Below are 922,746 nucleotides of genomic sequence, written 5' to 3' on the forward strand. Positions count from 1 at the left end.
TTCTTCATAGATTAATTTTTTCAATCGCTAAAATTATAATTTTTTTGATTTATACAACGATTTTTTATCAAAAATTATTTCATCAACCTTTATTTATATATATTTAAAAACAGGAAACCTCAAAAAAGCCTTTATTTAACAAATATTGAACATGCGATAGTCTTCACGTTCTATTAAAAAAGTTATTTTTGTAAGAAAAATAGCAAATGCAGGATATAACGAAAAACAATTTTGACTTTATACGTGTTCTCCTTGCTTTCATTGTCTTCGTTGGGCATTTGGGAGCATTAAGCCAATCCGCTTCACTTAAAATCCTTGAATATAGCCCAGTAGAAGTCGCAGTTTTCTCGTTTTTCATTGTCAGTGGTTTTTTAATTGCAAGAAGCTATGAAAGATCTTCGAGCCTGAAAAGCTATGCGAAGAAGAGGTTCAACAGGATTGTTCCCGCTTATTTGTTGGTGGTTTTCCTTTGTACCATTTTATTAAGTTTGGTAAGCACCCTGTCTTTTTCTGAATATTTCGGCAACGCTCAGGTGTATAAATATGCATTCTGGAATTCTCTTTTTATGAATTTCAAAGCCCCATGGCTTCCCGGAGTATTTGGCAACCAGGCAGTAAACGGGGCACTCTGGACCCTTAAAATAGAAATGTGTTTTTATATTGCTGTTCCGTTCATGTTTTTATTGTTTGGAAAGAATAATAAGTTTAGAAATATCAGTCTCGTCATATTGTATTTTTTGTCATTGGTATTCCTGAATTATTTTGAGATGACGGGCAGACCTGCGATCTCAAGACAGCTTCCCGGCTCACTATGCTATTTCATCGGAGGAATGCTTATCTATTTTAATTTTAACAAATTCATTCAGTATAAAAATACGCTCTTCATCATTGCCATCCTGACAGTATGGATAGACCTTATTTTTAAAATAAAGCTTTTCTCGCCTATCATGATCAGTATTATTGTCCTGTATATTGCTTATTCTTTTAAATTTCTGAATAATTTCGGAAAATACGGAGACTTCACGTATGGAATATATATCTTCCACTTCCCTATTATCAGGGTCTTTCAGACGTTAGGCCTTTTTGAAGATTACAATCCTTATATGATGAGTATTGTTTGTATGCTGGTAGTTATCGGGGTGGGTATTACCTCATGGCATCTGTATGAAAAAAGATTTTTATAATTTTACATCTATTTTATTGCACAAATGAAAGACCTTGTCTCCATTATCACTCCCTGTTACAATTCCGCAGAATTCATTGAGGAAACGATACAATCAGTTCTTAATCAAACCAACCCGAATTGGGAATGGCTGATCACGGATGACCTTTCCAAGGATAATACTGTAGAAATTATCAGAAAGTATAATGACCCCAGAATAAAACTTCAGGTTTTAGAGAAAAACGGTGGTGCCGGCAACGCAAGAAACAACAGCCTTGAAAGAGCTCAGGGAAGGTATATAGCATTTCTTGATTCTGATGATTACTGGTATCCGGAATACCTTGAAACGATGACAGATTATATGCAGGAGCACCATGCTGAGCTCGTCTACTGCAATTATTCCAGATGTGACGAACAGCTACAGCCTATCCTCAAAGATTTCATGGCCGATACTATAGTTACTTTTTCTAATTTATTAAAGACCTGCAGACTGGCTCCGGTTTCTACGATGTACGACACCAAAAGAGTCGGAAAATTCATGTTCCCTGTAAAAAGCAAGCGTGAAGATCATGTGATGTGGCTTAACCTTTTAAAGGTTATCCCCGAAGGAATGCCTATCAACAAGACAATGGCCAAATACAGAATGCGCGAAAACAGTGTTTCCCGGAAAAAGAAAAATATCATTAAAGATCAGTATCTGGTGTATAAGGATTTCATGGGATTTTCTACCGTAAAATCATTATATTATACTGCAAACTGGGCACTAAACGGTTTTCTAAAATATTCAAAAATTTTCAACTGATGGAGTATTCGAAAGAGTTTAAAGCTGCATTGAGTGCCTTTTCCAGCCAGGAGAAAGACAAGCTTATTTTCAGATTGCTGAGAAAAGATAAATTGCTGTCAAAAAAGCTGTATTTCGAGCTAATCGATCCTGAGAACACGGATGATAAAAGAAATGCTATGGAAGAACAGGTGGAGGAAAAAATTCTTTTGGCTTCAAAATACATTGGAAATGCCAAGTACTTCCTGACCATTATCCGGAAAATAAGTGCTGAAATCACCGAACATGTTAAGATTACAACAGACAAATTCGGGGAAGTCTCGTTGAATTTACTGATGGTCAGCAAAATTTTAGATTATAACAACGATCTCAGCAGGCAAAGGTTTGACAACGTGTACAAACTGTATATTTATATGATCAATAAGGTATTCAAATCACTTGTTTTAGTCAAAAAACTGGACGAAGATTATTGGATGGAAATTGATGAATACCTCCGCGATATCCAGACAAAAATTTCAGAAAATCATTATCTGCAGAAACTTTGTATCAATAATAATCTTGACTTTAAATGGTTTGTATGTGATGACATTCCCGACAACATAGATCAGATCATGAAAGACATAAAAAAACAGGGATTCTTAAGATAGAATTTTTTCGATGATCATTGTGGTAGAATCGGGTTTATCGCTGATAAATCTCCTGGCATTTTGAGACATCGTTTTCAATTCTTCCTGATTGTCTTCATTGGTAAGGAATAAAACAAATTCTGAAGCTCCGTATTCGTCTTTAAAAGACTTTCCTCCTTCTGCTGCAATAAGATCGTCAGCTTCAGGATTCTTTTTATAGTGATTACCAAAAATAACGGGAATCCCAAAAGTGGCCGCTTCCAGAATATTGTGTAATCCAGCATCATGAAAGCCTCCGCCCACAACTGCTACATCAGCATACGAATATAGTTTTGACAGTAGCCCGATACTGTCTATAATCAGAACCTGAGAGACAAAATCCAAATGTTGTGACTGGCTGATCTGACTGTACAATACAGCATCAGGGAAAATACTTTTCAAATGTTCTACCCTTTTCAGATCATGAGGGGCAATAATCATCTTCACTGTCCTGTTTTTCCTTGAAATCATTTCTGCCATTTTCTCTTCTGCCTGCCAGGAGCTTCCAAAAACAATTGCCTTATCATTTCCGATGAAGTCTGTAATATGGTCGACATGGTTGTCTCTTTCTCTGAGCTGTTTTACTCTGTCAAAGCGGGTATCTCCCGTTACCGAAGACTGCAACAATCCTATACTTTTTGCCAAAGCGATCGAAAACTGAGTCTGATGAAAAAACCAGTCGACATTCTTCTTAAGCTGCTTTACAAACCACTTTCCGTAAGAAGTGAAAAAGGACTGCCTTTCATAAAATAAGGCAGAAATAACATAAATCTTTGTATTCCTGTTTTTAAGAGCTGCTAGAAGATTATACCAGTAATCATACTTCACCGTAAAAAATAGTTCAGCATTGAATTGTGTTATAAATTCGTTTATTATACTCTTTTTATCAAAAGGTAAATAGCAGATAACATCTGCAATATGTTTTTTCTTAACAACATTTTCATATCCTGAAGGAGAAAAGAAAGTAACAAGAATTTTATGCTCCGGAAAATGATCTTTCAGCCTTTCCAGCACAGGTAATCCCTGCTCGTATTCTCCGAGACTGGCTGCATGCATCCAAATTACCCTGTCTTTTTGAGTAAATACTGCTTTAACCTTCTCTAAAGACCGCTCTCTCCCTTCAACTCCTTTTTAGTTTTATCATTAAATAATGAAAAAACCTTCATCCCGAAGATAAGGAGAGTAACAAACAGATTGTAGATAAAAGCCATTGCGGGAACTATTAAATCAGAATTACAGAACGCTTTTTAACACCCTAAGCTTGTGGGTATGCTTATTCATCTCTTTGTTGAAAATACCTGTTGAATCCAGCGTATCGATTCTTACTTTTCCCGATGCATGAATAATTTTCTGATTCTCCAACATAATACCCACGTGGATAATCTTACCGTCTGCATTTTCAAAGAAAGCCAGATCTCCTGGTTTGGTTTCTTCTACAAAAGTAAGTGCCTCCCCTACCTCAGCCTGTTGAGAAGCATCTCTGGGAATTTTAATATCATGAACTTTATACACCAATTGAGTGAAACCGGAGCAGTCTACAGCAAAAAAACTTTTACCACCCCATAAATAAGGCACGTTAAGGAATTCTTTTGCAGTGAGAGCAATACTTTCACGGATATCATGACTCCTCTTCGAAGCTACGACCGGAAATTCTACTTCAGAGCCTATTGAAAGCAGGGTTTTACCGTCATTCATTAGTACTGAAGAAAAATCTTCTGTCACTACCGTTACTTTTCTCCTGGCTAGTTCTTCATCAGTTACTGGCTTCAGCTGTTTGGTATCCATCCATCCTTCATAGCCGTCATAATGCATTTTTATTTTGGTCCAGTTTTTATCTACTTCCAGAATATCTGCGCTTTCTCCAAACAATATTTCCGTAACGATTTCTGCCCGGTCAGAATTTTCTGCACGAACCGGCGCTACTGTAACTATACAAATTCCTTTATTCATCAACTCTAAATTTAATGATTGAATAATTTAAAGATTAAAAATTGAAAACTGTGAACTGCTTTCATCGTTTTAATCTCTGAATATTTTAATTACTTCCTTCGAAGGAAGTTTACTCCATCACGCAAAGGTAAAATAAGATTTTCAAAATCTTCATCTTTTGCCGCTAAATCGTTTAGCTCCTTAATCGACTGTGTAGATTTTAATTTGGGATTTTCTTCCAGTACTTTCCCATACCATAAAACATTATCAAAAAGAATCACGGATCCAGATTTTGTTCTCGGTTTTATCAGTTTGAAATATTCCGCATAATTTTCTTTATCTGCATCTACAAAAATGAGGTCAAAGAACTCATCAGTTTCTTTTAAAAATTCTTTAGCATCCTGCAACTTAAAATCAATTTGACTGGCATATTCGCTGGTCTCAAAATATTTTTTCGGAAGATAGGCGAGATCCTCATTGACGTCAAGGGTGGTAATTTTGCCGTCCTTTGATAAACCTGAAGCAAGACATAAAGTGGCATATCCTGTAAATGTTCCTATTTCAAGAACATTTTTGGGCTGCATCATCTGGGAAATAATCGTCAGCAATCTCCCCTGCTGATATCCCGAAATCATATGGGGTTGTGTGGTTTTTTGGTAAGTTTCCCTTCTCAGCTTTTTCAGAATATCTGATTCTGAAGAAGCATGTGCTTCCAAATATCTATCCATTTCAGGATTCTTTTCTTCAAAAAAGCTCATACAATTTTAATTTAAACAAATTTACGGATTTTAAAACTTCTTTTTAAACATGCGGTTTCCGTCCTGCAATAGGATAAAAAAAAGAGAGAAATGAATCTCTCTCTTCCTGAATCTATTTATTCTGATGCAAACCATCATTATATAGCAATACAATACTGCCCTCTTCCAGGACACGCCCATCCCGGGCAACAATCAGTTCTCTTCTGACAAATAATAACGGGATTACATTCCAATGCTGCACCCTGAACATTTTTCATTGCTGTTCTGGAAAGTTTTTTTAGATTTTTCATAATTATTTTGATTTAGTATTAATTTCCTACTCTTTAAGATTTTCGGATACCTCTTTGTTGATATTTCCTTTTACGGAGACTTAAATATACACATTCTTTTATTAATCAACGAATTATATTCACAATAAACCTAGCAATATAACGTACCGTATTTTCCCGATATAAAATACCGTGAAAATACGGATGGTATTTTTGTGGTATTAGGGATAATTTTGCAACAGAAACAGGGTAAAAACACTAGGAAAACTAAAATGATTGCAGGAGAAAAGCAAACTAACCGTGAGAATCAAAAAAGAATGTACCGAAAGGTCATATACTTTCTCCTGCGCCTAAAAACAAGACAGAAATATCCAATTCATTTTTACAAAGAATTATTTCTCTCTTGAGAAAGGAAGAATTAATCTGATTAAAAATAAATCCCGAATCTCCTTGGGATTTATTTTTTTTATTCATTGAACCTCCTTTAAGCAATCTCAAGAATAGGAAGTCCGGAATATTTCTCAGGGACAGGCATTTAGATCACCTTTCGATTGGGTTTGTTTTAATGCATCTTCTCCATTTTCTAAAATCTTATTAGTTCTATATTGAATATAGAGAACTTTTTCTAAAATTTACAAAACAGATCATTATAAAAAAAGATCCTGAAAAATCGGGATCTTTTCTACCATATTAAAGTATACAGTATTTATTTTTTAGGAGCAATGTCCATCAGTTTCATAAACTCATCAAGTTTAGGCATTATGATGATTTCTGTTCTTCTGTTTTCCGCTCTACCTGAAACGCTCATATTAGTCGCTTTAGGATTGTATTCTGAACGACCACCTGCTGTAATTCTCGCAGGATCTACTCCAAATTGAGTCTGAAGAACTTTAGCAACAGATGTACCTCTCAATGCAGAAAGATCCCAGTTGTCTCTCGGAAGATTTACAGAATTTAAAGGTGCGTTATCTGTGTTACCTTCAATCAATACGGAGTATTTATCGTAATCGTTGATCACTTTTGCTACTTTACCCAGAACTTCCTGAGCAGCAGGCAGGATGTTATAATCTCCGGTTTTGTACAACATTTTATCAGAAAGAGAGATCATTACCACTCCTTTTAATACTTTTATCTGTACATCCTCATCAGAGACATTATCTAAAGATCTCTTCAGCTTATTAGACAAAGCAAGATTCAAGCTATCGTTTTTAGCATTGCTGGAGATCAATTGTTTGATATATGAATTCGAAGCATTGATTTCTCCTACCAATTTATCAATATTAGCAGAACTTTTCCCCGTATTTGAAAGACAGGCATCAAGTGATGATTTTAAAGCATCGTGCTGACTTTTTAATAAATTGTTCTCACCCGCCAATGCAGAGTTTTGAGATTTCAAATCCTGGATTTCTCTTTGTCTTTCACCAATGTTTTCGATACACTGCTTATAGTTTGTGCTCAATGCATCATATTGCTTCTTGCTCACACAAGATGTCATTCCTAACGCCATTGCAGAAACTGCTAAAATTTTTAAAATCTTCATAAATAATCATTTTTAGACCAATCAAAGTTAGGAAAATTCAATTGAATTATATAGGTTATCTTTGCATAAAAGAAATTCTCAACATCGATGTTGGAAAAATCAAGCTTTATCAATCAACTAAAAAATCTCGTTCACCAGCCGGAAAAACAAAGATTTCTTCTGGCGGTAAGCGGCGGGGCAGACTCTATGGTTTTAGCCTCTCTCTTTAAGGATTCAAGAGATGAAATGCAAGGTGCCAGATACGAATTTCAGGTCGCCCATATCAATTATAAACTTCGTGGCGAAGATTCGGATCTTGACCAGAAAGTTGTGGAGGATTTCTGTGAGAAAAATCATGTGAAATTTCATCTGTATGAAGTTTCAGAAAAGGATAAAAAACCGGAAAATTCCATTCAGCTCTGGGCACGAGAACTTCGGTATGCATTTTTTAAAGAAATTCAGGAAAAGGAAAATTTATCTTTTCTGGTTACTGCGCACCATCTCAATGACCAATTGGAAACGTTCATTATAAACTTATCCAAAGCTGCTGGAATACATGGTTTGAGTGGCATTCCTTCTCATGAAAACAATATCCTCAGACCGCTTTTGCCTTTTTCAAAGGAAGACATCTACAGGTTTGCAGAGAGTAACCAAATTCTGTTCAGAGAGGATCTTTCGAATAAAAAAAGTGATTATCTACGGAATAAGATCAGAAATGAGATCGTACCCAAGCTGCTGGAAACAAACGGTCATTTTCTGGAAAACTTTAAAAAAAGCACAGAATATCTGAATCAAACCAAAGATTTTGTTCAAAAACAAATGCTGGAAGTAGAAAAAAGGCTTACCCTATTTAACCCTGGCCATAAAATCTTATCAAAGGAAAAGCTGGATCAGGAAAGTGATTTCGTCAAATTTGAGATTTTAAAAAAATACGGGTTCAACCGGGAAGAAGAAATTCCTAAAATTTTCAAGGCTGAAAATAACAGTTCTTTTTTTTCCAAAGACTATCGATTGATTGTCAATAGGGATGAGTTAATCTTTACTGAAAGAGAAATGACTCAGAATGCGGAGAACGAAATTATTCTGATCGACCAGTTTGATTTTTCTGAGATCGGGATTAATGTCAATCTTCGAGACTCTATTGAACACATTGAAGGAATCAATAAGGAGTTTGAATGGAATTTTGATGCTGAAAAACTACACTTCCCCTTGCGTTTAAGAAAGCAACAGGATGGAGATGAATTTTATCCTGCAGGTTTTTCAGGGAAAAAGAAAGTTTCTAAGTTTTTTAGGGACGAAAAATTATCTATTTTAGCGAGGCAAAAAATCTGGATACTGTCTGACAGTCATAATTCCGTTCTTGGCGTTATCCCTCTCAGACAAGACAGAAGATATACAAAGGATGAGAAGACAAAATGGAATCTCAAAATTTTTAATGAAACGAAAAAATGAAATTTAGAAATTGGTTTTTATTAATTCTACTATTTTTAGCGACAGGAATTAATGCACAGATAAAAAATCCTGTAAAATTTAAATTCACGGTGAACGACCTGGGAAACAACCAGTATGAAGCTGTTTTGAATGCCACCATGGAAAGCGGCTGGCATATTTATTCTAAAGATCTTCCGGAAGATACAGGAATCCCTACGGAATATAAAGTTTCCGGGAAAAATATTGAACTGATCGGAAAGTTTACAGAGGTTGGTAAAAAACATGAGGAATTTTCCGAAGCATTTGGAGGAACCATTGTTTTCTATTCTAATACGGCAGGCTTTAAACAAAAATTCAAACTAAAAGATCCGACAAAACCTGCGGACGTCACTTCTGAAATCACCTACCAGACCTGTGATGACAGAGTATGCCTGGCTCCCAATACACTGGAGTTCAATCAAAAAGTGACGCCAAAAGGGGCTACAGAAGAAGCCACGACTGATGAAAAAACAGAACCTGCAAAGGATTCTGCTAAAGCCGTTGAAACTGTTAGCGAAAATCCTGTAAAGCAAGAAATTACAGTAGCAGAAGGATCAAAACTTGACCCTAAACAACTGAAAATTCAAACGATAGATTTCAAAAACCCGTTAACCGACTGTGGTACCGCTTCTGCTAAAGTGGAAGAAAACTACTGGACCTATTTGTTTTTAGGTTTTATCGGAGGGTTGATCGCCTTATTAACACCTTGCGTTTTCCCTATGATTCCGTTAACGGTTTCTTTCTTTACCAAAGGAAGTAAAGACAAGGCAAAAGGAAAGAGAGATGCTCTTATCTATGGCTTCTTCATCCTTCTTATTTTCGTTCTGCTAAGTATTCCGTTCCACATTATTGACGGGATTGCCGGAAATATTTTCAACGAGATTTCCACCAGTGTCTGGCTGAATATTGCCTTCTTTATCATATTCATTTTCTTCGCCGGAAGTTTCTTCGGATATTACGATATTACACTCCCCAGTTCAATTGCCAATAAATCCTCAAAAGCAGAGGAAGCAGGCGGGATCATTGGAATCTTCTTTATGGCATTGACTCTGGTAATCGTTTCCTTCTCTTGTACGGGGCCTATCCTGGGAAGTTTATTAGGAAGTGCTGTTACTGGATCATCCAACGTTCCGATGTTATTAACGTTTGCTTTAGCAGGTTTCGGGTTGGCATGGGCAATTGTTTTCGGACTTTTGGCATTATTCCCTCAGGCGCTACAGAGTCTTCCAAAATCAGGAGGATGGATGAATACGGTAAAAGTTGTATTAGGGTTCGTGGAATTGGCACTAGCCTTAAAATTCTTATCAAAAGCAGATCTTGTATCAAAAACATTCTTCTTAAAAAGAGAGCTTTTCATTGCAATCTGGATCATTATTGCACTGGGATTGGCTTTATACTTATTCGGGGTGATCAGATTCCCGCATGATGATAAAAAACCTAAAATTTCAATCACCAGAAAAATCCTGGGTGTCCTTGGATTTGGTTTTGTGATTTATCTGATTCAGGGATTAATTCCTTCAGACCGTCCGAAACTTCAGTTACTAAGCGGAATTCTCCCTCCTTTGAACGTAAGTTATTTCCATGATGAGAAAGACGGTATTCTCGGAATGCATCCTGAGCACGATTTCTTCACAGCGATTGAGCTGGCAAAAAAGAAAACAAACCTATTCTTATCGACTTTACGGGGTACGGGTGTGAAAACTGCAGAAAGATGGAAGAATTTGTATGGAGCGAAGCGGATATCCTGCCGATCCTTCAGAATGACGTTGTATTGGCTTCCTTATATGTAGATGACAAGGAAGAGCTTCCGGAAGATCAGAAAACAAAAATAGACCTTGGGGAAGGACAGATTAAAAAGGTTAAAACGATTGGTGACCGATGGAGTTTATTCCAACAGGTTAACTTTAACAATAACTCACAACCTCATTATGTTTTAATAACTCCGGATGGAAAAGTAATCAATACACCGGTTTCCGGCTACATGCCTAAAGAGGATTTCAAAAAATTCTTAGAATGTGGTGTGAATTATTACAAGAAAAACAAATAAAATATTTACTTCAAAATAAGAAAGCCTTATCACTCAGTTGATAAGGCTTTTTTCTTATAGCGATTTAACACTATTTAAGGTTAACATAATAATAAAAACAACAAACTATTACCATTTAACAAGTTTAGGTATAAACTTTGTATCAATTCCTCAAAACTGCGATCGGGTTTTTATATTTTCATCGAATACCGTTTAACCATTTAAAAACATTAATCATGGCAGAAGTAATTGCACAAGAAAAGCAAGGGGGCAGACAAAAAAGAAACTTATCAGAATCGATATGACCCCTATGGTAGACCTGGGATTTCTACTTATCACTTTCTTTATGTTTACCACTAATTTTACAAAACCTAATGTAATGGACCTGGGGCTTCCGGCAAAAAATCCCGACTCTAAAGTAATTAATGAAAACGTAATTAAGGATAAAAACCAGGTAACCTTTATCCTGGGAAAAGACAATCGTATATTTTATCATCAAAGCAACGCTAAAGATTTAAATACAGGCAATCTCAACGAGACTGATTTCAGTGGGATAAAAGTTTCCAAAATCATTTCTGAAGCCTACCAAAATGCTCCGAATAAGGAAATTTTCACAATAATCATTAAACCTACAGATGAATCCAACTACAAAAATTTTGTGGATATGCTGGATGATATAGCGATTGCCAAAAAGGAACGCTATGGAGTCACTGATATCAAACCCTGGGAAACAAAAATTTATAAAGAGTTAGTTCAATAAAGGAAGGCCTTCTCAATTTTGAGAGGGCTTTTTTGTATAATTTTCCTGCTGGGAAGTATTCCTCTTTTTTGTTTACATTTGAAAGGAGAATTCCGGACATCTTATTTTATTGGTACGGGATTCTCTTAACCTTCTATAAAAATTGAAATTATGCTAAATTTTGAGAGAACAGGAAACGGACGAGAAACATTGGTATTGCTTCATGGTTTTATGGAAAACCTATCCATCTGGAGTGATATGGAACATCATCTTTCCAAAGATTTTAGCCTTTTAAAAATTGACCTTCCCGGTCATGGTCAATCTGAAATTTTCGGAGAAGTTCATACCATGGAACTGATGGCAGAAGAAGTTAAAAAAGTTTTAGACAGCCAACATTTGCAAAAAATACATCTGCTGGGCCATTCTATGGGAGGCTACGTATCCCTGGCATTTGCTGAAAAATATCCTGATACGTTAAAAAGCCTTACCTTATTTTTCTCAACCTATTTTCCGGATGATGAGGAAAAGAAGCAGCAACGTATCAAAAGCTACAGAATCATCAAAGATGCTTTTGCCCACTATGCCAGAGCCGGAATTCCCAACCTATTTAACCCCAACGAAAGAGATATCCTGGAAGGAAAAATTGAAACAGCACTGGAAACAGCACTTTCCACAAACAATATGGGAGCATTAGCTTGTGTAAAAGGAATGGTAGAAAGAACTGACAAGCAGCATATCATGCAAAATCTGGAAGCTAAGATTTTAGTATTGGCAGGAAAACACGATAATGCAGTGAAAACAGATGTCACGATCAAAAATTTACCAGACAGAACAAACATCAAATCATATATTTTAGACTGCGGACATAACGGGCATTGGGAAAAACCGGGCATCTGTGCCGAAATTATCAACACCGAGCTTTTGCATAATCTCCCTAAAAAACTGGTACTTTAGAAAATTATGAGAATTACGATATCTTCACTACTATTACTCGCGTTTCTAAGCTGTAAGAAAGAAAGTAATCCGACAGCCGGTTCGATTCAGACAGATACGGTTGCCTCAAAAGCAATCGTAACGGCGGATACTGTGAAATCCAATACTCCTAAAGAAGAGATATTTCATTTTGTTACGGAGCTATGCGATAACAAAGGGCATTATGATGCCAATACATATTCAAGAGAAGAAATTGAAGGCACTTATGCTCTCTGGTATACTCTGAGCGGCACTTTACTGGATACCCCTTCCGTTTTTGATCTTAATAACTTACAGTTGGTAAGACGTGATAAAGACAAAATCCTTGCAAAACTTGATAAAGATTTCAGCGATAAGAAAAAGCTTATTCAGAACCTGAAGGTAGTAAATGTTCCGTACTGGCAAAATATAAAAAAGATGAAGTACGAAGCCCTCCTCCAGCAATATGCCATGGAAAAAATGCAGGTTTCAGCTTATTCCGATCCTGCTGTGCTTCTTACAGGCAAAAACTGCCAGAACTTTTCGAAGGCTTTAAATTCAGGTGACGATGAGATGGTTCGGGAATGGAGAAAGCTCCGGGAGGAAATGAGCAGACGAAATTCTAATCCGCAACGCATTATGAATGAATTTAACAATCATTTGAATTCGCCGGATAAAAGAGACTATGCCATTATTGACCTTATTACTTTTGGCTGGGGAAATTGTGCCAATGACGAGATTCCCAATCCTCTTCACGATGAAAAGATGAGCAAGGAATTTGAAAACCTTTTCTTAAAAATCGATGCTGAATGTGATGAGCCATAGCCGTTTGTAACAAATCCAGTATATTAGTCAAGGATTATTTTAAAAAATGGGTTTATTTTCGTTCAAAAAAAGCAACCAAAGGTTATCGGACTGACACTTTCAGGCGGAGGAATGCGTGGAATTGCCCATATTGCTGTACTGAAAGCTTTGGAGGAATATAATCTTAAGCCTCAGATTATTTCAGGAACAAGCGCAGGTTCTATTATTGGCGCTTTCTATTCGTTTGGGAAAACGCCGGATGAAATGATGGAAATCGTGAAGGAAACTTCTTTTTTCTCAAGATCAGCATTAAAATTATCCAAAAACGGAATTTTCAGCTCCAGTTTTATTTTAAAACTTTTCAAAGACTATTTTCCTGAGGATAATTTTAATATTCTTAAAATCCCTGTTTACGTAACGGCCACGGAAATGACGCATGGTATTGTAGATTTCTTTTCTGAGGGCGAACTTTTTGCCCCATTACTGGCATCATCAAGTGTTCCATTCATTCTTCCTCCGGTAAGGATGGGAGACAAAATATATGTAGACGGAGGTGTTTTAGATAATTTACCCATTGAACCTATCATTGACAAATGTGATTTCCTGATCGCATCTCATGTCAATTCCATCAGTTATGATGAATTAAACAAAATGAGCCTGATGAAGGAATTCGACAGAATCCTCCACTTGGCGATTGCAAAATCGGTATATTCAAAAGTAAAATACTGCGATCTGTTTCTTGATCCGCCAAAAATGACCAAATTCAGCCTTTTCAACAAGAAATACATGAACGAGATGTTTCAGCAGGTGTATGAGTACACTTGTGCAGAGCTGGAGCTTAAAGGATATCGTAAAAGTTCCGGAACTGAAGCATCAGAGTAGTAAAATCAATGTACAAAACATCAATTCAATCTCTTTGCTTTTATAATTTTTCGTCAGCTAATCTGTTTTTGAAAACTTCGATAGTTCCCGTCAAAGAATCATTGGATTTTCCTCCTGCCGCATTGATGTGGCCTCCTCCGTTAAAATATTTTCTGGAGAATTGGTTTACATCCACATCATCTTTACTTCTGAACGAAATTTTAACAAAATCTTCATACAGATCTTCCATAAAGAAGGCAGACATTTTGACTCCCGCAATACTCAAACCATAATTGACAAAGCCTTCTGTATCTCCTTTCTGGAAACCAAACTCTTTAAGTTCATTCCTTGTGAGGCTTAATATCGCTACCGTCCCCTCATTCACCACTTCAATTCTTCCCAACACTAAGGCCAGAAGATGAAGTCTTGAAACAGTATTGGTATCCCAGGTATTGGAAGTGATCATGGCAGGATCAGCTCCATTTTCAATAAGGTTGGCAATTATTCTGTGGGTAGTGGCACTGGTAGAACGAAAACGGAAACCTCCGGTATCTGTCATAATACCGGTATAAAGACATTCTGCAATATCCTGATTTACCAATTTTTCATCTTCCAACGCTTCAATGAAATGGTATATCATCTGCGATGTAGCAGGAATTACCGTATCGGAATACACAAAATCAAATTTTTCCGGCTGCTGATGGTGATCAATAAGAATTTTCTTCCCTGATGCCTTTACCAACCAGTCTCCCAACAATCCGATCCTTGACGGAGAATTAAAATCCAAACAGAAAATCACATCTGCAGCAGCAATCATATCGGCAGCCAGCTTTCTTTTGTATTCGGCAATGATTACCTTTTTAGATTCCGGCATCCATTTCAGAAATTTAGGAAAATCATTCGGGACAATGACTTCTGCAAAGATTCCTTTTGCTTTCAGATAATGTTTTAATCCCAGACTGGAACCGATAGCATCCCCATCCGGATTATAATGGGTAAGAATAACTATTTTGTTTTCCGGTGTAAGTAATGTATTGATATCTAAAAGTTCTGCTGGTGTAAACATCTTGTGTTCCTTTTCGTTAAAATTTAAGTTTTCAAAGATAGAGCTTTTATATAAATCATTTACATATTATTTTTGCACAGAGAATTGGGTTTCTCATCAGGGTTTTAAAATGTTTGATTAAAAAACATTTCAAATATTTTCAAAAAAAGATAATTAAAGTTTGTATCTTATAAAAAATTCTATATCTTTGCAACCTGAAAATTAATAGATTAATTACGATTTAAACATATAGTAATGAGTAAAAGAACATTCCAGCCATCAGAAAGAAAGAGAAGAAACAAACACGGTTTCAGAGAAAGAATGTCTACGCCAAATGGAAGAAGAGTTTTGGCTGCGAGAAGAGCTAAAGGCAGAAAGAGTTTAACTATTAGTGCAGCACGCGCTAAGAGATAATCTTTTTATTATCATATACAAATCATGCTTGAGAAGTTGCTTTTCAAGCATTTTTTGTTGTTAAAATTTACTAAAATTTAGGTTGTATAGGCATCTTTTTTCTATTTTTAAAATTTGAAAAATTTTTGTTAGAAACAGCCTTTAAAATTAAATTATGCCACATACAAATATCTCCGGTGACAATATTATAAGTTTACAACACGCTAAAATTGCACAAAAAAACTTTACTGTTCTTTCTGATGTGAATCTAAATATTAAAAAAGGTAGATTCTGCTATCTTATCGGAAAAACAGGTTCCGGAAAAAGCTCCCTTCTGAAGACGCTTTACGGGCATATTCCTTTAGCATCAGGACATGGAGCCGTTGTAGGGTTTGACCTGGCAAAACTTAAACCTTCGGATATTCCCAATCTCCGAAGAAAACTGGGGATTGTATTTCAGGATTTCCAGTTGCTTTCAGACAGAACTGTTGAAAAAAACCTAAAGTTTGTGCTTGAAGCAACCGGATGGAGCGACAAAGTGAAAATGGAAGACCGCATCAATGACGTTCTGGGAAGCGTGAACATGAAAAGCAAAAAGCACAAAATGCCGCACGAACTTTCAGGGGGAGAACAACAGCGTATTGCCATCGCAAGAGCACTGCTTAATCATCCTGACCTTATTCTGGCAGATGAGCCGACAGGAAATCTTGACCCTGAAACGTCCAACGAAATTATGACGCTATTAAAGCAGGTTGCCCTTGAAAACGGAGCTGCAGTAGTAATGGCAACACATGATTATCACATGATTCAAAATTTCCCGGGGGAAGCGATCAGATGTGAAGATGGAAAGGTATCTGTGCTGGATACTGCCGAACTATTTGAATAAAAAAGTGACCTAAAACTGATCACCTGTCTATTTAAAAACATGAAACTCTTTTGTGAGTTCAAGATATGGGTCCGAGTATTGTCTCGGACTTTTTTCTATAATAAACTCAGCTTCTTCCAACATTCTTTCTTTCAACGAAAATTCCAGAACAAGTCTTTTAACCTTAGAGTTTTCAATTCCGGTGATATTAATTCTGCGATGTAAAAACAGTGCGTGTTTTTCAGCCAACGAAATAAAGACCTCTCCGGCTTCAGCCGGAATAATAACGGAAAGAATTCCTTTTACTGATAAAAACCGGACAGCCGTGCTTATTAACTGCCCGAAATTGAGCTCTACAGTCTGCCTGGCCACTTTATCTTTTTCAGAGCCCGATTCTTCAAAATAAGGAGGATTGGAAACAATCACATCAAACCTTTCTTCAGTTGTAAAAGTTTTAAAATCCTGAAAGATATTTTTCAGCCTGCTATGAAACGGTGAATTTTCGAAATTAACTTTAGTAAGAGCTACAGCTTCCTCATTAATATCCAATCCTAAAAAGTCAGCACGAGAATTCCGCTGCGCCAGCATCAATGAAATCAATCCTGTTCCGGTACCCACTTCCAATACTTTAAAAGCTTCGGATACATCACACATTGCACCAAGCAATACCCCGTCTGTTCCTACCCGGAAGACGTCTTTAGACTGCCGGATTTCGAATTGTTTAAATGTAAAAGGTTTCACTATAAATTGGTGGGTAATGTAATGATAAATGTGGATCCCTTCCCCAGTTCTGATTTCACAGAAATTTCCCCTTTATAATCTTCAATCATTTTTCTTACCATGGATAATCCAAGGCCCATCCCACTGTTTTTGGAGGTAAAATTGGGTTCAAAGATTCTTTCGTACATATTTTCAGCAATACCGATACCGTTGTCCTGAACAGAGATAATCACCCTTCTCTGATGTTGTTCCACATCTACATTGATGATCAGTTTTCTTTCATCGCTTTCTGCCTGCTTAGCATTGGTCACAAGATTAGTAATGATTCTGGAGAGATAAATCCTATCCATATTAATCATAATATTGCTCTTGTTAGCATGCATAAAAATACTGTCATCATTAAAAACGCGCAGAATATCCTCAACCTCTGTATTCAGGTTAATCACTTCGTTATTTTTTTCAGGAAGCTTTGCAAATTCTGAAAACGCCGAGGCTACGGTGGCAATCAGATCAATCTGGTCTACCATTGTTTTACTCATCAGCTTAACTCTTTCTTTGATATTAGGATCTTCGGGATCAAATTTCCTTTCAAAGTTCTGAATCGTCAGCTTCATAGGAGTAAGTGGATTTTTCACCTCGTGGGCAACCTGTTTGGCCATTTCTCTCCAGGCTTCTTCCGACGCTTTAAACCTAAGTCTTTCTTTCTGATCCTGAATCTGAAGAATCATTCGGTTGTAAGCTCTTGCCAGGGCATTCAGCTCGTCATTCTTATAATATCTGATCGGACGCATTTCATTTTCAAATAATGTAATACGGGTTATCATATCAGAAAATTTGGTAATGGTTTTTGCCAGGCTGTTCGAGGTTACCCAACTGATCCAGACACTGAATAGAATAAGGAATATATCAACTAACAGAATATATTTAACATACTGATGAAGAACCTCCAAATAAGCAGATTCGTTATGATATAAAGGAATATAAACAACTCCTATCGGCTCGAGCTCATTATTTTTCAAAAGCAGATAAGAGGAAGTAAGTTTGGCATCTTTACGAGCATCATACCGGGTCATATCTACCCTTGCATCGGTAGCCAGAATCCTGTTGATAATATCTAAAGGGATTGTTTTCTGATCAATGAGGCTCTCATCTTTATTAGAAAGAAGGTAATTCCCTTTTAAATCATAAATGACAATATCATGCTGGTTGATATCTGCTATTTCGAAAATTTTATTTCCCAAAACTTTCGGCAGGTCTTCTGTTTTCACCAATGTACGGCTGACTGCATAATCCAGATACCTCATAACGGCATTGGTTTTTTCCTGCATTTCGATATTGCTTTGCTGTAGTGAATTGTTCCTCAAAACAAAATAAGGAACAAGCGATGTGGCAACAACACTCAAAAAGCAAACTAACAGAAAGCCAAAAAAGACGCGGGTTTCTTAAACTATATCCTTTATATTTATTAATCGACATCCTACTTTTTAATTAACCTAGCAATATACTTACCAATGATGTCAAATTCTAAATTTACTTTATCACCAATTTTCAAATGTTTCATATTGGTAAATTCCCATGTATAAGGAATGATGGCCACTGAAAACTGAGCGTCTTCGCTTTTCGCCACTGTAAGGCTGATTCCGTTTACGGTAATTGATCCCTGAGGAACGGTCACAAAATTGCCGTCAGCTTCATATTTCATGGTAATAAAATAGCTTCCGTCTTTATTTTCAATCCCAACAACCTCTCCGGTCTTATCAACATGTCCCTGAACGATATGGCCATCTAATCTTCCATCCATTTTCATACAACGCTCAAGATTTACAACGCTACCCAACTCCCATTTTCCGAGATTTGTTTTTTCTAACGTTTCATTGATCGCCGTCACTACATATTGGTTTTCTTTAATCTCAACAACGGTAAGACAACAACCGTTGTGGGCAAGGCTCTGATCAATTTTTAGTTCGTTGGTAAAAGGGCATGTTAAGGTAAAATCTATATTGCTTCCTTTCTCTTCAATCTTCTCAATAACGCCAACTGCTTCAATAATTCCTGTGAACATATTATTTTTTGCTAAATTTGTAAATTATAATCTTCAAAGATAATCAAAATGAGCCCAAAAAACCATAAAGTACGAGTAGGAATTTCAATTGGTGATTTCAATGGCATCGGTCCGGAGATCATTATGAAGTCTCTGAAAGACAAAACTATTACGGATTTTTTCACGCCTGTAATTTTTGGTTCGGGAAAGTTATTCACTTATCAGAAAAATATTTTCAAACTGAATCTTAACTTCAACTACGTTAACGAAGCTTCGCAAGCGCAGGCAGGAAAGCTTAATATGGTGAACCTTACCAAAGAAAACGTTAATGTAGAACTGGGAGTTCCTACGGAAGAATCTACAAAAATGGCGATTGATTCTCTGGAAGCTGCTACAGAAGCTTTAATAAAAGGAGATATTGATGTTCTTGTAACCGCACCCATCAATAAAGATGAAATGGTAAAAATGGGATTCAAACATGCAGGACACACCGGCTATTTTGAAGAAAAGTTCAATAAAAAAGGATTGATGTTCCTGGTAACTGAAGAACTTAAGGTGGCCGTTTCTACTCATCATATCCCTATTGCACAGGTTGCAGAAAATATTTCTAAAGAAAAGATCAAGAAACAGATCAGGGTACTGAATCAGACTCTAATTGAAGATTTCTGTATTCAAAAACCCAAGATAGCCGTATTGGGATTAAATCCACACGCAGGAGACGGTGGAGTAATCGGAAATGAAGAAATTGAAATTATTTCTCCGGCTATTAAAGAGCTTTCTGACAACGGGATCCTGACTTTCGGGCCATTCCCGGCAGATAGTTTCTTCCAACCGGGTAAGTATAAAAATTTTGATGCTGTGCTGGCGATGTACCATGACCAGGGATTGGCACCATTCAAAACACTGGCTTATGAAGAAGGAGTAAATTATACAGCAGGACTTCCTTTTATCAGAACTTCTCCGGATCACGGAGTTGCCTATGACATTGCGGGGAAAAACATTGCTGATGAGCAGAGTTTTACAGAAGCTATTTTCACGGCTATTAAAGTTTTCAGAAACAGAAGTGAATATAACGATCTGATGACCAATCGTCTTCAACCAAGAAAAATGGCTGTAGACAACGGAATAGATGAAGATCTACCGGAGGAAACTGAAGCATAAATCTTTAAAACAAATTTAAATTTAATTTGTTGCAGATTTTATTTGTTATTATAAAAAAAATGCATATTTTTGCACACTCATTTTATGGACAAGTTAAGAAACTATGACGTAAGCTTTTCCGGACTTAAAAACGGAAAACACGAGTTCAAGTTTGAGATAGATAAAACGTTCTTTCAATTATTTGACACTGAGCAGGAATTTACAAATCCTAGAATAGAAGTGGCTGTTTTACTTGATAAACACACTACGTTCTTAGAATTTGAGATTAAAATAAAAGGAGATGTTGAATTGGTTTGTGATATTACAAATGAAAACTTCGACTATCCTATTGAGAATGAAATTAAGATTCTGGTGAATTTCGGGGAAGAATATGATGACAGCAATGAAGATGTTATTACGATTCCGACCAGTGATCACGCTTTCAATGTGGCCCATTTGATTTATGAGAATGTAATGCTATCCATTCCCATGAAAAAGATTTCACCGAATGTAAGCGATGAAGATCTTAAAATCCTTGATCAGTTCAGCCCTCAGGAAATTGAGGAAGAGGAAGAAAGAGAACATGAAAGTGACCCGAGATGGGATGCTTTGAGAAAATTAAAAGACAATAATTAAATAAAATAATTTAAATATGATGAGATGATGAATCTCATCGCTCATCAATTAAAAAAGTTATTACAAAATGGCACATCCAAAGAGAAGACAGTCGTCTACAAGAAGAGATAAGAGAAGAACTCACTACAAAGCTGTAGTTCCTCAATTAGCTAAAGATGCAACAACTGGTGAACTTCACCTTTACCACAGAGCTCACTGGCATGAAGGAAAACTTTACTACAGAGGTAAAGTAGTATTGGAAAAAGAAGTAGCAACTACTGAAGAAAACTAAGCGAGGAATTTTCAAAAAAACCTCATTTTAATACAAAAACCGTCCAAAATTGTTAAATTTGGACGGTTTTTTATTGTTTTTTACGTTTTTTTGGTATCTTTGACCCAAAATCAAATATCAAATTTATGGACATTAAAGACATACAAAATCTTATTAAGTTTGTATCTAAGGCTGAAGTATCAGAGGTGAAGTACAAAACTAAAGATTTCGAAATCACTATTAAAACTCCATTAGCTGGAAGCGATGCTGTTTACGCACAACCTGCAGTATACCACACTGCTCCTCAGGCAGCTGCTGCTCCGGCACCTGTTGCTACTCCTGCAGCTGTACCTGCTGAAAAGGCTGAAGCAGCATCTGATGATAGCAAATATGTAACTATCAAATCACCAATGATCGGTACTTTCTACAGAAAGCCATCTCCGGACAAGGATGTATTTGTAAATGTAGGGGACGAAGTTTCAGTAGGCAAAGTAGTTTGCGTAATTGAAGCGATGAAATTATTCAACCAGATTGAATCTGAAATCAGCGGAAAAATCGTTAAAATTTTAGTGGACGATGCTACTCCTGTAGAATACGACCAACCATTATTCTTAGTAGATCCATCTTAATTTAGAAGTTAGATGTTAGACATTAGATGTTAGATTAAATTCTACATTAAAATAACATTATCTAATTTTCAAATTATCTAATTTTCAAATTGAAGAAGATGTTCAAAAAAATATTAATAGCCAATCGTGGCGAAATTGCAATGCGTATTTTACGTACTTGTAAAGAAATGGGAATCAAAACCGTTGCGGTATATTCTACTGCAGATAAAGACAGTCTTCATGTAAGATTTGCTGACGAGGCGGTTTGTATTGGTCCTGCTATGAGTAAAGACTCATACCTTAAAATTCCTAACATTATTGCTGCTGCAGAAATCACCAATGCTGATGCCATTCACCCTGGTTACGGATTCTTATCTGAGAATGCTAATTTCTCAAGAATCTGCCAGAAAAACGGGATCAAATTTATCGGTGCTTCTCCTGAGCAGATCGAAAAAATGGGAGACAAGGCCAATGCCAAAGCTACCATGAAAGCAGCAGGAGTACCTTGCGTACCGGGTTCTGACGGGTTGATCGAATCTTACGAACACGCGGTAAAAGTTGCTGAAGAAACCGGATATCCGGTAATGATTAAGGCAACTGCCGGTGGTGGTGGTAAAGGGATGAGAGCAGTTTGGAAAGCTGAAGACCTTAAAGACCACTGGGAGTCTGCTATCCAGGAAGCCGTAGCTGCCTTTGGGAACGGAGGTATGTATATGGAAAAACTGATTGAAGAACCAAGACACATCGAGATTCAGGTTGCCGGTGACCAATTCGGTAAAGCCTGCCACCTTTCTGAAAGAGACTGTTCTGTACAGAGAAGAAATCAGAAATTAACCGAAGAAACACCTTCTCCTTTCATGACAGATGAACTTCGTGAAAAAATGGGTGAAGCAGCTGTAAAAGCAGCAGAATTCATTGGATACGAAGGTGTAGGAACGATCGAATTCCTTGTAGACAAGCACAGAAATTTCTATTTCATGGAAATGAATACAAGAATCCAGGTAGAGCACCCTATTACTGAGCAGGTAATTGATTATGACCTGATCAGAGAACAAATTCTTCTTGCTGCGGGAACTCCTATTTCAGGAATCAACTATTACCCGAAATTACATTCAATCGAGTGTAGAATCAATGCAGAAGATCCTTATGCAGACTTCAGACCGTCTCCGGGAAAAATCACAGGATTAAATATCCCTGGAGGACACGGAATCAGAGTAGATACTCACGTTTATTCCGGATATACAATCCCTTCCAACTACGACTCTATGATTGCTAAGCTTATCACTACGGCCCAGACCCGTGAGGAAGCCATTGCAAAAATGAGACGTGCGCTTGAGGAATTTTATATTGAAGGAGTAAAAACTACTATTCCTTTCCACAGACAACTGATGGATAATGAAGATTATCTTGCAGGAAACTACACTACAAAATTCATGGAGGATTTTGTAATGGACAGAAAATATGATAATCACTAGAATTATCCTTAAATACCATTAAAACTGCTTCAGCAATGAAGCAGTTTTTTTTGCCATACCATAGCACCCGCACAGTAACTCTGATTTTTATCACATCTCTTTACTTTCACGGTTTTTGATTTAATATTATTTTTAATCATTATTTCGAAAAACTAATAAACCTATGAAAAAACAAGTTTTGTTAGGCATGAGTGCCTTCCTTATGATTTCTATGTCTTCATGCTCAAATGATGACACCCTGGATCCTCCAGCACCTGAAACTGAAAATCCCATACAACCTGAAACGAACAGAGAATTCGGGACTTATAACGCATTAGGATACGGATACGATGTGACCGGAGAATATGCCAACGCCAACTATGCAGGATCTAAGGTTATTAATATTGATAAATTTAAAACGGAAAACAGTTCAAGACTATTGGATGAAACCGTTGGTTCTTATGAAAACATCGAGGAATACGGTGCAGATGCTGCCGCCTATTCAAAGTTGCTGTCAGGAAAGGTTAATACCGTTTATGAGTTTCCATTGTATGGTAAAACGATATCAAATCCTTTCAAAGGATCACTTGCCGCAAATACGAATGCTTTCGACTCTCAATATATTTATGGGAGCTACAATACAATCATCAAGCAGAAAAGATACAGAGTGAACGCAACCTCAGAGTTGCTGGCCAACTATTTGACTCCTGAGTTTATAAAGGATATTGAGACCAGAAGTCCTCAACAAATTGTAGAGAACTATGGTACCCACGTTGCTAAAGATATTTACATCGGAGCCAAAATAGATGTTGTATTCCAGGCTAAAACTACAAATAATGATCGTCAGCTTGCTGCAAGAGTGGGTGTTATAACTGCTGTCAATACTTTAAGCTCGCAGGTATCAAGTGAGGAAGATCTTAAAGAAGCTGCAAAAAATTATGACAAAAAATTATTCTACAGAACGATAGGAGGTGATAAATCAAAAGGTTTTGCTCAAATCATTAACCTTGAAAACACTTCACCAAAGGCCAACATCGGCGCCTGGCAAAGTACCGTCACTAAGGACAATTCCGTTTTAGTAGATTTTGGCCCTAACGGTTTGATGCTCATTTATGATCTGGTAAATGATCCTGCTAAAAAAGCTGAGCTTAAAGCTTATGTTGATCAGTATATCAACACGCATAAAGTAGTTTTGGCTTCCAACTGATTGTATATACATCTTCATTTACATAAAATTCCGTCTTGCGTAAAGGCGGATTTTTTATGCAAAAAAATAATGAAAAGTTAATCCGGAGAAAAACTTTTCCATAAAGATATATTACCTATAACGCTTCATTAACAAAGAAAATATTTTGTTTTACGAGTTTATTAAGCCTCAAAATTTACTTCAATTCTATCAGTTGACCTCATTAGGTTTTGGTTCAATCATCTCATTAATATTGCTTAAATTTGTGAAAAATCAAAACATATGTCAACAGCAGAAACAACAAAAAACTCACAGTATTTTATTGACCTTGAAGACAAACACGGCGCACACAACTACCACCCTCTTCCAGTAGTTCTGGATCGTGGAGAAGGTGTTTTCGTGTGGGATGTAGAGGGCAAAAGGTATTATGATTTTCTTTCAGCATATTCTGCTGTAAACCAGGGGCATTCTCACCCTAAAATTGTTGGTGCATTGGTAGAGCAGGCACAGAAGCTGGCTTTAACGTCAAGAGCTTTCTACAACTCTAAATTAGGGGAATACGAACAAAAAATCACCACTCTTTTCGGGTTTGATAAAGTTTTACCGATGAACTCCGGGGCTGAGGCTGTGGAAACGGCAGTAAAACTTGCCAGAAAATGGAGCTATGAAGTAAAAGGAATTTCTGAAAACGCAGCGAAAATCATTGTTTGTGAAAACAACTTCCATGGAAGAACCACGACTATCGTTTCTTTCTCTAATGATCCGGATGCCAACCAGAATTACGGACCTTTCACTCCCGGATTTATTAAAATTCCTTATAATGACATTGCAGCATTGGAAGAAGTTCTGAACAGAGAAGCAGGAAATATTGCAGCATTCTTGGTAGAGCCTATTCAAGGGGAAGCCGGAGTATATGTTCCGGATGAAAACTTCCTTAAAAATGCTTCCGAACTATGTAAAAAACATAACGTCCTTTTCATTGCTGATGAAGTACAGACAGGTATTGCAAGAACGGGAAGACTGATCGCTTGTCACCATGAAGATGTACAGCCGGATATTTTGATCTTGGGGAAAGCCCTTTCAGGAGGAATGTATCCTGTATCTGCAGTTTTGGCCAATGATTCTATTATGAATGTAATTAAGCCCGGACAACATGGTTCTACGTTTGGAGGAAACCCTATTGCCTGTGCTGTAGCGGTAGCTGCTCTGGATGTCGTAGCTGATGAAAAATTATCTGAAAGAGCAGAAGAACTGGGGCAGTTATTCAGAAGTGAAGTTGAAAAGCTTATGGCCAAGACAGATCTTATTACCAAAGTAAGAGGAAAAGGCCTTTTAAATGCCATTCTCATCAATGATACTCCGGAAAGCTCTACGGCATGGAATCTTTGTTTACAACTGAAAGAAAACGGTCTTCTGGCTAAGCCGACGCATGGTAATATCATCAGACTGGCACCACCATTGGTCATCACAGAGGAGCAACTTCTTGATTGTATAAAAATTATTGAAAAAACGTTCCTGGAATATAAAAATTAATTTCTTCCAAGAACTTTTTCGTAAAACCTAAGATAATTATTGGACATCTCGGTATAGCTATACTGTTTTGTCCAATTTTTTATTTCCAGACTCATTTCTTTTTTATGAGTATTATACAGGGCCATCTTTTCTTTAAATAAATCCGCCATTTCTTTGGGATCAAAACTGTTAAAATAAAATGCCTTATCACCGCCGATTTCCGGAAGGCTTGTATATTTTGAAAGAAAAACAGGTTTTCCGAAAGCCATTGCTTCAATAGGCGGAATCCCAAAACCTTCTGCTATGGATGGATGACACATGGCATCAGCATGCTGAATTACGGCATATTTTTCTTCCTCGGAAAGATTCTTCAGAATATGAACTCTTTGTTCAAGGTTTAATTCTTTAATCCTATCCCGGACCTCATCTGCATAAGGCTGTTTTTCATCCGATGCAATCAGTACAAGATCATCCTCGATATAAGGTAACATTTCAACAAGAGTCAATTGATTCTTTTTATTGAACAGCACTCCGATGTTGAGTATATATTTTTTATTTTTTAGAAAGCTGTATTTTCCTAAATGATATTCTCTGTTGTCAGGAAGGTGTATTCCGTTGTGAATCACGACTACATCTTTCAGCTTATTAAGTGTAAAAAGGTCTTTATTCTGAATCAGGTTCTCTTTTGCATACTCTGAAATACAGACAATATAATCTGCATTTTTCACATTATTCCTTACTTTCCCGAGCATTCTCCTTTTTTTGGATTCTGTAAGATTTTCATGTAAAAAATTCAGATCGTGAAGAGTCACAACTTTTATGGTATTCTTGTAATTTCGATGAAAATATGAAGAAAGCTGATGACTTACATGAATAAGGTCAAACTCTCCACTAAAACGTTCGAAGAAACGGTGTGTTTTACTCCAGAAGACACATTTTGCTTCAGATCCAAACTTTTCAAGCTGTTCTTTATCTCCGAAATAAGATATTTCAAACTTAGAATTATTTTCCTGCAAACCCTTAGCGAGGTTTCGAAAGACATTTGCAATTCCTGAGTTGGGGTATCTGAGACGTTCAAGATCAATTAAGATTTTTACCATATACTAATAACGGAAAATTTTTAAGAAAATTTGTTTTTAAAGAAAACGGTTTCTTTTTCTAGACTGTGGTTATTTTTAACGAATTCATGGGCTTTCTGCCTTAGATCATCATACAGCTCATCATTTTTCAAAAGGATTTCTATATATTCAGCGAATTCTTTTGCATCATCAGTTACCAGACAACCGTTGTCATTTTTCTGTGAAAGACCGTCTACACCGCGGGTATTGGTCACAACAGGTAAATTATTACTCAAAGACTCCAGGACTTTAATTTTTACACCTGTTCCACTTAACATCGGGCAGATTGTTATTCTTGCATTGTCATAAAACTCCTGCAAGTCGTCAACCATTCCATGTATAATCACGTTAGGATATTCTTTTTTAATTTCCTTTCCTACCTTGCCGATAACATGAATTTTAATATTATCTTTTAAATAAGGTAAAACTTTTTCTAAAAACCAATTAATGCTATTGACATTATGCGGGTTATTACTGGCAACATAGACTACATCGTATTTATAATCCTGCTTCAGCGGATTTAACGCTTTTTGAGGAAAAGATACGGGTATATGAACAACCTTACTATCGGTAAACTGCTCAAAAATATATCTTTCTTCTACCGAGAAAGTCCAGATTTCATCAAACTTTCTCATGGCTTTTACTTCTGACTGGAAAAGCTTTCCGATTCTGTTGATTTTATTCCGGGACTGAGCAGTAATAAAATCGTGAGAATCCAGTATCAGATAACTTTTGTACGCCAATCTGTCAACCAGGCTGCTCCACGATGCATAGCTGATAATAATTTTATCATACTTTTTGGCATTCAGAATTTTAGTCACTTTCTTATTCAGAAAAGGGTTGGAGATATCAATCGTAATTCCTCTTAATAATTTGGGTAAGAAGTTGGGAATTTTATAGAAAAAAACAGATTTTACAGGGTGCTTTTTCTTATCAATTTTTCTGTTGGTAAGGATAAGATTAATGTTTGGATACAGGTCATGAAAAGCCTTTGTGGAAGTGGGTGTCCATGTTCCCCAATCACTGACAGATAAGAAATCAACTTCATTATATTCAGAAGAATCATTCAAAAATTCTAACATTTGTATGCACCTGGTAATATTCCCTGCCTTCCCTTCTGTAGGACAGTCGGGCATAAAGTACAAAATCTTCTTTTTCAAGTTTTTTATCGTTTAGTCTAAATTATTTAATCTCTTTCCGGGACGAAATCAGCTTCATCAGAATCCTTCAATTTTTTTACATGATGGTGTGTAAAATCTATTAAAAGTCTTTTCCATGTAATACCTCCTGCTTTCTTTTAGTCATTCAAAATCCGATCCAATATCCCAAAATTACGACTCAGATTTTGAAAATATACCACTTAAGCCGGCGAAAATATGACCTTTATTTACGATTACTTATAGCTCATCATAAGAGATGCAATATTAATAATTTTAAATTAATCCATATCCACCTGATGATCAACGAGATATTTTTATTGAGATGAACGAGATAAATAAAAAATGCTGAATATTTTTCTAATGAAATAATCAGGTAATCGGATTGATGGTTTCTGATACAGGAGATTTTGATATTGCTGCACAATATTAGGTATAATAGCGAAAACCGGATATAGAAAATATTTTATTTTGCGAGGAAGGCTTCTAATTTTGGTTTGCTCAACTGAAATTCCCTGTAGGTAAACACTCCGTTTTTAAATCCGACAACAGCCCCGAAATTGATCGCTTCACTTGTTGTAGTCATAGGAAAAACACTGGATCTGTATACATTTTTCTCTACCATAGCCTTTGGAAATGTTTTAAAATTAATTCCGTCTTTAGATACCGCTAAGAAAAGAGCTTCTGAGGTAAACTTTCTCACATTACCGGCAGCGATACATAAGAAATAATATCCGTCAACATAAGCAGCCTGAATATGCCATGGTGCATAAACCGGATCGATGTCCGTCCACGGTTTATTCATAAAATTAACGACTTTACTCTTTTTGAAGTTTGAAAAATCCAGTCCGTTATCCGATGTCCTCATAATAATGTAAGAGGCATCATTTCCCGGAAAATTAGGGCTGATGTTATTTTCCACTTCATAGCTTACATAGTTTTTTCCCGTGTAGACAAAGCTTGGGGAAAGAATATGGTTGTTGTTCGGTGAATGAGGTGCATTACTTGTATAAGCAACTTCAAGGGGAGTCCAGGAAATACCATCGGTAGAAGTTTGTCTTACAATAGCTCTTTGCGGCGTTTTTGTAAGTTTTTTAAAATTATTCTGACTTTTCGCTCCTCTTGCTTTTAAGGCTTTAGCTTTCATAAAACTTCCCCTGTAGTACAATAAGAACTTCCCGTTTTCATACATCCAGTCTACATCAGACCAGAAGCCCTGTATAGGTTCATTTGCATTTTCTGGAGTACTTTCTGTATTGGTTGGTGTTCGCTGGATAGGGTTTGAAATACCAGCCGGAGGTCTCCAGGTCAGCCCGTCATTTGATACTACAACGGTAGGATTTTCATATCTTTTGGAATCTACATTAGCCCCAACGGCTCCGTTATAAGGAGTGAAAACCATCCAATATTTATACCCGTTAAATCCGTTGGGAAAATACTGCACGTCCGGATGACAATATCCGAAGTTCGGCGCACTGATATCTTTTATAAATTTGGGATTATTTTGTCCCGGATAATTACCGTTTGCCAGTACAGCGATATTGATCGTCCCGATATCTGTGAGATAATCTGTGGGACCGGTATAGTTTTTATTATTATTGGGAACTGAATTTACATTTTCAGCAAATAAACCGTCTTCTTGTCTGGAACAGGAAAATGTAACAAGTGTAAGCATAAGCAATAATAGACCCGGCTTACTGATATAATTTAACATCCTTAGTGTAAAATATTATTGGTGATTATTTTTTTGTATCGTCTTAATTTCATCATATTATTAAAAAGACAATAGTTTTAAAAAGATCTTTCACCATTCGTTACCATATACGTGAAAAATTTTTGCGAATGTACTTAAAATACCATTTCAAAACCATAATTAATATTAAAATTTTATTAATTTCGGGAATAAATCATTTTTCTTTGCAACTCATTTATAGTAATTTATGAGTATCATGAACTATTTAACTCTACTTTTACGCTTTGCTCCTGCCAGGAGTTTAAAAATAAAACCGTCCCACCATTGACGATGAGACGGAGATTTATTTTGGATTAAAACGTACACTTTATTAAAGGTTTATCCGCTGATAATTTTATTATAAATTTCTGTATGCTCTTTTGCACATTTTTCCCATGAAAACTGCTGAGACCGTTCTAATCCTTTGCGCGCATAATGCTGTCGCAAATCTTCATCATAATACAAGTCTTTCATGGTTTGCACCAACCCCTTTTCATCCCGCGGATCAAGGGTAATTCCGGCATCCCCTACAACTTCAGGTAAAGAAGACGTATTAGACGTTACGGTAGCCAACCCACATTGCATTGCTTCCAACGGAGGCAATCCGAATCCTTCATACAAAGACATATAGTAGAATGAGTGAGCGTTGCTGTACAAGCTTGCCAATTCATCGTCTGCTACTCGTCCTGTTATAATAATTTTATCTTTCAGCTCTTCTGCATTTTCGTACTCCTGGAATATTTTATTATAATCCCATCCTGCAGAACCAACCAGGACAAGGCTCAGATCATTTACATGATTTTCTTTGATCATCTTTAAGAATGAACGGATAATGTGATCTACATTCTTGCGCGGCTCCAGAGTCCCCAGGCAAAGAAAATATTTCTCAGGAATCTTATATTTTGCCTGAATCGTTTTAAATTTCTCCACATCTCTGCAAGGATAGAATATTTCCGGTGACGCAGCCAATAAACAGACGAAAACACGGTCCGGACTTATTTGCGGAGCATAGGCAAGCAAATCCTTTTTCGTGTTTTCAGATACACAGATCACATATCCTGTGTCTCCCACACTTTGAATAATACGTTCTATGAACTCTGAAGTAAAATGCAATTCCGGAAACAAAACAGGGATAAGGTCGTGGATGGTCACGATTGTTTTCAGGTTGGGATATTTTTTTACCCTGTCATCAATGGGATAATAAAAAGAATGAAAAACCTGAGAAGATCTGATCACCTTTTCATCATACTTATTTTTAAAATTAAAAATCCCAAATTTATTGTAAAGTTTTTTAAAAAGCTTCTCTTTTCTCAGGGGCAAAAATTTTCTTCTTGCCCTGGTATTAGCGCCTTTGATCTGAATTGAATTATCCTGAAAGAAACGGTCTACCTCCTCCGTGGTGGTTTCGAGATTGAGCAAACTAAAATGGGCATAATGAAGTTCTATCTCCTTACTTTTTCCCAGTTTCTTAAACAGCTCAAAGACTACCCGGAAAATTCCCGTTCTGTTGTCCTTGTAAAAATCTGCGATAATATCAGCGTCTAAAATTACTTTCGCTTTCATATAATAATTCAAAATGTTAATTCCGGGAATCAGGTTCTAAAGTTCTACTCTTTTCTGATACCACTTTAAATCCCTGTTCCAGTTGGACTGTAATACAATCCCCATATAATTCTCTTTGATTGATTCTCTTGTATGGCCTTCTTTTACAAAATCGTGAAACTGTTTTTTGTAATGAAACACTTTAAACAGAGGCTCCTTCGGCAAAACCGGAATGACGTTTGATTTCAGCAACCACTCTCCGTACCATGTAAATTCGCTCGGATATTCTTTTATCAAGTCGATATAATCGATCTGGTTGGCATCCAGATAATTTTCCTGAAATGATTTCCATACTTTATTAGACCAGATCGTGGGTGAAGGACCATAATCATAGCATATCCCCGACCGCCCCAGCTGTGACATCACTCTTCTGCTGATATTTTCAAAATATTCTTTAGGATCATCCTTAAAATGCCTGCGGTTGATACTCAGCCACGAAAAAAGCTCTTTCTGCTGATGAATAATGGTAAACGGAATATCTCCCTGCATAAAATCAGAAATATAAAAGTCCTTAATGAAATAAGAATCCGAGTCCAGACACACATAATTTTCTGTGATTTCAATTCTATGGAGCTGCGATTTTATGATTTGCTGATACTGCCACGGATTTGATTGTACCATATCACACTGGATAATATCACTATCTTTAATAACCTGAAAGTCTGTGGGAATGTTATTTTTAAAATAATCATAATCACCGTCATTTACAGAGATCAGGACTTTAATTCCGTCTTTATTATGCTTCGTGATAGAGTCCAGCAATCTTTTGCATTGGTTAAAATCAGGCTTATATGTTTTAATGAAAAGAAGAATTTTTTCCATAGTTTCTTTTTATAGCTTCAATAAGATACAGGTTTACAAGAATATTATTATGTATTTTCTCTCTTCCTGATACAATCTTTGCACAAAAGTATAGATTAAGTTCAAACAAGCCAACTTCTGTTTACAAATCATTATTAAGTTCATCATTCACAAAGAAAAAACAGAGATTTTTTAGCATAATTTTAAGTAAATTTGCACCAAAATTTAAATTGAAATGGAGAAAGTAAGAGTACGTTTTGCTCCAAGTCCTACAGGACCTTTACACTTGGGAGGCGTAAGAACCGCATTATATGATTATCTTTTTGCTAAAAATCAAGAGGGTGAATTTGTATTGAGAATTGAAGATACAGATACTGCCAGATATGTAGAAGGTGCTGAAGAATACATTGAGGAAGCTTTAGAATGGTGTGGAATCATCCCTGATGAAAGTCCTAAGAAAGGAGGAAAATTTGCCCCTTACAGACAATCTGAAAGAAGAGACATCTACGACAGATATACAGAACAGATTTTAAAAACAGACTATGCTTACCTGGCTTTTGACACTCCGGAAGAATTGGATGCCATACGTGCCGAATTTGAAGCAAAAGGTGATGTTTTTTCTTATGACAATAAAACCAGAAACCGTTTAAGAAACAGTCTTGCCCTTTCTGAGGAAGAAGTACAGCAATTACTGGACGCAAAAACACCTTATGTGGTAAGGTTTAAAATGCCTGTTGACAGAATATTAAATCTGGAAGACATAATCCGAGGAAAATTTTCTGTCAATACCAATACTTTGGATGATAAAGTTCTGGTAAAAAACGATGGAATGCCAACCTATCATTTCGCCAACATCGTTGATGACCACGAAATGGAAATTTCTCACGTGATCCGTGGTGAAGAATGGTTGCCTTCTCTGGGACTACACACTTTATTATATGAAGCCATGGGCTGGGAAGCTCCGCAGTTTGCTCACCTTTCTTTGATTTTAAAACCTGAAGGAAAAGGTAAATTAAGTAAAAGAGACGGAGATAAATTCGGGTTCCCGGTATTCCCGCTTGATTTCAAAGATCCTGAGACAGGAATTGTTTCAAAAGGATACAGAGAAAACGGATATCTTCCTGATGCATTCATTAATATGGTTGCGTTATTGGGATGGTCTCCGGCTGATGATAAAGAAATCCTTTCTTTAGAAGAGATGATTAAAGAATTTGATCTTCATAAGGTACACAAGGCAGGTGCAAGATTCAGCAAAGAAAAATCCGAATGGTTTAATCACCAGTATATCCAAATGAAGTCTGATGAAGAGCTTCTTCAGATTCTTAAAAATACAGATTTAGACCTTTCTGCAGCTTCTGATGAAAAGCTTTTAAAAGTAATTCATCTGATGAAAGAAAGAGCTACTTTCCCGAAAGATATTTACGAAAACGGAAAATTTTTCTTCGAAGCTCCCACATCTTATGATGAAAAAGCATCGAAAAAAGCGTGGAATGATGAAACTTCTGCCATTTTAGGAGAACTGGCTTCAGTATTCGGTTCTACAGATTTTGTTGCGGAGACGCTAAAACAAACAATGCATGATTTTGCCGAAAATAAAGGGCTGGGAATGGGTAAAGTAATGATGCCGCTTCGTTTATCTTTGGTAGGAGAACTGAAAGGACCTGACGTTCCTGATATCCTGGAAATCATTGGAAAAGAGGAAAGTATCGCCAGAATAAGCAATGCTATAAATAATTTTAAATAGAATTACCATAATTTTTCATACATTTGAAAGATTTAATTTACTTCAAGAAATGGAATATTTAAGTTTCGAACTTCCTATCAAAGAATTGATGGATCAATACCAGACCTGTTCTTTAGTAGGAGAAGAAAGTGGTGTTGATGTAAAATTAGCATGCAGCCAGATTGAGGATAAGATTTTAGAGAAGAAAAAAGAAATCTACGGAAATCTTACACCTTGGCAAAGAGTACAACTGTCTCGTCACCCGGATCGTCCCTATACATTGGACTATATCAACGGAATGGCAGACAAAGGCAGTTTCTTAGAACTTCATGGAGACAGAAATTTCGCTGATGACCCGGCAATGATTGGAGGATTGATTACCCTGGATGGCCAACGAGTAATGATCATAGGGACTCAAAAAGGAAGAACAACCAAAGAAAGACAGTACAGAAGATTTGGAATGCCAAATCCTGAAGGATACAGAAAAGCTTTAAGATTGATGAAGCTTGCTGAGAAATTCAATATTCCTGTAGTAACTTTAGTAGATACACCGGGGGCTTATCCTGGATTGGAAGCTGAAGAAAGAGGGCAAGGAGAAGCTATTGCAAGAAACATTTTTGAAATGGTTCAGCTTAAAACTCCGATCTTCACTTATATTATTGGTGAAGGAGCCAGTGGTGGAGCATTAGGAATCGGTGTCGGAAACAAAGTATATATGTTGGAAAACACCTGGTATACTGTAATTGCACCGGAAAGCTGCTCTTCTATCTTATGGAGAAACTGGGATCATAAAGAAGATGCAGCCAATGCATTAAACCTTACTCCACAGGACGCTTTAAGAGAAAAGTTTATCGACGGAATCATTGAAGAACCGCTTGGTGGTGCTCAATATGACCAGGAGACTACTTATTTGAATTTAAAAAACTCTATTCTACAGAATATCAAAGCTTTTTCCAAATTCTCAGGACAGGAGCTTGAAACCCAAAGACAAGACAAGTTCATTGCAATGGGTCAGTTTAAAGGATAAAAAAATAAAAGGTTAAGAATTTTTTCTTAACCTTTTTCTTTAGTTTTCTTCTGTTTTAATCAGCAACATTAAGAGCAATCTCAATATCCTGACTGATTTTCTTTAATGAAGAATATTTCGCGTCGCATACCATTGTGGTCAGCACATATTCTCCCTTATCTATTAAAATAAAATTCTCCCCTTTTGCAGGGACACTTAAATTATAATATTTCTTACCGCTTATCTTTACGATCAGGTTACAACCGGACCTGTTTTTAATATTGACATAAGCTTCATTCTTATTAATATCGTTGCTGAAAATATGGGTCAGCATTGCAGCGGTCTTTTTATTTGTTTCACTGGGTTCTGCTTTTGAAACGCCGGCAGTTTTAGCAGATCCTGCCGAGGCATAATCCGATCTTACCTCCTCTTTTAATGCATTAATAGCATCATTTACTTTATCTGTATTCTTATTAGCAGCTGCTGTTTTATTCACAGCAACTACTTTACCGCTGTTCAGCTCATTATTTTTAACAATATTCTCTATTTTCTCTTTACTGATAGGCTTTATGGTAGGTTTAGCTTCCGGAGAATTATCTGCCATGATCATAGCGATCAGCTTTCTTTTAAAGTAATCTGTTTTTTCGTGTCCCGGGTTTTGCTTCAGAAATCCTGCAATCACCCTTGCTTCTTTTGAAGACTCCGCATCCTGCTCTGTATATATGATGATCGTTTCTTTCTCTACAACAGCTTTAGATTTTGATTTTTTCTTTTTTTGAGAAAAACCAATCGAAAAAATGCATATAAATAGAAGGAGGAAGATTTTTTTCATTAATCAAATCTTTAAAATAGTATTAAATATATTAATAACGTGAAAAGTCATTTTTTAGTTTATCATTAAAATCATTATCTTTGCACTGCTCTAAAAATAAGCTTATAATTAATACTAATTTTAAATAAAAAAATAATACATATTATGTCTTATACACCAGTTGCTGCAGACGTAGCTAAATTAAGAAACCAAACAGGTGCAGGTATGATGGACTGCAAGAAAGCTCTAGTTGAAGCTGAAGGAGACTTCGAAAAAGCGGTAGATATCCTTAGAAAAAAAGGACAAAAAGTTGCTGCTAACAGAGCTGACAGAGAATCTGCTGAAGGTGCAGTGATCGCTAGAGTAAACGAAGACAACACTTTAGGTGTAGTAATCTCTCTAAACTGTGAAACTGACTTCGTTGCTAAAAATGAAGCTTTCATTGAACTAGCTTACGAAATCGCTGAAATGGCAATTTTTGCTGCAACTAAGGAAGAACTTTTAGCTACAGATTTCCACGGAGTTACTGTTGCTGAAAAATTAGTTGAGCAAACAGGTGTTATTGGTGAGAAAATTGAAATCGGATCTTTCGAAAGAATCCAGGGAGATTACCTAGGAGCTTACATCCACGCTGGAAACAAAATCGCTGCTATCTCTTCTCTTTCTGCGAAAGTAGACGGAGCTGACGAAGCTGCTAAAGCTGTTTCTATGCAGGTTGCTGCTATGAATCCTATCGCTTTGGATGAAACAAGAGTTTCTCAGGAGACTATCGATAAAGAATTAGAGATCGAAAGACACAAACTTACTGAAGAAGGTAAGCCTGCAAACATTATCGATAACATTCTTAAAGGTAAAATGCAGAGATTCTACAAAGACAACACATTGGTACACCAGGACTTCATTAAGGACGGAAGTATCTCAGTTGCTGATTACGTAAAATCTGTAAATCCAGATTTAAAAGTAACAGGATTTGTAAGAGTAAGCCTAGCTTAATTCATCTTTCAAAAAAATATATAATCCCGGTGAAATTCATCGGGATTTTTTTGTGCTATACTTTATCAATAATCGTGCTCCACATTTTACGGATACTCTTTAAAAATTATCCAATGCTATTAAAGTAAGAAATCTTGCGACACCAGCTTCTTCGTACATCATTCGATAAACTGATCCCGGCACTCAATTATAAGTTTCACATTAAGGAAGGTTATTAATTAGAAATTGAGAATAAATTTGCGCTTTTATTTTCAATTTACTAAAGGTATTTCATTTTTTATTTTAATTTTGTAGAAATCCTAATTCCATACACATGAAAAGATTTCTACTCAGTTTAGTATTAGTTTTCTTGACAATTAATACGCTCTTTGCCCAAAGGGATACTGAACACTGGATTGCCCCCTACTATGACAGCTATGGAGGCTATGTTAATATGCTCTATCTTTCCACTGATTCAATCACTCCTTTTGATGTCACTGTATACAACAATAATGCGGTTGTTACCACCGTAACAATCAGCAAGGGCAACCCTCAAACTTATAAACTCAACAATAGTCAGATTTCTACAGGAACAGCCAGTGAGGCATTTGTTGTAGGAACAAAAGGACTTTATTTAAAAGCCACTAAACCCTTTTATTGCAGTTTAAGACTTGCCCAGGATATTCATGGGGAAATCATTACCAGTAAAGGAAGAGCGGGAATAGGAAAAACATTTTTTGTAGCAGCAAGCCCCAATAAAAATTTAACCAGTATCCATAATTTTACAGCGGGAGTTCTCGCTACTGAAGACAATACCACCGTCACTGTTTCCTGGAATACTCCTCCCGTTACGAATCCTGTTACACCTCCGGTATCTTTTATCAATGGTTCGCCTACCGGTAATACCCATACCTTTACATTACAAAAGGGACAGTCTTTTATTCTCGCAGGATCAGGTGCCCAGGAGGGAAACCGCGAAGGTTTTATTGGTGCAAAAGTAGTTGCTGATAAACCGGTAACACTTACCAACGGAAGCTGTAATGCAAATTTTTCTTTTATTAACTTTGCAACCGGAAGTGATCCCGTTCTTGACCAGTCTGTACCTGTAGACAAACTTGGAAATACATTTGCTATGGTAAAAACAAGATCGACCGTTCCTTCGCTGAACATGGAAGGCGGACTTATCATAGCCACAGAAGACAATACCGAGGTATATATCAATGGAGCAACAACTCCGATTGCCACGTTAAATGCAGGAAAATTCTACAGAATTGACGAAACCAACTATGCTACTCAAACTACGCCTGGCGGTACGCACTCCAATATGTTTATCTCTACCACCAAAAATGTTTATCTGTATCAGTTTATAGGAGTAGGAGCAAGTGATGCTACTAACGGATTCAATTACATCCCACCGTTAAACTGCTTCCTGCCGAGAAAAATTGATGAGATCGGAAAGATCAATGAAATGCCCCTTGGTTCCGGAGGAGCCAGCATAACAAAAAGTGACTTAGTTGTAAAATTAAATATATTAACAGAAGCCGGAGCCACCGTTCTTGTTAACAACAATCCACCTCTTCCGTCAGAAGGACCTTTTCCACTGACCGGAAATACCAATTGGGTGACTTATGGTATTCCGAGTGTTACCGGAAATATCACCATCACTTCTACAAAGGCAGTAACTGCAGGTATTAACGGAGGATACAGCTCCGCAGGCTATGGGGGCTATTTTGCAGGATTTTCTTCGATCCCTTTCATTTCGAAAAAAACAGGTGAATGTGTTCCCGGAATCGTCCTGGAATTGGATGACGGATATGAGACCTACCAATGGTTCCGTAACGGTACTGCTGTAGCAGGGGCTACCGCAAATACATATACTCCTAGCCAATCCGGAAACTATACGGTAAAAATAACTATGGGAACATGTCCTCCGGTGACAACACCGATTTACAAAGTACAGACATGTTTAAAGCTTACCACACAGGCAATCAATGCATGTTCGGCAAAGGTGATTACACCGGCATTTACTTCCTCAACCCAATCGCCGGTTACCAGCACGTTACAAATCCTTACACCTCCTACCAAAGGAACGGCAGTAATAAACCCGAACGGTACAATAACATACACTCCTAATCCCGGATATTTAGGACCGGATACTATTGTGTATAAATTCTGCGGAGATAATGCGGAATTTACAGACTGCGAACAAATAACGTTAAACCTTACGGTAGTACCGTTTATAGTAAAGGATGCTACAATAACGGCTTGTTGGTATGATGTAGCCCCTTATGCTTATTTTGATCTGACCAAAGCGAAAGTAAGTGATTATGATCCGGTAACAAAAAAATATTACCGTACATTGGCTGATCTTAATGCCGGTATAAACGAGATAACAACTCCTGACAACTTTCCGTCTACAGGAGGAACAGTATATGTAAAAATAACTACAGCCGAAGGATGTACAGCGAATGCTAAAATCACCCTAGTTCCGATCCCTATCAAAAAATCCCCGGTTCTCATAGATCAGTATATCTGTATGGATGCCAGAACAGATCTTGATGCAGGCCCCGGATATGACTCGTACCAGTGGAGTACCGGAGCGACTACATCGGGAATCAGAAATGTAGGAGTAGGTGAATATTCTGTAATACTTGGTAAAAACGGATGTTTCCTGACACAGATTGTAAAAGTGAAAAAAGCAGATGATCCCGTAATTCAAAGTATTGAAATTAATAACAACAACGCAACCGTGACAGCGACCGGCGGCAAGCCTCCTTATAAATATGCTGTTGACGGAACTGCTAACTGGCAGGACTCCAACACATTTACCGGGTTAACCAGAGGTCAGCATACATTCTATATCAAGGATGCGTATAACTGTACTCCCGTTGCAGTAGAAATTACTGTTCCTAATCTATTGAATGCCATCACTCCTAACGGGGATAATATAAATGATTTTATTGATTACAGTGAATTGGCATATAAAGAAAACCTTACATTCTCTATATACGACCGATACGGCAATACCATTTTCACAGGAAATAAATTCAATAACTTCAAATGGGACGGAAAACATTTTGACAAAAAGATTGTTACAGGAACTTATTGGTACCATATTACCTGGAATGAGTCCAATAAAAATAAAACTCCTATCAAGTATACCGGATGGATTCTCGTAAAAAACAGAGAATAACCGATAAAATATAATGAAAATAAGCCGCGGTCAGATGATTGCGGCTTATTTTATTAATGTACTAATGAAAATAAAAAAATATTTTCAATATCAATCATTTATTCTGTTATTTTTGTAGAAAATCTAATTCTTTATCTATGAAAAAAATTCTATCAGTTATTCTGTTATTATTTGCGGCAATCAATATGTTGTTTGCACAAAGGGATACAGAACATTGGTTTGCTCCCATGGCAGCCAGATCGGGGAAGGTGGTCACCCCAAAGCAGGCTCTGTATTTTTCTACAGACTCTGTCACACCTTTTGATGTGGAGATTTACAGCAATAATGCCCTGCTGGGAACCGTGACCATCAGCAAGGGCTCACCACAAACATTTGACATTCCTATAAACAGAATGGTTGCCAGCACCAATAGTGAACTTTTCACTCCGGGAAATAAAGGATTATATACCAAAGGAACAAAACCCTATTTTGTAACCTACAGATTCTCGGTAAGTCAACACGGAGAAATATTAACATCTAAAGGGAAAGCAGGTATTGGTACAAAATTCTATGCAGTTACAGCTCCTATTGAAGAGCTCAACAGTGAATACAACTTTACGACCGGAATACTGGCCACAGAAGATAACACTACAGTGACGGTATCCGATTACTCTCCCAATATTATCTTTACAAACGGATGGACAGGAGCTACAAACCCAACCCTTACCTTTACTTTAAACAAAGGACAATCTTATATTATTGAAGGTATGGGCGATAAAACGCTCAACAAAGAAGCTTTTATAGGAGCAAAGATAGAAGCTGACAAACCCATATCTGTTACCAATGGAAACTTTAACGGTCAGTTTGCTATGGCTGCCGGAGGATTTTATGATGGTTCCGATATTATTATGGACCAATCTGTACCTGTAGACCGTTTAGGAAATGAATTTGTTGTAGTGAAAGGGAACGGGAATATTTCCAAATATATGGAAGACGCCTTAATTGTTGCAACAGAAGGGGGCACCCAGGTATACATCAACAACGGAACTACACCAGTAGCCACACTGGCTGAGGGCGAAAGCTATAGAGTTAATAAAGTAAACAACACCAACTATATCAACCAGGGAAATAATCACTACAACATGTACATAAGAACCACAAAAAATGTATATGTGTACCAGCTGATGGCAGGAGTTTCTACCAGTAATGCCACATTAGGATTTAACTACATTCCGCCATTGAACTGTTATTTACCAAGAAAAATTGATGAAATAGGAAAAATTAAAGATCTTCCTTATCAGGGAACTCTTTCCGGACATATTGTAAAATTAAACATCCTTACAGAAGCAGGGGCTGCAGTTACCATAAACGGTGTTGCTCCACCGGCAGCACAAGGTCCGTATCCGGTACTGGGAACAGCTAACTGGGTTTCTTATTCCGTTCCTGATATTACAGGAAATGTTACCATAACCTCCACAAAAGCTGTTACCGCAGGTATTTCCGGAGGAAGTGGTGTGGTTGGTTACGGAGGATATTTCGCTGGGTTCTCTTCCATTCCCGTTATTGCAAAACAGAACGGAGAATGTATCCCGGGAATCACTCTTGAAGTAGGTGACAGTTTTGACTCGTACCAATGGTATCGGGACAATACCCCGATCCCAGGAGCAACAGCCAACTCATACGTTCCGACACAATCAGGGAATTATACCGTAAAAATTACGGTGGGAACCTGTCCGCCGGTAGTGACTCCGGTATATAAAGTATACACCTGTCTTAAGAAAACAACCATCAACGATACAGTATGTGACGGGGTAAAACAATTTGTGCCTACATTCTCAAATTCTACCCAAACAGTAGTTCCCGGAACAGTTACAATCGTGACCCCTCCAGCCAATGGTAATGCAGTTATTGATCCTGCAACAGGAGTCATCAGCTATGCTCCGGCTTTTAATTATTTTGGTCCGGACACTTTCGTCTACAGGTTCTGTGGAAACAACCCCGACTTTACGGATTGCGAAGAGGTTACCATGAAATTAACGATATCCGAAAGCCCTATAGTAAACGATGCTTTAATAAGAACCTGCTTCTTAGAAGCAAATCCTGCAACCGGATTATTTAACCTTGCCAATGCAAGTGTGACAACAGCTACCGGTATTACGAAAAAATACTACCCGTCTCTTGCAGATGCCCATGCCGGTACTAATGAAATTTTAAATGCTACTAATTATATCTCTCCGAATGGCGTTGTTTACATAAAGGTAATCAATGCTAATGGCTGCTACAGGGTTGCAACAGTTACTTTAGCGGTACTTCCTCCGGTAAAATCTGATATTTTGGTTGACAAAATCATCTGTATGGAAGAGAAGACCACTCTGGACGCCGGACCAGGATTTAAAAGCTATGAATGGAGCACCGGAGCAACCACACAAGTGATTAAAAATGTAGGAGTAGGAACTTATTGGGTAAAGCTTAAAACCGGTGAATGTATTACCACCCAAACAGTGAAAGTATATGCTTCGGAACAGCCTGTCATCTCTAATATTGACATATCCACCAACACAATAACCGTTTATGCAATAGGTGGTACTCCACCATATAAATACTCTATTGACAATATAACCTGGCAGGACTCCAATGTATTTACAAATATGGCCAGGGGTGAAATAAGCGTCTATGTAAAAGATGACTACAACTGTACTCCGATAAAGGTAGATGTCACAATTCCAGATCTTATTAATGTAATTACCCCTAATGAAGACGGAGTGAATGATTCGATAGATTATTCTTTACTGGCCGGTAAAAACAATCTTGTCTTTAATATTTTTGACAGATATGGAGCCAAAATCTTCCAGGCTGATAAGTCTAACGGGTACAAATGGAACGGAACTTCAGGCGGAAGCAAAAAGGTTCCTACCGGAAATTACTGGTATGAAATAGGATGGAACGAGCCTAACGGCAGACAGACTGCCATTAAATACACAGGTTGGATTCTGGTGAAAAACAGAGAATAAACCTTGACAAATAAAAATTTTAAAACCATGATTTGAAATCATGGTTTTTTTATTATCTTTTCAATCATTCAATACTTTTTATTGTTAAATTTGTGATAAATACTAATACTGAATGAAGAAAACTCTATCTTTTTTATTTATACTTTGCATTTTCACCTCTGTTTTTGCTCAGTTGGACAGAGAACATTGGTTTGCTCCGATGGTAGACAGATCAGGCGCCCCCAATCCTTATCAGAATCTGTACTTATCTACCAACAGAACAACACCCTTCCCTGTGAACATCTATAATAATAATATACTTATCGGGACGGTCACAATAAGCAAAGGCAATCCCCAAAAATTTGATGTTTTAAGAAATTATATCATTACTACCCAGCAGACGGATCTATTTACCCCTATTACCAAGGGATTATATGTGAAAGCGGAATTCCCTTTCTATGCCAACTTAAGGTTCTCCGTGTTCAATCATGCGGAAATTATTACTTCCAAGGGGATACCCTCTACCGGAAAGAGCTTTTTGGCTGCCTCTGCACCTATTACGGTGAGCAATAATATTCTCAACTTCATGACCAGTATTCTGGCAACTGAAGATAATACCACCGTTACCATCACCGGATACAAACCTACCGTGCAATTTTCAAATGGTACAACGGGTGCCGGTAATCCTACGATGACATTCAGTCTCAACAAAGGGCAATCCTACATCATTGACGGGATCGGAAATATCACAGGAAACTTTGACGGATTCATCGGTGCGAAGATTACCTCCAACAAACCGGTCAACGTTACCAATGGTAATTTTAACGGCCAGTATGCGGGAAATTTTCCTTCCAGCTCTGATATTTTAATGGATCAGGCAGTACCTGTCAACCGGCTCGGAAATGAATTTGCCCTGGTAAAAGGCAATGGAAATATAGGAGCCAATATGGAAGGTGCTGTCGTTATTGCAACAGAAGACAATACCCAGATTTTTGTCAACGATGAACCCATTGCCATAGCTACGATCAATACAGGAAGTTATTTTGTTATTCCTGATACAAAATACAGCTTACAGGGTGGTGCCCATTATAATTTGTACATCAGAACCTCAAAAAACGCCTATGTGTATCAGATTCTGGCAGGAGATTCCAATACAGGAAATGAAACAGCTACAGGTAGATTCAACTTTATTCCTGCGTTAAACTGTTATCTTCCTAAACAGATCAATGAATTAGGACTCATTAATGAAAATTTCGTTCATTCTAACGCCAATATAGGAGGAATTCTCAATATACCTACCAAGTTGAATATTATCACTCAAAGAGGTGCCAATATTTCAGTAAACGGCAGTATACCGCCTGCTTCAACAGGCCCTTATAATATGACCGGAACCAATAACTGGGTTACATACGGGATTCCGAATGTGACGGGAACGATTACAGTGGTTTCTGACAAAGCTGTGACTGCCGGAATTACAGCCGGAAGTGATGCCGTAGGATATGGTGGATTTTTTGCCGGATTTCCTACCCAACCGGTTATTTTAGTTTCAGGGGGAAGCTGTGCTCCGGGTACCGTTCTTACTGTAGATCCTATCATTTATGATACTTATCAATGGTACAGAAATGGAGTACCCATCACCAATGCGACTACTTCTACATTCAATCCCACTCAATCCGGATATTATACCTGCTCGGTGACTATGGGAAGCTGTGCTCCTTTAGTAACAGAACAATTTAAAGTTTTAAACTGTGTAAAACTAACCACAACGTCTTATGATGTATGCAGCACGAAAACTATTACTCCGGCTTTCAGCAACTCAACACAGACTCCCGTTCCTTCTACCGTTGCCATCACGACGCCACCGGCATCAGGCACAGCAGTTATTGATCCAGCAACAGGGATTATCACTTATACTGTTACGACACCGGGTACCGTAGGCAATGACACATTTACGTATACATTCTGCGGCAATGACCCAGATTTTCCGGATTGCGAAACAGTAACCGTAAACATCAATATTCAGGCTCTCACCGTTATGAATGTCACAATAAAGGCCTGTGATATCAATGGACAGGGTACCTTTAATCTTACGACAGCTAATGTCACCTCCAACTCGCCCGTTACGATTACTTATTATCCTACATTAACAGATGCCCAGACTGAGAATGCAGCGGCAATTATAACAAATCCCAACGTTTATCCGGCACCCAACGGCACAATTGTATATGCTGTAGTAAAGAATAGCGTAGGCTGTAAAAGTATTGCTCAAATCACACTTTCCCTTTACAATAAAGCTATAGTACTGGATAACTACAATGGTATTTTCTGTGACGATAATCTGGATGGAACTGTTACGGTTATGCTTTCAAACATTACCGGGATTGTGCTCAATAATCCTGTGTATTTTACAAACGTAAGATATTATGCCAATCTTGCAGATGCCAATGCCGGAAACGCCAGCACGCTTCCTGATAACTTCAGCTATACTGCAACCACAACAATTTTTATACGCGTAGATTCTCCGGATGGTTGTGCATCAGTCATCAAGCCCTTACAGTTTAGTATCGGCGCAAGACTGCCACTACTAAAAACAACAGCTACCGAAAGTGTATGTGATGATGATTTAGATGGTGTGAAGACAGTTGATGCAGCACAATTTATTCCTCAGTTTACTACAGATCCCAATGTAACCTTTACATTCTATGGCAGCTTGTCTGATGCTCAAAACAATATCAATCAGATTTCCGCTACCCTGAACCTAAGTTTTACCCAGACCATTTATGTCCGGTTTCAAAAAAATGGAGTATGCCCTGAGGTCGCCTCTATTACCATTACTATAAAGGTTCCCAAGAAATCTGATCTGCTAAAAGATCAGGCTATCTGTCCCAAAACAACGACTACACTGGATGCCGGTCCCGGATTTGAAAGATATCTTTGGAGCACCGGAGCCTCCACTCCATCTATTACCAATGTTCCTGTAGGAAGCTATTGGGTGGACCTTACTTCAAATGGCTGTGTTTACAGACAACACGTCACTGTGACAGAACTACCGATGCCTATGATTACATCTATTGAGATCGACGGAACGACTGTAAAAATAGGAGTAAGCGGGGGAACACCTCCTTATGAATATTCCCTGGACGGGGTTGTTTGGCAGGGTTCCAATGTTTTTTATAATGTACCCAGAGGAGGGCATACCGTTTTTGTAAGAGATTCAAAATTATGTGCAGAGGTGCAAAAGCCTTTTGCCATTATTGATCTGATCAATACCATTACTCCAAATGGTGACGGCTATAATGAGGAGGTTGACTATTCTGCTTTGATGGCTAATGATAATCTGGTTTTCCGGATCTTCGACAGATACGGGGCTGAAGTATTCCGTGGCACCCCTCAAAACAAATATACGTGGGATGGAAGAATAGGAGGCAGATTCGTGCCAACTGCAACATACTGGTACTTTATCACCTGGACAGAATATGGATCTGGTATATCCATAAAATATTCAAGTTGGCTGTTAGTAAGGCATCGCTAAAAAAGCATCCACCTGCATCGAAACAACAAATAAAAATATGAGATATGTTCTGCCTGTTTTTTCAGGTTTTTTGAATTATAATGTCAATTTTAACAGGTTTAGAACCGCTTTATAACAGTCCTTAACAGTTTAATGCTAAAGTTTAATATAACTTTAACCACTATTAATCATCTAATAAAGTACAAATTGCCCTATTTCTATGTAATTTTGCCAATTATATGAAGAAACTTTTTACGCTACTACTATTGGTTTTTCTTGCAAAAATCAATGCTCAGATATATTCCGGTGAGGTATTTTTACGAGACAATTCTATTTTGTATCTCAACCAGGTCTATGTTACCAATCTGAATACCCAAAAGACTGTTCTTACAGATTACAACGGTAATTTTACTATTCCTGCCAATACCGGAGACGTTATCCGCTTCACCTCTATCGTTACTGAGAGAAAAGATATTAAACTTACTCCTCAGCTTATGGGGCAAAAAAATCTTGTGGAACTTAAGATTGCGTATTATGAAATCCAGGAAATTGTCCTGAGCAGATTCAAGCCTACCGGAAACCTTCGGTATGACGTAAACTCTTTACGAAAAGAAGATAAAGCTCTGGCTATTAAAAAAGTAATCGGGCTTCCGGAACCCAAGGGAGACGGTACTCCTCCCGAACTTCCTGTTGCAGGACTACGGGATGGTGGACTAACCTTTAGCCTGGAAAGCATCTATGACATTCTTTCCGGAGAAAGAAAGAAAAAACAGCGTTACCAGGCGTTTGAAAGAATGAATTCTTCTGTTACCCAGATCAAAAACTATTTAGGTAAAGATTATTTCGTCAAATTCAAAATCCCTGAAAACCTGATCGATAACTTCCTTCAGTTCGTGTATACTTCCGAAAACATTCAGCCTTATGTATTGGCTGGGAACTTTGAAGCGATCAAGATACCTATTGAAAAATATCTTCCTATCTACCAGAGAAGACTGAGAAATTCTCACCTTCAGGAAGTTGTTAAGGAATAAAAAAACAGCAGATTCATACCTATAGAAATCCATGTAAAATTACATGGATTTTTTTGCACCCCATTTTCTAAAATTAAGACGGTGCATTACGTTGTGTTTATGAAGATTAAAAATTATTTTAAATAAGTTTTCTCAAATATTCAAAAATATATTTAATTTTATATCACAATCACGTGTTTAAAATAAAAACAATAGTATTTCGTTATTATTCAAAGACTAATACCATCAGACACAAATTAAGGAAAGTACCAAATCATAACTTAATCTATATTAATGAAAAAAATACTTTTACTTCTTGGAACGTTACTGTTTTTTAGTCTTTCAGCTCAGAAAAGAGGAAAGGATTATAGTGAAATTCTGAAAAGCAATAATATCTATGAAATCAATGCCTTTCTGAGAGACGCTCATCCCGACGATCCTCGCAGGTCTGTTCTGAAACCACGGGTTATGGAAATGATGAAAGAATATATCAAAGATGCCCACCCGGAAGATCAGAAAGTAAAAGATATGCAGGAAATGCTGGCACTGCTGAGAAGAAGACCTTCCACAAAGATTACCTTCGATGAAATGAATGCGATCATCAAGCAAAAGCAAATCGCTAAATATAAAGCTGAACTGGCAGCCAAAAAATCAACGACGGTTTATACTCCGAGTACTCCCCAAAACACTTTTGTTATCAATACCAGCACCAATGCTGCTGTTCCCAATGCCGAAGCAGAAGAATTCAATATGCTGATGGCCGTTACACCGGTTGAGCACCAGAACAGAACAGTAAAGATCCTTAATTCTTTATTTGATAACGACCCCAATACCAAAGAATGCATTGTGATGATCCAAAACAAATCGGATTGTAATATAATTGTAAGAATGGAGGGAGTTGGTACCACCAAGTACAGACTTGCTGTGCCTGCAAAAGGGGAAGGCTCTATAGTCATAGATAAGGGACAATATCTTTTCACGAGTCTTGTCTGTGGCGCAGAATATGCTTCCCAGAAAACCGTTCAGAGGCCTATCATCGTCGCCCTTGGAAGTACAGCAGCCCAGTAATCAGCAGAATAAACTTATTTTTGAAATACCTTTTAGTCTTAAAAAAGGCAAAAAGTCTATGCAAATTTTACTATTTTTGCAGTCATTTTAAATGACTCATGGGCAAGAATAAATTAGCAAGATTTGCAGAAAATAAGATATTACCAAATGTAATCCAACCTACAAGAGAAGATGCTTTGCAAGGTTTTGATTTAAAGGGAAAATGGAGAGAAAATTTCTTTAAAAATGACAATCCCATTGTACTGGAATTAGGTTGTGGTAAAGGAGAATATTCTGTGGGACTTGCCAAAACATTTCCTGAAAAAAACTTTATCGGGATTGATATTAAAGGAGCAAGATTCTGGTTTGGTGCTAAAGAAGCTGTAGACAACAACATGACTAATGTGGCTTTTTTAAGATCACAAATTGAACTTGTTGATCATTTTTTTGCTGAAAACGAAGTAGACGAAATCTGGATTACATTCCCTGATCCACAGATTAAATATAAAAGAACAAAACACAGATTAACCCATCCGGATTTTTTAAACCGATATAAAAAGTTCCTAAAACCAGGTGGTATCGTTCATCTGAAAACTGATTCAGAGTTTTTACATGGCTATACCCTGGGATATCTACAGGGAGCCGGCTACGAAATCATTACTGCCCATCATGACATCTATGGGGCACCGGAATATGATCCTAATACGCCGCATCTGAGAGATATCAGGACGTATTATGAAGAACTATTCTCGGCTAAAGGAAAGACCATAACCTATATCAAATTCCGGATAAGCTGATGAAATACACTTAATTGATGAAAAAAATTTTTTAACGGTTGTATTCTTCACATTCCTGATCCAGGGCTTTACATACGCACAAAAACGTAATAAAGACATTTTAAAAAGCACAAATATTCAGGAAATTGAAGAATACCTAAAGAACGCACACCCTGACGATCCCAAAAAAGCGTCCTGAAGCCCAAGCTTATCGCTTTAAAGAATGCAGAATGGACTAAAGGGGCAAAAGATGCCCAACCTATGGAAGCAAGGCCTGTTATTTCCGATATTCCCAACAGCCTTATGAGAAACCCTACCTCAGAGGAAGCAGAAGAATTTAAACGTCTTATTACAGAATCCTCTGTTGAGCATAAAAAAAAGGCTGTACAACTCCTTAATGGAATGCTTAATGAAGACCTTAGCAGAAAAGAAGCTATTCTTTTGTTTAAAAACAATTCAGATTGCAATATTGTACTCAGAATTGAAGGAAAAGACTTCTACAACCTTGCTGTTCCTGCTCATGGAGAGAACTTTATTGTAGTAAATAAGGGTCTGTATGCATTGAACAGTAACGTTTGCGATGCAAAATACACTTCTCAGAAGAGTATAAAAAAAGTCTATTTGTAACGATTGGTAACCCGGTACAGTCGGGTACAGAACGTTCTTCTGCTCAGAAAAGTACAGAACCGGAGAAAAAACCTTTAAAAAGAAAAGACAAAAAGTAAAACAGGTATGAAAAGACTGTTAGTTATCATAGGGGCTTCATTGGTTCTTACCAGCTGTAATGTCAATTACGGAGGTTACCCGATAAGAAATCCCTATCCTTCCAATAATTCCGGAAATGCCGCTAATACCGCAAGAGAATATAATGAACTGATAAAAACGTATAAACCGGAGACAGCGGAGGTACTGAATGACCTTCTAAATAATGATGATCCGGGTAATCCCAGAACATCTCTTTCAGTAACCAATAACTCCTCCTGTAATATGGTACTTACGGTAAGTGGAAATAATTTCTTTAAAAAAATTCCTATTGCTGCCGGGAAAATCGGATATACGATGGTCCCTAAAAATCAAAATTACAGTTTATCAGGTTTTGTTTGCAATTCAAGATATCAATCTAATAAATACATCACAAGCTCCTATTCTATAACGCTCAGGAACTAAATAAAAAACTCCACAGGATGTTGTGGAGTTTTTTTTATATTTCTTTCTGTTCCCGGAAAAGCTCAGCTACAATCCTTATATTGAAGTAATAAGTATATCTATCAAAAAAAACGCCGAATATAAAATCCGGCGTTTTTCCTATATTAAAGTAAAATCTTTACTTATTCTGCATCGAAATCAGCATCTGTATCAGCAGATACCTTTTCTCCTTCTTCTTTAGATTTTTCTTTATCAGCTTTTCTTTGAGACTGACCTTCTTTGATAGATTCAGAAACTACGCTAAGGATCATATCAATAGACTTAGAAGCATCATCGTTTCCTGGGATAACGAAGTCAACTTTTCTAGGGTCAGAGTTTGTATCAACGATACCGAAAACTGGAATACCTAATTTCTTAGCTTCAGTTACCGCGATGTGTTCTCTTAAGATATCAACTACAAATACAGCAGACGGAAGTCTCACCATGTCAGCGATAGAACCTAAGTTCTTCTCTAAGTTAGCTCTTTGTCTGTCAACTTGTAATCTTTCTTTTTTAGATAAAGTTTCGAACGTACCGTCTTTTTTCATTTTGTCGATAGAGTTCATCTTCTTTACCGCCTTTCTGATCGTAACGAAGTTCGTTAACATACCTCCAGGCCATCTTTCTGTAATATAAGGCATATTAAGTTCAGAAGCGTGTTTTGCAACAACTTCTTTCGCTTGCTTCTTAGTAGCTACGAAAAGAACTTTTTTACCTGCAGAAGTTAATTTTTCTAAAGCGTTGCAAGCTTCATCCAATTTAACTGCTGTTTTATGTAAGTCTACAATGTGAATACCGTTTTTCTCCATAAAAATGTATGGAGCCATATTTGGGTTCCACTTTCTTGTCATGTGACCGAAGTGTACACCAGCCTCTAAAAGGTCTTTTACATTTGCTTTTGCCATGTTTTCTGTTTTTGTTAGTTTACTTTCCGTCTTTTAAACAATCAACAACTTCTTTAGATGGGAGAAGCGTTTGGATGCTAAACGTAACGGGCAATTTTAAGTTTAGATTAATAGATTTCAGATATAACATACCAGACAAAAAAAGGTCTGAAATCTGACATCTCCAATCTGATGTCTGAAAAAAAATTAACGTTTTGAGAATTGGAATCTCTTTCTTGCTTTTTTCTGACCTGGCTTCTTTCTTTCCACCATTCTTGCGTCTCTTGTAAGTAAACCAGCTGGCTTTAATGCTAATCTGAACTCAGCGTTGATTTCGCATAAAGCTCTTGAAATACCTAATCTGATAGCCTCTGCCTGACCTGTATTACCACCACCGAATACGTTTACGGTAACGTCATACTGACCAACAGTCTCAGAAAGGATGAACGGTTGGTTTAACTTGTAAACCATCACGTCTGTAGAGAAATATTCTTTAGCATCTTTACCGTTTACTGTAATGTTTCCAGAACCTGGTTTTACATAAACTCTAGCTACAGAAGTTTTTCTTCTTCCGATTTTGTGAACTATAGACATAATTAATTATTTAAATTCGTTAACATTAATTGTTTTAGGCTGTTGAGCTTCATGTTTGTGCTCAGTTCCTTCATATAAATAAAGGTTCTTAAGGATAGCAGCACCTAATCTGTTTTTTGGTAACATACCTTTTACAGACTTCTCTAATACCTTTAAAGAATCTTTCTTTTGAAGTTCAGCCGCAGTCATAGACTTCTGCCCTCCAGGATATCCTGTATGCCAGATATAAGTCTTATCAGCCCACTTGTTTCCGGAAAGTGTAATTTTCCCAGCATTCAAAACGATCACGTTATCACCACAATCTACGTGAGGTGTAAAGTTCGTCTTGTGCTTACCTCTCAAAATCTTTGCAACCGTAGAAGCTAATCTACCTAACGGCTGTCCTTCAGCGTCTACCACAACCCATTCTTTATTCGCAGTAGCTTTGTTCGCTGAAACAGTTTTGTAACTTAATGTATTCACACGTTTTAGTTAAAGATTAAACATAATTTACCCCTAAAAGGGTGTGCAAAGGTACAAATTATTTTTGTAACGCAAAAACATATTTTATTTAATCTGGATAATATCTGCTACTCAGTCTCCTAACAATAGATTTTAACATTTTCTTATGCTTTGGCACAAATCTTGTAAATTGTTCGGCGATGAAAAACCCGTTGAAAAGATTCTGAAAACACGCTTGATAAAGCAAAGAGTTTATTCCCTCAGCTCTTTCTTTATTAACTTCTCTTAAAGATTTTCGTAAAAAATTAACAATATATTTATTGTATTAACGAAATATTTATATTTGCGGCAATCATATCCATGAATCCATGAGCCACGGAAAAATAAGAGAAAATAAAAACTGCCTGAACTGCGGGCAACACGTCGAAGAAAGGTTCTGCCCTCATTGCGGACAGGAAAATATTGAAAGCCGGCATCCCTTTTATTACCTCTTCACTCATTTTATAGAAGACTTTACCCATTATGACGGACAGTTTTGGGGAACATTAAAAAACCTGATGTTTAAACCAGGGGCTCTTACCAATACTTACCTTGAAGGAAAGAGACAAAAATTCGTACCTCCTGTAAAACTCTATATTTTCGTAAGTTTTATCACTTTTTTTGTATTTGCTCTTTTTCCAATGAATATAAATTCTCACAACACAAAGGAGAAGGAGAAGGAAGCCAAAGCCAGTATTTTTGACAAAATGAAGGCGATCAATGCCCGGAAAATAGCAGATAGTATACAAGCCAAACCGGTGCTGACAAAAGAAGACTCTGTAACCATCAAAAGCCTGAACATTGTACCGGATTCTGCTAAAATAGATGACCTGGAAGAGGCTTTTGAAATGGATAAGAAAATAGATGATAAAGTACAGTATGGCGGATATAATACGAGAAAATCTTATGATTCGGCCAGGGCTAAAAATCCGTCAATGCTTGATTTTATCCAAATACCGGTAGCACATAAATTCTTTGAACTTAAAGAAAAAGGAGTTACAAAAGCAGAGATTGCACAAAGTCTGGCAGAGACCTCTTTTCACAATCTGCCGAAGGCTCTCTTTATATACCTTCCGCTATTTGCTTTCTTTTTATGGATTTTCCATAATAAAAAAAGATGGTGGTACTTTGATCATGGAATCTTCACCCTGCATTACTTCTCATTCCTTTTACTGAATGTGCTGTTTGTGTTCCTTATCGTAAAACTGGCATCACTTACAGATATCGGAATTTTAGATACCATCCTGTATCTGGTATTATCTGTTTTGCTGATATACATTATTGCCTACTTTTTCATTGCCCACAGACGGGTGTATCATACCCATGGCATCGTAAGCTTTTTCATAGGCGGTATTTTATTTACCCTGAATTTCTTCGCATTTATGATTTTAGTCGTGGTACTTGCACTGGTAAGTTTCCTGATGATCCATTAAAATATAACGAAGCTGTCTTTAGATAGCTTCATTTCTTTTTATTTTCTCAGTGATTTACTCCCTCTGAAACTGGCAAATAAATAATAGGCTACAAAGACTGTAGAAAATTTTAAAATAGAAGGTATAGCCAGCTTAAGGTCAAAAATTAAAGTTCCTATCACAACCAAAATTCCCATAGCTACAAAAGACAACCCTAATTTTTGAGGTAAAGTAAAATTCGGGGTATCCAGATAATAAGCAATTCCCCAGGCTGAACCAAAAGCAATGGCATAGTAAATATCCAGTCCGATATTCTCTGAGCTTAAAAAGAAATAATTGATAAGGAAACTTACTGCTGTTCCTAAGGCGAAATATAGTAAGGCTTTTTGCATGTCTGTAAAATATGGTGCAAAAGTAGAGATTTTAATCTGAGAATTCTAAAATGTATGATTTTACATTGAAATCCTGTAACTCATTTTAATTCTGTAACTACCGAACTTTAGCTGTCTCAAATTTCCTGACCTTAAATTGGGGAGATATAATTAAATAATACTGATTAATCAAATGAAAATCAACGACATAAAATCAAACACAAGGTTCTTTATTTATTATTATATTTGAGAACTTAGAAACTTTCTAGAATTTTTATGGAAACCCAAAAATATACTCCAACCAACAAGGTAAGAATCGTAACAGCGGCCTCATTATTTGACGGACATGATGCTGCGATCAATATTATGCGTCGTGTCATTCAGGGAACAGGATGCGAAGTCATCCATCTCGGACATGACAAATCAGCAGAGGAAGTTGTAAATACAGCGATCCAGGAAGATGCCAATGCTATTGCTTTGACTTCCTATCAGGGAGGTCACAATGAATATTTTAAATACATCTACGACCTTTTAAGAGAAAAAAAATTCACCACAGATCAAAATTTTCGGTGGCGGCGGTGGTGTAATCCTGCCGGAAGAAATCAAAGAGCTCATGTCTTATGGTATCGACAGAATCTACTCTCCGGACGATGGCCGCGAGCTAGGGCTACAAGGCATGATTGATGACCTGGTACACCGATCTGATTTTGCAACCGGAAAAGATGTTACCGCAGAAGATCTGGATGCAATCAGCTTTGAAAACTCAACAAGTATTGCCAGAATTATCTCTGCCGTAGAGAACTTTTCAGATGAAAAACCTGAGCTCGTACAAGCCATTGACGAAAAGTCAAAAGGCCTTACAATCCCGATCATCGGTATCACAGGCACAGGAGGAGCGGGAAAATCATCATTAACAGATGAATTGGTAAGACGTTTCCTTCGTTCTAATACTGATAAGAAAATTGCTATTATCTCTATTGACCCTTCTAAGAAAAAAACGGGGGAGCTTTACTGGGGGACCGAATCCGTATGAACGCCATCAATGACCCAAGAGTTTATATGCGTTCTATGGCTACGAGAGAAAACAACGTATCCGTTTCTCCTTTCATCCATTCCGCATTGAATGTATTGAAACTGGCCCATCCGGACGTCATTATCCTTGAAACCTCAGGTATCGGACAATCCGGTTCGGAAGTTTCTGATTTTGCAGATGTTTCGATGTACGTCATGACTCCTGAGTACGGAGCCTCTACTCAGCTTGAAAAAATTGATATGTTGGATTACGCTGATTTGGTAGCACTAAATAAATCTGACAAACGCGGAGCTCTTGATGCCCTTCAGGCGGTAAGAAAACAATTCCAGAGAAACCATCTTTTATGGGAAAGTCAACTGGAAGATATGCCTGTGTACGCAACAAAAGCATCTCAGTTTAATGATCACGGGACAACTGAGCTTTACAACAGGCTGGTTTCAAAGGTCAATGAAAAATTCACTGATTTAGATCTTAAAACGTTTGTCGAGCAGGAAATCACAGATGAAGTGACGATCATCCCGCCTAAGAGAGTTCGTTATTTATCTGAAATCGTTGAAAACAATAAACAATATGATGCCAATGTTGAGAAACAAGCGGAGCTTGCCAGAACAATGTATCATATTGAAGGGGTTAAAAACATTCTTTCTAACGAGGTTTTAGAGGCTGAATATCAAAAAGCGGAAAAAAATCTTCAACAGGAAAATATTGACTTCCTGAAAACATGGGATGATACGAAAAAAGCCTTTCATGCTGAGTTCTATTCATATTATGTGAGAGGAAAAGAAATTAAGGTTGAAACGTCAACTGAATCTTTATCTCATTTAAGAATTCCAAAAATTGCCTTACCAAAATACAATGACTGGGGGGATCTTATCAAATGGAAAGGCCAGGAAAACCTTCCGGGAAGCTTCCCATACACTGCAGGAATCTATCCGTTCAAAAGAACAGGAGAAGATCCGACAAGGATGTTTGCCGGAGAAGGGGGTCCCGAAAGAACGAACAGAAGATTCCATTATGTTTCTGCAGAAATGCCTGCAAAACGTTTATCCACAGCTTTTGACTCGGTGACATTATATGGCCAGGACCCTGCTTTACCACCGGATATTTACGGTAAAATAGGAAATGCAGGAGTTTCTATTGCCACGTTGGATGATGCTAAAAAACTATATTCAGGATTTGACCTGGTGAATGCATTAACCTCCGTTTCCATGACGATCAACGGTCCGGCTCCTATGTTATTAGCTTTCTTTATGAATGCTGCAATCGACCAGAACGTTGAAAAATACATCAAGGAAAACGGATTGGAGGCTAAGGTTGAAGCTAAGCTCAGGGAAAAATTCGACGATAAAGGATTAGAAAGACCTCAATATAATGGTGAACTTCCGCCATCCAACAACGGATTGGGATTACAGCTTTTAGGACTTACCGGAGATGAAATTGTACCTGCAGAAGTATATGCAGAAATTAAAGCAAAAACCATCGCTACAGTTCGTGGTACCGTTCAGGCCGATATTTTAAAAGAAGATCAGGCTCAGAACACCTGTATTTTCTCTACAGAATTTGCCCTAAGATTAATGGGTGACGTTCAGGAATACTTCATTAAAGAAAAAGTAAGAAATTTCTACTCTGTTTCTATTTCCGGATATCATATTGCTGAAGCAGGAGCCAATCCGGTTTCTCAGCTGGCGTTCACCCTTGCCAATGGTTTCACCTATGTGGAATACTATTTAAGCCGCGGAATGGATATCAATGATTTCGCTCCTAACCTTTCTTTCTTCTTCTCAAACGGTATTGATCCTGAATATTCAGTGATCGGACGTGTAGCAAGAAGAATCTGGGCAAAAGCCATGAAGCTGAAATATGGTGCCGATGAAAGAAGCCAGATGCTGAAATACCACATCCAGACCTCCGGTCGCTCACTGCACGCTCAGGAAATTGATTTCAACGATATCAGGACTACGCTTCAGGCATTGTACGCTATCTATGACAACTGTAATTCACTTCACACAAATGCGTATGACGAGGCTATTACTACCCCTACAGAGCAATCGGTAAGAAGAGCGATGGCGATCCAGCTGATCATCAATAAAGAATTAGGATTAGCCAAAAACGAAAATCCACTTCAGGGATCATTTATTATTGAAGAATTAACTGACCTTGTGGAAGAAGCCGTATACACGGAATTTGACAGAATCACGGAAAGAGGAGGTGTATTGGGTGCAATGGAAACAATGTATCAACGTTCTAAAATCCAGGAAGAGTCCATGCACTATGAATGGCTGAAACACACCGGAGAATACCCGATCATTGGAGTGAACACATTCCTTGGTAAAGACGGTTCGCCAACTGTACTTCCGGGAGAAGTGATCCGTTCTACTGAAGAGGAAAAACAGGCCCAGATTGAAGCTCTTCACAATTTCCAGAAAGCCAACGCAGATCGATCGGAAGAAGCATTGAAAAAATTACAACATGCTGCCATCAATCAGCAAAACTTATTTGAAGTAATGATTGATGCCGTGAAATACTGTTCTTTAGGACAGATCACCAATGCTTTATTTGAAGTAGGTGGTAAGTACAGAAGAAATATGTAGGAAGCATTTCATCTTCTGAAAATATACAAACCTAACAGGATTCAGAATCCTGTTAGGTTTTTTATTTATCTTCACCACAAATTTCAATTAACTTATAGACATCCTTAATCAGAAAGTATACATGAAGCCCCAAGCCCTATTCAACTGGAGCAGCGGAAAAGATTCTGCACTCGCCTTGTATAAAATCCTTCAAAAAAACCAATATGAAGTTTCTACGTTGCTTACAAGTATTCATGAGGAATTCCAAAGGGTTTCCATGCATGGAGTTCATGTTTCTTTGTTGGAAAAACAGGCAGAAAGTCTAGGAATTCCCTTGGTTAAAATGGAACTTCCTAAAGAACCGTCCATGGAAGAATACCAGAAAATAATGAGTAATACAATGGCTGAGATACAGGCTCTGGGCGTTACACATTCAATTTTCGGGGACATTTTCCTTGAGGATCTTAGAAAATACAGAGAGCAACAGCTCAATGCTATCGGTATGCAAGCTGTCTTTCCACTCTGGAAAAAAGATACCTCAATACTTATCCGTGAATTTCTGGATCTGGGTTTTAAAACCATTGTAACCTGTGTGAACGGATCTTATCTGGATAAAGGTTTTGCCGGACGGATCATTGATCATGATTTTATCAAAGACTTACCGGAAAATGTAGATCCTTGCGGAGAAAACGGAGAGTTCCATACATTTACCTTTGACGGTCCTATTTTTAAAACCCCTGTTGCTTTTGAAATTGGGGAAACTGTAAAGAAAACTTATCCTAAACCCAAAACGGATGCCGACAAAGAAGATGGTGAATATGTTTTTTGGTTCAGTGACCTGACTTTAAAATAAGCCCGGGAATAGCTCCAACGGGCTTATCAAAGTATTATTTTATCGCTTTAAAGACTTCATTCATGGTATCAAAAATCAATTGGATATCATTTTCATTGGTCATCCAATTGACAAATGCAGCCCGGATTCCCTTGCTGCCGTTATACGAAGTTGGAGTCATAAAGACTTTACCTGTATTATTAAGATTCTCCAGGAACCGACCAACCTCATTTTGCATTTCGTCATCCTGTAAGGTAAAACAAACCGTATTCAGACGTACCGGGGCCAATAGTTTAAAATTATCGCTATCCTCAAGCCACTGTCCCAGTTGCTTTGCCAGTGATATGTTATTTTCTATGATATACTGATATCCATTTTTACCATATGCCATGATGGAAAACCATGCCGGCAGTGCCTTTAATCTTCTTGAATTCTCGGGAAGAAAATTTAAATATCCAAAATCTTCCAAGGGATCCCCAAGATAAGGAGCATTAGAGTTCTGGAAGGTTTCAACCTGCAGAATATGATATTGCTCTTTAATTAAAAATATTGCACTTTCATAGGGAACATTAAGCCATTTATGACAATCAACGGTGATACTGTCGGCATATTCCCACCCTTCCAAAAGGTGTTTATATGAATCCGAACAGGCTGCAAAGCCACCGAAAGCGGCATCAATATGCCACCAGAAATTATACGTATCTTTTAATCTTTTGATTTCTTTAAAATCATCGAAATCTACTGTATTTACTGTTCCCCCGCTGGATATTAAGATAAAGGGCTCCCCTTTAAGGCTCATGATCTGATGCTCCAGATCTGCCATATCAATAGATTCACGATTTCCTGCTGCTGTTTTAACCTTAACAATAGTATTACTTCCCAATCCCAGAAGCGATAAAGATTTTACCGAAGAAGAATGTGGAGTAGCACTAAGTATTTTCATTGTTCCAGGCATTCCTTCTTTAGCAATATCCCTTCCGTGCTCTTTGCCTAACCATTGCCTCGCAACGGCCAGACAGGTGAAATTTGACATGGTCGCCCCGGTTACAAATCCACCCAGAAAACTGTCTGGAAGTCCTAAAAGTTCTACTATCAGATGTATGGTCTCCAGCTCAATATTTGCGGAGATATCGCCCTGTCCTTTTGTGGTCTGGGTATTCTGATCATAAATAGTCGTCAGCCAGTCACCGGCAATGGAAGCAGGCGTTGTTCCTCCGGTTACAAATCCAAGATACCGTGGGCCGGAAGATCCCACTATTATGGGTTCAAATCTTTGGTTAAAAATTTTTAAGGTCTCTTCTGTTCCGTATCCTGATTCGGGTAATCCCTGTTTTTCCCAGACAGGGATGGTAGGTACAGAAGTAGGTTTTTCCGTTATAGAATTCAGATAATCAACTCCTTGTTGCTTTATACTGTTCAGCAAAGTTTCAATTTGAGACCAGTCACTTTTCAGATGTTCATTCATAATTTTCTGATGGTAAATAATAGAATCAAAATTATTGAATACTCTTTAAAAGCCGATAGATTATTTTATATGATAGAAAAAACCTATTCTAGCACGGATTTTGCATCCCTTAACACTTTTTAAGATTTTACGATCTATAAAATGATAATCTATTAATAAAACACCCCCGTGATTAAAAATTTAACATTCCTTCTATTTTTTTGTGTATTATTTTCATGTAAAACCGGTACAACACAAGCTCCAGTTGATCAAAAAGCTATTATTGACTCTACCATTACTGCTTTTCAAAAGACCCTCTTGGAACAGCAGATTGATTCTGTGTTTAAAAAGTACCATTTTAACGGGAGTATTGCAGTCTTCAAGGACTCAGACCAGCTTTACAGAAAAGAAAGCGGATATTCAGATTTTAAAAGAAAAGCAAAAATCGATAGCAACACTGTTTTTGCCATTGGTTCAATAAGCAAACAATTCACAGCCGTTCTGATTCTTCTTCAGATGGAACAGGGAAAACTGAACGTCAAAGATAAAGTATCCAAATACCTGAAGGAATTTAAGAATAAAGATTATGAAAATATTACTATCCATCAGCTTCTGAATCACACTTCAGGATTGAATTTAATGGGTGGTAAACTAATGTTTAAAAGCGGTACGGATTTTTTCTATTCCAATGACGGATTTAATGCTTTGGGAAAAATTGTTGAGACAGTATCCGGAAAATCTTATGATCAAAATGCAACGGAACTCTTTAAGAAAGCCGGAATGACCAGTTCTTCCACAGGAGACACCTTCCACGGAAATAACTTTGCAAGTGCTTACCTTGGTAATTCTGCCAGATTTCAGGAAGTTCCCAATATGCCTGAAAGATTAAGCGGAAAAGAGATCGGTACCCCCGCCGGAGGAGTGCTTTCCACCATTTCAGATCTTCACAGGTGGAATAACGCTCTGTACGGAGGGAAAATTTTAAAACCCGAAACACTCAATCAGTTCATGGCTAAAAGTGCAGAAAGACGTCATGCAATCTTTGGAAAAATGGGATATGCCTATGGAATCATGCTGAATATCGGAAAACCTAATTCCTATTTTCACAGTGGATACGTGAAAGGATCTCCTTCATTGAATATTTATTATCCGGATACAAAAACTTCAGTGATTATTCTGTCTAATATCGCAGATGAGGAAAAAGGTAAAAGCTCCATATTTAGACCGCATATAGAAGTGAAAAAGATGACAGATCATCTTGAAAGCACATTGCTACAGCTGAAAGCAAAAATTAAGTACCTTTAGTCTGGCCGACATCAGGAATATGAAAAAACTATATTTTATCGCCATCTATCCTCCAACGGAAATTATTGAAGAAGTAAGGATTTTTAAAAAAGATCTGGCGATTTATTATGACAATTCCAAAGCGTTAAAGAATGAAGCTCATATCACCCTATTCCCTCCTTTCTCAAGAGAAATTGAGTGGGAAGACGACATCTTCACAGCTTTTCAAAAAATAGACACCCATATGAATCCCTTTAAAATTGAACTGAATGGATTCGGAAGCTTTGCCAATCCTAAAAATCCGGTGATCTATATTCATCCTGAAATCAGTTCTGAGCTCCAGGACCTTTACAAGAGAGTAAAGCAACAATTCAGCTTCGCCCCCTACTCGTTTAACCCTCATATGACAGTAGGGTATCGGGATCTTACGTGGGAAAACTATTTAAGAGCATGGGAAAAGTATCAGCATTTTCCGTATAAAACTAATTTCTTAGTTGACAAAATATTACTTCTCCGTCATGATGGAAACTGGGTTCCGATTGCCGAGAAAAGACTGGGAACCAATTAAAAACCGGCCTGTCAGGCCGGTTTTCATAATATTTATTCTTTTATAATTTTCTGGGAAATGATTGGCTGATCATCTTCAACGACATTCAGCAGGTACGAACCGGAAGGTGCATATTGAATGTCTACCGATAAGGTTGAACTATCTTTCATTTCAGACTTCGCCGAAAGCAGCTTACCGGAAGCATCATAGATTTCAACTTTTATATTTTTTGAGAAATCCTGTTTTCCTCTGATATAAAATACCCCATCTGTCGGATTCGGATAAATACTGAAGCCTTTCTCTCTGGCTGTAACTTTAGAAACTTTAAGTCCTGACTTATTAAGCGTCCAGCTGACATTGGTAAAATGAAGAGTTCCGTGATTGTTTACTTTTAAAAGAGGACTGTTGTCTGTCACTGAAAAAAGCAAAGTATTATTACCGCTGTTAAGTTGAGCAGGAGTGATCGTAATTGTATTAGCCGTTGCACTGAGTGTTGTTCCATTCAGTTTCCAGGTATTCACGAGTGTATTAGGGTTAGGAAGAATCTCATTCACTGTAAAGGTGATATTGGTATTGGCATTTAAAGTGGTATTATTTGCCGGGGTAAAAGAATCTACCGGAGATACCAAAGAGTGAATTTTCTCCACAATAGCTTCTTTACATACAGAACAAAACTGTTGATTCAAATATCTCATCTCACAACTTTGATGGGGTCTGAACCAGCTCGGACTCTCCGTGTAAGGATAAACACCGACACTGTTTACGCCTACCCAGTTTTTCCACTTTACCGTCGCAGGATTTGACGTCTGAGTTTTGTTTGGGGATTCGCCGGAACCTGCAAACCAGTATTCATCTGCCAGTTTTCCGAAAGAATGTCCCAACTCATGTACAACAATTTCACTGGACGAACTATTAAGAGACGCAAAGGCATATGCCCCACCGCAACCTCCATATTCAGTTGAATTTCCTAAAACATAAGTAATATCATAATCAGGAACATTGGCGGCCAATACCTGCCCGACTTTATTCGTTGTACTGCTGTAGATACATCTGTGGACTCCGACATCAAAGCTGGACCCAAGATAATTGTTAGGATTGGATACAGGAATAACAGGTTCTGCCACGTCGGTTGCCGTTCCCGGATGCTTTACTCCGGACTGAGTGGATATCACTTTCACCGCATAGGCATTAAAATAATTTTTATACTCTTTGTAAGGGCTTTTGGTAAAAAGATAATTAACGGTTGACTGAGCTGAAGAAACAAAAGAGTTTTGTTCCGCACTGGTGAAGCCATCCCCCAAAACGGCAATGATGATTCGTTTATCATTTGCACCGCTTTGTAAAAGTGATACTTTATCAAATACCTGTCCGAAGCAGTTGCTTCCAATAAGTAGGGATAATAGAATTTTTTTCATGATTATAGTTTTTGAGTGAATAATAATTGTATCCCATCCTCTGCAACTTTTTCGATTTTTACAGATCGGATATTTTCAGAATAAGCAAATCTCACACTGAATTCAGCATCGGGAAGCGAGGCTTTCTGTCTGGAGACTCCTTCTTTTTCATACACTTCCAGTTCAGGCTGTAAAGGATTTTTAATGAGTTGTCTGGAGATTTCTTTTCCTCCTGCTTCCTGAACAGTGATGATAAGATCTCCTTTTTGCATCTCATCTCTATCAAAAGATGGCAGAAGTTTTAACCTTCCCTCCAAAATTTTACTATCCTGAAGAACAATTTTTTCTCTTCCGGATGGATCTTTATCCGCTTTAAAAAACAAATACATAATCCGATCTCCTTTTTGAACGGCATTTCCTGCCTTCAAGTATCCTTTTGAGCTAATCCACTCTCTTTCTGAAAACTACAAAACAGAAAAACAGGAACAATTAATACATTAAGTAAATTTTTCATGATCATTTTTTATTAAAGTTAATAAAGATTTAAACACAAATCACCATTCTTTGATTTTTTTTCATTATTAAATAAACTTGAGAAAATCATATCTTTGCAATAATGATTTCAGAGAAAATAATTTTAGGTATTGATCCCGGAACTACGGTCATGGGATTTGGTCTAATTTCCGTCAAAAAAGGTAAAATGGAAATGGTTTCTATCCATGAGCTTATCCTAAAGAAGTATCCCAACCATGAAACTAAACTGAAGTACATTTTTGAAAGAACTCTGTCACTTATTGATGAGTTTCATCCAGATGAAGTTGCCCTGGAAGCTCCTTTCTACGGAAAAAATGTACAAAGTATGCTGAAACTGGGACGTGCCCAAGGCGTTGCTATGGCAGCCAGTCTTTACAGAAATATCCCCATTACGGAATATTCTCCGAAAAAAATAAAGATGGCTATTACCGGAAATGGTAATGCCAGTAAGGAACAGGTAGCAGGAATGCTCCAAAACCTTCTCAATCTTAAAGAGTTTCCCACGAAATATCTGGATGCTTCAGACGGCCTTGCTGTTGCGGTATGCCATCATTTTAATTCAGGGACGATTGCAGATACAAAGTCGTATTCCGGCTGGGAAAGTTTTTTGAAGCAAAATCCGGATCGGTTGAAATAAAAAAGCCCTTTTTCAAGGGCTTTCAGTTCTAATTATTTAAGAATTTTTTCGATTCTTTTCTATTTTTGTCTGAATAATTGAGTATAAAGGCTCCTTTAGGAAGTTCTCTCTCAATCTGAATTTCATTTGTTCTGGCGTTGCCTTTCTGGATAAGCTTGCCACTCAGGTCATAGATCTGGTATTCTCCAAATACATCATTTCCTTTCCCTGCAAGTTTGAGTTTATTTTCTGATTTCACGTATACTACTTTCAATTCTGTAGCATTATTTTTGGTATCCGAAGTTCCCAGAGAGCCTACAATTTTCACCGCATAATCTTCCATTTGGCCATATTGTAACTGAGAACAAGGAGTAACATCCGGTAGATTTGTACCATTATATGTCGCTGCATCTACAGCAACTCTCATTCTTAAGTACGTATCTGTAACCGCTCCAGCCGGAGGAGTAATAGCTGCAGTGACAGCAGCCCCTGATCCAGATGCCAAAGCAGTGGCTGAAGTATTATTTACGACTAATTCACCATCTTCGAAAGATCCGTTGTTATTATAATCTATCCAAACCTTTGTTTTGAATTTTTCAGCTTGTGAAAATCCATTTTCAAAATATATTTTTAGACTTGTGCTTGCATTTGATGCGATATCTGTATAGTAAGCTGGTCTAATACAAGTCGCAGTTGCATAATCTTCATAAAACTTAGGAGTCGGTTCATCCGAGTCATATCCGTTAGTCATACTGCTGATTCCTCCAAATTCAACTCTTGTAGGACCGATAGCGAAGTTATTATTAGTAGGATGAGCGGTACCTGTAGGGTTACATTGAGCAGCCGATATTACAACCGGAGACGGAACCACAACAGAAGGATCCTTTCCTCCTAAAGAATTAAGCAAATTCTTTCTATATTCCATCATCAACATAAGTGCACGGTCTCTTTGCCCTGCTGTAAACTTTCTGTTGGTATTGGAATAATTCATAATATTATATTGTACCCCTTGATAGTTGACACCCGTACAAGGGTTAATAGCTGTATTGGAAGGTGCCGGAAACTGATAATAAGCTGCACCGGATACTTCTGTATCACAAACCATATCATTGTCTATTGTACAATCAGTTTGTGCTGGCGGGCAATAGTTTGTGGTACCACTTTGAGCAGCATAATTTCCTCCCTGAAAAGTATGGTATAATCCAAATGAATGTCCTAACTCATGGGTCAGTGTCGTATCATTTGCATTGGTGATCGTAGCAACTTTCATGAAACTTTCATAAAAATAATCATATGTCTCCGGGAACCGGGCATATCCCATAAGCCCACCAGAGTTTTGCTGCTGGCCGTTAAACCCAATAACAACATAAATATTAAAATATGAGGTTTCCGGCCAGTGAGGTGCCAATTCTTTAATTGAATAATCAGGAGCTCCGGTACCAGGATTCGTTGCAGACATCGCTTGTCTTACCCCACTGGCATCGTATGCAGGAATTGTACTTCCGTTATATCTCACAATTCCATTCGTAGCGGTACATTGTGGTGTTCTTTTTGCCAATACCAGTTTAAACGGAATAACATTCCCTCCGTCTGCTCCGGGTCCTTCTGCATAAAAGCCATTACCATAAGTGGTGGCATACATTTTATTGGCCCTGTCTATCCAATCTGTAATCTGCTGATCTGTCAATTTTAAATTGACATTTGATGTTGCATTCGACTCGATAACGTGTACCACAACCGGTATTTCGTATACCTGACCTGTATACAATCCGTTCCAGGAAGTTCCTCCGCCAACTTTATTAAGATAGGACTGCTTATCAATATTTCTCAATTTAAGTTCTCCTTCTTCCCGTCTTTTTTTGAGTTCAGGAAACTTTGTGTCCATCCTTCTCATATCTTCATCAAAGCCACAATAATGTTCCTGCACCTGAGAAAAAGCACTAACAAATAGCAAAACACCTAAAAAGGTAGTAATTTTCTTCATTTTTAATATTTTTTTTAATTAGAATTAAGCAAAAGTATAATTTTATAATCAAATCATCAAAAAAAATAAAATATTTTCTTAGCATTTTTTTATTTATCCTAATTTTTTAAAACAACGTTGTATAACAGTAAATTAGACCCCAAACGACAATTACTTGGTAAAACATAATACTATCTTTTACATTGGTATGATTTTTAATACTACATTTGTATAAATTTTCTACAATGAAAACAAACCAACAAACTATAAATCAAACGAATCATAAAATAAACTGGTTCCAGAAGTTTCTTATGGTATGTTCCGGAGGAAACATCCATATTTTAAGAAAGACTCCGAGTGAATGGAATAAATTTTCAGGGATCGGAGGAATTGTACTTTTCACTGCAGTATTTGCTACTCTCTCTGCAGGATATGCCATGTATACAGTATTTGATAACCTGTGGGCAGCTACAGGATTTGGAATTCTCTGGGGGTTAATGATTTTTAACCTGGACAGGTATATCGTTTCATCCATCAAAAAAACCGGGACATGGTGGAATCAGATTCTGATGGCTATTCCACGTTTGGTACTGGCCACCTTTTTAGGAATTATAATTTCAAAACCGCTGGAGCTTAAAATTTTTGAAAAAGAAGTAAATAAACAACTGAATACCATTATTCAAAGAAATAAAAAACAGCTTCAGGGAGAAATGAATGGAAGGATTCTGCAGCAAAGCGGCCCTTTTGAAACGGAGAAAAAACAAATCTCAGAAAAGATTGCTCAATATCAAGTGGCATATGACTCCGCATCCGTAGAACTTGAAAAAGAAATTCTCGGAAAACAATCAGGTTTAACCAGTGGTAAAGAAGGTTTCGGACCTAATGCCAAACGTAAACAGGAATTAAAAGAACAGCGACGACTTGATCTTGAAAATTATCAGAAACAAGCAGCTCCAAGGCTTAACTATCTTGACAAAGAAATCTCCAAAGTATACACCAATCTGGAAACAGAAAGAAAGTCTACGGAAACTTTTGAAGATAAATTCAACGGATTTGCAGCAAGACTTCAGGCTTTGGATGAACTTGGAAAAAACTCCGCAATTATAGGCCTGGCTGCGGCATTTATCATGGGGTTATTTATCTGTCTGGAAATCTCTCCTGTGTTGGTAAAGCTTATTTCGCATGTAGGGCCTTATGATTATCTTCTTGAAAAGACAGAAAACGATTTCAGATTATATTCCAAAGAGAAAATTGAAAAAGGAAATGCTTTGACAGATTTCCGTGTTGATGATTTTAAAGATAATTTAAAAAAATAGCGTATTTTTCATACATGATTATTGACAAAGAAGAAATCAGGAAGAAAAAGAAAAAACTGGACGACTGTAAAGCCTTCCTGAAAAAAGAATTCATCGGAATCGATAAGATTATTGATGATGTCATGGAATATATCCAGATATGGTATCTTATGCCTGAAATCCTGACACGCCCAGTGGTCATCAACCTTTGGGGAATGACAGGAGTAGGGAAAACAGATCTGGTGAGAAAGATGGTCCGGTTTCTCGAATTTCAGAATCGTTTTGTTGAAATAGAACTTAGCAATTCCGATGAGACCTCCTGGAGTAAAAGTGTCTCTGATATCTTCCAAAGCAACGGTTTGAGTGATGAAAAACCAAGCATTGTTCTTTTTGACGAGATTCAACGTTTTAACACTATTGATCCGGATGGCATGCCCGTTCCTCAGACCAAATTCACCGATTTCTGGGAACTTTTGAGTGACGGACGCCTCAGCAAGCGGGAACGGGAAGATCTCGAACATTACCTGTTTTCTTATCTTTTACGTAAAAAAGAAAATGAAAGACGCAAAGTAAACGGCGAAACAGACCTTGATGAGAATCCATATCTTAATTTATGGGATGCCAAAGAACTTAAAAAATATCTGAGTATGGATGATGATGTAATGAGCATCATTGATATGAAAGAGGAAGATATGATCAAGCTGATTCGTAAAAAGCAGAAAGAAAAGAAGATTTACGAACCCGTGAATTACAGTAAAATGCTGATTATTATCAGCGGAAATCTGGACGAAGCTTTTCAAATGTCAAAAGAAACAAGCGAGGCAGATATAGATGCTAATATTTACCATGCTTTTACCAAAAAAATAACTGTTGTAGATATTAAAAATGCCCTGTCAAGAAAATTTCGCCCTGAACAGGTGGCGAGATTCGGAAATATCCATCTGATCTATTTTTCGTTAAAAACGGAAGATTTTCAAAAATTAATTCAAAGGGAAATCAATAATCTAAAACATAATACTAAAACAAAATTTGGTGTAGGCTTAAAAATAAATAAAAATATTAACGAGCTCATTTACCGAAACGGGGTGTTCCCTGTACAGGGTGTGCGTCCTGTCTTCAGTAGTGTCGTTGATATTCTGGATACAAATTTGAGTAAGTTTCTTTTTGAAGCGATTATTCACGATGATCCGTCGATAGAGATCAATTACTCTCATGCTGACAAAATCATTACCGGTAAAATCGGTGATCGTCTGATCGAAATTCCTTATCTGGGTAAGATTGATAAAATACGGCAGTCTAACCTTCAGGATGCGGTAGCCAATATTAGTGTTCATGAATGCGGTCACGCAGTATCATATATGCTGTATACAGGCTTTGTTCCTTTACAGCTTAAAAGTAAAGTGGCGAGCAGTTATGCCGCAGGATTTACGTTTCCGCATCAGATCCACGATACCAAAGAAAGCATTGTCGACAGGATTAAAATTTATCTTGCTGGCGGAATTGCCGAAGAAATTATTTTTGGTGAAAAAAATGCAAGTATCGGAAGAAGCCATGACCGTGAGCAGGCTACCACTCTTGCTATAGACTATATCCGAAAATATGGTTTTGAAGAAAATTTCCAGGCTACTTACAATCTTGAAGATTACCCTCATCGAATGCAACAGCATATTACGGATGAAAGAATTGAAAATTTAATGCAGGAACTGGCCCGAAAAACCCGGGAAGATCTCATCTTACATTTTGATTTATTAAAAAACATGAGCAAAACGCTTAGTGAAAAAGGCAGTTTACAACCTAAGGAAATATATGATATAGCCATCAAACATCAATTACAAGTAAGCCTTAAAGAAGAAGGCTATTTGCATATTGCCGGCTATCACCATTTACTGAATACATAAAGAAAAGCAAGAGCTATTTATATACCTGACCTTTTAGTTAATTCTGGAAGGTCTTTCTTTACTCCTTCAATGTATAGAAAAGTTAGCCAAACACAACCTGAAATCACAGAAATCTTATTCAATTAAGAGCAGGAACATTTTTTGCTTTCATTTTATATGCCTTCAAGTGTTGTCAATAGTTTTGTATATTTTCCTGAAACTGAAATATTGAGAATTATATATCAGTCGGGAGCAGTATACGATTATATGAAGGTACCGGCAGGCATCTTTGAAAAATTTAAGGCGGCAAGATCCAAAGGTTTTTTCCTCAATAAGGTAATCAAACCAAAATTCAAATACATCAGAATATCATAAAAAAATGCCCCCATATGATGGAGGCAACATGGGTAATATTTAAATTTTCTTTAGTATAAACACATATGAATTAAATATTTCATCAGTTAGTCGATAAAATCATTATTTTGTTACAAAAAATTAAATATTAAATTAATATAAAATGATAAAAACAATACAGAAATAATTAACAAAATTGCTGTTTTATCTTTAAAATATAAAAATAAAAACTTTTACCGTATTCAAGTTCAATATCATAATAAAATCCTACACTAAGAAAAACAAACAGAAGAATATTTTTAAAACAAAGTAGCAATATCTAAATAAAAACAAAGCCCATACAGATTTGTATGGGCTTTGTTTTTATTGTTTACTATTCCTTATAAAGAATAATTCGGAGCTTCCTGTGTAATAATCACGTCATGAGGGTGAGATTCTTTCAATCCGCTTCCTGTGATCATAACCAATTTGGAATCTTGTTGTAAAGCTTCAATATCTTTGGCCCCACAATATCCCATACCGGCTCTTAATCCTCCTGTCAACTGGAAAATTACATCTTCCAATTTTCCTTTATGAGGTACTCTTCCTTCAATTCCTTCCGGAACGAATTTTTTAGCTTCACTCTGGAAATATCTTTCTTTACCTCCTCTCTTCATTGCAGAAAGACTTCCCATTCCCTGGTAAGATTTGAACTTTCTTCCCTGGAAAATAATCTCCTCACCCGGAGCTTCATCCGTTCCGGCCAAAAGAGATCCAAGCATTACTGCTCCTGCACCACTTGCAATTGCTTTTACAATATCTCCTGAAAGCTTGATTCCACCATCTGCAATTACCGTTACATTTTGAGACTTGGCATATTCATATACATTATAAATAGCTGATAACTGAGGAACACCTACTCCTGCTACAACTCTGGTTGTACAGATAGAACCTGGCCCTACCCCTACTTTAAGAACATTTGCACCTGCAGTAATAAGGTCTTTTGCCGCTTCGGCAGTTACAATATTTCCTCCTACGATATCTAAGTCCGGATATGCTTTTCTTATTTCAGAAATTTTGTCTAAAACTCCTTTAGAATGTCCGTGAGCAGAATCAATGGCTACAATATCCACTCCTGCTTTTACCAAAGCTTCAATTCTGTCTAAAGTATCCTCACCAACACCTACTCCTGCACCTACAATAAGACGTCCGTTCTGATCTTTATTGGCATTTGGGTACTCCAGCTGATTGTCGATATCTTTGATCGTAATTAATCCTACAAGCTTGTTGTCTTTATCTACGATAGGAAGTTTTTCAACTCTGTTTCTAAGAAGAATTTCTTTTGCTTTTTCAAGATTGGTATCTTTATCGGAAGTGATCAGATTTTCTTTGGTCATGATCTCCTCTACTTTCATATCAAGATTTTCCTGATATTTAACGTCTCTGTTGGTAATGATTCCGATTAAAACATTTTCACTGTCTACAACCGGCAAACCTGAGATTTTGTATTTTGACATCATTTCCTTAGCCTGTCCCAAAGTATGATCTTTAGAAAGGGTTACAGGATCAGAGATCATTCCGTTTTCAGAACGTTTTACTCTGTTTACCTGAGCAGCCTGCTCAGCGATTGTCATGTTTTTGTGAATGAAACCCAAACCTCCAACTCTTGCTAAGGCAATGGCAAGATCTCCTTCAGTAACTGTGTCCATCGCAGCAGAAACTATCGGAACATTCAGCGTGATTTTGTCGGTAAGTCTTGATTTTAATGATACCTGATTAGGTAAAACTTCTGAATAAGAAGGGACTAGAAGAACGTCATCGAAAGTGATGGCTGTCTCTACAATTTTGTTATGAATAGACATCTTTACTTTCTTTGCAAAATTAGGCTATTTTTACGACATATGAAAATCCTTTTTAATAGTTTACATCAAATTTAATAATCAATACGTTAAATTAAAAAACCGTTCATTATTCATGAACGGCCACTGTACAAAATAAATTTAGTCTTATAAAACTACTTATTAGGTTTAACTTTATTCTGGTATCCGTGATCGGTTAATTAACCGGATTACCTTTTTCATCCAAGTTCTCAATATGAGTCTGGTTATTCTTATCAACGTATAACTTCAGTCGAATATTACCTTTGGCATCACGAATAAAAACTCCGACATCTCCATTTGCTGTTTTTCCGGCAAAAAATCTTTCATTTCCCAGCTTGCCTTCTTCTCTGAGTTTTGTATAAGCCTTTTTACTTATTGCAGCATTATTGAGCTTTTTAAGTGAATCATCAAACTTAATAAGCGCCTCCATCGGAAAATCATCCGGGCGATCCCAAAGTTTTAAACCATAGACTCTGTTTTTTTCTTTTCCAGCTCTTTCAAAGTACTGGAGTTGCATGACCTGGTCTGTTCTTCTCTGATCTACAGAATATACCATTCCGGATTCCTTTTCATTGGCGTCATAGACCAATCCGCCACATTCGTCACCTAATGAATTAAAGAAAATAAGTCCTGCTTCCCTTTCTCTGGGGTTCAAATCTTTATGATTGAATTTTCCGGGATGCTGGCGTTCTTTATTGCTGATGACCATTTTCAGTGTTCCGTCTTTTTCAACAATATTGATTCTTTCAACGTCTATTTCTTTAAAACGTTCGTTGGAAGATTGATTTTTGAATGCGAGAATAAAAAACAGGATGCACACGACAGTAAGCGAAGCCGCGTATATTTTTAGAATTCGTACTTCTCTTACTAGTTTTTCCATGGCAAATATTAGTTTTATGAGTGGGAAATTATTTATCGGAAACAGAATTGATCATTTTTGAAATATCAGCGGTTGTAAAGTTTCCTTTTACATCTACAAATACCAATTCTTTATTTGAATTGACAGTGATCAGCATATTTTTAATAGCATCACCGTTTTGCTTTACCCGAACATTGACATTGTCACCGTCATGTTTTATGGTAGCCCAGTCTTCGTAGTGATTATTATTCAGATACTTTGCATAATCATTGAGCATTTCCTTGCTCCCGTTTTCAACGGTGAGAACTTTGATTTTTGAAATTTTCTTTACAAGGGCAATGAGTTCCTCGCTTTCCCCATCCTCTTTTAAAGCCTTCTTAATATAAGGTTTAGCCAGGAACATAGGCACATTAAAACTTGTAAATTTAGCATCCCTGAAATCATATCGTGAATCAGAAAAGAAATTCATATTAGGTTTTTCTGATACGATGCAGGATTGAAAAATACTGATCATCAGAATAGCAAGGAAAATGTTTTTTAAAGTTTTCATGGCTGGTTTTTTATTCGATAGGTCTCAGGCTTCCTCCCGAAGTTTTACTGATATTTGATTCTATCTCGGGTCTTCCTTTATATTTTACCAATCCTCCCGAAGATGCTCTCACCTTTAATTTATCGGATACACTGACGGAAAGGTTTCCTCCTGATGTGGCTTCTGTTTCAAGGTAGGTTAATTTGAGGTCTTCGGCTTTACAAACAGCACCACTGCTGATATCTATCATTCCTGAATCTGCTTTTCCGTTCAGACTCATATTGGAGCCACTGGAACTTTTAATGGAAATATTCCCTGTTGTGATTCCGGCTCTGACGTTAGCACCTGAGGATGCAGAGATGTCTGTAGCTCCCGCAATTTTAAAATCACCTGTCACGTTGGCTCCTGAAGATGCATCAATTCTCATGTCTTTTTCCGAAATAGAATTCACCACCGTAAAGTTTGAACCGGATGAAACATCAATACTGTTCATTTTCGGCGAAGAAACATTTACACTTAAATTTTTAAACCTTAAATTCCTTACTCCTTTATTATCAATATAAATTCTCAAAATCCCATTTTCTACTTTTGTAATGATATACTGCAATTTGTCAGAATCTGCAATAACTTTTATGCTCGTAGGCTCTTCCTGCTTGAATACTACATTTACTCCTGTACTTACCTGAATTCCGGAGAATTTACCTACATTTCTTGCTTCGCCGTTCAGGTAGGAAGAATTTCCTTCTGAGGTCAGGCTGCTGCGTGTGGTGGAAACGATGGTCTTTTTAGTTTCACTGGAACTGATAATCTTACTCACATCATCCATAGAAAGTTTTCCGTCCAGCATCACAAAAATACTTTCTCCGCCACCACCGTCAATACTTAACAGAAGGTCATCCAGAATACCATTTTTAGCTTCTGCTGAAAGGAATTTTATTTTACCTCCTGAACTGTTTACTGACATTATTTCATTGTAATTCAGGTTTTTCAGGTACGATGAAATATCTTTACTTAATTCAGACAGATTAGTCTGGACTCTTCGCCCATCGGTGGTATTGCTTTTTTCAGGATTCTCTGTAATCAGAATTTTTAATCCATTGATTTTAGACAGCAACGGTTTAATCTGATCCAACTGTGAATCATCAATATTTAAACTGCTCAGCATACCGAACATCGGTTTGGCAATTTTAATAGAAGTTACTCCTTCTACTTCCTGATATTTTTCGAAAAGTTGATCAAATTTATCTTTTTGTCCATATACGTTGAAGAAATGGGAAAAAGCAAGTGCGAATATTATGAATAGTTTTTTCATGAGTCAATTTTATTTTTTTTTAAGGATGATTATGGATGATCAGGCTGATCTTGGCTAATAATCATCGTCCACCACTTTAGGTTGTACCAATTTTTCACTAACGTTATTTGCAAATATCTGGAATGAATACTTAGTCACATTGATTGCTTCTTCTACATTATCGATTCTCTTGCCATTCACAATGACATAAGAGTTTTCATATCCTGTAGAGTCTTTTGAAATTTTATTTTTAAAAGAGGCATTGTCCACATACCTTGGTTTTCTCTCCTTTTTAAGCCTTCCTCTTTTAGGAAGAATCTCATCAAGTACATCCTTTTCAGCTACATGATTTTCCTGAAAGATAGAGTCTTTTTTGGCTCCTGAGATAGAATCGGTATGAGTATTGACAGCTACCTGGGCCTGATGATCGTTATTTTCTTCAATAAAATCAGATTTTTGTCTTAATACCTCTTCTTTTACCAGCTTTTCTGTATCCGGGGCACCTGTTGCGGCATTATCATTAGTATTGTAAAAGAAAAAACCGATGCCGAAAAGCAGTATGATGCTGGCCGCCATCCAGAACCATTTAGGAAAAGAAGGTTTTTTACTTTCTCTTAATGGAATAATAGGGGTAGTATCCTTCCCAGATTCTTTATCTTCTGTCTTCTGAAGAAAGTCTTCGAAGCTCCAGTCCATTTTTTCTTCCCTGATATCCCGGAAGATTTCGTCGTATTTATCTTGTAATTGATCTTTTTCATAGCTCATCAGTTGTGAGATTTGTTCTTTTACTTTTTGTCTTGCCCGCATAAGGTTGACCCTTACTGCATTTTCTTCCATTTCCAGCATTTCAGAAATTTCAGAAACATCGTACTCTTCTACATCTTTCAAATGGATAACCATTTTCTGCTTTTCCGGGAGCTGATTGATAAATCCTACAATATGTTCTTTAAGATTATCCACTTCCATACTGTAAAGCTCTGACCGGTGAAGCTGCATATCTGCAAAACCTATCTTCACATCGTGATGTTTCAGCCGGTTGAGACATTCGTTCTTGACAGATTTGAGAGCATAGGATTTAAAATTCCCAAACTGCTCCAGCTCGTCTCTTTTCTGCCAGAACTTCATCATCAGGTCCTGCACTACATCTTCTGCTTCATCACTGCTCATGACGAACCTTTTCGCAAAACGATACATCTCGTCTTTGAGAATAAACACCGTATTCTTGAAGGTTTCTTGGGTCATGAGTTTTGTTTCTTATAGGTAAGACAACCAGTCTTTACAATCTATTACATCAAAAATAAAAAAACTTCAAAAAAAATCATTTTTTTATTTTCTATTGGGTTTCAGGCTAAGATAAACCATTAAAAGATTGTTTTCTCTTATAAAAACTTCTATATTTAAATTGTAAAACAATACAACCGTGAAGATAAAACATAAATATGAAGAATAGTCTCAAAATCCACAATCCCTGCCCTGAAAACTGGGACGATATGCAGGATCTTCCATCAGGAAAATTTTGTGAAAAATGTTCTAGATGCGTCATAGATTTTACCCATAAAACGGATGAAGAAATCCGGGATATTTTTAATACAGCTGATGGAGAAAAAATTTGTGGCAGAATTACAACAAGATCAGCAGCTTTAGCAGCAGCGGGAATTATTTTAATTACAAATCTCAGCTTTGTTCAGGCTCAAACTAAAGATAGTTTCAGAATGGCTACCGAACAAAAGGCAGCAAACATCACTAAAGTGTCCGGAAGACTGATTTCTAACAGCACAAAAAAGGAAATACCAGGCGCTGAAGTATTCTTTATCTGTAAATCTAAATACATTAAAGCCATTACCCATGAAGATGGAACATTTGCCTTGGAAATACCCAATGAACTTATTGAGAAGAAAAATATTTTATACTTTGACTTTGATAAGATGAATGAAGTTGAAAGAAAGGTAAATAACAAGAAAGATTCAATCACGTCTATGGGGCTTGAAAACGAAACTGTTATTTTTGAAAAAAACGAGAAATTAGAAAATAAGGAATTTCAAATTGAATCTCAATATGCCACTATCGGTGGCGTCGTTATAATGTCCGAAAGACCTCCTGATTATTATTACTTTAACGGAAAAAGCATTAGTGAAAGAAAGTTTGAGAAATTACAAAAAGAAAACCCGAAGTATCAATTCTTTTTTTCAAGGGCAAAGAAGCAGAGGTCATTTCCCGGAAAACCTATCTCAATTCTTTAAGGCTCTTATATTCGGACTAAAAAATAAAAACCTCAGAATCATCTGAGGTTTATTTATGTTCTAATAGTTATCAAACACATGCTTCAAAATAGCTTTATCTTCTTCCGTTAAAGCCACTTTTCTTCTTGCCATTGCTCTTTCTGCCACTTCATAGACCTTATCCAACCTGAACCTTTCATCATCTTTCAATCCACCCCATGAAAAGTTTTCCACAAGATTGGGTGGAAAGCCTGGTTTGAAAATATTGGAAGCCACCCCGACCACAGTCCCTGTATTTAACTGCGTATTGATTGCCGTTTTAGAATGGTCTCCCATAATCAGCCCTGCAAATTGTAATCCGGTATCTTCAAAAGCTTTGGTTCTGTAATTCCAGAATTTTACATGGCCGTAGTTATTTTTCATATTGGAAGAGTTGCTGTCTGCTCCGAAGTTACACCACTCTCCGATCACTGAATTTCCTACAAAACCTTCATGCCCTTTACTTGAATAGCCAAAAATAATTATATTATTGACTTCTCCTCCTACTTTACAGTGAGGTCCCACGGTAGTTGCTCCGTAGATCTTAGCACCTAAATTAAATTTAGATTCATCACACAATGCGATAGGCCCCCGAAGATGACAGCCTTCCATAATTTCTGTATTTTTACCGATATAAATTTTACCGGTTTTTGTATTGATCGTTGAAAACTCTACGGAAGCCCCTTCTTCGATGAAAAGATCTTTTTTATCTCCCAGGAAACCATTTGTTGAAGATAATTCCTGTGATGTTCTTCCCATGGTCAACAGATCAAAATCAAAACTGATCGCATGATGATTATATGTAAAAAGATCTGCCGGTTTTTTAAAGAAAACAAGTTCTTCTTTAATATCAGTCATTTTTTCAATCTGATGTAAAGAAAAATCTTTCATATTAATTCTTGCTGCTACCAATTCATCTTCGTACACCAGTGCCTCTCCCTGTTTCAGGTCTTTGATCTGCTGAATAACCGTTTCAGAAGGCAGGAAATTCGGAACAAGAAAAAGACTTTCTTTTTCTTCAGGAGCATTAAATTTATCCTGAAGATACATTTCCGTAAAATAAGAAGCTTCGGTGTTTCCGAGAATTTTTTGCCATCTTTCAGAAAAAGTCAGGATTCCGCATCGCATGGCTGCAACAGGTCGGGTAAAGGTAAGCGGAAGAAAATCTTCCCAATATTGTGCGTCTGAAAAAACTAATTGCATTTTTTGAAAGTTAGGGTTAAAAGGTAAAAAACAGAGACAAAAAGCTAAAGCTGTTGTTTCTAATTCTATCTAAAACAAAAATACAAAAAGATGGGAGAAATTGTGATAGAAGACAAGAGATAATAGACGGATGGATGACAGATCAGGAAAGTTTGGAGCGAGGAGTATACGTGGATAGCGGGATAAAGTTCCTAAAAATCAGATTTCATACAACAAAAAAAGCCTTCCAAAAGATTGAAAGGCTTTATTATTTTGAGTAGACAAAAAATTACTTAGCGAATTTTTTGTATTTGTTCATGAACTTATCAACTCTACCTGCAGTGTCAACTAATTTCACTTTACCAGTGTAGAAAGGGTGAGAAGTTGAAGAGATCTCCATTTTGATTAGAGGATACTCTTGTCCTTCGAACTCGATAGTGTCTTTTGTTTCTGCAGTAGACTTGCAAAGAAACACCTCGTCGTTACTCATATCTTTGAAAACAACAAGTCTATAATTTTCTGGGTGGATTCCGTTTTTCATAATACTATTTTTAAAAAATTAAAGTTTGCTTTCGAAATAGTAATGGATATTTCTCTGCTAATTTTAGGTTGCAAAAGTACAACTTTTTTTCTAAATTCCAAATACAGAATCCAATATTTTTTTAATGATAAGAAATTCAAAGTATTTTCGTTAAATTTGGAACTTACTTAAACTTTAATTTCAATGAAATTCAAATTATTACTGGCTTTTTGTTTCTGGATACTTCTTGTAACGGTATCATGCAATAAGGATGATATTACGTTTGATGCTCCTTCACAGCAATTAAGATTTTCAAGAGATACGGTATTTTGTGATACAGTCTATCATCAGGTACGTTCAGAAACCTATGTGGTAAAAGTTTATAATAATGAAGACAAAGATATTCTGATCCCAAGAGTAAACCTTGAGCAGGGAGCAGCCTCATTATATAGAATCAATGTAGACGGAAAGCCTGGATATGATTTTAAAGATGTTCCTTTAAGAAAAAAGGACAGCCTTTATATTTTTGTTGAAATTTCTCCACAGGCTACGGGGCCTGAAGCTATTGCTGAAGACAAAGTAATTTTTTCCGGTCCTGCCGGACAGCAGCACGTGACTTTATTTTCGGTAGTTCAGGATGCAGAATTTTATATTCAGACGCCTACCAATCCTAATGTCATTACCAGCTCTACAACCTGGAGTAATAATAAAGCTAAAATCATCTACGGAAATCTTACCGTCAATCCTAATGTTACATTGGATGTAGATCCCGGAACAAAAATATATTTCCACAAAAACAGTGGGATGAAGGTCGCTTCAGGAGGTGTTTTAAATATCAACGGAACCATGGATCAACAGGTTATCATTCGTGGAGACCGGAATGACACTAAATATGATACGGTTCCCAAAAACTGGAATTCTATTAAAATGGAGCCCAACTCTATCCTTAATATGAACCATGCAAGGCTTTTCGGAGGTATAAAAGGGCTGGAAATGAAGCAGACAACGGCTACCATTACCAATTCGTTCATCCACACCTTCCTGGATTACGGAATCTATGCGGTGGGATCTACAGTGAGAGCTAATAATTTGGTGATGAATAACTGTGGGCTTTCATGTATCGGGATATTCAGAGGAGGAAATCACAGCTACACTCATGCAACGATTGCTAATTATTCCAAATCGATGAGCCAGTTTGACAGAAATGGAATTTTTGCCACCAATGAATGGAAAAATGACGCTGGCCAGATAGAACAGGGAGCTTTACAGCAATTGAGTATCAAAAATAGTATTGTGTATTCTGATCGGGATAACTCAGTGCAGGTTGAGCCTACTTCCGGACAGCAATTCGAATTTTTAATCCAGAACTGCCTGATTAAATACTCCGGAAAATCTGAATCCGGATATACTTTTGACAACAGTCAGAATGTAGTGCAGAGTATTAAAAATGAAGATCCTCAGTTTGTCAATTATTTCATGGCTAAAATGAATCTAAGACTAAAATCAACTTCTCCGGCCAAAGGAAAAGGAAATGTAGCGGTAGCAGGAACAGTGCCTGTTGATATCGTAAATGTATCCAGAACAACCAATCCTACGCTGGGAGCTTATCAATAATGGAAATTACACAATTACAGCAACAGGTCGATGAGTGGATCAAAACCATCGGCGTAAGATATTTTAATGAACTCACCAATATGGCCATGCTGACTGAAGAAGTAGGTGAAGTCGCAAGAATCATTGCCAGAAGATATGGTGAGCAAAGTGAGAAAGAAAGTGACAAAAACAAGGATCTGGGAGAAGAACTGGCAGATGTGCTTTTTGTAACATTATGCCTAGCCAATCAAACGGGAGTCAATCTCCAGGAAGCTTTTGACAGGAAAATGAAAATAAAAACTGATCGCGATAAAGATCGTCATCAGAATAATGAAAAATTGAAGTAGAGACTTCAGATGTTAGAGATCAGACCTCAGGCTGTGACAGTTTGTAATCTGATATTTAAAAACACTGGATCTTAAGAGAGTAATAAAATTGAAGGAGAGATTACATTGCTGATTATAGACCATGCCCGTCTGGAATCCGATGTCTGAAATCTGAAATCTAAAGAAATAATGAAGCTAGAAAAATCAACACTACTAGGAAATAAAACAGTACAGATCAGCGGTTCGAAGAGTATTTCGAATCGTTTATTGATTCTGGAAAGCCTGTTTAGCAATATAAAAATCGGGAATTTGTCTAATTCTCAGGATACACAGTTACTGAAAAAAGCATTGTCTGAAAATACAGAAACTGTAGACATCCATCACGCGGGAACTGCTATGCGTTTTCTGACTTCCTATTATTCTATTCAGGAAGGAAAAACAACGATTCTTACCGGTTCCAAGAGAATGAAGGAAAGACCGATTAAAAATCTGGTGAATGCCCTGAGAGATCTTGGAGTTGACATCGAGTACCTTGAAAATGATGGATTTCCCCCTTTAAAAATCACCGGAAAAAAGATCAGTCAGACTTCAGTGAATGTTCCTGCTAATATATCAAGCCAGTTTATCACATCTCTCCTGCTTATTGCCGGAAAGCTTGAAAACGGACTGGAAATCAATCTTGTGGGTGACGTAACTTCAAGGTCTTATATTGAAATGACACTTGATATTTTGACTAAATTCGGAATCAGAAACAGTTTTACAGGCAATACTATCAGAGTGGAACCTTTCAATCCCGACGATCAGCCTTCAACAGATTCTTACGAAGTGGAAAGTGACTGGAGCTCTGCTTCTTACTTCTACTCGATCTGTGCTCTTGGAAGGGAAACCCTTCACCTGAAAAGTTTTTATAAAGAATCTACGCAGGGAGATTCTGCGATTGCAAAAATATATGAGGATTTCTTTGGAATTAAGACTATTTTCTCAGAGGATGAACATAAAATTACATTAGAACCTCAACAGAATTTTTCTTTCCCTGAAAAAATCATCCTGGATATGAACAACTGTCCGGATATTGCCCAAACGCTATGTGTGACGGCCTCCGCTTTACAAATTCCTTTTGAGATCTCAGGATTGGGAACCTTAAGAGTAAAAGAAACGGACAGGCTTCTTGCTCTATACCATGAATTACAAAAACTGGGTACTGAAACAGAAATCACAGACCTTACAATCAAGTCGATCAGTTTCGGGGAACCGCAGGATAATATTTCCATCAGGACCTATCAGGATCACAGAATGGCTATGAGTTTTGCGCCTTTCTGCCTGATCAAAGAACTGAATATCGAAGAGGAAGATGTTGTGGAAAAATCTTATCCGATGTTCTGGAGAGATCTTGCCGGCATCTTGACGAATTAATATTACAACGTAAAAACGGGATAATTTGAAATGAACTTATACATCTGATGTAAATTATCCCGTTTACTACATACTGTTTCATGAAGTCTCTTTTTTCTTTTCTCTGTTTCTTGTCACTGACAGGTTTTTATGCCCAAAGTATCCCAGATTTTTCGGTACCGACAGGATATATAAAAGTGGCAGAAGCAAAGGGAGATCTCGATAAAGATGGCAGAGACGAAATAATTCTCGCATTTGATACGAATATAAAAGCATCAGAACAGGAAGGCTCTTCAAACCGGATAGATAAGCTGCGGATGTTTTATATTTTGAAAAATGAAAACAATCATCTTAAGGTCTGGAAAGAAAATTCTACTTTCCTTTTATCCGGCGGTACAGGCTTTTCTCCTGAATATAACAGGCTTGAACTTTCCGTAAAAAACAATTGTCTTATTATTGAACAGGAGTATTCCACCAATTCCCGGCATACTCAAAGCTATAAGCATACTTTCAGATTCCAGGAGGGCGATTTTTACCTGATTGGTTCTGAGGATACGTTTGAAGATACTTGTGATTTTAAATTTATAAATGTCATCAACTTTTCAACCGGAAAAGTAGTGATTGACAAAAAATATTCTTCCTGTGATGAACAAACAAAAGTATTACCCGACGGGTATAAAGAGTTTAACCACAAGTTTCAGGCACTTATCAAAATGAATGATTTCAAAATCGGTGAACATACATTCAGAATTCCCGGTTCAAAGGAGGATTTTGTTTTTTAAGAAGAAAAGCCGGAAGATTGGGGCTGAAAGTGCTTTGCATCCTTATTTTAAATTTTCATTTTTTTTAAGAATACTTCTTAAGAGAGTAAAAGTAATTTTTTTTGCTGCCGGCTCCCAATCCGTTATTTTCAACAACTTAATTATCTTTTAAAATTAAATTAACTCCTCGTAATTTGATATATTCTTATTTTTAGGTTACAATAAAAATATGAAAAAACTATGTTCAAATTAAACATGAGACGTTTTACGTCCATTACATTGGGTATTGCTACCGCTACCGTATTCTTTTCCTGTTCAAATGACAGTATCACTGAAAGAGACTCTCATGAAACTGTTCTGGCATCTTCCGCAAAACTTATAGGCAAAGCGTCTTTACTTCCTCTTGAGATGAACAGCTGGATGGCCGGTCTCCAGGATAATATTTCTATTTCAAAAATTTCAATTCCCGGAACACATGATTCAGGAGCACGTATTGACGCCCCGGTTGTATCAGGTACAGCGAAAACACAAGACCTCAGCATTGCAGAACAGCTGAATGCGGGAGTACGTTTTCTCGATATCCGTTGCAGACATATTGACAATTCTTTTACCATTCATCACGGAGCTATTTATCAGAAGTTAAATTTTGATGATGTACTTAATGCCTGCTATGCTTTTTTAAACAGCCATCCGTCGGAAACCATCATCATGTCTGTAAAAGAAGAACATGAGCCGTCTAATAACACCAGAACTTTTGAAAAGACCTTTGATTCTTATGTTCAGAAAAATGAATCAAAATGGAACCTTGGAACGAATATTCCAACGCTTGGAGAGGTAAGGGGAAAAATAAGATTGCTAAGAAGGTTCTCTGCTGAAACAGCCAAAGGAATCAGTGCTACGTCGTGGGCAGATAACACAACATTTGACATCAACAATCCGGGAGCTGCATTAAGGGTTCAGGATTATTATAAAGTAACAAACAATGACGATAAGTGGAACGGAATCTCCGGATTACTGAATGAGGCTAAAAACGACAGCAGCAACAAACTTTATATCAATTTCACGAGCGGGTATAAACCGGGGATCTTTGGTATTCCTAGTATTCCTACGGTTTCGAATAATATTAATCCAAGGCTTAAAACATTCTTTCAGAATAATACAAAAGGATCTTTTGGAGTAATGCCTATTGATTTTGTGAATGCAGAATTATCCGAACTGATTGTAAAAACCAATTTCTGAGTTATTTAATCGCCAGATATTTTCAAAAACAGGCTGCCTCATTGCTGAGGCAGCCTGTGTTATCAGTGGTTTACAAAACCATTGAATGCAAATTTAAAAACGTAATTGATTAAAGTAGAATATAACTCTTAGTAAAGAGCTACCTATTTTTTATCCACTTTAAATTACTTGATAAATTATTTCTCAATCCCGTAAGCGGCAAGAATTTTATTAAAGACTTCTGTATTCTCAAATAATCCTGTAAATTCTTTAGAATTTGGCCCATACGCAAAAACACTCGAAGGAATTGAAGTATGGTCATTGGTACTGAAATTTCCGAATACCCAACCTTCCTCCAGACTTCCGTCAAGGAGCGTTAGTCCACCTGTTTCATGATCTCCGACAACAATGACCAGTGTTTCCTTATTTTCATCGGCAAATTTCATGGCTTTTCCTACGACATGATCGAAGTCTAATAATTCGGTAACCAGTTGCTCTATATTATTGCTGTGTCCGCCTCCATCAGTTTGGGAAGCTTCAATCATCATAAAAAAACCTTTTTTATTTGATTTAAGATCATTAAGCGTAAGATCAAAAGCGTCGGACAGCCAGTTCCCTCTCCCATTGCTGATTCTTTGTGATGCTAAAGGATCAATGATCAGGGTACGGTTATTTATTTTTTCCACTGATTTCAGATCACGGTAGAGATCTACTTTGGCTTCCTTCAATTTCTGTTCTGCTTCCGGGGTTAATCCGCTGGTAGGTCCTCCGATCAGGATTTTTGTTTTGGAAGTGGCAAAATCTTTCAGGATAGGTTCTGAACTGTTTCTGTTGTCCGAATGCGCATAAAAATCTGCAGGCGTGGCATCTGTCACATCCCCAGTTGAGATCAGCCCTGAAACCATTCCTTTAGCCGCAATAATATCGGGGATTTGTGCTAAAGCTTTCCCGGCGTTATCAACTCCTACAAATGTATTTTTGGTTTTCACTCCGGTTGCAAATGCGGTGGAACCCGGTGCGGAATCTGTAATGTATGCATTCGACGAATTGGTTTTAGACCAACCTGTTGATTTCATATTAAATACATTCAGTTTTCCTTTATTTGCCGTGAAGGCTGCATAATATTGCGGCAAAGAGGTACCGTCCGGAATCAGCAGAATTACATTCTTCACTTTTTTGCTTACTCCATCGGTCTTATAAGTGGGAGTATAGGTCGTATATTCCTTCGTATTCTTGTAGAAATTCTTCGGAATTGTATTCATGAATTTTTTGAGATCCGGAATATGGTCTGTATTGATGTAGTCTGCTCCCATATCCATTAGGTTTACCCACGCATTGGGAAAATCCGGAGCTCCGTAAAACCGCATCGGTTTCTGCTGTGTATGCGCCCGCTCAACAGCTGCTTTTATTTTTGCTGTTTCTTCATCTCTCGGAATCCCTTTTCCGTTCCATTTCACTAGTCCGGGTAAATCGGCACTGAACATTCCGATTCTTTTCAACTCGTCAGTGGTATAGTTTTTATCAAGATCGCCATCAAAATACAGATAGCTGGGATAATTTCTAAAATCACCGGGTTGCGGCCTTCCTCCTGTAATCACCATTTTAACTCCTGAATTTCCTGTAATTTCAGGATACTTCTTTAAAGTTGCGACCAAAGCTGTCAACGATGATTTATAATCCTGTTTGATATCAATCAGTAATTGCAGTTTTTTAGTCTTATCAGCATATATACTTCCTTTGTTCAGTTTAATCTGTTTTGAAATATTGTCAAGATAAAGACTTTCCAGGGTTCTATCTGGTGAAAGTTCCTTTTCGGTATGGGCTACCCAAAGCTTTCCTTTTACCAGGAAAACATCTGCTTCAACAGATCCAAAATTAGCATAATATGCCTGCCAGAAAGGAATTTCCTGCATATAGTCGTTGTGGGAGTGAGCATTTCCTACATTGTAATTCAAATAATTCTGAGCCTGACTTTCAGTAAAAACGGCTAAGGCCATTACCACTAGTATTTTTGATAATTTCATTCGTTTATTTTTATGGTCTTGGTCGCGCTGATAAAATGTTTGGCGCAAATGCTTTATCATACGTGTAAAAAACTATATCATTGCAGAGATTCTGCAATGATATAGAGGGTAATATATTGGGCTGATTTTTTACCAACCTTCGTTTTGTTTAATGATTCCGTAGCTGTTTACAATCTCTGCTTGCGGCACCGCCCAAACATTATGTACGGAAGGATTAAAATTTCTGGCAGCCCATACCACCTGTCCGTTGATCCCATGTAAAGGTTTTGCATAGGTAGCCTGAGCATCCCCCCAACGTACAAGGTCTCTGTGACGGTCTGCCCACTCTCCTGCCAGTTCACAACGTCTTTCGTGTTTCAGATCTGCCATTGTACAGCCGGTCTTTGGAGCCAGGCCTGCGCGGGTTCTGATCATATTGATCTCCTGATCCGCATTTCCTCCGGACATCAGCAAGGCTTCAGCTTTGATAAGAATCACCTCTGCATAACGCATAATCGGAACAGCAAGATCTGTACAAGGATAATCTCCGTTGGCACTCACGTGGCCGCTGCTCAATGGATATTTGAAGGCATCCATATATTTATTGAACTGATATCCTGTGAGCGAGTTGGAAGAAGCATATGTTCTTTCTGTTCCGTTAAATGTAAACTTATCTCCAAGTTTCAGAACGGTTGTATTTCTTCTGAGGTCTCCGGCTTCATACTCATCATATAGTTCTTTCGTGGGCTGGAAATACCCCCATCCGTTATATTCTCCCCAACCTTTGTTCTCAAGCATAACTCCAGGAAGGATACTTCCCACAGAGTTAAATTTAGGAGTACTTGGAACTGACCAGATATATTCTGAACTGTAATTATTTTCGGCTTTGAAAACATCTGCATAATTGTTCAGCAGATTTCTATTGCCTTTAGTCATGACCTCATTCGCCCAAAAGGCTGCATTCTGCCAGTCTTTCATGAATAAATATACTTTTGCCAAAAGTGCCCATGCTGCGGCCTTATGAGGTCTCCCGTAATCTTTGGCCGGAAGCTCTGCCTGGCTTGGCAGTAATACTGCTGCTTTTTTAAGGTCTTCAACAATGAATTTGTAGTTTTCCATCACATTGGCTGCTCTTGGAGTCGGACCGTCCGGCTCTTTGGTACGGTCTACAATGGGAATACCTGCTTTTTCATTTCCGTAGCTGTATGCTAATTCAAAGTACATTCTGCTGCTCATAAACAGCGCTTCTCCCAAGTATTTATTTTTAACCGCCTGTGATGCCTGGATATTATTAACATTACGGATAACGCGGTTCGCCACCCCAATTACTGTATATCTCTTGTTCCACTGGGTTTCCAGATCTCCGGCAGCGATATAATTGCTGCTGAAATTCTTCACATTATCCGCTTCACTTTTTGATCTACCCGTTACCATATCATCGCTGGCATTGATGAACCAGAAAAACCCTCTTCCGTAAAACTCACTGTCTGAAAGTGGCTTGTACATTGCATTGGCTCCGGTAATCAGGTCATTTTCAGTTTTCCAGAAACTGGCTTCTGTTGGAGTTCCTTCCGGCTGTATATCCAATTCGTTGGTACAAGATAACAATGATGCAGATAGCCCTGTTATTATTAATATTCTATTGAAAATTTTCATCTTTTTACTTTTTAAATTGTTTTAGATTAAAACCCGACTTCAAGTCCGAAAATAAATGAACGGGCCTGCGGATATCTTCCGGTGTCAACGCCATAGGTTTCCATTCCCACCTCAGGATCGAAGCCTGTATATTTGGTAATGGTAAACAGGTTATTGCTGGTAACGTACACTCTGATTTTATTCACATCCAGTTTTTTGTAAAGTTCTCCCGGGAGCGAGTATCCTACTGTAAGGTTTTTTAATCTTAAATAAGAACCGTCTTCCACATAAAAATCCGATACTTTAGAGTAGTTACCACCCGGATCCCCCTGCATTAGTCTTGGAATATTGGTGTTGGTATTCTGAGGCGTCCATGCGTTCAGGATATCTCTGTCCATATTATAATTCTGCCCTGTTCCACCCGGGTTTAGTGAAATAAATTTCAATCCGTTGAATATTTTATTTCCATAGACTCCCTGGAAGAATAGGTTGAGGTCAAAATTCTTCCATGTCATATTGTAGGACAATCCGTAAGAAAATTTAGGATAAGGGTTCCCCAGGTTTACGAAATCATTATTATTTAATGTTCCGGTATTTCCGTCTTTTTTCAGGAATTTAATATCTCCCGGCTTCGCATTGGGCTGAATAAGGTTACCATTGGCATCCTTATAATTGTCTATTTCTGCCTGGGTCTGGAAAATTCCGCCGGTTCTGTAGCCATAGTATGAGTAAAGAGATTCGCCCACTTTTATACGGGTCGGTTTCAAGACTCCTCTCACATTATTACTGCTCACAAAGATCTCGTCTACACCAGCCAATTGTTTCACCGTATTTTTTAGTTGACTAATAGTTGCCCCGATTGAGTAAGTAAAATCTCCTTTGCTTTTGCCGTTATAATTGATTCCCAATTCATATCCCTTATCCTGAAACAATCCGGCATTGAGATATCGGTCAATATACAGTTCCGTACTTGAAAGGTTAACATTGAAGATCTGATGTGTGGATTTTTTAACAAAATAATCGAATTGAAGGGAAAGACTGTTATGGAAGAAAGAAGCATCCACTCCGAAGTTCGTCTGCTCGGATTTACCCCATTTCAAATCCCGATTAGGTTTTGTGGTCGCATAGTAAGCAATATTCTGCGTCGGATCCTGCCCGAAAATAATATTGTTATCTCTTATCATCAGTGGATTTACTGCCTGGAAAGAAACACCACCAAGGTTTCCCAAGATCCCATAGCTTCCTCTTAGCTTAAGATTGGAAAGCCAGGAAATTTCGTTCATAAAATTCTCTTTGGAGGCCACCCATCCTCCAGAAACGGAATAGTAATTGGCAAAGTGGTTTTGTTTTGCTACCAAGGAGGTACCGTCTCTTCTTCCCAGCAAACTGATGATATATTTTCCTGCATAGTCATAATTAACTCTTGCCAGGTAAGACGTCAGTGCCTGTCTGTATTTATAACTATATACTTCCTTGTTGGTATCTGCCGAATTTTGAAGATATCTGAAAACTTCGGCTTCACTTCTGAAATCAAAGGCTTTTGCCCTGAAGCCATCTTCAGTTGTTTTCTGGAAAGTGAATCCTGCGAGAGCGTCAAAATTATGTTTACCCAGCGAAAATTTATAAGTAAGAAGCTGCTCGGCAAGAGAAGTGGATATATTGTTGGATTGATATTCCAGGCTATTGGTATCAAATATTTTTCCAACCTCCAGCACTCTGGAAGTAAATTCCTTTATATTTCCCAGTTTAAATGTCTGGGAAAAATTGGAACGGAACTTTAAATCTTTTGCTAAGGAAACTTCTATGTAAGGATTGATCAGTATCTCATGGGTAGGATTCTGAATACTGATCCTTTTAAGGTAAGCAACAGGATTGATCATATCTCCGTATCCACCGGCCACATCGATTGGAAGACCGGAAAACGCACCTGTAGGAGTGTATACGGAAACGTTGGGCGGATAATACATGGCAGCAACTAGTGCACCTGTATACCCATTCTTCGTGTTTGCCGTATTGCCGTCAGAGTAACTGTAATACATATTTTCACCGATCGTCAACCAGTCTTTTACTTTATGTTCGGAATTGACTCTGAAGTTATATCGTTTTGCCTGAGTATTTAAAAGGATACCTTCAAGATTCCTGTGGTTCATTCCTACAAAAAATCTGGATTTTTCACTTCCTCCGCTCAGATTGACATTGTATTCCTGGATCGTTCCCGTACGGAAAATCTCATTCATCCAATTGGTTCTGGTGATTCCTCCGTCAGTATACTTATCTGCGTTGAAGGCCATCGGAAGGCTGCTCAGTTTTCCGGCATTTTCATAAGCCTGGCGCATTACATTCTGGAATTCTGCTGCATTCAAAGACTCCTTTAACCTCCAGGCTTGATTAATTCCGTATTTAACATCAAAATCTACCGTTAACGCTCCTTTCTTACCTCTTTTTGTAGTAATAAGGATAACACCACCTGAAGACCTTGCTCCGTAGATCGCTGCTGAGGCATCTTTAAGTATAGAGATATCCTGAATATCATTTGGATTAATATTGGGTGTTCCGTTGAAAACAACACCATCCACTACGTACAACGGAGTTTCTCCATTTACTCCACCGAGACCACGGATATTCACTTTGGGTACCCCGTTAGGATCTCCTCCTTCGTTGACGACCGTTACACCAGGAGCTTTTCCCTGAAGGACTTCTCCTACTCCTGATAAAGATCTTGAACTGAGCTTATCCAGTGAAGCCTCTGCCACAGCACCGGATACCTTACTTTTTTTCTGGGTTCCGTATCCAACAACGACAACCTCATCGATGGATTTTTCTTTAATACTGTCGTTTTTTTGTGAGAGGAACATCGGTGAAGCTGATATTGCACCAATAAGTAATACCCTGCCAGTGAGATAACTTACTGAAACCGGGACTTTAAATACATTCATGACATCCTTTTTAATTAGATGCAAAATTAGAACAGCCTCTCCCCGGACTTCATTAAGATTTTCTTATGTTTTTATTAAGAAATTTTAGCTTTGTTCGAACAAAGCCTCTCAACGCAATAAATTAAAATACTGTTTTCCAGCACAATAAACAGATAAAGTAGTAATTCTGTTTTAATCAGACCTTTTGTTGTATGTTAAGTTTATTTTAAGTTTGAAACAGAAATAGTATAATAAAAAACACGGTCCCGTTCTGCCACATCATCAATACTTCCCTGTTTTTATCAAGCTTTTATCTTTACACTATTTTTGAAACCGGCCATAACAATACCTTCGTAAATAGTGAAACGTATACATATTGGATTGAATCATTTTCAGATATAATAAATAACAGAGTTCATTTTTCTTTTTTTACATTTGCTGAAATTAAAATCATACAGATTAAATGACCATTATCATTACAGGAACCTCATCAGGGATCGGATTTGCACTGGCCGAATATTTTGGTAAAAAAGGACACCAGGTATATGGCTTAAGCAGAAAACATACGGACAGCCAGTATTTCAAATCTATCCCGACAGATGTTACCGACAATACTGCTGTACAAAATGCGATCGCAGAAGTTCTGCAAACAGAGAGCAGAATTGACGTTCTGATCAACAATGCCGGAATGGGTATGGTGGGTGCAGTGGAAGATTCTACCAAAGAAGATATTTTAAAGCTATTCAGCCTGAATCTGGCAGGTTCCGTTCAGATGATGAGCGCGGTCATGCCAACCATGCGTGAACATAAATTCGGTAAGATCATTAATATTTCCAGTATCGGAAGTGAAATGGGATTGCCTTTCCGGGGATTTTATTCGGCTTCAAAATCAGCGCTGGATAAAGTCACTGAAGCGATGAGGTATGAAGTATACCCATGGAATATTGAGGTTTGCTCACTTCATTTAGGAGATATTAAAACCAACATCGCAGAAAACAGAGTAATCGCTCAGGTTTCTGAACCTTATAAAAGTGTTTTCAACAAAGTATATTCCCTTATGAACTCACATGTAGATGATGGAACTGATCCTGGAGAAGTAGCGGCCTATATTGAAAAGCTTCTGTCAAAAAATACATGGAAAGCTCATTATTATTTTGGTAAATTCGGGCAGAAAATCGGAGTTCCTTTGAAATGGATTCTTCCACAGGGAATGTATGAGAATTTAATGAAGAAATATAATAAACTGGACTAGTTTCAGTTATTTAAAAAAATTATTAACTGTATTTAAACCATTAAGGCAAAAATGGCTTCACCGTTAAGCTGAGAATGATTGATCACGATGCCACTTCATTCTTAATGATTTAAATAAAATTAGCATTGAAATTATTTCTGAAAATATTTTTTGTTGTCTTCTGCGTTTTTGTACAAGCGCAGAAAAAACAGTATTGGCTGATTGACACGGAAACCAAAGTCAGAAAAAAAGTAAAAGACTCGACATCTGCGGTAAAGTTTCTGGACTCTCTGGCTCAGAATAATTATTTCTTTACTCAACTGAAGGACGTAAGAGTAAAAGGTGACAGCACGGAAATATTTTTTGATAAAGGGAAAAATTTTAATCAGACGTATGTGGATCTATCACAGGATATCGTTCAAAAGTTAAAAATTCAGAAAGACTTTTTCACCAAAAATCTGGACTCTACGAAGAAAAGTATCAACAAGTTTTATATTGATGACGGATATTCTTTCAGCAGAATCAAATCCAAATACAAAGGTCAGAAAAATGGTTTCCCTATCGTAGAACTGGACATCAATAAAAATGATAAAAGAACGATCGACGGATTTGTAGTAAAAGGTTACGAAAAAGTTCCCAAAAGATTTATCAAAAATCTGGAAAAGGAGTTTAAAGGGAAAACCTACGATGATAAAAACCTTCTGGCCATCAACAAAAACTTCCAGAGTCACCCGTTCCTGACCCTGGAAAGGCAACCACAAACACTTTTCACCAAAGATTCTACCAATATTTATCTGTTTTTGGAAAAGAAGAAGACCAATACTTTTGACGGGGTAATCGGCTTTGGAAATGATAAAAAGGATAAATTTACCTTAAACGGGACGATGAATGTCAATTTCCGGAATATGTTCAATGGTTTTGAAGCGATCAGCTTATATTGGCAGAGAAACCCCGACAGAGGGCAGACGTTCGACCTTCAGGTGGACATTCCCTATCTTTTCAAATCGAATGTCGGGATGAATGCCAAAGTGAATATTTACAGGCAGGATTCAACATTCGCCAATGTAAAATTCCTTCCTGCGTTTTACTATCATATCAACAACAGAAACAAAATAGGTTTCAGAGCTACGTTGGAAACTTCTACGATTATGGATTCTCTGTATGCAGCGGGAAAAGATTACAACAAAAGAGGGATCGGAATCTGGTATCAGATGACGGAACCTACGGATATTGATTTGTTTATGTATAAAACAAAGATCAATGTCGGCTACGATTTTTTAACAACAACCTATACAAAAGGCAATATCAAATCAAGACAAAACCAGTTCTATTTCTTCGGGGAGCACAACTATCATATTTCAGGTAATCATTTCCTTAACATCAAAGGTGAAGGTGCCCTGATGGATTCTAAAATGGAATTTTCCGCCAACGAATTATACCGTTTCGGAGGCTGGAATTCTATGCGGGGCTTCAATGAAAACTCTCTCGCCGCCGATTTTTATTATTACGGCAGTCTGGAATACCGGTATCTTATCGGCAGCCAGGCCTTTTTTGACCTTTTTGGGCAATATGGGCAACTCAACAATAAATCTCTTAATGTAAAGCCCAAACTTTATAGCGTCGGGCTCGGTTTTAATTTCTTTATCCCTATTGGTCTGATGAGTTTCCAGCTGTCAAACGGTAATGAATTTGGAAATCCTTTCAAGTTCAATGACATCAAAATCCATTGGGGAATTCTGAGCCGTTTCTAATCTTCCAGATAATAAAAGATTCTTTATTTTCGAGCTGGTATAAATATCAGGTAAAAAGGGTATTTGATGTAAACCCAAACCTTAACGTCCCAAAAATCAAAATATTACAAGTATTTACGATAAAAATTATTTACATTTGCCTAAAGACACAATGAAAAAAAGTAAATTAAATGTGTTATGAAAACTAAAATTTCATTGATCATCGGATTGTGTCTAAGCTTTTCAATTGCTACCTCTGCGCAAAGTACCTCCCTGTTCCTTCAAAAAAGTATGAAAGCACTGGGAAATTGGGAAACGATAGATAATTTTGAATATACCACTATAAGAATGAACCTGGATAAATGGCAGGGATATGACTTCAGCAATCCTATGCCTGAAAAAGACTCATTTTTTCTTAGTTTTGACAGGAAAGAAAATCGCTTTCTGCATCATACCCAAAATCATTATCCCGGCGGTTACTTATTTAATACTTACAGACTAGGACGGGATAGCACCTATTATGTGTATGACGGAATTGGAAGCAGAACCGGAAGAGACCTTATCAATCTGGGCTCATCATCTTTTAATAACAGAAAGAATGCTTTATTAAATGCTTTTCCCTATTTCATCCTAAAACAATTACTTTCGGATAGCAAAGATGAGTCTTTACTTGCAGAAGAAAAAGATTTCATTATTTCCAGAAAGACCTCAGCAGGTACAGAAGAGTATCTGTTTGACAAAAATACTTTTCTCCTGAAGAAAATATCCAAAACACAGGGCCAAGATACTCTGATCCAACGCTTTGACGATTATTCATCCACTGACGGATTAATGATAGCCAGGAAAAGCAGTCTGGAGCGCAATGGAACCCTTGTTTACTCCGACTCATTAACCTCGTTCAGATATAATAAAGGAATTGATAAAAAAGTTTTTGATTTTCCGGCGGGGTACAAATCTGTTACCGAACAATCCCCAAAACTTTCAGCAAAAAACCTTGCCAAAGATATTTACCTGATTGAAAATGTAGATGGTGACCGAAATGTACTGTTTGTCAATATGGGAACCTATATAGTTCTTACTGAAGCGCCAGTATCTTCATCAACTGCCCAATCAATCCTTGAAGTCATACATACGACCTTACCGGGTATTCCTGTCAAATATGTTCATCTTTCTCATTTCCATAATGACCATATCGCAGGTATTGCCCAGCTTGTAAGAGAAGGGGCAAGCATTATCTGTACAGAAAGCATGAAACAGCCCGTTACAGATATGCTGTCCAATACCGATAACAGCCTCTATAAAAACGGCAAGGTAGATTTCATGGTTTTTAATGGTAAAAAACGATTACAAAATGGACGGAAGACCCTTGAATTTTTTGAAATTCCCAACAGCCATGCCAAAGGAATGTCATTTTTGTATATTCCTGATGAAAAACTGATCTATCAGGGAGATTTGCTGTCTTTGCCTGCCGATTCGTATCTCACGCCGGCTATAGCGGTTACAAAAGAATTTTCCGCCTTTTTACGTCAGAAAAAGATAATCTTCACGCAGATTATCGGACATCATGGTCTTGCCGTTATATCTGAAAACACTTTTGATAAAGTGATCCATATGAAATAATCAGATTTATAGTAATGCATTCGTGGAGTTATTTAAACATATAATAAAATAAAAACACCTATACCAAAGATATTTTTCACTTTAAAATTGTGTTAATTATGTATGTTAAAAAATATTTAAATCGTATTTTTATTTTAATATCTCCTTAAAATACTGGTAACAATGTCCCGCTAAATTTGCCTTCAAAAAAATGAAGAGAACTTTAGCTACTTTTGCCGTTTTTTTACTTCCTCTCTATTTTACTGCCCAGGAGATCAATATTTCGGGAAATGTAAAATCTGAAAACGGCTCAAGTGTTTCCGGTGTAAACATTACTGATAAAAATACCGGTAAGACAGCGACTACAGATGAGAATGGAAATTTCACTATTTCTGCTCATCCGAATGATATCCTTGAATTCATGTCTCCTGAATTTTCTGTTTACACTGTGGAGGTTTCTTCAAAAAGGCAGTATTCAGTTGTCTTAAAGAAAACGAATGAAAAGCAAATTGAAGGTGTGGTAATTACTGCTTTAGGGATTGCCAAAAAGAAAGAAAAAATCGGATATTCTACACAGGAAGTGGGAACCAAGCAATTTGAAACCATCACCACTCCGAGTATCGGAAACCTTTTCTCGGGACAGGTTGCAGGTCTGAATGTTTCCAATCCGACAGGAATGCAGCAGGCACCGCAGTTTACATTAAGAGGAAACTCAAATCTGGTATTTGTCATAGACGGTGTTATCGTAGAAAAAGAAGTTTTCCAAAACCTGGATCCGAACAATATTGAAAATATCAACGTACTGAAAGGAGCAACAGCCTCCGCATTATATGGCTCAAGAGGCCGATACGGAGCTATCCTGATCACAACTAAAAGTGCTAAAAAGAAAGGATTTTCTATAGAATTTTCTCAAAATACGATGATTACAGGAGGGTTTACCAACCTTCCGAAAACACAGACCGAATACGGAAACGGTTCCCATGGAAAATATGAATTCTGGGACGGAGCAGACGGTGGTGTGAATGACGGAGATATGATCTGGGGACCAAAATTTGTTCCTGGTCTGCAAATTGCCCAATGGAACAGCCCGATACGAGATAAAGTGACAGGGCAGACAATTCCCTGGTATGGTGCTGTCTCCGGAACGCAGTATAACGACAAATCAAGATACGAAAGGGTCCCTATTGACTGGAGATATCATGATAATTTAAAGACATTCATGAAGCCCGCAGTTATTAACAACAATAATTTTGCGGTCAGCTACAGAAATAATAAAGATGTCTACAGGTTATCAGGAAACTTCATGAATTATGATGACAGGGTTCCCAATTCATACTTACAGAAATATGGAGTCAATTTCTCTTCTGAAAACCATTTTGGTGAGAAATTTATATTTGATACCAAATTCAACTTTAATCAGACCTTTACACCAAATATTCCCAACTACGATTACAACCCAAGCGGACACATGTATACGATCCTGATATGGATGGGTGGTGATGTGAACGGAAAGGACCTTAAGAATCACATGTGGGTTCCGGGACAGGAGGGCAGACAACAGGCCAACTGGAACTATGCATGGTACAACAATCCATGGTTCGGCGCTGAATATTACAAAAACCAAAACAGAACCAATATCATCAATGCTCAGACTGGGCTTGAATATAAGGCCACTCAGGATCTTTCTGTAAAAGGGAAAATATCTATTGTGGAAAACCACAGCAAAACGGAAATATTAAGTCCTTATTCCTATTTCAATTACGATGCACCAAGAAGTGGTGGTTATATTCTGAAAGATAATAAAACATGGAATCTAAACTACGATGTTCTGGCTACTTATAAAAAGAAAATATCAGAAAACTTCGACTTTACGATCAATGCCGGTGGTTCTGCTTTCTATTACAAAAACAATAAGAATGAAAGATCTACTGACGGCTTAAAAGTTCCGGAACTCTACTCTTTTGACAATTCTATCGGAGCACTTAAAAATTATACATACCTGAAAGAAAAATTGATCTACAGTGCTTATTCGACAATCGATATTGGCTTGTACAATGCATTTTTCATCAACTTCTCAGGACGTAACGACTGGTCTTCCACACTTCCCAAGGCCAACAGGTCTTACTTCTACCCTTCTGCATCCATCAGTACTGTCATTTCTAATCTGGTAAAAATGCCGGAAGCTGTTAATTTGCTGAAGGTATCCGCGTCATGGGCAAAAGTGGCTTATGACTTCCAGCCATATTCCATCAGAAATTATTATCTGAACAATAAAGGAATTACTTTTAACGGTAATCCCACGTTTTATTATCCAACGATCCTTAATGTAGAAAACTCTTTAAAACCGGAGCAGACAAAATCTTATGAACTGGGGCTGAGTGCAGGTTTCCTGAACAACAGAATTACTCTGGATGCTACGTATTTCAGAACTTTAGATTATAACAACATTCTGCAATTTCCGAGTGCGGAATCATCCGGTTTTATCTCTCAATATGTAAACGGTAACGAGTATACGACAAAAGGATTTGAAATCTCTCTTGGTTTGGTTCCTGTAAAAACAACTGATTTTACGTGGAAAACATTGATCAACTGGAGTACATTTGAGCAAAAGCTGACTTCTATTTATAACAATATGCCGAACTACAACAACATCAAGTTGGGGGAAAGAATGGACAGCTATTATGATTATGAATGGCAAAAATCTCCGGACGGAAAAGTTATCCTGGATGCCAATACAGGAATGCCGACAAGAGCAAATACACAAACGAACTTAGGTCATTTTAATCCTGACTGGACATTTGGAATCAACAACTCATTCAAATACAGAAAATTAACCCTAAATATCGGAATCGACGGAAGTATTGGCGGGATCATGAGATCTCAGGTCGTTGAAAAAATGTGGTGGGGAGGAAAACATCCGAATTCCGTGGCCTACAGAGATCTTGAGTATGCTAATCCTGGAACGTATTATTTCGTGCCGGATGGGGTAAATTATAACGCCGCAACGGGGCAATATACCCAGCATACCAAGGCCATAAGCTTCCAGGACTGGGCACAGAACTATCCGTATCAGGCCAGAGTAACACAAAATGAAAGTGAAGAATTTGCAAATGTATTCGACAGAACTTTCATCAAATTAAGATCGGTAGTACTGGAATATGACTTCTCCTATTTATTGAATCCTAAAGGAATGGTGAAAAGCTTTACAGCCAATATTTCAGCCTACAACCTTGCGATGTGGAAAAAATCGAAAAACCTTTATTCTGACCCGGATTTCCAGATCAGATCAGGAAGAACGGGGGATACGACCAATGATATTCAGGATCCTTCCAGCAGATGGTTCGGAATCGGATTTAATCTTAAGTTTTAATTTAACAGTCGATATTACAATGAAAAATAATATATTCAACACAGAAGGACAGAAAGGCAAAAAAATAAAAAGACTCATCACAGCATTATTTACAGCAGGAGTGTTGGCATTGACTTCATGTGAATCCAACCTTGATAAAATCAATGAAAACCCTAACGATCAGGCTAGTATTGATCCTAAATATCTGCTGACTTATGTTTCAAAATATACATTCCAGGTAGATGCGGATAATATGTATGCTTCTAGAATGATGATCGGTACCGACGGGGAAAATAAGTACCAGTACATGAAGTGGAATGATGCTTCCTTTGAAGTGTATACCAGAGAACTTCTGAATACTGTAAAAATGATGCAGGAGGCCGAAAAAAGAAATAATAAAAACTATATAGCTATCGGTAAGTTGTTAAGAGCTTACCATTTCTTTACGATAAGTTTAAAAGTAGGGAGCGCTCCATATTCCGAAGCGGTAAAGGGAGAATCCGGCATTACACAAGCTAAGTACGACAGTCAGGAAGCCATTATGTCCGGAATTTTATCAGAATTGAAGGAAGCCAACGATCTTATCAATACCAACGATAAAATTGAAGGGGATATTATTTTCAACGGTGATGCTTCAAAATGGAAAAAACTGATCAATTCATTCCGCCTGAAAGTGTTGATTACTTTATCTAAAAAAACAAGTGTGGGAAATTATACCATTGCCACAGAATTTGCATCTATTGCCGGAAGCCAACCGTTAATGACTTCCATTTCAGACAACGGAGAACTTAAATTTGCCGATGCTGCCGACAGCAGGTACACGATGTTTAATAACAGCGGATACGGATCAAGTTTATATATGGCTGATTATTTCATCAACTTATTTAAAGACCGAAACGATCCTAGATTATTTACCTTTGCTGCCCAGACCACAGGAGCCAAGGAAGCCGGAAAAGCCATCACAGATTTCAGTGGCTACAACGGTGGGAATCCTACGTCATCTTATTCTGATAATGCGGCATTGATTACTGCTAAAAATATTTCTAAGGTAAATGACCGTTTCTACAAAGATCCTACGAATGAACCTTCTTCAATTTTAAGTTATCCGGAGCTTGAATTTATCCTTGCCGAAGCAGCTGCCAGAGGATGGATTTCAGGATCTGCAAAAACGCATTATGACAACGGAATTAAAGCAAGTTTCACATTTTATCAAACGTATGTTAAAAACCCGGGACAATATTTCACAGGATTTGATGTGAATCAATATCTGGCTACACCTTTGGTGGTATTTGATAATTCAGCACCATTACAGACTCAGCTGGAGAAAATTATGACTCAGAAATACATGACCATGTTCCACCAGTCACAATGGACTTCTTATTATGATTACCTGAGAACAGGTTATCCTAATTATCCTTTAAAATCGGGAGTTCCGGCACCTTTCAGATTCAGGTATCCGCAGTCGGAGTACAATTATAACAGTACAAATTTAAAAGCTGCACTTACCACTCAGTACGGAGGAAACGATAATATCAATTCTAAACCCTGGTGGATGCAGTAGAAAAATTAAAGAACAACAAAAAGGATTTTCGAAAAAAATCTGATTATTTTATTTAAAAACAAAGAAATCGCAGGAAAATCCTATTAACTTGCGGTTTCTTTCTTATTACGATTGCACATGAACAGAAGAGAATTTTTAGAAAAATCAAGTATTTTATTGGCCGGATTAGGAACTTCGAGCGTTCTGCACCCCGCTATTTTAAAAGCTTTGGCCATTGAACCGGTTGCCCGGTCGACTTTTTACGATGCAGAGCATGTTGTCATTCTGATGCAGGAGAACCGTTCCTTTGATCATGCTTTTGGTACGCTTAAAGGAGTCAGAGGCTTTTTGGATAAAAGAGCATTTGTAAAACAGGACGGCCATTCTGTTTTCTTTCAAAAAGACAATAGCGGTAAATACGCTTCTCCTGCCCGGCTGGATCTCAGAAATACTAAATCTACCTGGATGAGCTCGCTTCCCCACTCATGGGATAATCAACAGAAAGCTTTAAATAAAGGTAAATATGACCAATGGCTTCAGGCAAAAGCTTCCGGAAACAAAGATTATCAAAAAATTCCCCTTACACTGGGCTATTATAACCGTGAAGACCTTCCTTTTTATTATCAGCTGGCAGATGCTTTTACCATCTTTGATCAATATTTCTGCTCCTCACTGACAGGGACCACGCCGAACAGACTCTTTCATTGGTCCGGGACTTTAAGGGAACAGCAAAACGGAAAGGTAAGAGCCAATGTTTATAATGATAATATCGATTATGATAAAGCGCGTCAGGCAAAATGGAAAAGCTTTCCGGAAATCTTAGAAGAGCAGCAGGTATCATGGCGTATCTATCAGAATGAAATCAGTCTTCCGAAAGGAATGTCCGGAGAACAGGAAGCCTGGCTGAGCAACTTTACAGACAACCCTATTGAATGGTTCTCAAAATACAATGTCAAATTTTCAAAAGGATATTACCAGAATATTCCAAATATCATTACTTATCTGAAACAGGAAATCACCAAGAACCCCAACAGAAAAGATAAACTTGAAGCCATGATCTCCGAATTGCAGGAAGATCAGGTGAAATACCATCCGGATAATTATTCAAAACTATCCCAAACGGAGAAAAACCTCCACGAAAAAGCCTTTACCACCAATGTGAATGACCCCGACTACTGGAATCTTGAAATCGGAAAAGATGAAAATGGGGAAAGACTTGTCGTCCCGAAAAGTGATGTGCTTTTTCAGTTCAGAAAAGATGTGGAGGAGAAAAAACTTCCGTTGGTTTCCTGGCTGGTAGCTCCTGAACATTTTTCAGACCATCCCGGATCGCCGTGGTATGGAGCATGGTACATTTCTGAGGTATTAAACATTCTTACCAAAGATCCTGAAATGTGGAAAAAGACCATATTCATTATTAATTACGATGAAAATGACGGATATTTTGACCATGTCCTTCCATTTGCCCCTCCGATGAACCCGAGCCAACCCGTAGATATGAACGGAAGAGAAGGAGTTGAATATGTGGACCAATCTCAACAATACATGTCTGATCCTTCATTACAAAGCCATGAAAAAATTGAAGGGACAGTAGGCCTGGGCTACCGGGTACCTATGATTATTGCTTCTCCATGGACTAAAGGAGGTTTTGTAAATTCAGAAGTATCGGATCATACGTCAGTACTTCAGTTTCTGGAGAAATTTATCATGAAAAAATTCAAAAAGAATGTTCATGTAGACAATATCAGTGACTGGAGAAGAGCGATATGCGGGGATCTTACGTCGGCCTTTAATTCTCCTGATGTGAAAGTCCCCCAAATGGGTTATTTAAATCAGAAAGATTTTGCCAAAACCATTAATGCCGCGAAAAATAAACCGGTACCAGACCTGAAATGGTATTCGGAAAATGAGCTGAATCAACAGCTTCTCGACATCCAGGAGAGAGGAACAAAACCATCCAACCCTCTTCCTTATAACTTCCATGTGAATCTGGACAATGGTAAGATCAGAATGACCAACTTAAGAGATAATGGGGTTCCATTATTACTTTATGACAAAAATCGTCTGAATACAGATCATTATCATTTTTCTTATGCCCTATATGCCCAGCAGGAACTATCACATGATGTACAGTCCGGAGCATATGATTATGAGGTTTTCGGACCGAACGGGTTTTTCAGAAAATTTAAAGGAGATGCAACTCCCGACTGCGAAGTATTATTCATCAATAACCCTTCTAAAAACCAGATTGAGCTGGTCTTTAAAAATCATAAAAAAGCTGGTTTGGCCATCAATATAGAAGACCTGTACGAAAAAAATAAAAAGGAGGTGCCTCTAAAAAAAACAGAGGAGAAAATAATCTTAGATCTTACCAAAAATAAAGGCTGGTATGATTTGAAAGTAACCCTTGCAGGCCATATCTGGCACTTTGCCGGACGGATAGAAACCGGAAAAATCTCAGTATCCGATCCTCATTGGAATTAATTGAAATTATATAACTCAACAAAAGATCCTGTACAAAATGTACAGGATTTTCTTTTAAACAAAGGAAAACACACTTTATAATTCATCAATCATATTTAAATATAAACTGCTTATTTTTAACAATATAAAAAATATATGATATTTTTTTTACAGTATGTCGAATTTTGTTATATTCACTTAACTAATTCTCAGCATCATGAAAAAATTAAATTTAACGATTGCATTGTCATTATTCGCAGTTGCCGTATCCGGGAATCTGAGTGCACAGGATACCAACACGGATAACCACACGATCACGATTTCTGTTCCCGAAGTTGCATTGGTAGACATTGAACCTGCTGCTACAAAAAACCTTACTTTAGGATTTACAGCTCCAACTGAAGCCGGAAACCCTGTTGTAGCAAGTGCGGCCAATACTACGCTGTGGCTTAATTATTCTTCCATCAAATCTGTTGCAGACCCAACCCGTAATGTAACGGTAAAAATGAACGCCATTATCCCCGGAGTTGATATCCACGTTACTGCGGCGGCAGCTACAGGCTCAGGAGGTGGTACATTGGGAACATCTGCAGGGCTTTTAACATTAAGTGCTGCTGACCAGACCATCATCTCAGGGATTGGAAGTGCTTATACGGGAAACGGTGCCAATAACGGCCACAATCTTACCTATGCTCTTGCACCGGGTAGTGGCCCGGGAGGAGTTGCAGCCTATGCAGATTTACAGGCAACCGCAACTACCGTAGCTACTGTTACCTATACGATTTCAGATAACTAGAAGAAATTCACCATTAAAAACAAACCTGAAGAAATTGCCCCACAGTTTCTTCCGGGTTTTTATTACCATCTAATTAAACTTTACATGACTATGATAAAGCGTGTCCTTATTTTGATTTCCCTGATCTTGCAGTTTTGCTTTTTACATGCCGGTATTGTGGTCCTCAATGGTCTTACGCATTCTTACAAAGTAGAAAACGGAAAAGTTTATAAGGGCAAGATTGCGATAGAGAATACAAGTACTAATCCTCAGAATGTAAAAATATTTTTGCAGGATTTCAAGTATCAGTCTGACGGAACTACCCATTACACGGCACTTCATACCAATAACAGAAGCAATGGTGCATGGATTAAACTCAACACCAATCTGGTAGCGCTTAAAGGAAAAGAAAAAACTGACATATTCTATGAAATCACAGTACCGAATACATCTGTAGACCCGGGAAGTTACTGGAGTGTAATCATTGTGGAACCATTAGAAGATATCAAACCCAGCAATGATAAACCGGGAGTAAACATTACCTCTGTTATTCGTTATGCTATTCAGGTTATCACCGATTATAATGCAGAAAAAGCAAAACCTGATCTGAAGTTTGAAGGTGTAAAAATAGAAAAGCAGGATCACAAACAGGCGGTAAAAATAGCTATTGCCAATCAAGGCAATTTATACTGCAGACCTACAGCTTCTATTGAAATATACAACCGTAAAACAGGTGAAAAAATCGGGAATTTTTCAGGTATGGCTATGGGTCTGTTACCCCAGACTTCCAAAACATTTGATATTGATATCAGCAAAGTACCTCCGGGACAATACAAAGCTGTGATTATAACCACCGATGAGGATGAAAATGCTTTTGCACTCAATGTGGAATTAGAAGTAAAAAATGATTAAAACCTGGACTATATATATAATCCTTCTCTTATCTCCGGTATTTATTTTTTCCCAACAGCAGTTGGCGGGTAAAAAAGATAGTCTGACGCCGGGAATGTCTACTTCTATCTCTTTTGCGCTGGAAAACAATTCTGACGAAGACAAAACCTATGATATTTCGGTGACTACCTCAAGCGCATCTATCATTCCTATCCTGGCTAAGGGAGAATTTCATATGGGTTCTCACCAAAGCACAAGTTATATCGTTCCGTTTCGGATCGCTTCAGAAGCTTCGAAGGGTGCTTATTCGCTAACACTGAAAGGTATTGATAAAAATTCGGGAATAGCGTTTACAAAAACTGCGCAGGTCACCATTCTTGGCAACAGAAAACTTTCGCTTACCCCTCTTGAATACCCTGACTTTATAAGAGCAGGAGAAACCATACGGGCTACTTTTCTTTTAAAAAATAACGGAAATGTTACTGAAAAACTAATTCTTGAAAGTAAGAATGCCATTGTAGATGAAGAACCGGCAATTAGTCTAGCTCCCAATGAGACAAAAATTGTCTCCATCCACAAAGAGACCAATCCTGAGCTTGGGCAGAACGAATTTCAGAACCTAAATCTTTCGGTATACTCCACAGACAACCCTAAAGAAAATCAAAATATATACATCAGTACACAGATCATATCTGTAAAACCTCAGGATACGGACATTTATTACAGACTTCCCATCGCAGCGTCCTTATCTTTTGTGGGAATGAAAAATATGGGAGAATATCATGACGGATTTCAGGGTGAACTGTATGGTAAAGGCAGTTTGGATAAGGATAATAAAAATCAGATTGAATTTCGGGCTGTAACGCATAATCCTGTTGAACTCAACAATTTTACCCAGTATGAAGAATATTTTGTGAACTACCGAAGAGATCATCTATTCGTTCACCTCGGTGATAAAACATATTCTTCTTCCTATTTAACGGAGTATGCAAGATATGGGCGGGGTGCAGAAATCCGCTTTGATTTTAACAGAATAAGCATAGGCGGTTTTTACAATCACCCGCGATTTTTCCGAGATATTAAGGATGAATTTAATTTTTATTCAGCATTTAAAATTCGAAAAGAATCAGAAATTTCTGTAGGATACCTTTACAAAATACCCAGAAAAGAAGAATCCAATTTTGGAAATGTCAAGCTAGACTCCGAAGCTCACCTTCCTTATGCCAAAGGAAAGGTTAAAATTTCAAAAAATATTAACGTTTCCGGAGAAGTCGCTTACAGCACAACGGAAAAAACAGACGGAACAGCTTTTATGGCGCAGGCAGAAGTTAATTTTAAAAGACTTACGGGAAATATCATGTATATGAAAGCTAGTCCTCATTTTGCAGGATATTTTACCAATACCAGCACACTGAGTGGCAATATTCAGTACAGGCTTTCTGAGAAGATCAGTGTATTGGCCAATTATATGCAGGATGCCCAGAATTTTCAGAGAGATACTTTGTTTCTGGCCGCTCCCTACAGAAAGTTTTTGCAGTATGGTATTCAATACAAATATCTGCCGAGCGGATTTATCGTTGCCACCAACGGGTATCAAAAATATCAGGATCGTTTGGAGCCTAAACAATTTGATTACTTTGAAAGGTTTTTCAGGGTAACAATAGACCAGCGAATCGGTTTATTTCAGATTAATCTTGAAGGACAGTTCGGAAAAACAGATAATTACCTGAGCGGATTTAACGGAAATTCAAGTTTATATTCGGCTAATCTTTCGTTTGAAAAATTCAAAACTTCGTTCAGTATCTTTGGAAGCTTTGGAACGACCTCAAGATATCAATTGCAGAATCAGAAACAGGTCTATTACGGAGCACGAATTTTCAGCCGGTTCTCTGATAAAACAAGCCTTAGTATTTTTTATCAGAACAATTATATTCCCGAGGATTATTTTAAAGACAGAAACCTCTTTGAAGTCCTTTTTCACCAACAGGTATTCCGTGGAAACGAAATTGATATTTCTGGCAGATATTCATTACAAAGAGGGCAGATAGGAGATAAAGATTTTATATTTTCTTTACGTTATACCTGGCGCCCGAATGTTCCGGTTCAAAGGACAGCTGAATACGTTTCTTTATATGGTAATATCAAAAATCTGGGAATCAAAAAGACACAGGGAGTACGGTTAATGTTAGGTAGCTATTTATCTGTTACCGATCAGAACGGAAACTTTATATTCAAAAATGTCATTCCCGGAAATTACTTTCTGGAAATCGACCGGTCGACTACAGGGATCAATGATATTCCGACGGTTGCTTTTCCGGCTGCACTTTCACTTGTTAATAAGGAGAATACTTTTAATTTCGGATTAACTTCTTCTGCAAATGTACAGGGGCATATCCAATTCCTGGAAGTGGAAGAGCCCAATCAGACCGAAATTGAAGCATTACAACCAAGGAAAAAGAAAAATAAAAAAGAAAGTATTGTGGTAGAGGCTGTGAGCAATAATCAAACGTATCGTAAGATCTGTTTTATAGGAGAAGATTTTGATTTTACTTATCTCAGACCCGGAGACTGGACTGTTACTCTTTACCGAAACGGTCTCGATAAACGGTACAAAATTTCAACCGATAAATTTCAGTTTACCTTAGCGTCTGCAGAAACGAAAAAATTAAGCATCAATATCATTAAGCAGCCTATTGAAATCAAATACCAGAAGGAACCTTTAAAGGTTGGATATAATGACATAAAAATTAAGAAATGATTCTGAAACGTTCCATATTATCAGTCGCTTTTATGCTGTCCGGTTTATTATATTCTCAGGCTAATGTTACTTTTACGTTACCTTTGGTTACTTTAATGGATGTAGAGCCTGCGGGAAGTATCAGCTTAATCTTTACAGCACCTACCGAAGCCGGAAATGCACTTGGTAACCCGACTCCTAATATGACAAAATGGATCAATTATTCTTCTGCCATTGCATCAGGCGGACTTTCCAGGAGAATTACAGCATCTGTCAGCCAACTTATTCCCGGAGTCAATATCAGGATACAAGCTGCAGCGGCATCAGGAGCAGGCGGAGGTACATTAGGGACTTCCGCGGGACAGATTACCCTTACCACAACGCCTACAACTATTATCAGTGGTATTGGAGGGGCTTACACAGGTAACGGAGCCAATAACGGACATCGTCTTACTATTTCATTGGTTCCCGGAACATATGCGAGTTTATCCGCTCAAGCCAACACCACCGTTTCCATTGTTTATACCATCACAGAATAAAACACAAGCATGAAATGAGTAGACACTTTCTCAGAAGAATTTATTTAAAAAGGTATCTGTACATTATTCTCATTTTGGGCAGCAGTTCTTTTGGAGCACAAACAGTAACGGTTACAGGAAACTGGGCACCCACAATTGCTGCGATTACGGAAGCAGGAACTAATTATGCCGGGACTTATGATAATATTACGCCCAGCAACCCTATAACAATGTCCGGAACACTGCCGGGATCCTTCTTAAATCTTTTATCCAGTAATGGTGCAAAAATCACCATGCATCAGGCCACTACCGTCTGGAATAATTCGTTAGTTCTTTCTGCAAAAGAACCGGCGGCACCACTACGATCAACGGACTCTGTGTTGCCTGTACCGCAACGATCAATGGCGGTACTACTTATACTGCTGTACCACAGGGCACGGATGTCACATTTGTAACCATTACTTTTACAGGACTTTTGGGACTGAGTAATAGTGTCAACTTTTCAAATATTAATTTACAACTGCAGCTGTCGGGGGTTTCTGTTGCTATTCCGGCAGCTTCATATAGTACGCGCGTCGTTTTCACAGTGGCAGCAAACTGATAGGGCTGCCCGTCACAGACGGCTACAAAAAAACAAATCCTTTTCAAATGTTGAAAAGGATTTATGATGAGGTATTTTTATACTTAATGCTTTGCCCACCAGAGAGGAGTCAGAACGGCATCCTGTCCACCCAGTAGCTGAACAGCCTTATCATATCCGACTTGATCTGTATTTCTGAAGGTACTAGGATATCTTAGTCTCTGAGGGAAATTCTGTATAGAATTGGTCATATAATTTCCGGAATTCAGATTAGGAAGATTCACTAGCGGAGTTTCTATAGCAGGATTTTCAAAGAACGGTAAGCCCAGCCTTCTCTGATCATTCCATGCTTCCAGCGGCAGCCAAGGTGTATTGGCCAGGTATTTCTGAGTGATAATTTTGGTTAATTTATCATTTTTCACAGAGCCATTTTTATAAATGGTATTCACAGGATATTTAATATCAACAGAAACCAAATTTCCGGTAGCAGGATCTTTATATTTCATCGTATGACTGGTTCCCGGTTCTGCAGTATGGCTATAAGAAACAGATGTTCCGTCTCTGTTAAAGTCCGTTGAAGCAATATATTGTCCATAGAACTGTGATACACCATTGTAGGCAAAGCTATCCTGTATTCCCCTATTATAAGCTGCTTCATCACTCATCGGAACTGCCCAGCCTTTCAATGCTGCTTCAGCCATCAGGAAGTAGGTTTCCCAGCTTGCAAAGAATATTCTTGAGTTTTTACTTTCCCTGTACTGCTTACCTAATGCAGGCATGCAGCCTATTACATTTCTCAGGCCGTTTCTCTGTCCTTTTACTCCCCAGTTACCAATTGTATAGGCATTCCAGGTATTTACAGTATTGATTGTTATTTTGGAGTTATCGGCAAACGTCAGATCTCCGTGATTAGTAGTTGCCTGATTGGTGTATGTCGGATAGAGAGAGTACACGGGACTTGAAAGATCTCCCGGGATATAGAATGTCTTATAGGCTCTCGGGTCTATCTTATTCGGAAGTCCATCCAGCCAATATCCTGCACTCGGATCATTGGTCATCGTTGTAAACTGCTCATCGTATTTTATTCCTACATAATCGACCGCTTTCACTGCTGAATGTTGGCTGGCTGGCAACTGATCTGTAGAGTTAATTCCTCCAAGGCCAATATACATATTATTTAAAGTAGCAGAAAGAATCTGCGAGTTCCATTCTCTGGACATTACTCCGGACAGAGGACTCCAGCCATCTTTTTCAGCAACGGTAAAATTTTCTGAGCTGTTACTGATATACATATTTGAACTGGCCGCAGCTTCAAATTCTGCTTTTGCTTTTGCAGGATCTACCTCGGCGATTCTCATGGCGATTCTCATCCTCATAGAGTTAGCATACCGTACCCATTGTCCCCATTTAAAACCATATACCATATCATAGGCATTGGTATTACTTGGCGCTGGTTGATTAACATCCATTTTAGCCGTAGCATCTTTTAGCTCTTCCAGAATATAATAGTACACTTCTTTTTCAGAGTTGAAAGTGGGATTGTTTCCCTGGAATGCATTAATAGGCTGAGGCCCGAAGTTATCGGAAAATTCACTCATTAAATAAGCTCTCCAGATTCTTGACATCTGAATAAGGTTATCATAATAAGGCTTGCCCTGTCCCATGGATTTTTTTTGATTGGCAACTTCGATAGCGGCATTGGCATTATTTAGCCATTCGGAGATGTATTTCCAGTATTCCGATGTCCAGGAATCATCATATGTACCACCAGCGATACCTGTAGACAGCTGTTGTCTTCCTGCGGTTTTCCAGTAAAGAACGAATACACGTTCTGCTATATTGGGATCTTGCTGTGCTCCAAGAATAGAGTTATTTAAAAAGTATTCCGGCTCAGATTTATTAAGATCTACAACGAATGGGTTGTTATTTATATCTTCAAAATCCTTACATGCTGTACATAATGTAACTAACGCAATGCAAGATAAAATATATTTTTTCATGATATTATTTAAGTATTAAAAGCCTAATGTAATGGTGAATAAGTAAGATCTCGTCGTTGGAAATGCCATATTTTCAAACCCTACGGCATTTGAGCTGATTGCAAATACAGATTCCGGATCAACACCTTTTGCCTTACTATAAATCATCCAGACGTTATTAGCTGTAAAAGAAACCTTAGCGCTTTGTAATGCCATTTTTTGGAAAATACTTTTAGGGAAGGTATACGACAATTGAATATTTCTTAATCTGATATTGGTAGCATCGTAGACATTCTGTTCAGTAATACCGAGGTTTCCTGTGGTGACAGCTGCCCAATAATCCTGCTGGGTGATTTCTTTTGTATTTGAAGAGTATCCTCCATTCTGTTGTACTACAGCATCAAGTACAAAATTGTCCCGTCTTCCTCCGGGAGCTGTATCTGACGCAAGTCCTGCTTTTTGCAATGCCAATTGAGTCGCTGAGAAGAATTTCCCTCCGATTCGGCCATCAACCAAAAATGATAAACCTATATTTTTATATGCAAAACTACTGGTAAATCCAAATAATGACCGAGGGGTCTGATCACCTAAGTATTGCATATCAGGTGTTGCCTGAGGTAAGCCATTGGCCCCGACAATAAGTTTTCCAAAATAAGGGCTGTTAGGATCTTCAACTCTTAAAAATTTTGTCCCATAAATAGCTCCATAGGGTTTCCCTACTTCTGTATAAAATGTTATATTATCAAAACCTCCAATCGGATACTTGGAAACATCTCCGTTAATCTCATCAACATTACTTCTTAACAGTGATAAATTAGCATTTACATTCCATGTAAAATTTTCCTTTTTAAGAATATCTGTGTTTAGAACAAATTCAAATCCTCGATTATGAAGTCCTCCCGAACTGATTTTCATTTTTTCATATCCTGAAAGCGGGTTCATTGGTAAGTCAATGAGTTGCCCAGTAGCATTGTTATTGAAATAGCTGACGTCTAAAGAAACTCTGTTGAAAAACTTGAGATCTGCCCCTACCTCAAATGTTTTGAGCTTTTCTGCTTTTAGATTAGCATTGTAAAGTATTTTTTGTCTGCTCAGAGTAATATGTCCGGTAGGATCGGTGGAAAGTACATAATTGTTATACAATTCATAAGGTTCAAGGCCGTTTCCTGTTACTGCGTAAGCTGCACGTAATTTTGCAAAGGTCAGAAATTTGGAATGAAATCCATTCATTTTATTCAGCATATCAGTTAATACTAAGGATGTACTGATTGAATTGTAAATATAAGATCTGTTCTCAATATTTAATGTTGATGACCAGTCTGTCCTGGTGGTTGCGTTAAGAAACCAATATCCGTCATAATTGATTTCTGCAGCGGCAAATACGGAGTTGATTTTCTTCCAAAGATCTATTTCAAAATTAGCTACTGCTGCATTATCACTTGTATTTTTTACGTTAAATGCATTGGGAATAATAAGATTCTGAGTAGTAAAATACAAGGCCTTAGTTCTCGTTTCCATCATTTGCCCATATACCGAAAGGGATCCGCCCCATTTTCCAAATAAATTATCTTTTTTCGCAGTAATACTTGCTATATAATTATTTTCATAGAACTTTTCATTGCCGGTAGAATACGAATTTCTACGAGAAGATCCGGTCCAAACTCTGGCATCTGTGTTGAGAGCATAAAAATCAGTACCCACTCTAATATCGGAACTTAACCAGTCATTGAATTGATATTTTAAATATCCATTTAATAAAATACGGTCTTTTTTATCCGCATTAAGACTATTATAGGCAGACCAGTATGGGTTGATTCCATTAGGAGTGATCCAACGGGAGGTTACATTATTTTGCATTTGGCCTTCACGGTAATCTATAATATTGATATTTTGAGGCATCAGCAGAATAGCAGGATAGAAATTGCCATCTCCCTGTCCACCGGAAGGACGGTTATTGCCCTTTGTACTTATGTATTGAGCCTTTACTTCCGAAGTCCATCTTTTATTAGCACCAAATGTAGAATTCATTTTGGCCATAAAGTTAAACCTCTCATATGTGGAATTTGGGATTTGGCTGTTATCATGCAGATAACCAGCTGAAGTATACAAGCTTGATCCTTCTCCTAAATTAGATTGAAAACTAAGATTGTGCTGTGAGTTAACCCCCGTTTTGAAAAAATTCTTAAGATTATCATATCTTTTCATTGATTCCGTAAATGCCGGGCCCCATGATGTAGTATTATCACTATTTTCCGGATTAACCACCCCATTACTTCCCTGGGAAAAATTCTTCTGCATATCCGGCTTCATAAACAGAGATTCAAATCCTAAACTTGTAGAATAAGAAATTCCTAATCCTCCTTTCTTCTTTCCGCTTTTTGTAGTAATCAATATAACTCCATTTCCTCCTCTTGATCCATACAAAGCTGAAGCAGCACCACCTTTAAGTACAGACATCGATTCAATGTCTTCAGAATTAAGATCACTTAAACCATTTCCCATGTCCAGATCAGGATTCCAGAAATCATTATTAGCTGCTTCATTATTATTCTTAGGCTTAGCACCTAAACTATTGCTCAATGGAACTCCATCCACAACAATCAGAGGTTGATTATCACCTTTAAAAGAATTAAATCCCCTTAGGTTAATCTTCGATGAAGATCCAGGCCCAAAGCCACCCTTTATGACTTGAAGACCTGCGACCTTGCCCGCTAAAGCATTTGTTACATTTGTTTCTTTAGCATCAACAAGCGTCTGACCTTTCACATCCTGGAAAGAATATCCCAGTGATTTTTTCTCCTTTTTAACACCGTAAGCTGTTACCACAACTTCTTCAATTTTCGCGGCCTTCGTAGAATCAGTATTTTGTCCGTACAATCCATTGATACCTAAAAATAAAGATGGGAGAAGTCCAATCTTAACTATTAATTTGTTCATATATACACGATGGTTTAAAACAAATATAATATTTTAACAGTATTTAATAATATACATTTAAAAAATAAATAAAAACACTATGATACTATTGATAATATGAGAGTTATCTCAACAAATCAATATAAAATGGAATCCCATCCCTGCAAAATTCAATATTTCTGAGTGCAAAAAACAGTATCAAAAAGTGAAATAAGTTGAAAATTGAGAATTGAGAGTTGAAAATGATCAATCAGGAATGATCTAGTGGCTTAGGGCTTACTGCCTATTGCCTGTAACCTGCTTAGGTATAAAGCAAAAAAAGTCTCATACATTGCTGTATGAGACTTTTTAAAAATAAAATAAAAACTGGCGGCGGCCTACTCTCCCGCGTTAGCAGTACCATCGGCGCTGGTGGGCTTAACTTCTGTGTTCGGAATGGGAACAGGTGAGCCCCACCGCTAAAACCACCCTAAAGGTTGTATATAAGATGTCAGTAGTAAGACTTCAGATGTCAGACCAATGCCTGAGATCTGAGAGATCATCTCTGATATCTGTTTTAAGCGATAAAAACTTTCACAAAGAGCTAACCTTGCTGCACTTTCTTGTGCGCCTTATCAGGCTATAAATCTACGGGTAATTAGTACTACTCGGCTATGACATTACTGCCTTTACACCTGTAGCCTATCAACGTCGTCATCTCCAACGACCCTTAAAAGATGTCTCATCTTGAGGCGAGTTTCGCACTTATATGCCTTCAGTGCTTATCTCTTCCAAACGTAGCTACTCAGCAGTGCACCTGGCGGTACAACTGATACACCAGAGGTTTGTTCAATTCGGTCCTCTCGTACTAGAATCAAGCCCTCTCAAACATCTAACGCCCGCAATAGATAGAGACCGAACTGTCTCACGACGTTCTGAACCCAGCTCGCGTGCCACTTTAATGGGCGAACAGCCCAACCCTTGGGACCTTCTCCAGCCCCAGGATGTGACGAGCCGACATCGAGGTGCCGAACCTCCCCGTCGATGTGAGCTCTTGGGGGAGACTAGCCTGTTATCCCCGGAGTACCTTTTATCCTATGAGCGATGGCCCTTCCATACGGAACCACCGGATCACTATGTCCTGCTTTCGCACCTGATCGACTTGTTGGTCTCACAGTCAAGCACCCTTATGCCATTACACTCTACGCACGGTTACCAAGCGTGCTGAGGGTACCTTTGAAAGCCTCCGTTACTCTTTTGGAGGCGACCACCCCAGTCAAACTACCCACCACGCAATGTCCTTCTGAAAGAAGTTAGGCTCCAAGTAAGTAAAGGGTGGTATTTCAACGTCGGCTCCACCAACACTAGCGTGCCAGCTTCAAAGCCTCCCACCTATCCTACACATTACTTACTCAAAGTCAATACGAAGTTATAGTAAAGGTTCACAGGGTCTTTTCGTCCCATTGCGGGTAATCGGCATCTTCACCGATACTACAATTTCACAGAGCTCATGGTTGAGACAGTGCCCAGATCGTTACACCATTCGTGCAGGTCGGAACTTACCCGACAAGGAATTTCGCTACCTTAGGACCGTTATAGTTACGGCCGCCGTTTACTGGGGCTTCAGTCAATGCCTTCGCTTACGCTAAGCACCTTCCTTAACCTTCCAGCACCGGGCAGGTGTCAGACCCTATACTGCATCTTTCGATTTTGCAGAGTCCTGTGTTTTTGATAAACAGTCGCCTGGGCCTCTTTACTGCGGCCACCATTGCTGATGGCGTCTCTTCTCCCGAAGTTACGAGACTATTTTGCCTAGTTCCTTAACCATGATTCACTCTAGCACCTTAGGATTCTCTCCTCGACTACCTGTGTCGGTTTTGGTACGGGTTGCTTCACTTCGGCTTTTCTTGGAAGCACTTTCCCTACAGCAGCTTCGCCCGAAGGCTAGGCCTTGACTATTCCGTCAGTCTCCAGTAAGTACGGCACTCCGTCCCCTTTTTAGTGTGAGCAAGTATGGGAATATTAACCCATTGTCCATCCACTACCCCTTTCGGGTTCGCGTTAGGTCCCGACTAACCCTCAGCTGATTAGCATGGCTGAGGAAACCTTAGTCTTTCGGTGAGCAGGTTTCTCGCCTGCTTTATCGTTACTTATGCCTACATTTTCTTTTCTATCCGCTCCACAATACCTCACAGTACTGCTTCGGCGCAAATAGAATGCTCTCCTACCAGATGTATCTTAAATACAAATCCATAGCTTCGGTAATATGTTTATGCCCGATTATTATCCATGCCGGACCGCTCGACTAGTGAGCTGTTACGCACTCTTTAAATGAATGGCTGCTTCCAAGCCAACATCCTAGCTGTCAATGCAGTCCAACCGCGTTGCTTCAACTTAACATATATTTGGGGACCTTAGCTGTTGGTCTGGGTTCTTTCCCTCTCGGACATGGACCTTAGCACCCATGCCCTCACTGCCGTAGAACATTTATTAGCATTCGGAGTTTGTCAGGAATTGGTAGGCGGTGAAACCCCCGCATCCAATCAGTAGCTCTACCTCTAATAAACTTATATACGACGCTGCACCTAAATGCATTTCGGAGAGTACGAGCTATCTCCCAGTTTGATTGGCCTTTCACCCCTACCCACAGGTCATCCGAAGACTTTTCAACGTCAACCGGTTCGGTCCTCCACTCTGTGTTACCAGAGCTTCAACCTGCCCATGGGTAGATCACAAGGTTTCGCGTCTAATCCTACTAACTATGCGCCCTATTCAGACTCGCTTTCGCTCCGGCTCCGGTACTTAATACCTTAACCTCGCTAGTAAAATTAACTCGTAGGCTCATTATGCAAAAGGCACGCCGTCACAGCATTACGCTGCTCCGACCGCTTGTAGGCGTACGGTTTCAGGTTCTATTTCACCCTTCTATTCGAAGTGCTTTTCACCTTTCCTTCACAGTACTTGTTCACTATCGGTCTTTCAGGAGTATTTAGCCTTGGAGGATGGTCCCCCCATATTCAGACAGGATTTCACGTGTCCCGCCCTACTCATTTATCATCTTAATATACCTTTCGAATACCGGGCTATCACCGTCTATGGCTGTTCTTTCCAGAACATTCTTCTAAATATAAAAAGACTTTTGGGCTAATCCGCTTTCGCTCGCCACTACTTACGGAATCTCTTCGATTTCTTTTCCTCCGGGTACTTAGATGTTTCAGTTCTCCGGGTTTGCTTCCCCTAAGGGATGACATGTCTTCAACATGCCGGGTTGCCCCATTCGGACATCTGCGGATCTATTCGTGTGTGCCAATCCCCGCAGCTTTTCGCAGCTTACCACGTCCTTCTTCGCCTCTGAAAGCCTAGGCATCCGCCATACGCCCTTAACGATTTCTTTCCTAATAATTATATTAGTTTAGTTTTGTCATTAGCATTCAATGCTAATTAATATTTTTAAACTTCGCACTCGAAAGTGCTCGGTTATCTCTTTGTGATGTCTTTACCGTTAATGTCAATGATCTTAATTGCTTCTTGCTCGTCTGATAAACAGATGTTGTTTTTGGCTCCATCCGTAACTTTTAAATCAAACTCACAAAACTGTGGAGAATAAGGGAGTCGAACCCTTGACCTCCTGCGTGCAAGGCAGGCGCTCTAGCCAGCTGAGCTAATTCCCCGCTAGTAGACTTCAGATATCAGATCCAGATCTCAGACTTAAATGTCTGATGTCTCATATCTGATCTCTTCCCGTCTTTTAATTAGTAGTCTCGGGCAGGCTCGAACTGCCGACCTCTACATTATCAGTGTAGCGCTCTAACCAGCTGAGCTACGAGACTGTCTTTTTAGACTTACAGATCCTAGATGCTAGATACAAGACTTTCATTCGTCTTGGTTCTTCGCTCTGGGCTCTTGTATCTCAATCCCTTTACTAATTTCTAGTGGGTTTTGTATTGTTATATATCAACCAAATAAAAACTAAAGCCTGAACTTTAAGTAAGTGCTGTATCTTGCGATACTAATTTTTTTATCGTCTTTAAGACGCTCTAAAATGAGATGTTCCAGCCGCACCTTCCGGTACGGCTACCTTGTTACGACTTAGCCCTAGTTACCTGTTTTACCCTAGGCAGCTCCTGTTACGGTCACCGACTTCAGGTACCCCAGACTTCCATGGCTTGACGGGCGGTGTGTACAAGGCCCGGGAACGTATTCACCGCGCCATGGCTGATGCGCGATTACTAGCGATTCCAGCTTCATAGAGTCGAGTTGCAGACTCCAATCCGAACTGAGACCGGCTTTCGAGATTTGCATCACATCGCTGTGTAGCTACCCTCTGTACCGGCCATTGTATTACGTGTGTGGCCCAAGGCGTAAGGGCCGTGATGATTTGACGTCATCCCCACCTTCCTCTCTACTTGCGTAGGCAGTCTCACTAGAGTCCCCAACTTAATGATGGCAACTAGTGACAGGGGTTGCGCTCGTTGCAGGACTTAACCTAACACCTCACGGCACGAGCTGACGACAACCATGCAGCACCTTGAAAAATGTCCGAAGAAAAGTCTATTTCTAAACCTGTCATTTCCCATTTAAGCCTTGGTAAGGTTCCTCGCGTATCATCGAATTAAACCACATAATCCACCGCTTGTGCGGGCCCCCGTCAATTCCTTTGAGTTTCAAACTTGCGTTCGTACTCCCCAGGTGGCTAACTTATCACTTTCGCTTAGTCTCTGAACCCGAAAGCCCAAAAACGAGTTAGCATCGTTTACGGCGTGGACTACCAGGGTATCTAATCCTGTTCGCTCCCCACGCTTTCGTCCATCAGCGTCAGTTGTTGCTTAGTAACCTGCCTTCGCAATTGGTGTTCTAAGTAATATCTATGCATTTCACCGCTACACTACTTATTCCAGCTACTTCAACAACACTCAAGACCTGCAGTATCAATGGCAGTTTCACAGTTAAGCTGTGAGATTTCACCACTGACTTACAGATCCGCCTACGGACCCTTTAAACCCAATAAATCCGGATAACGCTTGCACCCTCCGTATTACCGCGGCTGCTGGCACGGAGTTAGCCGGTGCTTATTCGTATAGTACCTTCAGCTACTCTCACGAGAGTAGGTTTATCCCTATACAAAAGAAGTTTACAACCCATAGGGCCGTCGTCCTTCACGCGGGATGGCTGGATCAGGCTCTCACCCATTGTCCAATATTCCTCACTGCTGCCTCCCGTAGGAGTCTGGTCCGTGTCTCAGTACCAGTGTGGGGGATCACCCTCTCAGGCCCCCTAAAGATCGCAGACTTGGTGAGCCGTTACCTCACCAACTATCTAATCTTGCGCGTGCCCATCTCTATCCACCGGAGTTTTCAATGTCGAATGATGCCATCCAACATATTATGGGGTATTAATCTTCCTTTCGAAAGGCTATCCCCCAGATAAAGGCAGGTTGCACACGTGTTCCGCACCCGTACGCCGCTCTCAAGATCCCGAAAGATCTCTACCGCTCGGCTTGCATGTGTTAGGCCTCCCGCTAGCGTTCATCCTGAGCCAGGATCAAACTCTCCATTGTATGTTTGTCTGACTCACTCAAAGTTTTTAACGCTTTAGTTTTTCCTTACTTGGTTGTTATATTGTATGTCAATGATCTTTATATCTTCCGCTTTATAACGAAGCAATCTTTCTGTCAGTGTCGCTCCGTATTTGCGAGTGCAAAAGTAAAACTTTATTTTGAATTGACCAAATGTTTTTTGAAGAAAATTTAAAGTTTATTGTGTAACCCTAAACCCTTCTCGAAACCTTAATTCCTCTACTCCTGCGCTCCCTCTAATTGGGACTGCAAAGATACAAACTCTTTTTTAACCGGCAACTTTTTTTGTAAAAAGTTTTGAAGTTTTTTTCGTCTGTTTCTTTTTAAGAGTATTTTGTTTTTGCTTATTTAAAAGCCCTTCTGCGCTTACTGAATATCTTTCGTTTTTCAGTGGGGCAAAGATAGAGACTTCTTCAATACCCCGCAAGCTTATTTAACATAAATTTTACTTTATTGTAATATTGGAGGGTAAACCATTGGAAGGCAGGGAGAAAAATTTTAAACAAATGTCTGAAGGGAGACGCCGGAATGCGGAAGGGCTCGAAAATAGCAGGGAAAATGGAGTTGGAAGGGGAAATTTTGGGTACATATATATAAGAAGGAGGAGGGATAAGAGGAAGTGGATAAAATATCCCGTTACTCTTGCGGATTGGCGCAGATGGTCATACTTTATTATATAGTATAACGAGAGTAAGGGCTGTATGGGGCGATAAGTTTCGTGAGGATGAAAAGGAAAAGGTAAATATAGAATAGTTATCCTTTAACAATAGGGTACAAAAATGCCCGGTTGTACTTAAAACCGGGCATTGCTATTATAAACTATATTTTATTGTCTATTTTCCTTATATATAGCACTTAAAAATTCTGCATAAGATCTTTCCAGACCAATAATATCTCCTGATTTAAGATTTAAACCACCTACTCCGGAATTATCCGGCTTTACTTTTAAAGATGATATCTGGAAATAGAGATCATCATCACCTGCTTTAGGCTGAACTTTTATGGTTGATCCCAAAAGTTTTTTTGTAGAAATGGTATAAATTTCTCCCGGAACAATTTTTAATTTTAAAAATGATCTTGGAGAAATCATGTAATCTTTACGATTGATATTTATTTTCTGATCTTTTTCAGATGAAGCAAATATATACATCTCTCCATGCTTACCTGCAAGTTTTTCTTTAGGGGTATAATATAAAACCACTTTATAATTAGCCGGATTGAATATTTGAGGTGTTCCGTCAACATTTTCAAAAGGTTTCAATTCAAATGTGTTGGCACCAATCTCTTTTGCTTTTTTATATATTGAGGAAAACACAAGGGCATCATCTTTCGAAAATCCTTGTACTTCTATTTCGCCCAAGTAAATACCATCAGTGGTTGCTCCTTTTTTATAAAAAAATTTGTCTGTGTTATCGTTTGTTTTTTCAACCTTCGTCATATAAATATTTTGTGCATTCCATAGCTGAATACAAAATATAGAAAAGATAATTACAATATTCTTCATATATATATATTATTGGTGTGAAAGTACATCAACACATTCTTCAAGACTATTTTCCCAATGTTTCGGCTCTATTTTATAAGTTTCTTCTATTTTATCAAGAGACATTGTACTTCTCACAGGCCTTTTCGCAGGAGTCGGATACTGCTCTGTTGTCAAGGGATTTAATTTTACTGACGACTTTGAAAATTCAGCAATTTTTTTTGCAAATTCAAACCAGGTAGTTTCCGGATAGTTTGAGAAATGGAAAATACCATAATTTTTCTGTGGCGTTTCAATAATCTGCATGATGGCTTCTGCCAAGTCATTTGCATTGGTCGGTTGCCCAAACTGATCTGCTACAATTCCCAATTCCTCTTTCTGCGTAAATAAATTCAGCATAGTTTTCACAAAGTTTTTATTAAACTCAGAGTATAACCATGATGTTCTAAGGATAATAGTTTTGGGGTTGATTTCCAAGGCAAGCTCTTCTCCTTTCTTTTTTGAAGCCCCATATACTCCGATCGGATTGGTAAAGTCATCTTCTGAGTAAGGAAGGTTGGTATCACCGTCAAAAACATAGTCTGTGGATATGTGGATCAGAATACTTTTATGGTCTACACAGGCCTGGGCAAGATGTGCTACTCCTTCGGCATTAACTGCAAATGCCTTTGCTTCTTCTTTTTCAGCAAGGTCAACGGCTGTGTATGCAGAAGCATTAATACAAAAGTCAGGTTTATGATCATAAAAAAAATCGTTCACATGTTCTTCGCTTGTAATATCTAAAGTGGCTGAATCTGTAAATAAAAACTCATAACGGTTTTCAAAATCAGGAGCTATCTTTCTGATACAATTTCCTAATTGTCCGTTACTCCCTATGACTAGTATTTTTTTCATCAGATTTTATTAGTTTAAAAATTATACAATTTGTTATTTATGAGTTTTTTGCATTCTGAGATCTCAAAAATTTTACTCTCGACTGAAAATCTTTTTGTATCAAGTCTACATAAAACTTCTGAAATGTTTCTTTAATATCTTCAGGATGAATTTCAGATTTTCTTGTTTTTATATTAAAATAGATCACAGTAACCCAAAGCACAGCATGAATGGTCTTTTCATCAAGACTTTTCATTAAAATCTCAACTTTAGCGGTTCTGTCCTGCACTTCAATGGTTTTACTGCTTATCACCACCTGGGTATTGTATCGTACTTCTTTCATATAGGCAATTTCATTCTGAATAGCGATCCAGGTGCAGCCTGTCTGTTTGGTATATTCTTCGTACGTAAATCCGTAAAATGTTTCAACGTGGTCTTCTCTGGCATTGAACATATAATCAAGGTATTTTACATTATTCAAATGTCCGATCGGATCACAGTCGCTAAACCTAACTTTCACCGTAGTTGATACTTCTTTTTCCATTTGGCAAAAATAAAAAAACCACCTCTAAAAGAGGTGGTTAGTTTTATAAATCTTTGTTAATTTGCTGAAATTATTGAATTCCTAATTCTTTCTTTACAGCAGCAGTAACATCAGCTCCTGCTTTATAAAGGAATGCAGGTGAATTAGCATCCATTACAAATTCATATCCGTTTGCTTTAGATACTTTTTCTACAGCATCATTTAATTTTTCTCGATAGGTCCGAAAGCTACATCTTGTTTAGCCTGAAGGTCTTTCTGAGCTTTGTCTTGCATTTGAGCAATTTCTTCCTGGATTTTTTGTAATTCTCCTTCTCTTGCTTTGTTTTCTTCAGCTGTTTTCTTAGGAGCTTCTTCGCTATATTGCTTTAGTTTAGCTTGTCCTGCATCAGCTTTTTTCTTAATCTCAGCTTGTTTGGTATCTAAGAATGTTTTAAGATCAGCGTCAGCTTTTTTCTTTTCAGGCATTGCATTAAGAACTCCCATTACATCTAAAGTAGCAATTTTTTGAGCTTTTGCCATACCTACAGACACAACCATCATCACTGCTGCAAATAATACACTTAATTTTTTCATAACTGGTAAATAAATAATTTAATTTGTTTTTAGATTTTAAATTTAAGCAAAAGTTAAGTTATAATTACTTTTTGCCTTTGTTATTAGTTTTTTCTTTTTATCTGTTCCCTTGAGCAAAATAGTCAATACTTTTTCGGTATAATCATATTTTCCCTGAAGAAAAATAACACTAATGTTATTGCTTTTATCAAGAACTATGCCCAATCCGTTTTTTTCGGACATAGTTTTGATAGCTTCCCAGATCTGATCCTGAAAAGGAAGAACAAGATTTGTTCTCAGCTTTGTGATCTCGCCATTGGCTCCAAAACGTAAGCTGGTAGTGGTTTTAATATTTTTTTCAAGATCCACTACTTCTTTTTCTCTGAGTTTTAGCTGGTCGCCTATCAATAACACTTTTTCACTTTCAAAAGCTGCTTTTTTTCTCTCGTATTCTGATTGCAGATTCTGAAGTTCAGACTGCCAGGTATCGATTTGAGAATTTAATCTAGCTTCGGCTTCTTTGTACTGAGGTAATTTATTCAAAATCTCATTAGTATCTACTACTCCGATTTTCTGGGCATTGTTTAGTCCAAAAAACAGAAGCAATACGAATGTGAAAGTTATTTTAAAGTTCTTCATATTTATAATTATAATGATTGGTTCATCAAGAAGTGGTTTTGCCATCCGGATGGAGTTCCTCCGAGTGTTTTATCAAATCCGTATGCAAAGTCGAACCCGATCAATCCAAATGCTCCCATATAAACTCTTACTCCGACCCCTACTGATCTCTTTAACTGGAACGGGTTATAGTTCCCCCAAGAGTTCCATACGTTACCTCCTTCAGCGAAAGTCAAAGCATAGATTTTTGCTGTCTGGTTTAAGGAAATCGGATATCTAAGTTCCAAGGTAAATCTATTATAGATCGTTCCACCTCCTCTCTGAGTGATATCCTGGTTTTCACCTCCGGTCATACTGGCATTATCGTATCCTCTTAAGGGTATCAATTCTCTACCGTCATATCTACCTCCGAATAAACCTGTACCTCCTACATAGAATCTTTCGAATGGTGGTGCTCCGAGGTTTTTATTGTAACCGTCCATGAATCCCATTTCAGCAGAAGATCTCAATACAAGTTTTCCAACGATTTCGTTATATACATCAGCTTTAAACTTGATTTTATAGAACTCCATCCACTTGTACTTGTCAATAGGTGTCATTGTATCATAATTTTTGTTGCTGAACAATGAATAAGGAGGAGTAAATTTGGCAGAAAGTTCAATATTTGAACCTACTGTCGGGAATATCGGGTCGATACCCGCTGAGTTTCTGCTTAAACCGACGTTGATACTGAAGTTATTGGCTGTTCCGTTATATTCTGTTGCATCACCAAACTGGAATGGATAGTTATTGAAGTCATACTTCTGGAATTGCAGACCTGTATAGAGTGAAAAATAATCATCCGGCCAGTTTAACAGTCTGTTCAGACCTACTGATGCCGAGAAAATGTTAAGTTTCTGAGCACTTCCATACTGATCTCTATATCGTACTCTTGAGTTATTTAAACTTACCGAAAGTGCAGTAGGTCTTGTTCCAAATAGCCAAGGTTCGCTAAATGATACTCCATAGTTCTGGAAATACTGACCTGCCTGAACCTGGATAGAGAATGTCTGCCCGTCTCCCTGTGGTACCGGTTTAAAATCTTTAAATTTAAGGAAGTTTCTTAAAGAGAAGTTATTAAAGGTCAGTCCCAAAGTACCGATAAAGCTGTTACCACCGTAACCTGCCTGCAACTGTACCTGTGAAGATCCTTTTTCAACTAACTTCCAGTTGATATCTACCGTATTATCTGCCTGATTCGGCTGGATATCCTGACCTACCTGTTGCGGGTCAAAGAACTGCATCCCTGCTAAATCAAAATAAGTTCTTTTAATTTCAGTCTTTTTAAAGAGCTCTCCCGGTTTGGTTCTTAATGCTCTTAAGATAACGTGGTCATGGGTAGTTGTATTTCCCTGCCAGGTTACTTTATTCCAGGTAGCCTGCTCACCTTCATTCACTCGGACTTCAAGGTTTACGGCATCTCCGTTCACTGATTTTTCAACCGGTGTTACATTGGAGAAAAGGTAACCGTTATTCATGTACACTGATTTGATATCAGAGTCATCTTCTTTACCGCCATCTTCACCTACTTTCTTGTTGAATCCTACAGCATCGTAGATGTCTCCTTTTTTATATCCTAATAATCTTTGTAAGTATTCTGTAGAGTATACTGTATTTCCGGTAAATGTAATATCTCCGATATAATACTTTTTACCCTCATTCAATTTTACATTGATTTCGTAGTTATTTCTGTTATTTCTCCATACAGAGTCGGAAACAATCTTTGCATCTCTATACCCTAAAGAGTTATAATAGCTGATAAGACTTTGTTTATCTTCCTGATATTTTTCTTCAATAAATTTTGAAGATTTTAAGATACCTCCAATACCAAAACGTTTTTGTTTTGTTTCTTTAAAGGCTTTCTTTCTAAGTTTACTATCTGAAACACTCTGATTTCCTTCAAACTCGATATGGTCGATCTTAACTCTCTTCCCTTTATCTACATTGATTGTCCAGTCTACTAAAGCAGGGTCACCTGCATTTATTTTGTCCTGAATGGTAATTTTAGCGTCTGCAAAACCTTTTTAATGTAGTCTTTCGGTACATTTGTTTTAAGACTTGAAACTAAATTCTGTGTAATTTTTGTTCCAGGCTTCAGGTTGTTATCTTTAGCAAGCTTTTCGCTTTTGGATTTTCCGATTCCTTTTCCTGTGAATTTTACTTCACCAAGTTCTTTCAAATCCTGCAGATAGAATCTCAGAACTACAGTTTGCCCATCAATGCTTTGCACATAGACTTCTACTTCAGAAAAGGATTGAGTATCCCAAAGCTTTTTAACAGCATTACTGATTTTTTGTCCCGGAATATCTACGCTTTCACCTTTAGCCAATCCTGTAAATCGTAAGATCTGAGCTGGTGTATACTTTTTTACCCCATCTACAACGATGTCTTTAAGTGTATAAGTGCCTACCTCATTTTCAGTGTGTACAGCATTACTTACTTTTGTGCTGTCCTGTGGAGTTACTTGTCCATAAAAATGTGCAGAAGCAGCAAACATAATGATGGGTAATAGTCTAAACTTCATTTTATCGAGTCTTTCTTTTCTTAAATATTATTGGCCTTGTACCTGCTCTCCGGTTAATCCGTATCTTCTTTCTTTGTTTTGATAATCAACAATACATTGGAAGAAAATATCTTTGGTGAAATCCGGCCACAAGACATTTAAAAACTGTAATTCGGCATAAGCAATCTGCCAAAGAAGGAAATTGCTTATTCTAATTTCACCGCTGGTTCTGATTAGTAAATCTACAGGAGGAAAATCTTTGGTATAAAGGTAGTTTTCGAATAATTTTTCGTCAATATTCTCTACGTCAACTTTTCCTTCTTTTACATCGGAACTTATATTTTTTACGGCATTCAGTATTTCGTTTTGTGAGCCATAGCTAATCGCCAGTACAAGGTTACCTTTTGTGTTTTCTTTTGTCAGTTCTACCACGCGCTGTAATTGTTCTTTTACCAAGGCAGGTAATTTTTCCAGATTTCCTATTACATGCATTCTTAATCCTTTGCTAAAGATCTCTTCTGCTTCCAGCAACAGAGTCTCAACGAGCAAATTCATAAGCGTGTTTACCTCTTCAGCCGGACGGCTCCAGTTTTCTGAAGAGAATGTATATAGAGTTAAATAAGGAATATTGACCTCATTACAGGCATTAATAGCATTTCTTACTGCATTAATGGCATTTTTGTGACCGAAAGTTCTTTCTTCGCCACGAGATTTTGCCCATCTTCCATTGCCATCCATGATGATAGCCACATGTTTTGGTAAATTCTCAGAATCTATTTTATCTTTAATCAACGACATATTAATTAATCACAATAACATGGAGGTCTTCCGAATGAGAAGGTTAAACCTAAGCTAAAGGTATTCATCCAATCTTTAGACTTAGTATCTCCAATATTTCTCTTATTTACAAACTCATTTTCTCTTTCTTTAGCAACAGCATAATAGTTGCCTGATTGCAATAATGAGCCTCCGGTTGCAGGGTCTAAAATATCTGCATTAAAGGAAGACTTCACATCTTTAGATAATATCTGACTGTGATCCAGCTGGTCCGTCAAGGTATATCTAAATGTAGCTTCTGCAAATATAGCCCAAGTATGGTTAAATTTATACTTTAAACCCACTCCAAAAGGAATATGCATGGTCACTTTTTTACCTAATGAATATTCTGCCGTGGTTTTAAAATCCGTTTCATTAATCGGGGCCTGTGCTACTCCATCGGCATCTCTTCTGAAATCATTCACCAGATTAGCTTTAGGTGCATCAAACATTAAAGCTCCCACACCCCCAAAAATGTATGGACTTACCATACTTATCTGCTCATTATTTACCGGAAAAAAATTATATTCAAACATTAAACTTGCTTCATATACATTATTTTTCCCGTATGAGTTTCTGTTTCTTCTATATTCTTCTTTCGCAGCCTTATCGCTAAACTGAATCTGGTTATACCCTAAATCCAATCTAACGGTCTGATGCGGGTTAAAATTAAATCTATATAACAACCCTCCATAAAATGGGATGCCCCAATCTGACATTCTGTTTAAATCCAACGGCTTTTGTAAAATATAATTTGTCCTTCCTACATCTCCCACTAGGTTACTCATCCCTAGACGAACTCCCAATTCGTTTCTTTGTGCTTTAACACTCACCACTCCGAGGAAGGCAAGGAAGCTAAACAATAATTTTTTATTCATAAAAGAATATGGATTTATGGTTATTTTAAAATTTAATTTTTGCAAATATAAAACATTTTTATATTAATGATAATCTTAATGTTTAGTTAAAAATAAACAAAAAAACATAATTTGTTATAAAGTAAACGGCAAAGTGGCAAAAATATTCTTTTTTTCACAGATTGAAAATACACAAAGTATAGAAAAACCCCCATTACATGAGGGTTTAAAGCTCTATTTTTTATTGAATATTGCCTGTACTTTATTCCTTATACGGATCAATAAAGGTTCTTTATAATTTTTGTCCTCGTCAAAATATCCGTAACCATATCCATAACCATATCCGTAGCCATAACCATAGCCCTGTTTCACATTATAGTCATTATAAATAAGCCCTAAATGGCTAATTTCATTATTATGATACTTTTCTGTAATCATTTTCAGCATATACTTTTCAGTATATTCGTGGCGAACCACATAAATATTAGCATCTGAGTACTTCATTAATTCATAGGAGTCTGCTACCAGACCAACCGGCGGTGAATCTATAATAATGAAATCATACTTTTCTTTCAGTTCTTCTATAAATTTGATATTTCTCTGGCTCATCAAAAGTTCAGAAGGATTTGGTGGAATCGGACCTGAAGTAGCTACATCGAGGTTAGGGATTTTAGTATGGTTGATAATCTCATCAATACCCACTTCTCCGGTAAGGTAGTTGGAAATACCGTATTTATTATCGATTTTAAAATCACCAAAAATTTTAGGTTTTCTAAGATCCATTCCCAAGAGGATGGTTTTCTTATCACTCAGCCCTAACACAGATGCCAGGTTGATGGAAATATAGGTTTTACCTTCACCACCAATAGAGGATGTTATCAATATGACTTTACCTTTATCATCCTGGTTTTCCATCAGGAATCTTACGCTTGCTCTTATCCCTCTGAAGGCTTCAGAGACCGAGGACTTAGGTTGCTCCAAAACAGTAAGCATATTTTCATTGTTGTTGTTTCCAATGACACCAAGAAGCGGAATTTTGGTAGCACCCAACAACTCTTTAATGTTTCTGATCTTATTATCAAGGAGTTCACCAATCAAAATAAATACGATAGGCAGAAGTAAAAGTCCGGAAATGATCCCGATTTTCGCCAGTTTTATATTAGGGCTTATCGGTCTTTGTCCTAAATTTTTAGCAGGGTCAATCACAGTGATATCAGACTGATTTGTTGCCACATTCAACTGTGTTTCGTTCTGTCTTCCTAAAAGGCTGTTGTACGTAGCTTCAATCATATTATATCCTCTCTCCGCATCAAGATACTTCCTTTCTTTTTCAGGGAATGAAGATAAATCAAGATTAGCTTCTGCTACTTCACGATCTATTTTATTAATATCGTCATAATATTTGGTGTAGTAATTCTTCAAACTGTTGAAAGATCCTGTCTTTGCCTCATTGATGAGTCTGTTGACTTCTTTGATGGGCTCTGAATTCGGCTTATAGATCGTAGCCATTTCTGCTCTTTTGGCATATAAAGCTTTCAGCTCAGTAACTGAAGCGGAGAAAAAGCCATCTTCAAAACCGGCTGCATTTGTAGCGATCATTTTATCAAAATCCCTCGACTGAAGTGTATTTTTAATATTATTCAGAGAACTGATTTTACTTACAATATCTGCTTTTTTAGCTTCAAGCTCTTTTATCTTGTCCAGGGACTTTTCATCTCTGTCTTTGATATTATAAAGTTTTTCAGAGGTTTTCAGGTAATTGAGTACTGCAGCACTGGAATCTAATTTTCTACGAATGATATCCAGATTACCCTGCAGATAAGTTTCTGTATTTCTATTAACAACATTTTTATCTTCCAGCCTTTTCTTCTGAAGTTCTGTAACGGATTTGTTGAGGAAATTTACAGTACTGTTAAGATTATATCCTTTTTTGGTAATAATCATGATGGTAGAAATTTCCTTGTCAAAATCTACAGCGATTGTCGACACAATTTCGTTAACACTCTGATTAACAGCACTCAACTTTACAATAATGTTATCCAGTTTGATTTTTGTCGCAACAGTATTCTGAACCAGCTTAAATCTTAAGTTGGGAGAAGTATACCACTCATTAACCTTAATAATTTTATTTGCTGGTCTATTGTAAGCTGCAATAGTCTGAAATCCTTCATATTCATAGCTGTACAGATTCGTAGACTGACCTTCTTCCGGAAGATTAACCTCATACGTTCCATTTCCTTTTGGTAATAAAGTAATAGGATAATCAACCTGTTGCAGGTGTTTTTTGTCAATCTCAAGAAATACGGGAGAGTCATCTTTATCAAGATAAGTAGATTTTATCATCCCTTTGGTCGAGTAATTTACAAAAAGGCCGAGCTCTTTTACCAAAAACTCATTATGAGATCTTGAGAGCAGCATTTTCTTCAAGTAAACTCCATCGGAATTCCCTCCCTGTCCCCAGATAAAGTTAATCGACTGGTTAGGAGTGAAGTAACTGGAAGTATTATTGGATATGCTCAAAGATAAGTCTGAAGCATAAACATTTTGTGCATAATATTTACTGTACACCCAAGAAATGATGTAGCCAATAAATAACATGAATACAAACCAAAACCAGTTTTTAAGTATTCTTCTTAAAAAATGCTCAATATCAAACAATGCAAACGTCCCATACTTCTCTTTCGGGGTTTCGCTTTTTCCTACTTGTGTATCTTTTCCTGGAATCATGTGGATTAAAGTCTTTGTAGGATTGTGTATAATGTTAATGCCGTTGTAATCGCTGTCACACTGGTAAGTAGGGTTTGAATCGGATCTTTTCCGAATCCGTTCAAGCTTTTTCTTCTGGTGTTAAGATAGATTTCGTCCCCATTTTGTAAATAATAATAGGGAGAGTTCATGAGATCTTCACGGGTAAGGTCTATTTTAGCAATCTTGATCCCTTCAGGTAATTTTCTGTGAATCACGACATCCTTTCTGTCGATTGTTCTGTTTAATCCCCCGTTAATGGCCAGAGCCTCAGTAATGGTAAGCGTATTTTTATGGGCTACTTTCTCTCCTGACAGTCCGGTAGTTTCGACGTCACCCAGGATATAATATGTAATTCCGTCAGTATTTAGCCTTACTTCAGACTTTCCTTCCTGGAAGTTTTCATTTACCTTAAGCTGAATTTCTTTTGTGACGTCATCCAGGGTTCTTCCTTCAGCTTTTACATATCCTATTCCGAAGACATTGATGTCTCCGTTGGAGTCAACTTTTAGTCCATTAAAATAGAAATTGATATTTCCTCCAAAACTGGAACCGTTTGCACTACCAACTCTTCCTCCTGCAGCCGCTGCATTGGTAGAGCCTCCTCCTACTCCTCCGGATGTATTATACGAAGAATAGAACTGGGCAGCATCTCCTTTGGGAGTTGTAACAATATTAAGGTTAAGGATGTCATTTTTGGTAATCCTGTAAACTGGGATATTGTAGGGAACAAGACCTTCTTCGTTAATTACAAGGCTTTCACTTGGCTGCAAGTATCTCACATCCTTTGTGGTAATGCATGAGGTAAGCAAAAAAGGTAATATTAAAAATAAATACTTAAAATTCTTCATCATATTTGAATAATATTGTTTACAAAAGTAATATTTAATTGTTAATTTTTGTTATTTCTTAATCGATATACCAAATCCGGCAAATAAGCTCCTAAGAAACCCAATACAATAATAACCAACAAAAGGAAATTGATATTGAGATGTCTGAAATAATAAGCGACCCCAACAATCATTAAATAATATACAATAATATAAAATGTAGACCTCCTATGGGTAAGGTCAAGCTTCAGAAGTTTGTGATGGATATGGTTCTTGTCTGCATCAAATGGCGACTTCTTGTTGTAGAGTCTTATAAAAATCACATTCAGGGTATCTACAATGGGTAAAATAAGAATTGCTACTGCGACAGCCGGTGCAGATTGCAGGTGATATCTGGGAACTCCCACAATCTTTTTGTCTATAAAAATATCTATAAAACAAATCGAAGTAAAGGCCAGCAAAAAACCCAGCAACATAGATCCTGTATCTCCCATAAAGATCTTATTGGTCCTGTAATGGGACAAATTATAATATAAAAATGCCAATACAGTCCCGATGATCACTACCGAAAGAACAACAAGCGGATAATTGTACTCGCCCAGCCGGTAATAACTGATTCCGAATAAAGCGCTACAGATGATAGAATAACCTCCGGCTAAACCGTCAATACCATCAATCAGGTTGAATGCATTGATTAAAATGATAAACGTAATAATACTAAACAGAATACTTACGAAATACCCCAGTTCATACACCCCGAATATCCCGAACAAGCTTCTGATCCTGATATCGGAACCAATGACAACCAGCGAAGAAACGACAACCTGCGCCACCAATTTTTTATAGGCCCTCATCACCACAATATCATCCATTACTCCTACATACAAAAGGATGATTAACGAAGCAAATAAAAATTTGTAGAGATCAAATAATTCGTAGGCAAAAATAGAAGCGCATATTCCGATGGAATAAAAGATGGCTATTCCACCTAAGTTGGGAATTTTCCTGAGATGAGAACTCCTTATTCCCGGTTCATCCATAAGATTCTTTCGTCTGGAAATCTTTACAATGGTAGGAATAGAGAAAAAAGTAATTAAAAAGGAGAACAGGAAGCCAAACCCTATTTTCACGTAGAAAATAGAGATTCCCGATTCGCTTAAGAACAATTCAAAATTTTTCATTCTTTTTCTTATCCAGTATTCCTGTATGTTTCGTAAAACTTACATTCCTGCCTTATAAAAGCATCATAATGTTTTGCTGGTCGAAACAACAGTACTTACATTTGTGTTTACATCAATTTTCTTATCAGCTTTTGTTGCCCTGCAAAAAACAACAGATAAAAAATCTTTTTTTTCAGTGGCAAATATAAAAGATAATTTTTACCAAAACGACTATAAGTCAATATATCTTGAATTTTTATTTGTCTATCCTGCATGAATATATCTAATTGGCCGGACATTTTAAAAAAAGTTTCTTCATTTTTTACAAACGCCAGATAGGCTAAAAAGGAATAAACGCCCTCAAAAATCTGAAAATTTTTCAGCTCTTTCTTTTTATGTGCATAGTCGGACGTATAAAATACCTGCTCTACATCCGCCACTGCCTTCAGAATATCAAGCCCCTTTTCAGTGTGTGTTTTTGTAATGGAATCACTGCGCTCCAAATACTGATAATGGAAATTCTGAGTCTGGGCAATTTGATCACATTTCAACAAAAGCTGTGGAATCAGCTGAATATCCTCGAAATGAACGCCCTTTTTAAACCTTTTATGATCAAAAATTTCTTTTTTAAAAAGCTTATTACAAGCAAAATAGCTCAAATCTGAAAAAACCGAAAAATGTTCATTAAGATCTATGAGTTCAGGCATGTTGGGAATCTGGGTAAGCTTTTGAGTTATATTCCCATGTTCATCGACCTTCTGAATATTTGAGATGACCATTTTCGTGTGATATTTTTCTGCAAGAAGAAACATTTCTTCAAACATGGTTTCGGCTACATAGTCATCACTATCTACAAAACCAATATATTCTCCTGTTGCCCTGTCGATACCATAATTCCTGGCATCGCTCAATCCGCCGTTTTCTTTTGTAAAAGCTTTTATTTTTTCCGGATACTTCCCGGCATACTGCTCTATAATGTCTCCGGACTTATCTTTACTCCCATCATCAATTACCAAAATCTCAATATCCTGAAGACTCTGATTGACCAAAGAATCAAGACACTTTGCCAGATAATTTTCGACATTATAAACAGGAACAATGATGGAAACTTTGGAAGGAAGGTTTGTCATACATTAAATTTTCGTCAGTCTTGTATTCAACCAGCCTTTTTTAGCTTCATCAAAATCTTTTCTTGAACATGGGATACAGTTTTCTATATTTTCATCATCCCCGAAATACCAGAGATTACTGAAAGTATCTCGTTTGAAAGCATATTGCCTGTCATCAATCAGTACATAGAACAATTCAAAGTTTCTTTCTTTCGGATGTGAACGCTGAATATTAATTCCTTCAATCAGATACCAGAGCATTTGTGCCAAAAGCTGGTGATTCAATTGGTTTTCTGAGTAAATATTATAATTGAAAATACCGACAGTCTTCAGGTTTTCGCTCAATCCTATTTCTTTCATATAGGCACAAACTTCTCTCCTGTTCAGTCCATTGACCTGAGGATTCATTGAGAAAGGCTCACTAAAGCTTTCGATAGCATCACAATTTACGGTCACCAGATCTGCTTTTCTGAAGAAAGGCTCAGTTTTTTCGGTAGAATTCATCATTTCAGCAAGACGGATGATATCGAATTCCACTTCCTTGATCAATCGTACAGAATCCATTTCGTTCAAATGTTTCTGATATCCCAGATGGTGGTAATTTTTAATGGAAAAGTTCTTGGCTCCAAAAATTTTCCCTAAAAAGGTATATTCATTAATTTCTTCTCCCTGTTTAAGAGAAATAATATTGCTGATCTGGGTATAGTTAATATTTTTCTGATGAAAATTTAAGGTAGAAAATAAGGAAAAAGCGAAATCATTGGATCCTCCGATAATCACCGGTAATGCCCGTTTATAGTGACATGCTGATAGAACTTCCTGTAATATATAGTGAGTATCCTGTACAGTTTTACCGGAAACAAGGTCTCCAAGGTCTACTACCGGAATTTCGAAATCGAGCTGAGAAAGCTTGTAAAATTCTTTTCTGACCGCAGTAAAGTCCTGTACTTCGGCTTCTCCGCCGGCGCCTCTGTAATCTGACACAAACAAAAGAACGATGCTATCTTCTTTTATATCCTTTGTAATGCGACTTCCAATCTGCCAGCTTTCTGTTTTGAAATTTCTTGGTGAAATGATAAAGTCTTCAAAATCCATATTTACTTCAGTGTGCTAATTTATTATTTTCTTAATCTAACAAACATACAAAAAAACCGCAGCAACTTTGTAAGCCGGGATTGTTTTTATTGATAAAAAAAGCCGTCAACACTATTTGTTAACGGCTTTGTATTGTTATTTTAATATTACTTCTTTTTCGCAGCTGGCTTTTTTACGGGTGCAGCTTTCTTGACTGTGGTAGTCTTCTTAGCTGCTGCTGTTTTTTTGGCTGCCGGCTTTTTCTTTTCTGCAAATGCATTTTTATCCTGGTCGGTGATCCATTTTTTTACTTCATCAAGAGAAATTTCTTTCAATTCTTCAGCATCATATTTCGTATCATCACTTTTCTTTGGAATCTTAAACATTGCTTTTCCAAATTTAACAAATGGCCCCCATCTTCCGTTTTCAATAGAGATTTTTTCTTTTTCCCATTGCTGGATATATCTGTTGGCTTCTTTTTCAAGTTTAGCATCAATCAGTTCATTGATATCAGTCTGAGAAAGGTTGTCAAAATTATATTTCTTCGGAACATTGATGAAAATATCTTTGTATTTAATGAACGGACCGAATCTTCCGGAACCTTTCGTTACAGGCTCTCCTTTGTAAGTTGCAATGGGTGCATCTGCTTTTTTCTTTTCAAGAATAATTTCCTCTGCACGATTCTGGTCAACAGACAACGGATCTTCTCCTTTCGGGATGCTGATGAAAGTATCGCCCCACTTCACATAAGGTCCAAATCTACCCACTCCCACCGATACTGGCTGTCCTTCAAATTCATTTAAATCAAAAGGAAGCCTGAATAGCTCCATAGCTTCTTCAAAAGTGATCGTCGCAATATTCTGACCACTCATCAATGAAGCAAAAATCGGTTTTTCTTCATCATCAGTTTCCCCGATCTGGATCATTGCTCCAAATCTTCCGATTCTGGCGTGTACATTTTTACCGGTCTTAGGATCAACTCCTAAGAGTCTGTCACCGGTCGCCCGGTCAGCATTTTCTTCTACATCTTCAATTCTCGGGTGGAATTTAGAGTAGAAATCCGTCATCATTTCTTTCCATTTCTGATCACCATTGGCAATTTCATCGAAACCTTCTTCTACTCTTGCCGTGAAACCATAATCTAAGATTTCTCTAAAGTTATCTGTAAGGAAGTCATTCACTACTTCTCCGATATCCGTAGGAATGAATTTATTTTTGTCCCCTCCGAATTTTTCGTCAAGAACTACTTTTTTAATTTTATCTTTTACCAGAGACATTTTGATTACCTCACGGGTCTGCGGTTCGATCTCCCGTTTATCCACATACTCTCTGTTCTGGATCGTCTGAATCGTCGGAGCGTAAGTAGATGGTCTACCGATCCCCAGTTCTTCCAGTTTCCTTACCAGTCCTGCTTCCGTATATCTGGCACTCGGTCTTGTAAACTTTTCGGTAGCAGTAATTGTTTTATAGTGTAATACTTCTCCAACACTTACTTTCGGTAATAGTTTTTCGTTATTTTCATCATCATCATCTTCTGTTTTCACGATACCATAAGCTTTCAGGAAACCGTCGAAAATAATAACTTCTCCCTGGGCTTCGAAATGATGTGGCAATGAAACGTTTCCGATTTCAATGACTGTCTTTTCAATTTTGGCATTAGCCATCTGGGAAGCAAGCGTTCTCCTGTAGATCAGTTGATACAATTTATTCAACTGGGCATCACCGATACTTTTTACTCCAAAATCTGTAGGACGGATCGCTTCGTGAGCTTCCTGTGCTGAAGCAGATTTTGTGGTATAATTTCTTGGAGAAGAATACTCCGCTCCATATTCTGATATGATTTGTTTTTTGGCTCCTTCAATTGCTTCCTGGGAAAGGTTTACCGAGTCTGTTCTCATATAAGTGATGAACCCTTCCTCGTATAATCTTTGTGCCAAACGCATTGTATTGGTCACATTATATCCTAATCTGGATGAAGCTTCCTGCTGTAAGGTCGAAGTTGTAAAAGGTGCTGATGCAGAACGCGTACCGGGCTTTGTCTCAACATTGAGAACTTTAAATTCTGTTGTTTTTGCCTGTTCAAGGAATTTTTCTGCGTCTTCTTCTTTTTCGAAGTCTTTTTTCAGTTTTGCGGCAATCTCCTGCTCCGTTTTATTCAGAAAGATTCCGTCAAGTTTAAAGCTTGCTTTTGGCGTAAACTCACGGATTTCTTTTTCTCTTTCAACGATTAATCGTACGGCTACAGACTGCACTCTACCAGCAGACAATCCCGGTTTTACTTTTTCCATAATACCGGAGACATTTCAAAACCAACAATTCTGTCGAGGACTCTTCTTGCCTGTTGTGCATTGACTAAGTTCTGATCAATATCTCTTGGATTATCGATCGCTTTTAGAATTGCATTTTTAGTAATCTCGTGGAAAACAATTCTTTTTCTGTTTTCCGGTTTTAATTTCAATTCGTCCGCCAGATGCCATGCAATAGCTTCTCCTTCACGGTCTTCATCGGAAGCGAGCCATACCATTTCAGCTTTTTTGACAGCAGCCTTTAATTCTGTTACTAATTTCTTTTTATCAGCAGAAACTTCGTAATCAGGACTAAATGTGGCAAGATCTATACCCATTCCTTTTTTAGGCAGATCACGGATATGACCAAAGCTGGATTTCACTTCAAAATCCTTTCCTAAATATTTCTGAATAGTTTTTGCTTTTGCCGGGGACTCAACGATTACTAAATTTTTCGACATTCTAAAATTTTTGCAAAAGTAAAGCTTTTTTATTATATACTTTTTGCGATATGCGTTTTATTTAGCATTTATGAGGTGCTACATGTCGCTTCAATAGAGAATTATTAAATAAAGAAGTCCCTTATATTGCATGCTTTAGCTCATTAATTAATGAGTTTTCAAGAAACAATATAGAATTTTTCACCATCTATTATAGATAAAAAAATGTCCGTGAATAAAAAAAGCAGGATCAGTGCATCTTCCTGCTTTTTTGATAGCGATTTTCAAACCTTATCGCTTTATAAACTTACCTGTTACATCAGAATTATTGATTCTTATTAAATAGATTCCGGAGGGTAAGGATGAAACATCTGCCTGTTTATTTTCAAATTTCCCGGATTTTACAAGTTGTCCGGACATACTATATATCTGATACGGATCATTTTTATTTTCTGACATCCGGATATATAAAATAGTATCAACCGGGTTTGGATATAATGAAATTTTATTCTCCTCAACTTTCTGCCCGGCTTCTGCTGTGCTGAGTGTGGGACTTCCCGGAACCACAGTCATCCTTGATGCAGGCCCCTCTTCATTTCCGTTGATATCATACTTTATTTTTACACATCGGCAGCTCATTGCAAAATAAGGATCATTATTATCATGAAAGGCTATTAATCTGTTAGCTGAACTTGCTGCATCAAAGAGGATATTTATTGATCTTCCCAGATAATTTGCGGCTAATGCGTCAGACCATACTCCCGGATATTGAAAATTAATGGTATTAAAAGTTCCCTGTGGAGACTGATTTCCTATTACACTTCTGAATCCCCGCGACCCTGAATTGGGATAATTTCCGATTGGATATAAAGAATTAGTAAACATATAACCAATTGTAGCGGTAGTCGAAGGATTTCGAACTCTGGTTCCCAGATAATCTGTAATAACACTGTAAGGAGTGGCAATATTTTTATCTTTTTTATACCAAGGAGTCTGTCCGAAGTCTGCTCCCGAGACAAGAGCGACACTGGTCAGGTCCGGAATTCGCCATCCTTCGGGGCAAGGATCAAAAGGTGATTTTTTACCGCCTCTACCCCACCTTTCCGGTGCAAGATTGGGCTCTGGAGACAGCCAGTCTGTCCCGTTGGTATAATTAGGCGTAGAACTATTGAAAGGAGCAAATGTACTGGGGATCATATAAACCAGAGGGTTTTTCACGGAATATGATAGTATTTTACTAATTTTTTCAGCTGTCTTATCAGTTGTCAGCACATTGGACACCTGAGCATAGGTATTGTAGGGAATGATATAATTACCTGATAAATCATTATAACCGGCTAATGTCAGAGGCGCATAAGAAACCGTTCCGTTGGCAGCGGCAGTTCCCAAGAAAATAGTAAACGAACCCCTATTGTCTGCATTCTGAAAGGTTGGGATAGGATCTTTTCTGCCCCATTGATAATGCATTCCTGTAGATGCACGAATTCTTGCCAATTCAGCTGCGGTAGGAGTAAGAGGATTAACAACATCAGGAAAAACATCGGTAGCACCAAGGTTTCTATCCATAAATACGGTTTGTAATACGGCATCCGCTTTATTGACATAATTCATATAATTGACCGCCTGGGAAACAGGAGGTTCGGTGGTATAGCTGTATCCTGCAACAGGAGAATCGGTCACCCAGATATGCCAGCTCCAATACACCGGTGATGAGACACTTCCGTTATGTAAAGTAATTACCGCATTTCCACTCTGATTGGGAGCGATTTCCACACTTATCCTTGAGCTTCCGAGGTTTTGTAGCGAAGACGGAGATGGGTTTACTATTGAAATTCTGCTGATCAAACTTGTATTGGTCGTCCACAATACATTTGCTTTTAAACTGTTAAAGCTGGCTGCATTTAATATTCCGGGATTATTTAACAACTGGCTTTGTACAGAAAACGCCTTACTTACCGGAATATTCACAATAAAAGGAGAGGTATTTTTAACGACCTGGTAGGTATTAGGGTTATTGAGACCTTCTTTATATTCGGTAATTGCCGGTAAATATTCTGTAGGGAAATCATAATCATTTACAAGATACAAAGGATCTTTTATACATCTGCAGCCATTGGCATCTGAAGTATACATCCCTGCCGTCGGGAAATAAAAATATCGTCCTTTAATATCCGGATAATTAGGATCTGGGACATCCGGTTGTGTTTTGTCGGGAATCATAGACAATCCTCTTATTCCTACAGCGGGTGTCGCATCAAATTGCCTTGCCATAGTGGATGTCCACAATGCAATATGATGCTGATCGCTGTACTGCCCTAAATGAGCTCCTCTGATCAGCTGCCCTGTCCCCGGAAAGATTCCCATATTATAACCTCCAACATTAGATAAATCAAAGCCAAGATTCGGATAAATCCTGAATCCTGTCATAAACCCGGGAACTCCGGCATCTGTTGGTTTTATAATATTGTATTTATTGGCGTCAAAAGTATTTTTACCCATATTAGTTCTTACTCCAAATGGAGAAAAATCTATCCGGATATCGTCGATGTATGATGGTGAAGCGAGATTAGCAACCAGCATAGAGGGAATTCTCCAACCATTTGGACAAGGGTCATAGGCTGATTTATCCCGATAGGGCTTTGCACTGGTATCACTATTATAAACAACGTCTACAGTTCCCTGTGAATTGTCAGACCATAGATTGAGCTCTGATAGTCTGTTATCCGGTAAGGCAGTGGATCTACCAAACCAATTGACAGGCAGATTGACATTATTATTGTAATAGGCCTGACCGGAATTATCGTCCTTATTGACATAGATCAGACTGAGGGGATTCTTCACTGAAAGCCTGATGTTATTGGTAACTTCAGCTCCCGATAGCAGGACAAACTTCCTAAGGTCATCGATACTTGTGGCGTTATTAAGATTTTTTGCCCCTCTATGCCTTACTCTTCCGATGGTTCCTGAAGCTTCATAAAAATCATTTCCTCTTGTTACCAATGGAGGAATGGGATCTTTTCTTCCCCATTGGTAAAGCAGTCCTCCACTTTTATTCCAGTCTGATGATGTAATGGAGCCGGTAAGGGCTCCAAGGTTTCTATCCATCCATTTCCATTCGGAATCAGGAATAGTTTCTACCGTTCCATCCGATCTCATTCTCGAGACATTAGCAAAGCTTTTGTATGAAGATCCGTTGGTGGGATCATCGGTCACCCATATATGCCAGCTCCAGTAGATCTCTCCGTTTACCCGAAATGCAACAACTGCATTTCCTTTTTTGCTTTATTAACAGGGACTTTTATTTTAGCATCCTGGCCGGAACCGATGATTTCAAGGGTATAATTAACGCCTGATTTTATTAATCCGTGTACATCTTCCCATAATACATCGGCAGTCACCGTTCCAGCAGGAATTCCGGTACCATTAATATAGCCACCGCCTTCCCACATGGCGTAAGCTTTCCTTACAGGTACAAGCAATCCTTCACTGCTTTGAACGGGATCAAAAATATAACTGTTAGGAGCTTTTTTCCAGTCAGGAAGAAAGATTTTAGGACTATATTCATGAATGGGCCTAGCTAATGAATCTATATTTTTCATGATCGACAACAGACCATGTACACGTTCAACCGACGGGAAAATTTCTTTTGAAATAAAATTACCTTTAGAACAGATACCAATCGACACAAGGCAAAAAACTGCCACTACTTTTCCAACTAACCTTTTCATATCTTATGATTTGTGTGTGTGTCATTACAGCACTACAACTTTTAAGCCTATATCAAAAAAAGAGATTTATTTTATGTATAAAATCAACATATATAAATTATTTTATAAATAACCCAAAATAAACACATTATACATACCACAAAAACATAAGGCAAAAATATGATAATTCCAGCAAGAAGTACATCACTGTAAACAAATATTAATTTAGAAATAAAAAAGGGCAGCTAGAAAAGCTGCCCTCATATAGTGTGATCAAACGATTTACGGAAGTACAAAGTTTCTATAAAGATCAATTGAGAATCGACCTGATTTAATGTTATTAAAGGCCGCAAAAACAACAAAATTAAAGACAACCAGTGCAATAATAAATGCATAGATCATATTTTTCATCCTGCTGGAAACTGCATACATGGCATTAGGGATAATGATATATGAAAAGCCGATAAACGCCCCGGCCAGACGGGAAGAGAATATGGGATTATTTCTAAAAATAAAATAAAAGCAGATCCCTATTACGGCATAGTTCCTGTGATATTCATAATACGGGTACAACTCCTTCATTTTGGTATCGAAAGCAAACAGGAAAAAAGTAAGAATTGCCATCATCCCCTCGGGAATACCAAAACCACCGTTCAATCGTTGCGACGTTTCGTTGACATATCCGTTAAAACCCTCTACCAGTGAACTTTCCGACGCCATATTCCCCAGGTAATCCCCAAAGACTTTATACACCTCAAAAGGAGAAAGAAAAATGGACCCGATGATCATTATCAACATTACGGTCTTATTCAAGGGTACTCTGGCCAGCCAATACATAGGCAAAAACAAATAGCAGACACTGTGAATACCTGAACCTATAAATATAAAAAACAGGTAATGCCAGAGTTTCCGTTCTTTGATGTAACGTAGGGCAAAATAGACGATAAAAGTTCCGAGATTCTGTCTTATCTGTCCGCTTTCCCCAACAAAGAAATTGGGGATAAACATAAATAAGGTGAATGTAAAGGGATAAAAAGTATTATCCTCGGTATATTCTATTTTAAAGATGATAGCAAAGATGGCAATGATCAATGTTACCATATAAAATGGTGCATTAAAAATATTGAGGAGAATCTTATTTATCAGGGTGTATAGCCATTCTACGTCCAGGGCATCCGGCCCTTCCAAGTGAAGCATCTTCATGAAAATACTGTAATAGCTCTTCGTATCAGAATAAATATAAATCCCGTAATAACTTCCATAATCGGGCCCTACGTCATTTCTAAGCCCGGCGAGAATAATCAGGTAAATCCCAAGAAACCAAAACCATTTTTTATCTACCTTCTTCCCGTATACCTCCTGGATACTGAAGAACAGCATATAGATCATCGCTATGATGTAATATGGATGTAATAAACTCATGCTAAATCTCTACTAAATTTAAAATGATGATATGCGATTATAATTCCTGTGAGAATTAACGGCAAAAAAAGCCTCACTTCCCAAAAAAGCCCCACTAAAGTAATCATAAGAAGGTAAGGTATTGAAAAGAAAAGATATTTTCCAAAAACAATTCTATTTTCCTGGTGAACACAAAGTTTATATACAAAATAAAGGACAATAATCGCAAAGACCAATCCCGCAAGATTGAATGGACTTGAAAAGTTCCTGTTGATGTAAAAGCCCTCTACAAAAGTAGTTTCTTTTTGTTCAAGCATTGCCCGCAATCCCAGATACGGAACAAGAAAAGCCACAACAAGCGGCATTATCTTCCAGATAACCTGATAATTACCTTTTTTCAAATCATCTATATTGAAGAGAATTGCAGCAAAGAACGCGATGTTAAGACAAGCAGTTTCCCTCACAAAGGTAGATAAAGCAATAAGGCCGGTTAGGAGATAAAAGAATATTTTATGCTGTGTATGCAGATATTTTAGACTTAAAAAAACTCCTGCCAGATAGCAGCAAAGGGCAATGGTATCGCAATTTGTAGGTGCATATTGTGTAATCACAATGAAAAATATGGCTAAAAGATGGATAATTCTTCTGGAATTAATCTGTAAAAGCCATTCCACTGATCTGAGTTTAAAAATTGAATTCAAAAGTACAGAGCACAGGATAAAGAAAATACTGTTCATCAGAAAAAGCCCATGATAAAAAGGGGTTCCGTTTTTGGACAGAAAATCTTTAAAAAAGTAAAGTGGACCGTTGATGAAATAATACATCAGATCTGTCATCTGCACACTGAGATAATTCGGAATCACTCTATAGGCATAGACTGATGAGAACAGAAAGTCAGGGGGTTTTTTCTGATGTTTTCAGTCTCGTGTAGGAAGATTCAAACCCGTAATAAGACATGGCAAACAACAGAAGCGGAAGTACTACGACAAATAGAAATCCGTTTATTTTTTCATCATTCTTTATCAACATATCTAAAACAGATTCTTATTTTTTTAATAATAATAGTGGTTTAAAATACATTTTATTAAAAGGGAACTTTTGCAAAAGTAGATTTTTTTTTCGTTCTACCTAGAATATTTTATTGATTTTCAGCCAAAACTTATTACCGAAGTATTTTGAACTAATTCTTAAAAATTTAAATTTGCAGACTTGATTTAACCATGTAATGCATCGATTCTTCATATTTTTATATTATCTGATCTCAAAAAACAAGATCATCTCTATAATGACAGCACTAGGGATTGCTGCTTTATGTGCTTTTTTTGCCTCAAAGATCAATTTTGAAGAAGACATCAATCAGATCATTCCTAAAAACGAAAAATCCGACCTGACCGCCAAAGTGCTTAAACAGCTTAATTTTTCGGATAAAATTATCGTCATTATAGAAAATAAATCCAGGGAAGACAGTTTTCAGCTTTCTGAGACTGCGGATACATTTTTACAAAAAATTGACCCTTTACAGAAATACATCAGTTCTGTTCAGGGAAAAGTAAATGATAATGAAATTTCGGAAACATTTGATTTTGTAAGTCAGAACCTGCCCCTTTTCCTTAATCAAAATGATTATCAGGAGATCGACCGGAAGCTTCAGAAAGACAGTATTGCCCAGCAGGTAGAGAACAATTACAGGTCTCTGGTATCTCCCATCAGCCTTGTCACCAAAGAGTTTATCAAAAAAGATCCTTTAGGACTTACTTTTTTAGGAATCAAAAAATTAAATGCCTTAAACATCAGTAAGGACTTCAAGCTTGAAGACAGCTACATCGTCACCAAAGATGGCAAGAACCTTCTGCTCTTCATTGATCCCAAAAACAAAAGCAACGATACGAAGGCCAACGAAGCATTTGTCGATCAACTGAACAGTATAAAAGACCAGATCAACACACAATTTAAAGGTAAAACAGAGCTCAGCTATTTCGGATCTCCGGTCATTGCAGTTGCCAATGCCAAACAAATAAAAAAGGATATCCAGAATACGGTAATGATTTCTATGACAGTATTGTTGGTGCTGCTGATGTATTATTTCAGGAACTTCTTCACTCCCGTTATCGTTTTTCTTCCAACTGTATTTTCTGTTTTACTTGCTTTATTGGTGTTATACTTTATCAAGGATAAAATTTCGGCTATATCGTTAAGTGTAGGTGCTATTCTTATTGGAATTACCATAGATTATGCCCTTCATATTCTCACCCATTACAAGCACAACAACAATATTGAAGAGCTTTATAAAGAAATTACACAACCTATTATCCTGAGCAGCGCAACCACTGCGGTTTCATTTTTATGCCTGGTTTTTGTGCGTTCTGAAGCATTAAAAGATCTGGGACTATTTGCCGCAATTACTGTTATTTTATCTTCAATTTCAGCCCTTATTATTGTACCTCAGCTCTACAGACCAAAATTACAGGGTGAGAAGGTTAATAAAAACTTTATCGATAAGATAGGTTCTTATCCGTACGAGAAAAACAAACCTTTAATTATTGGATGTTCAGTTATCATCATTGCCTGCCTGTTTGGCTTCAGGCATGTTGGTTTTAATGAGGATATCGGAGATCTGAATTATATCCCGAAAGAATTAAAAATCAGTGAAGCGAAACTTCAAAAGCTTTCAGACATTACTTCAAAATCCATTTACACGATTTCTTACGGAAATTCCGAAGAGGAAGCATTGGCCAGAAACTCACAATTGAGCAGCTTTCTTGAAAAAGAGAAAAAAGAAGGAAAAATACTGAGTTACAATTCTATAGGAAACGTTGTTCTTTCCGAAAAAGATCAAAAAAATAAAATTAAGGAATGGGAAACCTTCTGGACCGGTGATAAAAAGAATCAAACCATTTCTGAGCTTGTACATAACGGAAATAAGTTCGGATTCAACAGCTCTGCATTTGATCATTTCAATGAGATGCTGCATAAAAACTATTCTACCCTGCAACTCAAAGACTATCAGAAAGTAAAAGCCTTGCAAATTTCAGAATTCCTGAATAATGAAAATGGTTTCTATACCGTTTCTAATGTGGTAAAAGTAAATGAAGGCAAAAGAGACGCATTTATAAAAGACATTGAAAACAGGCACGATGCCCTCGCAATCGACCGTCAGCAAATGAATGAGAATTTCCTGGGCTTGCTCAAACGGGACTTCAATACCCTTATCAATTATTCCTTACTGGCCATTATTTTAACGATTATTGTGTTCTTCAGAAATTTTGAACTCACGGTTCTTACCATGTTTCCGATCGTTTTAACCGGAGTGGTAACGGCGGGCCTTCTCTATTTTTTAGGTTTGGAATTAAATATTTTCAGTACCGTTGTTTGTACACTGGTTTTTGGGGTAGGTGATGATTTCAGTATTTTCCTGACACAGGCTATGCAAAAAGAACATACCAAAGGGAAAAATGAATTACCAACGTATAGAACCTCCATCATTCTGGCTGTTTTCACTACTATTCTTTCCATCGGCTCCCTGATCTTTGCCAAGCATCCGGCTTTACATTCTTTGGCCCTTGTCGCGCTGATCGGAATGTTCTCCGTTATTGTTATTACCTCTACCTTATACCCTTTCTGGTTCAGGTTACTAATCACCAACCGGGCCAAAAAAGGACTTTCACCAATTACCTTCAGGCTGTTTTTAAATTCTATTATTTCATTTTTGTATTATGGTCTGGGTGGGTTTATATTTTCAGTATCAGGAAGCTTCTTCGTTAAAAATGCAAAAGGGAAAACATTAGATCTGATCAAACTGTTGATGGCTAAGTTTTTAACATCTGTCTTATATTCCAATCCTTTTGTCAAGAAAAGAGTAATAAAAAATCCTTCTGAAGATTTCAGCAAACCGGCTGTGATTATTGCCAACCATACTTCTTTCCTGGATACCTTAGCCATAGCGATGACCACTCACAAAATCATTTATCTGGTCAACGATTGGGTCTACCAATCGCCTGTTTTTGGAAAACTCGTACGGGCATTAGGCTTTTATCCTGTTTCACAAGGAATTGAAAACGGAATGGACCAACTGAAGGAAAAAATTGACCAGGGATACTCACTGGTGGTTTTCCCAGAGGCAGAACGTTCCTACACCAATGATATCAAAAGGTTTCACAAAGGAGCTTTTTACCTGGCTGAACAATTTGGGCTTGATATTCTTCCCATTTATATTCACGGGAATTCCGAAGTGCTGCCAAAAGGCGACTTTATCATTTACGATGGAAGCATTACTGTAAAAGTAGGCAACAGAATCAGTAAGGACGATCTTAGTTTTGGAAAAAATTATTCAGAAAGAACCAAAAAGATCAACGCCAGTTTCAGGGAAGAATTTGCCAGATTAAGGACGGAAACCGAAGATGAGAACTATTTTAAAAAACAATTACTCCTTAGTTATTTATATAAGGACAGCGATGTGGTACAAGAGGTAAAGAGAGATTTTAACACCAATAAGTCTGTTTATTTTGAACTGAACAAACACATCCCGGCTGATGCCACCATTTTGCATATTGCAAATGATTTCGGACAAAAGGATGCCTTATTAACTTTATATCAGGCCAGCCGGAAAATTTTCTCATGGATAAAAGATGATGACAAGAGAGAAACAGCAGCCCACAGCTACCTGGTAAAAAAAGGAAACTTCATTATATAAAAGACCTTTCCGAAGTCAATAAACATATTGATGTACTTTTGGTCTCAGATGATCGCTTTCATCCGGATGTCCTTAAGGCTTATCCTGAAACCATTGTTTTTGTCGACACCGGAAATGGTCCGTTTGAAAATGAAAATTATGTATTAAAATTCAGTTCTGATACCATAAAAGTATTTAAAATCAAATAATAAATATGAAAAACATACTTTTGTAAACACTAAAAAAATCCCATGAAAAAAAATATACTTGTCATATACTATTCTCAGACCGGTCAATTGGAGGATATTGTAAGAAATATAGCCAAGCCTTTTGAAGCCAAAAAGGAAGAATATGACGTTACGTATTATAATATCAAGCTCAGGAAAGATTTTCCTTTTCCATGGCCTGGTGATGTTTTTTTTAATACTTTTCCGGAGTCTTATCTGCAGATTCCCCAAGAAATTTTTCCTCCGTCAGAGGAAATTTTAAACAAAAAATATGACCTCATCCTGTTTGGCTATCAGGTATGGTATCTCACACCATCCATTCCTATTATTTCATTTTTAAAAAGTGGTTATGCCGGGCGTATTCTCAAAGATACTCCTGTAGTTACCATTTCAGGGACCAGAAATATGTGGATGCTATCTCAGGAGAAGCTCAAGGTCTATTTGAGGGATTTAAAAGCTCAGTTGGTAGGCAATATAGCTCTGGTAGACAGGCATGATAACTATACCAGCGTGCTGACAATCCTTCGGTGGCTGACAACGGGCCAAAAAGAAAAGTCGGGAATGCTGCCCGCAGCCGGGATTTCTGATGAAGAGATTTCCGGTTCTGTAAAGTATGGCGAGATTATTGAAAGACATATAAAAAATAATGAGCTAAATAGTCTTCAACCGGAGTTGGTTAAAAATGGGGCCATTGAAATCAGGGCATTTTTGGTACGTGTAGAAAAGGTGGGTAATAAAATTTTCACCGTTTGGTCTAATCTGATTATAAAGAAAAAAGAGAAACGTCCATTGCTGATAAAATTCTTTAAGGTATATTTGATGGCAGCGATATGGATTATCTCACCTGTCGTCTTGGTGTTACACCTTCTCACCACCCCTATATTTTGGTTTAAAAGACAAAAGCAAAAAAGATATTTACAAGGAATTAATTTAAAATAGAATGTACGACGTATTTATAACAAAAGCATCAAAATACTTACCCAATGAGCCGGTAGCGAATGATGAAATGGAGACTTATCTTGGGCTTATCAATGATGCGCCCTCTAAAGCAAGATCCCTTATCCTGAGAAACAATAAAATCACGACAAGATATTATGCTTTAGATAAAGAAGGAAATCCTACGCACACTAATGCGCAACTTACAGCCAAAGCAATTGAAGGACTTTTTGACGAAAATTTCAAAAAAGAGGATATGAAATTATTATCCGTAGGAACAACTTCTCCGGATCAGATCCAGCCTTCACATGCTTCTATGGTACATGGTGAGCTGAACATCGGAAAATCTATCGAAATTAATACTGCAACCGGCCTTTGTAACTCTGGGATGAATGCACTCAACTATGGATTCCTTTCTGTAAAAGCAGGTGTACAGGAGAATGCCGTTTGTGCAGGTTCCGAAAGAATGTCTTCATGGATGACAGCAGATAAATTCAATCATGAGGCAGAAAATTTAAAATTACTGGAAGAAAGACCTATCATTGCCTTCAAAAGAGAGTTTCTGAGATGGATGCTCTCTGACGGTGCCGGCTCTTTCCTCTTAGAAAATAAACCAAGAGAAAACGGAATCTCTTTAAAAATAGAATTTATTGATTTCTATTCGTACGCTCACGAAATAGAAGCCTGTATGTACGCGGGATGCGAAAAACAAGAGGACGGAACTCTGAAGTCCTGGGCAGATTATCCTTCCGACGAATGGCTGAGACAATCTATTTTTGCCATCAAGCAGGACACCAAAATACTTGACAAATATATTCTGGTAAAAGGAGCCGAAAGTCTGAGAGCTTCTTTTGACAAACATAACCTTGACCCAGAAAAAATTGATCATGTTTTAGCTCATATTTCTTCCGGTTACTTCAAAGAAGGATTAAAAGAAGAATTCGCTAAAAAAGGAATGGATTTCCCTACCGAAAAATGGTTCTATAACCTTTCTGAAGTCGGAAATATCGGTGCCGGATCTATTTTTATCGCCCTGGAAGAACTGATGAACTCCGGAACGTTGAAGAAGGGAGAGAAAGTACTTCTTTGTGTACCTGAAAGTGGAAGATTTGCTTATTCCTGCTCCCTATTAACCGTTTGCTAATGGAAAACAGATTACCATCATCCGACAAAGATTTTGTAGAAAGCCTTATTCCGCAACGTTCTCCTTTTGTAATGGTTCATGAGCTATCAGAGTATTCAGAAAATCACCTGATTTCAGGATTTGAAATACAAGAAAACAATCTTTTCGTTCAGGAAGGACAGTTTCAGGCCTCGGGGCTCATTGAACACCAGGCCCAGAGCGTCGCTTTACATACAGGATATAAATACTATTTACTGGGAAAAGATGCCCCGACCGGATATATTGGCGCCATCAAGTCTTTTGAGGCTGAAAAACTACCCGAAACCGGAGATCAGCTCACCTCCGAAGTAACCATACTTAATGAAGTAATGGGTGTGACACTGGTGGATATTGTAACAAAACTGAATGGAGAGGTCATTGCAAGGTCTCAAATGAAAACCGCTGTAAAATAACTGGAAATGGAAATAAAGGAAGAAAACCTCATCAATATACATAACTTCTTGCCGCATCGTGACCCGATGCTGATGGCAGATTACATCCTGGAACTGACCCAAGAAAAAGTGATGACTTCCTTTGAAATAAAAGAAGACAATATATTTGTTCACAACAACGAGTTTGTAGAAGCCGGTTTAATTGAAAATCTGGCCCAGACCTGCTCCTCTATTCTCGGACAAAGCTTCTTTGAAAATCCCGAAGCTGATACCAGAGTAATCGGTTTCATTACCAATATCAAAAAAATTGAGGTTTTTGCTCTTCCCAAAGTCAATGATACAATTATCTCCAAAGCTTCACTCATTTCCCAGTTTGAAAATGTCTGTCACATCTTCTGTGAAACATTTAATAATGACGAATTATTAATCCGGGCAGAAATCAACCTGTTTATTCAGGAGATAGAATCGTAAAAATGAAAATAAAATATAACAAAAGCCGTACTGAAGTATGGCTTTTTTCTTTTAAAATTACCTCTGGCCGAATCGGGAACTTATAGCAAACAAACGAATATTTCACGTGAAACATTTTGGAAATCCGTGGAACCCGTGCTGGAAGCCAACTCTTTTATTTATAAAAAAACTGGAGCATTTTTTATGTACTTTATCGAGTAATCAGCATTGGAAAATTACCTCATGTAGCATCATTCGGAATTATCCTCATGAATTAAACAAAGACTTTTGATAATCGATAATTTCTTTTTGTCTCCATGCACCTGATGATATTATGACAACGGATATTTTCATATTTTTTGTCCCATTACATGAAAAAAAGAAATAGTACCTTACCATAAAAACACAATGAAAATCACTGAGTCTCTTCTCTTTCACGGTCACAGCAGGCTCCTAATTAATATGATTTACATATAATGTATTTTCACTATTTTAGCCACCTGATTAAAAATCAGAACAGGTGAACCTTATTTCACCTGGAATCTAAAAAAATTAACATTATTTAGATGAAAAAACAGAACCTACCCCAAGACGAAAGTAATCTGAAATCTGCGAACATGACTGAGGTCTTGTACGTAACGGATGAAAATGATAACTACACCACTGCAAACAGCACAGGCTGGGATGCAAAGAAAGCCGCTTTGGATGAATCGATGGAACTCATCTATGAGAGAATTGAAGAAGCCAAGCAAAACGTTGCCAATAATATCGTAAGCCCGATCGTTTATTTTATGGAACTCAATAAAATGGATCCGGGTGTATTGTCTTCTTATGTAGGAATGTGGCAATGGAGGGTAAAAAGACATTTTAAACCAAAAAATTTTAAAACACTAAGCGAAACCGTACTGAAAAAATATGCCGATGCATTCGGAATTTCAGTCAATGAATTAAAAAACTTCAACGGAAAATAAATGAATCCGCATCCTGCTATGCCATATTTCATTAAACCGATGAAAAAGATATAAGCTGCACATGAAATTAAACTTTGAACACCATCAGACAGCACATTGCGAGAACGGTGTCGCTTCCAATCTATTGCTTAACAAAGGTCTTAAACTGAGTGAACCGATGATTTTCGGGATCGGCTCAGGACTGTTCTTTGTATACCTTCCCTTTTTAAAGGTAAATTTTGCTCCGGGTTTCAGCTATCGTCCGATGCCGGGAGCCATTTTCAGTAAGGCAGCCAAAAGATTGGGAATTAAAATCAAAAGAGAGAAATTCTCAAACCCTAAAGATGCCCAGGCAGCTTTAGAAAGAAATTTAGAACAGAATATACCCACCGGACTTCAGGTAGGTGTTTTTAACCTTACGTATTTCCCTGAAGAATACAAGTTTCACTTCAATGCCCATAACCTTGTGGTGTATGGTAAAGAAGACGGAAAATTCCTGATCAGCGACCCTGTCATGGATTATGTAACTTCCCTCTCCGAAGCAGAACTCGAAAAAGTAAGGTATGCCAAGGGAGCACTTCCTCCAAAAGGCCATATGTACTATCCTGTTTACGTCCCGGAAAATATCAACCTGGAAGAAGCGATTAAAAAAGGAATCAAAGATACCTGTAAAAATATGCTGGCACCGGTACCGCTTATCGGGGTAAAAGCCATGAGATGGGTTGCCAAAAGCATCCCGAAATGGGCTGAAAAGAAAGGAACGAAAGTTACCAATCACTATCTTGGGCAATTGATCAGGATGCAGGAAGAAATCGGAACCGGCGGTGGCGGATTCAGATTTATTTATGGAGCATTTTTGCAGGAAGCTTCAGTCATTCTTAAAAATGACGAACTAAAAGAATTATCAAAAGAAATTACCTCCATTGGTGATCTTTGGAGGGATTTTGCGGTGGATATTGCCCGTGTGTATAAAAACAGAAACTCAAAAAGTAATATTTACCACGAACTTTCAAAAACAATGCTGCATATTGCAGACCTGGAAGAGGCTTTCTATAAAAAACTGAGAAAAGCAATCTGATATGGCGGAGAATATGATCGAGATTAAAAACCTTTACAAAAAGTACAAAAATTCCGACGAATTTTCTGTCAATAATATCTCTTTGAATATCGACAAAAATGAGATCTACGGAATTCTTGGCCCCAACGGAGCTGGAAAAACCACATTAATTTCTATGCTTTCGGGATTGATAAAACCAACTTCAGGGCAGTTTACCATCAATGGCCTATCTCCTCAAAAAGACGGGTTCAAAATTCGGCAGATCATTGGTATTGTTCCTCAGGAGTATGCCTTGTATCCAACGCTTACAGCCAGAGAAAACCTCATGTTCTTCGGAAGTTTATATGGATTGCAACATAAGCAGCTTAAAAAAGTAATTGATGAATCTCTGGAAATTATGGGACTTTCAAAATTTGCAGATAAACAGGTTGGTCAGTTTTCCGGCGGGATGAAACGCCGCTGTAACCTCATCGCGGGTACACTTCATAATCCTAAAGTATTATTCCTCGATGAACCGACTGTAGGAGTTGATGTTCAGTCAAAAAAAGCAATTATTGATTACCTTCTGGACTTGAATAAGCTGGGAACCTGCATCATTTATACCTCTCACCACCTTTCGGAAGCTGAAGAATTCTGTACAAAAATTGCCATTATCGATCATGGGAAAATTCATGCTGTGGGAACTCCCGAAGAACTGGTTTCCCAGATTGCCCATGCAGAAAACCTGGAAGATGTTTTTATTTCACTAACCGGAAAAGAATTAAGAGATGTTGTTGTATAAACTGTGGAGAAGCTTTATCAAGGAAATTCTTCTGCTGAAAAGAGATATCGGAGGAATTGTCATCATATTCGTAATGCCGTTGCTTCTGATTGTAACCATTACCCTGATTCAGGATTCTACCTTTAAAAACCTGGAAGGATCAAAAATTCCTATTATTTTTATTGATAATGATCAATCTGAAGTCTCAAAAAATATAAAAGGGGAACTGGAAAACAGCAAAACCTTCCAGCTGCTGACAAACTTCAATGAAAAATCGGCTCAGGAAGCTGTATTCTCAGGAGATTATCAGATGGCTATCGTTATTCCTGAAAATTTAACAAAAGATCTAAATTCCAATATAGATTCAAAAGTTCAGACGATTGTAAGCTCTTTCGGACTGGAAAATGATTCTGCAAAAGTGACAAAAGCAGCTTCCAAAGCCAAGGAGATTCATTTATACTTTGATCCCGCTACCAATGCAGGATTCAAAAAACTCTGTCATGAACTCTGTTAACAAAATGATCTTTGAAATTGAAAACAAAAAGATCTATAAAGCATTTCAGGACCAGCTCGGAACTACCGAGAACCTTGACGAAAATAAAAACCTGATCAGCTTTAAAGAAATCACCCCTCAAAAAGGGATGGATATCATACCGAATTCCGTTCAGCATAATGTTCCGGCCTGGACTCTTTTTGCGATCTTTTTCATCGTAGTGCCCTTATCCATTAACCTTGTTAAAGAAAAAGTCAGGGTACCAGCGTAAGAGCAAGAATAAGCCCTACGCCGTATTTTATCCATATTTTAGGAAAAACATGCACCTATCTTATCATCTGTATGATTCAGTTTTTACTGATGGTAGCGGTGGGAATCTATCTTTTCCCCTATATGGATCTTCCCGCGTTTGATGTTTCCGGAAAAATGGCTCAGCTTATAGTGGTAACCTTATTTGCCGGGCTTGCAGCAATAGGATTCGGTGTTTTGCTCGGTACCATTGCCGACACCCAGGAACAATCGGCTCCGTTTGGTGCCACTTCTGTAGTAGTACTGGCCGCGGTTGGAGGAATCTGGGTTCCCGTATTTTTAATGCCTGAATTTATGCAGACCGTCGCTAAATTTTCTCCCATGAACTGGGGACTGAATGCCTATTATGATATTATTTTAAGAAACAGCGGAATCGGAGGTATTGCCAAAGAACTGGTATTCCTGTTTTTGTTTTACCTTGCCACCGTATCCGTTTCCATTTTTTACGAAAAGAAACAAAATGCAGTCTAACGAAAATATATTAAGCTGTACCGAAGAAGTAAGAGTACGCTTCAACGAAACAGATCCACTCGGAATTGTCTGGCACGGGCATTATATTGTCTATTTTGAAGACGGTAGAGAAGCATTCGGCCGCCAGCACGGTCTTACGTACCTGGACATACAGAAGGCAGGATTCGTAACGCCTATTGTGAAAAGTACATGCGAGCATTTTCTTCCTTTAAAATACGGAGAAACATTTACTATTGTGACCACTTTTATCAATACCGTTTCTGCAAAACTCATCTATAAATATGAACTGTTCAACCAGGAAGGAAATCTGGTTTGTACGGGGGAAACTATTCAGGTATTTCTGGATAATGAAGGTAATCTCTGCCTGTATAATCCGGAGTTTTTTCAAACCTGGAAAGATAAAATGGGACTATCATGAAGAAGGATATATATATCACCGATTATAACTGCGTTACTCCGTTAGGATTTGATATCGATTCTAACTGGAATGCCCTTATTGAAGGAAAATCCGGAGTAGCCTCTCACCGCATTGCAGAACATCAGGAAGCTTTTTACACCTCCATGATTGATTCTCCAACGCTGGAGGAAAGGTTTTTCAAAACCTTTGGCCAGGATCAAAATCATCAGTTGCACTTCACAAGACTTGAGAAGATGCTGCTTTTGAGCCTGAAGCCATTGATTGAAAAACATGATATTACAGAAAACACAGCCTTTATCCTTTCCACGACGAAGGGAAACATCAGCTTACTTAAAAACCAGCCCGATGTACCGGAAGGAGCTTACCTGTCATCTATGGCAAAGAAAATTGCTGATTTCTTCGGATTTACAACAAAACCAATCGTGGTTTCCAATGCCTGTGTCTCGGGAGTAATGGCTATTGCCGTGGCCAAAAATATGATCCGGGCGGGAAAATATAAAGATGCCTTTGTGGTGGCCGGGGATGAACTTTCTGAATTTGTTATTTCAGGATTCAATTCGTTCCAGGCTATTGCTACCGGGCCTTGTCAGCCTTATGATAAAAACCGAAACGGGATCAATATCGGGGAAGCTGCAGCAGCTGCTTATATTACTTCAGAGCCTTCCGAAAACGAAAAATTCAGATTTAAAGTCTTAGGAGATTCCGCCATCAATGATGCCAATCATATTTCCGGGCCCTCAAGAACAGGTGACGGTTTATACGCCAGTATCAAAAATGCAATGACAGAAGCACAGGTACGTGCTGAACACCTTGATTTTATTTCTGCCCATGGTACTGCTACCCTTTATAATGACGAAATGGAGGCTATTGCTTTTAACAGAATGGAACTGCAAAATGTCCCTTTAAACAGCATGAAGGGGTTCTACGGACATTGTCTCGGTGCTTCCGGGCTATTGGAAAGTATCATTTCCATGGAAAGTGCCATGCACAATATGCTGCTTCCTTCTAAAAACTTTGAAGAGACAGGAGTATCACAATCGTTGAATATCATTCAAGCAAACCTGCCTGCAAGCATCAGGTATATTTTGAAAACAGCTTCAGGGTTTGGGGGCTGTAATGCAGCTATTGTATTGGAAAAATGTTAACCTAAGGAAGATGGAGAAAACGAATACCTGCACCATAGAACATTCAAAAATAATCGTTGACGGAAACCTTATTTTTGAAACCGAAAGCAACACCTTCCCGGAATTTGCCAAAGAAGCTTATAAAAGCTTAGGCCTGAGCTATCCGAAGTTTCATAAAATGGACAGTTTGAGCAAATTAGCTTTTCTCGCTGCCGAAATGCTACTAAAAGAGGAAGATCATAGCAGAACCGCCTTGGTTTTTGCTAACCAATCATCCAGTTTGGATACTGACTTTAAATACCAGGAAAGTATCAATTCTCAGGAGAATTACTTCCCCAGCCCGGCGGTCTTTGTTTACACCCTGCCCAACATTTGTGTAGGGGAAATCAGTATTAAACACAAAATGCAGACAGAGAATGCTTTTTTTGTTTTGGATGAATTTGATGAAAATTTTTTAAATAATTACGCACAGCAAATCCTCCAATCCGGAAAGGCAGATAAAGTATTATGCGGCTGGGTCGAATTATTTCAGGAAAATTATAAAGCTTTTGTATATTTGCTCACATTATAATCTAACAATGTACCAATTGAATAATGTACCAATGCTTGGAGCAGTAAAATAATTGGTCAACCGGTACATTGATATATTGTTACATTAAAATAATATTATGGAAAACTTAAAAACGGAATTAAAGCACAAAATTATCGAAGTTCTTAATCTTGAAGATGTAGCTGTAGAAGAAATCAAAGATACGGATCCGTTGTTTGGAGGAGGATTGGGACTTGATTCTATCGATGCTCTTGAGCTGATCGTTCTTCTTGATAAAGATTACGGAATAAAATTAGCTGATCCTAAAAAAGGAAAGGAAATTTTCCAATCCATTGAAGTAATGGCTAAATTCATCGAAGACAACAGAACAAAATAAAATTAATGTAACAGTGTGCCCATCTAGCAGTATACCCATACTAAAAAAATAGTTATTAGTAAACTGGTAATTGTTAGATAGGTACATGATATAATACCATGGGTCAAAAAATTGCCATTACAGGAATGGGCATCATCTCCTCTATCGGAAACAACGTGGAGGAAAATTTTATTTCCCTGCAATCCGGGAAACATGGGATTTCAGATATTCAAATGTTTGAAACCCGACATTCCGGAGCCATCAAAACAGGTGAAATAAAATTATCCAATGAAGAACTTGTTCAGAAGCTTCACCTTAATGAAGACAATCATGTGACAAGAACATCTCTGTTGGGTATGGTGGCCGCAAAAGAAGCTGTAGAAAGTGCTCAGATTTCAGATATCAACGGCTACAGGACCGGATTGATTTCTTCTACCAGCGTAGGAGGAATGGATATCACCGAAAAGTACTTCTACTCTTATGAAGATTTTCCTGAAAAGCAAAAATATATTGACGCTCATGATGCCGGCAATTCTTCCTTGGCTATTGCAGACTATCTAGGATTAAAAGGGATGGTTTCTACCATCAGCACTGCCTGCTCTTCTGCTGCCAATGCTATTATGATGGGGGCAAAACTGATCAAAAACGGAGTTTTGGACCGCGTCATTGTAGGAGGTACAGATTCACTTTCAAAATTTACCCTGAATGGGTTTAATACGCTGATGATTCTCACAGATTCTTACAATACACCTTTTGATAATGACAGAAAGGGTTTAAATCTTGGAGAAGCTGCAGCCTTCTTGGTGCTGGAATCTGAAGAAGTGGTAAAAAAGAAAACAAACCTGTTTTAGCCTATCTTTCCGGATATGGAAATGCCAATGATGCCCATCACCAGACAGCCTCTTCTGAAAACGGCCAGGGTGCATTTCTGGCTATGGAGAAGGCTCTGAAAACTTCTGGGCTGGCAAAAGAAGAGATTAGCTACATCAATGTTCACGGAACGGCAACTCCGAATAATGACCTGTCAGAAGGAATTGCCATGATCAGGATTTTTGGAGAAAACCAGGTGCCGGAATTCAGCTCTACAAAAGCATTTACAGGGCATACCTTAGCCGCAGCGGCAGGAATTGAAGCTGTTTTTTCAATTCTGGCTATTAAGCATGGACTTATTTTCCCAAATCTGAATTTCAAAACAAAAATGCAGGAGTTTGATCTGATCCCTGTAACAGAATTAAAAGAAAAGAATATCGACCATGTTCTTTCCAATTCTTTCGGGTTTGGAGGTAATTGTTCTACCTTAATTTTTTCAAAGGCATGAGTGCAGTATACATCAACAGTGCATCCTGCATCTCTGTTCAGGACACTTTAAACGAAAATATTCTCCATCATCTGAAGCCTGAAGTTTCAGCTCAGATCATCAAAGCGATAGAACCCAATTATAAAGAATTCATTCCTCCGGCTGTAATCCGAAGGATGTCTAAAACAGTAAAAATGAGTTCTGTAGCCTCTCACTACGCGTTACAGGAGGCTGGAATATCACAACCGGATGCTATTATTGCAGGAACAGGAATGGGATGCTCCCAGGATTCTGAAAAGTTCCTGAAAAATGTGATTGATAATCATGAAGAGTTTTTGACACCCACATTTTTCATTCAATCTACCCATAATACGGTTGCGGGACAGATTGCTCTGGGACTGCAGTGTCATGCCTATAATTTCACTTACGTCAATACTTCTTCTGCACTGGAGTTTTCATTACTGGATGCCCAGCTTCAGATCAATGACGGAGAGGCTGAAAATATTCTGGTAGGCTCTACCGATGAGCAGACGGACAGAACGATGGAACTTTATTGTTTAAATAACACGATAAAAAAGAAACCGATCTTCCCGCCGATTACCTGGATTCTACAACAAATGGGGTGATCTGGGGTGAAGGGGCCAGTTTTTTTGTGGTAGGGAAAGATAAAACAGAAAATTCCTATGCAAAACTTCAAAATATACAGATCATCAATACTCTGGACCTGGAGGAAGTTCATCCCTTTATTAATGATTTTTTGACTAAAAATAATCTTTCAGCTCAGGATATTGATGCTGTCATCCTTGGTTTCAGTGGAGATGCTCAATCCGATATTTATTATGCAAAAGCAATGGAAGCATTTCCCTCTTCGGCTTTGCTATATTACAAACATCTCAGCGGTGAATTTAATACAGCGAGCGGGTTTTCTACCTTCATAGCCTGTCATATTCTCAAGGAACAACAGATTCCGGACGTCATGATGATCAATGCGCAGAAAAAGGAGGAAGTGAAAAATATACTTCTTTACAACCACCTGGCAGGTCATGATCACAGTTTGATGTTATTAGAAAAGGCATAATTGTTGGAATTGAAAATAATAGGGGTCTATTGGTCATCCGGAGGGACAATAAAAGACGAGTTCAACATACATACAGCAACCAGCAATGAAACATTATCCATTCATCCTGTTTTATCTTTTCTGCAACGTTTTTATTTATGCGTTCCATAGTAGTTTATGGGTATATCTGGCATGTTTTCTGGGGTTTTCTGCAGTTGTAGTCTGGGGATCTTTTGATATTGAACTTGGATATTTCGTCAACAGTATCACTCATAAACGAACAAAAGTAAAAGAAGTTGCCTTGACTTTTGATGACGGTCCTACAGAATTTACCCCAAAGTTTTTAGATCTTTTAAAGCAGCACCAGGTAAAAGCCACATTTTTCTGTATCGGAAAACAGATTGAAAAATATCCTGAAACTTTTCAAAGAATTATTGCTGAGGGACATACGATCGGAAACCATACCTTATCACATTCCAATTCAACAGGCTTTTTATCAACAAAAAAAATGATTGCTGAAATTGAGAACTGTGACACCGTCATACAGAAGGCAGGAAATATAAAAACGGATTTATACAGACCCCCATTTGGTGTTACCAACCCCAATATTGCAAAAGCCATTATAAGAACACATAAAAAAAGTATTGGATGGAATGTCCGTTCCCTGGATACCATTACCGGTGACGAAAAGAAAATCTTTCGAAGAATAACCCAGAATCTACGAAAGGGCAGCATTATCCTTCTTCACGATACATCAGACAAGACCTATCGTGTACTGGCAGATTTATTAGTATTTTTGAAAAATAAAAACTACTCAACATTCACTGTTGATTCAATTATAAATTCAAAGAAAAATGATTAAAAATATTGCTTTTGGAGCATTTTTACTGATTTCGGGTCTTTATTCTGCCCAAAATACGGCAATGTCGGGAGCTGAAGCCAAAGCATTTGTTTCAAAAGTTTCTTCGGAAACCAAAGAGATCAGGACGTTGCAAAGTGATTTTACCCAGACCAAGAAAATGGATTTTCTGGATAAAAGCATCATTACCTATGGAAAGATGTCTCTGCAGACCCCGAATATGCTGAGCTGGAAATACACAAAACCTTACCAATACAGCATTGTTTTTAAAAGTAACAAAATATACATCAATGACCAGGGGAAAAAATCTTCTGTAGATGCCAAAAGTAAAACCTTTGAGAAGATCAACAAGCTTATTGTCGGAAGCTCAAACGGAACTATGTTTAATGATCCTGAGTTTACGGTAACGTATTTCAAAAACGGGAATTATACTATTGCCAGATTTGTTCCCAAGACCTCTCAGCTGTTGAAATATATCAAACAGATTGAGCTTCACTTTCCCAAGAACCAGTCAACGGTTTCCCAGGTGAATATGACGGAAGCTTCCGGAGATACTACAAATATCGTTTTCAAAAATACCAAGGTCAATGCTTCCATTCCTGCGTCAGAGTTTAGTTTATAGTCTGATTTTAGTTCTGGCAGTCTCTTGTAAGGGCTATCAGCTTACAGGGGCAACGCCTGTTCCGGCCAAAGAAAAAATGGTTGAGAACTTGTATTTTTCGTCCGGAGAAGATTATGTTTACAAATGCCAAATGGATATTTACAGCAACCATATAAGCGGTATCCTGATTATTAAAAAACTGAATGAATCTACTCACAGAGTAGCTTTAACTTCTGATTTCGGTAATAAACTTATTGATTTTGAGGTTTCGGATACTGATTTTAAGCTTCATTATGTTCTTCCCGATCTCGACAAGAAGATGGTCATTAATTTTCTGAAGAATGATTTCCAACAGCTTTTGAAAAGACAATATCCCGTCAATGAAAGTTTTGAAAATGACCATTCAAGAATTTACCTTTCAAAGGCAGACCCAAAAAGCTATTATCTGTTCTTTAACAAAGAGAATAACCTGCTGAAACAAATCATTTACACGAAAAATAATAAGGAAAAGATCGATTTTACTTTTGATGCGAAAAAGCCTATCTTCGCAGATAGCTTAAGCCTGCAGCATAAGGATTTTAAGATCAATATCAAACTATTTCAAATAACTGACACCGAATAATTTTAACCTGAAAAAACAGTGTATGCAAACGATTCTCAAAGACTTTTATACTTTACAATCATACGAAAAAGCAGAAAACGGAGCGTATACTGCTCATATCAGTTTAAATAAAGACCATGATATTTTCAAGGGCCACTTTCCGGGAAATCCGGTTACACCGGGAGTTTGTATGATGCAGATCATTAAAGAACTGACCGAAGAGTTTACAGGTTCTCAATTATTTTTAAAAACGGCCTCCAATGTGAAGTTCATGGCCATTATCAATCCTTTTGAGACCCCTGATCTGGTTCTTCAACTGGATATTAACGAAAATGAAGAAGATGTTAAAGTAAAAAACTCGACTTCTTTTGGCGAGACTATTGCATTAAAATTGTCCGTAAGCTATAAAAAAATACCATCATGAAACTGATCCTGTCTTTCGTAGCGGCTTTTATTTTTTTCTTTCAATCTGATCTTGAAGCATTGAGGAACAGCTATGCAAAAGCCAATGAATCTACTGCCAATACAGAAAAATTTATTGAAATAGCAGACAAGCAATCCGGCTCTGATCCTGTCTCGGTTGGATATAAAGCCGCGGCTAAAATCATGGAAGCAAAAGTTTCTAAGGGCAATAGAAAAGCACTGGTAAAAACGGGCGCTACAAGCCTTGAAGGAGTCATTAAAAGCAATCCAAACAATGCTGAGCTGCGTCTGATCCGACTAAGTGTTCAGGAAAATATACCGAAAATTGTAGGATACAGAGGAAGCCTGAAGGATGACAAAGCCTTCTTATTAAACAATTACAGCAAACAGAATACAGCCTTAAAAAACTATATCAAGAGGTTTGCCATGCAGTCCAAAACCATTACCGAGGCTGAAAGAGCCGCTTTAAAATAAAACCATGTCCCTCGCCCAAGTACAAAATGCAATTTCTGAAAAGAAGATCTGTGTTTTAATCCCTACCTTCAATAATGAAAAAACTCTGAAAAGAGTGATCGACGGTGTTCTTGATTACACCGAAAGTATTATTGTGATCAACGACGGTTCTATAGATTCCACACCGGATATTCTTACACAATATCCGCTGATTACGGTTGTAACCCTGCCTGAAAATAAAGGGAAAGGAAATGCTCTGAAAACAGGTTTCAGAAAGGCAAAAGAGCTCGGTTTTGATTATGCCGTTACGATAGATTCAGACGGGCAGCATTATCCGGATGACATTCCGGTTTTTGTTAATGCCCTTCTCCAAGAAAAAGAAGATGTACTGCTGATTGGAAACAGAAATATGTCTCAGGACGGCATCCCAAAGAAAAGCAGCTTCGGAAACAGGTTTTCTAATTTCTGGTTCTGGTTTGACACCGGAATTAAACTGGAAGATACACAATCGGGTTACAGACTTTATCCTTTACATAAAATACCAAAGAAATATTTTACTCCGAAGTTTGAATTTGAGATTGAGATTATTGTAAGAACTGCCTGGAGGCATGTCCCGGTAAAGAATGTTCCGATAAAAGTATTGTATGATCCGGCTGAAAGAGTGTCTCATTTCCGGCCATTCAGGGACTTTACAAGGATCAGCATTCTGAATACTATTCTGGTAACGATTACTCTTTTTTATATTATTCCGAGAAATTTTGTGAATAATTTCAAAAAAAAAAGCTTTAAAAAATTCATACAGGAAGATGTCTTAGAAAGTGACGGAAGTAACCGCACTAAAGCATTTTCGATAGCTTTGGGAGTATTTATAGGGCTTTCTCCATTCTGGGGATTTCAGACGTTGCTTGTGATCAGTCTTTCTGTTCTTTTTAAACTGAATAAGGTGTTGGCCTTTGTAGCCTCCAATGTGAGCCTTCCACCATTTATTCCTTTTATTATTGCAGCGTCTCTGTTTCTGGGCGCACCATTTGTAAGTGGCGACAGCGATATTCTCAGCCAGGATTTAAATTTTGATTTGATCAGGAATAATCTTCTCCAGTACGTTATTGGAAGTTTGATCTTAAGCACTTCACTGTCTGCTATTTGTGGGATCACAACATTTCTTTTTTTGAATAAGCTAAATCCAGAGAATAACTAAGCTCCTATATCAATAAGATAAAAGGATTTGAAGGATTGTATCAGTAACTTATTTAAAAACAACATCTGCAAATGATAAAGGCCCCATCATTACTGTCACAAAAATAGCAAGAATCACCATTGCCAGTTGGGTAGTATGATAAACCTTTCCGTACTCCGTTTCTTTTATTTCAAATGTAAATTTGATCTTATCCGGCCTTCTGATGATCCGCCAGATGAATAGGAGAATAATAAGGTTTAAAAAGATAGGTAGAAAGAGAAATAACTTACTTCCGTAACTGTCTTTATTGTTTCCGAAACTGTGAATAGGTATTGTATCAGGTACAGACTTGTATACGGAACACAGGTATAACAAATAACAAGTGATGATAACAAACGGAACCGCAAACAGGATCTTTATGTACTTGGGAATCATTTTAATTTCTTTAAAGTTTTATGCAAATATTTTTCGACATTTTTCTTATCCGGAATGGTGGTAATTTCTTTTGTAAGTGCCATTTCAAATTCCGTTTTTGCCTTTGAAAATTCTTTTTTGTAAAAATAATACTTCCCGGCCAGAAAATATCCTTTCCAAAAATCAGGATTTAAAGATAGATACCGGCTTAGAAAATCATCCGTCAATATTCCTCTACCACGGATAGCATCACTCACTTTTATATTTATCTGCCGGTATGTTTCATAATTCCTGAATTCTTCTGAGTTTACGAATGGGTCTGTGGCAATATTTAAACCTGATTTTGCCAAATTATCTTTTTGAAGACCATGATCTGAAAAAATTTCATTGAGATCGTAACATACGAATTCTCCCAATTGATAAGGATTAGAAGAGACCCAGACCAACCTCTTCTCAGGAGAGAAAATCACCGAATGATGGGCCAGAAGCTGGTTAAGAGCTTTTTCATTGCCATATCCTATTTTTTTATCCTTTAGACCGGACCTGTTTCTTAGAATAGCAGCTATTTTTTCCGGGTTAAGCTTTTTTTCTTCCTGCAAAAGCTCCTGAAGCTTTTCATACCGGTATGCTGAATGGCTTTCTTCGATATGTTTCTGGTTTTTCAGGTCATTTTTATAGGCATCAGACTGAAAGTGGTTGGTACAAATCACCTGGCTTGTATTCTGTACTTTAAATACACCGAAATTTTTAGGGGAAACTTCAATGATCACCGCATTTTTATCTGCGGCACTTCCTACAAGAATAGATTCTGAAACGAAAACCTTTCTCTTTCCGGCAATCGCTATGGCTTCTTCTATCGTTCCGGCATATTGCAATATCTCTCGTGTTACCAGCGAAATAGGCGTTTTTGCGGTGAGTGGAATCTTAGATTTTCCGGCATTGATGGTCACTGTAATTCCCTTTTTATTCATTCCCGAGACCACTCCAATCATTCCCGGCCAGCTTACGGACATATAGGGAATTCCCGTATCGGGTTCCACAAATTCCACCACTTTGTTTTTTGCAAAATCATCGCCTACGTAAAAATCAAAATTTCTACCGATCAGCAGATCTCCGTCTTCCGTATTTTCGTTCCATACTGCCAGTGAGGTACAGCCGACCATCGCAAGATCCTGCATTGCATGTCCGATATCATGAGCGCCATGCAGATAAAGGTTTCTTAAGTATTTTGGAGCAATAAAATTATACTGATCTGAAGAATATTGTGATAAACCGAATAATTCGGCCTGATAATCTTCCCTGACATTAAGATACATTTTTCTGTTATACCATTTCAGGAAGCCTCTCAATAGTTTTTGTCGGAATTTTGAAGGCACAAAACCTTCCACTTTTGAAAAGAAAATTCCTTCCTGCTTCTGCATGAGATCTTGAGTCAAGGCTCCGTTATTATATCCTAGTTGCAAAGGATTTCCATGGATATAAAGTTCCCACAGCTGCTGCTTGTTTTTGGTCAGAAAATTTTGGTTAAAACTGAATGTGGTATCGTTAACCTTAGTTACCTTAGGAATTTCCAGCGGATATTGTTTGACATCAGGGATATGGTGAACAGACTTGGAGATCCCGCATGAAATGAGGATAAAAGCAAAAAGAGAGTACAAAAACAATCTTTTATAAGGCAGATTATGGAGATTAGTTTTTTTCACATTCAGTTTGTATTAAATACCTTTGGTGAGCCGGTTATCAATTGTTTCTTTTCCCACAATTTCAGCACAGGTATTAAAGGCCCCGATGGTTACTCCCAAAATCCCGTGCATATTGACGGATTGCCCGGTGAGAAAAAGATTATCGATTTTGGTACGGGGTGAAACCATCGTTTTGAGGGGATTGTCCGAACTTTTCATGTATCCGTACATATTTCCTTCAAAACCGCCTATATAATCCCGGTAAGATAATGGTGACGAGGTATAGATCTTATGAATCGCATGTCTCAGATTCGGAATTCTCTTTTCTAAGGCATCAAGCATCTTCTCCGTCTTTTCAAGCTTAAACATCATGTACTTCTCTCCTCTCTCATGCTCATCAGCTACTGTATTAAAGGTATTTTCCCATTGTTTTACCTCATCAAAATCCATATAAGAGATTGCTGTGATACTTTCTGAAAACCCCGGATAATCTTTGGATGGTGTTGAAGAGAGCATATAAGTTTCCGGCCATGCTTCCTTACGATAACGGAATGCATTCCAGACAAGGTCTTCAGATGAATAATGATAGATATTATAATTGAAACCCGGCAAATATTGAGGTTTCAAAACCAGATATATACTGAAGCATGACGATACCGGTTTCCAGCTTAAAACACGGTTTAAAAAAGATCTTTTCAGTCTCTCCTCTCCAATCAGTTTAATAGTAGAGCGAATCTCAATATTTGAAATAAACTGTTTTGCGGCATATTGCTTTCCAGCCGTGGTTTTCACTGATTTCAGGATATTATTTTCGCTAAAAACAAATTCTGAAACTTCAGCATGTTTATGAATTTCCACTCCGTACTGACGCAGTTTTCTTATCAATAATTTGGAAATCTGGCTACCGCCTTTTACACATTTGTAGGCACTCTGAATGTATGAATTAACCGTTAAAGCATGTACATAGAAGGGAACATTTTCAGAATCTCCGGCATACAGAAAGTTGGAGCCCAATAAAACTGACTGCAGCTTTTTGTTCTGGGTAACAGATTCTATAAACCTTTTGGTATTCAAATGCAGGATTTCTTCGTTATAAGTGTCATTTCCTACCACATTATATCTGGGAAACTGACTGCAGACATACTGAATTTCTTCACAGTAATTTTCGAGATTCTCTTTTTCTTCAGGAAAATACTTTGTCAGCTGCTCAACAAAATTCTGATAGCCCTGTGCATGGGGATACTCTATCGGGTCATCATCAAATGAAATCCTGTCGTAACCATCTTCGTCCATTTTCTGAAGTTTCAGGTCATTCATAATTTCAAGATAAGAAAAGAATCGATGGAGATTCTGCCCTTTTGATAGTCCTCCCAAATAATGAACTCCGGTATCGAAAATGAGCTTATCTCTTGAAAAGGTTTGAAGATTACCTCCATACTGGTTATTCTTCTCCAGCACACAGACACTGAGTCCTTCCTTCGCCAAAACAAGAGCCGAAACAAGACCTCCCAATCCGCTGCCGATCACAAGTATGTCATATTCTTTTACCAAAGGAGGAATGTGTTTTTAAATTAAGAAATTAAGAAGGTGGCTCAGATCTTTGTGTTTATTACAGCGAATGTAATATTTCTACAATCTGAAATTCTCAATACATCTTAAAGGTTTTTAGTTTTTCTGTTAGCTTTCATGGGTAAAAATAGAAAAATTAATCAATATCATCCCAAAAATCGAAATAATTAAACCATTGAAGAGGGTATTTTTTAATCATGGTTTCCAGATTCCGGACATAAGAATGTAAAAGGCCTTGTGAATCCCGGTTTTTAATATTCTGTGCTACTCTTGCGTATAAGTGGTAATGAAGATTCTTTTCCTTCATTACATACACGTAGACTACGGGCACCCCAAGCCGTGAAGCAATCAGGAAAGGACCTGCCGGAAATTTAGCGCTTTTTCCCAATAGATCAGCCTCAAGATACTTTGATCCTTCAAAATACCGGTCGCCCGTGAAACAAATCAACTCATTGTTGGATAAAGCCTGATTGATCTCAAAAATATGAGACATATCTTCTTTAACGTAGATGAATTTAATATTGCTTTTTTTCACCGAAACAGTCTCCAGATATTCCTTGATCGCTGTTACTTCCTGATCTGTCGTTACCAGGTTGATCTGGCAATCAAAATCAATATCTGCAAAGAAGTGTTCTGCAATCTCAAAATTCCCGATATGGGCACTGATCAGAACGCCGCCTTTTTTGGCTGCTAATAGGTTCCGGAGATTTTCGATACCATCAAATTCATACGTATATTTTTCTCTTAATCCTGCAGAAATAGCTGTTTTATCAATCAAAACCTTTCCAAAGGTAAAGTAGCTTTTAAAGATAGAACGCCTGGCTTTCCAATATCCGTAACTGAGCCTTTTTTGAAAATAATAGAGAATGTACTGATTGCTTTTTTTTCTGAAAAAGAAAATAGTAAGCAGCCACAAAGTACAGTACAACATATGAACTCCTGATTCCGATATTTCTAATACACCAGACGAATATTCTGTATCCTGCTACTGTTCCTTTAGATTTACCTTTCCATTTGTTCATAAAGTGTAATTTATATAAGACTATACCAATGTAATAATATGACTAAGTATGGCCTGCACACCGTTCTATCATTACATTGGTATATTTTAATAATATAGATTGGCCTATCAACTAGGCGTTTTTCTCGGCAATCTTATTTTCAATCGTTGTATAAAAGTCGTCGAATGTTATCATTTTTTTTGAAATCGGCTTCGCCTAATTTCACACCGAAATTAGATTCAATGACGACAACCATATCAATATAATCAAGGCTGTCTAAGCCTAATGTAGTTTTAAGATTTGCCTCGTTGCTGATTTCGTCTCCGTCTACTTCAAATTCGTTTACCAAAAAATCATTAACGATAGCAACAATTTTTCCCCTTTCCATGTTTTTACTCAAATTTTTTAACTATTAGTGCAGAATTGGTTCCCCCAAACCCAAAAGAATTCGACAAAAATACATCAATTTTTTGATTTTTTGTTTTTGAGACCAAATTTATCTTTTGTGCTTCATTATCAGGGTTTTCCAGATTGATATTAGGAGCTACAAAATCGTTCTGCATCATCAGAATAGAGTAGATGACTTCACTTGCTCCTGCCATCCAGCACTCATGTCCTGTCATCGACTTTGTAGAGCTTACCGGAACCTTATTTCCAAAGATTTCATAGATCGCCCGTGCTTCATTGGCATCTCCAATGGGAGTTGAGGTAGCGTGAGCATTGATATAATCGATATCTGAGGCTTTTAAACCGGACTGTTTTAAAGCTCTTTCCATTGCCAGGGCAGGGCCGTCAACATTGGGTGTTGAAATATGACCTCCGTTTGAAGAGAATCCATAGCCGATAATTTCAGCGATAATTGGAGCGCCTCTTCTTTGGGCGGATTCCAGACTTTCCACAATCAGGCTAGCTGCACCACCGCTGGGAATAAGGCCATCTCTTCCGGCATCAAAAGGTCTCGACGCTTTGGCAGGCTCATCTTCTCTTGCTGAAAAAACACCCAGTCCGTCAAAACTCGCCATGGAATATTTATTCGTTTCCTGAGCGCCTCCACAAATGATCATCTCCTGAAATCCGTTTTTGATCATCATGTAAGCCAGTCCCAAAGAATGAGAGCCGCTTGCACAGGCTGCACTGATTGTCAGATTGATCCCTTTCAGTTTGAAAATAGTAGAAAGGTTCATCGTTACGGTTGAGTTCATCGATTTAAAGATTGCCCCCGATCCCATCAATGTGGTATCTTTTTTTTCTCTTGCAATATCGATAGATTCCACAACAGCTTGAGAAACGCTGTCATTTCCGTATAAAATACCTACTTCGTGGGACTCTAAAAAAGCTTCATCAAGATTTGCCTGCTTTAATGCATCTACAGTAGCCAGATAAGCATATTCGCTTTCTTCCCCCATACTGACACGCTGGCGTCTGTTCAGAAGGTTTTTCAGGTCCGGTTTTGGGACAACGCCCGTCAATCCTGATCTGAAACCGAATTCTTTTCTTTCTTTGTCTAAAACAATACCCGATTTTCCGTGGAATAGGGATTCCCTGACCTCTTCTAAAGACGTCCCGATGCAGGAATAAATTCCCATTCCGGTAATTACAACCCTATTTTCCATATTTATGAATAAATTCCTCCGTTAATATTTATAACTTCTCCCGTGATATAAGAGGCTTTTTTTGAGGCTAAAAATGCGACAAGGTCAGCTACTTCTTCTGCTTCTCCAAATCTGTTTGCGGGAATCATTGCCTTCAGTTCATCTTCATTAAATTCCTGGGTCATATCTGTTTTAATGAATCCCGGAGCTACTGCATTTACGGTAATATTTCTTTTGGCAACTTCCTGCGCAAGAGCTTTTGTAGCGCCAACCAGCGCTCCTTTTGCAGCAGAATAATTGGTCTGCCCTGCTGTTCCTTTTACTCCTGAAACTGAAACCATGTTAATAATCCTTCCGTATTTGTTACGAAGTAATTTTTGAATAAAGAAGTTGGTCACATTGAAAAAGCCGTCTAAACTTGTATTGATTACAGAGTTCCAGTCTTCCTTTTGCATCCACATAAACAGACCGTCTTTTGTAATTCCGGCGTTATTTACGATCACTTCTACCACGGCATCAGAGTTTCTTTCCTGCCAGTCAGTCAGAATATGTTGCGTTTCATCTGTATTTCCTACATCAAATTTAAGAATTTCTCCTGTGGCACCCAATTCTTCTACTTTTGCCAATGTTTCTTTTGCTGCAGCTTCGTTGGAAGTGTAGTTGATCAGTATATGATAGTTTTTCTCTTCAGCCAGTTTTATACAGATGGCTCTTCCGATTCCGCGGGAGCCTCCTGTTACAATTGCACATTTCATGCGTTAGTGTTTATTTCGTTTTTAGTTTTTTTAAGTTAGCCTGTTTTCCTTATTCTTTACAGACAATTCACTATAGCCAATAGTTACATGGTCTTTAAATATTTCTTCACTTCTTCCAGATACGGGTACATCACCATATCGTCGGAAAATGCAGGAATAATCTTTCTGATATCATCATACAATCCTTTGGTGGAAGATGATACCTTATCCTGGAAACCAAGATATTCAATAGCCTGAATAATGGTAATTGCTTCGATCGCCAATACCTCAAAAGCATTTTCAATAACTTTTCTACAGATCACTGCAGCATTGGTACCCATACTAACGATATCCTGATTGTCATTATTATTCGGAATACTGTGAACATACATAGGATTCGACAACATCTGGCTTTCTGCCGTAGTGGAAGTTGCCGTAAACTGTACACCCTGCATCCCGAAATTGAAACCTAATTTACCTAAATTTACAAAAGGAGGCAAGATTTCATTGATTTTAGCATTCAACAGGTAGTTCAGCTGTCTTTCTGCGAGCATTGTCAGCTTGGTCACCACGATTTTAAGCTTATCCATTTCCAGAGAAATGTAATCCCCGTGAAAGTTTCCTCCGTGGTAAACATGCTGATCTTCAACATTGATAATCGGATTGTCATTGGCAGAATTAATTTCATTCTCCAATACCTTCTCCGTGTATTCCAGGGTATCCAGCACGGGTCCTAAAATCTGTGGGACACATCGTAATGAATAATATTCCTGAACTTTTTCTTTAAAAACTTTCTCCTGTTCCTCAAAGTGGGTATACAAATGATCAGCTCTTTTTCTGATCAGCTTACTGTCAGCCAGGTGGGCACGCATTCTTTCTGCAATCTTCTGCTGACCGTAATGTCTTTTGGTTCCGTTTAACGCTTCTGATAAATGGTCATCATAGGCCTGAACAATCTCATTGATTGCACAAGAAAGCTTAATGGATATATCTGTTAATAAATTAGCTTTGTAAGCATTTACAATACCGATTCCGGACATCACGGAAGTTCCGTTCATCAGAGCAAGTCCTTCGCGGATTTCTACCTGTATAGGTTCCAGACTCTCTATCTTAAAAACCTCCTGAGTAGATTTTCTTTCACCTTTGTAGAAAACTTCTCCTTCCCCAATTAATACCAATGCCAGGTGAGCCAGCTGAACAAGGTCACCACTTGCACCGACTCCTCCATGTTCAAAGATAAGCGGGGTAATATCTCTGTTAATCAATTCCTGAAGAAGATAAATAACCGACTGATGTACTCCGGAATTCCCCAATGACAGGGTATTCAACCTTGCGAGCATACAGGCTTTAACTTCTTCTGCCGGTAAAGGTATTCCGATTCCCGACGAATGGCTTCTTATCAGGTTATACTGAAGCTGAAGAGTGTCTTCATCACTGATTTTAAACTGGGCCATTGGTCCGAAACCTGTGTTCACACCATATATTACTTTATTTTTTGAAAATTCCTTTAGAAACTGATAGCTCCTATCTACTTTTGATAAAAGGGATTCATCCAGTTCTATTTTTTCATTTTCAATGATTATTTTTTGAAAATCTTTCAGTTCTAAAAAGTTATTTATTTTCATCAATTAAAAGTAATAGTTGATAATTTTGTAAAATATTAATTAATTGTCACTAATTTTGCGGCAAAGATAAAAGTTATTATTAAAATAAAAAATCAAAGATGAGCAAAGAATCTGTTGACGTTCTTGTAATCGGAGCCGGGCCCTCCGGATGCGTGTCTTCTTCCTACTTAAAGAAGAACGGCGTCAACGTAAAAGTTGTTGAAAAAACAAAATTTCCAAGACTGGTAGTAGGGGAAAGCTTAATTCCAAGGGTCATGGACCACTTTGATGAGGCGGGGCTTTTTCCTGCATTAGACAAAATGGGTTTTGAAAAAAAGCTTGGTGCACGTTTCCTTCGAGGGGATGAAGTCTGCATTTTTGATTTCAGTAATAAATTTGGTGAAGGCTGGGACTGGACCTGGCAGGTTCCGAGAGCTGATTTTGATAATACCCTGGCTCAGGAGGTTATTAATAAGGGTATCGATCTTGAATTTGAAACAGAAGTTATAGATATTAAGTTTAACGGAACAGATTCTATAACTACAGTAAGAAATAATAACGGAGAAACCAAAGAGATTCATGCCAGGTTTGTAATTGACTCCAGCGGATATGGAAGGGTTTTACCACGATTATTAGATCTTGAAAAGCCGTCAAAGCTTTCTCCTCACTCGGCAATTTTCTCTCATGTGAAAGATATCAACCGGGAAGAAGGGGAAGAAGGAACTCTAATTTCTTTTGACATTATTGAAACTGAAGTATGGCTTTGGGTTATTCCTTTTTCCAATGGAAATACAAGCGTAGGAATTGTAGGACCTACCGATTATATTGAAAAACTATCTGACAACGGAGATGCTGCCGAAGCGTTAAGAAAAGCGATCTCTCTTTCCGACTATTATGTAAAACGATTTGGAGACATAGATTTCCTTTTTGAACCAAGGCATTTAAAAGATTATTCATGTTCTGTCAAAAGTCTTTTCGGAGAAGGTTTTGCCTTAACGGGTAATGCCTCTGAGTTCCTTGACCCTGTTTTCTCTTCGGGAATGGCTTTTGCCACAGAATCAGGAATGCAGGCTGCGAAACTGGCCCTCAGACAATTAAACGGCGAAAAGATAAACTGGCAGACGGAATATGCAGATTATATTTTATATGGTGTAGATGTTTTCACTACGTATGTGAAAGAATGGTACACCGGAAATCTCCAGGAGCTGTTCTTCCATCAACCGGAAAATCCCGATGTCAAGAAAAAGATCTGTGCCGTACTGGCGGGATATGTCTGGAACAAAGACAATCCTTTTGTAAAGAAGCATGACACGGTTATTAAAAACCTCGCAAACCTCATCAAATCAGAAAAGCAAGAGCATAATCAATCATAAAAAACGGTCTGAAATTCAGACCGTTTTTGTTTTATTTTATCATTTTATTAATTTCTTTTGTCAGCTGCCTGCCTGTTTTTTCATAAGCTGCAGCTATTCTGCCATATTCCATGATATAATCTCCTTTAACTCCTATTCCTTCAATTTTATCGGTTTGAATTTTGGTGACTGCCTGAGATGGATTTTCATGATCAACAAAGGTTATCACGGTGGATAGTTTGGCTGGTTGTACCATCATTCCACCGGCCCAACCGGCATAAATCCATTTTGTTTCAACAACTAATGTGTATTTTGTTTTTAGATCTTTTCCGAATCTGATTTTCTTAGTTTTAGCATTTAATCCATCAATAAATTTATTAAAAAAAACAGATTCTCTGTACCGGTTCCACTCTCCTATCCATTTTTGCCAGGCTACTTCATCTTTTTTGGTCAACGTCTCTGCTTTTCTCCTCTCCAGATACTGCGCTTCGGTGTAATTCTCAACTTGAAAAGCTGGGTTTTCAAATTTGAACTGAACATTTACTTCAGTTTGATCTCTAAGTAAATCGAAATTTCCAAATTCATAATTCAGTTTACTTTGGGCAAAGGAAAAATTTACAATCGCCATCAGTAATAGCAATAAGAGTTTTTTCATATTTAATTTAAAAGGTTAAAGGTTATTAATTTTTTATTTTCTGGTATAATAATCTACTTTTAAAGCGAGCATCTTTGAGGTTTTTGCAAAACACTCGGCGATACGGTCATTGTTGTTGGGAATTCCGATGACATTATCTCCAGTAGCCTTTATTCCTTCAACGACCATCACAACATGATCAGGATTATTGGTTTCTACGAAGGAAATTTTAGAATTCATTTGTGCCGGAATATTTCCCAACCCGATAAAAGCACCCTGAGATATCCAGGTAGGTTCAACAATTAAAGTATATTTGGTTATTTCAAAATTGGTAGAGGCTTCAATATCAGTGTTTTTATTCCACGAAGCCAGAAATTTATCCTGAAAAGTTTTACTTTTTGAATATTCCCAATCCTGCTTCCATTTTTCAGCATTCTCTTTACTGCTTCCCTTTTCTATCTCAGCCATTCTCTGCGTGATATATTCTTGTTCGGAAATTTTTTTCCTGGTAAAGGTTAGTCCTCCATATTTAAAAACTACTTTTATGAACTTCTGATCTTTTAAAAAGTCGTAGTTTCCGGAAATAACTTTCACTCTTTGAGCCATCAGAAAAGATGAGAAAGCGAAAAGAATCACTAACAGTATTTTTTTCATCGTTGTTTTTGTTTTTATCTTAAATCAATGAATGTAACAGGCTTTCTGCTGTTGGGATTAAACACTACTTTAGAAAGAATATCAAAATCAATGATCTCTATTTTCGGGCTCACCCTGAGCTTTGCCCTGAAATGATCTCTAACATCATTGACAAAATTCTCACTGATATCTTCGGTGCTTATTTTGATTATAATTTCATCAAGTCCAATTTCACTTGCCTGAATAACGATCTGATAGCATAAAATAGTATTAAAATCATTCAAAATATCATTGAGCGCAGGCGGATACAATGTGGTGCCTTTATACTTGATCATTTGCTGCATTCTCCCAATGACCGGGCCCAATCTCATCGTATTTCTTCCACATTGACACGGCTCATAATGCGCCTTTACAATGTCACCTGTTTTGAACCTTAATAAAGGAATTGCCTCAACGCCAAGGGTAGTAATGGTAAGCTCCCCGCTTTCACCTTCTTTCACGGGGGTTCCCAGATCATCAAGAATTTCTGTAATGATCAGCTCCGGATGATGATGCCCGCCAATCTGATACTTACATTCGGTAAAAGCAGTACTCATTTCCGTAGAAGCATAGGTTGAAAAAAGTTTAATATTCCACTTTTCCTTAATTTTCCGGGAAAGGATATTATCTGTAAAATCCTGGTTTTTGATGCTTTCTCCGATACATACCGCCCCATAAACACTGGAGTTTTTATAATCCAGACCATTCTTTTCCGCATAGTCAATCATTTTCAGTAAGAATGAAGGAACGGTAATCAGATATTTAGGCTGGTATCTGAAAATAGAATCCCATTGAAGCTCAGGTATTCCAGGGCCCATTCTCACTACACTGGCTCCCATTTTCCTTAGTCCCAGGAAATAGGCCAGCCCGGCCATAAACCGTTTGTCAATGGTTGTGATCATCTGTACGACATCTCCTTTCTGAATCCCTGCGCAGGCGAAAGATATCGCCTCGTTGTAAGCCAGTCTTTCAAGGTCATTATCAGACAATCCGAAAGTCACGGGATCGCCTAAGGTTCCTGACGTAGTACTGTAATCAACAATTTTATCCGGACTGATACAGAAAAAATCATGATTATTCTGCTGCAGATCATTTTTTGTTGTTGTAGGGATTTTCTGCAGGTCTTCCAAAGTACTGATGTCCCTGATGTCAATATGATGTTCCCGAAACAGTTTTTGATAGAACGGCGAATGATTTTCAAGATAAGTCAAAAGTTCCCTAAGCTTCTCTTCCTGAAACTTTGTGATCTCCTGAATGCTAGATTTTTCGATTGACGGATGAAATTCCAATGATTTTAATTTTGAGCAAATGTATTTAATTAAATTAAAAGATTGAAGGATTAAAGCATTTAAAGACAATTCCCCTATCTCTGAAATGTAAAAGTCTGGGTATTGGTATTGCCTGCTGTGTTGATTGTGGTAACTTTCAAAGTATGGGATCCTGAACCTTTCGGGCATTTTTCATCAAAAACATATACAAAATCGTTTTTAACCCGGGCAAACCTGAGCCATTTTCCATCCATCTCAGCACGGAAGAATACAATATCGCCTATTTTTGTGCTTCCTTTCAAACGCAAAGAACCGCTATTGATAAGCCCACCTTCTTTCCATCCCGGAAAAACGGATGGCAAAGTTTTATCCAGCACAAGTTTTACTGTTCCCAGTCTGTTAAATTGTCCTTCAACTTTATCCCCGTTCCATTTTCCTTTCACGGCATCTTTATCACTGCTATAGTCAAACAAAAGAACCACCTTATCTTTTTCTTCCTTATTCAGCGGCCTGTTCGGTTTTATTTTTATGGTATAATTGTCGTGCACCGGCACATACGTACTGTGAAGACTAATGATATTGGAAATCACATCGGAATCTGCATCCGGCTTTTCATTTGCAGTAAAATTAACAGCATCGTAAACTGCATATTTACTGAAACTGACATCAGCATTTTGAGTGTTGATAGTCTTTGCCTCATTGGGATTTAAAACGGTACCTGAAGGATTAATTTTATTTCCGATGCCATCAAGCTGAACTTTCGTTGCCAACCTGCTGATATTTCCTTTGATATCTTTTAAAATAATTTCAATATTGTGAACTTCATTATCCTGCAGATTGATGATTCCTGATAAACCCGGAACGCTATAATTCTGTAATTTCATTCCCGGTAAAACGGATAAATGCTGAACGCTCATCTTATCCCTTGCAAATTTGGTATAATCTATAGAGCCATTCTCATAACGGGTATCATCATAGCTCACTTTATCTATAGAAAAACTATAGATCAATTTACCATCCATCAGTAATTCTGCATGATAAATCCCCAGATTGAACCCTTGATTGGCTTTATCCACGGCTTTTATCGCAAAGCTTACAACCGGAGAGTTTACTCTTACCACATCGGCCGTGTATATGTTTCCACTCTTTTTACTGATACACCATTTGCTCCCGGTTCATAGGTACTAAAACGTCTGTCATACCAGTACAATCCACTGATGATGGGTGCTACACTATCAGGAATTGTAAAACCAAAAAGAAGTGGATTAAGGCACTCTTCTGTTTTGGTATCACGTATCTCAAAATGCAGATGAGGTCCTGCCGACCCTCCTGTATTTCCGCTTAAGGCTATCAATTGACCTTTGGTTACAGGAAACTGTCCCGGCTGAAAACTAATATCCTGCTCCCATTTTTCCTCTTTATATTGTCTTTCTTTTACATAGGCATCAAGCGCATCAAAATACTTATTCAGGTGAGCATATACTGTGGTGTAGCCATTCGGATGGGTTATGTATACGGCATTTCCAAAGCCATACCGCTCTACTTTTATTCTGCTTACATATCCGTCTGCTGCTGCAAGAACCGAGAGGTTTTCTTGGCTGTTGGTTCTTAAGTCCAGCCCCATATGAAAATGATTGGAACGGATAGCCCCAAAATTGGCGGCCAATTGCATGGGAATATTCAACGGATTCCGGAAATAATTCTGTGGATAGTTTTGGGCCTGGGATATGATACCATTGATTAAACAAACAATAAGCATCAGTTTATAAAATATTTTCATAACATCATTTGGGATTAGGTTCATTTGAATATACAAAATTTCAAGCAATGATCGTGCTATTTTAATCTTACCGATATTTTTTGATATTAATTTTTATCAGCTTTTTCATAGAAGATTCCATTAGAAAGTCCGTTCAAAATTTTGCGAAAATTCCAATTACCAATGATGTCAGATTCGCTCTTATGCGCTTCCAGTATTTATATTTCTGAAATTGAAGTTTTTAATAGAAGATATCGAAATAAAACATATATTATAAACCGACAAAATTCACTAAATTTGCAAACTTATTAATCAACGAAATATTGAGATATTTACAATGAGCCAATTTAAAGAATATAAAAACCTCAACCTTATTGACATAGCCGAGAATGTAGCGGAATTTTGGAAACTGAATAAAACTTTCAGCAAGAGTGTTGAGATTCGCGAGGGTAATCCTGAGTTTGTATTTTACGAAGGTCCGCCTTCAGCGAACGGTATGCCTGGAATTCACCACGTAATGGCAAGAGCATTGAAAGATATTTTCTGCCGTTACCAGACGCAGAACGGGAAGCAGGTTTTCCGTAAGGCAGGCTGGGATACGCATGGTCTTCCTGTAGAGCTGGGTGTGGAGAAAGAATTAGGAATCACTAAAGAAGATATTGGTAAAAAAATCTCGATTGAAGATTACAACAAAGCTTGTCGTGAAGCAGTAATGCGTTATACCGACGTTTGGAATAACCTTACCGAGAAAATCGGATATTGGGTAGACCTTAATGACCCGTATATTACCTACAAGTCAAAATATATGGAAACGGTTTGGTGGCTGTTAAAGCAATTGTATGACAAAAGCTTGTTGTACAAAGGATACACGATCCAGCCTTATTCTCCGAAAGCAGGGACAGGTCTTTCTTCACACGAACTGAACCAGCCGGGAACGTACCGTGATGTTTCGGATACTACCGTTGTTGCCCAATTTAAGGTAAAGAAGGATTCGTCAGTATTATTCAGTGATGTTGACGGAGATGTGCATATCCTGGCGTGGACGACCACTCCATGGACGTTACCATCCAATACGGCTCTTACCGTAGGAAGAGATATTGAATATGTTTTGGTTAAAACTTTCAATCAATACACTTTTGAACCGGTAACTGTCGTTTTATCCAGAGTTCTTTTACCTAAGGTTTTCGGTAAGAAATATACAGAAGGAACGGATGAGGATTTTGCAAATTATACTCCAGAGGCTAAGGTGATTCCATTTAAGGTTTTAAAAGAGTTCACCGGAGAGCAGCTTGTTGATACAAGATATGAGCAACTGGTTCCATGGTTTACACCGAATGACAATCCTGAAAATGCATTCAGAGTGATCCTGGGTGATTTCGTAACAACAGAAGATGGTACAGGTATCGTACATACCGCTCCTACTTTTGGTGCTGATGATGCAAGAGTAGCAAAAATGGCTCAGCCTGAGATCCCGCCCATGTTGGTAAAAGATGAAAATGACAATCTCGTTCCACTGGTAGATTTACAAGGGAGGTTCATCAAAGGAGAAAATGTTCCTGAAGTATTTTCAGGAAAGTATATCAAAAACGAATATTACGATGAAGGAACTGCTCCTGAGAAATCATGGGATGTAGAGCTTGCGATCTTATTGAAAACAGAGAATAAAGCCTTCAAAGTAGAAAAATATGTCCACTCGTATCCACACTGCTGGAGAACTGACAAACCGGTACTCTATTATCCGCTGGACTCATGGTTTGTGAAAATGACTGCCGTAAAAGACAGACTGGTTAATTTAAACAAAGAAATCAACTGGAAGCCTAAAGCCACCGGAGAAGGACGTTTTGCCAACTGGCTGGAGAATGTGAACGACTGGAACTTGTCCCGTTCGAGGTATTGGGGAATTCCGTTACCGATCTGGAGAACTGACGACTTAAAAGAAGAAAAGATCATTGGTTCTGTTGAAGAACTGTACAACGAGATCGAAAAGTCTGTTGCAGCAGGATTGATGACTGAAAACCCATTCAAAGGTTTCGAAATCGGAAATATGTCTGAATCGAACTATGAACTGGTTGATCTTCACAAAAATGTAGTAGACAAAGTAATTTTAGTTTCTGATTCGGGAAGAGCAATGAAGCGCGAAAGCGACCTGATCGACGTTTGGTTTGACTCAGGCTCTATGCCGTATGCTCAGCTGCACTATCCTTTTGAAAATAAAGAATTAATTGACAACCATAAAGCATTCCCGGCTGATTTCATCGCAGAAGGTGTTGATCAGACCCGTGGATGGTTCTATACGCTGCATGCCATCGGAACAGCTGTTTTTGATTCAGTAGCTTATAAAAATGTTATGAGTAACGGTCTTGTTCTGGATAAAAACGGGCAGAAAATGTCAAAACGTTTAGGAAATGCCGTGGATCCGTTTGAAACACTTTCAGTATACGGACCGGATGCCACACGCTGGTACATGATCTCCAATGCAAATCCTTGGGAAAACCTGAAGTTTGATATCGAAGGTATTGATGAAGTAAGAAGAAAGTTCTTCGGAACATTGTACAACACCTATTCATTCTTCGCGTTATATGCAAACGTGGATGGATTTAATTACTCAGAGAAAGAAGTGGAAAACCGTCCGGAGATTGACAGATGGATCCTTTCTGAGCTGAACCTTCTGATCAAAGAAGTAAAAGCATTCTACGAGGATTACGAACCAACAAGAGTAGCAAGGGCGATCAGCACATTTGTAAATGATAATTTGAGTAACTGGTATGTAAGATTGTGCAGAAGACGTTTCTGGAAAGGAGACTATTCAGATGATAAGATCTCTGCTTACCAGACTTTATATACTTGTCTTGAAGTGGTAGCCAAGTTATCAGCTCCTATTGCCCCGTTCTTTATGGATCAATTGTATCAGGATTTAAATAAAGTAACCGGAAAAGAGAATTGTGAATCTGTACATTTAACAGACTTCCCGGTAGCTGATGAAAGTTTAATCGATCAGGATCTGGTTGAAAAAACGCATTTGGCCCAAAACATTACCAGTATGGTGTTCTCTCTTAGAAAGAAAGAGAACGTAAAAGTGCGTCAGCCTTTACAAAAAGTATTGGTTCCTGTATTGGATTCTAAAACGGAACAGCAGATTCTTGCTGTAGCCGACCTGATCAAACAGGAAGTCAACGTAAAAGAACTGCAGTTGATCAATGCGGAAGAAGCTTCCCATTTAATTGTAAAACAGATAAAACCTAACTTCAAAGCTCTTGGTCCTAAATTAGGAAAAGATATGAAGGTGGTAGGTGCCGAAATCAGCAATCTTACGACAGAACAAATTGCCGCTCTTGAAAAAGAAGGAAAACTTGATATCCAAGGATATGAAATTACACCGGATGATGTGGAAATTTCGACAAAAGATATCCCGGGATGGACAGTAACTTCTGACGGAAAAACAACTGTGGCATTAGATTTGACGTTAACAGATGAATTAAAATCTGAAGGTATCGCAAGAGAATTTATCAACAGAATTCAAAACCTGCGAAAAGATAAAGACTTTGACCTGACAGACAGAATTAATATCTCGATTGAGGAAACTTCTCCATTCCTTGAAGATATTAAGAAAAATGAGGAATATATTTCTTCAGAGGTCTTGTCAAGTAAAATAGAAATTGTATCTTCACTTTCAAATTTTAACGAAATCGAAATAGATGAGGTTAATTTTAAGATAAATGTCGAAAAAAATTAACATGTAGTTATTGTATTTCAAATTCCATTTCATAATTTTATTAAAAAAGAGAAAAGAATATGTCAGACGAAAGAGTTAGATACAGCGATGCTGATTTACAGGAATTTAAAGCGATCATAAAAGACAAAATAGAAAAAGCAGAAAAAGATCTTCAGCTGATCAGAGAAAGTTTCATTAATGACCAGAACAATGGTACAGATGATACTTCACCTACATTCAAAGCCTTTGAGGAGGGTGCTGAAACACTAAGCAAAGAGCAGAATTCTATTTTAGCAGGAAGACAGGAAAAATTCGTGCGTGATCTTAAGAATGCATTAATCAGAATCGAAAATAAAACGTACGGTGTTTGCCGAGTAACAGGGAAATTAATTCCTAAGGAAAGACTTTTAGCCGTTCCTCACGCGACGCTAAGCATCGAAGCGAAAAATATGCAAAAATAACCGTAAGGTTTGTAAAATAATATTGGGTTTATATCGTATTCAAAGGATACTTTATAAACCTAATTTTTAATGTATACTCATGAGCGAAGTAGTCATTTTAATAGGGATCGTCGCTGTAATTTTATTGTTTTTCAACAGGGAATGGATCAAAAACCGATTCTTTGCTGATAAACAAAAAAATTATACGATTGATGACCGATTTAATTCCGCCAAACGTGAGCGGGAAAAAGAAATTGACAGACTTTTGGGTAAGATGGGCAAAAACGGCATCAATGATCTCTCGACAACCGACAGAAAAAGACTTGACGAATTGTCCAAAATGTAAAAAATTAAATATAAGAAATGGAATCAATCATAGTACATCCAAAAAATTCTATGGAGCTTAGCGCCCTGAAAAGTGTTTTGAAAGAAATGAACATTAAGTTTGAAAAAGCTCATATCAAAAGTTCATTCAACGGACAAAAGGTGATTAAGAAAGCGAGTGATCATAAAACTGCAAAGCCGGGAGCAAAACCTTCAAAACCTAAAGGAGAATAATGAAAAAGATATTAGCGATAACATTTTTAGTGTTGTTAATTGATCAGGCTTCAAAAATTTATATTAAAACACATTTCAACCTCGATGACAGTATCTCTGTTTTTCCTGGATTCAAACTGACTTTTGTAGAAAACCCGGGAATGGCTTACGGTTTCCATTTCGGAGGAATCATCGGGAAATATTTTCTGGTAATTTTAAGGGTTTTCCTAATCGGAGGAATGATTTATATGTTCAAAAAGTGGTTAAAAGAAGGAGCCTCCAACTATCTTCTTATTCCCATGTCTATTATTTTTGCCGGAGCTATCGGAAATCTTATCGACGGAATGTTCTATGGGATGATCTTCGACAGCGGAACTGTTTATGATCCGAGTATCGACCGATGGATTGGCTATGGAGGAATTTCCAAGATGGTTCCTTTTGGCCATGGTTATTCTACCTTTATGAAAGGATGTGTAGTAGATATGCTCCACTTCCCGCTGGTAGACTGGTATGTTCCTGAAAGCTGGCCCGTAATCGGAGGAAAACATATTGAATTTTTCAAATATATTTTCAATGTTGCCGATTCGGCAATTACTGTAGGAGCAGCCTTCCTGCTGATCTTCAGAAAAAAGCTTTCCCGAACGGTCTTGAATTTTAAATGACTTATTTTTCGAATGAAAAAAATCATCAACAATATTCTTACATTTTTCCTGCTTCTATTCGTTGCAGGAATTATTTTTATTGCCTGGGCAAATTACAGCATCAAAAAAGACAGTGAGGCTTTTGTTTTTTACAATATAACGGATGTGCCGGAAACCAAAACAGCATTGTTGCTCGGCACCGGAAAAACCTTAAGCAACGGAATGCCTAATACCTATTTCTACAACAGGATAAAAGCAGCGACAGAGTTGTATAAAAGCGGAAAAATAAAGTATATTATTGTAAGTGGTGATAATAGTACAAAGGATTATAATGAACCTGAAGATATGCAGGTTGCTCTCGTTCAGGCAGGAGTTCCAAGGGATCATATTATTTTAGACCATGCAGGATTCAGAACATTGGATTCTGTGGTGAGGGCTAAGGACATTTTCAGCCAGACCAGACTGGTGATTATTTCTCAGAAATTCCACAATGAAAGAGCCGTTTTTCTGGCCAGAAAAAATGGAATGGAAGCCTTCGGTTATAATGCAGCGGATGTGAATAAATATGCGGGCTTAAAAACAAATCTGAGAGAATATCTTGCTAAAGCCAAAGTGTATTGGGATCTTCTTTTTGGAGTGGAACCGAAATTCGGAGGTGAGAAAATTGTTATTTCTTAATTCGTTTTACCACGGATTGCAAGGATCTTCACAGATGATTGTGGAAAGATAAATTGATTATTTTGGATAGATTGATTTTGGCTGAAGCCAATGGATGGATGCTGAATTTTAAGCTGGCCGGACTAAAGCCACCCCTATTGATTTTTAATAGCAACATCTTTTATCTTTTATCTTTTATCTTTTATCTTTTATCTTTCGTTATTCCCCGCAAACCTCGTAAATTTGCAATTCATTAATTTTAAATATAAATTTTAAACAAATGTCAAGAATTCTTACCGGCATTCAAGCCACCGGAACACCCCATCTTGGAAATTTGCTTGGGGCAATCATTCCTGCGATCGAACTTTCCAAGCAGGAAGGAAATGAATCATTTTTATTTATTGCGAATCTTCATACGCTGACGCAGATCAAAGATGCGCAGACATTAAGACAAAATACCTACGAGATTGCTGCGGCTTGGCTTGCTTGTGGACTAGATACTGAAAAAACATTCTTCTACAGACAAAGTGATATCGCTGAAACCTGTGAACTATCTTGGCATTTATCATGTTTTTTCCCTTATCAAAGATTAACATTGGCTCATTCATTTAAGGATAAAGCTGACCGCCTTCAGGATGTGAATGCCGGTCTGTTTACTTATCCTATTCTGATGGCTGCGGATATTTTATTATACGATGCGGAAATTGTTCCTGTAGGAAAAGATCAGCTTCAGCATCTGGAAATTGCAAGAGATGTAGCTTCCAGATTTAATAACCAAATGGGAGAAGTGCTGGTATTACCACAGGCAGAGCTTCAACAGGACACAAAATATGTACCGGGAACAGACGGGCGTAAAATGTCTAAGTCTATGGGAAATATCATCAATATTTTCTTACCTGAAAAGGAATTAAAAAAGCAGGTAATGAGTATTGAATCAGACTCCAAGTCTTTGGAAGAGCCTAAAGATCCTGAAACGGATAAGACCTTCCAGATCTATGAGCTGATTGCAACACCTGAACAAACGGAGGAGCTGAGAGCAAAATACCTTGCCGGAAACTTCGGATACGGACATGCTAAAAAAGAACTATTGGATTTGATCCTGGTTCGTTTTGCCAAAGAAAGAGAAATATTCTCCTATTACATGACACACCTGGACGAGCTGGAAGCAAAATTGCAGCAGGGAGCAGAAAAAACAAGACCAATTGCAATGGAAACTCTCAAAAGAGTAAGAACAAGCTTAGGATTTTAATTCTATGTTTTAATATAATAAATGAGGCTGTTTCAACATGAGACAGCCTCTTATTGTATCTGCTAACGGTAGTTTTATAGTAATTCACCCCCTGAATTACCTCTTGTTTTTTTCAAGAATAAAGTAATGCATTGCGTCTTCAAATTCGTATGAAATACTCCAGCCCGGATATTGTTTGATGATCGTCTTTATAATAGAAAGACCCAGCCCGGTAGAGCCATGATCACTACCCTGCTTATAGAAACGGTTAAATATTTTTGATGCATCTAAAGCGATTCCGGCTCCGCTGTTTTGAAAGATAATCCTGTTATCTTCAATGATGATATTGAGAATACCGTTTTCGTTATTATACTTTATTCCGTTTTTAAGAAGATTGGACAACAAAATATCTGCAAGATCCCGGTTAAAATCCGCAATAAAAAATCCTTTTCCTATAATATTGACATTCACTTTCTTAAAGGCTATGAAGTCTTCATAGTTTTCAACCAGTTTGGTGATCAAATCATTAAAATCTACCCCTGAGGTTTTATTAAACTGGCTGTTTTCTATTTTGGAAAGCATGAGTAAAGATTTATTCAGCCCCACCATTCTTCTGAGGTCATTTTTCACTTCAGAAAGAAGGTTCATGTTTTTTTCATCAAGATTTTCGTTTTGAATCTGCAGATCTATCTTATTAATAACAATTGCCAGCGGAGTCTGAAGTTCGTGGGAAGCATTTTCTATGAATTGTTTCTGCTGATAAAAAACGAGTTCGTTTCGTTCAATCATTTCATCAATTTCTACGTTCAGTTCTTCAAATTCCTTAATCGAATAACTTTGCGGATTCTGGAGGGAAGGCACCCCAAACTGATATTTTTTAAGCTTATCTAAAATTGAGTAGAAGGGCCTCATTGCTTTATTGAGGAGATAGCCATTGACAACGACAATGCTTATGACTAAAAGAATATACAACACAATAAGAGCCGTCGTGAGGTCATAGATCAATTCATCTTCTTCTACGGTCGAAGTTCTGATGACAAGTCGCTGGTGATTTTTGTACTGATCAATAAAATCTGCTTCGAGCACACGATAGGGCTGGTCCTTGTCATCGTACTCCATATAATACATTTTATTATAGAGCCTGCTTTTATTTTGATAATCTCCGGAACCAATAGGATTGATTTTAAATTCATTAAATCCAAATTCATTATTCTTCAAGAGTTGGGGGTTCAGGTACACCGCTTTAATAATCTGTATCTTCCTGTCTCTCAATCCATCATCTACATTATCATGTACTTCGTCCAGGATATAAGCATAAAATAACCCTGCCCATACTGCAATGATCAGCAGCAGGATCATGATAAGGTATTTTATCGTGTAGTATTTTAGTGAAACTTTCATCAGACAAATTTATATCCTATTCCGTACACGGCCTGAAAATCTGCTTCCGCATTGGATGCTTTCAGTTTTTTGCGAAGGTTTTTAATCTGTGAATAGATAAAATCCAGGCTATCTGCCTGATCGATGTAATCTCCCCAAATCGCCTCTGCAAGGGTAGTTTTCTGCAATGTTTTTTCCGGGTGAATTACAAAGTAATACAACAGATCATATTCTTTACGGTTTACAAGAAGTTCTTCGCCTGCTACCATTACTTTTCTGTTGTCCGGGTCTATGCTTATGTTTTTATAGGAAATGATATTTTCGCCATCCTGATGGTTCCTTCTGATCACAGATTTGATCCTTGCCATTAATTCTGCAAGATGGAAAGGTTTGGCAAGATAGTCATCCGCTCCAATTTCCAATCCGGCTACTTTATCATCTACTGAATCTTTTGCAGATAAGATGATCACCGGATCTTTCTTATGCATTTTTTTAATCTCTTTCAACAGGTCGATACCGTTACCATCAGGAAGCATAATGTCTAACAAAATGCAGTCATATTCATAGGAAATAATCTTTTCCAACCCGGAATGATAGGTATCGGCGTACTCCACAATGAAATGTTCCGCTTCCAGAAATTTCTGTACAACATTCTTCAATTCCGGTTCATCTTCTACTATTAAAATCTTCATAGGTAATTTGCGCCACTGAGACAGGGTTAAATTTATATCAAATATATAAAATTATAGAGCAAAGCCGGGATCATTACGAAAGCATCGTCAGAATAAGACTAGCATGGTACACTACCCATAAAATATCTAATATTCGTAAGTGATCACCGGCATTCGTCTTTAAGCCTTCTTTCATGAACAGTTAGTTTGATTTTACAAAACGTCCGTTAGCATCGAAAAACAGGCTTACTCCACTTATTAATTCGATTTTATAGGCATTATATTTTTTTTCAATGGACTGAACCACACTGCACGGATGGTGCTTTGTCATAAAAGACACAATACTTTTTCTAATCTTAGCGGAAGACAGTTTTCTTCCGTTACTTCTTATTAAGCTCCAGTTGACCATAATGCTAAATTTTTATTGTTATACGTTATCTTACTCAGTCATCAATTTTTTTAAAATTTCCGCTTCTGTCAAATTCCAGTTCTAATCCGTTGGAAAGTTCAGCCTTATAAGACCATCTCTTTTTTCAACCTTAGTAATATAAGTATTGGGGAAATTCTTTACAGAATAATTTCTGATGGAAGCAGGAATAAAACCGTAAGGTATTTTCTGGTGTTTTCCATCAACTTCTTTCCAGTTCCCGTTACTATCGAATTCCATTTTCATTCCATTGTTCAGGTATACCTTATATTCATCAACCCCATAAATTTCTCTGTCTTCCACAGCAGAGCTTACGGGAATCCCTTTAAAATGGGCATATAAAAAGTTTTTGGCTGTCTTTGGCAACTGATTCGGCGAGATTGCTCTGTCCTGTGCGGACATAGACCCTCCCATTAGTAAAAACATAAAAACAAATACTGCCGTAATTTTCTTTAAATTTTTCATAACATTAATTTTTCCGTTCTTATTATAGAGCAAAGTTCAGAATCAATTTGGGAAAGAATTAGGAAAAAAAATTCGGTAAAAGATTAAAACGGATTAAATTTAATATGATCCAAGATTTGTACAGATGGCCGGACTTATCTGTCTTTATTTTAAAAATATATGAAGAAAAGAAAAGCCACTAAGTTGAACTTAATGGCTTCTCTATATTATCAATGTCTTACCCTTACAGGTAATCTTTAATTTGCTGCAAATGGGTAACAGCCTTTATCCCCGGCTCTTTTTTATCTTCTTTATAAACATCAAAAAAGATAGCGTCCATCCCAAAATCTGTAGCTCCCATGGCATCGGCAATCCAGTCGTCACCGATCAGAATACTCTCTTCTTTTCTGGCCTCTGAAAGTCCCAGGGAGTATTCAAAAATCCTGGGATTAGGCTTTCTTACACCAATGGCATCTGCACTGGTAATCGTTTTAAAATAATGGGCAATGCCTGATAATGTACACTTTCTTTCAGTCACTTCCTGAAAGCCGTTGGAAATGATATGTAAAGTATAGTTTTTAGCTTTTAAATAATCAAGGATATCTTCTGCTCCGTCCACCAATTCATTATGACTTACAATATTATCCAGAAAATGTTCCTCAAAATAAAGAGAAAGTTCTTTGTTTTCTACACCGAAATGTTTGAATGAGTCATAAAACCGATGTTCTCTCAAATACTCTTTGCCTATAATTCCATCTCTTATCTTTTCCCAAAGGTCTTCATTGATATCGTGGTAAACAGCGTGAAACTCTTCAAAATCGATATTATATTTTGAAGTTATTTCCTGTTTTTCGAAAAGGTCTTTGATCGTCAGATAGGCGTTTCTGCGATGATCCCAGAGCGTATTGTCCAGGTCAAAATAAACATGCTGCATTTTCATACAGCACAAAGTTAATCATTTTAATTTTTTTGAATCGGGTAATTTTTGCTCTTGCTCTTCACAATTTCAATACTTTTAGAAAAATTGAGCAAAAAATCGATGGTTTGTTTTTTAGGTTTCAAAGTTTTCACTTTTAAGGAGTCATTTTTTTTCATAAGCGAAGCATGTTTTCCTTAAAACGCGAAATTTTTCAAAATATTATTTATCTGGTTAATATTATATTATTTTCATCCATGATTTTTCTCAGGTTGATGAGTGCATATCTAACCCGGCCAAGGGTGGTATTAATACTCATATCCGTATGATCTGCAATTTCTTTAAAACTTAGTCCGTCAAAAAACCTTAATTTGATCACTTCCTGCTGATTGAGTGGAAGAAATTGCAGCATTTTCATCAAATCCTCCTGGATCTGGTTAGTAACCATCTGATCTTCAATATTTTCAGAAGGCTCCCTGATCAGGTCAAAAATAGAATACTCATCGGTTTCAAAAGTAGTTTCTGAGACTTTGATATTTTTGGCTTTTGACCGGAAATGATCGATGATTAAATTGTGAGAAATTCTTTTGGCCCAAAGAATAAATTTGCCTTCTTCGTTATAGCGTCCTTCTTTAAGCATTACAATAATTTTCATGAATGTATCCTGAAAAATATCGTTGGCTAAATCTTCATCATTAATTTTATAAAAAATGAATGTAAAAAGTTCTCTCTGATGGCGATGAATAAGGGTTGACAATGCCTCTTCGTCACCTTTCTGGTAAAGTGAAATTAGTAAACTATCCGATTTTGATTTCATAACTCTTCTCAATATAACATTTGTAGACAGGTATCCTTCCAGATATCTCATCTGGTTCTAGCTGTAAATACAAAACAGTTTTTAGAGTAGAGTCTCTTCGATAGGCTGGTACAAATTATATTATGACGTAAATATAATAATTTTTTAACAACTGTTAACCTTTTATTAATTTTTCACGATAAAAATTTAAAAAAAATCACTTAAACATATCATGAATGAAGACTGTAGGGATATTTAGTGTAAAATTAATATTTAGTCCTTTCATTTCTTTACCGTTTAAACGGGTATCTCCAATGGAAAATGCATAGCCACCGGTAAGGTCCAGCATCCCGAATAATGTTACTCCGATCTTGGGAGCTATATATTTATTGGTTCCTTCCGCTCCTACCAAAAAATAGTAAGAATGGTAGAAATCCACATTCTTCTCAAAGTTAAGCAGTACGTCTGCCTGCAGCTTGGGCATGATGGCAAATTTAGAGTCTGCCACTCCCATCAGGGCAGAACCTCCCAACCTGTAAATTACATCGTCATTTTTCAGAAAAAGCAATTTACCCCCGACTTCCCCGAAACTCTGGTTCTGATAGGTATATCCTACACTTATCATTTTATGCATGGTATACTGGGCTTTTACCAATGTAGTCAGAAAAAACAGGGAAAGAATTGTAACCGCAGTTCGAAAATTCATCATCGTTCAATTAATTAAAGTGTAAAAATAAAAAAAACTGCCTTATCAGAAGATAAAGCAGCTCATTTATTCTAAAGAAAAAATTAAATTCCGAAAACAGCCTTAATTTCTTCTACTTTGTCTAGCTTTTCCCAGGTAAAGAACTCGAGGTCCTTCAAGGTAATTTCATTTTTATGGCCTTTATTGAAAGTTTTATCAGCAACATAATGATCTTTACCCATATGCCCGTAAGAAGCCGTTTCCTGATAGATCGGGTTTCTTAATTTCAGATTCTGCTCAATAGCATAAGGTCTTAAATCAAAAATAGCAGAAACTTTCTTGGCAATTTCTCCATCGTGAAGATCAACTTTTGAAGTTCCGTACGTATTAATATACAGACCACATGGCTCAGCAACCCCGATTGCATAAGAAACCTGCACTAAAACTTCGTCAGCAACTCCAGCTGCTACCAGGTTCTTGGCAATATGTCTTGTTGCGTACGCAGCACTTCTGTCAACTTTTGAAGGGTCTTTTCCTGAGAAAGCACCACCACCGTGAGCCCCTTTTCCTCCGTAGGTATCAACAATGATTTTTCTGCCTGTAAGACCGGTATCCCCGTGAGGACCACCGATTACAAATTTACCGGTAGGATTGATGTGATATTTGATCTGATCGTTGAATAATGCTTTGATTTCTTCAGTCTGCTGTGCAACAACTCTTGGAACCAGAATGTTTTTGATATCCTCACGGATCTTGTTCAGCATTTCTTCTTCTGTTCCGAAGTCATCATGTTGTGTAGATACTACGATGGAATCAATTCTGATTGGTTTGTGATCATCAGAATATTCAATAGTTACCTGGCTTTTTGCATCAGGACGAAGATAAGTGATTTCTTTATTTTCTCTTCTGATCGCAGAAAGTTCCCTAAGAATAGTATGAGCCAGATCCAGTGCAAGAGGCATGTAGTTTGCCGTCTCGTTAGTAGCATAACCGAACATCATTCCCTGGTCACCAGCTCCCTGTGCATTAGCTTTCGCTTCAAAAGATTCATCTGTCACAGCTCTGTCAACTCCCTGGTTGATATCAGGAGACTGCTCGTGAATCGCTGAGATCACTCCACAAGAATCTCCGTTGAACATATATTCCCCTTTTGTATATCCGATCCCATTGATTACCTCTCTTGCAATCGTCTGTACATCAAGATAAGCATCTGACTTTACTTCTCCTGCCAATACAACCTGTCCCGTAGTAACAAGCGTCTCGCATGCTACTTTAGAATCTTTATCATAGGCTAAAAAATGGTCGATTAATGCATCGGAAATCTGATCTGCAATTTTATCCGGATGTCCTTCTGAAACTGATTCAGACGTAAATAAATAAGACATATTATTCTTTGTTTTTTAGATTAAAAATATTGTCGAAGAAAAATAAGAATAAATGGCCCGAAAAAAAGAATACTGTTTTAGCATTTTTTTATAGAGGTTGCAATCAGGTCAAATTTTTCCTCGTTAATAAACGTCAGCAAATTTAAGCACTATTTTCGTAATACTCAAAAATTTTGTTTATTAATTATAATTTTCTTTAAATTAATGATTTATCTCACTTTAAAGCCTTGCGATTACTGAGGCTTTATGCTGACAAATTCTTTTGGGCTTACATGATAATTCAGTTTAAGCTCCAGAGAATTTTTGATAGAATGTGACAATTCATCAATGATTTTCTGTTTAAATGTCGGCTTATAATAAATAATACTGATCTCTCTGTAAGGGAAAGGCTTCTTGAATCTGAAAACATTCTTTTTCTGCTCTTCGGAAAGCTGGCTCAATGCCAGTTCAGGCAGAATACTGATTCCTCCTACTTTATCAACCATATGCACCAAAGTCTGAATATTGGAAGCCAGGAAATCAAGATTCTTAGGCTTTAAGGTATTTTCTTTCAGATGACAGATATTTTCAAATTGATTTCTCAGGCAATTTCCTTCTTCAAGCAACCATACTTTTTCTACATTAAGCTCTTCCGGAATGATGTAAGAATTCTTTTTATTAGCTTCTGTATTAGAGCTATAGATCATCAATTCCTCATTGAAAAGGAAATCCTGGTAAAATTCATCAGCCGTATCATATGGCGTTGAGATAATACCGGCATCCAGCTCTCCTGCTTTTAATGCTTTAATAATATTATCTGTCGTCATTTCTTTTACATTCATCTGGATCTTCGGATTTTGTTCAAGGAACTTAAAGATCTCAGTCGGCAGAATAAAAGAGGAAACGGTTGGGATAATACCCAAATTAATCGTTCCTCCTAAAATGTTATTCAAAAGGTTGGCTTTATTTTTCAGCTCATTGACAGACTCTATGATCACCTTGGCCTGATCAATGATCTGCAAACCTACATCTGTGGTGCGGATAGGGTGTGTCGTTCTGTCGAAAACCTTCACATCCAGTTCGTCCTCAAATTTCTGTATCATGGCACTTAAAGTAGGCTGAGTAATGAAGCATGCCTGAGCTGCTTTACCAAAATGTTTATACTTATCAACAGCGATAAGATATTCCAGTTGCTGAATGTTCATCTGATTAATATTATCTATTACAAAGATATAATGTTTTTGCTATAAGCAATTAAAAATTCAAGTAAATTTGATAATCACTACCTTTACACTTATATTAAAAAGAAGAAACAATTATTCAAATCATCAATTATATGGATTCTAAAAAATTAACGTTAAGTAGCGGCGCACCTTATTTTGAACATCAGGATTCCCAGACGGTAGGTCCAAGAGGCCCGGTATTGCTGCAAGACTTTGTTCTTCAGGAGAACCTAGCCCATTTCGTTAGGGAAAGAATACCTGAAAGAATTGTGCACGCGAAAGGAAGCGGAGCGTACGGAACATTTACCGTAACGCATGATATCAGCCAATATACCAAGGCAAAATTATTCTCAAAAGTAGGAAACTCATGCAGAATGTTTGCGAGATTTTCTACAGTGGGAGGAGAAAAAGGAAGTGCGGATACGGCGAGAGACCCAAGAGGTTTTGCTTTAAAATTTTATACCGAAGACGGAAACTGGGATCTGGTTGGAAACAATACGCCAGTCTTCTTTATTAAAGACGCGAAAAAATTCCCGGACTTTATCCATACCCAAAAAAGAGTACCCAAAACCAACTTAAAAAGTGCCACCATGATGTGGGATTTCTGGAGCTTAAATCCCGAATCTCTTCATCAGGTACTTATTTTAATGTCAGACAGAGGAACTCCACATGGGTACAGACATATGCACGGTTTCGGATCTCATACTTTCTCGATGATCAATGATAAAAACGAAAGGGTATGGGTAAAATTCCATTTCAAAACGAAACAGGGTGTAAAAAACTTTACGGATGAAGATGCCGTAAAAATGGCAGGAGAGAATCCTGACTTCGCACAGGAAGATCTTTGTAATGCTATTGAAAATGGAGATTTTCCAAAATGGACAATGTATATCCAGGTAATGACCGAGGAGCAGGCAAAAGATTTCAGATGGAATCCTTTTGACGTGACCAAAGTATGGTTCCACGATGATTTCCCACTGATTGAAGTAGGGGAAATGGAACTTAATGAAGTTCCTGTAAATTACTTTGCGCACGTAGAACAATCTACCTTCTCACCTAGCAACCTTATAAACGGAATCAGCTTTTCACCTGACAAAATGCTTCAGGGAAGGCTGTTCTCTTATCCGGATGCTCACCGATACAGAGTTGGTGTGAATGCCCATCAGCTTGAGGTAAACAGATGTCCTTTTGCCGTCAATAATTACCAGAGAGACGGGTTCATGGCAGATTCAAGCCATTATCAGGACAAACCGAATTATTTCCCAAATAGTTTTGATGATACAGAGGCAGACGTATCTTACAAAAATTACGAATATGAGTTAGACAGTGCCCATGTTGCCAACTACAACAGAAACGATAATGACAGTGATCATTATACGCAACCGGGATTATTATATACAAAGGCAATGAGTGCAGAAGACAGGGATCATCTTATTAAAAATATTATCGGAAGCATGAAAGGCATCACGGGACCTAAAAAAGATGAGATTATCAACAGACAATTATGTCATTTTTTCCGCGCCAACATTGAGCTTGGCATGAAAGTGGCTTCTCAACTAAATGTCAATATTGATACAAATATGATGAATCACTCTAAATAATCAGATTGAACAATAAAATAAAAAAAAGGAAAAAAAATAATATTTTTTCCTTTTTTTTGTAAAAAATTCATAATTTGCAAAGGATGATATTTTAAAGTGGAAAAATGAGTTACGAAAATATATTATTAAAAAAGGAAGATAAATTATCTATCATTACCATAAATAGACCTGAAAGTTTAAATGCATTAAATGCAAAAACAATTCAGGAGATCAGTACCGCTCTTGATGAGCTTTCTTCAGACAGTTCATGTAGAGTAATTATCCTTACAGGAAGCGGAGAAAAATCTTTTGTAGCAGGTGCTGATATCAAAGAATTCAGTGATTTCGGACAGGAAAGAGCTGAAGAATTGGCTAGAAACGGACAAAACACTTTGTTCAACAAAATAGAAAACATGCCCAAACCTGTCATTGCAGCCGTAAACGGTTTTGCACTGGGAGGAGGTTTAGAGCTTGCCATGGCATGCCACATCAGATATGCATCGGAAAACGCCAGATTGGGGCTTCCTGAAGTTACCCTGGGATTGATCCCCGGATATGGAGGAACTCAGAGGCTTCCGAAGCTTGTAGGAAAAGGTATTGCCAACGAAATGATCTTCTCAGCCAAAATGATCACTGCCCAAAAAGCAAAAGAGATCGGATTGGTCAATGAAGTATACCCTATTGAAGAATTATTAACCAAAACGAAAGAATTAGCGAACATTATTGCCTACAATTCACCAATGGCAATATCCAAGGCGATAAACGCCGTGAATCTATCGGACACGGATAAAGGTTTTGAAACTGAAATCAAATATTTCGGAGAACTTTTTGAAATGAACGATAAGAAAGAAGGAGTCACAGCTTTCCTAGAGAAAAGAAAGCCGAACTTCTAAACTTTCAAAACTTTTAATCCAAATTATTTCGAAAAAACTGATGCTGCGGTATGAATAAGTTTGACAAGGCTTATCTAAAAATGGCCCAGGAATGGGCAAAACTCTCCTACTGTAAGAGAAAACAGGTAGGGGCTCTTATCGTAAAAGATAGGATGATTATTTCAGATGGTTACAACGGAACTCCTTCGGGATTCGAAAACTGCTGTGAAGATGAAGAGGGAAAAACACACTGGTATGTATTGCATGCAGAAGCTAATGCTATTTTAAAGCTGGCTGCTTCTACTCAATCTGCAAAAGGAGCAACGTTATATCTGACGCTGTCACCTTGTAAAGAATGTAGCAAGCTGATCCTGCAGGCAGGTATTACAAGACTGGTGTATATCAATGAGTATTCGGATGACGATGGGATATCTTTCCTGAGAGGCCATAATATTGAAATAGAACAAATATCGGACTGTGAACTAAAAAAATAAGCACAAATGACTTGGGATGAAAAGATCAAAGATTTTGAAATATTTCTTCGTTTCGAAAGAAATTTTTCAGACAATACTCTCGACGCTTATGTTCGGGATATTAAAAAACTAAAAGATTACGCAGAAGAAGATCTGGCAAACGTCGGCCCAGATACTATTGGTTATGAAAACCTGCAGGAGTACATTTTCAATCTTTCTAAACAGAAATTCAGTGAAAGATCTCAGGCAAGATGGATATCTTCCATAAAAGCCTTTTTCAAATTTCTGCTCGAAGATGAATTTCGTGAAGACAATCCGGCAGCGTTACTTGAAGGCCCGAAATTGGGATTGTATCTACCTGATACTTTAAGTCTACCTGATATCAACAGAATTATTGCTGCTATTGAAGTCAATACTGATCTTGGTAAGAGAAACCATTGCATCATTGAGGTATTGTATGGCTGCGGACTCCGTGTTTCTGAACTGATTGATTTGAAAATATCAAACATCAACTTTAAAGAACAGTATATTAAAATCCATGGAAAAGGAAACAAGACCCGTTTCGTTCCTTTGGCTGATTATACTGCAGAAATGCTTGAAAGTTATATCAAAGAGGTAAGATCAAAAGGTAAAATCAATAAAAAATACGAAGACACTTTATTTTTGAACAGCCGTGGAACTTCCATGTCAAGAGTGATCGTATTCCTTATTATCAAGGAACTTACAGATAAAGCAGGGGTCAACAAGAAGATATCTCCCCATACATTCAGGCATTCGTTTGCAACCCATTTATTGCAAAATGGAGCTGATTTGCGTTATATACAGGAAATGCTGGGACACTCCAGTATCACGACTACGGAAATCTACACCCACCTGAAGACTGAAGAATTGAGAGATGTTATTTTGAGTTATCACCCGAGAAATATTAACGTTACTCAATAACCTATGAAATTATTGAAATATTGCCCAAGCTGTGGCAAAGAATCTCTGCATTGGGATGGAGAAAAGAAATGGAGCTGTCCCGAATGCGGTTTTACACTTTATAATAATGTAGCAGGTGCTGTGGCCGTGGTCATCAGATGTGGCGAAGAAATCTACCTTACCAGAAGGAATAGAGACCCAAAAAAAGGAAAACTGGATCTGGCCGGAGGATTTGTAGACCCTAAAGAAAGTGCCGAAGAAACGTGTAAAAGAGAGCTTTTTGAGGAGCTTCAGCTTGATATTGATATTTCAAAACTGAAATACCTTACCAGCCTTCCTAACATTTATCAATACAAAGAAATTGATTACAATACTATTGATCTCTTTTATGAATATAATGTTTCGGAAAAGTTTGAGGTAAACCTCGAAATTGCAGAGATTTCAGAAGCGGTATGGGTTCCTCTCAGGGAACTGAACCTTGAGGATATTGCTTTCGATTCTCAAAAGAAGTTTTTTGAGATCTACATTAAGAAATAATTTTTTCTCAATATACTCTCGCAGATTTTGCAAATGCAGCAGATCATTGGTAATTTCCAACTGCTTATTCTGTAAAATCTGCGAGTTTTTTATGTTGAATACACAAGTTATTGCAGAATGTTATACAAAACGCATCTGTGCAATTCGTGTACTCTGTGGGAAATATATTGTAATTAATAGGTTTTGGATTTCAGCATTTCTTCAAAATACTGAATAAGTAAAGTTCTTTCAGCTTCCGAAAGATTGGCCTCTTTGTGATAAACAATATATCCGGGCAGTGGCATTGTTTTGTGCTTAAGGGCCTCAACAGACCTATCCAGCATATTTTCTTTAAGCTCCTTGTTATAAGTATTCCAAACAGAGAAATTAAGGTGCTGGCGCCCATCGTTCACATGGCTTTTGACAGACCAGGAAATGGGCGCTATGTAGGCATATTTAGGATATACTGTTTCATTCGAATGACAGTCATAACATGCATTTTTGAGCAATGCTCTTACTTTTTCCGGAGCAGCTTTTGTTTCTACAAAATTCACTTTAGAATCCACAGGTTGATTCACCCTGTCGATGGGTACAAACTGAATCAGCGCAAAAGCGACCAAAGTCCAGAAGAATATTTTTTTTGCCGTCTTCATTATTTATTTTGCTGGAGTCAAAATCGCGCTATTGGATTTTAATTCTTTTTTTGCTTCTTGTTTTACGGTTTCTTTCTCGTCGGTAGCCGCAGGCGGAACAGGGTTTTCAGATGCTGGCGGAGGCGTCGTTCCTTTCGGATTATCCAATGTCCTTGTGTCTTTCAGATCCCAGTCTTCCCTTGTTTCCCATAACCCTCTGACAATGGCTTTTTTATAGAAAACATATGCATCTTCAGCAAATGTTTCACTGGCAAAATCAGCATTGTCCCAATATTTGTTTTCATTATTGTCAACTAATATTCTTACAAAATATTCGCCGGGTTTAAGGATATCAAATTTTACCTTATCTCCCTTTATATATTTCTGGTACGCAACTTTTTCTGAAGAATCCAACAGCTGAAGCCAATAGCTGGAAGCCGGTGCATTGGTAAGTGCAAATTCAAGACTTCCGAACTGATCAATTTTCTCAACATCGAAATCAAAACGTTTTGATTGTGCGTTCTTAGCATAAAAAGATGACACGGTTTCCTTTGGAACAGTAAGCTGGTATTTCTTTCCATTGACAAAATCTGATTTAACCTCTATCAGATAAGGATTGGTTTCGGAAATCTTCGCTGTAAATTCCTGAGTGGTTAAGCTATCACTTTTCAGTACCCATTTCGAAGGATCAATTTTATCAACAATATAGTTAGACAGAATTCTAAAGTCAGATTTTGGGGCTAATGAACCGCCGCCATTATCACTGTTGATATCCATCGCATTTTTCTTATTATATTTATAAAATAAAGAAACGGTGTACAGACTATCTTTTTTCGGGCCAAGATTATGGGTAAACATTAGCTTTTCAGCAGTTTCCTGCCCTATATTATCTTTCACGGCATCAAACCAGATTCTTACAGAATCTGACTTTGGACGGTGAGTAACTTTTAAGTCTTTAAGTTTATCCGTAGCAGACTGTACTTTTACCTCATCGGGATGACCTTCGAATGTCATCAGAACTCCTCCTGCAATTTCTTTCATTTCTGAATATTTTACAGGCTTTCTGGACGGGTAAACACTTAAATTCAGTCCGGATATCGATTTTTCGATATCTATAGCTTCTTTTTTAAATCCGATTTTTTCTTTTCCGGGATCGTAAATGGAATTTCCGTTTTCGTCATCAAAAGCTATAATTCTATATTTTCCGGGTGAAAGATAATTCAGCTCATAATATCCGTCCTCATCAACTTTCGTGATATAATAAGGTTTTTGTTTGTAGTTCATGGTATCTTTTACCTGATATAATCCTACAACCAATTTATTCTCATTAGTACCGGTTTTTTTCTTTATTTCCATCGCATCTTTCACCTCACCACTCACATACAAATCATCCAATTTGTCTCCGGTGGAGAAAGCAAAGTTGAAATAGCGTAAAATATTAGATTCGTTGTTATCTACAATAGAATTTCCGAAGTTAAAATTATAAGTAGTATTCGCTTGCAAAGTATCTGCCCACTGGATCAGGACAAATTTATTGGCGATATTCGACGGAAGTATTCTTTTAATGTTTTTAATAGGTGGGGAGATGATCAGGTTTTTATTGATATCTTTCAAGGTCACATATTCATCAAAATCGAGACGAAGTTCGTGGATATCTCTTTTTACATTGATCCTTGTCGTATCAATATTTGAGCTTAAAAATCTGGGAGCTAAAGTATCTTTAGGCCCACCTACAGGAGATCCCACCCTTGCACATGAATGTACAAGAAAACAGATAACTAATAATAAAAGAAACCTTCTCATGAAAATGTTTGAGCAAAAATAAACATTATTCTCCAAAAACTTCGTGTCCGGAGTTCAAAGTATCTTTGCTGTCATTCATAACGGTCTGAAGTTTATCTTTCTGTAAAGGGAAATCTTCAAATAATCCGGATAGTGCCAACGCAGTGTATACTTTGTTTGAATACTTATTTCCGATCGCGATAATGGTTACTTTAGATTTTAAAAGATGGGCAAACACGGAATTCGTCCCATGCCACCATCCGTTGTGATAAGTAAGTTTCTCACCGTTTTCAAATATTTTCATTCTGAAACCAAGTCCATAATTATTCATTCCTGCCTTTTCGTTGCTGTACGGTGTGAATACCATTTGCATAAGATCGGGCTTTAAGAAATCCTTTGAAAACATTGCTTTTGAGAAATTGTACAAATCTCTTGGTGTTGTGTACACATTTTTATCACCATAAATCAGATCCAATCGATCTAAAGGATACAATTTGTTACCGCCGTAATAAAAAGACTGCGAAGCGGTTGGAATATCCTTTTCCTGGAAGATATAGGTATTCTTCATTTTCAACGGTGTAAAGACCATCTCCTGCATAGCCTGAGGAAAAGGTGTTTTCGTTATTTTTTCTATCAGCAATGCCAACATTGCAAAGTTGGTATTACAGTACATAAATCCTGTATCTGTATCTCTTGCCAAATCAGGTTTGTATTTGATGATCATATTCAAAATATCCTGATTGGTAAGAAACTGCTTGGAAAGCTCTGCCGGGGCGGGCTGTATCTTGGTGATAAAATATTCGTATTTCGGAAGACCACTTCTTTGGTCTAATAAGGTCTGAACAGTTACGTTAGGATAAGGAAATCCCGGAAAATACTGAGTAAGAGGATCAGAAAGTTTTATTTTTCCTGCTTCTACCAGTTTCATCATTGCCATTGCTGTCAACGTTTTAGAGACAGAAGCAACATGCAGAGGTGTATTTTTATCGATGGGCATCTGATTGCCCTGTCTTCCGAAACCTCTGTAATTTTCATATAGAATCTCGTCTCCTTTAGCTACCAGCACACCTCCGCTCAAATCACTCCCTTCCCACACTTTTTTATAATACTGGTCAATATACCCCACTAAAAATTGTTTATTGGAAAGAAGACCGTCAGCCTTGGTAAAGACTGTATTTAAATCAACGTTTCCGTAGTTGGGTAAGTTTGTTGTATTTTCAACCGATGCTTCTTTAGCTTCGGATTTGTTTTTACAGGAAAATAAGGATAAAAAAACAGTTACAAGGAGTACAAAGTTACACGTCTTCATGAGATTCAAAAATGAGCGGCAATTTAATAAAACTCAAAAATAAATAATAAATATGGAGGGAATATTATAAATTATTTAACACAAATAGAGGGAAAAACAGAATTCTAAGTAAGGGAAAACAGGGTGTCAGAGCTTCTCAGACCGAAAAAGAAGGCTAATGTCAATAATTTTGCGTTACCGACATTAGCCTTCTTTTGTTTTATATTAAATATTTTCAGTTCTTTCTGCTTAACAGTACGAAGCAACTATCTTATCGACAATAAACTGCGCCAGCTTTTCTTTACTCTGGTGTGTCCAGCCTGCAATATGGGGAGTCACAATAGCTTTTTCTGATTCCAGAAGGTATTTTAAATCTTCATTTTCTGTTTCCAGATTTTCGAAGGATGACTTTTCATACTCCAGGACATCTAAGCATGCTCCTTTTACTTTTCCTGACTTTAAGCCTTTCACAAGATCTTTTGTTGTTACGTTCTTTCCTCTGGCCGTATTGACAAAATAAAAGTCATTTTTCATTTCTGCAATAAATTCCTCATCAATAAGACCATTTGTTTCCTGTGTAAGAGGAATATGTAAACTCAAAATCTCTGCAGACTGCTTGAGCTCTTCCAGACTAACCTGTGTTGCGAATTCGTCGGCAAGTCCCGGAAGAATATCGTGAAAAATAACTTTGCATCCGAATCCTGAAAGTCTCTTGGCCGTGGCTTTCCCCATATTTCCATATCCGATCAGGCCAACCGTTTTTCCAAGCAGTTCGTCCCCTCTGTTTTCCTCCCGCTTCCAAATTCCTTTTTTTACTTCCTGGGAGGCAATAAACAGCCTGTTCATGATCACCAACAGCATTCCCATAACATGTTCAGCTACGGAATCCCTGTTTCCTTCCGGAGAGTTGATCAGCTGAATTCCCAATTCTTCGGCTACAGGAATATCAATATTTTCCATCCCGGCACCTACTCTGGCAATAAATTTCAAATTTTTCCCGTTTTCCAGAAATTTTTTATCCAAAGGAATACGGCTTCTGATGATAATACCGTCATAATTTTTGATTTTATCACAAACCTCCTCGTACGAAGAAGTAAAATCCTCTTCTAAAATAAAGTTCTTTGCTAAAAGCTGCTCGGTGATAAGGGGATGATTTTTATCTAAAAGAAGTACTTTCATAGTATTTAAAAACAAATGACACTAATGGTTTCACAAATAACACCACCATTCTGTTTTGAGATAAAGAGGGCCGTGTTTTTTATAATATGATTAAAAAATAAAAATGCTTTTAATTTGGAAGTCCGGCATTAAAAGCATTTATATTTTTATTTTTTATCTTTTTTAGAAGTTTGAGTTTCTGTCGGTTCCTGGAATAATTTCTTAAGTTCTACAGACTCCAATGGTTTCATTCTTCCGGAAAGGATCAAAGAAAGCTCTTTTCTGCGGAAAGCTGCCGCATATCTTTCTTTTTCCTCTTCAGTCTCCGGGATCATTTCAGGGATGGGGATAGGACGATTGAATTCATCTACCGCTACGAAGGTGTAGATCCCTGAATTGGTGTGAATTTTTTTCTGATTAATCGGGTCATCTGACCATACATCAACATATACTTCCATAGACGTTGAAAATGCTCTTGAAACTTTTGATTCCAAAACCACTACACCACCCTCGGGAATCGGATGATTGAAAGAAACGTGGTTTACAGAAGCAGTTACAACTCTTCTTTCGCAGTGTCTTGCAGCAGAAATAGATGCACATCGATCCATTTTTGCTAAGAGCTCACCGCCAAAAAGATTTCTTAAAGAGTTGGTTTCGTTCGGAAGAACGATATTAGTCATAATAGTCAGAGATTCTGACGCTTTTTTTATTTTTGCCATTTATTCTTAGTGTTGTTTCGGGCAGCCGGAACCGTTTTCGATCCTTTTACGGCAGGTTGTATTAATGAATCTTTCTTCAGTGAATCAGAAACAGGAGTTCCTGGTGTATGCACCAATACTTTAACGGTATCTTTTACAATTCTGTGCGTAGACGTTTGTACTGAAACTTTATTAAAAGATTTTTTCCCAAAAATAAGTTCCTGTTGAGTAAACATCAGGTAGAGAATACCTAAAATAGGAATAATTAATAAGAAAATCCACAGAATGGATTTATTGAATTTGTAATCCTTCTCCCGTTTTTCTGAAGTTTTTACTTTTTCGCCATTATTGATATCTGAAAAGCGGATTTCTTCCAATCCGTAAAAATCAGGATGACCTGCTTCTACACGGTTTCCCTTAAAATGAGTATGCCCCTCTTCTGTAAAGATTGTACCAAGGTTCTGAATTTCAAGAACCTGCTCTGCCTGAAGTTTTTTCTTCCAAAAGTCAGTCTGGATTTTCAGATCGCTTTTTGAAGCTTCGAGAGACATCTGCTTTTGAGTGGCAATAAAAGAAGCCAGTTCATCAGCCTTTACTTCATAATCAATTGCAAATTTGATCTCACTTGCGGGAGGCAGGATGCTTCCGTTTTCAGAATTGATAATCGCCTTAGAATTTTTCAGAGAAAACACTCCAAAGCCTGGAACCGTGGCAGTTCCATATTGTTTCAAATATTCTAAAATATATGCTGAAATATTCATTTGCTGGCAAATTTATAACTTTTTCACGACTTTTGAAGACATTTCATCTGATATAAAAAAAGACTGCCGAAACAGTCTTTTGATTATTCTACAGTAAAATGGGGTTCCCATTCATTATCCTCAATCTCTTTGAAGGCAAATTTGTCAATTTCTTTATGCGTTCTGGTATGAACCTATTGAATTTTCCAGCTGATGCCAAACATAAAATTGGTTCCGGCCTGTGCAAAATAATAGGGCTCACCACCATAAACAGCTCCGTTGTTTACATATTTTTTATTGAACAGATTGTTCACCAGTAATTTCAGGGTCACATCATTATGAGCAATTTTAAACTGGTATTGTGCATTAAAATCGGTCAGGATATAATCTTTAAGCTGTACGTTTTGATTCTCCGTATTATCAAGATACTGTTTTCCGACATACTGGTTCATTAAAGCCAGCTGGAAGTTCTTGGCAGCTTTGAAGGTTAGTCCCAGGTTGGCAACGACATCCGGAGAAAATGAAATCTGTGTATTTCCCAGATTTTTAACCTCTTTCTTATTCTTCATATTAAAATCAAGGTTTCTGTTCTGGCTTAAACTTAAATTTCCTGAAACCTCCCATTGTTTAGATAGTTTGGCGAGTAATCCTATTTCTATTCCTCTTCTGTAGCTCTTTCCTGAATTTGTTCTGATAAATGCTCCCACATTATTCAGTTGCCCGTTGAGTACCAACTGATTGACATAGTACATATAATACAGGTTGGCCGTTACCGATAGGAAACCAAACTGTTTTTCCATTCCCGCTTCAAAATCATGGAGCTTTTCAGCTTTTACGGTATTATCTGCAGTCAGATCATCCCTGTTGGGTTCACGGTGTGCGTGAGCATAGGATAAAAATATTTTTCCGTTTCCGATTTTATAATTTACTCCTGCTTTAGGATTGAAAAACAACCAGTTTTTATTGATATTTCCTCCTTCCCCGTCACCGTCCAGGATGATCTTTGTATCGTAATTAATTCTTCTAAGCTGCAGATCTCCAAAGAATTCAAAATCATTTACCCTTACCAAAGCCTTAGCAAACCCGGCCACTTCAGTTTTTACCGAACGTCCCCTATAATATTCATACTCATCAATCTGTGGAAAATACACTCCGGTTACATTGCCAAAATGTTTCCCGTAATACTGGTTGGCTACTATTCCGAAATTAAGATCCAGATTTTCAAACTTTCCGTATAATGTAGAAACTAAACCATAGAAATGATTATCCAGCCATTTTTTTCTGATAAAGTCAGTTTTCTCTACAGGAGCGCCGTTTACGATCGGAACAGTCAGATTATAATTAGAATAGTGCGTTGCATCTTCATCAGTTTCATCTACCCTGGTATAGTTTTCATAATAGCCTTTTCCCCTCGTATAGTGTAAAGTAGTTTCCAAATTCCATGTGTCATTGAACTTTTGTTCCCAAAGAAACTGGTAATGATTCTGGCGGTAGTTGTCAGTTTCACCATCATAAAATTTCTTTTCTCCGGTAAAAAGATCAGTATATTCTCCGGCAGAATTGTAAGTAGGATCCGTTTCCCATGTTTTTCTGCTGATCCCGTTCCATGCCTGATAAGTTCTTTCTTTTCCGCCGAAAGCCATTAACCGTAATCTCGTGTTTCCTTCTTCAAATAAGGCCGTGAAATTGTAGGAATGAAGATTGGTAGAAGCTCTGTCAATATACCCGTCGGAGTGAATATGAGAATATCTACCCATGATAGAGAGCCTGTTTTTCCAGAATTTTCCTGTTCCAACTTCTGCAGAATATTTATAGGTATTGAACGACCCGTAGCTGTCGTCTGTTTTAAAATAAAATTTATCCTCCGGATCCTTTGAAATCACATTAATGCTGGCTCCAAAAGAAGAAACTCCGTTATTGGAAGTTCCCACTCCCCTCTGGATAACAATCTGAGATGCGGAACTCGTTAAGTCCGGCACATTTACGAAAAAAGCGCCCTGGCTTTCAGCATCATTGAACGGCACTCCATTCATCATGACATTTACGCCCCTTCCGGCTACCCCACGAATTCTGATCCCCGTGTATCCTACTCCGTTTCCGGCATCAGATGTAGAAATAACCGAAGTTTGGTTTTTCAAAAGGATAGGAAGATCCTGTCCCATGTTTTTACCGTCTAAATCTTTCTGAACATTGATGATTTCCTTAGCAACAGGAAGCCTTTTGGTAAAGTTGACCGCTTCAATTTCTCTGACTTTCAGAGAATCTTTGTTTTGAGCCTGGATAAAAGCTACAGAGCCTACACTAAGCCCTAAAAAAATAAACCTTTCATTCTATAAATCTTTGACATTTAATGAATAAAAGGGGATCGATAAGATATTATACAATTCGACTCACCGTCGTCGATGTGTCCCTAAACAGCATTACCTGTTCCAGGTTCATTGGGTATCATCTCAGCCTGTTAAAGCACCCCTTTATTTCAGCTGCAAAAGTACAAAAAATTATGCGCAATAGCATCATTAATCTTGGTATGCAGCCATCGCTTACTTTATCTAGTATGTTTTATTACGTGCATCGATATAATAATAATTTTTTCCGTCTTTGGTTACTTCAAACATTCGTCCCAGTTTCCAGCTGAAATTTCTTTTAATATTGGAGTATTCAAAAGGAATGATAATCTTGTTATTCACATCAATCACTCCAAATTTATCATTGTTGGAAGCTACAATCATCGGGTCTGACACATCATCTCCTTCCATGATGTATAAATATTGATATTGCGGATAAATCTGGTATTGTCTGTAATCTGCTTCATTAAAAAATTTTGACTTTTCAATGACTCCGTAAAAGCCGTTCAAAACATAGGCCTGAAACAATTGTTGCTTATACTCTTCAAACTTACATTTCCCGAAGTCTGAGTCTTTAAACTGATACACTCTTTTTCCGGATTGATCAATACGATAGGAGATCATATCTTTTTCCACCGTAGCATAATCACTTGTTCCGAACTTTCGAACTTTCTCATTGGGAGAGTTTAAAAGATTACAATCTTCAAAAAAGAACACGGCGATATGATACTCAGGCTGAATGATGAATTTCCCGTTTTGATTGACATAGCCAAATTTTCCGTCTTTCTTTTTCGGAATTAAAACCGGAAGATCTTTATGAATCACTACGAGATCAGGATTAGGCTTCGTTATTAAATTGCCTTTTTTAATACTGGTTTTAGGCGTATTTTTCACCGTTATTTTCTTCACAGATTTGGTCTGCGAGAAAACGAAAACCGAAATAAAAATACACAAAACATTCAGGATATTTTTCATATTCACCATTTGCATGCAAAATTACGGCCAAAAATAGAAAATATCAAATTCATATTTATAAAGAATCTAAATAATTTCATCTTTATAAAATAGTAAAATTTCGTATTTTTGGGAACATTTTGAATTGTTTAATAAATTTTAAAAACTTTTAAAAAAAGACGTAGATCATACTGCCTTTAACCCGGTTCAATCAACGTATCAAAGTACGGAAACTCAAAATGTTATTTAAATTGTATTTTATACCAACCGGCAAAGGAGCAATGACAGAGTGATACCTGTTGTTTACATCTGCCTTAAAAGTGAAAGACTTCTATTATGAATTATAAGGATTACATCAAAGAGATTGAAGAAAGAAAAGACCAGGGGCTTCATCCAAAGCCAATTGATGGTGCTGAATTATTAAGCGAGATCATCGCACAAATTAAAGATTCAGGTAATGCAGATCGATCGGATTCTCTTAAATTTTTCATCTACAACACTCTGCCGGGAACAACAAGCGCTGCAGGAGTTAAAGCTAAATTTTTAAAAGAAATCATTCTCGGTGAATCCGTAGTAGAAGAAATATCTCCGGCTTTTGCCTTTGAATTATTATCCCACATGAAAGGGGGCCCTTCTATCGAAGTATTGTTGGATCTTGCCTTAGGAAACGATCCGGCCATTGCTAAAGAAGCGGCTGAAGTCCTTAAAACACAGGTTTTCCTTTATGAAGCGGACACCAACCGTTTGAAGGAAGCCTTCAACAACGGTAACGAAATCGCTCAGCAGATTATCGAAAGCTACGCAAAAGCTGAATTCTTCACCAAACTTCCTGAAGTAGCTGAAGAAATCAAAGTGGTTACTTATATTGCAGGTGAGGGAGATATTTCAACAGATTTACTTTCTCCGGGAAACCAGGCGCACTCCAGATCAGACCGTGAACTTCACGGAAAATGTATGATCACGCCTCAGGCACAGGAAGAGATCAAAGCTTTACAAGCTCAGCATCCTGATGCGAGCGTAATGCTTATTGCTGAAAAAGGAACAATGGGAGTGGGTTCTTCAAGAATGTCAGGAGTAAATAACGTTGCTCTCTGGACAGGAAAACAAGCAAGCCCATATGTACCATTCGTGAATTTTGCTCCGATTGTAGGAGGTACCAACGGTATCTCTCCAATTTTCCTAACCACGGTAGATGTTACAGGTGGTATCGGAATTGACCTTAAAAACTGGGTTAAAAAAGTTGATGAAAACGGGAACGTTGTTCGTAATGAAAATGGTGAGGTAGTTCTTGAAGAAGCGTATTCTGTAGCTACAGGAACTGTTTTAACAATCAATACAAAAACAAAAAAATTATACAATGGCGATCAGGAATTAATTGATATTTCCAGATCTTTCACGCCACAGAAAATGGAATTCATTAAAGCTGGCGGATCGTATGCAATTGTATTTGGTAAAAAACTTCAGACATTTGCTGCTGACCTTTTAGGAGTAGAAGCTCCTCAGGTTTTTGCTCCGTCAAAAGAAATTTCTAATGAAGGACAAGGACTAACGGCAGTTGAAAAAATATTCAACAGAAATGCCGTGGGTTCTACACCAGGTAAGGTACTACATGCAGGATCAGACGTTCGTGTAAAAGTGAATATCGTAGGTTCTCAGGATACGACAGGTCTTATGACCTCTCAGGAGCTTGAATCTATGGCTGCCACTGTAATTTCTCCAATCGTTGACGGTGCTTACCAATCCGGTTGTCACACCGCTTCAGTATGGGACAAAAAAGCTCAGGCCAACATACCTAAGCTGATGAAATTCATGAACGATTTCGGCTTGATCACTGCCCGTGACCCGAAAGGTGAATATCACGCCATGACAGACGTAATTCACAAAGTTCTTAACGATATTACCGTAGACGAGTGGGCGATCATCATTGGTGGTGACTCGCACACACGAATGTCTAAAGGAGTAGCCTTTGGAGCTGACTCAGGAACCGTTGCCCTTGCATTGGCTACCGGAGAAGCATCCATGCCAATTCCTGAATCTGTAAAAGTAACTTTCAAAGGTGAAATGAAGCCTCACATGGATTTCCGTGATGTAGTTCATGCGACTCAGGCTCAGATGCTGAAGCAATTCGGAGGGGAGAACGTATTCCAGGGAAGAATCATTGAAGTTCACATCGGAACACTTCCTGCTGACCAGGCCTTTACCTTTACAGACTGGACTGCTGAAATGAAGGCTAAAGCTTCTATCAACATTTCTGAAGATAATACCTTGATCGAATCACTGGAAATCGCAAAAGGAAGAATCCAGATCATGATCGATAAAGGAATGGACAACCACAATAAGGTTCTTCAGGGATTAATTGACAAAGCAAACAAGAGAATTGAAGAAATAAGATCCGGTGAAAAACCAGCTCTTACTCCGGATTCTAATGCTAAATATTATGCTGAAGTAGTGGTAGACCTTGATGTAATCGTTGAACCGATGATTGCTGACCCGGATGTAAACAACGACGATGTTTCTAAAAGATATACTCACGATACCATCAGAGACCTTTCGTATTATGGAGGTGAGAAAAAAGTAGATCTTGGGTTCGTTGGATCTTGTATGGTTCACAAAGGAGACCTTAAGATCGTTTCTCAAATGTTGAGAAACCTTGAAAAGCAGCAAGGAAAAGTAGAATTCAATGCTCCACTTGTGGTAGCAGCACCTACGTACAACATCATTGATGAGTTAAAAGCTGAAGGAGACTGGGAATTATTAGAAAAATACTCAGGATTTGAATTCAATGATAATGCTCCGAAGGGAGAAGCCCGTACGGAATACGAAAATGTAATGTATCTTGAGCGTCCGGGATGTAACCTTTGTATGGGTAACCAGGAAAAGGCAGCAAAAGGAGATACGGTATTGGCAACTTCTACCCGTTTATTCCAGGGAAGAGTCGTTGAAGATTCTGAACGTAAAAAAGGTGAATCTTTACTGGCCTCTACTCCGGTTGTTGTTTTATCTGCAATCATTGGTAGAATTCCAAGTATTGAGGAGTACAAGGCAGCAGTTGAAGGTATTGACCTTACTACGTTTGTACCTTCTATCAAAGAATTGACTAGCACACACGCTCACTAAACAGAGCTTACCCTATAAGTCGAAAGACTTTTGAATATTTTAAATGAAAGATTTTACTTCTTCGGAAGCTAAAATCTTTCATTTTTTTGTTTAGAACGTTTCTATTTTAAGGGACATACCATTTTTTTTGTGATAAATCAAGAAAATAAATTCTATTTTTTCTTAAATTGAAAGTGATAAAATCAGTCGGTTTTATGATCATAATTATCCCTGTTTAAGGATTATAGGAACGTTTTTTGATATAAATAAAACGTCTTTTCTATCCTAAACAGGGAAGAGAAGTAATGAAAAAGAAATAAAAATTACAATTAGATATGACTTTTGATATTGATATGATCAAAAAGGTGTACGAGCGTTACCCTGAAAGAATTGCTGCGGCAAGACAAATTGTTGGAAAACCTCTTACCCTTTCAGAAAAAATCCTTTACACCCACCTTTGGGAAGGAAATGCTACACAGGAATATGAAAGAGGAAACTCTTATGTAGATTTTGCACCGGACAGAGTAGCCATGCAGGATGCCACTGCACAGATGGCACTTTTACAGTTTATGCAGGCAGGAAAAGCTAAAGTAGCCGTTCCTTCAACCGCTCACGCAGACCACCTGATCCAGGCAAAAGTGGGAGCTGATAAAGATTTGCAGGAAGGTATCAACAAAAACTCAGAGGTATTCAACTTCTTAAGTTCTGTATGTGATAAATACGGAATCGGATTCTGGAAACCGGGAGCTGGTATCATTCACCAGGTGGTATTGGAAAACTACGCTTTCCCCGGAGGAATGATGATCGGTACGGACTCGCATACGGTAAATGCCGGAGGACTTGGAATGGTCGCCATCGGTGTAGGTGGTGCTGATGCAGTAGATGTAATGGCCGGAATGGCATGGGAACTTAAAATGCCCAAACTTATCGGGGTTAAATTAACCGGTAAAATGAGCGGATGGACTTCTGCTAAAGATGTAATTCTAAAAGTAGCAGGAATTCTTACCGTAAAAGGAGGTACAGGATGTATCGTAGAGTACTTTGGAGAAGGTGCGGAATCTCTTTCTGCAACAGGTAAAGGTACCATCTGTAACATGGGTGCTGAAATCGGAGCTACCACTTCGACTTTCGGATACGATGACTCAATGAGAAGATATTTATCTGCAACCGGAAGACAGGATGTTGTAGATGCAGCTGATAAAATTGCAGAGCACTTAACAGGTGATGCTGAAGTATATGCCAATCCGGAAAAATATTTCGATCAGTTAATTGAAATCAACCTTTCCGAGTTGACTCCGCACCTGAACGGACCTTTCACTCCGGACCTGGCAACACCTGTTTCTGAATTTAAGGCGAAAGCTGAGGCAAACGGATGGCCACTGGAAGTTGAATGGGCTCTTATCGGGTCTTGTACCAACTCTTCTTATGAAGATTTATCACGAGCTGCTTCTATCGTAGAAGATGCTGTAGCAAAAGGAGTAAAACCGAAAGCCATCTTAGGAATCAATCCAGGTTCTGAGCAGGTGAAATTTACTGCGGAAAGAGACGGGTTCCTGAATTCATTCAGAAAATTTGAAAACGCAAGAATCTTTACCAATGCGTGCGGTCCATGTATCGGACAATGGGACAGAGAAGGTGCAGAAAAAGGAGAGAAAAACTCTATTATCCACTCTTTCAATAGAAACTTCGCAAAAAGAGCTGATGGTAACCCAAATACCCACGCTTTTGTTGCCTCACCGGAAATGGTAGCTGCTGTAGCAATTTCAGGAAGATTAGATTTCAACCCGATTTCAGATACACTTACCAATGAAGCCGGCGAGCAGGTAAAGCTGGACGAACCTAAAGGTTATGAACTTCCTGCTAAAGGTTTTGCCGTAGATGACAACGGATATCAGGCACCATCTGCAGACGGTTCTAATGTTGTGGTGAATGTAAGTCCGACTTCAGACCGACTTCAGTTGTTAGAAGAATTCCCGGCTTGGGATGGTAAAAATATTACCGGGGCTAAGGTGTTGATCAAAGCTTTCGGTAAATGTACTACTGACCACATTTCTATGGCGGGACCTTGGTTGAAATACAGAGGTCACCTTGATAATATTTCAAACAACATGTTGATCGGAGCTGTTAATGCTTACAACATGGAAACAAATAAGGTTAAAAATGAATTAACCGGTGAGTACGGTGAAGTTCCGGCTGTACAAAGAGCTTATAAAGCTGCAGGGATCCCAACCATTGTAGTAGGAGATCAAAACTACGGGGAAGGTTCTTCAAGAGAACATGCAGCTATGGAACCAAGACACCTTGGGGTAAAAGCTGTATTGGTAAAATCATTTGCAAGAATTCACGAAACAAACCTTAAAAAACAAGGAATGTTGGGAATTACTTTTGCCAATGAAGCAGATTATGACAAAATCCAGGAAGATGACACGGTTAATTTCTTAGATCTTGACCAGTTTGCTCCGGGAAAACAATTGACTTTAGAATTCGTTCACAAAGACGGAACTAAAGATATTATCATGGCCAACCATACTTACAACGATCAGCAAATTGATTGGTTCAAAGCTGGTTCTGCCCTGAACCTGATTAAGCAACAGGAAAAATAAAAATTAATTGTTAGATCGATTAATGACAAAAGACGTCTTCTCTTGAAGCCGTCTTTTTATTTATAATAGTATTTTAGAATTTAAACTCTATTCTTGCAAAAACAAATCTTCCTCCAATACCATATTGTGATACCTGTCTGGAGTAGACAAACTGATTATCAGCAGTTAAAGAACTTATATTGGGGCTCTTTGAAGGGAGTATATTGAATATATTATTACTTCCTATTGTTGCTGAAATATTTTTAGTAAAGTCATATCCAACTGATAGATCGGTAATCAGGCGGTTATTCAATACAAAATGCTCTCTGCTCCCTGTTACTCCATCAAAATTGGCATCAATAACGTCGGCATCAGTTACTTTACCAAAGAAGGAATTTCTGAGTAGAATATTCAGCCCGGCTATCTTCAGATTATTGGAAAGGGTAGCTTTCACCCGGGGAACAGCTTCTTCAAAGTAGATTCTGTTAGGCTCTGAAAAGTAATTATCAATTTGACTTACTAATTTTGGAGAAGCATGAATCTCTCCTACTCTCTTGGTTTTATTAAAATTCAGTCCTAAGTTATTTTCCAATGAAATTCCGGATGAGATTTTAGAAGTGTGAGAGATTGTAATGTCCAAACCTTTCGTTTCCGAATCTACAGCATTAGCAAAGAAATTCGCAGCACTTGCCCTTGCCAGGTCAAAGGCGCTCTGAAGAACAGCCTGGTCAGACCCGGGTGTAAAGGTTCCTGAAGGTCGGAAAAACAAATCAGTAAGCACCACTCTATCTTTAATTTTAATAAGATATGCATCAGCGGTAAACACTAAATTAATTCCAGGAACTTTAAAGGTAATTCCCGTACTGAAAGATTTTGATGTTTCCTGTTTTAATTTCGGAATACCGAGCGCCTGGGCAGCGTCTGAGTTATTTCTAAAGGTTCCTACCTGTGTTGTTTTTCCCTGTTGGATTAATGTAGATGTAGAGCTATAGTAAATCTGAGCTAATGACGGAGCCCTGAACCCTGTAGAAATAGCTCCTCTCCAGTTAAGATTAGGTGCCAGTTTCACGTTTGTTGCCAATTTATAATTAAAGGTAGAACCAAAATCAGAATAATTTTCGTAACGCAAAGCACCTTCTACCAACCATCCTTTCGTTACTTCAAGCTCAAGATCAGCATAGGCCGCGATACTGTTTCTGTTTCCTGAAACAGCATTATCAGGACTAAAACCAGGAAAAACCTGTGCTCCTGCCGGCCTTATATTTCCAAAAAAATCTGTTACTTTTTCATTTTCAGGAGTCCCGGCCGTCACAAGATTCCCAAAAATATCATAGGAAGCATATGAATTCTCCTTTCCCTTATTCACTTTATAGTTTTCATGCCTGTATTCTCCTCCAAATGCCACATTTAAACCTTCTAAAACATCATATTTTCTTGAAAAATCCAGGTTAAGGGTATTCTGGGAAAATTCGGAGCCACCGGCGTCAAAATTTCTTGGTGAACGATCTGTAAGAGATGCATTGAAGGTATTGACAACACCAAATTTAAAAGCATTTTTTCCGAACGTATTACTTAAGTCAACGTTCCATCCATTCCATTTTCCTTTGACTCCGGCAGCAAGAGAATAATCATTCACAGTTGCTTCAATCTGCGGCAAATATCCGTTAGGAGTTATTGCATTGATATTCCTTTCATTATTAGGAAGCCTGTAAAAGCCGCCTGCATTTCCCAATCTGTAGCTGTATCCTCCGAAAGAATATATTTTCCAGTCATCATTCAATGGTACCTCTGAGTTGAAAAAAAGCTGGCCAGACTGTAATTTGGACTGCCCTGCTCTAAGGCTGAAATCTTTTCTTTCAAGCCCTCTGTACGCAAGTTCCTGATTTGTAAAATCTTTATTCAACAACCCTTGCAGACTGGAAATAGTATTGGCACCGGAAATCTGAGATTGGAAATCCTGTGAAAAATAATTAACTTTTGTCGCATATTGTTTAATCGTATTAATGATCTGCTGGGTATTGGAGGTATTGGTAATATTTTTATATAATCCGTCAATATCTACTCCATCCTGCAAAGCTCTGTAATTAACAGCATTGTATGCATTAAAAATATCACCTTCTCTCACTCCGGCTCTGGAATAAGGATCACGGTATTGTGCAGATGTTGTAATATTAAAAAATCCAGATTTTCCAATTTTAATCCCATAGTTAAGATCCACAGAAATTGTTTGTCCGTCAACACCACCGGAAAAATTTTTAGCAACTGATGAAGCGTATCCTCCCAAAAAGACCTGACCGGAAAGGCCTAATCTTCTTTTCAGATCCAGGTTCACAACTCCCGCAATAGCATCAGAACCATATTGAGCTGAAGCTCCGTCTCTTAACACCTCAATTTTATCCAATGCAAAAGCAGGAATGGCATTAAGGTCAGTTCCCACCGAACCTCTCCCCGGAGTTAGAGTTACATTAATCAGTGATGACTGATAACGCCTTTTACTATTGAGCAAAACCAACACCTGATCCGGACCTAGTCCTCTTAACAAGGCAGGATCAACAAAATCTGTTCCGTCATTTACTGTATGTGATGTGGACGAAAATGAAGGGACAATATAATTTAAAGCCTGACTGATATTGTTAACAGGACTTTGTTTTAAAATTTTTGAAATGTTAATAATGTCTACAGGAACCGGTGTCTCAGTTAATGATCTTCCGGATCCTCTTGATCCAAGTATGACAACATCATCAATCTTTTTAGAAGAAATGGTATCTGATTGTGATTGCGCAAAATAGAATGTCGAAATAAATGTTGCAGAAGTGATGATACTTCTTTTTGTAAAGTTATGCATGTGTTTTTATATTATTTATTAATGAGAATATAAGACAAAGCGATCCCGGTAACCTTAAATTTAAGGTTAGCACTGAGACGTTAAAAAATGTAATGATTATTTAAAAATAAACGCTAGAAACAGCAACACATGCACATGTAGAAATGGCATGAAGAGTTATCAGTATAATGAAGAGCACCTTCACCATCTGTCGAATAAAAATTCAAATTTGTAATGTGATTTCCCTTTTCTTTAAACATTTATTTAAAATTTAAAACAAAAATTCAAGAAGGGAGATAAGAAAGATATAAACATTTTTTCCGGAAGATCCGGCTTATCTATTGTAGCACCTTGCTTGTTTTTGCAGGTTGCTATCCCCTCTGGAGATTCTTGATAATTATTTGGCAAAGATATAATTATTTCGTAAATAAAAAAATTTTTGACTTATTTTTTTGATTTTCTAAATCTTATCGTAACAAATTGACTTTTTATTCGTCTAACTAAGCAGTAGTAAAACATTATGAAAAAAACTATATTCGCTTTATCACTTGTAAGTTCTGTGTTTGTTTTTGCACAGGAAAAAAGCAATAATCAACCAAAAGAAAAACAAATTGACGGAGTTGTCATCACTAAAACTAAAAAAGCCGTTGAACAAAAAGCTGATCGTACCATTTTCGATTTTTCTGAACAGCCTCAGCTTAATAACGGAAATGTTCTGGAAGGGATTAAAAAACTTCCAGGTCTCGTAGCCACAGATATTGCAGGAATGATGTATCAGGGTAAAATGCTTGAAGTTTATCTCAACGGAAGACCTTTGAACATCACCTCTAATGAACTGAATTCTTTTCTTGAAAGCATGCCTGCCAATTCTATAGAGAGAATTGAAGTGGTAACGCAGCCGGGAGCAGAATTTCCTGCGACATCGGGAGGAGCCATTATGAATATTATTACGAATAAAAATGCTAATAAATATCTAAGCGCAACCTATTCCGGGAATTATACCTTCACCAATTACAATAAGTACAGAAGCAGAACCACCAACTCGGTAAATTTGAATGCCAGAAATAAATATTTCGGATGGCAGCTTAATGTGGGGCAAAATTATCGTGAAAGTATGATGAACAGCCAGCAGGATGTTTTATTAAACAGTAATACAGATCGATTCGCGCGAGGGTATTTTGCAAAATCCGGATTAACTTTCGATCTTGGGCAGGATAAGTTATTATTAAACTATGATATTTACCATAATAATAATGACAACTATACTGCAAGTAACGGGCTTGGAGATATTTATTACAAACCTACCGATGCATTCCGGGAAGCACAATTTGAATCTTCCGATGCTGCAAGAAGTAATACATTGAGACAGGAAGCGGTAGTAACCTATCAAAAGCGTTTTGCCGAGAAGTCCCAAAAACTTGATTTTCAATTTGGGTTTACTAAAGCGGATAGTAAGTTTTCTCAGGATAATTTCTACCGAAAAGGCAACTTTACAGATAATGGTCAGGCATTTGCAAATCCGGGACTTAATGATATTCTCAACAATAAGTCGGATATGAGGGTGGCTAATTTCAAAGTTGATTATGCCCAGCCCATCAAATTGCTGGACGGAGGAAAAGTAAGCGCCGGAGGCTTGTATGAAAGACAGGATTATAATACGGAAAGTAAAGGCCTTACAAACCTTGAATATCACAGACAAACGGCCTCCACTTATCTTGAATTCCAGGCTAAACTGAAAAAGTTTGATTTCACGTTAGGGGCAAGAGCTGAAAATTATGACATTTATGGAATTACCAGAAAGGATAGTTTGGGAACTGTTGTTCAAAAAGATCTGACACCATTTAAGAAGTTTAAACTGTTTCCTAATGCAAGTATTCAGTACAACCTGATGAACCAGGTATATATTGCGGCCAATTATAACAGAAAAATCAATCTGCCGAGTATTTCTGCCCTTAACCCGAATAACACCACATTCTCCGGGCCGAATACACAGATCAACGGTAATCCGAATCTTCAGCCGACCATTTTTGATAATTACGAATTGAAAATTTCGGCTTTTGATTATGCCTTCATCGGATACAGCGTAAGTTCGGCAAGCAATCAGGTAGCACAGATCATCAGAAAAAACGGTAAGAACCTCTACAATGAGCAGATCAACATCTCTTCTATGAAAATTCATAATTTCAATATTGGGCTTCCTGTTCCTTTCCAGATTTTCACGAAGTCGCTGGGTGAGATCATGAAATCAAACTTCAATCCTGACAAAATGAATTTCATGTACCTTTACGCAGGCTACCAGAAGCATGACATCGATAACCTCAACAATAAAGGATTCTGGATTTTCAACGTGATGACACAGCTGATTCTTCCAAAGGACATCAAGCTGACCGCAAATTACAGCTACCTTACTCCCAAAGCAGGATATTTTTACTTTACCGCAGAGAAACCATTCAATAATAATTTAGATATTACCCTGACGAAAAAGTTTATGAACAATCGCCTTACAGTCTCGGTTTTTGCGAATGATATTTTCAATGGCCAGGTAATGCAGGTTCGTTCCAATCCGCCTTTAGGAGAAAGTGTAATGCTTAGGACAAAATATGATTCAAGGAACTTTGGGATTTCCATCAACTATAAAATTCCTACTAAAAACAAGTTGGCTAAAGAGGATGCCAATATCTTAAACCAAACTAAAAAAGAAGATAACGGAGGAGTAATGCAACAGCAGGGGCAATAATCCAGCGCAACCATAATTTTAAAAAGGCCGTAATTGAATGTTACGGTCTTTTTTGTGAAATGTTTTTAGGTTTTGGCAAAAGCCAATGGAATATATATTTAAAACGTAAACGGGCTAAAGCCAATTTCTATTGATATTTAACATTTTTCGTTAAAAATCCAAGGTCTGAAATCTCCAGTTCATTGTATCCACCAATGTTATCTGATTGATATTCACCGTTAAATCTGTAATAATTTTTAAAGCCTGAAGCGCCATCATACTACCAATGATTCCCGGCAAAGCACCCAAAACACCGAGACTGTCACAATCCGGTATATCTTCATCCAAGGGAGACTCAGGGAATATATCCCTAAGGTTTTTGCTTCCCTGACAATTAAAAACAGCGACCTGACCGGTAAATCCTAAAATACTTCCATACACCAATGTTTTACCAAGCTGTACACAGGTATCATTCAAGAGATATCGTGTGGAAAAATTATCAGACCCGTCCACAACCAGATCGTACTGGGAAACAATTTCTCTCACATTTTTTTCATTAATTTTCTGATCAATAGCAACGAATTTTATCTGATGATTTAGGTTTCTTACAAAATGTCCGGCACTTTCCACCTTTTTTGACCCTACCCTATTTTCATCGTGAATCACCTGTCGGTTCAGGTTATGCAGCTCGACATGATCAAAATCTGCCACAGCCAGAGTACCTACTCCTGCAGCCGCCAGATACTGGATCACCGAGCTTCCCAAGCCCCCTGCACCGACGACAAGAACTTTTGAGGCCAAGATTTTCCTTTGTCCCTCCAGCCCTATTTCTTCAATAAAAATCTGCCGGCTGTATCTTTTAAAAGTATCGTCACTTTGCATATAAAACTACTATAATTAAACTCCACTGTAAACAGCATCCCAGTCTTTCAATACGGGATCATATCCGGCATTTCTGATCATTTTCCTGATCTCTTCCATGCTTCTTTCATCACTGGTTTCAAATTGTTCCAGGGATTCCTTATCCACAGAATATCCACCGGGATTTGTTTTGGATCCTGCGCTCATCGCAGTAGCTCCCAACGACACAATATGATTTCTGAAGTTTTCATTTTCTCTTGTAGATATGGAGATTTCAAGGTCTTCGTTCCAGATTCTGTAGGCACAGATCAACTGAAGCAGATCTTTATCTTCCATGATAAAATTCGGTTCAATAATTCCCTCTGCCGGCCTCAATCTTGGGAAAGAAACAGAAAATTTAGTCTTCCAGTACTGTTTTTGAAGATAATCGATGTGAAGCGCATTGAAGAAGCTATCGATACGCCAATCTTCCAATCCAAGCAGTACACCCAGCCCTATTTTATGGATTCCTGCCCTGCCGATTCTGTCCGGTGTGTCCAGGCGAAAATGAAAATTCGATTTTTTACCTTTCGGATGGTATTCTTTGTACACTTCCTGGTGATAGGTTTCCTGATACACGAGTACTGAATGTACCCCTTCTTCCTTAAGAATACTGTATTCATCCTCCATTAAGGGCTGAACTTCAATAGAAATGTTCGAAAAATGTGGTTTTAATAACCGGACAGCATTTTGAAAATACGGCACTCCCACTATTTTATTCGCTTCCCCGCTTACCAACAGCACGTGGTTTACTCCCATAGATTTCAGCACTGAAGCTTCCACCATCAATTCAGTGTCAGAGAGGGTTTTTCGCTTTAAATGATTATCCAAGCTAAAACCACAATAGGTACAGATATTCTGGCATTCATTGCTCAGGTACAACGGAGCATATAGCTGAATGGTTTTTCCGAAACGTTTTTGGGTAAGAGCACGGGTCATTTTTGCCATTAGTTCCAGCTCCTGCGAAGCCACAGGGGAAAGCAGAACCAGAAAATCATCAACAGTTTTATGTTTTTTCTGAAGACTGTTTCTTACATCAGACAGATTTATCTTTTCGAGTTTAGCTTTTACCTCATCCCATTGATACTGCTCAAAAATATCTTTAAAGCTATTCATGATCTTATTTTCTCAATATAAATTATAATACAAAGAATTCATTAAACTACAATAGTTAAAACTTATCGTTTAGATTTAAAAGCTAATTTGCTATCCTTCAAATAAAAAAGAAGTTAAAGGACTTGAAGCCTCTGCATGATTACCAACTGCTCCTAATCCCGCTTCGAAAGCTCTTCTTCCGGCAATAACACCTTCTTTAAAAGCAACAGCCATATTGACAGGATTTCCTGCTACAGCAATTGCGGTATTCACAAGAACTGCATCGGCACCCATCTCCATTGCTTTTGCCGCATCAGAAGGCGCTCCGATTCCGGCGTCCACCACAACGGGAACATTGCTTTGACTGATGATAATTTCCAGGAAATCTAGTGTCCGTAATCCTTTATTGGTACCGATGGGTGCCCCTAATGGCATGACCACAGCTGTGCCTGCATCTTCAAGACGTTTGCATAAAACAGGATCGGCATGAATGTAAGGCATTACAATAAATCCTAATCTGGCAAGTTCTTCGGTTGCATATAATGTTTCAATAGGATCCGGCAGCAAGTATTTCGGATCCGGATGGATTTCAAGCTTTACCCAGTTTGTTTGCAGAGCCTCTCTTGCCAGTTGGGCTGCCAATACCGCTTCTTTTGCTGTTCTCGCTCCTGAAGTGTTTGGTAGAAGATGTACGTTGGTCTCCCTCAATGAGTCCAATAAGTCATCTTCAGCCGATTGTGCATCGATTCTTTTTAACGCCATCGTCACCATATTGGTTTCTGAAGCCGTTACCGATGCTGCCATATCTCTGAGACTTCCGAATTTTCCGGTTCCCAGAAATAGTCTGGATTCAAAAGTTCGGTCTGCTATTATTAATTTTTGATTGTTCATATCATTACTTTTTTAAATTCATTGATCAGCTTAGGTTCTCTGGTAATCAGCCCTGAAACTGAGACTCCATAAATTCCGATCTGTTGTAGTGGTAAAAAATCTTCAAGGGTTACGCCACCAATCGCAAAGATCTTCGGAACTGCTATTGATCTTTGTCTCAGGCTTTCAACAACTTGCCTGTAGCCTTCGAAGCCAAGGATCGGACTTAGTTTTTCCTTGGTAGAAGTAAACCTTAAGGGTCCAAGACCGATATAATCACAAGACTCATCTATTCTTTGAATGACGTCTGAGATGGTATTGGCTGTACCTCCAATAATTTTATGTTTTCCCAGCAATAATCTTGCTTCCTCAACAGATCCGTCTGTAAGGCCTAAGTGAACTCCGTCTGCATCTGCTTCTTTCGCTACATGAACATTATCATTAATGATCAGGACAGACTGGTATTCAGAACAAAGGTGTTTGGACGTTTCACAAAGTGACAGTAATTCTTTTTCGTTACCACTTTTCCATCGGACCTGGATCCATTGTATCCCGTTATCAAGGGCCTTTCGAATGTTTAATTCCTGCTCCTGAGCAGTATTTCCCTGTGATATATATTGTAATTTTTCCATAGGTAAGGTTTGATATTATTCGGAAATTGCTTTTCTGCATGATAAAAATGCTTCTACAGGATCGTCTTCCTGCCAAACTGATCCTAATAAGGCAATCCCATCCACTCCGGTTTCAAAAGCCCTTTGAATAGTACGATGATGAATTCCGCCTAAAGCAATAATTTTTACGTTGGGGTTATCTCTACTCTTCACCTCTTCTATCACTGTTGAGTCTTCTCCATATCCTTTTTAGATATACTGGGGAAGAACGGGCTTATGAAAGCATATTCCCATTCTTTTCCCAGGTTATTAAAAGTGGTGATGTTGTGTACTGAGGTCGAAATACGATTTCCATTGATAAAAGATCGGTGTATATCCTCCTTTCGGTCTGCTTCCCTGAAATGGAATCTCGAAATCCTGAAATTTTCTCCCACTTCATAATGTTGATGCAGAACCAATTGAGGATAAAAAGATTGATCTATCTTTTCAATAAAATCGATCATTTTCTCTCTGCTGATTCCCGGTTTCCGGATATGCAGGAGATCAAGACCTTTTCGAAACAATTCGTTAATAATTCCGGTTTCGTTTACGACAGAGAATTCAGGAGTGATAACAAGGATCATATATAGATTTCTTTTCCTTTTTCTATAAATTCCTGAGATTTATCCAGCATTCCTTTTTCTGCAGATTCACGGATTTCCTGAGTAATTTTCATGGAACAGAATTTGGGTCCGCACATAGAGCAGAAATGGGCAATTTTAGCTCCTTCTGCCGGAAGTGTTTCATCATGATAAGCTCTTGCGGTTTCAGGATCGAGGGAAAGATTGAACTGATCTTCCCATCTGAATTCAAATCTTGCTTTACTTAGGGCATTATCCCTGTATTGAGCTCCGGGATGTCCTTTAGCCAAATCGGCAGCATGTGCTGCTAACTTATAGGTAATTACACCTATTTTTACATCATCCTTATTCGGAAGACCCAAATGTTCTTTTGGAGTTACGTAGCAAAGCATGGCACACCCAAACCACCCGATCATGGCAGCACCGATCCCTGAAGTAATATGATCATATCCCGGCGCAATATCTGTAGTTAAAGGTCCAAGTGTATAAAAAGGCGCCTCGTGGCATTCTTTGAGCTGCTTGTCCATATTTTCTTTGATCATGTGCATCGGAACGTGACCAGGTCCTTCAATCATCACCTGTACATTATGTTTCCAGGCAATTTTTGTCAGTTCACCTAAAGTTTCCAGTTCGGCAAACTGTGCAGCATCATTGGCATCTGCAATAGAACCCGGACGAAGACCGTCTCCCAACGAAAAAGCAACGTCATACTTTTTCATAATCTCACAAATCTCTTCGAAATGCGTATATAGAAAGCTTTCTTTATGATGAAACAGGCACCATTTTGCCATGATGGACCCTCCTCTTGATACGATTCCGGTTACCCTGTTGGCTGTCAGATGAATGTATCTTAATAAAACTCCGGCATGAATCGTAAAATAAGAAACTCCCTGTTCAGCCTGTTCAATCAAAGTATCCCTGAAAATCTCCCATGTAAGGTCTTCCGGCACTCCTTTTACTTTTTCCAATGCCTGATAAATAGGAACTGTCCCAATAGGAACCGGACTGTTTCTGATGATCCATTCTCTCGTTTCATGAATATTTTTTCCCGTGGAAAGATCCATAATGGTATCTGCTCCCCATCTGCATGCCCATACTGCCTTTTCTACTTCTTCTTCAATACCCGATGATACCGCACTGTTTCCGATGTTTGCATTGATTTTCACTAAAAAGTTTCTTCCGATGATCATCGGCTCACTCTCCGGGTGGTTGATATTGTTTGGAATAATAGCTCTACCGGCAGCAATTTCATCTCTTACAAATTCCGGAGTGATCTTACTTTCAGGAGTATTGGCTCCAAAACTATGTCCGGCATGTTGAAAGGCCATTTCTTTAGAGACGGAATCAAGCTGTTCTATCCTTTGATTTTCCCTGATCGCGACATATTCCATTTCAGGAGTGATAATTCCCTGTTTTGCATAGTAAAGTTGGGTCAATTCTTTTCCTTCTTGTGCCACTTTCGGCTGATGATCATAGGCAAAACGTAATTCATCAAGACGGGGATCCGCCAGACGGGCTTTCCCGTATTCTGAAGTAATTCCTTCAAGAACCGTCACATCTTCCCTGTCGAGGATCCATTGTTCCCTGATTCTTGGAAGTCCTTTCTGAATATCAATGGTTGCATTTTCATCAGTATAGGGACCTGAAGTATCATAAATGGTGATGGGAGCATTTTCTTCAAAGCCTCCATTGGTAAGTTTGGTAGGGCTAAGCTGTATTTCCCGCATTGCGACATTGATAGGATGTATTTTTCCTTCAACATAGATCTTTTTTGAGTTCGGAAATGGCGAACATGTAATGGAGTGAGCCATAATTTTTTGGTATTAATATGAAATTAACCGCCCTGAGTGGCAGTAATGATTAAAACTGAATCCTGATCTTTGAGAAATGTTTCTGCCCAGGCGGACAGCGGGATAATTCGATTGTTTACCGCTACGGCAATACCCTTTTTCTTTCCGGGTAGTTCCATAGCCAGAAGTGCTTCCAGGTTCTCAGGAAGTGCATCAAATGTTTTTCGGGTGTGGTTGATTATAAGTTCCATTCCTAATTATTTAAATACACTTTAGGAATGGCTATCATTGTACAATAGAATGTACAGCAAAAGTCACCTACTTTTCCCTACGCTGGTATGATCCAGATCAGGTTCAAAGGGTAAAGTCTCAGTCTGTTGATAACAGACACCCCTAAAGTATGGGACGAAGTTAGTTATTTTTTCAGAATGGGCAAAATTTTTGTAAGCGGGGATGACGGAAGCATGAATTTTAAAACAGTGAAACATTTTATAGATTCCCGATGGCCTCGGATTAGAAAAACTAGTATAAAGGCCGAAAGAAAGAAGTTGAAGAATCCTTCTGTTCCTTTATTACTTCCAGCTTCAGGCAATGATTAAGCCCAATATGTATACGAAACAGATCTTATTTAAATTATTCTTCACAAGCTCTCCAGACCGCATCATTCTGTGGAACCGGAGCAATAATCTCAATTTTTTCTTTGGTAACAGGATGAATGAACTCCAGTTTTCTGGCATGCAGGTTAATTCCTCCATCCGGATTGGAACGTGGAGATCCGTATTTCAAATCCCCTTTAATCGGAACTCCTGATTTAGATAACTGAGCTCTGATCTGATGATGTCTTCCTGTTTCAAGATCAATTTCCAGAAGCAGGTAATTGTCTAATGTTTTGATGACATGATACGTTAAAATGGCTTCTTTGGCTCCTTCAGTAGCTTTCGGAAAAACAATAGCTTTATTATTCTTTTCATTTTTCTTCAGATAATGTACGAGCCTTTGACTTTGAGGAATCATTTCTTTCGCCACTACGGCCCAATATGTTTTTTTGACCTCACGATTTTTTACCATCTGAGTAAGTCGTGAAAGTGCCTTGGAAGTTTTTGCATAGATCACTAACCCCGATGTGGGACGGTCTATCCGATGAACCAAGCCGAGAAAAACATTTCCCGGCTTAGCATCTCTTATTTTGATAAAATTCTTGATAGATTCCAATAGTGACTCATCGCCGGTTTTATCGCCTTGTACAAGCTGTCCGACTTTTTTGTTCACCACCAGAAGATGGTTGTCTTCATATACAATCTGCTCCTTCATGATAGATTCTATCTTCTTCTGTTTGATAATGAAAGGATAATACCTCCCAGAAGACCAATGGTTTTAATAGCTGAAAGGTTTGAATTTTCCGGAATAAATGCTCCCACCACGCATACTGCAGCGGCGGCATACATGGCATACACAAAGTTCTTATTGGTAAGTAATGGAGCCTGAATAAAGAAACTTGCTCCGATCAGCACATAAAAAACTTTTCTGGAAAGTAAGTGATTGATTTCAGGGGAAAATAAATTGAACCACCCCACAGCAAGACAAATCAATGCTGCAATGGATAAAATTCCCTGGATAGATTGTTGTTGATTTTGCATTAATTAATAACTTTCGTTTTCGTTTGGAAACTCTACACTTTTCACGTCTTTTACGTATTGAGCTACAGCTCCGGTGATTTCTGTGTAAAGATCAAGGTATCTTCTTAAAAATTTCGGACTAAAGCCTTTGTTCATTCCTACCATGTCATGATATACCAAAACCTGCCCGTCACAATCTGCTCCGGCCCCGATTCCAATGGTTGGAATGGAAATACTTTCTGTAACTTTTTTAGCTAAATCAGCAGGAATTTTTTCCAATACAACTGAAAAACATCCTAATTCTTCTAAAAGCTGTGCATCGGCAATCAGTTTTTCAGCTTCAGCTTCTTCTTTTGCTCTTACTTTATAAGTTCCGAATTTATAGATAGATTGTGGAGTTAGCCCCAAATGTCCCATTACCGGAATTCCGGCATTGATGATTTTTTTTATTGATTTTGAAATTTCTTTTCCCCCTTCAATTTTTACCGCATGAGCTCCTCCTTCTTTCATCATTCTTACGGCAGATTCCAGTGCTTTTTCAGGATTACTCTGATACGTTCCGAAAGGTAAATCTGCAATCACCAGTGCCCTGTCGGTTCCTCTTACCACACTTTGAGCGTGATAGATCATTTGATCCAGCGTAATAGGCAATGTAGTTTCAAAACCAGCCATTACATTCGCTGCAGAGTCTCCAATCAAAATAGCATCTACTCCGCCTGCGTCTACCATCTTTGCAGTGGTAAAGTCATAGGCCGTAAGCATTGTTATCTTTTCCTTGTCGAATTTCATTTTACGCAAGGTTTCAGTCGTAACTTTTTTAATTTCAGAGTGAACAGACATAATTTATCTTTTTACGTTTTATTTACTATGTTAGAAATCTATATTATAGTATTCCCTTGAAGAATATTTTTTATAATTATAAACTTAAAAAATCAGAATTTGTGGTGTGCAAGATACGAACAATAAAACAGTAAGCATGATATATAGAAACTATTTTCATTATAATTATACTCTTACTTCACGGGTTTCGTGAGTGCCTATATTGGATTTGTGACTTTGGTACAGTCAAAAAATACAGAAGTTGGAGTACCTTTTCTTTCTATCTTTTGATATTTTTCAAAGTTTACTCCAACTCCCATAGAATTTGTATTTTAAACTTATAAAACTACATGACCGAGTTTCATAAGCTTATCGTGGTTGAGAATTTTAATATTTCGTCCATCCACTTCAATCAGACTGTCCTGTTTGAATTCGGATATCAGACGGATGGCGCTTTCTGTGGCCGTACCAATGATATTGGCAATTTCTTCCCTTGTCAATGAGATTTTGATAAATCCTTCAGGATCTACGCCAAGTTTCTGCTCCAACAGCAGTAAGATCTCGGCAAGCCTTTCCCTCACCGTCTTTTGGGCAAGGAAGGTAATGGTATTGGAAGATTCTCCTAATTCGTAAGAAATTTTCTGAAGCATTACGAAAGACAACTGTGGGTCTACCTCCAAAAGATACATGAAAATATCTGCTGGTAAAAAGACACATTCGATATCTGTCATTGCTTCTGCTTTGGCCTGGAAATTTTCCCCGCAAAGCAAAGAACGATAGCCGATAATGTCCCCTTCTTTGATAAATCTTAAAATCTGATCTTTCCCGAATGCTCCCGACTTGGATAATTTAGCGGCTCCTTTTTCAAGAACATAGACTCCTTTGGGAGTTTCTCCATCCTCAAAAATAGTATCGTGTTTCTGAAAACTCAATCTTTTTTTACCGTTAATATATTTTTCAAAATCTGCGCTAGAAAGTCTTTCCTTAAATGATTTATCATTAAAAACTTTGGCGAACCTCTCTTCAATTGCTATCTGTTGTTCCTGCGGCATTTTATATGATATTTATCACAAAAATAGAACTTTTTAAATCGATAAACAAAAAAAATTGTTATAATTTTGTAGTTCAATATATTAGGGTGGTGAGCGAGAACTGTTTTCATTGTGGTCAAGGTATAGAAAAAGAGAGAATTTTGTTTGATGAAAAGACTTTCTGTTGTAACGGATGTAAGTCTGTCTATGAAATTCTGAATACGAATAATTTAAGTAATTTCTACGAACTTAATAAAGGGGCAGGAATTCGTCCGAATGATGAAAATTCTACCCAATTTGATTACCTGGACACCCCCGAAATCTTCGCAAAGGTTACTGATTTCTCTGAAGGGAAAACCAGTCTGGTTACCTTCAAAATTCCCGTAATTCACTGTTCTTCCTGTATATGGCTGCTGGAAAGCCTTCACACATTAAACAAGCATATTAAATACTCGCAGGTCAACTTCACAAGGAAGACCCTGCAGATCTCATTCAACCATAACGAACTGAAATTAAGCGAACTCGCTAATTTTCTGACCAATTTAGGATACAAGCCTGTGATCAGTCTTGAGACCGCTGAAAAGAATGTTGATCATCTCGACAAATCACTTCTTGTTAAGTTTGCCATTGCCGGTTTTGCGTTCGGAAACGGAATGTTCCTGGCTTTTCCGGAATACGTAGGAGGTGAAGACTACTGGATGGAACATTACAAAGGGCTTTTCAGAGTGCTGATGTTTTTACTTGCATGCCCGGTTGTCTTTTATTCCGCGTCAGATTATTACAAATCTGCATGGTATGGTCTGAAAAATAAAATCGTCAATATTGATGTTCCTATCGTACTGGGAATATTTGTTCTTTTCGGAAGAAGTATCTATGAAGTGGCAACAGGTTATGGCCCCGGATATTTTGATACACTTTGTGGTCTTTTGTTCTTTATGCTGATGGGAAAACTTTTCCAGAAAAGAACCTACAGTGCCCTTTCGTATGACAGGGATTATAAATCCTTTTATCCTATTGCCGTAACTAAAGTAGACTTTGAGGGACACCAGGAAAACATCCTTCTTTCTGAAGTAAAAGTGGGTGACCGGATTTTAGTTAGAAACCAGGAAATCATCCCTGTAGACGCCATTCTGATCAACGGAGAAGGGAATATAGACAACAGCTTCATTACCGGAGAAAGTGAAAGCATCAGCAAACAACCCGGAGATAAAATTTTTGCCGGAGGGAAACAGATCGGGTCATCTCTTGAACTGGAAGTTATAAAAAATGTCGACCAGAGCTACCTTACCCAGCTCTGGAATAAAGAAGCCTTTAAGAAACATGAAACCGGTCTTGATACGCTTACGAATAATGTCAGCAAATATTTCACATTCATTATTTTAGGGATTGCGTTAATTTCGGGAATTTATTGGGCATTTATCGATCTTGAGAAAATGTTTCAGGTCATTTCAGCTATTTTGATCATTGCCTGCCCTTGTGCACTTGCGCTGTCTGCTCCATTCACTTTTGGGCACATTATGAGAATCCTGGGTAGAAACAAATTCTACGTGAAAGATACGTTGACTATTGAAAAAATTGCAAAACTAGACACCATCGTTTTTGATAAAACAGGAACAATTACTCACAGAAAGAAGTCGAATATCAAATATGAAGGTACTGAAATCAGTGAGTTCGATGCACTGAACATCAAAACGTTATTAAAGAACTCTAACCACCCTCTGTCAAAATCTTTATATGAATTTATTGAGGTGAAAGACGACTATTTCCCGGTTGAAAACTTTGTGGAAATTTCAGGAAAAGGGTATGAAGCTAATGTAAGAGGAAATCTTTATAAAATAGGATCGGCCCGATACAACAATCAGGAACCCAAAAATCTGGAAACGGCAGTATACATCAGTAAAAATGATCAGTTTTTAGGTAAATTCATCTTCAAAAATGAATACCGTCCGAAACTAAAAGATCTGTTCAATAAACTTACCCACTACAGAATATTCATCCTGAGTGGTGATAATTCATCGGAAGAAAACCAATTGAAAGAACTTATTCCGAATTACAAAGGAATGGCCTTCAATCAAAGCCCGGAAGACAAACTGAACTACATCAAAGGACTTCAGGATCAGCACATGAAAGTAGCGATGCTCGGTGACGGACTAAATGATGCAGGGGCACTAAAACAAAGTAATGTCGGGATAGCCATTGCTGATGACACCAATAGTTTTACGCCCTCTTCGGATGTGATTATGAACGGAGAAAAGGTAGTGACTCTGGACAATTACCTGAATGTTTGTAAGGGTTCAATAACAATTGTGAAAATGACATTTATAATCAGTTTCCTTTACAATATTGTTGGTTTAAGTTACGCAGTTACAGGCCATATGCATCCGCTTTTTGCGGCAATCATCATGCCAATCAGTTCCATCACGGTGGTGACATTTACCACAATTTCGACGTGGATATTAGGTCGGAAATACTTCAAAAAACAGGCGTAAACGCTGTTATTTAGACTGATTTTAAATTAGCTGAAATCGGCATTTCGTGATGAATGTCATTATTTTTCACTAAATTTGAACCCCGAAAATAGGTTAATTTTGTTGTCTGATGGATATTCTATATTTAATGATCGTCTGCAGTGTTTCTTTAGCTGCGATCTTCCTGGTCGTATTTATAGTGTATGCCAAGAAAGGGCAGTTTGAAGATGATGAATCTCCGGCTGTCAGGATTCTTTTCGATGATGAAGTCAAAGAAAAAGATGAAACTGGCGACAAGGATAAAGACGAGAAAGAAATAGGAGAAAATAATAAAAATTGAGAAAAATAGTGAATAGTTGATATGGAAACACAAAAGTTTAGTTATGACAACAGTATTGTCCGTGCGTTCCTCTATGCAACCATTATCTTTGGTTTCATAGGATTTACGTTTGGGCTTACGGCGGCATTAATGCTTTTCTACCCTGAATTACCTGAGTTCTTTTTCGGGACAGATGATACAACCATCAGAAGTTTATCATCCGGTAATATTCAAGGTTTAATAAACACTCATGGTGCATTTGGTTTTGGTAGAATCAGAATGTTGCACACCAATACCGTAATTTTCGCGTTCGTATGTAACATTGTTTACGTTGGGGTATATTACTCTACGCAGAGATTATTAAAGACAAGAATGTACAGTGATACATTATCCTGGATTCATTTCTGGACTTGGCAGTTTATGATCGTTGCGACGTTCATTACATTCTTTATGGGGATTAATACTTCAAAAGAATATGCTGAGCACGAATGGCCAATTGATATTCTGATTGCATTCTCTTGGATCATTTTCGGTGCCAATATGATTCTGACTATTTCGAAGAGAAGAGTAAGACACCTTTATGTAGCCATCTGGTTCTATTTAGGTACTTGGGTTGCAGTAGCAATGCTTCACATCTTCAACAACCTTGAGGTTCCATTATCATTCTCAGGCTGGAAATCTTATTCTGCATACGCAGGAGCTAAAGACGCTATTGTACAATGGTGGTATGGTCATAATGCAGTAGCATTTGTTTTGACAACTCCGGTTCTGGGTTTAATGTATTATTTCTTACCAAAAGCTGCAGACAGACCGGTATTTTCCTATAAACTGTCTATTATTCACTTTTGGTCACTGATCTTCGTATATATCTGGGCTGGTCCTCACCACCTTCAGTATACAGCACTTCCGGCATGGGCTCAGGCAGTAGGAACAGGTTTCTCTATTATGCTTATTGCACCATCTTGGGGAGGTATGTTAAATGGTCTTCTTACGTTAAGAGGAGCTTGGGATAAAGTAAGAGAAAATCCTATCCTTAAGTTCTTTGTAGTAGCTGTTACTTGTTATGGTATGGCAACGTTTGAAGGACCTCTATTGGCAACTAAAAACATCAACAAAATTGGTCACTTTACAGACTGGGTTATCGGTCACGTACACTTGGGAGCTCTTGGATGGAATGGTTTCATGGCATTCGGGGTTATCTATTATTTGGTACCAATTATGTGGAGAACAAAACTTTGGTCTGTAAAATTAGCTAACTGGCATTTCTGGTTAGGAACATTAGGAATCATTTTCTATGCAGTACCAATGTATATTTCAGGATTCACACAAGGATTAATGTGGAAGCAATTCAACCCGGACGGAACATTATTATGGAAAAACTGGTTGGATACTGTAACGGCTATTATTCCTTACTTTAAAATGAGATTTGTAGGAGGTTTATTCTACATTTCGGGAGCGATCCTAATGATTGTAAACGTTATTGCAACGGTAAGAAAAGGATCATTCCAGAAAGAAGTTCCTGCTGAAGCACCAGCATTGGCAAATATCGGTAACAAACGTAAAGAAGGAGAAGGATTCCACCTTTGGTTGGAAAGAATGCCTTTACTTTTAACCGTATTATCATTATTTACTATTTCAATAGGAAGTATGGTAGAGATTATTCCTACCCTTACTCTTAAGAAAAGCGTACCTACTATTTCTGCGGTAAAACCTTATTCACCGCTTGAGCTTGAAGGTAGAGATATTTATATCCGTGAAGGATGTAATGCTTGTCACTCTCAGATGATCAGACCATTCAGAGATGAGATTACGAGATTTAACGGTAAAAACGGACAATACTCTAAAGCCGGAGAATTTGTTTACGACAGACCATTCTTATGGGGATCTAAGAGAACAGGTCCGGATTTGCACAGGGAAGGAGGTAAAAACCCAAGTTCTTGGCACTACAAGCACATGTACAACCCAAGATCTACTTCTGCAGGTTCAATTATGCCTCGTTATCCTTGGTTAATTGCTACTAACTTAGACAGATCTAAAATGGTAGACAAGATGAAGCTAATGAAGAATACATTTGATGTACCTTACACAAAAGCTGAAATCGATTCTGCAGACAAATGGGCAAACAACCAATCGGCAAAAATTGTTAAAGATATCTTCTCCGAAGCTAATGACCTGAAAGAGGCTTATGCTAAGAGACCTCAGGGAGAATTAGAGAAAAAAGAAATTATTGCTCTTATTTCTTACCTTCAAAGATTAGGAACAGATATCAAGACAACTGAAATCAAAACAGCAAGTAATAACTAAAACATTAAAAGGTTCATCATATGATTCCTCAGAATTTTAAAGATATATTATCCAATACAGAAAATGCTGGTTTCTACCAGACGCTGGCTCTGATTTTCTTTATGCTGTTCTTCGTAGCTTTGATTATATACGTTTTTAGCAAGCCTAAAAAATATTACAAAGAAGAAGAAGAGGCTCCACTTGGGGATGATGAGGATGATGATTTTAATTTAAAAAATTAAACTATTTTTATGAAACAAAGAACACCTGTTGTTATAAACATCTTAATAATAATCGGACTTTTAATAGTTTTTTATTATCTGTTTGTACAGAGCTACGCATTCTTGGGTTCACCATACTTCTGGGGTACTGTTGTGATTGCCGGGATTCTGGCTTACATTCACAGTGCTATTGGAGATTTAATTGAAAACAACAAATTCAAAAAATTATCTCCGGAAGAAAAAGCGGCTTATTTAGCTGAGAAGAAAGTTCCTTTCTTCAAAAGAATGTATGCTGCTGCATTCAAAAAGCAATCTGAAACTGAGGAAAAAGATATCCTTATCGACCACGGTTTCGACGGAATCATGGAATTGGATAACCAATTACCAAAATGGTGGGTAGGTTTATTCTATTTTGGGACTGCTTTTTGTATTGTATATATTGCGGCCTATACATTTACAGATTTCGCTCACCCGTTAAGCGAATATGAAAAAGAGTATAAAGAGCAATTGGCAAGTATTGCAGCGTATGAAGCAACCCAGCCTCCTGTAACCATTGAAACGGCTAAATATTCAGCTGACAATATCGCAGATGGTAAAGAATTATTCAAAACAAACTGTGCATCTTGTCACAAAGAAGACGGTAGTGGAGGTATCGGTCCAAACCTTACGGACAACTATTGGATCAACCAGCCTGAGAAGACGTTATTTAAAAACGTATTCCACATGGACTGGAATGGTTCTCCTACCAACCCTGCGATGAGAGCATTCGGTAAAAACGGAGAAGTTTCAGGAGCTGAAATTGAAAAGATTGCAGCTTATGTATATCACATCAACCAGGAACTTCCACCGGTAACTCAGGCACAGGGAGGAGCTGCTCCTCAGGGAACTGAAGCGCATTGGGAAAAAGAATAATTTAGAAAAATTAGAAACATATGAAAAAAACATAATTTGTTATTAGATTAAAAATAGTAACGAATTATGTTTTTTCTTTTTTAAACATATTACAACATGTCAGACATAGAAGAAATAGAAGTACGAGGCGGACAGGGACAGGTTCTGGACCCTGAAACTTACAGAGATTCTATCGGGACAATGGAGCAATCCGGTAAGAGAAAATGGGTATTCCCGAGAAAACCTAAAGGGAAATACACCAACTACAGAAATCTTGTAAGCTATGCATTATTAATTATTTATTTTTCATTACCGTTCATCAAGATCAATGGTAACCCATTATTGATGTTCAATGTAATAGACAGAGAGTTTTTTATCTTCGGACAACCTTTCTATCCCCAAGACTTTTTTATCCTTACTTTAGGTGCTATCGCATCTTTGATTTTTATTATCGTTTTTACGATTGCATTCGGAAGAATTTTCTGCGGGTGGATATGCCCTCAGACAATTTTTATGGAATCTATCTTCCGTAAAATCGAATATTTGATTGAAGGTGACCGAAACAAGCAAATGAAGCTGGACAGACAGGAGTGGAACAGCGAGAAAATCTGGAAAAGAACCCTAAAATGGTCTGTATACATTGTGATCTCACTGATCATCACTCACTTTATGTTTATGTATATTGTGGGGTACGAAGAAGTATTTAAAATCGTATCTGAAGGGCCTTTTGCCCATCCTACCAATTTTATCGTAATGATTCTTCTTACTGCTGCATTCTATTTTGTATTTGCATGGTTCAGAGAGCAGGTGTGTACCCTGGTTTGTCCTTACGGAAGACTTCAGGGAGTACTGATTGATAAAGATACCATCAATGTTTTCTATGATTTTAAAAGAGGGGAAAACAGAGCAAAATGGAGAAAAGGAGAAGACAGAAAAGCAGCCGGTAAAGGTGATTGTATCGACTGTCACCAGTGTGTGGTTGTTTGTCCTACAGGAATAGATATCAGAGACGGGCAACAGCTGGAATGTATCAACTGTACAGCTTGTATTGATGCCTGTGACGAAGTAATGGAGAAGGTAGGCCTTCCGAAAGGATTGATCCGATACGCCTCTGAAAATGAAATTGAAAAACAAACTCCTTTTAAATTCACGGGAAGAATGAAAGGTTTTGCAGTATTCTTACTCCTGTTAGTAGGATTCCTGGGATACCTTCTGTACAGCCGTGGCGAAATGGAAGCTAAATTCATTAAACCTGCAGGAAGTACATTCTTTGTGAAAGAAGGGAAAATTATCAATACCTATAATTATACGTTCCTGAATAAAACGAACGATAAAAAACTTGTGACCATAAAAGTAATTGCTCCGGAGCATGGAGAAATCACCTATAGTGCTTCAAGTAAAATACAGGTAGACCGCGACAAAATCTCTAAAGGGACAATCAATATCAGTTTCCCTGAAGAGGAAATGAAGCTTTCTAAACAAAACATTACCATCGGCGTTTACGACATGAAAGGTAAACTGATCGATTCATATCAAACTTATTTTGAAGGACCATTCAAATTACAATTTTAATTAAAAAAGATGAAGAACTTTAGTTGGGGACACGGTGTTGTACTTGCATTATTTGCATTTATAGTTTTTATACTTTCAATGATGTTTCTTTTCCCAAACGGGCAGAAAAACTCTGAAATGGTAACTGATAACTATTATGAGGAAGAACTGAAGTACCAGGATGTCATTGATGCTAAAAAAAGAGCAGATGACCTTCAGGAAAAACCTGTGTACAGCCAGAATACGAACGGAATTAAAATCACTTTTCCAAAAGAATATAATAACTCAAATACTACGGTAAAATTTGTTTTAAACAGAACCGACGACCAGAATTTAGATATCAAAAAATCTGTACAGCTTGATGCACAGCAGTCTTTTACCATTCCCGCACAGGTATTAAAAATGGGAAATTATACTTTGAGACTGAACTGGACAAAAGATAAAACAGAATACAGAATAGACTATGATGTGATATGGAAATAGGACTTGTGGTATCGGCTATTGCCTTGGGCTTCGCTTCCGGTTTTCACTGTATCGGAATGTGTGGTCCTATTGCTTTATCGATGGGATTGACCAAGAAACAGGCGGCCAATTTCTACCTTCAGAACCTGACCTATCAATTGGGAAGAATTTTTACCTATTCTTTGCTAGGTGCATTGTTGGGTATCATCGGACAGGGATTTGAAATGGCAGGATTTCAAAAATACCTGACCATTACTGCAGGTGTTCTGCTTATTATTATGGCGGTATTTTCATTTGGAGGAAAAGATTTTGCTTCAAAAATTCCTTTTCTTTCTAAATTTTTATATTCAGTAAAATCAAATTTAGGCAGATTACTTCAAAAAGCAGATTACCGTTCAAGATTCTCGACAGGTATTCTGAACGGATTTCTTCCATGTGGTATGGTTTATATGGCACTTACTGCCAGCCTTGCGAGCGGAGGAATATGGCAGGGAGCTCTATATATGGCTTTATTTGGGTTAGGAACCCTTCCGTTCATGTTTGCTGTTGTTTTGGTCGGAAACCTCATGAATCAGGCTTTTAGAATCAAGATTTTAAAAGCAGTTCCTGTGATCATGATTATCCTGGGAGGACTGTTTATTCTCCGGGGCCTGGAACTAGGGATTCCTTACGTTTCTCCGAAAGCAGAAGCTATGACCATCTCCAAGGATCATAATGGAGCCAACTGCCACATTGAAGGCCACGATCATACCTCTACAAACTGCCACTAAACCTTGCTTCACTATTTTAATATCGCGAGATACACTTTAAATGATCATCATAACGGAATACAATAAAACCTCCTATCAGAAGATAAGAGGTTTTTACTTATTTTAAATCGTTGATTCTGTTTAGTTGATCACGTCAAATCTTGCATATTCTGCAATTTTCTTTGGAAGCTTAATTCCTTCCTCCGTCTGATTGTTTTCAAGCAATGCAGCCATGATTCTCGGTAATGCCATGGCAGAACCGTTCAAGGTATGAACCAGCTGAGATTTCCCATCAGCTTTGTAACGGCACTTCAGCCTGTTGGCCTGGAAAGTTTCAAAATTGGAAACAGAACTTACTTCCAGCCACATTTCCTGAGCAGCACTCCATACTTCAAAATCATAAGTCATTGCTGATGCAAAACCTGTATCTCCGCCACAAAGTCTCAATACTCTGAAGGGAAGTTCAAGATCTGTAAGAATTTCTTTGATATGCTCTACCATTTCTTCCAGAACAGCATAAGAATTTTCCGGTTTTTCGATCCTTACAATTTCTACCTTTTCAAACTGATGAAGACGGTTTAATCCTCTTACGTGGGCACCGTAGCTTCCCGCTTCCCTTCTGTAACACTGAGAGAATGCCGTATTTTTAATAGGAAGGTCTTTTTCATCCAGCAAAACATCACGGTAAAGGTTGGTTACAGGAACTTCTGCAGTAGGGATCAGGTATAATTTATCTTCGTTGATATAATACATCTGACCTTCTTTGTCAGGCAATTGACCGGTACCAAATCCGGATGCCTCATTCACAACGTGAGGAGGATTTACTTCTGTATACCCTTTATCAACATTTTTATCAAGGAAATACTGCACCAAGGCTCTTTGTAATCTTGCTCCTTTCCCCAAGTAAACAGGGAAACCGGCTCCTGCAATTTTTACCCCTAATTCAAAATCGATAAGGTTGTACTTTTTTGCCAGTTCCCAGTGAGGAATTGCTCCTTCACCAAGCCCTTCTACGGTATGAGACTGGAAAATGATTTCATTGTCATCAGCTGAAGCACCGCTTTTTACCAATTCATTAGGAATATTAGGAAGCTGATACAGAATATCAAGCAAAGCAGTTTCTTTTACCTCCAACTGAGATTTCAATTCTGAACTCGACTCTTTATATTGTGCTGTTTTAGATTTTGCCGATTCCGCTTCTTCTTTCTTTCCTTCCTTCATCAAAAGTCCGATTTCTTTGGAGATTTTGTTGATCTCGGAAAGCTGGGAATCTAATTCAAACTGGATTCTTTTTCTTTCATCGTCAGCAGCGATAGCCTCGTCTACCAACTCAAGATTCTTGAATTGTCTTTTTTAAGACCTTCTAAAACGCGTTCCTTATTGTCGCGTAAAAAATTGACTTGTAACATTTTATTTAGATGTTAAATATTAGATGTTTAGCTTAAAATAAGCTAACAATTGTACAAATTTAAAATTATTTTGTGATAGTAAAGGTATTTATTGAAGTTGGGGCATCAGCATTTTTAGAAAATATTTCTGTTCCGTCGTATAATACCTTGGAAACCTGGAACAGTGTGGGCGTATTACGATATTGAACTTCCAGTATTCCTGTAACGTTATCATTTACATTCGTACTTTTTGTAAAGGTAATCTGCATTCTGGAAAAGTATGAATTGCCTGTTCCCGGATTATCAGGGCTTATAGAATCCATTCTTCTTCTTTTCGCTCCTGCCAGATATTCCATATAAAACAAAGAATCCGCGGTCATCCGTAGCGGAATTGTTACCGGAGAAATATCTCTGGTTCCAAAAATATCATTGACAGCATATCCGGTATAGGATCCCGGCTTTTTTTGATTCAGAAGATCCTGTCCGGCAGCGTTTTTCATATAGATATTAAGTACCTGATCTATTCTCTGCAGAGAATCATCATCACTTTTACAACTTACAAGTGCAAAGATCGCAACAAGTATACCTACAAAATATTTCATCATAATTACAAAGGTAAAATATTAATCTTTAGACTGCTGCTTTATTTTTCAAAATATTTCTGATACCAAAGCTCAAAAGTAACCAGCTGCCAGATTTTTACAAAATCATAATCGTCTTTGAGATTATACCACCATTCATCAATGACATCCGGATTAAAAAAATTTCTCTTCTTAAGACGTTCAAGATTTTCTGATGCAAAATCCCTGACTGATTGATCATTTTTAAGATAATGATGGAGGGGAAAAGAGAAACCTCTTTTGGACATATTCAGTATTTCTTCCGGAAGATACTTTTTCGCAGTTTTCCGCAGTAAAGGCTTATTCTGTTTCCCGGTAAACCGTATGTTTTCGGGTAATGAAGCCACATAATCAATTAAACTGTTACTTAAGTACGGATAGCGAAATTCAACCCCATACTTCATAGCGCTCAGATCATCACGGAAAACATGGTGTGAGGATAAAGAATATTTCATATCATATTCAAAATATCCTGAATAATTATTTGATTCTGATAAATGATAACGGCAAAGATTGGTCGTTATACCTTTATAAATTTCCGGACGAAAAATATGCTTTGCCTCTGCCGGTCTCATTCCGTTTTGACTCTGACGGAAAAAATCGAACATACAATTCTGGGAAAAATAATTTTTAACCCTTCCGGAAAATTTTCCTTTCGTAACAATCAATGGACTGATAAAATTAAAATTTTTCATCATAAGCCATCTGTTAAACTTCAATGTGTGGGAGTAGCCTCCGAAAAGTTCATCTGCGCCGTTTCCGCTCAATACGACCTTACATCCATTTTCATGGGCATATTTTGCAGCATTCATCAGTACTTCAAGACTACTGTAGGGCTCTTCAAAATGCTGGATATTTTCTTTAAGCTGCTCCAGTATTTCTTTGTCACTTACTTTTTCTACATGATGAATAAGCTCAAAATGCTTTGCTGCCAATGAGGCATTCTTAACTTCTTCTTCAGAAAACTGGTATGAAATGGTGTATGCAGTAATATCTTCGTTAAAAGGTTTTGATTTTGAAGCAATTAACGTTGAATCTATTCCTCCACTCATCATAACGGTAACCGGTACATCTGCATACAGCTGTTCCGAAATACTTTCTGATAATAATGTGTCGACTTTTTTTATCGCTTCTTCCTCTGTGATACTTTTATTAACTTTCAGCGGTAAACTCCAGAACTTTTCCGTAGTGAAGGTTCTATCATTTAAATCAACAGTCATGAAAGCTCCAGGTTCCAATGAAAATATATGTTGAAAACAGGTTTCCGGGGCTAAAGTAGTCTGAAAAAGGAAATTGGTATATACTCCGTTCCAGTTGATTTCCGCCCTTACAAATTCATGTTTTACAATGGCCTTTATTTCTGAAGCCCATACTAATCCGTGCTCACCCTGATGATAGAAAAGGGGTTTCATTCCTACCCTGTCCCGGGCCAGAACCAGCTTTTTACGGATAAGGTCTGTGATACATAGCGCAAACATTCCGTCGAGCTTTATCAGCATTTCAGTTCCCCATTCCTGATAAGCTTTGATGAGAACCTCGGTGTCGGACGTACTTTTAAAAGAATATCCTAAAATTTCAAGCTCTTCCCTTAGCTTTTTAAAATTATAAATCTCCCCGTTAAAGGTAATAATGATTTGTTCATCGTCTGAAAGCATCGGTTGGTGACCCTTTTCAGAAAGGTCCACAATAGACAGTCTTCTGAAACCCAGAGCAAGATCAGACATTTCTTCACCAAGGATCGGAAATTGTCTTTTAATTCCGGATGTAGAATCTTCTCCGGAAAAAGATTTTCCAAGGCCGTTTTTACAGATCCAGAATCCTTCATCGTCAGGACCGCGATGTTGAATTGCCTGATTCATCTCCAGAATATTTTCAGAAGAAATATTTTGATAGAATGAATAATAGCCGCAGATTCCGCACATAATAAAAGCTTATAAGAATGTAAAAATAAGGAAATGTCTTTATGTGTAACCTTTACGAATGTTTATTTCTTCAAAAGTTTATTCTTCAAAAGCATTATTTCCTTTCTTGAAATCATATAATCTCTCCATCGAAAGGGTGTAGAATGGTAAAATTTTCTGAATAAAACAAATGAGGAAACCAGATAAGAGGAGGTAGTAGCAAAGCAGGCTCCAAGAATTCCCCACCTTGGTATGGCAATGAAAGAGAAAACTACCGTTACGACCAAACCTACAATGGATTTGATATTCAGGATTTTTAACTCTCTGATTCCTGAAAAGTAATGCCCCACCATATCACTTACAGCAATACCTAAAATGCCCGGCGTCAAAAAGAAAATAATCTCTTTTGTATCCCGGAATTCTTTCCCGAAGATGAACAGATACACTTCTGAAGGAACTATAATAACACCTGCCACAAAAACAAGCATCAAAGTAAATGTCAGTTTTAGAGAACCTTTAGTTTTAGCAATGGATTCTTCCCTGCTTTTACTGTTGACCACATCTGAATATAAAACCACTGCAATACTTCTGGTAATGGTCCAGATGGCCTCTGAAAAGGTCACTCCGATTGAAAAAACACCTACACTGGCAATTCCTTCAAAATATTCTAAAAAATAAAATGACAACCTGTAATTTAAAAACTGTACGAAAGCACTCAACTGGGTTTTCCAGCCATATTCAAACATATTTCTGGACACTACTTTTGAAAATGAGACTTCAGAGAGTTTACATTTTCTGATGATCTGAAAAAAACTTGTTACAAATAAAAGAACCAGGCAACCGATCTGTGCCATAAAATATACGGATACATCCTTGTATCCAAATCCATATACTAACAGCATGATAAAAACAACGTGTACCAATTGCTGTAACACAGTGTAAGTATTGAACTTCCTGATATTCTGAGTGCCTATAAACAGACCGATATTGGTTGACAGTAAAGAGGAGAATACTGAAATTCCTATAAGATACATCAGATATTCGCTCTGAATAGAGGTAAAACTAAATAAAAACGGAACGAAAAGACCAATAAATAAAGACCACAGATAAGCATACAGCAGAATTTTTTCCACCTTAAACCTTGAAGCAAAATAAGATGTACTGCTTCCTGAGAAAATACTGCTGAAAAAGCTTACCGCAGCAGCATTGGCAATCACAATAGAAATGGTACCTTTCCCTTCACTTCCCCACATATTGGTAGAAAAAATCACCAGTCCGAAACTTAGAAACAAGATCAGGAAGCGTGAAATGAAAGTTTTAATGATGGTAAGCTGCATGGCAATTATTGATCAATAGCTCTTTTCACAAAATCAAGAAAAGAATGATTGATTATTTTCCAGTTATATTTTTCTCTAAAATCCTTTTTTGCATTCAATGCATGTGTTTCGTAAAGGTGAGGATTTTTAACATATTTTATGATAATATCTGAAATTATTTTTTCATTTCCCGGATCTACCAGATACCCAAAGGAAAGTTTACCCATATGTTTCCGTATTCCCTTTAGGTTTGAATAGATCACCGGCTTCCCCGCTGCCATAAAATAAAACAGTTTTATAGGTAACGAATGATGATTCTCAAAGTTAAACTCCCGGAGATCAAAACAAAGATCAGCGTCACTAAATGCTTCGGTAAAATGTTCAAAAGAAGTTGGTTTCCTCACTTCAACACCATCAAAATTGTATTCGTTCAGTAATCCTGCAAAATAGTCTTCATCACTTTGTTGACGTGTCCCTCCGATTATTAAAACCTTGATTTTCAATGACGGCAGTTGTCGGCGTACTTGAGCAACGGCGTTAAAAAAGTTTCCAATTCCTTTATCTTTTGAAATATGGCCGGTATAGCACAGGGTAATCATACCGGGTTCAAGTTTTTTGATATTTTCACTGGTATAAGTCGGGTCAGGATAATACGGAAGAATGATGTGCTTTTTAAACCAAAAAAACCAGGCCAGAGGGAACTTTTTTGTCTGTTCCCCAAAAATAAAATGGGTGCTTAAGAATCCGGCATAAAGGTTAATGAGAAAGAATTTTACCGCATGAAAAATATTGAGGGGAAAGCGATAGCCTACAAGCATTGACATTGCAGGATACCATTCTGTAACGTCATAGAGGCAACTTACCTTGTGTTCCTTGACAAACTTTTTCACAGCAATGACCGCCAAAGGTTCAGAACAGATTATACAATCAGGTTGAAAGGCATCACAGACCCTCTGAAAAACCTGCTTTTTTATTGCAATACTTTCTTGTAAAACGGAATAAGCTTCTATTGAAACCCCATCAATAACACCCTGATAATCTGAGCACAAACTACAAATCCTGACTTCATATCCCTGCCTGCTAAGTTCTCTTGCCTGATGATAAAAAATTCTATCATCTTTATAGCTATGGGAAGTCGTCAAAAATAGTACCTTAAGCATTAGTTTTTCTGAGATGTATGCAAATATACATTAAAACAAAAAAGTGGAAAACACGTTTCCACTTTATGATTTATAAGCAAAATAAGCTTATCTACTTATTTTATAGAAGCTGCCCAGCTTTTTTCCAGAGGCAATACAAAATGGCTTAGAAAGTCAAGATAGGTATTTTTAGAAAAGTCAAAAACCTGGATATCTTGTGCCAGTTCTCCGTTTCGCAATTTATTTTTGAAATCCTGAAGCTTTAATGTTTTTATTTCTCCGTTTTCGATAAAACTTGCCTTCATCCTGTCGAAAAGTCCCAACTGGTACTCTTCATCAATTTCTCTCATTATTTTCCCTAATGCATCTATACTACATCCTGAAGCCATTTCCTTTTCCTCGTCTACACATACTATGATAAACTGGTTCTTTTCGATTTTAAAAGAAGAAGAAAGGGGGTTTCCCGTGCGCAGCCCATGTAGCCAGGAAATCGAATAATTTCTCGGTGATAGCCTTTGCTTCTTTTGTTTCAAAAGGCCTTGAAGCCGGGTATATAATAACTCTGTAGTCGTTGGTTTCTACAATATTAGATTCTTCGATTTTCATATCCAAACATTTATTTTTGTTACAAACCACCAGTTTTCACGTCCCTTTCGGATCGGAAAATCTTGCTAACGGTGATTCCGCATCGTATTAAATTAAAGTATAAAATTAAGAAATATTCCTGACTTTGTAATACATAAAAAACCCAGACAAAAGCCTGAGTTTTTATTTGTATTTTTAAATGCTGTTCTCTACAAATCGTCAGCTTCGGCAAGAAGCTCTACGATGTCTTTTACAGCTACTTCTGTATTTTTATTAAAGTGTTTTACCCCGTCCGTCATCATGGTATTGCAGAATGGACATCCGGTAGCAATTACTTTAGGTTCAAATGATAAAGCTTCTTCAGTTCTTTCAATATTGATGTCTTTATTCCCTTTTTCAGGTTCTTTAAACATCTGTGCTCCTCCTGCCCCGCAACAAAGACCATTGGTTTTGCAACGCTTCATTTCTACAAGTTCTGCATCGAGTTTTTCCAACAATAGTCTTGGTGCCTCATACTCGTCATTGGCACGGCCAAGATAACAAGGATCATGGAAGGTAATTTTCTTTCCTTTGAAAGCCCCACCCTCAATTTTTAATCTTCCTTCTTCCATTAAGGTTTTTAGGAACTGGGTATGGTGTACCACTTCAAAGTGCCCTCCAAGGCTTGGATATTCATTTTTAAGGGTGTTGAAACAATGCGGACATGCCGTCACAATTTTCTTCACCTCATAAGCATTCAGAACCTCAATATTCGTCAATGCCATCATCTGGAATACGAATTCATTTCCTGCTCTTTTTGCAGGATCTCCTGTACAACTTTCTTCCTGTCCCAGAACAGCGAATTCAACGCCTATTTTATTTAATATCTTGCAAAATGCCTTCGTAATTTTTTTAGCACGGTCATCGAAACTTCCGGCACATCCAACCCAAAATAAAACTTCGGGAGCTTTTCCTTCGGCAGCATATTCTGCCATTGTTTTTATATTGAAATCCATTCTAAATCAAATTTATCAATATATCAATGTAACAGTTTACCCATGATTTTAGATTGTTACATCTTTACATTATTTACATTAGTTTTCTGTTGCCCAATTCAGACGGTCAGCCTGGTTATACTGCCAAGGTGCAGCATTGTTTTCCACATTTGTCATCATCAGATTCAGTTCCTGCGGAGCCGCAGACTGTTCCATTACGAGGAATCTTCTCATTTCAAAAATAATAGAAAGCGGATCAAGCAGCACCGGACAAGCTTCTGTACATGCATTACATGTTGTACAAGCCCAAAGTTCTTCTTTTGTGATATAATCGTTCAATAACTTTTTACCGTCATCAACGAATTTTCCGTTCTTATCAATATTTCTTCCTACTTCTTCCAATCTGTCCCTAGTTTTCATCAGGATTAATCTCGGAGAAAGTTTTTTGCCGGTAATATTTGCCGGGCAGACAGAAGTACAACGTCCGCATTCTGTACATGAGTACGCGTTAAGTAATTGTACCTGATTCAGGTCAAAAATATCTTCTGCTCCAAATTTAGAAGGTGCTGCCTCTGCTTCCCCTTCGGCCGGAGCGGCATAAGGATCTGCATTAGGATCCATCATCAACTTAATTTCTTTTGTTACAGAATCAAGGTTGTTGAATTTGCCTTTTTTATCAAGATTAGCATACCATGTGCTTGGGAAAGCAAGGATAATATGTAAGTGCTTTGAATAATATAAATAATTCATGAAGAACAGAATCCCTACAAAGTGGAACCACCATGCTCCTTTTTCTGTGAAGAATAAGAATCCGTCACTAAAATTATTGAATATAGGGCCCAGTATAGCAGAACTGATCGGGAAACTTCCCAGCTCATGAAGAAGACCTCTTTGTTGCAATACCCAATCGGCAGCATTCATTTTAAAGAAAGCCATCATTAAGGCAAATTCGATGATAAGAATCCAGTTTGCATCATGTTTTGGCCATCCGAAAAGTTCTTTCATAGTCAATCTCTTGACACCATAAAAGTTTCTTCTGATGAAAAATACGACTACACCGATAACGACAAGAAGTGCTAAAACTTCTAATGTTGCGGTAAAGAAACTATAAAAGCTCTCACCGAAAACGGAGGCAAGAAAACGATGTGTTCCAAACAATCCGTCTACAATGATTTCTACCAGTTCAATATTAATAATGATAAAACCTACGTACACAAAAACGTGTAAAATCCCTGCAACAGGACGTTTTACCATTTTGCTCTGTCCCATAGCTACTCTTGCCATGGTACTCCAGCGCTCAGATTGTCTGTCGTTTCTTTTGATTTCGTGACCTAATCTTATATTTCTATAGATCTTCTGAAGGCTTTTGGCAAACAATCCAAATCCGGCCACTAATAAAATAAGGAAAATAATGTTATCGATGTACTGCATAAGGGCGTATTAGTCTTTATTGTTTTTACCGAAAACTGAGAAATTAATATATCTCTTAGGGTGTGCTTTCATATCTTCAATCAGTGAGTTCAGATTGGAAGACGCTGTATTAAGATTATTATAAAGTTGCTCATCCTTCATCAGTTTACCTAAACTTCCCTCACCTCTATCTATACCACCAACTACCTGATTCAGTTTTCCGACTGTAGCATCTAAATTGGCAATGGTAGCATTCAATTGTTTCGTATCGATACTTTGAGCAAGATTTCCGTATTTATCCAGTGTTACCTTTCCGCTTTGCATTGTTAGGCTTGCGTCGTCCAATACTTTCTGAAGTTTAGGATCATTGTGTCCTACCAGATTATTTACGTTTCCGGCAGTAGTCTGCAACGCACCCACTGTTTTGTTAAGGTTTGATAATAAAGCTTTGACTTCGGCTCTATTTTGTGCATCTACCAACAGGTTGGCATTTGCCATCAGAGAGTCTACTCTGTGCAAAACAACTTGTAACTGGTCTTTTACAGGACCTACCTGAGAAGAAAGGCTTCCCAGTGTTCCTAGTTTGAAAGCTCCTTTCAGAGTATCCCCGTCCTTTGCCGTTGCTCCGCCGTACATCAGGTTTACCCTCATTTCTTTCCCGGACATTAATCCCGGTTCGAAAATTTCCAATGTTGAATTTTTGGAAAATTCAAATTTGTTATCGACAGTAATTTTCACCACAAAACTGATTTTACCGTCTTTTGCGGTCTGAGGAATGATCTTATCAACCTGCCCCACCTTCAATCCATTGATTGATACGGCTGAAGACTGTGCGAGACCCTCCACATTATCATATTTTGCGTAAAATATATTATCGGTAGTAAAAAGGCTTTTCCCTTTCATAAATTGAAACAACACTACAAAGCCTACAATAGCTAAAAGTGCGATCACACCAGCTTTTAATTCTTTACTGAACTTCACTTGCTAATTTTTTTCTAATAAGCAAATATAGTACATTTTAAATAAATCTTTCCCGATATTGTTCTGCGTTAAATACAAAAAAAGCGACAAAATAATTTGTCGCTTTTATATTATTGAAATAAATTTCTGATTATTGTTGATTTCCAACTTTATTCCAGATCTCAATTCTGTAGTCCTGGATGTCTGCATTGTCCTGAAGACTCTTCATCCAAGCCTGTCCGAACATACCCGCATTTCTTTGAGTAATAGATTCCGTAAACTGCTTAAGGTCACCAGGCTGTTTGTTTATAGTTTCTGATTTTTTGATCAGAACATATACTCCTGTTCCTCCTTCAACCGGATTGGAAAGTTTACCTTTCGCTACTCCGAATGCAGCTCCTGCAACCTTAGGTTCCATAGCTCCTGCAACTGAAGGATTCAATAGATTTACCTGAGCACTTTGTTTTGTAGCAGCAAATAGTTTAGCAATCTGATCTAAGTTGGAAGCTTTTGCTCCTGCAATCTTATCAGAGATTTGTTTTGCAGCTAATTTATTTTTAACAATAACTTCAATCTGATCTCTTACAGATTCCGGATCAGCAAGACCTGCGTCCTGTTTTCCATTAAGGTATACTATAATTTTATCACCTGTTCCGTCTACTGTGAAGAACTCGGTATCACCTTTAGATCTTTTCTTATCGAAAGCCCAGGCTAAAATATCTCCGTCTTTTTCTGTTCCTAAACCTTGAAGCTGACCGTCAAATCTCTTTGCCATCTTCGGATTAGAGAACTGGTAATTTCCTTTCTTAGCAATATTCACAAAATCGTTGAAAGATTTACCCTGAACCTGCTGAATGAATTTTCTTGCATTCTTATCCGTTTCAGCTTCTGTAGCATCAGAAGGTTTGATTTCTTTGATAAGATTTGCCACCTTATAACCCATTGATCCGGATTTTTTATCCTCAATATTGATGATATGATAACCAAACTGAGTTTCCACTACGCCGGTAGCACCTTTAGGGTTGTTGGCAAGGTAAGTTAGGAACTCAGGAACAAACGGCGTTTCCGGAGTTGTCCAACCAAGACTACCACCTTGTGCTGCAGAGTTCGGATCACTTGAAAGTTTCAGGAATTCTGTAAATTTAGCAGGAGTAGCTTTTACGATAGCCCCGATAGAGTCTGCCAATTTCTTAGCCTGCTCTTTGGATCTTGTTACTCCTTCTCCTGCAGGGCTTCCTTTGAAAGCAATCAGGATGTGTCTTGATAATGTAGAATCAGAAGTCTTTTTACCTACCAGTTTAGAAACTACATAGAAGTTTTGTTCTTTGTAAGGACCAAAAGTCTGTCCGATAGCAGCGGTTGCGATCTGACCTTGTATCGTTGCAGGCAATTGGGTAGGCTTTACATACTGGGGGTTGAAAGGCATATCAGAATTAGCCATTACAAACATCGAATCATTCTTCGTGTTCTGGAAATTTTCTGTACCTCCGCTAGCGTCTGTACCTCCTGAGTATAATTTTGTAATTTCTTTCATCGCTGCTGCATCATCTGCTGCACTTGGCTTAGAAGGGAAATATACAATACCAAGATTTCTGCTTGGCTCAGCTTTAAACATTACAGGGTGCTGTTTGATGTAATTGGCAAGATCTTCTGTACTAACGTTAATTTTAGTTTTTTGAAGATATGCCGCATAATCAACCTTTACAAAGTCGATATCAGCAAGCTGATCTCTCTCCTTCATCATCTCTTCAGCTTCTTTTTTACCTGTTGTAATCCCTGCTGAAATATTGGTAAATACCTGTCTTGCCATCAATCTGTATTCAATAGTCTTTCTTGTCTTCAACCATTGAGTATATCCTTGAGGATTGGTATTTTTTAATGTTTCAATTTCTTTCTTTAGCTCTTGAGTTTTAAAATTACCTTTCTCATCAAAGAACTGTTGATTCTGAGCAAACATTTGATCATACTGGATCTGACTCCAGAAATAATCATCCGTCATTTCAAAGCCCAATTTCTCAAATTGTTGCTTGATAAGTTTAGATTGTACAAGTAACTGCCACGCCTGCTCTTCAAGACCGTTTTTCGGACGACCCTGTTGCTCAGCCTGTTGCTGCAACACGAAAAGCTGATCATTGAACTCTTCGCGGGTGATTTTCTCACCGTTTACTTTTCCTAAAACGTCAGGATTTTTACCAAAAACCTTGTCGATACTATCGGGGTTCACCAAAAACGCCAAAAGCGCTAAGGCTATTACTCCCATTAAAAGCCAAGGCTTACTCCTAATCTGTCCTAAAATTGCCATTTTATAAATTATAGTTTTTTATCAGTTTGCGAAAATACACATTTTTAAGAAATTACAGAAGCAGAAGTTCTTTATTTTGCTTTTTAATCTCAAAGATTATTAAAAAAAGGAAATTTTGACCATATTTTTTAGCAAAAAACAAATGGCATAAGTATTGTGCAATCTAAGACATTATAATATGCTACACGTTTTCAGGGCATATTATAAAAAATCACTTTAACGATTAAAAACGAAAATGACAATTTGTCATTCGATTAATTATGACAGAATTTGAAGATATTAGTTTAGAGGAAATGATCAGCGACGGATTTGACATCGTAACTGAGGAAATCAATCTTTCCGATTTTGCGGAAACTGATAAAAATTCCGAACAGAAAATATTCCCTATACTTCCTGTAAGAAATATGGTCATGTTTCCCAATGTGGTAATTCCTATTACAGCAGGAAGAAAAACATCAATACAGCTTCTTGAAGAAGCCCAGAAAAACGGAGATTTCATAGGAATTGTAAGCCAGAAAAATTCAGATCTGGAACAACCTACAGAAAAAGATATTTATACTACCGGTACTTTAGCAAAGATCATTAAGATCATTAAGCTTCCGGAAGGCAATATAACGGCTATTACAAAAGGATTTCACAGATTTAAGATCAAAAGAATCCTTGATAACCAGCCCTATTTCAAAGCTGAAATTTCAAAATTAAAGGATTCGAGACCAAAAAACCAGGAAGAATACGAAGCATTACTGGAAAACATCAAGGAACTGGCCCTTAAAATTATCGAGCTGGATCCGAATATTCCTAATGCAGCCAATTTTGCGATCAAGAACATCAATAACAACGATGACCTTCTTAATTTCATCTGCACGAATGCCAATTTCCCATCTTTGGAAAAGCAAAAGCTGCTTGAGGAAAAAAGCCTGATGGAAAGGGCTAATAAGTGCTACGAAATGATGCATGAGGATTTCAGAAAGCTTGAATTAAGAAACCAGATTCATCAGAAAACATCAAAAGACCTTGATAAGCAACAGAGAGAATACTTTCTGAATCAGCAGATCAGAACGATCCAGGAAGAACTTGGAGGCGGTCCTGAAAGTGATGTTGAGGATTTTATTGCCAAAGCAAAAACTAAAAAATGGAGCCGTGAGGTAGAGGAACATTTCCAGAAGGAAATCAACAGGCTACAGCGTCAGAACCCTAATTCCCCGGATTATAATGTACAAAGAAATTATCTTGATTTCTTTACAGATCTGCCTTGGGAAACGTATACAAAAGATATTTTTGATATCGCAAAAGCTGAAAAAGTTTTAGACAAAGCTCATTTCGGACTTGAGGATATCAAGAAAAGGATTTTGGAGCATATGGCTGTTTTAAAATTGAAAAACAACATGAAATCTCCTATTCTATTATTGGTAGGGCCTCCGGGAGTAGGAAAAACTTCTCTTGGAAAGTCTATTGCTGATGCTTTAGGAAGAAAATATTTTAGATTATCTTTGGGCGGGCTTCATGATGAAAGTGAGATCCGTGGACACAGAAAAACCTATATAGGTGCTATGGCCGGAAGAATTCTGCAGTCTATTAAAAAAGCAGGCACTTCCAATCCTGTAATTGTTCTGGATGAGCTTGATAAAATTTCCCAAGGAATTCATGGAGATCCGAGCTCAGCACTTTTAGAAGTTCTTGATCCTGAACAAAATAAGTCTTTTTATGATAACTTCCTTGAGATGGGCTACGACCTATCAAAAGTAATGTTTATTGCCACTGCCAATTCATTGTCAACGATACAAACTCCTCTTTTAGACAGAACTGAAATTATTCAGATTGCAGGATACACTTTAGAGGAAAAGATTGAGATCGCCAAAAGACATTTAATTAAGAAACAGCAGGAAGAAAACGGCCTCGATACCAAATCATTCAAGCTCGGGAATGCTGAACTTAAGCACATTATTGAAGCACATACTTCGGAAAGCGGAGTAAGAACTTTAGAAAAGAGAATTGCTTCTATTGCGAGATGGGTAGCTTTACAAACGGCTTTGGTAAAAGACTACGATCCAAAAATTTCGCTGGAAAAAGTAGACGAAATTCTTGGAGTTCCGAGACCGAAAAGTTTATCTGAAATTACGGGAGTTCCAGGAGTAGTAACAGGTTTAGCCTGGACCAGCGTTGGTGGAGATATTCTTTATATTGAAAGTATTCTTAGCAATGGTAAAGGATCATTAACAATGACCGGTAACCTCGGAACAGTAATGAAGGAGTCGGCAACAATTGCTTTAGAGTATATTAAAGCCAGACATGATGAACTGGGCATTGCGCAGGAAGATCTGGATAAGAAAAACATTCACGTACACGTTCCTGAGGGAGCAACTCCAAAAGATGGCCCATCAGCAGGTATTGCGATGTTGACTTCTATTGTTTCTTCTTTTAAAAATAAAAAAATCAAACCTCACCTTGCCATGACGGGAGAAATCACTTTGAGGGGGAAAGTACTTCCTGTAGGCGGTATTAAAGAAAAACTTCTTGCCGCAACAAGAGCCGGTATTAAGGATGTAATTCTTTGTGAGGCCAACAGAAAGGATGTAGAAGAAATCAAAAAAGATTATTTAAAAAATCTGAAAGTACATTATGTCAACAGAATGGAAGAAGTCATTGATATTGCCATTGAAAAATAAAACAATTTATAACATATTAACTTCTCAATAAAGAAACCCGTCCCGGTAACCGGGACGGGTTTCTGCTTTTGGATAAAATATTCCTATTTATGCTCAGGTGGAATAAAATTTGATATAATACCGGAAAAATATACCCTAATTGAGTTAAAAATTTTTCAATTCAGAAGGGATTTCTTATTTTTATTCCACACTGCACATTTCAGATTATGAATTTTCTTAGACTCCCTTTTCTGGTTAAACTTACATTGGTGGTTATTTCCATCATTGCTATTGGTTACCTTTTAGTACTGGAACAGACAATTATAGCTCCGTTCTTCTTTGCATTCCTTATGGCCATGCTTTTTTTACCGGCAGCCACTTTCATGGAAAGAAAACTGAGGTTTCCAAGGTCTGTATCCACAATGACTTCAGTTTTTATCATGTTGGTCATTTTAAGCGGGATTATTTATTTCTTTACGACGCAACTTTCGGATTTCAGTAAGGATATTCCTCATCTTAAAGAACAGTTTACAACCGTTTTCAATAATCTTCAGCATTGGGTATCCAAAACATTTAATGTTAAAGTTGATGAACAGGTAGATTATATTAATCAGGGGCTTAATAAACTCCTGTCTTCTTCGGGGGCTATTTTAGGATTTACGTTTGGGATATTCTCAACGGGGTTCGGCTTTATTCTTTTTTTCACTTTGTTTTTTATCTTCATTCTTAATTACAGAAGATTGCTGAATAATTTTATAGTGACTGTTTTCAATGAAAGACACAAAGCAAGCGTACAGGAGGCGGTAACTGAAATCCGTATTATGACCAAGAAGTATATCTTCGGGCTTTGTCTTCAGGTTATTATAGTATCCATTCTTACCGCTACAGTTCTCACTATCTTAGGGGTAAAGTACGCCATCCTTTTAGGGGTTTTAACTGGTTTACTAAATGTGATTCCTTATTTGGGAATTTTCATGTCGCTTATTATTTCGTGCTTTATCGCTTTTGCCACTGCTACTCCATCCACGTGTATTTATGTAGCCATCGGATATATTGGCATTCATGCTGTTGACGGAAATATTATCCTTCCGTTTGTAGTGGGATCAAGAGTAAAAATTAATGCACTGTTTTCTTTTATAGGAATCCTTTTAGGAGAACACCTTTGGGGTATTGCTGGAATGTTTCTTTGTATTCCGGCCATTGCGATCATTAAAATCATCTGTGAAAGAGTTGATGATTTAAAACCTTGGGGAAAATTACTGGGAGAAGAAGAAAAACCTTATAAAAAGAAAAAAAGTTATAAAATTTCGAAGAATATTACCTTAAAAGAAATGGACTAAAACATAGATAATCAATGATGAATGATGAATAATGATAAATCACAATCTATCATATAATCATCGGTTCTGATTAATTAAGAGTTTATATAAAAAGACTGCCTTTTCCAAGCCTGTCTTTTTTTATTATTATGAAAAATTCATATAGTATTCCTTAGCTGGTTTCGCGCCCCCGTCACTCTTATCACTCTTAAAAAATCATTCACCAACACAAAATGGAATTACACCAAAATCATTATTAACCATATATTTACAACAACCGCATATTTTTTTATTAAATTAAATAAATATATTTCATTTTTATCATACATTTGATGTAAAATATTTAATTATGAAAATCGTAAAATTCATTCTTTGCCTGCTTTTCGGACTTATGTTTATCAATGCCGGGCTAGACAAGTTCCTTCACTACAATCCGGCTCCTAAACTCACGGATGCCCAAATGAAATTGTATGCTGCATTCGGTGAAATCGGCTGGCTGCTGCCCTTGGTGGGAGTCGTAGAAATTATCGGAGGATTATTATTTATCTTTCCGAAGACAAGAGCATTGGGAGCCATCATTATTTTACCGGTTATGGTTGGAATCCTGATTCATAACCTTTACAGAGATCCTTCCTCAACCGGAATTAGTATTTCTTCCGTACTTTTCCTGATCAATATCTGGATGATTATTGACAATAGAGAGAAATATAAAAAACTGGTGAGTTAATACACTTCAGATTGCAGGTAGCAGATTATCAATATTAATCATCTGCTACCTGCTATTAATACATTATACGAAAGCACTGAAGCCGGTAATCGATCGTCCTACGATGAGCGAATTGATTTCTTTTGTTCCTTCGTATGAATAGATCGCCTCGGCATCTGCTACAAATCTTGCTACATCATATTCCAGCAGAATTCCGTTTCCTCCCATCACTTCACGTGCCCTGGAAACGATATCCCGGGTTCTTAATGTACAGAATACTTTGGCAAGCGAAGCGTGTTCGTCTTTTAAAATACCTTCGTCCTGCATTTCGGACAATCTGAAAACCATAGTCTGCATAGCGGTAAGATTAGATAACATTTCCACGAGATGCCCCTGTATCATCTGAAATGAAGCAATAGGCCTTCCAAACTGCTCCCTTGTTCGTGTATATGCCAATGCACTTTCATAAGCTCCCCTTGCACACCCTGTGGCCATCCATGCTACTCCGGCACGGGTCATTCGCAGTACTTTTCCTGTATCTTTGAAAGAGTTTGCGTTTTGTAAACGGTTATCCTCTGTAACGACGCAGTCTTTCAACGTGATCAATCCGTTCTGAACAATTCTTAACGCCATTTTTCCCTTGATTTTTTCCACAGAATACCCGGGATTATCTTTTTCTACAATAAAACCTTTCACTTCTCCGCTATCCAAATCCCTTGCCCAGATAATAACGAGATCTGCAAAAGTTGCATTTCCTATCCATTTTTTCTGCCCGTTAAGAACCCAGCCTTCATCAGTTTTTTTACAGGTAACGGTTAGTCCTCCGGCTGCACCGGATCCTACTTCCGGCTCTGTAAGTCCAAAAGCCCCGATTTTTTCAAACTTCTGCATTTGTGGAAGCCATTTTTGTTTTTGTTCTTCCGAACCACAGATATAAATTGAGCCCATCGCCAACCCGGACTGTACTCCAAAAAAGGTAGCGATAGAAGCATCAATTCTGGCCATTTCCATTGCAATAACACCTTCCATCAGAAAAGGCATTCCGGGGCAACCATATCCTTCATAGGTAACACCACATATATTCAGTTTTTGAAATTTCGGAATCAACTCGAAAGGAAATTCGTCTCTTAACCAGTAATGATTCACCAGAGGCTTCACTTCTTTTTCCATAAAATCTCTTACTTTAAGCTGAATTTCCCGTTGTTCGGGGGATAGTGTATGGTAGATATCATAAAAATCTCCGTCAATAGGGGGAAGTTCTTTCTTTTTTTTATCAGGATCAAGCATTTTCACTAATCCTGCAAGCTGTTTATCGTCGAGTTTTGAAAAATTATTCATCAGTTTTGGCAAATCCACTTTTTGGGAAATGGTGCTCAACTGATCAAAATCTATAGAAGTGAATAATCCGATTGCGTTTCTGATTTTAGAAAAGGTATTTGACATAATGATATATTGTGATTTGGTTTGTAAAAAGATAAGCAAATTTTGCTCCGAAACCAATTCACCATCGTTACCTATATTTTACAAATAACTTATTTACAGTAATTTACTTCGAAAAATCACTTTTACATTTTTTTTACTTCTGATTTTCAATCATTACAAAAGATCCATGCAGAACTTTGACTCAAGCAAAACATAAAGATCAACACTATGAAAACAACGTACATCAGATTATCAATATCAGCCATGATCCTTTTGGGAATATATTCATGTAAAAAAGGGGAAGCTTCTATCAATGGCCCGGAAACCTATACTTCTGCAGATTCAGCCAGTGCTATGGCATCAGACAGTGTTTCTTCAGCAGCGAGCATGAAAGTAGAAAACAAACAGTTTATCAAAACGGCAGACGTGAATATGGAAGTAAATGATGTCTATAATGCCACTATTTCTATTGAAAAATCAGTTCAGGAGCTTGGCGGTTTTGTCATCAACAGCAATCTGCAGAGCAACGTGATATCACAGGACACCTATAACACCTCGGATGAGGAAGCCATGTTGATTAAGAAATACCAGACGGAAAATAAGATGCAGGTCCGGGTACCCACTGAAAAGCTAGGGGAATTTTTAACATTTATCAATACTAATAAGTTATTTCTTAACTCAAGAACCATCAACGCTGAAGATGTTACATCCAATATCAAATACTCTGAATGGGAAAGCAAAAGAAATCAGAAAACCTCCGAAAATATAAACAAACTTAAAACTAATAAGGATAAAGTAAACCTGGACGACGAAAATATGTCGGAAGGAAATCTTCAAAAACTGGCTAATATAAATATGACAGATCACCTGAAGTACAGCACTGTAGATATTTATATTAAAGAGCCCAAAGTACGTATCGCAGAAATCGCTGTTACCAATACCAACAGTATTGATAATAAATACAGATATAATTTTCTCTATGATGCAAAAGACGGGTTTGTGTACGGCTTTTATCTGATCCAGAAAATCATCGTTGCCATGATCAATATCTGGCCGCTCCTGTTAATTGCCGGTGGAATCATCTATTTTTTAAGAAAAAGAAAAGTCACCAAATCGGAACCTTCTAACGCACAGAAATAAGACTATCCTAACCTAAGCGTTATCATCATAATTTTAGATTTTACTGAAAGCTATCTTTTTTGAGATAGCTTTTATACATCCGGCAAACAAATTCTATGTTGACATACTCCTAACTGAAACTAAAATTTATAGTGTTTTGCATGATTGTTTTTTAAAAAATTGTTATTTATCATCTTCAAATTTAATTGAGGTTTTATTTTTCCTTAAATTTGCAAATCAGAAATAAAGCATTATACGTTTAAAAATTTTTAATCAGTTAATTTATTTCTGAACCCATTTAATTCCCAACATATGCTATCAAAAATAAACCCTATACAAACCAATAGCTGGAAAGCCCTTGATGAACATTTCGGAGGAAATGACTTTGACTTAAGAACTCTTTTCCAGTATAATCCTAACCGTTTTACAGAATTTTCTTTGCAAAAGGATAACTATCTTTTTGATTATTCTAAAAACTTAATCGATTCAAGAACTAAAGACCTTTTATTGAATCTGGCCGAAGAATGCCAGTTAAAAGACGCTATTTCCAAAATGTTCTCCGGTGACAAAATCAACGAGACAGAAGGAAGAGCTGTTCTGCATACAGCATTAAGAGACTTCTCAGATCGCGAAATTTTTGTGGACGGAGAAAATATCAAACCACAGATCAAAAGAGTTCTTGACCATATGAAATCTTTTTCCGGGAAAATTATTTCCGGAGAACATACAGGTTTCAGCGGAAAAGAGATCACAGATGTCGTTAATATCGGTATCGGAGGGTCAGACCTTGGTCCTGTAATGGTTTGCTCCGCTTTAAAGCATTTCAAAACAAGATTAAACGTTCATTTTGTTTCCAATGTAGATGGAAACCATATCGCCGAAGTGGTAAAAGGCCTAAATCCTGAAACTACTTTATTTATCATTGCTTCCAAAACCTTTACGACCCAGGAAACGATGACCAATGCGAATTCGGCAAAGGACTGGTTCCTGAAAGCCGGAAAACAGGAAGATGTGGCAAAGCACTTTGTTGCCTTATCTACTAATATTGAAGAAGTGAAAAAGTTCGGAATCGCAGAAGAAAACATATTTGAGTTCTGGGATTGGGTAGGCGGAAGATATTCGTTGTGGAGTGCCATTGGATTAAGCATAGTACTTTCCGTAGGATATGAAAATTTCGAACAGCTTTTAAGAGGTGCTTTTGATACCGATCAGCACTTCCAGACAGCTGATTTCTCTGAAAACATCCCTGTACTAATGGGACTGTTAGGAATCTGGTATCGCAATTTCTACGCAGCGACAACCTATGCAATCCTGCCTTATTCTCAATACCTCGACAGGTTTGCAGCTTATCTTCAGCAGGGAGATATGGAAAGTAACGGAAAATGTGTGGACAGAAACGGCGAATTTGTAGAATATGAAACCGGACCTATTATCTGGGGAGAACCGGGTACCAATGGTCAGCACGCATTTTATCAACTGATCCACCAGGGCACAGAACTCATTCCTGCAGACTTTATTGCCTATACACAAAGTCCGAATAAAGTTTCTGACCACCAGGATAAATTATTAGCTAACTTTTTCGCGCAAACTGAAGCACTTGCCTTCGGAAAGCTGGAAGAAGAGGTTGAAGAAGAGCTTAGAAATACAGGAAAATCTGACGAAGAAATTGAAAGGTTGGTCAACTTCAAAGTTTTCCACGGAAATACTCCAACCAACTCCATATTATTCAAAGAATTAACTCCTTTTTCATTAGGTCAGCTTATCGCTTTGTATGAACACAAAATTTTCGTTCAGGGGGTGATCTGGAATATTTTCAGCTTTGACCAGTTTGGTGTGGAGTTAGGAAAAGTATTAGCCAACAAAATCCTTCCTGAACTCGAGAATAATGAAGCAGTAAGCTCTCATGACAGTTCTACCAATGGTTTGATCAATTACTACAAAGAATTTAAGAAGTAAAGTAAAAGTAAATAAATCTAATAAAGTAATAAAAAGTAAAAATGGCAGAAATTCTTGACGGACTGAAAGTATCCAAAGAAATAAAAGCAGAGATCAAGGTTGAAGTGGAAAAAATCCTTGAAAGCAAAAAGAAGAGCACCTCATTTGGTTGCTATTCTTGTTGGAAACAACGGGGCGAGTAAGGCTTATGTAAACGCTAAAGTAAAAGATTGCGAAGAAGTTGGTTTTCAGTCAAGCCTGATTAAATTCCCAAGCACAGTTTCAGAATCTGAGTTATTGGAAAAAATCGATGAGCTGAATAAGTCTAAAGCAGTAGACGGTTTTATCGTTCAGCTTCCTTTACCGGATCAGGTTGATCAGGAAAAAATCATCAATGCTATTGATCCCAGAAAAGATGTGGACGGTTTCCACCCTGAAAATTTCGGAAAAATGGCATTGGAAATGGATACATTCTTACCGGCTACTCCTTTCGGGATTTTAACATTATTAGAAAGATATAATATTGAAACCAAAGGGAAAGACTGTGTAATTATCGGAAGAAGTAAAATTGTAGGGAGACCGATGAGCATCCTTATGGGAAGAAAAGATTTCCCGGGGAACTCTACTGTTACTCTTACCCACTCCTACACCAAAGATATTGAAGAATACACTAAAAAAGCAGATATCGTTATCACGGCTTTAGGTGATCCTCATTTCTTAAAAGGAGATATGATAAAAGACGGAGCTGTCATCGTAGATGTAGGAATTACAAGAGTAGATGACGATTCTCCAAAAGGTTACCATCTTGCCGGTGACGTAGATTTTGACAGCTGTGCTGCTAAAGCAAGCTGGATCACCCCTGTACCGGGAGGAGTTGGCCCAATGACCAGAGCAATGTTGATGAAAAATACAATCATTGCATACAAAACGTCGGTTTATAACGACTAATTTTAAGATGAATAAAGATCAAGATATTTTATTAAAAGAAGGTAAAATGCTCCCTGTGATGGAGCATTTTTACACTTTACAAGGAGAAGGAGCACACACCGGGAAAGCCGCTTATTTCATTCGATTGGGAGGCTGCGATGTCGGGTGCCACTGGTGCGATGTAAAAGAAAGCTGGAACCCGGATCTTCATCCGCTGATGAATGCTGAAGACATTGCGGAAACAGCAGCAAAATACTGTAAAACAATAGTTCTGACCGGTGGAGAGCCTTTGATGTGGAATTTAGACCTACTGACATCCAAGCTGAAAGAACTCGGATGTACCATTCATATTGAAACTTCCGGCGCATATCCTATGAGCGGGCAACTGGATTGGATTACGTTGTCGCCGAAGAAAACCGGGCTTCCAAAAGAAGAGATTTACCAAAAAGCTAACGAGCTTAAAGTCATTGTATTCAACAACCATGATCTTACCTTTGCTCAGGAGCAGGCGGCAAAAGTATCTGAAAACTGCAAACTTTATCTGCAAAGCGAATGGAGCAAGAGAAATGAGATGTATCCTAAGATCACAGATTTCATCCTGGAACATCCTGAATGGCAGGCTTCAGTTCAGACCCATAAATATCTGAATATCCCGTAAAAAAACGTACATTAGCTTGCCGTATCTGATAACCCCCGATAGATGCAGAGAATTCGATACTCTAGATACCTGAAATCGATTATTATTTTGCTTGACCTGATGGTTATTGCATCTATTTTTATATTCTTTTTTATAAGCAGAAACGAAAGTTTAAAATACAGTGAAGAAACCTGGTACCAGAATGTTTTTTCTCTGATATTGTTATTTTTGTTCTGGGTGCTTTTAAGCGGCAGGACAAAAATATACAATATCGCCAGGAACCTTACCTATACTTTATTCCTGGAAAGGCTTTTTACCCACTTCCTGTTTTTTATTCTCGGTGTCCTGCTTATAGGGAAAGTAAGCAAAAACGTTTTTTTTAATACAGATATATATTGGCTGTCGTTTTATCTTCTGATCTGCATCTTTCTGACCAAATCGCTGATCTATTTTGCCATAAAATATTTCCGCTCACTTGGGATCAACCACAGGAATGTCATGTTTTTAGGAGATAATAGTTCCACTGAAATTTTAAAGAGTATTTTTAAAAGCCGTAAAGACTACGGATACAGGATCTTTACCTATGAAGGTTCGGAGTCTAACATCCACGAGTTGGTCAGTTTCTGGAAAAGAAACGGGATTCATACGTTGTTTATATCGACGGAAAACTCGTATAATGAGGAACTGGAAAACCAGATTTTTAAGCTGGCTGAAGACAATAAGATTCACATTTCTTTGATACCAAGTATTACGCAGAATGATTTTTTCCTGTACGACCTTGGTTATATTCAAACACAACCGGTGCTGAATCAGGCAAGATATCCTCTGGATTATTATTCCAACTTCCTGATGAAAAGAACGTTTGACATATTTTTTCTGTCCTGGTATTGCTTTTTATTTGTTCGTGGGCATTTCCTATTATCGCTATTTTAATCAAAACAACTTCAAAAGGGCCGGTTTTCTTCCTTCAAAAGAGATACGGTTTCCATGAAGAAGTTTTTAAGTGCATTAAATTCAGGACAATGGTCATCAATGATGAATCTGCCACTAAAACAACCATGGCCAATGATTCAAGAATAACCAGAGTTGGCAGGTTTTTAAGAAAAACAAGCCTTGATGAGCTGCCACAGTTCTTGAACGTACTAAAAGGAGAAATGTCTGTGGTGGGACCCCGTCCTCATATGTTGTCTGTAGATAATTATTACAAGCCAAAAATCGGAAGATACAGCTTAAGAAGTATGGTAAATCCCGGTATTACAGGCCTGGCACAAGTGAGTGGGTTGCGTGGCGACTATGGAGATGTAGAGGTAGATATGAAAAAAAGAGTTCTTGCCGATTCGTTTTATGTAAGAAACTGGAGCTTTGCTCTGGATCTTGTCATTATTCTAAAAACTATACTATTAGTTATCGGTGGAGATAAAAATGCAAAATAAGTTCAGGCTGATACTAAGATTGGTATAATTTTAACAGTAAATGACCATCAGTCTTTCATCTTGACACTGGCCTAATTAAATAAAAAAGTCTAATTTAGCGGTATGTTAAAAAAGTTTTTCACAGCAGTAGGGGAATATATAATCCTTCTGGGAAAATCCTTGCAGAAACCTCAGAAAATGAGGGTGTTCTGGAAGCTGTTCATGAGAGAAATTAATGATTTGGGAGTCAATTCTTTCGGGCTTGTAGTCTTCACATCGATCTTTGTGGGGGCTGTAGTTGCTATTCAGATGTTCAACAACTTTGATGCATCATCATTTCCCATTCCTCCTTCATTTGTAGGATATGCTACAAAAGCAGTATTGGTTTTAGAATTTGCCCCTACCATCATCAGCTTAATTTTAGCCGGAAAAGTAGGTTCATATATTGCATCCAGTATTGGTACCATGAGGGTTTCCGAGCAAATTGATGCCTTGGACATCATGGGTGTTAATTCTCCCAATTTTTTAATTTTTCCAAAAATTATTGCGTGCGTCCTTTTTAATCCGCTTCTTATTGCCATCAGTATTGTATTTGGTATCTGCGGAGGTTATATTGCCGGAATTTTGACAGGAAACTGGACAGAGAATGATTATATAGTAGGGATCCAGATGTATATGCCCAACCTGTTCATCTATTATGCATTTGTGAAAACCATCGTGTTTGCATTCATCATCGCCACTGTACCTTCTTATTTCGGATACAATGTGAAAGGGGGATCGCTGGAAGTAGGTAGAGCCAGTACACAGGCGGTAGTATGGACCATGGTGTTCATCATTATCTCGGAATTAATTTTAACCCAATTAATATTAAGCTAATGATTGAGGTAAAAGATCTTAGGAAAAGTTTTGGAGATGTTGAAGTACTTAAGGGAATTTCAACGTCATTTGATAAAGGAAAAGTAAACCTGATCATTGGGCAGAGTGGTTCCGGAAAAACAGTTTTTCTTAAAAGTTTATTGAATGTTTATATGCCTTCATCCGGAGAAATCCTTTTTGACGGGAAGGATATCAATACGATGAACCGTGAGGAAAAGCAGCATCTTCGTTCAGAAATTGGAACGGTATTTCAGGGAAGTGCCTTATTTGATTCCTTAACTGTGGAAGAAAATATCATGTTCCCTCTTGATATGTTTACCAATCTGACGTACAGAGAAAAAAAGAAACGTGTTTTTGAGGTAATCGGTAGAGTTCACCTTGATAAAGCTGATAAAAAATATCCTTCAGAAATTTCCGGAGGAATGCAAAAAGGGTTGCTATTGCAAGAGCAATTGTCAATAACCCGAAGTATCTGTTCTGTGATGAGCCCAATTCAGGGCTTGATCCCTATACATCAAAGGTTATTGATGATCTTCTGTATGAGATTACCAAAGAATATAATACAACTACCATCGTCAACACCCACGATATGAACTCGGTGATGACCATTGGTGAAAAAATTGTATACCTGAGATTGGGACTCAAAGAATGGGAAGGTAATAAAGATATTCTGATCACTGCAGGCAATAAAAATCTGATCGATTTCGTTTATTCTTCAGAACTGTTTAAAGAGCTGCGAGAATATTTACTTGAAAATAATAAAACGATTGAAAATACAATTACAAAAATAGACGATAATGAAAAAGGTACTTAGTGTAGCGTTAATAGGGTTTTCAATGTGGGCTTCTGCACAGATTTCACTGGCAGGTAAGGCTAATATAATATTTCCTACAGGCTCACCTTCGTGGTCAAATATCAAAGGAACCGTGAATGATGCTATTCAGGGAACAGGTAAAAACAATGTAGGGTTCAACGTGGGACTTTCATTAAAAGTAGGACTTCCTACTTCATTGTTTGTAATGCCTGAAATTTATTATACCCATTTCAAGAATGAGTTTACAACAGAGAACACTACGTTTGATGTGAAAAGCAACCGTATCGATGTTCCGGTTCTTTTAGGATATAATATTTTAGGTAATATGCTTGGCGTTTTCGTAGGTCCTGTCGGAAGTTTTAATCTGAACAAAGACAATACGTACAATGATTTTAAAGAAAATGCCAAAAATGATTTTACTGTGGGATACCAGTTCGGAGCTCAGCTTGAAATTAAAAAGCTGATTGTGAATGCGAAATATGAAGGAGCTTTCAGTAAAGATCAGAGAAACTTTATCAACAAAGTTTCAGGTTCTGAGATCAGATACGACAACCGTCCGAACCTGTTTATGGTAGGTTTAGGATATAAGTTTTAATCAACTATCGAAAATAACAACTGAAAAATCCTCAAGTCTAGACTTGAGGATTTTTATTTTGATTGTCCAGTTCAGCCTGGCGCTTTGCAATATCAGCAGCCTGCTTTTCCAGTTCTTCTTTCTCTTTTTGTAATTGCTTGAATTCTTTTTTCTTTTGTTCAGCTTTCATAGCACTTCCTTTGCTGACATAGCCAACCAGGCCACCGATGATAAGCCCTATCCCAACTCCTGCCATCATTCCCATGATATGAGAAATTTTAATTTGCTCTACGGCAAAATCAGTTGTAAGATAAAAAAGTAAAGCAGAAACAGCTAACAGTATAAGTCCGGTAATTGATAAACTCTTCATAATATTGTGTTTAGGTGGTTACATAAAAAAGCCTTACCAAATTTACTAAAAATTTAATAAGGCTTCACTCAAGATTAAAATTCTAATTATATTTTTCCTCCCGCAGCCTTATAATATTCCAAAGCTTTTGGTAAATCATTATTAATATCTGAGATTCTTGTTTCAGGATTTGGGTGGGTAGACAAGAATTCAGGTTGTCTTGCTCCTGATGAAGCTCCTTCCATTCTATTCCAGAAAGGAATGGCTGCCCTCGGGTCATATCCTGCCATAGACATCAGATAAAGTCCCATTTTGTCCGCCTCAGATTCCTGGTTTCTTCCATATTTCAATAAAGCAACCTGAGATCCGATCGGGTATACTTTCTGAAAAACGCTTGCCCATTGTGCATTGGAGATTGCTCCTCCTAGAATTGCTCCTCCATACTGGGCCATCATAGCCTGGGAGATTCTTTCGTTTCCGTGTCCTGCCAGTGCATGGGATACTTCATGACCCATTACTACTGCAAGTCCGTTGTCATCTTTTGTAATAGGTAAAATCCCGGTATAAACGGCTACTTTACCTCCCGGCATACACCATGCATTGAGCTCATTGCTTTGCAAAAGATTAAATTCCCAACTGTAATTGGCCAGATCTGCTGACCTTCCTATACTCTGATAATATCTTTCTGCTGCGTTTTTAATTCTGTTTCCTACATTCACCACTCTCTTTGCATCTGATGTTCCGGTAATCACTTTACCTTTAGACAATGTCGTTTTATATTCCTGTGCAGACATTGTTAAAATTTCTGAATTATTGGCCAGCTGTAAAGACGATCTTCCCGTGATCGGGTTTGTAGTACAAGCAGCGACCGACAGAGCAATAGCTCCAATTCCAAATAGATGTGTAAATTTCATATTTTGAGTGTTAATAATTCAACCTTAACAATTTTTATTCCAAAAAACTCTTGAAAGAATAAATTTGCATACATTTTGCTATTTAAATGTAATAATTATTCAATTATGAAAAAATATATTTCTCTTCTGATGATCTTTGGATTTCTTTTCTTATTTCAGAGCTGTGCATCACAAGGGTCATTAGATTCAAAAACGGTGGATACTCTGGTAGACGCTCAGGAGTTTACCTTCAATGCACAGAGGGCAAATCCTATGAATTATGATGTCATCAATGTTATCAATTCAATTCCGAATTCTGCTGCAGCCCGAATGTTGAACCTTAACGGGGAATATAGCATTGATGTTACTAAAAAAACAGTTGATGTTGTGCTACCTTATTTCGGAAGGGCGTTCAATACATCATATGGCAATACAGACAGTAACAGTTTTCGATTTACCTCAAAAGATTTCACTATCAATAAGTCTCAAAATAAAAAAGGAACATGGACTTTAAAGATTAAACCCAACGATGTAAGCAATGTGGATGAGATGAATATTGAAATTTTCAAAAACGGAAAAGCATTTGTCTCTATGAGAAGTAATGACAGACAGCCGATAACGTATGACGGTTACGTTTCAAAACTTGCCGTAAAGCAGGATAAGGCCAAACCTTAATTCCTATTTTCACTGGATAAAAATTTCTCAACAAATAATTTTGCTTCGGTACTTGGATTAGAAACCATTTCCGAAGCATTTTTTTATGCATAAGATAAGCTTCTTCCACTGTATTGCTTTTTTTCATGAGCGATAAAATATATTCCTGAACCCAATATTCAAAACGTTTTTCTGCCTGTTGGGTACGGACTTCTTCAAAACGTCCGGCTTTCTTTTTGAGATCAATAAATTCTGAAATCTTATCATAAATTTCCTTCAGTCCTTCATTGTGTAAGGCAGATCCCAGTAGAACAGGAATTTTCCATCCTTTTTCTTTAGCGGGAATAAAATCCAGTGCCCGTTTCAGTTCAAGTCTTGTATTTTTGGCTTTCTGCAGGTTATCCTGATCAACTTTATTGATAAAAATGAGGTCTACCATCTCCATAATGCCTCGTTTTATGCCCTGAAGCTCATCTCCGCCTCCGATAATTTTTAAAAACAGGAAAACATCGGTAATATCAGCAACGAGAACTTCAGATTGTCCTACTCCTACGGTCTCTATTAAAATATAATCGTATCCTGCTGCTTCACAGATCATCATGGTCTCAAAAGTTGTGTTGGCGACCCCTCCTAAAAATCCCGAGCTTGGGGAAGGACGTATAAAGGCATTTTCTTCTTTTGCAAGTTCTTCCATTCTGGTTTTATCACCCAAAATACTTCCTTTATTGATTGAAGAACTCGGATCTATGGCGAGGACTGCCACTTTTTTGCCCTGAGCAATAGCCAGCCTCCCGAAACTTTCAATAAAAGTAGACTTTCCGGCACCGGGTACTCCTGTTACTCCCACTCTCACAGAGTTTCCGGTAAAAGGCATTATTTTTTTTAAAAGGTCCTCGGCCTGTATTCTGTGGTCTGCTTTTTTACTTTCAACTAATGTAATCGCTTTTGCAATCAGGCGTTTGTTTCGTGATCGTATTCCTTCTATTAGTTCTTCTGTAGAAAATTTCATTGATTCAAAAATAATAATTAAAAAGGGAATGATCAATACCTGTATTTAATGAAACGCAAAAACAGATTCCATATTTACAGTCATCTGTTGTTGATCCGGCACTACTTTAATTTTTATTTCTTCTAAATTAAAACTACATCACTCAGTATCAAAGGCCTGAGGAATTTATTACATTTGTTATATATCAAAATAATACGTATGAAAAGACTTATTGCTGTTGCATCATTTACGAGTATCCTGCTTGTTTCTTGTACACCTAAAGCATCAACAGCTGCTGCAACTGCCGGCACTTCAACCTCTACAGCAGATCAGATTGCACAGGGGAAGACCATTTTTGAAAATTCTTGCGGAAAGTGCCATAAGCTGCCGGATCCAGCCTCACATAATCCTGTACAATGGGTGGGAATTATGAACTCGATGGCTCCAAAGGCAAAGCTTACGGATGAGCAGCATCAGTGGGTATACGATTATATCGTTTCTGCTAAAAAATAATCAACATCAAAAACAAATAAAGGTATGAAAAAGACAATTTTAATCGGCATTGTAGTTTCAGCTTTTTTGCTGTCCTGCGGACCTAAAAGTACGGCCGTAACAGGACCTAAGTATACCTCATCTGAAAAATTAGCTCAGGGGAAAACTATTTTTGAAAATTCCTGCGCAAAATGCCATCAATTACCGGAACCTACTAAACATGACAATCAGGGATGGATAAAAACATTGAGCAGAATGGCTCCAAAAGCGAAACTTAATGATGATCAACATCAAATGGTCTATGATTATCTGATTTCTGTAAACAAAAAATAAGCTTTCTCACGAAAGCTTATTTTTTGTTTTATTCATTATCTCATTTATCGTACGATCAATTTCTCAACCTGAGTTTTATCTCCCTGTTGGATATGAACCATATATACTCCTTTCTGGAATCCGTTGGTGGAAATTGCTTTCTTAGAACCGGCTTCCCTTGAATCGGTAAGTACTAATTTCCCTGACATATCAAACATTCTTATTTTAACTTCTTTTGAGGATTTATCGATATTTCCTACGAAGAATTCGTCATAAGTAGGGTTCGGGAAAACAACAAATTTATGATCTAAAGTCTTAAGATCTTGAGTTGCAAGTGTTCCGCATTCCGTCGGAACAGTGAAGTCCTGCACCTGATCGTTAAGGGCCGTACTACTTCCTGCAGAAGCATTTACGCCAAGACCTCTCTTAGCAAAAGCAGCCCAGATCATACACTTGTCTCCGCCAGCATTTCCAAGAGCATCAGCTTGAAGAAGGCCATCTCTTCCATCAATAAATGACGGATTACAGCTTTGTAATTTTAATCCATCTACTACTAATTGTAACACTTTAGCATTTCCGGAAGTATTGCTTGCTGTAACATCACTGTTGTATCCATATTTTTCTATATACTTCCAGGTAAGATCCCAGAGCATAGTAGCCCATACAAAACCTATAGAGTGGGATTCATTCATTGAATTGGTACTTCCATAGGTGAAACTATTGACTCCAAAATCAGGAGAGTATTTTGCAGGTCTGATCCCAACACCTGTAGTGGGCTCCCCGTTGGTATAGGTTCCCATACCTCTGGCTAAAGCAGACGTATCACCTGGTCTTGTTGTAAGCATCAGGGCAAAATAATCTGACCAGCCTTCGCCCATCTGCTCTGCTGAATTTAGACAATCATACCCTTGACCTGTTAATCTATTTGAAATGCCATGTCCGTATTCATGGGCTACAATTCCATTATCTAAACTTGAATGTTTAAAACCGCTATAATCGAAATCTAATGTGACATTCACTGCTCCTGCTGTGGCCTGCGCTACAAGATATTCTCCTTCAGCTTTTCCCATCATAAGAGAAGGGATCGTGATTCCTGTAACCGCATTGTCCCTTCCCATAGAAATAGGATCGGCATTAACAGGATCATAGAGAATAGCTCCGATTGCTCCTGCTTCCTGCATTTTTTTACTTTACTAGCAAAGCTGCAAGTTCCTCTTTTAGCAAGACCTATCTTCCCAGCCATACTTCCTGCAGCAATTGCAGTACAGGCATCGTCAGGTATTGCCACCATGATATTTCCTGTTACGGGAGGACCTCCCAATAAGAGAGAACCGAATGCCGCTCCGCCGGTAACTACTTTAGGCCTGCCTACCATAGATGAGGGGGAATTGTATTGATATCTGGAAATAGGATCTGCTGCACTTTGAGCTCTATCCCAGAGATACATTTGCATTCTCGGTGCTGCAAGATAGGTCTGACCGGAAATAACGACTTCATATCCTGAACTGAAATTGGCATTATTTAAACCACTTCCGTCAAATGCTTCCGCTCTTACGGCATCACCCTGCATTCCTCCTTTTCCGAAATTGTTGGTCTGATAATTCCTTGCTGGTTCGTTAAACCCGAATTTATAGAATATATCATGCATTTTATTATTCATATAAAATAATTGGGTTACTGCCGCATCTCTGTAGGTTAGTGGGTTTTCATATCTTCCGTCTGCAAAAGGAAAATTAAAGCTAAGACCACTTCCTCCATCTGGCGAATATCCTGCAGTATTGGTATTATTCTGGTCTGAATAGGCATAAACATTATTCCCTCTTGTATTCGTATAGTTATTGGTACCATCCGAATGCCATCCTTCCGGAGATGCTGCTATATCCCATGGGTTATTTACTATCGAACGAGCTCCGAATGTAGGTGCTTCTACAGGCAACGCAAAAACATTGTAGGATGCATTAGTAGGTGCAAGCCAATTCATGAATGTATTCTGATCAGCATTTGAATCTCTTTTTACCAATTCAACGTTTTGCAGATGTGAGTCTGTGTTACCTTCAAATTTACAGCTGATTGTCATATTGCTTTTGCTCAATACTTCACCAGTCTCTGCATCAGCAACAACATGCCAGATATCTGACGAGCTTTTATCTGATACAAACAATTCTTTTGATAAAACATGTACTCCATTCTTTTCAAAATAGACATTAGGAAGATAGTCTATATTTGCAATATTCTCTAATCCAAGTCTTTGTTTCAATGCATCTTCGGAAAATCTCTCCTGTACCTTTTTTTGTAGAGCGACTGTTATATTTTTGCTAAAATCATTATTTTCAGAGATGATCTTATCTCCCTTAATGATTACTTTTCCCAGTGCATTATAAACTCTCAAGCCATCATACGTTTGTTGCACATTAACAACATTGGCTCCTAAACTTTCGGATGGATCTTCATTCAAAATGATAAATCCACTTTTATTATTAGCATTATTTTTTTGGATTAATTGTCCCTTGTTTTGATAATAGTCCTGAATTAATTTTGTTGAATTCTGAGCATTAAGTTGTGTAAAGCAAAAGAACACCGCCACAGACATTGGCAATAAAGATAGTTTTTTATTCATACAATCACTTTTTATCAAACAAATCTATAAATTATTTATAATATTTGCTTCTTTTTTCTGAAATATTACAAAAAAAGAAAACAGAATATGTTTTCCTTTTTTATAGTTATAGTGGTTTGAAATTTATCGTACGATCAATTTCTCAACCTGAGTTTTATCTCCCTGTTGGATATGAACCATATATACTCCTTTCTGGAATCCGTTGGTAGAAATTGCTTTCTTAGAATCGGCTTCCCTTGAATCGGTAAGTACTAATTTCCCTGACATATCAAACATTCTTATTTTAACTTCTTTTGAGGATTTATCGATATTTCCTACGAAAAATTCGTCATAAGTAGGAATTGGAAATATGATAAATTTAGTCTCTGCCATTTTGCTGTCCTGAACTGCTAAAGTTGTATTACATTCTTGAGGAACTGTAAAGTCTTCAACCTGGTCATTTGCCACTGTTTTAACACCTGCTGAAGCGCCTACTCCCAATCCTCTTTTTGCAAATGCGTTCCAAATCATACATTTATCTGCGCCTCCGTTTCCAACGGCATCTGCCTGAAGAATAGCATCTCTTCCGTCAATAAATGTCGGGCTGCAAGCCTGTAATTTAAGACCATCCATCACAATCTGAAGTGCTTTGGCATTTCCTGATGCAGGGCTTGCCAAAACATCACTATTATACCCGTACTTTTCAATATACTTCCAGGTAAGGTCCCAAAGCATCGTAGCCCAGATAAATCCGACTCCGTGCGGGATCACTGCAGTATTCGTTTTGGCATACGTATAATCATTTACTCCAAAATCAGGAGAATATTTAGCCGGTCTGATCCCTACTCCGGTCACAGGTTGTCCTTTTGGATAGGTACCTACTCCTCTTGCAAGAGCAGAGGTATCACCAGGTCTTGTGGTAATCATCAGAGCAAAATAGTCGGACCAGCCTTCACCCATTTGTTCTGTTGTATTGGTTGCAGAAAGACAGCTATATCCTTGTCCCGTAAGTCTGTTTGAAATTCCGTGCCCATATTCATGAGCGATAATTCCATTATCAAAACTTGAATGTTTGAAGCCACTGTAATCAAAATTCAATGTGACATTCACGGGACCGTTGTTCAACTCTGCGACCATAAATTCGCCTTCTGTTTTACCAATATTGATGGATGGAATGGTTACCTGGCTTCCGGAATTTCCTGCACCCATACCTACAGGGGCATCAACAGCAGGCCTGTAAACAATTACTCCTATAGCACCGGCATTTTGCGCATTGAGTACTTTAAGTCCATATTCACAGCTCGTGCTTGTTATCAGAGCTATTTTATTGGTAAGACTTCCTGCTGCCGGCGCAGTACAAGCATCAGCAGGCACAGAAACGACAAGATCACCCGTAACGGCAGGGCCAAAAATAGGACCGAATGAAGCACCGGCGGTTAAGGCCTTAGGTCTGTTTACAATGGTTGCGGGAGCGTTATATTGGTATCTTACAATTGGATCATCTGCTGTTTGTGTTCTGTCATACAGATACATTTGCATTCTTGGTGCTGAGACCTGAATTTGCCCCGAAGTAGTTACTCTTTCATATCCGGAGCTAAAATTGGCATTATTCAGACCACTTCCGTCAAACGCTTCAGCTCTTACTGCATCACCTCCAATTCCTCCATTGGCAAAGTTATTGGTCTGAAAATTCCTTGCCGCCTCAGTGAATCCAAACTTATAGAATATGTCATGCATTTTATTGTTCATATAAAACAAATTGGTAACGGCGGCATCTCTATAGGTAAACGGATTGGCATATCTGTCATCCGCGAAAGGAAAATTAAAGTTCAGAACACTTCCTCCGTCCGGTGAATATCCGGGAGTATTGGCATTATCCTGATCAGAATAGGCATATACATTATTTCCTCTTGTATTGGTATAGCTATTGGTGCCATCCGAATGCCATCCTTCGGGGGAAGCTACCAGGTCCCAAGGATTATTGACAATGCTACGATTTCCAAATGTTGGTGCCTCTATAGGAAGTGGAAAAATATTATAGGAAGCATTGGAAGGTACGAGCAGATTACCTGCTGTACTATTAATCGTCTCCTTAAAATTGATTGGTTGATCTACCATATTTTGAGATTCCTGAATCTCCCCAGATTTTTCGACTGAATCTGAGGTATGATCAAAATGGCAGCTCAATGTCATATTATCTTTATTGAGAATTTCTCCCGAACCGGCATCCAATATAATATGCCATACATCTGAAGAGTTTCCGTCTGATACAAAAATTTCTTTGGAAAGAACATATACTCCATTTTTTTCAAAATAGACATCAGAAGCGTAATCGGCACTTGCAATTTTTGTTAATCCCAGTTGTTGCTTCAGAAAACTTTCCGAAAATTTTTGTTCTTTTTGAAGAGCATTAGCAATCACTACATCTCTGCTGAAATCATTTTTTTCAGAAATAATCTTATCTCCTTTAATGATTACTTTTCCTAAAGCATTATAAAGCTTCAGTCCGTTGTAGGTTTGTTGTACATTAACAATATTGGCGCCCAGGCTTTTGGAAGGATCCTCGTTTAAAATGACCACGCCCACTTTGTCATTGCTGCCATTTTTTTGCGTTAGTTTCCCACTTTTTTGGTAATAATCCTGAATCAATTTTGTAGAATTCTGTGCATTTACCTGACCAAAGGCAAAAAACGCCGCTACAGAAATTGGCAGTAAAAATAATTTTTTATTCATATAATCGCTTTTTATTCGATAAATCTATGAATTATTTATACCATTTCAAACAATTGTATGAATTTTATAAAAAATAAAATTTTACCGTTTGCTCTTTTTCTTCTTGTCTGTAATAACTGACTCGCTTAGCCATTTTTACAAAGGTTCAAAAGCGCGGTTATATTTCTTCTTTTTTCAGACAAGAGTATTTCTTTTTAATTAGGGTCACGGCTATATTTTTTTAATTCATTTCTTAGGGTACATCTCTTTTTTTTAAAGGATTTGTCTTCATAATTTTTTTTAAAATCTGTTCCGGAAAATGTCCGTACAGGGCTTCCACGCTGCACCTGTATCTGAAGTGTCCAGGTTTCTCTCATTTTCTTTTCCAATTGCTGAACGTGCATTGCCATCACTTTTTCTTTCAGCCGGACCACAGAAAGTTTTTTATTCTCCAACTGTGATCGTGAATCCTGTACAAATACAGATTGTCTGCTTGGAATATGGGTAGCCCTCACTGCGGTATTGACTTTGTTTACATTCTGCCCTCCACTACCCTGGCTTCTTGCCGTCTGGAACTTAATATCTCTTTCCCTGAAATCTATCTTTTCAGGATTTTCCAATTCAAAGACCCCAATAAACCAGTTGCTTCTTTTGTGCAGTTTTCTGAAGGTACTCTTCCCTACCCAACAAATGCTTCCCACCCAGTTTTTTAAAAAAAGGGATAGTTCTTCTCCTTTTAAGAGAAGAGTTACGGATTTCAACGTCAGGTTTTCATCGCCGTTTTCACGATGGATGATTTCGTAGTCTATCTTATTTTGTATTGCTTCTTCAAGAAAAGTTTTCAGCACTTTGGCAACAACCCACTGACATTCTAAAGGTCCTCTTCCGGAAGTTATCTGTATTAATTTTTCCATGTTATTTTGGTATTTCGCTTAATCTGGGATGTCCTAAAGGATCAATTCCCTTTTGTAATAAATCTTTTGCAGCCATTACTGCCCAACATCTGTCACTGGAATGGATATTTCTGTAAAAGGAAAGCAGCAGCTCAGGTTCCACGATTGTGAACCCATTCGATTCTACCGTTTCCAGGTCATTTCTTTCAAAAAAATCGATGGTAATTCTGTGAAATTTTTCGTTTTCCAGTTCTACTGTTTTCTCATACCTGCGGAAGTTTTCCTGACTTGGTAAATGATCGTAGCGGGTCCATACTTTCTGAAATCCTTCATTCTGCAGGATCATTACAACCTCAGCTACGTTTTTCTTTTTACAAAAACATCGATATCCTTGTGATCGTGAGCATGCTTATATTCTGTGTGCCCAGGTTCTGACATAAAATGCCAGGCCCATCCTCCTGATATGATAACTTTATTTTTAAGTTTATTTAAAATTTCAAGACCCAGCAGGATTCTGAATTCCGGCCATAGTTCTCCATATCTTTTTATGTTATGTGGTGCTCCCATTGCTTTGTTTTTTTAAGTGATAAGGCAGGCATCTGATTATTTCCTGATTATCATAATCTGTTTATCGTCTTTTTTGTATTGTTATTAAAACCTAACAGGTTTTTGAAACCTGTTAGATTTAGCCCCGATTGCAGCATTTGTCTGAGCTCATTTTTCTTTTGCAAAAGAAAAATAGCGAGTGCGGAAAGCGGGATTAAGCTCCTGAATAGCCAAAAGCTATCGGTCCATTCTTACAATTCTCGGTTGAAATGTTCCCAGAATATCTACCAGCTCGCTTTGTGCGTTCATCACTTCATGAATGTTTTTATAGGCCATCGGTGCTTCTTCTGCATTTCCACCCATTAAGGTAACGTTCTTGAGTTTCAACTCTTTTTTGATATCGTTTTGGGTGAAAAGACTTCTGCATTCTCCTCTTGAATGGGCTCTTCCCGCACCGTGTGAAGCAGAATTCAAAGACTCCGGGTTTCCTTTTCCGCGGACGATAAATCCTTTTTCGGTCATTGATCCGGGAATCATTCCCAATTCATTTTCGTTGGCAGGAGTGGCTCCTTTTCTGTGAACAATAACTTCTTTTCCGTTGTGAATTTCCTTCCATGCAAAATTATGATGGTTCTCAATCCTGGCTTTCACTCTACCGCCGACGGCTTTCACCAATCTTCTGTGGATGTCGTCATGGCAGGCGGAAGCATAGTCTCCGGCGAGGTTCATGGCAGTCCAGTATTCCAATCCGAGGTGTGTACTGAGGTCAAGCCAGGCAAACTGTTGTGCTTCTTTGGGTAGAGGGCATTGGTCTGCAGCTACTCTTGAATAATACTGGGCAATCTCTGCTCCCAATCCTCTGGAACCGCTATGAGAAAGTATTCCCAGATATTTTCCTTTGGGAAGGCCGATCTGGTCTTCTTCTTCAGTGATTTCCACTTCCCCGAATTCTACGAAGTGATTTCCACCGCCGGAAGATCCCATTTGCTTGATGGCTTTACCTTTTAATCTTCTTAAAACCGGAATGAGATCAAAAGTATCCCTTTCGAAAATCTCATGGTCTATGTGAGACTTATGGGTCTCATACATTCCGAATTTTGTATGTTCTGCAAGGGCTTTTTCATATTTATCCCTTGCTCCGTTGAGATATGAAACCGGCGTATCCAAAATACTGAGGCTCATTCTGCAACCTATATCCATGCCTACTCCGTAAGGAATGACTGCATTTTCTACGGCAAGAACTCCTCCGATCGGAAGCCCATATCCGCTGTGGGCATCAGGCATTAAAGCGCCCTGTGTAGAAACCGGTAGTTTCAGTGCGGTGTACAGCTGGTTTTTTGCTTCTTCTGAAATATTGTTCCCAAAGATCTGAAATGAGGCGCGCTGTGAATTCAGCTGTCTTTTTTCTGTCTTTTTTGAAGAAAGCAATGTTTCTGCGATCTGCCCGAAGGTTAAGTCTTTTTCAAAATTCTCCGGATTAATCAGGATTTCTTTTAAAAGAGATTTTACGTGATGAATATTTTTGGTTGCAAAATTTCTTTTCATGACTTCCAAAGCAACATTTACACTTTGATTGTTCGGATAGCCTAGTTTTAATATATCTTTTCCTTTTAGTTTTAAATTTCCCATTTTTTTGGTTTTAAATAATAGTCGGACTTATACGTCCTGAAAGCATTCTGCAATCTCTTTTGCAGAAAGTGCGCAGGTAAAATATTTCCCGCTTCTGATAAGATGTACATCTTCTTTTTGTGATCTCCACCGGTATGATTTACCATAGATTTTTTTGTGGATAATCCCTACTGTTTTATGCTGCTGCAGACAAGCTTCCAGCTCTGCAATTTCTTTTTCCATCTCAAAGTCTACAGGCTTATAGTGGGTAATCATATTGGGTCTTATCCTTAAGGTAAACCTCCATGGCTCAGTAAATTCGTAGTATACTTCGTTGCATTTCCGATAAGGGCAGTATTCTTCGTATTTCAGGAAATATTGTCTTTCCCTTGCTGTAAGTCCCAGTTTCGGATCATTCCAGGACCAGGAAGAGATCGTCTTGAGCTTTTGTTCTTTTTCGACATATATTCTCCTCCCGAATTTCCTTTTCTTTTTGAGAAACTGGCGGCTTTCGGAGTACATCCAGGTATTGATTTTCCTTAGAATTTCTTCAAAAAATTCTCCATCTTTGGATCTCATGACGTCATCCCTGACGACAAAGAATCTTACAAATCCCCTTTGATAAGGACTATCTAAAGGAATCGGCGGAGTATTTCTCTTTATTTTCCAAAGTTCTTCACTACGTTTAAACTTTTTTCTGATCTGTTTTTCTACATCTTTTCTTTTTGTTCTTTTTCTGCTCCTCAGATTTCTTAAGCGAAGGGACAGAAGGTAATCATTTTCCATGTTAAGACACAGGATATCAGATACAAGACCAATAAATAAAGATCTGTTTTGTATCTTTTCCTTTTTTCAACTAAAATATTAGTTGATGCATTGACAATGACGGACATATATTGTTTTGAGATTAGACTCATCCAATTTTTTATCCTTTAACGACACTAAAAGATTTCGGGGAAACTTAAGTTTGAAATATTGCGCAATAAAAAAACCCGAAATCTATATGACTCCGGGTGTTGATATTTCTTTGTACTATTATTCTAAGACTGTACCAAACCACGAAGCCTTACCACGAAAAGTGGCAATCCAACTGTAGAATTCTGTTTATTTCTGAACATTGCTTCGTTGTTTTTAAATGGTTAAACTTGATTTTCAGGTGCAAATATATAACTATTTTTCAAATGTTCAATTTTTTAAATCTTATTTTTGTGAAAAAATTAATTTCATGCATAGACTTTTGTTAGGCTTACTTCCGCTATTGTTTATCGGGTGTAAGAAAGAATCCACAGCAAAAAAAGAAGAAGTAAAGGTGTTGGACAAGGCTTGTTATTCAACCGGTTTCATGAAAAAAATCCTTGATCTTGATGAAATGAAGGAACAGGCTAAATTTCTGGATTCTCTGACTAATGGGAAAAGCGGCATTGCCTTTTTAGTAGACAGTACAAAGGTTAATGGTATCTGGAACTATTCTATTTCTGCGGGATATAACGGACCTGACCGTTTTGAAACGTATCATATTTTTCGGGCTTCGGGTAATGAATGTGATCAGCTGGAAATTATGGAACCTGTTTCGGGAGATTATATATCTATTGAAAAATGGAGAAAGGCAAAGACTGAGCCTGCACATGAAAAATCCGGCTTACAAAAGGGAAAATACAGTTTGCCTTTAGAAAGTCTTCCAAGAGTAGATGTCAAGTTTATAGAAACCGATTTCTTACCGGAAGGTTCAGAACAATATACCTGTGGGGAACCCAAGTTCAGATATTTTCCGTTAACGCAGTATAAAGGGATGGAGCTTATTCTCGTTCCGATGGATTGCGGAGATTTTGATTACCGCTACTACCTGCTTACTGTAGTAAAAAACAGCATCATCGGTGAAGCTTATGTAGAAGGCATTTGGTTCGATCCTGGAAAGGATGATAAGAAAGAAGAGTTCAGCAGCTATGAAATCAGTAAAAGCGGTAAGGTGACCGTCACTACGGATCATACCTTAGATGGGGAGAGCCAAAGCATCACCAAAGCATATTACCAGATTTTAGATGACGGTAAAATTGTTGAAATCAAGAAATAAAAAAGCTGCTTCAAAATTGAAGCAGCTTTTTTTATGGTATTGCCTGTCTACTGATTGGAAGACTGGGCTAATAATCGTTCTAAAATCTCAACCGCACATTTCGGAAGGTTGGTTCCCGGACCGAAGATAAAGTCGGCACCGTTTGCATACAGGAATTCATAATCCTGTTGAGGAATAACTCCTCCAACAACGATGGCAACATCGTCAGCTCCCAGTTTCTTAAGTTCTCCCACGACCTGAGGAACCAGTGTTTTGTGTCCTGCAGCGAGTGAAGATACTCCCAAAATGTGAATATCATTTTCTACCGCCTGCTTGGCTACTTCTTCCGGAGTCTGGAACAATGGAGCAACATCTACATCAAATCCCATATCGGCAAATGCGGTAGCTACCACTTTCGCTCCTCTGTCATGCCCGTCCTGGCCCATTTTTGCGACCATGATCCTTGGACGTCGCCCTTCTTCTTCTTCAAATTTCTGAGTCAGATTAAGGGCTTTTTCAAAGTATTCGTTTTTACCTGCATTCATGGCATATACTCCAGAGATGGTTTTAATGTTTGCTTTATATCTTCCGAAGGTTTCTTCCATGGCATCGCTCATTTCACCAAGAGTAACTCTTCTTCTTGCTGCTTCAATACACAATGCCAATAGGTTTCCTTTTCCTGTTTTAGCACTTTCACGGATATCGTTTAAGATTTGTGCCACGGCTTCAGGATTTCTTTCAGCTTTGATGGATTCAAGTCTTTCGATCTGTTTCCTGCGGACTTCTGTGTTATCAATATCAAGGATCTCGATGGCATCCTGCTTTAATGATGACCTGAATGAATTGACTCCGATGATAAATTCTTCACCACTATCAATCTTTGCCTGTTTTTTGGCTGCGGCTTCTTCAATTCTCATTTTCGGAATTCCGGCTTCAATGGCTTTGGTCATTCCGCCTTCCTGCTCTACCTCATCGATGTAGCGCATTGCCTCTTCAATCATTTGTTGGGTAAGGCTTTCTACTAAATTGCTTCCTCCCATAGGATCTACCACATCACATATTCCGCTTTCCTGCTGAAGAATAATCTGGGTATTCCTGGCAATTTTGGCTGAGTAGTCTGTAGGCAGGGCAATTGCTTCATCCAATGCATTGGTATGCAGGGATTGTGTTCCGCCTAATGCTGAAGATAGGGCTTCAATAGCTGTTCTTGTGATATTATTGAAAGGTTCCTGTTCTGTCAGTGACCATCCTGAAGTCTGAGAATGGGTTCTTAATGCTAGAGATTTAGGATTCTGAGGGTTAAACTGCTTTAAAAGGGTCGCCCAGATATATCTTGCAGCACGCATTTTAGCAATTTCCATGAAGTGATTCATTCCGATCGCCCAGAAGAATGAAAGTCTGGGAGCGAAATCATCTACATTCATGCCTGCTTTTATCCCTGTTCTTACATATTCAAGACCGTCTGCCAAGGTATAGGCCATTTCCAATACGGGAGTGGCTCCTGCTTCCTGCATATGGTATCCTGAAATGGAAATGGAATTGAATTTCGGGATGTTCTGAGAAGTATATTCAAAAATATCTGCAATGATCTTCATGGAAGGTGCGGGCGGATAGATGTAGGTATTTCTTACCATGAACTCCTTCAGAATGTCGTTCTGTATGGTTCCGGAAAGCAATTCCTGCTTTACTCCCTGTTCTTCGGCAGCGACAATATAGAAAGACAAAATCGGAAGTACGGCACCGTTCATCGTCATGGAAACAGAAATCTGGTCCAAAGGAATTTCGTTGAAAAGGATCTTCATATCTTCAACGGAATCAATGGCTACTCCTGCTTTTCCAACGTCACCTACAACCCTTGTATGGTCAGAATCATATCCTCTGTGTGTAGCAAGGTCAAAAGCTACTGAGAGACCTTTCTGACCGGCAGCGAGATTTCTTCTGTAGAAAGCATTGGATTCTTCTGCCGTTGAGAAACCTGCGTACTGGCGGATTGTCCAGGGCTTTTGAACATACATGGTGGAATACGGTCCTCTCAGGTAAGGTTCAATTCCTGGAGAAGTCTGTGTTAATTCTTTATTTTTAACATCTACAGCTTTATAAGAAGATTTCAACTCCAATCCATCTTTTTCGAATGGATAAATTTCAGTTTCCTTTTCAGTGATGTTAAATTGAGGAGTTTTGTTCTGAACTTCCCGTCTCATACTTTCAGATTTATTAGATGGCTAAATTTAAGCATTTTTAGAATAATAAATAAGCATTGCTATTCTGATGATTACGTGAGTTTTAAATGATATTCTCTCAAAATTAAATTCTGTTTAAAAATCTCATCAAAAGGCAATTATCACATAGTTGTCCCTTATTTACAATATAAATTTCAGTACCTTTGTCACTGCAAACTATAAACTAAAAACCATGAAAAAATTACTATTTTCTGCTGTCGCATTAATGGCTGCAAACTTTGCTTTTGCACAATTAACTCTAGAACATTCGTTCACCAATGAAGATGCTTTCGTTTATTCCAGCCCCACAGAAACATTTTACGTTTCAAAGACCACTGATCATAAACTAAAGGTTTACAATTCGAGCTATACACTTTATAAGACAGTAACCGTTCCAATGCCAGCAGGTTTTAATCGGTTAGATTTTTATGGCGAAGCATTTTCAATATCAAAAAATATATTTAATACTGACAGTAAATTTGAGTTTATGGTAAGCATTTCTAATGATACTTATACTTCCTATAAACTAATATTAATTAATGAAGATGGAACATTGATCAAGGATTTCCATACAGATCCCAATAAATTGTACGATGGAGGCTTTAACGTTTTTCATGATGGTGCAACGAATACAAATAAGTTAATAGTTCATAGTGGGACAGCTTTCAATAATAGCAGTATTCCACTCACCGAAGTTTATTCTTTACCAACTTCGGTTTTGACAGCTAAAGAAATTCAGGCTGGGAGTCAATTATCTGCATTTCCTATTCCTACTAATAAAATACTAAATGTTGTAAATCCCGGAAGTGGTGCGAATAAAATTGAGGTTTTTGATGTCACCGGAAAATTGGTTCTCAACCAATCTTTTTCAGCTTCAGAAGGTAAGATTTCAGTTGATGTAGAAAGCCTTCCAAAGGGAATATATATTTATAAGATCGGGACTTTGAGCTCGAAGTTTACGAAGAATTAATCAATGCAGTGTTAATAAATAAACCCCTGGATGAATTTCATCCGGGGGTTTTATATGATCAATGTTTATCTATCAGTCTTCCTTCTTGATCAGACTAATTTTTATAGTGTTCTGAATTAAAGCTTTACACCCATTTCAAACAATGCAAAAGAAAGCAGATCCGCGTTTTCACCGATTACCTGATCAGTTGATCTTCCGGCTCCATGCCCTGCATTCTTCTCGATTCTTAATAAAATAGGATTTTTACATGCCTGTTTTTCCTGAAGCTCAGCACCGAATTTGAATGAGTGAGCGGGAACTACCCTGTCATCATGGTCGCTGGTGATAATCATGGTGGATGGATAGCAGGTTCCCGGCTTTACATTATGTACCGGAGAGTAAGATTTAAGATATTCAAACATTTCTTTGCTGTCTTCTGCTGTTCCGTAATCATATGACCAGCCCGCTCCGGCAGTAAATTTATTGTATCTCAACATATCCAGAACTCCAACTCCCGGAAAAGCTACTTTGGCAAGGTCCGGACGCATGGTCATTGTTGCTCCCACCAATAAACCTCCGTTTGATCTTCCCGAAAGGGCCATATATTCTTTTGATGTATACCCTTTACTTTGCAGATATTCACCTGCTGCGATAAAGTCTTCAAATACATTTTTCTTCTGTTGCTTTGTGCCCGCATCATGCCATTTTTTACCATACTCACCGCCACCACGGATGTTCGGAACGGCGTAGATACCACCGTTTTCCATCCAGATCGCATTGACTACTGAAAAAGAAGGTTGTAAGCTGATGTTGAAGCCTCCGTAAGAATAGAGGATCGTAGGATTTTTACCATTAAGCTTAGTTCCTTTTTTGTAGTTGATCATCATCGGAACTTTCGTACCGTCTTTGGATGTATAGAATACCTGTTCTGAAACATAATCGTCGGGATTAAATTTCACTTTGGGTTTCTGGTATACTTCAGAGGTACCGGAATCTACGTTGAATTTATAGGTTGTTCCCGGAGTGATATAGTTGCTGAAAGAGTAATAAACGTCTTTTTCTTTTTCTTTTCCTCCGAAACCTGAAATATTTCCTTTGCCCGGAAGCGTAATTTCTCTGATCAGCTTTCCTGTTTTATCAAACTGCTTCACCTGATCAATAGCATCCACCATATAGGTCGCAAAGAAATATCCACCACCTGACGAAATCCCCAACACATTATCTGTCTGTGGGATCACATCTTTCCAGGTCTCTGGAGCCGGATTAGCGATAGTCGTTTTTACAAGACGCATATTCGGGGCATCTTTGTCTGTTGAAATGAAAAGGGTATCTCCTTCTGTATCAACAATACCGGCATTGATATCGAATCCTTTTACAATTTGCACGAAGTCGCCACCTTTCTTTAAATCTTTGATATACAATTCATTTCCGTTGGTTGCATTGGCTGCAGAAATGATAAGATATCTCTGATCTTCGGAAACACTTGCTCCCAGGTATCTTCTCGGTGTTTTTTCGCCTCCGAAGATCAGTTTATCTTCAGATTGTTTGGTGCCCAGCTTATGGAAGTATACCTTATGCTTATCGGTCATCCCGGAAAGTACTGTCCCTTCTTTAGGTTTGTCATAGCTTGAGTAATAGAATCCTTCGTCACCCTGCCATGAGATTCCGCTGAATTTTACATCCAACAAGGTATCATCGATCTGTTTTTTAGTGATGGCATCAATGATAATGATCTTGTTCCAGTCGCTACCTCCTTCTGAGATAGAGTAAGCTGCCAGATTTCCTTTTTTATTGAAAGATAGATTAGAAAGCGATGTTGTTCCTTTTTCAGAGAATTTATTGGGATCTAAAAATACTTCGGTAGCTTTGGTTTTATTATGGGTTCTGTATAATACAGATTGGGCCTGTAGACCGTCATTTTTAGAATAATAGGTATAATCTCCTTCTTTAAAAGGGGCTGAAATCTTTTCATAATTCCAGATTTCTTTCAGCTGGTTTTTAATTTTATCTCTGAATGGAATTTTTGCAAGGTAATTCTGGCTGTACGCCACTTCTTCATCTACCCATTTCTTAGTGGCTTCAGAGTCGTTTTCAAGATCTCTGAAAGGATCCGCCACGGTGCTTCCAAAATACGTATCATTCTGGCTTCCTTTTACTGCTTTAGGATAATTCATTGTTTGAGAATAAAAAGACGCTGAAAACAGAACTCCAGCGGTTAATAACATAGGTTTAAAATTCATAGTAAACGGTTTTCTCAAAAATACGTAAAGTCTATGACATAAAAAAAGTCCCGAAAACCGGGACTTTAATGTATTTTATTTTCAATTATTCTTTCGTTCCAAAGCTATCAAAATAAAAATCGGTAAGATCGGTGACAATCTGGTCCGGACTTCCGTTCCAATAGTATATTTTATCTCCTTCTTTAAGCTCATAAAGGGTAAACTCCTGGTCTGTAGTCACCGTTTTATCTGCATTTTTAAAATCCTGGGCGGCCCCAACCAAATATTTTTTAAGATCATCTGCTTTTATTTTCTTGGGATCTCCTGCAGGTGAAGGTGTAAGTTTTGAAGGAACCAGGAAGCTTACTGAATAGCTGATTTCAGCAATTTTCTGATCTTCCACATATTCATTAGGAACAACTTTTACGTTTTTTACGGTAAGTTTTCCGGTTTTAAAATTCCCCAGCATTCCTTTGAAATAGTCTTCGGCTTCTTTTTTACAGGCAGCAGCAGTTGCTTTAGGAAAAGCAGCAAGGAAATTCTCCACACTTGACTTCATCATCTCGTCTGAGCTTTCTTTAAAGTTTACCTGATAAGCATTCTGCCCTTCTACGGTAGGTCTTAAATAATCATTCAGCTTGTTTAAAGAAGTTTCATCATTATTTACAAATGTTCCAAAGAAGAGTTCAAATGCCTCCTTAGGTTTTTTCACTTCTGTCTGGGCTGACACATACTGTCCCATCATGGTAAGAAATACCAATAAAATAATTCTGTAGTTTTTCATAGTTTATATTATTACATGATTTGAAAAAGAAAAGCCTCCGAAAAATCAGAGGCTTTATTATATTTTTAAAACTTTTAGTAGTTTTCTTCTTCTCCCTTCATTTTCTCTGCATTCTCTGCCATGATTACCGCGTCGATCATTTCAGAAATATCACCATTCATGTAAGCATCCAGATTATACATTGATTTGTTGATTCTGTGATCCGTTACTCTACCCTGAGGGTAGTTGTAGGTTTTGATCTTTGCAGAACGGTCTCCGGTAGAAACCATTGTCTTTCTTTGGGCTGCGATATCTCCCTGAACTTCCTGCAATTTGATATCGTATAACTTGGCACGAAGCATTTCCATTGCCAATTCACGGTTAGCCAGCTGGGAACGAGCCTGCTGACAAACGACTACAAGCCCTGAAGGTTTGTGCGTAAGCTGAACTTTCGTTTCAACCTTGTTTACGTTCTGCCCACCGGCACCTCCTGAACGTGAAGTCTGCATTTCAATATCGGCAGGGTTGATCTCTACGTCTACTTCTTCAGCTTCCGGTAATACTGCAATTGTAATAGCAGAAGTGTGAACTCTTCCCTGAGATTCTGTTTCTGGTACACGTTGTACACGGTGAACTCCTGACTCGAACTTCATGATTCCGTACACTCCTTCTCCTTCCACTTTCATAATCAATTCTTTGTAGCCTTTTGCAGCTTCATTAGAATCGGTTACTTCATGTCTCCATCCTTTCGTTTTGAAATACATGGTATACATTCTGTAGATATCTTCTACGAAAATAGCAGCTTCATCACCTCCGGTTCCGGCACGTAATTCCACAATAACGTTTTTATCATCTGCAGGATCCTTAGGAATCAACAATACTTTAAGCTCTTCCTCTAACCCCGGGATCTTAGATTGAGCTTCCAGTTTTTCTTCTTTAGCCAGATCTACAAGGTCTCTGTCTGAACCATCTGCAATGATTTCATCTGATTCTGCAATGGAATCCAAAGCTCCTTTATACTGATCATAAACCCTAACAATTTTTCCCAAATCACTATATTCTTTGTTCAAAGAAGAATATCTTTTTGGTCTGAAATAACATCAGGCTGTATAATAAGGTCTGCAACCTCATTATATCTTTGTTTTATAGCTTCTAATTTTGGAATTAATGATTTAGACATTGTGGAAATTTTGTGGGTGCAAAGATAAGGATTATTAATTCAAAATTAAAGCATAATTTTTTGAGCATTAGGGGTAAAATCATAAAAAGATGAACATAGAGATCTGTGTATTCATCATTTTATGTTTTCAGGACTCATTCTACACTCCTCCAGACAGTCTTCTGTCGATTAAGTACAGAATAATTCCTACCGCAATAATTCCGAGTCCAATCAGGCTTTCTTTAGGATTATGGATGAAAGTAAAATAAAGGATATACAAGCTGAAGAGTAAAAAAACCGTAGGAAAAATATAAAAAGTATTGGATTTAAATATTCTTCTGTGCTCTTTCTTCAGAAAAAAAACCGTTGAAATGGCAAGACTGGCAAACAACTGCAGAATAAATGCCGTGTATACAAAGATTTCTTTAAAACTTCCCGTTAGGATAATAACCGTGGCAATCACCGCATGGGCAAAAATAGCTCTCACCGGAATTCCTTTTTTATTGGATGCTGAAAGAGGTTTCCATAGGTAAGTGCTTTTTGCAAAGGCCTGTGTCAATCTTGAACCTACCCAAAGATAACCACTGATGGTGGCGATAAGCTGTAGTGCAATAAAAATATTAACAATCTTCCCGAAACTGGTGCCCAGCATATTGACAGCTGCTTCCCCCATGACATCTTCTTTTCCGGCCAATTGACTTACCGGAGCATGTTTCAGCATAATGTAATTGACCAAGAGATAGCTGACCGTGACAAAAACAGTTCCTATAATCAGGGATTTTGGAAGGTTTTTCTGAACATCCTTAATCTCTCCTGCAATATATGACGCCGAATTCCAGCCGGTATAAGAATAGGTTACAAAAACAAGAGAAGTAGCAAAAGCAGGAAGCATGATTTCATTTTTCCAGCTATCACTAAAATTTAAGCTGTTTCCTATTTCCGGTGATTCTGAAAGGCTCACCCCCACGATCACCAGAACAATAATGAAAGCTATTTTAATAAAAGTAAAAAAATTATGAAATCTGCTGGAGGTTTTTAAACTAAAAGACAAAGTAATCGCGACCAGAAAAATTGCAGCGATGGCAAATCCGTTTCCAAATGAATAGTCGAACACGGAAAGATATTTAGACATCGCGAGCGCAGCGAGTGCTACGGGTGAGGAAAATCCGATGATCAAAGAAATCCAGCTGATCAGATATCCGAACAGCGGATGGTAGGTTTCTTTAAGGTAAATAAAATCGCCACCGTTTCCTTTGAAATGAGATCCCAGTTCGGCATAGCAAAATGCACCGAATAAAGCCAGGATTCCTCCGATAATCCACAAGAGAAAAATGCTGTACGTGTTGGTAATATCCGATAACTGAAACCCAAGAGTGGTAAAAATACCGGTTCCGATCATGTTGGAAACAACAATGGCTGCCGCTGTTTTCCAGCCGATCTGATGTGAAGCAGTGCTCATGTAATGATTAAAAGTTAAAATTAAGTCTTCCAAAGAAATAGCTTCCCAAAGTTCCCATTTGAACCGGAGCATATTTAAACACACCATAATAGGAATTTTCATATATCTGAAGGTCAGGAAAGACATCAAAAACGTTATTGGCTCCTACAGTAAAATTGATATTTTTTGTAATATCATATCCTACACTAAAGTCTGTAATGATTTTGGGTGAAAATTCCTGAACGCCTCCAAAGGGGTAGCCATCTCTTATCACTTTGCCAAAATAGGTATTTCTTATGAGAAAACTGAATTTCCCGATGCCATAGTTTAAGCCTAAAGATGCTTTGGTTTTAGGAGATAAGGATTCTATAATATTGATTTGATCGGGCCCAAAAAATTCGTTTTGTGGAGTTCCGAGATTTTCCGGAAAATGGAAATCTGTAATTTTTGTTTCGGTATAGTTTCCGGCAAGGCTGATATTCAGGTTACCGCCTCCAAGCTTCCAGTCATAGGAAACGACCAAATCAAGTCCTTTGGTTTCGGTATCAACGGCATTGGTAAAAAACCTTCCGCTTTCCACTTCATTTCCTTTGCCTACAATATCAGGATCTGATAGTCTGGCATCGGTAATATTGCTTGTGATGACAATTCTGTCTTTCACTTTGATGAAATATCCATCTAGTGTAATAAACAATCCTTTAGCCGGTTTCAGGGTAAATCCCACACTTCCGTTTACAGATGTTTCCTGCTTTAATTGATCAAATCCGATAACCTGGGCAGCTTTACTGTCATTATTAAAGATCCCTTTCGTCACAATTCCTGAACCGGAGGTAGAAATATCGGCATAGGAATTATTAAAGTACTGCTGCTGAAGAGAAGGTGCTCTGAAGCCTGTTCCTACAGCCGCTCTTAAAGCATAATTTTTTACAAATTCATAGCGGACTGCCAGCTTACCATTTAAAGAATTTCCAAAATCGGAATAGTTTTCAAATCTGGCAGCAGCATCAATATTCAGTTTTTTATTAAAATCATAGGATACATCAGCATACACCGCTGTAGAGTGCCTGTCTTTTTTCAATGCATTTTTAGGTGAAAAACCGATGAAAGACTGGGATCCTCCTGCTCCGATTACCGTTGAGCCTTGGGTTACAATATTTCCATTAGTGTCATATTGTGCATAAGACGCCTCATCTCCCTGCCTTATCTGGTATTGCTCGAATCTGAATTCACCTCCAAAGGCAAGGTTAAAATGGTTAATGCTTTTAGAAACATCAAGATTAATGGTATTCTGAAGAAATTCATGCGCCCCGGCATAAAAACGTGTAGGAGATTTTGCTCCCAGCGAAGCATTGTTGGTATTGCTGATATTGTAGTTGAAGGTATTACTTCCTAACGTATTACTCAGGTCAATCAACCAGTTATTTACGGCATATTTTGCACCCACGGCATAGGATACATCATAAATCTGAGATCCTACTACCGCCTGAAAACCATTGGGATAAAGCGACGGAACCACATTAAAAGTTTCACTTGGAAGCCTTCTGAAGCCATAGCCTTTTCCTTCTTTAACACTAAAGCCTCCGAAAGAATATAATGTAAAATGATCACTAAAAGGATATTCAGCATTAAAAAACAGTTGTCCCTGTCTGATCTGTGCATCTCCGATCTGAAAATTGAAATCACTGCGTGACAATCCGTTTTTTGCGATTAAGGCATCATCATAAGCTCTTGAAATCTGACTTCCGGTCTCCGCAAAATCGTAGGCAAAAGAGTTGTTATAAACCCCTGTATCAACCGGACTAACATCAGGCAAAGAAATCCCATTAGCACTGATAGATCCATTAGTATTGACGATATTCAGGTTCGATTGATCATAAATAATCAGATCATGGTTCTGTGTTCTGGTTGTTTTCCCTCTGTGACTTAACTGCAGTGAAAGATTGATATAACCGTCCCTCTTTCCTAAAGAAGTTCCATAATTCGCTCCTGCCTGGTAAGTCTCCCCGTCATTCCTTCCACTTAAACCATAAGTAATACTGGCTGAAGCACCAGGATTTTTTTTCAGAATAATATTGATTACTCCGGCAATGGCATCTGATCCATATTGCGCTGCGGCTCCATCTCTCAGAACTTCTATCCTATCGATGGCAATAACCGGAATGGTACTTAAATCTGTTCCCACTGACCCGTTTCCTACTGTATTCTGATAATTTACCAGAGATGTGGTATGTCTCCTTTTTCCATTCACCAATACCAGTACCTGGTCTGGTCCCATGCCTCTCAAAGTCACAGGGTCAATATGCTCCGTACCGTCCGAAGCAGATTGTCTTACTGAATTAAATGAAGGAATCAGATAATTCATCAAATCCTGAACGGTGATCTGTGGGGATGCTTTTTGTATTTTTTCAATACTGATCACATCTACCGGAATCGGTGTCTCCAGTTTCGTTCTTTTAAGATTACGGTTTCCAACGATAATGATATCTTCGATTTGTTTTCCTTTTTCCTCCTGCTCCTGGGCAGCGACTCCTATGGTCCCAAGCAGTAATACCGCGATGCTTAATTTTTTCATCTTTGTTCTTGCCAATTAAATACTAACGTTCTGACGGAACCTTCCGCAGATACATAAGACTTCAAGAAATGGAATTCATATAAGAATATTGACTTCACTTATCTCCCCCATCGGGTTGGAATTAGCACCTTTACACTTCTGGAACCGTGCAGGTTGCTAAGGTTTCATTGGGCCAAATCCCTCCACCTTTCTTGATAAATCTAGTGCAAAAGTAGACTATTTTTTTCAATAGGCAAAAAATGAAGTTTTCAGACTTCGTATATTTTGTATTCTTTCTTTAATTATATGCTAAGGTTCCTTTACTTTCTTTAATTGGAAAAAAGACCCATGAAAATATCATGAGCCTTCTGATAAAGTAATTGTAATGAACTATATTTTAACCGAAGATCCGGCAAGAATATTAATAGTGCTTGTTTGAGAATATCATTCCTTTATGATTTTTTTAAAGACAGACTGCCCTCCTTTCAGCTTTAATTCCAGAATATACAATCCGTTAGGAAATGAAGACATATCAATTCGATGATCTGAAATTTTTATGTCTAATTTTTGTCCGGCAGCATTGACAGCACTTACATTTTCAATTGCTGTGTCGGTTTTTATGAGAAGAATTCCCTTTGTAGGATTGGGAGATACGCCTACTTGAATATTTTTTAATGGAGTATCTGAAGTACCTAAACCTGATACCGTTTTGATACATCTTACTGAAGCTCCCTGCCCCCTGGGTCCTCCTGATGAAGGATTGGCAATAGTTGCTCCTATGTAAAGGTATTTTCCGCCGGATCCGGAAGTATCTGAGCTCCAGAAATATCCTCTTTGTCCCACAAACGTAAAATCCCCATTACCAGATCCCCTGTATCCTCCTGCCGGCAGTTTCAGATGACTGTTGTAAGCTGTAGCCGGGTTTGTGATGTTTGCGGCACTCACCAACGATGCCCACTCTGCCTGTAAAGGCATTCTCCAGTCAACCGCTATTGCCTTACAAGGGTCTACACCTATAAAATCGCTGGCATCTTCTTTAGATTTCCCACTCCACTCATCAGTAGCAGCGAAGCCTGACCACCAGGCAGGAGAGCCTGCAATATAGGATCCTGTTGTAATACCTGACGGAGTATTGGGAGATGGCGGTGAAACAACAGGAGAATTTCTCAACTGGTGGCCATCATCCCATCTGCCCCACTGAAAAAGATCTCCGTAAGAATCCTGATCCGTAGCTGATGTTGCCACCTTATCACTACCAAGATTCTGCTGAAGCCATATTTTCCCATCCTCGCCTCTTACGGTAGTATAGACAACCTGCTGCCCTCTATAGGTAAAGGTGACACACCCTAAGTCGCCACTGTTGCCTCCGGGATCGGTATTATTACAGTTTTGCGGCAGAGTCTGGGCATGCAAGACATATCCTGTGAAAGCGATGGATGCTCCGATGCCAATTTTTTTTAACACAAAAAATAAATTTTCAAGCATATCTATTATTTTTATTTATTCTAAATTTAATTTAATTTTGCGCAAAAGTACCGTACATTCTTGATCCGGAGGTTATCATTTTCAAATTTTAGTTATCCTGTCCGGAGTTTATCGATTACGGTTGTAAAAATGGGTTGTATGAGAAACGGATTCGTATTTAAATCTAAGGATATGGAGATCATGATGAAGGAGGTGTCGGCGGTTGAAAATACTACCAAACCCTTTACCACTGAAAGTCAATCAGGTTTTAATTTGTTTTTCCTCCTCCATTCCAATATGAATCTAAAGGTTCATGAGGATAGCAGAGTATTTTTACTTAAGAAAAATCAATACATCCTGTACCATGAATCAGAAGAAAATACTACACTGATATGGCCGGAAGCAAAAGAAACTTTAAAATATTTTCATCTAAGACTCAGCTATCATCATATTACCAACCTGATCAATCCTGCATCCAATAGAGAAGGGGCCGAAATCCTGGACAAAATGATCCATAATAAATTCATCTTTCTTCATAAAGGAACACCGCCGGATATGACTGTTGAGATGCACATGATCATCAATGAGATGGTCCATTATTCTAAGGAAGGAATAGTGCAAAAATTATTTATGGAAGCTAAAGTTATTAAGCTTCTCATCCTGATTTTTGAGCAGTTCAGTGAAAAAAAAGGCAATGACCTCATCTTTTAAAACCCCTGAAATTGTTAAGAGATTTATTGACGAAAATTATCACAGAAATATAAAAGCTGAAGAAATCGCAGAGCTGGTAGGAATCAGTCAGAACAGGATCAGAAAAGAATTTAAGACACAATATCATACGACTATGGTCCACTATATTTCAGAATTACGCATGCTGAAAGCCAGGAAACTGATTACAGACAAAGAAATTATGATTAAAGAAATAGCTATAGAATGCGGGTATGAGTATCTTCAAAATTTTACCCGGGCATTTAAAAAGAAATTTGGGGTATCTCCGGAAAAACTCAGGAATAATACATAAGAAAAACCGCCTAAAAAAATTAAGCGGTTTTATATATGTTGTTTTGCTTTGATATTACTTTTTCAGAATTCAGGTGAAAAAGCAATGACAGTCAATTAATGATGATGTCCGTGATCGTGAATGAAAGGTCCGTTCCCTTTAGGCTGGTTATAAACAACCTCTACACCTTCTTGCTCTGTAATAAGCTTTCTTCTGATATCTTCAGGGTCGAAAGGCTTCACTTTTCCGAAGTACTCTTTCAAACCTTCAGTCAGCCACATAGGGATAACTAATCCGAAGAACATAAAAATACACCAGAATCCTACTAAAAACATAGTAATGAAAAATACAGTCCAAAGGAACTGGTAGAACGGCCAAAATGCTGATAAAATCGTTATCATTCTCTTAAAGATTTTAGGCAAAAATAGAACTTTTTTCTTTTTTACACAAAAGATCAGGGTTCTATTTTCTTATTTATTTTTATTTTAAACTAATATTCAGACGATGAGAAAATAGATTGATAGATAATAGATCGTTTATCTGTCATCTTTTCGACTATTATCTATCCGTCATTTTTATCTTTTAGTGGGCAAGATCTGCAAAGAAATCGTTTCCTTTATCGTCAGTTATAATGAATGCCGGGAAGTCTTTTACTTCAATTTTTCTTACGGCTTCCATTCCTAATTCCGGGAAATCCACAACATCTACGGACACAATATTATCTTTTGCAAGGATTGCAGCCGGCCCTCCGATTGATCCAAGATAAAACCCGCCATATTTATGACAAGCATCAGTCACATCTTTACTTCTGTTTCCTTTTGCAAGCATGATCATGCTTCCTCCATTACTCTGGAACTCATCCACATAGACATCCATTCTTCCGGCTGTCGTTGGTCCGAAACTTCCTGAAGCCATTCCTTCCGGTGTTTTTGCAGGTCCGGCATAATAGATCGGATGATTTTTGAAATACTCCGGCATCGGTTTTCCGCTATCAAGGATTTCTTTAATCTTAGCATGCGCAATATCTCTTGCAACGATAAGGGTTCCGTTTAATTTCAATCTTGTTTTGATCGGATATTTTGACAGCTCCGCCAGAATCTCAGGCATCGGCTTATTCAAATTGATTTCAACTGCTTCTTCAAGGTGTGGCGGAGTATCCGGTAAGAATCTCTTCGGATCCTGTTCCAGCTGCTCAAGGAAAATTCCTTCTTTTGTTATTTTACCTTTGATATTTCTATCTGCAGAACAGGAAACACCCATTCCTACAGGACAAGATGCAGCGTGACGCGGTAGTCTGATCACTCGCACATCGTGGGTAAGATATTTACCTCCGAACTGAGCACCAATGGCACTTTCCTGACAGATTTTCTGAACTTTAGCTTCCCATTCCAGGTCTCTGAACGCCTGTCCTGCTTCATTACCTTCTGTAGGAAGGTTATCATAGTATTTGGCGGAAGCTTTCTTTACAGCAGCAAGGTTTGCTTCTGCTGAGGTTCCACCGATTACCAAGGCCAGGTGATAAGGCGGACAAGCTGCTGTTCCAAGATCTGAAATTTTGTCTTTGATGAATTCCTCAAGGGATTTTTCGTTCAATAACGATTTAGTCTTTTGATATAAAAAGGTTTTGTTGGCAGAACCTCCTCCTTTTGTCAGGAATAAAAATTCATAGTAATCTCCTTTTTTAGCATAGATATCAATCTGAGCCGGAAGGTTTGATCCTGAGTTTTTCTCTTCAAACATTGTTAAAGGAACGACCTGAGAATATCTAAGGTTTCGTTTCTGATATGTATTGAAGATTCCACGGCTTAAAAATTCGCCATCATCTACTCCTGTATATACATTTTCACCTTTCTTTCCCATGACAATAGCAGTTCCTGTATCCTGGCAAGATGGAAGTGCTCCTTCAGCAGCTACTGCAGCATTTTGTAATAAGTTGTAGGCAACGAATCGGTCGTTATCGGTAGCTTCAGGATCATCAATAATTCTTCTAAGGCTTTCCAAGTGAGATGAGCGCAACATGAAAGATACGTCTGCCATAGCTTCTTCAGCTAATAATTCCAATCCTTTCGGATCAACGGTTAAGATTTCTCTGTCACCCAGTTTTTCAACCTTTACATAATCTGATGTAAGCTTTTTATACACCGTATCATCTTTCTGAATTGGATACGGATCCTGATATCTAAAGTCCATTCAATTTTTTGTTTGTGCAAAAATACGGCTTCCATTAAAAAAATATGAGTAAAATCAGTCATTTCCATTGATATTTATAATGATTATAAATTGCAAATTATTTCGTTTATCAGTAACTTTATAAAAATTTCAACCACAATGAATTACAGAATAGAAAAAGACACCATGGGTGAGGTTCAGGTACCTGCAGATAAGCTTTGGGGCGCACAGACAGAGCGTTCAAGAAACAATTTCAAAATAGGACCGGAAGGTTCCATGCCGCACGAAATTATAGAAGCATTTGCGTATCTGAAAAAAGCGGCAGCTTATACCAACACTGACCTCGGGGTGCTTCCTGCAGAAAAAAGAGATATGATTTCTAAAGTTTGTGATGAGATTCTGGATGGAAAACTCAACGACCAGTTTCCTCTGGTAATCTGGCAGACAGGATCCGGGACTCAGTCGAATATGAATGTAAATGAAGTGATTTCCAACAGAGCTCATGTGAATAACGGAGGAACGTTAGGAGAGAAATCTGAAATACATCCAAATGATGATGTCAATAAATCTCAGTCATCTAATGACACTTATCCAACAGCTATGCATATTGCAGCTTATAAAAAGGTAGTTGAAATAACAATTCCGGCTGTGGAGAAGCTAAAAAATACTCTGGCTGAAAAATCAAAAGCGTTCAAGGACGTTGTAAAAATAGGACGTACACACCTGATGGATGCAACTCCATTAACTCTCGGACAGGAATTTTCAGGATATGTAGCTCAACTGGAATTCGGTTTGAGGGCTTTAAAAAACACTTTACCTCATCTTTCTGAGCTTGCTTTAGGAGGAACTGCCGTAGGAACAGGACTCAATACGCCAAATGGCTATGATGTAAAAGTAGCAGAGTATATTGCCAGATTTACCAATCTTCCGCTCATTACTGCAGAAAATAAATTTGAAGCTTTGGCTGCTCATGATGCTATCGTTGAAAGCCACGGTGCATTGAAGCAACTTGCCGTTTCTCTATTCAAAATCGCACAGGATATTAGACTCCTGGCCTCAGGACCGCGTTCCGGGATCGGAGAGATCCACATTCCTGAAAATGAACCGGGATCTTCTATTATGCCGGGAAAGGTAAATCCTACTCAGAATGAAGCGATGACGATGGTTTGTGCCCAGGTTTTAGGAAATGATACCACCATCTCTTTTGCAGGAACGCAAGGAAATTATGAACTGAATGTTTTCAAGCCGGTAATGGCGTACAATTTCCTTCAGTCTGCACAACTTATAGCTGATGCGTGTATTTCGTTCAATGATCATTGTGCTGTGGGTATTGAGCCGAACTACGAAAGAATTAAAGAACTGGTTGACAAATCCTTAATGCTTGTAACGGCATTAAATACCCATATCGGATATGAAAACGCTGCAAAAATTGCAAAAACAGCCCATAAGAATGGAACCACTTTGAAGGAAGAAGCCGTTAATCTTGGATTATTAACCGCTGAGCAGTTTGATGAATGGGTAAAACCTGAAGATATGGTGGGAAGTCTGAAATGATTTTGATATACTGAATTAAATGACAGAAAGAGATTGTTTTTATGACAATCTCTTTTTTTGTTGATTAATACATCTATTAAAAAATAATAATATAGAAAATAAAATAATCAACATAATTAAATTATTTATAAATTTATATCAAAACTAAGAACCAAATTACCAATATATGAAAACTTATTTATTACCATGGTTCCTTTTTAGAAAGGTTGTGCTTCTGTTTTTCATTATGAGTATAATGAGCAATTTATTATACTCACAAAAAGTATACGTCAGCAACCAGAATAACCAAATTTACGGCGTATGTGCCGGCTGCTCCGTTCAAAACCCTCAAAATGTTGTGGGACCTGATGAAAACAATTATACTTCCCTGATTATTCCGCTCGGATTAGCAGGCAGGATTGAGCAAATGCTTATTTTCCCAGCTGTAAAAACACATACAAAAGTTGCAATAGGTATAGGGAACAACCTTTCCGGTTTATCGGTACAATTACTGGCAGGGGTATCGGTGGAAACTTTTAACGGCAACGTCTCAAACAATGATTACAGGATCGTCAATAATGAAATGCTTACGATCGGACTATCAGGCCCTAATTTGAGTAAAGGAACTATAGAGTTTACCACTACAAAACCTTATGACCGGATCAGAGTAAGTTTAAATGCAGGGCTCCTAAACCTTAACGGAGGGCTCAATCTTTATTATGCCTATCAGCTTGATAACAGAATTTATGCAAACAGCGAAACCCATATAGAAGAATCCACTGGCTGCAATAACTGTAGTGTTCAAAATCCACAAAATGCGGTGGGCTCTAATGAAAATGATTATTCAAAATTAACTATAAGTACCTATGGAGAGCACAGAAATATTCAACAAACACTCTATTTCCCGACCACCCGCACCTTTACTAAACTTGTGGTGGGTGTAGGCAGCGATAATAAACCTATAGATCAGATTATAAAGGAAAGAGCCTTTATCAAAACAGTTACTGAGGACAATATAAATGCTGAGCTCATTTTAGCAGAAGTAAAAAAAGACCCTCAGAATCCCAACCGGGGAACATTGGAGATCTTAACATCAATACCTTATAAAGGAATCAATTTTACACTACACGGTATCAATGATAGCAATACCGGATATTACGTTGATGATTTGAAAATCTATTATGCCTATCAGGAAGAACTCGATATAAGCGCCTGCAAAAGCGTTCCGTTTGATCCGTTTTATTATTTTTCTTTTAATGGAAATACCAACAGTACAAAATTTGGATTCAGTCTAAATCCGCCTCTTTTTGTTTTCCCGGAATACAAAAATAATATAGCGTGTCAACAAGGACTCACTTCCACAACTACTCCATACATTCTTGAAAGCCCTGATATATCACCAGATCTTTACACAGGAGACATTAGTATTTCATTCTGGGCCAATATAAGAGAGGGTGATCCACCTGTTCCGGATCCGGAAAATCCAGGAGAATATCTTCCTCCTACCAAACCTCAGCCATATCTTAAACTAGAGGCTTTTGGTGAAAAGTTCCATATGTTTCCCAATAATCTTATGATCGGTGAGGAACTTGAGGGCGAACAGATCAGCCAACGAGGAGGATATGCTCACTACGTACTTGTTTTAAAAGCAGATGATTCAGACTTCGATAATGCCTGTGTCTATATAAACGGAATTCCTGGAGGTGGCTCTACTGATGAGAATGGTAATTGTACTGCATGGACCCAACAGAAAAGAATTAACCATAAAAAAATCAAAATTGCTCTTGACCGCGCAGATATTGATGAGCTGATTATCTATAACAAAGCCCTCAGTGAAAGTGAAATCCGACTGCTTTACCACTCGTATGGTATAGCTCCTCATCATGCAGCCACTGCATTAACATCATTATCAAAGAAAACACAGTCATCTGTACTTTCGTAGAAAGATATTCTAACCTTATCTCCTAACCCAACTACCGGACTGATAACCTTCGGAGGAAATATTTCTTTAGAAGATACTGAAGTTTTTGTGAGTAATACTTTCGGAACAGAAGTATTCCGCACCAGGTTAACATCAAAAATTATAGAATTACCTCAAACATTGCCTGATGGAGTGTACATCCTTAATCTTCAAACTAAAGATAAAAAAACATTTACCCGAAAAGTCTTTCTGAGAAGGTAAAAACTTAAGAGAATTAAAAATTAAATCCAAAAGATTATGAAAAATTTGAAAAAAATAAACCGAAACGACTTACAACAAGTCCTTGGAGGAACCAATGGATCAATCTGCTCAGGAAGGTTGCAATATCTTGTTGCTTTTAACGGATATTATGCATGCTGCAAAGAGCAGGTAGAAAATCCCTGCTCAACAACAGTGATGTGCCAGCTTCCGATTGGAATGTGCGACTAAAAAATGTAAAGGTCAGAAAATGTATTTTCTGACCTTTTACGATGCATCAATTTTTCACTCCTGCGTGGATGAAACCTGCTCTGAAAAGTAACTTTCAAGTTCTTGTAAGGTTTCAGGATTGGTCTGAATATCTTTTACCAGCCTGCCTTTATTTACTACTACAATCCTGTTGCAGACTTCCGTAGTATGTGACAAGTCGTGGCTTGAAATAAGAAAGGTAACGCCGTCCTGCTTAGACAATTCTTTGATTAAATTTTTAAGTTTGATCTGCGTAGACGGATCCAGATTGGCAAAAGGCTCATCAAGGATAATAATTTCCGGGTTGCCAATAATGGCACCTACAATTCCCACTTTCTTCTGGTTTCCTTTAGATAAGTCGCGAACGTACTTCCCTGATTTTAAGATTTCTCCATTAAAAAAATCATGAAAAGGTTTTAGAAATTCATCAACAGACGCTTTATTCTGTCCCCTTAGTTCGCCGATAAAATAAAAATATTCTTCCGGAGTGAGATATCCTATCAGGAAAGAGTCATCTACAAAAGCTGAGACTTTATTTTTCCAAACTTCTGATTTATTTACTTCAATTCCGTCAATACTCACTGAACCGGTAGTAGCCTGAATCAGGTCCAACATTAAACTGAAAAGTGTTGTTTTACCGGCCCCGTTATTTCCTACCAGGCCAAATGTTTCACCATTTGCAATTTCAAGGTGATCGATACTAAGAACAGTTGCAGCTCCGTATGTTTTGGATAAATTATGGATATTGATCATGATTTAAGCTTTATTTTTAAACGCATCAAGTGTGCTGTATTTTTCTTTTTTGTAATGTTTTACGATGATATCGAAAATCTTTTCCCTGAAGAGAAAACCCGCAAACCCTAACACCGCAATACTTATCACTCCTGCAGTCATTCCGAAGAAATATTTTGTAACTGCAAAAACGGCCATTGGAAGCAGCATTTTAGGAATCAGCAAAAGCATGGACACCATATTAAAACTATTCTTCTGCCCTAATCTTTTTTCTTTTGAATTCAGATCAATCTGACTTTTATTAAAAGCTCCCGACCAAAGAGTAAACTGGGAATTCACTCCCATATTGTACAATCCTGCCGCAAAAAAAGTAATATATACTTCCCATCCGAAATAGATATAAAATAGTGCTACTATAACCGACACTGCAGTTACAATATTCATCAGCCACCATTTTGCTTTTAAATAGTCCTTGTAAGGCACATTTAGGGTCATCATCAAAGGATAATATGAGCTGTCAAAAGCAGGAACCCTCTGCCCGAACAAAAACTGGAACCCTCCTGTTACAAAAAGTCCCATAAACATCATCATGGCCGGAGTTTTGTAAAGTGACGACGAGAACATCAGTAATCCGTAAAAAGAAACATAAAGCTTCCAAAAAGAATCCCTTTGGTTACTTTATTTCGCCTTAACATTTTAATGTCGTTATTGATAAAGGTACCGATGGCTCCGTATTTATTTAAAAATGCAATATTTTCAGTTTTTCCGACTGTTTTCTTTGCCTCAAGTCCCTGATCAAGATAAAATTCATTTCTGATATACCTAAAACAAAGCATCCATACCCCAACAAATAAGACAACAGGAACCAAAGCAAAATACCCGGTTTCATAAAAACTATAAAAAAACAGCTCAGAATAGGATAATATGGGAATGATATTATAATAGGCCAATGCACCCAGCCCAATGCAAACTACTCCTGCAGCTACCGCTACCGTTTCTTTATCGTTAAAAAAAATATTTAAAAAGCTATTCAGATAAAATAAGGCAGAAATCCCGATGAGCCATGTGAGAATTCCCGGCAAACTATAACCGTGAAAGAGGAGAATCCCTGCAAACGTGATGAAAAAAATAGAATTCAGCCAGCTGAAAGCTGATAAAAAAGTTTTCACCAGCATATAGTTAACCAGTGTGTTCTTTTTGATATTGAGTGTGAGGAATGGTTTGATATTCTGTGTAGGAATTTCCTGCCAGAGATATTTCAAGGCCAGATCTAAGATCCATGCAACAACTAAAAATTTAGAAACAACCTTCAGGGGGTCCTGATGTATTTTTTCCTGCACAAAGAAGTACACGAGAAAGGCTCCGCCTGCAAGACATCCTATAAAATAGAGAATACCGATCAACCGAAGGATTTTCATAGTGAGGTTAATCCCTAAAGAAGTGCCGCGAAAGAAGCTTTTGATTTCAAGCTTAAGGAACTTTAGAAACATATGTTAGTTTTTTACATTAGTCAGTATAATGCAAAATATGTTACAGTTTTTTAGCCCATTAACTCTTTTGCCTGCGCTAAAGCCGCCTCCGTAATTTTGCTTCCGGAGAGCAGTTGAGCGATTTCATTCAGTTTTTCGTCATCGCTTAAAGGAATGATTGTAGATTGGGCCTTCCCTGCAATATCCTGCTTTACTACCTTATAATTGTCATTTCCTTTAGCTGCAACCTGTGCAAGATGGGAAATTACGATCAATTGCATATCCTGAGACATTTCCCGCATCAGGTTTCCAATTTCTTCGGCTACTTTTCCGGAAACACCGGTATCAATTTCGTCAAGAATAAGTGTCGGCAGCTCATCGCTTTCGGCAATGATCTTTTTACAGCAAGCATCACTCTGGACCTTTCACCTCCGGAAATTGCTGTCTGAATAGGTTTTAGCGGAAATCCGGAATTGGCCTGGAACAAGAGCTGTATATTTTCTTTCCCGAATGGATTAAATTCAGTTGCATCTTGCAGTTCGATATCTACTTTAGCTTTTTCAAGCCCCAGCTTTCTGAGAAGTCCTTCTGCTTTTTTGATGAAAACAGAAATACTTTTCTTTCTGTTTTTTGAAAGTTTATCCGCAAGAGTCTGGAGAGCCTTTTCTTTTTCGGCTATGCTTTGCTCGGCTTCTGTAATCTGAGCCTCCAGCTCTGATGCTCCTTTCTGATCACCGGCAAGCTCGTTCCTGACTGCAATAAGTTCATCAAGGTCTGAAACATTATGTTTTAGGAACAAAGCATTGATCTTATTATTCAGCTCGGTAAGGTACATCAGATTTTCAGGATTGATTTCTACCTTTTCGGCTTCATTTTCCAGCTCGGAAATAATATCTTTCAATTCAACAAAAGAGGTTTCAAGTCTTTCATTAAGTTCTGCGAAACTGGTTGAAACTTCGGATATCCTAGAAAGTTTTGCCTTAGCTTCATTAAAAAATGAAAGAATTCCGATTTCCTCCTGATGAAATCTTGACAGGATCTGACCTACATTTTCAGAAATCATCCCTGCATTTTCCTGAATGGAAAGCTGATTCTGAACTTCTTCAAAATCCACCTCATCCAGTTTTAATTCTTCCAGCTCATTGAGTAAAAATTCTTTGTAGTCACTTTCTTTCGTAGTTTCTGAAAGTTGAGTCTTTAGTTTTTTAAGCAAGACTTTCAATGTCTGGAAATCTGAAAACTCGCGTTGATAGTCTTCAATAATTTTTTTATTTTCAGAAAGACCGTCTATAATTTTAAACTGATATTCTGAAGTGAAAAGGTTTGAGGTTTCAAACTGGGAATGGATATCGATAAGCTGAGAAGACAGTTCTTTGAGAACGTCCAATGTTACCGGAACGTCATTAATAAAGGCTCGTGATTTTCCTGAAGGAAGGATTTCTCTTCTTATAATGGTATGGAGTTCGTAATCCAGATCATTCTCGATAAAGAATTTTTTGAATTGATTATTCAGCGCAAATTCTGTTTCCACAACGCTTTTTTCTTCTGCTTTGGATATTGATTTTACATCGGCTCTTTCTCCTAAAATAAGTCTGAGGGCACCTAAAATAATAGATTTACCGGCTCCTGTTTCTCCGGTTATTACCTGTAAACCGTTTTTGAGAGATACTTCAAGAGTATCAATTAAGGCAAAGTTTTTAATGTAAATTCTCGAAAGCATTGATAAATGACTGGTTACTTTAAATGCAAATATAAAACTTTAGATGTCAGGATTCAATAGCAGAAAACAGAGTCTCTACACTTTCCATTTATTCCACTTATTGTCAATATTTTTCGGGGAAAGGATAATCATTGTTTGCTTTAAATCGTTCAGGATAATTCCTCCGTTATTTCCGGAGTTGAAAATATTAAAGATTTCATCGCTTTTACCATCCATAAACAGATTGAAAAAATAACTCTGCTGGAATGTGTTTTCGTACATTTTCAGCTGCATCAGTGCATCAAAAATCACTTTCTTTGCTGGAGTCTGATCCTGATTGAAGAGATTATCCAATCCTGCCCTGTGATAGGTATACATGGTAGAACGCAGCTGGTTCCAGTTCGGATTCATGATTTCATTTATCAGTATCGAACGGCTTCTTGGTTCATTGATGGTGTTCCAGCCATCATAGTTTCTATTTTGGGAGTTCTGGGCGATCTGCTGGGCTTTTGTAAACCATTGCGTTCCTCCCATAGCCTGAAAGCTGTCTGCATCATATCCTAAGATCATATAGACATAGAAACTGATAATATCGGTAAGGTTTTTACCGGAAAACTGCCTTTCGTTAAAAATAAGGTTCTCGTTTTCAACATATTCAAAAGACAGTCTCTGATCCTGAAGGTTAAGCAAAGGAGATTCATACGTGGTATTGAAAACAGGACGCACGGCCTGAATCACAATTGAGCCCTGATACCTGTTACCATCTTTACCGGCAATAACAAGGGCAAAGCCACATTTGATTTTTTCAAAATTCTGAAGCTTCTTCCCTGTCCAGCTGGTATTATTGATAAAGTCTCTGAGACTTTTTTCCAATGCTTTATAGGCCTGCTGGTTACTTCCACCCAACTGCTGGGAATTGACCTGAACGGTCGCCAACAATTCCTGGGAAAACCCGGAGGTATAGATGAAAAACAGAAAAAATAAACTGATAATTTTTTTCATTGCCTTATTAATAATTGAGAACGGAAATTTATTAAAATTATTTTAAAAGTTGAGATTCTACAAAATTGAGAATATCTTTAGCTACATCTTCTTTTGATTTCAGATTAAATTCTTTCTTCTCCGTTTTCGTAAATATTTTGATTTTGTTGGTATCGTTCTTAAAACCAGCTCCCTCATCACGCAGGGAATTTAAAACAATCATATCCAGGTTTTTCTTTTCCAGTTTTCCTTTGGCATTTTCCTCTTCATTTTGGGTTTCCAGGGCAAAACCAACCAAAAACTGGTGGGTTTTCTTTTCACCCATTGTTTTAAGGATATCCGGATTTTTAACCAGTTCGATGGTAAGGTTTTCATCATTTTTCTTGATTTTTTCCTTTGCTATTTCTTTCGGGGCATAATCTGCGACCGCAGCACTGGCAATCCCGATATCGATTCCGTCATAAAATTCAAATACTTTTGCCATCATTTCTTTAGCAGAAGTCACTTTATGCAGTTCAATCTTTTTATCATGAAGATTTTGGGAACTGGGTCCTGAGATCAGAATGACTCTCGCCCCTCTTTTTGATGCTTCTTCAGCAAGAGAATAGCCCATTTTCCCCGAAGAATGATTTCCAATGAACCTTACCGGATCAAGGGCTTCGTAAGTAGGTCCGGCAGTAATTAAAACCGTTTTACCTACAAGGTTTTTACTGAGAGTACTTTCGGTGAAAAAACTTTCAATGCTGTTACAAATTGTTGCCGGTTCCGCCATTCTTCCCTGTCCTACAAGCCCGCTTGCCAACTCTCCGTTTTCTGCAGGAATAATGATATGCCCGAAACTTTCTGCAAGCTCAAGGTTTTTCTTTGTGGAAGGGTGTGCATACATATCGAGATCCATTGCAGGAGCAATAAATATCGGGCACTTGGCAGACATATACGTCGCAATGACCAGGTTATCACACATACCGTGAATCATTTTAGATAACGTATTGGCAGTACAGGGAGCAACAATCATAACATCGGCCCAAAGTGCCAATTCAACATGACTGTTCCAGGTTCCGTTATCTCCATAAAAATCTGAATAGACCGGTTTTCTGGATAATGTAGACAAACTTAGCTTTGTTACAAATTGTTCTGCATCAGGTGTCATAATCACCTGTACGTCGGCTCCTTTTTTCACAAAATCCCTTATCAGGAAATGAATTTTATAAGCCGCAATTCCTCCTGAAACGGCGATCAGTATTTTTTTACCGGAAACACTCATTTAGTTTTAATTTTTGAAATACTAAAGTACTTATTTTTTCCCACAATCAGGGTTTAAAACAACAAAGGTCATAAAAGAAACCGATTCTTTTATGACCTTAATTTATTAAAAAACAAAAAAGATTATTTTCTGTCTTCTGTTTTTCTGAAATAGATATCTTCATTCAACCACTCTTCAATAGCAATTGAAGTGGGCTTTGGAAGTTTTTCGTAATGTTTAGAGATCTCAATTTGTTCTCTGTTTTCGAAAACTTCTTCTAATGTAGAATTGTGAACGGCAAATTCATCCAATTTGTTGTGAAGTTCCGTACGGATCTCCGCATTGATCTGCTCTGCTCTCTTTCCCATGATAACAATAGCCTCATAGATAGAACCTACTTTATCTTCAATCTTATCCTTGTCGTAAGTAATGGTATTTACTTCTGCTTTTGTATCTTTTACACTCATTTTGAGAAAATTATTTTTATTTTAAGATGGCAAATTTACGAATTATCTTTGAATTTTGAAAGTCGCTGCAGGTGGAGGGGTCTGAAGTGCCGCACTATCCCTCTGCATCTGCTTTGCCTGCTTTTCATTACTGATCTGATCTTTAACCTGCTGCTCACTTTTTGTCTTATCAGCCATTTTTGCAGCTTCCTTTTTTTGCTTTTCTGTTAAGGCTGCAATTCTGGCTTCAGTTTGTTTCTTAACGACAACGAAATCTTTCTTTTCTTTTTCCAGCTTTGCTCTTAAATCGGCAGCTGTTTTCGAATATTCTGTATTAGGAAGCTCTTTCTCTACCAATTTAGCATACGTAAGTGCACTTTCAATACGCTCATCCTTAAGACTATAGACAGATCTTACAGCCAATTCGTAACGGGCTTTCATGATATAGTCATAAATTTTCGGACGAAGTTTTGTACTTGGAAAATCCTCCAATACGTTTTCTAAAGCTACGCTGGCTGCTTTGTACTCACCCATTTTAAAATATTGACGGCCATTTTCATACGCCTTAAATTCTAATTTATAAGACAATTCGTCAATCAGCTGGGTAATATTCTTAGACCTTTCAGAGTTTGGATAATTGGTCAGGAAGTCCTGAAGCTCGTTAATAGCCAATTCTGTACTGGTTTGGTCCAGGTTATAATCCATAGATCCTTCATAATAACAAAGTGCCGACATATAGGCCGCCTCCTCTGCTCTGGGATCTTTTGGAAAATTGACTGCAAAATTTTTAAATTGGTGCCCTGCCAGCTTATAACTCTTATCATAATAATTGGCATAGGCGGTATTGAATCCTACATTAGGGAAATCATCCGTTCCTGCAACAAGATTGGCAAGCCTGTCGTAAAGAGCCAATGCATTTTTCCAATTTTTCTTGGCAAAGTTATCATTTGCCGCTTTTAAGATAAAATCTTTATCAGCACTCTTCATTGCTTTTTCCTGGCGACTAACACATGAAGCAACCACTGCTACAGCAAAAAGACCTAAAATATATTTTTTCATATAAAAAATTCAACAGTTTTCGGATTATACAGCCGATTTACTAATTTGCAAAAATATAACTTTTTTGTCAATAGATTTTTTTTATGAATATTTAACGTAATTTTAGTCTGCAGCGTATCCTAAAATCGCAAAAACACTTAATAAAAGATTCATTCTCACTTTTTTCTCAGCTTCTTTTGTATAAGTTTCTTCGTTTTTACTGGGCACATAAAGTTCATAAAAGTTTTTATTCCTGATCACAAATAAAGTAGACCCGATGATCATGGTAAGGATATCTTCAGGTTTTGGGGTAAAGGTAAAGACTCCTGAGGCCACTCCTTTTTTAATCACCTCATCCAATTTTTTTACAAACAGCTGATAGAAATCTAAAAGCTCATCTTTTAAATTTTCTGTGTGACGCAGCTCCTGGGTGACAAATCCATGGAAATAGTTGTATTTAAACAATTGGGACACGATATACTTGATCATCTCACGCATCTGCATTTCCGGTTTACCATCTTTGATTGTATCGGCAAATTCAGAAAAATTTTCTCTGGTTTTCAGTACCCGATACTGATAGAGGTAAGACATCATTTTTTCCTTTGAGCCAAAGTAATAGGAAATCATCGCGACGTTGATATTGGCCTTTGAGCAGATATCTCTTACAGAAGTTCCTTCATACCCTTTTTTAGCAATAAGTTCTTCGGCAATATCGAGTATGTGAATCTGTTTTTCTGTAAATTTTTTTTTCATAAAGTGCAGTTTGAGTAAAGTTAAGAAATTTTTAACACATTTATAAACGTATGTTTAATAATTTTCTATTAACTGCAAATAATATTATTTTTGAAAATGGAGTTTTTTGATTTTCACCACCATAAAAATTATGTCAGAGACGGAATTTACAATTTAAACATTGGGGAAATACCGCCGGATATACCATATTCCATAGGCATTCATCCTAATGATATTGATATTCGCCATAAAGAACAGCAGGTTGACTGGCTGAGAACTACCATGTTTGAAAATTGTTTTGCGATAGGTGAATGCGGCTTAGATTCATTGGTTCCTATTGATCAGAAAATACAGGAAGATTTTTTTTTACAGCAAATAAAAATTTCCAATGAAGTAAAAAAACCGCTTATCATACATTGTGTGAGAAAATTTTATGAAGTCATTTCTTTCAAAAAGAAGGCTGAACAAGCCATGGTGATACATGGTTTTAAAAAAAAGACAAATTGCAGAAGATCTTCTCGCTCATAATTTTTACCTGAGTTTTGGAAAAGCTGTTTTGTATAATCTATCTTTGCAGGATATTTTAAAAAACACTCCAACGGAAAAAATCTTTTTGAAACTGACAATGAAGATTTTAAAATCGAAGAATTGTACCGGAAAGTTTCTGAACTGAAAGGAATTTCTTTGGAACAACTCAATAAGCAAATTGTAGAAAACTTACATACGATAACAAATGGATAAATACTGGCTGGAAAGAACGGAGCTATTGGTAAAGGAGAAAGGATTGGAAAAGCTTAAAAAAGCCAACGTCCTGGTTGTAGGACTGGGTGGTGTAGGGTCTTTTGCCGCTGAATTCCTTGCCAGGGCCGGAGTCGGGAATATGACGATCGTAGATGGGGATACCGTAGATATTACGAACATCAACAGGCAGCTTCCTGCATTGCATTCCACAGTGGGGAAGCATAAAGTGGAAGTGGTAGCAGAAAGGCTTCTCGATATCAATCCGCAGCTTAACCTTATCAAAATCAATGAGTTTCTTAATCCTGAAAGAATGGATGAAGTGCTGGATTCAGAAAAGTTTACTTATATTCTGGATTGTATCGACAGTGTTACACCTAAAGTCTGCCTGATGAAAGCAGCAAGAAGGAGAAAAATCAAAATTGTAAGCTCAATGGGAGCAGGTGGGAAGGTTGATCCAAGTAAAGTTGTGGTAAGAGACATCAGTAAAACTCATAATTGCTTCCTTGCGAGACAGGCGAGAAAACGATTAAAGAAGGAAAAAATAAATAAGGGAATAAGATGTGTATTCTCCACGGAGATTCAGAACGAAGAAAGCCTGAAAATGACCGACGGAACAAACTACAAAAGGTCTTTCTACGGAACCATCAGCTATATTCCTGCTATTTTCGGGCTGTATGCTGCTGCTGAAGTAATTAATTATTTAGTGAAAAAAGACTAATGCAGAATTTTAAATATCCAGTCGCCGAAAAACTCAAAAAAAAGATCGAGATCGGTTTACTTTTCGAAAAAGGTAAATGGCGAACCTCCGGAAATCTGAGAATAATTGTTCTGAAAGACAAACCGGCACTTCCCGTAGAAGATGGCAAATTTGGAGTTTCTGTTTCGAAAAGATACTTTAAGAAGGCCGTTCACAGAAATCGTGTAAAAAGGCTTCTCAGAGAATGCTACCGACTGCATAAAGATATATACCGGGAAGCTTTCGGTGAAAAAACGCTGGCCATGTTATTCTGGGTTTCTGCAGAGATGCCTGAAAAGTTTCAGGATGTGGAAGCACAGTTTTTAAAGCTTTGTGAAGCACAAAAGAAATAATCATTTTTAGTACAATATTGACCTACCTGCTGTTTTTACGGCAGGTTTTTTTGTAATGTAATTTCCTTTAATATGGCTTACATAAAATGTATAGATTTCCAAACCTGGTATTATTTGGTATCTTTTTAGCCAGAAGACAGGGTACGTCACCTATTGTCCTGATCGCGGTATTCTTACGTTATCTTTTCTTTTGCGCATTGTATATCACTTACTTTTTGTAATTTTAAGGAAAACAATAAATCTGAAAATTAATATGTTAGACAATATTCCCTATTTTTCGTATATCATCAGTGCCTTTATAGGTATCGGATTGGCGGCTGCTACAGGTTTCAGAGTCTTCCTCCCTATGTTCATCGTCAGTCTTGCATCTTACTTTTACTGGATTCCGATGAATCAGGAATTTGAGTGGCTTGCAGGGTTACCAACCCTTATCACCACAGGAATTGCCACGGTAGCAGAGATTCTGGCATATTATATTCCTTTTATAGATCATTTACTGGATACTATTTCCATTCCTTTGGCAACTGTAGCAGGCTCTCTGTTATTTGCCAGTCAATTTGCAGAACTGGGAACCTTTCCACAATGGGCATTGGCATTAATTGCCGGGGGAGGAACTGCTGCAACCATCAGTTCGGGATTTGCCGGGATACGGGCCGCATCTACTGCAACGACGGGAGGGCTTGGAAATTCTGTAGTAGGAACCACTGAAACGGCGGGGGCAGGAATTATGTCTGTTCTGGCGATGGTGATGCCCGTTATAGCAGCTGTTTTTGCTATAATTCTATTAATTTTCGTCATTGTTTACGGACGAAAAGCGTGGAGAAAATTAAGCATAAAAAGAAAATCACTGATCCGTCATAAATAAAAAAGGTGCAGTTTTATTACTACACCTTTTATTTTAGTTTTTACTTCTGAAATCTTTTATTTCCTGAATTTTAGATTCAAAATACTTCTTTTTCTCAGGATTTTTCTTAATTAATATTTCAAATGCTTTGATCGCTTTTGTGTAAAGCTTTTGCTCAAAATACAGATTAGCCAGTGTCTCGGTCATCAAATGTGAAATATCATCATTTTTTTCTTTAACAACGTATGAGCTTTCTTCTTTTAACTGACTGATTCTTGGATTATTTTCGATGAATGTTTCGATCGCTTTTTCCTTGATGACTTCTTTTTCCTTTTCAATTTCATCGGTTCTGCCAATCTTCAGCCAGCTTTGCCATGTATTGATAAAACCAGGAACATTACTATCAACAGGAGAGGTGGTATTTTTCATAGTTACTTCCTGCTCTTTTTCATTTTCTGCAGCTTTTTCTTCACGTTCCTTCTTCTTCTCTTCAACGTTTAACGTTGAAATATCTGTACTAAAGAATGAAACGTTCATCACCGGTGCTTCCTCTTTTATACTTTCTGTATCGGAATTTTGTTTACTTTCTGCACTACTTTCCGGTTTCATCTCCGGAGCATCGGTTATTTCCTGGGACGCCGGAGCTTCATGGGAAAGCTTTACATCAGCAACAGTCACTTCAGGTGTTTCTTCTGCTTGTTTTTCAGGATGGGAAGGAGCTTCTTTTACCGGTGAAGCTTTTTCTACAGGAGCTGGAGTTTCCGTCTTTTTATGAATTAATGAATCAGGCATATTAGATTCTACATGCATCGGTCTCCAACCGGTTGACACTTCAGGTTCAACCTTTGCCGGCTCTTCTGCCACTTCCGGCATAACTTCTTCCGGAGATGCCTGCAATTCATTATTTACTTCTTCTTCAGGTTCAGATGGCGGTTCTTCGGTCTTTGGAGCTTCTTCTTTCTCTGTAGACCAAAAATGGAAACTTTGGGTATCTGCAAAACTGATTTCATGATCTTCAACTAATTCAGGATCTGCCTTTTCTTCCAGAGAAACGGATTTAGTTTCTTTCATTTTTTTCTCAACTTCTTCAATCAGACGTCTCATTTCGTCTTCATGTTTATTGATATTCTGCTGAGAAATATCGGCAAAGCCAGTAGTTTCTTCGGTGTTGACCTGTATTTTAACGTCAGGCATAAATTCCTCCGTTTTATGAAAACTCAGCTCATCATCGGATTCTTCAGCTTCCTGTTTCTGATCAACAGGTGAGAAGTCTTTATTTTCAGCAGTGGTTTCAGGTTCTACAACTTCTTCAACTCCAGTTTCTTCAGTATTTGTTTCAGGTAATAAAGATTCTGTTTCGTGAAAACTTACATTCTCTTCATTATTGATTTTTTCTTCCTCTTCTCCTGTAGAAATCTGATCTTCATTGACAATAGTTTCAGCGCTGAAATCTTCCCCGGCAGCCTCTTCAATTTTCTGTTGACTGTCTTCTTCTAAAGGTTTTTCTGCTGCAGGTTCTGATTTCTGGGTTACCAGTGTTCCAGATTCCAGGGTAGATTCAATATCTATGGTGTCAGTATTTTTATCATCAAGGAAATTTTCTTCCCCTTCAAATAGAATTCTGTTACGTTCGCCGTTCACATAGATGTGTTCTGCTTTATTCAGCGTTGGTACTATACACTGTTCTTCTTTTACTTCTTCAACAGGCGCAGATTCCTGTCTTTTAATAGGGAATCCTTTATAATAAGGATGTTTGGCAGGTTTATCATCTGCTTTAACAGGTTGTTTCTCCGCTACGGGCTCAGCTGGTTTGGGTTCTTGTGTGATTTTACCGTTGATCAGCTGATAAAGAATCTTTTTATCTGTAGTGTACGCAGCCGTTGTAGAAAGTTCCTTCTGATAATTTTCTTTTTCGTACAGATGAACTCCATACAGATGAAGTGCCCTGATATTTTGAATATAAGGAAAAGCATGAATTTCTTCTTTCAAAAGACCAAGATCTTCCGACTGAATATTTTTCGGATTTTTTATTAACTCTAATACTCTGGGATTCATCTTACCAATTCGCTACAATATCGTTAAATATCTTATTTATAATTCTTTCGGTCACAATCTTCACTTGGGAAGCTTCGATGTCACTTTGTGATAAGTTGCTGTTAAAAGCGGCTTCATCACTATAGGTTCTGTCAAAACTGGAATCCGGATGTATTTTATTTTCATAATGTACTTTCACCGTGATTGTCAGTTTGTTCTGAGCCTGTTGTATTACTCCTCCGGATGGATTAGTCGTTGTATTGGAGCTGATTGTGGTGGCCCCTATGGTATAATCTGTAATTTCTCCTTCGATGAGAATATCAGGATTTTCTTTCGTTCCTTTCAATGTAGTTCTCTGAAGAAATCTGTTCTGAATATCAGTAGAAAACTGTTGTGACAATGCAGGGTTTACAAGAGAAGCATTGTTAGGAAACTCATTGATCTGAACCGTTTTCTCATCGGTCAGTGAGGATCCTGTAAAGCTATAGCATGAATTTAAAACTCCCAGCAAAGCAAAGAGCATCACCATTACTAATGGCTGTTTCAGATTTATATTTTTTATTCTAGTATTCATTTTTAGATCCGATTTCAGTAATTTCATCATGCTCGATTTGGTGGATAGCATCTTCATAAGCAAAATAATTGGCGGTATACATAAATGGCATCGTCAGAAAAATCCCTATACCACAAGCCAGAACACCTATCTGTGATAAAAGACTCACAACCAGCGAAAACAGAAAAATAGAAAGTAAATTTCCTTTGGTCATCACCTTTGAAATATTCCAGGCTGTTTTGATATCATTCATTCCTTTTAAACTGATTAATGGAACGATGTAAAATGCCTTCAGCACAAAATAATAAATAGCCGCCACCATAATGAATATATACGGAAAGACAAAAATCATAGCCGCAGGATTGGGATTATCCGGCTGTGACATCGCTCCTGTTAATGCCAATACAATAATCAAAGGAATATACAGCAATGCTATTCCTCCAAAGATAATAAGCTGAAGTATAAAATACGGCATAAAATCTTTAAAATCAAAAATATCCCCGGGACTTGCAGGTTGGTTTCTATGGATTCTCTGAAGGTATTTATATAGATTACCCATCGCTAATACTGCACAAAAAGGAATAATGGACATAATACAGCATACCAAAAATGCTACAAAAATATTTCCGAAATCTTTCTTTAACAGTTCAAATCCTTTATTAATGTATTCTCCGAGTTTAAAATCGACCGGTTTAGGCATTACATTTACTTTCATTATTTAGTGTTTTGTTTAATCTTCCAGGTTGTACTGTTTTATTTTTCTATATAAAGTTCTCTGTGAAATTCCCAGTTCGTCGGCGGCTCTGTTTCTACGTCCCTTATGCTTTTCTAACGCTTTAATAATCAAATCCTTTTCATTATTCTGAAGAGAAAGAGATTCCGGTCTGTTTTCTTCAACTTCAATATCTTCCACATCTTCATAGCTATCATCAGGATTTGAAATAATCGTTGGATTCTGCACTACCGGCTCTTCATTATTTTCAAAATAGAGCAAAGATCCTGAATTTACCTGAGGCTGGGTTTCAGGGGTATAAATTCTGTTGATCAGATTTTTCTCATGGCTGCTCAGATCTCCTGTTCCTCTGTTCTTTATCAATTCCGAAGTTAAGGATTTTAAATCATTGATATCATTTCGCATATCAAAGAGAATTTTATACATAATTTCCCTTTCACTTCCGAAATCGGTCTGTTTTGATGTATTGGGCGTATTCAAAACCATTGGAAGGTGGGTTTCCATCGGAATATACTCGGAAAGTTTTTCTGCACTGATATTCCTGTTTCTTTCCACAACGGTCATTTGCTCAACAAGATTTCTCAGTTGTCGGATATTCCCCGGGAAAGCATAATTTTCGATGTAGTGGACGGCACTGGGCTCCAGTTCCAGTTCAGGCATTCTGTATTTTTCTGCAAAGTCAATTGCAAACTTTCTGAAGAGCAGATGAATATCTCCTTTTCTTTCCCTTAAAGGAGGCATATCAATCTGTACGGTATTCAAACGATAATATAAATCTTCCCTGAATCGTCCGTCATGAATAGCCTTCATCATATTGACATTGGTGGCGGCTACAATTCTTACGTTGGTTTTTTGAACCTGTGATGAACCCACTTTCATAAATTCACCGCTTTCCAGTACCCTTAAAAGGCGAACCTGCGTTTGTAAAGGAAGCTCACCTACCTCATCTAGAAAGATGGTTCCTCCGTCTGCGACTTCAAAATATCCCTTTCTTGTAGCTGTTGCCCCTGTAAATGCTCCTTTTTCATGTCCGAATAATTCGGAGTCTATAGTTCCTTCAGGTATAGCACCACAGTTTACGACAATATAGGGTTGGTGTTTTCTTCTTGATTCTGAATGGATAATTTTTGGAATAAACTCTTTTCCTACTCCACTTTCTCCTATTACAAGAACAGAAATATCCGTAGGCGCTACCTGAATGGCTTTTTCTAAAGCCCGGTTAAGTGCCGGGAAATTCCCGATAATTCCGAAACGATTTTTTATGCTTTGTAACTCGTTGCTCATAAGTAAATTTTTGATTATTGATTTAATGGTAATCTACAGTTCTTCAATCTGTTTTCTGTAGATTTTGTTAAAATGATGCGTGTAACCATCTTTCATGGTCTTACCGGCATCGTACGTCTGCAATGCTAACGTTTTTAAATCCAAATAATCCTTGTTTCTGATTTTAGAAACTTTACTTTTAAAGTATATATTCTCGGCAAAGTCGTATTCTCTGCTCTGTTCTTCAAAATTTTCAAGGGCTTTGTCATACCTTCCCAACTCGAAATACGTCACTCCCAGTTGGTAATGGTCATACATCCCTTTTACATAGGCTTTTCTAGCTAGCAGCCTTTCAATAATCCCGGCAGCTTTCTCTTTTTGCCCTAAGGCGCTGTAAGACATAGCTTTTACTATGCCTAGATTATAATCTCCATTCTGAGACCTTCCAAGATCTTCAGGATAGTATTTTTTTAAGGCTTCAAGGTCCCTGATGGCACCACTATAATCACGAAGAAACTGGAATTTACACCAGCCCCTGTAGCCCAGGTTCTTCTTAGGATCCAGCTCTACGGCTTTATCAATGAGTTTTTTCCAGGTTACAAAATCTCCGGATTTAAGGTATGGAACGGCTTTTTCTTTAAAAGCAAAATCATTGGTAGGGCACAATTTTATCGCTTCGTCAAACAACTCCTGCGCATATTGTGTCCACTGAATTTTCTCAGCAAAATTAGATTTCTCACAGGATTCCCTGCACTGGTCTGTTGTAAAAGTATTACAATTGACCTGCGCCAAAGAAGTACTGTATATCAGTAAACCTAAAAAACTAAGGCAAAACTTCAACGATTTCTCCATTTTCTATTTTATAGGTCAAATATTGATAATAATCTATTTTTTTTACTTTCCATTTGCTTTATTACCCAGCCATTCAGAGATTTTGTAAAGTTTAACAAGTTTGTTGCTAAGCCTTTATCTAATTCCTTTTCGTCATATTCCGGATTCTTTTGCTGAACTCTGAATAGTCGGGATTTTCCTTCACAATTTACTAAAAATCTGACGGTAATATATCCGTTAGTATCTTTATTTCCTTTTATTTTTGATTCCTTAAGCTGTTTTTCAATAGAAATTTTTTCTCCTTCATACTCAAATCCTTTAGAATCATTATAATACTGACAGGTAGTATCCGGATCACAGATTTTAAAATGAATATCATCTTTCTTTTTATCAAACTCAATATCACCGACATGTCGATTATATTTTGATAGCTTACCAGCAATCTGACAACTTACCGTAGTGATGAAGATAAAAAGAGAAACAACATATTTTAAAATCATGCTTCCAGCCTGCCTAAAAGCGTACCCTGTGTATTGTCATAAACAAAAACATCCACGAGGTCACCAATTTTCTGTCCTTCCAGTTTATCAAAAACACAGACAGCATTCTGAGAATTTCTTCCTTTCCATTGGTTTGCGTTCTTTTTGGAAGTTCCTTCAATTAAAATCTGATGTACTCTTCCTACGTAAGACTGCATTCTTTGTCTTGAAAGCTCTCCCTGTAGTGCGATCACTTCCGAAAGGCGTCTCTGCTTCACCTCTGCTGGAATATTATCTTCCATCTTTTTGTGAGCAGGAGTTCCCGGTCTTTCTGAATAAGCAAACATATAACCGTAATCATATTCTACTTCTCTCATCAGACTTAAGGTATCCTGATGATCTTCTTCTGTTTCGTTGCAGAAACCTACGATCATATCCTGAGAGAAAGCTACTTCAGGCACAATTTCCTTAGCTTTTCTGATCAGATCAAGGTATTCTTCACGGGTATGCTGTCTGTTCATCGCTTCCAGCATGTTGTTGCTACCACTCTGAACAGGAAGGTGTACATATTTACAGATATTATCATGTTTTGCCATCATTCTGAATACTTCAAGGCTCATATCCTGAGGATTGGAAGTAGAGAATCTGATTCTTAATCCAGGAACTGCTTTAGCGACCAGATCAAGAAGTTGTGCAAAATTGACAGCCGTAGCTTTCTGCATTTCAGAAGCTTTGGCAAAATCTTTTTAGGACCTCCTCCATACCATAAATAGGAGTCTACGTTTTGTCCTAAAAGGGTAATTTCTTTATATCCGTTATTCGCCAGATCTTTACATTCTTCTATGATGGAATGAGGATCACGGCTTCTTTCTCTTCCTCTGGTAAAAGGAACTACACAGAAGGTACACATATTATCGCAACCTCTCGTAATAGTTACAAAAGCTGTAACACCATTTCCTCCCAAACGAACCGGATTAATATCGGCATATGTTTCTTCTTTTGAAAGAATAACATTAATGGCATCTCTACCATCGTCTGTTTCTTTTAAAAGATTGGGAAGATCTCTATAGGCATCAGGACCTACTACAAGGTCGACAAGTTGTTCTTCTTCCAGAAATTTGGTCTTTAGCCTTTCCGCCATACATCCCAAAACGCCTACCGTCATATTCGGTTTCTCTTTCTTAAGGTTTTTGAACTGTGAAAGACGCATTCTTACGGTTTGTTCCGCTTTTTCACGAATGGAACATGTATTTAAAAGGATAAGGTCTGCCTCTTCAACCTTCATTGTAGTATTATACCCTTGTTCATTAAGGATAGATGCAACAATCTCGGAGTCAGAGAAGTTCATCTGACAACCGTAGCTTTCTAAAAATAGTTTTTTAGAGTTTTCAGGTCTTTCAGCAATCGCAAAAGCTTCCCCCTGTTTTGTTTCGTCTATATATTTTTCCTGCACGATAATCAATTTAAGGTCCGGAATTTAAAACTCAGGAGATTATATAAGATGAATTTTAAAATACGAACAGATAAGTTTGCAAAGATACAAAATATTGTGACAGAATGGCAGCGGTATCTTTTTCTAAATATTGCAGGAAATATTTGCCGGTATTCTATTGAAATTTAGCTGTATACTTTTATTTTAACTGAATATCGTTAAAAATGCATCCTAATAACCATTCCCAAAATTAAGAACTATCCGTAGATTTGTCTGTACCGGAATCCCATTTTTCGTTGCAGGAATCCACTTCTGTTTCACCTTTTTAAAAGCAAATCTGATTTCTTCCATCAGTTGTTCGCTATTGGCTACTTTAGGTTCTATATCACGAACCTTGGTTGACCCGTCTGTTTCAACAGTAAAGAAAACCGTGAATTTCCAATTAATTTTGTAAGCATCAAAATCAACATATCCTTCAACATTTTTACGGACTTCGTCACTGAATGACAACACTCCGTTGTTTGGAGGAAAAGATGCTCTACTTATAAAATTACCGGTATCATAATTTTCTTTAAAGTTTTCAAAAAAATCGGAAGGGAAAAAAGGAAAATCGAAATAAGCCGTTACTTTCTTTTCATTAATTTCTGCAGGTTGCCAGTTTCGAAGTTGACCTAGTGCTTTCACAATCAAATTATAGGCACATTTATTTTTTTCAGCTTTTTCTATATCTGTTTTTTTACGTACCAAAGCCGGTTTAGAATTCTCATCAATTCTTAAAGTCACCCAGTACATTTCCTTTTTATTCTCACAGCCGGACATATTGTTTTTAACAAAAACATCCTGAATATCTTTAAACATCTGAACATTTCCTCCCTTGTAGGCATTCTGGCCCGGAGGATAGTCTCCAATCTCTTTCCTTTGTGCTGAAATAACAAAAAGAGAAAATATTGAAAGAACAATAGTTAATAGTTTTTTATTCATACTTATATATTACATATCTACTGAAACAGAAGTAAAGTTCATTTTAAGTTTCAAATCAGACTTTACAGGTTGTCCGGCACATGTTGCAGGTTTCCAGTCTTTCTTAATTCTTCTTATCACGTATTGCATATCATCGAAGAATACCTTACTGTTTAAAACTTTGGGAGATCCGGTAATATTACTCACCTTCCCCGCTTCATCAATCGTTAAGGTAAATGTAAAATCACCTGTCAGGGTATAGAAATCTGCATTGAGATAGGTGTACATATATTTACTCAAAAGATCTTTATATGCGGCAACACCTCCTTCAAAAGACACAGGCTTAAAGTCATTACATTTAACGGCGATCTGCAGGAAAGGTTCCTGAATGTCAATTTTAAAAAGATTCTTATTGCTCTCCACGATAAAAGAATCATCCCTTTCCTCAATGTCCTGGGCAAAAGAAAAATTTGCGACGCAAAGAGCAAAAAATAAGAATATAGTTTTCATAATTTAATTTGGACCATTAATTATTGAGCAAAGGTAAATATTTACCGGGCTTATTAAAAAGAAAAACTTCACACAAAGTATGAAGTTTATATGGATATGATTGAAAATTAAAATTGTAATCCTATTTCTGAGTTATTACAAAAGACCTTTTATATGTTTATAGTTGCTTTTTACCGTCTCGAATACTTCGTCCATTTTTCCGCCGAGCATCAGTTGTGCCATAGATTTGGTCATTCCCAACACCTGATCAAATTCAATTTTAGGAGGCAGGGCCAGCGCGTTAGGGTTTGTAAATATATTCAGAAGATAAGGGCCATTATAATCCAGGCATTCCCGGATGGCATTTTCCACCTCTTCGGGATGATGTACATTTTTTCCCGGATATCCCATTGCCTGTGCGACCATAGCAAAGTCCGGATTGATCATGTCGGTTTCATTGTCGGGCATCCCTCCTACTTCCATTTCCAGTTTTACCATTCCAAGGGCCCTGTTGTTGAATACAATTAGTTTTACCGGAAGTTTATACTGAAAAATTGTTGCCATATCTCCCAGCAGCATAGAAAGTCCACCGTCACCACACATGGCAATAACCTGCTTGTCAGGATGAGCTAGTGAAGCTCCAATTGCCATAGGCATCGCATTAGCCATAGATCCGTGATTAAAGGAGCCAAGCATTTTCCTCTCTCCGGTTCCTGTAATAAATCTGGCACCCCAGACACAGCACATCCCCGTATCTACTGTGAAAATAGCATCTTTCTTCGCAATTCTGTCTAAAGTATGAGCAACATATTCCGGCTGGATCGCATTCTCTTTCCCGAAATCTTTAACATATTCGAGTTGATTTTCTTTTACTTTTCCATAAAATTCCAGTTGTTCATTGAGAAAATCAGCATCCGTTTTTTCATTCAATAAAGGAATTAATGCTTTAAGGGTTTGTTTGACATCTCCCGCAAGCCCAAGCTCCAATTTTGCTCTTCGTCCCAGTCTTTCAGGGCTTTCATCGATTTGTACAATCTTATTTTTTACGGGCATAAACTTCTGATAAGGGAAATCCGTTCCCAGAAGAATCACCAGATCCGCTTCATGCATGGCGTGATAAGCCGAAGGAAATCCCAATAGCCCTGTAAGACCAATTTCATTAGGATTATTAGGCTGGATCGCCATTTTTCCACGAAACGAGTACCCAACCGGAGATTTTAAGAGCTTAGACAGTTGGATAACTTCAGAAGCTGCTTTTTCCGCGCCTATTCCACAATAAAGGGTCACTTTTTTACTTTCATTGATCAAGCCGGCAAGATTCTTCAATTCATCATCTGACGGTCTGATGACAGGATTTGTTTTGAAGATTTGAGTTGAAGTCGTTGCCTCTTCTGCATCCAGTTCTGATACATCACCGGGAAGGCCGATCACAGCAACCCCTTTTTTAGAGATAGCATGCTGAATGGCCGTCTGGACGGTCCTCTGCACTTGTGCAGGCCGTGTAATCATCTGGTTATAGTGACTGCAGTCGTCAAACAATTTGATGGTATTGGTTTCCTGGAAATAATCCATTCCCATTTCATCGCTGGGAATCGTAGAAGCAATCACCAACATCGGAACATGGGATCTATGGGCTTCGTAGACTCCGTTAATTAAATGAACATGCCCCGGGCCGCAACTTCCCGCACATACTGCAAGACCATCAAGCTCCGCTTCTGCAGCAGCAGCATAGGCACCTACTTCCTCATGTCTCACATGAATCCATTGGATGCTGCTTTTTTCACTGCTATATTAAGGTGATTAAGACTATCTCCTGTTACCGCATAAATTCTTTTCACATTAGCTTCTTCGAGCATTTCAACGATCTGCTCTGCAATATTTTTAGCCATAATTCTTTGATTTGATGATTATTTCAGGTAAAACAACGTCATTAAAAGTTGTCTTTCTATCAAATTTAGCTAATTAAATTGAACCTGCCGTAGCGTTTCAATGTTAAAAATTTGTAATTTTTCCAGTATTAGACCTAATATGTTTTGAAAACCTGTTAGGTTTAGCACCGAAAATATCTGTTACTATAATCAAGATTCATCATAATGAAACAATCAAAGTGGGTATTGAAAATAAAAACGGCTGCCAGATGGGCAGCCGTTTACGTTATATTTTTATGTTTTAGATAACTTCGATCTGGTTTCTCAACAAATCTTCGAATTCATCTCTTTTACGGATCAGGTGAGCTTTTCCGTCAAGGAATAAAACCTCTGCAGGCTTCAATCTCGAATTAAAGTTTGAACTCATCTCAAAACCATAGGCTCCTGCATTATGGAAAGCAAGAATATCTCCTTCTCTTACTTCGTGTAATTTTCTGTCCCATGCAAATGTATCTGTTTCGCAGATATTTCCCACTACCGTATAAATTCTCTCTGCCCCTTTTGGATTGGATAAGTTTTCGATCATATGGTAAGAATCGTAGAACATCGGACGGATCAAATGATTAAATCCGGAATTTACTCCTACGAAAACAGTGGCTGTCGTTTGTTTGATCACATTAGCTTTTACCAAAAGGTATCCGCTTTTTCCAACTAAAAATTTACCCGGTTCAAACCAAAGCTCGAATTTTCTTCCTGTTGATTTTGAGAAATCGCCTAAAACTTTTTCTACTTTTTTACCTAAGGTTTTAACATCAGTTTCTTCTTCCGTATCCTGATAAGGAATTTTAAAACCACTTCCCATATCCAGGTATTTCAGATTTGGAAAATGCTCGGAAAGCTCCAGCATAATGTCCAGGGCCTGTAAAAATACATCGGGATCTTTAATTTCACTTCCCGTGTGCATATGAAGTCCCTCCACGTTCACGTTTGTACTCTTCATCACTCTTTCTATATGACGAAGCTGGTGGATGGAGATTCCGAATTTGCTATCGATGTGTCCTGTTGAGATTTTATAGTTTCCTCCTGCAAAAATGTGCGGGTTGATCCTTACAAAAATCGGGTATGAATTCCCGTATTTATTCCCGAATTGCTCAAGAATAGAAATATTATCAATGTTAATATGAACTCCGAAAGTCATGGCTTCCTCTATTTCAGCAAGATCAACGCAATTGGGAGTAAACAGTATTTTTTCTTTTGGAAATCCTGCCTTTAATCCAAGCTTAACCTCATTAATAGATACACAATCCAAAGAAGCACCCAGGTTCTTGACATACTTAAGGATATTGATGTTTGTCAACGCTTTTGCTGCGTAGAAGAACTTTGTGTGTTTTAAAAAAGAAGATGTAAGTTTCTCGTATTGACCTTTGATGGATTCAGCATCATACACATACACCGGGGTGCCAAACTCATTGGCAATCTTTAATAATTCTTTTGAATTCATAATTTCATTTTAACATAAAAAAAGGCAGATCCTTCGAAAAAAGAGTCTGCCACATTGATTATTTTTTATGCAAGACAACTCTTTTAAATATTCCAAACCTTAGAAAACCTAACGGCTCCCTTTTTTCCAGTTTTAATTTGTTTAAAATTTTGCATTGCTTGTATTTATTTTTTGCAAAAATACTATTTATTTTTTATTTTTAGAACATTGATTTGAAAAGGATTGGCCCCGGATCAATTTCTAACCTCTCAGTTTTTCTATTATTTAGGTAACGGCAACGTTTCAAAATCACCCCGTAGCAGAGCCAGTTGTAATTCATTATTCAGGTCAGCGGAAGACATCGGAAGGTCAATTTTGAGTTTTGCCAGCTTACTCAGCGTTTGAATCTGTGTAAACAGCTCATAGAAGCCAAAAGACAGAACTTTTCCGTTTTCAATGATCAAAAATAATTTTTCGCCCAATTTTCTTCCTGTACCCAGCCATAATTCATTTCTTTTTTTGAATTCTATTTTTTGCTTAAGCACTGTAACCTCGTTAAATTCTTCTTGAGCGCCAATAAACTGAACTGCTTTTGTTCCCTGAGTGAAAGACCTGAACTTGAGCAAAGGTTTTTCCGTTTTATTCAGGTTATTTTTTTCAACGACGTATTTATTGTTTCTGAAATAAAGACCGAACGGAAACACTTCTTTCTTTTTGATATTTTTAGAATTAAGAATAAGCTTGGCAATAATATCCGTGCCGGTAAGTTCAAAGTTAATCTGCTCTACACCACTCTGGATTTTTTCCCATTTTTTGGATTTGGAATTAAAAACTTTCTTTGAAAATTTATTAATGTCCTGAACGTAATCTGAGAAAATGATTTTTCCGGCTTCATCCTGAAAATAAACAAAACCTTTATCATTTGGAAGATCCTGGGTTAATACTTTGATCTTGTTTATGTACGTTTTTGCATTGGTCTCCTCATGCTGCTTCTGAATGATCTCGTTTTCGGTATCTTTTGATATCAAAAGCTTAAACAATTCCAGGGTAGCCCTTGCATCTCCTTCAGCCCTGTGATGATTGGTCAATGGAATACCCAGTGATTTTACAAGTTTTCCCAGTGAATAGCTCACCTCATCAGGGATCAGTTTTTTCGCTAAAGGAATGGTATCTAAAGTATTGATTTTAAAATCATAACCGAGTCTTTTGAACGACTGGCGAAGCATTCTGTAATCAAAATCAATATTATGACCTACCAGCGTCGTATTTTGAGTAATTTCAATGACTCTTTTGGCCAGTTCGTGAAATTTCGGAGCAGTTTTAACCATTTTGGGAGTAATACTGGTTAATTTCTGTACAAAGGGAGTGATATCACTTTCAGGATTTACCAAAGAGATAAACTGGTCAGTTATTTTCTGACCATCATACCTGTAAATGGCAATGTCTATAATGCACTCATTTCTATAACCTGCACCATTACTTTCTATATCTATAATCGAATACATTGATTTCCCGTTAACTGCTGTTTTATTTATTTAATTTCTTACCTCTACCTTTTATGCCTGAATATGGCAATATTTTTCCCTATCAGTAAAGTATAACCTGCTAAAATAACAAAAAATATATCAAATACAGCAGGCTATAAGACTTTATATCCTGAGACTTACCTCCTTCTTCCTCCTAAACCAAACATTCCCAGAATGGCTTTAGCTCCTTCTCTCATTAAGGTATTGGTAAAAGTTCTTCCTGCCTGACTCTGTAAAACCTGCTCAAACATGCCTGGTTCTTCTTTTACAGGTTTGGTCTTTTGTGTGGGTGCAGAATTTTGTACTGCCTGTTCCATTCTGCTGGTTAGCATTTCATATGCAGATTCTCTGTCAATAGCTTCTTCATATTTTGCTACTAATGCAGACTTCCCCGTTAGTTCGGATATTTCGGCCTCATTCAAAACATCCATTCTTGATTCCGGAGAGATCAAATAGGTGTGCACCAATGGTGTCGGAATACCTTTTTCATCCAACGCTGTAACAAAAGCTTCCCCGATACCTAAACTCTGAATCAGTGTTGAAGCATTATAATATTCTGTTGTAGGGTAATTTTCAACCGCCTTGGAAATTTCTTTTTTATCTTTAGCCGTAAACCCTCTCAATGCATGTTGTATCTTTAAACCTAACTGAGACAGTACATTTTCGGGAACATCACCCGGAATTTGTGTAATAAAATAGATTCCGACACCTTTGGAACGGATCAGTTTTACCATGGTTTCAATTTGTGACAGGAGAGCTTTTGACGCTTCATCAAAAATCAGGTGGGCTTCATCAATGAACAGCACCAGTTTGGGTTTTCCGCTGTCTCCTTCTTCAGGAAATGTCATGTAGATTTCTGCGAAAAGCGAAAGCATAAAAGTAGAGAACAACTGTGGTTTATTCTGAATATCCGATACTCTTAAAATATTAACGACACCTTTTCCATCTCTTGTCTCCAGTAGATCCTGTACATCAAAGCTCAGCTCGCCGAAAAAGTCTGCTGCTCCCTGCTGCTCCAGTGCCACAATAGATCTTAAAATTGCTCCCAGAGAAGCTGACGCTATTGATCCATAGTTGGCTGCAAGTTCTGCTTTTCCCTGAGCGTTATCAGTCACATATTGCAATACTTTCTTTAAATCTTTAAGATCAATCAATGGAAGACCTTTGTCATCGCAATATTTGAAGACGATAGACATAATGCTTTGCTGGGTATCATTAAGCTCAAGGATCTTACTGAGTAACACCGGTCCGAATTCTGTAACCGTTGCCCTCAACTTCACCCCTTTTGCTCCTGAAATGGTCATTAATTCTACCGGAAATCCCTGCGGAGTATAAGGCAGCTGGGTTTTTGCATATCTTTCTTCAATAATGGAATTCATCTGGCCGGCTTCTGCAATCCCGGAAAAGTCGCCTTTTATATCCAGCACCATCGAAGGAATTCCCTGATGTGAAAGTTGTTCTGCAAATACCTGCAAAGTTTTTGTCTTTCCTGTTCCGGTAGCTCCTGCAATAAGACCGTGGCGGTTAATGGTTTTCAAAGGAATCATAACGTTGACTTCAGGAACTACTTCCCCGTTCAACATTCCTTTACCCAATATAATATGATCTCCTTTTGGAGTATATCTAGCATTTAGTTCTTCAATAAATTGTGTTTTGTCTGCCATCTGATCACTTTTTTTAACTTATAAATATAAAAGTTTTTGTAAAATATTTGGTGATATTTCCCGTCGAAATTCTATTACCATTGGAAATATTTCGCATGACATAAGCAAAATCCAAACCATCTCTGCTGAAATATTGATTGCAGCCGTTAAGAAAGCATTTATAAATATTGGACATGATAAAAAACAGTATTTGTAAATTGTCACTATGTAAGGCATTCTTTTTGCTTAAAAACAGGGATCATTAAACATTCGTTTAACATAGTATTGAAAGAAACTATCAATGGAATTTAACATTTCATTTAGAATCTATCTAATACTTTGTATCTTTAACTATTAAAAATAGACCCAATGAAAGTTGAACAAATATATACGGGCTGTCTGGCTCAGGGAGCTTATTATATTGTATCAGAAAATGAGGCGGCCATTATTGATCCGCTCAGAGAAGTCACTCCTTATCTGGATCGTCTGAAAAAAGACAATGTCACTTTGAAATATATTTTTGAAACGCACTTCCACGCAGATTTTGTCTCGGGACATCTGGATTTGAGTAAAAAGACAGGAGCTCCTATTGTATATGGGCCTACCGCTGCTCCGGAGTTTGATGCTATCATTGCGGAGGACGGGCAGATTTTTAGCATCGGAAATGTAAAAATAAAAGTATTACATACTCCCGGCCACACTATGGAAAGCAGTACTTATCTTTTAATAGATGAAAATGGTACTGAAACAGCTATTTTTACAGGAGATACTTTATTTTTGGGTGATGTAGGGAGACCGGACCTTGCTCAGAAGGCTACCAATCTCACTCAGGAAGATCTTGCAGGAATTTTATACGACAGCCTTCAGAATAAAATCATGCCGTTACATGATGATATTACTGTATATCCGGCCCATGGTGCAGGATCTGCCTGTGGAAAAAACATGCAGAAAGAAACAGTAGATATTCTTGGAAATCAAAAAAGAACAAACTATGCCCTTAACCAGCCGGACAAAGAATCATTCATCAGAGAAGTGCTGGATGGGCTGACGGCTCCTCCGAAATATTTCGGAATGAATGTAGCCCTTAATAAAGGCGGATATGAAAGTCTGGATGTTGTGATGGACAAAGGATTACAACCCGTTGCACCTGAAGATTTCGAAGCTCTGGCAGAAGAAACAGGCGCCTTGATTCTCGATACCCGCGGAGCTGCTGAATTTCATAAAGGTTTTGTACCGAATTCCATCAATATAGGCCTAAAGGGAGATTTTGCACCCTGGGTCGGAACATTAATTGTAGATGTAAAACATCCTCTGTTACTGATTACCGATGAAGGAACCGAAGAAGAAGTTATCACAAGATTAAGCAGAGTCGGATTTGATAACGTTGCAGGTTATTTACAAGGAGGATTTACAGCATGGAAAAATGCAGGTAAGGAGATTGACGAGATTAAAAGAATTTCACCTTCAGAATTTGCAGAACAATTTACCGACAAATCCACTGTAATCGATGTAAGAAAACTGACAGAATATTCAGCAGAACATATTGACAATGCTTACAACAGACCTCTCGATGCTATAAGTGAGTGGGCACGTACTATTGATGATTCGGAACATTTTTTCCTTCACTGTGCAGGAGGATACAGAAGTATGATTGCGGCCAGCATCCTTAATTCACATGGCATCAGGAATTTCACTGAAATCGAAGGTGGTTTTAACGGAATTAAAAAAACAGAAAAGTTTCCAACTACTGATTTTGTATGCCAATCCAAAACCTCTTAAAATGAGAACTAAATTTTGGGGATTACCGGTGATTATAAGCCTTATTGTAATTGCCTGTAAGACAAATCAGTCGGGAAATATTTCTACAACCAACATCAAAGAAATAGTAAAAAGCTCCGATGTGACATTGGTTGATGTTAGAATTCCTGAGCAATACACTGCAGGAACAGCAAAAAATGCCATTAATATCCCTTTGGGTGAGCTTCAAAATAATATTGAAACTCTTAAAGGAAAAAAAGTTGTTGTTTTCTGCAATAAAGGGATACAGGCAGATCAGGCGATGGAGATCTTAAAGAAAAACGGCGTAGAAGCTTATGACGGAACCACCTGGAAAAATGTAAAAGCAATCCAGGACGAAGGGGTAAAAAAATAAACTGATAAAAAACTTAACTATGTCACAAAAATTTCAGGAAATAATCAATTCCGAAAGACCTGTACTTATCGACTTTTTCGCTACTTGGTGCCAGCCATGTAAAGTACAGTCTTCTGTTTTAAATACAGTAAAGGAAAATATCGGCGAAGGAGCCAGAATCATCAAAGTAGATGTGGATCAATACCCTGCTATCGCCGCACAATATGGTGTACGCGGAGTACCTACCCTGGCCATTTTTAAAAATGGGGAGCTTTTGTGGAAAGAAAGCGGAGTACATGATGTCAATACATTAACTCAGCTTCTGCAGCAATATATCTAATAAACAAAAGGCTGAGAAAGGATTATTTTTATCCTGCTCAGCCTTATATTTTACCACTGGAGTGAAAACTGGTCCCGATCATTTAGAAAACTGAAATGTTCCCTGAAATCTATTAATTCATCCATATTCAGCTCGGCGGATACTATATTTCCATTTTTATGGGAAATCTCTTTTCCATCAGCAAAAAAACAGTGAGAACTTTCCTGATATACCAGATTATTTCCGTCTGTTCCTATTCTGTTAAGGCCAAAAACAAAGGAAAGGTTTTCAATCGCTCTGGCTTTTAAAAGATGTTCCCATGCCCCTACTCTTTTTCAGGCCAATTGGCAACATACAAAATGGCATCATAGTCATCATTATTTCGTGCAAAGACAGGAAAACGAAGATCATAACATACCTGAAGCAAGAACCTTATTCCTTTATATTCAACAATAATCCTGTTTTTTCCCGGTGTGTATACCTTATCTTCCCCGGAAAATGAAAATAAATGCCTTTTATTATAGAAAGCAGTTTCGCCATCCGGCTGTACAAAATACATCCTATTGTAATATTTGCCATACTGTTCTACAGGAGCACTTCCGCAGAATGCTGCATTTTTCTCCTTTGAAATCTTTTTTAAAAACTCAAAAGATTCTTCGTGTCTGTCCGATACTTCAGAAGCTTCCATACAAAATCCTGTTGAAAACATTTCAGGCAGGAGAAACAGGTCAGCATCCTGGTTTTGAAGCCCGCGCTCTATTGCTTCGAAATTTTTAGTCTTATTTTTCCAGATGATATCTAAATTGAGTCCGGCAACTTTCATCTTTTTATTTTTAAATTATTATACGATCTATGTATAAAAATACAATTTTATAATTACAAACAACAATTGTACAAATAGAATCACACGAAAAAGCAGTGCTCTTACAATAAAAATTTAAAAACCAAGGGTAATTTTCTTAATAATATATTAAAGTCAATCAAATTTATAGCAATATATATCTTTCGGTTTTATTTTTGATGCAGATATTTTTTATTAAAATCATTAAAATTTAAAAAATTTATGAAGAAATTGGTTTTTATGGTGATGGTTTTCTTCTGTGGTGCAATGGCTAGTGCGCAGGCATATACAGGTAAAGGAGATCAAAAAATTCAGCTGGGTCTGAGTGCCTGGGGATATGGAACCGGGGTAACAGGAACTTATGATTACGGTCTCAACAAATTAATCTCTGTAGGAGGTGGTCTTAATGCTTACTTCAGCAACTATAAGGACAATGATAAGGACAACAGGGTTTTTGTTTTCGGGAGGGTAAATTTTCATTTAAATGAAGCATTAAATCTTCCTGCAAAGTGGGATATCTATCCCGGCGTTGATGTGGGAGTATTGGGAAAAGACTTTGGAATAGGAGCTCACATTGGGGCACGCTATTTCTTCACTGAAAAAATTGGTGTATTTGCAGAGGTAGGTAATAACGGAAGCCTTGGAGTTTCTTTCAATTTATAATCAAAACGTCTTTAAATATGACAAAGCTTCTCGTTTAGGGGAGCTTTTTTATTTGGCATAGTTTTGATAATTGTTACCTTTGCAAATTAAAATCTAAAATTTATTAATGGAAATAGCAATCAAACTCTTTCAGTTCATTCTGAGTATCTCTATATTAGTACTTCTTCACGAGCTTGGGCACTTTTTACCTGCGATATGGTTTAAGACCAGAGCAGAGAAATTTTTCCTGTTTTTTGATCCTTATTTTTCCATTTTCTCTATGAAGAAAATCAATGGAAAATGGCAATATAAATTCTTATCAAAGAATCTGCCTGATTCAGAAGTTATAGAAGTTAACGGAAAGAAGGAAGAAGTCCCTATCGATATATCAAAACTTCCCGATAATGACTGGAGAAAACATCCTGAACAGACAAAATACGGAATCGGATGGCTGCCTTTCGGTGGATATGTAAAAATTGCCGGGATGGTAGACGAAAGTATGGATACCGCTCAGATGAAAAAACCGGCAGAACCCTGGGAATTCAGATCTAAGCCGGCATGGCAAAGATTAATTATCATGTTGGGTGGGGTTACTGTAAACTTTTTCTTAGCATGGTTGATCTATAGCTGCCTTTCTTTCTTTAACGGAGAAACATATACAGATATTACAAAATTCGATAATGGAATTGAAGCCAGTGCAGCCGGAAAGAAAATGGGATTCCAGAATGGGGACAAAATCATCAGCGTTGACGGAAAACCGGCAGAAAGGCTTGAAAACACCTCCATTAATATCCTTTTAGGAAATAACGTTACGGTACAAAGAAACGGACAGGAAGTAACGTTCCCGGTTAATGCAGACGGTGTAGCAGATGTTTTAAAGCAAAAAGAAGCCAAACTGTATATCAGTCCAAGAATCCCAATGGTTATCGACTCCTTGGCGACTCCATCTTCCCAAAAATCAGGATTGGCAAAAGGCGATAAGGTGGTAGGAATCAACGGAAAAAAAGCCGCATTCTTTGACGAAGTAAGTACACTTTTAAATGAGAATAAAGGAAAAACCATCACAGTAGACGTTGAAAGAAATGGTGCTTTACAAACAGTACCTGCAGTTTCTGTTGACCAGAACGGAAAACTGGGGGTTGCTCTGGATACAAAATCCATCGCGAAATCTATTGTAACCAATAAAAAATATTCGTTTGGAGAAGCTATTCCGAGAGGATTTGTAAGGTCTATCGATGCACTGACTACACAGGTTAAGCAGTTCAAGATCATGTTCAATTCTAAAATCCAGGGGTATAAAAATGTAGGCGGGCCGATTGCCATTGTAAAGAATATGCCTGTTGACAAGGATGCCAATGGAAGTTTTACCATTAACTGGGCTGCGTTCTGGAGTTTTACCGCTATGTTTTCAGTATGGTTGGCTTTCCTGAACCTTATTCCTATTCCTGGTCTTGATGGTGGACATGTTTTATTTACATTATATGAAATTATCGTTGGAAAACCGGTTCCTCAGAAAGTGTTGGAAAATGCTCAAATGATTGGAGTTATCTTCCTGTTAGGCTTGATGTTAGTGATTTTCGGAAGTGACATTTTCAAGATATTTACAGGGAAATTATAATTTTTTGAAAATTTTTCTAAAAAATATTTGTAGGGTATAAATATTCGTCCTATATTTGCACCACTTAAAACAAAGGACATTCCTCCTTAGCTCAGTTGGTTAGAGCATCTGACTGTTAATCAGAGGGTCGCTGGTTCGAGCCCAGCAGGAGGAGCAAAAAGACTTACAGAAATGTAGGTCTTTTTTTATTTTTGACTATTTATATTTTTGTAATAGTAGTAAAATGACTTCAATACAATAGTTTAGGGATTAATCTCAAAAGTTGTGAACAACACAAAAAGTTTGTTTAATCTAAATAAAAAACATTCTGTACTTTACATCTCTAAGCTGTTTTCTAAAGTTTTACAAAACGTAAAGATATGATGCGATTCCTTATTAAACTGCATGGATATGTGTGCGCTCAGAAAGAATCAATGAAATTGATTCCAACCTTTGCTTGCTCAAAATATAAATAAGAAATTTAAACCCTTGCGTTATATTTTTTAAATAATATCATTATCAATTTTCTAAATTTCCCAGTTTTTAAGACTGACCAAAAAACGTACTGAAGCGTTGGGTTTATCAACGCAACTCAGCCCATTATTTTATCTTAGTGCTACAGTACAGGATGACTTAGAAGTTGACTACAAGATTTTTTTATGATGATAACAATACAATCCTCCTCGCACTTAGTAAATCAAAAAATATCATATTGCCATTAAGTAAAGTATAATTATCCCATTTAATCCTCCACTAATTTCATAACAGCTTTTAAACTGGCGAAAAAAAAACAAAATATTTCTAAGTGATTTTCAATAACTTTAGTGAAAAATAGGCTGGAATAAAGGAGAAAACTTGCTTCGTACGGATATTCATATTATATTTGCAGCACCTTAAACAAAGGAAATTCCTCCTTAGCTCAGTTGGTTAGAGCATCTGACTGTTAATCAGAGGGTCGCTGGTTCGAGCCCAGCAGGAGGAGCAACTGAAAATGAAACACTTACATTAATTTGTGAGTGTTTTTTTATTTTTTCTAAGTACAACGACGCCAGATCCTATACAAGAATATTTTAACTGATTTTCAGATATTATATTAATTCAAAATCTCTAAAAGAGGAAAATATGTTTTAAATTTCATAAAGTGATAGCTGACCTTCACAAAAGTATTAAAGAAAAGCATAATCATTTCCTGGAACCACTGAACGACCGGCATGAAACATCAGTACAATGAGAGTGGATGATGATCATAAATCTCTAACAGATTTTCACTGTTAGTCGGGCTAAAATTAAGAATGTCGATAATACGCAATAGCTATCTTAGGATGAAAAGCATACATAAAAGTTTCAAGATGATCTTGATCCGTGCCTTTACTGAGAAGATATTTGTTGTCGATAATATCAATAAGCAAAAGAGTCGGAGTGTAAAATGTGATCCCCAGCTTGTGCTTCGATGCTTCTTTTATATTGGAACTGATAAGATCAAGCCTGAAGGTCTCAATCGGGAAAAATGTAGTTCCTAAAACATCAGGCAGACTTTTGATACTGCCATTGAGCTGGGCAACATAATTGGAGACGACAGCACTTAATAAAAAAGGTATTTTTGCGGCACTGGGATTCTTGATCAAAAGTTCCCAATAATTGTCTACAGTATCTTTTTTATCATCAAATACCTGATGCTGAACTCTATATTCAAAATATGTATCTTCAAAAATATATTTATCCCAAGCCAACGTAGAGCTTTGGTCAATGATAAGTCGGAAAGCGAGTTTTATCTGAACCATAATGATTCTGTTTAATTATTGTTGTAATTAATTTTTCACTGAATAACCTAGATTTCAAGAAAAACAATCAGTAAATTTTCACTCAAAGCATCAAAGTCTAATGTTTTAATGTCTTGCAATAGAATAGCATCCCGCGATTCCATGAGTCTGTCCTGAAACTCACATGCGCCATTGATAACGATTCCGAAAATTGATTTGTTTTCTTGCTTCAATTCGTACTTTTGTTTTTTTCTTCCGTCATAAAGCCCGATAAAGGCAGGGAAACTCAAGCTTCCTGAGAGTGAAAACAATTCATTTTTTTTCTTAATATGTAAATTTTCCAAACAGATAAAACTCTCACTATTCGGATTATGTATTTCAAAAATAATTATATCCGTACACCCATCCATAGAAGCGTTTTTAATTTCTAACCTGTCTTTTTGAATATAGTTTAAAATAATAATCTGGTCTGAATGAATCTCGTGCGGGAAAGGATCAGTAATGATTTTACCATAGAGAACGAGAATAACGATTTGGGAATGTGCTTCATAATCCAGATAAAATGTTTGTCCTTCATTGAGGATAACTTCAACAAATCTTTTAAGCTTCAATTTTTCATCTGTCAGTTCTATGGTACTGATGATAGAAGCATGTGTTTTGCGCCAGGATCTTGTATCGGAATTAAATATAGTCGATTTTTCTGTTGTTAGCATAGCATTATATTTAATAATTACACAAAAACCCATTGTGTATTTTGAATGTAGCTCTCTCGTTTATAATATTTTAATAAAAACAATATCAGATAGAAGAAATGGATTTCTTACATTAAATTATCCTACTTTAATAAGCTATTTTAATTCTAACTATTAATTTTTGAACCAAATTATCAAATACACAACGAGTTAAGTCAAAGCTTTAAGCAGAAACTATGAGCGTGATCGCTCCCACATAGCCGTCATTAATATTTCCTGAAATATTCAAAAGTTGTGCAGATACTCCATCATAGAAAAAATCGTCCTCCGAGTTGTATCTGTATCCATGCATTCCTTTGTAACCGGGAGATTGATTCACTTTCACTACGGCGCTGTTAGGGTCATCCGGGAAAGCTAATTGAGTAACCAGTAGAGAATTGCCCTTGCTGTTGTAAATGTGAATATGCAAATGGGTAGCTCTTGTTACGTCTTCTACCGTATACCATCCGGGAAATATGGAGGTGAATTTTACTTCCCCATTCACGTTTGTAACTTGCCTTCCTCTTAGAAAATGCAGGTTTGTGTAGTCTATAATTTGGAGTTCGTCTCCTCCGTATTCCGAATAATTGCCATCTTTGTCACATTGCCATATATCAACAAAAACACCTTTCAGATTGGAGCACTCTGTATTTCTGTTTTTAATTGTAAGATGAATTTCAAAAGGGACACCGGTTCTGTCGCCAACAATATTTATCCGCTCTAATATCGATGGAGTTTTTGTAGGAAACGGTCCTTCCAGGTCATAATTGGTAAGATTACAGTTTGTATTTTCTTCTGTAATTTCATTTTCACAACTGATCAAGACAGGGGCGGCAATTGCCGTGACTCCGGCCAAACCAAGATTTTTTAAGAAATTTTTTCTGTTCATAATTTTTGTTTTTTATTTCATGAAAAATAACCATATGTTTCACAAAAAATTGATGAGTCCTTTTTGTGGAAAATGTGGTAAGGAGCTTTCAAAGAGTAGATATTAAAAAAGAGGTAATACCTAATCCAGTTGAATGAATGTCAGCGGCAATATACAAAAAATAAAATATCACACAATGTGGAAATAATTTCAAAAAAATTATTGAGAATAGCGTACCACATAGTTGATTTCCTTAAATCTATGATTTTTATCTGTTAGTCAGGAGGTTCGCTGCTTCGGGCAGGAAGAGCAAAGGCACTTACAGAAGTGTAGATCTTTTTTATGCATTTCCGGGATCTGCAAATTATTAAAAAGGCTGTAATTATAATTTTATATTAATTCACTGATTCTTTTTATATTAACCCGTTAAATTCCATCTTTAATTATAATAAATCTAGTATAATTTTCGTTACATTTGCGGTCTTACGTGATAGATTAATTTTTTTTAATTTTTTTCTACTTTTTTTAAATAAACTGCATACTTTTTGTTTGTGCTAATTGCTTGAAGAACCGAATGATGTTAAATAATAACCTTAAACACAATTTTTTATTTTTTTTCCTGTTTTTGACCGGCTTCTTATACGCTCAGAACAAAGCCAGCGGCAAGGTTGTTGATGCCAAAAATAAGAAAGAACTCAACAAAGTTGATATTTTTATCAACAACGAAAAAACTCCTGTCCTCACAACGACAACCGGTAGTTTTAGTGTTCAGTCAGACAGCATTATCCATAAGCTGAAATTTTCCAGAAAAAATTATGCTGCAGAAACAGTAGAAATCACCCCTGAAAATGCAGAGAATATTTTCGTTCAGCTCTCACAGGCTAAAGTAAGCGATATCCAGGAAATTGTTATCACCAGCGGAAAATCTAAATACAAAAACAAAAAAGAAAACCCTGCCTACGCCATCATGCAGAAGGTATGGGGACACAAAAGAAATAACGGTCTCGAAAAATTTGACACCTATTCATACAAAGAATACGAAAAGACTCAATTTGATCTGAATAATCTCGACAGTGCATTTATGAAGAAAAAAATCTTCAAAAAGCTGGACTTTATTTTTGATTATGCAGACTCTACGGCAACCGGAAGACTTGGGCTGCCTATTTTCCTGAATGAAGCCGTGTACGAAAATTATGGTAAAAACAAACCTGACAAAGACAGCAAAAGAACACTGGTTGCTCAAAAAACTTCAGGATTTCAGGATAATCAGGTGATCACGGTTTCAGCTAAAAACCTTTATCGCGATATCAACATTTATGATAATACCCTAAATTACTTCGACATCGGTTTTCAAAGCCCGGTAGGAACCGACGGGTTCAGCGTATACGACTATAACCTTACAGACACTATCAGCATTCGGGGCGAGAAGGCTTTTCAAATAAGATATCAGCCTAAAAGAAAAGACATCCTGGCCTTTCAGGGAAATCTTTATATTGATACAGATACTTATGCAGTTCTCGGAGCGACATTGAAATCTACCCAAAAGATCAATGTGAACTTCGTTAACAGCGTATATACCCAACTGGAATATGATAACCCCGACGACGCTACATTTCTTCCTAAAAAGCTTGTAACAGAGTTTGAAATGAGCCCTTTTTCAAAAAGAAAGGCTCCAAGAGTATTATTGCCAAAAGATCAGTGGATTATTCGGATTATCAATTTAATAAACCATTAGATCCTCAGGTATTTAAACGAAAAGAGGAAGAGTATGATGATAAATTTGTTAATAAAGATGATGCCTATTGGGTAAAAGCAAGACCTGACACGTTATCCAAATCAGAACAGGGTGTTTACAAAATGCTGGATCAGCTTCAGCAAACCCCGAAATTCAATCGGATGGTCAAGCTATTTGAAACCCTTGGTTCGAGGTATTATAATGCTTTTAAAGGAATCGATATCGGTCCTATTTTTTCAATCTACGGAAGAAATGAAGTGGAAGGAGACAGAATCAGGCTGGGAGCCAGAACTTATTTCGGGCTTAATGATCCGTGGAGAGTTCAGTTCTATACCGCCTATGGATTCAAGGATCAACAGGTAAAATATGGCGTTGAAGCACGCTATATGTTTAACAGGCTTAACCGGTTTATGATCGGAGCCGGAACCAGCAGAGATATTGTACAGCTTGGAGGGCAGCTTACATCAGGAGATGGTGTTGCTTCCCGTTCTTTATCTTCCAGTACTTTTTTTGCAAGAGGAGAAAACATTTCGTTAAGTTCTGTCAATCAGACCAGCGTTTTTGCAGCTATTGAACCCTGGAAAAACATTCAGATAAGAGTAGACGGAGTGATGCAAAGTATCAAATCTGCCATTCCGGAGAAGTTTAATCTTATGTATTATCAGAATGGTCAGCTTAGACAGACGGTGAACGATTCGCATGTTACCTTCAGCATCATAGCCAAACCTGGGGCAAAATTCTCACAAACCGGGATAGACCGATATCAGGCAAGAAACCTTGCTCCGACAATTGTTTTGAGGTATACCCGGGGGATCGAAGGATTGTTCAATGCTGACTTTAATTATGACAAATTACAGTTCATGTTTTACAAACCGTTTTTACTAGGAACATTGGGAAAGACGATTGTTAATTTTGAAGCCGGTAAAAATTTCACTACCGTTCCTCTTGCCTTACAGAATATCATTCCCGCTAATCTTTCATACGGTTTAGCGCCTAATACATTTTCACAGCTTAACTATTACGAGTTTGTGGCAGATGCTTATACAACCCTGCATTTAGAGCATCATTTTAACGGGAAAATACTTTCGTACATTCCTTTGATTAAAAAATTAAAACTAAGGGAAGTAGCGTTTATCAGAGGAGCTTACGGAACATTAAGCGATGCCTCTAAAGCCATCAACGTAGAAGGTTTTAAATATTCTGCACCAAGTGAACATATCTACTATGAGTACGGATTTGGTATCGAAAATATAGGAATAGGAAATCTGAGGATTTTCAGGGTAGATTTTAACTGGAGAGGAAATTACCTCGACAGACCGGGGATTTCAAAATTTGGTATTAAAGCCGGATTCCAGGTAGGATTCTAAATAGATAAATATAAAGTTGGGCGGCTTCTTCGAAGCCGCCCAACTTTATATAAATAATTTTAAATTATACTCTTATCTTCAGCACGGATTGCATGCTTCTACAAGTAAACAATGAGCCTTTTGCCAAGGGGTCCATCTGCACCAGTCCTCACAGGTATCTGTAGGTGAAGGGCAGATTCCTGCGCCTCCTTTAATTGTTTTTAAACTTTGCTTTGCAAGCTTTCTTAGATTTTTCATACGTATTAGTTTTAATTTGGTGCCTACTCTCTATGCTTTTCGGCTTCCGCAATGTATTTGATATATGATCTTTAACAAATATAAAAATATTTCACATCCGGCAGACTATTTATAAAAAAATTAACTTTTGGAGTGAAAACAAAAAAAATCCTCAACAAATGTTGAGGATTTAATTTTATAAAACGCTTATAACTATGCGTTTGGCTCTACAGATACAAAAGATCTGTTGTTTGCTTTCTTTCTGAAAACTACTTTACCATCTACTAATGCAAACAAAGTGTGATCTTTACCGATTCCCACGTTATCACCTGGGTGGTGCTGAGTACCTCTTTGTCTAACAATAATATTTCCGGCAATAGCTGCTTGTCCTCCGAAAATCTTCACACCTAATCTTTTAGAGTGAGACTCTCTACCGTTCTTGGAACTACCGACTCCTTTCTTGTGTGCCATTTTATTACTGGATTATTTATTAAGTGCTTTAAATTGATCGATATTCTTAATGATTGCAGCATCTACTTCCTCATGAGTAAGAATATTCTTTTCTAATTCAACTTTAACCGCTTTACCTAAAGTAATTAAAGTTTCTCTGTTCTCTTTAGACTGAGACAAATTGTTTTTCTTTAAGTGATAGTTCAACTCGTGATCTTCACTAAAGTTAACAGTTGCGTTGTCAGAAAGAACTTCACCTTTCACAGTTTCTTTTTTAGCAGCTTTTTTAGCTCCTCCTTCAAAACCTGTAATACCAGTGATTACGATTTGAGTTAAAGATTGTCTGTGACCATTTTTCACTTGGTAACCTTTTCTTCTTTTCTTTTTGAAAACGATTACTTTATCAGCTTTAACGTGGTCAAGAATCTCTGCTTCTACAGTGATCCCACTTACAGCTGGGGCGCCTACAGTGATTGCTCCGTTTACAGTAAGAAGAACTTTGTCGAAAGAAACTTTTCCTCCTTTATCTCCTTTTAAACGGTTCACAAACAACTTTTGGTCTTGCTCAACTTTATATTGAAGCCCTGCTATTTCTACAATTGCAAACATTGTTTATAAATTTTTAGTTATTTCGAGGTGCAAATATAAGAATTATTTTATAAATAGCTTACAATCAAACTAATGTTTTTTTGATTTTTTTCTATTCACTCCATTTTGAATAATTTTAACAATAATATATTCACACGTATGAGAATATTTATTAACTTCGTTTCACCAAAATTGAATTTAATATGAAAAAATTTAATCTCTGCTTACTAGCAGGCGTTGTTGCTGCAACATTCCTTACAGCATGTAGCGATGACAAAATGGACGAAGCTGTCCCATCACAACAAGAAACTCTGAGCGCAAAAATTGAACAACCCACAGATCGTGAAAAATCCTGTGCTTATGTAGACAACAACTGGAGTTCATCAGCTGTATTGCTGACCGGGCTACAGAATTCTACAGACACCAGTTTTATGAACGGTCAGATGACTAAAATTGCCAGCATGTGGGGTAGAAGCAATCCTACTTTGAGGTTTGTAAATGATCCTTCCAATTACAATTCCACCTATAATGCGATCTCCTACTCTACAGGAAAGATCTATTATGGTTATGCAATCTATTATGATGCTAAAGCAAAAGGAGGAGACATCGTAAACGCCATGATCCTTGCTCATGAGTACGGACACCAGCTGCAGTACATCTTCGGGCTTCCTTCGGTAAATGAAAATACCGCAAGACCAAATGAGCTTGAAGCAGACGGGTTTGCAGGATATTATTTAAGAAGACCAAACGGTTACAACAAAACGAACTTCTCTGAAATTGCTGCCGCTTACGAATTTGCACAAAGCATCGGAGATTATCAGACCACAAGCCCCGGGCACCACGGAACACCCGCACAAAGAAGATCGGCGGTTCGCTTAGGATTCCTTCTTGGTCAGTACGATCTTAATGCTTCGAATTTTGATTATAACTTCTTCTATTATTATCAAGGTGTTTTAAATGGCACCTACAAAATGGCAAAAAACACTGTTAATCCAGAGATTGATGCTTATATGAGCAAATATATAGATGAGTTGCGAAAAATTCAAACCGGAGAAATTTCTGCGGAAGAATTTAAAAACCTTAAATAGACAACACATTCATTTTTAGCATATTTAAGAAAGGAGGCAGACATTAAGTCTGCCTTTTTTATTGATTTTATTAGCATATTATTGCCTATATTAGCAGCCTTATTATGCTGTGAATAATTTTTAATAATAAAAAACTCACACTTAATTGAATATTTCATATATTCGTTGTACACAAAACATAACATGATAAAAAAATCATAAATCCCTATTTATCAGCAGTTGTGGTTGAAAAATTCATAAAGCACACTGTCTGATAAAAATTTTACATAACCGAACACATTCATTTTAGCATATTTAAGAAAGGAGGCAGAATTTAGTTTTGTCTCTTTTTTATGGTCTTGGGAAAATAGCGAAACTTTATTTACTTTTGATCCATATCTACTATTATGAACAGAGATCTCTATATTGATTTTGCCAAAGGGCTGGCTACCTTATCTATTATATTCATCCACACTGCTTTCTGGTCGGGCCAATTTTATATTCCTGCAGAAGTGAGGGTATTTTCTCTGGTTTTTGATGTCGCTCTTTTTTATGCCTTAAGCGGCATTACTTCCGGATCCAATATTGAGAAAACTTTTTACAGATTATTAAAATTACAGATCACTTATATGATCTTTGTAACCTTTTATTTTTTCTGGATTATTTTTTCAAAGTTTTTGGCTTAACATTCTTTTCAATGGATTGGCTACAGCATTTTTACTCAACCTTTGGATCCAAATATGCAACAACCAGCATTTCAACATCTCCTCAATGGCAGAATTTAGGCAACTGGTACCTTCATCAATATACCAATGCAGATACTTTCCCGGTTGTCATGGGCAGTTTTTGGTACTTGAAGGTCTATTTTGTCCTGACCGTCTTTGGAGTATTAATTTTAAAATTCTTTCCGAAACACATCAATTGGTTTATCGGGGTTTGTGCAGTCCTTACTCTCCTATTCAATATTTTTCCGGAATATTATCCAACCGGACAGGTGGGTTATGTGGCATTTTATCTTGCCGTATTTTTAATAGGAAACAGAATGCGGGGGAAAAAAATTCCTGCCAAAACAATTCCTGTACTGTATGCTGCTGTCGCCGGAATATTGGTTTGGATGTTCTGGTATTACGGAAACGATATCTTTTATAAAATCAATAAAAATAAATTTCCACCTAAAATCCCTTACATTATCTGGGCTCAATTCTCTCTTGTGACCTTATTTGTTCTTTATAACAGATTAAAAATCACCAAGGAAAATTGTATAACCTATATTGGGAAAAATGCTATTTTCTTTTATTTCGCACAGGGAATCAGTTCTTCGCTGATCTATTTTCTGGTGGTTCCCTTGAAAGAAAATATGCCCTGGTGGGCTTTGATGATCATTATTTATGTCATCAATATCATTTTGGCATTCATCATCTCCGCAGGGTTGAAAAAAATAGATTCTCTGGGTTGGAATATTTTGGAATTCCTAAGAAGAAAAACGAGTTTTTAATACTTTATCGATCAAATTGAAATAAACTCAGCATTCTTACTTCAATTTGTTTAAATTTACAAAAAATTTACAACATGTTTAAGTTGAAACTACCTACCGACCCAAGGTGGGCAAATATTGCAGAAGGAAACATTGAAGAAATTTTAACGGATCATGCCTGGTGTGAACAAAAAGCGGCAACCAATGCGATTACATTAATCACCATGCTGCCTGAATATCCGGAAATTGTCACAGAACTTCTCGCTATTGCTCAGGAAGAGCTGGATCATTTCCAGCAGGTACATGAGATCATTAAGAAAAGAGGCTATACCTTCGGAAGAGCAAGAAAAGATGATTATGTCAATCAGTTGGCTAAGTTTATCATCCAGGGAAGCCGGGAAGATCTGATTGTAGATAAAATGCTTTTCGCCGCAATGATTGAAGCCAGAAGCTGTGAAAGATTTAAAGTCCTTACTGAAAACATTAAAGATGAAGAATTAAAGGTTTTCTACAGAGAATTAATGATTTCCGAGGCCAATCATTATACGACCTTCATCGGGTTTGCCAGAGATCTGGGAGAAAATCCCGAAAAAGTAAATAAACGTTGGGAAGAGTGGCTGGACTACGAAGCCAGCATTATCAAATCCTTTGGAAACAAAGAAACCATTCATGGATAATAGATAACGGTAAAGAATATACATTGAAGAAATCAAGCTTTGAACATATAGCCAATTTATTTCTGAAAAACTTTTTTCAGGGATTGCTTATTATTGGACCTATAGGACTTACCATTTTTGTGATCTGGTATATTGTAAGCGCAATTGATAATCTTATCCCTTCGCTTGCCCATCAGATTCCGGGGCTTGTTTTTGTATCAATAATATTATTTACAGCTATTTTAGGATATTTGGGAAATAAATTTGTGGTAGGAAGATTCTTTTTCGACACCATGGACAGTCTCCTGGAAAAAACGCCCGGTGTAAAACATATTTACACCCCCACCAAAGACGTCATGTCTTCATTTGTGGGAGATAAGAAAAAATTCAACGATCCTGTATGGGTAAAAACCAATGAGAATCCGGAAATCTGGAGAATCGGCTTTTTAACCCAAAAAGAAATGTCAGACGTTGACAAGCATAATTATGTTGCAGTATATTTACCCCATTCCTATGCTATTTCAGGGTGGGTAATTGTTACTGAAGAAAAAAACATCAAACCTGTAGTGGGGATGACTGCAGCTTCGGCTATGAAGTTTGCAGTAAGCGGCGGTGTAGCCGGATTTCATTCTGACGAAAACATCTTTAAGGCTCCGGAGTAATCCTCTCCTCTTTCCTTACCGTACATTGATGAATTTGAAATTATTTTCAGACAGATTTTCTTTACAAACAATTTAAAAACATACTTTAACACATGAATTTACCGTACGCGGAACCTTTCCGCATCAAAATGGTGGAAGAAATCCGCCAATCTACAAGAGAAGAAAGAGAACAATGGCTTAAAGATGCCAATTACAACCTTTTCAATCTAAAATCTTCTCAGGTTTTTATCGATCTTTTAACGGATTCAGGAACAGGAGCTATGTCTGACAGACAATGGGCTGCGTTGATGACCGGAGATGAAAGCTATGCAGGATCCCGTTCTTTTGAACAGCTTCAAAATACAGTGGAAAGAATTACCGGTTTCAAATATTTATTACCCACTCACCAGGGAAGAGCAGCAGAAAATGTTCTATTCTCTGTATTAGTCAAAGAAGGTGATGTAGTTCCCGGTAACTCTCACTTTGATACCACCAAAGGACATATTGAATTCAGAAAGGCCCATGCGATCGATTGTACGATTGACGAAGCTTTTGATATCAATGACCTTCATCCATTCAAAGGAAATATTAACCTTGAAAAACTGGAAGCAGTTTATAAAAGTCATCCCAAAGAAAACATCCCTTTCTGCCTTATTACTATTACCTGCAACTCTTCAGGAGGACAACCTGTTTCTCTTGAAAACATGAAGGCTGTAAAAAAACTTTCCGATCAATATGGAATCCCTGTATTTTTTGATTCGGCAAGATTTGCAGAAAATGCATATTTCATCAAAAAAAGAGAACAAGGTCAGGAAAACAGAAGCATCAAAGAAATCTGTAAAGAAATATTCTCGTATGGCGACGGAATGACCATGAGTTCTAAAAAAGACGGACTTGTAAACATAGGAGGGTTTATTGCTTTAAATAGTGAGGAAATCTTTAGAAAAGCATCCAATTTCACGATTATATATGAAGGGTTTATCACCTATGGAGGAATGGCCGGAAGAGATATGGCTGCGCTGGCTGTAGGCCTTGATGAAGCAACGGAATTCCCTTATCTTGAAAGCAGAATCTCACAGGTTGAATACCTTGGAAATAAACTGATTGAGTATGGAATCCCTGTTCAGAAACCGATTGGGGGCCATGCCGTATTTATTGATTCTCTAAATTTCCTTCCCAATGTTTCCCGTGAAGAATATCCTGCACAGACGTTAGGACTTGAAATTTATAAAGAAGCTGGAATCAGAACGGTAGAAATCGGAACCCTATTGGCAGACAGGGACCCTGAAACAAGACAAAACCGTTATCCCAAACTGGAACTGGTACGTCTGGCAATTCCGCGAAGAACATATACTAATAACCATATGGATTATATTGCTGCAGCAATAAAAAATGTATATGAAAGACGCGAAGAGGTAGCAAAAGGATATAAAATCACCTGGGAACCTGAAATATTAAGACACTTTACCGTACAGCTTGAAAAAGCTTAACATATAAACCGGACTTAGTTCCGGTTTTTTTACGACTACGCATATCCGGAAATTTAAAAGAAAGACCTCAGCTGAAAATATCTAACCCATTGTGATTACTATAGTTCTCACCTATAATTTTTTTAACATTCCGATTGTATGGTCCTTAAAATCCTATGCTCTTCATTTAAATTATTAAAAATCAGCAAACAAATTAATTTATTTTTTAAGAATAGTGAATGTTTTTAATTTATTTTTGCACCAGTCTAATCAATAGGCAAAATATTTTAAACACTAACCTGAAAAAATCCTTTTATTCCGAAAATGAACAAAATTGCTGTCGTAGGCGCCGGTATTTCCGGCTTAAGCATAGCGAATTACCTGGAAAAACACAAAATAAACTATCATATTTATGAAAGAAGACAAAAAGAAGACCTGGCAGGTCATGGTTTCCTTATTCCACAAGAGGGAATCGAATACCTGAGTCAGATCATTGATCCGTCTTTGCTGTTTAAACATGGCAGTTTTTTAAAAAAATACACCCAATATTCTCATCAAGGAAAAGTACTTGGCGAAAAGGACCTCAACAACGTTTTTGCTATTTGCAGATCTTCACTGATAAGGCTGTTATCTCAACATATATCTCCGGAAAAGATAAGCTACGGAGAAACACTTGGTTTTGACAGTACAGATAAAGGAAAACTTATATCCAGTGAGGGAACTGAGATTACTGCAGATGTTATTATTGTTTCCGACGGTTCAAAAAGCCGTATCAGAAGAGAAATTTTCAAGAATGAGAAAATGAGGGCCGTCAGGGAGAATGAAGTAGTCAATATCATTACAAACCGGCAAATTGCAGATAGCATTGATCATGACTTTATGAAATTCCATCATGAAGACGGCGGATTAACTTTTGGCATTCTTAAACTTTCAACGGACACCATTCTCTGGTATTCACAATTTGATAATGAAAAATACCGGATCGATGAATGTTCTCCTGACCATTTAAAAAAATATATGCTTGAAGTCTTTGATGAATGGCATCCTCTGGTGGTATCGATCGTCAGAAAATCAGATTATGAGAACGTTCATTTATGGAGAGTTTATGAATTGGAAGAACTCAATCCGTTTTATAAAAATAATGTTGTTTTTATAGGAGATGCAGCTCATCCCCTCATTCCTTTTACAAGCCAGGGCGTTACCTCCGCACTGAAAGATTCTTTTATTTTAACTAAACATCTCGTTGAAGAAAGCAATTTACAGGAAGCCTTCAGAAAATATGAATCGGATAGAAAACATGAAGTTGAAACCCATATCCAAAACGGAAGAACGCTGTTGGATCAGTTTCTCCTTCCAACAAGCCAACAGACAGAAAATATTTTACCCATTTCTTATAAATAAAAAAATATGTTTACCAACAACGATATCAACTTTGAAGCATTAAAAAGAAAGGCCTATAACGGAAGATGGGCAACACTGGATGACGGAATTATTCCTTTAACGGCTGCTGATCCGGATTTCAGGACGGCCCCGGAAATTGAGCAGGGAATTATTGAATATATTAAGGATGGCTATTTGAGTTATGGTCCGTTCTCTGGACTTCCTGAGTTTAAAAAAAGCGTTGCGGATCATTTTAATACAGAAAAGCACGGTTCGTTTACTCCCGAAAACGTACTGGCGGTCAATAGTGCAGCGCAAGGAATGTACCTGGTTGCCTCGTATGTCCTGAAGCCGGAGGACGAAGCTATCATTTTGGATCCGGTAGATTTTTTGTTTAAAAAGTCCGTGGAAGCTGCCGGCGGAAAGGTAAAACTTTGTCCTGTAAATACCACAACCGGGGTCATCGATTTTGAAAAATTATCAACATTGATCACCCCGAAGACCAAACTTATCAGCATATGCAATCCTCATAATCCATTAGGAAAAGTCTATTCTAAAGAAACATTAAAAAAGATTTCAGAAATTGCATCTGCGCATGATTTGTGGGTGATGAGCGATGAAATCTGGAGCGATATCATCTATGACAACAAAGAATTCTACACCTACTCTTCCGTTTCTGAAGAAGCAAAGAGGAAGAGCTTTACGGTCTATGGGTTTTCGAAGTCATTTGGAATAGCTGGATTAAGAATTGGTGCTGTTTTATGCAATGATCAGGAAATTCTGGAGGATTTTACGGAAAAATCAAATTTCAATTCCACTATAGAAGGGGTTTCCACCTTATCACAGATTGCCGGAAGTGTAGCATTGGAAAGAGCAAAGCCATGGTATAAAGAATTTCTGGCCCATATACAGCACAACCGAGATTTCGCCTATAATATCATAAATCAATCTGAGATCTTTACAGCAGATCTTCCTGAAGCTACTTTTGTCGTATTTCCAAAAATAAAAAATGGAATGACCAGTGAAGAATTTGCCAAACATGCCCTCCAACAGGGCAAAGTAGCAATTGTTCCCGGCTCGGAAAGGTGGTTCGGAAAAGGGGCTGAAGGACACGTTAGGATCTGCTTCTCAACCTCTCAGGAAATCCTGGAGGAAGGACTTCACCGAATTATCTCTAGCTTTTAATATTAAAATTTTTCACTAAAATTCATTAAAAAGTTATTTTTATACTAGATTTTATTATTAACAATAAAATTTTAAAAATTTCATAACAAATAAATATTTTCAATGATATTTTAAATAATTATTGATATTTTTGAATTAACCACTATTCAAAACCCTCAATATGAAAATAAAATACATCAGCATTATTTTTCTTGGTGTCTCTTCACTATCATATGCCCAACAGGTACAGGATACCATAAAAGAATCAAAGATAGATGAAGTAGCCATCACCGGAAGCCGGAATAAAAAAGAACTGTCATCAATACTCCTGTCCCTATTGACATCATTGATATCAAGCAGGTCAGCCAGTCGACAGGCCAGGTGGAAGTGAATCAGCTCCTGCAGTTTGCCGCCCCGTCTTTTAACTCCAATAAACAATCGGGTTCCGATGGTGCTGATGCAGTAGATCCGGCGACTTTACGAGGTCTCGGACCCGACCAGACTTTGCTTCTATTGAATGGAAAAAGATATCATCAGTCTTCTCTGATTAATCTTTTCGGGACTAAAGGGCGAGGAAATACGGGATACGATATGAACACCATTCCCATCGGTGCTATAAAAAGAGTGGAAGTTCTGCGCGACGGAGCTTCAGCTCAATATGGGTCAGATGCGATTGCAGGGGTAATCAACGTCATTCTGAATGATCGTAATAAAGGCTTTGAGGGAAATGCATTCTATGGGATGAATCTTTTTAAAAGCCCCGGAAACAATGATGTGGTTTCGGATCACAAAATCGATGGAATAACATTTAATTTTAACGGAAACCTGGGAACTCAGATAGGATCTAAAGGTGGATTCGGAAATTTCACTGCAGAATTCAGCACCAAGGATTATGCGATAAGAAACGCAAATCCGGAAATCTATAACGATCCTGATCCTGCCCCCAGACAACGTTTCGGAGATGCCAAAGCGCAAAATGTATATTTCTTTGGCAATATTGAACTTCCTCTGTCTGACGGTCTTAAGTTTTATTCCCGTCAGGGGTTTTCACATAGAAATACAAAAGCTTATGCATGGACCAGAACAGCGGCTGCCGATGGAAACATACCCGGGATCTATCCGAACGGATTTAATCCCATTGAAAACACAAGTATCACCGACTTCACTTTTGACAATGGTTTAAAATTTAAAGTAGCTGACTGGGAGGTAGATTTTTATAATGCATTTGGAAACAACAGGTTTACTTATGAAATTGATGATACCGTCAATGCTACTTTAGGATTAAAATCTCCTACCAGCTTCAATGCAGGCGGACACTCTTTACTCCAAAATACTACCGGATTTAATGCCGTCAGACAGTTCAAAGTACTGGAAGGGTTAAACATTGCCTTCGGATCAGAGTTCCGATATGAAAAGTTCAATATTATCAAAGGAGAAGAGGCTTCTTATACCATGTATGATATTAACGGAAATATCGTAACCCGTGATACTCCGACAAATCTACTGGTAACCAACCCGATAAGCGGAGCTGTAAGACCGGGCGGCTCCCAGGGCTTTCCTGGATATTCCACCGATATTGGAAAAAGCAGGAATAATTTTGCAGCGTATGTAGATACTGAACTTGACATTACAAAAAAATGGATGATAAGTCTGGCGGGAAGATTTGAGAATTATAACGACTTCGGAAGTACTTTGAATGGAAAGTTTGCCACAAGATATGCCTTTACTCCCCAGTTTGCTTTCCGGGGATCTTTTTCTACGGGCTTCAGAGCTCCTTCATTGGCACAGAAATATTACAGTCAGCAATTCACCAATTTCCAGGGAGGAAAATTGGTAACCATTCAATTGGCCTCTAATGACAGTGACCTGGCTACAAGGGTAGGCATCTCTCAGCTTAAGCAGGAAACCTCGGTAAATGGGAGTGCCGGATTTACTTTTAATACCGGAAAATTTACAGCAACGGTGGACGGGTATTATATCAATGTTAAAAACAGGATTGTTCTTACAGGGAACTTTTCAAGGAGTGACCTTCCTACAGATGTTCAGACCGATTACCCATATATAGATCAGGCGCAGTTTTTTTCCAATGCAATCAACACCCGTACTAAAGGAATTGATGTTATTCTAAGTTACAATGAAAATATCGGATCAGGAAAGTTAACCGCAACTCTTGCCGGAAATTACAATGATATGGAAATAACAAAAGTTAACACTTCTGACCGGCTGGCCGGCAAGGAAGACATTTACTTAAGTCCGCGGGAAAGAGCTTTTATCCTTGCATCTGCTCCGAAAACGAAAGTTAACCTAAACCTTAATTACAAAATCAGCAAGTTCAATGTTAATCTGCAAATGGTAAGATTTGATAAAGTTACACTGATTGGATATGATAACGCAGAACAGGTATACAACCCAAAGGTAACAACGGATTTATCTTTTGGTTATGAATTCTCCCAAAGCCTGAATCTGACGCTGGGAAGTAAAAATATATTTAACCGATACCCTACATTACAAAGTGCTCATGTAACAACCGGAAATACAGAAGCAGGAGGTATTTTTGACCCTGTACAAATGGGATTTGCCGGACGACAGGTTTTTGCCAGATTGAACTTTAAATTTTAGAATATCCGGAAGCCGGAAGAACGAGGTAAGATGTATCTCTTCATGCCTCCAGCTTCATTACAAAAATGTCCGGTTGATTTTTTCAACCGGACATTTTTCATTTTTTTGAAATCCTATACAGTTTCCCGCTATCGGTGACCGCATAAAGATTACCGTCGCTTCCGTTCAGTACATCTCTGAAACGCTCTTTCTGATCTGCAAGAAGACGCTCTTCTCCTACTACTTTATTATCTTTCATTACAATTCTGTCAATATGCTCACCACTCAGACATCCAATGATCAGGTTTCCTTTCCATTCCTCAATATTTCCGGTGTAGAAAGTGATTCCGCTGGGAGAAATAACCGGATCCCAATAATAAACGGGCTGTACGGTACCTTCTTTCCGGGTAATGCCCTGCCCCACTTTATCTCCGGAATATTCAATACCATAGGTGACGTCGCCCCAGCCATAATTTTTCCCGGGTTCAATAAGATTAATTTCATCACCTCCTCTTGGTCCCATTTCCACATCCCAGATATTTCCGTTTGGATCTATGGCAAGCCCTTGCGGATTTCTTACCCCATAGGCATAGATTTCAGGTTTGTAGCCTTCTTTTCCGATAAATGGATTTCCGGGAGCAGGTTGACCTTCTTTTGTAATTTTTAAGATCTTCCCTAAGTAATTATCTGTTTTTTGAGCATAAGCCCTGGTTACTTTATCAGACCGTTCTCCCGTACTCACAAATAAATTCCCGTCTTTATCAAAAGCCAGTCGGCTTCCATAATGCTTATCGCCGTCATAAGAAGGTTCTGCACGAAAAATAACCTTAATATCTGATATCTTTTTAAGATCCGTAGATAGCTTACCTTTACCTACAGAAGTAAGATTTCCTTTTCCGAAAGGTTCTGAAAAGCTAAAATAGATCACATTATTAGTTTTAAAATCAGGATCAAGAGCCACATCCAGCATTCCGCCCTGCCCTTTAGAGTCCACTTTTGGAAACCCTTCTATTTTTGAAACCTGTTTTCCATCCTTTGAAACCACATTCATATAACCTCTTTTATCCGTAATGAGAAAACTTCCGTCCGGTAAATTGATAATTCCCCATGGCTTCCCAAGGTCTTTATTCAGAATTTCCACAGCATAAGAAGTCTTTGTTTTCACTGCTTTGATCCTTGTCTGGCCCTTGAATGCAGGTTGATACTCAGAATTGGGTCTTTCAGTTTCCACACTTCCGTCATTTCCGGTTTGTTGTGCACTGATCTGATTCTCCTTACACGAAGACAGCATAAGAAAAACACTGATTAATGGAACATAAAATTTACTGATTTTCATAACGTTATGATTTGATGGTGTAAAATGAATGGAAAAATAATGCCATAAAATTTGCGTATCAATAACGATCAAGATGAAAAGTTTACTATCTTTTTTGCAATCAAAAATTTAGACGGAAAAAAAATTACTTATCAGAATTGTAATGTACTTCTTACAAAGAATGATCTTGCGCCATTTAGCTTCTGGAATATATGGGAGACAGCTATGCAAATGACGGCAATATTGACCCTAGAATTTACAGCTGCTAATATTTCCGCACAAAAAGGGATTATAAAATCTGTAGCTTACATTCATATTGATACCACCGGAAAAACAACGGACATCCAAGTCTCAGGGGAAAATGAAACTTTTAACAAAGAGCTTCTCCAGACAGTCACCGGGATAAGCAATGAAACCATGTGGATACCTGCAACAGAAAATGGTAAAGCCGCCGCCGCAGTATTAAAACTGCCGGCAACGATGTCCTTCGGTCACCAGTAGAAGAAAAGCACCTTTTGGCGCTTTTTTATTATCCCTTTTTCAAGCTATCTATTCGGATAATAAAATGAATAATAAAATACACTCCCAAAATGCGTTAAATTTTCCGGGAACAAAAGATTCAGCTTCAAAACTTTATCAAGCCTAATAATATCTTTCGTATTTTTGTTGTATACATTCTCTTTCTATGAATTTTAAGCTTCAATCTGAATATAAACCTACCGGAGATCAACCTCAAGCCATCGAAAAACTGACCGAAGGAATAGAGATTGGTGAGAAATACCAGACTTTGCTTGGGGTAACGGGTTCCGGAAAAACATTTACCGTGGCTAATGTTGTACAAAATGTTCAACGACCAACTTTGGTTTTAGCCCACAACAAAACTTTAGCGGCCCAGCTTTTTATGGAATTTAAAGAATTCTTTCCTGAAAATGCTGTGGAATATTTTGTCAGTTATTATGATTACTATCAACCCGAAGCCTATATCGCAACAACGGGAACTTATATTGAAAAGGACCTGAGCATTAATGAAGAGGTTGAGAAGCTGCGTCTTTCCGCAACGGCAAGCCTTCTTTCCGGAAGAAGGGACGTTTTGATTGTGGCTTCTGTTTCCTGCATTTATGGTATCGGAAACCCCACAGAATTTCACAAATCATTAATTTCAATAGCAATTGGAGAGAAAGTCACCAGAACAGCACTCCTGCACTCTTTAGTAAATGCACTCTATGCCAGAACACTCAATGAATTCCAAAGAGGAACATTCCGTGTAAAAGGAGATGTGATTGATGTTTTTCCCGCCTACGCAGATAACGCGATAAGAATTCAGTTTTTTGGAGATGAAATTGAAAAAATACAAAGCTTTAATCCCGTAAGTGGGAATGTGGAAGCCAATTTTGACCAGATCCAGATTTATCCTGCCAACCTGTTTGTCACCTCAAAAGAAACCCTTAATGGTGCTATCCGAGAGATCCAGGACGATATGGTAAAGCAGGTAGATTTCTTTAACTCCATTGAAAAGCCTTTGGAAGCCAAAAGACTTCAGGAAAGGACAGAACTCGATCTGGAAATGATCAAAGAATTAGGATATTGCTCCGGAATTGAGAACTATTCAAGATACCTTGACGGCAGACTGCCTGGAACAAGACCTTTCTGTCTGATAGATTACTTCCCAAAAGATTTTTTGATGGTGATCGATGAAAGCCACGTGACAGTTCCTCAGGTGCATGCCATGTATGGTGGTGACCGTAGTAGAAAGGAATCATTGGTAGAATTCGGATTCAGATTGCCGGCTGCAATGGATAACAGACCTTTAAAGTTTGAAGAGTTTGAAGCCATGCAGAACCAGGTAATTTATGTTTCCGCAACTCCGGCAGATTATGAGCTGGAAAAAACAGGAGGTGCTTATATTGAGCAAATCATCAGGCCGACAGGGCTTTTAGATCCAATTATTGAGGTAAGGCCGAGCTTAAATCAGATTGATGATTTAATGGAAGAAATCCAAAAGAGAGCTGATGCTGACGAAAGGGTTCTGGTAACGACCTTAACGAAGAAAATGGCGGAAGAACTTACCAAATATTTTACAAAATTCGGGATCAGAACAAGATATATTCACTCTGATGTTGAAACGCTTGAACGCATTCAGATTATGCAGGACTTGCGTTTAGGCCTTTTTGACGTTTTAATCGGAGTAAATCTATTGAGGGAAGGTCTGGATTTACCGGAAGTTTCACTGGTTGCTATTTTAGATGCTGACAAGGAAGGGATGCTAAGAAGCAGAAGATCAATGATCCAGACGGTAGGGCGTGCGGCCAGAAATATCAACGGAAAGGCCATCATGTATGCGGATAAGATCACCAAATCTATGCAGGCAACATTAGATGAAACTGAATACCGCCGTGCAAAACAGATGCAGTACAATGAGGATAACGGCCTGGTACCAAAGGCTCTTAACAAAAAGATTTCTGAAAATCTGGTGGGAAGAAGCAAAGACTTCCCAGATGAAAAATATACCCAGAAAGAGATCTTACAGAAGGTTGCCGAAGTTAAGGCCACCTATGCCAGCGAAGATGTCGAAAAAATAATTGAACAAAAGCAGAAAGAGATGGAAGCAGCAGCCAAGAATCTTGATTTTATCAAAGCTGCTAAACTAAGGGATGAAATTGCTGCCCTGAAGAATTAATTAAGGATGAACGGAAGAGGATTTATTCTCTTCTAACCTCTTTGACTTATTAATCATTCTATCTATAAAATTTAGGGCGGCATCTTCGATGCCGCCCTAAATTTTATGTTATCCCCATTTTCTTATTTCCCAGTTTTTACCGATGCTCTGATCGGTATCAGCAGATCCATCAATCCGTTCAGCTTTATTTCATACACTGTTGACAGCTGCATTCCCAATTTTCCTTTAGGCATTCCTGTCCGGTTAAACCATTCAAGGTAACTTACCGGAAGATCGGCAAGAATGGTACCTTCATATTTTCCAAAAGGCATTTTCATAATGCAGATTTCCTTTAATATTTCTGTATTGAGTCCTTCCACTTTTATATCATTAAATCAGTTTATTTTCCGGATCGTTACCATTGGGTAATTCAAGATCAGGAGGTGCATTTTCGTCTGCAAATTCATTCCGGTATACCTGTATCAGGAGTAAGGTAAGTGAAATTAAGATAGGACCAAAAATAAGGCCCATAAATCCAAATAAATTCATCCCCATAATAATACCAAATACAGTATTGAGCGGGTGAATATTCTCCAGTTTCTTCAGCAGGGTAAAGCGAAGTAAATTATCCGTAAGACCTACGACAACAACACAGTAAGCCGCCAGACCTAATCCCGGACCGGTATTTCCCTCAGCAATCATAAAAATACAAACCGGAACATAGACTATTGCTGTTCCTACAACCGGAATGACAGACGACGCTGCTGTAAGGGCAAAAAGCAGTACAGGCCCCGGAGCCCCGAATATAAGATATCCTATCAGAGATACAATACCCTGACCTATAGCTACCACAGGTATCCCTATTGCATTCGCCATGATCAGCTTTCTCATTTTATCGCCGATCAAAGATACATTTGATCTCTTCAGTGGTGCGGAAGAGGTAAGAATCTTCTCAAATAGCCTTGGTTTTTCCAACATGAAATACAAGATAAAGTACATCGACATGATCACTGTAAGGGTATTGAAAGTGCCACTCAATGCTGACGTAGAAAACTTACCTACAAAATTCTTCAGCTTGTTCATATTTTCTGCACTGAGAATATCAAAACCAACTTTGGAATAAATATAGGAATGTATTTTGTCTAAAAATACATTGAATTTTGTCATGTAGGCCTGTGCATTCCCGAGTTTATCAATAAGCAGGTCAGCGATGAAGTAAATCGGTAAAATCAGTACAATAAGGCTGGCAAACATTAAAAGAAAAGCGGCCAGTGATGGTTTCCATTTTTTTTCTTCCTGAAGATAAAAATTATACTTTCTACAAACGACATAGATCGTTATTGCCCCCAAAACAGAAGGGATAAACAATGCAAGGTTAAAACAGATCAACCCGGCCAGCACCAAAATAATGGCCAGCAATAATATCTGTTTAATGGCTACACTACTGATCTGTTTTTCCTTGTCCATTATATATTTTTATTATTTGTTGTACATTATTTGTCTTGGTTTTCCCAGAAAAGCACAATAGGTTGAATACATGACAACCATCATGAACGGTGCTGTCAGAATAATTCCTATTCCGCATAGAATAACCCCGGCTAAAGATATTAATGCTCCAAGAAAACCTGTTAATAAGAAAACACCATAATTCTCTTTTGCAATATTGAAAGACTTGCTTAATGCCTCTGTAGCTGAAGCGTTTTCAAACAGTAGAATCGGGTATCCTATTAAAAGAAACGGATATACAAAAATAACCGGGAAAAAGCACAATGCTGCTGCCACAGTAGAGATAAGCCCGGAGAGGAAGCTATATATCAGAATATTCACAAAATTCTGACGATATCCAATAAAAAGATCGGAAAACTCAACCGGATTTTTCGTGTTATACTTATTAACCATATAGATCAATCCTACATACAGAGGAGCCAATAAAAGTCCGAAAAGGCTGGAAGCACCCATATACAAAGAGAACCCCGGAGCATTCCAGTAATTAAAATCTCCACCTGAAGATTTCATCTCTTCCAACATATTTGCAGAATTAAATCCTGTAACACTCTGGATCACAACACCTCCTATCAGATAAATGATCATCGCCACGATACCGTAGCCAAAAACTCCTTTGTACATTTCAAAGGCGTGCGAAATAATTGATCCCGTATCTCTATTGGGAACAGAACCCTGCTGGTCAAATTCGTTAAATTCAGACATAGTTTAATATTTAATGATTTTATCAAAAATAGCTTTTTTTAGCAAAAAATCATATTAAACAGAGGTGAATTTTAACCTTTTTCTGAAAAGACCGTTTTATATAATGAATAGATCATGGCATTCCAAAAAGGAAATGTAAAAAGCCCGCCCACTAAAAACAGGGTAAATCCAAGATATTTAAACAATACTGCCACAATCACACACACGATAATCTCAACAAAAAACATTCTAAGCGCTTTGAGGTTTAAAGAAATAGCCTCAAATATCCTTTTATTGGTAAAAAACATCAGCGGTGCAACAAATATTGTCATAGCGACCCAGATTACTGCCAGGAAAATCGTAGGAATAGTAAACCTGTAGATCAGAAACCAAAAAATATAATACCCCAGATATTTAAAAAAATTAAGTCCATTGTAGCCTACAAAAAGGTCACTCAATTCAATTTTTTCTTTTAGATCAAGCTTTCTGAAAATCTGGAACATTCCAAGATTCAATGGATATAGAAATGCCATGGTTGCCCAAATAGCAAGGGTAAACATCTGATAATTTTCAGTAGCACTCAGTTCCGCAATTTTTTCCATGTAAACTTTTGTTCCCTGTTTAAAAGCTTCTGCCAACATCTGATTCTGCTCTAATATCCCATATCTTTCACCGAAGAAAAATAATGAGGTAAGGAAGATTCCGAAGAAAATCATTGAAAACATCAACTGATAAACCAGTGTTTTATTCCAGTAAAAAAAAGCCTGCTTCAGTATAAAATCCAGTCCCGGTTTCTGAGGATATTTTGTCTGCATCATAAAAATTTTATGCAAAAGTAAACATCAATAAGTATTTTTGCCGAATGTTTTCAGTGAATCATCAAAAATTTATGGAGATGGACGAACTTTCCCTTCAGAAAGTTCCCTATTTTTTCGTCATCGACTTTCTGGCAGAGAATGTTGAGATATATCCGGAAAGTGAAATTGAAAAATCAGGCTTAATAATTGATTTTCATAACTTTTCAACCATAAAAAACAAACATACATTAGATAAAAAAATAGAATGGAAAGCATTTCCCGAACCTATGGAAAGCTTTCAGAAAGGCTTTGAGCAGGTTCAAAAAAATATTCACCTCGGAAATTCCTATCTGGTAAATTATACGAGAAAAACTGAAATTGAGACCAATTTAAGCCTTGAAGAAATTTTTTATCACTCGAATGCGAAGTATAAGGTATTTTATAAAGATTTTTTTGTATTTTTTTTCTCCTGAAACTTTTGTGAAGATCTTGGACGGTAAAATTTTAACCTATCCCATGAAAGGAACAATAGATGCTTCTATCGAAAATGCAGCAGAAATTCTGAAGAACGATAAAAAGAAAAAGCAGAACATTATACTGTAGTAGATCTGCTTCGTAATGATCTGAGCATGGTGGCAGAAGAGGTAAAAGTGGATGATTTTCAACATATTGACTTAATAAAAACCCAGCAAAAGGATCTCTATGCCATGAGCTCTGAAATTTCAGGAATAGTAAAGCCTGAGTTCAAGGGAAAAGTTGGAAGTATCATGAAAAAGCTGCTGCCTGCCGGTTCAATTTTAGGAGCGCCAAAACCTAAGACGCTGGAGATCATCCGGGAGGCTGAAGGATATGAAAGAGGCTATTACACGGGAGTATGCGGCTGGTTCGATGGTGAAAATGTAGACAGTTGCGTGATGATACGCTTTATAGAAAAAGAGGGCGAAAAACTCTATTTCAAAAGCGGAGGTGGTATTACCCACATGAGTAAATTAGAAGACGAATATCAGGAAATGAAAAATAAAATCTATGTCCCAATTCATTGAAAGCATTAAAGTAGAGGATCAGGAGATTTATCTATTGGAACTACATCAGAAACGTGTCAATCAAACATTTTCCCACTTCGGGAAAGAAGATTCGATTGATCTGGCTAAAATTTATAAAAATCTCGACCATGATGAAGACGGGCTTTTCAAACTAAGAATTGCTTATGACCTGGATAAAAGAATCAGAACTCAGATGATTCCTTACGCTATTCCTGAAATACAGGATTTCCAGCTTGTAGAAAACAACAGCTACGACTATTCATTTAAATTTGAGGACCGTAAGGAGCTTGACAAAATGAAAATGAAATCTAAAGCAGAAGAAATCATCATTGTCAGAAATAATCATATTACAGACACTTCTTTTTCCAATCTTTTATTTTTAAAAGGGAAAGACTGGTTTACCCCTACAACCTATCTTCTTAATGGAGTACAAAGACAATATCTTTTAAAACATAAAAAAATAAAAGAGGCTGAAATTACCTTACAGAATATAAAGCAATTCAGCCACTTTCAAATTATCAATGCCTTAAATGACTTTGATGATATGTTTATCTATCCGATTGACAGAATTATGAATTTGCCTGGAAATGAAGAGTATCTGGATCTTTAATTCTCTTTCATAAAGTTAAAATATGCTTTTTGCACATCTGCACTATTTTTTCCATAGGTATTTACTTCCAGGATTTTTGGCTGTGCATCAGGCTTGAAGAAATTCTCCAACACCCTGTCTAATGTAAGCTCATCCTCAACTTTGATATAAGAAAAACCGAAATGCTTGGCCAGATGCTCAGCATTTTTTTTATGTTTAGTAGCAATAAATTCGTCCAGTGTGTTCGGATTAGCGTTTCCTGGCCCCGGAATGATTTTAAAAATATTCCCTTCACCATTATTAAAGATCATAATCCTTACAAACGGGGGAATATATTGATTCCAAAGACCATTGATATCATAAAAGAAACTTAAATCTCCGGTGATCAACAAGGTAGGATTAGCATTCTTGATAGCAAATCCCATGGCTGTAGAAGTGGAACCATCAATTCCACTAGTTCCCCGGTTACAATACATTCTTCTCTTGCCAAAATCAAACAGCTGTGCATACCGGATCGCTGAAGAATTGGCAAAGTGAATATTATAGTTTTCAGGAACGGTCTGTGCCGCTTTATTAAAGAAATAGAAGTCCGAAAACTCAACTGTATTTAAAAACTGCTGGTGCTTTGCATCCTTCTTATCCCTTAAAACATCCCAAAGGTTGTAGTAAGGTCTCGGTTCTAAATTAATGTATTTCGATAATTTAGAAAAGAAAACTTCAGGTTTCACCTCTATTTTCTCTGTCAGGGAATAATAAGTATCTGGCTGCCAGATTTCATCCAGATGCCAGTGCTGCTTCGGACGCGCATTTCTCAGGAATTGTTTTACTTTTTTGGAAACTACGTTTTGTCCCACTGTAATTAATAAATCAGGAGCATATGTCTTGTAATCTTCTTCCGTGAAATTGAAAATATAACGGTCTATATGTCGGAAGAATTTCTCATGATACAGATTGGAGTTTGCTTCACTCAACACAATGACAGAATGGTTTTTAACCAATTGTGTAAGTTGATTTTCTAACTCAGGACTGTAATCTCTTGTTCCGACCAGGATCATAATTCTCTGGGAAGTATGCCAGTCAGCAATCAGATTGGAAGGAATTTCATACTCTTTATGCCTGATGGTTTTTTCAACCGTAGGAAAAGTGGGAAGCTCAGAAACCAGTTCATAAAGTGGTTCTTCCAAAGGTATATTGATATGTACCGGCCCTTGTTTTTCAAAACAAAGCTCGATTGCTTTTTTTATCGTGTCAAAATTAATTTCTTCTGCGTGCTCTTTGGTGTCTTCCAACAGCTGAAAGTCACCATAAGAGTGTTGATGAAAAACATCCTTCTGTCTGATGGTTTGCCCATCAAAAATATCAACAAAGTCCGTAGGTCTGTCTGCCGTAAGCACCAAAAGCGGAATATTCTGATAAAAAGCTTCCGTAATGGCAGGATAGTAATTAACCACAGCAGATCCGCTTGTGCAGGTAACAGCCACAGGCTTCTTCTCACTTTTCGCCATTCCCATGGCCACAAAAGCGGCACTTCTCTCATCCACAATGCTGAAACAATTAAAACTATCTACTTCAGAAAAGTGAATCGCCAAAGGAGCATTTCTTGATCCCGGGGAGATTACCACGTCTGCAATTCCGTACTGTTGAAGAAGATGTGCAAGTATTTGGATACTTCTCTTGGAAGAATATTTTTTCATACAGCAAATTTAACTTATAAATAATGATTTTAAAATCATTTAAATTAAAAAAATGTAATTTTGCTGTTCGTAAATTTCTAAAAATGGATAAAATACCTAGTGTAGACCTGCGTGATTTCCTTTCGGGCAACCCGGAACGCAAACAGAAATTTGTAAATGAAATCGGAAAAGCTTATGAAGAAATTGGTTTTGTTGCCTTAAAAGGCCACTTTCTTGATGACAACCTTGTAGATGATTTGTATGGAGAGGTAAAAAACTTTTTTGAGCTGCCAGTGGAAACGAAAAAGAAGTATGAAATTCCCGGAATAGGCGGTCAGAGAGGGTATGTAGGATTTGGTAAAGAAACTGCAAAAGGTTTCAAAAAAGGAGACTTAAAAGAATTTTGGCATTTCGGACAATATGTGTCTGACGATTCAAAATACAAAAAAGAGTACCCTGACAATGTAATCGTTGATGAACTTCCGAAATTCAACGAAGTAGGTAAAGAAGCTTTCCAGATGCTTGAAAAGACAGGACAGTATGTTTTAAGAGCTTTAGCCCTTCACCTTGGCTTAGATGAGTTTTATTTTGATGACAAGATCGCAGAAGGAAATTCTATCTTAAGACCTATTCATTATCCTCCAATCACTGAAGAGCCGGATGATGCGGTACGAGCAGCAGCACACGGAGACATCAACCTTATTACCCTGCTTATGGGAGCTCAAGGTAAAGGTCTTCAGGTTCAGAATCACAAGGGTGAATGGATCGATGCTATTGCAGAGCCGGATGAATTGATGATCAACGTTGGAGATATGTTATCAAGACATACCAACAACAAATTGAAATCCACTATTCACAGGGTTGTAAACCCACCAAGAGAAATGTGGAGTACTTCAAGATACTCAATTCCCTTCTTTATGCACCCGGTGAGCGGAATGTCTTTAAATGCTCTCGACAACTGTGTGGATGAAAACAATCCAAAATTGTATGAAGATACCACAGCAGGAGAGTTCTTACATGAAAGACTTGTAGAGCTGGGATTAATTAAAATATAATCATAGTAATAGTCAGTAATTTCAATTACTGACTATTATTTTTCTAGCCTGTTATACAATAAAATTCAGGACAGGGAGTAGACTGGGTAAAAGTTCCCCACGGACAAATACAGGTGTAAATATCACCTCCGCCACCGCCCGGGCCATCGCCGCCGCCTGGATTTATATAAGGTACACATTGGCCGCCTGAACAAATGTATCCTGCAGCACAACCACCGGTCCCCGGCACCTCACCATCAAAACAGTAGGCAGGCCCTATATCACCCGCAACCATACTTTTTTGTTCCTCTCTGGAAAGTTTTTTGAAATTTTTCATAGTTTTTGAAATTTTAGTTTTTCCTACTCTATAAGCTTTTCGGATCTCGCTTTTTTCTAAAATTAGAACTTATTTATCTATTATTCAAATATTTACAGTAAAAAATACACCAGTGTTATTTTTTTTTGAATAAATTTATTTTTTTTCATACCTTATTTTATTTAATTAAAAATATTTTATTTAATTTTGATTTACTATCAAATTTTTAATTAAAACCATATGAAAAATTTAAAAAAACTTAGAAAAGACCAATTAAAAGGAATATCTGGAGGAGCTCATCTTCCTGAACCTGAATTCTGCATGTACTATTGCAATGGCACTGTGATTTGTGCAAGCTGTAGTGATGATTTTAAATGTCCGGTGACAAACAACGATATGTAAGATTGAGTATCAAAATGTAATAAAAAAAGACCGTTTCCTATAAAACGGTCTTTTTGATGCTTTCCCTTTTAAGATGGCCGTTATTTATTTCCAATATACAGCTGGTATACAATCACTTATTTTTTTCAGTATCTTTAAGACATCTCAAATTAAAAAAATATGAAAAATCTAAAAAAGTTAAACAAAAACAAGCTAAAGGAAATTTCCGGAGGAATAAGCTATCCATACCCGGGAGAATGTTTTTATGTATGCAGTGATGGTATTCAATACCGGGAATTATGCAGGGTTGAATTTATTTGCCCTGACGGAGAACAACCCATTATTTATTAAAATAATCTCAATTTTGAAACAAGACCCGTTCTTTGTAAGAGCGGGTTTTTTATGATCAGAGTTAATCTCATTCTATAAAAAAATAATCGATTTATATTAAAAAATCAATAATTGAGTACAAATTAAATCAAAAAAAAAACACATCATAAAATCAATTATATCCAACATTCTCTTCACAATTAATCATATATTTGTTAAGAAACCAACAAAAAAAACAATTATTATGAAAAGAACATTTCGATTCACAGCAGGGATTATTGTGTTTAATTTCTTGACAATTAGCGCCCAAGTAGGGATTAGTACTACTTCACCCAGAACTACGTTAGACATCATCGCAAAAATTCCAACAGGAACAGCAACCCCACAAGTAAAAGACGGGCTTATCATTCCCAATGTAGACAGAGCACGGGCTCAGGCGATGGGAGATAATACCACCACATCAACTCCATTTTCCACTTTAATCTTTGTCAATAATGTGACAACCGGAACAGCTGCCGGATCCGCTGTCAATATAACAGCTCCGGGTTTTTACTATTTTGATACTACGTCCCTTCCTGCACCTGGTTTATGGCAATCCATAAGACCCACAAATGTGGATTTGTACGGAGCACAGCTGAGAATACCACCACATAATCAATACACTGCAGATTTTACAAACCATTCCAATACAGGATATGACAGTGATAATTGGTGGGTTATTTCGAAGTCATCCGTAAACTCTACAACAAATCAGACGGCAAGAATGACGATCGTATATGAGTATCAGGGCACACCTTTCAACATCAATAATTTATATCCTCAGTTAACTGCCGGAAACAATTCAGGATTTCCGGATATTTATACAGCTAATGTTGTCGCATTAGCCAATAATGGAACAGCCGGCAGAACCAGACTTACAGTATCAGTAGGAAGGGTTGATTCTTCAGCAAGTAACTGGCAGGGTACTTTCTTCCTCAATGTTCTCCTCGCTAGAAAATTAAATTAAAAGCTATGAAACATCATTCCTGAGTACTAGTAGACTTGAAACTAAACGATAAGAAGTAAGCATTTATTTATATAGATGCTTATTTTTTGACAATTAATCAAACAGCCTTAATTGCTGGTCCTTGCTTCCTGTAAAATTAGACGTCGAAAGTTTGGGAAATTCCTTTCCTTCAAAAAATTTTTTCCTGCCGACTTTAAAAGTTGTATGAATCATTTCTGCAATATTCCCTTCGCCTTTTTGTCTCTCGAAATACCTTTTGTCTCCAAGTTTCCCTCCCCGCATGGAACGTATCAAGTTCAAAACTTTCCGGGCACGGTCAGGAAAATGTGCTTCAATCCATTTGACAAATACTGGTTCCACGGTTTCATTTAACCTTACTAAAGTATATCCAAATCCCTGCGCTCCGGCATCAGAAATAGCTTTTAATATAGTAAGCGGCTCGTCACTATTCAACCCCGGAATAATAGGGGCAACCATGACATGAACGGGAATATTATTTTCAGAAAGTACTTCTATGGCCTTCAATTTATTAGCCGCCGAACTGGTTCTTGGTTCCATTTTTCTTCTCAACTCTTCATTAATTGTCGGAATACTTAATGAAACAGAAACCAGGTTCTGTTCTGCCATCGGTTTCAAAATATCAATATCCCTCAGTACAAGAGCGTTCTTTGTCAGAACATTCACGGGATGCCTGTACTCAAGACATACCTGCAGAAGTTTCCGGGTAATTTCAAATTGTCTTTCAGCAGGCTGATAGCAATCTGTATTTCCGGAAAGTAAAATGGGAGCAGCCTGATATCCTCTTTTTTGAAAAAATTTTTCCAGCAGCTCCGGAGCATTCTTTTTAACCATGATTTTTCTTTCAAAATCAATTCCTGCACTATAGCCCCAATACTCATGAGTAGGTCTTGCAAAGCAATAAGCACAACCATGTTCACATCCCTGATAAGGATTCATAGAATACTCCATCGGAAGATCTGCACTCTTTACCTGATTGACAATTGTTTTAGGAAAAACTTCTGTGAAAGAAGTCTTTATGGTTTCGAAATCTTCATCATCAGGTTCATAGGTATACCTGTCGAAACGGTTGATAACGTTTCGCTGAGCTCCCTGACCTTTTATGAAATTTTCGTTTGACATTCTGATGTAAAATTATAATGCTTTTTTCATAAAGTAATGATTTTTAACACTAAAGTTTTCCCAAAAAAAAAATCCAACACTTTCAAAAGTGCCGGATTTAAACATAATTAAATATATTTTTTTACTACTTCACTGCGTATAGTTCCACTCCGTGAAATTCTTCGTCGTGGCCTTTTTCATCAAAGTGTCTGTGATAATCCGCGTAGGTATCACTGTATTTTTTATCTTTTTTGTCAATATTTTCTTGATACTAATTAAACTTAATACTGCCAAAAGACCAACTCCTCCTGCCAGTAAAACTCCAACTTCTTTTTTCATATTTTCTTTGATTTATTATTGATACCATTGCAAAAAGCATACCTATTTTGCTTTTGCCGATTATAAATTTTGTTAACATTAAAGTTTATTTTTAAGAAAATTATAATCCGTTATTTTTCTTATATTTAGAAATGTAATGGTTTAATTATTGTACTAATAAAGAAAAATATTATTATGGAAAATCCAGAAAACATCGACAGAATGACCACCTTAAGCCAGGTAATGAAAACACTTTCTGAAAGAGGAATTCACAGGGAATTCAGGATGAACGACAATTGTGAAATGAAGTTTGAAAACTCTGAAAAAATTTACCAGCCTTCTGAACTTACCATTTTAAAAACCTACCGCTTTGAAGGAGACAGCAATCCTGATGATAATGCTGTATTATATGTAGTAAAAGACGATGCAGGAAACCGTGGGATGATCATCGATTCTTATGGAGCAGACAGCAATTATCCGGGACAGGAATTTGATGAATTTTTAAGAAAGATTCCTATTTTGGAAAGTGACGAATTTAATTTTTAATTCCACCCTATTCAATATTAATTTTTTAAACCATTAAGGTTGTTTTAATTAAAATTAAATTTTAGTTTCCCGCTATTGACCAAACTTATGGATAGCAATCGCATCCTGATGGTTTAAAAGATTATTCTGCTTCAGAATTTTCTTTCTTTTTGAAAATCCCTTTCAGAAATCCCTTCTTTTCATTTTGGGTTCTTTCTGTTTAGACTGTGTCTTATTTTTGATTTCCTGTTTTACTTCTTTCACAGATTGCTTCATTTCTTTCACGGAGGAAACGGCGTTCTTTACTTGTTGTTCTGTCTTTTCTACATTTTTACCGATTAACGTTTTCTTTAACCCTTGTTCAATTCCTTTCCAGAAAAGATTAAAGAATGACTTTGTAGGATCACGCTCCACGTTCTCCACGGTAACCGATTCCGGGAAACGCCCCGAATCTGATTTCAGGAAAATATTGGCAACGGCGGTCAAAAATCCTTTCTTCTCATGATTTTCTTTATTTAAAACCGCAATTTTTAAATCTTTATGCTTCAAATTAAATGTTCCATTCAATCCTGCAGGATTTCCTTTAAAATTGAAAAGCATCTCCTGAATGGTTCCCGCTGTAGCAGTAACATGAAGGTAAGGCCTGATAAACGGATTGATGCCACTGGCAGGAAGATTCTGTGTTTTTCCGGAAATACTAAAAGCATCCCTATGATCTGCCACATCAAAATTCCAGTTCACGGATAATGGAGCCAAATTCATAAATGAGCAGTTGATTTTAATATCAACCTTTGTTGGTTTTCCTTTTTCTTTCGCAGAATTCAGATTTTGTACATTCATATTGAAATTACTGAATATCAGCTTCCCGGGACCCATACTTTCCGGGGTATCTTCTTCGTAAACCAACACCGAATTTTTAATATCCATATTCGATACAGTCATCGGAATTTTAATGGACCGCAGCATCTTTGAGTACAAAGCTTTTATTTTTGGATCATCTTTAGGGATTTTACTTCTGAAAATATTGGCGTCCGCAGATTGGATGGTGACATGGGATGCATTCACAGACTTATTTTTAGAAAAAAGATCCCACACTCCCTCCGCTGTTATCTGACCAGCCTTCAGATCATACAGATCCCTTTCAACAGGTATCATTTTGATAAACTGAGCTCTCGAAACGAGAGGTTTCATGGCAAAATTATTAATCTGAATTTTATTTTTATTCAGCTTTAAAAGACCAAGGCTAAGATTATAAAATTGAGTCTTATAGGCAAAGTTTCTGGTGGTCAGGAAATAATCCTTCACCTCAAAGGATAATCCCTGATTATGAGGATCAGGCGCCAGTTTAATGTCATTTACAGTGGCATTCAGGTCACGAAAAGATAAAGGCTGCTTTCCTTTATTATAGGTAATATTGGAATTTTTCAAAGAAACTTTCCGGATAATCATTGAATGGATGAATCCCGGACCCTTTTTTTTAGTGGATTTATGATCCCCGGCTTTTACCGTTCCATTAACATTTTCAACAAGAACATCCTTGACGTCCAGCACCAGTTTTTTATCGACAAAAGCAAGTTTATTGATATGAAAAGCAATATGACTGGTTTTCATATCCATTATGGTTTTTCCTTCAGAAATAACACCGGGTGAGAATGAAATATCGTTGATCTCTCCGCCGGCAGGCTGTAAGGCAATACTTCTTATATGTACATTCTGATGGTCAGAATACTCGATATTCTTCCCTGAAAAAGTAAAATCTTTATATCCGACCGGAATCATCTGCTCCGAAGTTTCTTTATTAAACAATAAAGTATTGATATTCAAATTCAGATTTCCGGCAGACAAGAGTTTGTTTCCATCCGGTTTATTAATCTGAATGACCGCATTATTAAGTTTAATTTTTTCTAAATTAACTTCAAAGTTGGATTTTTTCTCGCTTTTTTGTGCCTTTACTCCTGTCTTATAAACGGTAAGGACAGGATTTTGAAAATCAGCGTTCGCCAGAGAAACTTTATTTTTATGAAGAACCACATCTTTGAAATCCATTTTGGGAATGGTGAATTCAAATAATTGAGTTTTCTTCGGATAATATTTTTTAAACTGAGCAAAGGACAAAAGCGGAATCAACCTGAACTGATTCATAGACATTTGTCCGTTGGCTGTATTCATTGAGTTAATCGTAATGGCATACACATTGTCCGGACGAAAAAGAAGTGTTGCCCTTTGATGCTGTAGCGATCAAAAACCACCGGCAGTTTATCTTCAACAGATTCTTCCGTCATTTGCAGATTTTCTACAAATAAATCCAGTTGTCTTACGGATAAAAACTTTTGTTTGGTATGCCTGAAAATCGTAACAGATCCATCATTAATCCTTATATTATCAAATAAAACAGGATTTCTTTTCTTACCTGTTTTCTGGTCAATCGGTTTGGCCAGAATTACATTAAGGTTAGGTTTTGACAACAGCAGATCTGAAGAACTTATCGTCTTGTTAAAGATCGCGTCATAAATATCAAATCGACTTATTTTTAAGGTATCAATAGTTCCTTGCAGGCCAATAACATTGGTATTTTGCGGATCCTTATTATTCACAGAAATGCCTGTAGCAAGGATATTTCCTGTTCCAAGATCCACATCCAGTGTTTTATAAGAAACCTTATAATCGGTTTTGTTTTTGATGTAATCAGGAAGTTGGGTTTTAAGCCAGATATTCAGTCCGAAATTTACAACCAGAACAAGCCCAGCCATAACGCCGAAACTAATTAACAGTCTTTTTACCCATTTTTTCATATTGTGATTTGGTTTACTACAGGTGAAGGATTAATTTTTTATTCCCAATTCAATTACATATCCCTCATGCCCTCTGACATTAATAAAATTTCCTCCTTCAAATCCCAGGTACTGCCCTTTAATCCCCGTAAGTCTTCCTGTAAACTCCGGCTTTTTATCTAAAGTAAATGATGAAACTTTTTCCGGTTTTTCAAAAGGATAATCAAACATCCATAGTTCTTCTCCTTCACTGTAGAACTTTTGAAAGTCTTCCGGAAAGTATTCTTTAATTTTCTGTCTGAAATCAGCAAGATCAATTTCTCCTTCAAAATCATCCTGAAGCATTTTTCTCCAATTGGTTTTGTCGGGAAGATGGTCTTTTAAGGCAACTTCTATCATTCCGGCTTCGTAACGATTTTCTGTTCTGGCAATAGGCAAGGCAAACGTAGCACCCTGATCGATCCATCTTGTGGGAATCTGGGTATTTCTTGTAACGCCCACTTTCACATCTCCTGTATAGGCAAGATAAACCGTATGAGGCTGAAGCTGAATTTCTTTTTCCACTTCAAGGTCACGTTCCGCTACTCCCAGATGCGCTGTAGAGAGCTCAGGACGAATAATTGTATCACTTGCATAAGGACTTTCAAAAAAACAATTCTTACAAAAACCCATTCTGTAAACAGGCTTATCTTCCCCACAGTTTACACATTGAAACCCTACATGTTTTATGCTTAATTCCTTTCCAAACAGCTCATTCAAATGGATCAGGTCCCCTGAAAGATTGAGATAGTATTGAACCGGTTTTGCATCATAGCTCGTCATTTTTAAAATTTGCCCTTGAAACTGCATATTATATTTATATTACTTTTTTAAGTAAATTTAATGATTATATTTTTCAAATAGTAAAATTTATATTTTTGTATTCATAAAAAACCACAGATGATTTATCTTGTAACAGGCGGCAGCGGTTTTATCGGTTCCCATTTGATTGAACAATTATTAAGAAATGGACATTCTGTCATAAACATTGACAATTTTGATGATTTCTACGGGTATCAGATAAAAATTAAAAATACTTTAGAGTCAATTGATAAAAATTCGGATTTTGAGTTTTCTGATAAAGTGGCTGATATCCAGCGTTTAATTTCCCTCACTCAATCTGCTCAATATTCTCTTTATTATCAGGATATCAGGGATAAAAAAGGACTTGAGAACATTTTTAAGCACCACTCCATTGATATGATCATCCACCTTGCCGCATTGGCAGGTGTACGTCCGTCTATTGAAAGCCCCTTGGAATACGAAGAAGTAAATGTTCGTGGTACGATGAATCTTTGGGAACTGTGCAAAGAATATGGTATTAAAAAATTCATTTGTGCCTCTTCGTCAAGCGTTTACGGAAATAATGAAAAAACTCCTTTTGCAGAGACTGACAATGTAGACAATCCTATTTCGCCTTATGCCGCTACTAAAAAATGTGGAGAAATTTTAGGACACGTCTACCATCAACTCTATGGTATTGATATGATTCAGCTTAGATTTTTTACCGTTTACGGACCCAGACAGCGCCCGGACCTTGCCATACACAAGTTTACGAAACTGATCTCAGACCGACAGGAAATTCCTTTTTATGGTGACGGAAATACTGCCAGAGATTACACTTATATTGATGACATCATTGACGGAATTCTAAAATCTGTTACCTATCTGGAGAATCACACTCAGGTCTATGAAATCCTTAATTTAGGAGAAAATGAGGTCGTTACTTTATCTGAGATGGTCGCCACCATCGAAAATGCATTACAAATAACTGCCACCAAAAAAAATCTGCCAATGCAACCGGGTGATGTCACAAAAACCAATGCCGATATCACAAAAGCAAAGACATTAATAGGGTACAAACCAGACACAGACTTCCAAAATGGCATAAAAAAATTTGTGGAATGGTTTTTGAGAAAACGACAATAAGTAAATTACTGACAGTGCTGCCATGCAGTTGATGACAGACATTTACAAGAAAAAATTATAAAAAGAATTGAAAATCAAGTATAAAAAAGTTTATTATACAACCTATTTTTATACTTTTGCAAAAAATTAGAAAATTATGTACTGGACATTAGAATTAGCATCCTATCTAAGTGACGCACCTTGGCCAATGACAAAAGCAGAGCTTATTGACTACGCAATCAGAACTGGTGCACCTATGGAAGTAGTAGAAAACCTTCAGGCAATTGAAGATGAAGGAGAGATTTATGAATCGATTGAGGAAGTTTGGAGTGACTACCCGACAGACGAAGATTTCCTTTGGAACGAGGACGAATATTAATAAAGCGATAAGCTTTAGGCCGCACGCTTAGAGCTTTTTTGCCCTTTTTATATATTAACTTACACGATAAGCGTGTCATTTAAAACGCTTAAAGCATCTTGCATTAAGCATAAAGCAAAAAATTTATGAGTTTTTTAAACAAAGTTCTTAAAGGGTTTTTGGGAGACAAAAAAGCGCAGGACCTAAAAGAAGTAAAAAAAGTTGTAACAAAAATCAAAGCTGTAGAACCAAACATCCAACAATTGTCGGATGATGGTTTGAGACAAAAAACTGCTGAGTTTAAAGAGAATATAAAATCTGCAACCAGCAAGATCACAGCTCAAATAGAACAGATTAAAGAGCAGATAAAAAATTCAACAAACGTTGACGAGAAAGAGGCTCTTTTCTCAAAAATTGAGTCTTTAAAGAAGGAATCATACGAAATTGAAGAAAAAGTGCTCCTTCAGGTTCTTCCGGAAGCCTTTGCATTGATCAAGGAAACCGCAAGAAGATGGGCACAGAATGGAGAAATCCGTGTAACAGCAAGTGACTGGGATAGAGAACTGGCTGCTGCCGGGAAAGATTTCGTTGAAATTCAGGGAGACCAAGCTGTTTGGAAAAACTCATGGGATGCTGCCGGAACTCCAGTAGTTTGGGATATGGTCCACTATGATGTTCAGTTTATCGGAGGTATTATTCTTCACAGCGGTAAAATTGCCGAAATGGCAACGGGTGAAGGTAAAACTTTGGTAGGAACATTACCTATTTACTTAAATTCACTTCCGGAAAGAGGAGTTCACGTTGTAACCGTGAATGACTATCTTGCTAAAAGAGACTCGGCTTGGATGGGACCATTGTATCAGTTCCACGGGATGTCAATCGATTGTATTGATAACCACCAGCCTAACTCAGACGGAAGAAGAAAAGCATACAACTCAGATATTACCTACGGAACAAACAACGAATTCGGTTTCGATTATCTGAGAGACAACATGGTCACTTCACCTTCAGAACTGGTACAAAGAGAATTGAACTTTGCGATCGTGGATGAGGTAGACTCCGTATTGGTAGATGATGCAAGAACACCATTGATTATTTCCGGTCCGGTTCCTCAGGGAGACAGACAGGAGTTTGATGTTCTGAAGCCGTCTATCGACAGAATTGTCGATGTTCAGAAAAAGACAGTTTCTGCCATCTTCAATGAAGCTAAAAAATTAATTGCTGCCGGAAATACTAAAGAAGGCGGTTTCAAATTACTTCAGGCCTACAGAGGTCTTCCTAAAAACAGACAATTAATCAAATTCTTATCGGAAAGCGGAAACAGAGCATTGCTTCAGAAAGTTGAAGCGCAATATATGCAGGACAACAACCGTGATATGCCGATCGTAGATAAAGATCTTTATTTCGTTATCGAGGAGAAAAACAACCAGGTTGACCTTACTGATAAAGGAGTTGAATATATGTCTCAGGGTAACTCTGACCCGAACTTCTTCGTTCTTCCGGATATCGGAACTGAAATCGCTGAAGTAGAGGCTAAAAACCTTTCTAAAGAAGAAGAATTCGAAGCAAAAGAAAGACTTTTCAGTGATTTTGCTGAAAAATCAGAACGTGTTCATACGATGAGCCAGCTATTGAAAGCCTACACATTATTTGAAAAAGATGATGAATATGTAGTAATTGATGGTGAAGTAAAAATCGTTGATGAGCAGACAGGTCGTATCATGGAGGGACGTCGTTATTCTGACGGTCTTCACCAGGCGATCGAAGCGAAAGAAAATGTGAAAATTGAGGCCGCTACCCAGACTTTTGCAACAATTACGCTTCAGAATTACTTCCGTATGTACAACAAGCTTGCGGGAATGACCGGTACTGCTGAGACAGAGGCTGGTGAACTTTGGGAGATCTACAAATTAGATGTTGTAGTGATTCCGACCAACCGTCCTATCTTAAGACATGACAAACAAGATTTGGTTTATAAGACCAACAGAGAAAAATATAACGCCGTAATTGAAGAGGTTGAAAAATTAACTGCCGCAGGAAGACCTGTATTGGTAGGAACAACGTCAGTTGAAATTTCTCAGTTGCTTTCAAAGGCGCTTCAATTAAGAAAAATTCCACACCAGGTACTGAACGCGAAACTTCACAAAAAAGAAGCGGAAATCGTGGCTGGTGCAGGACAGCCGGGAGTTGTAACAATTGCAACGAACATGGCTGGTCGTGGTACCGACATTAAGCTTTCAAAAGAAGTAAAAGATGCAGGAGGTCTAGCCATCATCGGTACTGAAAGACACGACTCAAGACGTGTTGACAGACAGTTAAGAGGTAGAGCCGGTCGTCAGGGAGATCCGGGAAGTTCTCAGTTCTATGTATCTCTTGAAGATAACCTGATGCGTTTGTTCGGTTCGGAAAGAATCGCTAAAATGATGGACAGAATGGGTCACAAAGAAGGTGAAGTAATTCAGCATTCGATGATCAGCAAATCTATTGAAAGAGCTCAGAAAAAAGTAGAAGAGAACAACTTCGGAACAAGAAAGAGACTTCTTGAATATGATGACGTAATGAACAAACAGCGTGACGTTATCTATAAGAGAAGAAAGAACGCCCTTTTCGGAGATCACCTGAAGTATGATATTACCAATATGATTTTTGATGTGGCTAATTCTATCGTTGCGAAAGGAAAGGCAAGCGGAAATTATAAAGATTTTGAATACGAAATCATTAAAACATTTACAATGGAATCTCCGGTTTCTCAAAATGATTTTAATAATAAAAACATTCAGGATTTAACGAATATCTTATTCAAAGCTGCTCAGGAAGATTATCAGATGAAACTGAACTTACTGAAAGAGAAATCATTCCCAATCATTGAGAATGTCTATCAGAATCAGGGTTCAATGTTCAAAATGATCCAGGTTCCTTTCACCGACGGACATAAGACAATGACCATCGTAGCTGACCTTAAAGAAGCTTATGAAACTCAGTGTGAAAGCCTGGTAAATGACTTTGAAAAGAATATCACGCTATCGATTATCGATGAGAACTGGAAACTTCATCTTCGTGAAATGGATGACTTAAGAAGATCATCTCAGGGTGCAGTGTACGAGCAGAAAGATCCGTTGGTAATTTACAAACAGGAATCTTTCCACTTATTCAGTGAAATGATCGATAAATTGAATAAAGAAATTATTTCTTTCTTATACAAAGGAGAAATTCCTGCATAAGAAATAATTAACAATATGATACGAAAACCGTTCTGGCATTAGCCGGAACGGTTTTTTATTATGTATTGTATCATAATTTTATGATAAATGTCAATATTATTATTTATTTAGAATATTTAAAAATAATATATTTGCATAAAATTTGACTTTCATGAAAAATGTACTGATCTGTGCCTCAATGTTAGGTTCTATGGTAACTTTTGCCCAGAAAAATGATTCAGCCAACACCAAAAGCATTGATGAAGTAGTACTGATTAATACCTATATCAAAAAAGATAGTGAATATTCAAACAAGATGCCGCTAAAGGCTATTGAAAATCCGCAAGTATATTCAAGTATTGATAAAGTCATTTTAGAAAATCAGGGACTTTATACCGTAGATGATGCTCTAAAAAACATCCCGGGATTACAACCGATGTGGACTTCAAATGGAAGAGCAGGTGATGGAGGAGCCTATGTAAGTTTAAGAGGTTTTGTATCAGCAAATTCTTTGCGAAACGGAGTACTGGGCGCTGTAACTGGAACTATTGATGCCATAAACCTTGAAAAAGTAGAGGTGCTGAAAGGTCCGTCAGGAACATTATTCGGAAGTTTATTGTCAAGTTACGGAGGAGTAATCAATAGAGTTACTAAAAAACCTTACGAAAAATTTGGAGGAAATATCAGCCTTGCCGGTGGCAGCTATAATACATACAGAGCCGCAGTGGATATCAACACTCCCCTTACCCAGGACAAAAAGCTCTTATTCCGTTTAAACTCAGCTTATACGAATGAAGGTACTTTCCAATCAGAAGGATTCAGAAGAAATCTTGCCATTGCTCCTAGTTTAAGCTATAAACCTAATGACCGATTAAGCATCAACCTTGACATGGAGCTGTTTCAGATGAAGAATATGACTGACCAGACCTTTTTCTTCTACTCAGGTAAATACCTCCAAAAAGTAAATAGCATCAAAGATCTTAACCTCGATTATAGAAATTCATATCTGGGAAAAGACCTTACCAATACAGGAAGAAGTATTAACTTCTTTGGACAGGTAAATTATAAAATTTCAAATTCAATAACTTCAAATACGAATTTCAGTACATCGTCCAGCTATTCTAACGGATTTATGCCTTATTTATATTTTATGGGCGATAGTGCAGACAATATGTATAGAAGTGACCAATCTACGAGAGATAGTAGAAAAAGATCTCTCAATTTTCAACAAAACTTTAATGGCGATTTCAAAATCGGAAATTTAAGAAACAGAGTTGTTTTAGGTTTCGATTATTTGAGGGTAAATAACAATCAGAACTTCTACGATGTGAATGGCTTTGATAAGGATGAAAAAGGAAACTCAATCCCTGTTCCTTTACATCAGCCTGGTTTTGATTATACAAATTTTAATGGGACAAGTCTTCAGTCTCAATACAATGCTTTAGCCGGAAAGGAATCTCCCTATTTAATAAAAGGAATTCAGGAAAACTACGCTGTATACCTTTCAAACGTGCTCAATATTACCGACAATCTTAATGTACTCATGGCCTTAAGAGTGGATAATTTCACCAATAAACCGGAGAGTTCAGGGGAAAATAAAAAACTTGACCAGACATTTTTCTCTCCAAAAGTAGGTATTGTTTATGAGCTTATAAAAGACAAGGTTTCTGTTTTTGGAAATTATCAAAACAGTTTTAAGAACCTTAATTATTATCTGAACGCTTCAGGAGCAACTGTAACGCCTGTTCCGGAACAGGCCAACCAAATGGAAGGAGGAATCAAAACCAACCTATTTAATGGTAAAGTATCTTCTACATTCAGCTATTACAACATCAAAGTAAAAGATGTTTTGAGAAATGCAATTGGCGCTGCAGACCCACGAGCTCAGGTACAGGACGGAACTATTATAAGCCGTGGTGTCGAGTTGGAAATCAATGCATATTTACTAAAAGGTTTTACCGCTATTGCCGGATTCAGCTACAATGATTCAAAATACACTCAATCTGATGAGTCTGTGCTCAATAGAAGACCAAATACTGCAGGTTCACCTTATCTTGCAAATCTTTACGCCAGCTATCAATTTTTAGATGGCAAACTGAAAGGTTTAGGATTCGGAATTGGAGGAAATTATGCCAGTGAAAATAAAATTGTCAATAACTTCAATACAACAGACCAAACAAACGAAGTATTTACTTTGCCTTCTTACGTTGTCCTTAATGCCAGTGCTTATTATGATGCTAAAAAATTCAGAATTGGGGTAAAAGTAGACAACTTTACCAATCAACATTACTGGATCGGATATACCACAGCCAATCCACAAAGGTTAATTAACGCCGTAGGAACTTTCACTTATAAATTCTAAACTGTTACAATAAAATAAATTATTTCTCACCCTTATAAAACAATGAAAAAACTGACGATTGGAGCAGCAGTATTAACTTCGATGTTAACGCTCGCACAGGAAAAAGACACCATTAAATCTAATAATATTGAAGAAGTTGTTGTCAACGGAAGATACTACCAAAAATATAAACTTAATGAAGTTTCCGGTTCACTAAGAATCCAGACTCCTATTCTTGAACTTCCACAGAATGTACAGTCTGTAAGTTCTCAGGTTCTTGCTGATCAAATCACATTGAACATGTCCGAAGGAATTGTCCGAAACGTAAGTGGTGCCAGAAAAGTTGAACACTGGGACAATGTATACTCAAATGTATTTATGAGAGGAGCAGGGATCGCTACCTTCATGAACGGAATGAATGTTTCTTCAACATGGGGACCCATTAATCCTGATGCAGCTATCATTGACAGGATTGAATTTGTAAAAGGACCAGCAGGTTTCATGGGTTCAATGGGTGATCCAGCAGGATTTTATAATGTTGTAACGAAAAAACCAACCGGAAAGTTTGCCAATAGCGTAAGATTTACCACAGGAAGCTATAACCTTTTCAGAGGAGAAGCTGATTTAGACGGAGTTCTTGTTAAAGACGGGGTTTTAGATTACCGCATCAACTTAATGGGGAGTTCTAATAAATCCTGGGTAGAAAATGATAAGACAAGCAAAATTATTGTTGCACCATCCATCACTTTCAGACCAACAAAATCAACTACCTTTACGGCACAATATAACTATCAGTATTTAAAATTCAATCAACCCGGAGCTTATCTGATGTCTAACGATGGATATGCTTCACTAAATGTACATACAAACTTTAATGATCCCAACTTTAAACAAACTGAAGTAAAAGATCAGAGCTTATTTTTAAGCTTAGATCAGAAATTATTCAAAGATTGGGTGTGGAGCACACAGTACGCTTATATGGATCTGAATTATGACGGTGGTTCATGGTGGGGAACATTTGATTCAAACAATAAAAATATTTTAAACAGAACAGTAAGTAACTGGCAAGCAAAAGGAAAAAACCACATTTTCCAGACTTATGTAAGAGGAACACTTAATACGGGGAATATTGTTCATAAAATTATTGCAGGATTTGATTACGGAGACAGAAAATACAATGCTGACTTTTCATCTTTTGCAGGTGGCCCATTCCCTATCGATATTTATAATGTGAATTATGGTGTAGATCCTACAAAACTACCTTCTTCTGACTTTTATACGCTAAACCCTTCTGCTCCTTTTTATGATGATGAAGGTGTAAAATATACTTCATATTATGCTCAGGATCAGATTGAAATGTTTAACAACAAAGTAAGATTAACATTAGCAGGAAGATACACCAGTGGTACTACTTATGCAGGGTATCCCTATTATTCGCCAGGAAATGTTGTTCCAAGAAATAAGGCAGGAGAATTTACACCACGAGTAGGAATTAGTTATTCAATCATGGACGATTTCTCTGTTTACGGTATTTATGACAAAACCTTCGTGCCACAATCCGGAACAGGAATCAATTCTACTTCAATTACAGATCCTTTCAAAGGGCAGAATATTGAATTCGGATTGAAGAAAGACTGGTTCGGAGGGAAATGGAACTCTACTTTTGCCGTTTACGAAATCAGAAGACAAAATATTCTTGTTGCAGGACCTAAAGAACAAAACGGAGGAGTTCCTTTTCAGATTGCTTCAGGGGAACAGAGAGCAAGAGGTTTTGAAACTGATATCAAAGGAGAAATTGTAAAAGGACTGAATATTATCATCAACTACGCCTATACTGATGCTAAAACAATTAAAGATACAGAACCTGCCAATATAGGAGTTCAATCTCCCGGAAATGCTAAAAATGTTCAAAATACATGGATCAGCTATAGATTCGAAAATGGCATTATGAAAGGTTTTGGAATCTCAGCAGGATATCAGTATCAGGGAGGAAGACAATCATGGTTTGGGGTCAATGCGAAAAAGGATCAACGCCTTCCGGACTATTTTGACACCAATTTCGGAATTTCCTACGTAGCCAAAAAATTTGATGTGAACCTACTGCTAAACAATGTCCTTAACAAAAAGCTTTACAGTGGTTATAGAGGCGATGCAGGTGAATATGCTTGGATCTACAACGCGCCGCGCAACTGGAGATTATCAATCGGATACAAATTTTAACACTATATAAAGGTTAACCCCCAATTGGGGTTAACTTTTTGCTATGAGAAAAAAGCATCACCATAAAAAGAAAGTTTCTGCTACAAAGAAATGGTCTGCCAAACTGCATTTGTGGTTTGGTTTATCGGTTGGTATCATTATTTTCATTATCTCTCTTTCAGGGACTTTGTACATTTTTAAGGATGAAGTACAAAATAGTCTTCGGAAAGATGCTATTTATGTAAAGCAAAATGAGGTCAATTTAAAACCTTTATCGATCAATCTTCTTCGTGAGAAAGTAAGTCTGGAACTTAATGAACAATATCCGATAAGCTCAGTTGAGATCTCTCTGGATAAAAATAAATCCTATCGTTTCCTTTACTATGAAAAGAGTAAAAAGGGATGGAATTATTTCCAGCAGGTTCTCATCAACAAGCAGGTGTATGTCAATCAGTATACCGGAGAAATTCTTGCCATTTACAATGAAAAATATGATGTATTTAATATCCTTAAATATATCCACTGGGGACTTTTATTCAATTCTGAGTGGGGACCGTACATCACAGGAATTCCTACCGTATTGTTTATCATCATGCTGATCACAGGAATCATTTTATGGTGGCCTAAAAATAAAAACGCCCGCAAAGGAAGATTCTGGTTCAACTGGGAAAATGTAAAAAACTGGAAGCGTAAAAACTATGACCTTCACAATATCTTAGGATTTTATGCCTCTTTTATTGCGTTAATCATGTGTGTTACTGGAATTTACTTCGCTTATCCCTATGTAAAGAACACTTTTAACCTCGCACTTTCAGGTTCCTGGGAACTTCCAAAAGATAAGGAAATCAAATCCCTGGATTCTTTGGTAGTCAGGAAAGATGCGGTTTTTGATATAGCAGCGATGCAGGCAGAAAAGCTATACTCAGGATCATCCAGTTTCAGGATCACTTTAAACGGCAAAAATAAAAAAGGAAAGGAGCTCAAAAACCTTCCCGTTACCGTGTATGGAAAGGATGGAAGGTTTAGTGAAAGAAACCTGCTTACCTTCGATAAATATTCGGGAAAACTACTCAACAATAAACCTCATCACAAACTCAATACTGCAGAGAAGTACTCAAATGCCAATTACGACATCCATACCGGATCTTATTTCGGACTGTTTGGAAAAATCATTTGGTTCATCGCAGGCCTAGTCTGCACCTCACTCCCCATTACCGGATTTCTGGTCTGGTGGGGAAAAAGAAAAAAACAAGGAAAGAAAATATAATGAAAAAAGCGATTTTATCAGCTGCCTGTTTAGGAACAACAATGGCTTTTGCGCAAGTCAAAGATTCTTTACAGACAAACAATGTGGATGAGGTGGTGATGACTGCATCCAGAAAAAAAGAGAACATTAAAGAAGTTCCCAGCTCCATCACCGTGGTAGGAGAAAAGCAGATTCAGTCTCAGCTGACGGTCAATTCAGATATTACAAGCATCCTGCAGTATACCGTTCCCAGTTTAGGAACGAATTCCGGGCAAACTTCAAATACCGGACAGACCTTAAGAGGTCGCCAGGTACTGGTCTTGATTGACGGGATTCCCCAGTCTACGCCGCTAAGAAACGGAGCCAGAGATTTAAGATCCATTGACCCTTCTGCAATTGAAAGAGTTGAAGTGATTAAAGGAGCTTCTTCTATCTACGGAAACGGAGCAGATGGTGGAATTATCAATTACATTACAAAAAGAAATAAAACAGACAGGAAGATTTCCGGAATATCACAGATCGGCTTTACAGGACAGCCTTACGGAGGTACTCTCGGAATAAGAGCCAGCCAGCTTCTCTCCGGAAAAGTCAACAAATTTGACTATACCCTTTCATTGGCCTATGAAAGAACAGGGTATATGAAAGATGCCGACGGTGTTTATCTGAGTCCTACTTACAGCACTGCTAAAATGGACAATTACAACGGACTTTTGAAATTGGGATATACCATTAATGATAACCAGAGAATTGAAGCTTCCTATATTGGCTATTCTTCAAGATCTGATCTTAATTTAGGTCTAAGTACCGGAAAATATGGAAGCAAGCCTACAATTGGTGAAGGGTTGGGAAAAGGACTGGAAACAACACCACAGGGAACTCCGAAAAACCATAATATCAGACTGAGCTATGACAATAAAAACCTGTTTGCAGGAACGTCATTGAATATTAATCTTTATTATCAGGATTTTAAAACCGTTTACGGATACAGCGACACGTTTTTCAATGGTGGCCAATCTAATGTGATCTCTAAAAAAGCCGGCGCGAGATTCAATTTTGACACCCAGCTATGGAATTCTGCCAACTCTCAGGGAGAGATTATCTACGGTGCCGATATTCTGAATGATGAAACCGTACAAAAACTGGAAGACGGAAGATTCTGGACCCCTAATATGAGCATGACGAATATTGCTCCGTTCCTGTTAGCTAAAATTGATCTGTTCAAAAAACTAACGATTAAAGCAGGAGTCCGTTATGAAAACATTAAAGTTAATGTAGATGACTTCAACACCCTTTCTGTCCTTAAAACTGATGGAACTTTTACCAAAAGTATTCCTGTAGCAGGAGGAAAACTTAACTACAATGCTTTGGTAGGAAACATCGGATTGCGTTACAATATTGAGCCTTATATCAATCTTTTTGCAAGCTTCTCACAGGCCTATTCTATCAATGAACTCGGAAGAATTTTAAGAACCTCAAATTCGGAAACGATAAAAAACCTTGAAACCAAACCTATCATTGTCAATAATTACGAATTGGGAGCAACAGGACAGCTTTCCAGCTGGCTTACTTATGAGTTGACTTCTTATGTAAGTACATCAAAATTAGGAGCTTCATTTGTACAAAGCCCGGACAGAGCCCTGATGATCCAGAGATCTCCGGAAATAGTATACGGTGTGGAAGGTTTCCTACACTTTAGTCCTGTAAAATGGGTCCAGTTCGGAGGAAGCTACAGCTGGATGGAAGGAATTACATCTGTAAAAGATGACGGAGACTATTCCACGAAGATCAATAATAGTAGGATTTCTGCGCCAAAAGTGCTGGCTTATGTTCAGGCAAAGCCCATTCCGGCTTTATCTGTAGGAGTGGATATGCTTCATTCATTCACTCAAAACAGGTTTGATCCAAACTCCAAAACAGGGCTATATGCCTATGGTGAAGGATATGTCCCTGAATATACCGTCTTCAATTTCAAATCAAGTTACGAAGTAACTACCAACTGGAGATTGTCTCTGGGAGTTGAGAATGTATTCAATAAAAAATACCAGCCTGCTATTGCATGGTGGACTGCCAGAGACAATGAATTCGTCAATTCATTGGGTATGAGAGGAACCTTTATGATTGAATATAAATTTTAATTAATCTAAATAAAAAGTAAAGTTTATCTTTGCAGTACTTTACGACTGACATGAGGAAAAAGCATCATCATAAAAATAAGCCGGGATTTTTTAAGAAATGGTCTGCCAAACTACATTTATGGTTTGGGTTGGGAATCGGTTTTTTAATCTTTATCATTTCCATTACCGGTGCGCTGTATGTCTTTAAAGATGAGGTAGAAAACTTTACCCGCAAAGATGTCATTTACCACAACGAGCAAAATATTGAACAAAAGCAGATCCTTCCTATCCGTGTGATGGAAAAAGCTGTTGCAGAGCAGGTCAAAGAAAAATATCCTATTCACTGGGTCAATATTCCTGTTGACAGGAAAATGTCGTATATGTTCTTCTGGTATGAGCATAATACCAAAGGATGGAACTACTTTGAGGAGTTTCCGGTCTATAAACAAGCTTATGTAAACCCTTATACAGGAAAAGTACTGAGAGTCTACGATGAGAAAAACGGATTCTTTAATATCGTAAAAATGATCCACTGGAGCTTCCTTCTGAAGCAGGACTGGGGAACTTATGTGGTAGGAATTCCTGTTATTATTTTCATCATTATGCTGATCAGCGGAATTATCTTATGGTGGCCTAAAAATAAGGCAGCAAGGAAACAGCGTTTTGCCTTCAAATGGAAAAATATCAAAAGCTGGAAAAGAAAAAACTATGACCTTCATAATGTATTAGGCTTTTACGCCTCTGTTTTCGCTTTAATCTTCTCTATCACCGGGCTGTTTTATGCTTTCTTTGTAGTACAGGCAATGATCTATGTGATTTTTTCGGGTGGAGAAACAAAATACCCGGATTTCTCTCACATTAAGACCAAAGCCCCTATCGAACTGAGAACAGAAGGTACGTTAGACAAAATTATTAATACGGTAAAAGAAAAATATCCGGATTCATACGGCTTTGCAATAGATCTTGGACATGAGCATATGGATGATCACGAACATCCGAACTTTGAGGTCTATGTAAAACATTTGTCTTACTCTTATCATAAAAGCAGCAGCCTTATTTTTGATGAAAATTCAGGTGAGCTTCTCCACACTCACGATCCTAAAGACAAAAACTTTGGTGAAAAAGTAGTAAATGCCAATTATGATATTCACGTGGGAGCTATTTTAGGCCTTCCGACAAAGATCATTGCTTTTATTGTGAGTCTTATCTGTGCTTCACTTCCGGTAACCGGATTTATGATCTGGTGGGGCAGAAAAAAGAAAAAAGTGATAAAAACTGCTTAAAATATTAAATTATATTGGGTTGAGCATCTATTAATACAATCTTTTTTATAATTTTAGAGCCTAGAATTTAATCATAGAAATGTCGTTAATAGATTTATCAAAACAAGTTGCCCTGGGAGTTGACATCGGTGGTACCAATACCAAATTCGGAATCGTAAACCATCGCGGAGAAGTTCTGGATAAGGGAAACCTGAAAACCGATGCATACGAAAAAATTGAAGATTTCATCGATGCTTTATATGAACATGTGTCTCCTTTAATGGAAAAACACGGTACTGAAAAACACTTCGACGGAATCGGAGTAGGTGCTCCCAATGCCAACTATTACAAGGGAACAATAGAGCTGGCTCCTAATCTGCCCTGGAAAGGTGTTATTCCTTTTGCAGAGCTGATGAAAGCTAAATTCAATTTACCTTGTACGGTAACCAATGATGCCAACGCGGCTGCTCTAGGAGAAATGCTTTTCGGTGCAGCAAGAGGAATGAAAGATTTTATCATGATTACCTTGGGAACAGGCGTGGGAAGCGGAATTATTGCCAATGGAAACTTAATCTACGGACATGACGGTTTTGCAGGAGAACTGGGACATACGATTGTAAAGCCCGGTGGAAGAAAACACTGGAGTACCGGCTCTGAAGGGAGTCTTGAAGCGTACGCCTCTGCAACAGGAATTACAATTACGGCAAAAAAAATGAGAGCCGAGTTCCCAGAATCTATGCTGAATCAGTATCCTGAAGACGCCATAAATTCTAAAACGGTCTATGAATGCGCTATGAAAGAAGATCCTATCGCCATTGAAGTCTTCAGATATACCGGACAAAAACTTGGAGAGGCATTAGCGAATTTTGTCATGTTCTCTTCACCGGAAGCAATCCTTTTATTCGGAGGAGTGATCAAAGCCGGAGACTTTATTTTAAAGCCTGCAAAACTTCATATGGAAAGAAATCTACTTCCTATATTCAGAAACAAAGTAAAACTGGTATTCAGTGAGCTTAACGAAGCCGATGCTGCTATTTTAGGAGCAAGTGCCTTAGTTTGGAAAAAATAACTGAATATCTCTGTAAATAATATGAAGCATCCTTTGAGGGTGCTTTTTTATTTCCCGCAGATTCGCAGAATTTCTACTGAGAAATCATTCGTCCCATCTATCAGAGCAATTGAAGCTAAGCTTTTAAAATTATGCTGAAATGAAAACTTTTTTCATATTTTTGATAGGCTTTTCCGAAACATCTTTAGGTGGAAGAAAAGATCATTAAATAGAATAATTACTAAAAATGGATAACAATAATTTAGAGCAAATCACTTTCGGAGGCGGTTGTTTCTGGTGCGTAGAAAGCTGTTTCAATATGTTGAAAGGTGTACAATCAGCCATCTCAGGATATTCCGGAGGGCATAAGGACAATCCCACGTATCAGGAAGTATGCACCGGTGAAACCGGCCATGCAGAAGTAGTACAGATCACTTATGATCCGGCAGTTATTTCTTATGAACAGCTGATGGATGTGTTTTTCTTTCTTCACGATCCTACTCAGCTCAACAGACAGGGGAATGATATCGGAACCCAATACCGTTCCGTTATTTATTATAAAGACGATGCAGAAAAGGTAAAGGCCGAAGAAGCCATTAAAGTTTCTCAGGAATCAGGAAGATGGGCAGGAACTTATGTGACAGAATTAACAAAGTTCGACAAATTCTGGCCTGCAGAACAATATCATCAGGGATACTATAATGAAAATCCTACACAGCCTTATTGCAGCGCTGTCGTGGGACCAAAAATTCAGAAATTCAAAAAGCATTACGGAGAAATGGGAATGCTGAATGCAGAATAATACGGAGCGGAGAGAAATCTTCGCTTTTTTTATGGCTGAAGGTTTGAAAAAAAGTAATGAGCGAAAACATCATTCAAGCTCTATCGTGTCTTTCTGTTTGCCAGCATATTTAAAGATAATAAGAGAGGTTGATTTTCTCAATTCTCTTCCATTATCAGGATCTATTCCATCGTCTGTAAAAAATTCTACTTCATTATTATACTTTGAATACCATGTTTTTCCCACTGCATTTAAATCAGTCAAGGTATCTTTTCTCATAATCTTTTTAAAGTATTGAAATTTATGTTCATTCATGGCTACAATATCAATCCCCGGATTAATGTAGCTACTATCTGTAGCAATATATCTCTCGCCATTCCAATACATATATTTCTTTTCAATATTAGGTTTCATCTCAGACATAAAGCTTAAAGCAGAATACTGATTATGATTAACCTTTTTATTATTGGAAAAAAGAACATTCCCTGTGACAAGGCATATAAGAAAAGTAATTTCCATAATCCCCAAGCCATTTTGTTTAATAAATTCGGGCATTTTAAAATGTTGTTCATTCGTAATATTAATAATCAACTTTGAAAACTTTTCTGATATAGACTCCTCATCTTCATCAACAGTTATTTTAACCGTTGTTTTATTACTATCATCTTCCTTCTTGACAAAAGTTCGTGAAAACTCGGCAAAGTCTTTATAACCAAGATAACGGCTCATTACATTCAGCCTATCAGGTTGAATATTAATATCCCCTTGATCTTTAATAAAAGCGTCATAATATCTCCCAAAACTCTTATCGTTGATATCAAAGCCTAAATCTTCTTTAAAATAAAGCCATAAATAAGACGAAAGGCCATTCTTAGTATCCCTTTGAGAATCCTCCCTTGCCTTATTGAACACCTCATGAATTAGTAGTTTTTTCTTGGACATATATCGTTTTTTGAGTATTTACAAAATAGATGATTCTCACTCATACCACATTACGGATTACCGTAATACAATCCCTGTCCATTTTCTGTCTATCGATGTCTATCCTTTGTCTAACTAATGCGTCACATCTTGTCGCATCTTTGTCATAAGAAAATCAGTGATAAACAAAACATTACAAAAACAAATTTACAAAACTGATTTTATAATCACCTGATAAAACGGAGGAAAACTCCGGGTTGGGAAGCAGATGTTTCTCCTCCGTTTTTGAAGGTTCACTTCCCAAAAATTTAGAAGCGCTTCAAATTTTTTACTCGTGTAGCTCTACCTGTGATCGGTTTCACTGGCAACTACAGAAATGCTCAAATTTTAAATTGTAAGGAAATGATCCAGTTTATATTAATGCTATTAGGTTTAGCATTCCCAAATAATAACGCGAATACAACAACAGATAACAATCCGGCTCCGGTAACAGTACATGCATCTGTTGAATTAGGAGAAGATACTGGAGGTGAGACCGCACCCACTCTTCCACCTAAAAAGTAAAGACAAACCACTCTTCATGAGTGGTTTTTTTATATTTTAGTACCATGATGAAATATTTACCTTTTTTGTTGTTATTCCTTTTTTCATGTCAGGAAAAAATTGTCGAAGATCAAAGTAGTATTGAGGGAAATAGCCTCTATGATCAAGGCATTGGATTATTGCTTAAAGATGATGTTACAGCGTACTCAAAGTTTCAACAAGCAATAAATTATTTTGCTAAGCAAAAAGACTCATCTAATATATCGAAAAGCTTAATTTGCCAAGCCATTGCACAAAAAAGCAGCGGAGATATATTAGGTGCAGAAGCAACATTAGTGGAGGCATTAAAAATGATGAAAGAAAATGATGAAAGTTTTTTTTCCGTTTATGATACGATGGCCAATCTAAAATTAGATCAAAAAGAATATAATGATGCTATCAATTGGTATAATAAAGCACTCTCTGAAAAAATTCCAACCGAAGAAAGCAGGATTAATATTTTATGCAACAAATCAGTCGCTGAATTTAAAACAGGAAAACACTACGAAGCCTTAAAAATATTATATTCTATCAATCTATCAAAAATTAATAATCAGAATTTGGTTAACAGAATTAAAGACCTTATTGAATATGTAAAATGGTTGGACAACAAAACCTATCCAGCAACAGAAAAAATAGAACTTATATTAAAAGATAAATTAAAAAATGAGGATTTTTGGGGAGCTAATTCTTGCTACTCTCATTTAGCAGAAATAAATCAAAATCTAGAGCCAACGAAGTCTCTGCACTATGCACAGCAAATGTATGATAATGCTATTAAAATAAAAAGCCCGGATGATAGGCTACAAGCTCTAGAGCGAATAATTCTAGTGGATGATCCGTCCCATTCCAAACAAAACTTTAAAGAATATAAAATTCTTTCAGATAGCATTGAAGCCAGCAGAAATAATTATCGAAAACGTTTTGCTTTCATTAAATACGACAGTGAAAAGAAAGAAACAGAAAACCAAAGATTAAAAGCAAAAGATGCAGAGAACAAAATTGAAATCTTACAGAGAAATATCGGAATAACTACCCTACTCGTTCTGTTAACAGTGGGATATTTCTGGTATAGAAGGAGAAAAAAACGTCTTCAACAGGAAAAAGAACTCGAGGTAAAGAACACTGAACTCAAATATTCTAAAAAAGTACATGACAAAGTGGCCAATAAAGTCTACCATGTCATGTCCGAAGTAGAAAATATTCCTGTTATTGACAAAAACGAATTGCTGGATAAGCTGGAAAGTATTTATCATATTTCCCGTGATATTTCCTATGATGACAAAGACCTGGTTCTGGAAAAAGATTTTTCAAAGCAACTATCAAAAATGTTGAAATCGTATTCTTCGGATACCATTAAAGTTCCTATTATTGGCAATGAAGAGGATATTTGGAGTGGAGTCTCAGATACTGCTAAAAGCGAAATCTTCTATATTATGCAGGAATTGATGACCAATATGAGAAAACACAGTAAAGCAGATCGTGTGATGATTGATTTTGAAAGAGAAAATAACCTTATTATCATTTTATATTCAGATAACGGAGTGGGAATTCAGGAACACATTCCCAGAAATGGCTTGAAAAATACGGAATCCCGTATAAATTCTATAAACGGAACAATTAATTTTGAAACGCAAACAGAAAAGGGATTAAAATAAACCTTTCATTTCCAGTCAAAAAATAAAATTATGTTTAAAAAAGTACTAATAGCCGAAGATTTTGAAAGTTTTAATATTTCCGTCCAAAAAGCCGTTGAAGAACTGAAAATTGAAACTGTAGACAATGTACATTATTGTGATGATGCATGGATGAAGGTAAAAAAAAGTATACGGGAGAAAAGCCCTTATGATTTATTAATTACTGATTTATCCTTTGATACAGACCATAGAGAGCAAACTTTAAAAAACGGGAAAGAACTTGTGGATGCCATTAAAGAAGAGGCACCCCCTATTAAAATCATTGTTTTTTCCATTGAAAACAGGCCGGAAATAGTCGAAAATCTTTTTACGACCCATCATATCAATGGATTTGTTTCCAAGGGACGGGAAGATATCAAAGAATTGAAACGGGCCATAAAAGCCGTTCACAATAATGAAAAATACATTTCTTCGAATGTAAAAGACTCTATCAAGAATAAGAATTCCTACGATTTTACAAAGTTTGATAAGATCCTCGTCAAACTCCTTTCTGAAGGAATGATTCAAAAAAATATACCCGATTATTTAAAAGAAAATAATATCAGACCATCCAGTCTAAGCAGTGTTGAAAAATCACTCAACAACCTTAAAGAATCCCTGGGAGTACTTAATAATGAGCAACTCATCGCACTTTGTAAAGATTGGGGTATTATCTAACCCAGCTATCAAAATACAAACCTTTCACTTTCTGAAAGGTTTTTTTGTTTTTACGGTTAACCGTAAGGATTGGCTGTTTAAGAGTTATATTTTTGGATCATAAAATAAAATATTGATGGAATACAAAGTAATACCATTTGTTGCAACTGCAAACCAACAAAATATGAGTTCAAAAAATATTGCAGAACAACTGGATAATTTAATAAAAGTTCATACCAATGATGATTGGGAGTATATAAGACTGGAAAGTGTCTCTACATATATACAACCTGTTGAAGGTTGTTTTGGAAATACAGTTAAGTCAGGTTATATGACTTCTTATCAAATGGTCGTTTTTGCAAAAATGAAAAATGAAAAAATTAATTACTCTACCCATTAAATTATACTGGTGGGCTATTCCACCGCATAAAAGAAGAAAATGCTTATTCAAAACCAGCTGTTCAAAACATGTTTACATTCAGACAACTACCGAAGGCTTTTTTTCAGGGTTAAAAGCGTTGCACTACAGATATTATAATTGTAGATCAGGAGCTATGGTCATCAAAAACCCTTTAACTGGAAAATTACAAATCATTCTGCCTAACAATCATGTTCTGAATGAACAAGAAATCTCAGATAGATTTATCAACCAATAAAAAACAAATCATCATGAAAAAACTACTTTTCACCAGCCTTTTAGGCCTTGGACTATTGTTACCGGCTAATTTTTCTGCCACCACAAACACCGTTACCTCCGCTAAGGAATTAACCGCTAAAAAACCAAAAAAGAGCAAAAGCAACAAAAAAAGTAAATATACAACCTCAAGATCATCACGATCTTACTCAAAAAACAGTGGAGGATGTACCTACAATGGAAATCAACTCTATGTAGGATCAAGAGGCGGATGCTATTACTACTCGGGGAGCAGTAAACAATATGTAGACAGATCTTATTGCTCCGGATGCAATTAAAATACAGGACTAATAACCATGAAAAAGGTATCCTTGCGGGGATACCTTTTATTTTATTTCCTGATCATTTCCGTATGCGGAATATCATCTTCCAGGTATTTGTTTCCCGTGTCTACAAAACCGAAATCACTGTAAAATTTCAACAGATAATCCTGTGCTGAAATTTTAATTTCAGAAGTATGAAAACGATTTTCTATAGTTTCCACGGCATAATTGATTAATAGTTTTCCCAAGCTCTTTCCTCTGGCCTGCACTGTAGTCAACACTCTGCCGAATGAAGTTTCATCATATTTTATCCCTTTGTCAAAAACCCTGCAATAAGCAAGCACCTGCCCATCCTCCTCGGCCCAGATATGAACCGCTTTCTGATCATAATCATCCAGATCGGGATAAGGACAGTTCTGCTCAATGACAAAGACATCTATACGCGCTTTCAATACTGCATAAAGCTCCGGAACGGTAAATTCGTCAAATGTTTTAATTTTCCAGATCATATTACTCATCGAAACTTACATTATTGTTCTTTAAGAAATCATTGGTCTTTTCTATAAACTTCAAAATCTCGTCTCCTCCTTCTTTCTTTTCAGCTGAAGTAACATATAACTCGGGAAGGTCTTCCCAGGTTTTATGAAGCTCGGTTTTATAATCTTCAACATTTTTAATGACAGCATTAGGCTTGAGCTTGTCAGATTTCGTAAAGACGATTGAAAAAGGGACACCACTTTCACCACACCATTGGATGAATTCCAGGTCAATTTTCTGAGGATTATGTCTGGAATCTACCAATACAAACAAATTGACAAGGTTCCTTCTGTTCAGAATATAATTGGTGATCAGCTTTTCAAAATCTTTTCGCTGAACTTTTGAAACCTTTGCATATCCGTACCCCGGCAAATCGGTAAGATACCAGTTTTCATTTACCAAAAAATGATTGATCAGCTGTGTCTTTCCGGGTGTTTGCGAAGTTTTAGCTAAATCTTTATGATTCATCATCGCATTGATCAATGACGATTTTCCTACATTAGATCTTCCGATAAAAGCATACTCAGGAATATTAGGTTCAGGACACTCCTGCCATTTTCCACTACTCTTTACAAACTCTGCTGTCTTAATAACCATTTTTGAATGTATTTTAGAAAAATAAACCACTAAGAAAAGCTCTTAATGGTTATAATATTTATTTTAAACTTTATCTTTTATCCAGTTGAACAGGATCTCATTGAATTCATCTGGTTTTTCCATCATCGCTGCGTGGCCACAATGGTCTATCCAGAATAAATCCGAATTCGGAATAAATTTATGCATATCTTCCGCAACTTCCGGAGGAGTTACATTATCCTGTTTTCCCCAGATTAAACAAGTTGGGGTTGTAATCTTAGGAAGATCATTCAACATATTGTGTTTGATGGCACTTCTGGCCAGCATCACCGTTTTTATTCCTTTCATACGGTCATTTACCACTCCGAAAACTTCATCTACAAGATCTTCTGTAGCTACCTTAGGATCATAAAACACTTCTTCCGTCTTCTTTCTGATGTAAGATCTGTCGTTCTTTCTCGGAAAACTATCCCCGAAAGTTCTTTCATATAATCCTGAGCTTCCCGTTAAAACAAGAGTTTTTACAAGATCCGGTCTTGCCAAGGTTAATATAAGCCCTATATGCCCTCCCATTGAGTTTCCTACAATAGAAACAGGTCCGGAAATATGACTTTCTATAAACTTGATAATATATTTTGCTAAAGTGGTAAGATTCGTATTGAGTACCGGCAGATCGTAAATAGGCAGCTGAGGAACATATACCTTATATCCTCTTTCCGAAAAAAATCTACCATTTTATCGAAATTACTCAAACCACCCATTAACCCGTGCAACAGCACTAATGGATGTCCTTCTCCCGCTTCTACATAGGAATATTTCTTTTCTTTTTTTGTACTAAATATCATAAGTCGCCTTAATAAAGCCCTGCAAAAATACAAATTAAACCTCAAAAATATTTTGATTATCCTAATTTAAGATAAAAATAATACAATATTCTCCTTTTTAACTTTTTTTTTGAAAACCTCTTTACTATGGCTTAAATAACACTTTTATCAACTGACAACATATCAGTATTTTACGTTCTTGAAATTAAATCTTTGATAAAACTTATTAACATTGAGTCAAAAAGTGGGAAAAAGTGGGAAATTTTGGAAATTATTATATAAATTTGTCCCAAATGAAAAATTTCATTGGGACATATGAGTGTAAAATTGACGACAAAGGCCGCTTAAAAGTTCCTTCATCTTTAATCAAACAGATGGAAAACTTCGACGATAAGGCGTTTGTAGTCAAAAGATCTGTGTTCCAACCTTGTCTGGAAGTTTATCCTATGAATGCATGGGACAAACTGATGGGCAAAATTAATAAACTGAACAGGTTCATAAAAAGAATGCTGATTTCATACGAATGTTTACCGCAGGAGTAAAAACAGTAGAATTGGACAATGCCGGAAGACTGCAGATTTCCAAAGACCTGACGCTTTTTGCAAATCTTCAGAAAGATATTGTGATCACCAGCGCAGGAGAACTCTTTGAAATTTGGGATAAAGAAGCCTACGAAAAGGTAATTGCCACCAATGAAACCGATTTTGCAAGCCTTGCTGAAGATGTGATGGGCTCTTTTGATGAAGATTAACTGTTTATAGCTATTAATAAAATATTTATTTAATAAAAAACACAACTAAGCATGTACCATAACCCCGTTTTGCTGAAACAGAGTGTTGATGATTTGGTGACGAATCCTGACGGAATATACGTGGATTGCACCTTTGGTGGCGGTGGTCACTCAAGGGAAATTCTGAGCAGACTTTCCGAAAAAGGGAAATTGTTCAGTTTTGACCAAGACCTGGATGCGCTTAAAAATACAATTGATGACCCGAGATTTACACTAGTTAACCAGAATTTCAGATTTCTTGAAAATGCGTTGTTAATGTACGGGATTTCTCAGGTTGATGGGATTTTGGCAGACTTAGGAGTGTCTTCACACCAGTTTGATGAAGCAGACAGAGGTTTTTCTACCAGAAGCAATGCTCCGTTAGACATGAGAATGAATGTGATGCAGGGGCTTGATGCCAAAAGAGTCATCAATGATTATGAAGAGGAGCAGCTTGCAGATATTTTTTATTATTACGGTGAATTAAGAGAGGCAAGAAAGCTGGCAAGGGAAATTGTTCATCAAAGAAAGACCAAAAGTATAGAAACGACAGAGGATTTGAAAAAGCTGTTCAGCTACATTCCTCCTCATAAGGTCAATAAATTCTATGCTCAGCTGTTTCAGGCCATAAGAATAGAAGTAAACCAGGAACTTGAAGTATTAAAAGAAATGCTCGTTCAGGCGTACAACATTTTAAAACCGGAAGGAAGATTAGTCGTTATTTCTTACCACTCTTTAGAAGACCGTTTGGTAAAGAGATTCCTGAAAAACGGAATGTTTGAAGGAGAACCGGAAAGAGATATCTACGGAAACTATAAAAAAGCATTTGACCTGCTGAAGAGCAAAGCGATCGTTCCTGATGACAAGGAAATCGAAGAAAACTCTAGAGCAAGAAGTGCAAAAATGAGAACAGGAATTAAAATATAAAGGTGAATCACCGAATGGTCAATCTCAAATTTTGAAACTAAGACCGACAAGGAAATTCACCGCGAAGCAAATTGACATTATAAATTGGCAAAAAGAACAACAAATCGCCCACAGAAGAGACTCACTTTTATAGACATTATAAAAGGGAATTTCCTCAACCGCGATGAGATCAAAATACATTACAAGTATTTCCTCCTGTTGTTTATCCTGATGATGGCTATGATTTACAGTAACCATCTCGTCAACAAGAAAATTAAAATTGTCAATGCTCTAAAAGAAGAAACTGAAGAATATAAATCGAGAAATGCTTACGCACAAAGTAAGCTGATCAAAGTAAAAATGGAATCAGAGTTGGGGAAAGAAGTAGCACGGGACTCATTAATGACCCTTGAAAACCATCCTCATAAATTGCTAATAAAACTGGACAGTACAGATGCAAAAGCAAAATGAATACGACAATAAACGTAAAAAAACGTTAAGATGGGGCTACCTCTTCGCAGTGGTGGCTTTGTGCGTGTTTGTAATGTTCTTGGCAAGGATCGTAATCCTTCAAAATACTAATGTTCAGGAAATTAAAGACGATTACATTAATAAAAACTATCGTGAAGCCACTCTGAAAGCTGCCCGCGGAAACCTCTTCGCTTCCGACGGATCTATTCTCGCAACTACTGTAATGCGCTATGACATCTATCTTGACTTTAAAACAATGAAAGATACGGTCTATAGCAACAATATCGGAGCGTTGACGGATTCTTTAAGTAAAATGTTCGGAAAGTCAAGAGGAGAATTCAGACAAAAATTTGACGAACAAAAAAAGAAGAAAAACCAGTATTATACTTTGGTAAAAGGGCTTGATTTTGACGAATATGACAGAATCAGACAATTCCCGATCTTTAAAAGAGGTAAAAATAAAGGAGGTTTCATCGTTGACAGAAACTATAAAAGAGAATTGGCAACTTCAGAAATCGGAGCCGGAACCATCGGTATGGATAACGGTGAGCTAAAATCCGGACTTGAAGGGGCTTTCTCAAAGTACCTGACAGGAACCGACGGTAAGAGACTGGAACAAAGAATCAATTCTTCACAATGGAAACCGATTGACTTCTGGAAGGTTCAGGAACCCATTGACGGAGAAGACGTTTATACTACTTTAGACCTTAGAATTCAGGACATTGCGCACTCCGCACTGGAGAAGCAATTGATCCATTATGAGGCAAAACACGGCACCGTGATCGTGATGGAAGTTGAAACCGGAAAAGTTCGTGCATTGGTAAACCTGAGAAGAACAGAATCAGGAGATTACGAAGATTCTTACAACTATGCCCTGAAAGATAATATCGAACCCGGATCTACCTTTAAAACCATTTCTCTTTTAGCAGCAATGGATGACGGATTCATCGATGAAAATACAACGGTAAACGTTGGAAACGGTGTCTGGACCTACGCAAAACAAAGAATATCAGATGGTCACGGCGGAGGAACTTATGACATCAGTGACGTATTAGCAAAATCCAGTAATGTTGGAACGGCAAAACTGATCACAAAATATTATGCCGAAAAACCCCAGATCTTCCTTGATCACCTGAAACGTTGGAAGCTTTTTGATAAAATGGACATCGAACTTCCGGGAATCACAAAACCGAAGATCCTAACACCACAAAACAAAAGATGGAACGCTGCCACACTGGCTTCTATTTCATTCGGATACTCATCCAATGTCAATCTGCTTCAGCTGGCCACCTTCTATAACGGGGTAGCCAATGGTGGTAAAATGCTTAAGCCCCTGTTCATCGATAAGATCATGAAAGACGGAAAAGTAATGTACAATTCCAAACCGGAAGTAATGGTTAATAAAATGGCTTCAGAAAAGGCCATAAAAATGATGACCAATGCCCTGACAAAGGCTGTTGAAAAAGGAACCGGACGAAGTATTTTCACGCCCAATCTTAAAATGGCGGGAAAAACAGGGACTGCAAGATTTGAATACTGGCTTCCCGGCCCGATGAAATACCGCGCATCATTTGCAGGCTTTTATCCGGCAGATGCCCCAAAATATACCTGCTATGTCATGGTAAGTGAGCCTAATACAGCTATAGGATTCTACGGAGGTCCGGTTGCTGCACCGGTGTTTAAGGAAATTGCAGGAAAAACATTCCTGAAAACACCTCAGAATATCGAAAAAGAAATGCTGGTAGACAAGAAAGTAAATCTGAGCAAAATGGTGGAGCCGAATGTCAAAGTAGCAGTCAATGATAAGCAAATGCCTAATGTTGTAGGATTAATCGGTAAAAATGTAATCCCACAATTAGAAAACTTAGGATACCGTGTCGACTACAAAGGTGTTGGAAGAATTAAAGAACAATTCCCTTTAGAAGGGACAACGATCAGTAAGAACCAGAGAATTTATTTGTCTCTGCAAAATTAGAAAACAGAGTCCGAAGGGACGATTTAACAAAAAATAGGATAAAGTCCTGTTGATAAAAATGACAGTAACAGAATTAGTAAACAGAATTCCGGTAGTAGAAATTCACGGTGATAGCAACCGTGAGGTATCTGAACTGGTGATCGACAGCAGAAAGGTTACAGCGAACTCTCTTTACATTGCAATGAGAGGTACAGTGGTGGACGGACATTCGTTCATTGCTTCCGCTATTGAAAAAGGAGCAACAACGATCGTTTGCGAACAATTACCTGAAGGACCGGATGAAAATATCACTTATGTGGTGGTAAAAGATTCTTCAAAGACTTTAGGACACCTTGCATCCAATTTCTTTGGAAACCCGTCTCAAAAGCTGAAACTGATCGGCGTTACCGGAACCAATGGTAAAACCTCAGTTTCTACCCTTCTTTTGATGTGTTCAGAAATTTAGGATATGATTCTGCTTTACTATCCACTGTTGAGATCAGAATTGGTGCAGAAGTCATTCCGGCAACCCATACCACTCCGGATGTGATTACCATCAACAGGATTTTAGCAGAAGCTGTTGAAAAAGGATGTGAGTATGCTTTCATGGAAGTAAGTTCCCACGGAATTGCCCAAAACAGAATTGAAGGATTGCACTTCAAAGTGGCAGGATTTACAAACCTTACCCATGATCATTTAGATTATCATAAAACGTTTGAAGAATACCTGAAAACAAAGAAAAGATTCTTCGACGGACTTGAAGATACCGCTATTGCCATCACCAATGCAGATGACAAAAACGGAAAGGTAATGCTTCAGAACACAAAGGCAAAAAAGAAGTCTTATGCGCTGAAAACAATGGCAGATTACCACGGAAAATTGCTGGAGGTTGATTTCAACGGGATGCTGTTGAACTTCAACGGAAAAGAATTCTGGACGACACTGACCGGTAAATTCAATGTGTACAATTTATTACTTGTATTCGGAATTGCAGAAGAACTCGGTTTTGAACAGGATGAAATTCTACAGGCCATCAGCAAATTAAAAAGAGTTTCCGGAAGATTTGAAACGTTCAAATCCGATGGAGGAATATTCTTTATCGTAGATTATGCCCACACTCCGGATGCCCTGGAGAATATTCTGGACAGCATCAATGATATCAGAACAAAGAATGAAAGATTAATCACTGTTTTCGGTTGCGGAGGCGACAGGGATCACTCCAAAAGACCTGAAATGGGAAATATTGCCACCAAAAAATCAACACTGGCAATCATCACTTCAGACAACCCGAGAACAGAAGATCCTGCACAGATCATCAAGGAAATTGAAGCAGGCGTTGAACCTCAGAACTTCAGCAAATACACTTCAATTCCGGACAGAAAAGAAGCCATCAAAATGGCTATAAAGTTTGCAGAACCTAAAGATATTGTTTTGGTAGCCGGAAAAGGACACGAAAACTATCAGGAGATAAATGGTGTCAAACATCATTTTGATGACAAAGAAGTAATCAATGAGCTTTGGAAATTAATGAGTAAATAATATTGAAAGATTAATTTAAATTAAAAAAGAAACATGCTATACTATCTATACGAATATTTAACCAACCATGGAATCCATGTTCCGGGATTAGGAATGTTGAAATACATTTCCTTCCGTGCCGGAATGGCGGTATTGCTCTCTCTGATCATTGCTCTTGTCTACGGAAAAAGAGTCATCAACTATCTGAGATCAAAACAAATGGGAGAACTGGTGCGTGACCTTGGTCTGGACGGGCAAAAACAGAAAGAAGGAACCCCTACCATGGGAGGACTGATCATCATTTTGGCCACCATTATTCCTGTACTGTTATTTACAAGAATCACCAATGTTTATATTGTATTATTGCTGGTTTCAATGTTGTGGATGGGGGCTATTGGCTTCGTAGATGATTATTTGAAGAAAATCAAAAAAAACAAAGATGGTCTTAGTGGCAAATTTAAAGTAGTAGGACAGGTCGGATTAGGGTTAATTGTCGGAGTTACAATGTATTTCCACCCCGACATTACCGTTAAAAGAAAATATGCCGATGCAAAAGTGGTGAACAGAAACAACGTAGAGCAGAACTTTATGCCTACCGAAAAAATCACCGTTTCTACTGTGCCTTTTGCAAAAAACAACGAGTTTGACTACAGCGGAATTTTGTTTTGGATGAATGATAAAGATGCCCACGAATGGGCATGGGTTGTCTTTATCCCTATCGTTATATTCATCGTAACGGCTGTTTCAAACGGTGCCAACATCACCGATGGGATTGATGGTCTCGCAGCAGGTACAAGTGCCATTATTCTACTTACACTGGCTCTTTTCGCCTACCTTTCAGGGAACATCATCTTTGCAGACTACCTCAATATCATGTTCCTTCCCAATATGGGGGAAACGACCATTTTGCCGTAGCAATGGTAGGTGCTGTGATTGGATTCTTTTGGTACAATACCTATCCGGCCCAGGTTTTCATGGGAGACACAGGAAGTTTGATGCTGGGAGGAGTAATTGCTGTTTTAGCCATTATTTTAAGAAAAGAATTACTGATCCCTGTATTATGCGGAATCTTCTTAATCGAAAACCTTTCCGTAATGCTTCAGGTCATCGTTTTCAAATACAGAAAAAGAAAATATGGGTTAGAATATGCCCAAAACAATAGATTGTTTAAAATGTCACCGGTACACCACCACTATCAGAAGGTAGGATTCCACGAAAGTAAAATCGTGAACAGGATGATCATCATCGGTGTTGTATTGGCTATCATATGTTTAATCACATTAAAAATGAGATAGATGTACGTCCACGTAGAAAGTCTTGATTAGAAATCCAAATTACACAAGTACTTTTTACCAGTTACATCTTATAAAGAAAAGAATATGAAAATAGTTGTTTTAGGAGGAGGAGAAAGCGGATGCGGAGCTGCATATTTGGCAAAAAAGAAAGGCCTGGAAGTATTTCTTTCAGACAAGGGAGCCATTAAAGATAATTACAAGCAGTTTCTTACCGAAAATGAGATTGAATTTGAAGAAGGAAACCACGATGAAGAAAGAATCTTAAATGCAGATTGGATTGTAAAGAGCCCGGGAATTCCGAAAAAGGCAGAGATGATCACTAAAATTCACGAGAAAGGAATAAGATTATCTTCAGAAATTGAATTCGCCTCTGAATTTACCGATGCAAAAATCATTGCCATCACCGGAAGCAACGGAAAAACAACCACCACTTCCCTGATCTATTATATCCTGAAAAATGACGGATTAAATGTGGGATTAGGAGGAAATATAGGCTACAGTTTTGCAAAACAGGTAGCTGATGAAAACCACGAATATTATGTGCTGGAGGTAAGCTCTTTCCAACTTGATGATATTCAGAATTTCAGACCCTATATCTCATTATTGTTGAATTTATCAAAAGATCACCTGGATCAGTACAATTACAATTACGAAGAATATGCACTGGCAAAATTCAGGATCACTGAAAATCAGGAAAACGACAATTTCTTTATCTATAATAAAGATGACGAAATGAGCAAAAATCTCCTTGAAAAACTGGAGATCAAAGCTAAAATGATTCCTTTCTCAACAAATGAAAAGCTGTCTGAAGGAGGATTTATTGAAAATGATAAAATGGTGGTAAAAATGAAAGACGAATTCTCAATGAAACTTGATGAATTATCTCTCCTTGGAAACCACAATGTTGCCAACAGCCTTGCCGCTTCCATAGCAGGTAAAATACTGGCAATCAATAACGAAAGCATCAGGCATTCATTGATGACCTTCCAGGCTGTAGAACACAGACTGGAGTTTGTAACTGAGATTGAAGGCGTTAAGTACATCAACGACAGTAAAGCAACCAATGTAAATGCTACCTATTATGCCCTGGAAAGCATGAAAACCCCAACCGTTTGGATTGTTGGTGGTCTTGATAAAGGAAATGACTATACTGAAATTGAAGATTTAGTCAAAAGAAAAGTAAAAGCAATTGTCTGCTTAGGCATTGATAATCAGAAGATCATAGATTTCTTTAAAGATAAAAAAGAATTCATTTATGATACTTCCAGCATGGAAGAAGCAGTGAAAATATCAAAATCACTCGCTAAAAACGGAGATACCGTTCTGCTTTCCCCTTGTTGCGCAAGCTTTGACTTATTCAACAGCTATGAAGACAGAGGAAGACAGTTTAAGGAGCAGGTATTAAAGTAAATGTAAAAAGTATAATGTATTACGTATTAATGACCGTAAAACTCATCAATACATTTTACAGACATACATGAATACAATCAATATGGACGAACAGAACACAGAAAGCAGATTTGAATTTCTAAAGGGCGATAAAGTACTTTGGATGGTCATTCTTGTGATCTCCATTTTCTCTATTTTCCCTGTTTATTCTGCAAGTTCAAATCTCGAATATATCGTTAATAACGGGACTACTACAGGTCACGTTATCAAACATATGTTCTTTGTAGTTTTAGGCTTGGCCATTATGAGACTGGTGGGAACGATAAAATATGAATACATCGGAAAGCTCAGCAGCATATTGCTGGGTCTCATGATTGTCTTATTGATCGTCACCATGTTTACAGGACAGACTATTGATGGAGCCAGTGCTTCCAGATGGTTGAAAATCCCGGGGACCCCGATCTCATTCCAGCCGTCATCCTTTGCTTTCTTAATGCTGATCATCTATCTGTGCAGATATCTAACCAAAAAGATCACGAGAGAAAGGCTTCCGATAGAAAATATCATGTATATCTTCGGGCCTATCCTTCTTGTTTTTGTGCTGGTTGCCAAAGATAACGGGTCCACAGCGTTGATGATTCTAATGGTATCCGTAGTCGTTCTGGTGATAGGGCAGCTTCACTGGAAGTACATTGCAGGCTTTATCTCAGCATCATTTGTAGCCATCGTGTTCTTCCTGCTAATTGCGTTAAATACCAATATGATCGGAGGAAACCGTGTTCACACATGGATGAGCCGTATTGAAACATTTACATCAAGCAAGGCCAAAACAGCTGATACCGATGATGAAAGTGTAAAAGCAAAAAATTATCAGGTAATGCAGGCCAAAGCAGCCATCGTACACGGTGGTATTACAGGAATGGGACCAGGGAAAAGTGCATTGAAACAGATGCTACCACAGTCTGCGTCCGACTTTATTTTTGCCGTCATTGTAGAAGAGTACGGAGTAATCGGAGCAGCCTTTCTGATCAGTCTCTATCTGATAATGATGATCAGGATTGTCATGATAGCCAGTAAAATGCCGGCATTCTTCGGATCTTTACTGGTACTCAGCCTCGGAGTGATGATTTTTATACAACTTGCTGTAAATATTGCAGTTGCCATCAATCTCATCCCGGTAACAGGACAGCCACTGCCCCTCATAAGTTACGGAGGTACTTCCATGTTGGTCACCTACTTACAGTTGGGAATTATCTTAAATATAAGCTCAAGAATCCAGATCTATGATGAAGAAGGAATGGGCAAAAAACAAAGCATAGCAGAAATAAACGATATAGCTTAAGTCATTGCAAGGAATGAAATGACGAAGCAACTTAAAACAAAATTGGACAGTCCTATTATATGAACAAAAAACTAAAAATAATACTATCAGGCGGAGGAACAGGAGGACACATCTTCCCTGCCATCGCCATCGCTGACGAAATCAAAAAAAGATTTCCGGATGCAGAATTTTTGTTCATCGGAGCCAATGGAAAAATGGAAATGGAAAAAGTTCCGCAGGCCGGCTATAAAATTGAAGGAATTGATATTGCGGGAATTGACAGAGGAAACATGCTATCCAATTTAGGCCTGCCTTTCAAAATTCTGAAAAGCTTATCCAGATCTAAAAAGATCATTAAAAACTTTGCTCCGGATTTCGCTGTAGGAACAGGTGGCTTTGCAAGCGGACCGGCTTTGTATGAAGCCAGCAAACTGGGAATTCCGATTTTCATTCAGGAACAAAATGCCCACGCAGGAGTTACCAACAAAATCCTGAGTAAGAAGGCCCGGGCAGTATTTACAGCCTATCCTCAGGTAGAAGGTTTTCCAGCTGAAAAAATAAAATTCCTGGGTAATCCGATCCGCTCCACAATTGTTTCAGGAATGCAGGAAACAGCAGCAGCGAAAGAAAAAATGGGATTAAATAAAGATAAGCTTACCATCTTATCGGTAGGAGGATCTTTAGGGTCCAGAACATTAAATAATGCCTGGAAATCCCACTTAAACGAAATTGTAAATAAAGATTATCAGCTGATCTGGCAAACCGGAAAGCTCGATTACAAAGATATTTTAGAAGAAACAAAGGGAGTTGACACGAAAAACATTCAGATCCTTGAATTTATCAAAGATATGGAACTGGCATATTCTGCAGCAGATGTTATTGTTTCAAGAGCCGGAGCCATTGCCATTTCAGAGCTGGCAGTAGCACAGAAACCGGTGCTTCTGGTGCCTTTCCCTTTTGCAGCGGAAGATCATCAGACCAAAAATGCCATGAATCTGGTTGACAAAAATGCGGCAAGAATGGTAAAAGACTCTGAAACGCAGGAAAAATTCTGGAATACATTATCAGAAATCTGCGAAAATGAAAATATAAGAAAAGAAATGTCTGCCAATCTCAGATATTTTGCCAAGCCGGACGCTGCAAAAGAGATTGTAGATGAGATATTTAAATTAATGTAAAAAGTATCAGTGTAAAATGCATCAACGAAAATCATTGCGCCATTTTACATGAATACAATAATACAAAATAAAGAAATGAACAATTTAGAAACATATCAAACTTTTTACTTCGTTGGAATCGGAGGTATCGGAATGAGTGCTTTGGCTCGCTATTTCAATGCTTCCGGGAAAAAAGTATTGGGTTATGACAAAACCAATACAAAACTGACACAAAACCTGATGAACGAAGGAATTGATATCGTTTTTGAAGATATTATTGATGAAAGGATTACTTCCCTTCACAAAGAGAATACCCTGGTCATTTATACGCCGGCAATCAAAACGCTTGGAATACTGGATTATTTCAACCAAAATCAGTTTGAAGTCTTAAAACGTGCAAAAGTTTTAGGGCTGATTACCGAAAATACAGATTGTATCGCCGTAGCAGGAACTCACGGAAAAACCACAACCTCTACCCTGGTTTCTCACTTATGCAAAGAAGCAGACTTACCTTTCTCATGCTTTTTGGGAGGTATCTCTGAAAACTTTAAATCCAACTTCCTGTACAACGGGTCAACGTACTCTGTAGTGGAAGCAGATGAATACGATAGAAGTTTCCTTAATCTTTCCCCGGATTGGGCTGTGATCACATCTACAGATGCTGATCACCTGGACATTTACGGGGATAAAAGCCATATAGAAGAAGGTTTCAGACAATTTGCTGCCCTGGTACCTGAAGACAAAAAGTTGTTTGTCAGAAAAGGAATTGAAATAGGCAGAGAACATCAGACGTATGCGGTCAATGAACCCGCAGATTACTATTCAGACAATCTGCGCATGAATCATGATAAGATTTATTTTGATTTCCATACTCCAACGGAGACCATAAAAGATTTCGTCTGGGAAATCCCGGGAATCCATAATGTGGAAAATGCAACGGTAGCACTGGCCATTCTTCACAATTTAGGCGTAGATTTTGATACGCTGAAAAAAGCAATAGCAAATTTTAAAGGAATTAAAAGAAGATATACCAAGCATATTTATCAAAACGGTAAAATATATATCGATGACTATGCCCACCACCCTACAGAGATTAATGCTGTAATGGGTTCTATCAGAACATTTTATCCCGATAAAAAATTGTTGGTGGTTTTTCAGCCACACCTTTTCAGCAGAACAAGAGATTTTGCTGAAGGATTTGCTGAAAGCTTAAGCAATGCTGATGATTTAATCTTACTGGATATTTATCCGGCAAGAGAACTTCAGGAAAATTTTGAAGGAATTACTTCAAAGTGGCTGGCAGAAAAAGTGACATTAGATAAAAAAGAAGTATCCACATTATCGGATGCTTTTGAAAAAATAAAAGAAAAAGATTTTGACATCCTTCTTACCGTAGGTGCAGGAAATATAGACACCCTATACGACCCGATATGTGAGTGGATTGCAAAAATTTAATACAAACGCAGTGTATGCAAAGAAAGATTAAAAAATAAATATTTTTTGAACTCAGAGGCGTTTCACTTAGCAAAGAAAAGGAATTAACAGAGATTTCTGTAAAGAAGATATAGTAAAAATAAAATTATAAAAATGACAGCCTTCGCTGAGTGAAACGCCCTCGCGAACGGAAAAAAGAATAAGGATCCTTTGCGATCATAGCGTTTAAAGAAAAAATATGAAAAATAAATACAGAATATTAAAAATTGCTGTCACTGTAATCATCCTTGGATTGTTACTGAGTTTCTCATTGAAGAGATTCAGCGGCCAGAAGATTACGGACAATAAAATTTCTGTAAAAATGAACGAAAAAACGCCGGTTTACTTCGTTGATGAAAAAGATATAAGGGAAATTGTAAATAAAGAAAATCCTTCAGGTAAAGTAGGAGATCTTAATATTCCTGCTCTTGAAAAAAAGATCAATAATCTTCCGGCTGTAGACAGTGCCAATGTCTATCTGAACTTAAACGGAAAACTTAATCTCGATATCAAGCAGAGAGTTCCCGTGTTCAGACTGAATAAAGATGGAAAAGATTTCTACGTCGATGAAAAAGGGGTGGAATTTCCCATTTCCAGAACCTACTCACATCCTTGCATGCTGGTGACGGGGAATGTACAACCGGATGAGTATGAGAAACTGGCAGAACTCGTGGGGAAAATTGATAAAGACGACTTCAGCAAGAAGTTTTTCATCGGAATATCAAAAACCAAAGACAGCTATAATCTTCTCACAAGCGAAGGAAATTACAGAGTAGAAATAGGAGACTTAGATAATATTGATTTTAAGGTAAAAGGATTTAAAACTTTTGTTGAAAAATACCTGGTATATCAGGACCCTCAAAAATACAGTATGGTTTCTGTAAAATATCAGAACCAGATTGTCACCACCCTGAATCCTTATTTCAAGGAAAACGACAGCCTCCTGAAAGCAGGGAAAATGGAATTGGCAAAAGTTCCGGCCACAATGGTAAAAAAGGTGGAAACAAAATCTAAACCTGCAGAAGTAAAAAAGACCAGCTCAATATCAGTAAAACCGAAGGAGAGCTCTAAACCAAAAACACAAGCAAAAGAAATCAAAAAAACAGAAAAAAAATCCCCGGCACCGGCACAGTCCAAGCCAAAGCCGAAACCCAAGGTGAAAATAGAATAAAAAGAAAGTCTTAAGTGACATTATAACACAAAACAGGATCAGTTCCTGTTTATGAAAAAAGTAGAAAAAATCAAATCGATATAAAAATGGAAAATCAAGAGTATTCAGTAGGTCTGGACATCGGGACAACAAAGATAGTCGCGATTGTCGGAAGAAGGAATGCACACGGGAAAATAGAAGTTCTCGGTGTAGGAAAAGCTAAAAGTCTTGGTGTTCATAAAGGTATTGTGAATAATATTTCACAGACTATTAATTCAATCAAGGCTGCAGTATCCGAAGCACAATCCAGTGCCGGAGTTCCTATCCGCAAAGTTACGGTAGGTATTGCAGGAAAACACATCCGTTCTCTGCAGCACTCCGATTATATTATGCGTGAACATCCTGATAAGTTTATTACAGATGACGACATTGAAGCCTTAAAAGATCAGGTGAAAAAGCTGGTCATGCTTCCGGGAGAAGAAATTATCCATGTACTTCCTCAAGAATATAAAGTGGATTCCGAAGGTGAAATTCAGGAGCCTGTCGGAATGCACGGCAAACGTCTTGAGGCCAACTTTCACGTGGTAGTCGGGCAAATGGGAAGCATCAGAAATATTGCAAGATGTGTTCGCGAAGCCGGATTAGAAATGGAAGCCCTTACTTTAGAACCTCTAGCCTCTTCAGAAGCCGTTCTTACCAAAGAAGAAAAAGAAGCCGGAGTTGCTATTGTGGATATTGGTGGTGGTACCACTGATATTGCTATTTTCAAAGATAACATTATCCGACATACCTGTGTAATCCCTTACGGAGGTGGAATAATAACCGAAGACATCAAAGAAGGCTGTTCAATTATTGAAAAACATGCAGAACAACTGAAGGTAAAATTCGGATCGGCTGTCCCCGAATTAGAAAAAGATAGTACTTTTGTAACTATTCCGGGGCTTCACGGAAGACCAGACAAGGAAATTTCTCTAAAAACTCTGGCTCAAATTATTAATGCAAGAGTAGAAGAAGTGCTGGAAATGGTTAATACTGAGCTCAAAGCGTATGGTGCTTTTGAACAAAAGAAAAAACTCATTGCCGGAATTGTTCTGACAGGTGGGGGTTCAAACTTAAAGCATCTTCGTCAGCTGGCCAACTATACTACAGGTTTTGACAGCAGAATAGGTTTTGCGAATGAATATATTGCCAATGACAAAAATCAATATCTGAAAGGCCCTGAATTTGCTACATCTATCGGATTGCTGATGGAAAGTTTAAAAATCAGGGACAAAAAGCAGAACGTTGATGAAGTGACAGAAGTTGTTGCAGAACAACCAAAGTCTGAAGTTACTGCTACACAGACCGAAACCGCTCAACCTGCCCAGCAGGCAATACCGGTTCAGGAACAACCTGTGATGAACCAGCAACAAGAGAACAGAAGAGCGAAATTGACCTTCGGTCAGTCGCTTATGGAAAAAGTAAAAAAATTCTTTGAAGAAGTAGAGTAAATTATAAATGATGAATGATAAGCGATAAACGAAATTTTCCTTATCAACTATCATCAATCAATGATCAATTATAATTATTAAAAGTATAGTAATGGAAAATATAGGTACACAAGGATTTTCATTTGATTTGCCAAAAGGAAATTCATCCATCATAAAAGTAATCGGTGTAGGAGGCGGTGGAAACAACGCCCTGAAACACATGTATGAAAAAGGTATTCACGGGGTAGATTTCGTGATTTGTAATACAGATGCACAGACTTTAGATAATAACCCTGTTGCCAATAAAGTTCAATTGGGAACCTCTATCACAGAAGGTCTTGGTGCTGGGGCAGATCCTGAAGTTGGTGAAAAATCAGCTATTGAAAGTATTGAAGACATCAAAGCCGCTATGGGACAAAATACCAAAATGGTGTTTATCACTGCCGGAATGGGTGGTGGTACCGGTACCGGAGCTGCTCCTGTCATTGCTAAAGTAGCAAAAGACATGGGTATTCTAACCGTGGGTATTGTTACCGTACCTTTCAGCTTCGAAGGTAAAAGAAGACTGGAACAGGCAGAAAATGGTCTCGACAAATTAAAAAATAACGTTGATTCATTAATTGTGATCAACAACGATAAATTAAGACAGCAATTCGGAAACCTTGGATTCAAGCAGGGATTCTCAAAAGCAGATGAAGTATTAGCCAATGCAGCCAAAGGTATGGCAGAGGTTATTACCGGTTACTTTGATGTAAACATTGACTTTAGAGATGCTAAATCTGTTCTTCAAAACTCAGGAACCGCATTGATGTCTACCGGAACCGCTTCAGGTGAAAATAAAGCTGAAGAAGCCGTTAGAAAAGCCCTTGACTCCCCATTGTTGAATGACAATAAGATTACAGGAGCCAAGAATGTTCTGTTGTTGATCAGAAGTGGTGCCGAAGAGGTAACCATGGATGAAATCGGTATCATCATGGATCATATCCAGAAAGAAGCCGGAAATACAGCAGATATCATTTTCGGGGTGGGTGCTGACGAAGAATTAGGAGACGCGGTAAGTGTACTTGTTATTGCAACAGGTTTCTCCAATGAGAACAAAAAGTTTGCAGGCCCTACTGAGAAAATAAGAATCAGCCTGAACGACAGCTTTGATGCCCCAAAAAACTCTCCATTTAAAACAAGAGAAGAAAGAGAAGCTACCCCCGAGACTCCCATTGATTCCAGCAGATCCAATCACTTCAGATTAGATGATGAAGATCATGATACACCCCAGTTCAACACGGTATCTGTTGAAAAAAAAATGATTATTGAAGAGGAAGAGATCAAAACAGAAATCAAATTCTTTGATAAAGAGGATGATACTTCAAATGCCCCTGAACAGACATGGAGAAATGAAGAAGAAACTGAACAGGAATACAGCCTTTTCTCTATTGATGAAGAAGGTGAAGATCCTAATGATCTTGAGATCCAGTCTTTCTCATTTGATTTTGAAAATAAAAAAGAAGAACCTCAGTCGGGAACTCCTGTTAGCAAGTCTTTCTCAGAAGAAAAACCGGTTGAATTCAACTTCTTTGTGAATGAACCCACAAGAAATGAATCCAAATCGGATTTTGGCCAGCCAAAAGCAGAGTTCAATGCTCCGGCAAGTGCTGTAGCTGAACCTGCTCAAAAGATGGAGACCTTCTACCAAAAGCAGGAAGAACCGAAAGCGGAAGTAAAACCTGCTTTTGGAACTAAAAAAGAAATTGAAACACCTAAAACTGAAGAATCTGAATTCACGTTTGTGAACAAAACAGTAGATCAGGACAGAGTAGTAGAAAGAAGAAATAAATTAAAAGAATTCAACTCCCGTTATCAGAGCTTTGACAGCATGAGTGAATTTGAATCTATTCCGGCTTTCAAAAGAAAAAATATCTCAATCGACGGAACCAATGCCTCAGACCAGAATATCAATACCTACCTGTCTGACAACAACGGATCTATGCAGATCAGAGAAAACAGATTTTTGAATAAAGATGTAGACTAATTAATATAACAATGTAGAAATGTACCAATGTAACAATATGTACTAATCAGTCATTGGTAACCTGTTACATTGATACATTGTTAAATTTGAAACCATGAGTTTAGAAAATACTATAAGCGAAGCTATAAAAACAGCGATGAGAGAAAAGGACAGAGTTGCTTTAGACTCTCTTCGTGCCGTAAAATCTCAGATTCTTCTTCTACAAACAGAAGCAAGAGGAGCTGAAGTTTCTGTAGAACAGGAAATTGCCATTCTTCAAAGAATGATCAAACAGAGAAAGGATTCTTTTGAACAGTTTTCCGCCCAAGGCAGACAAGATCTTGCTGAAGTGGAAGAGGCACAAATGAAAGTGATCGAAAAATTCTTACCCAAGCAACTTTCTGCTGAAGAACTGGAAACAGAAATAAAAAATATTATTTCAGAAACCGGAGCTGAATCCATTAAAGATTTAGGTAAGGTAATGGGAGCAGCCTCAAAAGCATTAGCCGGAAAATCAGATGGAAAAAGTATCTCTGATATGGCTAAAAAGCTGCTTTCTTAATGGAGTATATGTTTTTGATTTCGGATTGATTCCGTATCTCATCAACATGCATTTCATTATATAACTTAAGGATATTCAACCTTTGCATATCGATTTGATTAAAGAAGCCCGGAACTTTTCAGTTCCGGGCTTCATTTTTTAAATATTCAAATTTGTCGGTCAGTTTATTCAAAACTGAAAAAAAAGAGTCAATTTGCTGTCATATTTCATACAGAATTAAGTGGATTGATTGCCTGAGGGAAGCAGTAAATGTTTTTTTCATGGTCTTTTGTTTTTCAGAATCATTTCAAATTTAATAAATATATATCATTATTCCTAATTTAAATTCACTATTTTTTGAATATAATTATAATATTAACATTTGCTTAATTTTATCTGGCTAAACGATTGATAGTTATTATATATTGAACAAACGTAAAGAATTACGTAACTTTGTCGTGATAAAAAACAAAATATATGTATCCAACAGATTTAGTAATGCCTATGAAGGCTGAACTTACAGATAAAGGTTTCCAGGATTTAACAACTCCTGCTCAGGTAGAAGATGCCTTGAAGCAGTCAGGAACTACATTGTTAGTGATCAACTCCGTTTGCGGATGTGCTGCAGGAGCAGCAAGACCAGGCGTTGTATACTCGTTAACCGGAGACAAAAAGCCTGATCATTTAACAACTGTTTTCGCAGGATTTGATACAGAGGCTGTGGTAGAGGCTAGAAAACACCTTGCTCCATTCCCTCCAAGTTCCCCTTGTGTAGCTCTTTTTAAAGACGGAGAATTGGTTCACATGCTGGAAAGACACCACATTGAAGGAAATCCTGCCGGTGCTATCGCTGCAAACCTTCAGGCTGCCTACGACGAATATTGCTAGAAACAATACATCACATACTCAACCGTTACATAATTTGTAACGGTTTTTTTATTTAAGCCCATAAAAAATTCTCTGAAAATTCAAATATTATTATATTTGTTGAAATGGCAACCAAAGCACTTTTTAATACCGTAGTCAATTGGTTTATCCGTCAAAGGATAGATCAGATACAAAATTTCATGAATCATCCGATTGAAACACAGAAGGGTATTTTATTTTCCCAACTATTTCATGCTGAAGATACAGAATATGGTAAGCAATACGGATTCAATTCGATCTCAAGTTATCAGGATTTTAAAAATAAGGTCCCGATAGTGACTTATGAAGACTTCGAACCTTATATTGAAAAGGCAAGACAGGGACAAAAAGATGTAAGCTGGCCAGGATACATCAAGCATTTTGCAAAGTCTTCGGGAACCACCAATGCTAAAAGCAAGTTTATTCCTATTTCAGCAGAAAGCCTGGAATATTGCCATATGAAAGCCGGCAAAGATATGGTTTCCATTTATGCCAATAATCACCCGGAAAACCAGCTCTTCAATTATAAAAACCTGAGGTTAGGCGGAAGCTCTGAACTGTATGCAGATTTTAACACCAAATTCGGCGATTTATCTGCTATCTTAATAGACAACCTTCCTTTTTGGGTAGAGATCACGACGACTCCCAGTAAAAAGGTTTCATTGATGGGGGAATGGGAAAGCAAGCTTAAAGCAATCACTTCTGAAGTAAAGAACGAAGATGTGGGAAGTATTTTAGGAGTTCCAAGCTGGATGATGGTCCTTCTGCAAAGAGTATTGCAGGAAACCAATGTAGGAAGCATATCGGAACTATGGCCTAATTTAGAGGTATTTTTCCACGGTGGAATCAGTTTTAAGCCCTACAGGGAACAATACAGGCAGATCATCGGAAAAAACATCAATTACTACGAAATTTACAACGCTTCCGAGGGCTTCTTCGGAATACAGGACAGATCAAACAGTGATGAGATGCTTCTGATGCTTGATTATGGAATATTCTATGAGTTTATTCCCATGGATCAGTTTCATTATTCAAATCCTAAAGTGGTAAGTCTGGAAGATGTAGAAATCGGAAAGAATTACGCTATGGTCATTACTACCAACGGCGGTTTATGGAGATATCTGATTGGTGATACCGTTGTATTCACCTCAATCAATCCGTTCAGGATAAAAATAACAGGCAGAACGAAGCATTATATCAATGCGTTTGGGGAAGAGCTGATGATCACCAATGTAGAATCTGCCCTTGCTAAGGCTTGTGAAGCTACAGGTGCCAGCATTACAGACTTTACCGGAGCACCGGTCTTTATGAAAGAAAACGAAGGAGGTGCCCATGAGTGGATCTTTGAGTTCAGCCAATATCCTGATAACCTGGACAGCTTTATCGATGTCTTTGATCAGCATTTGAAAACCATCAATTCTGATTATGAGGCAAAAAGGTACAACAATATGACACTGAGAAGACCGATTGTTCATATTGCGAAAGACAATTTATTTTATCATTGGCTTGAATCTAAAGGAAAACTTGGAGGCCAGAATAAGGTACCAAGGCTGAGCAATGACAGAGAATATATTGATCCTTTATTAGAATTAAACAGATAAAAAAGAAGGCAAGGCTGGAAAAACAGACGTCTCGCAATTTATTCTTTTTAGAAAAATAAAACCCGCAGCTTTCAGCTGCGGGTTTCTTTTATTTACTTAAATCTTCTTTTAATTTTTTGGCTGCATCTTCTACTTTCGCAGCGCTTTTCCTTGCCGCTTCTTTTGCATCTTTACCTGCTTCCTGGGCTCCGCTTTTAATATCTTTTCCTACTTTATTAGCTTCCGTTTTGATATCCTGACCGGCTTTATTAAGGTCCTGTTTTGTCTTATCTGCCGTGGCATCAATTTTATCCTTAGCTTTTTGAGCTGCATTATCAATTTTATCCCCTGCCTGGTCTAATTTTGCATTGACATTTTCTTTAGCTTCATTCACTTTGGCTGAATCAACAAGATGAGGAGAAGACTCCGTAACAGTTGTTGTTGTAGTTGTCACGGTACCATCCGCATTTTCTACCTGTTCTGATTTTGTTGTTGATTTGGTACATGCTACAGCGAATACGGAGATCGCCAAAGCGGTTAAAATTTGCTTTTTCATATTGTATATTTTTAAAATGTTTTTAAATTATTCTGTTTTAGATTCGGCGGTTGGTTTTTCAGAAACCTTTTGTTTTTTTTCAGATTCTGCTTTTTTCTTTTCTTCTTCCAGTTTTTTCTTGTTCTCCTTATCCAGCTCGTCTTTCAGCTTCTTTTCTTCTTCCTGAGCCTTCTTGGCCTGCTTTACAGAATCGAGATATTTTGGGGAAGACATTCTGATCTTTCGCGCAATATCCACGGAAACCGCCCCGTTAGAAAACGAATCAATGGCTGTAGTATCATAATGGGTTTTTACTTCCGGTTCCGCAGCAAATCCTGATGACTCTTTCTTGGAGCACGCTGTGAAAAGAACGGAAAAAATAAAGACCGCAAACAATAAATTTTTCATGGAACTAATTTAACAGAAATTCTGCAATTACAGGATAGTGATCCGATAATTCTACAGACTGATCTACTTTATAGCTCAAAGGTATAATGGATTTTGAGGTGAAAATGTAGTCTATTCTCAATGGAACTTTATAATCATGGAAACTGCTTGCACTTCCTTTACCAGCTACCATAAAAGCATCCTGAAGGTTTTTACCCAGATTATAATATTCATAGGAATTGGGAACAGAATTGAAATCACCCGCCAGAATCACAGGATACGGAGACATATCAATCACTTTTCTGATCTTTTTCACCTGATCTTCGTGAGCCTGAAAAGTAGGAATCATATGAGAAAGAAGTTGCGAAACATTTCCTATTCCAAAAGCATCCAGTTTTGTAAACATGGTCTTATGAAGTCTGAAAGGCTCCAGATAAACATTCACGATTCTAATAATTTTACCGTTGATATCCACATCTGCAAAGAAAGAGTTTCCTCTTGCATTGTCTTCAATAATTTCCGACTGTCTGATAATTTTATGCTTGGTTTTAAGAATCACCGAAGGGTATTTTACCAGGTCATGTTTTATCGCCCTGTTGGTATCTTTTTCCTGAACCAAAATAATATCAGGATCCTGCTCTTTAATGTAGTTTTTTATTTTGTCCCATCCATAATCGCCGTATTTTACATTAAAGGTCAGTACTTTAATATCACGAATGGTTTTAAGATTTTCTGTTTTAGGGGAAAAATTAACCCATCTTCTTATCGGATTGTAAAAAATAAGAGTACCTAATGCAAAAGCAATGGCAACTTTCTTCTTTTTTAAAAATCCATATCATCGTAAGAATAAGGTGAGCCACTATCAGATAGGGAAAACCCAGAGAAAGCAGATTAAGATTCCCTAAAAGATTAGGCGGAATCCATGCATTCCCCAATGTGCATAGTAATAAAACAGCAACGACAATATGTATAAACAGTAGTATCTGATTCGACTTCATGAAAAAACGGTCTTGGTACGCGTTTTTTTAAGCAAAAACCCTACCAAGAACAAAATTTTTAACTCTTTTTATGATTATTTTGAATCGACAGCAAATTCTGCAATGACAGGATAATGATCTGAAAGACTGATAGAACGGTCTACAACGTAAGAAACGGCACGGATGGATTTGGAAGAAAAAAGATAATCTATCCTGATTGGAAATTTGTAATCGTGAAAACTTGTTCCGCTTCCTTTTCCTGCATTCAGGAAAGCATCCTGCAACCCCTCCGATACGTGATAGTACTCGTAAGAGTTGGGAACAGAATTAAAATCACCACCTAAAATAACGGGATAAGGAGAATTTTCAACAGCTTCGCGCAGAAATGCAACCTGCTCCTGATGTTTTTTAAAAGTAGGAATAAGTCTTTTGATAACATCTTTTACTTTCTGTTCATTGGTATCGGAGTTTCCGCTAAGCTTTACCATTTCTTTTTCAAAACGAAACGGATGCAGATACACATCAATAAACCTGTATATTCTGCCATTGATTTCTATATCAACTTGTACGCCCGGAATTCTCAGTTCTTCATCCTGCGGGTTTATCACCTTCTGGCTGATAATTTTATGCCGGGTGAGCACTGTAAAACCACCGAAAGGATTTACTTTTTGATATCCTTCTATTTCATAACCTTTCCCTTCTTCCTGCAAAAGGATAACATCGGCATTTTGAGACTTCAGATAAGCTCCAACTTGCTCCCTTCCCATACTTCCTGCTTTGGTATTAAAAGAAACAACCTTTAGTTCAGGAGATTCTTTTTTACCGGAAGTGTAAGTAACCCACCGTTTTACGGGGCCTAAAAAAGCCAGACCTGCCAGGATAAATACAAAAGCTCTTTTTTTCCAGCTGATAAGCCAGAAAAGCGTCAGTAAAACGTAGGAAATAATAAGCACAGGAAAGCCCAGCGAAAGCAGATTAAACCACGGAAATATTTTCGGCGGAATGTAAGCATTCAACAAGGTAGCCAGTAATAAAAAAGAATTCCGAGATGTAGAACGAATAGTATTAGCCTGAAAATTTTCACAAAATTGTTTTAATTGAATCTGTACAAATGCTTTTTCCAATTTCGTGCCAACAGCCACCCCACGAGTGCTCCACCAACGTGGGCCAGGTGAGCAATTCCTCCTCCATTGCCTGAAACTCCCAGATATACAGAAATAACAATCACAATCGGTAATAAATATTTTACTTTCATCGGAACCGGAATAAACATAATTCCGATTTTTGAATCCGGATATAACGTTGCAAATGCTGCCACCACTCCGAAAATAGCTCCGGACGCTCCTACCATTGGAGTTGCTACAATACCTTTTAGACTTTCTACGAGTTCTTTTTGTCTGAGAACGGAATCTGCACTCCCTGAAAAATTCACTCCGGCTCCTGATAAATAAGCACTTACATTGAATCCCAATTGCTGTAATTCATTGGTAATCTGCTGAGCTTCCACAAAATTCCATAGGTTAAAGAGAAAAAAAGCACCGAGACCACTCGCAAAGTAGAGTATTAAATATTTTTTATCTCCCAATGTTTGTTCCAGAATAGGACCGAAACTGAATAAGGTCAACATATTAAACAAAATATGCATGATACTTCCATGCATAAACATGTGGGTGATGATCTGCCATGAATGAAAAAAAGGAGAAAACGGATAGAATCCGGCCAGATAACCAATTACCTGATTACCCATTAAGGAGGTAACAATAAAAACGATGACGTTAATAATGATAATATTTCTTGTAATGGGTGGTATATTATTAAACATATTTTTTAAAATTTGTTTTTAAAATCATTAAACGGAACTTCATAGAAGCATCTTTTCCCGTCCGGTAAAAATTCAGGGAATCCTAACGCGGTAAAGTCTTTGATCACTTGCTCCGCATCTTTTTTATACAGAAAATCAAACCTGGATTTGGATTGCATTTTGTTCCATTGGTTATGATAATACTGCATAAATTCTTCTTCCGTCTTATATTCCAGAATTTCGAATAAGTTTTCCAGGAACTTCATTGCCTGCGTTTCTTTTAATCCTTCGGGAAGTGAATCTATCCTCAACACGCTTTCATGAGCAATTTTCATGTCAAACCCGAGTTCCGGAAGATATTTTTTGATTGAATTGTATTTATTTTTTTCAATCTCATTCATATGATACTCGAGCGAAAAGAGCAAAGCGTGGCTGTTTGTATTTGTTTTCCTGGTAGATTTATTACTTTCAGACACCAATAGTCTGTGCATTCTTCCAAGATCCAGCATCAGGGTTACATCTCCTTTATTGAAAAGCCAGTACCCGTTTGGAAGCCTCATAAGGTCTTCATCGAAATCTTCATCTTCAAACAAATTAATTTTCGAAGGTTCCGCGGTAATATTCTGATGGTACATTTCCGTAAGATTCTGGATTTCTTCCGGACGTACATTTTTTTCTTCTAAAAACGGATTATAATCTTTATCTACAATAATTTCGGGCATCTTTATGACTCCGCTTCCACCGCCATTTCCTTTACTGGGAACGGGTTTATTCATCATATGATCCAATTCAGGATCTCTGTCAAAATCCAGACTTGGCGAAACATTATAAATCCCCAGGGATCTTTTAATGGTAGAACGAAGTAAAGCAAAAATAAGGTGTTCATCTTCGAATTTCACCTCTGTCTTCTGCGGATGGATATTGACGTCAATCTTTTCCGGATCAAGTTCCAGAAAAAGGAAAAATGAAGGAACATAACCCGGCTGAAGCAATCCTTCAAAAGCTTCCTGAACTGCTTTGTTAAAATAAGGGCTTTTGAAATATCTTCCGTTGACAAAAAGAAACTGCTCGCCTCTGGATTTCTTGGCTCCTTCCGGTTTTGCTACAAATCCGTGAAGCTTGCACCAGATAATATCTTCTTTAATGGGAATCAGAAGCGGCTGAAGTTTTCTTCCAAAAACATCAACAATACGCTGCATCTGGCTTCCCTTTCTCAACCTGAAAACAGCTTCATCATCATGGAAAAGCGAAAATTCAAGATTTTCATGTGCAAGGGCTACACGTTGAAATTCATCGATTACATGTCTGAATTCGATATTATTATTTTTCAGAAATTTCCTTCTTGCAGGAACATTATAGAAAAGATTCTTCACTAAAAAGTTAGATCCTTCTGCTGTCTGCACAGGATCCTGAAACTGGAAAACTCCGCCTTCTATATAAATATTGGTTCCGATAGAAGTATCTTTCTGTTTTGTTCTCAATTCAACCTGGGAAACAGCTGCAATAGAAGCCAAAGCTTCACCTCTGAATCCTTTCGTGGCAATTTTAAAGATATCTTCAGTTCCTTTGATTTTTGAGGTAGCATGTCTTTCAAATGCCATTCTCGCATCGGTTTCAGACATTCCCTTACCGTCATCCACCACCTGAATAAGGTTCTTCCCGGCATCCCTGATAATCAATTCAATTTTTGTAGCATCGGCATCAATAGCATTCTCCAAAAGTTCCTTCACAATGGATGCAGGTCTCTGCACCACTTCTCCTGCCGCAATTTGGTTGGCTACATGATCCGGTAAAAGCTGAATAATATCTGACATAAAAACGTAAATCAACTTACAAAAATAGTCAATGGAAACGGGAATTAAAATACTAAAATCGTGATTTAAGATTTAATTATCAACATTTTTGCTGTATTTATCCCCATCCTGTTTTTTTAATCTTTGTAATGAAGGCCGTTAGCAACTCCTTGTGTTTAATCTGAAGGTAACTATATCTGTAACATTCATAAAACATTCATAAAAACGGTGGATCGGCTGACCATTTTTTCAAAAAACGCCCCTATTCCATAAGGAAATAAGGGCGTACAGCTAGTTTATACAAAAAATTAATAGTGATGATCTCTTTATTTTAGTCTTCAAAGACCCATTTTCTCTTTTCTTCCTTTTTAGGAACTCCGTGGATCTTTTCATAGAGATAGGCCAGGAGATTAGGTTTTTTATAAATTCTGTTATACCTGTATTTTGTATTAAAGTGGCGTACATGAATTTTATAAGCATCATATCCGATGACAATCAAAAGACATATACTGATTACGTAAAACACCCTGAATTCGAGATAATAATAGGTTAATCCTGAAAATACAGCTCCCAAAACATAAGCCAGCATGATACTGGACAGGAGTTTTGCCCTTCCAATCAGTTCTCCGTTCTTTCGGTATTTCTTCTGGGTAAACATGGATACCAGGATCCCAAGGTCAGTTGTTGTTCCGGTAAGGTGTGTTGTTTTTACGGAGAAGTTGGAGATACTTGCCGTCAAACCGTTCTGAAGACCCGTTGCAAAAAGCATCAGTGCTACCAGATATTCTGTTTCCTCCAATGTTTTCTGGTAATACAGCTGCCCGTATACTCCTACAAAAAGAAGACAGATTATTTCCAGTACAATCGGCATCGCATGGGCAAAATATTTACTTTTTTTATTGAAATTAATGACAATAAAGTTGGAAAGAAAACTTCCGAAGAAGAATACAAATATCCATGCTCCCACGACGGCAACCTGTGTCCAGTTTGCTTTACTTATTTCTGCAGCCAAAATAGCATAGTGGCCTGTTACATTGGATGTAAAAGAAAGGAAGATTAACAGGGATGCAATATTTATAGTACCTGCTGTAAATGCAGTCAGCGTCCCCAATCTGATATTATCCCCCAGTGTCCTGCTGTTACTATAATTCCTTAACATTTTTTAGTTTTTAATTGGTTGATATGTGTTTTTTTAAACTTCTACAAAGATTTCTGCCAGCCTTCCTCTTTCAGGAACCCGCTCCTTGATTTCAACTTTTACTTCTGTGGAAGGCAGATCTTTGCATTTTTTGATGTAAGGAACCAGATCAAATTTTCCTTTTCCTTTGCTTTTAATGGATGAAGAGTAATAGGCTTCTTCAATATTTTCTGCCTTTACGTATTGGTTGAATGTTCTTTGAAAACTTCCCGTAAAAATGTCACAGATAATTTTATTGACCAGGTGAGGGTATTTGTTCTTGATAATTCCATAGGCATCACAGAACTCTGCGGGTCTTATTTTATTAAAAACCGATGTCTTTGTATTAAATAAAAGGTCTCTGATAGAATCTCCCGAATCATATCCTGATGTTAAAAGGATATTATACTGATTCTGGTCTTCCTTTGCTTCTTTTTCTTTTAATACTTTCTTTAATATGTTTAATGACTCTAGAGAGTAATCCGTTGCAATTAAAATTGTTTTAGTCATGTTCTATTATTTTGTTTTGTTGGATCTTTTTGATAATACAAAACTAGAACGACCAGATTAGAAGATCTTTGGAACAGAATTAAAATGTCATTAAAGAGATTAAAATGAGATTAGAAAATTATTAACAGGAATTAATACTGGCAAAAAAATGTATCGTAAAACGTAAAAACAGGTGGAAAAGCAGATCATAAAATAACAAAGCCTTCTATTATCAAATAACAGTAAGCATACTTTTGAGATTCAATACGGTTTGTTAAGTATGGGAAATGAGATGAAATTTTCGAAAATTATAGTGCTGGATTACACACTTTCCTGTTGCATACTATAAAAATTAGGGAAACGCATCTGTACCGTAGTTCCCTGATTTTCATGTGAACTTACAACCAATTCACCATGGTGCATTCTGACAATGTTTCTGGCCAATGGAAGCCCTATTCCATAGCCTTCATAGTTTTTGGTATTGGAAGCTCTGAAGAACGGATCATAGATTTTGTTCATTTCCACTTCAGGGATCCCGATTCCGGTATCTTTAACGATAATATAGACATCTGTATCTGTGGCGCCCAGTGAAACCTTTACCTGCTGGAAATTAGAGTATTTACAGCCGTTACTGATAATATTGGCTACTGCAAGATGTAATAATTGCTCGTTACCCTGTACCTTAAGCTTTTTAGGATTATCCGGAAGCATGCTGATATCCAGGTAAATATTATTCCTTGAATCTATTCTTCTTAATGTTTCGATAACATCCCAAAGCAACTGATCGATCCTCACTTTATCCATTTTCTGGATTTTTCCGTCAAATCCCGTTTGGGCAATCATCAATAACGCTTTGATTTTTTTATCCAGCTTTTCCGCTTCATTCAGGATGATTTCCAGGGTTTCTCTGTATTCTTCGGGTGTCCTGCTGATGGAAAGAGCTACATCTGCCTCTCCCATAATGGAAGTCAACGGAGTTCTCAATTCATGGGAAACGTTACCAATCAGATGATTTTGGGTTTCAAAAGAAGTCTCAATACGGTTAAGCATCCCATTAAAAGTATCTACCAGCTCATTCAGTTCTTTATTGTCCGGTTGAGCTTCAAGTCTCAAATGCAGATTTTCCGAACTGATTTCCTTCACTTTTCCTGTAATTTTTAAAATCGGCCTAAAGAGTGTCTTCGACAGATAAAAGGAAAAGATCATACTGAAAAACAGCGAAAGTACAATACAGGTAAGGAGTGTTCTTTTCAGAAATCCGAGGTAGTAGACCACATAATGATTCTTTGCAGAAGCGATGGCAATATAATCCTTATGCTCATATCTGAAACTCTGGCCAATATAATAAAACTCTTTATCGTTATAATTAGCTTCTCCTTTTCTGATAATACTTTTAAAAAAAGAATCAGGGATATGAACTTCTTTCGATATTTTTTTAAAATTAGAATCGGCCGGAACAGCAAATACATAATCTTTTTCCATGGGTAACTCTTCGTCGTTCCGGTTGTTGAGAACATAATTCTCTGGAATATCCAGGTGATCTTTACCTTTCTCTATCTGAATAATAGTAGCCGTACGAATCTTCAATAGTTCATAAAATCTCTGGTGTGAAAAATTAACGATTGAAAAATAGACCAAACCACTGAACAGCAGAATAATGGCGGTAAAAACCAGCATTAAAAGGACCATCGTTTTGGTTTGATTTGTAATCACTCTGTTAAACATTCTTTATGGTTTTTTCAAAACATATCCCATCCCAATCACGGTGTGAATCAATTTATTATCTTCCTGATTATCCAGTTTTTTTCTTAAATAATTTACGTAAACATCTACTACATTAGTTCCCAATTCGTAATTGACACCCCATACGGCATCCAGTATTTCCGCTCTGGAAATCACCTTTTCCGGATTGTTGAGGAAGTATAATAATAATTTATATTCTGTAGAAGTCAGAGTAATATCTTCGCCGCTGCGGGTTACCTTTTGGTATAATCATTTACCGTAAGATCTGAAAACTGATATACATGTTCGTTATCCGGCTCCGGTTCAATCGCTTCCGGTGTACCATTGGCAATACTTCTTCTCCGTAACAAAGATTTTACCCTGGCAACCAATTCAATAAATTTAAATGGTTTTACAAGATAGTCATCTCCTCCGCTTTCCAATCCCAGCACAATATTTTCTGAAGTTCCTAAAGCTGTTAAGAATAAAATGGGCACACTTTGATTTGTTTTCCTGATCTCTTTACAGACGTCCAGCCCATTCATTTCCGGCAGCATAATATCCAAAATTACCAGATCAAAGTCATTCGCCTGTACCAGTTGTACGCCCGTACGGCCGTCAAAAGCTACAGAAATCTCATACCCGTTTTCCTGAAGACCTTTTTTTATAAAAGATACTACGCTGGTTTCGTCTTCGATAAGAATAATTTTTTTCATAAATGAAATAAGGAGTTTCACAAAAATAGGGATTTTTTTTGGGGAAGACAGAATCCACTGAATACTACACCTGTTTTCCGAACTCAATTTAACCACTGTTTATCTTTCATCCATTTATTTTTCCAGCACCCACAATAATTTTCAATGAATTGATTCCGGGTACCATACAAACTCTATAGAATAATATTACCTTTGTCTTTCGTCCGATGACGAATAATAATTTTAGGTTAAACGCAACAGCATGAATGATTTTTTGATAGGTATCGGTAAAAGATTAAAAGATATTAGAAAAAAAACAATCTAACGATTAATGAACTTGCATTCAGAGCCAACGTAAGCAATGGATTGGTCTCCCGTATAGAAAATGGAAGAACAATTCCTTCTCTTCCCGTTTTACTGGATCTTATTCAGTCTCTTGATATTGATGCAAGCTACTTTTTTGAAGGAGTAGAGAAAAAATCCAATGCAAAATTTATCTATGTACCTAAAGAAAGTCAGCAGGTTATTGAAAAAGAAGTGGAAGCTGAAGGCTTTAAATATATGCATATCTTCAGTAAAAGTTTACATTCTTTAGGATTTGAAGCAGTCTTGTTAACTCTTGAGCCCAATTCCAAAAGGGAAAAGGTAATTACTGATGCCTGGGAGTTCAAATTTATCCTGAAGGGACAAGTAAAGTATATTATTGATAATGAAGAAATCATCCTGAAAGAAGGAGATTCTCTATATTTCAACGGAAAATTCCCGCACGTTCCCGTGAGCATCAGCAATGAAAGCTGTATCATGCTCGTTCTCTATTTCTATACCGCCTAAACAGTATAGATTATTTCTTACAACTTCAGTCAATAAATACCTTCCGTAAGCTATTGCCAGATATCCTGATATAATCTATTATAGTATTCTAATGTATCTGATATCTGACCCTCACAAAGAATATTAAGATCGCTCTCCCCATCAAAATAAGCTCGTTATTTTCGTCCGGAATAATCTTTAAAGGAAATACATCAAAACAAATAAAAAGTTGAAAATTGAGAGCTGAAAACGACCAACCAGGAATAATAAGACAGATTCCTTGGTATACAATACCAAAGAGCGTGATGTAAGATATTTTAGACGGTATCTGTTACCTGATACTTCTATGCTTACTGCTTACTGTATAGAGCCTGTTAGTTGTTACCTGTAAGCTATAACCTGTTCAGGTATAAAGCAAAAAAAGTCTCATACATTGCTGTATGAGACTTTTTAAAAATAAAATAAAAACTGGCGGCGGCCTACTCTCCCGCGTTAGCAGTACCATCGGCGCTGGTGGGCTTAACTTCTGTGTTCGGAATGGGAACAGGTGAGCCCCACCGCTAAAACCACCCTAAAGGTTGTATATAAGATGTCAGTGGTAAGACTTCAGATGTCAGACCAATGCCTGAGATCTGAGAGATCATCTCTGATATCTGTTTTAAGCGATAAAAACTTTCACAAAGAGCTAACCTTGCTGCACTTTCTTGTGCGCCTTATCAGGCTATAAATCTACGGGTAATTAGTACTACTCGGCTATGACATTACTGCCTTTACACCTGTAGCCTATCAACGTCGTCATCTCCAACGACCCTTAAAAGATGTCTCATCTTGAGGCGAGTTTCGCACTTATATGCCTTCAGTGCTTATCTCTTCCAAACGTAGCTACTCAGCAGTGCACCTGGCGGTACAACTGATACACCAGAGGTTTGTTCAATTCGGTCCTCTCGTACTAGAATCAAGCCCTCTCAAACATCTAACGCCCGCAATAGATAGAGACCGAACTGTCTCACGACGTTCTGAACCCAGCTCGCGTGCCACTTTAATGGGCGAACAGCCCAACCCTTGGGACCTTCTCCAGCCCCAGGATGTGACGAGCCGACATCGAGGTGCCGAACCTCCCCGTCGATGTGAGCTCTTGGGGGAGACTAGCCTGTTATCCCCGGAGTACCTTTTATCCTATGAGCGATGGCCCTTCCATACGGAACCACCGGATCACTATGTCCTGCTTTCGCACCTGATCGACTTGTTGGTCTCACAGTCAAGCACCCTTATGCCATTACACTCTACGCACGGTTACCAAGCGTGCTGAGGGTACCTTTGAAAGCCTCCGTTACTCTTTTGGAGGCGACCACCCCAGTCAAACTACCCACCACGCAATGTCCTTCTGAAAGAAGTTAGGCTCCAAGTAAGTAAAGGGTGGTATTTCAACGTCGGCTCCACCAACACTAGCGTGCCAGCTTCAAAGCCTCCCACCTATCCTACACATTACTTACTCAAAGTCAATACGAAGTTATAGTAAAGGTTCACAGGGTCTTTTCGTCCCATTGCGGGTAATCGGCATCTTCACCGATACTACAATTTCACAGAGCTCATGGTTGAGACAGTGCCCAGATCGTTACACCATTCGTGCAGGTCGGAACTTACCCGACAAGGAATTTCGCTACCTTAGGACCGTTATAGTTACGGCCGCCGTTTACTGGGGCTTCAGTCAATGCCTTCGCTTACGCTAAGCACCTTCCTTAACCTTCCAGCACCGGGCAGGTGTCAGACCCTATACTGCATCTTTCGATTTTGCAGAGTCCTGTGTTTTTGATAAACAGTCGCCTGGGCCTCTTTACTGCGGCCACCATTGCTGATGGCGTCTCTTCTCCCGAAGTTACGAGACTATTTTGCCTAGTTCCTTAACCATGATTCACTCTAGCACCTTAGGATTCTCTCCTCGACTACCTGTGTCGGTTTTGGTACGGGTTGCTTCACTTCGGCTTTTCTTGGAAGCACTTTCCCTACAGCAGCTTCGCCCGAAGGCTAGGCCTTGACTATTCCGTCAGTCTCCAGTAAGTACGGCACTCCGTCCCCTTTTTAGTGTGAGCAAGTATGGGAATATTAACCCATTGTCCATCCACTACCCCTTTCGGGTTCGCGTTAGGTCCCGACTAACCCTCAGCTGATTAGCATGGCTGAGGAAACCTTAGTCTTTCGGTGAGCAGGTTTCTCGCCTGCTTTATCGTTACTTATGCCTACATTTTCTTTTCTATCCGCTCCACAATACCTCACAGTACTGCTTCGGCGCAAATAGAATGCTCTCCTACCAGATGTATCTTAAATACAAATCCATAGCTTCGGTAATATGTTTATGCCCGATTATTATCCATGCCGGACCGCTCGACTAGTGAGCTGTTACGCACTCTTTAAATGAATGGCTGCTTCCAAGCCAACATCCTAGCTGTCAATGCAGTCCAACCGCGTTGCTTCAACTTAACATATATTTGGGGACCTTAGCTGTTGGTCTGGGTTCTTTCCCTCTCGGACATGGACCTTAGCACCCATGCCCTCACTGCCGTAGAACATTTATTAGCATTCGGAGTTTGTCAGGAATTGGTAGGCGGTGAAACCCCCGCATCCAATCAGTAGCTCTACCTCTAATAAACTTATATACGACGCTGCACCTAAATGCATTTCGGAGAGTACGAGCTATCTCCCAGTTTGATTGGCCTTTCACCCCTACCCACAGGTCATCCGAAGACTTTTCAACGTCAACCGGTTCGGTCCTCCACTCTGTGTTACCAGAGCTTCAACCTGCCCATGGGTAGATCACAAGGTTTCGCGTCTAATCCTACTAACTATGCGCCCTATTCAGACTCGCTTTCGCTCCGGCTCCGGTACTTAATACCTTAACCTCGCTAGTAAAATTAACTCGTAGGCTCATTATGCAAAAGGCACGCCGTCACAGCATTACGCTGCTCCGACCGCTTGTAGGCGTACGGTTTCAGGTTCTATTTCACCCTTCTATTCGAAGTGCTTTTCACCTTTCCTTCACAGTACTTGTTCACTATCGGTCTTTCAGGAGTATTTAGCCTTGGAGGATGGTCCCCCCATATTCAGACAGGATTTCACGTGTCCCGCCCTACTCATTTATCATCTTAATATACCTTTCGAATACCGGGCTATCACCGTCTATGGCTGTTCTTTCCAGAACATTCTTCTAAATATAAAAAGACTTTTGGGCTAATCCGCTTTCGCTCGCCACTACTTACGGAATCTCTTCGATTTCTTTTCCTCCGGGTACTTAGATGTTTCAGTTCTCCGGGTTTGCTTCCCCTAAGGGATGACATGTCTTCAACATGCCGGGTTGCCCCATTCGGACATCTGCGGATCTATTCGTGTGTGCCAATCCCCGCAGCTTTTCGCAGCTTACCACGTCCTTCTTCGCCTCTGAAAGCCTAGGCATCCGCCATACGCCCTTAACGATTTCTTTCCTAATAATTATATTAGTTTAGTTTTGTCATTAGCATTCAATGCTAATTAATATTTTTAAACTTCGCACTCGAAAGTGCTCGGTTATCTCTTTGTGATGTCTTTACCGTTAATGTCAATGATCTTAATTGCTTCTTGCTCGTCTGATAAACAGATGTTGTTTTTGGCTCCATCCGTAACTTTTAAATCAAACTCACAAAACTGTGGAGAATAAGGGAGTCGAACCCTTGACCTCCTGCGTGCAAGGCAGGCGCTCTAGCCAGCTGAGCTAATTCCCCGCTAGTAGACTTCAGATATCAGATCCAGATCTCAGACTTAAATGTCTGATGTCTCATATCTGATCTCTTCCCGTCTTTTAATTAGTAGTCTCGGGCAGGCTCGAACTGCCGACCTCTACATTATCAGTGTAGCGCTCTAACCAGCTGAGCTACGAGACTGTCTTTTTAGACTTACAGATCCTAGATGCTAGATACAAGACTTTCATTCGTCTTGGTTCTTCGCTCTGGGCTCTTGTATCTCAATCCCTTTACTAATTTCTAGTGGGTTTTGTATTGTTATATATCAACCAAATAAAAACTAAAGCCTGAACTTTAAGTAAGTGCTGTATCTTGCGATACTAATTTTTTTTATCGTCTTTAAGACGCTCTAAAATGAGATGTTCCAGCCGCACCTTCCGGTACGGCTACCTTGTTACGACTTAGCCCTAGTTACCTGTTTTACCCTAGGCAGCTCCTGTTACGGTCACCGACTTCAGGTACCCCAGACTTCCATGGCTTGACGGGCGGTGTGTACAAGGCCCGGGAACGTATTCACCGCGCCATGGCTGATGCGCGATTACTAGCGATTCCAGCTTCATAGAGTCGAGTTGCAGACTCCAATCCGAACTGAGACCGGCTTTCGAGATTTGCATCACATCGCTGTGTAGCTGCCCTCTGTACCGGCCATTGTATTACGTGTGTGGCCCAAGGCGTAAGGGCCGTGATGATTTGACGTCATCCCCACCTTCCTCTCTACTTGCGTAGGCAGTCTCACTAGAGTCCCCAACTTAATGATGGCAACTAGTGACAGGGGTTGCGCTCGTTGCAGGACTTAACCTAACACCTCACGGCACGAGCTGACGACAACCATGCAGCACCTTGAAAAATGTCCGAAGAAAAGTCTATTTCTAAACCTGTCATTTCCCATTTAAGCCTTGGTAAGGTTCCTCGCGTATCATCGAATTAAACCACATAATCCACCGCTTGTGCGGGCCCCCGTCAATTCCTTTGAGTTTCAAACTTGCGTTCGTACTCCCCAGGTGGCTAACTTATCACTTTCGCTTAGTCTCTGAACCCGAAAGCCCAAAAACGAGTTAGCATCGTTTACGGCGTGGACTACCAGGGTATCTAATCCTGTTCGCTCCCCACGCTTTCGTCCATCAGCGTCAGTTGTTGCTTAGTAACCTGCCTTCGCAATTGGTGTTCTAAGTAATATCTATGCATTTCACCGCTACACTACTTATTCCAGCTACTTCAACAACACTCAAGACCTGCAGTATCAATGGCAGTTTCACAGTTAAGCTGTGAGATTTCACCACTGACTTACAGATCCGCCTACGGACCCTTTAAACCCAATAAATCCGGATAACGCTTGCACCCTCCGTATTACCGCGGCTGCTGGCACGGAGTTAGCCGGTGCTTATTCGTATAGTACCTTCAGCTACTCTCACGAGAGTAGGTTTATCCCTATACAAAAGAAGTTTACAACCCATAGGGCCGTCGTCCTTCACGCGGGATGGCTGGATCAGGCTCTCACCCATTGTCCAATATTCCTCACTGCTGCCTCCCGTAGGAGTCTGGTCCGTGTCTCAGTACCAGTGTGGGGGATCACCCTCTCAGGCCCCCTAAAGATCGCAGACTTGGTGAGCCGTTACCTCACCAACTATCTAATCTTGCGCGTGCCCATCTCTATCCACCGGAGTTTTCAATGTCGAATGATGCCATCCAACATATTATGGGGTATTAATCTTCCTTTCGAAAGGCTATCCCCCAGATAAAGGCAGGTTGCACACGTGTTCCGCACCCGTACGCCGCTCTCAAGATCCCGAAAGATCTCTACCGCTCGGCTTGCATGTGTTAGGCCTCCCGCTAGCGTTCATCCTGAGCCAGGATCAAACTCTCCATTGTATGTTTGTCTGACTCACTCAAAGTTTTTAACGCTTTAGTTTTTCCTTACTTGGTTGTTATATTGTATGTCAATGATCTTTATATCTTCCGCTTTATAACGATGCAATCTTTCTGTCAGTGTTGCTCCGTATTTGCGAGTGCAAAAATAAAACTTTATTTTGAATTGACCAAATGTTTTTTGAAGAAAATTTAAAGTCTATTGTGTAACCCTAAACCCTTCTCGAAACCTTAATCTCTCTACTCCTGCGCTCCCTCTAATTGGGACTGCAAAGATACAAACTCTTTTTTAACCGGCAACTTTTTTTGTAAAAAGTTTTGAAGTTTTTTTCGTCTGTTTCTTTTAAGAGTATTTTGTTTTTGCTTATCTAAAAGCCCTTCTGCGCTTACTGAATGTCTTTCGTTTTTCAGTGGGGCAAAGATAGAGACTTCTTCAATACCCCGCAAGTTTATGTAACATAAATTTTACTTTATTGTAATATTGGAGGGTAAACGACTGGAAGGCAGGGAGAAAAATTTTAAACAAATGTTTGAAGGGAGACGCCGGAATGCGGAAGGGCTCGAAAATAGCAGGGAAAATGGGGTTGGAAGGGGAAATTTTGGGGTGCATATATATAAGAAGGGAAAGGGATAAAGAGGAAATGGATAAAATATCACGTTATTCTTGCCGGTTGGCACAGATGGTTATACTTTATTATATAGTATAACGAGTAAGGGCTGTATGGGGCGATAAGTTTCGTGAGGATGGTCTTGGAAAGGTTTTACGTTTGGGCTAAAGCCTGATTTTAAAGGATACTTTATTGAGAGGGCTTTAGCCCGCTCCTATTGAATAAAGATTACCACAGATCACACGGATTTGCAGAGAAGAGTAAATAAATATGTTGAGTAGGCATCCATTTTCAATTTTCAATTTTCCATTTTCAACTTTTTACCATTTCCTAGCCCCGATAGAAGCGGTTACCCCACAGCAGGCGCTGGAGAATATAAGGGTTAGACGTGGAGCGCAAGGCCGCGAGGAGTATGAGCGGATAGCGGGAAACAGCTCCTGAATATGTTTGAAAGCCGGAGAATGAATGAATTGGAGGGTTGGAGAGCGAAAAAAAATTAAATGATATGATCTCGCCTTTACCGGTTTAATTATGTTTAGAGATTAAAATTTTACTATTTGTAAACTTCTGAAAACAGCATCAGCGGCTGACATGAACGTTATGTTAACGAATAAACAGGAACCTGAGCAAAAATTGCCCAATTCAATCATTTTGGAAAACACATGAATAATGCACTATTATTAAGCACATTACAGGAATATATATCCAAAAAACGGCTCCGTTTTTATATTTTTTTAAGTAAGATAGAAGTAACATACAGGCTTAATTTGTTAATCAATACTTAACACCAAATATTTATATATATTAAAATTATTGGCGTGATTTGCATAAAAAAATTAATATATGTAAAAATGAAAACAAAATTAGAGAAATTACTTATCCTTGTTTTTACCTGTTTCATCATTTTAGTTTCAGCGCAAAAACAGTTAATTATAGGAACTGTCCTCGATGACAGTCAGCCACTCCCCGGCGCCACTATCAAAATAAAAGGCTTATCAAGAAATATCACTACGGATGTTGACGGTAAATTTGCCATCAACGACATTCAAGAAGGTCAATACATACTACATATCAGTTATATAGGTTATGAATCTAAAGATGTCACAATTGATCTGAAATCGGAGCAAACCACCGACCTGGGGAATATCAAACTTTCCCAACTGAGAAAAAATATTGATGAAGTATTGATCACCGGTACTTTAAAGAATACGGAAGCACGGGCATTAAATATTCAGAAAAACGCCATCAATATCAGCAACGTCATTGCCTCTGACGGCATCGGGAAGCTTCCGGACAGGAATGCGGCAGAAACGGTTCAGCGTGTTCAGGGTGTTTCTATTGAAAGAGATCAGGGTGAAGGAAGGTTCGTTTCTCTACGGGGGTTGCCTCCTTTCTGGGCCTCTACAACGATTAACGGAAACAGGCTTCCCACCGCTGAAGAAGAAACGACCTCCAGAGCAACTGCATTTGACTTCTTCCCTACGGAATTGATTTCTTATGTACATGTCAACAAGTCTTTTACTCCTGATATGGAAGCAGATGGAATTGGTGGCGGAGTGAATTTCATTACAAAAACCCCTCCGATGAAAACAGAGTTTAAAGCGACTTTGGGAAGCGGGTATAATGCGAAAGCAGATAAAGGAGTCTATAATATCGGTTTGATGTACGGAGGAAGAACGAAAGATAAAAAATTCGGATACCTCTTTAATTTTGCCCACTTCATCAGAAACTGGTCTACCGATAATTTTGAAGCAAGACGAAGCGGTGATGAAGGGGTTTTCAGAATGGAACTTCGGGATTATAACGGGGTAAGAAAAACTACCGGAATCAATACAGCCTTTGAATATGTGCTTTCTCCGAAGAATACACTTTACGTGAAAGGAATGTACGGAACACTTTCGGATGACGAAACTCATTACAAACACAGAGTGAGGTTTGATAAATTCAGCAGTGCCAATAATACAGCGAGAGTAGAGCTTCAGAATATTCATAATTTACTGATCACGCAACTTACCTCAGTGTCCTTAGGCGGAGTTCATAATCTGGATAAGGGAAAAATCGACTGGGATCTCTCCTACTATGATAATCAATTTAAATACGGAAATATTCCTGATAAGCAAAACAACTCCTATTATGTTATCAAATACACTCAGTCAGGTGTAGGCATCAACTCTGGTTATATTTCGGATCACGGAAACGGCCCAAGAGCTTACTGGAAAGCAGATGGGGGAAAGCTGGATTATAAAAACCCGGATGCCTTATTTGGGTTCTACAGTGATCCGAATTTTAAAATGGATGCTTCTCAGATGAAATTTACCGATCTGGAATTCTATAAAGTTTTTGTAGAGGAAAAAGATAAGATTGTGGCAACTTTTAACCATGAAATCAATATTTCTGATCAACTGACCGTAAAATATGGTTTAAAATACAGAGATAAGGAACGTAACGCAAGATTCTCAGACATCTTTTACAACTGGAGCAACGGAACGGCTCCATTACTTTCAGATTATTCCCAGTACATCACAGCCCAACCGAACGGGACCAAGTATCTAAGTGAAATGAATGCGTCTATCGGAAATTCTTTCGGACCGGTCCTTTCCACCGGAGGAATGAACCAGTTCTGGTATGATAATCACGGAAATTTAAAGATCAACACTGCAGATTCTGAAGCATTGGAGTACAATAAAGCACTGGGAAGGAACTTTGATGTTTTTGAAAAACATGCTGATGCTTATGGAATGGGAACCTATAAATTGAATGACAAATTCACCATTTTAGGAGGAATCAGATTTTCCAATACCAATACGAAGGTAAAAGGGTATCATGTTGTTGATGACGTTCTTACTCCTGTTGAGCATACTAAAAATTACCTGGCTGTTCTTCCCATGCTTCATCTAAAATACGCATTGAACGATAAAACCAACCTGCGTTTTGCCGCCACAAGAACATTTTCAAGGCCGAATTTCGGAGATCTGACACCCGGAGGAACTTATATTGAAGCTGATAACGAATTTAAAGGAGGAAATCCGGATCTTAACCCTACGTATTCCTTGAATTTTGATCTGATGGGAGAATATTATTTTTCCAACGTGGGGATTCTGAGCGGAGGAATTTTCTACAAATCGATTACCGACCCGATCTTCCAGGATTCTTTTATCGGAAGCTATAATGGAATAAACGGAGTTCAGTTTTCAGCTCCTAACAACGGAAAAGCAGCCTGGCTGGGAGGTATTGAACTTGGCATCAATAAAAGATTTGATTTTCTTCCGGGATTCCTGCAATATTTCGGAGCACAGGTAAATGCGACTTTCATGACTTCAGAAATGGAAAAACCAAGCGGAAGGAAAGTAAAGCTTCCGTATCAGGCTAGTGATCTGTACAATGTGCAGCTTTTCTTTGAGAAGAAAGGATTCAACGCAAGGCTGGCCTACAATTATAAAGGAAAATATGCCGTAGAATACGCTGAAGAGGACATCAATGATACCTATTACGGAAAGTACAGCAGCCTTGATTTTGGAGGTTCTTACCAAATTACAAAACATATCGGTGTATATGCCGATATCAACAACATCCTGAACAAACCGCTTATTTATCATTTCGGTAAAAATGAAGATCGCCCCGAACAGGTAGAATACTACGGAGTGCGTTGCAATCTTGGAATAAAACTGAATTTCTAAACCACTACAATGGCTGGAACAATCAATAAAAAAACAATGGTAACACTGAAAGCCGCTTTTGCTGCTTTCGGGGTCTACTTTTGCATGTATGGCTTCAGAAAACCCTTTACTGTAGCATCATTCGAAGGATTATCCTACTTCGGCGTCGACTACAAAATCCTGATTATTATCGCTCAGGCTGTAGGATATTTTATCTCAAAATTCATCGGCATCAAGTTTATTTCAGAATTAAAACCGGCAAAAAGACGATCCTTTTTATTCTCGTTTATTGCCGTTGCAGAGCTTTCTCTATTGGGGTTTGCCGCTGTACCTGCCCCGTACAATATACTTTTTATGTTTTTGAACGGAATTCCTTTGGGCATGATCTGGGGAATTGTCTTTTCCTATATTGAAGGTCGTAAAACCACCGAGATTATCGGACTGTTTTTATGTTCAAGCTTTGTGGTTTCGTCAGGTTTTACCAAATCTGTAGGAAAATTCCTGATGGACACTTTTTCAATTTCCGAATTCTGGATGCCTTTTTCAGCGGGACTGATCTTTATTATTCCGTTATTTGTATTTGGAATCCTTCTGGAACGAATTCCCCAACCGACTGAAGAAGATATTTTGCTTAAAAGTAAAAGACAACCCTTGAACGGACCGGAAAGAAAAGCCCTGATTCAGCAGTTTTTTGTGCCGGTTGTTTGTATTATTTTTCTGTACATCAGCCTTACCGTTTTAAGGGATTTCAGGGATAATTTCAACCGTGAGATCTGGGACGGACTCCATTTTCATTTTGACAGCTCCATTTTTACCCTTACGGAAATCCCTATTGCCATTATGGTTCTTGTGATTTTAAGTTTCATGGTAAAGGTTAAAAACAATAAAAAAGCTTTTGCATATTATCATTACATCCTTTTTGGTGGAATTCTGGTGGTGGGATTTTCAACCTATCTGTTTCAGCAGGGATCGCTGTCACCTTTTGTATGGATGACCATTTCAGGTTTTGGGATGTACCTCTGTTATATTCCTTTCAACGGAATTTATTTTGACCGGATGATCGCTGCTTTTGATATTAAAGGAAATGTAGGCTTCCTTATTTATATTGTCGATTCTTTCGGATATCTGGGAAGTGTTTTGATTCTGCTGTACAAGAATTTCGGTTCTTCGCAGACTTCATGGCTTAGCTTTTACATCAGTCTTAATTATATTATCACTATTACAGTCTTAATTCTTTCAATTATTGCTTTTCTGGCTTTCAAAAAAAAGTCAAAACCCAAATCAAACTCTAATCGATACATCAATTTTGATGCTTCAAAAATCTTATAAATTATACTAAAATGACAACAAAATTTGATTTACTCGTAGTTGGCGGTGGAATTTTAGGAACATTCCATGCGTATCATGCTTTGAAGAAAAATCTTAAAGTTGCCTTACTGGAAAAGAACTCTCTACCACAGGGAGCAACGGTAAGAAACTTCGGACAGGTTGTTCCTTCGGGAATGGATCTTACATGGCAAAATTTCGGGAGAGAAAGTCTCTCAATATATCAAGAACTCCATTCTCAGGCAGATCTTACCATCAGACAAAACGGTTCCGTATATATCGCTTCAAACGACGAAGAGCTTCAGCTTATTGAAGAACTGTACGAAATCAACAGAAATAATGATTACGAATCTGTTCTCCTGTCTAAAAGCGACTGTATTAAAAAATATGACGGTCTCCGCTCAGACTATTGTAAAGGCGGATTGTTCTTTCCGCAGGAGCTTTCAGTAGATTCTGCAGATATGATTGTAAAACTACACCGGCTTTTACAGGAAAAGATCGGGCTTCAGATTTTCTATAATACCACGGTAGTGGAAACAAATGAGGATGATCAGAAATGCATTGCGGTGACGGCAGAAGGGAGTGAGTTTACAGCTTCCAAAATATTGATTTGCGGCGGGCATGAGTTTAAAACATTATACCCCAAAGTATTCAATGAAAGTGACCTGGAAGTAAGCAAGCTGCAAATGCTTCAAACAAAACCACAAGGAATTTATTCGCTTCAGGGTAATATTCTTACGGGGCTTTCTATCAGAAGATATGAGTCTTTCAGTGAGTGCCCTTCATTCCAACAAATCAAAGCATTGGAAGACCAGAATTCTTTCGAAAAGAAATATGGAATTCATATTTTATTTAAACAGGCGCTTGACGGATCTGTTATTGTAGGAGATTCTCACGAATATGCCGATGCCAGGAATGCTGATGATCTCGGCTATGATCTGAATATGGAAATTGATGAATTCATGATTCATGAAGCGAGAAAAATCATTGATCTTCCTACCTATGAAATCCAGAGAAGATGGTTCGGGGTCTATTCGCAATGCAAGACAAAAGATATTTTTGAGCACCGCCCGTCTCCGAATATTCATATTGTCACCGGAATCGGAGGAAAGGGAATGACGGGAAGCGGAGGCTTTTCAAAGTTTAACATAGAAAAAATTTATGCATAAATTTCAATGAAAAATATAGAATTACTGGTTCTGGATATGGCCGGAACAACGATTGACGAAGATAATGTAGTCTATAAAACCTTAACGGATGCCGTGAATGAATACGGCTATTCTGTAACGCTTGAAAAAGTACTTATCCATTGTGCAGGAATGGAAAAACTGGAAGCGATCACCAGCTTGTTAAAGGACATCCGCGGAAATGAGGCGGATGCTCAACCCATTTTTGAAAACTTTTCTGAAAATTTGAGGTTTGCCTACCGAAATCTCGAAGTAAAACCGATCAACGGAACGGAAAAATTCCTTCTTAGTATGAAAACACAAAATAAAAAAGTGGTGTTGAATACAGGTTATACTCATGAAATCGCACAACAACTTTTAGATAAATTACACTGGAAAGAAAACGTTCATTTTGATGCCCTGATCACCGCAGATGATGTTTCGGAAAGCAGGCCCAGCCCGGCAATGATCAACCTGGCGATGAAAAAATTCAATATCACAGAACCTGCAAAAGTCCTGAAAGCAGGGGATTCTGTGATTGACATCGAAGAGGGTAAGAATGCAGGCTGTGGTCTTACTATAGCAGTTCTTTCCGGAGCACAAAACAGAACGGAGCTCGAAAAAGCAAAGCCTGACTATATCCTGAATACTATTTCTGAAGCCGAAAACCTTCTTTAGAAATTTCTTTTTCAATACTAATAACACAAATATTTTCGCAGATCATATTTGTGTTGTTTTTTAAGATCCCTTCAAATCACAAATTTTACATAAACCCAGATCATAATCGTGATTACCATATTTATTTTTAAACGAAATGTCCTTACAACAGAATAGCAAATACCTGAATCTTCGTTTAAAAAAAGTGAACGCTATATTCTTCGACTCACAAATCGTGAGTTTGCAAAGTTCTAAAAGCTCAGGTGTTTCTAAAATCTATAACAGGTTTATTTCAAACACTCATACAACTATTTAATTATCAATTAATTAACCTTTTGTTCACATCTATTTACCAGTACTAAATTAATTTTACAATAGTTAAAAATAAATTACTATTTGTAAACTTTCTACTTAAAACCCTCATTTCTCATGAAAACAAAACTATTCTCAATGGCAGTTATAATGAGCTGCTTTCTAGGAGCTCAAACCAAAAAAGTTCTTTTTATCGGTATTGACGGCTGCCGCTCCGATGTTATGATGTCAACAAGTATCCCCAATATCCAGAATCTCATCAATCAGTCCATCTACTCTATTGACGGGTTATGTGCGGCTACTACATGGAGCGGAAACGGCTGGAGTACAATGCTTACCGGTGTATGGCATACGAAACACAATGTGCAGGATAATAATTTTACCAATCCCAATTATGTCAGTTATCCCGACTTTCTGACAAGAGCGGAAAGCTACAATCCTAACCTGAGAACGATGTCCCTTGTCAACTGGGCACCGATCAATGATAAGATTATCAAAACAGCAGATGTCAAAAGCAATCTTGGAAGCGACCTTGCCGTGAAAAATGCGGCTGTGGCAGCCTTACAAAATGATAATCCGGACATTTTATTTGTTGATTTTGATGATGTGGACCACGCCGGACATTCTTATGGTTTTTCGTCAGGTGTCCCTCAATACATTTCTTCTATCCAAACTACGGATGCTTACATCGGTGAAATTGTGAATGCTATGAAAAACAGGTCTACTTACAACAGCGAAGACTGGCTGGTAGTACTTACGACTGACCATGGTGCTGTAGATAGCTCTCACGGTGGGGGAAATCTTTCGGAAAGAAATATTTTTACCATTTATTCCAATCCGGGATTCATGCCTCAACAGATCAGCAAAACAACTCTGGAATCCAATAAAACGTTTAATCAGATCAGCTTTCCTTCGGGAACGTACGCCAAGCCTGCCAATCAGGTTCCTTTCAATTTTGGAGCTAATCAGGATTTTACTATTGAATTTTGGGTAAAACCCAACGCAAATTATTCCAGTGACCCGGTGATGATCGGAAATAAAAACTGGTCTAACGGAAAAAATAAAGGACTTGTAATCTCGGGATATTCCGGACAGACCTTTAAAATGAATATCGGAGACGGGACCAACAGAATCGATCTTGTAGGAGGAAAAGTAGAAACCAATAAATGGAAACATATTGCAGCCAGTTTTGACAGAGACGGTCTTGTAACACTTTACGAAGACGGCGTTCCTGTTACTTTTGCCAAAATGAATACCATTGGAAATATTGATTCCGGGCTTCCATTTACCCTGAATCAAGATGGGACAAATGTATACAGTCAAAATCTTGCTGCTTCATATAAAGATGTAAGAATCTGGAAAACCGCTCTTCCTAATGATATCATTGTCAACTGGGCCCATCAGGATATTACCTCTTCACATCCGTACTATTCTCAGCTTCTGGGGAACTGGAAATGTGATGAAACTTCGGGAAATACCCTTGCAGATTCAAGTCCAAATGCCAATAATATGACGGTAACAGGCTCACCAACGTATAGCGCCAACACCGTTACTACTTTTAAAATTTTTGATTATTCCGCAACAACCAGAGAAACGGATCACCTGCCAACAGTATTAAACTGGCTGTGTATCCCGGTACAATCTGCATGGGGCATTGATGGAATCAACAGAATACCGGTTTGTTCCAATGAATCTTTAGCGACAAAAGATATAAAGAAATCCACAGATTCTTTTACGTTATATCCAAATCCGGCTTCAACAGACATTAATTTCCGATACCAATCTGAAGAAAAAGAAGTGATGATCAAAATCACGGACACAAAAGGTTCGGTGATTTCAACAAAAGTTTTGAAGTCTTCAGGAGGATTTTATGATGAAAACATACATATTGAACATCTTCCGGCCGGAATATATTTCCTTACCATCATCGGAAACAGGATGTCAGCAACGAAAACTTTTATTAAGAAATAGAACAGTAAAGCAATTAGATTTAAATTTTGATATTAGAACAAGGATATTTCTATCCGAGTTCTAATATTTTTTTCCTAAAGCTTGAGATCCAATTCCATCTGTACATCTACTCTATCATATCCGGCATTGGTAATGGGAATGTGTTTAAATCCTAATTTTTCATACAGCTTTATGGCAGGAACCAAAATGGAATTGGTTTCCAGAAATAATCTTTCAGCTTTTAATTCTTTTGCTTTTTCCACCAAAGCATTTCCAAGCAAATAGCCAATTTTCTTTCCTTGTGCTTTGGGGCTTACAGCCATTTTAGAAAGTTCAAAACTAAGCGGTTTATCGGTAGCTTTTACCAGAGCGCAAGTTCCTACTGCTTCTCCATTCAGCAAAGCAAAAGCGATATATCCGCCTTTATTTAAAATTTGTTCTTCCGGATGATCCAGCAATTTGTAATCGCCGGGTTCCATTACAAAAAAAGTTTTGATCCACTCTTCATTCAAAGCTTTGAAAGCTTCTTTATATTGAGGTTCGTACTCAATGATTTGTACTTCATTATATGTATCATTCATCACGATAGGGTTTATTATATTCTGTTTTTTATCATTTTTCCCAGTTTTTCAAGGTCACTTTCCACACGATCTGTCCATTCTAAAGCGTAATTGAGACGCATACAATTTTGGAACTGGTTGTATTGTGAGAACATTCTTCCGGGAGCAAAATTTACTTTCTGGCTGACGGCGGCATCGTACAAATCTTCAGTACAGATTCTTTTATCTAATTCCAGCCATAGCATAAACCCTCCTTTAGGTTCTGAAATTTTAGTATTATCGGGAAAATATTGGGTGACCGATTTCTGAATCTGAAGATAATTGGCATATAATTTCTTCCTGAACATTCTTAAATGGTGATCATATCGTCCATGTTCCAGGAAATCAGCAATCACATCTGAAAACAAAGAAGGGCCGGAAACGGTCTGCACAAGTTTCTGACGGATAATTTTATCCTTGAATTTTCCCGGAGCTACCCACCCGACACGAAATCCCGGTGCGAGTGTTTTTGAAACCGAACCTACCCACATCACAATACCGGTTTCATCATAAAATTTACATGGCTTCGGCCTTCCTGCTCCGAAGTAGATATTTCCGTACACATCATCTTCTACTAAAGGAACATTATACTCGGTAAGCATTCTCACGAGTTCTTTTTATTCTCGTCCGGCATCTGGAATCCCAGCGGATTGTTATAATTCACGACAAAGCAGCATGCAGAAAGTTTGGGAAGTACTTTTTTCAATGCATCGAGGTCTACCCCTGTAATGGGATGGGTAGGAATTTCCACGGCTTTTAATCCTAATAGCTGAATGGCCTGAAGGATTCCAAAGTATACAGGAGATTCCACCGCCACACTATCGCCGGGTTGGGTAACTGCCATCAGGCAATTATACACCCCATTCATTGCACCGGAAGTAATCACCAGATCATCTTCTGTAATTTTTCCTTCCATGACGATGGACCATTTGGCAATTTCCCGACGAAGTTGTTCATTACCCTGTACCGGTTCGTAATTTGTTCCGCTGTCATGTTTCTTCTTTATTACATCAATCATACATTTCTTCATCTTGGCTACCGGAAGAAGGCTTTTTCCTGGGATACCAAGACCGAATTGAGTCATATCCGTACCTCCAATAGCTCCGAATACTTTACCGATAAGGTCTTCCGGAGATTTGTCTCCTTCATAAACTTTCATTTTGCCTACAGAAGGAAGCGCCAGTTTACGCTGTGAGGTCTGACTTACATAATATCCGTATTTGGGGCGGGATTCAACCAAAGAACGGCTTTCCAGCTCCATATACGCTTGTTTTACGGTATTCAGGCTGACATTATATAGTTTTTGGGCACTCCTCAGTGAAGGGAGCCTGTCTCCGAATTGCAGGGTCTCACTTTTGATCTGCTCGGTGACAGAATTCGCTATTTTAAGGTACAGGACATCTTTCAACATTGAATTACAGTTTTAAGTAAATGTACAATTTTATTCAGGCTTTACTAAAAATTAAGCCAGCTGATCATACTTGCGATACTGCTTTTTAACTGTTCCGGATCCCGGAAATTCAGATCTTTTTTCCTGTTGAACTCATTTTCGGCTTTTGAATAAAAGTTTTTCTTTTCCTGGTCTGAAACGGTATTTTTTGCCCATATTTTAAAGGAAATCTTCCCGTTTCTATTCAGAATAAGAGTTGCAAATGACACAATTTGGTTTTCTTTTTTAGCCAAAAGAAAGGGAATTCCGAAATCTGAACTGATTTTTGAGGTATTGTGTATCTGCAGAAACATATTTCTCAACGCCAACATGTCTGAAATATATACTTCAGCATATTGAAGCTGTTCCTGATGTTGTGCAATTGTTTCCATAGTATTTATTCTTTAGCTTAACAAAATTATGGAGTATTCAAGTTTGGATACAGATACAGAATAAAACTATATTATGGGTACAGATATACTATTCCTTCCGTGATGCTATGGATTTAAGACTGATCTTAAGGGTTATGATGATGATTCAATTTTGATGGAGGTATAAATATTCCTCCCGGTCCTGAGACCTGGCCTTTAAAAAGTCTCAATAGATTCTCTTGTAACTAAAAAAACAAAAACCCTCCGTAATCAAATTACAGAGGGTTTTGTACCCCAGACGGGACTTGAACCCGTACGTCCTTGCGGACACAGGATTTTAAGTCCTGCGTGTCTACCAGTTCCACCACCAGGGCTGGTGTATGGTACAAAAAAAGGATCTGAAAACAAATCCTGTCTTTTGTATAGTGCGGATGAAGGGACTCGAACCCCCACGCCTCACGGCACCAGATCCTAAGTCTGGCGTGGCTACCAATTACACCACATCCGCTGGTTATATTGATCTGTTTTCACAGATTCAAAATCATTTATCTTACAAATATAAGAATTTTTACCGAAAGAACACCTTCTATAAAAACAAAAAACCCTCCGTAACGACATACAGAGGGCTTTGTACCCCGGGCGGGACTTGAACCCGCACGCCAAAAGAGGCACAGGATTTTAAGTCCTGCGTGTCTACCAGTTCCACCACCAGGGCAGGTGTGGAGCGAAAAACGGGATTCGAACCCGCGACCCCAACCTTGGCAAGGTTGTGCTCTACCAGCTGAGCTATTTTCGCATAGTGCGGATGAAGGGACTCGAACCCCCACGCCTCACGGCACCAGATCCTAAGTCTGGCGTGGCTACCAATTACACCACATCCGCTGGTTTTTTATATTGTAAGTTTTAAAGAGCTTGCTTCGTTTTTGTGAGTGCAAATATAGGACAATTTCCCTTACCTCCAAACTTTTCAAAGAAAAAAATTAAAATTTTTAGTTTTTTTTTTCACCGGCACCTATTATTACAATTGATTTTCTTACTTTTACACCGTTAATATTTACGATATGGAATTACAAGGAACGGTAAAGAAACTTTTTGATGCTCAAACATTTGCGAGCGGGTTTCAAAAGAGAGAAATGGTTATTTTGACCCAGGAACAGTATCCACAGCCGATAAACATAGAATTTTTATCTGATAAGATCAGTTTATTAGATAATCTTAGAGAAGGAGATAACGTAAAGGTAGGAATCAACATCAGAGGTAGAGAATGGGTTTCTCCTCAGGGTGAGACTAAATACTTCAATTCTATTACCGGCTGGAGAGTAGAAAAAGTATCAGACATCGCTTCAGAACCTACTCAGGCAATGCCTCAGCAATCTGCATCCCCAGTATCAAACGAGAATCCGTTTGCCGGAGATGACGATGACGATTTACCTTTTTAAATAGAGAATAAAGATCTAATATAAATCCTGCTTTTGAAGTAGGATTTTTTTGATAAAATGATTCGATTAGACGACAACGAGATTTCATTCCCCGACCCTGAGCTGTATGACGGCCATGACGGATTGATTGCCTACGGTGGTGATCTCTCTGTAGAACGTATTTGGTTTGCCTATCAACTGGGTATTTTCCCATGGTTTAACCCGGGAGAGGAAATTTTGTGGTGGAGTCCGGATCCGAGATTCGTTTTGTTTCCGAAAGAAATAAAGGTCTCCAAATCGATGCAAAAGATCCTGAACAGAAATGTTTTTTTTTTTTCTGAGAACCGAAACTTCAGAGAGGTTATCACCCACTGCCAGCAAGCGAGCAGAAAGGGGCAAACCGGAACATGGCTTTCCGATGAATTGATGGAATCATTTATCCGGCTTCATGAGTACGGACTGGCCAGAAGCATTGAAGTATGGCAGGAAAATGAACTGGTAGGCGGCTTTTATGGGTTACAGATCGGTAATGTTTTCTGTGGAGAAAGTATGTTTGCTAAAGTAAGCAATGCTTCGAAAGCCGGATTTATCCATTTTGTTGAGACCTACAAAGATACTATAGATTTGATTGACTGCCAGTCACATACCGACCATCTGGAAAGTCTGGGGGCAAGAATGATTCCTAAAAAGAGTTTTTAAAAATTTTACACGACAATAATGAACGCAGATAAAGAAAAATGGGTACTTCTTATTCTCCTGAGTATTATCTGGGGATCTTCTTTTATTCTGATTAAAAAATCTCTTGAGCATTTTAATCCTTTTCAGGTAGGTGCTTTAAGGGTTCTGATCGCCGGAATTATTTTACTACCTGTCGCCATTTCAAATTATAAGCTTTTCCCTAAAAAGCATATCAAATGGCTGATTCTGGCAGCTTTCACCGGAAATTTTATCCCCATGTTCCTCTTCCCTATTGCCGAAACTGAAGTAAGCAGTAGCATTGCAGGAATTATTAACTCCATGATGCCTATTTTTGTGATCATTGTGGGAGGCCTTGTCTGGAAATTCGAAACAACCAAAAAACAGATCATAGGAACATGTATAAGCTTCGCCGGCGTCTGTATTCTTGCCTTTGGAGGAGGTGACAGCAGTGAATTTAAAATGATTCCGATCCTGTTGTTATTACTGGCTACTTTGTGCTATGCAATGAGCACGACAACGGTAAAATCAAAACTGATGGAAGTTTCTTCAGTGGTATTATCTTCTTTTATTTTCTCTTTCGTCTTGTTTTTACCTTCTCTGATTGCGTTAACCGGCACAGGATTTTTTTCAGAATTTACCCTTTCAAAAGACCTGCTGATGGGCTTACTGTTTGTCAGCCTGTTATCTGTTTTCGGTACAGGATTGGCAATGACGATGAACTACCGTTTATTAAAAGTCTCATCTCCTCTTTTTGCCTCAACAGTTACTTTAATTATGCCTATTGTTGCCATTATTTGGGGAATATTAGATGGTGAAAAGCTTACGTATATGCAATTTATCGGTGCCGGAATTATCATTGCCGGACTGATATTTTTACGAACAAATCCGAAAAAATAAATTTTATTTGTAAATGCCAATGTAAGTTCCACTACCCTTCTGGGAAAATTCATTGACGAGTATCATTATCAATAAAAAAATCCTGCAATGCAGGATTTTTTATGTTTAATTAAAATGTTTTAATCAATTTTTCTTTTTCACTCTGGCCTTCACCTTTTTAACCTCATCTTTGATAAACGGATATTTTTTCTGCATATCTTTAGCTAAAGACGGATCCAGGTCCAATGCTTTCTGAAGGGATTCGATTCCTTTGTCCTGATCTTTCAGGTTGAAGAAACAATTGCTCAACTGATAAAATAATTCTGCTCTGTAATGGTTTTTAACAGCGCTGTTCAGCACAGTTACCGCTTCCTCATATTCACCCAGAAGCATCAATACTTCGGAGTAAGCATACCAGTTGTAAAATCTTGAAGGTTCTGCATCCACCAGTTTTTTAAGACAGGAAAGGCTTTCTTCAAATTTCCCGGAATCAATGAATAAAAATGCTAATCTCTTCTGATAATCAAGATTGTTTTCATTCAATTGAGTGGCTTCTTTTGCAAAATGCAACGCTTCACTCATCCCTCCCATTTCTTCGTACAGATATGACTGTTCCATCATGGCAAGGTAAAACTGCGGATCTTCTCTTAAAGATTTCTGGAACGCATTCAATGCAACTATAGGCTGCTTTAATGCTTTATTACAAAGCCCAATTTTATAGAAAGTAAAGGCTTTTGTGTATTCCAGCTCAAGCATCTCTTCGTAGGTTTCGATAGCTTTCTGATATTGTCCTAAAGCTTCATAGCAGGCTGCCTTATTGGCATATACTCCTACAGCATTTGAATTGATGGCCAATAAATAGTCATAGCCTTTTATGGCTTCATCATAATTTTTTCTGTTGAAGTAAAACTGACCGTATTCCAGCCATGCGGTTTCAGAATAAGAAAATTCATCCAGATATTCATTAAGAAAGGCAATAGCCTCCTCACTCTTATTAAGATCACTAAAGCACACCATACAGTTTTCTAATGCATATTCATCTGTAGGATCTTCTTTCAGTGCTTTTCTGTAATGTCTAAGAGCGTTAAAAGGATCTCCCAGATTCACATATTCATCTGCAATAAAGTTGTGAAGGAAGTTTTCTTCTTCCCCTAATGTCAAAGCTTGTTTACAAATTTCAATGGATCTTTTAGGATTTCCTAAACTCGAATAATACTTGGCGTAGCAAACCATAAAGTCGGTGTTTTCCATAGAGGAACCCTTTAGCTCATTAATGAGCCCTTTCGCCGTATTATACTCTTCCCATTCCAAAAGAATTTCAAGTTTTTTAATCTTGATATCTAAAGAATTGGGATGAAGCTTCAGGCCATAACTTACCGCCATATCAGCGTAGTTAAAGTCTCCAAGCTCCAAATAATAAACAATAATATCTTCTAACTCTTCGGTATCGAAGTAGAATTCATCATTGTTCTCCATCATTTCCTCGAACTTTTTTACAAGTTCATTTCCAAAATACTCTTCCAATAGTGTCCTCTTTGTCAGCCTGATGTTTGAAATTGCTTACAAACCTCGGCAAACTTTTAATTAATAATACATCTGAAACTGATATTCAAATATTTATGCAAAGTTGCAACTTTTTTTTGAATTATCCATTTCATAAATTTCTATTATAAAAATAGTAAAAAAAGAAAACAGATAAAAGAATTGTGGATAAAAAACTGAAATTGTGGTTAAATTTTGATTACGAGCCTCTTTCCAGCGGGTACCTCAGCATTCCAGATTGCTTCTATATCTTTCAGGTCAACCTCTTGTGTTTCTATTGTAATTTTTCCAGCTGCTGCTGCCAAAAACATTTCCGGAATGATTTCTGAAAACAGGAGTGCAGATTCCTGCTTTGTCCAGCTTCCAAGTCCTGATCCTGAAATCTGAATATCTGTTCCTCTCAGGATCTGAGAAGATAATTGAATTGTATCGCCACTCATTCCTCCCACAGAAACCAGTTTTGTCTTATGAGAGAAAGTTCCGTCTCCTTTAAAAGCTGATAAGATCATCTCAACCGAATGACCCCAGATATAATCCAGTACAATATCAATAGGAGTTGAAGCATGAATATCCTTTATTTTCTGTTTAAAAGCTTCATCACTGAGTTGTAAAGAAACAGCCTCATCTGCTCCCAGTTTGTGCAGGGATTTCAGAGATTCTTCATTCCGGCCTGTAACAATAATTTTTTCTGCCCCGTATAATCTGGCAATCTGAATGGCTATTCTACCTGTGATCCCTGTAGCACCGTTGATCAAAACTACATCTCCGGGTTGGATGCCTGCTTTGAATTTTAACCCCATTGCAGAGCCCATTACTGCATTGGGAAGGGCTGCAGCAACGGAAAAATCCAGATTTTCAGGAACGGGAACTACAAAATGCCGATCTGCTACAGCTTTTTCTGCGACGGTTCCTTTTTTACTGAAAAAATAAACTTTTGTTCCGTTCTCCAGGTATCCTACTCCGTCTGAACCGATAATCGTTGGCTGATGTTCTTTGTTTTCCGTGGAATAATGTTTACCGCTTGCCCTTGCTTTGTCCAGGTTTTTAATAGAAGCTGCCTTTACTGACACCATCACTTCATCTTCTTGGATCGCTTCTGGCTCCGTAAAATCTGCATATTGAGGAATGCTTCCTTTTTCAAATACTACTGCTGCTTTCATTGTCTTTTTATTTTACTACAAAATTAGCTGTAGGGTATGCTGCAGAGCAATAACATTTGTTATCAATTAAAAGAAAGGAAGCACGGAGAGGGAAGCAGCAGATTACACAAGTATAGTGATAGGGCGTCAGGTGATTAGTAATGCTCTATTATTCTTTGTCGCGTTGACACTTCTATATGAGCTTATTGTAAAGCCATTGAATGATTTTGTAACCTCTTTTCTGGATTCTTTGTGTAGGTTGTGATAAAATTTTTATCAATATCCTTCAGTTCTACATTATCAGCCATAAACTTTCAGCTTCAAGCACCTGACTTCCAGCCTAAGGAAGTCTTTCCTTCAATATTTTACTTTTTATTCTGCTCAAATGAACGGTGGTAATTCCCAGATAGGAAGCGATATAATGCTGAGGAACCCGTCTGATGATCTCCGGCTTTTCTATGGTAAGGTTCAGATAGCGTTGCTGTGGCGTATCTTTAATAAATGAAAAGAAATGTTTCATATAATCGAAAACCCTTTCAAAAAGGGCATCCATAAACATCTTTCTAAGTTCAGGATTTTCATAAACCTCTTCAAGGAAAGCTTCTACATCCGGTTTTTTGATTTTATATACAACACAGGGGCCTATGGTTTCAAAAGAGACCATACTGGGCAATCCTTTTCTAAAGCTTTCCAGAGAAGAAAACATGGTATTTTCAAGAAAAAACTGGAAGGTAACGTCCTTTCCGTCATTATTATACCAGGCTCTTACTATTCCCTGTTCGAGATAATAGGCATTGCACGAGACTTCTCCTTCTTTCAGCAGCAGGGTTTTAGCCGGAACTTCCATGCGTTCAAAAGAAGCGAGAAATTTCCGCCATTTTTCTTTGGGAAAAGGAAACCTGCTTTTAATATGCTCAAACATCAGATGATACAAAAAAGAACGGAGCAAGTCCGTTCTTCTGTTTTATTTTTAAATTAAACTTTTAATCTTAGCGATGATATCATCACCCAGCTGATCTGCTTCTTCCTGAGATTTTGCCTCAGTATAGATCCTGATAATCGGTTCAGTGTTCGATTTTCTCAGGTGCACCCAGTTGTTTTCAAAATCTATTTTCACACCGTCTACTGTAGAAACATCTTCGTTCTGATATTCCTGCTCCATTTTGCTTAAAATAGCATCAACATCGATTTCAGGGGTCAGCTCTATTTTCTTTTTTCCCATGAAATAGCTTGGATATCCCGCTCTCAATTCTGAAACGGTTTTATTTTCCTTTGCCAGATGAGTCAGGAATAGTGCTACTCCTACCAAAGAGTCTCTTCCATAGTGTAGATCTGGATAAATGATTCCGCCATTTCCTTCACCTCCGATTACAGCGTTCTTTTCTTTCATCAAAGTTACTACATTCACTTCTCCTACGGCACTTGCAAAATATTCTGAATCGTGGGCGTGTGCCACATCTCTCAAAGCGCGGCTTGAAGAAAGGTTTGAAATGGCAGCTCCTTTTTGATGTTTCAGTAAATAATCTGCTACAGCCACCAACGTGTATTCTTCTCCGAACATTTCCCCTTTTTCATCGATTAAAGCTAATCTGTCAACATCCGGATCTACCACGATTCCTAAATCTGCATTTTCTTTTTTAACCAACTCACAAATATCTCCTAAATGTTCTTTCAGGGGCTCCGGGTTATGTGGAAAATGTCCTGTAGGCTCGCAATATAGTTTTATGGTTTCACAACCGAGCTTATCCAGCAGCATTGGAATAGCAATTCCTCCTGTAGAGTTTACAGCATCCAGTACTACCTTGAATTTTTTTTTCCCTGATGGCTTCAACATCTACCATCGGAAGGTCCAGAATCTGTTGAATATGAATGTCAAAAGCATCATCTCTTGTTTCGTAGGTTCCAAGATCATCCACTTCCGCATAGTTGAAATCTTCATTTTCTGCTAAAGCTAAAACATCAGCCCCGTTTTCACCACTGATGAATTCTCCTTTTTCATTTAATAATTTAAGGGCATTCCATTGTTTTGGGTTGTGAGATGCGGTAAGGATAATTCCTCCATCTGCGTTCAATTCTGGAACCATTACTTCAACGGTAGGTGTAGTGGAAAGTCCAAGATCTACTACATTAATTCCCAGACCCTGTAAAGTTGCTGTTACCAGTGAAGATACCATTTGTCCTGAAATTCTTGCATCTCTGCCGATAACAAGCGTAAGGTCTTTTTTATTTTTATTATTCTGAAGCCAGGTTCCGAAAGCGGAAGCAAATTTCACCACATCAAGCGGAGTTAAGTTATCATTGACTTTTCCGCCAATCGTTCCACGGATTCCTGAAATAGATTTTATTAACGACATTATGTTTTTATATTTCTTTGTTGTTAGTATAATACTTTGTCCGAAACAAAGATACTTAAAAGAGTCTTAAGTTATAAAAGAGGAATGGCTTTTTGCATTTTATCATAGGTTTTTTTCACCACTTTTGGCGGGGCAAACCGGTAACCTACATATAATAAACCATACACATTATTATTTTCTACCGCCTGATTTTTCCTTTGTTCATAAGCTGAAGCTCCAAAGTTCATTTTTCCTCCAAATAAAAAACGGTCCGTATTATATCCCACGTGAAGGCCTCCTTCCATTCTCATGGTAAAATACTGTGCGTTTTCTCTGATACCTCCTTCCGCGTTATTTTGAGAACTGGAGAACTTTCCTCCAAAGCAAGAGCCAGATAAGGGGCAATATTTACTTTTTTTCCAATAACCCAATTATAGAAATAGCCTATATTGGCACCAATTTTATACTGAAACTCTTTATTTTTCTGCTCGTCTATAATATTGGAAAAAACAGTGAGGTCATAGTCTAAAAACGGAACCCAGCTTCCAGCGCTTTTCTTCTGCCACTCTCCCTGTGTATAAATACTTCTCGCGGAAAAATTTTTATTAAGAATATACGATGTGGATCCTCCGAAACTTTGCACTCTCAGATCGGGAAACTGGATGTGAGGATCTCTTCCTTCTGTCCATCCGGGAATAAAGTCCTGCATATTTTCAAGGTAGAATCCCTTGACATTTTTGTAATAAAGGTTCTGGATAAACCGATTCGGAAAAAATCTAAAACTGAAGTCTGTATAGGAACTGTTCCCTTTCAGTTCATTATCTCTGTTATCGGGAAAAAAGCGTGGCGCGAATGAAACGGTTGCACTGATGATTTTGTAATCAATGGACAAGGATATTTTTATTTTATTGTTGATGGAAAATATCTGCTTGTTTTCATCTCTGTTTTCTCCTTCAGAAAAAATATAGCTTTCAATATTGGTATCCAGATTGGCACGGATCATCACCTGATCGGCGTATGACTTCACCAAAGCGGTATCTATCTGAGCTTGTACCTTAGCGATCCATAGAAGAAAGAAGACAATGAGTCCTGCCTGTGAAAGATTCAATATGAATATTTTAAATTAAAAAAATGAAATTACAACATTTTTTCAATTTTCCGATGAATCAGATGTTAAGAACAGCCACAATCTTTATCGCAGCTGCTTCTTTTGGAGCTGAATTTCTTTGGGGCGAAGTTCTTTTTAAGTACTTTAAATAAAGAGTAACAAGCAAATGCCACAATTAAGAATACCAGAACATATTGAAAAACAAGTGAAGAATCCATTACTTTAAAATTTGATATACTATCATCGACACAAAATATGCCAAACCTGTCATCATAGCCAACTGGAAGCCGGTCCATTTCCAGCTTTTCGTTTCTCTGTAGACTACTGCCAGTGTGGAAGCACACTGCATTGCAAATGCATAAAACAGAAGCACGGAAATACCTGTGGCAAAGCTGAATACCTTTTCGCCATTCGGTTTCACATCTCTTCTCATTTTATCGATTACTTTCACCTCCGGAGCATCATTTTCAAGGCTATACAACGTAGACATTGTTCCTACGAACACCTCTCTGGCTACGAAACTTGTAAGGATACCTACTCCCATTTTCCAGTCGTACCCTAATGGTGCAATCACCGGTTCTATACCCTTACCCATTTTTGCTAAATAGGAATGATCGAGCTCAACATTACTTGCCACGAACTCAGTAGGTTTCTGTTTTGGTCCGAAATAACTCAGGAACCAGATAATGATACTGACAATAAATATAATTTTTCCGGCTCCGGTAATAAAGTCCCATACTTTTCCCAAAACCATTTTAAAATCATATCCGAAAAGTGGTTTTTTATAAGCAGGAAGGTCCATTACCAGATAGGTTTTACCTTTATTTTTAATAAATCTCTTAAGGACTGCTGCTGAAAATAATGCAACCAGGAAACCCAGTAAGTACATGGCCATCAGCACCAGTGCTTTATATTTTATTCCTAAAAATGATCCTTCAGAAATGATCAATCCTATAATAATACTGTAAACCGGAAGTCTGGCAGAGCACGTCATGAACGGTGTTACCAATATCGTCAATAGTCTTTCTTTAACGTTTTCAATGTTTCTGGTGGAAATAACGGCTGGAATAGCACAGGCTGTTCCGGAAACAAGAGGTACGATACTTTTTCCGTTGAGACCAAAAGGACGAAGCATTCTGTCCATCAGGAATACTACTCTGGCCATATATCCGGAATCTTCCAACAAATAGAGGAAATACAAAAGAATTCCGATTTGAGGGGCAAATACTACAATTCCTCCAATTCCGGGAACAATTCCGTTTGAAATCAGTGAATTGATGGGGCCTTCCGGAAGATGTTCTGTTGTAAAAGCTGCCAGCCAGGAGAAGAAATCTTCAATCCAGCTCATGGGATATTCGGCAAGGAAAAATACACTCTGGAAAATAACCAGCAGAATGGCTAAAAAGACAACATATCCCCAGAATTTGTGAACCAGAACTTTGTCCAGCTTTTCTGTGAGAAGTTCTTTAAACTGAGGTTCTTTGGAAATGACATTCTCCAGTATTTTATCAACATTCTGATATCTTCTGACCGTTTCCTGAACCTGTAATCTTTTTGGGACCAGGCTTTTGGCTTCAGAACCCTGAAGTTGCTCCATTACGGATTCTATTCTTCCAAGGTCTGTTCCTAATGAAAGGCTCATCCAGGCTTTATACTCGTTGGTAAAACCCTTATGAGAAGCTAATTTTTGGATAAAATCTCTATGCTCGTTGGGAGTTTCAAAAGAAATTGTATCTGTTTTTACAAATTCATTGTTGAAGATACTTTCTTTTACTTCATCAATTCCAATATGTTCTTTTGCATTGGTTTGGATGATTTTGATTCCCAGGGCTTCAGAGAACTTCTGAATATCTATGGTAATTCCTCTTCTTTCTGCCTGGTCAATCTGATTGACGATCAGAATCATTGGAATTCCAAGATCCTGGATCTGCTGGAACAAAAGAAGGCCTCTTTTCAGGCTTAATGCTTCAAGAATATAAACAACTCCTGCGTAGTTTTCCTGTTCGTCGATCAGGTATTTTGAGAAAATGGCTTCGTCCTCAGAGCTTGGATATACACTGTAGGAACCCGGAAGATCAATAACCTCAACTTCTTCATTTTTATATTCATAGTTTCCCGAATGGCTAGCCACGGTAACCCCGGCATAGTTTCCGGTTTTTTGCTTTTTGTTACAAAGTGTATTGAAAACCGTCGACTTTCCTACATTGGGATTCCCCACCAGAAGGATCTGTTTTTTCTTATTTGCCTGCATTAATTCAATTCTTCAACGATGATATAATCTCCCTCTTCTTCACGAAGGGCAATACGGCTTTTTTCTGCACCAAACTCCACATACATGGGCCCATTGAACGGGGCCTGATATAAAATCCTGAAAATGGTCTCCGGAAGAAGCCCCATTTCGATAATTTTATTGGGCATTTTCAGATGGTCATTATCATATCCCAATATCTTTCCTATTTTATTTTTAGGAAATCCACTCAATTTATGTAATCCTTTCTCTATCAAAGCCAAAATTTTTGTCCTGCAAATATACGTTATTTAAATTTAATCTAAATAACGTTTTGACTATGAAAGAAATCACCCCAAATACATTGCTGTATCTGGGGTGACTTGAAATATAATTTAGTTGATATGAATGCTTATTTTTTCTTTTTATCAGAGGCCTGATCTTTTTCTATCGGATTATCATTTGCATTGTAGAAATCTTTGTATTGCTTTTCCTGCTTCTTCATCATGTCACCCACTGTTCCGTCCATTCCCGGTATTGTTTTGGAAAGCATTTCCTGTGTCATCATTGGTCTTACAGAAGCAAAAGGGTCATTTTTGAAATCACTGAAAGTTTTTTCAAATTTCTCTTTTGATAATTCGTTCACTTTTCCGGAGATTTTCATCATATTTTCAATGTAGGAAAACTCTGTGTAGTCTTTTATTTTCTTGTTACCCTGTAGTACCCAGGAATAATCTTTGTTTTCATCTTCAATTTTTACAATGAGCCCCGGAAGTCCGTAAAATTTATAGGGTCCGTCCTGGAAAGGAATATCTGTTGTAAACCAGGCTGTCCATTTTCTTCCCCCAAATTCAGTCGTTGCTTTTTGAGTATTGTATTCCCCTATTTTTTGTTTATCGCCAAGAATATTCCAATTGAATTTTAAATCTTCGCTATATCCGATTGTTGTTGGAGTAAAACCATTTGCAATTTTATCGACATACTGCACCTTCATGCCGGGATATGTTTTATAAATTTTTGCTGAAATCTTAGGCGTTTTAAGAGATTTAGAAAAGTCTCTCATCATTCCCGACTTCTTAATGGCCTCCATTTCTATTTTCATTATAGAATCCTGTGCTATCACCGTGTAATCCTGATAAACAGACCTGTTTTTATCCGTTATATCCAGAATGGTAATGACCTTATCCAGCTTCGCTGAATCTTTCTTGGGTTTAAAAGTCAGCTCATAAAAGAATCGGTTGGCCGTTTCTTTGTTGTCCTGTGCATTGGCAAAGGCAAAAAGAGTGATAAGAAATATTGAGAACAGCTTTCTCATTGCATCAAGATTTTCTTAATTAGTACTCCTATGTATTATTTTGTTACAATTTATTAAAAAAATTATTTCAGAGATGGTTCCGGGAGGTTGATATTAAAAAATTTATGATTCCGTTACGACATTTTCAGATTTAAAAATTCTAACTTTATGTACCTAAAAAACAAAATATTATGGATACCTTATCTCAATTAAAATCCGAACTGGAAGGAGAATTTCAAACGACTAAAAAATTCATTGACCTTTTTCCTGAAGGGAAAAACGACTATGCTCCTCATGAAAAAAGCATGAAGCTCATGCCATTGGCAACACATCTGGTAGAAGTTTTTGAATGGCCTAATACAATTTTAAATACTTCAGAACTTGATTTTGGCAAAGGGGAATACCAACCGACCCAACTTTCTACAAAAGAAGACCTTATCAAAAAACTGGATGATAGTTACCAGGCCGGAAAAGCAGCCTTGGAAAAAGCAACAGAAGACAACCTGAATCCAAGCTGGACGATCAAAAATAACGGCCACGAGCTGGCGAGCTGGAGTAAATATGGAGCAATTCGCCATGCGTTGAATCAGATTACCCATCACAGGGCTCAGCTGGGAGTGTATTACAGGCTGAATAACATTCCTTTGCCCGGAAGTTATGGCCCGTCTGCAGACCAGCAAAGCTTTTAGTATCAATATATCTCAAAAAAAAACCAATCCGTGCGGATTGGTTTTTTTTATTTAAAATTGAACTTTACAGTAAACATCACCTGACTTGGACGAAGCTGCATTGTTGTTTGGGTAACGGTTGCATCGCCAACAGTGATTCTTTCAAATACTTTTCTGTCTGCAATATTCATCCATTTAAGCTCAAAATCAACTTTTTTCTTGGCCCAGCTGAATTGATAGGATACATCAAAGAAGCCGTTGTTTAATTTTGTATTTCCTAATTTTGAATTGATCTGGTCCCAATAAAAGCCGATGGTATGGTTCTCCAGCGGATAAAAGAATACATTTAAATTATGGGTGTACCCTTCCGTTTTTCCAAGATCATTCTGAATAATTCCGTTAGATTGCTTATTCCAGGATTTTGTCATATTAAAATCTACACTCATCCATGAGAAATAGGTATTATTGAACTTAAACCCTAACGTATTGGCATTGTTCTTTGTATTGATGTCTTCATTATTTCTTCTGGATTGGGACTTTGAGTCTGTAGTATTAAAGGTTACGGAAGCATTTGTTTTAAATTTAGGAAAATACTTTCCGATTTCTGCATAATAAGCATTACTTGTCCTTTTATTTTCACGTTCAATATATTCGATAACGCTAAATCCCAGTTCATTGACTGCACTGGAGGCCAATAAATTATTTTTGACATCACTTAACCTGTAACCCGCATTGAAGAATAGATTATTTAACGGATTTCTATACTCGAGCCTCAGCCCTCCGCTTTTGGTATTCGTTTGTGGTATAGGGTTTTTAGGATCCATTACATTAAATCCTCCGGGGCTGGTTAATATATATCCGGCGTAAGCGGTTTGAATATCCCCGAAGTTGTTGCTGATACTTCCGCTCATACTGGCTTTAAAGAAAGAAGCAAAGGAATACTGGGCAAAAATATTAGGTGTAAATGTCACCTTATTCAAAGATTTTGAAACATTTCTGAGTGGATCTTCTGCTTTAATATTGTTAAAGTTGACCGGAAAATTAGAAAATAACATCCAGGCTTCAGATTTATAATTGATTCCCAGTGAGGCAGATGGATTGACTCTTGTAAATTTAAGATCATTCTCATATGCAGGGCTGGTAAAATCCGGGCTGTTATTGATCGTTGCCCCGTCAAAATTGGTTGTCAGCTTATCTGTGGAGAAATCAATTCCGACTTGCGGAGTAAACGTCCAGCCTTTCGTTGAAAAACTGATATTTGCAGAATGCGACGTATCCAGGCTTTTGATTCTGAACGTCTGCAAAGCACTACTACCGGGTGCAAATTTAATCGTTGTAAGTTTAGTACTATCTTTTTCTTTATAGGGAAACTGCAGATAATTGGCCGGTGATATTTCTAATACTTGTTTATCGTTTTGGTAACTGATATATGATTTTAGATTTACCATTTTCTCCTTCCACGGAATGATCGTGCTTAAAGAGTTTTGAAAAGAAGAAGTTGGTGATTCCAGGGCTTCATTTCCATACCTGTAGCCCGTTTTATCATTTCTTTCTGCAAAGGCTCTGTCTGCATTCCAAAACTGAGAAAATGTGGTTGTATTTTTAAAGAACCCTTTTTTTGCATTTTTAGTAAATATCAATTCTCCTTTTAATTTATCTGTATAAAAATTATTCAAAAATCTGGTGTTATACTGAGTTCCCTGCTGGATATCAGTGTTGATACTGTTCGATTCTCTTTCTACTGCATTATTGGTATAGTTGGCATTTGCTTTCAGTTCCCATTCTTTCTTTTTATCGATGTTGGTAAGATAGTTGGCAGATAGGTAATGAACACTGTTCATCAGGTATCTTTTTACCGGAAGGTCCGGTGTGCTGGCATTTTCTACGCTTAACCAGTTATTCTGGGAAATATTGGTTCTTTTTCCTTCCCAGCTGCTTCCAAATGCAAGAATATTTCCCTCACTTTCTACCTGTTCACCCATATTATTGGTTTTGTAATTGACAACCCATTGGCTTTTCTGCCCAAAAAACATAGGTGTTAATTTTACATTCCAGAGCCAGGGATCTCCAAAACCGGTTCCCACTTCTCCTCTTCCCGTCATCGTTACGGAGTTTTTAAGCTTAATATTGATGGCTGCCTGGTCCGAAGGAACTTTGTCCTGAAGAATTTTTACAGGCTGGTGGTTTTCCAATACTTCCACTTTCTGTACGGCATCTTTGGGAAGTGAGTTGTTGATGGTACCGTATCCACCTTCCATAAGGTCTTTTCCGTTGACATAAAATTTATTGATTGCATTTCCCTGATAGAGGATCGTTCCGTCTTTATTCACTTCAATCCCAGGAATTTTTCGCATAACATCTGCCAGTGTTCTGTCGTTTTTACTGTTGAAGGCTTTAAGGTCATAAGAAATAGTATCTCCTCTGGCGGTAATCATTTTGGTTTTTAACTGGACTTCCTTTATTTCTGTAGCTTCAGACTGCATTTTAAAGTTCAGGGTCTGATCACTGTTGCTGATCTGTCTGATGACAGATTTTTGGTTGAAAGCTTTCACTTTCAGGTCTACATTAGCTTCTCCTGATGTGAAGGTTACTTTGTATTCACCTTTAGAATTGGTAATGGCGTACGCTAAAATTGCATCTTTACCCGGCTCTTCGATGGTAACACTTGCACTTGGTATTGCTACCCCATCATCATCGGTGATCTTTCCTGAAACAGTTTTTTGTGCCAAAGTCAGTATACTGAAGAAAAATACCAGAAATAAAGAAATAATTTTTTTCATAGTTATTATTTGCCCAATTAGTTAATCATTATTGTTTTTCGTTACACTTTTTTTAAAGATCTGTTTTATCGTTAAAAGTTAAATCAATATCCCTATAAAAATAGTTATATTTTTTGTAAAGCAGTGGGAAATAGGAAATCGGGCTTTCCTTTTAAAATTTGATTAAAAAGCCCTTCGTTCCCAGCCATCAAAATCACAAATTAATGAAATAATAAATTTATAAAAACCACATTTACAAGAAGTTAATATAAATACAAAAAAAATACATTATTTCCAAAAATTAATAAAATTTTGTCGATTTCCATTTTTCCAAACTATAATTAAAATTACCTCCCAATACATTTAATTATTATCATTTATCTCTCTGTTTGTGTTGATTTTATCAACAATTACAGGACTATAGGATTTAATTAAAAGCAATACTTTTGTATCAGAATGGATTTTTATTCATCTCAATTGTGTTTTTGCCCTGTAATTTTATTACAGGGTGTTTTATTTGTACAATAATGCTTAGAGATATGCACAAAATTTTAGTATTTGTAACCATTTTGAATAGTTAAATCTGATTTGAATCATAGATTAAAAGAAAATTAAACGCTGGTTTATAAATATATATTTAATAATTTTGTAACATAAAATTTACAAAAATGGGAATAAATTTAAAGCCTATAGATGTTGTAGATGATATTTCTAAAGAGGAATTCTTCGAAAAATATCTAAAGCCAAGAAGGCCCGTTGTCATCAGGAACATGGCAAAAAACTGGCCTGCATACCAAAAATGGACGATGGAATACATGAAAGAGGTAGTAGGAGATGTGGAGGTCCCGTTATATGATAGTTCCAAAGCTGATCCTGCAGCCCCTATCAATGCATCGGCTGCAAAAATGAAATTCGGAGATTATATAGACCTTATCCAAAGGGAACCTACCGACCTGAGAATTTTCCTTTTTGACCCTATAAAATATGCTCCGAAACTTCTGGAAGATTATATTGCTCCAAAAGAATTAATGGGAGGCTTTTTAGATAAATATCCCAACATGTTTTTCGGAGGAAAAGGATCAGTAACATTCCTTCACTTCGACATCGATATGGCACATATTTTCCATACACACTTCAACGGAAGAAAGCATATTCTTCTTTTTGATTACAAATGGAGAGAAAGGCTGTATCAGATTCCTTATGCGACCTATGCTCTGGAAGATTACGATATTGAAAATCCTGATTTTACAAAATTTCCCGCTTTGGATGGTGTAGAAGGTATCGAGTGTTTCCTTGAACACGGGGATACTCTGTTTATGCCGACAGGGTGGTGGCACTGGATGAAATACCTTGACGGAAGCTTCTCTATTTCATTAAGAGCCTGGGACAAATCATGGGCTGTAAAAGCACATTCTTTGTGGAATCTTACTGTACAGCGTAAATTTGATGACGTGATGAAATCAAATTTCAAAGGCAAATACATGGAGTGGAAAGAGAAAATGGCTATCAAAAGGGCAGAAATTGCCTTACAAAGAGGCTTGCCAAGATAAATAATAAAAGACGTTTCGGTTTGAAACGTCTTTTTTATTGACAGTTTAAAGGTCAATATTTCAACATTTTACAGCACTCTGTACACCGGATACTGCCGGAATGTTTTTTCTTCAAAATAAGGAGAATGCCTGTAGACCCAATCCAATTGAGCCTCTCCGCTTTCAGACAATTTTTTATCTGCTGCCTTGGCTGCTTCAAAGGCCTCTTTTAATCCTTTGTCCTTTTTAAGTAATTCAGCAGCGGTATCTTCAAAAATATAGGCTGAATAATATTCTTTCTGTGCCAGAATTCCATCGAAAAAATTCCAGTTAAAAAATGAGTCTAATGCTTCAGGCTCAAGTGTTTCTATAATATATTTTACACCGGGCTGATTCGTGGAAACCAAATAATCACCTGCAGAGAAACTCAGTCTTCTGTCTGTGGACTCTACAGTTGTTTCGTAGTGAATATAATGCCCTTCGTAAGGATTTTTTGCTGTTTTAAAATCCTTTATTTTATAGGATTGTACCGCCATCATACTGTCTTGTTTAAGCGGCTTCATCTCAATCTGATTTCTTCTGAATTCTTCAATAACCCTATACTGGGACTGTGGGATTACATAATATTTCGGAATGCTGATATATCCGGTCGGAACTGCAGTGGTAAAGAGTTTTATATTTTTTGTAAACGGTTTATTTCTATCGTAATACAGCCGGGGTTTTCCTGAAATTTCACTTGGCTTATATTTCCCTTCATATCCCTTAAAATCCATGGTAGTGAATCTTGTAGAATCTATTTTCCAGCGAATTCCATATTGTTTTCCTGCCTGGTACTGTTTCAGGTTATCAAGGCGCAATTGTTTGATTTTATGATAGTCCTGATCCAGGTTTTTAAGGTTGACGAGCATGTATTTGTAAGTGGCATCTACTCTTTTGTCATAAGGTTTCAACATGTGCGTTTCAGGAACGGTTCCCAGAGAGTTGAAAAGAGAAGTATATCCGGTAGAGTACCTGGGAGAATCTTCAAAGGCAGCAAAACCAATTTCAGGAATATCTCCGTGAATATTTACGTAAGGGGTACTTTCATAACCGAGCTTCTTCATTTCTTCAAGATTTTTTGCCTGGTATTCGTCATAGAAATAGCTTCCTAATGTATTCCCAAGGCGCTCTTTAAATGTTGAAATATAAGTAAATGTATATTGATAATCTGCTCCATTGCTTACATGATTATCAATAAAAACATCAGGTTTCAGCCATTGATAAATTTCCTGGAAGCTTCTGGCATTTTTAGAATCCGCCTTGATAAAGTCTCTGTTCAGGTCATAATTTCTTGCGTTCCCCCTGAAACCATATTGTTCAGGACCATTCTGATTGGCTCTTGAGTGAGAACCCCTGTTGAGCATTCCGCTGATATTATAAGCCGAAATGGCGGCGATGACAAAATTTTGCGGGGTCTGAATTTTTTTAGTGGCCAGATCTCTCATCAGCATCATTGTTGCATCAATTCCGTCAGGTTCCCCGGGTGTATTCCGTTATTGACGAAAAGAACTGCTTTATTTTTTCTCAGCTTTTGAAGGTCTTTTTCGGGAAATGGGTTATAAACCACTACATAAATGGGTTTTCCGTTATCATCCTCTCCTTTTTTAAGATATTGAATGGTATTGAAGTTTTTCGCCAGTTCCTCATAGTAGGCATTCATCTGATCGTACGTAACGGTTTGATTTCCATTGCCTTTTTCGAAAGGGGGTCTGAAAAGATTTTTGTCCAAAAACCAGGGAAGAGCTTACAAACAGCAGAAGATATTTCAGTTTCATTGATATTTTATTTTCCGGATTTAAAAATAGTTAATATCATTCATGCAAAAAAGCGAAATAATGAAAATACAACATCTCTTTGTATGAAAAGTCCTAACATGTTTCTGAAAACTGTCAGGCTGATATTCGGATCGTGATTTGCTCTTTCATTTTCTCAGTTCCTTCCCTTTTCATTGGGGTACAGAAACGGAAGCGGATCACTTTGCCAAAACTCATTGGTATTGATATCCATGACAGACAAAGCTCCGGTATAGGCTGCTCCCGTATCCATATTCCATATATTGGCTTTATGAACCGGGGTTGGTATTCCTATATCGAGTGTAGGAGTATGCCCGATGAATATTTCGTTATATAAAAGCAGTCTTTTAGGATATAATGCTGAATTTTTCGCCAGTTTCCTATCCATGGCAACGGCTGTTTCCCACAATGTCCTGTCCCACCGGTAGTTGCTTGAATATACTTCTTTCCCGGGTCCATGCATGGATGCAAAGCCAGCATGAATAAACAACCTGTTCTGATCATCTACATGATAATTTTTCATTTTTTGAAAAAATTCAAGATGAAGGTTTTTTTCCTCCTGTGAATAACCGGTATAACTTTCCACAGTACTTCTTCCACCATTGGAAAGCCAGATATCAGGAGCCTGCTCCATGAAAAGCCATTCTTCACACCACGCATCATGGTTTCCTTTAATGAAAATACAGTCTTGATTTTCGGATACTTCTATTAAAAAACGGATAATGTCTGAAGATTGACTCCAACCGTCTACATAATCTCCCAAAAAGATCAATTGGTCTTGGGAGGTGACTCCCGCCCGTTCAAAAATTTGCTGCAAAGCTTTAAATCCTCCGTGGATATCGCCTACTACTAACGTTCTTTTCATTTTTATTTTGAAATATATTGTGGATCTACAAAATCAGTCAGCCAAACTCCGTTTGCTGAAAGATAGAAAGGCAATCCGTCTTCATACATTTTTCCCGTCCGGACCGTAAGGATCACAGGCTTGCCATGCCTCATCCCGACCTTTGTAGCCGTCTCTTTATCAGCACTTAAGTGTACATGCTGACGGTTTCTTTTTTCTATTCCTTTCCCTAAAATAGATACAATATTAGTTTCCGCCGTTCCGTGATACAGATAATCGGGAGGTTGCTGTGCCTTTAAAGCAAGGTCTATATCAATTGAATGGCCCTGGCTGGCCCTGATTTTTGTTTTGTCATCATTAAAAGCGAATCTCTTTTTATTGTTGGTTTCAACCACTTCCTCTAATTCGTCAAAGGAAAAAAACATCCTTTTCAAGGCTGATTTTGCCCTCAGTTCGTCTACATGGGTCCAGCCGTTTTCATCGAGTATTAATCCGATACTTTCAGGCTGGTGCCTTAAAATAAGGCTTAAAAATTTACTTATCTTTTTCTTTTCTATTTCGTTCATGATTTGTTTTTTTATTAAGTGTTATACATTTCAGGCGAATTTCCGTAAAAATTCATTTTGAGTACTGTTTTTACAATGCTTCCCGGAAAAGATCTCGGTAAGCATTTTTAGCAGAGATTTCATTTGATTACACCGTATTTATGGTTAAGTTTTCCGGACAGCTTCTCAATATCATCTTTCCTGGCCAATTCACTAATCCATTCCTGAGGGATATTTTCAAATCCGTAAAAAATACCTGCTAACCCTCCTGTAACGGCTCCTGTGGTATCAGTATCTTCGCCCAGATTTACAGCCTTTAATACTGCTTCTGAATAGCTCTCTGAATTTAAGAAACACCATAAAGAAGCTTCTAAGCTGTGCAGGACATAACCTCCGCTTTTGATTTCAGCTTCAGAATATGTTGAAATATCATATTTTAAAACCCGCTGAAAACGTTCAACCTCATTTATGCTAAAATGCTGTTTTTCTGCATATTCCAAAGCTATATCCTGCATATACTTATAGGCTTCTGCTTTGCTTTTTCCTTTCATCAGCTGAATGGCAAATAGTACATATACAAAACACGCAAAAACAGAGCGGAAATGCCCATGGGTAATTGTTGAAACTTCTTTTACCGTTTTATGGAGTTTTTCAAGATCTTCTTCATCTTTGAGGTAAAAAGCCAAAGGAAGAATTCTCATCAAAGAGCCATTTCCATTATCCTCTTCAAAAACGTTTCCTGAAAATTCTGCACTTTCTCCTCTGATTAATCTTCCAATTGCTTCCCTTGTAGTATTGCCAATATCGAAAAGCCTTCCATGGGCTGTCCAGTGTCCGAATTTTACCCATTGTACAAAGCTTTGGCCGATCTTCTCCAAATCATAGCCTTTAGTCAATTCTTCTGCAAGACAAAGGGTCATTGAACTGTCATCACTCCAGGTTCCCTTAGGCTGATGGTGTGATCCGAATTCCTGCATGGTGGTAACAGGAAATTTTTTCAAATACTCCCTGCTTTTAAATTCTACCGGAACTCCGAGAGCATCGCCAATGCAAACACCCATGATTCCACCTTTTACTTTATTTTTCATCAGGCAAGATCAATTAATTTATCAAACAGAAGCTTCATACCCTGAGTTGCGGTCTCCTTCATCACTACAGCCCTTTGTCCGTATCCAAAACCCGTTTCATTTGGATTGATCACGATTAAAAGACAATCATCTTTAATATCATGAATTAATCCGGCAGCGGGATATACCTGCAATGATGTCCCGATTACCAATAAAATATCGGCTTCTTTCACGATTTCTCTTGCTGTCTGATATAAAGGAACATCTTCCCCGAACCACACGATAAAAGGTCTTAACTGGGCTCCGTCTTCTGCCTTATCACCTATATTGATATCCTCTTTTTGGTCATAAATCAGGTTTTTATTGTTGCATGAGCATGATTTGAACAGTTCTCCGTGAATATGAAGAATATGGGTAGATCCTGCTCTTTCGTGCAGGTCATCAATATTTTGAGTAATGATCTGAACATCGAAATGTTTTTCCAGCTCTGCCAGTAAGTGATGAGCTTCGTTGGGCTGTACTTCGTGAAGCTGGCGTCTTCTCTGGTTGTAAAATTCAAGGACCAGAGCTCTGTCTTTTCTCCAGCCTTCCGGACTTGCCACATCCGTTACATTATGATTTTCCCACAGACCGTCTCCGTCTCGGAAAGTTTGTATTCCGCTTTCGGCACTGATTCCGGCACCGCTTAATATGGTTAGTTTTTTCATTGGTTTAATCTAATAGTTTTTTATAAATCATTTCATTTTCATCATCAAAGCAAACAAAAATAACTTTCTCAATGATATCTGACCTAAAATTTCTGACCTCATCTACAGCAATTTTCCCTGCCAGATCTTTTGGAAATCTATATATGCCTGTACTGATATTGGGAAAAGCAATGGTTTTCACACCAAGGCTTTCTGCTAATTTCAATGAATTATAATAACAGTCTGCCAGCAGTTTTGATACTTTTTCTGCATGACCATTCCAAACCGGACCTACGGTATGAATAACATATTTTGCAGGAAGGTTTCCCGCACCAGTTACTACAGCTTCTCCGGTATTGCACTTGCCCTGTCTGTTTCTAATCTCTCTGCATTCTTCCACTATTTCTGGACCTCCTGCTCTGTGAATTGCTCCGTCTACTCCGCCACCGCCAAGTAAGGATGAGTTGGCAGCATTGACAATCACATCAGTTTGGATTTTTGTGATGTCTCCTTTTATTAATTCAATTTTCATAAAATTTCTTCAAATGGCTTCAACATTTCTTCGTTCTTTGTAAGCACTGCAAAAACCACTTTTTTAAATTTATTTTTGTATTTCCCCTGAAGATGTTTTTTAAACAATCCTGCAATTTCTTTTGGATCATTTCTAAACACTCCACAGCCCCATGCTCCTAAAATCAGCACCTCATTTCCTTCATGTAAAGCCAGCGAAAGCATTTTATTCATTCTGACATCCATGGCAGGTAGAATTTCATGTTCTCTTCCAGGTTCCTGGCGTTTTACCACTCCAGCATTAACTGCCGGAGAAGTAATGAAATTACACAGAACCGGTGTAGGCAGCAAGTCTCCTTTATCTTTACGGAACACCGGAACTTTCGGGCTGTAAATCATCGTGTCTGTATAAAAACAGGATTCCATTGCGCGATGAATCGTGTAATAATCCCATGCCTGCAGCAGACTTTCATACAATCCGGATGTTCTTGCCAGACTTTCTTCCTGTGCTTCCGCACCATTGATAAAGCCACCTCCGGGATTTTTTGCCGAAGCGAAGTTCAGACACATGAGTTTTTCCTGGTTTTCTTCTTCAGCCAATTCTAAGATTGCTTTTAAAGAACTGCAGTTCCTTGTTTCAAAACGTGTTTCAAAAGCAGTTTCCGGCAATGAGGATTCTGCTATTTCCGAAAGCTGTTCCGGAGTGAAAAGAGTGGTTTCTTTTTTACTGATTTCCAGCTCGTTTTCTATATTTATTTTCTCGTTATATTCGTTGATATAATATTTCTTGGCAAGGATATCTAAAGTATCTTTTGCCATTCCTTTATTTGTCATTATTAGTTTTTTATGTTTAATATAAGGTTTTCCAATCCAGTATTCCCGGCTTTCTTACAATCATTTCCTATAAATACTTTGGTTACCTTGATATCGCCTACAATCGCCTCATTAAAACTGTTCAGCTCTTCGGAAGGAACCCATAATTCATTGTGATTTCTGGCCCCGACATTCTGTACAGGATATTGATTCGCTACATCTTCCAACACCTCAAACCGGGTAACAAAACCAAGATAATTTCCGGCTTCGTCTCTTGTATTCCATTTTTCAGCAATCTCTGAAGCATATTCTTCGTTAAGAACAGGATAAAAAATGGGCTGCCATTCCAGTCTTGGAGGAAATTTTTTAAATCCACTTTCCATAATCAATATCATTTCTTTTTCTCCTACCGGTCTGTATAGTGTTGTTGTTTTCATGATGTTTTTCTTTTTTTGTATTACACTGAGGCTCCAATTCTGAGAGCCAGTTCTTTTGACAGAGGATAGTTTTTTTCTACAGGCAGCAGTTTCTTTGCCCTGTCAAATTCTCCCGATTTAATAAGATTCAGGATTTTCTTAACCAAAGGAGTATAATCCTCTATTTTTACAATCCATTCTTCATTAAATTCCTCAATCAGCGATCGGCTAATCCCGACCTGAATGGAACGGTAATTCAGTTTTGTTCCTTTAATATTCCTTTCTGGATCCCACTGCACATAAATCTCTGCATTTTCAAAATCTTTTTCCCAATTTCGAGGGTCGGGATAGACTCTTTTTTCCGGTGAAGTAAGAATCGCTTTGCTTAAAGCCTTCTCCCAGGCTTCTCTTTTAATATGTATTGCCAGAATACATTCCTGATTGGATTTCTGTCCATAGTTACTGCGTTCCATCATCCAAAGAAAAGAAGGCTTTATCCAGGTCATCCTGTTGAATGAAAACGGAGCTGAAAATTTCTGATTCTCAACGGCTGATTGTGCAATGGCTTTATTGTAAGCCTGGTAAACGATGAGAGTCTCATTTTTATAATCTGCTCTTATTTCAAATTCTTTCATTTCTTGTAAATTTATTCAAAGTCATATACATACACCTCCACATTCTTTGCAAGCAGTGTTCTTTCAATAATAGGTTCTATCTCTTCCCATTTTCCTCCTGCCAATCCACATCCGATTCTCGGCATATGAATACTTGCATTGATCTGCAAAGCTTCATGAGAAAGTTTTTCCAAAGCTTTTTCAATAGCATCATATCGAACAGGGACTGCGTTACTTCCGGTTTTTATTCCTTTTTGCCCGATTATATTGGCTACATAAATGTATTTTTCAACCTGTACCATCTGGATTTCCCCTAAGGCAAAATTATTTTCACTTCTGAACCGGTGCCAGTTTCTGTATTCTTTTTCCGGACTGTCCCATCTTTTGGAAACAGCCAGTACAAAACCTTTTCCCCAGCCTCCCAGATCATTACAGATATGGGCAATTATTTTCATTCCTTTTGCCTGTGGAACAGTAGCATCTCCTTTTATATATTGTATCGTTTTCATCGTTATCTATCTAATTCATTATGTTCCTCATCACTATTCTGTTCCTTACAAAATTTCAGTATTACACCAGCCTTTTAAAATCTTTTGAATAAGGTGACCAGGATCCAAAAATGGTATCGAATTTTATTTTTAGTTTCTCCCATTTGAATTCTTCATCCATCTGATCAAGACAGGTTACCACCAGGTTCTTCTTTGTCCCTTTTACATAAGCTCCGTCTAACGTCAACGCATAATTCAATAGTTTATAATCTATATCACCGAACCTCAAACCTTTCTGATATTCATTAAAGGTACAGGTTTCTTCCTGATTGTTTTTTAAAATTATCTCTTTTTCATTGCTCATCCAGCCGTTTCCATGACGCGTGGCATAACTTCTGGTTACATAATACATTTCGATATCCTCAATTTCCAGATATTGACAAACTTGAAAAGCATTTTTTGAAGTGGTATTGGCATAGGTCACGTTGGGAAAAACCCCATGATCCATATCCAGTAAAATTCCCTGGCTTCCTTCAAAAATCAAGTGATCGAATAATTGCAGATAGGAGTAATCTTGTATTTTCCACTCTAAAGCGTCAACCGCTTCTAAAAATGGATGCAGCATGTCTTCAATTTCACTTTCATCCATAAATCCGTAATAGTAGGCGATTCCTTTCAGCTTCTCTATGAGCATTGGTCTTGGCGCTATTAGATCTATGGCAAATAATTTATAGGGAGTTTCCTGTCTTTTCATGGTTGCTCCTATCCCCTTTCCACAGGTTCCGTGCTCCAGATTTTTAATGTTTGTTCTGTTTTGCCAGACATCAAAGGGAGTAGTGAGCTTTGCCAACGGGTGAATATGCAGTTCTGTATTCCCTCCTTTTTCGATCAGCTCCTGAGTTTCATTGAACAAAAACACAGGATAAACAGTACAATGTTCTGTGAAATAGGAAGGCAAACCGCGCAGTGCGCCGCTGGCGTAGCTTGAGTGTACATGCTTCCTGTCATCGATCATCACCGTATGGGCGGCCTGCTGACCTCCTGAAAATCTGACTATTACTGCTTCAGGATTTTGTTGAGCAAGAAAGTCAGTTGTGATTCCTTTTCCTTCGTCACCGAATCCTAATCCTATTACTATTTGTGCGTTTTTCATTGTACAGTTATTTAATTTTAAATCCAATATAAACTTCAGATGCTTTTACCCGATTACTTAAAGCATTTGAATTGCGCCAAATCCATCAGGACCGGTCATTCCGGAATTTTGATTTTTATATATATCGCAGATAATTCCTTTGATAACATTTGGGATTTCTCTGTGATCTTCTATTGATATACAGTTTTCTCCCAACAACTCCTTCCATCCTCTGTCTGCTCTTACTGCCTGGTCCGAATGTAAAACACTGATGTGATAAACTTCATATTTCTTTTTAACTTCTTGCAGCAATTCGAAATGGGTGTAGGTTTGCTGTCCGGATCCCATAATTTCCCTGATCGCAGAAGCCGGTAATACCTGTAAGCAGGGTTCGTCTCCAACGGTAAACAGAATTCCTTTTTGGTTTCTTTTCTCAAAGGCATCTGTTCTGGTATGAAAAGCTGCAAAATACCAGGCTAAAAGATAGCTTTCTCCTCCATTTCCTCCTCCTCCGGATTCAATATAGGTTCTGGTAAGCCACATATCCAGTTCTTCATCACCGGACTCAAATTGTCCAACCTGTAGTGGATAATTGTCACATTCGTGATCCCCGATTCCAAGGAAAAGCAAAGCCGGATCCGGAACGCCTCCCTGAATGATACCTCCCATTAGTTTTGGTAATCCTTCTCTGATCAGTTCGTAAGGAATATGTCCCATACTTCCCGTTACGTCCAACCCCAGAATAATAGGGACGGAATGTGGATGTACTTCTGAATCTCTGGATTCTCTGAAAGCAACACCATGAGGAATCATCGACGGATGGGCTTGCCTTTTGGCATTCTGGGTAAAAATTTCTCCTGCGGATTTTGTTCCGTAACCTGCTTTTCTTGCCCGGTCATAGCGAGCGTCTATATCATATCTTGTACTTCCCATAACTATATTTTTTTCCAAATAAATATTCAAATCTTTTCTGGTCACTTCTAATTGTATATTCAGATTTCTGAGCTTTAATGACAGTTCGATATCTTTCTGAACAAATGTTTCGGAGTTGAAATCTGCGAAAGTCAAACTATTTCTGTCCAAAGGGCTTATGTCGATCAGCCCTTCCTGTTCCCGTTCAAACCTTTTAATCATAAGTTCGATATCTTCTACCCTTCGTCTGTAGATGAGCTCTGAATCTTCTCCGATCGTGCGGGCACGGTCTTCTCTTATCTGGTCATTATTTCTTTTCAATGATTCGATGAATCTTGGTCTTGGTTCAGTTTCCATACTCTTGCGAATTTATTTGTGTTAATATTACGCTAATTTAAAATAGCATGATTTATCCTGTCCTTTTTGTGTTTTATTTTCTCAATTCATCCCTGACTTCCATTAAAGCAAAGCCTAAAAGATTCTCTCCGTTCCAAAGCAAAGGGTTTTCTGCTCTTGTATCGGTTTCCAGCATTCCGATTCCCCAGATCCTGTCGTACGGGCTTGCTTCTACAAGGATTTTATCTCCTGTTGATAAAAGGAAATCTTTACATTTTGTATTCTGAGAAAACTTTAAAAAATTTCCTTTCTTTACCAGATCATACTTATGCTCATCCCAGATTTTCGGATCAAAGTTTTTAACTTTCCTTCCCAGGCTTTTCGCCTGACTGGGTGAGACTGATTGTCGTATTTTTTCCAGGCTTTCCTGATCATTAAATAACCTGGCTTTCCCAACCATCATATAATGTTCAGCTGTGTGATATACAACTCCTTCTTCCTGAAACCTCATCGGAAACCATTGGCTGAAACATGATTTATTGATCTCATTTTTTACAGTATGCCCCCAGAAAAAAAGAAATTTAAGTTTTTCTTTCTTCTGAAAACGTTCTGTAATATTTTGTATAGTGTATTTCATGATTGCGTTATTTTGACACAAATTTAAAGGAATATCATTTTATTAACCAAATTATATTTGCGTTAATTTTACACTATAAACATAAGTGACTGATATTCAGCTTATAAAAATACATTAATATTTTATTACCATATGATTACCTATAAATGATTGTCTTTATGTTTTGGCTAAAGCCAATGGAAGGTAATGGTATAAAAAAACGGGCTAAAGTCTGTTTCTATTGATATTTAATTTTCACAATGATTATGTGTGGTTCTTTGATAAAGATTCCCTACAGCTTATACAGAAGAACTATTTGATTTCAAAATAGAATCCTTCTTCTTCTAGTTCTTTATATTTTTCCTGGTTGAAAGTAAATAATTTCCCCGGTCGTCCACTTCCTTCTTTTTTGACATTTTTCGTATCATTAAGAAGTCCGTAGCTCATAATTTTTTTCCGGAAATTCCTGCGGTCGATTTCTTGTCCCACAATAGTTTTATATAGATTTTCGAGGTCTGAAAATGGAAATTCTTCATTAAGAAGGTTAAAGCCGATCGGTTGATACTGGATTTTTGTTCGTAGTCTTTTAAGTGCAAGATCAATGATGTTTTTATGATCAAAAGCCAGTGAAGGCAGGTTGTTGATTCCGAACCATTGGGCATCCTCTGCATCAGAGTCTGCAAAGAGCTCATGATAAGAAGGGTTGACAAGCCCCAGATAAGCCACGGAAACCACTCTGTTTCGAGGGTCGCGACCTACGTTACCAAATGTATAGAGTTGTTCTAAAAAATCGGGCTTTATACCGGCCTCTTCATATAATTCTCTTTTAACTGCATCATCCAGGTTTTCATCATCCAAAACAAGACCTCCGGGAAGTGCCCAACCTCCTTTAAAAGGTTCTATATTCCTCTTGATTAAAAGAATCTGAAGATCTTTTTTATCAAAATATCCGAAGATAACGGCATCTACTGCCACTTTTATGTCTTGTAATTTTTTGGAAGACTCCATATACTATTTTGCGTTATGAATACACAAAATTACAATTTCTCGCAACAATAAAAAATAATTTATAAATAATAAAAAATTTATATTTTCGGGCTCGTATAATAAACCAGTATTAAAACTACACAATTATGAAAAATTTACTCGCTGTTTTTTCTTTGCTTTGTGTTTTCACAGCATGTGAAAAGGCTACAAATAAGACAGCAGACAGCCATGAAAAGGCAGCACTGGAACCTGTATGGAATGCTGTAGATTCAGCTACAGCAGCCAAGACCTGGATGGAGTTCAGAAGCCCGGGAGAAATGCATAAGGTATTGGAAAAATTTAAGGGCAACTGGACAGCCAACGTCAGCACCTGGGTAGTGGACAACGGGCAACCTGTTATCAGCAAAGCAGAATGTACCAACACCATGATTTTAGGGGGACGCTACCTGGTTACAGATTATAAGGGAAGCGTTATGGGAATGCCGTTTGATGCAGTGAAAACAATGGGCTATGACAAGGCAAAAAAGAAGTTTGTCAGCAGTCTGATCGACAATATGGGTACAGGGTTTATGCAGACAGAAGGTGAATGGGATGAGAATACAAAATCAATCAATTTTAAAGGTAAAATACCGGATCCTACCCAACCCGGAAAGGAATGGGAAGCAAGAGAAACCTATACATTTCTTGATGATAACAACCACATTGTAGAAATATACGGTCCGGATCCTAAAACAGGAAAAGTAATCAGAACAATGGAGGTAAAATTTACCCGTAAGTAAAGAAAAACGCTTCGAATGAAGCGTTTTTTATTTAGTTTGTTTCCGTTCCCAAAAGAGTTGGAGCACTGTAGTTATTATTAAAATACCCTATGTTGTATTCCTGAGAGGTCCAGTTTCCTGTTTTTGAACTGAAAACGTATATCTTATGATCATATCTGTCTGTAAAAATAAAGTTCCCGTTAGATCTGGTAATCTCAGGAGTACTTAAATTATTATTATAATAAGTGATATGATACGACTGTGACTTCCATTCCATTGTTTTAGTATTATACACTACAACCTTACGATCATATTTGTCAACAAATGCAAAGTTACTTCCTGAGGCAAGAGCAGTAGGTTCTGTATTGTTATTGGTATAGCCTACATTAAAATCCTGTGACGACCAGGTTCCGCTGATATAATTAAAAACGTACATTCTGTGATCATATCTGTCGACAAACAATGTGCTCCCATTAGATAAATAAAATAAGTAAGGAATACTATTATTATTAGTATATGTAGCACTATATGTTTGGGAAGTCCAGCTCCCCGTTCTCGAGCTATACATATAAACCTTACTGTCATATGAGTCTATAAACATTATATTTCCATTCTTTGCAGTCACTTCAGGAGTAGTATTATTATTGGTGTATCCTGCATTATAAGTCTGTGAAGTCCACAATCCTGTTTTAGAATTTAACACGTAGATTTTGCCTTCATATTTATCATTATAGAAATAATTACTGCTTTTACTTTCAATAATATCATCTCCGATGGAGGAGCTGGCTGAGGAAACATCAATTTTAGATGCCGTCATTGCATAAGGAACACTCATGAGCTGATTGGTTCCCACGCTGGTATAATTGGTTCCCCCTGCCGGGTCTATTTCCACTTTAATAAATTTAGAATTTACGGCCCAGTTGATTCCGGAGAATGTTCCTGAAACCGGTGTTCCCTGCCCTATATTCAAATTGATCAATCCTTTTGAATTTGTTGTCTTGGAGTGTGTTTCCGTGTAAAGGTTTGTTCCTGAAGCGGCATTATTCAAAATACTGATTCGTACAGAAACATTCCCGTTAGTTACAGGACTTCCCGCTGCATTAAAAGCAATTGCCTGATAGGTAAATCCCTGGGGAATCTGTGCAAAGACTACAGCTGTTGTCAATGCCAGTAGAAAAGTGTATAATTTTTTCATGATGATTGTTTATTTTTTAATGATTTTGACAGATTTTAAATCCGAGTTTTTAAAGGTAAGCAGATACACTCCTTTCAGCAGAGAAGAAAGATCTATACGGTTATTATTAATCTCTTTTTGCATAATCAGCTTTCCGGACAGATCATACACGGAGACTTCCCGTGGTTTTTCTTTTAAAGAAATCTGAAGGGTAACATAATCTGCTGTAGGATTGGGATAAACAATTACTTTATCTTGTTTTACAACCACTTCAGTAACTCCTAAAACATCAAGAACAGTTTGATAAAGCATTCCGAGTGTTCCCGAATTCTGCTGATCCGGATCATCAGGAACCACATAGATTTCCCCTACCGTATGCATCAGGTTATTATTAGATATTCCCCCGAATTGATATTTCCTATCAGACTTTGAGAGTAAAAAGTGACAGATAGGAGAAAACCTGTCAGAACGTAAAGTTTTTTCATGGAAATTAATTTTGAGCAAATATATAATAAAGACAGTTATCTTTTAAAAGTTGTTTTTACTTCCACAACATCCTTTTAATCTTAAAGAAAAAGACCGGTATGGAACCGGTCTTTTCATATATAAAATACTTGATTTTTAATCATTAAGCTTTAAAACAGCCATAAATGCAGATTGTGGTACTTCTACTCTTCCGATCTGCTTCATTTTTTTCTTCCCTTCTTTCTGTTTCTCCAATAATTTACGTTTTCTGGAAATATCTCCACCGTAACATTTTGCGGTAACATCTTTTCTTAGAGCCTTGATCGTTTCTCTTGCGATAACTTTCGTTCCCAATGCTGCCTGAACAGCGATATCAAACTGCTGTCTCGGGATCAGTTCACGAAGTTTCTCACACATTCTCTTACCGATATAGTAAGCATTACTGTCATGGATCAGCGATGAAAGGGCATCTACCATGTCACCATTAATCAGAATATCCATTTTTACAAGCTTGGAAGCTCTGAATCCAATCGGATGGTAATCGAATGACGCATATCCTTTAGAGATTGATTTTAACCTGTCATAGAAATCAAATACAACTTCTGCCAACGGCATGTTGAAAATCAATTCTACTCTTTCAGAAGTTAAATAACTTTGGTTAACGATCTCCCCTCTTTTTTCAATACATAAGGTCATTACTGCTCCCACGAAATCGGACTTTGTAATGATAGAAGCTTTAATGAAAGGTTCTTCTACCCTGTCCATTGTTGAAGGGTCCATCATTTCTGACGGGTTATTGATCAGAATCGGAACTTCAGGTTCTTTTTTGGTATATCCGAAGTAAGAAACGTTGGGTACCGTTGTAATAACGTTCATATTGAATTCTCTATCCAAACGTTCCTGAACAATTTCCATGTGAAGCATTCCCAGAAATCCGCAACGGAACCCGAAACCAAGGGCAGCGGAACTTTCCGGTTCAAAAACCAGGGAAGCATCATTCAATCTTAATTTCTCCAGAGAGAATCTTAATTCTTCAAAATCCTCAGAATCAATTGGGTAGATACCGGCAAATACCATCGGTTTTACTTCTTCAAAACCATCAATTGGTCCATCTGCAGGTTTTTCAAAAGAGGTAATGGTATCTCCTACTTTTACTTCACGGGCATCTTTAATTCCGGAAACCAGATATCCTACATCTCCACACTGAATGGTTTTCTTAGGAACCTGTTTCAGCTTCAATGTACCCACCTCATCAGCGCCATATTCCTTACCTGTGGCAAAAAATTTGATTTTTTCATTTTTTGTAATACTTCCGTTTACTACTTTGAAATATGCTTCAATTCCTCTGAACGGGTTATAAACCGAGTCAAAGATCAAAGCCTGAAGTGGTCCGTCAGGATTTCCAACAGGAGCCGGAATCCTTTCAACAATTTGTTCTAAAAGATGGTGAACTCCTTCTCCTGTTTTTCCTGAAACTCTTAATACATCTTCATATTCGCAACCGATTAAATTCATAATTTCGTCGGTTACTTCTTCAGGGTTTGCAGAAGGAAGGTCAATTTTATTCAAAATTGGAATGATCGTAAGGTCATTTTCTAATGCTAAATAAAGATTACTGATGGTCTGTGCCTGGATACTTTGCGCAGCATCCACAATAAGAAGGGCACCTTCACAAGCAGCAATAGAACGGGAAACTTCATAAGAAAAGTCTACGTGTCCCGGGGTATCGATAAGGTTTAAAATAAATTTTTCACCTTTATACTCATAATCCATCTGGATCGCGTGTGACTTAATGGTAATCCCACGTTCTTTCTCCAAATCCATATCATCCAGCGTCTGAGACTGTAATTCTCTTTGGGTAACAGTGTTTGTATACTCCAAAAGACGGTCTGCCAAAGTACTTTTACCATGGTCGATATGAGCGATTATGCAAAAATTTCGTATGTTTTTCATTTAAGAATCTTGTAATTTGCAAAGATAAGAAAATGCAAGAGAATTTTTCATGCTTAATTTTTACTTTTAACTGAAACACAGATAACAATACTGATGAAAGTGAATTTTTCCTCTTTTTTCAATATCTATTTAGTTTTACCAAAGTCTTCCGGTACAATATAATTTCCTGTAAAAGGATCAATATAAACCGGAACTCCTGAAGAAATATTCTTTTTGTTTGATACACTGGCATCGATAACGGCACCAATAATACCACCGACCAGACCACCCGCGGCTGCGCCAATTGTAACACCGGTTACAGCTGTTTCAGGAAATAGTTCAGCTTTCGTCACCTCAATAAAAACTCCTTGATCATTTTTGAAAATCTCGGTATAACCTACCGGAATATTTTTATAGGCTCTGCCATCATATACAAAAGCGTAAAAATGTCTTATTGCCGTTTTTTCTTCTCCTTTTACTGCTTTTGTAATAATTCCTTTATTATTGGTTTGAAAAGTAAATCCGGGTTCAGGATTATGGGTAAAAAAACTATAATAATCCCGGTAAACTCCTTCTTTTAATTCGTCTGTTTTTAAAATACTAAGCTTTTCTTTTAATACCGAAGTATAGTCGGGAAGTTCGCTTTCTGAAAGAACATATTCCCACGGCGTGGCATTGTAGGATTTTTTTAACAGGTCTGTAAAAATTAATGTTACTTTTCTTGCTAAATTTTGCCCGAGATAAGGAGTCGTACGGGATGAAACGGTAGCAACCGTATCTTTTCTGTACACAAAATGATATCCATCTTCTTTTTTCATAAAAGTACTTGCTCTCAGTTCCAGTTTTCCGATGGAATATTTTTCCTTCTTGTCTTCCGAAATGTTCAGATTTTCCAGCACAAGAACCATATCATTCTGACCTCTCACCGGATTGTATTTGTAAAACCAATCTTTAAGATCTTTATCTGCTCCATTTTCAAAAACAACTTTCACTTCGTCTTTATGATGCATTACGCTTCCTATTTCAGGATTTGTCCTTTGATCTATCACCGTAAAGTTTTTGATAGATTTTTTGTCATCTTTAATAGATTTTGAAAGATCAATAGTTTCTATTTTCTGACCCAATAATAAGATTGAAAACAGTAAAAAGAAAAGTGATTTTTGCATACATATACTTTTTCACAAAAGTAATTTTTTTGTTTTATAAATTAAACGGCTCTCACAAAAAGATCTGTGAGAGCCGTCCAACATTAAAAAAATAAACTATTATGGGTTTTGTCTAGATCCCTGACTATTATGATTTACGTGATTCTTTTTTTCATTCATTTTATCCCTCATCATCCCTTCTGACTGGAACAATTTAAGAACTTTCTGACACGGTATCACTTCCTGCATTTTATCTGCATATCTTTTCCTGTTATCCAATAGCTTCTGCCCTATTTCAAAGCTTTGCTGCAACTTAGCCTTTGCCTCATCATCTGATAAAGTCTCAGGATTAAAGCCCGGATCAAATTGACTTTTTATTTGTTTCTGACTTTCGAGATACTCGTTATAAAGCTGGGTAAATTCTGCTTTGTCCCCGGGATCGATATTCAGATTATCCATGATCATGTTGTTTCGGAACTTCTTAAGGAGTTCTTTTCTTTCTTCCGGCGAAAGATTGTTGATGACCTCTTTTCTTTGCTTAGGATCCATCTTTTTCCAGTCGTAATCCGATCTTTGGGCATTCAGGCCAAAACCATAAATAATAAAAAACGTCAATACTATCTTTTTCATCTTTCTTTATTAATTATATAAATCCAAATAAACATCTTGTGTTGAGTTGCTTGCTAATTCTGCAATTTCAGTATTAGAAAACGAATCCAGATAATCATTCATTCGGGTTTCTTCTTTTCCGGTAACAGTTTTCACCGATGATGATCCTGTCATTTTTTCATTTGCATTTTCGCCTTTAACCACGTATGTAGAATTATTTTTCTGATTTTCAAATGTTTGATTATTATTTTCAACAGAAGTTAAATCAGCTTTTAAAGTTTCATAGGCGACTTCACTTTCGGTTTTTGGCTCTCCTTTGTTAACGGCGTATGCAGTCTTAGAATTCAGACTTTCTTCCACCGGATTGCTGTTATCCGAATTGAAAACATAAGTTGCACCAAAGATCAAGGCTAGTGACGCAGCGGCAGCATACATCCAGTTCAGTTTAAAGACAGGTGCTTTTTTGCTTGTCTTTATATCGTTCATAACGTTCTCCTGAATATTCTCAAACAGATTATCAGGGACTGTGTAAATGTTTTTACGCTCTAGTTTTTCTATGTTGAACTCTTTCATCTTTGTTTTGTCAAAAATTATCTTTCGTAATTTTCCTTAATATAATCTTCAATTTTTTGCTTGGCATAATGATAATTGGTCTTTAAAGTCCCTACTGACATATCTACAATTTTGGATATCTCTTCATAGGGCAAATCATCATAATACCGCATCATAAATACAAGCTTCTGCTTTTCCGGCAGGCTCTGGATGGCACTTTGCAGTAAAACCTGTATTTCTTCGGCATCTCCTTCGGTATTATCGGCTACAAGATTCTGCATATGATACTCTGCATCCTCATCGGTTTTTTTCATTTTATTCATTTTGTTGACCTGCTGCAGCGCTTCGTTGGTTGCGATTCTGTACAGCCAGGTATACAGCTGGCTATCATTTTTAAACTGATGAAAATTCTGATAAGCTTTTATAAAAGTCTCCTGCAAGGTATCCTGGGCAAGATCTCCGTCTACGATAATTCTTCTTATATGCCAGTACAATCTGCTTTGATAGGCATCCATCAAGGCACGGACACCTTTATCCTGGGTCCGTGGATTCTGCATCAACGAAATTATTTCCGTGTCCTTAATCTTCATAGGTGCCTATCACTTTTTTAGATTACAAAAGTAATTGAAAGTTAAATTATTTAATCACTTTTTAGCTTAAATATCAAAATAATATGAGACTCTTACGCAATAAACGTGCCTACGCAAAAGTTCCTGACCTTTGCTGAGTGTCTTTTTAAAAGTCGACTTAAAATCTTATCTTTGTTAGATGCAAACTGTAATAATCGGTTCCGGAAATGTAGCCTATCACATGGCTAAGGCTTTTACACGTAAAGGTATTCCTCTAGCCCAGATTTTTGGCAGGAACGAAAAAGAATTAAAAAATATTTCTGAAGAATTAAACATTCCTCATTCTATAGAATCACTGAAAGATGCAGATCTGTATATCATCTGTGTAAGTGATAATTCTGTTGAGGAGGTTTCCAAAATTATTCAGAAAAAAACTGTCTGGTTGCCCACACTTCAGGTTCTCTTCCTAAAGAAATACTGGCAGGAGAGTACAGGAAGTCAAGTTTTTATCCGCTACAGACGTTTTCAAAATCAAAAGAACTGGAGTATGAAAAGATTCCATTCTTTATTGAAGCTGAAAATGAGGAAGATAAACAATTATTATTTGAGCTTGCCTCCAGAATTTCTGAACATGTGATGGAGAGTAATCATGAGAAAAGAAAATATATTCACCTCACTGCAGTTTTTGCCTGTAACTTTGTGAATCACATGTTTTCAAGAGCTAAAGAAATTTCGGATTCACAGAATATTCCTTTTACGTATTTTTTACCCCTGATCGACGAAACCGTTCAGAAAATACATGAAATTGAGCCAAAACAGGCGCAAACGGGTCCGGCAGTAAGAAATGATGTAAGGGTCTTACAATTACATGAGCAGCTTTTACAAGGCGAAAGTCTTGATATTTATAAGATAATGAATCATTCTATTCAGAAAATGTATGAGCTATAAAGAGAAATTAAAAGATATCAAAGCCTTTGTATTTGATGTTGACGGAGTTTTCACAGACGGAAGCGTGTACCTTATGCCCGGTGGAAACATGTGCAGAGTGATGAATGTATTGGATGGCTATGCGGTTGTTAAAGCTTTAAAAAACAATTATATAATAGGCGTAATTACCGGTGGAAATGACGAAATGGTAAAGCACAGAATCAATTACCTTGGAATCCAGGATTATTATCCGAAGTCTCATAATAAAATGGCTGATTTTGAAGATTTTAAAAAGAAATATAATCTTACGAATGAAGAGATTCTGACCATGGGTGATGATCTTCCGGATATCCATATCATGGAAAATTCGGCTATTGCTGCATGCCCGGAAAATGCTGTACCGGAAGTTAAAGGTATTTCTCATTATATTTCTCCTAAAAAAGGCGGAACCGGAGCGGTACGCGATGTCATTGAGCAGGTAATGAAAGTTCAGGGAAACTGGCATGACGATAATACCCAATCTATTTAATAATTACCATGAAATTACTTTTAGCATCACAATCCCCAAGGAGAAAGGAACTTCTTTCCAGCCTTGGTTTCGACTTCGAAGTGGTAAAAATCGACTGTGAAGAAATTCTTCCGCAACACATTAAAATAGAGGAAGCGGCAGCCTATTTATCCGAATTAAAAGCAGATACCTTCAGATCCTTAACAGACGGTGAAGTTTTACTTACTGCGGACACGGTAGTGGCTATTGATAATCAGATCCTCGGAAAGCCTACAGATGCTGATAATGCGTTTGCAATGCTCCGAAATCTTTCAGGAAAAACCCATCAGGTATATACGGGAATTTCGATCAAGACTGTGGATAAAATATATACGCAGACCGATGTTGCAGAGGTGACTTTTGATGAAATCACCGATGATGAAGCCGCCTTTTATATTCAAAATTATAAGCCTTTCGATAAAGCAGGAAGCTATGGTATTCAGGAATGGTTGGGAATGGCAAAAATCACAAAAATGAACGGAAGTTTTTATACCATTATGGGGCTTCCGACACATCTGGTCTACAAAACTCTCAAAGAAATCTCCGAGGTTTAATCATCACTGAGGTTTCTTCTGAAAAATTAAGAAAAAATATAAATGTATCCGGAAGAAATATAAATATTATTCATTATAAAATTTTATTATTTTTACAAAATTATCAAACTGCTGATAATAAAAAGCAGATTAGCTAGTTATATTGAATAATGAAAAAGAATATTTTGTTCCTTCTGGTCATATGCATTGTTGCTTCTTGTGCTACTAAGACAAAGAAGCCGGAGCAGCGATCCAAGTTACTGAAAGGATTTTCCACATATTACAACACGCTTTTTAATGCTAAAGATGCATTAAATAACGAGTTTACGAACCGTGATAAAGAACATAAAGATAATTTTTATGCTCCATATATCTCTATTCTTACCTTTGAAGAGCAACCTTTGGGAAGTGACCTCGGACAATCTGCTGCTTTTGCGGAGAATTCGATGAAGATGGCTGAAGTTGCCAATAAACCTACGGGGAGAGGAAATTCCGGAGTACCTAATATTCCGGGAGTGCCAGGTCTAAACAATAATGGACAGGGCACACAGGACGGAGATCAGGGCGCAACGAAAGGCGCAACCACACTGGAAATTGCAGAAGCGAAAGCTATGAAAGCCATCAACAAATACTCGGTGACCAGAAACGGAGAGGAGAAAAACAAACAGATCTTTGATGCCTACATTATTCTTGCGCAGTCAAGAATTTACCAGAATAAACCTTTGCAGGCCCTTGATGCCCTCAATTATGTCTTTACACACATGAAAGATGACAAAAGGGTTCCGTTAGCAAGAATATATCAGGGAGTTGCTTACGACAAAATTAAAGATTACCATAGGGCTCACGAAACTTTTGCCAAACTAAAAGGAGAAAATATAAATAAAAGCTACGCAAAACTGCTAAGTATTTATTATTCCGAATCTCTATTGGACGCGGGGAAAAAAGAAGAGGCTGCCAAAGAACTGGATGCTGCCTTTGAATTGAACTCCGACAGAAAACTGAAAAGCAGGATCGCTTATTTAAGAGGACAGGTAGCAGAAAACCTTGGCCAGAATGATAAGGCGAGAGAAAGTTATACTGCCGCTTACAAGTACGCCAATGACTTTGAATTTGAAGTAAAGTCTCAAATCGCTATTGCCAAAACCTTCAACGGGAAAGGAGACTACAACGGGGCAAAAAACTATCTGGAAGGAATCAGTAAAAAAGGAACGTATGCTTCCAGAAAAAACGAATTTTACTATGCGCTGGGACTCATGGCTAATAAAGCCGGGAAAAAGGACGAGGCGCAGGATTTTTTCAGAAAATCTTTATTTGAAAAAGTATCTGACCCACAAATTCGCGGATTAGCTTATTATGAAATCGGGAAAAGCTACCTTGATAAAAATGATTACATCGGTGCCGGCACCTACTATGACTCTGCACTTGCTGTAATGACCTATGAGCCTTCTAAAATCCTGTTAAAAGATCAGTCTGAATACATCAAAAAGATTTCTAAAAATTATTACCTGATCAAGAAGAATGACAGTATTCTTTCTCTGGCAAAAATGAACGACAGTCAAAGAACCGATTTCTTTGCAAAATACATTACAAAGCTTAAAGCGAAGGAAGAAAAAGAAGAGCTGGAAAGAAGGCGTGCGGAAAGAAGTAAAGGTTTTGATACCGGAGATTATAATGCCAATTCACTTTTTGCAAAAAGCGGTAATGCATTTGAAGATTTTGGGATCACCACCAAAGGCTTTTATTTCGGCAATACGGGAACTGTAAGTAAGGGAACCTCTACCTTTAAACAGGTATGGGGAGAACGGGCTCTTTCCGATAACTGGCGTTATTCCAAAAAAATGGCTACCATTGAGGATATGAAAAATGAAGCTTTGGGAGTCACTTCCGCACCGAATCCGAGACGTTTCGAACCCGCTTACTATATTGAGCAGATTCCTACCGATCAGGGAAAATTAAGCCAGCTAAAAAAGGACAGAGACACCGCTTCTCTTGGCTTGGGTATTATGTATCAAAATTATTTTACCAATACTCCCCTTGCGACTAAAACTTTATATGATCTTGTAGATGTGCGACCGGAAGAAAAGGTAATGCTTCAGGCTTTATATGAAATTTTTGCGATGAATTATGAGAAAAATCCACAAGCCTCGGATCGCGCGAAGCAAATCCTTCTGGCAGATTATCCGTATACTTCCTATGCTGAATTTGCAAGAAATCCTAAAAATAAATCTTTTGTAAAATCTACTGTAGAAGTCGAAAATGAATATAAAAGAGCCTACGCTCTCTATGAGTCGGAAAAATTCGGGGAAAGTAAGCAGGTAATAGACGAAACCCTCCAGAAATATCCAAAAGATGCTCTGGTGCCTAAGCTAAATTTATTGAATGCATTTAATGTTGGTAAATCGAGCGGAAAGGAAGTGATGATATTACAACTGGAACAAATTGCCCTCAATTATTCTAAAACTCCTGAAGGAGCAAGGGCCAAGGAAATGCTCAATTACCTCAAAAGTGATCTGAGTTTCCAGGCAACAGATAATAAGGGGAATGCCATCCCGCAGCAGCCTGGAATGCCTGCGCAGCCAAACCAATATCAGCAGGGGAATAATAATGGTTCTCAAATGAACAACAACGTACCACAACAACCGGGGCCACAAACAAATATGCAGGTCGCAGAGCTTGATCCTCAACAGACGCAAAATAACAATCAGCAAAAGCAGAAGCCGAAAAAACCTAACAACTCAAATGCTCCTGCCAAGCCTCAATAAAGCAAAAAGCGAAGATATACTCTTCGCTTTTTTATTTGTATCGGTTACAATATCCTATGGCTTTTTCTTCACCCCATGAAAATCTTTTAAATAAAAAGGTTCAAAATAGGCCATATCCTCCACTTCCCCACTCCGGATTTTTTCAAGGGTCTTCTTGATTAAATATTGTGCAGAAGGAAAAACATCCTCTTTAAAATCAGCGTCAGGAAGCTGCAGAATTTCTCTTGCTTTCTTCGCTCCATCTCCAACAAAGATTACTTTTTTATCTTTGAATTCTTCAAAAGACCTTTCATCAAGAATTTTCGCTTCTGTTGCTGAAAGCTCACTCCCTGTCTGACCGTCATAAACGGCCGTATAAACCTCCATTCTTCTGGCATCGATCAATGGAACAATAAAATCATAGTTATTGCCTAAAAAAGGCTCTATCATGCTCTCCAGAGAATTCACCGCCACCAATGGAACTTTCAATCCATAGCAGAATCCTTTGGCAGACGCTGCACCAATTCTTAACCCTGTATAGGAACCCGGTCCTTTACCTAATGAAACGGCTTCAATTTCCTTAAGTGAAATTCCTGCTCCTTCAAGAGCCCATTCCACATAGGTATGAAGACTTTCTGACTGTTTATAGTTTTCAGAAACTTCTTCACAAAGGCACAATAACGTTTCATTATCTGATACTGCTACTGAACAGTTTTTTGAAGAGGTTTCGAGATATAGAATTTTCATTTTTTTATTTTAAGCTAAATTGCAAAAAGCAAAATCACATTAATACCCTGCAAATTTAATCCATTATTTCGGACTATTTTCTATAAATCGTTCTCGGCTCCGCCTGAGCACTCGGATAGATTGTCATATCTGAAATGGTGACATGCTTCGGAGCGTTGATACAATACGCAATTGCATCTGCAATATCTTCTGCTTTTAAGGGTTCGTATCCTGCGTACACATTGGCTGCCTTTTCACTGTCGCCCTTGAACCTTACCATAGAGAAATCTGTCTCCACCGCACCAGGCTGAATATTGGTCACTTTGATTCCAAATTCTGTGAGCTCCAGACGCATTCCTTCAGAAATAACGTCAACTGCCTTTTTGGTAGCACAGTATACTACTCCATTCGCATAGGTTTGTCTTGCAGCTACAGAACTGATGTTTATAACATGACCTAAGTTTTTAGTTTTCATACCAGGGATAATCATTTTGGAAACATACAAAAGTCCTTTTACATTGCCGTCGATCATAGAATCCCAATCATCGGTCTTGCCAGCTGACAACGGATCTAATCCATGAGCATTCCCAGCATTATTTATCAGAACGTCAATATCTTTCCAGTTTTCAGGTAGTGAATTTACAGCTGCTTCAACCTCTTCAAGGTTTCTAACATCAAAAGATAAACTAAATATTTCGGTATAATGAGATAGCTCTGTTTTCAAGGATTCCAATACCTCAATTCTTCTTCCACAAAGGATGATCCTGTTTCCTTGTCTGGCTAATAATTCTGCGGTGGATTTTCCTATTCCGGAAGTCGCTCCGGTGATTAATATTGTTTTCATAAAATCAATTATTTACTATAACAATGTATCAGTTTAAGGATTTATCAATGTTGATATTTTTTGTTACACTAATACTCTGCTAAACTGATACAACAATTATTTTGTTTTTAGAGTCAATTGGCATCCAATGCCTGAAAAGCATCAGATATATGATTGATGATTAAGTTTCTGTTTTCATCAGGAAGAACGGAAATGATATCAAATCTTACTTCGTTATCCCTGTTAAATTCTTCCATATAGTGGTTAGCAGCCAAAACAACAGATCTGATTTTCGTTTTGGTAACGGCTTCCTGGGGTAAAATAAAAGCATCTGTGGATCTCGCCTTTACTTCCGTAATGATAATGAGATCATCTTTTTCAGCAATAATATCGATCTCTGCCTTCTGAAAACGAAAGTTTCTGGCCACGATGGTATAACCGTTTTTCTGAAGATAATCGGCAGCCATATCTTCTGCCATTTTCCCAAAGTCATTATGATCAGCCATACTTTTGAGTGTGAGATTGTGAAAGTAGGAGAGTGCTAGAACTCGATCTTTACCTTAGGACCAACTTGAATTTTCGCTGTTCCACCAATAATGAGAGGTCGGTTGTCTTTAATATGTCCGTTTGGAAAACCAAACAATGCCGGGAATTTATATTTTGAAATTCTCTCAGAGATCAGTTTATAGGCAAATTCATCAAAGCTTGCCTCGTAATCCTTGTTGTCTTTCTCATCGCCCATGTTCGTCATTCCTCCAACGATAAGTCCTTTTATCTTTTTGAAAACACCGGCCAGCTCAAGACTCATAATCATACGGTCCAACGCATAAAAGTTTTCACCGATATCTTCAATAAATAAGATTTTATCTTTACACTCAAAAGAGTAGGAGGTACCCAGCAGCGCATAAATAAGCGCTAAATTCCCTCCAACAACTTCGCCCTCAATTCTACCTTTTTTATTAAATTGGTGAGATTGTAAGCTGTATTCGGGGGCTTTACCTTGTAAGATATCAAAGATAAGATTGTAGCTATCGTCAGTAACCCCGAAGCTTGAGGTTTTTATGGTTTGCCCATGAATGGAAGCAAAACCTTTTTTCAACAGATAGCTCTGGATAACGGTATTATCAGAATATCCGATATACCATTTCGGATTTTCAGTAAAGTTTTTCAATTTCAGGTGCTGAACAAGATGCTGACAACCATAACCTCCTCTGGAAGCCCAGACCGCACTGATCTCTTTATCATTTAAAGCCCAATTGATATCTTTTATTCTTTCCTGTTCTGTTCCGGCATAATTATATCCATTTGAAAATTTACTGTAAAGGTGCTCTCCTAAGACAGGCTCAAATCCTCTACTTTTTATCATATTAATGCCTTTTTCCAGCTGAGAAGGATCAACAGCTCCTGCAGGCGAAATAACGGCAATTTTAGCCCCCTTTTTAATGGGTTTCGGAAAGATTATTTTTTTCATTTTGTTTTTGGTATTTTACTTCTTTTTTCTCGGCTTCTTCCAGTCGTCTGTCAAACTGATTGAATTTTTTGAAACTCTGTAAGAAAATAAAGAAACTGAAAATAATAAGAATGACACCAACAACTCTTCTGATCTGGTTGGCCAGTTTCTGGGTAAGTTTATCATGGAATTGTTTGGCAAGAAATATTTTCGCGAGGTCAATACAAAGGTAGGTTCCGATCACAATTCCTATGTATAAAATAAAACTGCTGGTGTCCGGATATTGATTCCTTACGGAAATTACCGTTACCAGCCAGAAAAGGATGACTCCAACATTTAAAAGATTAAAGAAAAACCCGTTGAAAAAAGTTTTAATATAATTCTGGCTTATGATCTTATCTTCACCGGGCATATGCATTTTCGTTTTGGTGACCAGCATTACAATTCCGTACACAAAAATAAGGATAGAGGTGATCCTGTAAAAGCCCGGGTGTTTATCTATTAAGGTGACAATATCTGCACTGGCATAATAGGCTGCAACAATGCACAGTAAGTCTGCAGTGATAACTCCCAGATCCAGTGACAAGGCATGTTTCGGGCCTCGGGAAAAGCTGGTTTCAATCAGAAGGAAAAAAATAGGTCCTATAAAAACCAGACTCAGCATGAATCCTAATATGACGGCAGAAAGTACAAGTTCAAGCATTTATTATATTTTAAAATGAAGAAAACTTCATTTCGGTTAATACAAAGTTATACTTTATGATTTAATTATTCAATAAAGATGTGATATATCAACTTTATTTCACTTGAGTTTTGGGTAAGATAATATAAGGAAAAAAGAATTCAGGCTGATATAAAAGCAAAGAGATTATTTCATTACGAAATAACCTCTTTCTATTTTATTTTAGTCTCTGACTTATTAAACAATTTTAAAATCAAGCTGCTTTTGAATCAAATTGGCTTTTACCACCTTGATCTGAACCTGATCGCCCAACTGGTATTTATTTCCATGTCTTACTCCATATACCGCATGGGTTTTGGCATCATACATATAAGAATCGTCTACCAGATCTCTTAATTTAATAAGACCTTCTGCGCCATTTTCAGGGATCTCTACCCAGAAACCGAATTCTGCGACTCCGGAAATCACTCCCGTAAAAGTCTCACCCAAATGTTTTTCCATGAATTTCACCTGCATAAACTTGATAGAATCCCTTTCTGCATCCGCAGCCAGCCTTTCCATAGCACTGCAATGTTTTGCTTTTTCTTCAAGTTCCTGTTTCGCCGGAGATTTTCCTCCATCCAGATAATGCTGAAGAAGACGGTGTGCAATCAAATCCGGATAACGACGGATAGGAGAGGTGAAGTGACTGTAATACTCAAAACCAAGACCATAGTGTCCGATTGGTTCTGTAGAATACACTGCCTTACTCATACTTCTCATCGCGAGTGTTTCAATCATATTCTCTTCGCCTTTACCTTTTACATCATGAAGTAGTTTATTCAAAGATTCTGCAACCTTTTTGGTATTCGCCAGGTCCATTTTATATCCGAAAGTAGACACAAAGTCTCTTAATGCCTCCAGTTTTGCCGGATCCGGATCATCGTGAACCCTGTAGATAAAGGTGTTATTGGTGATCTCACCTTTTTGCTGAGCGAGACAAATTCAGAAACTTTTTTATTAGCTAGAAGCATGAACTCCTCAATCAGGTGGTTAGAATCTTTACTTATTTTAAAGTACACTCCAATCGGTTCACTATTTTCATCAAGATTGAATCTTACTTCACTTCTGTCAAATGTAATAGCGCCTTTTCTGATACGTTCATTACGCATAATTTTGGCCAGCCTGTCAAGTGTATTGATCTCGTCAACCAAATCTCCCTGGCCTGTTTCAATACGTTCCTGTGCTTCTTCATAAGTAAACCTTCTGTCAGAGTGAATTACCGTTCTTCCAAACCATTGTTTCTGGATTTCCGCCTGATCATTCAGTTCAAAAACGGCTGAAAAAGTATATTTATCTTCATTGGGACGAAGAGAGCAAACATCATTACTCAGCACCTCCGGCAACATAGGTACAACCCTGTCCACCAAATATACTGATGTAGCCCTCTGATACGCTTCATCATCCAGAATTGTTCCCGGAACCACATAATGTGATACATCGGCAATGTGAACTCCGATCTCCCAGTTTCCGTTTTCCAGTTTTCTTATTGATAAGGCGTCATCAAAGTCTTTCGCATCTTTCGGGTCGATGGTAAATGTACAGATATCACGCATATCCCAACGTTTTGCGACTTCTTCATCCGTGATACTTCTGTCGATTTTATCTGCATCCAATTCAACTTCCTGAGGAAACTCGTACGGAAGTCCATATTCAGCAAGAATAGAGTGGATTTCCGTTTCGTGTTCTCCCGGAGCACCCAGTACCTGGGTGATTTCACCTTCAGGATTCTTATCACCGGGCTTCCATTCGGTCATTTTTACAATAACCTTATCACCATCTTCAGCATTATTAAATTTTGTTTTTGGAATAAAAATATCTGTATTGATCGATTTTTTATCACAAACAACAAAGCCGAAATCTTTATGAGCAACCTTCTGGAAAGTTCCTACAAACTCCGTTCTTGTTCTTTCCAACACTTCCAAAACAGAGCCTTCCAGTTTCTTTCCTTTATAATGATAAGTTATAATAAGAACCTTGTCACCCTGAAGAGCATCTTTTACATTTTTAGCATGAATGAAGATGTCATCCTCCACGCCTTCCACGCTGACATAAGCATTACCACTTTGATTGAAATCGATAATTCCGGTTAATGTTCCCGCAATTTTCAAATTCACAATATATTTACCTTTTTCTACTTCTTTGATTTTTTCCGAACCCTGAAGTTTATGCAGTGCCTGGATCACAAGTTCCCTTTGTCTTGGGTTCTTATAATCGATCCCGTCAGCGATCTGTTTATAGTTATAAATTTTAGATGAATTTGCATTCATAAATCGGAGAATCAATCTTCCGATTTCCATTAGTTTCAAATCATTTTTATGACTTATATATTTTTTTTTTTTTGGCATTTTTAATTTTTTTACATTGTTTCGGGGTAATCAAAATAACCCCACTTTACATTTTTTCCCAATATAATAATATAAAGGTAATTTAATTTTTTTATTTAAATTGTTATCGTAAATCATCAGCAATATTCTTGCTATCTACTTATAACGGGAGCTTTAGTTTTGTATAAATTTACTACAAATCCGGAGAAGAAAAGAGAAAAACCTTCTATTAAAATATCTTTACATTTAAAGAAGGACTTAAGAGAATAATAGACTGTACTTTCTATTTGGACAATGCAAATGTACGAATAAAAAATAAATAAGGCTTGTAATACGATTTACAAGCCTTAGTATATTCAATATTTAGCAAACTGCAATTTTATCAACCCTGTTCTGATGTCTGCCACCCTCGAAATTGGTTGAAAGAAATTTGTCTACAATTTCGATGGCCAGTTCTTTTGATATAAACCTGGCCGGCATTGATATCATATTGGCATCATTATGCTGTCTTGCCAATGTTGCAATCTCAGGCATCCAGCAAAGAGCACATCTTATTTTCTGATGTTTGTTCGCTGTGATCTGAACGCCGTTTCCGCTTCCACAGATCAAAATGCCGAGTTCATTTTCTCCGTTTTCCACAGATGTTGCAGCAGGGTGTACAAAGTCCGGATAATCCACAGAGTTTGTGGAAAACGTTCCAAAATCCTGAACTTCAAAACGTTCTGAAAGGTAGTTTTTAACAATCTCCTTATATTCATAGCCTGCATGGTCTGCCGCGATAGCAATTTTTCTTTTCATAATACTTGTATTAAGCCTTTTTAGATTTTATTTCCTTACAAAGGTAAGAATAATAACAATTGGTGTTAGTAAACCGGGGATTAATTGTGAAAAGCAGTGTTAGTAAGTGTGGAAAACTTTTCTCAACTTTCTATTTTTAAACTTCAAATTATTTTGTAATAGAAAACCTTTCCGGAATTTTTAACCACAACTTTCAAGATCTTTTCTTCAGCTATCCCCAGGCTTTTCCATAATAAAATAACTAATAATGCTAATCCGGCAAACTTATCAACAATTGTTAATAAGTACGTGAATAAGCAGGTTTACAATGATTTATAATGTGAGTTAATTATGAATTGAGTAAGAGTTGAGTATTATAAACTTTAAGAGCAAAACTTATCCCCGAAACTAACAATACATAACAACAACAGCATTATTCTTTTTTTAAAGAGATCAATTTTGTTGATTATTGAGTGATTGGGTTCGGGGAAAGTTTTTGAAAACTTTTATTTTAATCAATCTGTTGAAAAAGTTTAAAACCTTACATTTGTGAAACGAAAATTCAAAGAAATGTATGGAAATCGCTGATGCTGAAAAATCCTGAAAAGGAATAAAATGTTTGGGGCCGCGGTGCCATATGATTTTGAAAAAAATAAATCTACATATGAAAACAATCAATGATTTTAATTTTAGAGACAAGAAAGCTCTGGTAAGAGTGGACTTTAATGTTCCGCAGGATGATCAATTCAAAGTAACCGATAATACAAGAATCGTAGCCGTGAAACCTACGGTTGAGAAAATTCTTAAAGATGGTGGTTCCGTTATCTTGATGACGCATCTTGGAAGACCGAAAGGTGAGGTGAAGGATGAGTTTTCTCTTAAGCATATTGCAGGTGAAGTTTCTGCTGTTCTTGGCCAGGAAGTTAAATTTGTTGATGAATGTGTAGGTGAGAAAGCTGAACAAGCTGCTTCTGATTTGAAACCGGGTGAAATCCTGTTGTTGGAAAATGTACGTTTCCACAATGAAGAAGAAAAAGGTGATGAAGGCTTTGCTGAGCAATTGTCAAAATTGGGAGATGCTTATGTAAATGATGCTTTCGGAACTGCTCACAGGGCACATGCTTCAACTGCTGTAATTGCTAAGTTCTTTCCTTCAACTAAATTTTTCGGTTTACTAATGGAAAAAGAGTTGAAAGCAATCGATAAAGTGTTAAAAAGCGGAGAAAGGCCGGTTACAGCTATTCTGGGTGGGTCTAAAGTATCAACTAAAATTACCATTATAGAAAATATACTTCCTGCTGTTGACAATCTGATTATCGGAGGAGGCATGGCTTTTACCTTTATTAAGGCGTTAGGTGGAAAAATCGGGAACTCTTTAGTAGAAGAGGATAAGCTTCCGTTGGCTTTGGAAATTTTAGGAAAGGCAAAAGAACATAAAGTAAAGGTATATCTTCCTTCAGATGCGATCATCGCTGAAAGTTTTAGTAATGACGGTGAAAGAAAAGAAGCTGATATTTATGCTATCCCTGAAGGATGGATGGGATTGGATGCTGGCCACAAATCAAGAGATCAGTTCAATGACGTGCTATTAAACTCAAGAACAATACTTTGGAATGGTCCGATCGGTGTTTTTGAAATGTCAAATTTTGCAGGTGGTACTGTGGCATTAGGTGAAAGTATTGCTGAAGCAACCAGATTAGGCGCTTTCTCTTTAGTAGGAGGAGGAGATAGTGTTGCTTTTGTTAAACAATTCGGGTATGCAGATCAGGTAAGTTATGTTTCTACCGGTGGTGGAGCAATGCTTGAAAGTCTTGAAGGACTTGAACTTCCCGGAGTAGCAGCCATTAATAATTAATACAGTTATTTCTATAAAAAAACCTGCTAATTTTATTAGCAGGTTTTTTTAATTTTCTAACCTTTTTTCCAAGATTTGAAACAGCTGATTTCTGTTTTTTTTATCTAATCATCCTTCTCATACGCAGAAATCTTATATGGATTTTCGGTACAATTGTTTAAATTTCACGTTTAGTAAAATTATTGATTTTTTACTATTTTGGGCTATAATTTATGATTTACTAAATTGGCGATAGTTTGTTTACAAAACCGATTATTTAGTATTTTACTATATTTGTCACGAATAACGTAATATGCATGTTTTCAATAGATGAATTTTTGCATCGTATTATCATACGAGCTTCATACATTTTCTGTAATATTTGGGTTTTACTTACCATGAAATTTACATCGTTTTCATCTTGTTATAATAAAAAGTTATAACATTTGTTAGTCAATGCTTTATAAAATTTTTTTAAAAACTTAGATTACACCTGATAAATTCTGGCTTTTTCAAGTGGATTCCGGTTATAGTCGGTATGCTTTTTCTTATTATTTTTTAACTTCTCCTGGCAGGCGAGCCTCACGATCTTCGGTTTTTTATATATTATTTAGCAAGGGTTACTTATCTGAAAATTCTATTTTAGAACAATATAATTTTTGCGGTGAGGGTAGGAGTGGCAAAAAATTTTCCTTTCTCATTTTTTATAATTCAATTTTTTCAAGCGGAACTTTAAGACTATGATCTTAACGGATAAATTATTTTTGAACTTTTCGAAAGTTTGTTTAATAGAGTAGCCTTCGCTTGTCTGTTGTAAAAATTTCTTAGTCTTATATTTTTTAGCGTTGGTAAAAAGCGAGTGAACGATAATTTAAAGTTCAATGTTCTTGCCCCGGAAAACGACTGGAAGAAATGGTTGTTTTTTAAACAAGTTATTTTTAGTTTGAAATCTGTTTGATCTCTTCAAGGTTGTCTGGATGTAGTTTTGAACAATTTGTTTTTTTACAAATTTATTTTCTGAACGAGTGTATCAATTTTGTCAATAGTATTTTTCAAAAAAAGTAGGGTAGGGGAGTTCTTTATAAATTATTCTATCATTTTAAAATTTTTTGTCCAGGATTAAAAATATTTTTAAATATTCTATTCATATGAAATAAAAAAACTCAGGAGATTTTCCTGAGTTTTTACAATTTTTCTTTAAAAATGCTGAAATCCGACCTTCATAAATGCCTCAAAAATCGATTTTCTATCTTTTTTCGATAATATATATCAAACTCGAAAATTCCGACGAAAAAACAGCTTTTATGTTCGAAATCGTTCCGTAGATGGTTGCTTTAAGCCAAAACAGCGGTGATTTTTTATATTTTTCGCTCAGCATAGAGATGTAATACGAATCAAGTACCAATGGTTTAATTTTTCTCATTTTCCAATCCGGATTCTTTGAAATTAAATTTTCCATTCCCTTTTTTGAAAAATGATAGACATGTCTTGGAACATCATAGGCAGCCCAATATTCTTTATAATGTTTGGCATCATAAGAAGTAGGGTTGGGAACTGCTATCACGAGAAGTCCTTTTTCTTTTAATTTCTCATGAAATTTCATTAACATTTCATCCTGGTTCTCTATATGTTCAAATACGTGCCATAAAGTGATTGCATCTAAACTTTCATTTTCTATTTTTTGAATATCATTCAGAATTTTTGCTTTTCTGATTTTGCCTTCTGCTGCTTTTCTAGCATCGGCATCAGGTTCAAAGCCGAAAGTTTCAAAATCATTTTCTATATATTTTACAAACTCTCCGGCACCACATCCATAATCCAATACTCTGGATCCGTTTTTGATCCTGTCGACCAATATATTTTTCTTGTATTGCAGATTGAAAGATTGTAGAAACTTATATAGTTTTTCTTTAAAGCTTCCTGAATCCTGATGGTGAGAAATGTAATCTTCGCTTTCGTAATATTTGGAAATATCAGATGGGATAGGGGTGGTTTTGTAGACACCTTTTGTTTCTGTTTCTTTAATTTCAAATATTTCCTGTGAAAGAAAATGATCTTTTATTTTCATTGATGTCGAAATCTATTATATTTAAAAATTAAGATATTTACAGGTTTGTATTAAGCTCGTAAATACCTTAATTTTCGTTTTATTTTTTGTGATGTTTCACGTGAAACATTTTCTTTTTAACGTCCTAAAAACACCAGTAAAACGTTAATATCAGCCGGCGAAACTCCGCTTATTCTCCCTGCTTGTGCTATAGTCTTTGGACGTACGTTCGACATCTTCTGTTTTGCTTCTGCAGAAAGGCTTGAAAGCTTTGTATAATCAAAGTCCTCGGGAATTTTAATATTCTCTAAACGGTTTAATTTGGCTACATTTTCTTTTTCCTTTTCAATATAACCTCTGTATTTGATATTGATTTCGGCCTGTTCCCGTACTTCGTCACTATATTTAGAAGAATTTTCTTTTATAAAGTCTATCTCATCCAGCTTTCCTAACGTCATATTCGGTCTTGTAAGAATCTGAGCTGCTCTGTAAGCCTGGTCTACAGGACTACTTTCAATAGATTCAAGAATAGGATTGATGATTCCCGGTTTTAAAGAGGTTTCTCGAAGAAATTCTTCAAGTGATTGGCTTTCAGATAGTTTTGATTCTACTTTTCTTAATCGTTCTTCTTTTGCAAGTCCTAATTGGAATGCTTTTTCGGTTAGTCGGATATCGGCATTGTCTTGTCTTAAAAGAAGTCTGTATTCGGCACGCGAAGTAAACATTCTGTAAGGCTCTTCAGTTCCTTTTGTAATCAAATCATCAATAAGTACTCCGATATACGCTTCATCTCTGTTGAGGATAAATTCGTCTTTTTCATGTACTTTATTATGTGCATTGATTCCTGCGATTAATCCCTGGCCCGCTGCTTCTTCATATCCGGTTGTTCCGTTGATCTGACCTGCAAAATATAAATTATCAATTAATTTTGTTTCCAGGGTATGTTTCAATTGGGTAGGAGGGAAGTAGTCGTACTCGATCGCATAACCTGGTCTGAAAACTTTTACATTTTCGAATCCTGGAATATGTTTCATTGCTTTGATCTGTACATCTTCAGGAAGAGAAGAACTGAACCCGTTCACATAAATTTCTACAGTTTTCCATCCTTCCGGTTCCACGAAAAGCTGATGTCTGTTTCTTTCTGCAAAACGGTTAATCTTATCTTCGATACTAGGACAATATCTTGGACCTAAACTTTGAATGGTTCCATTGAACATTGGGCTTCGGTCAAAACCTTCTCTTAAAATATCATGTACGGTTTCATTAGTATACACGATATGACAGCTTAATTGTTTTGTTAATTTAGGAGTATCAAGATAGCTGAACTTCTGAGGATTTTCATCACCTTTCTGTTCTTCCATTTTAGAATAATCTAAGCTTCTTCCGTCAACTCTTGGTGGAGTACCGGTTTTCATTCTTCCGGCTTCGAATCCTAAAGAGACCAATTGTTCTGTAATTCCAAAAGCTCTTGGTTCACCCATTCTTCCTCCGCCGAGTTGTTTATCGCCAACATGAATTAATCCGTTAAGGAAAGTTCCGTTCGTTAATACTACAGATTTTGCTTTGATCTCAATTCCTAAAGAAGTAACAACTCCGGTTACTTTATTATTTTCAACAATCAGTTGTTTTACCATATCCTGAAAGAAATCAAGATTGGGAGTATTCTCTAATGCCAATCGCCATTCTTCGGCAAAAAGCATTCTGTCATTTTGGGTTCTCGGGGACCACATTGCAGGACCTTTTGAAAGATTAAGCATCTTGAATTGTATCGCAGATTTGTCTGCTACAATTCCGGAATATCCTCCCATGGCATCAATCTCTCTTACGATCTGTCCTTTTGCGATTCCACCCATTGCGGGGTTGCAACTCATCTGTCCGATGGTCTGCATATTCATTGTAATGAGCAGTGTTTTGGAACCAAGATTGGCCGCAGCTGCAGCTGCTTCACAACCGGCATGTCCGGCACCTACTACAATGACGTCGTATATTTCTGAAATCATTTTTATCTCGCTTGTTAAGCTTTAAACTTTATCTTTTTTAACCAATGTTTCACGTGAAACATTTTTGGAGAATGCACTCTAAGTAAACTTGTATTGTTGCTATATCAGAGTACTTTACAATCCGGACCTTAAGTGATTATTCAATTTTAAATCGCTGAATCCCGGTATTTGGCTAAGTACAGATCCTCCATTCTTCGCATCTGTTTTTCTTCTTCTTCCGTTTTATCTTTATAGCCTGCAAGGTGTAAAATACCATGGGCTAAGACCCTTCTTACTTCTTCTTCATAATCTCGCGAGAGGGTAGAAGCGTTATCAGAAATGCGCTGCAAAGATACGAAAATCTCAGCGCTTATTGTTTTACCTTTTACATAATCAAAAGTGATAATATCGGTATAATAATCATGCTGTAAATAATCCTGATTGATCTTAAGGAGATATTCATCATCACAGAAAATATAATTGATTTCTCCTAGTTTTTTTCCTTCTGAAAGAATAAGATCTTCCAGCCATTTTTTGTAATCTGTATTTACCGACTCTGGTAAATTTTCGTAAAAGAACTGTATCATTTTTTAAAACCAGTGTCCTAATATAACACTGAATATACCTTTTTGGTTGTTTTTAAGTGAGTGGCTAAAGTTAACTTTAATCTGCCCGAAAGGGGATTTGTAACCTGCTGTAATTCCTAGTGAGCTAAAATTTACTTTAACTGCATCTTCGAATTTTATGTCGTTGGAAAGATTGGCAAAGCTAAAGTTTCCGCTGATAAAATAGTTTTTATTAAACCTGAATTGGAGATCATTTGAGGCGATTATCACATTATTAGTATGAAGCTGGGCAAAATAAAAACCACCAAAACTTCTGAAATTAATAATATTCTGTTCAAATATTCCTCCAAGCCTGTACTGGTAAAATTGGGGAAGGTTTTCTCCGATTGTTATTCCGCCAAATAAATTAAGCCGGTAAGTAAATTGCTTCCACAATGGAATGTTTATTCTAAGGTCTGCTTTTATCTGAACGATCCTTTTATCTACTTCCGATTTCAAAAGATCTATAACTTTTCCTTCAGCGGAAAAATAGACTCCTTTTGTAGGGAATTCTTTATCATCCTGCGTGTCGCTCTTCAAGAATATGTAAGGATTCAGAAAACGCCCATAACGCCTGTTATCGCCGTTATTTTCGGCTTTAAAGTAATCATGGCTTATTCCACCTCCTATGGCATACTTATCCTTCCAAATAGACTGTATATAAGCTTCATTTCTTATCCAGGTCCACTTATCGGTAACATTATTGTCTACATTTTTTAGATCAAAGCTCATTCCGGATGAATAAATACCAAATCCGGGAATATATCCGTTATCAATAAAATAGTTGAGATAATATCTGAGTTTATCTCCTACGATTATATCTGCGGAAAGATTAGAGTTTTTGAATAAAAGTCTTTTTGCTGAATAATTCAAAAGGAGGCCTGTTTTGAAAACTTCATCGTAATGTAATCCGAATTTTAAAAAATGGCGTGCATCATCTTCGGTGACATAAAGCTTTAAGTAATTGGCATCATTCTCCTGAACGATATCATAGTTAATGAACTTATAGTTGTTGGTAGCAACCAGCTTATCTACCATTTTATTGACATTGCCGTAGGTCTGAAGAGAAGGAAGACGTAGCCCCATTTTCCCTAAAACATAGTTTTTACCGTATATTTTGCTTCCTTCTATGAAAATACTGTCTATTTTATAAACATTGGAATAAATCGGGTTTACACGTTGTCTCAGGCGGTCGAAAGGACGTTTCGGCAGCTCATCCAGTATTTTGGAATATTTTAAACCTTCTGCATACCCGCTGTCGAGGATTTTTTTCTTATCATCATAGCTTGTCGCAGACATTCCTTTTAAATTCGGTTTGATATTGATATCCGTATATCTGTACTGCTTTCTGGTGTCTCTTTTTATTCCGAAATCAATGACCTGATTAAGGATTGATATAATATTGTTTAAATCTTCTCTTTTTGAAAGATCCTGATTAAGATCAACACCGATAACGATATCAATTCCTTTATCCTTTAATGGCTTTGAAGGATAATTTACCGTCATTGCTCCGTCGATATAAATGCTGTCACCAATTTTAACGGGATCCATCAACGATGGAAATGCAGAACTCGCCATGATAGACTGTACAAGATCACCTTTTTCAAAGATCTGCATATTTCCACTTTCAAGGTTGGTAGCAACGCATAGAAAGGGGATAGGCATTTTTGAAAAATCGTCAATACTGGCTACATTTTTGAAAAGTTCTTTTAAGAGATAGACGTTTCTCTGTCCGGTACTGATAGAAGAGGGAAGTGATATTTTTCCATTCTTTAATGGAATGGATAGAAGATATTTGTCTACGGATTTATTGAAAAAGCTGGCTTCCTGTCTGGATTTCGGATCCATAATCAATGAATAGAAATCGGTATCCATGACGATTTTTTCAATTTCTTTTCCCGAATATCCTGAGGCATAAAGCCCGCCGACGATAGCTCCCATACTTGTTCCGGCGATGTAATCCACTTTTACTCCTAATGAATCTAAGACTTTGAGTACTCCTACATGCGAAAAACCTTTAGCACCACCACCGGCAAGCGATAGTCCTATTTTGGGGTTTTTCGGAATCACTAAATTCTTTTTTACCTGGGATTGGATCAAAAGCAGCTGGAATACGAAAAGTAGAATCAGGAGTTTTCTCATAGTTAATCTTTTATATAAATCCGTTTCACCCGGGGTGAAATGGAGGTTAGCACTTCATAGGTTATCGTTTTGCAGTAGTCTGCGAATTCTTTTAAACTTGGCCGGGCATTGAAAACCGTCACCGTATCACCTTCTTTTACATTAGGAATATTCTCTACATTAAGCATCATCATATCCATGCAGATATTGCCAACAATGGGAGCCAATGTTTTATTGACTCCGAAGCTTCCCACCTGGTTTCCTATTAATCTTGGAATACCATCTGCATAACCTACAGGGACGGTAGCGATTTTCGTACGATGATCTGCTTTATATTTTCTGCTGTATCCTACAGATTCTCCGCTCTCAACCATTGATATCTGTGAAATTACGGTTTTAAAACTTACCACAGACTGTAATTGTTTCTGAATTTCAGAATTCGGAGATTCTCCAAGCATTCCTATACCTATTCTTACCATGTCATACTGGTGATCGGTATAGCTTGTAATTCCTGAAGAATTCAAAATATGCCGGATAGGAGCGTAACCAAGTTTCTCAATAAGATGGCTTGAATTTTTTTCAAATACTTCAAACTGTTGTAACGTAAAATCTCTTTCTTCAGGCATGTCGGAAGAAGATAAATGACTGAACAGACTCTGTACTTTCAGGTTTTTATCACTTAAAGTTTCGCTGAGCTGATCCAGTTCAAAATCTTTGAAACCAAGGCGGTGCATTCCCGTTTCAAGTTTAATGTGGATCGGATATTTCTTATCATATCCCGATCTCTGCACTGCTTCGTAGAACAATTCCAGGACTCTGAAACTGTAAATCTCCGGTTCCAGATTGTATTCAATAATCGTTTGATAGCTATGTTGCTCAGGATTCATGACAATAATAGGAGTAGTGATCCCTTTTTTACGAAGTTCTACACCTTCGTCAGCATACGCCACACCAAGGTAATCGATATGATGATGTTGAAGAAATTCTGAAACCTCATAACTTCCCAGACCGTAAGCATTGGCTTTCACCATTGCCATCATTTTGGTTCCCGGTTTTAATAATGATTTGTGATAATTTATATTATGAAGGATTGCATTGAGATTTACTTCCAGTACCGTATCGTGTTTTCTGAGCTCAAGAATATCTTTGAGCTTTTCAATTTCAAATTTACGGGCTCCTTTTAGCAGGATAATCTGGTTTTCCAGTTCGGTTAAACGTTTACTTTCTATGAGTTCTTTAGTGTCAATAAAAGTATAGGTTTCAGCTTTAAATAATTCACTGAATTTTGATATTTCGTCACCGATCAGGAATACAGAATCAAAACGCTGCTCATTGACCAGTTCGGAAACTTCTTCATACAATTCCTTAGAATTGGCATTCACTCCTAAGATATCTGTCAGCACCAATGATCTTTTAGGTTTTTTGTATTCATTTAAAAACTGCAGGGCAGTCTTCAAAGAGTCAAGATCGAGATTAAAAGAATCGTTGATGATAATATTGCCTTTAATTCCTTCGATGGATTCAAGCCTCATTTCAACGGCCTTTAAAAGGTTGATTTTTTCAACGATCTTTTTATTTTCGATATTCAATACCTTAAGGACCGTGATAAGCGCCATAGCATTGGTTAATGTCGCTTCGTCTCTTTGGTGAGCCGGAAAACTGATTTCTTCACCAAAATATTCAACGATGATGTTTTCATCTTTAGAAATATTGTTTTTGATAAAGACGTTATTGTCTTTTTGTAACCCGTAAGAAATTAATTTTCTGTCTGCGTATACATTTTTTATTTTTTGATCTACTACCGGATGGTCTCCGTTATAGATGATGACTTTTGAATCTTTGAAAAGTTTTATTTTTTCATCAATCAATTCTTCTTCGGAAGAAAAGTTGGCAGCATGGGCGTTTCCTATATGGGTCAACAATCCGATTTCAGGATGGAAAAGATTTTCAAGTTTTTCCATTTCATGCGGATGAGAAATTCCTACTTCAAAAATTCCGAGTTGGTGGGAAGTGTTAATCTGAAGAAGGGAGAGAGGCAAGCCAATCTGGGAATTAAAGCTTTTTGGGCTTTTTACCGTGGGAAATTCGTTCCATAAACATTGATACAACCATTCTTTTAAAATAGTCTTTCCGTTGCTTCCCGTAATACCGATAGATGGTAAATGAGAATTTTCGAAATGATACTTTGCTAATTTCTGAAGGAAGTCTATCGAATTTTCAACAATGATCCAGGTTACATTTTCAAACTGGGGATACTGGTGTTCTGAAATGATGACCTCTATTCCCCTGTCAATTGCAGCCTCAATAAATTTTTCTCCGGAATTTTTATGCGTATTGATGGCAATAAAAGCGGTATTTTTTATTGAATAAATAATCCTGCTGTCGTAAGCAATATTTTTGACTACTGCATCTTTATCCCCGATAATTCTGCTATGGGTAATCTCTGCAATTTGTTGTACTGTATAGTTCATTGGTGCCTTTCTGCTTTAGTTTTTATACGAAATTGCAAAAAGATAAAATTGCAAATAGGGTGTAACAGTTTATGGTTCTATTTTCCTTTTTGAAATTTTATAATCTTGCTTTTTCGTTTTTCATTTATTTAATAATTGTAATTAATATTGTTTATTATCTTCTTTTTGAAAGTACTTCATCAATAAAAACACGGCGGCTTACTGCCTCATAACTTTCGGTTTCCCCAAGTTCTACAAGGTTATCTCCCTGCGAAGTTCTCATAGAATAATTGGCAAGATTCCCTGTTCTCTTACAAATAGCATGCACTTTTGTAACATACTCTGCAGTGGCCATTAAATTGGGCATTGGCCCGAAAGGACGGCCTAGAAAATCCATATCCAATCCGGCTATTACCACTCTTATCCCGCTATTGGCAAGTTGGTTGGCAACATCAACGATGCTTTCGTCAAAAAACTGTGCCTCATCAATAGCAACTACATCACAATTGGAAGCCAACAGAAGAATTTCGTTAGGATTTTCCACTGCCGTACTGCGTATTTTGTTCTGGTTATGAGATACCACATCCTCTTCAGAATACCGGATATCCAGTTTCGGTTTAAAAATCTCTACATTCTGTCCCGCCATTTCTGCCCTCCGCAACCTTCTGATCAACTCTTCGGTTTTACCCGAAAACATAGAGCCACAGATCACTTCCATCCAACCGCTCTGTTTGGAATGATTAATTGTATTTTCTAAAAACATTTGTTAAATTAGCCGTATATTTTTAACATCAAAAGTAAGCAATTTTAATAAGAATCTTATTATGCAAAATATCCAAGATTTAAAGGAAAAGATTTTTTTTGAATCCATGAATATCATTGATAATCTGGACAAAATAAATAACGTAGACGAATTACTTTCCAAGCAAGATCTTGTGGATGAGCTTGCTAACAGGATTTCTTTTTTGAAACTCCTGGAAAAAAATATTGAGTATTTCATAACAGATGATCATCTGCATACCCATGAAAATAATCCTGTCTCATCTGTTTCCGGGGATCCGGAGCATCACCATGACCATCATCACGAAGTGACAGAGGAGGAAGCTATATTTAATAATGAACTTAATGAAATTGATGAACATGAAAATGATCATTTTGTCAATGAAACGGATGAAGAAGAGGCGGTATTTAATAACCAGCTGAATGAGATTGTTGAAAATGAATTCCATGAAAATATTGTAAGTTTTGTGGAAGAAAACTCCACAGAAAATGTACAGAAACAGTCATCTCCGAATGAAATAACGGAAGAAGAAGCTGTTTTTAATAACCAGCTCAATGAAATTGAAAACGAGCCTGTGGAAACCAATGAGGTGGTCTTTAGTTTTGTGGAAGAAGAGAAAATTCTTGCTGAGGCTCAACCCGATTCGGATGAAGACATCAACGAAGATATGTTTAATGATGAAGTAACCGAAGAAGAAGTGATATTCAATAATCAGCTGAATGAAATAGATGATGATGAAATTTCTGATCACGAAATAAAGCAGGACGGAAATGATCCAACAGTGCACAATGGTAAAGAAAATGGAGTTACAGAAAGGATTCCAAGTATTTTTGATACCGAAATGCTGGAAGATGAAATATTGATAGAAGAAGACGAAGATCAGTTTATGGTCTCAAATTCTTCCATGGAGCAGGGGGAATTGGGCACTGAAACATCCAATGTAGAAAATGTTTTGAATGAGATCAAAAATGATCATTCTACAGAAGATCAGAAGGAAGAAAGCATCCTGGCAGAAGTCTACGACAGAAGAAAAATTGTTGAAATAGACAAACCTGTTCCTGAAGAAACAGAAAAACATCCTTCTGATGAAAGCTTCGAAAATCTGGAAGCATATCAGCAGGAAAAGAAAATAAAATTATCCAATATCAAAGGATTGAAAGCTGTTCAGTCACTTTTCGATGATGATCCTTTAGAAAGAGAAATACCAAAAGAAACTCAGGAACCGGTGGCGAAAGAAGAAACCGGAAGCATCCTGAAATCGAATATTCCAACCCATCTGATGGAAGCTGACAAGCAGAAACCGGAGTTTAAACTGGATCTGAATGACAGAATTGCTTTCTCCAAAATGCTGTTTGAGGGAAGCCAGACTGATCTGAATGATACAGTGGCTCAGTTGAACCATTTTAAAACCCTGGAAGAAGCTAAAGAATACTTAAGCGATCTTTATTATGAAAGAAAATGGAGTAAAGTGGATGAATATGCTCAGAGACTTTGGATATTGGTGGAAAATAAATTCTTATAATTTTGAGCGGAATCCTATATTTTGTTCCCACACCTGTCGGGAACCTTGAAGATATGACCTTCAGGGCGGTAAATGTCCTTAAGGAAGTTGATTATATTTTATGTGAAGACACGAGAACTTCGGGAATACTGTTAAAGCATTTCGAGATTTCCAAGCCTTTAAAATCCTATCATTTACACAATGAGCATCAGGCCACTGAAAGAGTGATTACTGACCTTAAAAACGGGCAGAATATCGCCATTATTACGGATGCAGGTACACCTGGGATCTCAGATCCTGGTTATCTTTTGGCCAAAGCAGGTGCCGATAACCATATTGAAATGATATGCCTTCCGGGAGCAACTGCTTTGATCCCTGCACTAGTTGTTTCAGGATTACCGAATAATGAATTTTTATTCGCAGGATTTTTGCCCCAGAAAAAAGGCAGACAAACCAAACTGAAGCAGCTTGCCGAGGAAAAGAAAACAATCGTCCTTTACGAAAGCCCTCATAAAATCAATACGACCTTAGAGCAGATTAAAGAATTTTTCGGTGAAGAGACCAAAGCGAGTTTAAGCCGTGAAATTTCCAAAAAATTTGAGGAGACTAAACGAGGAACAATCAATGAATTGATTGAATTTTCCAAAAGCAAAACTTTAAAAGGAGAGATCGTTCTTATTGTCAACAATTCTATTTGATTTTCATTGAAAAAAATAATTCTGGTTTTGTGCTCTGCAGTTTGTACAGCACAAACGAATCAGTATATGAAGGTGATCTTATCCAAAAAAACCGGAAAAGAGATTACCTCCTATGCAGAGGGATACGGAACCCTATATGATGCTGCTACTAAAAAGCAGGGTATTGTAGATTCATCCGGTGTTGTTACTTTTGAATCCCCGCATAAAGGAAATATTTTACATGTTTTCAAAAACAGATTTATTCTGTATTCTGAGGATTCAGGGGCAAAAAGAAAATCTGCTGTTATAGATGAAAAAGGGAATGAAATTATTCCTCTCAGCGATCAGGATTTTAACACTCCCTGGTGGCACAAAGATCGCATTATTTCTTCAAGACAGGGAAAAGATGCGGTGTATGATTTCAGTGGAAAGGAGATCGTCCCATATTCAGACCGGATTCGCTTTTCAGGAAAGACCGGATTTTTTGTTTTAAAAGATAAAAAATGGTATTTGTATGATCTTAACGGAAGTCCGGTCAGTGACAGAGGCTTTAAAAGCGATTACAACTTTGAAAACGGGAGAGCCCTCATTGTCAATGAGGATAACCAGAGCGAGATTATTGATAGGAACGGAAAAACATTGCATACCTTTTCACGACAGATTTCAGATATCAGTGCCTATCCTTACGTAGTTACCAGAAATAAAGCTTCAGGAAAGTATGGTTTGATAGATGCAGAAGGAAATACCATTGCTGATGAAGTTTTCACGGAGATTAATCCGGAATATTTTGGAAAGAAAGAATTCATTTACCTCAGAAAAGGTAATAAAACGACTGTTTTTACTAAAAAAGATCAGAAACTTTATCCGGTTAATTTTAAATATCTTAATCCTTTATTTGGAAATCTTTTCAGCGTTTACAGCGATAAAACTGAAAAAGCAGGTATTATTGATTTGAATGGAAATATCCTGGTGCCGCAGGAATATGATTTTATTAAAAGCTTTATAGTCTCCGGAAAGGATATTATTTACCTTAAAAAAGGGACTGAGGAAAAAGTATTGGATAAAGATCTTAACAATATACTGGGTGAGGATGTTCAGGTTTTGGGATTCTATCCTCAGAATTTGATTATCAGAAAAGGAGAACATTATTATACATTCTCAGTAGCCGACCATTCGATCACAGAGCTGAAGGGCATTGATCTGATCAAAGGACAGAGTACCGATTACTTTAACCCTCTTAATCAGTTTTCCAAACCCATTGTATGTAAAAATACGGACAATCTCTACGGAATTCTGGACGGAAAGGGATCAGAAATTGTCCCCTTCCAATACGAGGATATCGTCGCATTCGAAAATACTGAAAACGAAGTTATTGTAAAAAAGGAAGGAAAATACGGAGTGATTAACTTTCAGAATGAGCTGTTGAGGGAAACCATTTATGATACTTATTTTTGGCAGAAAGAAGTCCTTATATTAGAAAAAGACAGGAGATCTGACCTTATTTATTTCACAAAATTTAGAAATAAAATACGGTAAAATAAAAAGAAATCATAAAAAAGTCTTAAAAAATGCAGGTATTTTGATCATTTAAATGTATTGAATAACAATTTATAATATCTTTGCACACCGTTTAATTCTGGTGAAGAGTTATAAATACCAGATAAGTCAGCTGTCACAAGCTGAATGAGTTATAAGAAAATAATTGTTAAGACATATGAAATTATTAGAAGGAAAAGTAGCACTAATTACCGGCGCTACAAGAGGAATTGGGAAAGGTATCGCAGAAATGTTTGCTCAGCAGGGAGCAAAGGTGGCATTTACCTACGCAGGCTCTGTAGACAAAGCAAAAGAATTAGAAGCAGCTTTAAGTTCTGTAACCCAAATTAAAGGATATCAGTCTGACGCATCAGATTATGATGCTGCTCAGCAGCTTGTGGATGAAGTAATGACGGAATTCGGAAAGATTGATATTTTGGTAAACAATGCAGGGATTACAAAAGATAACCTGTTATTGAGAATGTCCAAAGAAGATTGGGATAAAGTGATCAAAGTAAACTTAGATTCTGTTTTCAACCTTACTAAAGCGGTAATTAAGCCAATGATGAAGGCAAGATCAGGATCTATCATCAATATGACTTCAGTAGTTGGAGTAAAAGGCAATGCAGGACAGGCCAACTATGCTGCATCTAAAGCGGGGGTGATCGGGTTTACAAAATCTGTTGCTTTGGAGTTAGGATCAAGAAATATAAGATGTAATGCGATTGCTCCGGGATTCATTGAAACAGAAATGACAGCCGTTTTGGACGAAAAGACAGTTCAGGGATGGAGAGAAGGTGTTCCGATGAAAAGAGGAGGACAGCCCGAAGATATCGCCAATGCATGTCTGTTTCTGGGTAGCGAAATGTCATCTTACATTACAGGGCAGACCCTAAATGTAGATGGGGGAATGCTTACTTAAAAAATGAAAACAGTACAGAATATAGTATTATTCTTGTCGATTATAGTATGCATCGGTCTGATTTATATTAATTTGTTTAATGTATATCAGACCGATGACTATATATGGGCTTACCATACAAGGAAACTGGGACTTACCGGGAATTTTAAGCAGACGTACATGCATTGGGGCGGAAGATATTTCGGATACTCCATTAATATGTTTAACCCGGTTTTTTATGATAATAACGGTCTACTTCCGAAGATTTATCCTGTTTTTTTAATGCTTTCCTTTATCGGAGTTATTGCACTCAACTGTAAAGAATATTTCAAATACTCTTTTGGGGAGTCTTTACAAAAAGCAATAATGTTCTTTTTCTTTTATACAGTTCTATTGATCAGCATTCCCGAGCATTATTTTTGGATTACCGGCTCTAATATCTATTTTGTTCCCACTATTTTAGCTGGTCTTCTGCTTTATTTTGCCAGGAAAAATGAAGAAACAGGACAGAGAATATGGGCATATCTTTCCTTATTGCTGATTATAGTTCTGATGGGATCTAACGAGATCATGGCATTACTCCTCGAAGGCCTTCTGCTGCTGTTTTATTTTCAGAAACGGACTAAGCAGAATCTGGCTTTTCTGATAGTTGGTACTCTCTTTTTATTGTTGAGTTTTCTTGCACCCGGAAATTTCAGCAGAATGGGAGATACACAGGAAGGAATACTAAAATGGATCAAGAGAATCGGCGCTTTTGGTGCCAATACCATCTATATAGCTTTTAAAGTCTTTTTAATGGTTCCGTTATTTATTAAAGTTTTCGAAAAAGAGCTTACAGTAATCAGAAATAAAATACCTTTCAGAAAAGCTCTATTAATTGGGGCCGTTTCATTATTTCCATTGCTTTTTACAGGATATATCGTCAATACAATTGCAAGACAGTTTGAAAGCATTGCCTTTTATTCATTAGTCACTCTATCTTTGATTCTGGCATTTAGATTTGAAAGAATTAAAAGCCTTTGGTGGGTTTCCCTTATCGTAATTTTTACTCCTGAATTGAAAATTTTCCCTGAAAAATATTCAAATTTTGATATTGATTATAATCTTGCCAATATTACAGCAGAGGTTTTCACGACAGACCTTAAAGGATATGAAAAAGAAATAAATACACGAGTAAAAATTCTCAAGAATACTCCCGGAGACTCTGTTGTTGTAGACAAAATAAAACATGTACCAAGAGTTTTGTATTTTGATGAAATGGCTTCTGTGAAAGAGGAAGAAACCTACGTCAACGATCAGCTTCAAAAGTATTTTAATAAGAAATATATAAGAACCAAAGAATAAAGCATAAAAAAAGCCTGCAGATGCACACCTGCAGGCTTTTTATTTTTAATCCTTAAAAATCTGGTTTTCCTGTTCCTGAACCCTGATAAAAGTAGTCCTTTTAGAAAGCTCTTTAAGCTTGGAGGCTCCTACATAAGTACATGTAGACCGTACACCTCCTAAAATATCTTTCACGGTCTCTGAAACAGGACCTTTATATGATACTTTTACAGTTTTTCCTTCTGAAGCACGGTATTCCGCAACACCCCCCGAATGCTTATCCATGGCTGTTTTAGAACTCATGCCGTAAAACAGGCGGTATTTTTTACCATTTTCTTCAATCATTTCCCCGCCACTTTCGTCATGGCCTGCAAACATTCCTCCCAGCATCACGAAATCTGCTCCCCCACCGAAGGCTTTGGCAACATCTCCCGGAACCTTACAACCTCCATCTGCAATAATATGCCCTCCCAGTCCGTGAGCGGCATCAGAACATTCGATAATTGCTGATAACTGCGGGTAGCCCACTCCGGTTTTTACCCTGGTTGTACATACCGAACCAGGTCCGATACCTACTTTGATGATGTCTGCTCCTACCAAAAGAAGCTCTTCTACCATTTCTCCGGTTACAACATTTCCTGCAATAATAATTTTATCAGGAAAATGAGCCCTTGCTTTCTTCACAAATCCAACAAAATGTTCAGAATACCCATTGGCTACGTCAATACAAAGAAACTCGATTTTTGGGTGTTTTTCGATGATCTGCCTGATCTTTTCTTCATCAGCTTTTCCTGTTCCGGTACTTAAAGCAATATACTGATAGATGCTTTCAGGCTGGCTTTCCAGAAATGCACTCCATTCCTCGACAGTGTAGTGCTTATGTACCGCAGTGATGATTTTATCTTTGGCCAGTTCCACAGCCATCTCAAAGGTGCCGACCGTATCCATATTGGCTGCGATCACGGGTACACCCTTCCATTTCTTTTTAGTATGCTTAAAGGTAAACTCTCTGTCAAGATCTACTTCCGAACGGGATTTTAAAGTGGAACGTTTCGGGCGGAACATTACATCCTTAAAGCCCAGTTTTATGTCATTTTCTATGCGCATTTTGTAATTATTTGTCAGAATAAAGGTAGTAAATTATATGAAATAGAGTATTTTTGAAACAATGGATTTTCCTGTAACTTTTCACATTTTCGGTAAAACGATTCTTGCTCATCCTCTTTTTGAGGCTGTTGGAATGTTTTTGGGAATGAGGTATTACTTTTATCTGAAAAGGAAATCCAAAGAAAAACTATCATTTAATACTTCTGCAGCAGTTTTGATCGGTGCTACAGCCGGTGCTCTGATCGGCTCGAAGCTGATCGGAAATCTTGAAAACCCTTACACATTCTGTGAGAATTTTAGTTTTACCAAGTTCTGGTCAAATAATACCATTGTCGGAGGGCTGGCGTTGGGTTTACTGGGCGTGGAGTTGGCCAAAAAGATCGTACATCACAAAGAAAGTACCGGTGACCTCATTGTTTTTCCTTTAATGTTTGCCATGATTATTGGGCGGATCGGATGTTTCCTTACCGGCATTTATGAAGAAACCTATGGCATTCCCACTGATTCTTTCTTTGGAATGCATTTAGGGGATCGGTACCTCAGGCATCCTGTAGCTTTGTACGAAATAGTTTTTCTCATTGTTCTCTGGATAGGATTAAAATACATTCAGAGTCTTAAAAAATATCCGTCAGGGTTTATTTTTCAGCTTTTTATGCTGGGCTATTTTACGTTCAGGTTCTTTTTGGACTTTATCAAACCAAGGGTAGAAATCGTTGTAAATCTTGGTACAATTCAAATCGTGTGTATCTCTGTAATTATTTATTACATTTATACTATTAAAAACACCAGGACTTTATATTTAAAATATTCAAGATGAAAACAATAACCATTTTAGAAGCTGGCAATCTGGGCGGTGTAGTGGTAATGATCATTGGGATTATTATTTTGGGCGCCCTGTTTTTTTCCCTTGTCGTCACTGTTGTGGCAAAAATCATCTATGAATGGAAGGGAGACAGAAAATTTACTAAAAAAACAATTTATCCAGACCATGCTTATATGCCTTCTGATCTGTGGACTGATCAGCGGTTATATTTGCGGTGGAGGATTTTAAAATTTTGCCTATGCCAGTAAGAAATTATACCTATTACGATTATACAATAAGCCTTTGCCCGGAATGCCTTAAAAGAGTCGGCGCTAAGATTATTATCGAGGATGAAGCGGTTTTTATGACCAAAAGATGTCCTGATCATGGGTTCTTTAAAACAAAAATAGCTTCTGATGTACATTATTATAAAAACATAAGAAACTACAATAAAGCCTCAGAAATGCCCCTTCATTTCGGAACCGATGTAGAATATGGCTGTCCTTATGACTGTGGACTTTGCGTTGATCATGAACAACACAGCTGCCTTTCTATTGTGGAAGTGACAGATCGTTGCAATCTGACCTGTCCCACCTGTTACGCAATGTCTTCCCCACATTATGGAAGCCATAGAAGCCTGGAAGAAATTGAAGCCATGTTTGATGTTATTGTGAAAAATGAAGGTGAGCCCGATGTAGTCCAGATCAGTGGAGGAGAGCCTACCATTCATCCGGAGTTTTTTAAAATTATGGATATCGCCAAGTCGAAACCGATAAAACATCTGATGCTGAATACCAACGGCATCAGAATTGCCAACGACCCGGGATTTGCAGAAAAACTGGCCACTTATGCTCCTGAATTTGAAGTCTACCTTCAGTTTGATTCATTTAAACCGGAAGTATTGGAAGATTTCAGGGGAAAGGACCTGACAGCAGTACGGATGAAAGCGTTGGAAAAACTTAACGAGCTAAATCTTTCCACCACACTCGTTATTGTCCTTCAAAAAGATAAGAATATCGATGAAATCGGAAAAATTATAGAATTTGCTTTGAAGCAGAAGTGTGTTAGGGGAATAACCTTCCAGCCTGTTGAGATTGCAGGAAGAAACAGGGAAGATTCTGCTCATGAAAAGATCACGTTAACTGAGGTCAGGCAGGAAATTATCAGGCAGTTTCCCTTATTGAATTCTGATGATATTATTCCCGTTCCATGTAATCCGGACGCTTTAGCAATGGGATATATCTTAAAACTTCAGGGAGAAACCATTCCTTTAACCAGGTATATCAACCCTGCAGATCTTTTGAATAATGAATCAAGAAATACCATTGTTTATGAGCAGGATAAAGGGCTCCATATGCAGTTGCTGGATATATTCAGCACCGGAATTTCTGTCGATAAAGTGCAGCCCAAGGTCAATCAGTTGCTATGCTGTCTGCCGGAAGTTTCTGCTCCGGATCTTGACTATGATAACCTGTTTAGAATTATCATCATGAACTTTATGGATGCACATGATTTTGATGTAAGGGCTGTCAAAAAATCCTGTGTTCACATTGTTAATAAAGATCTTAAGCTAATCCCTTTTGAAACTATGAATCTTTTCTACAGAGACGACAAAAAAGCTTTTCTCGAAGAACTGAGAAAAGAAGATAAAGTACTATTTTAAAACAGCAATAGTATTCACAAGCAGAATCATCTGTCAAAATCGATGTGATCTTCGGGAAATAAAAAATAAAAAGCGTGAAATCAAACTTCACGCTTTTGCTATTTGTAATACACGGGGTTTATTTTACCTCTGTAACGTTGTCAAAAACCATTGTTTCTTCCAATGTTTTCATGTATTCGTATGCGGTAAGATCAAACTTAACAGGGACTATAGAGATATATCCGTTAGCCAAAGCTGTTTCATCAGCATCATCAGAGTCATCCATATTGTTGAAATATCCTGTCAGCCAATAGTATTTTTTACCATGCGGATTTACACGTTCGTCAAAGCTTTCCTCCCATTTTGCATGAGCCTGTTTACAAACTTTTACCCCTTTAATTTCCTCAGCAGGAAGTTTCGGAATATTTACATTCAGAACGATTCCTCTCGGCATCGGATTTTCAAGTGTTCTTCTGACAATATTTTGAATATATTTTTTAGCCTGGGTAAAATCTGCTTCCCAGCTGAAATCCAGTAAAGAGAATCCAATGGCAGGAATTCCTTCCACACCGGCTTCTACAGCAGCAGACATTGTTCCCGAATAGATAACGTTGATAGAAGAATTCGCTCCGTGATTGATTCCGGATACAACAATATCAGGTCTTCTTTTCAGAATTTTATCGAGAGCAATTTTCACGCAGTCTACAGGAGTTCCGCTACAGGAAAAGTCGGTTTGAGGACCTTCCAGGCTTACCTCTTCATAGCTTAGGGTAGAATTAATGGTAATAGCGTGGCCTTTTCCGCTTTGCGGAGAGTCGGGTGCTACAACAACTACTTCTCCGATTTCATTCATAAAATTGATAAGGTTTCTGATACCAGGAGCCGTAATTCCGTCATCATTCGTCACCAGAATAAGTGGTCTTTCCATAAATTGATTTAATTTTTTATAAAGTACAGTACAATTTGTTCATTTGCCAAAACAGAACAAAAAGAATTTTCAACACATCAAATGTAGTTAAAAATAAGATGTTATAAAACAATTGATTGATAACTCCACGATGTGAAAACAACTGTAATTTACTTCAAAATGCACACCAGAACCATAAAATTCATATATTCCGGTTTTACATATTTATGAAAACGAAATGTGAATAATTGATAATGCAATCTTTATTCTTCTTCCCAAATAAGCACATACTACTTATTCACCGTGCTATATCAGGTGACAAAATACTCTATTTCAGATTGCCTTGCCGATTATTGCTGATTAACCTAGTCCAGAGGCTTTCTACCTGTAATGATATTATACAGGACAACAATAATAGCGATAACTAAAAGAACATGAACCAGGTACCCTGTACTGATCCCCGGAATGATTCCTAACATACCTAAAAGCCATACCACGATACAGATGACTGCGACTAACCATAATAAACTTCTCATAATTATATATTTTAATGTGATTGGCTTAAATATCAGCATATTTTATGCCTTTTTAAATTAAACTTTCTTTTTGTGGTATGTGTTTTTTTACTTTTAAAGGAAATTACACATTTAAAAATCTGCAGTTTAAAAAACAATAATGGATCTGATCTTTCAATGAAAGCTGTTGTTATGGGGAAATATCAGAATTCCATACCGGCATTTATGAGTCTCTTTCAATAAAAATCTTCAAAACTGTTCGATATTTGTAAATAAGGTATTAAATTTGATCGTTTGTAACAGTCTGGTAGTTCTTGCTACTTATTACAATACTACTTTTTTAAAAAATTAATAAATAAAGGCAGTTTATGTGGAAAAATTTCAAACTGAATAAATTTTTACTTCTAATTCCATTAACCAGTCTAATGTTTTGTTTCAACTCGCCAAAGAATGACGATGAAAAGATGCAAACAATAATGGTGAGCGTAAAAAACACTCTTTCTTATCTTCATTATAGCCCGAAACCTATCAATGATGCTTACTCAAAAGACGTTTATAAGCATTATTTTGAATTGGTAGATCCGGCCAAAAGATATTTCCTGCAATCTGATATGGATGAATTCAGCAAACATGAAACAAAGCTGGATGATTATATCAACCTTGGAGATCTATCTTTTTATAAGCTTACCATCGACAGGCTTTACCAGAGAGTAGATGAGATCGATAAAATCACTCAGGACATTTTCAGCAAGCCTATCAACCTGCAGGAAGATGAAACCCTAACTTTGGAACCTAAGCTTAAAAAAGTACCTGCCAACAAGCAGGAACAATATAATGAGTGGAAAAAATTCATCAAGTACAATATCCTTCAGGAAATTGAATCGATGAACAGCAAAGAAGAAGCCCAGAAAGAGAAAAAAGATTCTGTTCAGAAATATAAATTAAAAGATACCATCAAGTTTAAACCTCTTACTCAGGATGAGAAGATCAAAAAAGCTACGGATGAGGTAAAAGATCTTGTAAAAGATACCTTCACAAGATTCAAAAAGAGAAAGAAAATGGATTGGTTTACGGTATATATGAATGCATATACCGAAGTATTTGATCCTCATACCAACTATTATTCGCCAAAAGATAAAGAAGATTTTGATACCCAGTTTACCGGAAAAGTAATCGGTATCGGAGCTATTATCCAGGAGAAAAAAGGAAACCTTTATTTAGGAGCCCTTACGATTGGTGCTCCGGCGTGGAAATCCAAACAGCTTTCGGAGGGAGACAAAATATTGAAAGTAAAGTCTAAGCCGAAGGATGACGCCGTGAATGTAGTAGGAATGCTTTCTGATGAGGCAGTAAGGCTGATCAGAGGTGAGAAAGGGACTCCGGTAACCTTAACGGTTCAGAAAAAGACGGATCTATTAAAGACGTAACGATGATTCGTGAGGAAGTCGCTATTGAAGATACATTTGCAAGAAGTATCACGGTAAATGCTCCGAACGGAAAGAAATACGGTTTCATCAACCTGCCAAGTTTTAATGCAGATTTTGAAAATGCAAAAGGAAGAAATGCTTCCGATGATATTAAAAATGAGATTATAAAACTTAAATCTCAGAACATCGAAGGGATAGTTCTTGACCTTAGGAATAATGGTGGAGGCTCACTGACGGAAGTAGGGGATATTATGGGACTTTTCATGGAAGCTGGACCTTATGTTCAGGTGAAAGACGGAAACGGAAAAATCCAGACTTTAAAGAATAAAAATGAGACACCAATATGGACAGGTCCGTTAGTCATCATGCAAAACGAGCTTTCCGCTTCAGCTTCAGAGATTCTGGCGGGAGTAATGCAGGATAACGGAAGAGCAATGATTATCGGGTCGCCGCAGTCTTTCGGGAAAGGTACGGTTCAGACATTCGTAGACCTGAACAGGTTTTTAAATACTGAAGATGATTTCGGTTCTTTAAAACTGACCATTCAGAAGTTCTACAGAATCACCGGTGAATCTACCCAGAGAAAAGGGATTGTTTCTGATATTCAGATGAAAGATTTCTTTACCTACGCAGAAGTAGGAGAGCGTTACGATGATTTTGCATTGGCCTGGGATAAAATTCCGCCAACAAAATTCCAGAAACTGAACTATTTCAATATTCAGGCTCTTGAAAAAGCAAGTGCAGAAAGAATGGCAAAAAACAGCAATTATCAGCTGTTATTGGAGTCTGCCCAATGGAGAGAAAAACTGGATAAAGAAGAAAACATCACGCTGAACATCAATAAATTCAATGAGCTGATGAAGCACAGAAAAGCGCAGATTGAAAAATTCAAAGTATTGACAAAATTTGAGAACGGACTTCAGTTTATCATGTATCCGGCTGAGGTTGAAAGAGAGAAAAAAGATGAAGCTTTCAAGAAAAAATCTGAAATGTGGATCAAGAATCTGAAAAAAGATCTGTATCTGCAGGAAGCAATGAATATTGTTTCAGAGATGGGAAGCAAATCATAACATAAAAAAAATCCGCTAATGAAAATTAGCGGATTTTTTTATTGTGAAAAGAAAATTACTTAATTTCTACACATCCTACTCTTCCGCCAGCATTTCCTGTAGGCTGAGTATGGAAATCGTCTGCCGCAGCATGTACGATAAGACCTTTTCCGATGATGTTTTTAGATTCATCTGTACAGCCAAGACACCATTTTTCTGTCTTGAAGGTAAGGGTTGCGTTACCACTCTGGTCAGCAACTAAATTTCCGATATCTCCCATATGGAAATGCTCTGCACCCCATTTTCCGTGATCATCTTTACCAGGATTCCAGTGGCCGCCTGTAGAGGTTCCGTCTGCTGCAGAACAGTCTCCTTTTTCATGAATATGTACTGCATGGATTCCGGGAGTAAGGTTTGTTACATCAAGCTTCATTATTACATCATTTCCCTGCTGGGTAAATTTGGCCGTTCCTCCGGTTTGTGTTCCGCTCTTGGCGTTGACAGCGTACGTTTTTGTTGTTCCACACGAAGCGGCTAAAAATGCACATCCCGCCAGTAATGCTATTGTTTGTACTTTCATCTTTTTAAATGATTTAAAGTGATTTTATGATAAATTTAAAAAGATTTTTCAAAGAGCTTTATGATTTCAGTCTTTTTTACCAATCAATAAGAGAGAAGAACTGGAAATCATAGGATTCCGATTGTTTTTTTTAAATCCATATAAATAGTTCGATAGAATGCAAAAAAGCTGTAATTTTAGACTTCATGATAAATCCTGATATTTCTATTTTTAATCCAAAAAACGTCATAAAACATGACTATTCTGTATACATTTATTGATGAAGAGAGGCATCAGGAAATTTTAGATCAGCATTTGAATCTGTTTTCTGAAGATTTTAAATCCAAGATCCTGAAATACAGAAGGTGGGAGGATGCCCAGCTTTCATTGCTGGGAAGAATCCTGTTGCTGCATGGACTTAAAACCTATTATGATATCACCACCGTTCCGGAAATTTACATTCTATCCAATAAAAAGCCCTACTTAAAGGGAAATCCGGTTCATTTTAATATATCGCATTCCCGGAATATGGTTGTTTGTGCTATTGCCGGATTTCCATTAGGAATAGACGTTGAATTTTTGGACCATACAATCAATTATTTTGATTTTCAGTTTCAGATGACAACAGGCGAATTTGAAGAAATTCATCATTCCGAAGATAAAACGAAGAGTTTTTTCAGATATTGGACAAGAAAGGAAGCCGTTATCAAAGCACATGGGGATGGAATGATGATTCCTCTGGATTCTTTTGAGGTTTTACAAAATACATGTACGCTTGAAGGGAAAAAATTCTTTACAAAAGAGATTCCGGTGGATGAAAATTATCAAGCCTGCGTAGCTTCTGATGATGAAAAGATCAACACGACATCTCCTTTGCTGGTTCATCTGAAAATGTAAGCAGATACGCATTTCTGTTCGTTATCAGTCCCTGGTTGTATTGGTATATGACCTGTAAATCATAAAACAGCAATAAATGACAAAAAGAATAGGAAAGGGATTGATACCTTTGTCGGTCAACAACCTTTGCAATTGGAAGAATATAAAAAAGAATAGTAAAGGCAATCCAATATATTGATGCCCACCTGGATACTGATCTCTCTCTTGAAAAAGTAGCGGAGATAAGTGTCTACTCACCTTTTCATTTTCACAGGATTTTTAAGCTGGTGACAGGAGAGACCCTGCAGAATTATATTATCAGGAAAAAGACTGAAAAAAGTGCTTTTTATCTGGCCTTACGTAAAGACTTGCAGATCAAGGATATCTATTTTGATCTTGGCTTTTCAAATCATTCCGTATTCAGTAAAACATTTAAAAGATATTACGGAATACCTCCTTCAGAGTTCAGAAAAGCAGCTCCCGAAACATTTCACAAGATTTTACAAATACAAAGCAAGAACGGACAAATTGATACGGTTTTCAGCCAATACATTTGCCATATAGAAAACCTGTTAAACTGGACTAAAATGAATTTAAAGATCGAAGTAAAAGAAATGCCGGAAATGAATCTGGCTGCAGTGATGAGCCTGGGAATTACGAATGTAGAGCCCTCTTTCAATGTATTGGTAGACTGGGCGAAAAAGAAAAAACTGTTCCCAGGAGAAAATATCAAAATGCTCTCTGTGTATCACGACAGCTTTAAAGTTACTCCCGCGGATAAAGTCAGAATCCATGCGTGTATGCTTCTGGATGAAAAACTTGAAGGGACAGATGGAGAAGTTTTTCCGGAAACTGTTGATCCCGGACGGTTTATTGTCGGAAGTGGGGAAGTAACCCTCAGCGATTTTGAACAGTGTTGGGTATCCTTATTTTTGTGGATGAACGAGCACAACCATTCGATGAGAAAAGCCTTTCCGTTTGAAATCTATCATTCCAACTTTAAAGAGCATCCGGAAGGAAAAATGATCGTGGATTTCTGTATTCCGATTCGCTGATTAAATTCCGGCTAAAAAGTACGAAGCCAACAATAAGGATAACGAAATAAATGGGATTCATTGAAACTAAATTGGGTTTTTATGAGTAATCAAAGTAAATTTCGTGCTTTTTACCATTCGGTAACAAAAGAATGCCTTTCAGTAATTATTTTTTTACAGAAGGGCATTTTCCATCTTACTTTTGATCCAGATATTAAAAACTATGAAAACTCAGGGACAAAAAATAGTAATTCTGATTTCCTTTTTTGCATTTATACTGGGATATTCTCAGGTAAAAGTTTCAGGAAAAGTAACCTACAGGAATAAAGGGGTAGGCGAAGTGAACGTCACTCTGAAAAACACCTATGACGGAGCAACAACTGATGCTGAAGGAAATTTTTCTTTTGAAACAAATGAAAAGGGAAGCCATATCCTGACTTTTACCCATCCTAAATATGAAACAGTGGAAAAAAGCATTATGGTTGATGATCAGGAGGTTATTGTAAGCGTTCTGCTGAAGGAACAAATCAGTGAAATCGATGCAGTGGTAGTTTCTGCAGGATCTATTGAAGCCAGTGATAAGAAAAGGGCTACAGCATTACTTTCGCCGATTGATATTTATACAACCGCCGGTGCTGACGGGCAAATCACTTCAGCCTTAACATATCTTCCCGGTGTACAGAAAGTGGGTGGCACAGAAGGACTGTTTATTAGGGGAGGTACCGGTACGGAGACCAAAATCTTTATGGATGGCAGCCTTATCAACAACTATTTTTCAAATTCAATTCCTGGAATTGCAGGGAGGGATCAGTTTAATACTTCTCTTTTTAAAGGAAATATATTCTCAAGTGGCGGATATTCTGCATTATACGGTCAGGCTCTTTCCGGTGCATTATTGTTGGAAAGTGTTGATCTACCGGACCAGAGTTCTTATGATTTCGGAGTTTCTCCTATCTTTTTAAGCGCAGGTTTTCAGAGGCTCGGTAACAATAAAAATCATTCTTATGGAGCAACATTAGGCTATTCAATGTTGAATTTTATGCAAAAAAGTCTTTGATTTCAATACCAATTTTATTGATGCACCGAAAGGACTGAACAGTGATTTTAACTTTAGAATTAAAACAAAATCAGGGGGATTTCTAAAATATTACGGAATGTATAACTCCAACAAAATGGGGGTGAAAACAGAAAGCCTGGAACCTGGATATGATTTTGCACTGGTAAGACTGAATGGAAAAAACACCTATCATAATCTGTCATTCAGGCAAAAATTCGGGAAATATCTGCTCAATGTGGGAGGTTCTTACTCCTATAACCGGTCTGACCTTAATTTTTCCCATGAAACCAATGATGTGGAATCAGGAAATACCAGATTACTGACCGGTGGAAATTATCTGAACTTCAAAGGTGTTTTGGAAAGAAAAATAAACAGGATCAGCGCAATAAGAGGTGGCTTTGAAATGAATAATACCGATGAAAAACTGAACTTTGAACAAGTAGATAAACATTATAAAGACTTACTTTCAGCTGCTTTTCTGGAAACAGATTTAGGTTTCAGCAATGCCTTATCAGCCAAAATCGGAATAAGAGCAGAGCATTCATCTTATCTGAATAAAAATAATATTGCTCCCCGCTTCGCATTGGCTTACCGCTTTGCAAAAGACTGGACCTCTTCTTTTGCATACGGCCTTTTTACCAGAATCCGGAAAGCAAATATGTTAACGGGCCTGCCAATCTTGATTTTCAGAAATCACAACATTATATCTTCCAGATTCAAAGGGCCTCAGAAGGAAGAACTTTACGTCTTGAAGCATTTTACAAAAAATATGACCGGCTGATCAAAACATTTAATGTCACCCCGGACAAAGAACAGAATCAACAGGTTCTGACAGCGATAGATAACAATGGATACGGATATGCCAAAGGACTCGAGTTTTTCTGGAGAGACAACAAAAAAACATTTAAAAACATAGATTACTGGATTACCTATTCCTTTCTGGATTCAAAAAGAGATTTTCTTAATTATCCGGTGAGTTTAAAACCAAGTTTTGCGGCAGAACACACTTTTTCCGCAGTGGTAAAAAGATTTATCCCTGAATGGAAACTTGGTGCTAATCTGTCTTATACCTATGCCAAAGGTCGTCCTTATTATGATATCGTGTCTGAATTTGATAATGGGAAACCTGTTAATTACACAAGAAATGAAGGAAGATTAAAAGATTACAATGCCCTTAATTTCAGTATCAACTATCTTCCGAATCTTGGAAAAAAAGATGCAAAGGCATTTACTGTATTTGTACTGAGCATTACCAATGTGTTGGGATCAAAAAATGTATATGGGTATAATTTCTCAATGGACGGAGCACGAAGCTCTGCCATCGTTCCCCCTGTAAACACCTTTGTATTTGTAGGAGCCTTTATCAGCTTTGGTGCAGATAAAACACAGGATGCAATCAATAATAATCTATAAAAAACCTAACTTCGGACAACCTTATTACTAACTTTTAAAATTAATATAATGAAAAAATTTATTTTAAGCTTTGCTTTATCTTGTATAAGTTTAACAGCTTTTGCTCAGGCAGATTACGAAAAGATAATGACCGATAAAATAGCAAAAATTGAAACCTGCAAAACTCCGGAAGATTTCCAGACACTTGCCAATGATTTTCAAAGAATCGGAAGTAAAGAAAGCTCACAGTGGCTTCCGCAATACTATGCAGCATTCGCCTTGATTCAGAAAGGGAGAGTTATGATGAGAACAGGAAAGATGATGGAGCTTGACGCAATAGCATCACAGGCTGAAAAATATCTGGGAATGGCACAAAACCTTGCCGGAGCAGACAATGCTGAGGTGCATCTACTGAGAAAAATGACATATTCTCTGCGAATGATGGTGAATCCGCAACAACGCTACATGACTGACGGTGCCAGAGCAGGGGAAGAGATCAATATTGCAGAAAAGCTGGAGCCGGGTAATCCCAGAGTAGCCCTGATTAAAGCAGAAGATACTTATTTTACCCCTGAACAATACGGAGGAAGTAAAACCAAAGGGATAGAGCAGTTTAAAGCAGCATTGGTAAAATTTAATGCCTATAAGCCTAAAACCGCTTTTGATCCGAACTGGGGAAAAGCAGAAGCTGAGTATTTCATCAGTCTACCTGCAGAAACAACAAAATAAAACAACACCGGAGAAGACAGTCGAACTTTCCGGAAATCAATCAGGAACCTTCATTCAGTGAAGGTTTTTTTATGGCCATTCAGGAATAAAAAACCACCGTTCGGTAAGAAATAATTTTTGATACCTTTAATAAAAGCTAATTTTGAGCTAAGAAAACGAATCATGAAGCGTAAATACACAATAATACTTCTCTGGACCTCATTAGGAACAACACTGTTCTTCTTTTTGTTCTTTAACGAACGAAAAGACCTGTATACCTTTATGATCACTTTGCTGCTTTCCACAATGTATTCTTTTGTGCTGGGTTTTGGAAACGGGTTTATTAATGAGTATCTCAACAAAAAATTTCCATGGTCTGAAGCCACCAGAACAAGAGCTGTCCTGAGTATTATTTCTATTATTATCGGCAACTTTATCCTCGTGTATTTCTGCAATTTTATGAATTATGTGGTGATTCAGAAAACGGCAACGGTTGAAGATTTTTTTTCAAGAAAATATGGGCTTACCAATTGGTTTATGATCAATATTGCCCTGTTGATTACCACCTTTCTTCATGCCAAAGGATTTATGGAAGAACTCAAGAAGACTTCCAGAAAAGAAGTGGTGGAACAGAAACTTATTGCCAAGTCAGCAAATGCGCAATTTGAGAGTTTAAAAAACCAGCTTGACCCGCACTTTCTTTTTAACTCTCTGAATGTTTTAAGTTCGTTGATTGATGAAAACCCGCAGCAGGCCCAGAAGTTTACCGCTTCAATGTCAAAGATTTACCGATATGTACTTGAACAAAAGGATAAGGAGCTCGTAACGGTAGAAGATGAGATAGAATTTGCAAAAATCTATTGCGATCTTCTCAAGACAAGATTTGAGGATAGTGTAGATTTTAGCTTTGAAGTCAACAAAGAAGATTATCCCGAATATGTGGTGCCTCTTTCATTGCAGTTGTTATTGGAAAACTGCATCAAGCATAATTTTGCCACTTCATCAAGACCTTTGGTGATAAGGATCTTTTCAGATGGTGATACCCTTTGTATTGAGAATAACCTGCAGGTAAGAGAGCAGATCAAGGAAAGCTCAGGTATAGGATTGGCCAATATTGTTCAACGATATTCTTTACTGACAAAAAGGAATGTTTTCATTGAAAAATCCGATGAATATTTTAAAGTAAAACTTCCGATGCTTCCTGCTAAACCCAATGCAGTCAGTACAGAAGTGGATAATGAAACAGAAGCCTATCAGAAAGCACAAAAAAGAGTGAAAGAAATGAAAAGGTTCTATTCCAATCTTATTTCGTATTGCATTGTCATTCCTTTCCTGGTTTTTATTAATCTGATGACAGAAAATGATAATCACTGGTTTTGGTACCCGGCTATAGGATGGGGAATCGGACTGGCATTCCGTGCATTGAGAATCTTCGGACTTGGGGATTCATGGCAGGAAAAAAGATCAAAGAAATAATGGAACAGCAAAAGCAACAGAAATAATGAAAACAAATGACGAAAATGAAAACCTGTATCAGCAGGCCAAAAAACAGGTAGAACGGTTGAGAGCGTTTTATATGCATCTGTTTGCCTATGCAGTGGTCAATATTCTGATCGTCTTTTATAACTATTCACAGCTTGCCCCGGGAGAAAGCTATTTTCAGTTTAAAAACTTTTTTACGGCAACATTGTGGGGAATAGGATTGGTAGCCCATGCTGTAACCGTTTTTTTGCCAAAAGCAAATTTTGTAAAGAAATGGGAAGATCAGGAAATCAAAAAAATGATGGATAAAAAGGAATAGTATGTAAGCGCTTTTTAAATCAATTGGTTGATAACTAATCATTTTTTAATCACAAAATCATACAGAAATGAATACTCTTGAAACAGTCTTTGCCATTTCAATGGGAGCATGGTTTGTCACCGAATTTTTGTATAAAAACATGCTCAAATCTGCTGAGGAAGACAAAAAAAATAAAGATAAGTCTACCCTCAAAATCTTGTGGCTTGCTATTCCGTTTTCCATAATGGCGGCGGTGATCACCGCGGATCATACCAAATTACCTGTCGTTTCAGGATCCTGGATATCTTATGCCGGGGAAGCATTGATTCTGGTTGGAATTATTTTCAGATTTATAATCATCAGATCTTTGGGCAAATATTTTACGGTTGATGTGACGATAAGACAGGATCATCAAATTAAGAAAGAAGGTTTTTACAGATACGTAAGACATCCTTCATATGCATTTTCTCTGCTGACATCACTCGGATTAGGTTTGTACTTAAATAACTGGCTTTCATTGGTTTTGGCCTTTATGCCGCCGTTTCTTGCCTTTGCTTACAGAATTAAAGTAGAAGAAGCTGCTTTGATAGAGCAGTTTGGAGAAGAGTATCTGGAATACAGAAGAAAGACAAAGAAATTGGTCCCGTTTATCTATTGAAACAAAAATCTTTGTAAGGTTAATGCCTGTACGGAAGCATATAGGATCGTTGAAATAGCCGTTAGTTTGGAATTTTTACAGTTCAGTATACATATTCTACCACTCGGTAATATAAAATTGATTTGAGGCCCTTTCCCGGCCTACATTTGTCTCAACAAAAACAAACAACTTATCATTAAAAATTAAAAAAATGGAAACGATCATCAACAAAGACGAATTAGCCTACAGAAAAGCTTCAAGAAGAGTAAAAGAATTAAAAGGATTCTACGGAAATCTTACCTCATACTGTTTAGTCATTCCTTTTTTAGCTGTTTTGAATCTTTTGACAGCACCGCAGTACTTATGGTTCTTATGGCCCATGATGGGATGGGGAATGGGACTTGCTGCCCACGGAATCACAACTTTCGGAATCGGAAAGGAATGGGAAGAAAAAAAGATCAGACAACTGATGAATGAAGACAGAAAAGGCACAAAAACACTTTAAAAACCCATAATAACTTTAAAAACTTACTACAATGGACTACAATCAGGCACAACAACGGGTACATGATTTAAAGAAATTCTACAAACATGTTTTATGGTTCGGAATTCTCGCATTTATCATTTTCTTTGATGATATTTTCGAAAAGGGAATCTTTAATTTTTCTTTATGGGACGGTTCCGTGATCCTCGTCATCTGGGGGATTTTTCTTACCGTAAGAGCTGTAAAATTATTCCTTTTTGATGCTGACTGGGAAAAAGAAATTATAGAAAAAGAAATGAGAAAATCTAAACAATCCCAAAAGTTTTAACAAACAGTTTTTTTGACTACTTTTATTTCAGAATTTTAAAACTAAAATCAGGAACTCAATGATCAAAACTGTCATTATAGAAGACGAAAAACCAGCTTCAAGGAAATTAGAGAGAATGTTGAATAACTTCCCTGAAATTGAACTCGTTGCCAAAATAGAATCCGTAGAAGAAGGCGTTGAATGGTTCACCGAAAATGAGCACCCTCAATTGATTTTTTCAGACATCGTTTTGGGAGACGGGCTTTCTTTTGACATATTTGAGAAAGTTCCCACCAAAGGTTTTATCATCTATACCACAGCTTTTGATCAGTATACCCTGAAAGCATTTAAATTGAACAGCATAGATTATCTCCTGAAACCCATTATGGACGAAGACCTTTCAGGTGCCGTAGAGAAATTTAAATCATTTATTCCTTCAGAAAATACAGGAGGCTCTCAGGACGTGAAGCAACTGATCAAAAAGGAGAAATCTACCCTTTCCAGAGTGTTGGTTAAGATAGGATATAATCTTAAAATTGTACAGACAGAAGAAATAAGCTGTTTTTTCAGTGAAAATAAAATCGTCTATCTCCAGACAGAAGAGCGCACTTATCCGTCTGATTTTACCCTTGATGAGCTGGAAGATGTGTTGGATGTAAAAAAGTTTTTCCGGGTCAACAGGCAGTTTATCATCAATTCAGACTATATAAAAAATATTCACACTTCGCCCTACTACAAGGTAGACCTGGAATTTCAGCCGCAGGAAGAAATTACCGTTAGCCGTGACCGTGTGAAAGACTTTAAAGACTGGCTGGTAAGCTAGATCATATATCCAATCATTGTAACCCAAATCATATTGCCATGGATCTCATACTTTTATTCTTTAAACTATTCCTTTCCCTATTTACCTGATAAAGGAGATTATTGATGGTAGAACTTGGCGGCAGAATCAGTAAAATGATGAAAAGCTTCAGTAATTTCTTTCTGGTGTTTGTACGTCAAAGGAAAAGGAACCATATGTGAATATTCATACGGAAAATCTTTGATCTCAACATCCACATCAATATTCCGGTAACCACCTCGTAAGGTATTTAAAGCTTCGATTGGAGGGGCAACATTATCTTTTTCCAATACATATGCTTTAATTTGAGACTGAATTTCACCTATTCGTTCCTCCCTCTCTTTTTGAAAATAATTGTAACGCAGCATCTTTTTGAACCAACTTTCCTGTGGATGCAGCTCTTCATTCTGATAATGTTTCAGTCTACAGTCAAATTTAAAATCTGAGCTTAATAATTCAGTAAATACGGCGAGCATTGTAACGGTTGCCTGCGCATCCATAATGTATTTTGAAATAGGAAACATGCGATCGATGGTCATTCCCCCGCAAAAACAAAATACTTTGGATCGGGTGAAAAAATTTTCAGGGTCAGCCATTTTGATAATCAGAGAGAGAAAAGAGCCGATAGAATAGCCGAATAAATCCAGACTGGCATCAGAAGAAATACCCTTTATTTTGCCCTTTTTAATGTCTTTTACCACTTCAATGACATCGGAATAGGTCTGCAGTCCCGACCAGAAAACTCTTTGGGGATGAGCCCCCAGTCTTGAACTTATGGCTGCATTTACATACGAGTAGCTGGTATTTTCAGGGTATCTTTTTTCCTGAAATTTACAACCTGAGTCATGAGATGCCGGTCACTCCATATCAATTCTGCTCGATTCATATGGAAAGCGATGGGGAAGAGAATGACTGCTTTACGTGTTTTTTGAGCAAGCTCGTAAGCCCACGGCAGATATTTATCCCATTTTTTTTCATTCAATCCGTGGAAGAAAATGATACATCCGTCAGCGATATCTACATCAGCCCTTTTAAGAATATAATACTCGAATTTTTTATTAGATTCTATTTCAAAATCTTTGAGGTCTACAGAAGGTTGATGATAGTGTAAATAGGCATCCTCGTTAATTTCCAGTGGCAACTGATGCTCCCTGCAATCCTGGCTTGCCGATCCATGCAGAAGATCTGAAGCCATAGAAACAAACGGGACGGCTTGAATGGTCAGATTTAAGTCTTTGATCTCCACGCCCTCTTTTCCGGAATCAAAATGACTTTTCAGTAGATCATACAACTCATAATATTCCATCGTAAAAGTATTGGTGGTTTATAATTAGAACATTTAAATTAGGTAATTATTGTTGCAATGCATTGATTTTAAATCACTAAATGTATTCAAGGCATAGAAGAAAAATGAAACATCGGTTATAATTTACCAGTGAAGCACATTACCCTCACTTTGACAAAGAGCAATTTTCCATTTTCCACTTTCAATTATCCATTTTCCATTTTAAATAATAATAATTATCTGTAATCAATCCTGTTAGAGTCGGTATCTTCAAGTTGTTTTAAGATAGAAGCAGGGATCTCATCACTGTCAACCGGGAAACTGATTGAGTCTGAAATAAAGCTCTTCCGGTCTGCTTTTTGAAAAATTTCGAACAAGGCGATAGGTTCCTGATTAAAACTGATGCAGGTACTTATAAAATGAATTTCGTGAAGTTTGTAGTCAGGATTTTTCAGCTTTTCTTTACTGTCTTTTATTCTTGAAATAAAATGCCTTTGCCGGATGAAGGTATTGCTGTTCATAATGATGAAAACATAGTCGGAATAAGCCGTAACCTTACCAAAGTATTTATGATGGTCGCCGCCACTTCGTTCTATGAAATATTCCCCGGTGGTTTCAGACTTATAGATTTCCATGGCAGAACGCCAGATGCGATCTTCTTTTGCAAGAGAAGGGTTTTCCGGAAGATTTCTGTTATACGAATACCAGCAACCTACCAAACGGTCCAGAAGCACTGTATTTGGATTCACGTTATTCATCTCGATTTTCAGGTCGTTGAAATTAAAAGACTCCGTATTGGAATTAATAAAATCTATGTAATTCGTATATCCTAATGCTTTGACAATCAGGCTCAGCTTGGCAAGGTTTGGCCTGCTTAAAACAGCATTTTCATTATGTTTGTGTTTTTTTAATTTGTTGATAATCAGGTGCTCGTACAGATAGTTTGTTCCCAGAAGGTCAGGTTCTTTTTTGATTCCTTTTTCGTTATGATCGTTGGTTATCAGGTCATTGATTTCTGCGCCGATGTAGGACCATTCCGTTTTTGTGACATCTTCCCAATGGTTTTTCTTTAAAAATTGACGCCCCAGGAAATTCATTAACTTCTCAAGATGCAGAATATCGTCCTTTTTCATTTTTTTATTTTATACGACTAATTTAAGACTTTTATCAAACCGAAAAATATTCAAACAAGACTTTTATATTTTAAAATCAAATGACATTTGAGTAGAAAATTAAAAAGTAAAACAATGGAAACAAAATTGGTAGTAAAAGATGAGTTTCTTTGGAACAGGATATTGGGATTTTCCTTAGACGCTCCGGATGCAGACTTTCCGTTTTCGAAAAAGCTTGCAAAAGAAGAAAACTGGACTGCTGAATTTACAAAAACAGCAATTGAAGAATATAAAAAATTTGTTTATCTCTGCTGTATTCTTCCTCATGGCGCTTCACCGAGTAAAATTGTCGACAAGGTGTGGCATATGCATTTGATCTATACCCAAAATTATTGGGAAGATTTTTGTCCTAATATTTTGAAAAGACCTCTTCATCATCACCCTTCAAAAGGCGGAAAATCAGAAAAAACAAAACATAGCAGTTGGTTCTCAGATACATTGAAGAACTATCAGACTGTTTTTCAATCTGAAGCTCCACAGGAAATCTGGTTGCAACCGGAAAAATCCGGAACTACAAACAAATGGTGGAGAAAGCTGGGGATTATTCCTTTATTTTCTGCACTTATGACATTGTCTTCCTGTCTGGGTGAGGTGTTAACGACCTTATTCGGGATTCTGGTTTCGATATTGGGAATCTTTTTAATTGCAATCGTGATCTCTTTATTTCAGGCGGGTAACAGTGAGCATAATGATGATGAAAGTTCGGGAGGAGGATGCAGTGGAGGCGGAAGCAGCTGCGGCGGAGGTGGCTGTGGAGGTGGCTGTGGAGGTGGTTGCGGAGGCTGTGGAGGTTGCGGAGGATAGTGGAATATAAAATTTAAAAGCTATGAAAAAGATAATCATTCATTCAATTCCGGTAGCGGTAAGCTGGGCATGGCTTTATGCCAACTATGCTACCTTAAATCCGATTGACATCCAAGGGCCGGTATTTTTAAAATTTTATATAATCCTGCTCCTGACATCTTATGTATCAGTTTTCATTTTAAAATCAGACAAAGAAACCGTTTCAAAAATAAGCCTTTCCTTTTTGATCCTGATTTTTGCTTTGGGGGCTGTAAAGCTGATCAGAGGAATAATTTTAGAAAAGCCAGTCGGTTTTTTATTGATGATTTTATTTGTAGAAGCCATTATAGCTTCGGTAATTATGTCACATGATGTAAAGGATAAAATTAAGTAAGATCTCCTATAAAATAAACCCGAAACAAAGTTGTTCCGGGCTATTTATTTGTATGATGGCAAAGGTGCAATCACCGATGACTTTACTTTTTGCAATATGTTTATGAAATCACTCCGCTTCCTATAAGTTCTTCATCAATATACCATGAAGCAAACTGGCCTTCAGCAATCGCAGACTGAGGTTCTTCAAACTCTACATAAAAAGCGTCTTCAAACTGGTAAAGCGTTGCCTTCTGTAATGGCTGTCTGTATCTGAATCTTGCCATTACTTCCATGGAGCCGCCATTTTCCAGTTTCATATCTTCACGTACCCAGTGCAACTCGCTGTTATCAATTTTTAAAGCTTTCTTATAAAGTCCGGGGAAATGACTTCCTTCTCCTACGAAAATAATATTGTTTTTCATATCCCTGGAGACAATAAAGCAGCTTTCTTTGTGTCCGCCTATTCCTAATCCTTTGCTTTGTCCGATCGTGAAATATTGGGCTCCCTGATGTTTGCCGATTACTTTTCCGTCTGTTTTTTTATAATCAATTTTTCTTGACAAAAACCTGAGCTCTTCTTCTTTTGATGAAAATGCAGGTACTTCTGTCGAAAATAGCGGTGAATCTTTAAAAATTTCTACAATTTCTCCCTCATTAGGTTTAAGCTGTTGCTGCAAAAATTGGGGAAGACTTACTTTCCCGATAAAACACAATCCCTGAGAATCCTTTTTATCAGCCGTGACAAGCCCGATTTCTTTGGCGATTTCTCTTACCTGTGGTTTTGTAAGTTCTCCGATAGGAAATAATGCTTTTGACAACTGATCCTGGCTTAGCTGACAAAGGAAATAAGACTGGTCCTTATTGTTATCTTTTCCCGCAAGAAGATGGAAAATTTCCTTTCCGTTTTCATCAAAGGTTGAATGTACTCTGGCATAATGTCCGGTAGCTACCTTATCAGCACCAAGAGACATGGCCGTTTTCATAAAGACATCAAATTTTACTTCTCTGTTGCATAAAACATCTGGATTGGGAGTTCTTCCTTTTTCATATTCAGCAAACATATAATCTACGATACGCTCTTTATACAGTTCGCTCATATCGATTACCTGGAAAGGAATTCCAAGTTTTTGAGCGACCATAAGGGCGTCATTGCTGTCCTCAATCCATGGGCACTCATCTTCCAATGTTACGGAAGCATCGTTCCAGTTTCTCATAAATAAAGCCACTACCTCATGACCTTGTTGTTGGAGCAAATAAGCTGTAACACTAGAATCTACACCTCCTGAGAGGCCTACTACTATTTTCATTGTATTCAATTTTACGAAACTCTTAACGGGAGTTCTTAGTTTGATGCGGCAAAAATACAACTAAATAAATTCGTAAAAAAACCATAATTTTAAACATTGATAAAAACGATATTAATATGAATCGCCCCTATTTGCACCAAATATAGACTAAGGCGAAAGGATTTAACCTTTAAAAAAATAAAATATACCTATGAAAAAGTTTATTATTCCCTTGATGTTGATGATTTCAGGATCCTTATTTTCACAGATTTCAGTGGGAGCACCCACCCAGGAAAACAACAGATGGACTTTCGGAGGAGGAATCGGTTTAGGATTTGGAAGCAACAGTTCTTTTTACCTTCAGGCATCCCCAAGAGTGGGCTACAGGCTTACCAATGACCTGGAGGCTGGTGTTGTGGGAAGTGTTTCATGGCAAACTTCAGACTACTTTAGGTCCACGATGTTTGGAGTAGGACCTTTTGCCAACTACTATATTGGAAGGTCTTTTTATCTGGGAGCCAATTTTCAGCACTATTTTATCAATTACAGAGATAAATATTATGATTATAAGTATGATAGAGAAGAAAATGCCCTGTATCTTGGTGGCGGATATATGCAAAGGATAGGGAATAACTCCTTTATGCAGATCGGTTTAATGTACAATGTGCTTTACAAAGAAAGAACCAGCGTATTTTCAAGTGGCCTGATTCCAAATATTGGTTTTGTAGTTGGGCTTTAACAAGAAAAAACAATGTGTCTACAAACAAAAAAAGCACCGGAATTTCCGGTGCTTTTTTTGTAAATTATTTAATTATGATTGAGAGGATTTTTCAGCAGCGGTTTTTTTCGCTTTCTGTGCTTTTCCTACCAATCCGTCTTTAGCTTCATTAAGATCAAGAACTACGGTTTCTCCTTCATTTAATTGTTTGTTTACCAGCATTTCTGCCAATAGATCTTCAATATATTTCTGGATAGCTCGTTTCAACGGTCTTGCTCCAAAATCTTTATCCCATCCTTTTTCAGAAATAAAATCTTTCGCCTCGTCGGTCAGTTCCACTTTATAGCCTAATTTTTCAAGTCTGCCATAGAGTTTGTTCAGTTCAATATCGATGATTTTCTTGATATCATCCTGTACAAGAGAGTTGAAGATCACAATATCATCAATTCTGTTAAGGAATTCCGGAGCAAATGCTTTTTTAAGAGCATTTTCGATTGTACTTCTCGCTCTTGAATCTGAAGTGGTCTTTTTCGCTGAAGTTCCAAAACCGACACCGTCTCCGAAATCTTTAAGATCTCTTGTTCCGATGTTTGAAGTAAGGATAATAATCGTATTCCTAAAGTCGATTTTTCTACCCAAACTATCTGTAACGTGTCCTTCATCAAGGATCTGTAACAGAATATTGAATACATCCGGGTGAGCTTTTTCAATCTCATCCAAAAGAACCACAGCATAAGGTTTTCTTCTTACCGCTTCAGTCAGCTGACCACCTTCTTCATACCCAACGTATCCCGGAGGCGCACCCACTAATCTTGAAACAGCGAATTTTTCCATGTATTCACTCATATCAATTCTGATAAGAGACTCATCAGATTCAAAAAGCTCTCTTGCCATTACTTTAGCAAGCTCCGTTTTACCAACTCCGGTTGTACCAAGGAAGATAAAAGTACCGATAGGACGGTTAGGGTCTTTCAGCCCGGCTCTGTTTCTCTGGATAGCTTTCACCACCTTTTTCACAGCGTCTTCCTGACCGATTACTTTTCCGTTCAGTTTTTCGTCCATCTGGGCCAGCTTATCAAGCTCGTTCTTACCAACCTTCGTTACAGGAACTCCACTCATCATAGAAACGACTTCCGCTACATTTTCTTCTGTTACGGTTTCCTTTTTCTCTTTTACATCTTTATCCCACTTTTCCTGGGCGGCATTCAGTTCCATTTGAAGACGTTCTTCTTCGTCTTTAAGCTTTCTTGCCTCAAGATAGTCCTGAGCTTTTACAGCCTTTTGTTTCAGTTCTTTGATATCTTCAATTTTCTTTTCGAAATCAATGATTTCCGTAGGAACTTTCATGTTTTTAATGTAAACACGTGAGCCCGCCTCATCCATGGCATCAATGGCCTTGTCCGGTAAGAAACGGTCTGTAATATATCTTGATGTCAAATTGACACAGGCTGCAATAGCTTCCGGCGTATAAATGACATTGTGATGCTCTTCATACTTATCTTTAATCTGGTTCAGGATCTGAATGGTTTCGTCAATAGAAGTCGGTTCCACCATTACTTTCTGGAATCTTCTTTCTAAAGCTCCGTCTTTTTCGATATACTGACGGTATTCATCCAGGGTAGTGGCTCCGATGCATTGAATTTCACCTCTTGCCAAAGCCGGCTTAAACATATTGGATGCATCCAGACTTCCTGTAGAACTTCCCGCACCGACAATGGTGTGAAGCTCATCGATGAATAGAATGACATCTCTGTTTTTCTCCAGCTCGGTCATGATGGCCTTCATTCTTTCTTCAAACTGACCACGATATTTTGTTCCTGCTACTAAACTGGCAAGATCCAAAGTGATCACACGCTTTCCGTAAAGGACTCTTGATACTTTTTTCTGCTGAATTCTTAAAGCCAGCCCTTCTGCAATCGCAGATTTACCAACTCCCGGTTCTCCGATAAGAAGAGGGTTGTTTTTCTTTCTACGTGATAAGATCTGAGATACTCTCTCAATTTCCTTTTCACGCCCGATGACAGGATCCAGTTTTCCATCCCTTGCCAGAGACGTTAAATCTCTACCAAAGTTGTCCAACGTCGGGGTCTTGCTTTTTGCTGAGCCTAAGTTTCCTGTAGGCTTTCTCATTTGCTCTAATTCCTCTCTTTCATCATCATCATCATAAGCACTCATCTGTGGTGACTGCCCGGAATTTTTAAGCATTGTCTGGTACTCTCTTGAAACTCCTTCGTAGTCGATGTCGTAAGCTCCCAGAATATTTGAAGTAGGGTCCTCATATTTATAAAGAATACCTAAAAGCAGGTGAACGGTATTAATTTCATTGCTTTTATATTGTCGGCATTCTAACTCCGCACGTTTAATGGCATGATCAGCCATTTTGGTGAAAGAAATATTGGTAACCTCCTCAGAAATAGGATTTAGACTTGCTGTATTTAGAGTTTCAATTTTTCTTCTGATTTGTGTTAAATCCGCATTAAGGTTTTGAAGGATTTCTTTTGCAGAGTTTTCCGTTTTTATAATACCTAAAAGTAGATGTTCTGTATTAAGAAATTCACTTTTCAGCCTTTTAGCTTCGCTTTTGCTTTGTTTGAACACCTGGCTCAAACCTTGTGAAAACTTATAATCCATAATATATCTCATTAGAATAATGGCAACGTTGCCAATTATTCATTATCTAAATTACAAATATTTTACCAAAAATCAATTAATGACTTTATGGCAGTAAAAAATTTTATTATCTTCTTGAAAATGATTAAGTTTGTTACCATTAAAAATTCTTCATGAGCCCTGAAATTACTACTTACATCGGATATTCTGCCTCAGTTTTTATCGTATTGAGTTTCATACTGAAAGATGTAAGAAAAATCAGAATTGTCAACATGATTGGCTGTATTTGTTTTGTCATTTATGGTTTCTTTAGCGGACCGCTCTGGCCGGTTATTATTCCAAACGGGATGATCTGTTTCATCCAGATCTACCATTTAATAGTAGGGAAGAGAGGTTCATGAGGAAAAAAATAATTACTTCAGCATTTAGTAATCTGTATACCGACCAGCGGATAGAAAAGGTATGCAAAACCCTTCATGACAATGGGTATTCAGTAGAATTGATAGGAAATGACTGGGGAGGATGTGAAAAAATGGAGCGTCCTTATTCCTTTTCCAGAATACACCTGAAGTCTGCGAGCTTAAAGACAGCTTATTTTGAATTCAACTGGAAGCTCTATCATGAGCTGAAGAAAAAAGCTGACAAAAACACTATACTTCATGCCAATGATATTGATGCTCTTCTGCCAAATTATCTCATTGCCCAAAAACTGAATATTCCATTGGTTTTCGACAGTCATGAAATTTTCACGGAAATGCCTGCTATCCAAAACCGGCTTTCACAGAAGTTCTGGCGGATGATAGAAGTGAACCTTGTTCCGAAAATTGAATTCATGATGACCGAAAGTGAAAGCTATGCAGAGTGGTTTCATGAAAAATATAAGGTAAACCCGGTTGTCGTAAGGAATATTCCGAGAAAACTGCCTTCGGTGAATGATATTCCACTTAACAATCCTAAAATTATTTTATATCAGGGGGTTATTAATCAATCTCGGGGCATAGAAAAGGTCATTAGGACCATGCATGATATTGAAGGAGCAATATTGAAAATTGCAGGTGACGGACCAAAGAAAAGAGCCTATGAAGAGCTTGTTGCTAAAGAAAACCTGCAGGATAAAGTTATTTTCTTAGGTAAGCTGAAGCCGGAAAACCTCAGGGAAGTAACGAAAACAGCAGATCTCGGATTCAGTCTCGAAGAAAATAATGGCGTCAGTTATTATTATTCCCTTCCTAATAAGGTCTGTGATTATATTCAGTCCAGAGTACCTTTGGTGATGATAAATTTTCCCGAAATGCAGCGCATCAAAAAACAATTTGATGTAGGTGAAATGATTACAGATCACCAACCTGAAACAATCGGCAAAGCGATCCGTAAAATGCTTGAAAAAGGGCGTTTACATTATAAGGCAGAGCTGGATAAGGCCGCAGATGTATTCTGCTGGGAGAATGAAGAATTGAAGATCCTCCGACTTTTTGAAAAAGCTTCCCGTAAATAGTCTTTACAAAATTGGTTATCTTTGCATAAAGAAATTTGATTAAAGATGACCATTAAAGAAAAACAACAGGAAATAATTGACGAATTTGCATTTCTGGACGATTGGGAGCAGAAATATGAATACATTATTGATCTTGGAAAAGAGCTGAAAGGACTGCCGGAAGACAAGAAAACTGAAGAAAATCTCATTAAAGGTTGTCAAAGCAAGGTTTGGATTGATGCTGAATTTAAAGAAGGAAAACTTTTTTTTAACGCAGATTCTGACGGGATCTTACCAAAAGGAATTGTTTCACTCCTTGTAAGTATCTACAGCGGACATTCCACCCAGGAAATTTTAGATTCTGATTTTGATTTTATCGCTGAAATCGGATTACAGGAGTTTCTTTCACCATCCAGAGCCAATGGACTGATGGCTATGACCAAGCAAATTAAATTTTACGCAGTTGCTTATCAATTGAAATCATAAGCCGTGACCAGAATTTTAGCATATCGTTTTTCTGCATTCGGAGATGTTGCGATGACAGTGCCTGTTTTCAGAGAATTTCTGGAACAGAATCCTGGTGTGGAAATTATTATGGTTTCCAGAAAAATTTTGAAGCCTTATTTGAAGGGGTTCCGAATCTTATTTTTAAGGGAATCGATGTTGATAATTATAAGGGCATTTTTGGATTAAGAAGGTTAAGTAATGAATTAATTAAAGAGTTTAATCCTGATTTTATCGCCAATCTTCACGATGTTATCCGAACAAAGATTATTGATAAGTTTTATAGAAGAAAAGGGCTGAATGTCTTTAAAATCAATAAAGGTAAAGAAGAAAAAGATCATCTGACCGATGTCTGGAATCTGAACAAAGTCCCACTGAAAAGAACTGTTGAACGCTACGCAGATGTCTTCAGGGAAATGGGATTTAAGGTAGAGCTCTCTCATCAGCTTAGGCCTGTCTCGGAAAATAAATCAGGAATAGGTTTTGCTCCTTTTGCCCAGCATAAAGGAAAAATGCTTCCGTTAGAAAAGTCATTCGAACTGGCCCGGATTCTGGCAAAAAAACATACTGTCTATTTTTTTGGAGGTGGCAAAAAAGAAACTGAAACACTGGAAGAGTGGGAAAATAAAATTCCCAATACTAAAAGCCTTTCCGGAAAGCTGAAACTTACAGAAGAACTTATTAAAATTTCAGAGCTGGAAGTCATGATTTCAATGGATTCTGCCAATATGCACCTTGCAAGCCTTGTGGGAACCAGATGCGTTTCTGTATGGGCGGCAACGCATCCTTATGCAGGGTTTCTCGGATTCGGACAGAGTGAGCAGGATGTTGTGCAGGTGAAGGACCTGACGTGCAGGCCATGCTCCGTTTTCGGTGATAAAGAATGTTATAGAGGAGACTGGGCGTGTCTTGAAGAGTTTAATATTCAAAAGATCATTGAGAAAATCTGATACAATGAAACTTTCAATCTGTATTCCCGTCTATAATTTTGATGTCCGCGGATTGGTTTTCGATTTAAAAAGAGAAATTGAAAATCATCGTATGAATGCCGAAATTATTTTGATTGATGATGCTTCAAAAGAAAGTTTCAATACTCTTAACCGGGAAATTAAAGATAAGGTTTCCCGTTTTGTATTTCTGAGCGAAAACCTGGGCCGGTCCCGCATTCGAAATCTCTTTTTAGATTTTTCCACAGGAGAATATCTGTTGTTCCTGGATTGTGACGGAAAGATTATACAGGATGATTTTGTGCAAAAATATATTCAGTTTATAGAGGAAAATCCTGCCACTACAGTTATTTACGGAGGAAGGGAAGTTCCTGAAGAGCGTCCGGATCCTGATCATTACCTGAGATGGAAGTTTGCGGTTGAAAGAGAAAACCTGCCTGTAGAATTTCGTAAAAAAAAGCCTTACTTAAGCTTTCAGACAAATAATTTTATCATCCGGAAGGAAGTACTGGTAAAGGTAAACTTTAATCCGGATTATAAGAAGTATGGATATGAAGACCTTCTTTTTGCCATGGATTTGAAGTCTGAAAACATACGGATCGACCATATTTACAATCCCATTCTTAATAACGACCTGGAAAATAATCTTGTGTACCTTGGTAAAGTAGAAGAGTCCGTAGAAAGTCTTTCGGCCATGCTCAAGCATGAAGGTCTTGATTCAAAATTGTCGGAAGTAAAGCTGGTTAAAATGTACCATAAAATTAACAGAAGCTTCCTTAATTCTGTTTTTTTGCTTTTGTTTAAAGCAGGAGAGGATCGCGCTAAGAAAAAGCTTTTAAATGGCAATATAAACCTTCGTTATCTGGATTTTTATAAGCTGGGTTTGCTGTTTCGAAAAATGAAGTCGTAATTTTAAAAAAATATAAAGGATGTAAATAAAAAAATCTCCCAGAAATCTGAGAGATTTTTTGTGGGTCCTGAGGGATTCGAACCCCCGACCCTCTGGGTGTAAACCAGATGCTCTGAACCAACTGAGCTAAGAACCCGAATTTTTTTGAAAGGTTTCGTTTCCTTTTCTGTGGGTCCTGAGGGATTCGAACCCCCGACCCTCTGGGTGTAAACCAGATGCTCTGAACCAACTGAGCTAAGAACCCTCTAGACTTGTTCTCTTGTTTAGAGTGGTGCAAATATACGACTTAATCTTTAATCTCCAAATTTTTTTCTAAAAATTCTCCCACAACAAAGTTGCTTCCGCCGATAAAAATCATTTCTTCGTTTGTACAGTGCTCTTTTGCAGAGAGATATGCTTCCTGTACAGAATCGAAAATTTTATAAAAATTTTTGCCTCCCGAAGCAGATTTTCATAATCTTCGGGGTGTCTTCCCCTGTTGATGGATGGTTTCGCAAAATAAAACTCAGAATTTTCAGGAAGTAATTCCATGACTTCATCTATTTTTTTATCGTTGACAAATCCCAAAATGACATGCTTGTGTCTGTTTATAGAATTTAGTTGTGAAAAAACGTACTCCAAACCGGCCTGATTGTGTCCGGTATCACAGATCGTGAGCGGATGTTTTGAAAATTCAAACCAACGGCCAATGAATCCCGTGTTTTGGTGTACATTCAGGAGGCCTTGTTCTACATTTTCCTGAGAGATGTTGACATGCTGCTTTTTCAGCTCTTCAATGATTCCCAGAACGACACGAATATTCTTTTGCTGGTAATTCCCTTTCAGGTCGGAAGTAAGGTGTGTGTGTATCGCAGTGGCATCTATTAAAGGAGCGTTCTCAAGGTGAGCCTTCTCTTTGATAATATTTTTTACCCCTTCGTTTTCGTCACCGGAGACTATCGGAGTATTTCTTTTAATAATTCCGGCCTTTTCAGCAGCAATCTCCTCAATGGTATCTCCTAAAATATTCTGATGATCAAGCTGAACATTCGTAATGGCCGAAACCAAAGGTGTGATTATATTGGTAGAATCCAGTCTTCCTCCCAGGCCAACTTCAATAATGGCAAAATCTACCTCTTGCTGATAGAAGTATTCAAAAGCCATAATGGTAGTAAACTCAAAAAATGACGGCCGAATATCTTCAGGGATTTTTTTAGCTTTTGAATAAAGTCGAAAACAAATTCTTTACTGCAGTTTTTTCCATTGACCTTAATACGTTCAGTAAAATCAATAAGGTGAGGGGAGTTGTATAAGCCTACCTTGTAACCGGCTTCCTGAAGTACAGAAGCCAGCATATTGCTTGAAGATCCTTTTCCGTTGGTTCCGCCAATGTGGATGCATTTTATTTTTTCCTGAGGATTTCCAAAGAATGCACAAAGCCTCGTTATATTGTCAAGTCCTGGCTTATAAGCTTTCTGACCGTCTATCTGGTAGTTGGGCATCTGTACAAAAAGCCAGTCTATAGCTTCCTGATATTGTTCGTGTGTCATCATGATACAAAATTCTCAAAAGTTTTATAAAAATGAAACAATAATTTTTTTTAACTGTAACTTTTTTATATTTAATACGTCTAATATGGAAAAATCTTAATATGAAATCGCTGTAATTTGCAAGTATAAATACCGGTGAAGATGACACGATTCCGTATGGGCCATTAAAAACAAATAAACATATACATATGAAAAAAGTTTGGATCATCGTTTTTGGATTAGGTTGTTTGGGATTGAACGCCCAAAAGAAATGGTCCTTAAAAGAATGCGTAAGTTATGCTGTAGAGCATAACCTGCAGGTTATCCAAAATCAATATAATAAACAGTCCCAGGATGCGAATCTGAAAATTGCCAGAAAAGGATATTTGCCTTCAGTTTCCGCAGGCATGAACAATGGGGTAAGTTTCGGGCAGCTTTCACTGGGAACCGGGAGTATCAGAAACGACAGATTCAGTAACAGTGCGAGTCTGGGAGCTGATATGTTGGTGTACAATAATGGGAGACTGGAAAAAAATGTGAGAAAAGCTCAGTTTGATGTAGAAGCGAGCCAATATGATATTGAAACCATTAAAAACGATATCTCACTTCAAATCGCCCAGCAATATCTTACAGCCCTTTTAAATAAAGAAATTGTCAAGATCTCTCAAAGTGCCGTGGAAAATGCACAAAAGCAATTCGACAGGGCAAAAATAACAACTCAGGTCGGAACTACTGCCCAGACGGTTTTAGCGGAAGCAGAAGCGGCGCTGGCCAGGGAAAAACAAAATCTTAAAACGGCGGAAGTGAATGTGGGAAGGGCATTGTTTGCCATCGTACAGCTTTTACAGCTTCCTGATTATAAAGGATTTGAGATTGAAGACGTACTGGTTCCGGACACCCTGGAAACACAATTGAAATCTGTTGATGAGGTGCTGACAACGGCATATGATATTCAACCTCAGATAAAAGCAGCGGAAAGCAGAATAAAATCTGCCGAGGCTCAGACGGAAGTGAGTAAGACGGCATTCTGGCCAACTCTGACAGCAAGTGCGGGGCTTTCTACTTTCTACAACAACATATTAAACACCAATGGCGGTGTGAGTTCCAGTCAAATAGGTTTTTTCCAGCAGTACAAAGATAACTTCGGACAAAATGTAGGGCTCTCTTTAAATGTTCCTATTTTTAATAAAGGAATTACGAAGCTACAGGTAGAACAATCCAAGATCAATGAAAGTCTTGCTAAAGTAACACTGGAGCAACAAAAGCAATCGGTAAGACAAAATGTTCAGAAGGCACAGTTTGATGCCGATGCGAATTATGAAACTTACCTTTCAGCGATAGAAACAGAAAAGAGTACGAAGCTGGCTCTTGATTTTGCTGACAAAAGTTATGCTGCGGGAAGAACAACCATTTATGATGTCAATGTAGCCAGAAATAATTATGCAAATGCACAGGGATCAGTAGCGCAGGCGAAATATAATTATCTTTTCAGTCTTAAACTATTGAATTTCTATGCAGGAATTCCATTAAGTTTGTAAAATGCCTATCCAATCGTTAGAGAAATATTTACCTCAAAATACATTAAAATATTTAAGAATTTGGTTTTCAGAGTACTATATTCATATTAAGGTTACGAGAAACAGGAATTCTAAACTGGGAGATTATCGGAAACTTCCGGACAATTCGCATGAAATTACAGTCAATTCTACATTGACTCCTCAGCTTTTTTTCTTCGTGCTTACCCATGAGCTTGCCCATTTGATTGCTTTTGAAAAATATGGTCGAAGGATCTCTCCCCATGGAAATGAATGGAAAGAAACCTTTAGAAATATGCTCATAGAAAGTCTTGAAGTGTATGATGAAGACCTGAAACCTATTATTCTGAGGTTTTCAAAATCACCCAAAGCAAACTTCATGGCCAGCCCCGATCTTGTAAGGTATTTTCATACTGAAAAACAAGATGATAACCTCCGTTTCATCGAAGAACTTGAGAAGGGAGAATTTTTTATATACCGCAACGAAAAGTATTTATTGGAAGGTCTGATCAAAAAGAACTATCTTTGTAAGAACCTGGCTACTGGAAGGAAGTATTCTTTCAAGCCATTAGCGAGGGTAGAAAAATGTAGCTAAGAATGTTAAAATCAGACAGATACTGCGTGATAATGGCGGGAGGAATCGGAAGCCGGTTCTGGCCAATGAGTACGCAAAAATTTCCAAAACAGTTTCAGGATATTTTAGGAACAGGCCGCACTATGATTCAGCAAACCTATGACAGAATCAGTAAGGTAATTCCTAAAGAACAAATATTTGTCATTACAAATAAAGAGTATGTAGCCCTGTCTCATCAGCAGCTTCCGGAAATTCCTGAAGAGAATATCGTTGGGGAGCCTTTAATGAAAAATACAGCTGCCTGTAACCTGTACATGGCAAATAAAATTGCTGAAATTGATCCGAATGCTACCATGATTGTATTGCCGGCAGACCATCTGATCCTAAAAGAAGATGTTTTTTTAGAGAAAGTGGAGCTAGCTTTCGACGTAGCGTCAAAACATGATTATCTGGTGACTCTGGGAATTACCCCAACAAGACCTGATACCGGATATGGATACATTCAGTTTGTAGAGAAAAAGGATCGGAATATTTTAAAGTTAAAACATTTACCGAAAAACCAATTTTGGAGATTGCCCAAAGCTTTTTAGAAAGCGGGGATTTTCTTTGGAATGCGGGTATATTTGTCTGGAATGTGAAAAGCATTCATCATGCTTTTGAGCTGTATCTTCCTGAAATGATGCAGCATTTCATGGCTTGCGAATACAATTCCGAAAAGGAAGACAGCTGTATAGAAACCATTTATCCTAAGGTTCAGAAAATTTCTATCGACAACGGAATTCTTGAAAAAGCAAAAAATGTATATGTAATTCCGTCAGATCTGGGATGGAGTGACTTAGGTACCTGGACGTCCGTTTATGAAAATACAGAGAAAGATAATGATGGCAACGCGGTAAAATTAAAGCATTTGCTATCATATAATTCAAAAGGAAATATCATTCGACTAAAAAATAATAACAAAGCCGTTATCATCGATGGCCTTGAAGATTATATCATCGTAGATACCGATAAAGCTCTTCTTATTTGTCCCCGCAACAATGATCAGTTGATTAAAGATTATGTTCTTGATCTGAAAAATTTCAAAAAAGGAGAGAAGTTTATGTAAAATTTTGGTATATTTTCTGCTGATTACCAGGCTATGATTAAATTAACAACCCAATTCACAATGCTTATATTCCTGTTTGCAGGAATTTTAGGATTTGCTCAGGAAAAGAAGAAATTTTCAAGTATACCGAATATTTTAAAACAGATTGAACCTGATGATAAAATAGATTCATGGGTGTTGGTGTACAACAGCTACGGTAAAGGGCAGGAGATTAAAACTTCCGGAGGAACAATCAATTATACTCCTCAGTTTTCGGGTTTTAATTTATTTCCAAGTGAAGATAGTTTTTATTATATCGCTTATTCTCAGGGAGGAAAGATCAATTATGTCACCGATGCTGAGGCGCTGAAAAAGTTTGTGGGTAAAATAGATAATGCCCAGGAAGCGTCCATCATATTGGCATCAGACGGCTATATTGTTGATGAAGAATTTAAAGATCTGGCAGGCAATTATCATGAAGACGGTTCAAATTATTACCTCGATTTAGGGAAGTTGACATCCAGGGAATGCCCTTATCAGAAAACACATTATACTCTTACCGTAAACAAAGCGACCGGAGCTGTAACGAATGTCAAAGACAACGGGACATACATCGAGCTTTACAATAAAAAATGTGCTAATAATCCGAGACTTTTAAAGATCGAAAAAAAAGAAGAACCCAAGAAAGATGAGCCGAGAAAAACACCCAAGAGCAAATAACACCTATGAGACCGAACGATTAATTCTTCGTCCAATGTCCCGTGAAGACAGAGATTTTGTCTTTGAGCTTTATAACAGGCCGAAATTTATTCAGCATATCGGCAACCGTAATGTTAACAGTATTGAAGATGCCGAAAACTATATCCTGACCAGATTTGTTCCTCAGATTGAAAAAATGGGATTCGGGAACTATCTTTTAATAACGAAAGAAGGGAACGAAAAAGTAGGAGCGGTAGGAATCTTTGAAAGGGAAGGGCTGGATATTGTAGATATCGGATATTCTTTACTGGAGGAATTCGAAGGAAAAGGATATGCATATGAAGCCGCTCAAAAGGTTAAATCCATAGGAATGGATGAGTTTGGGCTATCAAAAATATCGGCGATCATTTCAAAAGATAATATTTCTTCCCAGAAACTGATCGAAAAATTAGGCTTAAAATTTAAAAAACATGTAGTTCTTCCCGGAGAAACAGAAGAGTTGAATTACTATGAAACAGAATAAGATAATTTAAAAAGCTTTCACAAACATTGTGAAAGCTTTTTTACTGTCTGAATATCAGCAGTTATCCTTCCAGAATCTGGTCGGCTGCCGTTTTGGACGTTACCTTTTCTATTACTCTTGAGCAGATACCATTTTCGTCAAAAATAAATGTGGTTCTTACGATCCCCATATAGGTTTTCCCAAAAGTTTTCTTTTCCTTCCAGACACCAAATTTCTCGATGATATCTCTATTTTCATCAGCAATAAGATCATAAGGAAAAGCAAATTTACTATGGAAGTTTTTTTGCTTTTTTATGGAATCACCACTCACTCCCAATAATTGGAATCCGGCTTTTTTAAGCTTAGAATAATTGTCGCTCAGGTTACATGCTTCCACAGTGCAGGTAGGGGTGCTGGCTTGCGGGTAAAAGAACACGACAAGTTTTTTCCCGATTAATTTTGATGAATTTATAGCTTCCCCATCTTGATTGAGTCCTTCAAATTCAGGTAATTTATCTCCAACTTTAAGCATAATAATTTAATTTTGTTCAAATTTAAGGGATACATGACAAAAAAACAAAGAGCTGAGCTCGTTCAGATAGAACTGGATAAATTATATCCTACCACCCCAATTCCGTTGGATCATACAGATCCTTATACTTTAATGGTTGCTGTAGCACTTTCTGCTCAGACAACAGATAAAAAGGTTAATCAGGTGACTCCCGAGCTTTTTGCTGTGGCAGGAACGCCCCAAAGAATGGCAAAGCTCGAAGAGTTCCAGATCAAAGAATTGATTAAAGAAATAGGACTGTCTAATACCAAAGCCAAAAACTTAAAAAGAATGGCAGAGCTTCTTCTGGAAAGGCACGGTGGAGTGGTTCCTCAGACTTACGAGGAGCTGGAGGCGCTACCCGGAGTAGGTCATAAAACAGCATCTGTAGTCATGAGCCAGGGATTTGGTTACCCTGCTTTTCCGGTCGACACCCATATCCACCGCCTGATGACCCAATGGAAGTTAACATCAGGTAAAAATGTAGTAGAAACGGAACGTGATGCCAAAAAGCTATTCCCGGAAGAGGTATGGAATAAACTTCATCTTCAGATTATTTTCTACGGAAGAGAATATTCTCCTGCTAGAGGAAAAGGTGAGAAAGATTTTATTACGAAAATGATGTTTGACAAATAATTCAATTATTATAGCGTCAGGTTCGCTAAGATTTTATAAAAAACTATGCTGAAATAGCTCGCGAAGGCACTTCGTTTAGCAAAGATAATATTTCCCTGGTTGAGTGAAACGTCTTTGCGAACTAATAGAAAACGCTACAATTACTTTGTGGTCGTTGCGTTCATAAATAAACCATGTCAAGGTTCTGAACCTTGACATGGTTTAAAAAACATCATGTAAGAAAAAAGAAATGTATTTAATAATCCAATAACCTTCTGTGATAATTAATCTGCCCCAAATGATAATCCAGATGCGCAATCAGGTGGATCAGGAAATAATCGGTGGTCATTTTGCTTTCAAAAACCACGAGAGGATATTCGTTTTTCAGATCTTGTTCGGATAGTTGAGAAAGAACAGAATCAATCATGGCTGCAGTAGCTTCAACTTTTGTAATCAGTTCAGCTTTCGGAACGTCTTTTAATGAAAATTCAAGATCACGCTGTCTTACATACTCTGTATTTCCAAGATGTGTTCCTATGAAATGATTAAGATTTCCAACCAGGTGAAGACAAAGATTACCGGCTGAATTACTAATGTTTTTATCCGTTTTCCAAAGGTTTTCTTCCTTTTGATACGCTTCTATTTCAGTTTTCAATTTGTTTAAGTCCCTGTTGTACAGAGATCGTAGGCTTTCTGTGATCATATCGGTTTTTGTTTTAATGACTTTATCATGAATAATAAAAAAGGCATTGTTCTTTATCCAATGCCTTCTCTATTATCTATTTTTGTTTTTTAGCCCAAAGCTCCATTTTCCTGTTCAGAACATCCAGAGGAAGGCATCCCTGGCTTAATACTTCATCGTGGAAGCTTGCCAGACTGAATTTTGTTCCCAGTTCTTTCTGATACTTTTCTCTGAGTTCACGGATTCTTAATGATCCGATTTTATATCCTAATGCCTGTCCCGGCATTGCCATATATCTTTCCACTTCTGCCACTGCAGCTCCTTCATCGTAAGAAATGTTGCTTAAGAAATATTTGATCGCTTCCTCCCTTGACATTTTTCCGGTATGAAGACCTGTATCTACAACAAGTCTTACCGCTCTCAGCATCTGATCGCTTAAATACCCCATTTTTTGATAAGGATCTGTATACAGCCCAAATTCCGGGCCTAAAGTCTCACAATAATGAGCCCATCCCTCACCATACGCTCCAAACCATCCGAATCTCATAAACTTGGGGAGCTTTTCATTTTCCTGTTGTAAAGAAACCTGATAGTGGTGCCCGGGAATAGCCTCATGAAGGAAAAGAGATTCCATTCCTGAAGTTACATTGAACTTTGTAGGATCCGGAAGCGGAACATAGAAGATTCCCGGTCTTTTCCCATCGGGAGTGCCCGGAATATATTCTGCGCTGGCACTTGCCTCTCTGAATTTTTCTGTCTGCCGGATTTCAAACTTAGTTTTCGGTGTTACGTTAAACATCGTTTTCAGCTTAGGAGTAATCTTCGCCAGAATGCTGTTGAAGCCGTTTAAAACATCTTTAGAAGTCTTGTAAGGCATTGCTTTCGGATCCGTTTTTACAAAAGTGATAAACTCTTCAAGAGATCCGTTGAAACCTACCTGTTGTTTTACCTTTTCCATTTCAGCACGAAGCATGGCTACCTGCTGTAGTCCGATTTTATTTATTTCCTCAGGAGATTTCTTAGTCGTTGTCCAGCTTTTTACATAATAGCTGTAGATTTCATTTCCGTTGGGAAGGCTGTTATATCCGTCCGTATCTCTGCCTTTTGGCCAATATTCCTTTTCCAGAAATGTCGCCATTTTCGTATAAGCAGGAATGATCTTTTTGGTAATAGCTTCCTTATACAACCCTGAGAATTTGTCTTTCTGAGCCTGAGAAAAGTTCTTTGGAAAATTCTTAACAGGTCCGTAGAAGATATTTTTATCCATGTCAGGTGTAATGATTTCCTCGGCTTTCATCTGTGGAATCATTTTGACAATCAGTTTCTTGGGAAGAACTACTTTATTATTGATCCCTTCACGGAAGTTTTCTGTGGCGGCATCCATCCATTCAGGGAATTTCTCCATTCTTTTAAGCCAGTCGCTGTAATCTTTTTCGGTTTTGAAGGGCTGGCTTCCCTGTCCGCTTCCATACAGAGGAAATGTTAAAGGAAGACCTCCGAATTGGGTGAAAGGAATATATTCAGGATGATAGGCATAGGCTTCAATTTTATCTTTCAAAGTATAATCCAATACATCATATATTACTTTATCTTCATCTGAAAGAGTTTTATAATCTACATGATCCAGCTGTTTCTGTACCGAATGATAGAAAGCTACTTCACCTGAAATGAAATCTTTATCAATATTGATAGGAAGCTGATCATTGTATCTTGTATCTCCCTGCGAAGTAGCATCAAGAGGATATAATTTAAGATACTGCTCATAATAATTGGACGCAATAGAATCCAGATTAGAAGGAGTTACTTTGGTAAGAGGAGAATCAGACTTCTTGCATGAAGCAAGAGCGATCATCAGGCCCAGTCCTAAAATACTTTTTGACAAAATTTTTTTCATTTCAGAATCTTTATGGTAACAAAAGTAAGTATTATTAGGGTATCGAGAGTAAACATGTGGCTTGATTTTAAAAAATTATTTTTCAAAATCCTTTTCACTTTAAATCAATTTTTTATCTTTGTCTAAAACGTTTAACAATCATATTATTACAGTTCTTTTTTAAGGAAAAATGAAAGGGATTTTAAAAATTTACCATCCGGAGGAAACGCTAAAATACAATATCAGAAATACTTATTGTAAAGCAGTTTACAGCAACCAGCAACACTTTTTAGAGGTTGAAATCATAACGGATGACAGTTTGGATCATGTGGATGATGATTCATTACAGTACAACTTTCCACAGCTTTCGCTTGAGGTTTTCGATTTTCCTATCGAATCAACGGAAATAGAAGGAAAAACTATCAAAATCAATGATTCTGATGAGGAAACTTACACAGAAGTAGATCTCTTCGATGATGAAGATGCCTATATTTATGACAATGAGCTCCTTTTCGAAAGAAACGAAGAGGGAGAGCTTGAAGTCATCTGGAAAGGAACCATTGATGATTTCTACACGGGATCTGATACACCAATTCCTTTTAGGTTAAAATGTGAATTTAAGCAGGATGATATCGAGGTAGACGAAGATTAACCGATATCTTTGTCCTTTCAGATACTAAATTTCTTTTCAAATTTTTTTTGGAAAGAAATTTCTTATTTATCATTTCATAACAAAATTTAAGTTGTTTTTAAGCAATTTTTAAGACTTCAATTCATAATATTCCACTACATTTGTCGTTGAAACTTTAATAAAATTCACATTAATGCTGTTAACGGAACTTTCACAGATTTTATTTGCACAAATCGCTACACCCGCAGTTGCCACAGATAATTTAGAATTTTCATTTTGGAAAATCATGTTCCATGGAGGAGCCTTCGCTAAAATAGTGATGGTAACCGTATTGCTGTTGGGCGTATTTTCTTTGTATCTGTTTTTTGAAAGATTTTTCTTTATCAAAAGACTTGCTTCAAAGACAGATTCCAATTTCATGAACAATATTGAAGATTTTATCAAAGCGGGTAAGATCGAAGCTGCCAGTGACTACTGTAAAACGCAGAATTCACCGGAAGGAAGAATCCTTGAAAAAGGAATTTCCAGATTGGGAAGACCTGTTTCGGATATTGTAAGTGCTATGGAGGCACAGGCACAGGTAGAAGTAGCCAATATGGAGAAAAACCTGAATCTTTTGGCTGTGGTTCCGAGTATTGCTCCTATGTTGGGACTTTTGGGAACGGTTATCGGGATGATCATTGCGTTCTTTAATTTATCTCATGCTACAGGATCATTCTCACCAAAAACACTTTCTGAAGGTATTTATACTGCTCTGGGACAAACGGCTGTTGGTCTTGCAGTTGCTATTCCGGCAAACTTCTGTTATAATATTCTTTTAACCAGAATCGATAAGTTTGTTTTGAAGGCTCAGAATATGTCTGGAGAGTTTTTAGACTTAATCAACAAACCTTTATAAATCTTTCTTATGAAATCGCTGTCTGGAATAATGATGTAAGCGATTCCATCTGACCTTTAATAATAGTAGAATAAACAGATGAAAATTCAGAGAAGAAATAAAGCGAATCCGGAATTCAGTTTAGCAGCGATGACTGACGTCATCCTGTTGATGCTGATTTTCTTTATGATAACATCTTCAGCAGCCAATCAAAGTGCTATAGATGTGAACCTTCCTAAGGCAGGAGCTACAGACGACAATATCCCTAATCCAGTGACCGTAAGTATTAAACCGGATGGCTCATTTTTTGTGGATGACAATCCTGTAAACAGGGGAGAGCTTGAACAGATTATCGTAAATAAACTGGCCAGCCAGCCTAATAAGTCATTTACCATCAGAGCAGATGAAAATACTTTGCACAAAGATGTGGTTTTTGTGATGGAAATTGCCGAAAAAAATAAATTTAACATCGCCATTGCGACGGTTAAAGATAAATAAGGAAAGAATCAGTATCAAAGATGAGAAGCTATACAGCAAATAGAAATGAAGAAAATAAGGATAGGATCAAGAGCGCCCTGCTTTCTGTTCTTATCTGGGCTGCCATTTTGCTTTTTGTTTTTTTATATAAATTAAAACCTGAACTGGACAAAGATCCTGAAGTGGTAACAACCATGCTGGTGAACTTCGGAGACAACAGAAACGGAAATGGTGTTGAAGAACCCGCAGAACAACCGGGAAGCTTAGCTGCTGCCACGGAGGAAGTAACGCCGGAACCCGCAGAAACTCCTGTACCCGAAACAAAAACAGTGGTAAAACCTGAACCTGCTCCTGAACCAAAGAAAGTAGAGGCGAAGGAAAAAATCATTACAGGGAACAGTTCAAAAAATACAGTTCCTAAAAAAGAGGAGTCAAAAAAAGCCGAGAAAAAAGAAGCAACCAGTACCAATGCTTCAAAAAACACTAAAAAATCCGGAGCAACTACGGCCAATTCTAAAACCGGAAACGGCGACGGAAAAGGAAATGCCGCTATCGGAAACCTGATCCGAGGAAGAGGTACAAAAGCCGGAAGCCAGGGAACCGGTGACGGTATTGGAAATGCCGGCGATCCTTTGGGAGGTGACGGAAATGGTGACAGTAAAGTCGGAATCGACAGAAAGCTGGTAGGATACATCCCGGGAACAATGGGAAGAGGAGGGGCACAGCCTTCTCACAGTTGTACAGCCAGCGGATCAATTACCATTGCGTATACGGTAGATAAAGCCGGAAATGTAGTTTCAGCGAGAAGATCAGGAGGTATTTCAGATCCTTGTGTATCGTCCACTTCAGTAACGTGGGTGAAGAAATATGTAAAAGCAGAAAAAGCCAATACATCTTCCACCGGATCGTATAAAATTACCTTCTAGCAGAATCAAGATTTGCCGGAAGTTGAAAAGAAGTAGGCAGGAAGCAACTTTTCGTCATAAAAATATACTTCTGCGCGAAGATTTACAACAGACATATAGTTATTCTCTGTAACCTTCATGACTTCCATCTCCCAGCTTCAAGTATTACTACATCGTAGATTTTTGTTCTTACTATATAAAAAAACACTTTATTCAAGTGCTTTTTTTTAATTCGTTTATTCTGTTGATGATCGGTAGGGCAAAGATCCCGCTTGTCTGCAAATACAGCTCATAAAAAGTTTTTGCTTTGTCCTGAAAGTCTTTGTTGGGCTCTTGTCTGCTTTTAAAATAGAAGAGGTTTCCGAGCATTTCATAATAATCTTTATGATCCCTTTCCTGTCTTTCATTGACTAAAGCAATCATTTCCTCCTTAGTCATTGACGATACTTCCGTGAAGTTCATCTTGAAAATATCTCGCATCAGCGTATCAAAATCCAGTTCTTTCTGCATTAAGCTTTCTTCAGGTTTGTCCAGAATCAGTTTTTCCAACGCTTGAGTTAGTTGACGTATGAGTCTTAGGGTGAATTCTTTATCTGTTATCATAATTGTTAATGTTGTTGCCGGTAGTTGGGTTATCTATGTCATTTTAATTGGACCTATTTTATAAAATTAAGTTTTTCGTAGCTCATTGCATATTTTTTAACGAGGAAAAGACCAGGAACTTCCAATTAGAAACCTTATCTAGGCAAAAAGAGATATGCCAACGCAATTGCTGTAATAACGCCCACCAGATCAGCCAGAAGCATAGCAATTACCGTGTATCTTGTGTTCTTTACCGCTACGGCACCAAAATATACTGCAATCACGTAGAATGTGGTATCTGAGCTTCCCTGAAGAACGGCAGCTAATTTACCCTGGAAGCTGTCTGCTCCAAAGGTAGCCATCGTGTCAACCATCATTCCGCGTGCTCCGGAACCGGACAGGGGTTTAATTAAGGCCGTTGGCAGACCATCCACAAATCTAGGGTCAAGGCTCGCTGCATTGGCCACCCACTTCATTCCGTCAATAATCACATCAAATACACCCGAAGTTCTTAATAAAGAAATAGCGATCAGCATTCCTACCAGATAAGGAATAATCTTTACACAGGTTGTAAACCCTTCTTTTGCTCCCTCAATAAAGGCATCAAAAACGTTGATCTTCTTATAAACTGCCCCCAGTACAATAGCGAGGAAAATAAAGAGAATAAGCCCGTTACTTAAAACTTTACTGAAATCATCCAGCTCATCTTTACTCAATTGTACCAGATAGACTACGAGTAAAGCGATAATGGCTGAAATACCACCTACATAAGCAATAACTACCGGACGGAGAAGATTGATCTTTTGGTATAAAGAAACAATAATCATCGCAGCCAATGTTGCGGCAAAGGTGGCAATCATACATGGGAGAAAGATATCTGTCGGAGTTTTGGAGCCCATTGATGCTCTTATGGCGATAATGGATACCGGAATCAGGGTCATTCCTCCCGCATGAAGACAGAGAAACATGATCTGTGAATTGCTGGCAGTATCTTTATTCGGATTTAAAGTCTGGAGACTTTCCATAGCTTTTAATCCAAATGGAGTCGCGGCATTGTCCAAGCCCAGAAGATTGGCGCTGAAATTCATCAGCATATGCCCGAAAGCCGGATGGTTTTTAGGAATATCCGGGAATAGTTTTGAAAAGAACGGTTGGATAAACCGGCTTAAAAGATTGATGCCTCCTGCCTTTTCAGCGATACTCATGAACCCCATAAAAAGCGTCATGATTCCAATCAGGCCGAGACATATTTTTACAGCGGTTTCTGAGGTTCCGATCACGCCATCTGCTTCCTGAACTCGATAAACCTTTACATTTTGTTTGAGGGAGTCGGTTGTTTTATAATGGATTCTGCCGTCAGCAAAATCTGTTTTTTTCATCAAACTGTCTTTTACGACAGGGGAAACTGCTGATATTGGCTGGGCTGCAATCTGCACGGTATCACCGCCTTTCCCAACCACCATATCATTAAAAATGGTTTTGTAGTTGCTTGATGAAATGTATTTTATACTGGCAATGGCAATGGCAATGATAATAAAAGCCGACCAAATTCTGCTGAGAACCATCTGATTGATTTAATTGTTTAAACTTATCAAAAATACTTTAAACCACAAAAATAACTAAAGTCTTTTGTAATTCCGGTATGAAAGAGTGCTAATGATGGTTTGCAGCTTTATACTATTTTGACGCAGTGTTCGCAAAGTTTCTAAATAATGGGAAATGATTTTTCTCGTTCGCACAGGCGTCAGCACTAAGTAATGGGGACTTCAATTATGGAATATCGCTGAATGAAATGCCCTTTCGAATGAAAATATGCATAAAGCTTTATATTTCCATTGCAATCTTTAGTGTTTACAATAAAAAAAATTACTCTTCCAGGTAAACAAGGTGTCCCTCAAAGTCATCATCCACATTTCTCAAAACCTTAGCGTCATCCATTTTTTTGACCAGTCCGTCTACGAAGAAACTTTTTTCAAAAAACTGGCGGTGGATCCCGGGAAGCATTTCCATGAAATAGTCCATTCCGAACTTGTTGTTATGAAGGTCCATTTTGGTTTCCAGAGGTTTATTGGGAAACAGTTCCTCGTGCATATCTGTCATTCTTTTGCAGAATTCCAGAGCCTTTTTTGGGGATGAGATTTTGCAGCAGTACATCATGATGAAGCAGCACCACAGAGCATGTCTGAAAGCATTTCCTATCCCATTGTTGGAAGCCGTGTCGGGAAATTTCTTTTGTGCTATGGTGAATGCCTTGACGGTTGCGTAAAAGCTTAATAATGAGAAAAGAGGATGGGGGAGAACAAGAGATAAAAGACGCATAATCTTTTTAAAACTCATACTCCGGATGGTATCAAAAAATATTTTAAAAGTCCTCATAAATAAAAATCTCTCCCTAATTAGAGAGAGACTGTATTGTTTTTGTTACAGGGATTATGCTTTTACAGCTAATAAATTAACGGTTTTAGCAACAGTGTCCTGAATTTCAGTTCTTTTTACAATGAAATCAACAAATCCTTTTTCCTGTAAGAATTCTGATGTCTGGAATCCTTCCGGTAGATCTCTACCGATTGTTTCACGGATTACCCTTGGTCCCGCGAAACCGATCAATGCTCCCGGCTCAGCCATGATAATATCAGCGGTCATTGCGAATGAAGCGGTGATTCCTCCAAAAGTAGGGTCACAAAGGTAAGCGATGTACAGAAGCCCTGCTTCGGAAAGCTGAGCTAATTTAGCCTGTACCTTAGCTAATTGCATCAAAGAATATGTAGCTTCCTGCATTCTTGCTCCTCCGGACTGACAGATGATCATATACGGAAGTTTGTGCTGGATACAGTAGTCTACTGCTCTTCTGATCTTCTCACCCATTACAGAACCTAAAGATCCTCCGATAAAGGCAAAATCCATACATGAAACCACCATTTCAGTTCCTTTTACAGTGCCTACTGCGTTTCTAATGGAATCCGTAAGTTTTGTCTTTGCTTTTACCTCCTTTAAACGGTCTTTATAAGGTTTTGTATCTTTAAAGTTTAAGATATCAATACTTTCAACATTGGCATCCAGTTCGGTGAATTTACCGCCGTCAAAAAGGATGTCAAAAAATTCCGCACTTCCTATTCTTACATGAAATCCGTCTTCAGGAGAAACGTAGTTATTTCTCTTTAGTTCATCATGTTCCACAACTTTTCCTGATGGAGTCTGATGCCATAGGCCTTTGGGAACGTCCTTTTTTCATCAGTAGAGGTGGTAATGTTTTTTGCTTTTCTTTTAAACCAGTCGAATGCCATTTTTAAATTGTATTAATGTATAAATGTAAAATGTACCAATGTAAATGCACTCTTATGAATACTTTTTACATTGATACAAATGTACAGTTCTTATTTTAAAGTATTTACGTTATTTAAATCTTCAAATGCCTGTACCAATCTTGTAGAGAAAGTTTCTTCACCTTTTCTTACCCAAACTCTTGGGTCATAGAATTTTTTGTTAGGTTTTTCCTCTCCTTCAGGGTTTCCGATTTGAGATCTCAAATAGTCGATATTGTTCACCATATAATCTCTAACGCCTTCTGTATATGCAAACTGAAGGTCAGTATCGATATTCATTTTAATTACTCCGTAGTCGATTGCTTCTCTGATCTCTTCTAAAGTAGATCCTGATCCTCCGTGGAATACGAAGTTGATCGGCTTAGCAGCAGTTCCGAATTTTTCCTGAACATATTTCTGAGAATTATCAAGGATTTTCGGAGTAAGAACTACGTTTCCTGGCTTGTACACTCCATGAACGTTGCCAAATGCAGCAGCGATCGTAAAGTTATCAGAAATAGCCTTTAACTTTTCATAAGTATAAGCTACATCCTCAGGTTGAGTATATAATTTAGAATTATCAACGTCTGAGTTGTCAACACCATCTTCTTCACCTCCGGTAACTCCGATTTCTACTTCAAGAGTCATCTGAAGTTTAGCCATTCTTTCGAAATAACGGGCCGAAATCTCAAGGTTTTCTTCTAAAGGCTCTTCAGAAAGGTCTAACATGTGAGAAGAATAAAGTGACTTTCCTGTCTGCTTGAAGAATTCTTCGTTAGCATCCATTAATCCGTCAATCCATGGAAGTAATTTCTTTGCACAGTGGTCTGTGTGTAGAATAACGGTAGCTCCGTAAGCTTCAGCAAGAGTGTGGATGTGCTTTGCACCGGCGATAGCTCCTAAGATAGCCGCTTTTTGTCCGTCATTGCTTAATCCTTTCCCTGCGTTGAAAGCCGCTCCACCATTTGAAAACTGGATAATTACAGGAGAGTTTAATTTCGCTGCAGTTTCCATTGTCGCATTTACGTTGCTTGATCCAATTACGTTTACTGCAGGTAGTGCATATTTATTTTCTTTAGCATGCTGAAAAATATCAGTAACTAACTGACCTGTGGCAACTCCTGCCGGAAAAATTCTACTCATGTTTTACTTTTTATTATAAATTTATTAGGTGTTTTAATTTCGTGTAAAGGTAATCATTTTTAGGGAATTGCTAATTTCTTTTGTCTCTTCCCCAAAGCAGCTTCTGACGAATGGTTTCGTAGAAACTAAGGTTGTTTGGCTGTACCAGAAGAAGCTGAAAAGAAGCCTTTCTGATGATGATTTCCTTGTCTGTTTCAATGTGTATTAATCTTGAGTCTAAAGAAAGAGAGTACTGAGGAACCCTGCTTTCCACCCTGAATTTTATTTCCACTTTGTCATTTACCACTAAAGGTCTCACATTCAGATTGTGAGGAGCAATCGGGGTAATGACGAAATTTTCGTTGTTGGGAGAGATAATTGGTCCTCCGCAGCTCAATGAGTAGGCGGTAGAACCGGTTGGTGTTGAAATAATCACTCCGTCTCCCCAGAAAACATTTAAAAACTCATCGTTGATGTATGAGTCTACCGTAATCATCGATGTTGTTTCTTTTCTGGAAACGGTTACATCGTTCAAGGCATAAGGAAAAGCTCCTTCCAGTTTTGGAGAAACAACTTCTATGACCGAACGACGACTGGTTTTTACGTTACCCTTTAGGATAGAGTCAAGCTCTTTGAAAGCTTCTTCTTTGGTGAAAAATGCCAGAAACCCTAATCTTCCGGTGTTTACACCGACTACCGGTATTTCCAGATCTTCAATAAAGGTCAGTGAATTTACAATGGTACCGTCACCTCCGAAAGTGAAGAACAGGTCCACTTCTTTATCCAGAAGATCCTGTTTGTTATTAAATGTTTCGAAAATTTTTGAGAATTGAAGGGCTTCTGCCATTTCATCATACAAAACGGATTTTACGCCTCTGCTTTCAAGCTCAGAGATAAACTTGCTTAGATATAAAAAAGTATCAAGATCTTTTTTCTGAGAATAAATAGCTGCCTTCATTGTTATATTTCTATAAATTTTTGGAAAAAACCGAATCGGTCCTTAAACAGGTCGGTTTTCTCATCAGAATAGTATTTTTCAACAATTCTGTAGTCGTACCGGTCAAAAGTAGAGTCTATTGACGCCAGGTTTTCATTGCTGATCTTTATGGTGACATGGATCACCTCGTCTGACATAAAGCTTATAAATCCGCCATAAAATTTGGAATTATTGCTCTCCACAATATTGGCGATCTCTGTCATCGAATACTTTCGGGCAGGAGTTTCTATCGTAAGGATAGCGCCTGATTCGGAAAATAAGGGGTAACGGGACAGGTCCTGAAAAATATCATCACAGGAAATATACCCCAGATACTTTTCATTTTTATTAATCACCGGAATTACGTTTGAGCTGAATGTATAAAACAGACGGATACTGTCCATAATATTACTGTCTTCCTGGATCGCAAAACGTTCGATCTGATGTTCCAGATCTTTTAAAGTTCCGCCGTCTTCCTCATAGAGAAAGTCCTTGGCCAGGGCTCCGTAAAAGTGGTTGGATTTTTTGATGAAAACATGGGAATATCCAAAATCTTCTAACATATTTCGGGCCGACTCTATTGAATCAGACAGGCTAAAACACGGGAAGTCTTTTGAGATATAGTCCTTAATAAACATTGTGCTAATTTATAAAAAATTAAATGAATCTTTTTCTGAAAACCTTATTTTTTTTGTGTTAAAACGAAAAAAGTGATTTCAAAATTTGTTTGTAAAGAAAAAAAAAGTACCTTTGTCGCCTTTCATTTTTACTTTTTATTAGATTTATTTCAAACTGCACTGTCTACTAATGACATATGCAGTTTTTTTATTTTAAGGCTTTTGCAAATTCCCACATTACAATTCCACCGCATACACTTACATTCAGGGAATGCTTGGTGCCAAGTTGCGGAATTTCCAGGAATACATCGATATTGGGTAAAACTTCATCACTGATTCCTTCTACTTCATTCCCTAAAACCAGGGCGTATTTTTTTGATGTATCAATTGTGAAATCTGTGATCAGTGTACTGTTGGTCGTCTGCTCGATGCCCACAATTTCATAATCTTTACTTTTCAGGTCCGCAATGGCTGTGTTGGTGTCTGCTTCATGATACCAGTCTACACTTTCCGTTGCTCCCAATGCTGCTTTATGAATTTCACGGTGTGGCGGCTGAGGAGTAATTCCGCAAAGGATTATTTTTTCGATCAAAAAGGCATCTGCTGTTCTGAAAGTGGCTCCTACGTTGTGCATACTTCTAATGTTATCTAAAATGATAACCAATGGAATCTTATCAATCTTCTTGAACGTTTCTACATCGATTCTGTTCAGTTCTTCCAGTTTTAATTTGTGTACCAATTGTTTTATTTTGTTGAGATTAATTTTCCGTCTTTGTAGACTTCTGTTTTTTCAATGCTTCCGTCTTCACGATAAAAAATTCTTTTACCGTTGCGTTTGTCATTGACTAACTCTGTTTCACGTTCCAGTTTTCCGGATGGATAATACGATTTCCATTTTCCTTCAGCCAGCCCGTTGCTGTAAATACCCTGTTGTTTTATGGTTTTGCCATCTTCATGATAAGCAGTGCTTTCACCGTCAAGTTTCCCGAATTTATAATTGGAAACTTCATTTATTTTCCCGTTGGGGGAGTAAAATGTGGCGGTAGAGCTATCATCATAGATGTTTTTTTCACCGTTTCTGTAGTATTCTTTGGAGAGAAGAACGCCTGCCTGATCGTAATACTCCCAGTTTTTATATTTATATCCTTTTTTATTTTCCCCTTTAGCTTTTACTTTCCCATTGTCATGGTAATAAACGGCGTCACCATCTATTTTTCCTTTTTTCCATTCAACGATATTTTTTACCTGCCCGTTGTCAAAAAACTCTTTGCAGGATCCTTCCTGCAGCCCGTCCTTGAATCCGCATGGTTTTTGTGCATATATCATTGCCGATGCGGAGAAAAATAATAGAAAAACGTATTTCATAGCTATTTTTATTTCAAAAATACTAAAATACTTATATTTGGCTCAAAAATATACTATGAAAAAATTCATTATCTTATTCATATTGACCTTGAGTTTCACCAGCTCATATGCTCAGAACACTTATTACCCACAAGTGTTTTTTGATAAAAAATTAGCCCGCGACATGCTGGGATTCGGAAATTCTTCTATTGAGGGAGTGGCCTCTACAAAGCAAAAAACAGCATTGGGCATCAAGCCTTTATTGGGAGAGAAACATTATGCAAGACAGGGAACTGTGGTAATGCTCTTCCCGGTAACTCCTTATTTCCAGGAGTTTTATGACATGAGAAGAAAGTACGAGAACAAAAAGACAACAGTATATATGTCTGAAGAAGCTTTTAAATACAGGGTAGAAGCATTAACGGATGACCGGGGCAGATTTAAGTTTGAAAAACTGAAACCGGGAAAATATTATCTGGAAACGATCATCAACTTTACAGCAACTGCCAGCTATCAGAAACAAACAGGAACAACGGATACTTATAATGGGATGGGAGGTTATCTATACTCTACCCCTATTTACAATACATTTTTCTACGGATACTCTGCTGCCAACAGGGAAAGTAAATTTGTAGAAATAAAACAGGATGGCGAATTAAAAGAAATCAAGCTTTAAAAGCTTGATTTCTTATTTTTTGTTCATAATCTGATGTACATTTTTTTCGATATTCTGGGCCAATGTTTCCATCGGAATGTCATTCTCGTCATTATTAAATGGATCTTCTATCTCTTCAGCAATCAGTTCAAGGCTCATTAATACATAATATACAAAGACGGTCAGCGGTATCATAAACAATCCGATCGTAATCACGTAGGCAATGGGAAGCGCAAACACATAGAGAATAATAAATTTCTTTATAAATGAAGAATAAGAATACGGAATAGGTGTGTTTTTTATTCTCTCACAGCCGCCGCAAACATCAAGGAATCCTGAAAGCTGAGTATCTAGATACAGCATTTCCACTTCAGAAATTTTACCTTCTTTCTTTAATTGGTTCAGCTTGTGAGATAAAAGAATAATGATTTCACTTGGACCATGGTTTTGCAGTGTTTTTTCAATCTCAGAATAATCTTCATCCAAAGCCAGCCTTGTTGATTCTTTTGACAGATGCTTTGCTAAAAAGTGAGGAAAAAACTTTAAATATCTTGAAATCTGCTCTGCATCCTGACGGTTATCTCCCAAAATAGTGTTGATTTTAATCGCAAAATTTCTTGTATCATTCACCAGTTTGCCCCATAGCTTTCTTCCTTCCCACCATCTGTCGTAAGCAGTATTGGTCCTGAAAACCAATAATAATGACAATACAAAGCCTAATAAAGAATGTATCATCCCTACATTACTTACCCCGGATTTGGTGGTAAGATGCAGATATTCTACTTCCAGATACTGAATGCCCCACGAGTAAAGGCCTACCAAAATCATACTGGGAAATAAGATTTTTAAAGTATCACTTTTGTGTAGGCTGAAAAGGATTTTAATGAAATGTTTGGTATTGTAGACTCTCATAAATTCACTTGGTTTTACAAATATAATTTTTTTCAGTTAGTGCCGGATTACGGTAACCCGTAAGATTTATAATGAAGAGCTCCTTTAATTTGCTGAAAAAAATAAAATGGGTTATTATAGAAAAGGACATTTCAAAAAAAACGGAACCTGGGTAAGCGGGCATTATGTAAGTACATTTGGCAGAAGGAAAATACAACCCAAAAATTCTCAGGGTTGTGCTGTGATTTTCATGGGAGGAATCATTTCAATACTTATATACCTGCTTAAATAAGCTTGCTGCTTTATACCTTTGTTTCATTATTTAAAATTTTCTCAATTTTCAAAAAAGTCCTATTTTTATTTCGCATTAAATACGAAATACATGATCCTCGAAAACGTAGATGTTGTCAACGACATCAGTAAAGAAGATTTTCAGAAAAATTATTTTAAAAAGCAGAAACCTCTTTTAATTAAGAATTTTGCCAGTCGTTGGGAAGCTTTTGATAAATGGAATCTGGCTTATATTAAAGAAAAAGCCGGCGATCAGGAAGTCCCTTTATATGATAATAAACCTGCGGATTCGGCAAAGAGCTCGGATGCTCCGGTAACGCATATGAAAATGAAGGATTATATCGACACTATTAAGTCTCATCCTTCAGACCTTCGTATTTTCTTCTATATTATTACCGACAGGCTCCCGGAATTGCTGAAGAATTTTACCTATCCGGATTTAGGGATCAGGTTTTTTAAAAGGTTACCAACCTTATTTTTCGGCGGAAGCGAGGCACATGTTTTAATGCATTATGATGTTGACCTTGGTGACTTTATGCATATTCATTTTGAAGGGAAGAAGAGAATTTTATTATTTGATCAGAAACAGTCTGCATTCCTGTACAAAGTTCCATTATCGGTGCATACCGTTTATGAGGTAGATTATGAGAATCCTGATTATGAAAAATTTCCTGCATTACAATACGCAAAAGGATATGAGATTTTTATGGAACATGGTGATGCTCTCTTTATTCCCGGTGCATTCTGGCATTTCAACAGATACCTCGAACCCGGGTTTTCATTATCATTAAGAGCACTGCCCAATAAACCAAATGTTTTTGCCAATATGCTTTATCATGTTTTTATTATGAGATATACAGATAAAATCATGCGTAAACTTTTTAAAGCTAAATGGGTGGATTACAAGCAGAAGTGGGCTTACAAAAAGAGTACAGAAGCATTGGATAGACATTTGGGAAAAGCGTAAGGTGATGGAAGTAGGAAGGTGGAAGTTATCGGAGCCGATACAACAAAATTCCTGTCTTTTAATAACTTTTTATAAATGATTTTCAACGACTTCCGGCCTTAAAAAGGCATCTTACTCATTAATCAATCCAAAAAGTTTCGCATCCACAAACTTTCCTTTTTCAAAGAAATAATCTTTCATAGTTCCTTCTTCATGGAAATTCAAAGAGGTTAACAGTTTCTCCGAGGAAATATTGGCAGGGTCAATGAATGCATCCACACGATGCAACTGCATGCTTTCAAAACCAAAAGTCAGAATAGGAAGGATTGCTTCTTTCATCAAAGACTGTCTCCAAAACAATGGGTTAAGCTCGTAGCCTATTTCTGCCCTGAAATGTTCACGGAACCAGTTGTGATACCCACAGGTGCCGATCACTTTATTTTCAGACTTTAGTTCCAGCGCCCAGCGGAATCCTTTTCCTTTTTCAAATTCGCTGTTGAAATGCTCGATGATATGATGAGCATCCTTCAAAGATGTAAAAGCTTCAAGGTCATAATATTCCATCACACGCTCCTGTGAAAAATACTCAAATACATCTTCGGAATCATCAGGGGTCAGCTGTCGTAAAATAAGTCTTTCAGTCTCTAAAACAGGAAATTGCATGGGGTTTATTTTTAAGGTGAAATTACAATTAATTACTGACAGGAAAAAGCAGAATCAAAGTAAACTGTGAAACAATTCCACAACCCTGAATTTATTTTTCTAAATTTGGGGCTCATTTTTTACTATGGCAAAATCGAAGAAGGAAACTCCGTTAATGACGCAGTATAATACCATCAAGGCAAAATACCCTGATGCACTTTTACTTTTCAGAGTAGGGGATTTTTACGAAACTTTTGGGCAGGATGCCGTGAGGACATCTCAGATTCTGGGAATTGTTCTTACTAAGAGAAATAATGGGGAAGGGAGTGTAGAACTTGCCGGATTTCCACATCATTCCATTGATTCTTATCTTCCTAAGCTGGTAAGAGCAGGAATGCGAGTAGCCATCTGTGATCAGTTGGAAGATCCGAAAATGGTTAAAGGAATTGTCAAAAGAGGAGTAACGGAACTGGTAACGCCGGGAGTAACGTTCAACGATCAGGTTCTTACTTCAAAAAAGAACAACTTTTTGTTGTCTTTACATAAAGAAAAAGAACGCTATGGAATTGCTCTGGTCGATATTTCTACAGGAGAATTTCTGGTAAGTGAAGGAAACCTGGAAAAATTATTACATATTGTCAATACCTTTGATCCCAGTGAAATTATCTTCCAGCGAAGTACTCAGCTTCCGGAGCAGATTAAAAATAAAAATGCCTTTAAACTTGAAGACTGGGCTTTTCAGTATAATTTTGCCTACGAAAAATTAACCAATCATTTTAAAACCAATTCTTTAAAAGGATTTGGCGTTGAAAATCAGCCACTCGCTATTACGGCAGCCGGAGCTATTTTTGCCTATCTGGTGGAAGATACTCACCATAATCTGCTTGCCCATATTACAAAATTGCAGATCATTCCCCAGGAAGATTATCTGATGATGGATAACTTTACATTGAGGAATCTGGAAATTGTTTACCCAAGTAATCCGCAAGGAAAATCTTTATTGGATATTATTGATAAGACTTCTACTCCAATGGGAGGCAGATTGTTGAGAAGGAGAATCATTCTTCCTTTAAAATCAGTAGATGAAATTGCCAGGAGATTATCCCTGATCGACTTTTTAAATGAAAACGACAGCCTGAAATATGAAATCTGCCAGCTGCTGAAATCAATCTCTGACCTGGACAGGTTAATGGGAAAACTGGCCGCTGAAAAAATTTCTCCGAAAGAACTGGGATATCTCCGTCAAAGTTTAATTAATATTCATAAAATCAAGGCCTTGCTGCATCCTCACGCTGACGTACTGGCGTGGCTTGATCCTTTGTTTGACCTGGATGAGTTAATCAGATTTTTGCAGAACCATCTGAATGAAGAGCTTCCGGTGAGCCTGGCTAAAGGAAATATCGTGAAGGAAGGGGTTTCTGAAGAACTTGACAGGCTGAGAAATCTTCAGAGTAAAGGGCGTGGCTTCCTGGACGAAATGTGCCAGAGAGAGATAGAAAGAACAGGGATTTCCAGCCTTAAAATTGATTTTAATAACGTTTTCGGATATTATATCGAAGTACGAAATACCCACAAAGATAAAGTTCCGAATGATTGGGTAAGAAAGCAGACACTTGTCAATGCTGAAAGATACATTACTGAAGAATTAAAAGAATATGAAAGCCAGATTCTTGGAGCGGAAGAGAAAATAAGCGTCCTGGAGAGTGCATTGTACAGAGATGTTTGTTCAAAAGCAATGGTTTACATAGACCAGATCCAGGGTAACTCCAATATTATTGCCCAGTTGGATGTTGCCGGAGGATTGTCTGAACTTGCTGTTTCTGAGAGTTATACAAGGCCTGTTCTGAATGACGGGTATGCGATCAATTTACAGGAAGCAAGACATCCGATAATTGAAAATGCACTTCCATTAGGAGAAAAATATATTCCTAATGACATCTTCCTCGATAAAGATTCACAACAGATCATTATGGTCACCGGGCCAAACATGGCCGGTAAGTCTGCTATTCTACGCCAGACAGCCATTGTATGTCTTTTGGCTCAGATTGGAAGCTTTGTACCTGCAAAACATGCAGAAATAGGTTTGCTGGATAAAATATTTACCAGAGTGGGGGCTACCGATAATATTTCTGCAGGAGAATCTACTTTTATGGTAGAGATGAACGAAGCAGCCAATATCCTGAATAATATTTCGGAGCGAAGCCTGATTTTATTGGATGAAATCGGACGTGGAACTTCAACGTACGACGGTGTTTCCATTGCGTGGGCCATTGCGGAATATCTTCATCAGCATCCCACACAGGCAAAAACCTTATTTGCTACACACTATCACGAACTAAATGAAATGACAGTGAATTTTGAAAGAGTGAAAAACTTTCACGTGTCTATTCAGGAAAATAAAGGGAATATTATTTTCCTTCGAAAACTGGTTCCGGGTGGCAGTGAGCACAGCTTTGGGATCCATGTCGCCAAATTGGCAGGAATGCCGGCGAAGGTCGTAAACAGAGCTAATGAAATCCTAAAAACCCTTGAAGCGAGCAGAACGCAGGGAGGCGGGACTTCAGAAAATATTAAACGCGTAACGGAAGAAAATATGCAGCTTTCTTTCTTCCAGCTGGATGATCCTGTTTTAGAGAACATCCGGGAGGAGCTGACCAAAATCGATATTAATACGTTGACACCGATTGAAGCTTTAATGAAGCTGAATGCAATAAAAAAAATGATTGGAGGCTAGTCCAATCATTTTTTTCAGATTTAAATTTTGCTTAACAGCAGTATCCGTCCTTACCCACAGGGCCAATGATCATGAAATGGGATGGTACTCCTCTCAGCTTACAAAGGCCTTCCGCACAGGTTCCAGCACCTCCGCCGATCTCTTTTAATTCTCTTTTTGAGAGCTTTCTTTTTTCGATAACTGATTTTTTCATAGTAATTTTGATTTGGTATTAAAAAACTGATTAACAGCAAAACTCATCCTGAACTCCGGGTACACCTGAACGTTCTCTACCTGTTCTTCGGTCTGTACAAGTAATCACGATAGGGCAGACAGGGCCTGCTCCTTTAATTTCTTTCAAGTCTTTTTTGTTCAGTTTTCTTTTCTGAATGCTTGTTGTTTTCATAATGCATAGAGATTGAGATGATACATTAATTCCAGGAGCTATCCTTAGCAACAAGGTCCATCCTGAATCCCGTAAACACCATATACTTCCTCACCGGTATTGGGGTCAAAACAGCTCAATACCAACGGGCAAAAAGGTCTGGCGCCACTGATTTCCTTTAATTGTTTTTTGGTAAGTTTTTTTGTTTGAATGTTTGATTTTTTCATAGTATTTAAAGTTTAGAATATGTTGTATTATAATGTATTAGCAGCAGAATCCATCTCTTCCGATAAGTCCCGGAACAAGTTCACCTGTCACAGGATGTTCACAAAATCCTCTCAGACATAACGGAGGGCGTGCGCTACCGTTAATTTCTTTTAATTCAGTTTTACTAAGGGTTCTTTTTTGAATGTTTGATTTTTTCATGATAATTTGTTTATAGGTTTTTTAATTAACAGCAGAATCCGTCTCTTCCCACCAGACCGGGGATCAGCTCACCTGTTGAGGGATGCTGGCAGAAACCTTGCAGGCAGAACGGACGTGCACTTCCATTGATTTTTCTTAAGTCACTTTTACTAAGTACTTTTTTTTGAATGTTTAATTTTTTCATGATAGTTTTAATTTGTTTTTTTTGAATTAACAGCAATATCCGTCTTCTCCTACAAAACCTCTGAAGAGGTCATCCGATCCCGGAACCTTACAGAATCCTCTGAAGCATGCCGGGGATGTACCACCGTTGATTCCCTTTAATTCTGCTTTTGTCAACTTTCTTTTTGAATGTTTAATTTTTTCATGGTATTTTTAATTTGATTGTAAGCTAATTTACATTTTATTTCGAATAACTCAATGGTTGGTGAAAGAAATTAATACAATTATTGAAATTATTAACAAACTTTAACATGTTGATTATCACAGAGAAAATACCCTTTTCTTATTTTTGGATATGAAAACACTGTTGAAGACATTGCCCGTGCTTTTGTTTTGTATCATTTGCAAAGCCCAACAGGCAGAAGTCTCTGTACTGCAATATGAGGCGCTCGAAAACCGGATCCGCCAGGAACATGAAAAGCTTCTTGTCGTGAACTTCTGGGCAACCACCTGCGCACCATGTGTAAAAGAATTGCCTCATTTTATGGAAATCAATAATGAATATGCCGGGAATTCAAAGTTTAAAATGATACTGGTGTCATTAGACAGGCTTGCAGACAGGGACAGAGTAGTGAAATTTATCAAAAATAAAAATCTCACCGCCGAAGTTGTGCTATTGGATGACATCAAAAGAATGAATACCTGGATTCCAAGATTTGAAAAAAACTGGGATGGAAATATTCCGGTCACTGTGTTTTATAAAAACGGAGAAAAAGTAAAGTTCAATGACGGAGAAATGAGTAAAGAAGAACTTAGAAAAACAATTAATGAAAATGTACAATAAGCTATTTATTATGAAAAACCTGAAAGTAGTATTCACCGTATTCTGTATCGGTTTTGGATTGTTAAGCTTTACTTCCGCCGATCATGATAAAAATAATCCTCAGAAGGAAACGCATTCGGTAAAAGGCTATGCCGTAGGAGATGAGGCCACGGACTTTAAGCTTAAAAATATCGATGGGAAACTGGTTTCTTTAAGTGATTTTAAAAGTGCTAAAGGATTCATTGTCATATTTACCTGCAATCATTGCCCGTATGCCAAAAAGTACGAAGACAGGATTATTGAACTTGATAAAAAATATAAATCTCAGGGATATCCGGTGATTGCCATTAATCCTAATGACCCCAATGTACAGCCGGAAGACGGCTACCAGCAAATGATCGAGCGTGCAAAACAGAAAGGTTTTACTTTTCCGTATTTAGTAGATGAAGGACAAAAAATTTATCCTCAGTACGGTGCTACAAAAACACCTCATGTGTTTGTACTCCAAAAAGAGAGCGGTAAAAATATAGTAAAGTATATTGGAGCTATTGACAACAATTATGACAATCCTAAGGACGTCTCGGAATATTATGCTCAGGATGCCGTCAATGCATTAATCAAAGGAGAACCGATAAAGATGACCAAAACTGTTACCATCGGATGTACTATAAAGGTAAAGAAATAGAGATATTTGTTGATCATACAATCGGTATTCTTTGGAATGCCGATTTTTTATAACCTTGAATTGACTCAACAAAAATGAAATTTAAATTTAATCTTACCTATTTCCTACTGACTTTATTGATTTTCCTGCTGGAAGTATTAATCGCTACGAAACTGAAAAATATATTTTTTGTCAGAGCATATCTTGGTGATGTTATCGTAGTCATATTGCTGTATACTTTCGTTAAAAGTTTTGTCAAACTTAATGATCAGAAACTCATCCCGGGAATTTTTATTTTTTCCTGCCTGGTAGAATTTGCCCAGTATTTTAATATAGCAGAAAAATTAGGTTTTCAGCCGGGAAGTGTGATGTATGTGATCATCGGAAATTCTTTTTCATGGATTGATATTCTGTGTTATGCTGTAGGTTGTCTTTTACTGTATATCGGAGTAAAAGTAAAGCCTTCAAAAGAATTGAAGGCTTTCTAAAAATGTATTGCGGAGCTTATTTTACTGTTTTAAATAGTAAAGGTTGTCTCAGCATAGTTCTTACAGGTATTCCATTATCTTCTGCGGGAATCCACTTGGTATTTATTTTTCTGAGAGCTCGTAGAAACTCATCCTTAATAGCTTCATTGTCGGTAGATTCTATTTTGAAATTCGACATACTGCCGTCTTTTTCAACCAAAAAAACAGCCGTTGCCTTAGCTTCCTTTACCCCTGCCGCCTGCAATGCCTGCGAACGGAATTTACTGACGAATTCATCACGGAAAGCTTTTAATCCACCCGGAAATTCAGGGTTTTTAAACTTCTTTTGGGGTTCTGAAGTGCGGGTTGTCTGCGTTTGCTGATTAGTTGTTGCCTGCTGTTGGGCTTTCAAAGAAAATAAACCCAATAGTATTGTACTTATCGTTACATATTTTTTCATTGTCAATTATCTTCCGAAGCTGTCGTACTTATCTTCTGCATATTGGGTAAAACGGTTGAGTAAGGCCACGTTTTCTTTTTCCAAAGGAGAAAGCTCATTATCTACATTGTTTGAAACAGGAATATACCAGTCTGTTTGCTCGAAGAAATTTCTGTAGGTTTCTTTTTTGAAGGAGTAGCCATGTCTTGCAAACACAGAATTTTTAATAATCTCCAGGTCAAGCTTCCTTAAATTTTTAAGATCTTTCTCCGTCAGTTTCTGCTTGGAGGCATTTAACTTAAAAATGGCCTCAGAGGCAACGCGGTTTTTGGATGTTGTATAGCTTTCTGTTTTCCCTGTTTCGTCGTCCGTATATTTTTCTACAAAGTCTTTAGGATTAGACCAGTCTACCAGATTTGAATCTTTATCCAGCATGAAATTTGGATTGTAAACAAATTCTTTTTTGGTGAGCTTAAGCGTTTTTACAGGAGATTTTACAGAAGTTTTGTTAAACGCATTCCATTTACCTGTCAGACTGTCTCCGCTAAGTTTTACTTCAAATCTTCCGTCTGTTTTATCATTTCCCGGTTCATCCAGGACAAATGATTTAGAAGCCTCGTTAAATACTCCTCTGAAAGGACGCTGGTTCCCGTTTACGATACTTTGACCATAGACGCTGTCTTTTGTAATCCGGTTGATCTTTAAAGAGATTTTCTTGTACGTACTGGCTTCAAATTCAGTTCCATCAGAGTCGTCGATCATCTTTTCCATTCCGGCAAAGTCACCGGTATAGATCCCGTAATACTCTTTATGTACTTCGGGAATAACCACAGAATTTTTTTTTGCAGTTAAAGAATCCTTTCCTGATTCATTGGTCTTACCGTCTTTTTTGCAGCTCAGTAAAGAGAGCGCCAGTGCGGAAATAAGGGTGTAATGCAAAGTTTTCATATAAGTTTTTTTATTATTAAGTATTCAATGAGAAGGATATTGGGAATCCAGCCCAGCCAGGCAATGATCTGATACACATCCATGGGATTGGGGTGGAATAAATATACGATAATAACTTTCCACATCCGTAATGTAATGGCAGATAATGTAAATGCAAAACTCCGCCACATCCACAGCTTATGTGGTTTAAATTTTTTTGTCTGGCCAGCTGATAAGCTTTAAATGTCGAAAACCACCAAAAAAAGCCTAGTATTACGAATGAAACCTTTGAAAGAAGTCCTCCATTGGCAAAGAATCCCATATAAATCCCTGAAGGAGCAGCCAAAAGTAAAATGAGAAAAATATAGACTTTTCCCATATTCCTGTGGAAATTTTTCCATCCGAAATCTTTCCTGATGATGGAGAAAAACCCTGACAGTAATACAAAAATACTGGTGTAAACATGCGTGTAGAAAAAATAGAGGTATTCCGGTCTCTGTTCCACTTCAGTTTGCTTAATCATCAGAAAGCTTACATTCGGATCCAAAGGAATATACTCCAGCGTTATTTTCAGCATCAGCCAAAAGAAATATACAAATCCTAGGATGAGAAGGATTTTGAAAAATGTGATATATCTTTTGGCTGAAAACAGATCCATGTTTTAATCAAAACTTATTGACATTGGAAGGGTGTACCAATAGTCGACAGGTTTATTTTTATAAACAGCGGGCTCCCATTTTTTGTTTATAGTATTGATGATCCTTATCATTTCTTTATTAAAGCTTTCCTGTTCTCCGTTTGCCGTTACAGAGCTCAGTTCCCCCTTGGAATCAATTAGAAACTTTACCTCTGTGTTTGCTGATTCTGTAATAATGCTGGGGTCTAATTTGCTCATAATGAGTGTTTTGAATACGGTAATTCCTCCTGGGAATTCAGGCTTTATATCTGCTTCATTAGTGTAATCTTTTACAGGAGATTCTGTCCGGTCCTGTTTTGCCTGAGAAAAACATAATGTGAACCCAAGCATAATTAGTAGAAATATTAATTTTTTCATGTGTCGTTATACTTATTTTAGTGATTTTTATAGGGAATTTAAATGTTGTGCAATCAGCCATCCTTCACTCCAGCATGCCTGGAAGTTGAAACCTCCGGTTACCGCATCTATATTTAAAACTTCTCCGGCAATATAAAAATTTGGAAGCAGCTTTGAAGACATGTTTTTAAAGTTAATTTCCTTTAAATCAACACCTCCGGCCGTTACAAACTCATCTTTAAAAGTCGATTTTCCGGTCACCCGAAACTTTTTCTTACAAAGGGTTTCAATAATTTTCTGCATCTCTTTTCCCGAAATATTGGCAACCTGCTTGTTCAGGTCCACTTTGGAAATTTCCAATATTTTCTGCCAGAACCTGTTTGTGATATCAAATATTTTGGATTGCCCGATGCTCTTTTTAGGGTTGTTTTGTTTGAAGTCCTGGAAGATTTCTTCTGCTTCATCCGTTGGTACCGAAATGAAATTAACCTCGATTTCGAAATTATATTTTAACTGAGCCAGACTAATGGCTTCCCAGGCAGAAATTTTCAGAACTGCCGGCCCGGAAAGTCCCCAATGGGTAATTAATAATGGTCCGCTTTCTTCCGTTTTTAATTTAGGAATCGAAATCCCGGCATTCTCAAAGCTCGTTCCCGGAAGATCTTTTAAAAGTTCATCTTTAATATTAAAAGTAAAAAGAGAAGGCACAAGATCTACGATTTTATGTCCCAGATTTTGTACAATTTTCAGGGATTTGGGAGAACTTCCGGTTGTATATACCACAAAATCTGCTTCAAAATCTCCTGAATTGGTTTTTACAAGATATTTTTCATCCTGTTTTTCAATTTCTTTAACGGTACATTTTGTTTTTACAACCACATTTTTCTTCTGGGTTTCACTCAGGAATGTATTGATGATGGTCTGTGAAGAATTACTTTCCGGGAACGTTCTGTTGTCATTTTCAATTTTTAACGGAACATTACGGTTATCAAACCATTCCATCGTATCTCCCGGCTGAAATTTGGTGAAAACACTGAGTAATTCTTTGTTTCCACGAGGGTAGAATTGTACAAGCTCTCGCGGGTCAAAGCAGGCATGGGTAACATTACACCGTCCGCCTCCGGAAATCTTAACTTTCTGAAGGACATCAGAGTTCTGTTCTAAAATCGTAATACTATATTTCTTTTCGTCAAGGTTCGCCGCGCAGAAAAAGCCCGCGGCACCGCCTCCGATAATGATGATCTGTTTCATGTATATGTAATCCTATGCTGAAGATTATTTTTTCAAAAGTACAATTTTTATAAACCATCTTATTTGAGTATTTTTGAAGATTATAATTTTAATTATACCAAAAACGATTTTCATATGATTTTCTACCATAAATTTGAAGTGAGATGGAGCGATCTTGATGCAAACAAGCATTTGGCAAATTCATCCTATGTACAGTATTGTGCGCAAGCCAGAATGGCTTTTATGACCAAAGAAAAAATGGGGGTTACTCAGTTAAGCAGATGGGGGATTGGCCCGGTAATCCTGCATGAGAGATACTCTTTTTTCAAGGAAATCTATGCAGATCAGATTGTGATTGTAAGCGTAGAGATAGACGGGTGTGCAGAAGATTCTTCTATCTACCGTTTTGTTCATAAATTTTATACTCCTGACGGTCAGCACTGTGCAACAGCAGAAGCAACGGGAGTATGGATCGATATGATGCTGAGAAAAATGACCACTCCGCCGGATGATGTAGTGGAGGCAATGAATAAATATAAAAGCCCGGAAACCGTGGTGCTGTCAAAAGAAGACTTTAAAAAACTTCCTTTCCACCCACACAATATTGATCCGGCAGAAATTATCATCTAAATAAAAATTATGTTTGAAGATAAATCACAGGAGCTGACGCCCATTTCAAAACTTGGAGAATTTGGTCTGATCAAGCACTTGACAGAACATTTCCCTTTATCCAATGAATCTTCGCAACTTGGGGTAGGAGATGATGCGGCGGTTATTAATCCTGAAAATAAAAAAGTAGTTCTTACGACAGATGTTCTCGCAGAAGGGGTACATTTTAATCTTGGCTATGTTCCGTTAAAACACTTAGGATATAAAGCTGTGGTTGTAAACCTTAGTGATATTGCGGCAATGAATGCCGTTCCTACTCAGATTCTTGTTTCTTTGGCAGTATCAAACCGTTTCCCGGTGGAAGCACTGGAAGAAATTTATTCCGGAATTCAGGCGGCCTGTTCAAGATACAAAGTTGACCTGATCGGAGGGGATACGACAAGTTCCAATTCGGGATTGGTCATGAGTATTACTGCAGTAGGAATTGAGACCGACGAAAATATAGTGAAGAGAAGCGGTGCAAAACCTAATGATCTTCTTGTAGTAACCGGAGATCTGGGAGGAGCGTACATGGGATTGCAGGTACTGGAAAGAGAACATGCAGTTTACCTTGCGGACCCGAATATGCAGCCGGAAATGGAAGGGTACGACTACATCCTCGAAAGACAGCTGAAACCGGAAGCAAGAACAGATGTTAAAACGATTTTACAGGAGCTCGATATCCGGCCAACTTCTATGATCGATATTTCTGACGGCCTGGCTTCTGAGATCCTTCACCTTTCCGATCAGTCGAAAGTAGGATTCAGATTGTATGAAGAAAAAATTCCGTTGGACAGCCTTACGATTTCTACAGCGGATGAAATGAACTTAAACCCCGTCATGACTGCGTTAAGCGGCGGTGAAGATTACGAATTGTTATTCACCATTTCGCCGAATGATTTTGATAAAATTAAAAACCATCCTGATTTTACCATTATAGGACATGCCGTGGAAAATGAAGAAGGAAACTTCATGGTAGCAAGAGGATCCAACCAGTTGGTGGCTCTTACTGCTCAGGGATGGGATGCCTTTTTAGGGAACCAGAATGGATAAAATTATATTTAATTTTACATATTGTAGAAAACCGCAGCATTTTTTTGCTGTGGTTTTTGTTTATAACCTAACCCTTTCATAATACAATGATGAATATACCCGAAAAAGAAATTCCGGTACACCACCTTACTTCCGAACAGTTTCAGATGAGTACGCTGAGTGCAGCGGGCCCGGAAAATTTCCATGATGTTCACCGGCACAATTTTTTTGAAATTATCTGGTTTAGGGAAGTCTATGAAAATAGCCGCCTGGAATTGGATTTTGAAAGCTATAAAGTTGAGAACAACCAGATTTGCATTATTGCTCCGGGACAGGTATTCAATATGAAAATAAAAGGAGAGGAGGGATATGCCATGGCAATCAGCCGCGAAATTTTCAACGAAGCCTGCAATATAGAATCTGTCCTGACAGGAGGTTCGCTTCCTTTCCCTCTGGATCCGGAAAATGAACAAACCTGTCACACCATCATGCTGTTGATTCAGCAGGAATATAAGGGAGCTGCCAGAACCGAGCTTTTGAAGTCTTATCTTAAAGCATTTTGCATTATCATAGGAGAGCAAATAAATCCGCAAGAACCCTTATTAAATGACCGGCAGCGTATCCAGGAACTGATAACACTTATTGAAAAGCATTATATTCGGCATAGGGAAACAGGTTTTTACGCTGAAAAATTAAAAATAAGCACCCATCACCTGAATGACATTGTACGCCTACTGAGAGGAACAACCGTAAAAAAAATGATCAGCCAGCGCCTTATTCTGGAAGCCAAAAGAGAATTGAGTTTTGGTGCATTAACTGTGAAGGAAATTGCCTTTAAGCTGGGATTCAGGGATGCTTCTTACTTCTCCCGTTTCTTTAAAAAACATACAGGACAAAATCCTGACGGTTTTAAATTCGGAAATACTTAATCTTCAGAATGTTCCGCTGGATGAGGTTTGCAATGCTTTAATTTACTATGAATACATGGATGAATCCTCAATTTGTGCTAGTCTTCCTTCATTTGTTTTATTGTAAGCTTTTGGTTTTTTAGTGAATTTTGCAGACTGAAAAACAGCCTTTGGAGGCTTATAGTTATTTATGAAGAAGTTAAATATTGTAGTGTTTATATTAGCGCTACTCAACACGTTGGAGTCGTTAAGTATCGATCTTTATCTTCCTGCTTTTCCAAGCATGGCCGAAATTTTTAATACCGATATCGGGCATATCCAGATTTCCATTTCTGTCTTCTTTGCAGGATTTGCATTCGGACAGCTTTTGTGGGGACCATTATCAGATAAGAAAGGTCGTAAACCTATGTTATATTGCGGACTTTTGTTATTTATTATTGGAGCAACCGCTATTTATTTTACCTCAGATATTTATGTTTTATGGGCCATGCGTTTTCTGCAGGCCTTTGGAGGAAGTGCGGGAATTGTCATCGGAAGGGCGATTATCATTGATCTTTATGATAAACAAAAATCGGTTACCATTTTTGCCCAGCAATCTCAGATCAGTGGTATCGCGCCGATTGTTGCTCCATTGATGGGAAGTGTATTTCTCAGATATTGGGGCTGGAACAGTTCATTTGCTTTTTTATGCATTATGGGACTGATCACTTTCTTTATGGTATACAAATATGTTCCCGAAACCAATACCAGAATTAATAATCCCGATGATATTATCGATGAAAAAGGATTAAAAGATCAGCTGAAAATGATTATTTCCAATAAAGATTTCATCAACAGTACGATGATCGGAAGTATCGCTTTTGCCTCTTTAATTATTTATATTTCAAATGCTCCCTTCCTTTTTATGGAAATTCATGGGTTTTCCAGCGGGGTCTTCAGTTTTATATTTGCATTCAACTCATTAGCCCTGATTACGGCGGCTTATATTACCCCAAGGCTGATTAAAAGAATCAGCAATTCGAACCTGTTATTTGGTGCAACAGCGATGTTATTGATTGTTTGTGTACTGCATATTGTGATTGCGGCCGGAAATCTATCTGTGGCGCTGGAAATTGCGATGTTGTACCTATCATTGCTAGCCATAGGAATTTTGTTTCCTATAACATCAGCTCATGCTTTGTCTCCATTTAAAGAAGGAAGAGGTACTGCTGCTGCACTTTTAGGCTTTATGCAGTTGATGGTTACCTTCATTACATCCGGATTACTTGGATTGCTGGAAGCAGACTCTATTATTCCAATGGTAGCCGCCCGCGCAGGAATTGCACTGGTTGCAGTATGGTTTGCATACCGTATTGTTCAAAGTAAAAAAACAGTCGTTCAGGAGAAAATGGCTTAAGGCGCTCTGAACGTTTAAGACACTATATTTTTAATCTTGTTGAGAAGTTGAGGCCGGAAGAGGTCCACTGATAAATGATCAGCTCATCTTCCGGCTTTCAACTCTTTTTCAGTAAAAATCAATATGAAATTGGTTTTATCCTTTCATTTCCTCTCTTGGTCATACCATTCACACACTTAATCAAGTAATTTTTGTAAAAAACAGCCAATAGGCTCTCTTTGCATAAAATTTAAATTATGAAGAGAAGTCTTTTGACAGCTTTTTGCTGTCTTCTTTCTGTGGGATACTGGATCAGCGCCCAGACAGGAATATCTGCGGAGCTTAAAACGGAATATATTCCTTTTTCAAATTATATCCGTCCGGAGGACAGTGTAAAAACAAATTCTAAAAGCGACTTTAAAAGAGTTGATCTGAACCTGAGCATTCCTTTATCGGTAAAAAAAGATACCAACGGGAAAATCCGGGAGTGGTCTATGCTGCTTGGCGGGTCGTACGCAAAAATGTCACACAAAAACTATGACAACCAGTTGTTTCCTGCTCAAATGCTGAATGCGCAGGTGGGAATACAGCATATGCGACCTTTGGGAAAGAAGTGGAGCATGATGATGACGGCTACGGTAGGAGTGTATACCGATCTTGAAAAAATTGACTTTAATGACGTACTGGGACAGGGAGGTATTTTGTTTATCAGACATTTCAACCCCAATCTGGCATTAGGAGGAGGCCCTGTTCTTACAACGGCATTTGGTGCTCCTATGGTTTTGCCATGGATTTATTTTGATTGGAAAACCAACGGAAAAATCAAGTTTAATATTAACTTCCCGGAAGGAATGGAAGCCGGCTACCAGTTCACCGATAAATTTGCTTTAAAAGCCGTTGTCAATCTCAGTGGAATGTCTGTAGAAAGAAACAAAGACGGCAAATCTACCCTTCTGGGCTACCAGCAAATCACCGCAGGATTAAGACCTGAAATACAGCTGAATGATAAGCTGGCTCTCCGCCTTACCGGAGGAACGACTTTAATCCGAAGCTTCAGTGAGAGCGACCGGAAGATTTCCAGTATTTTTAAAGACAAGAAAGTAGCAGATCCACGCTTTGCCAGTACATTTTATGTCGCGGTAGCCTTACGCTGGAATTTACCTTAATAAATGAAAAACAGGTCGGAAATGATAAAGTTTCTCATTTCCGACCGTTTTTTACTTGCTGATCAGTTTTTTATATACCACCTGATTCAGCAGTTCTTCTTTTCGGGTACGCGAAATGGGAAGCTCTGTTTTATTGATGAATAAACGGCCCCCGGAGATCATATCGATATGGGTGATATTGATTAGGAACGATTTATGGATTCGGAAAAAATGTTCCGAGGGTAAAGATTCTTCTATAGCTTTCATTGTCTGATGGATCACGAGAGATTTGTCTTTAAAATGAAGCTTTGTATAGTTCTGCATACTTTCAATGTATAAAATATCCACCCACGAAACTTTAATAAACGTATCGGATTGTCTTACATAGAGGAAAGGATCATCTAAAGGCGTATTTTTTTTCAGTTTTTCATTGATAATAAACTGTTGCTGTGCTTTATTGACAGCCTGATAAAAACGGTTAAAAGCAATCGGTTTTAAAAGATAATCTGCCACCTGCAGGCGAAATCCTTCCAGTGCGTATTCGGAATAGGCAGTAGTTAAAATACATAAAGGCGGATTTTCCAGCTGCTCAAGAAACTCAAGACCGGTCAGGTAAGGCATATTGATATCCAGGAAAAGAAGGTCTATTTCAGTTTCCTTTACTTTTGCATCTGCTTCCAGGGCTGTGGCGCAGGTTCCTTCCACAGAAAGGAAATCAATCTGATCTGCCAATTCTTTAAGATGGAATCTTGCCAGCGGCTCATCATCTATAATCAGGCATTTCATTTTAGGAATCGTATTGCTGCTCATTTTCTTTGGATAATTCTAAGGTTAAAGTGACGGTATAAACCTGATCATCAGACTCAATTTTAAGATTATATAAATCAGGATATTGTAGTTTTAAGCGTTTTTTTACATTTTGGAGACCAATTCCTCCGGCGCCGTCTTTCTTTTTATAGAGCGTCATATCCGTGTATGAATTTTCAACATAAAAAAAGAGCTTCTCATTTTCTTCAGTACAGGAAATTTTTACATATCCCTTGTGCCCCGGAAGACGGCAAACATATTTGAAGGCGTTTTCAATAAAAGGAACCAGCAAAAGAGGAGCAATCTCCGCCTTTTTATTGTTGATGTTCCATGTTGCTTTTACATCAAGTTCATTTCCCCACCGCAATTTTTCCACTTCTACCAGATTCTGAAGATATTCAATTTCTTTATCTAGCGGAACCAATGGCTGGTTGCAATGATAGAGCTGATACCTTAGAATATCCGAAAATTTCATCAGAAGAAAATCGGCAAGCTGGGTATCTGTTTTCATCAGAATGTGGATGTGATTCATAATATTGAAAACCAGATGAGGATTTATCTGATCCTGCAATAATTTTAGTTGATTCTCCAGATGAGCCTGCTGAAGAAGGATATGATCACGCTCTATTCTTCCGTGTTCTTTGTAAAACTTAATTCCGCAAGCGGAGCCGTTGATCAGAAATGAGGCCGGCAGAGACATATAAAATCCTTGCCATAAAATAGGTAAATGATCTACAAATCTTTCAGGAAGGTGATTTTTAGGAAACTCCTCAAGATAAGTGAAAATGAAAGAAAATATCAGACTCAGTAAGAAAATAACCATAATGGTCTGAATGAGGAATCGCTTCATCTTTTTAGCCCTCAGTGCTTTTGGGAGCAGTTTGTTGGTTAAAAAGTGAGTGAAAGTAAAAGAACCGATACCAATAATAATAGCCTGGAGCATCGCCAGGTATTTTTCTGTAGAAGTCTGAAAGTTGCACCACAATACAAAGGTAAAAACAAGCCAGAACAGAAAAGTAAAAATATGTTCTTTTAAAACAAAGGGTTTTGTCATGGTTGAAACAGTAGTAAATTCATAAAAAAATAGAAACTGCACGGTCACAGTTTCTAATGGTAAAGATAATTTAAGTTTTTTAGAACAGGAAATAGCCTATTCCTAAGCTAAAGCTGTGGGGTTTTGATTTAAAATCTTTACTGATGCTTGATAAACCGGTTTCATATTTAAGGTCAACCGTGAAGTTCTTATAATCTACTCCTACACCTCCTGTAATTCCGATATTGGATTTGTCAAATTTGATAAAACCTTCCTGAATAGCATGAGAGGTTGAAATTTTATTATTAAAAGCATAGCTGTAAACACCTCCGGCAAATACCCTGAAATTAAAATCATCTGTGTTTACAATTTTGTATCCTACTACCACAGGAATATCAATGGCATTCCATGTAAGTTTTGCATTACTTCCGTCCTTGATATCGTAAGATGTCTTTCTTTTGTTGAATAAGGCTTCTCCTTGTACATACAGTTTTCCAATATCCATTCTGGTCATGACTCCGGCCTGATATCCGAAACCGTATTTCCCTTCCAATAAAGAAGACTCCGTTGAGGTTTTGGTAAAACTGGTTCCTCCCTTTACCCCGATGTGAAAAGCAGGAGTCTGCTGAGCCTGAAGATCTACGGAGCACGTAATGCATAATAACAAAGCAGTTAATGCCAAAAAATGTTGTTTCATAAATTGATAAGTATTAAAAATTTGATGCAAAACAACGGATCGGAAAGCGCAGATGAAATTTTATTTGATGAATGGCAGGGATGCTTTGACCAAGGTCTTTTTACGGATGAAAAGAAAAATCGGAAGTAATGCTACTTCCGATTGATCATTTTTACTAATAGGGTTCTTCAACACAAATCGTTGGAGGGGTGCATCCGCCGGTTCCTCCGCCGGGATTTCCTCCGCCTCCTACGGCAATACACTGTCCCGGGCTCCCGTCATCATACATTTCACAAGCTTTTCCCCAGGCACATTGGCAGTCGCTTTGGCAATTATAATGATCTCCGCCCATGTGGCAGGTATCGATTCCGTTCCCAAGAATCGTTGAAAGATCCTTTCTCAAAAGTTTTTTCATTGTTTTCATAGTTTAATTTGGTATTAAAAGGTATCGTTTAGAATTGTACCTTCTGTGTAAATATAATGAAATAGTCTTAATGTATTGTAAATGAATCGGATGTAGGTTGTTTTTAAGCGAAAAGAAGCCACTGCAAAAGTGACTTCCTTATGAAATATCGGGATTTCAGCCTTAGAAAGTGAAGTCCTTTTGATACAGTGTATATTCTTTTTTGAACAGTGGAATAGTACCCTCATATCTAAAAGGAGCAATGCCAAAACCATAAAACATATCGGCCTGAATTTTTCCATTTACCTTAAATATTCCCTTTCTTTCAGGAATAAATGTTAATCCCAAAGAAGCAGGAGCAGAAAGTCTTCCCCGCAATCCTGAGTTGGCAATAGGAATAGAAACAAACATCAGTCCTACAGCTCCTTTTGCTTCTAATCCGGCTTCTGCAGAAAGATTTCCTTCAACACCGGTAATTTCAGGATCTGATTTTTTTCTCAGGTTGATATTAAGCGCCGGCTTTGTGCTGACCAGGAAGTTGGCATTTCCTTCAAGATCCAAAAGCTGCCCCTGGACTTTTCCTGTAGCTTGTACCCCGACAAAAGGTCCCGCAGAAAGTGTAGGGCTTAATATAAGTCCTGTAGGCCCCAATACAATCGGAACGATAGGAATATTCAGATAATCCGTAGTGCTCAGTGTATAGCCAAGACTTCCCACAATAGTTGCCGTACTCTGAAGCTGGATATCATCCATGATAAGGTTCACATAATAATCAGATAAATGTCCCCATGAGAAGGAGATATGGTAATCTATTTTTGGCGTAAACCCACCTTTTACATTCACACTGGATGCTCCTGCTGACGAGATGGGAAATGAGAAAGTTTTATCAAAATTGAAACGGTTAAAAGCAATGATTTTTTGATTTTGAAGATTCTTTGCCTCAATAGAATGTATTTTACTGGTGATTTCTCTGGAAACCATACCTTCTACAGGAATATAATTAACCATTTTTCCATTGATGCTCACCGGCGCTTTATCTGAAGGATCGTACACTCCACTTAGTGTCCCGCTGTAAATAAATTCTTCTAGCTTAGCGCTGGAAGTCTGTACCGTAAATCCATTATTGATTTTGGAAACAGAAGTTACTTTCGATAGGATAGTACTTACCTGATCACCTTCTATCTTGGTACCTACAATAACAGTTCCGGCCGCAATACTATCCGTCTGCGGAGTGGTACGGTTAAAGGTAATCGCTCCTTCATTATGAGCTGATATTGCATGGATAGATTCGTCATTCAGAATGATAACATTTTTCTGTAAAGTCAGGTTTCCTAAGGTTTTCATAGGTGCAGATTCTGCCTTTTTTTCTACAGGAGCATCTGCCGGATCATCCTGAGAACATGACGTTAAAAGAAACATGCAGAAAATAGCAAAAAGAATAGAGAAACAAAATTTTCTGCTGATTGTAAAGAGATTAGAATTCATTTTCATAAACAGTGATTTTAAGTTTCAATCTAAATTAGGTGAATTATTTAATGTCTACAAAAGAATCAAATTAAATTATTGTTGGCAACATAATGATTTTCAGAATGATTTGTATTTTCATTCTGGAAATAAAGGAATGTCATGAAAATGGTGAAAAAAATAACCCGCTGTTGTTGCGGGTTATTTATATTATTTTTAAAACTGAAAGACATTGGTATCGAAACTGCAGACGATACGGGCTTTCCGTTGGCCACCGCTGGTTTCCATTTGCCTTTATCCTTAATGCGATAAAAAGCGGCTTCTATGAATGCGTTTACATCTTCATTATTTCCCTTTACCTGAGCATCCAGAGCATTCCCTTTAGAGTCTACTACAAAACTGAGGGTTGCTTTATAAGATTCAGAAGAAAAGTTTAAGAAAGCCAGATCAATCGATTCGGTTAAAAGCTTTTGAAAAGAAGCTTTACCTTGCTCATAGTCGGCTTCTTTAGTAACTTTAGACTTTGTAGGCGGATCTGCGGCAATCATTTTCTTGTCTTCCAATGAAAGCTTATCCAGAGCAGCTTTATAGGAGTTTATCTTATCTTCGGTAAGAAGCCATTCCTTCTTAGTTCTTAAATCATTAGGCTTCGGATATTTGTTATACAAAGCCGTCTTTTTTCTTTCATAACGTGAATCTGCCCGTTGAAATTCGGAAATCTGGGCGCTGCTAAAAATAAAAGTGAAAATACATGCAAATGCTAAGAACTTTTTCATGACTCGTTACGCTTTTACAATATTAATAATTACTTCCGTAGCTTTCTCCATGCTTTCAAGGGCTACATATTCGTACGGTCCGTGGAAGTTGATTCCTCCTGCAAAGATATTCGGACAAGGAAGCCCCATATACGATAACTGAGCTCCGTCTGTTCCTCCTCTGATCGCTTTGATTTTAGGCTCAATACCTGCTTCAGTCATTGCTTTTGCTGCAAGATCTACGATATGCATCTTACCTTCAAACTGCTGCTTCATGTTTCTGTACTGTTCCTTGATTACCACTTCAGCTGTTCCTTCCCCATGTTTTTGGTTGAATTCAGCTACCTTTTCTTCCATGAATTTCTTTCTTGCCTCAAATTTATCAGCATCGTGATCCCGGATTATATATTGAAGTTTAGCTTCAGAAATATCAGCTGTAATATCCATTAAATGATAGAACCCATCAAAACCTTTAGTAGTGGAAGGCGTTTCATTGGCAGGAAGCATTTGGGCAAACTCAGCAGCCAGCAAAGCCGCGTTGATCATTTTACCATACGCATAACCAGGGTGTACACTTAATCCGTGGATTTTTACAACGGCTCCTGCAGCATTGAAGTTTTCATATTCAAGTTCACCTACTTCACCACCGTCCATGGTATAAGCCCATTCAGCACCAAATTTCGCCACATCAAATTTATGAGCACCTCTTCCGATTTCTTCATCAGGAGTAAATCCTACGGCAATTCTCCCGTGCTTAATCTCAGGGTGGGCAATCAGGTATTCAGCTGCCGTTACGATTTCGGCACATCCTGCTTTATCATCAGCACCAAGAAGGGTATTCCCGTCCGTAGTAATCAACGTCTGACCTACATATTTTTTTAAGCTTTCAAATCTTGAAGGCGACAAAGTGAATCCTGTCGTTGAGTTCAAAAGAAGATCATTCCCGTCATAATTTTCCCAAACCTGAGGATTTACGTTTTCGCCGCTGAAATCAGGTGAAGTATCATAATGAGAAATAAATCCGATCGTCGGTCTGTCATCATTTTCAAGATTCGAAGGAACATATCCCATAATGTATCCGTTCTCGTCTATTGAAACATTTTCCAAACCGATTGTTTTCAGCTCTTCAGTGATATAGTTTGCGATATCCCACTGGCGCGGTGTAGAAGGTGTAGCTTCACTTTCTGCATCACTTGTTGAATATATTTTTACATAGCTGAGAAAACGGTTCAGCAACTTATCTTTCCACATTGGGTTGAATTCTATTGTACTCATCAGATTTATCATAAATTTTAACAAAGTTAGCAAATTTGATGCTCAGAAAACATTATTTGCGACTGAATATCAATTATTGAAATTATAAATTGGATATAAAACTTTGAAAATCAAAATAATGTTAGTTTTGTATGTACAGTATACCAAGTAGTTTAGTTTTATTATATTTGAGAAAATCAAAAAGTAAAAATGTTTCTTACAGAATGTCCTAGAGATGCCATGCAGGGCTGGGGAGAGTTTATCCCTACTGATAAAAAAATAGATTATATCAACTCCTTAATGGATGTTGGCTTTGACGTGTTGGATTGCCTGAGTTTTGTTTCTCCAAGAGCAATTCCGCAGATGGCTGATTCTGATGAGGTGGCTGAACATATTGATAAATCGCGTTCTAAGACTAAGGTTTCTGCCATTATCGGAAACTACAGAGGTGCAGAAAAAGCTTTGAAACACCAGTCAGTGGATATTCTTGGGTTTCCGTTCTCGATTTCTGAGACTTTTCAGCACAGAAATACCAACAAGAGCCAGGAAGAAGCTTTTGATGAAATTATCAAAATGCTGGAACTGGTAAAAAGCGAAGGAAAACAGCTGAATCTTTATTTTTCAATGGCATTCGGGAATCCGTATGGCGAAATGTGGAAATGGGAAGATGTAGACCATTGGGCACAGAGATTCTCAGAAGTAGGGATCAAAGATATTCTGCTTTCTGATACAACAGGCGTAGCAACTCCTGAAACAATCAGTCTTTTATTTGAAAAAATTCCTTCAAAATATCCTGAAATCAACTTTGGCGGGCATTTTCATAACCGTTACGAAGATTCTTATTCTAAACTGAAGGCAGCTTATGATCAGGGCTGCAGAAGATTCGACAGTGCTATCAAAGGAATCGGAGGATGCCCTATGGCCAAGGATGATCTGGTAGGAAATATGCCTACAGAACAGGTCATCAACTTTATGAGTCTTGAAAAAGCAGACCATAAGCTGAACCTGTTAAACTTTGAAAGCTCTTATAATAAAGCGAAGGATATTTTCCATTTTTAAAATGGTTTAAAAACGCCCGCAGATTTAAAAAAATTACAGATAATAAAATCGAAATCTGTAAATCCTGCGTGAAAGTAAAACATAAATAGGAACGGGCTTTAGCCCGCTTTACTATAACAGGAATCAATTGGCTTTAGCCAAAACCTAATTACATTCAACCAAAACAAAAATATAATGTCTCCAATCATTTCTCCTTCCGAATTAAAAGCATTGTCAACAGAAAATCTTATCATCCTCGATGCACGAACAGGAAAAGAGGTAAGGCAAAATTACCTTGAAAAACATATCAAAGGCGCCAGATTTATTGATCTGGATAAAGATTTGGCTGAGGTAGGGAAAGACGCTGCATTTGGAGGAAGACACCCGCTTCCGGCACTAGAGAAATTTGCGGAAACGCTTTCTGAACTGGGGATTGTTGAAGATGCCCACATTATTGTTTATGATGATAAGAACGGATCGAATGCAGCTGCCAGAGCCTGGTGGATGCTAAGATCTTTTGATTCGAAAATGTACAGGTCCTCGATGGCGGGATGCAGGCTGCAGAGAAAAGTGAGGTAGAGTTTTCATCCGGAGAAGAAATGGTTGAAAAAGCCCCATCGATTAAAAAAGAAGATTGGTCTCTGCCTGTTTCAAGGCTGGAAGTTGTTGAAAATGAGTTGAAAAATGAATCTTCTACAGTGATTGATGTGAGAGATGCCTACCGATACAGGGGAGAATCCGAACCTATTGATTTGGTGGCCGGACATATTCCCGGAGCTATTAACATTCCGTTTTCTGAGAATCTTGATGAGAACGGGAGATTCCTGAGCCCTGAAGTTTTAAAGGCTAAATATGAAAATTTATTACAGGGAAAACCGGAACATTTGATTATCCATTGCGGTTCGGGAGTGACTGCTTGCCACACAATTTTAGCTTTAGCTCATGCCGGATTTGAAATTCCTGATCTGTATGTAGGTTCATGGAGTGAGTGGAGCAGAAGGGAAGGAAAAGAAATTGCAAAAGATTATAAGTAAATATGGAAGCAGGATGCCGGAAGAGGGAAGTTATTAAAGACTCAGGAGAACTGAATCTTTTTGCTCATATAATTTCTGCAACAGGTTGTAACAAATTATATGAATATGCTGTCGCTTCCAGCCTCTCTCTTCCGGCTTTTTGCTTTATTAAAGCATTCCCAATTCAAACTTGGCTTCTTCACTCATCATATCCTTATTCCAGCTCGGTTCGAAAGTAAGCTCCAAATCAACACTTTTTACATGCTCTACTTCCGCTACCTTATCTTTTACCTCTTGTGGAAGGGTTTCAGCAACAGGACAGTTTGGGGTAGTAAGGGTCATTATAATTTTTACATCGGCATCATCGGAGATCTGTACGTCATAAATCAGCCCCAGTTCGTAGATGTCTACCGGAATTTCGGGGTCGTATACGGTTTTTAGTACGCTGATGATTTCCTCACCAATGTCAGCAATTTGATCGTCTGTAAATTTCATTTTTTAATCTAGATTGATATTCCTTTTCAACAAATCTTCCTGACGCATACGCCGGAAAATATTTGCCAAAGTTAAGACATCTTTTTCACAATAGTCAACAATTCGCTGCAAGTCTTTCTCTATGTAGTAAATTGATGAAACCATTGAACCGTCAATATCATCCTTCGGAGTAGGAATACCAAAGACATGAGCAAGCAATTCCAGGGATACGAAACTTTTATAATCCCCGAATTTCCAAAGTTCCATAGTATCGATATGCGGAATTTCCCATGGTTTTTTTCCAAACATCTGGAAAGGGGCCGGAGGCTGCATTCCATTGATAAGATAACGTCTGGCAATCCACGGAAAATCAAATTCTTTCCCATTGTGAGCACAGAGGATCACATTGTAAAGTCTCGGGCTGTTGAAAATCTCTCCAAACTCCTGAAGCATTTTCTTTTCATCATGCCCCGAAAAGCTTTTAATTTTCAGAGTATCATTCTTCTCAACCATTCCGATGGTGATGCAGATAATCTTTCCGAACTCAGCCATAATGCCGGCTCTTTCATAAAAATTTTCTGCCGAGACCTCTTCTTTTCTCTGGAATTTTGTTTTTTTGTCCCAGAGATACTGATCGGTTTCGGATAATTCGTTCCAGGATCCGGCCTGTGGAACGGTCTCAATATCAAGAAATAATACTCTCTCTAGTGGAATGTTCTGTATCATGAGTGTTTTTTTTGCTTATCCTACCTGCATACCGTTTTTGGTGGGTAATGAAGGACTTAAAAGTGTAACGTCTTTTTTATCTTCTCCATATAAACCAAGCACAAGGCATTCACTGAAAAAATTGGCAATCTGTTTTTTAGGAAAATTAACTACGGCTAAAATCTGTTTGCCTACTAACTCTTCCTTTTCGTATAAGGAAGTAATCTGCGCGGATGATTTTCTGATACCCAGCTCTCCAAAATCTATTTCCAGCTGATAGGAAGGGTTTCTTGCTTTTTCAAAATCACTCACGGAGATAATGGTTCCGCATCGGATATCTATTTTTTCAAAATCTGCCCAGGTGATGTCTGGTTTTGTTGTCATGGTAATGTATTAATTAATTGTTCAACTTCTGTTTTCTGTTCTGCATATTTTTGTTGTAGAATGGAGCCTTCGCCCATTCTTTTATAATATTCCAACGCTTTTCCACCGAAGAATTTTTTATGAAAATCTGAAACTTCCGGAATTTGTGGAAACACTTTATGGAAAAGCATTTCGTAATAGGCCTGAAACTCTCTTTCATTTTTATCTTCTATCACTTGACCCGGAGCTTTTTGTCTTACATGAAGCATTTCATGGGCGACCATGTTCAATACAAGGTTCAGATCAAAATCAAATAAATTTTGAGGAATCATTACTTTTTGTGGCCCTCCAAGTTCACCTTCTGCAGTAAGAAGCATTGAAGTAGGAGATAACTCCTGCCTGAATCCAAACCCCGCAAAGTTTTCATGTTCCAGATTAAAAGAATGAATCAGGTACCTGGCCGCATCCAGGATCTGGTTGTGTTCTTTATATGCCTCAAGGTGTAGATTAACCTGTTCGAAATTCATTGGGCTTATGTTTTATAACAAATGTATTAAAATATTGAGAATTAAGGAAAAGTCTGATAGTCTTAAAAAACGGTAAAAATTTTAAATCGGATTATCTGTTACCAATCGATTAATAAAAACAGGTTCTGAATTATTCAGAACCTGACAAACAGATTAAGTGTAAAATTTAGCCTTTAAAAGGCAAAAAGGATAATTCAAATGCTGACAGATTTTTATTGATTCTTAATCTATGTTTAAGGGGATTGATAATAAAGGAACTTTATTTTTATAAGCCATACTGGCGGTCTTGCTTCGATGAAACAGGGATTCCAGAAGATTGTATCTGTGAGGAATCATAGTGAGTAGATCCGGATTGGTAAGCTTTACTTCTTCTTCAATAGCCTTGATGACTTCAGCGGATTGAATCATTTTGAAACTGTATTTGATATCATCAAGATCATATCCGGAATTCAGATCAATATCATGAATGACTTCGTTGAAATCTTCCAGACTTTCACTCACATTGAATACCTCAATTTCGGAACTGAATTCATTGACGAAATTATAAATGTCATTCATCGCAGACCACGTCATCCCTCTGTGATGATCGTAAGCGAAAAGAATTTTTCGGATACCGGTGTATTCAATATGGGCAGGAATAATGAGAACAGGCTTTTTGACCTTATGAATGGACATCGTTACGGTATTTCCCAAAAGCCGCTGTTCAAGGGTCTTTTCTGCCATTCCCATCACTATAAAATCGCCGTTTGTGTTTTGGATACAACGATGAAGCTCTTCAATAAAATTTCCGGATGCCAGATAATGGCTGGCATCTATAGAATATAACTCACTGAGCTCAGAAGCTTTATCCTCAAGTTTTTTTTGATTCTTAAGCGTTTGCACATATAAAAAAAATCTGCAGAGGCCTGGGCATTTAAGGCATGAATGGAGACGCTCTGCAAATTAAAAAGCACTATTTTATATTGATTTTCTTTTGCCATAGAAGCAGCGTAATGGGTTGCATTTTCTGCTTCCGGGGAAAAATCTGTACATACAACTATTGTTTTCATTGTAATGAAATTGATGAAGCAAAAGTAGGATCGGAGAAGGTCAGAACTTATTAAAAATAATGTGACATTGCATAAAATGATGATGAAATGTCTTTTTCCGGTGATGAAGCGTTTGTTTCCATTTGAACGGTATTATTTAACGTTTCATTTACGGTTTTAGCGGTCTCGTCCAGAATGCACAGGTGTTTTACTAAATCTATTTCTATATTTACATTCACAAAATTCCGTACATGAACAGGATTTCTACCATCAGGAAAAATATAGTACGATATAAAAAATTTCTTTCAGCAATGAAAAGAAGACTGGCTATCTGGGCCGTCGCCATCGTGACGTTCTGTCTTTTTTCTTATCTTATTGATCCCTTTGATCCTGTTTGGAAAAATTACCTGGAGACTCCTCTTAAAATGATCATTGAAGATGCTTTGTGGGTATTCTTCTTTTCGGCGATTATCTCAGAAGTAAGTATCCTTATTGATAAAAGTCTCAATAAGCTGCTTCCCTGGAAAGACAGAACGGTACAAAGACTGCTTGTTCAGGGTGTTCTTCAGATTATCGGAAGTGTGGTGATGGTGATGATTATTAATTTCATTGTGGATTGTACTTCAGATAATATACCGGAAATGGATACCCGCAAGGAATATACTTTGCTGGGACAATGGATCGCCACAAATATTGTAGTATCACTTACAATCAGTGCTTTCAATACTGTAGATTACCTGCTGGAAAACTGGAAAAAAACAGCCGTTGAAGCAGCACAGCATAAACTGAGAGCCTCCAAACATAAACAGGCCGCCATGGCAGCAGAACTGCAGGCACTTAAACTCCAGATTGATCCTCATTTTATTTTTAATAACCTAAGTGTCCTTTCTGAATTGATCCTCGAAGACCAGCAGCTCGGATATGAATATTCAGAGAAATTTGCACGGGTTTACCGGTATCTGCTGGTGAATTCAAAGAAAGATATTATTGCTGTAGAAGAAGAACTTAAATTTTTAGAATCCTATATTTTCCTGATTGAAAAAAGAATAGGCGAAGGTGTAGTGTTTAAAATTGATATCAGAGAAGAGTACAGAAATATGTATACCCTTCCGCTATCTCTGCAGTTGCTTGTTGAAAATGCTATTAAACACAATCAAACCTCAAAATCAAATCCTTTGGAAATAGAGGTTTACACCACTTCAGATAAAGAACTCGTAGTTTCCAATACTTTTTTACCCTTGATCAATAAGCCGGATTCTTCAGGAGTTGGGTTAACCAATATCGTTGCCAGATATGAGATCCTGGGATACACAAAACCCATTATAGAAAAAACTGAAAATAAATTTATTGTAAAACTTCCGTTGATATGAAGATAAATAAAATTTTAATAGTCGAGGATGAAAAACCCAATGCAGACAGGCTCAAGAGACTTTTGCTAAAGTTAAGGCCCCACCTCGAAATATTATCTGTAGAAGACTCCATTACCTCAACAGTAGATTGGCTGCAGAACAATGTTGTTCCGGATATTATTATGATGGATATCCGTCTTGCCGATGGACTGAGCTTCGAAATATTCAATAAACATGAAATAAAAAGCGCTGTTATTTTTACCACCGCTTATGATGAGTATGCTGTACAGGCTTTTAAATATAACAGTGTCGACTACCTTTTAAAACCTATTGAAGAGGATGAGCTTGATGCCGCCCTGAAACGCTATGAAACCTTTATGGAATCCGTGCCCGTTGTAGGGTCAGCCATCGAAGGCCTGCTCAATTATCTTCAGCCTAAAGATTACAGAAAACGTTTCCTTATCCCGCACAGAGACGGATATAAAACGGTTTTAGCCGAAGATATTCTCTATTTTTACACTGAATTGGGAATCAGTAAAGCCATGCTGAACAGCGGAATTATTGAAAATATTCCTCAAACTCTGGAAGAACTTGAAAAACAACTCGATCCAAAAATATTTTTCCGGGCTAACAGACAGTTTATCATTCATATCGATTCTGTAAAGCAGGTGTTTAATCACTTTAATGGAAAGCTCAAGCTGGAACTTAGAAAACAACCGGATATGGAAGTGATTGTAAGCCGGGAAAAAGCTTCTATTTTCAAATCATGGATGGATTATTAAGAAAGGAAGTCGGAGACTGGAAGAAAAAAGCTCCTGAAGCCTGAAAAGTAAATGACAATGGTTTATCTAATGTCTAATACACTTCAGCCTCCAATTACCTTTCTAAAATTTGAAGTTGCCTGAAAGTGGCAACTTTTATTTTTCCTGTTCTCATGTGTCATATCATTCAAAAATCCCTTCATGAGTAGTTCGTGAAGGGATCAGGATATAAAGAAACAGTTATGATTTATTGGGGGCTCTTTAGTTCACTTAAGAAAATCGTAGATTTTTAAAAACTTTTGTGTACTTATTTTTTCAAAATTTGTCACTTTAAAATTTAAAAAGCTTTTGTGACTTTTGTGGTTCAATAAAAAACATTTACAAAGGAATCGCATACCCTAATGAAACAGCAAACCCTCTGTTTTTTACATTCACTCCTTTTTCGTCTGAAATATTGCTCAATCCCAGGTTATATCTTCCGTCTACAATAAGTTTTCCCGGACCTGCAGGAATAGCGACTCCTGCCCCCATCTGCAATCCAAAATCTAAAGTTTTTGTTTTTCCGTATGCTGCTTTTATTTTATCACTTTTTCCTACAAGAAAACCAATTGAAGGTCCCGCATTTACATATACCGGGCCGAAACTGTATTTTGCCAGCACCGGAATCTCGATATAATTGAAGTTGTAGGTCTGGTTTCCAAAATGGTTTTTGATCCTGGTTCCTTTACTTATAAAATTGACTTCCGGCTGTACAGAAAAATTTTGTAATCCCGTCTGGATATTCACGCCCAGACCAGCCTGAAATGATGTTTTAGACTTTTCGCCATCCATATTTTTAATCGATTGTGTAGCGATAGTAATTCCCACTTTAGGAATCAGTTCAATACCTGAATCTTTTTTTGTGTCCTTGGTTTGCTGAGCCTGTAATCCCAATCCTAATACTACTGCTGTGATTGCTAAAAACTTTTTCATTTGATAAAATTTAAATTATTGATTTGTTTTTGGGTTGATTAACAATGCGAAATTAGAGTGCAGAATATCCTTGACTGAAAGTTTTACAAGTGAACCGTAGAAATTAAAATGCCAACCGTATTTTTGTATTGATTAAATGTAAAAGAACCGTTTTTATGGCTTCAAACTGCATAAACAGGCACTTTTCTTTTCATTTTTCGTATCATACGGTTCACCTGCCATTAATTACGGTTCACCCGATTTCTGAGTGGATAACCTTATTATATGACCTTATTTTGCTCCTGTAAAATTTAAAATCAAATGTTATGAATTACAGAAAAGGATATCTGGCACTTCCTCTGATAGCAGCAGCAATATTGTATTCCTGCGGTTCAGGAAATGCCCAGGAAAATTCCCAACAAATGCCTGCCTTACCTACCGATTTTATTCAGGTAAAGTCAGGTGATGAAGACGTTTCTACCGGATATCCGGGAAGCATAGAAGGGCAGGATAATGTAGAGATAAAAGCTCAGATCACAGGATATCTGGAAGCCGTGTATATCAAAGAAGGACAATATGTTACCAAGGGACAGACGTTGTTTAGAATTAACCCGTCGGTTTATAACGAACAGGTTAATACGAATCAGGCGGCTTTAAAAGCAGCATTGGCTGCTCAGGAAACGGCAAGACTGGAAGTCGAAAAATTAAAACCGCTGGTAGAAGGAAAAGTAGTTTCCGATATGCAGCTAAAAACGGCTCAGGCTAATTTTAAAGCAGCAGCAGCGCAAGTAGCACAGGCTCAATCTTCATTAGGCTCTTCAAAGATCAATGCCAACTTTACCTATATCAAAGCTCCTGTGAGCGGATATATCGGAAGAATTCCGAACAGAGTAGGTAACCTGATCAGTCCTTCTGATGCAACACCGCTCACGACGCTTTCAAACATCAACACAGTCAATGTATATTTCTCAATGAATGAAGCTGATTTTATAGCACACAGCAGAGCTGCAACCGCAGGAAATAAGACAGAAAATGTCGAATTAATTCTGGCAGACGGCTCCAAATACGGATTACCCGGAAAACTGGAAAGTGCCAGCGGAAACTTCGACAGAACCACCGGAAGTATCCAGATGAAAGCTGTTTTCCAGAACCCTGATAAATTGTTAAGGTCTGGAGGAACAGGAAGGGTGATGATACACAATGCATTGGACGGAGTGGTTAAACTTCCTAAAACTTCTGTGAAAGATATTCAGGATAAATTCTTTGTCTATAAACTGGAAGGCAAAGATAAGGTGAAGATGACCCAGATCAAGGTGTCCGGAAGTACTTCCCAGGATTACTTTATCAGAGAAGGAGTGAATGCAGGAGATAAAATTGCCATCAACAGGATCGATGCTCTTACTGACGGAGCTCAGGTAGTGGCAAAAGTGATGCCTTCAAAATAATTTTTATAATCATTCTTAGATCATTCGAAAATGTTAAAAAAGATAATTGACCGTCCTGTACTGGCGACGGTGATATCCCTTATCATTGTTATTTTAGGGATCATAGGACTCAACCAGCTTGCTGTGACGAGGTTCCCGGATATTTCACCACCTACAATTACCGTCTCAGGATCTTATCCGGGAGGAAATAGTGAAACGGTGATCCGTTCGGTAGTAACTCCGCTGGAAGAACAGATTAACGGAGTGGAGGACATGAGCTACATGAAGTCCACAGCGAGTAACGACGGAACATTTACCATTTCTGTTATATTCAAACAGGGGGTAAATGCCGATCAGGCTGCAGTAAACGTACAGAACAGAGTACAGCAGGCGACTCCCATACTTCCCCAGGAAGTAATAAGAATGGGACTGACAACCTCCAAACAGCAAAACAGTATGGTATTGATCTTCAATATCTATACGGAAGATAATAAGCAATATGACGAAACATTCCTTCAGAACTATGCCAATATCAACCTTATTCCTCAAGTTAAAAGGGTAAAAGGGGTAGGGCAGGCCCAGATTTTCGGGATCAAAGATTATTCCATGAGAATCTGGCTGAATCCCCAGAAAATGTCTTCATACGGATTGGTTCCAGCTGATGTTTCCAATGCAATTGCAGATCACAGCTTGGAATCTGCCCCGGGGAAACTGGGAGAAGAATCCAATGCGGCGCTGGAATATGTAATCCGATACAAAGGAAAAAAGAATACTCCGGAACAGTATGAAAATATGATCGTCAAAAATGACGGGACCAAAGTGATCAGGCTTAAAGATGTAGCCCGTGTAGAATTCGGATCTATCAACAATACCGGTGACAACCTTTCCAATGGGAAGAACGCCGTTACTGTAGCAATTATGCAGACTACAGGATCAAATGCGAATGAAATTGAAATAGGAGTAAACAAAGCCATCGATCAGTTGTCAAAATCATTCCCTCCAGGTATCAAATATACCAAGGTAATGAGTACCAAAGAAAGACTGGACGAAGCGACAGGTCAGGTAAAATCAACGCTGATTGAGGCATTTATCCTGGTATTTATTGTGGTATTCATATTCTTACAGGATTTCAGGTCGACGATTATTCCTGCCATTGCAGTTCCCGTAGCAATTATCGGTACCTTCTTCTTCCTTCTGGTATTAGGATTTACCATCAACGTGCTGACGCTTTTCGCCCTTGTACTGGCGATCGGTATTGTCGTCGATGATGCCATTGTAGTAGTGGAAGCAGTTCACAGTAATATGGAAGGTACAGACCTTTCGGGAAGAGACGCCACCCATAAAGCGATGGGAGAAATTACAGGGGCTGTTATCTCTATTACCCTTGTAATGTCTGCGGTATTTATTCCTATCGGGTTTATGTCTGGATCTGCAGGATTATTCTATAAGCAGTTTGCCTATACATTAGCCATTGCAATTATCATTTCAGCAGTTAATGCATTAACACTGACGCCGGCTTTATGTGCGGTATTTTTGAAAAACCACCATGCAGAAGAAGGAGGCAAGCCAAAAGGTTTCGGACAGAGATTCGCAGTAGCATTTAACGCAGGGTTTAATAATATGACAAACCGTTATGCAAAAGGAGTGAAGTTCCTGATCGGTCGTAAGTGGATTGCAGCCGGATTAATAGCCGGAATCATCGGATTATCCGCCTGGTTAATGACAAGTACCCCAAAGAGTTTTGTCCCTATGGAAGATGACGGATTCTTTATTTACTCATTAAGCATGCCGCCGGGAACAGGATTGACAAAAACCACAGAGGTTTCGAATAAAATCAATACAATTTTAAAAGGAGTAGATGCCGTTCAGGAAAATACATCCATTACAGGATTTAACCTGTTAAGTAACAGTGCCGGACCAGCATATGCAATGGGATTTGTGAAGCTGAAACCTAAAAAAGAAAGAGGAGCCGTTCAGGATATCGATGAGATCATGAATATTGTGAATGGAAAACTGGCTGAAATTAAAGAAGGAAGTGTGATAAGCTTCAGAATGCCTCCGGTAGAAGGATATGGGGTTACCAGTGGCTCAGAGATCGTGTTACAGGACCGTATGAGTAGAGATCCGCAGTCCCTTAAAGCAAAAGCCGATGACCTGATCGGACAACTGATGCAGGTTCCTGAAGTGGCGTATGCATATACCATGTTCAGGGCAGATTATCCTCAGCTTGAACTTGAAGTAAATGAAGATAAGGCGAAGCAGCTGGGAGTAAGTATTTCTCAACTTTTAGGAACAGTGCAGACGTATTTCTCCGGAGACCAGTCTCAGAACTTCTCCAGATTCGGAAAATTCTACAGAGTAAATATCAAGGCAGACGGAGTTTTCAGAATGGATGAGCAGGCCTTCAACGATATTTTTGTGAAGAATGATAAAGGGGAAATGGTTCCGGTGAATACACTGGTCACATTGAAAAAAGTTTACGGTCCTGAATCTGTCCAGCGATATAATTTGTATAACTCTTTAAATATCAATGTAGTGCCGAAACCGGGAGTAAGTAACGGAGCCCTGATGGATAAAATGGAGCAGACGCTTAGTAAACTGCCTTCCGATTACAGCTATGAATGGACAGGTTTAAGTTTGGAAGAAAAATCAGCAGGAAATCAAACCGTTGTCATCCTTGGGTTGTGTTTGCTTTTCGTATACCTGCTTCTGTCAGCACAATATGAAAGTTATATTCTTCCTTTAGCAGTAATGCTTTCAATTCCTACCGGAGTGTTAGGAGCATTCTTAGGAATCAAGGCGATTGGGTTTGATAACAACATTTATGTACAGGTAGGATTGATTATGTTGATCGGATTGCTGGCGAAAAATGCCATTCTTATTGTAGAATTTGCCGTACAGCGTAGAAAAGCAGGTCTTTCGATTCTTGATTCTGCACTGGAAGGGGCAAAAGCAAGGTTACGTCCTATTATCATGACCTCACTGGCATTCATTGTAGGAATGATTCCTTTGATGATCTCAACAGGAGGGATGGCCTCAGGAAACAAGTCCATCAGTGTAAGTGCTGCGATCGGGATGTTGAGTGGAGTAATTCTGGGAGTATTTGTAATCCCTGTATTATACATGTTCTTCCAATATCTGGATGAGAAATTTTCATCCAAAAAGAAGTATCCTGTAACCCAAAATCAATTGACAAATGAGAATATTTAATATAAAGAATTTCCTTATTTCAGGCGCAATGGCATCATTACTGGTGTCTTGTGCCGTAGGAAAAAAATATACAAGAACAGATCTTCAGGTTCCGGAAACATATAAAGAATCTGTGCAGGTAACAGGAGATACCGTAGTCCTTCCATGGAAAACCTTCTTCAAAGATCCTAAACTGGTAGGATTAATTGATAAAGCGTTAACCAGAAATAACGAAGTGAACGTGGCCCTGAAGAATATAGAACAGCTGGATCTGATCTATAAACAAGCCAAGCTATCCCTGATGCCCACTTTAGATTTCAGCGCAGGAGCCAACAGAAGCTGGGCCTCTAAGAACAGTCTTAACGGATCCCTTAACGAACAGTTTTTAGGAACGAAATATATAGACGATTTTAATGCAACTCTGAGACTGTCATGGGAAGTTGATATTTGGGGAAAAGCCAAAATGCAGAAAGAATCAGCTGCTGCAGAATATTTCGCCCAGAAAGAAAATTTAAATGCAATCAAAAGCCGTATTGTCGTTCAGGTAGCCCAGGCTTACTACAACCTGATCAGCCTTGATGAACAGATGAAAATAGCTGAACAAAATATTGAGCTGAGTGATAATACACTTAAAATGATGAACCTTCAGTTTACTGCAGGACAGATCAACTCACTGGCAGTTCAGCAATCGGAGGCTCAGAAAAAAACAGCAGAGCTATTGATTCCTTTGGCAAAGCAGAATATTTCTATCCAGGAAAATGCATTGAGCATTCTGTGTGGAGAATATCCTTCTAAAATTGAAAGAGAAGGGCATCTGAAAAATATGATTCCCGGAAACACTTTATCAGAAGGTCTGCCCGCACAGCTGTTGAGCCGAAGACCGGATCTTAAGGTAGCAGAATTCAATGTGATCAGCCTGAATGCAAAAACGGGACTGGCAAAAGCTGCCATGTACCCAAGCATCAGCCTGAGTCCGCAGATTGGAGTTAACTCTAATAAGTTTAACAGTTGGTTTGATATCCCGGGTTCAATTACCAAGGCAATTGCCGCCAATCTTGCCGCTCCGATTTTTCAGAAAAAACAATTGAAAACAGCGTATGAAACGGCATTAATAGAGCAGGAAAAAGCGGCAATAAATTTTAAACAGGCAGTGATGACAGCGGTAGCAGAAGTGTCTGATGCCATGGCAAAATCTAAAGGTTCTTCCGAAAGACTGCAGCTTTTAGACCAGAGAACAGCCATTTTGGATAAAGGCATCAATGATGCATTAAAACTTTATAAAAGCGGGATGGCCACTTATTTAGAGGTAATTACAGCTCAGAATAATAAACTGCAGAACGATCTTGAATCAATCAACGTTACCCTTGAAAGATTAAATGCAGAGGTTGACTTGTACAGAGCACTAGGCGGCGGTGTACAATAAAAATGTAAATGGTAACAAAGAGAAGGAAGCTGGAAATAGCTTCCTTTTTCATTCAAATAGTTTTAAACTGCGATCTAATCCAAATAATCCGGTGGGTAGGTCGCCAAACCATATTTGTTATCAATAGTTTTTAGAAAAGCAATTCTTTCAGGAGTGGGCGGTGTAGCTGGTAAAAATTCACCAGGCTTTACAGGCATACCCACTTCTCTGAATACCTGTTCCAAACCTGCGGGAACAACAGTACAAAGCATACGGGCAAATTGATCTGAAATATTTTTAAAACAGTGGATTCCTCCATTGAAGGGAATATTAACAAATTCTCCCTTTTTAACAATTGATTTTCCGGTCTCGGTTGTAAATTCCAGTTCTCCTTCCGCCAAAAAGAACATTTCCTGAATATCAGGATGGGAATGTGGAAGCGGGCCCCCGCCCGGAGGAACAAGCATCTCAATAACTGCGTATGCATCATTATTCTGATCTCCGGAAACAATGATGCGGTAATTACCTCCGGCAATACCTAGTGTTTCGCCCTTATCATGATGAATAATTTGAATAGTATTTTTCATATTGTGATTTTTGATGACGCATTTTCCTACAAATTGAATGATGAATATAGTTTCTTTTTTGCTTACAATCAAGCCGTTGTGAAAAAAAACAATTTTTTTAAAAATTTTCATGCAAGATTTTCAAAAATGGGGGTTTATATAATTGAGTACTCGAAAATATTTTAATGTTTAATGAAAAAAATAATGTAATGAAGAAATTTACAGTACCTCAATTTTTAATGGTGTTTTTAATCGTATTGACAGGTTTTACCTTATCAGCATGTAACAACGATAACGGTCCGGATATTCCGCCGGTAAAAATGGAAGATATTAAAGGAAATTATAAAGGAAAGCTTATTACCGTACAGGGAAGTGTGAAAACAGAAAAAATACAGGCTTTCACAGCAAAAAAGATACGATTACGTTTGCAGAATTTCCGATCGGTGAAATTGTAAAAAACGTTATAAAAGATCCGGCAAAGGCAGAAACAGCTTTGAAGACAATGGGAAAAGTAAAGTATGACCTTAATTATAAAGCTACAATAAATACGGCCAGCAATGTATTGGAATTGGTATTTACTCCTAAAGTACTTGAGCTTAAGATTCCTGTAGATGGAGCAAATAAAAATACAAAGGTGACATTGGTTGCTAAGCAGAAAGGCTTTTTTGTAGGAATGGATCAATCCCTGAGATACGCTATAGTTGCAGAAAAAATTACTGTAGATGGAACAGACCTTACACCTTATGAGGCTATTAATTATAATTTTCCGTTCTGCATAAAAAACTAATTATAGATATTTCCAAAAATGGATTGCGCTTTTATAAGATGCAATCTATTTTTGCTAAAATTTAAAGATATTCAACCAGACAGGGCTTCACGATATATGGAAGAAACGAAGGAACAGATTTTAGTGCAACATCTTTTGCAAAAGAAGGAAGCTGCCTGGAAAGAGCTTTTCGGAGCCTATTCCGGAAATCTGGCCTATGTTTGTTCCCGTTACGTAGCTGAGAAAGAGGATGCCCATGATATCCTTCAGAATAGTTTTATTAAAATGTTCCGCTCCATTGAATCATTTGAGTACAGGGGAGCCGGATCTTTAAAAGCGTGGATGACACGGATTACGGTCAATGAAGCTTTGAAACACATCAAGCAGAAAGGAAGCTTCAGTTCCCATATAGAGATCAATGACCTTCCTGATATTCCCAATGAAGAAGAACCTGATTTTGAGGAGATTCCACGCGAAAATATCATGGAAATGATCAGGAAACTTCCGGAAGGATACCGGACTGTTTTTAACCTGTTTGTATTTGAGAAAAAGAGCCATAAAGAAATTGCTGTGCTTTTGGGAATTGCCGAAAATTCTTCCGCATCGCAGTTTCACCGTGCAAAAGGCCTGCTTATTCAGAAAATAAAAGATTTTAAAACGTCAAAAAAAGCACAATATGAGTAATGAATGGTTAAATAACCTGCGAAGCAGAATGAACGACCATGAAGAGGATGTTCCTGACGGGTTGTGGGATGAAATCAGCGATGAATTATTCTCCGGAAAAGAAGAGAAGGATGAAATCGCCGGATTCGCTCCTGAGGCTAATGCTGTTGAGCCAAAAGGAGACGTTAGGACGAATGGTGCGGGAAGGTCTTTATTCTATCGCATCGGAGGTGTTGCTGCAGCGATTGCGTTGCTTTTTTTGATGTTAAAAATCGGTGGGTCAGATCATGAGACTAAGGAGAAGTTTTCGCAGAAAAAGTCAGATTTAAAAAAACAGTCAGGACAAGATCTTACCTCAGGAAAAATAGAAAACAACACCATTTCAGAAGGATACACCCAACAGGAAACGGGAATTTCATTAGCTCAGAATGTGTTAAATGCCATCGTTCCTGAGAAAATGATAAAAAGCAGAAATTTCGTCAATTCCGGAGCAGAAAAGTCCGATTTGATACCTCATCTTCCTGAAATGGCGAAAACTGCCAATACTCAGGAAACAGAGCAAAAAGAAGCTCAGATTGCTGTGAACGTCCCTAAATTGAATGAGAAGATCGTTGAACCCACCCGGGAACAGAAAACAGATGAAGTTGTATTTAAAGAGGAAAGACCGGTTGAAAAATATGCTGACCTCTCCAAAAATAAAACGGTAAAATCTCATAAAGATAAGTCGTGGATGCTGAGTATGCTCACAGGCAATGCCTCAACCGGTGCTGCAGAACAACAGTTCCCGGGCTATGCTTCCATCAGCGGAAAACCTATGAATATTGAGCAGGTCTGGAGTGCATCAGTGTATGATGATAACCCTTTAACGGCCATATTACTGGCCAATCAGAGCCAGCCGGTAGAAGCGAGAATCAGGCATAAAGTACCGGTGACCTTCGGGTTGTCTCTCTACTATAACCTGGGAAAAAAATGGGGGATAGGCACAGGATTGAATTATACAAAACTATCTTCCGAACTTCACTCTGGAACTGATAACAATTATATAAAAGGAGATCAGTCGGTTCATTATCTGGGAGTTCCGATTCAGGTCAATTATAATGTAATCCGTAAGGGGAGATTTACAGGATATGTTACAGGAGGAGCACTGGTAGAAAAACCAATTGCAGGAAATATCACCACAACTTATGTGGTAGATGATGAGGTTAAAGAAACATCAAAGGAAAACTTAAGCCATAAACCCTTTCAGTTTTCCGTCAATACTGCTGTAGGACTTCAGCTGAAGATCATTGATAAACTGGGTGTCTACGCAGAGCCGGGAATAGGATATCATTTCAAAGATGAAACCGCCCCTAATACCATTTACAAGGAAAAACCCCTGCAGTTCAATATGAAATTCGGACTCAGGCTGTTGCTTGATTGAATATAAAACTTAACATCAACATTAATATTACTATGAAAACAAAATTAATTTTTTTTGTGTTTCTGCTATTCAGCATCCTGAATATGAAGGCACAATGTAACCCAACCATTACCAGCCCAAGGCTTGGGGTAAAATCTCCGGGGAAAATTTTATTCTGTGAATCGGAAGATGAAGTACTTTCTACCCAAACATTCGGTACCTACCAGTGGTATAAGCAGGAATGGACCTGGCAAACACCCAATAACAATCCTTGGGTTGCGATTCCGGGAGCGACTTCCCAACAATTAACGATCAGCGGAAACGATCAGCTGTATTACTTTAAAGTAGTAGTCTCACAAGGTGACTGTACTGCAGAAAGTCCTGCGATCATGGCTGACGGCTTTGTATATGGACTTCCTGCAATGATGACCACTCTTACTCCGGGAACCTATGAAGATCTTGGAGCGGGGGAAATCAATGTATGTGACGGAGCCTCGGTGAAATTCGATGACGTCTTTGCCGCTGTATATGGTGTGCATACCTGGTATAAATGTTTTCCGAGCAACATTCCACCAGTACCGGGAGATCCATGTATAATCAGCGGAGCGACAGGAGATTCTTTCTCAGCTACAGAATCCGGACAATATGGGTTTTATGCCTGTACAGAATATTGTCCTGACCAATGCAAATTCCTGGGAACCAATTCGTTTGTAAAATTAAACTTTGGTGAGTTTTCTTTTTGTAAAAATATGGGAACCGGTGAAACAAAATCTCAGGACAATCAGCTGAAAATATATCCTAATCCAACTGCACAATTCCTGTACATCGGAAAAGAATCCGATAAAGCATATAAAGAAGTTTCAATTATTGATATGACAGGAAAGCTTATTTTACAAAGAAAAGATCATCGATACAATCAGGCTATTGATGTAAGCCATCTGTTGCCGGGAAGCTATATTATTGTTTCTAAGAGCGCAGACGGAAAAAATGTGTACAAAAATAAATTCATAAAAAAATAAAGATTAAATAATCTTTTCGTTAGTTTCAATAATGGTTAGATCGGTACAAATTCATTTGTACCGGTTTTTTTTATCAAAGAAAGCCGGATCCGGCCATCAGCACGGATTGCTTATTAATCATCCCGTCAATAGCATGTAATGCCATTCCAGTAGCATCTGAATGAGAAATCCCTTTAGCTATAAAGCCCGGAATATACTCCTGCGTCTTTTCGCAGCAGGATGACCCTTTTAAAAAGCTATTTTTGATGAGGTCCGGCCTGGTCTTCAGACATTCCTGCTTTCCAATAGGAAACAGCATACAGAGAACGGGGATCAAAAGAGGGATCGGCTTTGAAATAATCTCTGAGGCTTTTTACAGTGGCATATTCTGCCGCCACGTAGATAAATTTTTTTTGTTCCTTTTCGGAAAATTTGAATTCTCTGGCTTTTTCTGCAAGCAGGCTTCCTTTTTCAGGCGTCTGATTATACAGCCATTCAAGATCTACATTGGCTGCAGAGCAGGAAATAATTTCATCTTCTTTTCCGAAAGTTTCCAGAAGCATTTTCACATTCACCCCTGCAGGAAGTTGTTCTGCAATAGCATTAATTACCGGTAGGGCAGTAGCGTCACCTACAAAAAGATACGATTCTGCTTCAGGAACTAAAGGCTTGGTACTTTCTTTCATGCCTATTCCTAAAAAATCACCTTCCTGTGCTCTTAACGCCCATGCTGATGCCGGACCACTGTCTCCGTGTGCAACGAAATCAATGCTCAGTTCTTTGTTTTCCAGATCTATTTTTCTGTTGGTGTAAGTTCTCACAATGTCTTGTGAATCAGGATCTGATGTGGGGATGAATATTTTATTGTTGGACCCTGATTTTACATGGGATAATAATTCTGCCTGGTAATCCTTGATATCAAATATAATACGGATGAAATGTGGCGTAATATATTCCTTGCGTTTAACGCTAAAGACAGAACGGATTTTTTTCGTTTCGGTTGAGTTCATTTTTAATTGCATTTTAAGATAAAAGTTCAAATTCAATTGCTCTACTGGAAATCAGGTTTTCTGCAGACAACAATTACTTTACAGGCATGGTCATTTCTGATAGAAAAGATTATTGATTTTTGATGAAGCAAAGTTGGGCATGTTAGCTATGTAAAACTTTGACCTAGGTCAAAAAAGCAATGTAAATCTTAATTTTTTATTCCAATGTTTCAATTTCATGATAGACGGTAGTAGCCCAAAAATCAAGTTCCCATTCCTTTTTACGGATGATTTCAAGAGAATATTCTCCTTTATAATAGTTTTTGATAAGCTCGGTACGCTGGAAATCGATGAGTTCAAGTTCAATTTTGAAATACGTTTTTCTCCATTCGATCCTGTCTCTCGCGGGCGCTATTGTTTTGTGGGAAAGCTGAAGTTCTTCTTTTGTAAGTTTTTTAATCATTCCTGCCACAATATTCTCCGTCATTGAATTCTTATAATTCATATTCTCCAGGAATGAGAGAGATTGGTTGATCAGTAATACATTCAGTTCTTTTTCTGTTTTTTCAGCCTGTTCGGCAGGCCTGATTAACTGGATCAGTTTAGGTAATGTCAAACCCTGAATCAGTAAAGTAAAAATAATGACCACAAAAGTGATGAAGAGAATTGTACTTCGTTGAGGTACCGGAACCCCATTATTATCATACAATGGCATTGCCAGGGCTGCGGCCAGCGATACCACTCCTCTCATTCCGGACCAGGATAAGATGATATATTCTTTTTTGCCTGTGAAAAGAATCCTGTACCTTTTTCTGATTGCTGAGAAGAGAACAGTGGAAAAGTAAAAATGACAAAGAGTCTGATAACAATTAAAACGCCGAAAATAAGTAGACCATAAAGAATTAGAACAGGCAGATCCTCGTAGGGAATATCTGTAATTATCTGAGGAAGTTGCATTCCGAGAATCAGAAATACCAACCCGTTCAGGACAAACACAATAACGTCCCAGAAATGACTCATTTGTATTCTGCTGTTGGAGCTGAAGAGAGAAAACGAATTCCATGAAAGAAACATCCCCAATATGACAACTGCCAGGACACCGGAGCATTCAAGATGTTCTGCCATACTATAGGTTGCAAATGGTAATAGGACCATAACGAAAGTTTCTACATTACTGTTTCCGTACAGGAATTTATGTAATTTAAGAAAAGTATAGCCGACAATCAGCCCAATGATAATTCCGCCTGTACTGATGGTGATGAATTGAAATCCTGCTTTTGAAAAGGAGAAAACGTCGCTAACGATTGCAATCAGTGCACATTTGTAAGCTATAAGGGCAGATGCATCATTTAAAAGACTTTCTCCTTCCAGAATGGTAACCAGTTTTTTAGGAAGCGGAAGTCCTTTGGTAATACTGGTTGCCGCTACAGCATCCGGAGGTGAGATAATGGCCCCTAATATAAATGCCAAAGGCCATGAAAATCCTGGGATCATGCTGTGTGCAATACATGCAATAATGGTTGTAGTCAAAAATACCAGCCCCACTGCTAGAAGGGATATCTTTGAAAGCTCTTTTTTGAATTCAGGGATAGATGTATTCCAGGCAGCATCAAATAAAATGGGTGGTAAAACCACATAAAAAATCATTTCCGGGCTCATATCAATTGAAGGAACCAGCCTTGTAAGACTTAAGATAAGTCCGGTTACCAAAAGCAAAATTGGTAATGCGAGCCTGAGCTTCTCTTTTACTGAAATGATAACAATCAGTATAATGGAAATCCATATTATTTTTTCAAGTTCTGCCATGCTATTTTATTAATGCGGCAAAATTATGGAGTGAAAAAAAGCGAAACTTTGATTTAGATCAAAAACGAAGGAGAATCACTTTTATCTAAATGATCTCTGATTGAATCGTATACTAATTTTGCTGATATAATTTAAAATATGACTTGTTTTTTAGAATAAAGTTAATGTAAATCAAATGTTTGTAAAATATTATATTAATTACATTTACTTTCAAAAACACACCCATGCTGATCAAAATTTACGGAAGCGCCATTCACGGAGTGGCTGCACAAACGATAACAATTGAGGTTAATGTAGATACCGGAGGAGTAGGGTATCATCTGGTAGGATTACCTGATAATGCCATCAAGGAAAGCAGCTACAGGATTTCTGCCGCACTGAAAAATGTCGGCTACAAAATTCCCGGAAAGAAAATTACCATTAATATGGCGCCTGCAGATCTCAGAAAAGAAGGGTCTGCCTATGATTTGAGTATTGCTATTGGAATTTTAGCAGCTTCAGATCAGATCTTAGCGGATGAAATTCAGAATTATATCATTATGGGAGAGCTTTCGCTGGACGGAAGCCTGCAGCCTATCAAAGGAGTTCTGCCCATTGCAATACAGGCAAAGGAAGAAGGGTTCAGAGGAATAATACTTCCCATTCAAAATGCCAGAGAAGCTGCTATTGTCAGTGATCTGGACGTATACGGAGTTGAAAATATTAAACAGGTTATTGAATTTTTTAATGAAGGAAAGGCTATTGATAAAATTATATTGGATACTCAAAAGGAATTTCATGAAAGAATTAATGATTTTCCGTTTGATTTTTCAGAAGTGAAGGGGCAGGAAGCAGCCAAAAGGGCAATGGAGGTAGCCGCAGCAGGCGGTCACAATATCATTTTGATCGGCCCTCCCGGAAGTGGAAAAACAATGCTCGCCAAAAGAGTTCCCGGTATTTTGCCTCCACTGACTTTGAAAGAAGCGCTGGAGACCACAAAGATCCATTCTGTGGCAGGAAAAATAGGAACAGAATCTTCTTTGATGACCGTTCGTCCCTTTAGATCACCTCATCATACGATTTCTGATGTCGCACTGGTTGGTGGATGTGTCAATTCCAAAAGGAAATGCAAAAAAACAAGAGTTAGTGCAAAAATAATAGAAGTTGATGCGAATTAATATTTAATTTATACAAAAGTTTTTTCACATAATAATTTTTAATTTATATAAAAAAGGGTTCCCGTAATTCGGCAAATCTTTTTTTTGTATTTTAAACAAAAAAATAATAACCAAAAAATTGTGCAAAATTATTGTACAAGAATGAAAATTATGTATATCGAAAAACAATCATTAGATGATATTATTCATGATTTACTTAATAAAATAAGGGAACAAGGAATTAATCAAAAAAATAGCAAAGGTCAGAATAAAGAAATATTAGGTGTCTATATAAAATTAACAAATCCCCTAAATAGGATTAGTACATCCTTTGCAAAAAGCGTATTTGTAAGTCCGATAGGAGAATTTTTATGGTATATGTCTGGATCTAATAATCTGGATTTTATAATGTACTATATTAAAAAATATGTTGATTTCTCTAATGATGGTAAAATTTTAAATGGGGCCTATGGAGCGAGACTTTTTAGTAAGGTGGATTCTGTTTCTACTCAAATAGATACTGTTGTTGAGTTGCTTAAAAGAAAAGAAAATACAAGACAGGCAGTAATTCAAATCTTTGATAAAAATGATTTACTTGATAAAGATAATTTAGATATTCCATGTACATGTACATTGCAATTTTTTATCAGAGATAATAAACTTATATTATTTGTGACAATGCGATCAAATGATGTTTTTGTTGGGTTACCTCATGATATCTTTTGCTTTACAATGCTTCAGGAGATTATAGCAAAGGAACTAAAGAAAGAAATCGGCTCTTATAATCATTTCATAAGTAGTTGCCATTATTATATGGCAGACGATAAAGACGTTGATCTGTATTTAAGTGAAGGATTACAAACTTCAAAAACTCAAATGGAGCCGATGCCTAATGACACTTCTCTACTCACGATGAAAACAGTTTTAGAGTATGAAAATAAAATAAGAAATTTGCAGGAATTTGATATTGAAGAAAGTGGATTAAATCCATACTGGAAAGATTTACTTTATATATTACTGATATTCTCCCTTAGAAAAACTAATAAGAAAAAAGCATTTCAAGATAAAGTCAAAAATTTATTACATTTAATAAGTAACGAAAATTATAAGATATATATAAAAGAAAAGTTTAATGTTTGATAAGATAAAAGAACTTCTAGAAACAGTTGAGGATTCATCATCGGAGCTAATAATAAAAGATTATGTTCCAATCTTATATTTTGGAAATATAATGAACTCTAGAATTGCTACAATAGGATTAAACCCAAGTGATAAAGAATACTATGATTCTAACGGATATTCATATAATAGATTTGTCAATAAAGATGATTTAAAGATAAATTCTTGGTCAGAAGTGTCTCATAGTGAAATTCTAGAAATTCAAACAAGCTTTGATTATTATTTTAATCGTAATCCCTATAAAAATTGGTTTAATAGGTTAGATGTTCTATTTTCGGATGTAGAGTTTTCATATTATTTCCCATATAATAACACTGTTCATTTGGATATTATTCCTGTTGCTACAAAAGATAAATGGGGTAATCTTTCTTTGGTTGAAAGAGATTTTTTGATTGCAGAATTTGGTAATTATTTAAAATATCTAATTACTGAATCAAATATTGAGATTTGTATTTTAAATGGTCAAAGTGTTGTAGATAATTTTCAAAAAGTTTTTAAACAAGAACTTTTTAAAAAGCATATTTCGGAATGGGATATTTTAACAAAAAGAACAACGGTCAAAGGAAATAGTTATAAAGCTACCCTAATAAAAGGAGATAAAAAAATATTGATTTTAGGTTTTAATCATAATATTCAAAGTTCTTTTGGAGTTAGCAAGGATATTGTGATTTCAATAAAAGAATGGTTGCAAAAAGAAATAAATAATTTTTATGAAGAATCAAGAGATTTATACAGATATCAAAACTAGATTAGACCTATATCGGGAGAGTGTTGATCTCCCAGGGCTTCGTAATGCTGCTGTTGAAGATAGTTTTATAAGACAGTTTATAGACAGTCATAAAAGGATCAAATTTATAGAAAAACTAAAAACTAGAGTGTTAAATGATGAAAGAAAAAATCCAAATTCTGATTTATATGATCCAATCAGGGCTTCTATATTATATTTAAATGAAGGAAATATTAATGAAGCGGTTTGGAATATTTTTTTGTATGTACACTTTGGGAAAAATATTAAATCTAATTATGAATTGATTAAAGCTGTTTATGGAAAATTGGGAGATCCTGTTGTATGGAGTTGGGATCAAATAACAAATAATCCAGTGGCCTTTAGGACTTGGTTAGGAGATAATATTACTGATATTAAAAGAAGAGGAAATTTTGGGAATCACCGCAAGTATCAATCGTTAAAAATAAATACTCATAGTGGAACATATCAAACTTTTATGTCTTTTTTTGAACTCGTTAATAATGATTTTGGCGCATTTATTTCTACTATTCCTGCTACTATAAAGGCAGACAAAAACGCATTTTTTGATTACTTATATAAATATTTCAACTCTATTAGAGGATTTGGTAGACTTGCTGTCTTCGATTTTTTATGCATGGTGGGGAAAGTTGGAATTTTAGAAATCGAACCAAATAATCCATATTTAGGTAATGGTGGACCTATAGCTGGAACAAAATTATTGTTTGACTCTCCTGCTAAAACTAGAGAGTTAAATGATTTTCTGAAAGATATTGGCAATGCTGCTTTTGATGATTACCCTTTTATTATGCAGATTTTGGAGGATTGTGTTTGTAATTGGCAAAAATCTCCTATGATGTATAAATTATTTAGAGGCTAGTGAAGTGATAGCACTTTTAAATGAAGTATTAATTTCTTCTCGAGAGAACCATCTTTTATAACCATTCATGTAGGAAGGTTTTATGTATTTTTTATTTTGTAGCTGTCCAACAACTATACCTGGAGAAACATTTGCTTCCATGGCAAAAGCTAATAGCCTCCTTTGATTGCTATTTAAAGAAGAGAGTTTATCTTTTAAGGGGTAGGGAATTAAAACTTCCTCAGCAAATAAATTAGCTTCTTGCTCTTGAAGTAAAAATTTTTCATTTATTTCAGTAATATTATCATCTTCAAAGTTTAAAAACTTTTTCTCATGCAAAATAATATGACCCGCTTCATGAAAAAATGTAAACCAAAATTGATCATCTGATAAATACCTAAAACTTAATATCATTATAGGGTTACCTTCCGATGAAAATTTAGTAACACCATATACCTTACAATTTTTAGGGGCTTTTTGTATAGATAGCTTAACACCACAATCATGGCAGATTTCTACTAATTTAGGGATAAATATTTTTGGTGAATTTTTTCTAGTTAAATTTTTAATTTCATTTTGTAATTTACTTTCAAACTCTTCTCTACTATATGGAGGGTATTTTATATTTTCTATATGTAATTCTCCCATTCGAAGCCAAGAAATCACAGAACCCTTTTTAGAATCAAACCCTTCAGACTTCCTAAAAGATAAGTTACTATTTTTTAAGTACTTTATTTTCCAATCAAATATATTCTCAACATCAAAAAACTTTAGACATTTTTCATATAAATTAGTTTTTGAATCAATAAACCCTTCTTGCATTAATTCTTGAATGGGTAAACTGTTAATCCAATCTTCCTTTTCAATTGAATCTAAATTTTTAACTCTTTCATCATAAATCAATTGTTTATTAATCCAAAAAGATTGAGAGTTATTAAATAGCAGAGATAATATATAAGCTATTTTTTCATCTATATAAATCTTTCCATTTAACAAGTCATCTAGCTGAATCTTATCCTTTTTCAATGTCTCATCCAGCAGATCTTTATCCATATTATTATATGTGATAATATCTTTTATTGTGCTGTATGGGCTTGAAACCCAATTAGGATTAAAGGTCATAAATTTATATTTATTAGTTTTACTCTAGATACTTTTTTATAAGTATGGTAGTCAATTAAAAGTTTATTATTTTGAGGAATTTCAAATGTCATAAATTGATCATCTCCATGTGTAAAATAATAAGTAATGACTACTTGTTTATCTGTTACCGTATTTATAACAAATCTACCGATTTTAATATCCTCAATACATGAGGCTGCTTCTAAATCTGAAAATCTGTCTAATAATATAGGAGCTTTTTCAGCTCCATATTGTTCATACGCGAGTTCATAATCTTCACAAACGCCTCTTACCAAATCATTATCAAAAGTAATTCTCACGCCAAATTTAAAATAAAGTTTTTAATTCTAATTTTACTAAAATTAAAAAAAATATGTTAAATAATAGCTTAAATTTTTTAATAATTTAGATTTACTTTATTTTTTTGTAAAATCTAATTTAAATATGAATTTTTCTTATAAAGCTTCTCAATAGTAGATAGTAATTGAAAATCTTATTTCGAATTTATAGTCTAGAGTATATTCTTCAGAGATAATATAATTTTTACTTGGAAAAGAAATAGAATTTAAGTTTTGACCTATTTTAGGGGTGGCTTAGGACCTGTGGATTCCTATATATAAGATTCTGATAAGAAAGAAAAACCGATTGCTAACACTTAAGATAATTTAAACAAAAATTCGTAGCTAATTTAAAATTTTTTCCCGTTTTCTTTCATTCTTTCTTCCCTAGTATGGTCTTGTCGTTGGGCATTATATTCTAGTTTTTCTATTATGGCACCACCAATATCATATCCCCACCTTCCACAATAATCCATTATGCGAATAATTGCATCAGCCATTTCAACTTCTGGCATAGGTCTGTTCGGTAAATGGTTGTCCATTAAACTTTTTCTTTCACCTTCTAAGGCTTCCGAAATTTCAGAATGTATTAACGAAATCATTTCTCCTTTATTTTTATTCAAAAGATTTCCTGATGCATCTGTATGCCAGCCATTTTTAAATGATTCGTTAAAACATAAATCACGTAATTGATTAATAGCCATCTCTAAATCTTTCATTTTAATAGTACTTAATTTCTAGTATCAAATATACACCTTCCGTTTAAAATATTCTCTAGCCTGTTAATAATAATATTTGATTTGTTTTTTATAATAAATTATGTTACATAGGGGTGTTTTAAGATTTTAGAAACTCTTATTGAGTCTTCATACTAAAAAATACTTTCATATTTTGCTACAATTTTTTAGAATAATTAGAATATATATGGAGATGGTAAAGAATCCATATAATTAAAATACTACATATTGAATTTTTAATCTTTTCGTGTTATAGTTTTTGAAGGAATGTATAATGATTTTTTTTTAATTATGCAAATAGTGAAAGTTGATAACTTTTTTTGTGTATTTGATACATGGCTAATTATTATATATAAAGGGATTTTGTATTTCCAACTGCAAAAATTGATTAATTAGGTTGTTATTTTGAACTAAAAAAGTTTGTCTCAACAAAACAACAAAACAAATTTTGTGTATATTTGTTACATCAAAATGATGTTTCAATTTGAAACCTTAAACTGATAAAAAGAAAAAACCTCCTACTAAGAGGAGGATTTTTACTAGAACAGTTCTTATTTTTTCTTTTTAAAAAGAGGTCGAATCGCTTTGAAAAGCTCAATAAGAATTACTAAGAGTTCTAGAAACCTATAAAAAGATTCCATTATGGAAAATTGATAAACCCGAGATTGCCCTTTCGGGTTTATTTATTTCTATCAAAGGTAAAAAACCAATTTCAATTCTTAAAATTTATATTGTCAAAAGTTTTCCACATTGATAGGGAATGCCTTTCATTAGAGGTATTGTTTCAGATAAGTGTTAGATAGTACTACCAAATTACTTTTTGGGTTAAACGGGCTTTTGTATTATATTATATAATAGTATTTTATGATTAAACAGCAGTAGGGGTGTGATTTTTTTTGATAGAAATTATATGCGATTAAATTGAGAATTTTCAGTCTATTGATTTTTAAATTTCTTATGTTAGTAATTATTTTTTTCTCGATCTATTCTATAAAAAGTTGTTTTACTAATACCGGCCTGTTTACAAGCTTTATCAACAGGAATACCCTTACTATCATATAGATGCTTGGCAAATTGATATTTTTCAATACTTCCTTGGCTAGCCCCCTTGGGTCTACCTAAAAGCTTTTTCCTTTTTCTTGCTCCTTCTAATCCTGATTTGGTTCTTTCACTTATAAGATTTCTTTCAAATTCTGCAACAGCACCAAAAATTTGAATGATAAACTTTCCATTGGCCGAAGTGGTGTCAAAAGCGGGTTCAGTTAGGCTCTTGAAGAGCACACCTTTTTTATTAAACTTTTCAATTAATTCGATCATGTTTTTGAGAGATCGAAAGATTCGGTCTGTTTTATAAACCAATATAATATCACCCTTTCGTAAATATGATAACATTTCATTTAGCCCCTCTCTATCTTCTCGAACACCACTAGCAATATCAGTAAATATTCTTTCACATCCATTTTCTTTTAATAATTCAGTTTGGACTGAGAGCTGTTGTCCAGGCGTCGAGATTCGTGCGTAGCCTACTGTCATAAATTTAGTTTTAAAAAAGGGTTATTTACAAAACTATTAAATAAAACGGTAAATGGTACTGAATTTAGCTTTGATATTTGCTTTCTCATTTAGTTCCATAAAACGAACGTTTTTTGAGATTATTATTTCTATATTTCATCTAGTAGTTTGGGGTTTCTAGTAAGGAATACCTTCGTAATTGTATCAGAATCAAAGGTGTCACAATTATCTCTTAAATTTTCATCAAAAATTAAATTAAGTTTTGTAGTCTTTCCTTTAGTTGTTTCATTAGAAGATAAATCTAGTCTTTCATAATTCTTTGCCACTCCTTCTGGTTGTGTGTCTGTGAAAATTAATGGCGGACAAAGGGGGTAGGTCAATTCTTCTCCTTGAACTAGTACTTTGTCATCTTTATAATAAGGTAAATAAAATTGGATATATGAGTCTTGGTAATATAGTTTAATCCAATGAGAGGGTAATTTGCTCCCGATGTTTCTTTTTTTGAAAAGTAGAGTATAAGGAATTGGTACATTTAAACCTGATAGGCCTCTATGAATTTGTTTTGCATGTTGTGTAAAATATTGCTCATTTTTATTTTTCATGAGAAAATCAAAACAGAGTTTATATTTAGGTACTTCATTGTCAGGAATTATAGTTAATGCAATCTTCATTAAACACTTAAAAATATTAATAGGTATATATGGATTATGCACAATATTAAATTCAATGATTCCATTATCTATTTTTTGAATTTTGTCCTGTTTATTTGATTCTATTTCAAGGCCTTCAAGACCTTTAAAGTTGGATTTTTTTGCTACAATGTTACCATCGTATGATTTAAATGTTGGGGGAGTTTGTTTTCCTAAAGCATTAATACTTCTATTTAGTCCTAAAAAATTAGCCATATCACTTTCGTAGACTGAGAAATGGTTGTTACATTTATCACATTCATAATCTGATATTCCAGAATTGTTTCCAAATAATCTTGAAATTATGTGAGGTTTGCTTTTAAAGGTGGTCTGATCAGATTTTTTACCACAGAATCGGCAGATTCTCTCTGATATTTTTTTTTTTTGAAGGCTTTTTATTATCTATAGGAGGGATGTAAATATTTATTAATTGATATTCTTCGTTAAAAGCTTTTAGATGTTCAATGTTTTCATGGTAAGTATGTAGTCTCATGGTGCTTATTTAATTTTCATCTTTTTTGTGATTTAAACAAAAAGGGAATCTATAAGATTCCCTTTTATATTAATGTTTTTTTAAACTATTTTCTAGAACGACTTTAGGAGAAACAATTGGAATAAGAACATTTTTCCAATATGTATTATGTAACCTTTCAAAAATAATTCCCCTAGCAGTTGATATGCTAACTCCTACAAGAGGAACTGCGACTTGAGCTGACAGTATATGAATTTCTTTTTTAACTTCATGGTAATCTTTTAGATCTTGAATTTTATAATAAAATTCAAAGTTAAATTCAGCAAAATCATCATTGTCATCGTTTCTCTCTAAAATTATATCTAATAATATTCTCAGATCATTGGCTTCGTCACTGTATTCAACAGAAGTATTAAAGCCAACTTGCATTTCACATTTCCCCAATTCAAAAGCATGTGTAATTTGTACATTACTTTCAATATTTATTTCATATAATTCTGCTTTTTGAGGATCGAAGACTTTCTTTTCCTTTAATTTCATTATATAACATCTTGACAAAGTTCACAAAAATTTTCATCCTCAGAATCATCTAAGGGAATTTGAACAGGTCTAAATTCCTTATCTGTGATTGTAGGGTTTTTATGAACAGTTAGATATACAATTTTAGTCTTAGCTTTGGAACTATCATCAACAATTGAAAGGATATCCTCTTTAAGAGCAACTTCCATTTTTACAATTGTTTTGATATTAATATTATGTCTACCACTTAGAAGTTTGGATATTTCTGATGGTTTTTTACCTAAAATATCAGCAAATTCAACCCTAGACATATTTTTATCTTTTAGAATTTTTATAATTCTATTTGATATTGCAACATTTCGGGCAACAAGTTTTTCTATCTCTTTATCGCCGAATTCTTGTAACCAATTGTCAATTAGGTTAGTCTTACTATTTTTCAATGTATTCATATTTCAAAAATAAGATCTTCCGCAAATTCAATATCTGTAAACTCTTTGTTCCATGATATTTCTTTACTTAAAAATAGATCATCTAAACAGGAAACCAATTTATTAGCAATGTCAAAATGAGTACTAACATTTGGGCATTCCTGAGCTTTTTTGGTAGTTTTTATTCCGCCATTGAATAAAAAAACTACGCGCTCATTCACAGGAAAACAATATAGTCGTAGATCGTTTATATCATTCTTCCCCTTACTCATGAATACAGGCTTTCTATCTTTTCCTTTTGGTGGTAATGCACTAGCCTTTTTTTCATGTCTAAAATCATCAATCAGAGCACCTCTATTCTCTCCTATTTCTTTCATCCAAGCGAGAATGTGTGTTAATTTTTTTCTATTATCAGTTTGATTTCTATTTAAAAAGTCTTCAAATAATGATTCAGTTTCAACTTCTAGAATCTCTTCTTCCTTTGAATCGGTTAAAATAACCGAGTAATAAACGACTTTTTTATAGGTGGCAACTGATTTAATTCTTGCAAAGGTACTCATTAGATAACTAAATTACAAATAAAATTTAACTTTTAAGTTAATTTTAGCAAATATAGTAATTAAAAAGTTAAATTTTAAAATTAACGATATTGTTATTTTTAAAATTTATTTGTATGCCTAATTTGTTTTAAACTAGTTACTTCCCTTGCTTTCTTTTTACAAAAGTATACCACATAGGCGTCAAAAGTTGACGCATTAAATAATTTATAAATATTTAGCGATATTTCTAGAAATCGTCTTTAAATTTTTTATAATGCTCATTATTTTTCCAGTATGAGAAACATTCGGCAATGCGATCAATTTCAAAATTTTTATCTGCTTTTAAATCCACCCAGTTTCTGTGATAAAGACTTTCACATAGTTTAAAAAAACCATCACCTTGTTCTCTATTTTTTGATTTATGAACAATTAAAGAACTTAAAAGGGGTCTATTACGTTGGTATTCATAGATGGAGATTTCACCTAACCAGTTACCTATTAGATCTCGATCATATGATGATTCAAAATTCAAATTTAGTTGCAGCTGATTATTTAATTGTGAATATGACCAAGTTTGCTTAAGCCTAGCTAATTCTATCAATTGCTTTCTTATCTCATCAATCATAATTTTTAATCTTTTAATATTATTATTATCCTATTATGTGATTTAAATTCTAGATATAGCCACTATATTCTTTATTTAACCCAAACTTTTCCTACTTTCTCTAAGTAAGAGTTAAAATTAATTATAAATAATAAAAACCAAAAAAAAATGATAACTTAACACAAAAGCAAATGCGAATGACTAAGAAAAAGCATATCATTGATTTTCCTAAAGGGCGAGGGAGATATTGGTATTTATTCTGGATTGGTAAAATAAAATATGATAAACAGAGAAAGGTTGATTTGTATTTTTATAATAAACTGATGCCTGATGAATCCTGGTACAACAATATTGATTATAATAATTGGGTGGTAAAACAAGTTCCAGTATCATTCTTATCGGAATATGGAATAGGATCATTATACGATGTTGAAGAAGAAAAATTACTTCCTACATCTCAAGATAATAGTTATAATTTTACTATACCTGATTCTTATTATATGACTCAAAATAAATTTCCACTGATTGGGAATGAATATTTTATTAAGAATTCTAGCCAAATAATTGATAATAGTTTTAAATATCTAAAAGTATTTGGTAAAAATAAATTTAAAAAAAGTAGATGTATTCTTATTTCTCCTTATACTATTTTGCAGTATCTATTTTTTTATAATGACAAGTTAATAAATAAGGCTTTTTCAGGAGAGTTATTATCTGGATTCAATACGGATAATATAAAAACCTATTCTGGACTGGGTGATGATCTAGGAAAAAGATAGGGGAGCTTCACTACGACGCATCTAAATTAACAAAGCAAGAAGCTATTATATTAGCCCCCTTTTTTTTCATTAAAGACGGAAAAGGAACTAAATTTTTATGGAGTATTTATTCTCATGTACAGGAATCATTTTTCAACAATTTAAAAGAAAAAGTTTCGGTATATCTAAATCTCTCATGGGAATTTAAAAAATATAACCTTGGTGTAATTGGTAAAGAAATGTATGCATTAGATTCTGAAGGTAAAAAGGTTGATTATTTGTTAGCTTACCGGATTACAAATTTTACATTTCTAGATGAGCAGCCATATACTGTAGATGAAATACGATTATTTCCTTTCAACGCTAAAAACTCTACTAAGGACAGAGAGAATCATGATCCAATAGATGTTACACGACCTTCTCTTTCAGAAACGGAAGGGTTGTCATTAAACTTGACAAAAGATACAGCAAATAATAATCCTGCAGGAGAGGTTACCAATGATAAAATACGAAATCCTTTTTATATTCCTGTAAACATCATAAAAAGAGAAAAACAAAAAGAGGCCTATAATGTAGATTTGCAAAAAGGAGATAATGAAAATAAGGATGTAATTAGAGAGATTGAAAATTTATTAGAATTTTCTGATACAGTAAAGGAAAATGTTAAAAATTCAATTATTACTATTGGTAACTTTGAATACTTTAAAGAGGTAATTAGGATTCTTAGGGAAAATTACTTAAATGAGTCACCTAATTTTGATGTAAAAGAATTTTCAAAAAATGAAATTCCTTTACCATTTCAATTTGTTGAGATTAGTCATCTAAATAAATATATATACTTTGTTGAATTTGGGAATGGAATTATTGGTGTGTTTAATAAGGAGTTATTTCTCAGGATATCTGTAGAAAACTTATTTTTATTAGGTTCTGAATTTAATGATTATGAAAATGAGATAAAAGAAACATCGAAGATATTATGGTCATATATTAGAAATCATTATTCAAGAGATTATATTGCCAAGGGAATAGTGATTCAACTTGGAGCTAAACATGACCGTCCAAGGAAAGATGAAGGAAGTATTACAAGTAGGGAAGAATTGATTACAAAAGCTGCTTCAAGAACGGCTAAAAAACTTTACGAGACTAGGATAGTTAGTAATATTCTCTAAAATTTCTGTAAAACCAAAAAGGAAGACTTTCATTATCTTTAGCGAAATCAGAGTATCTTAAAGAATATTTCTTGCAAAAAGGGATAAATCTTTCGGGAATGTTATTTAGTAAAAAATATATTAGCGGTATTACCTTTCTGCGAAATTGAATTGATGTCTCTAAACTTTTGCAGTAAAACTCTTCATCAATTAAATTAAATTCTATCATAAAAGCATTTCTAACCCTAGTCCATTTGTATGAATTGGTTTTAGATTTTCCCAAGATAATGAGTAATAGTTGAATATACAAAAATGAGTATTGGGTGTGTAAGCAATATCCATTGCTTATACATTCATTCATATACTTTTGGTAATCATAAATTAAAGAGTCTACAGCCACTACTTCAAACTCTGTTCTTAGGTCAAAATTACAAAGCCAACATAAGTAAATAGGAATATTTTTATGATTGGTTTTATCCCCTATATCAAGTCTCTGGAATATAATTGGAGAATTGCAGTTGGGACAGTGATCAATCAGGTGACACTTGCACTCTGTACAGACTAAGGATGTGAGTAAACGCCAGCTTTTTTTATAGTAATATTTTTTTCTTAAGCATTTTGGACAAGCTAATAATCCATAATTTTTTCTTTTTCTATGATATATTCCAAGACTAGTGATTCCACGTGTATGTGATACTACTAGTGGAGTGTTAAAAACAATATCTTTGTATGAAATAAGATGTAAATTTAAAATATCATCTTTTGAAAGAGGTGTTATTTTTGTTAACTGGTCAATTACTGTTCTATAAATAAATTTATCTACGTCCCTATTCCAAAATGCTGTCTCTTTAAAATAAAATTTTGTAAACGAGAATGGTTTTATTTTATGAGATTGAGATAACCTAAATATCCAACTAGATAGCAATTCATCTTTTTCAGGAGGAATATACCCCGGTAATACTTTCGAATTAATAATTAAATAACTCATCTGAATATCATTTTTTTCTTTCACTAGGAGGTGTATAATCAATATTTTCGAGGATATTTTTATTTATTTTTTCAATTCCAGTTTCAATTGCTAGAATCGTAGAAAGTTCCAGTATTTTAGAAATTTCCCCCAATAAACCTTCACTTTTTGAAAGAATTAAACTACATAAAGAGTTTTCAATTAAATGTGATGGGTTCTTCAATGGAAGTATTCTTTCAAAACTAGCAAGTAGCCTTAAGTACTCTTCGTCATTATTCCATTTAGGAAGTACTTTTGGCTCAAATCTATTAGCTAATTGTGGATCAGTTTGAATTGCGTTGAATGCTTCTCGAGTGCCTGAACATACTAAAGCTATTTGTAACTCATTAGAAATATATTTGAGAACATTCAAAAACAATCTTTGTTTTGAAATTGTTCCAGCTAATAAATGTTGAATTTCATCTATAATTAAAATTTTTACATTTAATTTCTTTAGTAAATGAATAGTCCTTTGTTGGCGCATTTCTATTTTTTTCACTAGATTTATATGGAGCATATAAATTTTCAAGTATGATATTATAAAACCTCTTTTCATCTGGTTCAGGTGGTGCTTGAACCATTAATGCGGGTAAGATAAGTTCTTGTGTTTCTTCTATGATAAAAGATGGGTTGGTTGCGGTAAATTTATTAAGAAGAGCTGTTTTGCCATTGTTGGAATCCCCAATTAATAAAAGATTTGGCATTCTTAGATTGGTTGGGTAATCTCTTAAATCCTCGAGTTTTTTATGAATTTTCTTTGCTTGAGTGTAACCAATCCATTTTGGTTTTTTAACAGATTTTATACGCTCATCATCAGTCAATGTATTGACCAGTTCTTTAGTCTTATTGTGTAAATGCATCATCGTCAATTTCTTCAAATGGTTTAATTGTTAGATTGGTAATTTCTTCTATATAATTATCCTCAAATGATTTTAATGGATTGTGAAGATTTTCATTTCTTTTGTCTGAAAGCCGTGAAAATCTTTTTAATTTTTTAGTTTCACGAATTGCCATAAGTTCGATGTTTTCCATTTCTTTATATGCTTCAAAGATGGAATTTTCATTTATAGAGATATTTTGTTTTGATAATTTTGTTACAACTTCATTAAATTCCCAAATTGATATAGGAGGTTTCGATGTATCGCGATAAGGTATTTCAAAATAATCATTAATATTTGGATCGTAGAAATAAATGATACTGATGTCTCGAGGATCTCGTTTAAATATAAATTTTTGTTTTTTACTATATTTTGTTAAATCTTCTCTTGAATGGATGTACTTCCTAAGTATATCGCTGTAATAAGTAATATGGTCAATTAGTACTCCATATTCTTGTATTGTTCTTTCGAAAAATGGCATAAAATCTAGTCTTACCCTTCTTTCGTTGATAAGCTTTGGCGGTAAACCAGTTCCCAAAGTTCCATTTTCACCGAATATTCCTTTTTAAATTTTTCAAGTGGTGACATGTTAATACTGGAATGTATTTTTTTGTGATATACATTGACAATATATGTAATTAGCCACTTTTCAAGTTCGTTAATAGTGAGGGAAGCTTTAGCTTGAGAATCATAATTTTCTCGGTCCGAAACTTTAGAAAAAGTAGAGCCTGATAGATTATGAACTTCCTTAGAAATAGTACCAAACAGTCTCTCAATATTTCCTCCCCAATGAGGTGTTGCTACTGGTCTATGTTCAATGTTAATTCCATAGTTATAACACGCAAGTTTTAGCATACTTCCTCTAAATTCTTTTGCATTATCCAGATGAATGGTTGCCATCGTCCCCCAGCATGGCCAATCGCCCTTTATCCCATGTTTTTCAAGTAATAAATCTTTGCTTAATATAGAATTTGCAATACAAAGACCGGTGCCCATTTCACCTGGTGGATCAAAAGATAGATTAAAACCAACTACCATTCTACTATATACATCAATTGCGAGGGTTAAATAGGGCCTCATAAATGGTTTACGATATAATTCATCTACTAAAAAAATATCTAAGCAGGTATGATCTATCTGGACTACAGATAATGGAAAATTTGCTCCTGGAAAATTTCCTTTGATAGGTTCAAATTTATCTCTAGAGCTTTTACTTCCATATCTAGCCTTTAAAACTTCTTCTTCAGATAAACTTTTTATTCTATTTCGAACTGTATTTTCATGCGGAGGAGTCATGTCTAACTCTTTACATTTCATCTTTATTGACCGAATAACTTTTGAAATAGATTTTTTTGATGGAGTTAAATAAATTTCACCTATAGAATCGTTAATAATTTTATCAACATCTTTATTGAGCCTGCTTTTGTTTTTCCCCCTGTTTTTTTCTTTCCCGCTAGTGCAGTAACTGATCCATTTTTATTGAAAATATTTATCCATCGATAAATAGTAGAAAAATGGACATTATTTTGTTTTGCTATTTCTTTTATTTGAGGGGTTTTCAGATTATTATCTACAATGTTTTTTACAATATCATATCGAAAGCTTGCAATTTTCCATTCGCTATCTGTTAATATTTCTAAAGGTTGTAGATTTTCTTCCTCATCCTTAATAAATGGAGTTATTTCTTTTCTTTCGACAGTATAAATTATATTTGATGTTAACATCTGAAGACTAATAAGATTAACATCAACGATTTTTACGATAATTGCAGGATTACCTTTATATTTAACTTTAACTCCGGGAGCAAAATTTAATCGAGACATATAATAGAATTTAAAGTTAACTTTTTGGTTAGGTCTATTTTAATAAAATTATTAGATACCATATACCAAATTAAGAAAATTAATTCAGCTTGTTTATCGTAATCTTTTGCAGATTGAACAACTAAGTCAGAAACTGTACATTTTTTTAGTTCTTTGAGCTTTGTTCTAAGCAATACTAAGTCTTCATTTAGGATAGGAAACGCTGTTCTATCCTTGTTGATATTTTGAAAATAGTTCTTATATCTGTGTAAAAATTTATAGTTGTATAACTCTATCTCTCGATGTTCTCTAATATGAATTTCATTGGTTACTTTGAAAATTAAATTATTTCTTTGACAATATTCTTTTGCAGCTTTGAATTTTTGTTCTAGTTCGTTTTTTTTAGCTTTCAAAGTACTAGTATATTTAATTTCTACTAGTTCAGTTGGACTGCCATCAAAATGCTCAACAATAAAATCAGGAATATAAGTCCTTTGTTTTTTGTTATCATCAAAATATGTAATTTTCAAAGGTTGTTCTAAATAGTGTTTCACATTTTGATCATATTCTAACAGGAAAATATAGTCTCGTTCAAGTGATGATTCAAATTGTATTGGATTTTTGAGCTGGTCGATATTTATGATACCTGAAAGTGATGAGCTTTTTGTACCAATTTCACGAACTCGTTTGACAAAATTCGCATTCTCTTTTGTTATATTTTGGCCTGAATTTATACCATATAGAGTTTTTTTCTCAGGCTGTTTTGTAATTTGTTCCTGTAATTTCATAATATTAGTACTATTTAGTATTGTAATTTACAGGAGGTAGCTATCCGCAGCCGGGAGAAATCTCACTGGCTCATAACGGGGTCCTGTTTTTGGATGAAATGCCCGAATTTAAACGGACAGTGCTCGAAGTTATGAGACAACCTTTGGAAGATCGTGAGGTCACTATTTCCAGAGCAAGATTTACCGTGAATTATCCTGCAAGTTTTATGTTGGTTGCCTCCATGAATCCCAGCCCCAGCGGCTTTTTTCCAGATGATCCTAATAATACCTCATCTGCTTATGAAATGCAAAGGTATATGAATAAGCTTTCGGGGCCGCTCCTGGATAGAATTGATATTCATATTGAAGTACAAAAGGTCGAATTTGAACAATTATCCGAAAAAGAAAAGGGGAAAAGAGCGAGGATATCAGGAAACGGGTCCTTAAAGCGCGGGATATTCAGAATGATCGATATAAGAACCTGAACATAAGCAGCAATGCTCAAATAGGGCCTAAAGAAATTGAAGCTTTTTGTGCATTGGACGAAACTTCTTTCAGCCTTATAAAACTGGCTATGGAAAAGCTCAATCTCTCCGCAAGAGCCTATGACAGGATTTTAAAAGTTGCCAGAACCATTGCTGATCTGGAAGGAAGCGAAGAAATCCTGTCTTACCATATTTCTGAAGCCATACAGTACAGAAGCCTGGACAGGGAATTCTGGAACGGATAATCCGTGCTATGTATAGAGGGATCGGGAATATTTTTTACAAATTAATGAATCAATGTTTATACATACATGAGGGTGTATAAGTGAATGATGATGTTGAAGATTTGTTATTTAAACTAATTTTATTCAAATATTAATAATTCTGATATTTTAAAATATTAATCGTGTTTTGTGGTATATGATTGTAATTATGTAACATATGATTTGGATTATTATGTTAAATTTAATTATCTAATCAATAAACATATTCCATTATGAAAAATAATTCGTCAAAATATTAAGAGGTCCACATTAGATGGGCGAAATTGCATTTTTATTGTAAGGAAATAATGCTTTTCGAAGGTAATAACAAGTATTTCCAATGGTAATTTTTGACAATCTATGCAGGTCAGACAGGAAATATATTCATTCCTGTATTTCTGCAAAGTTCATAAACCTTTAGCCAAATCACTTTATCACATATGTTACACACAACAACACACACACAAGAGAATGTATTGCTATCCTCAGATGGCAGAGAAAATTTATTACAGAACGTTAACAACACCAATTGGGAATATCCCAGGCATGAAACATTGGAATCTCTTTTCCGAAAAACCGCAGAGCTGTACCCTGATCACACGGCTGTTGTATATCGGGAACAGAAGATAAGTTATAAAGAACTGGATCAAAGAAGCAATCAGGTTGCCAACGCATTGCTGGCTAAAGGAATCAGAGAAGGAATGTACGTTCCTGTCTGTCTGGATAGGTCTTTAGAATGGGTAGTCGCTATTCTCGGGATTATCAAAACAGGAGCTGCGTATGTCCCTATAGATCCCGCATATCCCGTGAAAAGAGTAGAGTATATCCTTTCAGACACCTCTGCCAGAGTACTAATTACTACTCACAATCTGGAAAAATATTTGTCTGAGATCGGAGAGACTGAAATACTTAATTTTGATCATATTTCTGATCTGGACGGACTGTCTACGGAGGATCCAGACATGAAGATTATGGCAGATGATATAGCATATACAATCTATACCTCCGGATCTACAGGAAAACCAAAAGGAGTAATGGTTAGTCATAATGCGATTCAACATCTTGTAACATGGCATAATTACTATTTTCATGTCGATGCTGCCTCACATCTTTCTCTGGTAGCGGGGCTTGCATTTGATATTTCAGTTTGGGAAATCTGGTCTGCGCTTACTTCAGGGGCGACTCTTCACATTGCTGACAATGAGGAAAGAACAGATGCTTCGGCATTAGTGAAATACTATCTTCAGCATGGTATAACCCACGGCTTTGTTCCCACTGTGCTGGCACCGTCAGTTATTAATGATTCTAAAAATTATGACAACCTGGCACTCAAATATTTATTTACGGCAGGAGAAAAGCTTAAACCTGTACTCACCACAGGTTTAACCTATGAGCTTGTCGATTATTACGGACCTACAGAATGTACTGTATATGCAACTTTTAAAAAAGTAAAAGATGTAGACGGAAAATATGTTTCATCGATTGGAAAGCCTATCGCCAATGCCCGTGCATATATTCTGAATGATCATATGGAACAGGTTGCAGTAGGTGCTGTAGGAGAATTATATATCAGTGGTGATCTTTTAGCTAAAGGGTATCTCAATAATGAAGAACTTACAGCAGCAAAATTTATAACAAGTCCATTCAATGGGACTGAAAGATTATATCGTACCGGGGATCTTGCAAGATGGCTGCCGGATGGCGATATTGAATTTTTAGGAAGAATAGATAATCAGGTGAAAATCAGGGGTTTCAGGGTTGAGTTGGGAGAGATAGAGCGCACACTTATCCGGCAGGAAGGAGTACAGGAGGCTATCGTTATTACAAAAGACACAGCGGGACATCATAAATATCTGGTTGCTTTTGTTGTTTCTAAATCAGGTCCTGCGAATGATGTTGCCACAATCAGAAGTGTACTTAAAGAAGAACTGCCGGGTTATATGATTCCTGCTCAGATTATTTTTATAGATCATATTCCGCTAACTCCGAATGGAAAAACAGATACAGAATTTTTAAAAAATCTGGCCGACCAGGAAGCAAGAGAATTGATTTCATTTGAACCGCCTACTAACGAGACCGAGAGAATTATAGCAGATATCTGGTCTTCAGAACTCGAACGTCCTGTTATTAATATTACAGATAACTTCTTCGAAATCGGCGGAAATTCTCTTATGGTTGCTGTAGTTGCAGTAGCATTGGAAAGAAAGCTTGATGTAAAAGTTTACCTAAGGGATCTGTATCAGTTTCCGGTACTGAAAGAGCTTTCAGAAACTTTGATAGCAAGATCTGAAGAAAAGAGAGATGCTATTCCTGTAGAAGATATAGAGCCCTATGTAGCTTTACAAAAAGATGTATACCTTGCTCCGGGAACAGTATTCGCAGGAGGTTTTGATGCTGAAAAACTGGAAAATCCAACAACAATATTTTTAACAGGAGCTACGGGATTTATAGGAATCCATCTTTTACAGGAGCTTTTGGATACTACCGATGCAGATATTCATTGTCTGGTAAGGGCTCAGGATGATTTTCATGCGATGGAAAAGATTGACCGCTGTTTCAAACAATTTCATATTTCGACAAAGTCTGAACAAAGACCAAGGATCATACCGGTGATAGGAGATTTGGCATTGCCGTCACTTGGCCTTTCTGACCAGACCTTTAAAATGCTGGCCGAAAAAGCAGATATAATTTATCATTCCGGAAGTTCAGTGAATTTTATAGAGCCTTATTCTTATATGAAAGCTCCGAATGTGGAAGGTTTGAGGGAAATTATCAAACTGGCAGGAGCCGAAAGAACCAAATGTCTTGCCTTGTTGTCCACCATATCCGTATACAGCTGGGGACATATATTTACCGGTAAAAAAATAATGTTGGAATCCGATGATATTGCTCAAAACCTTATGTCTGTAAGTAAAGATATTGGATATGTAAGGAGCAAATGGGTCATGGAAGCTATCGCAGATTTAGCCGCAAAAGAAGGGTTGCCTTTAATAACATATCGCCTCGGGTATGCAATGTGCCACAGTAAAACAGGAGCCAGTGCTCCTTACCAGTGGTGGTCGGGATTGGTGAAGAATTGTGTGGAATTTAAATCGTATCCCGCATTGACAGAATTAAGAGAAGGTCTCATCACAGTAGACTACATGACCCGATCAATTGCGTATATTACTAAAAATAAAGACGCTATCGGAAAGAAATTTAATCTGATTGCCAGCCCGGAAACCAATCTCACGTTAGAAGATTTCTTTGGCCTGATTAAAAAGTACTATCCGTTTACGTTGAATAGTTTGCCCTATAAAGAGTGGAGAAAACAATGGGAAGACAACAGTAAAAACCGACTGTATCCATTGACAAGTCTTTTCAAAGATAATATGCATGAGGGATTATCTACCGTAGAGCTGTATCAGAATACCTATGTCTGGGACTGCTCCAACGTGGTCAAGTTTCTGGAAGGCTCGGATATTCAGGAGCCGGTCTTTGATAAAAATATGCTGGATTCTTATTTAAAGTATCTCGGACTTTCTGTTTCATAAGTATACACGTAAAATGAAAAGACCAGACAGCCATGCTGTCCGGTCTTTTTCTTTTAAAAACAGAAATTAATTGACTGTAACTTTAATGACATTCTGTACAGCTGGAACAGGATATACAATTCCTACTTTTGAAATAGCCTTGCTTTCACTTTGTGGCGTTCCTCCAAATAAAGCCTGATGGTTTCCGGCGCCCGGATACTGATCAATTCCGGTGCCTGAGTCAAATAAGGCTGTTTTAGATGTAAGATCACCTTTAGTGCCGGCTTCGATACTCTGTTCATTGGCATAAAACCAGTCATTAGAGAACCCAAACATAGTAACATAGGCAATTTTATCCCCCGGATCTGCAGTAAAATTTGTGGAAATTTTATTTCCCGGAGCTACAGGTGCACTTCCTGCCACAAAAACACCTTTTACATTAGGTAAGGCCTTTAAGCTGTTTTGAAGTTTGGTTACATTTCCGAACTGTGAAATTTCTTTAAGACCCATTCCGGTATCCGTTTTTCCTACTTCATAAACCGGATTTTTATCACCGCGATAGATCACTACCAAAGCTGGAGATAGCCCGGTCATAATGCCTGTGTTGGCTGTAAGTTTTGTCATCATTTTACTGATATTTCCCATCTGGGCAATATCGGTGATCTCAGGATTGGATAAAGCGTTAGGTGTAAAGAATGGAGCATTATTCAATAACTGCGAGCCATTATAGTTGGAAACAGCCCAAACACCGGGAGAAAAAGGAGTTTCATGGGCCGTGCCGCCTGAATTATTGGTAATGGTTAATGTGAATTCGGAAGTAACATCATTATATCCGAGATTAAGCTTCATCAGTTGTGATGCATTTACATTAGGAACCAGCATTACAGGTTTACTCTCGGGCTGGCCTGTAATATTATCTTTGGTTCCGTTATCCCACAACAGTACACTTGAAGAGACATCTCCTGTGATAGCATTCCCGTTATTATCAAATAACTTGATTCCCGGCTGTTGAGAAGCAAAAAACCAGTCATTAGAAGCTCCATACATGGTTGCAAACATTAAAGACTGTGCTTTCCCTGCACTGAATTTAACAGAAACCGACTGTCCGGGTAAAATGATTGGCGGAGCTCCCGTACCCTGAAAGCTTCCACTTTGTACAAATTCTTTAGGAGTGACAACATTTTCAAAGGTAATACTTCTTTGGAAAGACATATCCGTCATATTGTTGTCAGAATTGTCACATGATGAAAGGCTAAATGCCGTAAACAGACCTACAGCAGAGGCCATGATTTTTAAAATAATTTTTTTCATAAAAGCAATTTTATAGTTATAACTGTTAATTACAACCATAGTCGGAGCCCTTATTGAATCCTGACAAAAAAAGAAAGAATAATTGTATTTTATTTTTAAGCATAGCTAATAATACGTCAAGTTTTGACGTGATGCCGGGCGATATTTGCCACAGAACGAAGAATAAACAATACTTATTTGTTCTTCGTTTTACAATTAACCAATAAAAAATATTTCTATGAGTTTTCAATGTATTGTAAAAAACACAATGGCCGAAATGAAAAATTTGTCGGCAGCAGAAATTACTGATCTCCAGAACGGTGTTTATAAGGGAGTCTGCCTACGAGGCTATTACGAAAAGGGAGATACTCCGGCTCCTGTCATATATTATTTGTCATCAACAGCTGGTACAGATGATGCAGGAAGTATTATTGAAACAGGAGGAATTAAGCTGGAACATAATTTTGCCCATGACCTGGATGTCAGTTATTTTGGGGTAAAAGGCGATGGAACCTATAATGATACACCGTTTATTTTATCCTATTTTAAGTATGTAAATGCCAACAACCTATACTGGGTGATTCCCGGAAAATGTAAAGTTGTGGTAAAGCAATCTTTTGAAATGAAAACCAGTGGAAGATGCGACGGTAAATTTATCCTTATCAAAGAGAATAGTGAAGTAGCTATAACTGTAGCCCGAAGATTTAATGGTGAAGTAGTGGATATCTCTGCATGGGAACCTGCTAACATGAAGAGGGGAAGTTTAGATGTAGGTTTTAGTAACAAAGGTATTGCTAATCTACATTTTAATTCTACAGAAATTTTAATTGATCGTGATGGTACTACTTCTGAAAAAAATTATAAAAAGAATGAGTTTATCAGAAGTAGTGAAGGTAAATTAACTACACCATTAGTTTGTTCTTATATGCAAGATAGTACTTGTAATCCGGGTGTATTGACCGTTAAGAAATATATCTTTGAAGAACATATTTCCCTAGATAACCTAAATATTGAAACTAAAGGTATCCTAAATGATATTGCATATCTATTAATTAGCAGAGATAATGTCACCCTTAATAATCCACGAATTCTGAATAAAATTAATAGCCAGGGAGCTGTTGGTCTGGAAATAAATACTTGTGCGGATATCATAATAAATAATCCTTTTATAAAAGGCTTTAGGAAAGATGAAAATGGTTATGGTATTGCAAATTATAGCTCTATAGGTGTTGTTATTAATGACGGACATGTAGTGGACTGCCGACATGCGTACACCGGTAGAAACAGTGTAGACATCACCATCAACAGAGGAGTTTGGGAAGAAGGAATAGATGATCATTGGACAGACAGATTTACAGCAAACAATACTATTGTAAAAACAGGGCAGAGTTTAGCTGCATTTCAATTTGCGGGCAATGATATTACGTTAAATTTTCCTAAAGTAAGTGGAAGTGCAAGAATACTTTTTGGAATAAGGATGGATACCCCAAGTTTAGGTGGGATTGTTAATATTAATAACCCTATATTCACAGCTAATGAAGTGGCAGGTCCAGTGGGAAAAAAAGATATTTATTTGTTCTCATATACTAGCCCAAATGGAAACATTGGAGCTCCTCTTTTGTTGGAGAAATATACACAATGCCTGGACCCTAAGCTTCCGGAAAGTCTTAATATAATCAACCCGATTATTAATACGGATGCTGATGAAGTCAGTGGATTCTATTTGGGTGTTTTGAATAGAAAATATGTTAACATTAAAAATCTGAAAATTACAGATACGATTCTCAATGCAAAGTCTACAACGACTTATACCGCAGTGCAAATTATAAAAGATAGTACTAAACAACTGGATTATAGTACGAATATAGAAATCAGTGGAAGGCTGACAACAAATGTGCTTACTACGACTACAGCGGTATATTTATATTCTATAGATACGGCTGATAAAATCCGTCGTGCCAATATATATTTAACGGATTGTTTTGGATATGGAAGAGTTGTTTTTAGTGGATCTAATCTCGAAACTTTTATTATGAATGGAGGTGATATCCATACTTTTAATATTGCTCATTCAACTTCAGACTTCAGTACCTCCAATATCCAGTTTAAAAATGTAGAATGGAAAGGAGGAACTATAGAAAATCTAAGCCATACTCTTTTTCAAAGCTGTGTTTTCACCGGAAACTACGTGTTTTCTTCTGCCGATCAGGTGTCTTTTGCTAACAATATAAAATACGCAAGTGTTTCAGGGTTGCCTGCTAATATTGTCAATAGTATGAAACCTCCTTTTGTATAATAATGTTTAATTAATTTAAAATAAACCATAGAGTCCGGTACTTCCCGGGCTCTATGTTATATCCCTTTTTTCCCTTCCAAAATCATCTGAATCATCTTAGTCTTTCTATTTTCTCTTGTTTCAGGTTTTTTTGCTTCCTCAATCCAACGGATGTATTCTTTTCTATGGGTGTAGCTCATTTTATCAAACAAGGTTTTTACTTCAGGATTTTCATTAAAAACCGAAGCGATATCTTCCGCGATTTCTACTTTTCTTTCTTCCTTATCCTCACATAAAGAGATGAAAACCTGGTTCCCAAAATTTTTCCCCAGTTTTTTCCGTACATCCTGTGTTAATCCTAAAATATGGCAGTCAGAATTCATTTTGACCAGACTACCCCTGTACTCAACCTTATTATCAAAAGTCACCTTAACTTTCACCTGACCTTTTTTGTGGAACAATTCTTCTGCAGAAAAGGGAAATTCCACAAAGGCTGCATTCATCCCCTCGTGCTGTTTGATGAGGGCTGTAAATTCTATGGGTTGAGGATTCATTATATATTGTTTTTTACATTTCAAAAATAAAAAAACCGTGAATATGGATTCACGGTTTCAAAAATATATCGGAAAAGATTATTTTTTCTTTGCTTTCTTAGGCATTGATGTAGTACCTGAGTTTTTAGTTTTTGTATCTGCAGGAGTGTTTTCCCCTCTTACAAGTTTCAACTCGTCAATTAATCTTCTTGCACCTGCATATTTGTCAATAGTCCAAAGTACAAAACGAACGTCAACGTTAATTGTTTTCTGCCATTCCTGCTCGAATACGATATCACCGCTTAGTGCCTCGCTGTTTCCATCGAATGCAATACCAATAAGGTTTCCGTCTCCGTCAATTACAGGAGAACCTGAGTTACCTCCGGTAATATCATTGTTAGATAGGAAGTTGACAGGCATATAGCCTGCAGCATCAGCATATTGTCCGAAATCTTTTAAGTTATAAAGGTCAATCACTCTTTGAGGAAGATCAAACTCTTCATCTCCTTTCTTGTATTTTCCAACAAGACCGGTCATATCTGTATAATAGTTATCTGTAATGCCGAAGTAGTTTCTGTCGTTTCTGATAGGTAGTTTATCTACAGTACCATACGTTAATCTCATTGTAGAGTTGGCATCCGGGTAGAATTTTTTCTCAGGCATAGCTTTCATTAGACCAGCTAAGAAAAGACGATTGTTTTTAGCAAAATTATCATCTACTTTCACAAATTTTTCAACACTCATCTTTTGATCAGCTACAATTCCGTTGGCTGTTTTCCATAGTGGATCCGCGTCAAGTTTCAATGCGTCCGGATTCAATAAGAAATTCGTTGCTGAAGTTTTGTTGGCAAAAATTGATGAATAAGCCATGTTAGAAACTGTTTTAGCATCCAATCCTAAAATTGTAGCTGAAGCAATATCTTTATTTTTTACTCTCATCTGGTAAAGACCGGTCATAGCAGCAAGCATTTCTCCCTCTAATGCAGGATTGAAGTTTTCATAAGCTGCTTTAATAGCGGCTTCTGTTTTAGCTTTCATTGCTAATCTTCCCTGCATATCCTGAGCAGCATACGCCTTAAGCGCTGAACCTACCTGTAAAGCAAGGGTAATATATTTTGCATTTCTTGAGAACTGAGCAGCATAGTTTCTTTCAACATTTCTGTCCGAAACCTGAGTGTAATATGCTCCGATATCTTCTAAAACACCATCGTAAGCATCATTGCCTGGCATTACAGACCATTTTCTGAATGTATCTTCGATTTTTTGTTTATCAGAAATAGTTCCGTTTTTATCTACAGCATCTATAGTTCCTTGTCTGTTTTTCCAGTAATTAGCTACTGATGCATATTGAGAAGCATAGTTAAGCTGTGTAGCTTTGTCTTTGTTCATGTATTTTTTCATGACATCCATTGCTACTTTAGAAGCTTCAACCCATGCCGGATAATCTTTGTTAACCATTTGCTGAATTCCGTAAGAAGTCAGATAACGGTTTGTTCTTCCCGGATATCCTAAAATCATAGAGAAGTCACCAGGCTTAATTCCTTTAAGAGAAACCGGAAGGAAGTGCTTGGGCTTCAAAGGAGTATTGCTTGGAGAATATTCTGCAGGGTTTCCGGCAGCATCAGCATATACTCTGAATACCGTGAAATCAGCAGTGTGTCTTGGCCATTCCCAGTTATCGGTATCACCACCAAATTTCCCTAATGAAGAAGGCGGAGCACCTACCAATCTGATATCTTTATAATCCTGGTACACAAAATAATAAAATTCGTTTCCGTTGAAGAAGTCTCTTACTACTACAGTATATTTTCCGTTTTCAGAATTTTCTGTCTGGATTGCTTTTGTTTCAGCATCAATAACAGCCTTTCTCTCAGCACCGGTCATACTGTTGTTCAATTTAGAATTGATTCTCTGGGTAGCATCATCCATTCTTACTAAAAATCTTACATACAGATCTTTAGCATTGAATTCGTCTTTCTGTTTCATTGCCCAGAATCCATTCTTTAAATAGTCTTTTTCCGGAGTAGAAGCAGCTGCAACAGCGCCATAACCACAGTGGTGATTGGTGAAAATAAGCCCTTTGTCGGAAACAATCTCACCGGTACAGAAACCACCAAAGCTTACAATAGCATCTTTTAAGCTTGAGTTGTTTACTGAATAAATCTCTTCAGGCGTAAGATGTAGACCCTCCTTTTGCATATCAACACCGTTAAGTCTTTTGATGAGCATTAGCAGCCACATCCCCTCATCCGCCCTCATCTGGGCAAAGCCCAATAAGAAAGTGAATAGTAGAAATAGTCTTTTCATTTTATATAAAAATTTTTGTGACGCTAATTTACTAATTTTTACGAGATTCTGTTCCGGAATGGTATGAAAATGGGATGATAATGCGCATGAAGAAAATGCTATTATCAGTTTTTACCCTTTTATCTTTAGGAGTTATTTTAAATTGCTCCTCAATTCCGGATAAAAATCCTTACCTCCAGCGACAATGGATGTTGGTTGCTTTCGATCATTTTTCTAAAGATCAATTGATAGCCCAAAAGGCTGAAATCAACCTGACAGCCGGAATGGAAGGAGGAAAAATCCAGGGAAGTGCATACATGGGATGTAACCGTATGTCTTTTACTTCTGAATTTAAAAAAGGAGGAAAGGTAAGAATATCAAAAGGAGTAAGTACCATGAAGGCATGTGAGGATATGACACTGGAAACAGCCTTTCAGAAAAAATTTGATGTGATGACGAAATACTCTGTAGAAGGACATTTCCTTACCTTGTCTGATGACAAAGGAAATTCGATGAAATTTGTAGCTGCTGATTGGGATTAAATAAAAACGATGAGCTTGTCATAACAAAAGTCCGCATTGCAGCGGACTTCTTTTGTTTGAAAAATCTAGTTCGGTTATCAGCTTTTTGTTGAGGCTATCAGTTTTTAGGAATAGTCTTTTTTATTTCCTGGAGAGTTGCTGTATTGGGCAACCCCGTTACGTTTGTATTTATGTTTTTAGAATTGATTGTATTACGGCTTGCCTGTCTGTTGGGAATCGTTTTTTTTATCTCTTCAATACTTGCTGTATTGGGAAGTAAGTTTCCCGAATGATCCGATTGTGCCTGAGGTTTTTTATCCTGTTTTTTAACTTCAGAACCATGATCGGAAACCAGTCCCGTTTGAGATGTTTTCTTTTCTGCCAATTCCTGGTTTTCTTTCAATAATTTTGCTTCCCGTTCTTTTATTTGTTTTACAACAAGTGTCTGATCTTCTATGGGAATAGTCTGTTTATTTTCCTGGGCATACAAAAAAGTGCCTAAAAATAACAGCGGGATTATATATACTATTTTCATAACGTTTTATTTTATATTGACTAATACCTGAATTTTTCCAATTTGATCCTGATCATAATCCTGAAGTGCTTTTCCGATGACCTGTCCTATTTTTACTTTTTTAAGATTAGCTTTCATGGCAACCCCTTCTTTTGATGAAGTCACTAAAAGATCTCCTCTTTTAATTTTTCCATTTTCAAGACAGACTTTGGTCGGAATAACGCCAATCACTCCCATAGGAATTTTATCAGAAAGATCAGCATCAATATGCTCTTCAGTAAGGAGTACTCCCGGTTTGGTCGCATATACACCCGCTACAAGAGGAGAATAGGGTTTTGACGACCTTTCCACCGTCCTGTCCGAACGGGTTGAAATCACCAGGATGTCGCCGGTTTCATATTCTGAAATATTTCCTTCTGCACTGAATGCTTCCGCCACGTCAGCACCACTGTTCTGGGTGCCTCCGTTAAAGAAACCTCTGCCGGCTTTGTTAATTCTGGCTACATCTACTGACGCACTCTGGAATATGGCAAGGTCACCTGACGCTCCCTGATGGTTGGCAAGCAGAGTAGTACCTGTACCGGTAGTGGTAACATGTACGACGGGTTGGGCATTGGCATTGTTGAAATTAGCAAATCTACCGGCTTTACCGGTACCAAAATTGGGTATAAATCCTGAAATGGCACTTCCACTTCCGTCGCATGATGCTTCAATACCATCACCATTTCCTCCGGCATTGGCTGTAATTCCGTTTCCGGATCCTTCTGATAAAGCGAGCAGTGCCGGTCCGTTTCCGGAAGGATTGGAAGCATAAAATAATCCTGCGTATCCGCCCGTTCCTGATGATAAGCCATAAATACCTGCCGTTCCGAAGTTGGCAAAGATTGAGTTTACTTCACCTTTTACTGCGGGAGAAGTTCCCTGAGTTTTATCTACTTTAAAATTTCCTGCAATTCCGTTTCCGATGGTGGTTGCGGTGATCACATCGCTTATGTTGGATTCATTAAAATTATTAAACCGTCCTGCTCGTCCTGTAGCAAAACTGGGAACCCAGGCATAAAGAGCATTTCCTGCACCGTCAATATTGGCTTCTACAGCATTACCGTCTTTACTGGCATTAGCAGTAATGGCATTGCCGTTTCCATCAGTGATCGCTACCAGTGCCGGTCCGTTTCCTGAGGTATTGGAAGCATGAAATAACCCTGCAAAACCACCTGTTCCTGAAGAAATACCAAAAATACCTGCAGCTCCGAAATTTCCGAATATTGTTTTTACTTCACCCCGTACAGCGGCTCCCACACTATTGTTATTATTAACTAAAAAAGAAGAAGCATTTCCCTGGGTATTGTCCGGAATGTTTCCATTGCCATTAGTTTCTACCTCTAATGTATTGGTAACGGTGTTGGTCTGATTAAAATTTTCAAATCTTCCTGCACGGCCTGTACTGTTGTTGAGCCCCACCTGTCCGTATACTCCGATACCGGTTCCGGCTGTGCTTGTCGCGACGAAGCCTCTTACGCCATATCCGCCTCCGTCATTCCTACCTACTACGGCTCCTGCAATGTCACTTGTTGTTCTTCCCACTATAGCTTCACCTGCGCCATTGTTATCGCCCACGATACCGGCGGAACTTTGTGCGCTTGTTATTCCGTGAAGAGCAAATCCAGCTCCCGAAGAGCTTCTGACACCAGCCCCGTTTCCGGTTGTGCTTACATTTACAACCGTTCCGTTTCCTACACTGGAAGCACTCAGAGCAACATTGTTATTGGCATTGTTGTAAATTGAAATAGAGGCAGGAATTCCATTATTGCTGGTGGCAGTAAGACCTGTTCCAGTATTGCTGTTTGCATAGACACCTGTCCCGTTTGCACTAGCGTTTCCGTATACCCCTAATCCATTGGGAGTTACCCCATATACACCCCAGCCACTTCCGTTTTGGCTTCCGTATACTCCTACACCCAATCCTCCGGTTCCGTTGTTGATACCACGTACCCCTGATGAAAAACCACCCGGCGAAGCATTGCTGACAATCCCCCTCATAGCGGCAATATTGGATGTAGTGCCCGTATTATTGCCCTCCAGGGAGGTTCCGTCTCCGTCATTTGTTAAAGAAAATAGAGTAGAAGCGTTGTTTACGGCATTGGTATAAGGAATCGTAAAGGTTGCCCCGTTGTTTCCCGCTGACTTGGCATACATAGCAAACGGAACACTTAGCAGTTGACTGGTCCCGACTATTGTATAATTATTTCCTCCCGCAGGGTCTGTTTCTGTTTTTAAATAATAGTTTCCTGAAGGCCAGTTAATGGTATTGAACGTACCTGAAAGAACAGTCCCTGTTCCTATTTCCATACTGATCAGCCCGTTGGCATTGGTATTTCCGGTGAGTCTTTCAGAATATACTTCTGCACCCGCAGGAGAGCCTTGTAATATACTGGCTTTTATTGCAATTCCCTGATTGGGCAGCAGTTGCCCGGATCCGTTTCTGATGATAGCCTGATAGCTCATTTTTTCCGGAACCTGAGCCCATCCCATTATGAGCCCGGAAAGGATCCAGAACAATAATAATATTTTTTTCATGGTTTTTAGTTTTTAATGATTTTAAATGTTTTGATGTTCTCTCCATTTTGATTAATTCTGATAATGTACATTGCAGAAGGAAGGGAAGAGAAATTAAGCTCGGATTTAGATTGTGTAACCACATCTTTTCTGATCAGTTTGCCTTGTGCATCAAATAATTGATATTCTGAACCTTTATAATTATTCGTAGTGAAATCCAAATACAAATAATCTTTAAAAGGATTAGGGTAAAGCAGCAGACCTTCCTTGTCTGAAGAGTTTTCATGGGTGGAAAGAGCTGTAATTTCGTAAGGCTGTTGCACTCCTTCAACCACTTGAGAACCTGATCCTTTGGACAAATAAGCGGTCTGACCTATACTATAAGAAACCGATCCATTGGGACCAGAGACATCGGTTCCTGCAGCAAGAACTGCTGACTGAGCCTGGAATATCGTACAAGAAAAGATAAACCAGGGCAGATAATACATAAATTTTTTTTCCATTGGTAACAGTTTTTAATTAGAGGGAAATTTGGGAAGACTAAATTACCACCTATCGGAATCTGATGTTGGAAAAATAGATGAACGACAGAAATAATCGACCAATGTCAATTTGTGAATTATTGTTGAAATTCTGATTCTTTAGGGTTCAAAGAAGGAGAGGTTATTCTTGTAAGTTCGGCCTATCGGAAGCCTGATATGATGAGTGAGTTCTATCTCATGACAATTTTTGGCACGAATGAGATGTCTTGGTACTGCGTAGCTCCGATGTATCCTGATAAAGGAATCAAAAAAGTTTTTCTGCAGAAGGTTTCCCAGTGAGTCGAGAATACAATGATTCTTTTCAAGAGTGATAATCCGGGTATAGTCTTTTAATGCTTCAAGATAAAGGATATCCTTCATTCTGATCTGGGAAACATTTCCTCCTTCTTTGATGGTAAGAGAGTTTTCTCCCAGTATAGCATCATAACAGTCGCATTTTTCTTTCATTTCAAAAAAGTCGAAAAGTCTTTGCATTGAATAATGAAAACGTGGTGCCGTCAAGGGTTTTGTCATGAAATCAAGGGTATTGATTTCAAAGACTGAGGCCGCTAATTCCGGATATGAGCTTACAAAGATGCAGGCGGGGATTTTATGGGCCAGCTTTCGGAACTCCAAACCACTCATCCCTTTTAAATTTGTTTCTGTGATTAAAAGATCTACAGGAAGGTCAAGATAAGGAATTGCTTTTTCAGCCGAATCAAAACAAGCGACAATTTCGATGTTTTTGTACGGCCTGATATAATGCTGAAGAACCAGCCTGTCCAGTTCATCATCATCAATAATCATACATCTAAGATGGGTAATCATGATTTTCTGGATGTTTTTAAATTTAATTGCTTAAAAGACAGAAAATTATTACATAAAGTTATTGTTTTTTTATAAGATATACTCAGGCGAACTTAAAATTATCTTAAAAAATGTTATTAAATAAAAATTGATTTTGTTTTTTTTTCTGAAAAATATTAACTTGTAAAAATCATAAACATAGACAGAACTTAATGTTAGAAAAGAAAGAACATAACTATGAGAAAGCGGTCCTGGTGGGAGTAATTACTCAAAATCAGGATGAAGAAAAACTGACGGAGTATTTAGATGAACTGGAGTTTTTAGCTTTCACAGCCGGAGCAACCGTGCAAAAACGTTTCACCCAAAAACTAACTCAGCCGGATTCCAAGACCTTTATAGGAAGTGGTAAGGCTATCGAGATAAAAGAATATGTAAAAGAAAATGAGATCGGAACCGTAATTTTCGATGATGAACTCTCTCCTTCACAGCTTAAAAACCTGGAAAGAGAAATGGAAGTTAAAATTTTGGACCGTACCAATCTTATTCTCGATATTTTTGCCCAAAGAGCTCAGACATCTTATGCAAGAACACAGGTAGAGCTCGCCCAATATCAATACCTTTTACCTCGACTGACCAGAATGTGGACTCACCTTGAGCGTCAGAAAGGGGGGATCGGGATGAGAGGTCCGGGGGAAACGGAAATTGAGACCGACCGTCGTATCATCCGTGACAGGATCACGTTGCTGAAAGAAAAGCTGAAGACTATTGACAAACAAATGGCAACTCAGCGTAATAACAGGGGGAAAGTCGTTCGTGCTGCCCTGGTAGGATATACCAACGTCGGGAAATCTACCCTTATGAATTCCATCTCGAAGTCTGAAGTTTTTGCAGAGAGTAAATTGTTTGCAACGCTTGATACTACGGTAAGAAAGGTGGTTATCGGAAATTTACCATTTTTGCTTACGGATACAGTAGGATTTATCAGAAAACTTCCGACACAGCTTGTAGAATCCTTTAAATCAACCCTTGACGAAGTGAGGGAAGCGGATTTGTTGATCCACGTGGTGGATATTTCTCACGAAAGTTTTGAAGATCATATAGAATCGGTGAATCATATTCTGATGGAAATCGATGCTCATCAAAAGCCAATGATTATGGTTTTTAATAAGATTGATGATTTTAGCTATGAGAAAAAAGACGAAGACGATCTTACGCCGACAACCCGTAAAAATGTTTCCCTTGAAGAATGGAAAAAGACCTGGATGGCAAAGTCCAAATATCCTACGGTATTTATTTCTGCTTTAACAAAGGAAAACTTCCCGGAAATGAAAAAGATGATTTACGACGAAGTTATGAAAATTCATATTTCAAGATTTCCTTATAATGATTTCCTTTTCGAATATTTCGACAACGACGAAGAAGAAAGCAACAATTAATGAAATATTACTTTTTCCTTCTTTTCACTCTGTTTTCGGTTTTTGGTTTCAGCCAGAAATCGAAAATTGATCTGAAAGCTATTGAAAAAAGCCTTAAAAATCCGGATTCACCCTACAATTATGATAAACTTATCTTCAAATATAAAGGGTATCCCAAATCTTTAGACAGTACAGAATCACAGTACCTCTATTACGGAAGAAATTTTAGAAATGATAAAATCACCGTTTCAGAAGACCGTTTTAAAGATCTTACTGATGCCTTTAAAGAAAATAATTTTACAGAGTGTGTCAAACTCGGGAAGGCATTGTATGATAAGGACCCTACCAATCTGGATGTTCTTCTGATCCTTTTGAGAGCGTATGATTCTTTAAAAGACGGTAATAATTTTATACATCATCTGAACCAGTTTCGTGCGCTTGCAGACGGAATAAAAGGTTCCGGGGATGGAAAATCTGAAAAAACGGCTTATCTGGTCAACTCGGTAGGAGACGAATATATTCTGCTGAATATGTTGAATATAGGAAAAGATTATGCACGAGGCTCAAAATCTTCCAAAGATGGAATGTTTGATATATGGGAAAAAGACGGTCGGCAGATCTATATCAAAATACTTTATTTAGAACTAACCAATTAACTATAACAAACACTTAGTGGAATTATATTATTCATTTTCAGCATTAATCGTATTAGCATCAATATTTGCCTATCTTAATTACAGGTTTTTAAAACTTCCCAGCACCATCGGAATTATGGTTATTGCCATTGTGGTATCTATTTTTCTGGTATTTTTTGGAGAAACAATACTTCCCAGAACATTCGGGCATCTGCATAATTTAATGAGCAGTATCGACTTTACGGAGGTTTTGATGGGGGCAATGCTTAATTTTCTTCTCTTTGCGGGAGGAATTCATATCAACATTAATGACTTAAAGGAACAGCTAAGACCCGTTGTGATTTTTTCCACGGCAGGAGTCGTTATTTCCACTTTTGTTGTAGGGTTTGGAATGTTCTATCTCTTACCTTATGTGGGTGTCAATCTTCCGTTTATGTATTGTCTTGTTTTCGGAGCTTTGATTTCACCTACAGATCCGGTAGCCGTACTCAGCGTCCTGAAACAGGCAAAAGTTTCAAAATCTCTGGAAACAAAGGTGGCAGGAGAATCCCTCTTTAATGATGGTATGGCAGTGGTTGTTTTTACGGTTATTCTACAGCTTGCAGTAGGAAAAGAAGTAGATCTGAGTGTTGAAAATATTGGATTGCTACTGCTTCATGAAGCAGGTGGAGGTCTTCTGTTAGGAGTTTTGCTTGGTTGGGTCACTTCAAGATTAATGCGTGAAGTAGATGATTATATTATTTCCGTATTGGTGACACTTTCTGTAGTAATGGGAGGATATCTTATTGCAAGACAAATGCATATTTCCGGCCCACTGACGATGGTAGCAGCAGGTCTGTTTATGGGTAATTTCAACAGAAACTTCAAGATGAAATCCGTTACTCAGGATTATCTGATCAAATTCTGGGAACTTATCGACGAAATATTAAATGCTGTATTATTCCTGTTTATCGGCTTTGAGCTTTTAATGATCAAAGACCTCAAACATTTTATGATCCCTGGTCTACTAGCCATTTTTGTAGTGCTTTTTGCCCGGTTTATATCGATATGGGGACCAACTAAATTTACCTCTCTGAGAAGAAGTTTTAGCCCGCAAACAGTAAAAGTACTTGTTTGGGGAGGAATTCGTGGTGGTGTTTCTATTGCATTGGCCATGTCTATTCCTAAAAGCGAATACAGCGAGATTATTTTGAGTATTACCTACTGTGTAGTCGTATTCTCGATTATTGTTCAGGGACTTACAATTGCCAAAGTGGCTAATCCTAAACAGATTGTGAAGGAAGATGAAGAGCAGGAAACTGTTGTTTCAGAAGAAAATATCTGATGAATAATATTGTTAAAGAAATAAAAGAAGCGCTGGCTGTATTATCTATCCCTGAAAAAGCTGAATTTTTTCCAAGGTTTTTTAAGACGGGTAAGGGAGAGTATGGCGAGGGAGATGTGTTTCTGGGGGTTACCGTACCGGATCAGAGATCTGTGGCTAAAGAATATTATAAGAAAGTAGAGCTCAATGATCTTGGTGTACTTCTTTCTTCACAATATCATGAATATCGGTTAACAGCCCTTTTTATGCTGATCTCAAAATTTGAAAAAACAAAAGATCTGCAGACGAAAGAGAAAATTGTGACTTTTTATCTCAATCATTTACCCCACATAAATAATTGGGACCTTGTAGATTCCAGTTGCTATAAGATTCTGGGAAGATATGCTTTTGAAAACGATAAAGAATACCTTTTAAGAGAGCTTTCGGAATCTGAAGAGATGTGGCATAAAAGAATTGCCGTAGTTGGAACAATGCATTATGTGAAAAAGGGGTCATTTGATCTTACAAAAGAATTTGTTGCCAGAAATCTGAAACATCCGCACGACCTGATGCATAAGGCAAATGGATGGTTGTTGCGGGAAATGGGGAATAAGAGTGAAACAGAACTCATTGCTTATCTGAATCAGTATTACAAAGAAATGCCCAGAACATGCCTTCGATATGCAATTGAAAAACTGGATGAAGACCTTCGCCAGAATTATCTGAAAGGACGCGTTTAAAAATAAAGAGTAATGATGTCAGTTTTGAGTTCTCAAAACTACCTGAAAACAGCTATTTCTACCCAAAAACTAAAGATTTCAAGGATATAAGGCCGGAATTGAGTAATTTTACTGTTTTACATCCAATCATGAAAAAAATAGTAAAATTATTTCTTTTTCTTCTCCCCTTATTATTCCTGACGAGCTGTTTCGACATTCTTGATAAAGTAAATGTAAAAGCAGACGGCACCGGAGAATATACCATCATACTGAATGCAAGTAAGAGTAAAACAAGACTGGCATCAATCTCTAAGATGGAAACCATCAACGGAAAGAAAGTTCCCAAGAAATCTGAGATTGAAAACAAAATCAATACAGCTGCAAAAATTTTTAAAGAAACTCCCGGAATCACCAATGTAAAAACGGCCATGGATTTTGATAATTATATCATCAGACTGAGCTGTAATTTCAAAAAAATTGAAAACATCAATGCCGGTCTGGAAAAATTAAAAGATCAGAAAATATTGGGCAAAATGGTTCCCACAAAGGTCTACAGCCAGAATCTTCAGAAAAAGACATTAACAAGGAATAAAGTCAACACTTTCAAAGAAGATTATGAGAAGATGAGTAAGGCTGATAAAGAGGTTTTTAACGATGCAAGATACACTTCCGTCATGCAATTTGAGAATACCGTGAAGTCACAAACGAATAATGCTTACGTGCTTTCTCCTAATAAAAAAGCACTCAAGCTGGAGGCGGATATCCTGGATCTGATCCTGCACAAAAAACAAATACAAAACACCATTCTTTTCCAATAAATTTCTAAACTATAGTCATGAAATCTATCTTATTAAAAACACAAAAAATTGTTTTCATAATCTTCGGGTTTACCATGGGTTTTGCCCAGAATAGCCTGAAAATTCCATCTGACGCTGTATTCTATATGGAAGTCAACGGAAAACAGCTCAATAATAAAATCAACTGGGATAAGCTGAACCCATTGTTGCACGAACTCAACAAAAAGAGCAAAGAAAATAGCTCATGGACGGATTATTCAAAGACAGGAATCAAATACGACGCTGCTCAGTATCATTATGCCAGCCTTAATGACTCTATCAAGACCTATAACACTCATTTTATCATTGATAATAAAGAAAAGTTTCAGGAATTCGTAAATTCTATAAAGAAAAAAGGACAGGAGATTTCTAAGAAAAACAATTATTCCTATGTGGATATCAATGATGACGTTTTTGTTGGCTGGAACGGAAGCCGTGCAGTTCTTAGTATGATAAGCTATACCAAGCCCCATAAGGACTATTGGGAAGCAGATGCAGTGACAGACAGTACTGCCGTTGCCGTTGCTGATGGTGTAGCTGTAGATAGCGTTTACAATGATGAGCCGGAAAAACCGTTTGATTATAAAGAGGAAATCAAGGAGCTAAGAGAAAATATAAAATACCTTAAGGAAAACATCAAAGACAATAATCTGGAAATAGCAAGAATCCAGAAAGATATCAAGTATCTCCAGAAACATCATGCATATCCTCAGCAAAAAGAAGACGGAGAAAAATATGAAGAAGAAAGCAAGTCTGAGGAAGCATATGAAGAGGAAAATAAAGCCTACCAGAAAGAACAGGACTCTATCCGCAGAGAAAAATTCCTGATGGTTAAAAAGAATGCTGAAGAAAGGTTCGATCAGTTTTTCAGTTCAAATTTCGAAATAGAGGTTCCTGAAGAAATGCTGGCTTTCAGGGATGCCAATTCAGATGTCTTTGTCTATGCAGATTACGGCAGAATAGTTAATGACGGGCTCTATGGTAAAATGACTAAAGATTATACTTATGGGCAGTTCTTCAAGAACATGTACAACTCCAACTATGCGTACAATTTGTATTTTGACAAAGACAAAGTAAGGCTCGTCAATAATTATCAGCATAAAAATTCTGAAATTCAAAAGAATATATCCGCCATTTACAAAGGGAAGAAAAACAGGAAACTGCTGGAACTCATCAATGAAAAAAGCGTGGGTTACTATGCGATGAATGTGAATGGGGCAAAATGTTTCGATATGATGTACAGCCTTCTGCAGAATTCCGGAGAACATGAATATAAAAAAGAAATGGAACTCATTATGGAAACGATGAAAATTGTACTGGATGAAGAAGCCATTGCTAAAATAGCTCCCGGAAACGGAATCTTTGTTTTAAACGAGCTGAAATCCAAAAAGGTTGAATATACCGATTATGAATACGATGCCGAGTTCAATGAAAAAGAGGTGAAGAAAACCAAGGAAATTGCTGTTCCCAACTTTACTTTCGCATTTGCAACTGAGAATGAAGCCTATTGGAACCGTATTTTTGATGTACTCGCTACTCATAAAAAGCTGGCTAAACGATTTTCAAAAACAGGAGATATGTACACCTTTAAAGAATCCAAAGACGGTGGATATATCGATAAGCTGTTTTTTACAGTAAAAGACGGAGTCGTGTATCTGATGAGTTCTGCAGACAATATTGTACCGGTCAGCCAGTCTTCGGTATCCAGAAAATGGGCGAAAGATTCTGCTAAATATCCTCTGTCGGGAAGACTGGATATTCAAAAGCTTTTAACAGGTTTAGATAAAGAATTCAAAAGTCCTAAAGAGAGAAAAACACTGGAGGCCATCAGGAAGAATGTAGGAGAGCTCTACTACAAAACAGAGGTGAAAGGAGAGAGTATCCGCACTGAAATGGATTATGATATCAAAGGCTCTTCTGAAAACAGTCTGATGTATTTCTTTGATATATTTAATCAGATCTTCAACACAAAAGAAAAAGAAAAAAAGTCACAAATTTTGTAGATGAACAAAAAGAAGATTGTTATCCCGTTATTGCTGTTGTTAGCCGTGCTGGTTTATTTTGTGGGTTTTTATAAGGATAAAGACCTCAGATATATTCCTGAGGACGCAGATGCTGTTTTTTTGGTCGATACGAAGAAATTAACGGGACAATATCTCTTCAAGATGATACTATATCCATCACATTGGTCCGGAAAAAAAACAAAAAATAAAAATTCCGGCTCGCTGAGTAATTGTGGAATTAAAATTCCGGATTTTTTACAAGTTTTTCATATAAAAGGGACCAGCTTTTCAGAATGGTATACGGTCATCGAGCTTAAAGACACCCCAAAATTCATTGCTTTTCTGAAGAAGCAAAATTTTACAGATAAAAAGAACGGCTATTTTCAAAAAGATCAGATTTCCGTATTTGTCATTGGTGATCTTGTATTGGCAGGAACATCTGATAAAGCTTTTGGGATGATTCAGAAGCAACTTTTCCAAAAACCCGTACAAGCAGTGTGGAATGCAGATCAGTTTATTCATAACACATTAGGGAGTTTCTCCTTCATTTCAGAATATGGAATTCAAAATTTTGCAATTGACCTCAACGATGATGATATCGAAATAAAGAACAACTCAAATTCGGATATTTTTAATTTTATCGCCGCAAAAACACTGCCTGGAAATCATTGTACTCAGCTGGAACTAGATAAGGACAATATCAGATCCTTTGCCCGTTTTTTCAATAAGGGTATTTCAGATTCCTTGCAGGCATCTTACGTTAAAGTGACCGCAGATCTCAAACAGGTTAATGATACCATTGTCAGTTATGATTATGACGAGAATTTTAATGAAATTGAGAAAACAACTTTTCAGAAGATTACGCAGCCTCAGTATATCATTGAATTTCAGACTAAAGATCCGGAGAAAACCGGGGAATATTTTCAGTCTAAAAAGTGGATCAACAGCGAAAATCAATTTACGGCAATCCCTTTTCAACCCAATGAAGTTAAACAACATGACAACGGGTTTATTATACAATCTTCAGGAAACCGGTTCATATCCTTACCCCCGTTAAAGCAAAATTATATTTTAATCAGAAACAATTCCCTGCTATATTCTTCCCTGAAAACACTCAATGAAACTGAAAAAAGGATCATTTCGGATATCGATTATGTGTTGTATGCTAATAAGTCACAAAACTATTGGTTGAAAATAAAAGCAAAAAAAGGAAAATTACCCTTAATTTTACGGTGGTAACCATATAAAATAAAATAAATAGTAATGGCACCATCAGAAATAGCATTGCTCAAAACCTGTACACATTATTTTTTGCACTTAGTATTCCCCGTATTTATAGCTCTAATCTTTTATCGTGAAAACTGGAAGAAAGTATACCTTATTCTTCTTGCCACCATGCTGGTAGACCTCGATCATCTTTTTGCCAATCCCGTTTTTGATCCTTCAAGAAATAGTATAGGATATCATTTTTTACATTCTTATTATGCCATTGCGGTGTATTTTTTGATGCTGTTTTTTAAAGGGAATATCAGAATTGTTGCCATCGGGCTATTATTTCATATGTTGACGGATTTTCAGGATTTTAGCTTCTGGCCTCATTAAAATATTATTAATATTTTCTTTTGATATTTCAAAATTTATAGATTTTTTGTATTTTGTAGACACTATATGAAATTAAAAGAATTTTTACATTACACTTACATTTTTCCTGTCCTTGCAGTTGTTTATTACTTCCTTGGATTGATGGGAAACGGAGTCATTTATGATATTGTAGCAGGTATTTTATTAATCGGAAGCGTATTATCGGCAGTCCACCATGCAGAAATGGTTGCTCATAAAGTAGGAGAACCTTTCGGGACAATCATTCTCGCGCTTTGTATTACCATTATTGAAGTCGCTTTGATCATCTCACTGATGGTTGCCGGCGGAGATCAGGCGATCACGCTGGCCAGAGATACGGTTTTTGCTGCTGTGATGATCATTCTTAACGGTATTCTGGGAATCTGTATATTGGTGGGAGGCGTGAAGTATCATGAGCAATTCTTTGCCAGAACCTCAGCTACCACTTATCTTGTGAGTACGGTTTCAATTCTTATTCTTACCCTTGTTCTTCCTAATTTTACTTCAAGTGTCAACGGACCTTTCTATAACCAGGCCCAGCTTATTTTTGTATCCATTGCCTGCCTGATTATCTATGGTGTCTTTCTGATGGTGCAGACGGTGAGACACAGAAGTTATTTCATTGTTCCTGATGAGCATCCTGAAGAGCATTATATTCCTTCACTACCAAAGACACTGATTAGTTTTGGCTTTTTAGTCGTTTGTCTGGTGATCGTGGTTTTAATGGCGAAAGGATTATCTGATACTATTGAAGGGATGGTACAGAGTGTAGGAGCTCCGAAATCTTTAGTCGGAGTCATTATAGCAGGTGTAGTACTTCTTCCCGAAGGAGTTGCAGCCATTCGGGCAGCAAGAGCCAATCAGATCCAATCCAGCTTAAACCTTGCTTTGGGGTCAGCCTTAGCAAGTATCGGACTTACCATTCCAGCCGTTTCTGTGGTGTGTATCATGTATGACATTCCTTTGGTACTCGGATTAGATAAAAAAGATATTATTTTACTATCCTTATCTGTATTTATTGTAATGCTTTCATTAAGCCGCGGAAAAACCAATATCCTATACGGAACGGTGCTTCTGGTGAACCTGGCAGCTTATATATTCACGGTCATCGTTCCTTAGAACAGTCTTCGGAATGCTTTCCGGTCTTTTATTACAGCCTTCTGGCCAGCTCCATTTTGAATGCCATTAGTCTGGCAATATTTTCGGATTTGTAGATGGCCATGTCTGCATTTTCACCTGCGAAATTTTCCTCGATGGTCATTTTCCATAGCTCTAGCCACTTATCAAAATGTTTCTGTTCCATCGCTGCTATTTCATTGATGGGAAAATGTGCTCCCATTGGATTTCCTTTATAAGTCATTTGCCCGAAAAGAATAGATTCCCAAAAAGAATACATCTTCGGAAGATGTTTATCCCAATCCACTTTAGCAACGTCATTAAAAAAGAATGCAATCGTTTCATCCTTAACGACTTTTGCATAAAATGAGTTGACGAGGTGCTCAATATCTTCTCTTGATTCCAGCTTTTTCATATTTCAAAGTTAGTCTAAATCAAATAAAAAAGTTGATTTTTAAATTGATAAATCTCATAAAGAAGCAATAAAGGAAATGACCATTCGATTGAAATGTTAAAATTATTTAATTCGTAAAAAACGCATAATAAGTGATATGATTTTTGTAAATTTAATTATTAAACACTAAAAAATCATAAAAATGCGTAAAAAAATCAATTCTATTTTAGTTCTGGTTGTACTCTCAGTTACTGCTTCATGTGCAAGAGATGAAGTAGGTTCTGTGAGTGATGATGCCGAAAACCTGAGCTATACCGATTTTAAACGGACACAGATGACAGAAGCTGAAATGCTTCAAAAAGGATGGAAAATCGTAGACGAATTTAAATTGCCTGAAAGCCCCGGTACAAGCCGTAGCTTATCTGACGGAAGTAAGGAAATCCCTTTTAAAGCAAATCATTTGAAAGATATGGGTTATGATGTGAATTTTTCAGGAGAAAGAACGAGGCTCAAAAATATTTTTGCCTACTCCGGTCAGGTTCCGGATGGAATTATTTTTAATCCTGATTTATCCGTAGATGGCGATACCCGGAACAGTGCAGCCAGTCCCAATGTGTCAGTTGTTTTGGGAACACCGGACGTAAAGATAAAAACCAATGGAGTTGACCTGCCGGATGATGCTTATACCACGGAAGCCATCAATAATGGTGACAGGGAAAGTGAGATCACGGTTACCTATTCGTATAAAAAGGGCTATTCAACTTCATGGAAGCGTACCGTTTCCGGATCATTTGAAGTAGGAGCTTCTGTATCTGTCGATATTCCGTTGGTAGCAAAAGCTACTGCCAGTACTAAAGTTGTGGTGGGAGGTGATACTACCGAAGGCACAGAAAGTTCTGAAGAAATTACACAAACCAGTACCTACAAAACCGTAGTACCGGCCCATTCCAAAAAGACTATTTCAATTCTGACGAAAGTGAAAGGGTCTTCTGTTGAATACTTTGTGCCTATGAAATTATCCGGAAATCTTCTGGCTAACTTCCCTTCACCGGTAAACGGACATTATTACTGGGCCTTTCCGGTTGAAGATTTTCCTAATTTTATTTCAAATGTACATGGAGAATCGGGTATTGTAAAATCAGTCAGCAATGTAAGCGTAACGGTGATGGAATCTCCGGCACAGACTATATAAGTATTTCTTTTACAGAATACAAAAAAAGACAGGGGTTTTGTTACTTCTGTCTTTTTTTGGAGATTAAAGAAAACAAACGGATTCTATTCTTAACTTTGTTTTTTTAAATAAAAAGTGAAGGATAAGGCTGGTATTGGCATCAGTTGATCTGCACAGTGCTCACGAATGTTTTAAAAAGTGTACAAATGACCCGTGGATTCAAGAAAAAAATCCGTCAGAATAATACGGAAAACAGCGGTTTTGGCAGCAATGCCTCAGGAAGGTTTATTAATAAAGATGGCCTTCCGAACGTTCGACGAACGGGAGTGAATGTTTTTAACAGGCTCAGTTGGTATCATACGATGCTCAATCTGTCTACATTCCGATTTCTTTCCTATTTGTTGATTTCCTATATTCTGGTTAATCTTGCTTTTGCGATGATCTACTATCTTATCGGCGTACAACATCTTACCGGGATAGATAAAAGTGATCCTGTAAATGAATTTATCGATGTTTTTTTCTTCAGTTCACAAACCTTTACAACGGTAGGATACGGACGAATTGCACCAGTTGGTTTTTTGGCAAGTCTTGTCGCTACTTTTGAGGCTTTTTTAGGATTGCTTACCTTTGCCATTGCTACAGGACTTTTTTATGGAAGATTCTCCAGGCCAAGAGCTTATTTAAGATTTTCTGATATAGCTGTTATTGCTCCTTTTAAGCAGTCTACAGCTTTGATGTTCAGATTGGCTCCCTATAAAAATAATGCCCTTACAGATGCTGATGTTATCGTTTCTGCGGCTATTGAAGTTATTGAAGACGGTGTTCCCAAAAGTAATTTTTACAGATTGGAAACCCAGCTGAGCAAAATTAATACGCTGGCACTCAACTGGACTGTTGTTCATAAAATTGATGAAAATTCGCCTTTTTATGGCTTTTCTGAAGACGATTTTAAAAATACGGATATTGAGTTGATTATTCAGGTGCGTGCCTTTGACGAAGTCTTCTCCAATACCGTGGTTCAGAGATCGTCCTATGTTACGGGAGAGATTATATACGGAGCGAAGTTTATTCCGATGTATTATCCGGATAAAGGGCATCAGAGTACGGTGCTGGATTTAGATAAAATTAACGAATATCAAAAGGAAGATCTTCCTGTTTCAAAGGGAAATAATGAGTAAATGAATTTAGAAGTTTATAAAAAACAGGCTTTACAAAAGCAAAAAGAGCATAAGAAATTTCTGGACGGACTGAAAAAGAAACCGCCCAAAAATCTCGATTATATAGTTCAGGAAACCCATGAAGAAGTTTTTGATGAAATCGATTGCCTGCAATGTGCCAATTGCTGCAAAACTACAGGTCCGTTATATACCGAAAAAGATATTGAGCGCATTGCCAGACACCTTCGGATGAAACAGGCTGATTTTGAAGCTAAATTTTTAAGGGTAGATGAAGATAACGATAAAGTATTGCAGAATCTTCCCTGCTTTTTCCTGAATAGTGACAATACATGTTCTATCTATGAAGTACGGCCGAAAGCCTGCAGAGAATATCCGCATACAGATCGTAAGAAAATCTACCAGATCAACCATTTAATGCTTAAAAATACTGTGATTTGTCCTGCTGCATTTGAGTTTGTTGAAAGGATGATGAAGAACATTTCGAAGTAACTCCCTGCCTAAGGGTCTCAATCTTTGCAAGATTACGACTTTTTCCAAATTCCTCTTAAAATGTTATAAAGTACGTTAAATAAGTGTGTTACACATAATTTTTTTAAATGGTGTCTCGTTTAGCTTAAACAATCATTTAAAATATTACATTATGAAAAAGTTATTTTTTACGGCCGCGTTTACTTTAGTCGGAATAATCGCAGTATCGGCCCAGACAACACCTCAGAAACCGGCTGAAAGTACAACAAATACGCAGACAACAACCAACACGCAACCACAGAAAGCTCAGACTACCACTGAATGGAACACTACAACAAAGACAGGTGAAGTCAAGCAAAGTACAACAGCTGAGGCTGCAGCTCCTGCCGCCGAAGCAACCCCTGCAGCTACTGCGGAAGCTACAAAACCTGCTGAAGCAAGCAAAGAAGAAAAGAAATCTAAAAAGAAAAAGTGATCATACTTTAGCAAACACTAGTCGCAATCCTGAAATATTGTATTTCAGGATTTTTTCTGATCAATTTCCAAAACTCTGAACGCGATGATCCTGCTGATTAATTCCAGCGGAATCTCTTCATTGACAGGGAATTGTACAGCTCCTTTTGAAAATTTATAATGCATTTTCTCAAAATCTTTTTCAAAGTTTTTAATACCTTCTGCTCCGGGATAAAAACCAATGTGTTTTTTGTAGCCGGCAAAGTACACCAAAGGCTTACCCTTATATTTGAAAGCGGGTATCTGATATCCGATATACTCCTCTATATCCGGAACTTGTGTATGAATATGCTTTCTGATTTCAAGCAATTTCTTCTGAACATCTGTCGGGAACAAAAGAATGTATTCATCAATATTTTTTAATGTGTTTTGCATTATATAAAAATAAAAAAAGCGCTGCATATAGCAACGCTTTCTCCTTTCACTTTTTACTTTTTTCCCATTTTCCCGGGAACAGGCTATATCAAAAAAGGTCGGGAGTTTTTCCCAACCTTTGTATTTTTTAGTTACACAACTCCTTGAGCCAACATTGCTTCTGCAACTTTTACGAAGCCTGCAATATTTGCCCCTTTCACGTAGTTTACATACCCATCTTCGTCTTTTCCGTAGTCTCTACAAGCTTTGTGAATACCGATCATGATCTCCTTTAATCTTGCGTCAACCTCTTCAGAAGTCCAGTTCAGACGGATAGAGTTTTGCGTCATTTCCAATCCTGAAGTAGCAACACCTCCGGCATTGGAAGCTTTACCAGGAGAGAATAATACTTTATTGTCTAAGAAATAGTTGATAGCATCTAGTGTAGAAGGCATATTTGCTGCTTCAGTAACACAAACACATCCGTTTTCAACTAATACTCTTGCATCTTCTAGGTCTAGTTCGTTTTGAGTTGCAGAAGGGAATGCTACATCACACTTCACTTCCCAAGGACGTTTTCCAGCGTGGAATTCAGCAGATGGATATTTTTTAGCATAATCCTCAGCTCTGTTGTTTCCGGAAGATCTCAATTCTAATAAATAATCGATTTTTTCTCCGCTGATACCATCTTTATCGTAGATATATCCGTCAGGACCAGAAATAGTCACTACTTTAGCCCCAAGTTCAGTTGCTTTTTTGATAACTCCCCAAGCTACGTTTCCGAAACCTGATACCGTTACTGTTTTACCCTGGAAATCTTGTCCGATTGTTTTAAGCATCTGCTCAGCGAAGTATACAACTCCGTATCCTGTAGCTTCAGGACGGATTAATGATCCTCCGTAAGCAAGTCCTTTTCCTGTAAGAACTCCTGTAAATTCGTTTCTGATTTTTTTATATTGTCCGAAAAGGTAACCGATTTCTCTAGCTCCAACACCAATATCTCCTGCAGGAACGTCTGTTTCAGGACCGATGTGCTTACATAATTCTGTCATGAAAGCCTGGCAGAAACGCATTACTTCCATATCAGATTTACCTTGTGGATCGAAATCTGAACCTCCTTTACCACCACCCATCGGCAATGTCGTTAAAGAGTTTTTGAATACTTGCTCGAAAGCTAAGAACTTAAGAACTGATAAGTTTACAGTAGGATGGAAACGGATTCCCCCTTTGTATGGACCAATAGCAGAGTTCATTTGAATTCTGAAACCTCTGTTAACCTGAATTTCTCCTTTATCATCAACCCATGGAACTCTGAAGATAATAATTCTTTCAGCTTCAGCCATTCTTTCAAGCAGCTTCATTCCTGTATATTCTTTCTTGGTAGCAATGAATGGGATTACTGTTACGGCAACTTCTTTTACAGCCTGTAAGAATTCCGGCTCATTAGGATTTTTTGCTTCAATTTTTGCAATAAACTCTTGGATTTTCTGGTCAATATTATATTGTTCCATTATATTAAGGTTGAATATTATTGTCAACAAATTTAATTTTTTTTTCAAGATTCACAACACTCTATTTTAAGATTGTTAAAAATTAAATAATAATGTTTCGGAATATTATTAAATTAATAATTTATGATCAAATTTTATTAAAAATGAAATGTTATGTATGAAATAATGCAATATTAAGAAATCGTTAAATCTTAAATTGCTATAAATTGTCTCCCGGAAAACGATTTTACTTTCCCTAAAAGCTCCAGTTCAAGAATTATCGGTAATATTTTATAGGAAGGGAGCGAAATTCCCTGTGTCAGATCGTCCAGCGAAATCTGCGGATTATCTTTGATGAAATGATATATTGAACCCTGATCTTCAGATAATTGTATTGATGTTTCGCTATGCGGGAAAAGCTCTTCAATTTTTTCTCTCGGATTATTAAAACCAAGCATCTGTACAAGATCTTTTATACTGGAGATTGCTGTGGCTTTATTTTGGAAAATCAACTGATTACATCCCTGGCTGAAACGGTCTGTTATTTTTCCGGGAAGGGCAAAAACCTCTCTGTTGTAATCATTGGCAAAGGACGCGGTACTTACAGATCCGCCCCCAAAACCGGTTTCAACGACAATAGTGGCGGGTGAAATTCCCGCAACAATTCTGTTCCTCTGAATAAAGTTTTCCCGGTCCGGTTTTCTCGAAGAGCTGAATTCCGTGAGAAGTGTGCCTCCCTCGTCCAGTATTTTTTCTGAAAGTCTTCTGTTTTTTGCAGGATATAAAAACTGAAAACCATGCGCAAGAACTGCAATTGTAGGCTTTTTGTTGTGGATTGACTGCTCATGAACTTCCTTGTCAACTCCCAGCGCAAGCCCACTGACGGTGGCATATTTTGAGGATTGCGAAGCTTCAAAGAAGTCTTCAATAAATTGCTTGCCGTATGGGGTCATATTTCTTGTCCCTACAATACTTACTTTGGGGAGTACATTATCAGGATCTCCTTTTTGATATAAAATAGCAGGAGCATCTGTACATTCGTTCAAAAGGAAAGGGATTTCATTAAGGAACCTTAATTTGATTTGAATATTATTTTTTTCGCAAAATTTAAGTTCCTTTTCTGCAAATTTCAGATGAGCTTCGTTTCCAATGTCAGAAACGGTTTTGTAGCCCATGCCTTCTATTTTTTTATAGTTTTTCTTTGCGTTTTTCCATGCTGCCTGAGCACTTCCAAAGGTTCGGACGAGCTTATGAAAATTGATGTCACCAATCTGGCTGCATTCGCGAAGGGCGATGGCAAAAAGATGTTCTTCGGAAATCATGTGTGTTTTTTTTTCAAATGTAGTAAATAGTTTTTATTTTTTCCTTAGTTCATCCAAATGATCCCAAATATCATCTCTTTTTTTATAGGGAAGTTCGAGGAAATCCTCAGGGTGATTTTCTTTGTATTCCTGCCATAATTTGTCATCTTTTTCGCTATAATAATTAGGAAATTCCCAGATGAATCTTTTCTTTTTTCTCCTACATTTTTAAACGTAAAGGCGAGAATACTTCCTACCAGAGCTCCGGAAAGGTGCGCCTGCCAGGATATTTTGCTGGGTTCCTGCATATTATAAAAGAGCTCTTCAGGAAGCATTCCCCATACCAGACTTCCGTAATATAGTACAACAAGCATCGAGATGGTCAGCAGTTTTGTATTCCACTTGAATACACCGCTGAAGAAAAGGAAAAAAGCAAGGACATACACCACGCCACTGGCTCCAATGGTACAGGTGTACATATAATCTCCTGTGAAGATATCAATAGGGGGAAGAAGCCAGACCAAAAGCCCGGTTGCTACCCATCCCATAAGAAAAACTTTATTGGCGACAAGCGGGTAGAATTGGTATAACAAAAACATCAGTGCCACAATTGGAATTGAGTTTCCTATGATATGATCTATATTTCCGTGAAGAAGAGGAGAGGTGATAATCCCCAATAATCCTTCAGGCAATAATGGAATAATGGCTCCAAAGCAACTTCCAAAAAAGCCCTGCAGTTGTAAAAAGTACCCGAACCACATTGCAGATAACATCAGCAACGGATATATAATCGCTCTTTTGGAAATTACATTTTTGAACATGAGGATTTTATGTCAAATCAAAAGCCAATGATCAATTTCGGAAAATTTGGCGATGAAATTTTTCTACCCATCTGATTTTAAGACAAAAGGTATCAATTTTATATTGTATTACATTTTGTTTTGGCACAGATTTTATAACTTAGCTACTACAAGTAATAATGTAAACGACAACGGTGAAATTTTTATCGTACTTAATAATTTTTCAAAAAAAATTATATTAACTATTTTTACATTAAAATTTATTTGGAGTAATGAAGCGATTTTTATTGATTCTTTCCTTTTTTGTAGGGATTTACGCGAGTGCACAAGAGGAATTAAAGAAAGATTCGGTAGTGGTAGATACCATCAAATACTGGTCGGTTTTAGGAAAAAATACCTTAATGATTAACCAGGCTGCCTTTTCAAACTGGGTAGGAGGGGGAGCCAACAATGTGGGGTGGCTTGCCGGAGTAAATTATAATCTGACCTATGAAAAAGATAAAGACCTTTGGGAGAATATCATCATCCTTGGATATGGGCAAAATGATACTAAAGGGCTCGGGGTCCGAAAAACTCAGGATATGATTAATCTTTCAACCAATTATGGGCGAAAGTTTTCCAAGAGCTGGTATTTTTCTTCTGGCGCCGGTTTACAGTCACAATTTGCGCCAGGATATGAAGACGGGAATAATCCTGCAGCAAAGAAAATTTCAAATTTCATGGCTCCCGGATATTTGAACGTCGGTGTGGGTATCACGTATAGGCCTAATGATGATTTAACTGTTACTTTACGTCCTGTCAACGCCAGATGGACTTTTGTACTGGATAAAGACCTTCAGCTGGCCGGAACTTATGGTTTAAAAAGTGATGGAGATACTTCTTTACTACAGTTCGGTTTTCTGGGAACTGCAATATATAAGATGAAAATTATGGAAGATATTTATCTGACCAATACAGCTTCTGTTTTCTCTAACTATCTTGATCATCCCGATCGATTGGTATTGGCCTACGGAGCGATTTTAAATTTAAAAGTCAATAAATATATCTCATCCAATGTAACCCTGGATTTACTATATGATCATAATCAGATAGCAAAAACTCAGCTTAAGCAGACATTGGGAATAGGATTTGCCTACACCTTGGATAACGGGGTAAAGCGCTCAGACCGTAAAGACAGCCAGTGGTGGCTTAATAAAAAATAGATTTACAATCAACTTTAATAATGAAAAGCACTCCATTGTGGGAGTGCTTTTTTGTTTTTACGGGATTGATGTTTTAAGTTTTTTTAAGTTTGGAGATTGTAAAATAAAAGGGTAATTACTTTAATTTCATTGGATTATAGGGATGAATTCAGTGTTGTTAAATTCATTTTAAAGTGAATTTTATCAGGGGCGTGAATTATTATTTATACATTTGCAGGAAATCCTTGAATTATGAAAAAACTTTTATTGGTCGCTTCCATTTCTTTTGGGGCTATGGCAACCGCGCAAGAAACAAAAACTGACGCACCTGTTGCAGATACCGTTAAAGCCTGGTCTATCCAGGGACAAAATACACTAATGCTTAATCAGGCTGCCTTCTCGAACTGGGTAGGAGGGGGAGCCAATAACGTAGGCTGGCTTGCCGGTGTCAATTACAATCTTACCTATGAAAAAGGGAAAGATCTTTGGGAAAATATTATTATTCTTGGCTATGGACAGAATAATACCCAAGGTACAGGAGTAAGAAAAACCCAGGATGTGATCAACCTTTCTACAAACTATGGTAGAGAATTTGCCAAGCATTGGTATATATCAGCGGGTGCAAGTCTTCAGACTCAGTTTGCTCCGGGTTACGAGGATGGAAACAATCCGGATGCTAAAAAGATCTCAAATTTCTTTGCTCCCGGATTTCTGAATCTGGGTGCCGGTGTAACGTACAGACCAAATGATAATCTTACCGTAACTTTACGTCCGGCTAACGCAAGATGGACTTTCGTACTGGATAAAGATCTGCAGAGAGCAGGAATTTACGGACTTAAAAATGATGGTGATTCTTCTCTATTCCAGTTCGGTTTCCTGGGAACGGCAATGTATAAGATTAAAATTATGGAAAATATTAATCTTACCAATACTGCCTCTGTATTTTCAAACTACCTGGATCACCCGGACAGATTGGTTCTTGCATATGGTGCTATCTTAAATATGAAGATCAACAAGTATATCTCTTCCAATATCACCTTAGATCTTTTATATGATCATAATCAAATCCGGAAAACCCAGCTTAAACAGACTTTAGGGGTAGGGTTTGCCTATAATATAGACAACGGAAAGAAACGGTCTGATAATAAAGACAATCAGGGCTGGTTAAAGAAATAATTGCTGTAAAAAATAAAAAGCACTTCAAAATGAAGTGCTTTATTATTATCAAATATATAAGTCTAAAATTCTATATCTACTTCTAATTTCTCAGCCAATAGCTTTGAAATTTTTTCTTTTAATGGCTCAATGTCGATGTTTTGCATGGCATCATTGGCAAATGCATATAATAATAATGCCTGAGCTTCTTTTTAGAAATACCTCTTGCTCTGAGATAGAACAGGGCATCTTCGTTAAGCTGGCCTACGGTACAGCCGTGAGAACATTTTACATCATCAGCAAAGATCTCCAACTGTGGTTTGGTATCGATACTGGCGCCTTCGCTTAGTAAAACGTTATTATTCTGCTGGTAAGCATTGGTTTTCTGCGCAATTTTATCAACAAAAACTTTTCCGTTGAAAACGCCGTGTGCATTACCATCATAAATACCTTTATAGTTTTGGTAGCTTTCACAGTTCGGAAAGTTGTGATGAACTGCCGTGTGATGGTCTACCAGTTGGTCTTTTCCGATAATCGTGATTCCGTTCATGAATGAATTGATGTTGGATCCATTATGAATAAAATCAAGGTTATTTCTTACCAGTTTCCCTCCGAAAGAGAATGTATTGACAGTGGTTAAGCTGTCTTTTTCCTGTCTTGCAAACGTATGATCTACAAGGTAAGAAGTATTGTTGTCGTTTTGAAGTTTATGCCAGTCTGCTTTTGCATTCGGATAAGTGAAAATCTCCGTCACGGAGTTTGTCAATACATACGTACTGTCAAAATTATGATGGCTTTCAATAACCTCTACTTTCGCTCCTTCTTCTACGATTAACAGATTTCTTGTGTTATAGAAAGTGTTTTCTTCCTGATTTTGAGAAATGTAGAAAACATGGATCGGTTTTTCAATCACTACATTTTTGGGAACCTTTAAAAAGAATCCGTATTTGCAGTAAGCAAGATTAAGGTTGGTGAAGGCCAATTCCTTAGAGGCAATCGTATTGAAATATTTTTCAAAAACTTCTTTGTGTTTCTCATCATTCAATGCATAATTGAATGAAAGGAATTCTACATTCTCAATAGAAACTTTTGAAAGCTCTTTGTGAAGTTTTCCGTTGACAAAAACGATCCAATCAAAATTTTCTTCACCCAGATGCAGTTGGTCAAACTGTTCTTTGGTGATATTGTGGTTCTCTTTAGGAAAAAAGTTGTAGTTCTTTTCCGTGATCTCCTTCAGGTTGGTATATTTATATTCTTCGTCTTTCTTTGTCGGAAAACCAAGGTTTTCAAATCTTTGAAGAGCTGCTTTTCTTTCATCATCAAGAAACCTGTGACGAAGAGCCTCCAAAAAATTCATTATGGTTTTCTATAATTTGTTCTTTTAATGCCATTACTGGTATATCTGTGGTTTGCACCATTTTTTCTTTTTATGTGAACTAAAATATTGTCATTCCGAGGAATGGGAATCTCAATTCTTATGATTAAGGATTCTTTATTTTGCTATTTCATTCCAGAATGACAGCGAAAATTTTAACCTCTGAAATAATTGATTTTCTTCTTAGTTAAGAAGCCAGTCGTATCCTTTTTCTTCAAGTTCTAATGCCAGAGATTTGTCACCTGTTTTGATGATTTTTCCGTTAGCTAAAACGTGAACGAAGTCAGGTTGAATATAGTTTAGCAATCTCTGATAGTGAGTGATCAAAAGAACTGCATTTCCTTCATTTTTAAAGTGGTTTACTCCATCTGCTACGATTCTTAAAGCATCGATATCTAATCCTGAATCTGTCTCATCAAGAATAGCTAATTTAGGATTAAGCATCATCATCTGGAAGATCTCGTTTCTCTTCTTTTCACCTCCGGAGAATCCTTCGTTGAGTGATCTTGAAAGGAAATCTTTTTTAATTCCCAATTTCTCAGACTTTTCACGGATTAATGCAAGCATTTCTTTTGCCGGCATTTCTGATAATCCGTTGGCTTTTCTTGTTTCGTTTAAAGCAGCCTTAATAAAGTTCGTTACCGAAACTCCCGGAATTTCCACAGGATACTGGAAAGAAAGGAAAATCCCTTTGTGAGCTCTATCTTCAGGAGCATCCTCGATGATGTCTTCTCCTTCGAAAAGAATCTCTCCACCGGTTACTTCGTAATCTTCTTTTCCTGCGATTACGGAAGAAAGGGTAGATTTACCTGCTCCGTTTGGCCCCATGATAGCGTGAACTTCACCCGGCTTTATTTCAAGATTAATCCCTTTTAATATTTCTGCGCCATCTTCAATTTTGGCGTGAAGGTTTTTAATTTCTAACATTTTATTTGCTTAAACAAATTATTTTTGAATTCGATATACTAAACTTTCAGGTTGACCAGGAACGTCATTTAGCGTCCCGATTTTGATCATGCCTGCCTTTTCTAAAACTTTAACAGAAGCTAAATTGTTGGGACGGACAATGGCAAAAATTTCTGTATTGTCTTCATTAATCCCTACATTTATAGCTTTCTTTGTGAATTCTGTGGCATATCCTTTCCCCATGCCTGGGAAGCAAAACGATAACCTAAATTCAATTTTTCTTCTTCTCCGTAGAGTCTGTAGCTCAGCCCACCAAAACCTATTATATTTTCAGGGTTTTGCTTTTCAGCAATTGCCCAGCTTCCGAAATGATACTTTTCCCAGTGTTCAAGCATTCTGGTAAATGTACCTTCTGCTTTTTCAAAACTCATGGGGCCACTTGGATTATGAATATTGGTTTCAGGGTCATGATTAATCTCAAAGAATCTTTCAAAATCTTCTTTTGCAGGCTTTCTTAAGATTAATCTTTCTGTAGCTATCATGCTTTTATCCTACTGATCCTTCTAATGAAATCTCCAACAGTTTCTGTGCTTCAATAGCAAATTCCATTGGAAGCTTATTTAATACTTCTTTACTGAAACCATTTACGATCAATGCAATTGCTCTTTCTGTATCGATACCTCTCTGGTTACAGTAGAAGATCTGATCTTCCCCGATTTTTGAAGTTGTAGCTTCGTGCTCCAGCTGGGCTGTAGGATCTTTGATCTCGATATAAGGGAAAGTGTGGGCCCCACACTCATTACCCATCAATAAAGAGTCACACTGAGAGAAGTTTCTCGCCCCTTTTGCAGAAGGCATTACTTTTACCTGACCTCTGTAAGAGTTCTGAGATTTTCCTGCAGAAATACCTTTGGAGATGATCGTAGATTTGGTATTTTTTCCAATGTGGATCATTTTTGTTCCGGTGTCAGCGTACTGGTGGTTGTTGGTTACTGCGATAGAGTAGAACTCGCCGATAGAATTATCACCCTTCAAAATACAAGATGGGTATTTCCATGTTACCGCGGAACCTGTTTCAACCTGTGTCCATGAGATTTTTGCATTTCTTTCACAAAGCCCTCTTTTCGTTACAAAGTTGAATACTCCTCCTTTTCCTTCTTCATTCCCCGGGTACCAGTTTTGTACGGTTGAATATTTGATTTCGGCATTATCCAGAGCAATTAACTCTACCACAGCAGCGTGAAGCTGGTTCTCATCTCTTGATGGTGCAGTACATCCTTCAAGGTAAGAAACATAGCTTCCTTCGTCAGCGATGACAAGTGTTCTTTCAAACTGACCTGTTCCTGCCTGATTGATACGGAAATATGTAGAAAGCTCCATTGGGCATTTTACACCTTTAGGAATATAGCAGAAACTTCCGTCAGAAAATACTGCGGAATTCAATGCTGCGTAAAAGTTATCTCCTCTTGGAACTACTTTTCCAAGATATTTTCTTACCAGGTCCGGGTGATTTTTAATAGCCTCAGAGATAGAACAGAAGATAATTCCTTTTTCTGCCAATGTATCCTGGAAAGTTGTTTTCACAGAAACTGAGTCAATTACAATATCTACAGCAACTCCTGAGAGTCTTTTCTGTTCTTCGATATTAATCCCTAGCTTTTCAAAAGTCTTCAATAATTCCGGATCTACCTGATCAAGGCTTTCCAATTCCGGTTTTGCCTTAGGAGCAGCATAGTAACGGATTGCTTGAAAATCAGGTTTTTCATATTTGATATTCGCCCAATTGGGTTCTACCATTTTTAACCAGATTTTGAAAGATTCCAGACGCCATTCAGTCATCCATTCAGGCTCCTCTTTTTTAGCCGAGATAGCACGGATGATGTCTTCATTTAAACCCGTTGGAAAATCTTCATAATCAATTTTGGTTTCCCAACCGAATTCATATTTTTTATTTTCTAGATCGACTCTTAAATCGTCTTCAGTATATTTACTCATTATTATTTTTTAGAGTTCAGATTTAGATTTCAGAGCTTGAAGATGTATCTGAGCTCTGAAATCCAATATCTTATGTCTTTTCTTTATAGACTAAATGATTCTCCACATCCACATGTTCTGGATGCGTTCGGGTTATTAAAAACAAACCCTTTTCCGTTCAATCCTCCTGAATATTCAAGAGTTGTTCCCGCTAAATAAAGGATGGATTTTTTATCTATAATAATTTTAATGTTATTATCTTCAAAAATCTGATCTGTGTCTGTTTTTTGGTTGTCAAACTTTAAAACATACTCTAAACCAGAGCATCCGCCGCTTTTTACCCCCACTCGTATATAATCTTCAGCAGGGTTAAAACCATCTTCAGTCATTAACTGAATGGCTTTCTCCTTTGCATAGTCTGATACTTTTATCATTGTATTTATTTAGAATGATTTAATGATGCAAAAATACGAACTAATTTCCGCAATCTCAAATCGAAGATATCTATTTTAATGATTCTGATATTAATAGGGTTAATTTTACCTTAATGAAGGCTCATGTTTACCTAAATTTTATGTGCATTGATTGAGAATTGTGATTTTAATTTAACCTTGAAAGTGGTTTTTAATCTATAAATTAAATTGAATAAGCTGAAAATGAGATGATTTTTAAATGCTATGTTCAATAAGAAATAAAATATTATGAAAAAAACAGGTATTATTATTCTGACTCTTTTCGTGCAAATGATCTCTGCACAGGTTAACAGGTTTGTTTACCAGGTAACCATGAAACCGGATATAGAAAATAAGGGGGATATCAAGACGGAAAATGCATATCTTGATATTTCTGCTGAGAAATCAGTATTTTATTCTGAAAACCGGATTAAAAGGGATTCGATTATGCAAAAAGCCTTTCAGGGTGGCGGTGGAAGAGGAAGTATCAACAGAGATCAGATGGAAGGATTGAGAACCAACATCAATTATACTGTTGAAAAAGACAAAACCAATCAGAAAATATATTTAAAAGACAGAATTGGCAGAGATCAGTATTCGTATGAAGAAGATCGGCCTCTGAATTGGAAAATATCTTCTGAAACTATGAAAATAGGAGAATATAAGGTTCAGAAGGCAGAAGCAGATTTTGGCGGCAGAAAATGGACGGCCTGGTTCACTACGGATCTTCCTTATCAGGACGGACCTTATAAATTCGGAGGACTTCCGGGACTGATTGTGAAAGTGGAGGATGATAAAGGAGATTATTCTTTTGATTTGATGAAGAACTATAAGATCACTGACTTTCCTACTCTAAACCAGTTTGGAAATACCTTAAAAGTGAAGCGAACAGATTTTGTTAAGCAGCAACAAAAGTTTAAAACTGATCCCATGTCATTTATGCAAGGCGGTAGCCAGGGTGGGTTTTCCACAACCAGAATTGGTGGAGGAAGAGGAGCCGGCGGCGGCGGAAACCAAAATCCTGCTGATATGAGAAAAAGAATGGAAGAAAGAGTGAAGGAGGAAGCAAAAAGAACAGCAATCCGATTGAATTACAATAAATTAGATAATAAATTAAACCTGTTAGGTTTAAATCAATAGGATAGAAATAAAATCAGCTTTATTAAATGGCGAGAAAGTAAAAATGCCAGTGATTTATTCACTGGCATTTATTGTATAACGTAAGTCTGTTTTATTATTTCAAAAGTTGGTTGAAAGTATCTCCCTGTCTGATATCACCGGTGTTATAACCTTTCATAAACCATTCCTTACGCTGTGCAGATGAGCCATGTGTAAAGCTTTCCTGGTTCACATACCCCTGTGATCTCTTCTGAATATTATCGTCTCCAACAGCTTGTGCAGCATCTATTGCAGACTCAATATCGCCAGGCTCCAGGATATGCTTGCTGTCATTTGTTCTTTTTGCCCAGACTCCTGCATAGAAATCAGCCTGAAGTTCTGTGGCAACAGAAACTCTGTTCATGTCAGCTTCCGAATATCTTCCGCTTCTTCTTAATGCATCCACTTTTTGAGTAGTTCCTAAAAGAGTCTGCACGTGATGTCCTACTTCGTGGGCGAGAACATAAGCTACTGTAAATTCAGTTACTTTAGCTCCAAATTTCTGCTGAAGTTCACCGAAAAAGCTCATATCCATATATACTTTCTGATCTGCAGGGCAATAGAATGGTCCCATTGCAGATTGAGCAGTACCACAAGCTGATTGTGTTGTATTTTCAAAAAGAACAACCTCAGGCGCGCTATAAGTCATTCCATTTTCTTTAAAGATTTGATCCCAGGTAAGGATATTCCATTTGGCCATCATATCGACCATTTCTCCGATCTGTTTTTCCTGTGTAGTGAGCTCTCTTCTTTCTCCCGTATTTCCTGAAGACTGAATGCTGCCGGAATTCAGAATGCCGGAAGGATCGCCACCCAGAAAGAAAACGATTGCAGCTATAATTAAAGTTCCAAGGCCACCACCTACGATCATGCCACCTCCTCCGCCTCCGGAGCCACGGCGGTCATCAACGTTTCCGCCCCTGTCGTCTGTCCATCTCATATCAATGTTTTTTTGTCACGTAAATTTATAAAATTAAAAGATAGATCATTGATTAAATTATCCAATATTTGAGATTATTGATTATTAAACTTTTTAATCAGAACCTTTCTGTAGTACTCCTTATTATGTTCCTTACTATATTCAAGAAGTTTATCCTCATAAGATAGACTGTAAGTTTAGTTTGTAAAATTCTTTTATTTTTTGCTAGCGTTTCAGCGACATAATATTGTAGAGAGTATTTACAATTATATTTCGGAATATCAGTTGGCATTTTTATCATAGAGGATGTTGCTCCATTTTTATATTCAATGAAGTTCCTGTATTATTAATGAAGATAAGTCTTTGAGCATCGAATGCTGAAAAATTAAATAAGAGGATACTGAATATCCTCTTATTTAAAAATGTATATTATATATTTTGAAACATAGTTTCTATTTATTTAGTTGTTTTGTTTTCAACCAATACGAAGTAGACTGGTAAGCGGAGATCGTTTCATCTACCAATTTCTGGTCTGCGGTTTTCAGCAATTTTTCGTTGTAATAAAGCTTAAACTCCGGAGCAAGGTCACTTTTATCAAGCTCTAAGGAGTACTGTTTCGCTTTTTTAACCGGTGAAATAATGGTTAACCGGTCGCCTTTTACAAATCCAAGATCCTGATAGGTGGCAATATAAGCCTTTGGCTGGAATTCTTTGGTGAAAACATCCTGACCCAGGAATTTCGATTGATAGCTGAAATTCAGCAATCCGAATAGGGTAGGCATCACATCAATCTGGGACATCAAAGTATCAAACTTTTGAGGCTGAATAAACCCTTCAGAGAAAATCATTGCCGGAATTCTGTATTTATCCATCGGAAGTTCCGTTTTACCGGCACTGGAAGCACAGTGGTCTGCGATAATGACAAAAACTGTATTTTTATACCAATCCTGTTTTTTAGCCATATCAAAAAACAGCTTAAGAGAATAGTCTGTATATTTTACACCTCCTTCACGGGATTTTGAAGTTCCGGGAATATCAATTCTTCCATCAGGATAGGTAAATGGTCTGTGATTCGAAACCGTCATCCAGTGGTTAAAGAATGGTTTCCCTGATTGGGCTTCCGCATTCATCACCTGAATGGCTTTTCTGGCCATATCTTCATCGGCAACGCCCCAGACATTGGCAAAGGTAATTTCTTCCGGTTTAAAATTGTTTCGGTCTACAATACCATAGCCATTTCCTTCGAAGAAATCCTGCATATTATCAAAATAGCTGTGTCCGCCGTATAAGAATTTCACATCATAGCCTTTTGACTTGAATACATTTCCGGTGGTAAATTTATTTTTGTTGTCGTCTCTTTTAATAATACTTTCTCCGGCTGTAGGAGGAATACAAAGAGTAAGCGCTTCCAATCCGCGTACTGTTCTGTTTCCTGTAGCGTAAAGATTGGTAAACATCAATGATTTATCTGCCAGACTATCCAGGAATGGCGTTATTTTTTGAGTATTTCCGTAGTGTTCCATAAAATCTGCCGAAAGGCTTTCAATGGAAATAAGCACTACATTTTTCTTTACTTCCGGCTGCGCAGCAACAATATTTCTGGATAATGATGGCTGTGCATATTGGCTTAGAAAATTCTTTTCGGCCTGCTGCTGATCAATCTTTGAATAAAACTGGAAATAATCAAGTTCATTATGGGTAAATGCCCAGTAGAATTTTGGAATTCCGTTCGCTTCAATTTCGTCGGCAAATACATTGTCTGATTTGATCTGCATTAATGAAGGAATTGCTAAGGAGCTCAGAGCGCAAAGTACAATGAAAGTACCCAACAGAACCATCTTCTGCTTAAAGTCCGGAAGTTCCAACAATTCATTTTTTTTTTTTTTGTAGATAAACCATGTAATGGTAAGGGTAACGATCATGATCGCAGAAAAGAGAGGAATTACAGGATAACTTTCCATGATATTACCAATCACTTCGTTGGTATAGATCAGGTAATCCACGGCAATGAAGTTATAGCGTACTCCAAATTCATTATAAAAGAAGTATTCGCTAACCCCGTTAAAAATAATAACGAGAACGTAGAGCAATAATGTTACAAAGTATAAGACATTACGGATTTTTATTCTTTGTGCAGGCAGGAACAGCATTAATCCAAATAAAAAGGTCTTGATTCCTACGAACGCAAGAGCTACCTCTGTCACAGAACCCCCATATTGCTTGAAAATATTATTGGGAATGAGCCAGATATACAGGAAAAATAACAACAGGGCGCTAAAAATAATATAACCGTAAGGCTTTTTATATTTTGAATTGGATAAAAATAAGAAATAGAGTGCGAGGATAGCACTGGCCATTATGAAAACAAAGATATCATTTACAAACCCTACCAATAGAACTTTTATGATTTCAAAAAATCCAAAACTTGCAGTAGTGATCGGATGAAAAAAGAATAGTATTCTTATTATCAACGAAATAATAAGATAAAAAATTCCTAAATACAGGAATGGTTTTATTTTTTGTAAGAACATGTAATAACTATCTATATTAGTTTTCACAAAGATAGTTTTTGTACACAACTTTTGACATATAAAAAGCAAAACATCCCGTTTATTAGTAAGATTTTATAAGTTTTTAAGTGAAAATTAAACTCTGATCGTCGGCAAATATTATGTGTTTTATAGCTAAAAATAAAGGTTGCCCTACTAATAAGACAACCTCCGTATATTGTTAAAAAGATCAGAAATTAAGAGTGGCCGAAACCGATATTTCCTTTCTTGTCAGATAATTTCTTTTTGAAATCAATCATTCTTAGAGCGGTAACCGCTGCTTCTACACCTTTATTTCCAAGATCTCCGCCACTTCTTGCGATAGATTGTTCTTTGGTATCATCTGTCAGTACACAGAAGATGGTAGGAGTATCAGTCATAATATTACAATCTTTTATTCCCTGGGCTACTGCAGAGCAGACATAATCAAAATGAGGAGTTTCTCCGCGGATGACACATCCGATAGAAATTACTGCATCATATTTTCTTTCTTTGCAAAGCTGCATGCTTGCATAGTTTAATTCAAATGCTCCAGGCACCGGGAAAAGTTTAATGTTTTCAGGTTTTACACCCTCTTTTTCAAGGATTTCCAGAGCTGCATCACGAAGATTGTACGTTACAAAATCATTCCACTCAGAAAAAACAATGCCGATAGAAAAATCTTCGGCATTGGTTATATGAAGTGGCTTGTAATCGGAAAGATTAACTGTTGCCATTTTTTAATAATATTTAGTCATTTCAATATAAGAATCAGACATTCCGTTGTCGTAGTCCTGATATTTCTCGTCAATGGCCGAGAAGTATTTTTTAGCTTCCGCATTCTTTTTTAATCCTAAAGCAACAATACCTGCTTTTCTGGTAAAGAAGTATTTTGTGTAAGGATCATCAGAAGCATTGGCTGCTTTATCCAATAATGCTAAAGCTTCATCATTTTTATTAAGACCTGATTTAGCATCTGCCATAGCTCCGTATTTCATTGCTACCAACGTTTTGTTGTCGGAAGAGAATTTATCAAGAAGATCATAAGCTTCCTGAAATTTTCCTTCTTTAAACTTCAATAAACCTGCATTGTAAGCTGAAAGCTGCCCAACACTTGTTCCTGAATAATCGTTATATGTGCCAACAAAACCAGGATTTGCAGCTGACTTTCCTCCTAAAGCTTCTTTATCTTTACCTTCTGCAAGGTTTTTCTGAGCAGCAAGGAAACTTTTTACAGCTTCAGTATTTTTAGGAGCCACTACAAATTGCTTATATCCAAAGAATCCTAAAACTCCTAAGATTAAAACTCCAAATGCAATACCTAAAGGCTTTGAATATTTTTCAAGAAATCTCTCAGTGTTTAAAGCCTCTCTGTCAAGGTCTTTAAAAAACTCAACCGTTTCTTTACCTTCTTGCTCGTTTTGAGCGTTCTTTCCCAATTTTGCCATAAGTTTTTAAAAATTGAACTGCAAATTTAATTGTTTCTGAATGATTTACAAAATACTTTATCAGTATTATTGTTGAAATGTTGCCAATTCGTGTTTCATGATACTAAAAACGCTTCGGCTCCGCTCTGTATAACATTTCTGAAAACATTTGTTTCAGGTGGATGGTTATACGGAGCGAAGCCGGAATTTATTTTCAATAGATATGCTAATATTCTAAAACGTGGTAGACTTCAGCACCGAATTTTTTCAGTTTTTCATCTCCTTTCAGTCCTTTTAATCCAATCAGGAAACTGAATTGAGATACTGTTGCTCCTTGTTTTTCTACTAATTTTGCCGCAGCTTCTGTTGTTCCGCCGGTGGCAAGAAGATCATCATGGATGAGGATTCTTTGTCCTTTTTTAATCTGGCCTTCGCGGGTTTCAATGATGGCGCTTCCGTATTCCAGATCATAGCTTTCCGAAATGATTGGGGGAGGAAGTTTTCCTGCTTTTCTGATCAGGATGAAAGGAACTTCTAATGCTACAGCAATAGCGATTCCAAACAGATATCCGCGACTTTCTATTCCGCAGACGGCATCTATTTTACCTTTGCTGAAAGCTGCAAGATCTGCTATTACATCTTCATAAAGTTTCGGGTCTAAAAAAATAGGTGAAATATCCTTAAACTGTATTCCGGGAATCGGAAAATCAGGGATATTTTCAATTGTTTCTTCCAGTTTTTTGATCAGTTCTGCTGAAGCCATCTATGGGTTTATTTTATAGCTGGAAATTTTCCAGTCTCCGTTTACATTTTTAAGTCCGAAAGTTACTTTCAGTGAAGTTGTTTTTCCGTTTTTATCGGTAACATCATAGGTAGCATTTACACTGGCTCCATTCGCATTGGCAGCGCTTGTTGTGATGTTCTTCACACTTACATTTTTTACCGCTCCAAAACCTGAGTTAGGGTTTGAGAAAGATTCATAGCTTCCCCAGCTTGGGTTATTTGATGTTTCGTATGCGGCCTTTAAATTCTGAGAGCTTACGCTGTTTAAAAACTTACTTACGGTATTTTTCGGATCGGCAGCTGGTTGTTTTGGCGCAGCCGGAGTTGCGGGAGTAGCAGTTGTTCCTTGTTCAGTAGTTGTAGAAGGTACCGTAGCCGATGGATTGTTTGGATCTACCACTGCACTTGGCTGTTGTGCTACAGCTGTAGTATCTGTTTTCGGAACTGCAGGAACTTTTAGAGCTGCAGCGTTTACATCAAGGCCTATTTTTGACATTTTGAACGTTTTAGCCGTTGTTTTTACGGAAACCGTGATGTCAATTTTGTTATCTACTACTTTTGAAGCAGAAATAGATGAGAACTTCAGGTTGAACCCTTTGAAGTTATTATCCTGCATTAAATTTTTGGCTGTAGACAGTCTTACCCCGTTGCTGAAAACTTCTAAAGTAGCTTCAAGGCCTGCTCCTGTAAATGATACGGGATTTCCCGCTGCATCCACAAGTCTTGGAATAACCTGGATCGCCGTAGGTGCACCGCTTCCATCATTTCCGGTAGGTGTTGTAACAATGGTTAATGATCCTGCTTTTACGTCATTGGGGTCACTTTCTTTAGCTTTATCATCACCGAAGATATTCATTTCTCCTAATGATGGCGGGTCTGTACTGGCCCATTCTATTCCGTTTTTTTGTGCAACTTCGTCAGCAAGGCTAAGGATTTCAGGAACCTTTTTCCCGTTGATAAGTTTTCCAAGAGCTTTGAGCTCATTTACATCACCATCGGCTTCTACACCAAATGTTTTAAGGATATAAAGAGCTTCATTAAACTTAATCTGTTTAATGGTTGATAAGCTGGAAGTCATATCGTTGATACTTGACTGCAGCGTTTTAGTATTCGTAGCATCTACATGATCTTTCTTACATGCTGTGAAAAGCAAAAGACTGAAAACAAGTAGAAAAGAAAACTTTTTCATTTTTATTTGGTTTGTTGCAAATTTAGTAAAACCTTTATTAATAGTGGATTTTTATTTTTTGTTTTGTTATTCTTTTACATTACGATTGAATAAAGTGAACAAATTTTCTACTTATTGAGGGTGAGAATCAACCGGATGATAATACAGTCAGATCAGCTGTTTAGTGTATAACCTGTCCGGAAATTCCTGATTTTGTGCGAAAAAAAGACCGATCAATGACCGGTCTTTTAAATTTTATCTTGTTATAAGTCCTTAGAAAGGATACTCATAAATTTCAGATTCGTGTAGGTAAGGGTTTCCTGTAGGAATCAACTTCAGTTTAGATAGAGCTGAAAGTACAGTAAACATAAATAATCCACCAACGAACAGGATAGCTCCTAAGATTAACAAGAATACTTCAGGAGTGTTCCAGTATGGTCCTACCGTTCCCGGCATTACCATGTTGAAGTAATCCAGGATGTGTCCCAGGATCACAACAACTGCCATTGTAGTTACTACTTTGTAGTTTCTCTTAATGCTGCTACTTACTAATACCAATAATGGTAACAAGAAGTTGATGATCAACATTGGTAAGAAAGTAGGAGAGTAGTGCTGGAATCTTCCGAAGAAGTAATTAACTTCTTCCGGTACGTTAGCATACCAATATAGCATGAACTGAGCGAACCATGTATATGTCCAAAGCATACTTGTAGCGAAAAGGAAAACTCCTAAATCGTGTAAGTGGTTGTCATTAAACTGTGGTAAGAAACCATTTTTCTTAAGATAAACACTTAATAAAATGATAACAGCAATACCACTTGAAAGGCAGCTAACCATTGAATACCAGATATACATTGTAGAATACCAGTGAGGGTCAATAGACATCAACCAGTCCCAAGCCCATGCAGCAGATGCAAATCCGAAGAATGCAATATATCCTACAGCCCATCTGTAAAGCATTTGATACTCTACTTTAGACTTGGTTTCGTCTACTTTTTTAGACTGAGCCTTTAATTTCCATGCGAAGAAAGAAGCACCTACTACATAAATGATCGTTCTGATTGCATAAAAAGGGATATTTAAGAATCTTTTCTTTTCGAATAAAATTACGTCGAAATGAGCAGAGTTAGGGTCTGTTAATTCCGGATCCATCCAGTGGAACAAATGGCCATTGTGAGTGATGTTTAAAATCATCATGATAACCAGGATAGCCCCTCCGTAAGGAATATAAGAAGCAATAGCCTCCATTACTCTTGTAATAATAATTGGCCAACCAGCGTGGGCAGCGTGCTGAATACAGTAAAAAAACAATACAGCACAACTTACTCCAAAGAAAAAGACAGCTACAAAGTGTAATGAAGCTAAAGGCTGATTGTGAACCTGAAGCTCAGCATGCTCTAAGTGAGCTGCGTGGTCTTGAGGCCCAACCATTTCACTTGAGTGTGTAGGAGCATTATGACCTGAAGCATGAACAGCTTCCATCATTTGTTCTATTTTCTCAGTAGAAAGTCCTTTATTCATAAAGAAACCAATACCGAACAGAACTAAACCTACAACAAGAAGTATTATAGAAGTTGATTTTAATTTTGGTGAAAAACTATACATTTCTTTTCTTATTTTTTAGTTTCGGTAGTCGTTTCAGTTGCTGGTGCCGCTGTAGCTGCTGCCGGTGCTGCTGCTCCTTTTTTGAAAGCACTCATCACATACATAGCCACTCTCCATCTGTCTCCTGCGTTCAGTTGTCCCGCATAAGATCCCATTGCATTTCTACCGTTTGTTAATACATAATGAACAGATCCTACAGTAATTTCTCTGTCAGCATAATTAGGTACTCCTGAGAATGCTCCGGTTTGTACAATAGGTCCTTGTCCATCTCCTCCTGTTCCGTGACATGCAGCACAAGTGTGATCAAACAATACTTTTCCTCTTTCAAGATCCTTGGCAGCATTAGCCGGGTTCAGAGGAGAAGTCGTAAGTTTTTTAGAAGCATCATACCCTGCATTGTACTCGTCAACGTTTTTAGGTAATAAGCTTTCTTCAAAAACACCATCTTTATTCTGAGCTACTGATCCTTCTACCGGAGAAAGACCTGTAGCCCCATTATTTTTTACGAAAGCAGGAATTTCATTTTCATGATCTGAATACGCGTCCTGAGCTTTCATCAATGGATCATAAGCTACCGGAAAATACATGTCCGGGAAATATACCAGCGGAGTATTCTCCTTTGGCCCGCAAGAGTTAAGTAAAACTGTTGTTAAACCTAAAACTGCTGTAATTCTTAATACACTATTTTTCATTTTAAGCGTCTTTAACAGTTATTTCTTCAACTCCAGTTTCAATAAGCAACTGTTTTACAGATTCTACATCTTCAGTTACAAATTCCATCATGAATTTATCATCCGTAGTTCTTGGGTCAGGATTCTGAGCCGGTGCTCCCGGATACATCTTGTTTCTAACTAAGAAAGTAAGAGACATCATGTGAGCTGCACAGAATACCATTAATTCAAACATTGGAACTACGAATGCCGGCATATTGTGTCCCCAGTCAAAAGCTGGTTTACCACCAATATTCTGAGGCCAGTCGTGGTTCATTACATACCAGGTTAACGTAGCACCGATAGTAACACCATAACAAGCATAGATGAAAGCAGCATCAGAAATTCTTGTTTTCTTTAAACCTAAAGCTTTATCTAGTCCGTGAACCGGAAACGGAGTATAGACTTCGTTTATCGCGATTCCTTTATCGTTGAATGCTTTAACGCCGTTCATTAAATCGTCGTCGTCAGCATAAAGTCCGTATACAATTTTAGTGGTGCTCATCTCCTTCTTTTGCTTTATAAGTTTCACCTGAGATTTTCAAAATCGATTTTAATTCAGCCTGCGCAATTACAGGGAATGTTCTTGCATATAATAAGAATAATACAGAGAAGAATCCGATTGTTCCTAAGTATACACCCACATCAATGATCGTTGGCTTAAACATTGTCCATGATCCTGGTAAGTAGTCTCTTGAAAGGTTGATAACGATGATATCAAAACGCTCAAACCACATACCGATGTTAATGATCAATGCAACAATGAATGTCCAGATAATATTTGTTCTTGCTTTCTTGAACCAGAATGAAGCTGGAACTACAAGGTTACAGATAATCAATGACCAGAATGCCCACCAGTAAGGTCCTACAGCAGCACCTGGTGAAAGGTAAGTAAAGTCTTCAAATCTGGATCCTGAATACCATCCGATGAAATATTCAGTAGCATAAGCTACAGTTACCATACCACCTGTTAAAACGATTACGATGTTCATAATTTCGATATGATACATGGTAATGTACTCTTCAAGGTGACATACTTTTCTTGCTACTAACAATAGTGTCTGTACCATTGCAAATCCTGAGAAGATTGCTCCGGCAACGAAGTAAGGAGGATAGATCGTTGAGTGCCATCCTTTAATTACTGAAGTTGCGAAGTCAAAAGATACGGTAGTGTGTACCGAGAATACAAGCGGAGTTGCTAAACCTGCAAGAACCAAAGAAAGTTCTTCGAATCTTTGCCAGTGTTTTGCTTTACCACCCCAACCGAAGGCCAGGAATGTATAAATTTTCTTAGTCCAAGGAGTTTTAGCTCTATCTCTGATCATTGCAAAGTCAGGGATCAATCCCATGAACCAGAATACAGTTGATACTGAGAAATACGTTGAGATCGCAAATACGTCCCAAAGTAGAGGAGAGTTGAAGTTCCCCCAAAGAGAACCGAATTGGTTTGGTAAAGGGAATACCCAGTATCCAACCCAAACTCTACCCATGTGAATTACAGGGAAGATTGCTGCCTGTACAACCGCAAAGATCGTCATCGCCTCTGCTGATCTGTTTACAGACATTCTCCATCTCTGTCTAAATAATAATAATACTGCTGAGATTAGGGTCCCGGCGTGACCGATACCTACCCACCATACGAAGTTGGTAATATCCCAACCCCAGTTAATAGTTCTGTTAAGCCCCCATGCTCCAATACCTGTCCCGATAGTGTAAGCGATACAGCCGAATCCATAAAGGAATAGAACTAGTGCAGCATATAATGAAATCCACCATAATTTACCTGCTCTTTCTTCGATAGGTCGTGCAATATCTTCTGTGATATCGTGATAAGTTTTGTGACCAATAATTAGAGGTTCCCTTATCGGAGCTTCGTAATGTCCTGACATTTTTTACCTATTTATTATTTAAACTTTATTTTTCTACTCTGTTTCTTACTTTAGTGTGATAGAACACGTTTGGTTTTGTTCCGATCTCCTCTAGTAAATAATATCTTCTGTTAGAGGCATATACCTTTCTAATTTCAGATTCTTTATCATTCATGTCTCCAAATGTCATTGCACCAGTAGAACAAGCTTTAGAACAAGCAGTCTGGAATTCTCCATCCTTCACTTTTCTTCCTTCCTTCTTAGCCTCAAGAATTGTATTCTGAGTCATTTGGATACACATTGAACATTTCTCCATTACCCCTCTAGTTCTTACAACTACATCCGGGTTAAGTACCATTCTTCCTAAATCATTGTTCATGTTGAAGTCGAACTTGTCGTTTAGGTTATAAGTAAACCAGTTGAAACGTCTTACTTTGTACGGACAGTTGTTTGCACAATATCTGGTACCGATACATCTGTTGTAAGCCATATGGTTTTGACCTTGCTTACCGTGTGAAGTAGCCGCTACCGGACATACAGTTTCACATGGAGCGTGGTTACAGTGCTGACACATTACTGGCTGGAAGATTACATCCGGATTATCAGCAGGGTGGTTTAATGCACCTCCTTCTTTGTTGAATGCAGTACCGTATAATTCTGGTACAGCCATTCCTTCTTTTAATCCTTCATATACTTCAACCTTTTGTCTTGAAGAATAGTAACGGTCGATTCTTAACCAGTACATATCTCTGGACATTCTTACTTCTGCTTTACCTACCACAGGAACGTTGTTTTCAGCCTGACAAGCAATAATACATGCTCCACAACCTGTACAAGAGTTCAAGTCAATAGATAAGTTGAAGTGAGGCCCATCTGTATCATCAAATGCATCCCAAAGGTCAATTTTTCTTGCCGGAAGAGCCCCGCTGATGGTGTGGTATTCCAAAGGCTTATTCCATCCTTTGTGCTCATCATCAAATGGTACGTTGATGAATTCAGCTAATGGAACTTCCTTAGCGATTTCGTAACGACCCATCAATGTATTTTGAAGCTGGATACCTGCAAACTCGTGATCTTCTCCTGTTTTCTCGATTTTAACACCGGAAAGAACAAGGTTGGAACCATCGAATAAAGGATAAGCATTTACCCCTGTATCAGCAGTTGCTCCTGAGTTTTTCTTACCATAACCAAGCGCCAGACCTACTGATCCTTCTGCCTGACCTGGCTGTACAAATACAGGAACGTCTTTTATTGTTACTCCGTTTACGGTAAGGTTTACGATAGAACCATCCAACTGCATTCTTGCGTTAAGGTCATTATCGATACCGAACTTTTCTGCGTCTTTCGGAGAAATTGTCAGGTAGTTATCCCAAGACATTCTGGTGATCGGGTCAGGTAATTCTTGTAACCAAGGGTTGTTTGCCTGAGTACCGTCTCCCATCGAAGTCTTAGTGTATAATACTAATTCTAATTCTGAAGCTTTGAAGTTTCCTAATTCAGCAACAGCCTGAGCAGCGTTTCCACCTGCGTAAGATAATGTTGTTGAGTTAGTAGAAGCATTGATACCGTTATATAATGCTTTGTTGAAAGATGTACCACCTAAAAGAGAAGCTGAGCTTGCCTTTAAATAATCGTAGTAGTTGTTTGCAGCATTGTTTTTACCATTCTTCCAAACCAATAAAGACTCTTCAATCTGTCTTGATTTGTAGATCTTCTGGATCGTAGGCTGCATCAATGAATATACACCGGTCTGTGGTTCGATATCTCCCCAAGACTCTAACCAGTTAGCCACCGGAATAACAGCCTTAGCTGCTTTGTACATTTCATTTTTCTTATCAGCAACAGCAATTACGTAAGGAACTTTTGATAAAGATTTTTTGAAATCTTCTCCTTTCGGATGAGCGTAGATAGGGTCTACATTGTTGGTAACTAATACACCAACCTGACCTGCGTTTATCCATCCAAGGAATTCCTGGTATCTTGCACCGTCGAATTCTTTTAATAGGTTTGCTTTACCTGTGAAAGCAACTGATCCTAATTTCTGGTTGATTAAGTGTGCTAAAACCTGTGCTCCTTTAGAACCGTCAGCGAAAACAACAGCTTTGCTTCCTTTCGCTTTCAATTCGTTAGCAATTTCAGTAGCAGTCTTATCAGAAGTACCACCACCTACAATTGCATTATAAACTTCAACTAAAGTTTTGTTTACTGCACTTGGCTTTAATCTGTATCTTGAGTCAGCGTTAGCACCGGTTAATGACATATTAGACTCCACCTGAATGTGTCTCAACATGTTTGGTCCCGGTTTTCTTGCCGCTGCATAAGAAGTTTCTAAGCTTGAAGCGTTGTAATCTCCTAAGAAATCAGCCTGGAAAGATACTACCAATTCAGAACCTTTAAGGTCATAAACAGGTAAAGCTCTTTGTCCGAATACTTCCTGAGCAGCATCTAATCCTGCCGCATAAGGGAAAGCATCGAAAGTTACTAATTCAGCTGTAGGATATTTTGCCTTAAATTCAGCAAATAGCTTTTTGAAAGTTGGTGAAGCAAAAGAATGTGATAGAACCACAATCTTTTTACCTGACGCTTTAGCTTCTTCCAATCCTTTGATAACGAAACTGTCTACTTTATCGAAAGTTTCATCTTTACCGTCCAGTTTAGGCTGCTTTACTTTATCATTATCATAAAGAGAAAGTACACTAGCCTGAGCTCTGGCGTTAGTTTTACCTAAATCACCACCAGCCGGGTTTGGTTCAATTTTGATGGGTCTACCTTCACGGGTTTTTACTAAAACACTGGCAAAGTCGAAACCGTCAAAATAGGTTGAAGCGTAATAATTAGGGATTCCCGGAATAATATCATGCGGTTTTACCACATAAGGAATCGTTTTGATAACCGGAGCTTCGCAGGCAGCTAATGTTACTGCTGCTGTAGAGAATCCTAGTAATTTAAGGAAGTCTCTTCTTGAAGTACTTGATCCGTTCTTCTCAGCATCTCCAAGGAAATCTTCTACCGGAATTTCTTCCTGAAACTCTTTCTGAGCCAGCTTATTATTTAAAGCCGGATCTTTAAGTTCATGAATACTTCTGAATTGTATTTTGTTTGAAGCCATTTATACTTCTAATTTTTTAGTTATTAATAATGACATTTACCACACTCAAGACCTCCAATTGCAGCTACAGTGATCTTACCTCCATCCTGAGGATATTGTTTTTTCAACTTGTCATGTAGATTCTTGAAGTACTCTTTATTATAACCGTTGTTCATATCAACCTCAGTAGTTCTGTGACATTCGATACACCATCCCATGGTAAAGTCGTTAGCCATCTGAACAACATTCATTGTGTCAATTTTTCCGTGACAAGCTTTACATACAACATCAATTTTGTTGTTTGGATTCTTTTTGTTGAAAGAATTGATGATGGCTTGTTCACCTGCAATGACGTGCTGAGAGTGATTGAAGTAAACGAAGTCTGGCATGTTGTGGATTCTTGTCCACTCAACCGGTTGTGTTTTTCCTGTATACTGTTGTTTAGCAGGATCCCAACCTGTTGCAGCGTAGATCTTCTGGATTTCTCCATCATAGAATGCCTTGTCTTTTCCTGGCTCCATGTAGTGATCTGCGTTGTATTCAGAGATTGTTCTGTGACAGTTCATACAAACGTTCATAGAAGGAATCTCAGATACTTTTCCGTATTTAGCACTAGAGTGACATAATTGACAGTCAATTTTCTGTTCTCCAGCATGGATTTTGTGAGAGAAGTAGATAGGTTGCTCAGGTTTGTATCCTTTGTAAACCCCGATCCACATTAACCAGTTCCATACCCCGTAAGCTGCTAAAATAGCCAGAATAGCTATTACTGCTTTACCTACATAATGGAACTTCTCATACATTTCTCTGAACGAACGAACTCTTGTTTCGTTAAGGCCTGCCAATTCTTCAGACTGTCCCAGTTTTACAAGTTGTCTTAGTTTAAGTAAGATCCAGACTAATAAACCTGCAATCGCTAAAAGAGAAATGATAACAATGTTTGTAGTAGTTTTGTCTGCAGGAGCTGCTGCCGTAGCATCAGTCGCAGGAGTGGCTTCCGCTTTTTTCTCTTCCGGAGCCGGAGGATTAGTAGTGAACGCTAAAATGTCATCAATATCCTTCTCTGTAAGATTAGGAAACTGCAACATCTCAGTCTTATTATACTTTTCGAAAATTTCATTGGCGTATTTATCCCCTGAAGCTCTTAAAGCTTTGTTGTCTTTGATCCACTTGTGAAGCCAATCTCTGTCTACACCGCCTTCTGTCTTTACACGTTCTACAACCCCCTTTAATGGTGGGCCAATAACTTGTTTGTCCAGCGCGTGACATGCAGTACAATTCGCTTTGAAAAGTTTCTCTCCGTTTTTAGGATCGCCGTCTTGCCCGTAAAATGAAGCACTGGTTGATAGCAATAAACCAATTGCAATCAACGTTTTTTTATAATGCTTTCTCCAACTAATCATTTAAATTATCTTATGTTAGTAAAATATTGAACATATCAATCCCGCAAAAATAATATTTTTAACACAAATTTAACGGCATATAAAAAGGGGAAAATGTCATTTAAGGTTAATTTGTACTGATTCTAAATAACCTGTTTGGTATAGTTTTTTAATTTGTATAAATTTGCGGAAACAAGTTTAAATGAGAAATTTGATCAAAATATTTTCAGTATTATCATTATTTGGTTTTTATAGTATTGAAGCACAGCAGGTTGTTAAGAGAGATACCCTTTCGGGAACGGAGCTTGTCATCACGATGGATTCCAAAATAAATACTGCTTTGGAAGGAATCGAAGGCAAATGTTCTAAAGTTGTCACCAATAATCCATCCAGAGATTATGGGAATACTGATAGCGGAATTTCTACCGGTGGGATCACAAAACCACCTAAAATATATGTGCCAAGCAGGGAACTTACCAATGCTGAAATTTGTAAGAAAAATCCTAGAATTTTAGGATACAAAATCCAGATTACAACGGTAAAAAGTAATGAGGAAGCGAATGAAGTGAAATCCTATTTCAGAAAAAGATTTCCTAATCTGAAAGTAGAAACCGATGCATCATTGAGACCGAATTATAAAATTCTTGCGGGAAGTTACTTTACAAAGCAGAGTGCTGCCGCTGACCTTTCAAAAATCAGAGAATACTTTAAATCTGCAGTAGCCGTACAGTACAGAATTTTCTGTGCAGAGGCAAAATAAGAAATAGGTATTTTGAAAATATAATAAAAAAGCTGAGAAATTTCTCAGCTTTTTTTTATTGGTAATACGTATCCATAAACCAGAAAAACTCTGACATTCTGAACCAGTTATTGGCAAGGAGATAGATGACTAATATACTTACCGTCACCGTTAAAAACGACAGTGCTTTAGGTGAGGATCCGTATGCATAAAATAGCCATCCTATAAGCAACGGATAGACAAAGATGAAGTGACCGCCATAAATGTAGGAAGTATGCAGTCCGAATCTCATGATGCAGTGTATAATGATGTCCATAAGAAAAGAAATCATTATAACCTGTACCCATTTGTTTTTAAAATTTTTCAGATAACTCCAACTTATCAATATCAGTACAGTTCCTATAAAAATATAGGAAAATACAGATGAATAAAGGTCCATATAAAGGCCTTTGAAGTCAAAACCTTTCATATTATGTTTATCTGAAATGATAAAACCGGGAAACAAAATATTACCTCCGAAAAAGAAGGAGAGAATCATGTCCCAGGTCGGCATAGACTCAACATTGGAGAACTTTTCGTATTGTTGATTGGTCTTTGAAAAGATATTCTCGTATTTAAAATCGATTCTGTTTAGATATAACAGTAGGTAACAAATTGTTGCAATCATAACTCTCAATACGGCGTTTCCGAATTTTTTTCCAACTTGAAAAAAGATTTTTTCAAAAAGTAAAGGGATGAAAACTTTCACAAAATTGGTTATCGTGAGCCCGCCAATCGTAATTCCTGCAAGTGATAATGCTGCCACGGGTGTTTTTTCTTCTCGACCAAGCTTTATGGCTGCATAATGATTGTACAACGAAAGTAAAAAGAGTGTGTATGTAAAGTTTTCAGGAGTAAAAGATAATATGATATTGGTTGAAAACACACCGAAAAAGAAGGTTAATAGTAGGCTTATCCGTAAGGGAAGCTTGATGATATTCTTTAAATATTTAAAAATCTGCAGCACGGTAAGGCTGATGATAATATTGCTTAACCACGCCAGCGTCAACCTGAAACCGGAATCCATTTTTCCACCTGAAATAAATAATGAAAATTCTCTGACCCAATTGAAAAAATAATAGGATAAAGGATGGCGTTCAAAACTTCCCCCGGTCATGAGGATAGATTTATTATCAAAGCTAAAATAAGCATCCCAGGGAATCCTGTTGTCAAAAATAATCCTGTAATGAATGGCAATGTAAGATCCGAGAATTCCATAACAGATTATGAAAAATAAGAATACAGCCAGTTCTGTATAGGAGGACGGAAAAATCAGCTTTAAAAAATTAATGAATTTTGTTTTAATAAAAGACACAGATCATATTTTTTGCAAAAGTAAAATAAAAAACCACCAATTCAGGTGGTTTCAGAAAGATTGTATAACGTTGTTATTATTGTCTGATTATTTTTTCCGTTGTAGAGCTTCCGTCGGAGAAATCTACCTTCATCAGATAGGTTCCTTTGGGTAGGCCGGAAATATCTGTATTTCCGTCTTTATCAATGTTTATTGTTTTTCCTGAGGCGTCCATAACCGTTGTCGCAGTAATTTTCCTGTCCGTTTTGATATTGACTTTTCCTGTTGTCGGGTTAGGATAAATCACTGTACTTGCTTTCGTTTTTGATGTTTCCATAGTGGCAAGTGTTGCTGCTGTTGTGATTTTTACGTCATCCAACATAAACATATATTTATCTGACGACATGTATTGAAACCCGATCTTTACACTTTGTCCGGCATACGTATCTAAGTTGATGGTAACTTGGGTCCAGTCTGTGTAAGGTGCTGTAGATGTGGCAGGAGAAGAGATGATGGTGAAATTTGCAGCAGATGTCGGATTACCGGTTCCTGTATAAACTCCCACCTTGTAGCTTTCTACAAAATCTGGAGATAATGCCTTTACCCAGAATGTTAAAATATTTGAGCTGGCTCCTAAGGTGATGGAAGGAGTGATCAGCCAGTCGTTATTGGCTGTAACAGGACCTGCGGGAACTCCAGCCCACGAAACGGCACATTTTTGTCCTCCGTGCGGAGTAAAATTTCGGATTTCTTCATCGGCAGCAGTTGATGTAAGATTGTTGGTTGCATTGCTTGCAGAAACGTTAAATATCTGAAAAGCCATTTTAGCGCCGGCATTCGTCCAGTTGGCTGACCATGAGGGTGAGGCAGCTCCACCCACTACTGGCCCTCCGCCTGTGTAAGTATTTAAGCCATCCAGATCTAATGACGTCCAAGTACCAAAGTTGCCGATCGCGAAATTGGTATATGATTCAAAGCCCTCATCGAGCAAAACTGTTTGGGAATACGCATAAGTTCCCCATAGCAAACTTAAAGAAAGTATAACTTTTTTCATATCGAATATTTTGTTAAATGTAATAAAAAATTCGATATGTTAATTGAAAATCAGTATTTTATGTTTTATTTTAACATTTTATCACGAACTGCAGGAAAGAGTAGAGCATCCTGCAATATCATCATATCCTGATGGACGCTTCGATGAAAATTCAGGGAAAAGCTCCTGATACGGATTTTCCAGAGCCTGGGTTAGTTTATTCAACATTTCTGTTTTGCCATTGTTAATTTCCTCGATACATTGATATAACAAATAATTTCTAAGAATGAATTTCGGGTTTGATTCTTTCATCATTGCTACAGAATCTTCTTTTGATATCGTGTTGAGTTCCGATCGCAATTCATATCTCTTTATAAAGTCCTTTATCTTTTTTAAACTTTCATCATTTAAGTGGCCATAAGATATATTCCTGAAAAGTTTCTGCAGGTCAGATTCGGGATTTATCTTTTCAAGTACATTAAAAAATAAAGTGTAATCCAGTTGTAGTTCCTGCATCAACCCTTGCCAACTTGTGAAAAAGTCTTCGTCATCTTTTAGTAATTCGTCGAGTCCGAACTTTCTGCATAGCATTTTATCGTGCGCTTCCCAGAAATAGCTTCCAAAATTATTTAAGGTGTTTTCGAGAAATTTCTCGTCTTTTACTAATGGATGAAGAGCGTTGGCGAGTTGCCAGAGATTCCACTGTGAAATTTGTCCCTGTTTTCCAAATGCATACCTTCTTCCCGGCAGATCGGTAGTGTTTGGAGTGAAGTTCAGGTCATATTCATCCATCATGGAGTAAGGTCCGTAGTCAATTGTCAGTCCTAAAATCGACATATTGTCTGTATTCATTACGCCATGTACAAAACCGACCCTGAACCATTCGATCATTAAATTGGCTGTTCGTGTGCATACATTTTCAAAAAAGTCTTTGTATTTCTGGTCGCCTGATGAAGTAATCTCCGGAAAATAATTTTCGATCGTAAAATCTGTGAGATCCTGTAATGTTTTGTATTCTCCCTGGGCAGACATCAGTTCAAAATGTCCGAAACGAAGAAAACTTTCTGCGGTTCTTATAATGACGGCTCCTTTTTCATATTGTGGATTTCCGCTGTACATAATATCACGTACAACATCTTCTCCGGTCAGTACCAAGCTTAGTGCCCGCGTGGTTGGAACTCCCAGATGAAACATGGCTTCGCTCATCAGGTATTCCCGAACAGAAGATCTCAGTACGGCTCTTCCGTCTGCGTGTCTGGAATAGGGTGTTGCACCGGCTCCTTTCCACTGGATCTCCGTTTTTTTTCCTCCTTCATTGATGATCTCTCCCGCCAAAATGGCTCTTCCGTCTCCAAGCTGTCCGGCCCAGTTGCCAAACTGATGCCCTGCATAAGCTGTTGCATACGTCTGAATGTTATCAGGAAGCTGATTTCCTGCCAGAAAGTTCAGGTCTTTTTCTTCAAATTTCCCCAGTCCGATTTCTTCAGCAAGTGTTTCATTAAAAGCGATGAGTGCGGGCTTGTCAAAACCTGCGGGCTGAGTGGTTGCAAATAAGACCTTTGGAGTATTTCTCTGCATAAGGTTATTGGAAAAGTCTCCCGGAAATTTCTTGATAAAAGGCTGTCTGATACGTTCGATATTCATACTTCAAAGGTATTAATTATAAAAGAAAAGACCTTCCAAATTATTGAAAGGTCTTGTATATTTCTAAAAGAGAATTTATTTATTGAAATCTACTTCATCATTAGAATGAAGATTTTCATTGATATTTTCTTCTTTCTTCTCTGCAGGTTTTTTTGGAGTCGGGTCTACAGGTCTCGGATTTTTGATCTCGTCAATGGTTTGAAGGCTTCCGTCATCTCCGTAACCTCCGCCTAAGCCTTTAAGGTTTGAGCATCCGTCTTTCCAGTCTGAAGGTTTGGTGAATTTATCATCCGGTGTAACGCCTAATGTTTTGTCTGCCCATACTTTTTTCATGAAGATGGCCCAGATCGGTAGTGCCATTCTAGCTCCCTGACCTTCACCTGTCCCGAAGAAGTGGGTTGCCCTGTCTTCCCATCCAACCCATGCACCGGTTGCCAGTTTTGGTGTGATTCCCATAAACCAACCGTCGGAGTTGTTCTGTGTTGTACCTGTTTTAGCTGCAATTTCAACTGCCTTTGAAATACCTCTTCTTCCCAATTCGCCGGAAGCGGTACCATATTGTGCTACACCTTTCATGAGTTCAATCATCGTGTAGGCGTACATCGGGTTCATAACTTCTTTAGGTTCTACATTTACTTCTTTGATAACCCTTCCGTTGGCGTCCTCAATTCTCCAGATCATCTCCGGCTTATTGTAGTTACCGTAGTTGGCGAATGTACTGTAAGCACCTAGCATCTCATAAATAGTAATATCTGACGAACCTAAGGCAATTGTATTGTTTCTAGGAATATCTTCTGTTACTCCAAGATCTCTTGCCGTCTGGATAACGGCATCCACACCCGTCATTTCGATAAGTCTGGCGGCAACAGGGTTCTGAGAATGTGCCAATGCATCCTTTAAAGTAAGCATTCCTCCTCTTCCCGGAACATGCCATCCGTTATGATCATACGTTCCGTTGGAAACGGCAGAACATGGTGTCATTCCCAGTTTCATAATAGCTGTAGCATATACGAAAGGCTTGAAGGTAGATCCTACCTGTCTTTTACCTTGTTTGATGTGGTCATACTGGAAGTGCTGCCAGTCAATACCTCCTACCCAGGCTTTGATTTCTCCGGTTCCTGGAACCATAGACATTAGACCTGCCTGAGCAATTTGTTTATGATATCTGATGGAGTCCCAAGGTGACATTTCTACCTCTTCTTCTCCGTTCCATGTGAATCGGGAAGTTTTGATCGGTTTTTTGAATTCCATCATGATAGAATCTTCAGGCATACCATCAGCTTTAAGAAGCTTGTAACGTCCGGTTCTCTTCATGGCCTGAACCATTACATCCTTGATCTGTTTGTCATTAAGGTAATAGAAAGGTCTGTTCTTTCTTCCTCTCTGCTCTGCATCAAATCTTTTCTGAAGATCGGTTAAATGTTCCTTGATAGCCTCTTCTGCATATTTTTGCATTTTAGAGTCAAGGGTTACATATATTTTTAAACCGTCTTTATAAAGATTAAGTTTTTTGCCGGTTTCTTTTTCGTGAGTTTCGAGATATTTATCAATCTCTTTTCTCAGGTAAAACTTATAATAGGCGGAATATCCGTCGGTAATACTTTTAATAGGGTGGAAGTCTACTTCTACAGGAGTATTGATCGCTTTTTGATATGTTTCCTCGTTGATGTAACCTGTTTTCTGCATCTGATCCAGTACAACATTTCTTCTTTCCTTCGCCTTTTCAGGGTACCTGTAAGGATTGTTTTTTCTTGGATTTTCAAGCATAGCCACAAATGTTGCGGCTTCAGGTAATGTAAGTTCTGAGGTTTTTTTGTTAAAATAAACTCTGGAAGCCATTTCAATACCATTGGCATTGAAAAGAAAGTCGAATTTATTGAAATACAGGGTAATGATCTCTTCTTTGGTGTATCTTTTTTCAAGGCTTACGGCTACTACCCATTCTTTCAGTTTCTGAAACGCTCTTTGAACTTTATTTTGAGAAGCATTTCCGGTGAAGAGAAGCTTTGCAAGCTGCTGGGTAATTGTAGAACCACCACCACGTTTACCTCCGTAAGCAACAGCTCTGGCGATAGAATACAAATCTATTCCTGAGTGTTCTTTGAAACGTTCGTCTTCTTTCGCCTGAAGAGCATAGATAACATAAGGAGGAAGATCCTTATACACAATAGGTTGTGTTTTTTCTTTTTCAAACTTGCCTAAAATGACCCCGTCTGAAGAAATGATCTCAGAAGCGACAAAGATGTCCGGGTTTTCAAGTTCTTTTACATCCGGCATTTCCCCAAGGAAACCCTGAGAAACTGCAAAGAAAAGACCTGAAATTCCTAAAACTACTGCAATGAGTCCAATCCAAATAAATGAAACCCATTTTTTCCAGGAGGTGTTTTTTCTTTTTTTTGGGAGGCAGAGGAAAAGTTTTCCCCTTATTTCCTGCATTTTTTTGTTTTCTTCCATTTATGGTTACGGTTTAGCCGTTTCTATTTTTACCCCAATATCCTCAATTCCCGGAAGGTTATCATTTCTCATCGCCTGAATCAGGCCGATTTCATATTTCCCTTTTGCCGGAAACCTGTATTTTAATCTGTACTGAAATAACGTTTCTTTTGTGTCACCAAAGCCTGTACCAAGCCATTCTCCATTTGGTTTTGCCAAAACATAATTCAGGGTGTCTGTTTCCTTTTTCTTGTTTTGCAGATTGGTGAAGTTTACAATAAACCTTATATTGCTGTAAGGGTAATTGTTGTTGTTTCTTACGACAAATATAATATTTTTAGGATTCTGCGGATCTGTAATTTCAAGATTAAATTTTTGCTCACTTTTCTTGTTCCACTTATTGTCAACAGAGTTCATAATGACGGCTTCTCCCGGAGAAGAAGAGGTACAGCTAAAGAAAAGGATAAGGGAAAATAATCCTAAAATTTTACGCATTGTTATCTTTTTTTGGAGGATATTTCTTTTTAAATTTTTTCTTGTTCGGATTGTTGTTTTGAGGTTTTTTCTCGCCATCAGCATTGTTAGCTTCTACCTTCACCACTGCTGCTTTTTGTTGCGGATTGGGTTTTTGCTGTTTTTGCTGGTTTCCTGAATGAGCGTTTTGGTTCTCAGGTTTTTCAGAACGTTCCGGTCTTTCTTGCCTGTCCGGTCTGTTTTTCTTTTGCCCCTGATTTTGTCCCTGATTATTATGGGGCTTATTCTGGTTATTTCGGTTTCTGTTTCCTCTGTTTTTCTTTTCGAAGCGGTCTACATTGTTTTCCTGGATCAGGTCAATACTTTGCAATGGCGATTCTGGCTGTTTCAAATCTTCCAGAGGAGGTGTTTTTTCTCCTCTTTTATTTTTTGAAATCAGTTTTTTCACAAGATCGATATCAAAATCATACCATGCGATAGAGCTGTCTACGTATGCAAACCACATTTTCTTTTTGAAAACATCTATTTTAATACAGAAGGCTTTTCCTTTTTCTGTATCGAGCGTTGTCGAAGAAGAAGGGAAATTGCTTAACGCATCCAGGTAGCTATCCAGCTCATAATTAAGACAACATTTAAGTTTACCACATTGTCCCGCAAGCTTTTGTGGGTTGATGCTCAGCTGTTGGTATCTCGCTACATTGGTATTTACAGATCTGAAATCTGTAAGCCATGTTGAGCAGCAAAGTTCTCTGCCACAGGATCCGATTCCACCTACTTTTGCCGCTTCCTGTCTGAAACCGATCTGTTTCATATCGATTTTAGTCCTGAAGGCTCCTGCGTAATCTTTAATCAGTTGTCTGAAGTCTACACGGTTTTCAGCCGTATAGTAAAAGGTTACTTTCGAAGAGTCGCCTTGGTATTCCACATCGGTAACTTTCATTTCGAGGCCAAGTCTTTGAGCAATTTTTCTTGCTTCAAGCTTTACGCCATCTTCTTTTTTCCTTGCTTCCTGCCATACCTCAAGATCCTTTTGGTTGGCCTGTCTGTATATTTTAAGGGCTGATTCTTCAGAAAATTTCTTCTTTTTCATCTGAATCTTTACCAATTCTCCCGTAAGGCTTACTACGCCTACATCGTGTCCCGGACTTGATTCTACTGTAACTACGCTACCTATATGTAAAGGAATATTATTTACATTCTTATAAAACGATTTTCTGTCATTTTTAAACCTAACTTCTACAAAGTCACACCTGTTAGGTGCCGGATTGTTGATGTTAGAAAGCCAGTCAAAAACACTTAATTTATAACTATTCCCGCAGGTATTTACATTTTCACAGCCATTTGCGGTCTTTTTGGGACCACAAGAATGTGCAGAATCGCCGGATGTTTTACATCCACAACTCATATTTCTATTATTTATAATCTTGCAAATTTATGTATTTTTATCTTTATGCAATTCTAAAATAATTAAATAACCTGAATTCAGGCTAAAACATTATTATCTTTTAACAAATAAGTAAGAGGAAGCCTATGTATAAGGAATTATAAGAGGTTGAAAAAATTAACATTTTTTTTACCATCAGTAGAACGTCTTCCGGAAATTTATTAAGTAGATTTGCTAAAATTAACATTTGATATAGGGAGTCTGTAATCCTTCGCTTTTCTATAACTTATATTTCGTTAAATTAAACCATTGTTTAATCTTAAACATTCTGATAGATTGTTTTTGTTGATGCTGTTTAAGGGCTTAATATCTATGGTTTTGTAAACTTTTTTTCTTTAAGTGTTATTTTAAACATAATTTTCTTTTGGTATATTGTTTAAAATATTGGCAAATATTAACAGATGTATTCAAAATAATTTTATATTTGGGTTATATAATAACAGTCTATGAAAAAAATATTAGTATCAACTGCTTTATTGGCGGGCGTTCTATCTTATGCCGGAGGCTTCAGAGTTTCCTTGCAAGGGGTAAAACAATTGGCCATGGCGCATACTAGTGCTCATGCCGAAGATGCGAGTGTGACATTCTTTAACCCGGCGGGTATGTCATTTATACCTTCTAAGCTGAGTGTAGTAGCAGGAGGGTTTGGTGCAAGTAATAAAGTTACTTTTCAAAACTTAAATACTTTACAGAGTACAGAAACGGATAACCCTCTGGGAACGCCTATCTATGCAGCGATTACTTATAAACCAATAGAAAACCTATCTGTAGGTTTCAGTTTTTCAACACCTTTTGGAAGTACAATCAAATGGCCTGAAAACTGGGAAGGCAAAGAAATGGTTCAGAAGCTGGAACTGAAAAGTTACTATTTCCAACCGATGGTTTCTGTGAAGCTTGCCCCTTGGTTGTCATTTGGTGCGAGTTATATTTATGCGAGAGGTAAAGTAGATTGGGATAAAGCCGTAACGCAATTCGATGGACAGGTTAATATTAATGATGAGAGAGCTTCCGGGCACGGTTATGGATTCGGTTTCTACTTCAGACCTGATCCGAAATTAGATGTGAGTGTTGCCTACCGTTCAGCAATTGATATGAAAGCCAAAAACGGAACAGCTACCTTCAAATTCCCGACACAGTCTCCTTATTCATTATTGAAGTTAAATGCTGCAGGACAAGATGCATTTACGGCAACTCTTCCTTTGGTTGAAGAATATACAATCGGTTTAACCTATAAGATCACTCCGAAATGGTTAGTTTCTGCAGACTTTAACTACCATGGGTGGGAAAGATACAGCAAGCTGACGCTGGATTTTGCCAATGCTCCTATCGGAAACCAGGCAGATCCTACCATTCTTGTGAATCCTAAGAATTTCAGAAATTCAAAAACATTCAGATTGGGTACACAATATGCATTTACCAATATGATTTATGGACGTTTAGGAGGGTATTATGACGAGTCTCCTTATACCAACGAAAACTTTATTCCGGAAACCCCTTCATTTGATACGTTTGTTCTTACCGGTGGGGTAGGATTTAAGTTAAAACAATTCGGAATTGATATTGCCGGAGGATATGCAATGCCAAAATCCAGAGATGTTAACAATTCTAACCTTGGATTTTACGGTCAAGCGAAGGCAACTGCGTTCTATTTCGGTCTAGGTTTATCGTATAATCCTTTTTAATTTGAATGACTATGAAAAAAATTATAATATCAACAATAGCTGTTTCAGCACTACTTTTTACCGTTACAAGCTGTAAGACAGATTTTGATAATGATGTAAAAGATATTCAGGTGTCAAAAGGTAGCGCTGACTTTACAAAATATGTCGCGTTAGGAAATTCTTTGACTTCCGGATTTAGAGATGGGGCTCTATATATAGATGGACAAAATGAATCTTATCCATCAATGATTGCCCAACAGATGAAATTAGTAGGAGGCGGAGATTTTAAACAGCCGCTAATGGCAGATAATAACGGAGGGTTGATTTTAGCAACTTCATCAACGTCAACTTTACAGATCGCCAATACAAAACTTTATATTAAAGGATTTGTTGATGGCAGCCCTGATCTGGATAATGCTAATGGTAATGTAGCAACAACAGTTGTCAATACGGTGCTTTCAGGGCCGTTTAATAATCTGGGCGTTCCTGGAGCTAAAGTGGCTCATTTGCTTGCTCCCGGATACGGAAATGTTCAGGGGTTGCAGCAAAAACGGCTAATCCTTATTTCGTAAGGTTTGCCAGTGAACCTAATACCTCTGTTATTGCAGATTTTAAAAAGCAAAATCCTACCTTCTTCTCCTTGTGGATTGGAAATAATGATGCGCTTTTATATGCCTTGGCTGGTGCGGATTCTTCAGTGGAAACACTGACGCCGCCTGCACAGTTTGCACAGTATTATAACGCACTCGTTGCACAGATAGCAGGTACAAAAGCTAAAGGGGTGATTGCCAATATTCCGAGTGTGACTTCAGTTCCTGCTTTGACAACGATTCCTACTAATCCACTGACGGCTGCTGTTCTTGGGAAAGGGAATGTTGCTGCCGGAGAAGCAGTAATCGATGATTTGAATAAAAATTTATACGGACCGTTAAGTCAGATTTTGACCGCAATCGGAGCTGGAGATAGAATTAAGCCTCTTTCGAAGACTGCCGCTAATCCGTTGTTGATTAAAGATGAGAGTATCCCGGATCTTAAAGTACAAATTACTGCAGCAGCTGCAGGTTCCGGAAATCCTACTTTAATAGCTCTGGCTGCTTATCTTGGAGCGACTTACGGACAGGCAAGACAGGCAAAATCAGGCGATCTTGTTCCTTTAACAACGAAAGCGGAAATCGGAAAACTAGAGACACTTCCAGTAGGAATACCTGCATCTCTTGGTGCAAAAGGGGTGGCTTATCCATTCGCAGACAGATATATACTAGTACCATCTGAAATTACAGAGATCAATACGGCAATTGATGCGTATAACGTAGCTATTAAGGCTGCTGCTACATCACAGGGTTATGCTTTTGTAGATGCGAATGCAAAATTAAAAGAACTGGCTACTAACTCAGGGATTGTTTGGGATGGCGTAAGATATACTGCGAAATTTGTATCCGGCGGAGCATTTTCACTGGATGGAGTTCATTTAACAGGTAGAGGATATGGAGTGATTGCCAATGAATTTATTAAATCAATAAATGCTACGTACAGCTCTTCGCTTCCACTTGTAGATGCTAACAAATATTCAGGAGTTAAATTCCCGTAATAATTGATAAAATAAAAACTTAGAAACCACAGGAGTAATTCTTGTGGTTTTTTTTTAAATTTGCAAAATCTTTTAAAAAGTAAAAATGGCCGATCAGTTAAGTTATCTATTTTGTACAAGAACCAGCAGGGACTTGGCGGAAAAAATTGCCCAGCATTATGGGAAAGAATTAGGAAAAATCAACTTTCAGGAGTTCAGCGATGGTGAATTTGAACCTGTTTTAGATGAATCTGTAAGAGGAGGAAGAGTTTTCCTAATTGGATCCACGTTCCCTCCTGCAGACAATCTTTTGGAACTTCTTTTAATGATTGATGCAGCGAAAAGAGCTTCTGCAAAGAGCATTACAGTAGTAATTCCTTATTTCGGACTTGCAAGACAAGACAGAAAAGACAAGCCAAGAGCACCAATCGGGGCTAAGCTAGTTGCCAACCTTCTTACAGCAGCGGGTGCTACAAGAATAATGACTATGGATCTTCACGCTGATCAGATTCAGGGGTTCTTCGAAATTCCTGTAGATCACTTGTATGCATCTACTATTTTTGTGGATTACATCAGATCTCTGAATCTTGAAGATCTTACGATTGCTTCTCCGGATATGGGAGGTGCAAAAAGAGCTAAAAACTATGCCGGTCACCTTGGCGCAGAAGTAGTAATTGCTTACAAAGAAAGAAAAAAGGCAAACGTTGTAGAGGAAATGTTCCTTATTGGAGATGTGACCGGTAAAAACGTTATCCTTATTGATGATATGATTGATACTGCCGGTACCCTTTGCAAAGCCGCAGATATTTTAATTGAGAAGGGTGCTAAAACCGTAAGAGCTATGGCTACTCACGGAGTGCTTTCAGGAAAGGCTTACGAGAATATTGAGAATTCAAAAATTCTGGAAGTTATTGTAACTGACTCAATTCCTGTTAAAAATAATTTGTCATCTAAAATAAAAGTGCTATCTTGCGCCCCGTTATTTGCAGACGTTATGACAATGGTTCATGAGCATAAATCAATCAGTAGTAAATTTGTTATTTAATTGATTTTAAGCGATTTGTAAATTAAAATTAGAACAATTTTTTAAATTTTTTATAAATGAAATCTATTACAATTCAAGGTACAAAAAGAGAAAGCGTGGGCAAAAAGTCTACAAAAGCTTTACGTGATGCTGAATTAGTTCCTTGTGTTGTTTATGGAGGTGAAGCACCTTTAAACTTCTCTGCTGAAGAGAGAGCTTTCAAAGGATTAGTATACACTCCTGAAGCACACACGGTATCTATTGAAGTTGACGGAAAAACAATTCCAGCTGTTCTTCAGGATATTCAGTTTCACCCAATCACTGACAAAATTCTTCACGTAGACTTCTACCAGTTATCTGACGATAAGCCAGTTATCATGGAAGTTCCGGTAAGAATTACAGGTCGTTCAAAAGGTGTTGTTGCTGGTGGTGTTTTACGTCAGTCTTTCAGAAAACTAAAAGTAAAAGCTATCCCTGCTAACCTTCCTGACGAAATCGTTGTAGATGTTACTCCATTAAGAATTGGTAACAAACTTTACATCGGTGGTATCAAAACAGAAGGATATTCTTTCATGCACCCGGACAACGCAGTAGTAGTTGCTGTTAAGATGTCTAGAAATGCAATGAAAGGTGGTGCTGCAGCAATGGATGATGAGGATGAAGAAGAAGCAGAAGAAGTTGCAACTCAATCTCCTGATGTTCCAACAACAGAAGAAAAATCTGCAGAATAAGCATTGCTTATGTAACAATATAAAACCTGTCAATTTTTGGCAGGTTTTTTTTGCTTTTTGTTCTCTAAAGCTTTACTCACTTTAAAGCATCGAATTTTTCTATCAACTGATAACGATCACCTTACAACCTGATGCGTCCTTTCGGAAAAAAAAGCCGTAAATTTGAAGAGTTCTAAATAAGGACGTTTTAATTTAAAAAATAAATAAATGTTTGACATTCAGGAAATAAGAAGCCAGTTTTCTATATTGGACAGAGAAGTGAATGGTAAACCCCTGGTTTATCTGGATAATGCAGCTACATCTCAAAAGCCAAATTCGGTTTTAGAAGTCTGTCACGCATACTATACTGAGCTCAACGCTAATGTTCACAGAGGCATCCATACACTGAGCCAGCTGGCTACAGAAGAAATGGAGCTTTCAAGAAGAAAAATTCAGAAGTTCATTAATGCTGAGCATGACTTTGAAGTTATCTTTACCAAAGGAACAACGGAAGGTTTGAACCTCATCGCCTATATTTTAACTCAGAAACTGCAAAAAGATGATGAAATTATCATTTCTTATCTGGAGCATCATTCTAATATTGTTCCATGGCAGTTGTTGTGTGAAAGAACAGGAGCTAAGCTTCGTGTTATTCCTATCGATGAAAATGGTATTCTTCAGATGCAATATTTTGATGAATTTTTGAGCGAAAAGACAAAGGTGGTTTCTGTAAACCAGGTCTCCAATGCCTTGGGAATTGTAAATCCTGTTGAAGAAATTATTGCAAAGACAAGAAAAATACAGATGCCTATATTGTAATTGATGGGGCGCAATCTGCACCGCACTTCAATATTGATGTTCAGAAAATGGATTGTGATTTCTTTGTATTTTCAGGACATAAAATGTATGCTCCGATGGGAACAGGAGTTTTATATGGAAAAAGAGAAATTTTAGAAGCATTGCCGCCATTCCACGGAGGAGGAGAGATGATTGCTACCTGTTCTTTTGATGGAACTACGTATGCCGGGCTTCCTTTCAAATATGAAGCTGGAACACCAAATGTAGGAGGAAACATTGCCCTGGGTGCTGCTGTTGATTTTATGAATAAAGTAGGGCACCAGAATATTCAGAATCATGAAAATGCTTTGCTGGAATATGCTCAAAGACAACTTTTGGAAATAGAAGGACTTAAAGTATATGGTGAAAAAGCAAAAAGAACCGGTGTAGTTTCTTTTAATCTGGAAGGAGTGGGAATTTCTTCCGATGTAGGTATGATTCTCGACAAAATGGGTATTGCTGTAAGAACAGGGCATCACTGTACACAGCCTATTATGGATTTCTTTAATATTGCAGGAACGGTAAGAGCCAGTTTTGCAGTGTATAATACTTTTGAGGAGATCGACCTTCTTGTCGAAGGGGTTAAAAAAGCGCAACGAATGTTAGCATAAAAAATAAAAAAGCAGCTGATTCAGCTGCTTTTTTTAATCTTCAACGCATAGGCATCTGCCGTTGATAATAACCTGGTGATAACCGATTGCACACTCCAGGCAGATTTCTCCTCCTGCCATGATGCTTTTCATTTTGTCTTTGTTTAATTTTTTTCATACTAATGATTTAAGGTATTAATAATCAAAGATAAATATAATGTTGACAAAGCATTCATAATAATATGATTATCCAAAATAAATACCTGATTATAAATTAAAAACCCCGCCACAAAAATGACAGGGTTTTACTATTAATTTGTAAAAAGTAATTATCTTACAGGTTAGGCTTCCAGTCTACTACAGCTCTGATGAAAGCTTCTGCATTTTCAACCGGTACATTAGGTAAAATTCCATGGCCAAGGTTGGCGATATATCTGTCTTTTCCGAAACGGTTGATCATTTCATTCACCATTTTCCTGATGGTTTCAGGGGTTGAATGTAGTCTTGCAGGATCAAAGTTGCCTTGCAGAGTCATTGTGTGGTTGGTCAGAGTTCTTGCGAATTCCGGCTTAATAGTCCAGTCTACCCCAAGAGCAGAAGCTTTAGACATGGTCATATCTTCTAAAGCAAACCAGCATCCTTTCCCGAATACAACAACGTGAGTAAGCGGGCTCAGGGCTTCTACGATCTGATTGATGTATTGCCATGAGAATTCCTGATAATCAGTCGGAGAAAGCATTCCTCCCCACGAATCGAATACCTGTACAGCAGAAACTCCCTTCTCTACTTTTCTCTTTAAATAAGCAATCGTAGTATCTGTAATCTTTTGTAATAATAAATGAGCAGCCTCTGGCTGTTGGAAACAGAAAGACTTGGCAATATCAAATGCCTTGCTCCCTTTTCCTTCTACACAATAACAAAGAATCGTCCATGGAGAACCGGCAAAACCGATCAATGGGATCTCATTGTCAAGTTTCTGAAGAGTAAGTTCAATAGCATCAAAAACGTATCCTAAGGTGTCATTTACATCCGGAGTTACAATATTCTGGACCTGTTCCATTGTCCTGATCGGAGTATCCAGCCATGGGCCTACGGATTCCTTCATTTTGAAATCGATCCCCATTGCCTGAGGAACTACCAGGATATCAGAAAACAGAATCGCGGCATCCAGAGGAAATCTGCGTATCGGCTGTAAAGTAATTTCAGCGGCAAGTTCAGGCGTCTGACATCTTGTAAAGAAATCGTATTTGTCTCTGAGAGCAATGAATTCCGGCAGATATCTTCCAGCCTGCCTCATCATCCAGACAGGAGGTCTTTCAACGGTTTCTCCGCGAAGTGCTTTTAAATATAGGTCGTTTTTAATCATAATCTATTTAAACTAATACTACCGTTCAGGTTCGGTAGACAATATTTAAATTTTACTTCCAAGCTCCTTTCTTATCAGTTCAAAGATAGAGGTAAGGGTATTTTCTTCGGAAGTAAAAAATTTTTTCCTGAGTATAATTTCTCAACTCACCGGAAGTGGTTTCACCTATTGAAAATAACGTCATGCCTTCCAGAGAATTTCGCCTTGCAAAACTACGAACTCCGCTTGGACTAAAAAAGACTGCAGCATGATATTTTTCAGGTATTAAAGGATTGATTTCCTCGGTATTATAAACGGTAATCTTTTTATACTTGATATTCTGTAGGGGAAGTTCGTTATCCAGGACATTGATCGCCAGATTGCCACAGAAGTGAAGGAACTGCTCATGCTGGCAGTTTCCGATAATAAATCGGGAAAGAGCATCTGCATTCTTCAGTACCTTAAACGTTCCGAAACCATGTTTTCGTAATTCCCTTTTGGTCTTCTCACCTACACAATAAATTTTATTGTAGTTTTTGGCCGTAAAATCTTCATTGGGCTTAAACAGGTTTTTAAAAAAGAAGTGACACCATTTACACTTGTGAAAATAAGGGAATAGTTTTTCAGATCAAAAGGATTGATCGTAATAGGCCTGGTCTTGATTACCTCGGTACAGTCAACCAGAATATCCTCTCCTAATTCTTTGGATATAATAGATTGGTCTATATTTTTGGTAAATAAGATTTTCATGCCTTTACATTTACAACTGGAAAAAAAGGAAATTATTGGAAACTGATAGTAAAATCCGGACTATTGAAAGTAAAATAGTCCTAGATCTGGCTTTTGATTTCTGCCATCAATTCTTTTCCGCCGTTTTCAAGAACTACTTTTGCGTATTTTTCGCCAAAATTCTCATCAGTACCATACTCAAAATTTTCATCGATGGCAATGCAATTTTTGCCGTCTAATGAGCATAGTGCCGCTTTAAAGCGTATCTGATCCGCAATGATTTCTGCAAAAGCTCCGATCGGAGCAGTACAGCCACCTTCCAAAGTGCTCAGGAAATTTCTTTCAATCTCCACACAGATTTGTGTCGGCTGGTGATTGATTTGCTTCAGGATTTCATTGATCTCCGGTTTGTCGGTATGTCCGGCAACGGCAATAACACCTTGCGATGGAGCCGAAATCATTAATGGAAGCATTTCATAATCAATTTCCATCTTCATTCTTTTGATGCCTGCCAATGATAAAATGGTGGCATCAAAATTTTCGTCTTCCAGTTTTTGAAGCCTTGTCTGAATGTTTCCACGAATGTCTGAAAACTCTGCATTAGGATAATTTCTTAACCAAAATGCTCTCCTCCTTAAGCTGCTTGTCGCCAGTTTTAGTTCGTGGAATTCTTTATTTCTTGCAGATTCTTTTCTGATCAGGATATCCTGAGGGAAATCTCTTTCAAGATAGGCGATCATCTCAATATTCTGAGGTAATTGAGTGGGAACGTCCTTTAATGAGTGCACAGCAATATCGATCTCGTCATTTAATAATGCGATATCGAGATCCCTTGTAAATACTCCGGTAATTCCTAAAGAGTATAAAGGTTGATTGAGGTTCTTATCGCCGGAAGAAACGATAGGAACAATCTCCGTTAAATAATTGTTGTTCTGAAGGTGCCTCGCAACCTCTCTAGCCTGCCAAAGTGCAAGTGCGGAATTTCTGGTTCCAATTCTAATGCTTTTCATTGAATTCGTTGTTTGGTTGTTCAACTAATATTTCGTGCATTAATTTACTAATTTCTTCGGCTTTTAAAGGGTTGTCAATAATATATTTTGCAAAACGGTTGGTGATTTTCTGGATCATTTTATCGGAAAGTTCCATATCCGTGATGTTTATATATTTATTCTTTTTATAAAAATTATGCATTTCATTACGTTCCATATTTTTTAAAACGGCTTTGAAATGATGAATGTTTGGTGCAAGCTTTCTCTTTTTTCCCATTCAATGAAATCTTTCATCAGTTCCTTGATGATCTTTTCCGCTTTTGGGATTTCCCGCTCGCGTTGCTGGATCGTCTCCTGGATCTGTTTTGAAAGCTCATCAACGTCAATCAGGGTTACATTTTCGTTTTCAGTAACATTTTTTTCAACATTATGAGGAATTGAAAGATCTATTACTAAGGTTTCTTTTCCGTTCGGGAAATGAGACTGGTTGACAATAGGGTGTTTTGCTCCTGTTGCAACAATAAGAATATCTGTATTCTTTAATTCCTTGTCAAAATCAGAATAATCAACATGAGGAATATTATACTTCTGGGAAATCTTTTCTGCTTTTTCCTGAGTTCTGTTGGCAATTTTAATTTTAGGCTGGAAGACATGCTTTACCAGATTTTCGACAGTATTCTGCCCGATTTCACCCACTCCTAAAAGAAGAATGTTTTTTTCAGCAATTCTCTTCTGGCTATTTAAAATATAATGAACGGCAGCATATGAAACGGAAGCAGCACCATTTGAAATACCGGTTTCATTCTTTATCCTTTTTGAAATCTGAATTGCAGCGTTGATCGCTCTTTCAAGATATGGATTAGAATTTTGTCTTTCTTTCTTAAAACGATTGTAGGCTTTTTTTGATCTGACCGATAATTTCAAAATCTCCGATAATCTGACTTTCAAGACCGGCTGCCACCCTGAAAAGATGGATTAAGGCCTCCTCTTTGGTAAGAATATTGGCAAACTGAAGAAAATCCGTAAGGTGTACCCCGATTGTTTTGCAGTATTCTTCTGCAATCAGCAGATAATTGGAAGTGGTAGTATAAATTTCAGTCCTGTTACATGTGGAAACCACAAAGGCATCTCCAAGATCTTCTTCATGGACCCGGGAAACAAAATTTTTGATGTTTTCGTCAAAAAATGCAAACTTTCCTCTCGTTTCTACATCGGCTTTCTCATAGCTGATGGAAAGCACAGCAAAATTCGATGTTTGATGGATGTTGGAGTACTGTAACATAAGCAGTCGCAAATTTACGCTTTTTTTAATTAATGACCTTCTGATAGTGTATATGATAATTATCGTAAAAAACTATAAGATTACGACAGAAAGGTAAGCGTGAATGACTAAAAACTACAGCCTTTTACCTTTCAAATCAACACCTGGTTTAAATTTGTACAGCTTCAGCTGCCTTCACAGCTTTGGTCTTTGAAGATTTATCTGTTTTTGCTCTTCAGACACGCCGTTAATTTTAGTTGAACTCAAACTCTGTAAATGTCTAAACTAAAAGTTAATAAAGAATTATAAATTTTAATAAAATTTTAACCAAATTAAGTTGTTGCGAAATTTCTTTAGTAGTGTTAAATTTATATCTTTGTAAACTTAAAATCAGAAGAAAAATATGAGTTTATTTGATATGTTTACGCAAGAAATTGCGATAGACCTGGGAACAGCTAATACCCTTATCATCCATAATAATAAAATTGTTATTGATCAACCTTCAATTGTTGCAATTGAACGTTCGTCGGGTAAGCCCATTGCTGTAGGTGAGCAGGCTAAGCATATGCAAGGGAAAACTCATGAGGATATCAAAACCATTCGTCCTTTGAAAGACGGTGTTATTGCTGATTTCCACGCTTCTGAACACATGATTAAGGAATTTATCAAAAAAATTCCGGGGATCAAAGGTAAATTCATTCAACCTGCATTACGAATTGTAATCTGTATTCCTTCTGGCATCACTGAAGTTGAAAAAAGAGCGGTAAGAGATTCTGCCCAGAAAGTCAACGCCAAAGAAGTAAGGTTGATTTATGAACCAATGGCAGCTGCAATAGGAGTTGGTATCGACGTCCAGAAGCCTGAAGGAAACATGATCATTGATATAGGCGGAGGTACTACGGAAATTGCTGTAGTAGCTTTGGGTGGTATCGTATGTGATAAATCTGTGAAAATTGCAGGCGATGTATTTACCAATGATATTGCTTATTACTTAAGAACTCACCATAACCTTTACATCGGAGAAAGAACTGCTGAAAGAATTAAAATTGAAGTAGGTTCTGCTGTTGAAGATCTTGATGTAGATATCGAGGATATCCCTGTACAAGGGAGAGACCTTATCACAGGTAAGCCAAAAGAAATTATGGTTGGATACAAAGAGATTGCACGTGCATTAGACAAATCTATTATCAGAATTGAAGACGCTGTAATGGAAACCCTTTCTCTTACTCCACCGGAATTGGCTGCCGATATTTATAAAACAGGTATTTATCTTGCCGGAGGTGGTGCGTTATTAAGAGGTCTTGCAGACAGAATTCACAAGAAAACAGGACTTCCTGTATTTGTTGCTGAAGATCCATTGAGAGCTGTTGTTCGCGGAACAGGTATTGCCCTTAAGAATATGGATAAATTCAATTTCTTAATTAAATAATTCTAACTTTTTACGACTATATATCTGAATGGGATTTTTGCTGAGATTATTTTCGAAGAACACTCTTTTCGTCTTCTTTATATTCCTGCAAATTATTGCTTTGGTTCTGATATTCTCCAGAAATGCGATGCAGAGATCATGGATCGCAGGGCAAACTGCTGCGCTGAATTCCTGGATTTCGGGATACATCGATGAAGGAGTTTCTTATCTGAAGCTAAAACAGATCAATGAAGATCTTGTTATTCAGAATAAAGCCCTTATGACTCAGCTTTACGGGAAGGAAGGGGCCAAAAACCCTGCCTTCAGAAAAGTTCATGATACCATAGGAGGCGGTCAGATTTATACTTTTGTTGACGGAGAAATTGTTTTCAACAGTATCAACAGGAGAAACAATTATTTTACAATAAACCGCGGCCGTAGAGATGGCGTCTTCCCGCAAATGGGAGTAATGGCACCAAGAGGTATTGCGGGAATTGTCATTAATTCTACAGACAGCTACGCACTAGTTCAGTCTGTATTGAGTGTAAACAAAATCAGGATTAATGCTGCACTTAAAAACTCAGGATACTTTGGAACATTAACATGGAACGGAGATAACTCCAGGGTGATGCATCTTGCAGATATTCCAAAATATGTTGCTTTAAAAGTAGGAGACAGCGTAATAACCGACGGAAAATCAGCCATCTTCCCTAAAGGGGTGATGATTGGTACTGTGGCCGGATATTCTGTAGATAACAAAACCGGTTTCTGGGATATCTCAGTGGAACTGAGTGAGAAAATGGGGGCGTTGAGTAAAGTATTTGTAGTGAAGAACCTTAAAAAAGCAGAAGTGCAAAAGATTCAGGATACACTACAGACTGTAATAAAAAAAGAAAATGATTAGCAGGACTTTATTTACCGATATATTGATTATGATATTTCTTGTTGCATTACAAATATTTGTATTGAACAGGATTACTCTTTTTGGAAAATATACCCCGGTATTGTATCCTGTCTTCGTTATGTTCTATCCATTTTTCAGAAATAAATTCCAGTTTCTGGCTTTAAGTTTCCTGATAGGATTATCTATCGACGGATTCCTTTATTCCTGGGGTATTAATGCATTTGCCACCACGTTAATTGCTTATTTCAGAACATTGATATTCAGGACGTCTACCGATACCTCAACAGATTTCTTTTCCTTTCAGTCCCTTCAATGGGCGCAGTTTTTGCTGTTTTTATTTTCAAGTATTTTTCTGCACCAGCTTTTAGTACAATATATCGAATTCTTTAAGTTGAGCAGATTTTTTGAAATATTATTTAATGTGTTGGTGACTAGTGTAATTTCATTTATATTTATTGTCATTTACGCATTAATATTTAAAATCAAACAAAAAGTTTGAACACACGTTATTTAAAAATCTTTTCCGTACTTGTTGTTATCGCCCTTATTTTTATAGCGAGGCTTTCGTATTTACAATTGTTTACAGATCGTTATGCACTGAATGCAGCCAATACTTCCATTAAAATTGAGTATGTAATTCCTCAGCGTGGAGTTATTTTTGACAGGAATGGGAAGATCATGGTAGGAAATCAGCCAGCCTATGAAATTTCTTTTACCCAGGCTTTAATGAAACCGGACTTTGATACTCTTGGCTTTTGCAGCTTAATGAAAATCAGTAAATCGGATTTTATTAACAAGATCAACGTCATTAAAAAAGAAAAATATTATTCTAAGCTGACTCCCATGACTTTTTTAAAGGATCTCAGCAGAGAAGATATTGCCAGGGTACAGGAGATTATTTTCAAATATCCTGCTTTTAACATTGTCCAAAGACCTCAGCGCCAATATGAAGTTTCTACTTCCGGAAACCTTCTAGGATACACCAGCGAGGTCAACGAAAGAGAGATCAAAAAAGATTCTTTGTACTATCTGCCCGGAGACTTTATCGGGAAAACCGGAATAGAGAAATCTTACGAAAAAGAACTTCGTGGGGTAAAAGGAATGAAGTATATCCAAAAAGATATCAAGCTCCGAAATATCGGATCTTATAAAAACGGATCTCTGGATAAGGATGTCATTACCGGTAAAGATATTACATTAACTATTGATTATGATCTTCAGAGAACTGCTGAAGAAATGCTTGTCAACAAACATGGTGCAATCGTAGCGATTGACCCTAATAACGGGGAAGTGCTGGTTGCTGCTACAGGTCCGGATATTGACCCGAACCTTTTTACCGGTCCTAATAAATCCAAAAACCTATATGCGCTTTCAAAAGATACGCTTTACGAAAATAAACCGACTTTTGATCGTTCCTTACAGGCAGGATATCCTCCGGGATCAACCTTCAAATTGTTGACTGCTTTAGCCGCTATGCAAATGGGGGTGATGGATGAAAAGACAGTTTTCCCTTGTGGCGGAGGATTTTTTTACAAAGGAAAAAGAATTAAAGGGCATGGTGGTGCTGATCCGCTTATCCCTTCCATTCAGGTTTCCAGTAACTGCTTCTTTACATATGCATTTATTGCCATCATTAAAAAATATCCAGGCAATCCTTCAAAAGGGGTTGATGAATGGAAGAAAATCATGAGCAGCTTTGGAGTAGGGGAATTCTTAAATAACGATTTCGCAGTAGGTGCTAAGGGAAGAATTCCTTCAGGAGATTTTTACGAAAAAAGGTTTAAAGCCATCATGAAGGCAAGTGGTTCTCAAAGAACAGATTTTAAGAATTGGGATGAAATGTCAACCGGAGCTATTTATAACGGAATGGGGCAGGGAGATGTTTTGGTAACTCCTATTCAATTGGCCAATTATGTGGCTGCTATTGCTAATAAAGGATGGTATTATACGCCTCATATCGTAAAAGGAATCGATGGGAAACCCAATCCGGATCCAAGATTTAAGGTTAAACATAAAACTCTCGTTGATCCCAAACATTTTGAACCTGTTTTAAAGGGAATGGAGGCCGTGGTGTTGAGAGGAACAGCAAGAGGATTGAAATCCAATGATTTTACCCAATTAGCAAAAACCGGTACAGCACAGGTGCCGCAAGGAAAGGATAATTCTATTTTTGTGTTAATCGCTCCGGCTGATAAACCCAAAATTGTTGTGGTTGCAGTGATGGAACACGCAGGATTCGGAGCTACATGGGCCGGCCCGGCATGTACAGTGATTGCCGAAAAATATATTACCGGTGATCTGAAAAGAGAAAACCTGTATAAAAAAATGATCACTTCAAGCTTTATGCCTGAATACAAACGGCAATGGATTGCTGACTTGAAGCGTAAGGGACTCTACAAGGATCCAAAACCTGATTCAATTAAACAAAAAAGAATAAAAGATAGTCTTGATCGCGTAAAGCAAGAAAAAGCTAAACTCCAAAAGAAATTAGAAGAAGGAACTAAAAATACTAACACTGCTAAAAAACCTGTAAAGCGATGAAATGGACAGAAGGAATAGATAAACTGGGCCTTGGGCTGTACTTCCTGCTTTGCATTTTCGCGATTGCAAATATTTACAGTGTTGACCAGAAATTGGGAGAAAAGCAATTCATGTTCTTTTGTATCTCTCTCATTGTAGGATTGGTGATCTTTTTAGGAAGAAGTAAATTCTTCGAAAATATGTCAGGGATCATCTATATTGGTGGTGTACTGCTGTTGATTGGACTTTTTCCTTTCGGAAAAGAAATTCTCGGCCAAAAAAACTGGTATAAATTCGGAAGCTTTACCATGCAGCCCGTGGAATTTGCAAAAATAGGAACCGCATTAATGCTCGCCAATTACGTTTCAGGACCTGATTTTAATCTGAAAAACAGAAAATCTCTGCTGACTGCTCTTGCCATCATCGGCATTCCGGCAGTAGTCGTTCTTGCTATTCCTGATGTAGGGTCGATGCTTGTATTTATTGCATTTTTTATCGCCCTGTACAGAGAAGGGTTAAGTGGTTTTTTATTCGGGTTAGGTTTTATTTTTGCCGCAGTATTTCTTATTTCACTTGCAATTCCTCCGGTATATGTTGCCGGTGCTGTGGTATTAATTGCCGGTGTTTTGATTGCCATGAATTACCACAGAATGTCCTGGGATGTCATTTCTATTTCCGGAATTTCCGGCTCTATTCTTATATTGTGTGGGCTCGCATTTGCTTCTCCTTACATTTTGGAGAAACTTCCCAAGCACCAGAGAGAGAGAATTGAAGTTCTTTATAAAGGTGAAAAAGCCTTTAGAGATACTTCAGGGTACAATTTATTATATTCTAAAACAGCTATCGGATCAGGTGGTCTTTGGGGAAAAGGATACCGTGAAGGTTCCGTTACTCAGGGTAAGTTTGTTCCTGAGCAGCAGACTGACTACATTTTCTGTGCGGTAGGTGAAGAATGGGGATTTGCAGGAAGTGCTCTTTTGGTCTTGGCCTATATGGTATATATCGGAAGAATCTATTACTTGGCTGAGCAGCAGAAATCTACTTTTAACCGTGTATTTGGCTATTGTTTTGCCTCGATTCTATTGATGCACTTTTCTATCAACCTTGGGATGGTCATGGGACTTTTCCCAACGGTAGGGATTCCTTTGCCGTATTTTAGTTATGGAGGAAGCTCACTGCTTGCCTTCTCGATGATGACTTTTATTTTCTTTAAGCTTAATTATTCGGATAAAAATAGCTTGGTGTAATTTATAGCGGAAAGAACATTACAGAGTCGAAAATCATCCGGTTTATTTTTAATGTAAAATATTAATGGAAATAAGGTTATTTCAGCAAATAACACTATTCAATGAAAGAGGTATATATTTTAGATCAGAACTATGGAAATACAGATTTTGAAAGATATCCTTTACAAAAAGGCGAGTATGAAAACTGCACTTTCAAAAACTGTAATTTTGAATATGGAAACCTTTCGGGCTTCAGTTTTATAGACTGTGAATTCATCGGATGCAACCTCAGCATGGCAAAACTTATTAATGCAGCCTTTAGAGATGTGTTTTTTAAAGAATGTAAAATGTTTGGCCTTCAGTTTAATGATTGTAATGGCTTTGGCCTATCCTTTAAGTTTGACGGATGTTTGCTCAATAACTCTGTATTTTATCAAACATCTATTAAGAAAACTGTTTTCACAAACTCTAAATTGATTGAGGTGGACTTCACAGAATGTGACCTGTCAAATTCAGTTTTCAGCGGATGTGATTTTTCGGGGGCTGTTTTTGACAATACTGGCCTTGAAAAGACAGATTTCAGGACTTCATTCAATTATTGCATTGATCCTGTCTTAAATAGGCTTAAAAAGGCTAAATTTTCCCTTTCTGAAGTGCATGGCCTGCTATATAAAATCGATATAGAGATCGACAGAGATTAGAAGTCATCAAGACATCAAGCTTGAAATACAGGGTGCAGTTTTACAAAAACGAAAATAAGCTGGTTTATTTTTTACCACATAGACCGATAGAATATAAGCCTATGTGTCTATGTGGTTATAAAACCTATATTCTTTTAATACGTATTTTTATCTAAAAAATTCTGTCTTTACATTCCGGAATATAAACTGTTTTGGTTTTCGCTCGATATATGAAAATAAAAAAGCCATCAAAACTGATGGCTTCATTATTTAAATCAATTATTTATAAAATTAAAAATTTGCTGGTGTAGCTGGAGTGATCGCTGCTAAGTTGTTGTAAGCTTCTCCGTCTTCGTTGATCACTCTTTTGGCGAATCTGTATTTAGGTCCCCAATAAGAGTCATTCAGTGAAGAGATCATTACTCCTTTTGATGTCGCTGCGTGGATAAATTTAACCTCACCCTCTTCAGTAACACTTTCTACAATACCTACGTGAGAAATTCTTCTTCCATGAGAAAAGAAGATCAAATCTCCTTTCTGTAGGCTTCCTTTTTCAATTCTTTCTCCTTCCTGAGCCTGAGAAGCAGCTACTCTTGGTAAGCTAAGCCCCGCAGCAGCCCCGAATACAGAAAGAACAAAAGCTGAACAATCTATACCGTTTCTTGTTGTTCCTCCGTATCTGTAAGGAGTTCCAAGGTATGTTTCAGCTTCAGTAAGGATACCGTCAATCGTTTTATTATGTTTGATTGCTTTGGCAATCTCAGAATTCTTAATTGCTTTTTTAGCATTAGCTATAGATGCCGCTTTTTCAGCAAGGAAAGAGTCGATAAGTCTCTGCTTATCCTGCTCCATTTTTTTGTTATCTATAGAAGCTAGTTTGGCATCTGTTTTGTATTCTTTAGTGTAAGTTGCTGGTTTTGAAACTACATAATTGGTAGCACACGATTGCATTGATACGGTAGTAACTATAGCAACTAAATAAAACAAAACTCTTTTCTTCATATATATTTGATTATCCGTGTTAAAAGGAATATTTATTTTCAAAAGCATTACAAAAGTAGAGATTCCGATTAAAAGACCCCTGATATGATTATTGTCAGGATCTTATTTTAACACATTTTAACATATTATTTACGTATGTTAAAGAAAAATAAACCGCAACAGCCATTTTTTGGCAAGTCTGCGGTTTTTTTTTATTAAGATTCTTTAACAAAATCTATCGATTTTCTTCTATAAATCATGATTTCAAATGTAAAACTCTAATTTTCAAGGGTGTTAAAAAAATAAAACAAATGCCTGATAAACTGGTTGTTGGTGGGCTTTTAACGGTTGTTTTACATCCATTCCGAAATGATAAGTCTTCTTTATGGATATGATATGGACGAAGACCATAATCATTAACAAAAATTCTTCTTGCTAAATGGACAGATATAAAAAATTCCCCGGCAAAAAACCGGGGAATTTAAACTAATATGGAACTATACAGATGTTATTTGGTGAACAACATTTCTCTGTATTTTGTCATTGGCCAAAGTTCATCATCCACCATCATTTCCAATGCATCAGAAGCTTCTCTGATCCCGTCGAATAATGGTTTTACTTTGTTACAATAGTCTTCTGCCTGCTTTTGACTGTCTGATACACCTCTTGCAGCTTCTCTGGCTTTGATAAGGCCTTCAACACCTAATTTAATTTTAGACACATTTTCAGAAATGTCGGTAATCAAACTCATTTGTTCTTTTGCCAAAGGCTTGAATTCTTTATCTCCAAAGATTTCCTTAAGACCTTTTACGTTTTCAATTAACCTGTTCTGATAATTTAAAGCTGAAGGAATAATATGATTTCTTGCAATGTCGCTTAAAACTCTTGCTTCAATATCAATAACCGTAGAGTATTTTTCTAATTTGATTTCGTTTCTTGCTTCAACTTCTCTGTGGTTGAAAATTCCCATCTCTTCATAAAGATCCAGGAATTTTTTATCCATTTCCTGTTTAAGAGCTTCCGGAGTTGTTTTAAGGTTGTTCAATCCTCTTTTCTTAGCCTCTTTTGCCCAGTCATCAGAATATCCGTCTCCTTCAAACATAATGCTCTTAGACTGCTTGATGTATTCTCTCAAGACGTTAAAGATTGCTTCGTCTTTCTTCAATCCTCCTTCGATAAGAGCATCTACTTCTTTTTTAAAGTCGTTCAGCTGTTTTGCAGCAATTGTATTCATTACCGTCATAGATTCTGCACAGTTTGCAGAAGATCCTACCGCTCTGATCTCAAATTTATTTCCTGTAAACGCAAATGGAGAAGTTCTGTTTCTATCCGTATTATCTAGTAAGATTTCCGGGATTTTTCCAACAACGTTTAATTTTAATTCTGTTTTTTCTTCCGGAGATAATTTCCCGTTGGTTACTTTTTCAAGCTCTTCCAAAACACTGAATAACTGGCTTCCGATAAACACAGAAATAATTGCGGGTGGTGCTTCGTTAGCTCCCAATCTGTGGTCGTTGCTTGCAGATGCAATACTTGCTCTTAAAAGGTCAGCATATTCATGTACAGCCTTAATTGTATTCACGAAGAATGTTAAGAACTGTAAGTTTTTCTTTGGATTTTTTCCGGGACTTAATAAGTTTTCTCCGGTATCGGTAGCTAGAGACCAGTTGTTGTGCTTTCCGCTTCCGTTTACTCCTGCAAATGGCTTTTCGTGGAATAAGATATGGAAGTGGTGCTTGTGAGCTACTCTTGCCATGATATCCATCAATAAAGAGTTGTGGTCTACAGCAACGTTTACTTCCTCAAACATCGGTGCCAACTCAAACTGATTTGGAGCAACCTCGTTATGTCTTGTCGTTGCAGGGATACCCAATTTCATACATTCGATCTCCAGTTCTTTCATGAAGTTCATGACCCTTGTAGGAATGGATCCGAAGTAGTGGTCATCCAACTGCTGTCCTTTTGCAGGAGAATGTCCCAGCAAAGTTTTACCCGTTAATACAAGGTCCGGACGTGATTGGTATAACGCGGAATCAACCAGGAAGTATTCTTGCTCCCAACCTAAAGTAGGAGTTACTTTTGTTACATTTTTATCAAAATACTGCATTACACTTGTTGCAGCTTCATCTACTGCATTCAAAGCTCTTAATAAAGGAGCTTTGTAGTCAAGAGTTTCTCCCGTATAAGAAATAAAGATCGATGGAATACATAATGTAGTTCCCATGATAAAAGCCGGAGATGTAGGATCCCATGCTGTGTATCCTCTTGCTTCAAAAGTATTTCTGATTCCTCCGTTCGGGAAAGAAGAGGCATCCGGCTCTTGTTGGATCAGCATATTTCCGCTGAATCTTTCAATCGCTCTTCCCCCTTCAATAGGAGTGAAAAAGAATCGTGTTTTTCTGCTGTCGTTCCTGTCAAAGGCTGAAACCAGTGAGTATAGTGGGTTACCCCTTTGCTCATTGCCCAGTCTTTCATTGCTACAGCTACCTGGTCTGCAATGTGTCTCTGGATTTTAGTTCCTTTTTTAATGGCATCCATGATGGAGCCAAATGCTTCCTTCGTTAAATATTCTCTCATGGTTTCTTCTGAGAAAACATTCGTACAGAATAGTTCTGATAATTTTGCAGGGACCTCAACAGAGTTGTCTTTTCTGAAATCCTTAAATGGTAGTGTTTCTAATGCTTTGAATCTTAAGGTTGACATATTGGGTTTATTTTGATAGGGCAAATTTACAAAAAAAATGAATCGAAATCATTTTGACCCTAAAAAATTTAGGGGTGTTATGAAAATTTATATAATTTAAACAATTGTTTGGTCTTTTTTTAACAGGGGTATTTTGTGAATTAATTCTAAAATATGAATATGTAGCAGCAATTTGGCGGGGGTCATCGAACGCAAATACATTTTTTGTTATTGATTGCCGGAATCCTGTGCGATTAAGCTACTTATTAAAAGATAGTTAAAATAAAATGGGCAAAGATTTTGTATATTTGTGTGAAATTTATTTTATGACAAATTCTAGAGCAAGAGAAACAACAGAGGCTATTGAAAGACTATACATCTCTATGAGACATTTATTTTATAGAGGATTTTTCAAGCCGGGGGGTGTTTCAGGAGAAAGTATCAGAAGTTTGTTAAAAACCATCAATCCGGAAATTTACGGAACCATGAATATTCCGAATAAATTGGAACTTGACGGGTTGATGTATGTTTTAGACAGGCTTCCGGAAGGGATTGAGGAATGTGCTTTTATTCATCTTACATCTGATGAAGGGTTTGATAAAGGAAGTTTCGAACCTATTGTTCCGAAAAAAAGAAGAAGAAACTGTTATAGAATAGACGAGCACCAGATGAATATTGAAGTTCTTTTGGGCCGTTCGGAGATTTATGACATTCTTACCCACCTTACCTTTTTATTTATAGAAGCGGATAAAATCCGTAATCTGGCTTTCATTCAGGATGAAAACTGGAAACCGACACGTGCTTTCAAAATTATTGAAGAAGTGGTGAAAGGTGAGAAAAATTCAGTAGAAGAGAAAAAGAAGTGGCACTTATCCATCTTTCATCTTTAATCGGAAGATCTTTTGATGAAACATTAAGGGCTTATAATACTTTTGGAGATGATCATAATCCTGACCGTCTGTTTAAAATCATCTATAACTTAGGAAAAGTAAGCCTTGATGATGCCAAAGGGTCAAGAGAAAGAGAAATTTATTTCAGTGCTATATTAAAAGAAAGAGTAGGGCATCACTATTTTGGTGAAAAATGGGCACATAAAGTGAAGGAGGTTTTATTCGAAAATGACCTTCATATGCGTCCTTTGCATATTATCTCTGCCAATATGCATTCTGTGAAAAATATGCTGTATGCTAATAATGCTCTTAAAAAGAAACAGCATCATGAAGTTGACTATAAATTGTATGAAGAGATTTCGAACAAAAAAGAACTTCGTGACAAGGTATTAAAATATGCGTTGGATGAAGGAATGATCCATATTGCTGATAAGAGTGGAAGTAATATTGATGTTCAGATCATTGATCTCAGCAAAACCGATTTGAAGAATACTCCGTTTGCTGATGCTAAATTTGGAGGTGATGATGTGCTGCTGGTATTTGATTATGCTTTCGGTGAGCAGGCTTTTGAGGTAATGGACGAACTTCTAAGACCTTTTGAGCATAAAGGCGAAGTCTATATGATGAAAGTAAAGTCTGTTTCAATCATGGGAAAAGCAGGAATTCTCACCGGAGAAAAAGGAGATATTATGATTCCAACCTCTCATATCTTTGAAGGTACAGCTGATAACTATCCGTTTGAAAATGCATTACAACTTGACGATTTCCAGGATGATGAGCTAAAAGCTTTTGAAGGACCTATGATTACGGTGCTGGGAACTTCACTGCAAAACAGAGATATTTTATCTTACTTCATGAACACATCATGGAAGGCCATTGGTCTCGAAATGGAAGGAGCTCACTACCAGAAGGCTATTCAGGTTGCTTCTAAAATCAGACACCATATTTCACCGGATTTGTTTGTCATGTATGCTTATTACGCTTCGGATAATCCATTGGAAACAGGAAGTACTCTTTCTTCGGGAGGTTTAGGATTAACAGGGGTGAAACCTACCTATCTTATTACGTTAAGAATTCTTGAAAAGATATTAAGATGCGGAAAGAAAGAAGTTTCTGTAAAGAAATAGTTTTACTTTCCATTGAAAATATAAGTCTCAGATGAATTTACATCTGAGACTTTTTTTTCTTCTTAGCAAGGGTAAAACCATGACAAGGAGAAAACGGTTCAGAATGTGTATCTTGAAACAATAAAAAACTTATCTATGAATTCAGCTTCACAATTATCAAAAAGATTCAGGGAAGTGTTGCTTGATGGGCTGTGGATTGCCAATACTAATTTTAAAGATCAGCTTTCAGATGTGACCTGGCAGCAGGCTGTGACAAAGATTGATTCTTTAAATACAATTGCGATGCTCACTTTCCACATCGACTATTATATTGCAGGAATTGTGCATGTCTTTGAAGGTGGAGAACTTGAAATAAAAGATAAGTTCAGTTTTGATCTTCCTGCCATAGATTCCCAGATACAATGGGATGACCTGCGGAATAAGCTTTGGGTGGATTCTGAGAAATTTGCCTCCTTATTGGAACAGATGCCGGATTCCAAACTTGATGAGGTATTTGTAGATGAAAAATACGGAACCTATCAAAGAAATATTGAAGGAATGATTGAGCACAGTTACTATCACCTTGGCCAGATTACTTTGATTAAAAAGCTAGTAAAAAACGTCTGAAAAAAGACGAAACACCTTTGAAAAGAGGTTAAAGTGCTCCTTGTCACGGTTGCAAAGCTTGACAAGGAGCTCATTTAACAATCCTGATTAAAACGCATCTAAAACCATATTAAACAGAACAAAATCTTCAGATAACTCTAATTTGAAGGTCTTGTTTAAATTACCTACCTTTAAAAAAAATAAAATTTTAAATGAGAAAATCGGCTGCAATCATTTTTGCGTTTATCATTTCACAATTTCAGGCTCAGCAAGGAGCTTATTATCAGCAGGCTGCGAAGTACAAGATGGATATTGATGTCAATGCTGAAAAATTTACCTATCAGGGAAAACAGACCTTGGAATACACCAACAACTCACCGGATCAGTTGAATGTGGTTTATTTCCATCTCTACTGGAATGCTTTTAAACCTAATTCCATGATGGATCAGAGAGTATCTTCCCAAGGGAAAAATGGTGACGGAAGGTTGCAGAAAAATGGGATTTCAACGCTTTCTTCCATTCCAAAGGATCAGGAAGGAGCTCAAAATATTCACTGGATTAAGCAAAATGGGAAAAATCTGAAATTTGAAGTTCAGGAAACCATTATGAAAGTATACCTGGCAGAACCGATCAAACCAAATTCTACCACGACATTTACCATGGACTGGGATGCAGTGATTCCTCAGCAGATCAGAAGAAGCGGAAGAAATAACAGGGAAGGAGTAGATATGACCATGACCCAATGGTATCCGAAAATTGCAGAATACGATTATGATGGTTGGGCCACTTTTGATTATCTGGGAAGAGAATTTCACGCACCGTTTTCAGATTTTGATGTTAATATTAAAATCAACAAAGATTATGTAGTAGGGGCGGGAGGTATTCTTGAAAATCCTGCAGATGTAAAGGGTTATGATGCCAATGCTAAAATTAAAGCAGAAAAAGATAAAAAGGTGACCTGGAAATGGACGGCAAAAAATATTCTTGATTTTGCCTGGAGTGCAGACAAAGATTATTCTGTGGAAAGCTTCAATGTTCCGGAAGGCCCCAAGGTATATCTCGTGTATCAGAAAAATGATAAAACGAAGGCATGGGGTGAGGCTCAGCCTTATATTACAAAATATTTCCAGATCATGAATTCTCATTTCGGAAAATATGTTTATCCGACTTATGCATTTATTCAAGGTGGAGACGGTGGTATGGAGTATGGAATGTGTACCATGATTTTAGGAGAAGCCAAAAGTATCAAAGACCTGATGGGCTTAATGGCTCATGAAGGATGTCATTCTTGGTATCAGCAGATGCTGGCAACCAATGAATCTGTACGCCCGTGGATGGATGAAGGCTTTACAAGCTATGCAGAGGGCTACACCATGCACCAGTTGTTCCCGGAACAATTGCCGAATCCTTTTGTTGAAAGGCTGGATGCCTACAGAAACTTCGTTAAAAAAGGGATTGAAGAACCTGCCGTGTGGTTAGGGGATCATCACGATAACGGAACAGCTTATACCTATGCATCTTATGTAAAAGGAGAATTGTACCTGGTGCAATTAGGATATATAATGGGTGAGCAGAATCTTGCTGAAACATTGAAACAATATTATGATCAATGGAGCATGAAACACCCTTCGGACAGAGATTTTCTTCATATTGCCCAGAAAGTTTCAGGAATGGATCTGAAATGGTTCCATAATTATTGGATTAACACTACCAAAACGATTGATTACGGGATTAAAGATGTGAAGTACGATGCAAAATCTACAACGATCACTTTGGTGAATAACGGGCAGGTACCTATGCCGGTTGATTTCAGTGTGATGACTGCAGATAAGAAAGTCGTAACCTATCAGATCCCATTGAATATGACCCATACATGGAAAGAAAAAGATATCTATGGAGAATTTAAAACAATGCCTTATTGGCCATGGACGCAGAAAGAATATACTTTAACTATTCCTTACACAAAATCCCAATTGTCTTTGTTGGGGATAGATTTCAGCCAGAGAATTGCAGATGTGAATATGGCGGATAACTTTGTAGAGGTAAAGTAAAACGATAAACATATAGATAAAAGGAGTATTTTGAAAGTACTCCTTTTATTTTTTATAAATTTGGATGAAAATTTTTTCATACCATAGCCTGTTAAAATATAAATGAATTCAATTGTAATAAACGTAGGGAACAGCAATATCAGATTTGGTCTTTTTAACGGAGACAACTGTGACATTTCATGGGTGATCAATACCAAACCCTACAGAACCGCAGATGAACTGTATGTTCAGATGCTGATGCTTTACCAGACCTATAAAATTGAGCCTAAAGAAATTGATAAAGTGATTATCGGATCAGTGGTACCCCAGCTTACCAAAGTGATGAGCTCAGGTATTAAAAAAATCCACGGAATCGCTCCTGTTATTGTTGACAGAAATACACCTTCAGCAGTACAAGCAAAATCAAAACAAATGGGGACGGATATTTATGCCAACCTTGTAGCGGCTCATAATCTCTATCCGGACAGAAAAAAAATTGTTATTGACTTTGGAACGGCCCTTACAGCTAGCTGTGTCGCTGAAACAGGGGAAACACTGGGAGTTATTATCGCTCCGGGAATTGTTACTTCTTTAAATTCTCTGATTCATCAAACCGCTCAACTTCCGGATATTGAGCTTAAAAAACCCAAATCCGTTCTCGGGCTGGATACGGTAACCTGCATGCAAAGCGGTATGGTATATGGCTTTCTGGGAATGGTAGAAGGTTTTGTCAACCGTATCAATGATGAGGTGAATGACGATTGCTTTGTGGTTGCAACAGGTGGTGTTTCCCATGTGTATAAGCCTTTGACAGATAAAATCCATGTGATGGACAGGCTTCATACGCTTAAAGGACTGTATTTTCTCGGAAAAGACCTGTAATATCTTAGGCGTGCACAGAGGATAGCAATTGTATTGAACCTTTATCCTTATTTCAACTTTAATCTTTATCAATGGAAAATTTTCCCATATTAAAAACAGAAAGACTAATCCTTTCCCAGCTGGAAGAAAAAGATATTCCTTTCATCGTTGAATTTCTTCAGCATAGAATCTATTCTGATTTTACATCCAATATTCCTTATCCTTACACGGAAAATGACGCTCAGTCATGGGTGAAAATGGCTCAGGAAGCTTTTGAGGAAAATTCAGGATATACTTTTGGTATCAGAAATAAAAACGGGCAGATTATGGGAGCTATCGGTCTTCATGACCGCGAAGATGATAAAGCAGAATTGGGATACTGGATAGGAATTCCCTACTGGAATAAAGGATATGTCACGGAAGCTGCTAATGCCATCTTAGAATTTGGATTTAAAAAACTGGGCTTCAACAAAATTTTTGCAACCCATCTTCCACATAATCCTGCTTCAGGTAAAATCATGGAGAAGATCGGAATGGAGAAAGAAGCCGTTTTAAAACAAGAGGTGAAAAAAGACGCAGAATATTTTGATCTTATCCTGTATTCTATTTTTAAAAACGAACATTAATTCCCGGGCGTAACACTACCTTGGCATACAAAACAAAAATCAGAGATCAATACATTGATCTCTGATTTTTTTTATGAGATGATTTTCAGAATCTGTCGTGGAAATGCTGAAAAAGTTATCTTTTACTTTTAAAAAATTCTTTAACGATAGAGGAGCATTCTGTTTCCATTATACCCGTTACAAGTTCCGTTTTCGGATGTAAAGAAAGGTGTTTGTTGATAAAACCCCTCTGTTCGTCCCTTGCTCCGATTACTACTTTGGATATCTGTGACCAGGAAAGAGCTCCGGAACACATTACGCAGGGCTCCATGGTAACATACAGAGTACAATCTTTTAAATATTTTCCTCCCAGAAAATTGGCGGCAGAGGTGATGGCCTGCATTTCTGCATGCGCAGTTACATCATTCAGTGTTTCTGTGAGATTGTGGGCTCTTGCAATAATCCGATTATTGGAAACAACCACACATCCGATAGGAACCTCATCTTTTTCCAGGGCGGCTTCTGCTTCCTGCAGGGCCATTTTCATATAATATTCGTCGGTAAACATTAGTCTGCCATTGTTAAAGTTAAAGGAAGATTGAACTGAAACCTTGCGGGATCCCCTTGGGCTAAAGCCGGAACAAATTTCTCGGAAATGGAGTATAAAGCAATTTCAGCCTGCCTGTTAAAAGTAAAATTATCACCCTTGGCATGGACATTGGTAATCGTTCCGTCTTTTTCTACAATAAAAGCAACACTCGTTTTTACTGTTTTTATATCAGAATGTACACCATTCACATATAAAAGATCTGCCACTTCCTGCCTTAGCGTATTGATGCCTCCGGGATAATTCGGGGCTGATTCAACTACCGAAGGGCCGGTGTAGGCTTCTTTTTTAACGACTGCAGATCTTCCAGATTCCGGACTTTTAACAGGGCTCCAATCAGGGCCGTATTCTCGATACTGTCCATTTTTTTCATAAAAAAGAGAAAATCTCCTTTGATACTTGCCTTTCTGAAGGTATTGGTTTCTGCATCAAATTTCTTTTTAAACTCAGTATTCAGCATACTCCGATGCTGATTGTAATAGTTTTTTACAAGCCTGAATTCTTCTTTCTGCTGGGATAAACAGAAGGAAGAAATGATTGAACATATACAAATAAACAGAACTTTCAATGCAGTATATTTATGTAAATGTACTTAAAAAATATGATATCCGGTTATTTCTGATCAGCTTTCAAGATAACGGTTTAAGGATTCCTGAAGATGGGTACGGATGTCATCAACTAAACATTTAGGTTCTAAAACAGTTACTTCCTTTCCGTAAGATAAGATCTCCTGCATAAAGTCATAAGTAGGATGAAGAAAGAATTCAAAATAAATCTCTTCGGTCGTTTCCTTGGTCTCTTTTTGGGATTGATGAAGAGGGAAGCTCCTGATATATTCTCCCTGATGACGACTACACTTTAATACAATTTTTTCAGGTTTTTGCTCCGTAAGATTCATCACTCCGAAAGCGTTTTTGAAATGCTCCCTGAAATTGTAATTATATTTTTCCCTGAATTTGCTTTTGTCTACATCCAGATAATTGATTCTGTCTAATCCAAAAGATTTTAATGCTTTATCTTTGGTGTCAATCGCAATCAGGTACCATCTGTCCTTTGATTCTTTCAGAGCTAGAGGATGAACTTTGCGGGAAGTCATCAGCTTGTTCTTGTAATTGTAATGTTCAAAAGTAACGACTCTTTTGTTACGGATAGCAAAAAACAGATCGTAAAAGTGTTCCACTCCTGTTGGTTTTCGGCTTTCAAAGAAAATAAAATCTGAAAAGTCAGGATGAAGATTCAATGCATTACTTACCTGGAAAGACTCCAACAATTTTTGATTGTATTCATCCACTTCCATGATCGGACGGCTTTCGATATAGTAACGGTTGTCTCCTTTTTTCTTATTATGAATAGACAGGTTAAAAAGATCAGAAATCTCACGGATATCCCTCTGCAAGGTACGGATAGAGTAGCTCTTGATGTCCGCATCCTGAAATTCAAAAGAGTTTAACAGATAGCTCTCCAGCTGTGAATAGGTAGCCGGAGAACTTTCCAATCTTTTTATAATTAAGGCATATCTTGTCAGGTAAAAATCTTTTTTCATGATCTAATTTTATACAACAAATATATGGGCTTAATACGACAAAACGTGTCGTGTTTTATTTTTTGTCGAACTTATTCTTCAGAAATTTACGTGGATTTCAAAAATTATATAAAATAAAAAACCATTTCCTTTGAAATGGTTTCAACACAGGCCCCTGGCTGTCCGCTATTTTTGTGAATGGTGATTCAGAGTGATATGAAGATTCTGAAAATGGTTATTAGTTTTTGGTGCGGAAAGCCTAGGAGCCGGATGTGTTTTACTGTATTTACAAGGTGTCTTCTTCAAGAATATCATTCTCAAAATCCTCCCTGAAAAAGTGTTCAATGTCGTCGAGATAGTTTTCATAGTCCATCTCCGCATTTTCAATGTCTCCCCATTCTATAGTATAAGGGATTTCATCGAAGATGATATCTGAATTGTGATTGGTGGTTTCCATATTTGAGATTGGGTGTTATTTTTTTGATTTTTTCTATTTCAAAAGTAGCGTTGGGAAGCGACAAAACTCGACGTATTAAAATACTTTTCAAAAGAGTGAGATCGTTTTTTAAGAAAAATCCTTAATGTCTATTTCATCTGCCATGAGCATGATAATATCCAGTTCAGAAAGCATTGATTTGAGTTTTACCCCTCCGATTTTTAAATCATTATCAGCAAGGATATACCACCAGATTCTTTGAATGAAATCTTCAAATTTCACTTCGGATGTATAGGTGAGTGCTTTTGTCTGAGATACTAATGCCAGTAACTGCCTGGCGATGTCTCTGCATTCATCCATTTTCCTTTCTTGGGGCAATAATACATTCAGAACGCAGTTTTGGGCATCATACAATAGATTGGCAGTGATTTTAAGTTGGTTTTTTTTGGCGTTAAAACCTCTTTCAGTACTAATTTTCCCTGCAAGAATCTTACTTCTGAATCCTGCCATTTCAGAAACTTCGCTGATGGTGTTGGCAGATAGAATGTCTTCTACAGCCTTTATCCAGGATACAGTTTTTTCAACAAAAAGAGGATCTTTTTTTCCCAAAGACGAAACTATTTCCGGAAAAGCCTGCAGTTGTTCTTTTAATTGTGAGACTAAGATAAATTGAGACTTTTTCATACTTTATTCGGGAATCAAAGTTTCTACAATATTTCCATTGATATCTTCATACCGTGACCATTCCATACCGGCTTCGCTCACACTCATTTTGGCGAAAATCAAGCATTTGACATCAAGCTGCATCAATTTGCTGGCTTCAACGATAATTTCCTGATCTTCAATTTTTTCAATGACTCTTTTGGTCTCAAGAATAAGCCTGTTGGAAATGCTTTTATAAAAAGTGTCAGGATTTACATATTTCCAGCTGAAATTGGAAAGCGACTTGCAAAACTCTACAGTGACTTTTGATATAGGCTCAAGGTATGAAATCTGATCAATGGTTAGGGTTGGGGTATTTTCATCTCTGATCTTTGTCAGAATATCATGATATGCCGGTTCCTGCTTGATAAGAAACTCTTTTAAACTCTGATCACTTTTAAGGTCTGTGGCGTCATAATCTGTTTTCGCAACTTTGATAATTTCATCATACATAAAATCTCTGAAAATCATTTTAGGTGAATTTCCGGCTGTAGCAAAGGGGATGGTAAGATCAACACTGCCTACTTTCATCCTCGGAATAGAAAAATGTTTTAATAAATCATCCTGTGCATATTCTTTGGCTATTTGGACCGTTTGTAAATCTGTCATTTTTCTTGCTTCAGCAATTTCTGAGACAATGCCTCCCAAATATTCTCGTAATTTTGGCATAATAAGTTCTTTTTGGTGAATAAAAAATTGTTTAAAATGGATGGCTGCCCAGGCAACCATCCAAAAAAGGTTATTAAGGAGTTACCGGAGCTGCTGTAGCAACAATAGCGTCTTCCAGCATGTCCATAATTCTCGCAAGCCCTGCAGGTAATTCATCATTGACAGCTTTTACATGTACTCCTAAAGTGTATGTTTTTTCTGTGGTTGATGTGCTTGAAGTAGTCTTTTTATAAGATGCAGAAGCGTTGAATTTAACTTTCCAAAATTTGGCACTTAAAGAAGCACTTCCCTGAAACTCGCTGGAAACATTCTGAGTTTCTACTGAATTTAATTTTGCATTAAAGTCAATGGTCATTTCATCAATTCTTAAAGCCGGAATCGTGAGCATAGAAAGTAGCGGAACACTTAAAGTAACCTGAGACTGCACAGGGGTTTCATTGCCCTGAGCAGGATTTGGTACTGTTTTTTTGTATACAAAATCTACGTATCTGAGCTTTGATGTAGCTCCGGTTCCTTCAAAACCAACTTCTTTAATGAAATTTACCTGTGACATAGAAGCGTCATGCTGTGCCTTAATAGCGGCCTGCATAGGACCTCCGATGTAAACGCTGAAATCTAAACTGTTTAATTCTTGGACTAAATTTGCCATAATTCTAAAATTTTAAGGTTATTAATTGGTTAATATGATAGTTGTGCTAGCAGACTATATGTAATTGGGTAATAGATATCCTGTTTCAGTATGAGATCACTGAAGAATAATAGGGTATACTGAAAAGGATATTGGTTAGAAAGTAAGCTGTTTTAGCTTTGGTTTTCCTGGTTATTTGTTGATTCAAAGATAGTTTTATGCAACGTCAGAACTTGTCGTGTATTATTTTTTTTGAATTTTAATTTTTTAATACTTCAAAAGTAGGAGTGGAAGCGACAAAAGTTGATGTATATAAAACTTTTCTGGAATTTTATAAGCTAAAAAGCTTATTTAGAGCAATTATAAGCTAAAAAGCTTATATTTTGTTTTTGATCAGTTTTTGAACAATTTGGTTCAATACCTCTCTGTTGTCATCAATATAGCTCAATCCGGCCTGGATCAGGTTTTCAATATTTGACCGTCTTACGTTATCCATGGCAGGAGAAGCGTTTTTTAATGATGGATTTAAGCGGTAATAATTCTTCTGATTCCGTAAACCCAATGTCTGAAACATCTGGCCAAGCTGATAATCTACAGTTTCTGCATTAGCAGACATCAGAATATCAATAATAGGATTCACCCAGCCTATTTTTCCTGCCTTTTCCAATCTTTTGAAAGAATAAGGCCTCGCTTCAATTCCTGTCCCGATCGATACGATAATCATATCATTTACCCCGGGATGGTTGGCTTTCTGATGGTTTTTTAAAACCTCGGCAAAAGGAATTTTGCGAGCTTCGGCATAAGCACAGAGTGCAGGATTATTGGCAAACATACCTCCGTCTATCAGGCTGAAGATCTGTCCGTACATAGATTTGATCTGTACGGGGCAGAAGTAGGTAGGAGCAGCTGAAGTGGCCCTGCAAATATCTTTTACATAAAAATTATCTGTACTGAGATGTGCTTTCCATGAGTTGAAGATCTTTGCCCGTCTGTTTTCTATATCATAACTTGTTATTAAACATGGTTTTATTAATTCTTTAAGTTCTAAATTTCCAAAAAAATCATTCAGGTTTTTTTGAAGTGAATCCTGAGAGATTCTTTCATTCAATAATCCAAAAGGATTGACCAGTTTTTCCCAAAAGGAAACCTGGAAAATATCGCCGCCCTTTTCTGCATACAATTCTAATCCTTTCTGGATAGAATACTTTGCTTTTCGGGTTTCATCGGGACATAGAATAATAGATGCAATCAGCCCTCCGGTACTGCTGCCTGCTACCAGATCAAAATAATCTCCGAGTTTGGCGCTCGGTTTATCATAATACTGGAGCTGTTCTTCTATGTAGCGTAGAATAATGCAGGTGATGATACCTCTTATTCCACCCCCGTCCAAAGAAAGAATGGTTGTCTTTTTCATGTGATATTTTAATTGTTTTTTTACAAGGAGACATGCAATCTTAAATCCTGAGAAGCTCTTTTTTATCACGAAAAATTCTTTAGATTTCATTGCTTTTTTTATTGTTTTCTTGTAAAGCAAAGGTAGGACGGGGAAGCGACAGAACGTGTCGTATATTATTTAATTTCTACCATGAGAGAATTAAAAAATAACATAATTATCCTTATCCCTGGGCATTTTGATTAATGTTTTCCAACTGGTTTTTACAAGACCTTTTCGGGATGGAATATTCTTTTTTCAAAATGGGGAAGGTCTTTAAACGTCTTCCAGTTTCCTCCCCAATCCCAGCCATGTCTGGCAAAAATTTTAACACACTCATACCAGTCAGCTACTTTATCATTATCCCAGTCTTTCGCAGTATCCCAACTTGCGATTTTGCCATCGATTATCAGACAGATATCTACGGCAAGACCATAATTGTGAATGCTCTGTCCTGCTTTTGCATTGGTAACTTTTTTTCCTGAAGTCAGACGTCCTATTGCATATAGTTTCTCCTGTTCCTCAAAAGATCTTAATCCCTGCGTGATCCGTACCTTTGCTCTTCCGGTAAGTGCTTCATCACAATCCTGGATGATTTGTCTCACTTCTTTCCTTATTACAGGATGTAGCTTTTGAATTCTTTCTAATGTTACGTTGTCCATGATGTTATTCTATTGTTATTCAAAAATATAGAATGAAAGCGACGAAACTTGACGTGTTTGATTAAATATTTAATACATCATTCGTTGATTGGAAGTAATCATTTTGTCTGTTGCTTTTTAAGTTTTGATAAGATCAAAGAAAAACAATGAATAATAGGAATTGACTGTATATTTGTATAATATGCTATTTATTTAAATTGCAAAAAGGAATCAAAAACACAATATATGCATACCGTCTTACCCTTCTTTCTGGCCATGATTGCTGCCGTGGTATTATTGAACCTCTGGGCAACCAAACTGAAAATTGCCTATCCCATTTTACTGGTTGTGTTTGGCCTGCTGGTCAGTTTTGTACCCGGGTTACCTACCGTAAAAATTAATCCTGATCTCATCTTTTTTATTTTCCTGCCGCCTTTATTATTTGAGGCGTCATGGTCGATTTCCTTTAAAGAAATGAAAAGATGGTGGAGGATTATAGGGAGTTTTGCCTTTCTGGTTGTCTTTTTTACTGCTTTGTCGGTTGCCGTTGTGTCCAACTATTTTATTCCCGGGTTCAGTATTGCACTGGGATTTTTGCTGGGGGAATTGTCTCTCCGCCAGATGCTGTAAGTACCGGTGCTATTATGAAATTCGTGAAAATTCCAAAAACGACTGCTGCCATTCTGGAAGGAGAAAGTTTGTTAAATGATGCTTCTTCCCTCATCATTTTCCGTTTTGCGCTAATAGCTGTGGGAACAGGACAGTTTGTCTGGCAGGAAGCATCTCTTACTTTTGTATGGATGATTGTTGGTGGAGCCGGCCTTGGATTATTACTTGCCTGGATTTTTGTGCAGATTCATAAACGCTTGCCTACAGATGCTGCTTCAGATATTGCATTGACTCTTATCGAGCCTTATCTGATGTATTGGCTGGCAGAGCAGTTCCATAGTTCAGGGGTATTGGCTGTGGTGTGTGGAGGTCTGTATATGTCGGGTAAAAGATTGATTTTTTTAAGCAGTACGAGCCGGATAAGGGGATACAGTGTTTGGGAAAGTTTTGTGTTTATTCTGAACGGAATTGTATTTTTAATCATCGGCCTGGAACTTCCCGAAATTGTAGGCGGATTACGCTCGGAAGGAATTCCTTTAAAAATAGCCATTAATTACGGAGTAATAGTAACGGGTATCCTTATTGCTGCCCGAATCATAAGTTCTTACGCGGCAATGCTTGCGACCATCATTTTCCGCCCGGGTGTAGCTCCCCGTGCTTCCTCAAACAGAAGGCGCCTGATGATGCCTCTTATACTGGGCTGGACAGGGATGAGGGGCGTGGTTTCGCTGGCAGCCGCACTGGCTATTCCTATTAGCCTAAATGGGGCTCCTTTTCCCAATAGAAATCTTATTTTGTTTATCACTTTTGTCGTTATATTGCTTACTCTTCTGGTTCAGGGGCTCACATTGCCTTATATTATAAGATTCGGACATGTATTTGATGATTTTATGGATGAAGAAAAAGAAGAGAAAGCCCGTCAGGACATTAAACTTAAATTAAAACAGCATGTTTATCATTTCCTTAAAAATAAACATGAAAATGAACTGCAAAGTCATGCCGGTCTTGAACGGATGCTAAAACATTGGGAAGAAAAAAATAAAGCCAACGACACGGAATGGATGAGTGAAAAAAATAAAGTGATTTTTCTTGAAATGCTTGAAAGCCAGAGGCAATTTCTTTCAGAGTTGAATAAAGATGTTTCCGTCAATGAGGAAATTATCCGCCATCAGTTGTACCAAATAGATCTGGAGGAGGAGCGTTTGAGGATGATTTAATTTTTAAGGATAGTCGGTAGAAATCACCAATATATATAGAATAAGCCACCGGCTATCGGTGGTCTATTCTATATACAAGTTTCATGTTGCTTCTTTGTTTATTTTCTTTCATACTTCCAGTTTCTTCCTTTCCCTTCAGCAATCCATTCCAAAGCCTGTTCCATTCTTTTATTTCTGGTAGCCTCTGTTTTGGCTTCCGTAATCCAGGTAATGTATTCTTTTCTGAAGGAGGGCGATCCATTTTTAAAAACATCCAGAGCTTTTTCATGGGCGTTCAGTGCAGTCTGAAAATAGTCCGGAATTTCTATCTCCGTTTTGGACGGAGCGGCTTTCTTCATGGTAATCCCCATATCTGTAAGTTCCATAGCCTCTTTAATAGCTTTTTTAAGCTGAGGTTTGGATGGAAGATCTTCAGTTCGGGTAATTTTTCCAAGGCTGAACATCGAATTCTTTTCAATATTCTGCGTGATCTCCTGCATGGTTTTCATTTCCTTTTCCAGCCAGAATCCAAAGGTGCAATGCTGTTTGAAAGAAGCCATAGCACATAGATTTTTCCCTTTATAGATAAAGTGCGGAAAACTCCATTTCATTGTTTCTTCCACATCGGGACAGAACTCGTGAACGGTTTCCCGGATATACTGTAAAACCGGCTTTGCGAAATCCTGTGATTTTTCGATATACGCATCAATTTTTGAACTGTATTTTTCCATCTTTTTATTGAAATAAGGATGTTGTCTCGTTAACCAGAAGTCTTACCAGGTCTGGTCTTCCTCTGTCATTTTTAGGGCTGTTGGCATAACTTCCGGTTCTAACAATCACCATATTATGCTCAGGAACCATAATTATATATTGTCCCTGAAGACCAAGGAAATAGTAGTGTTTAATCGGATTGTCATGATTGATCCACAGACCCATTCCATAGATCTTTTCAGATTTTTCCGTCGGGGTTCTCATCTGCTCAATAAAATCTGCGTCAAGGATCTGGTCTTCACCGACTTTACCATTGTCCAGAAACAATTGTCCCAGTTTAGCAAAATCCCTTGCATTGGAATGAATACAGCAATACGTTTTTTCCATTCCATAATCATCTGTACTCCATTTTGCATTTTGTTCCATACCGAGAGGAATCCAGAATTTTTCTGACAGGTAGCGTGCCAATGGTTGGGCGAGTGCTTTTTTTAAGGCAAAACCAAGCAGTTGGGTAGAGCCGCTCTGATACTCGAATTTTGTTCCCGGTTGTTCTTTAAACTTTCTTGAAAACACGGCTTTCACCAGACTTTTACCATAATAGGCCTTCGCATTCGGGAGGAACGGATTATTATAATTTTCATCCCAATCCAGCCCGGACTCCATCTGGGCCAGATTTTTAAGACTCACCTCATTTCCGAAGGGTTTGTTTTTAAAGTCAGGGTAAAAATCAGAAAATTTAGCATCTATATTTTTAATTTTCCCTTCTTCCAGAGCTTTTCCCAAGAGCATTACGGTCACAGCCTTTTCCATAGAAAAAGAATTGGTCTGTGACAACTGATTATAGCCGTCCCAATACTGCTCGTGCAGGATTTTACCGTTTCTGATTACCACGAAAGATGCTGTTCTTGTATTTTTCAGCTGATCAACTAAGGTTTTAGGTAATTCTTTTTATTGTAATCCGGGTCTTCTTCCCATAGTCTTGGTTCCTCTGTAGCAATGGGATTGCTGGGGAAAAGATCTCCGTCATCAATATAGGCTCCTGATTTTCCTTTAAGGTATGTTTTCGAAATACCACTAAACAAATAGTCATATCCCAGAAAATAAGCCGCTGCGGCTCCGGCTACAGCTCCGCCTATCATATATTTTAATATCTTCATGTTGGATTGATGCTCTTTAACAAATTTAAAATAATCTGAATTTAAAAGTAGTAAAATAAGATGTAAACTCAGTCAATAAAAAAAGCCCTGAACAAACTGTTCAGGGCCTGGATTTGTTACTACTATTTATTGTATTCGTAAACGTAGGTGTGGGTATTTGTTCCAAATGAAGAACTTGTATATTTCATAAGCGTCTTTGTGGGATAAGCTGCACTATTAAAGGTGTGATCTGCATTAGTTTTATTATAACCGCTTACGCTCCCTGTATAATTTTCACTTCGGCTGATTAGATTATTATATGCCAACTCACCATCGCCAAGGTAAAATAGATCAATTTTTATATAACCTTTTACATTTTTCATCGGGTGATTGGAATTATCGTAAGTATTAGCGACATTGTAGGTAGTTCCATTAAAGGTATAGCTTGTTGAGGCTATATTACCACTGTTGGTAAGATAGGCATCAACCTCAGCAAACTGAATATTCGAATGAGTTCCGGTAGATGGACTATAGGTAGAACCTTTATACTCGTTAAATTTAATGTGAGTATCACTCAAATACTGATAGTTTTTGGTATAAATTAGCGTTCCATTATCCTTTCTGGTCACTTTTTCAGATAAGACTTTTCCGTTGGAGTAAGTGAACTCTCTCATTTGTCTCATCGTTGCTCCTTCATATTCTTCAGTTTTTACAATATTGTCACCATTGTAGGTATAAACTGTTTTTTCATTGTCTGTAGCACTGTAAGATTCAAGTATTTTATCTCCGTTATATTTGAATTCTAAAGTGTACACCTGGCCATCCTGCGTCGTCTCAGTAACTTTTTTTAACAGATAAGGGGTATTATCATTATTGTTGTTATTGTCTGAAGAGTTGTCATTTGATGAAACACAGCCTACGGTCATCACCATAGCAAGAGATGAAATTATTAATTTCTTCATGATTATTATTTTTTTAGTTAGTTTTTAAAATCGCTCAAAAATAATAATTTTTATAATATATTCATCAAAAGCTTATAAAAATAGAAAAGCCTTGACAAAATCAAGGCTTTTCTATTATATTTTTGAAAGTAAGTTTCTAAAATTGGTTTTCTCATCAATGATTCTTCTCAACTCTGAAACAGGAACTCTTTCCTGCTGCATTGTGTCTCTGTCTCTGATGGTCACCGTATGATCTGTTAATGAATCATGGTCAACCGTAATACAGTAAGGAGTACCAATAGCATCCTGTCTTCTGTAACGTTTACCGATGGCATCTTTTTCTTCGTAGAATAAGTTGAAATCATATTTCAGGTCATTAAAGATTTTCTCTGCGTATTCAGCTAAACCGTCTTTCTTCATCAATGGAAGGATAGCTGCTTTAATTGGTGCTAAAGCCGGCGGTAAAGATAAAACTGTTCTTTCTGAACCGTCTTCCAATACTTCGTCTTTCAGGCAGTGTGAGAAAATAGAAAGGAATAATCTGTCTAGTCCTACAGAAGTTTCCACTACATAAGGAACATAGTTTTCATTTCTTTCAGGATCGAAGAATTGAAGTTTTCTTCCTGAGAATTTCTCATGGGCCTTCAGATCAAAGTCTGTTCTGGAGTGAATACCTTCAAGCTCCTTGAAACCGAATGGGAAGTTAAACTCAATATCTGCCGCAGCATTCGCATAATGAGCAAGCTTCTCGTGATCATGGAATCTGTAATTGTCATTACCCAAACCTAACGCTAAGTGCCAGTTCAGACGTTTTTGTTTCCATTGTTCGTAGAATTCAAGTTCTGTACCCGGAGCTACAAAGAACTGCATTTCCATTTGTTCAAACTCACGCATTCTGAAGATAAACTGTCTCGCAACAATCTCGTTTCTAAAAGCTTTACCAATTTGGGCAATACCAAAAGGAAGCTTATGACGAGACGTTTTCTGAACGTTCAGGTAATTCACAAAAATACCCTGAGCCGTTTCCGGTCTTAAATAAAGATCCATAGCACTGTCGGCAGAAGCTCCAAGCTTAGTTCCGAACATTAAGTTGAACTGTCTTACTTCCGTCCAGTTTTTAGAACCCGTATCAGGATCAGCAATTTCAAGCTCTTCAATCAAAGCTTTTACATCCGCAAGATCTTCATTTTCCAATGATTTGGCCAATCTTGAAAGGATAGCCTCTCTCTTTGCTCTGTATTCCAGAATTTTTGGATTTGTAGCTACAAACTGGTCTTTATCAAAAGCATCCCCGAATCTCTTCGCTGCTTTTTCAATTTCTTTGTTCTCTTTATCTTCAATTTTAGCACAATAATCTTCCACCAAAACATCTGCTCTGAAACGTTTCTTAGAATCTTTATTGTCAATCAATGGATCGTTGAAAGCATCTACGTGGCCTGATGCCTTCCATGTTGTTGGGTGCATCAAAATTGCCGAATCAATACCCACAATATTTTCGTTAAGCTGTACCATAGCCTTCCACCAGTATTGTTTGATATTATTTTTAAGTTCGGCCCCGTTCTGTCCATAATCATAAACAGCGGATAAACCATCATAGATCTCACTCGATGGGAAAATAAAACCATATTCTTTAGCGTGAGAAATCACTTTCTTGAAAACATCTTCTTGCTTTGCCATAATTTTTACGTCTGATGTGCAAAAATAGCAATTTGGATCCAAAATCATGAGATTCAATAAAAAAAGCTGTTAATATTAGCTTATATACTTCTGTTTTTGTTTTCAGGAGCCGGGAACCTGCTTTCGCTACTCGCTTTTTTAGTTTCGGCGGCGGCAAAGCCGCCGCCGAAACTAAAAAAGAGCTCAGACATACCGCTCAATCAGGGCTATTAACTTTCTAACGGGTTTTAAAACCCGTTAGATTTAGAATGGCAATGATCTTTCATATTTTTAAAGCTTCTCAGCGAAACAAGAATCAGCAGAAAATTTCTACTTTTGCCCCATGTTAGAAATTCTTTATCGCGACGAGTACATTATTGCCATCAACAAACCCAGCGGACTATTGGTACACAAGTCTTTTTACGCCGGAGAAGCCGATACCTATGCTATTCAGGAACTCAGAAATCAAATCGGGCAAAAGGTATATCCTGTACATCGTTTAGACCGTAAAACTTCAGGGGTTTTGTTGTTTACCTTAGATAAAGAAACGCTTAGAATGATGAGCGAACGTTTTGCAACCCGGGAAGTGGAAAAAAAATATATCGCCATTCTGCGTGGCTGGGCGAAAGAAGAAGAAACCATTGATTATGATTTGATTAATGAAAATGAAGTGAAGCAGAATGCCATTACCTATTATCATCTTTTACAAAAATCAGAAATCGATTTACCCTTTTTAAAACATCAGACTTCAAGATATTGTTTAGTGGAAGCCATTCCTGAAACGGGACGGTTTCATCAGTTGAGAAAGCATTTCAAACATATTTTACACCCAATTTTAGGCTGTCGCAAGCACGGCTGCAATAAACAGAATAAATTGTGGCTTCAAACATTTGATATTAACAAAATGACGCTTCACGCTCATCAGTTGATTTTTAATCATCCTGTTACCAACGAAAAAATGATACTGAATGCTACAGTAGATGAAGAGTTCAAAAGAGTAGGAGATATTTTGAATTTTGACTTGAGTCAGTATTCTTAATTTGCAACGAAAGAGAAAAACTTGCCAGGGTTTTAAACCTTGACAAGGATCCGGGGCAATCTCTGTAGCTGGTTTTTAAGCTGTTGATTAGAGATGATTATATTGAAATTCCTTTATTTAAGGCTTCCTTCGCAAAGCTTTAATGATAAATAATTTTTATTTTTCGGTCGCCAAGGCACTTCGTTCAGCAAATGAAATAGATTCTTAGCTTAGTGCAACGCCCTTGCGAACAAAAATGTTTTCAGAATTGTCATGCTTCTTGCGATCATAGCGTTCAAAAAACCACTGAGTTTGTAGATCTTATTGGCTTTATAGATGTTGTATATAAAACATTTTGATAAAATATCATACGGTAATTATAGATTAATTTTAAAATGAGTAATTTTGTAAAACTTTTTTTCAATGTACAAATCGCTCATTCGTCCGATTCTTTTTAAATTCGATCCCGAGGATGTTCATCACTTTACATTTTCGATGCTTAAGAATTTTGGATTTCTTACCCAATTATTTTTCCCAAAACCTATTGAAGACAAACGTCTGGAAAGAGAAGTTTTCGGATTGAAATTTAAAAATCCAGTTGGATTGGCAGCCGGGTTTGATAAAAATGCGGTTTTATTCAATGAATTGGCAGACTTAGGATTCGGGTTTGTTGAAATCGGAACGGTGACGCCAAGAGCTCAGGCGGGAAATCCAAGAAAAAGATTGTTTCGTCTGATAGAGGATGGAGGAATCATCAACAGAATGGGATTCAACAACGATGGTCTTGAAGCGGCCATTGAAAAACTGAAATCCAATAAGGGAAAAATAATCATCGGAGGAAACATCGGAAAAAATACAGATACAAGCCCGGAAAACTATACCCAGGATTATCTGGACTGTTTTGAAGGCCTTCATCCTCATGTAGACTATTTTGTCCTGAATGTAAGCTGCCCGAATGTAGGAAGCCACGCCAAACTTGAAGATGTGGACTATCTGCGTGAGTTGATTACGGAAGTAAAGAAAATCAATCAGTCAAAGTCTGTTCAGAAGCCAATCCTCCTGAAAATTGCTCCGGATCTTAATAACACGCAGTTGGATGAAATCGTTGAGCTGATTGCAGAAACCAAAATAGATGGAGTCATTGTTTCCAACACCTCTGTAAACAGAGAAGGATTGAAAACTTCAGCTGAAGTACTGCAACAAATAGGCAACGGCGGTTTAAGCGGAAAGCCGATTCGTGAGAGAAGTACAAAAATGATCAGATATATCTCTGAAAAAAGCAACAGGGCGTTCCCGATCATTGGAGTAGGAGGAATTCATTCTGCAAAAGATGCGATGGAAAAGCTGGATGCAGGAGCAAGTCTTGTTCAGTTATATACCGGATTTATCTATGAAGGCCCGGAACTGATCAACGAAATTAATAAAGAGATTTTAAAAAGAGCAAGCAGATTGCCGAGATAACATGCAAAGGAGAGTTCAGGATCGAACTCTCTTTTATTTTGATTTTACAACAGAGGCATTCTTACTGTCTACCGTCAGCGTATAAGCAGGTGTAGAATAAGGTTTGGGAACTTTAAGCTGGATTATTTTTGGATCTTTGGTCCTACGTTTCTGAGTTCCGGATATCCCTTCCCGACAGCTTTCTGTGAGAAATTCTTCATAGTTCTTATAATTCCAGTCTTTGGTAAAATATAATACGCGATATCCTTTTTCCCCGTCGCTCGCACCACACATTCCACAAAAATTAAAATTAGAAACCTCTTCGAAATAAAGCAGGACTCTGTGCCCGGAATGGTCAGATGCCGTGGATATAAGACTGTTTCCTCCCGCATGGTTGATGAAGTCAAATGTATTGATCTTTTTATGGTTGGGAAGCAGCAGATAATTGTTGTAACGGTAAATCATATCATTACCAGTGAAAAGCTTGGCGGTAGAGGTTTTTTTGTTCAGATAGAATGTACCTGAAATTGTATTCTCCTTAGGATTAGCCTGTCCGAAAATCAAGGATTCCTGAGGGAATAATTTTTGTGCTATTTCGTTGGTTTGTTCTATTTTCTGTCGTGAATTAATCTGTTCTTTAAGGTTTTTTGAACTCTGTTTTTGCTTAGACCCAAAGTTGTACAATGAAAGATTACCATAAAAATCATAAATTCCGGTCAGGGGAATTTTTTTCTGATATTTATCGTAATAATACCAGCCGTCTACATAGTGCTGATACTGGTCGCAGTCAATGATTCCTGAATAATTAAGCTGAATGGTCACAGGACTTCCTGCAATTTCTCCCTTGAAAGTCTGAGAAGAATCGGTGATTGATCTTAATTCAACCTGCTGACCGGAATAAAAAATAAAAAAATAAAGAAGAAATAAGGTAAAAGTTTTTTTCATGGTTGATGGTCATTTGTTTTTTAAATGAAGAAATGAGAAACAGTATAAATCAGCAGTCCCACCAAACCACCTACCAGAGTTCCGTTGACCCGGATAAACTGCAGGTCTTTTCCTACTTCCAGTTCCAGTTTTTCACTCAGCTCTTTTCCCTGCCAGTTTCCAACAGTGGTACTGATGAGGTTTCCAAACTGATGGGTATTCCGAAGAATATATTTATAAGCTGTTACCCGGACCCAATGATCAATTTTATTCTGAAGATTCTCATCTGTTTTTAAGTTTTGTGAAAATTCGCTAAGGTTTTTCAACAGATAATTTTTCAGTGCTGAATGCTCTTCCTGCAGTTCTTTCATCAGTGTTTTTTTGATAGAAACCCAGATGTCATTAGAATATTCTTCCAGTTTATCATTTTTCAGCAGACCGCTTTTAATCGTTTTAAATTCATCTTCCCACTTTGGATCTTCTTTAAGGTCAACGGAAAATTCATAAATTTTTTGAGTAATCAGTTTTCGTACATCGTGTTGGGAATCTTCTTCAATCTCCTTGAAAAAATCAGCCAGTCCGTCTGCAATTTTATCTGCAATCTTATTATCGACAAACGAGGGAATGAATGAATAACTTCCTTTCTTCACCCGGTCTTTGATCATTTCATCATTTTCAATAATATAATCCTTGATCTGCTTAGAAAGATTGGTGATGATTCTCTGATGATCATTTTTTTCCAGAATGTAATTGATCCCGTTTCCAACGACTTTGTTGAGTTTGATATCATCCGTCATCTCGGAAACTTTTTTGCTGATAAACTGACTGACCACAGAGTCATCCAGCTTATTGAGAATGTCCAGAACAATATCTGAAAGGTTCCTGATCAGGATATCCTGATTTTTTTCTTTGCCCAACCATTCTCCCACAAAGCTGGATACTTTAATTTTTTGAATATACGGCCGAATATTTTGTGGTGAAAGAAAGTTGCTGACAACAAAACTTCCCAGATTATCTCCCAGCTTTTGCTTGCTGTTTTCAATCAGATTGGTGTGAGGAATAGGAAGGCCCAGCGGATGACGAAATAAAGCCGTTACAGCAAACCAGTCTGCCAGGGCCCCGACCATGGCTGCTTCTGCAAAAGCACGTACATACCCGATCCAATGTGAAGGATTAGACTTCTGTAAAATGGTCGTAACAATGAAAATAACTGCCATCAGAACAAATAATCCCGTGGCAAATCCTTTGTATTTTCTGAGTTGTTTTCTTTTTGCTTCGTCATTCATATTCTCAAATTTACTAAATTTGGCTATCAAACCGTTTAAGATTTAAACCACAAAAATTTTGTTTTAAAAGCTTTAAGATATTAAAGTTTTTGCATTCCCATCATTTTTGTGATTAAGATATAAGTGTTAAAAATTTACGATGAAATTTTTAATTTCAATCATCATATTCATTTTTCTGTCATCATGTACAGAGAAACATCAACCCGTTAAAACTTCTTCTATGGAAAATACAGATGCAAAAAACAATCCATACTATTCAAGAACTGATACAACCAAACTAAACATTTCCAACGAAGAATGGAAAAAAATACTCGCTCCGGATTTATATGCAATCTCCCGGGAAGCAGCAACAGAGAGGGCTTTCACCGGAAAATACAATGAATTCGATGAAGTAGGAGATTATTATTGTGCCGTATGTGGAAACCATTTGTTCCGTTCTACCTCTAAATTTTCAAGCAGCTGCGGATGGCCCAGCTTTTTCGAAGCCGATAAGGAAGGTGTATATTATAAAAGAGATCAAACCTACGGAATGGAAAGGGTAGAAGTACTTTGCAAAAGATGCGACTCCCATCTCGGACATGTTTTTGATGATGGTCCAAAGCCCACAGGATTGCGCTATTGCATGAATTCTATAAGCCTTGAATTTGTAGCGGATTCGCAAGAATAACAGCCTTTAATTCACAGAATCAGGACGTTAAAGTTTCTTAAATAGCGTTAAACTTTTTTCGTTTTACCGTGTGCGTACTGATGTTTTTATAATTTTGCCCCACTAATTTGGATTTATATATTATTGAATGAAAGGATTTTATAGCGTAATAGGCCTTGTGTACATGGTAACGACATCATTCTACATTTCTCCAAAAGGGGCGGTAAAGAATGAAAATTTTGAGACAGCAAAAACAGCAAAAATTGCTGCAGCTGGCGACACGAAATCTGAGAAGAATACAACTGCTGTTTCTTCATCAGAAGCATTATACCAATCAATTGCATTTGATCCGGAACATGAACTGAACTATGAAGTATTCTCAAAGGCATTGACTGGTTACGAAAACTTAAAGAAAGCAGGATTGCTTACTCAGGATTCGCATTTACTGACTATCTGCGATTTTTCTATGTCTTCCAACACCAAAAGACTTTGGATCATTGATCTTAATGATAAAAAAGTACTGTTCAACTCACTGGTTGCCCACGGTAAAAATACAGGCGAAGAATTTGCCACGAATTTTTCTAACACGGAAAGTTCGCGACAGAGCAGCATGGGATTTTATATCACGGATGCAACCTACCAGGGAGATAACGGATACTCATTAAGATTACTGGGGATGGATAAAGGATTCAATGATGCAGCCTACAGAAGAGCTATTGTAATGCATGGAGCAGATTACGTAAGCGATTCATTTGCAGCAATACATAAGAGAATCGGGAGAAGCTGGGGATGCCCCGCAGTACCTAGGGAATTATCACAATCAATGATCAATACGATAAAAGGAAGAAATTTATTATTCATCTATTATCCTGATCAGAATTACCTTTCCTCGTCAGAGTGGTTGAAATCGCAAATATAAGATAGAAGCAGTCAGTTTTGGCTGCTTTTTTTATACATCGCTATTCCATTTTTGACCATTGGATACAAAGAAATCTTCTGTGGTTTCATATATACATTATATCTTTTTTCTGTTTAAATAATTACGTTGTAAAGTCTTGCAAGAAATTTTACTGATACAAAAGTATTAACGGGTAACGACAAAAGAAGTCGTATTATAATTAATTATTAAAGTTTTTTATCAGAAAATGACAACCTGGAAAAAACACGTATTATTTGTGCATAGAGTAAATAAAAATTCCTGTATGATGGCCATACAGGAATTTACAATTATTATTTTAATTCAAATTAGCTGAATTTCTTAAAAACCACGGTCGCATTGTGCCCTCCGAAGCCAAAAGCATTACTTAAAGCAAAATTGATTTCTTTTTCCTTTGCCTCGCCAAAGACAATATTAATATCCTGAGGAATATTCTCATCAATCTTGTGAAGGTTGATGGTTGGGGGAATAATGCCCTGCTGAATCGCTTTAATGGAAAGGATCGCTTCGATTGCTCCTGCAGCTCCCAGCAAATGCCCTGTCATAGACTTTGTAGCACTGATGTCTAAGTTTTTGCTTCCTTTAAACGCTTGATTAATGGCCTTCAGCTCAACTAAATCTCCGAGAGGCGTAGAAGTCGCATGTGGATTGATATAATCGATATCTTCCATATTGGCGCCTGCTTCTTTTACTGCCAGTTGCATTGCTTTAATCGCTCCGATGCCTTCCGGATGAGGTGCTGTCATATGGTAAGCATCGGCAGTCATTGCAGCTCCTGCTAATTCAGCATAGATCGTGGCTCCTCTTGCAATAGCGTGCTCATATTCTTCAAGAACCAAAGCTCCCGCTCCTTCACCCATCACGAAACCGTCTCTGTCTGCGTCATAAGGACGGCTGGCCGTTTTAAAATCATCATTTCTGGTAGACATTGCTTTCATAATAGAGAATCCTCCAATAGAAGCCGGTGTAATTGCTGCCTCAGAACCACCGCTGATGATTACTTTTGCTTTTCCTAAACGAATATAATTGAAGGCATCCATTAAAGCTGTATTTCCTGTAGCACAAGCAGAAATCGTTGTATAGTTGATTCCCTGAAGTCCATATTTCATAGAAATCATACCGGAAGCCATATTGGCAATGAATTTTGGAACGAAAAAAGGGTTGAAACGCGGTGTTCCGTCTCCCTGTGCAAAATCCATCACTTCTTTTTCGAAAGTCCACATTCCTCCCTGTCCTGTACCCCAGATTACTCCGGTGTCGAAAGGATCCATATTTTCGAGATCCAGACCGGAATCTTTTATGGCTTCTGCTGAAGCATACATGGCATATTGTGAAAAAAGATCACTTCTTTTTATTTCGTTATGAGTAAGGTGAACCTTTGGATCGAAGCCTTTAACCTCACAGGCAAAACGTACTTTAAACTTTTCTGAATCGAAATGAGTTATTAATTCTGCTCCGCTGACTCCGTTAATGCTGTTTTGCCAAAAATCTTCGACATTATTTCCCATAGGCGTCAATGCGCCTAACCCTGTAATGACAACTCTTTTCATACTTAGGTATTAATTAAAAATAGATTAGATTTTCATGAGCAGACAAGAGCTGCGCATGCTCCATTTTGTTTTTCCGACTGCAATATTATCATTTTTATTACGTTGCAAACAAATATTTAATGATATTATTTATAGCATAGTAACAGAATTATACGTGCCGGAAAGACTTTTACTGTAATAATGTTATTTCTCGAGGATCATGGTGACGCCTTGTCCACGGGCTGCGCAGATAGATATAAATCCTTTTCCGCTTCCTTTTTCATTGAGTAATTTGGCAAGGGTCGCTATAATTCTGCCTCCTGTCGCGGCAAACGGATGTGCAGCTGCAAGACTTCCTCCTTTTACATTCAGTTTGTTTATGTCGATTTTTCCTAATGCTTTTTCAAGCCCGAATTTCTTGGCCAGATCATCATTTTCCCAGATTTTTATAGTAGCAAGAGTCTGGGCGGCAAATGCTTCATGAATTTCATAATAGTCAAAATCTTCAAGGTTCATTCCTGCTTTTCTAAGCATTCTTTCTGCGGCAAAGACAGGAGCCAGTAGCAAATTCTGCTTGTTTTCAACATATTCGATTCCGGCAATTTCTGAGAAGGTAATATACGCAAGAACCGGCAGGTTATTCGCTTTTGCCCATTCTTCACTGGCCAGTAAAACGGCCGAGGCTCCATCGGTAAAAGGTGTAGAATTTCCGGCAGTTAATGTCCCGCTCTGTTTATCAAAAGCAGGTTTCAGCTGAGAAAGTTTTTCTAAACTGGTATCTCTTCGGAGGTTATTGTCTTTATCAAGACCAAAAGCTGAGGTGATCATATCATCAAAAAATCCTTCATCATATGCTTTAGCCATATTTTGATGACTTTTAAAAGCCAACTCATCCTGTTCCTCTCTGGAAATTGTATAGTATTTGGCGGTAATTTCGGTATGTTCACCCATTACCAATCCTGTTTTCGGTTCCTGACCTTTATATGGAATGGGCATCCAGTCTTTAAGTGCTGGGCTCAGCAGATGTTTTAGCTTTCCAAAGGCTGATTTCTCTTTATTGGCTTTTAATAAAGCTTTCCTTAACGTTGACGAAGATTCAAAAGGAATATTGCTCATAGCCTCCACACCACAAGCGATACCGTTCTCTATCTGGCCCAGGGCAATTTTATTTCCGATGTAAATTGCTGCTTCAATCCCTGTATCACAGGCCTGCTGAAGATCACAGGCGGGCGTTGCCGGATCCAGAGAAGTATTCATGACGGTTTCCCTGATGAGGTTACTTTCCGAAATATGTTTAATGACAGCTCCTCCGGCCACTTCTCCCAGAAGCTTGCCTTTCAGGTGATAGCGCTCTATCAGTCCGTTAAGGGCGGCAAGAAGAAGATCCTGGTTTCCCTGGTCGGCATAGGCGGTGTCCATTCTGGCAAAAGGGATTCTGTTGTATCCGACGATTGCCACTTTTTTGTTTCCATATCGTGAAGTTTATGATGGAAGGATAGTTAATTCATAATCGATCATGTGGGAGACCTTATCCAAAGCCTGGTTCAGATAACTTTGGTCTCCAATGGTTTTTGACAGCAAGATTCCTCCTTCAATAAGCATGACAAACAGAGAGGCATATTCTTTAGCATTTACCTTTTTGTAGATTTCACCGGTATGCTGTCCCTGCATGATAACTTCAGAGATCTTCGCCATCCATACATCGAAGGATGTTTTTACCTGCTTTTTAAGTGCGGGAAAAGAATCGTCAGCTTCCGTAGCCGCATTCATTAGAGGGCAGCCTCCGTTTGAAAATACAGTTGGCCAGTTTTTCCTGTAAAAATTGACAAAAGCGTGCAGTTTTTCTACTGAGGTAGGGAACTCATCTCCAAAAGAACGGCTCATCGTTTTACTCAGTAATCCTGCATTGTATTTATATACTTCAATGGCTACTTCGTCCTTGTTTTCAAAATTACCGTAAATACTCCCTTTCGTAAGGCCGGTAGCATGGGTAATATCTGAAAGCGAAGTGGAATTATACCCTTTCGTATTAAAAAGGGTAGCTGTTTTCTCAATGATGAGTTGTTTTGTTTTTTCTGCCTTAGACATTTAACTGATTAATTCTTTGCAAATATACGCAAAAAATATACCGATTGGTATATTTTTGTCAAAAATTAAATTCGAATGTTTTACGACCCGGATTTATTTTATTTACTATTGCTCCAAAGTAGCATTCAAAGTGATTTCAAAATTGAATGCTGCACTTACAGGACAACCTTCTTCTGCTATTTTAGCAAATTTTTTAAATTCTTCGTCAGAAATTCCCGGAACCTTTGCCGTTAAAGTAAGTTCTGATTTTGTGATTTTACCAATATTCGGATCAAGGGTAATGACAGATGTTGTTTTTAATTCTTCAGGATTATAACCGGCTTGCGAAAGCTCTGCATCCAGTTTCATCGTGAAACATCCTGCATGGGCGGCTGCCAGTAATTCTTCAGGATTGGTTCCCACTCCATCGGCGAAACGACTGTTGAAAGAATACTGAGTTTGGTTTAAAGTGGTACTTTGCGTCGTTAAATGTCCTTTACCTTCTTTGATAGTACCGTTCCAAACGGCTGTTGCGTTACGTCTCATAATATTTGTTTTGGTTTATACTGAGTTTAAAATATACCCGGAAAAAATGTCAATTTTATATTCCGATTTTAAAGATACAAAAAGCTTACCTTTAAGGATATTAAATTATCGAAACCTGCTATCCTGAAATAGTAAAGTGGATATTCTTTTTGAAAAATGTCTCCCAATTGATATTATTTTATCAAATTTACAGAGATTTGTATGTTGCCCGTTTTAATTTAATGATGTCCAAAACAGCTGTATGAGTGAATTAGAAAATATTTTAAGGGAGATAACTCCACTTTCTCCCGAAGACAGTTTTCTTGTATTTGACAGGATCAAAGCCTCATTTGATTTCCCTTATCATTATCATCCCGAAATTGAGATTAATTTTATTTACAAAGGAAAAGGCTATCGCAGAATGGTGGGAGATCATACCGGAGAAATCGGTAATATAGAATTGGTACTTGTTGGTCCCAATCTGCCACATTGTTGGGCCAATTACCGGTGTAAAAACAGGAAGACTCATGAGATTACGGTGCAGTTTAATCAGGATTTTTTCAACCAGTCACTGATGCAGAAAAACATCCTGAAACCAATCAATAACCTTATGAAAGAATCGATCCGCGGAATATTATTTTCAGTGGAAACAGCAGAAAAATTAAAGAATTCCTTTCTTAATCTCTCGAAAATGAACAGTTTTGAGTCGTTTATCGAAATTATGAAGATCCTCAATGAATTGGCTGTGGCAGAAGATAAGACCCTTTTGTCATCCTACAGTATTGAGCTTGAAACATTTGGGGACCATGATAAAATGAAGATTGTTCATGATTTTGTACATAAGAATTTTGAGAACAAAATAACGCTTGATGATGTGGCTTCTTTGGTGAATATGAGTAATGTGACCTTCAACAGGTTTATTAAAAAAAGAATTGGGAAAACATTTGTCAATTACCTGAACGAAGTCAGAATAAGCTATGCGGCCCGATGGCTTATGGAAAAAAACCTTACGGTCTTTGAAATAGCCTTTGAGGCCGGGTTTAATAATATTGCGAATTTTAATAAAGTCTTTAAATCCATTAAAAAAACGACACCTACGGAATTCCGGGAGCAATTTAAAGGAGTGAAGAAGATTGAATAATAAATAAGGTAAAAAAATAATATCATCTAAGATCTGGTTTCAATATCGGATCTTTTTTTATCATAAAAAGTGAAATAATTCCTCTTTAAAAGGGATGTTTTGAAAGATGTATGTTGTTGTAAATCACATTATTGTGACTGTGTTTTTTAATTATATGAAAGAATAATATCGTTTTATGACAAAATAGTATTATATGGGACTGGTAACAAAATTTAGATTTGTTAATGTGAATCAAATCTTAACAAAACTTTAAATAATTTAATACATAAATGGTAAAATTTTGCCAAAAAAATAATAATTTTTCTGTATTGAATCCTAAAGTAATCTCCTTGATTCTCAATTAAATCTAACTAATCTAAGCCTTATGAGAAAAGCAGTTATACCGGTTCTATTAGTTCTTTCCTTTTATTCGAATGCTCAGGAAAGAAAAACGGCCGACACCACGAAGACAACCGATATTCAGGAGGTCGTTGTCACTTCTTTGGGGATAAAAAGACAGGCCAGATCCCTGACTTACTCCAGTCAGCAGATTGGCGGAGACGAACTTACTGAAGTGAAAACTCCCAATCTTTTAAATTCTATCAACGGGAAAGTTTCCAATGTGCAAATCAATAGAACGAACGGTGTAGGAAGTTCTGTAAGGGTGATTATGAGGGGGAATAAATCCGTCTCCAACAGCCAGCCGCTCTATGTGATTGATGGTATACCTATTATCAATCAGACAGGAAAATCTGCGAATATCAGCCAGTATGCGAATATGCCTGATCCGGGAGATGTGCTAAGTTCCATCAATCCTGATGATATTGAGAGTATCAATTTCTTAAAAGGCGCATCCGCATCTGCATTATATGGCTCTGCAGGAGGAAACGGAGCGATATTGATTACTACAAGAAAAGGGAAAATAGGCAAGAGCTCTATTTCCTATAGCACCAGCTTAACTGTAGATCGTGCATACAGTCTTCCAAAACTGCAACATAGCTATCTGTCTTATGATCCTTCTGTGCCTAACCAGAACCCGGGAGATAATATTGAAAGCTGGGGAGCTAAGGGGGCTTCGAAAGATTATCTTAAAGATTTTCTGCAAACGGGAACAACCTGGGTAAACAGTCTTTCTTTCCAGTCCGGAAATGAAAAATCAACCAACTATTTTTCTATTGGAAATACAACTAACAAAGGTGTTGTGCCAATGTCTTATTTTGACCAGTACAACATCTCCTTTAGAAATTCAAGTAAGTTTCTGGATGATAAACTGACATTAGATGCCAATTTTATAGGTTCCATACAGGATAGTAAAAACAGACAAACTCCTGGAGCTTCTTTCTCTCCATTGGCAAGTTTATACTGGTTGCCGCGAGGAGTAGATTTTGATCAATATAGTGGTGATCAGTATTCTTTTATCAATAAAAAAAGATTGTTACCTGCTCAAAGCTGGTGGGAGATAAAACCGGACGGAACGTTCAAAGGAAATCCGGAAACCCAGAATCCATATTGGATATTGAACAGAAATGCCGTGACGGTTAAAAATAAAAATGCATATAGTGCCATTACGTTATCTTATGAGATTAATCCATGGTTAACTGCGAGAGTACGAGGAAACTACAGCTGGAGTTCTTCCGATAGTCAACGTGATATTTCTGCGTTTTCCGCACCAAGTTTATTGGCAGGAGGAGAAAATGGAAGAATTCTTAAAAATGTATATGAAAATTCCTCTACTTATGGTGATGTTTTGTTAATCGGTAGCCCGAAGTTAAGTGAATCAATCTCTCTGGATTTTACAGTAGGAGGAAGTGTGAATTCTACCAACAACAAGGTAACGGAAATAGACAATGCTTATTTAGCGTATCCTAATTTGTTTACCTTAAACAATCTGCAGTGGAATGTAGATAGAAGTCCCGGAGATGGCTACCATAATCAATATTGGAACGTCAAAAAACAAGTGCGTTCAGTTTTTGCCAGTGCGTCTGTTGGATATAAAAACATGTTCTACGTAGATATGACCTTCAGAAATGACTGGGATTCTACTTTGTCTTTAACTGGAACAAGTGGCTTTGATTACGAATCGGTTGGGGTAAATGCTATATTATCTTCAGTATTCAAACTTCCTGAAGCTATTAATTTCTGGAAAGTAAGAGGATCTTACGCAAGTGTTGGGCTAGGACTTTCTGCAAATACCTCCAATGCGATGGTTGAATATTATAAAGCCTATTCATATGGAGTAGATGCAGGAACGATTATATATCCAAAGAGCTCATTTGTTACAGATCCTAATTATAAGGAGTTATTTCCAAAACCTGAGCTTAATAAAACCTTTGAAGTCGGTACTGAATTAAGAATGTTCAAAAACAAACTAAGTTTTGATTTTACCTATTACAATTCCAATGCAACCAATCAGTTGTTAGAAACAACCATTTCTTCCAACCTGGGAGGGCTTCCGACAGGCTCATACTTCATTAATGCCGGTAAAATACGCAATACAGGGTTTGAATCTTCGTTATCATACAAAATATTTGACAATGAAAAATTCGGCTGGACGGCTACAGTGAATGCTTCAGCGAATAAAAATACAATTGTAGAGTTATTCCCGACGAGATTGAGCATTCCGCAAGACCAGCTTTTCTCTTTAACGGGAGGAGGTGAATTTACAAAAATGAGATTAGGAGGATCTTTCGGAGACCTTTACGGAGTGAAATTCCAAAGGGATGATCAGGGACGTATTTTGGTAGATCAAAATGGTGCTCCATTAGGAACAACAGGTGTTCCCGGATATTTGGGTAACCCTAACCCTAAATTTATTCTTGGTTTTGGAAACTCGTTCAATATCGGTAAACTAGGTATCTCTTTCCTTGTTGATGGTAAATTCGGAGGTCAGGTGTTATCCCTGACAGAAAAAGCCAATGATTTGTATGGGGTAAGTCAAAGAACAGCTGATGCAAGAAATGCCGGTGGAGTGTCAATACCCAATGCAGTATATGCTCCTGGAACTCCTTTGGCAGGACAAGCGTATACAGGGTTAACGGATGCGAAAACCTATTACAAAAGAACAGGAGGTGCCGGAGGTATCGGGACAGGAATTGATGAAGCCTATATGTATAGTGCAACAACCGTTCGCCTTCGTCAGGCATCCATCTCATATACCTTTGATATTAATGCAAAATATATGAAGAATGCCACGGTAAGTCTGGTAGGAACAAACCTTTTCTTCTTCTATAAAAAAGCACCGTTTGATCCGGAACAGGTATCCGGAAATACACCGGGAGGGGTGGGTGTTGATTCATTCGGACTTCCAATTACCCGATCTATAGGACTATCGTTAAAGACTAACTTCTAATTTAAAGAAAATGAAATTCAACCATATTAAAACATTAGTGTTCGGGGCAGTAGCATTGTTTTCTGCTTCAGGATGCGGTGATCTTGAAGATATTAACAAAGAAAAATTAGGTAATCCTGAAAACTTTTATTCAGATTATGCGGCGGTAGTAAATCCTATGAAATCTATGCAAAGAGGATTGCAGTCTGATTATCAGTTGTATCCTAATTTAAGCGCCGATATGTTCAGTGGCATGTTCAGTACTGCAACCCCGTTTAATGGTGGCAAGAATAATATGTCATATTTTATGATGGATGGCTGGAACAACAGGATTATTGCCAGACAGCAGGATATTTTTAATTATTCTATTATCATTGATGATGCCGCAAAAACGATCTATCCTGATACAGACTTTACCGCTACATTCGCTGTTAAAAAGATTATAAAAATATTTACTGCTTCCCGAGTATCAGACAGTCATGGTCCGGTTGTGTACAGCAAATATGAAACTCCAAATCCTAATGGAACAACTGATTTTGACTCTCAACAGGATGCTTACAATTTTTTCATCAAAGATCTTGATGCGGCTATTGTCAATCTACAAAAGGTGCAGAATATGCCCGTTACTGGAAATGAAGGTGATAAGTCTGCATTAACAAAGGCTGATTTGGTGTTCGGCGGTAATATCGGACAATGGGCAAAATTTGCTAACTCTCTTAAGTTGAGGTTAGCCATGAGAATGAGCTATGCAGATCCTGCAAAATCAAAGCAGTATGCAGAAGAAGCCCTCGCATCATCTGCAGGACTTATTACTGATAACGCAGATAATGCATTGATCAGTGTAGGACAATCTGAACTGAGCTTTATCATCTATTCTTGGGGAGATTGCTTGATAGGAGCTCCTTTAATGGCCTATATGAACGGATATAACGATCCGAGACTATCTGCTTATGCAATTCCTGCTACAGACAGTCAGGTTCTGGGGAAATATATCGGAGTTCGCCAGGGAATAGACTTATTAAATGGAAAAACAACATACGGAGGTTTCTCTCAACCACAGGCCAAATCAGCGAATGGAGATTATTTTTCCGGAACTAATGGTAAAATGAAATTATTTACCGCAGCAGAAGGGTGGTTTCTGAAAGCCGAAGCAGCGTTAAGAGGATATGCCGGTGCAGGGGATGCCCAAACTAACTATGAAAGTGGGGTAAAACAATCTTTTGGGGAATGGGGTAAAACGGCTGACGTAGCAAACTACCTTACCAATACAACTGCTACTGAGGCACCTTATGTTGACCCTAAAAATCCAGCCAATAATATTAACGCTGGAGATGCTCAGCTAAGTACCATTACCATTGCATGGAATAATGCTGATTCAACAGAAAGAAAACTCGAAAGAATCATTACTCAAAAATGGCTGTCATTATATCCGAACGGACCTGAAGCATGGGCCGAACAAAGAAGAACCGGATATCCTATCCTATTCAAAATCAGACAAAATGATAGCGGAGGACTGATCAGTACTGATCAGATGATCCGAAGAATTCCTTTTACTAATGATACCAAAACTTCATTATATAATTATCAGCAAGCGTCTCAAATGTTAAATGGACCGGATAACGGAGGAACAAAACTTTGGTGGGATAAAAAATTATAAAAAGGCAAAAACATGTAATACAGAGGCATCTCAATACTAAAGTTCCGACAGGAGAGAAATCTCCCTATTATAGTTTCGTTTTATGTCGTGATCACTTTGAGATGTCCTCTTTTCCTTCGAATATTATTTTAATACGGAAAAAACAATTATATATTTTTAACGGATTTATTTTAACAAATTACAAAAATAATATTATGATGAAAACAACTTATTTTTCTTTTGCATTATACCTGTTTTTGGTTGTAATGCTAGTTAATGGATGTAGAGGGAATGATCAAGAGTTAACTGTGTCAAAGAATGTTAATGCTGAAAACTCAGCATCGAAAATTTCCAATCAGGATTTTAGTAACCTTATTGCTTATAAAAACAGTGATCATGAGCTCTCAGTAGGTTATTACCGTACATGGAGAGACAGCGCCACAGCAAACGGTAACCTTCCAACGATGAAATGGCTGCCGGACAGTCTCGATGTGGTAATGGTTTTTCCTTATGATACCCCACCGGATAATCCGTACTGGAGTACTCTTAAAAATAAATATGTTCCTTACCTTCATAAGCGGGGGACTAAAGTTATTATAACCTTAGGGAATTTAAGCAGCGCAACCTCTAGCGGTGGTCAGAATAATTACTCGGTGTGGGCAAAAAGTATTTATGATAAATGGGTGGGAGAGTATAACCTGGATGGTATTGACATTGATATAGAAAGCAACCCGAGTGGAGCTACACTAACAAAATTTGTTGCTGCAAGCAAAGCATTATCAAAATATTTCGGTCCGAAGTCGGGAACCGGGAAAACATTTGTATATGATACCAATCAGAATCCCACATCATTTTTTACCCAGACAGCTTCCTGCTATAATTATGTATTCTTGCAGGCTTATGGAAGAAATACTTCTAATCTCACTCTTGTGTCTGGACTATATGCACCCTATATCAGTATGAAACAATTTTTACCGGGCTTTTCATTTTATGAAGAGAATGGTTACCCCGGTAATTACTGGAATGATATAACATATCCTCAGAATGGTACCGGCCGGGCCTATGATTATGCCCGTTGGCAACCAGCTGGTGGTAAGAAAGGAGGCCTGTTTTCATATGCTATTGACAGAGATGCACCATTGAGTTCTTCAACGGATAATACACTGCTGGCCCCTAATTTTAAAGTGACAAAAGATCTCATCAAGATTATGAATCCTTAAGAAGGTGAGAATGTAAAGCATAGCTCAATTAAGTTAATTAAAAATCAATAAAAATATAAAAAACTAAAAATGTTCGTGGGTTTTAGACTCTTTCAGGTGGAAATGATGATGTGTCATTCTAAATTTTTCACTCTCTTTCATTAAGTCCGGAATAACATTTTGGAAACTTTTTAATATTTTTTAATTTCAATATGGGAAAAAACAACTCAGGAAACCGTCTGGTAAACCCAATCCTTTGGATATCGACGTTGTATTTTGCAATGGGAATGCCCTTTGTAACCATCAATGCCGTTTCCGGAATTATGTACAAGGATATGGGAATTTCAGATTCTCAGATTACATTCTGGACGGCACTTATTATGTTGTCATGGACATTGAAGCCGCTTTGGAGCCCCTTCCTGGAGATTTACAAAACCAAGAAATTTTTCGTTGTTTTTACTCAGTTTGCCATAGGGATTTTATTCGCTCTGGTCGCCTTGAGCCTTCCTTTACCGGGATTTTTTAAGTATAGCATTGCTCTTTTTGCCGTCATTGCTTTTTGTGGAGCCACTCATGATATTGTTGCCGATGGAACGTACATCAGTTTTCTTACCAATAAGGAACAGGCAAAATATATCGGCTGGCAGGGCGCATTTTACAACCTGGCAAAGATTATCAGCAGTGGAGCACTGGTCTATTTTGCAGGAGTGCTTGAAAAAACAAAAGGAGTTACTCACGCATGGATGATCATCATGGCAATTTATGCAGTAGTATTTTTTGCTTTAGCGATGTATCATTCATGGATTTTACCGAAAGAAAATAATGAAGAACAAAAAGTATTGAAAACAGCCGGAAATATCCGAAAGGAACTTCTGGAAGTTATCACTTCATTTTTTACAAAACCTAAAATCTTGTGGTGTATCCTGTTCATCATTTTATACCGTTTTGCAGAAGGTTTTGCCATCAAAATTGCCCCGTTGTTTTTTAAAGCGCCGAGGTCTTCAGGTGGATTAGGATTATCTACATCAGATATCGGATTGATTTACGGGACGTACGGCTCAGCGGCATTTATTCTGGGATCTGTATTAGCGGGCTATTTTATTTCTGCCCGCGGACTCAAAAAAATCGTTGATATGGCTGTGTTGTGCTTTCAATATTCCGTTTGTGGTGTATGCCTTATTGGCGCATTATCAACCGGCAGATCTTATGCCTGTGGCGGTAGCCGTCGTGGTAGAATATTTCGGGTACGGCTTTGGTTTCGTAGGTCTGATGTTGTACATGATGCAGCAGATTGCACCCGGAAAACATAAAACAGCCCACTATGCATTTGCAACCGGTATTATGAATCTCGGAGTGATGATTCCGGGAATGTTCAGCGGGATGATCAGCGACTGGGTAGGATACAAAATCTTTTTTATCTGGGTTTTAATCGCTACGATTCCTGCATTTTTGGTTACCCTGTTTGTTCCATTCCCTTATACAGAAAATAAAGAAGAACGTAGGTAGCCTACACTAAACCTCACAGGCTTTCAAAACATGTTAGGTTTAAAATAACACAATCAATTAGTAAACAATTAAAATAAAAAAGTAAAAATACTTTATGACAGCTCAATCAGTAATGATCCCATGGCAGGATCGCCCGGAAGGTAGCAATGATATCATGTGGAGGTTTTCCGAAAACCCGATCATTAACAGATATGCAATACCTACTTCCAACAGTATATTCAACAGTGCGGTGATCCCTTTTGAAGAAGGATTTGCAGGAGTGTTCCGTTGTGACAACAAAGCGGTTCAGATGAATATTTTTGCAGGTTTCAGTAAAGACGGAATCCATTGGGATATCAATCATGATCCTATTGAAATGAAGGCCGGAAATACAGACATGATCGAATCTGATTATAAATATGATCCGCGGGTGACCTTTATCGAAGACCGTTACTGGATCACCTGGTGTAACGGATACAACGGGCCTACGATTGGAATTGGATATACCTTTGATTTTAAAGAATTTTTCCAGTGCGAAAATGCCTTTTTACCTTTCAACAGAAACGGGGTGCTTTTCCCGGAAAAGATCAACGGTAAATATGCAATGCTGAGCCGTCCGAGTGATAACGGCCATACCCCTTTCGGAGATATCTACATCAGCTACAGCCCTGATATGAAATACTGGGGAGAGCATCGTTGCGTAATGAAAGTCACCCCATTTGAAGACAGCGCATGGCAATGTACAAAAATTGGGGGCGGGCCGGTTCCTATTAAAACAGAAGAAGGATGGCTGTTATTTTACCATGGCGTAATCAATACCTGCAGAGGATTCAGATATTCAATGGGGGCAGCGTTGCTTGATCTTGAAGATCCTACGAAAGTATTATACAGAACCAAGCCTTATCTATTGGCTCCGGCAGAATTGTATGAACTTACGGGAGATGTTCCGAATGTTGTTTTCCCTTGTGCAGCACTGACAGAAGGTGATAAAGTAACGGTGTACTATGGTGCTGCCGATACGGTAGTGGCTATTGCATTCGGATATATTTCAGAAATTATTGATTTCATGAAAAAGAACTCAATCTAAAGAATATGAAGTTTTTAAATATGGAAATTAGCTTAATTCCCTTTATTATTGGGATTTTTGTAATGGTTTTCCTATTTTTAAACCAACTTTTAAATTAAATCCTGATACCTTTGATCATGAAGAAAGAATTGCTTATCTGTTTTTTTACGGCCCTGGTTTCGATGACCAACGCCCAGCAAAATAAAAATGATGTGTTATCCTGGGTAGACCCGTTTATTGGAACCGGCGGGCATGGACACACATTTCCGGGGGCTACCACGCCTTTCGGAATGATTCAGCTGAGTCCGGATCAGAATACCAAAAGTGGTGACTGGGACTGGTGTTCCGGGTATCATTACAGCAGCAAGACGATCATGGGATTCAGTCACAATCACCTGAGCGGAACCGGTTGGGCAGATCTCGGAGATATTCTGGTAATGCCTACTGTAGGCCAGGTGAAGATGGTTCCGGGTACAGAAGCCAATCCTGACACGGGATACCGTTCAACATTCAGTCATGAAAAAGAAACCGCTTCGCCGGGGTATTATTCCGTAATGCTCGACAGTTATGGAATTAAAGCAGAACTGACGGCCTCTCCAAGAGTAGGTTTTCATAAATATACATTTCCAAAAACTGAAGAAGCGAATATCATTATCGACCCTACCAATAAAATCTTTGGAAATATCTACCACACTCTGGTAAGCGTAGAAGGGAATAATAAGATTAAAGGCTATTGCTACAGCAACGGATGGGGCGGAAAACGATTTGCCTATTTTGTGATGGAATTTTCAAAACCTTTCAAATCTTACGGAGTCTATGCTGAAGGGAAAATAAAAAACAATGAAAAGATTGCTCTTGCCAAAGATGCGAAAGCTTTTGTAAGATTTGCTACAGAGAACAATGAAAGCATCGAAGTAAAAGTGTCTTTATCTCCTGTAAGCACGGAAAATGCTCAGGAAAACTTTGACACCGAAGCTAAGAATGTCAATTTCGCTCAGGCTAAAGAGACCGCACAGAGTACCTGGAGAGACCTTATCGGAAGATTTCAGGTGACAGGAGGTACAGACAGTCAGAGAAAAATTTTCTACACCGGAGTTTACCATACATTCATTGCACCTAATTTATATATGGATGCCAACGGAGACTACGTGGCTGCTCAGGAAAATATGAACACCAAGTGGTTTACCAATTACAGTACCTATTCTTACTGGGACGGGTTTAGGGCAACACATCCGCTATTGACCATCATGGATCAGAAGCATACCAAGGAATTTGCCAATTCTTTAATCAGCAGATATACAGATCGTAAAGACCATATGCCGATCTGGGAACTTTGTGGCTACGATAACTTCTGTATGTTGGGATATCACAGTGTATCCGTAATCTGGGATGCCATTTCAAAAGGAGTGCCGGGAATTGATGCTGAAAAAGCATTTGCCGCGATGAAAGATGCTTCTTTAACTGACAAAATGAGCAGTAGCGATGGGGGCGGAGGTTTAAATGATTATATCAAATTAGGCTATACCCCTTCTGAAAACGGAGCTTCCGTCTCTGCAACATTAGAATATGCATATGACGACTGGTGTATCCTGCAGCTGGCAGAAAAACTGGGTAAAAAAGATGAAGCGGATGTATACAGAAAACGTTCAATGAACTTCCTGAATACATTCAACAAAGAAAATAATCATTTCTGGCCAAGACAAAAAGACGGGAAATTTATCCCTGATTTTACATTGAATGACTGGAAAAAATTACAGCCTCACTGGGTTTCCGGGAATATCTGGGCGTATGACTTTTTTGTTCCGCATCAGATTGATGAAATGATGAATCTGTATGGCGGTAAAAAAGGATTTGAAGAAAAACTGGATAAAACCTTTACAGAAAAACTGAACATGGAAGGGGAACAGCATGTTGATATCTCAGGATTCATCGGATCTTTAGGATTCGGAGATGAGCCGGGACATCATGTACCTTATTTGTACAACTACGCCGGAAGTCCTTACAAAACCCAGAAAATGGTGAAGTACATCCGTGATAATATGTACGCTGCAAAACCTGATGGGATTGTAAATAATGAAGATTGCGGACAAATGTCAGCATGGTATATTTTCTCTTCCTTAGGATTTTATCCTGTAACCCCGGGAAAACCTGTATATGCCATTGGAGCTCCCCAGTTCCCTAAAGCATCCCTGAAGCTGGAAAACGGAAAAACATTTACCGTGATTGCCGATAAAATTTCTGACAAGAATATCTATGTTCAGAAAATGTTCCTGAACGGAAAAGAATACAAAAGCTGGGAACTGAACCACAGCGATATTATGAATGGCGGGGAACTGAGATTTGTAATGGGAAGTAAGCCTGTAAAATAAAAGAATAAAAATAAAAACGAAATAATAGTATCAATGGAAAGGAGAAATTTTATTAAAACAAGTGCATTGGCAGGAGCCGGATTGCTGTTTACCCAAAATGTTTTTGCAAAGAATCTGATCATAGACGATTTTCCGGTTGTCCGTGTTCCGAAAGACAAAAGACATTTTACCAGTGAATCCGTAGAAAATGCGATTGCCGCTTTCAAAAAGAAAGTTAAAAATAAAGAATTATCATGGCTGTTTGAAAACTGCTTTCCGAATACTTTAGATACTACCGTTTTTTATAGTGAAGCCAATGGAAACCCTGATACCTATGTGATTACAGGAGATATTGATGCCATGTGGCTTCGTGACAGCTCTGCACAGGTATTTCCTTACCTTCAGTTCTCAAAGAAAGATGAAAAGCTTCACAAGCTAATTTCGGGGGTGATTCACAAACAGACCACTTTCATTCTGAAGGATCCGTATGCCAATGCTTTTTACAATGACGACCAGAAGATCAGCAAGTGGAAAGAATATGATCATACCGATATGAAACCGGGGATCCATGAAAGAAAATGGGAAATCGATTCATTATGCTATCCTATCCGTTTAGCATACCACTTCTGGAAAGAGACGGGAGATACAAAACCCTTTGATGCCAACTGGTTGCAGGGGATCAAACTTACTTTACAGACATTTACAGAACAGCAAAGGAAAAAAGACTTAGGTCCTTACAAATTTGAACGTACCACATCATGGGCTACAGATGGTGTTCCTATGGGAGGTTACGGATATCCGACGAAACCTGTTGGTTTGATCAGCTCGATGTTCCGTCCAAGCGATGATGCTACGATTTATGGATTTTTAATTCCGTCAAATTTATTTGCAGTCGTAAGCTTACGTCAGGCGGCAGAAATGGTTTCTCAGATTAAAAATGAAAAAGCTTTAGCCCAGCAACTGAACAGCCTTGCTGATGAGGTAGATGCTGCCATTAAGAAATATGGCGTTTACGATCACCCGGAATATGGAAAAATATATGCTTTTGAAGTTAATGGCTTTGGAAGTTATAACCTGATGGATGATGCAAATTGCCCAAGCTTGCTAGGTTTGCCTTATCTGGGGGCCGTGAAATCTGACGATCCTGTCTATGTAAACACCAGAAAATTTGTATGGTCAGAAAATAACCCGTTCTTTTTCAAAGGTAAGCTGGCGGAAGGAATCGGGGGGCCGCACATCGGACTGGATATGATCTGGCCGATGAGTATTATTATGAAAGCACTCACTTCAAAAGATAAAAGTGAGATCAGATGGTGTATAAACACCTTACAGAAAACTCATGGAGGAACAGGATTTATGCATGAATCCTTCCACAAAGACAATGACAAGAAATTCACCAGAGAATGGTTTGCCTGGTCAAATACATTATTTGGTGAACTTTTATGGAAAACCTTTAACGAGAACCCGGATTTACTGGCTTAGGTTAGGTATTTTGCAGTAGGTAACAGCATCCCTTTATTCCCGTTTTTTAGTTGAATTGTGTTACAAGGCTTTTTGCTCAGAAAGGCCTTGTAGGACTCTCATTGCTTAACTAATCCGTCTTTCCCCTTTTTCACAAAGAGAAACGACTAGATAAAACAAATCAGATAACTTAAAAAAAATTGTATGAAAAAAGCCTTTATTGCATTGATCCTATTGATCATTCACGTGGAATCTGTGCTTTACGCACAGCAGCTTAGCCCTATGGGAATCTGCTACGTAGAAGTAAATAACAACAATCTTCTCAACGCAGGGGCGTACAAGTTACAAACCTCAAACAGTTACCTCTTTAATGTCGTCAATATTTTTGCAGCGAATATTAATTATGACACCAGCCGTGGCAGGGCTTATCTGTACAGCAATAACAATGTCACCAAAGTACTGACTAACGCAGATACCTACATCAAACCCCTCCAGCAAAAAGGAATGAAAGTGGTATTAACAATCTTAGGAAACCATCAGGGAGCAGGAATCTGTAATTTTCCAACCCGTGAGGCAGCCAAAGATTTTGCATTACAATTAGCCAATACCGTCAATACCTATGGATTGGATGGAATTGATTTCGATGATGAATACTCGGAATATGGAAATAACGGAACCGGACAGCCAAATGACAGCTCTTTTGTAATGCTCGTTCAGGAGTTGAGAGCGCTGTTGCCTAATAAACTTATTACCTTTTATTACTATGGCCCCGCTGCTTCAAGACTTTCCTGGAACGGAAGCAGGGTAGGAGACAATGTCAACTACAGCTGGAATGCCAACTACGGATCATTTTCCGCACCTAATGTCCCTCCGTTGACGAAAGCTCAGATTTCTCCGGCAGCAGTTTGGTTAGGAAATACTTCTAACTCAACGACGACCAGTCTTGCCAGTCAGACCAAAACAGGAGGATATGGCTTATATCTTTGGTATGATCTGAAAGGGACCAATCAGGTATCACAACTGTCTGCAGGAACTCAAACTTTATATGGAGAACAAACCGTTTTAAGTACTCCGTTGCAATCATGGACAGCGGGAACCAATTGTGATGCACCTATCGGTTTATCTACAAGCAATCTTACAGGAACAAGTGCAAAATTAAACTGGACTGCCGTAGGAACAAGCACCTATGATATTGATTATAAAGCAGCTTCATCTACTACATGGACAAGTGTAGCAACTGCTGTTAGCGGAACTTCCGTTACGGTTTCAGGATTAACAGCAAATACAGAATATGACTGGAGAATCAGAACAAACTGTAGTGTCAAAAGTACCTATATGTTTGCTCCAAGATTTAATAGCGGAGGCGGAACAACCACCCCTACCGGTTCATATGCAGTCAGCCTTGACGGGACCAGCAAATCAGGATCAGCGGGAAATATCAGTCTAAGCGGTTCGGCATTGTCTTTTGAAGGATGGATAAAACCCGCTTCTTTCAAATCAGGATTCCCTTATATTTCAGCCATTATGGGAACAGAAGCAGGGGATGCCAATTCTGCATTTTTACGTTTGGGAGATGCCAGCTTGGCCAATAACAAACTGCAATTTGTACTCAGTATTAATAATGTACAACAAAAATTGGCCTCCAATACAGCATTAAATGCCAATACCTGGTATCATGTTGCTGCGACTTATGACGGAACAACGATGAAACTTTATATCAACGGAACACTTGACGCCAGCAAAGCTCAGACGGGAAGTGTGAGCTCAAACGGATCGTTCAACGTTGGATATCTATATGAAACCTCAAGGAATTTTAACGGAAAAATTGATGAGGTGCGTGTTTGGAAACGGGCATTAAGCCAGACGGAAATCAGCCAGAATATGTGTAATGTGAGTTTACCGGCAACATCGCTTGCAGCTTATTGGAAATTTAATGAAGGCAGCAGTTCATCTGTCCAGGATACTTCAGGAAACGAAGTGACATTGACCTTATCAGGAGCTGATGCTTCTATCTGGGCAGCAGATGTACCATGTACTACTTCCGCAGCAAGAACTTCAAAAAATACAGTAGGCCAAAAGATCATCGGTTCTGAACAAACAGGATTGAACAAACAGCTGAAACTGTACCCGAATCCTTTAGGCAGATCTTCCCAGCTTAGTATTTCTACCCCTGAAGATTACAACGGAGGGCAACTGAAAGTATACAACTTTACCGGAAGTTTGGTTGATACTCAGGTTTTAAAGAGTGGAAATCATGAATACAATCTGCAAAAGCTTCCTGCAGGAAATTATATCCTTCAGTTTGAATCTCAAAACGGAAGTGTAAAACAGACTGAAAAATTAATCATCAAATAAACAAATTCCATCATTGGGCTTCGGCCCAATGATTTTATCAAAACTAAAAAGTATACTATGAAAAAAACATCTATTCTTTCCGCCCTGGCATTACTGGGGGTTCAGACAGCTACCGTGCTTAAGGCGCAGCAGCTTAATAATCCCGTAGGGATATGTTATGTGGAGGTTAATAATAATAACATGCTGAATGCAGGTTCCTATACTTTGCAAAACAGCAATAAGCAGCTATTTGACGTTGCCATTATCTTTGCAGCGAATATCAACTATGATGTTTCCAAAAGCAGAGCTTACATCTCGAGCAATAACAATGTTACCAAAGTACTAAACGATGTGAATACTTATGTAAAACCTTTACAACAGAAAGGAATTAAAGTATTACTGGATATTCTGGGAAATCATCAGGGAGCAGGTATTTCCAATTTTCCCAACAGGGAAGCGGCCAAGGATTTTGCTTTACAGATAGCCAATACGGTATATACCTACGGTTTGGATGGAGTAGATCTCGATGATGAATATGCAGGATATGGAAATAACGGAACCGGACAGCCAAACAGCAGTTCTTTCGTCATGCTTTTACAGGAATTGAAGGCAGCTATGCCTGATAAACTGATCACTTTCTATTATTTAGGACCTGCAACAAGCAGACAGAGCTATAACGGAGATGCAGCAGGAAATTATATAGACTACAGCTGGAATCCATATTACGGAACTTACAGCGCTCCTAATGTACCGCCACTTACTAAATCTAAACTTTCTCCTGCAGCAACCTGGATTCAGAACACAAACCCTCAGTCTACTTCTACGGCTACCCTTACCACATTGGCTACCAACACCAAAAACGACGGGTATGGAGTATTTATGTGGTATGATCTGGGAGGAACCAATGTTGCCAGTTATCTGAGTACAGGATCCAATATTCTTTATAATGAAAATACACAACTTACCGGTCAGCTATACTCATGGTCTCAGGGAGTAGCTTGTGATCCGCCATTAGGACTCGAAGTAACAAATGTAACGGGAACCTCTGCCAAGTTAAACTGGACTTCCAACGGTTCCCAGACATATAATATCGATTATAAGCCGGCCAATTCTACAACTTGGGTAAGCGCAGGAACCAATTATTCAGGAAGTAATATTGTGATCAGTAATCTGAGCCTGAATACAGACTACGACTGGAGAATTCAATCCAACTGTTCTTCAACACTGACGAGTACGTATCTTTTTGCTCCGAGATTCAATTCAGGGAACGGATGTGCAACACCTGCCGGTCTCGTATCAGGAAGCAATCTGGGAACAACTACTCAATTATCATGGGAGGCCACAGGTGCTCCTGCCTATAATTTACAGTATAAGACAACAACAGCTACAAACTGGACAGATGTTCCGGCTGTTTCCACCAATACCTACACCCTTCAGAATCTTTCACCAAACACTGCGTATCAATGGAAAGTACAATCGGTATGCAACGGTGGAACGGTAAGCACCTATTCCGCGGAAAATACATTTAACAGTGGCTTTGCCCCGGTAACCAGCCCCGGTTCAAGATCGCTGTCCTTTAACGGAAGTACCAATTATCTTAATGCCGGTCAATTTAATTTAAGCGGAAATGCAATGACATTTGAAGGTTGGGTAAAAGTGAATGCCTTCAAAACAGGATTCCCATACATCACTTCCGTAGTGGGAATTGAAGTAGGAGATAATAATTCTGCGATATTGCGATTTGGAGATGGAAACCTTGCCAACAATAAGCTGCAGTTTATATTGAGTTTCGGGTCTTCACAGGTGAAACTGAACAGTAATTCAACATTTAATACCAATACATGGTATCATGTGGCAGCTACTTATGACGGATCTTCCATGAAAATGTATATCAATGGAAATCTGGATGCTAGCGTGCCTACAACCGGAAACTTTACCGCGAACGGTATTTTGTACCTGGGAAGAAACTATGATAATTCCCGTACACTGAACGGAAACCTGGATGAATTCAGGGTTTGGAAAAGAGCATTAACAGCACAGGAGATCACAGATAATAAATGTAACGTTGCACCTACCTCCACAGCATTGGAAGCCAATTGGAAAATGGATGAAGGAAGTGGAAACGGGGCTCTGGATGCAACGGCGAACACCCATTTTGCAACATTGACGAATATGTCAGACTCCAACTGGAGCACAGATGTAGCCTGCAATGCTTCTTTATCTGTAGAAGACTTAAAAGGACTTGCCAGCGGGAAAGAAAGCAGTGTTTATCCTAACCCTGTTAAAAAAGGAAGTGATATTCACTTTAAAATTGAAAATAATTCAGCAAGTGAAATATCTTTGTATGATATTTCCGGAAAATTGTTGAAAAAACAGCAAATTAATAAAAATATTAATAGAGTGAATACCCAGGATTTATCCCGTGGTGCCTATATTTATAAAATTATTTCAGCAGACAGACATCTATTGTCATCAGGAAAGATTATTGTGGAGTAAACCTGTGGTTTGCCGGAATATATAAGTAGAATTAATTTTGAGATTTGAGACCGGCAGGCAGGTTTTTTCTTGTCTGTTTGTTTTCAGTCTGAGAATAGTGAGTAAATAAATTAGAAAATAATGCAAAACATACTGGGGATAGATATTGGAGGCTCCCATATTACATTGGCTCAGGTAGATCCTGAAAAACGTGAAATCATTTCTTCAACCTATGTAAGGGAACATGTGGATTCTTATGAAAAAAAAGAAACAATTTTTTCTGCGTGGGTTGCTGCGATAGAAAAAGCTTCCCATGATTTGAAAAGAGAAGATCTTCTCATAGGAATTGCAATGCCGGGACCTTTCGATTATGAAAACGGAATTGCCTTGATGCTGCACGGGAAATTTCTTGACATTTACAACGTAAACATCAAAGAAGAGCTGGCAAAACGTTTGTCGATTTCCCTCGATCAGATTCATTTTGTAAATGATGCAGCCGCTTTTATGGAAGGAGAAGTTTTCGGAGGCTGTGTGCAGGACTATACACGGATTTTTGGAGTAACGTTGGGAACAGGATTTGGAACCACCTTTTATAATGGAGAAACAGCTACCGATGAAGATCTTTGGGATGCTCCGTTCAGGGATTCTATTTTTGAAGACTTTATGGCGACACGTTGGTTTGTAAACCGTTACGAAGAATTAACAGGTGAAAAAATTTCAGGAACTAAAGAACTGCTTGAAAAACCGCAGGACATTCAGAATATGATGTTTGAGGAGTATGCAGATACCTTTTCACAGTTTATTGTGCAGCATGTCAGCAAATATCAGCCGGAAGTTTTAGTTATAGGAGGTAATATTGCCAAAGCATATCCTCATTTTGAAGCAAAATTTAAGGAGAATCTCTCCGCAAATCATATTAACCTGCCCGTGAAAATCTCTGCAATCTTTGAAGATGCAGCCATTTTGGGAGCGGCCAGCTATGCTCTGAAAAAAGCAAAATAAATTAAAAACGAAACGATACAATGAAGTCTCTATTTTCTACTTTTTTTCTTGTATTACAGGCCTGGGCCTTCGGTCAGAACATGTCTCCCGTAGATTATGTGAATCCGTTGATGGGAACCCAGTCCAAACCTTCTTTATCCAACGGAAATACCTATCCTGCAGTGGGACTTCCATGGGGAATGAATATCTGGACTCCCCAGACCGGTAAAATGGGTGACGGATGGGCGTATACCTATGATGCAGATAAAATTAAAGGATTTAAACAAACCCATCAACCTTCTCCCTGGATGAACGATTACGGCGCTTTTGCCATGATGCCCGGAGTAGGTAAATTGAAATTTAAAGAAGATGAACGGGCAAGCTGGTTCAGTCATAAAGCTGAGGTATCAACACCTTATTTTTATAGTGTGTATCTGGCAGATATCAATGTAACTACTGAATTTACGCCAACAGAAAGAGCCTCTTTCTTTAAGTTTGATTTTCCCAAAACAGACAGTGCCTATGTGGTCATTGATGCCTTAAACAAAGGTTCATACATTAAGATTTTACCTAAAGAAAGAAAAATCCTGGGCTATACTACCCGATATTCAACCGGGAAATATGAAAATTTTAAAAACTACTTTGTTATTCAGTTTGATAAAGATTTTGAGCTGACAAGAACATGGAAAGACAATCAGCTGATCAACGGCCAGTTGGAGGTAACCAGCGACCATACCGGTGCGGTTGTAGGTTTTAAACTTAAAAATAAAGAAGTGGTTTACGCTAAAGTAGCTTCCTCATTCATTAGTTTTGAACAGGCAGAGCTGAACCTTACAAGAGAAATCGGTAACAGAAATTTCGAACAGGTAAAGACAGATGCCAAAAATATCTGGAATAAAACCCTTGGAAAATTAGAAGTAAAAGGAGGAACAGACCAGCAGATGAGAACTTTCTATTCTTCGTTGTACAGAACCTTGTTTTTTCCACAAAAATTATATGAAATTGATGCACGGAATAAAATAAAACACTGGAGCCCGTACAACGGTAAAATCGCTGACGGAAGAATGTTTGCCGGGACAGGTTTCTGGGATACTTTCCGAGCTTTATATCCGTTCTTAAATCTCGTGTATCCAAGTATTAACGTGGAAATGCAGGAAGGTCTGGCAAATGCATACAAAGAAGGCGGTTTCTTGCCGGAATGGAGCAGCCCCGGATATTCTGATATTATGATTGGGAATAATTCGGCTTCCGTAGTGGCAGATGCTTATATCAAAGGACTTCGGGGATATGATGTAGAAACGTTATGGCAGGCGGTAAAACATGGTGCCGATAATGAAGGTCCTATTGAAGCAGTAGGGCGTGCAGGAGTGCAATATTACAATACATTGGGCTACGTTCCGTATGATGTGAAAATCAATGAAAATGCTGCCAGAACACTGGAATATGCCTATGATGATTTTTCTATTTACCAATTGGGGAAAGCTTTAGGAAAACCTGCTTCAGAAATTGATATTTACAAAAAAGAGCGTATAATTACAAAAATGTGTTTGACAAAGAAACAGGTTTAATGCGCGGTAAGAATAAAGACGGGAATTTCCAGAAACCTTTCAATCCTTTTAAATGGGGCGATGCCTTTACAGAAGGAAACAGCTGGCATTATACGTGGTCTGTATTCCAGGATATTGACGGACTGGCAGAATTGATGGGAGGTAAAAAGAAGTTTGAAGCCAAACTGGATGAGGTATTTTCACTTCCTCCTGTTTTTGATGACAGCTATTACGGCGGAGTAATTCATGAGATCAGAGAAATGCAGATCATGAATATGGGGCAGTATGCTCACGGAAACCAGCCGATACAGCATATGATTTATCTTTATAATTATGCCGGAGCTCCGTATAAAACACAATACTGGACAAGACAGGTGATGAATAAACTCTATATGGCTACACCTGACGGATATTGTGGAGATGAAGATAACGGGCAGACTTCTGCGTGGTATGTTTTCTCAGCCCTGGGATTCTATCCGGTGACACCGGCTACGGATCAGTATGTACTGGGAGCACCATTATTCAAGGAAACAACCATTCACCTTGAAAACGGAAAGAAAATTGAAATCAAAGCACCGGAAAACAATGCTGATAATCTGTATGTAAAATCACTGAACGTAAACCAACAGCCTTATTCCAAAAACTGGTTAAGCCATCAGGAGCTGATGAAAGGAGCTGTTCTTGATTTTACAATGGATAACAAACCGAACAAAGAAAGGGGGTCACAGGAAAAAGATTTTCCTTATTCAATGTCAAAAGAACAATCGAAATAAAATAATTTAACACTTAGAAATAAACTGTATGAGTACAGAAAAGAAAGAAATATTCGAGAGAGTAGAAGAGATGCTTGGAGCACAGGGATTTACTATTGCAGCAAAAGATGATACAAGACCCTGGGGAGGATTTTTTGTGATTGATGAAAATCAGGCTCAGGATTTTGCCAACCAGTATTTTGACGGGATTGATGTGGAAAACTTAAGAATAGGAGGAAAACTAAGTCCGAAAATTCTTATTGTTGCTCCACAGGCGAGATTAAGCTGGCAGTATCACCACAGAAGAGCCGAGATCTGGCAGGTTGTGGAAGGTACCGTAGGAATCAAAAGAAGCAATACCGATGACGAGGGTGAAGTAGCAGAATACAATCCAAAAGATCAGGTAAAACTTCAGCAGGGAGAGAGACACCGTTTAATCGGTCTTGATGGCTGGGGAATTGTTGCTGAAATCTGGCAGCATACCGATGCTTCCCATCCTTCCGATGAGGATGATATCGTTCGTGTACAGGATGATTTCGGAAGATAACTTACAATAAAGCATTCACATTTCTTCCCTTCACCAATTCTGAGGGGAAGAGTGTAATGTCACCAGCCTTTTTCGGATTCAATATTTCTAAAGCGACCTTTCTTTCACAGTTGCACCCTGATTCTGAACTTATCATTTGCGCTCATCATTTTTATATGGCGCAATGAATTTCTTTTTAATAATTAAAATAGCTGAAGATCATGATAAAAAATATGCTGTCACTCTGTATATCTGTTGTATGCGGAATCATTATACACGCCCAATCATTCGAATCGCCCAATGGTAAACTGCAACTGAATTTTACCATCAAAGAAGAAGGAAGCCCGTATTATACGCTTCAATATAAAGGGAAACCCGTTGTGAAGGATAGTAAACTGGGATTTATTTTAAAACCTTCCACCTCTTATTTTTCAGGATTTAAAGTGGAAAATATCAGCTATACTTCTGAAAATACTAGCTGGAAAACCGTTTGGGGACCGAACAAAGAAGTAAACGATCATTATAAAGAAATGCTCGTTCATCTCGTGCAAAATAAAACAGGCTGGAAACTGGATATCAGGTTCAGACTTTTTGATGACGGATTGGGCTTCAGATATGAGTTTCCTGTTCAGCCTGACTTGAGACATTTTACGATCAGCAATGAGCTCACCTCCTTCAATCTGGCCAAAGATTATAAAGCATTCTGGATTCCCGCAGATTATGATACCAATGAATTTCCGGTAACGACTTCAACATTATCCCAAATTTCAGGATTAATTGATGAAGTAAGAAAAGAACCGTTGGCAGCCAAAGCTCCAAGTACAAGTTTAGCAGTACAAACGCCTTTGATGCTGAAATCTCAAGATGGAATTTATATCAACATCCATGAAGCTGCACTAGTTAACTTTCCGGCGATGACTCTTAACCTTGATGATAAAAACTTTATTCTTTCTTCCAATCTTACACCCGATAAAAACGGCGACAGGGGATTTATTCAAACCGGTTCGATAAGTCCGTGGCGTACCATGATCATCAGTGATGATGCAAAAGAAATATTGTCTTCCAACCTCATTGTTAACCTTAATGAGCCCAGCAAAATAAAGGATACTTCCTGGATAAAACCTACGAAATATGTAGGTGTATGGTGGGAATATTTTACTGGCGGTGGTTCTACGTGGGCCTACTCTGACAATCAGGACATCAGAATTGGGGAAACAGATTATAAAACACTGAAACCGAACGGCAGACATGGTGCCAACACAAAACATGTAAAAGAATATATTGACTTTGCCGCAGCGAACGGATTTGATGCTGTCCTGGTAGAAGGCTGGAATGAAGGCTGGGAAGATAACCAGGCGTACAGAAAAGAACACATTTACAACTTTACCAAAGCATACCCGGATTTTGATGTGAAAGAACTCCAGGCGTATGCAAACAACAAAAATGTAAAAATCATCATGCATCACGAAAGCACTTCTTCAGTGGTGGATTATGAAAGACAATTAAAGGATGCTTTCAAATTTATGAAGGAAAACGGATATGATGCTGTAAAAACAGGATATGTAGGACCAATTATTCCCCGGAGTGAATATCATGACGGGCAATGGATGGTTAACCATTACAGATATGTTGCTGAAACCGCAGCCCAGTACCGGATCATGGTCAATTCCCACGAAGCAGTACGACCTACCGGATTGCACAGAACATATCCCAACTGGATTGCCCAGGAGTCAGCGAGAGGAACTGAATTTGAATCCTTCAACGGAAATAAACCGGATCATACCACAATTCTACCTTTTACCCGATCGATCGGCGGTCCTATGGATTATACGCCGGGAATATTTGAAGGTGATCTTTCTGTATACGGAAACAATAAAGCGAAATTAAGCACAACGCTGACCAAGCAGCTTGCTCTTTACATTACGATGTACAGTCCCCTACAAATGGCAGCAGACCTTATTGAAAATTATAAAAAATATCCTGATGCTTTTCAGTTTATCAAAGATGTGGCAGTAGACTGGGATTCATCCTACATTCTTGAAGCAGAGCCGGGAGATTATGTGACTATTGCAAGAAAAGCTAAGAATAAAAATGAATGGTTTGTCGGAAGTGTCACCGATGAAAATCCAAGGGAAGCTACGGTAGACTTATCATTCCTTCCTAAAGGTCAGAAATTTGAAGCCATTATTTATAAAGATGGAAAAAATGCGAGCTGGAATCACAACCCGAAAAGCTATGAAATTTCCGGACAAAAGGTAAAATCAAGTGATAAACTTACAATAAAAGTAGCTCCGGGAGGAGGATTTGCCATCAGTATAAAACCAATATTATGATGAAAAAAGGACTGGCGGTTTTAAGTCTATGCTTCACCGGTATTTTCGGAATTTGTCTGGCACAGGATCCATGGGGAATTAAAACAGGGAATATTAACCCGGATCATTACACCGGTGTGACGGTTTCCAACGGAATGATAGGAATGATTTCCTCACCGGAACCTTTGAAAGCGGGAAATGTTATTCTGGCCGGAGTATATGATCAGTATGGAAGAGGAAGAACCAGTAATTTTCTTTCCAATTTTAATGTGCTCGATTGTAATCTTGTTATCGACTGGAAAGAAATTAATCGTAAAAATATTTCCAATTATACCCAACATATCAATTTTAAAACAGCCACTTTTTCCGGTTCATTCGATTATGCAGACATAGCCTCTGTAGAATACCGATATACAGCGTTGAGACATCTTCCCAATAATGTAATTCTTACCGTGACCATACATCCTAAAAAGGAGCTTTCATTCGTTGCAGAAAGTAATCTTAAAACACCACAGGGATTTCTGCCCCTTCAACAGAATTATAACGAAGTAAGCCCTCCGCATGCCACAATACCTCTCTTAACCTCGGTAGCAAAAAGTCCGACAGGAGCTCTTACGATGGCAGCAAGCACCACATTTGTATTTCCTGACGAACAATATAACCAGCCAAAAGTTTCACATGAAATGCGTGACAGCGACGCTCATCTGATGAAATTCGTGAAAAAATTAAAAAACTCAGAAGTCTATACTTTTTCTTTGATAGGTTCTCTTGTATCCTCTTCCCAGGTTCAGGATCCATACAATACGGTGGAAAGATTAAGTATCTACGCCAATTTGCAAAATCCGGCTCAACTGTATAAAAAGCATGAAGAAGAATGGAAGAACTTGTGGAAAGGCGATATTGAAATAGAAGGGGATGCACAGGCTCAACAGGACGTCCATAATATGCTGTACCATCTGTATTCCTTTTCAAGAGAAGGGTCAGATTACTCCCTATCTCCGGCCGGATTGAGCGGAACCGGCTATAACGGGCATGTTTTCTGGGATACGGAAATGTTTATGTTCAAACCTTTGTTGTTTTTCCATCCTGAAATTGCAAAAGGACTTGTAAACTATCGTTTTAACAGGCTGAAGGCTGCCAAAACAAATGCTATGATGCATGGATATAAAGGGGCAATGTTTCCCTGGGAAAGTGCAGTTTCAGGAGAAGAAGAAACCCCGGTCTGGGCATTGTCAGGGACATATGAGCATCATATTACCGGAGATGTTGCTTTTGCAGCCTGGAACTATTATCTCATGACTAAAGATCTGCAGTGGCTAAAAGAAAAAGGCTGGCCTCTTCTAAGTGAAACAGCAACGTTCTGGCAATCCCGCGTAGAAAAAGTGGGGAACAGATATCACATTAAAAATGTAGTCGCTGCCGATGAATGGGCAGAGAATGTTGATAACAATGCGTACACCAATGCCATTGCAAAACAAAATTTCAGGTTTGCCAATGATGCTGCCCAGTTACTTAATATACCTTTCAATAAAACCTGGCATGACATTGCAGAAAATCTGGTGTTTACGCGACTTGAAAACGGAGTGACAAAAGAACACGATACTTATAACGGAGCATCAATAAAGCAGGCGGACGTCAATTTACTGGCGTATCCGCTCAATACCATTCAGGATAAAGAACAGATCAGAAAAGATTTGAAATACTATCAGGAAAAGGTTCCCAACAAGAAAACCCCTGCGATGACCAAAGCTATTTTTGCTTTATTGTACAGCAGATTGGGAGAAGGTGAAGAGTCATATAAATGGTTTAAAGAATCTTACGAACCTAATCTTTTGCCACCATTCAGAGTTCTTGCTGAAACGGAAGAAGGAGATAATCCTTATTTTCTTACGGGTGCAGGAGGAGCATTGCAGGCTGTAATGATGGGATTTGCAGGTGTGGATATGGATGAAAAAGGTACCTTAAAATCAACTAAAAATGCTTTGCCTCCGGATTGGAAAAAGGTCACGGTAAAAGGAATCGGTACCGGAAATATAACCTTTTCAAATAGTCAGTAAATTGATAATGCATTAAACCTGCCTTGCCATCTTAATTTGGTTGTAAAGCATATGGATTTACGAAAAACAGCAATAGGAGCGGGCTTTAGTCCGCTTTATTATTATCTCCGAAGGAATCCGGCTTTAGCCAAAACCTATTGATTTTAATTTATTTAGCCACTAATGCATGAATCCTTTTATTCGTGCATTAGTGGCCTCCTTAATAGACGGAGACTTAGCCCGCTTTTCAATCGTTAATCCTTTCCTTCCATTCTTTTTCGATCTCTTCCAATGTTTTCCCCTTAGTTTCGGGAATCATTTTCCAGATAAAAAAGAAGGTAAAGACTGAAATGATCATATACATCCAAAATGTAAAGGCGCTTCCCACAGATCCGATGAGTACCGGAAAAGTCTGTGAGACCAGAAATACAGCCAGCCATAGAAAAAAAGTTGCCACAGACATAGCTGTAGCCCTTGCTTTTGTGGGGAATATTTCAGCGATGACCACAAAAGTAAGCGGTCCCAGCGACATTGCAAAACAAGCAATATACCCAAGTATTGCGATCAAAAGCAGATAACCTTGTTGCTGCTTGTAAAAAACAAGCCCGGTAGTAAACAGGCAAACGGCCATTCCTGTAATTCCAATGAGCAAAAGCTTTTTTCGTCCCCAATGATCTACATATTTTATGGCCACTAAAGTGAAAATGACATTGATGATTCCCACTAAAATAGTTTGCATAAATGCTGATTCTGACCCTACTCCCGTAGATTTAAAGATTTCGGGGGCATAATACATTATAGCATTAATTCCGGTGATCTGAGAAAGGACAGCCAGTGCGATACCGATAACTAATGCCCGTTTGAGTTGAGGCGTTTTTATATCAGCAAAAGAAAATGGGGTTTCGTCCCGTAAGGATTCATCGATCGATTTAAGTTCCTGCTGAGCGAGTTCATTACCGTTGATCAGACTAAGAATATCCAAGGCTTCGGTATTCCTTTTTTTGCTGCCAGCCAGCGTGGGCTTTCAGGAACCGTTAGCAGTAAAAGGATAAAAATAATGGATGGAATAGTTCCTGAGCCAAACATCCATCGCCAGCCGGTGGAAATATTCCATATTTCATCATGAATTCCGGCGATATAAGCATTGACAAAATAAATAACGAGAATCCCTGTAACAATACCCAGCTGGAAAATTGAAATTAAACGCCCTCTTATGGCTGCCGGCGCCATTTCTGAGATATACATCGGTGACAGCATAGATGCAATTCCTATTCCCATTCCTCCGATAATCCTGAATATGACGAAAATCCAAAGGTCAGGTGCAAGAGCTGTACCTATGGACGAGATGACAAACAGGATACCGGAGAGCATTAGTACTTTTTTCCGACCGACAAGATCACTGAGTTTGCCCGAATACATTGCTCCCACAATACATCCGAGCAGTGCACATGAAGCCACCCAGCCTGTCATGACATCCGAAAGCTGATAGTAAGTTTTCATAAAACCCACGGCTCCGGAAATTACTGCCGTATCATAGCCAAATAATAATCCACCCACTGAAGCTACCAGGGTTGATTTATAAATAAGCGTTGAGTGTGAAGTTGATGACATAGCGTTTATTTTAAAACTTTATGGGAAATCATCTCTGTTCGGATGCCGGCTTTAATCGTTGCGCATTCTTTTCCGGCACTTTCCCCGTGAGGAGTGATGGTGTAGGCTCCCAAATGAGCAGGAACAATAAACGTTTCTGCATAATGGATGATATAAGGTTCGAAACTATGATCAGGACTTTCTATGATCACTTCACGGCCCTCGACCAGATTCAGTACGTTAACCACACCTTCCGTATGATGAATCACTTTTTTGCTAAACCAGTGTCTCCGGGTTTCAATGAACGACATAGAATCTAATCCCGTACGTTCTTCGCGCCAGCCGTCACCTTCGTTTACGGGCTCTGTAAGATTAAGAATATGTTCCTTTGCCCATGTAGCGGTGCGATCCCATTGAATCACATTTTTTCCGTGTTCCAGGGATATCGGTCGCGGCTTTCCATCCAGCCCCATTCTTCCCCAATCCCAGAGTTTAAACGTAAAAATGTAAGGAGTGGCACTGATCTCCAATACCACAGAATCAGCCCCTGAGCAATGCACCGTTCCTGCCGGTATGGAAACATGATCGTGCTTTTGCATGGGCCATTTTTGTACGTACTGATCCGCATCAAAAGGAATAGAATTGTTTTGTGCAGCTGTGAGATCTTTCATCATACATTCCGGATCAATATTTTCTTTCAGACCAAGATAGACAAAAGAATCCTCTTTTACATCCAGCATATAATAGCTTTCATCCTGAGTATAGGTCATCCCGAATTTTTCTTTAATGTACTCTTTCAGTGGATGTACCTGCAGGCTTAAGTTGCCACCCTCCATCGTATCCAGAAAGTCGAAGCGGATAGGGAATTCATCTCCGAATCCTTCATATACCTGTTTACCGAGCAAAGCTTCCGGCTGGAAAAACACAAGATTAAGAGACGGAATTTCAACCACCTGTTCTCCAAAACCTAATAGTAAACTGTTTTCTTCAGGCACACAATCAAATCCCCATGCAAAATTGGGCTGACTTCTGTCCAGGTCACAGACTTCTTTCAGCCATTGTCCGCCCCATGGTCCCGGATCAAAAAAGGAACCACCCTGAACGGCTGGTGTACCGTTTGCTGAAGAGCTTCAGATAAAGCTGCTGTCGTTATCATTTTGGGCTGACGCGGAATGGTTGTATCTACTACAAAATGGCACTTGTTAAGAATTCTTTTTTATAACGGTCACCAACGCGCCAGTCGACGAAATAAGCATGTTTATACTGATAGGCAAAAGAATCTGTGTAGTTGGCTCTTCCAAGATTGCAGGCTGTGTTTTGTCGGAAACGTTTCTGTATTTCCCATCGGGGCATATCTGCATACAGGATAGCAGAAGGGTTTTCGCTTACTAAAGTGGCTCCCGGCCCAATAATTACTTTACATCCATGTATTTCATTCAGCTTTTGATGAAGAGCTGTTATTTTGGAAGGGTCAAAATATTCTTCCAGTTCCAATGGACTTATATAACCGAATACCGGATCATCAGTCACATACTTTTGTAACATTGCAGAGATTTCGTTCTCCGTTTTCATCACTTCGATTGTATTGATGATCAGTTCAGGCTGTAAAAATTCCTGTACTGCAGCAATTACTTCATTGATGAATACTCCCGGGTAGCATTCAATAGCAATAGTTTCAGGAGTATTTGTATTGAGTTCTTTTAAAATATCTTCCCAACCCGTGATACAGGTATGATTTTTTATCTGAATAATGGGAAATTTATTGAAATTTGATTTCATTCTTTTTGATTAATGGTTGATAAGATGAGCGATTCCAAGTAATGCTGCGGTGCGGGGGAAATTTCCTTCTTCAATTTGTACTTTTCCCCACGGTGTCCATGCGTGATTTTCAACATATTGTCTGATAAAAGGAAGAATATAAAAGTTGCTGGCCATAATACCTCCTGTAAGCACCAGAACTTCCGGATCGTAGGCATGGATGAGGTTGATGGCGCAAGCAGACCAGGCCTGCAGACTCCGGTCACGAATAGCTTCAGCCACACTGTCACCCTCTTCCGCAAGCCTGAAGATAAGTTCGTAATCAATAACCTGGGGTAAAGACAGTTTGCTGCCTGTGAAGTTTCTCTCCGCTGTTGCGATAACCGGTAGATTCCAGGTGGAGGCTTCTGTCTCTACACAGCCTTTATTCCCGCAATTACAAATGTTTCCAAGATAATTAATGACTGAATGGCCTCCCAGTATGCCGGCGGTAAAATGTTTTCCTCTCAATAACCGGCCTTCCATCACTACAGCACTTCCAATGCCGGTTCCTAAGGTCATCAGAACAATATTGTCGTACGTGTCAGCTTTGCCATATTTCCATTCTCCAATTAATGCAGACCGGGCATCATTTTCAATGGAAAAAGGGAGGTTAAAAGTCTCTAAACACCATTTTTCAAGATTTATTTCAGGGGCATCGCCAAACTTTTTATCAATGGAAAGAATTTTTTTCTGGACGCTGTCAACAATTCCCGGGGAAGCAATACCTAATCCTGAGATATCGGATTGAGTAAGGTTATGTTGAGCTAACATGATTTCTATGGTTCTCTGTATGAGAGGTAGCTTTGGAGCAAGTCCTTTTTCGGAGTCAGCATCAATCGAAATATAAGATAGAACGGTCTCTTCCTGTACAAGTCCGATTTTAATCTTTGTTCCGCCCATGTCTATGGCAATCACTGGTTTTGACATTGTCTGATTTATTTTAAATGTTGACAAATAGTAATAGTTGATAATCAAACCTTACAAGTTTCGAAAACCTGTAAGGTTCAGATAAAAAGTATTCATTTTAGAGTGTTGCCGCTAGAAAATTAATTTAATCTCAAGCACATCCATTCCTTCTAAACTAAATTTTTCGGTAATAGAAAATTCTTTTCCTGTTTTAAGGTTAATAAGCTTTACCGGCTTAAGTTTTTCCCATTGAAATGCAGTTATCTGTCCCTTTTCATGCGGGTTATATAATCTGATGATAAAGCTTTGATCTTCCTGAGGAGTAATACTTGTGACCACAATTTTATCATTGTTCATATGAAAAAGACTTCCACTACTAAAAGATTGTTCTTTGACAGGAACTGCGATAAGAGGCTGTGTAAATGCAGCAGCTGATTTTTCATTTTCAACAGAATTAAAGCCATCGTGAGGACGTAGTACATAGTGGTAATGTACAGGACCTTCCTGATCTGCTTTATAGTTGGTGTGCCAGTAGTTGTTCATGGCATAACTGAACCAATTTGTCGTTCCCGGTGTTCCGTTATCTTTCCACTTTTTGTGGCTATTGTCGATGACCATTCTTTCGTCAATCATTGTTGCAGCTTCTATCAATGGAGTTTCGAGCATCATCCACTGTATTCCTTTTTGTGCTGAAGAAGCATCTACCCAGCGACGGCTGTACCAATAATCCATATTAGAACCCGGCAGCTGATCGGTAAGGTATTTCATGTTGCCATACCCGGCATCGACAGTGATATTTTTAAAATCAGGGTTAAAAGGAAATCCAAAATGAACGGCTTCTTTGGTACGGACAGGCTTTTTATCAACAATATTTTCCAGCGCTATTTCGTCACTGCCTGCGGTGATGGTAATCATTCGTTCCAGTTTACGAGCACCCGGAGCTTCAGATACTAATGAAATCTTTGCTACTACAGGTCCGTTTTCCAGTATTTTTACCTGTACATCTGTATTTGATAAAGCTTCTTTGGGATCGGATCCCGGAACATACCAGTAAGAATTCAATCCCTGGTCATTAAAACTTCCTGCGTAATTGGTCTTTGTTGTATCGGTAAGATGAGTAATGCTTCCCGTTTTTTTATCCCAGCTCACTGTAACTTTTCCATTAGAAATACTGGAGTCAGTAATGATGAATGAAGAAGGAGAGGAGATTTTATTTTTAATCAATGTATATGTTGCTGATCCCAGCGCCGGAATGTTTTTGGCTAAAAATGTCATGGTTCCGTCCTGTAGTTTTTGCAGAGGAATCTTTTGACCTGTGGCATCCTGCACTGCGTTAGCCTGTGTATTTTCCGGGATAGTGACTATACCTTCTCTTGCCCATGATGAGGTATTGAATACTGCTATTGTTTTGGATGCCGGATCTGTTAAAGGAAGAAGAAGTTCTTTTTCCAGTTTTTCGGAAAGGAAGCTGCCATCGGCCGAGAATTGTTTTTTTACTTTCCACTGATCTGCCACAAAGGGGAGGTCCGGTGCCGTAATACTGTTGAAAGCTCCCCACGTATGCTCATGGAATAAAATCACATTTTTCCATGCTTCATAAAAATGCCGGCTGTTATATTGTCGGGGATTTAGCATAGAATAAAGTGTTGTCAGTTGTTGCAGTTTTAAGCTGCTGTTTCTGTTGATTCCTTCTTCTTTGGCAGTGGACATGGCTCCATCCTCCCAGTAAGGGCTGATGTCTCCTTTTACAACAGGGATTTTGTCGCCATATTTCTTCTCAAAGACTTCGAACATTTTTTCATTGGTGCTCAGTACAATTTTGGGTGAGGTGTATTTTTTATTCCATTCATCTACAAATTGGGAGACGGTAGGATCTATAGGGCCGTTGTCCGCAACAATATTGTAGCGCCATTGTACCATATCATAAGGATAATTGGTATGGGTAAGGTCTTCCAGATATTCTGCAATTTTTTTCTGGCCATTGTCAAATACATCACCGGGATGTACACCATGCCATGAAGAATAGCCTCTTCCCGCTGTCCAGAATAGTATTTTTTCTTTTCCTGACGGAGATTGCCACCAAACCGGTTTATCTCCCCAGTTTTTCACAAAGTTTCCGACACGGTCTCCCAGATAAGGATTTGTTTTTCCAAGATAATTGGGACCGCTTGAGAAGTATTTTACTCCTGATGAAGTAAGTGCAGGAACTAATGACCAGGCAAATCCCGGTACATCAGACATCATGGCACTTTTGATTGGTAAGCCTAATTCTTTTTCCAGTTTTTGAGCATATTCTGTATAGTGGAATAATTCTTCCGGCTGGCTAAGCCCTGTTAAAATATTGCCATACATGGCAGAAAGGCCTATTCCCCCTTCCTGTACTGCTTTTACAAAGGACTTTTTATCTTGTGCAGACGCATTTTTCATGAAGTTTTCAACATCCCAAAGGGCTTCTACATTATATTTGAAACGGGCTTCTTCAGGAAGATTTTTTGTCTTTTCAATCATCGCAAGAGCATCATAAATATTCTTTGTATGAATTTTTTCTACCTCCGACTGTAAATGGGAATATCCTACATCGGTATGAGAGTGATGGATAAAATATAATGTTCGTGGTACGATAGCCTGAGCCTGAATTGTTTTCCGAAGAAGCTCTTTCCTGCCGGAGATCACGACCAGTTCCAGTTTACCTCCCTCGGCTGAAAGAGAAACAGGGATGTCAAAAGTTTTAATACCGTCCGGCATGGTAAAAGTAAAGGTCTCTTTATTGTTTATTATAGCCTTTATTTTTTCTTCCGGACCGAAGTGAAGGGTCGTAAGACTCAGAAGGCGTTTGCCGTCTTTTAACAGAAAAGGAGTGGATTGGGCATCTATTTTTTCCTGGAAAGTAAATTTATAAGTCATCATCCAGTCTCTGCTGTTCTGGGCCTGGCCAACAATTTTTAATCGGAGAGGTTTTCCTGGGGTTACTTTATTTGCGGGAACCCGCAGGTAGGCTAATCCGTATGAGTCTTTTAATCCGTCTGTCTTGGTTTGGTGAAATACAAAGGCAGTACTGTCTGCGGCTTTGGAAATCCAGTCCGGATGTTGGTTGGCAGGGTAGGTTGTCAATGTTAATGTTTTCTGATCATTGATATACAGATCAAAGTTTCTGGCACCTCCGCTTGTTCCTGAAGAATGCGAAACCAGCCAGTTAAAATAAACGTATTGACCATTATTTTTCAAAGGCACAGAAGCGGTTTCCCACTCGATTTTTTTTTTTCCGTCTGTAGTTCTGGTAAGGAGTGCACGGTTGGCATGATCAGGAAATGCTGAGAAATAATCGATGTTTTCACCGCTTATCTCGCGTTCATACCCGTTAATTGCCTGTATATTCCCGAAGTAAGGAGCTTTTTCCTGAGCATACATACCATTGCCTGTCAGCAGAAAAGATATCAGTAAAATAAAATACCTGTTATACATGAGCTTAGTTTTTATGTTTATATGTTAGAATGTTTGAACATATTGAATGATAAAAAAAGGAAATTAAATTTCCGGAGATTTATTGATATCGATCGTATAGGTAAACTTATCCGAACGATAATATCCTACGTTATATTCCACGGGTTTTCCGTTAATATCATACACAAAACGCTCACGCTTCAATACGGGAAAGGAAGCAGAGACTTTTAGCTTCTTTCCAATGACAGTTCCTGCCTGGCAGGCACTTATATTTTCGCGGGAACGGTGTACAATAACACCATGTTTTTCCTGCAGCATGCTATACAACGGCATATTAAAGTCCTCACTTTTATCAACCCCGATTCTCGGATGGAAAAAGCTTTCAAAATATACAATAGGATCTCCTGAACTTTCTCCTTTTAATTTTGACAATTTAATTATCTTTTTATCTGCCGGACAGTGAAAGAAATTGCAGATATCTTCATTGGGCTGCTCCATACTTGTTTTCAGGAGCTGATTGACTACCTGAACTCCTTTTTCCTGCATTTCTCTGGTAAAGCTGTACCAATGATCCAGTCCGGTTACCAGGCTTTTCTTTTCTGCCACCCTTGTTCCGATCCCTTTTTTACGAATGATCAACCCTTCGTGTTCCAGTTTATTAGTGGCCTGGCGGATCGTGTTTCTGGAAACTCCCCACAAGTTGGCCAGATCCACTTCTTTGGGTAATAGAGCTCCTTTTTGGTAAGCTTCCATTTTGATAAGCTTCCGGAAAAGTTCTTCTGCCTGCACGTGTAAAGGGAGCTTGCTGTTGTGATCAATACTGAAATCCTGAAGTGGTATGTTCATACATATGTTAAAATGCGAAGATAGTAAAATTTTAAAATGAAATAACTTTTTTGTAAAATTTGTACAATCCTAACTGGTACATTATAGGTTATTTACCTCCTGGCTCTTCTAAGATATGGAGTAAACTGTTGTTTTTTTGAAGGTATTATTCAAATGATCATTCAGGTGCTCATCTTAGAACAGGTGCGTAATTTATGGAGGATAATATTCTTAATAAATAATTATTTAATGCAAAATATCAATATACATGATGTTTTATGCTGTTTTTTTATTCTGTATCAATTGTCCTGAATTCTGAGTTTAATCCGATCTTTTGACTAATTGATTCATTTTTTTGTAATAAATTGCTGATATACATAGAATATTTATTACATTTGAATTTATTTAAATACTAATATAGAATTCAGTCCATTAAAAATTATTTAATAAAAGTGAATTATTAGTGTTTTTATAAGCGAAATGTAACGGGTAAACACTTATCTTTAAGTCGTCAAAAATGTACTACCTATGAAAGCAAGATTATTATTATCAGGAATCTTACTATTATCTGTCGTGACGGCATGTTCAGATAGAAATGAAGAGATGGAAGTTGCAAGGTCAGCTGATCATAAGAAAATAGAGGTTGGAGCGGGAAGATCAGAAGCAGCCAGAGTCGTAAGTGATTCCCTGAAAAAACAGACTATTTTAAATGAAGCCACCAATAAACAAGGAGACACAGAAAGCTACTCAGAAGCCGCAGACACCATCGATCCAACAAAATCGGATCGGCCTAAATAAACGGACTATTGAAATAATTGCTTCGGCATTTGTTTTAATTTCTGCTATATTACCATTCTTAAATAATATAGTAGGATACTTTATTGATGTCAATGTGCAGCTGGCTAATACTGCCGGCGAAAGAAGACTGGATCTTGATTCAACGATTTATTTCCTGTCTATATCATCTTGCGTTATATTACTGGCATTAGGAGGTTTATTCAGAGCTCACAGATATACGTATTACGTAGCTTTAGTAGCGGGTTATTTTCATTTGGTAACCTACATCAAGTTTATCTTTTTCAACGAGAATAAAATATCAGCCATCGCTGATATTGCCATTATATTGGTTTTGATATTGATTGTTTTTCTGGTTTTTAAACTGGATAACTACTACAGAAAACTGCATCTTTTGGATCAGTTCAATAATAGTACGCTGGACAGGTTCTCTACGATTCTTTTTAAACGTAATGACATTGAAGATAATGAATAATCATAGAGAAAGATTGAAAATTCTTGTGGCCCTTTCTGATAAGTTGTGGGAGGATTATTCTGAGCACATTATTTCGGAAGAAGAATACCTGAAAAAAATATACCTGGTAAAGAAAGAGATTAATAATGGATTTATTGGTACCATGGAAGATTTGAACCTTTTCACAAAAGATCTGGGATATCTGGTGCTGATGTCTCCCACCAAGACATTTTTAGGTGGTTCAGATAAAATAATAATTAACAGGAATTAATATTATTTGACCGCTGTTTTTGTCAGAGATAAAATTTCTTCCAAATATTTATTTTGCTTTATTATAGCTTCATCATACTTTTTTTCCATCCTTGAAAGTTGACTCTGGATAAATAAGATACCTTTATCCTGAGTATTATATTGTGCAAATAAGTTAGCAAGCAGATCACCCAGCTTTTCATGCTCTTCTTCACGATAAACATCCATTCTTTGCTGTTCTTTTTGCGAATCTGAATCCAGATTCAATTTCCCGTGTCCGGTAATCAACCAATTTAAATTCTCATTATCCTTTAATTCGGGATAAACATTCACAATCTTTGCAAGTTTATCTACTCCAAGATCACTTTTCAGACCTGCTCCTTTAAAATTTGAGGATGACATGCCTGTTTCTTTGTAAAAAGTTTCCTTCTTAATGCCCCTGTTTTCAAGGAAAATGAAAATTCTTTCTTTTATGGTTTGAATTTTGTCCATATTTTTTTTAAATTGGTCTAAATTTAGACTATATTTGTCAAAGATAAAAAACATTATTAACATAACAATGTTAATAATTGAAGAATTAAAATTAATAATTAAAGCAGAAATATAAAAATCAATAACGCCATGATTAGTAACAAGCACAACAAAATCAAAAAACTCTGCAAATGATCTGTATGATATTTATACGTTTCCAGATAGTTTACATGAGTATAAAGAAGGTCATAAGATTACAGAAGGCATTAATAATGTAGCTGTTTATGAGAATTGTTTCTGGCTGCTTGACCTTATTTTAAACCAACAAGTTCACCCCGGATTGGATTGTGAGGTGCAGAACTGGGAATTACAAAGAATAGAAGATGGGCTATTCGATCTGAGTTGCTCATATGAAAACGATATAACCATACATAAAGTGAAAGGTTTAGAGGTAGGATTTTATTTTGATGACTTCAGAATCATGAAGAAAGGGAATATATTTTGTCTGCCCATAGAGAAAGAATTGTACTAAACTTTGGATGAATCCATAATTAGTAAATGTTAAATGTAAATGTGTAAATAGAAACAGCATCAAATTTTGATGCTGTTTCTGCTTTATGTACAGTGTTATTTTAATATTTCAGTGGTGGTGATTTTTGAAAACACCAAGAAATTGATTCTATCTAGACATCGAATTTCTTGATCTTATATGCAGTTCTGAATCTATCTGAAGTTTTCTTCCTTCAGGTGTAGCATGATCATTCTGAGAATGCAGGCGATAGCAATAAAGAACGTTCGGAATATATGTGCAATGCTCATATCCAGCAATTTCTATTAATGGAAACATGATGGCCATATCATAAGTTGATGGATAGAAGAGTCCATGTTCTGTTTTTAAATTTTGACAGGCTGGATCTTTTCGTAGAAAGTTTTTAAACAAATGATGCTTAAAAGTTTTAAGGTGTGTCGCCTTCCATGGTGAGGCTCTTAAATTTTTAAATTCTTCTTCAGTATAAGGAGAGATGCTGCCAAGATTTCCATAGGAATCAATAAATTGTCCATAAGTAAGTTGGGTTGATTCGTCATTATAGGTATAGTTTAGGATTTGCAGAGAATATTCACCAAACAAATAATCATCACCGTCTACAATAGCAATGATATCATCATCTTGCAATGGAATTTCAGTGAGTCCTTTGTGAAGATTTGATAATGCTCCCATTCTTTTTTCACGCTTTACATAATGAAAATGATCTGCAGCTTCCAGAAGTTCTTGTATGAGTTCAAAAGAATGATCATCGGAATTATCATCCAACAAATAAACTTCATAATGAGTATATTGTTGAGCTAAAATGGAATTGACACAATCGACAATATAATCTCCAGGATTTCTAAAAGGAACAAGAATAATAATTTTATGTTCAAATAGTTCTTTTGCCATAATATTCTATTTTAAGATTTAAACAGAGAAGGAATCGATATTGTAATTTGTTAGCAGAAATAAAAGTTCATGATCCTGTAAATCTGCATGATGCACAATAGGCTTTTTAAGAGTGTCAAGTATAAAATGATTTGAAAATGTAGTACATGATAAAATCAAATCTAAAATTTTATTTTCCGCCAGTTTGTACTTTCTTTGTTTGGCGGTTAATAAAAGAATCAGGAGATCTTCATAGGGGTAATTATTTTTATTAAAATTCAGCTCCAGATGATGGATTATCTTTACCAGCTGCTGTAAAAGTGTTTTTTTCCATTCTGTCTTTTTTATATATTCGAGGCAATAGCTAATTTTTAGGAGAATTTTACAACAGTTATGCAGCTCCGTGGGGTCTATATTTTTTTTATTCAGACTTATTTCAAGATAATGCGTAAAGATGTCAAAGATAAGATTGATACATTCATAATGAATGAATTTACGATAATGCAGCTCTTGCGGGTTTTTATTAAGATGGCGAATAAGAGAATAATTGACAATTTCTAATAGGGTATCCGTCTCATCCTTGCTATTGCTGATAATTTGTAATGTGTACTTGTAGACCTGATCATCCACATCCTCCAATATTTCATCACTATCGATATCTATATATTCCTGATAGTGCAAATAAGCTACCAGCCAGCCAAATCCTATAATTCCATTTTCAAAGCTATAGTCATCTGATTGAGAAATGCTTTCAGCAATTGTATTTAGAATGCTTTCACCTTCTCCGAATTGCGATCTTTCATTACTTAGAAATAAACGCAGAGCAATGATGGCTAGTCCATTATCTGTTAATCCTGTGTTCATAAGAGTAAAAATATAGGGTCTTCTACTTGTATAAGAGATTGAAAGTCTGTAGTTGTGGAACCTTCAGCTTTTTGGATGGTTGTTGCAGTTTCGTATCTTGAGAATTTGCCAATATTTTGTGTTAAAATATCACCATCCAAAACTTTAGAAAAAGCAGTGTCGAAAAGCTGATCAATCTTGTAATATACAGGAAACTGGTAATAAGTATAGGGAAATTCGACAATTTTCATAATACTTACAATAGGAATAAGTACAGGGCCTGGAATCCTGATTGTCGTTTTTTCCCGATTATCGCCCGAAAATTCGGCAGCATCAATTACCTCGGTGTCCAGGTGCTTTAATAGATATGCTTTGATCTTATTAAATGTACTTTCGGTTGTATTTTCTACCACAAACAAGGAATTTCTTAATTCAATCCGGTCTCGATCCAACTCCTGTTTTCTCATTTTTATATGCTTTATCAGAGGATAGCTGCAGTTGGTATCCGGAATTGCATATAGATTATTGTCATACCACGGAGCATATTGGATGTAATCTCTTTTGTAAAAGAATAATTCTCTTTCCTGATGACTTCCTGAGTAATGAAGAATAGCTTTTTCGTGATAATCATGAATCGGATCAGTTGGCCAGCAAAAATCCAACTCAGGATGTATCTGTACCTTCTTATTAAAATACCAGAGATTATACAATACAGCCCACATGTCAGCGCACCAGGCTTGTACTTTTTTAGGCATATATTCCGGATTGCCGATCAGTTTCTGTTGTTCATCATTATTAAAATCTTCAAGTAAACAGAATATTGATTCCGAATCCTCATACACTTTTTCCCAAAACTCCTTTGTAATATGTTTTAATAAATATTGTGCTCCACCAGTGTGAGAATCATTTTCTATTACAGTGTCTTCCGAAATTCCTACAATAGAACACATCTTTTTTAAAATTTTTTTGTTCGTGCTTTTTACAACGTAATTTGAATCCAAATAAGAGCGTGTGTCTGATACATAATTAATCTCATCTGTTTCTACGGATGGAATTCTGCTAAAAATAATATCAGAATCGTGATAAAAAATTATCCGATTATTCAAGGAAGGAAATTGTTCCCAGTGTTTTGTTAACAAATGAGGACGTATCGTAGAAATGTATTGGTTCCGGGAGCGGGTGTCCGGATATAAAAAGAAGCTTGCAAATGTGTGATTGTCTTGTACAAACTGATTGAACTCTTTCTTAAGACCTATAACAGGATTAAATCCAATTACAATGTGTATATCCTTTTTTGATATACCAAGTTGGCTTAGATTTCTTATCAGAACCTCTAATTGCCAGATAAAATAAATGTCATCAGGTTGAGCGGAAAGAAAAAGCATATTTAAGGTATCAGATTTTATAAATGAGAAAAAAATCTGATAGACAAAACCTGTCTATCAGAAACCAGCTTGTTAGATTTTTAAACATCTTAAACAAGAGTAAAATATGCCGCAGGCAGTTCCCTCAGGGCATTCTGAATTTGAATGGCACATATCTCCGCCACCACAGTATTGATCTGTCGGGTCGTGAAGTCCGCCAAATAAATTTTTCAGTTGTTCTCTACTAAGTTTTTCATTAACACCTGATTTAAGATGTTTTAAACTAATTTTTTTCATAGTTGCTAATAATTTGATGTTGTAGTGACTACATAAGCCCAGTCACTTTAGGCTTAGATCTGGATAGCTTTTGTGTAAGGTGCTTTATTCAATGGGTGATTGCTCAAACTGTGATTGATTATTCACATTTTGGTCCACAACATTCGTAACCACCTCTTCCATTACTTCTTGCATCTCCTGTACAATTGTAATTCCAACATAAAGGTTGGCTAAATACACATGCTCCGTTCCCTGTGGCAGCAGCAATTCCACCAAACACATTTTTCAATTGTTCCCTTGTAAGTTTTTCATTCACCTCTGCTTTAAGATGTTTTAAATTAATTTTTTTCATGAAAATTGATTTATTAGTTTTAGCAGCCACATAAACCCGGCTACTTTAGGCTACTGCATAGTACATAAATTCTCTGCAGATTTTATCAAGTATTTTATAGCTAAGGTCATTGTTGTTTTTGAAAATGGAAGTGGTACTTTCCTAACAAACATATCCAATAGTCCCCGATTTTAAAAAATATAATCCATCAGATTTATAAAATTGGATATTTGAATATCAATATTTTTTACATGTAAATTATTGATTGTCAGTTGGTAGTATTTGCTGTCTTATGTATGTCTCAATTTTTTTATTTCTCTGCATTATTAATTGACAATAGCTGTTTTTTATTAATTTAAAAGCTTTGTTGAGATAAATAAATCCCGAAATTCACTCAAAAAGAATATGCTTGCCTACTAAAACAAAAAAAACAGCATTTCTTCAATGCTGTTTTTATAATTTTCTATTAGATAAATTTAGAATGTCACGTCCAGTCCGACATAAAAATTAGCTTTCATAATCGGGGCATATACCATTCCGCCATCAAAATAATTTCCAAAAGGATTTCTAAAATCTACAATCGCATTTTTTTGATAATAGGAAGTAAGGTTTTCACCACCTACATAAGCCCTGATCTTTTTATTGAAATTTCTGGAAATCTGAGCATTCAGTACTGCGTAAGAATCAGAATAGGCAGGTAGCTGGAATTCGGCAGGATTGCTTGCGGTATCAGGTAACCTTTGTTTTCCTACCCAATTCAAAGTGGTATCAAAACTCCAGAATCCGCCTTTATCATTTTTATTGGTTGCATAGGCCAGATTTACAAAACCTCTATGTTTTGCCATGAAAGGAACCTCTCTTCTTCCTCCTAGATAATCTGCCTGTACATCATAATATTTATACGCCAATCTTACATCAAAGTTTTTAAACGGAGTAAAATCCCATTGCGTCTGGAATGAGTTGGCAAATGATTTTCCTTCAAGATTATAGAAAGTCAGCTGTTGGGGAGAACGGTCCAGATCCACCAATACCTGGTCCTGGAAGTCTGTTCTGAAGAAATCTGCAATAATTGTTGATTTTCTTCCGAAAAGCTTGAATTCCTGTTGTAAACTGGCTCCATAATTCCAAGCGATTTCTGGTTTTAAACCATAAATATTTCCTCCGTTAGGCAGAATATTAATCGTTCTGTTGGACGCAAAATACTGTTGGCTCTCGGCAAAAACATTCGCTGTTCTGAATCCTCTGCCGGCAGAAAGCCTTAAGATCGTTTGCGGCGTAAAGTCGTATTTGAAATTAAGTCTTGGGGTAAACTGGGTTCCTGCCAAATTGTGAAAATCTACCCTTGTGCCTGCCACTAAGGTATATTTTAACCCTGTAAGTGTATATTCTGCAAAAATACCGGGAACAATCTCGTTTCTTCGAAGATCATCCGTTACATAAGTCTCTTTATAGCCATCATATAAAAAGCTTGCACCGGCTTTATATTTGTGATTGGTATTTCCGATAATACTTTCAAAAATTAAATTTGAATAATAGGTATGTTGCTGTCCCGCATAATTTCGCAGTCCGAAAAAGCTGTCCTGCTGGTGGTATACGTACTGATTCATCCAGCCAATACTCTGGTAAGGTTTTCCTTTGAAAACATACCCTGTTTTATTCCAGACCTGAAATCTCGATATATCAATTCCTACCCCATATGCAGGCTGCTTATCCTGCGCCAGCTTTTTATCAAAACCAATTTGTCCTGCAGTTCTTTCGTCTCTGATGAAATTAATTCCAAAATGAGATCCGAATCCCGATTTCTCAAGATCATTGTAGTTTAAAAGGTAAGCTGCGTTAATTTGTGTTCCCTTCGGTCTGTCAAGAAAACCATCATGATTCATATCCGTATTCCCAAAGGTACCGTTTCCGTGTAGCAGAAAGGTTTGTGACCATTTGTCATTAATCGGGGATACGTGGGTAATGTTGGCTTCAGCTCTTCCGTTAAAATCAGAAAAAAGATTGAGGGAAGTTTCCGGTGATTTAGCATTTTTCAGAAGCTCAGTATTGATCTGTCCTGTAATGCTTTCGTAACCGTTGGTTACTGTACTTCCTCCTTTTGTTAATTGGATACTTTCAATCCATCTTCCAGGAATGAAATTCAATCCGTACGCAGAAGCAAGACCCCGGATTTCGGGCAGCTGTTCTTTCGTGAGACTTGTGTATTTTTGATCTAATCCCAGCATTTTCAACTGCTTTGTTCCTGTAACCGCATTACTGAAAGAAACATCCACTGTTGCATTGGTCTCAAAACTTTCAGATAAATTACAACACGCAGCTTTTAATAATTCTTTTTATCAATATTGAAAACCAGTCCTGCTTCTTTTTTACTTACGGAGGTTGCTGCTTTGGATCCTGTCACTACGACACCTTCAATTTTTTTTTCAGTTGTACTCTCTGAATCGCGATGAGAAGGCATTTCGTGATCTTCATGTTTTGTTGCTTCATCATCATGTACATTCGGGTTGGCCTCTCCGAAAGGAACGTCCCTGTCGTATAGACAACATCCCGGAAGGTTTTTATAAGTGGCATCGGTCGTTTTATACTTTTCATTGTCGTGACCGGCATCAGCGATGGATTTTAAAATTCTGTCAGGAGACGTTTTTGAAGAATCGAATTGCAGGACGACAGTCTGTTTTTCAGCACTCCATTCTGCATGGTCTGCTCCTGCTTCTTTTGCAGCCTTCTCAATTCTGGCCTTACAAGAAGCGCAGTTTCCTTTTACGAAAAACTCATTTTCATTTTTTTTATGATGTTCATGAGCTTCTGTCTGTGAAGATGCCGGCTGCAGGTTTCTTTCGTAATGACAACACCCCGGAAGCCCTTCATACGTTTCATTGGATGCTTTGAACTTCTCGTTATCGTGTCCTGCTTCGGCAACCTTTTTTAGAATGTCTTCGGCAGAAGTTTTGTCGGTTTCAAATGTTAAAGTCTGAAGATCAATAGAATAGTCCGCTTTTTTTGCTCCTGCTTTTTTTGCGGCAGTCTCAATTCTTGTCTTGCACATCTCGCAGTTCCCTTTTACTTTGAACTGGTTTTTTGTAAGATTTTGTGCAGCTATTAATTGAGTAAATAAGAATAATGTACCAAGTAGTAACTTGGAAATATATAATTTCATTTTGTTTAAAAGTTTAGATTAATTAAAAAAGGGTTCATTACGTTATATAATGAACAGGCTGTATGTAATTATCCTATCTTCGGCGGCTGCCAGATTTCTTTTAAACGATCTGATAAATAAGGATCTGAGTATTGAAACTGCGGGTTCTTATTGGCTTTGTAATAAGACAGTTCCAGACGTAAATTTTTTGAAAAAGGAGTTTCTATAAAGGTGAAACAGGCTATACAGGATGAGCAGCAGTCATCATTACAGGAAGATTCTTTTCTGTCTCCTTTATGTTCTTTTGAAGAGTGGTTTTTACAGCAATCACTCTTTTGGGTTTCTTCCTTGCAGCAGGTTTTCTGCATAGATTCTGCATAGAAGCTGTCTTTAGGAATCAAGAAAATTCCTAAGCAAAAAACTATCGTCAATAGGTGAAACAGCTTCATGTCTGCAAAATTACGAAATTTATGGTAAAGGATCACCAACTTTTATAGAGCAACTGTGCCAAGGTTCACCATGGGCCGGATTTACTTTAGGTTTTTCTCCCATGGCAAGATTCTGTTGTGCGGGAGACGGTGGAGGTGTTACCTGTGCTGTATTCTGAACGGGCTGAGAGGCGGGTGCAGGTTTGCTGTTCAATGGTTGCCCTACCGGGATATCACAACGATGGCCTGGCTGTCCGTGAGGAGGGTTCATGCCCGGGGCTGTTTTTACTTGTTTAGCGTTGTTGTCAATTGCTATTTTGCCCGGTGAAACTGCATTAGGATCAATCTGAACAGTGTTATTACTGCCAACTGTTATATTTTGTGTCGCAGAGTTTGTGGGTTGGCTATTTAAAGGCTGTCCTACAGGAATGTCACAACGGTGACCCGGCTGTCCGTGCGCAGGATTCATTCCTGCAGCTGTTGCTACGGGAGCAGGATTAGGATTTGATTGAATTCCGGCCTGATCCATCAAAGCTGTTTTTGAAGTTGTATTTGTGGTTACAACAGATTGCTGAACACTGGCTTCTTCTTTAATATAAGTAGCTCTTTCATCTTTCCTGCAAGACGTTGCGAACAAGGATAGGGCTGCCAGGTCTAAAAATGTATTCTTCATTTATTCATGGGTATAAAACAAAATTAGCAAAACATTTTCAAATGCTTTGCTAATTTTATATTTATAATCCGGTTTTGGGCTTAATTTTTTACCAAAAGTCTGAATCCTTCTCCGTGCACGTTGATGATTTCCAATCCTTCATCATCTTTCAATAGCTTACGAAGTTTAGCGATATATACGTCCATACTTCTCGCTGTAAAGTAGTTTTCTTTCTTCCAGATCTTTCTTAACGCAAGATCTCTGGGCATGAAATCGTTTCTGTGGATACATAGAAGCTTTAACAGCTCATTTTCTTTCGGAGAAAGTTTGTATTCTTTATCACCCACTTTAAGCTGTCTCAGCATAGAGTCGAAGAAAATATTGCTGATTTTGAATTGTTCCTGTTCTTCATTTTCCAGGGTAGAGCTTCTTTGTAGAATAGCTTTGATCTTATATAAAAGAAGTTCAGTATCAAAAGGCTTTGTAATGTAATCATCAGCTCCCAACTGATATCCTTTCAAGATATCTTCTCTCATATTTCTGGCAGTAAGGAATATGATAGGAGTATTTTTATCAATCTTTTTTACGTCCTCAGCTAATGAGAATCCGTCTTTTTTAGGCATCATGACGTCGAATATACAGATGTCGAATTCATTTTCCGTAAATTCTTTCAATCCTTGTTCTCCATCCGTTGCAAGGGTAACTTCAAAATTATTGATCGTTAAATAATCTTTAAGTACCGCCCCGAAACTCTGATCGTCCTCTACTAATAATATTCTGTTGCTCATAATTTTAATAATTAAATTAATAATTAAGAATGAACTTCTTCACTCTATCTTCTTATATATTGTTATTTGGTTTATTAGATGTCCAGTCTTTTTTATTTTTTATATCACGTTTAGCTCATGGGCAGTTTTATGATAAATGTACTTCCCTTACCTTTATGGGAATCTACGATAATCTGTCCTTTATGCAGCTCTACAATTTTTTTAACATAAGAAAGGCCTAAACCTTGCCCTTTTACGTTATGGATATTTCCGGTCTCTTCCCTGAAGAATTTTTCGAAAATTTTGGTTTTATTCTGGGTTTCCATTCCCATTCCTTTGTCAGAAATTTCTATCACATACCAATGGCCTTCATTTCTTGTTTCAATATGAATTTCCGGTGCTTCAGGCGAATATTTGTTCGCATTATCCAATAGGTTAACCAGCATATTGGAGATGTGGAACTCATCTATTTTAAAATTGTACTGGGTCGCATTAAATTGTTGGGTAAGTGAACCGTTTCTCTGTTGTACAATCAGATTGAAAGATTCGGTAGTCTTTTTAATGAGCTCTCTTACATTGGTTTCCTTTAAAAATAATTCAACCTCATTTCTTTCCAGTTTAGACATATTAAGGACATTTTCTACCTGTTTTTTCATCCTTAAATTTTCCTGTTTAATGAGCTCCGAGTAATATTTTACTTTATCAGGATTGGTTGCAATTTTGTCATTGGCTAAAGAATCTGTTGCCACTGAAATTGTTGCAAGCGGTGTTTTGAATTCATGAGACATATTATTGATGAAATCTGTCTTTACTTCCGCCAGTTTTTTCTGTTTCATCATATAATTGATGGAAATAATATAAATTCCAAGAATCGTAAGCAGAGAAAGAAAAGTTCCTAACAGCATCGGCCAGTTATTCATTGCGAGAGAATATTCTTTCTTAGGGAACACCAGGGCCAGACTGTATAAGGTGTTCTTTTTATCTGTAAAAAGGGGATAACTGTAGGTGCTATTATCTTTTTCTCTTTGTATGCTTTGTTCACGATGCTGGTCAGCTTGCTGTTCTTATCGAGAACTCCATATCCGAATTTTGCCGTAATTCCCCTGATCTTTAATTCCTTGGTAATCACAGAATCCAGTACGGTAGGATCCACTCTTTTGGTAATGGGAAGATTATTCCCGTATACCTTTACAAACTCTTTCATAGAGTAATCGCCCGTTTCAATATCCTGGTTGATATCTGCTGTTAAAAGCTCACGGTTGGTCGTGTCTTTTTTTATTTTATAGGCGGCTTCGTCAGTATATAAAGTGGTCAGTTTTACAGAATCTCCCTTTTGAGAAATAGGAAGCTGGGTTTTGGAAATGATATTTTTTGAATAAATAATCTGCCTTTGTGTCCCGGAATCTTCTACCTGTTGAATGGTTGTCAGAGATGGCTCTTTGCTGTTGGCAACAATATTATTCCTGAAATTTTTATAATCCTGATTCAAATATTTATCGGCTTCAATCTCCTCTATACTTTTCGAAGTACTTTCCAGTACCGAGTAGACTTTGTTTGAAAAGTCCTGTTCCAGAGCACCATAATAGCCTTTCAGCCAATAAAATTGGAGCGTAACGAAGACAATCAGCGAGATTGTCATAAACACCGAAATTATTGGGATGAATTTGTTATTCATTATGTAATTATATATGTTTTGGAAAAATGAATGTTAAAATTAATTGTTTTAAGACTACGTAAACAAAAAACGAGCCAAAAAATTGTATTTTTTTTTCTTAAAAGAGTGTTTTTTAACATTTATTTATGAATTATTACCATTGTAAGCTACAAATCCGTTTTAAATAAAGGGATTTCTTTTTTATTCCCATCGTGTAACCTGAATTTAATTTTTCCGCCAAAATAGCTTGCCTTGCTGGTTAACATAATAAAAAAAAACTTTGAAGTATGAATTATATTTATAAATTTGGCACTTATAATTAAAACTAATAACTCATCTCTGCTTTGAGATGAAAACTAAATAATTTATTAACATTTTAAATTTTTATTGTTTATGAAAACAAGAACAGAAAAAAGCAATTAAACACCGTTGAGAAAAAAGCATTAAAAAAAGACCTGTTATCTTTCGTAATGGGAGGAACTGCAGCTGGAAGATGTAGCGAGGTAGGTTCAAAGTATGCAGATTCTATTTATGTAAAACGTCCTGGTGAGGAATTAGAGGGGTAATTAATATCTTATCTGTAAATAAATTGGCTGTTCGTTAGTAGTAAGGAACAGCCAATGTTTTTAAAACATGAAAATAGAATCATTTATCTTGAAAATTGCAAGCCACTGCAATTTAAACTGTTCTTATTGCCATATGTACAATATGGGAGATCTGACCTATAAGAATCAACCTAAATTTATAAGCAAAGAAAATCTTCTCAATTTTTCTACAAAACTACGGAGTTATACAGGGAAATATTCGATTCCTCACGTTTTTATTTCTTTCCATGGCGGAGAGCCGTTGTTGACCAATAAGGAATATTTTGTGGATTGTATTGAAACCATCAAGGCAATCAATCAAGATCTTGAAATTACTTTTCTTATGCAGACCAATGGAGTGCTGCTGGATAAAAAGTGGGCGGAAATTTTGAAAAAATATTCTGTGAATGTTGGGATAAGCCTTGATGGTGAAAGAAAAATTAATGACCTGTTCAGGAAAAAGCATAATGGAAAAGGGTCGTATGACGATATTATAAGAAATCTGAAGTCAATACAGGATTTTGATGTCGTGAAAGGGATAATTTCTGTGGCCAATCCCGATGTTGATCCTTTTGATTTTTATTATCATATGAAAAAGGTGAATCATCATCAGCTTAATATTTTGCTGCCGAATATCAATTATTCGAATATTCCAGCTTTTTATCTGCCGTTGGACAAATTTATTCCTGAAACATCATCATGGCTCATCAGTCTGTATGAAACCTGGAAAGAAGATACGAACAGATTATCAATACCTTTTTTTGAACTTATCATTCAGTTGATTTCAGGATATGAAAATTTTGGGAATCATCTGATCGGAAACTGTGAAAATGGAGTTGCTGTTATTGAGACCAATGGCGATATTGAAGTTATAGATGCTTTAAGGACTTCATTCAGCGGGGCAACAAGAGGAAACATCAATGTAGCTGATCATGATATCGACGAATTGCATCATATTGGGCTTTTCAAAAAATATTACTTTGCTCACACGACCGATTTGCCCCATGATTGTCAGAAATGTGAGATAAAAGAAGTTTGTGGCGGAGGATTTTTGGTTCACCGATATAATAAAAACAGTAATGACTTCAATAATCCTTCAATATATTGTGAGGTTCTTACTGACTTAATAACATACATCAAAAAAGATTTGTTTTATGAAACTGCTTAAAGGAATTAATGTATTACCCAATATAGATATAGAAAGCATTGAAATCAACGGAGGTTCAGTACACCACTCAGCAATGGAATTTGCCGAATTGGATTTTCCTTTCAGAGATAATGCCTTTATACCCAAATCCGACTGGAGAAAACTGGATGAGCATGAAAAGGACCTTATTATTTCTGATCAGTATCAACATTCAGATTATTTATCGATTGGTAAATTGCCTGAAAATCTCATAGATCTTATTAAAAATTTTGACATCCATTCTTTACACGAAAGAGAAGTCGTTTTTGAGAGACTGAAAGAAAACTCTGAGATCCTTGAGTTGTTTAATGAGAAACTGAATTCTTTTGTAGAAGATCTTTGCCCCAATACCGATACGCTGGAATTTCACAGGCTTTCAGTGATACCCAGCGGGCGTTATGTTACCAGTATTAACCTTAATATGGATGATTTTGAGTACATAGGGCTTCACATTGATCACAGTACGGTTTTCAATATTGAATCTGCCCATGCCTCACGAAACAGAATGTGTATCAATATAGGAAACGAGGACCGGTATTTGTTTGTAATTAATCTGACATTGCTTCAGATTAAAGAGATGCTAAGTCAGGTGATGGATAGTAATACTTTAAATGTTGAAAATATTTCGGATTGTTTTTTTAAATACTTCCCGGATTATCCTGTGCTTAAAATCAGACAAAGGCCTTTTGAGTATTATATTGCACCTACGGACAATTGTATTCACGACGGCTCTACCTTTGAAAATAATTATTTAGATATAACGGCTACTTTTTTAGGTAATTTTGAAGTAAATAAGTAAGAATGAAATTTAGGTTTTCTCTATTGGCCCTTGTAATCTATACCATTGCCTGGACCCAGAATACAGAAATAAAGGAGTATAAAGACATCTATAAAAATACAATTGTCAATTATATTGTATGCTCTGTGAAAGGAGAAGAAAATGTAAAAAAACCTGTATTCTTTTTCTGTCAGGGAAGCCTTGCCAGACCTTTAGAATATGTCACAAAAAAAGGAACATTTCCTACGTTTCTTCCTTTTGACCTGGATATTATTGTCAAAAAATATCATTTGGTCGTTGTCAGCAAGCCGGGAATTCCTATTAAAGAAAATCTGAAAAACCTACAGGAAGATCTAAGCTATCCGAAAGAAGGCCTTCCTCCTGCAGAATATATTTCAAATAATAACCTGGAATACTATTACCAACGAAACAACGCCCTGTTAAAAAAATTGTTAAAACAAACCTGGGCAGATCCGAAAGAAGTAGTAGCAGCGGGACATTCTGAAGGTTCTTATGTTGCATTGGAAATGGCCTCACACAACAATAAAATTACACATCTTATTTATTCCGGGGGAAATCCTTTGGGAAGGATGATGAGTATTATTAACGAAAATCGTCAGAGTGCTGAAGAAAAAGAGAACTGGACCGGTGAAAGTCTTGATTTTTGGAAAAAAATTGTAGCAAATAAAGATAAAAAAGAGACGGATAAAGAAAATACCAGTTTTTATCATTACACGCTTTCTCAAAATTTTACCCCTACATTATTAAAAATTAAAATTCCGGTTTTGGTTACCTATGGCACAAAAGATCAAAATGGTATTTTTAACGATTATCTTCAGGTGCTGGCTATTCAGAATCATAAAGCAAACTACTCCTTTACATCTTATTTTGATTGTGATCATAATTTTTTTCCGGTGAAAAACGGCGTTGCGGATCATGAGGTGGATAACTGGACTGTGGTTGCCAATGATTGGATGAAATGGCTTGAAAAGAAGTGAATATACCGGCAAAATAAGTGATGATCATTTCGTTTACTTGTCCTATGAAAAGTGCCGTCAGTAAATAAAGCATTACCTTTATTAAAAATAATTACTTATGGAATCTAATATCACTTTCAACAAAGATTTTGAGGCAAATAGTGCTTATGTAATGAAAATTTATAACGCTGATGTTTCAAAAGTATGGAACTATTTTACCCAATCTCAATTATTGGATCAGTGGTGGGGTCCTCAACCCTGGAGATGTGAGACGATAAGGCAGAATTTTGAAAAAGATGGAATTTGGTTATATGCCATGGTAGGCCCCAATGGTGAAAAATCCTATTCACAATCAAAATATGGCGAGATTATAGAACACAGAAGCTTTGACTGGATGAGTGCATTCTGCGATGAAGACGGGAATGTCAATGAAGATTTTCCATCATCAAAGTGGCTGATAGGTTTTACTGGTGTTGAAGAAGGCACAAAGGTTACCATAAATATCCACTACCAGTCTCAGGAAGTCATGAAAAAAATGTTTGATATGGGCTTTCAGGAAGGCTTTACTATGGGACTGAACCAACTTGAGGAGATTCTGAAATAAAGAATCATAAACTCTTTACCACATAAAAAAGCTTGGAAAATATCCAAGCTTTTATTTTTATAGTAATTCTTCCTCCTGGAAATACTGAATAATAGCCTTTTTCATCAGCAAACTTTGCTCATTGGGCCTTAATTCAGGAAGGTCTTCCAGTTTGTCAAACTGTGGCCACCCATCTTCATAATGAGTGAATTTATAATATCCAAACGGCTCCAGCAATCTGCATACCGCTATATGAATCAGGTTGACTTTATCCTCTTTGGTATATTTTTGTTGTCCGCTTCCTAGTTCCTGAAGTCCTATCAGAAACAACAGCGTTTCAATAGGAGGATTCTTCTCAGTTTGAAAATTATCTTCAAAGAATTGTTCTATTTTTTTCCAGTATTCTGCTTCGTTGATCATCGCTTATCTCTTATCCGTTACCATTTATCTTCAGCAAAAATGCATATTCCAGCGCATCTTCCTTCAGAGATTCAAATCTTCCGCTTGCCCCTCCGTGCCCGGAACTCATGTCTGTTTTAAAGACCAGAATATTCTGATCGGTCTTTAATTCCCTTAGCTTGGCAGTCCATTTTGCAGGTTCCCAGTATTGTACCTGCGAATCATGGAATCCTGTAGTGATCAGCATGTGAGGGTAATCTTTTGCCTCTACATTATCATATGGAGAATAGTCTTTCATATAACGATAATATTCCTCATCATTTGGATTTCCCCATTCATCATATTCTCCCGTTGTCAAAGGAATAGTGTCATCCAGCATCGTGGTAACAACATCTACAAAAGGTACCTGCGCAACAATTCCGTTGAATAATTGTGGTTCATAGTTGACTACAGCGCCAACCAAAAGACCTCCTGCACTGCCACCCATCGCATACATATGTCTGGAAGAAGTATAATTTTCTTTAATCAGATATTTCCCGGCATCAATAAAATCGAAGAACGTATTTTTCTTAAACAGCATTTTTCCGTCCTCATACCATTCTCTCCCCAGGTATTCTCCTCCCCGGATGTGAGCAATTGCATACATAAATCCTCTGTCCAGAATAGACAATCTTACGTTGGAAAAACTTGCGTCTACAGTGTGTCCGTAGCTTCCATATCCGTACAGAAGAAGAGGAGTGTCTGCTGATTTTTTTGTGTCTTTGTGATACACAAGTGAAACGGGAATTTTTGTTTTTCCATCCCTGGAATCTGCCCATATCCTTTCGGAAATATAATTTTCAGGAAAAAATTTTCCCCCAGCACTTCCTGTTGTTTCAGAAGTTTCGTGGTTTTATCCTTCATATTATACTCGTAAGTAGAGCTTGGTTGAGTTAATGAAGTATATCCGTAGCGTAAAACTTCTGTGTCAAATTCAAGATTAATACCGATATACGTTGTGTAGGTTGGATCTGAGAAAGGCAGATAATGAGATTCCTGTGTTTTCTCATCTATAATTTTGATCTGTAAAAGACCTCTTTCTCTTTCTTCCAGTACCAGATAATCTTTAAAAATTTCAAAACCTTCCAGCAAGACTTCAGCACGGTGAGGGATCACATCTACCCAGTTTTCCATACCACAGTTGTCGATCTTCGTTTTTACAATCTTAAAGTTGATGGCATCGTCAGCATTGGTGATGATATAGAACTCATCTTCATAATGTTCTACAGAATATTCAAGATCATCTATTCTTGGCTGAATTATGGTCCAGTCTGCAAAAACATTGTCAGAAGGAATAAAACGATGCTCATCAGAAATTGTACTGGAGCTTGCAATAAAGATATATTGTAATGATTTTGTTTTAAAAACGTTGACATCAAAAGTTTCATCCTTCTCATGAAAAATAAGGACGTCTTCCGAAGAATCCGTTCCCAGCTCATGTCTGTAAACCTGAAATGCACGGAGGCTTTTATCTTTTCTGATGTAAAAGACATGCTTATTATCATTGGCCCAAACTGCCTTTCCTGTAGTGTTGGGAATGATGTCCGGAAGAATCTCTCCGGTCTTTAAATTTTTGAAGTTTAATGTATAAATTCTTCTTCCTACGTTATCGGCAGAAAAAGAAGCCATTTCGTTATCAGGGCTTACTGCTACACTTCCTACTTCAAAGAAACTTTCCCCTTCTGCTAAGATATTGACATTCAGAACGATTTCTTCTTCATTGTCAAGGCTGCCTTGTTTTCTGCAGAATATAGGATATTCTTTACCTTCTTCATAGCGTACAATATACCAGTATCCGTTAAAGAAATAGGGTAGCGATTCATCATCTTTTTTGTAGCGGGCTTTCATTTCTTCGAAAAGCTCTTCCTGAAGCTCTTCAGTATCCTTCATGATGAATTCTTCATACGCATTTTCTTCCTCAAGATATTTGATGACATCGGGATTTTCCCTTTCGTTGAGCCAGAAGTAGTTATCTGTCCTTCTGTCGCCGTGTATTTCTAATATTTTCTCTATTTTTTTTGCCTGTGGAGCTTTCATCCGAATATTTTAATTTGTTCCGTCTTTGTATTCTACCTTTAGTAAATACGGAGGTTTTATTTCAATGTTAATTCTTGTTCAAATATAAGAAAGGCTATCAAATTTTTGATAGCCTTTTCACTAATATTGGAGAATAAGCTTATTTTTTTATGGTTTTTATTGTTTTGATACTACCATATTTCATTTTTAAAGTAATGAAATATAACCCTTCTTTTAAATCTTTCAGCTCTATTGAAGAGGTCGGCTTTTCAATTGTTTTGATCAATTTTCCTGAAGTATCTATAATCGAAATTGATTGTACACCGGATATGTCAGAGATGGTAAGCTGATCAGTAAAAGGGTTTGGAGATGCGGTAATTTCCTTTTTGTTGTCGGCTACTTCATGAGTGGATAGCGGAGTGTCATCGTAGGCTGAAATTTGAAATTCTCCACTACTTATATCAGAGTTATATTTCCAGACGCTGACGTATAAGGTTGTTCCCGGAGTTTGCCCGGTCAGTAAAATAGATGAGAAGGCATCCTGGATATTGTCATCATTACAATCGATTTCTGTTAAAGATCCACAGGTACCACTATAAACGCTCAAAACAGTGTCGTCAAAATCAGAACCTGGAGCTTGTTGAGTTTCTATCTTCAGATTTCCACTTTGTGGTACTGTTACTGTAAACCAAACATTTTCAATAGCATAGGGATTGCATGAAGGGAGAGAGCCGTCAGTAGTTGCGTTTGTATTGCCTTTTGTAATTGCTCCCGATGCGAAATCATTACCAACATTGAGAGGGATTGCCTCCGAGCAATCATCATTGACTGGTAAAATTGGGTCATAGGCTGAAATTTGAAATTCTCCACTACTTATATCAGAGCTATATTTCCAGACGCTGATGTATAAGGTTGTTCCCGGAGTTTGTCCGGTCAGTAAAATAGACGAGAAGTCATCCTGACTATTATCATCATTACAATCGATTTCTGTTAAAGATCCACAGGTACCACTATAAACGCTCAACACAGTGTCGTCAAAATCAGAACCTGGAGCTTGTTGAGTTTCTATCTTCAGATTTCCACTTTGTGGTACCGTTACTGTAAACCAAACATTTTCAACAGCATAGGAATTGCATGAAGGGAGAGAGCCGTCAGTGGTTGCTCCGGTATTGTCTGCTGTGATTGCTCCTGATGCGAAATCTGTTCCAACACTTAAGGAGGTTGCTTCTGTACAATTGTCATTTTGCGCATTTACAAATACAATTGTGAATAAAAATAAACAAAATAATAATTTTTTCATAGGGTAGGTTTTCAACAAATATATAAAAATCCCCATTAAGTGAAAAAAATATTGCTGTAATATTTTGTTTTTCAATGTATAACCAATGAGTGTGTCTTTTTTTTAATAAAAAAACCATCTTTCCTGTATGAAAAGATGGTAATGTTTATTCTTGTATTAAAACTATTTATGAAGAGCTTTAATATATTTTTCCAGGGCCATGGTCATAGAAGGAGTTTCCTTCGTAGGAGCCATTAAATCCACCTTTAGTCCAGCTTCTTCTGCTGCTGCTAAAGTGGTGTTTCCAAAAACCCCTATTTTTGTTTCATCCTGCTTGAAATCCGGGAAATTCTGCTGCAAAGACTTGATTCCTTGTGGGCTGAAGAAGATCAACATGTCATAATCTTTAATGTTGATATCTGTAAGGTCACTACATACCGTTCGGTACATGATGGCTCTTGTCCACTCCACGTTAGCAGAATCCAGGGTTTTTACAATATCCGGACTTAAAACATCTGAAGATGGCAACAGATACTTCTCAGTTGGGAATTTTTTGAACAAAGGAAGCAGATCAGAGAAATTTTTCTCGCCGAAGCTGATCTTTCTTTTTCTGTACACAATATGCTTTTGAAGATAGTTGGCAATTGCTTCCGACTGGCAGATGTATCTCATCGTATCCGGCACTGCAAAACGCAGTTCTTCTGCAAGTCTGAAGTAATGGTCAATCGCATTTTTACTGGTAAAAATGATACCGGTATATTGCGTTAAATCAATTTTTTGTGTTCTAAGTTCTTTGTTGTCAACTCCTTCAACGTGGATAAATGGACGGAAATCAATCTTTATTTTTTCCTTCTTCGCTATATCCAAATATGGAGAAGACTCACTAGGCGCTGGTTGAGAAACCAATATGGACTTTATTCTCATCATTGACTTTTATTAAAAAAATAACAACTTCCAAAGCAGTAATAATGGTGCGATTTGGAGGGTGCAAATATACAAAAATTTATAATACCATTTCTCCGGAAGAATCTTGTTCTTGTGAAATAAATAGAAAAAGACCTTGAAAACGAATACAAAAGAAAAGAAGAAAATGTAATACAAAAACATTTTATTTCTGTCTATGGGGAAGTAATAGTGGGTTACACACAGAATTATTAACAAAAATGACAGAATAAAGTAAAATTTTGTGGAGGTGAAGTAAAATATTGTCCATTTTTTTCCATCTCCTATACTTTGATAAAATAAAAACCCTAATGTCGATTTTATAAGATAAAAAAACAGTACGGCCAATAAAGTATACCCAAATTTATTCAACTGGTACCCGAAAAGCTGAAGATCTGCAATATATTTCGGAACTATAGGAATATATTGGGAAATTAAAACCGATAAAGTCAGGGTCGTCACACATGAAGTGATGATCCAGCTCGGCAGGTTGTTGCTCGCATCAAAATATTTTTGAAGCAGGAAATCTTTAAGGGTGGCATCTCTTTCTATAATGTTCATCATAAAAACATACAAAAATATACACCCTACGAGTATAAAAATTACCCAATCATTATTTTCAGGTATTCTTACATGATTAACAAAGTTTTGTGACGACAGCAAAATTTAATTTTTTAATGTTTTTGGTCTTACGCTTTATAACATGGATATGGCATAGGTTTTATTATGCTTAATCAATGATTGGATGGCAAAATATATTATTCTCCGGATTTTGCCTACCCCAGAAACTGTTGAATAAAAGTCTCTGTGTCAATGGCATTATCTTTCGAAAATATTTTTGCAAAATTATAGATTATTTTGTATAAAATAAAAAGGTTAAATAAACTATCTTTGCAAACTGAAATGAAAAAACTAGTCATTATCCCAACCTATAACGAAAAGGAAAATATTGAAAATATTATTTCCGCGGTTTTTGCATTGGAAGATGACTTTCATATCTTGGTAGTGGATGACTCATCTCCGGATGGAACTGCAGAGATCGTAAAGGAATTACAGAAAAGGTATCCGCACTATTTGCACTTGTCGATAAGACATGTAAAAGATGGTTTGGGAAAAGCGTACATCCATGGCTTTAAGTGGGCCATCGAGAATAAATATGATTATATTTTCGAAATGGATGCAGATTTTTCACATAATCCCAATGACCTGCCCAAGCTTTTCGAAGCCTGCCTGAACGCAGATATGGCTATCGGATCCCGCTACTCAAAGGGAGTGAATGTGGTCAACTGGCCGATGGGGAGGGTTTTACTTTCTTATTTTGCATCAAAATATGTGAGATTTGTTCTGGGGCTTCCGATTCATGATACCACAGCCGGTTTCGTGTGCTTCTCAAGAAAAGTCCTTGAAGAAATTGGCTTGGATAATGTGAAATTAAAAGGATATGGATTTCAGATAGAAATGAAATTCAGAGCGTATAAAAAAAGTTTCAGAATTGTAGAGGTTCCTATTATATTTACCAACAGAATTCTGGGAGAAAGTAAGATGAATGGAGGAATTATCCATGAAGCTGTTTTTGGTGTCTTAAACTTAAAGTGGAAGTCCATCATCAACAGGTTATAAAATGGAGCATAATTTGTTCTTCTAAGCAAGAGAAATAGATGTAAAGTTCTAAGACCTTTAAAAATAATGAGATAAACTGATGAGAAAGCTGATTCTTGTTTTTGTTTTGCTGGGCCTGTTTTCATGCAATGATTTTATCGATAAGCCTAAAAACCTTATCGATGAAAAAGTGATGGCTGAAGTGATTGCAGATCTTATGCTCAATGAGCAGGCTACTTTTATGTATCAGGACAGGAATATGGAGGCAGGAACAAGATTTGTTCTGAACACTCACCATATAAAACCGGATGATTTTGTTCAAAGCTTTAAATATTATATCATTAAAGAAAAAATGGAAGGCATCACCAATGATGCCCAGGAGATCCTGATGAAAAAAGATCCGAAAGCAGATAAATATATAAAGGACAAATTGAAGCAAAACGGAAACATGACGCCTTTAGTGAGGTAAATTGGGAAACGGGTTTTCCCGGAGCAAAAGATAATCACTGGAAGCAGCAAAGAAAAAGTAGTACGAATGAAATTTTTTAATATAGAAAAAACCTCTGAAGGAAAAGCTAGAGCAGGGGAAATCACCACAGATCACGGGAAAATTCAGACTCCTATTTTTATGCCTGTGGGAACTGTAGCAAGCGTGAAAACAGTTCATCAGAGAGAATTAAAAGAAGACATAAAAGCCCAGATTATCCTGGGTAACACCTACCACCTTTACCTTCGTCCCGGTATGGAAACCATGCAGGCAGCAGGTGGATTACATAAATTCATGAATTGGGATCTTCCCATTCTTACCGATTCAGGAGGCTTTCAGGTGTTCTCGCTAGCTAGCAACAGAAAAATGACAGAAGAAGGAGCGAGATTCAAATCCCATATTGACGGAAGCTATCATATGTTTTCTCCGGAAAGATCAATGGAGATCCAAAGACAGATCGGAGCAGATATCTTCATGGCTTTTGACGAATGTACACCGTATCCTTGTGAATATAACCAGGCAAAATCATCTATGGAGCTGACACACCGTTGGTTGAAGAGATGTATTGAATGGACGAATGACAATCCTGAATTGTATGGCCATAAGCAAAGACTTTTCCCGATTGTTCAGGGGTCAACCTACTCAGATTTAAGAAAAATTTCCGCAGAAGTGATTTCCGAGGCAGGTGCTGAAGGTAATGCTATCGGAGGCTTATCTGTTGGTGAGCCTGAAGAAGAAATGTACAGAATCACCGATGAAGTGACAGATATTCTTCCTAAAGAAAAACCAAGATACCTGATGGGCGTGGGAACACCATGGAATATTCTGGAATCTATAGGGTTGGGAATTGATATGATGGATTGTGTGATGCCTACAAGAAATGCGAGAAATGCAATGCTTTTCACATGGCAAGGCGTAATGAACCTCAAAAATGAAAAGTGGAAGCAGGACTTTTCGCCTTTAGATGAATTTGGAACCAGCTTTGTAGATCGTGAATATTCAAAAGCGTATCTTCGTCACCTGTTTGTATCCAAAGAATATCTGGCAAAACAGATTGCTTCTATCCATAACCTTGCATTTTATCTGGATTTGGTGAAAGTAGCAAGAGAACACATTATCGCAGGAGATTTCTACGAGTGGAAAAACTCCGTGGTTCCTGTTCTGAGACAAAGACTATAAGAAAATTATGATCAAAATTGTAGACAAATATATCATCAAAAAATACCTTGGAACTTTCAGTTTCATGCTGGTGCTCTTGTCTATTGTAGTACTGGTTATCGATGTTCAGCAGAAAATTCCTAGAATAGAAAATGCAAAAGCAATCGATCCCAAGCTTGACCTTACGTACTTCCTGATTCATTTTTATCCTTACTGGATTATTAATCTTGTAGTCACTTTTCTCTCTATTCTGGTATTTATCACGGTAATTTACTTTACCTCCAGGATGGCCAATAATACCGAAATCGTGGCGATTATCAGTAGTGGGGCAAGTTTCCACAGGTTCTCAAAACCTTATCTGTATACTTCGATTTTAATTGCGGTGATGTCACTTTTGGTATATCACATGATTCTTCCCTGGGCGAATATTAAAAAAAATGAATTAGAAGCCTATACCTATAATGCCGCTAATAAAGAGAGAATTCTCGGAACCGCACCCGCTTCTTCACAGCTCAGTAAGACAGAATACATATTTGTCGATTCATGGAACAAAAGAGAAAGAAGAGGCTCCAGCTTCGTGTATCAGAAGTTTGATAAAGACAGAAAAATGGTATACGAGCTTAAAGCAAGTGAAGTATATTGGGACAATACAAAAAAACAGTTCGTCTTAAATAATTACTATGAAAAGACGATCAATAAAGATAATTCTGAAAAATTAAGCAATGGTGTAGAGCTGAGGAAAAATTATAGCCATTCTCCGGAAGAACTATTTCCTAACGAACTTCTCGGGCAGAATAAAACCACACCTGAACTTCTGAAGTTTATTGAAAGAGAGAAGGCGAGAGGAAACAGTAACCTCAATTCTTATCTGAACGAGCTTCATCAAAGAACTTCAATGCCTGTTTCCATCATTATTTTAACGTTCCTTGCCCTTTCGCTTTCATCTCAAAAGAAGAGAGGAGGACTGGGGATTAACCTTGCAATAGGAATTTCACTGGCGTTTCTTTTTGTTTTCTCCTTTGAGGCCTTAAAAGTCGTGTCAGAAAATAAGAGTTTGCCGCCTGCTTTAGCCATGTGGCTTCCGAATCTGGTATTCCTGCCGCTTACCCTGTATCTTTACCTTAAAAGAGCTAATCAGTAAAGTAGCTTTACTTCCTTGTGATAAAAAGAGCGTAATCCGTCATTTTCCAGTTCGATCCAGAGTTCACCCTTTTCATCGGCATAACGGATGATGCCATTTTGTCGCTCTTTTTCAATTTCAAAGACCGATATTTCGTCCCTACGGAACAAATTTTTGTTGAAGTTATCAAGAATTTCCTTTTCAGAAGGTATATTTCTAAGTTTTTCACACAAAAATTCATGAAGATGTAAACTAAAGTCTTCCAGGTTAAATTCTTTACCCGTTTGGGTCAGCAGTGATCCTGCATTCGTTATTTCATCAAATTTTTCCTGAAGAATATTGATTCCTGCCCCGATAATGAAATAATTATTTTGATTAATTCTTTTCTTTTCAATCAGAATTCCAACGATTTTTTTACCTTTAAGGATAATATCATTCGGCCACTTAATTTTTACGTCAGAATCAGCCAAATTGGCAAGGAAATCCCTGATCATATTTGCGGTATAATAATTGAATATAAAGTCGGAGCACAGAATGTTGTGAGTATTCACTGCCAGCGTATATGCCAGGTTTTTTCCGGCAGTCGGAATCCATACATTTCCATACTGACCCCGGCCTTTTGTTTGGCTAAAAGTATGAAGTCCTATAAAATTCGAATTTTCATAAAGTAAAAACTTTGATATTTCGTCATTAGTAGAAGAGCATTCTTTCAGGTAGAATAGTTGACTCATTTAAGAAAACTTTAAGACATTAAGGGGGTAAAAGTAAGGTTAAAGTAAAGAAAAAACAATAAATTTGCAGATTATAGTATTTTTTTAATGAATAAAACAGCAGAAAAACAAGCACTAATAGATAAAATCGTTGAAGCTCTTCAAGATGTAAAAGGAGAAGATATTATGATCTTCGATCTTTCAAACATTGAAAACTCTGTAGCAGAGACGTTCGTAATATGTAGCGGAAACTCAAATACACAGGTGGCCGCATTAGCTGGAAGTGTAGAGAAAAAAGTAAGAAACGATCTTAAAGACAGACCATGGCACGTAGAAGGTACCGAAAACGCGATGTGGGTCCTGGTAGATTACGTTTCAGTAGTGGTTCATATATTCCAGAAAGACGTACGTGAGTACTATGATATAGAAGAGCTTTGGGGTGACGCAGTCATTACCAAAATTGAAAATTAATATAAATTTTAAAAAGTATAAATGAATAATAAAGGATTCAACTGGTTCTTTCCTATTGCAATCATAGCTCTTTTGCTATTTTTTGGCTCCAATTTTTTAGGAGGTGATAGTGCAAAATCTATTGATGAAGATGGTTTCTTTAGAGAAATGCAGGCGGGGAAAGTCCAGAATATAATTATATACAAAGACACAGAGAAAGCTGACGTTTTCCTTACAAAAGCAGCAAAGACGGCAATGGTAAATAAAAATGCCAACCAAAACAACCCTCTTTCTGCATTCGAAATGGCTCCAAAAGCAGATTTTTCTGTAAAATATGGAGACCTTCAGCTTTTCCTTCAAAAATTTGAACAAATTAAAGCAACCAATCCGGCGATTACCACAACAAAAGATTACGGAGCAGGTAAAAATCCTTTCATGGATATCCTGGTTTCTGCATTGATCTGGATTGCTATTTTAGGATTATTCTACTTCCTTCTTTTCAGAAAGATGGGTGGTGGCGGAGGTCCTGGCGGACAAATCTTCTCTATCGGAAAATCGAAAGCCAAGCTTTTTGACGAAAAAGAAAGAATTCAGGTAACATTTAAAGATGTTGCAGGACTGGAAGGTGCTAAAGAAGAAGTACAGGAAGTTGTTGATTTCTTGAAAAATTCTGAAAAATATACCAAATTGGGAGGTAAAATTCCTAAGGGAGTCCTTTTGGTGGGGCCTCCGGGAACCGGTAAGACCTTATTGGCTAAAGCTGTTGCCGGTGAAGCTAAAGTTCCGTTTTTCTCACTTTCAGGTTCTGATTTTGTAGAAATGTTTGTGGGAGTAGGAGCTTCAAGAGTAAGAGATCTTTTTGCCCAGGCAAAAGCAAAATCTCCTGCAATTATCTTCATTGACGAGATTGATGCCATCGGACGTGCAAGAGGAAAAAACAACTTCTCCGGCGGAAACGACGAAAGAGAAAACACCCTGAACCAGCTTCTTACTGAAATGGATGGTTTCGGAACAGATACGAATGTGATCGTAATGGCAGCGACCAACAGAGCAGATATCCTTGATAAAGCTTTAATGAGAGCAGGACGTTTTGACCGTTCTATCTATGTGGACCTTCCGGAATTACATGAAAGAAGACAGATCTTTGACGTTCATTTAAAGAAAATCAAGCTGGATGATAATGTAGACAGGGAATTCCTTGCAAAGCAGACACCTGGATTCAGTGGGGCCGATATTGCGAACGTATGTAACGAAGCAGCTCTTATTGCGGCAAGAAATAACCATACTTCAGTAACAAAACAGGATTTCCTTGATGCCGTAGACAGAATCATCGGTGGTCTTGAAAAGAAAAATAAAGCAATCAAACCTTCTGAAAAAGAAGAGTGGCTTACCACGAAGCAGGTCACGCAACAATTTCATGGTTGGTAGAACATGCTTCACCACTTCTAAAAGTGACGATCGTTCCAAGAGGACGTTCATTAGGGGCGGCATGGTATCTTCCGGAAGAAAGACAGCTTACGACGACTGAGCAGATGTTGGACGAAATGTGCGCAACACTGGGAGGGAGAGCAGCAGAGCAGGTGATTTTCAACAATATTTCAACAGGAGCACTTTCTGACTTGGAAACAGTAACGAAGAGAGCTCAGGCCATGGTGACGATCTACGGATTAAGCCCGAATATCGGTAATATTTCTTACTACGACAGCTCAGGTCAGTCTGAATATTCTTTTGGAAAACCTTATTCTGAAGAAACAGCCACAAAAATTGATGCTGAGATTAAAGCCATCATCGAAAATCAATATGAAAGAGCTGTAAGAATTCTTGCAGAAAATAAAGATAAGCTTGATGCATTGGCCAATAAGCTTTTAGAAAAAGAGGTGATCTTCCGTGAAGACTTAGAAGAAATTTTCGGAAAGAGAGCATGGGATCCTGAATTGACAGAGAAACCGGTTACCAATACCATTCCTGAAAAAGAACAACAGGAAATGTTGGAAACTCCTCAGATTAAAGAAAAAGAAGAGGAAAGCGAAATACAGGCGCCTGAAAGCCCTACGCAACTTTAAAAAACCTCTTAAATAGGATAAATAAAACCTGACAACTGTAAAATTGTCAGGTTTTTTCATATTTAAAGAGACATTTTTGGAATCTATTGTAATTAATTTTCTATTTTTGTATAAAGTTGACTAAAAATAGATTAAGTTGAATTTATTCAAGAGGATTGTAAGCAAACTTACCAACCAGCCTGAGGAAGAGGAAAAACAGAGTCTGGAGAAGCTTGGGGATTCGCTCAAAAATGCGGATCTCGACTATAAGTTTGCGCAATTATTTACGCATTCGGGAGGATTTTTTAATTATTGTGCAGATGAAGCGGAGGCTCTACAAACTTTAAATCAAATTATTAAAATAGAAGGTATAAGAAACCTTTTCTGTTGGGACAAAGAACTTCAGAACTTTTTGAATGTTGTGAAGTCTCCCTATACGTCAGAATTGCAACCGTCTAATGATGCAGCATTCATTACCTGTGAATACCTGATCGCTTATGACGGAAGAATTATGCTTTCTCATAATAATATTCTCCATTATCATTCTTCAAGGCTGCCGGATAGAATTATCATTATTGCCAATGTTTCACAGATTGTAAACAACCTGAATGATGCCATGGGGAAAATAAAAAGGAACGGAAATATCAAGAATCTTACTTCCATCAGCGGAAGCCAGTCAAAAATGGATAGTTCTTCGAATTCCAATACCAAATTGTTTTTATTACTGCTTGAAGATTAAGCAGCCACTTCTAAATTGTAAATTTTGGACAAAAACCTTATTCAAAGAACCATTTCAGGCCTGGTGTATGTAGCCGTTATCATTCTTTGTACCACTCCGTTGGGAGCACAGCTCATCAACAGTATCGTTCCCGGCCTTATTCAACAGCAGTACCTATATCATGGATTAATGAGCCTTTTGCTGGTTGTAGGAACCTGGGAATGTATCAAAATCATGAAATTCGGGAAAGGATATGAGAAATGGGTCGTTTTTCCGTTGGTCATTTTTATATTTTATATTTTTTCCAAAAGATATTTCCACCACGATTTCTTTTTTGATTTCAGACTGAGTGAAATCCTTGCTCTTGCATTGATAGGGATCGCTGTGGTTACTTTATTTAAATTTCCCAACGAATTATACTTTGACAGTGGTAAACTTATTTTTACAGTCATTTACGTAGCGCTCCCGTTCAGTTTCGCATTAGGATTACCAAAGTTCTCCAGCTATAACGATAACTTCTCTCTGGAAGTTCTTTTCCTGTTTATTTTAATATGGAGTAGCGATACCTTTGCTTATCTGGTAGGGAAATTCTTTGGAAAACATAAAATGGCCCCTAAAATTTCCCCTAAAAAGACATGGGAAGGATATGCAGGTGGAGTAGTGCTGACACTGGTTTTATCTTACTTTATCGAGCATTATCAGCCGGAACTGAGAGGAAACTGGATGGTTGTTGGATTTCTTGTTGCTGCCTTTGCCCCACTGGGAGATCTGGTGGAGAGTCAGCTGAAAAGAAATTTCGGCGTAAAAGACAGTGGAAACATCATTCCGGGGCATGGTGGTGTATTAGATAGGTTGGATAGTTTCATAATCTGTGTTCCTGTCGTATATTTGTACTTTATTTTAGAAAAATTTATATAGTCTCATGAAATTGCATAGAGAATCAAAAGGAACAATCACCGTAGCGACGATCCTTTTTTTGTTAGTGGGAGCGCTGGCGATTTACTTCCTTAAAATATGGTCACTGGTGATCATCATGCCTTTGTTGGTTATTTACTGTCTTGTATTCTGGTTTTTCAGAGTTCCGGATCGTACTATTCTCGATCACAAAGAAAATGTAATCGCACCGGTCGACGGAAAAGTTGTAATGATCAAGGAAGTAGAAGAGAATGAATTCCTTCAGGGAAAGGCCATTCAGGTTTCTATTTTCATGTCTCCACTGAATGTACACATTTGTAGATATCCGGTGACCGGAAAAGTGATCTACAAAAAATATCATCCGGGGAAATATCTCGTAGCATGGCACGAAAAGTCTTCTACAGAAAATGAAAGAACGACGGTAGCAGTAGAAACGCAGACGAACCATAAAGTGGTCTTCAGACAGATTGCGGGATATGTTGCCAGAAGAATTGTTTTTTACTGTAACGAAGGAGATCAGGCAAAAGCCGGACATGAATTCGGTTTCATCAAGTTCGGATCAAGAATGGATGTATTCCTTCCTCTGGATACTGAAATTGTGTGTCAGATCGGAGATATCACAAAAGGGGGTCTGGATGTGATCGCCAAACTGAAACACTAAGATTTATCATCAATCATAAAAAAGATCGTTCTCAAAAGGACGATCTTTTTTATTGTAAATCCACAGATTGTCACCTGTGAGGAGAGAGTATCTGAACCTATTATTTGATCTTAAGCTTTTATATATGGTTTTATTTCATCCAGAAGCCTTAATATCAGCTCCAGTGGCAAATCTTGCTCGGCGTCAATTAAAAGGATTTTAAACTTCTTTCTGCCATCCTGGGTCAATTCAGGATAGTCCAGTTTATCACCGTGGTAAAAACTGATGTAATGCTTCCGGTACTTTTTGCTGTAATAAAAATAACAGAGCATTTTTTTTTGTATTTGATAAAGGGAAGACCAAAGCTGAAGGTTTCCGTAATGTTTTCTGTATCAGAAGCCAGTATCTTTTCCCTTAAAAAAGAAGAGCACTTCTTTCAGGCTCTTCGATTCTGTAGAAATACTCTTGTATAGGGTTCATATTTTGAAATTCTTGAAATACATTAGTCGAAATTCTGAAGTTCGACAAGCTTATTATACATTCCTTTTTTAGCGATAAGATCGTGGTGGGTACCTTGTTCTACAATGTCTCCTTTTTCCATTACCACAATCCAGTCTGCTTTCTGGATGGTCGAAAGTCGGTGGGCAATCACCAGAGAGGTTCTGTTTTCCATCATTTTTTCTAAAGCATCCTGTACAAATCTTTCGGATTCGGTATCAAGGGCTGATGTTGCTTCATCAAGAATCATGATTGGAGGGTTCTTTAGGACAGCCCTTGCGATAGAAACTCTTTGTTTCTGTCCTCCCGACAGCTTGTTTCCGTCATCCCCGATATTGGTATCATATCCTTCCGAAAGATTGGTGATGAAATCGTCTGCATTGGCTATTCTGGCTGCTGCAATTACTTCTTCTCTCGTGGCGTCAGGTTTACCCATCAAAATATTATTGTATACCGAATCATTGAATAATACGGACTCCTGGGTTACCATTCCTAAAAGCTGACGGTATTCCTGTAATTTCAAATGTTTGATATCTGTACCGTCGATAAGAATTTCTCCTTCTGAAACATCATAAAATCTGGCTAAAAGGTTAGCTATGGTCGTTTTTCCACTTCCGCTTTGCCCGACTAATGCTACAGTTCTTCCTTTCGGAATCGTCAGGTTGAAATTTTTAAGGATAAGATTGGATTTATCATAGTAGAATCCAATATTTTTAAATTCAATATTATTTTGTAAGGTAGAAATAGAAACCGGTTCTGCAACTTCTTCGATTTTTACATCAGCATCCAGGATTTCCAATACTCTTTTCAGAGAAGCTTCCCCTTTCTGTACGTTGGAAATGGAAGTGGATAAACTTTTTGCAGGAGGCAGGATCTGGAAGAACAATCCAAGGAAAACAAGGAAATCTGCAGGAGAAATACTTTGTTCAACAATAATCTGTTTTCCTCCGTACCAGGCAATGATTAAGAACGTAATAGAACCTAGGAATTCGCTCATAGGAGAAGCTAATTCTTTCTTCCTTCCTAAACTGATGGAGCTCGAGATCCACTTGTTCATGGATCTCATAAAACGATTATCCATGATCTTCTCCGCATTAAAGATTTTAATAACTTTTGAAGATTTTAAAGTCTCATCTACAATAGAGAAGATCGTTCCCATTTCATTTTGTGCTTCGTGAGAATCTTTCTTAAGACTTTTTCCTACCAAAGCGATCATGGTTCCCATAACGGGTAAAACCAATAGAGAGAAAAGGGTCATTTCCGCACTTAAAAAGAATAAACTTACCAAAGTACTGATCAGCATAAAGGGTGCATTGATAAGTTCCACTAAACTTCCCAGAATATTTCCTTCAACTTCTCCAACATCATTAGACATACGGGACATCAGATCTCCTTTTCTGCTTTCTGTGAAAAATGAAACCGGTAAAGAAAGTATCTTTCTGTACATCGCGCCACGAAGATCTTTTGTAACGCCAACACGGTAGTTGATCAACAGGAAAGCACCAAAATATCTGAACATATTTCTCAGTAAAAACATGAACGCAGTGATGATACACAGCCATGCAAGGACTTTCAGGGCACCATATTCACCTACAAGGTTCTGGATATAGTAGTTGGAATAGTCTTTTACATAGGTGAAAAAAATCAAGAAACTCACCGGAATAAACGGGTGCGGTCTCATATTTTTCCGGTTTAATGGTGCCAAAAAGCATTCCCAGTACCGGTAAAATAGTACCTAAGGAAGCAATCTGAAATACGGAGTACAGGATATTGAAAAATAAACTTCCGTAGATGTATTTTTGATGCGGTCTCGCGAATTTCAGGATTTTTTTATATTCGTTCATTCAATGAAAAAATTGGATAGCAAAATTACGTAAAATTACAAGATAAGACGTTCTTAATCCTATTTTACTTTAATTAATATGTTTTAAAGGATTTGTTTTTGTTACAACTAAATATAATCTGCCAATGTTTTTTTATTATTATAGAATAAGATACCGTATCGCACAGATATTGATGAAAAAAACAAACCGTCCTCAGGACGGTTTTTATGGCAATGAAATCAATTAAAATTTACCTGGTCATTATATTTCGGACTGAAATTATGAGGATTTAATTTTTCCAGTGTTTTCCCGAAATTGTTGATGATTTGCGTCATATTATCAAAGTCAACGATGTTGATGTCATCATTTTCATGATGATAATGCGTCGCCTTACTCATATCTACTGTTGAAAATGAATGAGCAATGATTTTCTTCTTTACAAAACTTACGTTGTCTGAACGATAAAATAATTGCTCTCTTGCATAAGGGTCTGCGTTTATTTTTAATCCGTTTGCGGCACTTTTGTTAAATAATTCATCCAAATCCGAAAAGCTGTCGCCTGTCATATACAGTGCATTTTTCCCCCATTGAGATTCTGTGGCAACCATTTCAAAATTGAAAAGAGCGGTCATATTCTGATAGATTTTGTCAAGGTTTTTATCCTGTGAGATAGCTGTAGAACCCAGCATTCCTTTTTCCTCGCCATTAAAAGCCATAAAAACCATAGAAAAATCCGGTTTTTTATTTTTAAAATAATCTGCAATACCTACCAGAGTGGTAATTCCGCTGGCGTCATCATCTGCACCGTTGTAGATATTGTCTCCCGTTTTATTGCTGGTTCCGATATGGTCAAAATGTCCGGAGAATCCAAGGTATTTATCATTTTTTCCCTTTTTAACACCACATACGTTATAGGCCTTTTTTCCTTTGTATTCAAAAGGAATCAGATAAGAATTTCCAGTGCAGTAATCGAGATTGTTTTCCTTGAAAAGAGTGGCTATATATTGGGCGGCATTCTCATTTTCCGGTGTCCCAATCTCTCTGCCTTTCATTTCATCTGATGCTAATGTTGAAAGAATAGTCTTTACTCTTTCTTTTGAGATTTCCTGTGCAAAAGTACAGATGGAGAATAGGGATACTATAAGATAACTTAGTTTTTTCATTGGCTTTCAATTAAAGATTATAAGATCTGTCGTAGTTTAGACCGAAACGTTGCAGGAAGGTACGTAATTTAATTGATTGGTCTGAAGAAAAGGAAGTGCACCAAATAAAAAACAGCTCCTGAAAAGGAACTGTTCTCACTCAAAAAATCGTTGTAAGGCTATCGAAGTCTGTCTACAGATTTTACGAGCCTCTCATCTCTGCGGATAAATACGTTTGCAATAAACAAACAGATTACCGCGATCAATGGGAAAATCGGCTCAATACCCTTCTCAGGAAATTGAATTCCTCCGGATAAGTTTAGTAACCAGTACGCCAATACACCAATCAACAAAGCGTTTATAATAATGCTGATGGTATTCAGCAGAATTTGTCTTTTTCTGTTTTTAAAACTAAAAATACTTAATGCCCCGGTTAAAACCAATATAATACAACCGATATTAAGTACCGGAATAGTACCAAATACAGCGACATCCTGTCCTGTAATGAAAAGAAAAACAGCAGCTAATAGCGCCAGTAATGTCCAAATAGTTTGTATTCTTTGTAGCATTGAATATTAAATTCTTGGCAAAAATAACATAAATTTTGCACAATTCAAAAATAAGTGTAGATTTGCATTATACAATGTACTTGAAAACAAAAGTCACCGGACTTACTTTTCTTACTCACAATTAATTACATTTTTACATTAAGTATGTTTAACATAGAAACGTTAAGGTCAAAATCCGTAACGGAACTGACTAAAATCTTAAAAGATTTGGGCGTTAAAGTTGCAAGAAACAGCAATGAAAATGACAAGATCTTTGCTATTCTTGACTTTCAGGCTTCCAACCCCAAAGTCTCAAAAGATTATTTCAATGCCACAGAAACTACCAGTATAAATACTGAAGAGGCTGCCGCAGAAAAACCTGCTAAAGCCCCGGCAAGAAAAGCTGCTGCCCCTAAAAAGACTGCAGCCAAACCTAAGACAACAGCAAAAGCCCCGGTAGAACCAAAAGTAGAGGAAAAAGTAGAAGAAAAAATACCGGATTCCGAAGAAGTAAAAACCGAAGAGCCTAAAGCAGAAACAGCCCTAGCCACCGAAGAAACTTCTACTCCTTCAGCAGCAGCTAAGAAAAAAAGAAAACGGGTTTCCACCAACACAGGCAATACTGAGGTAGCTCAGGAAAAACCGGAAACTCCTAAAAACACAGAGTCCCAGGAATCTTCTCCGATAGAAGAAAAGCCTAATCACCCTCAGCAACAGGCTAACAACAGACCTCAGAAAGGACACAACCATCCGCAGAACGGCGGAAACCAAAATAAAAATCAAAACCAACAACATCAGCACCAAAACCAGAACCAGAACAGACATTCTGAGAAGGCAGAGGAAGCACAGGACCATAAGAAAGAATTCAATTTTGATGGGCTTGTGAGCATTGAAGGAGTGCTGGAAATCTTACCTGATAACTATGGATTCTTACGTTCATCAGACTTCAGTTATATTTCTTCTCCTGATGATGTGTATGTATCTACCGCGCAAATCAGAAATTTTGGTTTAAAAACCGGCGATACCGTTAAAGGAATTGTAAGGTTACCAAAAGAAGGCGAAAAGTATTTTTCATTACTAAGACCTACTGAGGTTAACGGACGTGATCTGGCCTTCATCAAAGACCGTGTTGCTTTTGAATATCTGACTCCTCTTTTCCCGGAAGAAAAATTCAATCTTGCAGGAAGCGGATCTACTGTTTCTACCAGAATCGTAGATTTATTTGCTCCTATCGGAAAAGGGCAAAGAGCGATGATTGTTGCCCAGCCTAAAACGGGTAAGACCATGTTGCTGAAAGATATTGCCAATTCTATTGCTGCCAATCACCCTGAAGTTTATATGATGGTCCTTCTGATCGACGAACGTCCTGAAGAGGTTACCGATATGGAAAGAAGTGTAAATGCAGAAGTAATTGCCTCTACATTTGACGAAGCCGCTGAAAAACACGTGAAAGTAGCAAACCTTGTTCTTGCGAAAGCTCAGAGAATGGTGGAATGCGGACATGATGTTGTGATCTTGCTTGATTCTATTACAAGATTGGCAAGAGCTTATAACACCGTTACTCCTGCATCCGGTAAAGTACTTTCCGGTGGGGTTGATGCCAATGCTCTTCATAAACCCAAAAGATTCTTTGGAGCTGCCAGAAAAATTGAAGGAGGAGGTTCATTGACGATTATTGCAACTGCATTGATTGATACAGGTTCTAAAATGGACGAAGTAATCTTTGAAGAATTCAAAGGTACAGGGAACATGGAACTTCAGCTGGATAGAAAAATCGCTAACAGAAGAATTTATCCTGCTATTGACCTTGTGTCGTCAAGTACACGTAGAGATGATCTTCTTCTTGATGAAGTTACTTCGCAAAGAATGTGGATTTTAAGAAAATACCTTTCTGAAATGAATCCGGTGGAAGCGATGGAATTTGTAGATAAAAACATCAAAGGAACCCTGAATAATGAAGAGTTCCTGATGTCTATGAATAAATAATAAATTAAATTTTCATAAGCCGGGCTTCTATACTTTGAAATAAGGATGCAACAAATCCTCAAATTTATAGAAGCCCGGTTTTTTATGGATAAGATGTTCGGCAGCAAACAAAGCTCCGTTGCCAAAGGCATCCCTGGAGATAGATTCGTGGATAAGCCTTACCGTCTGAAAAGGAAATCCAAAAATAACTTCATGTTTTCCTACAATTCCTCCTGCTCTGATGGTATTGATATTCTCATCCTGCACATCCAATGCGTCGGCGATACGAATAGCCGTTCCTGAAATTCCTTCTTTGTCTTTAAAATGTTCCTCAACAATTTCTATATCTACTGAAGGGGCAATCTTTTTTAAAAACCGCGCAGCATACAGTAAATAATTAATTCCCAGGGTAATATTGGGAGACCAGAAAACCGTCGCATTTTTTGCCAGCTTATGAAGGAGGCCAACTTCTTTATCTGTATAATGGGAAATGGCAGAAATGATTTTTACTTCATGTTCAGCAGCAGATTCTCCATACATATAAATACCGTCTTTAGAAGAGAAGTCAATGATAGCATCTACCGGATGCTCTTTCAGCAATTCCCCCACAGATATCTTTTTCTCTGAATAAAAATGACCGGGATCATCACTTTCTATGCCTAAAAAATCTGCGGCATCCCTTGCTGTCAGTCTATTAGTTTTTCTGTAAATCCACTGCAAGGTATGATCCTTATTCTGAAGTATTACAGAGGCCACTGCCTTTCCTGCTTTACCAAATCCAAAAAGTCCTATTTTCATAGTAAAAGTATTTTAAGTTAAACATTCAGTGAGAGAATATTCTGATTCGGAATATTGCTCATATTGTGTAAGTTACAAAATTGAAAATAAAGTAGGTTTTGAATACTATCATTGAGGGTTGAAGCGAATGCTTATTTTAATCAGCTTGAAAAAAATATTTTAAAATTTAATTCATTCTAAATCAATGTATCAATGTTAAAGATTTATTAAAGTAATACCCAATCTTTGATTATCCCTTAAATATTGGCTAATTTTGGGTATAACATTAAAAATAAAGATTATGTCATTTGAATTACCAAAATTAGGATATGCATACGATGCATTAGAACCTACGATCGATGCTAAAACTATGGAAATCCATTATACAAAACATCACCAGGCGTATATTGACAATTTAAATAAAGCAATCGAAGGTACTGATTTAGCAGGAAAAACTATCGAAGAGATCTGCCAGACAGGTACTGATAAGCCGGCAGTAAGAAATAACGGTGGTGGTCACTTCAACCACTCTTTATTCTGGGAAATTCTGACTCCCGGAGGAAGCAAAGAACCAGTAGGAAATGTAAAAGCTGCTATTGAAAACTATGGTGGTCTTGAAAAATTCAAAACTGACTTTTCTGATGCTGCTAAAACAAGATTTGGTTCAGGATGGGCTTGGTTGGTAAAAAATGCTGACGGTTCTGTTTCTGTTTCTTCTACACCAAACCAGGATAACCCGTTAATGCCTGTTGCAGATGTTAAAGGAACTCCGGTTTTAGGATTAGATGTTTGGGAGCATGCTTATTACTTAAACTACCAAAACAGGAGACCTGATTATGTTTCTGCATTCTTCGATGTAGTAAACTGGGATAAAGTAGAGGAATTATTCAACAAATAATTGTCCGGCTATTATAAAAGTAAAAGGTTCAGAATTTTCTGAACCTTTTTTATGTACATTTTATAGCCTGTTAATTATCTTATCGCGTCGCTTCCTGACAGTCCTTGCATTTTGAGGCCATATTTCCATTTTACATAGGCAAATACCTGATAGAGTTTATACTCAAATTTTATCCCATAGTTTTCACGGGGGTCATAGTCGATTCCGGATTCTATAATGTTTCTGTACTTTCCTGAATTATAATATCCGTTCCATTCATTCACAAGGAAGGTGTTTTTCGTTTTCAGATATGATTCGGAATATTGGCTGATAGGTCTGGCGATAGCACTTAAAAAATAATCAAACTGGGTATCTATCACAGTGAGATCCCATTCTCCGTCATCATTTTTAGATGGTTTCATTTCATTTTGCTCCTTATCTTTCTTTGAGTTATCCTGTGAGAAACAACTAAAAGGAATAAAGGCTATGAAGAGTATTATAATGATGTTTTTCATACTCATAAAGTTACATAAAAAAAGCACTCTATGCGAGTGCTTAATTTTTATGGTTCTTTCTGGAGGACTACAAATGCCGGAAAGTGGTCACTGTAGCCTCCTGTAAACTGATCTCCGTTCCAGGACCTGAAAGGATATCCTTTATAATTTCCTTCTTTGTTTACAAGGTATGCCGGAGCAAATATTTCAGTTTTATAAACGGAATATTCTTTTGTTACCTGCTCTGAAACGAGGTTTTTTGAAACAATGATCTGGTCAAATAAGTTCGGCGCATCCTGATACGCTAGAGAAGCAACTCCTTTTTTATATAAAGGGTACATTAAATTAAGGTATGGAGTTTCTTCACTTAAATCTTTTGAATTAGCCTGAGCTTTCAGATAATTTTTTAAACTTGAGCTTACGGGATCATCATTGAAATCCCCCATTGCGAAGAGTTTTGTTGAAGGATCTACTGCTCTCACACTGTCCATTTGTTGTTTTAATAAAGCCGCAGCAGCATTTCTTTTAGGTAAAGATACCGCTTCGCCTCCTCTTCTCGAAGGCCAGTGGTTCATAAAAAAAGCAACTTTTTCATTATCTAAAAATCCGGTTACTACCAAAATATCTCTGGTGTATTCTCTTCTTCCGTCACCACCAAAAATTTTCAATTCCTTTTTTAATGAATTGCTCGGGGTGAATCGTCTTTTCTGATAGATTAATGCAACATCGATACCTCTGTAGTCATATGAATTGTAATGAATAATTCCGTAATCATATTTTTTCAGGGCAGGCTCGTTGATAAGATCTTCAATAACCTGCCTGTTCTCAACTTCAATCAGACCGACCACGGCAGGAGCCGTTTTGGTATATTGCGCTCCCATTTCAGAAATTACTTTGGCTTCATTCGCTAATTTTGCTTTATATATTTTAGAACCGTAATTCTTAGCACTTTTTGGAGTGAATTCTTCTGAGCCACTTTGGTATCTGACAACTTTTTTCCCCTTTAAGGCTCCATCACTCCAAGGACCGTCGTATTTTTCCACATCCAGAAAATTAACGGAATCGATTGGAATACTTCTATGGAAAGCCGGGTTTTTGATATCTTTAGTTCCGTCAATATAATCTGCAGAGCGAATTGTGTCCCAAAGGTTTTCTACATTCAAAAAGCCAACAGTAGCCACTTTTCTAAGTTTTCCCTGTTGCGCAAAAGCCATAATTGAAAAAATGATGGCCATAAAACTCATAAATCTCTTCATCCTCTAGAGTATTTAAAATTATTAAAACGACAAATTTACTTCTTTTTAATTCATTCAATTTTAAATATTTGTAAATTTAAAACAGCATAAATATAATACTTTTACTTAATGATTCATAAAAGCTTGCAATGTTAAGAAAAAATAATGTCAAAAAAGTTGTTAATTGCAAATTTTGACTAAATTTGTGCCCCCAACTTTTAAACTGTTGAGAATTAAGAAGAAAAGTATTAAAAAAAATAATATACTCATGATTAAAAAACTATCATTAGTCTCTTTATTTACTTTACTGCCTGCTTCCTATTATTTTGCACAGACCACCGTGTCTGCGTATCTTAAAGATGCAGATGGAAAGCCTGTTGAAAGGGCACAAGTAGATTTAAAAGGGAGCGAAAATGATGTAACGGCTGACAAAATTGGATACTTCCAGTTTGTAGATCTTCAGCCGGGCCATTACCAAATTGTGATTACGAAACCAAACTTCGAAACTAAGTTGATGGAGTTTGACGTAGCTGATGAGAAAAGAAAGGATTTAGGAGTTATTACCCTTTATTCTGCTCTTACAAGCGCTGATCAAGGTCTGGCGATTATAGACAATGATGATGATGATAGCAATAGCAGTGGACAGGCTTCAACTGTTGGTTTGCTTCAGTCGTCTCAGGACATTTTTAGCAGAATTGCCGCGTTTGATCTGGGATTTTACTGGTTCCGTCCGAGAGGAATCGACGGAAGAACCGGTGAAAACATGCTAAACGGGGTTTCTATGGTGAAATCTGATAATGGTAATGTTGACTTCAATAACTGGGGTGGGCTTAATGAAATTACAAGATATCCTGAAATTTCGTCCAACCATTCACCCTCCGAGTACACATTTGGGGGAAACAGCTCAGTTGTTTATAAAAATACAAAGGCCAGTGAGTATAGAAAAGGATTCCAGTTTACCCAATCTTTAACAAACAGAAATTACAGAAACAGGACTTCTTTACGTTATTCTTCGGGAATGAGTAAGAAAGGATGGGCATTTACTGTAATGGGAACGAGAAGATGGGCCGAAGAAGGAATCCAGGAAGGAACTTTCTATGATGCTTACGGAGCGTACCTTGGTATTGAGAAAAAACTTAGTGATAATCATACTGTGACGTTCAACTTTATTGGTGCTCCTTACAGAAGATCTACTGCAAGCCCGAGTACTCAGGAAGTGTATGATTACAGAGGTGTACATTATAATTCATACTGGGGATACCAGAATGGCGAACAAAGAAGTGAAAGGGTGAGAAAAGGCTTCCAGCCGATTTTTCAAATCCAGGACTTCTGGAAAATCAATAAAAAATCCAGTCTTTGGACATCGCTTTCCTATCAGTTTGGAAAAGACAAAGGTTCCCGTTTAGACTGGCAGAACGTTCAGAATCCATCTCCGACATACTACAGAAACTTACCAAGCTACTATGATTCTTTAGATCCTAATGCTTCAGTTATCAATGCTGATGGTTCAGTAACCACTTCGCAAGATGCTTACAGAACTGCATTGTCAGCATGGCAGTCAGGAGATCCAAAAGTTACCCAGCTGGATTGGGACAGATTATACAGAAGAAATATGTCACAAGCTGTAGGATCATATTATGGGCAGACAGGTAAAAGAGCTTTATATTATATGGTAAATGATGTAAGCGACGATAGAATCTGGAATGCCGCAACACACTTCGTACATAACTTTACTGATACAACCAAGTTTTTATTCAATGTATCTTACCAAAATTATTATTCTGAGCAATACAGAGAAGTAAATGATTTGTTAGGAGCAGATTTTGTTTTGAACAGGGATCCGTTTGCCGCTACGAATCAGCCTGGAAAATCAGGATTATTCAATGATGGTGAAAATGGTGTAACGAAAAGGGTTGGAGATAAAATGGGATACGATTACATTTTCAGAAGACAGGAAGTGAAAGTAAACCCGGGATTAAAATTCTCAACCGGAAAGTTTGATGTATTTGTTTCTGCAATGGCAGGATATTCATCTTCCAGCAGAGAAGGATTGTTCCAACACTACTTATATAAAGATTCTTTCGGGAAAGGCGCAGACTATAATTACTGGAATTTTGGTCTTAAAGGGCAGCTTATTTATAAGCTAAACGGAAGAAACTTCTTTGTTTACAACGGTGCTTACTACAATCAGGCTCCTTACCTGGAGGATTTATTTGTAAATCCTAGAGTGAACGGCTCTGTAGCTCCGGGAATAAGAAGTATGGTGGTTAATGCTAATGACCTTAGTTATGTTATTGCTACCCCTTTCTTAAAAATGAGATTAACAGGTTATTTGATTGATACGAGTAATGAAACTACTGTTCAGAGATTCTTTGCGGATGGTCTTAAGTTGAATGGTGTGGATGCAGACGGAAACATGACCAATGTTCAGAGTGCCTTCGTTTCTCAGATCATGACGGATGTGAAGAAGAGAAATATGGGATTAGAAATGGGTGTTGATGTAAAAGTATTACCTACATTATCGGTACAAGGTCTAGCAAGTATAGGGCAGTATACCTATAGAAATGATCCAACGACTTATTTTGCTTCGGATGCTGTAGGTGTTTTTGGTAACGGACTTCCTTATACAAGTGTGGGGAAAGCTTATATTAAAAATTACCGTCAGGGAGGAACTCCTCAACAGGCATTTTCATTAGGATTCCGTTACAATAACCCTAAATACTGGTGGGTAGGTGGAAACTGGAATTATTTTGATGATAATTATCTGGATCCTGCTGCATTAGTAAGGACGGAATCATTTGTACAGAATGACAATACTTCTACTCCTTATTATGGTTTAACGGAATCTGAGCTAAGAAGAGTTTTACAACCTAATAAATTACCTTCATCTTTCTTCTTTAACGTGAATGCAGGTAAATCATGGGTGATTGGTAAGTACTACGTATTGCTTTCCGCAACAGTAAATAACGTTCTTGACAACAAAAAGTATATTACCGGAGGGTTTGAGCAGACAAGAAGCGCTAAATACCCTGACTATTCTCAGGACCTAGGTAGAGAAACTACTTTATTCGCTCCAAAATACTGGTATACTCAGGGAAGATCTTATTTCGTAAACCTACAATTCAGATTCTAATAATCAGTTTATTAACTACTTTAATTAAAAAAATATCAAAATGAACATAAAGAAATACTTAAGTCCGGTAACAGGAATTGCATTCGCTGTAATTGCTCTTACTTCTTGTGTACAAAAAGACGAATGGGACACTCCACCTATTAAATGTGAGAATAAGTTTGCTGCTCCCAATATCTCCCTTGCAGACTTTAAAGCTCAGGCTCCTGCGACAGGATATAAACTGATTACCACAGATCAGATCTTTGACGGGTACGTAATTTCTTCAGACGAAAACGGAAATTTCTATAAAACCATCTCTTTCCAGGATAAAGCTGAAAACCCTACTGCAGGTCTTCAGATCGAGGTTGATAAATCAAGTAACTACGCAGATTTCCCTGTAGGTGCACATATCAGAATTAATGCAAAAGGACTAAGACTAGGTCTTGACAGAGGAACTGTGAAAATCGGTTCTGTAGATCCTACATATTCAATTGGAAGGGTTCCGGCTTCTTTGCTTAGCAGATATGTAGCTGGAGTTTGTAATGGAAATGGGCTTGAAGTCGTTTCTATTAAGCCAGTTGAATTGCCAAACCTTAATGCAGCTAAGAGTGATCAATATATCAATACTTTGGTTAAGGTTCCCAACTCTCAGTTTGCAATCAGTGATATCTATCCTGTAAACAAGACATTTATTGATTACGTAGGAGGAGCGGGTGTAGATACAGACAGAGGTTTGGAAGATGGGACAGGAGGTTCTGCTACGTTAAGAAATTCAGGGTTTTTCTCTGAAGGTGCTTCCTTATTGCCAACAGGTAACGGAGATATTACTTTTGTAGTAAGCCGTTACAATACCACATGGCAGATGCTTATCAGAAATACAAAAGATATTAATTTTAAAGGAAACAGAGTAGATGCAACTCCGCCTAAAGGAGGTACTGATATTGTTTATTCAGGATCTTTCCTTGAAAACTTTGAAAGCTATCCTGCATCACCGGCCAACCTTGAGATCTATCCTAAGTATGTAAATGATGCTGTATTAGGAAACAGATACTGGCAGTTAAAAACGTTCAGCGGTAATAAATATATTCAGCTGGGAGCAAATTCAGGTTCCGGAAGCTACTTAACTTATTTTGCGGTACCGGTAAACTTTACAGATGCTAATACATTGAAATTTGATGTAAATGTTGGGTTCTGGAATGGTAATGCTTTAAAAGTATACTATACAACAAACTATACACCCCTTGGAGATATCACAACGGCTACTAAGGTAGATATTACTTCTGCGTTTACGATTCCACAAGCACCAACGGGAGGTTATGGAACATTAACTCCTGCGGGAACTTATAACATTCCTGCGAGTGTAACGGGTAATGGATTTATCCTGTTTGAGTACTCCGGATCTTCTGCAGGTGTAACGACTTCAATACAGTTAGATAATATTCAGGTTCAATAATTGACCTGCTATTTAATAATATACAGGCCGTCTTGAAAAAGACGGCCTTTTTTATATTGTTCTTATCAATATAAACTATAACAAAACCACCGCACATCCGCAGTGGTTTAATACTATCTGTTTATTCAACTGTAATCGTCGGATCCCAGCAGCAATAGCTGTAAAGTATCTGCCTGTCGCTGTTATTGGGGTCTAAAGTATACAAAGCAAAGTTAAGAGTATAATTTCCTATTCCTGTGCGTCCTATCGTAGCATCATAGCTGTAAAAATTGACATTGGCAGGTATAGCGGGAAGCCCGTCTTTTTTGTATGATCCGGTACAGCAGCCAGTTTTCTGTCTACAACATCGTAATACATGGGGTTACCATTAAATATTTCATCTCCCGAATACTTTTGAAAACCGTAGATAATGACTGCGTCATCCGAATTCTGATAAATTGAACTTCCCCTGAAGGATACCCTGTCTCCGTTTCTTGCTTTTAGATTTAAATCTCCTGTTGCCTGGCCCAAAAGAGCGTTTCCACTTGGGACGATCATATATTTGGCGATGTGGTCAATAGGTACCGGGTTGTCACTTTTTGTACTGGGAGAAAGATTTCTTTTTTCATGTAGTCTTTTACATAATCTGTGTCGATAACGACCATAATGTCGATGACCTGGCTTGATGATAATTGTGATGTGTCCATGTTATTATTATTTTCGTTTGGTTTTTTCCTACTCATTTGGCTTTTCAGATTCCGCCCCGTGATTATAGGTGATACGGCTTCACTGTTGAGTTGTAATTACATCACAAATTTATAATGACACCCATATCTGCCCAAGAGTATAAATGCTGAAATTGAGAGCTAGGTATTTATACTTAATTAATCTCTTTATGGTGATATGTTTTTGTTTTATAAAAAAATACCCCGAAAAGCTTTACTTTTCAGGGTACCCATTTATAATGGAGTAAATCTAATTTCGTTTAGAAAGATACTTCATTCACCTCTTTTCCTCTTTGGAAGTTCATTGTTTTCTGGCTGCCTTTATAGGCAATATTTACCAGATTGATCTGCTTAGGAAAAGCGCTTAGGAGGATCGTGTTTTTAATCTTTAAGGTACTGATATCCGAAACACCTCCGGTTTCGAAATATACCCATACAGTTTCTCCGCTTACCTGGCTTCCTGTGAAAGTTATTGTTTTGGGAGCACCATTGACAAATACATCAAAATTATTGTTCACATATTTTTTCACTTCTGCTTCGAATCCGGCAGTATTCGGATTGATTTTAATAGCATCAGAGATATGGCTTGTATTCATTTTTGTGGTAAACTTCAATGTTTTGCTTCCATCAATATAATCCACCTTGGTCATTGAAGAGAAAAAGTCTACATACATAAAACTCATTAACACAAAAAATGTTAAAATTCCTGATATATATAAAAGTTTTTTCATCTTAATTAATAGATTTACAATCATACTTGCTAGTTATAGGTCACAAATAATATGCCAATTAAAAATTAACATTCACAGAATATTTATCATAAAATGCTTTAATATGCGCTACTGCCTCATCTGCAGTGTCTACCACTCTGTAAAGATCAAGATCATCTTCTGCAATCATCCCGTCTCTTAAGAGTGTTGCTTTGAACCATTCCAATAATCCGCCCCAAAATTCGCTTCCTACCAATACAATTGGAAATTTACCTATTTTATTGGTCTGAATCAGGGTAAGAGCTTCCGTCAGCTCATCTAAGGTCCCAAATCCCCCGGGCATCACTATGAAACCTTGAGAATATTTTACAAACATTACTTTTCTTACGAAAAAGTAATCAAAGTTCATGGAATAAGACTTGTTGATATAAGGATTAAAATGCTGTTCAAAAGGAAGATCAATATTCAATCCGATAGATCTGCCTTTAGCATTGAATGCTCCTTTGTTGCCGGCTTCCATGATTCCGGGACCGCCGCCGGTAATGATTCCGAAGCCTAATTTGGTGATTTTTTCGGCTATTTCTACAGCCATTTCGTAGTATTTATTCTCCGGTTTCAGACGTGCGGATCCAAAGATAGAAACACAAGGTCCGATCTTAGCGAGTTTTTCATAGCCATCTACAAATTCAGCCATTATCTTGAATACCATCCAACTATCCTTGGTGATGGTTTCATCCCAGGTTTTTTGTCTGAAGCTGTTATGTAATTTTGTTTCGTTAACGTCAAGTTCCGGATTTACTAAACTTTCATCCCTAGTTCCATCAAGTTCCATTGCACAAATTATTTAAAATATTTTTCGGCTTCTATTACAGATTCCGGTCTTCCGACATCGATCAAAATACTGTCGTGTACAAAACCGTGAATATGCTCGGTCTGCATCAGATCCAGATATTCTTCCATAACAGAAAATTTGCCTGTTCTTTTAATTTTTTCAAAGATGACAGGATTGATACAGTGAACGCCACTGAAAGCAAGTGCCCTGAATCCTTTGTTGAATTCTGCAAGCCTTTGTTCTCCTGTCTGTACATTCAGCCAACCTCTTAAAACCATGTCATCATTGAAAAGAAGTTTTCTCGAACTATCACGGTCCGAAACTGCTAAAGTAGCAAAATCTTTTATCTTTTTATGATATTCTACCAACGTATTGATGTTTATATTGGTTAAAATATCAGCGTTCATGATCAGGAAATCTTCTCCATGATCGAGAAATTTTCTAGCAAAAATCAAGCCGCCTCCTGTTTCCAGCAATTCACCGGTCTCATCGGAGATTTCAATCTTACAGCCGAAATTATTATTTTTATGTAAAAAATCAACTATCTGATCGCCAAAGTGATGAATGTTGATCACAAAATCTGTAATTCCGAAACTTTTCAGATAATTGATATTCCTTTCCAAAAGCGGAATCTCATTTACCTTAGCCAGAGCCTTAGGATGATGGTCTGTAAAGGGCTTAAGCCTTGTACCTTTTCCTGCTGCAAAAATAAGAGCTTTCATAATAGTATAAATAATGGCTATAACGGGTGATCTTGAATCGCCTGTTGCTTATTACTGATTACTTGATATTAAGTTGTGGTTGTTCGTCATGACTGAGGGTAACTTCCGTTCCTTCAGGGTATTTTTCTTTAATGAATTCTGCAATTTTTATTGCAGAGTATACAGACCTGTGTTGCCCGCCTGTACATCCGAAGTTGATCTGAAGGTTTTCAAACCCTCTGGCCAGATAGTCTTCAATATTGATGGAAATAATTGATTTTACGAGTTCCAGAAATTTAGGCATTTCAGTTTGAGTTTCAAGGTATTCCTGAACTCCGATATCATTTCCGGTCTGGCTTTTATATTCTTCTATTCTTCCGGGGTTTAAGATTCCTCTGCAGTCGAAGGCAAACCCTCCGCCGTTTCCTGACTGGTCTTTGGGAATTCCTCCTTTCTTGTATGAAAAACTGTGGATGTCGATGTGTAGCATTTTCTTCTTTTTATTTTTTAAAACCATTACGGTATTGTAATCCTTAGATCTTAACATGATTAAAAAACCTAATGGTTGAAATTTAATATTTCTTCAATTTTTAAGGTTGCCTTTTCAGAGGTAAGCTGTTGAATAACCTTTTCAAGCTCGGGATAATTTTTCATCTGGTCCCATGCAGCAGCAAACCCTGTGATGTTTTGGATTCCTTTTTTCAGACTTGCCATGAAATGTTGCTTTCTTTGAATAAGACCTCTGAAACCATAGGCTCCGAGTACCTGCAAAAATCTCATCATCTGTATAGGCCTCACCGAATGATATAGTTGAATTTTAACTTCCTGGTCATCAAACTGCTGAATGTAGGATTCCAGCATTTCATTTTTAAAATCTTCAGGGAAATCTGCTTTAGCCTGAAAAAGAAAAGAAATCACATCATACATCAATGGCCCTTTCATGGCAGACTGATAATCGATGAATGAGACTTCATTATTTTCATTCACCATAATATTTCTGGCCTGGAAGTCACGAATCATAATTCCTGTAGGCTGCAGGCCTTCGATAAGAGCAGCAATATGTTTGAATTCTTTGAGCAGTTTTGATTTGTTGTACTCCAGTTCCAGAACGTCAGCCACAAAGTTTTTAAAATAATAAAGGTCATGGATCACGGGGAGCTCATCATAGCTTTCGTACTCAAACGTCTTTGAGAAATCTATTTTCCCTTGTGTTTGAACCTGCAGCTGATAAAGTTTTTCCAAGGTTTGTTGTACCAGAGATTTTGTGTGAGATGACAGACCTTCTTTTGTAATTATTTCTGAAAGGGTGTGGTTCCCTAAAAATTCCTGTATATAGGTTGTCCGGTCTTCGGATACCTCCAGAATAGCCGGAGTATTGAGTTGCAGATCAGAAAACAGGCTGGAATAGTAGAGGAAAGTTTCGTTTTCTGCAAGGTTTTCATTGTATGTAATGATGTATTTTTCATTGCCTGCAGTAGCCAGAAAATTCACTCTAGCAGAGCCGCTTTGAGCCAATGTCACGAATTCGGAAGATTTTTTTCCCAGACGGTTTTCGAAAAATCGTTTTGCGTTTTCAGAAGTCATAATATGAAAACAAATATAGTAATTTAACATGAGTTGGGTAATAATGTTTCTCATGTTAAACTGCAAACCGCAACAGAAATTTCTGCAGTGCATGAAATAGGTTTTGAGCTCATTCAACTGCTGTTTCAGATTTGGCCTTCCCTTTTTTGTGATTTAAAATTTCTCTTTCTTCGCTCAAAATCAGTTTTGTTTGCAGCCGAATTTTTATATTTGTAACATGTTAAAGGACTTTAAGCCGGTTTTAGGAATTTTACTGCGTTTCATCATCATCTATCTGGTGTTGCTCTTTGCGTATCAGTTTTATCTGAATACCAGTAAAGCCGGTGGGCTCGATCCTTTTTCAAGATTAATTGCAGATCAGGTCACCAGTGTACAGAATAAGGTAGGATATCCTACAGAGCTGTATGATGATGTCAAGAATGAGCAGGTATGGTTTTATGTCAAGAATGATTATGTAACCCGAATGGTGGAAGGATGTAATGCGATTTCTGTCATCATTTTATTTGTGTCTTTTGTCTTTGCCTTTTATAAGGGAAGCAAGACGTTTTTGTTTGTAGGAGTGGGGCTGCTTTTACTGTATGTAATGAACCTCCTGAGAATTGCAGGGTTGAATATTGTGATGTCCGATTATAAAGAATATGGAAAAATGTTCCACGATTTTATTTTTCCTGCGATTATTTACGGAACGGTGGTGGTGCTCTGGTTAGTCTGGATTAAATTCTTTGCTTTGCGACATGAAAATGCTTAACTGGTTCCTGGTTGTGGCAGGGGTTTGCGGGCTTGTGGGGGTAAGGATTCTGGAGGATCAGCTCTTTTATGATCCTTTTCTTGGTTATTTTCACGAAGCCAATAAAAATATAGAATTTCCGCCATTTGAGTGGAGCAGATTAGTAGCAGGGCATCTTTTCAGGTTTGGTTTAAACCTGCTTTTTTCCTGCCTGATTATCTATGGCCTTTTTAAAAACAAACAATGGACATTCCAGGGTGTAGTGATGATGGTGATCGTTTTTGCTATTGCGTTTCCGATTTACCTGTACTGTATTGATGACCGGTTTCAGATAGGTTACCTTTTTTCTTTTTATATGCGAAGGTTTGTGATTCAACCTTTGATTATCCTGTTGATTGTTCCGATGTTTTATTATAGAAAACAGATGATGGAAAAAGGGAAAGAAAGCTAAGGGCTCTACCTTCCCGTTTTTTGTTTATTCTGCGCAGTGTTTTTCTACACTTGTTACATTCTCGGCTGTCCATTCTACACGTTTGATAAAATCCCTTTCGCGGACAGGGCATTCCTTGATCTGGCAAACGGTACATGAAACGGGTTTGCAGTCATCCATATGAAAATTGAATTCTATTGTACGTTTTATATTTTTGGCGAGAAGAAGTATGACCTTTTCCATTTCATTATGGGCATCCCTAAGGCTGTAGTACCATGGTAAGGTGATATGGGCATCAATATGAAGTGAAGACCCGAATTGCTGGATTTTCATATTGTGTACGTCGATCCATTCGGTTCTTCTGTTTTCTTCAAGAATCCTGATCACCTGATGTAAGATTTCAGGATCCTGCTCATCCATAATGCCACTTAGAGATTTCCGGACGATTTTGTATCCTACAAATATGATATAAAGCCCAAATACTAAGGCTACAACAGAATCCAGCCAATAAATCTTGGTAAAATACACTATAATTAAACTGCCCACCACACCAAGGGTGGTAATGGTATCCGACTGAAGGTGTTTTCCGGATGAAATAAGAACTAATGAGTTTTCCCGTTCTCCTTTTTTAATGGAAATATATCCCAGAAGATAATTGATAACAGCGGTGGCGGTGATGATCCAGATCCCAAGATCAATTTTGCTTAACGTTTTTCCGACAATCAGACTGTGAATACCCTCATAAATGATCATAAGACCTGCAATAGCGATCAGGGCTCCTTCAATACCGGAGGTAACAAATTCAACTTTTCCGTGGCCATAAGGGTGGTCCTCGTCCTTAGGTTTTGCTGCCAGATGAAGAGAGTAAAGTCCCATAAAAGCACTGATGACGTTTACGATACTTTCCATCGCATCTGAGAATACGGCATCAGAGTTCGTCAGTTTCCAGGCAATAATCTTTCCGACAAAAAGGATCACTCCAAATATGGCAATAAGCTTTTGGAATCCTATTTTATCTTTGTGGGTATTCTTTGAAGTATTTTTCATATTCTGTTTGATAAAAAAAAGAATCTCAATTTTGAGACTCTTTTTATTTTGTTAGTTTATACTAAGTTGTTTGCTACAAGGTATTCTGCGATTTGTACAGCGTTCGTTGCTGCTCCTTTCCTCAGATTATCTGCTACAATCCAGAGATTAAGCGTCTTGGGCTGTGACAGATCCCGTCTTATCCTTCCTACGAAAACTTCGTCTTTTCCTTCCGAATATAAAGGCATTGGATAATGATTATTTTTCACGTCATCCATTACAACTACTCCGGGAGTTTCGGATAAGATTTTTCTTACTTCATCCAACTCAAATTCATTTTCAAATTCGATATTTACACTTTCAGAGTGACCACCCTGAACAGGTACTCTTACTGCTGTTGCCGTTAAATTGAATGTATCATCACCTAAAATTTTCTTAGGTTCTTTCATCAACTTGATTTCTTCTTTTGTGTAATCATCATCAGCAAATACATCACAGTGTGGCAATGCATTTTTGAATATCTGATATGGATATACTTTTGCAGTAGCATCGTCTCCGCTGATTTCACCATTTAACTGGTCTACGGCAGCTTTACCCGTTCCTGTTACAGATTGATAGGTAGATACGATTACTCTTTTTAAATCATATTTTTTGTTCAGAGGTCCTAAAACCATTACCAGCTGAATGGTAGAACAATTCGGATTTGCAATGATCTTATCTTCTTTCGTTAACACATCAGCATTAATCTCGGGAACCACAAGTTTTTTATCAGGATCCATTCTCCATGCGGAAGAATTATCGATTACCGTTACTCCGGCTTCTGCAAATAAAGGAGCATATTCAAGAGAAGTAGAACCTCCGGCAGAAAAGATAGCAATATCCGGTTTGGCAGCTATAGCGTCCTTCATGCTTACAATCGTAAATTCCTTCTGTTTATACTTCACCTTTTTACCTACAGATCTTTCGGATGCTACCGGGATTAATTCTGTTACAGGGAAGTTTCTCTCCTCCAAAACTTTAAGCATGACTTGTCCAACCATTCCTGTTGAACCTACTACAGCTACTTTCATTGATTTAATTAAAAATTTAAGATTAAACTATTTATAAATTATAACGCATATAATTTCTTTATCTTTTTAAGCCCCAAAGACTCTTGTCCAAGGAAACGCGAATGCAAATAAACCTACTGCGATCAATCCCATAATAACCACTCCTAAAGAGATGGTATCATTAGATTTTACTTTTTTGTTGACAATAGTCATCAATACTGCTGCAATAAGCATAGAGAATGGATGTTCAACATATTGGAATCTTAATGCCGCGTTTTTCATTACTTCGCCCATATTCAGACCTTTGGTAAAATTGGTGATCAACATAATGATTCCAATTAAAAACTGAACGTGGAAGAAAATCATTGTGAAAAGGGTGGTCTTCTTTAAAAACTTATTCACTTTTCCACTGAAACCGAACATGGTTGCTAAAAGCGCGATGATAAATAAAGCTACTAAAAGAAGTTCAAGATACCCGAATCCTTTGTGGGCATTAAGCAAAATGTTGTAAAAATCCATAATCCTATTTTTTTGTAGACAAAGATAACAAAATCCCGGCTCAAAGCCGGGATTGATATTGAGAAAATCTAATATTGTGATAATTAGAAGTTGAATGATAAGGTTGCAGCCCAAGTTCTTCCGAATCCGAATAGTACACGGTTGTCGGTTGCAACACCTTTGTACATATATCCTAACTCTTCGTAAGTTTTCTTAGCTGTATTGTTTGAACCGTCAGCAAGTTTAGAAGGAGCATCAGATCCGAACACGTTTGTTGACGCATCAGAAATATAGAATGTATCAAACAAGTTGTAAACGTTTGCCCCGATAGTGAAATACTGTGAAGCATCTTTTAACTTGATCTTATATGAAATACCTAGGTCAAAAAGATTGAAGTCTGGTAATTTTAGTACTCCTTTATCCTGTGCTGCCTGGTTAGAGAAAGTAGCAATATCAATAGATGAGTATACTTTTCCTACATATCTCCATGTTCCAAAAATGCTTAAATCTTTTACCGGTTTAATTGTAGCTCCTAATGAAGCAGTCATTTGAGGAATACTGTTGTTGCTTGTTCCTCCTACTTTTACTTTGTCTAAGTATAGAGTTGAAGCAGAGGAAGATGATGCTCCGGATAATGAAAGAGGGTTATTATTGTCATCAAATGCAGATCCACTAGCATTTCCTTTGTAATAATAATCTCCCCAAGAGAACATACCCTGGAATTCTAAGAAACTTGTTGGTTTGTAAACTGCATCAAATTCAACACCCTGGTGAACTTCAGTAATACCACTGATTTCTGCATAACCGGTAGTTGTTGTATTATCAGCCAGTGTAAATGTCTGGTTTGTTCTTCTTAGCCATCTATCTCTCCATTCAGTTCTGTACAAGTTAACATTTGCGCTAAACTTTTGAGATCTGAAACCATATCCTACTTCAGCGGAGAAGATTTTTTCATTGGTTAAGCTAGGGTTTACCACCTGGAAATTACTTGGATACACAGAGTTCATGAATGGCTGCTTGCTGTAATATCCGATATTAGCAAATACATTGTGGTGCTCATCAATGTTATAGTTGGCTCCCCCTTTAATATTGTATCCGAAAAGATTTTTGAAACCGGTTTTTGTATTAACAACTTGACCTTGCTGTTTAGTTACTCCGTCTTTCACGAAGTTATCGATTCTTTGATATCCTTGGTTGGATACTGATCCCTGGAGGAACGCAGATAGCTTATCTTTAGTATATTCAACCTGACCGAATGCGCTATACCAGATAACTTCACCGTCATTACTATATCCGATTTGCTCGTTCAGAGGAGCTTGTTTTTCCACCGAACGGGTTCCAAGCCAGCTTCTGATAATCATATGTTCTTGTAACATTGTAAGGTGCTACATTGTTATTAAGGATTTCCTGATAACTTTTTGCTCCATAAAGATCAGAAACTACCTGATAGTGGTAACCATAATAATATCTGTCATCTGTACCGATTGAGAAGTTCCAGTTGTCATTAAGTTTGTGCTGGAAGTTGGCCAAGATACCATACCAGTTGTGAGAGTTGATGCTTGATCTTCTGATGATACCATCTCTTACCTGATATTGTTTTCCGTTAGCCGGGTTAGTTACCATATAAGGAGTACCAGCCATTAAACCGTTGTTTAATGCGAAGATTTTATCATAATCAAAAGTTCCGTCTGTTCTTCTGTATGAGTTGATGTTGTTGGTAGTTGGAGTTCCATTGCTATTGAATTTTCCATTCCAGAAGCTTCCAAGGTCTCCTGTTCCACCACCTCTACCATTAGACATATATAGAACAGTACTTAATTTAGACTTTTCATTCATTGTCCAGTCCCAGTTGAACATTATTACTGGTTTTGAGTAATAATTAGCTCTGTTGGCAAGTGAAACTGATCGTCCTTCTGCATTGGTATAATATCCCCAGTCGGAGTTATATGTTCTGTCAGGAGTATTATCACGATCCGGATTATACGTAATATAGTCTTTAATAAACGGAGAGTAAGTTCTTTGGTTATGCCATTGTGGAGATCCTGTTATAGTAAACTGGAAATTATGTTTTTTATTTGGCTCCCAACCTAAAGCGAAGTAGTAAGCATATGATTCATAATCTGTGTTTTGAATATATGTACTTCCTGCCTGTCTGCTCAATAAGAATGAGCTAGACCAACCTTGGGCAGATTTACCGGTATTGTAGGCAAAAGATGTTTTTAAATAGTCATTGTTACCAACTCCTAATCTGATCACACCTCCTTGTTTCATATCTGCTGATCTTGTTAGGAAGTTCATTGTACCTCCTACGGAAGCAATAGCAAGCTTAGAAGATCCAAGTCCTCTTTGCACCTGCATAGTACTTGTTACATCGGACAGACCTGTCCAGTTTGACATGTATACGGTACCACCTTCCATGTCATTTACAGGCATACCATTTACCATTACGGCAATGTTTCTTGATTCGAATCCTCTGATTACAATTTGTGAGTCTCCGAAACCACCACCTCCTTTAGTTGCATATACGGAAGGTGTAGTGTTCAAAATTTCAACAAGCTCCTGATTTCCTTGTCTTTCAAGAATTTGTGCAGCTTTGATTGTAGAAACTGCTACCGGTGTCTTTCTATCTTTTGCGATATCGGTTACACCTTTTAGAATTACCTCTTCAATCTCTTTAGACTGTCCTGCTTTTACAGTGTCCTGAGTTTGTTGAGCATAATAAACACTAGCTGTAGATAAAGTAATAACCGCAGTTAGTATTGATTTGTTGATTAATTTCATAATCGTTAGTAATAATTAGATTTAATTTTCTGCAAAATTCGCAAAATTAAATTTAACTATTATTAACTCAATGTTAATTTTTAATCAATCTTAATAATATTAAGTAATTGATTCTCAATATTATAAATAAAAGTTGAATTTTTGTATGAAAAAAGTCATGTTGTTGAATTTTTAACAAAGGCGGGGTGTTTTTGTTAAAAATTCAAAACTATTTCACTGCTTTGAGACTCAGATCTATATTTTCTGCCGAGTGTGTAAGGGCGCCTACAGAGATGTATGTAACACCTGTAGAAGCAATCTCTTTCAACATGTCACGGGTAATTCCGCCTGAGGCTTCAGACTCACAAGAACCATTGATCATTTGTACAGCTTCTCTCATTGTTTTCACATCCATATTATCAAGCATGATTCTGTCAACTTTTGCTTTGATGGCTTCCTTTACCTCCTCAAGGTTTCTGGTTTCAACCTCTATTTTTAACTTTTTCTTATTCTTTTTAACATAGTCCTTGGCCATAGCGACAGCATTGGTGATGCTTCCGTTGTAATCAATGTGGTTGTCTTTAAGCATAATCATATCGTAAAGACCATACCTGTGATTTGTTCCACCACCTATGGCAACAGCCCATTTTTCGCATATTCTGAAGTTAGGAGTTGTTTTTCTGGTATCCAGTAATTTGGTTTTTGTTCCTACCAATCTCGAATCCCATTCATGCGTAAGGGTGGCAATACCACTCATTCTTTGCATGCAGTTCAGAAGTAGCCTCTCTGTAGAAAGGATGGATCTGGCACTTCCGGTTACGGTTAGTACAATATCTCCTACTTTTGCTGCATCACCATCTTTAAGAAAAGTTTCAACTTTTAAATCTTTGTCAAAAGTTTTGAAAATAATTTCTGCCAATTCAACACCGGCCAGAATACAATCCTGCTTTACCAAAAGCTTTGCACTTTGTACAAGATCCTTTGGAATCGTAGAAAGGGTAGAGTGGTCTCCATCCTGGATGTCTTCTTCCAAAGCACTATTTATAAAAGTCTTTAATGCCTTATCTGTTACGTAGCTTGGTCTTTTCATTATGGTATGCTTTTAAACTAAATCTTTATTGTAAAATGCTCCTTTATTTTCTTTCATTTCCATCGATTGGGTGATGATAAGATGGGCAACGGTCGTTAGGTTTCTTAATTCTGATAATTGAGGCGATAAGATAGAGTAGTGGTAAATTTCATCCACGGCTGCGGCAATTTCCTGATGTTTTTGCAGGGCCATACTCAGACGTCTGTTGCTTCTGACAATACCCACCAGATCACTCATCATTTCCTGAAGCTGTTTTCTGAGATAGCTGACAATAACCATTTCATCCATGATTTTCATGCCTTCCTCATTCCACTCCGGAACTGCCTTCAGATCATCGAAATTAAAATTATTTTCTTTTAATAAATCAACGGTTTTCATGGCAGCATTATGCCCGAATACCAATCCTTCAAGCAGAGAATTGGAAGCAAGCCTGTTGGCTCCATGTAATCCGGAATTGGTACATTCTCCCACAGCAAAAAGGTTTCTGATAGAAGATTGCCCGTCCCGGTCTACTTCGATACCACCCATAAGATAATGACAGGCAGGAACTACAGGGATGAGTTGCGTGAAAGGATCAATGCCTTCATCTTTGCATTTTTTGTAAATATTGGGGAAATGCTCCAGGAATTTTTCCCGATTCATCTCACGGCAATCAAGACCGACATACTCATCTCCCGAAATTTTCATTTCATTGTCAATGGCTCTTGCTACGATATCCCGGGAAGCTAATTCTTCACGCTCATCATATTTCTGCATGAATTTTTCGCCTCTTTTTGTCCTTAATTTAGCACCGTCACCTCTTACGGCTTCGGAAATAAGAAACAACATCCCGTCAATCTTATTGTATAAAGCAGTAGGATGGAACTGATAGTACTGCATATTGGAAACCTTTCCTTTGGCACGGGCTACGAAGGCAATTCCGTCTCCTGTTGCAATTGTAGGATTAGTTGTGTTTTTATACACATGGCCAGCCCCTCCTGTAGCGGCTAATGTAATCTTGGAAGTTATTTTTTTGATTGTTTTAGACTTCTCGTCCAGAATATAAGCACCATAGCAATGGATGTCTCCTTCGTTAAGTTCTTTTCCCGGAACATGGTGCTGAGTAATGATATCAATGACGTAATGATGATCCAGGATTTCGATATTCGGGCTGTTATTGGCTGTTTCCAGTAAAGCTCTTTCGATTTCGAAACCTGTAATATCTTTATGATGTACAATTCTGTTCTCGGTGTGTCCGCCTTCTCTTCCCAGGGCAAATTTGCCGTTTTTCATATCAAACTGAGCACCCCATTCTACAATTTCATTGAATCTTGCAGGTGCTTCTTTCACGACCATTTCCACAACATCGCGTTTATTTTCGCCATCACCGGCACGCATGGTATCTTCAATATGTTTCTCAAAATTATCTTTTTGAAAGTCTGTTACGACGGCCAGCCCACCCTGTGCATATTTGGTGTTGCTTTCATCTTCATCAGATTTTGTCACAATGATGATTTTGGCATCAGGGAACTGTTCAGAAACTTTAATGGCATAGGAAAGTCCGGAAATTCCGGAACCGATTACTAATACATCCGCTTTTATCATATGCTTGCTTTAGGTACAACCGTTTAAATATTAAATAAATTTAAACAATTTTTCGTTTGGTTTTCTCACTTTTTTCATGTACTGGAAGTAATCTTCTTCGGAGCGGTAGCCCAAAGCGAGGGTAACGGTTACTTTTTCCGTTTCAGGATTGATATTCAGAATCTCTTCGATCAGGTCTTGTCGGAAGCCTTCCATCGGACAGGAGTCTATATTTTCAATAGCGGCAGCATACATGAGATTGGCCAGTACAATATAAGACTGTTTTTCTGCCCAGTTAAAGATTTCATCCTGTGTTTTTTGACTGATATGTTGCCTGATGCTATTTTTAAAAGGATCAAGTTGTTCTAAAGGTGTTTCTCTGACTTCAGAAATGTGATTGAAATATCCACGGATATAATGTTCTTCAATTGTTTTTTTGGATATAATAACAACGAGATGAGAACAGGTGGAAATCTGAGATGGATTATAAAAAGCAGGAATTAATTTCTGTTTCATTTCCTCACTCTCCACAACAATGATTTTATAAGGTTGAAGTCCCAGCGAACTTGCAGACAGTTTTCCTGACTCAAGAATATTGTGTAATGTCTCCTGAGGAATGATTTGATGATTAAATTTTTTTACAGAATATCTTCTGCTTAAAGCCTCCAAATAATTCATAAGGCAAATTTAAGGATTGAATATGAATAAAAAGTCTTTAAAACAAAATATATCCTATTAATCATACAAAAATCACCCCGACTGGCGGAGTGATTTCTTTATAATAGATGAAATTGGTGATTATTCTCTGTTTTTTACAAGGATCCAACCTGAGAATTTAACAGGAGTGTTGGAGGTATTGTTTTTATTATTTTCATCCCATGAAATAGAGTACCAGTAGCTTCCCGTCGGAACTCTTCTTCCGTTGGCAGTTCCGTTCCATGTGTATTTATTGGATTTATCAGCTCTGAAAAGTTGTACACCATACCTGTCATAAATGTTAATTTCCAGGTTTCGTTTACGGGCCAGTGCAGAGTAGTCAATGATATCATTGATTCCGTCATCATTCGGTGTGATTACATTGATCAGGTTAGGAACCGTGATGATAACTTCCACAGGAACACAATTATAGCTGTCTTTTACGTATATTTTAGCTTCGCCCCGGGGAACATTAGGAAATACATTAGAGTCCTGCCAGCTAACGTTGTCCATAGAGTATCGGTAAGGTGGCTTTCCTCCGTTAACAAATACCGTCACATTGTTTCCTGAAATATCAATGCTGGATATTACCGGATTTTCAGCGGCAAAAACCTTTACGGTCTGTAGAGCAGTACATTCCCCTGTTTTCAGTTTTACCCAATAGGTTCCGACTCCCACGTTAGTAATAGTCTGGGTTGTAGCTCCCGTGCTCCATTCATAACTTTTGAATCCGGCACCGGCGTCTAAGGTTGTCTTACTTTCAATACAGATCGTTTTGTCTTGCAGAACTCTGGAAAACACCGGTGGTACCACTGTAAGAGTCACTTTCGCAATAGAGTAACATCCATTTGCGCCGAATACTTTTATGTATGCCACTCCGTTAGGCGCAATATACGCTCCCGGATTAGGGATGGGGTTCGTTCCGTTAAGAGCATCGGTTAAAGAAGGATAGTATTCTTTTGTAAGTCCTCCCTGAGAAACTACAGCAGACGAAATATTGAAAAGTGCCATTGATGGCGTGGCTTCAATAAAGCAGGATTTTAATTCAGTGTCATTCACTACTACGACAGGATAGATGTTCAGAGTTATTTTAGCCGTGCTTATGCAGCCTTGTGCAGTTGTTACCCTTACATATACTGTGCCTGCGCCTGCTGCATAAGCGGTAGGGTTGGTGATTTGATTAGTTCCGGCATTCATGTCAAATAAAGTAGGGTAGAACTCTTTGGTTGTACCGGTTAAAGTCGTTACAGCAGCAGTGGTGAGGTCAAAAGTTGCTGTTCCTGCATTGTTATTATTACATCCGCTGAGGCTGGCATCGGTAGCGGCAAAAGGGGTCGGGTTGAGCTGTATGACCCCGTCTCCGTTGTCGCAAAGCGTTGAAGTAGGATCTTTTATGACAACTTTGATGGTTGTATTGCCTGAATATTGGAAACTAGCGGGATTGGCAATAGGAGTTGCATTTCCTAAAATATAATAGGTGAAAATATAGTTACCGGGGTTATTCACAAACTGCGAATTGTAAGAAGTAAGGTCCACAACACCATTTCCGGTAGCAGGATTAGTACAAACAAATGGAGTGACGGTGTTATTTAAAATAGGAACTTTATCTACAAATACCTTTGCATTCTTGATAGAGTGTCTTGCGCTTGCTCCGCCGGTTGCAGCAGAGAAACCGAAATACCCCTGCGTCATCCCTGCCGCACCGCCTGACGGGGCAAAAGACTGGTCAACAATAAGTACACCATCAATTTTTATTTTAATAATCCAGCTCGTCGGATTGGAAAGATCGGTTTCACCATTTACCTCGACGTGCTTATAGGTATCTCCTACGAATGGCTGTGTGGCAATAAGGTCAGGAGAGTGGAAGGTACTTCCCGGTGTATTGTTGAATTCAATATTATTCCCGGCGGTATTATTGGTACCATATAAAAGATGTACTTTGCTCATCTGACCTTCGGTAGTATTGTTGAAAATGTCAAAACCCACCATTAGTCCCGAAGCATTAGCCGGTATTCCCAGGCCTCCTCCCGATACGAATCCTGTAGGAGGATTGGCCAGATACCAGAAGGTAAACCCGTCACCTCTCCCAAATTGAGTAGTTCCGTTGCCGTCAATTCTAAAATCAAATTCTACTTTCCATTTGTCACAGTAGCTTAACGTAATAGGATCGGCCAGCGTTATCGCTCCAAACCTACTGGTCTGATCGGTTGTAAGTCTAATAAAATCAGTGCTTACGACAGCATCAGATACCAGGTTCCATCCTGTGGTATTTACCGGATTTCCGCTGAGCTGATAGGTTTGTGAAGCTAATTTTAAAGGAGTTCCTAATAGAATGATTAATAAATAAATAAGTATATTTTTTCTCATAACAGTTGGAGGGTTAGTTATCTTATTGATGTAATACATATTGTTTAGAATGTGAGTGAGATGCGGAGATTTTTTTTCATTATAATTTCATATAATAGGCTGTCTTCTTATAAAAAACAGCCTATATCATATTCTATTCTCTATTTTTGACCAATACCCAACCGGAATATTTTGTTTCGGTATTGTTTTTATTATTTTCGTTCCATGAAATGGTATACCAGTAAGTGCCCGTAGGAACCCTTTTACCGGATGCCATCCCATTCCATGTGAAATTCCTCATTTTATCTGCTTCGTACATCTTGTTGCCATATCGGTCATATACCGTAAACACTAAATTTTTCTTATATCCTAATGCAGAATAGTCAATGAAATCATTAATGTTGTCCCCATTGGGAGTAATGGCATTCACAAGATTAGGAACCGTGATTTGGACTTCCACGGGTGAGCAATTGTATAAATCTTTCACATAGACTTTTACTTCCCCTCTTGCCAGACCGGTAAAAATATTGGATGTCTGCCAAGTAGCTCCGTCTAAAGAATATTGATACGGTGGTGTTCCTCCGGCTACATAGACCGTAATTGTATTGTGGTTAATATCAATGCTTGCAATAACAGGATTGGGTGCCGCCATTACTTTTACAATCTGAGTGGTAATACAGTTTCCGGTTTTAAGCTTTACCCAATACTCTCCAACCCCAACGTCTTTGATAGACTGCGTGGTTTCCCCGGTGCTCCACTCATATCCGTTAAATCCAGGGCCGGCATCAAGATTCGTCTTTTCACCGATACAAAGAGTTTTATCCTTTAAAATTCCGGATTTTACGGGAGGAAGAACTATAAGGTTGATTTTAGCAATAGCAAAACATCCGTTGCTGTCGGTTACTTTAGCATATACTGTTGTGCTTGCTGATATGTATTGAAGGAAACTTACAATTTCATTAGTGCCGCTTAGAGCGTTGGCTACTGAAGTGTAGTATTTTTTTGTAAACCCGCTGGTTAAAGAAGTTACGTCTGCAGAGTTTAAATCAAATACAGCGTTGGTGATATTATTTTCAATAAAACATGCTCTCAGGGTTGCTTCTTTTACGGGAGTTTCAGCGTAAAATGCGAGGGTTATTTTAGCATTACCAGTACAGCCCTGTGGGGTGGTTACTTTTACATAAACAACGCCAGGGACTGATAAATAACTGTCAGGATTTAATATTTCGTTGGTGTCTGCATTCAGGTCATTTAAGGTCTTGTAATATTTTTTAACAGAACCCGGAACGCCAGTGACGGCAGCCGTATTCAGATTGAAAGTGGCGGTGCCGATTTTATTATTATTACAGGCAAGAATTGTTTTGTCCTCCGCTTTAAAAGGAGCAATGCTCAACTGAATTTTTCCATCAGGATTATCACAGAGTATTCCCGCATTATCCTTTATTACGACTGTGACGGTAGTATTTGTGTTAAATTGGTAATTAGTGGGATTCGCAATGGGAGTAGAACTTCCTAAAGGATAATAAGTGAATGTATAATTAGAAGGATTGCTGACAAACTGGGAATTATATGAGGTCAGGTTTACGCTTCCATAACCGGTTGTAGGATTGGGGCAAAAAGACTGAGATATAGAATTTAACAGGATAGGGACTTTGTCCGTATATATTTTTACATTTTTGATTGAATGTCTCGATCTGGCGCCTCCTGTAGATGCTGAGAAGCCAAAATATCCTACCGTCATTGCAGCTGCTGTACCTGCAGGTGCAAAAGACTGATTGCAGATTACATTACCGTCTATAGTTATTTTTACAATCCAGTTGGCAGGAGCGGCAGGGTCTACCTGAGCGGTTACTTCAACATGTTTATAGGTGGTTCCCTGGAAAGGTTGGGTAGTATTGAGGTCAGGTGAGTGGAAAGAACTTCCGGGAACATTGAAGAATTCTACATTATTACTGTCTGTTGTGTTGGCCACCTGCCCATACGCAACATGCACTTTGCTCATTGTAGCTGTCGTTGTGTTATTGTAAGTATCAAATCCGACAATAAATCCGACGGCATTTTGGGAAACTCCAAGGCCGGACCCTAGTACACTTGCAATAGGTGGGTTGGCAAGATACCAGAATGCAATACCGTCTCCGTTGGAGTTTTGGTTGGAATCCATTCTGAAGTCAAATTCGACCCTCCATTTGTCACAATATTTTAAATTGATGGGATCATTGAGTCTGATGGAACCTGATTGATTGTTCGTATCAGGGGTGAGTTGGATGAAATCAGTATTTACTGTAGCAGTAGGAACTACAGTCCATCCTGTGGTGTTTACAGGGTTCCCGGCCAGCTGGTATGTTTGTGCCCGTGAATAATTCCCCGAAATACATAGTATAATAATGAAAAAACAAAACGGTAGTATTTTATTCATTTATTTGGGATTTAGATTAATAAGTAAAGATATTAAATCCTGATAAATAAATGTATATTTAATGTTAATTTTACTAAAAAAATATAATATTAATCAAAAAATATTATTTCTTATGATAAAATAATTAAAGTTATAACCGTAAATGTAGAATTGTATTAATTATGTTAAAAAAGAGAATTACTATCTAATCCTTCAAAATACGCATCGATTTCTAAATCGGCAGAGTTGGCGGCAGCTACTGCAAGTTGATCACAAAGCTCGTTTTCGAAATGACCTGCGTGACCTTTTATCCAATGCATCGTGGGTGTGTGTTTGTTGTAAAGCTCAATGAATTTTTTCCAGAGATCCGGATTTTTTACATTTTTCCAGCCTCTCTTGATCCATCCCTGGATCCAGTTTTGATTAACGGCATCAGCTACATATTTACTGTCTGTATAAACATGGATCTGATTTTCTGTAGATTTTAATTTTTCCAATGCGGAAATAACAGCAAGAAGCTCCATCCTGTTGTTGGTTGTTTTTCTGAAGCCTTTGGAAAACGTTTTCTGATAGTTTTTTTCAGGAACGCGCATAAGGATTCCGTAACCGCCTTTTCCGGGGTTTCCGCTGCAGGCTCCGTCGGTGTAGATTTCGATTTTCAAATCTATTATAAAAATGAATTATTTAATTTTAGCTTAAATCCTGTCAATACGGATTAAAACGGAAAGTCATCATCATCGTCAAAGTCATTCATTGATGACCCTGAAAGTTTTGAGCTGTCCGGAAGGTCAAATGCAGCACCCGGCTGAATGGTTGTTTTAATTTTATCAAAACCACTTGGTTCACCAAAGTTGGAAGGATAGCCACCTCCGGCACTCCCATCAAGAGCGGCTTCAATATCTCCAAACTTTGCAAAATGCTTCAAGAATGACAATCTCACATCTGCAGTAGCACCATTCCTGTGCTTGGCAATAATAAGCTCAGCCTGGTTTTCTGTAGAAGTTTCCTGGCCTTCCTCATCATTATCCCAAACTGTGATTTTGTAATATTCAGGTCTGAAAATAAAAGATACGATATCGGCATCCTGCTCAATTGCTCCGGATTCCCTAAGGTCCGAAAGCTGAGGTCTTTTGCCGGGACGTGTTTCCACACTACGGGAAAGCTGGGAAAGTGCAATAACCGGTACATTCAGTTCTTTCGCAATAGCTTTTAATGAACGTGAAATCATTGAAATTTCCTGTTCACGGTTTCCAACTCCTTTTCCGCTGCTCCCTGCGGTCATCAGCTGAAGATAATCGACCATGATCAGTCTTACTCCATGTTGCATAACGAGTCGTCGACACTTTGCACGGAAGTCGAATATAGAGAGAGAGGGAGTTTCATCAATGTACAAAGGAGCATTTTCCAGTTCAGAAACGTTAGAAAACAATCGCTGCCATTCTTCATCATCAAGAGTACCCTTTCTAAGTTTCTCCGACGAGATTCTTGTTTCAGAAGCAATCATCCTGGTGATAAGCTGTACAGATGCCATCTCGAGAGAGAAAAGGGCCATTGGGATTTTGTGACCTACGGCAATATTTCTTGCCATCGAAAGAAGGAAAGCGGTTTTTCCCATTGCGGGACGGGCTGCGATAATGATGAGGTCAGAATTCTGCCAGCCACCGGTTTCTTTATCCACATCCCTGAAACCTGATGGAACTCCTGAAAGTCCTTGCTTGTCCTTTAAAGACTTGATTGTATCGATAGCCTGTTTTACCAATGAATTGGCTGTATCGAATCCCTTCTTAATCGTTCCGTTGGTGATTTCAAAAAATGACTGTTCAGCCTTATCCAGAAGTTCGAAAACATCTGTAGATTCTTTGTAAGAGGAATCGATCACATTGGCTGAAACATTAATGAGACTTCTTAAAATATATTTTTCAAGAATAACACGAACGTGATATTCTATATGGGCAGATGAACTTACTCCCATGGTCAGGTCGATGATGTAATGATCGCCTCCTGCCTGGCTTAGCTTGTCATTTTTCTTTAAATCCTGGATCACCGTCATTAAATCTACCGGATGATTCCCTTCATAAAGCTTTAGAATGGTAGAAAAGATGCATTGGTGTCTGGGGTCATAAAATACTTCCGGGGTAAGGAGGTCAATAGAATGGTCGAGACCTTTTTTGTCAATCAAAAAAGTTCCTATAACAAGCCTTTCAAAATCCACTGCATTGGGAGGCATTTTTCCATCCGCAATAGACAATTCTTTTGCAAAGTTTCCGTGTGTCAGGGATGATAATGTTTCTTTCTGCGCCATGATGCAAAGATAGTTTATTTAAAAAAATAATAAAAAATAGTATTCAACAAATTATTAGCAGTCTTTCTGAAAATGCTGTCAGCAGGCGATTGCTTTTGTTGATAAAAAAATCACCCCGGGTCGGGGTGATTTTTTTATCATATTAAGATATACAATTATTCTTTATTTTTTACCAATATCCATCCTGAATATTTTGTCTCGGTGTTATTTTTATCATTTTCGTTCCAGGAGATTGTATACCAGTAGGTTCCTGTTACTATTTTTTTGCCGGATGCGGTTCCGTCCCATGTGAAGTTTCTTGTTTTGTTGGCTTCATACAGTTTGTTTCCATATCTGTCATAAACTGTGAATATCAGATTTTTCTTATAGGCTAATGCAGAATAATCTATATAATCATTAATGTTATCTCCGTTGGGTGTAATCGCATTGATCAGGTTTGGAACGGTAACGGTTATCTGGATCGGATTACAGTTGTATGTATCTTTTACATAGACTGTGTTTTCACCTCTCGGAAGCCCTGTGAATGAGTTGGAATCCTGCCATGTAACACCGTCCACAGAGTATTTGTAAGGTGGCACTCCTCCCGTAGCAGTCACGGTAATGTTGTTATTGGTGATGTCTATTGAAGTAATCACCGGCTGCAGGCTTGCGCGTACATGTACTTCCTGTACGGTGAAACATTTTCCGGTCTGAAGTTTTACCCAATATGCACCTATTCCCACATTGCTGATAGACTGAGTCGTTGCTCCCGTACTCCATTCGTAGCTTACGAATCCAGGTCCCGCATCCAGTGTTGTTCTGTTTTCGGCACAGATAATTTTATCTTTTAAAACACTTGATTTTACCGGTGGCAGAACCTTTAAAGTGATTTTGGAGATCGAGTAGCAATGTTTATCATTTTCAACCCTTACATATACTATTGTATTTTCAGAAACATAAGCTGAAGGATTTAAAATAGGGTTAGTCTGGTTTTTAGCATCTCCCAATGTCTTGTAATATTTGATGACCGTATTGGCAGGAACCGGGTTTGGAAGTCCGATTGAAGCCTTTGTAAGATCAAATGTTGAACGGGTGATATCGTTTTCAATATAACAGTTTTCAATGACAGCGTCTGTTAAATCAACGGTCGGGAAAAACAGTAATCTGATTGTTGTAGTAGCCTTACATCCGAAATTAGAAGTTACTTTCACATACACTGTTGCTTCAGGCGAAACGTAGTTGGTAGGATTGGTAATCTCATTGGTCTCTGCGTTCATGTCAGCCTGGGTAGGGTAGTATTTAATAATAGCTCCCGGACCGCCAAATACATTAGCCGTTGTCAAGTCAAACTGAGCTTTACCTTCTCCGTTATTATTACATGAATATAAAGTAGCGGTATTCGCCGTGATGCTCGCATCAACAAATTTGAATTTTCCGGTAATAAAACATCCGTTAATCGGATTATTAGGATTGGCAGGATCGTGATATACGACTCTGTAATAATATGTGGTAGTTCCGTTTACCGTTTCAATTCCAAGAGGGTTGCTTCCCGTTAGTACATCATTGGTATTGCTGTGGTAGCTTACACTGAAGTTGGCGCTGTTTCCATTGATGATAGCTCCGGTAAGTGTGGAGAAATTAAATTGTGTAGGGAGCCCGCAAACCATAACCTGACTTGGGTCTGTAGGATTTGCTGCTGGTACTCCTGGTGTAATAAACGGATATGGAGCAAGAACCGGATCGTTAAATGCGGAACTTAAACTTGCAGTACCGGACCAGATCATAGAGAAACCTTTAGCTGTACTACGATAGTTGTCAATAATCAGATAGTAGGTTTCACCTGCTGTTACATTCATATAAGGGCTCCACTTGGTACCGTTGTTCATGTCAGCAGTATTGTTGGGAGGAAAGGTTGGGAATACAGCAGGCGGTGCCATATTGATGTCCAGTCCTGTATCTCCGGAAGCACCTGAGAAGTTACATCTGATGGGTTGCTTGAAAATATTTTGTGCAGGATCCTGCATCAGGCCTGTACAGCCGTTGGTGGTAGGTCCGTAAACGGCAAAATCATAATCATCCGACTGTTGATTAGGTTTGATGGTGAAGGCAAGGGTTCCTGATGTTGCTGCCGTAAATGTATACCATACGGATAAATTTTCATTGGAATTCAGACATCCTCCGTTTTGCTTAAGGATTTCTATAACATCACCATGGCCGGCCGGGTTGTATGAAATATCAGAATTACCACAAATGGGAATAGCTGAAATACAGTCTGACTGTGAATAGACTGCCTGAGTTATTAATAAAATTAAAAAGAGTAGTATTTTTTTCATTGTTAAAATGATTTTTTGTGAAACAAAATTTACGAATAACTTTTATTATTTTTTAAAGAGTAAAAGCCGCCATGAGCGGCTTTACATTATGATATCCTTATTCTCTGTTTTTTACAAGTACCCAGCCCGAAAACTTAAAGGCCGTATTTTTCTTGTCGTTTTCATTCCAGGTCAGGGAATACCAATAGGTTCCTGTCGGTATTTTTTTACCGGCAATTGTTCCATCCCATTTATAGCCGTTTGATTTATCGGCCTGATGAATTTTAGCACCGTATCTGTCAAAAACAGTCAATACAAGATTTTGCTTATCTGCAATTGCTGAGTAATCTATGGTGTCATTTACGCCATCTCCATTCGGAGTGATCACGTTGATCAGGTTCGGAACAAGTACAGTGATTACAATCGGATCACAATCATACGCATCTTTTACATAAAGCTTATAGCTTCCTCTTGCAATATTCGAGAATACATTGGAGGTTTGCCAGGTTATATTGTCCATTGAATACTGATATTCCGGTGTTCCTCCGATTACATTTACCGTTAAAGTATTGTTTGAAATATCAACATTGCTGATGACCGGTTGTTCGGAAGGATATACTTTGACTGTTTGGGTAGTGGTGCATTCTCCGGTTTTCAGTTTTACCCAATACGTTCCTACTCCTACGTTATTGATCACCTGCGTGGTGGCTCCCGTACTCCATTCGTAACTTTTAAATCCAGGGCCTGCATCCAGGGTGGTTTTATCTTCTATACAAATAATCTTATCTTTCAGAACTTCGGATCTTACAGGAGGAGTTACTTTTAAAGTGATTTTTGCAACCGAATAACATCCTCTGCTATCAAAAACCCTTACATATACAACTCCGTTGGGAGCGATGTAGTTGGTGAAATTGAGGATTTCATTGGTTGAATCTATGGCATCCAGCAATGATGGGAAGAACTTTTTGCTTAGAGTACCTGATGCGTCCGTTACCTGTGCATTGTTCAGATTGAACAAACCGGTTGACGGATTATTTTCCAGAAAGCAGGTAGTCAGTTCAGCATCACGTACCGTCACCAATGGATAGAATTTTAAAGTAATTTCCGCCGTAGCAAAACAACCAAACTCGTTTGTTGCTTTTACGAACGCTGATCCCTCAGCCGAATAATATTGGTAAGGATTTGTGATCTCGTTAGTCCCGTTATTAAGGTCATACATAGATGGATAGTACTTTAATACATGAGTCGGATCTGCTCCTACCGTAGCTGTTGAAAGATCATATAAAGCGGTCCCTGAATTATTATTGCTACATGAAGTAAGTGTTGCAGGATTCAGAGTAAAGGATTTATCCAGAAATTTTATTTGTCCGAATTCTCTACATTGATTTAAGAAACTCGAAGGACTATTAGGATCTACATAGCTGATCGCATAATAATATGTAGTCGCTACATTGATATTGGTAGGTGTAGTGATGGCATTGGCATCATTTGAAGAATCAGCACTGCTGGCATAATATTTTACGATGAAATTAGGGTTTGCATTTAAAATTTGTGCTGAAAGTGTTGAAAAGTCATAATTTACGATACTTCCGCAGACAGGAATTTCCCCATTTTGGGTAGGGCCAGGTCGTAAAAACGGATTGGGCTGGTAAATATGAGATGAGTTGTGATCGAATGGTGTCAGAAGCTTAGCTGTTCCCCCGAATGTTAAAGTAAATGGTGAAACTTCATCTGAGTAGTTATTAAGCAGCAAATGGTAAACTTGTCCAGGAAGCACATCTAAATACTTTACAAAGCCGTCGCCTGAGCTGTCTTCTGAAAGGTCTACCGAAGTCATATCCAGACCGGTCGGGCTTATAGCTCCCCAGTTAGGTGAAGCATACGAACATCTCAACGGGGCTGCAGTTAAATTGGCACAGTCATGATTAGGTCCGTATAGTGCGAAATCATAGTCGATATCTATGGCGGTAGGGCCCGTAGGGGTAACAACAAATGTCAAGGTTCCGGCAGTTTCGATACTGAAAGTCAGCCAGATTGAATTACTCTCTCCCCTTGTTCCTAAGCAACCAACCTCTCCTTCGTGAATAGTTCCCCAGCCATTCGGTTTGAGAGAAATATCAGCATCACTACATACAGGAATTGCGGTCATACAATCCTGTTGTGCACAAAGCATCTGAGTGATTATGGTTAGAAAAATCAGTAGAAATTTTTTCATTTTTTTTAACAGTTTTAATTTTTATCCTCAGGTTATTTAATTATTGAAGGAGTGATTTTCCCCATGTTGGAGAAGCGGCTTCTGAAGGATTTTGGCTTTCAAGTGTTTGTAATGCCTTTTTAGCCAACAAATCTGCTTCTGTTTTATCGCCCGATTTTTCTTTTAGTTTTGCTTTCAAAATGTTTACCCTTGGATTGTCAGGGGAGGTTTTTTCAACTTTTGCAATGATTTTTGCAATGACATCTCCGTCCTTCTGTACATCCTGAGACTTGCTCAGCTGCATTTTCTGGAAGTAAATTAAACCTATTAAGGTGGTGATTTCAGGATTTTCGCGCTGTGATGTTGATGCTGATATAGCCAGTTTTCTGGCAAGAGAATTAGATTCATCCAGGTTTTGTCCCGATGTTTTCTTTAGCTGCATTTCATTTTTAAGATATAAAGTAACTGCTGCATAGTAGTTGGCCTGCCATTTTTCAGTAGTCTTTACATTTGAAAATTTATTGAAAAGGGTATCAAACTCGGTAGTTGTTTTCGCGTTGTTCAGCTGTAAAACAGCCTGTGATAAAGTCTTGTCTGTAAAAGTCTGAGCCTTTATCCAAAAACATGTTATAAGTGAGAATAGAATTAGTAAAGTTTTATTCATAAGGGGATATTTTATATAGCAAATATAAAAAATTATTAACGTTAAATTAAAGATTTTGAGATATATTTAAAGAAACCAGGGGGTTGTTATGCAATAATGTATTTGATGATTTTTATTTTTGATTACTTTCTTATAAACGCTGATTTTGAAGATTTGTTATATCTCACGCCATATTTATTATAGACTTTTCTGAAGTTTTTATTGGCAAAAAACTCAGAGCAGAAAAAATTCTTCTCCAAGCATAAAATGGAACTAAACAAACGATTACACTAAAAATGAATGATTCATTCTTTGTTTTTTAATAAAATCCAAGGCGAGTATTTAAAAGGTGTATTGATCTTACTACTTTTCCAGGTGAGGGCCTACCAGTAGCAGCTTTTTTTGCCGGATTGGATACCATCCCGTCTGTAATCTGTGGATTTGTCACTTTGATAAATCTTAAGCCGTACCTGTTGTAGATATTTACTACTCAGTTTTGCTTGTCTTACAGGGCTGAATAATCTATAAAATCATTGATGCTGTCATTGTTGTGGCGACTGTAATTATTATTGTTGTAGCTCGTGAAAGTCGCAGATATCAGAGTGAAATTGCCATCGCGGAATGTTTTTGTATTATTGAATGAAAAAATATTCAATAAGTTAAAAAATTAAAATTTAATAGAGCGCGCGTACCAATTGACTTTAAATATTGAAATGTTAAACCGTAATTAGTATTGCATTTTTCTGAGCTTAGGATTGGTGCTTCCTACAAGTAAAGCAATTAAAACGGTCATCGTTCCGCCAAAAACTACAGATCGTACAACCCCAAGCAGCTTGGCCATAAGCCCGCTCTCAAACTGCCCCATCTCATTGCTGGACATGATGAATATTGAATTCACACTCAGCACCCGACCACGGATGTGATCCGGTGTTTTCAATTGCACGATAGTTCCTCTGATTACCACCGAAATACCATCAAGCATTCCGCTCATCACCAGAAACATAAAGCTCAGCCAATACAATTTAGAAAGTCCGAATCCGATAATGCACAGTCCAAAACCGGTAACAACTATAAGAAGTATTTTTCCCTGGTTTTTACGCAAAGGAACAATAGACAGCAAAGTAATAATACACATAGAGCCAATGTCAGAGGCTGCATTCAGAAGACCAAATCCTTCGGCACCTGCGTTGAGTATATCTGTGGCAAATACAGGGATCATTGCAACGGCACCTCCGAAAAGTACAGCAAACATATCGAGACACAATGCACCCAAAATTTCCTTGGTTTTAAAAATATAGGTTATTCCCTCACGCATGCTGTCTACAACATTTACCATTTCTTTTTTATATTCTGAATACTGTTTTTTAAGCTGCCAGAAAAATAGAGAAGCAATAAATATCAGAGATAGAATAACGACCAGGGTCCATTTTACTCCGAAATATCCTATTAAAAGACCTCCAATAGCATGTCCGCACACTGACGATATAAGGAATGTAGCCTGATTAAGAGTCACCGCATTGGGTAAATTTTCCTTTTTTACAATTTTAGGAATCATCGAGGGAACAATAGGTCCTATAAAAGCCCTGGCAATCCCTGTGAAAAATATAACACCATAAATAAAATACGTAATCTGATGTCCTGTAAAGTGCATTTCCACATCCAGGAATGCCGGAATGAGGAGGAGTCCGATCAGAAAAATATAAGCATAATTACAGATGAGCAACAATCGCTTTTTTTCATTCATATCTATCACATGACCGGCATACAACGCACAACTCACTGCAGGAATTACCTCTGAAAGCCCGATAAGCCCAATTGAAAAAGGATCTTTTGTTAATTGATACACCCACCATCCCAATAATGTGGCAAGCATTCTGAAAGCTAAAACAATAAAAAATCTTCCGGTAAGAAGATTCCTGAACTCAACATTTTGTAAGGTCTGTAACGGGGTAAAGGAAATCATGAACAAAAATAGCCCTAAAATTTTATTTAGGGCTATTCATATGACAACTTTTGAAAGATATATTAAATATTGTTCAAAAGATAAAATCTATTTTAGTCTGCTCTTGAAGCACTGATGATAATGGCTGCAACACCCGCTGCCCCAATAATGGTGGCACCTGTAGCTATTCTTGCTTTTCTGCTGTCTTTTACCGCCGCAACATTAGCTTTAGGAATGATGACTTCCGTACTGTCTTTTTTACCCGCTGTACCTACAAGATTGTCACCTACCATATTCCTGAAAAGAATTTTTTGTTTAGGAGAGCCATCTCTCATGGTAACCTTATAGATTTTTCCTGCTTCCAGGTTAGAATAATTATTCTTTGAAATATCCTCGCTGTATTTTGTAGTTGCACACGATGAGATGACAAATAAAGAAGTTAATAAAGATGATTTTAACAGTACAGATGCTTTCATTACTTTTGTTTAGTTTTTCAAATTTATAATTTTTTTCGAATATACGTTTTTTGGAATTGAAAAATATCGCTCTAAATTTTAAAAATTTCTAATAAATCTGCAATTTTTCTGTCATTCGCCAATCTGGGTGTTTTATTTTGCCCTCCCAGCTTTCCCTGAGACTTAGCGTACTCATGGAAGGCGTTCTTTTGGAGCGTTGTAATGTGTAGCTTTTGAAGAATATTTCCCGAAATCAGATCGTCATAATAGGTATTCCGGGCTCTCAGCTGCAGGTCAAGTTCATTCCTGAATACTTCTAAATCCTCAGGCATCTTTTCAAATTCAATCAGCCATTCATGATAAGGAAGCCCTTCCTTCGGGTTTACCTGTGGAGCAAGGTGGAATTCTGCGATCTGAGCCGGATATTTTTCAAGACTAGCTTTTATAGCTTCCTCTACTTCAAAAGCAATAACGTGCTCTCCGAAAGCAGATGTGAAATGTTTGGTCCGGCCACTTACCAAAACCCTGTACGGATCTTTGCTGATAAATCGAACTACATCTCCTATAGAATACGCCCATAAACCTGAATTGGTCGTAAGGATTAAAGCGTAATCCTTATTCAGTTCAATATCTTTTAAAGTAAGTCTTCGGGCACCAGGCTTACCATATTCGTCCAACGGAATAAATTCATAAAAAATACCGTGATTGGTAAGCAGTAGCAATCCTTCTTTTGTATAATCATCCTGAAATGCGAAAAAGCCTTCAGAAGCAGGAAAGGTCTGAATGATATCTACCTGTCCTCCCAAAAGATCTTCCATTTTATCACGATAAGGCTCATAATTTACACCTCCGGTCACAATAAGCTGAAGATGGGGAAACAATTGTTTGATCTTTTTTCCATGTCTTTCCGTCAATTTTTCAAAATACATGATCAGCCATGGTGGAATCCCTGAAATAAGAGTCATGTCCTCGTTCTCTGTTTCCTCGATAATCTTGTCTACCTTATGTTCCCAGTCTTCCATAATATTCGTCTCCCAGCTTGGCAGCCGGTTTTTTTGGAGGTAATTAGGAATATGATGGGCCACAATTCCGGAAAGCCTGCCGGTTTTTATGCCAAAAACTTCTTCCAGTTCCGGACTCCCCTGTAGAAAAATCATTTTTCCGTTCACAAAATCAGCATTATTTTTCTTACTGATATAATGGAAAAGAGCACTTTGCGCCCCGGCGATCTGAAAAGGCATGGCCTCTTTAGAAATGGGAATATATTTTGAGCCGGATGTAGTTCCCGAAGTCTTTGCAAAATATTCGGGGGTATCTGTCCAGAGAATATGAGACTGTCCTTTTTTTATTCTCTCAATATAAGGTTTAAGATCTTCATAATCCGAAACGGGTACCCGCTGCTGAAATTCTTCTACAGAATGTATATTCTCAAAATCATGTTCTCGCCCAAAAAGTGTTTTTTGAGCCGTATTCACAAGAGAAAATAATAATTCCTCCTGATCTTTTTCAGCATTTTTCTTGAATTTCTCGGCATTCTGAACATGCTTTTTTGCCCAGATACGCGCTGCATTTTTCTTGAAGAAGTTTAACATGCTTCAAATTTATAAATAAGTAAAGAATATGAAATCATTTTTATGAGGCTTGACATAAAAAAACAATGAAAATCTGCACGACATTGTTTTATCACATTGAGAAAGCTACAATACGAAGGATTTCAGAACCTCTTATTGGATAAACTTTCTTTCGCTATAAAATTCATTAAATATTACCAATGAAAAAACCGATGAATGAGTTCACCGGTTTATCGAAATTTGATTATGAAAATAACAACTATATGTTAAGTTATGCTTATTTGTTGGCCTTATACCTTTTATCAGGAGTACCGTCTTTTTTTAAATGTTTGTTTGCTTTATATCTCTTGTCCGGCGTACCGTCTTTTTTCATTTTTGCAGCGGGTGGTGTAGTTGGTGCCTGCTTTACCGTTTTTACGTCTGCCGGTTTTGCAGTTTTCATCTCAGCCGGTTTGGTTGATTTTACGGTTTGAGGAGCTTTGGCACTGGTAGTGGGAGCAGTCTGCTGGGCAGTTGCAAGGCCTAATCCTAAGATTAATGACATTGCAGATAATAATTTTTTCATAGAAAATACTGTTTGTTTTTGTTGAATAAAGATATACAAAAAGCAGGCTAGAAAATTTGTATTTCTGAACTTAACTAAAGTTTATCAGAGCTTAAAAAAAGATTAAAGCATTTTTAATATAAAAGAAAGCCTGTTTTAAGGAAAACAGGCTTTTTTATATAAATTTTATTAATTTTTATCGGGTACAGTTGGCTGTCCATGTTTTACCATCTTTCAGGTATAGGATTTTCAATTCACTGTTATCAATTCTGATATAAGACGTTGCAGAAGATCCTACCATGACCAGAGTGTGATCACCTTTTTGCTCAAATTCAATTCCGTTAAGGTCTGGAATACTGTTTGAAAATGAAAAATTGTACTTAGTTCCACTGGCGATTTTTGTTACAAATACACTTCCGTTATCATTACTGATATTGGTAGATCCGCCATCGTTGTAGGAAACTTTTCCTTTATACGTCCCTGCAAAAAAGTCGTTGTTTGTGGGATCATCATCTTTGCTGCACGACGAGAATGATACTGCTGCAAAGACCAGCATAAAAAGTCCTAAGATTCTAATTGCTTTTTTCATAATACTATACTTTAATTGTTTGGTAGGAAAACATTCCCAAACACTGTGCCATCTCTAAAAATTAGGATTATTTTAACTTGCTGTTAAATAAATTGGTGAAAAATTAAGATTTCCTTTGATTAAGTTTCTGTTTTTCATTGAAAAAAAATTATCCGTACCTTTGTTATAACATGAAAACGGTTCCGGAAAACTCCCGGAATCGCTTTTGTCGTTTATACAATTACTATTTATGCAGTTAAAATCCATCAACGAAAAGTTTCTTCCGGATCTCATGCAAAAGGAATTTGGAAAAGAAATCTTCACCCGCTTAGAAAACAATCCGCATATTACTGTGAAAGGAAGTGCAGGATCTTCAATTTCTATATTTATAGCAGAACTTTTTCTGGTTCAGAAGAAAAACATCCTTTATCTTGTTGATGATAAGGAAGATGCGTTGTATGCTAATACTGAAATGGAGGATCTGCTTGGAAAAGAAAAAGTTCTCTACTTTCCGGCAACCCATCTTGAACCCTATCAGGTAGAAAAGACGCAAAATGCTAATTTGGTTTTAAGGACTGAAGTTCTCAATAAAATCAATTCCGGGAGATCTCCGAAAGTTATTGTTGCCTATGCAGGAGCGCTGTCTGAAAAAGTATTGAAGAAAGAAGATTTTAAGGCAATATCACATCATATTAAGGTGGGAGATCAGTTGGATTTTGATTTTGTTGATGAATTACTGAATCATTATCATTTTCAACAATCTGATTTTGTATCCGAACCCGGAGAATTTTCCGTAAGAGGAGGAATCGTAGACGTCTTCTCTTATTCCCATGAAAAACCTTACAGAATTACATTTTTTGGAAACGAAGTTGAAAGCATTAAAACCTTTGATATCGAAACACAGCTTTCCGTAGATAAGGTGAAGGATTTTCAGTTGGTCTCGAATATGAACTTTTCAGTGACGGGAAGCAGGGTTTCATTATTACAGCTGTTATCCGATGAAAGCTATGTGGTCTCTAAGAACGGGATGATCGGAATGCAGAAAATCAGAACATTCTATGAGAAGTCCCTTGAAAAGTATGAAACATTAAGTAAAGATATTGCCCACAGAACTCCCCAGGAACTTTTTATTTCAGATCAGGAATTCCTGTTTGATTACAAAAAATTCAAAACGATCGATTTTGGTAATGTTGCCATTGAGGGCTTAAAAGAACTTGTTGAAATTAAGATGGATCAGCTTCCACAGCCTTCTTTCCATAAAAATTTTGAACTTCTGATTGAAGATATCGAAGAAAAGCAGAAGAACGGGTTTGATACCTGGATTTCATTTTCCACAGAGAAACAAAAAGAAAGACTCGAATCGATCTTTGAAGAACTGGAACATGAGCTTCCTTTTAAAAGCTTTAAATCTGAACTACACGAAGGCTTCGTAGATAACGGGCATAAAATACTGGTATATACGGATCACCAGATCTTTGACCGGTATCAGAGGTATAAAGCAAAAAATACTTTTGCCAAATCAGAGCAACTTACTTTGAAAGACCTAATGTCTCTGAAGATCGGAGACTATATTGCTCACATCGATCATGGGATCGGGAAGTTTATGGGGCTGGTAAAAGTAAATAATGACGGCAAAATTCAGGAGTGTTTTAAGCTGACCTATAAAAACGGGGACTTATTATATGTAAGTATTCATTCATTGCATAAGATCTCAAAATACAATGGTCCGGAAGGACGGGAAATTGTACTGAGTAAACTTGGATCTCCTACCTGGAAATCTTTAAAACAAAAGACAAAAGCAAAAGTAAAACAGATTGCTTTTGACCTTATCAGACTCTATGCTGAAAGAAAGACCGCTAAAGGTTTTGCCTACACTCCGGATTCTTATCTGCAAAATGAGCTGGAAGCAAGCTTTATTTACGAAGATACTCCCGATCAGGAAAAGGCTACCATAGATGTGAAAAAAGATATGGAAGCAGATACCGTGATGGATAGACTGGTGTGTGGAGATGTAGGTTTTGGTAAAACGGAAGTTGCAATTCGGGCCGCTTTTAAAGCAGCAACAGACGGAAAGCAAGTAGCAGTATTGGTTCCTACGACCATTTTAGCATTTCAGCATTACAGAAGTTTTAAAGAAAGACTTAAAGACTTCCCTGTCAATGTTGCTTATGTAAACAGGTTCAGAACAGCTAAGCAAAAATCTGAAACATTAGAAGCCCTGAAAAACGGTAAGGTAGATATCATTATAGGAACCCATCAATTGGCCAGCAGCTCTGTCAAGTTTAAAGATCTGGGATTATTGATTATTGATGAGGAACATAAATTTGGGGTGTCTGTAAAGGATAAACTGAAAACCTTAAAAAATAATGTTGACACTCTTACGCTCACAGCAACACCTATACCTAGAACTCTGCAGTTTTCATTAATGGCCGCACGAGACCTGTCTGTGATCAAAACACCACCTCCCAACAGGCAACCTGTTGATACTCAATTGATCGATTTTAATGAAGAAACACTTCGTGATGCGGTTTCGTACGAGCTTCAGAGAGATGGGCAGGTGTATTTTATCAATAACAGAATTGAAAACCTTAAGGATATTGCGGGGCTCATCCAGAGATTAGTTCCTGATGCCAGGGTCATTACCGGACACGGTCAGATGGAAGGGAAACAACTGGAAAAGAATGTTCTGGATTTTATGGAAGGCAAATATGACGTTCTTGTATCTACCACAATTGTTGAAAGTGGGGTAGACGTTCCCAATGCCAACACGATATTCATCAATGATGCGCAAAGATTCGGTATGGCAGACCTTCATCAGATGAGAGGAAGAGTAGGGCGTAGCAACAGAAAAGCTTTTTGCTACCTGATCACACCTCCGTATGATATGATGACTTCTGATGCAAGAAAACGTCTGGAAGCTATTGAACAGTTTTCAGATTTAGGAAGTGGTTTCCAGATTGCAATGAAAGATCTTGAAATCCGTGGTGCCGGTGATTTGCTGGGCGCTGAGCAAAGTGGTTTTATCAATGAAATGGGCTTTGAAACCTATCAGAAACTGATGCAGGAAGCATTGGAAGAACTGCAAGACGACGCAGACTTTGAAAGCTTGTTTGAAAATGAAGAAGACAGGCAAAAATTATTCAAATCCGTAAAAGATGTCAATATTGATACTGATTTAGAATTGATGCTGCCGGATTCATATATTTCCAATACGGAAGAAAGGCTACTTCTCTATCAGAAGCTGTCAGAGATTACTAATGAAAAAGATCTTCATCAGTTTGAGCTTGAATTAATTGACCGTTTCGGGGCGTTACCCAACGAAGCTGTAAATCTCTTAAAAAGTGTTTCTTTAAAATGGCTGGCAGCCGATATCGGCTTTGAAAAAATTGTGATGAAAAACGGAGTCTTTCTAGGGTATTTCCCAGGCAATCCTCAGGATAAGTTCTATCAAACCGATAGATTCAGGCATATCATCAGTTATTTGACAAAAAACCCTGCAGAAGCACAGCTTAAAGAAAAATCCGGTAAAGAAGGCAATCAGCTGATGATGAGAAAGGAGAGACTTAAAAACGTTGATGAGGTCAATGTATTATTGAAAGCTATAATTGAACATCAATAAATTATTTTTAAAATACAATTTAAAATTTCCTATAAACATATAAAAACTTAAGTTTTTATATGTTTTTTTGTGATTATTATCATTTTTATCTCCTTTACTATTCAACCCCAAGAGAATTAACGCAGTTTTAACAGGGTGAAAATCACCTTGTAATGATTAAAAACACCCGGCAATCTGCTGTACAGAAAGGGTTTGGAGCGTATTTATATTTTAAACAGAAATTAAAAGTAGAGTTATGTAGTAATAATTCTACTTTTTTATGTGATTAATTCTATGCTGTAATGTGTTTATTTCTATAGGTTTAGGATGTATAACTGGAATTTTTTCGATTTCTAATTTGTACATTTGCAGTCCTTATTATGAGAAAAATTATATTTTGTTGCGCGGCTGGATTTGTATCTTTCTATGCCCACGCACAGGTGGGAATCGGGACTACAAAACCTAAGTCTGTTCTCGATGTGAACGGAAAGACCACCTTAAGAAAAGAACTTAGAGTAGGCGGAACCTCTACCCAAGCCGGAAGTGCAGGCTTGAACGGTCAGGTTCTGGTTTCCCAGGGAGAAGGTAAAGCTCCTGTATGGAAATCCTTGAATGTTTCCTTTATGGAAGAGGGACAGTACAAATTGATCAATTCGTATTTGTCATCAGATCAGATAGGTATTGCATCGCTTTCCAATGGGGTAGCAGGTGATAATGTATATAAGAATAGTGTGGGGGACGATATCACGGATGCTACAAAAGGTAAGTGGGCAAAAATCGGAGGCCTGGAAACAACTTTTACCATTAAGAACGGAAGAAACAGACTTACTTATCAGTTTCAGACAGGAGTTGAAATGAAAGCTCCTACTTCTACAATTTCAGATAATGTGAGATTCGCATGTGGTGTTTTCAGAAACGGAAAATTGGTTGCAGTGCGCCCGGACAGGGTGGCCTCCAATAATAATTCTGAAAAGGGAGGCCTGCAGGATTATATTTTTACACTTAACTATACCGAGCTGAATGTTCCGGTTGGTGTCCAGAAGCTTGAAATTGCCTGCAGAAAAATAACCACCTCAAACTCGGGTTCTCAGTTTGCTATCGGGCGTGATGTTGCAAGCTCAAACGGGGCTTCTAATGCATTTACCCTTGAGTCTACGATGAAGATAGACGTTATAGAATACGTAACCTATAAATCCAATTAATCAAGTGATGAAAAATATATTATCAACCTTACTTCTTGGTTCGGGATTGATGCTATCTGCTCAAGTAGGAATAAATACAGATTCGCCAAAGGCAAAACTTGATGTCAACGGAGATATTACCTTAAGAAAAAAAATAGCTGTATTGGATGTTACAGCAAATACCCTGTCAGAAGGAAATAATGATCAATTATTGGTTTCTCAGGGGGCAGGCTATCCGCCTATCTGGAAGACCCTTCGTATTCCAGAATATGAGCCGAACAAATTTTACTTAATCTTCAACAATTCTTTTTCAGACAAAACCGGGATTGAGTTTTTAACTTCGGAACAGCCGAATATGACTACCTCGAAAGCAGAAGCTTTTAGTAAAGGAGCTGATATCAGTACGCTGAAAGGGTTTAAGAAAATTGATGGTCTTTCCCAGACGATCAGTGTCTTCAGTACAGAAAGCAAAGCCTATTTTCAGTTTGAAACAGTAGTTCAGGCTAATTTTACCTCGAACGGTACTACCGATACTTCGATAGATTATGCCTGCGGAATTTTTGTGGATGATAAGCTGATCAATATGAGACAAAGGAATTTAAAGGCGATCAATTCGCAATTTCCTTTTCTTACCCATAATCAGATCGGAATTGTAGCCAACCTCTCCAAAGGAAATCATACGGTAAGTGTAGCATGCTCAAGACTTGCTTCATACGGTGATACCTCTAAAAAACTGGCAATCGGAAGGAATACGAATACCAACATTAATGACTTTATTGCCCAGTCATCTTTAAAAGTAGATGTGTATGAAGTGCCACAAGTATTTAACCCGATTATAAATTAAACAATTATGAAAAAAATATTTTTTATTCAGTTCTTATTGATTGTCGGATTGATGACTGCTCAAGTGGGAATTAATACAGCAAACCCTGTAAATACGCTGGACATCAATGGTGACTTAAATGTAAGAAAAGAGCTGAGAACTGCCGGTACTGATATACTGAAGGGATCGGCCGGAAATGCAGGCGATATTTTTCACAATAATTCCGAGATGGCTGCCAATGATTGGAAAAACATTAAAATTGCTGACGGACAGGGAAGTATGTCTTTATTTTCAATCAATACAACATCAGACCAGACAGGAGTATCTTTCACCGGAAATGGGAGTGCGGTTCCTTATAACGATGGAGATTCTATTAATGGATGGAGTGTACTGCCGGGAAATTCCGATACTTTTTCTGTGACTAATGCCAATAATAAGGTTACTTTTTCATTTCAGACAACTGTTCAGAAAACCGAAACGGATGCAGCGAGTTTTGCCTGTGGTGTCTTTGTAGATGATTTGCTAAGAGCCGTAAGAACAGATGTCTTGCTGGGGGAAAAAGGAGCTTATAAAATTTTTAACCTTAATGCAACCTTAGCAAACCTTACCCCTAAAAACAAGTATGCAGTGAAAGTGGCCTGTATCAAAAGAACAATCAGTACCAATACACTGGGAATAGGAAGAGCAGTTGAAACAACGTTCCTTAACGGAGATATGTCTCAATCTGTTCTTACAATATCCGTATTGCAACCGTATTAATTTTTATCATACAACAATAAAAAGAATCTGGAAACGTTATGTTTTTAGATTTTTTTGTTTATTATGGCTATTCATTGTGAATTTGTCTGCAAAAATTAATCGGTTTTATCGAAAATTGAATTATATTTGAAGATGTTAAAACTAATTTTCTATGGCGAAAAACTATTTTCTTAAAATGCTTGCCGGGATTGCTTTGATGGGTATACTGGCATCATGTAATACTACCGCAGACCCTACAGAATCTGGCTCTAATCCGGATCCGGGAGTACCACCTCCGAAGATTTTAGAAAAGATTTCTGTGAATGCTGTTGTCCAGGAAGAATATATAAGTACTGAAGGGATTTTGGAGCAGGCTGTTTTTAAAGATGAAGCATCTACGGCTAATGGAGCTAGTTATACTGCGACCCTGTCGTATACTTTGGGGGCTGACAATAAAAAGAAAGATGTTAAAACGATAAGCTTTGTGAGTTCATCATCCGCCAGCTTCAAGTATGTCTTTGATATTACTCCGGATAGCAAGGGAAAGATTTACAATGCGACAGGTATTGCCACGAATCCCAATCCGGGGCTTTCGTATATCAGTGATTATGCCTTTACCTATGACCCGGCTAACGGAAAATTAACTAAAATTCTTGAGAAAAGAAAAGAAGGAGGAATAAGTGCTTATAATAAATTCATTGAATATGCTTTCAACTATAACGGGGAAAATATCTTTCAGGCAATCTGTTCAAAAGGGATATTGGATATCAATGGCAACCCTAATATGGGAACAGCAGTGCAGTCCAAGTATAACTTCCAGAACTATGATAACAATAAAAGTCCTTTTTCTACACTTCCAAAAACATTTTCTATTATCCGAAGTCTGATCGATCCTGTTAATTTCTACAGAGCATCTCCTAATAATCCGACATCGATGTATATTGAAATACCTTCAAAACCTACGGTAAACACTGCCCAAAGTTACAGCTATGATAATCAGGGATATCCGACGGTTGAAAAAAATCAGAAAGTAGCATATACCTATAAAAATTTTTAGGAGACTCTCATTATTGATTTTATTGGAATATAAATAATCATATAATTTTAAAACAAAAAAAATTATATTTGTCAAAAAAATAATCAATTACCAGGAAATGAAACAAATTTTCTATTTTATTTTAATAATAGCAGGCTTTTCCTCAATACATTCATGCAAAAGTTTACTGGACGAAGAAGGAAATCCATTGTTGGATCTGAATAATACAGGAGGTCTTTCGGGCCCCAGAGCATTATACAGAGAAATTACAGATAAAGATACCATTGCTGAATACTTTTACAGCGGGCTTTTGGTCAATAAAGTGATTACAGACAGTGCATCAGTTACAGATATTATGTACAGCGGTGATAAAATCAGCCAGATTAATTTTAATGGCTTTTTGGATCTGGATGGAAACGGAAAGCTGGATAAAGATAGTGTATCCTATACGCAGCTGTTTACGTACACAAACAATAACAAAATTGATAAAATTTCCGAAAACCGTTCTATTTTCCGAAGACCGCCGCCTGTTCCGCCTGCTACCACACCGGGACCACAGACTCTGTTCAGAAAGGAGAAGATTCTATATAATGTATACTACAATGCAAGTACAGCCAAGCTGGATTCTATCATCATGAGAAATGGCCCTGATGCTGCCGGAACCACTTTTGCATTTACGGCTTATTCAAGGACTAAATATACCTATGTAGGAGACAATGTGTCTAAAGTAATAAGATATTACGGACCTATAGGAGCAGGAGATGTATTTGGTGCTCCCAATAGAAAATACAGTTATGAATACTATGCTTATGATGACCAGATCAGCCCTTTTACACTGTTGCCACATGCATATAAACTTTCAAGGCTTCTGTCAACCGTAATTAATGATAAAGAAAGCCTGATTCTTTCACCAAACAATCCTAAGCGATGGTCTGTAACAGATCTTACACCGCCTATTCCTACTCCTATTGTAAAGAGTACGAACTATGTTTATGATCCCCAGACATACATGACGAAAGGATATGGTATCAACTACATTTACAAACCACAGTAAAATCCTTTTTAAAGAATATTTAAACTCAATCTGCTGAAGATTGAGTTTTTTATTTTTTATCCCTTAATTTTGCAAAAAATTTCTGATGAAATATTTAATAGTTGGGCTTGGAAACAAAGGCTCAGAATATGAAAATACACGACACAATATAGGTTTTAAAGTAGCAGAAAAAATAGCTGAATCATTGGAAGTATCATTCAATACTGCAAATTTTGGCTGGATGGCAGAAGGCAAACACAAAGGCAGAAAAGTTTTTGTCCTTAAACCTGACACCTATATGAACCTTTCCGGAAATGCCGTGAGATACTGGATGCAGAAAGAAAATATTCCTTTGGAGAATGTACTGATCGTAACAGATGATCTGGCACTTCCCTTCGGAACATTGAGAATGAAAGGAAAAGGTTCTGATGCCGGACATAACGGACTGAAAAATATTAACGAAGTATTGCAGACCCAAAATTATGCAAGGCTGCGCTTTGGCATTTCTGCTGACTTTTCTGCGGGTCGTCAGGTCGATTATGTATTGGGAGTATGGAATGAGGAAGAAACTGAAAAACTTCCCGAAAGAATTGAAACTTTTGCGAAAGCCAGCCTTTCTTTTGTTTTCGCAGGAATTAATAATACAATGTCTGCTTTTAACGGGAAATAATTTCAGAAGGGAAAAACTGCAATTACCATATAGTTTATAGAATAAATGACTGCCTTAAAAACAAGGCAGTCATTTATTTCATATGCTTAAGAAGATATCTAATTCTTTTTAAAAATAATAATTTACACCAAGCTGGAAATTAGTATTTTTGGAAGAATCTCCAAAGTTATTTTTTAAAATTTTAGTTATGCCGGCAATATACCTGGCATTCACTCCTAAGTTAGGTGTAAATTTATATCCTAATCCTATCCCGGCACCAAAATTAAAGCTTTTCATACTATCTTTATTATCAGCCTTATATGTACTGCCATTAATATCTACTTTCGCCTGAGCGCTTATAAGAAGTCCAAATTCGGGGCCGGCTTCCAGATAAAATTCCGGTGTGGCATTATATTGAAGCATTACAGGAACATTGATATAACCAAGAGTTTGCTGCATATTCTTTATTGTATAAGTTGCCATTTCATAATCGTCTTTTGCTTTTGCACCCTGTTGGCTGTAAACAATTTCGGGTTGAATACTGAATGCCTCAGATAAAGGGACATTAACAAAAGCCCCAGCATAATATCCGATTTTAGATTTTGAATCACCTCCAGTAAAACTAGAAAGGTTACCTCCGGCTTTAATGCCAAATCTTGGTCGGTCTGCAGATTGAGCAAACGAAATAGTTCCGATCACTACACTTAAGCTTAATAATAGTTTTTTCATGTAATATGTTTTAAAAATTATAAAATATGATAATTAATTGCTGTTCACAGTGTCTTTTGTAAGTTTATATCCAATGTTTTTCTTCTAAAACTTATCCGCTTTTTTTATGGTGAGTGTATTGTCCTTCATGATAAACAATATCCAAATCCAGGCGACTGATGCCAATATAAAAGAAAGTACCATATTGGCGTAAAATGCTTCTTTTACTGCTTCATTGGTTTGTAGCTCTGATATTGCCTGCTTCACAGTGGCGTCCTGTTTTATCAGTAAAGCAATTACAGTTATAGTATTGGCAATAATGATGCTTACCATGTTTGTCAGAAAAATGATATACTTTTTTAATACACCTTCACGCCCTTTTAAAATGCCATATCCTAGGAAAGCAGAAAAAGCAATAATAAAGGCCATTCCAGAGGCCATTCTTCCTAAATATACGGCCAGTAAGACCCAAAGTATAATACCTGGAATTGAAAATATTACGGCACCAAATAATCCTGTCACATAATCTTTTTCTTTTGAAATTCTTTCCTTTTCAATTTCATAGAATTTATTATTGGTCTCATGGAAGCAAGTGTCACAAAGTATGATGCCATTATCATTTGAGTCATAATAATTGATTTTTTGATTTGTTCCACAGCTATGACATTTGCTTTGTTCCGGTATATTGAGCTTTTTGAAGAGATCAACTAAAAAGTCAAACAAAACATAAACAGTCTTAAGCTTAGTGTAAATAAAGGTTTCTGCAAACCGGAAGAAAATACAGGTATCTCCAATTTCAAAACTTGTAAATTTTAACCTCTTTTTATTGGTGACCAGCTCTACGTTGATCTGCAGCTTTTTTTCTTCTGTCAGGTTGCCTGTTGTCACAGATACAAATTTGTATTGAGGGCTGCTTATCAGGTTTGCATCTGAAACATTAAAAAAGTAACCTTTATAAAGCCCGAATACGCCATCGCCTGTTTTGTACCAGCCAAGGTCTTTGGCTATTTTTTTTGCTTTTGGAAAAATCATATGTGTTTATTTTGTTATTATTTTGAAAAACAGTTAGAAGAATTATCTCTACTTTGCTTTCTAAGTCAATAATATTATATTTTGTCATAAGGTTACTTACAAATAGTGTGATAGTAGTATTAAAAAATTCCTGTAATCGTTCCTTCCTTTTCTCATCTGACATGGACTTATCAAAAGATAAAGCATCATACCGGCTTTTCATTTGTGAGCTCATAACCAACCACTTCATCGACCGCAAAAATCTATATCTCCAATTTTCAGAGTAGTTGTTTTCACTGGTGTTATCCCCACTGTGGTTGTTTTCGGAGTATTGTTCAGGGTCCATGCACTTCTTCCCTGGGCAATAGGAGCTCCTTTTAAAATTGTTCCTTGCGGAGCACCTATTTTAGCAGCTTTTATATTTTGGAAATCTGGCTTATAGATCCACAAATTGCACCAGCAGCACCTAGATATTCCTTTAAAAAGCAATTGCAATGTATAATTAATCTTCATTAATTAAAAATGAATGTCCTTGAATTGAAATATATTGATCATTTTGCCGGTTCAATATATTTTATGGTTAACTATTTACTTTTATAAAGTGTATCATGTAGCAAAAAATAAAGGCCATCGGATTTCCGATGGCCTTATTGTTGCGCTTTAAAATTGATTTCCAATCAAGTTGTCAGAGCCGGAGCTCTTTTATATTATTTTTTGTACTAGCTAGCTGAATTGGGATAATGCAGATTTTATAACCAGGTTACTGCACCGGTTTCTACATCATAATTGGCTCCAACGATCTTAATCTTGCCCTCATCTTCAAGGTTCTTAAGCGTTGAGCTTTGCTTACGGATATCTTCAATCGCATTTCTTACGTTCTGCTGATTTAATCTTTCCAGAAGAGAGCTGTTTTTTGATGAACGTTCCTCGTTACCTTCAATCACTTCATCGATGATCGGGCTGAAATGATTGATCAGATGGTTAAGGTTATCCATTCCCATCCCTTCGATTTGTGCTGCATCAAGACCTCCTTTTAATGCCCCGCATTTAGTATGGCCCAGAACCACGATAAGTTTAGAACCGGCAACGTTACATCCGAATTCCATTGAACCAAGAATATCCTGGTTAACGAAATTACCGGCAATTCTGATACTGAAAACATCCCCCAATCCCTGGTCAAAAATAAGTTCTGCAGATGTACGGCTGTCTATACAGCTTAGCACGACAGCAAAAGGCCATTGTCCTTCACGCGTAGCATTTACCTGCTCCAGAAGGTCTCTGTTTGCTTTCAGGTTGTTGACAAATCTTTGGTTTCCTTCCTTCAAAAATTCTAATGCTTTTTCAGGTGTGATGGTCGATTGAGTTTCGTATGTATGTGCTTTCATATAATTGTATTGTTTTGAATTTTAAAGTTAAAAAAAATAACTGATGTTTAATGAGCTTACATTGCTCTTTTATGAGTAATTAAAATGTGAGAATCCTGACTTCTTTCGTAGTCTCTGTATGATGTTTTAAAGCCTAAAAGTTCCACGGTGATGTCTTCTTCTTTTGCGCGGATATTGGCAAAATCCTGAATCATCTCAAGAACGTCTGTGGCAATATAAGAAGTGTCTCTCGCATCAATTGTTACTGTAGAATTAGGTTTGATATTTTTAAGAGTCTTTTTGATTGCGGCCTTATTTAAAAATGAAACTTCCTCGGCCAGTTTGATATTGATACCATCAGCATCATCCAGCTTTTCTCTGCTCAAATAATAAGCTCTTTTCATATTCCCCTGAAGGATGTAGAAAATAGAGATCGCAAGACCAATTCCCACCCCTTTTAATAAGTCGGTTGCCACCACAGCCACCACAGTGGCTACAAACGGTACAAACTGGAATTTTCCAAGATGCCAGAAGTGCTTGAAAGTAGCCGGTTTTGCCAATTTATATCCTACCAAAATCAAAACTGCGGCTAGGGTTGCCAACGGGATCAGATTTAAGACAACAGGAATGGTAAGGACACATACCAATAAAAGTACCCCATGGATCATCGCTGACATTTTAGTCGTTGCCCCTGCATTGGCATTGGCAGAACTTCTCACCACCACAGATGTCATTGGAAGTCCTCCGATAAATGAACTTACCAGGTTTCCGATTCCCTGAGCTTTAAGTTCAAGGTTAGTGTCTGTGATCCTTCTTTGTTTATCCAATCGGTCTGATGCTTCAATACAAAGTAAAGTCTCAATAGATGCTACAATGGCGATAGTTGCACCTACGATCCATACCTTAGGATTGGTAAATCCTCCGAAATCGGGCATGGTAATCAGATTTTTAAAATCGTCCAACGATTTTGGAACCGGTAAGGATACCAAATGTTCTTTAGCGATAGCCAAAGAGCTTCCCGATGCTTTGAAAAGTTCATTGATTACAATTCCGGCAACAACGGCAACTAAGGCACCCGGTAGCATTTTCATTCTTTTTAAAACCGGGATTTTATCCCACGCAAGAAGAATTCCTACAGAGACCAATGTTACAATGATAGCTCCCGGATGTATATCGTTCAGCAATTCATTGAAGTAATTAAAATTGATCCCATTATCAAAAAGACTTTCATGCCCTTCGTGATCCTTGTCGTATCCTAATGCATGGGGAATCTGTTTTAAAATAATAATGATACCGATGGCAGCAAGCATTCCTTCAATCACGTTGTTGGGGAAATAGTTGGAAATACTTCCAGCTTTTACAAACCCTAAAACCAATTGAATAAGCCCTGCAATGATCCCGGCACAAAGGAAAAGTTCAAATGCTCCAAGATCAGTAATGGCGGTAAGCACAATAGCGGTAAGACCTGCAGCAGGTCCTGAAACCGATATATTGGAATTGCTGAGAAACCCTACAACAAGGCCTCCTACAATCCCTGCAATAATACCGGATAACGGTGGTGCTCCGGATGCTAAGGCGATTCCTAAGCACAACGGAAGTGCAACTAAGAATACAACGAGTCCAGAAGGGAAATTCTCCTTGATTCCTCCTAAAAATGATGTTTTTTTCATGATATTTTTGAGAATATATAACCGACTGATTTATTCCTAAATAATCAATTATAAAAGATTGGAAATTTAATTTTAAAGTACGCGCATGATATTCAATGCCCTGAAAAGACCTGAATACCTATAAAAAAAAAATCTAATTACACTTTAAAATTAAGCTTCCGGAGGCGGAGAAAATATAGTTAACAGAGGGCCCAGATGAAAGGAATCATCTACCAATACAAAAGACATCCCCTGAAGATCGGGTTCTGAAAATTTCAGATAGTCGAAAACGTCCAAAGGTTTCGGAAGGGTCTTTTCGTAAACAATTAGTGAGGAGGCATGAGAATGTGGTTCTTCTTCATTGATTATGATATTCGTTCTCTGAATATTCCAGCCTGCAATCGCAGCAATGCTCGGCAGCGCTGTAAAATTCAAAAAAAACGTTAATACAATAATACTCCAGAATTTCATCTTACATTCTTTTTAGAAAAACTATTTCGTCTTTCTGCTCATTACCCAGTCAGAACCTGTAAGGTTGTAGATTTTTTGAATGTCTTTCAAGGTTTTCTCAAAATCAATTTCCAAATCAATGATCTTACCTGTTCTCAGGTCGAATACCCAGCCGTGTACAATAGGCTGTTCCTCCAAAATGTATCTTTCCTGTACGCAAGCCATTTTTATAACGTTGATGCACTGCTCCTGAACGTTAAGCTCTACAAGTCTGTCATAACGCTTGTCTTCATCTTCGATGGCATCAAGCTCTGCCTGATGTAATCTGTACACATCACGGATGTTTCTCAACCAAGGATTTAATAATCCTAAATCCTGAGGAGTCATAGCTGCTTTTACACCCCCGCAGTTGTAGTGTCCACATACAATAATGTGTTTTACCTTCAGATGTTCTACAGCATATTGAATTACTGCTGTGGAGCTCATATCTAAAGTATTCACAACATTGGCTATGTTTCTGTGAACAAAAACCTCTCCGGGTTTTGCACCCATCAGTTCTTCAGCTGTTGCTCTACTGTCTGAGCATCCGATATACAGATAGTCAGGATGTTGAGTTTTTGCCAGCTCCTGGAAGAAATTCGGGTCTTCTGATACTTTGGATTCTACCCATTTTCTATTGTTTTCAAAAATAACTTCGTACGATTGTGACATAATTTTAAATTTTTAAAAGGTTTATAATTATTTGTTTCGTTTAAATTATTTTTAAAATCAATAGATTAAATCAATAATCGTGCAAAAATATAATTTTTGCTCAAGAATCAATCACCTTTAACAAAGTTTAATATTAAAATATGCTTAAAATCATATGTAAATTAACGATATACTTTGCTTTAATGAAATTCTTTACCATTCCATAATCCAAACGTTTAAAAAAACTAAGATAAAAGTACAAAGTATAAATCATTATTCTGGAATTGCAGATTAAAATATTTTTAAATTTTGTGGAATTCAGCAAATCAGTTTTCCACAGATTAAAAAATATTCATCTACACCCGAAAATTAATCAATCAAGGGCTTACTTTTAATTCTGTATGTTTAAAGGGAAGAGATTCAGATCAGTGAATATCTCTGTAATCTAACTGAAAAATGTAATAACTAGTCAATTTTATTATTGATATAACCTTTTGTGGCATCAGATGCCGGATAGATTTTCCCGGGATTTCCCACAACAACGGAATCAGCAGGAACATCAAAGTTGACGTAGGCATTTGGAGCAATGAGTACATTGTTTCCAATATTGACATTTCCTACTACGACCGCATTGGGGCCAATCCATACTTCATCACCAATGATGGGGAAACCTTCGTTTTTACCGCGGTTTTGCTGTCCTATAGTAACGCCCTGGGCAATATTGCAGTTTTTTCCGATTTTGGTTTTCGGATTGATAACCAGTGCTCCCCAGTGTCCTAAATAAAAACCTTCTCCTATCTCTGTTTCCGGGTAGATCTGGAAGCCATACTTGATCTGATAATGCCTCAGGACCATTCTCCAGAATACACCCGACACCGATCTTTTCTTGTATTGCTGAGCTTTTCTCAGGATATAAATATAATGAAGGTTGGGATTGATGCATTTGGCCCAAATCTTAAGGGTAGAAAGCCATTTACCGCTTTCTCTGTAAAAATCTTTCTGTATTGCTGTGTACTCTGGCATAATGAATTTTTTATACTTCATCAATAATTTCCTGAAGATAGGCTACCGATTTTTGAAGTACGAAAGGAAGATCTGTATTGGCTATTTCTTTTTCGTACTGACCTGCAAGGCCTTTTTCGGTAAGGAATTTTTTCATGCCTTCGTAGATTCCGTCTTCTGAATTGGGAGTAATGATGCCCAGCTTACCGTCCTGAAGAAGATCTTTTATTCCCGAAACATCCGTAGAAACAACGGGTTTATTCAGAATGAGAGCTTCAGCAATAATGGTTGGAAAACCTTCGTGCCTTGAAGACATAACATAAAAATCCGACTGTTTCAGGTATGGGTAAGGATTACTTCGGAATCCTAACATTTTTACGGTTTCCTGTACCCCCAGTTGATTAAGCTTCGACTGAATATTTTCAAAATCAAATCCATCCCCGATAATGATAATCTGATGTTTCAGCCCTTCATCCATCAGCTTTTTATGAACATCGAGAAGTCTGTCATATCCTTTTTGAGGGTACACGGTGCCTATTGTGATAAATGTTGGGAGTTCTCCTGAAAACGGGAAATCTTTAATTTCCATATTCGCTTTTTGAAGGGTATCTTCTCTATCAATGGGATTAAAGATTTTGATAACCGACTGTTTTTCCTTATCCGATGCAGCCAGTTTCTGCATTTCTTCCTTAAGCTTGTTGGAAATAACCAGGATTCTGTCAAATTTGAAAAATTGTCTGATGATATCCGGAGTATATTCCTTCAGGTTAAAAATATCATTCTGAATCCAGATGATTTTTTTTGAATCTTTCTGCGGACTGGATAAAAGCTCTCTGTACATCCCATGGATCGCCGCAATTTCAACATCGTACTTTTTATTTTTTAAAACAAATGTATAGAGCAGAGACGGAAACATCAGGAACATTTTCTGATAAAGCACCCTGAATGCCTTGACAGGAATTTCATGTGGTCTGTTGGTTGTGATCATCTCACCTTTGATCAGGTAGTGTAAATTCACCCATGACGGTACTTCCTTAATGTACATGCCGGTATAAAGGTTAATCAGCAAATCAACCTCATATTTGTCTTCCGGCAGGTTTTTTAGAAAATTAATTAAGACTTTTTCTGCACCTCCATGTCGTAGGGAACCGATTCTGATAAGGATTTTCTTTTTTTCAGCCATTTATTTTTTAATAGGTTTATACGTAAAAGGAAGGTTCTTCTTAATATAATCTTCCAGTTTTGCTCTTTCTGGTTCCAGTTCTCTTGGATACATGGTGTTGTTTTGTAAAGCTTTATCACCATATTCTTCAATGGTGCATATGTATCTGGCAGGAATTCCGGCATACACCGTTCCACGGGGCATAGAAGAGGTTAAAATTGAGCCGGCACCGAGAACACAGTTGTCTCCCATTTCAACACCGGGCATGATGATCGTGTCAGCACCGATGAAGCATTGTTTCCCTATTTTTATGCGTCCAAATGCTCTTACATCTTTATATTTTTCGAAAAAATGCAAAGCATTGTATCCTCCGTCGTGATTGATGAACCTTACATTGTTGGAAAGAGTGGTTTCATCACCTATTTCAATAAGGAAGGGTTCTGTGCCGAGTTCGGGAACTTCTACAAAGCGAACATTTTTTCCTACCTTTAATCCTTTCGCAATACAAATTTTGAGGTAAATTTGCTTGATGATGTATTGATAGGTCGTATGAATTTTTAATATGATACGGTATAGCAATATCATTATTCTAAATTTGTTTCTTCTACAAAGAAAAGAATTTCTATGATAAAAATTTCTAAAATAGAATATTATTTGCCTGAGTATGTTCTTACCAATGAGGATCTGGAGAAAGAATTTCCTGAGTGGAGTTCAGACAGAATTAAAGAAAAGGTAGGGATCACAGAGCGTCATGTTGCTGCTGAAAATGAGACGGTTTTAGATCTGGCTATCCAGTCATCAAAAAAGCTTTTTGAAAGCTATGACAAAAACAAAATCGACTTCATCCTTTTTTGTACACAAAGTCCTGATTACTTTTTACCCACTACGGCCTGTATTTTACAGGATAAACTTGGGCTAAGAAAGAATATTGGCGCCATGGATTTCAATTTGGGGTGCTCCGGATTTGTGTATGGTCTGGCATTTGCCAAAGGTTTAATAGCAGCAGGAATTGCTCAAAGTATTTTGTTGGTTACCTCAGAAACCTATACCAAACATATCCATCCTAAAGATAAGGGAAACCGCAGTATCTTCGGAGATGCCTCTGCTTCAGTTATTGTTGAAAAGGATGATACTGCAAGAGAGTATAAATTCTGTTTAGGGACTGACGGGAGTGGAGCCGAAAACCTTATCGTGAAGAAAGGAGCTTTCAGAACCGGCTTTGAGCTGAATCCGGATCATGAGTTTGAAGCAGAAAACCTTTATATGAATGGCCCCGAGATTTTTAATTTTACGATCGAAAATATTCCCGGGCTGGTAAAAGAAACCATGGAGACAAACGGCGTGACAATGGAAGAAATAGATTATTTTGTTTTTCATCAGGCTAATTCCTTTATGCTGAACTATTTGAGAAAAAAAATAAAAATACCGGCAGAAAAGTTCTATATTGATATGGAAAAAACAGGAAATACTGTTTCAGCTACTATTCCGATCGCATTGAAAAATATGATTGATAAAGGGATGCTGAAAGGTGGCGAGAAGGTTCTAATGGCTGGTTTTGGCGTAGGATATTCCTGGGGGGCAACCCTGGTGGAAATGTAATAAATACCATAATAAATAAAAAATATATGAAGACATCCGTTTTTTTGGAAAAATTGCAAGAAGAATTAGAAGAAGAGCAGTCGCTGACTGTAGATACGAATCTGAAAGAATTAGAAAGTTATGATTCCATCAGTTTGCTATCTATCATTGCTTTTGTTGATGAAAACTTTAATAAAACAGTTGATACAAGAGATTTTAAAGATGTAGAAACAGTCTCTGATCTGATGAAAGTGATCGGCACAGAAAATTTTGAAGACTAATGAGTCCGTTTTCATTAAAAGATAAAACTATTCTTATTACAGGGGCTTCTTCCGGGATCGGGAGAAGCTGTTCTGTAGAATGCAGTAAAAGTGGTGCCAGTCTGATTTTAGTTGCCCGAAACGAAGAGGAGCTGGAAAAAACGGTATCGATGCTGGCTCCCAATACCCAATGGGAAATTATTGCTGCCGATATTACAACATCTGAAAACCTCGAAGAACTTATCGCCGGGAAGATATCGAGTATCGGAAAGATTTCAGGATTTATTCATTGTGCAGGAGTTGAAAAAACTCTTCCTCTGAAAAAACATACCCCCCAATTATATAAGGATATTTTTGCAGTTAACGTTATTGCCGGATTTGAAATTGCAAAGATATTATCCTTCAAAAAATATAAAACCGAAACTTCCAGTTTTGTATTTATTTCCTCTGTTGCAGGTATGGTGGGAGAGATTGGAAAGGCTGCTTATTCATCGAGCAAAGGGGCCGTCATTTCAGGAGCCCGTTCTTTGGCTATGGAGCTCTCCCGAAGCAATATTCGTGTCAATAGTATCAGTCCGGCGATGGTGAATACACCCATTTTGGAGAATATGTTTGAAAGTATAGGAGAAGATGCTGCACAAGAAATCATTAGAAAACATCCACTTGGAATCGGAAAACCCGAAGATGTAGCCAATGCATGCATTTTCCTGCTTTCTGATGCAGCGGGATGGATCACCGGATCCAATCTGGTCGTAGACGGGGGATATTCTGCTCAGTAATTATTTTTGGGATAGATCTTCGATAATCTTTTCTACAGCATTAAAAATTTTCTTATTGTCAAATTGATCTTCAATTGTTTCAAGGTTTTTCTTAATCTTCGAAATAAGTTCTGTATCCGTAAGGAAAGTTTTCATCGCCTCATACATTTCCCGGGTATCATAATTGATGAGATATCCTGTTTCTCTGTCTTTGATCATAAGACCTACATCACCCGTTTCAGTCGCGATAATAGGTTTTTGCAGAATTAATGCTTCAGCAATAACGAGTGGCCATGCTTCAGATTCGGAAGACAGAATAAAATAATCCGCATTTTTTATATAAGGATAGGGGTTCATTTTATTACCGGTTAGAATGAAGCTGTTCTGCACATTATTGGCGTTAATCTGCTCCGTCAGATTGTTCATCTCTTCACCATTTCCAATAACAACTACACTATGCTGGAATCCTTCGTCTATAAGTTTTTTATGGGCATCAATCAGTTTATGATATCCTTTTCTACTGTGAAGGCGTCCGACTGATACAAAAACAGGACCTTGCGGAAGGGGCTCTATGGCTTCCTCTGCTTTCTTTTTAATCTCTTCAATAGGAATGGCATTGATGACAACACTCTCCGCAGGATATTGTAAGTCCGGATAACATTTATGCATAAGATCTTTGATGTTTTGAGAACAATAGATCATATGGTCAAACTTTGGAAAACTTTTCAGAATATTCGGAACCAATGGTTTCATTGCCGGGATGTTAATTTCAGAGTGAAACCAACCGATTTTTTTTGATGCCTTGTTGCTGGAATTAATTACCGGTAAAAATGTAGAGTAGGATGGCGCAATCTCAATATCAAATTGAGTGTTTTCTAAGATACGGTCTGAAAATCTAGGGTCCTTCGCAGCACGGGCCAGCTGTATTCTGCGACGGACAAGCTGAAGTTTATGAATCAGTGGGTTTTTGGAAAAACTTTCCTTCCCTTCAGTGATATATACCTTTTTTACATGGCTGGGGATTTCATCTTTAAGCTCTCCCTGATTGAGAGTAAGACATATCGTTATATCAAACTTATAGGGGTTCAGGTTGTTGAGCATACTTAATATTACTTTCTCCACACCACCCATTTCCATAAAACGGTGTCTGAAAAGAACCTTTATTTTTTTGTTTTCTGACATTATCTGAAGAGTTTTTGTAAGGTAATAGCGATGTTTTTCTTTATTCTGAACCAGATTCCGTTCTGATATTCCAAAAGGGCAAAAATTTCCTGATGATTGGAATAGGTGTCCGGAATCTTTTTTCCATTGATGTGGGTTAGTTTTCTTCTTTTCATGGTACTGAACACAACCTTTGCAAAGTAATCATAAGATCTTCCTTTATTGTCATTTTGTGAAATACCTCCTGCATGAGCTCTATAAAGATAATTGACATCATTGATGAAATAGACATCTCCTTTCTCATACATTTTCAGATAAAGATCCTGGTCTTCGGCAATGCGTAATTCCGGATTCATTTTATCCGTCTGTTCATAAATATCTTTTCGGAATGTTGTAAAATGTCCGATCTGAATAGGATAATTAAAGAAATAAGGATCTCCGTTTCTTACCTGCATGGCCGATTTGTACGGAGTGATAGGCGTAAGGTTCTTGTCACAGGCCATGAATCTGGAATAGGTAAGGACTACATTTTTTTACTTTTAAAAATATGTACAGCCGATTCTATAGCCGACGGAAGTATAGCATCATCCGGATCTACAAAACCACAAATTTCCCCGGTTGCAAGTTCTATAAGTTTACTTTTTGTAATCCCGACACCGGAGTTTTTTTCATTTTCAAAAAACCTGAATCTTTTATCTCCTGCAATAATGCTCTTTACTACTTCCTTCTCTGCTTCCGAAGAAGCGTCATCAAGAATGACAGCTTCCCAGTCCTGATATTTCTGTGAAAGTAAAGAATCATAACATTCTCTGAATAGCCTTGCATTATTATAATGAGCGATAAGTACAGAAAACTTCATGTTAATTTAAAATGGTATTGAAAATTAATTCCTGTCTGATGACAATACAATGCTTCTCTATTGATAGACCATTCAGGGATTCGTCAGAACGAAAACCGTTACCGGGAAAATGGAGTGCTGGTTGTAAATTGGCTTTTTTCATTACGGGGATACGGCCCTTCTTTTTTTCATTTGAGTCCCACAAATATAACCTGTTTTTACATAAATGGAAAAAAAAATCTTTATTTTTGTCCTCTTAAAAGCAATACAGTGAATGAAATAACAAGAGTTCTCAAAACATTTGTCGGGTACCTTAAAAGACCTGATCTTTATCCGGAATTAGGCCGGAAAATTATTAAAAATACAATAAACAGGGATAATGCCTTTAAAGGAAAAGAAAAGACCAATCTATGGGCGACTGAAAGAGCGGTATCACAAAAGCAGGCTGTTTCAAAACTCTTTGGCTTGGAAATAGATTCTTTTCGTAATGATTTCCAGGAGACTTTAGCTAAGGCAGATCAAAGAGAAAAAGAATGCCCGGTAAAAATGGGAGGCCCCGGTGCTTTGGAACTGATCTACTATGCCTGTGAGTTTACAAATGCTCAGCATGTGGTGGAGACAGGGGTTGCCTACGGATGGTCTTCATTGGCTTCACTTTTATCATTGGCAAAGAGAAACGGGACCTTGTACAGTTCAGACATGCCTTATCTGGCTCAGGATGGCGATCAATATGTAGGCTATGTAGTTCCCCAGAATCTTAGAGCAAACTGGAAGCTTTTCCGTTTTGCAGATAAGGAATCGCTGCCGAAGATATTTTCTGAGAATGCAGTTTTCGATGTACTTCATTATGATTCCGATAAAAGCTATAACGGAAGAATCTGGGCTTACCAGGAACTTTATAAGCACTTAAGAAAAGGAGGTGTTTTCATCAGCGATGATATTGGTGATAATTCTGCATATCAGGACTTTTGTGAGCATAATGATATTGAAACTACAGTAGTAGAATATGAAGGGAAATACATCGGTGTTTTTATTAAATAACCGAGAGGTGCCGATCTGTTGAATGATAAAGCAAGTAGAAGATTTCCGGATTAATAATGTTTAAATAACTTACAGTACAGTACTTTACTGATATAGTTTGTATGAAGATAAGTCAGATTACATTTACCCGGTTTATTGCGGCTATGGCTATTGTCATTTCCCATTTTAATAAAGATCTGTTCCTGTATAAAATCGATTACATTTCCAATATTTTTCTGAAAGCCAATGTAGGAGTAAGCTATTTTTTTATTCTTTCAGGCTTTATTATGATTGTAGCCTATCACAGGAAAGAGAAAATTGCTTATCTGGATTATTATAGAAACAGATTTGCCAGAATTTATCCTCTGTACGTCCTGGGGTTATTACTTTATCTCGTTACGAGGTATGCGGGCTTCAGTATATATGACGGTTTTTTATACTTGTTTGGGCTTCAAAGCTGGATTCCCGGAAAGGCCATGGTGTTGAATTTCCCCGGCTGGTCTATTTCAGTTGAATTTCTGTTTTACCTTATTTTTCCTCTGTTGTACAATTATTTTTATTCCAGAGGAAATAAAAGTATCTGGGTGGTCAGTACAATGATCTGGGTGGTGACCCAGGTGTTTTGTACTTTGTATTTCGGTTCATCTTATTATGAAGGTCCTCACACGGAAAGCCATGAGCTGCTGTATTATTTCCCTATGATGCATATCAATGAATTTTTAGTCGGAAACCTTGCGGGATTATTTTTTGTGAAAAATACAAGACAAAAGAATTATGATCTTTCCATTATTATCATCTTTCTATTCATTATATTTTCTTTAATTTTTGTTCCTTTATTTTACCACAATGGTCTGATGGCCGTTTTATTTATTCCTCTTATCGTTTTGATATCCAAAAATAACGGGATGCTGACAAGATTGTTCTCATTCAAACCCTTGGAATACTTAGGAGAAGCCAGTTATGCTGTTTATATTACCCATATTCCCATTCTGTACATCTTGAGAGAAGTTCTGAAGCTGAAAAACTATGATCCGGGTATTGATAATGTTTTTTGGATATATATGCTCGTTCTTATCATAACCTCTGTTTTATTTTATCAGTTTATTGAAAAACCACTAAGAGATTATTTGAAAAAAATAAAAATTAGTTGAAAATAGTTATTTTTGTGTAACTTTAAAGTATTCACAGTGATTGAAATAGCCAATGTTCCCACCAAAAAAAAAGACTTATTCCATACGGAAAAGCCTTATAATTTTGTTTTTTTTTCGAAAGAATAATATAAATAATATAGAAGTTGAAGTCTCCCGGCTTCAAAGGAAGTATGAGAATATATCATTAACTTCTAAAAGCAGTATATGTTATTTAATTCCCTAGGATTTCTTATATTTTTACCGATAGTATTCTGCTGTTATTGGTTTGTTTTCAATAGAAAATTTCAACATCAAAACAGATTGTTATTACTGGCGAGTTTTTATTTTTATGCTTGCTGGGATTGGAGATTCTTGTTTTTGTTAATGTTTTCTATCGGTTTAGATTATCTGTCAGGAATCAAGATTGAAAACAGTAAAAACAATCGTGAAGCCAAATTCTGGCTTACCCTGAGTATTGTTATCAATTTAGGTTTTTTAGGTTTTTTCAAATATTATAACTTCTTTGTCGGAAGTTTTGCTGATCTTCTGAACGGTTTTGGGTTTACAGCTAATGTATGGCTTCTCAATGTGATACTTCCTGTGGGAATTTCATTTTATACTTTTCACGGACTGTCTTACGTAATAGATGTTTATAAAAAAAGGATTAAAGCTGAAAGAAACTTTACAGATTATGCCGTGTTTGTAAGTTATTTTCCTCTTTTGGTAGCGGGACCCATAGAAAGGGCGACCCATTTGCTGCCACAGATACAGAGACAAAGAACCTTTAATTATGAACAGGCTGTAGATGGGATGCGCCAGATTCTTTGGGGTTTTTTCAAGAAAATGGTGATTGCTGACAATTGTGCCCCCTTAGTTAATGAAATTTTTACTCATTATCATACAGAAAGCCCCGGCACTCTTGTTGTTGGAGCGATCCTGTTTGCTTTTCAAATCTATGGAGATTTTTCAGGATATTCCGATATAGCCCTGGGTGTTTCCAGATTGTTTGGTATTGAGTTGCTGAAGAATTTTGCATTCCCTTATTTTTCGAGAGATATTGCCGAATTCTGGCGAAGATGGCATATTTCACTTTCATCCTGGTTCAGAGATTATCTTTATATTCCGTTAGGGGGAAGCAAAGGAGGTCTTCCGATGAAAATAAGGAATACCTTTATTATCTTTTTGGTCTCGGGGTTTTGGCATGGCGCCAACTGGACATTCATTGTTTGGGGCGGTCTTAATGCTTTGTATTTTATGCCTCTTTTGCTTATGAATAAAAATCGCCAGAATCTTGAAGTGGCGGCTCAGGGGAAATGGCTACCGTCAGCTAAAGAATGTCTTCAGATTATCATCACATTTTCTGTCACTTGTATTGCCTGGATTTTTTTTAGAGCAGAATCTGTCACTCAGGCCTATCAGTATATAAAAAGAATATGCAGTACCGAGCTTTTTACTATTCCTCATTTACCTGTTAAAGCAATGGCTCTTATTGCAATAATGTTGGTAGTGGAATGGATTAACAGGGAACGTTTTCATGGATTGGAAATTAAAAGGTTCTCTCCATGGATAAGGCGTTTCTTTTATATTATACTTATTTTCATTATTCTTCGTTACGCCAATTTCGGAAATAATGCGTTCATTTATTTTCAGTTTTAGCATGAAAAAATTTTTAATCAAAATACTACCTTATTGCGCTGCAGTGCTTATTACCCTTGCTGTGCTGGGATCTTATGCTGACGGTAATACAGATGATAATTACATGCATTTTGCTGTTAAAAAACCACAGAATATTATCTTGGGAGATTCCAGAGGATCTCAAGGAATATTACCTGAAGTTTTAAGAAATAAGCTTTCTGTGCCTTTTGATAATTTTTCCCTGAACATTGCTCAATCTCCTTATGGTCAGGTTTATTTGAAAGCTTTGAAACGAAAGCTGGATCCCGATACTAAAAGGGGTACGTTCATTTTAAGCATAAGCCCATGGAATGTATCGCTTGCTAATTCTATTAAAAAAACAGAAGATTTCCCGGAGGAAAATTCTCCATTGAATAATATGTATTTCTTTGATCTTTCTCCCAATTATGAATACTTACTCAAAAACTATTCAAGAAGTTGGTTTAAAATATATACCGAGAGAGAAGAAGCAGGTAAATCTAATACTTTTTTGCATAAAGACGGATGGATGGAAGTGAATGTAGATATGAACAAAGATTCGGTAGCCGCGAGAACAATAAAAAAAATTGAAGGATATCAAGTATTGGCAAAGGAAACAGAACTGTCCCCCGAGAGATTAAAAGCATTTGAAGAAATTATCAGCTACCTACGAACAAGAGGGAAAGTGTATATAGTTCGCATTCCTGCATCTGAGAAATTGATGGTTCTTGAAAATGAAAAATTTCCAATGTTCAGCAAGTCGTTGAAAGACATTGGACGAAAACATAATATAAAAGTGTTTGATTTTTCGAAGAATTATGCAGATTTTGAGTACACAGACGGAAATCACATGTATAAAGAATCCGGTAAGGTATTTACTGCTCAGATTGCCGATTCTATTCTGCAGGATAAGAAAGGCTTAAAATAAATTTTCTCTGAAGTTGATATTATAAATTCCCGACCGTATACTTTTATAATCTGTTATCAGGTATTTCAGGATCATTTTCCATTTTTGTACCGTAGATGTGTTGGCGATTTGAAAACTTCTGTACATTCTTTCGATGTGCAGTTTTACATTTTCCGGGATTGTATCTTCATTTTTTGCCCACTCATTTACTTCTTTCCACAGGAGAACTCTTGTAATGGCCGGATTTACTTTTTTAGAATCTACGACCGTAATTCTGTTGTCTTCGTGTACTCCTCTTACAGCAACCGCCTTGTCCAGGATGCCGGGATAAAGGTCAAGGTAGTAGGACAGACGGAATAAAAATTCTGTATCCTGATGAAGTCTTAAAGTAGATTTAAATAAAGGGTTCATTTTTGTCATCAAGGAATCTTTACGAATCGTCAACGCATCAATGCTGAACAGTCCAAAGCTTCCCAGCATATGAAGCTGACCCGGGAAAACTTCTTTAGGATCATGTCTTTTATAAACAGTTGTCAACTTGTCTTTAAATAACGAATAATACTGTTCTTTTGCCGTTTCTGAGTAGTAATGTACACCAAGAGCTCCATATACGCCTTCTACTTCCTGCTTTTTGAAAAGCTCTCTTTCAGCATCAAACCTATTGGGAAGATAATAATCATCTGCATCTAAAAAAGCGATGAAATCACCGGTAGATTTTGCGATTCCTAAATTCCTGGTGGGGCCCGCCCCATGATTTCCTTTATCGGGGTGTTGGTAAAGTTTTACCTTCTCATATTTTTCGGAAAGCTGTTCACATACCTGCAGTGCATTATCCGGAGACTTGTCCTCTATCAAAATAACTTCATAAACTTCATCAAACTGTAAGGCAGATTCTACTGCTTGCGAAACATATTTTTCGGCATTATAAACAGGAATAATTACTGAAATCTTCATTATTGAACTTGATTTTATTTCATCTTTGTGTTTGAAAACTATTGCAATATAGTCAATTGTGAGTATTTATAACAGATTTTTTTTTTAAAAAAATACAGATATTTATCTATATCCATTAGTGATATATCTATTTCACTTTTCCGCTCCCGCGACTAGAATAATGTCTCTTTTTGATATTTTAATGTAGCATTTGCTTATGATAGTAATGAATGCCTGAAATTAATATTGTAAAGCCCGGATCTGATGCTTTTGTAATCTGTGACCATGTATTTTACAATCATTCCCCATTTCTTCAAAATAGGAGCCTTGGCTATTTCAAAGCTTCTGTGCATTCTTTTGATGTGAGTTTTTACTTCTTCAGAAATGGTCTCTTCAGTTTGTGACCAAAGATCAACTTCCCTCCATAGTAAAGCCCTTGAAAAGGCAGGATCTATGACCCGCATATCAACTTTGGTGATTCTGTTGTTTTCATGTACACCCCGCATCGCAATGGCTTTATCAAGGCTGCCCGGATAGAGATCCAGATAATAGGACAGGCGAAACAGAAATTCGGTGTCTTCATGAAGCCTTAAATGGGCCTTAAATAAAGGTTTCATCTTATTCATCAAAGACGTACGACGGACTGTTAAAGTATCAATACTGAATAATCCAAAGCTTCCAAGCATATGCAGTTGCCCGGGGAATACATCCTTTGGATCATATCTTTTGTACACGGTAGTTAAGCGATCTCCAAACAAACGGTAATATTGTTCTTTTGCTTTTTCTGAATAATAATGAACGCCCAGCGCTCCATATACCCCTTCCACTTTAGAATCTTTGAATAATTCTCTTTCAGAATCAAATCTGTTGGGTAAAAAATAATCATCAGCATCAAGAAAAGCGATAAAATCACCAGATGCTTTTTCCATTCCCAGATTTCTACTGGGACCTGCACCGTGATTCTCTTTATCCGGGTGTTGGTAAAGCTTCACTCTTTCGTACTTTTCTGCGAGTTGCTGACATACTTGTAATGCATTATCCGGGGACTTGTCTTCAATCAGAAGAATTTCAAATACTTCATCGAATTGAAGAGCTGACTCTACTGCCTGTGAGACAAACTTTTCTGCATTATAAACGGGAATAATTACTGATATTCTCATTTTCATTTCTCCTTTGCAATAATTTTAGAATTATTATGCGTTTTATTTAGTACCATTTTAAGCACGAAATTTAAGCTTTTAATTTCAGTTTTGGGGATTCTGATTTATTTTTTTCAACAAAATGTGAAAAAATGGACACTGGAGTTAAGAAAAAGGTGTTTTTTCAAGCGGGTGGTCCTGTTTTAAAAGAAAAAAACAATGAAATTAGGAGATTTTAAAATATTTTGGGTGTCTTTTATTGTATCTGATTTAATTTTTTTTTCGATTACGAATTAAGATAGGTGAATCTATATTTTGTTTTTAGAATATCCGGATTCTTCAGCAAAGCACCCAATAAGCTTATCGCTTTGGAAAAGCCCTTCTTTCCTGACAGCTCAAATGCTTTTTTCTGAAGATACAAAAGTTGCGAAACATCTTTGTCCATAGACAGAGGTTTCGACCACTCATAAAGAGAGTTCCAGAAAAGAGATTGTCTCTGATTATATTGAGGTGAATATTTTACAATTTTAGTAATTCTGTTATCATCATGAATTCCTCTCATCGCTACAGGCCGATCAATTATTCCGGATTTCAGATAGCAATAATAGGCTAGTTTAATAATGAAATCTGAATCCTGGTGTACGCGCAGAACCTCATTAAACCTCAAATGGTGACGGTCGATTGCAGACTTTCTTATCGTAAGAGCATTAAGATGGAAAAATGAACCGAAACTTTTCGGTGTAAGTCCCAGCAGGCCACGGAAGACATCTTTTCCTTCTGCTGAATAATTAACCGTGGTAAGTGTACTGTCGCTAAATTTGGATTGAAATTCCTGTTTGCCCTTTTCAGTAAGGTATTCTATACCTACAGCCCCGAAAACAGCATCTGTCTTTGGATCTTTAAAAATATCTTTTTCTGCCTCAAATCTATTAGGAAGGTAGTAGTCGTCCGCATCCAGAAAGGTAATAAAATTTGTGCCAGCCTTTTCAATTCCCAGATTTCGGGAAGCTGCAGCTCCATGATTTCCTTGATCCGGATGTTGGAAAAGTTTTATTTTAGAATAGTTTTCTGCTAATTTTTTGCAAATTTCCAATGAATCGTCAGTTGATTGATCTTCAACTAAAATAACTTCTTTTACTTCGTCTAATGCCAATGCGGAAAGTACTGATTTTTCAAGAAATTCAGCAGCATTGTAGACGGGAATTATTACAGAGATATCAAGCATTATAATACAGATTGGTTATTGTGTGCCCAAAGCGCCAATTGCAAAAGGTTCCAGTGTTTATTATCTTTATGTAAAAACCTTTGGGTAGCATCAAAGTCAATATAGTTGAAAACTTTGTTATTTTTATCTTTCAGGAGGTCGTCAGAAAACTTCATCAGACTATCTTCTTCAAACCAGCTCTTAACGCTAAGACCAAAGCCCTGCTTATGCCTGTTTCTGATGGTTTCTGTCCAGTAAGAACCCATTGTTTCCCGGAGGATGATCTTATCGTTTTCATGGGTAAGTTTTAGATGATCCGGTAACTGGATGCAGAATTCAGCAAAGTCGAGGTCCAGAAAAGGGGTTCTCACCTCCAATGAATTAGCCATAGCCATTCGGTCTGATTTTACCATCATATTGCCAGGAACATAGTTTTCAAGGTCTACTCTCATGATGTCGTTTAGTGAATTCGGATCCGGGGTGAAGCTATATCCCTGTTGGTAATCCGTAGAGATTCCCAGCATTTTGCGTTCTTCTTTATTAAAATCATTTCTGACCGAATTAAGATGGAAATCCAGAATGGAATCATACCTTAAATTCTGTTGGGTTAGAAAAGAAACAGGTTTTATTTTCTGGTACAGATTGAGTCCGAATCTTGCAATAATATTTTGATAACTGAAGTGATTTTTCAGTTTATTTTCTACCGTATAGAAGTGATACCCGCCAAACAACTCATCTCCGACGTCTCCCGAAAGAGCCACGGTAAGATTTTTTCTCGCATTCTTACATATTTCATAATGTGGAATAAATGAAATATCTGCAAAGGGCTCATCAAAGAAAGGAGAGATATTACGCAGGGACTCAGCAAGATCTTTCTTTTGTTCATGAACCTCAATATGATTGGTCCTGTATTTATCCGCTATTTCTTTTGCATACTTCAGCTCACTGTCCTTATGATCATATCCAAAACTGATCGTGGTCTGGTGAGGTAAAAATTCATCAACCAGTGCTACGACGGATGAAGAATCAAGGCCTCCGCTCAGGAAGCTTCCTACTTCCACATCTGCAACAAGTTGTTTTTTGACGGCGTTTTTTAAAAGATAAGTAAATTCTTCCCTGGCATCAGAAAGACTGATCACCCTGTCTCTGGCCGGAAGACTGTAATAACGTGAAACCTTTATTTTTCCATCCTTCCAGATCAGCTGATGGGCTGGCGGAAGGGTAAAAATATTACTGTAGATACTTTGATACGTGCTTACATATCCGTATTGCAGATAATTTGAAAGAGCTTCGGGATTTACTTTCGGCTGAATGAGTCCGGATGCTAAAATAGCTTTGATTTCTGAAGCGAAAATAAATTCATTGTTGCTTCCTATGGCATAGTAAAAGGGCTTCTCTCCAAACCGGTCCCTTGCACAGTATAATTGTTGCTTACGGTCATCCCATATGGCAAATGCAAACATTCCCGGAAGCTCATGGATAAGGTTCTCCTGCTTTCGCTGGTACATGGCAAGAATGACTTCGGTATCAGAACCCCCGTGATAGGGATATTCGGCATATTGTCTCTTAAGATCCTGATATCCGTAAATTTCCCCGTTCAGAACGATGCATTCGTTGTTGGTATTGGAAAACATGGGTTGCTTTCCATTGTCTGATAAATCGATAATAGAAAGTCTGCGATGTCCCAGTGCTGCATTTTCATAAAACTCATAATGCGAAGAATCCGGGCCGCGGTGGATCATAGAATCTGTCATTTTCCGGATTTCCACCTGATAGTTTTTGGCGTTCTGGCCGATAATTCCTGCTATTCCGCACATAATATTTTATTTTTCATCATTAATTCTCCGGTTTTGGATATGCTAATTTACGACAGATTAAGAAAACTTGCACCTGTTTGCGCAACCTGTTTTTTGAAATCAGTCAGCTTTTTCTCTTCTGCTGTAATTTTTTTGTATTTTTCTGAAAGTTCTTTGTATTTGCTGATCTTACCTGTGACCAGGTTTTTGATCATGCTCTGCTTTAAAGATTTTTTTTCCAGTTCCAGTCCATCCGGGATGGCCGGATTCATGATATTGGTTTCCACACGTAGATCCGGATATTTCTTGACATCTATTTTATGAATCGATTGTACCCCGTCGTGTACGGCTTTGCTGCCTGGAACCAGAAGCACTTTTTGGTGATGAAAACGAAGCCTGTTGACGTACTCATCATCTTCGCCGTAATGGAAAAAATACGGGTTGAAACCTCCTATTTTTTCTATTGTTTTTTTGGGCAAAAGCCAATGGGCAGCATTCACAAACATAATCTCATAATACGGTTTCAGGGTTTGAAAATACAGGTCAGAGATCATTCTGGTTTTCTCATAATTCTTGGCAATGTACTGATCGAGGAAAATATCAAGATATTTCTCAGTTCCATCAATGTGAATAGGACTGAGAACTCCTATTTCATCCTGATTGGGATGGTCATTATATACTTCAAGAAGTTTTTCCATGGTGTCTTCATAGAGCCATGCATCCTGATTCATGAGATAAAAGAACTCGGCGTCTTCTTTGTAAGCTTTTTCAATACCGATATTATTAGCTTTTCCAAATCCAAGATTGGTTTCGGATTGGGTAAAATCTACTTCGGGGAAATGCGTTTTTATATATTCCTGGGTTCCGTCTGTGGAGCCGTTGTCTATGACGAAACATGTAACCGGAACAGAGGACTGTCTCAGGCTGCTGAAACATCTTTCCGCCCATTTCATGGCGTTGTAGGTTACAATGATAATGTGAATCTTCGACATTTTATTTTAATCTTTTTTCTGTACTGTTCAGAATAATTTACAGCAAATTATGGATTTTAAAATAGATAAAGTAATATATCTTTTTTATCAATGCATCAACCGGTGGATAGGTCATAAAGCCTTGGGTGAAAAGAAGCATTGTCCATAACGAATTAAACAAAATCAAAATAATGACAATGATATCTTCTTTCAGAGAGCTGTTGAGCTGTTGTTCTCCTGCAATGAATATCGTTAATAATGTGAAAAAAATATTGATCCATCTTCCCCAATCGTAAGCAATGTAGAACAAGGGAAGAAGGAAAATAACCTGTATAATGAGGAATTTTTTATTGATTATAACTTTGTTGAATTTACAATAAATGAAAAAGGTTAATGCTGCAAAAAACAAACTGATCAGATAGGTAAGGTACCCATAAAGGTGAGCCTTGTAAAAGTTCAGTACGTTATAATGCGGATCATATCCGTATATTCCCCGAAGTACGAGGTTGAGCCCATGTTCTTTTAAAAAATTAATAGAATTGGGAGTAGTAATACTGTATCCAAATCGATAAAGGATCATCATAGTGACTACTGAAGGAGCAATATGATAAAGCAATATATTTTTTATTTTGACCGGTGGAGGGGCCTTATCCTTCATAAAATAGGTAAAACCTACGAAAGGAATAAAGAAGAAGGCGACTTCATGATTAAGGATAGCCAGAATAATGGAGAAAGTTACCCAAAAATGCGGAACCCTTTTCTTCGCGTCAAGAAAAGAAAAATAAATCAGGTATAATAAAAAGATTAAAATTTCTTTTTTAGCTGCAATTGTGGGATCTTTTAAAATCATCCCCAATCCTGCCGGCAGTAATAGTAGGCTTATGGTCAGTAAAGTGTTTTTCTTTTGAACAAAAAGTTTTATAAGAAGAAAGAAAAACAGAGTGTATATCAAGGTCACAAAGGTAAAGACTGCCCATTCCAGTTGCACTCCGGTAATCTCATTAAGAAAAATAAAAAATGATCCGAAGAGTCCTCTACGTTTGAAACCTCCATCCTGATAGCTGATTAGCCATTCACCAAGATACCATCCGTTTTTATAAAAGATTACCTGATTATAAGTGTTTTGTACACTAATACAATAGTAGATAACCAATATAAAACCAATGATGTAATTGATGAGTTTTGTTTTCATAATGCTATTTAAACAGATGTCTTGAAAAAAGCTATTTAATCAATAAATACTTTTTTAAACTTATCCATTACCGGATGAGGCAGGAATTTCTGATATAATTCCCGGGCTGACAAGGTGAGTTCTGCATCAAGAATAATATCTCTGAGCTCTTTACTATCGTTGTAATAGTATGCCTGATCTCTCATGTGGCTGATGTGGGCTTTTTCGGGAGGATTGGCAAAGGCGATCACAGGTTTTCCCATGATGGCAAACTCTGCAACCGTTATCCCGAAAGTTTCTCCTCTCTGTCGTGCATGCAGAAGGGCATCACAGGTGTTGATAAACTTCTGTTTCATGATGATATCCGAACTTGGCGGAAGAAATATAATATTGGGAGGAGCTGATTTCCACCATTTCTTTTTGATGAAAGGATCTACGCCCATGAAGATAAAATAAATGTCTTTGTACTGAGAAGCTATTTTTTCAATAGTTTGCTGCGCAAATACGATGTTGAAACTGATGTAGCCTCCATAGTATCCAAATACTTTTGCTTTGGGGGGAATATTCAGTTCTGCCCTTAGATTCTCATGGGTCTGGGTTTCGAAATTAACCATATGGGGAACATAAGGGTGTTTGGAACCTGTCATTTCTTCACTCAGCCATTCGGAGACATAAGCATAGACATCACCATGAGGTTCGAAGTGGGTAAATACACTATGTATGGCTGTTTTAGCTTCTTTGGTATCGATTCCGTCGATATATCCGTTTTTGATGGCATAAAAAAGGTCTATCTGATCTTCTGTGATCATTTTATCTACCTCACTGAAGTCTGAATAACCGTGTACTTTGAAACGTTTCTCAAACTTTTCAATGCCCAGCGGATGATTGGTTTTTGCATTTTTATTATAAACGATTACAGATTCATTTCCCAGATATCTTTCATTGAAATCTGCATAATCGTAAACTGCGATAGAAGTCCCCCTGTAATTGAGTTCATCTTCATGGAAAAGAATTTTCATTCCGCTCATATTATTTAAATATTTTTTTCAATCTTCCTTTGATCTTTTGAAGAAGGGTCTTCTTCGGATACTTGGTGAGATCATTGTGTTTAAAAAGTCCTTCTCCCTGGGCAATCTTAAAGTTTTGCTTCACCCACCATGCCGCGATATTTCTTTCCAGAGAGGCTGTTTCTCCCGAAAACGGAATAATTGTTTCCAGCAGAAAATTTTTTTTAACAAGATAAGGATTATTGGTCCAGTTCGCCCAGCGGGAAGTGGTAATAAAATATTCTCCCTGTTTCTGAATTTTGTCGGGAAATTCTGCTGCGGGATCCAGCCAGTGCAGGGATTCCAGAAGGTGAGGGGAAGTACATTCGTGCCAATCGTCGTAATAGTTGAGCTCGTTACCTTTATGTCTGATAGAGATGAGAGGGTAACCCGGTTGCTCTCTGCTTCTGTAACGGATGACATCGAAGCCGTTGTTAAGCAATTCCAGTCCGCTCTCAAGGCGTGAAAATACAGTTTTTTCATCCTCAATCAGCTCAAAATCGTGTTCCAAAAAGAGAATATTGTCGCAGGCTGCATTTTCAGCCAATGTTTTCATTCCTTTCCCGATTCCTATATTTTCCTGTAATCCTATGTACTTTACCTTGTACTGATCGGCTGTTTTTTTGTCTTCATCACTGACTTCCTGAAAAAGTACCACTATATCTTCGATCATTTCCAGAAGACCGAATTTTTTGTACGATTTTAAAGTGTTTTTCAGGGTGTTTCCACTTTTCCATGAAAGAATACAGACGCTGATGGGGAGTTTTTCCATAGTCATTATTGCTTATAGGTTCAGGAACGGATGTTGGGCTGTCATTGAAGTTTTTCTTGCCTGCTCAATCTCCTCGAATTTTTTCGAAAAGTATTTATATTGTTCGAGACAGAACTTCGCTTCACTTATATTTCCTTTAACACTCATTTTTAGGAGATAGGAAAGAAGTGCTGTCTTTTCTCTTTTAACATTATAATCATAGTTGGGATCCAGATATTTGGTTTCCCTCTGCATTTGCATCGAAAGTCTTGCTATTTTTAATGCTTCAGCTTTATCATTGGGTTCTTTCTTGTAAAATGACTGTACGGTGTCATGAATGACCTTGCTTTTTGAGCAGACAATGATTTTAAGCTCAAAATAAGTCACACGGTGTACATATTCATAGTCTTCTGCACCATGGAAAAAATAAGGATTAAATCCACCCACTTTTTCAATGATTTTCCTTGGAATACACCAATGGGCAGCATTCACAAAACTGATCTCGTAATAGGGCCGGGTATCACCAAAATAGACGTCAGAAAGCATTCTGTTGTTTCGAAGATCCTTGGCCAGATAATTTTCAAAATGTAGATCAAGCTTCTTTTCGCTTCCATCCAGATGCATTGGGCTCATGATCCCGATTTGATTTTTCTCCGGATGAGCATGATATACGTCCAGCAATTGCTGAAAGCTATCCGGATAAATCCAGGCGTCCTGGTTCATCAGATAAAAGAAATCTGCTCCTTCCTGATAAGCTTTTTCAATACCGACATTATTGGCTTTTCCAAATCCCGCGTTGTCAGGAGATTGAATAAAGTCTACTTCCGGAAAATGGGCTTTTATATATTCCTGGGTCCCATCGGTAGATCCGTTGTCAATGACTATACAAGTCACAGGCACAGAAGATTGCCTTAAGCTTGTAAAGCATCTTTCTGCCCATCTCATGGCATTGTAAGTGACAATGATAACATATATATTCGCCATTTTACATATACTTTTGGGTTAAGGTATTTAAATAGTCTTCCGGGCTCACTCCGGAGAAAAAGGAGGTGATGTTTTCTGTAAAATCTACTTTGTAAAAATCCCCTTCATTGATTTCTGAGTACTTTCCTTTTTGCTTGGTTTTATTCTCAATAGCTCTGATAATCTCTTTTAAATCATAATAATAAGGGAATGCACAATTCACAATCCCATTATTAAGAAGAACGCAGTTGATTTCCAGAAATTTTGTGATATCGTCCATATCGATCAATAATCTTCTTGCCTTACTGTGAACCGTAAACTCATTGTTATTTTTGATCTGGTTTTTCAGGTAATTAAAAAGGGTATTGGGATTTCCGCCTCTTCCTACAATGTTCCCGATTCTGAGGATAAGGTAATTTTTTGAATGGTTTTGGATATAATCTTCCATAGCCAGCTTATGCAAAACATAGTGACTGTCTTGTTTAGACTGATCTTTTACACTTAATGTGGAAAAGTATATTAATTTTTATCGCTGCTATTTTTCATTGTGTTTTTTAAAAGAGCAGATTCTCTTTCAAACTCTGAACTCCTCGTTTCAAGGGAGTTGGAGACACCGGATGCAAAGAATAGATAATCCTCTGAATCGATGCTTTGTAATGCGTTGGCGATAAGTCCGTTTCCTATAATCATTGACCAATGTGTGTTTTTTATAGTTAAAAAAACTATGTTTTAATAAGAATATCCATGGTTTCTATTAGTTTTCATATTTAGCAATCCCTTTATTGTCATGTTCTCCTTTGGTGTTGAGCTTCCATGAGCTGGATTTATCGACAGATTGAATATAATGCAAATATTCTTCCGTATAATTTTGAGGATCCATATACCAGCCTCCATGTAAAGCGGTGAAGTCTCCTCCAATTCTTATGCCTTCCAAAAACGCAAGGTTATTGAATCGTTTCGGATAATACGGTTTATATAAAGCAAAAGTGGTATCAACATAGGCTGAATAAACATTGTTTTCCAGTTGTTTTTCCCAGAATTGTTTTTCCCATTTCAGCACTTTTTCTTTCAACGGGAAATAGTCAGGAATGGTTTCTATATCGAGGGCAAAACCAACTTTAGTGATTGTGCTATGGTAGATATCCATTTTGGAGATCATCTCAGACATAAAATCAACCGGTAGTTTTTCATTGGGAACAATATCCGGATCTGTTAAAACAAAATAGCCTTTACCATATTTTTCCTGTAAATAAGGGGTGTCGAAAAAGACTTTATGACCAAGATTCCCAGGCATACGTTCTACGGTAATTTCTTTTTCAATGGTTTGATAATAATCAAGTAGCGGCTGATAATCTGATTGGTTATCTATAATAATGATATTTTCAAATTTTCTCTGCTGTAAAAAAGCAATCAGTTGCTTGAGGTAGTGAAGCTGATTAAAATTTATAATGATAACAGGAATGCGTAACGGGTTTTCTCTTTGAGATTTTACAAGCTCATCATTATGAATCAGATACTGATACAGATACTTGTTGGTCACTTGATGCAGTTTTCCCGTATAATGCGCAGGATCCCAGACAGGATTGCTGTTTTTAAGTAAAAGATACTCTTTTCTGGGAACACCTAAAAGCTGTTTATAGCTTTTTAAATGATAATACAGCTTATAAAGACTGATATTTAATTTCTTTTTATTCTGCCAGCAATAATGAAGATGTACATTGATCAGCTTGTGTAAAACATCAGGACTGAATTTGCCATAATAGGTATTGATGAGGTATCCGAAAAACTGATATCTCGCCTCTGTCTTTCTTTCCTGATACGATTTGTTTTCTACATCTCCTGAAATACTGGCGGTAGATATACGTACAAATGTTTTTGCAGTATCAATACAGTATACCGAGCCAAAGTCCGAGAATTCCAGCACCGCGAGATCATCCGAATGCCACGCCAGAGGAAATTCCCTGAAGTGATATTTCTCATAGGCACTTTTCCTGAAAATGTGTTCTGACAAACTGGAGCGATGCCCTTCATATATTTTTTGCAGCCATAAATGTACTGCAGATTCTGTCGTATTGTATTTTGTGAAAGAAGAAAGAATCTTGCCTTCCTCATCCATTAAGGCCTGGGAAAACTTTACAACATTGATTTTTTGCTCTTCAATGGTATTCAGGTGATGGTAAAATTCTTCAACAAAATTTTCAGAAACAGTATCGTCGTCTCCCAAAATAAGAAACCATTCTTCTTTTACATTTTCCAGAATTCGGGCCCATTGTAGAGCCAGATTTTTACCACCTAGATTTTCTTTATAATCAAAATATTGATATTCATCATTGCTGAGATATTGCTCGAGAACAGGTAAGGGATCATGTGGGCTATTATCATTGCCGATATAGAGCACAAAATCGCGATTCGTTTGTGCAACGATAGATTGTACGGTTTTTTCCAGAAAATCTATCTTATAATACGGAATGACAATAGCAAGTTTCTTCATTATCTTTTAAAAATAGAAAGTATTTTTTCTGTTAACTGATATCTTTTGGAATTGATTAATTTCTGTAATTGACTGTTGTAATAGTCCGCTTTTTTCTGACTCTGCTCCAACTGATAATGAAGCTGATGCAGACTTCCCAGATATTGATGGAAAAAATCCAGATGCTTTTTTTCTATATGAAACAACATCATTGTTTTTCTGGATTGGCTCAGTTCGGTAATCATAGAATTTTCTTTGATCCTGTAATAAAAACATACATCATCAATTCTATACACATTGCCCCCATTCTCTAACAGTGAAATCCAAAATTCCCAGTCTTCCAGACCATACAACATATGAGTATCATAACCTCCGACTTCTTCCCAACTTTGTTTCTTAAAAAAAGCTGTGCAAAAAATGATGTTCGTTTGGGCTAATGCCTGATGGCTGAAATCGGGTAGTTCCCAGAATTCATTAACGGAGCCAAATTTTTCTGCCTTACAATAAATGATTGTATATTGTTTATCAAATTCCTTCGCTGCCAATTCCAGATACCGGTTGCTGATCTTATCATCTGCATCCAAGGGAAGAATCCATGCTCCTTTTGCTGCTTCTATACCGACATTTCTTGCTGAAGACAAACCTCCGTTTTCTTTATGAAGATAGATAAAACGATTGTCTTTTTCTATCCATTTTTCAGTAACCTCTTTGGTATTGTCAGGAGAACCGTCATCCACAATAATGCATTCCCAATTGCCATAGGTTTGGTCCAGAACAGATTGCAGACATTCATCAAGATAAATGGCCTGATTGTAGCAAGGGACGATAATGGAAATCAATTTAGGCATCCTATTAATTTAATTGTTTTCTGTAGCGGAAATATGAAGCATATTTTCGAAATGGAACTTTAAAATTAATCAATTTAAAATGTCTCAAAAATATAGCAAATGCCTTCCTTAGTTCTTGATTTATTAAATAATGTTTATATACATTAATTGCATAGTGATTAATAATTGAAATATCTTTATCAGTATAGTTGGTTTTAAAATACTGATTAATTCTTTCAATTTGAAAGAAATGCTTTAGATCTGACTTTACACCTACTAATTGTGACATGGCACCGTATTCGTTCACACGATAGACAGAGTAGCATTCTTCTGATACATAAGCCATAGAATTTGGAAACGAATTTAGGATATCAGCATACAGCATCCAATCACCAAAATAGATGTTTTTAAAATAATCAAAATGGAAGTTGTAATTTCTAAACATAGAAGTACAGGCAACCAAATTGTTTTTAACATAGAAATCTTGTATTTGGTATATGTTTTTTCTATGGCTGTTCCCTATAATATCCGAGAGTTTATCGTCTATCAGCCTCTGCGCATGTCCACTGTGAATAGAAAAGTCTAAATTTTCTTCTAAAAAAATTCACTTGCTTCTGAAGTTTTAAAGGATCTATCCAATAGTCATCTCCTTCACAGATAGCAATATATTTACCTTTACAATTTTTGAATATTTCATTTTGATTTTTGACAGCGCCGATATTTTGAGCATACAGTAAAAGCTTAAATTTTCCAGGATACAACTTCTGATAATCAAGTAATATTTGTCTAGAATTGTCCTCTGAGCAATCTTCTCCTATAACAATATCATAATTGAAAGTAGTTTTTTGTCTCAAAAGACCGTTGATGCAGTCTTTTAGATAATTTGCATGGTTATATACCATTACAAATATACTTACTGTTGTTTCAGGAAGATTAGACAATAATACAGACATTCTAACCTCTTCTTCATTTTGGTCTGTAATAACAAAATTATTCTTCAAGTAAGATTTTATAGCTGCAATATTTTTCGGATTAACAGTAAGATAAACTTGTTTAATCTTTAAAACTTCCTTAGCATAATATAATATTTGATAAGTTACCAATTGAGAAATACCCTTTCCCCAAAGCTCTTTTTTCCAATGAAGATATGAAACTCTGCACAATCGTCATTAATATTGGTAAGTTGTACATTCCCTACGTATTCCTGATCGCATAATATAGCAAATCTTCGGGAAGTCTTATCCTTAAGCGCTTTTTCAATCCAAGCTGTCTCAATTTCTTTTGTTATGACTATATCAGGTTTTGAACCTGTAAATTCCCATATTTTAGAATCATTTCTCCATAGATATGAGGTCAGTGCATCTTCCTTAACAAGAGGTCTTATTAAAACATTATACATTCTAGAATTTTTTTCATTTCATTTATAGAATATCGCTGATCTATGGGTAGCGCTATGACTTCTTTTGTTAAAGTGTAAGCGTTTTTAGTCTCATCACACCAATCTAGAACATTTGGCCAATAGGTAGCACAGTAAATTCTTTTGTTGATAAGTTTTTGTCTAAGATTTTTATCATCTGTTCTGAAAGGATAAATTAGCGGAATTGATTCTTCCGAGACTTCGAGACTAAGCTTATTTTTTTTCTGTAAGACATTATGTAAATAAAAGAAATTTTCTCTTCTACATTTTTTTATATTTTCGTAGTCAATACCAGATAGTATTTTTTCTGTTAAATTTGACATTTTTTTGATTGGTTGGTTTTGTAATGATTTATCATTTTCACTAAAATCAGTATATCCCTGTTCAGCAGATAAATCTATTCTTTTTAAGAGATGGCTCATACGTTGATAGCTCTCATCTTTTTTTAACTCCAAATCAATTTTTTGATTAGTAAACAAAAAACCACCGTCTGCAACACCTACAAATTTTCTTGGGGAATAAAATTGATCAATGTCATTAATCACGGGCGAAAAAAGAGCCTGGGCATTATCAATGATAATGTTTTTGGGTATCTTTTTTACTAAATTTTTAATGAAATTATCTTTAATACCAAAATAATTGGTGTACAAAAAAGTTTCATTATCTTTTATATTTTCATAGTTGAATAAGGGTTCCAAATTAAAATCTACATCATAAAATTCATACTCAAGATTAACCTTGTTAATAGGTTCTAAGATGACATCACAAGTATAGAATGGAATATAGATTTTTATTTTTTTTTGAGAACGGAGGATATACTCCAAACAATTCCTTGCAGAGTTTAATGCAATAGAATTGTGGCCAGGGTAGCCTAATTGGCTAACAGGTGTCTCTAGTTCAAAATATCCTCCTATTGCTTTATTAATCATGTAACCAATTCAAATTGATCCAACATATTATTAATCTCTTCGGGAGAGTTGAACATCATAACATCAATAATGGATAATCCATATTCAAAGGGAGTTCTATTCTGATCATACTCAATTGGTATCATTTTTTGAAATGATATATCAATATTACTAGCACTATACTTTTCTGTGTCAAAAAATTCTAGTCCTCCTATTGGATTTATATAATGAACGTTACCCTCAAGTTTCTTGCATATATTTAAAGCCCATTCATCCGGATTATCGGGTTCGTCAATATCCATATTCATTTCAGAAAACACATATAATTCTTTATTAAAGCCCAGATAAGTGCAAATTTTTTCCAATGAATTTTTGTTTAAGGAAGTGATTGTTTCATAATCACCCTCAAATATCTCCTTAATTAGTTGAACAGTTTTATAGTAATATGGAGCTTGTTTTTTATAAATTTGTAACTGGGAGAGGATTTTAGACTTCCAATCTTTAGAATTATCTATCAAACAATTTTTAATTAAAGTGTCTCTACCGTTTTTTAATAATGGTACTTGTATATAAAGCCAGCCACCATTCTGCTTAAGTACACGATTTCTTTCAATCCATCCATGTCTGATAAATTGAACTGTGTCAAAGAGTATAAACAGATCAGAATGTTTTATCAGGCTCATATAACCAATATATGGCATAAAGTAAGGTTGCATGATTGCTGTTTTCATACTAATTATTTTGGATTCTAAGCATTAGTCTGGCAATAAATTCAACCTCTTCAAAAGTCATGTCATAATAGAATGGTAGGCATAAAGATCTTTTAGCAATATCTTCCGTTATTGATAACTCTAATTTTGGGAGGTAAGGTAGGGCAGAGGCTAAACTTGGATAAAAATACCTTCTGGTGAAGATTTCCTGACTATCCATTTCTTTCTTTAGCTTCAGTAAAAGTTCTTCACTTTCTAAAACAATTGGGTAATAAGGGAAATTTTCAGTTGCCTTAGAATGCCACAGAGGTTTAATTGCTTTTAAGGTTTTAAGTTTTTCGTCATATAATCGGGAAAGTGCTCTTCTTTTTTCGTGTATTTGATTAATATATTTCAAATTAGCCAGTCCCATCGCTGCGTGGAATTCAGAATTTTTACCATTAATTCCTATGTCTGAAAAAGAATCATATCCTGAAATCCCAAAATTCCTTATTGCAGCCAGTTTTTTTAAAATATCAGGATTCTTAGTAATTATAAGCCCTCCTTCTACTGTGTGATAAAGTTTTGTAGCATGTAATGAACATGTGGAGATATCACCATATTCAAAAATTGATTTTCCATTAAGCTTTACCCCAAAAGCATGTGCAGCATCGTAAATTACTTTTAGATTATACTTTTTAGCAATTATTTCTATGGCTTCAACATCACATGGGTTTCCATAAACGTGTGTAGCAAGGATTGCTTGAGTATTTTCTGTGATGGCCTGTTCTATTTTATTGGGATCAATGCACAAGCTTTTGGAATCAATATCAACAAAAACAGGTGTGCATCCTTCCCAGACTATAGTACTTGTAGTTGCAATGAAAGAAAAAGGAGTCGTAATAATTTCGCCGGTAATTTCCAATGCTTTAATAGCCATTTGTATGGCAATAGTGCCATTGGTTACAAAAAGAAGATGGTTTACTTTAAGATATTTTTTGAGCTCCATTTCAAGCTGACTTGCTAATGGCCCCATATTGGTAAGCCAGTTTCTTTTCCAGATACCTTCTAAATATGCATTATATTCTTCTTTAGGTGGAAGAAAGGGTTTTGTTACGGGAATCATAATTTATTGTATTTTCCAGTTAAATTCAGGACGGATAAATCCTGGCTCGCGTCCCATATATACTCCAATTTCTCTGTTACCATCAACGACTGAAAAAGAAACAATATCATTTTCAACGATAATAGCTTGTTTTTTATCTTCTACAAAGAAAAAGCTCAAATAGTAATTTCCTGATTGGAAGAACTTTTTAGGGAAAATACACGTTAAAGAATTTTCACCTTTTTTATATTTAATATCATTGCTTGAGAATGAAAATAAAGCCTCCCCATAATCATTTTTAAGATGATAGGTAATATGATAGCGTTCCGGCAGATCAGTATTGAGAATAAAGTTGGTAATGAACTCAATTTCCTCATTTTCATCCAATGGCTCATTCACGCTTTTTGATTTATTTTTGAAGATGATTTCTTGCAGACAGAAAAATTCGTTTTTAATGTTTTCGTATATAAAATGATTGGTATTGTGAGAATTATTGCTTCCAAGATATCTTAAAACAGTTTCATCAATGTTTCCTTGGTAGTCCACCTTTCCGTTGTCAAGAAGTATTCCCTTAGTGCAAAGTGTTTTAATTGCAGCCATGTTATGACTTACAAATAAAATGGTTCTTCCTTCACCCTTTGTTACTGCACTCATTTTATTTAGGCATTTTTTTTGAAAATCTGCATCCCCTACAGCCAATACTTCGTCCACAATTAATATTTCAGACTCCAGATGAGCGGCTACTGCAAAGGCGAGCCTCACATACATTCCTGAAGAATATCTTTTTACAGGAGTGTCTATATATCTTTCAACTCCCGAGAAATTTACAATTTCATCAAATTTGCGTTTAATCTCTTTTCTGGTCATTCCCAAAATAGCACCATTTAAGAAGACATTCTCACGGCCTGTCATTTCAGGGTGAAAACCTGTTCCTACCTCTAATAAGGAAGCGATCCTTCCGTTAGTATAAATTTTTCCTGTTGTAGGTTTTGTTACCTTACTTAGAAGTTTGAGAAGAGTAGATTTTCCTGCTCCGTTTCTACCAATAATTCCTACAGCATCCCCCTGGGATACTTCAAAATTAATATCACGTAGTGACCATACATAGTCAGAATTGCCTTGAGTAGTCCTGTCATTGGCATCACCAATTTTTAAATAGGGATCTTCTTTCCCCCGTACTTTATGCCAAAATCTGTTGAGATCATGTGATAAAGTACCTGTTCCGACTTCTCCCAGACGATATTGTTTTGATATATTTTCTGCTTTTAAAGCTAGCATGTTTTCGTGTTTTAAATTTTTACTCAGTATTGTTTATATCCAATAATATGGGATTATACTGTGTCCATAAATGTTTTTTCAACCTTATTAAAAGTAACTACTCCGACAACAAGAAGAAGTAAAATGATAATTGTACTGGCTACAAGCATTACCGGTGAAAAGTCACCCACTCCCAGCCATCCGTATTTAAAGCATTCAAAAATACCCGTCAGTGGATTAAACTTTGCTAATTTCTTGAAATATCCAGGTAGCATTGATACAGGATAGATTACAGGGGTAGCATACATATATAATGTAATACCAAAAGTTAATAGCATGCTTAAATCCTTATATTTTGTAGTAAGTGCTGAAAAAATCATTCCAACTCCTAAAGCAAATAATGCCATAAGAATTAATAAGAATGGAGTTGCTAAAACCCACCAGTTTGGAGAGATTTCGTTTTTAAATACATAATAGATCCAAACAAGAAGAAATAACATAAACTGCACGCTCAAACGCATCAGGTTTGAGATGACTATGGAAATAGGTGTTACCAGTCTTGGAAAATATACTTTGCCAAAAATCCCTGCATTTCCTGTAAATGTGGCCGAAGTACCAAGGAGTGCTCCTGAAAAATAGTTCCACAAAGTAACACCTGCAAGATAAAATATAACACCGGGAGCCCCATCTGTAGGCAGCTTTGCAAACCTTCCGAAAATAACCAAATAGGTAATAGTCGTAAAAATAGGATTAATAAAAAACCAGATAGGTCCTAAAATAGTTTGTTTGAAACTTGATATAAAGTCTCTTTTGACAAACATATAAACAAGATCTTTATACCGCCATACTTCTTTGAGTTGTATATCAAGTAAAGAATGGTTGGCTTCAATCGTTTCCGTCCACTTTTGCTGTGGTTCGTTCATTTGTGTAAGTTTTTGCAAATTTATAATAATTAATTTCTTACCGTATTGTTTAGTTTATGAACAATTGTTTACATAAAACTAAAAAATAACAACTAATATATTGATAATTGTTATGATGAGCAAAAACTATTGGCTATAAAGCCAATAGTCTGCATATTTAATAAATTATATGGTTATTTACCAACCAGTTGTTTAAGGTATTGTCCATAACCGCTTTTTCCATATTTAACCGCGGTTTCCAATAGTTTTTCTTCGTTAATAAACTTATTTCTAAAGGCTATTTCCTCAATACATCCGATTTTGAATCCCTGTCTTTTTTCAATAACGCTTACGAATTCAGAAGCATCATGAAGAGAATCGAATGTTCCCGTATCCAACCAGGCGGTTCCCCTGTCCAGAACTCCTACCTCTAATTTTCCTTTGCTCAGATAAACATTGTTTACATCTGTGATTTCAAGCTCTCCTCTTGCAGAAGGCTGTATGTTTTTGGCAATTTCTACCACCTCGTTATCGTAGAAATACAATCCGGGTACGGCGTAATTTGATTTCGGCTGCAAAGGTTTTTCTTCAATAGAAACGGCTTTGAAGTTGTCATCAAATTCTACCACTCCATATCTTTCCGGATCTGCCACGTGATAAGCGAAAACAACACCTCCGTCAGGATTGGTCTTGTTTTTTAATAAGGTTCCCATTTCAGAACCGTAGAAAATGTTGTCTCCTAAAACAAGTGCAGCAGGATCATTTCCGATAAATTGTTCTCCCAGAATAAATGCCTGCGCCAACCCGTCCGGGCTTGGCTGAACAACATATTCTATATTGCACCCTAACTGAGAGCCGTCGCCAAGAAGTTTGATGAATCCCGGTTGGTCATGTGGAGTGGTAATGATCAGGATATCTTTAATTCCCGCTAATAGAAGCGTAGAAAGTGGGTAATAGATCATAGGTTTGTCATAAACAGGCATAAGCTGTTTGCTGACTGCGATTGTTAGAGGGTAAAGTCTGGTTCCGGATCCTCCGGCTAATATTATTCCTTTCATGTATTTTGCGAATTATTCGGTTTTCATTTGTGTTGTCGGTGATTATTTAGTGTTGGGCAATTAACTGTATTGTTTATTGTAATATTCCTGGTAGTTTCCTGATGTTACATTATCAAGCCATTCTTTATTCTCTAGATACCAGTCGATGGTTTTTCCCAGTCCTTCTTCGAAAGTTACGGATGGTTTCCAGCCCAGTTCTTTATTCAGTTTTGTAGCGTCAATGGCGTAGCGCTTATCGTGTCCCGGTCTGTCTTTTACAAACGTGATCAGCTTTTCCGAATAGCCCTCAGGTCTTCCCAGTTTAGCATCCATTTGTTTGATCAGTTCCTTTACCAGGTCAATATTCTGCCATTCATTGAAGCCTCCGATATTATAGGTTTCTCCGGTTTTTGCTTCATTAAAAATCTGGTGGATTCCTTTAGCATGATCAATCACGAATAACCAGTCTCTGGTATATTTTCCATCTCCGTAAATGGGCAAAGGTCTTTCATTAATAATGTTTGAAATACACAATGGAATTAATTTTTCAGGGAAATGATTCGGTCCATAATTGTTGGAGCAGTTGGAAATGATAAATGGTAATCCATAAGTATTTCCATAAGCTCTTACCAGATGGTCGGAGGCTGCTTTTGATGCAGAGTAAGGAGATTGCGGATCATAAGACGTCGTTTCCAGAAAAAATCCGGTTTCTCCAAGGCTTCCATATACTTCATCGGTAGAAACGTGATAGAAGAGGTTGGTTCTTTTCTCATCAGGAAATCTTCCGTGGGTGTGATCAGGATTTAATGTCCAGAATTCCTTACAAAGATTAAGGAGATTGGCTGTTCCGTTGACGTTGGTATTGATGAATGCCATCGGATCCGTGATGCTTCTGTCAACATGGCTTTCAGCAGCCAGGTGTACAACGGCGTCAGGATTGTATTTTTCAAATACCCTTCTTAGTTCTTCCGGCTGGGTAATGTCGGCTTTCTCGAAAACATAATTTGGTTCATCTTCGATGTCCTTAAGGTTTTCAAGGTTTCCGGCATATGTAAGAGCATCAAGGTTAATGATTGTGGTGTTTGGGTTGTTTTTTACAAATTCTCTTACAACATGAGAGCCAATAAAGCCTGCCCCTCCTGTAATGATAATGTTTTTCATTTAATATTATTGTGAAATGGTTTTTCTGCCTATGCTTTTATAATAAAATCCGTTCTGTTCCGGGATTTCAAGCGGGTACATGTTTCTTCCGTCAAAAATAACTTTATTATTCATTTTTTTAGCCATCAGTTCAAAATTTGGATTTTTGAACTCCGGCCATTCCGTTGATATGAATAAAGCATCAGCTCCTTCCAGGGCATCATACATTCCTTTAGCATATTGTATCTTGTCACCCAGAAGTTTTTTGACATTACTTTCTGCCACCGCATCATACGCTACAACTTCAGCTCCTTTCTCAAGCAATAGAGCAATATTGTCTAAAGATGAAGCTTCTCTGATATCATCAGTATTGGCTTTGAAAGCAAGGCCCCACATTGCTATTTTCTTCCCAGCGATGCTTCCTCCGAAATATTTTTCAATTTCTGAAATTAGGATTACTTTCTGAGCTGTGTTTACATTTTCGGTAGCTTCAAGGATCTGGAAATTGAAATCTTCCTGCTTTCCTGACTTGATAAGCGCTTTTACATCTTTAGGAAAACAGCTTCCACCATATCCGATTCCAGGAAACAAAAATCTGTGCCCGATTCTGTCATCACTTCCCATTCCTAATCTTACTTTATCCACATCTGCCCCTACTTTTTCACAATAGTTGGCAATTTCATTCATAAAGGTAATTTTTACTGCAAGAAATGAGTTGGCAGCATATTTTGTCAATTCGGATGATTTTTCATCCATGAAAATAATGGGAATACCTGTATTGGTAAAAGGCTGGTAGATTTTAGACATAATGTCTTTTGCTCTTTCTGAACTGGCCCCAACAACAACTCTTGAAGGGTTCATAGAATCTTCAACAGCAAATCCTTCCCTTAAAAATTCAGGATTGGAAACTACGTCAAAAGAAACCGCTGTTTTGGCAGCAATCGTTTCCCTTACCTTATCGGCAGTTCCTACAGGTACAGTACTTTTATTTACAATGACCTTATATTCCGTCATCATTTCACCAATATCGTTGGCAACTTTTAATACATAAGAAAGATCTGCAGAACCATCCTCTCCCGGGGGAGTAGGTAAAGCAAGATAAATAACTTCGCTTTTGTCTAAAGCTTCTTTTAAATTTGTAGTGAAGAATAATCTTTCAGACTGAATGTTTCTGAGGAACATTTCTTCAAGGTTCGGCTCATAGATGGGAACAATGCCGTTTTTCATACCTTCTACTTTCTTTTCATCAATATCAACACAGTATACTGAATTGCCAAGTTCTGCAAGGGTAGTTCCTGTCACTAGTCCTACATAACCTGTTCCTACAATCGTTATATTCAAAATGTTTGTTTTTAAAATTCAGAAACAAAAATAATAAAAATACTTCATCTGCTTCTTTAAATTATTGTAAAAGAACTGATCTCTATTTACTTGATAATAAGATAATTTTGCATTTTTGGAAAAAAAGCGTATATTTGCATTGGATTTACGGAAAAAATGGGAAGGCTTCGCAAGAAAGCCTTTTTTCGTACTGTAAATCAAGATAAAAGAATGTATGGAGTTTAAAAAAAGAATTGAAGAATTATTAAATGAATTCCTTGAGACCAGAAAAGATCTGTTTCTTATTGATCTTAAGATCTCTGCCGGGGATGATATTACAGTGATTTTAGATGGTGATGACGGAGTTTCTTTGCAGGATTGCCTTGATGCAAGCCGTGCTATAGAATTCAATATGGATCGTGAAGAACATGATTTCAGCCTTCAGGTGATGTCTGCAGGACTGAGCGAGCCATTAGTAACACCAAGACAGTTCAATAAAAACATAGGAAGAGAGATTGAGGTGATGCTGGAGGATTCTTCTAAAATTGAAGGGGAATTGTCAAAAGTAGACGACGAGAAGATCACACTTGTTTTACGTTACAGAAAGCCGAAAGATATCGGGAAAGGTAAAGTGGATGTGGAAGAGGAGAAAGAAATTTCTTACTCTGAGATCAAAAAGGCATTAGTAGTAATTAAATTTTAAAAAAGAAAAAAGAATAGATGGATAATATAGCGTTGATTGAATCCTTTGGTGATTTTAAAGACGAAAAGGGGATCAGTAAGATTGATCTTATGGCAATTATTGAAGATTCACTGAAGACACTTTTGAGAAAAAGATTCGATTCAGATGATCATTTTGATGTGATTGTAAACCCTGATAAAGGAGATTTTCAGATATTTTTAAATAAAACAATTGTAGAGGACGAAATGTCTGAAGACGATGATTTGGAAATTGAAATTTCTGAAGCAAAGAAAATTGACCCTACTTTCGAAGTGGGAGAAGACTTTACAATGGAAATCCCTGTTGCCCAGTTGGGAAGAAGAAATATTCTTACACTGAAGCAGATTCTGGCTACAAAACTTCAGGAGCATAATAATGCAATGCTGTACGAGCAATTCAGAGATAAGATCGGGGAGATTGTAGTAGGAGAAATCCACCATATCCGTCACAAACACGTGATTTTGCTGGATGATGAAGGAAACGAATTTATCTTACCTAAAGAAAACCAGATCCCATCCGATTTCTTTAAAAAGGGTGAGAATATCAGAGCTATTGTTGAAACAGTAGACTTTAAAGGTTCTAAACCACAGATTATTATTTCCAGAACTGCACCTAAATTCCTAGAGAAGTTATTAGAGCTGGAAATTCCTGAAATCCAGGATGGAACAATTATCTTGAAAAAGGTAGTGAGAATTCCGGGAGAGAAGGCGAAGATTGCAGTAGATGCTTACGATGACAGAATAGATCCTGTAGGAGCTTGTGTTGGGGTGAAAGGATCCAGAATTCACGGCGTTGTAAGAGAGTTGAGAAATGAAAACATCGATGTTATTCAGTGGTCTAAAAACTCTGAGATTTTGGTGAAGAGAGCTTTAGGAAATGTTACCATTAATAAAATTGACATCAACGAGGATCAAAACTATGCATTAGTATATACCCCTGTTGAAGAGATTTCTAAAGTAATCGGAAAACAAGGACAGAATATCAGACTGGCTTCTTGGTTGTCAGGATACGAAATTGATGTATACAGAGAGTCCAGCGAGGATGATGATGTTGAATTAAGAGAATTCAATGATGATATCGAGCAGTGGATTTTGGATGAATTTAAGAAAGTAGGACTTACTACTGCAAAATCAGTATTAGATAAAGAGACAGAAAGTCTTTTAAATATGGTTGACCTTGAAGAAGAAACTATTGAAGAGGTAAAACGTATTCTGAGAGAAGAGTTTGAAGATTAAGATTTTAAATAAATTTTAATAAACAGTAAAAAAGAAATACTTTAATTTTAAGAATTAAAAAAATAGTAAATAATATAGATGCCAAAAATTAGATTAAATAAAGCGGTTAAGGAATTCAACATTTCGATGTCCAGATTAGTAGAATTTTTACAATCAAGGGGGTTTGAGGTTGAAAGCAATCCTAACGCTCAATTGGAAGAAGCGGCATATTCTGCATTGGAGGCTGAGTTTGCTAAGGATGGCGAACAAAGAAAGGCTTCCCATGAGGTGGTGATTACTAAAGTTCCGGAAGAAAAACTGGAAATTGAAGAGAAGAAAACCCCTGAAGTGATAAGAGCTAAAGCAAATAAACCAGAAACTAAAATTTTAGGTAAAATAGATTTGGAAACTAGCAAGCCTGAAGTTGAAGAAACCCCTGCTGCTCCTGTAGCGACACCGGTTGAAGAAAAGAAAGAAGAAATCGTGAAAGAAGAACCGGAAGTGAAAGCAGCACCTGAAAAGCAGGAGTTTAAAGTTTTGGATAAAATTGATTTGTCTCAGATAGAATCTAGAAATAGACCTGTGAAAAAGACAAACCAAAAGTAGAGGGGAAAAAAGAAGAAATAAAACCTGTGGAACCAGTAAAAGAAACTCCTAAGCCGGTAGTTGCAGAGGAGAAAAAAGTAGAAGCTCCGAAAGTGGATGCTGAACCGGAGTCTCAGGAACCACAGAAAATTGAGACAGTATATCAAAAACTTGACGGTCCTAAAATTGTCGGAGAAAAGATTGACCTGACTCAGTTTGCACCAAAACCTGGTTCTGGAGCGAAAAAGAAAAGAAAGAGAATAGAAAAACCTGGTCAGAATAACCAACAAGGTCAGGGGAATAACCAAAACTCTGGAAACAATAACAACCAAGGAGGTCAGGGCCAAGGAAACCGTCAGAATAACAACGGTGGACAAGGTGGAAACCGTCAGGGGCAAGGAGGCCAGGGGAACCGTCCTCAAGGCCAGGGAGGTCAAGGTGGAAACCGTTTCGGAAACAACCAGGGAGGAAACCGTCCGGGTGGCCAAGGTGGTGGATTCAAAAAAGGCGGTCAAAACAACAGACCTGGTCAAAGAGTCATGCCGGTTGAATTGACTGACGAGCAAGTTAAAAACCAGATTAAGGAAACATTAGAGAAACTGACCAATAAAGGTGGTAAATCTAAATCTGCGAAACACAGAAAAGATAAAAGAACATACAGAAGAGAACAGGATGAGCGTCAACAAGAGCTTGAAGCACAAGACAGAACTCTTAAAGTTACGGAATTCATTACAGTAGGTGAATTAGCCAGCTTAATGAACGTTTCACCAACAGAGGTGATTTCTGCATGTTTCTCACTTGGGGTAATGGTTACCATGAACCAAAGACTGGAAGCAGATACCTTATTATTAGTAGCGGATGAATTTGGTTATAAAATCGAATTCTCAGATGCTGATCTGGAAGAAAATGATACTGAAGAAGAAATCGATAACGAAGAAGACTTAGTAAGCAGAGCTCCAATCGTTACTGTAATGGGACACGTTGACCACGGTAAAACCTCATTACTTGACTACATCAGAAAAACCAATGTAATTGCAGGTGAATCCGGAGGAATTACACAGCATATCGGTGCGTATAACGTGAAGCTTGAAAACGGACAGAGAATTACTTTCTTGGATACTCCGGGTCACGAAGCGTTTACAGCAATGAGAGCAAGAGGTGCTCAGATCACAGATATTGCAATTATTGTAATTGCAGCAGATGATGATGTGATGCCTCAGACGAGAGAAGCAATTTCTCACGCTCAGGCAGCTGGTGTACCAATGATTATTGCATTGAACAAAGTAGACCGGCCAAGTGCAAATCCGGATAATATCAGACAGCAGCTTTCCGGAATGAATATCCTTGTTGAAGAATGGGGAGGAAATGTTCAGTCTCAGGAAATCTCTGCGAAATTCGGTAATAATATGGATGTTCTATTGGAGAAAGTATTACTTCAGGCAGAAATGCTTGACTTAAAAGCCAATCCGGATAGAAATGCCCAGGGAGTTGTTATTGAAGCTTCACTGGATAAAGGGAGAGGGTATGTTGCTACTATGTTGGTACAAACAGGTACTCTAAGAGTTGGAGATTACGTAGTTGCCGGGAAAAACCACGGTAAAGTAAAAGCTATGCTTGATGAAAGAGGTAGAAACCTTAAAGAAGCAGGGCCTTCAATTCCGGTTACGATCTTAGGTCTTGACGGAGCTCCTACAGCTGGTGATAAGTTTAAAGTATACGCTGACGAGAGTGAAGCAAAAACAATCGCTAATAAGAGAGAGCAGCTTCAAAGAGAACTTTCTATCAGAACCAAGAAGCATACGACGCTTGAAGAATTGGGTAGAAGAATTGCTTTGGGTGACTTTAAAGAATTGAACATTATCCTTAAAGGTGACGTGGACGGATCTGTTGAAGCATTATCTGATCAGTTACAGAGATTATCAACAGCTGAAATCAACGTTAATATCCTTCATAAAGGCGTAGGTCAGATTACTGAATCTGATGTTAACTTAGCCGCAGCTTCAGATGCAATTATTATCGGATTTAACGTAAGAGCCGGTGCTAATGCTAAAGACCTTGCAGATAGAGAAGAAATTGAGATCAGAAATTATTCTGTAATCTATGCTGCTATCGAAGAGGTGAAGGAAGCTATGGAAGGTATGCTTTCGCCTGAGATCAAAGAACAGGTTATTGGTAATGTGGAAATCAGAGAAGTATTTAAAATCTCTAAGGTTGGAACAATTGCCGGATGTATGGTTCTTTCAGGAAAAGTAGCAAGAAACTCAAAAGTAAGAGTATTAAGAGACGGAATCGTTAAATTTGACGGCGAGCTTGAAAGCTTGAAACGTTTCAAAGATGATGTGAAGGAAGTAACAAAAGGTTACGAATGTGGTCTGAATCTTAAAGGATACAATGATATTGAAATCGGCGATATTCTTGAAGTATACGAAGAAGTAGCTGTTAAGAAAAAGCTTAAATAATATCTTAAAATACTTATATGAAGCGCCACCTCGAAGAGGTGGCGCTTTTTTATGCTCATTTGTTGATAAAATTTAATGGTGAGTGTGTATTCTGATTGGATTGAATCCAATACCCTTAGCCAATAAATTGTGATCTTATTTGTTAAAATATAGATATGAATTAATGCCTTTTTGTTAACGGATAAGGATTTTCCTGAGGTGCATTCAAAGCGACAGTAATATTACTATTTTATAGGAATTTTTAATCGATATAGGATAATTTAGAGTAATATGGCAGTATAAAGAAAGATAGTTTCATGAATTCAAATTTCCTAAATTCCCTTTATTATACTTTAATTCCTTATTGCTAATGTTGATAAAATTAATGTTATTTAACTTATTTGCGTAATTTTTTCGCTTAAATTATTTTCTGTTAAAGAAAAAGAATATGTTACCCCAAAGTTTTTTGGCAGTATAACTATATTCCGTAATTAAATATGAAAAGTATTACTGAAAGGTAAAGTGTTGAACTTGTGTGGTGAATCTCGTTTTTCTGTATTTTTTTCATATAAAGTAATGTAAGCAATTGATTTTATTCTATATTTTAGTTTAGAATCATTATAAATAAAAAAATATACATTTATAATTAATTATTGAAACTGTATTTTTTATAGTTTTTTTTTGTTTTTAACCTTTTTTATGTCTTTAAAATTATCATATTTTTATAATTTAAGTTTAAAACGGTATTTGTTGTTAAAAAAATACGTCTAATGCTAAGTTAAAAATTTGCTAGTGTTAATATTTATTAACATATTTGTCGCTAAAATATATTAAAATTTGTTAATATGAATGTTAAACTACGTGTACTAAGTGCGGGAGCTTTGTTCTTTTTGGGGCAAGCCGCTTACGCACAGCAAAAGCCTAAAGATACAACAGCTGGAGAAACAGCGATTGAAGAAGTTGTTGTAATAGGGTATAGCCAGGTTCCAAAAGAAAGTTATGTTGGAACAGCGTCTAAAGTTGATGCTAAGTCAATTGATTCGAAAAACGTATCTACTGTGAGCCAGGCGCTTGCAGGGGAAGCAGCAGGGGTAAGAGTAATCAATACTTCTGGACAGCCTGGTACAGATGCAACTATCCGTATCAGAGGTTTTGGTTCAATGAGTGGAAACAGAAGCCCATTGTACGTACTTGATGGTATGCCTTTTACAGGAAATGTGAGCTCAATTAACCCTGAGGACATTGAAAACATGGTGATCCTTAAAGATGCTACCGCTACATCTATTTATGGTGCTAGAGGTGCTAACGGGGTTGTTGTTATTAATACTAAGAAAGGTAGATCTAGCAAATCTGTAATCCAGTTGGAATCTAAGGTCGGTTTCAACATGTCATTACTTCCAAGATATTCAAGAATCAGCTCTCCTGAAGAATATGTTGGATTAAGCTGGCAGGCGTTAAGAAACCAAGGTAGACTTGCTGGGAACGCTAATCCAACCGCATATGCTAACACAAGACTTTTTAGTACAGCGGGAATTAGCCCGGATTATAATATCTGGGGTACACCGGCTGCAAATCTGATTGACCCTAATACCGGTATGGTACGTTCGGGAATTGGTAGAATCTATGATCCGGAAAACTGGGAAGATTATGCTTTCCAAACTTCTGCAAGAACGGAAAATAACCTATCCATCAGTGGTGGTAGCGGTAAAACAACATATTATACGAATATTGGTTACTTAAGTGATAAAGGATATTCTATTAACTCAAACTTTGAAAGATATAATGGTAGATTAAATTTAACTCACCAGGCAAGACCTTGGTTGAAGGGAGAATTTAATTTAGGTTATGCATACTCTAAAGCTAAAAGAAACGGACAAAGTAGTGATTCAGGAAGTATTTTCTGGTTTGTAGATAATATTCCTTCCCTATATCCACTATTTACACGTGATGCAAATGGAAATAAAATTCCGGATCCACACTTTGGAGGAAATCAGTTTGATTATGGTATGGGAGATTACGGTAGAGGATTTGGAGGTCTTACCAATGCAATTGGTGATGCTACCAATAATATCAACAACTTCTATAAACATGAGATCAATGCCAACATGTTCTTAAAAGCTGATATTACTAAAAATTTAAGCTTTGAAACAAGAATTGGAGGGCAATATTATAACAACAGTAATGATCAGGTAGATAACCCTTTCTATGGAAATGCAGCGAGTCAGAATGGTTATATTTCCAAATCTAAGACTGAATTAATGGCTTATAACTGGTTACAGTTATTAAGATACCAAAAGAGATTTGGTGATCACAATGTGATGGCTTTTGCAGCTCACGAAAGTAACAGCTGGGAACAAAAGTATCTATCTGCTGGAAGACCAACTATTATTGATATGATTCCTGAATTGAATCAGGGGGTGGGAGAATCGTTATCCAATTCTTACACATATAATTATACACTAGAATCTTATTTCGGACAGTTAACATATGACTTCCAAGGGAAATATTTCTTCAACGGAACAGTTAGAAGAGATGGAACTTCAAGATTCTTACAAAATAAATGGGATACATTCTGGTCAGCAGGATTTGGATGGTTAGTTACAAAGGAAAATTTCCTTAATGATAATAAAACCATCAAACATTTAAAATTAAAAGCGAGTTATGGTACAGTAGGTGATCAGTCGATCGTTGGAAGTACTGCTGCTTCAGCTCAAAATGGAGGATACTATCCAGGATATAATGTATATAATCCAGGAAACTTCATGGGACTTCCTGCTGCTACTTATGACAGAGATGGTTATCCTAATTTAACTTGGGAGAAATCTAATATCTTCCAGGTAGGTGCTGAAATCGGATTGTTTAAAAACAGAGCTGTTGAGCTTGAAGTGGATTACTACCACAGAACAACAAACGACTTGATTTTTGATAACAGATTAGCTCCTTCTACAGGTAATGGAATTTTAAAAGTAAATGATGGTAAGCTTGTTAACCAAGGTTTAGAATTTACTTTGAAAACACATATCATTAATAAAGATAATATGTATCTTGATTTTGGTATCAATGGTGAGATCTTACGTAATAAACTTACACAGATGCCAATTGATCCATCTACTGGAGTTGCTAAGATCATTGATTTATCTGAAGCAGGTTTTGGTAGAGCAGAAGGAAGATCATTATACGACTTTTACATGAGAGAATATGTAGGAGTAAATTCAGCTACCGGTGCCGCTCAATGGTCTGTCAGCTATGTTGATACCAACGGAAACGGAAAATTTGATGCAGGTGAACAAATCGGGTCACTTTATGAATTCCAAAAGCTGAATCCTAATGCGGACATCAGAACAGGAGTTACAGAAGTATATTCTCAGGCAACTCAGAAATTCTTAGATAAATCTGCTATTCCTGCTATTAGAGGAGCATTCAACTTAGATTTTGGATATAAGCAGTTCTCCCTGGGAGTACAATTCCTTTATAGTCTTGGTGGATATGCATATGACGGGCTTTATGCCGGGCTGATGGGTAACGGTGTTGTAGGTAACAACAACTGGCACACTGATATCAGACAAAGATGGCAGAATCCTGGTGATGTAACAGATGTTCCAAGAATGTCTTCTAACGCTGCTATTGATGCTAACCAAAATGCAAGATCAAGCAGATTCCTAGTGAAATCTGACTATCTGGCACTTAATAATATCCGTTTAGGATATAACCTTCCTCAGGACTTTGTAAAAGCAATTGGCCTTACAGGATTCAACTTATTCGTAAGTGGAGATAACTTATGGATTGCAACAAAAAGAAAAGGATTTAATCCAAGTGTTTCAGAAACAGGAGCAAGTAGCACATATGCTTATGCACCATTATCTACTATAACTTTTGGAGCTAAAATTAACTTCTAACTATTAATTTACAATGAAAAAGATATTATTATTAAGTATAGCATTATCAGCATTGACTGTTTCATGTCGTGAAGAGTTTCTTGAATCATCACCTACAGAAACAATTGCTGATGCTCCTGCACAAACAAAACTGAATGGGTTGTATGTGATGATGATTAACACAGGAACAGGGGGAACAGATTTGGATCATGATGACTTCGGTCAAAAAGGATACGATATTTACAGTGACATGCTTTCCCAGGATATGGCTCTTGAGGCTACATCTTACGGATGGTATGTTGCCATGGCAAATATGACCGCTCAGACTGACTTTACCAATACCATGAACTACAAACCATGGAGGTACTATTACAGAATGATTGCAGGTGCGAACCAAATTATTGATGCTCTTGGAGGGACGGATTTTGTTCCTACTACTGATGCTGATAAATATGCAATGGGACAAGCTAAAGCTCTACGTGCTTATGCTTACTTTTATCTGATGCAATTCTATACGAAAGGATATAGTGCTAGTGAAGCAGCAATTCCTGTTTATACAAAAGCAGGTATGCCGGCTCAACCAAAATCTACTCAAGCTCAGGTATATGCACTTATTGTGGACGATTTGACTAAAGCTGTAAATTATCTTGAAGGTTTCCAGAGAACAAATAAAGGAATGATCGATCAGTCTGTTGCCAAAGGTCTTTTGGCTTATACATATGCTGCAATAGATCAACCGGTGCAAGCTGCTAAACTCTCTAAAGAGATCATTAATGATTATGGTTATACGTCTACTACCAAAACAGAAACTGTAAGAATGGCACATTCGGCAGGATCTAACGTAGTAAGTGGAGGAGGATTCAATGATTTGAAGACACCTAGCTGGATGTGGGGATTTGATATCGCTGTTGTAAACGGATTAGACCTGGTTAGCTGGTGGGGCCAAGTGGATATGTTCTCATATAGCTATGCTTCAGTAGGGACAAGAAAAGGAATTGATCTAGGCTTGTATAATAATATGAAAGCCCGTGATATCAGAAGAAATCAATTTGTGATGAGTACAATTAATGATAGTGAGGGAACTCCTATAGCTACTACTCCTGCAAGAAACTTCCCTGGTAACAAGTTCTTTGACCTTAACAGAATTGCTCAGGGACAAAGACAGATTACTGCGGACTATATCTTCATGAGAGTAGATGAATTCTATTTCCTGGCTGCTGAATCTCTTGCTAAAACAGGACAGGATGCTGAGGCTAAAACTATCTTAAAACAAGTACTTTACAATAGATATTCAGATTCAACAGATCCTGCGGAGCCAAACAAAACAGCAGCAGCTTATGTTGACAGTTTCCTTGATACTTTGACAGGAACAGCTCTTCAAGCAGAAATCTACAACCAAACAAGATTTGAATTCTGGGGTGAAGGTAAATCTTACTTAGCATTTAAGAGAAACAAAGCTACCGTTACAAGAGGTTCTAACCACTTGTTCTTCGTAGGTACTGCGTTCCCTTATAATGATCCTAGAGTATCTTTAACAATTCCTCAGGAAGAAATTGTAAATAACCCACATTTCTAATCATAGAAAAAAGGGATAAAAAAAGAAAATTTTCTTTTTATTTAACTAAAAAGGTTGTCTCAAAAATGAGACAGCCTTTTTTTTATTAAATTTGCTGAACAATAATGAATAATGAAGTACATCCTTTTCATAATCACCTTCTTCAGTTTGGCTGCTCAGGCGCAGGTTGTGGATTCTATAAAAACTCAAAAACTTCAACGAAACCCGGAAGATACTCTTGTCATAGACTCCGGTAAAAAAGATTCTTTGAAAATTTTCAAACCTACAATCAATGATTATCTCTTTCAGACACAGTTTTCAGAAAAGAAAGTCTTTGATACCGTGATGACTTTTGATAAGACACACATTTTCTCTCAATATAATAATCAAGATAACTTCGGAAGAGTACAGCCTGCCAATATCGGGTCAGGATTTAACCCTCTTGTATTTGAAGTGAATCCGGAACAGAACCTGTCTTTATTGCCTTCCAATAAAGCATATATGATTCTCGGAGCCAATGATGTAAAATATTATGATGTAAAAACTCCTACTGCCGCATTCATCTATCATAATGCAATGAGAAACGGTGCCGCATTGAACTCTACTTACACCCAAAATATTGGGAAAAGATTCAATTTTGCCCTTGAATATATGGGGTTAAGATCTCAGGGATTGTATAGAAACTCACTGGCAGCAAACAACAACACAATATTTTCAGGACATTATATTTCCAAAAGTGGAAACTATGAGCTTTTTGCCCATTACCTGCATCAAAATGTAAATAATCAGGAAAGTGGTGGAATTGTCGAAGATAATTTATTTCAAAGTGGCGACAGTAATTATAGAAACAGACAGAATGCCCAGATGAATCTTTCTTCAAGCAGCTCACAGTTTTCTTACCGGAGATATTACCTGAGTCATCAGTTTACACCTTTCAATGCTGAGAAATTTCCTTTTAGTATACGCCACACGATGTTACATCAGGGAAATAAATACTACTATAATCAGGGAGCACTGGAAAGGGTTTGGTATAAAGATGATAGTGAAATCGTTGCCAATTTTCCTCTGACAACAAAGAAATATTCTGATAATTTCAGTAACACGGTAAGTCTGGTTTTTAATAATGAAAAATTCAAACTGGATGCTGGAGTTCGTTACCAGATGATCAAATTCGGAATCAGGGATGTCGTATCTATAGGAGGCGTATCTTTTCCGTCAGAACTTAAAGAAAACAGAATTGGTGCTGTAGGAAATCTGCAGGTAAAACTTTGGGATAAAGTTCAGTTGAATTCCTTCCTTGAATTTTCAAACGGAAGTCAGTTTAAAAGCTATCTTAGAACTGCCAATACTTTAAAATTTGAACCGGTAAAGGATTATTTTGTCAATGCTAAAGTAAATTTCCAAAGCGCATATCCTTCATTCAATTACCTCTTGAATACTTCCGTATATAACAGTTTTAATTATTACCTTGAAAATGCCAGAAACCAATCGGTAATGGAAATCGGAGGAAGTATAAACCTGAAGTGGTTCAAAACAGAAATTTTTGCCAACTATTTCAGAATAGACAATTATACGTATATCGATAACGAAGGTAGCCCACAGCAAAGTGACAGCTCTCTTAATATTTCTCAGATTGGAGGAGATGCTACCTTTAGTTTTGGTAAATTCCATTTGAATACAAGGCTGCATTTCCAAAATGCATTGACAAATAAAAATCTGCTTCCGATGCCAAGCTTTATTGGAAGAGCCAATTTCTTCTTTCAGACGCAGGCCTTTAAGAAAGCCGCAGAAATCCAGGCAGGACTTAAGGTGTATTACTTCTCTAAATTTGCTTCAAGAGAATATTTTCCCATCCTAAACGAATATATGTTACCTGATTCCGGTTCGTTCTCTATTGGTGGGCAGCCGATTGCCGATCTTTATATCAATTTGAAAGTGAAGAAAATGTTCTTCTTCATCGAAGGTCAGCAGATAGGAACTCTTATTTCCAACAACAAAGCGTATGCATTCCCACACTATCCGGTATATGATTTCAGACTGAATATTGGAATTGTGTGGTATTTGTTCAACTAAAAACGATACAGGTTGAAAACAATTAATAAGATATCATTCAACGATATAGAAAGTATTCCTCAATTGGTAAAAGATTTTTTGAATCAACAAATTGAGGGGTTTGAAAATAAAACATTTTCTGTAGATCATTTTCGTCAGCAGATCCATCTTAAAGGCGATTCGTCTTTATCATCAGAGCAGAGAAGAATATTGTCTGCGGTACTAGAAGAGCAGCTTTCGGAGCTTACGCTTTCTTCAAAGCAAAAAGATAATGTGGCGGATCTTCAGCTTCCCAATACATTTACTGTTACTACAGGACATCAGTTGAACCTGTTTTCGGGACCTGTTTTCTTTGTCTATAAGATATTGCAGACGATAAAAACATGTACTTATCTCAAAGAAAATTTTCCGGACTTCAATTTTGTTCCGGTCTATTGGATGGCTTCAGAAGATCATGATTTTGCTGAAATCAACCATTTTAAAACAGAAAATCATTTCTACGAGATCAACGAGAAATCCGGTGGCCCGGTAGGCAGAATTCAAATCAGTGATACCTATTTTATTTCTGAGTTTGAAAAAGAATTTAAAGATTCTGTCTTCGGAACCGAATTGATTTTAATGCTTAAAGAAGCTTATAAAACCGGAAATACTTTAACACAGGCGATCAGAATCCTGGTTAATAGACTTTTTTCTGAATTCGGACTTTTGATATTGGATGGTGATTCGAAAGAGCTTAAAGCTGAGATGAAAGAGATTTTTAAAGATGAGCTCCTGCATTTCAGCCTGCAAACACAATCCGAAGCCAAAGTAGATTTTCTGACTGAAAAATATGGTAAAGTTCAGGTAAACCCCCGCGAAATTAATCTCTTTTACCTGTCAGATACAAGAGACAGGATTGAATTTAACGGTCAGAAATATATCGTTGTAGACAAAAATATTCAGTTTACACAAGAAGAAATACTGGCCGAGCTGGAAAACTACCCCGAAAGATTTAGCCCAAATGCATTGATGCGCCCGGTATATCAGGAAAAAATATTACCTAACCTGGCGTACATCGGCGGAAATGCCGAAATCATGTACTGGCTGGAACTGAAAGATTATTTTTCGAAAATTGAAATTCCTTTTCCGATTCTTATTCCCAGAAATTCCATGCTTTTTATAAAAGAAAAGACACTGGGGAAAATCCGGAAACTCGATCTCGGAATTGATGATTTCTTCCAGAACTTTGCCATCATAACCAACCGTAAGATTTTAAAGGATAATCATATTTTACCATTACTGGAAGAAAAAGAGCAGCTTCTGATCAATAATTTTTCTGAATTGAAAGCCACTGCAGAAATGACCGAAAGATCTTTTGGCAATATGGTAAAGGCCGAAGAAGTGAGACAGTTGAAATCATTTAAAAGAATGAAAAAACGTCTGCTTCATGCTGAAAAAATAAAACAGGCAGAGCTGCTGGAAAGACTTGAAAATCTGTTTTTAGACATACACCCTTCCGGTACATGGCAGGAAAGGGTCTACAACTTTAGCGTATTCTTTTCAGATTACGGCTATTCATGGCTTGAAAATTGTTTGGAAGAAATGGTGGTTCAAGAATCCAAACTAATAATTGTTGCCATTTAATTTTAAAGGAGTATTTTTGTAAATTATAATTATCGAATATGATAAAGAGGTTTTTTATTCTATCCAGTTTATGTATGGTTTTGGGAGTTTCAGCTCAGAAATCGCACACAGTTGTACAAGGTGACAACCCTTACAACATTGCAAAGAAGTATGGAATGACTGTAGATGAATTGCTGAAGCTAAACCCTAAGCATAAAGATGGTAAGCTTGCTATCGGAGATGTTTTAACAATAAAATCCGATAAAGCAACAGCTCCTGTTGCTGCCAAAGCGGTTGTCGCTGAAAAAGTGAAAACAACTCCTGCCACGAGCGCTGCTTTGGGGAAAATTGTTTTACAACCCAAACAAACCATATACGGAATTACCAAGCAATACAGGATTTCTGAAACCGATTTAAGAAAGCTGAATCCTGAATTGGATTCTCATATGAAAATCGGAGATGAAATTACGTTACCTCTTGCCAGTATCAAAAAATATGGTGACAGCCAGCAGGTTATTGCAGCGGAAAAACCGGCTGAAACAGTTGTTGAAAAACCAACAACCGTAATAACAACTAATACTGTTGCACCGGTAGAAGGAGAAACATACGTGATTCAGGCAAAAGATAATTATTACAGAATTACAAAACAATTTGGGATCAACCAACAGGATCTTTTTGCCTTAAATCCAGGGTTGGAGGAGAAAGGGTTAAAGCCTGGTGAAACCATTAAAATAAAAAAATCAACACCTGCCGCTGAATCAGTTGTAGCTGAACCTGAACCTGTAAATCCAAAAACAAAAGTAGATTCAGGCAATGACAGATCTTCATCTGCTTCCGGAAATGTGGTTGCAGGAGATGATTATGTAACCTATACGGTTCAGCAGGGAGATACAGTTTTCTCTATTGTCAACAGATTCGGAGTTTCAATTGATGATCTGATCGCACTTAACCCCGAGCTTTCTCACGGATTAAAATCAGGAATGGTTTTGAAAATCAAAAAGCAGGATCCTGCTTACGTGAAGAAAAACGGTGATGCCCTAAGCGTAGTATTGATGCTTCCTTTCGGGTACAGTACCAATGAAACCCAATACAGAGGGATGGCTCTTGACTTTTTGACAGGTGCTAAACTGGCCATCGAAAGAAATGCCAAAGGAGGGCAAAAACTTGATATCAAAGTAGTAGATTCAGGAAATGAAGCTTCATTTAAGAATTCTCTGACACAGATTAATCCTGAAAATACAGATCTTATTATAGGTCCTTTCTTCAAATCCAACGTAATAGACGTACTGGATTTTACTAAAAATCAAAAAATACCGGTAGTGGCACCATTTGCTAATACCCCGGAACTTTATAACTACAGCAACCTGATCATTGTTGAAACCAATAATCAGACCTATGCTGACAAAATTGTTGAAGAAGTAAAAGCGGTCTATTCGGATCAGAAAATATATGTGGTAGCAGACACTAAAAAAGAAAATGCCAACTACATCAAAGCCGGTCTTGAAAAGACGCTGAAAAATCCTAATGTTGTCATCGTTACCTCTCCGGCAGATATTCAGCTGGATCAGAATATGATGACAGGACAGGCTGCCCCTGTTATCGCTGTCTTAGCTAATGATGATATGGGTGACGCATTTGCAAACAAAGTCATTGCTCTTTCCAAAGAAGCTCAGGGAGTGAAAGCATTCAGTATGTTTTATGCACCTGTATTTGAAAAGAAAGTGGATGATCTGAGCCAAGCAAGCCTAGTATATCTGATGGATAGAAAGATCAACACAGACGGTAATTTTGAAAAAGAGATTCTTGCAGCTTATAAAAGCAAGTATTGCAAAATACCTCCTAAATATGCAATCGTAGGTTTCGATGTCGTGAATGATATGTTGACCAGGGAAAATAAAAAAGGAGAAATATTCAGACAGATGAACAAAGTACAGACGCAGCTTGCTACCAAGTTTGAGTTTGTAAAATCAAAGGCTAATGGTGCTTATGTAAACACCGGCTACAGAGTAATCAGGCTGGTTCCCTAGATGATTTATATCTGGTTAAAAGAATATTGTTTACATTATCATTATATTTGCATAATATTTAATTCAGTACATGAAAGCACTTGTATTTCCAGGGCAGGGTTCTCAGTTCGTAGGAATGGGAAAAGAATTGTATGATTCAAGAAAAGATATCAAAGATCTTATGGAATCAGCCAATGAAATTTTAGGTTTCGATATTCTTTCCATTATGTTTAACGGAACGGATGCAGACCTGAAGAAAACAGAGGTTACCCAGCCTTCAATTTTTATACACTCGGTAGCAGCACTAAAAGCAGTAAACGGTCTTGGCGCTGAAATGGTGGCAGGACATTCATTAGGAGAGTTCTCAGCATTGGTTGCTAATGGCGTTTTATCTTTTGATGACGGTTTAAAACTGGTGTCAGAAAGAGCTAAGGCCATGCAGGAGGCTTGCGATGCCAATCCAAGTTCTATGGCTGCAATTTTAGGATTGGAAGATGCTAAAGTTGAAGAAATCTGTGCTCAGATCAGCGGAATTGTTGTTCCTGCTAACTACAACTGTCCGGGACAACTGGTGATTTCAGGAGAAACACCTGCGGTAGAAGAAGCTTGTATAAAACTTAAAGAAGCTGGAGCAAAAAGAGCTTTATTACTACCCGTAAACGGAGCTTTCCATTCACCATTGATGCAGCCGGCACAGGAAAGATTAGCGGCAGCTATTGAAAAAACAAAATTCAGAAAAGCCACTATTCCCGTATACCAGAATATTACGACTACTGCAGTAACCAATCCTGAGGAAATCAAGCAAAATCTGATTGACCAGCTTACAGGACCGGTAAAATGGACTCAGTCTGTTCAGAATATGATCAAAGACGGAGCCTCCAATTTTATAGAAGTAGGACCAGGAAAAACCCTTCAGGGATTGATCAGAAAAATTGACGGATCAGTAGAAGCTACTTCTGCAATCTAAATAAAAATATGAACGCGATTTTTTCACCGGGAAAGCTTATGCTTACTTCAGAATATTTCGCAATAGATGGAGCTCTTGTCTTAGCGGTACCAACCAGGCTGGGACAAGAGTTTTTTTTTGAAGAAAGGGAAGATAAAAAATCTTTAATTCTTTGGGAAGCCTACCATCAGGACAAATTATGGTTAAGAGCTGTCATAGACTATAACAACTGGCAGATTGTAGAAACCAATATCCCTTCAAGTGCTGAATTTATTCTAAAAACATTATACAATGTTCAGCAACTTTCTACCACAAGATTTAAAAGCGATCTCAGTTATCATTTAAAAACAAATCTTCAGTTTCCTGCTGACTATGGTCTTGGGAGTAGCTCTACCCTGATGAATAATCTTGGCGAATGGGCAGATATCAACCCTTTTCACCTGAATTCAATCAGTCTTGGAGGGAGCGGATATGATATTGCCGTTGCAAAAGAGAAATCTGCTATCCTTTTTCAAAATAAACCTGAGATCAGATATGAAAAAGTAGATTTTAATCCTCCTTTTAAAAATGAGCTGATATTTATTCACTTAAATCAAAAGCAAGACAGCAGAGAAGGAATCACTCTTTACAAGTCGAAAAATAAATCACCGGAATTGATTAATGAATTTTCAGATATCACAAAGAAAATTTTATTATGCAATGAATTGGAAAGTTTTTCTGAATTAATGATGATTCATGAACGTAAAATTGCAGATTTTCTTGAAATACTCACAGTTAGAGAAAAGCTATTCTCTGATTGTCCTTCCTTTGTCAAAAGTTTAGGCGCATGGGGTGGAGATTTCGTGATGAGTGCCAAATTTGGGGGCTTTAAAGACTATTTTTGGGAGAAAGGATTTACAACCGTTTTTGAATGGCCTGAAATAATCGGCTTATAGTCAGTATCTTACAATCCTGTTTTTTTATTTGTCATTCTGACTTATATCAGTATATTTAAACCGTCTTTAACAAATAATTAATATTATTTTTGTTGAACTCAATAAAGAAATAGAAAATATAAGTAAAATGAAAAACACTAAAATCATCCAGGATTTAGAAAAATTGGGGATTAAAGGAAACTATGAAGTGGTGTATAATCCTTCTTACGAAGAATTGTACCAGGCTGAAGTTTCTCCTGAAAATCAAGGATTTGAGAAAGCTGAGCTTACAGAGTCTGGCGCGGTATCGGTAAAAACAGGAATTTTCACAGGTCGTTCACCTAAAGACAGATATATTGTTCAGGATGATGTTACAAGAGATACAATTTTCTGGGATGGTAAAGTAAATTTACCAACTACATCAGAAATTTTCGGTTCTTGTAAAGAATTAGTGCTGAACCAGCTTGCTGAAGCTAAGAAAATTTATGTAGTTGATGCTTTCTGCGGAACCAACGCAGATACAAGACTTAAAGTAAGATTTATCGTGGAAGTAGCATGGCAGGCGCATTTCGTTACTAATATGTTCATTCGTCCTTCTCATTATGAGCTTGAAAACTTCGGAGAACCTGATTTCACGGTAATCAACGGATCAAAAACAACAAATCCAAACTGGGAAGCTCAGGGATTAAACTCCGAAAACTTCATCATGTTCAACCTTACTGAAAAACTACAAATCATCGGTGGTACATGGTACGGAGGTGAAATGAAGAAAGGAATGTTTGCCATGATGAACTATTACCTTCCATTAAAGGGTATGGCTTCCATGCACTGTTCTGCAAATGTTGGAGAAAAAGGAGATGTAGCTTTATTCTTTGGTCTTTCAGGAACAGGGAAAACAACATTATCTGCTGATCCTAAAAGATACCTTATCGGTGACGATGAGCATGGATGGGATAACAACGGAGTATTCAACTATGAGGGAGGATGCTACGCTAAAGTTATTGACCTGTCAGAAGAAAAAGAACCGGATATTTTCAGAGCCATCAAAAGAGATGCTCTTCTTGAAAATGTTGTGGTAAACAATGGTGTTGCTGATTATAAAGACGGATCTATTACTGAAAATACGAGAGTTTCTTATCCAATCTATCATATTAACAAAATTGTATTGCCATCTAAAGCAGGACATGCGAAAAAGATCGTTTATCTTTCTGCAGATGCTTTCGGGGTATTGCCTCCGGTTTCCATCTTGAATGAAGATCAGGCACAATATCATTTCCTTTGTGGCTACACTTCTAAATTAGCAGGAACTGAAAGAGGAATTACTGAGCCTCAACCATCTTTCTCACCTGCATTTGGTGAAGCATTCCTTACATTACACCCAACAATGTACTCTAAAACATTGATCGGTAAAATGAAAGAACACGGTGCTAAAGCATATTTAGTGAATACAGGCTGGAATGGTACAGGAAAGAGAATTTCTCTGAAAGATACCAGAGCGATCATTGATGCAATTATTGACGGTTCTATTGATAATGCACCAAAAACTCAGGTTCCCATCATGAATCTTGAAATTCCTACAGAGCTTCCAAACGTTTCTACAGGTATTTTAGATCCTAGAGATACATACGAGAATACTACAGACTGGGAAGAAAAAGCAAAAGATCTTGCTTCAAGATATATCAAAAACTTCGAGCAGTATTGTGATACAGAAGAAGGAAAAAGATTAATCCCTTCAGGGCCTCAATTGCAGGAACAAACAATCTAATAAGATTATAAGACATAGGAAAGCCTCATCAACGATGAGGCTTTTTTATTTTTACTCTCGCTGATTAAGCTGATTTTGCAGATGTTTGGGGAAAAAATATGAAACCCTATAAAAATAAGATCTGCGTAATCTGTAAAATCTGCGAGCAAAATAGTTATATATTATAAAATCTGAAGATTCATCATTTGGTTATTTCAGACTGAGAATGGCCAATCTGTATCCATCCATCCCGAATCCGGATAAAACCGCATCAGTATTAGCTGCTGTCACAGATTTCTGCCTGAACTCTTCTCTTTTGTAGATATTACTGATGTGAACTTCCACCTTAGGTTTTCGTATGTTTTTTAAACAATCTGCTATAGCATAGGAATAATGGGTAAAAGCTCCGGGATTAATAACCACAGCATCAAAATCATCTTGCTGAAGTCTGTTGATCAGTTCTCCCTCAATATTAGACTGATAATATTTTAATTCATAACCAGGAAACTCAGATTGTAAGGTTTCCATACAGGTCTCCATGGAGATTGTACCATAAATTTCCGGTTCTCTGGTGCCTAAAAGATTCAAATTAGGCCCGTTAATAATCAAAACTTTCATATAAAAAATTTACCCAAAGATAAATATTTTCTACTGATCTTGATTATCAACAGTGTTCACGTTTTGCTGGATGTATTCTGATGGGGTAATTCCTTCGATCTGTTTAAAAACTCGGTTAAATGTCGATTGATTAGAAAATCCTGCCTCAGTATAGATGTACATTAAAGTAGCCTTTTGGAAATCTGTTTCCGTAAACAGTTTTTTTACATGATTAATTCTGTAGGTATTAAGGTAGGTACTGAAATTTGGATAGCCTTTATAACGGATAGCTTTGGAGATATAAGCACTATTAACTTCTAAAACTACACTCAATCTTGAAAGATTCAGTTTGGTATCTTTAAACAGCATATCCTGAGTCATAGCGGATTCGATTTTTTCAAACAATTTCTCAAAAGCTTCGCTATCTGCTGACTCTGCTGCTGTTTTAATAACCACTTCAGTTGGGTCTTCTTTATTAATTATGAGAGCATCCTCTGCATAGATATTATCCAATGTTTCCGGCTTTTTAATTTTGTCTTTATAATAAATGAGTAAAAAGACCACCGAAATGTTGGAGATAAATAATAAGGTATCATTGAACTTAACTTCTTCCTGTGTATGCTTGGGAAGATTAAAACTGAAATGATTGGCGACTACACTTACTGCCACAATTGTAACCACCACATATAAGGTATATAATAATACTTCCTTATTTGAAAAAAAAATATAAGCACCCAATGGAATGGGAAGTAATATGGAAAAACTAGCCACAGAATTTTCCCAAAAGGACAGTATAATATAGAAACTGTAAATGGGAACAGAAATCAGAAAAGTATGGACCAGTAAATCGGGTGAAAGCCTTTTCCGGGTAAAAACATAAGGACAGCTGAGAAGCAATAACCCCGCAACCAGATACCATGACATTATAGTGTCATGAATAAAAAATGCAAAGATGACAATATAAACAGCAATTATGAAAGTCATAAGCGCTACATATCTGTCCATCAATTCAAGTTTCAATTTTCTTATTTGTTCTTTTCTGGCACTCAATATAACAGTTCAAATTATTTTTTATTCACCATATCTAACTGATTTCTCAAAATTCATTTATATAAAGTATTGGTTTTTAATTATGTATAAACTTTAAGTCATTTTCTGGATTCTCATTGATGCTTTAATTTTTTCAGCGGTTGTAAACTATAACTTTGCAACCGGGCGATGAAAAAAACAAAAATGAATTAAAAATTTTCTACCAACCAATTCTTCAATTTTCTTAAAACAAGCTTTTTTTTCCATAGCCTGTAACAATATTTTACATTCCAAGCCTGAAATGTAACAATGTTAATTTTAGCTAAAATATAGAAAAAAGTACAAAGCTGCTTCACCAATAACAATTCTTTTTTTGTGAGTTATTATGGTAAGCTTATCACTCTTGCCTGTTATATATGTGAAGATTTGGAGTTGTTTTAATAATCAATTGCCGTAGTAAAGGGACGGCAGACCTGCTAAGGGTCAGTAAGTATTGAATGATATAAAGATATAATTAAGGATGAAAAAAATTATTTTTAGTATTGCAGTCTTCTGCAGTATGATTACTATGACTTGGGGACAAGTTGGAATCGGAACAGCCACACCAAGAGGGGCTTTGGATATTAACAAGCCTACCACCAATACCTTTGGGTTAGTACTTCCTACTAATTCAGAAACTGGAAATATTATCAATCCTCAGGGAGGAAACGTTGCTGCCGGAACCATTATATATGATTCTTCTCAGAATTGTATCAGACTCTACAGAACAAGCGGTTGGTCGCAATGTTTGTCTGATGCAGCAGAGAGACCTGAAGTTGCGCGTGTTGCTTCCTGGTCCACATTTTCTATTGGAAGCTCCAATCTGAGTACTTTCAATTCTCAACTTAACAGTGCTAACAATTACAGTGCCTTCGGAACTTATAAAGATGTTTCCGGATTCGAGTTTACTACTATTACTTCAAGTCTGGCAAGTACCTCAGTTGAAAGCCTGCTGGCTAATTTTGATATTATCAGTACGGGAACCGGTGCTAATATGAATGCAAATGATGCCGCCAAAATTAAAGAATATGTTGATAGAGGAGGAATTGCCATTATTATGCTAGATAATACTATTGGAACCAATCTCCTTCAGGCTTTTGAAGGTACTGGAACTGTAACTACGGGAACAATTAATGGAAGAAGTACAACAGATAATATCAATAACGGGATTTTTGGCGATGCCAGAGATGTGGTTTTAGCAGGTGTACCCGGTTCCGGCAGGATACAAACATCTCAACTCCCTACCGGCAGTAAACTTCTTGCCAGTGAAGGCGGTACTAATGCCGGAGTATGGATTTCAGGAGCTAATGGTAGAGCTATTTTCGTTTGGGATGAAGGAGTTTTCCGTGCTTCTGATGTTGAAGGAACTGCAATTGATACAAACCAGGAAAAATTTTTACACAATATAATGGCCTATGCCTTAAATAAAATAGGATCATAATCCCTTTAGATCCTTCAATTATACGATAGACAAGAAATGATAAAGAATAAATCTATTTACAGTATTGTTGTTTTGTGTACCACGGTATCGCTGGCATGCGGGCAGGTGGGTTTCGGAACGACAACGCCGAGGGGCGCTTTAGATATTAATAAACCTTCAACCAATACTTCCGGATTGGTATTGCCCACTAATTCGGATGTCGAAAATATGGTTAATCCTCTTGGAGGAGATGTTGCTGCCGGAACAATTATGTACGATTCCACTAAGGACTGTATCAGGCTGTATAAATCCGGTGGCTGGTCCCGATGCTTATCAGGCAAAACTAAAACTAAAAAAGCTCCTGTTGGTCGTATCGGACAATGGGCAGTTCCTGCGGGGATCGCTTTTAACACTCAGCTTACTGATGCTAATAATTACAGCTCTTTTGGGACTTATAAGAAATTTTCAAGACTTAAGCTTACTGACATTACCTCTTCTTTATCGGATATGACAGTGGAAGATTTGCTTGCCAGATTCGATATCATCTTTACAGGATGGAATGGCTCAGATATAAGTGCGTCGGATGCAAGTAAAATAAAGGAGTATGTAGATCGTGGAGGTGTTGCCCTTTTATCACTTGATAGAAATGTAGGATCAAATCTACTTCAGTCCTTTGGCGGTAATGGAACGGTAGGTAATGGTGGCGTTGTTGCCAGAAGTACAAACGACGATGTTAATAATGGGGTGTTCGGAGACACAAGGGATATGCCGATCTCAGGTGCTAATACTGCAGGAAGGGTTCTGATGTCTCAATTACCTGTCGGTAGCCGGCTTTTAGCTACTGAAGCAACATCTAATGCTGGCGGATGGATTACCGGGGCAGGGGGAAGAGCCGTTTTCTTTTGGGACGAAGGTGTTTTTCGCGCCTCTGTAGCTGGAGCAATAGATACACCACAGGAAAGATTTATTCATAATGTGGTAGCGTATACATTAGACAAAACGAGGTGATCTTGTTTTCTATGACTCGCTTTTTGGATTATGACAGTATGTTCAACCTGATTAACAAACAGACACAAGTGTTATTATAGGATACAAAAACACAAATGATGATTATTTGCATATCATCTTAGAAAGCAAAGACTTTATAGAAAAAATTCTTTACTAATGAAATTTGATTTTAAAAATATTCATATCGGTGAATGTATCAGGAACAGGATTGAGGAGATGGATCTCTCTGTGGCAGTTATCAGTACATTTCTTGAGATTAATGAAGAAGAGGTGTGTGAAATGTTCACCCAAAACAGCTTAAGTACAGAAGTGCTTATGAAGTGGAGTAAACTGTTACAATACGATTTCTTTAGAGTCTATTCACAGCATCTTGTCATGTTTGCCCCTCCGGGTAATAGTCAGAATACATTCAATAAGCAATTTTCTTTACGGTCCAGGTTCCGTAAAAATATATATACTAAAGAATTAATACACTTTGTATTGGAGATGGTGAACACAGACCGGAAAACAAAAAATGAAATAATAAATGATTACAAAATTCCCAAAACAACACTTCATAAATGGATGGCAAAGTATAATATCTCAGATTAAAGATTTTTAGATATGCCTGATTCTCTGCAAATTAATTTAAACATGGAATATGAAAACTGAACAACCTGACTACAGAAAGATATATACTGATATCATTTTTATGAAACATCCTGAAAAACTGGATGCATGTAAAGCTATTTTACAAAAGAAAACCTTCACAACATTAGATGTGATCAAAATCAATCAGTTAATATTTGGAGTAGATAAAGAAGACTACAGCGGATCCAGTCAGAAGTATAAGGCATATGATCAGAATGCCATTGTAGAGATTCTGGAATTCCAGAAGAAAAGTGGTTACAACAACATGCAGACTGCTAAACAATTTAAAATAAGCCGAAACACACTCGCAAAGTGGAAAAAGATGTTTCAGATTTAATTTATATAAAATACAAAGGATGAAAAAACAGAAATTATTACGTTTACTCACATTTTTACTTCCGTTTTTTTTAATTAACGGACAAATAGGAATCAATACAGCTAAGCCTTATCATAAAGCAATGCTGGAAATTTTTTCTAATGATAAAGGATTTCTTCCCCCACGGCTTACTACGGCTGAAAGAGATATTCTTCTCCCGGCGGATAGTTTAAACCTTGATGCCGAAGGAATGACGATTTACAATAAAACAGTTCATTGTCTGGAGTTCTGGAACAGTATGGAATGGATTAATATGTGCCAGGGAAGATCTGCTGTATATATTATTAACTGTGAACCAGTAGTTAGCGGAAGCTTCTATGCGGGAGCTCCAGCTTCCGGTTCTGTGAGAATTAAAGTAACCGTAAGCCGGCCAGGAAGTTATAAGATAAGTACAGCTGTCATCAATGGAATGAGCTTTAACGGAGAAGGAAATTTTGAAACTACCGGAGAACAGTATGTCATTCTTTCGGCTGAAGGAACTCCCGTGCAGACTGGAAATTATACCTATTCAATTGTTACTCCTTCAGGATATGAAAACTGTGCTTTTGCGGTTAGGGTCACGGGCCAGCCTTCCGGCAAGGTGGTGAGAATACTTTCTATTGTTCCTGATGCCTGGAACGGAACTTTATCCACAGATTCTTACGGACGATATTCATCAGTAGCTCGTTCCAAACTGACAAATCCAAGTAATTTCGGACCCAACGGAAGTGTAGTGATGGCCAACTTTATTTTTAATACCATTAACATCCGGACTGCAAGCCCGGCAGAGTTATCACAGGCAATAGACAATGCGGACATTGTTTGGATCGGGTATGTGTATACCAGTTATTTTTCTGATCAGAGTATCGCTGTTTTAAGACAGAAAATACAGGAAAAAAGAAAATTTTTTATGATAGATGCGGAGCATCAGAACCTTACTCCTATCAATAAGCTGAATATTGGCTATACCGCACAATATATCAATTCTCAAAGTCCGGGTTCTTTTTTCACTACAAGTTCTCAGGGACCTAACAGTGGAGCATTTGGCACCCTTCCTGAAAACACAAGAATACAAACTAACCGATATATGGGAAGGATTACTCAGTTTCCGGCCACTGCCAAAGTTTTTATGAAGGACAGTGCGGGGAGAGTTGCCGGAACTTTAGATGATAATGTATTAGTCTATACGGATGTCAATTTATTTTACAATTACGAATCTGCGGATAAATTTTATAATGAGGGAACAGGGTGTACAGAAAGCTCAAATGCGAGAATGTTTTGCAATATGTTTGATATTGCGGTTAACTACGTAAGATAAAAAAATACTATATAAACCATAATCCTAGGCTACCAGTTTTTTTTTGATTCGGAACACAAAATATTGGATAATGTTTCCAACCTGATTGTTCAATTAATAAATATATATGGTAGGGAATGACATCTTCGGATGTCATTTTTTTTGTTCACAGTGAGTTTGAGTTATTGAATTATTTTTAATGATATTTATCATGTTTGTTAAAATGCTAATTGATGTAATCAGTTATTTTAACGGCTTTTGATAAAATCTTATGTTAATTTTAGTAAAATTATCATGAAAAAACATAAAGTCTACTTGTTTTGTGGACTAAATATTTATAGCTTTGCAAACATATTTCGATCGGCTTATAAAGAAAGACGGAGGGAACTGACCCTGAGAAGTCTTAACAACCTGCGTTGTGTAAGGTGTTACATTCAGCCTTTAATGGAAAAATAAGCATTTGGTTTATCGTATTTATCGATGCCCTTTGCTGTTTATTCTGCAAGGGGCTAAATTTTAATATATGATAAACAAAATTGATTATGATTAGTAAAAATTTAATTAATTATAAAGTTTGGATTCCGCCGGTAGCTGCGTTTTTCTTAGGAATTACCGGTGTAAGCGGACAGGATTCAAAGCTAAAAAAAGATACACTCAAAGAAAAAGAGATTGATGAAGTAGTGGTAGTTGCCTACGGAAAGGCAAAGCGAACAAGCTATACAGGTTCTGTAGCCACCATTTCCAGTGAAAAAATCAATAACAGGCCGGTAACGAACATTACAAAAGCTCTGGAAGGGCAGGTCCCGGGGATTCAGACCACAAGCGCATCGGGGCAGCCGGGTTCTACAGCGACCATCCGAATCAGGGGAGTAGGGTCTATCAGTGCCGACAGTAATCCTCTTTACGTAGTAGACGGAATTCCTTTTGACGGAAATATCAACGCGATAAGCCCTAATGACATTGAATCTATCAGTGTTTTGAAAGATGCTACAGCAAGTGCGTTGTACGGTTCCAGAGGAGCTAACGGAATTATTATCATTACCACGAAATCCGGTAAAAAAGGCGAGGCGAGAGTCAATTTTAATATCAGCCAGGGATTTTCCGGCAGAGCAGTAAAAGATTACGAACAGGTAAGTACCGATCAGTATTTCCAATTGTATTGGGAAGCAATGAGAAACGGCTACCAATCCGGACAAATCACTGCTCAGCAGGCGGCCCAAATGGCTACAGATAACCTTACTTCAGGTGTAGGATTATCGATAAATCCTTATGGAACAGCATATCCAAAACCTGTAGGTACAGACGGTAAATTATTGGCAGGAGCAAGACCATTGTGGAACGACAACTGGAAAGATATTTTACAGAGAGTAGCTTCCAGAAATCAGGTGGATCTGGATATCAGCGGAGGAAGTGAGAAAAGTAACTATTTCTTTTCATTGGGCTATCTTGATGATAAAGGAATGGCCATTGAATCTGGATTTAAAAGATACAATACCCGATTAAAAATCAATTCTGAAGTAAAAAGCTGGTTGAATGTTGGGGTGAACTTAAGCTATACCAACAGTATTCAGCAGGCACCTCCTTCGTCAGATTCCAAGTCCAGCAATATCATTCAGGCAGCAAGGGTAATCCCTTCTTTCTATCCGTATTATGAAAGAAATCCTGATGGAAGTTATGTATTGGATGCCAGCGGAAATACCATTTATGATTTTGGTAAATACAGACCAGCAAATGCCCTTCAGAACGAAAATGCAGCGGCAACTTTACCATTGGACAAGAATGAAAATAAGGAAGATAACTTCTCAGGAAAAGGATTTTTTGATTTTACCTTCTTACCGGAATTAAAGTTCAGATCAAGCTTTTCTGTTGATTTGGTTAATTATAACGGACATTATTATTCGAATCCACTGATAGGACAGGGAAGTGAAACCAACGGTTCAGTGACAAGATCCAATAGCAGGACTTTATCTTATACTACGAGTAATATTTTGACCTTTGATAAGAAATTTGGAAAACACCACTTCAATATCTTAGGCGGTCAGGAATTTTATAAATATGATTACCAGACCATTTCCGGAACGCGAACTCAGTTTTCACTGCCATATTATTATGAGCCTGATGCTGCCGCGTTGTTGGGAAGCTTCAGTGGAAACAGCGATAAAGTCAGCCTTTTAAGTTTCCTGGGTAAAGTAGAGTATGATTATAACAATACGTACTTCTTATCTGCTTCAGGAAGAGCAGACGGTTCTTCAAGGTTTTCTCCGGGGAACAGATGGGGAAAATTCTGGTCTGTGGGAGGTTCATGGAAAATTTCAAATGAAGAATTTATCAAAAACCTCAATGTCTTCAATCAATTGACTCTTCGTGCCAGTTATGGTGGCCAGGGAAATGATAAATTATTACAGCCTAATAAATCTCCGTTGTATTATGCTTACCAGGAATTATACAAATTCTATAATAATCTGGGTGAGCCCGGAACAGTTCTTGAAAAAGCATTGACAGAAAACCTGAAATGGGAAACCAACCTTAACTTGAATGTAGGATTGGAGTTTGCAATTCTTAATAACAGAGTTAAAGGTAATGTGGAATATTTTGAGCGAAAAAGCCAGGATCTTCTGTTTAATATGCCGGTAGCCCCATCACTGGGGATCAGTGACTTCCCTGCGAACATCGGAACGATAAAAAATACAGGATTCGAGTTTTCATTGTTTACAACGCCGATTAAGACAGATGATTTCAGATGGGATTTGGATGTTAACCTGAGTACTTTAAAAAATACCATAACGAAACTTCCTAAAGGTTCTATTGTAACAGGAACCAAGTTATTGCGCGAAGGAGGATCTGTATATGATTTCTATCTTGCGGAATGGGCTGGGGTGGATCCGAATAACGGAAATCCGCTATGGAAAACATTTACCACTGATGCCAATGGAAATACAGTGGAAGGCACAACTTCTGAATTTGCAAAGGCTACGAGAACAATACAAGCCTCCGCATTGCCGAAACTTACCGGAGGAGTAAGTACCAATATCTCTTATAAAAACTTTGATTTTTCTGCATTGCTGACCTTTAAAATCGGAGGAAAAGTTCTGGATACTGATTATACTTCAATTATGCATAGCGGAAATTCAGCGGGACGTGCATGGAGCGCTGAAATGCTGAACCGATGGACACCGGACAACCGTTATACAGATGTTCCTGCACTGACTACGACACTTACCAACTGGACGGGCAATTCTACCAGATTTTTATATTCAGGAACATATGCAAGACTTAAAAATATAAGTTTAGGATATACCCTTCCATCTGATTACTTTGAAAAAATAGGATTGAAAAAATTCAGAATTTATGTTCAGGCAGAAAACCTTCTGACATTCTATAAACATAAAGGAATGGATCCTGAACAGGCACTGGATGGAACGACGTATTACAGGTATCCGGCCATGAGGACAATTACTTTTGGTCTTCAGGCAACGCTTTAACTTTAAAATTAAAACAATGAAAAATTTAAAATATTTATCTTTTGGTCTGATCGGATTGGGGTTGCTTACCAGTTGTGAAAGTGAGCTGGAAACTGCTCCGACAAATCAGGCAAATCAGGTTGAGGTTTTCAAAACTGCAGAAAGTGCAGAAACCGTCATCAACGGAGCATGGGCTAAGTTTAATGACGATGGAACAACCTATGCCAATATCGGGTATTCAACGGTTTTAAGGGCCAGTGATGCCATGGGAAGTGATGTAGCGGTCCTTACCAATAAATATGGTTTCTCTTCTACCTATCAGTTTGCAGAAATGTCGAATAGTACAGCCGCCCGGCCTCTGTTTATCTGGTCTATGCTGTATTCGACCATTAATAATATGAACAATGTTATTACAAAAATTGACGGAACAGAAGGCAGCCAGGAAAAGAAAAATCAGGTGAAAGGGCAGGCGAAAGCCTTACGTGCATTCTGCTACCTCAATATTGCCAGCTTATACCAGTTCAGTTATTTGAAAGATAAAACGGCTTTGACAGCTCCTATTTATACGGAACCTTCGACAATCAATACGCCTGCAAAGAAAAGGTCAAGCCTGGAAGATATTTATACTTTGATTAAAAGTGATCTGACAGATGCGGATGTTTTATTGAAGGATTATGACCGAAATAATAAGGATAAAATTAACCGTGCAGTAGTGAACGGGCTTTTGGCAAGAACTTATTTAAATACCGGAGACTGGAGTAAAGCTTCTGCTTCTGCGAAAATCGCAAGAGAAGGATTTCCTTTGATGCCGGCTGAAAAATACAAGGACGGATTCAATGATATCAGCAATGTAGAATGGATCTGGGGACACGGCCAAACGCAGGAGCAGTCGGATGCGAGTTATGCTTTCCACTATCTGGATGTGTCTTCATCAGGAAGTTTCTACTACAGTTTTATGGCTGATCCTTACTTTAAGGATTTGTTTGATACGAATGACATCAGGTACCAGTTGTTTTCTTGGGATGGTCTTAAAGGAAGGGAAGGATTGCTGAGATATGCCAAGTTTAAGTTTAAACCCACTCTTATCGGAGATCTTGTGTATATGAGAGCTGCTGAAATGTACCTGATCGAAGCCGAGGCCGAGGCAAGAACAGGAAATACATCACAAGCTGTAACAGTTTTAAATCAATTAAAATCAGCGAGAAAAGCGAATGTATACACTGGTTCTTCCGCTCAAAGCGACGTGGTGAAAGAAATTCTGATTGAAAGAAGAAAAGAACTCTTCGGAGAAGGGTTTGCCCTTTCAGATATTATCAGAACGGAGGGAACAGTCGTAAGAAAACCATTTGTAGGAACAGACGGAAAACCAGTGAAAGTTCAGATCACTACTCCGGACGGAACGGTGAAAACAGTTGACGGAAGAGGGCATTCTATTTTTGCTTTCCCTGATAAGACCGCCTTTATTCCGAACAGCAAGTATTACTTATTCAGTATTCCACAGAGAGAAGGGGAGAATAACCCGAATCTGTAAGATAAAGTCCATAGTTTATAATTAGATTGATTTTTTAGCCATCGCGTTTGCGGTGGCTTTTTATATAAAATGGCTGCCTCAAAAATAAGGCAGCCATTTATCATTGTGTCAATAAAAATATTTTGTTTGTATTGAATCTTTTATACCCTTTGAGAAAAGGTAATACAAACACTCTATTCTCCGATGTCTTTCGACTGTGGAGAACGCTTATAAAATTACTTTTATTTGTTGGCTCAAAGTCTGGAGACTTTGTCTTTATTGTGATGGAAGTCTTTATAACCAAGTATCTTTAAACCATAGCTAATTTCTAGGCTATCGTTGTAAAATCCAGTTCTTTTTATCGGATTTGACTTTGGCATTGTGTTATCCCCCAAGTTCCAATTGATTTTTTACTAATTTAAAATAAGTTGCTTTATTTTGAACCAATTGCTGATGGCTGCCTTGTTCTACAACTTCGCCATTCTTTAATACAATAATCTGATCCGCATTTTTTACCGTAGAAAGACGATGGGCAATGATAACAACCGTTTTCTCTTTA

At 37.5% G+C, this 922,746-nt stretch carries 727 protein-coding genes, 13 tRNA genes, 6 rRNA genes, 93 pseudogenes and 4 riboswitches (2 of these 843 running past the window's edge); of the genes and pseudogenes, 377 read left to right on the plus strand and 462 right to left on the minus strand.

Annotated elements, in window-relative coordinates; translation table 11 throughout:
- Nucleotides 1-8, minus strand: partial view of a lipocalin family protein gene (locus tag H3Z85_05160; protein QPQ52807.1) — the 5' end (the start) only. Its footprint begins 475 nt before the window's first position; 8 of the gene's 483 nt are visible here — the first part of the coding sequence; the start codon lies at nt 6-8; the stop codon falls past the left edge of the window.
- Between the two features lie 198 nt (nt 9-206).
- Between H3Z85_05160 and H3Z85_05165 the strand changes: the two genes are divergently transcribed.
- The 3 genes from H3Z85_05165 to H3Z85_05175 are packed head-to-tail and all read left to right on the plus strand — an operon-like array spanning nt 207 to nt 2,590.
- A complete protein-coding gene (locus H3Z85_05165) occupies nt 207-1,184 on the plus strand; it encodes an acyltransferase (GenBank protein QPQ52808.1) in 978 nt (325 codons plus the stop codon).
- Nucleotides 1,185-1,208: 24 nt separating this feature from the next.
- Nucleotides 1,209-1,964, plus strand: a complete 756-nt coding sequence (locus H3Z85_05170; protein QPQ52809.1) for a glycosyltransferase — start codon at nt 1,209-1,211, stop codon at nt 1,962-1,964.
- Nucleotides 1,964-2,590 (plus strand): deoxyuridine 5'-triphosphate nucleotidohydrolase, encoded by a 627-nt coding sequence (locus H3Z85_05175; GenBank protein ID QPQ52810.1) that lies wholly within the window; start codon nt 1,964-1,966, stop codon nt 2,588-2,590. The genes H3Z85_05170 and H3Z85_05175 overlap by 1 nt, the downstream gene beginning before the upstream one ends.
- On the opposite strand, the pseudogene H3Z85_05180 reads toward H3Z85_05175, so the two are convergent.
- From H3Z85_05180 to H3Z85_05200, 5 genes and pseudogenes are all read right to left on the minus strand, one after another.
- Nucleotides 2,582-3,819, minus strand: a pseudogene (locus tag H3Z85_05180) (3-deoxy-D-manno-octulosonic acid transferase). The gene H3Z85_05175 and the pseudogene H3Z85_05180 overlap by 9 nt on opposite strands.
- Nucleotides 3,820-3,841: 22 nt before the next feature.
- Nucleotides 3,842-4,558 (minus strand): C40 family peptidase, encoded by a 717-nt coding sequence (locus H3Z85_05185; protein ID QPQ52811.1) that lies wholly within the window; start codon nt 4,556-4,558, stop codon nt 3,842-3,844.
- Between the two features lie 89 nt (nt 4,559-4,647).
- Nucleotides 4,648-5,295: a class I SAM-dependent methyltransferase gene (locus tag H3Z85_05190; GenBank protein ID QPQ52812.1), complete on the minus strand. Its 648-nt coding sequence runs from the start codon at nt 5,293-5,295 to the stop codon at nt 4,648-4,650.
- 137 nt (nt 5,296-5,432) lie between these two features.
- Nucleotides 5,433-5,585, minus strand: coding sequence for a hypothetical protein (locus H3Z85_05195; GenBank protein ID QPQ52813.1), 153 nt, complete (start codon nt 5,583-5,585; stop codon nt 5,433-5,435).
- 685 nt (nt 5,586-6,270) lie between these two features.
- Nucleotides 6,271-7,104: an OmpA family protein gene (locus tag H3Z85_05200; protein QPQ52814.1), complete on the minus strand. Its 834-nt coding sequence runs from the start codon at nt 7,102-7,104 to the stop codon at nt 6,271-6,273.
- Nucleotides 7,105-7,191: 87 nt separating this feature from the next.
- Here H3Z85_05200 and tilS point away from each other — a divergent pair, with 87 nt between their 5' ends.
- The 6 genes and pseudogenes from tilS (at nt 7,192) to H3Z85_05230 (ending at nt 13,955) form a co-directional block, all read left to right on the plus strand.
- The gene (gene tilS / locus H3Z85_05205) at nt 7,192-8,535 is read left to right on the plus strand and encodes a tRNA lysidine(34) synthetase TilS (protein QPQ52815.1); all 1,344 of its coding nucleotides are present in this window, start codon (nt 7,192-7,194) and stop codon (nt 8,533-8,535) included.
- Nucleotides 8,532-10,600, plus strand: a pseudogene (locus tag H3Z85_05210) (thioredoxin family protein). The gene tilS and the pseudogene H3Z85_05210 overlap by 4 nt, the downstream one beginning before the upstream one ends.
- A 280-nt stretch (nt 10,601-10,880) precedes the next feature.
- Nucleotides 10,881-11,339, plus strand: coding sequence for a biopolymer transporter ExbD (locus H3Z85_05215; protein QPQ52816.1), 459 nt, complete (start codon nt 10,881-10,883; stop codon nt 11,337-11,339).
- A gap of 150 nt (nt 11,340-11,489) precedes the next feature.
- Nucleotides 11,490-12,272, plus strand: coding sequence for an alpha/beta hydrolase (locus H3Z85_05220; GenBank protein ID QPQ52817.1), 783 nt, complete (start codon nt 11,490-11,492; stop codon nt 12,270-12,272).
- Between the two features lie 6 nt (nt 12,273-12,278).
- Nucleotides 12,279-13,094, plus strand: a complete 816-nt coding sequence (locus tag H3Z85_05225; GenBank protein ID QPQ52818.1) for a hypothetical protein — start codon at nt 12,279-12,281, stop codon at nt 13,092-13,094.
- Between the two features lie 111 nt (nt 13,095-13,205).
- A complete protein-coding gene (locus H3Z85_05230; protein QPQ52819.1) occupies nt 13,206-13,955 on the plus strand; it encodes a patatin-like phospholipase family protein in 750 nt (249 codons plus the stop codon).
- A 40-nt stretch (nt 13,956-13,995) separates the two neighbouring features.
- Here H3Z85_05230 and H3Z85_05235 read toward each other — a convergent pair whose 3' ends face one another.
- Nucleotides 13,996-15,000 (minus strand): bifunctional oligoribonuclease/PAP phosphatase NrnA, encoded by a 1,005-nt coding sequence (locus H3Z85_05235; GenBank protein QPQ52820.1) that lies wholly within the window; start codon nt 14,998-15,000, stop codon nt 13,996-13,998.
- Nucleotides 15,001-15,234: 234 nt separating this feature from the next.
- Between H3Z85_05235 and rpmH the strand changes: the two genes are divergently transcribed.
- Nucleotides 15,235-15,393, plus strand: coding sequence for a 50S ribosomal protein L34 (gene rpmH, locus H3Z85_05240; GenBank protein ID QPQ52821.1), 159 nt, complete (start codon nt 15,235-15,237; stop codon nt 15,391-15,393).
- Between the two features lie 154 nt (nt 15,394-15,547).
- Entirely contained in the window at nt 15,548-16,258 is a 711-nt protein-coding gene (locus H3Z85_05245) for an ATP-binding cassette domain-containing protein (GenBank protein QPQ52822.1), read from the plus strand.
- Nucleotides 16,259-16,285: 27 nt separating this feature from the next.
- Here H3Z85_05245 and H3Z85_05250 read toward each other — a convergent pair whose 3' ends face one another.
- The 3 genes from H3Z85_05250 to H3Z85_05260 form a co-directional block, all read right to left on the minus strand.
- Nucleotides 16,286-16,978, minus strand: coding sequence for a methyltransferase (locus H3Z85_05250; protein ID QPQ52823.1), 693 nt, complete (start codon nt 16,976-16,978; stop codon nt 16,286-16,288).
- Entirely contained in the window at nt 16,978-18,285 is a 1,308-nt protein-coding gene (locus H3Z85_05255; protein ID QPQ52824.1) for a HAMP domain-containing histidine kinase, read from the minus strand. Before H3Z85_05255 ends, H3Z85_05250 begins: the two co-directional genes overlap by 1 nt.
- A 149-nt stretch (nt 18,286-18,434) precedes the next feature.
- On the minus strand, nt 18,435-19,019 hold the full coding sequence (locus tag H3Z85_05260) for a riboflavin synthase (protein QPQ52825.1): 585 nt from the start codon (nt 19,017-19,019) through the stop codon (nt 18,435-18,437).
- Between the two features lie 48 nt (nt 19,020-19,067).
- Here H3Z85_05260 and pdxA point away from each other — a divergent pair, with 48 nt between their 5' ends.
- The 7 genes from pdxA (at nt 19,068) to rocD (ending at nt 25,805) form a co-directional block, all read left to right on the plus strand.
- Nucleotides 19,068-20,159, plus strand: coding sequence for a 4-hydroxythreonine-4-phosphate dehydrogenase PdxA (pdxA, locus tag H3Z85_05265; GenBank protein ID QPQ52826.1), 1,092 nt, complete (start codon nt 19,068-19,070; stop codon nt 20,157-20,159).
- Between the two features lie 84 nt (nt 20,160-20,243).
- Nucleotides 20,244-20,774, plus strand: a complete 531-nt coding sequence (locus tag H3Z85_05270) for a DUF177 domain-containing protein (protein QPQ52827.1) — start codon at nt 20,244-20,246, stop codon at nt 20,772-20,774.
- 67 nt (nt 20,775-20,841) lie between these two features.
- A complete protein-coding gene (gene rpmF / locus H3Z85_05275; GenBank protein QPQ52828.1) occupies nt 20,842-21,045 on the plus strand; it encodes a 50S ribosomal protein L32 in 204 nt (67 codons plus the stop codon).
- 125 nt (nt 21,046-21,170) lie between these two features.
- Nucleotides 21,171-21,653, plus strand: a complete 483-nt coding sequence (gene accB, locus H3Z85_05280) for an acetyl-CoA carboxylase biotin carboxyl carrier protein (GenBank protein QPQ52829.1) — start codon at nt 21,171-21,173, stop codon at nt 21,651-21,653.
- A gap of 98 nt (nt 21,654-21,751) precedes the next feature.
- A complete protein-coding gene (accC, locus tag H3Z85_05285; GenBank protein QPQ52830.1) occupies nt 21,752-23,107 on the plus strand; it encodes an acetyl-CoA carboxylase biotin carboxylase subunit in 1,356 nt (451 codons plus the stop codon).
- A 163-nt stretch (nt 23,108-23,270) separates the two neighbouring features.
- A complete protein-coding gene (locus H3Z85_05290; GenBank protein QPQ52831.1) occupies nt 23,271-24,293 on the plus strand; it encodes a hypothetical protein in 1,023 nt (340 codons plus the stop codon).
- Between the two features lie 261 nt (nt 24,294-24,554).
- Nucleotides 24,555-25,805 (plus strand): ornithine--oxo-acid transaminase, encoded by a 1,251-nt coding sequence (gene rocD, locus H3Z85_05295; protein ID QPQ52832.1) that lies wholly within the window; start codon nt 24,555-24,557, stop codon nt 25,803-25,805.
- Here the strand turns inward: rocD and H3Z85_05300 are convergent.
- The 5 genes from H3Z85_05300 to H3Z85_05320 form a co-directional block, all read right to left on the minus strand.
- Nucleotides 25,802-26,884: a glycosyltransferase family 4 protein gene (locus tag H3Z85_05300; GenBank protein QPQ52833.1), complete on the minus strand. Its 1,083-nt coding sequence runs from the start codon at nt 26,882-26,884 to the stop codon at nt 25,802-25,804. The genes rocD and H3Z85_05300 overlap by 4 nt on opposite strands.
- A gap of 20 nt (nt 26,885-26,904) precedes the next feature.
- Nucleotides 26,905-28,062, minus strand: a complete 1,158-nt coding sequence (locus H3Z85_05305) for a glycosyltransferase family 4 protein (GenBank protein QPQ52834.1) — start codon at nt 28,060-28,062, stop codon at nt 26,905-26,907.
- 463 nt (nt 28,063-28,525) lie between these two features.
- Nucleotides 28,526-29,734, minus strand: coding sequence for a hypothetical protein (locus tag H3Z85_05310; protein QPQ52835.1), 1,209 nt, complete (start codon nt 29,732-29,734; stop codon nt 28,526-28,528).
- Nucleotides 29,735-30,130: 396 nt separating this feature from the next.
- Nucleotides 30,131-31,354: a glycosyltransferase family 4 protein gene (locus tag H3Z85_05315; GenBank protein QPQ52836.1), complete on the minus strand. Its 1,224-nt coding sequence runs from the start codon at nt 31,352-31,354 to the stop codon at nt 30,131-30,133.
- 36 nt (nt 31,355-31,390) lie between these two features.
- Nucleotides 31,391-32,215: a hypothetical protein gene (locus tag H3Z85_05320; protein ID QPQ52837.1), complete on the minus strand. Its 825-nt coding sequence runs from the start codon at nt 32,213-32,215 to the stop codon at nt 31,391-31,393.
- Nucleotides 32,216-32,429: 214 nt separating this feature from the next.
- Here H3Z85_05320 and H3Z85_05325 point away from each other — a divergent pair, with 214 nt between their 5' ends.
- The gene (locus H3Z85_05325; protein QPQ52838.1) at nt 32,430-33,938 is read left to right on the plus strand and encodes a glutamate--tRNA ligase; all 1,509 of its coding nucleotides are present in this window, start codon (nt 32,430-32,432) and stop codon (nt 33,936-33,938) included.
- A gap of 49 nt (nt 33,939-33,987) precedes the next feature.
- The gene (locus H3Z85_05330) at nt 33,988-34,944 is read left to right on the plus strand and encodes an acetyl-CoA carboxylase carboxyltransferase subunit alpha (GenBank protein QPQ52839.1); all 957 of its coding nucleotides are present in this window, start codon (nt 33,988-33,990) and stop codon (nt 34,942-34,944) included.
- A 55-nt stretch (nt 34,945-34,999) separates the two neighbouring features.
- Here H3Z85_05330 and H3Z85_05335 read toward each other — a convergent pair whose 3' ends face one another.
- Complete coding sequence (locus tag H3Z85_05335) at nt 35,000-35,755, minus strand: hypothetical protein (GenBank protein ID QPQ52840.1); 756 nt, start codon at nt 35,753-35,755, stop codon at nt 35,000-35,002.
- Nucleotides 35,756-35,899: 144 nt separating this feature from the next.
- On the opposite strand from H3Z85_05335, the gene H3Z85_05340 reads away from it, so the two are divergent.
- From H3Z85_05340 to H3Z85_05380, 9 genes and pseudogenes are all read left to right on the plus strand, one after another.
- Nucleotides 35,900-36,727 (plus strand): elongation factor Ts, encoded by an 828-nt coding sequence (locus tag H3Z85_05340; GenBank protein QPQ52841.1) that lies wholly within the window; start codon nt 35,900-35,902, stop codon nt 36,725-36,727.
- A gap of 313 nt (nt 36,728-37,040) precedes the next feature.
- The gene (locus H3Z85_05345; protein ID QPQ52842.1) at nt 37,041-39,899 is read left to right on the plus strand and encodes a gliding motility-associated C-terminal domain-containing protein; all 2,859 of its coding nucleotides are present in this window, start codon (nt 37,041-37,043) and stop codon (nt 39,897-39,899) included.
- Nucleotides 39,900-40,036: 137 nt separating this feature from the next.
- Nucleotides 40,037-42,889, plus strand: a complete 2,853-nt coding sequence (locus H3Z85_05350; GenBank protein ID QPQ52843.1) for a gliding motility-associated C-terminal domain-containing protein — start codon at nt 40,037-40,039, stop codon at nt 42,887-42,889.
- Between the two features lie 112 nt (nt 42,890-43,001).
- Entirely contained in the window at nt 43,002-46,400 is a 3,399-nt protein-coding gene (locus H3Z85_05355; GenBank protein QPQ52844.1) for a T9SS C-terminal target domain-containing protein, read from the plus strand.
- Nucleotides 46,401-46,618: 218 nt separating this feature from the next.
- On the plus strand, nt 46,619-47,410 hold the full coding sequence (locus tag H3Z85_05360; protein QPQ52845.1) for a hypothetical protein: 792 nt from the start codon (nt 46,619-46,621) through the stop codon (nt 47,408-47,410).
- Between the two features lie 273 nt (nt 47,411-47,683).
- Nucleotides 47,684-48,457, plus strand: coding sequence for a hypothetical protein (locus H3Z85_05365; GenBank protein ID QPQ52846.1), 774 nt, complete (start codon nt 47,684-47,686; stop codon nt 48,455-48,457).
- Nucleotides 48,458-48,555: 98 nt separating this feature from the next.
- A complete protein-coding gene (trmB, locus tag H3Z85_05370) occupies nt 48,556-49,233 on the plus strand; it encodes a tRNA (guanosine(46)-N7)-methyltransferase TrmB (GenBank protein QPQ52847.1) in 678 nt (225 codons plus the stop codon).
- Nucleotides 49,234-49,288: 55 nt separating this feature from the next.
- Nucleotides 49,289-49,839, plus strand: a pseudogene (locus tag H3Z85_05375) (hypothetical protein).
- 105 nt (nt 49,840-49,944) lie between these two features.
- The gene (locus H3Z85_05380) at nt 49,945-50,379 is read left to right on the plus strand and encodes a competence protein ComL (GenBank protein QPQ52848.1); all 435 of its coding nucleotides are present in this window, start codon (nt 49,945-49,947) and stop codon (nt 50,377-50,379) included.
- A 161-nt stretch (nt 50,380-50,540) separates the two neighbouring features.
- Here H3Z85_05380 and rpsB read toward each other — a convergent pair whose 3' ends face one another.
- The 3 genes from rpsB to rplM form a co-directional block, all read right to left on the minus strand.
- A complete protein-coding gene (gene rpsB, locus H3Z85_05385) occupies nt 50,541-51,302 on the minus strand; it encodes a 30S ribosomal protein S2 (protein ID QPQ52849.1) in 762 nt (253 codons plus the stop codon).
- Nucleotides 51,303-51,488: 186 nt separating this feature from the next.
- Complete coding sequence (gene rpsI / locus H3Z85_05390; protein ID QPQ52850.1) at nt 51,489-51,875, minus strand: 30S ribosomal protein S9; 387 nt, start codon at nt 51,873-51,875, stop codon at nt 51,489-51,491.
- Nucleotides 51,876-51,881: 6 nt separating this feature from the next.
- Entirely contained in the window at nt 51,882-52,337 is a 456-nt protein-coding gene (gene rplM, locus H3Z85_05395) for a 50S ribosomal protein L13 (GenBank protein ID QPQ52851.1), read from the minus strand.
- Nucleotides 52,338-52,684: 347 nt separating this feature from the next.
- Here rplM and H3Z85_05400 point away from each other — a divergent pair, with 347 nt between their 5' ends.
- Nucleotides 52,685-53,788, plus strand: coding sequence for a DUF3667 domain-containing protein (locus H3Z85_05400; protein QPQ52852.1), 1,104 nt, complete (start codon nt 52,685-52,687; stop codon nt 53,786-53,788).
- Between the two features lie 38 nt (nt 53,789-53,826).
- On the opposite strand, the gene H3Z85_05405 is transcribed toward H3Z85_05400, so the two are convergent.
- The gene (locus H3Z85_05405) at nt 53,827-54,159 is read right to left on the minus strand and encodes a hypothetical protein (GenBank protein ID QPQ52853.1); all 333 of its coding nucleotides are present in this window, start codon (nt 54,157-54,159) and stop codon (nt 53,827-53,829) included.
- Between the two features lie 255 nt (nt 54,160-54,414).
- Between H3Z85_05405 and H3Z85_05410 the strand changes: the two are divergent.
- Nucleotides 54,415-57,762 (plus strand): annotated as a pseudogene (locus H3Z85_05410) (methylmalonyl-CoA mutase family protein).
- Between the two features lie 121 nt (nt 57,763-57,883).
- Entirely contained in the window at nt 57,884-58,594 is a 711-nt protein-coding gene (locus H3Z85_05415) for a diphthine--ammonia ligase (GenBank protein ID QPQ52854.1), read from the plus strand.
- A gap of 34 nt (nt 58,595-58,628) precedes the next feature.
- Here H3Z85_05415 and H3Z85_05420 read toward each other — a convergent pair whose 3' ends face one another.
- Nucleotides 58,629-60,038 carry an aspartate aminotransferase family protein gene (locus tag H3Z85_05420; protein QPQ52855.1) on the minus strand — a complete coding sequence of 470 codons (1,410 nt, stop codon included), beginning with the start codon at nt 60,036-60,038 and terminating at the stop codon, nt 58,629-58,631.
- A gap of 168 nt (nt 60,039-60,206) precedes the next feature.
- Here H3Z85_05420 and H3Z85_05425 point away from each other — a divergent pair, with 168 nt between their 5' ends.
- Together H3Z85_05425 and H3Z85_05430 are read left to right on the plus strand one after the other, a co-directional pair.
- The gene (locus H3Z85_05425) at nt 60,207-61,322 is read left to right on the plus strand and encodes a beta-lactamase family protein (GenBank protein QPQ52856.1); all 1,116 of its coding nucleotides are present in this window, start codon (nt 60,207-60,209) and stop codon (nt 61,320-61,322) included.
- Between the two features lie 19 nt (nt 61,323-61,341).
- The gene (locus H3Z85_05430) at nt 61,342-61,869 is read left to right on the plus strand and encodes a 2'-5' RNA ligase family protein (protein ID QPQ52857.1); all 528 of its coding nucleotides are present in this window, start codon (nt 61,342-61,344) and stop codon (nt 61,867-61,869) included.
- 32 nt (nt 61,870-61,901) lie between these two features.
- Here H3Z85_05430 and H3Z85_05435 read toward each other — a convergent pair whose 3' ends face one another.
- Together H3Z85_05435 and H3Z85_05440 are read right to left on the minus strand one after the other, a co-directional pair.
- Nucleotides 61,902-63,263 (minus strand): peptidase M64 domain-containing protein, encoded by a 1,362-nt coding sequence (locus H3Z85_05435; protein QPQ52858.1) that lies wholly within the window; start codon nt 63,261-63,263, stop codon nt 61,902-61,904.
- Between the two features lie 2 nt (nt 63,264-63,265).
- Nucleotides 63,266-63,670, minus strand: a complete 405-nt coding sequence (locus H3Z85_05440; GenBank protein ID QPQ52859.1) for a hypothetical protein — start codon at nt 63,668-63,670, stop codon at nt 63,266-63,268.
- A 188-nt stretch (nt 63,671-63,858) separates the two neighbouring features.
- Here H3Z85_05440 and ruvC point away from each other — a divergent pair, with 188 nt between their 5' ends.
- Complete coding sequence (gene ruvC / locus H3Z85_05445) at nt 63,859-64,413, plus strand: crossover junction endodeoxyribonuclease RuvC (GenBank protein ID QPQ52860.1); 555 nt, start codon at nt 63,859-63,861, stop codon at nt 64,411-64,413.
- A 28-nt stretch (nt 64,414-64,441) separates the two neighbouring features.
- Here the strand turns inward: ruvC and H3Z85_05450 are convergent, their stop codons facing one another.
- On the minus strand, nt 64,442-66,376 hold the full coding sequence (locus H3Z85_05450) for a T9SS type A sorting domain-containing protein (GenBank protein ID QPQ52861.1): 1,935 nt from the start codon (nt 66,374-66,376) through the stop codon (nt 64,442-64,444).
- 224 nt (nt 66,377-66,600) lie between these two features.
- Here H3Z85_05450 and H3Z85_05455 point away from each other — a divergent pair, with 224 nt between their 5' ends.
- The 3 genes from H3Z85_05455 to H3Z85_05465 all read left to right on the plus strand — a co-directional run bounded on the left by H3Z85_05455 (nt 66,601) and on the right by H3Z85_05465 (nt 69,902).
- The gene (locus H3Z85_05455; protein QPQ52862.1) at nt 66,601-67,671 is read left to right on the plus strand and encodes a DUF4407 domain-containing protein; all 1,071 of its coding nucleotides are present in this window, start codon (nt 66,601-66,603) and stop codon (nt 67,669-67,671) included.
- A 14-nt stretch (nt 67,672-67,685) separates the two neighbouring features.
- Nucleotides 67,686-69,548: an AAA family ATPase gene (locus H3Z85_05460; GenBank protein QPQ52863.1), complete on the plus strand. Its 1,863-nt coding sequence runs from the start codon at nt 67,686-67,688 to the stop codon at nt 69,546-69,548.
- Between the two features lie 156 nt (nt 69,549-69,704).
- Entirely contained in the window at nt 69,705-69,902 is a 198-nt protein-coding gene (locus H3Z85_05465) for a KTSC domain-containing protein (protein ID QPQ52864.1), read from the plus strand.
- Between the two features lie 359 nt (nt 69,903-70,261).
- On the opposite strand, the gene guaB is transcribed toward H3Z85_05465, so the two are convergent.
- From guaB to H3Z85_05490, 5 genes and pseudogenes are all read right to left on the minus strand, one after another.
- Nucleotides 70,262-71,722 carry an IMP dehydrogenase gene (gene guaB, locus H3Z85_05470; GenBank protein QPQ52865.1) on the minus strand — a complete coding sequence of 487 codons (1,461 nt, stop codon included), beginning with the start codon at nt 71,720-71,722 and terminating at the stop codon, nt 70,262-70,264.
- Nucleotides 71,723-71,915: 193 nt separating this feature from the next.
- Nucleotides 71,916-72,620: a hypothetical protein gene (locus tag H3Z85_05475; protein QPQ52866.1), complete on the minus strand. Its 705-nt coding sequence runs from the start codon at nt 72,618-72,620 to the stop codon at nt 71,916-71,918.
- A 28-nt stretch (nt 72,621-72,648) separates the two neighbouring features.
- Nucleotides 72,649-73,149, minus strand: coding sequence for a DUF4252 domain-containing protein (locus tag H3Z85_05480; protein QPQ52867.1), 501 nt, complete (start codon nt 73,147-73,149; stop codon nt 72,649-72,651).
- A gap of 10 nt (nt 73,150-73,159) precedes the next feature.
- Entirely contained in the window at nt 73,160-74,440 is a 1,281-nt protein-coding gene (locus H3Z85_05485; GenBank protein QPQ52868.1) for a DUF4252 domain-containing protein, read from the minus strand.
- Between the two features lie 729 nt (nt 74,441-75,169).
- Nucleotides 75,170-75,661: pseudogene (locus tag H3Z85_05490) on the minus strand (sigma-70 family RNA polymerase sigma factor).
- A 197-nt stretch (nt 75,662-75,858) separates the two neighbouring features.
- Here H3Z85_05490 and H3Z85_05495 point away from each other — a divergent pair.
- Nucleotides 75,859-76,659 carry a hypothetical protein gene (locus tag H3Z85_05495; protein ID QPQ52869.1) on the plus strand — a complete coding sequence of 267 codons (801 nt, stop codon included), beginning with the start codon at nt 75,859-75,861 and terminating at the stop codon, nt 76,657-76,659.
- Nucleotides 76,660-76,719: 60 nt separating this feature from the next.
- Here the strand turns inward: H3Z85_05495 and H3Z85_05500 are convergent, their stop codons facing one another.
- Nucleotides 76,720-77,880 (minus strand): GlmU family protein, encoded by a 1,161-nt coding sequence (locus H3Z85_05500; GenBank protein ID QPQ52870.1) that lies wholly within the window; start codon nt 77,878-77,880, stop codon nt 76,720-76,722.
- A 268-nt stretch (nt 77,881-78,148) separates the two neighbouring features.
- On the minus strand, nt 78,149-78,400 hold the full coding sequence (locus H3Z85_05505) for a type B 50S ribosomal protein L31 (GenBank protein ID QPQ52871.1): 252 nt from the start codon (nt 78,398-78,400) through the stop codon (nt 78,149-78,151).
- 183 nt (nt 78,401-78,583) lie between these two features.
- On the opposite strand from H3Z85_05505, the gene H3Z85_05510 reads away from it, so the two are divergent.
- The 5 genes from H3Z85_05510 (at nt 78,584) to H3Z85_05530 (ending at nt 83,690) form a co-directional block, all read left to right on the plus strand.
- Nucleotides 78,584-79,993 carry a hypothetical protein gene (locus tag H3Z85_05510; protein QPQ52872.1) on the plus strand — a complete coding sequence of 470 codons (1,410 nt, stop codon included), beginning with the start codon at nt 78,584-78,586 and terminating at the stop codon, nt 79,991-79,993.
- Entirely contained in the window at nt 79,993-80,319 is a 327-nt protein-coding gene (locus H3Z85_05515) for a nucleotide pyrophosphohydrolase (GenBank protein ID QPQ52873.1), read from the plus strand. The genes H3Z85_05510 and H3Z85_05515 overlap by 1 nt, the downstream gene beginning before the upstream one ends.
- Before the next feature lie 168 nt (nt 80,320-80,487).
- Nucleotides 80,488-81,711, plus strand: a complete 1,224-nt coding sequence (locus H3Z85_05520; protein ID QPQ52874.1) for a 3-phosphoshikimate 1-carboxyvinyltransferase — start codon at nt 80,488-80,490, stop codon at nt 81,709-81,711.
- An 80-nt stretch (nt 81,712-81,791) separates the two neighbouring features.
- The gene (locus H3Z85_05525; GenBank protein ID QPQ52875.1) at nt 81,792-82,472 is read left to right on the plus strand and encodes a hypothetical protein; all 681 of its coding nucleotides are present in this window, start codon (nt 81,792-81,794) and stop codon (nt 82,470-82,472) included.
- 234 nt (nt 82,473-82,706) lie between these two features.
- Complete coding sequence (locus H3Z85_05530) at nt 82,707-83,690, plus strand: phosphatidylinositol-specific phospholipase C (GenBank protein ID QPQ53841.1); 984 nt, start codon at nt 82,707-82,709, stop codon at nt 83,688-83,690.
- Between the two features lie 176 nt (nt 83,691-83,866).
- Here the strand turns inward: H3Z85_05530 and H3Z85_05535 are convergent, their stop codons facing one another.
- The 3 genes from H3Z85_05535 to H3Z85_05545 form a co-directional block, all read right to left on the minus strand.
- On the minus strand, nt 83,867-85,693 hold the full coding sequence (locus tag H3Z85_05535) for an alkaline phosphatase (protein QPQ52876.1): 1,827 nt from the start codon (nt 85,691-85,693) through the stop codon (nt 83,867-83,869).
- A gap of 129 nt (nt 85,694-85,822) precedes the next feature.
- The gene (locus tag H3Z85_05540; GenBank protein QPQ52877.1) at nt 85,823-87,328 is read right to left on the minus strand and encodes a RagB/SusD family nutrient uptake outer membrane protein; all 1,506 of its coding nucleotides are present in this window, start codon (nt 87,326-87,328) and stop codon (nt 85,823-85,825) included.
- A gap of 26 nt (nt 87,329-87,354) precedes the next feature.
- A complete protein-coding gene (locus H3Z85_05545; GenBank protein QPQ52878.1) occupies nt 87,355-90,243 on the minus strand; it encodes a SusC/RagA family TonB-linked outer membrane protein in 2,889 nt (962 codons plus the stop codon).
- Nucleotides 90,244-90,685: 442 nt separating this feature from the next.
- Here H3Z85_05545 and H3Z85_05550 point away from each other — a divergent pair, with 442 nt between their 5' ends.
- From H3Z85_05550 to H3Z85_05600, 11 genes are all read left to right on the plus strand, one after another.
- Nucleotides 90,686-91,474: an SDR family oxidoreductase gene (locus H3Z85_05550; GenBank protein QPQ52879.1), complete on the plus strand. Its 789-nt coding sequence runs from the start codon at nt 90,686-90,688 to the stop codon at nt 91,472-91,474.
- A gap of 125 nt (nt 91,475-91,599) precedes the next feature.
- On the plus strand, nt 91,600-93,204 hold the full coding sequence (locus tag H3Z85_05555; protein QPQ52880.1) for a hypothetical protein: 1,605 nt from the start codon (nt 91,600-91,602) through the stop codon (nt 93,202-93,204).
- Nucleotides 93,205-93,381: 177 nt separating this feature from the next.
- On the plus strand, nt 93,382-94,803 hold the full coding sequence (locus H3Z85_05560) for an MBL fold metallo-hydrolase (protein QPQ52881.1): 1,422 nt from the start codon (nt 93,382-93,384) through the stop codon (nt 94,801-94,803).
- Nucleotides 94,804-94,993: 190 nt separating this feature from the next.
- Nucleotides 94,994-98,152, plus strand: a complete 3,159-nt coding sequence (locus H3Z85_05565; GenBank protein ID QPQ52882.1) for a SusC/RagA family TonB-linked outer membrane protein — start codon at nt 94,994-94,996, stop codon at nt 98,150-98,152.
- Between the two features lie 19 nt (nt 98,153-98,171).
- Nucleotides 98,172-99,692, plus strand: coding sequence for a SusD/RagB family nutrient-binding outer membrane lipoprotein (locus H3Z85_05570; GenBank protein ID QPQ52883.1), 1,521 nt, complete (start codon nt 98,172-98,174; stop codon nt 99,690-99,692).
- 117 nt (nt 99,693-99,809) lie between these two features.
- Nucleotides 99,810-102,155 carry a phospholipase C, phosphocholine-specific gene (locus tag H3Z85_05575; protein QPQ52884.1) on the plus strand — a complete coding sequence of 782 codons (2,346 nt, stop codon included), beginning with the start codon at nt 99,810-99,812 and terminating at the stop codon, nt 102,153-102,155.
- A gap of 196 nt (nt 102,156-102,351) precedes the next feature.
- Nucleotides 102,352-102,930 (plus strand): hypothetical protein, encoded by a 579-nt coding sequence (locus H3Z85_05580; GenBank protein QPQ52885.1) that lies wholly within the window; start codon nt 102,352-102,354, stop codon nt 102,928-102,930.
- 90 nt (nt 102,931-103,020) lie between these two features.
- Complete coding sequence (locus H3Z85_05585) at nt 103,021-103,821, plus strand: DUF3324 domain-containing protein (GenBank protein ID QPQ52886.1); 801 nt, start codon at nt 103,021-103,023, stop codon at nt 103,819-103,821.
- Nucleotides 103,814-106,558 (plus strand): hypothetical protein, encoded by a 2,745-nt coding sequence (locus tag H3Z85_05590; GenBank protein ID QPQ52887.1) that lies wholly within the window; start codon nt 103,814-103,816, stop codon nt 106,556-106,558. Before H3Z85_05585 ends, H3Z85_05590 begins: the two co-directional genes overlap by 8 nt.
- Complete coding sequence (locus tag H3Z85_05595; protein QPQ52888.1) at nt 106,555-107,076, plus strand: hypothetical protein; 522 nt, start codon at nt 106,555-106,557, stop codon at nt 107,074-107,076. Before H3Z85_05590 ends, H3Z85_05595 begins: the two co-directional genes overlap by 4 nt.
- Before the next feature lie 14 nt (nt 107,077-107,090).
- Nucleotides 107,091-107,510, plus strand: a complete 420-nt coding sequence (locus H3Z85_05600) for a hypothetical protein (protein QPQ52889.1) — start codon at nt 107,091-107,093, stop codon at nt 107,508-107,510.
- A 229-nt stretch (nt 107,511-107,739) separates the two neighbouring features.
- Here the strand turns inward: H3Z85_05600 and H3Z85_05605 are convergent, their stop codons facing one another.
- The 25 genes and pseudogenes from H3Z85_05605 to H3Z85_05725 form a co-directional block, all read right to left on the minus strand.
- Nucleotides 107,740-109,635, minus strand: coding sequence for a SusD/RagB family nutrient-binding outer membrane lipoprotein (locus H3Z85_05605; GenBank protein ID QPQ52890.1), 1,896 nt, complete (start codon nt 109,633-109,635; stop codon nt 107,740-107,742).
- Between the two features lie 15 nt (nt 109,636-109,650).
- Entirely contained in the window at nt 109,651-112,551 is a 2,901-nt protein-coding gene (locus H3Z85_05610) for a SusC/RagA family TonB-linked outer membrane protein (GenBank protein QPQ52891.1), read from the minus strand.
- 343 nt (nt 112,552-112,894) lie between these two features.
- Nucleotides 112,895-113,002, minus strand: a 5S ribosomal RNA gene (gene rrf / locus H3Z85_05615).
- Between the two features lie 144 nt (nt 113,003-113,146).
- Nucleotides 113,147-115,903, minus strand: a 23S ribosomal RNA gene (locus H3Z85_05620).
- 203 nt (nt 115,904-116,106) lie between these two features.
- Nucleotides 116,107-116,180: transfer RNA gene (locus H3Z85_05625), tRNA-Ala, on the minus strand.
- An 85-nt stretch (nt 116,181-116,265) separates the two neighbouring features.
- Nucleotides 116,266-116,339: transfer RNA gene (locus H3Z85_05630), tRNA-Ile, on the minus strand.
- A 206-nt stretch (nt 116,340-116,545) separates the two neighbouring features.
- Nucleotides 116,546-118,066, minus strand: a 16S ribosomal RNA gene (locus tag H3Z85_05635).
- The 16S, 23S and 5S rRNA genes sit together here with 2 tRNA genes alongside, the layout of an rRNA operon.
- Before the next feature lie 844 nt (nt 118,067-118,910).
- A complete protein-coding gene (locus H3Z85_05640) occupies nt 118,911-119,588 on the minus strand; it encodes a hypothetical protein (GenBank protein ID QPQ52892.1) in 678 nt (225 codons plus the stop codon).
- 9 nt (nt 119,589-119,597) lie between these two features.
- Entirely contained in the window at nt 119,598-120,461 is an 864-nt protein-coding gene (gene rfbD, locus H3Z85_05645) for a dTDP-4-dehydrorhamnose reductase (GenBank protein ID QPQ52893.1), read from the minus strand.
- Nucleotides 120,462-120,498: 37 nt separating this feature from the next.
- Entirely contained in the window at nt 120,499-120,984 is a 486-nt protein-coding gene (locus tag H3Z85_05650; protein QPQ52894.1) for an acyl-CoA thioesterase, read from the minus strand.
- 70 nt (nt 120,985-121,054) lie between these two features.
- Nucleotides 121,055-121,557 (minus strand): annotated as a pseudogene (locus H3Z85_05655) (OmpH family outer membrane protein).
- Nucleotides 121,558-121,599: 42 nt separating this feature from the next.
- On the minus strand, nt 121,600-122,175 hold the full coding sequence (locus H3Z85_05660) for an OmpH family outer membrane protein (protein QPQ52895.1): 576 nt from the start codon (nt 122,173-122,175) through the stop codon (nt 121,600-121,602).
- Between the two features lie 8 nt (nt 122,176-122,183).
- Nucleotides 122,184-124,717 (minus strand): annotated as a pseudogene (gene bamA, locus H3Z85_05665) (outer membrane protein assembly factor BamA).
- Between the two features lie 27 nt (nt 124,718-124,744).
- On the minus strand, nt 124,745-125,494 hold the full coding sequence (locus H3Z85_05670; protein ID QPQ52896.1) for an isoprenyl transferase: 750 nt from the start codon (nt 125,492-125,494) through the stop codon (nt 124,745-124,747).
- Nucleotides 125,495-125,499: 5 nt separating this feature from the next.
- On the minus strand, nt 125,500-126,390 hold the full coding sequence (locus H3Z85_05675) for an outer membrane beta-barrel protein (GenBank protein ID QPQ52897.1): 891 nt from the start codon (nt 126,388-126,390) through the stop codon (nt 125,500-125,502).
- A 213-nt stretch (nt 126,391-126,603) separates the two neighbouring features.
- Nucleotides 126,604-129,096, minus strand: a complete 2,493-nt coding sequence (locus H3Z85_05680) for a polysaccharide biosynthesis tyrosine autokinase (protein QPQ52898.1) — start codon at nt 129,094-129,096, stop codon at nt 126,604-126,606.
- A 5-nt stretch (nt 129,097-129,101) separates the two neighbouring features.
- Complete coding sequence (locus tag H3Z85_05685; GenBank protein ID QPQ52899.1) at nt 129,102-129,968, minus strand: polysaccharide biosynthesis/export family protein; 867 nt, start codon at nt 129,966-129,968, stop codon at nt 129,102-129,104.
- 38 nt (nt 129,969-130,006) lie between these two features.
- Nucleotides 130,007-131,125, minus strand: coding sequence for an undecaprenyl/decaprenyl-phosphate alpha-N-acetylglucosaminyl 1-phosphate transferase (locus H3Z85_05690; GenBank protein ID QPQ52900.1), 1,119 nt, complete (start codon nt 131,123-131,125; stop codon nt 130,007-130,009).
- 107 nt (nt 131,126-131,232) lie between these two features.
- A complete protein-coding gene (locus H3Z85_05695; protein QPQ52901.1) occupies nt 131,233-132,234 on the minus strand; it encodes a glycosyltransferase family 2 protein in 1,002 nt (333 codons plus the stop codon).
- A 3-nt stretch (nt 132,235-132,237) separates the two neighbouring features.
- Entirely contained in the window at nt 132,238-133,308 is a 1,071-nt protein-coding gene (locus H3Z85_05700; GenBank protein QPQ52902.1) for a formimidoylglutamase, read from the minus strand.
- Between the two features lie 146 nt (nt 133,309-133,454).
- Nucleotides 133,455-136,033: pseudogene (gene topA / locus H3Z85_05705) on the minus strand (type I DNA topoisomerase).
- A gap of 270 nt (nt 136,034-136,303) precedes the next feature.
- On the minus strand, nt 136,304-139,225 hold the full coding sequence (locus tag H3Z85_05710) for a T9SS type A sorting domain-containing protein (protein QPQ52903.1): 2,922 nt from the start codon (nt 139,223-139,225) through the stop codon (nt 136,304-136,306).
- A gap of 32 nt (nt 139,226-139,257) precedes the next feature.
- Nucleotides 139,258-139,740: a hypothetical protein gene (locus H3Z85_05715; GenBank protein QPQ52904.1), complete on the minus strand. Its 483-nt coding sequence runs from the start codon at nt 139,738-139,740 to the stop codon at nt 139,258-139,260.
- A gap of 261 nt (nt 139,741-140,001) precedes the next feature.
- Nucleotides 140,002-141,099, minus strand: coding sequence for an EpsG family protein (locus H3Z85_05720; GenBank protein QPQ53842.1), 1,098 nt, complete (start codon nt 141,097-141,099; stop codon nt 140,002-140,004).
- A 38-nt stretch (nt 141,100-141,137) separates the two neighbouring features.
- Nucleotides 141,138-142,149 (minus strand): annotated as a pseudogene (locus tag H3Z85_05725) (hypothetical protein).
- A gap of 196 nt (nt 142,150-142,345) precedes the next feature.
- On the opposite strand from H3Z85_05725, the pseudogene H3Z85_05730 reads away from it, so the two are divergent.
- The 21 genes and pseudogenes from H3Z85_05730 (at nt 142,346) to H3Z85_05830 (ending at nt 161,932) form a co-directional block, all read left to right on the plus strand.
- A pseudogene (locus tag H3Z85_05730) lies at nt 142,346-145,998 on the plus strand (MMPL family transporter).
- A 42-nt stretch (nt 145,999-146,040) separates the two neighbouring features.
- Nucleotides 146,041-146,955, plus strand: a complete 915-nt coding sequence (locus tag H3Z85_05735; protein QPQ52905.1) for a dialkylresorcinol condensing enzyme DarA — start codon at nt 146,041-146,043, stop codon at nt 146,953-146,955.
- Nucleotide 146,956: 1 nt separating this feature from the next.
- Nucleotides 146,957-148,096 carry a beta-ketoacyl-ACP synthase III gene (locus H3Z85_05740; protein ID QPQ52906.1) on the plus strand — a complete coding sequence of 380 codons (1,140 nt, stop codon included), beginning with the start codon at nt 146,957-146,959 and terminating at the stop codon, nt 148,094-148,096.
- Nucleotides 148,096-148,527 carry a hypothetical protein gene (locus H3Z85_05745; protein QPQ52907.1) on the plus strand — a complete coding sequence of 144 codons (432 nt, stop codon included), beginning with the start codon at nt 148,096-148,098 and terminating at the stop codon, nt 148,525-148,527. The genes H3Z85_05740 and H3Z85_05745 overlap by 1 nt, the downstream gene beginning before the upstream one ends.
- A gap of 6 nt (nt 148,528-148,533) precedes the next feature.
- Nucleotides 148,534-148,977 (plus strand): ABC transporter permease, encoded by a 444-nt coding sequence (locus tag H3Z85_05750; GenBank protein ID QPQ52908.1) that lies wholly within the window; start codon nt 148,534-148,536, stop codon nt 148,975-148,977.
- 545 nt (nt 148,978-149,522) lie between these two features.
- On the plus strand, nt 149,523-149,927 hold the full coding sequence (locus H3Z85_05755) for a hypothetical protein (GenBank protein ID QPQ52909.1): 405 nt from the start codon (nt 149,523-149,525) through the stop codon (nt 149,925-149,927).
- A 61-nt stretch (nt 149,928-149,988) separates the two neighbouring features.
- Nucleotides 149,989-150,984: a BtrH N-terminal domain-containing protein gene (locus H3Z85_05760; GenBank protein QPQ52910.1), complete on the plus strand. Its 996-nt coding sequence runs from the start codon at nt 149,989-149,991 to the stop codon at nt 150,982-150,984.
- Nucleotide 150,985: 1 nt separating this feature from the next.
- Nucleotides 150,986-151,744: an ABC transporter ATP-binding protein gene (locus tag H3Z85_05765; protein QPQ52911.1), complete on the plus strand. Its 759-nt coding sequence runs from the start codon at nt 150,986-150,988 to the stop codon at nt 151,742-151,744.
- Nucleotides 151,731-152,996: pseudogene (locus tag H3Z85_05770) on the plus strand (ABC transporter permease). Before H3Z85_05765 ends, H3Z85_05770 begins: the two are co-directional and overlap by 14 nt.
- Entirely contained in the window at nt 152,986-153,414 is a 429-nt protein-coding gene (locus tag H3Z85_05775; protein ID QPQ52912.1) for an acyl-CoA thioesterase, read from the plus strand. Before H3Z85_05770 ends, H3Z85_05775 begins: the two are co-directional and overlap by 11 nt.
- On the plus strand, nt 153,411-154,559 hold the full coding sequence (locus H3Z85_05780) for a beta-ketoacyl synthase (protein QPQ52913.1): 1,149 nt from the start codon (nt 153,411-153,413) through the stop codon (nt 154,557-154,559). The genes H3Z85_05775 and H3Z85_05780 overlap by 4 nt, the downstream gene beginning before the upstream one ends.
- A gap of 10 nt (nt 154,560-154,569) precedes the next feature.
- Nucleotides 154,570-155,109, plus strand: coding sequence for a 3-oxoacyl-ACP synthase (locus H3Z85_05785; GenBank protein ID QPQ52914.1), 540 nt, complete (start codon nt 154,570-154,572; stop codon nt 155,107-155,109).
- A gap of 97 nt (nt 155,110-155,206) precedes the next feature.
- The gene (locus H3Z85_05790) at nt 155,207-155,464 is read left to right on the plus strand and encodes an acyl carrier protein (GenBank protein QPQ52915.1); all 258 of its coding nucleotides are present in this window, start codon (nt 155,207-155,209) and stop codon (nt 155,462-155,464) included.
- 98 nt (nt 155,465-155,562) lie between these two features.
- Nucleotides 155,563-156,761: pseudogene (locus tag H3Z85_05795) on the plus strand (beta-ketoacyl-[acyl-carrier-protein] synthase family protein).
- Nucleotides 156,758-157,818, plus strand: a pseudogene (locus H3Z85_05800) (beta-ketoacyl synthase chain length factor). Before H3Z85_05795 ends, H3Z85_05800 begins: the two co-directional pseudogenes overlap by 4 nt.
- A gap of 85 nt (nt 157,819-157,903) precedes the next feature.
- Nucleotides 157,904-158,659 (plus strand): polysaccharide deacetylase family protein, encoded by a 756-nt coding sequence (locus H3Z85_05805; protein QPQ52916.1) that lies wholly within the window; start codon nt 157,904-157,906, stop codon nt 158,657-158,659.
- On the plus strand, nt 158,652-159,278 hold the full coding sequence (locus H3Z85_05810; protein ID QPQ52917.1) for an outer membrane lipoprotein carrier protein LolA: 627 nt from the start codon (nt 158,652-158,654) through the stop codon (nt 159,276-159,278). The genes H3Z85_05805 and H3Z85_05810 overlap by 8 nt, the downstream gene beginning before the upstream one ends.
- Complete coding sequence (locus H3Z85_05815) at nt 159,244-159,879, plus strand: hypothetical protein (GenBank protein ID QPQ52918.1); 636 nt, start codon at nt 159,244-159,246, stop codon at nt 159,877-159,879. Before H3Z85_05810 ends, H3Z85_05815 begins: the two co-directional genes overlap by 35 nt.
- Before the next feature lie 22 nt (nt 159,880-159,901).
- Entirely contained in the window at nt 159,902-160,282 is a 381-nt protein-coding gene (locus H3Z85_05820; protein QPQ52919.1) for a 3-hydroxyacyl-ACP dehydratase, read from the plus strand.
- A complete protein-coding gene (locus tag H3Z85_05825; protein QPQ52920.1) occupies nt 160,279-160,755 on the plus strand; it encodes a hypothetical protein in 477 nt (158 codons plus the stop codon). The genes H3Z85_05820 and H3Z85_05825 overlap by 4 nt, the downstream gene beginning before the upstream one ends.
- A 4-nt stretch (nt 160,756-160,759) precedes the next feature.
- Nucleotides 160,760-161,932: a DUF2062 domain-containing protein gene (locus H3Z85_05830; protein QPQ52921.1), complete on the plus strand. Its 1,173-nt coding sequence runs from the start codon at nt 160,760-160,762 to the stop codon at nt 161,930-161,932.
- A gap of 48 nt (nt 161,933-161,980) precedes the next feature.
- Here the strand turns inward: H3Z85_05830 and H3Z85_05835 are convergent, their stop codons facing one another.
- The 8 genes and pseudogenes from H3Z85_05835 to H3Z85_05870 form a co-directional block, all read right to left on the minus strand.
- On the minus strand, nt 161,981-162,346 hold the full coding sequence (locus H3Z85_05835; protein ID QPQ52922.1) for a hypothetical protein: 366 nt from the start codon (nt 162,344-162,346) through the stop codon (nt 161,981-161,983).
- The gene (locus tag H3Z85_05840) at nt 162,343-164,004 is read right to left on the minus strand and encodes an acyl-CoA--6-aminopenicillanic acid acyl-transferase (protein QPQ53843.1); all 1,662 of its coding nucleotides are present in this window, start codon (nt 164,002-164,004) and stop codon (nt 162,343-162,345) included. Before H3Z85_05840 ends, H3Z85_05835 begins: the two co-directional genes overlap by 4 nt.
- A gap of 36 nt (nt 164,005-164,040) precedes the next feature.
- Nucleotides 164,041-165,558, minus strand: a complete 1,518-nt coding sequence (locus tag H3Z85_05845; protein QPQ52923.1) for an NAD(P)/FAD-dependent oxidoreductase — start codon at nt 165,556-165,558, stop codon at nt 164,041-164,043.
- Nucleotides 165,559-165,712: 154 nt separating this feature from the next.
- A pseudogene (locus H3Z85_05850) lies at nt 165,713-166,598 on the minus strand (lipid A biosynthesis acyltransferase).
- Nucleotides 166,599-166,709: 111 nt separating this feature from the next.
- Nucleotides 166,710-166,965: pseudogene (locus H3Z85_05855) on the minus strand (acyl carrier protein).
- Between the two features lie 4 nt (nt 166,966-166,969).
- Nucleotides 166,970-168,190 carry a beta-ketoacyl-[acyl-carrier-protein] synthase family protein gene (locus tag H3Z85_05860; protein ID QPQ52924.1) on the minus strand — a complete coding sequence of 407 codons (1,221 nt, stop codon included), beginning with the start codon at nt 168,188-168,190 and terminating at the stop codon, nt 166,970-166,972.
- 2 nt (nt 168,191-168,192) lie between these two features.
- Entirely contained in the window at nt 168,193-168,924 is a 732-nt protein-coding gene (gene fabG, locus H3Z85_05865) for a 3-oxoacyl-ACP reductase FabG (GenBank protein ID QPQ52925.1), read from the minus strand.
- Between the two features lie 83 nt (nt 168,925-169,007).
- Nucleotides 169,008-170,528, minus strand: a complete 1,521-nt coding sequence (locus tag H3Z85_05870; protein ID QPQ52926.1) for an aromatic amino acid lyase — start codon at nt 170,526-170,528, stop codon at nt 169,008-169,010.
- Between the two features lie 98 nt (nt 170,529-170,626).
- On the opposite strand from H3Z85_05870, the gene H3Z85_05875 reads away from it, so the two are divergent.
- Entirely contained in the window at nt 170,627-171,880 is a 1,254-nt protein-coding gene (locus H3Z85_05875; protein QPQ52927.1) for a tryptophan 7-halogenase, read from the plus strand.
- A gap of 31 nt (nt 171,881-171,911) precedes the next feature.
- Here the strand turns inward: H3Z85_05875 and H3Z85_05880 are convergent, their stop codons facing one another.
- The 4 genes and pseudogenes from H3Z85_05880 to H3Z85_05895 all read right to left on the minus strand — a co-directional run bounded on the left by H3Z85_05880 (nt 171,912) and on the right by H3Z85_05895 (nt 176,213).
- Complete coding sequence (locus tag H3Z85_05880; GenBank protein ID QPQ52928.1) at nt 171,912-172,514, minus strand: hypothetical protein; 603 nt, start codon at nt 172,512-172,514, stop codon at nt 171,912-171,914.
- 33 nt (nt 172,515-172,547) lie between these two features.
- Nucleotides 172,548-173,147, minus strand: a complete 600-nt coding sequence (locus tag H3Z85_05885) for a hypothetical protein (GenBank protein ID QPQ52929.1) — start codon at nt 173,145-173,147, stop codon at nt 172,548-172,550.
- A 14-nt stretch (nt 173,148-173,161) separates the two neighbouring features.
- Entirely contained in the window at nt 173,162-174,622 is a 1,461-nt protein-coding gene (locus tag H3Z85_05890) for an AMP-binding protein (GenBank protein QPQ52930.1), read from the minus strand.
- Nucleotides 174,529-176,213 (minus strand): annotated as a pseudogene (locus H3Z85_05895) (M23 family metallopeptidase). The gene H3Z85_05890 and the pseudogene H3Z85_05895 overlap by 94 nt, the downstream one beginning before the upstream one ends.
- 316 nt (nt 176,214-176,529) lie before the next feature.
- On the opposite strand from H3Z85_05895, the gene H3Z85_05900 reads away from it, so the two are divergent.
- The 7 genes from H3Z85_05900 (at nt 176,530) to trpS (ending at nt 183,428) form a co-directional block, all read left to right on the plus strand.
- A complete protein-coding gene (locus H3Z85_05900) occupies nt 176,530-179,925 on the plus strand; it encodes an isoleucine--tRNA ligase (protein ID QPQ52931.1) in 3,396 nt (1,131 codons plus the stop codon).
- Between the two features lie 59 nt (nt 179,926-179,984).
- Nucleotides 179,985-180,365, plus strand: coding sequence for a TraR/DksA family transcriptional regulator (locus H3Z85_05905; protein QPQ52932.1), 381 nt, complete (start codon nt 179,985-179,987; stop codon nt 180,363-180,365).
- A gap of 79 nt (nt 180,366-180,444) precedes the next feature.
- On the plus strand, nt 180,445-180,690 hold the full coding sequence (locus tag H3Z85_05910; protein QPQ52933.1) for a rhomboid family protein: 246 nt from the start codon (nt 180,445-180,447) through the stop codon (nt 180,688-180,690).
- A gap of 17 nt (nt 180,691-180,707) precedes the next feature.
- A complete protein-coding gene (locus tag H3Z85_05915) occupies nt 180,708-180,902 on the plus strand; it encodes a hypothetical protein (GenBank protein ID QPQ52934.1) in 195 nt (64 codons plus the stop codon).
- The gene (locus H3Z85_05920; protein ID QPQ52935.1) at nt 180,902-181,543 is read left to right on the plus strand and encodes a lipoprotein signal peptidase; all 642 of its coding nucleotides are present in this window, start codon (nt 180,902-180,904) and stop codon (nt 181,541-181,543) included. Before H3Z85_05915 ends, H3Z85_05920 begins: the two co-directional genes overlap by 1 nt.
- A gap of 12 nt (nt 181,544-181,555) precedes the next feature.
- On the plus strand, nt 181,556-182,200 hold the full coding sequence (locus H3Z85_05925) for a YdcF family protein (protein QPQ52936.1): 645 nt from the start codon (nt 181,556-181,558) through the stop codon (nt 182,198-182,200).
- 259 nt (nt 182,201-182,459) lie between these two features.
- Nucleotides 182,460-183,428 carry a tryptophan--tRNA ligase gene (gene trpS, locus H3Z85_05930; protein ID QPQ52937.1) on the plus strand — a complete coding sequence of 323 codons (969 nt, stop codon included), beginning with the start codon at nt 182,460-182,462 and terminating at the stop codon, nt 183,426-183,428.
- 96 nt (nt 183,429-183,524) lie between these two features.
- Here trpS and H3Z85_05935 read toward each other — a convergent pair whose 3' ends face one another.
- The 9 genes from H3Z85_05935 to H3Z85_05975 form a co-directional block, all read right to left on the minus strand.
- On the minus strand, nt 183,525-184,808 hold the full coding sequence (locus H3Z85_05935; protein ID QPQ52938.1) for a HAMP domain-containing histidine kinase: 1,284 nt from the start codon (nt 184,806-184,808) through the stop codon (nt 183,525-183,527).
- The gene (locus H3Z85_05940; GenBank protein ID QPQ52939.1) at nt 184,808-185,479 is read right to left on the minus strand and encodes a response regulator transcription factor; all 672 of its coding nucleotides are present in this window, start codon (nt 185,477-185,479) and stop codon (nt 184,808-184,810) included. Before H3Z85_05940 ends, H3Z85_05935 begins: the two co-directional genes overlap by 1 nt.
- A gap of 181 nt (nt 185,480-185,660) precedes the next feature.
- Nucleotides 185,661-185,867: a PepSY-like domain-containing protein gene (locus tag H3Z85_05945; protein ID QPQ52940.1), complete on the minus strand. Its 207-nt coding sequence runs from the start codon at nt 185,865-185,867 to the stop codon at nt 185,661-185,663.
- Between the two features lie 81 nt (nt 185,868-185,948).
- Nucleotides 185,949-186,350 (minus strand): PepSY-like domain-containing protein, encoded by a 402-nt coding sequence (locus H3Z85_05950; protein ID QPQ52941.1) that lies wholly within the window; start codon nt 186,348-186,350, stop codon nt 185,949-185,951.
- 223 nt (nt 186,351-186,573) lie between these two features.
- A complete protein-coding gene (locus H3Z85_05955; GenBank protein QPQ52942.1) occupies nt 186,574-187,269 on the minus strand; it encodes a noncanonical pyrimidine nucleotidase, YjjG family in 696 nt (231 codons plus the stop codon).
- Nucleotides 187,270-187,471: 202 nt separating this feature from the next.
- A complete protein-coding gene (locus tag H3Z85_05960) occupies nt 187,472-188,062 on the minus strand; it encodes a sigma-70 family RNA polymerase sigma factor (protein QPQ53844.1) in 591 nt (196 codons plus the stop codon).
- Nucleotides 188,063-188,258: 196 nt separating this feature from the next.
- Nucleotides 188,259-188,750, minus strand: coding sequence for a hypothetical protein (locus H3Z85_05965; protein QPQ52943.1), 492 nt, complete (start codon nt 188,748-188,750; stop codon nt 188,259-188,261).
- Nucleotides 188,751-188,830: 80 nt separating this feature from the next.
- Nucleotides 188,831-190,111, minus strand: a complete 1,281-nt coding sequence (locus H3Z85_05970) for a methionine adenosyltransferase (GenBank protein ID QPQ52944.1) — start codon at nt 190,109-190,111, stop codon at nt 188,831-188,833.
- A 233-nt stretch (nt 190,112-190,344) separates the two neighbouring features.
- Nucleotides 190,345-191,295, minus strand: a complete 951-nt coding sequence (locus H3Z85_05975) for a LysR family transcriptional regulator (protein ID QPQ52945.1) — start codon at nt 191,293-191,295, stop codon at nt 190,345-190,347.
- 131 nt (nt 191,296-191,426) lie between these two features.
- Between H3Z85_05975 and H3Z85_05980 the strand changes: the two genes are divergently transcribed.
- The 5 genes from H3Z85_05980 to H3Z85_06000 all read left to right on the plus strand — a co-directional run bounded on the left by H3Z85_05980 (nt 191,427) and on the right by H3Z85_06000 (nt 195,696).
- Nucleotides 191,427-192,914 (plus strand): catalase, encoded by a 1,488-nt coding sequence (locus H3Z85_05980; protein ID QPQ52946.1) that lies wholly within the window; start codon nt 191,427-191,429, stop codon nt 192,912-192,914.
- A gap of 104 nt (nt 192,915-193,018) precedes the next feature.
- Nucleotides 193,019-193,786 carry an enoyl-CoA hydratase/isomerase family protein gene (locus H3Z85_05985; GenBank protein ID QPQ52947.1) on the plus strand — a complete coding sequence of 256 codons (768 nt, stop codon included), beginning with the start codon at nt 193,019-193,021 and terminating at the stop codon, nt 193,784-193,786.
- Nucleotides 193,787-193,836: 50 nt separating this feature from the next.
- A complete protein-coding gene (locus tag H3Z85_05990; protein ID QPQ52948.1) occupies nt 193,837-194,259 on the plus strand; it encodes a dCMP deaminase family protein in 423 nt (140 codons plus the stop codon).
- A gap of 6 nt (nt 194,260-194,265) precedes the next feature.
- Nucleotides 194,266-195,180 carry a site-specific tyrosine recombinase XerD gene (xerD, locus tag H3Z85_05995; GenBank protein ID QPQ52949.1) on the plus strand — a complete coding sequence of 305 codons (915 nt, stop codon included), beginning with the start codon at nt 194,266-194,268 and terminating at the stop codon, nt 195,178-195,180.
- Between the two features lie 3 nt (nt 195,181-195,183).
- On the plus strand, nt 195,184-195,696 hold the full coding sequence (locus tag H3Z85_06000) for an NUDIX domain-containing protein (GenBank protein ID QPQ52950.1): 513 nt from the start codon (nt 195,184-195,186) through the stop codon (nt 195,694-195,696).
- Between the two features lie 173 nt (nt 195,697-195,869).
- On the opposite strand, the gene H3Z85_06005 is transcribed toward H3Z85_06000, so the two are convergent.
- The 8 genes from H3Z85_06005 to H3Z85_06040 all read right to left on the minus strand — a co-directional run bounded on the left by H3Z85_06005 (nt 195,870) and on the right by H3Z85_06040 (nt 205,302).
- Nucleotides 195,870-196,328 carry a heme-binding domain-containing protein gene (locus H3Z85_06005; GenBank protein ID QPQ52951.1) on the minus strand — a complete coding sequence of 153 codons (459 nt, stop codon included), beginning with the start codon at nt 196,326-196,328 and terminating at the stop codon, nt 195,870-195,872.
- A gap of 3 nt (nt 196,329-196,331) precedes the next feature.
- Nucleotides 196,332-198,110, minus strand: coding sequence for an Ig-like domain-containing protein (locus H3Z85_06010; GenBank protein QPQ52952.1), 1,779 nt, complete (start codon nt 198,108-198,110; stop codon nt 196,332-196,334).
- Between the two features lie 25 nt (nt 198,111-198,135).
- A complete protein-coding gene (locus tag H3Z85_06015; protein ID QPQ52953.1) occupies nt 198,136-199,398 on the minus strand; it encodes a beta-lactamase family protein in 1,263 nt (420 codons plus the stop codon).
- A 228-nt stretch (nt 199,399-199,626) separates the two neighbouring features.
- Nucleotides 199,627-200,556: a hydroxyacid dehydrogenase gene (locus H3Z85_06020; protein QPQ52954.1), complete on the minus strand. Its 930-nt coding sequence runs from the start codon at nt 200,554-200,556 to the stop codon at nt 199,627-199,629.
- Between the two features lie 146 nt (nt 200,557-200,702).
- On the minus strand, nt 200,703-201,254 hold the full coding sequence (locus tag H3Z85_06025) for an acyl-CoA thioesterase (GenBank protein ID QPQ52955.1): 552 nt from the start codon (nt 201,252-201,254) through the stop codon (nt 200,703-200,705).
- Complete coding sequence (locus tag H3Z85_06030) at nt 201,242-201,994, minus strand: hypothetical protein (GenBank protein ID QPQ52956.1); 753 nt, start codon at nt 201,992-201,994, stop codon at nt 201,242-201,244. Before H3Z85_06030 ends, H3Z85_06025 begins: the two co-directional genes overlap by 13 nt.
- A gap of 173 nt (nt 201,995-202,167) precedes the next feature.
- Nucleotides 202,168-204,291, minus strand: a complete 2,124-nt coding sequence (locus tag H3Z85_06035; GenBank protein QPQ53845.1) for a TonB-dependent receptor — start codon at nt 204,289-204,291, stop codon at nt 202,168-202,170.
- A gap of 231 nt (nt 204,292-204,522) precedes the next feature.
- Nucleotides 204,523-205,302 carry a WG repeat-containing protein gene (locus H3Z85_06040; protein QPQ52957.1) on the minus strand — a complete coding sequence of 260 codons (780 nt, stop codon included), beginning with the start codon at nt 205,300-205,302 and terminating at the stop codon, nt 204,523-204,525.
- A gap of 306 nt (nt 205,303-205,608) precedes the next feature.
- Here H3Z85_06040 and H3Z85_06045 point away from each other — a divergent pair, with 306 nt between their 5' ends.
- Nucleotides 205,609-208,389 carry a bifunctional aconitate hydratase 2/2-methylisocitrate dehydratase gene (locus H3Z85_06045; protein QPQ52958.1) on the plus strand — a complete coding sequence of 927 codons (2,781 nt, stop codon included), beginning with the start codon at nt 205,609-205,611 and terminating at the stop codon, nt 208,387-208,389.
- A 314-nt stretch (nt 208,390-208,703) separates the two neighbouring features.
- Nucleotides 208,704-210,971, plus strand: a complete 2,268-nt coding sequence (locus H3Z85_06050; protein ID QPQ52959.1) for an aconitate hydratase — start codon at nt 208,704-208,706, stop codon at nt 210,969-210,971.
- A 73-nt stretch (nt 210,972-211,044) separates the two neighbouring features.
- On the opposite strand, the gene H3Z85_06055 is transcribed toward H3Z85_06050, so the two are convergent.
- Nucleotides 211,045-213,795: a TonB-dependent receptor gene (locus H3Z85_06055; protein ID QPQ52960.1), complete on the minus strand. Its 2,751-nt coding sequence runs from the start codon at nt 213,793-213,795 to the stop codon at nt 211,045-211,047.
- 283 nt (nt 213,796-214,078) lie between these two features.
- A riboswitch (SAM riboswitch) is annotated at nt 214,079-214,176 on the minus strand.
- A 118-nt stretch (nt 214,177-214,294) separates the two neighbouring features.
- Between H3Z85_06055 and H3Z85_06060 the strand changes: the two genes are divergently transcribed.
- A complete protein-coding gene (locus H3Z85_06060) occupies nt 214,295-216,511 on the plus strand; it encodes a TonB-dependent receptor (GenBank protein QPQ52961.1) in 2,217 nt (738 codons plus the stop codon).
- Nucleotides 216,512-216,661: 150 nt separating this feature from the next.
- On the opposite strand, the gene H3Z85_06065 is transcribed toward H3Z85_06060, so the two are convergent.
- From H3Z85_06065 to H3Z85_06120, 12 genes are all read right to left on the minus strand, one after another.
- Complete coding sequence (locus H3Z85_06065) at nt 216,662-217,372, minus strand: HesA/MoeB/ThiF family protein (protein QPQ52962.1); 711 nt, start codon at nt 217,370-217,372, stop codon at nt 216,662-216,664.
- A gap of 15 nt (nt 217,373-217,387) precedes the next feature.
- Nucleotides 217,388-218,506, minus strand: coding sequence for a 2-iminoacetate synthase ThiH (thiH, locus tag H3Z85_06070; GenBank protein ID QPQ52963.1), 1,119 nt, complete (start codon nt 218,504-218,506; stop codon nt 217,388-217,390).
- Nucleotides 218,507-218,596: 90 nt separating this feature from the next.
- On the minus strand, nt 218,597-219,376 hold the full coding sequence (locus tag H3Z85_06075; protein QPQ52964.1) for a thiazole synthase: 780 nt from the start codon (nt 219,374-219,376) through the stop codon (nt 218,597-218,599).
- Nucleotides 219,373-219,987 carry a thiamine phosphate synthase gene (locus H3Z85_06080; protein ID QPQ52965.1) on the minus strand — a complete coding sequence of 205 codons (615 nt, stop codon included), beginning with the start codon at nt 219,985-219,987 and terminating at the stop codon, nt 219,373-219,375. Before H3Z85_06080 ends, H3Z85_06075 begins: the two co-directional genes overlap by 4 nt.
- Nucleotides 219,988-220,002: 15 nt before the next feature.
- Nucleotides 220,003-220,179 carry a hypothetical protein gene (locus H3Z85_06085; GenBank protein ID QPQ52966.1) on the minus strand — a complete coding sequence of 59 codons (177 nt, stop codon included), beginning with the start codon at nt 220,177-220,179 and terminating at the stop codon, nt 220,003-220,005.
- 8 nt (nt 220,180-220,187) lie between these two features.
- Nucleotides 220,188-220,589, minus strand: coding sequence for a thiamine phosphate synthase (locus tag H3Z85_06090; protein QPQ52967.1), 402 nt, complete (start codon nt 220,587-220,589; stop codon nt 220,188-220,190).
- Entirely contained in the window at nt 220,586-222,397 is a 1,812-nt protein-coding gene (gene thiC, locus H3Z85_06095; GenBank protein ID QPQ52968.1) for a phosphomethylpyrimidine synthase ThiC, read from the minus strand. The genes H3Z85_06090 and thiC overlap by 4 nt, the downstream gene beginning before the upstream one ends.
- Before the next feature lie 23 nt (nt 222,398-222,420).
- The gene (thiS, locus tag H3Z85_06100) at nt 222,421-222,627 is read right to left on the minus strand and encodes a sulfur carrier protein ThiS (protein QPQ52969.1); all 207 of its coding nucleotides are present in this window, start codon (nt 222,625-222,627) and stop codon (nt 222,421-222,423) included.
- Between the two features lie 57 nt (nt 222,628-222,684).
- A riboswitch (TPP riboswitch) is annotated at nt 222,685-222,781 on the minus strand.
- A 228-nt stretch (nt 222,782-223,009) separates the two neighbouring features.
- Nucleotides 223,010-223,690, minus strand: a complete 681-nt coding sequence (locus H3Z85_06105; protein ID QPQ53846.1) for an RNA pseudouridine synthase — start codon at nt 223,688-223,690, stop codon at nt 223,010-223,012.
- 5 nt (nt 223,691-223,695) lie between these two features.
- Entirely contained in the window at nt 223,696-224,013 is a 318-nt protein-coding gene (locus H3Z85_06110; protein QPQ52970.1) for a hypothetical protein, read from the minus strand.
- A gap of 3 nt (nt 224,014-224,016) precedes the next feature.
- Nucleotides 224,017-224,832: a 3-methyl-2-oxobutanoate hydroxymethyltransferase gene (gene panB, locus H3Z85_06115; protein ID QPQ52971.1), complete on the minus strand. Its 816-nt coding sequence runs from the start codon at nt 224,830-224,832 to the stop codon at nt 224,017-224,019.
- A 317-nt stretch (nt 224,833-225,149) separates the two neighbouring features.
- Nucleotides 225,150-225,863 carry a Crp/Fnr family transcriptional regulator gene (locus H3Z85_06120; protein QPQ52972.1) on the minus strand — a complete coding sequence of 238 codons (714 nt, stop codon included), beginning with the start codon at nt 225,861-225,863 and terminating at the stop codon, nt 225,150-225,152.
- An 89-nt stretch (nt 225,864-225,952) separates the two neighbouring features.
- Between H3Z85_06120 and H3Z85_06125 the strand changes: the two genes are divergently transcribed.
- From H3Z85_06125 to H3Z85_06160, 8 genes are all read left to right on the plus strand, one after another.
- Nucleotides 225,953-228,331: a heavy metal translocating P-type ATPase metal-binding domain-containing protein gene (locus H3Z85_06125; GenBank protein ID QPQ52973.1), complete on the plus strand. Its 2,379-nt coding sequence runs from the start codon at nt 225,953-225,955 to the stop codon at nt 228,329-228,331.
- Between the two features lie 109 nt (nt 228,332-228,440).
- On the plus strand, nt 228,441-228,650 hold the full coding sequence (gene ccoS, locus H3Z85_06130) for a cbb3-type cytochrome oxidase assembly protein CcoS (GenBank protein QPQ52974.1): 210 nt from the start codon (nt 228,441-228,443) through the stop codon (nt 228,648-228,650).
- A gap of 21 nt (nt 228,651-228,671) precedes the next feature.
- Nucleotides 228,672-230,933 (plus strand): cytochrome-c oxidase, cbb3-type subunit I, encoded by a 2,262-nt coding sequence (gene ccoN / locus H3Z85_06135; protein ID QPQ52975.1) that lies wholly within the window; start codon nt 228,672-228,674, stop codon nt 230,931-230,933.
- A gap of 20 nt (nt 230,934-230,953) precedes the next feature.
- Nucleotides 230,954-231,154 (plus strand): cbb3-type cytochrome c oxidase subunit 3, encoded by a 201-nt coding sequence (locus tag H3Z85_06140; GenBank protein QPQ52976.1) that lies wholly within the window; start codon nt 230,954-230,956, stop codon nt 231,152-231,154.
- A gap of 9 nt (nt 231,155-231,163) precedes the next feature.
- Nucleotides 231,164-232,045, plus strand: coding sequence for a c-type cytochrome (locus tag H3Z85_06145; GenBank protein ID QPQ52977.1), 882 nt, complete (start codon nt 231,164-231,166; stop codon nt 232,043-232,045).
- Between the two features lie 96 nt (nt 232,046-232,141).
- Nucleotides 232,142-233,596: a cytochrome c oxidase accessory protein CcoG gene (ccoG, locus tag H3Z85_06150; GenBank protein ID QPQ52978.1), complete on the plus strand. Its 1,455-nt coding sequence runs from the start codon at nt 232,142-232,144 to the stop codon at nt 233,594-233,596.
- Nucleotides 233,597-233,605: 9 nt separating this feature from the next.
- Complete coding sequence (locus tag H3Z85_06155) at nt 233,606-234,058, plus strand: FixH family protein (protein QPQ52979.1); 453 nt, start codon at nt 233,606-233,608, stop codon at nt 234,056-234,058.
- A complete protein-coding gene (locus H3Z85_06160; GenBank protein QPQ52980.1) occupies nt 234,049-234,807 on the plus strand; it encodes a sulfite exporter TauE/SafE family protein in 759 nt (252 codons plus the stop codon). The genes H3Z85_06155 and H3Z85_06160 overlap by 10 nt, the downstream gene beginning before the upstream one ends.
- A 120-nt stretch (nt 234,808-234,927) precedes the next feature.
- Here the strand turns inward: H3Z85_06160 and serS are convergent.
- The 10 genes and pseudogenes from serS to H3Z85_06210 all read right to left on the minus strand — a co-directional run bounded on the left by serS (nt 234,928) and on the right by H3Z85_06210 (nt 247,381).
- A pseudogene (gene serS / locus H3Z85_06165) lies at nt 234,928-236,195 on the minus strand (serine--tRNA ligase).
- A gap of 65 nt (nt 236,196-236,260) precedes the next feature.
- Nucleotides 236,261-236,779 (minus strand): hypothetical protein, encoded by a 519-nt coding sequence (locus H3Z85_06170; protein ID QPQ52981.1) that lies wholly within the window; start codon nt 236,777-236,779, stop codon nt 236,261-236,263.
- Nucleotides 236,780-236,817: 38 nt separating this feature from the next.
- The gene (gene asnB / locus H3Z85_06175; protein ID QPQ52982.1) at nt 236,818-238,716 is read right to left on the minus strand and encodes an asparagine synthase (glutamine-hydrolyzing); all 1,899 of its coding nucleotides are present in this window, start codon (nt 238,714-238,716) and stop codon (nt 236,818-236,820) included.
- A gap of 62 nt (nt 238,717-238,778) precedes the next feature.
- Nucleotides 238,779-240,032 carry a polysaccharide biosynthesis C-terminal domain-containing protein gene (locus tag H3Z85_06180; protein QPQ52983.1) on the minus strand — a complete coding sequence of 418 codons (1,254 nt, stop codon included), beginning with the start codon at nt 240,030-240,032 and terminating at the stop codon, nt 238,779-238,781.
- 5 nt (nt 240,033-240,037) lie between these two features.
- Nucleotides 240,038-241,171 (minus strand): glycosyltransferase, encoded by a 1,134-nt coding sequence (locus H3Z85_06185; GenBank protein ID QPQ52984.1) that lies wholly within the window; start codon nt 241,169-241,171, stop codon nt 240,038-240,040.
- A 95-nt stretch (nt 241,172-241,266) separates the two neighbouring features.
- Nucleotides 241,267-241,756 (minus strand): annotated as a pseudogene (locus H3Z85_06190) (hypothetical protein).
- 188 nt (nt 241,757-241,944) lie between these two features.
- A complete protein-coding gene (locus H3Z85_06195; protein QPQ52985.1) occupies nt 241,945-242,730 on the minus strand; it encodes a (Fe-S)-binding protein in 786 nt (261 codons plus the stop codon).
- A 78-nt stretch (nt 242,731-242,808) separates the two neighbouring features.
- Complete coding sequence (locus tag H3Z85_06200; protein ID QPQ52986.1) at nt 242,809-244,140, minus strand: (Fe-S)-binding protein; 1,332 nt, start codon at nt 244,138-244,140, stop codon at nt 242,809-242,811.
- Nucleotides 244,141-244,149: 9 nt separating this feature from the next.
- Entirely contained in the window at nt 244,150-245,100 is a 951-nt protein-coding gene (locus H3Z85_06205) for an MCE family protein (protein QPQ52987.1), read from the minus strand.
- Between the two features lie 130 nt (nt 245,101-245,230).
- Entirely contained in the window at nt 245,231-247,381 is a 2,151-nt protein-coding gene (locus H3Z85_06210; protein ID QPQ52988.1) for a peptidylprolyl isomerase, read from the minus strand.
- A 260-nt stretch (nt 247,382-247,641) separates the two neighbouring features.
- On the opposite strand from H3Z85_06210, the gene lon reads away from it, so the two are divergent.
- The 3 genes from lon to H3Z85_06225 all read left to right on the plus strand — a co-directional run bounded on the left by lon (nt 247,642) and on the right by H3Z85_06225 (nt 252,072).
- Nucleotides 247,642-250,047: an endopeptidase La gene (gene lon / locus H3Z85_06215; GenBank protein ID QPQ52989.1), complete on the plus strand. Its 2,406-nt coding sequence runs from the start codon at nt 247,642-247,644 to the stop codon at nt 250,045-250,047.
- 206 nt (nt 250,048-250,253) lie between these two features.
- The gene (locus tag H3Z85_06220) at nt 250,254-251,366 is read left to right on the plus strand and encodes an AI-2E family transporter (GenBank protein ID QPQ52990.1); all 1,113 of its coding nucleotides are present in this window, start codon (nt 250,254-250,256) and stop codon (nt 251,364-251,366) included.
- Between the two features lie 328 nt (nt 251,367-251,694).
- Nucleotides 251,695-252,072 (plus strand): DoxX family protein, encoded by a 378-nt coding sequence (locus tag H3Z85_06225; protein QPQ52991.1) that lies wholly within the window; start codon nt 251,695-251,697, stop codon nt 252,070-252,072.
- A 63-nt stretch (nt 252,073-252,135) separates the two neighbouring features.
- On the opposite strand, the gene H3Z85_06230 is transcribed toward H3Z85_06225, so the two are convergent.
- On the minus strand, nt 252,136-253,494 hold the full coding sequence (locus tag H3Z85_06230) for an acyl-CoA dehydrogenase family protein (protein QPQ52992.1): 1,359 nt from the start codon (nt 253,492-253,494) through the stop codon (nt 252,136-252,138).
- A 207-nt stretch (nt 253,495-253,701) separates the two neighbouring features.
- On the opposite strand from H3Z85_06230, the gene H3Z85_06235 reads away from it, so the two are divergent.
- The 8 genes and pseudogenes from H3Z85_06235 (at nt 253,702) to H3Z85_06270 (ending at nt 261,788) form a co-directional block, all read left to right on the plus strand.
- Nucleotides 253,702-254,613, plus strand: a complete 912-nt coding sequence (locus tag H3Z85_06235) for a DUF4349 domain-containing protein (protein QPQ52993.1) — start codon at nt 253,702-253,704, stop codon at nt 254,611-254,613.
- A 291-nt stretch (nt 254,614-254,904) separates the two neighbouring features.
- Nucleotides 254,905-256,548 (plus strand): glucose-6-phosphate isomerase, encoded by a 1,644-nt coding sequence (gene pgi, locus H3Z85_06240; GenBank protein ID QPQ52994.1) that lies wholly within the window; start codon nt 254,905-254,907, stop codon nt 256,546-256,548.
- A gap of 41 nt (nt 256,549-256,589) precedes the next feature.
- A pseudogene (locus tag H3Z85_06245) lies at nt 256,590-257,475 on the plus strand (bifunctional 5,10-methylenetetrahydrofolate dehydrogenase/5,10-methenyltetrahydrofolate cyclohydrolase).
- Between the two features lie 7 nt (nt 257,476-257,482).
- Nucleotides 257,483-258,112 carry a 7-carboxy-7-deazaguanine synthase QueE gene (locus H3Z85_06250; protein QPQ52995.1) on the plus strand — a complete coding sequence of 210 codons (630 nt, stop codon included), beginning with the start codon at nt 257,483-257,485 and terminating at the stop codon, nt 258,110-258,112.
- A gap of 42 nt (nt 258,113-258,154) precedes the next feature.
- Nucleotides 258,155-259,524 (plus strand): annotated as a pseudogene (locus H3Z85_06255) (exopolysaccharide biosynthesis polyprenyl glycosylphosphotransferase).
- 102 nt (nt 259,525-259,626) lie between these two features.
- Nucleotides 259,627-260,379, plus strand: a complete 753-nt coding sequence (locus tag H3Z85_06260; protein QPQ52996.1) for an ABC transporter permease — start codon at nt 259,627-259,629, stop codon at nt 260,377-260,379.
- Nucleotides 260,379-261,193: pseudogene (locus H3Z85_06265) on the plus strand (ATP-binding cassette domain-containing protein). Before H3Z85_06260 ends, H3Z85_06265 begins: the two are co-directional and overlap by 1 nt.
- Nucleotides 261,177-261,788, plus strand: coding sequence for an outer membrane beta-barrel protein (locus tag H3Z85_06270; protein ID QPQ52997.1), 612 nt, complete (start codon nt 261,177-261,179; stop codon nt 261,786-261,788). Before H3Z85_06265 ends, H3Z85_06270 begins: the two are co-directional and overlap by 17 nt.
- A 37-nt stretch (nt 261,789-261,825) precedes the next feature.
- Here H3Z85_06270 and H3Z85_06275 read toward each other — a convergent pair whose 3' ends face one another.
- A complete protein-coding gene (locus tag H3Z85_06275; protein ID QPQ52998.1) occupies nt 261,826-262,137 on the minus strand; it encodes a DUF1049 domain-containing protein in 312 nt (103 codons plus the stop codon).
- 86 nt (nt 262,138-262,223) lie between these two features.
- Nucleotides 262,224-263,030: a M48 family metallopeptidase gene (locus tag H3Z85_06280; protein QPQ52999.1), complete on the minus strand. Its 807-nt coding sequence runs from the start codon at nt 263,028-263,030 to the stop codon at nt 262,224-262,226.
- A 105-nt stretch (nt 263,031-263,135) separates the two neighbouring features.
- Here H3Z85_06280 and H3Z85_06285 point away from each other — a divergent pair, with 105 nt between their 5' ends.
- Nucleotides 263,136-263,684 (plus strand): DUF4251 domain-containing protein, encoded by a 549-nt coding sequence (locus H3Z85_06285; GenBank protein QPQ53000.1) that lies wholly within the window; start codon nt 263,136-263,138, stop codon nt 263,682-263,684.
- Here H3Z85_06285 and meaB read toward each other — a convergent pair.
- Nucleotides 263,681-264,672: pseudogene (meaB, locus tag H3Z85_06290) on the minus strand (methylmalonyl Co-A mutase-associated GTPase MeaB). The gene H3Z85_06285 and the pseudogene meaB overlap by 4 nt on opposite strands.
- Before the next feature lie 198 nt (nt 264,673-264,870).
- Here meaB and H3Z85_06295 point away from each other — a divergent pair.
- Both H3Z85_06295 and H3Z85_06300 read left to right on the plus strand, forming a co-directional pair.
- On the plus strand, nt 264,871-265,164 hold the full coding sequence (locus H3Z85_06295; GenBank protein QPQ53001.1) for a cytochrome C: 294 nt from the start codon (nt 264,871-264,873) through the stop codon (nt 265,162-265,164).
- Nucleotides 265,165-265,188: 24 nt separating this feature from the next.
- Nucleotides 265,189-265,476, plus strand: a complete 288-nt coding sequence (locus H3Z85_06300; GenBank protein ID QPQ53002.1) for a c-type cytochrome — start codon at nt 265,189-265,191, stop codon at nt 265,474-265,476.
- Between the two features lie 44 nt (nt 265,477-265,520).
- Here H3Z85_06300 and H3Z85_06305 read toward each other — a convergent pair whose 3' ends face one another.
- The 7 genes and pseudogenes from H3Z85_06305 to H3Z85_06335 form a co-directional block, all read right to left on the minus strand.
- Entirely contained in the window at nt 265,521-266,636 is a 1,116-nt protein-coding gene (locus H3Z85_06305) for a M36 family metallopeptidase (GenBank protein ID QPQ53003.1), read from the minus strand.
- Entirely contained in the window at nt 266,525-268,072 is a 1,548-nt protein-coding gene (locus H3Z85_06310; GenBank protein QPQ53004.1) for a M36 family metallopeptidase, read from the minus strand. Before H3Z85_06310 ends, H3Z85_06305 begins: the two co-directional genes overlap by 112 nt.
- Nucleotides 268,073-268,195: 123 nt before the next feature.
- Nucleotides 268,196-270,784, minus strand: a complete 2,589-nt coding sequence (locus tag H3Z85_06315; GenBank protein QPQ53005.1) for a T9SS-dependent M36 family metallopeptidase — start codon at nt 270,782-270,784, stop codon at nt 268,196-268,198.
- A 194-nt stretch (nt 270,785-270,978) separates the two neighbouring features.
- Nucleotides 270,979-271,677, minus strand: a complete 699-nt coding sequence (locus tag H3Z85_06320; GenBank protein QPQ53006.1) for a peptide chain release factor H — start codon at nt 271,675-271,677, stop codon at nt 270,979-270,981.
- A 1-nt stretch (nt 271,678) separates the two neighbouring features.
- Nucleotides 271,679-272,223: pseudogene (locus H3Z85_06325) on the minus strand (hypothetical protein).
- Nucleotides 272,224-272,439: 216 nt separating this feature from the next.
- Nucleotides 272,440-273,831: an RtcB family protein gene (locus H3Z85_06330; GenBank protein QPQ53007.1), complete on the minus strand. Its 1,392-nt coding sequence runs from the start codon at nt 273,829-273,831 to the stop codon at nt 272,440-272,442.
- A 27-nt stretch (nt 273,832-273,858) separates the two neighbouring features.
- Entirely contained in the window at nt 273,859-274,596 is a 738-nt protein-coding gene (locus tag H3Z85_06335) for a hypothetical protein (protein ID QPQ53008.1), read from the minus strand.
- A gap of 439 nt (nt 274,597-275,035) precedes the next feature.
- Here H3Z85_06335 and H3Z85_06340 point away from each other — a divergent pair, with 439 nt between their 5' ends.
- A complete protein-coding gene (locus H3Z85_06340) occupies nt 275,036-275,881 on the plus strand; it encodes a hypothetical protein (protein ID QPQ53009.1) in 846 nt (281 codons plus the stop codon).
- A gap of 47 nt (nt 275,882-275,928) precedes the next feature.
- Here H3Z85_06340 and scpA read toward each other — a convergent pair whose 3' ends face one another.
- Entirely contained in the window at nt 275,929-278,061 is a 2,133-nt protein-coding gene (scpA, locus tag H3Z85_06345; GenBank protein QPQ53010.1) for a methylmalonyl-CoA mutase, read from the minus strand.
- Nucleotides 278,062-278,272: 211 nt separating this feature from the next.
- Here scpA and H3Z85_06350 point away from each other — a divergent pair, with 211 nt between their 5' ends.
- Nucleotides 278,273-279,049 (plus strand): T9SS type A sorting domain-containing protein, encoded by a 777-nt coding sequence (locus H3Z85_06350; GenBank protein ID QPQ53011.1) that lies wholly within the window; start codon nt 278,273-278,275, stop codon nt 279,047-279,049.
- Nucleotides 279,050-279,165: 116 nt separating this feature from the next.
- Here H3Z85_06350 and H3Z85_06355 read toward each other — a convergent pair whose 3' ends face one another.
- From H3Z85_06355 to H3Z85_06380, 6 genes and pseudogenes are all read right to left on the minus strand, one after another.
- Nucleotides 279,166-281,268, minus strand: a complete 2,103-nt coding sequence (locus tag H3Z85_06355) for a S9 family peptidase (protein ID QPQ53012.1) — start codon at nt 281,266-281,268, stop codon at nt 279,166-279,168.
- An 85-nt stretch (nt 281,269-281,353) separates the two neighbouring features.
- Nucleotides 281,354-282,031, minus strand: a complete 678-nt coding sequence (locus tag H3Z85_06360) for a hypothetical protein (protein QPQ53013.1) — start codon at nt 282,029-282,031, stop codon at nt 281,354-281,356.
- A gap of 74 nt (nt 282,032-282,105) precedes the next feature.
- Nucleotides 282,106-283,190, minus strand: a pseudogene (gene prfA, locus H3Z85_06365) (peptide chain release factor 1).
- Nucleotides 283,191-283,329: 139 nt separating this feature from the next.
- A complete protein-coding gene (locus tag H3Z85_06370; protein ID QPQ53014.1) occupies nt 283,330-284,628 on the minus strand; it encodes an amino acid permease in 1,299 nt (432 codons plus the stop codon).
- A 7-nt stretch (nt 284,629-284,635) separates the two neighbouring features.
- Entirely contained in the window at nt 284,636-287,179 is a 2,544-nt protein-coding gene (locus tag H3Z85_06375; protein ID QPQ53015.1) for a TonB-dependent receptor, read from the minus strand.
- Nucleotides 287,180-287,274: 95 nt separating this feature from the next.
- A riboswitch (SAM riboswitch) is annotated at nt 287,275-287,380 on the minus strand.
- Between the two features lie 222 nt (nt 287,381-287,602).
- On the minus strand, nt 287,603-288,622 hold the full coding sequence (locus H3Z85_06380; protein QPQ53016.1) for a T9SS type A sorting domain-containing protein: 1,020 nt from the start codon (nt 288,620-288,622) through the stop codon (nt 287,603-287,605).
- Between the two features lie 159 nt (nt 288,623-288,781).
- Here H3Z85_06380 and H3Z85_06385 point away from each other — a divergent pair, with 159 nt between their 5' ends.
- Nucleotides 288,782-289,333, plus strand: a complete 552-nt coding sequence (locus H3Z85_06385; protein ID QPQ53017.1) for a hypothetical protein — start codon at nt 288,782-288,784, stop codon at nt 289,331-289,333.
- A complete protein-coding gene (locus tag H3Z85_06390) occupies nt 289,317-289,643 on the plus strand; it encodes a helix-turn-helix transcriptional regulator (GenBank protein QPQ53018.1) in 327 nt (108 codons plus the stop codon). The genes H3Z85_06385 and H3Z85_06390 overlap by 17 nt, the downstream gene beginning before the upstream one ends.
- Nucleotides 289,644-289,738: 95 nt before the next feature.
- On the opposite strand, the gene H3Z85_06395 is transcribed toward H3Z85_06390, so the two are convergent.
- Together H3Z85_06395 and H3Z85_06400 are read right to left on the minus strand one after the other, a co-directional pair.
- Entirely contained in the window at nt 289,739-290,023 is a 285-nt protein-coding gene (locus H3Z85_06395; protein QPQ53019.1) for a hypothetical protein, read from the minus strand.
- Between the two features lie 181 nt (nt 290,024-290,204).
- Nucleotides 290,205-291,812: a fumarate hydratase gene (locus tag H3Z85_06400; GenBank protein QPQ53020.1), complete on the minus strand. Its 1,608-nt coding sequence runs from the start codon at nt 291,810-291,812 to the stop codon at nt 290,205-290,207.
- Nucleotides 291,813-291,950: 138 nt separating this feature from the next.
- Between H3Z85_06400 and fumC the strand changes: the two genes are divergently transcribed.
- The 4 genes from fumC (at nt 291,951) to H3Z85_06420 (ending at nt 295,734) form a co-directional block, all read left to right on the plus strand.
- Nucleotides 291,951-293,345 carry a class II fumarate hydratase gene (gene fumC, locus H3Z85_06405; GenBank protein ID QPQ53021.1) on the plus strand — a complete coding sequence of 465 codons (1,395 nt, stop codon included), beginning with the start codon at nt 291,951-291,953 and terminating at the stop codon, nt 293,343-293,345.
- 166 nt (nt 293,346-293,511) lie between these two features.
- A complete protein-coding gene (locus H3Z85_06410) occupies nt 293,512-295,266 on the plus strand; it encodes a hypothetical protein (GenBank protein ID QPQ53022.1) in 1,755 nt (584 codons plus the stop codon).
- 6 nt (nt 295,267-295,272) lie between these two features.
- A complete protein-coding gene (locus tag H3Z85_06415; GenBank protein ID QPQ53847.1) occupies nt 295,273-295,506 on the plus strand; it encodes a T9SS type A sorting domain-containing protein in 234 nt (77 codons plus the stop codon).
- A 36-nt stretch (nt 295,507-295,542) separates the two neighbouring features.
- Complete coding sequence (locus H3Z85_06420) at nt 295,543-295,734, plus strand: hypothetical protein (protein ID QPQ53023.1); 192 nt, start codon at nt 295,543-295,545, stop codon at nt 295,732-295,734.
- 54 nt (nt 295,735-295,788) lie between these two features.
- On the opposite strand, the gene H3Z85_06425 is transcribed toward H3Z85_06420, so the two are convergent.
- The 8 genes and pseudogenes from H3Z85_06425 to H3Z85_06460 all read right to left on the minus strand — a co-directional run bounded on the left by H3Z85_06425 (nt 295,789) and on the right by H3Z85_06460 (nt 304,113).
- Nucleotides 295,789-296,505: an ABC transporter ATP-binding protein gene (locus tag H3Z85_06425; protein ID QPQ53024.1), complete on the minus strand. Its 717-nt coding sequence runs from the start codon at nt 296,503-296,505 to the stop codon at nt 295,789-295,791.
- A 3-nt stretch (nt 296,506-296,508) separates the two neighbouring features.
- Nucleotides 296,509-297,974: pseudogene (locus H3Z85_06430) on the minus strand (hypothetical protein).
- A gap of 50 nt (nt 297,975-298,024) precedes the next feature.
- A pseudogene (locus H3Z85_06435) lies at nt 298,025-299,673 on the minus strand (AAA family ATPase).
- Between the two features lie 75 nt (nt 299,674-299,748).
- Entirely contained in the window at nt 299,749-300,654 is a 906-nt protein-coding gene (locus H3Z85_06440) for a DUF4835 family protein (protein QPQ53025.1), read from the minus strand.
- A 37-nt stretch (nt 300,655-300,691) separates the two neighbouring features.
- Nucleotides 300,692-301,897 carry a bifunctional phosphopantothenoylcysteine decarboxylase/phosphopantothenate--cysteine ligase CoaBC gene (gene coaBC / locus H3Z85_06445; GenBank protein ID QPQ53026.1) on the minus strand — a complete coding sequence of 402 codons (1,206 nt, stop codon included), beginning with the start codon at nt 301,895-301,897 and terminating at the stop codon, nt 300,692-300,694.
- Nucleotides 301,898-302,019: 122 nt separating this feature from the next.
- On the minus strand, nt 302,020-302,343 hold the full coding sequence (locus H3Z85_06450) for a DNA-directed RNA polymerase subunit omega (GenBank protein QPQ53027.1): 324 nt from the start codon (nt 302,341-302,343) through the stop codon (nt 302,020-302,022).
- Between the two features lie 42 nt (nt 302,344-302,385).
- Complete coding sequence (bamD, locus tag H3Z85_06455; GenBank protein QPQ53028.1) at nt 302,386-303,381, minus strand: outer membrane protein assembly factor BamD; 996 nt, start codon at nt 303,379-303,381, stop codon at nt 302,386-302,388.
- 102 nt (nt 303,382-303,483) lie between these two features.
- Nucleotides 303,484-304,113 carry a TetR/AcrR family transcriptional regulator gene (locus H3Z85_06460; protein ID QPQ53029.1) on the minus strand — a complete coding sequence of 210 codons (630 nt, stop codon included), beginning with the start codon at nt 304,111-304,113 and terminating at the stop codon, nt 303,484-303,486.
- Nucleotides 304,114-304,209: 96 nt separating this feature from the next.
- Between H3Z85_06460 and H3Z85_06465 the strand changes: the two are divergent.
- From H3Z85_06465 to H3Z85_06480, 4 genes and pseudogenes are all read left to right on the plus strand, one after another.
- A pseudogene (locus H3Z85_06465) lies at nt 304,210-304,833 on the plus strand (TatD family hydrolase).
- A complete protein-coding gene (locus H3Z85_06470; GenBank protein ID QPQ53030.1) occupies nt 304,826-305,551 on the plus strand; it encodes a tRNA threonylcarbamoyladenosine dehydratase in 726 nt (241 codons plus the stop codon). The pseudogene H3Z85_06465 and the gene H3Z85_06470 overlap by 8 nt, the downstream one beginning before the upstream one ends.
- Nucleotides 305,551-305,922 carry a ribonuclease P protein component gene (gene rnpA / locus H3Z85_06475; protein ID QPQ53031.1) on the plus strand — a complete coding sequence of 124 codons (372 nt, stop codon included), beginning with the start codon at nt 305,551-305,553 and terminating at the stop codon, nt 305,920-305,922. The genes H3Z85_06470 and rnpA overlap by 1 nt, the downstream gene beginning before the upstream one ends.
- A 253-nt stretch (nt 305,923-306,175) precedes the next feature.
- Entirely contained in the window at nt 306,176-306,787 is a 612-nt protein-coding gene (locus H3Z85_06480) for a DUF4126 domain-containing protein (GenBank protein ID QPQ53032.1), read from the plus strand.
- 33 nt (nt 306,788-306,820) lie between these two features.
- Here H3Z85_06480 and H3Z85_06485 read toward each other — a convergent pair whose 3' ends face one another.
- The 13 genes and pseudogenes from H3Z85_06485 to H3Z85_06545 all read right to left on the minus strand — a co-directional run bounded on the left by H3Z85_06485 (nt 306,821) and on the right by H3Z85_06545 (nt 322,078).
- On the minus strand, nt 306,821-308,821 hold the full coding sequence (locus tag H3Z85_06485; GenBank protein ID QPQ53033.1) for a hypothetical protein: 2,001 nt from the start codon (nt 308,819-308,821) through the stop codon (nt 306,821-306,823).
- A 1-nt stretch (nt 308,822) separates the two neighbouring features.
- Nucleotides 308,823-309,374 (minus strand): LptE family protein, encoded by a 552-nt coding sequence (locus tag H3Z85_06490; GenBank protein QPQ53034.1) that lies wholly within the window; start codon nt 309,372-309,374, stop codon nt 308,823-308,825.
- Entirely contained in the window at nt 309,364-310,068 is a 705-nt protein-coding gene (locus H3Z85_06495; GenBank protein QPQ53035.1) for a DUF4013 domain-containing protein, read from the minus strand. The genes H3Z85_06490 and H3Z85_06495 overlap by 11 nt, the downstream gene beginning before the upstream one ends.
- A 15-nt stretch (nt 310,069-310,083) precedes the next feature.
- Nucleotides 310,084-311,370 carry a sigma-54-dependent Fis family transcriptional regulator gene (locus H3Z85_06500; protein ID QPQ53036.1) on the minus strand — a complete coding sequence of 429 codons (1,287 nt, stop codon included), beginning with the start codon at nt 311,368-311,370 and terminating at the stop codon, nt 310,084-310,086.
- A 33-nt stretch (nt 311,371-311,403) separates the two neighbouring features.
- A complete protein-coding gene (locus tag H3Z85_06505) occupies nt 311,404-312,201 on the minus strand; it encodes a tetratricopeptide repeat protein (GenBank protein ID QPQ53037.1) in 798 nt (265 codons plus the stop codon).
- Between the two features lie 8 nt (nt 312,202-312,209).
- Nucleotides 312,210-312,680, minus strand: coding sequence for a hypothetical protein (locus tag H3Z85_06510; GenBank protein ID QPQ53038.1), 471 nt, complete (start codon nt 312,678-312,680; stop codon nt 312,210-312,212).
- Nucleotides 312,677-314,112, minus strand: a pseudogene (gene miaB / locus H3Z85_06515) (tRNA (N6-isopentenyl adenosine(37)-C2)-methylthiotransferase MiaB). Before miaB ends, H3Z85_06510 begins: the two are co-directional and overlap by 4 nt.
- Before the next feature lie 210 nt (nt 314,113-314,322).
- Nucleotides 314,323-315,072: a hypothetical protein gene (locus H3Z85_06520; GenBank protein ID QPQ53039.1), complete on the minus strand. Its 750-nt coding sequence runs from the start codon at nt 315,070-315,072 to the stop codon at nt 314,323-314,325.
- A 9-nt stretch (nt 315,073-315,081) separates the two neighbouring features.
- Nucleotides 315,082-315,561, minus strand: a complete 480-nt coding sequence (locus tag H3Z85_06525) for a hypothetical protein (protein ID QPQ53040.1) — start codon at nt 315,559-315,561, stop codon at nt 315,082-315,084.
- 135 nt (nt 315,562-315,696) lie between these two features.
- A pseudogene (locus tag H3Z85_06530) lies at nt 315,697-317,429 on the minus strand (ubiquinone-dependent pyruvate dehydrogenase).
- Nucleotides 317,430-317,709: 280 nt separating this feature from the next.
- Nucleotides 317,710-318,909, minus strand: coding sequence for a diaminopimelate decarboxylase (gene lysA / locus H3Z85_06535; protein QPQ53041.1), 1,200 nt, complete (start codon nt 318,907-318,909; stop codon nt 317,710-317,712).
- A 260-nt stretch (nt 318,910-319,169) separates the two neighbouring features.
- Nucleotides 319,170-320,393 (minus strand): 3'-5' exonuclease, encoded by a 1,224-nt coding sequence (locus tag H3Z85_06540; GenBank protein ID QPQ53042.1) that lies wholly within the window; start codon nt 320,391-320,393, stop codon nt 319,170-319,172.
- A gap of 158 nt (nt 320,394-320,551) precedes the next feature.
- Nucleotides 320,552-322,078, minus strand: coding sequence for a DUF853 family protein (locus tag H3Z85_06545; GenBank protein ID QPQ53043.1), 1,527 nt, complete (start codon nt 322,076-322,078; stop codon nt 320,552-320,554).
- Between the two features lie 348 nt (nt 322,079-322,426).
- On the opposite strand from H3Z85_06545, the gene H3Z85_06550 reads away from it, so the two are divergent.
- The 3 genes from H3Z85_06550 to H3Z85_06560 are packed head-to-tail and all read left to right on the plus strand — an operon-like array spanning nt 322,427 to nt 324,528.
- Nucleotides 322,427-323,836: an MBL fold metallo-hydrolase gene (locus H3Z85_06550; GenBank protein ID QPQ53044.1), complete on the plus strand. Its 1,410-nt coding sequence runs from the start codon at nt 322,427-322,429 to the stop codon at nt 323,834-323,836.
- Between the two features lies 1 nt (nt 323,837).
- Nucleotides 323,838-324,209: a rhodanese-like domain-containing protein gene (locus H3Z85_06555; protein QPQ53045.1), complete on the plus strand. Its 372-nt coding sequence runs from the start codon at nt 323,838-323,840 to the stop codon at nt 324,207-324,209.
- 19 nt (nt 324,210-324,228) lie between these two features.
- A complete protein-coding gene (locus tag H3Z85_06560) occupies nt 324,229-324,528 on the plus strand; it encodes a thioredoxin family protein (GenBank protein QPQ53046.1) in 300 nt (99 codons plus the stop codon).
- A 50-nt stretch (nt 324,529-324,578) separates the two neighbouring features.
- On the opposite strand, the pseudogene H3Z85_06565 reads toward H3Z85_06560, so the two are convergent.
- Nucleotides 324,579-325,330: pseudogene (locus tag H3Z85_06565) on the minus strand (nitrilase family protein).
- A gap of 240 nt (nt 325,331-325,570) precedes the next feature.
- Between H3Z85_06565 and H3Z85_06570 the strand changes: the two are divergent.
- From H3Z85_06570 to H3Z85_06585, 4 genes are all read left to right on the plus strand, one after another.
- On the plus strand, nt 325,571-326,011 hold the full coding sequence (locus tag H3Z85_06570) for a hypothetical protein (GenBank protein QPQ53047.1): 441 nt from the start codon (nt 325,571-325,573) through the stop codon (nt 326,009-326,011).
- Between the two features lie 106 nt (nt 326,012-326,117).
- Nucleotides 326,118-327,608 carry an RIP metalloprotease RseP gene (rseP, locus tag H3Z85_06575; GenBank protein ID QPQ53048.1) on the plus strand — a complete coding sequence of 497 codons (1,491 nt, stop codon included), beginning with the start codon at nt 326,118-326,120 and terminating at the stop codon, nt 327,606-327,608.
- Nucleotides 327,609-327,688: 80 nt separating this feature from the next.
- A tRNA-Asn gene (locus tag H3Z85_06580) sits at nt 327,689-327,762 on the plus strand.
- A gap of 733 nt (nt 327,763-328,495) precedes the next feature.
- A tRNA-Asn gene (locus H3Z85_06585) sits at nt 328,496-328,569 on the plus strand.
- A gap of 304 nt (nt 328,570-328,873) precedes the next feature.
- Here the strand turns inward: H3Z85_06585 and H3Z85_06590 are convergent.
- The 3 genes from H3Z85_06590 to H3Z85_06600 form a co-directional block, all read right to left on the minus strand.
- Entirely contained in the window at nt 328,874-329,368 is a 495-nt protein-coding gene (locus H3Z85_06590) for a hypothetical protein (GenBank protein ID QPQ53049.1), read from the minus strand.
- 47 nt (nt 329,369-329,415) lie between these two features.
- On the minus strand, nt 329,416-330,060 hold the full coding sequence (locus H3Z85_06595) for a hypothetical protein (GenBank protein ID QPQ53050.1): 645 nt from the start codon (nt 330,058-330,060) through the stop codon (nt 329,416-329,418).
- 202 nt (nt 330,061-330,262) lie between these two features.
- Nucleotides 330,263-330,967 (minus strand): intradiol ring-cleavage dioxygenase, encoded by a 705-nt coding sequence (locus H3Z85_06600; GenBank protein QPQ53051.1) that lies wholly within the window; start codon nt 330,965-330,967, stop codon nt 330,263-330,265.
- Nucleotides 330,968-331,523: 556 nt separating this feature from the next.
- Between H3Z85_06600 and H3Z85_06605 the strand changes: the two are divergent.
- Nucleotides 331,524-334,048 (plus strand): annotated as a pseudogene (locus tag H3Z85_06605) (carboxypeptidase-like regulatory domain-containing protein).
- Nucleotides 334,049-334,126: 78 nt separating this feature from the next.
- Here H3Z85_06605 and H3Z85_06610 read toward each other — a convergent pair.
- The 3 genes from H3Z85_06610 to rplU all read right to left on the minus strand — a co-directional run bounded on the left by H3Z85_06610 (nt 334,127) and on the right by rplU (nt 335,323).
- On the minus strand, nt 334,127-334,285 hold the full coding sequence (locus tag H3Z85_06610; protein ID QPQ53052.1) for a hypothetical protein: 159 nt from the start codon (nt 334,283-334,285) through the stop codon (nt 334,127-334,129).
- 192 nt (nt 334,286-334,477) lie between these two features.
- Complete coding sequence (gene rpmA, locus H3Z85_06615; GenBank protein ID QPQ53053.1) at nt 334,478-334,735, minus strand: 50S ribosomal protein L27; 258 nt, start codon at nt 334,733-334,735, stop codon at nt 334,478-334,480.
- Between the two features lie 12 nt (nt 334,736-334,747).
- Nucleotides 334,748-335,323 carry a 50S ribosomal protein L21 gene (rplU, locus tag H3Z85_06620; protein QPQ53054.1) on the minus strand — a complete coding sequence of 192 codons (576 nt, stop codon included), beginning with the start codon at nt 335,321-335,323 and terminating at the stop codon, nt 334,748-334,750.
- Between the two features lie 182 nt (nt 335,324-335,505).
- Here rplU and H3Z85_06625 point away from each other — a divergent pair, with 182 nt between their 5' ends.
- The 8 genes and pseudogenes from H3Z85_06625 to H3Z85_06660 all read left to right on the plus strand — a co-directional run bounded on the left by H3Z85_06625 (nt 335,506) and on the right by H3Z85_06660 (nt 345,772).
- Entirely contained in the window at nt 335,506-336,390 is an 885-nt protein-coding gene (locus tag H3Z85_06625; GenBank protein ID QPQ53055.1) for a metalloprotease, read from the plus strand.
- Between the two features lie 386 nt (nt 336,391-336,776).
- Nucleotides 336,777-337,864: pseudogene (locus H3Z85_06630) on the plus strand (acyltransferase family protein).
- A gap of 74 nt (nt 337,865-337,938) precedes the next feature.
- Nucleotides 337,939-338,520: a tRNA-(ms[2]io[6]A)-hydroxylase gene (locus H3Z85_06635; GenBank protein ID QPQ53056.1), complete on the plus strand. Its 582-nt coding sequence runs from the start codon at nt 337,939-337,941 to the stop codon at nt 338,518-338,520.
- Between the two features lie 23 nt (nt 338,521-338,543).
- Complete coding sequence (locus H3Z85_06640; protein ID QPQ53848.1) at nt 338,544-339,161, plus strand: DUF502 domain-containing protein; 618 nt, start codon at nt 338,544-338,546, stop codon at nt 339,159-339,161.
- Between the two features lie 92 nt (nt 339,162-339,253).
- Nucleotides 339,254-340,630: a tryptophanase gene (locus H3Z85_06645; GenBank protein QPQ53057.1), complete on the plus strand. Its 1,377-nt coding sequence runs from the start codon at nt 339,254-339,256 to the stop codon at nt 340,628-340,630.
- Nucleotides 340,631-340,933: 303 nt separating this feature from the next.
- On the plus strand, nt 340,934-342,010 hold the full coding sequence (locus H3Z85_06650; protein QPQ53058.1) for an FAD-dependent monooxygenase: 1,077 nt from the start codon (nt 340,934-340,936) through the stop codon (nt 342,008-342,010).
- 6 nt (nt 342,011-342,016) lie between these two features.
- Complete coding sequence (locus tag H3Z85_06655; GenBank protein ID QPQ53059.1) at nt 342,017-343,174, plus strand: pyridoxal phosphate-dependent aminotransferase; 1,158 nt, start codon at nt 342,017-342,019, stop codon at nt 343,172-343,174.
- Between the two features lie 160 nt (nt 343,175-343,334).
- Nucleotides 343,335-345,772 (plus strand): annotated as a pseudogene (locus tag H3Z85_06660) (TonB-dependent receptor).
- 97 nt (nt 345,773-345,869) lie between these two features.
- On the opposite strand, the gene H3Z85_06665 reads toward H3Z85_06660, so the two are convergent.
- Nucleotides 345,870-347,087 carry a PQQ-dependent sugar dehydrogenase gene (locus H3Z85_06665; GenBank protein ID QPQ53060.1) on the minus strand — a complete coding sequence of 406 codons (1,218 nt, stop codon included), beginning with the start codon at nt 347,085-347,087 and terminating at the stop codon, nt 345,870-345,872.
- Between the two features lie 51 nt (nt 347,088-347,138).
- Here H3Z85_06665 and H3Z85_06670 point away from each other — a divergent pair, with 51 nt between their 5' ends.
- Both H3Z85_06670 and uvrB read left to right on the plus strand, forming a co-directional pair.
- A complete protein-coding gene (locus tag H3Z85_06670; protein QPQ53061.1) occupies nt 347,139-347,567 on the plus strand; it encodes a hypothetical protein in 429 nt (142 codons plus the stop codon).
- Nucleotides 347,568-347,751: 184 nt separating this feature from the next.
- Nucleotides 347,752-349,743, plus strand: a complete 1,992-nt coding sequence (uvrB, locus tag H3Z85_06675) for an excinuclease ABC subunit UvrB (GenBank protein QPQ53062.1) — start codon at nt 347,752-347,754, stop codon at nt 349,741-349,743.
- A gap of 122 nt (nt 349,744-349,865) precedes the next feature.
- On the opposite strand, the gene H3Z85_06680 is transcribed toward uvrB, so the two are convergent.
- From H3Z85_06680 to H3Z85_06695, 4 genes are all read right to left on the minus strand, one after another.
- Entirely contained in the window at nt 349,866-350,102 is a 237-nt protein-coding gene (locus H3Z85_06680; GenBank protein ID QPQ53063.1) for a DUF3820 family protein, read from the minus strand.
- A 10-nt stretch (nt 350,103-350,112) separates the two neighbouring features.
- Nucleotides 350,113-351,189 carry an AI-2E family transporter gene (locus H3Z85_06685; GenBank protein ID QPQ53064.1) on the minus strand — a complete coding sequence of 359 codons (1,077 nt, stop codon included), beginning with the start codon at nt 351,187-351,189 and terminating at the stop codon, nt 350,113-350,115.
- A 12-nt stretch (nt 351,190-351,201) separates the two neighbouring features.
- Complete coding sequence (locus H3Z85_06690) at nt 351,202-351,930, minus strand: beta-carotene 15,15'-monooxygenase (GenBank protein ID QPQ53065.1); 729 nt, start codon at nt 351,928-351,930, stop codon at nt 351,202-351,204.
- Nucleotides 351,931-352,001: 71 nt separating this feature from the next.
- Nucleotides 352,002-352,727 carry a hypothetical protein gene (locus H3Z85_06695; GenBank protein QPQ53066.1) on the minus strand — a complete coding sequence of 242 codons (726 nt, stop codon included), beginning with the start codon at nt 352,725-352,727 and terminating at the stop codon, nt 352,002-352,004.
- 44 nt (nt 352,728-352,771) lie between these two features.
- Between H3Z85_06695 and H3Z85_06700 the strand changes: the two are divergent.
- Both H3Z85_06700 and H3Z85_06705 read left to right on the plus strand, forming a co-directional pair.
- Nucleotides 352,772-353,749: pseudogene (locus H3Z85_06700) on the plus strand (aminodeoxychorismate synthase component I).
- Nucleotides 353,733-354,359: an aminotransferase class IV gene (locus tag H3Z85_06705; protein ID QPQ53067.1), complete on the plus strand. Its 627-nt coding sequence runs from the start codon at nt 353,733-353,735 to the stop codon at nt 354,357-354,359. The pseudogene H3Z85_06700 and the gene H3Z85_06705 overlap by 17 nt, the downstream one beginning before the upstream one ends.
- Here the strand turns inward: H3Z85_06705 and menD are convergent.
- On the minus strand, nt 354,356-356,032 hold the full coding sequence (gene menD, locus H3Z85_06710; GenBank protein QPQ53068.1) for a 2-succinyl-5-enolpyruvyl-6-hydroxy-3-cyclohexene-1-carboxylic-acid synthase: 1,677 nt from the start codon (nt 356,030-356,032) through the stop codon (nt 354,356-354,358). The two genes, H3Z85_06705 and menD, sit on opposite strands and share 4 nt — an antisense overlap.
- 83 nt (nt 356,033-356,115) lie before the next feature.
- Here menD and H3Z85_06715 point away from each other — a divergent pair, with 83 nt between their 5' ends.
- Complete coding sequence (locus tag H3Z85_06715) at nt 356,116-357,066, plus strand: isopenicillin N synthase family oxygenase (GenBank protein QPQ53069.1); 951 nt, start codon at nt 356,116-356,118, stop codon at nt 357,064-357,066.
- A gap of 43 nt (nt 357,067-357,109) precedes the next feature.
- On the opposite strand, the gene H3Z85_06720 is transcribed toward H3Z85_06715, so the two are convergent.
- Nucleotides 357,110-357,382, minus strand: a complete 273-nt coding sequence (locus tag H3Z85_06720; GenBank protein ID QPQ53070.1) for a hypothetical protein — start codon at nt 357,380-357,382, stop codon at nt 357,110-357,112.
- Nucleotides 357,383-357,601: 219 nt separating this feature from the next.
- On the opposite strand from H3Z85_06720, the gene H3Z85_06725 reads away from it, so the two are divergent.
- The 3 genes from H3Z85_06725 to H3Z85_06735 all read left to right on the plus strand — a co-directional run bounded on the left by H3Z85_06725 (nt 357,602) and on the right by H3Z85_06735 (nt 359,078).
- The gene (locus tag H3Z85_06725; protein ID QPQ53071.1) at nt 357,602-357,763 is read left to right on the plus strand and encodes a hypothetical protein; all 162 of its coding nucleotides are present in this window, start codon (nt 357,602-357,604) and stop codon (nt 357,761-357,763) included.
- Between the two features lie 159 nt (nt 357,764-357,922).
- Nucleotides 357,923-358,093, plus strand: a complete 171-nt coding sequence (locus H3Z85_06730; protein QPQ53072.1) for a bacteriocin — start codon at nt 357,923-357,925, stop codon at nt 358,091-358,093.
- A 223-nt stretch (nt 358,094-358,316) separates the two neighbouring features.
- On the plus strand, nt 358,317-359,078 hold the full coding sequence (locus tag H3Z85_06735) for a hypothetical protein (GenBank protein QPQ53073.1): 762 nt from the start codon (nt 358,317-358,319) through the stop codon (nt 359,076-359,078).
- Between the two features lie 93 nt (nt 359,079-359,171).
- On the opposite strand, the gene H3Z85_06740 is transcribed toward H3Z85_06735, so the two are convergent.
- Both H3Z85_06740 and H3Z85_06745 read right to left on the minus strand, forming a co-directional pair.
- Nucleotides 359,172-360,218, minus strand: a complete 1,047-nt coding sequence (locus tag H3Z85_06740) for a PA0069 family radical SAM protein (protein ID QPQ53074.1) — start codon at nt 360,216-360,218, stop codon at nt 359,172-359,174.
- A gap of 124 nt (nt 360,219-360,342) precedes the next feature.
- A pseudogene (locus H3Z85_06745) lies at nt 360,343-360,536 on the minus strand (hypothetical protein).
- Between the two features lie 174 nt (nt 360,537-360,710).
- On the opposite strand from H3Z85_06745, the gene H3Z85_06750 reads away from it, so the two are divergent.
- Complete coding sequence (locus tag H3Z85_06750; protein ID QPQ53075.1) at nt 360,711-361,061, plus strand: hypothetical protein; 351 nt, start codon at nt 360,711-360,713, stop codon at nt 361,059-361,061.
- Nucleotides 361,062-361,182: 121 nt separating this feature from the next.
- Here H3Z85_06750 and H3Z85_06755 read toward each other — a convergent pair.
- Nucleotides 361,183-363,832 (minus strand): annotated as a pseudogene (locus H3Z85_06755) (hypothetical protein).
- Nucleotides 363,833-363,862: 30 nt separating this feature from the next.
- Nucleotides 363,863-364,660: a DUF2797 domain-containing protein gene (locus H3Z85_06760; GenBank protein QPQ53076.1), complete on the minus strand. Its 798-nt coding sequence runs from the start codon at nt 364,658-364,660 to the stop codon at nt 363,863-363,865.
- A 90-nt stretch (nt 364,661-364,750) separates the two neighbouring features.
- Here H3Z85_06760 and H3Z85_06765 point away from each other — a divergent pair, with 90 nt between their 5' ends.
- The 10 genes from H3Z85_06765 (at nt 364,751) to msrA (ending at nt 380,328) form a co-directional block, all read left to right on the plus strand.
- The gene (locus tag H3Z85_06765) at nt 364,751-365,779 is read left to right on the plus strand and encodes a GDP-mannose 4,6-dehydratase (protein ID QPQ53077.1); all 1,029 of its coding nucleotides are present in this window, start codon (nt 364,751-364,753) and stop codon (nt 365,777-365,779) included.
- A 136-nt stretch (nt 365,780-365,915) separates the two neighbouring features.
- Nucleotides 365,916-366,137 (plus strand): DUF2795 domain-containing protein, encoded by a 222-nt coding sequence (locus H3Z85_06770; GenBank protein ID QPQ53078.1) that lies wholly within the window; start codon nt 365,916-365,918, stop codon nt 366,135-366,137.
- Between the two features lie 125 nt (nt 366,138-366,262).
- Entirely contained in the window at nt 366,263-369,337 is a 3,075-nt protein-coding gene (secA, locus tag H3Z85_06775; protein QPQ53079.1) for a preprotein translocase subunit SecA, read from the plus strand.
- Between the two features lie 151 nt (nt 369,338-369,488).
- Nucleotides 369,489-371,678 (plus strand): TonB-dependent receptor, encoded by a 2,190-nt coding sequence (locus H3Z85_06780; protein ID QPQ53080.1) that lies wholly within the window; start codon nt 369,489-369,491, stop codon nt 371,676-371,678.
- Nucleotides 371,679-371,720: 42 nt separating this feature from the next.
- Entirely contained in the window at nt 371,721-373,877 is a 2,157-nt protein-coding gene (locus tag H3Z85_06785; protein ID QPQ53081.1) for a TonB-dependent siderophore receptor, read from the plus strand.
- Between the two features lie 43 nt (nt 373,878-373,920).
- Nucleotides 373,921-375,123, plus strand: coding sequence for a PepSY domain-containing protein (locus H3Z85_06790; GenBank protein QPQ53082.1), 1,203 nt, complete (start codon nt 373,921-373,923; stop codon nt 375,121-375,123).
- Entirely contained in the window at nt 375,123-377,237 is a 2,115-nt protein-coding gene (locus H3Z85_06795; GenBank protein ID QPQ53083.1) for a TonB-dependent receptor, read from the plus strand. Before H3Z85_06790 ends, H3Z85_06795 begins: the two co-directional genes overlap by 1 nt.
- A 50-nt stretch (nt 377,238-377,287) precedes the next feature.
- Nucleotides 377,288-378,499, plus strand: coding sequence for a PepSY domain-containing protein (locus H3Z85_06800; protein QPQ53849.1), 1,212 nt, complete (start codon nt 377,288-377,290; stop codon nt 378,497-378,499).
- 79 nt (nt 378,500-378,578) lie between these two features.
- Nucleotides 378,579-379,547, plus strand: coding sequence for an ROK family protein (locus H3Z85_06805; protein ID QPQ53084.1), 969 nt, complete (start codon nt 378,579-378,581; stop codon nt 379,545-379,547).
- Nucleotides 379,548-379,773: 226 nt separating this feature from the next.
- On the plus strand, nt 379,774-380,328 hold the full coding sequence (gene msrA, locus H3Z85_06810) for a peptide-methionine (S)-S-oxide reductase MsrA (GenBank protein QPQ53085.1): 555 nt from the start codon (nt 379,774-379,776) through the stop codon (nt 380,326-380,328).
- A 69-nt stretch (nt 380,329-380,397) separates the two neighbouring features.
- Here the strand turns inward: msrA and H3Z85_06815 are convergent, their stop codons facing one another.
- Entirely contained in the window at nt 380,398-381,249 is an 852-nt protein-coding gene (locus H3Z85_06815) for a hypothetical protein (protein QPQ53086.1), read from the minus strand.
- Nucleotides 381,250-381,630: 381 nt separating this feature from the next.
- Between H3Z85_06815 and H3Z85_06820 the strand changes: the two genes are divergently transcribed.
- The 6 genes from H3Z85_06820 to H3Z85_06845 all read left to right on the plus strand — a co-directional run bounded on the left by H3Z85_06820 (nt 381,631) and on the right by H3Z85_06845 (nt 385,115).
- On the plus strand, nt 381,631-381,792 hold the full coding sequence (locus H3Z85_06820; GenBank protein ID QPQ53087.1) for a hypothetical protein: 162 nt from the start codon (nt 381,631-381,633) through the stop codon (nt 381,790-381,792).
- Between the two features lie 44 nt (nt 381,793-381,836).
- Nucleotides 381,837-383,468, plus strand: a complete 1,632-nt coding sequence (locus H3Z85_06825) for an ATP-binding protein (GenBank protein ID QPQ53088.1) — start codon at nt 381,837-381,839, stop codon at nt 383,466-383,468.
- A 30-nt stretch (nt 383,469-383,498) separates the two neighbouring features.
- Nucleotides 383,499-384,164 carry a response regulator transcription factor gene (locus tag H3Z85_06830; GenBank protein ID QPQ53089.1) on the plus strand — a complete coding sequence of 222 codons (666 nt, stop codon included), beginning with the start codon at nt 383,499-383,501 and terminating at the stop codon, nt 384,162-384,164.
- A 115-nt stretch (nt 384,165-384,279) separates the two neighbouring features.
- The gene (locus tag H3Z85_06835; protein QPQ53090.1) at nt 384,280-384,543 is read left to right on the plus strand and encodes a hypothetical protein; all 264 of its coding nucleotides are present in this window, start codon (nt 384,280-384,282) and stop codon (nt 384,541-384,543) included.
- Complete coding sequence (gene yidD / locus H3Z85_06840; protein ID QPQ53091.1) at nt 384,515-384,799, plus strand: membrane protein insertion efficiency factor YidD; 285 nt, start codon at nt 384,515-384,517, stop codon at nt 384,797-384,799. The genes H3Z85_06835 and yidD overlap by 29 nt, the downstream gene beginning before the upstream one ends.
- 13 nt (nt 384,800-384,812) lie before the next feature.
- Nucleotides 384,813-385,115 (plus strand): hypothetical protein, encoded by a 303-nt coding sequence (locus H3Z85_06845; protein ID QPQ53092.1) that lies wholly within the window; start codon nt 384,813-384,815, stop codon nt 385,113-385,115.
- Between the two features lie 53 nt (nt 385,116-385,168).
- Here H3Z85_06845 and H3Z85_06850 read toward each other — a convergent pair whose 3' ends face one another.
- The 3 genes and pseudogenes from H3Z85_06850 to H3Z85_06860 all read right to left on the minus strand — a co-directional run bounded on the left by H3Z85_06850 (nt 385,169) and on the right by H3Z85_06860 (nt 387,058).
- On the minus strand, nt 385,169-385,618 hold the full coding sequence (locus tag H3Z85_06850; protein QPQ53093.1) for a GNAT family N-acetyltransferase: 450 nt from the start codon (nt 385,616-385,618) through the stop codon (nt 385,169-385,171).
- Nucleotides 385,611-386,234, minus strand: a complete 624-nt coding sequence (locus H3Z85_06855) for a YihA family ribosome biogenesis GTP-binding protein (GenBank protein ID QPQ53094.1) — start codon at nt 386,232-386,234, stop codon at nt 385,611-385,613. The genes H3Z85_06850 and H3Z85_06855 overlap by 8 nt, the downstream gene beginning before the upstream one ends.
- 63 nt (nt 386,235-386,297) lie before the next feature.
- A pseudogene (locus H3Z85_06860) lies at nt 386,298-387,058 on the minus strand (alpha/beta hydrolase).
- Between the two features lie 272 nt (nt 387,059-387,330).
- Between H3Z85_06860 and mraZ the strand changes: the two are divergent.
- From mraZ to H3Z85_06940, 16 genes and pseudogenes are all read left to right on the plus strand, one after another.
- Nucleotides 387,331-387,788, plus strand: a pseudogene (mraZ, locus tag H3Z85_06865) (division/cell wall cluster transcriptional repressor MraZ).
- A 51-nt stretch (nt 387,789-387,839) separates the two neighbouring features.
- The gene (gene rsmH, locus H3Z85_06870) at nt 387,840-388,733 is read left to right on the plus strand and encodes a 16S rRNA (cytosine(1402)-N(4))-methyltransferase RsmH (GenBank protein QPQ53095.1); all 894 of its coding nucleotides are present in this window, start codon (nt 387,840-387,842) and stop codon (nt 388,731-388,733) included.
- A gap of 84 nt (nt 388,734-388,817) precedes the next feature.
- Nucleotides 388,818-389,183 carry a hypothetical protein gene (locus tag H3Z85_06875; GenBank protein ID QPQ53096.1) on the plus strand — a complete coding sequence of 122 codons (366 nt, stop codon included), beginning with the start codon at nt 388,818-388,820 and terminating at the stop codon, nt 389,181-389,183.
- Nucleotides 389,167-391,158, plus strand: a complete 1,992-nt coding sequence (locus H3Z85_06880) for a PASTA domain-containing protein (GenBank protein QPQ53097.1) — start codon at nt 389,167-389,169, stop codon at nt 391,156-391,158. The genes H3Z85_06875 and H3Z85_06880 overlap by 17 nt, the downstream gene beginning before the upstream one ends.
- A gap of 58 nt (nt 391,159-391,216) precedes the next feature.
- Nucleotides 391,217-392,676, plus strand: a pseudogene (locus H3Z85_06885) (UDP-N-acetylmuramoyl-L-alanyl-D-glutamate--2,6-diaminopimelate ligase).
- 33 nt (nt 392,677-392,709) lie between these two features.
- A pseudogene (locus tag H3Z85_06890) lies at nt 392,710-393,950 on the plus strand (phospho-N-acetylmuramoyl-pentapeptide-transferase).
- A gap of 84 nt (nt 393,951-394,034) precedes the next feature.
- Nucleotides 394,035-395,360, plus strand: coding sequence for a UDP-N-acetylmuramoyl-L-alanine--D-glutamate ligase (gene murD, locus H3Z85_06895; GenBank protein QPQ53098.1), 1,326 nt, complete (start codon nt 394,035-394,037; stop codon nt 395,358-395,360).
- Nucleotides 395,361-395,442: 82 nt separating this feature from the next.
- Nucleotides 395,443-396,681 carry an FtsW/RodA/SpoVE family cell cycle protein gene (locus tag H3Z85_06900; GenBank protein QPQ53099.1) on the plus strand — a complete coding sequence of 413 codons (1,239 nt, stop codon included), beginning with the start codon at nt 395,443-395,445 and terminating at the stop codon, nt 396,679-396,681.
- A 59-nt stretch (nt 396,682-396,740) separates the two neighbouring features.
- Complete coding sequence (murG, locus tag H3Z85_06905; GenBank protein QPQ53100.1) at nt 396,741-397,838, plus strand: undecaprenyldiphospho-muramoylpentapeptide beta-N-acetylglucosaminyltransferase; 1,098 nt, start codon at nt 396,741-396,743, stop codon at nt 397,836-397,838.
- Nucleotides 397,839-397,913: 75 nt separating this feature from the next.
- Nucleotides 397,914-399,272, plus strand: coding sequence for a UDP-N-acetylmuramate--L-alanine ligase (locus H3Z85_06910; GenBank protein ID QPQ53101.1), 1,359 nt, complete (start codon nt 397,914-397,916; stop codon nt 399,270-399,272).
- Nucleotides 399,273-399,489: 217 nt separating this feature from the next.
- Nucleotides 399,490-400,461, plus strand: coding sequence for a cell division protein FtsQ (locus tag H3Z85_06915; GenBank protein ID QPQ53102.1), 972 nt, complete (start codon nt 399,490-399,492; stop codon nt 400,459-400,461).
- An 86-nt stretch (nt 400,462-400,547) separates the two neighbouring features.
- Complete coding sequence (gene ftsA / locus H3Z85_06920) at nt 400,548-401,930, plus strand: cell division protein FtsA (protein ID QPQ53103.1); 1,383 nt, start codon at nt 400,548-400,550, stop codon at nt 401,928-401,930.
- A 91-nt stretch (nt 401,931-402,021) separates the two neighbouring features.
- Nucleotides 402,022-403,935, plus strand: a complete 1,914-nt coding sequence (gene ftsZ, locus H3Z85_06925) for a cell division protein FtsZ (protein QPQ53104.1) — start codon at nt 402,022-402,024, stop codon at nt 403,933-403,935.
- 94 nt (nt 403,936-404,029) lie between these two features.
- Nucleotides 404,030-404,476: a GatB/YqeY domain-containing protein gene (locus H3Z85_06930; protein QPQ53105.1), complete on the plus strand. Its 447-nt coding sequence runs from the start codon at nt 404,030-404,032 to the stop codon at nt 404,474-404,476.
- A 456-nt stretch (nt 404,477-404,932) separates the two neighbouring features.
- The gene (locus H3Z85_06935; GenBank protein ID QPQ53106.1) at nt 404,933-405,343 is read left to right on the plus strand and encodes a BrxA/BrxB family bacilliredoxin; all 411 of its coding nucleotides are present in this window, start codon (nt 404,933-404,935) and stop codon (nt 405,341-405,343) included.
- Nucleotides 405,344-405,447: 104 nt separating this feature from the next.
- Nucleotides 405,448-406,962: a GH3 auxin-responsive promoter family protein gene (locus tag H3Z85_06940; GenBank protein QPQ53107.1), complete on the plus strand. Its 1,515-nt coding sequence runs from the start codon at nt 405,448-405,450 to the stop codon at nt 406,960-406,962.
- An 88-nt stretch (nt 406,963-407,050) separates the two neighbouring features.
- Here the strand turns inward: H3Z85_06940 and H3Z85_06945 are convergent, their stop codons facing one another.
- The 10 genes and pseudogenes from H3Z85_06945 to H3Z85_06990 all read right to left on the minus strand — a co-directional run bounded on the left by H3Z85_06945 (nt 407,051) and on the right by H3Z85_06990 (nt 416,538).
- Nucleotides 407,051-407,497, minus strand: a complete 447-nt coding sequence (locus tag H3Z85_06945) for a hypothetical protein (GenBank protein ID QPQ53108.1) — start codon at nt 407,495-407,497, stop codon at nt 407,051-407,053.
- A 27-nt stretch (nt 407,498-407,524) separates the two neighbouring features.
- Nucleotides 407,525-407,884 (minus strand): hypothetical protein, encoded by a 360-nt coding sequence (locus tag H3Z85_06950; protein ID QPQ53109.1) that lies wholly within the window; start codon nt 407,882-407,884, stop codon nt 407,525-407,527.
- Between the two features lie 4 nt (nt 407,885-407,888).
- A pseudogene (locus H3Z85_06955) lies at nt 407,889-408,861 on the minus strand (endonuclease/exonuclease/phosphatase family protein).
- Nucleotides 408,862-408,935: 74 nt separating this feature from the next.
- Nucleotides 408,936-409,856, minus strand: a complete 921-nt coding sequence (locus H3Z85_06960) for an endonuclease/exonuclease/phosphatase family protein (protein QPQ53850.1) — start codon at nt 409,854-409,856, stop codon at nt 408,936-408,938.
- Nucleotides 409,857-409,933: 77 nt separating this feature from the next.
- Nucleotides 409,934-410,662 (minus strand): rhomboid family intramembrane serine protease, encoded by a 729-nt coding sequence (locus tag H3Z85_06965; protein ID QPQ53110.1) that lies wholly within the window; start codon nt 410,660-410,662, stop codon nt 409,934-409,936.
- Between the two features lie 5 nt (nt 410,663-410,667).
- Nucleotides 410,668-412,455, minus strand: a complete 1,788-nt coding sequence (gene mutL / locus H3Z85_06970) for a DNA mismatch repair endonuclease MutL (GenBank protein QPQ53111.1) — start codon at nt 412,453-412,455, stop codon at nt 410,668-410,670.
- 310 nt (nt 412,456-412,765) lie between these two features.
- Nucleotides 412,766-413,593: a DUF1275 domain-containing protein gene (locus H3Z85_06975; protein ID QPQ53112.1), complete on the minus strand. Its 828-nt coding sequence runs from the start codon at nt 413,591-413,593 to the stop codon at nt 412,766-412,768.
- A 33-nt stretch (nt 413,594-413,626) separates the two neighbouring features.
- Nucleotides 413,627-414,121, minus strand: coding sequence for a hypothetical protein (locus H3Z85_06980; GenBank protein QPQ53113.1), 495 nt, complete (start codon nt 414,119-414,121; stop codon nt 413,627-413,629).
- Nucleotides 414,122-414,421: 300 nt separating this feature from the next.
- Complete coding sequence (locus H3Z85_06985; GenBank protein ID QPQ53114.1) at nt 414,422-415,825, minus strand: HAMP domain-containing histidine kinase; 1,404 nt, start codon at nt 415,823-415,825, stop codon at nt 414,422-414,424.
- A gap of 3 nt (nt 415,826-415,828) precedes the next feature.
- Nucleotides 415,829-416,538 (minus strand): annotated as a pseudogene (locus H3Z85_06990) (response regulator transcription factor).
- Nucleotides 416,539-416,779: 241 nt separating this feature from the next.
- Here H3Z85_06990 and H3Z85_06995 point away from each other — a divergent pair.
- Nucleotides 416,780-417,348, plus strand: a pseudogene (locus H3Z85_06995) (helix-turn-helix transcriptional regulator).
- 445 nt (nt 417,349-417,793) lie between these two features.
- On the opposite strand, the gene rrf (H3Z85_07000) reads toward H3Z85_06995, so the two are convergent.
- The 5 genes from rrf (H3Z85_07000) to H3Z85_07020 form a co-directional block, all read right to left on the minus strand.
- A 5S ribosomal RNA gene (gene rrf, locus H3Z85_07000) occupies nt 417,794-417,901 on the minus strand.
- A gap of 144 nt (nt 417,902-418,045) precedes the next feature.
- Nucleotides 418,046-420,802: ribosomal RNA gene (locus H3Z85_07005) — 23S ribosomal RNA — on the minus strand.
- 203 nt (nt 420,803-421,005) lie between these two features.
- A tRNA-Ala gene (locus H3Z85_07010) sits at nt 421,006-421,079 on the minus strand.
- A gap of 85 nt (nt 421,080-421,164) precedes the next feature.
- Nucleotides 421,165-421,238: transfer RNA gene (locus H3Z85_07015), tRNA-Ile, on the minus strand.
- 207 nt (nt 421,239-421,445) lie between these two features.
- A 16S ribosomal RNA gene (locus H3Z85_07020) occupies nt 421,446-422,966 on the minus strand.
- A gap of 1,456 nt (nt 422,967-424,422) precedes the next feature.
- Between H3Z85_07020 and H3Z85_07025 the strand changes: the two genes are divergently transcribed.
- The 5 genes from H3Z85_07025 (at nt 424,423) to H3Z85_07045 (ending at nt 432,659) form a co-directional block, all read left to right on the plus strand.
- Nucleotides 424,423-427,248, plus strand: a complete 2,826-nt coding sequence (locus H3Z85_07025; protein ID QPQ53115.1) for a TonB-dependent receptor — start codon at nt 424,423-424,425, stop codon at nt 427,246-427,248.
- Nucleotides 427,249-427,257: 9 nt separating this feature from the next.
- Nucleotides 427,258-428,556: a hypothetical protein gene (locus H3Z85_07030; protein QPQ53116.1), complete on the plus strand. Its 1,299-nt coding sequence runs from the start codon at nt 427,258-427,260 to the stop codon at nt 428,554-428,556.
- 11 nt (nt 428,557-428,567) lie between these two features.
- Nucleotides 428,568-429,722: a TIGR03364 family FAD-dependent oxidoreductase gene (locus H3Z85_07035; protein ID QPQ53117.1), complete on the plus strand. Its 1,155-nt coding sequence runs from the start codon at nt 428,568-428,570 to the stop codon at nt 429,720-429,722.
- A gap of 6 nt (nt 429,723-429,728) precedes the next feature.
- Nucleotides 429,729-430,397, plus strand: a complete 669-nt coding sequence (locus H3Z85_07040; GenBank protein ID QPQ53118.1) for an HAD-IA family hydrolase — start codon at nt 429,729-429,731, stop codon at nt 430,395-430,397.
- A gap of 408 nt (nt 430,398-430,805) precedes the next feature.
- Nucleotides 430,806-432,659: an alkaline phosphatase family protein gene (locus tag H3Z85_07045; protein QPQ53119.1), complete on the plus strand. Its 1,854-nt coding sequence runs from the start codon at nt 430,806-430,808 to the stop codon at nt 432,657-432,659.
- 74 nt (nt 432,660-432,733) lie between these two features.
- Here H3Z85_07045 and H3Z85_07050 read toward each other — a convergent pair whose 3' ends face one another.
- From H3Z85_07050 to H3Z85_07085, 8 genes and pseudogenes are all read right to left on the minus strand, one after another.
- Entirely contained in the window at nt 432,734-433,219 is a 486-nt protein-coding gene (locus H3Z85_07050; GenBank protein QPQ53120.1) for a GNAT family N-acetyltransferase, read from the minus strand.
- A 14-nt stretch (nt 433,220-433,233) separates the two neighbouring features.
- A pseudogene (locus H3Z85_07055) lies at nt 433,234-434,648 on the minus strand (PLP-dependent aminotransferase family protein).
- A gap of 44 nt (nt 434,649-434,692) precedes the next feature.
- On the minus strand, nt 434,693-435,058 hold the full coding sequence (locus H3Z85_07060; GenBank protein ID QPQ53121.1) for a hypothetical protein: 366 nt from the start codon (nt 435,056-435,058) through the stop codon (nt 434,693-434,695).
- 269 nt (nt 435,059-435,327) lie between these two features.
- Nucleotides 435,328-435,411, minus strand: a tRNA-Leu gene (locus tag H3Z85_07065).
- A 52-nt stretch (nt 435,412-435,463) separates the two neighbouring features.
- Nucleotides 435,464-435,545, minus strand: a tRNA-Leu gene (locus H3Z85_07070).
- Between the two features lie 123 nt (nt 435,546-435,668).
- Nucleotides 435,669-435,752: transfer RNA gene (locus tag H3Z85_07075), tRNA-Leu, on the minus strand.
- 5 nt (nt 435,753-435,757) lie between these two features.
- Nucleotides 435,758-435,833: transfer RNA gene (locus H3Z85_07080), tRNA-Gly, on the minus strand.
- Nucleotides 435,834-435,837: 4 nt separating this feature from the next.
- Nucleotides 435,838-435,919, minus strand: a tRNA-Leu gene (locus tag H3Z85_07085).
- 179 nt (nt 435,920-436,098) lie between these two features.
- On the opposite strand from H3Z85_07085, the gene H3Z85_07090 reads away from it, so the two are divergent.
- From H3Z85_07090 to H3Z85_07100, 3 genes are read left to right on the plus strand one after another with little or no spacing between them, the layout of a single operon-like run.
- Entirely contained in the window at nt 436,099-436,476 is a 378-nt protein-coding gene (locus tag H3Z85_07090; protein ID QPQ53122.1) for a DUF3127 domain-containing protein, read from the plus strand.
- Between the two features lie 57 nt (nt 436,477-436,533).
- Entirely contained in the window at nt 436,534-437,154 is a 621-nt protein-coding gene (locus H3Z85_07095; protein QPQ53123.1) for a leucyl/phenylalanyl-tRNA--protein transferase, read from the plus strand.
- 18 nt (nt 437,155-437,172) lie between these two features.
- A complete protein-coding gene (locus H3Z85_07100; GenBank protein QPQ53124.1) occupies nt 437,173-438,051 on the plus strand; it encodes a DMT family transporter in 879 nt (292 codons plus the stop codon).
- Nucleotides 438,052-438,174: 123 nt separating this feature from the next.
- On the opposite strand, the gene H3Z85_07105 is transcribed toward H3Z85_07100, so the two are convergent.
- The 9 genes and pseudogenes from H3Z85_07105 to H3Z85_07145 form a co-directional block, all read right to left on the minus strand.
- Nucleotides 438,175-439,554 (minus strand): tetratricopeptide repeat protein, encoded by a 1,380-nt coding sequence (locus H3Z85_07105; protein ID QPQ53125.1) that lies wholly within the window; start codon nt 439,552-439,554, stop codon nt 438,175-438,177.
- A 206-nt stretch (nt 439,555-439,760) separates the two neighbouring features.
- On the minus strand, nt 439,761-440,732 hold the full coding sequence (locus tag H3Z85_07110; protein QPQ53126.1) for a zinc-binding alcohol dehydrogenase family protein: 972 nt from the start codon (nt 440,730-440,732) through the stop codon (nt 439,761-439,763).
- Between the two features lie 319 nt (nt 440,733-441,051).
- Nucleotides 441,052-441,633, minus strand: a complete 582-nt coding sequence (locus H3Z85_07115) for a Crp/Fnr family transcriptional regulator (protein ID QPQ53127.1) — start codon at nt 441,631-441,633, stop codon at nt 441,052-441,054.
- Between the two features lie 48 nt (nt 441,634-441,681).
- Nucleotides 441,682-443,065 (minus strand): annotated as a pseudogene (gene glmM / locus H3Z85_07120) (phosphoglucosamine mutase).
- Nucleotides 443,066-443,136: 71 nt separating this feature from the next.
- Nucleotides 443,137-443,355 carry a hypothetical protein gene (locus H3Z85_07125; protein ID QPQ53128.1) on the minus strand — a complete coding sequence of 73 codons (219 nt, stop codon included), beginning with the start codon at nt 443,353-443,355 and terminating at the stop codon, nt 443,137-443,139.
- The gene (locus H3Z85_07130) at nt 443,352-444,152 is read right to left on the minus strand and encodes a DUF4421 family protein (protein QPQ53129.1); all 801 of its coding nucleotides are present in this window, start codon (nt 444,150-444,152) and stop codon (nt 443,352-443,354) included. Before H3Z85_07130 ends, H3Z85_07125 begins: the two co-directional genes overlap by 4 nt.
- A 217-nt stretch (nt 444,153-444,369) precedes the next feature.
- Nucleotides 444,370-446,403, minus strand: coding sequence for a ferrous iron transport protein B (feoB, locus tag H3Z85_07135; GenBank protein QPQ53130.1), 2,034 nt, complete (start codon nt 446,401-446,403; stop codon nt 444,370-444,372).
- The gene (locus tag H3Z85_07140; GenBank protein QPQ53131.1) at nt 446,403-446,657 is read right to left on the minus strand and encodes a ferrous iron transport protein A; all 255 of its coding nucleotides are present in this window, start codon (nt 446,655-446,657) and stop codon (nt 446,403-446,405) included. Before H3Z85_07140 ends, feoB begins: the two co-directional genes overlap by 1 nt.
- Before the next feature lie 134 nt (nt 446,658-446,791).
- The gene (locus tag H3Z85_07145) at nt 446,792-447,694 is read right to left on the minus strand and encodes a GLPGLI family protein (GenBank protein QPQ53132.1); all 903 of its coding nucleotides are present in this window, start codon (nt 447,692-447,694) and stop codon (nt 446,792-446,794) included.
- Nucleotides 447,695-447,864: 170 nt separating this feature from the next.
- Between H3Z85_07145 and H3Z85_07150 the strand changes: the two genes are divergently transcribed.
- Entirely contained in the window at nt 447,865-448,362 is a 498-nt protein-coding gene (locus H3Z85_07150; GenBank protein QPQ53133.1) for a damage-inducible protein DinB, read from the plus strand.
- 47 nt (nt 448,363-448,409) lie between these two features.
- On the opposite strand, the gene H3Z85_07155 is transcribed toward H3Z85_07150, so the two are convergent.
- Nucleotides 448,410-451,121, minus strand: a complete 2,712-nt coding sequence (locus H3Z85_07155) for a TonB-dependent receptor (GenBank protein ID QPQ53134.1) — start codon at nt 451,119-451,121, stop codon at nt 448,410-448,412.
- A 647-nt stretch (nt 451,122-451,768) separates the two neighbouring features.
- Here H3Z85_07155 and H3Z85_07160 point away from each other — a divergent pair.
- A complete protein-coding gene (locus H3Z85_07160) occupies nt 451,769-452,650 on the plus strand; it encodes a cupin-like domain-containing protein (protein ID QPQ53135.1) in 882 nt (293 codons plus the stop codon).
- A 68-nt stretch (nt 452,651-452,718) separates the two neighbouring features.
- Here the strand turns inward: H3Z85_07160 and H3Z85_07165 are convergent.
- The 15 genes and pseudogenes from H3Z85_07165 to H3Z85_07235 form a co-directional block, all read right to left on the minus strand.
- A pseudogene (locus H3Z85_07165) lies at nt 452,719-454,443 on the minus strand (hypothetical protein).
- 154 nt (nt 454,444-454,597) lie between these two features.
- Nucleotides 454,598-455,326, minus strand: a complete 729-nt coding sequence (locus H3Z85_07170; GenBank protein QPQ53136.1) for a serine/threonine protein phosphatase — start codon at nt 455,324-455,326, stop codon at nt 454,598-454,600.
- A gap of 2 nt (nt 455,327-455,328) precedes the next feature.
- A complete protein-coding gene (locus H3Z85_07175; protein QPQ53137.1) occupies nt 455,329-455,871 on the minus strand; it encodes an RNA 2'-phosphotransferase in 543 nt (180 codons plus the stop codon).
- A gap of 119 nt (nt 455,872-455,990) precedes the next feature.
- Nucleotides 455,991-456,938, minus strand: coding sequence for an ADP-ribosylglycohydrolase family protein (locus H3Z85_07180; protein QPQ53138.1), 948 nt, complete (start codon nt 456,936-456,938; stop codon nt 455,991-455,993).
- On the minus strand, nt 456,938-457,624 hold the full coding sequence (locus tag H3Z85_07185; GenBank protein ID QPQ53139.1) for an NAD-dependent deacylase: 687 nt from the start codon (nt 457,622-457,624) through the stop codon (nt 456,938-456,940). The genes H3Z85_07180 and H3Z85_07185 overlap by 1 nt, the downstream gene beginning before the upstream one ends.
- Nucleotides 457,625-457,628: 4 nt before the next feature.
- A complete protein-coding gene (locus H3Z85_07190; protein QPQ53140.1) occupies nt 457,629-458,135 on the minus strand; it encodes an O-acetyl-ADP-ribose deacetylase in 507 nt (168 codons plus the stop codon).
- The gene (locus H3Z85_07195; GenBank protein QPQ53141.1) at nt 458,132-458,947 is read right to left on the minus strand and encodes a TIGR02452 family protein; all 816 of its coding nucleotides are present in this window, start codon (nt 458,945-458,947) and stop codon (nt 458,132-458,134) included. Before H3Z85_07195 ends, H3Z85_07190 begins: the two co-directional genes overlap by 4 nt.
- Before the next feature lie 2 nt (nt 458,948-458,949).
- Nucleotides 458,950-459,363 (minus strand): ADP-ribosylation/crystallin J1, encoded by a 414-nt coding sequence (locus H3Z85_07200; GenBank protein ID QPQ53142.1) that lies wholly within the window; start codon nt 459,361-459,363, stop codon nt 458,950-458,952.
- Nucleotides 459,364-459,383: 20 nt separating this feature from the next.
- The gene (locus H3Z85_07205; GenBank protein QPQ53143.1) at nt 459,384-459,977 is read right to left on the minus strand and encodes a DUF4291 domain-containing protein; all 594 of its coding nucleotides are present in this window, start codon (nt 459,975-459,977) and stop codon (nt 459,384-459,386) included.
- An 11-nt stretch (nt 459,978-459,988) separates the two neighbouring features.
- A complete protein-coding gene (locus H3Z85_07210; protein ID QPQ53144.1) occupies nt 459,989-460,465 on the minus strand; it encodes a macro domain-containing protein in 477 nt (158 codons plus the stop codon).
- Between the two features lie 61 nt (nt 460,466-460,526).
- A complete protein-coding gene (locus H3Z85_07215) occupies nt 460,527-461,597 on the minus strand; it encodes an adenylosuccinate synthetase (protein QPQ53145.1) in 1,071 nt (356 codons plus the stop codon).
- Nucleotides 461,598-461,654: 57 nt separating this feature from the next.
- Nucleotides 461,655-462,509 carry a hypothetical protein gene (locus H3Z85_07220; GenBank protein ID QPQ53146.1) on the minus strand — a complete coding sequence of 285 codons (855 nt, stop codon included), beginning with the start codon at nt 462,507-462,509 and terminating at the stop codon, nt 461,655-461,657.
- Nucleotides 462,490-462,845 (minus strand): annotated as a pseudogene (locus H3Z85_07225) (hypothetical protein). The gene H3Z85_07220 and the pseudogene H3Z85_07225 overlap by 20 nt, the downstream one beginning before the upstream one ends.
- 73 nt (nt 462,846-462,918) lie before the next feature.
- Nucleotides 462,919-463,461: an NADAR family protein gene (locus H3Z85_07230; GenBank protein QPQ53147.1), complete on the minus strand. Its 543-nt coding sequence runs from the start codon at nt 463,459-463,461 to the stop codon at nt 462,919-462,921.
- 291 nt (nt 463,462-463,752) lie between these two features.
- Nucleotides 463,753-464,448 (minus strand): NUDIX hydrolase, encoded by a 696-nt coding sequence (locus H3Z85_07235; protein QPQ53148.1) that lies wholly within the window; start codon nt 464,446-464,448, stop codon nt 463,753-463,755.
- Nucleotides 464,449-464,573: 125 nt separating this feature from the next.
- On the opposite strand from H3Z85_07235, the gene H3Z85_07240 reads away from it, so the two are divergent.
- Nucleotides 464,574-465,206 (plus strand): DUF1579 domain-containing protein, encoded by a 633-nt coding sequence (locus H3Z85_07240; protein QPQ53149.1) that lies wholly within the window; start codon nt 464,574-464,576, stop codon nt 465,204-465,206.
- Between the two features lie 31 nt (nt 465,207-465,237).
- Here H3Z85_07240 and H3Z85_07245 read toward each other — a convergent pair whose 3' ends face one another.
- From H3Z85_07245 to H3Z85_07275, 7 genes are all read right to left on the minus strand, one after another.
- Nucleotides 465,238-466,380: a hypothetical protein gene (locus tag H3Z85_07245; protein QPQ53150.1), complete on the minus strand. Its 1,143-nt coding sequence runs from the start codon at nt 466,378-466,380 to the stop codon at nt 465,238-465,240.
- Nucleotides 466,381-466,389: 9 nt separating this feature from the next.
- On the minus strand, nt 466,390-466,740 hold the full coding sequence (locus H3Z85_07250) for a T9SS type A sorting domain-containing protein (protein QPQ53151.1): 351 nt from the start codon (nt 466,738-466,740) through the stop codon (nt 466,390-466,392).
- Nucleotides 466,741-466,980: 240 nt separating this feature from the next.
- Nucleotides 466,981-468,777, minus strand: coding sequence for an elongation factor 4 (lepA, locus tag H3Z85_07255; GenBank protein QPQ53152.1), 1,797 nt, complete (start codon nt 468,775-468,777; stop codon nt 466,981-466,983).
- Between the two features lie 125 nt (nt 468,778-468,902).
- Nucleotides 468,903-469,922, minus strand: a complete 1,020-nt coding sequence (locus H3Z85_07260) for a hypothetical protein (GenBank protein ID QPQ53153.1) — start codon at nt 469,920-469,922, stop codon at nt 468,903-468,905.
- A gap of 99 nt (nt 469,923-470,021) precedes the next feature.
- The gene (locus H3Z85_07265) at nt 470,022-470,531 is read right to left on the minus strand and encodes a hypothetical protein (protein QPQ53154.1); all 510 of its coding nucleotides are present in this window, start codon (nt 470,529-470,531) and stop codon (nt 470,022-470,024) included.
- Between the two features lie 9 nt (nt 470,532-470,540).
- Nucleotides 470,541-471,083 carry a hypothetical protein gene (locus H3Z85_07270; protein QPQ53155.1) on the minus strand — a complete coding sequence of 181 codons (543 nt, stop codon included), beginning with the start codon at nt 471,081-471,083 and terminating at the stop codon, nt 470,541-470,543.
- Between the two features lie 17 nt (nt 471,084-471,100).
- On the minus strand, nt 471,101-471,652 hold the full coding sequence (locus H3Z85_07275; GenBank protein ID QPQ53156.1) for a sigma-70 family RNA polymerase sigma factor: 552 nt from the start codon (nt 471,650-471,652) through the stop codon (nt 471,101-471,103).
- A 178-nt stretch (nt 471,653-471,830) separates the two neighbouring features.
- Here H3Z85_07275 and H3Z85_07280 point away from each other — a divergent pair.
- The 4 genes and pseudogenes from H3Z85_07280 to H3Z85_07295 all read left to right on the plus strand — a co-directional run bounded on the left by H3Z85_07280 (nt 471,831) and on the right by H3Z85_07295 (nt 476,400).
- Nucleotides 471,831-472,579, plus strand: a pseudogene (locus tag H3Z85_07280) (DUF2520 domain-containing protein).
- Nucleotides 472,569-473,087: an HAD hydrolase family protein gene (locus H3Z85_07285; protein QPQ53157.1), complete on the plus strand. Its 519-nt coding sequence runs from the start codon at nt 472,569-472,571 to the stop codon at nt 473,085-473,087. The pseudogene H3Z85_07280 and the gene H3Z85_07285 overlap by 11 nt, the downstream one beginning before the upstream one ends.
- Before the next feature lie 8 nt (nt 473,088-473,095).
- Nucleotides 473,096-473,659 carry a septum formation protein Maf gene (maf, locus tag H3Z85_07290; protein QPQ53158.1) on the plus strand — a complete coding sequence of 188 codons (564 nt, stop codon included), beginning with the start codon at nt 473,096-473,098 and terminating at the stop codon, nt 473,657-473,659.
- Between the two features lie 149 nt (nt 473,660-473,808).
- Nucleotides 473,809-476,400, plus strand: a complete 2,592-nt coding sequence (locus H3Z85_07295; GenBank protein ID QPQ53159.1) for a tetratricopeptide repeat protein — start codon at nt 473,809-473,811, stop codon at nt 476,398-476,400.
- A gap of 54 nt (nt 476,401-476,454) precedes the next feature.
- Here the strand turns inward: H3Z85_07295 and tsaB are convergent, their stop codons facing one another.
- The 7 genes and pseudogenes from tsaB to rpiB form a co-directional block, all read right to left on the minus strand.
- Nucleotides 476,455-477,126, minus strand: coding sequence for a tRNA (adenosine(37)-N6)-threonylcarbamoyltransferase complex dimerization subunit type 1 TsaB (gene tsaB, locus H3Z85_07300; protein ID QPQ53160.1), 672 nt, complete (start codon nt 477,124-477,126; stop codon nt 476,455-476,457).
- A gap of 73 nt (nt 477,127-477,199) precedes the next feature.
- Complete coding sequence (locus H3Z85_07305) at nt 477,200-477,949, minus strand: SDR family NAD(P)-dependent oxidoreductase (GenBank protein ID QPQ53161.1); 750 nt, start codon at nt 477,947-477,949, stop codon at nt 477,200-477,202.
- Between the two features lie 113 nt (nt 477,950-478,062).
- Nucleotides 478,063-478,434, minus strand: a complete 372-nt coding sequence (locus H3Z85_07310; protein ID QPQ53162.1) for a YraN family protein — start codon at nt 478,432-478,434, stop codon at nt 478,063-478,065.
- 35 nt (nt 478,435-478,469) lie between these two features.
- Entirely contained in the window at nt 478,470-479,399 is a 930-nt protein-coding gene (locus H3Z85_07315; protein QPQ53163.1) for an LD-carboxypeptidase, read from the minus strand.
- On the minus strand, nt 479,368-480,081 hold the full coding sequence (locus tag H3Z85_07320; protein QPQ53164.1) for a LysE family transporter: 714 nt from the start codon (nt 480,079-480,081) through the stop codon (nt 479,368-479,370). Before H3Z85_07320 ends, H3Z85_07315 begins: the two co-directional genes overlap by 32 nt.
- A 216-nt stretch (nt 480,082-480,297) precedes the next feature.
- Nucleotides 480,298-482,447 (minus strand): annotated as a pseudogene (gene rnr, locus H3Z85_07325) (ribonuclease R).
- A gap of 342 nt (nt 482,448-482,789) precedes the next feature.
- Nucleotides 482,790-483,224 carry a ribose 5-phosphate isomerase B gene (rpiB, locus tag H3Z85_07330; protein ID QPQ53165.1) on the minus strand — a complete coding sequence of 145 codons (435 nt, stop codon included), beginning with the start codon at nt 483,222-483,224 and terminating at the stop codon, nt 482,790-482,792.
- Nucleotides 483,225-483,867: 643 nt separating this feature from the next.
- Here rpiB and H3Z85_07335 point away from each other — a divergent pair.
- Nucleotides 483,868-485,058 carry a phosphoglycerate kinase gene (locus tag H3Z85_07335; GenBank protein QPQ53166.1) on the plus strand — a complete coding sequence of 397 codons (1,191 nt, stop codon included), beginning with the start codon at nt 483,868-483,870 and terminating at the stop codon, nt 485,056-485,058.
- Between the two features lie 1,225 nt (nt 485,059-486,283).
- Here the strand turns inward: H3Z85_07335 and H3Z85_07340 are convergent.
- The 6 genes from H3Z85_07340 to H3Z85_07365 all read right to left on the minus strand — a co-directional run bounded on the left by H3Z85_07340 (nt 486,284) and on the right by H3Z85_07365 (nt 495,002).
- Nucleotides 486,284-487,105 carry a class I SAM-dependent methyltransferase gene (locus H3Z85_07340; protein ID QPQ53167.1) on the minus strand — a complete coding sequence of 274 codons (822 nt, stop codon included), beginning with the start codon at nt 487,103-487,105 and terminating at the stop codon, nt 486,284-486,286.
- Between the two features lie 116 nt (nt 487,106-487,221).
- Nucleotides 487,222-489,084: a tRNA uridine-5-carboxymethylaminomethyl(34) synthesis enzyme MnmG gene (gene mnmG / locus H3Z85_07345; protein QPQ53168.1), complete on the minus strand. Its 1,863-nt coding sequence runs from the start codon at nt 489,082-489,084 to the stop codon at nt 487,222-487,224.
- Nucleotides 489,085-489,230: 146 nt separating this feature from the next.
- Nucleotides 489,231-489,650, minus strand: a complete 420-nt coding sequence (gene ybeY / locus H3Z85_07350) for an rRNA maturation RNase YbeY (GenBank protein ID QPQ53169.1) — start codon at nt 489,648-489,650, stop codon at nt 489,231-489,233.
- Nucleotides 489,651-489,653: 3 nt separating this feature from the next.
- Nucleotides 489,654-491,810, minus strand: a complete 2,157-nt coding sequence (locus H3Z85_07355; protein ID QPQ53170.1) for a patatin-like phospholipase family protein — start codon at nt 491,808-491,810, stop codon at nt 489,654-489,656.
- A 2-nt stretch (nt 491,811-491,812) separates the two neighbouring features.
- Complete coding sequence (locus H3Z85_07360) at nt 491,813-494,260, minus strand: bifunctional UDP-N-acetylmuramoyl-tripeptide:D-alanyl-D-alanine ligase/alanine racemase (protein QPQ53171.1); 2,448 nt, start codon at nt 494,258-494,260, stop codon at nt 491,813-491,815.
- Nucleotides 494,261-494,414: 154 nt separating this feature from the next.
- Nucleotides 494,415-495,002 carry a thymidine kinase gene (locus H3Z85_07365; GenBank protein QPQ53172.1) on the minus strand — a complete coding sequence of 196 codons (588 nt, stop codon included), beginning with the start codon at nt 495,000-495,002 and terminating at the stop codon, nt 494,415-494,417.
- Between the two features lie 61 nt (nt 495,003-495,063).
- Between H3Z85_07365 and H3Z85_07370 the strand changes: the two genes are divergently transcribed.
- From H3Z85_07370 to H3Z85_07390, 5 genes are all read left to right on the plus strand, one after another.
- Nucleotides 495,064-496,542, plus strand: coding sequence for a hypothetical protein (locus H3Z85_07370; protein ID QPQ53173.1), 1,479 nt, complete (start codon nt 495,064-495,066; stop codon nt 496,540-496,542).
- Nucleotides 496,543-496,544: 2 nt separating this feature from the next.
- Nucleotides 496,545-497,219 (plus strand): 16S rRNA (cytidine(1402)-2'-O)-methyltransferase, encoded by a 675-nt coding sequence (rsmI, locus tag H3Z85_07375; protein QPQ53174.1) that lies wholly within the window; start codon nt 496,545-496,547, stop codon nt 497,217-497,219.
- Between the two features lie 6 nt (nt 497,220-497,225).
- Nucleotides 497,226-498,734: a WG repeat-containing protein gene (locus H3Z85_07380; protein QPQ53175.1), complete on the plus strand. Its 1,509-nt coding sequence runs from the start codon at nt 497,226-497,228 to the stop codon at nt 498,732-498,734.
- A gap of 178 nt (nt 498,735-498,912) precedes the next feature.
- Nucleotides 498,913-499,656 (plus strand): 3-oxoacyl-[acyl-carrier-protein] reductase, encoded by a 744-nt coding sequence (gene fabG / locus H3Z85_07385; GenBank protein ID QPQ53176.1) that lies wholly within the window; start codon nt 498,913-498,915, stop codon nt 499,654-499,656.
- 3 nt (nt 499,657-499,659) lie between these two features.
- A complete protein-coding gene (locus H3Z85_07390; protein ID QPQ53177.1) occupies nt 499,660-500,979 on the plus strand; it encodes a hypothetical protein in 1,320 nt (439 codons plus the stop codon).
- Between the two features lie 45 nt (nt 500,980-501,024).
- On the opposite strand, the gene H3Z85_07395 is transcribed toward H3Z85_07390, so the two are convergent.
- On the minus strand, nt 501,025-502,065 hold the full coding sequence (locus H3Z85_07395; protein QPQ53178.1) for a GMP reductase: 1,041 nt from the start codon (nt 502,063-502,065) through the stop codon (nt 501,025-501,027).
- Between the two features lie 61 nt (nt 502,066-502,126).
- On the opposite strand from H3Z85_07395, the gene H3Z85_07400 reads away from it, so the two are divergent.
- From H3Z85_07400 to H3Z85_07410, 3 genes and pseudogenes are all read left to right on the plus strand, one after another.
- Nucleotides 502,127-502,882, plus strand: coding sequence for a prolipoprotein diacylglyceryl transferase (locus H3Z85_07400; protein ID QPQ53179.1), 756 nt, complete (start codon nt 502,127-502,129; stop codon nt 502,880-502,882).
- Nucleotides 502,879-503,116, plus strand: a pseudogene (locus H3Z85_07405) (hypothetical protein). Before H3Z85_07400 ends, H3Z85_07405 begins: the two are co-directional and overlap by 4 nt.
- 10 nt (nt 503,117-503,126) lie before the next feature.
- Complete coding sequence (locus tag H3Z85_07410; GenBank protein ID QPQ53180.1) at nt 503,127-504,530, plus strand: radical SAM protein; 1,404 nt, start codon at nt 503,127-503,129, stop codon at nt 504,528-504,530.
- Nucleotides 504,531-504,648: 118 nt separating this feature from the next.
- Here the strand turns inward: H3Z85_07410 and surE are convergent, their stop codons facing one another.
- The gene (gene surE / locus H3Z85_07415; protein ID QPQ53181.1) at nt 504,649-505,437 is read right to left on the minus strand and encodes a 5'/3'-nucleotidase SurE; all 789 of its coding nucleotides are present in this window, start codon (nt 505,435-505,437) and stop codon (nt 504,649-504,651) included.
- Between the two features lie 344 nt (nt 505,438-505,781).
- Nucleotides 505,782-505,952, minus strand: coding sequence for a lmo0937 family membrane protein (locus H3Z85_07420; protein QPQ53182.1), 171 nt, complete (start codon nt 505,950-505,952; stop codon nt 505,782-505,784).
- 347 nt (nt 505,953-506,299) lie between these two features.
- Here H3Z85_07420 and H3Z85_07425 point away from each other — a divergent pair.
- Nucleotides 506,300-508,428 (plus strand): annotated as a pseudogene (locus H3Z85_07425) (carboxy terminal-processing peptidase).
- A 55-nt stretch (nt 508,429-508,483) separates the two neighbouring features.
- Here H3Z85_07425 and H3Z85_07430 read toward each other — a convergent pair.
- Complete coding sequence (locus H3Z85_07430; protein QPQ53183.1) at nt 508,484-508,987, minus strand: superoxide dismutase family protein; 504 nt, start codon at nt 508,985-508,987, stop codon at nt 508,484-508,486.
- Nucleotides 508,988-509,221: 234 nt separating this feature from the next.
- Here H3Z85_07430 and H3Z85_07435 point away from each other — a divergent pair, with 234 nt between their 5' ends.
- The 10 genes and pseudogenes from H3Z85_07435 (at nt 509,222) to H3Z85_07480 (ending at nt 518,064) form a co-directional block, all read left to right on the plus strand.
- Nucleotides 509,222-509,863 carry a 4'-phosphopantetheinyl transferase superfamily protein gene (locus H3Z85_07435; protein ID QPQ53184.1) on the plus strand — a complete coding sequence of 214 codons (642 nt, stop codon included), beginning with the start codon at nt 509,222-509,224 and terminating at the stop codon, nt 509,861-509,863.
- 266 nt (nt 509,864-510,129) lie between these two features.
- The gene (locus tag H3Z85_07440; GenBank protein ID QPQ53185.1) at nt 510,130-510,897 is read left to right on the plus strand and encodes a GyrI-like domain-containing protein; all 768 of its coding nucleotides are present in this window, start codon (nt 510,130-510,132) and stop codon (nt 510,895-510,897) included.
- A gap of 202 nt (nt 510,898-511,099) precedes the next feature.
- A pseudogene (locus H3Z85_07445) lies at nt 511,100-513,346 on the plus strand (TonB-dependent receptor).
- 48 nt (nt 513,347-513,394) lie between these two features.
- Nucleotides 513,395-514,054: a hypothetical protein gene (locus H3Z85_07450; protein ID QPQ53186.1), complete on the plus strand. Its 660-nt coding sequence runs from the start codon at nt 513,395-513,397 to the stop codon at nt 514,052-514,054.
- Nucleotides 514,055-514,216: 162 nt separating this feature from the next.
- Nucleotides 514,217-515,509, plus strand: a complete 1,293-nt coding sequence (locus tag H3Z85_07455; protein ID QPQ53187.1) for a histidine kinase — start codon at nt 514,217-514,219, stop codon at nt 515,507-515,509.
- A gap of 25 nt (nt 515,510-515,534) precedes the next feature.
- Entirely contained in the window at nt 515,535-515,834 is a 300-nt protein-coding gene (locus H3Z85_07460; GenBank protein ID QPQ53188.1) for a 2TM domain-containing protein, read from the plus strand.
- A 67-nt stretch (nt 515,835-515,901) separates the two neighbouring features.
- Nucleotides 515,902-516,471, plus strand: a complete 570-nt coding sequence (locus tag H3Z85_07465) for an isoprenylcysteine carboxylmethyltransferase family protein (protein QPQ53189.1) — start codon at nt 515,902-515,904, stop codon at nt 516,469-516,471.
- A 190-nt stretch (nt 516,472-516,661) separates the two neighbouring features.
- Entirely contained in the window at nt 516,662-516,955 is a 294-nt protein-coding gene (locus tag H3Z85_07470; GenBank protein ID QPQ53190.1) for a 2TM domain-containing protein, read from the plus strand.
- A 31-nt stretch (nt 516,956-516,986) separates the two neighbouring features.
- Complete coding sequence (locus H3Z85_07475) at nt 516,987-517,262, plus strand: 2TM domain-containing protein (protein QPQ53191.1); 276 nt, start codon at nt 516,987-516,989, stop codon at nt 517,260-517,262.
- A 58-nt stretch (nt 517,263-517,320) separates the two neighbouring features.
- On the plus strand, nt 517,321-518,064 hold the full coding sequence (locus tag H3Z85_07480) for a response regulator transcription factor (GenBank protein ID QPQ53192.1): 744 nt from the start codon (nt 517,321-517,323) through the stop codon (nt 518,062-518,064).
- 98 nt (nt 518,065-518,162) lie between these two features.
- Here H3Z85_07480 and H3Z85_07485 read toward each other — a convergent pair.
- Nucleotides 518,163-519,388, minus strand: a pseudogene (locus H3Z85_07485) (hypothetical protein).
- Nucleotides 519,389-519,603: 215 nt separating this feature from the next.
- A complete protein-coding gene (locus H3Z85_07490; GenBank protein ID QPQ53193.1) occupies nt 519,604-520,500 on the minus strand; it encodes a hypothetical protein in 897 nt (298 codons plus the stop codon).
- 114 nt (nt 520,501-520,614) lie between these two features.
- Here H3Z85_07490 and H3Z85_07495 point away from each other — a divergent pair, with 114 nt between their 5' ends.
- Nucleotides 520,615-521,343 carry a hypothetical protein gene (locus H3Z85_07495; GenBank protein QPQ53194.1) on the plus strand — a complete coding sequence of 243 codons (729 nt, stop codon included), beginning with the start codon at nt 520,615-520,617 and terminating at the stop codon, nt 521,341-521,343.
- Nucleotides 521,344-521,365: 22 nt separating this feature from the next.
- On the plus strand, nt 521,366-521,716 hold the full coding sequence (locus tag H3Z85_07500) for a hypothetical protein (GenBank protein QPQ53195.1): 351 nt from the start codon (nt 521,366-521,368) through the stop codon (nt 521,714-521,716).
- A 100-nt stretch (nt 521,717-521,816) separates the two neighbouring features.
- Here H3Z85_07500 and mnmA read toward each other — a convergent pair whose 3' ends face one another.
- The gene (mnmA, locus tag H3Z85_07505) at nt 521,817-523,004 is read right to left on the minus strand and encodes a tRNA 2-thiouridine(34) synthase MnmA (GenBank protein QPQ53196.1); all 1,188 of its coding nucleotides are present in this window, start codon (nt 523,002-523,004) and stop codon (nt 521,817-521,819) included.
- 190 nt (nt 523,005-523,194) lie between these two features.
- On the opposite strand from mnmA, the gene H3Z85_07510 reads away from it, so the two are divergent.
- A complete protein-coding gene (locus tag H3Z85_07510) occupies nt 523,195-523,722 on the plus strand; it encodes a hypothetical protein (GenBank protein ID QPQ53197.1) in 528 nt (175 codons plus the stop codon).
- A 72-nt stretch (nt 523,723-523,794) separates the two neighbouring features.
- Here H3Z85_07510 and H3Z85_07515 read toward each other — a convergent pair whose 3' ends face one another.
- Nucleotides 523,795-526,332, minus strand: coding sequence for an ATP-dependent Clp protease ATP-binding subunit (locus tag H3Z85_07515; GenBank protein ID QPQ53198.1), 2,538 nt, complete (start codon nt 526,330-526,332; stop codon nt 523,795-523,797).
- 152 nt (nt 526,333-526,484) lie between these two features.
- On the opposite strand from H3Z85_07515, the gene H3Z85_07520 reads away from it, so the two are divergent.
- From H3Z85_07520 to H3Z85_07540, 5 genes and pseudogenes are all read left to right on the plus strand, one after another.
- Nucleotides 526,485-526,712 (plus strand): uroporphyrinogen decarboxylase, encoded by a 228-nt coding sequence (locus H3Z85_07520; GenBank protein ID QPQ53199.1) that lies wholly within the window; start codon nt 526,485-526,487, stop codon nt 526,710-526,712.
- A complete protein-coding gene (locus H3Z85_07525) occupies nt 526,709-527,806 on the plus strand; it encodes a glycosyltransferase (GenBank protein ID QPQ53200.1) in 1,098 nt (365 codons plus the stop codon). Before H3Z85_07520 ends, H3Z85_07525 begins: the two co-directional genes overlap by 4 nt.
- Nucleotides 527,807-527,851: 45 nt before the next feature.
- Complete coding sequence (locus H3Z85_07530) at nt 527,852-528,271, plus strand: SufE family protein (protein ID QPQ53201.1); 420 nt, start codon at nt 527,852-527,854, stop codon at nt 528,269-528,271.
- A 51-nt stretch (nt 528,272-528,322) separates the two neighbouring features.
- A pseudogene (locus H3Z85_07535) lies at nt 528,323-529,239 on the plus strand (glycosyltransferase family 9 protein).
- A gap of 4 nt (nt 529,240-529,243) precedes the next feature.
- Nucleotides 529,244-530,146, plus strand: a complete 903-nt coding sequence (locus H3Z85_07540; protein ID QPQ53202.1) for a glycosyltransferase family 2 protein — start codon at nt 529,244-529,246, stop codon at nt 530,144-530,146.
- A 61-nt stretch (nt 530,147-530,207) separates the two neighbouring features.
- On the opposite strand, the gene H3Z85_07545 is transcribed toward H3Z85_07540, so the two are convergent.
- The 3 genes and pseudogenes from H3Z85_07545 to H3Z85_07555 all read right to left on the minus strand — a co-directional run bounded on the left by H3Z85_07545 (nt 530,208) and on the right by H3Z85_07555 (nt 531,675).
- A tRNA-Val gene (locus tag H3Z85_07545) sits at nt 530,208-530,282 on the minus strand.
- A 33-nt stretch (nt 530,283-530,315) separates the two neighbouring features.
- Nucleotides 530,316-530,390: transfer RNA gene (locus H3Z85_07550), tRNA-Val, on the minus strand.
- A 42-nt stretch (nt 530,391-530,432) separates the two neighbouring features.
- Nucleotides 530,433-531,675, minus strand: a pseudogene (locus H3Z85_07555) (bifunctional folylpolyglutamate synthase/dihydrofolate synthase).
- Nucleotides 531,676-531,863: 188 nt separating this feature from the next.
- On the opposite strand from H3Z85_07555, the gene H3Z85_07560 reads away from it, so the two are divergent.
- The 5 genes and pseudogenes from H3Z85_07560 (at nt 531,864) to H3Z85_07580 (ending at nt 536,069) form a co-directional block, all read left to right on the plus strand.
- Entirely contained in the window at nt 531,864-533,192 is a 1,329-nt protein-coding gene (locus H3Z85_07560; protein QPQ53203.1) for a TolC family protein, read from the plus strand.
- 1 nt (nt 533,193) lies between these two features.
- The gene (locus H3Z85_07565) at nt 533,194-533,784 is read left to right on the plus strand and encodes a SprT-like domain-containing protein (GenBank protein QPQ53204.1); all 591 of its coding nucleotides are present in this window, start codon (nt 533,194-533,196) and stop codon (nt 533,782-533,784) included.
- A 32-nt stretch (nt 533,785-533,816) separates the two neighbouring features.
- A pseudogene (locus H3Z85_07570) lies at nt 533,817-534,868 on the plus strand (mannose-1-phosphate guanylyltransferase).
- A gap of 33 nt (nt 534,869-534,901) precedes the next feature.
- Nucleotides 534,902-535,567 carry a hypothetical protein gene (locus H3Z85_07575; GenBank protein ID QPQ53205.1) on the plus strand — a complete coding sequence of 222 codons (666 nt, stop codon included), beginning with the start codon at nt 534,902-534,904 and terminating at the stop codon, nt 535,565-535,567.
- Nucleotides 535,536-536,069: a GNAT family N-acetyltransferase gene (locus H3Z85_07580; GenBank protein ID QPQ53206.1), complete on the plus strand. Its 534-nt coding sequence runs from the start codon at nt 535,536-535,538 to the stop codon at nt 536,067-536,069. Before H3Z85_07575 ends, H3Z85_07580 begins: the two co-directional genes overlap by 32 nt.
- Nucleotides 536,070-536,130: 61 nt before the next feature.
- On the opposite strand, the gene bcp is transcribed toward H3Z85_07580, so the two are convergent.
- On the minus strand, nt 536,131-536,580 hold the full coding sequence (gene bcp, locus H3Z85_07585; protein ID QPQ53207.1) for a thioredoxin-dependent thiol peroxidase: 450 nt from the start codon (nt 536,578-536,580) through the stop codon (nt 536,131-536,133).
- A 33-nt stretch (nt 536,581-536,613) separates the two neighbouring features.
- On the opposite strand from bcp, the gene H3Z85_07590 reads away from it, so the two are divergent.
- Nucleotides 536,614-537,234 (plus strand): endonuclease III, encoded by a 621-nt coding sequence (locus H3Z85_07590; GenBank protein ID QPQ53208.1) that lies wholly within the window; start codon nt 536,614-536,616, stop codon nt 537,232-537,234.
- A 235-nt stretch (nt 537,235-537,469) separates the two neighbouring features.
- Here H3Z85_07590 and H3Z85_07595 read toward each other — a convergent pair whose 3' ends face one another.
- Both H3Z85_07595 and H3Z85_07600 read right to left on the minus strand, forming a co-directional pair.
- Complete coding sequence (locus H3Z85_07595) at nt 537,470-537,916, minus strand: DUF1572 family protein (GenBank protein QPQ53209.1); 447 nt, start codon at nt 537,914-537,916, stop codon at nt 537,470-537,472.
- 76 nt (nt 537,917-537,992) lie between these two features.
- Nucleotides 537,993-539,789: a DUF885 domain-containing protein gene (locus H3Z85_07600; GenBank protein QPQ53210.1), complete on the minus strand. Its 1,797-nt coding sequence runs from the start codon at nt 539,787-539,789 to the stop codon at nt 537,993-537,995.
- Between the two features lie 169 nt (nt 539,790-539,958).
- Here H3Z85_07600 and H3Z85_07605 point away from each other — a divergent pair, with 169 nt between their 5' ends.
- The 4 genes from H3Z85_07605 to H3Z85_07620 all read left to right on the plus strand — a co-directional run bounded on the left by H3Z85_07605 (nt 539,959) and on the right by H3Z85_07620 (nt 542,679).
- Nucleotides 539,959-540,420: a hypothetical protein gene (locus H3Z85_07605; protein QPQ53211.1), complete on the plus strand. Its 462-nt coding sequence runs from the start codon at nt 539,959-539,961 to the stop codon at nt 540,418-540,420.
- A gap of 172 nt (nt 540,421-540,592) precedes the next feature.
- On the plus strand, nt 540,593-541,297 hold the full coding sequence (locus tag H3Z85_07610; protein QPQ53212.1) for a MotA/TolQ/ExbB proton channel family protein: 705 nt from the start codon (nt 540,593-540,595) through the stop codon (nt 541,295-541,297).
- A gap of 78 nt (nt 541,298-541,375) precedes the next feature.
- Nucleotides 541,376-541,774, plus strand: a complete 399-nt coding sequence (locus H3Z85_07615; protein ID QPQ53213.1) for a biopolymer transporter ExbD — start codon at nt 541,376-541,378, stop codon at nt 541,772-541,774.
- 20 nt (nt 541,775-541,794) lie between these two features.
- Nucleotides 541,795-542,679 (plus strand): ferric siderophore ABC transporter substrate-binding protein, encoded by an 885-nt coding sequence (locus H3Z85_07620; protein ID QPQ53214.1) that lies wholly within the window; start codon nt 541,795-541,797, stop codon nt 542,677-542,679.
- A gap of 192 nt (nt 542,680-542,871) precedes the next feature.
- Here H3Z85_07620 and H3Z85_07625 read toward each other — a convergent pair whose 3' ends face one another.
- The 9 genes and pseudogenes from H3Z85_07625 to H3Z85_07665 form a co-directional block, all read right to left on the minus strand.
- The gene (locus H3Z85_07625; protein ID QPQ53215.1) at nt 542,872-543,261 is read right to left on the minus strand and encodes a hypothetical protein; all 390 of its coding nucleotides are present in this window, start codon (nt 543,259-543,261) and stop codon (nt 542,872-542,874) included.
- A 134-nt stretch (nt 543,262-543,395) separates the two neighbouring features.
- Nucleotides 543,396-544,805, minus strand: coding sequence for a spore maturation protein (locus tag H3Z85_07630; GenBank protein ID QPQ53216.1), 1,410 nt, complete (start codon nt 544,803-544,805; stop codon nt 543,396-543,398).
- Between the two features lie 301 nt (nt 544,806-545,106).
- On the minus strand, nt 545,107-545,616 hold the full coding sequence (locus H3Z85_07635) for a hypothetical protein (GenBank protein QPQ53217.1): 510 nt from the start codon (nt 545,614-545,616) through the stop codon (nt 545,107-545,109).
- Nucleotides 545,617-545,670: 54 nt separating this feature from the next.
- Nucleotides 545,671-546,524: pseudogene (gene accD, locus H3Z85_07640) on the minus strand (acetyl-CoA carboxylase, carboxyltransferase subunit beta).
- Between the two features lie 90 nt (nt 546,525-546,614).
- Nucleotides 546,615-547,685: a class II fructose-bisphosphate aldolase gene (gene fbaA, locus H3Z85_07645; protein QPQ53218.1), complete on the minus strand. Its 1,071-nt coding sequence runs from the start codon at nt 547,683-547,685 to the stop codon at nt 546,615-546,617.
- A 70-nt stretch (nt 547,686-547,755) separates the two neighbouring features.
- The gene (locus tag H3Z85_07650) at nt 547,756-548,622 is read right to left on the minus strand and encodes an NAD kinase (protein QPQ53219.1); all 867 of its coding nucleotides are present in this window, start codon (nt 548,620-548,622) and stop codon (nt 547,756-547,758) included.
- A gap of 2 nt (nt 548,623-548,624) precedes the next feature.
- A complete protein-coding gene (locus H3Z85_07655) occupies nt 548,625-549,278 on the minus strand; it encodes a CBS domain-containing protein (protein QPQ53220.1) in 654 nt (217 codons plus the stop codon).
- Between the two features lie 187 nt (nt 549,279-549,465).
- Entirely contained in the window at nt 549,466-549,996 is a 531-nt protein-coding gene (locus H3Z85_07660) for an RNA methyltransferase (protein ID QPQ53221.1), read from the minus strand.
- A 5-nt stretch (nt 549,997-550,001) separates the two neighbouring features.
- A complete protein-coding gene (locus H3Z85_07665) occupies nt 550,002-550,622 on the minus strand; it encodes a toxin-antitoxin system YwqK family antitoxin (GenBank protein QPQ53222.1) in 621 nt (206 codons plus the stop codon).
- Here H3Z85_07665 and H3Z85_07670 point away from each other — a divergent pair.
- Complete coding sequence (locus H3Z85_07670; GenBank protein QPQ53851.1) at nt 550,579-551,277, plus strand: hypothetical protein; 699 nt, start codon at nt 550,579-550,581, stop codon at nt 551,275-551,277. The genes H3Z85_07665 and H3Z85_07670 overlap by 44 nt on opposite strands.
- 12 nt (nt 551,278-551,289) lie before the next feature.
- Here the strand turns inward: H3Z85_07670 and H3Z85_07675 are convergent, their stop codons facing one another.
- The gene (locus tag H3Z85_07675) at nt 551,290-552,168 is read right to left on the minus strand and encodes a hypothetical protein (protein ID QPQ53223.1); all 879 of its coding nucleotides are present in this window, start codon (nt 552,166-552,168) and stop codon (nt 551,290-551,292) included.
- A gap of 106 nt (nt 552,169-552,274) precedes the next feature.
- Here H3Z85_07675 and H3Z85_07680 point away from each other — a divergent pair, with 106 nt between their 5' ends.
- Together H3Z85_07680 and H3Z85_07685 are read left to right on the plus strand one after the other, a co-directional pair.
- Nucleotides 552,275-552,439 carry a hypothetical protein gene (locus H3Z85_07680; GenBank protein ID QPQ53224.1) on the plus strand — a complete coding sequence of 55 codons (165 nt, stop codon included), beginning with the start codon at nt 552,275-552,277 and terminating at the stop codon, nt 552,437-552,439.
- Nucleotides 552,440-552,529: 90 nt separating this feature from the next.
- Nucleotides 552,530-553,405 carry a cupin-like domain-containing protein gene (locus H3Z85_07685; GenBank protein QPQ53225.1) on the plus strand — a complete coding sequence of 292 codons (876 nt, stop codon included), beginning with the start codon at nt 552,530-552,532 and terminating at the stop codon, nt 553,403-553,405.
- Nucleotides 553,406-553,516: 111 nt separating this feature from the next.
- Here the strand turns inward: H3Z85_07685 and H3Z85_07690 are convergent, their stop codons facing one another.
- The gene (locus H3Z85_07690) at nt 553,517-554,047 is read right to left on the minus strand and encodes a GNAT family N-acetyltransferase (protein ID QPQ53226.1); all 531 of its coding nucleotides are present in this window, start codon (nt 554,045-554,047) and stop codon (nt 553,517-553,519) included.
- A gap of 124 nt (nt 554,048-554,171) precedes the next feature.
- Between H3Z85_07690 and mutS the strand changes: the two genes are divergently transcribed.
- Nucleotides 554,172-556,760 (plus strand): DNA mismatch repair protein MutS, encoded by a 2,589-nt coding sequence (gene mutS, locus H3Z85_07695; protein ID QPQ53227.1) that lies wholly within the window; start codon nt 554,172-554,174, stop codon nt 556,758-556,760.
- Nucleotides 556,761-556,791: 31 nt separating this feature from the next.
- On the opposite strand, the gene H3Z85_07700 is transcribed toward mutS, so the two are convergent.
- Genes H3Z85_07700 through H3Z85_07720 form a run of 5 tightly spaced genes read right to left on the minus strand, consistent with a single transcriptional unit; the run spans nt 556,792 to nt 557,734 of the window.
- Nucleotides 556,792-556,953, minus strand: a complete 162-nt coding sequence (locus H3Z85_07700) for a hypothetical protein (GenBank protein ID QPQ53228.1) — start codon at nt 556,951-556,953, stop codon at nt 556,792-556,794.
- A 30-nt stretch (nt 556,954-556,983) separates the two neighbouring features.
- Nucleotides 556,984-557,145 (minus strand): hypothetical protein, encoded by a 162-nt coding sequence (locus H3Z85_07705; protein ID QPQ53229.1) that lies wholly within the window; start codon nt 557,143-557,145, stop codon nt 556,984-556,986.
- Nucleotides 557,146-557,189: 44 nt separating this feature from the next.
- Nucleotides 557,190-557,351 (minus strand): hypothetical protein, encoded by a 162-nt coding sequence (locus tag H3Z85_07710; protein QPQ53230.1) that lies wholly within the window; start codon nt 557,349-557,351, stop codon nt 557,190-557,192.
- A 37-nt stretch (nt 557,352-557,388) separates the two neighbouring features.
- Entirely contained in the window at nt 557,389-557,550 is a 162-nt protein-coding gene (locus H3Z85_07715; protein ID QPQ53231.1) for a hypothetical protein, read from the minus strand.
- A gap of 25 nt (nt 557,551-557,575) precedes the next feature.
- Nucleotides 557,576-557,734 (minus strand): hypothetical protein, encoded by a 159-nt coding sequence (locus H3Z85_07720; protein QPQ53232.1) that lies wholly within the window; start codon nt 557,732-557,734, stop codon nt 557,576-557,578.
- Nucleotides 557,735-558,067: 333 nt separating this feature from the next.
- Here H3Z85_07720 and H3Z85_07725 point away from each other — a divergent pair, with 333 nt between their 5' ends.
- The 3 genes from H3Z85_07725 (at nt 558,068) to H3Z85_07735 (ending at nt 559,687) form a co-directional block, all read left to right on the plus strand.
- Nucleotides 558,068-558,556, plus strand: coding sequence for a TlpA family protein disulfide reductase (locus H3Z85_07725; protein QPQ53233.1), 489 nt, complete (start codon nt 558,068-558,070; stop codon nt 558,554-558,556).
- Between the two features lie 10 nt (nt 558,557-558,566).
- Nucleotides 558,567-559,220 (plus strand): thioredoxin family protein, encoded by a 654-nt coding sequence (locus H3Z85_07730; protein QPQ53234.1) that lies wholly within the window; start codon nt 558,567-558,569, stop codon nt 559,218-559,220.
- Nucleotides 559,221-559,294: 74 nt separating this feature from the next.
- Nucleotides 559,295-559,687, plus strand: a complete 393-nt coding sequence (locus H3Z85_07735; GenBank protein ID QPQ53235.1) for a DUF2809 domain-containing protein — start codon at nt 559,295-559,297, stop codon at nt 559,685-559,687.
- A 16-nt stretch (nt 559,688-559,703) separates the two neighbouring features.
- On the opposite strand, the gene H3Z85_07740 is transcribed toward H3Z85_07735, so the two are convergent.
- From H3Z85_07740 to H3Z85_07760, 5 genes and pseudogenes are all read right to left on the minus strand, one after another.
- Complete coding sequence (locus H3Z85_07740; GenBank protein QPQ53236.1) at nt 559,704-560,126, minus strand: hypothetical protein; 423 nt, start codon at nt 560,124-560,126, stop codon at nt 559,704-559,706.
- 6 nt (nt 560,127-560,132) lie between these two features.
- Nucleotides 560,133-561,053, minus strand: coding sequence for a YARHG domain-containing protein (locus tag H3Z85_07745; GenBank protein ID QPQ53237.1), 921 nt, complete (start codon nt 561,051-561,053; stop codon nt 560,133-560,135).
- Nucleotides 561,050-561,684, minus strand: a pseudogene (locus H3Z85_07750) (DUF2306 domain-containing protein). The gene H3Z85_07745 and the pseudogene H3Z85_07750 overlap by 4 nt, the downstream one beginning before the upstream one ends.
- Before the next feature lie 9 nt (nt 561,685-561,693).
- Entirely contained in the window at nt 561,694-562,086 is a 393-nt protein-coding gene (locus tag H3Z85_07755; protein QPQ53238.1) for a hypothetical protein, read from the minus strand.
- A 27-nt stretch (nt 562,087-562,113) separates the two neighbouring features.
- The gene (locus H3Z85_07760) at nt 562,114-563,316 is read right to left on the minus strand and encodes an NAD(P)/FAD-dependent oxidoreductase (GenBank protein ID QPQ53239.1); all 1,203 of its coding nucleotides are present in this window, start codon (nt 563,314-563,316) and stop codon (nt 562,114-562,116) included.
- Nucleotides 563,317-563,430: 114 nt separating this feature from the next.
- Here H3Z85_07760 and H3Z85_07765 point away from each other — a divergent pair, with 114 nt between their 5' ends.
- From H3Z85_07765 to H3Z85_07785, 5 genes are all read left to right on the plus strand, one after another.
- Nucleotides 563,431-563,925 carry a thioesterase family protein gene (locus tag H3Z85_07765; protein ID QPQ53852.1) on the plus strand — a complete coding sequence of 165 codons (495 nt, stop codon included), beginning with the start codon at nt 563,431-563,433 and terminating at the stop codon, nt 563,923-563,925.
- A gap of 9 nt (nt 563,926-563,934) precedes the next feature.
- Nucleotides 563,935-564,996, plus strand: coding sequence for a thiamine-phosphate kinase (thiL, locus tag H3Z85_07770; protein ID QPQ53240.1), 1,062 nt, complete (start codon nt 563,935-563,937; stop codon nt 564,994-564,996).
- 86 nt (nt 564,997-565,082) lie between these two features.
- Nucleotides 565,083-565,904, plus strand: a complete 822-nt coding sequence (locus H3Z85_07775) for a helix-turn-helix domain-containing protein (GenBank protein ID QPQ53241.1) — start codon at nt 565,083-565,085, stop codon at nt 565,902-565,904.
- A 169-nt stretch (nt 565,905-566,073) separates the two neighbouring features.
- Nucleotides 566,074-567,279 carry a multidrug effflux MFS transporter gene (locus H3Z85_07780; protein ID QPQ53242.1) on the plus strand — a complete coding sequence of 402 codons (1,206 nt, stop codon included), beginning with the start codon at nt 566,074-566,076 and terminating at the stop codon, nt 567,277-567,279.
- 236 nt (nt 567,280-567,515) lie between these two features.
- The gene (locus tag H3Z85_07785; protein QPQ53243.1) at nt 567,516-568,424 is read left to right on the plus strand and encodes a hypothetical protein; all 909 of its coding nucleotides are present in this window, start codon (nt 567,516-567,518) and stop codon (nt 568,422-568,424) included.
- 51 nt (nt 568,425-568,475) lie between these two features.
- Here the strand turns inward: H3Z85_07785 and H3Z85_07790 are convergent, their stop codons facing one another.
- The 7 genes from H3Z85_07790 to pepT all read right to left on the minus strand — a co-directional run bounded on the left by H3Z85_07790 (nt 568,476) and on the right by pepT (nt 574,816).
- On the minus strand, nt 568,476-569,213 hold the full coding sequence (locus tag H3Z85_07790) for a response regulator transcription factor (GenBank protein QPQ53244.1): 738 nt from the start codon (nt 569,211-569,213) through the stop codon (nt 568,476-568,478).
- Complete coding sequence (locus tag H3Z85_07795; GenBank protein ID QPQ53245.1) at nt 569,191-570,264, minus strand: histidine kinase; 1,074 nt, start codon at nt 570,262-570,264, stop codon at nt 569,191-569,193. Before H3Z85_07795 ends, H3Z85_07790 begins: the two co-directional genes overlap by 23 nt.
- Before the next feature lie 79 nt (nt 570,265-570,343).
- On the minus strand, nt 570,344-570,940 hold the full coding sequence (locus tag H3Z85_07800) for a PorT family protein (GenBank protein QPQ53246.1): 597 nt from the start codon (nt 570,938-570,940) through the stop codon (nt 570,344-570,346).
- Between the two features lie 154 nt (nt 570,941-571,094).
- Nucleotides 571,095-571,334, minus strand: coding sequence for a hypothetical protein (locus tag H3Z85_07805; protein QPQ53247.1), 240 nt, complete (start codon nt 571,332-571,334; stop codon nt 571,095-571,097).
- Nucleotides 571,335-571,505: 171 nt separating this feature from the next.
- Nucleotides 571,506-572,813 carry a hypothetical protein gene (locus H3Z85_07810; GenBank protein QPQ53248.1) on the minus strand — a complete coding sequence of 436 codons (1,308 nt, stop codon included), beginning with the start codon at nt 572,811-572,813 and terminating at the stop codon, nt 571,506-571,508.
- Nucleotides 572,814-572,872: 59 nt separating this feature from the next.
- Complete coding sequence (locus tag H3Z85_07815; protein ID QPQ53249.1) at nt 572,873-573,562, minus strand: energy transducer TonB; 690 nt, start codon at nt 573,560-573,562, stop codon at nt 572,873-572,875.
- 6 nt (nt 573,563-573,568) lie between these two features.
- Entirely contained in the window at nt 573,569-574,816 is a 1,248-nt protein-coding gene (gene pepT, locus H3Z85_07820; GenBank protein ID QPQ53250.1) for a peptidase T, read from the minus strand.
- 189 nt (nt 574,817-575,005) lie between these two features.
- Here pepT and H3Z85_07825 point away from each other — a divergent pair, with 189 nt between their 5' ends.
- Together H3Z85_07825 and H3Z85_07830 are read left to right on the plus strand one after the other, a co-directional pair.
- Nucleotides 575,006-575,854 carry a hydroxymethylglutaryl-CoA lyase gene (locus H3Z85_07825; GenBank protein ID QPQ53251.1) on the plus strand — a complete coding sequence of 283 codons (849 nt, stop codon included), beginning with the start codon at nt 575,006-575,008 and terminating at the stop codon, nt 575,852-575,854.
- Nucleotides 575,855-576,028: 174 nt separating this feature from the next.
- A pseudogene (locus H3Z85_07830) lies at nt 576,029-576,867 on the plus strand (sulfurtransferase).
- Between the two features lie 147 nt (nt 576,868-577,014).
- On the opposite strand, the gene H3Z85_07835 reads toward H3Z85_07830, so the two are convergent.
- From H3Z85_07835 to H3Z85_07860, 6 genes are all read right to left on the minus strand, one after another.
- A complete protein-coding gene (locus H3Z85_07835; GenBank protein QPQ53252.1) occupies nt 577,015-577,341 on the minus strand; it encodes an SUF system Fe-S cluster assembly protein in 327 nt (108 codons plus the stop codon).
- A 3-nt stretch (nt 577,342-577,344) separates the two neighbouring features.
- Nucleotides 577,345-578,046: a 3'-5' exonuclease gene (locus H3Z85_07840; protein ID QPQ53253.1), complete on the minus strand. Its 702-nt coding sequence runs from the start codon at nt 578,044-578,046 to the stop codon at nt 577,345-577,347.
- Between the two features lie 15 nt (nt 578,047-578,061).
- Nucleotides 578,062-578,409, minus strand: a complete 348-nt coding sequence (locus H3Z85_07845; protein QPQ53254.1) for a tRNA-binding protein — start codon at nt 578,407-578,409, stop codon at nt 578,062-578,064.
- Nucleotides 578,406-578,915 carry a hypothetical protein gene (locus tag H3Z85_07850; GenBank protein ID QPQ53255.1) on the minus strand — a complete coding sequence of 170 codons (510 nt, stop codon included), beginning with the start codon at nt 578,913-578,915 and terminating at the stop codon, nt 578,406-578,408. Before H3Z85_07850 ends, H3Z85_07845 begins: the two co-directional genes overlap by 4 nt.
- A 222-nt stretch (nt 578,916-579,137) precedes the next feature.
- Nucleotides 579,138-579,797, minus strand: a complete 660-nt coding sequence (locus tag H3Z85_07855; GenBank protein QPQ53256.1) for a universal stress protein — start codon at nt 579,795-579,797, stop codon at nt 579,138-579,140.
- Nucleotides 579,728-579,964 carry a universal stress protein gene (locus H3Z85_07860; GenBank protein QPQ53257.1) on the minus strand — a complete coding sequence of 79 codons (237 nt, stop codon included), beginning with the start codon at nt 579,962-579,964 and terminating at the stop codon, nt 579,728-579,730. The genes H3Z85_07855 and H3Z85_07860 overlap by 70 nt, the downstream gene beginning before the upstream one ends.
- 230 nt (nt 579,965-580,194) lie before the next feature.
- On the opposite strand from H3Z85_07860, the gene H3Z85_07865 reads away from it, so the two are divergent.
- Together H3Z85_07865 and H3Z85_07870 are read left to right on the plus strand one after the other, a co-directional pair.
- Nucleotides 580,195-581,313, plus strand: coding sequence for a sensor histidine kinase (locus tag H3Z85_07865; GenBank protein QPQ53258.1), 1,119 nt, complete (start codon nt 580,195-580,197; stop codon nt 581,311-581,313).
- A complete protein-coding gene (locus H3Z85_07870) occupies nt 581,310-582,074 on the plus strand; it encodes a response regulator transcription factor (GenBank protein QPQ53259.1) in 765 nt (254 codons plus the stop codon). The genes H3Z85_07865 and H3Z85_07870 overlap by 4 nt, the downstream gene beginning before the upstream one ends.
- 357 nt (nt 582,075-582,431) lie before the next feature.
- Here the strand turns inward: H3Z85_07870 and H3Z85_07875 are convergent, their stop codons facing one another.
- Complete coding sequence (locus H3Z85_07875) at nt 582,432-583,025, minus strand: PorT family protein (protein ID QPQ53260.1); 594 nt, start codon at nt 583,023-583,025, stop codon at nt 582,432-582,434.
- A 305-nt stretch (nt 583,026-583,330) separates the two neighbouring features.
- Between H3Z85_07875 and H3Z85_07880 the strand changes: the two genes are divergently transcribed.
- From H3Z85_07880 to H3Z85_07890, 3 genes are read left to right on the plus strand one after another with little or no spacing between them, the layout of a single operon-like run.
- Nucleotides 583,331-584,449: an efflux RND transporter periplasmic adaptor subunit gene (locus tag H3Z85_07880; protein QPQ53261.1), complete on the plus strand. Its 1,119-nt coding sequence runs from the start codon at nt 583,331-583,333 to the stop codon at nt 584,447-584,449.
- Between the two features lie 30 nt (nt 584,450-584,479).
- Nucleotides 584,480-587,638, plus strand: a complete 3,159-nt coding sequence (locus tag H3Z85_07885; protein QPQ53262.1) for an efflux RND transporter permease subunit — start codon at nt 584,480-584,482, stop codon at nt 587,636-587,638.
- On the plus strand, nt 587,625-589,040 hold the full coding sequence (locus H3Z85_07890; protein QPQ53263.1) for a TolC family protein: 1,416 nt from the start codon (nt 587,625-587,627) through the stop codon (nt 589,038-589,040). Before H3Z85_07885 ends, H3Z85_07890 begins: the two co-directional genes overlap by 14 nt.
- Nucleotides 589,041-589,114: 74 nt before the next feature.
- On the opposite strand, the gene H3Z85_07895 is transcribed toward H3Z85_07890, so the two are convergent.
- On the minus strand, nt 589,115-589,606 hold the full coding sequence (locus tag H3Z85_07895; GenBank protein ID QPQ53264.1) for a cupin domain-containing protein: 492 nt from the start codon (nt 589,604-589,606) through the stop codon (nt 589,115-589,117).
- A gap of 188 nt (nt 589,607-589,794) precedes the next feature.
- Between H3Z85_07895 and H3Z85_07900 the strand changes: the two are divergent.
- From H3Z85_07900 to H3Z85_07915, 4 genes and pseudogenes are all read left to right on the plus strand, one after another.
- Nucleotides 589,795-590,372 (plus strand): annotated as a pseudogene (locus tag H3Z85_07900) (DUF4840 domain-containing protein).
- Between the two features lie 96 nt (nt 590,373-590,468).
- A complete protein-coding gene (locus tag H3Z85_07905) occupies nt 590,469-591,035 on the plus strand; it encodes a sigma-70 family RNA polymerase sigma factor (protein QPQ53265.1) in 567 nt (188 codons plus the stop codon).
- A complete protein-coding gene (locus H3Z85_07910; protein QPQ53266.1) occupies nt 591,028-592,434 on the plus strand; it encodes a PorT family protein in 1,407 nt (468 codons plus the stop codon). The genes H3Z85_07905 and H3Z85_07910 overlap by 8 nt, the downstream gene beginning before the upstream one ends.
- Before the next feature lie 32 nt (nt 592,435-592,466).
- The gene (locus tag H3Z85_07915; protein ID QPQ53267.1) at nt 592,467-593,432 is read left to right on the plus strand and encodes a T9SS type A sorting domain-containing protein; all 966 of its coding nucleotides are present in this window, start codon (nt 592,467-592,469) and stop codon (nt 593,430-593,432) included.
- Between the two features lie 236 nt (nt 593,433-593,668).
- Here the strand turns inward: H3Z85_07915 and H3Z85_07920 are convergent, their stop codons facing one another.
- Both H3Z85_07920 and H3Z85_07925 read right to left on the minus strand, forming a co-directional pair.
- Nucleotides 593,669-594,421 carry a siderophore-interacting protein gene (locus tag H3Z85_07920; protein ID QPQ53268.1) on the minus strand — a complete coding sequence of 251 codons (753 nt, stop codon included), beginning with the start codon at nt 594,419-594,421 and terminating at the stop codon, nt 593,669-593,671.
- Between the two features lie 196 nt (nt 594,422-594,617).
- Nucleotides 594,618-596,206, minus strand: a pseudogene (locus H3Z85_07925) (Na+/H+ antiporter).
- Nucleotides 596,207-596,430: 224 nt separating this feature from the next.
- On the opposite strand from H3Z85_07925, the pseudogene H3Z85_07930 reads away from it, so the two are divergent.
- From H3Z85_07930 to H3Z85_07945, 4 genes and pseudogenes are all read left to right on the plus strand, one after another.
- A pseudogene (locus H3Z85_07930) lies at nt 596,431-597,291 on the plus strand (ATP-binding protein).
- A gap of 222 nt (nt 597,292-597,513) precedes the next feature.
- Nucleotides 597,514-598,482 carry a thymidylate synthase gene (locus tag H3Z85_07935; GenBank protein QPQ53269.1) on the plus strand — a complete coding sequence of 323 codons (969 nt, stop codon included), beginning with the start codon at nt 597,514-597,516 and terminating at the stop codon, nt 598,480-598,482.
- On the plus strand, nt 598,475-599,269 hold the full coding sequence (locus tag H3Z85_07940; GenBank protein ID QPQ53270.1) for a hypothetical protein: 795 nt from the start codon (nt 598,475-598,477) through the stop codon (nt 599,267-599,269). Before H3Z85_07935 ends, H3Z85_07940 begins: the two co-directional genes overlap by 8 nt.
- Entirely contained in the window at nt 599,232-600,146 is a 915-nt protein-coding gene (locus H3Z85_07945; GenBank protein QPQ53271.1) for a hypothetical protein, read from the plus strand. Before H3Z85_07940 ends, H3Z85_07945 begins: the two co-directional genes overlap by 38 nt.
- Here H3Z85_07945 and H3Z85_07950 read toward each other — a convergent pair.
- The 9 genes from H3Z85_07950 to H3Z85_07990 all read right to left on the minus strand — a co-directional run bounded on the left by H3Z85_07950 (nt 600,132) and on the right by H3Z85_07990 (nt 607,106).
- A complete protein-coding gene (locus tag H3Z85_07950; protein ID QPQ53272.1) occupies nt 600,132-601,247 on the minus strand; it encodes an ImmA/IrrE family metallo-endopeptidase in 1,116 nt (371 codons plus the stop codon). The two genes, H3Z85_07945 and H3Z85_07950, sit on opposite strands and share 15 nt — an antisense overlap.
- Nucleotides 601,244-601,567, minus strand: a complete 324-nt coding sequence (locus tag H3Z85_07955) for a hypothetical protein (protein ID QPQ53273.1) — start codon at nt 601,565-601,567, stop codon at nt 601,244-601,246. Before H3Z85_07955 ends, H3Z85_07950 begins: the two co-directional genes overlap by 4 nt.
- A 368-nt stretch (nt 601,568-601,935) precedes the next feature.
- On the minus strand, nt 601,936-602,289 hold the full coding sequence (locus tag H3Z85_07960; protein ID QPQ53853.1) for a hypothetical protein: 354 nt from the start codon (nt 602,287-602,289) through the stop codon (nt 601,936-601,938).
- A 993-nt stretch (nt 602,290-603,282) separates the two neighbouring features.
- Nucleotides 603,283-603,855, minus strand: a complete 573-nt coding sequence (locus H3Z85_07965; protein QPQ53274.1) for a recombinase family protein — start codon at nt 603,853-603,855, stop codon at nt 603,283-603,285.
- A gap of 128 nt (nt 603,856-603,983) precedes the next feature.
- On the minus strand, nt 603,984-604,925 hold the full coding sequence (locus H3Z85_07970; protein QPQ53854.1) for a hypothetical protein: 942 nt from the start codon (nt 604,923-604,925) through the stop codon (nt 603,984-603,986).
- Nucleotides 604,926-605,085: 160 nt separating this feature from the next.
- Nucleotides 605,086-605,535 carry a hypothetical protein gene (locus H3Z85_07975; GenBank protein ID QPQ53275.1) on the minus strand — a complete coding sequence of 150 codons (450 nt, stop codon included), beginning with the start codon at nt 605,533-605,535 and terminating at the stop codon, nt 605,086-605,088.
- Nucleotides 605,535-605,963: a helix-turn-helix transcriptional regulator gene (locus tag H3Z85_07980; GenBank protein ID QPQ53276.1), complete on the minus strand. Its 429-nt coding sequence runs from the start codon at nt 605,961-605,963 to the stop codon at nt 605,535-605,537. The genes H3Z85_07975 and H3Z85_07980 overlap by 1 nt, the downstream gene beginning before the upstream one ends.
- A complete protein-coding gene (locus tag H3Z85_07985) occupies nt 605,960-606,502 on the minus strand; it encodes a hypothetical protein (protein QPQ53277.1) in 543 nt (180 codons plus the stop codon). Before H3Z85_07985 ends, H3Z85_07980 begins: the two co-directional genes overlap by 4 nt.
- A gap of 226 nt (nt 606,503-606,728) precedes the next feature.
- Nucleotides 606,729-607,106 carry a hypothetical protein gene (locus H3Z85_07990; protein QPQ53278.1) on the minus strand — a complete coding sequence of 126 codons (378 nt, stop codon included), beginning with the start codon at nt 607,104-607,106 and terminating at the stop codon, nt 606,729-606,731.
- A 176-nt stretch (nt 607,107-607,282) separates the two neighbouring features.
- Here H3Z85_07990 and H3Z85_07995 point away from each other — a divergent pair, with 176 nt between their 5' ends.
- Together H3Z85_07995 and H3Z85_08000 are read left to right on the plus strand one after the other, a co-directional pair.
- Nucleotides 607,283-607,864, plus strand: a complete 582-nt coding sequence (locus H3Z85_07995; GenBank protein QPQ53279.1) for a hypothetical protein — start codon at nt 607,283-607,285, stop codon at nt 607,862-607,864.
- A gap of 218 nt (nt 607,865-608,082) precedes the next feature.
- Nucleotides 608,083-609,012, plus strand: coding sequence for a hypothetical protein (locus H3Z85_08000; GenBank protein ID QPQ53280.1), 930 nt, complete (start codon nt 608,083-608,085; stop codon nt 609,010-609,012).
- On the opposite strand, the gene H3Z85_08005 is transcribed toward H3Z85_08000, so the two are convergent.
- From H3Z85_08005 to H3Z85_08030, 6 genes and pseudogenes are all read right to left on the minus strand, one after another.
- The gene (locus H3Z85_08005; protein ID QPQ53281.1) at nt 608,996-609,979 is read right to left on the minus strand and encodes a TniQ family protein; all 984 of its coding nucleotides are present in this window, start codon (nt 609,977-609,979) and stop codon (nt 608,996-608,998) included. The two genes, H3Z85_08000 and H3Z85_08005, sit on opposite strands and share 17 nt — an antisense overlap.
- Before the next feature lie 7 nt (nt 609,980-609,986).
- Nucleotides 609,987-610,860 (minus strand): annotated as a pseudogene (locus tag H3Z85_08010) (TniB family NTP-binding protein).
- Nucleotides 610,841-611,413 carry a Mu transposase C-terminal domain-containing protein gene (locus H3Z85_08015; GenBank protein ID QPQ53282.1) on the minus strand — a complete coding sequence of 191 codons (573 nt, stop codon included), beginning with the start codon at nt 611,411-611,413 and terminating at the stop codon, nt 610,841-610,843. The pseudogene H3Z85_08010 and the gene H3Z85_08015 overlap by 20 nt, the downstream one beginning before the upstream one ends.
- Nucleotides 611,368-612,192 carry a transposase family protein gene (locus tag H3Z85_08020; protein ID QPQ53283.1) on the minus strand — a complete coding sequence of 275 codons (825 nt, stop codon included), beginning with the start codon at nt 612,190-612,192 and terminating at the stop codon, nt 611,368-611,370. The genes H3Z85_08015 and H3Z85_08020 overlap by 46 nt, the downstream gene beginning before the upstream one ends.
- A gap of 59 nt (nt 612,193-612,251) precedes the next feature.
- Nucleotides 612,252-612,698: a helix-turn-helix domain-containing protein gene (locus H3Z85_08025; protein ID QPQ53284.1), complete on the minus strand. Its 447-nt coding sequence runs from the start codon at nt 612,696-612,698 to the stop codon at nt 612,252-612,254.
- A complete protein-coding gene (locus H3Z85_08030; protein QPQ53285.1) occupies nt 612,686-613,465 on the minus strand; it encodes a heteromeric transposase endonuclease subunit TnsA in 780 nt (259 codons plus the stop codon). The genes H3Z85_08025 and H3Z85_08030 overlap by 13 nt, the downstream gene beginning before the upstream one ends.
- A 59-nt stretch (nt 613,466-613,524) precedes the next feature.
- On the opposite strand from H3Z85_08030, the pseudogene H3Z85_08035 reads away from it, so the two are divergent.
- A pseudogene (locus H3Z85_08035) lies at nt 613,525-614,174 on the plus strand (ATP-binding protein).
- A gap of 458 nt (nt 614,175-614,632) precedes the next feature.
- Complete coding sequence (locus tag H3Z85_08040) at nt 614,633-617,725, plus strand: amino acid adenylation domain-containing protein (GenBank protein ID QPQ53286.1); 3,093 nt, start codon at nt 614,633-614,635, stop codon at nt 617,723-617,725.
- Nucleotides 617,726-617,791: 66 nt separating this feature from the next.
- Here the strand turns inward: H3Z85_08040 and H3Z85_08045 are convergent, their stop codons facing one another.
- Nucleotides 617,792-619,015: a spondin domain-containing protein gene (locus H3Z85_08045; GenBank protein ID QPQ53287.1), complete on the minus strand. Its 1,224-nt coding sequence runs from the start codon at nt 619,013-619,015 to the stop codon at nt 617,792-617,794.
- A 256-nt stretch (nt 619,016-619,271) separates the two neighbouring features.
- Between H3Z85_08045 and H3Z85_08050 the strand changes: the two genes are divergently transcribed.
- The gene (locus H3Z85_08050; protein QPQ53288.1) at nt 619,272-621,290 is read left to right on the plus strand and encodes a hypothetical protein; all 2,019 of its coding nucleotides are present in this window, start codon (nt 619,272-619,274) and stop codon (nt 621,288-621,290) included.
- A gap of 56 nt (nt 621,291-621,346) precedes the next feature.
- On the opposite strand, the gene H3Z85_08055 is transcribed toward H3Z85_08050, so the two are convergent.
- Both H3Z85_08055 and H3Z85_08060 read right to left on the minus strand, forming a co-directional pair.
- Nucleotides 621,347-621,823, minus strand: a complete 477-nt coding sequence (locus H3Z85_08055) for a DUF1905 domain-containing protein (protein QPQ53289.1) — start codon at nt 621,821-621,823, stop codon at nt 621,347-621,349.
- A 78-nt stretch (nt 621,824-621,901) separates the two neighbouring features.
- On the minus strand, nt 621,902-624,109 hold the full coding sequence (locus H3Z85_08060) for a S46 family peptidase (protein ID QPQ53290.1): 2,208 nt from the start codon (nt 624,107-624,109) through the stop codon (nt 621,902-621,904).
- A 188-nt stretch (nt 624,110-624,297) separates the two neighbouring features.
- On the opposite strand from H3Z85_08060, the gene H3Z85_08065 reads away from it, so the two are divergent.
- Complete coding sequence (locus H3Z85_08065) at nt 624,298-624,630, plus strand: META domain-containing protein (protein ID QPQ53855.1); 333 nt, start codon at nt 624,298-624,300, stop codon at nt 624,628-624,630.
- 97 nt (nt 624,631-624,727) lie between these two features.
- Here H3Z85_08065 and H3Z85_08070 read toward each other — a convergent pair whose 3' ends face one another.
- The 4 genes from H3Z85_08070 to H3Z85_08085 all read right to left on the minus strand — a co-directional run bounded on the left by H3Z85_08070 (nt 624,728) and on the right by H3Z85_08085 (nt 629,007).
- Complete coding sequence (locus tag H3Z85_08070; protein ID QPQ53291.1) at nt 624,728-625,144, minus strand: hypothetical protein; 417 nt, start codon at nt 625,142-625,144, stop codon at nt 624,728-624,730.
- 6 nt (nt 625,145-625,150) lie between these two features.
- Complete coding sequence (locus H3Z85_08075; GenBank protein ID QPQ53292.1) at nt 625,151-627,700, minus strand: collagen-like protein; 2,550 nt, start codon at nt 627,698-627,700, stop codon at nt 625,151-625,153.
- A gap of 5 nt (nt 627,701-627,705) precedes the next feature.
- Nucleotides 627,706-628,182, minus strand: coding sequence for a T9SS type A sorting domain-containing protein (locus H3Z85_08080; protein ID QPQ53293.1), 477 nt, complete (start codon nt 628,180-628,182; stop codon nt 627,706-627,708).
- A gap of 138 nt (nt 628,183-628,320) precedes the next feature.
- Entirely contained in the window at nt 628,321-629,007 is a 687-nt protein-coding gene (locus H3Z85_08085) for a response regulator transcription factor (protein QPQ53856.1), read from the minus strand.
- A gap of 212 nt (nt 629,008-629,219) precedes the next feature.
- On the opposite strand from H3Z85_08085, the gene hflX reads away from it, so the two are divergent.
- The 9 genes from hflX to H3Z85_08130 all read left to right on the plus strand — a co-directional run bounded on the left by hflX (nt 629,220) and on the right by H3Z85_08130 (nt 638,657).
- Nucleotides 629,220-630,443, plus strand: a complete 1,224-nt coding sequence (gene hflX, locus H3Z85_08090) for a GTPase HflX (protein ID QPQ53294.1) — start codon at nt 629,220-629,222, stop codon at nt 630,441-630,443.
- A complete protein-coding gene (locus tag H3Z85_08095) occupies nt 630,443-631,078 on the plus strand; it encodes a DUF4919 domain-containing protein (GenBank protein QPQ53295.1) in 636 nt (211 codons plus the stop codon). The genes hflX and H3Z85_08095 overlap by 1 nt, the downstream gene beginning before the upstream one ends.
- Nucleotides 631,079-631,094: 16 nt before the next feature.
- Nucleotides 631,095-632,381: a sodium:proton antiporter gene (locus tag H3Z85_08100; protein ID QPQ53296.1), complete on the plus strand. Its 1,287-nt coding sequence runs from the start codon at nt 631,095-631,097 to the stop codon at nt 632,379-632,381.
- The gene (locus tag H3Z85_08105) at nt 632,381-633,100 is read left to right on the plus strand and encodes a DNA alkylation repair protein (protein QPQ53297.1); all 720 of its coding nucleotides are present in this window, start codon (nt 632,381-632,383) and stop codon (nt 633,098-633,100) included. Before H3Z85_08100 ends, H3Z85_08105 begins: the two co-directional genes overlap by 1 nt.
- A 128-nt stretch (nt 633,101-633,228) precedes the next feature.
- A complete protein-coding gene (locus H3Z85_08110; protein ID QPQ53298.1) occupies nt 633,229-633,897 on the plus strand; it encodes a hypothetical protein in 669 nt (222 codons plus the stop codon).
- A 17-nt stretch (nt 633,898-633,914) separates the two neighbouring features.
- Entirely contained in the window at nt 633,915-635,918 is a 2,004-nt protein-coding gene (locus tag H3Z85_08115; GenBank protein ID QPQ53299.1) for a hypothetical protein, read from the plus strand.
- The gene (locus H3Z85_08120) at nt 635,919-637,157 is read left to right on the plus strand and encodes a hypothetical protein (protein QPQ53300.1); all 1,239 of its coding nucleotides are present in this window, start codon (nt 635,919-635,921) and stop codon (nt 637,155-637,157) included.
- Between the two features lie 24 nt (nt 637,158-637,181).
- Nucleotides 637,182-637,520 (plus strand): hypothetical protein, encoded by a 339-nt coding sequence (locus H3Z85_08125; GenBank protein QPQ53301.1) that lies wholly within the window; start codon nt 637,182-637,184, stop codon nt 637,518-637,520.
- Nucleotides 637,521-637,586: 66 nt separating this feature from the next.
- Nucleotides 637,587-638,657, plus strand: coding sequence for an ionic transporter y4hA (locus H3Z85_08130; protein QPQ53302.1), 1,071 nt, complete (start codon nt 637,587-637,589; stop codon nt 638,655-638,657).
- Nucleotides 638,658-638,688: 31 nt separating this feature from the next.
- On the opposite strand, the gene H3Z85_08135 is transcribed toward H3Z85_08130, so the two are convergent.
- Nucleotides 638,689-639,069 (minus strand): group III truncated hemoglobin, encoded by a 381-nt coding sequence (locus H3Z85_08135; protein QPQ53303.1) that lies wholly within the window; start codon nt 639,067-639,069, stop codon nt 638,689-638,691.
- Nucleotides 639,070-639,250: 181 nt separating this feature from the next.
- Between H3Z85_08135 and H3Z85_08140 the strand changes: the two genes are divergently transcribed.
- The 4 genes from H3Z85_08140 to H3Z85_08155 all read left to right on the plus strand — a co-directional run bounded on the left by H3Z85_08140 (nt 639,251) and on the right by H3Z85_08155 (nt 642,340).
- On the plus strand, nt 639,251-640,240 hold the full coding sequence (locus H3Z85_08140; protein ID QPQ53304.1) for a hypothetical protein: 990 nt from the start codon (nt 639,251-639,253) through the stop codon (nt 640,238-640,240).
- 185 nt (nt 640,241-640,425) lie between these two features.
- On the plus strand, nt 640,426-641,397 hold the full coding sequence (locus H3Z85_08145) for an Inward rectifier potassium channel Irk (GenBank protein QPQ53305.1): 972 nt from the start codon (nt 640,426-640,428) through the stop codon (nt 641,395-641,397).
- Nucleotides 641,398-641,886 (plus strand): YkgJ family cysteine cluster protein, encoded by a 489-nt coding sequence (locus tag H3Z85_08150; GenBank protein ID QPQ53306.1) that lies wholly within the window; start codon nt 641,398-641,400, stop codon nt 641,884-641,886.
- Between the two features lie 151 nt (nt 641,887-642,037).
- A complete protein-coding gene (locus H3Z85_08155) occupies nt 642,038-642,340 on the plus strand; it encodes a hypothetical protein (GenBank protein QPQ53307.1) in 303 nt (100 codons plus the stop codon).
- 44 nt (nt 642,341-642,384) lie between these two features.
- On the opposite strand, the gene H3Z85_08160 is transcribed toward H3Z85_08155, so the two are convergent.
- The 4 genes and pseudogenes from H3Z85_08160 to H3Z85_08175 all read right to left on the minus strand — a co-directional run bounded on the left by H3Z85_08160 (nt 642,385) and on the right by H3Z85_08175 (nt 646,344).
- Complete coding sequence (locus tag H3Z85_08160; GenBank protein QPQ53308.1) at nt 642,385-642,753, minus strand: DUF1801 domain-containing protein; 369 nt, start codon at nt 642,751-642,753, stop codon at nt 642,385-642,387.
- A gap of 131 nt (nt 642,754-642,884) precedes the next feature.
- A complete protein-coding gene (gene gdhA, locus H3Z85_08165; GenBank protein ID QPQ53309.1) occupies nt 642,885-644,243 on the minus strand; it encodes an NADP-specific glutamate dehydrogenase in 1,359 nt (452 codons plus the stop codon).
- Between the two features lie 191 nt (nt 644,244-644,434).
- Entirely contained in the window at nt 644,435-645,544 is a 1,110-nt protein-coding gene (gene dprA / locus H3Z85_08170) for a DNA-protecting protein DprA (protein ID QPQ53310.1), read from the minus strand.
- Nucleotides 645,545-645,577: 33 nt separating this feature from the next.
- A pseudogene (locus H3Z85_08175) lies at nt 645,578-646,344 on the minus strand (rhomboid family intramembrane serine protease).
- 251 nt (nt 646,345-646,595) lie between these two features.
- Here H3Z85_08175 and H3Z85_08180 point away from each other — a divergent pair.
- Both H3Z85_08180 and H3Z85_08185 read left to right on the plus strand, forming a co-directional pair.
- Nucleotides 646,596-647,525: a DUF3078 domain-containing protein gene (locus H3Z85_08180; protein QPQ53311.1), complete on the plus strand. Its 930-nt coding sequence runs from the start codon at nt 646,596-646,598 to the stop codon at nt 647,523-647,525.
- 231 nt (nt 647,526-647,756) lie between these two features.
- Nucleotides 647,757-648,680 (plus strand): DUF3078 domain-containing protein, encoded by a 924-nt coding sequence (locus H3Z85_08185; protein QPQ53312.1) that lies wholly within the window; start codon nt 647,757-647,759, stop codon nt 648,678-648,680.
- A 62-nt stretch (nt 648,681-648,742) separates the two neighbouring features.
- Here the strand turns inward: H3Z85_08185 and sufD are convergent.
- The 5 genes and pseudogenes from sufD to H3Z85_08210 form a co-directional block, all read right to left on the minus strand.
- A pseudogene (gene sufD, locus H3Z85_08190) lies at nt 648,743-650,016 on the minus strand (Fe-S cluster assembly protein SufD).
- A 201-nt stretch (nt 650,017-650,217) separates the two neighbouring features.
- On the minus strand, nt 650,218-650,961 hold the full coding sequence (sufC, locus tag H3Z85_08195; protein QPQ53313.1) for a Fe-S cluster assembly ATPase SufC: 744 nt from the start codon (nt 650,959-650,961) through the stop codon (nt 650,218-650,220).
- Between the two features lie 18 nt (nt 650,962-650,979).
- A pseudogene (locus H3Z85_08200) lies at nt 650,980-651,482 on the minus strand (GNAT family N-acetyltransferase).
- Between the two features lie 4 nt (nt 651,483-651,486).
- Entirely contained in the window at nt 651,487-652,935 is a 1,449-nt protein-coding gene (gene sufB / locus H3Z85_08205; GenBank protein QPQ53314.1) for a Fe-S cluster assembly protein SufB, read from the minus strand.
- Nucleotides 652,936-653,018: 83 nt separating this feature from the next.
- Nucleotides 653,019-653,348 carry an iron-sulfur cluster assembly accessory protein gene (locus tag H3Z85_08210; GenBank protein QPQ53315.1) on the minus strand — a complete coding sequence of 110 codons (330 nt, stop codon included), beginning with the start codon at nt 653,346-653,348 and terminating at the stop codon, nt 653,019-653,021.
- Nucleotides 653,349-653,615: 267 nt separating this feature from the next.
- Here H3Z85_08210 and H3Z85_08215 point away from each other — a divergent pair.
- Nucleotides 653,616-654,466, plus strand: a pseudogene (locus H3Z85_08215) (GLPGLI family protein).
- Nucleotides 654,467-654,600: 134 nt separating this feature from the next.
- On the opposite strand, the gene H3Z85_08220 reads toward H3Z85_08215, so the two are convergent.
- The 12 genes from H3Z85_08220 to H3Z85_08275 form a co-directional block, all read right to left on the minus strand.
- Nucleotides 654,601-655,464 (minus strand): neutral zinc metallopeptidase, encoded by an 864-nt coding sequence (locus H3Z85_08220; GenBank protein QPQ53316.1) that lies wholly within the window; start codon nt 655,462-655,464, stop codon nt 654,601-654,603.
- Between the two features lie 431 nt (nt 655,465-655,895).
- On the minus strand, nt 655,896-657,974 hold the full coding sequence (locus H3Z85_08225; protein QPQ53857.1) for a sulfatase-like hydrolase/transferase: 2,079 nt from the start codon (nt 657,972-657,974) through the stop codon (nt 655,896-655,898).
- 215 nt (nt 657,975-658,189) lie between these two features.
- A complete protein-coding gene (locus tag H3Z85_08230; GenBank protein QPQ53317.1) occupies nt 658,190-658,708 on the minus strand; it encodes a 6,7-dimethyl-8-ribityllumazine synthase in 519 nt (172 codons plus the stop codon).
- Nucleotides 658,709-658,711: 3 nt separating this feature from the next.
- A complete protein-coding gene (locus H3Z85_08235; GenBank protein QPQ53318.1) occupies nt 658,712-659,419 on the minus strand; it encodes a tetratricopeptide repeat protein in 708 nt (235 codons plus the stop codon).
- 205 nt (nt 659,420-659,624) lie between these two features.
- On the minus strand, nt 659,625-660,161 hold the full coding sequence (locus tag H3Z85_08240) for an adenine phosphoribosyltransferase (GenBank protein QPQ53319.1): 537 nt from the start codon (nt 660,159-660,161) through the stop codon (nt 659,625-659,627).
- Nucleotides 660,162-661,370, minus strand: coding sequence for a hypothetical protein (locus tag H3Z85_08245; GenBank protein ID QPQ53320.1), 1,209 nt, complete (start codon nt 661,368-661,370; stop codon nt 660,162-660,164).
- Between the two features lie 252 nt (nt 661,371-661,622).
- Nucleotides 661,623-662,954 carry a quinol:cytochrome C oxidoreductase gene (locus H3Z85_08250; protein QPQ53321.1) on the minus strand — a complete coding sequence of 444 codons (1,332 nt, stop codon included), beginning with the start codon at nt 662,952-662,954 and terminating at the stop codon, nt 661,623-661,625.
- 8 nt (nt 662,955-662,962) lie between these two features.
- Nucleotides 662,963-663,646, minus strand: a complete 684-nt coding sequence (locus H3Z85_08255) for a c-type cytochrome (GenBank protein QPQ53322.1) — start codon at nt 663,644-663,646, stop codon at nt 662,963-662,965.
- 1 nt (nt 663,647) lies between these two features.
- Nucleotides 663,648-664,169 (minus strand): DUF3341 domain-containing protein, encoded by a 522-nt coding sequence (locus H3Z85_08260; protein ID QPQ53323.1) that lies wholly within the window; start codon nt 664,167-664,169, stop codon nt 663,648-663,650.
- Nucleotides 664,156-665,553: a polysulfide reductase NrfD gene (gene nrfD, locus H3Z85_08265; protein QPQ53324.1), complete on the minus strand. Its 1,398-nt coding sequence runs from the start codon at nt 665,551-665,553 to the stop codon at nt 664,156-664,158. Before nrfD ends, H3Z85_08260 begins: the two co-directional genes overlap by 14 nt.
- 25 nt (nt 665,554-665,578) lie before the next feature.
- Nucleotides 665,579-668,641 carry a TAT-variant-translocated molybdopterin oxidoreductase gene (locus tag H3Z85_08270; GenBank protein QPQ53325.1) on the minus strand — a complete coding sequence of 1,021 codons (3,063 nt, stop codon included), beginning with the start codon at nt 668,639-668,641 and terminating at the stop codon, nt 665,579-665,581.
- Nucleotides 668,642-668,664: 23 nt separating this feature from the next.
- Complete coding sequence (locus tag H3Z85_08275; GenBank protein QPQ53326.1) at nt 668,665-670,023, minus strand: c-type cytochrome; 1,359 nt, start codon at nt 670,021-670,023, stop codon at nt 668,665-668,667.
- Nucleotides 670,024-670,204: 181 nt separating this feature from the next.
- Here H3Z85_08275 and H3Z85_08280 point away from each other — a divergent pair, with 181 nt between their 5' ends.
- A complete protein-coding gene (locus H3Z85_08280) occupies nt 670,205-670,762 on the plus strand; it encodes an SPOR domain-containing protein (protein QPQ53327.1) in 558 nt (185 codons plus the stop codon).
- 55 nt (nt 670,763-670,817) lie between these two features.
- Here H3Z85_08280 and H3Z85_08285 read toward each other — a convergent pair whose 3' ends face one another.
- From H3Z85_08285 to H3Z85_08310, 6 genes are all read right to left on the minus strand, one after another.
- Nucleotides 670,818-672,086 (minus strand): hypothetical protein, encoded by a 1,269-nt coding sequence (locus H3Z85_08285; GenBank protein ID QPQ53858.1) that lies wholly within the window; start codon nt 672,084-672,086, stop codon nt 670,818-670,820.
- 85 nt (nt 672,087-672,171) lie between these two features.
- The gene (locus tag H3Z85_08290) at nt 672,172-673,128 is read right to left on the minus strand and encodes a T9SS type A sorting domain-containing protein (GenBank protein QPQ53328.1); all 957 of its coding nucleotides are present in this window, start codon (nt 673,126-673,128) and stop codon (nt 672,172-672,174) included.
- An 81-nt stretch (nt 673,129-673,209) separates the two neighbouring features.
- On the minus strand, nt 673,210-674,751 hold the full coding sequence (locus H3Z85_08295; GenBank protein ID QPQ53329.1) for a YdiU family protein: 1,542 nt from the start codon (nt 674,749-674,751) through the stop codon (nt 673,210-673,212).
- Between the two features lie 75 nt (nt 674,752-674,826).
- On the minus strand, nt 674,827-677,187 hold the full coding sequence (locus H3Z85_08300) for a transglycosylase domain-containing protein (GenBank protein QPQ53859.1): 2,361 nt from the start codon (nt 677,185-677,187) through the stop codon (nt 674,827-674,829).
- Between the two features lie 24 nt (nt 677,188-677,211).
- Nucleotides 677,212-677,679: a gliding motility lipoprotein GldH gene (locus H3Z85_08305; protein ID QPQ53330.1), complete on the minus strand. Its 468-nt coding sequence runs from the start codon at nt 677,677-677,679 to the stop codon at nt 677,212-677,214.
- Nucleotides 677,672-679,063: a hypothetical protein gene (locus tag H3Z85_08310; protein QPQ53331.1), complete on the minus strand. Its 1,392-nt coding sequence runs from the start codon at nt 679,061-679,063 to the stop codon at nt 677,672-677,674. Before H3Z85_08310 ends, H3Z85_08305 begins: the two co-directional genes overlap by 8 nt.
- A 485-nt stretch (nt 679,064-679,548) precedes the next feature.
- Here H3Z85_08310 and H3Z85_08315 point away from each other — a divergent pair, with 485 nt between their 5' ends.
- The 5 genes and pseudogenes from H3Z85_08315 to H3Z85_08335 all read left to right on the plus strand — a co-directional run bounded on the left by H3Z85_08315 (nt 679,549) and on the right by H3Z85_08335 (nt 685,512).
- Nucleotides 679,549-680,784, plus strand: a complete 1,236-nt coding sequence (locus H3Z85_08315; GenBank protein ID QPQ53332.1) for an outer membrane protein transport protein — start codon at nt 679,549-679,551, stop codon at nt 680,782-680,784.
- Between the two features lie 11 nt (nt 680,785-680,795).
- A pseudogene (locus tag H3Z85_08320) lies at nt 680,796-682,351 on the plus strand (G-D-S-L family lipolytic protein).
- Between the two features lie 85 nt (nt 682,352-682,436).
- Nucleotides 682,437-683,375: a ribose-phosphate pyrophosphokinase gene (locus H3Z85_08325; protein ID QPQ53333.1), complete on the plus strand. Its 939-nt coding sequence runs from the start codon at nt 682,437-682,439 to the stop codon at nt 683,373-683,375.
- Nucleotides 683,376-683,431: 56 nt separating this feature from the next.
- Complete coding sequence (locus H3Z85_08330; GenBank protein ID QPQ53334.1) at nt 683,432-684,085, plus strand: 50S ribosomal protein L25/general stress protein Ctc; 654 nt, start codon at nt 683,432-683,434, stop codon at nt 684,083-684,085.
- A 207-nt stretch (nt 684,086-684,292) separates the two neighbouring features.
- A pseudogene (locus tag H3Z85_08335) lies at nt 684,293-685,512 on the plus strand (cysteine desulfurase).
- Nucleotides 685,513-685,545: 33 nt separating this feature from the next.
- Here the strand turns inward: H3Z85_08335 and H3Z85_08340 are convergent.
- The 5 genes and pseudogenes from H3Z85_08340 to hemA all read right to left on the minus strand — a co-directional run bounded on the left by H3Z85_08340 (nt 685,546) and on the right by hemA (nt 689,836).
- Complete coding sequence (locus tag H3Z85_08340) at nt 685,546-685,644, minus strand: GNAT family acetyltransferase (protein QPQ53335.1); 99 nt, start codon at nt 685,642-685,644, stop codon at nt 685,546-685,548.
- A 181-nt stretch (nt 685,645-685,825) separates the two neighbouring features.
- Nucleotides 685,826-686,857: a uroporphyrinogen decarboxylase gene (gene hemE / locus H3Z85_08345; GenBank protein ID QPQ53336.1), complete on the minus strand. Its 1,032-nt coding sequence runs from the start codon at nt 686,855-686,857 to the stop codon at nt 685,826-685,828.
- Nucleotides 686,858-686,902: 45 nt separating this feature from the next.
- Nucleotides 686,903-687,586 (minus strand): annotated as a pseudogene (locus tag H3Z85_08350) (uroporphyrinogen-III synthase).
- 80 nt (nt 687,587-687,666) lie between these two features.
- Complete coding sequence (hemC, locus tag H3Z85_08355; protein QPQ53337.1) at nt 687,667-688,575, minus strand: hydroxymethylbilane synthase; 909 nt, start codon at nt 688,573-688,575, stop codon at nt 687,667-687,669.
- Nucleotides 688,562-689,836 (minus strand): annotated as a pseudogene (gene hemA, locus H3Z85_08360) (glutamyl-tRNA reductase). Before hemA ends, hemC begins: the two are co-directional and overlap by 14 nt.
- A gap of 382 nt (nt 689,837-690,218) precedes the next feature.
- Here hemA and H3Z85_08365 point away from each other — a divergent pair.
- The 6 genes from H3Z85_08365 (at nt 690,219) to H3Z85_08390 (ending at nt 696,574) form a co-directional block, all read left to right on the plus strand.
- A complete protein-coding gene (locus H3Z85_08365; protein QPQ53338.1) occupies nt 690,219-691,244 on the plus strand; it encodes a rod shape-determining protein in 1,026 nt (341 codons plus the stop codon).
- A 28-nt stretch (nt 691,245-691,272) separates the two neighbouring features.
- Nucleotides 691,273-692,127: a rod shape-determining protein MreC gene (gene mreC, locus H3Z85_08370; protein QPQ53339.1), complete on the plus strand. Its 855-nt coding sequence runs from the start codon at nt 691,273-691,275 to the stop codon at nt 692,125-692,127.
- On the plus strand, nt 692,120-692,626 hold the full coding sequence (locus H3Z85_08375; protein ID QPQ53340.1) for a rod shape-determining protein MreD: 507 nt from the start codon (nt 692,120-692,122) through the stop codon (nt 692,624-692,626). The genes mreC and H3Z85_08375 overlap by 8 nt, the downstream gene beginning before the upstream one ends.
- Complete coding sequence (locus tag H3Z85_08380; GenBank protein ID QPQ53341.1) at nt 692,623-694,668, plus strand: peptidoglycan glycosyltransferase; 2,046 nt, start codon at nt 692,623-692,625, stop codon at nt 694,666-694,668. The genes H3Z85_08375 and H3Z85_08380 overlap by 4 nt, the downstream gene beginning before the upstream one ends.
- Nucleotides 694,665-695,894 (plus strand): rod shape-determining protein RodA, encoded by a 1,230-nt coding sequence (rodA, locus tag H3Z85_08385; GenBank protein ID QPQ53342.1) that lies wholly within the window; start codon nt 694,665-694,667, stop codon nt 695,892-695,894. Before H3Z85_08380 ends, rodA begins: the two co-directional genes overlap by 4 nt.
- Before the next feature lie 101 nt (nt 695,895-695,995).
- Nucleotides 695,996-696,574, plus strand: a complete 579-nt coding sequence (locus tag H3Z85_08390) for a pentapeptide repeat-containing protein (GenBank protein QPQ53343.1) — start codon at nt 695,996-695,998, stop codon at nt 696,572-696,574.
- Nucleotides 696,575-696,844: 270 nt separating this feature from the next.
- On the opposite strand, the gene H3Z85_08395 is transcribed toward H3Z85_08390, so the two are convergent.
- On the minus strand, nt 696,845-697,555 hold the full coding sequence (locus tag H3Z85_08395; protein QPQ53344.1) for a C40 family peptidase: 711 nt from the start codon (nt 697,553-697,555) through the stop codon (nt 696,845-696,847).
- A 487-nt stretch (nt 697,556-698,042) separates the two neighbouring features.
- Nucleotides 698,043-700,237 (minus strand): annotated as a pseudogene (locus H3Z85_08400) (glutamine synthetase III).
- Between the two features lie 305 nt (nt 700,238-700,542).
- Between H3Z85_08400 and H3Z85_08405 the strand changes: the two are divergent.
- From H3Z85_08405 to H3Z85_08425, 5 genes and pseudogenes are all read left to right on the plus strand, one after another.
- A pseudogene (locus tag H3Z85_08405) lies at nt 700,543-702,233 on the plus strand (hypothetical protein).
- A gap of 135 nt (nt 702,234-702,368) precedes the next feature.
- Nucleotides 702,369-702,839: a DUF1572 domain-containing protein gene (locus H3Z85_08410; GenBank protein QPQ53345.1), complete on the plus strand. Its 471-nt coding sequence runs from the start codon at nt 702,369-702,371 to the stop codon at nt 702,837-702,839.
- A 191-nt stretch (nt 702,840-703,030) separates the two neighbouring features.
- Nucleotides 703,031-704,869, plus strand: a complete 1,839-nt coding sequence (locus tag H3Z85_08415) for a M1 family metallopeptidase (protein ID QPQ53346.1) — start codon at nt 703,031-703,033, stop codon at nt 704,867-704,869.
- Nucleotides 704,870-704,971: 102 nt separating this feature from the next.
- The gene (locus tag H3Z85_08420; protein ID QPQ53347.1) at nt 704,972-705,730 is read left to right on the plus strand and encodes a type III pantothenate kinase; all 759 of its coding nucleotides are present in this window, start codon (nt 704,972-704,974) and stop codon (nt 705,728-705,730) included.
- Nucleotides 705,731-705,801: 71 nt separating this feature from the next.
- Complete coding sequence (locus tag H3Z85_08425) at nt 705,802-706,335, plus strand: GNAT family N-acetyltransferase (protein ID QPQ53348.1); 534 nt, start codon at nt 705,802-705,804, stop codon at nt 706,333-706,335.
- A gap of 115 nt (nt 706,336-706,450) precedes the next feature.
- Here H3Z85_08425 and H3Z85_08430 read toward each other — a convergent pair whose 3' ends face one another.
- The 9 genes and pseudogenes from H3Z85_08430 to H3Z85_08470 all read right to left on the minus strand — a co-directional run bounded on the left by H3Z85_08430 (nt 706,451) and on the right by H3Z85_08470 (nt 712,972).
- The gene (locus H3Z85_08430) at nt 706,451-706,882 is read right to left on the minus strand and encodes a nucleoside deaminase (protein QPQ53349.1); all 432 of its coding nucleotides are present in this window, start codon (nt 706,880-706,882) and stop codon (nt 706,451-706,453) included.
- Nucleotides 706,882-707,381, minus strand: a pseudogene (locus H3Z85_08435) (hypothetical protein). The gene H3Z85_08430 and the pseudogene H3Z85_08435 overlap by 1 nt, the downstream one beginning before the upstream one ends.
- Nucleotides 707,382-707,543: 162 nt before the next feature.
- The gene (locus tag H3Z85_08440; GenBank protein QPQ53350.1) at nt 707,544-708,464 is read right to left on the minus strand and encodes a WYL domain-containing protein; all 921 of its coding nucleotides are present in this window, start codon (nt 708,462-708,464) and stop codon (nt 707,544-707,546) included.
- Nucleotides 708,465-708,729: 265 nt separating this feature from the next.
- Nucleotides 708,730-708,900, minus strand: coding sequence for a hypothetical protein (locus H3Z85_08445; protein ID QPQ53351.1), 171 nt, complete (start codon nt 708,898-708,900; stop codon nt 708,730-708,732).
- A 108-nt stretch (nt 708,901-709,008) separates the two neighbouring features.
- Nucleotides 709,009-709,563: a hypothetical protein gene (locus H3Z85_08450; protein ID QPQ53352.1), complete on the minus strand. Its 555-nt coding sequence runs from the start codon at nt 709,561-709,563 to the stop codon at nt 709,009-709,011.
- Nucleotides 709,564-709,566: 3 nt separating this feature from the next.
- A complete protein-coding gene (locus H3Z85_08455; protein ID QPQ53353.1) occupies nt 709,567-710,250 on the minus strand; it encodes a hypothetical protein in 684 nt (227 codons plus the stop codon).
- Nucleotides 710,251-710,323: 73 nt separating this feature from the next.
- Nucleotides 710,324-710,899 carry a DUF2589 domain-containing protein gene (locus H3Z85_08460; GenBank protein ID QPQ53354.1) on the minus strand — a complete coding sequence of 192 codons (576 nt, stop codon included), beginning with the start codon at nt 710,897-710,899 and terminating at the stop codon, nt 710,324-710,326.
- 355 nt (nt 710,900-711,254) lie between these two features.
- Entirely contained in the window at nt 711,255-712,292 is a 1,038-nt protein-coding gene (locus H3Z85_08465; GenBank protein ID QPQ53355.1) for a patatin-like phospholipase family protein, read from the minus strand.
- Nucleotides 712,293-712,472: 180 nt separating this feature from the next.
- A pseudogene (locus H3Z85_08470) lies at nt 712,473-712,972 on the minus strand (M15 family metallopeptidase).
- Between the two features lie 225 nt (nt 712,973-713,197).
- Between H3Z85_08470 and H3Z85_08475 the strand changes: the two are divergent.
- A pseudogene (locus H3Z85_08475) lies at nt 713,198-714,777 on the plus strand (Na+/H+ antiporter).
- Between the two features lie 98 nt (nt 714,778-714,875).
- Here the strand turns inward: H3Z85_08475 and H3Z85_08480 are convergent.
- The 4 genes and pseudogenes from H3Z85_08480 to H3Z85_08495 all read right to left on the minus strand — a co-directional run bounded on the left by H3Z85_08480 (nt 714,876) and on the right by H3Z85_08495 (nt 719,221).
- Nucleotides 714,876-715,487 carry a YdeI/OmpD-associated family protein gene (locus H3Z85_08480; protein QPQ53356.1) on the minus strand — a complete coding sequence of 204 codons (612 nt, stop codon included), beginning with the start codon at nt 715,485-715,487 and terminating at the stop codon, nt 714,876-714,878.
- Nucleotides 715,488-715,491: 4 nt separating this feature from the next.
- A pseudogene (locus H3Z85_08485) lies at nt 715,492-716,624 on the minus strand (serine hydrolase).
- Nucleotides 716,625-716,746: 122 nt separating this feature from the next.
- A complete protein-coding gene (locus H3Z85_08490; protein QPQ53357.1) occupies nt 716,747-717,565 on the minus strand; it encodes a hypothetical protein in 819 nt (272 codons plus the stop codon).
- A 114-nt stretch (nt 717,566-717,679) separates the two neighbouring features.
- Complete coding sequence (locus H3Z85_08495; GenBank protein QPQ53358.1) at nt 717,680-719,221, minus strand: glycine--tRNA ligase; 1,542 nt, start codon at nt 719,219-719,221, stop codon at nt 717,680-717,682.
- A 322-nt stretch (nt 719,222-719,543) separates the two neighbouring features.
- Between H3Z85_08495 and H3Z85_08500 the strand changes: the two genes are divergently transcribed.
- Complete coding sequence (locus tag H3Z85_08500) at nt 719,544-720,239, plus strand: pseudouridylate synthase (protein QPQ53359.1); 696 nt, start codon at nt 719,544-719,546, stop codon at nt 720,237-720,239.
- A 402-nt stretch (nt 720,240-720,641) separates the two neighbouring features.
- On the plus strand, nt 720,642-721,679 hold the full coding sequence (locus H3Z85_08505) for a quinone-dependent dihydroorotate dehydrogenase (GenBank protein ID QPQ53360.1): 1,038 nt from the start codon (nt 720,642-720,644) through the stop codon (nt 721,677-721,679).
- 33 nt (nt 721,680-721,712) lie between these two features.
- Here the strand turns inward: H3Z85_08505 and H3Z85_08510 are convergent, their stop codons facing one another.
- Both H3Z85_08510 and H3Z85_08515 read right to left on the minus strand, forming a co-directional pair.
- Nucleotides 721,713-722,603: a hypothetical protein gene (locus tag H3Z85_08510; protein ID QPQ53361.1), complete on the minus strand. Its 891-nt coding sequence runs from the start codon at nt 722,601-722,603 to the stop codon at nt 721,713-721,715.
- Nucleotides 722,604-722,623: 20 nt separating this feature from the next.
- Nucleotides 722,624-723,868 carry a DUF445 domain-containing protein gene (locus H3Z85_08515; GenBank protein QPQ53362.1) on the minus strand — a complete coding sequence of 415 codons (1,245 nt, stop codon included), beginning with the start codon at nt 723,866-723,868 and terminating at the stop codon, nt 722,624-722,626.
- 139 nt (nt 723,869-724,007) lie between these two features.
- Here H3Z85_08515 and msrB point away from each other — a divergent pair, with 139 nt between their 5' ends.
- Nucleotides 724,008-724,535, plus strand: a complete 528-nt coding sequence (gene msrB, locus H3Z85_08520) for a peptide-methionine (R)-S-oxide reductase MsrB (GenBank protein QPQ53363.1) — start codon at nt 724,008-724,010, stop codon at nt 724,533-724,535.
- Nucleotides 724,536-724,662: 127 nt separating this feature from the next.
- Entirely contained in the window at nt 724,663-725,433 is a 771-nt protein-coding gene (locus H3Z85_08525; protein ID QPQ53364.1) for a murein L,D-transpeptidase catalytic domain family protein, read from the plus strand.
- Nucleotides 725,434-725,759: 326 nt separating this feature from the next.
- Here H3Z85_08525 and fabF read toward each other — a convergent pair whose 3' ends face one another.
- The 4 genes from fabF to H3Z85_08545 all read right to left on the minus strand — a co-directional run bounded on the left by fabF (nt 725,760) and on the right by H3Z85_08545 (nt 729,593).
- The gene (gene fabF, locus H3Z85_08530; GenBank protein QPQ53365.1) at nt 725,760-727,001 is read right to left on the minus strand and encodes a beta-ketoacyl-ACP synthase II; all 1,242 of its coding nucleotides are present in this window, start codon (nt 726,999-727,001) and stop codon (nt 725,760-725,762) included.
- Nucleotides 727,002-727,184: 183 nt separating this feature from the next.
- Nucleotides 727,185-728,438: an acetyl-CoA C-acetyltransferase gene (locus tag H3Z85_08535; protein ID QPQ53366.1), complete on the minus strand. Its 1,254-nt coding sequence runs from the start codon at nt 728,436-728,438 to the stop codon at nt 727,185-727,187.
- 24 nt (nt 728,439-728,462) lie between these two features.
- Nucleotides 728,463-729,068, minus strand: a complete 606-nt coding sequence (locus tag H3Z85_08540) for a TetR/AcrR family transcriptional regulator (GenBank protein ID QPQ53367.1) — start codon at nt 729,066-729,068, stop codon at nt 728,463-728,465.
- A 105-nt stretch (nt 729,069-729,173) separates the two neighbouring features.
- A complete protein-coding gene (locus H3Z85_08545; GenBank protein ID QPQ53368.1) occupies nt 729,174-729,593 on the minus strand; it encodes an OsmC family protein in 420 nt (139 codons plus the stop codon).
- Between the two features lie 241 nt (nt 729,594-729,834).
- On the opposite strand from H3Z85_08545, the gene H3Z85_08550 reads away from it, so the two are divergent.
- From H3Z85_08550 to H3Z85_08620, 15 genes and pseudogenes are all read left to right on the plus strand, one after another.
- Nucleotides 729,835-730,713, plus strand: coding sequence for a helix-turn-helix transcriptional regulator (locus H3Z85_08550; protein ID QPQ53369.1), 879 nt, complete (start codon nt 729,835-729,837; stop codon nt 730,711-730,713).
- Nucleotides 730,714-731,077: 364 nt separating this feature from the next.
- Nucleotides 731,078-734,041, plus strand: coding sequence for a SusC/RagA family TonB-linked outer membrane protein (locus tag H3Z85_08555; GenBank protein QPQ53370.1), 2,964 nt, complete (start codon nt 731,078-731,080; stop codon nt 734,039-734,041).
- 10 nt (nt 734,042-734,051) lie between these two features.
- Nucleotides 734,052-735,677: a SusD/RagB family nutrient-binding outer membrane lipoprotein gene (locus tag H3Z85_08560; GenBank protein QPQ53371.1), complete on the plus strand. Its 1,626-nt coding sequence runs from the start codon at nt 734,052-734,054 to the stop codon at nt 735,675-735,677.
- A gap of 197 nt (nt 735,678-735,874) precedes the next feature.
- Nucleotides 735,875-736,876, plus strand: a complete 1,002-nt coding sequence (locus H3Z85_08565; GenBank protein QPQ53860.1) for an endo-beta-N-acetylglucosaminidase — start codon at nt 735,875-735,877, stop codon at nt 736,874-736,876.
- Nucleotides 736,877-737,067: 191 nt separating this feature from the next.
- Nucleotides 737,068-738,361, plus strand: a pseudogene (locus H3Z85_08570) (MFS transporter).
- A 94-nt stretch (nt 738,362-738,455) separates the two neighbouring features.
- Nucleotides 738,456-739,427, plus strand: a complete 972-nt coding sequence (locus H3Z85_08575) for a glycoside hydrolase family 130 protein (protein QPQ53372.1) — start codon at nt 738,456-738,458, stop codon at nt 739,425-739,427.
- A gap of 116 nt (nt 739,428-739,543) precedes the next feature.
- Complete coding sequence (locus H3Z85_08580; GenBank protein ID QPQ53373.1) at nt 739,544-741,775, plus strand: glycoside hydrolase family 92 protein; 2,232 nt, start codon at nt 739,544-739,546, stop codon at nt 741,773-741,775.
- A gap of 33 nt (nt 741,776-741,808) precedes the next feature.
- Nucleotides 741,809-743,236: a glycoside hydrolase family 125 protein gene (locus H3Z85_08585; protein QPQ53374.1), complete on the plus strand. Its 1,428-nt coding sequence runs from the start codon at nt 741,809-741,811 to the stop codon at nt 743,234-743,236.
- Between the two features lie 183 nt (nt 743,237-743,419).
- Nucleotides 743,420-745,570, plus strand: coding sequence for a T9SS type A sorting domain-containing protein (locus tag H3Z85_08590; GenBank protein QPQ53375.1), 2,151 nt, complete (start codon nt 743,420-743,422; stop codon nt 745,568-745,570).
- Between the two features lie 57 nt (nt 745,571-745,627).
- Nucleotides 745,628-748,045 carry a T9SS type A sorting domain-containing protein gene (locus H3Z85_08595; GenBank protein QPQ53376.1) on the plus strand — a complete coding sequence of 806 codons (2,418 nt, stop codon included), beginning with the start codon at nt 745,628-745,630 and terminating at the stop codon, nt 748,043-748,045.
- Between the two features lie 120 nt (nt 748,046-748,165).
- On the plus strand, nt 748,166-749,026 hold the full coding sequence (locus tag H3Z85_08600; GenBank protein ID QPQ53377.1) for an ROK family protein: 861 nt from the start codon (nt 748,166-748,168) through the stop codon (nt 749,024-749,026).
- A 20-nt stretch (nt 749,027-749,046) separates the two neighbouring features.
- Nucleotides 749,047-751,325 (plus strand): annotated as a pseudogene (locus H3Z85_08605) (glycoside hydrolase family 92 protein).
- A 28-nt stretch (nt 751,326-751,353) separates the two neighbouring features.
- The gene (locus tag H3Z85_08610) at nt 751,354-751,851 is read left to right on the plus strand and encodes a phosphoheptose isomerase (GenBank protein QPQ53378.1); all 498 of its coding nucleotides are present in this window, start codon (nt 751,354-751,356) and stop codon (nt 751,849-751,851) included.
- A gap of 200 nt (nt 751,852-752,051) precedes the next feature.
- A complete protein-coding gene (locus tag H3Z85_08615) occupies nt 752,052-754,163 on the plus strand; it encodes a glycoside hydrolase family 97 protein (protein ID QPQ53379.1) in 2,112 nt (703 codons plus the stop codon).
- Nucleotides 754,163-756,199 carry a glycoside hydrolase family 65 protein gene (locus H3Z85_08620; GenBank protein QPQ53861.1) on the plus strand — a complete coding sequence of 679 codons (2,037 nt, stop codon included), beginning with the start codon at nt 754,163-754,165 and terminating at the stop codon, nt 756,197-756,199. Before H3Z85_08615 ends, H3Z85_08620 begins: the two co-directional genes overlap by 1 nt.
- Nucleotides 756,200-756,425: 226 nt before the next feature.
- Here H3Z85_08620 and H3Z85_08625 read toward each other — a convergent pair.
- The 5 genes and pseudogenes from H3Z85_08625 to H3Z85_08645 all read right to left on the minus strand — a co-directional run bounded on the left by H3Z85_08625 (nt 756,426) and on the right by H3Z85_08645 (nt 764,761).
- Nucleotides 756,426-757,789 (minus strand): annotated as a pseudogene (locus H3Z85_08625) (sugar porter family MFS transporter).
- Between the two features lie 5 nt (nt 757,790-757,794).
- Nucleotides 757,795-759,547, minus strand: a pseudogene (locus tag H3Z85_08630) (class I mannose-6-phosphate isomerase).
- Between the two features lie 9 nt (nt 759,548-759,556).
- Nucleotides 759,557-760,495: an ROK family protein gene (locus tag H3Z85_08635; protein QPQ53380.1), complete on the minus strand. Its 939-nt coding sequence runs from the start codon at nt 760,493-760,495 to the stop codon at nt 759,557-759,559.
- Between the two features lie 111 nt (nt 760,496-760,606).
- Complete coding sequence (locus H3Z85_08640) at nt 760,607-763,936, minus strand: glycoside hydrolase (protein ID QPQ53381.1); 3,330 nt, start codon at nt 763,934-763,936, stop codon at nt 760,607-760,609.
- Nucleotides 763,937-763,999: 63 nt separating this feature from the next.
- Nucleotides 764,000-764,761, minus strand: coding sequence for a GntR family transcriptional regulator (locus H3Z85_08645; GenBank protein ID QPQ53382.1), 762 nt, complete (start codon nt 764,759-764,761; stop codon nt 764,000-764,002).
- Nucleotides 764,762-765,268: 507 nt separating this feature from the next.
- Between H3Z85_08645 and H3Z85_08650 the strand changes: the two genes are divergently transcribed.
- From H3Z85_08650 to H3Z85_08660, 3 genes are read left to right on the plus strand one after another with little or no spacing between them, the layout of a single operon-like run.
- A complete protein-coding gene (locus H3Z85_08650) occupies nt 765,269-765,538 on the plus strand; it encodes a hypothetical protein (protein QPQ53383.1) in 270 nt (89 codons plus the stop codon).
- Entirely contained in the window at nt 765,450-766,010 is a 561-nt protein-coding gene (locus tag H3Z85_08655) for a hypothetical protein (protein QPQ53384.1), read from the plus strand. Before H3Z85_08650 ends, H3Z85_08655 begins: the two co-directional genes overlap by 89 nt.
- The gene (locus H3Z85_08660; protein ID QPQ53385.1) at nt 766,003-766,260 is read left to right on the plus strand and encodes a hypothetical protein; all 258 of its coding nucleotides are present in this window, start codon (nt 766,003-766,005) and stop codon (nt 766,258-766,260) included. Before H3Z85_08655 ends, H3Z85_08660 begins: the two co-directional genes overlap by 8 nt.
- Nucleotides 766,261-766,262: 2 nt before the next feature.
- On the opposite strand, the gene H3Z85_08665 is transcribed toward H3Z85_08660, so the two are convergent.
- The 11 genes and pseudogenes from H3Z85_08665 to H3Z85_08715 form a co-directional block, all read right to left on the minus strand.
- Nucleotides 766,263-766,877, minus strand: coding sequence for a hypothetical protein (locus tag H3Z85_08665; protein ID QPQ53386.1), 615 nt, complete (start codon nt 766,875-766,877; stop codon nt 766,263-766,265).
- 511 nt (nt 766,878-767,388) lie between these two features.
- Nucleotides 767,389-768,147 carry a glycosyltransferase family 2 protein gene (locus tag H3Z85_08670; protein QPQ53387.1) on the minus strand — a complete coding sequence of 253 codons (759 nt, stop codon included), beginning with the start codon at nt 768,145-768,147 and terminating at the stop codon, nt 767,389-767,391.
- Between the two features lie 18 nt (nt 768,148-768,165).
- On the minus strand, nt 768,166-768,990 hold the full coding sequence (locus tag H3Z85_08675; GenBank protein ID QPQ53388.1) for a hypothetical protein: 825 nt from the start codon (nt 768,988-768,990) through the stop codon (nt 768,166-768,168).
- Entirely contained in the window at nt 768,987-769,919 is a 933-nt protein-coding gene (locus tag H3Z85_08680; protein QPQ53389.1) for a hypothetical protein, read from the minus strand. The genes H3Z85_08675 and H3Z85_08680 overlap by 4 nt, the downstream gene beginning before the upstream one ends.
- Before the next feature lie 507 nt (nt 769,920-770,426).
- A complete protein-coding gene (locus tag H3Z85_08685; protein ID QPQ53390.1) occupies nt 770,427-770,630 on the minus strand; it encodes a hypothetical protein in 204 nt (67 codons plus the stop codon).
- A 118-nt stretch (nt 770,631-770,748) separates the two neighbouring features.
- Nucleotides 770,749-770,961, minus strand: a complete 213-nt coding sequence (locus H3Z85_08690) for a hypothetical protein (protein ID QPQ53391.1) — start codon at nt 770,959-770,961, stop codon at nt 770,749-770,751.
- A gap of 455 nt (nt 770,962-771,416) precedes the next feature.
- Nucleotides 771,417-774,097 (minus strand): annotated as a pseudogene (locus H3Z85_08695) (TonB-dependent receptor).
- 68 nt (nt 774,098-774,165) lie between these two features.
- The gene (locus H3Z85_08700; GenBank protein QPQ53392.1) at nt 774,166-774,561 is read right to left on the minus strand and encodes a hypothetical protein; all 396 of its coding nucleotides are present in this window, start codon (nt 774,559-774,561) and stop codon (nt 774,166-774,168) included.
- Nucleotides 774,545-775,177, minus strand: coding sequence for a hypothetical protein (locus H3Z85_08705; protein QPQ53393.1), 633 nt, complete (start codon nt 775,175-775,177; stop codon nt 774,545-774,547). The genes H3Z85_08700 and H3Z85_08705 overlap by 17 nt, the downstream gene beginning before the upstream one ends.
- An 80-nt stretch (nt 775,178-775,257) precedes the next feature.
- Nucleotides 775,258-775,944, minus strand: coding sequence for a response regulator transcription factor (locus tag H3Z85_08710; GenBank protein ID QPQ53394.1), 687 nt, complete (start codon nt 775,942-775,944; stop codon nt 775,258-775,260).
- Nucleotides 775,945-776,054: 110 nt separating this feature from the next.
- Nucleotides 776,055-777,598 (minus strand): annotated as a pseudogene (locus tag H3Z85_08715) (HAMP domain-containing histidine kinase).
- A gap of 612 nt (nt 777,599-778,210) precedes the next feature.
- Here H3Z85_08715 and H3Z85_08720 point away from each other — a divergent pair.
- From H3Z85_08720 to H3Z85_08735, 4 genes are all read left to right on the plus strand, one after another.
- Entirely contained in the window at nt 778,211-779,329 is a 1,119-nt protein-coding gene (locus H3Z85_08720) for a radical SAM protein (protein QPQ53395.1), read from the plus strand.
- Nucleotides 779,316-780,146 carry a hypothetical protein gene (locus H3Z85_08725; protein QPQ53396.1) on the plus strand — a complete coding sequence of 277 codons (831 nt, stop codon included), beginning with the start codon at nt 779,316-779,318 and terminating at the stop codon, nt 780,144-780,146. Before H3Z85_08720 ends, H3Z85_08725 begins: the two co-directional genes overlap by 14 nt.
- Nucleotides 780,147-780,148: 2 nt before the next feature.
- Nucleotides 780,149-781,123, plus strand: coding sequence for an alpha/beta hydrolase (locus H3Z85_08730; protein ID QPQ53397.1), 975 nt, complete (start codon nt 780,149-780,151; stop codon nt 781,121-781,123).
- Between the two features lie 97 nt (nt 781,124-781,220).
- The gene (locus H3Z85_08735) at nt 781,221-781,706 is read left to right on the plus strand and encodes an SRPBCC domain-containing protein (protein QPQ53398.1); all 486 of its coding nucleotides are present in this window, start codon (nt 781,221-781,223) and stop codon (nt 781,704-781,706) included.
- Between the two features lie 57 nt (nt 781,707-781,763).
- Here H3Z85_08735 and H3Z85_08740 read toward each other — a convergent pair whose 3' ends face one another.
- From H3Z85_08740 to H3Z85_08760, 5 genes and pseudogenes are all read right to left on the minus strand, one after another.
- Nucleotides 781,764-782,105 carry a hypothetical protein gene (locus H3Z85_08740; protein QPQ53399.1) on the minus strand — a complete coding sequence of 114 codons (342 nt, stop codon included), beginning with the start codon at nt 782,103-782,105 and terminating at the stop codon, nt 781,764-781,766.
- A gap of 10 nt (nt 782,106-782,115) precedes the next feature.
- Nucleotides 782,116-784,160, minus strand: a pseudogene (locus H3Z85_08745) (S9 family peptidase).
- Between the two features lie 139 nt (nt 784,161-784,299).
- Nucleotides 784,300-785,439, minus strand: coding sequence for a T9SS type A sorting domain-containing protein (locus H3Z85_08750; GenBank protein ID QPQ53400.1), 1,140 nt, complete (start codon nt 785,437-785,439; stop codon nt 784,300-784,302).
- A 162-nt stretch (nt 785,440-785,601) separates the two neighbouring features.
- Nucleotides 785,602-786,342 carry a uroporphyrinogen-III synthase gene (locus H3Z85_08755; GenBank protein ID QPQ53862.1) on the minus strand — a complete coding sequence of 247 codons (741 nt, stop codon included), beginning with the start codon at nt 786,340-786,342 and terminating at the stop codon, nt 785,602-785,604.
- A gap of 12 nt (nt 786,343-786,354) precedes the next feature.
- Complete coding sequence (locus H3Z85_08760; GenBank protein ID QPQ53401.1) at nt 786,355-787,023, minus strand: DUF4271 domain-containing protein; 669 nt, start codon at nt 787,021-787,023, stop codon at nt 786,355-786,357.
- Nucleotides 787,024-787,263: 240 nt separating this feature from the next.
- On the opposite strand from H3Z85_08760, the gene H3Z85_08765 reads away from it, so the two are divergent.
- From H3Z85_08765 to H3Z85_08780, 4 genes are all read left to right on the plus strand, one after another.
- A complete protein-coding gene (locus H3Z85_08765) occupies nt 787,264-787,980 on the plus strand; it encodes a polyprenol monophosphomannose synthase (GenBank protein ID QPQ53402.1) in 717 nt (238 codons plus the stop codon).
- A gap of 79 nt (nt 787,981-788,059) precedes the next feature.
- Nucleotides 788,060-788,428 carry a DUF4296 domain-containing protein gene (locus H3Z85_08770; GenBank protein ID QPQ53403.1) on the plus strand — a complete coding sequence of 123 codons (369 nt, stop codon included), beginning with the start codon at nt 788,060-788,062 and terminating at the stop codon, nt 788,426-788,428.
- A gap of 66 nt (nt 788,429-788,494) precedes the next feature.
- Nucleotides 788,495-789,625 (plus strand): tRNA guanosine(34) transglycosylase Tgt, encoded by a 1,131-nt coding sequence (gene tgt, locus H3Z85_08775; GenBank protein QPQ53404.1) that lies wholly within the window; start codon nt 788,495-788,497, stop codon nt 789,623-789,625.
- A 10-nt stretch (nt 789,626-789,635) separates the two neighbouring features.
- Entirely contained in the window at nt 789,636-790,745 is a 1,110-nt protein-coding gene (locus H3Z85_08780; protein ID QPQ53863.1) for an LptF/LptG family permease, read from the plus strand.
- Here H3Z85_08780 and H3Z85_08785 read toward each other — a convergent pair.
- A complete protein-coding gene (locus H3Z85_08785) occupies nt 790,739-791,455 on the minus strand; it encodes a biotin--[acetyl-CoA-carboxylase] ligase (protein ID QPQ53405.1) in 717 nt (238 codons plus the stop codon). The two genes, H3Z85_08780 and H3Z85_08785, sit on opposite strands and share 7 nt — an antisense overlap.
- Nucleotides 791,456-791,542: 87 nt before the next feature.
- On the opposite strand from H3Z85_08785, the gene rsfS reads away from it, so the two are divergent.
- The 5 genes and pseudogenes from rsfS (at nt 791,543) to H3Z85_08810 (ending at nt 796,220) form a co-directional block, all read left to right on the plus strand.
- The gene (gene rsfS / locus H3Z85_08790) at nt 791,543-791,905 is read left to right on the plus strand and encodes a ribosome silencing factor (protein ID QPQ53406.1); all 363 of its coding nucleotides are present in this window, start codon (nt 791,543-791,545) and stop codon (nt 791,903-791,905) included.
- Between the two features lie 21 nt (nt 791,906-791,926).
- Nucleotides 791,927-793,947, plus strand: a pseudogene (gene ftsH, locus H3Z85_08795) (ATP-dependent zinc metalloprotease FtsH).
- A gap of 136 nt (nt 793,948-794,083) precedes the next feature.
- Nucleotides 794,084-794,665, plus strand: a complete 582-nt coding sequence (locus H3Z85_08800) for an LUD domain-containing protein (protein ID QPQ53407.1) — start codon at nt 794,084-794,086, stop codon at nt 794,663-794,665.
- Between the two features lie 24 nt (nt 794,666-794,689).
- Entirely contained in the window at nt 794,690-795,562 is an 873-nt protein-coding gene (locus tag H3Z85_08805; GenBank protein QPQ53408.1) for a phosphatidate cytidylyltransferase, read from the plus strand.
- Between the two features lie 4 nt (nt 795,563-795,566).
- The gene (locus H3Z85_08810; GenBank protein QPQ53409.1) at nt 795,567-796,220 is read left to right on the plus strand and encodes a phosphatidylserine decarboxylase family protein; all 654 of its coding nucleotides are present in this window, start codon (nt 795,567-795,569) and stop codon (nt 796,218-796,220) included.
- A 110-nt stretch (nt 796,221-796,330) separates the two neighbouring features.
- Here the strand turns inward: H3Z85_08810 and H3Z85_08815 are convergent.
- From H3Z85_08815 to H3Z85_08830, 4 genes and pseudogenes are all read right to left on the minus strand, one after another.
- Nucleotides 796,331-796,679, minus strand: a pseudogene (locus tag H3Z85_08815) (DUF1801 domain-containing protein).
- 22 nt (nt 796,680-796,701) lie between these two features.
- Nucleotides 796,702-798,541: pseudogene (locus H3Z85_08820) on the minus strand (ABC transporter ATP-binding protein).
- Between the two features lie 218 nt (nt 798,542-798,759).
- Nucleotides 798,760-799,683 (minus strand): M28 family peptidase, encoded by a 924-nt coding sequence (locus H3Z85_08825; GenBank protein QPQ53410.1) that lies wholly within the window; start codon nt 799,681-799,683, stop codon nt 798,760-798,762.
- 158 nt (nt 799,684-799,841) lie between these two features.
- Nucleotides 799,842-800,231: a DUF4293 family protein gene (locus H3Z85_08830; GenBank protein ID QPQ53411.1), complete on the minus strand. Its 390-nt coding sequence runs from the start codon at nt 800,229-800,231 to the stop codon at nt 799,842-799,844.
- Between the two features lie 144 nt (nt 800,232-800,375).
- On the opposite strand from H3Z85_08830, the gene rho reads away from it, so the two are divergent.
- Nucleotides 800,376-802,196: a transcription termination factor Rho gene (gene rho / locus H3Z85_08835; GenBank protein ID QPQ53412.1), complete on the plus strand. Its 1,821-nt coding sequence runs from the start codon at nt 800,376-800,378 to the stop codon at nt 802,194-802,196.
- Between the two features lie 27 nt (nt 802,197-802,223).
- Here the strand turns inward: rho and H3Z85_08840 are convergent, their stop codons facing one another.
- Nucleotides 802,224-802,973, minus strand: coding sequence for a dihydrodipicolinate reductase (locus H3Z85_08840; GenBank protein QPQ53413.1), 750 nt, complete (start codon nt 802,971-802,973; stop codon nt 802,224-802,226).
- Nucleotides 802,974-803,250: 277 nt separating this feature from the next.
- On the opposite strand from H3Z85_08840, the gene H3Z85_08845 reads away from it, so the two are divergent.
- Entirely contained in the window at nt 803,251-803,850 is a 600-nt protein-coding gene (locus H3Z85_08845) for a superoxide dismutase (GenBank protein ID QPQ53864.1), read from the plus strand.
- A gap of 74 nt (nt 803,851-803,924) precedes the next feature.
- On the opposite strand, the gene H3Z85_08850 is transcribed toward H3Z85_08845, so the two are convergent.
- A complete protein-coding gene (locus H3Z85_08850; GenBank protein QPQ53414.1) occupies nt 803,925-804,344 on the minus strand; it encodes a hypothetical protein in 420 nt (139 codons plus the stop codon).
- Nucleotides 804,345-804,391: 47 nt separating this feature from the next.
- Nucleotides 804,392-805,579 carry an endonuclease gene (locus H3Z85_08855; protein QPQ53415.1) on the minus strand — a complete coding sequence of 396 codons (1,188 nt, stop codon included), beginning with the start codon at nt 805,577-805,579 and terminating at the stop codon, nt 804,392-804,394.
- Between the two features lie 247 nt (nt 805,580-805,826).
- Between H3Z85_08855 and H3Z85_08860 the strand changes: the two genes are divergently transcribed.
- Entirely contained in the window at nt 805,827-808,691 is a 2,865-nt protein-coding gene (locus H3Z85_08860) for a carboxypeptidase regulatory-like domain-containing protein (protein QPQ53416.1), read from the plus strand.
- Between the two features lie 40 nt (nt 808,692-808,731).
- Nucleotides 808,732-810,123 (plus strand): hypothetical protein, encoded by a 1,392-nt coding sequence (locus H3Z85_08865; protein QPQ53417.1) that lies wholly within the window; start codon nt 808,732-808,734, stop codon nt 810,121-810,123.
- A 121-nt stretch (nt 810,124-810,244) separates the two neighbouring features.
- Here the strand turns inward: H3Z85_08865 and H3Z85_08870 are convergent, their stop codons facing one another.
- The 7 genes from H3Z85_08870 to H3Z85_08900 all read right to left on the minus strand — a co-directional run bounded on the left by H3Z85_08870 (nt 810,245) and on the right by H3Z85_08900 (nt 814,654).
- Nucleotides 810,245-810,409 (minus strand): hypothetical protein, encoded by a 165-nt coding sequence (locus H3Z85_08870; protein QPQ53865.1) that lies wholly within the window; start codon nt 810,407-810,409, stop codon nt 810,245-810,247.
- Nucleotides 810,367-810,801 carry a hypothetical protein gene (locus H3Z85_08875; GenBank protein ID QPQ53866.1) on the minus strand — a complete coding sequence of 145 codons (435 nt, stop codon included), beginning with the start codon at nt 810,799-810,801 and terminating at the stop codon, nt 810,367-810,369. Before H3Z85_08875 ends, H3Z85_08870 begins: the two co-directional genes overlap by 43 nt.
- A 286-nt stretch (nt 810,802-811,087) precedes the next feature.
- Nucleotides 811,088-811,558, minus strand: coding sequence for a M penetrans family 1 protein (locus tag H3Z85_08880; protein QPQ53418.1), 471 nt, complete (start codon nt 811,556-811,558; stop codon nt 811,088-811,090).
- Between the two features lie 58 nt (nt 811,559-811,616).
- A complete protein-coding gene (locus H3Z85_08885) occupies nt 811,617-812,369 on the minus strand; it encodes a TIGR00730 family Rossman fold protein (protein QPQ53419.1) in 753 nt (250 codons plus the stop codon).
- An 8-nt stretch (nt 812,370-812,377) separates the two neighbouring features.
- Nucleotides 812,378-813,091 carry a nucleotidyltransferase family protein gene (locus tag H3Z85_08890; GenBank protein QPQ53420.1) on the minus strand — a complete coding sequence of 238 codons (714 nt, stop codon included), beginning with the start codon at nt 813,089-813,091 and terminating at the stop codon, nt 812,378-812,380.
- Between the two features lie 58 nt (nt 813,092-813,149).
- Nucleotides 813,150-813,587, minus strand: coding sequence for an ATP-binding protein (locus H3Z85_08895; GenBank protein QPQ53867.1), 438 nt, complete (start codon nt 813,585-813,587; stop codon nt 813,150-813,152).
- 41 nt (nt 813,588-813,628) lie between these two features.
- A complete protein-coding gene (locus H3Z85_08900) occupies nt 813,629-814,654 on the minus strand; it encodes a phosphotransferase (GenBank protein QPQ53421.1) in 1,026 nt (341 codons plus the stop codon).
- 217 nt (nt 814,655-814,871) lie between these two features.
- Here H3Z85_08900 and xrtF point away from each other — a divergent pair, with 217 nt between their 5' ends.
- Together xrtF and H3Z85_08910 are read left to right on the plus strand one after the other, a co-directional pair.
- Nucleotides 814,872-815,402, plus strand: a complete 531-nt coding sequence (xrtF, locus tag H3Z85_08905) for an exosortase family protein XrtF (GenBank protein ID QPQ53422.1) — start codon at nt 814,872-814,874, stop codon at nt 815,400-815,402.
- The gene (locus H3Z85_08910; protein QPQ53423.1) at nt 815,389-815,832 is read left to right on the plus strand and encodes an exosortase F system-associated protein; all 444 of its coding nucleotides are present in this window, start codon (nt 815,389-815,391) and stop codon (nt 815,830-815,832) included. The genes xrtF and H3Z85_08910 overlap by 14 nt, the downstream gene beginning before the upstream one ends.
- A 24-nt stretch (nt 815,833-815,856) precedes the next feature.
- On the opposite strand, the gene H3Z85_08915 is transcribed toward H3Z85_08910, so the two are convergent.
- The 19 genes and pseudogenes from H3Z85_08915 to H3Z85_09005 form a co-directional block, all read right to left on the minus strand.
- Nucleotides 815,857-816,858 (minus strand): cation transporter, encoded by a 1,002-nt coding sequence (locus tag H3Z85_08915; GenBank protein ID QPQ53424.1) that lies wholly within the window; start codon nt 816,856-816,858, stop codon nt 815,857-815,859.
- Between the two features lie 56 nt (nt 816,859-816,914).
- Entirely contained in the window at nt 816,915-817,907 is a 993-nt protein-coding gene (locus tag H3Z85_08920; GenBank protein QPQ53425.1) for an aspartate-semialdehyde dehydrogenase, read from the minus strand.
- Between the two features lie 66 nt (nt 817,908-817,973).
- Nucleotides 817,974-818,405, minus strand: a complete 432-nt coding sequence (locus H3Z85_08925) for a hypothetical protein (protein QPQ53426.1) — start codon at nt 818,403-818,405, stop codon at nt 817,974-817,976.
- Between the two features lie 83 nt (nt 818,406-818,488).
- Nucleotides 818,489-821,165 (minus strand): annotated as a pseudogene (locus H3Z85_08930) (TonB-dependent receptor).
- 208 nt (nt 821,166-821,373) lie between these two features.
- The gene (gene nadC, locus H3Z85_08935; GenBank protein QPQ53427.1) at nt 821,374-822,234 is read right to left on the minus strand and encodes a carboxylating nicotinate-nucleotide diphosphorylase; all 861 of its coding nucleotides are present in this window, start codon (nt 822,232-822,234) and stop codon (nt 821,374-821,376) included.
- Nucleotides 822,235-822,246: 12 nt separating this feature from the next.
- Nucleotides 822,247-823,818, minus strand: a complete 1,572-nt coding sequence (gene nadB, locus H3Z85_08940; GenBank protein ID QPQ53428.1) for an L-aspartate oxidase — start codon at nt 823,816-823,818, stop codon at nt 822,247-822,249.
- Nucleotides 823,819-823,848: 30 nt separating this feature from the next.
- The gene (locus H3Z85_08945) at nt 823,849-824,475 is read right to left on the minus strand and encodes an NAD(P)H-dependent oxidoreductase (protein ID QPQ53429.1); all 627 of its coding nucleotides are present in this window, start codon (nt 824,473-824,475) and stop codon (nt 823,849-823,851) included.
- A gap of 120 nt (nt 824,476-824,595) precedes the next feature.
- The gene (locus H3Z85_08950; GenBank protein QPQ53430.1) at nt 824,596-826,860 is read right to left on the minus strand and encodes a T9SS type B sorting domain-containing protein; all 2,265 of its coding nucleotides are present in this window, start codon (nt 826,858-826,860) and stop codon (nt 824,596-824,598) included.
- A 133-nt stretch (nt 826,861-826,993) separates the two neighbouring features.
- Nucleotides 826,994-829,255: a gliding motility-associated C-terminal domain-containing protein gene (locus H3Z85_08955; protein ID QPQ53431.1), complete on the minus strand. Its 2,262-nt coding sequence runs from the start codon at nt 829,253-829,255 to the stop codon at nt 826,994-826,996.
- Between the two features lie 164 nt (nt 829,256-829,419).
- Nucleotides 829,420-829,896, minus strand: coding sequence for a ribonuclease HI (rnhA, locus tag H3Z85_08960; protein QPQ53432.1), 477 nt, complete (start codon nt 829,894-829,896; stop codon nt 829,420-829,422).
- A 53-nt stretch (nt 829,897-829,949) separates the two neighbouring features.
- Nucleotides 829,950-831,536: a replicative DNA helicase gene (gene dnaB, locus H3Z85_08965; GenBank protein QPQ53433.1), complete on the minus strand. Its 1,587-nt coding sequence runs from the start codon at nt 831,534-831,536 to the stop codon at nt 829,950-829,952.
- A gap of 155 nt (nt 831,537-831,691) precedes the next feature.
- Nucleotides 831,692-833,848: a T9SS C-terminal target domain-containing protein gene (locus H3Z85_08970; GenBank protein ID QPQ53434.1), complete on the minus strand. Its 2,157-nt coding sequence runs from the start codon at nt 833,846-833,848 to the stop codon at nt 831,692-831,694.
- A 97-nt stretch (nt 833,849-833,945) separates the two neighbouring features.
- Nucleotides 833,946-836,042, minus strand: coding sequence for a T9SS C-terminal target domain-containing protein (locus H3Z85_08975; protein QPQ53435.1), 2,097 nt, complete (start codon nt 836,040-836,042; stop codon nt 833,946-833,948).
- A gap of 40 nt (nt 836,043-836,082) precedes the next feature.
- On the minus strand, nt 836,083-836,685 hold the full coding sequence (locus H3Z85_08980) for a hypothetical protein (GenBank protein QPQ53436.1): 603 nt from the start codon (nt 836,683-836,685) through the stop codon (nt 836,083-836,085).
- Nucleotides 836,686-837,391: 706 nt separating this feature from the next.
- The gene (locus H3Z85_08985) at nt 837,392-838,627 is read right to left on the minus strand and encodes an MFS transporter (GenBank protein ID QPQ53437.1); all 1,236 of its coding nucleotides are present in this window, start codon (nt 838,625-838,627) and stop codon (nt 837,392-837,394) included.
- A gap of 92 nt (nt 838,628-838,719) precedes the next feature.
- On the minus strand, nt 838,720-839,082 hold the full coding sequence (locus H3Z85_08990) for a hypothetical protein (GenBank protein ID QPQ53438.1): 363 nt from the start codon (nt 839,080-839,082) through the stop codon (nt 838,720-838,722).
- Nucleotides 839,083-839,153: 71 nt separating this feature from the next.
- The gene (locus H3Z85_08995; GenBank protein ID QPQ53439.1) at nt 839,154-840,653 is read right to left on the minus strand and encodes a GH3 auxin-responsive promoter family protein; all 1,500 of its coding nucleotides are present in this window, start codon (nt 840,651-840,653) and stop codon (nt 839,154-839,156) included.
- Nucleotides 840,654-840,909: 256 nt separating this feature from the next.
- Nucleotides 840,910-841,197 (minus strand): hypothetical protein, encoded by a 288-nt coding sequence (locus H3Z85_09000; protein ID QPQ53440.1) that lies wholly within the window; start codon nt 841,195-841,197, stop codon nt 840,910-840,912.
- Between the two features lie 175 nt (nt 841,198-841,372).
- Nucleotides 841,373-841,765, minus strand: a complete 393-nt coding sequence (locus tag H3Z85_09005) for a hypothetical protein (GenBank protein QPQ53441.1) — start codon at nt 841,763-841,765, stop codon at nt 841,373-841,375.
- A gap of 229 nt (nt 841,766-841,994) precedes the next feature.
- Here H3Z85_09005 and mfd point away from each other — a divergent pair, with 229 nt between their 5' ends.
- From mfd to H3Z85_09040, 7 genes are all read left to right on the plus strand, one after another.
- A complete protein-coding gene (gene mfd, locus H3Z85_09010) occupies nt 841,995-845,363 on the plus strand; it encodes a transcription-repair coupling factor (GenBank protein ID QPQ53442.1) in 3,369 nt (1,122 codons plus the stop codon).
- Nucleotides 845,364-845,722: 359 nt separating this feature from the next.
- On the plus strand, nt 845,723-846,544 hold the full coding sequence (locus H3Z85_09015) for a hypothetical protein (protein ID QPQ53443.1): 822 nt from the start codon (nt 845,723-845,725) through the stop codon (nt 846,542-846,544).
- Nucleotides 846,545-846,551: 7 nt separating this feature from the next.
- Nucleotides 846,552-847,367, plus strand: a complete 816-nt coding sequence (locus tag H3Z85_09020) for a hypothetical protein (protein QPQ53444.1) — start codon at nt 846,552-846,554, stop codon at nt 847,365-847,367.
- A gap of 6 nt (nt 847,368-847,373) precedes the next feature.
- Nucleotides 847,374-848,105 (plus strand): hypothetical protein, encoded by a 732-nt coding sequence (locus H3Z85_09025; GenBank protein ID QPQ53445.1) that lies wholly within the window; start codon nt 847,374-847,376, stop codon nt 848,103-848,105.
- A gap of 151 nt (nt 848,106-848,256) precedes the next feature.
- The gene (locus tag H3Z85_09030) at nt 848,257-849,141 is read left to right on the plus strand and encodes a hypothetical protein (protein ID QPQ53446.1); all 885 of its coding nucleotides are present in this window, start codon (nt 848,257-848,259) and stop codon (nt 849,139-849,141) included.
- 97 nt (nt 849,142-849,238) lie between these two features.
- Entirely contained in the window at nt 849,239-850,174 is a 936-nt protein-coding gene (locus H3Z85_09035) for a hypothetical protein (protein QPQ53447.1), read from the plus strand.
- Nucleotides 850,175-850,259: 85 nt separating this feature from the next.
- Complete coding sequence (locus H3Z85_09040) at nt 850,260-850,823, plus strand: aminoacyl-tRNA hydrolase (GenBank protein QPQ53448.1); 564 nt, start codon at nt 850,260-850,262, stop codon at nt 850,821-850,823.
- Between the two features lie 108 nt (nt 850,824-850,931).
- Here H3Z85_09040 and H3Z85_09045 read toward each other — a convergent pair whose 3' ends face one another.
- The 10 genes from H3Z85_09045 to H3Z85_09090 form a co-directional block, all read right to left on the minus strand.
- Nucleotides 850,932-851,531, minus strand: coding sequence for a PorT family protein (locus H3Z85_09045; protein QPQ53449.1), 600 nt, complete (start codon nt 851,529-851,531; stop codon nt 850,932-850,934).
- Between the two features lie 84 nt (nt 851,532-851,615).
- Nucleotides 851,616-852,542 carry a hypothetical protein gene (locus H3Z85_09050; GenBank protein ID QPQ53450.1) on the minus strand — a complete coding sequence of 309 codons (927 nt, stop codon included), beginning with the start codon at nt 852,540-852,542 and terminating at the stop codon, nt 851,616-851,618.
- A 225-nt stretch (nt 852,543-852,767) separates the two neighbouring features.
- Entirely contained in the window at nt 852,768-852,971 is a 204-nt protein-coding gene (locus H3Z85_09055; GenBank protein QPQ53451.1) for a hypothetical protein, read from the minus strand.
- A gap of 299 nt (nt 852,972-853,270) precedes the next feature.
- Complete coding sequence (locus H3Z85_09060; protein ID QPQ53452.1) at nt 853,271-853,906, minus strand: carbonic anhydrase; 636 nt, start codon at nt 853,904-853,906, stop codon at nt 853,271-853,273.
- 56 nt (nt 853,907-853,962) lie between these two features.
- Complete coding sequence (locus H3Z85_09065) at nt 853,963-855,555, minus strand: SulP family inorganic anion transporter (protein ID QPQ53453.1); 1,593 nt, start codon at nt 855,553-855,555, stop codon at nt 853,963-853,965.
- A gap of 150 nt (nt 855,556-855,705) precedes the next feature.
- Entirely contained in the window at nt 855,706-856,005 is a 300-nt protein-coding gene (locus H3Z85_09070) for a hypothetical protein (protein ID QPQ53454.1), read from the minus strand.
- Nucleotides 856,006-856,026: 21 nt separating this feature from the next.
- Nucleotides 856,027-856,695, minus strand: a complete 669-nt coding sequence (locus H3Z85_09075; GenBank protein QPQ53455.1) for a carbonic anhydrase — start codon at nt 856,693-856,695, stop codon at nt 856,027-856,029.
- A 444-nt stretch (nt 856,696-857,139) separates the two neighbouring features.
- Nucleotides 857,140-857,718 carry a serine acetyltransferase gene (locus tag H3Z85_09080; protein ID QPQ53456.1) on the minus strand — a complete coding sequence of 193 codons (579 nt, stop codon included), beginning with the start codon at nt 857,716-857,718 and terminating at the stop codon, nt 857,140-857,142.
- On the minus strand, nt 857,708-858,859 hold the full coding sequence (locus tag H3Z85_09085) for a glycosyltransferase (GenBank protein ID QPQ53457.1): 1,152 nt from the start codon (nt 858,857-858,859) through the stop codon (nt 857,708-857,710). Before H3Z85_09085 ends, H3Z85_09080 begins: the two co-directional genes overlap by 11 nt.
- Nucleotides 858,860-859,423, minus strand: coding sequence for an acyltransferase (locus H3Z85_09090; protein QPQ53458.1), 564 nt, complete (start codon nt 859,421-859,423; stop codon nt 858,860-858,862). It abuts the gene before it with no gap.
- Nucleotides 859,424-859,462: 39 nt separating this feature from the next.
- Here H3Z85_09090 and H3Z85_09095 point away from each other — a divergent pair, with 39 nt between their 5' ends.
- The 3 genes from H3Z85_09095 to H3Z85_09105 are packed head-to-tail and all read left to right on the plus strand — an operon-like array spanning nt 859,463 to nt 861,455.
- On the plus strand, nt 859,463-860,437 hold the full coding sequence (locus H3Z85_09095) for a ketoacyl-ACP synthase III (protein QPQ53459.1): 975 nt from the start codon (nt 859,463-859,465) through the stop codon (nt 860,435-860,437).
- A gap of 26 nt (nt 860,438-860,463) precedes the next feature.
- On the plus strand, nt 860,464-860,697 hold the full coding sequence (locus H3Z85_09100) for a hypothetical protein (GenBank protein QPQ53460.1): 234 nt from the start codon (nt 860,464-860,466) through the stop codon (nt 860,695-860,697).
- Nucleotides 860,697-861,455, plus strand: coding sequence for an SDR family oxidoreductase (locus tag H3Z85_09105; GenBank protein ID QPQ53461.1), 759 nt, complete (start codon nt 860,697-860,699; stop codon nt 861,453-861,455). The genes H3Z85_09100 and H3Z85_09105 overlap by 1 nt, the downstream gene beginning before the upstream one ends.
- On the opposite strand, the gene H3Z85_09110 is transcribed toward H3Z85_09105, so the two are convergent.
- Nucleotides 861,456-862,616, minus strand: a complete 1,161-nt coding sequence (locus H3Z85_09110) for a glycosyltransferase (protein QPQ53462.1) — start codon at nt 862,614-862,616, stop codon at nt 861,456-861,458.
- Nucleotides 862,616-863,454, minus strand: a pseudogene (locus H3Z85_09115) (glycosyltransferase). The gene H3Z85_09110 and the pseudogene H3Z85_09115 overlap by 1 nt, the downstream one beginning before the upstream one ends.
- A 249-nt stretch (nt 863,455-863,703) precedes the next feature.
- Between H3Z85_09115 and H3Z85_09120 the strand changes: the two are divergent.
- The 4 genes from H3Z85_09120 to H3Z85_09135 all read left to right on the plus strand — a co-directional run bounded on the left by H3Z85_09120 (nt 863,704) and on the right by H3Z85_09135 (nt 868,164).
- Entirely contained in the window at nt 863,704-864,474 is a 771-nt protein-coding gene (locus H3Z85_09120; GenBank protein QPQ53463.1) for a class I SAM-dependent methyltransferase, read from the plus strand.
- 101 nt (nt 864,475-864,575) lie between these two features.
- Nucleotides 864,576-865,604 (plus strand): acyltransferase, encoded by a 1,029-nt coding sequence (locus H3Z85_09125; protein ID QPQ53464.1) that lies wholly within the window; start codon nt 864,576-864,578, stop codon nt 865,602-865,604.
- A gap of 204 nt (nt 865,605-865,808) precedes the next feature.
- On the plus strand, nt 865,809-867,239 hold the full coding sequence (locus H3Z85_09130; protein ID QPQ53465.1) for an MBOAT family protein: 1,431 nt from the start codon (nt 865,809-865,811) through the stop codon (nt 867,237-867,239).
- Nucleotides 867,214-868,164 carry a hypothetical protein gene (locus H3Z85_09135; GenBank protein QPQ53466.1) on the plus strand — a complete coding sequence of 317 codons (951 nt, stop codon included), beginning with the start codon at nt 867,214-867,216 and terminating at the stop codon, nt 868,162-868,164. The genes H3Z85_09130 and H3Z85_09135 overlap by 26 nt, the downstream gene beginning before the upstream one ends.
- Here the strand turns inward: H3Z85_09135 and H3Z85_09140 are convergent.
- From H3Z85_09140 to H3Z85_09245, 22 genes and pseudogenes are all read right to left on the minus strand, one after another.
- Complete coding sequence (locus H3Z85_09140; GenBank protein QPQ53467.1) at nt 868,156-869,097, minus strand: glycosyltransferase family 2 protein; 942 nt, start codon at nt 869,095-869,097, stop codon at nt 868,156-868,158. The two genes, H3Z85_09135 and H3Z85_09140, sit on opposite strands and share 9 nt — an antisense overlap.
- A 194-nt stretch (nt 869,098-869,291) precedes the next feature.
- Nucleotides 869,292-870,236 carry a glycosyltransferase family 2 protein gene (locus tag H3Z85_09145; GenBank protein ID QPQ53468.1) on the minus strand — a complete coding sequence of 315 codons (945 nt, stop codon included), beginning with the start codon at nt 870,234-870,236 and terminating at the stop codon, nt 869,292-869,294.
- Nucleotides 870,237-870,501: 265 nt separating this feature from the next.
- Nucleotides 870,502-871,440 (minus strand): glycosyltransferase family 2 protein, encoded by a 939-nt coding sequence (locus H3Z85_09150; GenBank protein ID QPQ53469.1) that lies wholly within the window; start codon nt 871,438-871,440, stop codon nt 870,502-870,504.
- Nucleotides 871,440-873,236 (minus strand): asparagine synthase (glutamine-hydrolyzing), encoded by a 1,797-nt coding sequence (gene asnB, locus H3Z85_09155; protein ID QPQ53470.1) that lies wholly within the window; start codon nt 873,234-873,236, stop codon nt 871,440-871,442. The genes H3Z85_09150 and asnB (H3Z85_09155) overlap by 1 nt, the downstream gene beginning before the upstream one ends.
- A 47-nt stretch (nt 873,237-873,283) precedes the next feature.
- Nucleotides 873,284-874,207, minus strand: coding sequence for a glycosyltransferase family 2 protein (locus H3Z85_09160; protein ID QPQ53471.1), 924 nt, complete (start codon nt 874,205-874,207; stop codon nt 873,284-873,286).
- A 37-nt stretch (nt 874,208-874,244) separates the two neighbouring features.
- A complete protein-coding gene (locus tag H3Z85_09165; protein QPQ53472.1) occupies nt 874,245-875,378 on the minus strand; it encodes a hypothetical protein in 1,134 nt (377 codons plus the stop codon).
- Between the two features lie 35 nt (nt 875,379-875,413).
- Nucleotides 875,414-876,385, minus strand: a complete 972-nt coding sequence (locus H3Z85_09170) for a hypothetical protein (GenBank protein QPQ53473.1) — start codon at nt 876,383-876,385, stop codon at nt 875,414-875,416.
- 1 nt (nt 876,386) lies between these two features.
- Nucleotides 876,387-877,175: a glycosyltransferase gene (locus H3Z85_09175; protein ID QPQ53474.1), complete on the minus strand. Its 789-nt coding sequence runs from the start codon at nt 877,173-877,175 to the stop codon at nt 876,387-876,389.
- A gap of 12 nt (nt 877,176-877,187) precedes the next feature.
- Nucleotides 877,188-878,138, minus strand: coding sequence for a glycosyltransferase family 2 protein (locus H3Z85_09180; protein ID QPQ53475.1), 951 nt, complete (start codon nt 878,136-878,138; stop codon nt 877,188-877,190).
- A 1-nt stretch (nt 878,139) separates the two neighbouring features.
- Nucleotides 878,140-878,807: pseudogene (locus tag H3Z85_09185) on the minus strand (hypothetical protein).
- A 64-nt stretch (nt 878,808-878,871) separates the two neighbouring features.
- Entirely contained in the window at nt 878,872-880,608 is a 1,737-nt protein-coding gene (locus H3Z85_09190; protein ID QPQ53476.1) for a glycosyltransferase family 2 protein, read from the minus strand.
- Nucleotides 880,608-881,435 carry a glycosyltransferase family 2 protein gene (locus H3Z85_09195; protein ID QPQ53477.1) on the minus strand — a complete coding sequence of 276 codons (828 nt, stop codon included), beginning with the start codon at nt 881,433-881,435 and terminating at the stop codon, nt 880,608-880,610. Before H3Z85_09195 ends, H3Z85_09190 begins: the two co-directional genes overlap by 1 nt.
- A gap of 515 nt (nt 881,436-881,950) precedes the next feature.
- Nucleotides 881,951-882,577: a glycosyltransferase gene (locus H3Z85_09200; protein ID QPQ53478.1), complete on the minus strand. Its 627-nt coding sequence runs from the start codon at nt 882,575-882,577 to the stop codon at nt 881,951-881,953.
- Nucleotides 882,511-882,813: a GNAT family N-acetyltransferase gene (locus H3Z85_09205; protein QPQ53479.1), complete on the minus strand. Its 303-nt coding sequence runs from the start codon at nt 882,811-882,813 to the stop codon at nt 882,511-882,513. Before H3Z85_09205 ends, H3Z85_09200 begins: the two co-directional genes overlap by 67 nt.
- The gene (locus H3Z85_09210) at nt 882,798-883,760 is read right to left on the minus strand and encodes a hypothetical protein (protein QPQ53480.1); all 963 of its coding nucleotides are present in this window, start codon (nt 883,758-883,760) and stop codon (nt 882,798-882,800) included. Before H3Z85_09210 ends, H3Z85_09205 begins: the two co-directional genes overlap by 16 nt.
- A complete protein-coding gene (locus H3Z85_09215) occupies nt 883,757-884,470 on the minus strand; it encodes a WbqC family protein (protein QPQ53481.1) in 714 nt (237 codons plus the stop codon). The genes H3Z85_09210 and H3Z85_09215 overlap by 4 nt, the downstream gene beginning before the upstream one ends.
- A 1-nt stretch (nt 884,471) precedes the next feature.
- A complete protein-coding gene (locus H3Z85_09220) occupies nt 884,472-885,554 on the minus strand; it encodes a DegT/DnrJ/EryC1/StrS family aminotransferase (GenBank protein ID QPQ53482.1) in 1,083 nt (360 codons plus the stop codon).
- A gap of 3 nt (nt 885,555-885,557) precedes the next feature.
- On the minus strand, nt 885,558-886,811 hold the full coding sequence (locus tag H3Z85_09225) for an ATP-binding cassette domain-containing protein (GenBank protein ID QPQ53483.1): 1,254 nt from the start codon (nt 886,809-886,811) through the stop codon (nt 885,558-885,560).
- Between the two features lie 53 nt (nt 886,812-886,864).
- The gene (locus H3Z85_09230) at nt 886,865-887,713 is read right to left on the minus strand and encodes an ABC transporter permease (protein QPQ53484.1); all 849 of its coding nucleotides are present in this window, start codon (nt 887,711-887,713) and stop codon (nt 886,865-886,867) included.
- Nucleotides 887,714-887,886: 173 nt separating this feature from the next.
- Nucleotides 887,887-888,750 carry a glucose-1-phosphate thymidylyltransferase RfbA gene (rfbA, locus tag H3Z85_09235; GenBank protein ID QPQ53485.1) on the minus strand — a complete coding sequence of 288 codons (864 nt, stop codon included), beginning with the start codon at nt 888,748-888,750 and terminating at the stop codon, nt 887,887-887,889.
- Nucleotides 888,751-888,810: 60 nt separating this feature from the next.
- Entirely contained in the window at nt 888,811-889,890 is a 1,080-nt protein-coding gene (gene rfbB / locus H3Z85_09240) for a dTDP-glucose 4,6-dehydratase (GenBank protein ID QPQ53486.1), read from the minus strand.
- A 6-nt stretch (nt 889,891-889,896) separates the two neighbouring features.
- Nucleotides 889,897-891,210: a UDP-glucose/GDP-mannose dehydrogenase family protein gene (locus H3Z85_09245; protein QPQ53487.1), complete on the minus strand. Its 1,314-nt coding sequence runs from the start codon at nt 891,208-891,210 to the stop codon at nt 889,897-889,899.
- A gap of 214 nt (nt 891,211-891,424) precedes the next feature.
- On the opposite strand from H3Z85_09245, the gene rimP reads away from it, so the two are divergent.
- From rimP to pckA, 11 genes and pseudogenes are all read left to right on the plus strand, one after another.
- Nucleotides 891,425-891,892: a ribosome assembly cofactor RimP gene (rimP, locus tag H3Z85_09250; GenBank protein ID QPQ53488.1), complete on the plus strand. Its 468-nt coding sequence runs from the start codon at nt 891,425-891,427 to the stop codon at nt 891,890-891,892.
- A gap of 17 nt (nt 891,893-891,909) precedes the next feature.
- Nucleotides 891,910-893,145, plus strand: coding sequence for a transcription termination/antitermination protein NusA (gene nusA, locus H3Z85_09255; GenBank protein ID QPQ53489.1), 1,236 nt, complete (start codon nt 891,910-891,912; stop codon nt 893,143-893,145).
- A 78-nt stretch (nt 893,146-893,223) separates the two neighbouring features.
- A pseudogene (gene infB, locus H3Z85_09260) lies at nt 893,224-896,168 on the plus strand (translation initiation factor IF-2).
- Between the two features lie 824 nt (nt 896,169-896,992).
- A complete protein-coding gene (locus H3Z85_09265; protein QPQ53490.1) occupies nt 896,993-900,043 on the plus strand; it encodes a SusC/RagA family TonB-linked outer membrane protein in 3,051 nt (1,016 codons plus the stop codon).
- A gap of 13 nt (nt 900,044-900,056) precedes the next feature.
- Complete coding sequence (locus tag H3Z85_09270; protein QPQ53491.1) at nt 900,057-901,598, plus strand: RagB/SusD family nutrient uptake outer membrane protein; 1,542 nt, start codon at nt 900,057-900,059, stop codon at nt 901,596-901,598.
- A gap of 111 nt (nt 901,599-901,709) precedes the next feature.
- On the plus strand, nt 901,710-903,650 hold the full coding sequence (locus H3Z85_09275) for a hypothetical protein (protein ID QPQ53492.1): 1,941 nt from the start codon (nt 901,710-901,712) through the stop codon (nt 903,648-903,650).
- 12 nt (nt 903,651-903,662) lie between these two features.
- Nucleotides 903,663-905,252, plus strand: coding sequence for a bacillithiol biosynthesis cysteine-adding enzyme BshC (gene bshC, locus H3Z85_09280; GenBank protein QPQ53493.1), 1,590 nt, complete (start codon nt 903,663-903,665; stop codon nt 905,250-905,252).
- A gap of 74 nt (nt 905,253-905,326) precedes the next feature.
- Entirely contained in the window at nt 905,327-907,258 is a 1,932-nt protein-coding gene (locus tag H3Z85_09285) for a LysM peptidoglycan-binding domain-containing protein (GenBank protein QPQ53868.1), read from the plus strand.
- Nucleotides 907,259-907,328: 70 nt separating this feature from the next.
- Nucleotides 907,329-908,204: an ACP S-malonyltransferase gene (fabD, locus tag H3Z85_09290; GenBank protein QPQ53494.1), complete on the plus strand. Its 876-nt coding sequence runs from the start codon at nt 907,329-907,331 to the stop codon at nt 908,202-908,204.
- Between the two features lie 8 nt (nt 908,205-908,212).
- Nucleotides 908,213-909,118: a 30S ribosomal protein S6 gene (locus H3Z85_09295; GenBank protein QPQ53495.1), complete on the plus strand. Its 906-nt coding sequence runs from the start codon at nt 908,213-908,215 to the stop codon at nt 909,116-909,118.
- Between the two features lie 127 nt (nt 909,119-909,245).
- Nucleotides 909,246-910,862 (plus strand): phosphoenolpyruvate carboxykinase (ATP), encoded by a 1,617-nt coding sequence (pckA, locus tag H3Z85_09300; protein ID QPQ53496.1) that lies wholly within the window; start codon nt 909,246-909,248, stop codon nt 910,860-910,862.
- 189 nt (nt 910,863-911,051) lie between these two features.
- Here the strand turns inward: pckA and H3Z85_09305 are convergent, their stop codons facing one another.
- Together H3Z85_09305 and H3Z85_09310 are read right to left on the minus strand one after the other, a co-directional pair.
- The gene (locus H3Z85_09305) at nt 911,052-911,459 is read right to left on the minus strand and encodes a 3-dehydroquinate dehydratase (protein ID QPQ53497.1); all 408 of its coding nucleotides are present in this window, start codon (nt 911,457-911,459) and stop codon (nt 911,052-911,054) included.
- A gap of 30 nt (nt 911,460-911,489) precedes the next feature.
- Entirely contained in the window at nt 911,490-912,443 is a 954-nt protein-coding gene (locus H3Z85_09310; GenBank protein QPQ53498.1) for a helix-turn-helix transcriptional regulator, read from the minus strand.
- Nucleotides 912,444-912,987: 544 nt separating this feature from the next.
- Between H3Z85_09310 and H3Z85_09315 the strand changes: the two genes are divergently transcribed.
- The 7 genes from H3Z85_09315 to H3Z85_09345 all read left to right on the plus strand — a co-directional run bounded on the left by H3Z85_09315 (nt 912,988) and on the right by H3Z85_09345 (nt 922,208).
- On the plus strand, nt 912,988-913,947 hold the full coding sequence (locus H3Z85_09315) for a hypothetical protein (protein ID QPQ53499.1): 960 nt from the start codon (nt 912,988-912,990) through the stop codon (nt 913,945-913,947).
- Between the two features lie 36 nt (nt 913,948-913,983).
- On the plus strand, nt 913,984-914,934 hold the full coding sequence (locus H3Z85_09320; GenBank protein ID QPQ53500.1) for a hypothetical protein: 951 nt from the start codon (nt 913,984-913,986) through the stop codon (nt 914,932-914,934).
- A 156-nt stretch (nt 914,935-915,090) separates the two neighbouring features.
- Nucleotides 915,091-915,525, plus strand: coding sequence for a transposase (locus H3Z85_09325; protein ID QPQ53501.1), 435 nt, complete (start codon nt 915,091-915,093; stop codon nt 915,523-915,525).
- 49 nt (nt 915,526-915,574) lie between these two features.
- A complete protein-coding gene (locus H3Z85_09330) occupies nt 915,575-915,901 on the plus strand; it encodes a helix-turn-helix domain-containing protein (protein ID QPQ53502.1) in 327 nt (108 codons plus the stop codon).
- Nucleotides 915,902-915,920: 19 nt separating this feature from the next.
- Complete coding sequence (locus H3Z85_09335) at nt 915,921-917,237, plus strand: hypothetical protein (GenBank protein QPQ53503.1); 1,317 nt, start codon at nt 915,921-915,923, stop codon at nt 917,235-917,237.
- A 341-nt stretch (nt 917,238-917,578) separates the two neighbouring features.
- Nucleotides 917,579-917,675, plus strand: a riboswitch (SAM riboswitch).
- Nucleotides 917,676-917,758: 83 nt separating this feature from the next.
- Entirely contained in the window at nt 917,759-920,698 is a 2,940-nt protein-coding gene (locus H3Z85_09340; GenBank protein QPQ53504.1) for a TonB-dependent receptor, read from the plus strand.
- Between the two features lie 16 nt (nt 920,699-920,714).
- Nucleotides 920,715-922,208, plus strand: a complete 1,494-nt coding sequence (locus H3Z85_09345; GenBank protein QPQ53505.1) for a RagB/SusD family nutrient uptake outer membrane protein — start codon at nt 920,715-920,717, stop codon at nt 922,206-922,208.
- A 363-nt stretch (nt 922,209-922,571) separates the two neighbouring features.
- Here the strand turns inward: H3Z85_09345 and H3Z85_09350 are convergent.
- Nucleotides 922,572-922,746: pseudogene (locus tag H3Z85_09350) on the minus strand (peptidase domain-containing ABC transporter) (it continues 1,998 nt past the right edge of the window).

The sequence above is a fragment of the Chryseobacterium indologenes genome (assembly GCA_016025055.1).
Lineage (GTDB): Bacteria > Bacteroidota > Bacteroidia > Flavobacteriales > Weeksellaceae > Chryseobacterium > Chryseobacterium indologenes.

Coding starts and splice junctions, on each gene's coding strand:
- H3Z85_05165 (QPQ52808.1), top strand. CDS start 207: ATGCAGGATATAACGAAAAACAATTTTGACTTTATACGTGTTCTCCTT.
- H3Z85_05170 (QPQ52809.1), top strand. CDS start 1,209: ATGAAAGACCTTGTCTCCATTATCACTCCCTGTTACAATTCCGCAGAA.
- H3Z85_05175 (QPQ52810.1), top strand. CDS start 1,964: ATGGAGTATTCGAAAGAGTTTAAAGCTGCATTGAGTGCCTTTTCCAGC.
- H3Z85_05185 (QPQ52811.1), bottom strand. CDS start 4,558: ATGAATAAAGGAATTTGTATAGTTACAGTAGCGCCGGTTCGTGCAGAA.
- H3Z85_05190 (QPQ52812.1), bottom strand. CDS start 5,295: ATGAGCTTTTTTGAAGAAAAGAATCCTGAAATGGATAGATATTTGGAA.
- H3Z85_05195 (QPQ52813.1), bottom strand. CDS start 5,585: ATGAAAAATCTAAAAAAACTTTCCAGAACAGCAATGAAAAATGTTCAG.
- H3Z85_05200 (QPQ52814.1), bottom strand. CDS start 7,104: ATGAAGATTTTAAAAATTTTAGCAGTTTCTGCAATGGCGTTAGGAATG.
- tilS (QPQ52815.1), top strand. CDS start 7,192: ATGTTGGAAAAATCAAGCTTTATCAATCAACTAAAAAATCTCGTTCAC.
- H3Z85_05215 (QPQ52816.1), top strand. CDS start 10,881: ATGACCCCTATGGTAGACCTGGGATTTCTACTTATCACTTTCTTTATG.
- H3Z85_05220 (QPQ52817.1), top strand. CDS start 11,490: ATGCTAAATTTTGAGAGAACAGGAAACGGACGAGAAACATTGGTATTG.
- H3Z85_05225 (QPQ52818.1), top strand. CDS start 12,279: ATGAGAATTACGATATCTTCACTACTATTACTCGCGTTTCTAAGCTGT.
- H3Z85_05230 (QPQ52819.1), top strand. CDS start 13,206: ATGCGTGGAATTGCCCATATTGCTGTACTGAAAGCTTTGGAGGAATAT.
- H3Z85_05235 (QPQ52820.1), bottom strand. CDS start 15,000: ATGTTTACACCAGCAGAACTTTTAGATATCAATACATTACTTACACCG.
- rpmH (QPQ52821.1), top strand. CDS start 15,235: ATGAGTAAAAGAACATTCCAGCCATCAGAAAGAAAGAGAAGAAACAAA.
- H3Z85_05245 (QPQ52822.1), top strand. CDS start 15,548: ATGCCACATACAAATATCTCCGGTGACAATATTATAAGTTTACAACAC.
- H3Z85_05255 (QPQ52824.1), bottom strand. CDS start 18,285: ATGCAGGAAAAAACCAATGCCGTTATGAGGTATCTGGATTATGCAGTC.
- H3Z85_05260 (QPQ52825.1), bottom strand. CDS start 19,019: ATGTTCACAGGAATTATTGAAGCAGTTGGCGTTATTGAGAAGATTGAA.
- pdxA (QPQ52826.1), top strand. CDS start 19,068: ATGAGCCCAAAAAACCATAAAGTACGAGTAGGAATTTCAATTGGTGAT.
- H3Z85_05270 (QPQ52827.1), top strand. CDS start 20,244: ATGGACAAGTTAAGAAACTATGACGTAAGCTTTTCCGGACTTAAAAAC.
- rpmF (QPQ52828.1), top strand. CDS start 20,842: ATGGCACATCCAAAGAGAAGACAGTCGTCTACAAGAAGAGATAAGAGA.
- accB (QPQ52829.1), top strand. CDS start 21,171: ATGGACATTAAAGACATACAAAATCTTATTAAGTTTGTATCTAAGGCT.
- accC (QPQ52830.1), top strand. CDS start 21,752: ATGTTCAAAAAAATATTAATAGCCAATCGTGGCGAAATTGCAATGCGT.
- H3Z85_05290 (QPQ52831.1), top strand. CDS start 23,271: ATGAAAAAACAAGTTTTGTTAGGCATGAGTGCCTTCCTTATGATTTCT.
- rocD (QPQ52832.1), top strand. CDS start 24,555: ATGTCAACAGCAGAAACAACAAAAAACTCACAGTATTTTATTGACCTT.
- H3Z85_05300 (QPQ52833.1), bottom strand. CDS start 26,884: ATGGTAAAAATCTTAATTGATCTTGAACGTCTCAGATACCCCAACTCA.
- H3Z85_05310 (QPQ52835.1), bottom strand. CDS start 29,734: ATGCTTACACTTGTTACATTTTCCTGTTCCAGACAAGAAGACGGTTTA.
- H3Z85_05315 (QPQ52836.1), bottom strand. CDS start 31,354: ATGAAAGCGAAAGTAATTTTAGACGCTGATATTATCGCAGATTTTTAC.
- H3Z85_05320 (QPQ52837.1), bottom strand. CDS start 32,215: ATGGAAAAAATTCTTCTTTTCATTAAAACATATAAGCCTGATTTTAAC.
- H3Z85_05325 (QPQ52838.1), top strand. CDS start 32,430: ATGGAGAAAGTAAGAGTACGTTTTGCTCCAAGTCCTACAGGACCTTTA.
- H3Z85_05330 (QPQ52839.1), top strand. CDS start 33,988: ATGGAATATTTAAGTTTCGAACTTCCTATCAAAGAATTGATGGATCAA.
- H3Z85_05335 (QPQ52840.1), bottom strand. CDS start 35,755: ATGAAAAAAATCTTCCTCCTTCTATTTATATGCATTTTTTCGATTGGT.
- H3Z85_05340 (QPQ52841.1), top strand. CDS start 35,900: ATGTCTTATACACCAGTTGCTGCAGACGTAGCTAAATTAAGAAACCAA.
- H3Z85_05345 (QPQ52842.1), top strand. CDS start 37,041: ATGAAAAGATTTCTACTCAGTTTAGTATTAGTTTTCTTGACAATTAAT.
- H3Z85_05350 (QPQ52843.1), top strand. CDS start 40,037: ATGAAAAAAATTCTATCAGTTATTCTGTTATTATTTGCGGCAATCAAT.
- H3Z85_05355 (QPQ52844.1), top strand. CDS start 43,002: ATGAAGAAAACTCTATCTTTTTTATTTATACTTTGCATTTTCACCTCT.
- H3Z85_05360 (QPQ52845.1), top strand. CDS start 46,619: ATGAAGAAACTTTTTACGCTACTACTATTGGTTTTTCTTGCAAAAATC.
- H3Z85_05365 (QPQ52846.1), top strand. CDS start 47,684: ATGAAAAAAATACTTTTACTTCTTGGAACGTTACTGTTTTTTAGTCTT.
- trmB (QPQ52847.1), top strand. CDS start 48,556: ATGGGCAAGAATAAATTAGCAAGATTTGCAGAAAATAAGATATTACCA.
- H3Z85_05380 (QPQ52848.1), top strand. CDS start 49,945: ATGAAAAGACTGTTAGTTATCATAGGGGCTTCATTGGTTCTTACCAGC.
- rpsB (QPQ52849.1), bottom strand. CDS start 51,302: ATGGCAAAAGCAAATGTAAAAGACCTTTTAGAGGCTGGTGTACACTTC.
- rpsI (QPQ52850.1), bottom strand. CDS start 51,875: ATGTCTATAGTTCACAAAATCGGAAGAAGAAAAACTTCTGTAGCTAGA.
- H3Z85_05400 (QPQ52852.1), top strand. CDS start 52,685: ATGAGCCACGGAAAAATAAGAGAAAATAAAAACTGCCTGAACTGCGGG.
- H3Z85_05405 (QPQ52853.1), bottom strand. CDS start 54,159: ATGCAAAAAGCCTTACTATATTTCGCCTTAGGAACAGCAGTAAGTTTC.
- H3Z85_05415 (QPQ52854.1), top strand. CDS start 57,884: ATGAAGCCCCAAGCCCTATTCAACTGGAGCAGCGGAAAAGATTCTGCA.
- H3Z85_05420 (QPQ52855.1), bottom strand. CDS start 60,038: ATGAATGAACATCTGAAAAGTGACTGGTCTCAAATTGAAACTTTGCTG.
- H3Z85_05430 (QPQ52857.1), top strand. CDS start 61,342: ATGAAAAAACTATATTTTATCGCCATCTATCCTCCAACGGAAATTATT.
- H3Z85_05435 (QPQ52858.1), bottom strand. CDS start 63,263: ATGAAAAAAATTCTATTATCCCTACTTATTGGAAGCAACTGCTTCGGA.
- ruvC (QPQ52860.1), top strand. CDS start 63,859: ATGATTTCAGAGAAAATAATTTTAGGTATTGATCCCGGAACTACGGTC.
- H3Z85_05450 (QPQ52861.1), bottom strand. CDS start 66,376: ATGAAGAAAATTACTACCTTTTTAGGTGTTTTGCTATTTGTTAGTGCT.
- H3Z85_05455 (QPQ52862.1), top strand. CDS start 66,601: ATGAAAACAAACCAACAAACTATAAATCAAACGAATCATAAAATAAAC.
- H3Z85_05460 (QPQ52863.1), top strand. CDS start 67,686: ATGATTATTGACAAAGAAGAAATCAGGAAGAAAAAGAAAAAACTGGAC.
- H3Z85_05465 (QPQ52864.1), top strand. CDS start 69,705: ATGCCTTCAAGTGTTGTCAATAGTTTTGTATATTTTCCTGAAACTGAA.
- guaB (QPQ52865.1), bottom strand. CDS start 71,722: ATGTCTATTCATAACAAAATTGTAGAGACAGCCATCACTTTCGATGAC.
- H3Z85_05475 (QPQ52866.1), bottom strand. CDS start 72,620: ATGGAAAAACTAGTAAGAGAAGTACGAATTCTAAAAATATACGCGGCT.
- H3Z85_05480 (QPQ52867.1), bottom strand. CDS start 73,149: ATGAAAACTTTAAAAAACATTTTCCTTGCTATTCTGATGATCAGTATT.
- H3Z85_05485 (QPQ52868.1), bottom strand. CDS start 74,440: ATGAAAAAACTATTCATAATATTCGCACTTGCTTTTTCCCATTTCTTC.
- H3Z85_05495 (QPQ52869.1), top strand. CDS start 75,859: ATGAAGAATAGTCTCAAAATCCACAATCCCTGCCCTGAAAACTGGGAC.
- H3Z85_05500 (QPQ52870.1), bottom strand. CDS start 77,880: ATGCAATTAGTTTTTTCAGACGCACAATATTGGGAAGATTTTCTTCCG.
- H3Z85_05505 (QPQ52871.1), bottom strand. CDS start 78,400: ATGAAAAACGGAATCCACCCAGAAAATTATAGACTTGTTGTTTTCAAA.
- H3Z85_05510 (QPQ52872.1), top strand. CDS start 78,584: ATGAAATTCAAATTATTACTGGCTTTTTGTTTCTGGATACTTCTTGTA.
- H3Z85_05515 (QPQ52873.1), top strand. CDS start 79,993: ATGGAAATTACACAATTACAGCAACAGGTCGATGAGTGGATCAAAACC.
- H3Z85_05520 (QPQ52874.1), top strand. CDS start 80,488: ATGAAGCTAGAAAAATCAACACTACTAGGAAATAAAACAGTACAGATC.
- H3Z85_05525 (QPQ52875.1), top strand. CDS start 81,792: ATGAAGTCTCTTTTTTCTTTTCTCTGTTTCTTGTCACTGACAGGTTTT.
- H3Z85_05530 (QPQ53841.1), top strand. CDS start 82,707: ATGAGACGTTTTACGTCCATTACATTGGGTATTGCTACCGCTACCGTA.
- H3Z85_05535 (QPQ52876.1), bottom strand. CDS start 85,693: ATGAAATTATCAAAAATACTAGTGGTAATGGCCTTAGCCGTTTTTACT.
- H3Z85_05540 (QPQ52877.1), bottom strand. CDS start 87,328: ATGAAAATTTTCAATAGAATATTAATAATAACAGGGCTATCTGCATCA.
- H3Z85_05545 (QPQ52878.1), bottom strand. CDS start 90,243: ATGAATGTATTTAAAGTCCCGGTTTCAGTAAGTTATCTCACTGGCAGG.
- H3Z85_05550 (QPQ52879.1), top strand. CDS start 90,686: ATGACCATTATCATTACAGGAACCTCATCAGGGATCGGATTTGCACTG.
- H3Z85_05560 (QPQ52881.1), top strand. CDS start 93,382: ATGAAAACTAAAATTTCATTGATCATCGGATTGTGTCTAAGCTTTTCA.
- H3Z85_05565 (QPQ52882.1), top strand. CDS start 94,994: ATGAAGAGAACTTTAGCTACTTTTGCCGTTTTTTTACTTCCTCTCTAT.
- H3Z85_05570 (QPQ52883.1), top strand. CDS start 98,172: ATGAAAAATAATATATTCAACACAGAAGGACAGAAAGGCAAAAAAATA.
- H3Z85_05575 (QPQ52884.1), top strand. CDS start 99,810: ATGAACAGAAGAGAATTTTTAGAAAAATCAAGTATTTTATTGGCCGGA.
- H3Z85_05580 (QPQ52885.1), top strand. CDS start 102,352: ATGAAAAAATTAAATTTAACGATTGCATTGTCATTATTCGCAGTTGCC.
- H3Z85_05585 (QPQ52886.1), top strand. CDS start 103,021: ATGATAAAGCGTGTCCTTATTTTGATTTCCCTGATCTTGCAGTTTTGC.
- H3Z85_05590 (QPQ52887.1), top strand. CDS start 103,814: ATGATTAAAACCTGGACTATATATATAATCCTTCTCTTATCTCCGGTA.
- H3Z85_05595 (QPQ52888.1), top strand. CDS start 106,555: ATGATTCTGAAACGTTCCATATTATCAGTCGCTTTTATGCTGTCCGGT.
- H3Z85_05600 (QPQ52889.1), top strand. CDS start 107,091: ATGAGTAGACACTTTCTCAGAAGAATTTATTTAAAAAGGTATCTGTAC.
- H3Z85_05605 (QPQ52890.1), bottom strand. CDS start 109,635: ATGAAAAAATATATTTTATCTTGCATTGCGTTAGTTACATTATGTACA.
- H3Z85_05610 (QPQ52891.1), bottom strand. CDS start 112,551: ATGAACAAATTAATAGTTAAGATTGGACTTCTCCCATCTTTATTTTTA.
- H3Z85_05640 (QPQ52892.1), bottom strand. CDS start 119,588: ATGAAGAATATTGTAATTATCTTTTCTATATTTTGTATTCAGCTATGG.
- rfbD (QPQ52893.1), bottom strand. CDS start 120,461: ATGAAAAAAATACTAGTCATAGGGAGTAACGGACAATTAGGAAATTGT.
- H3Z85_05650 (QPQ52894.1), bottom strand. CDS start 120,984: ATGGAAAAAGAAGTATCAACTACGGTGAAAGTTAGGTTTAGCGACTGT.
- H3Z85_05660 (QPQ52895.1), bottom strand. CDS start 122,175: ATGAAGAACTTTAAAATAACTTTCACATTCGTATTGCTTCTGTTTTTT.
- H3Z85_05670 (QPQ52896.1), bottom strand. CDS start 125,494: ATGTCGTTGATTAAAGATAAAATAGATTCTGAGAATTTACCAAAACAT.
- H3Z85_05675 (QPQ52897.1), bottom strand. CDS start 126,390: ATGAATAAAAAATTATTGTTTAGCTTCCTTGCCTTCCTCGGAGTGGTG.
- H3Z85_05680 (QPQ52898.1), bottom strand. CDS start 129,096: ATGATTCCAGGAAAAGATACACAAGTAGGAAAAAGCGAAACCCCGAAA.
- H3Z85_05685 (QPQ52899.1), bottom strand. CDS start 129,968: ATGATGAAGAATTTTAAGTATTTATTTTTAATATTACCTTTTTTGCTT.
- H3Z85_05690 (QPQ52900.1), bottom strand. CDS start 131,125: ATGAAAAATTTTGAATTGTTCTTAAGCGAATCGGGAATCTCTATTTTC.
- H3Z85_05695 (QPQ52901.1), bottom strand. CDS start 132,234: ATGACAAACCTTCCTTCCAAAGTTTCCATCATTGTTCCTGTTTATAAT.
- H3Z85_05700 (QPQ52902.1), bottom strand. CDS start 133,308: ATGGATTTTGAAGACTTTATCATTTCACCAAGAAATTTCAAAACAGAA.
- H3Z85_05715 (QPQ52904.1), bottom strand. CDS start 139,740: ATGAAAAGGTTAGTTGGAAAAGTAGTGGCAGTTTTTTGCCTTGTGTCG.
- H3Z85_05720 (QPQ53842.1), bottom strand. CDS start 141,099: ATGCTGTTCTTCAGTATCCAGGAGGTATACGGGAAGAAGGTAGATAAA.
- H3Z85_05735 (QPQ52905.1), top strand. CDS start 146,041: ATGAAAAAAAATATACTTGTCATATACTATTCTCAGACCGGTCAATTG.
- H3Z85_05740 (QPQ52906.1), top strand. CDS start 146,957: ATGTACGACGTATTTATAACAAAAGCATCAAAATACTTACCCAATGAG.
- H3Z85_05745 (QPQ52907.1), top strand. CDS start 148,096: ATGGAAAACAGATTACCATCATCCGACAAAGATTTTGTAGAAAGCCTT.
- H3Z85_05750 (QPQ52908.1), top strand. CDS start 148,534: ATGGAAATAAAGGAAGAAAACCTCATCAATATACATAACTTCTTGCCG.
- H3Z85_05755 (QPQ52909.1), top strand. CDS start 149,523: ATGAAAAAACAGAACCTACCCCAAGACGAAAGTAATCTGAAATCTGCG.
- H3Z85_05760 (QPQ52910.1), top strand. CDS start 149,989: ATGAAATTAAACTTTGAACACCATCAGACAGCACATTGCGAGAACGGT.
- H3Z85_05765 (QPQ52911.1), top strand. CDS start 150,986: ATGGCGGAGAATATGATCGAGATTAAAAACCTTTACAAAAAGTACAAA.
- H3Z85_05775 (QPQ52912.1), top strand. CDS start 152,986: ATGCAGTCTAACGAAAATATATTAAGCTGTACCGAAGAAGTAAGAGTA.
- H3Z85_05780 (QPQ52913.1), top strand. CDS start 153,411: ATGAAGAAGGATATATATATCACCGATTATAACTGCGTTACTCCGTTA.
- H3Z85_05785 (QPQ52914.1), top strand. CDS start 154,570: ATGGAGAAAACGAATACCTGCACCATAGAACATTCAAAAATAATCGTT.
- H3Z85_05790 (QPQ52915.1), top strand. CDS start 155,207: ATGGAAAACTTAAAAACGGAATTAAAGCACAAAATTATCGAAGTTCTT.
- H3Z85_05805 (QPQ52916.1), top strand. CDS start 157,904: ATGAAACATTATCCATTCATCCTGTTTTATCTTTTCTGCAACGTTTTT.
- H3Z85_05810 (QPQ52917.1), top strand. CDS start 158,652: ATGATTAAAAATATTGCTTTTGGAGCATTTTTACTGATTTCGGGTCTT.
- H3Z85_05815 (QPQ52918.1), top strand. CDS start 159,244: ATGCTTCCATTCCTGCGTCAGAGTTTAGTTTATAGTCTGATTTTAGTT.
- H3Z85_05820 (QPQ52919.1), top strand. CDS start 159,902: ATGCAAACGATTCTCAAAGACTTTTATACTTTACAATCATACGAAAAA.
- H3Z85_05825 (QPQ52920.1), top strand. CDS start 160,279: ATGAAACTGATCCTGTCTTTCGTAGCGGCTTTTATTTTTTTCTTTCAA.
- H3Z85_05830 (QPQ52921.1), top strand. CDS start 160,760: ATGTCCCTCGCCCAAGTACAAAATGCAATTTCTGAAAAGAAGATCTGT.
- H3Z85_05835 (QPQ52922.1), bottom strand. CDS start 162,346: ATGATTCCCAAGTACATAAAGATCCTGTTTGCGGTTCCGTTTGTTATC.
- H3Z85_05860 (QPQ52924.1), bottom strand. CDS start 168,190: ATGGAAAATAGGGTTGTAATTACCGGAATGGGAATTTATTCCTGCATC.
- fabG (QPQ52925.1), bottom strand. CDS start 168,924: ATGAAATGTGCAATTGTAACAGGAGGCTCCCGCGGAATCGGAAGAGCC.
- H3Z85_05870 (QPQ52926.1), bottom strand. CDS start 170,528: ATGAAAATAAATAACTTTTTAGAACTGAAAGATTTTCAAAAAATAATC.
- H3Z85_05875 (QPQ52927.1), top strand. CDS start 170,627: ATGAGCAAAGAATCTGTTGACGTTCTTGTAATCGGAGCCGGGCCCTCC.
- H3Z85_05880 (QPQ52928.1), bottom strand. CDS start 172,514: ATGAAAAAACTCTTATTGCTATTACTGATGGCGATTGTAAATTTTTCC.
- H3Z85_05885 (QPQ52929.1), bottom strand. CDS start 173,147: ATGAAAAAAATACTGTTAGTGATTCTTTTCGCTTTCTCATCTTTTCTG.
- H3Z85_05890 (QPQ52930.1), bottom strand. CDS start 174,622: ATGCCCGAAAGGTTCAGGATCCCATACTTTGAAAGTTACCACAATCAA.
- H3Z85_05900 (QPQ52931.1), top strand. CDS start 176,530: ATGAGCCAATTTAAAGAATATAAAAACCTCAACCTTATTGACATAGCC.
- H3Z85_05905 (QPQ52932.1), top strand. CDS start 179,985: ATGTCAGACGAAAGAGTTAGATACAGCGATGCTGATTTACAGGAATTT.
- H3Z85_05910 (QPQ52933.1), top strand. CDS start 180,445: ATGAGCGAAGTAGTCATTTTAATAGGGATCGTCGCTGTAATTTTATTG.
- H3Z85_05915 (QPQ52934.1), top strand. CDS start 180,708: ATGGAATCAATCATAGTACATCCAAAAAATTCTATGGAGCTTAGCGCC.
- H3Z85_05920 (QPQ52935.1), top strand. CDS start 180,902: ATGAAAAAGATATTAGCGATAACATTTTTAGTGTTGTTAATTGATCAG.
- H3Z85_05925 (QPQ52936.1), top strand. CDS start 181,556: ATGAAAAAAATCATCAACAATATTCTTACATTTTTCCTGCTTCTATTC.
- trpS (QPQ52937.1), top strand. CDS start 182,460: ATGTCAAGAATTCTTACCGGCATTCAAGCCACCGGAACACCCCATCTT.
- H3Z85_05935 (QPQ52938.1), bottom strand. CDS start 184,808: ATGAAAGTTTCACTAAAATACTACACGATAAAATACCTTATCATGATC.
- H3Z85_05940 (QPQ52939.1), bottom strand. CDS start 185,479: ATGAAGATTTTAATAGTAGAAGATGAACCGGAATTGAAGAATGTTGTA.
- H3Z85_05945 (QPQ52940.1), bottom strand. CDS start 185,867: ATGGTCAACTGGAGCTTAATAAGAAGTAACGGAAGAAAACTGTCTTCC.
- H3Z85_05950 (QPQ52941.1), bottom strand. CDS start 186,350: ATGAAAAATTTAAAGAAAATTACGGCAGTATTTGTTTTTATGTTTTTA.
- H3Z85_05955 (QPQ52942.1), bottom strand. CDS start 187,269: ATGAAAATGCAGCATGTTTATTTTGACCTGGACAATACGCTCTGGGAT.
- H3Z85_05960 (QPQ53844.1), bottom strand. CDS start 188,062: ATGAAATCAAAATCGGATAGTTTACTAATTTCACTTTACCAGAAAGGT.
- H3Z85_05965 (QPQ52943.1), bottom strand. CDS start 188,750: ATGATGAATTTTCGAACTGCGGTTACAATTCTTTCCCTGTTTTTTCTG.
- H3Z85_05970 (QPQ52944.1), bottom strand. CDS start 190,111: ATGTCTTATTTATTTACGTCTGAATCAGTTTCAGAAGGACATCCGGAT.
- H3Z85_05975 (QPQ52945.1), bottom strand. CDS start 191,295: ATGAACATTCAGCAACTGGAATATCTTATCGCTGTTGATAAGTATAAA.
- H3Z85_05980 (QPQ52946.1), top strand. CDS start 191,427: ATGGATTCTAAAAAATTAACGTTAAGTAGCGGCGCACCTTATTTTGAA.
- H3Z85_05985 (QPQ52947.1), top strand. CDS start 193,019: ATGAGTTACGAAAATATATTATTAAAAAAGGAAGATAAATTATCTATC.
- H3Z85_05990 (QPQ52948.1), top strand. CDS start 193,837: ATGAATAAGTTTGACAAGGCTTATCTAAAAATGGCCCAGGAATGGGCA.
- xerD (QPQ52949.1), top strand. CDS start 194,266: ATGACTTGGGATGAAAAGATCAAAGATTTTGAAATATTTCTTCGTTTC.
- H3Z85_06000 (QPQ52950.1), top strand. CDS start 195,184: ATGAAATTATTGAAATATTGCCCAAGCTGTGGCAAAGAATCTCTGCAT.
- H3Z85_06005 (QPQ52951.1), bottom strand. CDS start 196,328: ATGAAGACGGCAAAAAAAATATTCTTCTGGACTTTGGTCGCTTTTGCG.
- H3Z85_06010 (QPQ52952.1), bottom strand. CDS start 198,110: ATGAGAAGGTTTCTTTTATTATTAGTTATCTGTTTTCTTGTACATTCA.
- H3Z85_06015 (QPQ52953.1), bottom strand. CDS start 199,398: ATGAAGACGTGTAACTTTGTACTCCTTGTAACTGTTTTTTTATCCTTA.
- H3Z85_06020 (QPQ52954.1), bottom strand. CDS start 200,556: ATGAAAGTACTTCTTTTAGATAAAAATCATCCCCTTATCACCGAGCAG.
- H3Z85_06025 (QPQ52955.1), bottom strand. CDS start 201,254: ATGGCAAAAATAAAAAAAGCGTCAGAATCTCTGACTATTATGACTAAT.
- H3Z85_06030 (QPQ52956.1), bottom strand. CDS start 201,994: ATGAATATTTCAGCATATATTTTAGAATATTTGAAACAATATGGAACT.
- H3Z85_06040 (QPQ52957.1), bottom strand. CDS start 205,302: ATGGTGAATATGAAAAATATCCTGAATGTTTTGTGTATTTTTATTTCG.
- H3Z85_06045 (QPQ52958.1), top strand. CDS start 205,609: ATGAATTATAAGGATTACATCAAAGAGATTGAAGAAAGAAAAGACCAG.
- H3Z85_06050 (QPQ52959.1), top strand. CDS start 208,704: ATGACTTTTGATATTGATATGATCAAAAAGGTGTACGAGCGTTACCCT.
- H3Z85_06055 (QPQ52960.1), bottom strand. CDS start 213,795: ATGCATAACTTTACAAAAAGAAGTATCATCACTTCTGCAACATTTATT.
- H3Z85_06060 (QPQ52961.1), top strand. CDS start 214,295: ATGAAAAAAACTATATTCGCTTTATCACTTGTAAGTTCTGTGTTTGTT.
- H3Z85_06065 (QPQ52962.1), bottom strand. CDS start 217,372: ATGCAAAGTGACGATACTTTTAAAAGATACAGCCGGCAGATTTTTATT.
- thiH (QPQ52963.1), bottom strand. CDS start 218,506: ATGAATAGCTTTAAAGATATTTTTGAGCAGTATCAATGGGATGAGGTA.
- H3Z85_06075 (QPQ52964.1), bottom strand. CDS start 219,376: ATGAACAATCAAAAATTAATAATAGCAGACCGAACTTTTGAATCCAGA.
- H3Z85_06080 (QPQ52965.1), bottom strand. CDS start 219,987: ATGGAAAAATTACAATATATATCACAGGGAAATACTGCTCAGGAGCAG.
- H3Z85_06090 (QPQ52967.1), bottom strand. CDS start 220,589: ATGATCCTTGTTATCACTCCTGAATTCTCTGTCGTAAACGAAACCGGA.
- thiC (QPQ52968.1), bottom strand. CDS start 222,397: ATGGCTCACTCCATTACATGTTCGCCATTTCCGAACTCAAAAAAGATC.
- thiS (QPQ52969.1), bottom strand. CDS start 222,627: ATGGAACTTATAATCAACCACACCCGAAAAACATTTGATGCACTTCCT.
- H3Z85_06110 (QPQ52970.1), bottom strand. CDS start 224,013: ATGCAAAATCAACAACAATCTATCCAGGGAATTTTATCCATTGCAGCA.
- panB (QPQ52971.1), bottom strand. CDS start 224,832: ATGTCTGTTCACTCTGAAATTAAAAAAGTTACGACTGAAACCTTGCGT.
- H3Z85_06120 (QPQ52972.1), bottom strand. CDS start 225,863: ATGCCGCAGGAACAACAGATAGCAATTGAAGAGAGGTTCGCCAAAGTT.
- ccoS (QPQ52974.1), top strand. CDS start 228,441: ATGGATATTCTATATTTAATGATCGTCTGCAGTGTTTCTTTAGCTGCG.
- ccoN (QPQ52975.1), top strand. CDS start 228,672: ATGGAAACACAAAAGTTTAGTTATGACAACAGTATTGTCCGTGCGTTC.
- H3Z85_06140 (QPQ52976.1), top strand. CDS start 230,954: ATGATTCCTCAGAATTTTAAAGATATATTATCCAATACAGAAAATGCT.
- H3Z85_06145 (QPQ52977.1), top strand. CDS start 231,164: ATGAAACAAAGAACACCTGTTGTTATAAACATCTTAATAATAATCGGA.
- ccoG (QPQ52978.1), top strand. CDS start 232,142: ATGTCAGACATAGAAGAAATAGAAGTACGAGGCGGACAGGGACAGGTT.
- H3Z85_06155 (QPQ52979.1), top strand. CDS start 233,606: ATGAAGAACTTTAGTTGGGGACACGGTGTTGTACTTGCATTATTTGCA.
- H3Z85_06160 (QPQ52980.1), top strand. CDS start 234,049: ATGGAAATAGGACTTGTGGTATCGGCTATTGCCTTGGGCTTCGCTTCC.
- H3Z85_06170 (QPQ52981.1), bottom strand. CDS start 236,779: ATGATGAAATATTTTGTAGGTATACTTGTTGCGATCTTTGCACTTGTA.
- asnB (QPQ52982.1), bottom strand. CDS start 238,716: ATGTGCGGAATCTGCGGCTATTATTCATTCTATCAAAATATTTCTTCT.
- H3Z85_06180 (QPQ52983.1), bottom strand. CDS start 240,032: ATGCAGCTTACCATCATTAAAACTTTCATTTCACGCTTCCTGATCTTG.
- H3Z85_06185 (QPQ52984.1), bottom strand. CDS start 241,171: ATGCTTAAGGTACTATTTTTGACGACTTCCCATAGCTATAAAGATGAT.
- H3Z85_06195 (QPQ52985.1), bottom strand. CDS start 242,730: ATGGATTTCAATATAAAAACAATGGCAGAATATGCTGCCGAAGGAAAA.
- H3Z85_06200 (QPQ52986.1), bottom strand. CDS start 244,140: ATGCAGTACATCGATAACATTATTTTCCTTATTTTATTAGTGGCCGGA.
- H3Z85_06210 (QPQ52988.1), bottom strand. CDS start 247,381: ATGGCAATTTTAGGACAGATTAGGAGTAAGCCTTGGCTTTTAATGGGA.
- lon (QPQ52989.1), top strand. CDS start 247,642: ATGACAGAATTTGAAGATATTAGTTTAGAGGAAATGATCAGCGACGGA.
- H3Z85_06220 (QPQ52990.1), top strand. CDS start 250,254: ATGAATTTTCTTAGACTCCCTTTTCTGGTTAAACTTACATTGGTGGTT.
- H3Z85_06225 (QPQ52991.1), top strand. CDS start 251,695: ATGAAAATCGTAAAATTCATTCTTTGCCTGCTTTTCGGACTTATGTTT.
- H3Z85_06230 (QPQ52992.1), bottom strand. CDS start 253,494: ATGTCAAATACCTTTTCTAAAATCAGAAACGCAATCGGATTATTCACT.
- H3Z85_06235 (QPQ52993.1), top strand. CDS start 253,702: ATGAAAACAACGTACATCAGATTATCAATATCAGCCATGATCCTTTTG.
- pgi (QPQ52994.1), top strand. CDS start 254,905: ATGCTATCAAAAATAAACCCTATACAAACCAATAGCTGGAAAGCCCTT.
- H3Z85_06250 (QPQ52995.1), top strand. CDS start 257,483: ATGAATAAAGATCAAGATATTTTATTAAAAGAAGGTAAAATGCTCCCT.
- H3Z85_06260 (QPQ52996.1), top strand. CDS start 259,627: ATGTTAAAAAAGTTTTTCACAGCAGTAGGGGAATATATAATCCTTCTG.
- H3Z85_06270 (QPQ52997.1), top strand. CDS start 261,177: ATGAAAAAGGTACTTAGTGTAGCGTTAATAGGGTTTTCAATGTGGGCT.
- H3Z85_06275 (QPQ52998.1), bottom strand. CDS start 262,137: ATGAAGAGTTTATCAATTACCGGACTTATACTGTTAGCTGTTTCTGCT.
- H3Z85_06280 (QPQ52999.1), bottom strand. CDS start 263,030: ATGAAATTTACACATCTATTTGGAATTGGAGCTATTGCTCTGTCGGTC.
- H3Z85_06285 (QPQ53000.1), top strand. CDS start 263,136: ATGAAAAAATATATTTCTCTTCTGATGATCTTTGGATTTCTTTTCTTA.
- H3Z85_06295 (QPQ53001.1), top strand. CDS start 264,871: ATGAAAAGACTTATTGCTGTTGCATCATTTACGAGTATCCTGCTTGTT.
- H3Z85_06300 (QPQ53002.1), top strand. CDS start 265,189: ATGAAAAAGACAATTTTAATCGGCATTGTAGTTTCAGCTTTTTTGCTG.
- H3Z85_06305 (QPQ53003.1), bottom strand. CDS start 266,636: ATGCAGGAAGCAGGAGCAATCGGAGCTATTCTCTATGATCCTGTTAAT.
- H3Z85_06310 (QPQ53004.1), bottom strand. CDS start 268,072: ATGAATAAAAAACTATCTTTATTGCCAATGTCTGTGGCGGTGTTCTTT.
- H3Z85_06315 (QPQ53005.1), bottom strand. CDS start 270,784: ATGAATAAAAAATTATTTTTACTGCCAATTTCTGTAGCGGCGTTTTTT.
- H3Z85_06320 (QPQ53006.1), bottom strand. CDS start 271,677: ATGGAAAAATTAATACAGATAACTTCCGGAAGAGGACCTTTAGAATGT.
- H3Z85_06330 (QPQ53007.1), bottom strand. CDS start 273,831: ATGGGAAATTTAAAACTAAAAGGAAAAGATATATTAAAACTAGGCTAT.
- H3Z85_06335 (QPQ53008.1), bottom strand. CDS start 274,596: ATGGAAAATGATTACCTTCTGTCCCTTCGCTTAAGAAATCTGAGGAGC.
- H3Z85_06340 (QPQ53009.1), top strand. CDS start 275,036: ATGCATAGACTTTTGTTAGGCTTACTTCCGCTATTGTTTATCGGGTGT.
- scpA (QPQ53010.1), bottom strand. CDS start 278,061: ATGAGACGGGAAGTTCAGAACAAAACTCCTCAATTTAACATCACTGAA.
- H3Z85_06350 (QPQ53011.1), top strand. CDS start 278,273: ATGAAAAAATTACTATTTTCTGCTGTCGCATTAATGGCTGCAAACTTT.
- H3Z85_06355 (QPQ53012.1), bottom strand. CDS start 281,268: ATGAATTTTAAACCTATGTTATTAACCGCTGGAGTTCTGTTTTCAGCG.
- H3Z85_06360 (QPQ53013.1), bottom strand. CDS start 282,031: ATGAAAAACTACAGAATTATTTTATTGGTATTTCTTACCATGATGGGA.
- H3Z85_06370 (QPQ53014.1), bottom strand. CDS start 284,628: ATGAGCACTGCTTCACATCAGATCGGCTGGAAAACAGCGGCAGCCATT.
- H3Z85_06375 (QPQ53015.1), bottom strand. CDS start 287,179: ATGAAAAAATTAAGCATCGCGGTATTACTGCTTGGGACCATAGGAGTC.
- H3Z85_06385 (QPQ53017.1), top strand. CDS start 288,782: ATGAGAAACGGATTCGTATTTAAATCTAAGGATATGGAGATCATGATG.
- H3Z85_06390 (QPQ53018.1), top strand. CDS start 289,317: ATGACCTCATCTTTTAAAACCCCTGAAATTGTTAAGAGATTTATTGAC.
- H3Z85_06395 (QPQ53019.1), bottom strand. CDS start 290,023: ATGATAACGATTTTATCAGCATTTTGGCCGTTCTACCAGTTCCTTTGG.
- H3Z85_06400 (QPQ53020.1), bottom strand. CDS start 291,812: ATGGACTTTAGATATCAGGATCCGTATCCAATTCAGAAAGATGATACG.
- fumC (QPQ53021.1), top strand. CDS start 291,951: ATGAATTACAGAATAGAAAAAGACACCATGGGTGAGGTTCAGGTACCT.
- H3Z85_06410 (QPQ53022.1), top strand. CDS start 293,512: ATGAAAACTTATTTATTACCATGGTTCCTTTTTAGAAAGGTTGTGCTT.
- H3Z85_06420 (QPQ53023.1), top strand. CDS start 295,543: ATGAAAAATTTGAAAAAAATAAACCGAAACGACTTACAACAAGTCCTT.
- H3Z85_06425 (QPQ53024.1), bottom strand. CDS start 296,505: ATGATCAATATCCATAATTTATCCAAAACATACGGAGCTGCAACTGTT.
- H3Z85_06440 (QPQ53025.1), bottom strand. CDS start 300,654: ATGAAAAAAATTATCAGTTTATTTTTTCTGTTTTTCATCTATACCTCC.
- coaBC (QPQ53026.1), bottom strand. CDS start 301,897: ATGAGTGTTTCCGGTAAAAAAATACTGATCGCCGTTTCAGGAGGAATT.
- H3Z85_06450 (QPQ53027.1), bottom strand. CDS start 302,343: ATGAGTGTAAAAGATACAAAAGCAGAAGTAAATACCATTACTTACGAC.
- bamD (QPQ53028.1), bottom strand. CDS start 303,381: ATGAAAAAATATATTTTAGGTCTTTTTGCTGTAGCAGTGGTTGCTTCA.
- H3Z85_06460 (QPQ53029.1), bottom strand. CDS start 304,113: ATGAAAAAAAAATTTACAGAAAAACAGATTCACATACTCGATATTGCC.
- H3Z85_06470 (QPQ53030.1), top strand. CDS start 304,826: ATGGATAAATACTGGCTGGAAAGAACGGAGCTATTGGTAAAGGAGAAA.
- rnpA (QPQ53031.1), top strand. CDS start 305,551: ATGCAGAATTTTAAATATCCAGTCGCCGAAAAACTCAAAAAAAAGATC.
- H3Z85_06480 (QPQ53032.1), top strand. CDS start 306,176: ATGTTAGACAATATTCCCTATTTTTCGTATATCATCAGTGCCTTTATA.
- H3Z85_06485 (QPQ53033.1), bottom strand. CDS start 308,821: ATGAATCCCAGAGTATTAGAGTTAATAAAAAATCCGAAAAATATTCAG.
- H3Z85_06490 (QPQ53034.1), bottom strand. CDS start 309,374: ATGAATACTAGAATAAAAAATATAAATCTGAAACAGCCATTAGTAATG.
- H3Z85_06495 (QPQ53035.1), bottom strand. CDS start 310,068: ATGAAAGTAAATGTAATGCCTAAACCGGTCGATTTTAAACTCGGAGAA.
- H3Z85_06500 (QPQ53036.1), bottom strand. CDS start 311,370: ATGAGCAACGAGTTACAAAGCATAAAAAATCGTTTCGGAATTATCGGG.
- H3Z85_06505 (QPQ53037.1), bottom strand. CDS start 312,201: ATGGAGAAATCGTTGAAGTTTTGCCTTAGTTTTTTAGGTTTACTGATA.
- H3Z85_06510 (QPQ53038.1), bottom strand. CDS start 312,680: ATGATTTTAAAATATGTTGTTTCTCTTTTTATCTTCATCACTACGGTA.
- H3Z85_06520 (QPQ53039.1), bottom strand. CDS start 315,072: ATGAATAAAAAACTATTAACTATTGTTCTTTCAATATTTTCTCTTTTT.
- H3Z85_06525 (QPQ53040.1), bottom strand. CDS start 315,561: ATGAAAACTATATTCTTATTTTTTGCTCTTTGCGTCGCAAATTTTTCT.
- lysA (QPQ53041.1), bottom strand. CDS start 318,909: ATGAATTCAAAAGAATTATTAAAGATTGCCAATGAGTTTGGCACCCCG.
- H3Z85_06540 (QPQ53042.1), bottom strand. CDS start 320,393: ATGTATTCGATTATAGATATAGAAAGTAATGGTGCAGGTTATAGAAAT.
- H3Z85_06545 (QPQ53043.1), bottom strand. CDS start 322,078: ATGGCAGACAAAACACAATTTATTGAAGAACTAAATGCTAGATATACT.
- H3Z85_06550 (QPQ53044.1), top strand. CDS start 322,427: ATGAAAGTTGAACAAATATATACGGGCTGTCTGGCTCAGGGAGCTTAT.
- H3Z85_06555 (QPQ53045.1), top strand. CDS start 323,838: ATGAGAACTAAATTTTGGGGATTACCGGTGATTATAAGCCTTATTGTA.
- H3Z85_06560 (QPQ53046.1), top strand. CDS start 324,229: ATGTCACAAAAATTTCAGGAAATAATCAATTCCGAAAGACCTGTACTT.
- H3Z85_06570 (QPQ53047.1), top strand. CDS start 325,571: ATGAAGAAATTGGTTTTTATGGTGATGGTTTTCTTCTGTGGTGCAATG.
- rseP (QPQ53048.1), top strand. CDS start 326,118: ATGGAAATAGCAATCAAACTCTTTCAGTTCATTCTGAGTATCTCTATA.
- H3Z85_06590 (QPQ53049.1), bottom strand. CDS start 329,368: ATGGTTCAGATAAAACTCGCTTTCCGACTTATCATTGACCAAAGCTCT.
- H3Z85_06595 (QPQ53050.1), bottom strand. CDS start 330,060: ATGCTAACAACAGAAAAATCGACTATATTTAATTCCGATACAAGATCC.
- H3Z85_06600 (QPQ53051.1), bottom strand. CDS start 330,967: ATGAACAGAAAAAATTTCTTAAAAAATCTTGGTTTGGCCGGAGTCACG.
- H3Z85_06610 (QPQ53052.1), bottom strand. CDS start 334,285: ATGAAAAATCTAAGAAAGCTTGCAAAGCAAAGTTTAAAAACAATTAAA.
- rpmA (QPQ53053.1), bottom strand. CDS start 334,735: ATGGCACACAAGAAAGGAGTCGGTAGTTCCAAGAACGGTAGAGAGTCT.
- rplU (QPQ53054.1), bottom strand. CDS start 335,323: ATGTTTGCAATTGTAGAAATAGCAGGGCTTCAATATAAAGTTGAGCAA.
- H3Z85_06625 (QPQ53055.1), top strand. CDS start 335,506: ATGAAAAAATTTAATCTCTGCTTACTAGCAGGCGTTGTTGCTGCAACA.
- H3Z85_06635 (QPQ53056.1), top strand. CDS start 337,939: ATGTTTAAGTTGAAACTACCTACCGACCCAAGGTGGGCAAATATTGCA.
- H3Z85_06645 (QPQ53057.1), top strand. CDS start 339,254: ATGAATTTACCGTACGCGGAACCTTTCCGCATCAAAATGGTGGAAGAA.
- H3Z85_06650 (QPQ53058.1), top strand. CDS start 340,934: ATGAACAAAATTGCTGTCGTAGGCGCCGGTATTTCCGGCTTAAGCATA.
- H3Z85_06655 (QPQ53059.1), top strand. CDS start 342,017: ATGTTTACCAACAACGATATCAACTTTGAAGCATTAAAAAGAAAGGCC.
- H3Z85_06665 (QPQ53060.1), bottom strand. CDS start 347,087: ATGAAAATCAGTAAATTTTATGTTCCATTAATCAGTGTTTTTCTTATG.
- uvrB (QPQ53062.1), top strand. CDS start 347,752: ATGAATTTTAAGCTTCAATCTGAATATAAACCTACCGGAGATCAACCT.
- H3Z85_06685 (QPQ53064.1), bottom strand. CDS start 351,189: ATGGACAAGGAAAAACAGATCAGTAGTGTAGCCATTAAACAGATATTA.
- H3Z85_06690 (QPQ53065.1), bottom strand. CDS start 351,930: ATGTCTGAATTTAACGAATTTGACCAGCAGGGTTCTGTTCCCAATAGA.
- H3Z85_06695 (QPQ53066.1), bottom strand. CDS start 352,727: ATGATGCAGACAAAATATCCTCAGAAACCGGGACTGGATTTTATACTG.
- H3Z85_06705 (QPQ53067.1), top strand. CDS start 353,733: ATGTCCCAATTCATTGAAAGCATTAAAGTAGAGGATCAGGAGATTTAT.
- menD (QPQ53068.1), bottom strand. CDS start 356,032: ATGAAAAAATATTCTTCCAAGAGAAGTATCCAAATACTTGCACATCTT.
- H3Z85_06715 (QPQ53069.1), top strand. CDS start 356,116: ATGGATAAAATACCTAGTGTAGACCTGCGTGATTTCCTTTCGGGCAAC.
- H3Z85_06720 (QPQ53070.1), bottom strand. CDS start 357,382: ATGAAAAATTTCAAAAAACTTTCCAGAGAGGAACAAAAAAGTATGGTT.
- H3Z85_06725 (QPQ53071.1), top strand. CDS start 357,602: ATGAAAAATTTAAAAAAACTTAGAAAAGACCAATTAAAAGGAATATCT.
- H3Z85_06730 (QPQ53072.1), top strand. CDS start 357,923: ATGAAAAATCTAAAAAAGTTAAACAAAAACAAGCTAAAGGAAATTTCC.
- H3Z85_06735 (QPQ53073.1), top strand. CDS start 358,317: ATGAAAAGAACATTTCGATTCACAGCAGGGATTATTGTGTTTAATTTC.
- H3Z85_06740 (QPQ53074.1), bottom strand. CDS start 360,218: ATGTCAAACGAAAATTTCATAAAAGGTCAGGGAGCTCAGCGAAACGTT.
- H3Z85_06750 (QPQ53075.1), top strand. CDS start 360,711: ATGGAAAATCCAGAAAACATCGACAGAATGACCACCTTAAGCCAGGTA.
- H3Z85_06760 (QPQ53076.1), bottom strand. CDS start 364,660: ATGCAGTTTCAAGGGCAAATTTTAAAAATGACGAGCTATGATGCAAAA.
- H3Z85_06765 (QPQ53077.1), top strand. CDS start 364,751: ATGATTTATCTTGTAACAGGCGGCAGCGGTTTTATCGGTTCCCATTTG.
- H3Z85_06770 (QPQ53078.1), top strand. CDS start 365,916: ATGTACTGGACATTAGAATTAGCATCCTATCTAAGTGACGCACCTTGG.
- secA (QPQ53079.1), top strand. CDS start 366,263: ATGAGTTTTTTAAACAAAGTTCTTAAAGGGTTTTTGGGAGACAAAAAA.
- H3Z85_06780 (QPQ53080.1), top strand. CDS start 369,489: ATGAAAAATGTACTGATCTGTGCCTCAATGTTAGGTTCTATGGTAACT.
- H3Z85_06785 (QPQ53081.1), top strand. CDS start 371,721: ATGAAAAAACTGACGATTGGAGCAGCAGTATTAACTTCGATGTTAACG.
- H3Z85_06790 (QPQ53082.1), top strand. CDS start 373,921: ATGAGAAAAAAGCATCACCATAAAAAGAAAGTTTCTGCTACAAAGAAA.
- H3Z85_06795 (QPQ53083.1), top strand. CDS start 375,123: ATGAAAAAAGCGATTTTATCAGCTGCCTGTTTAGGAACAACAATGGCT.
- H3Z85_06800 (QPQ53849.1), top strand. CDS start 377,288: ATGAGGAAAAAGCATCATCATAAAAATAAGCCGGGATTTTTTAAGAAA.
- H3Z85_06805 (QPQ53084.1), top strand. CDS start 378,579: ATGTCGTTAATAGATTTATCAAAACAAGTTGCCCTGGGAGTTGACATC.
- msrA (QPQ53085.1), top strand. CDS start 379,774: ATGGATAACAATAATTTAGAGCAAATCACTTTCGGAGGCGGTTGTTTC.
- H3Z85_06815 (QPQ53086.1), bottom strand. CDS start 381,249: ATGTCCAAGAAAAAACTACTAATTCATGAGGTGTTCAATAAGGCAAGG.
- H3Z85_06820 (QPQ53087.1), top strand. CDS start 381,631: ATGATCCAGTTTATATTAATGCTATTAGGTTTAGCATTCCCAAATAAT.
- H3Z85_06825 (QPQ53088.1), top strand. CDS start 381,837: ATGATGAAATATTTACCTTTTTTGTTGTTATTCCTTTTTTCATGTCAG.
- H3Z85_06830 (QPQ53089.1), top strand. CDS start 383,499: ATGTTTAAAAAAGTACTAATAGCCGAAGATTTTGAAAGTTTTAATATT.
- H3Z85_06835 (QPQ53090.1), top strand. CDS start 384,280: ATGGAATACAAAGTAATACCATTTGTTGCAACTGCAAACCAACAAAAT.
- yidD (QPQ53091.1), top strand. CDS start 384,515: ATGAAAAAATTAATTACTCTACCCATTAAATTATACTGGTGGGCTATT.
- H3Z85_06845 (QPQ53092.1), top strand. CDS start 384,813: ATGAAAAAACTACTTTTCACCAGCCTTTTAGGCCTTGGACTATTGTTA.
- H3Z85_06850 (QPQ53093.1), bottom strand. CDS start 385,618: ATGAGTAATATGATCTGGAAAATTAAAACATTTGACGAATTTACCGTT.
- H3Z85_06855 (QPQ53094.1), bottom strand. CDS start 386,234: ATGGTTATTAAGACAGCAGAGTTTGTAAAGAGTAGTGGAAAATGGCAG.
- rsmH (QPQ53095.1), top strand. CDS start 387,840: ATGTACCATAACCCCGTTTTGCTGAAACAGAGTGTTGATGATTTGGTG.
- H3Z85_06880 (QPQ53097.1), top strand. CDS start 389,167: ATGCAAAAGCAAAATGAATACGACAATAAACGTAAAAAAACGTTAAGA.
- murD (QPQ53098.1), top strand. CDS start 394,035: ATGAAAATAGTTGTTTTAGGAGGAGGAGAAAGCGGATGCGGAGCTGCA.
- H3Z85_06900 (QPQ53099.1), top strand. CDS start 395,443: ATGGACGAACAGAACACAGAAAGCAGATTTGAATTTCTAAAGGGCGAT.
- murG (QPQ53100.1), top strand. CDS start 396,741: ATGAACAAAAAACTAAAAATAATACTATCAGGCGGAGGAACAGGAGGA.
- H3Z85_06910 (QPQ53101.1), top strand. CDS start 397,914: ATGAACAATTTAGAAACATATCAAACTTTTTACTTCGTTGGAATCGGA.
- H3Z85_06915 (QPQ53102.1), top strand. CDS start 399,490: ATGAAAAATAAATACAGAATATTAAAAATTGCTGTCACTGTAATCATC.
- ftsA (QPQ53103.1), top strand. CDS start 400,548: ATGGAAAATCAAGAGTATTCAGTAGGTCTGGACATCGGGACAACAAAG.
- ftsZ (QPQ53104.1), top strand. CDS start 402,022: ATGGAAAATATAGGTACACAAGGATTTTCATTTGATTTGCCAAAAGGA.
- H3Z85_06930 (QPQ53105.1), top strand. CDS start 404,030: ATGAGTTTAGAAAATACTATAAGCGAAGCTATAAAAACAGCGATGAGA.
- H3Z85_06935 (QPQ53106.1), top strand. CDS start 404,933: ATGTATCCAACAGATTTAGTAATGCCTATGAAGGCTGAACTTACAGAT.
- H3Z85_06940 (QPQ53107.1), top strand. CDS start 405,448: ATGGCAACCAAAGCACTTTTTAATACCGTAGTCAATTGGTTTATCCGT.
- H3Z85_06945 (QPQ53108.1), bottom strand. CDS start 407,497: ATGAAAAAGCAAATTTTAACCGCTTTGGCGATCTCCGTATTCGCTGTA.
- H3Z85_06950 (QPQ53109.1), bottom strand. CDS start 407,884: ATGAAAAATTTATTGTTTGCGGTCTTTATTTTTTCCGTTCTTTTCACA.
- H3Z85_06965 (QPQ53110.1), bottom strand. CDS start 410,662: ATGTTTAATAATATACCACCCATTACAAGAAATATTATCATTATTAAC.
- mutL (QPQ53111.1), bottom strand. CDS start 412,455: ATGTCAGATATTATTCAGCTTTTACCGGATCATGTAGCCAACCAAATT.
- H3Z85_06975 (QPQ53112.1), bottom strand. CDS start 413,593: ATGTTAAGGAATTATAGTAACAGCAGGACACTGGGGGATAATATCAGA.
- H3Z85_06980 (QPQ53113.1), bottom strand. CDS start 414,121: ATGACTAAAACAATTTTAATTGCAACGGATTACTCTCTAGAGTCATTA.
- H3Z85_06985 (QPQ53114.1), bottom strand. CDS start 415,825: ATGTTTAACAGAGTGATTACAAATCAAACCAAAACGATGGTCCTTTTA.
- H3Z85_07025 (QPQ53115.1), top strand. CDS start 424,423: ATGAAAACAAAATTAGAGAAATTACTTATCCTTGTTTTTACCTGTTTC.
- H3Z85_07030 (QPQ53116.1), top strand. CDS start 427,258: ATGGCTGGAACAATCAATAAAAAAACAATGGTAACACTGAAAGCCGCT.
- H3Z85_07035 (QPQ53117.1), top strand. CDS start 428,568: ATGACAACAAAATTTGATTTACTCGTAGTTGGCGGTGGAATTTTAGGA.
- H3Z85_07040 (QPQ53118.1), top strand. CDS start 429,729: ATGAAAAATATAGAATTACTGGTTCTGGATATGGCCGGAACAACGATT.
- H3Z85_07045 (QPQ53119.1), top strand. CDS start 430,806: ATGAAAACAAAACTATTCTCAATGGCAGTTATAATGAGCTGCTTTCTA.
- H3Z85_07050 (QPQ53120.1), bottom strand. CDS start 433,219: ATGAATGATACATATAATGAAGTACAAATCATTGAGTACGAACCTCAA.
- H3Z85_07060 (QPQ53121.1), bottom strand. CDS start 435,058: ATGGAAACAATTGCACAACATCAGGAACAGCTTCAATATGCTGAAGTA.
- H3Z85_07090 (QPQ53122.1), top strand. CDS start 436,099: ATGGAATTACAAGGAACGGTAAAGAAACTTTTTGATGCTCAAACATTT.
- H3Z85_07095 (QPQ53123.1), top strand. CDS start 436,534: ATGATTCGATTAGACGACAACGAGATTTCATTCCCCGACCCTGAGCTG.
- H3Z85_07100 (QPQ53124.1), top strand. CDS start 437,173: ATGAACGCAGATAAAGAAAAATGGGTACTTCTTATTCTCCTGAGTATT.
- H3Z85_07110 (QPQ53126.1), bottom strand. CDS start 440,732: ATGAAAGCAGCAGTAGTATTTGAAAAAGGAAGCATTCCTCAATATGCA.
- H3Z85_07115 (QPQ53127.1), bottom strand. CDS start 441,633: ATGTTTGAGCATATTAAAAGCAGGTTTCCTTTTCCCAAAGAAAAATGG.
- H3Z85_07125 (QPQ53128.1), bottom strand. CDS start 443,355: ATGAGAATGGAAGGAGGCCTTCACGTGGGATATAATACGGACCGTTTT.
- feoB (QPQ53130.1), bottom strand. CDS start 446,403: ATGCAGGCAAATAAGAAAAAACAGATCCTTCTGGTGGGGAATCCCAAT.
- H3Z85_07145 (QPQ53132.1), bottom strand. CDS start 447,694: ATGAGAAAGCTGTTCTCAATATTTCTTATCACTCTTTTTGCCTTTGCC.
- H3Z85_07150 (QPQ53133.1), top strand. CDS start 447,865: ATGGATACCTTATCTCAATTAAAATCCGAACTGGAAGGAGAATTTCAA.
- H3Z85_07155 (QPQ53134.1), bottom strand. CDS start 451,121: ATGAAAAAAATTATTTCTTTATTTCTGGTATTTTTCTTCAGTATACTG.
- H3Z85_07160 (QPQ53135.1), top strand. CDS start 451,769: ATGGGAATAAATTTAAAGCCTATAGATGTTGTAGATGATATTTCTAAA.
- H3Z85_07170 (QPQ53136.1), bottom strand. CDS start 455,326: ATGAAAAGAACGTTAGTAGTAGGCGATATCCACGGAGGATTTAAAGCT.
- H3Z85_07175 (QPQ53137.1), bottom strand. CDS start 455,871: ATGAACGAAATAGAAAAGAAAAAGATAAGTAAATTTTTAAGCCTTATT.
- H3Z85_07180 (QPQ53138.1), bottom strand. CDS start 456,938: ATGAAAAATAAAGTAAAAGGTGGAATCATGGGTGTTTGCATTGGCGAT.
- H3Z85_07185 (QPQ53139.1), bottom strand. CDS start 457,624: ATGAAAAAACTAACCATATTAAGCGGTGCCGGAATCAGTGCCGAAAGC.
- H3Z85_07190 (QPQ53140.1), bottom strand. CDS start 458,135: ATGAAAATTGAATTAATAAAAGGAGACATCACAAAAATCCAAACTGAT.
- H3Z85_07195 (QPQ53141.1), bottom strand. CDS start 458,947: ATGACAAATAAAGGAATGGCAAAAGATACTTTAGATATCCTTGCCAAG.
- H3Z85_07200 (QPQ53142.1), bottom strand. CDS start 459,363: ATGAAAACAACAACACTATACAGACCGGTAGGAGAAAAAGAAATGATA.
- H3Z85_07205 (QPQ53143.1), bottom strand. CDS start 459,977: ATGAAAGAATTTGAAATAAGAGCAGATTATAAAAATGAGACTCTCATC.
- H3Z85_07210 (QPQ53144.1), bottom strand. CDS start 460,465: ATGAAAACGATACAATATATAAAAGGAGATGCTACTGTTCCACAGGCA.
- H3Z85_07215 (QPQ53145.1), bottom strand. CDS start 461,597: ATGAAAAACGCACAAATAGTAATAGGATTAGGATTCGGTGACGAAGGA.
- H3Z85_07220 (QPQ53146.1), bottom strand. CDS start 462,509: ATGGGAAGTACAAGATATGATATAGACGCTCGCTATGACCGGGCAAGA.
- H3Z85_07230 (QPQ53147.1), bottom strand. CDS start 463,461: ATGAAATACACTATACAAAATATTACAGAACGTTTTCAGAAGAAAGAA.
- H3Z85_07235 (QPQ53148.1), bottom strand. CDS start 464,448: ATGGAGTCTTCCAAAAAATTACAAGACATAAAAGTGGCAGTAGATGCC.
- H3Z85_07240 (QPQ53149.1), top strand. CDS start 464,574: ATGAAAAATTTACTCGCTGTTTTTTCTTTGCTTTGTGTTTTCACAGCA.
- H3Z85_07245 (QPQ53150.1), bottom strand. CDS start 466,380: ATGAAAAAATTATACACTTTTCTACTGGCATTGACAACAGCTGTAGTC.
- H3Z85_07250 (QPQ53151.1), bottom strand. CDS start 466,740: ATGCATACGGTAGGGGAAATCTATGTGGTTCCTGATGATCCGGATCAG.
- lepA (QPQ53152.1), bottom strand. CDS start 468,777: ATGAAAAACATACGAAATTTTTGCATAATCGCTCATATCGACCATGGT.
- H3Z85_07260 (QPQ53153.1), bottom strand. CDS start 469,922: ATGCAAAAATCACTTTTCTTTTTACTGTTTTCAATCTTATTATTGGGT.
- H3Z85_07265 (QPQ53154.1), bottom strand. CDS start 470,531: ATGAAAAAGATAGTATTGACGTTTTTTATTATTTATGGTTTTGGCCTG.
- H3Z85_07270 (QPQ53155.1), bottom strand. CDS start 471,083: ATGAAAGAGTTCAACATAGAAAAACTAGAGCGTAAAAACATTTACACA.
- H3Z85_07275 (QPQ53156.1), bottom strand. CDS start 471,652: ATGAAGATTAAGGACACGGAAATAATTTCGTTGATGCAGAATCCACGG.
- H3Z85_07285 (QPQ53157.1), top strand. CDS start 472,569: ATGAGCTATAAAGAGAAATTAAAAGATATCAAAGCCTTTGTATTTGAT.
- maf (QPQ53158.1), top strand. CDS start 473,096: ATGAAATTACTTTTAGCATCACAATCCCCAAGGAGAAAGGAACTTCTT.
- H3Z85_07295 (QPQ53159.1), top strand. CDS start 473,809: ATGAAAAAGAATATTTTGTTCCTTCTGGTCATATGCATTGTTGCTTCT.
- tsaB (QPQ53160.1), bottom strand. CDS start 477,126: ATGAAAATTCTATATCTCGAAACCTCTTCAAAAAACTGTTCAGTAGCA.
- H3Z85_07305 (QPQ53161.1), bottom strand. CDS start 477,949: ATGAAAACAATATTAATCACCGGAGCGACTTCCGGAATAGGAAAATCC.
- H3Z85_07310 (QPQ53162.1), bottom strand. CDS start 478,434: ATGGCTGATCATAATGACTTTGGGAAAATGGCAGAAGATATGGCTGCC.
- H3Z85_07315 (QPQ53163.1), bottom strand. CDS start 479,399: ATGAAAAAAATAATCTTTCCGAAACCCATTAAAAAGGGGGCTAAAATT.
- H3Z85_07320 (QPQ53164.1), bottom strand. CDS start 480,081: ATGCTTGAACTTGTACTTTCTGCCGTCATATTAGGATTCATGCTGAGT.
- rpiB (QPQ53165.1), bottom strand. CDS start 483,224: ATGAAAAGAAAAATTGCTATCGCGGCAGACCATGCAGGCTATGAATAT.
- H3Z85_07335 (QPQ53166.1), top strand. CDS start 483,868: ATGAAAACAATCAATGATTTTAATTTTAGAGACAAGAAAGCTCTGGTA.
- H3Z85_07340 (QPQ53167.1), bottom strand. CDS start 487,105: ATGAAAATAAAAGATCATTTTCTTTCACAGGAAATATTTGAAATTAAA.
- mnmG (QPQ53168.1), bottom strand. CDS start 489,084: ATGATTTCAGAAATATACGACGTCATTGTAGTAGGTGCCGGACATGCC.
- ybeY (QPQ53169.1), bottom strand. CDS start 489,650: ATGATACAGTTCTTTTACGAAAATTTACCAGAGTCGGTAAATACAGAT.
- H3Z85_07355 (QPQ53170.1), bottom strand. CDS start 491,810: ATGAGAAAACTCCTGATTCTACTTTTCGTATTCCAGCTGCTTTTGATC.
- H3Z85_07360 (QPQ53171.1), bottom strand. CDS start 494,260: ATGAACTATACAGTACAACAAATTGCAGAGATTACCCATAGCAGAATT.
- H3Z85_07365 (QPQ53172.1), bottom strand. CDS start 495,002: ATGTTTTTAGAAAATACAATTAATCATTCCAAACAGAGCGGTTGGATG.
- H3Z85_07370 (QPQ53173.1), top strand. CDS start 495,064: ATGCAAAATATCCAAGATTTAAAGGAAAAGATTTTTTTTGAATCCATG.
- fabG (QPQ53176.1), top strand. CDS start 498,913: ATGAAATTATTAGAAGGAAAAGTAGCACTAATTACCGGCGCTACAAGA.
- H3Z85_07390 (QPQ53177.1), top strand. CDS start 499,660: ATGAAAACAGTACAGAATATAGTATTATTCTTGTCGATTATAGTATGC.
- H3Z85_07395 (QPQ53178.1), bottom strand. CDS start 502,065: ATGCGCATAGAAAATGACATAAAACTGGGCTTTAAGGATGTAATGTTC.
- H3Z85_07400 (QPQ53179.1), top strand. CDS start 502,127: ATGGATTTTCCTGTAACTTTTCACATTTTCGGTAAAACGATTCTTGCT.
- H3Z85_07410 (QPQ53180.1), top strand. CDS start 503,127: ATGCCAGTAAGAAATTATACCTATTACGATTATACAATAAGCCTTTGC.
- surE (QPQ53181.1), bottom strand. CDS start 505,437: ATGGAAAGACCACTTATTCTGGTGACGAATGATGACGGAATTACGGCT.
- H3Z85_07420 (QPQ53182.1), bottom strand. CDS start 505,952: ATGAGAAGTTTATTATGGTTAGTCGCAGTCATCTGTATCGTGGTATGG.
- H3Z85_07430 (QPQ53183.1), bottom strand. CDS start 508,987: ATGAAAGTACAAACAATAGCATTACTGGCGGGATGTGCATTTTTAGCC.
- H3Z85_07435 (QPQ53184.1), top strand. CDS start 509,222: ATGACTATTCTGTATACATTTATTGATGAAGAGAGGCATCAGGAAATT.
- H3Z85_07450 (QPQ53186.1), top strand. CDS start 513,395: ATGAAAAAATTTATTTTAAGCTTTGCTTTATCTTGTATAAGTTTAACA.
- H3Z85_07455 (QPQ53187.1), top strand. CDS start 514,217: ATGAAGCGTAAATACACAATAATACTTCTCTGGACCTCATTAGGAACA.
- H3Z85_07460 (QPQ53188.1), top strand. CDS start 515,535: ATGAAAACAAATGACGAAAATGAAAACCTGTATCAGCAGGCCAAAAAA.
- H3Z85_07465 (QPQ53189.1), top strand. CDS start 515,902: ATGAATACTCTTGAAACAGTCTTTGCCATTTCAATGGGAGCATGGTTT.
- H3Z85_07470 (QPQ53190.1), top strand. CDS start 516,662: ATGGAAACGATCATCAACAAAGACGAATTAGCCTACAGAAAAGCTTCA.
- H3Z85_07475 (QPQ53191.1), top strand. CDS start 516,987: ATGGACTACAATCAGGCACAACAACGGGTACATGATTTAAAGAAATTC.
- H3Z85_07480 (QPQ53192.1), top strand. CDS start 517,321: ATGATCAAAACTGTCATTATAGAAGACGAAAAACCAGCTTCAAGGAAA.
- H3Z85_07490 (QPQ53193.1), bottom strand. CDS start 520,500: ATGAAAAAGGACGATATTCTGCATCTTGAGAAGTTAATGAATTTCCTG.
- H3Z85_07495 (QPQ53194.1), top strand. CDS start 520,615: ATGGAAACAAAATTGGTAGTAAAAGATGAGTTTCTTTGGAACAGGATA.
- H3Z85_07500 (QPQ53195.1), top strand. CDS start 521,366: ATGAAAAAGATAATCATTCATTCAATTCCGGTAGCGGTAAGCTGGGCA.
- mnmA (QPQ53196.1), bottom strand. CDS start 523,004: ATGAAAATAGTAGTAGGCCTCTCAGGAGGTGTAGATTCTAGTGTTACA.
- H3Z85_07510 (QPQ53197.1), top strand. CDS start 523,195: ATGAAAAAGTTTATTATTCCCTTGATGTTGATGATTTCAGGATCCTTA.
- H3Z85_07515 (QPQ53198.1), bottom strand. CDS start 526,332: ATGGATTATAAGTTTTCACAAGGTTTGAGCCAGGTGTTCAAACAAAGC.
- H3Z85_07520 (QPQ53199.1), top strand. CDS start 526,485: ATGAGCCCTGAAATTACTACTTACATCGGATATTCTGCCTCAGTTTTT.
- H3Z85_07525 (QPQ53200.1), top strand. CDS start 526,709: ATGAGGAAAAAAATAATTACTTCAGCATTTAGTAATCTGTATACCGAC.
- H3Z85_07530 (QPQ53201.1), top strand. CDS start 527,852: ATGACCATTAAAGAAAAACAACAGGAAATAATTGACGAATTTGCATTT.
- H3Z85_07540 (QPQ53202.1), top strand. CDS start 529,244: ATGAAACTTTCAATCTGTATTCCCGTCTATAATTTTGATGTCCGCGGA.
- H3Z85_07560 (QPQ53203.1), top strand. CDS start 531,864: ATGAAAAAAGTTTGGATCATCGTTTTTGGATTAGGTTGTTTGGGATTG.
- H3Z85_07565 (QPQ53204.1), top strand. CDS start 533,194: ATGCCTATCCAATCGTTAGAGAAATATTTACCTCAAAATACATTAAAA.
- H3Z85_07575 (QPQ53205.1), top strand. CDS start 534,902: ATGATTAAATTAACAACCCAATTCACAATGCTTATATTCCTGTTTGCA.
- H3Z85_07580 (QPQ53206.1), top strand. CDS start 535,536: ATGAGCCGAGAAAAACACCCAAGAGCAAATAACACCTATGAGACCGAA.
- bcp (QPQ53207.1), bottom strand. CDS start 536,580: ATGCTTAAAGTTGGAGATAAATTACCTGAATTTGAAGGACTCAATCAA.
- H3Z85_07590 (QPQ53208.1), top strand. CDS start 536,614: ATGACAAAAAAACAAAGAGCTGAGCTCGTTCAGATAGAACTGGATAAA.
- H3Z85_07595 (QPQ53209.1), bottom strand. CDS start 537,916: ATGATCACAGAAAGCCTACGATCTCTGTACAACAGGGACTTAAACAAA.
- H3Z85_07600 (QPQ53210.1), bottom strand. CDS start 539,789: ATGAAAAAAATTTTGTCAAAAAGTATTTTAGGACTGGGCCTGATGATC.
- H3Z85_07605 (QPQ53211.1), top strand. CDS start 539,959: ATGAAAGGGATTTTAAAAATTTACCATCCGGAGGAAACGCTAAAATAC.
- H3Z85_07610 (QPQ53212.1), top strand. CDS start 540,593: ATGCTGTTAACGGAACTTTCACAGATTTTATTTGCACAAATCGCTACA.
- H3Z85_07615 (QPQ53213.1), top strand. CDS start 541,376: ATGAAAATTCAGAGAAGAAATAAAGCGAATCCGGAATTCAGTTTAGCA.
- H3Z85_07620 (QPQ53214.1), top strand. CDS start 541,795: ATGAGAAGCTATACAGCAAATAGAAATGAAGAAAATAAGGATAGGATC.
- H3Z85_07625 (QPQ53215.1), bottom strand. CDS start 543,261: ATGATAACAGATAAAGAATTCACCCTAAGACTCATACGTCAACTAACT.
- H3Z85_07630 (QPQ53216.1), bottom strand. CDS start 544,805: ATGGTTCTCAGCAGAATTTGGTCGGCTTTTATTATCATTGCCATTGCC.
- H3Z85_07635 (QPQ53217.1), bottom strand. CDS start 545,616: ATGAGGACTTTTAAAATATTTTTTGATACCATCCGGAGTATGAGTTTT.
- fbaA (QPQ53218.1), bottom strand. CDS start 547,685: ATGAGTAGAATTTTTCCGGCAGGAGTTGCCACAGGTCAGTTAGTTACT.
- H3Z85_07650 (QPQ53219.1), bottom strand. CDS start 548,622: ATGAAGGCAGCTATTTATTCTCAGAAAAAAGATCTTGATACTTTTTTA.
- H3Z85_07655 (QPQ53220.1), bottom strand. CDS start 549,278: ATGTTTATTAAGGACTATATCTCAAAAGACTTCCCGTGTTTTAGCCTG.
- H3Z85_07665 (QPQ53222.1), bottom strand. CDS start 550,622: ATGAAATACGTTTTTCTATTATTTTTCTCCGCATCGGCAATGATATAT.
- H3Z85_07675 (QPQ53223.1), bottom strand. CDS start 552,168: ATGAGAGTCTACAATACCAAACATTTCATTAAAATCCTTTTCAGCCTA.
- H3Z85_07680 (QPQ53224.1), top strand. CDS start 552,275: ATGGGTTATTATAGAAAAGGACATTTCAAAAAAAACGGAACCTGGGTA.
- H3Z85_07685 (QPQ53225.1), top strand. CDS start 552,530: ATGATCCTCGAAAACGTAGATGTTGTCAACGACATCAGTAAAGAAGAT.
- H3Z85_07690 (QPQ53226.1), bottom strand. CDS start 554,047: ATGCAATTTCCTGTTTTAGAGACTGAAAGACTTATTTTACGACAGCTG.
- mutS (QPQ53227.1), top strand. CDS start 554,172: ATGGCAAAATCGAAGAAGGAAACTCCGTTAATGACGCAGTATAATACC.
- H3Z85_07700 (QPQ53228.1), bottom strand. CDS start 556,953: ATGAAAAAATCAGTTATCGAAAAAAGAAAGCTCTCAAAAAGAGAATTA.
- H3Z85_07705 (QPQ53229.1), bottom strand. CDS start 557,145: ATGAAAACAACAAGCATTCAGAAAAGAAAACTGAACAAAAAAGACTTG.
- H3Z85_07710 (QPQ53230.1), bottom strand. CDS start 557,351: ATGAAAAAATCAAACATTCAAACAAAAAAACTTACCAAAAAACAATTA.
- H3Z85_07715 (QPQ53231.1), bottom strand. CDS start 557,550: ATGAAAAAATCAAACATTCAAAAAAGAACCCTTAGTAAAACTGAATTA.
- H3Z85_07720 (QPQ53232.1), bottom strand. CDS start 557,734: ATGAAAAAATTAAACATTCAAAAAAAAGTACTTAGTAAAAGTGACTTA.
- H3Z85_07725 (QPQ53233.1), top strand. CDS start 558,068: ATGAAAACACTGTTGAAGACATTGCCCGTGCTTTTGTTTTGTATCATT.
- H3Z85_07730 (QPQ53234.1), top strand. CDS start 558,567: ATGAAAAACCTGAAAGTAGTATTCACCGTATTCTGTATCGGTTTTGGA.
- H3Z85_07735 (QPQ53235.1), top strand. CDS start 559,295: ATGAAATTTAAATTTAATCTTACCTATTTCCTACTGACTTTATTGATT.
- H3Z85_07740 (QPQ53236.1), bottom strand. CDS start 560,126: ATGAAAAAATATGTAACGATAAGTACAATACTATTGGGTTTATTTTCT.
- H3Z85_07745 (QPQ53237.1), bottom strand. CDS start 561,053: ATGAAAACTTTGCATTACACCCTTATTTCCGCACTGGCGCTCTCTTTA.
- H3Z85_07755 (QPQ53238.1), bottom strand. CDS start 562,086: ATGAAAAAATTAATATTTCTACTAATTATGCTTGGGTTCACATTATGT.
- H3Z85_07760 (QPQ53239.1), bottom strand. CDS start 563,316: ATGAAACAGATCATCATTATCGGAGGCGGTGCCGCGGGCTTTTTCTGC.
- H3Z85_07765 (QPQ53852.1), top strand. CDS start 563,431: ATGATTTTCTACCATAAATTTGAAGTGAGATGGAGCGATCTTGATGCA.
- thiL (QPQ53240.1), top strand. CDS start 563,935: ATGTTTGAAGATAAATCACAGGAGCTGACGCCCATTTCAAAACTTGGA.
- H3Z85_07775 (QPQ53241.1), top strand. CDS start 565,083: ATGATGAATATACCCGAAAAAGAAATTCCGGTACACCACCTTACTTCC.
- H3Z85_07780 (QPQ53242.1), top strand. CDS start 566,074: ATGAAGAAGTTAAATATTGTAGTGTTTATATTAGCGCTACTCAACACG.
- H3Z85_07785 (QPQ53243.1), top strand. CDS start 567,516: ATGAAGAGAAGTCTTTTGACAGCTTTTTGCTGTCTTCTTTCTGTGGGA.
- H3Z85_07790 (QPQ53244.1), bottom strand. CDS start 569,213: ATGAGCAGCAATACGATTCCTAAAATGAAATGCCTGATTATAGATGAT.
- H3Z85_07795 (QPQ53245.1), bottom strand. CDS start 570,264: ATGACAAAACCCTTTGTTTTAAAAGAACATATTTTTACTTTTCTGTTC.
- H3Z85_07800 (QPQ53246.1), bottom strand. CDS start 570,940: ATGAAACAACATTTTTTGGCATTAACTGCTTTGTTATTATGCATTACG.
- H3Z85_07805 (QPQ53247.1), bottom strand. CDS start 571,334: ATGAAAAAACTTTTGAGAAAGGATCTTTCAACGATTCTTGGGAACGGA.
- H3Z85_07810 (QPQ53248.1), bottom strand. CDS start 572,813: ATGAAAATGAATTCTAATCTCTTTACAATCAGCAGAAAATTTTGTTTC.
- H3Z85_07815 (QPQ53249.1), bottom strand. CDS start 573,562: ATGAAAAAGTTCTTAGCATTTGCATGTATTTTCACTTTTATTTTTAGC.
- pepT (QPQ53250.1), bottom strand. CDS start 574,816: ATGAGTACAATAGAATTCAACCCAATGTGGAAAGATAAGTTGCTGAAC.
- H3Z85_07825 (QPQ53251.1), top strand. CDS start 575,006: ATGTTTCTTACAGAATGTCCTAGAGATGCCATGCAGGGCTGGGGAGAG.
- H3Z85_07835 (QPQ53252.1), bottom strand. CDS start 577,341: ATGAAATTTACAGACGATCAAATTGCTGACATTGGTGAGGAAATCATC.
- H3Z85_07840 (QPQ53253.1), bottom strand. CDS start 578,046: ATGATACAGAACATTCCACTAGAGAGAGTATTATTTCTTGATATTGAG.
- H3Z85_07845 (QPQ53254.1), bottom strand. CDS start 578,409: ATGACAACAAAACCAGACATCACCTGGGCAGATTTTGAAAAAATAGAT.
- H3Z85_07850 (QPQ53255.1), bottom strand. CDS start 578,915: ATGAATTTCGAACAGGTTAATCTACACCTTGAGGCATATAAAGAACAC.
- H3Z85_07860 (QPQ53257.1), bottom strand. CDS start 579,964: ATGAAAACAATAGTTGTATGTACAGATTTTTCCCCGGAAGCAGAAAAT.
- H3Z85_07865 (QPQ53258.1), top strand. CDS start 580,195: ATGAACAGGATTTCTACCATCAGGAAAAATATAGTACGATATAAAAAA.
- H3Z85_07870 (QPQ53259.1), top strand. CDS start 581,310: ATGAAGATAAATAAAATTTTAATAGTCGAGGATGAAAAACCCAATGCA.
- H3Z85_07875 (QPQ53260.1), bottom strand. CDS start 583,025: ATGAAAAAGTTTTTAGCAATCACAGCAGTAGTATTAGGATTGGGATTA.
- H3Z85_07880 (QPQ53261.1), top strand. CDS start 583,331: ATGAATTACAGAAAAGGATATCTGGCACTTCCTCTGATAGCAGCAGCA.
- H3Z85_07885 (QPQ53262.1), top strand. CDS start 584,480: ATGTTAAAAAAGATAATTGACCGTCCTGTACTGGCGACGGTGATATCC.
- H3Z85_07890 (QPQ53263.1), top strand. CDS start 587,625: ATGAGAATATTTAATATAAAGAATTTCCTTATTTCAGGCGCAATGGCA.
- H3Z85_07895 (QPQ53264.1), bottom strand. CDS start 589,606: ATGAAAAATACTATTCAAATTATTCATCATGATAAGGGCGAAACACTA.
- H3Z85_07905 (QPQ53265.1), top strand. CDS start 590,469: ATGGAAGAAACGAAGGAACAGATTTTAGTGCAACATCTTTTGCAAAAG.
- H3Z85_07910 (QPQ53266.1), top strand. CDS start 591,028: ATGAGTAATGAATGGTTAAATAACCTGCGAAGCAGAATGAACGACCAT.
- H3Z85_07915 (QPQ53267.1), top strand. CDS start 592,467: ATGAAAACAAAATTAATTTTTTTTGTGTTTCTGCTATTCAGCATCCTG.
- H3Z85_07920 (QPQ53268.1), bottom strand. CDS start 594,421: ATGAACTCAACCGAAACGAAAAAAATCCGTTCTGTCTTTAGCGTTAAA.
- H3Z85_07935 (QPQ53269.1), top strand. CDS start 597,514: ATGTATATCGAAAAACAATCATTAGATGATATTATTCATGATTTACTT.
- H3Z85_07940 (QPQ53270.1), top strand. CDS start 598,475: ATGTTTGATAAGATAAAAGAACTTCTAGAAACAGTTGAGGATTCATCA.
- H3Z85_07945 (QPQ53271.1), top strand. CDS start 599,232: ATGAAGAATCAAGAGATTTATACAGATATCAAAACTAGATTAGACCTA.
- H3Z85_07950 (QPQ53272.1), bottom strand. CDS start 601,247: ATGACCTTTAATCCTAATTGGGTTTCAAGCCCATACAGCACAATAAAA.
- H3Z85_07960 (QPQ53853.1), bottom strand. CDS start 602,289: ATGGCTATTAATCAATTACGTGATTTATGTTTTAACGAATCATTTAAA.
- H3Z85_07965 (QPQ53274.1), bottom strand. CDS start 603,855: ATGACAGTAGGCTACGCACGAATCTCGACGCCTGGACAACAGCTCTCA.
- H3Z85_07975 (QPQ53275.1), bottom strand. CDS start 605,535: ATGAAATTAAAGGAAAAGAAAGTCTTCGATCCTCAAAAAGCAGAATTA.
- H3Z85_07980 (QPQ53276.1), bottom strand. CDS start 605,963: ATGAATACATTGAAAAATAGTAAGACTAACCTAATTGACAATTGGTTA.
- H3Z85_07985 (QPQ53277.1), bottom strand. CDS start 606,502: ATGAGTACCTTTGCAAGAATTAAATCAGTTGCCACCTATAAAAAAGTC.
- H3Z85_07990 (QPQ53278.1), bottom strand. CDS start 607,106: ATGATTGATGAGATAAGAAAGCAATTGATAGAATTAGCTAGGCTTAAG.
- H3Z85_07995 (QPQ53279.1), top strand. CDS start 607,283: ATGACTAAGAAAAAGCATATCATTGATTTTCCTAAAGGGCGAGGGAGA.
- H3Z85_08000 (QPQ53280.1), top strand. CDS start 608,083: ATGTATGCATTAGATTCTGAAGGTAAAAAGGTTGATTATTTGTTAGCT.
- H3Z85_08005 (QPQ53281.1), bottom strand. CDS start 609,979: ATGAGTTATTTAATTATTAATTCGAAAGTATTACCGGGGTATATTCCT.
- H3Z85_08020 (QPQ53283.1), bottom strand. CDS start 612,192: ATGAAATGTAAAGAGTTAGACATGACTCCTCCGCATGAAAATACAGTT.
- H3Z85_08025 (QPQ53284.1), bottom strand. CDS start 612,698: ATGTCTCGATTAAATTTTGCTCCCGGAGTTAAAGTTAAATATAAAGGT.
- H3Z85_08030 (QPQ53285.1), bottom strand. CDS start 613,465: ATGAAATTACAGGAACAAATTACAAAACAGCCTGAGAAAAAAACTCTA.
- H3Z85_08040 (QPQ53286.1), top strand. CDS start 614,633: ATGTTACACACAACAACACACACACAAGAGAATGTATTGCTATCCTCA.
- H3Z85_08045 (QPQ53287.1), bottom strand. CDS start 619,015: ATGAAAAAAATTATTTTAAAAATCATGGCCTCTGCTGTAGGTCTGTTT.
- H3Z85_08050 (QPQ53288.1), top strand. CDS start 619,272: ATGAAAAATTTGTCGGCAGCAGAAATTACTGATCTCCAGAACGGTGTT.
- H3Z85_08055 (QPQ53289.1), bottom strand. CDS start 621,823: ATGAATCCTCAACCCATAGAATTTACAGCCCTCATCAAACAGCACGAG.
- H3Z85_08060 (QPQ53290.1), bottom strand. CDS start 624,109: ATGAAAAGACTATTTCTACTATTCACTTTCTTATTGGGCTTTGCCCAG.
- H3Z85_08065 (QPQ53855.1), top strand. CDS start 624,298: ATGTTGGTTGCTTTCGATCATTTTTCTAAAGATCAATTGATAGCCCAA.
- H3Z85_08070 (QPQ53291.1), bottom strand. CDS start 625,144: ATGAAAATAGTATATATAATCCCGCTGTTATTTTTAGGCACTTTTTTG.
- H3Z85_08075 (QPQ53292.1), bottom strand. CDS start 627,700: ATGAAAAAAATATTATTATTGTTCTGGATCCTTTCCGGGCTCATAATG.
- H3Z85_08080 (QPQ53293.1), bottom strand. CDS start 628,182: ATGGAAAAAAAATTTATGTATTATCTGCCCTGGTTTATCTTTTCTTGT.
- H3Z85_08085 (QPQ53856.1), bottom strand. CDS start 629,007: ATGATTATTGATGATGATGAACTGGACAGGCTGGTTCTTCAGCATTAT.
- hflX (QPQ53294.1), top strand. CDS start 629,220: ATGTTAGAAAAGAAAGAACATAACTATGAGAAAGCGGTCCTGGTGGGA.
- H3Z85_08095 (QPQ53295.1), top strand. CDS start 630,443: ATGAAATATTACTTTTTCCTTCTTTTCACTCTGTTTTCGGTTTTTGGT.
- H3Z85_08105 (QPQ53297.1), top strand. CDS start 632,381: ATGAATAATATTGTTAAAGAAATAAAAGAAGCGCTGGCTGTATTATCT.
- H3Z85_08110 (QPQ53298.1), top strand. CDS start 633,229: ATGAAAAAAATAGTAAAATTATTTCTTTTTCTTCTCCCCTTATTATTC.
- H3Z85_08115 (QPQ53299.1), top strand. CDS start 633,915: ATGAAATCTATCTTATTAAAAACACAAAAAATTGTTTTCATAATCTTC.
- H3Z85_08120 (QPQ53300.1), top strand. CDS start 635,919: ATGAACAAAAAGAAGATTGTTATCCCGTTATTGCTGTTGTTAGCCGTG.
- H3Z85_08125 (QPQ53301.1), top strand. CDS start 637,182: ATGGCACCATCAGAAATAGCATTGCTCAAAACCTGTACACATTATTTT.
- H3Z85_08130 (QPQ53302.1), top strand. CDS start 637,587: ATGAAATTAAAAGAATTTTTACATTACACTTACATTTTTCCTGTCCTT.
- H3Z85_08135 (QPQ53303.1), bottom strand. CDS start 639,069: ATGAAAAAGCTGGAATCAAGAGAAGATATTGAGCACCTCGTCAACTCA.
- H3Z85_08140 (QPQ53304.1), top strand. CDS start 639,251: ATGCGTAAAAAAATCAATTCTATTTTAGTTCTGGTTGTACTCTCAGTT.
- H3Z85_08145 (QPQ53305.1), top strand. CDS start 640,426: ATGACCCGTGGATTCAAGAAAAAAATCCGTCAGAATAATACGGAAAAC.
- H3Z85_08150 (QPQ53306.1), top strand. CDS start 641,398: ATGAATTTAGAAGTTTATAAAAAACAGGCTTTACAAAAGCAAAAAGAG.
- H3Z85_08155 (QPQ53307.1), top strand. CDS start 642,038: ATGAAAAAGTTATTTTTTACGGCCGCGTTTACTTTAGTCGGAATAATC.
- H3Z85_08160 (QPQ53308.1), bottom strand. CDS start 642,753: ATGCAAAACACATTAAAAAATATTGATGAATACATTCTTTTGTTCCCG.
- gdhA (QPQ53309.1), bottom strand. CDS start 644,243: ATGGAACAATATAATATTGACCAGAAAATCCAAGAGTTTATTGCAAAA.
- dprA (QPQ53310.1), bottom strand. CDS start 645,544: ATGATTTCCGAAGAACATCTTTTTGCCATCGCCCTTCGCGAATGCAGC.
- H3Z85_08180 (QPQ53311.1), top strand. CDS start 646,596: ATGAAGCGATTTTTATTGATTCTTTCCTTTTTTGTAGGGATTTACGCG.
- H3Z85_08185 (QPQ53312.1), top strand. CDS start 647,757: ATGAAAAAACTTTTATTGGTCGCTTCCATTTCTTTTGGGGCTATGGCA.
- sufC (QPQ53313.1), bottom strand. CDS start 650,961: ATGTTAGAAATTAAAAACCTTCACGCCAAAATTGAAGATGGCGCAGAA.
- sufB (QPQ53314.1), bottom strand. CDS start 652,935: ATGAGTAAATATACTGAAGACGATTTAAGAGTCGATCTAGAAAATAAA.
- H3Z85_08210 (QPQ53315.1), bottom strand. CDS start 653,348: ATGATAAAAGTATCAGACTATGCAAAGGAGAAAGCCATTCAGTTAATG.
- H3Z85_08220 (QPQ53316.1), bottom strand. CDS start 655,464: ATGAGATGGACAGACGACAGGGGCGGAAACGTTGATGACCGCCGTGGC.
- H3Z85_08225 (QPQ53857.1), bottom strand. CDS start 657,974: ATGTTCTTACAAAAAATAAAACCATTCCTGTATTTAGGAATTTTTTAT.
- H3Z85_08230 (QPQ53317.1), bottom strand. CDS start 658,708: ATGGCAACAGTTAATCTTTCCGATTACAAGCCACTTCATATAACCAAT.
- H3Z85_08235 (QPQ53318.1), bottom strand. CDS start 659,419: ATGGCAAAATTGGGAAAGAACGCTCAAAACGAGCAAGAAGGTAAAGAA.
- H3Z85_08240 (QPQ53319.1), bottom strand. CDS start 660,161: ATGGCTTCAGCAGAACTGATCAAAAAACTGGAAGAAACAATTGAAAAT.
- H3Z85_08245 (QPQ53320.1), bottom strand. CDS start 661,370: ATGAAAAAGTTTTCTTTTCTACTTGTTTTCAGTCTTTTGCTTTTCACA.
- H3Z85_08250 (QPQ53321.1), bottom strand. CDS start 662,954: ATGTATAGTTTTTCACCAAAATTAAAATCAACTTCTATAATACTTCTT.
- H3Z85_08255 (QPQ53322.1), bottom strand. CDS start 663,646: ATGAAAAATAGTGTATTAAGAATTACAGCAGTTTTAGGTTTAACAACA.
- H3Z85_08260 (QPQ53323.1), bottom strand. CDS start 664,169: ATGAGCACCACTAAAATTGTATACGGACTTTATGCTGACGACGACGAT.
- nrfD (QPQ53324.1), bottom strand. CDS start 665,553: ATGTCAGGACATTACGAAGCTCCGATAAGGGAACCTCTAATTATTGGT.
- H3Z85_08270 (QPQ53325.1), bottom strand. CDS start 668,641: ATGGCTTCAAACAAAATACAATTCAGAAGTATTCATGAACTTAAAGAT.
- H3Z85_08275 (QPQ53326.1), bottom strand. CDS start 670,023: ATGATTAGTTGGAGAAAGCATTATAAAAAAACGTTGATTGCAATTGGT.
- H3Z85_08280 (QPQ53327.1), top strand. CDS start 670,205: ATGAGAAATTTGATCAAAATATTTTCAGTATTATCATTATTTGGTTTT.
- H3Z85_08290 (QPQ53328.1), bottom strand. CDS start 673,128: ATGAAAAAAGTTATACTTTCTTTAAGTTTGCTATGGGGAACTTATGCG.
- H3Z85_08295 (QPQ53329.1), bottom strand. CDS start 674,751: ATGAATATCGAACGTATCAGACAGCCTTTTATCAAGAAATTTCCGGGA.
- H3Z85_08300 (QPQ53859.1), bottom strand. CDS start 677,187: ATGCAGGAAATAAGGGGAAAACTTTTCCTCTGCCTCCCAAAAAAAAGA.
- H3Z85_08305 (QPQ53330.1), bottom strand. CDS start 677,679: ATGCGTAAAATTTTAGGATTATTTTCCCTTATCCTTTTCTTTAGCTGT.
- H3Z85_08310 (QPQ53331.1), bottom strand. CDS start 679,063: ATGAGTTGTGGATGTAAAACATCCGGCGATTCTGCACATTCTTGTGGT.
- H3Z85_08315 (QPQ53332.1), top strand. CDS start 679,549: ATGAAAAAAATATTAGTATCAACTGCTTTATTGGCGGGCGTTCTATCT.
- H3Z85_08325 (QPQ53333.1), top strand. CDS start 682,437: ATGGCCGATCAGTTAAGTTATCTATTTTGTACAAGAACCAGCAGGGAC.
- H3Z85_08330 (QPQ53334.1), top strand. CDS start 683,432: ATGAAATCTATTACAATTCAAGGTACAAAAAGAGAAAGCGTGGGCAAA.
- H3Z85_08340 (QPQ53335.1), bottom strand. CDS start 685,644: ATGAAAAGCATCATGGCAGGAGGAGAAATCTGCCTGGAGTGTGCAATC.
- hemE (QPQ53336.1), bottom strand. CDS start 686,857: ATGATTAAAAACGACCTATATTTAAAAGCACTTCGCGGAGAAACCGTT.
- hemC (QPQ53337.1), bottom strand. CDS start 688,575: ATGAAAAGCATTAGAATTGGAACCAGAAATTCCGCACTTGCACTTTGG.
- H3Z85_08365 (QPQ53338.1), top strand. CDS start 690,219: ATGAGTTTATTTGATATGTTTACGCAAGAAATTGCGATAGACCTGGGA.
- mreC (QPQ53339.1), top strand. CDS start 691,273: ATGGGATTTTTGCTGAGATTATTTTCGAAGAACACTCTTTTCGTCTTC.
- H3Z85_08375 (QPQ53340.1), top strand. CDS start 692,120: ATGATTAGCAGGACTTTATTTACCGATATATTGATTATGATATTTCTT.
- rodA (QPQ53342.1), top strand. CDS start 694,665: ATGAAATGGACAGAAGGAATAGATAAACTGGGCCTTGGGCTGTACTTC.
- H3Z85_08390 (QPQ53343.1), top strand. CDS start 695,996: ATGAAAGAGGTATATATTTTAGATCAGAACTATGGAAATACAGATTTT.
- H3Z85_08395 (QPQ53344.1), bottom strand. CDS start 697,555: ATGAAGAAAAGAGTTTTGTTTTATTTAGTTGCTATAGTTACTACCGTA.
- H3Z85_08410 (QPQ53345.1), top strand. CDS start 702,369: ATGAATTCAGCTTCACAATTATCAAAAAGATTCAGGGAAGTGTTGCTT.
- H3Z85_08415 (QPQ53346.1), top strand. CDS start 703,031: ATGAGAAAATCGGCTGCAATCATTTTTGCGTTTATCATTTCACAATTT.
- H3Z85_08420 (QPQ53347.1), top strand. CDS start 704,972: ATGAATTCAATTGTAATAAACGTAGGGAACAGCAATATCAGATTTGGT.
- H3Z85_08425 (QPQ53348.1), top strand. CDS start 705,802: ATGGAAAATTTTCCCATATTAAAAACAGAAAGACTAATCCTTTCCCAG.
- H3Z85_08430 (QPQ53349.1), bottom strand. CDS start 706,882: ATGTTTACCGACGAATATTATATGAAAATGGCCCTGCAGGAAGCAGAA.
- H3Z85_08440 (QPQ53350.1), bottom strand. CDS start 708,464: ATGAAAAAAGATTTTTACCTGACAAGATATGCCTTAATTATAAAAAGA.
- H3Z85_08445 (QPQ53351.1), bottom strand. CDS start 708,900: ATGGAAACCACCAATCACAATTCAGATATCATCTTCGATGAAATCCCT.
- H3Z85_08450 (QPQ53352.1), bottom strand. CDS start 709,563: ATGAAAAAGTCTCAATTTATCTTAGTCTCACAATTAAAAGAACAACTG.
- H3Z85_08455 (QPQ53353.1), bottom strand. CDS start 710,250: ATGCCAAAATTACGAGAATATTTGGGAGGCATTGTCTCAGAAATTGCT.
- H3Z85_08460 (QPQ53354.1), bottom strand. CDS start 710,899: ATGGCAAATTTAGTCCAAGAATTAAACAGTTTAGATTTCAGCGTTTAC.
- H3Z85_08465 (QPQ53355.1), bottom strand. CDS start 712,292: ATGAAAAAGACAACCATTCTTTCTTTGGACGGGGGTGGAATAAGAGGT.
- H3Z85_08480 (QPQ53356.1), bottom strand. CDS start 715,487: ATGGAAAAATACAGTTCAAAAATTGATGCGTATATCGAAAAATCACAG.
- H3Z85_08490 (QPQ53357.1), bottom strand. CDS start 717,565: ATGAAGAAATTAATAATTTCATCTCTTGCTATGGTGATGACCGTAGGC.
- H3Z85_08495 (QPQ53358.1), bottom strand. CDS start 719,221: ATGGCAAAGCAAGAAGATGTTTTCAAGAAAGTGATTTCTCACGCTAAA.
- H3Z85_08500 (QPQ53359.1), top strand. CDS start 719,544: ATGTTAGAAATTCTTTATCGCGACGAGTACATTATTGCCATCAACAAA.
- H3Z85_08505 (QPQ53360.1), top strand. CDS start 720,642: ATGTACAAATCGCTCATTCGTCCGATTCTTTTTAAATTCGATCCCGAG.
- H3Z85_08510 (QPQ53361.1), bottom strand. CDS start 722,603: ATGAAAAAAACTTTTACCTTATTTCTTCTTTATTTTTTTATTTTTTAT.
- H3Z85_08515 (QPQ53362.1), bottom strand. CDS start 723,868: ATGAATGACGAAGCAAAAAGAAAACAACTCAGAAAATACAAAGGATTT.
- msrB (QPQ53363.1), top strand. CDS start 724,008: ATGAAATTTTTAATTTCAATCATCATATTCATTTTTCTGTCATCATGT.
- H3Z85_08525 (QPQ53364.1), top strand. CDS start 724,663: ATGAAAGGATTTTATAGCGTAATAGGCCTTGTGTACATGGTAACGACA.
- fabF (QPQ53365.1), bottom strand. CDS start 727,001: ATGAAAAGAGTTGTCATTACAGGGTTAGGCGCATTGACGCCTATGGGA.
- H3Z85_08540 (QPQ53367.1), bottom strand. CDS start 729,068: ATGTCTAAGGCAGAAAAAACAAAACAACTCATCATTGAGAAAACAGCT.
- H3Z85_08545 (QPQ53368.1), bottom strand. CDS start 729,593: ATGAGACGTAACGCAACAGCCGTTTGGAACGGTACTATCAAAGAAGGT.
- H3Z85_08550 (QPQ53369.1), top strand. CDS start 729,835: ATGAGTGAATTAGAAAATATTTTAAGGGAGATAACTCCACTTTCTCCC.
- H3Z85_08555 (QPQ53370.1), top strand. CDS start 731,078: ATGAGAAAAGCAGTTATACCGGTTCTATTAGTTCTTTCCTTTTATTCG.
- H3Z85_08560 (QPQ53371.1), top strand. CDS start 734,052: ATGAAATTCAACCATATTAAAACATTAGTGTTCGGGGCAGTAGCATTG.
- H3Z85_08565 (QPQ53860.1), top strand. CDS start 735,875: ATGAAAACAACTTATTTTTCTTTTGCATTATACCTGTTTTTGGTTGTA.
- H3Z85_08575 (QPQ53372.1), top strand. CDS start 738,456: ATGACAGCTCAATCAGTAATGATCCCATGGCAGGATCGCCCGGAAGGT.
- H3Z85_08580 (QPQ53373.1), top strand. CDS start 739,544: ATGAAGAAAGAATTGCTTATCTGTTTTTTTACGGCCCTGGTTTCGATG.
- H3Z85_08585 (QPQ53374.1), top strand. CDS start 741,809: ATGGAAAGGAGAAATTTTATTAAAACAAGTGCATTGGCAGGAGCCGGA.
- H3Z85_08590 (QPQ53375.1), top strand. CDS start 743,420: ATGAAAAAAGCCTTTATTGCATTGATCCTATTGATCATTCACGTGGAA.
- H3Z85_08595 (QPQ53376.1), top strand. CDS start 745,628: ATGAAAAAAACATCTATTCTTTCCGCCCTGGCATTACTGGGGGTTCAG.
- H3Z85_08600 (QPQ53377.1), top strand. CDS start 748,166: ATGCAAAACATACTGGGGATAGATATTGGAGGCTCCCATATTACATTG.
- H3Z85_08610 (QPQ53378.1), top strand. CDS start 751,354: ATGAGTACAGAAAAGAAAGAAATATTCGAGAGAGTAGAAGAGATGCTT.
- H3Z85_08615 (QPQ53379.1), top strand. CDS start 752,052: ATGATAAAAAATATGCTGTCACTCTGTATATCTGTTGTATGCGGAATC.
- H3Z85_08620 (QPQ53861.1), top strand. CDS start 754,163: ATGAAAAAAGGACTGGCGGTTTTAAGTCTATGCTTCACCGGTATTTTC.
- H3Z85_08635 (QPQ53380.1), bottom strand. CDS start 760,495: ATGTCAAAACCAGTGATTGCCATAGACATGGGCGGAACAAAGATTAAA.
- H3Z85_08640 (QPQ53381.1), bottom strand. CDS start 763,936: ATGTATAACAGGTATTTTATTTTACTGATATCTTTTCTGCTGACAGGC.
- H3Z85_08645 (QPQ53382.1), bottom strand. CDS start 764,761: ATGAACATACCACTTCAGGATTTCAGTATTGATCACAACAGCAAGCTC.
- H3Z85_08650 (QPQ53383.1), top strand. CDS start 765,269: ATGAAAGCAAGATTATTATTATCAGGAATCTTACTATTATCTGTCGTG.
- H3Z85_08655 (QPQ53384.1), top strand. CDS start 765,450: ATGAAGCCACCAATAAACAAGGAGACACAGAAAGCTACTCAGAAGCCG.
- H3Z85_08660 (QPQ53385.1), top strand. CDS start 766,003: ATGAATAATCATAGAGAAAGATTGAAAATTCTTGTGGCCCTTTCTGAT.
- H3Z85_08670 (QPQ53387.1), bottom strand. CDS start 768,147: ATGGCAAAAGAACTATTTGAACATAAAATTATTATTCTTGTTCCTTTT.
- H3Z85_08675 (QPQ53388.1), bottom strand. CDS start 768,990: ATGAACACAGGATTAACAGATAATGGACTAGCCATCATTGCTCTGCGT.
- H3Z85_08680 (QPQ53389.1), bottom strand. CDS start 769,919: ATGTGTTCTATTGTAGGAATTTCGGAAGACACTGTAATAGAAAATGAT.
- H3Z85_08685 (QPQ53390.1), bottom strand. CDS start 770,630: ATGAAAAAAATTAGTTTAAAACATCTTAAATCAGGTGTTAATGAAAAA.
- H3Z85_08690 (QPQ53391.1), bottom strand. CDS start 770,961: ATGAAAAAAATTAATTTAAAACATCTTAAAGCAGAGGTGAATGAAAAA.
- H3Z85_08705 (QPQ53393.1), bottom strand. CDS start 775,177: ATGAAGAATACATTTTTAGACCTGGCAGCCCTATCCTTGTTCGCAACG.
- H3Z85_08710 (QPQ53394.1), bottom strand. CDS start 775,944: ATGAGCAACAGAATATTATTAGTAGAGGACGATCAGAGTTTCGGGGCG.
- H3Z85_08720 (QPQ53395.1), top strand. CDS start 778,211: ATGAAAATAGAATCATTTATCTTGAAAATTGCAAGCCACTGCAATTTA.
- H3Z85_08725 (QPQ53396.1), top strand. CDS start 779,316: ATGAAACTGCTTAAAGGAATTAATGTATTACCCAATATAGATATAGAA.
- H3Z85_08730 (QPQ53397.1), top strand. CDS start 780,149: ATGAAATTTAGGTTTTCTCTATTGGCCCTTGTAATCTATACCATTGCC.
- H3Z85_08735 (QPQ53398.1), top strand. CDS start 781,221: ATGGAATCTAATATCACTTTCAACAAAGATTTTGAGGCAAATAGTGCT.
- H3Z85_08740 (QPQ53399.1), bottom strand. CDS start 782,105: ATGATCAACGAAGCAGAATACTGGAAAAAAATAGAACAATTCTTTGAA.
- H3Z85_08750 (QPQ53400.1), bottom strand. CDS start 785,439: ATGAAAAAATTATTATTTTGTTTATTTTTATTCACAATTGTATTTGTA.
- H3Z85_08755 (QPQ53862.1), bottom strand. CDS start 786,342: ATGAGAATAAAGTCCATATTGGTTTCTCAACCAGCGCCTAGTGAGTCT.
- H3Z85_08765 (QPQ53402.1), top strand. CDS start 787,264: ATGAAAAAACTAGTCATTATCCCAACCTATAACGAAAAGGAAAATATT.
- H3Z85_08770 (QPQ53403.1), top strand. CDS start 788,060: ATGAGAAAGCTGATTCTTGTTTTTGTTTTGCTGGGCCTGTTTTCATGC.
- tgt (QPQ53404.1), top strand. CDS start 788,495: ATGAAATTTTTTAATATAGAAAAAACCTCTGAAGGAAAAGCTAGAGCA.
- H3Z85_08785 (QPQ53405.1), bottom strand. CDS start 791,455: ATGAGTCAACTATTCTACCTGAAAGAATGCTCTTCTACTAATGACGAA.
- rsfS (QPQ53406.1), top strand. CDS start 791,543: ATGAATAAAACAGCAGAAAAACAAGCACTAATAGATAAAATCGTTGAA.
- H3Z85_08810 (QPQ53409.1), top strand. CDS start 795,567: ATGAAATTGCATAGAGAATCAAAAGGAACAATCACCGTAGCGACGATC.
- H3Z85_08825 (QPQ53410.1), bottom strand. CDS start 799,683: ATGAAAAAACTAAGTTATCTTATAGTATCCCTATTCTCCATCTGTACT.
- H3Z85_08830 (QPQ53411.1), bottom strand. CDS start 800,231: ATGCTACAAAGAATACAAACTATTTGGACATTACTGGCGCTATTAGCT.
- rho (QPQ53412.1), top strand. CDS start 800,376: ATGTTTAACATAGAAACGTTAAGGTCAAAATCCGTAACGGAACTGACT.
- H3Z85_08840 (QPQ53413.1), bottom strand. CDS start 802,973: ATGAAAATAGGACTTTTTGGATTTGGTAAAGCAGGAAAGGCAGTGGCC.
- H3Z85_08850 (QPQ53414.1), bottom strand. CDS start 804,344: ATGAAAAACATCATTATAATACTCTTCATAGCCTTTATTCCTTTTAGT.
- H3Z85_08855 (QPQ53415.1), bottom strand. CDS start 805,579: ATGAAGAGATTTATGAGTTTTATGGCCATCATTTTTTCAATTATGGCT.
- H3Z85_08860 (QPQ53416.1), top strand. CDS start 805,827: ATGATTAAAAAACTATCATTAGTCTCTTTATTTACTTTACTGCCTGCT.
- H3Z85_08865 (QPQ53417.1), top strand. CDS start 808,732: ATGAACATAAAGAAATACTTAAGTCCGGTAACAGGAATTGCATTCGCT.
- H3Z85_08880 (QPQ53418.1), bottom strand. CDS start 811,558: ATGAAAAAACTTTTATATATATCAGGAATTTTAACATTTTTTGTGTTA.
- H3Z85_08885 (QPQ53419.1), bottom strand. CDS start 812,369: ATGGAACTTGATGGAACTAGGGATGAAAGTTTAGTAAATCCGGAACTT.
- H3Z85_08890 (QPQ53420.1), bottom strand. CDS start 813,091: ATGAAAGCTCTTATTTTTGCAGCAGGAAAAGGTACAAGGCTTAAGCCC.
- H3Z85_08895 (QPQ53867.1), bottom strand. CDS start 813,587: ATGGTTTTAAAAAATAAAAAGAAGAAAATGCTACACATCGACATCCAC.
- H3Z85_08900 (QPQ53421.1), bottom strand. CDS start 814,654: ATGACTTCTGAAAACGCAAAACGATTTTTCGAAAACCGTCTGGGAAAA.
- xrtF (QPQ53422.1), top strand. CDS start 814,872: ATGTTAAAGGACTTTAAGCCGGTTTTAGGAATTTTACTGCGTTTCATC.
- H3Z85_08910 (QPQ53423.1), top strand. CDS start 815,389: ATGAAAATGCTTAACTGGTTCCTGGTTGTGGCAGGGGTTTGCGGGCTT.
- H3Z85_08915 (QPQ53424.1), bottom strand. CDS start 816,858: ATGAAAAATACTTCAAAGAATACCCACAAAGATAAAATAGGATTCCAA.
- H3Z85_08920 (QPQ53425.1), bottom strand. CDS start 817,907: ATGAAAGTAGCTGTAGTAGGTTCAACAGGAATGGTTGGACAAGTCATG.
- H3Z85_08925 (QPQ53426.1), bottom strand. CDS start 818,405: ATGGATTTTTACAACATTTTGCTTAATGCCCACAAAGGATTCGGGTAT.
- nadC (QPQ53427.1), bottom strand. CDS start 822,234: ATGAAAAGACCAAGCTACGTAACAGATAAGGCATTAAAGACTTTTATA.
- nadB (QPQ53428.1), bottom strand. CDS start 823,818: ATGATAAAAGCGGATGTATTAGTAATCGGTTCCGGAATTTCCGGACTT.
- H3Z85_08945 (QPQ53429.1), bottom strand. CDS start 824,475: ATGAATTATTTGGAGGCTTTAAGCAGAAGATATTCTGTAAAAAAATTT.
- H3Z85_08950 (QPQ53430.1), bottom strand. CDS start 826,860: ATGAGAAAAAATATACTTATTTATTTATTAATCATTCTATTAGGAACT.
- H3Z85_08955 (QPQ53431.1), bottom strand. CDS start 829,255: ATGAATAAAATACTACCGTTTTGTTTTTTCATTATTATACTATGTATT.
- dnaB (QPQ53433.1), bottom strand. CDS start 831,536: ATGGCGCAGAAAGAAACATTATCATCCCTGACACACGGAAACTTTGCA.
- H3Z85_08970 (QPQ53434.1), bottom strand. CDS start 833,848: ATGAAAAAAATACTACTCTTTTTAATTTTATTAATAACTCAGGCAGTC.
- H3Z85_08975 (QPQ53435.1), bottom strand. CDS start 836,042: ATGAAAAAATTTCTACTGATTTTTCTAACCATAATCACTCAGATGCTT.
- H3Z85_08980 (QPQ53436.1), bottom strand. CDS start 836,685: ATGAATAAAACTTTACTAATTCTATTCTCACTTATAACATGTTTTTGG.
- H3Z85_08985 (QPQ53437.1), bottom strand. CDS start 838,627: ATGATTTCCTTTACCCCGTTACAGACCTTACAAAATGTTGAGTTCAGG.
- H3Z85_08990 (QPQ53438.1), bottom strand. CDS start 839,082: ATGAAAGCATCTGTACTGTTAAAATCATCTTTATTAACTTCTTTATTT.
- H3Z85_08995 (QPQ53439.1), bottom strand. CDS start 840,653: ATGTTAAACTTCTTCAAGAAAAATGCAGCGCGTATCTGGGCAAAAAAG.
- H3Z85_09000 (QPQ53440.1), bottom strand. CDS start 841,197: ATGAAAAAATTATTATCTGCAATGTCATTAATCTTAGGATTAGGCCTT.
- H3Z85_09005 (QPQ53441.1), bottom strand. CDS start 841,765: ATGAAAAAAGCAATTAGAATCTTAGGACTTTTTATGCTGGTCTTTGCA.
- mfd (QPQ53442.1), top strand. CDS start 841,995: ATGCAGTTAAAATCCATCAACGAAAAGTTTCTTCCGGATCTCATGCAA.
- H3Z85_09015 (QPQ53443.1), top strand. CDS start 845,723: ATGAGAAAAATTATATTTTGTTGCGCGGCTGGATTTGTATCTTTCTAT.
- H3Z85_09020 (QPQ53444.1), top strand. CDS start 846,552: ATGAAAAATATATTATCAACCTTACTTCTTGGTTCGGGATTGATGCTA.
- H3Z85_09025 (QPQ53445.1), top strand. CDS start 847,374: ATGAAAAAAATATTTTTTATTCAGTTCTTATTGATTGTCGGATTGATG.
- H3Z85_09030 (QPQ53446.1), top strand. CDS start 848,257: ATGGCGAAAAACTATTTTCTTAAAATGCTTGCCGGGATTGCTTTGATG.
- H3Z85_09035 (QPQ53447.1), top strand. CDS start 849,239: ATGAAACAAATTTTCTATTTTATTTTAATAATAGCAGGCTTTTCCTCA.
- H3Z85_09040 (QPQ53448.1), top strand. CDS start 850,260: ATGAAATATTTAATAGTTGGGCTTGGAAACAAAGGCTCAGAATATGAA.
- H3Z85_09045 (QPQ53449.1), bottom strand. CDS start 851,531: ATGAAAAAACTATTATTAAGCTTAAGTGTAGTGATCGGAACTATTTCG.
- H3Z85_09050 (QPQ53450.1), bottom strand. CDS start 852,542: ATGATTTTTCCAAAAGCAAAAAAAATAGCCAAAGACCTTGGCTGGTAC.
- H3Z85_09060 (QPQ53452.1), bottom strand. CDS start 853,906: ATGAAAGCACATACATACGAAACTCAATCGACCATCACACCTGAAAAA.
- H3Z85_09065 (QPQ53453.1), bottom strand. CDS start 855,555: ATGAAAAAAACATCATTTTTAGGAGGAATCAAGGAGAATTTCCCTTCT.
- H3Z85_09070 (QPQ53454.1), bottom strand. CDS start 856,005: ATGAAATTCTGGAGTATTATTGTATTAACGTTTTTTTTGAATTTTACA.
- H3Z85_09075 (QPQ53455.1), bottom strand. CDS start 856,695: ATGTCACAATCGTACGAAGTTATTTTTGAAAACAATAGAAAATGGGTA.
- H3Z85_09080 (QPQ53456.1), bottom strand. CDS start 857,718: ATGAAGTATAAAAAATTCATTATGCCAGAGTACACAGCAATACAGAAA.
- H3Z85_09085 (QPQ53457.1), bottom strand. CDS start 858,859: ATGGCTGAAAAAAAGAAAATCCTTATCAGAATCGGTTCCCTACGACAT.
- H3Z85_09090 (QPQ53458.1), bottom strand. CDS start 859,423: ATGATATTGCTATACCGTATCATATTAAAAATTCATACGACCTATCAA.
- H3Z85_09095 (QPQ53459.1), top strand. CDS start 859,463: ATGATAAAAATTTCTAAAATAGAATATTATTTGCCTGAGTATGTTCTT.
- H3Z85_09100 (QPQ53460.1), top strand. CDS start 860,464: ATGAAGACATCCGTTTTTTTGGAAAAATTGCAAGAAGAATTAGAAGAA.
- H3Z85_09105 (QPQ53461.1), top strand. CDS start 860,697: ATGAGTCCGTTTTCATTAAAAGATAAAACTATTCTTATTACAGGGGCT.
- H3Z85_09110 (QPQ53462.1), bottom strand. CDS start 862,616: ATGTCAGAAAACAAAAAAATAAAGGTTCTTTTCAGACACCGTTTTATG.
- H3Z85_09125 (QPQ53464.1), top strand. CDS start 864,576: ATGAAGATAAGTCAGATTACATTTACCCGGTTTATTGCGGCTATGGCT.
- H3Z85_09130 (QPQ53465.1), top strand. CDS start 865,809: ATGTTATTTAATTCCCTAGGATTTCTTATATTTTTACCGATAGTATTC.
- H3Z85_09135 (QPQ53466.1), top strand. CDS start 867,214: ATGCGTTCATTTATTTTCAGTTTTAGCATGAAAAAATTTTTAATCAAA.
- H3Z85_09140 (QPQ53467.1), bottom strand. CDS start 869,097: ATGAAGATTTCAGTAATTATTCCTGTTTATAATGCCGAAAAATATGTT.
- H3Z85_09145 (QPQ53468.1), bottom strand. CDS start 870,236: ATGAGAATATCAGTAATTATTCCCGTTTATAATGCAGAAAAGTTTGTC.
- H3Z85_09150 (QPQ53469.1), bottom strand. CDS start 871,440: ATGCTTGATATCTCTGTAATAATTCCCGTCTACAATGCTGCTGAATTT.
- asnB (QPQ53470.1), bottom strand. CDS start 873,236: ATGTGCGGAATAGCAGGAATTATCGGCCAGAACGCCAAAAACTATCAG.
- H3Z85_09160 (QPQ53471.1), bottom strand. CDS start 874,207: ATGTCGAAGATTCACATTATCATTGTAACCTACAACGCCATGAAATGG.
- H3Z85_09165 (QPQ53472.1), bottom strand. CDS start 875,378: ATGAAAACAAAACTCATCAATTACATCATTGGTTTTATATTGGTTATC.
- H3Z85_09170 (QPQ53473.1), bottom strand. CDS start 876,385: ATGAGCGGAATGAAAATTCTTTTCCATGAAGATGAACTCAATTACAGG.
- H3Z85_09175 (QPQ53474.1), bottom strand. CDS start 877,175: ATGGAAAAACTCCCCATCAGCGTCTGTATTCTTTCATGGAAAAGTGGA.
- H3Z85_09180 (QPQ53475.1), bottom strand. CDS start 878,138: ATGGCGAATATATATGTTATCATTGTCACTTACAATGCCATGAGATGG.
- H3Z85_09190 (QPQ53476.1), bottom strand. CDS start 880,608: ATGAAGAAACTTGCTATTGTCATTCCGTATTATAAGATAGATTTTCTG.
- H3Z85_09195 (QPQ53477.1), bottom strand. CDS start 881,435: ATGCCTAAATTGATTTCCATTATCGTCCCTTGCTACAATCAGGCCATT.
- H3Z85_09205 (QPQ53479.1), bottom strand. CDS start 882,813: ATGTATAATGTTTTAATAAGACCTCTTGTTAAGGAAGATGCACTGACC.
- H3Z85_09210 (QPQ53480.1), bottom strand. CDS start 883,760: ATGATTAATAAAGCAATAGGAGGATATTTTGAACTAGAGACACCTGTT.
- H3Z85_09215 (QPQ53481.1), bottom strand. CDS start 884,470: ATGAAAACAGCAATCATGCAACCTTACTTTATGCCATATATTGGTTAT.
- H3Z85_09220 (QPQ53482.1), bottom strand. CDS start 885,554: ATGATTCCCGTAACAAAACCCTTTCTTCCACCTAAAGAAGAATATAAT.
- H3Z85_09225 (QPQ53483.1), bottom strand. CDS start 886,811: ATGCTAGCTTTAAAAGCAGAAAATATATCAAAACAATATCGTCTGGGA.
- H3Z85_09230 (QPQ53484.1), bottom strand. CDS start 887,713: ATGAACGAACCACAGCAAAAGTGGACGGAAACGATTGAAGCCAACCAT.
- rfbA (QPQ53485.1), bottom strand. CDS start 888,750: ATGAAAGGAATAATATTAGCCGGAGGATCCGGAACCAGACTTTACCCT.
- rfbB (QPQ53486.1), bottom strand. CDS start 889,890: ATGAAAAACATTATCATTACAGGAGGGGCAGGCTTTATTGGCTCTCAT.
- rimP (QPQ53488.1), top strand. CDS start 891,425: ATGGAGTTTAAAAAAAGAATTGAAGAATTATTAAATGAATTCCTTGAG.
- nusA (QPQ53489.1), top strand. CDS start 891,910: ATGGATAATATAGCGTTGATTGAATCCTTTGGTGATTTTAAAGACGAA.
- H3Z85_09265 (QPQ53490.1), top strand. CDS start 896,993: ATGAATGTTAAACTACGTGTACTAAGTGCGGGAGCTTTGTTCTTTTTG.
- H3Z85_09270 (QPQ53491.1), top strand. CDS start 900,057: ATGAAAAAGATATTATTATTAAGTATAGCATTATCAGCATTGACTGTT.
- H3Z85_09275 (QPQ53492.1), top strand. CDS start 901,710: ATGAAGTACATCCTTTTCATAATCACCTTCTTCAGTTTGGCTGCTCAG.
- H3Z85_09285 (QPQ53868.1), top strand. CDS start 905,327: ATGGTTTTGGGAGTTTCAGCTCAGAAATCGCACACAGTTGTACAAGGT.
- fabD (QPQ53494.1), top strand. CDS start 907,329: ATGAAAGCACTTGTATTTCCAGGGCAGGGTTCTCAGTTCGTAGGAATG.
- H3Z85_09295 (QPQ53495.1), top strand. CDS start 908,213: ATGAACGCGATTTTTTCACCGGGAAAGCTTATGCTTACTTCAGAATAT.
- pckA (QPQ53496.1), top strand. CDS start 909,246: ATGAAAAACACTAAAATCATCCAGGATTTAGAAAAATTGGGGATTAAA.
- H3Z85_09305 (QPQ53497.1), bottom strand. CDS start 911,459: ATGAAAGTTTTGATTATTAACGGGCCTAATTTGAATCTTTTAGGCACC.
- H3Z85_09310 (QPQ53498.1), bottom strand. CDS start 912,443: ATGGACAGATATGTAGCGCTTATGACTTTCATAATTGCTGTTTATATT.
- H3Z85_09315 (QPQ53499.1), top strand. CDS start 912,988: ATGAAAAAAATTATTTTTAGTATTGCAGTCTTCTGCAGTATGATTACT.
- H3Z85_09320 (QPQ53500.1), top strand. CDS start 913,984: ATGATAAAGAATAAATCTATTTACAGTATTGTTGTTTTGTGTACCACG.
- H3Z85_09325 (QPQ53501.1), top strand. CDS start 915,091: ATGAAATTTGATTTTAAAAATATTCATATCGGTGAATGTATCAGGAAC.
- H3Z85_09330 (QPQ53502.1), top strand. CDS start 915,575: ATGAAAACTGAACAACCTGACTACAGAAAGATATATACTGATATCATT.
- H3Z85_09335 (QPQ53503.1), top strand. CDS start 915,921: ATGAAAAAACAGAAATTATTACGTTTACTCACATTTTTACTTCCGTTT.
- H3Z85_09340 (QPQ53504.1), top strand. CDS start 917,759: ATGATTAGTAAAAATTTAATTAATTATAAAGTTTGGATTCCGCCGGTA.
- H3Z85_09345 (QPQ53505.1), top strand. CDS start 920,715: ATGAAAAATTTAAAATATTTATCTTTTGGTCTGATCGGATTGGGGTTG.